Below are 726,615 nucleotides of genomic sequence, written 5' to 3'. Positions count from 1 at the left end.
CCCGGCCGGTATGTCGGGGGCGGCTCCCCCCCCGGGGGGGGGGCCCGGGGGGGCGCGGCGGGGGGCGCCGGGCCCCGCGGGGGGGGGGCCCCCCCCGGGGGGGGGGCGGGGCGGGGCCCCCCCCGACGACGGTGAGGGCCCGGGACGCACGACGTCCCGGGCCCGTCCCGTCCGTGGGGCTTCCCGGCCCACGGGGAGCCCCCTGCGACTCCGCGGGGCCTTCCGGCCCACGGCTCCTTCCGGTCCACGGGGCTCTCCGGTCCGTAGGGCCTTCCGGTCCACGGGGGAGGGGCGGCTCGGCCCCGGCCATGGGCGGTCCCGTCCCGCCCACACGCGCGTGCGGCCGGCCCGCGTGACGGGTCGCACATCCGGCGCGCCCCGCCCGGTTTGACCCCCGCCCGGCCGGGCCCGTAACCTTGACCGTCGGCGTGTCCATTGAGCACGCCACATCCCCGTAAACCTCTTCCTCCCGGGCACAGGGCTGGCCGGGAGAGGTCGTCCTGTTTCAGGGCGGCTGGCCTGCGGGGGTGCCGTTTCTTCGAGCGAAAGAGAGATCCGCGTGTACGCCATCGTGCGCAGCGGTGGTCGCCAGCACAAGGTTGCTGTCGGCGACATCGTTGAGGTTGACAAGATTTCCACCGCCAAGGTTGGCGACACGGTCGAGCTCTCGACCCTGCTCGTTGTCGACGGCGACGCTGTGACCAGCGACCCGTGGGTGCTGGCCGGCATCAAGGTCCAGGCCGAGGTCGTGGACCACCACAAGGGCCAGAAGATCGACATTCTGCGCTACAAGAACAAGACCGGCTACCGCCGTCGGCAGGGCCACCGCCAGCAGTACACGGCGATCAAGGTCACGTCGATCCCCACGGCTGCGAAGTAAGGGACTGAAGAGACATGGCACACAAGAAGGGCGCATCGTCCACCCGGAACGGTCGCGACTCCAATGCCCAGCGGCTCGGCGTGAAGCGCTTCGGCGGTCAGGTCGTCAACGCGGGTGAGATCCTGGTCCGTCAGCGCGGCACGCACTTCCACCCGGGTGCGGGCGTCGGCCGTGGCGGCGACGACACGCTGTTCGCGCTGCAGGCCGGTGCGGTGGAGTTCGGCTCCCACCGTGGCCGCAAGGTCGTGAACATCGTTCCGGTCGCCTGATCCAAGGCTCGACCGAACGGTTTCGTTCCGCGAGGCGGACCTCACTTCCCGGGCGGGAAGGCGGGTCCGCCTTTCGCGTGTTACGCAAGAGACATTCCCGTAGTTTCTGGAGGCATCAACCATGACCACCTTCGTGGACCGCGTCGAGTTGCACGTCGCCGCGGGTAACGGGGGCCACGGCTGTGCCTCCGTACACCGCGAGAAGTTCAAGCCGCTGGGCGGCCCGGACGGCGGCAACGGCGGGCGCGGCGGCGATGTGATCCTCACCGTCGACCAGTCCGTGACCACGCTGCTCGAGTACCACCACTCGCCGCACCGCAAGGCCACCAACGGCAAGCCCGGCGAGGGCGGCAACCGCTCCGGCAAGGACGGCGCGGACCTGGTGCTGCCGGTGCCGGACGGCACCGTCGTGCTGGACGGGGCGGGCAACGTGCTCGCCGACCTGGTCGGCCACGGCACCTCCTATGTCGCCGCACAGGGCGGCAGGGGCGGCCTGGGCAACGCGGCGCTGGCCTCGGCCCGCCGCAAGGCCCCCGGTTTCGCGCTGCTCGGCGAGCCGGGCGACCTCGGCGACATCGTCCTGGAGCTGAAGACCGTCGCCGACGTGGCCCTCGTCGGCTACCCGAGCGCCGGCAAGTCCTCGCTGATCTCGGTGCTGAGCGCGGCCAAGCCGAAGATCGCGGACTACCCGTTCACCACCCTCGTGCCCAACCTCGGCGTGGTGACGGCCGGCTCGACCGTCTACACCGTCGCCGACGTGCCCGGCCTGATCCCCGGCGCGAGCCAGGGCCGGGGCCTGGGCCTGGAGTTCCTGCGCCATGTGGAGCGGTGCAGCGTCCTCGTGCACGTCCTGGACACCGCGACCCTGGAGTCCGACCGCGACCCCGTCTCCGACCTCGACATCATCGAGGAGGAGCTGCGGCAGTACGGCGGCCTCGACAACCGTCCGCGCATGGTCGTCCTGAACAAGATCGACGTTCCCGACGGCAAGGACCTCGCGGAGATGGTCCGGCCGGACCTGGAGGCGCGCGGCTACCGTGTCTTCGAGGTGTCGGCGGTGGCCCACACCGGCCTCAAGGAGCTGTCGTACGCGCTCGCCGAGCTGGTCGCCAAGGCGCGTGCCGCCCGGCCGAAGGAGGAGGCGACGCGCGTCGTCATCCGGCCCAAGGCCGTCGACGACGCCGGCTTCTCGGTGACCCGCGAGGAGGACGGCCTGTACCGCGTCCGCGGCGAGAAGCCCGAACGCTGGGTGCGCCAGACCGACTTCAACAACGACGAGGCGGTCGGCTACCTCGCCGACCGGCTGGGCCGCCTCGGTGTCGAGGAGGAGCTGATGAAGGCGGGCGCCCGCTCCGGCGACGGCGTCGCCATCGGCCCCGAGGACAACGCGGTCGTCTTCGACTGGGAGCCCACGGTCATGGCCGGCGCGGAGATGCTGGGCCGCCGCGGTGAGGACCACCGCTTCGAGGCGCCCCGCCCGGCCGCGCAGCGCCGCCGCGACCGCCAGGCCGAACGGGACGAGTCCCAGCAGGAGTTCGACGACTTCGAACCGTTCTAGTGACATCACCGAACGGCCGGCCCGCTCCGATGGCCCGGAGCGGGCCGGCCGTTCGGCCGCGTACGCCTCGCGGGGCCCCGGCTCTCGTCCATGTGTCTTGATCGTGACCCCGCGGTGAACAACCTTTCGGCACGGGTTCGTGTCTCACGTCCAGGAGCACTCCCGAACCGTGTCCGGAGTGCGAGCAAGGGAACGGCGTCGGACCGCGGCGCCCTGGATGGGGAATTCACAGTGAAGATCGCATTCCTGGTCCGCGACCTCTGCCACATGGGAGGCGTGGTCAGCGCGACGCAGAACCTCGCCGGCGCGCTCGCCGAGGCGCACCAGGTCGAGATCGTGGCGCTCCGCAAGGTGCGCGACGAGTCGTACTTCCCCCTCGACCCGCGGGTGTCGGTGCGGGTGCTCAGCGACATGCGTCCGCACTCGCCGGTCTCCGACGTGGACGACCCGCTGTCGGACAAGTTCCCGCTGATCTACCCGCTCAACGCCGGGGCGAGGACCCCGGTGGTGAGCCGGCTCGCCGAGCTGCGGCTGCTGGAGTACCTCGCCACCACCGACGCCGACGTGGTGGTCAGCTCCAGCCCGCGCAACACGATCATGCTGGCCCAGGCTCCGGGCAGCTACCTCAAGGTCACCCAGGAGCACTCGATGCCGTCGATCTACGCGACGGACATCAAGCAGCGGCTCTTCCCCGCCTACCTGGCCCTGGACGCGCTCACCGCGCTCACCCCGGAGGAGGTCGCCAGCATCGGCCGCCTGGTGCCGGCGGTGCGCGACCGGCTCGCGGTCATGCCCAACTGCGTGCCCCCCGCCCCGGTCCGCTCCAAGAGCACCAACAAGGTCGTCATCTCCGCCGGCCACCTCACCGACAACAAGAACCACGCGCTGCTCGTCGAGGCGTTCGCCAAGGTCCACGCCGAGGCGCCCGACTGGACGCTGCGCATCTACGGCACCGGCGGTGAGAAGGCCAAGCTGCGCGCCCGCATCAACGAACTGGGGCTGGCCAACAGCATCCTGCTGATGGGCCAGGCCGCCCCGGTCACCCCCGAGTTCGGCAAGGGCTCGATCTTCGTGCTGCCCTCCAAGCGGGAGGCGTTCGGCAACGTGATCGTGGAGGCGATGGCGGCCGGTCTGCCGGTCGTCAGCACGGACGCCGACCACGGCCCGCGCAACATCCTCACACCCGGCGAGGACGGCCTGATCGTCCCGCGCGGCGACGCCGACGAGATGGCGAAGGCCATCCTCAGCCTGGTCCGCGACGACGACCTGCGCGCCAAGATGTCCGAGAACGCGGTGCGCAACGCCGAGCGGTTCCACGAGACCGCCAGCCGCGAGCGGTTCGAGGCGATCCTGGAGCAGGCCTTCGCCCGCAAGGCGCTGCCCCGGCACGCCACCGCCCGCGTCGACGCGCGCGGCGACGTGCACGTGGGCGTGGGCCCGCTGCCCGAGCAGGCGCACGGCGCCGACCTGGTGCTGCGCCGCAAGGGCAAGGAGATCGAGGAGCACCGCTTCGCGCTGTCCGCGGCCGGCGACGCGGTCGTCCCCTGGGACGCCGGCATCCCGCACGGCACCTGGGACACGGTCCTGGCCACCCCGTCCGGCGCCGAGGTGCCGCTGAGCACCGACGGCTACGGCTGCGACACCCGCGACCTGCTCGCGGTGGAGCTGCCCCGCACGGGATCCCACGCGCTGGCGCTGCTGCTGCCGCACCGGCACGAGGACGGGTGGCTGAAGGTGCGCAGCGCGCTGCGCGAGACGCACGCCGAGGTCGGGCCGGTCCAGGTGGACAAGGAGGCCATCCGGGTCCGAGCGGACCTGTGGGGGGCCGTGGCGGGCCCGGGTGCGGTGGTGGAGGCCGTGCACCGCAAGAACAAGGAGCGGGTGCTGACCTTCTCGCCCCAGGCGGACGGCGACGGCCGGATCTCCGTGGCGGTCGACTGCCGCACCCTGGTCGACCAGCACACCGACGAGGACGAGAAGGAGGTCATCTGGGACTTCTGGATCCGTCCGGCGGACGAGGCGCCCCGGGTGGCGCTGGCCAAGCTGGCCACCGACGTCCTCAAGCCGATCGACGTGTTCACCTTCCCGCGGCCGGTGATCACCGACACGATCGCGCCGCCGCCGTCCGTGGTCAGCCGGGCCGTGCGCAAGGCCCGCCGCACCCTGGGCGCCACGCCGCCCCCGCCGGCGCCCCGGCGCCGCAAGACCGAACTGCGGCCCTACTTCACGGCGCTGAGCCAGTTCGCGGTGAAGACCGTACGGCTGTGAGCCCGCCGCCGCGGCGAACGGCACGCGGCGGCGCCACGGCGTGAAAGAGGGCGGGGCCCGGAGGAATGTCCTCCGGGCCCCGCCCTCTTTCAGGCGCCGCTCACAGCTCCTTGGCCTGCTCCATCATCCGGTCCACGACCCGCGCCGAGGCGTGGCCGTCGTCCAGGTCGCAGAACAGGTGGTGGAAGCGCTCGAAGCGCTCCTTGTACTCCTCGGACACCTGGTCGATGTCGCGGATCGCGTCCACCAGCTCCTTGGAGTTGAAGACCAGCGGTCCGGGGGAGTCCTGCTCGAAGTCGAAGTAGAAGCCGCGCAGGGTGTCCCGGTAGTGCTCCAGGTCGTAGGTGAAGAACAGCATCGGCCGCCGCAGGTGCGCGTAGTCGAACATGACCGACGAGTAGTCCGTGATCATGATGTCGGCGGCGACGTAGAGGTCGGCGATGTCCGGGTACTCCGAGGCGTCCCAGACGAAGCCGTTGCCGGCGCCCGGCACCAGGTCCACCACGTTGGAGTGGCGGCGGATCAGCAGGACGTGGTCGTCGCCGAGGCGGCGCTGCGCGTCCTCCAGATCGATCCTGAGGTCGAACAGGTACTGGCCCTGGCTGTGCCGCTGGTCGTCGCGCCAGGTCGGCGCGTACAGCACGATCTTCTTGCCCTCGGGCAGGCCCAGGGCCTTCTTCACCCGCTCGGCGATGCGGTCCTTGTCGGGCGAGTACAGGTAGTCGTTGCGCGGGTAGCCGGCCTCGAGGATCTCACCGTCGTAGGAGAAGGCGCGCTTGAGGATCGGGGTGCTGAAGCGGTTGGAGGAGACGACCATGCTCCACTGCTTGGCCTCCAGCGCCAGCTTCTCCTGGTAGCGGCGGTCGAAGTGCAGGGTGTCGATGTCGTGGCCGATCTTCTTCAGCATCGTGCCGTGCCAGGTCTGCACGATGACCTGACCGGGCCGCCGCTCGATCCAGTCCGGCAGGTGGCCGTTGGTGACGATGTAGCGGCTGGAGGCCAGCGCCTCGTACCACTCGCGGCCCCACATCCGCACCCGCTCCACACCCTCGGGCAGGATGACCTGTCCGTCGCGCACGGCCCACAGGTGCTTGAGCTTCGAGCCCCGGGAGACCAGCTCCTCGTACATCGCGCGCGGGCTGTCGGAGAACTGCTTGCCGTTGTAGCTGAGGTAGAAGACCTGGTCCTTCAGCGGCTCACGGCGCAGCGGCTCGTACAGCTCGCGGCGCAGCTGCTTCTGGCGGTACGGGCCGCGCTCCAGGTCGTCGAGCTCGGAGCGGCAGTTGAGCTGCGGGAAGTCCGCCCAGCGGTTCTCCAGCCAGTAGCGGCGCCCGTTGAGCTCGGCGCGCAGCGGGAACTGGGCGGCGGCGAGCCGGTCGGTGACGAAGGGGACGTCGGGCGCCTGGCCGTCCGACGGCCGCAGGAAGAGGTTCCAGCGGCCCGCGCGCAGCGGGACGTCGCCGTTGCCGCCGAGCCGGGAGGGGTCGAAGGCGACCTCGAAGCGGCCGTCCTCGAACCAGCGGGCCTCGACGAACCGCTCCTCGAAGCGGGAGCGCGGCTTGAGCAGGAACCGGGCCCCGGTCAGGTGGGGGTCGGTGTGCCCGGCGATGGTGATGCGGCCGTCGCGCAGCTCCACCCGGTCGATGGTGGCGCGCCGGGTGCGGCCGGCGAACTTCAGGTAGCCGTTGTGGCCGGCGACGACGGCGATCTCGCCCAGCGCGGCCTGGCCGCCCAGGGAGGCGGGCAGGTTGTACCGGGCGTCGGCCAGACCCTCCTGCAGCACCGTGCTGAACTGGCGCTCCTCGCCCTGCGGGTCGCGGGCGATCAGGGCGGTGGACCAGACGCGGCTCTCCGGCTGGGCCTTGGCGTCGACGCCCTCGTGGAAGACCAGCGCCACGTCGGCCACGGGGACCTCGACGGAGAACCGGCGGGCGCCGCCCTGCTCGGTGAGGGTCACCGGGTACTCGTGGACCTCGGCGCCCTTCTGGTTCTTGACCCGCAGCACGACCTGCTCGCCGGCGGCGAGCGGCACCCGGATCTCACCGGTGACCTTCAGCAGGTCGCCCTCCAGGACGCGTCCGGTGATCAGCGCGCGGACCTTCTCGATCCGCAGCTTGAGCGCGCCGCGCTCGACGGACGGCAGCAGCCGGAAGTCGGGGCTGAGCCATTGGTAGGGCGGGAAGTTGCAGTCGGCGCCGCCGCTGGACTGCACGGCGGCGCGGCGCACCAGGCCGGAGGCGTACAGGCCGAGGCCCACGTGCCACATGCCCTCCTGCCACTCGCCGCCCTTGCGCAGCTTCGCCGGGTCGAGGGCGACCTCCCAGCCGGCCCAGTCGTAGTTGTAGCGGTCCTGGGAGGTGTCGGTGGTGGCCTCGGGGCGCTCCACGTTCTTCGCGGGCAGCACGATGCGGCGCCGGGACTTGTCCTTGCGCAGCTGGAGGATCTTCACGGAGGACCGCTTGGAGGGCAGGTCGATCTTGTCGATCCAGGCGATGCCGGACAGCAGCAGCTTGCCGTCGGACCAGGTGATCTCACGCAGCGGGGCGCGCATCTTCAGGTCCGGGTCGATGCGCAGGGCCTTGCGGGGGAAGTCCAGGTCGGCGTCGGCGAGCGAGGGGAAGGAGGCGTACTTGCGGACCAGGCCGCTGACCTCGACGGCCTCGCGGCGGCGCTGTCCGGCCAGCAGGGTGATCAGCTCGTCCATCTGGTGCTTGCGCACCAGCAGCCACTGCACGCGCAGCTGGGCGGGCAGCGCCATGACGACCTTGGGGTCGATGTGGTCCAGGAAGCGGTTGGCCGAGCGGAGGAACTCGGCGCGGTACTCCTCGTCGCCGTCGGGCACCACGTTCAGGAACAGGCGCAGGTCGTCCTTGAGGACGCGGGTGTCGTACTCGTGCTTGAGGCGGGCGAAGGTCTCGCCGGACTGCTTGCCGAGGAAGTCGCTGATCTCCAGCACGGAGGTGACGCGGTCGCGGACGCCGGCCGGGTCGGTGCGGCGCTGCGTGATCGAGGGCGCGGACTCGCCCTCGCGCAGCCGCCAGTAGTAGCAGGGCTCGGAGATGACGTCGACGGCCTCGGCGAGGTAGTGCGCCCGCATGGTGACGGGCGTGTCCTCGTAGAGGCGGCCCTCGGGGAAGGCGAAGCCGTTCTTCTCCCAGAAGGTGCGGCGGAACACCTTGTTGCAGGCGATCCGGTCGGCGACGAGCTTGGCGTAGCGGGATATGTGGGTGCGCTGGCGGGCCTCGCCGGCCAGCATCCGCATCAGCGGCACCTGCCAGGACTTCTCGCCCTTGAGGTGCCACACGTTGCCGGTGGCGAAGTCGGAGCCGGTCTCGTCCAGGCTGCCCACCATCAGGCGGTAGGCGTCCGGCGGGATCAGGTCGTCGCTGTCGACGAACGTGACGAACTCGGCCTCGGGGGACATGTGGGCGATGCCGGTGTTGCGGGCGGCGCCCAGGCCCCCGTTCTCCTTGCGGATCAGCTTGAAGCGGGGGTCGCGCTGCGCGTACGTCTCGGCGATCGCGGCCGAGCCGTCCGGTGAACCGTCGTCCACCATCAGGACCTCGTAGTCCTGGAACGTCTGGGCCGCCAGCGAGTCGAGGCAGGCCGGAAGATAGCGCTCCACGTCGTACATGGGCACGATGACACTGAGCCGAGGGGCCATGGCTTGGTGGATCTCCTTTTCGAAGGGTCAGGCCCGCTCGACCAGTTCGAGCGCCTGGGCGGGGGTCGGTGCGTGGGTGCGCTCGGCGAACGGCACGATGGGCAGCGGTGTGCTCTCGCCGAGGAAGACGCGCCGCACCACGCGTTCGGCTGCACGCCCGTCGTCGAACTCGCAGAACCGGCGCCGGAAGGCCGCGCGGCGCTCGGCGGCGTCCGCGTCGTCGTACTCGTCGGACGAGAGCAGCCTGATCAGCTCGGCCTGCGAGGTGGCCACCGCACCCGGCGACTCCTGGAGCAGGTTGAAGTAGGTGCCGCGGACGGCGGAGTAGATGTCCCAGTCCGGGGCGAAGACGATGATCGGCCGGTCCAGTACGGCGTAGTCGAACATCGCGGAGGAGTAGTCCGTGATCAGCGCGTCCGCGGCGAGGTACAGCTCCTCCACCCGGGCGTGGCCCGATACGTCGACGATCCGGCCGCTGCGGCGCAGTTCGGCCACGTGCGGGGAGCTGCCGTAGAAGTAGTGGCCGCGCACCATCAGGGTGACGTCCGGGCCCAGCTCCTCGGCCAGGCGGGCGAGGTCCAGGCTGGGGGTGAACCCGGGCTGGTACTCGCGGTGCGTCGGCATGTACAGGAACGCCTTGGCGCCGTCGGTCAGCCCGAGCGCGGCGCGGGCCCGGCGCACGTCGTCGGAGCCGGCATTGACCAGGATGTCGTTGCGCGGGTAGCCGGTCTCCAGGGAGACGTAGGAGCAGGGGTAGACCCGCTCCCACACGGCGGTGGAGAACCGGTTGGAGCTGATGCTGTAGTCCCAGCGGTCGCAGCGCTCCAGCAGCTTGTCGAAGTCCATGTCCGTGGAGGCGGGGTACTTGCGCTGGTCCAGGCCCATGGTCTTCAGCGGGGTGCCGTGGTGGGTCTGCAGGTGGATCTGGCCCTCGCGCTTGACCACGTTGTCGGCGAAGTTCACGTTGTTGACGAGGTACTTGGCGCGGGCCAGGGCCGACCAGTACTCCTTGGAGCCGACGCGGACGACCTCCACGCCCTTGGGCGCCTGCTCGGCGGCCTCGGGGCGCAGGGCCCACACCCGGCGCATGTGCGGGGCCAGGCGGGCCAGTTCGGCGTCGATCGCGGCCGGGTTGCAGGAGACGCTGCGGCTCCAGTAGGCGGAGAACAGCGCCAGGTTCTCGTCGAGCGGGAGCCGCAGCTGCGACTGGTAGAAGACGCCCATCGCGCCGCGCTTGGACCGGTTGATCGCGGTGCGGGTGCGGGTCTTCACGGTCTGGCGGAGCTTGACGGCGGCGGTGGCGCCGGCCATCGCGGTGTACGCGTCGCGCTCCATCATCCCGTACTTGTGGCCGCGTCCGCCGGACGGGCGCTGGAAGCCCTCGGGCAGCCGGGCGCGGTAGTCGGCGGCGGCGCGGTGGAAGAACTCCGCGCGCGCGTCCTGCGGGAGGCGGTCGGGGCGCTCCAGGACGGTCAGGTAGTGGTCGACCATCTTGCGGAACAGCGGCGCGCGCCAGCGGGCCAGTTCGGGGTGGGCGTCGAGGAAGTCGAAGACCCGGCGGTACTGGTCGAAGACGTCGAAGTGCTTGCGGCTGCGGGTCTTGAGGATGTTGCCGCCCTCGCGCCGCTGTCGGTACAGCACGCAGATCCGGTCCAGCACGGCGATGCGCTCGGCGCTGATCAGGGAGCAGAACGTCCAGGGGGCGTCCTCGTAGTACCCCGGCGGGAAGGTGAGGGCGTGGCGGGTGACGAAGTCCCGGCGGTAGACCTTGTTCCACACGATCTGCAGCAGGTCCAGCAGCTGCGGCCGGTCGGCGAGGGGGAACACCTCCGGGCCGGTCTGGCGCAGCAGGTCCGCCCGCTGGTTGGGGCGGACACGGCCGTCCCAATAGGTGCGGGCGTAGTCGTAGACGAGTATCTCGGGATCGCCGGTCGCCTCCAGGCGCTCGGATATCGCCCGCAGCGCGCCGTCGGACAACGTGTCGTCACTGTCCAGGAACAGAAGGTAATCACCTTCCGCCTTTTCCAGTCCCGCGTTGCGCGCGCGTCCCAGTCCCACGTTTTCCGTGAGGTGAATCACATGAACGCGGGCGTCGCGTTCCGCGTACTGATCGAGAATGGCGCCCGAACCATCAGGGGAGCAGTCGTCGACCGCGATGACCTCGAAGTCCGTGAAGTCCTGCCCGAGGACCGAGTCCAGGCACTCGGCGAGATAGCCCTGGACCTTGTACACGGGGACGACGAGAGAGAGTCTGGGCATCCTTACAACCTGTTCCGAGGACCGATCACGCGAGTGAGGGAAGGGCCGGTGCGCTCCGCCCGCCGATGGACCCGAAGTGCGCTGGCCGCATCAGCGTAAAGGATTCACCTGAAGTTAGTGTGGGCCGCGTTGTGTGACGACGGAAGGCCGAGAGCTGCCCGGAAAGCCCCCACGGGGACGGCAATTGCGTCTTTCCCGGCGAGTGGAGAACTTCCTCACAGTCATCCCCACCCGTCTTGTTGGCGGTTGCACCCATATGTCGGACTCGATTTTCCGCCGGGCATCAACAAGGGTGCTTCTCGGTGGCACGAAGGTGACACGGACCGAGGAGGCACGAGGATGAGCTGGCTGGTCACGGGCGGCGCCGGATACATCGGCGCGCATGTGGTGCGCGCCATGACCGAGGGCGGCGAGGACGTCGTCGTCTACGACGACCTGTCCACCGGCAGTGCCGAGCGGGTGCCCGAGGGCGTGCCGCTGGTCGTGGGCAGCGTGCTGGACGGCCCCCTGCTGGAGCGGACGCTGCGCGAGCACGCCGTGACCGGCGTCGTGCACATCGCCGCCAAGAAGCAGGTGGGGGAGTCGGTCGAGCGTCCCCTGCGCTACTACCGGGAGAACGTCACCGGTCTGCAGACCCTGCTGGAGGCGATGGCGGCGACCGGCGCCGCCCGGCTCGTCTTCTCCTCGTCCGCCGCCGTCTACGGCATGCCCGACGTGGCGCTCGTCACCGAGGACACCCCGTGCGCGCCCATGAGCCCGTACGGCGAGACCAAGCTGATCGGCGAGTGGCTGATCGCCGCCGCCGCGCAGGCGCACGGCCTGCGGGCCGCCGCCCTGCGCTACTTCAACGTCGCCGGTGCCGCCGCCCCCGAACTCTCCGACGCGGGCGTCTTCAACCTCGTCCCCATGGTGTTCGAGCGGCTGGAGGCCGGCGAGCCGCCCCGCGTCTTCGGCGACGACTACGCCACGCCGGACGGCACCTGTGTACGCGACTACATCCACGTCCAGGACATCGCCTCCGCCCACCTGGCGGCGGCCCGCCGTCTCGCCGACGCCCCCGAGGGCACCTCGCTCGTCCTCAATATCGGGCGGGGCGAGGGAAGTTCGGTCCGCGAGATGGTGGACCGCATCCTCAAGACGACCGGCAACGAGGACGTCGTGCCCGAGGTGGCCGCCCGCCGCCCCGGCGACCCGGCGCGGGTCGTCGCCTCTGCCGACCGCATCCGCGCGGAACTGGGCTGGAGCGCCCGCCACGGCCTGGACGAGATGATCGAGTCCGCCTGGCTGGGCTGGCGCCACCGGCACGGCTGAGCCCTCGGACCCTCGGCCGGCGCTCCCGCTCCTGCCTGACGGGCGACCCGGCGAGCCCGGCCCGGGCACAGGGGCGGCGGCGCCCCTCCCGCCCCCGGGAGGCGACGGGACGCCCCGGCCGGTCCACCGGAACGCCCCGGTCGGTCCGGCAGCTGAAACGGACGGGCGCCGCGCCGCCCTCTTCGCGTAGATTCGGCCCGTGGACTCCGGCGAGGCGCCGGAGCGGCGCGAGGGGACAGACGGCAAGGTGGCAGGCGCAAGGCAGGGTGAGTCGGCGGTCAGGCAGCCGGTGGTCGAGGCCCGCAGGATCGTCGTCAAGGTGGGCTCCTCCTCGCTGACCACCGCCTCGGGCGGCCTGGACGCCGACCGCGTGGACGCGCTGGTGGACGTGCTGGCCAAGAGCCGGGCGGGAGGCGAGAAGGAGATCCTCCTCGTCTCCTCCGGCGCCATCGCCGCCGGACTCGCCCCGCTCGGACTGCGCCGCCGCCCCAAGGACCTCGCCCGCCAGCAGGCCGCGGCCAGCGTCGGCCAGGGACTGCTCGTGGCCCGCTACACCGCCTCCTTCGCCCGCTACGGCGTCCGCGTCGGCCAGGTGCTGCTGACCAGCGACGACACCAGCCGCCGCGCCCACCACCGCAACGCCTCCCGCACCCTGGACAAGCTGCTGGCGATGGGCGCCCTGCCGATCGTCAACGAGAACGACACCGTCGCCACCGACGAGATCCGCTTCGGCGACAACGACCGTCTCGCCGCCCTCGTCGCCCACCTCGTCCACGCCGACCTGCTCGTCCTGCTCTCCGACGTCGACGGCGTCTACGACGGCGACCCCAGCAAGCCCGGAACCTCCCGGATAGCCCAGGTCCACGGCCCCGCCGACCTGGCCGGCGTCGAGATCGGCAGCGCGGGCAAGGCGGGCGTCGGCACCGGCGGCATGGTCACCAAGGTCGAGGCGGCCCGCATCGCCGCCGCCGCCGGCATCCCCGTCGTGCTCACCAGCGCCGTCCACGCCGCCGACGCCCTGTCCGGCGGCGACACCGGCACCTACTTCCACCCCACCGGCAAGCGCTCCGCAGACCGGCTGCTGTGGCTGCAGCACGCCTCCGCCCCGCAGGGCTCGCTCACCCTCGACGACGGGGCGGTCCGCGCGGTCGTCGAGGGCCGCAAGTCGCTCCTGCCGGCCGGCATCGCCTCCGTCGAGGGCGAGTTCACCGCGGGCGATCCCGTCGAGCTGCGCGACGGGCACGGGCGCGCGGTGGCCCGCGGCCTCGTCAACTTCGACGCCAAGGAGATCCCCCGGCTGATCGGCCGTTCCACCCGCGAACTCGCCCGCGAGCTGGGACCGGCGTACGAACGCGAGGTCGTACACAGGGACGGTCTGGTGGTCCTGGAGCCGTAATGGCCCGAAACGTCCGTGCGGCCGGGCGCGGAAGGCGGGGACGTTCCGTAAAACCGCCCCATGAAGCCGTGCGGGCTGCTGCACTTTGTCCGAGGGACATGTTCCGCGCGAGCACGTGGGTAAAGGAGGCCGTCGTGAGACGAGTGCGCCCTGGGGCGGCGGCGTCCCGCGGTGGTGCCGGCGGGTCCCCCTCCCGTACGGCCGGCGGGGAACGCGCCCTGACCAGCGTGGCGGCCGGCGACCGCTACGACAAGGAGCGCGAGGCCCAGGACGCCTACGCCGAGGAGCGCGAGGGCGAGGACGGGCGCGCGGCGCGCGAGCCGGGGAGGACGGCGCGCGAGCCGGGCCGGGCGCGCGACCGCGCGCAACCGGCGGACCTGCCCCGGCTGTGGCACATCACCCTGCGGGTCTCCGGCGCCCGGACCCCCGTCCAGGAGGTCCGGCGCGGCCTGGAGCAGCTCGCCCACGACCACCCCTTCCTGCTGACCAGCCGCTACGCCGACGACCACGCGGAGGTCCGCTACTGGGAGGAGGCCCGCGACCTGCACGACGCCGCCGCCGTCGCGCTGCGCCTGTGGGGCGAGCACCGGCGCAGCGCCCAGCTGCCGCCCTGGGAGATCGTCGGCCTGGAGGTCGTCGACCGCGACACCTATCACCAGCGCCTCGCCGAGGGCTACGGCCCGCCCCCGGCCACCCCGGTGGGCGTCCACCCCTTCTGAGCCGAACCCGTACGGGGCCCGCTTCGGAGCCGGCCTGTGCGGGGTCCGCTTTTCGGCCGGTCTGTACCGGGTCCGCTTTCGAGCCGGCCCGGTACCGGGTCGGCCTTCGGCGCCCGTACGGGTGCCGCCCGCGCCGGGCTCCGTGGCGGGGACCCGCACGGAGCCCGCCCCGCGTCTGATCCCGACAGGTCCGGCCTCCACCGGTCCGCCCCGTTTCACCGGTCCGACCCTTATGCCCCGTCTCGTGGTGTGGAACATCCGGTGAACGGCCGCGCGCCGCGCACTACCCTTCCTCCATGACCACGCTCTCGCCGTACGACTCGATGTCCCCGGTCGCCCAGGCCGCCTACCGGGCCAAGGCCGCCGCCGCCGACCTCGCGCCGCTGCCGCGCGCCGAGAAGGACGACGCGCTGCTCGCCGTCGCCGACGCCCTCGAGGTCCGTACCGGCGAGATCGTCGAGGCCAACGCCAAGGACGTCGCCAAGGCCCGCGCGGCCGGCACGAGCGAGGCCATCGTGGACCGGCTCACCCTCACCCCGGAGCGGGTGCGGGCCATCGCCGCCGACGTGCGCGACGTGGTGGCGCTGCCCGACCCGGTCGGCGAGGTGGTCCGCGGCTCCACCCTGCCCAACGGCCTCGACCTGCGCCAGGTCCGCGTCCCGCTCGGCGTGGTCGGCATCATCTACGAGGCCCGCCCCAACGTCACCGTGGACGCCGCCGCCCTGTGCCTGAAGTCCGGCAACGCGGTCCTGCTGCGCGGCTCCGCCTCCGCCTACGAGTCGAACACCGCCCTGGTCCGGGTCATCCGCGACGCGGTCGGCGGCGCCGGGCTGCCCGCCGACGCCGTGCAGCTGGTGCCCGGCGAGAGCCGCGACAGCGTGCGCGAGCTGATGCGCGCCCGCGGGCTGGTCGACGTGCTCATCCCGCGCGGCGGCGCCTCCCTGATCCGGACCGTCGTCAACGAGTCCACCGTCCCCGTGATCGAGACCGGCACCGGCAACTGCCACGTCTACGTCGACGCCCGGGCCGACCTGGACATGGCCGTCGACATCCTGGTCAACTCCAAGGCGCAGCGCCCCAGCGTCTGCAACGCCGCCGAGACCCTCCTCGTCCATCAGGACATCGCCGCCGAGTTCCTGCCGCGCGCCCTGGACGCGCTCGCCGACGCCGGCGTCACCGTGCACGCCGACGAGCGGGTGATGGCGTACGCCAAGGACTCCCGCGCCACGGTCGTCGAGGCCACGCCGGAGGACTGGGACACCGAGTACCTGTCGTACGACATCGCCGCCGCCGTCGTCGACTCGCTGGACCGGGCCGTCGCGCACATCCGGCTGTGGTCCTCCGGCCACACCGAGGCGATCGTCACCACCTCCCAGCAGGCCGCCCGCCGCTTCACCCAGCTGGTCGACTCCACCACGGTCGCCGTGAACGCCTCCACCCGCTTCACCGACGGCGGCCAGTTCGGCTTCGGCGCGGAGATCGGCATCTCCACGCAGAAGCTGCACGCCCGCGGCCCGATGGGCCTGCCCGAGCTGACCAGCACGAAGTACATCGTCACGGGCGACGGGCACATCCGGCGCTGAGCGGACCGCGGCCCGAACGGTCCGCCGGACGGGCCCGGCGGCGATGGCGTGAAACCGCGTCTCGGCAGGCGGATGAATTTCCGTACCGTCTGCCCAAATTGACCCCCCAGGTCTACTCTGGGTCTGTGCCGGAGGACGTGGGGGGTACGCCGTTCCCTGACGGCTGGGAGCCCGACGACGACCACGACCGCGGGGTGTCGGACGAAGAGTTCGCCTCCGTGGTCTTCGACGAGGCCTTCGTACGGGCGGCCGTGATCCACGAGCCGACCGCGGTGGAGCGCCTCCTGGCCGCCGCCCAGGCCAGAGCCGAGGCCTCCGAGGCGGAGGCCCGCAGAGCCCACGCCAGGGGCGAGCGCTACGACGACGGCTACGGCCGCGGCTACGGCCCCGAACACGACTTCGACGACCTGGACGACGACCCCGACGTCCTCGACGGCCGCTACGGCGCCCCGAAAGCCCTCGGCAAACAGGTCCGCTGGCACCGCCCCGTCGCCTGGGTTCTCGCCCTGGTGATGGGCATCGGCATGGTCGCCCTGGCCTTCGCCGCGGTCTACCGGGGCGGCTCCTCCGGCAACCGGGACCAGGTGCCGCCGCCCGCCTCCACCGGACTGGAGCAGGGCAGCGCCGCCGCCCCCTCGACCTCCGTCGGCTCTTCCCGGCCACCCGTCCCGGCGGTTCCCCGCACCCACTGACCGCCCGCCCGCAGACCGGGTGAGGATGTGTCAGAAGTCGACCTACGGCGGGGCGTTTACCGGTGCGCCGCGGGACCCACCCTGAATATATGGGAGGGCGTGGAGACCCGCCCGAAGGGACCCCCGAGGGCACTCCCTCAGGCGCGGAGGACGAGTACCGATCCGTCGTCTTCGACGAGTCGTTCGTCCGCGCTGCCCGCCTCCAGGAGTACTCCGCCCGGGAGCGGATGACCGACCACACCCCCGCCGTGCGCCGCCGCCGCAGCCCGCACCGCGGACTGTCCCGGCAGGCGCTGGCCCTTCTCCTGCTGATCGCCCTCGCCTTCGCCACCGCGATCTTCATGGGCGTGCGCACCCCGTACCGGAGCCCGCTGGCCGAGCGGCCCGCCGAACCGCTGCGGATGACCGTCGTGCCGCTCGCCCCGCAGGGCGCGGTGCCCGGCGCGGCCGACCCCCGGTACCTGTACGCGCACAGCCCGGCCGCCCACTTCGAGGCCGGCGCCGAGGGCATCCCGTGGCCCGCCCACCGCGGCACCGCCCACTTCTCCGACAGCCAGGTCGTCGCCGCGCTGACGTACGCGCGCGAGTACGTCGTCGCCTCCTCCCTCGACCCGGAGGTGCTCACCGGCGGTCAGCTCGACACCGTCCGCTCGCTGCTGGACCCGGGCCAGCTCGACCAGTTCGACCAGAGCTTCGAGCACCCCGCCGCCGACGGCCGGCACGCGCCCACCGGATGGCTCGTCCGCTTCGACCCGGCCCGCACCGAGCTGGCCGACCCGCGGATCCGGGTACGGGGCAGCCTGCAGACCACCGAGACCGACGCCGACACCCTGGAGGTCACCGCGGACCCCACGGTCGTCTACGCGCTGCGGCCGGCCGGCGCCGCCGCCGGGGCCCCGGCCTCCCTGTTCACCGTCCGGCGCGAGCTGCGCTTCCGCTTCGACCGCGACGACCTGCGGCTGCACCAGGTCCAGCTGGTCGCCACCACCGTGCAGGCCGGACCGCTGTCCTGCCCCGGGGACAGCACGGTCCGCTTCCACCCGCTCCTGGCCGGGCAGAGCGCATCGGCCGGCGGCCCGGCCGGCACGGACCCGTACGCGACGGACGGCGCGCCGGCCCTGTGCGGCGCCCTCGCCCCCGGCGCCCAGCCGAAGGTGTGACGCCGCCCGCCCGGCCGCGGGTCGGTTCCCTCGGTACCGGTCGCCGGGCGGGGGTCGGTTCCCTCGGTACCGGTCGCCGGGCGGGGGTCGGTTCCCTCGGTACCGGTCGCCGGGCGGGGGTCGGTTCCCTCAGCCCCGGTCGCCGGACGGGGTGCCGTCCGAGGGGGGCCGGGTGTCGTCCGCGGGCGGCTCGCCCTTCGCCCCGGACCCGGGCGGCGCCGAGGTGAAGCCCTCGAAACCCCGCCGGACCCGGCCGCCCAGGTCGCCGGCCCCGCCCGCGAGATCGTTGACCAGCTTCATCAGCGGGTCCTTGGACGTCTTCACGTGGTGGGCGTAGTGCGCGGCCGACTCACGGAAGGAGTCGCCCACCGAGGCGTCCTGGTCCTCGGTGCGGCGCGGGTAGTGGCCGTCGAGGATGCGCTGGTAGTCGCGCGACTGAGACCACTTCTTCAGCTCGGCCGCCCGCACGGTGGCGAAGGGGTGGCTGCGGGGCAGCACGTTCAGGATCTTCAGCACGGAGTCGCGCAGGTCGCCGGAGGCCTCGTACTCCTCGGCCTGGCGCAGGAAGGCGTCCACGTTCATCTCGTGCAGGTGGTTGCCGCCCGCGATCTTCATCAGGCCGCGCATGGAGGCCTGCGGGTCCTGCCCCACCAGCAGACCCGCCCGGTCGGCCGACAGCTCCGACTTGCGGAACCACTCGCGCAGCGCCGTGACGATCGCCGTGATCGCGAGGCTCCCCAGCGGGATCCACGCCACGCGGACCGCGAGGCTGGTCAGGAACAGCAGGATCGTGCGGTACACCGCGTGGCCGGACAGGGCGTGGCCCACCTCGTGGCCGATGACCGCCCGCATCTCCTCCTCGTCGAGCAGCTCCACCAGACCGGTGGTCACGACGATGACCGGCTCGTCCAGGCCGACGCACATCGCGTTCGGCTGCGGGTCCTGGTTGACGTACATCGGCGGGACCTTCTCCAGGTCCAGGATGTAGCAGGCGTCCAGCAGCATGTCGTTGAGGTGCGCGAACTGCTGGTCGGAGACGCGCACCGAGTCCGACAGGAACAGCAGCCTGAGGCTGCGCTCGGGCAGCAGGCCGCTGAGCGCCTTGAACACCGTGTCGAACCCGCTCAGCTTGCGCAGCGCGACCAGGGCGGAGCGGTCGGCCGGATGCTCGTACGCGCGCGAGGAGATCCCCGGGAAGCGGGTGCGCCGCCGGCTCGGCACGCGCTCGTGCCCGTTGTGCTCGCGACCGTCGTCGGACATGTCGTCCCCCATGTGCGTCCTGTACGTCTGTGTGCGGCGCCCGCGTGCGCGCGGCCCCGTGTGCGCGCCCGTGCACGGTCTGCGCGGCGGCACGGGTGTGCGCCGCGGACGAACCCCCCGAAGCAGGAGCCAGCCTAGGCGGAGATACCGTGGACGGGCAGTACAGCGAAGGAGTCCAGCCATGGAGCACCACACCGCAGCCGCCCGGCTCACCGAGGCCGCGAGCGCCGCGACCCAGCACCAGGGATCGGGGGACCTCCTTCGGATCGTCCTGGTCGTGATGGTCCTGGGCTGCGTCCTCACCGGCTGGTTCCTGCTGCGCGGCTACAAGCGGAACGACGACTGAGACGGCGGGAAGGTTCCCGTCCGGGGCCGGCCCGGCCCCGGCGCCGCGACGCGGTGAGCCTCGCCTGTCGCGGCACCAGCGGCACCAGCGGTGCCGACGGCGGCGCGGGCACCGGCGACGCACGGCAACGGCGGAGTCGGCGTGAGCGGTGCGGAGGCGGGCGCTTACGATGGGCGGACATCTTTATCCCGCCCACACCTGGATAGGTCTGCCGACGATGAGCCTCCACCGCGCCGCCGCCCCGCTGGTCAACCTCGCCGAGGGCGGCAACCACGACAGTCTCAACCCCGCGGTGACCGGCGGAGCCGCCCTCGTGGTGCTGCTGCTCCTGCTGTGGATCACCACCCGCTTCAACCGCGACCGCTGAGCCGTCCCGGGATCCCGGGCGGGCTCGGGGCCTTCCCCGGTGATCTCCCGGACGAAGCTCAAGGACCGGGCCGGTAGGGTCTGCACGCATGGGAGAGCAGGACATGCCTACCGGTCCGGCGAGCGACACGGTGAAACACCCCGGACCCGGGCCCGGCGGCGGCCCCTCGACGCCGGGCAGGCGCCGCCTGGGCGTCATGGGCGGAACGTTTGACCCGATCCACCACGGGCACCTCGTGGCGGCCAGCGAGGTCGCCGCGCGGTTCGGCCTGGACGAGGTGGTGTTCGTGCCCACCGGCCAGCCCTGGCAGAAGAGCCACCGCCACGTGTCCCTGGCCGAGGACCGCTACCTGATGACGGTCATCGCGACCGCCGAGAACCCGCAGTTCTCCGTCAGCCGCATCGACATCGACCGCGGCGGCCCCACCTACACCGTGGACACCCTGCGTGACCTGCGCGCCCTCAACCCCGACACGGATCTGTTCTTCATCACCGGCGCCGACGCGCTCGGCCAGATCCTGACCTGGCGCGACTCGGAGGAACTGTTCTCCCTCGCGCACTTCATCGGCGTCACCCGGCCGGGCCACCACCTCAGCGACCCCGGCCTGCCCGCGGGCGGCGTCTCGCTCGTCGAGGTCCCGGCCCTCGCCATCTCCTCCACGGACTGCCGTGCGAGAGTCGCCAAGGGCGACCCCATCTGGTACATGGTGCCGGACGGAGTCGTGCGCTACATCGCCAAGCGCCAGCTGTACCGCGGCGAGTGAGCCGAGAGGGGCACCGGTGAACGACCGATACGACGCTGGGTACGGCGGCGGCGAGGACTACGAGCTCGTCGGCTACGACGAGTACGGCCGGCCGGTCTACCGGCAGGTCCCCGCCCAGCAGACCCCGCAGCAGACCTACGACGCGTACGGCCGGCAGACCTACGGGCAGCAGGACTACGGGCAACAGGACTACGGACAGCAGGACTACGGGTACGACCCGTACGCGAGCGGCGGACAGCAGCAGCCGGCGCCGTCCGGCTACGGCGGCTACGACCCCGGCCGGCCCGATCCCGCCCCCGCCTACGACCCCTACGGCGCCCACTCCCACGCCTCCCAGGGCCCGGCGACCGCCTACGACCCCTACGGGACCGCCGCCCCCACCGCCCCGTACGACCCCTACGGCCAGAGCGCCACCAGCGGGCAGCAGCCGCGGGTCGCCGGGCAGAGCGCCCACATCCCGCAGCAGACCGGCCCGGCGCACCGCACCGGCCCGGCGCGGGCCGCCGACCCGGGCGAGGCCGACGGATCCGACGAGGCGCACGGCGCGGCCGGACCCGACCGCCCCGAGGACGGCCCGGACGGGACCGAGCCCGGCGAAGAGGACTACCGGACCGAGCAGTTCGCCTTCGTCGAGGAGCCGAGCGACGACTCCGAGGACGTCATCGACTGGCTGAAGTTCACCGAGAACCGCACCGAGCGCCGTGAGGAGGCCCGCCGCCGCGCCCGCAGCCGCGTCATCGCCCTGGCCGTCGTGCTGGCCCTGGTCGCGGCCGGCGGCGTCGGCTACCTCTGGTACGCGGGGAAGCTGCCCGGGCTGTCCTCCTCCGGCTCCAAGAGCGGCGCCGCCACCGCCACGGGCGCCCAGAAGCGCGACGTGGTCGTCGTGCACCTGCACGACACCGCCAGGGGCGGCACCTCCACGGCGCTGCTCGTCGACAACACCACCACCAAGCAGGGCACCACCGTCCTGCTGCCCAACTCGCTCGCGCTGACGGCCGACGACGGCACCACGACGACCCTCGCCAAGTCCGTCCAGGACGACGGCTCCTCCGGGACCCGCGACCAGCTCGGCACCGTCCTCGGCACCGACATCGAGGGCACCTGGCGCCTGGACACCCCCTACCTGCAGAACCTCGTCGACCTGGTCGGCGCCATCGAGATCGACACCGACGCCGACGTGCCGGACCCGGACGCGAAGAAGCCGGACAAGAAGAAGTCCGGCGCCGAGCTCCTCGTGCACCGGGGCCGCAAGCAGTCCCTGAGCGGCAAGGCGGCCGTCGCCTACGCCACCTACCGCGCCCCGGGCGAGTCCCAGAACGCCCAGCTGCAGCGGTTCGGCCAGGTGATGCAGGGCGTGCTGCGCAAGCTCTCCTCCGACCCTCAGGCCGCCACCGTCACCGTGCAGACGCTGGCGCAGATCCTCGACCCCTCGCTCACCGACAAGGACCTCGGCGCCTTCCTCGCCGAGCTCGCCGACCTCGCCAAGGGCGGCGACTACAAGTCGGCGCTGCTGCCCGTCCAGGCCGACGGCACGCTGAGCGCCGAGACCAGCGACAGCGTGGTCAAGGAGATCCTCGGCGGCACCGCCAAGAGCCCCGAGAAGGGATCGGCCGTGCGCGTCTCGGTCCGCAACGCCTCCGGCGTCAAGGACGACACCGAGAAGGCCCGCGTCGTCCTCCTGAACGGCGGCTTCACCTTCCTGGAGGGCGGCACCGCCTCCGCGCGGTCCACGTCCCAGGTCGTCTACGCCGACGCCGAGGACAAGGAGAACGCCTCCGAGGTCGCCAAGACCCTCGGACTGCCCGCCTCCTGCGTGACGAAGGGCACGGTCACCTCCAACGCCGACGTCTCGGTCGTCCTCGGACAGGACTACAAGCCCGCCTCCGGGCAGTGACCGGCCTCATCGCGTGGGGCGTCGTCGGCGGTCGTGAGACCCTTGGTGTCAAGTGACCGCCGACGGAAAGCCACGCAGTGACCGCGACCGACCGCTCCATCGAGCTCATCCACACCGCCGCCCAGGCGGCCGCCGACAAGCTCGCGCACGACATCATCGCCTACGACGTCAGTGACGTCCTGTCGATCACGGACGCCTTCCTCCTGGCGTCCGCACCCAATGACCGCCAGGTCAAGTCCATCGTCGACGAGATCGAGGAGCGGCTCCTCAAGGAACTCGGCGCCAAGCCGGTGCGCCGCGAGGGCGACCGGGAGGCCCGCTGGGTCCTGCTCGACTACGTCGACATCGTCGTCCACGTCCAGCACAGCGAGGAGCGCGTCTTCTACGCCCTGGAGCGGCTGTGGAAGGACTGCCCCGAGCTCGACCTGCCCGCCGACGCCCAGGCCACCCGGGGCAAGGCCGCGGAGCACGCCAAGCTCCAGGCCGCCGAGGAGTCGGCCCAGCCGGACGGTGAGTGGCGGTGACCGGTGCCGGTGAGGGGGCCGGCCGCACGCCGGGCCGGGGCCGCCGCGTCATCCTGTGGCGGCACGGCCAGACCTCCTGGAACGTGGAGCGCCGCTTCCAGGGCTCCACGGACGTCGAGCTGACCGAGACCGGCGTCGGCCAGGCCCGCCGGGCCGCCCGGCTGCTGGCCTCCCTCGGCCCCGACGCGATCGTCTCCTCGGACCTGGAACGGGCCGCGCGGACGGCCGCCGAGCTGGCCGCCCTCACCGGCCTGGAGGTCACCCGCGACGAGGGCCTGCGCGAGACCTACGCGGGCGTCTGGCAGGGCCTGACGCACGACGAGATCATCGCCCGGCACGGCGAGGAGTACGCCGCGTGGAAGCGCGGTGAGCCGGTGCGCCGCGGCGGCGGCGAGCTGGAGACCGAGGTCGCCGACCGCGCCGCCCCCGTCGTGCTGCGGCACGTCGAGAAGCTGCCCGAGGACGGCACCCTCGTCGTGGTCAGCCACGGCGGCACCATCCGCACCACCATCGGACGCCTCCTCGGCCTGGAGGCCCACCACTGGGAGAGCCTGGGCGGGCTCTCCAACTGCTGCTGGTCCGTCCTCGGCGAGGGCGCCCGCGGTTGGCGGCTGCTGGAGCACAACGCGGGCACCCTGCCGGAGCCCGTCCTCGGCGACGACACCTGAGCCGCCCTGGCGCCCCCCGGGGGCCCGATTTCACTTTCCGGCAGGTCGCAGGCTAAAGTTCTTCTTGTTCGCCCCGCCGAGCGGGAAAGAACACCAAGCGGCTCAGCTGCTTGGAGCGAGGGGCTATAGCTCAGTTGGTAGAGCGCCTGCATGGCATGCAGGAGGTCAGGAGTTCAATTCTCCTTAGCTCCACGGATCGACACTCTGTCGAGTGGTCAAAGATCGGTGACGAGAATCCCGTCCCCCAGGGGGGCGGGATTCTCGGCGTTCCAGCCCCGGGCGAACTCGTCGGCTTCCTCCTGTGCCGGAGGCCCCAGCCGGGCACAGCGGTCGTCGGTGGCGCGGAGAGCGCGGACCAAGCCCTGTGGGACCGGCTCGCCACCGCGGCGCGGCTCGGCCGGCCGGTCGGGGCGGCGGCGTTCGGCGCACTGTTCCCCGGCCGGCTTGAGTCACTCGGGGCCTGGGGGGCGTATACCTCTGCGCGAGCGCCCTCGGCGTGCGGGTTCGCGCTGGCCGGGACGGCCGCGGCGGGCGCCGTGGCCGGACTGGTACCGAGGCGTCGCTGACCGTATCGGCCCGGCCGTGGCAGAATCAAACGGCCGGCAGGGGGCGCGGCCCGACGGGAGGGAGTACCGATGCCTGCGAGCATCCTCGAGGAGGTCGGTCACCTCCTCGGCGCGGCGTTGACACCGAACACGGTCACCCGCCTCCTCTGCCCCTCCTGCGGCTCCGGCCACGTGGCCCAGGTCCTCGGCGACAACGGCGGCGTCTCGTACGTGTGCACGGCCTGCGGCCACAGCTGGAGCTGAGCGATGGGTGCACACAGGCGGAAGTGCGACTGGTGCGGCAGCGGTACGCCGATCGTGCGCGACATGGAACCGGTCAACCCCGACTACCAGTACTGGTGCGAGGAGTGCGCGCGGGCGCTGATCATAAAGGGCGACCCGATCGAGACGTACCGCGAGCTGGAGGGCGAGCCGATCTACGGCCGGCTCCTGGAGGAGCACTGCACCCTCAAACGCTTCTATTCGTTCGTCACGGCGTGAGACGTGACGTCGGCCGGGGCCCCGCGCGGGACTCCGGTCGACGTCGTAAATAACGGTCATACGGGGCACACCGGAAACGGATTTGGTGAAGCACCCCCTCGACCGTGTAATGTTGGCATCGCCGCCGGGGAAACCGGGCGGAAGACAAAACACACGGCCCGGCCGCGTGAACAAGGGGCTATAGCTCAGTTGGTAGAGCGCCTGCATGGCATGCAGGAGGTCAGGAGTTCAATTCTCCTTAGCTCCACAGTAGTCGAAGGCGGATCATCCGATCGGATGATCCGCCTTCGACGTTCGTGCTGTGTAGGCGGCCCGTCCGCCGCGCACTTCGTGCGCCGCACGGCGAAACGGCGGGCCACCGTGGCCGGGTGACCCGCCGCTCGCGACGTCAGCGGCCCAGGGCGCGGCGTCCCCGGCCCTGGGAGAGCACCGGCAGGTTCCGGGCCGGAGCCTGCGCGCGCGTGTCCTCCTCCAGGCGCAGCGCCAAGGCGGGGCAGCGGCGCACGGCGCGCAGCGCCTTGGCCTCCGCGTAGCGCGGCACCTGCGCCTGGGCGACGGTCGGGAACCCGTCGGCGCCCAGTTCGAACACCTCCGGGAGGATGTCCGCGCACAGGCCGTGGCCCCGGCACAGCGTCCAGTCGACGTGGATCTTCTGGCGGCTCGGACCGGCCTCCTCGGCCTCGCCGCCGCCCGGGATGCCCGTGGGGGCCCTGCCGCCCTCGAAGAGCGGCAGCACGCCCTCCACCGGCCGTCCGCAGCCGTTGCCCAGCACATGGGCGGCCAGGTCGTCGGTGAACGCCTTGACGGTGGACTCCAGGAACATCGCCGAGCCGTCCGGGTGCGAGCACGCGCCGCGCCGCTTCACGTTCCGGGCGACCTGCTTGAGGGCCTCCAGGGCGGCCGGACCGCCGCCGCCCAGGATGTCCTCCATGCCGCGCGCCGCGGCCGGCAGCCCGAGGTAGCAGGGGCCGCACTGGCCCGCGCTCTCCTCGGCCAGCCACTTGGCGACCTGCAGCGACTCGCCCAGCGGGCAGGTGTTCTGGCTGATCGGGAGGATCGCCCCGGCGCCGAGCGAACCGCCCACCGCGTCCAGGGAGTTGCGGGAGACGATCGCCTCGTCGACGGTCGCCGCGTCGATCCACTTGCCGTGGTAGCCGCCGGTCAGCACGCCCTGCGGCACCGGCGGCGCGCCGGCCAGCTGCAGGACGTAGCGCAGCGGCACGCCCGTGGGGACCTCGATCACCATGGGGCGCGCGACCGCGCCGGAGACCGTCAGCATCACGGTGCCCGGCTCGTCGTACAGGCCGGTGTTGCCGTAGCGCTCGGGGCCGATGCGGGCGGCGATCGCCAGCTGCGCGAACGTCTCGGCGTTGGACAGCAGGGTGGGGGCGCCGCCGACGCCGGTCTGCGAGGCGCTGACCTTGCGGCCCGGCGGGACGGCCGGGCCGCCGTCGATGGACCGGATCAGCGAGGCGGCGGCGCCGGTGACCATGCGCACCGGATTGCGCTGCACGCGTGCGCGCAGCGCCGAGCGGCGGCCGTTGCTGAGGCCGCGCTCGGCGAGGGCGGCCTCCATGGAGCGCTGTGTGGACTCACGGGTGACCCCCACCACGAGCGTGCGGGCACCCATGGCCTCGGCGCACAGCAGGGCGCCGTCCAGGATGAGGTGCGGGGCACGGTTGATGAGCACCGTGTCCTTGCGGCAGGCCGGTTCGTCCTCGCTGCCGTTGACGACGACGACCGGCCGTACGCCGCGCTTGATCGCCGATTCGGCGACCGAGCGCAGCTTCTTGTGGAAGGGGAAGCCCGCGCCGCCGCGTCCCCTGAGGTTGATGGCCTCGGCGAGCTGCGCGAGCTGCTCGCCCCCCAGTGGTTCGAGTGGCCCGTGCACCTTGAGGTGCATGGGCAGATCGAGTCGTTCGACAAGGTCGAAGCCCGACGTGAGCTGAGGAAGGCCGACGACGCGGACTTCCGGGACGTCGGGCAGGGCCTCGTTCACCTGTGGCCTCCGGAAGGCATGTTCCAAGGTTCGCCCGGACCCGGCGCGTCGAAGGAGGCGCCGGGGGGTGTTTCAGTGGCGGGACCGCTCGTGTACGTGTCAGTGGAGTTGTACGTGCCGTACAGCGGGTTCGTCTCACCGGTGTCGTACACATCACGTCCGCCGTAGGCGTTCGTGCCCGGATCGTTGTAGGCCGGGATGGTGTGTCCCGTGTCGTTCAGCGGGTCGTAGGCCGACGGGGGCGCCTCGCCGACGGGCGGGGGCGAGGGGACGGGCCAGCCGCCCGGCGCTCCGCCGGGACCGTCCACGCGCGGCATCGCCTCGGTGGCCCGCAGGTCGTAGGGCATGTCCATGCGCGCGGTCGCGTCGGCCGCGTACGGCTGCGTCGGCGTCGACACGGCCCGGTAGGCCGCCGCGAAGCCGGAGGGCGGCTCCGGGGCCGCGGCGGGGGTGCCGTAGAACGGCGAGGCGGCGGCCGGGACGCGCGGCAGGGGACCGGTGCCGGGGGCGCGGGAGGGGCGGTCCCCTGCCGCGTTCTCGTAACCGGGCAGCGTGGAGCGGTCCGTCCTGGCCCGGCTCGCGTCGAGGTCGTCGAGTACGGGCCGGTCGCCGCCGCCGAGCAGGGTCACCGTCCGGTCGGCGATCCTGCGCTTGACCGGGCGCGGCGCCGCGCGCAGCGCCAGGGCTCCCATGACGCCGAGCAGGGACAGGCCGTAGAGGATCACGAAGACCGGCTTGGCCTGGCGGCCCGCGTACAGGCCGTGGACGAGCGCCGCGCACCAGGCCGGGTAGGCCAGCATGTGCATGGCCCGCCAGCGGGCGGCGACCGGGGCCGGGGTGGCGAAGTTGCTGCGCAGCGCGCCGGTGATGCCCACGAAGACCATCAGCAGCCCGGCCAGGGAACCGAGGCCGATCAGGCCGGCGCTCCCGGTGACGCCGAGCGAGAACGGGATCACCGCGGCGATCACCTGGGTGTGGTCCAGGGCGATCTTGGTGGTGATGTGCAGCAGCAGGAAGGCGATCGAGGCGACGGCGGTCGTGCGGTGCACCGCCTGGCCCACGATCCGCTGGCGGGTGTTCAGGAAGATGCGGTCCTGGGCCACCAGGCCCCAGATCACCGAGCAGCTGAGGGAGACGAGGGAGAGGACGCCCGCGCCGAAATTCAGGAACTCGCGGAACTGGCTGCCTCCCGCCAGGACGACCACGGGTATCAGGAGCAGGGCGACGGCGGACGCGACCCCGTAGGCCGAGCGGCCCGGTTTGGGGAGCGAGCTGTTACTGCGACGAGGGTTCATGGGGGCGACTCCGAGCGGTTCGGGTGAGCGGTCCCGAGAGGACGAACTCTAAGCGGCTCCAAACCGGCCAGTACGCGGTTTGAGTTATTGCCTTGTTATCTACGTGGCGGAGGGGCTTTCCGTTGTCCTCATAGGGATCGTTACGCCCGGTAAGCTGTGAACTTCGTTCAGCTTTTCCGCGCCTCCACAACCGGATCACCACCCTCCGGAGTGGTCCGGCGGCCTCCGGTGAAGCTCCGTCGCGGCGCGCTCGACGGCTGCGGTACCCTGACGCCATGCGTGCCGTACGCCTTCTGCTTAGCGAGCCGCGCTGATCAGTCCCGACCGCCGACGACGCGGGTGGTCGGAATCGGCGCGGCGTCCCCTCCTGTGCGAGGGGATTTTTCGTTTCCGAAAGTCGCAGCCGTCGGCAGAGTCGATCTGATGGAGCTTTGAGGATCATGAGCGAGACGAACCCCGCTGCCACCGCCGCCACGTCGGCGGAGGCGGCGCCGCACCGCTACACGGCCGCCATGGCGGCCGAGATCGAGGCACGCTGGCAGGACTTCTGGGACGCCGACGGCACGTACGCGGCGCCGAACCCCGAGGGAGACCTGGCCGGCGACCCCGAGCTGGCCGCCCGGCCCAAGAAGTTCATCATGGACATGTTCCCGTACCCCTCCGGTGCGGGCCTGCACGTCGGCCACCCCCTGGGCTACATCGCCACCGATGTATACGCCCGGTTCCAGCGGATGACCGGCCACAACGTCCTGCACACCCTGGGCTTCGACGCCTTCGGCCTGCCCGCCGAGCAGTACGCCGTGCAGACCGGCACGCACCCGCGCGTGTCCACCGAGGCCAACATGGAGAACATGAAGGCCCAGCTGCGCCGGCTGGGCCTGGGCCACGACAAGCGCCGGTCGTTCGCCACGATCGACCCGGAGTACTACAAGTGGACCCAGTGGATCTTCCTGCAGATCTTCGACTCCTGGTACGACGACAAGGCGGACAAGGCCCGCCCGATCGCCGAACTGGTCGCGGCGTTCGAGTCCGGTGAGCGTCCCGTACCCGGCCACACGCGCGCGTGGGGCGAGCTGACCGCCGCCGAGCGCGCCGACGTCCTGGGCGAGTTCCGCCTGGCCTACGCCTCCGACGCGCCCGTCAACTGGTGCCCCGGCCTGGGCACCGTGCTGGCCAACGAGGAGGTCACCGCCGACGGCCGCTCCGAGCGCGGCAACTTCCCCGTCTTCAAGGCCAAGCTGCGCCAGTGGAACATGCGCATCACCGCCTACGCCGACCGGCTGCTGGGGGACCTGGAGGAGCTGGACTGGCCCGAGGCCATCAAGCTGCAGCAGCGCAACTGGATCGGCCGATCCGAGGGCGCCCGCGTCGACTTCCCGATCGACGGCGAGCGCATCACCGTCTTCACCACCCGCCCGGACACCCTGTTCGGCGCCACCTACATGGTGCTGGCGCCCGAGCATCCGCTGGTCGAGAAGTTCACCCCCGAGGCCTGGCCCGAGGGCACCCACGAGGTGTGGACCGGCGGCCACGCGAGCCCCGCCGAGGCCGTCGCCGCCTACCGCGCGCGGGCCGCCTCCAAGTCCGACGTCGAACGCCAGGCCGAGGCCAAGGACAAGACGGGCGTCTTCATCGGCGCGTACGCCACCAACCCGGTCAACGGCGAGCGCATCCCGGTCTTCATCGCCGACTACGTCCTGATGGGCTACGGCACCGGCGCGATCATGGCCGTCCCCGCGGGCGACCAGCGCGACTTCGAGTTCGCGCGCGCCTTCGAACTGCCGATCCACTGCGTGGTCGAGCCCACCGACGGCCGCGGCACCGACACCTCCACCTGGGAGGACGCCTTCGGGTCGTACGACGCGAGGATCATCAACTCCGCCAACGACGAGATCTCCCTGGACGGCCTGGGCGTCACCGAGGCCAAGGCGCGGATCACCGAGTGGCTGGAGCGCTCCGGCGTCGGCGAGGGCACCGTCAACTTCCGCCTGCGCGACTGGCTGTTCAGCCGTCAGCGCTACTGGGGCGAGCCCTTCCCGATCGTCTACGACGAGGACGGCATCGCCCACCCGCTGCCCGAGTCGATGCTGCCCCTGGAGCTGCCGGAGGTCGAGGACTACTCGCCGCGCACCTTCGACCCGGACGACGCCGACACCCAGCCCGAGACCCCCTTGTCGCGCAACGAGGAGTGGGTCGACGTCACCCTGGACCTGGGCGACGGGCCGAAGAAGTACCGCCGCGAGACCAACACCATGCCCAACTGGGCCGGCTCCTGCTGGTACGAGTTCCGCTACCTGGACCCGCACAACGACCAGAAGCTGGTCGACCCCGCCATCGAGCAGTACTGGATGGGTCCGCGCGAGGGCATGCCGCACGGCGGCGTCGACCTGTACGTCGGCGGCGCCGAGCACGCCGTGCTGCACCTGCTGTACGCGCGCTTCTGGTCCAAGGTCCTGTACGACCTGGGGCACGTCTCCTCCGCGGAGCCGTTCCACAAGCTGTTCAACCAGGGCATGATCCAGGCCTACGTCTACCGCGACAGCCGCGGCATCGCGGTGCCGGCCGCCGAGGTGGAGGAGCGCGACGGCGCCTACTTCTTCCAGGGCGAGAAGGTCTCCCGGCTGCTGGGCAAGATGGGCAAGTCCCTGAAGAACGCGGTCACCCCGGACGAGATCGCCGCCGAGTACGGCGCCGACACGCTGCGTCTGTACGAGATGGCGATGGGCCCGCTGGACGTGTCCCGGCCGTGGGACACGCGCGCGGTGGTGGGCCAGTTCCGGCTGCTGCAGCGGCTGTGGCGCAACATCGTCGACGAGAACACCGGCGAGGTCACCGTCACCGACGCCGAACCCGACGAGGACACGCTGCGCGCGCTGCACAAGGCGATCGACGGCGTCCGCCAGGACCTGGAGGGGCTGCGCTTCAACACGGCCATCGCCAAGGTCACCGAGCTGAACAACCACCTGACGAAGGCGGGCGGCGCGCTGCCGCGGTCGGTCGCCGAGCCGCTGGTGCTGATGGTCGCCCCGCTGGCCCCGCACGTCGCCGAGGAGCTGTGGCACCGCCTGGGCCACGCCGAGTCGGTGGTCCACCGGGACTTCCCGGTCGCCGACCCGGCCTACGTCGTGGACGAGACGGTCACCTGCGTCGTCCAGATCAAGGGCAAGGTCAAGGCGCGCCTGGAGGTGCCGCCGTCGATCTCCGAGGAGGACCTGGAGAAGACGGCGCTGGCCGACGAGAAGGTCGTCGCGGCGCTGGACGGGGCGGGCATCCGCAAGGTGATCGTGCGGGCGCCGAAGCTGGTGAACATCGTCCCGGCGTGAGGTCGCGGACTCCGGCGTGACGGCCGGGGCGTGAGCGCCTCCGGGTAGTCCCCTACGGGCAGGTTCGGGGTTTTTCGGAACCCCGGGCCTGCCCGTTGCGTTTACCGTTGAGGGGCGGCGCGGACCGTGCCGCCCCTGCCCGAGGAGGAGCGCCGTGGAAGCAGTCGTCACCGTCTTCGCCCTGCTCTTCCTGCTCTGCGTGGTGCTCGGCGCCTACGTCACGGTCAGAGCGGTGGGCGCGGCCAAGCGCGGCGTGGACCGCACCATCAGCCAGGCCCGCCGCACGGTGGAGGACCACACGTTGCGGGCCAGGTCCCTCGCCCGGCCGGGACCGGCGGGCGAGCTGGCCGAGCTGCGGCTCACCCTGCGCACCTCGATGCGCGCCACCCAGGACGCCCTGTACGCCGGAGCGGCCGAGGACGAGTCGCTCAAGGAATCCGTCGCCCTGTTCGAGCGCCTGAGCGCGCACGGACACGAACTGGACGGCGAACTCAAGCGCCTGGAGTCCGAGCCGGACCGCGCGACCCTCGCCGGCCTGATCCCGGACCTGCGCGCCCGCACCCGCCGCATCACGGAGTCCGCCGACTCCCTGCGCTGGGCGGCCCGCGACCGCGCCCGCCGCTTCGCCGACGACGACCTCGACGCGCTGAGCGCCCAGATCGACGTGGAGGCCGGCGCCCTGCGCCACTGGACCACGACCCAGACGCCCGGTCACGGGACCACGGCGGAGCCCACCTCCGAACCCCCGCGGGGCTCCGAGCCCGCGTCGGGCCGTTCGGACGGGCCGGCCGGACCCCGGGCCGCGCGGTCCGACTTCGCGCGGGAGGCGGACCCGCACGCCATCACCCCGCCGAGCCGCCGGCCCTCCTACTCCTGGACCAAGAAGCCGCGGCCCGAGAGCACCACCTGACGCGCGTGGCCCGTGTGCCCGGCAGGACCCGCCGACCCATGTGATCCGGCCGACGGGACACCCGGTCAGAGGGGCTGGGCTGCCGCCCGGGCGCTACGGCAGGTAACCTCCAGCTCATGTCCCGCCATGTCGCGATCGTCACCGATTCAACGGCCTACCTGCCGCCGCGGACGATGGAGCGCCACGGCATCACCGCGGTCCCGCTGACCGTGGTCCTAGGCGACCAGGCGCTCCAGGAGGGCTCGGAGATCTCCACGCGCGCGCTCGCCCAGGCGCTCCAGAAGCGACGCCCCGTCACCACCTCGCGCCCCAGTCCCGAACTCTTCGCCGAGACCTACCGCGAGGTGGCGCGGTCCGGCGTGAGCGGCATCGTCTCCCTGCACCTGTCCGCGGAACTGTCCGGCACCTACGACGCCGCGGTGCTCGCGGCGCGTGAAGCCCCGGTGCCGGTGCGGGTCGTGGACACCGGGATGATCGCGATGGCGCTCGGCTTCAGTGCCCTGTCCGCCGCCGAGGCCGCCGAGAACGGCGGCACGGTGGACGAGGCGGTCACCGCCGCGGAGAAGCGCGCCGGGGGCACCTCCGCCCACTTCTACGTCGACACGCTCGACTATCTGCGCCGTGGCGGCCGTATCGGGGCCGCGCAGGCCCTGCTCGGCTCCGCGCTCGCCGTGAAGCCGCTGCTCCAGTTGCAGGACGGCCGTATCGAGCTGCTGGAGAAAGTGCGGACGGCGTCCAAGGCGATCGCCCGCCTGGAGGAGATCGCCGCCGAGCGCGCCAACGGCGCCGGCATCGACATCGCCGTCCACCATCTCGCCGCGCCGGAGCGTGCGGCGGCCCTCGCCGACCGGCTCCGTGCCCGGGTGTCCGGACTGGCGGACCTGCACGTGAGCGAGGTCGGCGCGGTGATCGGGGCACACACCGGGCCGGGGCTGCTGGGGGTCGTCGTCTCGCCGCGGTGACCCGTGTGGGTGACGGAGTTGTCCACAACCGGTCGGTAGTCCCCGGGAACCGAGCAAGATCATCGCGAAGGTGCCGGTCCGGCCCATGCTCGGCCCATGGCACTTCGCTCACACTCACGCACAGCGACCGCGACGAGCGGACCGGGCCGCGGTCCCGGCTCGGACGGCCGCACCCGCCACCGCCGCCCGGCCGGCCGGCACGGGATCGGCCCCGGGATCGGCCCCGGGACCGGCCCCGGGACCGGCCCCGGGACCGGAGGCGGGGCCGGACACGGACGCCGGGTCGGCGGCCGGAGCTCCGGGAACAGGGACGCGTCGGCCGAGGAACTGCGGCGGCGCGCTCATGCGCTCTTCGCCGAACGCCCCGAGGCGGTGGGGGAGTCGGGCAGAGGCCACCCGTCGGCCCGGACCTCCGACCCGAACCCCACCGCCACGCACCCGCGGTCACCGGCCCGGGACAGCTCCCGCGTCCCGTCCTGGGCCCGCCCGGACCCGTCTTCGGGTTCGGACTCGTCTTCGGGGCCGGGTCCGACTCCGGCCTCAGGTCCTGATCCGACTTCGACCCTGGGTCCGGCCCCGGCACCGGCCTGGGGTCCGGACCTGACTGTGGCTTCGGGGCCGGACCCGACCGCGGCGTTGGGCCCGGCTCCGGTCCTGGGGCCGGACCCGACACCGGCCTTGGGGCCGGGCCCGACACCGGCCTTGGGGCCGGGCCCGACACCGGCCCTGAGTCCGGGCTCGGTGCCGGCCCCGGCACCGAGCCCGGACCCGATCCTGCTCGCGGCCCCGATCCTGCTCCCGGACTCGGGCTCGGATCCGGCGCCGGTCGCGGACCTGGCTCCCCGTGGCACGACGTCGGATCCGCGCGCTGCGGAGGAAGACCCGCGCGCTGCGGCAGCAGACGCGCACCCGGCCGACGCACCTCCGAGGGAAGCGGAACCGGGCCGGACCACCCGGCATCCTCCGTCCTCCGGCACGCCCTCGATGGCGGCGAGCGGCGAGTTACCGCCCTGGTCGCCCGTCGGCGGCGGCGTGGATCCGCTCGCCGAGGTCGACGGCGGCCGGACCGTCTCCTGGGCGGGGCGCGGCCGGCGGGAGCGGTTCGGGCTCGCGCTCCGGGACCGTATGCCGGTGTGGCTGCAGACCCGCTGTGCGCTGGAGCGCAGGAACGTGATCGCGCTCACCGCCGTGCTCGCCCTCGCCGCGGCGGTCGCCCTCCAGCACTTCTGGACCGGCCGCACCCAGACGGTACGGGCGCCCGAGGCCGTCCGGGCCATGGCCCCCCACCCTGGCCGGGGGACGGGCGCGGTCGCCGCGCCCGGCGCCTCGCCACCGTCCCCTGGCGCGGGCGCCACCACCTCGGCCGGCCCGGAGATCGTCGTGGACGTCAGCGGCAAGGTCCGGCAGCCCGGGATCCACCGCCTCCCGGCCGGCTCCCGGGTCGTGGACGCGTTGCGGGCGGCGGGCGGGGCACGGCCGGGCACCGACCTCCGCGCCCTCAACCGGGCCAGGTTCCTGGTGGACGGCGAACAGGTGGTCGTGGGAGGGCCCGCACCGGCGGCAGGACCCGCCCCGCCCGGCTCGGCCGCCGCGGGCGCGTCCGGCTCCGGCCGGGCGGGCGGCCCGGCGGCCCCGGTCTCCCTCGGCACCGCCACCGTCGACCAGTTGGAGACGCTGCCCGGGGTCGGCCCCGTGCTGGCCCAGCACATCGTCGACTACCGCACCCAGCACGGCGGCTTTCGCTCGGTGGACCAACTGCGCGAGGTCAACGGCATCGGCGACCGCCGCTTCGCCGACCTGCGCCCCCTGGTCACGCCATGACCCGCTCCCGGGCGACCACAGAGCCCCCCGTTGCCGCCCCGCCCCGTCCCCGCGCGGCGGTCCATGCCGCCTCCGGGAAACGGCTCGGCACCGCCCACCCCCGACAGGAAGGACCGACCGACCTGCGACTCGTCCCGCCCGCGCTCGCGGCGTGGGCGACGGCGGCCCTGGCGCTGGACGCGCCCGCGGGACGGGTGGCGGGCTTCGCGGCCGTGTGTCTGACCGCCGGCGCCCTGCTCCTGCTCGCCGGCCGGTGGCGGCGAAGCACCGGCTCCCGGCAGAGCACCGGCTCCGGGCGGAGCGCCGGATCCCTGCGGGGTCCCGGACCCCGCACGGGCGCCTGGGCGCGCACCACCGTCGCCGCCGTGCTGCTCGGCGCGTCGGCGGCCGCCGCCTCCGCGGGACTGCACGGGGCGGACGTGCGGCGCGGACCGGTGCCGGCGCTGGCCCGGCGCTTCGCCACGGTGACCGCCGAGGTGGAGCTGACCTCGGACCCCCGGCTCACCCGGCCCCGGGTCAGCGGCGACCACATGGCGCCGGCCTCGGTGCTGATCGAGGCGGAGGTGCGGCGAGTCGAACGGACGGGCGGGGCGGAGGACGCGGTGACCCGCACACCGGTGCTGCTCCTCGTCAACGCCCCGGCGCACCCGGGCGGGGGGACCGGCACGCGGGGCCGAGGAGAGCGGGCCTCGCCCTGGCTCGGGCTGCTGCCCTCGACCAGGCTGAGGGTGACGGCGAGGCTGTCGCCCCCGCTGACGGGCGGCGACCGCATCGCGGCGGTCCTGCGGGTCCGCGACCGGTCGGCCCCCGAGGTGATCCGGGGACCGACTCGGTCGCAACGACTGGCCGGACGACTCAGGGCCGGACTGCGCACGGCGACCGACGGACTCCCGGGGGACGCGCGGGCGCTGCTGCCGGGACTGGTCGTCGGAGACACCTCGCGGATCACGCCCGAACTGGACGAGGCGTTCAAGGAGACGGATCTCGCGCACACCCTGGCCGTCTCCGGGAGCAACCTCACGATCCTGCTCGCCCTGCTCATCGGCCCGCCCGGCCTGGCCCAGCGCGTCGAGCGCCGTGGCCTCGCCCCGCGGCTCGGCCTGCCGCTGCGGAGCACCGCGCTGCTGGGCGGCGCGCTCACCCTCGGGTTCGTCGTGGTGTGCCGGCCCGACCCGAGCGTGCTGCGGGCCGCGGCCTGCGGAGCCGTCGCGCTGCTCGCCCTGGCGACCGGACGCCGCAGATCGCTGATCCCCGCCCTGGCTACGGCGGTACTGCTGCTGGTGCTCTACGACCCGTGGCTGGCCCGCGGTTACGGCTTCCTGCTGTCGGTGCTGGCCACCGGCGCGCTGCTCACCCTCGCACCGCGGTGGAGCGAGGCCCTGCGCCGGCGCCGGGTGCCCGGGCGTCTGGCCGAGGCGCTGGCCACGGCGGCCGCCGCGCAGGCGCTGTGCGGACCGGTCGTCGCGGTGCTGTCGGCCCGGGTGAGCCTGGTCGCGGTGCCGTGCAACCTGCTGGCGGAGATCGCGGTCGCCCCCGCCACGGTGCTGGGCTTCGCCGCCCTGGCGACGGCGCCGGTCGCGATGCCGGTGGCCAAGGCGCTCGCCTGGTGCGCGGGTTGGCCCGCCGGGTGGCTGGCGAAGGTGGCCCGTACGGGGGCGGCGCTGCCCGGCGGGGGAGTGGACTGGCCGGGCAGCTGGACCGGGGCGCTGCTGCTGGGCCTGCTCACGGCGATGCTCGTACCGCTGGGCAGGCGATTGCTGCGGCACCCCTGGCTGTGCGGGGTCTGCGGGGTGGTGCTCCTGCTGGTGGTGCTGCAACCGCCGCCGCTGACACGGGTGGTGACGGGCTGGCCGCCACCGGGCTGGCGGTTCGCGATGTGCGACGTGGGACAGGGCGACGCGACGGTGCTCGCGGCGGGGCCGGGCGCGGGCGTGGTGGTGGACGCGGGCCCCGACCCCGAGCCGGTGGACCGGTGCCTGCGCGCCCTGGGCGTCACCAGGATCCCGCTCCTCGTGCTGACCCACTTCCACGCCGACCACGTGGCCGGCCTGCCCGGCGTACTGCGGGGACGCTCGGTGGGAGCGATCGAGACGACGGGGTACGAGGAGCCCGCGCAGCAGGCGGAGTTCGTCCGCGGGCAGGCGGCCGGGCGCGGCATCCCGCTGCTCCGGGCCGTCGCCGGCGAGGAGCGCCGCACCGCCGGTCTGACCTGGCGGGTCCTGTGGCCTCCGCCTTCTCCGGCCCCGCTCCCGGACGGCCCGAACGACGCCAGTGTCACCCTGCTGGTGCGGGCGGGCGCCCTGCGCCTGCTCCTGCTCGGCGACCTGGAACCCCTGTCCCAGCAGGCCCTGCTGCACTCACCGGCCGCGGCGAGCCTGCTCCACGTGGACGTCCTCAAAGTCGCCCATCACGGCTCGGCGTACCAGGACCCGGACCTGATACGGCTGGCGGCCCCACGCCTCGCCCTCATCTCCTGCGGCACGGACAATCCCTATGGTCACCCCGCTCCCCGCACGGTCACCGCCCTGCGTGCCCAGGGCGCGGTGGTGCTCCGCACGGACCGGGACGGCCCGATCGCGGTCACCGGGGAGGGGCCGGGCCTGCGAGCGGTGACGCGTGGCTGAGGGGCGGCGCACGCGACTGGAGCGGTGACTCGTTGGCCGCGGAGACAGCGGGATCCGTAGAGTCCCCGCATGAAGGACGAGAGCGAGTCGGCTGTCCGGGCGGCCGTCGAGGGGGAGTTGCGGCTCCTCGCGCCCGAGGTGCGCGCGTCGGCGGATCGTGTGCTGGAGCTGCTGGATCCGGAGTTCACCGAGATCGGCGCCTCCGGGCGGTGGTGGGACAGGGAGTCGATCCTCGAGGTGACGGGGGACGGCTCGGTGAGCGAGGGGTGCCCGGTCGAGGTCAGTGAGATGTCCGGAGTGGTCCTCGCCCCGGGCGTCGTCCACCTGACGTACCTCAGCGACCACGGCGGTCGCCGAGCACGGCGGAGTTCCCTGTGGCGTCTGACGGAGTCGGGCTGGCGGGTGTACTTCCACCAGGGCACCCTGACCGGCTGAGCCGGGGCGGTGGCGCGAGACTGAGGGCATGGATGCCACTGAGATCGACGCCTACCTTCGCCGGATCGGGGCCGAGCGCCCGGCCTCGCCCACCGGTGCCGCGCTCAGGGAGCTGCATGTGCGGCACCTGCGGAGCGTGCCCTTCGAGAACCTGTCGATCCACCTCGGCGAGGAGATCGTGCTGGAGGAGGAACGGCTGCTGGCGAAGGTGGTGGGGGCGCGGCGCGGCGGGTTCTGCTACGAACTGAACGGGGCGTTCGGCGCGCTGCTCGCCGCGCTCGGTTTCGACGTCACCGTGCTGGCGGCGCGGGTGCACGGGGAGGAGGGGCGGCTCGGGATCCCGTACGACCACATGGCGCTGCGGGTGCGGACGGCGGACGGTGGCGACTGGCTGGCCGACGTGGGGTTCGGGGCGCACAGCCACTTCCCGCTGGCGTTCGGGGAGCGGGGCGAACAGGCCGATCCCGGCGGTACGTTCACGGTCACGGACGTCCCGGTCCTGGTCGCCCCGGGCACGGACGTCCCGGTCATGGACGCCTCGGCCACGGACGTCCGGGGCGCGGCCGGGACGGATGCCGGACTCGTCGCCGGCCCGGCGGTTCCCGTCGTCGACCTGGACGTCTCTCGCGACGGCAGGTCCCAGTACCGGCTGGAGACGCGGCCCCGGGTCCTCGGTGACTTCGTGGGCGGGGCCTGGTGGCACCGGACCTCGCCCGCCTCGCACTTCACACGGTCGCTGGTGTGCTCCCGGCTCACCGAGGACGGCGGGCGGATCACGCTCAGCGGGCGCACCCTGACCACGACCGGGGCCGACGGGACGCGGAACGTGCGGGAACTGGCGTCGGACGAGGAGGCGCTCGCGGTCTACCGGGACCGCTTCGGCATCCGTCTGGGCTGTGTACCGACTGTGCGAAACCCTGAGGAGAGCGACTGATTCCGGCCATACGGCATCAGACGTATTCAGCCATGCTCACTCGCACCCAGATGTAGTCAGTTGTGGTCACTCGTGCTCAGTCGTGTCAGGCGGTGCAGTTCCAGCACATGCGTTGCTTTCCCTCGATGTGCCCCTGTGTTGCCTCGAAAGCCCCATCGATGATCGAATGCGTCATTGACAACAGTTGTTCTCACGTGGTGCAGAAGGTGTCATAGATGATCGGCCGGTTGCTGGGAAGCCGAGCGAAGCGAGTGCAACGGACGAGTCCCCTGGCGGCCGTGCGAACCCCGCCGAGCGCGGGAGTGCTGAGCTGCCGGGTGCTGGACCCCGTCGGCCAGCCGGTGCCGCAGGCGGAGTTCACGGTCACCGACGCCGCCGGGCGCAAGGTGATCGGCGGCGGTACCGATCCCTTCGGCTCCTTCGTCGTGACGGTGCCGGAGGGGGAGTACCGGCTCGCGGTGTCCGCCGAGGGGTACGCGCCCTACCGCGCCGCCGCCACCGTCGCACCGGACTCGCTCACCTCGCTCGGCGACGTGACGCTGCGGGTCGCCCGGCCGCCGCAGCTTCCCGCGCCGGGCGACTGGGAGATCGACCCGACGCATTCCTCCATCGGGTTCAGCGCCCGGCACATCGGGCTGGCCCGGATCCACGGCCGGTTCAACTCCTTCGCCGGGACCGTGCGGATCTCCCCGGAGACGGAGCACTCGGCGATGCACGTGGTGATCGACGCGGCCTCCATAGACACCAACGTCAGGATGCGCGACGACCACCTGCGGTCGGCGGACTTCCTCGACGTGGGCCGGTTCCCGACCCTCGAGTTCTACAGCGAGCGGTTCGCGCACCGCGGCGGCAACCGGTGGGCCCTCACCGGGGCGCTCTCGCTGCACGGCGTGACCCGTACGGTCACGCTGGACGCCGAGTACCTCGGGCTCGGCAACGGCATGGAGGGCGAGGCGCGGGCGGCCTGCCGGGCCACCACCGAACTGCACCGCGACGACTACACCATGAGCTGGCAGACCATGCTGGCGCGCGGCATCGCGGCGGTCGGCCCCACCATCGAGGTCGAACTCGACGTACAGGTGGTGCCCAGGGGCTGAGCCGGCTCGTCCGCCGGGTGCGGCCGCCCGCGCCCGGTGTCCGACAATGGCTCGCGTGAGTGACGTGAGACATGTGCTGGTGCTGCCCGACCGCGACGCCGCCGAGGAGGCGGCCGAGGCGCTGGGGGAGCGGTTCGGGATCGACGAGGAGCCCGGGCTCGTACGGGACGCGCTGGCCGGTGAGGACGACGCCGAGGACGCCCAGTGGCTCGTCGTGCTGCACGACGAGGAGGAGCGGCTCGACCCCGGCGAGCTGGACGAGTTCGCGGCGCGCTGGGACGGCTGGCGGGAGGAGCCGTAGGCCCGCCCTCGACGGGCCCCGCGACCACGGTCCCGCGGCCCCGTCCGTGACGGACCCCGGCGGCCGAGGTCACCGTGGCGGGCCCCCGGCGGCCGGGGGCATCGGGGCGGGCCGCATTGTCAGTGGCCCGTGGGATGCTTGACGCGATGGCCAGGAAGACTGCGAACGACGACCCTCTCGCCCCGGTGACGCTTGCCGTGGGCCAGGAGGACCTGCTGCTCGACCGCGCCGTGCAGGAGGTGGTGGCCGCCGCCCGCGCCGCCGACGCCGACACGGACGTACGCGACCTCGCTCCGGACCAGTTGCAGCCCGGCACGCTCGCCGAGCTGACCAGTCCGTCGCTCTTCGCCGAGCGCAAGGTCGTGGTCGTGCGCAACGCGCAGGACCTGTCGGCCGACACGGTCAAGGACGTGAAGGCGTATCTGGGGACGCCCGCCGAGGAGATCACCCTCGTGCTGCTCCACGCGGGCGGAGCCAAGGGCAAGGGGCTGCTGGACGCCGCGCGCAAGGCGGGGGCGCGGGAGGTGGCCTGCCCGAAGATGACGAAGCCGGCCGACCGGCTCGCCTTCGTCCGCGGGGAGTTCCGAGCCCTGGGCCGTTCGGCGACGCCCGAGGCCTGCCAGGCGCTGGTCGACGCGATCGGCAGCGACCTGCGGGAGCTGGCCTCCGCGGCGTCGCAGCTGGTCGCCGACGTCGAGGGCACGATCGACGAGGCCGTCGTCGGGCGCTACTACACCGGCCGGGCGGAGGCCTCCAGCTTCACCGTCGCCGACCGGGCCGTCGAGGGCCGGGCCGCGGAGGCGCTGGAGGCGCTGCGCTGGTCGCTCGCCACGGGCGTGGCGCCGGTGCTGATCACCAGCGCGTTGGCGCAGGGCGTGCGGGCGATCGGCAAGCTCTCCTCCGCGCGCGGCGGCCGGCCCGCCGATCTCGCCCGCGAGCTGGGCATGCCGCCGTGGAAGATCGACCGGGTCCGGCAGCAGATGCGCGGCTGGACGCCGGACGGGGTCGCCGTGGCGCTGCGCGCGGTCGCCGAGGCGGACGCGGGCGTCAAGGGCGGCGGCGACGACCCGGAGTACGCCCTGGAGAAGGCGGTCGTGACCATCGCCCGCGCGGCCCGTTCCCGAGGCCGGGGCTGAGGCCTCTCGTTCGGATCGTGCCGGGTTCGCGGGCCCTGGCACCGCCCCGAAAAGGCCGTCACCCCCCGCGTCCAGCCGGAGCCGGACGCCGCGAAAGGCGGTGCGGACAGGCCGAAGGCCCCGGACGGCCTCCCTGGGGAAGGGAGGCCTCCGGGGCCTTCGGTTCACGCTGCTTGGACCCGTGCCCGCGTGGCGAACGCAGGCCGCGCACAGGTCCGGGGTGCCGGTCGGGGGCGGATGAGAGAGGGCCCGCCCGGGTCCGTCCGGCGTCAAGTCGGGAAAACTCAGCCCTTGAGGGACGCGACCTTCGAAGCGAGCGCCGACTTCTTGTTGGCGGCCTGGTTCTTGTGGATGACGCCCTTCGAGACGGCCTTGTCGAGCTGACGCGCGGCGGCGCGCTGGTACTCGGTGGCCTTCTCGACGTCACCCGCGGCAGCGGCCTCGCGGGCCTTGCGGATCGCGGTCTTCAGGGAGGACTTGACGGCCTTGTTGCGCAGCCGAGCCTTCTCGTTGGTCTTGATCCGCTTGATCTGGGACTTGATGTTCGCCACGAATGAGCCTTTTCAGGTTCTGGCACGGGGCCGTGAGGGTCCCGCAGCCGGTGATTTTCTTGGGGTGTGCCTCGTGCAGAGAGGGCATGAGACACAGCGGCCCACACTACCAGCGGCCTCTTCCCCGCCCAAAACCGCCTGTCGGCGACCCGCGGGAGCGACCCGCTGCGGCGGCCCGCCCGGTCGGTCCGGCCGCCCGCGGCACCGGGACGACCGCCCCCGGGCGACCGCCCACGGCGAGCCGCGGCGGCGTCCCGCGGCAGCGGCCCCCGGCGACCCCCGCCCCCACCCGATCCGCGCTCCCCGCCGGACATGGGACCATGGAGACTACGTATAGATCCGACCCGAGACCGCAGACGGACAAGCACACGTATGCGGACGCCTCAAGAATCAGGACCCTGCGTGCCCGCGACCCCTAGCCATGTGCCCGAGCCGAGCCGTACCGACCCGGCGCTGATCCGCAACTTCTGCATCATCGCGCACATCGACCACGGCAAGTCCACGCTCGCCGACCGGATGCTCCAGCTGACCGGGGTGGTCGAGCAGCGGCAGATGCGCGCTCAGTACCTCGACCGCATGGACATCGAGCGCGAGCGCGGCATCACGATCAAGTCCCAGGCGGTGCGTCTGCCGTGGGCCCCCACCCACGACCCCGGCAACACGCACATCCTCAACATGATCGACACGCCGGGGCACGTCGACTTCACCTACGAGGTCTCCCGGTCGCTCGCCGCCTGTGAGGGCACCATCCTCCTGGTGGACGCGGCCCAGGGCATCGAGGCGCAGACCCTCGCCAACCTCTACCTGGCGATGGAGAACGACCTCACGATCATCCCGGTCCTGAACAAGATCGACCTGCCGGCCGCCCAGCCGGAGAAGTTCGCCGACGAGCTCGCCAACCTCATCGGCTGCGACCCCTCCGAGGTGCTGAAGGTCTCCGCCAAGACCGGACTCGGCGTCGAGGCGCTGCTGGACCGCGCGGTCGAGAAGATCCCCGCCCCGGTAGGTGTCGCCGACGCCCCCGCCCGCGCGATGATCTTCGACTCGGTCTACGACTCCTACCGCGGCGTCGTGACGTACGTCCGAGTCGTGGACGGTCAGCTCAACAAGCGCGAGCGGATCCGGATGATGTCCACCGGCGCCACCCACGAGCTGCTGGAGATCGGCACCAACTCGCCCGAGATGCTGCCGGCCGACGGCCTCGGCGTCGGCGAGGTGGGCTACCTCATCACCGGTGTGAAGGACGTCCGCCAGTCCAAGGTCGGTGACACCGTCACCAGCCAGGCCAAGGGCGCCACGGAGGCGCTCGGCGGCTACAAGGACCCCAAGCCCATGGTCTTCTCGGGCCTGTACCCGCTGGACGGGTCCGACTACCCGGAGCTGCGCGAGGCGCTGGACAAGCTCCAGCTCAACGACGCCGCGCTCGTCTACGAGCCGGAGACCTCCGCCGCCCTCGGCTTCGGCTTCCGCGTCGGCTTCCTCGGCCTGCTGCACCTGGACGTGATCCGGGAGCGGCTGGAGCGCGAGTTCGGCCTCGACCTGATCGCCACCGCCCCCAACGTGGTCTACCGCGTGATCATGGAGGACGGCAGCGAGGTCACCGTCACCAACCCGAGCGAGTTCCCCGAGGGCAAGATCGACGAGGTGTACGAGCCGGTCGTGCGCGCCACGATCCTCGCGCCCACCGAGTTCATCGGCGCGATCATGGAGCTGTGCCAGACCCGGCGCGGCACCCTGCTCGGCATGGACTACCTCTCCGAGGACCGGGTCGAGATCCGCTACACCCTCCCCCTCGCGGAGATCGTCTTCGACTTCTTCGACCAGCTGAAGTCCAAGACCCGGGGCTACGCCTCCCTGGACTACGAGCCCACCGGCGAGCAGTCCAGCTCCCTGGTCAAGGTCGACATCCTGCTGCACGGCGACAAGGTGGACGCCTTCTCGGCGATCACCCACAAGGACCAGGCGTACGCGTACGGCGTACGGCTCGTCGCCAAGCTCCGGGAGCTGATCCCGCGGCAGAACTTCGAGGTGCCCGTCCAGGCGGCCATCGGTTCGCGCGTGATCGCCCGCGAGACCATCCGCGCCATCCGCAAGGACGTCCTCGCCAAGTGCTACGGCGGCGACATCTCCCGCAAGCGCAAGCTGCTGGAGAAGCAGAAGGAAGGCAAGAAGCGCATGAAGATGGTGGGTTCCGTGGAGGTTCCGCAGGAGGCCTTCATCGCGGTGCTCTCCAGCGATGACAGCGCGGGACCGGCCAAGGGCAAGAAGTAACCGCCCGTCGCGCGGCGGCACCGCCGCGAAACGGGTGAAAAGGGGGCCTGTCGCACGAAAGTGCGGCGGGCCCCCGCGCGTGTGCGGGGCGGTGCTTCGTGGGAAATGACAGGCCACAGCCCCTTACGCGGTGGCCGGTCGCGCTTTAACCTGATGCCTGCTCGGTAGTTACTCGCGAGTTAAACAGCAGCCGGAACCACCACCCGTGAGTCAACCCAGCCGTACTTGAGCCAGCCGCCAGCCAGCCGCGATGCCGCGGGCCCGGAGGATGTCGTGAGCGACGCACTGACCCTGATCGAGAATCGTCCGCCGTCGGTGGCGGCCCTCTTCCTGGAGCGTGTGGCGGCCACACCGGACGCCGAGGCCTACCGCTACCCGGTGCCGCCGTCCGCGGGCGAGGGTCCCGACGACTGGAAGTCGCTGACCTGGGCCGAGGCCGCCGAGCGCGTCCACGCCATCGCCGCCGGGCTCATCGAGCTGGGCGTACGCCCCGAGGAGCGGGTCGCGCTCGCCTCCTCCACGCGCGTGGAGTGGGTGCTCGCCGACCTCGGCATCATGTGCGCGGGCGCCGCCACGACCACCGTCTACCCGCAGACCAACGCCGACGAGTCGGCCTTCATCCTCTCCGACTCCCAGAGCAAGGTGCTCATCGCGGAGAACGCCGAGCAGCTGGCCAAGGCGGTCGACAAGCGCGCCGAGCTGCCCGACCTGCACCACGTCGTGGTCCTCGACCCGGCGGGCGTGGAGAGCGGTGACTGGGTGCTCACCCTCGCCGAGCTGGAGCAGCGCGGCGCCGCCTACCTGGACAAGCACCCCGAGCTGATCAAGGAGCGGGTCGGCGCGATCACCAAGGACCAGCTCGCCACCCTCATCTACACCTCCGGCACCACGGGCCGTCCCAAGGGCGTGCGCCTGCCGCACGACAACTGGTCGTACATGGCCAAGGCGATCGCCGCCACCGGCCTGCTCCGCCCCGACGACGTGCAGTACCTGTGGCTGCCGCTCGCCCACGTCTTCGGCAAGGTCCTCACCTCCGGCCAGATCGAGCTGGGCCACGTCACCGCCGTGGACGGCCGCGTCGACAAGATCATCGAGAACCTGCCGGTCGTCCGGCCCACCTACATGGCCGCCGTGCCGCGCATCTTCGAGAAGGTCTACAACGGCGTCGCCGCCAAGGCCCGTGCCGGCGGCAACGCCAAGTACAAGATCTTCCAGTGGGCCGCCGAGGTCGCCCGCGAGTACGCCAAGGTCACCCAGGACAACTTCCAGCGCACCGGCGTCCACTCCGCGCCCTTCGGGCTCGCCGCCAAGCACAAGGTCGCCGACACCCTCGTCTTCGCCAAGATCAAGGAGGCCTTCGGCGGCCGGCTGCGCGCCTGCGTGTCGGGCAGCGCCGCCCTCGCCCCCGAGATCGGCTACTTCTTCGCCGGCGCCGGCATCCACATCCTGGAGGGCTACGGCCTCACCGAGTCCTCCGCCGCTTCCTTCGTCAACCCCGGCGAGGCCTACCGCACCGGCACCGTCGGCAAGCCGCTGCCCGGCACCGAGGTCCGCATCGCCGACGACGGCGAGATCCTGCTGCGCGGCCCCGGCATCATGCAGGGCTACCACAAGCTGCCCGACAAGACCGACGAGGTGCTGGAGTCCGACGGCTGGTTCCACACCGGCGACATCGGCGAGCTGTCCCCGGACGGCTACCTGCGCATCACCGACCGCAAGAAGGACCTCATCAAAACGTCCGGGGGCAAGTACATCGCGCCCGCCGAGGTCGAGGGCCAGTTCAAGGCGGTGTGCCCGTACGTCTCCAACATCCTCGTGCACGGCGCCGACCGGAACTTCTGCACCGCCCTCATCGCCCTCGACGAGGCCGCGATCGAGGAGTGGGCCAAGGAGACGGGCCTGGAGGGCAAGCCGTACGCCGAGATCATGGCCGCCCCGCAGACCGTCGAGATGGTCGAGGGCTACGTCAAGCGGCTCAACGAGGGCCTGCAGCGCTGGCAGACCATCAGGAAGTTCCGGCTGCTCCCGCGCGACCTCGACGTCGAGCACGGCGAGATCACCCCGAGCCTGAAGCTGAAGCGGCCGGTGGTGGAGCGGGAGTACAAGCACCTGATCGACGAGATGTACGCGGGGGCGCGCGAGGCGTAGCGCTCGCTCGGGGCAGGGGACCCGGGACCGGTGCGCCTTCCGGCCGCCGGTCGTGGTGTCGGCCGGGCACGCGGTTCCCGCGTCCTCCGAGTGGGCTCCGTGCCCCAGGGAGAGCAGCCGGACCGGACGCGTACCGCTCCTGTCCGTCTCTGAGAGGTTGCTAGCACGGTTCTCACGAAAAACGGGCCACTTCGGTGACTCCATGCTTATGAGCGCAGTCGGTCTGTCACCCTGTCCGCATCGACCGAACCGAATCGACCGCGATTCGGGCGAATGCTCGGGAGCTGCGGATGGGAGCCATTCCGACGCAACGGGAGACCGTCCCCCGTGCCTTCGGCGCCCCCGCGCCCCAGCACGCGGGGGCGCACGCCGAGGCGCGTGCGACGCTGCCCGGCGGCCCCCTCGCGCCCGGTTCCGCCCGCGCGCTGACGCGTGCGACGCTCGACGAGTGGCGGGACCTCGGCCTGACCGTCCCCGACCGGCTGGCCGACGACGTCCTCGTCGTCGTCAGCGAACTGGTCACCAACGCGGTCGTCCACGCGGGCACCGACGTCGAACTGGCCTGTCGGCTGGAACCCGAGACCGGCGCGTGCGTCGTGGAGGTCTCCGACCAGCACCCCTCGCGCGCCCCCCGCGACCATCGCGCCCCGACGCCGTACGAGCCTCCGGAGTACGGCCGCGGACTGCGGCTGGTCGCGGCGCTCGCCGAGGCCTGGGGCATCACCTACCGGCCCGGGGTCAAGACGGTGTGGGCCCGGCTGCCCGCCGAGGACGGCACGGCCTGCGACGGCCAGGGCGCCTACGACGCCGAGTACGGGCTCGGCGTCGCCGAGATCCTCGCGCCCGAACCGCAGCGCGCCGAACGCGACCGCGAGTGGCTGGGCCGCGGCGCCCTGACCTTCCTCGCCGAGGCCTCCGACCTGCTCGCCGGGCAGCTCGACGAGGATCTGGTCGCCGCCCTCACCGGGCAGCTGATCGTGCCCCGGCTCGCCGACTGGTGCGCGGTGTGGCTGGAGGACGAGTCCACCGCGCGCGGCGGCTGGGCCGACGGCGCCGGCGCGGCCGGCCCGCGGCTCGCCCGGGTCTGGCACAGCAGTGAGAACCGCATCGAGGAGTTGCGCCAGGCCTTGGAGAAGGACCCTCCGCACCCGGAGGACGGCCTGCGCTCCGGACCCGCGGCCTATCCCTGGCCCGGCCATGCGCTGGGTCCGCGCGCCGCGGACGGCTCGGCGCTCGCCTACCGCCTGATCGCCGGCGGCCGCCCGCTCGGCACACTCGTCATCGGCCGGGCCGGGCCGGTCGGCTTCCCCGAGGAGATCACCGGGCTGGTCGAGGACCTCAGCCGGCGCGTCGCCCTCGGCATCGGCGCGGCCCGGCAGTACGCCCGGCAGGCCACCATCAGCGCCGTCCTCCAGCGCGGACTGCTGCCCGGCGCGGTCGCCGAGATCCCCGGGGTGCGCAGCGCCCTCGTCTACGAACCGTGCGACCAGGGCGGCCCCAGCGGCGACTTCTACGACCTGTTCCCGGCCGGCGACGGCCGCTGGTGCTTCGCGGTGGGCGACGTGCAGGGCAAGGGCCCCGAGGCCGCCGTGGTCATCGGTCTCGCCCGGCCCTGGCTGCGGCTGCTGGCCCGCGAGGGCTACGGCGTCGCCGACGTACTGGACCGCCTCAACCAGCTGCTCCTGGACGACGCCACCGAGGCGGCCGACGCCGCCGCACGCGTCCTGGTCGCCGCGGGCGGGCGCACCCCGGCGCCCGGCGACGGCCCCCAGACCCGCTTCCTGTCCCTGCTCTACGGCGAGCTGGCCCCCTTCGAGGGGGGAGTGCGCTGCACCCTCGCCTGCGCCGGGCACCCCCTGCCCCTGGTCCTCGCCCGCGACGGGGGTGTGCGCGCCGTCGCCCGCCCGCAGACGCTGCTCGGCGTCATCGAGGACGAGACGTACACCTGCGACGCCTTCGACCTGGCGCCCGGGGACTCGCTGCTGTGCGTCACCGACGGGATCACCGAGCGGCGCTCGGGCTCCCGGCTGTTCGACGACGCCGACGGACTCGCCACCGCCCTCGCCGGCTGCGCCGGCCTCGACGCGGAACTGATCGCCGAACGCATCCAGCGACTCGTGCACGAGTTCGGCGAACGGCCCCCGGAGGACGATCTCGCCCTGCTGGTGCTCCAGGCGGAGTGAGGGCCGGCGGCCGCTCGGGGGCGGCGACGTCCGGGAAGGTCCGCCGGGGCCGGTGGGGGACGGGCGTTTCCGCCGGGAGCAGGCGCCGGACGGGTGCCCGGACGGTGACGTTCGGTGACCGTCGCGGTGCTGGACAATGGAAGGCATGCCTTCCGCACTTCCCGACGGCGAGCCCGTCCCCGCCGACGGCGCGCTGCCCGCGTCCGCGCTCGCCGGGGCGGCCGACCGGCCCCTCGGGTTCTACCTGCACGTCCCCTACTGCGCCACCCGCTGCGGCTACTGCGACTTCAACACGTACACCGCCACCGAGCTGCGCGGCACCGGCGGCGTGCTCGCCTCCCGCGACAACTACGCCGCGACCCTCGTCGACGAGGTGCGCCTCGCCCGCAAGGTCCTCGGCGACGACCCGCGCGAGGTCCGCACGGTCTTCGTCGGCGGCGGCACTCCCACCCTGCTCGCCGCCGGCGACCTGGTACGGATGCTGCACGCGATCCGCGACGAGTTCGGGCTCGCGCCCGACGCCGAGGTCACGACCGAGGCCAACCCGGAGTCCGTCGGCCCCGCGTACCTCGCGGCCCTGCGGGAGGGCGGCTTCGACCGGATCTCCTTCGGCATGCAGAGCGCCCGGCAGCACGTGCTGAAGGTCCTCGACCGCACCCACACCCCCGGCCGCCCCGAGGCGTGCGTCGCCGAGGCCCGCGCGGCCGGCTTCGAGCACGTCAACCTCGATCTGATCTACGGCACCCCCGGCGAGTCCGACGACGACTGGCGGGCCTCGCTGGACGCGGCGCTCGGCGCCGGGCCCGACCATGTGTCGGCGTACGCGCTGATCGTGGAGGAGGGCACACAGCTCGCCCGCCGGATCCGGCGCGGGGAGGTGCCCATGACCGACGACGACGTGCACGCCGACCGGTACCTGATCGCCGAGGAGGTGTTGTCGGGGGCCGGGTTCGAGTGGTACGAGGTGTCCAACTGGGCGACCTCCGAGGCGGGGCGCTGCCTGCACAACGAGCTGTACTGGCGCGGGGCCGACTGGTGGGGGGCCGGACCGGGGGCGCACTCGCACGTGGGCGGGGTGCGGTGGTGGAACGTGAAGCATCCCGGGGCGTACGCGGCCGCGCTGGCGGAGGGGCGGTCACCCGGGGCCGGGCGGGAGGTCCTGACGGACGAGGACCGGCGGGTGGAGCGGATCCTGCTGGAGCTGCGGCTGCGGGAGGGGGCGCCGTTGTCGCTGCTGCGGGAGGCGGGGCTCGCCGCTGCTCGCCGGGCGCTGTCCGACGGGTTGCTCCAGGAGGAGCCGTACGGGGCCGGGCGGGCCGTGCTGACCCTGCGGGGGCGGTTGCTGGCGGACGCGGTGGTGCGGGACCTGGTGGACTGACCGGCCCTCTCCTCGCCCCCGCCGCCTTCACCCGTCCCGTCCCCGGTGCGCGGCCCCCAGGGAGGGGACGGGCAGGGGCGACTGGGTCACACGGTCACGAAGTCGATCAGCTGTTCCACCCTGCCCAGCAGCTCGGGCTCCAGGTCCCGGTAGGACCGCACCCTCGACAGGATGTGCTGCCAGGCGGCCCCCGTGTGGGGCGGCCAGCCCAGAGCCCGGCAGACGCCCGTCTTCCAGTCCTGCCCCCGCGGCACCCGCGGCCACGCCGCGATCCCCACCGACGACGGCTTCACGGCCTCCCAGACGTCGATGTAGGGGTGCCCGACGACCAGCGCGTGCTCGCTCGTGACCGACTCGGCGATCCGCCACTCCTTGGACCCCGGCACCAGATGGTCCACCAGGACCCCCAGCCGCGCGTCCGGCCCCGGCGCGAACTCCGCGACGATCGACGGCAGGTCGTCCACGCCCTCCAGGTACTCCACGACCACCCCCTCGATGCGCAGGTCGTCGCCCCAGACCTTCTCCACCAGCTCGGCGTCGTGCCGGCCCTCCACGTAGATGCGCCCGGCGCGGGCCACGCGGGCGCGTGCGCCGGGCACGGCGACCGAACCGGACGCCGTACGGGTGGGCCGTACCGGTCCGGAGGACGGCTTGACCAGCGTCACCGTACGGCCCTCCAGCAGGAAACCGCCGGGCTGGAGCGGGAAGACGCGGTGCTTGCCGAAGCGGTCCTCCAGGGTCACCGTGCCGGCCTCGCAGCCGATCACCGCCCCGCAGAAGCCGGTGGCCGGCTCCTCCACGACCAGACCCGGCTCGGCCGCGATCTCCGGCACGGCCTTCGGCTTCTTCCACGGGGGAGTCAGGTCGGCCGAGTACGAACGAGGGCGCGGGCCCGAAGGGCCCTCGTCGGAAGGGCGGCGGCGGGAGACGGGTGGGCGCATTCGAGTGACGATAGGAGAAGTCCGCGGCCGATCAGGGCGACACGCCGAAGCGTCGCGCCAGGGCGTCGCGCTGGGCCCGGACGAAGTCCGCGTCCACCACCGCCCCGTGCCCGGGGACGTACACGGCGTCGGCCCCGCCCAGCTCCAGCAGCCGGTCCAGCGCGGCGGGCCACCCGGACGGCACGGCGTCGGGGCCGGCCTGCGGCTCGCCGGACTCCTCGACCAGGTCGCCGCAGAACACCACCGGCCGCCCGCCCGGCACCAGCACCGCGAGGTCGTGCGCGGTGTGGCCCGGGCCGACGTTCGCGAGCAGCGCCTCGCGGCCGCCGCCCAGCGGCAGGGCCAGCCGGTCGCGTACCTCGTGGCCGGGCCGTACCAGGGCCGCCGCCGCCTCGTCGGCCGCCCGGGCGTCCAGCCCGTGGCGCACCGCGTCCTCGCGCAGCTCCGCCCGCCCGCCCTCGTCGTCGTGGACGGCGTGGGCGCCCCCGGCGGCGTAGATCTCGGCGTCCGGGAAGGCGGCGGCGCCGAAGACGTGGTCGAAGTGCGGGTGCGTCAGCGCGAGAAGTGTCACATCCCCGCCCGCCAGCCGTGCCGTCTGCTCCCGCAGCCGCGCGCCCTCCGCCAGCCCGGAGCCGGCGTCCACGAGCAGCGCGGAGCTCTCCCCGGCGACCAGTCCCACCGTGCAGTCCCAGCCCGGCAGCCGGATGCGGCCCACCCCGTCGGCCAACCGCTCCCAGCCCAGCTCTTCCCAAGTCACCGTCATGCCCCGAAGCTAGCCTTGCCGGGGACCGGCCTTGCTCCGGACGCACCCGACAGCCGTACACTGGGCGGGGGAGAGCTGGCACTCGTATGCGCCGAGTGCCAGGCGGGAGCCGAGGGACGACTCTGGAGGTGTGCGCGATGCTCAGCGAGCGAAGGCTTCAGGTGCTGCGCGCCATCGTCCAGGACTACGTCGGCACCGAGGAGCCGGTCGGCTCCAAGGCCCTCACCGAGCGGCACAGCCTCGGCGTCTCGCCGGCCACGGTCCGCAACGACATGGCGGCCCTGGAGGACGAGGGCTACATCGCCCAGCCGCACACCAGCGCCGGCCGCATCCCCACCGACAAGGGGTACCGCCTCTTCGTCGACAAGCTGGCCGGGGTCAAGCCGATGACCGCGCCCGAGCGGCGCGCCATCCAGAACTTCCTCGACGGCGCCGTCGACCTCGACGACGTCGTGGCCCGCACGGTGCGGCTGCTCGCGCAGCTCACCCGGCAGGTCGCGGTGGTGCAGTACCCGTCCCTGACCCGTTCGACCGTGCGGCACGTGGAGCTGCTGTCGCTCGCGCCCGCGCGGGTGATGCTCGTGCTGATCACGGACACGGGGCGGGTCGAGCAGCGGATGATCGACTGCCCGGCCCCGTTCGGGGAGACCTCGCTCGCGGACCTGCGGGCCCGGCTGAACAGCCGGGTCGCCGGCCGCCGCTTCACGGACGTGCCGCAGCTGGTGGAGGACCTGGCCGACGGCTTCGACCCCGAGGACCGCGGCACGGTCTCGACGGTGCTGTCCACGCTCCTGGAGACCCTCGTCGAGGAGAACGAGGAGCGGCTGATGATCGGCGGCACCGCCAACCTCACTCGCTTCGGACACGACTTCCCCCTCACCATCCGGCCCGTGCTGGAGGCGCTGGAGGAACAGGTCGTCCTGCTGAAGCTGCTCGGTGAGACGCAGGATCCGGGCATGACCGTGCGCATCGGTCACGAGAACGCCTACGAAGGACTCAACTCCACGTCCGTCGTGTCGGTGGGCTACGGTTCGGGCGGCGAGGCAGTGGCCAAGCTCGGCGTGGTCGGACCGACCCGCATGGACTACCCGGGAACGATGGGAGCGGTACGCGCAGTGGCACGGTACGTCGGACAGATCCTGGCGGAGTCGTAAGTGGCCACGGACTACTACGCCGTTCTCGGCGTGCGCCGCGACGCGTCGCAGGATGAGATCAAGAAGGCGTTCCGGCGGCTCGCGCGCGAGCTGCACCCGGACGTCAACCCCGATCCGAAGACCCAGGAGCGGTTCAAGGAGATCAACGCCGCTTACGAGGTGCTGTCGGATCCGCAGAAGAAGCAGGTCTACGACCTCGGCGGCGACCCGCTGTCGCAGTCCGGCGGCGGCGCCGGCGGCTTCGGGGCCGGGTCGTTCGGCAACTTCTCCGACATCATGGACGCGTTCTTCGGCACGGCGTCGCAGCGCGGGCCGCGCTCGCGCACCCGCCGGGGCCAGGACGCGATGATCCGGCTCGAGGTCGAGCTGGACGAGGCGGCCTTCGGCACGACGAAGGACATCCAGGTCGACACGGCCGTCGTCTGCAACACGTGCAACGGCGAGGGCGCGGCCCCGGGCACCACCGCCCAGACCTGTGACATGTGCCGCGGCCGCGGCGAGGTCTCGCAGGTCACCCGGTCCTTCCTGGGCCAGGTCATGACCTCCCGGCCCTGCCCCCAGTGCCAGGGCTTCGGCACGGTGGTGCCGACCCCGTGCCCCGAGTGCGCGGGCGACGGCCGCATCCGCGCCCGCCGCACCCTCACGGTGAAGATCCCGGCGGGTGTGGACAACGGCACGCGGATCCAGCTCGCGGGCGAGGGCGAGGTCGGCCCCGGCGGCGGTCCCGCCGGCGACCTGTACGTCGAGATCCACGAGCTGCCGCACCCGACCTTCCAGCGGCGCGGCGACGACCTGCACTGCACGGTCACCATCCCGATGACCGCGGCGGCCCTCGGCACCAAGGTGCCGCTGGAGACGCTGGACGGCATGGAGGAGGTCGACATCCGGCCGGGCACCCAGTCCGGCCAGTCGATCCCGCTGCACGGCCGGGGCGTCACGCACCTGCGCGGCGGCGGCCGGGGCGACCTGATCGTCCACGTCGAGGTCCAGACCCCGACCAAGCTCGACCCGGAGCAGGAGCGCCTGCTGCGCGAGCTGTCCAAGCTGCGCGGCGAGGAACGCCCGCAGGGCCAGTTCCAGCCGGGTCAGCAGGGGCTGTTCTCGCGGTTGAAGGACGCGTTCAACGGGCGCTGAGGGCCGGTCCGCCCCTGCGGGACGACATGGGTTGCCCTCGGCATATGCCGGTGGACGCCCGGATTCGGAGCCGTGCGGAGGACGTGACACCATGCGGTCATGTCCTCCGCATTGTCCGCGCTGACCGATCTCTTTCCTCATCCGATCGTGCAGGCCCCGATGGCGGGCGGTCCCTCCGGCCCACAACTCGCCGCCGCGGTGTCCGAGGCCGGCGGGCTCGGCTTCCTCGCCGCCGGGTACAAGACCGCGGACGGCATGTACCAGGAGATCAAGCAGGTGCGCGGGCTGACCGGCCGTCCCTTCGGGGTGAACGTGTTCATGCCCCAGCCCGAGCACGCGGAGTCCGGCGCCGTCGACCTGTACGCCCAGCAGCTGGCCGGTGAGGCCGCCTGGTACGGGACCGAGCTGGGTGAGCCGGACCGCGCGCGCGACGACGGCTACGACATCAAGATCGCCGCGCTCCTCGACGACCCGGTCCCGGTCGTCTCCTTCCACTTCGGCGTCCCCACCCGTGAGGTGGTCGACTCCCTGCACCGCGCCGGCACCTTCGCCCTGGTCACCGCGACCACCGCCGAGGAGGCCCTCGCGGTGGAGCGGTCCGGCGCGGACGCGGTGATCGCCCAGGGCGTGGAGGCCGGCGGCCACCAGGGCACCCACCGCGACCAGCCGGAGAACGACGGCGCGGGCATCGGCGTGCTCTCCCTCGTCGCCCGGATCCGCGAGGCGGTGGGCCTCCCGATCGTCGCGGCCGGCGGCATCATGCGCGGCAGCCAGATCGCCGCCGTCCTCGCCGCCGGCGCGAGCGCCGCCCAGCTGGGCACGGCGTTCCTCGCCACCCCCGAGTCCGGCGCGCACCCGCTGCACAAGCAGGCCCTGACCGATCCGCTCTTCGGGTACACCGAGCTGACCCGCGCCTTCTCGGGCCGGCCCGCCCGCGGCCTGGTCAACCGCTTCGTGCGCGAACACGGCCGGTACGCCCCGGCCGCCTACCCGGAGGTCCACCACCTCACCGCCCCGCTGCGCAAGGCCGCCGCCGCGGCGGGCGACCCGCAGGGCATGGCGCTGTGGGCCGGACAGGGCCACCGGATGGCCCGCGACCTGCCCGCCGGACAGCTGGTGGGCGTACTCGCGGCGGAACTCGAAGCGGCGACGGCGGCCCTGCCGGGTCACCGGACGGGAGGTGCGCGATGACCGCGCCGGTGTTCGTGATCGACTCGTTCGAGCGGGCCGACCGCTGGGGCGGGGAATACGTCCTCGACGGCCCCGAGGGGCGGCACGCGGTCTCCGTGAAGCGGCTGCGGCCCGGCGAGGACGTGGTCCTCACCGACGGGCGCGGACGCTGGTCGGAAGGCGTCGTCAAGGCCGCCGAGGGCAAGGACCGCCTGGTGATCACGGACCTGGAGTCCATCTCCGAGGAACCGCCCGAGCAGCCCCGCATCACCGTCGTGCAGGCCCTGCCCAAGGGCGACCGTGGCGAACTCGCCGTGGAGACCATGACCGAGGTCGGCGTCGACGCGATCGTGCCCTGGCAGGCAGCCCGCTGCATCACCCAGTGGAAGGGCGACCGCGGGCTGAAGGCGCTCGGCAAGTGGCGGGCCACCGCGCGCGAGGCCGGCAAGCAGTCGCGCCGGGTCCGCTTCCCGGAGGTCGCGGAGGCTGCGACGACCAAGCAGGTCGCCGCGCTGCTGGCGCGGGCCGACTTCGCCGCCGTGCTGCACTCCGACTTCGAGTACGGCAGCGAACCCCTCGCCACCGTCGAGCTCCCCGCCGAGGGTGAGATCGTGCTGGTGGTGGGCCCCGAAGGGGGCGTCTCCTCGGACGAGTTGGAGCAGTTCCGCCAGGCGGGGGCCCGGGCATGCGTCCTCGGACGCTCCGTGCTGCGCACCTCGACCGCGGGAACGGCCGCCGCCGCCCTCCTGCTGGGCAGGTCCGGCCGCTGGTCCTGACCGGGGCCCGCCGTCCGGGCCCGTGGGCCGTCCGGACCCGTGGGCCGTAAGATCCGTAGGGCGTAAGGCCGACAGCCGTAGGACACGTCGGCTGTGGAGATCTGGTAGGCCGTCAAGAATTGTGGACCGCAAGGCTCGTAAGCCGTTCAGAACCACAGGGGGAATCGTGGAACTCGCTCAAGTCCGCTTGCTCGTCACCGACTTCGCCGCCTGCTACCGCTTCTACGCCGACGTCCTCGGCCTGAAGCCGCAGGCGGGCGCGGAGCGGGGGCCGTACGAGAAGTTCAGCCCGGCCACCGGGTCGGCGGGCATCGCCCTGCAGGACCGGGCGATGATGGCCGAGATCCTCGGCGAGCTGGGCGACGCGGTCAACGGGCACCGCTCACTGGTGGTGCTGCGCGTGGACGACCTCGACGCGTACTGCGCCGGGATCACCGCCCGCGGCGCCACCCTGCTGCACGGCCCGGCGCCCATGACGGACCGGATGCGCGTGGCCCATCTCAAGGACCCGGAGGGCAATCTGGTGGAACTCCAGGAGTGGCTGCTGCTGCGCACCTGACGGCCACGGCGGGCAGCAGCTCCCAGCCGTCCAGCTCGGCGCCCGGCCACGCGCGCTCCCGGAGCTCGTCGACGAAGGCCCGTACGACACCGGGTCGGTGGAGATTCACCGTGTTGCCGTGCTCGTCGCCGACCAGCCCCGAGTGCCAGTAGGCACCCTCGACCACCCGGCCCGGTCCGGCCCGGAACACGACAAGGGTGCGGGCCCCCTCCCGGTACAGCGTCAGCACCTCCTGGCAGGGGCCGTCGGCGGCGTGCCGGTGCCGGACGCTCCAGCGGTGGACGCCGCCGTCCACGACGAGCCGCCTGAGCCGGCGTTCACTGCGCATCCGCCCAGAGTACGGGCCCGGTCCGGCGGCCGCGGGGCGCCGCGTGAAGCAGGCGAAACGCCCCCTGTTCGCGGCCGCCGCCGCTGCGTAGGGTGATCAGGTGACTCAGTCCGCATCGCCTGCCTATCTCCGGTTTCCGCATCCGCACGGCGAGTTGGTCGCCTTCACCGCCGAGGACGACGTGTGGCTCGCCCCGCTGGACGGCGGCAGAGCCTGGCGGGTCAGCGCCGACAACGTGCCGGTGAACCACCCCCGCATCTCGCCCGACGGCTCCACCGTCGCCTGGACCTCCACCCGCGACGGCGCGCCCGAGGCGCACATCGCCCCGGTGGACGGCGGGCCCGCCAGACGCCTGACGCACTGGGGGAGCTGGCGCACCCAGGTGCGCGGCTGGACCCCCGAGGGACAGGTCCTCGCGATCAGCACCCAGGGCCAGGCCAGCCTGCGCCGCAGCTGGGCCCGGGCCGTCCCGCTGGACGGCGGACCGGCCGCCACCCTGCCGTACGGGCCGGTCGGCGACGTCGCCCACGGCCCGCACACCGTGCTGCTGTCGGCCCCGATGGGCCGCGAGGCGGCCTGGTGGAAGCGGTACCGGGGCGGCACCGCGGGCAAGCTGTGGATCGACCGCGACGGCGACGGGGAGTTCGTCCGGCTGCACGAGGAGCTGGACGGCAACATCGAGTACCCGCAATGGGTGGGCGACCGTATCGCCTTCCTCTCCGACCACGAGGGCACCGGCGCCCTGTACTCCTCCCTCGCCGACGGCTCCGACCTGCGCCGGCACACCCCCCTCGGAGGCTTCTACGCGCGGCACGCCGCCACCGACGGCGCCCGCGTCGTCTACTCCAGCGCGGGCGAACTGTGGCTGCTGGACGATCTCGACGGCGCCGAACCGCGCCGCCTGGACATCCGTCTCGGCGGACCGCGCGTCGACCTCCAGCCCCACCCGGTCAACGCCGCCCGCTGGTTCGGATCCGCCGCCCCCGACCACACCGCGCGCGGCAGCGCGGTCGCCGTGCGCGGCGCCGTCCACTGGGTCACCCACCGGGGCGGCCCCGCCCGCGCCCTGGCCGCCGAGCCGGGCGTACGCAACCGGCGGCCGCGCACCTTCCGGGCCGGCGGCGAGGAATGGGTGGTATGGGTGACCGACGCCGAGGGCGACGACGCCCTCGAGTTCGCGCCCGCCACCGGCGTCGCCCCCGGCGCGACCCCGCGCCGGCTCGCCGCCGGGCAGCTCGGCCGGGTCCTGGAACTGGCCATGGCCCCCGACGGCAGCCGCGCCGCCGTCGCCTCGCACGACGGACGGCTGCTGCTCGTCGAACGCGAGAGCGGCGAGGTCCGCGAGGTCGACCGCAGCGACAACGGCGACGTCTCCGGGATCGTCTTCTCGCCCGACTCCGCCTGGCTCGCCTGGTCCCACCCCGGCCCGCGCCCGCTCAGCCAGCTCCGGCTGGCCAACACCACCGACCTGTCGGTCACCGAGGCCACCCCGCTGCGCTTCCAGGACTACGCCCCCGCCTTCACCCTCGACGGCAAGCACCTCGCCTTCCTCTCCCACCGCTCCTTCGACCCCGTCTACGACGAACACGTCTTCGACCTGGCGTTCGTGGAGAGCTCCCGCCCGTACCTGATCACGCTCGCCGCGACCACCCCCTCCCCGTTCGGCCCGCAGCGGCACGGCCGCGCCTTCGAGGTCTCCGACAAGGAGGAGACCCCGGACAGCGAGGGCGCCCCGGCGACCCGGATCGACCTCGACGGGCTCGCCGACCGCATCGTGCCCTTCCCGGTCGAGGCCGCCCGCTACTCCAACCTGCGCGCCGCCCGCGACGGCGTGCTGTGGCTGCGCCACCCGGTGACCGGCGTGCTCGGCACCGCCCGCGCCACCCCCGACGACCCCGACCCGAAGACCGAGCTGGAGCGCTACGACCTCGCCCAGCAGCGCCTGGAGCACCTCGCCGCCGACGCCGACCACTTCGAGGTCAGCGGCGACGGCAAGCGGATCCTGCTGTGGACGGACGGCAAGCTGAAGGTGGTGCCCAGCGACCGGCGCGCCTCGAACGACGAGGACAGCGACTCGAACATCACCGTCGACCTCGGCCGCGTCCGGCAGAGCGTCGACCCGGCCGCCGAGTGGCGGCAGATGTACGAGGAGACCGGCCGCATCATGCGGGACCACTTCTGGCGGCCGGACATGGGCGGTGTCGACTGGGACGGCGTCCTCGACCGCTACCGGCCCCTCCTGGACCGTCTGGCCACCCATGACGACCTGGTCGACCTGCTGTGGGAGGTGCACGGCGAACTCGGCACCTCGCACGCCTACGTCACGCCGTACGGCGCCTTCGGCAACGGTCCCCGGCAGGGCCTGCTCGGCGCGGACGTCTCCCGGCACGAGGACGGCGCCTGGCGCGTCGACCGCATCCTGCCCTCCGAGACCTCCGACCCCGACGCGCGCAGCCCGCTGGCCGCGCCCGGCGTCGCGGTGCGCGCCGGGGACGCGATCCTCGCGGTCGGCGGCCGGCCCGTCGACCCGGTCACGGGCCCGGCGCCGCTGCTCGTCGGCACGGCCGGCAAACCGGTCGAGCTGACGATCTCGCCGGCCGGCGGGGGAGAGGCGCGGCACGCGGTCGTGGTGCCGCTGGCCGACGAGGAGCCGCTGCGCTACCACGCCTGGGTCGCCGACCGCCGCGCCTACGTCCACGACAGGTCCGGCGGCCGGCTCGGCTACCTCCACGTGCCGGACATGCAGGCCCCCGGCTGGGCGCAGATCCACCGCGACCTCAGGGTGGAGGTGGCCCGCGAGGGCCTGGTCGTCGACGTGCGGGAGAACCGCGGCGGCCACACCTCCCAGCTGGTGGTGGAGAAGCTGGCCCGGCGGATCGTCGGCTGGGACGTGCCGCGCGGCATGCGCCCCGAGAGCTACCCGCAGGACGCGCCCCGGGGGCCCGTCGTCGCCGTCGCCAACGAGTTCTCCGGCTCCGACGGCGACATCGTCAACGCGGCGATCAGGGCGCTGGGCATCGGTCCGGTCGTCGGCACCCGCACCTGGGGCGGCGTCATCGGCATCGACAGCCGCTACCGCCTGGTCGACGGCACCCTGATCACCCAGCCGAAGTACGCGTTCTGGCTGGAGGGGCCGGGCTGGGGCGTGGAGAACCACGGCGTGGACCCGGACCTGGAGGTCGTCCAGCGCCCGCAGGACCACGCGGCGGGCCGCGACGTCCAGCTGGACGAGGCGATCCGCCTCGCCCTGGAGGCCCTGGAGACGACCCCGGCGAAGACCCCACCGGAACTTCCGCCGCTGGGCGCGTAGCGGAGCGTCACGGGCCGGGCCGGGGCGGGGCTGGGGGCGGGGCCGCCGGGACGGCCCCGCCCCGGCGGCCCCCGTTGTCCCGCCCCGGCCTGCGCTCTTCCGCCCGGGCCCGGCGTCGCCGGGTCGGGTGCAGCGGTCCCCGTTCATGGTGCGGGCCTCGGGAAAGCGCTGGTCGGTACCATGCCCGTACGAGATCCACTCCGGAGGAGGCCACGTGGCAGGGGAACCCCAAGAGGACTGCCTGTTCTGCAAGATCGTCGCGGGCCAGGTCCCCGCGACGATCGTCCGCGAGACGGACACGACCGTCGCCTTCCGCGACATCAACCCCCAGGCGCCCACCCACGTCCTGGTGATCCCCAAGGCGCACTACAAGGACGCCGCCGCCCTCGCCGCCGGCGCCCCGCAGCTCGCCGCGGACGTCCTGCGCGAGACCCAGGCCGTCGCCGACGACGAGAAGCTGGACAGCTACCGCACCGTCTTCAACACCGGTACCGGCGCGGGCCAGACCGTGTGGCACGCGCACGCCCACGTCGTCGGCGGCCGCGGCCTGCAGTGGCCCCCCGGGTAGGCAGCCGTGTCCGTCCGTGAACTCGTCGTCCTCGGCACCGCCAGCCAGGTCCCGACCCGGCACCGCAACCACAACGGCTACCTGCTGCGCTGGGACGGCGAGGGCATCCTGTTCGACCCCGGCGAGGGCACCCAGCGGCAGATGCTGCGCGCCGGGGTCGCCGCCCACGACCTGAACCGGATCTGCGTCACCCACTTCCACGGCGACCACTCCCTCGGCCTCGCCGGGGTGATCCAGCGCGTCAACCTCGACCAGGTGCCGCACGAGATCACCGCGCACTACCCGCGCTCGGGCCGGCGCTTCTACGACCGCCTGCGCCACGCCACCGCCTACCGCGAGACGGTCCCCCTCACCGAGGCCCCGGTCGACGCCGACGGCGTCCTCGCGGCCACGCCGTCCTACACGCTGGAGGCCCGCCGCCTCTCGCACCCGGTCGAGTCCTACGGCTACCGGCTGATCGAGCCCGACGGCCGCCGCATGCTGCCCGACCGGCTCGCCGCGCACGGGATCAAGGGCCCGGACGTGGGCCGCGTCCAGCGCGAGGGCTCGCTGAACGGCGTGCCGCTGGAGGCCGTGAGCGAGGTGCGGCGCGGCCAGCGCTTCGCCTTCGTCATGGACACCCGCCTGTGCCCCGGGGTGCACGCCCTCGCCGAGGGCTGCGACCTGCTGGTCATCGAGTCCACCTTCCTCGACGAGGACGAGTCCCTGGCCGTCGAGCACGGCCACCTCACCGCGGGACAGGCCGCCCGCGTGGCACGCGACGCGGGCGTACGGCACCTCGTCCTCACCCACTTCAGCCAGCGCTACACCGACCCGGAGGAGTTCGAACGCCAGGCGCGCGCCGCCGGGTTCGAGGGAGAGCTGACCGTGGCGCACGACCTGCAGCGCGTACCGGTTCCGAAACGTCGGTGAGCAGGCCGTACGATGCTCTGATGCCTCTGCCCAAAGCCGAACTCCACCTTCACGTCGAAGGCACCCTGGAGCCCGAGCTGGCCTTCGAGCTGGCCGCGCGCAACAGCGTGAAGCTGCCCTACGCCGACACCGACGCGCTGCGCGAGGCGTACCGGTTCGAGGACCTCCAGTCCTTCCTGAACCTGTACTACGAGCTGATGGCCGTACTGCGCACCGAGCGCGACTTCGAGGACCTCGCCGACGCCTATCTGGCGCGGGCCGCAGCGCAGGGGGTGCGGCACGCGGAGATCTTCTTCGACCCGCAGGCCCACCTCGCGCGGGGCGTGGAGATGGGCACGGTCGTCGAGGGCCTGTGGCGGGCGCTGGGCCGCGGCGAGGAGAAGCACGGCGTCTCCACCCGGCTGATCATGTGCTTCCTGCGCGACGAGTCCGCCGAGTCGGCGCTCGCGACGCTGGACGCGGCCAGGCCGTACCTGCACCGGATCACCGGCGTCGGCCTGGACTCGGCCGAGGTCGGGCATCCGCCGGTGAAGTTCCGCGAGGTGTACGAGGCCGCCGCGGCCCTTGGCCTCCGGCGCGTCGCGCACGCCGGCGAGGAGGGCCCGCCGGAGTACGTCACCGAGGCCCTGGACGTCCTCGGCGTCGAGCGGGTCGACCACGGGCTGCGCTGCATGGAGGACCCGGCGCTGGTCGCCCGCCTGGTGCGCGAGCGGGTGCCGCTGACCCTGTGCCCGCTGTCCAACGTGCGGCTGCGCACGGTCGACACCCTCGCCGACCATCCCCTGCCCGCCATGCTGGACGCCGGCCTGCTGTGCACGGTCAACTCCGACGACCCGGCCTACTTCGGCGGCTACGCCGGCGACAACTTCGACGCCGTGCACCGCACTCTGGGCTTGAGCGAGGACCGCCTGCGCGAACTCGCCCGCAACTCCTTCCTCGCCGCCTTCCTCGAGGACGACGAGGAGCGGCGGCAGCGGTATCTGGCCGAGGTGGCGGCGTACCGGTTCTCGTAGACCCGCCTCCTCCCCGTCTTCCAGGGCGCGTTCGGCTTCGGCCGGGCGTGCCCTGACGCGTCACCGGGGACGTGGCCTGCGCGGGGGCCGCGCGGGGTCCGTACGCGGTCCGTGCGGCGGTCCATTGACGGGTGCGGTGCGGGTATCTAGGCTCGGTGCGCCGCTGTTCTCCTACATGACGTTCGTTCTCGTACGTGAACAGCAGTTCCGTCGAACGGCGGACCCGACCGCCCCGACCCCGTAGGAGCCGCCCTGTGACCCGCGACCTCACCGTGGCCGAGGTACGGCTGACGCCGATCCTGGTCGCCGATCCGCCGCTGCTGAACACCCAGGGTGTCCACCAGCCGTACACGCCCCGCCTGATCGTGGAGGTGGTGACGGCCGACGGGATCACCGGGCTCGGCGAGACCTACGGGGACACCAAGTACCTGGAACTCGCCCGCCCGCTCGCCGAGCGGATGGTCGGCCGCTCGGTCAGCGATCTGAACGGCTTGCTCGCGCTGGACGTGGCCGTCGACGCCGCCCGGGTCGAGGACGCCGTCGACGTCGGCGGCCTGCGCGGCGTGCAGACCGCCGACAAACTGCGCCTGTCCGTGCTCTCCGCGTTCGAGGTGGCCTGCCTCGACGCCCTCGGCAAGGCGCTCGGCCTGCCCGTCCACGCGCTGCTCGGCGGCAAGGTGCGCGACGCCGTCGAGTACAGCGCGTACCTCTTCTACAAGTGGGGCGCCCATCCCGAGGGCGCCGGCGGCGAGAAGGACGACTGGGGCGCGGCGCTGGACCCGGCTGGCATGGTGGAGCAGGCGCGCAGGTTCAAGGAGCGGCACGGCTTCACCTCCTTCAAGCTCAAGGGCGGCGTCTTCCCGCCGGACCGGGAGGTGGCCGCCGTACGGGCGCTGGCGGAGGCGTTCCCCGGGCACCCGCTCAGGCTGGACCCCAACGGGGCCTGGTCGGTGGAGACCTCGGTGCGCGTCGCGCGGGAACTCGCGGACGTGCTCGAGTACCTGGAGGACCCGGCGCTCGGCACGTCCGCGATGGCCGAGGTGGCCGCGCGGACCGACGTCCCGCTGGCCACCAACATGTGCGTGACGACCTTCGCCGAGATCGAGGAGGCGTTCACCAAGGGCGCGGTCCAGGTGGTGCTCTCCGACCACCACTACTGGGGCGGCCTGCGCAACACCCAGCACCTGGCGGCCCTCTGCGGCGTCTTCGGCGTCGGCGTGTCCATGCACTCCAACACCCATCTGGGCATCAGCCTGGCCGCGATGACCCACGTGGCGTCCACCGTGCCGAACCTGCACCACGCCTGCGACAGCCACTACCCCTGGCAGTCGGAGGACGTCCTCACCGAGCGACTGGCCTTCGACGCCGGCCGGCTCGCCGTCAGCGACGCTCCCGGCCTCGGCGTCGCACTCGACCGGGACGAGCTGGAACGGCTGCACCGCCGGTGGCTCGCGGACGACGGAAGTCTTCGGGAGCGTGACGACGCGGCGGCGATGCGGGCCGCCGAGCCGGGGTGGGTCACGCCCGCGACGCCGCGCTGGTGACCGCCGCCCGGCGGGGCCCGGCGGCGTGAGTGCCGACGCGTTGTCAGTCACCTGGTGCACACTGGCTTGATCCGCACCATGCCAGGGAGCGCACCGTGACCGCGTCCAACACGTCCGCCGGAGAGGGACCGGAGTACCGGAACGAAGACCAGGAGCACCCGCAGGCCGGGCCGTCCCCGCGCCAGGGCCGGGAGCACGCCCCGCAGGCCCCGCCGCCCGCCGGAGTCCGCCCGCCCGCCGGGAATCGGCCGTTCACCGGAGCCGGGCGATCCGCCGAGGACCTGCCGCCCGCCGGTGGCCGGCCGCCCGCCGAGGACCCGCCGCCCGGGGAGGCCCCGCCCCCGCTGGACGGGGCGTACCCGCAGGACCGCGAGTACATCGTGGGCGCGCCGCACGCCCATCTCGGCCCGCAGGTCGACCCGCTGGCCGCCCTGCGCACCACGGACGACCCGCCCTGGGACGTCTACCTCACGGGCACCGTCTTCCTCGACATCGTCTTCACCGGCCTCGACTCCGCCCCCGTGCGCGGCACCGAGTCCTGGGCGCGCGGCATGGGGTCGAGCCCGGGCGGCGTGGCCAACATGGCCACCGCCCTGGCCCGCCTCGGCCTGCGCACCTCCCTGGCGGCGGCCTTCGGCGACGACCACTACGGCGAGTACTGCTGGGACGCGCTGGAACAGGGCGAGGGCATCGACCTCTCCCCTTCCCGCACCGTCCCCGGCTGGCACTCGCCGGTCACCGTCTCCATGGCCTACGAGGGCGAGCGCACCATGGTCTCCCACGGCCACGAACCGCCCCCCGAGGACGTGCTCGTCCAGGAGGTCGCCCCCCAGTTCCTGCCCCGCGCACGGGCCGCCGTCGCCTCGCTGACGCCGGGCCGCGGCGCCCCCTGGATCGCGGAGGCCGCCCGCAAGGGCACCTGCGTCTTCGGCGACGTCGGCTGGGACGAGACCGGCGCCTGGGACCTGGCCGGCCTCGCCGACCTGGAGCACTGCGAGGCGTTCCTGCCCAACGCCGAGGAGGCGATGCGCTACACGCGCACCGACTGCCCGCGCACCGCCGCGCACGCGCTCACCGCGTACGTCCCGGTCGCGGTCGTCACCCTCGGCGCGGAGGGCGCGTACGCGGTCGACCGGCGCACGGGGGAGAGCGCCGAGGTGCCCGCCATCGCGGTCGAGGCGCTGGACCCCACGGGCGCCGGCGACGTGTTCGTGGCCGGTTTCGTCACCGGCACCCTGGCCGGCTGGCCGCTGGCCGACCGCCTCGCCTTCGCCGGACTCACCGCCGCGCTGTCCGTGCAGGAGTTCGGCGGTTCCCTCTCCGCGCCCGGCTGGTCCGAGATCGCCGCCTGGTGGCGCCGGGTCCAGTCGGTGCCCGGTCAGGACCCGGCCGCGCTGCGCCGGTACGCCTTCCTGGACGCCCTGGTGCCGGAGGCGAGCGTCGAGCCCTGGCCGCGGCGCAGGGCGGTGCCGACCATCGGCTTCGGCAGGTCGGCGTGACCGGACCCCGTACGCACCGCACCCGCACCGCGAACTCCCCGCCGCGCATACCCGGTCGCCCGGGACGCGGGCTCCGTGCCGCCATTGACAGGTGACTGTTCCTGCTCGATCATCGGCGAAATCAAGCATGTTCGCGCACGGCGTGCCGACGCGCGGACGTGACCGTGCACGGGCTCCCGCACTTCCCGACCCATGACCGACTCCTGACCGGCTCCTCCGTCGAAGGACATGCGTCGTGCGCAGACCATCCCGCAGATCCGGAGTGCTCCTCGCCGCCCTCGCCCTGCCCGCGGCCCTCGCCGCGACGCCGAAGCAGGCCCAGGCCGAGGCGACCCCCGCCCCCCACGCCTCCCGGGCCCCCCGGCTCACCACGTCCGCCGGCGAACTCACCCTGACCGTCCCACCCGGGAGCGCCGGCCCCGGCTACCGGCTACGGGTGACGACCGGTCAACTCGCCCTCACCACACGCCGTTCCGGCACGACGGTCCTGGGCACCCCCACGGACGGCACCGGCGCCCTGCGCTTCCGCACCGCCGGCGCCTGGCAGCACGCCACCCGCGTCACCGGCTGGACCTGGAAGAACGGCACCCTGACCCTCACCGCCGCCACGACCACGCCCGGCGCCACCGTGGAGGCCCGGATCACCCCGGCCGCCGACCGCTACCAACTCGACTGGCAGGTCAGGGGGACCGCCCCCGAACGCCTCGGTCTCGCCTACGACCTGGAGTCCGCCGGCCACTGGTACGGCCACGGGGAGGCGCAGACCCCGGACGGCGGCCCGGGCACCGCCCAGCCGTGGCCGCTGGACAGCGGGCAGGTCGTCCACCCCGGCTTCGGCCCCGCGTCCTACTACATGATCGACCCGTTCTGGTACACGTCGGCCGGGACCGGCCTGCGCGTGGACACCGGCCAGGTCATGGACGTGGCGATCAACCAGGGCAAGGACGGCCTGGGCCGCTTCGACGTCGCGTCCGCCGACACCTACCGGGCGACGGTCTTCGTGGAGTCCACGCCCCTGGACGTCTACCGGGACTACGTCGGCATCGTCGGCAAGCCCGCCAAGTCCGACGCCACGTACCGCCAGTACGCCGAACCGGTGTGGAACTCCTGGGCGCAGTTCTACACCCACGTCGACCAGGCGAAGCTCCTCGACTACGCCCAGGACCTGCACGACGCCGGCATCACCGGCCACGCTCTCCAGCTCGACGACAAGTGGGAGTCGAACTACGGGAACATGACCTTCGACGCGCGGGCGTACCCCGACCCCAAGGCCATGTCGGACCGGATCCACGGCCTCGGCTTCGACTTCGGCCTCTGGGTCACCCTGTGGATCAACCTGGACTCCGACCAGTACCGCTACGCCGCCGACCACGGCTACCTGCTCAAGGACGCGGCCGACACCACCAAGCCCTGCACGGTCACCTGGTGGAACGGCACGGCGGGCATCGTCGACCTCGGCAACCCGGACGCGAAGGCCTGGTACGAGAGCAGGCTCACGTCCCTCATGAGCGCCTACGGCGTCGACGGCCTGAAGTTCGACACCCGCTTCTTCGACGAGAAGTGCGCACCGCACGAGGGCTACCAGCCCTCCGACTACCAGCGGCTCGGCGCGCAGCTCGCCGACGAGTACGACCTCCAGGGCGTCGGCGTCCGGGTCCACTGGGACGCCGCCGCCCACCGGGCGGGCTTCGTCACCCGCCAGGTGGACAAGGGCACCGGCTGGAACTCGCTGCGCGCCTCCGTCACCCAGAACCTGGCCATCTCCACGATCGGCTACCCCTTCGTGGCCACCGACATGATCGGCGGCTCCAGCGGCCGGCCGGCCCCGACGAAGGAGGTTCTGGTCCGCTGGGCGCAGTCGGCCGCGCTGATGCCGCTGATGTACGCCTCCACGTCCCCGGTCGACACCATCGACCCCACGACGGGCAAGAAGGTGGTCTACGACGCGGAGACGACCGCCCTCTACCGCGAGGCCATCGCCCGCCACACCCGCCTCGCCCCCTACCTCTGGGACCAGGTCCAGCACACCCTGAAGACCGGCGATCCGATCATGCGCCCCCTCTTCTTCGACTTCCCGCACGACGAGGCGACGTACACGATCGAGGACGAGTGGATGCTGGGCCCGGCGGTCCTGGCGGCCCCCCAGCTCACGGACGCCACCTCCCGCCCGGTCCACCTCCCCCCGGGCAAGTGGTACGACGTGGCCCACGGGAAGACCCTCCAGGGCGACAGAACCCTGCCCATCTACGCCACCCCCCTGGGCACGACCCCGATCTTCGTGAAGCTCGGAGCGGAGGGAGCGGACAAGGCCCTGCGAGCACTGCGCTGAGAGCACGGGGGCGAAGCCCCCGCGGCGTCTCGATGAGGAGCGAGGTACCCCTGGGCACTCCCGGGCAGGGGTGCGGGGGACGAAGTCCCCGCAGGGGTCCGTAGCGGAAGCCCCGAGGGTGGCTCCGCTCCTTCACCGAGCCGGGTGGGTCGGTGCGCGAGGACCCCGAGGGCGTGGAGGACGGAGTCCCCGCCGGGGCCCGGGGCGGGGACTGTCTCCCTACCGAGTCGTGGGGGAAGAGGCCCTCAGAAACCGAGCCGACGCAACTGCTTCGGGTCCCGCTGCCAGTCCTTCGCGACCTTCACATGGAGGTCCAGGAAGACCGGCGTGCCCAGCAGCGCCTCGATCTGCTTGCGGGACTTGATGCCGACGTCCTTCAGCCGCTTGCCCTTGGGGCCGATGATGATCCCCTTCTGGCTCGGCCGCTCGATGAAGACATTCGCGTGGATGTCCAGCAGCGGCTTGTCCGCCGGCCGGTCCTCGCGCGGCAGCATCTCCTCCACGACCACCGCGATGGAGTGCGGCAGCTCGTCCCGCACCCCCTCCAGCGCGGCCTCCCGGATCAGCTCGGCCACCATCACCTGCTCGGGCTCGTCCGTCAGGTCGCCCTCGGGGTAGAGGGCCGGGCCCTCCGGCAGCATCGGGATCAGCAGGTCGGCCAGCAGGTCCACCTGCTTGCCGGCCGTCGCCGACACCGGCACGATCTCCGCCCAGGTGATCCCCAGCTCCTTGCCGAGCTGGTCGATCGCGATCAGCTGTTCGGCCAGCGCCTTGGAGTCCACCAGGTCCGTCTTGGTGACGATCGCGACCTTCGGGGTCCGCTTGATCCCGGCGAGCTCCTTGGCGATGAACCGGTCGCCCGGACCGATCTTCTGGTCGGCCGGCAGACAGAAGCCGATCACGTCGACCTCCGCCCACGTCGCGCGCACCACGTCGTTCAGCCGCTCGCCCAGCAGCGTGCGCGGCTTGTGCAGTCCCGGCGTGTCCACCAGGATCAGCTGCGCGTCCGGGCGGTGCACGATGCCCCGCACGGTGTGCCGGGTGGTCTGCGGCCGGTTCGAGGTGATCGCGACCTTCTGCCCGACCAGAGCGTTCGTGAGGGTGGACTTGCCCGCGTTGGGGCGTCCCACGAAGCAGGCGAAGCCCGCCCGGTGGACCGTGTCGCCGGGCTGCTCGGATGACTGGGTGCGAACGCTCATGGCGCCCATTGTCCCTGATCGACGAAGCCGTCACGCACGCCCGCCCGCCGACGCCGCCCCGGTGAGCCTCCGGAAACCGCCCGGCAACACGAAACGTCACGGAAACACACCCGTACGCGACCGGAAACGCGCAGCGGTGACTCTCTGACGAACCCCCACCGCGAGGAGACGCCGCCCGTGGAGTCCGTCACCCTGGCCGCCGCCCGAGCCGCATACGCCGTACGCGCCGCCCCCGTCGGGCACCCCGCGCACGCCCTGCGAGCCGCCGCGGCCCCCCGCATCGACACCGGCGACACCGCCTGGCTGCTCGCCGCCACCGCCCTGGTGCTGCTGATGACCCCGGGCCTCGCCCTCTTCTACGGCGGCATGGTGCGCACCAAGAGCGTCCTCAACATGCTGATGATGAGCTTCGTGTCGATCGCCCTGGTCACCGTCGTCTGGCTGGTCTGCGGCTACTCCCTCGCCTTCGGCGGCGACACGGCCGCCGGCCTCATCGGCGGCCTGGACCACGCCGGCCTCACCGGCATCGGCCCCGCCTCCGTGCACGGCACCGTCCCCACCCTGCTGTTCGCCACCTTCCAGCTCACCTTCGCGATCATCACCGCCGCCCTGATCAGCGGCGCGATCGCCGACCGGGCGAAGTTCGGCGCCTGGCTGGTCTTCGTGCCCGTCTGGGCCCTCGTCGTATACGTCCCGGTCACCCACTGGGTGTGGGGGCCCGGCGGCTGGATCGGCCACGGCCTCGGCGCGCTCGACTTCGCCGGCGGTCTGCCGGTGGAGATCACCTCCGGCGCCTCCGGCCTCGCCCTGTGCCTGGTCCTCGGCCCGCGCCTGGGCTTCAAGAAGGACGCCATGCGCCCGCACAACCTGCCCATGGTGATGCTCGGCGCGGGACTGCTCTGGTTCGGCTGGTTCGGCTTCAACGCGGGCTCCGCGATGGGCGCGACGGGCCTGGCCGCGGCGGCCTTCCTCAACACGCTCGCCGCCGGCTGCACCGGCCTGCTCGGCTGGCTGTTCGTGGAACACAAGCGCGACGGCCACCCGACGACGCTGGGCGCCGCCTCCGGCGCGGTCGCCGGCCTGGTCGCCGTCACCCCGTCCTGCGGCGCCGTCTCCCTGCTCGGCGCGCTCGTCGTCGGCCTCGCCGCGGGCGTCGTCTGTTCCTACGCGGTCGGCTGGAAGTTCAGGCTGAACTTCGACGACTCCCTCGACGTCGTCGGCGTCCACCTGGTCGGCGGCGTGATCGGCACCGTCCTCATCGGCCTGTTCGCCGAGCGCGCGATGACCGGCGGCCCCGAAGGCCTCCTCTACGGCGGCGGGCTCGCCCCGCTCGGCCGGCAACTGCTCGCGGTGGCGGCCGTGGGCGCGTACGCCTTCACGGTGACGTACGGGCTCGGCAGGCTGCTGGAGCGGATGACGGGCCTGCGCGCGAGCGAGGAGCAGGAGCACACCGGACTGGACCTTACGGTGCACGCCGAGACGGCCTACGATCACGGGGTCCTGGGGCACGGCGCCCCGGTCGGCGCGTCCCCCGCCCTCTCCTCCGTCCAGAAGGCCAAGGCCCAGGCATGAAGCTCATCACCGCGATCATCAAGCCGTACCGCCTCGACGAGGTGAAGACCGCGCTCCAGGAGATGGGCGCGCACGGCCTGACCGTGACCGAGGCGAGCGGCTACGGGCGGCAGCACGGCCACACGGAGGTGTACCGGGGCGCCGAGTACCGGGTCGACCTCGTGCCCAAGGTGCGGATCGACGTGGTCGTCGAGGACGCCGACGCGGACGCCGTCATCGACGCCGTGGTGCGGGCCGCGCAGACCGGGAAGATCGGCGACGGCAAGGTGTGGGCCGTGCCCGTCGAGACGGTCGTACGCGTCCGGACGGGCGAACGCGGGCCCGACGCCCTCTGAGCGGCGGCTCGGACTCCCTGGACGCGGCGCTCCGCGCGACGAGGCCCCGGCGCCCCGCGAGGCGCCGGGACCTTCCCCGGTGGTGCCGGCCGTTACCGCGCGGACTCCGCCGATCCGGTCAGCCGTACGGTCCCGTCCGGCCCCGCCAGCAGCACCGGCGTCCCGGCCCCGCCCAGGTCCCCCACCGCGGCCAGGTCCTCGGGCGCGAGCCCCTCCGCCTCGCTGACCACCGCCGCCGCCTCCAGCGACGTCGCGCCGGACGCCACCGCCATCGCCACCGCCGTCCGCAGGGCGCTCAGCTTCAGCGAGGCCAGGTGCACCGACCCGGCGGCGTACGTACGGCCCGTCTCGTCGCGCACGGCAGCGCCCTCCGGCACGCCGTTGCGCGCCCGCACCGAGCGGGCCAGGGTGACGATCTTGCGGTCCTCGGGGTCGAGCCCGTTGCTGTCGGTCATGATCCGAGCATACGGAGCCGTACCGGGCGGCGGACGGCGGGAGCCGCCCCGCTCATCCCGCCACCGGGTACATCGACCCGCGACGCCCCTCCGGCGAGGCCAGCCACTCCATCTTCGCCGCCGTGTTCGCCTCGTCCAGCGGGGTGTGCAGGACGACCATCAGATCCGGACGGGCCGGCACCTTCATCGCCGTCGACTCCACGCACAGCAGTCCCACCAGCGGATGTTCCAGCTCCTTGCGGATCTGCCCGTGGTCCTCGATGTCCCGCTCCTCCCACAGGGCGGTGAACTCCTCGCTGGCCTGCGACACCTGGGACAGCACCGCCTGGAAACCCTCGTCGTCGGGGCGGGCCGCGCACGCCGCCCGGAACTGCGCGACGACCGTACGGGCGTTGCTCTCCCAGCTCCTGGAACGCGAGCGGTACAGCGGGTCGGTGAAGAAGTCGATCAGGCAGTTCTGCGTGGTGTCCGCCCGCATGCCCAGCACCATCGCGGCCGCGTCGTTGAACATCACGCAGTTGTAGTAGATGTCCATGATGTGCGCCGGATACGGCATCCAGGTGTCGATCAGCCGCCGCAGCCCGTCACACATGTCCCGCTTCTCCGGCGCCACTTCGGGCGTGGGCGGGTTCAGCCCGGCCAGCAGGTACAGATGGCGCCGCTCGGCGTCGCTCAGCCTGAGCACCCGGCCCACCGAGTCCAGGACCTGCGGGGACACGGATATGTCCCGGCCCTGCTCCAGCCACTGGTACCAGGAGACGCCCACCCCGGCGAGCACCGCGACCTCCTCGCGCCGCAGCCCGGGCGTGCGCCGCCGGGCGCCGCCCGCCGGCAGCCCCGCCTCGGTCGGACTCACCCGTGCCCGTCTGCTCATCAGGAACTCGCGCAGCTCCCGCAACCGATGACTCTTGAACGCGTCCGCCTCACGCACGTACGGCTCCCCCTCGCACTGTCTGGTGGTGGCACCACCACCATAAGTTCCGACTCCCCACGTCTGTTCCGGTCGCAGGAAGCTCTTTGCCATGGCGATCGACACCACCACCTCACCCACCACCACCCCTCCCCTGCGGGAACCGGAACCGCTCGGCGCCCCACGGCTGTCGACGCGCGACAGACTGGTCCTGTTCGTCCTGTGCGCGGCCCAGTTCATGGTCGCCCTGGACTTCTCCGTCCTGAACGTGGCGCTGCCGGAACTGGGCACGGACCTCGGCATCGGACGGTCCGCGCTCCAGTGGGCGGTCACCGCGTTCGCGCTCCCCTCCGGCGGCTTCCTGCTGCTGTTCGGCCGCATGGGCGACCTGTACGGCCGCCGCAAGCTGTTCCTGACCGGCCTGGCCCTGTTCGGCGCCGCCTCGCTGCTGGCCACCCTCGCCTGGGACCCGGCGTCGTTCCTGACCGGCCGGGCACTGCAGGGCCTGGGCGCGGCGGCGATCGTCCCCACCGGCATGTCCCTGCTGACCACCACCTTCCCCGAGGGCCCCGCCCGCGACCGCGCCCTCGGCATCTCGGGCACGCTGCTGTCGCTGGGCTTCACCGTCGGCATGGTCGCCGGCGGCGTCCTCACCGACACCTTCGGCTGGCGCTCCACGATGGCGCTGCTCACCGTGTTCGCGCTGATCGTGCTGCCGCTGGCGCCCGGCCTGCTGCCCGAGTCCCGCACCCCCGAGCGGCCCCGCCTCGACGTGCCCGGCGCGGTCACCGTCACCGGCGGCCTGCTGTCGCTGATCTACGCCCTGTCGACCGCCGCCGACCACGGCTTCGGCCGCGCCGACGTCCTGGTCACCCTGGTCGCCGGGCTCGCCCTGCTCGCCGCCTTCGCGGTGATCGAGTCCCGCAGCAAGGCGCCCCTGGTCTCGCTGCCGATGCTGCGCCGCCGCACGGTCGCCTGGGGCAACCTGGGCGGGCTGGTCACCTTCTCGATGATGTCGGTGGTCGTCTTCGCCCTGACCCTGTACCTCCAGGAGATCCTGCACCTGTCGGCCCTGCGGACCGGCCTGGTCTTCGGCGTCCAGGGCGTGCTGTCCGCGGTCGCCGGCTCGTACGCGGCGAAGGTCATCGGCCGCTTCGGCGCCCGCCGCACGCTGGTGGGCTCGCTGGCCGGACAGGGCCTGCTGATCGCCGCGCTGCTCGGCCTGGACACGCAGGGCTGGTCGGTGTGGCTGGCCACCGCGGCCGTCTCGCTGGCCAGCATGTGCCACCTGGGAGCGATCGTCTCCTACGGCCTGACCGTCACCTCGGGCGTCCCCGACGAGGAGCAGGGCCTGGCCACCGGCCTGGTCACCTCCACCCAGCAGGTCGGCATCACCGTCGGCATCCCGCTGCTGGGCGTGCTGGCCACCACCTCGGACGACCTGATGTCGGGCGTGCACACGGTCCTCGGCCTGGACGCGGTGATCGTCCTCGCGGCGGCCGTCCTGGTCGGCCTGGGCCTGCGGGTCCGCCGGCCGGCGTGAGCACGGGACGCGGGCCTTCCTCGGGTCCGGGAGGCGCGGGGGGCCTCCCGGACCCGGGGGACCTCCACGCGGCGACGGAGGCGGTCGCCGCCTCGGGTCTACGGCCGGTCCAGCCGCAGCCGGTCGGCGCGCGGCAGACCGGCCACCACCAGGTCGTAAGAGTCCTCCACGAGCTCCCGGACCAGCCGGTCCGGGAGCTCGCCGTCGGCCGTGACGGTGTTCCAGTGCCGCTTGTTCATGTGCCAGCCGGGCACGACGAGGCCCGGGTGCTCACCGCGCAGGCGCACGGCGTCCTCGGGGTCGCACTTGAGGTTGACGGTCAGGGGCCGTGCGTCCAGTGCCGTGAGGGCGAAGAGCTTGCCCTGGACCTTGAAGACGGAGGTCTCCGGGCCGAAGGGGAAGTCCTCGACGGCGGCGTTGAAGGACAGGCACAGGGCGCGCAGCTCCTGGGGGGTCACTCCGGCTTCTTCTCCTCGTCGGCGGTCTCGGCCGCATCGGCCGGGACGGGCTCCACCAGCACGGTCACGATCTTGTTCCGGCGGCCCGCCGGGGCCTCGGCGGTCAGCCGCAGCGCCCGGCCGTCGGGCAGCTCCACCACGGACGACGCCCCGGCGATGGGCACCCGGCCGAGCGCCTTGGCGAGCAGACCGCCGACCGTCTCCACGTCCTCGTCGTCGTACTCCTCCAGGCCGTACAGCTCGCCCAGGTCGGTGATGTCGAGCCGCGCGGTGACGCGGTGGCGGCCCTCGCCGAGGTCCTCCACCGGCGGCAGCTCACGGTCGTACTCGTCGGTGATCTCGCCGACGATCTCCTCGAGGATGTCCTCGATGGTGACGATGCCGGCCGTGCCGCCGTACTCGTCGATGACGACCGCGACGTGGTTGCGCTCCTTCTGCATCTCGCGCAGCAGGTCGCCGGCGTTCTTGGTGTCCGGCACGAACACGGCCGGGCGCATCGCCGTGGACACCAAGTCGCTCTCCGCGTCCCGGCTGATGTGGGTGCGGCGGGCCAGGTCCTTCAGGTACACGATGCCGACGATGTCGTCCTCGCTCTCCCCGGTGACCGGGATGCGCGAGAAACCGGAGCGCAGCGCGAGCGTGAGGGCCTGCCGGATGGTCTTGTACCGCTCGATGACGACGAGGTCGGTGCGCGGCACCATGACCTCCCGCACCAGGGTGTCGCCCAGCTCGAAGACCGAGTGCACCATCCGGCGCTCCTCGTCCTCGATCAGCGACTCCTGCTCGGCGAGGTCCACCAGCGCCCGCAGCTCCGCCTCCGAGGCGAACGGGCCGCGCCGGAAGCCCTTGCCCGGGGTGAGCGCGTTGCCGATGAGGATCAGCAGCGACGGGATCGGGCCCATGATCCGCGCGAGCGGCACCAGCACGTACGCCGCCACGGTCGCCGTGTTCAGCGGGTGCTGGCGGCCGATGGTGCGCGGGGAGACCCCGACGGCGACATAGGAGACGAGGACCATGACCGCGATCGCGACCACCAGCGCCTCGGCCGTGCCGTCGAACGCCTCCAGGCACGCGTACGTGACCAGCGAGGCCGCCGCCATCTCGCAGGCGACCCTCACCAGCAGCGCCACGTTCAGATAACGGGTCGGGTCGGCGGCGACCTGGGCCAGCTTGGCGGCGCCCCGGCGGCCCGCCTTCGCGGCCTCCTCGGCGCGGAAGCTGGACATGCGGGCGAGGCCCGCCTCCGCACAGGCGGCGAGCCACGCGACGACGACCAGGGCGACCGCCCCGACGACGATCTGGTAACTCATCGGGGGCTTACGAGACGGTGGGCGCCGGGGACGGGCCGGTCAGGCCCTTCTCGGCGCGCCAGTCGTCCACGATCGCGGTCTGGAGGCCGAACATCTCGGCCTTCTCGTCCGGCTCCTCGTGGTCGTAGCCGAGCAGGTGCAGCACCCCGTGGACGGTGAGCAGTTGGAGCTCCTCGTCCATGGAGTGCCGCGTCGGGGCCTCGGCGCCCTGCTTCGTGGCGACCTCCGGGCACAGCACGATGTCACCGAGGAGGCCCTGCGGGGGCTCCTCGTCGTCCTTGCCCGGCGGCCGCAGCTCGTCCATCGGGAAGGACATGACGTCCGTGGGACCCGGCAGGTCCATCCACTGGATGTGCAGCTGCTCCATGGCGTCGGCGTCCACGACGATCACCGAGAGCTCGGAGAGCGGGTGGATGCGCATCCGCGCGAGCGCGTAGCGGGCGATGTCGAGGATCGCCTGCTCGTCGACCTCGGTTCCGGACTCGTTGTTGACGTCGATCGACATGGTCGTGCTGGTCTACTTCCCCTTGTGCCCGTGCCCGGCGGCCCTGGGACGACCCGGCTTGGGCCCGCCGCCGTTCTCGGTGCCGTGCGTGTTGTCGTACTTCTCGTACGCGTCGACGATACGGCCCACGAGCTTGTGGCGTACGACGTCCTGCGACGACAGGCGGGAGAAGTGCACGTCCTCGACGCCGTCCAGGATCTCCTGGACCTGGCGCAGACCGGACTTGGTGCCGCCGGGCAGGTCCACCTGGGTGACGTCGCCCGTGATCACGATCTTCGAGTCGAAGCCGAGCCGGGTGAGGAACATCTTCATCTGCTCGGGCGAGGTGTTCTGGGCCTCGTCCAGGATGATGAAGGCGTCGTTCAGGGTACGGCCACGCATGTATGCCAGCGGTGCCACCTCGATCGTCCCGGCCGCCATCAGGCGCGGGATCGAGTCCGGGTCGATCATGTCGTGCAGCGCGTCGTACAGCGGGCGCAGATAGGGGTCGATCTTCTCGTAGAGCGTGCCCGGCAGGAAGCCGAGGCGCTCGCCGGCCTCGACCGCCGGACGGGTCAGGATGATGCGGTTGACCTGCTTGGACTGCAGGGCCTGCACCGCCTTGGCCATGGCCAGGTAGGTCTTGCCGGTACCGGCGGGGCCGATGCCGAAGACGATCGTGTGCTTGTCGATCGCGTCGACGTACCGCTTCTGGTTGAGCGTCTTGGGGCGGATGGTGCGTCCGCGCGAGGACAGGATGTTCTGCGTCAGGACCTCGGCCGGGGTCTCCTGACCGTCGCTCTCCCCGTTCTCGCTCGCCTTGAGCATGGCGATCGAGCGTTCCACTGCGTCCTCCGTCATCGGCTGCCCGGTGCGGAGCACCAGCATCATCTCGTCGAACACGCGCTGGATCAGGGCGACGTCCGCCGTGTCGCCGACCGCGCTGATCTGATTGCCCCGGACATGGATGTCGGCTGCCGGGAAGGCCTTCTCGATCACGCGCAGGAGGGAGTCGCCGGAGCCCAGGACGGTCACCATCGGGTGCTGGGCGGGGACGGTGAACTCTGCTCTCGCCTGCCCCTGCGCGGGGGTGTTGGCTGCGGATGTCTGAGTCATGGGCCGGCGCTCGACGCCTGCGATTCCTCCTCGTCACGGCCGCACAGCTGAGGGCGGCCTCGCGCTTCCCAGGGTACGACGGGCGGGTGACAACGCTGTAGGGCTTTTCGGCGGCCCCGCGCGGCGGCCGCCCCGGCGCGGGCCCGCCTCATCCCCGCCGCTGCTCCCGCAGCGCCCCTCGCAGCCACGCGTAGGAAGCCTTCGGCGTCCGCTCCAGGGTCGTGCGGTCGACGTGGACCAGGCCGAAGCGGCGGGCGTACCCCTCCGCCCACTCCCAGTTGTCCAGCAGCGACCACACGAAGTACCCGCGCACGTCGACGCCCGCCTCCAGCGCCCGGTGCAGGGCGCGCAGGTGGCCGTCGAGGTAGGCGATGCGGTCCTGGTCGTCCAGGCCCTCGTAGGAGCAGCCGTTCTCGGTGACGACGACCGGCGGGAGGCGGTCGCCGTAGCGGTCGCGGAAGCCGGTCAGCAGCTCCGTCAGCCCCTCCGGCACGACCGGCCAGCCGAAGTCCGTGACCGGGTACCCCTCGATCCCGCGCAGCGAGAAGGGCATTCCGGCGGGGATCCGCACCCCGCCGTGGTCCGACTCGTCGCCCTGCGGGGCGCCCACGCGGGCGGGGGCGTAGTAGTTGATCCCGTACCAGTCCAGCGGCTCCGCGATGATCTCCAGGTCCGCCTCGACGTCGCCCGGCATCAGCTCGCCGAGCCCGGCCGGATAGTGCCCGAGCAGCAGCGGGTCGGCGAACAGACGGTTCAGCAGCGTGTCGTAGAAGTCCGCCGCCGCCACGTCGTCGGCCTCCCGCGAGGCCGGCCAGGTCGGGCCGTGGGAGTTGGCGATGCCGATGTCCCGGGCCCCGGCCGCGCGCAGCGCCCGCACCGCGAGGCCGTGGGCGAGGAGCTGGTGGTGGGCGACCGGCAGCGCGTCGAAGAGGAGCCGCTCGCCGGGGGCGTGCACGCCCAGGGCGTGTCCGAGCAGCGTGTGCTCGGCCGGCTCGTTCAGGGTGATCCACTTGGTGACGCGGTCGCCCAGCCGCCCGGCGACCTGCGACACGTACCGCGCGAACCGCGCCGCCGTGTCCCGCTCCCGCCAGTCCAGCCGGGCCGGCAGGTCCCAGTGGAAGAGGGTGGGGACGGGACGCACCCCGGCCGCGCACAGGTCGTCCACGAGACGGTCGTAGAAGTCGAGCCCGCCCGGGGAGGCGACCCTCGGCCAGGAGACGGAGAAGCGGTAGGCGTCCACGCCGAGCCCGGCCAGCAGGGCCACGTCCTCCCGGTGGCGGCGGACGTGGTCGCACGCCACCGCCGCCGTGGAACCGTCCTTGATCCGCCCCGGCCCGGCGGAGAAGACGTCCCACACGGACGGCTCGCGCTCGTCGGCCGCGCCCTCGATCTGGTGCGCCGAGGTGGACACCCCCCACAGGAACCCGTCCGGGAACCGGGGGAGAGGGGCGGACGAGGCGGCTGCGTCAGTGGCCATGCGCGGATCATCCGCATCCCCGGCGAGGGAAGTCAACGCCCGTGCACCGCAGGGGGTGAGTGGTCATGCTCCTTCCTTGAGCACCCGGGAGATCAGTTCCCGTTGGTCGTCGGTGAGGTGGGGGTCGGAGGCGCGGATCGTCCGGTCGTCCACGGTGATCTCGTAGCTGAAGCCGTCCGGGACCACGGGCCGCGGCGCCTGCTGCCCCGCGGCCAGCACCTTGTCGGCCAGGGACTGCCACTCGTGGGCGTCGGACCGTCCCGTGGTGTCCACCTCGGCGCGTCGCTCGATGCCCGCGAACCCGCCCGTACGCCGTACCTGAATACGCATGGCCCCGTGTCTAGTACGGATTCACAGCGTCCGCACCCCTACCTGCTCCCAGGCCTTCTTCACGGCCTGGAGTTCGTCGCCCGCGCCGAACCGCTCCCGCGCGGCCTTGACGGTGAGCGTCGCGAAGTCGGCGAAGAGGGCGTCCGACTTGAGCTTGCCGCCGGTCAGCACGTCGTACCAGACCTGGCCCGCCTTCTCCCAGGCGTGGCCGCCGAGCGCGGTGGCGGCCAGGTAGAAGGCGTGGTTGGGGATGCCGGAGTTGATGTGCACGCCGCCGTTGTCGCCGCCGGTGTGGACGTAGTGGTCCATGGTGGCCGGCTGCGGGTCCTTGCCGAGCACGTCGTCGTCGTAGGCGGTGCCGGGCGCCTTCATGGAGCGCAGCGCCTTTCCGGTGACGCGCGGGGCGAGCAGGCCGGCGCCGATGAGCCAGTCGGCCTCGGCGGCGGTCTGGCCGAGCGTGTACTGCTTGATCAGCGAGCCGAAGACGTCGGAGACCGACTCGTTGAGCGCGCCGGACTGGCCCTGGTACTCCAGGTTGGCGGTGTGCTGGGTGACGCCGTGCGTCAACTCGTGGCCGATGACGTCCACCGGGATGGTGAAGTCGAGGAAGATCTCGCCGTCGCCGTCGCCGAACACCATCTGCTCGCCGTTCCAGAAGGCGTTGTTGTACTTCTCGTCGTAGTGCACGGACGCGTCCAGCGGCAGGCCGCGACCGTCGATGGAGTCGCGCTCGTAGGCCTTCAGGTACAGCTCGAACGTGGCGCCGAGGCCGGAGTAGGCGCGGTTGACGCTGGCGTCCTTGCCGGGCTGCCGGCCCTCCGAGCGCACCTCGCGGCCGGGCAGGTCGGTGCCGTGCCCGGCGTCGTAGACGGTGCGGTGCGGCTGCCCGGCCTGTTTGCCGGCGGGCGGGGTGACGGCGGCGGCGCCGACGACGGTGGTCAGGTGGCGGCGGGTGCGCTCCATGGCGTCGCGCTGGAGGGTGCGGCGCGCGGGTCCGTGGAGCGCGGGGTCCTCGTGCCGGGCGAGGCGGTCGAGGACGTGCGGCGGGACGATGGTGCAGAAGACGGGCTCGTGGCCCCCGTGAGTCGTCATGCTTCGACCATTGCACTGTGTGACGTCAATGTCACTACCTGCAACCTTGATTGGTGAAATACCGGGTCAATGCGGTTGTGGCGTGGGCGCGCAGGGTAAAGGGTGGTTGCGTGGAGTGACATCAGCGGACGGCGGGGTGACCTCGCACACGTTTTGTCCGATTCGTCCCCTCGGTTTCGCATACTGGACGAGGCCCGCGCATCCCGAGCGGCTCGGCTAAGGTGCGAAGCATCATGCGTTTCGGGCTGCTTCTCCTTAGCTGCCGCGGCGAGGGCCTGTAGTCGAGGCCGACCCCCTCCCCGCGGAGTCTGGCGTTGCGCCGTCGGCCGCCGTTCCGGCCCGCACCCGCGGACTTCCCGAGGAGCCCACGCAACCATGGTCAACCGCCAGCAGCCCAGCCCCATGCCGGTCCACAAGTACGGCCGCTACGAGCAGGTCGACATCCCCGACCGCACCTGGCCCGAGAAGCGGATCACCGCCGCCCCCCGCTGGCTCTCCACCGATCTGCGCGACGGCAACCAGGCCCTGATCGACCCGATGTCGCCCGCCCGCAAGCGCGCGATGTTCGACCTGCTGGTCAAGATGGGCTACAAGGAGATCGAGGTCGGCTTCCCGGCCTCCGGCCAGACCGACTACGACTTCGTGCGCTCCATCATCGAGGAGGAGGGCGCGATCCCGGACGACGTCACGATCTCCGTGCTGACCCAGGCCCGCGAGGACCTGATCGAGCGGACCGTGGAGTCGCTGAAGGGCGCCAGGCGGGCCACCGTCCACCTGTACAACGCCACCGCGCCGGTCTTCCGCCGGGTCGTCTTCCGCGGCTCCAAGGAGGACATCAAGCAGATCGCCGTCGACGGCACCCGCCTGGTGGTGGAGTACGCCGAGAAGCTGCTGGGCCCCGAGACGGAATTCGGCTACCAGTACAGCCCCGAGATCTTCACCGACACCGAGCTGGACTTCGCGCTGGAGGTCTGCGAGGCGGTCATGGACGTCTACCAGCCGGGCCCGGGCCGCGAGATCATCCTCAACCTGCCCGCCACGGTGGAGCGTTCGGCGCCCTCCACGCACGCGGACCGCTTCGAGTGGATGCACCGCAACCTGTCGCGTCGCGAGCACGTCTGCCTGTCCGTGCACCCGCACAACGACCGCGGCACGGCCGTGGCGGCCGCCGAGCTGGCGGTCATGGCCGGCGCCGACCGCGTCGAGGGCTGCCTGTTCGGGCAGGGCGAGCGCACCGGCAACGTCGACCTGGTCACCCTGGGCATGAACCTGTTCTCGCAGGGCGTCGACCCGCAGATCGACTTCTCCGACATCGACGAGATCCGTCGTACCTGGGAGTACTGCAACCAGATGGAGGTCCACCCGCGCCACCCGTACGTGGGCGACCTGGTCTACACGTCCTTCTCCGGCTCCCACCAGGACGCCATCAAGAAGGGCTTCGACGCCATGGAGGCCGACGCGAGGGCCAAGGGCGTCACGGTCGACGACATCGAGTGGGCGGTGCCGTACCTGCCCATCGACCCCAAGGACGTCGGCCGCTCCTACGAGGCCGTCATCCGCGTCAACTCGCAGTCCGGCAAGGGCGGCATCGCCTACGTCCTGAAGAACGACCACAAGCTGGACCTGCCGCGCCGGATGCAGATCGAGTTCTCGAAGATCATCCAGGCCAAGACGGACGCCGAGGGCGGCGAGGTCACGCCCAAGGAGATCTGGTCGGTCTTCCAGGACGAGTACCTGCCCAACCCGGACAACCCGTGGGGCCGCATCCAGGTCAAGACGGGCCAGTCGACCACCGACACCGACGGCGTGGACAGCCTCACCGTCGAGGCCCAGGTCGACGGCGAGGACACCGTCCTGACCGGCTCCGGCAACGGACCGATCTCCGCGTTCTTCGACGCCCTGCAGTCCATCGGCGTGGACGTACGCCTGCTGGACTACCAGGAGCACACGATGAGCGAGGGCGCCTCCGCGCAGGCCGCGTCCTACATCGAATGCGCGATCGAGGACAAGGTCCTGTGGGGCATCGGCATCGATGCGAACACGACACGTGCGTCGCTGAAGGCGGTCGTGTCGGCCGTCAACCGCGCGGCGCGCTGACCACGCTGACCGGCGTTTTCCGGGCCCCGGCCGTCTCCATGGGCGGCCGGGGCCCGTTTTTCCGGCGTCGGTTACCGGCCAGGTCACGGAAAGGTCTCGTCCGGGGTACTGACTCAGCCTCACCTATGTGGCTAACATCACGCCAGCGCGGCGATGTTGCCGCGTGGTTACGGAGGTGCGACGTGCTGCCAGTACGGGGACGAAACGGCCGTGCCACCGGGTATGCCCGCATTCTGGGCACCCGTACCTCGTGGACGCCCGTCGGCGACGGCGAGTTCTTCTGCCCCGGCTGCGGCGGCGACCGCAACTACCAGCGCCTCAGCGGACGGCGGCGCTTCGCCGTCCTCGGGGTGCCGGTGCTGCCGCGCGGCGGGGCCGGACCGGTCGTCGAGTGCGCCGCCTGCCGGGGGCACTTCGGCACCGACGTGCTGGACCACCCGACCACCACCCGCTTCTCGGCGATGCTGCGCGACGCCGTGCACACCGTCGCCCTCGCCGTGCTCTGCGCGGGCGGCGCCGGTTCCCGTACGGCGCTGGAGACCGCGGCGGCCAACGTGCGCGCCGCCGGCTTCGCCGACTGCTCCGAGGAGCAGCTGGCCGCCCTGGTGGAGGCGCTGGCCGCGGACACCGGACGGGTGTACGAGGACCAGCCCTGCGCCACGGGCCTGGCCATAGAGCTGCACGAGGCCCTGGACCCGCTGGCCCCGCACCTGGCCGCCGCCGGCCGCGAGTCGATCCTGCTCCAGGCGGCCCGCGTCGCCCTGGCCGACGGCCCCTACACCCCCGCCGAACGCGACGCGCTCGCCACCGTCGGGGCGGCCCTGACCATCTGCGGGGACGACGTGACCCGGCTGCTGGCGGCGGCGCGGACGCCCTCCTGAGCCCTCGCCGGCCGCCTGCGGGGAACCGGCGGGAGAACCGGTGCCGGACGGCCCTCTCAGCGGCCCCCGGCCAGCTCCAGGCGCATCACCCGGCGGTCCATGCCGGGGCCGAAGTAGTCCCGGCGCAGACCCTCGTCGGGCTCCTCGGGCCGGAAGCCCAGCGAGCGGTAGAGCAGGATCGCGGCGCGGTTGGCGGGCTCCACGGTGAGCCTGACCTGCTCGATCCCGCTGCGCCGCAGCCGGTCGAGGACCTCGACCATCAGCTCCCGGCCCAGCCCGTTGCGGCGCCGGTCGTGGGTCACGCACAGGCCGAGGATCCAGCTGTCGCGGTCGAGCGCCGTGGTGCCGGCCAGCACGTATCCGCGCAGACGGCCCGTGCCGTCGTCGAGGACCAGGAAGTGCTCCGCGTACATGTCGAAGAGCTGGCGCAGCAGGAACCCGGGATAGGCGACCTCCTGGAAGACCTCCTCGTCCAGTCGCTGCAGTTCGGGCAGGTCGGACTGCCGTGCCGTGCGCAGGACGGGCGGCCGGGGGTCCGGGAACGGCGCCTGCGCCGTGAGCTGCTCGTGGCGGTCCAGAGATCGTTCCAGTGGCTCGGCTGTCATGCCACCCCCCAGTCGGACGTGCGGGCGTCAACTAGACGGGCCGCGGCGTCACCCGCGGACAAGGCCGGGTTCCTGTGGCGTCCGATGGCCCGTTCTGACTAGAGTGGGCCGCCCAACTCCGCGTGTGCAAGGGCGAGTTAGTGTGTGCGCCCAGGTGTGCTGACGTGCGCCTGAGTGCCCCCTGCACATGGGGACTGGCGAATTCCCGGCTGTCTGTGGTCCCTGTGTGGGCCTACCGTGCGGGGAACGACGTTGCCGCTTCATCTGCCGACGTCCACAGGGCTCGCGGAACACGGCACACGGACTTGCTCGGAAGACGAACGGAACGCGGCAGGGTGACTATGGATCGCAACGCTGACGCACCTTGGTCGAAGTTCGATCCAGAGGTGTACGTCGACAACAATTACCGCACGCCGCTGGAGGCCGACCTCCAGATCGTGCGGTCGCTGCGCGATTTCTTCGGCCGCTGCCTGGAGGGCGTCGCGCCGCGTTCGCTGCGCGGCGTGGACGTGGGGGCCGGCGCGAACCTCTATCCCGCGCTGTCCATGCTTCCCTGGTGCGCGAAGGTCCTCCTGCTGGAGTACGCCCGGCCGAACGTCGAGTACCTGGAGCGGCAGGCCTCGCCGAAGGGCTTCGACGCGGCGTGGGACGCGTTCTGGGACGTGCTCAAGGAGGGCCCGGCCTACCGGGACGTCGAGCCCAGGAGCCGGGTGGGCGAGATCGTCCGCGTGGAGCGGGCCAACCTCTTCGACCTCGACGGGCAGCGGCGCTGGGACATCGGGACGATGTTCTTCGTCGCCGATTCCATGTCCGAGTGCCCCGAGGAGTTCCAGCGGGGCGTCGCCTGCTTCATGAACGCCCTCGACGAGGGGGCGCCGTTCGCCGTCGCGTTCATGAAGGAATCGATCGGATACGACGTGGGCGAACACCGTTACCCGGCCTACCGGGTGAACAAGGACCGGGCCGCCGAGAGCCTGGGACCGTACAGCGCGGAGCTGGAGATCCACGATCTGGACCACGTGGTGCGGCCGGGACACGAGGGAATGCTCCTCGCCCTGGGACGGCGCAATTCGGAGGTTGCCGTCCCCTAGGAGCGGGGACCATGTCTGGACAGGCAACGAGATCTGTACGAGGGGTGCGGGGATGCAGATCAAGCCACGGCAGCATCTGCTGGACATCTGGCGGGCCACGGCCCGTCATTCGTTCGACGACGGAAAGCTCGTCTGGGGGGACACCGACGGGCTGAGCAGCGTCGCGGACGCCGAGCGGCTGCTCTGTCTGCTGTACCCCGCCACCGAGGTCCCCGCCTTCCGCCTCGACCAGCCCGACACCACTGAGCGGGACGTCCTGCGCGCCCTGGAGGGGATCGGCAGCCGGCTGGAGATCCCGCCCAACCTGATCACCGCGCTGACCCAGTTCATGCGCACCCACACCGGCCCGGACGACAGCCCCACCTTCGCCGGCGGCCACTACTTCAAACCCTCCGATCCCAAGACCGAACTCACGCATGAGCAGGCGCAGTTGGGTGTGGTGGACTCGTACTCCATGTCCGTCACGCTCTGCCTCGCCACCCTCGGCTTCCTCAAGGTCTACGAGGGCACCACGACCCGCCCCGAGGTGCGCCGGGCGGTCGTGGAACTGCGCGAGGCCACCAACATCCGGCTGACCGCCGCGATGATCAGCCTGCTGCGCTCCTTCACCGTGAACGTCTTCGACGCCGAGTCCGAACAGGGCAGGCGGCTGATCCAGGTCATCGGGCAGAACCGGCAGTCCGACCGGGCCGTCCTCCAGCAGTTCTCCCGCCGCTTCCGCCCGCTGCGCGCCACGATCATCGAAAGCCTCACCCGCGGCATCCAGGTCGACGAGAGCATCCGCGACGAGAGTCAGCTCTTCGAGTGCGGCTGGGCCTGGGGCGTGGTGCAGGACGCGCCCAAGGTCACCGACCTCGACGTCCAGGTCCCCGGCCAGCCCGACGGCATCGCCGACCGGCTGCCCTACGTGTACTTCACCGTCGTCGCCCTCGACGGCATCCAGGACCTGTTCTCCGAGCGCACCCTCACCCTGGGCCTGCTCGACGCCGACCAGCAGAAACTCGCCGAGGCGCTGCGCCTGCGCTGGGAGCTGAGCCAGCAGTACTGGTCGGCCGTCGCCCGCTTCGGCGCCGAACGCTGGCCCCTGGAGGACCTGCCCTGGCAGACCACCGGACTGCGCCTGGAGTCCGAGTACTTCTCCCTGACCGTGGCGGCCATCCTCGTGCACGACCTGGTCCGGCGGAAGGCGACCGACGACGACCTCACCCGCACCGTCGCCATCATGGAGCGCCTGGCCGACCGCGGCCGGGTCACCAGCCGGATGACCAAGGAGGACCCCACCGTCCGGCTGCACAGCCCGGGCGTCACCATGCCGCTCGCCGGCTCCGACCGCTCCGGCGGACTGCTGCTGTGGCGGATGACCGACTTCTCCGCCCAGCTCCTCAAGCGGACGGTCCAGCTCGCGGCCCTCTCCCGCAACATCGACGCACAGGACCGCCTGCTGCGACTCGCCGAGCAGACCTTCGAACACCTGTGGGACCGGCGCATCGAGGAGGGCGACGGACTCGAACTCTGGGACGACGTACGGGCCGTCTACCCCGAGGCGCGCGGCGCCGGCCCACGCCTGTCCTGGAGCATCACCGAACGTCTCACCGAGTGCCTCGTCGCCGCCCGCAACCTCTACGAGCAACAGCCCATCCGCAGCCCCGAGCTCGCCCAGCTGGCCCGGGACCTGCTCAGCGAGGCGACCCACCTGTTCGGCAAGGAGCAGCTGGAGGCGTCCGCGGGCGCCGACGGCAGCCGGGGCCGGACCATGCGCAGCATCGAGAACCGGCTCGACCACGCCCGCGGCCTCGTCGACGAGCGGCCCGCCACCGCCTTCGCGCTCGCCCTGCCCGTGCTCCAGGAACTCGACACCCTGGCCCAGGCCAGGGGCGCCGCGGCGCAGGAGGTGTGAGCCGTGCTCGTCTTCGCCGCCTCCGACAAGGGAGGCACGGGCCGCTCGGTGACCAGCGCCAACCTGGCCTACCAGCGCGCCCTCACCGGCGACCACGTCGCCTACGTCGACTTCGACTTCGGCTCGCCGACCGCCGCGGCCGTCTTCGACGTGCCCGGCGCGATGCGCGGCACCGAGGAACGCGGACTGCACTCCTACCTGGAGGGCGAGGTCGCCGAGCCGGCCAGGATCGACGTCTGGCGTCAGACCGAGCACCCGCTGCTGCGCACCCGGCCCAACCAGTCCGGCCGCCTGGTCCTGCTCCCCGGCGACGCCGGCGGCGGCGAGTTCGCCACCGGCGAGGAGGCCTTGGAGCGGTGCATCGACCTGCTGCTGCGGCTCAACGGCGAGTTCGACGTGATCGTGGTGGACCTCAGCGCCGGCCGCAGCTACGCCGTCGACATGGTCCTGGCGGCCACCGCCCACCCCCGGATGCGCAACGTGCCCTTCCGCTGGCTGGTCTTCCACCGCTGGACCCGCCAGCACGTGATCGCCGCCGCCGGACTGGTCCACAAGGAACACGGCATCATCAAGGGCGGCGTGGAACGCGGGCACGACGAGGACGCGCTGCGTGCCGCGATCCGCTTCGTACGGGCCGCCGTGCCCGACCCGGAGTCACCGCTGTGGGCGCAGGGCTCGCCCGCCCAGGCCGCCTGGATGCAGGCCTGCGACGAGGCGCTGCGCCGGCTCGCCGCCGAGCACCGCATCGGCGACAGCGTCGTCCTCGGCATCGTGCCCCTGGAACCGATCCTCCAGTGGCGCGAACAGCTGATCACCGAGGAGGACGTGCTCTCCACCCAGATAGCCAACAAGGAGACCCTGGAGGCCCTGGAGGAGATCGCCCTGCGGCTGACGGACGACTCGTACTGGGGGCGGCCATGACGGAGGCAGTGTTCCGCGAGACCACCGCCGAACCACGCACCCAGTCGGTGCCGCTGTCCCACCTCTCCCTGGAGCTGGGACACCTCTACATGGAGGACTTCGAGGCCGGACCGCACCGGCTGCGCGAGCACTTCGCCCAGGTCCGCCCCTGGGCGGTGGCCGCCCGCGCCGCCGCCGCGGCCCGCACCGGCGGCCGCCGCCCCCGCATCAGCACCTGCTTCCTGGTCGACGACTACTTCACCCGCTTCTCCAGCCCCCGCGAACTCGTCCCGCTGCTGCTCGCCGAGGCCGACCGGGCCGGACTCGTCATCGACTACCTGGCCCGCGAGTCCGGCTGCGCCGTCACCGGCAAGGCGCCCGTCGCCCAGGCCGTGGCCGGCCGCATCGTCGAGTCCCCGCCGCCCGGCAGCTACGGCAACCGTCCGCCCGCCGCGCAGACCGGATGGCTGGCCAACGGCGAGCGCAGCCCCGTGGCCCGCGCCCCGCAGGCGATGAAGACGGCCGCCGCCTGGCAGCCGCCCAAGGAGACCGCCGCCCGCCGTCACTCCGTCTTCCTCGACGTCGAACTGTGGAGCGAGGACGCCGAGGGGCGCCGCACCTGGTCCTGCCCCTTCCTCGCCGCCGTCTGGCAGCTCGCCCGCCTCGGCCTGCTGCGCAACGAGGGCGAGCCCGTCCTCACCCCCCACCCGCACACCGGCGACACCTTCCCCGACGACTGGGACGAGCTGCCCTCGCTGGTCCGGCTCAACCCCCGCGCCGACCCGTTCGCGGCCTACCGCACCTGCTCGGTGCTGCCCACCCGGTTCCTGCCCGTCGAGCACGCCGTCCGCGTCGTCCTCGACCAGATCGAGGTGGACGCGGGGGCGCTGGGCCAGGTCGCCGAACGCTCCTCCCGCGAGGCCGTCGCCGTGCCCGACTCGGTCGCCGACCGCGTCTCCTACGTCTTCTACGCGGGGCCCTGACATGGCACGGGAGGGGAGGCCGGGACGCGAGGGGAGCGCACCGCCCGCCGTGCTCGCCTGCGGCGAGGTCCGCACCTGCCTGCTGCCCACCCGGCAGGCGCTCGACAGCCGCGCCGCCGCCCAGCTCCTCGGAGTGCGCGCCGACGAACGCGTCCTGCTCTCCGAGCGCCCCAACCTCTACGCCCGCTCGCCCGACACCCTCACCGGCGTCGACTGCCCGCTGCCCAGCGCCAACGGCGCCCGCGTCCGCGCGGTCGGCACGGTCGCCGCCCGGGCCGTGCTCACCGAGGGCCGCGTCCTGCAGACCTCCGCCCACTTCCGCGTCCCCGCCACCGGCCCCGACCAGCGGCAGCCGTGGGGCCACTACCTGGTGCGGCCCGCGCTGGTCGAGCCGTTCGGGAAGCTGCCCCACGAGGCGGTCGCCCAGGGCGTCCTCGACGGCGGCCGGCACGGCGACCTCGACGTCGGGCTCATCGCCGGCGGGCTGCTCACCCGGCTGCTGCGCCATCCCCTGCTCGACCACTGCCCGCCGCTGCGCTCCCGCCCCACCCGGCTGCGCTGGGCCGCGCTGCCCGCGCACCCGGGCTCCGGCCCCGCCATCGAGCGGTTCACCCTCGCCGAGGACGAGCTGCGCACCGTACGGCTGAGGGTCCCCGAGGGCACCGACAGCGCCGAGATCGCCGGGCTCTGCGACGACCTCGCCCTGCACGACTGGCTGCTGACCACCCTGGTCCGCATGCTCGACGGCATCGCCCTGGGCTCCGGTGCGCCGCCGGCCCGAAGCAGACCCGGGGCGCGGGACCGTCCCGCCGTCCTGGCCACGCTCCGCCCCGCCGTCGACCACTTGCTGCACCTGTGGATGCCGCGGGCCCGGGTGGCCGGGGAACTGGCCCCGCTGTGGGAGGCGCTGGAGGAGCGGCCCGGCTTCACCCGGCAGTGGCAGACGCTGGTCCAGCGCATCCGCGACCAGCTCGCCCTGCACGCCGTTCCCGCGCCGCACCGGGAGGTGGAGCCGGTTCCCTGACCGGACGCCCGACCAGAACCCCCACGCACGTCCCCGCATCCCGATCCGACGCGTATCCCAACGGGGGGAGACAGCGAGATGAGCACGGCACAGACACCCCAGCCCGAGGAGACGGCGGGCACACCGGCCACGGCCCGCGCGGCCGGCGCGCCCGCCCCCGCCACGCCGGGCGCGCCGCCGCCGTCCGGCGCCCGCGGCGGCCTCCGGGCGGCCCTGACGGCCAGGACCGCCGACGGACGCCCGGACCGCCCGGCGCCCTCCCTGTGGGCCCGCCGGGTGACGGCCGGCGCCGTACTCGGCGGCCTCGCCTGGGGTGTCACCGCGTTACTGAGCCCGGACACCGCGCTGGTCCGGCAGTCGGCGACCGCGGTGCTCTGCGCCGCCGCCGCGGTGATCGTCCAGCACGTCCTCGGCCTCGACCGGCGGGTGGAGGAGCACGCCCGGCACACGCGGAGCCTGCTGACCGAGACCGCCAACGCGCTGCGCGGCGGCCTGGACCGGCACGACGAGGAACTGCGGACCGGGCTGGCCCGCCAGTCCGAGGAGCTGCGCGGCGGCCTGGACCGGCACGACGAGGAACTGCGGACCGGGCTGGCCCGCCAGTCCGAGGAGCTGCGCGGCGGCCTGGACCGGCAGTCGGAGGAGCTGCGGGCCGGGCTCACCCGGCACGCGGAGAACATCCGGCAGCTGGTGGAGACCCGGTTCGCCGAGGTGGAGCGCTCCGCCGAGCCCTACCCGGGACCGGAGCGGGTCCGCATCGACAGCGTGCCCGAACTGGCCAAGAGCTTCGCCGAGGTGCTGGCGCCCCAGCCGCCGATCCTCTACACGTTCGTCCGCCTGGAGATGAAGCGGGTGGTCGGACACATGACCGACCTCACCAACCTGAGCGCGGAGTGCCCCGGCGAGAACCACGACTGGATGCTCTCCCTGACCCGCGCCGCCGAGCAGTCCGTCTGCGCCACCAGCACCTCCGTCGACCGGGAGTTCTGGAACAGCGAGCCGGCCAGCCGCTATCTCCAGGCGCAGCACGAGGCCATCGAGGAGCGCGGGGTGTCGGTGCGCCGGGTGTTCCTGCTGGAGAGCGCCCGCGAGCTCGACGACCGGCTGCTGCGGCTGTGCGAGGAGCAGGAACTGCTGCGCATCGAGGTGCGCGTCGCGGTCCTGCCCGAGCTGCCGCCGCACCTGCAGCGCGGCACCACCAACGACTTCATCGTCTACGACGAGGAGGCGTCGTTCGAGATCGACCAGGACCTGCGCGACGTCAACGTCCGCACCCGGCTCATCGCCCGCCAGGACCACGTCCAGGACCGGATGAAGCGCTTCCGGGAGCTGTGGGACGCCGGCATGGGCGTGCGCGAGCTGGAGGTGCGCGTCGACGACGAGGAGGACGGCACCTGGATGGTGGACCGGGGCTGAACCGGCCGCGCCGGACGCGCACCGTGCGTCGCGGCGGCGGTGCGGGTCACCGGACGGCTCAGCGGCAGTACAGATCCGTCTTCGGCCGCTGCCCGCTCGCCAGGAAGCGGGAGACGACCCGGTCGCCGCAGGCGTTGCCGTTGGCGAGGTAGGCGTCGTGGCCGGTGGAGTTCACGGTCACCATGACCGCGCGGCCGCCGAGCGCCTCGCGCAGCTTCAGCGCGCCGCTGAGCGGGGTGGCGACATCGTGCTTGTTCTGCACCAGCAGGACGTTGGCCGGCCCCTCGCCCGTGATGCGCACCGGCGCCTCCTTCGGCGCGTAGGGCCAGGCGGCGCAGAGCATCGCGTTGCGCGGCATGCCCGCGGTCAGCGGGAACTTCGCGCGGCTCTCGGCGACGTCCTTCTCGTACGCGGCGGCGCCGCGCGGCCAGGCGACGTCGTCGCACAGGGTGGCGGCGGCGACGGCGGTGACGTTCTGCAGCACGGCCTCCGGCGGGTTCGCGGGGGCGGGCGGCACCGTGCCCTGCCGCGCGGCCAGTATCAGCTTCGCGAGGGCCGGGTACTTGCTCGGCGCGTAGAGGCTGTCCAGCATGGTCTGGCGCAGCACGTCACCGTTCAGCTCCTCCGGGTTGGCGCCGGGCCAGGGGATCGGTTCCCGGTCGAGGCGGGCGGCGAGCCCCAGGAACAGCGGCCGCACGTCGGCGGCCCGCTCGGCCAGGCGGTAGGGGTTGCCGGGCTCGGCGGCCCAGGCGGCGAAGTCGGGGAAGACGTCCTCCACGCCCTGCTCGTACGCGGCGAGCCAGGCGCGGTTGACGCGGTCGGGGTCGGGGTTGTCGTTGCTGTCCAGGACGATCCGGTCGGTGTGCCGCGGGAACAGCTGGCTGTAGACGGCTCCGACGTACGTCCCGTACGACACCCCCCACGCGGAGATCCTCCGCTCGCCGAGGGCGGCCCGGATGCGGTCGATGTCGCGGGCCTCGTTCGCGGTGGTCAGGTGCTGGATCAGCGGGCCGCCGTTGCGTGCGCAGGCGTCGGCCGTGCGGCGCGCGGTGGTCATGTTGTCGTCGATCGAGCCGTCCGGGGCCGGCCAGGGGCGCAGCCGGGAGGTGGCGAGGTCGGCGTGGTCAAGCCCGCAGTCCACGGCGGTGGAGGGGGCGAGGCCGCGCGGGGCGAAGCCGATCAGGTCGTAGGCGTCGCGCACCTCCTGAGGCAGCTTCTGTCCCTTGCCGGAGGGGTCGTCGAGGCTGGTGTTGCCGGGTCCGCCCGGGATCAGCAGGAGCGCCCCGCGCCGAGCGGCCGGGTTCTCGCTCGGGATGCGCGAGACGGCGATGTCGATGAGCGGGCTGTGCGGGTCCGCGTAGTCCATGGGGACCTGGAGGGTGGCGCACTGCTGACGCGGGTCGGCGGTCGCGCCCGCGCACTTCGTCCAGGCGAGGGCGCCGTGATCAGTGGATGCGGATGCGGATGCGGATGCGGTGGCGGGCGCGGTGAGGCCGAGGACGACGGCGCAGACGCCGGCGAGGGCGGCGGTGCGGCGGGTGCGAGTGCGTGTGGAGTGCGTCATGTGACGAGCTTCACCGATCGGGACCGCCCATGGCATCCGGGCAACTGCCTGGTTTTTCAGGGGGTTTACCCCCGGGATCCCCTAGGGACGGTGGCACGCTCCGTGCTCGGGAGTGGTCCGGGGGCATGGCGGCGTACGCGACAATGGGCGTATGAGCCTGTTCCGCGACGACGGCATCGCGCCGCGCACCCAGAAGCCGGGTGCGGCGGACCGCGGCATGCCGTGCTCGCCCGGGGGACGGTCCCCGCACCCCCGGGCGGCCGGCCGCGGGGGTGTGCGATGAGCCTGTTCCGGGACGACGGCATCGTGCTGCGCACCCAGAAGCTCGGCGAGGCCGACCGCATCATCACCCTGCTCACGCGCGGGCACGGGCGGGTGCGGGCGGTGGCCCGGGGGGTGCGGCGGACGAAGTCGAAGTTCGGGGCCAGGCTCGAACCGTTCTCGCACGTGGACGTGCAGTTCTTCGCGCGGGGCGGCGAGCTGATCGGGCGCGGGCTGCCGCTGTGCACGCAGAGCGAGACCATCGCGCCGTACGGCGGCGGGATCGTCACGGACTACGCCCGCTACACCGCCGGCACCGCCATGCTGGAGACCGCCGAGCGCTTCACCGACCATGAGGGCGAGCCGGCGGTGCAGCAGTACCTGCTGCTGGTGGGCGCCCTGCGCACGCTGGCCCGGGGCGAGCACGCCCCGCACCTCGTCCTGGACGCGTTCCTGCTGCGCTCGCTCGCCGTCAACGGCTACGCGCCGAGCTTCGGCGACTGCGCCCGGTGCGGGATGCCCGGGCCCAACCGGTTCTTCTCGGTGGCCTCCGGCGGCTCGGTCTGCGTCGACTGCCGGGTGCCCGGCAGTGTCGTACCCTCGCCGCAGACGCTCGCCCTGCTCGGCGCGCTGCTCACCGGGGACTGGGCGACCGCGGACGCCTGCGAGCCGCGGTACGTGCGGGAGGGCAGCGGGCTGGTGTCCGCCTATCTCCACTGGCACCTGGAGCGCGGCCTGCGCTCCCTTCGGTACGTGGAAAAGTAAGCAAGACGAGGGAGACGAGGAGCACATGGCCGTACGCGGGATCCTTGGGGGCCGGCGGCGCGATTACAGGGCGCCGGAACCGCATCCGTCCGGCGCCAGGCCGCCGAAGCTCCCCGGCGAGCTGGTTCCCGAGCACGTGGCGATCGTCATGGACGGCAACGGGCGCTGGGCCAAGGAACGGGGCCTGCCGCGCACCGAGGGGCACAAGGTCGGCGCGGAACGCGTGCTGGACGTGCTCCAGGGCTCGATCGAGATCGGCGTGCGCAACATCTCCCTGTACGCCTTCTCCACCGAGAACTGGAAGCGCTCGCCCGACGAGGTGCGCTTCCTGATGAACTTCAACCGCGACTTCATCCGCAAGACCCGCGACCAGCTCGACGCGCTGGGCATCCGGGTGCGCTGGGTGGGCCGGATGCCCCGGCTGTGGAAGTCGGTCGCCAAGGAGCTCCAGGTCGCCCAGGAACAGACCAAGGGCAACGACCTGCTCACGCTGTACTTCTGCATGAACTACGGCGGCCGGGCCGAGCTCGCGGACGCGGCGAAGGCGATGGCCGAGGACGTGGCGGCGGGCCGCCTGGACCCGTCGAAGGTCAGCGAGAAGACCATCCAGAAGTACCTGTACTACCCGGACATGCCGGACGTGGATCTGTTCCTGCGCCCGAGCGGCGAGCAGCGCACCTCCAACTACCTGTTGTGGCAGAGCGCGTACGCCGAGATGGTGTTCCAGGACGTGCTGTGGCCGGACTTCGACCGCCGCGACCTGTGGCGGGCGTGCTTGGAGTTCGCCTCCCGTGACCGCCGCTTCGGCGGCGCGATCCCGAACGAGGAGCTGCTGGCGATGGAGGGCCGCTCCGAGGAGGGCTGACGCCGATGCCGGGACCCGCGCTCCGGAAGGGGCGCGGGGAATCGCGCGCCCCCCGCCGGGGACCCGCACCCCGCGTCCGGCGAGCACCCCGACGGCGCTCACCGGTCCGGGCTCAGCCCGCGGAGCAGTCCGCGCAGGTGCCGAAGATCTCCACCGTGTGGGCGACGTTGACGTAGCCGTGTTCCGCGGCGATCGCCTCGGCCCACTTCTCCACCGCCGGGCCCTCGACCTCGACGGCCTTGCCGCAGACGCGGCAGACGAGGTGGTGGTGGTGCTCGCCGCTGGAGCAGCGGCGGTAGACGGACTCGCCGTCGGAGGTGCGCAGCACGTCGACCTCGCCGGCGTCGGCGAGGGACTGCAGGGTGCGGTAGACCGTGGTCAGGCCCACGGAGTCGCCCTTGTGCTTGAGCATGTCGTGCAGCTCCTGGGCGCTGCGGAACTCGTCGACCTCGTCGAGGGCCGCGGCGACAGCGGCGCGCTGCCGGGTGGCGCGGCCCTTCACGGGCGGTCCTGCGGTGGTCACCGGTTGCCTCCTCATTCCGCTGCGCCTGCCGGGGCCATTGTGCCAGCCCGGGCCGCGCGCGGTCAGACGCCGACTCCGTCGGAGGGCTCCCGGGTGGCCGGAATCGCGTACTCGGCCGCCTCCCCGGCGGGCCGCGCGGCGGCGAGCGCCCGGGCGCGGCGGCGGGCGAGCGGGGCGGCGAGGGCGGTGAGGGCGATGAACGCGGCGATGGTCAGCAGCACGATCGTCGGACCGGGCGGCACGTACTGGTAGTACGAGGTGACGGTGCCGCCGACGGTGGCCCCGATGCCGAGGGCGACGGCGATCGCGAAGGTGGCGGCGAAGGAGCGGGTGAGCTGCTGGGCGGCGGCGACGGGCACGACCATGAGAGCGGAGACCAGGATCAGGCCGACGACCCGCATGGCGACGGTGACGGTGACCGCGGCGGTGACGGCGACGAGGAGGTTCAGGGCGCGCACGGGCAGCCCCGTGACCCGTGCGAACTCCTCGTCCTGGCTGACCGCGAACAGTTGGCGGCGCAGCCCGAGGGTGACCGCGACGACGAACGCGGCCAGGACGGAGATCGCCGTCACGTCCTCGGGGGAGACGGTGGACAGTGAGCCGAAGAGGTAGGAGTTGAGGTTGGCGTTGGAGCCGCCCGGCGCCAGGTTCACGAACATCACGCCGCCGGCCATGCCGCCGTAGAAGAGCATGGCGAGGGCGATGTCGCCGCGGGTGCGGCCGTACCAGCGGATGAGCTCCATCAGCACCGCGCCGAGCGCGGAGACCGCGGTGGCCATCCATACCGGCGAGGTGTTCAGCAGGAAGCCGAGGCCGACGCCGGTCATGGCGACGTGGCCGATGCCGTCGCCCATCAGGGGCTGGCGGCGCTGCACGAGGTAGATGCCGATGGCGGGGCCGGTGACGCCGACCAGGACGGCGGCGAGCAGGGCCCGCTGCATGAAGGCGTAGTCCAGGAGTTCCATCAGCTCAGCAGTCCTGTGCGGATCGGATCGGCGCCGGAGGCGGCGGCGTGGGAATCGAGGCAGTGGTGCGAAGCACCTCCGCCAAGGGCGGTGGTGGGCGACGGGTGGTGGTGGCCGGGCTGGGGGTCTCCCCCGCTCGCACGCGGCTGAGAGCCCGGGGGAGTGCCGGCCGCGGCCTTCGGGGGCGGTCCGTCGTGGACGACGCGGCCGTCGCGCAGGACGACCGCCCGGTCGATCAGCGGTTCCAGCGGGCCGAGTTCGTGCAGGACCAGCAGCACCGTCGCCCCGGCCGCGAGCTGGTCGCGCAGGGTGTCGGCCAGGACCCCCTGGCTGGCCAGGTCGACGCCGGCCATCGGCTCGTCCATGATCAGCAGCTCGGGTTCGCAGGCCAGGGCGCGGGCGATGAGGACGCGCTGCTGCTGGCCGCCGGAGAGGGCGAACGCGGAGTCCTTGGCGCGGTCGGCCATGCCGACCGATTCCAGGGCCCGGTGCACGGCTTCCCGGTCGGCCCTGCGGAACAGGCCGAAGCGGGTGCGGGCGAGCCGGCCGGAGGAGACGATCTCGCTGACGGTGGCCGTGACGCCGGAGGCGGCGGTGGTGCGCTGCGGGACGTAGCCCACCCGTGCCCAGTCCCGGAAGCGTTCGCGGGGGGTGCCGAACAGCTCGATCTGGCCGGCGGCGGCCGGCACCTGGCCGATGACGGTGCGCACGGCCGTGGACTTGCCCGAGCCGTTGGCGCCGAGCAGGGCGACCACCTCGCCGCGGCGGACGGTGAGGTCGATGCCGCGCAGTACGGGCCGGCCGCCGAGGTCGGCGCGGACACCGCGCAGGGATATGACGGGCTCGTCCATGCTGTCGTCCTCCTTCGTCGTCCTCACCGGGCGCCCAGGGCCTGGCGCAGGGCCTTGAGGTTGGCTTCCTGGACCGTGAGGTAGTCGGTGCCGCGGGACTTCTTCGTGATGCCCTCGATCGGGTCGAGGACGTCGGTGCGCAGGCCGGCGTCGTGGGCGACGGTCCTGGCGGTCCTGTCGCTGACGAGGGTCTCGTAGAAGACGGTGGTGACGCCGTCGGCCTTCGCCATCCGCTCCAGGTCCTTGATCCGGGCGATGCTCGGCTCCGACTCGGGGTCGAGGCCGTTGATGGCCTCCTCGGTCAGGCCGTAGCGCTCGGCGAGGTAGCCGAAGGCGGCGTGCGTGGTGATGAAGACCTTGGTGCCGGTGTGGGCGAGGCCGTCCCTGAACCGCTTGTCCAGGTCGTCGAGCCGCTCGACGAGGGCGGCGGTGTTGGCGCGGTAGTCGGCGGCGTGCTTCGGGTCGCCCTTCTCGAAGGCCTTGCCGACGCCCTCGGCGATCTGGGCGTAGCGCACCGGGTCGAGCCAGACGTGCGGGTCCTTGCCGCCGCTCTCCTCGCCCTCGTGGGTGTCGCGGGCGGCGGCGTGGCCGCCGACCTCGTTGCCGTGCTCCTCCAGCGTGGTGAGGGCGGCGGCGTCGATCCGCGTCTTCGGGCCGGACTGGTCCACGGCCTTGTCGACGGCGGGCTGGAGGCCCTTGAGGTAGAGGACGGCGTCGGACTCCTGGAGCTGCCCGGTCTGCCGGGCGCTGATCTCCAGGTCGTGGGGTTCCTGGCCGGGCTCGGTGAGGCTGGTGACGTGGACGTGGTCGCCGCCGATCCGCTCGGCGAGGAAGGCCATCGGATAGAACGACGCGACGACGTCGTACTTGTCCGTGTTGCCGGCGGCGGCGTCGGCGGAGGAGCAGGCGGTCAGGGTTCCGAGCCCGAGGGCGGCGACGGCCGCGACCGCGGTCCCCGATATGAGGCGTCGTCGTGCGTTCATGACAGTCATTTTCAACAAAAATGGAAACCGTTGTCAACAAGCTCGGCGAGAGGTCCCGGACGGACTCCGGAAGGCCCCGTAACAGGCACCGATTTGATTGAGGGGCGACCTGCGCCGGTACTCTGAAGCATTCGCTCTGAAGCGTCTCGCTTCGCCCGCCCGTCTCCCGACCACCACCCCCCATCGAGGCGCTTCGCGCCACACCAGTCAGTCACCGTCGTCGTAATGAAGAGAGCACCGTGGCCGCCGACAAGATCGACACCATCGTCAGCCTGAGCAAGCGCCGTGGCTTCGTATTCCCCTGCAGTGAGATCTACGGCGGTCAGCGCGCCGCCTGGGACTACGGGCCGCTGGGTGTCGAGCTCAAGGAGAACCTCAAGCGCCAGTGGTGGCGCTACATGGTGACGTCCCGCGAGGACGTGGTCGGCATCGACTCGTCCGTGATCCTGGCCCCCGAGGTCTGGGTGGCCTCCGGTCACGTCGCCACCTTCACGGACCCGCTGACCGAGTGCACCGCCTGTCACAAGCGGTTCCGCGCGGACCACCTGGAGGAGGCGTACGAGGAGAAGAAGGGGCACGCCCCGGAGAACGGCCTCGCCGACCTCAACTGCCCCAACTGCGGCAACAAGGGCCAGTTCACCGAGCCCAAGCAGTTCTCGGGCCTGCTCTCCACCCACCTCGGCCCCACCCAGGACTCCGGCTCCGTCGCCTACCTGCGCCCGGAGACCGCCCAGGGCATCTTCACCAACTTCGCCCAGGTGCAGACCACCTCGCGCCGCAAGCCGCCGTTCGGCATCGCCCAGATGGGCAAGTCGTTCCGCAACGAGATCACGCCGGGCAACTTCATCTTCCGCACCCGCGAGTTCGAGCAGATGGAGATGGAGTTCTTCGTCAAGCCGGGCGAGGACGAGCAGTGGCAGGAGTACTGGATGGAGCAGCGCTGGAACTGGTACACCGGTCTCGGCCTGCGTGAAGAGAACATGCGCTGGTACGAGCACCCCAAGGAGAAGCTCTCCCACTACTCCAAGCGCACCGCCGACATCGAGTACCGCTTCCAGTTCGGCGGCAGCGAGTGGGGCGAGCTGGAGGGTGTCGCCAACCGCACCGACTACGACCTCGGCGCCCACGCCAAGGCCTCCGGCCAGGACCTCTCCTACTTCGACCAGGAGGCCCAGGAGCGCTGGACGCCGTACGTCATCGAGCCCGCGGCCGGCGTCGGCCGGGCGATGCTCGCCTTCCTGCTCGACGCCTACGTCGAGGACGAGGCGCCCAACGCCAAGGGCAAGATGGAGAAGCGCACGGTGCTGCGCCTGGACCACCGGCTGGCCCCGGTGAAGGTCGCGGTGCTGCCGCTGTCCCGCAACCCCGAGCTGTCCCCGAAGGCCAAGGGCCTGGCCCAGACGCTGCGTCAGAACTGGAACATCGAGTTCGACGACGCCGGCGCCATCGGCCGCCGCTACCGCCGTCAGGACGAGATCGGCACGCCTTACTGCGTGACCGTCGACTTCGACACCCTGGACGACAACGCGGTCACCGTCCGCGAGCGTGACTCGATGAAGCAGGAGCGGGTGTCGCTCGACCAGATCGAGGGGTACCTGGCGCAGCGGCTCGTGGGCTGCTGACGGTCCGTCGCCTACGCCGTACCGGGGGCTGCGCCCCCGGACCCGCGTCCTTCGCCCGCCCTCCAGCCGACTCGGTCGGCCGGAGGGCGGGCGTCTGCGTGGGGCGGCCGGGCCGGCGGTGCGGCGCGGCCCGGGGGGCGGGCTGCCGGCCGGTGGCGGTCAGCGGCCCTGGAGGGCCTTCACGTTGTCGCCGAAGGTCCAGTTCTTCGAGCCGTCCCAGTTGAGCGACCAGGTCATCAGGCCCTTGAGGGAGCCGCCGAAGTGGCTCCAGGCCTGGGAGACCAGGGACGGGGACATGTAGCCGCCGCCCGCGCCGGGCTGGGCCGGCAGGCCGGGGACCTGCTTGTCGTAGGGCACCTTGATCGTGGTGCCCTGGACCACCAGGCCCTTGTTCAGGCAGTCGGTCTGGGCGGTGAAGCCCTGCACGGTGCCGGCCGAGTACGAGTCGCCGGAGCAGCCGTACATGCTGCCGTTGTAGTACTGCATGTTGAGCCACCACAGGCGACCGTTGTCGGCGTACTTCTTGATGATCGGCAGGTAGGCGCCCCAGATCGAGCCGTAGACGATGCTGCCGCCGGTGACGTAGGCGGTCTCCGGGGCCATCGTGAGGCCGAAGTTCGACGGCATCTGGGCGAGGATCCCGTCGATGACGCGGATCAGGTTCGCCTGGGAGGTGGAGAGCCGGCCGATGCTGCCGCTGCCGGTCAGGCCGGTCTCGATGTCGATGTCGATGCCGTCGAAGTTGTACTTCTTCAGGATCGGCACGACGGTCGCCACGAACCGGTCCGCCACCGTCTGCGAACTCAGGTCGATGCCGGCCGTCGCGCCGCCGATGGAGAGCAGGATCGTCTGCCCGGACGCCTTGGCCGCGCACATCTCGGCGGGCGTGGGCACCTTCACGCCGGTGTCCATGCCGTCCTCCCACAGCGCCGTCCCGTCGGAGCGGATGACCGGGAAGGCCGCGTTCAGCACGTTGTAGCCGTGCGCGGCGATGCGGGAGTCGGTGATCGGGGTCCAGCCGAAGGGCGGGTGGACGCCGTTGGCGGAGCCGTCCCAGTTCTCCCAGTAGCCCTGGAGGACCTTGCCGGCGGGCCGCGACTTCACGGCGCAGGTGTCGGCCGCGGCCGCGGCGGGCGCGGCGCCGGCGGGGACGGCCGAGGCGGCGGGCGCGAGGGCCAGCGCGAGCGGGGCGAGACAGGCGCTCGCCAGGGTGGCGGCGAGCAGACGGAGTCTGCGGCGGATCATGCGGAGCCTCCCGGTGGGGGTGCGGTGAGGGATCGGGGCAGTGATGTCGCAGACATGACATTCCTATGGTCCAGACCTTTCGTCAAGAGGTCTGGACCAGCTGGCGCGGGCACCGTCGATAACACATGACAGATGACAGATATTGAAAACTGTCAGCTGTCATGCCAGGATGGGTACACGTCCTCCCGAGACACCCCGAAGGAGCTCTCATGGACACCCGTCACCTCGGCACCACCGGCCCCCAGGTCTCCGCCCTCGGCCTCGGCTGCATGGGCATGTCCGGGATGTACGGCGACGCCGACCGCGCCGAGTCGATCGCCACCATCCACGCCGCCCTGGAGGCCGGCGTCACACTGCTGGACACCGGCGACTTCTACGGCATGGGCCACAACGAACTGCTGATCGGCGAGGCCCTGCGCGCCGCCCCGGCCGCGTCCCGCGAGAACGCGCTGCTCAGCGTGAAGTTCGGCGCGCTGCGCGACCCGGACGGCGGCTGGTCCGGCTTCGACGGCCGCCCCGCCGCCGTGAAGAACTTCGCCGCCTACTCCCTCCAGCGCCTGGGCGTCGACCACATCGACGTCTACCGCCTCTCCCGCCTCGACCCGGACGTGCCGATCGAGGAGACCGTCGGCGCCATCGCCGAACTGGTCGAGAAGGGCTGGGTCCGGCACATCGGGCTCAGCGAGGTCGGCGCCGGGACCATCCGCCGGGCCGCCGCCACCGCCCCGATCACCGACCTCCAGATCGAGTACGCGCTGATCTCCCGCGGCCCCGAGAAGGAGATCCTGCCCACCCTGCGCGAACTGGGCATCGCCGTCACCGCGTACGGCGTGCTCTCGCGTGGCCTGATCTCGGGCCACCTCTCCCGGGAACAGCAGTTCGCCGCGAGCGACTTCCGCGCCTTCTCGCCCCGTTTCCAGGGCGACAACCTGCGGCACAACCTCTCCCTCGTCGACTCCCTGAGGAAGATCGCCGACCAGAAGGGCGCCACCGTCGCGCAGATCGCCATCGCCTGGGTGCTCTCGCGCGGCGAGGACATCGTCCCGCTGATCGGCGCCCGCACCCGCGAACGGCTGGACGAGGCGCTCGGCGCGCTGGAGGTGACCCTCACCGAGGCCGACCTCGCCGCGATCGAGGCAGCCGTCCCGGCCGGCGCCGCGGCGGGCGAGCGCTACGCGCCGGCCCAGATGGCCATGCTCGACAGCGAGCGCTGACCACCGTCCGGCAACGGCGGACACCGCTGCGGGTACGGTCTATGCCATGTCACCCAGCACCGAGACCCTGACCGCCGAGCGCATCCTCGAGGCGACCGAGGAAGTGCTGCGCCGCCACGGACCGGCGAAGGCCACCGTGGTGGACGTGGCTCGCGCGCTCGGGGTCAGCCACGGCAGCGTCTACCGGCACTTCCGCACCAAGGCGGCGCTGCGGGAGGCCGTGACGAAACGGTGGCTGGACCGGACGTCGGACGCCCTGGCCGGCATCGCCGCCGCCGACCGCGACGCCGGGGAGCGGCTGCGCGACTGGTTCCGGGCCCTGTTCGAGGCCAAGCGGCACAAGGCGGGCGACGACCCCGAGATGTTCGCCACGTACTCGGTCCTCGCCGGCGAGAGCGGCGAGGTGGTCGGCGAGCACATCGACGACCTGACCGGCCAGCTGACCGGGATCGTCGAGGCCGGTGTCGCCGCGGGCGCCTTCACGGCCGCCGACCCGGCGGCCGCGGCGCGGGCCCTCTTCCACGCCACCGGCCGCTTCCACGACCCCTGCTACGCACGGGAGTGGACGCGGCCGGGCGTCGAGGACGAGTTCACCGCCGTCCTGGACCTGCTGCTGCGGGGCCTGCGGGCGTAGGGCGTGTTTCGGACGTGGCGTCGTCCGCGCGGAGAGCCGGACGGGACTTCCCGAACACGCCCTGGCCCCCTCGCGGTTACGCCCCCTTACGCCGTCGCCCGCCAGAAGGCGCGCATCAGCGGGAGCGGGGCCGGGCTCGTCATGGACACCTGGGTGAGCAGGATCGTCACCTTGCCGGTGGCGGGGACGATGTGCGCGGTGGTGCCGGTGCCGCCGACCCAGCCGTAGCGGCCGGGGACGTTCCACGGGTCGACGGGGGCGACGTCGACGCTGCCGCCGTAGCCCCAGCCCTGGCCCTCCAGGAAGAGCGGGACGCGCTCGCGCTGGGCGGCGGTCAGATGGTCGGTGGTCATCCGGCGCACCGAGCCGGGGCCGAGCAGACGGCGGCCGCCCGCCGTGCCGCCGCCGAGCAGCATCCTGGCGAAGGCCAGCAGGTCGTCCGCCGTGGAGACCAGACCCCCGCCGCCCGAGGGGAACACCGGCGTGCGGGTCCAGTCGCCGTCCGGCCCGTCCACCAGCTCCAGGCCGTTCGCCCCGGCCGGGCGGTAGAGGCTGGTGAAACGGTCCCGCTCGCCCGCCGGGACCTCGAACGCCGTGTCCCGCATGCCCAGCGGCGCGAAGATCCGCTCGGCGAGGAACTCGGGGAGCGGACGCCCCGAGGCGCGGGCGACCAGGATGCCCTGGAGGGCGGAGGAGGTGCCGTACAGCCAGGCCTCGCCCGGCTGGTGCAGCAGCGGGATCCGGGACAGCCGGTCCAGCCAGACGTCCGGCTCCGGCCAGTCCTGCAGGGCCAGGCCGTGGTCCTGCACCTCGGACAGGGCCCGGACGGCCGGGAGGGAGAAGTCGTCGGCGAGGCCCCAGCCGGCGCGCGAGCTGAGCAGGTCCTCGACGGTGATCGGACGGGCGAGGGACACCACGTCGTCCACCGGGCCCGCCGGGTCCCGTACGACCACCGGCTCCGCCAGCTCCGGCAGCCACTTCGCCACCGGGTCGGCGAGCGCGACCACCCCGTCCTCCACCAGCAGCAGCACGGCCGCCGCCGTGATCGGCTTGGTGAGCGAGGCGATCCGGAAGATCGTCTCCCGGCTCATGGGGGCGGTCCCGGCGGTGTCCACCGAGCCCACCGCCACCACTTCCACGTCGTCGCCGCGGGCCACCAGGCCCACCGCTCCCGGCGCCGTCCCCTCGTCCACCTGCCGCCGCAGCATGTCGTGCAGTGCGCTCATCGCCCCGGCCCCGCCTTCTCTTCGGTCGCTGTCCGTCGCCCGTACGACTCCCGCCACCGCGGAAAGTCACCGCAGCGGGCGGGCTCTTCACACGGAGGCCGATCGTGCCCGTCCGCGCGCGGGGCGGGCTCTTCGGACGTCAGCCGATCGTGCGGGGCAGCCGGAGAGCCAGCAGGCCGGTCAGCACCACGCCCGCCAGCTGGGCCAGGAGCGTGATCGCCAGGGCGTCGCCCATGCCGGTGACGGGGACCAGGGACAGGAACAGGGTGCCCAAGGTGGCCACGCCGAGGGCCAGCGCCGACTGCTGGGTGGTCACCATGACCCCGCTGCCCACCCCGGCCCGCGCGGCCGGCACCTCGGACAGGACGATCCGGAAGATGATGGGCAGCTGGAGCGCCTGTCCCGCACCGGCCACGGCCGTGCCGGGCAGCAGTGCCAGGAAGCCGACGTGCGGCCAGGACTCCTTCACGACCAGCGCCATCAGACCCACTCCGACGAACTGCGCCACCGCGCCCGCCGCCACCACCCGGGTGCCGAACCGGGCGACCAGCCGGGGCCCGGCCAGCGAGACGAGGAAGAAGACGACGGCCATCGGCGCGAGCGCCAGCCCCGCCGGGACCGGGCCGAGGCCCGCGCCCTGCTGGAGCGCCACCGCGATGACGAACATGAAGCCGCTGAAGCCGATCGAGAACGGCACGATCAGGGTCAGGCCGCGGCGCAGCGACACCAGACGGAACAGGCTCGGCGGCACCAGGGGCGTCCGGCCGCGCCGGTCCGCGCGCCGCTCCACGGCGTAGAAGGCGGCCGCCACCAGCGGGAACGCGGCCAGCGACAGCCACGTCCACAGCGGCCAGCCGGCCGCGCGGCCCTCGGTGAGCGGGGCGAGCAGCGTGAGCAGGGAGAGCGCCAGCAGCACCGTGCCGGGGCCGTCGACCGGCTCCGGGCGCTCCGAGCGGGTCTCCGGGACGGCGCGGACCGCCAGCACCAGGCCGGCGACGACGACGGGCACGTTCACCAGGAACACCGAGCGCCAGCCCGTGCCCCACAGGTCCGCGGCGACCAGCACGCCGCCGAGGATCTGGCCGGCCACCATGGAAAGGCCCGCCGTCGCGCCGTACAGGCCCATCGCCTTCGCCCGGCGGGGGCCGGACGTGGTGGCCTGGATGGTGGCGAGCACCTGCGGCAGCATCGCGGCGGCCGACGCGCCCTGCGCCACCCGGGCCGCGACCAGCGTCCACGCGCCGGGCGCGAGCCCGCAGGCCAGCGAGGTCAGGCCGAAGGCCGCCATGCCGCCCAGGAACATCCGGCGCCGGCCGAACAGGTCGCCGAGCCGGCCGCCGAGGACGAGCAGGACGGCGTACGCCACGCCGTAGCCGGCGACGACGAGTTCGAGGACCGCCTCGCCCGTGTGCAGGTCCCTGCCGATGGTGGGCAGGGCGACGTTGACGATGAAGAAGTCGATGAGGGGCAGCGCCGCGCCCAGCAGCACCGTGAACAGTCCGGGGCCGCCGAGCGCGGCGGGTGCGGCCGGGCGCCGCACGGCGCGGGAGGAGAGCGTTTGCGTGGTCACGGGTCCGAGCCTGCGCCCGCACCGAGACGGGTACCAGAGTGTCCTTATCCTGGTAGCGGAAGTACCTGGAAACAGGAACCGCCCGGCGGCAAGCTGGAGTCATGACCATCATGGCCCAGGAGACGCCCGCCCGGAACACGCCGCCCTCCGGAGCTCGGCCCGCGCACGACGCCCGGCCCGCGCACGACGCCCGGCCCGCGCGGGACGGGCAGGCCGCGGCGTCGGCGATCCGGCGGCACGAACTCGCCGCCTTCCTCCGCCACCGCCGCGAGCACATCGCCCCCGAACGGGTCGGCCTGCCCCGCGGCCCGCGCCGCCGCACGCCCGGGCTGCGCCGCGAGGAGGTCGCCCACCTCTCCGCGGTCGGCGTCACCTGGTACACCTGGCTCGAACAGGGCCGGGACATCCAGGTCTCCGTGCAGGTCCTGGACGCCCTGGCCCGCACCCTGCTGCTCGACCCCGGCGAGCGCGCCTTCCTCTTCCAGCTGGCCGGCGCGGCGGACCCGGCGCCGACCACGGTCTGCCCGTCGGTCACCCCCGCGCTGCGCGCGATCCTGGAGCAGATGGAGCCCTTCCCGGCCTGCCTGCAGAACAGCCGGTACGACATCCTCGCCCACAACCGCACCTACGGCCTGCTCTTCTGCGACCTGGAGACGGTGCCGCCCGAGGACCGCAACTGCATGATCCTGTCGTACACCCATGAGGAGTGGCGCTCCTCGATCGTGCACCTGGAGGACGCCACCCGGCACATGGCCGCCCGCTTCCGCGCGGCGATGGCCGGCCACCTCGGCGAACCGGCCTGGAAGACGCTGCTGAAGCGGCTGCGCGACACCTCCCCGGACTTCCGCGAGGCCTGGGACCGGCACGAGGTGGTCGGCCCGGTGAGCAAGCGCAAGGAGTTCCGCAACTCCCTCGTCGGCCGCGTCACCGTCGACCACACCGACCTGTGGCTCAGCCCGGAGGTGGGCCCGCGCATGGTGACGTACGCACCGGTGGACGAGGAGTCGCGCGAGCGGCTGGAGAAGCTGCACGCCATCGCGCTGGAGCGGCGCCGGTAGCCGGCGCCACCCCGACCGGCGGGGGCGGCGTGAGGCGTACGGATCAGCCGCCCTGGCCGGCGCTGCCCACCGGGCCGACCTTCACCTGGGAACCGCCGCCCTCCGTGACGGGCAGCGAGGCGCCGCCCGGCCAGGCGAGCGAGACCGTCTTCGTCTCGTTGGGCGGAGTCACCAGCAGCCCGGTGATACGGACGCCGGAGCCGCCCGACTTGTTGATCGGGTAGGAGATGCCGAAGTAGGTCGTCTGCCCGGTCTTGAGGACGTCCGGCCCGGTGTTCGTGCCGACGCGCTTCGCGGACACCGACCCCGCGTTGGTCTTCAGGTCGACGCCCGCCCACCCGGAGATCGTGCAGGACCGGCTGCCGCGGTTGGTGAGCTGCACGGTGACGGTGCCCTCGGGCTCACCGCTGATGCTGGTGTCCTTCGCCGTGATCGTCAGATCGTCGGTGCCGCACCTGCCGGACTTGCCGCTCTGACCGGAGCCCGACCCGGAGCCGGTGGCGCCCTGCCCCGAGGAGCCCTTGCCGGAGGAGGCGCTTCCGCCGCGCCCGCTCCCGCCGGTGCCGCCGGAGGCCGTCCCGGCGGAGTCCGGCGCGCCGCTCCCCTGGCCGGAGCCGGCCGAGTCCGAAGCGCCGCCGGAGGAGGACGCGGCGGCCGCGGAGGACGGGCTGTTCTGTCCCGCGCTGTCGTCGTCGCTCTGGCACGCCGTGAGCGCGAGACTCGCGGCGACGGCCAGGGCGGCGAGGGTGACCTTGTGAACGCGCATCGCTTCTTCCTCAGCATCGGATTGCGGGGGCTCGTCCGCTCGGCACCGGCCGGTGCGAGCGGGCGTTTCGAGATCTAGGAGCCGCGCGGCCGGACCTGCCGTTCCCTCCGGGCGATGCCTAATACAGCCCTGTTACACGGTGACAAGGCCGGCCGGGGTCCGGAACGAACCGCGCGTCCGCGAGGACCGGACGCCGCCGCACTCCCCGGCCACGACCCGCGGCGAAGGAAAGGCGTCCCCGCTGCCGTGCGACCACGCGGGCGGTTCAGGCGCTCGCGGTGATCCCGGCCGCCTCGCGGACCTCGTTCTCCTGGAGGCGGTCGGCGGTGTGTTCGGCCGTGCGGCGGGCCCAGCGGCCCGAGGTGATCGCGCCGAGGACCAGGACCGCCGCGCCGCAGACCACCAGGACCCACCAGCCGGGGCGGGCGGCCGAGACGAACGTGTCCTTGTACGAGGACGAGCCGACGCCGGAGGCGAGCAGGGCGCCGACGACGGCGACGCCGAGGGTCTGGCCGAGCTGCCGGCTGGTCGAGGCGACGGCCGCGGCGACGCCCGCCTGGGCGCGCGGCATCCCGGAGACGGCCGTGTTGGTGATGGGGGCGTTGACGAAGCCGAAGCCGATGCCGAACAGGACGTACCCGACGACGAGCGTCAGGTTCGAGGTCTCGGCCTCGAAAGCGGCGAAAAGCACCGCGCTGGCCGTCATCGCCACCCCGGCCACCAGCAGCGGCAGCCGCGGCCCCCGGGTGCCCACCAGTCGCCCGGACAGCGGCGCGCACAGGAACGTGGGCAGCGCCATCGGCAGCATCCACAGGCCGGCGTGCAGGGCGTCGAGGCCGCGCACGTTCTGCAGGTACAGCGTGGACAGGAACAGGAAGCCGCCGAGCGCCGCGAACGCGCTCACCGCGATGACCGTCGCCCCGCTGAACGGCGCGGAGCGGAAGAAGCGCAGGTCGATCAGGGGTTCGGCGCGGCGCGGCTCGTAGGCCAGCAGCCCGAGCAGGGCCGCGAGGGCGACGACGGCGAACGGGACGACGGTGCCGAGGCTCGCCTCCGGGGCCTCGATGATCGCGTACGTCAGCGCCCCGAACAGGACGATGACCAGCACCTGGCCGACCGGGTCGGGGCGGCGGGCCTTCGGCGCGCGGGACTCGGGGACGAAGCGCAGGGTGAGCAGCAGCGCGGCCAGGCCCACCGGCAGGTTGACCCAGAAGATGGAGCGCCAGCCGACCGACTCCACCAGCAGGCCGCCGACCAGCGGGCCGGCGGCCATGGATATCCCGACCACCGCGCCCCACACGCCGATCGCGCGGGCCCGCTCGCGCGGGTCGGTGAAGGTGTTGGTGATGATCGACATGGCGACCGGGTTGAGCATCGAGCCGCCGACCGCCTGCACCATGCGGAAGACGATCAGCAGTTCGAGGTTGGGCGCGAGGGAGCACAGCAGCGAGCCGACGCTGAAGACGATCAGCCCCGTCATGAAGACCCTCTTGCGGCCGATCCGGTCGGCGGTAGAGCCGGCGAGCATCAGCAGTGAGGCGAGCACCAGCGTGTAGGCGTCGATGGTCCACTGGAGTCCGGACGTGCTCGCGTGCAGTTCGCGCTGCATCGAGGGGAGGGCGACGTTCAGGACGGTGTTGTCGATGCTCACGATCAGCAGGCTCATGCAGCAGATCGCGAGCACCAGCATCCGTCGGCGGTGGCTGAGCTCGGGCATGTGTTCCATGCTACGCGACTTCGATAGTGCGGTTAACTAATTACCGATACAGGCTTCTCGGCGGTGCGCGCGGCGGGGGGCCGGCCGGGCTCCTCGGCGATGCGCGGCAAGGGTCCAGGGCGGTACGCGACGAGGCTCCCCGGCGGTGCGCGACAATGGGGGAATGCCCACCACGCCCGAGTCCCCGCTGCGCATCGGCCCGCACACCGTTCTGCCGCCCGTCGTCCTGGCCCCCATGGCCGGGATCACCAACGCCCCCTTCCGCACCCTGTGCCGGGAGTTCAGCGGCGGCAAGGGCCTGTTCGTCAGCGAGATGATCACCACCCGGGCCCTGGTCGAGCGCAACGAGAAGACGATGCAGCTGATCAGGTTCGACGCGAGCGAGCAGCCGCGCTCGATCCAGCTGTACGGCGTCGACCCGGCGACCGTCGGCAAGGCCGTCCGCATGATCGCGGAGGAGGACCTCGCCGACCACATCGACCTGAACTTCGGCTGCCCGGTGCCCAAGGTGACCCGCAAGGGCGGCGGCTCCGCCCTGCCCTACAAGCGCAACCTGCTGCGCGCCATCGTGCGCGAGGCGGTCAGCGGGGCCGGTGACCTGCCGGTCACCATGAAGATGCGCAAGGGCATCGACGACGACCACCTCACCTACCTCGACGCCGGCCGCATCGCCGTCGAGGAGGGCGTGAGCGCCATCGCGCTGCACGGCCGCACCACCGCCCAGCACTACGGCGGCATCGCCGACTGGGACGCCATCGCCCGCCTCAAGGAGCACGTCCCGGAGATCCCCGTGCTCGGCAACGGCGACATCTGGTCGGCGGAGGACGCCCTGAGGATGGTGCGCGAGACCGGCTGCGACGGCGTCGTCGTGGGCCGCGGCTGCCTCGGCCGCCCGTGGCTCTTCGCCGATCTGGTGGCCGCCTTCGAGGGCCGCGGGGACGACTTCGTGCGGCCGACGCTGCGCGAGGTCGCCGACGTCATGGTGCGCCACGCCACCCTGCTCGGCGAGTGGATCGGCGACGAGTCGCGCGGCGTCATCGACTTCCGCAAGCACGTCGCCTGGTACCTGAAGGGCTTCGCGGTCGGCTCCGAGATGCGCAAGCGGCTCGCGATCACCGCCTCGCTGGCCGAGCTGCGCGCGGGCCTGGACGAGCTGGACCTCGACCAGCCCTGGCCCGTCGGCGCGGACGGCCCGCGCGGCCGTACGTCCGGCAACAACCGGGTGGTGCTGCCGGACGGCTGGCTGAAGGACCCCTACGACTGCGCGGGCGTCACCGAGGACGCGGAGCTGGACACCTCGGGCGGCTGAGCGGGCCGTCGGGGCTTCGGTCTCACCCCTTCGAGGGGTGGGGCGTGGAGCCGTACGCGGTCAGGAAGCGGTCGCGGAAGGAGCTCATCCTCCACACCGGGGCGTCGTGGGCGGGCCGCAGTCCGTCCGTCCACCCCCAGCTCGCGATCTTGTCGAGGACCTTCGGGTCCCTGGCGACGATCGACACCGGCACGTCCCGGCTGGCGTGGTCGCCGCTGACCCGGGCGATGGGCTGGTGGTCGCCGAGGAAGACGAGCACGGTGTCGTCGGTGCCGTAGCGCTGGAGCCACTGGGTCAGCGCGGTCACCGAGTACTGGACCGACTTGCCGTACTCCTCGCGGGAGCGGGTGGGGTCGGTGATGATCTCCTGCGGGCGGGTGCCCGCCGCCTCGATGCCCGCGAAGACCGAGCCGTCGCCGAGCCGGTCCCAGCCGACCGTCTTCGGGATCGGCGCCCAGGGCTGGTGGCTGGAGGTCAGGATGACGAACGACGTCAGCGGCTTGTCGTGCTTCTTGCCGTGCGCCAGGCGCTGGAAGGCCTCCAGGGCGTACTGGTCGGGCATGGTGGACCAGCTGAACTTCGGACCCCGGTAGCCCATCTGGAACGCGTTGTAGACCTTGTCCAGGCCGTACCACTTCGCCTCGGGCCAGCCCTTCTGCACGCCCGGCATGACCCCCACCGTGTCCCAGGCGCCGGTCTTCCGGAACGCCTCGGTCAGGGTGAGGTGGTCGCCCGCGGTCACCGTGCGGTAGCGGTTCTGGTTGTCGACCCACAGGCCCGACATGAAGGTGGAGTGCCCGAGCCAGCTGCCGCCGCCGTACGTCGCCGAGGTCAGCCAGCCGCTCTTGGCGTGGAAACCCGCCTTCGCCAGCGCCCCGGTGCTCGCGTCCAGGGTCCGGTCGACGCCGGGCGCCATGATCGGGTCCTCGATCGCGCTGCGGCCGTAGCTCTCGATGAAGGTGAAGATCATGTCCTTGCCGCGCAGGTCGGGCACGAGCTGACTGCCCGGCGTGGCGCCGAACGCGTCCGCCTTCGCCGTCCTCGCGAACGCCCGCTCGTCCCGGATCGTCGACCGCAGCGCCTGCTCGTGGTACCTGAGCATGGTGACGGTGTGCTCGGAGGCCACGGGCACGCCGTCGAGCTGGAGGTTCAGGGTCGAGCAGGTCATCCACAGCGCGCAGACGAGCAGCAGGCCGCGGGTGGCGCGGGAGCGGTCGCGGCCGAGGAAGTTCCCCACCCGGACCGTCGCTAGGGCGACCACGGCGAGCAGCGCCAGCACGAGCAGGACGACGCCGACGGCGGCCAGCGCGGCCACGGCGCCGCCCAGGGTGTCGGCGAGGTACGACTGCGCGTCGTCGAGCAGCTGCCAGTCCAGGACCACGTCGAAACTGCGGCCGAGGTACTGGTTGAACTCGATGTCCGTCAGGTTCAGCACGGTCAGCACGCCGAGCGCCAGCCCCCCGAGCGCCGCCACGGCCGTCCTCGGCCGGCGCGGCAGCGCGATGAGCACGGCGGCCCCGAGCAGCGCTTCCACCGGGATCCGCAGGAACGCCGCCGTGTGGAACTGGTCCCGCTTGTTCGGCAGCAGCAGCGCGACGAGGACGAGGATCAGGGCCAGGGCGGTGAGCCCGAGCGAGACGACCCGACCGGCGAGGGGGTACGCCGCCCACAACCGCCGCTTGGCCTTGCGAAGGGCCCGGGGGCGGAGGGCGCGGAGGAGTCCCAGGGGGGTGCGGGAGGTGCGGGGAGAGCGGGGGGCGCCGGGGGTGGAGGTGGCGTCGGCGGGGTTCTCGGCCTCGGCGGCCGGTTCGCCTTCGGCGGGGGTCTCGGTGTCGGTGGTCGCCTCGGTGTCGGGGGGAGCCCCGGTGTCGGCGGGGGTCTCGCTCTCGGGGGGAGCCTCGCCGTTCGGCGTGGACTCGTCGGCGGGCTTCGCCTCAGGGGCCGGTCGTGCCGCCTCCTCGGTCGGTTCCGGTGCTCCGCCGCCGGCCGGGCCGGTCCCGGCGGTCGCCGTGGCCTGAGCGGTGGCCGAGGGCTGGCGTGGGCTGGTCTGCTGAGGCACCCAGGAGGTCCTTCCGTGCGCGGCGTCGCGAGACGGCGGGTCACCTGGGGAGGGAGGGGCCCGCCGCAGTCCCGTACGGCCCCCCGGCGCGCGCCGTTCACGGCGCTCGGCAAACACCGGGCAAACCCCGCACGGGCGGCCGCCCCGGCCGCGTCGGCGGGACCATCGAAAGCACGTCCGCATGGTGAAATCCGAGGCCCTGTGGCAGCGTGATTCTCGCCACCCTTGATAAGGGATCCGCTCAGATGAGCGGATCATGCGCGACTGCACCTCATCAAGAGATGGCACTCAGTGCCACACCTTGATCGTTCATCGATCGAACTCACTCGTGGTGAGACGCGCTCAGATGAGCGATAGAGTAGGTCCGAAGGCCCGGATCCGTTCAAGAAGTGAAAACATCCGGCCCTGGCGGCTTGCCAACCTTTGACTTTCGATCCGGTGGCGGACCGCTGGTTACGGGCGCACGACGCACGAGTGGACGTACCCACAAGCCTTTGATCTGGGTATGTTCCTCGCCGTCAGGGCAGCCACCGCGTCCTCGAGGAGTCGAGACCCGTGTCGGAAAACAAAGATCCCCAGGTAGCCGAACGCGGCAACAGCGTTGAGGGCGTGAAGTTCGTCTACGACTTCACCGAGGGCAACAAGGACCTCAAGGACCTCCTCGGCGGCAAGGGCGCGAACCTCGCCGAGATGACCAACCTGGGCCTCCCCGTCCCGCCGGGCTTCACCATCACCACCGAGGCCTGCAAGGTCTACCTCGACAGCGGCGAGGAGCCGGTGGCCCTGCGTGACGAGGTGAGTGCGCACCTCGACGCGCTGGAGCAGAAGATGGGCAAGAAGCTCGGCCAGGCCGACGACCCGCTGCTCGTCTCGGTCCGCTCGGGCGCGAAGTTCTCCATGCCCGGCATGATGGACACCGTTCTGAACATCGGCCTGTCCGACAAGTCGGTCCAGGGTCTGGCCAAGCAGGCCGGCGACGACCGCTTCGCCTGGGACTCCTACCGCCGCCTCATCCAGATGTTCGGCAAGACCGTTCTCGGCGTCGACGGCGAGCTGTTCGAGGACGCCCTCGACAAGGCCAAGGAGGCCAAGAAGGTCACGGTCGACACCGAGCTGGAGGCCGCCGACCTCAAGAAGCTGGTCACCACCTTCAAGAAGATCGTCAAGAAGGAGGCCGGCCGGGACTTCCCGCAGGACCCGCGCGAGCAGATGGACCTCGCCATCAAGGCGGTCTTCGACTCGTGGAACGGCGACCGCGCCAAGCTCTACCGCCGCCAGGAGCGCATCCCGCACGACCTCGGCACCGCCGTCAACGTCTGCTCGATGGTCTTCGGCAACCTCGGCCCCGACTCCGGCACCGGCGTCGCCTTCACCCGCGACCCCGCCTCCGGCCACCAGGGCGTCTACGGCGACTACCTGCAGAACGCGCAGGGCGAGGACGTGGTCGCGGGCATCCGCAACACCGTCGCGCTGGCGGAGCTGGAGCAGATCGACAAGAAGTCGTACGACCAGCTGATGCAGATCATGGAGACCCTGGAGAACCACTACAGGGATCTCTGCGACATCGAGTTCACCATCGAGCGCGGCCAGCTGTGGATGCTCCAGACGCGGGTGGGCAAGCGCACCGCCGGCGCCGCCTTCCGCATCGCCACCCAGCTCGTCGACCAGGGCCTGATCGACGAGGCCGAGGCCCTCCAGCGGGTCACCGGCGCCCAGCTCGCCCAGCTGATGTTCCCCCGCTTCGACGACGGCGCGAAGGTCGAGCAGGTCGGCCGGGGCATCGCCGCCTCGCCGGGCGCGGCGGTCGGCAAGGCGGTCTTCGACTCGTACACCGCGGTGAAGTGGTCCCGCTCGGGCGAGAAGGTCATCCTGGTGCGCCGGGAGACCAACCCCGACGACCTGGACGGGATGATCGCCGCCGAGGGCATCCTGACCTCCCGCGGCGGCAAGACCTCCCACGCGGCCGTGGTCGCCCGCGGCATGGGCAAGACCTGTGTCTGCGGCGCGGAGGACCTGGAGGTCGACACCAAGCGCCGCCGGATGGTCGTGCCGGGCGGGCACGTCGTCGAGGAGGGCGACGTCATCTCCATCGACGGCTCCTCGGGCAAGGTCTACCTGGGCGAGGTCCCCGTCGTCCCGTCGCCGGTCGTGGAGTACTTCGAGGGCCGGATGCACGCCGGCGCCGACGACGCCGACGAGCTGGTCGAGGCCGTGCACCGGATCATGGCCTTCGCCGACCGCAAGCGCCGGCTGCGGGTGCGCGCCAACGCCGACAACGCCGAGGACGCGCTGCGCGCGCGCCGGTTCGGCGCCCAGGGCATCGGCCTGTGCCGCACCGAGCACATGTTCCTCGGCGACCGCCGCGAGCTGGTCGAGCGCCTGATCCTGGCGGACACGCAGGCCGAGCGCGAGGAGTCGCTCAAGCAGCTGCTGCCGCTCCAGAAGAAGGACTTCGTGGAGCTGTTCGAGGCGATGGACGGCCTGCCGGTCACCGTCCGCCTGCTGGACCCGCCGCTGCACGAGTTCCTGCCCGACATCACCGAGCTGTCGGTCCGCGTGGCCCTGGCCGAGTCCCGCCAGGAGCCGCACGAGAACGAGCTGCGCCTGCTCCAGGCCGTGCACCGGCTGCACGAGCAGAACCCGATGCTGGGCCTGCGCGGCGTCCGCCTCGGTCTGGTCATCCCCGGCCTGTTCACCATGCAGGTCCGCGCCATCGCCGAGGCCGCGGCCGAGCGCAGGAACGCCAAGGGCGACCCGCGCGCGGAGATCATGATCCCGCTGGTCGGCACGGTGCAGGAGCTGGAGATCGTCCGCGAGGAGGCCGACAAGGTCATCGCGGAGGTCGAGGCGGCCACCGGCACCAGGCTCAAGCTGGCGATCGGCACGATGATCGAGCTGCCGCGCGCCGCGCTGACGGCCGGGCAGATCGCGGAGGCCGCGGAGTTCTTCTCCTTCGGCACCAACGACCTGACGCAGACGGTGTGGGGCTTCAGCCGCGACGACGTGGAGGCCAGCTTCTTCACGGCGTACCTGGAGAAGGGCATCTTCGGCGTCAGCCCGTTCGAGACGATCGACAGGGACGGCGTCGGCTCCCTGGTGAAGTCCGCCGCCAAGGCCGGCCGGGCCACCCGTCCCGACCTCAAGCTCGGCGTCTGCGGCGAGCACGGCGGCGACCCGGAGTCCGTCCACTTCTTCCACGAGGTGGGCCTGGACTACGTCTCGTGCTCCCCGTTCCGCATCCCCGTGGCCCGCCTGGAGGCCGGCCGCGCGGCCTCGCGGTCGGAGGGCAGCGACCACCGCTGATCCTCCGCGGAGCCCCGGAGTCCTCGTCGTGGTCCCCGACCCTCACTACCGATTGCGATGAGGACTCCGGTCCACGAGAAGGGGCGGCATCCTGTGCGGGGATGCCGCCCCTTTCGTGTGGGCGCCCGCGCCGTCGGCACGAGCGCCCCTTCCGGGCGTGCGGAGGCCGGTCGTGCCCGTGCGCGCCGGCGTCAGTCGGTGTCGGTGTGTTCGCGTACGACCGTTCCCTTGGCCGCGTCGATGTCGTACGTCGTCTTGGTCCAGTTGTCGGTGGGGACGACGTCGACGGACCAGACCAGCGTGTTGTCGTTCTCGTCGAGGCTGACGGCGGTCACCTTGCCCTTGGTCTTCTCGGTGGCCGTCTTCACGGCCTGCGCCGGGGTCTGGGTGGCCTTGCTCAGCCGGTCGGCGATCTTGCGGCGGTCGTCGGCGTCCTGGTCCGGTTGGGCCTGGCTGCGGAAGACCTTGCCGGTGGCCGCGTCGACCTCGACCCAGTGGACCGTGCCGTCGGCGGCGGCGACCTGCGCCCGCCACTCCGGGGCGCCCGGGGAGGGGGCCGGGTTCGGGGTGGCGGCGGTGGCGGTGCCCGTCGGTGACGACTTGGCTTTGCCGGAGGCGCCCTTCAACTCGATGGCGACGAGCTTGCCGCCGGAGACCTCCTTGACGGCGGTGCCGGCGGCCTGGTCCCAGGTGACCTTCGTCTTCGAGAGCAGGTCCCGGCGCTGCGTCTGGTCCTGGGTCAGCGACTTGGTGGGGGAGGGTGAGGCGGTCGAGGTGGGGCTGGCCGCTGCCGCCTCGGCCACGCTCGACCCGGTCGAGGTGCTCGAACAGCCAGTCATCAGGAGAGCGGAACCGCCCAGGGCGCAGATCGCGGCGATCGAACACAGGGGCGGAACACGTCGCGCAGTGGTCATAGCACTGTGGGTAACCGCAGGCGCGCGACGTGACACGGACTCGCCGGACAAATCACCACAATGGCCGCCGCGGGCCGGGGCCGCCATGGCGGTGTGGTCCGCGGCGGCCCCCTGTCACCGCGCCCGCACCTCGTACGCCGTCACCCGTACCGTCTCGTCGTCCAGGCACTGTCCCGAGGCGAGGTCGAAGCGCTGCTTGAACAGGGGGGAGGCGACGAAGGGGCGGCCCGCGGCGGTGCCGGTCAGGCCGCGGGAGAGGACTGCCGCGCCGGTGAACGGATCGCGGTTGTCGATGGCGTACAGACGGCCGGAGCGGTCGCGGAAGAGGGCCGCCTGCCGGCCGTCCGGCAGCAGGGCGGCGACCCCGCGGCCGGGCAGCAGCGCGCTCAGGCCGCAGAGCGTGAACCAGTCGCCGGCGATCCGTAGTTGGACCTCGGGGCCGGTCGTGCGGGACGGGAGGGAGGTGGTCTCGGGGGCCAGGGTCATCGCGGGGTGCTTCCTTCCAGTACGTCGGCGGCGGCGCCGCTCCCCGCCGCGCCGGTGGAGGCGAGGGCGCGGGGCGGCATGCCGATGGACAGCAGCGGCAGGTCGGGCTTGATCTGGTCGCGCTCGGGGACGAAGGCGACGTCCGGGTCGGGGGTGTCGGGGGCGTTGACGAAGGAGACGAACCGGGCCAGCTTCTCCGGGTCGTTCACCGTCTGCGCCCACTCGTCGCGGTAGTGGGACACATGCGCGGCCATCAGGGACTCCAGCTCGTCGCAGATGCCGAGCGCGTCGTGGACCACCACGTCCCGTACGTGGCCGAGGCCGCCGGGGATCCGCTCCAGCCACACGCTGGTGCGCTCCAGCCGGTCGGCGGTGCGGATGTAGAACATCAGGAACCGGTCGATCAGCCGCACCAGTTCGGCATCCGACAGGTCCTGGGCCAGCAGGTCCGCGTGGCGCGGGGTGGCGCCGCCGTTGCCGCCGACGTAGAGGTTCCAGCCGTTCGCGGTGGCGATCACGCCGAAGTCCTTGGACTGGGCCTCCGCGCACTCGCGGGCGCACCCGGAGACCGCCGACTTCAGCTTGTGCGGCGAGCGCAGCCCCCGGTAGCGCAGCTCCAGGTCGATCGCCATCCGCACCGAGTCCTGGACGCCGTAGCGGCACCAGGTGCGCCCCACGCAGGACTTCACGGTGCGCAGCGACTTGCCGTACGCGTGCCCCGACTCGAACCCGGCGTCCACCAGCCGCGCCCAGATGGACGGCAGCTGTTCTACGCGGGCGCCGAACATGTCGATCCGCTGACCGCCGGTGATCTTCGTGTAGAGGCCGAAGTCCCGGGCGATCTCACCGATCACGATCAGCTTCTCGGGTGCGATCTCGCCGCCGGGGATGCGCGGCACCACCGAATAGGAGCCGTTCCTCTGGAGGTTGGCCAGGAAGTGGTCGTTGGTGTCCTGCAGCGCGGCCTGCTCGCCGGCCAGGACGTAGCCGTCGGCGCCGATCGCCGGGGCGAGCGAGGCGATGACCGAGGCGACGGCCGGCTTGCAGGTCTCGCAGCCGTCGCCGCCCCGGGCGTCCTCGCGGCCGAAGCGGTCCAGCAGTTCCCGGTACGAGGCGATGCGCAGGGCGAGGACGATCTCGTACAGCTCCTCGCGGGTCTGCTCGAAGCAGCCGCACAGCCCCTTGTCCACCTCGACGCCGCTCGCCGTCAGTTCGGCGTCCACGAGCTGGGTGAGGACCTTCACGCAACTGCCGCAGCCGGTACCGGCCCTGGTGCACTTCCTCACCTCGGGGACGGTGGTGCACCCGAGTTCGGCGACCGCGCCGCGGACCGCGCCCTTGGTGACGTTGTGGCAGGAGCAGATCACCGCCTCGTCGGGCAGGGCGGCGGGGCCCAGCACGGCCGGGGCGCCGGCGCCGGCGGGCAGCACCAGCGCCTCGGGGGCGACCGGCGGCACCGACCCGGTGAGCGCGCGCAGCGTGCCGTACGCCTCCGCGTCGCCGACCAGGACGCCACCGCGCAGGGTGCCGTCCCGGCCGATGACCAGCTTCTTGTACAGGCCCGCGCGGGAGTCGGAGTAGACCACGTCCAGGCAGTCCCCGGCGGCGCCGTGCGCGTCGCCGAAGGAGGCCACGTCCACGCCGAGCAGCTTCAGCTTGGTGGACAGGTCGGCGCCGGTGAACGTCAGCGGGGAGGCCTCGTCGTCGGCGATGGCGGCCGCCGCCGTCTCCGCCTGCTCGTAGCCCGGCGCCACCAGGCCGTACACCCGGCCGTCCACCGCCTGCGCGCACTCGCCGATCGCGAAGACGCGCGGGTCGGTCACCGTACGGCACCGCTCGTCCACGGTGATCCCGCCGCGCTCGCCGACCGCGAGTCCGCACTCCCGGGCGAGCTGGTCGCGCGGGCGCACCCCGGCGGAGAACACCACCATGTCGGTGGCGAGTTCGGAGCCGTCGGACAGTCTCATGCCGGTCACCGCGCCGTCCGCGCCGACCGTGATCTCCTGGGTGCCCGTGCCGGTGTGCACGGTCAGCCCCATCTCCTCGATGGTGCGCAGCAGCGCCGCGCCGCCGCCGTCGTCGACCTGTACCGGCATCAGGCGCGGCGCGAACTCCACGACGTGCGTGGCCAGTCCGAGCCCCTTGAGGGCGCCGGCCGCCTCCAGCCCGAGCAGCCCGCCGCCGACCACCGCGCCGGTGCGCGCCCGGGCCCCGGCGTACTCCTCGATGGCGAGCAGGTCCTCGATCGTGCGGTAGACGAAGCATCCCTCGGCGTCCTTGCCGGGCACCGGCGGCACGAACGGGTACGAGCCGGTGGCCAGGACCAGGACGTCGTAGTCGACGGTGAGGCCCGAGCGGGCGGTGACCGTACGGGCCTCCCGGTCGACGCCCACCGCCGGGTCGCCGACGCGCAGCTCGATGCCGTGCCCGTCGATGAACTCCTGGTCCGTCAGCGACAGTTCCTCGGGTGTGCTGCCCGAGAAGTACGAGGTGAGCCGTACACGGTCGTAGGCGGGGCGCGGCTCCTCGCACAGCACGACGACGCGGTGCGTGGCGGTCAGGCCGCGCTCGGCCAGCACCTCGAGGAAGCGCTGGCCGACCATGCCGTGGCCGACGAGCACGATCGTGGGGCGGGGCCGGGCACGCAGAGCCGTCGTGGACATCAGGAGCCTCCGTCATCGGTGAGCGGGTGGAGCAGGGAGTGCCGCCGACGGGAGCGCGCCGGTTCCCTCCCGGACGCGGGCCCGGACGCGGCGGCGAGCGGCGTCCGGTCGGGTCCGGGGTCATGTCCACGAGCGTGCGGCGCGGACGTTACCCGGCGGCATCCCGTCTGTTTCCCCGGCGGAACGCTGCCCTCAGTGCCGCACCCGGGCGGCTGTGAGGGGCCTGCGGCGGTGGGGGAGGGATGTGAGGGGCACGGCGGGGCGGCGGGGGAGGGGTGTGAGGCGGACGGCGGCGGGGCCGTGCGGGGCGACCGCGAGCACAGGCGGCGCCTGGCCGCCGGCGGGGCGCGTACCTCAGAAGTCCCTCAGCTCCATGGACCGCACACGCAGGTGATCCATAAGCTCGCGATCATGCCCGACATATCGCTGACCGTCGTCGCCCTGCTGTGCCTCGCCGCGCTCGCGGCCGGCTGGATCGACGCCGTGGTCGGCGGGGGCGGGCTCCTGCTGCTGCCGGTGCTGCTGCTCGGGCTGCCCGGCTCCACCCCGGCCGCGTCCGCGCTCGGCACCAACAAGGCGGTGGCCATCGTCGGCACCACCGGCGCGGCGGTGACGTACGCTCGACGGGCCCCGGTGGACGTCCGCACCGCCGTGCGCATCGGCCTCGCCGCGCTCGCCGGGTCCTGCGCCGGGGCCTTCTTCGCGGCCGGGATGAGCACCGACGTGCTCAAGCCGGTGATCATGGTGGTGCTGCTGGCGGTCGGGGCGTTCGTGATCCTCCGGCCCGCGTTCGGCACCGCCCCCGCACCCGGCCCGGCCTCCCGCCGCCGGATCCTCGCGGCGATCGGCCTGGCGGGCCTCGGCATCGGCTTCTACGACGGCTTCATCGGTCCCGGCACCGGGACCTTCCTCGTCCTGGCGCTGACCGCCGTCCTCCACCTGGACCTGGTGTCCGCCTCCGCCACCGCGAAGATCGTCAACTGCTGCACCAACGCGGGCGCGCTGGCCACCTTCGCCTGGCAGGGCGTGATCCTGTGGCAACTGGCCGCCGTCATGGCCGTGTTCAACCTGGCCGGCGGGATGCTGGGCGCGCACACCGCGCTGAAGAAGGGCAGCGGCTTCGTCCGCGTCGTCCTGCTGACGGTGGTGTTCGCGCTGGTGGCGAACCTGGCCTACCAGCAGTGGGTGGCGTAGGGGCAGGCCGCGCGAGCGCGCCGCGGGGCGCGCGCCCCGGAGAGCGGTCCTCAGCGGCTCCCGGTCAGATGGGCGAAGACCACCACGTTGCCCTGGTAGCCGGTCGCCCTGGAGTAGCCGCCGCCGCAGGTGATCACCCGCAGCTCGGGGCGCTTCGCGGCGCCGTAGACCTTCTGGTCGGGGAAGTCCTTCGCCTCGTACACCTCGACCGAGTCCACGGTGAACACCGCGACCGAGCCGTCGCGGCGGTCCACCTCGATGACGCTGCCCTTCTTCAGGGCGCCCAGGTCGTAGAAGACGGCCGGGCCGCGCGTGTTGTCGACGTGGCCGGCGACGATCGCGGTGCCCCGCTCGCCGGGGGCGGTGCCGGACTCGTACCAGCCGGCGAGGTTCTTGTCGTCGGCGGGCGGGGCGTCCAGGCTGCCCGAGGCGGTCAGGCCGAGGCCGGTCAGGGGGGCGTCCACCCGGATGGAGGGGATGCGGATGCGGGTGGGCGGGGACGGCGGCAGCGCGGGGGCGGTGAGCCGCTCCTCGCCGGGGTCGGGGGAGCCCTCGGCCGCGGCGGGCTGCGGAGGGGCGTTCGTGGTGGCGGCGCCGTGCAGGAGCCAGGCGCCCGAGCAGAGGGCGAGCACGGTGACGGAGGCTATGGCGGTGTTGCCGATCCTGCGCATGCGAACCCCTCTTCCGGACAGGACCTTACGGTGCCCTGCCCCCTCCGGGCGACGAGGGGCGTCGCGCCCGGAGGGGGTGGGACGTGCGGTACCGGCGGACGGACAGCGGAGGGTGTCCGTCAGATCCCGTCGCCTCTCGCCCGGCGATGCAGGAGCCAGGTACCGCCCGCGCCGGCGACGGCGAGCGCCGCCACACCGGCCGCGGTCTGCACGGGGTCGTGGCCGAGCGCGCCGCCGACCCCCGTCTTCACACTTCCCCGGGGCTGCACCTGCTCCGGCCCCTGCTGGACGGTCAGCGCGACGACCAGGTCGCCGCGGACCTCCCGGCCGCCCTCGGCGCACTCCGCGACGATCTCGTAGGTCCCCGGCTGCGCGCTCTCCGGCACCCGGAACCCGCCGGTCGCGTCGCCGCCGCGCGCGCCGGGCGCCAGCGGGAAGGAGCCCGCGCCGACGGCGCTCGCGTCGCCCGCCGCGGCGGCGGTCCCGCCGCACGCCGTGGTGTTCACGGTGACCCGCCCGCCCGGTTCCACCGAGGACGGCAGCACCTCCAGGCCGTTCGCGGCCGCACCGGAGGAGCGCACGGTGACGAGAGCGGCGTCCGCGCCGTAGGCGGGCGCGGCGAGCCCGCTCACGGCGGCGACGGCGAGCGCGGCCCCGGCCACGGCCCCTGCCGCGGGGCGGACGGTACGTCGCATCGGTGCTCCCTAGAGCTCAGCGGTCGGGACACGACCCGCGGCACCTGCATGTGCCGCCGTCGCCGCGCCCTGCCCTTTCGAGGTAAGTGGCACACGGGCCCGCCCGCTTCCTGAGGGAGCGTCAGAAATACGGTGAACGGGTGCCGGAACGCCGGGCGCGAAGCGCGAGTGGGCCAGCGTTTCAGCAGGTCAGCGGCGCGCGACTGACGAAGCGTCGGAAATTGCCCGAAGGGCGCAGGGCGCGGGTGTGAACGGGTGACCGGAGCGCGCGGGGTCCGGGCGGCCCCTCGGCGCTTGACCTCGACAAAACTTGAGGTACCAGGCTGTGCCCCATGAACGACACCACGAGCGACACACGTCCCGTAACCCGCACCGCATCCCCGACCGACCCCTTGAGGGTCGCCCTCGTCGTCGGCAGCAACCGCCACGGCCGCTTCGGCCCCGTGGTCGCCGACTGGCTCCTCGCCCGCATCCTTGACCGCGACGGCCTCGTCGCACAGGTCGTGGACGTGGCGGACACCGCCACCCTGCCGACCACGCTGGAGCGCGGCCCCGAGGCGGCGGAGGCGCTCGCGGACATCACGCCGAAGCTCGCGTCGGCGGACGCCTTCGTCGTCCTCACCCCCGAGTACAACCACTCCTACCCGGCCGGCCTGAAGAACCTCATCGACTGGCACTTCGCCGAGTGGCAGGCCAAGCCCGTCGCCCTCGTCTCCTACGGCGGCCTGGCCGGCGGTCTGCGCGCCGCCGAGCACCTGCGTCAGGTCTTCGCCGAACTCCACGCGGTCACGGTCCGCGACACGGTCTCCTTCCACAACGCGGGCGCGTCCTTCGACGACGAGGGCCGCCTGAAGGACCCGTCCGGCCCGGACGCGGCGGCCAAGCCGATGCTGGACCAGCTGACATGGTGGGGCGAGGCCCTGCGTGAGGCCAGGAGGCGGCGTCCGTACGGCGGTTAGGGCCCGTCCGGCGGACCGAGGCCGAAGGGGACCGCCTCTGGAGAGGGAGCCCGTCCCTGATGAGGAGTGTCCTGAAGGTCTCCCATGTCGTGGGGGAGACCTACAGGGAGGGGCCGGTGGACCGCTGGGAGTCGCGTACGGCCACGCCGGCGGTGATGTCGGTGGCTACTTCGACGCACTCGCGTTCGGGGTCGCCGTAGCCGGCCTTTCGACGACATCACCGTCTACGCCGGTCCGAGGAACGGAGCGAGCCGACCGCCGGCTCCGCCCGCAGCCTTCACCGCGGCCCCGCCAGCGCCCGCTCCACCCCGTGCTCCTTCGGGCCGAGGAAGGTGGGGTCCGGGTGGAACACCACGTCCAGCACCGCCTTGCCGGCCGCGAACACCTCGCGGGTGCCGCCGTAGTACCAGGTGGCGTCGTGCACGGCGTCCACGCCGACGCCGTAGGAGTCGATGCCGGCCGCCTCGCACAGGGCCACCGCCCGCCGGATGTGGAAGCCCTGGCTGATCAGGACCGCCCGGTCCACGCCGAAGACCTTCTTCGCGCGCACGCAGGAGTCCCAGGTGTCGAAACCGGCGTAGTCGGTGACGACGCGGTCGCCGGGGACGCCGTGCTCCGTCAGGTACGCGCGCATGGCGTCCGGCTCGTCGTAGTCCTCGCGGCTGTTGTCGCCGGTCACCAGGACCACCTCGATCCGGCCCGCGCGGTACAGCTTCACCGCCGCGTCCAGGCGGTGCGCCAGGTACGGCGTCGGCGTGCCGCCCTTCCACAGACCCGCGCCGAAGACGACGGCGACGTCGGTGCGCGGCGCGTCGGCGGTGGTGCGCAGACGGTCCCCGGTGACGGCGTACAGCCAGGTCGCCGGCAACAGCGCCAGCACGCACACCGCCATCACGGCCTGCACCAGCCGCCGCTGCCCGGCACGGGTGCGCGGCAGCCGCGGTCGTAGGCGTGTCAGGCGGCCTGTCGGTCGGCGCATGGGTCGGTCCCCTCCTCGAACGGCCCGGACGGGGCCTCGACCAGGGAGGACGCGGCGCGCGGCCGCCCGGTTCGCGCCCCACACGCCATTCTCGCTCCTCACCGCGCGCCCCCTCGCCGCCCACGCCCCGCACGCCCCCGGCTCGCGGCCCGTGCGCAGCGCCCCCACCCCGCGGTCGCCCGCCCCCCGTGTCCCGGCACCCTCACACCGCCCTTCCCCACGCCGTGAAGCCCCCGCAAAGACCCGTCACCGCCGCGCAACGGCGGGGCAACCCGGGGCGGCGAGCATGGCCGCATGACGCCGCTCACCCGCACCCCCCACGACCCGCCCGCCCTCGTCCTCGTGGCGCACGGCAGCCGGGACCCCCGCGCGCGGGTCACCGTCGAGGCCCTCATGGCGCGCGTACGGCGGCTGCGTCCCGCGCTGCCCGTCCACCTCGGGCACATCGAACTGAACGAGCCCCTGCTCCCCGACACCCTGGCCCGGCTCGGGACCGCCGACGCCGTGCTCGTGCCGCTGCTGCTCGCCCCCGGGCACCACGTCAAGCGGGACCTCCCCGAGGCGGCCGCCGCCGCACCGGCACGCGCGCGCGTGGCCGCCCCGCTCGGCCCGCACCCGCTGCTCGCCGAGACCCTGTGCGCCCGGCTGACCGAGGCGGGCTGGCGCACACCGCCGGACGAGGCGGCGCGCCGCGCGAGCGCCGTGGTGCTCGCCGCGGCCGGCTCCCGCGACCCCGACTCGGCCGCCGGCACCCGGCGCACCGCCCGGCTCCTGGCCGAACGCCTCGGCGTGCCGGTCGTCCCCGCCTACGCCTCCGCCGCCGCGCCCACCGTCGCGGACGCCGTGCGCGCCCTCGCCGCCCGCGGCCGCCACCGGGTCGCCGTCGCCTCGTGCTTCACCGCTCCCGGCCGTTTCGCCGCCCAGTGCGCCGAGGCCGCGCCCGGGATCGCCGCCGCCCCGCTCGGGGACCACCCGGCGCTGGCCCGCCTGGTCCTGCACCGCTACGAGCAGGCGCTGACGGCCCCGCGCCGGGCCGGATCCCGGCGCCCGCACGCCGCCCGCCGGGCCCTGGCCCCGGCGGCCTGACCCGCCGAGGCCCCGCGCCCCTGTCCTTCCTCTTCCGGCCTTCCCCCGCCCAGCCCCGTCCCGCCCAGCTCCACACCGCCCGTCTCCGTCCCGTCGGCCCCGCCCCCGCGAAGCCGCCCGCCCCCGGCGGAAATCATCGTCGGCGCACCGATTGTCGGTGCCTGCCCTTAGTGTCGAGGCATGGAAGGGACCGCCCCCGGGGCAGCCGAGGCAGCAGGGACGTACGAGAACCAGGCGCCGCCCGCCGGTTACGAGACGTCGGCCGTCGAGCGGTGGGCCGCCGAGCCGGACAAGCGGCCGGGGCGTACGGCGTTCCAGCGCGACCGCGCGCGCGTGCTGCACTCCGCCGCCCTCAGACGCCTGGCCGGCAAGACGCAGGTGGTCACGCCGGGCACCCGCAGCCAGGCCTGGGACCCGAGCCCGCGCACCCGGCTCACCCACTCCCTCGAATGCGCCCAGGTCGGCCGCGAGCTGGGCGCCGCCCTGGGCTGCGACCCCGATCTGGTGGAGGCGGCCTGCCTCTCCCACGACCTCGGCCACCCGCCCTTCGGGCACAACGGCGAACAGGCGCTGAACGAGTTCGCGGCGGACTGCGGCGGCTTCGAGGGCAACGCCCAGTCGCTGCGCCTGCTCACCCGCATCGAGCCCAAGCGGTTCGTGCCCGACCCCGTGTCGGGCGACCCCGGCGCCCTGGTCAGCGTCGGCCTCAACCTCACCCGCGCCGCCCTGGACGCCGCCACCAAGTACCCCTGGCCGCGCGGCGCCCACCCCACCGACCCGGCCTCGCCGAAGTTCGGCGTGTACGAGGACGACCGGCCGGTCTTCGACTGGCTGCGCAAGGACGCGCCCGGCACGCGTACCTGCTTCGAGGCCCAGGTCATGGACTGGGCCGACGACGTGGCGTACTCGGTGCACGACGTGGAGGACGGCCTGCACGCCGGCCACATCGACCCGAACTGCCTGCACGCCGAACCCGAGCGGCAGGCCGTCTTCGAGGTCGCCGTCGGCCGCTACGTCCCGGCGGACACCGACCCCGCCGAGCTGGCCGAGGCCCTGGACCGCCTCCTGGCCCAGGAGTGGTGGCCGCACGGGTACGACGGCACGGCCGTCGCCCAGGCCCGCCTGAAGGACGCCACCAGCCAGCTCATCGGCCGCTTCTGCCTGGCCGCCGAGGGCGCCACCCGGCAGGCGTACGGCGGCGGCCGCCTCACCCGGTACGGCGCGCGGCTGGTCGTCCCCCGCAGCACGCGGACCGAGTGCGCCGTCCTCAAGGCCGTCGCCGACCGGTACGTCATGCAGCGCGCCGAGCAGGAGCGGCTGCGCGCCGACCAGCGGATCGTGGTCGCCGAGCTGGCGGAGGCGCTCACCGCGCGCGCCCCCGAGAGCCTCGAACCCCAGTTCAGGGCCCTGTTCGACCAGGCCGCCGACGACCGCGACCGCAAGCGCGTCGTCGTCGACCAGATCGCCTCCCTCACCGACGCCTCCGCCCGCTCGCTTCACGCCCGGCTGACGGGGCAGATGTGACGTGACAGCGCGCTCGCCGACACCCGTGATACCGGTGGGACCGGAGTGACCCCCGTGGTCACGCCGGGGCCCCGGCGTGACCCTCCGTGGCCTGTTCGGGCCACTCCCTCTTCCCGCACCACGCCGCGTGCGGGACGCTCGCAGGTGGCGGCACCCACAGTGTTCTCTGGGGACATCCCCAGACCCCTGGCAGGAGGCGACAAGTGGTCGACGCGGATCAGACATTCGTCATCGTCGGAGGAGGCCTGGCCGGCGCCAAGGCGGCCGAGACCCTCCGCGCGGAGGGTTTCACCGGCCGCGTCATCCTCATCTGCGACGAGCGCGACCACCCCTACGAACGGCCGCCGCTGTCCAAGGGCTACCTGCTCGGCAAGGAGGAGCGCGACACCGTCTTCGTGCACGAACCCGCGTGGTACGCGCGCAACGACATCGAGCTGCACCTCGGCCAGACCGTCGACGCCATCGACCGCGAGGCGAAGACCGTCCACTACGGCGACGACGGCACCCATGTGCGCTACGACAAGCTGCTGCTGGCCACCGGCGCCGAGCCGCGCCGCCTGGACATCCCCGGCACCGGTCTCGCCGGCGTCCACCACCTGCGCCGCCTCGCCCACGCCGAGCGACTCAAGGGCGTCCTCGCCCACCTCGGCCGGGACAACGGGCACCTGGTGATCGCCGGCGGCGGCTGGATCGGCCTGGAGGTCGCCGCGGCCGCCCGGGAGTACGGCGCGGAGGTCACCGTCGTCGAGCCGTCCGCCACCCCGCTGCACCACGTCCTCGGCCCCGAGCTGGGCCAGCTCTTCGCCGAGCTGCACAGCGCGCACGGCGTCCGCTTCCACTTCGGCGCCCGGCTGACCGAGATCGTCGGCCAGGACGGCGTGGTGCTGGCCGCCCGTACCGACGACGGCGAGGAGCACCCCTGCCACGACGTGCTCGCCGCGATCGGGGCCGCCCCGCGGGTGGCGTTGGCCGAGGCGGCGGGCCTGGAGCTGGCCGACCGGGCGCACGGCGGCGGCATCGCGGTGGACGAGCGGCTGCGCACCTCCGACCCCGACATCCATGCCGCCGGCGACGTGGCCGCCTTCCCGCACGGACTGTTCGGCACCCGGCTGCGGGTGGAGCACTGGGCCAACGCCCTCAACGGCGGCCCGGCCGCGGCCCGCGCCATGCTCGGCCGGGACGTCGTGTACGACCGCGTGCCGTACTTCTTCTCCGATCAGTACGACCTGGGCATGGAGTACAGCGGATGGGCGCCGCCGGGGTCGTACGACGAGGTGGTGATCCGGGGCGACGCCGGAAAGCGCGAGTTCATCGCGTTCTGGCTGAAGGAGGGCCGCGTGCTGGCCGGGATGAACGTCAACGTGTGGGACGTCACGGACCCGATCCAGCACCTGATCCGCACTAGGGCGCGGGTCGACACCGACGCCCTGGCCGACCCGCACGTACCGCTGGAGAGCCTGGCCCCGTAGCCGGCCGGCGGCGGCGCTCCCGAACCCCCGGGAGAGCGCTCCGGGAGCCCCCGACGGGAACCCGACGGGAACCCGTCGGGAACCGGACGGCTCAGGAGTGCCCGGCCGTCACCGTAGAATTCACTCGTGGCAGGACGGATCAACGACGAGGACGTGAAGGCGGTACGGGACGCGGTCCCGATCGACGCCGTCGTCTCCGAGTACCTCCAGCTGCGCAACGCGGGCGGCGGCAACCTCAAGGGGCTGTGCCCGTTCCACGACGAGAAGTCGCCGTCCTTCCAGGTCAGCCCGAGCAAGGGACTCTTCCACTGCTTCGGCTGCCAGGAGGGTGGCGACACCATCACGTTCGTGATGAAGATCGACCACCTCTCCTTCTCGGAGGCGGTCGAACGCCTGGCCGCCCAGGCCGGCATCACCCTGCGCTACGAGGAGGGCGGGTACAACCCCGCCCACCAGCGCGGCGAGCGGATCCGCCTGGTGGAGGCCCACAAGCTGGCCGCAGAGTGGTACGCCGAGCAGCTCGCCTCCTCCGCCGAGGCCGAGGCCGGCCGCGTCTTCCTCGCCGAGCGAGGCTTCGACCAGGGCGCCGCCCTCCACTTCGGCGTCGGCTACAGCCCCCAGGGCTGGGACCACCTCACCCGCTTCCTGCGCGGCAAGGGCTTCACCGACAAGGAGCTGATCCTCTCCGGCCTCGCCCAGGACGGCCGCCGCGGCCCCATCGACCGCTTCCGCGGCCGGCTGATGTGGCCGATCCGCGACATCGGCGGCGAGGTGGTCGGCTTCGGCGCCCGCAAGCTCTACGAGGCGGACAACGGCCCGAAGTACCTGAACACCCCCGAGACCCCGATCTACAAGAAGTCCCAGGTGTTGTACGGCATCGACCTGGCCAAGAAGGAGATCGCCAAGGCCTCCCGCGCGGTCGTGGTCGAGGGCTACACCGACGTCATGGCCTGCCACCTGGCCGGGGTCACCACCGCGATCGCCACCTGCGGCACGGCCTTCGGCGGCGAGCACATCAAGATCCTGCGCCGGCTGCTGATGGACAACGGCTCGGCCCGCGTGATCTTCACCTTCGACGGCGACGCGGCCGGCCAGAAGGCGGCCCTGCGGGCCTTCGAGGACGACCAGAAGTTCGCCGCCGAGACGTACATCGCCGTCGCCCCGGACGGCATGGACCCCTGCGACCTGCGGCTGGCCAAGGGCGACGACGCGGTCGCCGACCTCGTCGAGCCCCGCACCCCGCTGTTCGAGTTCGCGCTGCGCCAGATCGTCGCCCGCTATGACCTGAACACCCCGGCCGGCCGGGCCGCCGCCCTGGACGAGGCGGCCCCCGTCGTCGCCCGGATCAAGAACAGCGGCGCCCAGCACGAGGTCGCGGTCCAGCTCGCCGGGCTGCTCGGCATCCTCGACACCCAGTTCGTGGTCAAGCGCGTGGCGCAGCTGGCCCGCTGGGCGCGTGAGCGCGGCGGCCGGGGCCCCGCGCCGGACCAGCGGCAGCGCGGACCCCAGCAGGAGTACGCCGCCTCCGCCCGGCCCGCGGCGAGCGGCCCCGCGCTCAACCTCCGCAACCCCGTCTACGCCACCGAGCGCGAGCTGCTGAAGCTCGCCCTGCAACGCCCCGAGCTGGTCTCCCCGGCCTTCGACGCGTACGGCGTCGACGAGTTCACCGCGCCGCCGTACGCCGCCGTGCGCCAGGCCATCCTGGAGGCGGGCGGCGCCGAGTACGGCACGGGCGACCCGCAGGAGTACCTGGTGCGGGTCCGCGAGGCCGCCCCCGACGACACGGTGCGCGCGATGGTCACCGAGCTGGCGGTGGAGCAGATCATGCGCCGCGCGGTCGACGAGATGTACGCGGGCGAGGTCCTGGTGCGCGTCCGCCGCCGTGCCGTCGAACGCACCGTCCGCGACCTCAACAGCACCGTGGCCCGCCTCGGCGCCGGCGGCGACAGCGCCCGACTCGCCGCCGCGCAGAACGAGTTGTGGATCCTCCAGCAGTACGACCAGGCCCTGCGGGAGCGGGGCGCGGCGGCCCTGTGAGGGCGCGCGTCCGGCGGCGGTGACCAGCGCGTCACGGACCGGACGCAAAAAGTCACCGCACGCCCCTCGTGGCGGCGTTGTGTCGTACCCCACACTGGGTCCGGTGCCTGAGTCCTCGGAGCGCGGCCGATCCGACACCCACGGGCCCCTTCCCCCCGGCTGTGCTCATCGCGTACGGGACGGACAGCGGCGAGACGGCCGGCTCCGCCCCCCGAGTACCGCTGCCGCACAGCCGAGCAGCGATCATCCTGGAGGTCGCCCCCCGTGCAGACCCAGACCCTCACCCCCGCCGACAGCACCACCGGCCTCGGGATCGCCGCGGCCGTGCCCCCGCAGGACCGGGCCGCCGACCACCCGCGGACGCAGCCGTCCGCCGACCCGGAGGAGCCGCCGTCCGCCGGCTTCGGACCGGACGGGCCCGACGCCCCCGGGCCCGACGCTTCCGCGACCGAGGCACCCGAGACCGAGGCACCAGAGCCCGAGGCCTCCGAGTCCGACATCTCCGAGTCCGACATCTCCGAGCCCGTCGAGGCGCCCGTCGCGCCCGCCCGCGCCGAGACCGGTGGTCCGTCCGCCGACCTGTTCCGCCAGTACCTGCGCGAGATCGGCCGGATCCCGCTGCTCACCGCCGCCGAGGAGGTCGAACTCGCCCGGCGGGTGGAGGCCGGACTCTTCGCCGAGGAGAAGCTGAGCACCACCCCGGACCTCGACAGCCGGCTCGCCGGCGACCTGGACCGGCTCGTCGTCCTGGGCCGGGTGGCCAAGCGCCGGCTCATCGAGGCCAACCTGCGGCTCGTGGTGTCCGTGGCCAAGCGGTACGTCGGCCGCGGCCTGACCATGCTCGACCTCGTCCAGGAGGGCAACCTCGGGCTGATCCGGGCCGTGGAGAAGTTCGACTACGCCCGCGGCTACAAGTTCTCCACCTACGCCACCTGGTGGATCCGCCAGGCCATGTCCCGGGCGCTGGCCGACCAGGCCCGCACCATCCGCGTCCCCGTCCACGTGGTGGAACTCATCAACCGGGTGGTGCGGGTACAGCGGCGGATGCTCCAGGAACGCGGCTACGAGCCCACCGCCGCCGAGGTCGCCGCGCACCTGGAGCTGACGCCCGACCGGGTCGGCGAAGTGCTGCGGCTGGCCCAGGAACCCGTCTCCCTGCACGCACCGGTCGGCGAGGAGGACGACGTCGCCCTCGGCGACCTCATCGAGGACGGCGACGCCGCCTCGCCCGTGGAGTCGGCCGCGTTCCTGCTGCTGCGCGAGCACCTGGAGGCCGTGCTGTCGACGCTGGGGGAGCGGGAACGCAAGGTCGTCCAGCTGCGGTACGGGCTCATGGACGGACGGCCGCGCACCCTGGAGGAGATAGGCCGCATCTTCGGCGTCACCCGCGAGCGGATCCGGCAGATCGAGTCCAAGACCCTCGGCAAACTGCGCGACCACGCCTTCGCCGACCAGCTGCGCGGCTACCTGGACTGAGAGCACCGCACGTCGACACGGGAGGGGGGCCGCCCGGCCGGGCGGCCCCCCTCCCCTTCGACCGGTCTCCCCGACCGTCCGCGCTCAGTCGACCTCGGCGACCGCCTGCGCGAATTGCGCCTGGTACAGGCGCGCGTAGGCCCCGCCGGCCGCCAGCAGCTCGGCGTGGCCGCCCTGTTCGACGATCGAGCCGTTCTCCATCACCAGGATCGTGTCCGCGTCCCGGATCGTGGAGAGCCGGTGCGCGATGACGAACGAGGTGCGGCCGTGCTGGAGCTTGGCCATCGCCTTCTGGATCAGCACCTCGGTCCGGGTGTCGACCGAGCTCGTCGCCTCGTCCAGGACCAGGATCACCGGGTCGGACAGGAACGCCCGCGCTATCGTGATCAGCTGCTTCTCGCCGGCGCTGACCCCGGTGCCCTCGTCGTCGATCACGGTGTCGTAACCGTCGGGCAGCGTCCGGACGAACCGGTCCACGTGCGCGGCCCGCGCCGCCTCCTCGATCTCGCCGCGCGTGACCTCGCGCGCGGCGCCGTAGGCGATGTTCTCCGCGATGGTGCCGCCGAACAGCCAGGTGTCCTGGAGCACCATGCCGATGCCGGAGCGCAGTTCGTCCCGCGACATCCGCGCGATGTCCACGCCGTCCAGCGTGATCCGCCCGCCGGTGACGTCGTAGAACCGCATCAGCAGGTTGACCAGCGTGGTCTTGCCCGCGCCGGTCGGGCCGACGATCGCGACCGTGTGCCCCGGCTCGACGACGAGCGACAGATCCTCGATGAGCGGCTTGTCCTCCTCGTAGCGGAACGACACGTGCTCCAGGGCGACCTGCCCGCGCAGCTCCTCCGGCCGCACGCCCGGCACCGGGTCGGCCTCCTGCTCCTCCGCGTCCAGGAGTTCGAAGATCCGCTCGGCCGAGGCGACGCCCGACTGCACCAGGTTCGCCATCGAGGCGACCTGCGTCAGCGGCATGGAGAACTGCCGCGAGTACTGGATGAAGGCCTGCACGTCGCCGATGGACAGCGAGCCCGACGCGACCCTGAGACCGCCGACGACCGCCACCAGCACGTAGTTCAGGTTGGAGACGAACATCATCAGCGGCTGCATGATGCCGCTGTTGAACTGCGCCTTGAACCCGGCCTCGTACAGGGCGTCGTTCTGCTCGGCGAACTGCTGCGCCGACTCCTGCTGCCGTCCGAACACCTTCACCAGCGTGTGCCCGGTGTACATCTCCTCGATGTGCGCGTTGAGCTTGCCGGTGGTGCCCCACTGCTGCACGAAGTGCGGCTGGCTGCGCTTGCCCACCCGGGTGGCGACGACGAACGACAGCGGCACCGTCACCAGCGCGACCAGCGCGAGGATCCAGGAGACGTAGAACATCATCACCAGCACGCCGACGATGGTCAGCACCGAGTTGATGAGCTGGCCCATCGACTGCTGGAGCGTCTGGCCGATGTTGTCGATGTCGTTGGTGGCGCGGGAGAGCACCTCGCCGCGCTGGCGCTTGTCGAAGTAGGACAGCGGCAGTCGGGACAGCTTGGTCTGCACGTCCTCGCGCATCCGGAACATCGTCCGGTTCACCGACCGGTTCACCAGCCGGGTCGCCACCGCCATCAGCAGACCGGCGGCCATGAACGTGCACAGCGCGAACAGCAGCACCTCGCCGACCGCGCCGAAGTCGATGCCCTGGCCCGGCGTGAAGTCGGTGCTCTTCAGCATGTCGGCGATCGACCCCTGGCCGTGCGCCCGCATGTTCTCGAGCACCTGGTCCTTGGTGGCCCCGGCCGGCATCTGCCGGCCGATGATCCCGGCGAACACCAGGTCGGTGGCCTTGCCGAGGATCTTCGGGCCGATCACGCTCAGGGTGACGCTGACGACCACGCACAGCACCAGGGCGTAGATCGTGACCCGTTCCGGCTGGAACCGGGCGATGAGCCGCTTGCCCGACTCCTTGAAGTTCATCGAGCGGCTGTTCGGGCCGCCCCCGGCCATCATCCGACCCATGGGCCCGGCCATCAGGCGGCCTCCGCTTCCGTCAGCTGGGAGAGCACGATCTCCCGGTACGTCTCGTTGTCCGCCATCAGCTCGTGGTGGCGGCCGGAGCCGACGACCCGTCCGCCGTCCAGGACGACGATGCGGTCCGCGTCCCGGATGGTCGCCACGCGCTGGGCGACGATGACGACGGTCGCCTCCGAGGTCTCCTCGGCCAGCGCCGCGCGCAGGGCCGCGTCGGTGGCGTAGTCGAGCGCGGAGAAGGAGTCGTCGAAGAGGTAGATCTCCGGGCGCTGCACCAGCGTGCGGGCGATGGCCAGGCGCTGGCGCTGGCCACCGGAGACATTGGTGCCGCCCTGCGCGATCGGCGCGTTCAGGCCGCCCTCCAGCTTGCTGACGAAGTCCTTGGCCTGCGCCACCTCCAGCGCGTGCCACAGCTCCTCGTCGGTGGCGTCCGGATTGCCGTAGCGAAGGTTGGTGGCGACCGTCCCGGCGAACAGGTACGGCTTCTGCGGCACCATGCCGACCGTCCGGGCCAGCAGCTTCGGCTCCACGGTGCACACGTCCACGCCGTCGACGAGGACCTCGCCGTCGGTCGCGTCGAACAGGCGCGGCACCAGGCCGAGCAGCGTCGACTTCCCGCTGCCGGTGGAGCCGATCACGGCGGTCACCTCGCCGGGGCGGGCCACCAGGTCGACGCCCTTCAGCACCGCTTCCTCGGCCCCCGGATAGCGGAAACCGGCCTGACGCAGCTCCAGATGGCCGTGGCTGCGCAGCTCGACCACGGGCGCGAGCGGCGCCACGACGCTCGACTCCGTCTCCAGGACCTCCTGGATGCGCTCGGCGCACACCTCGGCGCGCGGCACCATCATGAACATGAACGTGGCCATCATCACGGACATCACGATCTGCATCAGATAGGCCAGGAACGCGGTCAGGTCGCCGATCTGCATGCCGCCGCTGTCGATGCGGTGGGCGCCGAACCACACGACCGCGATGGACGACAGGTTCACCACCGTCATCACGATCGGGAACATCAGCGCCAGCAGTCGGCCGGTGGCCAGCTGCATCTCGGTCAGGTCGCCGTTGGCCTTGCGGAAGCGGTCGTTCTCGTACTCGTCACGGACGAAGGCGCGGATGACGCGGTTGCCGCTGATCTGCTCGCGCAGCACCCGGTTCACCGTGTCCAGGCGCGTCTGCATCGACCGGAACAGCGGACGCAGCCGGCGCACGATCAGCGTCACGCAGATCGCGAGCACCGGCACCACGGCGACCAGCACCCCGGACAGCGGCACGTCCAGGCCGAGGGCCAGCACGACACCGCCCACGCACATAATGGGCGCCGACACCATCAGCGTGAACGTCATCAGCGCCAGCATCTGCACCTGCTGGACGTCGTTGGTCGTACGGGTGATGAGCGAGGGCGCGCCGAAGTGGCCGACCTCGCGCGCCGAGAACGACTGCACCCGGTCGAAGACGGCGCCCCGGAGGTCCCGGCCGAGGGCCGAGGCGGTCCTGGCGCCGTAGTACACGGCGCCGATGTTGCACACCACCTGCGCCAGCGAGATGGCGATCATCACGGCGCCGAACGTCAGGATGTAGCCGGTGTCGCCCTTCACCACGCCCTTGTCGATGATGTGGGCGTTCAGCGTCGGCAGGTAGAGGGTGGCGCAGGTCTGCAGGAACTGCAGCAGCACCAGCAGGGATATGGGTTTTTTGTAGGGCCTGAGGTAGGTCCGCAGGAGTCTTAGGAGCACGCTGGTCTCTCGGAGTCGGCGGTGGGGGCGTCGGGGTGTCCGTTCCCTTGGCCCCTATCGTCGGACACTCCACCCGCGTTACCTCAACTGATTAACCCAATAGCGGACCACCGGACGGCATGCTTTCGGCCGCTGGTACCGCGCCCGGCGGCGCGGCGCGCCTCCCGTACGGTCCTCGGCGCGCCCCCCGCCCGGCCCTCAGGGGCGGAACGCCCCGGGATGGGTCTGTTCGCGCACCGCCACGTACTGCTGGCGCACCGCCTGGCCCACCGCCAGTTCCTCGCCGGGCTCCAGGACCTGGGCGACCGCCCCCTGCCAGGCCGGCGGGGTGCGCGGGTCCAGGGCGCCCTGCGACACGCCGAGCGCCCACGCGGCCTGCCGGGCGGCGCCGATCGCGGCGTAGTCCGCCGGCTGCGGCACCACCACCTGCGCGCCGAACAGCGCGGGCGCCGCGGCCTGCACGGCGGGCAGCTCGGCGGCCGGACCGAGCAGGAAGACCCGCCGCACCTCCACGCCCCGGCCGCGCAGCACGTCGAGCGCGTCCGCGAGCCCGCACAGCATCCCCTCGAACGCGGCCCGCGCCAGGTGCTCCGGCTTCATCGACTCCCGCCGCAGACCCGCGAGCGTGCCGGCGGTGTGCGGCAGCGCGGGGGTCCGCTCGCCCTCCAGGTAGGGCAGGAGCACCAGCCCGTGCGCGCCCGGCGTCGACTTCATCGCCAGCTCGGACAGCGACTCCAGGTCCGGCAGGCCCAGCAGTTCGGCGGTGCCCCGCAGCGCCCGCACGGCGTTCAGGGTGGTGACGACCGGCAGGTGCATTCCGGTGGCGTCGGCGAGCGAGGTGATCATCCCGGCCCGGTCGACCAGCGCCTCGGGGTGGACGGCCATCACCGAACCGGAGGCGCCGAGCGAGACCACCACGTCGCCGAGACCGAGGCCCAGCCCGAAGGCGGCGGCCATGGTCTCGCCGGTGCCCGCCGAGATCAGCAGCCCCTCCGGGGTCGTGCCGGCCGCCTCGGCGGGCCCGATCACCTCGGGGAGCATCGCCTGGTGGCCCAGCGCCAGCTCCACCAGATCGGGCCGGTACGCGCCGGTGGCCGCCGACCAGTAGCCGGTGCCGGAGGCGCCGCCCCGGTCGGTGGTCCGCCGGGCCGGGCGGCCCAGCAGCTGCCACACCAGCCAGTCGTGGGCCTGGAGCAGCACGGCGACACGCCGGGCCGCGTCGGGCTCGTTCTTCGCGAGCCAGCGCAGCTTCGTCACCGGCTGCGCGGCCTGTGGCACGCACCCGACCGCCTGCGCCCACGCCTCCCGGCCGCCGAGCGCGTCGACGAGGTCGGCCGCGGCGACCTGGGCCCGCCGGTCGCCGCCCACCAGCGCGGGCCGCACCGTCGCGCCCTGGCCGTCCAGCGGGACCAGCGCGTTCTGCTGGGCGGAGACCCCGATGGCCTGCACGCCCTCCAGCAGTCCGCCGCCCGCGGCCTCCCCGAGCGAGAGCAGCCAGGCCTGCGGATCCACGTCGGCAGGGCGGCCGCCCCCCTCGGGGCTCTCCACCGGATGCGGCGCGTAGCCCTGCCTGAGCACGGCTCCCGTGTCCGTGTCGCAGACCACGATGCGAGTGAAATCAGGTGAACTGTCCAACCCGGCGACTATCCCCATGGCGAAAATTCTGCCGCACCGCCGCCCCTGCTCGGGTCACGGATCGCCACAGGAACCCTTCCTCGCCCCAGCCGCCCGGGCCGACGCGCCCGAAACAGGCCGCGCGCCCGGCGCGGACCCGGTGCGCTCCGGGCCGTGATCCGGATCGCTCCGTGCCGCTCCGGGCGCGCGGCCCAGGGGCTGTCAGGTGTTGCTGGTGCCCCAGTCGTCCGGGCCGCTGCCGTTGCCGTGGCCGCGCAGCGAGCGCACCCGCTGGGCCACGGACTCGGGTACGCGGTCACCGACCTTGTCGCTGACCACGTGGTACGCCTTGTCCGCGAACTGGCGGCCCTGGTGCGCCGCCGTCTCGGCGGTGTTGCGCACCGCCGGGTTCTGCGCGACCTGTCGCGCGGAGTTCCTGAGCTGCTCGTAGCGCTCACGTCCCGCCTTCGTGCCCAGCACGTAACCCACGGCGAGCCCTGCGATGAACACGAGCCGGTACCGCATGGTTGGCCACCCTTCGTCTGCCTCGAGTCGGAGCCGGGAGGAACCGATTGGCAAAGCACCCCCCTGCTTGCGCTAATGTATGTGTCGCAGCGAGCGCGCGCCCCCTGGCGAATACCCAGGCAGACGCGTTCGATGCGACGAGGCATTCCTCCGTAGCTCAATTGGCAGAGCAGCCGGCTGTTAACCGGCAGGTTACTGGTTCGAGTCCAGTCGGGGGAGCTCGGTCCTCCGTAGCTCAATTGGCAGAGCAGCCGGCTGTTAACCGGCAGGTTACTGGTTCGAGTCCAGTCGGGGGAGCAGGTGAACGAGGACCCTCCGGGGTCCTTTTTCATGTCCGGTTTCGTGACCTGGGGAACCGCGCGGCCCACGGCGGAGTCCTCAAGGTCGTGAAGGGCCGCGGCAAGCCGACCATGACGAAGCAGGAGATCGTATGAGCGGCTATGCTGCGGCAGACGGCGCGCACACATGTACGCGACGCGCCGAACGGGGCGGTAGCTCAGCCGGTTAGAGCAGCGGACTCATAATCCGTCGGCCGTGGGTTCGAGTCCCACCCGCCCCACCCCGCAGTGCAGGCGCAGAATCGATCTGACCTGTGAGTACGCGGCGGCGGTGGTCGCCACGCCGAGACGGCGGCCACCGCTCACCCGGTTGGACCGACCGCCCCCCACCCCCCCCGTGAGCCGTACGGCTCAGGACCGGCGTCCGTCGTCGGCGGCGTCGGAGGTCTCCGGCAGGTCGTCGCGATCGCCCTCCGCCTGGGAGGGGGTCGGGTAGGGGGTGTCCGGCGGTTCGGCGGTGCGCCGGGTCTCGTTGTCGTCCCGCTCGCCCTCGGCCTGGGACGGGGTGTGCTCTCTCATCGTGCGGCTCCTGCGGACACGGGCGTGTGTTGTGACTCGCCGCCCGAGTACCCCTCGTTCACCGGAACACCCGGAACCCTCCCCACGACCGACGGCGCGTGCCGCGCCCATGCCCGCGCCTCCGCCCGCGCCGGTGCCCGTGCCGTGTCTCGCCGGGGGCGGAGGCTCGGTCCGCTCGGTCTCACATGGGCGCGGGGGCGCCGGGCCGGCTTTGGGAGGCCTTGGGGGAGGGGATCGGCGAACGGTCCACGTCGCCGGGCGGCGAGGGCGTGTCAGGACCGTCCGCGTGCCCGTCCGGGAGCGGGGCGCCCGGGCGGGCCTCGGGGACGTCCGCGGGCGTGCCGCCGGGGCCGGGGGCCGTCGTACGGGCCAGTGCCGCCCGCAGTGCCGTGGGCAGGGCCGTGCGTATCTCGCGCGGGAGCGGCGGGCCGCCCGGCTGCGCGCCCGCGGTGAGCCACGCGGCCACCGTACGGAGCTTGGTGTTGGACCGCTGCGAGGTCTCCCGGAGGATGTCCCAGGCCTGCTGCGGAGTGCAGGCGTGGGCGGCCATCAGGATGCCGCGCGCCTGGTCGATCACCGGACGGGAGGCGATGGCCCGGCGCAGCTGTTCGACCTCCTGCTGCAGCTGCCCCAGCCGCTCCGCCCGCTCCGCGGCCACCGCGGAGGCCGCCGCCGGGGGCGTGGGCCGCTGCGGCGCGGCCCGGCCGGCCGCCGGGTTGAGGGGGTCCGCGGTGTCCAGGCCGGCCAGCTCCAGGATCCGCAGCGGCTGACCCGTCCAGCCGGTGGTGGTCACCCGGACCGGATGACTGCGGCCGTGCTCGTCGAGGGCGGCCAGCAGCTCCAGCCCGGCGGTGTCCATGAAGGTCACCCGGGCCATGTCGAGGTCGACGCGGTCCGTGCCCGGCGGGAGTTCGGCCAGCGCCTTCGTCAGCGTGTGCGCGCAGCCGTTGACCAGCTCGCCGCGCGGGCGCAGCACGGCCCGGCCGTCCGGGTGGGTGCGCACGTCGACGGTCAGCGCGTCGACGAGGGCGGTCAGCCGTCGAGCGAGAGGTGGTGGTGCCGCTGAGGTCATGTTCCCGCCTTGTCCGTCCCCGGCAGTCCTCGGCGCGTCCAGGGCCGCCGGCCGATCCCCGCCTGCCGCGCGGGCGGACGACGGGGAGGTGTCGGACAGGCCCCGACGACGTCGCGTTTCCCGTCGCCGCCGGGACGCGGCCGACGCGGACCGCGCGCCATGTGAGGTCCGCGGGATCCCGGCGGTGCTGACGTGCGCCTGCCCGCTTCCCGGCCGGGTACACCTGACGGCCACCGGGTCGCCGGGCCGCCGGGGCTTCGCGCCGCCGTGCGGCTGTGTCGCCGGGATCGCCGGGCCTCCGCGCCGCGGGGCTGCCGTGCTCCCGCGCTGCCGTGCTGCCGCGCCGCCGGGATCCCGGGCTGCCGCGTCGGCGGCGTCCCCGCGGCGACGGTTCGCGGTTCCCGGTTCCGCCACGTGCCGAACCGGGCGGGCGCCCGGCGGCGGGGGCGTACTGTGCTGTGTGTCCAGGAGCGACAGGGAGGCGGTGTGGACGTCCCGGAGGGGTCCCCGGCGTGCGTGTCCGTGCCGGCCGGCACGGCGCCCGGGCTGAGGGTGGGGCCGCTGTCCCGGCAGGCCGGCCTGCGGGCCGCGGGGGAGGTGAGCCTGGCCACGCGCGCGATCTGGCAGCGCGTGCTGGACCAGGCGGTGCGCGAGGGTGAGGACGTGTACTACCTGGAGCTTTCGGCCGTGACGTTCATCGACGTCGCCGGTGTCGACGTGCTGGCGGACGCCGCGCGGCGGCTCGGGCCGGGCCGCCGCATCGTGCTGAACCGGCCGCCGTCCGCGGTGGCCCGGATGCTGGAGCTGTTCTGGCCCGGACTGACGGGGATCGAGGTGTCGCCCTCGTGACCGCCGCCGCGGAACCCTTCGTCCACCCCGCCCTGTTCTACCGGGACGAGGAGGAGTACCTCGCCGGGACCGTGCCCTTCGTACGGGCCGCCCTCGCCGCCGGCGAGCCGGTGGCGGTGGCCGTGCCCGGCGAGAACCTCCGGCTGATCGAGGCCGAACTCGGCCCGGACGCCGGGGCGGTGCGGCTGCTCGACATGCGCGAGGCCGGCCGCAACCCCGGCCGGATCATCCCGGGAGTGCTGCGCGCCTTCGCCGACGCCCAGCCGGCCGGGCGCCGGGTGCGGATCGTCGGCGAGCCCGTCTGGCCCGGCCGCACACCGGCCGAGTACCCGGCCTGCGTCCAGCACGAGGCGCTGATCAACGCGGCGTTCCAGGGTCGCGAGGTGAGCATCCTGTGTCCGTACGACGCCGCGCGCCTGGACGAGCGGAGCCTCGCCGACGCCCATGCCACCCACCCCGTCGTCATCCCCGCCGGCGCGAGCGCGACGCGGGCGAGCGCGGCCTACGCCCCCGAGCGCGTCCACGCCCGCTACAACGAGCCGCTGCCCCCCGTGCCCGGCGCGCTGTCCTTCGCCTTCACAGCGCCCACCCTGTCCCGGGCCCGGCACGTCGCCACGGCCGAGGGCGCCCGGCTCGGCCTGACCGGCCGCCGGCTGGAGGACCTGGCCCTGGTCACGGCGGAGCTGACCACCAACAGCGTGGTGCACGGCGGTGGTTCGGGCGAACTGCGGGTGTGGGCGGCAGGCGGCCGGGTGCTGTGCGAGGTGCGGGACGGCGGACGCATGGACGATCCGCTGGCCGGGCGCCGGCCGGCCGCCCGCGACCAGCGCGGCGGCCGCGGCCTGCTGATGGTGAACCTCCTCGCCGACCTGGTCCGCCTGCACGCGGACGAGCACGGCACCACGGTCCGGGCCTGGCTGGCCCCCTGACCCGGTCTGATCCGAACGAGAGGCCCTGACCGGCCCCTTCCACGCGGTCTGATCCGAACGAGAGGCCCTGACCGGCCCCTTCCACCCGGTCTGATCCGAACGAGAGGCCCTGACCGGCCCCTTCCACCCGGTCTGATCCGAACAAGGGGCCCTGACCGGCTCCCCCCGCACGGCCCGACCCGGCGCGGGCTCCTAATACGCCCCCAGCGGATCCAGCACCAGGGGTTCGATGCGGCCCTCCAGCATCTCGCCCAGGCCCTGGACCGCGCACACGTCGGGGCGTTCGGCGATGTGCACCGGCATGCCGGTGGCCTCGCGGACCATCTGGTCCAGGCCCGGCAGCAGGGCGGAGCCGCCGACCATCGTGAGCCCTCGCTCGGCGAGGTCGGCCACCAGTTCGGGCGGGCACTCCCGCAGCACCTTGCCGATCCCGTCGAGCACCGCGGTCAGCGGCGTCTGGATGGCCTCGCGCACGGCCGCCGTGTCGACCAGCACCGACCGGGCCAGTCCGGTGGCCACGTCCCGGCCGTGGATCTCGGTGGCCGCCGGGCCGTGCGCGGTGAGCCCGTTGCCGTGCAGGGCCAGCTGCAGCGGCCGTACGGACTGGCTCGGCAGCATCAACGCGTGCTCGTGGCGCAGGTGTTGCACGATCGCGTGGTCGACGGCCTCGCCGCCCACCGGGACCCGCTCGGCGGTGACGATCGAGCCCAGGGACAGGACGGCGACCTGGGTCGCGGCGGCCCCGCACACCATGATCATGGTGGCCTCGGCGCGCTCCACGGGCAGCCCGCAGCCGACGGCGGCGGCGATGAGCGTGTCGACCAGCTCCACCCGGCGCGCGCCCAGCCCGACCAGCGTCTCTATGGTGGCCCGCTGCGCCAGCGGATCGGCGTCGTGCGGGGTGCAGGCGGCGGCCCGCAGCCGGGCCTTGCGGCGCAGCGAGCGGCGCATCCGGTCGCCGAGCAGGTGTCGCAGCATGCGCTGCGCCATCTCGATGTCGACGACCGTGCCACCGGAGACCGGGCGGACCACGCGGATGTAGTCGGGGGTGCGGCCGGTCATCCGTTCCGCGAACTCCCCGACCGCGATCAGCGCGCCGGTGCGGGTGTTCACGGCGGCGACCGAGGGCTGGTCGACGACCAGCCCCGCGCCCTTGACGTACACCCGGGTGCGGGCCGCGCCCAGGTCGACGGCGAAGTGACAGCGGCGCAACTGCTCAAGGCTGGCGGTCATGGCAGATCCTCCCGAGAGCGCGGACCGTGACGGCCGCCGGTCGGCGGCCTCCTTGAAATCGTGCGGGGGTCGGGGAGCGGGCGCCCGTTCAAGGGGGCCGGGCGGGGGGCCGCGAGATGGGTGCATTTTACGGTTATGCGCTCAATAAGCGCCAGATAAGCGATAACCGGACGCCTTGTCCCTGGCGGGAACCCGCCACGGCACGCATCCGCCACCACCGCTCAACTCCTCCGCGACACAAGCCTCCTGACACTCTTCGCAGCGCTCGATCCAGCGTTCGGCACGCGCAGACTCGACGAAGAGAGGCACGGATGAGCAGAGGACCAGGCGGTCGGAGAGCAAGTCTCCTGTCCGCCGGACTCGTGATCGCCCTGCTGCCGGCGGGGCAGGCCGCCGCCCGGCAGACCGCCGACCCCGGACCCGCGGCGGGCGCCCCCGCCGCCGGCGCTCCGGCCACCGCCCGCACCGTCACCCTCGTCACCGGCGACAAGGTCACCGTCACGGAGCTCGGCGGCGGCAAGAAGAACGTCACGGTGCGGCGGCCGGACGGCGCCACGGGCGCGGTGCGCACCCAGGTGTCCGACGGTGTGATCACCGTCGTACCGGACGAGGCGCTGCCGTATCTGCGGGCGGGCCGGCTGGACCGGCGGCTGTTCGACGTCAGCGCGCTGCTGCGGCAGGGCCTCGCCGACACCAGCACCGGCGAGCTGCCGCTGATCGTCACCTACGGCAAGGGGGCCCGGACCGCGACCCCGTCCGGCACCGAGCGGACCCGCGACCTCGCCAGCGTGCACGGGGCCGCCGTGTCGGCGGACAAGGGGCGGGTGTTCTGGCGGGACTTCACCCGGCGGGGCGCCACACGGGGCATCGCGCCGGACGGTGTCGACAAGGTCTGGCTGGACGCGCGCGTCACCGCCGACATGGCCGAGTCCAACGCGCAGATCGGCACGGCGAAGGCGTGGCAGGCCGGGCTCACCGGCAAGGGCGTCACCGTCGCCGTCCTCGACACCGGCGTCGACGCCTCCCACCCCGACCTCGCCGGCCGGATCAAGCAGACCAGGAGCTTCATCGAGGGCGAGGAGGTCGCCGACCGCAACGGCCACGGCACCCACACCGCCTCCACCGTGGGCGGCAGCGGAGCCGCCTCCGACGGCGCCGAGAAGGGCGTCGCCCCGGACGCCGAACTCGCCGTCGGCAAGGTGCTCGACGACCAGGGCACCGGCAGCGAGTCGCAGATCATCGCGGGCATGGAGTGGGCCGCGCGCGACGTGCACGCCCGGATCGTGTCCATGAGCCTCGGCTCCGACGAGCCCAGCGACGGCACCGACCCGATGGCGCAGGCCGTCGACACGCTCTCCGCCGAGACCGGCGCGCTCTTCGTGGTCGCCGCGGGCAACACCGGCGCCCCGTCCTCCATCGGCTCGCCCGGCGCGGCCGACGCCGCCCTCACCGTCGGCGCGGTCGACTCCGCCGACCAGGCGGCCTACTTCACCAGCGCCGGCCCCCGGCTGGGCGACAACGCCCTCAAGCCCGACCTCGCGGCCCCCGGCGTCGACATCCTCGCCGCCCGCTCCCAGCTGACCGAGGGCAGCGGCTATTACACCTCCATGAGCGGCACGTCCATGGCGACGCCGCACGTCGCCGGCGTCGCCGCCCTGCTCGCCCAGGAGCACCCGGACTGGAGCGGCGCCCGGCTCAAGGACGCGCTGATGTCGACGTCCGAGCGGCTCGACGCCTCGGTGTACACCCTCGGCGCGGGCCGGGTGAGCGTCCCGGACGCCGTGGACGCGACGGTCACCGCCACCGGCAGCGCCGACCTCGGCTACCACCGCTGGCCCTACTCCACGGACCGGCCCGTCACCCGGACCCTCACCTACGCCAACTCCTCCGACCACGCCGTCGAGTTGTCCCTCGCCGTCCGAGGCGCCCCCGAGGGCGTGGTCACGCTCGCCGACACCGCGCTCACCGTGCCCGCCCACGGCACCGCCGCCACCACGGTCACCGGTGACGCGACCGGGGCCCCGGTGGGCGGGACCAGCGGGCAGATCGTGGCCTCGGCGGCCGGCGTCCCGATCGCGCACACCGCGTTCGGGCTGGTCAAGGAGGAGGAGCGATACACGCTCACCGTGCACGTCAAGGACCGCTCCGGGGCCGCCGTCGCCGCCGACCTCGCGGTGCAGCGGCTCGCCGAGGGCGTCGACCCGGTCCCCGCGCACGTCGGCGACTCGGGCACCCTCCGACTGCGGCTCCAGCCCGGCACGTACAGCCTGACCTCCTTCCTCGACGTGCGCGGCAGCCACGGCGCGGACTCCCTCGGGCTCGGCTTCCTCGCCGCCCCCGAGGTCGCCCTCGACCGGGACCGCGAGATCACCCTGGACGGACGGCGACTGCGTGAGATCCGGGCCGACGTGGGTCGCCGCACCGAGACCCGCCAGCTGCTGATGGAGTACGACCGCGACGGCGGCGGCTCCGACCTGTTCGGCGCGGTGCAGGTGCCGGTGACGTACGACAGCGTCTTCGCCGCGCCGACCGGACGGGTCACGCGGGGCGGCTTCGAGTACCGGACCGTGTGGCGGCTGGGCAAGCCCCTGCTGGAGGTCAAGGGGATCGGGGAGGCGGTGACGCAGCCCGGCGGCACGCTCCCCGAGGGCCGCAGCAGGCTGCCGCTGGTCGACGTGGGCACGGGCGGCCTCACCGGGAAGGACGTGCGCGGCAAGGCCGTCCTGGCCCGCCTGACCGAGGGCGCCGATCCGTCGGCCCTCGCCCAGGCCGCCCAGGACGCGGGCGTCGGGGCGCTGTTCGTGACCGACGACGCGCCCGGCCGGCTGAGCGCCTGGTGGGGCTCCGACGACGACTCCGACCGCCCCTTCCCGATCGCCACGGTGAACAGCGCCGACGCCGCCCGGCTGCGCGCGGCCGGCCGGGCCGACATGACGGGCACCCGTGACACCCCGTACGTGTACGACCTCTCGGAGGGACATCAGGGGCGGATCCCCGACCGGGACCTGACGTTCCGGCCGACCGGCCGCCAACTCGCACGGGTCGGAGCGAAGTTCCACGCGGCGCAGCCGGCCTCCGGCGGCGAGTTCCGGTACTCGATCACCGACGCCTTCCCGGTCGGCATCGGCTTCCAGGAGCGGATCGACTACCCGGCCGAGCGGACCGACTACGTCTCCACCGGCCCCGGCCAGCTCTGGCACGAGTCGGTGACGGTCGGCGACGGCACCCTGGAGGAGCGCAGCGGTCTGGTCCGCTACACCGCTGGATCGCACCCCGCGCTGGACTGGTTCAAGCCCCTGTGGCACCCGTGGCTGGGCACCGGCCTCGGCTGGGGACAGCAACGGGCGGGCGACAGCCTCCAGTTCAACGCGCCCGGCTGGGGCGACTCCGGGCCCGACCACACCGGGTTCGGCGACGTGTGGAGCGCGGACAGCGGCATGACCCAGACCACGGAGGTCCTCGTGGACGGGAAGTCCGCCGACAAGCGCTCCGGGTCGACCGCGTACGTGTGGGACGCGCCCGCCGACGAGCACACCTACGAGCTCGTCACGGACACCGCGCTCGATGCCGCCCGCTGGGGGCTCGCCACCCGGGGTCACGCCGAGTGGACGTTCCGGTCGGCGGCCACTCCCGACGACCACTGGACCGCGCTGCCCCTGATCAACCTCGCCTTCGACGTCGACACGGACCTCGCGGGCGCCCTCAGGGGCGGCGGCAGGGTGCCGGTGGGCCTGCACGCCCAGTACGTGGCGGGCGCGCCGGGCACCGGGAGCATCGGCGGCGGACGCCTGGAGGTGTCGTACGACGACGGCGCCACCTGGACGCGGGTGCGGCTCACCGGCGGGCACGGCGGCGACGCCTCCTGGCGCGGCACCCTCACCGTGCCGCACGGCGCCCGCACCGTCTCGCTGCGGGCGGCCGCGAGCGACGACCGGGGCGGCTCGGTGCGCCAGGAGATCGTGCGGGCGGTGCGCGTGAAGTAGCGCGGGCTCCGGCACGCGCGCCGCGGGGCGAACGCCGGGCACGCGGACGGCGCCGCCTCCCTGGGACGGGGAGGCGGCGCCGTCGTGCGTGCGGGGGACGTCAGACCAGCCGGCCGATGAAGTGGGCGAGGGCGGCGAGGACGTCGGTGATGAGGTTCATGATCGTGCTTCTCCTTGCGGTGAACATGTGGGACACGCGCTGACTACCGTCCGCAGCCGGTCTCTCGCGCACCGTAAGTATGTGTCACTGCCATCTGTTCGGGTGGTCGCGTGAGCGACGATCACCTGTTCCGGCGAACACCTGATCCCTTGTTCGGATCCCGCCGACGCCGGGGGGACCGCTCACCTCCGGGGCAGCGCCCGCTTCATGATCTTCCCCATGTCGTTCCGGGGCAGCGCGCCGAGGAGGCGGACCGCGCGGGGGCGCTTGTGCGGTGCGAGCCGCCGGGCCACGTGGTCGGCCAACTCCTCCGCTCCGGGCGGCGACTGCGGGTCGGCCGGGACGATCCAGGCGATGATCCGCTCCCCGAGGTCGGCGTCCGGCTCCCCGGTGACGGCGGCCTCCCGCACCCCCGGGTGTTCGAGGAGCGCGTTCTCGATCTCGCCGGCCCCGATCTTGTAACCGCCGCTCTTGATCAGGTCGGTGGCCTTGCGGCCGACGATGCGCACGGAGCCGTCGGCGTCGCGCACCGCCATGTCGCCGGTGCGGAAGAAGCCGTCGGCGGTGAAGGCGGAGGCCGTCGCGTCGGGGCGGTTGAGGTACTCGGTGAACAGGTTCGGCCCGCGCACCTGGATCTCGCCGACCGTCTCCCCGTCCAGCGCCGTGATCGGCGTGCCGTCCTCCTCCACCAGCCGCAGCTCCACGCCCGGCAGCGGCACCCCGACCGTTCCCGCGCGCGCCTCGCCGTCGGCGCGCACGCTCGTGTTCATCAGCGTCTCGGTCATGCCGTAGCGCTCGATCACGCGGCGGCCCGTGGCGGCCGTGATCCGCTCGTGGTCGTGCAGGGGCAGCGCCGCCGACCCGGACACCAGCAGCCGGGCCCCGGCGAGCGCCTTGGCCAGCTCCGGGTCGCCGGGCAGCGCCTCCGCGATGCGGTGGTACATGGTGGGCACGCCGAACAGCATGGTCGCGCCGCCGTTCAGCTCGTCCGTCACGCCCTGGGTGGTGAACCGGCCCAGGTGCCGTACGGACCCGCCGCGCCGCAGCGGCCCGAGGACGCCGAGCACCAGCCCGTGCACGTGGAACAGCGGCAGCCCGTGCGTCAGCACGTCCTCGCCGGTCCACCGCCAGGCGTCGGCCAGCGCGTCCAGGGTGGTGGCGAGGGCGCGGCGCGGGAGGACGGCGCCCTTGGGCGGGCCGGTGGTGCCGGAGGTGTAGACGACCAGGGCCGGGTCGCCGTCGGCGGGGGAGGCGGCGACGGGAGCGTCCCCCCGCGCCTCGACGTCCACGTCGATCCGCTTCAACCCGTCGAGCGCGGGCGGCAGTTCGTCGCCGGGGGCGGCCAGCACCAGCGACGGCGCGCTGTCGGTGAGGATGTGCGCCAGCTCCTTGTCCCCGGACCTCGGGTTGAGCGGCACGGCGGCGGCCCCGGCCAGCAGCACGCCCACCACCCCGACCGCCGTCTCCAGCTCCGGCGTCGCCCACACGGCGACCCTGCCTTCCCCGCGTACCCGGGCGCCCACGGCCCCGGCCGCGGCGGCGAGCTGTGCGTACGTCAACGAGCGGGGGCCGAAGCGCAGCGCGGCGCGCGCACCCGGCGCGTCCGTCAGGGCCGGGAAGAGGGAGGACACGCGGCGACTCTTGGTGACTCGGGAGCCGGCCGGGCGACGTGCGGACGACGTGCGGGCCGGCTCAGGGACGACACCCCCGTTCCTATCGCACTCCCGGCGCCGTCCGCCGCCGCCCGGGGCGTCGAACCGGTCACTTCCGCCGCCGCGGACCCGCGCGTGGCGCGTGCGGGCGGTGTCCGCGCCGGCGTCGCGCGGTGCCGGCCGCTACGCCCCGTCGATCCGCGTCCGCTGGAGCAGACCCCAGGTGAACTCCGCGACGACCTCGTGCCGTACGTCCTCGGCGTCGGGGGCCGTGAAGGCGAGCCCCCAGCGGGTGGGCGCGGTGCCCTCCAGGGGGCGGGCCGGGGCGAAGGCGCGGGCCGCCTCGTCCACCGTGCACGACCAGGGGGCGAGGTCGTCGACGGTGCGCAGGGCGGGAGCGGGGGCGCCCGGGGCGCGGACCAGCCACTCGTTCCAGACCTGGCCGCCCGGTCCGGCCAGCACCTCGAACCGCAGCTCGGGCCACAGGGGAAGCGGCCACCGCCGGGCCTCGCAGTCCAGGTCGCCGACGCGGCGGGCGGCCGTCGACTCCGGCGGGCCGAGGACCGAGCGATAGCGTGCGGCGGCCGACCGGCCGCGAGGTGAGCGGACCATCGCCTGCCACCGCTTGTTGGCCTCCCGCATGTCCGTGAGCGACGCGCCCAGTTCGCGGCGGGCGTCCGCCACCAGCTCCGGATTGTGGTCGGCCATCCGGCGCAGCAGCACCAGCTGGAGGTCGAGGGGGGTGAAAGGAGCGGCGGGGGTGGAGGACGCGGGCATGGGGCCATCGTCCCGTACCGCGTGACCCGGACGACCCATTGCCCGCGCGACCCGGCGGTGACTAGCCTGTGTTCGTCATGCCGGTCGCCTGTTGAAATCTCGAACACAGGCCTGGATCAAGGGAGGGGGCCGGTCGTGGGACGCCTCGTACCCGCCGTGACCCGGGCTCTCGACATACTGGAGCTCTTCCTCGACGGGGACGGGACGCTGTCCGCCCCCGACATCGTGCGCCGGCTGCGGCTGCCGCGCACCACGGTGCACGAGCTGGTCACCACGCTCGCCGCCCGCAAATACATCGTCCAGGTGGCCGGCCAGCCCGGACGCTACCGGCTCGGCGTACGCCCCTACCAGCTCGGCAGCCGCTACGCCGAGCACCTCGACCTCGCCGCCGAGGGCCGCCAGGTCGCCCGCACCGTCGCCGAGACCTGCGACGAGACCGTGCACGTGGCGATCCTGGAGGACACCGACGTCATCTACATCGCCAAGGTCGACTCCACGCACGCGGTGCGCATGGTCTCCGCGGCCGGCCGCCGGCTGCCCGCGCACTGCACCTCGGTGGGCAAGATGCTGCTCGCCTCCCTCCCCGAGCACGAGCTCGCCGTCCGCCTCCCGGACGACGCCGAACTGCCCGCGATGACCCCCGACAGCATCACCGACCCGGCCGCCCTGCGCACCGCGCTCACCGAGATCCGGCAGCGGGGCCTGGCCGTGGAGAACCGCGAGTCCAACCCGGACGTCAGCTGCGTGGCCGCCCCGGTGCGCGACCGCACCGGACAGGTGGTCGCCGCCCTGTCCATCTCCGTGCCCATGATCCGCTGGAGCGAGGAGCGCCGGGCCGAGCTGGAGCAGCTCGCCGCGAAGGGCGCCGCCGACCTGTCCGAACGCCTCGGCCACCGGAGTGCCGCATGACATCGACATCACGGACGGCCGCGCCCGAGTACGAGGTCGCGGTGCACGCGCGGGCCGAACTGGGCGAGGGACCCACCTGGGACCCGGCGGCCGGCCGGCTGATCTGGATCGACATCCTCTCCTCCCGGGTGCACACCTACGACCCGGCGACGGGCCGGCGCACGGTGCGCGTCACCGACCAGCACGTGGGCGCGGCCAAGCCGCGCGCCGGCGGCGGCCTGGTGCTGAACCTGCGCGACGGCGTGGGCCTGGTCGACCCCGACGGCGCGTTCCGCTGGCTGCACCGCGAACCGGTGGCCGGCCGCCGGGGCAACGACGCGGCCGTGGCGCCCGACGGCTCACTGTGGGCCGGCACCATGCGCTACGACGAGGCCCCGGGCGGCGGCACGCTGACCCGCCTCACCGGCGACGGCCCGGCCGAGGCGGTGCTCGCCGACGTGACGGTGAGCAACGGCACCGGCTGGAGCCCGGACGGCCGCCTCATGTACTACGTCGACACCCCGACCCGCCGTATCGACGTCTTCGACCACGACGGCGGACGGGTCTCGGGCAGGCGGGAGCTGGCACGGGTGGAGGAGGGGGCCGGGTTCCCCGACGGCCTCACCGTGGACGCCGAGGGCTGCGTCTGGGTCGCCCTGTGGGACGGCGGCGCGGTCCGCCGCTACACCCCCACGGGCGAGCTGGACCGGATCGTCCGCCTCCCCGCGTCGCGCCCCACGGCGTGCGCCTTCGGCGGCCCCGCCCTCACCGACCTGTACATCACCACCGCCCGCGTCGGCCTGACCGCACCCCACCCCCTGGCCGGCTCGCTCCTGGTGGTCCCGGACGCGGGCGAGGGGCTGCCCCAGCCGCCGTTCGCGGGCTGAGAGTCAGCGCGGCCCGGCGCCCCGCGTCCGCCCCAGCTCGTCGAGGACCTTCCGCTCGGCCGCCGTCAGCGGGGGACCGGACAGCGGGGGCAGCAGGGCGCCGCAGGCCACGTCCAGGAGGGTGGCGGGGCGGAAGAGGCGTTCGGGGCCCGTGTTCATGCTCGTCACGTCCCACAGGGCCGCCGCCGCCCGGTAGGAACCGGTGGCCGCCTTCGTCAGACGGCGGCTGTAGGCGGTGACCAGCCGGTCCGCCGCGGTGGGCCGCGCTCCCCGCGTGCCCGGGTACCAGACGTCCTGGCCGACCGCCGCCGCCCAGGCGGCGTCGACCGACCGGGCCACCCCGCGCTGCACCCGCCGCGCCAGACCGGGCGCGTCCGGCCCGGTGTGCCGCAGCTCCTCGCCGAGCAGCCGCGCGCCCAGCGCCGCCACCGACATGCCCTGCCCGTAGGCCGGGTTGAAGGTGGCGACCGCGTCGCCCAGCGCGACGAAGCCCTCCGGCCAGCGCGCCGCCTTCTCCAGGTAGCGCCGCACGTTGCTGGTGCTGCGGCTGATGTGCACCGCGGAGAGGGGTTCGGCGCCGGAGACCAGCCGGCCCACCACGGGGTGCGGCAGGGCGAGCGCGTACTCCAGGAAGCCGTCCGGGTCCGCCGGCGGCTCCCCGCCCCGGGTGCCGGCGAGGCTGACCATCCACCGGTCGCCCTCGATCGGCATGATCATGCCGCTGCGGCCCGGCGCGGACGCGTACGGGTCGGCCTGCACGACGGTGAGCGGGAACTGCTCGGCGCCGGCCGGTGTGCGGTAGACGCGGGTGGCGTTGACCAGGCCCGAGTCGACGGTCCTCGTCCGCAGCCCGGTGATCCCCAGCTCCCCGAGCCACCCCTCGATCCGCGAGCCGCGCCCGCTCGCGTCGACCACGAAGTCGGCGGCCAGCTCCGTCTCCGCGCCGTCCGGCGCCGCCACCCGCACCCCCCGCACGCGTTCCGCGTCGCCGGCCGGCCCCACCGCGTGCGCCCGGCGGATCTCGACGCCGGTGTGCGCGAGGACGGCCTCCCGCACCGTCCAGTCCAGCAGCGCGCGGGTGCAGCTGAGCATGCTCGGCCCGTCGTGCCGCCAGCGGCGGAACCAGCCCTCGGGCGTGAGGGCCACCATGCCCGAGCCGAGGGGTATCTCCCGGGCGCCGGCGGCCAGCAGCCTCTCCCGCAGGCCCGCGCCCGGCAGGACCTCGGCCATGGCGGCCAGCCCGCCGGCCATGAGGAGGTGCGCGTGCCGGCCCTGCGGCAGCCCCTTGCGGTGCTCCGGCCCGTCGGGCAGCTCGTCGCGGTCGAGCACGACCACCTCGTCCACGGCGGTGGACAGCGCGGCCGCGGCCAGCATGCCGGCCAGGCCGGCGCCGACGACGACGGCCCTGCGGGCGCCACCGGTGCGGGGGACGCTGCGGTCGCTGGGGGCTCTACCGGGCATGTGGCTCCTCGAAGTCGGCCATGGGCTCAGCCATGGGTGGTCCTCAACGTCTCGTCGGCCGCGGCGGTCCCGTCGGGCGGACGGACCAGCTCCCGGGCCAGTTCCACCAGTCCGCCGGTCCCGGAGACCTCCGTGGCGTGCAGGCGGTACCCGCTCGGCGCGCGCAGGGGCTCCTCGCGGGCGGCGGCCCGGCGCGCGGCGTCGGCGAGCATCGCGGCCTCCGCCGCGATCCGCGCCTCGTGCGCGCTGCGGCCCGCGCTCCGGGCGGCGGCCAGGGCCCGTTCGCGGACCCGGTCGTCGAAGTACGGGGCGAGCCCCAGCAGCGCGTCGTGGATGGACACCTCGCGCCAGTGCAGCCGCGTCCGGGGCGTCTGCCACCAGACGCCGGGCGGCTTGGGCGCCGTCGACACGAACCCCACCCGCGTCCACAGCGGCCCCAGCGTGCGGTAGTCGCGCAGGCTGCGCACCTGTGCGACGAGCGTCGGCAGCAGCCTGGGCAGCACGAAGCCCGCCGAGCACAGCAGGGCGCCGAGCGAGGCCATCGGCGGGGCCACCTTCGTCGACAGCGCGTCCAGGTCGTGGCCCGTCCAACGCGCCGCCACGGCCGTGTACTTGGTCAGCTGGAAGCCCACCACGTCCAGCAGCGACCCGGCGAGGATCAGCCGCAGCCCGGCCCGCAGCAGCCCGGTGACCTCACGGCTCCACTTCACGCACAGCGTGCACATCGTCACGGTCGCCGCGCTGTGCCCGATGAGGTAGAGCAGGATCATCTCGCACAGGTACGGCGTGTTGGCGTAGTAGGTGTCGAGGTCGTTCAACCGCTCGGTGCGGGCGTCGCCGAGCGCGAACAGCACGACGATCGCGGCGACCAGCGGCACGTACGCCGCGATGCTGCGCAGCACCATCCGCCGGACCCGCGCGCGGGGGCCGCCGCGCCAGTGGATCAGCAGGATCAGCAGCGAGCAGCTGTACGCGCAGAGCATGCCGTACGTCAGCGGGGCGCCGAAGTTGGGAACGCCGGTGAGCCGGTTGACGGCGGCCAGGGTCAGCGGCGCCGAGCAGACGAACACCAGCGAGCCGAGGACGATCGCCACGCACGTGGACAGGGTCAGCGGATCCCGCACGGCCGTGCGGGGACGCCGCAGCAGCACCACGGCCGACAGCCCGAACAGCCCCGCCGCCAGATAGACGACAAGACTCACCCCCACCACCCCCGCCCGGCCCCGGCGGACGCCCGCGCCGGCTCCCGTACGGCACCCCGGCCGCCGCGGGCCCGCGGCACGCGCGAGGACGGCACGGACAGCGGAGCCCCCGCCGGTGTCCCGCTCACAGCGCCCCCGACGGCGTACCGCCCAGGACGTCCCCGGAGGGCGCCGCGGTGGCGTCACGGACGCCCGCGGACGGCACCGTGCCGCCCCGGTCGTCCCCCGGCCCGGCCGCGCCGCCCCGGTCGCCGCCGGCGGGCGGCGCCCCCAGCGCGTCGGCGACGCGGATCAGCACCGCGACGCCGGGCGCCGACGCCGTCAGCCGTCCGGTCGCGGCGGACGCCGTCCGCGTGCCCGCGCTCCGGGGCGGCGCGGGCAGCGGCGCGAGGCCGCCCGGGGCCGGGGCGGGGCGGGGGCGGCCGTTCTGGCTGCCGGCCGCCGCCCTGATGACGGCCGCCCAGGCGGCGGCCTCCGCCTGCTCCTTGTCCCCGAAGGCGTCCAGGGCGGCGTCGTGGGCGCGCTCGAACAGGGCGTGGTCGAAGGAAGCGTCGAGGTAGCCGAGCGCGTTGTGGATGCTGGTCTGGCGCCACATCAGCAGCGTGCTGGGCGAGGCCCAGCGCGGGCGGGGCAGCCGCAGGGCGTGGCGGGTGAGCACGCCGTCGAGTTCGCGCTCCAGCGGCTCCAGCCGGGCGTACGTGCGCAGGGAGCGCCGCCACTCCGTCAGCCGGGGTCCGGCCAGCGGGACCAGGATGCCCACCGAGGTGAGCAGGGCGCCCAGCCCCGCCGCGGCCGGTGAGACGCCCGTGCCGAGCGCCGACCAGTCCCGCCCGCACCAGCGGGCGACGACCGCGACGAGCTTGCTCACGCTGTAGCCGGCGTTGCACAGCGACCCCACGCCCAGCAGCACCAGCCCCGCCCGCAGCCGCCCGGACACCTCGCGGGCCCAGCGCAGCGAGGACACGGTGGTGACGCTCACGGCGGTGAGGTGCCCGACCAGGTACAGCACGATCATCTCGGAGATGAACGGCGTCGTCGCGTAGTAGGTGTCCAGGTCGGTGCGCCGCTCCACCGGCGCCCGCCCCAGCGCGAACATGACCGCGATGCCCACGAGTACGGCCGCGTACGCCAGCACCCAGCAGCGGACCACGCGGCGCACCCGCTCACCGCCCCGCCAGTGCACGATCAGCACCTGGGAGGCCGCGCTGTAGGCGGTGATGGACGCGTAGGTCACCGGGGCGGCGAGGTTCGGGACGCCGCTGATCCGGTTGACGGCGCCGACCGTGGGCGCGGCCCCGAGCAGGAAGCAGACGCCGGCCAGGCCCAGCACCGCGCAGATCGCCCGCAGGTAGGGGTCGTGCCGGTGCCGGACGAGGTCCGGCGTCTTCACCGCCAGGCCCAGCCACAGCGCGCCGCAGCTGACGTAGTTGATCAGGCCGGTCATCGTCTCCGTGTCCCGCGGTAGTTGAGCGCGGCCCCGATGCGCCCGGCCAGACCCTCGTCGCCGGGCGTCTCCACGGCGGGCGCCGCTTGCGCCGGGGCCTCCTCCAGCCAGGTCCGCAGCCGGCCGCCCATCAGCATGCCGAACCGGTCGGCCTCCTGTTCGTCGGCCAGGCTGAAGTCGGTGCGGGCCGCGACCGGCCGGGGCGCGCCCGCGGCGGCCGTACCGGCGTCCGCTCCGCCGTCCGGCCCGGCGGACCCGCCCGCACCCGCGTCCGCGTCCCGCCGGCTCATGTGCCACACCTCGTGGCAGAAGATCACGATCTGGTGCCAGACGGCGGCCCGCCGGTCGACGACCACCACGTCCTGGGTCTCCGCCTCCAGCCACAGCCCGCTCGCGGTGTGCGGCGGGAAGACCTCCCGGCGCACCACCACCCGGCGTCCGCGCCAGGCGCTGACGGAGTCGACGAGTGCGGCGAACAGCGTCTCGGGGTCGGCGGGGACCGGCACCCCGATGGACTCGATGAGCGCGTCGGCGAGCCGCCGCATCTCCCGTTTCCTGCGTACCCGCACCACTCGCCCCCGCGTATCGCCCAGAACCGCCCCCATCATCCTCGCGGCGCGGACGCGCGTCATGTCCCAGCCGTGAGCCCCATCATCGCCGCCCGGCCGGCGGCGCGGGAAGCCCCGCCCGTCACGGTCACTCATGGACGGGCACGCTCCTGCCGGGAGCGGCGGCCAGCGCGCGCACGGCCTGGAGACGGTCGGGCCGGCGCAGCGCGCGGGAGAGCGCGCCGATCTCCTTGAGCAGCTCGGTGGTGTCCCGGTCGGCGGCCCCGTCGTCGTCGGCCGCCCGGCCCCGAGCGGCGACGGCGTCCTGGACCGCCACCGCGGCGGCCAGCGCCCGGGCCTTGTCGGGCGTGTGCCCGAGGTCCAGCGCGGCGGCGTACGCCCGCTCGCGCAGCCCCTCGTCGATACGGCGGGCCAACGGCAGCAGCGCGTCGCGGATGAACGTCTCGCGCCGGGTCAGCCGCAGTTCCGGCCCGCCGCGCAGCAGCGGGGCCACGGCGCCGCCGGCGACGCCGCGCATCAGCAGGTACAGGGGCCGCAGTTGGTGGTGGGCGAGCCGCACGCGCCAGCGGTCGTGCAGGTACTGGCCGGCGTGCGGCACGATGAAGCCGACCGCGATCAGGATGGCCGACACACAGGCGACGGCCGGCGCCAGCTCGGTGCTCAGCCAGTCCAGGTCGTGCCCGCTCCACCGGGCCCCGACCGCGGTCAGCTTGGTGGCGTCGAAGAGCACGTTGCACCCGTAGCCGGCGCCCAGCGACTTCAGCCCCCAGCGCAGCCAGGCGTCCAGCCCGTCGGTGCGCACCCAGTTCCAGATCACCCGGAAGGTGATGAGCACCGCCACCGAGTGCGCGAGCAGGTACAGCAGGATCTCCTCGCGCATGTAAGGCGTGTTGGCGTAGTAGGTGTCCAGGTCCCGCAGCCGCTCCTCGGGCGCGTGGGCGAGCGCGAACAGCACCCACAGCGCGACGATGACGCCCGAGTAGACCGTGACGACCCATCGGGTGGCGCGCCGGGTCGCGGCGGAGCGGTCGGCCAGGCCGTTGCGCCAGGCGATGATCAGCAGCAGGCAGGACCCGCAGAACGCGGTGAGCAGCGAGTAGACCCAGGGCGCCGAGATGTTCGGCACGCCCGTGACGTGGTTGGTCCAGTGGATCGTCGGCGGCGCCACGAACACGAACACCGCGCAGGCGAGCAGCAGCAGCCCGCCGACCGCGCGCAGCATCGGGTCCTTCCACAGCCGGATGATCGTGGGCAGCTTGATCAGCAGGGCGGCGGTGAGCACCGCGGCCGGGATCCAGAAGGAGATGGAGCAGTGTCCGGCGAGCGCGGCCGGGTCGACGGCGAGCCGGACCCGGCCCGCCCCGGCGGATCCGCACGGAGCGGCGGCCGATTCGACGAGGACGCAGGGGCGCGGGCCCGGCGAGGTCACCGGGCCGCTCTCCGGCGGCCGTGGCGGGCGTGCCCGGGCCCCGGCGTCGAATGCCCGCCTGCTCCGCGACGCCATGCACGCGCCCCCGAGCCGTTCGAGCAGGGGGGACCCCCAGAGCACGCACCCGACGCCGCGGAGCCCGCCCTCGGGCGGGCGACGGGAGTTCGACGACAGGACCTGGGGGGACGGGCCGCCGTGCCGCGCGCGCCCGCGAAGTGCATCGCCTCATCACCCCTTCCGGCCGCCCGTGCCGAAGGCGGTCCGCCCGAGCCTACGCGGCCCCGAGTGTCCGCGTCATGCGATGGACCACCGTCGTTCGAGGGCGAACGACCGCTGTCCGGGGCGTTCTCGCCCCGCCGCTGCTCAGGGCTCGCCGGGAGTCGTCCGAAAGCCGCCCGGACAGCTGCCCGAAATCCGTCCGACGGCCGCCCGTAGGCCGCCCGACGGCTCGCGTCCCCCCGGCTCCGTCCTGCCGCGCGCCCCGGTGGCGGGCCCTGGTGACCGGGGCCCGACGACCGGGCCCCGGTGTCAGTGGCCGGGGGAGGGCACCGGCGTCACCGGCACCCCTCCGGCCGCGGCGCCCAGCAGCGTCAGCCGCACCTGGCCCGGCCCGGCCTCCGTCGTCAGCTCCGACAGCACGGCCAGCGCCAGGGTGTTGGCGCCCCGGGTGCGCAGGATGCCGTTCGGCAGGACGAACGTGTGCTGCGGACCGACGTCGTTGACGTACTGGCCGAGGTTCCAGCCGTTCAGGAAGATCTGCGCGCGGTAGGCCCGGCGCGGATCGTCCTGGAGCGTCAGCCCGACCGAGGCGTCCACACCCGCCGGCACGGCGAGCCGGAACGTCGTGCGGTACCAGGTCACGCCCTGGCGCCGCTCGGCCCGCGGGAAGGCGACGGGCTCCCAGTCGCGGTCCGGGAAGCCGGGCAGGTGCCAGCCCTCCCGCTCCCCGTGCAGGCCGCCGCTGTTGAGCGGCCCGCGCACCGGGTCGGGCGCGGCCTCGCCCTGGATCCGCCACGTCACCTTCGGCGCGGCCCCGGCGAAGGTGACCTCCGTCAGACCGCGCGCCGCCTTGTGGGTGTCGCGCGAGGCGCCGTCCTGGTCGTGCGCCATGCGCCGCACCAGCACGGACAGCACATGCCGCCCACCGGTCCGCAGCGCCCCGCGCACCGGCAGGACCGCCGTGTCCGTCCACGTCCCCCTGCGGAGGGTGGCGTCGTCCGGCACCGGCATACGGTGCGTGCCCAGCGGCTCGCCGTCCAGCCACGCCATCAGCAGGCCCTGCGTGCCGGTGCTGTAGGACAGGGACACCGACTCGACGCCCGAGGCGTCGGTGAACGTCCCCCGGTACCAGACGTCGCCGTAGTGGAAGCCGTAGTCGTCGGCGAAGAGCACCGGCCGGCCCTCGGGGACGGCGGTGGTGCTGTGCGAGGTCCTCCTGTCCGCCACCGGCCACGAGGAGTCGTCGAAGCCCGGCCCCGCCTCCGGGTTCCCGGTCCGCGCCCGCCAGCCGCCGAGCGCCGGCAGTTCGACCTTCGGCACTCCCGGCAGCGGGGCGGCGGCGCGCAGGCTCTCCGACCCGGTCGCGGCGGTGCGCACCGCGCCGCCGTTCCACGTCACGCCGTCGATGCCGCGCGGCCCCCACACCTCCAGGCCGGCCGGCGCCACCGTGTCGCCGGTGAGGTGGACGGTGGAGCCGCTCAGCGCGGCGGTGCGCAGCAGTTCGGGCCCGTACACCAGCACGGCGCCCGACGGGGTGTCCCGCGGCCACAGCCGCAGCGACGTCGCGTCGTCGGCGAACAGCACCAGCAGCGGCCGGTCGACGCCGTCGCCCTCCACCCGCGCCCCGATCAGCCCGCCCGCGCCGAGCGGCGCGGTCAGCCGCAGAAGCCCCTTGTCCCAGACGTACGCGGCCTGCTGGCTCAGCCGGGTGACCAGCGGCTCCTGGTCGCACTCCAGCACCACCCGCGCCATGTCGCCGCGCCGCCCGCAGAAGACGACGACGTCCTGGCGGCCCGCGGACATGAACAGCATCGGCTGCGCGGTGGCGCAGCGCAGCCGGCGCTGCCCCAGCCGCAGGCCCGCGGCCAGCAGCAGCGCGTCCCGCCCCGGGACGGTGACCGGCAGCTCCTCGCCGCCGGCGCGCAGGGTCGAGGCGACCGCCCGGTCGCCGTCGTTGCGCAGGACGTGGACCTGGGCGCCCGTGTCCGGGTTCTCCAGGTGGTAGGTGGTCAGCCCGGCCGCCTTCACCTCCGCCGCCCGGTCCAGCTTGGCGAAGTCGGGGAAGGTCCGCAGCATGTGCCCGCTCTGGTGCATCGGCGCCAGCTTCGCGGTGAGCTGCCGGCCCTCGTCGAGGGCGGCCCCGTAGTCGTACGACGTGTAGACGACCGGTGCGGGCAGCCAGCCCCAGGAGGTTCCGCCGAACGTCATGTAGACGTTGTGCGCGGTGATGCCGTTGGCGAGGTTCGTCAGGTGGAAGCGGCGCTCGTACGCCGCGTCGCGGGTGCGCCGTGCCTCGGCGTAGCCCTTGCCCTTGAAGAACACGCCGCCCCACGGGTCGAACCAGCCGCCCCCGAACTCGGGCATGAACCCGGGCGTACGGGGGCTCGCGGTGGCCCCGCCGGTCCTGCCGCCGGCGCCGAAGGTCCCCCAGTCCGGCGGGGTCCGGGAGGGGGAGGGGTACCCGTCGAAGCCGTACAGCCAACGCCCCTGCTCGCCGCCGGTGTCGAAGCTGCCCGGGGTCCAGTAGCCGTTGCGGCCCTTGTCGTTGTGGAAGAGGGGGACGTCGATGCCGTCGGCGCGGACCTTCTTGTACAGGTGGGACATGTAGGCGCGCCCGGCCGGCTCGTCGACGTGCGCGTCGTACTCGTTCTCGATCTGGTACAGCAGGACCGTGCCGTCGCCCCGGGTGAACAGGTGCCGGGCGGCGATCGCGTCGACGTGGCCCAGCCACTCGTCGACGTGCCTCAGGTACGCCGGGTCGTCGGTGCGGGCGGCGCCCTCGGCGGCGGTGAGCCAGCCGGGGAAGCCGCCGCCGTCGACCTCGGCGTTGATGTAGGGGCCGGGGCGCAGGACGACGTAGAGCCCGCACTCGGCGGCCGTGCGCAGGAACAGGTCCAGGTCCCGCACCCCGGTGAAGTCGTAGCTTCCCGGCGCGGGGGAGTGGTAGTTCCAGGCCACGTAGGCGCTGACGGCGTTGTAGCCGTGGGCGCGCATCTTCTGCAGGACGTCCCGCCACAGCGAGGGGCTGGGCAGCCGGAAGGGGTGCATCTCGCCGGACCACAGCACCATGCGCCTGCCGTCGACCAGCAGCGAGTAGTGGTCGAACGTGACGGTGTGCGGGCGCCCGTCGGCGCTCGGCGCGGGCGGCGGCGGCCCCGTGGGCACCTCGCGCGCCGCGTACGCCGACGACGCCCCCGGACCGCCGCTGCCGCCCAGCGCGAGCCCGAGCGCGGCGGTGCCCGCGAGGGCGCTGAATGAACGTCTGCTGAGCGCCAAAGCTGTGCCTCCCGGGCGGATCTTACGGGGCGCGGGTGCCGCCATTCTCCACTGCCCGGGACGCCACAATGTGCGCATGAGGATCTCGGCACGGGCGGATTACGCGGTACGGGCGGTTCTGGAACTGGCCGTCCGGCAGGAGGGCGGCCGGACCGGCCCGGCGGGCCCGGTGAAGGCGGAGGCGATCGCCGCCGAACAGGGCATCCCGCACAAGTTCCTGGAGGGGATCCTCGGCGACCTGCGGCGCGCGGGTCTGGTGACCAGCCGGCGGGGCGGGGGCGGCGGGTACGCCCTGGCGCGGGAGTCCTCGGCGATCACCGTGGCGGACGTGATCCGCGCGGTCGACGGCCCGATCGTCTCGGTGCGCGGCGAACGCCCCACCGGCCTGACCTACACCGGCTCGGCGGAGCCCCTGCTCCCCCTGTGGATCGCCCTGCGCGCCAACGTCCGCCGCATCCTGGAGGGCGTCACGATCGCGGACATGGCGGCAGGCGCCCTGCCGGAGGAAGTACGCGCCCTGACAGCGGAGCCGGAGGCCTGGGAGAACCCCTGAGCGGTGCGGCGGCCGGCGGGTGTTCCGGCGCGCTGCCGGGCGGACGGTTCAGCCGGCCTGGCCGTACATTCCGCCCGCCGCCGGCCAGCCGGTCGGCTGGGGGGCCGGTTCCGGCTGGGTGCGGCCGCGGACCTGGGCGGCCGTCAGGCCGCCGGCGGCGGGCATGCCGCGGCGGCCGGGCGCGGGCGGCGGGACGCCCGGCAGCCCGGTCTGCGGGACGGGCTGGAGCCCGGGGGCGAGCAGGGGAGCGGCGGCGGGGCTGGGGAACGGGGGCTGGAGTCGCGGCTGGAACTGAGGCTCGGGTGAGGGGGGCGGGTAACCGCCCGGTGCCGCGGCGGCGGCCGGAGCGACCGGCATGGGCGCGGGCGTCGGCACGGCCGGGGCCGGGGGCTGGAGTCGGGCCGGGAACGGGGGCTGGAGCTGGGCCGGGGCGGCGGCCGGACCCGGGGGCGGGTAGGGGGCGGCGACCGGACCCGCGGGCGGGTAGGGGATGGCGGCCGGCGCCGCGGGCGCTGCGGCCGAGGCCGCGGCCGGGAGCGCGGCGGGGACGCTCGCCGGGGCGGAGCCCGGCGCCAGGGGCAGCGCCGCCGCCTCGGCCGCGACCCCCCGCAGTCCCGCCCCGTTGGTCTGGCTCACCAGGCGGTCCACCGCCGCCGTACCCGAGCTGTAGCCGGTCCCGCCCGTCGGCTCGGGTACGGCGGCTCCCCTCCTGGTCCCGTAGAGCACCTGTTCCAGGGCGGACACCAGACGGCGCACGTCCACCTCGGGGCGCACCACGAGCCGCAGGAAGCGGCTGGAGGAACCGATCTTGTTGCCGCACTCGCGGACCAGGATCCGGTGCTCGGCCAGCAGCCGGTCGCGGACCACGGTGCCCTCGGCGCCCACGGGCAGGCGTACGAAGAGGAAGTTGCCCTGGGACGGGTAGACCGTCAGGCCGGGCAGCGCGGCGAGGTGGCCGGCCATCGCCGTCCGGTCGCGGCGCACCAGCTCGATGCTCTGCCGGTACTCGGCGCTGTGCTCCCTCAGCATGAACACCACGTGTTCGGCGAGGGAGTTGAGGTTCCACTTGGGGAGCGCGGCGCGGACGCGGGCCGCCAGGGCCGGGTTGGCGACGAGGTAGCCGAAGCGGATGCCGTGCAGGCCGAAGTTCTTGCCGAGGCTGCGCAGGACGACCACGTTGGGCCGCAGCATCGCCTCCTGGACGACGCTGGGATCGTCCTCGGCGTCGGCGAACTCCAGGAACGACTCGTCGACCACGACCAGGTCCAGGTCGGCCATGGCGTCCATGAACCGCACCAGCGCCTGCCTGTGCTGGAAGCCGCCGTCGGGATTGTTCGGGTTGCAGACCACCGCGGTCCGGGTGCCGCGGCCGCGGATGAACTCGGCGTAGCGGTCGAGGTCCAGGGCGAAGCCGCCGGCCTCCTGGAGCGGGAACATGTCGACCCGTTTGCCGGTCTCCATGGGCTGGTCGGTCCAGCGGCCGAAGGTGGGGACGGGGACGGCGAGGGACTCGCGCACCAGGAGGTGGTCGAGCCAGGTGATCAGTTCGGTGGAGCCGTTGCCCATGGCCACGCACTGCGGCGGCAGCTGGAGCAGGTCGCACAGTTCGGCGGTGACGGTGCCGGCGTCGCTCGGGTAGTAGGTGATGATCTCGCGCAGCCCTGCCGCCAGCTCGTCGAACATGGCGGGGGTGGGGAAGTACGGGTTGCACGGGATGCAGAAGTCCACCGGGCCGCTCGCCCCGTCGCCGCTCTCCCGCGTCAGCGCCGCCATCGAGGGGCTGTGCGCCCCCGTGCCGCGGAAGAGCGAGGTGACGTCGCCGGCCAAGGGAACCTCCGTCTGTGGGTGGCCCGTGCGGGGGAGCACGGACCGCCCACAGATACGGCGGCGGCGGTCGCGGTGTTCAACGGCCGTCCGTACGCGGTGTCCTCAGGCGCCGAACGAATGGACCGTCGTCGACCGGTAGGTCTGCCCGGGGCGCAGCACCGTCGACGGGAAGGACGGGTGGTTCGGGGAGTCCGGGAAGTGCTGGGTCTCCAGCGCCAGTCCGTCGCCCTGGCGGTAGGTGCGGCCGGAGGGGCCGACGAGCGTGCCGTCGAGGAAGTTGCCCGAGTAGAACTGCACCCCGGGCTGGTCCGTGGCGATCTCCAGGGTGCGTCCGGAGGACGGGTCGCGCAGGGTCGCCACGTGTACCGGACGGGCGGTGACGCCCTTGTCGAGGACGAAGTTGTGGTCGAAGCCCTTGGCGGTGACGATCTGCGGGTGGGCCGCGCGGATGTCGCGGCCGATCGGCTTGGCGCGGGAGAAGTCGAAGGGGGTGCCCTTGACGGGCGCCAGTTCGCCGGTGGGGATCAGGCCCTGGTCGGTGGGGGTGTACCGGGCGGCGGCGAGCCACAGTTCGTGGTCGAGGACGCTGCCGCTGCCCTCGCCGGCGAGGTTGAAGTAGGTGTGGTTGGTGAGGTTGACGACGGTCGGCCGGTCGGTGGTGGCCGTGTAGTCGACGCGCCAGTCGCCGTGCCGGGTGAGGGTGTACGTCACCTTGGTGCGCAGCGTGCCGGGGTAGCCCATCTCGCCGTCGACGCTGACGTAGTGCAGGTGGAGGCCGACGTCGGAGCCCGAGGTGAACGGCTCGACGTCCCACACCTTGGTGTTGAAGCCCTTCGCGCCACCGTGCAGGCTGTTGACGCCGTCGTTGACGGAGAGCTGGTAGGTGCGGCCGTCCAGGGTGAAGCGGCCGTTCGCGATGCGGTTGCCGTAGCGGCCGATGGTGGCGCCGAAGAAGGTGGTGCCGGCGACGTAGGCGGCCAGGTCGTCGTAGCCGAGGGACACGTTGGCGTGGCGGCCGTGGCGGTCGGGGATCTCCAGTGACTGGACGATGCCGCCGTAGGAGAGGACCTTCAGGCGGGTGCCGCCGTTCTCCAGGCTCCAGCGGTGGACCTTGGTGCCGTCGGCGAGGGTGCCGAAGGGTTCCCGTACCGGCCCGCGGCCCGGTGAGGGCGCGGCGGCCTGAGCCGTTCCGCCGAAGGCGGTGGCGGCGACGCCCGCCGCCGCGCCGGTGAGGACCGTGCGTCTGTTCAGTTCCACGTGCGGCTCCCTGAAGAGGAGGGGCCCCGCCGCGCGGCGGGGCCCGAGCTGACCTACGAACCGGACTTGCGCTTGTTCCACACGTCGAAGCCGACCGCCACCAGCAGGGCGAGGCCCTTGATGACCTGCTGCCAGTCGGTGCCGACGCTGAGGAGGTTCATGCCGTTGTTCAGCACGCCGAGGACGAGACCGCCGATGATCGCGCCGAGGACGGTGCCCACACCGCCGCTCATGGAGGCGCCGCCGATGAACGAGGAGGCGATCGCCTCCAGTTCGAAGTTGACGCCCGCCTTCGGCGAGGCCGCGTTCAGCCGGGCGGCGACCACCAGGCCCGCCAGGGCCGCGAGCACGCCCATGTTCAGGAACACCTGGAAGGTGACCCGCTTGTCCTTCACACCGGACAGCTTCGCGGCCGGCAGGTTGCCGCCGATCGCGTAGATGTGCCGGCCGAAGACCGCGTTGCGCATGACGTAGCCGTAGCCGACCACCAGCGCGGCCAGGATGATCAGGATGATCGGCGCGCCCTTGTAGCTGGCGAGCAGCAGGGTCAGGGCGAGGATCGCGGCGACCAGGGCGACCAGCTTGAGCGCGAACAGCTTCACCGGCACCACGTCGAGGGTGAACTCCCGCTGCCGGCGGCGGGCCCGCACCTCCTGCCACACCACGGCGGCGATCAGGACGATGCCGAGGAGCAGGGTGAGGTTGTGGTAGTTGGTGTTCGGGCCGGCCTCGGGCAGGAAGCCGTTGCCCATCTTCTGCAGACCGTCCGGGAACGGGCCGAGGGTCTGCCCCTTGAGCAGGATCTCTGTCAGGCCCCGGAAGAGCAGCATCCCGGCGAGGGTGACGATGAACGACGGTATGCCGAGATACGCGATCAGGAAGCCCTGTACGGATCCGGCCGCCGCGCCCACCAGCAGGCACAGCACCAGCGCGATCGGCCAGGACATCCCGTGCTGCACGGTGAGCACGGCCGCGAACGCGCCGACGAAGGCGGTGAGCGAGCCCACCGACAGGTCGATGTGACCGGCGATGATGACCAGCATCATGCCGATCGCGAGGATCAGGATGTAGCTGTTCTGCAGGACCAGGTTGGAGACGTTGCGCGGCAGCAGCAGGTCGCCGCCGGTCCAGACCTCGAAGAGGACGACGATCAGACCGAGCGCGATCAGCATGCCGTACTGGCGCATGTTGCGGCGCAGTCCGCCCAGCACCAGCCTCAGCAGGCCGTCGCCGCCGGCCGCTCCGCTGCCGCCCGGCGGCGCGGGGGCCGGGGTCTTGGCGGTCACATCCGTGCTCATCGGGTTACCTCTTCATCCTGGGTGTCCTTCGTCATCCGGCGCATCAGCTCCTCCTGCGTGGCCTCGGCCCGCGGCACCTCACCGGTCAGCCGCCCGGCGGACATGGTGTAGATGCGGTCGCACATGCCGAGCAGCTCGGGCAGCTCGGAGGAGATGAAGACGACCGCCTTGCCCTGCGCGGCCAGCTGGTCGATGACCGTGTAGATCTCGTACTTGGCGCCGATGTCGATGCCCCGCGTGGGCTCGTCCAGGATCAGCACGTCGGGACCCGAGAAGATCCACTTGCTGAGGACGACCTTCTGCTGATTGCCGCCGGACAGCTTGCCCACCGGCTCGAAGACGGTCGGCGCCTTGATGTTCATGGACGTGCGGAAGCCCTCGGAGACCTGGCGCTCCGCGTGCTCGTCCACCACGCCCCGCTTCGCGACCTTGCGCAGCGCGGTCAGCGTGATGTTGCGGTTGATGGTGTCGATGAGGTTCAGGCCGTAGTGCTTGCGGTCCTCGGTGACGTACGCGATGCCGTGCCCGACCGCCTCGGCGACGGTCTTCGTACGGATCTCGGCGCCGTCCTTGAGGACCGTGCCGGCCGCGTACCGGCCGTAGGTGCGGCCGAAGACGTTCATCGCGAGTTCGGTGCGGCCCGCGCCCATCAGCCCGGCGATGCCGACGATCTCCCCGCGCCGCACCTGGATCGACACGTCGTCGACGACCTTGCGCTGCTGGTCGATGGGGTGGAACACGGTCCAGCCGCGGATCTCCAGAGCCGGGGCCGCGCCCTCCTCCGCCTGGTGCGGGGTGCGCTCGGGGAAGCGGTGGTCGAGGTCGCGGCCGACCATGCCCGCGATGATCCGCTCCTCGGTGGTCCCGGCGGCCTTCACGTCCAGGGTCTCGATGGTGCGGCCGTCGCGCAGGATCGTCACCGAGTCGGCGACCCTGCGGATCTCGTTGAGCTTGTGCGAGATGATGATCGAGGTGATGCCCTGGTTCTTCAACTCCAGGATGAGATCGAGGAGTTTGCCGCTGTCCTCGTCGTTGAGCGCTGCGGTCGGTTCGTCGAGGATGAGCAGCTTCACGGACTTCGACAGCGCCTTGGCGATCTCCACCAGCTGCTGCTTGCCCACGCCGATGTCGGCGACCCGCGTCTCCGGGTGCTCGTCCAGGCCTACCCGGCGCAGCAGTTCGGTGGCGTGCTTGAGGGTGTCGTGCCAGTCGATGAAACCGCGCCGGGCGTGTTCGTTGCCGAGGAAGATGTTCTCGGCGATGGACAGGAACGGCACCAGCGCCAGTTCCTGGTGGATGATGACGATGCCGTGCTGCTCGCTGGCCCGGATGTCCCTGAAGCGGCAGAGCTCCCCGTCGAAGAGGATCTCGCCGTCGTAACTGCCGTGCGGATGGACGCCGGAGAGCACCTTCATCAGGGTGGACTTGCCGGCGCCGTTCTCCCCGCAGACGGCGTGGACCTCGCCCTGACGGACACTCAGGTTGACGTCCGACAGCGCCTTGACGCCGGGAAAGGTCTTGACGATCGAGCGCATTTCCAGGACGGGTCCCGCCATGGTCGTGCCTTCCAGTCGTGTGCGGTCGGTGGGAGCGGTGGGCTACTTGAGCTGGGCGTCGGTGTAGTAGCCGCCCTTGACCAGGACCTCTTCGTAGTTCGACTTGTCGACGCTGACCGGCTGGAGCAGGTAGGCGGGGACGACCTTGGTGCCGTTGTCGTACGACTTGGTGTCGTTGACCTGCGGCTTCTTCCCCTTCAGCGCGTCGTCGACCATGCTCGAGGCGACGTCGGCGAGCTTGCGCAGGTCCTTGTAGACGGTCTGCGTCTGCTGCCCGGCGATGATCGACTTCACGGAGGCCAGCTCGGCGTCCTGGCCGGTGATGACGGGCAGCGGCTTGCTGCCGGAGCCGTAGCCGTCGGACTTCAGCGAGGACAGCACGCCGATGGAGATGCCGTCGTAGGGCGAGAGGACCGCGTCGACGCGCTGGCTCTTGTAGGAGGAGGTCAGGACGTCGTCCATGCGCTTCTGGGCGGTGGCCCCGTCCCAGCGCAGCGTGGTGACCTGGTTGAGCGCGGTCTGACCGGAGCGGACGACCAGCTTCTTGCTGTCGAGGTACGGCTTGAGCACGCTCATCGCGCCGTTGAAGAAGTACTTCGTGTTGTTGTCGTCGTTGGAGCCGGCGAACAGCTCGATGTTGAAGGGGCCCTTGCCGTTCTTCAGGCCCAGTTTGTCCACGATGTAACCGGCCTGGAGCTCGCCGACCTTCTCGTTGTCGAAGGAGGCGTAGTAGTCGACGTTCTTGGTGCCGAGGATCAGGCGGTCGTAGGAGATGACCGGGATGTTGGCGTCCGCGGCCTCCTGGAGCACGTTGTTCAGCGACTTGTTGTCGATGGCCGCGATGATCAGGCCCTTGACGCCCTGGGTGATCAGGTTCTCGATCTGCGAGACCTGGGTGTCCGGGTTGTCCTCGCCGTAGACGAGCTTGGTCTTGTAGCCCTTGGCCTGCAGATCCTTGACGACGTTCTTGCCGTCGGAGATCCAGCGCTCGGAGGACTTGGTCGGCATCGCGATGCCGATCGTGCCGCCCGCCTTCGAGCTGTCCTTGTCCTCCTTGCTGCCGCCCTCGCTGTTCTGCCCGCAGGCGGACAGCGTCAGGGCGAGGGACGCGGCGGTGGCCGTCATGGCGAGTGCGGCTCTGCGGTTGCGCATGGTCGTCATCCTTGAGGTGGGTGCGGGGTGGGTCCGGTGGTGCGCGTGAAGTGCGGGGGCGGTGCGGCGCGGTACCGGCGGTGCGGTGGGGCCGTGAGGCGGTCCGGTGCGGTGCCGGGGGGTGCTCAGCGGGTGGAGCGGTGGGGGACCGAGAACGGTTGTGTGGGATTGTGCGCGGCTGTGTCGGCTTCTGTGAAGCGCAGTTTCCGGAACGTTATGCCGGTGTTCCGAACCGGCGGAGCGCGCCCGGCAGTCGGGACCCCAGCGGGGCCATGTCGCCGCCCGCCCCGTGCCGCTCCAGCAGATCCAGCGCCAGCCGTCCGCGCCGCACCCGCTCCCGGGCCGTCGCCAGGGTCACCTCGCGCATCTGGTGGCCGTACGGGTAGATGCCGGGCGCCTTGGACAGGCCGAACTTCAGGTACAGGGGCGCCCCCCGCCGGATCAGCTCGGCCACCTCGTACATCCGCACGTAGCCGCCCAGGTCGTCGGGCGCCTCGATGTACATGTCCATGGGCGCCGCCGACACCCGCCGTATCTCGGTGAGGTGATCGAGCGTCAGGTCGCTGGGCACGTTGACGGAGTCGGCGCCCAGCTGCTCGTAGACGGCGTACGAGGCCGGGTTGACCGGGCCGATCAGCGCGGAGACCTTGAGCGTGGTGTCGGCGGGGAGGATGCCGGCCGTGCGCGCCCGGTGCAGCGTCCACAGCACGCCCTCGTCCGCGACGAGCAGGCACTTCACGCCCAGCTCGGTCGCCCGTACGGCGTCCTCGACGCATCCGGCGACCGCGTCGTGGCCCCGGGCGCGCAGCCCCGCCCCGCGTGAGTCGGAGCGCACCGAGCCGCCGGTGTCCCAGGTGCCGCGCGGCCCGGTGAACAGGCACAGCTCGATGTCGCGTTCGCCGGTCGCCTCGACCATCTCGGTGATCTCGGCGTCGGTCAGCATCCACACCCCGCTGCCCTGGCTGATCCGGTGGATCGGCACATCGAGCCGCGAGGACTCCTTGAGGACCACCGCCAGCGCCTCCGGCCCCTCGCACGAGGGGATCTCGGTGCGCCAGCGGCCGCCTCCGGGGAAGGCGTGCGGAGAGGCGTCGGCGGGGTCGAGGGCGGGGGCCGCCAGTCCGAGCGCGGTGAGCACCTGCTCACCGGGCCGGCGGACCGCCGGGGCGAAAGCGTCGGTCACAAGCTGTCCTTCGGTTCGACGAGCCACTCCGTCCGAAATCTCGGACATCGTTCGTGGCTCAGGGTGTGAAAAGGGCCCGGCCGGTCGCGGTGCCGTCGGCGCGCACCGCGACCGGGGCGGGTCAGGGCCGGAGCAGCACCTTCCCGACCTTCGGGTCGCCGGACCCGACCAGCTCGATGGCGTACGGGAACTCGGTGAGCGGGAGTTCGTGGGTGACGAGCGGCAGCGGGTCGAGCAGCCCGGCGGCGAACATCCGCACCGTGTGCGCCCACGCGTGCGGCGGCGCCCCGAAGACGGTGTGCACCTCCAGTTGCCGTACCACCAGGTCGGTCGGGTCGAGCCCGGCCGCGCCCGCCGCCGGCAGACCGGTCAGCACCAGCCGCCCGCCCCGCCGGCACAGCGCGGCGGCGGCGCGGGCCGAGTCGGCGGCCCCGGCGGCCTCCACGACGACGTCGAAACCGCCCGGCAGCTCCTCGTCCGCGGTGCGGAAGTCGGCCGCGCCGAACCGCCGGGCCAGTGCCGCCCGGTCGTCGCGCGCGCCGACCACCAGCAGCCGCGCCGGGGAGACGGCCCTGAGGAACTGCACGGCGAACATGCCGAGCGTCCCCGTGCCGACCACCGCGACCCGCTCGCCCGGCCGGGCGTTCGCCTTCAGCGCGGCGGCGGCCACACAGGCGGCCGGCTCCAGCAGCGCCGCTGCGGTCAGGTCGGCGTCGTCCGGCAGGACGTGCAGCAGCCGGGCCGGGAGGGTGAGCGTGGCCGCCATCGCGCCGGGCCGGGTGAAGCCGGTCTCCTCGTAACCCGCCTCGCACAGCGTCGTCGCGCCCGCGTGGCAGTGGTCGCACACCTGGCAGTTGCGGAATCCCTCGCCGACCACCTTGCGGCCCACCAGGTCCGCGTGCACCCCGGCGCCGACCGCCCGCACCGTGCCGGACCACTCGTGGCCCGGCACGAGCGGGTAACGGACGTACCCCTCGGGCCGGTTGCCCTGGTACACCTCGCGATCGCTGCCGCAGACGCCCACGGCGTGCACGGCGACCAGGGCCTCACCCGGCCCGGGCTCCCGGGGGGTGTGCCCGGCGAGACGGTGCGCACCGGCCGCCTCCACGACGACCTCGACACCGGTGCTCCCGGCGTACCCCCCGGCCGGCGCGCTCACTTGGTCCCCTTCGGCCGGCGGGTCTCCCAGCCCTCGGCCCACAGATCGAACCGGGCCTGCTGCTGCGGGAATTCGGCCGCCGCGTCCGTGTCCAGCTCCACGCCGAGCCCCGGCGCGTCGCTCAGGTGGAAGCAGCCGTCCGCCGGATCGACCTGCGGGGCGCCCTTGACCACCTTCTTGATCTCCGCGTCCGCGAAGTCGTTGAAGTGCTCCAGGATCTTGAAGTTGGGGGTGCTGAAGCCGACTTGGAGGGAGGCAGCGGTGAGCACGGAGCCGCCGACGTTGTGCGGGGCGACCAGCATGTAGTGGGTCTCGGCGGTGGCGGCGAGCTTGCGGGTCTCCCAGATGCCGCCGATGTGGCCGACGTCCGGCTGGATGATGTCGACGGCCTGGCTCTCGAACAGCTCGCGGAACTCGATCCGGTCGTGGATGCGCTCACCGGTGGCCACCGGCAGGTCCACCTTGGCGGCGACCTTCTCCAGCGCCTTCAGGTTCTCCGGCGGGCACGGCTCCTCCAGCCAGGCCGGCGCGAACGGCGCCATCTCCCGGGCCAGCCGCACGGCGGTGGCGGGGGAGAAGCGGCCGTGCATCTCCAGCATCAGCTCGGCGTCCGGGCCGATCGCGTCGCGCACCGCCTCGATCAGCGAGACGGCGTACAGGGTCTGCTCGTGGTCCAGCTCGAAGTGACCGGTGCCGAACGGGTCGATCTTCAGGGCCCGGTAACCGCGCTCCATGACGCCTTGCGCGGCCTTGTGGTACGCCTCGGGGGTCCGCTCGGTGGTGTACCAGCCGTTGGCGTACGCCTTCACCCTGTCGGTCACCTTGCCGCCCAGCAGCTGCCAGACGGGGACGCCGAGCGCCTTGCCCTTGATGTCCCAGCAGGCCATCTCCACGACCGCGATGCCGGACATCACGATCTCGCCCGCGCGGCCGTAGTCGCCGTACTTCATCCGGCGGACCAGGTCCTCCACGGCGAACGGGTCGGAGCCGAGGATGTGATTGGCCTCGGCCTCCCGCAGATAGCCGGTCAGCGCGTCGGTGTGACCGAGCATCCGGGTCTCGCCGACTCCCGTGATCCCTTCGTCGGTGTGCACCTGGACGTAGGTCAGGTTGCGCCACGGCGTCCCGACCACGTGCGTGCTGATTCCGGTGATGCGCACGGCAGTTGCCCCTCAGCTGTTCGAGATTTCGTCACACGTTCGAAATGTTGGCGAGACAGTAAGGACGGCGCGAGGGGGGTGTCAATGGGGGCGACACATAACGGTTTCGGCAAACCTTTCGAGAGCTCTTTCGATCCCCCACGGAACCTTCACAGTCGCCCCTAGGAACGCCGCCCGCCCGGAACCTAGTCTTCCCGCGTCATGAACTACTGCCACCCGTGCCGACGGCACCTCAACGGCGCCCTCCTGTGTCCAGGATGCGGCACCCCGGCCGAAGCACTCCCGGTGGATCCGACCGAGCCCCAACCTCCTGACATAGCAAATGAGTTCGAGGTCGATGCGGAGCCCGACGACACCCCCGGGCGCCCTCCGCGGCGGGCCGACCGCCGCCGGGCACAGGGGCGCGGGCGAGGCGCCACGGCGGCGGACTCGGGAGCGACGGCGAGCCGGCGGGACCGCAAGGCGGCGAGTCATCGCAGACGCCGCCGCCGGACCCTCCTGATAGCCACCGGCTTCGTCCTGGCGGCAGGCGGCCTGAGCCTCGCCGAACTGGGCGTGGACGCGCCGGGCCTGCCCGGCTTCTCCGACCCGGGCCCGGCGGTGGCGGGCGGCGAGACGGCCGACGGCTCCACGGCGGCTCCCGGCACGACCCCGACGGCCCGACCGGTCGGCGACACCTCCGCCGGCACCACGACCGCACACCCCGCGTCGGCCTCGTCCTCCACCTCCGCCTCACCGTCCGCCTCGGCGTCGGACGGAACGCCGACACCGGGACAGAGCGGCACGGGCACCCCCGGGCAGTCGCCGTCCTCGGCGCCGGGCAGGACGACGGGCGAGGGCGCGGGAGCGGTGACGGGCCCGGGCGGCGAAGCGACCCCGACAACCCCGCAGACCCTCCAGCCGACGCCCCCTCCGCAATCCGACCCACCCCAGTCCCCGCAGCCCCCCGAGCCCACCCCGACCCACACCTGCGAACGCTTCCTGTGGTGGTGCACCTGACAAGCCTCACACCGCAGGCACCCCCAACCCGCACCCCCCGGCCAACGCGAGCGAACTCTTGGGCCCGCACCCCCAATCCGCACCCGCCGGCCAAGGCCAGCAGCCACCCCCTTCACGCGCCCCCCACGCCCCACACCCGCGAGACAACGGGAGCGGGCCCCAGCGCGCGTCGCCCCCACGGCCCGCACCCGCTAGCCAACGGGAGCGGGCCACCCCCACGGCGCAGCCCCCCAGCCCCGCAGCCGCGAGACGACGGGAGCGGGCCGTGGTGGTGCGTCCAAAGCCCGCCGCGTACTGCGGTCCCCACCTACCCCACCGACCACGACTCAGGGCCGTACGTCCGTGTGCGGCGGGCTGGACGCACCACCACGGCCCCGACCCCCCACACACCGCAGGCGCCCCACACGCACCGCAGGCGCGACACCGCACCGCAGGCGCCCCCACACACACCGCAGGCGCGACACCGCACCGCAAGGCGACCGCACCACATCGCAGGCGCGACACCGCACCGCAGGGCGACCACCCCGCACCCCAAACCGCACCGCAGCCGCGGCCCCCGCCTCAGCCCAACATCCTCCGCAACAACCCCCGCAGCGCCACCCGCTCCTCATCCGTGAGCCCCGCCAGCGGCTCCCGCGCGAACCGCAACCCCTCCCGCAGCTCCCGCGCCACCCGACGCCCCTCCTCAGTGGCAGCCGCCAGCTTGACCCGCCGGTCCGCCGGATCGGGCCGCCGCTCGACCAGCCCCCGCACCTCCAGCCGGTCGACGATGCCGGTCACGTTCGACGGCTCGCACTTCAGCTTCTGCGCCAGCTTCCGCATCGGCAGCGGTTCCAGCGACAACAGGCTCAGCAACCGCGCCTGCGCCCCGGTCAGCGCGTGCTCGCCGGCCGCCTCCTCGTAGTCCTCGTAGAACCGGGCCACGACGTCCCCGATGAGCTCGACGACCTCCATGGTCACGGCATCAGGGCGGCGGGCGTTCGGGGAATGGGCCATACGGCCCAGGGTACCCGGTTGCTTGACATCCTGAAATATTCAGGCGCATGGTTGTTTCAGGTGCTGAAGTAATCTCGGCACCGGGGGCCGGCCCCACCGGCCCCCCAGCAGCTCCCTGGCGGGTCCCCACCCCGCCCGTACCGACGAGAGGCGCCACCGTGTCCGACACCCCCACCCTCCCTGCCGTCAGCCGTGCATGGCACCTGCTCAGCCGCCCGGTCGGCTGGCCGAAGCCCGAGGACTTCGCCCTGGTGGAGGCCGAGCTTCCGCAGCCGGGCGAAGGCCAGGTCCTCGTCCGCAACGAGTACCTCTCCGTCGACCCGTACATGCGTGGCAGGATGTCCGCGGCCAAGTCCTACGCGGCACCGTACGAGCTGAACCAGCCCATGCTGGGCGGGGCCGTCGGCGAGGTCGTCGTGTCGAACGCGGAGAACATCGCCGTGGGCGACCACGTCCTGCACTTCGGCGGCTGGCGCGAGTACGCGGCCGTGGACGCCTCGCAGGCGGTCAAGGTCGACCCGGAGGCCGCACCGCTGTCGACGTACCTCGGCGTGCTCGGCATGACGGGCCTGACCGCCTACGCGGGCCTGCTGCGCACGGCCTCCTTCAAGGAGGGCGACATCGTCTTCGTGTCCGGCGCGGCCGGCGCGGTCGGCAGCCAGGTCGGGCAGATCGCCAAGCTCAAGGGCGCCTCCCGCGTCATCGGCTCGGCGGGCTCCGACGAGAAGGTGAAGCTGCTGACGGACGAGTACGGCTTCGACGCCGCGTTCAACTACAAGAACGGCCCGGTGTCCGAGCAGCTCCGCGCCGCCGCCCCCGACGGCGTCGACGTCTACTTCGACAACGTCGGCGGCGACCACCTGGAGGCCGCCGTCGGCGCCCTCAACCTTCACGGCCGCATCGCGATCTGCGGCGCGATCTCGGTGTACAACAACACCGAGCCCGCCCCCGGCCCGAAGAACCTCGCCCGGCTGATCCAGACCCGCGGCCGCATCGAGGGCTTCCTCGTGGGGGACCACTACGACCTCCAGCCGCAGTTCGTGAGGGAGGTCGGCCCGTGGGTGCGCTCGGGTGAGCTGAAGTACCGCGAGACGGTCGTCGAGGGCGTCGAGAACACCCTGGAGGCGTTCCTCGGTGTGCTGCGAGGCGACAACACCGGAAAAATGATCGTCAAACTCTGAGCCACCACTTCCCCACCCCCCACCACCCCCCACGACCACCCCCCACCACCCCCCTGTCACCCCCACTCAACCGCCCACCTTCACTGTGATTCCGGCATGCGGTAACTTCATTCCGAAACCATCGTGATCGTGGGCGCGAGTCACGACGGAACGAGGAGGAACGCACCGTATGCCCATCCAGCAGTCCGACGTGAAGTACACCGCGGTCGCCACCGCCGAGGGCGGCCGTGACGGCCGGGTCGCCACCGACGACGGCAAGCTCGACGTGGTCGTGAACCCGCCCAAGGAGATGGGCGGCAGCGGCGCCGGCACCAACCCCGAGCAGCTGTTCGCCGCCGGCTACAGCGCCTGCTTCCAGGGCGCCCTGGGCGTCGTCGCCCGCGAGGAGGGCGCCGACATCACCGGCTCGACCGTCACCGCGAAGGTCGGCATCGGCAGGAACGAGGACGGCTTCGGCATCATCGTCGAGATCTCGGCCGAGATCCCGAACGTGGACGCCGCCACCGCGAGGAGCCTGGTCGAGAAGGCCCACCAGGTGTGCCCGTACTCGAAGGCGACGCGGGGCAACATCACCGTGACGCTGGCCTGAACCGATCGTTTCCCGGACGGAGGCCGCATCCCTGGACGTGGGACGCGGCCTCCGTCATGCGCGGCGCTGGCCTCCGTCATGCGCGGCGCTGGCCTCCGTCGTGCGCGGCCGAAGCGGGCCGTCGGGGCGCCGGCGGGGCCTCGCTACAGTGGCCCCATGCGTGATCTCGGGGTGGGTTTCGGATATCTGCTGAAGGGCCAGCGATGGGTGGCCCGGAACAGGAGGGCGTACGGCCTCGGCCTGCTCCCGGGGCTGATCACCCTCGTCCTGTACGCCGCCGCGCTGATCGCGCTCGCCCTGTGGGGCGAGGACGCCGTCGCCTGGGCCACCCCCTTCGCCGACGGCTGGCCGGGACCCTGGCTCGGCCTCTTCCGCGGCTTCCTCACCGCCGTCCTGTTCGCCCTCGGACTGCTGCTCGCCGTGGTCACCTTCACCGCGGTCACCCTGCTGATCGGCCAGCCCTTCTACGAGAGCATCTCCGAGCAGGTCGACCGGGACGTCTCCCCGGACGGCGCCGCGCCCGAGTCCGGTCTGCCGCTCTGGCGCGAGCTGTGGATCTCCGCCCGCGACAGCCTCCGCGTCGTCGTGCGGGCCGCGCTGTGGGGCGTGCTGCTCTTCGCGCTGGGCTTCCTGCCGGTCGTCGGCCAGACGGTGATCCCGGTGATCGGCTTCTTCGTCACCGGCTTCTTCCTCACCGAGGAACTGACCGCCGTCGCCCTCCAGCGCCGCGACGTCGACCTCCGTGCCCGCCTCGCCCTCCTGCGCTCCCGCAGGACACTGGTCTGGGGCTTCGGCACCCCGCTGGGACTGGCCTTCCTGGTGCCGTTCGTCGCCGTGTTCCTCATGCCGGGCGCGGTCGCCGGGGCCACCCTGCTCGCCCGCGACCTGCTCTCCGAGGAGACGGGCGAGCCGGACACGACGCCCGGCCCCGGGGACGCGGCCCGCACGGACACGGACCCCGAGGACGCGGCCCGCGCGGCAGCGGACCGTACGGACGACGCGGACGGCGCGGTCAGCGGGACCCCGCACCCGTCACGCTGACCGCCGCCTCCCGCAGCACGCCGAGGAACGCCCGCACGGCCGGCGACAGCGACCACCCCCGTACGGTCGCCGCGTACACCGCCCGGCACGGGACGTCCTCCGGGTGCACGGGCAGCAGGGCCACGTCGGGCCGTACGGACGCGACGGCCAGCGCCGGCACCAGCGCCACGCCCAGCCCTGCGGCGACGTAACCCTGTTTGGCGGTCCAGTCGGCGACGACGTGCGCGACGCGCGGCCGGAATCCCTGGCGCAGGGCCGCGTCGAGCAGCGTGCCCTCGGGCCGCGCGCTGCCCGAGACCCAGTCGGCGTCGGCGAGCCGGGACAGGCGCACGGGGCCGGGCTCGCCGGTCAGCGGGTGCCCGGCGGGCACGGCGACGTACAGCGGCTCGTCGAGGAGGTGGTGCAGCGTATACGCCTCCATCGGGGCGCCCTGCGTCGTGGAGACGACCGCCAGGTCCAGGCGCCCGGCGGACAGCCGCTCCAGCAGCCGCGGGGTGAGACCCTCCTCGCGGGAGGTGCGCACCTCCGGATAGCGGGCGCGGAAGGCGGCCAGGGCCCACGGCACCAGCGCCGCGTCGGCCGTGCTGAACGCCCCGAACCGCACCCGCCCGCCCGCCACCTCGCGCAGCGCCGCCAGGTCGCGCACGGCCGCGTGCAACGACCCGGCGACGGCTTCCGCGTGCGCGACGAACGTCCGGCCGGCCTCCGTGAGCCGCACCCCGCGCGGCAGCCGGTCGAACAGCGGGCCGCCGCCCAGCGCCGACTCCAGCGCGGAGATCTGCCGGGACACCGCCGACTGCGTCCAGCCCAGGTTCCGCGCGGCCACCGTGAACGACCCGTGCCGGGCGACCTCGAGGAAGACCCGGACCCAGACGGTGGACAGATCGGGGAGAGCGCCGAGGCCGTCCTCCGCACCGCCATGCGTATTCGACATGGCAGTCATGCTAGACATTCGCTGGTCGCATCCCGCGGACCGATCTAGCGTCGACGGCATGCAGAAGACCGACAAGACCGTGAAGATCGCCTTCCTGGGGCTGGGGCGCATGGGCGTCCCCATGGCCCGCAGGCTGCTGGCCGCCGGTCACCCGCTGACCGTCTGGAACCGCACGGCGGCGAAGGCCGAGGAGCTCGTCGCCGAGGGCGCCCGGCCCGCCGCCTCCCCGGCCGACGCCGTACGCGACGCCGACGTGGTGATCACGATGCTCGCCGATCCGGCCGCCCTCGCCGCCGTCGCCGACGCCGCCCTGCCGGCACTGCCGGCCGGAGCGCACTGGATCGACATGTCCACCGTCGGACCGGAAGCGGTCCGCGCGCTCGCCTCCCGGGCCGGCGACCGGGCGACACTGGTCGACGCCCCGGTCGTGGGCAGCACCGACCGGGCCGCCACCGGCCGGCTCGACATCCTCGCGGGCGGCGACACGGCCGGCGTGGACCACGTACTGGCCACCCTCGGCACCGTCACCCGCACCGGCCCGTCCGGTTCCGGTGCCGCCCTCAAACTGGTCCTCAACACCGCGGCGATCGGCGGCGTCGGGCTCGTCGCCGAGGCGCTGCGGCTCGCCGACGCGCTCGGCCTCGACGAGGACACCGCGCGCACCGCCCTCGCGGCCGGCCCGCTCGGCGGCGCGGTGGCCCGGGCCCGTGCCGAGGGCGCCCACTTCGCGACCGCGCTGGCGGTGAAGGACCTCGACCTCGCCACCGGCACGGCCGAACTCCCCGTCGTGCGGGCCGTGTCGGACCAGTACCGGAAGGCCGCGGCCGAAGAGCCCGGGCTCGCCGGGGCCGACATCTCCCGCACCGCCACCCGCCTCAGCGGCACACGTCGATAGGAGAGCGCACCGTGCGGATCACCCTCGGCGACCCTGCCGACGCCCCCCAGCCCCTCACGCCGTACTACTCCCAGGTCGCCCGCGTCGAACAGGCCGACGGCGGCGCCTTGCTGTTCCTCTCCGGTCAGATCGCCGAGGGGGACACGATCACCGAGCAGAGCCACGGCGTGTTCGAGATCATCGCGGCGCTCCTGAAGGCGCACGGCGCCACACTGGAACACGTCATCAGCATCCGCACCTACCTCACCGACATCGGCGAACTCGCCGCCTACGGCGCGGTCCGGCGCCAGTACCTCACCGGCACCCCGCCCACCAGCATGACGATGGAGGTGCCCCGCCTGTTCCGCCCCGAGGCGCGGATCGAGGTGGAAGTGGTCGCCGCGGTGCCCGCCGGATTGTGAAGGGTTCGTACGAGCTTGCGGCCGGAAGGCCGATCACCGCTCACCGCGGCAGCCCGCCGATTACCGTCGGGACAGGGACGAGTTCCCCCCGCGAACAGCCCCGGTCCGAGGACCTGACCCCATGGACCGGGGCTCGTGGAACCGGAACCGCCCGCCCCTGGGCGAGAGGCCCTAGCGCACCGAGAACCCGTACACCGTCTCCGAGCGGTACACCTCGCCCGGCCTCAGCTCGGTGCTCGGGAACTCCGGCCGGTTGGGCGAGTCCGGGAAGTGCTGGGTCTCCAAGGCGATCCCGGCGTTCGGCGCGAACGGGTCGGTGAGGTGGTCGGCGGTGTAGAGCTGGACGCCAGGCTCGGTCGTCGCCACCGTCAGCACCCGCCCGGAGGCCGGGTCGCGCAACTCGGCGATCAGCTCGGGAGCGGCCGTCACACCCTTGTCGAGGACGTAGTTGTGGTCGAACCCGGTGCCCACCTCGCGCGGAGCACGGAGGTCGAAGCGCGTGCCGGCGACCTCGGCCCGTTCACCCGTCGGGATCAGGGCGCCGTCGACCGGCGTGTACCGGGCGGCGGCGAGCCGCAGTTCGTGGCCGCCGGCCGGGCCGGAGCCCGCGCCGCCGAGGTTCCAGTACGTGTGGTTGGTCAGGTTGACCACCGTCGGCGCGTCCGTGACCGCCTCGTACGCGATGCGCAGCGCGCCCGACGCGTCCAGCGTGTACGTCGCCGAGACCTCCAGCCGGCCCGGGAAGCCCTCCTCGCCGTCCGGGGAGACACGGGCCAGGCGCACCCCGTGCTCCACCGCCGTCGCCTCCCACACCCGCTTGTCGAAGCCGTTCGCTCCGCCGTGCAGCGAGTTGGGCCCGTCGTTGGGCGCGAGCGCGTACGTCCGGCCGTCCAGCGGGAAGGCGGCCCCGCCGATCCGGTTGGCGTACCGGCCGACCAGCGCGCCGAGGAACGGCTCGGGGTGCGCGACGTAGCCCTCCAGAGCGGGGAAGCCCAGCACCACGTCCGCGGTGCGCCCGGCCCGGTCCGGCACCTCGACCGACTGCACGATCCCGCCGTACGAGAGCACCCGCACCCGCACTCCGGCCCGCTCCAGCGTCCAGCGGTGCACCGGGGTTCCGTCGTAAAGTCTGCCGAAAATTTCGCTCATGCTCATGCGGAGAACCTTAAGGTCACGGGGACGTGGCCGTGACGGTGCGGTAGGCGATCTCGGCCAGCCGCGCCTGGCCGTTGCGGCTCGGGTGGAACCAGTCCCAGTGGCTGAGCTGGTCCGTGCCGAAGCGGTAGTCGAAGACCGCGTCGTGGTCGAAGCGGCAGCGGCGATCCTTCGCACACACGTCCGCCAGCACCTTGTTGTACGCCACCACCCGCGCCTGCACGGTCTCGCGCCGCGCGGTCGCCGCCCCGTCCAGCGCGTCCGCGTCGCCCAGCATCGACGGGCAGATGCCCAGCTTCCAGATCTGCTTGCCGAGCGGGTTCGTACGCCCCTCGGACCACAGCCGCTTCAGGTTCGGCACGCTGGAGACGTACACCTCCGTCTTCGGCAGCGTCTGGCGCAGGGTGTTCATCGCGTCCTGGAACTGGCTGCGGAAGTCGGCCACGGACGTCATCTCGGCCGTGGAGGAGCGGCACGCGTCATTGGCGCCGACCATCACCGCCACCAGCTCCGGCCGGTGCACCACCGCCTTGTCCATCTGCGCCTTCAGGTCCCGCATCCGGGACCCGGTCACCGCGTGGTTCCAGCTGTGCTGCGCCGCCCCGGCCGCCCCGAGCAGCCGTACGGCCAGACTGTCGACCGCGGCGTCGCTGCCCGTCGCCCAGGACACCTCCGGACAGTCCGTCAGCACCGCGCACGCGTCGAAGCCGCGCGTGATGGAGTCGCCCACCGCCGCGACCGAGTCCGGCGAGGTGTCCCACCGGGGGGTCGGCGAGGCGGAGGCGCGACCCGCCCGCGCCCCGGTGTCGCCCCGGCCGGAGGCGCCCCCACCGACGGCGTCGCAGCCCGCGGCGGTCAGCACGGCCGCCGCCACGACGGCGTGCGCGGCCCACGAACGGTGGCTTCGCTTCCGCATCCCTGGTGTTCCCCTCGGTCGTCCAGCGGTGGTCCGGTCCCCTCCATGAGAACGCGTGGGAGTTCCCGCGCCCGTCCGATGTGACGGCGCACACCCGTACAAGCGTCCCCATGGGTGAATGACGGGGGTTTCCTGGCACCAGGACCGACGGTACGTCACACTCCTTGCCCCGTCGCACGGTAGCCTCGCCATCAACGTGGCCGTCGCGCCACCGCTGCCCGCCCGCCCCCTGTCCCGCTCTGCCCGGAGGTCCCGGTGACGACACGTGGAGTTCTGTACGTGCACTCCGCGCCGCGCGCGCTGTGCCCGCATGTCGAGTGGGCGGTCGCCGGGGTGCTCGGCACGCGCGTCAGCCTCGACTGGATCCGGCAGCCCGCCGCGCCCGGCACCTGGCGCTCGGAGTTCTCCTGGCAGGGCCAGGCCGGCACCGCCTCCAAGCTCGCCTCCGCGCTGCGCGGCTGGCAGCTGCTGCGCTTCGAGGTCACCGCCGAGCCCTGCGCCACCGCCGAGGGCGAGCGCTACAGCTGCACCCCCGACCTCGGCATCTTCCACGCCGTCACCGGCATCCACGGCGACATCCTCATCCCCGAGGACCGTCTGCGCGCCGCCCTCGCCCGCTCCCAGGGCGGGGAGACGGACCTGGAGGCGGAGATCGCCAAGCTCCTCGGCAAGCCCTGGGACGACGAGCTGGAGCCGTTCCGCTACGCGGGTGAGGGCGCCCCGGTCCGCTGGCTCCACCAGGTGGTCTGACCGGCCCCGCACACCACGAACGGCGTCGGCCCGAACCCCACCGGGGGTCCGGGCCGACGCCGTTCAGTGCGCTCAGACCGTACGGAACGCCAGCACCACGTTGTGGCCGCCGAACCCGAAGGAGTCGTTCAGCGCCGCGATCCTGCCCTCGGCGGGCAGCTTGCGGGCCTCGCCGCGGACCACGTCCGCGTTCGCCTCGGCCTCGGGGTCGATGTTCTCGACGTTGATGGTCGGCGGGGCCACCCGGTGGTACAGGGCCAGCACGGTCGCCACCGACTCCACGCCGCCCGCGCCACCGAGGAGGTGACCGGTCATCGACTTGGTCGCGGAGACCGCCATGTGGTCGGCGTCGTCGCCGAAGACCTTGCGCAGCGCCTTCAGCTCGGCGACGTCACCGGCCGGCGTCGAGGTCGCGTGCGCGTTGACGTGCACGATCTCGGCCGGGTCCAGGTCGGTGCGGTCCAGCAGGTTGTGCAGGGCGTGCGAGATGCCGCGGCCCTCCGGCTCGGGCTGCACGATGTCGTGGCTGTCGGCGGAGATGCCCTGGCCGACCGCCTCCGCGTAGACGCGGGCGCCGCGCGCGGCGGCGTGTTCGGCGGACTCCAGCACGAGCACACCGGCGCCCTCGCCGAGGACGAAGCCGTCCCGGCCGACGTCGTAGGGGCGCGAGGCGCCCTCGGGGTCCGCGTTGTTCTTGGACATCGCCATCATGTTGCCGAACGCGGCGATCGGCAGCGGGTGGATGGCCGCCTCCGTGCCGCCGGCGACGACCACGTCGGCGCGGCCGGTGCGGATCATCTCGATGGCGTAGCCGATGGCCTCGGCGCCCGACGCGCAGGCGGAGACCGGGGTGTGCACGCCCGCGCGGGCGCCCACGAGCAGGCCCACGTTGGCCGAGGGGCCGTTCGGCATCAGCATGGGCACGGTGTGCGGGGAGACGCGGCGTACGCCCTTCTCCTTCAGCACGTCGTACTGGTCGAGCAAGGTGGTCACGCCGCCGATGCCGGAGGCGATGACCGCGCCGAGCCGGTCGGGGTCGACGGCGCCGTCGCTGCCGTCCTCACCGGCCTTGCCGGTGAAACCGGCGTCCTTCCACGCCTCCTGGGCGGCGATCAGCGCGAACTGCGCCGAGCGGTCCAGACGGCGGGCCTGCGGCCGGGGGATGACCTCGGTCGGCTCAACGGCGATCGGGGCCGCGATGCGCACGGCCTGTTCGGCGGCCCACTCCTGGGTGAGCGGCTTGACGCCGGACCTGCCGGCGACCAGGCCTTCCCAGGTGGAGGCCACGTCGCCACCCAGCGGTGTGGTTGCGCCGATACCGGTGACGACCACGGTGCGATTGGTCGAGCTCACGGGAATTCTTTCTCCAACGGATGCGAGGATTCAAACGGCGCCACCGCCGGGTGGCGGGGCAGTCAGCCCAAGGCAGTGATCGGCGGATCAGGCCTGGTGCTTGAGGATGTAGTCGGTCGCGTCGCCGACCGTCTTGAGGTTCTTGACGTCCTCGTCGGGGATCTTCACGTCGAAGCGCTCCTCGGCGGCGACGACGACCTCGACCATGGACAGCGAGTCGACGTCCAGGTCGTCGGTGAAGGACTTGTCCAGCTGGACGTCCTCGGCGGGGATCCCGGCGATCTCGTTCACGATCTCGGCGAGACCGGCGACGATCTCTTCCTGAGTGGCGGCCATGTCGGCGCTCCTTCGTTGATGTTCCAGAGGGTGGGGCAGTGCTTCCCGTACCGGACGCGTGATCCGGCACGGAGTGCCTAAGGGAGGGTAACGACCGTCGCGGCGTAGACGAGACCCGCCCCGAAGCCGATGACGAGCGCGGTGTCGCCGCTCTTCGCCTCGCCGGTCGCCAGGAGCCGCTCCATCGCGAGCGGGATCGAGGCGGCCGAGGTGTTGCCGGTGGTGCGGATGTCGCGGGCGACCGTGACGTGCTCCGGCAGTTTCAGCGTCTTCACCATCGAGTCGATGATCCGCACGTTGGCCTGGTGCGGGATGAAGACGTCCAGGTCGTCCGAGGTGATCCCGGCCGCGTCCAGCGCCTGCTGGGCGACCTTCGCCATCTCGAACACGGCCCAGCGGAACACCGCCTGGCCCTCCTGCGTGATCGCAGGGAACTTGATGTTGCCGTCGCTGTCCACGGGCAGCTCGGACACGTCGCCGATCCTGAAGCGGTCCCAGGAGACGGTCTGCTTGATCGTCTGGGCCTTGTCGCCCTCCGACCCCCACACGGTCGGGCCGATCGCCGGCTCCTGGGAGGGGCCGACCACGACCGCGCCGGCGCCGTCACCGAACAGGAAGGCGGTGGCCCGGTCCTCCAGGTCGGTCAGGTCGCTCAGCCGCTCCACGCCGATGACCAGCACGTACTCGGCCGAGCCCTCGACCACCATGCCCTTGGCGAGGGTGAGGCCGTAGCCGAAGCCGGCGCAGCCCGCCGAGATGTCGAAGGCGGCGGCCTTGTCGGTGCCGAGCCGGTCGGCGATCTCGGTGGCGATGGCGGGGGTCTGGCTGAAGTGCGAGACGGTCGAGACGACCACCGCGCCGATCTGCGCCGCCTCGATCCCGGCGTCCGCGATCGCCTTGCCGGACGCCTCGATCGACATGGCCGCGACGGTCTCCTCCGGCGACGCCCAGTGCCGGGTCTCGATGCCGGAGCGCGAGCGGATCCACTCGTCGGACGAGTCGATCTTCTCGAGGATCACCTCGTTGGGCACCACCCGGGTGGGCCGGTAACCGCCCACGCCGAGGATGCGGGCGTACGGGGCGCCCTTGCTGGGCTTGATCTTCGACATCGGCATCTTCGGTCGGCTCCTTCGGGCGTCAGGCGTTCGCGTGCTCGGCGATGACCTCGCGGGCCGCGTCGAGGTCGTCGGGGGTCTTCAGCGCCAGCGTCCTGACGCCGGGCAGCGCCCGCTTGGCGAGACCGGTCAGCGTGCCGCCGGGGCACACCTCGATCAGGGCGGTGACGCCGAGCGCCTTGAACGTCTCCATGCACAGGTCCCAGCGGACCGGGTTGGCGACCTGGCCGACCAGCCGCTCGACGACCTCGGAGCCACCGGTGACGGCCCGGCCGTCCTTGTTGGAGACGTAGGTGACCTTCGGGTCGGCGGGCGCGAGCGCCTTCGCCGCCTCGGCCAGCTTCTCGACGGCGGGCGCCATGTGGTGGGTGTGGAAGGCGCCCGCCACCTTCAGCGCCACGACCTTGCGCACGCCCTCGGGCGGGTTCTCGGCCAGCGCGGCGAGCTGCTCCATGGTCCCGGCGGCCACGATCTGGCCCGCGCCGTTGACGTTCGCCGGGGTCAGGCCGAGCTTCTCCAGGTGCGCGACGGACACCTCGGGGTCGCCGCCGAGCAGCGCCGACATGCCCGTCTCGGTGACCGCGGCGGCCTCGGCCATCGCCAGGCCGCGCCGGCGCACCAGGGTCAGCGCGGCGGTGTCGTTCAGCACGCCCGCGAAGGCGGCCGCGGTGATCTCGCCGACGCTGTGGCCGGCGACGGCGTCCGGTGCCACGTCACCGAGTGCCGCGGCCGACAGGATTCCGGCGGCCACCAGCAGCGGCTGGGCCACCGCGGTGTCACGGATCGCGTCCGCGTCGGCCTGCGTCCCGTAGTGGACGAGGTCGAGTCCGATGGCGTCCGACCAGGCGGCCACACGGTCGGCGGCGCCGGGCAGTTCGAGCCAGGGGGTCAGGAAGCCGGGCGTCTGGGCACCCTGGCCGGGAGCGACGAGTACGAGCACTCTCACACTCTCTCTTGGGGACGGGCGTGGCCGCCCGTGGGGACAGGGACGAAGAACACGAAGGGGTTTTGTGGACCCCCGACAAAACGTCAGGCCTGGGGATCTCCATCGGCCAGCCGCCCCAGGATGAGGGCGATCCTCAGCGTGAACGCGGATCGTACATCGGACGGGGACCAGCCGGTGACGTCAGTCACACGTCGGAGCCGGTAGCGCACGGTGTTCGGGTGAACGAAGAGCATCCGGGCCGCGCCCTCCAGGCTGCTCGCCTGCTCCAGATAGACGCTCAACGTCTCCAGGAGCGCGGACCCGGCCTCCTCCAGCGGTCTGTAGATCTCCTCTACCAACTGTTCCCGCGCGCCCGGATCGCCCGCGATGGCGCGTTCCGGCAGCAGGTCGTCCGCCAGCACCGGGCGCGGGGCGTCCTGCCAGGCGAAACACGCCTTCAGCCCGGCCGCCGCGGCCTGCGCGGACCGGGTCGCGGCGAGCAGGTCGGGCACGATCGGCCCGGCCACCACCGGCCCCGCCGCGTACGGGCCGATCAGCGACTTCGCCACGGCGAGCGGGTTGTCGTTGCCGCCCGCGATCACCACCAGCCGGTCGCCGAGCACCCCGGTCAGCACCTGCAGCTTGGCGTGCCGGGCGGCCCGCCGGATGGCCTCCACGGTCAGCTCGGAGTCCCCGTCGGGCGCCGTCCCGAGCACCACGCACACGTGGTCGGGCGAGTTCCACCCGAGGGCGGCGGCCCGGGACACGGCCCCCTCGTCGGCCTCCCCGCTGAGCACGGCGTTCACGACCAGCGACTCCAGCCGGGCGTCCCAGGCACCGCGTGCCTCGGCGGCCTGGGCGTAGACCTGGGCGGTGGCGAACGCGATCTCCCGCGCGTAGACGAGCAGCGCCTCGCGCAGCACCGACTCGTCGCCGGGCGCCGCCACCTCGTCGATGGCGGACTCCATGACCTCGATCGTGGTGCGCACCATCTCCACGGTCTGGCGCAGGGTGATCGCCCGGGTCAGCTCGCGCGGAGCGGTGCCGAACACGTCGGTGGAGATGGCCTGAGGCGTGTCGGGGCGCCGGAACCACTCGGTGAAGGCCGCGATGCCGGCCTGCGCCACCAGCCCGATCCAGGAACGGTTCTCCGGGGGCATGGCCCGGTACCACGGCAGCGTCTCGTCCATCCGCGCGATGGCCTGGGCGGCCAGCGACCCGGAGGACTTCTCCAGCCGTCTCAGGGTCGCGGAATGCGGATGGACGGGGCGCGCTGCGGCTTCGGCGTTACGGGATTCGGGTTCGGGCACGGGGACAAGACTGCCTTATCCGGACGCACGTACGTGCCGCCGGGTCCGGGATGGGCGGCGGGCGGCGCGGAGGCCGGGGCTACGGTGTCCCCGTGACCATGGACGTGCGGCGCGCGGCGGAGCGCTACGAGGGCGGCGACGAGGCGGCGGGCATCACCACCCGGCACGCCTTCTCCTTCGGCCCCCACTACGACCCGGGCAACCTGCGCTTCGGCGCGCTGATCGCGTGCAACGAGGAGCGCCTGGCGCCCGGCGCCGGCTTCGACGAGCACCCGCACAGCCACACCGAGATCGTCACGTGGGTCGTCGAGGGCGAGCTGACCCACCGCGACTCCACGGGACGCGAGAGCGTGGTGCGCCCCGGCGACGTCCAGTACCTGTCCGCCGCGGCGGGCGTCCGCCACGTCGAGCGCAACGACGGCTCGGCGCCCCTGGTCTTCGTGCAGATGTGGCTGGCGCCCCGGGAACACGGCGGCGAGCCCCGCCACGAGGTCGTGCGCGCCCTCGCCGACCTGGCGCCGTACGCCGTCCCGCGGGCCGGCGCGGTCCTGCGCGTCCGCCGGCTCGGCGCGGGCGAGGAGGCGGTCCTCCCGGCCGCCGCCCATGTGTACGTCCACGTCGTGCGCGGCCGGGTGCGGCTCGGCGGGGAGGAACTGGGGCCGGGGGACGCGGCGCGGATCACGGACGCCGCGGGGGAGCGGGCGGAGGCGGCCGCGGCCTCGGAGCTGATCGTGTGGGAGATGGCGGGGGAGGACGAGGGGACGCGGGCCGGCGCCGGGTGACGGCGCCGCGGGGTGCGGGAGCGGGCCACCGGGTTCGGGCGGCCGCATGGGTCAGGAGCCGCAGGAGCCGGCCCGCGCACGGGCCGGCGCGAGCCGTTCGTACACCGTCACCCGCCGGCCGCGGACCTGCGCGTCGGCCACCGCCCTGAAGCACGCCCTCAGCACGGCGGTCTTCGTCCTGTCCCGCTCGGCCGTCACCGGTTTCGCCACCCGGGCCGCGTCGGTCACCAGCAGTATCCGGCGCTGCGCCAGCATCGCGGCCCGTATGCGGTCCGGGCTCGCCTCCACGCCCTTCAGCGTCCCGGAGCGCTCCGGGCTCCGCGCGAGGGCTATGTCGCGCAGGCCGGCGAAGGCGTCCGGCGACACGGACCGGGTGTCGCGGCGGGCCGAGGGGACGAAGAGCACCGCGTTCCCGGGCTGCTTCATCCGCCGTACGTCCGACGCTGTCGCCAGGACGTCGTCCACCCGGCTCGCCGGGGAGCGCTCGGCCAGCGACTGCGGCAGCAGCGCCGCCGTCGCCGTGGCGACCACCACGGGCAGGACCCACTTCGAGGCCGTCCGGGAGCGGGGGGCGACGGCCCGTACCGCCGCGCCGACGGCCGTGCCGATCAGCAGGGCGAGGCCGAGCATGCTGTAGAGGACGTACCGGTCCAGGAACAGCGGCTGGACCAGGGAGAGGGCGACGAGGCCGAGTTGCGGCACCGCGAGCAGGGGGAATCCGACGGCCGCCGCCGACAGCCGGCCGGCCCGGGGCCTCTCCAGCAGGGCGCCGACGCCGCCGATCGCCAGCAGGACGGCGGGGCCGATCAGCATGTGCCAGGTCAGCGGCGGTATCCACGACACCTGCGCCGACTGGCGCCGGCTGTAGAGGACCAGCGGCAGCACACAGACCGTGGCGGCGACGGCGGCGGCCGTCCACCGCAGCAGGGTCTCCCGCCCGGCACGGACCCACAGCACCGTCACCAGGTGCGCCGGAAGGACCATCAGCGAGAGCCAGTTCAACAGCCCCGACGACAGGACGGCGCAGCCGTAGGCGGCCCAGTGGAAGGCGTGGACGGGCCGGCGCAGCGCGATGACGAGCAGCAGGGTGGAGAGCGCGGCCCCGGCGGCGACCAGCGCGTACGGCCGGCCTTCCTGAAGGTGGAACTGCACGGCCGGGAGCAGCCCGAACGCCATCCCGCCGGCCAGGCCCGCCCACCGGCCGGCCAGCCGGTCGCCGAGGACGGCCACGCAGGCCGCCGCGACCCCCGTGGCCAGCACGGACGGCAGCCGCAGGGTCGTGGTGCCGGGCCCGAACCACTCGAACAGCAGGTGCATCAGCAGGTAGTAGCAGCCGTGCACGACGTCGACGTTGCCCAGCATGTGGCAGATGTCGGCCGTGGAGCGCCGGGCCACCTGCCAGGTGGCGGCCTCGTCCCGCCACACGCTGTCCTGCCGGGACAGCCCCCACAGGCCGAGCGCGAACGTCCACAGCACCGGGACCAACCAGACGGGCACGGTACGACGCCCGGGGGCGGACACAGGCGCGACGGACGCCGCCTCGCTCCCCGAACGCGGGGACTGCGGGCGTAACTTACGGTCGATCGACATGAAGTGGCGCTTTCGGGACGGCTTTTGATCAGTGTGTGACGGAAATCGCGCAGTGATCGCGAACCGTACGCACCCTAGCCGTCCTGCCCGACGGGCGGGGCGAGTCGGTGTGGTCGAGTGCCTGGCCGGAATCCGAGAGAAGGATGCGTCGGCACCCGGCTGGTCCCGCACTCGGACGTCGTGATTCCAGGAGCCCTGCCGGGTGAACGGGCGCCGGCCGGCGCCCGTTCACCGGATCTTCTCCCCGCGTTTCGAACGCCCCGTCGCGGATCGACGTCTTACCTCGCGCAGACCGCACAGGAGTCGAGGGCCGGCCCGGCAAGGCTCGGTCCGGCTCCGTCCGTGAGGAGAGATGTATGAAGTCGTGGCGTTCTCGTATCGCCGTCGCGGTGGGCACCGCGGCACTGGCCGTTCCGCTGATGGCGAGCACGGCGTCCGCCGCCGGAACCAACCCCTGGGGCTACCGGGAGGTCGGTGGGACGAGGGACAAGCTCGAGTGTGTGCGGGACGGGCAGGAGCTCCTCGCCCAGGGATGGGTGAACTACTACTGCGACTGGGACGACCCGTTCTGGGTCCTGTGGGCCCTCCCCGCGAAGGACCAGCCGCCGACGGGAGGCTGACCGGCACGGGAAGCCGGGGCCGGCCGGTGGCCGTGGGGCCACCGGCCGCCGCGCCGTCGCCGTCCCCGGGCCGGCGTACGGGGCTCAGCCGCGCAGCTCGGCCAGCACCGCGTCCGTGAGCAGCGGCCACGCCTCGATCGCCCACGGGCCGAAGGCGCGGTCCGTCAGGGCCACGCAGGCCGCGCCCGCGTCCGGGTCCGTCCACAGGAACGTGCCGGACTGGCCGAAGTGGCCGAAGGTGCGGGGGGAGGACGAAGAGCCCGTCCAGTGCGGGGACTTGGAGTCGCGGATCTCGAAGCCGAGGCCCCAGTCGTTGGGGTTCTGGTGGCCGTAGCCCGGCAGGACGCCCTTGGTCCCCGGGTACTGGACCGTCATCGCCTCGGCGACCGTGCGCGGGTCCAGCAGGCGCGGGACCTGGAGTTCGGCGGCGAAGCGGAGCAGGTCGTCCACGGTGGAGACGCCGTCCTTGGCGGGGGAGCCGTCCAGGGTCGTCGCCGTCATGCCCAGCGGCTCCAGGACCGCCTGGCGCAGGTACTCCCCGAAGGGGATGTCCGTCGCCTTGGCGACGTGGTCGCCGAGCTGCTCGAAACCGGCGTTGGAGTACAGCCGCCGCTCCCCGGGCGGGGCCGTCACCCGGTGCTCGTCGAAGGCCAGGCCCGAGGTGTGGGCGAGCAGGTGGCGGACGGTCGCACCGGGCGGGCCGGCCGGCTCGTCCAGCTCGACGGCGCCCTCCTCGTACGCCACCAGCACCGCGTAGGCCGCCAGCGGCTTGGTGACCGACGCCAGCGGGAAGCGGTGCCCGGTCGGGCCGTGGACGCCCGCGACGGCGCCGTCGGCGCGGACCACGCCCGCGGCGGCGGTGGCCACCGGCCAGTTCTCGATCGACGCCAGACTCTTCAACGACATGGCACCGAGCCTAAGTGCTCACAGCCACAGTTCCAGCAACGGGTCGGGCTTGGGGCGAAAGCCCAGGGAGGCGTACAGCGGCGCGCCCTCGGCGGACGTGGTGAGCTGCACCCGGTCGGCGCCCCGGCCGCGGAACCAGTCCAGCAGCGCGTCCATGCAGGCTCGCGCGTAGCCCTGTCTGCGGGCGTCGGGGTCGGTGGCGACGCTGAAGACGTAGCCGACCGTGCCGAGCGGGTTGCCGGCCCGGCCGATGCGGTAGTCGAGCGTCCCGGCGACCATCGCCGCCAGCGCTTTCGGCCGCCGCGGGTGGTCCACGACGAACGCGGCGAAGTCCCCGTCCGGTTCGGCGAGCCGTGTCCGCAGCGCCGGCAGCGATCGGGCGTGCCAGTCCGTGGAACGGTCCGCCCCGGCCATCGAGTCGATCATCACCTGGCGCAGCCGAAGCACTTCCCCCGCGTCGGCGGCCCCAGCACGTCGTACGACACTCATGCCCGCACCCTAGTGCTGCGGACCCCGGCCACGTCCCCCGGTTTTCCGGTCCGACGGCCGGTTTCCGCTTGCTTGGAGTGCACTCGAAGGTCATAGCGTTGAGGCCATGACGGTGATGCCGAACACGGCCGTGGCCCTCCAGTCCGAACAGGCCCTCGCCCGCACCCGCGTCTGTTCCGCCGAGCCCCGGCGGCCCCCGCGCCCCGACGGGCAGGACCGGTACACGATCAGCGAGGTGGCCGCCTTCACCGGGCTGACGGCGCACACCCTGCGCTGGTACGAGCGGATCGGTCTGATGGCGCACGTCGACCGGTCGCACACCGGGCAGCGCCGCTACACCAACCGGGACCTGGAGTGGCTCGACCTGGTCGGCAAGCTCCGGCTGACCGGCATGCCGGTCGCCGACATGGTCAGGTACGCGGAGCTGGTGCGCGGCGGGGAGGAGACCTACGGCGAGCGGTACGAACTGCTGGAGGCGACCCGCCGCGACGTGCTGGAGCGGATGGCCCAGCTCCAGGACACGCTCGCCGTGCTGGACCTCAAGATCGGCTTCTACGCGGACGCCGGGCGCCGCCGCCACGACGCGGAGCGGGACGCGTCCCGGCAGTGACCGGCGTGATCCGAACGAGAGGCCCTACAGCTCCGCCAGCAGTTCGGCCTTCTTCACGGAGAACTCGTCGTCCGTCACCAGCCCCGCCCGGTGCAGCTCCCCGAGGTGGCGGATCCGGTCCGCGATGTCGGCCGGGTCGCGGCGTCCCGCGGCGACCGTGGTGACGGGGGCGGGCGCGGCGGCCCGCACCGCGGCCAGCACCGCCGCCGCGAACGGCAGCGACTCGTGGACCGGCCCGTAGCCGAGCCCGAACACCACCGCGGCCGGGTCCTGGTCCGGCCGCGGCGGCGCCGTGCCGGCGCCCGACGCGGCGCCCGCCTCCCGCCGCAGCAGTCTCAGGTGTCCCTCGTACACCTCCGGCGAGCGCCACCGCACCCCGCCCAGGTCGCCGACCGGGAAGCTCTGGTCGCCCGCCTTCCACTTCGCCGACGACGCCCCCGTCCACGACCAGCGGAAGCGCACCGCCGCGCCGTCGAAGGACGCCTTGCCGTCGTACGCCTTGAACCGCAGCGGCACGGCGGGCGCGGCCACCAGATGGCGGTCGGCCGGACCGGTCTCGGTGAGGCGTTCGCGCAGCTCGTCGGCGTGGTGCTCGGCGAGCGGGGCCTGTTCGGCGGGCAGCACCAGCCGGTAGGGGTCGCTGCCCTCCTTGAGCTGTCCGTCGGCCGCGTCCATCAGCGGGTCCGCGCCGGGCCTCGGCTCGGCCCGCAGCACCACGGTCCCGCGCCGGCCCGCGGTCAGCGTCACGCGCGCGAGCGCGGCCAGCGGAACCCGGCGCTCGCCGAGGGCCTGGAAGAGCTTCGGTGTCCGTATCCCCCGTTCGTACCGGATGAGCACGGAATCGGACGCGAACTCCCAGGCAGCGTGAAATCCGGTCAGTACGTCACCCATGCGGCTCATCGTAGGCGGCACGGGCTTCTTCGTCCCTCCCCGCGCGGACCGCACTTCCTGCTGTCTCTACGCGCGTCCGGCCGTCGTCGTGCCGGGCAAACCCGCCCGGCACCCGTCGTCGTCATGGGCGCACCGCACCGACCCGTACGCGCCGACGCCGATCTCGGCGAGGTTGGTGAGGCTGTCGGTGCCCGGCTCGAAGTAGCCGGCATGCCCCTTGGCGTCCCGCGCCGACAGCACCCGCGCGCCGAAGGCCCCGGAGACCGGGTCGGCGCCGTGGCCGAGGCCGCCGAGCTCCAGGTAGGGCACGTCGCGGATCCAGTCGGTGGCGTTGCGCATCGCCCACACCTGGGCGGTGGTGCGCAGAGCGGCGGCGGTCCGGGCGCGCATACCGGGGCTCGCCGCGACCGCGATGTCGGACACCCGGCCCGGCAGCGAGTGCGCCGCGAGGCCGCACAGCACCGAGCCGTAGCTGTGGCAGAACAGGGAGACGGGCGCGGCGCCGGGCAGCGCGCGCAGCAGCTTGTTCAGGCGTACGGCGCCGTCCTCGGCGCGCATCGCGGTGGCCGCGTCCACGCCGAGCCCGCTGGGCGCGGTGTAGTCGGCCCAGGCGATGACGGCCGTGCGGGTGCCGGGGCTCGCCGTGCGCTCGGCGGCGTAGAGCGACTTCGCCATGCCGTAGGGCGCCGTGTACGGGCGGTAGGTGCGGCGGAAGGTGGACAGGTCCGTGTCGACGCCGGGGACGACGACGGAGACCCGTCCGGCCCGGGGCAGGTCGCCGAAGACCTCGGCGACGCGGCCGGAGCCCTCGGGGTCGAACGCGAGGATCTGGCGGCCCGAGCCCATGAGCGCGGAGAACTGGTGCGCGCGGCGGCCGGCGTCCTGCTGGCCGGCCGGGGTGAGCCGGCTGTCGCGGGTGCGCTTCAGCTCCACCTCGCGGGCCTGGCCGAGCGCGACGCGGTTGGCCTCGTAGCGCAGCCGGACGGGGGCGCCGTTCATGTTGCCGACGGCGAGCGGGTAGCGGTGGGCGAGCCGGTCGCGGTCCTGGGCGCCGAGCGAGGCGAAGAACCGGGCGAGCCGGGCGGGGCCCGTGTCCGGGTCGGGCAGCGGGCGCCCGTGCAGGCGGCCGTGCCCCCACGCGGACAGGGAGGCCTGGAGGGCGGTGGTCCCGCGATGGCCGCGCGTGGCGGTCCAGCCGGTGGTCGCCAGCATCACGAAGACCACGGCCAGCGCGAGCAGGGCGCGCCAGACGTTGAGGGGCGGGGAGGCGTCGAAGGAAGTCACTGGGAGGACACACTAGGAGAACGGGACGGTCTCGCGGTAACCGAGTGACGGGGATCACGTTTCACGTCGCGTGACGGGAATCTCAGTCCGCACGCCTGTTCAAGATCGCCCGTCTGTACGGCAGTTCACCACCCGTCGCCCAAGTGCCCGCGCGGCGGGGGCCGGTGTCTCCCGCCGGGGGGCCGGCGCTCAGGCGTGCGCGCCGCCGCCGCGCCAGTTGCCGGTCAGCGCCGGGCCCACCTGGTCCAGATAGGAGGCCGTGAGGGTCCGTATCGCCTCCAGGCTGAAGTCCTCGCCCGTGCTCCACTGACGGCCCGTCACCCGCATCACGCCGCCGAAGACGGCCACCGCGAGGCGCGGCCGGGGGTCGGCGTCCACGTCGAGGCCCTCGCGCGCGGCGAGCAGCCGGGCGATCTCCTCCTCCGTCTCCACCGAGCGGCGCAGATACGCGGCGAGCAGCACGGGAGTGGACTCGATCACCCAGAACATGCGCAGGTACAGCTCGACGGGCACGACGCTCTCGACGGCGTCGTTGATCGTGTCCCAGCTGTCCAGCACCGCCCGGCGCAGCGCCTCCAGCGGCGCCTCCCGGGGCGGGCGGGCGCGCAGCGCCTGGACGAAGTGGGCCTCCACCGTGTCCTGCACCGCGAAGGCGGCCTCCTCCTTGCCGGGGAAGTAGCGGAAGAAGGTGCGCTGCGAGACGCCGACGGCCTCCGCGACGTCGTCGACCGTCGTCTGCTCGTACCCCTCGGTGGTGAACAGTTCGAGCGCGGCCCGCAGCAGCGCGTCGCGGGTGCGCCGCTTCTTGCGCTCGCGCAGCCCCGGGCGCGGTGCCGGCTGTGGCACCGCCTCGGCGGTCCCCGCCGTCTCCATGTGTCTCTCCGTGCTTCCGCGGCCTCTTGTGCGAACTGTTTCCCCAGTTCAGCGTATAGGAGGGTGACGTGTCAGCGACCGACTTGTGAATCGGTTTGTCGTTTGTCAGCGACTGACACTAGCCTCGAATGTATGACTAGTCAGACCACCATCGACGCAACCGGGCAGGGCGGCGGTGCGTCCGGGGATCCGTCGCACCTCGCGCCGGCCGAGGGAATGCGCGGCCATCCCTGGTTCACCCTGATCACCGTCGCCGTAGGGGTCATGATGGTGGCCCTGGACGGCACCATCGTGGCCATCGCCAACCCGGTCATCAAGGAGCACCTGGGCGCCAGCTTCGCCGACGTCCAGTGGATCACCAACGGCTACTTCCTCGCCCTCGCCGTGTCCCTGATCACGGCGGGCAAGCTCGGCGACCGCTTCGGGCACCGCCAGACCTTCCTGATCGGCGTCACCGGCTTCGCCGCCGCCTCCGGCGCCATCGGCCTGTCGAACAGCATCGCCATGGTCGTCACCTTCCGCGTCTTCCAGGGCCTGTTCGGCGCGCTGCTGATGCCGGCCGCGCTCGGTCTGCTGCGGGCCACCTTCCCGGCCGAGAAGCTCAACATGGCCATCGGCATCTGGGGCATGGTCATCGGCGCCTCCACCGCCGGCGGCCCGATCCTCGGCGGTGTCCTCGTCGAGCACGTCAACTGGCAGTCGGTGTTCTTCATCAACGTGCCCGTCGGCGCCGTCGCCCTGGTCCTGGGCGCGCTGATCCTGCTCGACCACCGCGCGCGGAACGCCCCGCGCTCCTTCGACATCCCCGGCATCGTCCTGCTGTCCGGCGCGATGTTCTGCCTGGTGTGGGCGCTCATCAAGGCGCCGACCTGGGGCTGGGGCGACGTGAAGACGTGGGCGTTCATCGCCGGGTCCGTGCTCGCCTTCGCCGCCTTCGCCTTCTGGGAGTCGAGGGTGAAGGAGCCGCTGATCCCGCTGGGGATGTTCCGCTCCGTCCCGTTGTCCGCCGGTGTCGTCCTGATGGTCCTGATGGCCATCGCGTTCATGGGCGGCCTGTTCTTCGTCACCTTCTACCTGCAGAACGTGCACGGGATGAGCCCGGTCGACGCCGGTCTGCACCTGCTGCCGCTGACCGGCATGATGATCGTCGGCTCGCCGCTCGCGGGCGCGATGATCACCAAGGTCGGTCCGCGCATCCCGCTGGCCGGCGGCATGGCGGCCACCGCGATCGCCATGTACGGCATGTCCACCCTGGACACGGACACGGGCAGCGTCACCATGTCGCTCTGGTTCGCCCTGCTCGGCCTCGGCCTCGCCCCGGTCATGGTCGGCGCCACCGAGGTCATCGTCGGCAACGCGCCGATGGAGCTCTCCGGTGTGGCCGGCGGCCTCCAGCAGGCCGCCATGCAGATCGGCGGCAGCCTGGGCACGGCCGTCCTGGGCGCCGTGATGGTCTCCAAGGTCGACAGCGACCTGGCGGGCAACTGGAAGGACGCCGGGCTTCCGCCGCTCACCCCGGAACAGACGGCCCAGGCCTCCGAGGCCGTCCAGGTCGGCATCGCGCCCGTGCCCAAGGGCACGCCGGAGGCGGTCGCCGCGAAGATCACCGCCGTCGCGCACGACACGTTCATCTCCGGCATGAGCCTCGCCTCGCTCGTCGCCGCCGGTGTCGCGGTCGTGGCCGTCCTGGTCGCGCTGCTCACCAAGCGCGGGGCGAACGCGGAGGCGGGCGCGGGCGTCGGCCACATCTGACGTCCCGGGCCGGTGGACCGTCCGGGTCCGCCGGCCGCCTTCTTCCTCCGGTTCGCCTATCAGGGTGACGCCGTCCAGGACCGCTCGCCCCCGGCTCGCGCCACAGGTGACAGTGGGTCAAGTACTCCGCAGGGGACGGAGGAAGGGCCGCCGGGGCGCGCTGCCGGAGGGGGGCAGCGCGCCACACGGTGCGAGACGGGATTGACAGACCTGTCCGGGGTACCCGCACCTGAGAACCCCCAGAACACCAACTCGACCCGGGGTTCGAGGAGTTGATGATGGCGGGCTTCGGAAACGGAACGCGCGCACACCCCCGTTCACGTGGCCGGACGTGGTCCCGAGGGGGGTCCCCCCTGCACGAGCGGAGCCGAGTGCTCGGGGGAGGGTTGGACAGCGCGACGCTCGGGATCGTCGGAACCGTCTGCGCGATCGCCGGATTCTTCGCGCTGGGCATCGTCCTGGGGCCGGCGGCGGTCGTCTGCGGCTGGCTGGCGATGGGCCGCAGCTGGACGGGAGCCGACCGCTCGGTGCCCGCCCTGGTCGCCGTCGTCCTCGGCGCCATCGACACGCTCCTGGCCGTCATCTGGCTGGCCGGGGCGGCGAGCTGGGGCAACGGCATGCTCTGACCCCGAGGCGCTCCGGAACGCGACCGGGCCCCCGTCCTCATCGTGAGGCGGGGGCCCGGCGCCGTTCCCGGAAGGCCGGCGCGCTACGCGTCGCCGCCCGCCGCGCCCGGGTCGGCCGCCGCCACGTCGAGCAGCTGGTAGCGGTCGATCGCCTGCTTGAGCACCGACCGGTCCACCTTCCCCTCGCGCGCCAGCTCGGTCAGCACGCCCACCACGATCGAGGGGGCGTCGATGTGGAAGAACCGCCGGGCCGCCCCGCGGGTGTCGGCGAAGCCGAAGCCGTCGGCGCCCAGCGACTGGTACGTTCCCGGCACCCACCGCGCGATCTGGTCCGGCACCGAGCGCATCCAGTCCGAGACGGCCACGAACGGCCCCTCGGCCCCGCTCAGCTTCCGCGTCACCCACGGCACCCGCTGCTCCTCCTCGGGGTGCAGCAGGTTGTGCTCCTCGCACGCCACGGCCTCGCGCCGCAGCTCGTTCCAGGAGGTCGCCGACCAGACGTCGGCCCTGACGTTCCAGTCCGCGGCGAGGAGCCGCTGCGCCTCCAGGGCCCACGGCACCGCCACGCCGGACGCCATGATCTGGGCCGCGACCTCGCCCGCGGTGCCCACGGAGATCCGGTGGACGCCCTTGAGGATGCCCTCCACGTCCACGTCCGCCGGTTCGGCCGGCTGCTGGATCGGCTCGTTGTAGACGGTGAGGTAGTAGAAGACGTCCTCGCCGTGCGGGTGCCGCTCGTCGCCGCCGTACATCCGGCGCAGGCCGTCCTGCACGATGTGCGCGATCTCGTAGGCGTACGCCGGGTCGTAGGCCACGCACGCCGGGTTGGTCGAGGCGAGCAGCTGCGAGTGGCCGTCGGCGTGCTGAAGTCCCTCACCGGTCAGGGTCGTGCGTCCGGCGGTCGCGCCCAGGACGAAGCCGCGCGCCAGCTGGTCGGCCATCTGCCAGAACTGGTCGCCGGTGCGCTGGAAACCGAACATCGAGTAGAAGACGTAGACCGGGATCAGCGGCTCGCCGTGGGTGGCGTAGGCCGAGCCCGCCGCGATCGCGGAGGCCGTGCAGCCCGACTCCGAGATGCCGTCGTGCAGCATCTGCCCGGTCGGCGACTCCTTGTACGCGAGCAGCAGGTCGCGGTCCACGGACTCGTACTGCTGGCCGAGCGGGTTGTAGATCTTCGCGCTCGGGAAGAACGAGTCCATGCCGAAGGTGCGGTACTCGTCCGGCGCGATCAGCACGAACCGCCTGCCGAGCTCCCTGTCCCGCATGAGGTCCTTCAGCAGCCGCACGAACGCCATGGTGGTGGCGATGGACTGCTGGCCCGAGCCCCTCTTCACGGACGCGTACGCCTTGTCGTCCGGCAGCGCGAGCGGCTTCGCGCGCACGACGCGGGTCGGGACGTAGCCGCCGCACTGCTTGCGGCGGTCGTGCATGTACTGGATCTCGTCCGAGTCCCGGCCCGGGTGGTAGTACGGCGGCGGGCCGGACTCCAGCTCCTTGTCGGAGATCGGCAGGTGCAGCCGGTCCCGGAACCGCTTGAGGTCCTCCACCGTCAGCTTCTTCATCTGGTGGGTGGCGTTGCGGCCCTCGAAGTTCGGGCCGAGCGTCCAGCCCTTGACCGTCTTGGCGAGGATGACCGTGGGCTGGCCCTTGTGCTCCACGGCCGCCTTGAAGGCCGCGTAGATCTTGCGGTGGTCGTGACCGCCGCGGCCCAGCATCAGGATCTGGTGGTCGGTCATGTTCTCGACCATCGCGCGCAGCCGGTGGTCGTCGCCGAAGAAGTGGTCGCGGATGTAGGCGCCGGACTCGGTGGCGTAGGTCTGGAACTGGCCGTCCGGGGTGGTGTTCATCCGGTTGACCAGCACGCCGTCGCGGTCCTGCGCGAGCAGCGGGTCCCAGGAGCGGTCCCAGATCAGCTTGATCACGTTCCAGCCGGCGCCGCGGAAGACCGACTCCAGCTCCTGGATGATCTTGCCGTTGCCGCGCACCGGGCCGTCCAGGCGCTGGAGGTTGCAGTTGACCACGAAGGTCAGGTTGTCCAGGTTCTCGCGGGCGGCGATGGACAGCTGGCCGAGCGACTCCGGCTCGTCCATCTCGCCGTCGCCGAGGAAGGCCCACACGTGCGAGTCGGAGGTGTCGGCGATCCCGCGCGCCTGCATGTAGCGGTTCATCCGGGCCTGGTAGATCGCCCCGATCGGGCCGAGGCCCATGGAGACGGTGGGGAACTCCCAGAAGTCCGGCATCGAGCGCGGGTGCGGGTAACTCGACAGGCCGTAGGGCGCCTTGGACTTCTCCTGGCGGAAGCCGTCCAGGTGGCGTTCGGTGAGCCGGTCCAGCAGATAGGCGCGCGCGTAGATGCCGGGCGAGGCGTGGCCCTGGAAGAAGACCTGGTCGCCGCCGCGGCCGTCGTCCTTGCCGCGGAAGAAGTGGTTGAAGCCGACGTCGTAGAGCGAGGCGGAGGAGGCGAAGGTGGCGATGTGGCCGCCGACGCCGATCCCGGGGCGCTGGGCGCGGGAGACCATCACCGCGGCGTTCCAGCGGGTCGCGTTGAGGATCTTGCGCTCGATCTCCTCGTTGCCCGGGAAGAACGGCTCGCTCTTGGTGGGGATGGTGTTGACGTAGTCCGTGGAGCGCATCTCCGGGACGGCCACGCGCTTCTCCCGGGCGCGTTCGATCAGCCGGAGCATGAGGTAGCGGGCCCGCTCCCGGCCCCGCTCGTCGACGGCGGCGTCGAGCGAGTCGAGCCACTCCTGGGTCTCCTCGGGATCGAAGTCAGGAACCTGACTCGGAAGGCCGCCAATGATGATCGGGTTTCGATCGGATCCGGAAGCCACGCTGTTCCTTACCTGTCAGAGGGCGACTTTTCTGGTTTGTGCTCGGGTCGTGCGGGTTGTCATCCTGTGCCTGAACCATTCCCCATCGTGTACCTCGCAACTGGCAAAGTCATCTCTACCGAGGGGTAGAAGGACGTACTCGGGGCCGTCGGCCGCGACCCCCGGGGTTGCCGACCGGGCGAAACGGACACAATGGTGTGGTGTACGTCACCGCGGGTCGGGATACGGTGTCAGGAGTTGCGGCGACACAGCCGGGAACGTCACCGTTTCGGCGGTCCGAACCGCCGGGTACTTGCGCGATCCGGCCCGCCCGTGTGGACTACGGCCAACGCTTCGCGCACGCGCGAGGCCGAAGACCCAATCGCAACATGATCAGGAGGCAACCCGTGAGCGCGACCGCGGACCACGCGGAGGAGCGGACCAACCCGGCCGGCAGGCTGGGTTTCCAGCCCGGACAGGTGGTCCAGGAGATCGGCTACGACGACGACGTCGACCAGGAGCTCCGCGAGTCCATCGAGGAAGTCATCGGCAGTGAGCTCGTCGACGAGGACTACGACGACGTTGCCGACGCCGTGGTGCTGTGGTTCCGCGACGAGGACGGCGACCTGACGGACGCGCTGGTCGACACGCTGAGCTTCCTCGACGAGGGCGGAGTGATCCTGCTCCTGACGCCGAAGACCGGCCGGGACGGATACGTCGAGCCCAGTGACATCGGCGACGCCGCGACGACCGCCGGTCTGTCGCAGACCAAGAGCGTCAACGTGGGCAAGGACTGGAACGGCACCAGGCTGCTCACGCCGAAGGCGGCCAAGTCCAAGAAGTAGTTTCCCGGGCGTCCGGCACGCCCACCGTCCCGGCGGACGGGCCGATACGTCGGCCCGTCCGCCGGTCCGTGGTGATCGCTGCGTAGGGTGGTCCCACCCGAACAGCCCCACCGAAGGGAAGCAGGACGATGGCGATCCAGGTCGGAGACAAGGCGCCCGACTTCGAGCTCAAGGACAACCACGGCCGCACCGTGCGGTTGTCCGACTTCCGCGGCGAGAAGAACGTCGTACTGCTGTTCTACCCGTTCGCCTTCACCGGCGTGTGCACCGGCGAGCTGTGCGCGCTGCGCGACAACCTGCCGAAGTTCGTCAACGACGACACCCAGCTGCTCGCCGTCTCCAACGACTCCATCCACACCCTGCGCGTCTTCGCCGAGCAGGAGGGGCTCGAGTACCCGCTGCTCAGCGACTTCTGGCCGCACGGCGCCGCCTCGCGCGACTACGGCGTCCTCGACGAGGACAAGGGCTGCGCCGTGCGCGGCACCTTCGTCATCGACAAGGAGAGCGTCGTGCGCTGGACGGTGGTCAACGCCCTGCCGGACGCCCGCGACCTGAACGACTACGTGAAGGCCCTCGACACCCTCTGATCCGGCGTCCCCGACGCGTTCGGCCGCACGACCTGCCGGTTACGGGAACCCGTCACTAGGATCGAGACGTTGATCCCATATCCGATGCACGACGGGGCTCCCCGCCCCCGGACACCAATGGAGGACTCGTGGGAGTCAGCCTCAGCAAGGGCGGCAACGTATCGCTGACGAAGGAGGCGCCGGGCCTGACCGCGGTCCTCGTCGGCCTGGGCTGGGACGCCCGCACCACCACCGGCACCGACTTCGACCTGGACGCCAGCGCACTGCTGCTGAACGCGGCCGGCAAGGTCGGCAGCGACCAGAACTTCGTGTTCTTCAACAACCTCAAGAGCCCCGACGGCTCGGTCGAGCACACCGGCGACAACCTCACCGGTGAGGGCGAGGGCGACGACGAGGTCATCAAGGTCGACCTGGCCGGCGTCCCGGCCGACGTCGACAAGATCGTCTTCCCGGTCTCGATCTACGACGCCGAGAACCGCCAGCAGTCCTTCGGCCAGGTGCGCAACGCCTACATCCGCGTGGTCAACCAGGCCGGCGGCGCGGAGATCGCCCGCTACGACCTCTCGGAGGACGCCTCCACCGAGACCGCCATGGTCTTCGGCGAGCTGTACCGCAACGGCGCGGAGTGGAAGTTCCGCGCCATCGGCCAGGGCTACGCCTCGGGTCTGCGCGGCATCGCCCAGGACTTCGGCGTCAACGTCTGAGCCGAACGACCGGGGCCGCGGGGCCCCACGCTCAGCAACCCATGGGCGACCAGAACGCCTGACCGTCCGGCGCCGCGCGTTTCCGCGCGGCGCCGGACGCGCAGGACAACCAGAAGCGCACCATCCCCGGGGAGGACCAGCATCATGGGCGTCACACTCGCCAAGGGGGGCAACGTCTCCCTGTCCAAGGCCGCACCCAACCTGACCAACGTCATGATCGGTCTCGGCTGGGACGCGCGCTCCACCACCGGAGCCCCCTTCGACCTCGACGCCAGCGCGCTGCTGTGCTCGGCCGGCAACCGGGTCATGGGCGACGAGTGGTTCGTCTTCTACAACCAGCTCACGAGCCCCGACGGCTCCGTCGAGCACACCGGCGACAACCTCACCGGTGAGGGCGAGGGCGACGACGAGTCGATCCTGGTGGACCTCGGCAAGGTGCCGGCGCAGTGCGAGAAGATCGTCTTCCCGGTCTCGATCCACATGGCCGACGAGCGCGGCCAGACCTTCGGACAGGTCTCCAACGCCTTCATCCGCGTGGTCAACCAGGCCGACGGCCAGGAGCTCGCCCGCTACGACCTGAGCGAGGACGCCTCCACCGAAACGGCCATGATCTTCGGCGAGCTCTACCGCTACCAGGGCGAGTGGAAGTTCCGGGCGGTGGGACAGGGGTACGCGTCCGGACTGCGCGGCATCGCTCTAGACTTCGGAGTCAACGTTTCGTAAAAAGCCGGGTACGGCGACGGGGGAGACCCGTACGCAGGCGACGGGGGAACCCGTACACATACGGATTGGGTAGCCAGTGCTTCTGAAAACCTTCGGCTGGTCGTTCGCGATCACCGTACTCGGCTTGATCGCCGCGGTCTTCTACGGGGGATGGACCGCCTTCGGCGTGGTGGCGATCCTCGCCGTCCTGGAGATCTCGCTGTCGTTCGACAACGCGGTGGTCAACGCCGGGATCCTGAAGAAGATGAACGCCTTCTGGCAGAAGATCTTCCTCACGGTCGGCGTGCTCATCGCCGTCTTCGGCATGCGTCTGGTCTTCCCCGTCGTCATCGTCGCCATCACCGCCAAGATGGGACCGATCGAGGCCGTCCACCTCGCGTTCAGCGACAAGGACCGCTACCAGCAACTGGTGACGGACGCCCATCCGGCGATCGCCGCCTTCGGCGGCATGTTCCTGCTGATGATCTTCCTCGACTTCATCTTCGAGGACCGGGACATCCAGTGGCTGCGCTGGATCGAGCGGCCGCTGGCCAAGCTCGGCAAGGTCGACATGCTGTCGGTCTGCATCGCCCTGATCGTCCTGCTGATCACCTCCTTCACCTTCGCCACCCACGCCCACCAGCACGGCGGCGCGCACGTCGACAAGGCGCAGACGGTCCTGATCGCCGGCATCGCCGGTCTGATCACCTACATGATCGTCGGCGGTCTGTCCGGATTCTTCGAGGACAAGCTGGAGGAAGAGGAGGAGCGCGAGCACGAGGAGGAGGAAGAGGCCGCCCGCACCGGCAAGAAGAAGCCCGCGGTGGTGCTGGCCGGCCAGGCCGCGTTCTTCATGTTCCTCTACCTCGAGGTGCTGGACGCGTCCTTCTCCTTCGACGGTGTGATCGGCGCCTTCGCCATCACCAACGACATCGTCATGATGGCCCTCGGCCTCGGCATCGGCGCCATGTACGTCCGGTCGCTGACCGTCTACCTGGTCCGCCAGGGCACCCTCGACGACTACGTCTACCTGGAGCACGGCGCCCACTACGCGATCGGCGCGCTGGCCGTGATCCTCATGGTCACCATCCAGTACGAGATCAACGAGGTGATCACCGGTCTGGTCGGCGTGATCCTGATCGCCTGGTCCTTCTGGTCCTCCGTGCGCCGCAACCGCGCGCTGGCGGCCGAGGAGGGCACGGCGGGCCCGGGCGAGCACACCGAGGTCCAGTCAGGGGTGTGACGGCCCACCCCCCTGGGGACGCTTCGAGCGGGGCGGCCGGCGAGGACGACGGCGAGCGGTGCGAGCCGCGTCCTCGGGCCGCCCCGCCGGCATGTGTGCGGGGTGGTGAGCGCGGTGAAGGTGGGGGGACATGGGTTTCCTGGACGGTCTGCTGGGCGGGCGCGCGGCCGAGTTCGACTCGGGCAGCGCCGCGTCCAACGCGATCGAACTGACCAAACGGCACCACCAGGTGTCGCTGACCAAGCAGGGCGCGGCCACCGGGCACCTGCGCATCAACCTGACCTGGCGGATGCGCACCTCCGACATCGGCGGCTCCACCCGCGAGAGCCTGCTGCGCCACCCGCTGCGGGCGCTCAAGCCGCCGGAGGTCATGGGACACAGCCAGTCCATGGTCAACGTCGACCTCGACCTCGGCTGCATGTACGAGCTGGCCGACGGCACCAAGGGCGTGGTGCAGCCGCTGGGCGGCTTCCTCGGCGACGTGAACTCACCGCCGTACGTCAAGCTGAGCGGCGACGACCGGTTCGGCTCGGGAACCGGTGAGACGATCTACGTCAACCTCGACCACCGGGACGACATCAGACGGCTGCTGGTCTTCGTCTACATCTACGACCAGACGCCGGCCTTCGACCGTACCCACGCCATCGTCACGCTCTACCCGAGCAACGGCCCCCGCATCGAGATCGGCCTCGACGAGCGCCAGCCGCAGGCCCGCTCGTGCGCGGTCGTCCTGATCGAGAACGTCAAGGGCGAGCTCGTCGTGCGCCGCGAGGTCAAGTTCGTCTACGGCTTCCAGGCGGAGCTGGACCGCCTCTACGGCTGGGGCCTCCAATGGGGCCGGGGCTACAAGAACAACGCCCACTGACCCCCGCGGCCCGCTTCACCGCCCGATGAACTGAGGCCCCTGCGGCGGCAGCCGGAACTCCGGGTCGGGCGCCACCGCGGGCGCGGGCGGATACCCGTACCCCGACGGCGGATACCCGTAGGCGGGCCCTCCCGAAGCGGCCCCCGCCACCCCCGTGGCCGCCGCGGCCGTGGCCGGCACCGCCGCGGTGACCGCGGTCGAGCCACCCACCGCCTGCGGGTACCCGTACGTGGGCTGCTCCGGCGGCAACGGCTGAGCGGCGGACGCGGCAGCTCCCTCGCCGCCGTCGTCCCCACCGGCCTCCTCGGCCTCGTCCACCGATATCCCGAAGTCGGTCGCGAGCCCCTTCAGCCCGTTCGAATAGCCCTCACCGAGCGCCCGGAACTTCCACCCCTCGCCCCGCCGGTACAGCTCCCCGCAGATCAGCGCGGTCTCCTGCCCGGTCTCCGGCTTGATGTCGAAGTACGCCAGCGGCTCCCCGTCGGCGACCGTCGCGTCGTACAGCAGGATGCTCAGCGTCCGCACCCGGTCGAAGGCGACGCCGTCCGCCGAGGCGACGACCAGGATCCGCCCCACCGCGGGCTCGACCCCGGCCAGGTCCGTCTGCACCGTGTCGGTCAGGCCGTCCGCGTCCCGTCGCTTGCCCAGCCGCCAGACCGTCCCGGAGGGGTGCCGGGGCTGGTTGTAGAAGACGAAGTCCTCGTCGGAGCGCACACGACCGCCGGGGCCGAGGAGCAGCGCCGAGGCGTCGACGTCCGGCACCCCCTGTCCCGGCGTCCAGCGCACCACCGCCCGTACCGTGGTGGTCTCCAGCGGGACGTTCGACCCCTTCGACATCGCGTGCGTCATGCGGTCATCCTGCCTTCTCGGTCCTGGCCACGACAACGCGGGTGCGGGCCGCCGACACCTGGACGTCCGGCTGCGTTACCAGAAATTCATGCCCCCTGGGAACTGATGCCATTGATTCGTACGTACTATTACCGGCCACCTTTTCGCACTTGCCGTCACTACGGGGGAGCTATATGCGTCATTTCGGGCACCTTGCTCCTGAGGTGCGGCAGCACCTCTTCCACCGGGAGCCCTGCGAGTTCACGGCCGACTCCCCGGCGAGACTGCTCGCCGCGGCCCTGGGCGCCACGCTCTACAGCCCCGCCACCCGCCCGCGCCTGGCCGACGACATCCTCAAACAGGCCGCCTCTGGCGTGATCTCGATGGTGCTCTGCCTGGAGGACTCCATCGACGACGCGGAGGTGGAGCAGGGCGAGGAGAACCTCGTCCGGCACTTCGCCGACCTGGCCGCCCGCCCCGACGCCCGCCTCCCCCTGCTGTTCATCCGGGTCCGCGCCCCCGGACAGATCCCCGACCTGGTGCGGCGCCTGGGGCCGTCCGTGCGGCTGCTGTCCGGGTTCGTGCTGCCCAAGTTCACCGGCGAGCGCGGGCTGCCGTTCCTGGAGGCGCTGGAGAGCGCCGAGAGCGCGAGCGGCCGGCGCCTGTTCGCCATGCCGGTCCTGGAGTCGCCCGAGTTGCTGTACCGGGAGTCGCGCGTGGAGACCCTGGAGGGGATCTTCCGCGTGGTCGACAAGTACCGGGACCGGGTGCTCGCGCTCCGCCTCGGCGTGACCGACTTCTGCTCCTCCTACGGACTGCGCCGGGCCCCCGACATGACGGCCTACGACGTCCAGGTCGTCGCCTCCGTCATCGCCGACGTGGTGAACATGCTGGGCCGCGCCGACGGCACCGGCTTCACGGTCACCGGACCGGTGTGGGAGTACTTCCGGGCACAGAAGCGCATGTTCAAGCCCCAGTTGCGGCAGAGTCCCTTCCTTGAGGTGCAGGCGGTCGAGCTGCGCGAGAAACTGATCGAACACGCGATGGACGGGCTGCTGCGGGAGATCTCCCTGGACCAGGCGAACGGGCTGCTGGGCAAGACCTGCATCCACCCCTCCCACGTCCTGCCCGTGCACGCCCTGTCGGTGGTCAGCCACGAGGAGTACAGCGACGCGGCGGACATCCTGCGGCCCGAGCGCGGCGGTGGGGGCGTCATGAGGTCGGCGTACACCAACAAGATGAACGAGGTGAAGCCGCACCGCGCCTGGGCCGAGCGGACCCTGCTGCGCGCCGAGGTCTTCGGCGTCGCCCGGGAGGACGTGGGCTTCGTGGAACTGCTCGCCGCCGGCATACCCGGCTGACCCCGCACCGTGCCCCACCCCGCACGCACCGTGCCCACCCACCACAAGGAACGCATGAACAACGCAGTGAACGACGGCGTCTGGTCCGGAACCTGGGTCGCCGAACGGCTCGGCGTCGAACTCGTGGGCGGCGAGGAGCTGACGGGCCTGCTGGGGCTCGCGCTGCGCCGCAACCCCAAGCGGGCGCACCTGCTGGTGTCCAACGTGCTCGGCAAGCACGTGCCGCAGTCGCCGGCGGTGGTGTACGGCCACGGGCTCGCCCTGGGCCGCCGGGTGCGCGACCTGCTGGGCGAAGGGGAGGCCGGCTCGGCGGTCGTCCTCGGCTACGCGGAGACCGCCACGGGCCTCGGCCACTCGGTCGCCGACGGCCTGGGCGGGGCCCCCTACCTGCACTCCACGCGCCGCCCCGTCGCCGGCGTCGCCCCGGCCGGCGGCTTCGAGGAGTCCCACTCGCACGCCACCTCCCATCTGCTGCTCCCCGAGGACCCGGCGCTGCTGGCCGGCGGCGGCCCGCTGGTCCTCGTCGACGACGAGTTCTCCACCGGCAACACGGTCCTCAACACCATCGGCGACCTGCACGCGCGTCACCCGCGCGAGCGGTACGTCGTGGTGGCCCTGGTCGACATGCGCTCCGCGGCCGACACCGCCCGCCTGGACGACTTCGCCGAGCGGATCGGCGCCCGCATCGACCTGGTCGCCACCGCCTCGGGCACCGTCCGGCTCCCGGACGACGTCCTCGGCAAGGGCCGGGAACTGGTCGCCCGGCACGAGCGGACCTCCGCCCGCACCCCCGCCGACCGGGACCCCGCCCCCGGCCCGCGCGACGCCGGCCGGCTCACCCGCGTCCCGCTGCACTGGCCCAGGGGCCTGCCCGACGGAGGACGGCACGGGTTCACGCCCGCCCACCGGGAGCGGCTGGAACGGGCGCTGCCCGCCATGGCCGCCCGCCTCGCCGAGGCGCTGCCCGCGGACGCCCGTCGGGTGCTGGTGCTCGGCTGCGAGGAGCTGATGTACGCCCCGCTGCGCCTGGCGAGCGAACTGGAGCGGACGACCGACGCCGAGGTGCGCTACTCCACCACCACCCGCTCGCCCGTGCTCGCCGTGGACGACCCCGGCTACGCGATCCGCACCCGGCTGGTCTTCCCCGCGCACGACGACCCGGCCGACGGCCCCGGCGAGCGCTACGCCTACAACGTGGCCGGCGGCGGCTTCGACGCCGTCGTCGCCGTCGTCGACTCGGCCGCCGACACCTCCCGGCTGCACGCGCCCGGGGGACTGCTCGACCGGCTCGCCGCGCACACCCCGCACGTCCTGCTCGCGGTGGTGCCGTCCTACGTCCCCGCCCGCACCCTGGAGAGCCCCCCCATGCTGCCCGAGCCCCTGCGCGGCCCCGCCTTCTCCTCGTACGCGCCCGAGGAGGTCGGCTGGCTGCTGCAGGACCTCTCGGAGGTGACGCTGGAGGCGCCCACGGAGGAGCGCGAGGAGGCGATCCAGAGCGGCGGCGCGCACTACGCCGAGTCGCTGCCCGTGGAGTACCAGCCCAGCGCCCAGTACCAGGAGCTCTTCCAGACGGCCCTGGAGACCTCCGCCGCACGCCTCGCCCGGGCCGTCGGCGCGGTCACCGAACTCGTCCTGGCCGAACTCCCCCTGCGCGGGGGCCGGGGCGGCCGTACCGGCGTCGCGCGCGAGCAGGCCCGGCGCCCCGTGCTGGTCTCGCTGGCCCGCGCCGGCACCCCGGTCGGCGTGCTGATGCGCCGCTGGGCCGCGTTCCGGCACGGGCTCGAACTGCCGCACTACGCCGTCTCCATCGTGCGCGGCCGGGGCATCGACGCCAACGCGCTGCGCTGGCTGGCCGCCCACCACGACCCCGCCGACGTCGTCTTCGTCGACGGCTGGACCGGCAAGGGGGCCATCACCCGCGAACTCGCCCAGGCCATCGAGGAGTTCGAGGCCAAGGGCGGCGCCCCCGGGTTCGACCCGGAGATCGCGGTGCTGGCCGACCCGGGCGCGTGCGTGCGGACGTACGGCACCCGGGAGGACTTCCTCATACCCTCCGCCTGCCTCAACTCCACCGTCTCCGGACTCGTCTCGCGCACCGTGCTGCGCGCCGACCTCGTCGGGCCCGACGACTTCCACGGCGCGAAGTTCTACCGCGAACTCGCCGGCGCCGACGTCTCGGTCGCCTTCCTGGACGCCGTCTCGGCCCGCTTCCCCGAGGTCGTGGACGACGTCGACACCGCCGCCAAGGAACTGCTGTCCGGCGACCGCACCCCCACCTGGGCGGGCTGGGCGGCCGTCGAGCGCATCAGCGAGGAGTACGGCATCCACGACGTGAACCTCGTCAAGCCCGGCGTCGGCGAGACCACCCGGGTGCTGCTGCGCCGGGTGCCGTGGAAGATCCTGGCGCGCACCGGGGCCGGCGCCGACCTCGACCACGTACGCCTGCTCGCCGAGCAGAGAGGGGTGCCCGTGGAGGAGGTGGACGGCCTGCCGTACACCTGCGTGGGGCTCATCCACCCCCGCTTCACGCGCGGGGCGACCGGCGCCGACGGCCGGGCGGTGACCTCGTGATGCCGGTGCTGGTGGCGAGCGACCTCGACCGTACGCTCATCTACTCGTCGGCGGCCCTGGCGCTGACCATGCCCGACGCCCGCGCGCCGCGGCTGCTGTGCGTGGAGGTGCACGAGAGCCGGCCGCTGTCCTACATGACGGAGACCGCGGCCCGGTTGCTGTGCGACCTCGGCGACGAGGCGGTGTTCGTGCCGGCCACGACCCGCACCCGCAAGCAGTACCTGCGCATCAATCTGCCGGGCCCGCCGCCCAAGTACGCGGTCTGCGCCAACGGCGGTCACCTGCTGGTGGACGGGGTCTCGGACGCCGACTGGCACCGGGCCGTGACCGAGCGGCTGGCCGGGGAGTGCGCGCCGCTGGCCGAGGTGCGCGAGCACCTGACGCGCCGTGCCGATCCGGTGTGGTTGCGCAAGCAGCGGATCGCCGAGGACCTGTTCGCCTATCTCGTCGTGGAGCGCGAACTGCTGCCCGAGGAGTGGGTGAAGGAGCTGGCCGCGTGGGCGGAGGGCCGGGGCTGGACGGTCTCGCTCCAGGGCCGCAAGGTCTACGCCGTCCCGAAGCCGCTCACCAAGAGCGCCGCCGTCCGCGAGGTCGCCCGCCGCACCGGCGCCGCTCTCGTGCTGGGCGCGGGGGACTCGCTGCTGGACGCGGACCTGCTGCTCGCCGTGGACCGCGGCTGGCGGCCGGGCCACGGCGAACTGGCCGAGACGGACTGGACGGCGCCCGGCATCAGCGCGCTGCCCGAACGCGGGGTGCTGGCCGGCGAGCGGATCGTCCGGGAGTTCCTCAGGACGGCCCGGGCGCCCCGATAGCGGGCCGGCCGGCCCACGGGAGGGACGGCCGGCCCCGGCGGGAAACCTGACGTCACCGGCGGAGGAAGCGGACGTCCTCGGCGGGGAAGCCCGCCGCCCGCGGGGGGTCAGCCGCAGCAGCCGCCGCCGCAGCACCCGCCGCCTCCGCCGCCGGAGGCGGGGCGGGTGACGGGGGCGGAGGCCGCGCCGCCCACGGCGACCGTGGAGAGCAGTTTGACCGTGTCGCCGTGGCCGGCGGGGCAGGTGGCCGGGGCGCCGGACTCCGCCATCGGACGGCTCAGTTCGAAGGTGTCGCCGCAGCTCCGGCAGCGGTACTCGTAGCGAGGCATACGCCCACATTAACGGGCCTGACCAGACCGACGGAGCTCTGCGTTTCTTGTGTGTTCGTTTCTGTCCCGTTCTCATGCGGAGAAATTGAAAAGACGGCTGATAATTTTGTATGGCCGCGAGAGCCGTGAGACGGCTGGGAGTGAGGGAGCAGGCGGCCGCGTCAGCGGCGGCTGTGTCGACCCGCGCGAGCAACACGGAGTGCGGAGGGAGACGCAGTCGTGACCGAGGCAGGGCAGGGGGAGGGTCTTCCGGAGGAGGACGGCCCGTCCCGTGAGCGCCGCGCCGCGCAGGGGCGTTCACCGAACGTCCCGGGGCCGCGCGCGGACGAGACGATGCAGCTGAACGTGGACGCCCTGCGCAAGCGGGACGCGCCGGGCCGCCCGCCGCACTCCGAGTCCGGCCCGCCCCGGCCGGACGAGACCATGCAGCTGAAGGTCGACGCCCTGCGCGAGCGGCAGCGCGGCGGAGCACCGCGGCCGAAGGAGGAACGGCCGAAGGAGGAACGGCCGGAGGGGGAGCGGTCGGAGGAGGAGCCGGTACGGCCGCAGCCGCACGAGACCATGCAGCTGCGGGTCTTCCGGCCCAGGTCCACCGACGCGCCGCCCGGAAAGCGGGCCGACCGACGCAAGAAGCAGCGGCCCCGCGGGCTCGCCCTGCCTCCGGCCCTCGCCCGCCTCGCCTCGGGGGCCCGCCGCCGCCTCGCCCCGCTCACCCGCCGCCTGGCGCCCCTCCTCGCCGCCCTCGCGCCGTACGCCCGCAAGCTGAAGCCCGTCTACCCGCGCCCCGGCCGCACCGGCTGGCGCCGCTGGATGCCCTCCTGGCGGCAGTGGGTGGGCGGCGTCTTCTCCGCGTTCGGCCTGACCGCCCTGTTCCTCGTCGTCGCCTACGCCGCGACCGACATACCGGACAACCTCAACAGTTACGCCACCCAGCAGGACAACGTGTACTTCTGGTCCGACGGCACCCCGATGGCCCGCACCGGCTGGGTGCAGCGCCAGGCGATGCCGCTGAAGGACATACCCGAGGACGTCCGCTGGGCGGTCCTCGCCGCCGAGAACGAGAGCTTCTACAGCGACCCCGGCATCTCCTTCAAGGGCATCACCCGCGCCGTGTGGCGCACCGTCGGCGAGGGCGACACCGAGGGCGGCTCGACCATCACCCAGCAGTACGTCAAGAACGTGTACCTGACCCAGAACCAGACGGTCAGCCGCAAGTTCACCGAGGCGATGATCTCCCTCAAGCTCGACAACCGGATGAGCAAGGACAAGATCCTCGAGGGCTATCTGAACACCAGCTGGTTCGGCCGCGGCACCTACGGCATCCAGCGCGCCGCCCAGGCCTACTACGGCAAGGACGTCAGCCAGCTCAACGTCAGCGAGGCCGCCTTCCTCGCCTCCCTGCTCAAGGGCGCGGGCCTGTACGACCCGACCCTGAACCCGAAGAACCACGCCCGCGCCGTGGAGCGCTGGAACTGGATCCTCGACCGCATGGTCAAGATCGGCAAGCTGTCGCCGGACGAGCGCGCCAAGTACAGGACCTTCCCCGAGCCGCTCAAGAGCAACCCGCTCGCCGACACCGGCCGGCAGAGCGACTACCTGGTCGAACTGGCCACGCAGTACGCCAAGAAGGCCGCGCACATCTCCGACAAGGAGTTCGACCTCGGCGGCTACCAGATCTACACGACCTTCGACCGCAAGCGCGAGGACACGCTCACCGACGTCGTCACCAAGGCCCGCAAGAAGGCCAAGGAGACCGATCCCGGCGCGGCGAAGACCGCCCACTACGGCGCCGCCTCGGTGGACACCGACGGCCGGATCGTCGCCGTCTACGGCGGCCCCGACCACCGCACGCAGGGCTACAACGAGTCCAACGCCTCCACCGTCCCCGCCGGTTCCGCCTTCCAGCCGTTCGTGTACGCGGCCGGCCTGCAGAACGGCGTCGTCAAGCGGCGCGACGCGCCCCGCGAGCCGATCACCCCGGACACCGTCTACGACGGCGACGACGCCGTGCCCGTCAGCACCCCCGAAGGGCCCTACTGGGACCGCAGCGGACGCAAGGTCGCCGCGCACAACGACGGCGGGAAGTCCTACGGGCGCATCCCCCTGCGCAAGGCGCTCGCCCAGTCGGTCAACACCCCGTTCATGCAACTGGGCATGGACACCGGCCTGGACAAGGTGAAGCAGACCGCCGTGGCGGCCGGCCTGCTGTCCTCCAGCATGGGCCCGCAGGTGCCCGACCTGTCCCTGGGCAGCTCCACGCCGAGCGCGATCCGCATGGCGGGCGGCTACGCCACCTTCGCCGACGCCGGGATGAGCACCGAGCCGTACTCGATCTCGCGGATCACCCGCAACGGCGCCGCCGTGCCACTGGACCGGCCGGCCACCAGGCGCGCGGTCGGCCCCACCGTCGCCCAGCAGGTCGAGGACGCGCTCGGCGACGCCTTCCGCACCGCCCACCCCACCGACGCGCCCGCCGGCGCCCAGGTGTCCGGCAAGGCCGGCACCACCGACGGGGACACCGCCGCGTGGTACGTGGGCACCGCCAAGTCGGTGTCGACGGCGGTCGTCGTCTACCGCATGGATCTGGCCAAGAGCCTCGAACCCCTGCCGCTGAAGGGGCTCGCCGGAACATCCGGCGCCAGTGTTCCGTACTCCATATGGGCCGGCGCCATGGCACCGCTCGGCTGACCCCGGCGGCCCGGCCGCACCGCCCCCGCCCGAAAGAACCTCGCGAATCGAGCCGCCCATGAAGTCGTCACCCGGCCGCCGCCGGAAGGCCCCCGCGCGCCGCCGCCCCTCCCGCCCGCACTTCGTGACCCTGGCGGCCCTGCTGGTCGTGGCGTCCGTGGTGGCGGGCTTCCTGGCGCTGACCCGACCCGACTCCACCGCGCCGACCGCGTCCGCCGGCGCCAAGGGCGCGGCCCCGTCGGCCACGGGGACGAAGGAGCCGCCGTGGGACGGCAGGACGAAGGTGCTCGGTGACGGCTCGACCTCCTACACCGGCCCGCAGAAGGGCGAGTCGAAGCCGGTGCCGCTCAAGCCGGGCGAGAAGCCGCCGCAGTTCGTGGTGTTCTCCTGGGACGGCGCCCTTGAGGGCAGCGACCACCTGTTCTCGCACTACCGGGAGCTGGCCAAGGAGTACAACGCCCACATGACCTTCTTCCTCACGGGCATCTACCTGCTGCCCAAGGACAAGAAGACCCAGTACCACCCGCCGATGCACAACCCCGGCGACGCCGCGATCGACTACGCCACCGACGAGCACATCCGCGAGACCCTCGAACAGCTGCGTCTCGCCTACGACCAGGGCAACGAGATCGGCACCCACTTCAACGGCCACTTCTGCGGCGCCAAGGGCGGCGGCGACTGGAGCGTGGAGGAGTGGAAGAGCGAGATCGACCAGTTCTACTCGTTCGTGGAGAACTGGAAGACGAACACCGGCTTCACCGACATCCCGCCGCTCCCCTTCGACTTCAAGAAGGAGGTCACCGGCGGACGCGCGCCGTGCCTGGAGGGCCAGCCCAACCTGCTGAAGGCCATCAAGAGCTACGGCTGGCGCTACGACGCCTCCTCGCCCGGCGACTTCCAGATCTGGCCCACCAAGAAGGACGGCGTCTGGGACTTCCCGCTGGAGATGCTGCCGTACGAGAACGGCAAGTACCAGGGCCTGTCCATGGACTTCAACTTCCTCTACAACCAGTCGGGCGGAGAGACCAAGGGCGACCCCGCCAAGTACCCGCAGTGGCAGCAGCAGACCGTCGCCTCCTACATGGCCGGCTTCAACCGCGCCTACTACGGCAGCCGCGCCCCGCTGTTCGTCGGCAACCACTTCGAGGACTGGAACGGCGGCATCTACATGAAGGCCATCGACCAGGTCATCAAGAACGTCTGCACCAAGAAGGGCGTCAAGTGCGTGTCCTTCAAGGAGCTCGCCGACTGGATGGACGTGCAGAAACCGGAGACGCTGCAGGCCCTGCGCGGACTGGACCCGGCGCAGTCCCCGGACTGGTCCTCGGTGGTCAAGTGACGCCTGTAACCTCTTGGTTCCACTTGTGCACGCCCTCTTCACAACCGCCTCCGCAGTCATGCGAAGATGCGACTTCCCGGTAGCAGTACCGGCGTAGAGGGGAACACCATTGAAGTCGAGAAAACTGAGCCGTAAGCGGCGGCGCACCGCCATAGTCACGGCCGCGGCCGCCTCGGTGGTCGCCGGCGTGGCCCTGGTGCCCAACTGGAGTGCGGGCGCGGCGGTCACCGACGACCCGACGGTGGACGCGGCCACGAAGGCCACCTTCCAGAAGCTGGCCGACGCGGTCTTCACCGACCGCACCCAGGCCCTGGTGGACGACAAGAGCGGCAAGCAGGGGAAGAAGGGGCAGCACCAGAAGCTGTCCGCGCGCTTCTCCGGCAAGGTCAGCGTCTCCGGCACGCAGTCCCGCCACGAGGACTCCGCGCTGTCCCAGCTGCGTGGTCGCAAGACCCGCCTGGAGCAGCTCGGCGAGAAGTACAGCGCGGGCAGCACCAGCGTCACGCTGGACGCCACCCAGGTCAAGGGCCGCAACGCCAAGGTCGCCGTCACCGAGAAGACGACGCTGACCTACGCGAAGGTCAAGGGCACCGAGCCGAAGACCACCGGCTTCCAGGCCCACCACGAGCTGTCGTTCCTGGCCGACAAGCACGGCCACTGGCAGCTGACCGGCATCAAGGACACCGACGACGGCATCGCCGTCAACCAGGTCACGCCGCCGGCGCCCGTCCTGCCGTCCAACTCGGTCCCGACGCCGACCGCCTCGGCCTCGACGACGCCGAGCAAGGCTCCGACGCCGACCGCCACCGCCTCGGCCTCGGCCTCGCCGAGCAAGGCTCCGACGTCGCCGACCACGGCCCCGACGTCGTCCGCGCCGGCCACGGCCGACGACGGCAACCCGCCGGACGCGCCCAAGTCGTCCACCGCGAAGAACGCTCCGGCCAACCCGAAGAACCTCACTTCCGGCACGTACGACTACAAGGCCATGGCCGCGTACGCGCAGAAGTACTGGAGCAACTACAACCCGGACTACCCGAACTTCAACGGGCAGGGGGCCGGCGGCGACTGCACCAACTTCGTCAGCCAGTCCCTGAAGGCCGGCGGCTGGAAGCACGTCCCGGGCTACACGGACGACTTCCACAACTGGTTCGGCACCGCGGACATCCAGTCCGACTCCTTCATCGGTGTCAACGAGTTCTCGTGGTTCGCCCTGTCCTCCAAGCGGGTCACCAGCCTGCCGTACGTCTACCAGCTGGACGTCGGTGACGTGCTGCAGATGGACTTCGACCGGGACGGGTCCAAGGACCACTCGATGATCGTCACCTACCGCAGCCCCGAGGGCGTGCCGTACGTGTCGTACCACTCCACCAACACCTACAACAGGTCGGTGGCGAGCCTGATCGCGTCGTACCCGAACGCGAACTACTACGCCTACCGCACCTGATCCGGTGTCCCGCCGGAGCGGGGGACCGGCCTCAGTGGCCGGCCCCCCGCTCCTCGCGGATCGCGGCCACCACCCGGGCCACCGACGCGCGGACCGCCTCGGTCTCCGTCAGGAAGTGCCAGTAGTCCGGGTGGCGGCCTGTGAGGCCCTCCACCGCCCGCTCCAGCCGGGCCACCGCGTCGTCCAGCGGGCGGGCGTGCCGCGGGTCCGGCGTCGTGCGGCCCGTCATGGCCAGCCGCTGCGCGTCGCGGATCGCGAACCGGGTCTTCTCGATCTCCCCCTGCGGATCCTTCTGCACCGCGTTCAGCCGCGCCAGCCGGTCCCCGGCGGCCGACACCGCCTCGTCGGTGGTGTTGAGCAGCGCCCGCGCGGTCGACAGCAGCGCCGTCGCGTCCGGCCAGCGCTGCGCCTCGCGCGCCGCCCGCGCGTCCCTCAGCTTCAGCTCGGCCTGCCGCACGTTCTCGGCGGCCTGCTCCGGTACGTGCTGGAGGTCCTGCCAGCAGGCGGCCGTGAACCGCCGGCGCAGTTCGCTCAGCACCGGCTCCACCTGTCCGGCCCGGGTGGTCAGCGCCTGCGCCCGGGTGCGCAGCGACACCAGCCGGTGGTCGATCTCGGCGGCCCGCTCCGGCAGCCGCCCGGCCTCCGCCCCGATCGCCGCCGCCTCCCGCGCCACCCGCTCGGCCCGCTCCAGCGTCTGCCGCACACCGTGCCGCCCGGCGCCCTCGTTCAGCTTCGTCAGCTCGGGGGAGAGCGCGGCGAGCCGCGCGGCCAGGTCGTCGGCCCTGAGACCGGCGCCGCGCACGGCGTCCAGGGCGTTGCTCGCGGCCAGCAGCGCCTGCCGGGCGCGCTCCACGGCGGGCGCCAGCCGGGCCAGCTGGGTCTCGGCCTTGCCGAGCAGCGGTCCGAGACCGCCGGCGAAACGATCCAGCTCCCGTCCGACGTTGAGCAGTTCGTCCTTGGCGGCGACCAGGTCGGTGCGCGCCCGGGCGGCGGCGGAGGCCTCCAGGTCGTCCCGGTCCAGGTCCTGCGCGTCGACGGCCGCGATGTAGCGGCGGCTCGCCTCGTCGATCCGCCGGCCGAGCGCCTCGAAGTCGGCGACCGCGCGGCGGGCGGCGGGCGAGTCGTCGACGGCCGTGATCGTCTCCATCGAGATGCGCAGATCGCGCTGGGCGGTGTCCAGTTCGTAGAACGCGGTCGCCGCGGCGTCCTTCGCGGCCTGCGCCTCGGCGCGCTGGTTCTCCGCCCGGCCGCCGAACCAGCGCCGGGTGCCGCCCCCGGCGAAGGCGGCGGCCGCCGCGAGCGCGACGAGCAGCGGCAGGCCCAACAGGGTGAGGACGTCACGCGCGGCGGCGGACGACGCCGGGGAGGGCCGGGTCCGTCCGGACCGGGACCGCCGATACGGCGCGTGCGGCCGCCGAGGTGTCGCCGGTGTCGCCCGTGCCGCCGGTGTGGCCCTCACATCACTCTCCCGTGGTCCGCCCTGCGTGGTGTTCATTCTCCCACCCGTACAGGACGAACACACGGGCCGATCAGTTCGGCCCGCGGACCCGGAGGCCCGCCGGGGCCGCTTGGACGCCCACCGGCTCGGCGGCGGCACGGAGTTGGCGGCGGCGTTCCTTGCCGGGCCGCCGGGGCACGGTGACGACCGGTGATGACCGAAGACGGCCGGACACGACGAAGGCCCAGGTCTCCGGGCGGTGCCGGTGACCTGGGCCTGCTCGCCGCCGCGACGGACCCGCGGCGATCGGTGGGCGCGGACGGTTTCGAACCGCCGACATCCTGCTTGTAAGGCAGGCGCTCTACCCCTGAGCTACGCACCCGGGACGAGTGGACAGCCTACCCTGCCGGGGGGACTGTCCCGCAAACCCGTCGGCCGCCCCTCCTCGTCGAAGCACACCTCGCGGATCCGGACGACGGCGGCGCGGTCGAGCGGCCCGAAGACGTGCGGGAACGCGGTGCCCGCGGGCACTCCGGGCGGCGGGGCGGGCTCGGGCGCCTCCCACTCCAGCCGGGCGGCGAGGAGGGTCTCGTCGATCACCAGCGCCAGCAGCGGCCGGGGCGCGTTCCGGTAGAAGGCGTCCACGACGGCCAGGGTCGTCGCCTCGTCCGGGGAGCAGTGCACGAAGCCGTCCTCGGCGAGGGAGGCGGGCGCGTAGGGGCGGTCGGGGCCGGCCTGCCACTCGGCCGACGGCACCACGTGGTAGATCATGCGTCCTCACCGCCGGGGACCTCGTCACGGACATGCTTGAGCCGGCTGCGGGCGTCGACGCCGTCCGGGCCGGTGAACTCCGACCAGTATCGGTGGGTGGTGACGAACACCGCCAGCTCGTGCTCACGGCGGCGGAGCTTCTCGACCTCGGCCTGTTCGTCGGCGGTCCAGCCCGGGGAGGCGGGCCGCTCCACCTTGCGCCACCCTCCGTCGTCACCGAACCCGTCCAGCGGCTCGACCGACCAGGGCAGCCGTTTGAGCAGGGCCGACAGCTCGGCCCGGACCTGATGCAGCTCCTCCTGGCCGGCCAGGAGGTCACTCGGGAAGTCATAGGGCGTAGCCACGGCGCAATGGTACGCCTGTTCGATTTTGGGTCGCGAGTCGCTTCCATGGGGTCGTGTGTTCGAGATGGCGGGAGTGCGGGCCGGGACGCGCCGGGCGCGAGCGGGACCTGAGCGGGTGCGCGCGGGACCTGTTGAGTACGTGTGGGCGCCGGCCTGAGTACCGGCGCGGATGCCGGGGCGCCGCCACGCTCCGTAGCGTCATGGTCATGGAGAACACCGCGCACACCGCCACCGGCCCGTCCCCGCTGCCCCGGCCGTCCCGGTCCCGGACCGCCGCCGACCACGCCGGGCTCGCCGTCCTCGCCGTGTTCGTGCTGCTCGCCGGGTTCGTCGTGGGGGCCGTCGGCCCTCTGCTCGCCATCGCCTGCGACGCCTGCCAGGACGGGGTGCGCGGCCCGCTGCGCTTCTTCGACGCGCTGATGGCGGTGGACCGCGTCGGCGTGCCGCTGGTCACCGTGGGGACCCTGGTCGGCCTGTTCCTCCCGCGCGGCGGCGCCCGGGTCGGCGGGATCGGGCTGGGCCTTCTCGGGGTGCTGTTCTGCGCGATGCTCGTCCTGGGGCAGATGACGGCCTGAGCCGCCGCCGGCCCGCGACCGGCCCGAGGCGCCGGACCGGCGGGTCGTGGTCCGGTGGGCGGTGGTCCGTCGGGTTCGTCCGTCGGGCTGGTCCTGGCGCCGCCCGGTGGGGACACTGGGGGCATGTGCCGGAGTATCAAGACGCTGCGTCCGCCCGTACTGCCCGAGGAGGCGACGGAGGAGGAGATCAGGGCCGCCGCGCTGCAGTTCGTGCGCAAGGTCTCCGGCTTCCGGGCGCCCGCCGCGCACAACCGCGAGGTCTTCGACCGTGCGGTCGACGCGGTCACCGCGGCGACGGAGGAGCTCCTGGCCGGCCTGGAGGTACGCGGTCGCGCCCCGCAGAAGGCCGGATGACACGCGTCCGGCACGCCCCTGCCGCGCAGGCCCTGCCCGCGCATGCCCGGCTCGCCCGCGCGGCCGCCTGACGCCGCCCGGCCTGTCCGCCCGTGCCGGGCGTCGGCGCTCCGCCCGCGCCCCGTACGGGCTGCCCGCCGTCAGGACGCCTGGGGGCGTTCCGGTGTGCGGCGCATCAGGTAGGCCGCGCCCAGGCCCGCCGCGAACAGCGCGGCCACCGACACGCCCGTCGCCAGCCAGGCCGCGCCCAGCCAGCGCGTCCCGAAGTAGCCGAGGGCGACGCTGTAGGCCGCCCAGGACAGGCCGGCCAGCGCGGACCAGGGGAGGAACTCGCGCACCCGGCGGTGGGCGGCCCCGGCGGTGAAGGAGACGACCGAGCGGCCGGCCGGGGCGAACCGGGCGATGACCACCAGCGCGCCGCCGCCCCGGGCCAGGGCCACGCCGAGCCGTTCCTGCGCGGTGCTCAGCCGGCGGGAGCGGGCGATCGCGCGGTCCAGCCGTTCACCGCCGCGCCAGGCCAGTCGGTAGGCGACGAGGTCGCCCAGCACCGACGCGGTGGCCGCGCACAGGGTCAGCGCGAGGATGTCGGGCACGTCGCGCGGAACGTGCCCCGTGGCGGCGCCCGAACCGGCCGCGGCGGCCGTGGCCGCCGTGACGATCAGCACACCGCTGGGCAGCAGGGGCAGGAAGACGTCGAGCAGCACCGAGAGGGCCACCACGACATAGATCCATGGAGTGCCGGTGAGCGACCCCACCCTCGCCACACTCTCCAGCACCGAGAACTCCCTGTAACTCCCCCCGTGGACCGGATCGTGCCGCGACGTCGCGGGGGAGCGGCAGGGGCGGCCTGTGAACAGCCATACAGCGTACGCCGCCGGTGTGACAGGAGGTGCACCGGGGGCGTAGGCGCAGGCGTACGCAGGCCCCCCGGCCGTCGACCGGCCTGGCCGGCGGCCGGGGGCCGCGCTCAGGCGGCGACCGGTGTCTGCTCGGCGGCCGGCTGCTTCTGCTGCCCGGTGCGCCGGGCGAGCAGCGTGTCCAGGCCGAACGCCCCGGAGCCGGTGAAGACCAGCAGCAGGAACGACCAGCAGAACAGGACCGGCAGATCGCCGCCGTTCTGGATCGGCCACAGCGCCGCCTTCTGGTGCACGTCGAAGTAGGCGTACGCCATGGAGCCGGAGGCGACGAACGCCGCGGCCCGGGTGCCCAGGCCCAGCAGTACGAGGACGCCGCCGACCAGCTGGATGGCGGCCGCGTACCAGCCCGGCCAGGTGCCGGCCGGGACCGTGCCGCCGTGCGTGCCCATCGCGCCGCCGAGCACGCCGAAGATCGAGGCGGCGCCATGGCAGGCGAAGACCAGTCCGACGACGATGCGGAACAGGCCGAGGGCGTACGGCTGCGCGGAGTTGAGACGTCCGGTCAGGCCGGTCATAAGGGGTCTCCTTCGGTCAAGCCGGCCCTGGGGAGGGAAGTGTGACAAGGGGCCGGCGTGGGGACGGATCCGAACGGGTGACCGAGGATAGGTGAACCTAAGTAGTGCTTGCAAGTTCAACATTCAGCCATGCGCGGGGTTCCGTTTGCGGCTCTGTTTGCGCAGGTACGGCGCGTATGGGGGGAAGTGTGAACCGGGCCCGCGACCTGGACGAAGAGGGGGAAACCGGGGTGCACCACGGAACGGCCCGGCGGCCCGGCGGCCGGGCGGATCGCCCCTCCGCTCCGCGACCCGCCCGCCCGGCCACCCCGCGCCGCCTGCGCCCCGGTCGGGGCCGGCCGTGACCGGGCTGACCGTCCGTGCGGTGTGTGTCCCCTGCACCGGTCGCCGGACCGGAGGCCGCCCCCGCGGGGACGGGCGCCCGGTGGCTCAACGCAGACCGCCCGCGGGCACGCGAGGTGCCGGCGGGCGGACCAGGAGGGGCGGTCCGGGAGGACCGGGGAGGGCGGCCGGGCGGACCGGGCGAGGCGTGCCCGGCCGGACCGGGAAGGACCGACCGGACGGACCGGTCGAGGCGTGGTCGGCCGGACAGGGAAGGGAGGACCGGGCGGACCGGGCGAGGCGTGGTCAGCCGGGCCGGGGAGGGATGACCGGCCGGGCCGGGAGGGAGCGGCCGGCGGTCAGCAGCTCGCGAGGTAGCCCTGCAGCGCGCTCTTCTCCGCCGAGTCGACCGACAGGTTGTAGTAGTACTTCACCTGCACCCAGGCGCGGACATACGTGCACACGTACGCCGACCGGGACGGCACCCAGGTGGCCGGGTCCTGGTCGCCCTTGGACTGGTTGACGTTGTCGGTGACGGCGATGAGCTGCGGGCGGGTCAGGTCGTTGGCGAACGCCTGCCGCTGGGCGGTGGTCCACTTGCTCGCCCCGGAGTCCCAGGCCTCGGCGAGCGGCACCAGGTGGTCGATGTCCAGGTCGGAGGCGGCGGTCCAGGTCGCGCCGTCGTACGGGGAGTACCAGCTGCCGCCGGTGGCCGCACAGGTGGAGCTGGTGGTGACGTTCGTGCCGTCGCGCTTGAGGACCGTCTCGCGGGTGTCGCAGCTGCCGCTGATGGTGATCCAGTGCGGGAAGAGGTCGCGGCTGTAGCCGGTGCGGTTCTCGGCGGCCACGGTCAGCGAGGAGAGGTAGCTGCGCGCGGTGGCGGCGCTGACCGGGGTGGGGAGGGCCGCGGAGGCGGTGGGGGAGTCGAGCAGGGCTATGGAGGCGGTCAATCCGGTGAGGGCCGCGAGGGTGGCCAGTCGTCGACGCGCGTAGAACTTCGGCCTGCGGGACATGCGAACTCCCTTGGAGGGTGGGGTTGTTGTGCGCGGGCAGGGGGAATGCTCGCGACACCGTGTTGCGCGGAGGTGTGCGTCGGGTGAGAACCTAGTGACGCGTGCATGACACGACAAGGGGTTCGATCGGACTTTCGGTCCCGTACCATGGACGGCGCAGAAGGGGAGTAGTCCTTCGCCGGACCGTCGACATACTGCTCAGCTCGTCTGAGCCGGCGCCCGGAGGCAGGCCCGGATCAATGACCGGACCGGCCGGCGAGACCTTCGGCAAGCAGTGCACGCCCGTGCGTACGGCATGGGTGACCGTGTGCTGCCCTGCCGAGGCGTCTGGCCGTGCGAGCCGCAGCACTCTCGGTGGGGGCAGCCCGACCGATTGAGGAACAGTGATCAGTCTCAGCGTCCTGGCGCTCGTCTTCGGCGTCGTCTTCCTCGCCGAGCTGCCGGACAAGACGGCCCTCGCCGGGCTCGTGCTCGGCACCCGCTACCGCGCCTCGTACGTCTTCGCGGGCGTGGCCGCCGCCTTCCTGTTGCACGTGGTGCTGGCCGTCGCGGCGGGCAGCGCGCTCACCCTGCTGCCGCAGCGGATCGTGCACGCCCTGACCGGTGTGCTGTTCCTGGGCGGCGCGGCGGTGCTGCTGTTCAAGAAGGACGACGGCGAGGAGGAGATCCGGCGGCCGGAGGACCAGTCCTTCTGGAAGGTCGCCGGGACCGGGTTCATGCTCATCCTCGTCGCGGAGTTCGGCGACCTCACCCAGATCATGACGGCGAACCTCGCGGCCCGCTACGACGACCCGATCTCGGTCGGCCTCGGCGCGGTGCTGGCCCTGTGGGCGGTCGCGGGTCTCGGCATCGTGGGCGGCAAGGCCCTGATGCGGAAGGTGCCGCTGTCCCTGATCACCAAGATCGCCGCCGCCCTGATGCTCGCGCTCGGCGTCTGGAGCCTGTGGGAGGCGGTGGCCTGAGCGGGTGCGCGGGCCCGGTGAGCGGCCGTTGCCGCGGGTGCGGGTGCGGGTGCGGGTGCGGGTGCGGGTGAGGGTGCGTGGGTGCGGGCGCGGTGGGCGGCCGTGGCTCCAGGTGAGGGCGCGGGTGGCGGTCGCGGGTCGCCGCGGGCCGCCCGGCGCCGCTCCGGCCCGCGGTCGTGCGTCCGCGCCCGGCCCGCTCCCGCGCTCGTCGCCGCCCGCCGAAGCTGAACATCCGGTGAAGTGTCGCCGGGGCCGGTGGCGGGATGCCCGCGTTGTTTTGTACCGTAGAGAAACAAAGTGGCTTCCGCCCGCTTCCCCTGACCGGCGGGCGGAGCCGCCTTGTCCCCTCGGGCGCCTCCCCCGTACGCCCCCGCCCGTCCGCTCGTCCTGGAGTTGCCCATGACGGCCACCGCCGTGTTCACCGCCCGCGCCCTTCTGCTGGACATGGACGGCACGCTCGTCGATTCCCATGCCGTCGTCGAACGGATCTGGCGGCGCTGGGCCGAGAGGCACGGCCTCGACGGCGACGAGGTGATGAAGGTCGTCCACGGCCGCCAGGGCCACGCCTCGATGGCGCTGCTGCTGCCGGACCGGCCCGCGGAACAGAACCACGCGGAGAACGCGCGCATGCTCGCCGAGGAGACGGCCGACATGGACGGCGTGGTGCCGGTTCCCGGGGCGCCTGAGTTCCTCGCCTCGCTGCGCGGGGTGCCGCACGCCCTCGTGACCTCCGCCGACGTGGGCCTGTCCACGGCCCGGATGGCCGCCGCCGGCCTGCCGCTGCCCGACGTGCGCGTCACCGCCGAGTCCGTCGGCGCCAGCAAGCCCGACCCCGAGGGGTTCCTCAAGGGCGCCGCCGAACTCGGCGTCGCGCCCGCCGACTGCGTGGTCTTCGAGGACTCCGGCGCTGGCATCGCGGCCGGGCGCGCCGCCGGGATGCGGGTGATCGGCATCGGCCCGCGCGCCGCGTACCACCGGCCCGACGCGACCGTGCCCGACCTCACGCGGATACGCGTCGAACCCGCCGAGGACGGAACCGTCCGCCTGCACGTCGGCTGAAGCCTCTCGTCCGAGCGGTGACCGTCGGTCCCCACGTCACGCCGTCCGGTCGGGTCAGGTCTCCGATTCCAGGCTCGCCCGGGTCGCCGGGCCGTAGACGCCGAGGCCGTCGGAGGTGGTGCCGCGGGACCACTGGTAGACGCGTACGGACTGCTCGACCTGCTGGTCGAAGTCGCCGTTGACCGGGCCCGTGTAGAGGTACAGCTCCGCCAGGCGCGACTGGAGTGCGGAGACCTCGGGGCCGTGGTCGCCGAGCCGCAGGGCGGGACCGGACGGCGCCGGGTCGGTGGCCCGCGTGGTCGTCGCGCTCTGGGTGGGTGCGGTGGGCCGTGAGCTCGGCCCGGAGGACTTCGACGCGGACGGCGAGGGCGAGGCCGTCGTGGCCGAGGGCGACGTGGACGGCGAAGAACTCGGGTCGGCGGACGGCGACGGGCTCGACGAGGCGGACGCGGACGGCGCGGGCGGCGCCGCGGAGGTCGCCGCCGCGGACGACGGAGCCGGGTGCGTCGCGGCGTCCGGGATGCTCTCCCGTACCTCGTGGGCCGCCGCGTCGTCCCGCGCCGGGGACTCGTAGGAGAAGAACCCGGTCGCGTATCCGGCCGCCGCGACGACCACGGTCACCGCGCCCGCCACGGCGAGCAGCACGGCGGGCCGGCGCCCGCGCCGGGCCGGCGGCCCTTCCGGTCCGTCTTCCGCGTCCCCGTCTCCGTCCCCGTCCGGCCGGCCCATGGGCATGGCCGCCGTCGGGGGGCCGTCGTCGCCGGAGTCGAACAGGCTGAGGTCCGAGGCGCTGGGTTCACCCGCGCGCGGCGCCGCGGGAGCGGCGATGCCGGGCGGCGGCGCGACCGTCCGCAGCGGCATCGTGGACTCGACGGCGGGGATCGGCCGCGTCCGGGCGGCGTCCCCTGACCAGGCCCCCGCGCCCGCGTCCGGCGCGTCCGGCGGCCCTCCGGGCGTCGCGCCGCCCGAAGCACCGGACACGTCACCCGCGCCGCCCGCGCCTCCCGTGCCGCCCGCGCTTCCCGAACCGGCCGTGCTTCCCGAACCGGCCGTGCTTCCCGAACCGGCCGTGCTCGCCTCCGGGGCGGCGGCGCCGGTCTGTCCGGGGGTGCGACCCGTCCCGGGCCCGTCGATGTCCACGTACGGGCGTATCCGCAGCGGATCGAAGTCCTCCGCGGCGGCGGCCTCGGCCGTCCGCGTGTCGCGCAGGGCGTCCGCCGCGCGCTGCCCGCAGGCGCACGAGGGGGAGTTGTCCGTGCCCCGGGGCGCACCGCACTGCGGGCAGACGTGTCCGTTCGGTTCTTCCACGCGTCGGTCCCCTCCCGTCCGAACTCCAAGGATTATGCAGATCCTCTCCACACCGCCTCCGCGAAGCCCCCGGAATGGCCGCTTCCGGGAGGGCTCGACAGGCCATAACGGGACACACCGATGACGATGGAAGGTGTCACGAGAGCGTCGGGAGGTCTCCATGGCCGGGGATGCGGACGGCAGGACGGGGAGGGCGGGGAGGACGGGAACGACAGGCGATCCGACGGACGATCCGATGGGCGGCGCGGTCGGCCCGGGCGGTCCGGTGGGCCGTCCGGCGGGTGACGCCGTGGCGGAGGCCGCCGGCGCCCCGTCGCCGGCGTTCGCCTCGCCGCGCGGCTCCGGCGCGCCGGAGTCCGAGCACGTGTCCGGCAACGTCCTCGTCTCGATCGGCGCGCTGCTCCTCGGCATGCTGCTCGCCGCGCTCGACCAGACGATCGTGTCGACCGCGCTGCCCACCATCGTCAGCGACCTCGGCGGCCTGGAGCACCTGTCCTGGGTGGTCACCGCCTACCTCCTGGCCTCGACCGCCGCGACCCCGCTGTGGGGCAAGCTCGGCGACCAGTACGGCCGCAAGAAGCTCTTCCAGACCGCGATCGTGATCTTCCTGATCGGCTCGGCGCTGTGCGGGATGGCGCAGAACATGCCCGAGCTGATCGCGTTCCGGGCGCTGCAGGGCCTGGGCGGCGGCGGGCTGATGGTGCTGTCGATGGCGATCGTCGGCGACGTCGTCTCGCCCCGCGAACGCGGCCGCTACCAGGGCCTGTTCGGCGCGGTGTTCGGCGCGACCAGCGTGCTCGGGCCGCTGCTCGGCGGCCTGTTCACCGAACACCTCAGCTGGCGCTGGGTGTTCTACGTCAACCTGCCCGTCGGCGTGGTCGCCCTGGCCGTGATCGCCGCCGCCCTGCACATCCCGCGCAAGGCGCAGCGCCATGTCATCGACTACCTCGGCACGCTGCTCATCGCCTCGGTCGCCACCTGCCTGGTCCTGGTCGCCTCGCTCGGCGGCACCACCTGGGGCTGGGGCTCGCCGCAGATCATCGGCCTCGCGGTGCTGGGCGTGGTCCTCGCCGTGGCGTTCGTTGCGGTGGAGCGCCGGGCGGCCGAGCCGGTGCTGCCGCTCAAGCTGTTCCGCATCCGCACCTTCACCCTCTCCGCGGTCATCAGCTTCATCGTCGGCTTCGCCATGTTCGGCGCGATGACCTACCTGCCGACCTTCCTCCAGGTCGTCCACGGCATCTCTCCCACCCTGTCCGGCGTCCACATGCTGCCGATGGTGGTCGGCATGCTGCTCGCCTCGACCGGCTCCGGGCAGATCGTCAGCCGTACCGGCCGCTGGAAGGTGTTCCCGGTCACCGGCACCGCCGTCACCGCCATCGGCCTGCTCCTGCTGCACCGCCTCGACGAGCACAGCTCCACCGCGGAGATGAGCGGCTACTTCTTCGTCTTCGGTCTGGGCCTCGGCCTCGTCATGCAGGTGCTCGTGCTCATCGTGCAGAACGCGGTCAGCTACGAGGACCTCGGCGTGGCCACCTCCGGCGCCACCTTCTTCCGCTCCATCGGCGCCTCCTTCGGCGTGGCGATCTTCGGCACGGTCTTCGCGAGCCGGCTCGCCGACAAGCTCGCCGCCGCCTTCAGGGGCGCCACGCTGCCGCCGGGCGCCTCGGCGGACGCCCTCAAGTCCGACCCGCGCGGCATCGTCGCCCTGCCGCCGACGCTGCGCCCGGCCGCCCTGCACGCCTACGCCTCCGCCATCACCGACGTCTTCCTCTACGCCGCCCCGGTCGCCCTGCTCGCCTTCGTGCTGTCCTGGTTCCTGAAGGAGGACCGCCTGCGCGGCTCGGTCACCGCCCCCGACGTCACCGAGACCTACGTCACCAACCCCGTGGAGCGGTCCTCGCACGACGAGGTCGCCCGCGCCCTGTCGCTGCTGGGCACCCGCGAGGGGCGGCGCGAGATCTACCGGCAGATCACCGCCCGGGCCGGCTACGACCTGCTGCCCGCGGCGAGCTGGCTGGTGCTGCGGATCAACAAGTACGGCTGGGTGGAGCCCGCCCTGCTGGCCGAGCGGGTGCCCGTCCCGCTCACCGTCATCCTGGAGGCCGCCCGCCAGGTCGAGGAGCGGCGCCTGGCCGAGCGGCACGGACTCGACCTCGTCCTGACCGACCAGGGCCGCGAGGTCGCCCGGCGGCTGGCGCACGCCCGCGAGGAGTCGCTCGCCGAGCTGCTCGGCGACTGGTGGGGCCGGGCGGGCACGTCCGACCTGGTGCGGCTGGTGCACGAACTCACCGGGGAGCTGTGCGGCTCCGACGCGGAACGCCCGCACGACGAACGGGCGGTGACCCGGCTGACCTGACCGGCCCGCCGTCCTGACGCGCGGCCGGCCCGCCGGTCAGCGGAGGGGCTTGGCGAACCAGTGCTCGGCGTACCGGCTGTCGTTGTGGGGCGCGGTCTCCGCGTAGCCGAGCCGGGCGTACAGGGCGCGGGCCTCGACCAGGTCGCTTCGGGTGTCCAGGACGATCCGCCGGGCGCCGAGCGCGCGGGCGGCGTCCTCGGCGGCGGCGACCAGCAGCGCCGCGCCGCCCTTGCCGCGCACGTCCTCGCCCAGGTAGACCCGGGTCAGCTCGGCGGTGGCCGCGTCCAGCAGCCGTACGCCCGCGGTGCCGGCCGGCGCGCCGTCGTACCGGGCGAGCAGCAACCGGCCGGTCGGCGGGGTGAGTTCGGCGCCGGTGTCGGCGGCGATCTCCCGCTCCAGGTCGCCCGGATCGGTGCGGCGCCCCTCGTACAGCAGATACCAGCGGTCGCTGACCTCGGTGTAGTACGCCCGCCACAGGGCGGCGGCGACGGGGGAGTCGTACGGTTCCGGGGCCACGGTCCAGGAGGCGGTCGTCGAGGTCATACCGGCATTGTCGGCGGGGGGACCGCGGGCGCCGCAACCGAATATGCGGCGCAGCGGCGGACCCGGCCCGGACGCCGCCCCGCCGGCCGCCGGTTTGTCAACCGGTTCGCGGGCAACCCGAATGAGGAACCGGCCAGTTGGGCCGACCACACCCGGAAGGCATCCATGTCCACAGGCCTGATCATCGCTGTGCTCGTGATCGTCGCGGCCGTCATCGTGCTGGCGGCCGTCCTCGCCCCGCGGGCCCGGAACCGCACCGGCGGGAAGAACCTGAAGCAGCGCTTCGGACCGGAGTACGACCGGACCGTGGCCCGCCACGACGGCGACACCAAGGCCGCCGAGCGTGAACTCGCAGGCCGGGTGGAACGCCACGGCGACCTGCGGCGGCGGCCGCTGGAGGCGACCGAGCGCGAGCGGTTCGAGGCGCGCTGGGCGGCCGTGCAGGAGCACTTCGTCGACTCGCCGCACGAGGCGGTGACCGAGGCGGACGGGCTGCTCGCCGACCTGGCCGGTGCGCTGGGCTTCCCGGACGGCGGGCAGTACGAGGAGCAGCTGGCCGCCCTGTCCGTGCACCACGGGCACCACGTCCACGGCTACCGCCGCGTCCACCGGGCCGCGTACGCCGCGCCGGCCGACGGCCGGGACGGGAGCGGGAACACCGAGGAGCTGCGCGCCGCCCTGCTGGAGGCCCGGGAGCTGTTCGACGAGCTGATGGGCGCGGGGCACTCCGACGCGAACCGCCACCACGCCGCGGCCGGCTCCACCCCCACGCGCGCCGACGCCGCGGCCCACGCGGACGACGGCCGCACCCGCACGGACCACTGATCCGGCGCGGGCAGCGCTACTCGGCCGCCGCCCGGCCCTCCCGCCGTGCCCGCCACTCGCGGACGACCTCTTCGACGTCGTACCGCTTGAGGCCCAGCGGGGGGCCGGGCGGCGGCTTGAGCATCATGTCGAGGATCTTGGAGTTGATCTCCGCGATGATCCTCCGGACGACCGGCTCCGAGGGCGCCGCGTAGGCCGCCGCGAGGGCGTCCTCGGCCTCCTTGCGCAGCGCGAGCGACGGCGGCAGCAGCACGGACAGCCCCTCGCGGGCCATCTTCCGCTTGACCCACCACAGTTCGTCGTACGTCGTGTCGTCCGGCAACGGCTTGCCCACGCCCGGCAACCGGTCGAAGTCGCCCCGCCCCTGCGCGTCGCGGATCTCCTTCTCGACCCAGGACTCGAACGGAACACCGGGTGGCTTTCGCTCGGTCATGACTCCATTGTGCCGGACATGCCCTGGCCGGGCGATTTATCATGCCGCGCGGTGCGCCAATCAGGCGTGCCGTCAACGGCATTGACGCGGCCGGGCGGCTGAGCACGAGGCGACGCCCGGGCGCCTCGAACCACGAGGAGCGCATGTGCTCGAACTCACCATGGCCTCCGTCTCCGGGACGGAAGCGGGCGCCACGGCCGGGATGCTGATGGCCGACGCGCCCAGCGAGGCGGGCACCGCGCTGCGGGTGGGACGGGACGGGTCCGTGTGCCGTCTGGTGACGCCCGACGACTGGCTGTTCGTCTCCCGGGTGCACCTGGAGTTCCTGTGCCGGGCCGACGGGGCCTGGCAGGTCACCTGGGTGCGCGGCTCGCAGCCGGACCCGTCCTCCGAGGTCCGGCTGACGGTCGGCGGGCACGAGCGGCCCCTCGCCTACGGCGGCACCGCCGCGCTGCCCCGAGGCGAGTCCGGCGAGGTCGTCGTCCAGGACCGCACGAGCCCGCGCAGCGTCAACGTCGGCTTCTACCACGAGGTCTAGGGCGTGGGGGCGGGGGGGGGGGGGGGGCGGGCGGGGGGGGCGCCCCCCCCCCCCCCCGCCCGCCGCCCCCCCCCGCCCCCCCCGCGGCCCGCGCGCCCCCGCCCGCCCCCCGCCCCCCCCCCCCCCCGGCGGGGGGGGGGGGGGGGGGCCCCCCGGGCCGGGGGGGGGGGGGCCCCCCCCCCCCCCCCCCCCACGCCCTGGAGCCGGTCCCGGGGGCCTCGGCTGCCGCCGGAGGGGCTCAGTCCAGCACCCGGGCCAGCGCGAAGCCGTCGTAGCCCTTGCTGTCCACCGTCTGGACCGCGGTGCCCTCCAGCCGGGGGTGCTCGGCGATCAGTTCGAGCGCCGCCCGGGTGCCGCGCACACTGGGGTCGGTGCTCGCCGCGTCGGTCACCTTGCCGTCGCGCACGACGTTGTCCAGGACGATCAGGCTGCCGGTGCGGGTCAGACGCAGGGCCCACTCGACGTAGTGCGGGTTGTTGACCTTGTCGGCGTCGATGAAGACCAGGTCGAAGGGTGGCGGATTCTCGTCGGCCAGCTTGGGCAGCGTCTCCAGCGCCGGTCCCACCCGCACCTCGGTGATCCGGTCGAGGCCGGCGTGCGCGAGGTTGCGGCGGGCCACGTCGGCGTGGTGGCCGTCGTACTCGAGGGTGACCAGGCGGCCGTCGGCGGGCAGCGCGCGGGCCAGCCAGATGGTGCTGTACCCGCCGAGGGTGCCGATCTCGAGGATGTTGCGGGCGCCCTGGAGGCGGGCGAGGAGTTGCAGCAGCTTGCCCTGGGCCGCCGTGACGTTGATGGGCGGCAGGCCCTGCGCGTCGCTGTCGCGCCGCGTGGCCTCGAGCGCCTCGTCCTCCGGGGCCAGCAGGGCGGAGAAGTAGGCGTCGACCTCGTTCCAGAGCTGCGAGTCGCTCATGCACCAAGCCTTTCGTATGCCTAGTTAGATGTGCTAACTAGCTGCGCTAACGAATGCTAGCCCGGTGCATGAGCCTCCGCGGTGGATTTCCGCCACGCGCTGCCGCGCCTGTCGCCCCTACGACTCCACCGAGGGCGCCGAACCCGGCAGCGGACGGCCCGCCGACTCCGCCATGAACCACACCGCCGCGCCGCCGATCAGCGACGCCGCCATCATGTAGTACGCGGGCATCATCATGTTGCCGGTCGCGCCGATCAGGGCCGTGACCACCAGCGGGGTCGTGCCGCCGAAGAGCGAGACGGAGACGTTGAAGCCGATCGACAGGGAGCCGTAGCGCACCCGGGTCGGGAACAGGGCCGGCAGCGCCGCCGGCATCGCCGCCGTGAAGCAGACCAGCAGCAGACCCAGCGCGGCCATGCCGAGGCCCACCGCCGCCAGGCTGCCCTGGCGGATCAGCAGCAGCGCCGGGACGGACAGGAACAGGAAGCCCACGCAGCCGGCCGCGATCACCGGACGGCGGCCCACCCGGTCGGTCAGCGCGCCCGCGAACGGCTGGACGATCATCATCAGCGCCATCACGGCCAGCACGACCAGCAGGCCGTGGGTCTCGTCGTACTTCAGCACGCTGGTCAGATAGCTGGGCATGTACGACAGCAGCATGTAGTCGGTGACGTTGAAGACCAGGACCAGGCCGACGCAGAGCAGCAGCGCCTTCCACTGGCCCGCGACCATCTCGCGCAGCGGCACCTTCGGGCGTTCCGACTCGGCCTTGTCCACCTCGGCGGCGAACGCCGGGGTCTCCTCCAGGCGCATCCGCAGGTAGAGGCCGATGATGCCCATCGGGCCCGCGACCAGGAACGGGATCCGCCAGCCCCAGGACGTCAGGTCGTCCGAGGACAGCAGCGCCGTCATCAGCGTCACCAGGCCCGCGCCGCCGATGTAGCCGGCCAGCGTGCCGAACTCCAGCCAGCTGCCGAGGAAGCCGCGCCGCTTGTCCGGGGCGTACTCGGCGATGAAGGTGGAGGCGCCGGCGTACTCGCCGCCGGTGGAGAAGCCCTGCACCAGCCGCGCGGCCAGCAGCAGGATCGGCGCACCCACGCCGATCGTCCCGTACGACGGGATCAGGCCGATCGCGAAGGTGCCCACGGCCATCATGATCATCGTGACGGCCAGCACCTTCTGGCGGCCCACCCGGTCGCCGAGCGGGCCGAAGACCATGCCGCCCAGCGGGCGGACCAGGAACGCCGCCGCGAAGGCGCCGAACGTGGACAGCAGCTGCGCCGTCGGGTTGCCGGAGGGGAAGAAGACCTTGCCCAGGGTCACCGCGATGTAGCTGTAGACACCGAAGTCGAACCATTCCATCGCGTTGCCCAGCGCGGCGGCCTTCACGGCGCGCCTGACGAGCGCCGGGTCGGTGACGGTGGGGGCGCGGCGGTTCTTGGTGAGGGACACGGACCGGGGGGCGGTGACTGTGGCAACCGACAAGGCTTCGCTCGCCTGCCTTTCGACGGGGACAGGGACACGGCCCACGCGGCGACACCGTCGTGCGGACCGGAACGGCCCGCACGGGGCAGGCCGAAAATCGACCATACGACCGCTTGACCCCGTTACGTACCGTACGCGCATCGGTGCGTAGGGCACCTAAACACCGGATACGCAGGGACATCTGCCCGAATACGGCCGCCTCCCACAGCCCCGCGCTGTGATCCTTGTCGCGCCCCACAGCGGGAACCGGACAGCCGACGCACTATCGTCATCCGGACAAAGGATGACTTGCCGCCCGGTCGGAAGGCGAGGCCACCGCCGCGGAACAGAGGGGCGGGGCCGTCACGTCCGGCCGGACACCGGGCAGACGACAGAGGAAGACGGGGGTTTCCGCGTCTTTCCGGGGATCGGCGAGCTTCACGAAGTTCACAGGGATTCCGGCGCGCGTGCGCGCGGGACGTACTGGGCGGGAGGCCGACGGGGCGTGGCGGACGCGGAGCGCAGCCAAGGAACGGCAGGGGCGGGAGCGTTCGGAGCGGCGGCCGCCTCGCCCAGACCCGGCCTGCACGCGGCCCGCCTGGGCCTCTGGCTGATCGTCGGACTCCTCGCGATACGACAGGTGGCCGTCGTCCTCGCCACCCCCCGCGCGCAACGGCTCACCGACCTGGAGACCTGGGTCGGCCCGAGAGGCGTCCTGCACGTCAAGGGGTCGCTGTACGACTCGTCCCGCTTCACCGGCACCCCCTTCGGCGGCCTGGTCCTCAAACCGCTGACCAAGGCCGCCGAGGACGCCCTCGGCTGGGGCTGGACCTTCGGCACCCTGCTGCTGGTGGCCGCCCTCGGCCTGATCGCCGCCCGCGCCCTGCCCCAGCCGGCCGGCCGGCGCACCTCGCTGCTCGCCGCGCCCGTCGCGATCAGCCTGCTCATGCTGTCGCTGCCGGTGCGCGACGCGCTCTGGCTCGGCCAGACCAGCATCATCCCGGTGCTGCTCGTCCTCCTCGGCTGCTTCGTCGTCCGCGGCCGGCGGGCCGGCGGCGCCCTGATCGGCCTCGCCGCCGCCCTCCAGCCCACCATGCTGCTGTTCGCGCCCCTGCTGTGGTGCACCGGCCGCAAGAGGGCCGCCACCTGGACCGGCGCCACGTTCGCCGTGTGCACCGCGCTCGCCTGGGCCGCGTTGCCGCACGACTCCCACACCTACTGGGTCCACCACATGGCGGGCGTCGGCCTCGGCGGCCGCGCCGACGCCCTCGGCAACCAGTCCCTGCACGGCGCGCTGCTGCGGTTCGGCCTGACCGGCCCGCTGGAGATCGCCCTCTACCTGGCGCTCGGCGTGGTCGTCGCCGTCCTCGGCGCCCACCGCGCCGTGCGCTACGCCCGCGACGGGCAGCTGCTGCTCGCGGTCGCCGTCACCGGCTGCGCGGCGATCGCCGTCTCGCCCACCGCCTGGCAGCACCAGCTGCTGTGGGTGCTGCTCGCGGTCGTCGGCCGCGCCGGCCGCCGCGCCTCGGACCGCTACGTCTGGCCGGTCGCCGTCGTCCTGGTCATGACGCTCCCGGCGAGGATGCTGCTGCCGAACATGGCGGTCATGACCCCGCTGCGCGACAACATGGTCCTGCTGGCCGCGCTGGCCGCAGCGACGTCCGTCCCCTTCCTGTCCCGCACCTCCGAGCACTACCTGACCCCGGTCCCCACCCGGTACGCCACCCCGGCCCCGGAGCGCCGGCGCAACCTGCCGGTTTCCTTCCCGCGCAGGGTCCTCACCCGGCCCAACCTGCTCCTGGAACTCCTCGGCACCCGCGTCACCTACGCCGCCTACCAGCAGGTGCGGCTGGCGGCGACCGGCGGCACCAACTCCGGCGGCCGGGTCCGCGCCGAGCGCCACGGCCACTGGATCCTGTCCGCGGAGCGGTTCCTGCACATCGACGTCGAGCACGCGGTCAACCACGCCGTCGTCAAGGTCGACTGGCTCCGTGACTTCTTCGACTTCTATTACGAGTCGTTCCACTTCGTGGTCCCGCTGACCGTGCTCGGCGTCCTGTACTGGCGCCGCCCGGCCGACTACCGCTGGGCGCGCGCGGCCCTCGGCTTCGCCACCCTCCTCGCCCTGGCCGGCTTCTGGCTGTTCCCGCTGGCCCCGCCCCGCCTGATGCCGACCCTCGGCGTCATCGACACGGTCCACGGCGTCCAGGACTTCTCCAAGCCCGACTACGGCACCCTGACCGCCCTCACCAACCAGTACGCGGCGATGCCGTCCCTGCACTTCGGGTGGGCGCTGTGGTGCGGGCTGGTGATCGCGATCCTCGCCCCCAGGGGGTGGATGAAGGCCCTGGCCCTCCTCCACCCCTTCCTCACCCTCTCGGCCATCATCGCCACCGGCAACCACTGGGTCCTGGACGCGGCGGGCGGCGCGGCGGTCGTCATCTGCGGCTTCGCCCTCGCACAGGCACTGCGGGGCCCCCGCGCCACGAACGGCCCCACCGGGAGAAGCGCGGGGAAGCGAGGACGAGGACCGCGGTCCGGTGAGGCGACGCCCGGCGCGGAACCGGAGCGGTCAGCTTCCGGCCCGGGGCGGTCGGCGCCTCTGTGACCTGGGCTTTCGCCGCTGGGTGAGGGCGTTGTCAGTGGGGCGGTCTAGGGTGGGCGCAGACAGTGACAGTGTGTGTCTGGGGGAATGATGAGCACACTTCAGGACCGGTCCCGCACGGCTCTCCTCGTCGTGGACGTGCAGAAGGACGTCGTCCGCGAGGCGCACGCCCGTGACGCGGTCGTGGCGAACATCGCCGCTCTGGTCGAGCGGGCCCGGCGGGAGGGCGTGCCCGTGGTGTGGGTCCAGCACTCCGACGAGGAGCTGGTGAAGGGGACCGACGGCTGGCGGATCGTGCCCGAGCTGGTGCCGGGCGACGGCGAACCGCTGGTGCACAAGAACTACGGCGACTCCTTCGAGGACACCACCCTGGAGACCGTGCTGTCGGGGCTCGGGGTCGGCCGGCTCGTCGTGACCGGGTCGGAGACCGACGCCTGCGTCCGCTCCACCCTGCACGGCGCGTTCGTCCGGGGCTACGACACGATCCTCGTCTCCGACGCCCACACGGCGGGGGACAAGACGCGCTGGGGCGCGCCGCCGGTGGACCAGGTCATAGCCCACACCAACCTGTACTGGAGCTTCCAGCGGGCGCCGGGGCGCACGGCCGGGGTCGTCGCGGCCGAGGACGTCGACTTCGGCGGCGGCAAGGGCCCCGGGGGCCGGTAGGTCACTCGCGCCCCGAGGTCGCCACCGCCAGTACGCCCGCCGCCAGAGCCGAGACCAGCAGCGGCGTGCCGAGGTCGCGGTGGAGCACCAGCCACGCGCCCAGGGCGGCGCCGGCGAGCATCGCGAGGACGGCCGCCGTGCGGCGCGGGGAGCGGTGGCCGGTGCCGCCGGCCGCGCGGGAATCGGAGGCGAGGCCGGTCAGGGTCATCGTCAGGACGGTGGTCGTCAGGTCCGCGACGCCCAGTTTGCGGACCGTGGCGTTGCGCAGGCCCATCGCGAAGGCGGTCAGGGCGATCAGCGCGTACGCCGTCGCGGCGGCGCCCGGCGCGGCGAAGGCGACCGCCGCCGACGCCCCGACCAGCACCGCTTCCGCGGCCAGCGTCACCCGTGCCCAGATGCGGCGCGACACACCGCCGTAGCGGGCCGCGACCCGGCCGCCGGCCAGCGCGCCGACGAGGAAGCAGACCAGCGAGGTGGCGGTGTGCGGGATCGAGAAGCCGGGGGCGCCGACGGCGGCGAAGCCGAGGACGACCACGTTGCCGGTCATGTTCGCGGTGAAGACGTGGCCGAGGCCCAGGTAGCCGACCGCGTCGATCATCCCGCTGACCACCGTCAGCCCCAGCAGCACGACGACCAGGCGCAGACCGCGGGCCTCGGGGTCGTCCGGGCGTGCGCCGCCCGGACGGTCGCCGTGCGGCTGTGCGTCCGCTGTCATGGGACCAGGGAAGCAGAAGCGCGGGCGGGCCGCGGCCGGACACGGCGAAGGCGGCGGCCCGGGGATCGGGGGCCGCCGCCTTCACGAGTGCCGCGAGGTGGCTCGGGCCGGGGTCGCCGGCGCCGGCTCCTCGCGGCAAGGGTGGCACGGGGACTGAGGGATGGCTCAGTACCAGCCGTTGGCCTGCCAGAAGTTCCAGGCCTGGGCCGGGCTGCCGTACCGCGAGTTCATGTAGTCCAGACCCCACTTGATCTGCGTCTTGGGGTTGGTCTTCCAGTCGGCGCCGGCCGAGGACATCTTCGAGGCCGGCAGCGCCTGGACCAGGCCGTAGGCGCCGGAGGAGGAGTTGGTGGCGTGGATGTTCCAGCCGCTCTCGTGCTCGACGATGTGGCTGAAGGCGTTGTACTGCGCGGCGTCCGGGATCATCTGGTGCGCGATCGTCTGCGCGTCGGCGGCCGAGCCGGTGGCGGTGGCCGCGTGGGCGGGGGCCGAGGAGAGGGCCATGCCGAGGGCGGCGGTGGCCACGGCGGCGGTGGAGAGGGCCTTCTTCGGGGTGGCGATGCGGCGGATGAAGGAGACGGACACGGAGAACCTCTTGCGTCGGGGACGGGGGATCGCGGACAGCCGGAGCCCGCGGAGGCGGGGGAGGGACTGTCTGGCGCCGCGACCCGTGAGGACCGTCGGCTCCTTGCGACGGGCTCCAGAGAAGCAGCCGGGAAAAAAGGGCGCAACCACCCCTTTTACTAGTTGTCGTCGCATCCCGGGCGGCGGGTGTCCGTGTGAGCGGCGTCTCAAAGCGCAGGTCGGCGCGGGGAAAGGCGCGGACGCGCCAGGCTCGTGGATCTACGGCCGGACTTCGTAGGTGATGCGGGTCATGTGGGGTGCTTCACCGGGCCGGTCACGGTCGGATGCGCCCGGGGCACGCACGGTTCACCGGGTCGGCGCGTCGAAGGTGACCGCCGTCTCGAAGGCGGCCCGCCGGGTCGCCCGGCGCAGCGCCCTGAGGACCGCCGGGCCGACGACGAGCGTCAGCACCACGGTGACGACGGCCCGGCCGAGGTCCCACCCGAGGGAGGTGGCCAGGCAGTAGGCCACGAACCGGGCCAGGTTGGCGGGGACCGCCGCGTGCGGGTCGAAGGCGATGGAGGAGGCGAGGGCGCCCATGAAGGGCCAGCCCGCCAGGTTCATGACCGTGCCGTAGGCGAAGGCGGCGAGGAAGCCGTAGAGGCCCAGCATCAGCAGTTCCGCGCGGCCGCGCAGGCGGTCCGGGCCGGGCAGCAGACCGGCGCCCATCGTGAACCACCCCATCGCCAGCATCTGGAACGGCAGCCACGGGCCCACCCCGCCGGTGAGCAGCGCGGAGGCGAACATCGTCACCGAGCCGAGCACATAGCCGAAGCCCGGCCCGAGGACGCGCCCGCTCAGCACCATCAGGAAAAACATCGGCTCCAGGCCGGCCGTCCCGGCGCCGATCGGGCGCAGCGCCGCGCCCGTCGCGGCCAGTACGCCGAGCATGGCGACGGCCTTCGGGCCGAGCCCCGACTCGGAGATCGTCGCCGCGACCACGGCGACGAGCAGCACGAGCAGGCCCGCGAAGAGCCACGGGGCGTCCTGCGCGTGCGCGCTGAGCCGAGAGGTCGGCGGGGCCAGGAAGGGCCAGGTGAAGCCGGCCGCGCCGACCGCGCTCACCAGGAGGAGCGCGGCCACGGAGCGGGGGCCGAGCCGGACCGCGCGGGCCTGGACGGCGGCGCGCGCCTCGGTGGCGGTGCGGGTGAGGCCCATCCGCGGTGAGGTGCGGTCGGTCATGCCAGCGCCTCGCGGACCTGGGCGACCGTGAGCCACCGCTGCGGGGCGAGGATCTTGGTGACCTGGGGGGCGTAGGAGGGGGAGGAGACGACGACCTCGGCGGTCGGGCCGTCGGCGATCACCTCGCCCTCGGCGAGCAGCACCACCCGGTGGGCGAGCTCCGCGGCCAGCTCCACGTCGTGCGTGGCGAGCACGATCGCGTGGCCGGCGGAGGCCAGCGCGCGCAGTTCGGCGACCAGGCGGGCCTTCGCGCCGTAGTCGAGGCCGCGGGTCGGCTCGTCCAGGAGGAGCAGCGGCGGGCGGGCGGCGAGGACGACGGCGAGGGCGAGCGCCAGCCGCTGGCCCTCGGACAGGTCGCGGGGGTGGGTGGTGTCCGTGACGCCGGGCAGCAGCTCGGAGACCAGGGCGCGGCAGGTGCCGGGAGCGGCCTGAGCGTCCTGGTCGGCCGCGGCGCACTCGGCGGCGACCGTGTCGGCGTACAGGAGATCGCGGGGCTCCTGCGGGACCAGTCCGACGCGGCGGACCAGCTCGCGGGGCGGGGTGCGGTGCGGCGCCGCCCCGCCGACGCGGACCTGCCCGGCCGAGGGCTGCACCAGACCCACCAGCGAGCCGAGCAGGGTGGACTTGCCGGCGCCGTTGCGGCCCATCAGGGCGATGGTCTCGCCGGGCGCGACGGTCAGGTCCACGTGCCGCAGCGCCTGGACTCCGTCGCGGCGCACGGCGAGGGAGCGGACCTCGGCGACGAGGCCCTCGCCGACGGGAGCGGCGCCCCGGCGACGCAGGCGCAGGCGGGAGCGGGAACGTGGGCGGACCGCGAGGCGTGACGCGGGGGCGTCCGCGTCCGGCAGGGACGAAGAACCGGGCGCGGCCCCGTCCGACGGGAGCGCTGTCGCGGAGGCGGTCGGACCCGGTGCGGAGGCTGCCGCGGGGCCGGTCGGGCCCGGTGAGGGTGCGGCCGCCGGGGGCGCTGTGTCCGACGCGGGCCGGGGCGCGGGGGCCGCCGGGTCCGGCGCGGGTGCGTCCGTGGGGGACGTGGCGGCCGGCCCGGCGGGAGCTTGGCCGGCAGCGGCAGCGGCAGCGGCAGCGGCAGGAGTAGGAGCAGGAGCGGGAAGGGCGGGGGCGGCGGGGGTCCGGCCGGCCAGGCGTTCCCGCAGGTCGGCCGCGCGACGGCGGGCGTCGCGCACGGTCAGCGGCAGCGGTGACCAGCCGGCGAGCCGGCCCAGGTCCACCACCGGCGGGTACACCGGCGACACGGCCATGACGTCGGCCGGGGCGCCCGGCTGAGGGGCGGCGCCCGGCGCGGGCAGCAGGACGACCTGGTCGGCGTACTGCACGACGCGCTCGAGGCGGTGCTCGGCCATGAGGACGGTCGTGCCGAGGTCGTGCACGAGGCGCTGGAGGACGGCGAGGACCTCCTCGGCGGCGGCCGGGTCGAGGGCCGAGGTCGGCTCGTCCAGGACGAGGACCCGCGGGTGCGGGGTGAGGACCGAGCCGATCGCGACGCGCTGCTGCTGGCCGCCGGAGAGGGTGGCGATGGAGCGGTCGCGCAGTCCGGCCAGCCCCAGCAGGTCCAGCGTCTCCTCCACGCGCCGCCGCATCACGTCCGGGGCCAGGCCCAGCGACTCCATGCCGTAGGCGAGTTCGTCCTCCACGGTGTCGGTGACGAAGTGCGACAGCGGGTCCTGGCCGACCGTGCCGACGACGTCGGCCAGTTCGCGCGGCTTGTGGGTGCGGGTGTCGCGGCCGGCCACGGTGACCCGGCCGCGCAGGGTGCCGCCGGTGAAGTGCGGCACGAGTCCGCTCACCGCGCCGAGGACCGTGGACTTGCCGACGCCGGACGGCCCGACCAGCAGCACGAGTTCGCCCTCGGGCACCTCGAAGTCCACTCCGGCGACGGTGGGTCCGGCGGCCCCGTCGTAGGTCACGGAGACATCCTCGAAGCGGATCACGACGGCTCCTTGGGAAGAACACGGGCGGGCGCGGCGAACGCCGGGACCAGACCGAGGAGTACGGCCGCGGCGGGCCACAGCGGGAGAGCGGGCGCGACCAGCGGGACGACCCCGGGGTGCAGGGCCTCCGGGTCGCGGGCGGCGGCCAGGGTCAGCAGGGCGGCGACCGCCACTCCGGAGCCGGCGACGAGGCAGGACCGGGGGTTCCAGGCGTCGGGGCGGTAGCGGGTGCGCGGCGAGCGGCGGCCGCCGAGCCACAGCCCGGCGAGGGCGGCGGCGAGGCCGGCGAGCAGCACGGGCAGCCCGTACGTGCCGCCCTCCGCGGTGAGCAGCCCGTACGTGCCCGCGCAGACGCCGAGCAGACCGCCGAGGGTGAGGACGCCGGTGGTGCGGCGCACCGCGGGCGTCACCTCGGCGGTGCGGCCGTAGCCGCGGGAGTCCATCGCGGCGGCCAGGGCCACGGACCGCTCCAGCGCGCCCTCCAGGACCGGAAGCCCGACGTGCAGCAGGCCGCGCAGGCCGCGGTCGGGCCGGCCGCGCAGCCGGCGGGCGGCGCGCAGCCGGCGGCCGTCGGCGACCAGGTACGGGGCGAAGGTGAGCGCGACGACCACGGCGACGCCCATCTCGTACAGGGCGCCGGGCAGCGACTTCAGCAGCCGGGCGGGCGCGGCGAGGGCGTTGGCGGCGCCGACGCAGACCAGCAGGGTGGCCAGCTTCAGGCCGTCGTACAGGGCGAACAGCAGCGCCTCCGCCGTCACCCGGCCGCCCAGGCGGATGCCCTGCGCCCAGTGCGGCAACGGCACTTCGGGGAGGGTGACGAGCACGTGCGTGCCCGGGATGGGCGAGCCGAGGACGACGGCGAAGAGCAGGCGGATGACGAGGACGGCGAGGCCGAGGCGGACGAAGGCGGTGTAGGAGCGGGCCGAGGGCGTGTTCGGCCGGCAGGTGACCACGACGTACGCGGACACCACGAGCAGCAGGGCCAGCAGGAGGGGGTCGGTGGTCCGGGTGGCCCCGGTGCCGAGGGCGAGCGCCCACACCCACCAGGCCCCGGCGTGCACCCCGGGCGCCCGGCGCGCGCCCGGACGGGCGGCGGCGCCGCGCAGGCCCGGCCCGGCGGGCGCCCGGCGTGCGCGCCCGCCGACGGGCTTCCCCCGTGCGCCCGCGTCGCCGGCCGCCGGTCCGGCGCCCGCGCTCAGCGCGTCGCGCGTCCGGCCGCCGGGCGCCGTGGACGGGCCGGGCGCGGCCGGCGGCGTCCGTGCGTCCGCGCCGTCCGGCGTGCTACGCATTCCGGCGCCGCCGGGCCTGCCAGACGGCCGCTCCGGCCAGGACGACGACGACCGCGCCGCCCGCGACGAGACCGACCGAGGGGCCGCCGTTCCCGTCCGGCGCGGCCTTGTCGCCGGGCGCGCCGCTCGCGGCGGCCGTGTCCCCGTCGCCGCCCTTGCCCGCCGTGCCGGAGACCTGTTCGCCGCAGCCCTTGGCCGGGTAGCCGGCGATCGCGCACAGCAGCGCGTCGGTGTCGTAGCGCAGGGGCTTGGCGACCGCCGCCAGGGCTTCCGCCGTGGTGGCGTCGGAGGGCACGCGGGCGCAGGCGGTGCGCGGGGCGGGCGGCGTCTCGCCGGACGGGGCGTCGGCCCGCGTGCCGAAGTCGAGGACGAGGGCCACCCGCTTCAGGCCGTGCCGGGCCTCGGTGCCGGCGCAGATGGCGGCGAAGTCGGCGGCGCCGCGCGGCTTGGCGGCGTCCTGGGAGTCCTCGCTCACCGCGAAGCGCATGCCCTGCACGTCGCCGTCCGAGGGGCGGGCCGTCGAGGGGCCCTGGGTGGCGTACGTCCACCGGTCGCCGTCGCGGTCCCAGAAGGACCAGTAGCGGTAGCCGACGGCCTGCGCCGGCCCCGCGCCCGCCGCCACCAGCAGGGCGGCGGCCAGGAGCAGGACCGGCAGTGCGGACAGCGCGCGCGGGCGGCCGGTCACGGCCGGCGCCCCTGCGCGTTCCCGCGCCGGGTCAGCATGAATCCGACGGCGATGACGACGAGGAGGAAGGCGCCCCCGGCCCACCACACGGCGTGGTTGTCGCCGCTCTTCGACGGCGTGCCGTCCTCGGCGGCCTCGGGCGCGGCGGTGGCCTGCGGCGCGGGGCCCGTGGCGTCGAGCGCCTTCACCAGGTCCAGGCCGCCGAAGTCGCGCGGGTCGGTGCCGGTGGCGTGGGCGGCGAGGACGAGCTGGGCGTAGGCGGCGGGTCCGCCCTGCCTGGCCCACGCCTCGGAGTGCTTCTCCAGCCACTCCAGCGGCTTCCTCGCCCGCGCGGCCCCGCCCTGCGCGGACAGGGCGACGACGGCGTCGGCGGTGTTGCCGTAGTCCGGCTGGGCGGTGGCGCCGGGCAGGACGGAGGTGAGGTAGCCGTGCTCGGCGACGGCGTGCGCGAGGTAGGCGGCGCCGTTGGCGGCGGCCTGCGCGGCGGTCGGCTTGCCGGAGCCGGCGCACCGGGCGGCCTCGCCCGTGCCCTTGCCCGCGGTGGCCGCCAAGCCCTGGCCGAGGGCGGCGACGACACCGGCGGCCGTCGCGTCCGCGTTGGCGGCCAGCTCGCCCTTCTTGTCCGGCTGGTAGGCGAACGCGCCCGCGCCGTCACCCGAGCACGGCAGGGCGAGGCCGAGCAGCGCGTCGTAAGGGGACTTGCCGTCCTTCAGGACGGTGGCGGGCTTCTCGCCGACGGCGCTGAGCGCGCCGATGACGACCGAGGTGGAGTTGGTGTCGCTGGGCCCGCCGGGCGTGTAGCCCCAGCCGCCGTCCTTGTTCTGCGCGGACTTCAGCCAGGCGAGGGCCTTGCCGGTGGCGGCGTCGTGGCCGCCGAGCGCGGCGAGGGCCTGGACGGCGGCGGCCGTGCTGTTGGTGTCGACCATCACCTTGGCGTCGCAGGCGCGGGCCGGCTCGGCGCGGAAGGCGGCGAACGCGCCGTTCGCGCACTGCTGTCCGGTCAGCCAGTCCACCGCCCGCGCGGCGGGCCGCACACCGGCCGTGTGCTGGGCGAGCAGGGCGAGGGACTGGCGCCAGACGCCGTCGTACTCGGGGTCGGTGCTGCCGTAGAGCCCGGAGGGCAGGGCGGCCGGCCTGGAGGGGGAGGAGGACGGCGAACCGGCGGCGAAGGCGGGCGTCGGTATGCCGATCACGGCGACGGCGGCCAGGGCCGCGGCGCAGCGGCAGATGTTCATGATCGGCGGATGCCTCTCCCTGTGGGGAGCCTGGCAGCACGGGGCACCCCCGCGGCTCGGGCTCCGTATACCTCGACGGTGCCGTGCGGCGGCGGGCGCCGGCGCACGTGAGCCGGTCACGCGTACGAGGCAGTCCGGCTCGCCGCGTCGGGAGCGGCTCACGGTTGCGGGTCAGCGCCGGATTCGCACCGGCTTCCCCTGTACGGCTGTGATGACGACGCCGCCACTCTACCGGCCCGTGGTAAGGCCCCCGAGGGGCGGCCACGGCTCCGTCGATCGACCGATTTTCCTGGTTCTGTGGGGTTGCGTACCGGTTCGGGAGGGCTATTCTGGAAGTGGCCTACGAGGCGAGTGAGGGAGTTCGACCGGAGTAGCCGACTTTGGCGAGACGCTGAGGCATCCGCCGGGGCCGACGTCGACGGTCGGGCTGAGAGGCCGGAAAGCCGCAAGGACTGGGCAGGACGGCGACCCCCAAGTACCTGATCCGGACAATGCCGGCGAAGGGAACCCGTCTCGTAGGTTTTCTCATGCCCTGGGCGCCACTGGACCCGCATGGGTGGCCGCGTCCGCGGCCGCGCTGGTGGCCGTGCCCGGCGAGGACCCGGACCGTGCCTGCCCCGCCGGTGTCCTCGACCCGGAGTCCGGCTCCGGCCCCGGTTCCGTCAGGCCGATCAGCCGGCACGCCGTCGCTATGTCCGTCTCGACCTGGGCGGCCGAGGCGCGGCCGGCGAGCCAGGTGATCAGGGCCGAGTGCCAGGTGTGCTCGATCACGCGGACCGCGGAGAGCTGTTCGCCGGTGGGCTCCTCGCGGCCCATCGCCTCCAGGATGATCGCCGTGGTCCGGCACAGGACCCGCTCCACCTCGGTGGCGACGCCGCTGTCCGCGAAGGTCAGGGCGCGGACCATCGCGTCGGCGAGCCGGGGTTCGCGCTGGAGGGCGCGGAAGGTGCGGATCAGGGTCTCCGTCACCCGTTCGGCGGCACTCGCGCCGGCCGGCGGCTTCTCGCGCAGCGTGCCGTGCATCCGCCCCAGCTGGTCGTGCATCGTGGCCACCAGCAGGTGCACCTTCGAGGGGAAGTACCGGTAGAGCGTGCCGAGCGCGACCTGCGAGGACTCCGCCACCTCGCGCATCTGCACCGCCTCGAAGCCGCCCCGGCAGGCCAGCTCGGCGCTCGCGTCCAGGATGCGGCGCCGGCGGGCCTCCTGCCGCTCGCTGAGGGGCGCCGAGTGAGCGCGCGTGGCGCGGGTTTCCGCAGGCATGGGTCCCGTTCCGTGACAGTCGGTGAGGGCGTGCGACCAGACAGCATGCCAGGGCCGCGGCCGTGGCGTGAATCACCCGATCCACCGCCTTGCGGCGAGGCTACCTGCCGGTAGATTCGGAGCCTCCTGGACGATCAAGTCTGAAACTTGTTCTAGATCGACGACCCGACGTAGTCTCGCGGGACAGCGCAGTCAGAAGGGGGCCCGGAGTGTCCGCTGAGGCCAGTCAGGCGGGGTCCCCGGAGGGCGTCGCCGCCGACGGCGAGCGACCGCTCAGGATCGCGCTCCTCACCTACAAGGGAAACCCGTTCTGCGGCGGCCAGGGCGTCTACGTCCGTCACCTCTCCCGGGAGCTGGCCCGCCTCGGCCACCGGGTGGAGGTCATCGGGGCCCAGCCCTACCCCGTGCTCGACGTCCTCGACGGCGCCCCCGGCGACCGCCTGGGCCTGACCGAGCTGCCCAGCCTCGACCTCTACCGCCAGCCGGACCCCTTCCGCACGCCGGGGCGCGACGAGTACCGCGACTGGATCGACGCGCTGGAGGTCGCCACCATGTGGACCGGCGGCTTCCCCGAGCCGCTCACCTTCTCCCTGCGCGCCCGTCGCCATCTGCGCGGACGGCGCGGCGAGTTCGACGTCGTGCACGACAACCAGACGCTCGGCTACGGACTCCTCGGCGACGTCGGCGCCCCCTTGGTGACCACGATCCACCACCCCATCACCGTGGACCGGCAGCTGGAGCTGGACGCCGCCGAGACCCGGCAGCGGCGGTGGTCCGTACGCCGCTGGTACGCCTTCACCCGCATGCAGAAGCGCGTCGCGCGCCGGCTGCCGTCCGTGCTCACCGTCTCCGGCACCTCCCGCCAGGAGATCGTCGACCACCTCGGAGTGCGCGCCGACCGCATCCACGTCGTCCACATCGGCGCCGACACCGAACTCTTCTCGCCCGACCCGTCGGTGCCGCAGGTGCCCGGCCGGATCGTGACCACCTCCAGCGCGGACGTGCCGCTCAAGGGGCTGGTCTTCCTCGTCGAGGCGCTGGCGAAGGTGCGCGCGGAACACCCGGCGGCGCACCTCGTCGTCGTCGGCAAGCGGGCCGAGGACGGCCCCGTCGCCCAGGCCATCGAGCGGTACGGCCTGGAGGGCGCCGTCGAGTTCGTCAAGGGCATCTCGGACGCCGAACTGGTCGACCTGGTCCGCTCGGCCGAGGTGGCGTGCGTGCCCTCGCTGTACGAGGGGTTCTCGCTGCCGGCTGCCGAGGCGATGGCCACGGGCACGCCGCTGGTCGCCACGACCGGCGGGGCGATCCCGGAGGTCGCCGGGCGCGACGGCGAGACCTGCCTCGCGGTGCCGCCGGGGGAGCCCGGCGCGCTGGCCGCCGCGCTGAGCCGGCTGCTGGGCGACCCCGGGCTGCGCGCGCGCCTCGGCGCGGCCGGACGGGAGCGGGTCCTCGCCCACTTCACCTGGGCGCGGGCCGCCGAGGGCACCGTGGCCCGCTACCGGGAGGCCATCGCGGGCTCCGCCGGTCCGGCGAAGGGGCCCGCGGGCCGCTCCTCCGGGTCCCGGGCCGCCGGCCCCTCCGCGACCCCGACCTCCAGCCGTCTCGCCGCCTCCGAGGAGGCGGGCGACCACTCCGAGCACTCCGAAAGCAGGGCCACGTGCTGACCGTCGACTTCTCCCGGTTCCCGCTCGCCCCGGGCGACCGCGTCCTGGACCTCGGCTGCGGTGCCGGCCGGCACGCGTTCGAGTGCTACCGGCGCGGCGCCCAGGTCGTGGCGCTGGACCAGAACGGCGAGGAGATCCGCGAGGTCGCCAAGTGGTTCGCCGCGATGAAGGAGGCCGGGGAGGCGCCCGCCGGGGCCACCGCCACCGCCATGCGGGGCGACGCCCTCGCCCTGCCCTTCCCCGACGAGTCCTTCGACGTCGTCATCATCTCCGAGGTGATGGAGCACATCCCCGACGACAAGGGCGTCCTCGCCGAGATGGTGCGCGTGCTCCGGCCCGGCGGCCGCATCGCGATCACCGTCCCGCGCTACGGCCCCGAGAAGGTCTGCTGGGCCCTGTCCGACGCCTACCACGAGGTCGAGGGCGGCCACATCCGCATCTACAAGGCGGACGAGCTGCTCGCCAGGATCCGCGAGGCCGGCCTGAAGCCGTACGGCACGCACCACGCGCACGCGCTGCACTCGCCGTACTGGTGGCTGAAGTGCGCCTTCGGCGTCGACAACGACAAGGCGCTGCCGGTGCGCGCGTACCACAAGCTGCTGGTCTGGGACATCATGAAGAAGCCGCTGGCCACGCGGCTGGCCGAGCGGGCGCTCAACCCGGTCGTCGGCAAGAGCTTCGTGGCCTACGCCACCAAGCCGCACCTGCCCCGGGCGGCCGCCAAGTGACCACGCCCCGGACAGAACACCTCGTCCTGCCCGGGGTCCTCACCGCCGAGCAGGCCGCCGCCACCGTGGCCGGCGTCCTCGCCGCCCAGCGGGAGGACGGGGCGATCCCCTGGTTCCGCGGCCACCACCTCGACCCGTGGGACCACGTCGAGGCCGCGATGGCGCTGGACGCCGCGGGCGAGCACGAGGCCGCCGAACGGGCGTACGCCTGGCTGGCCCGGCACCAGCTGCCCGACGGCTCCTGGTACGCGGCCTACGCGGACGGCGCGCACGACGACGTCACCGACCGCGGCCGGGAGACGAACTTCGTCGCCTACGTCGCCGTGGGCGTCTGGCACCACTACCTCTCCACCGGCGACGACACCTTCCTGGACCGCATGTGGCCGGTGGTGTACGCGGCGGTCGAGTTCGTGCTGAGGCTCCAGCAGCCCGGCGGACAGATCGGCTGGAAACGGGAGGACGACGGCACCGCCACCGCGGACGCGCTGCTGACCGGCTCCTCCTCGATGCACCACGCGCTGTGCTGCGCGCTCGCCATCGCCGAGCAGCGCGAAGAGCCGCAGCCCGACTGGGAGTTGGCGGTCGGCGCGCTGCGGCACGCGATCCGTCGGCACCCGGAGCGGTTCCTCGACAAGGACCGCTACTCGATGGACTGGTACTACCCGGTCCTCGGCGGGGCGCTCACGGGCGTCGAGGCCAAGGAACGCATCGAGGCCGGGTGGGACCGCTTCGTGGTGCCCGGGCTCGGGGTGCGCTGCGTGGTGCCCAACCCGTGGGTGACCGGCGGCGAGTCGGCCGAACTCGCCCTCACCCTGTGGGCGGTGGGCGAGTCCGACCGCGCCCTGGACGTGCTGAAGTCGATCCAGCACCTGCGGGACGCGCGGACGGGCCTGTACTGGACGGGCTACGTCTTCGCCGACGACGCCGTATGGCCGCGGGAACTGACCACGTGGACGGCCGGCTCCCTGCTCCTGGCCGTGGCCGCGCTCGGCGGCCACGAGCCCACCTGCACGGTCTTCGCGGGCGACCGCCTGCCCAGGGGCCTGGACCCGGACTGCTGCGACTGAGCCGGCCCGGCGGGGGCGGGCGCCGGCCGCGGACGGCTGTGACGGACCGCGAACCCCGCCCGGGCGCGGTCAGTTGCGGTGCATGCGGTTGGCGATGGCGTGGCCGACGAACAGGTACACGACGGCCGCCAGGCCATAGCCCGCGACGACCCGGGCCCACGCCCTGTCGAACGTGAAGAGGTCCCGGGACCAGCCGGCGAGCCAGTCGGCCGCGTCATGGACGAGCCGTACCAGGTCGTTGGCCCGGTTGGCGTCCAGCAGGTACATCAGTATCCACAGTCCGAGGATGACGGCCATGATGTCCGCGACCACCGCGATGACCGTTCCGGCGGAGTTGGAACCCGTGCGATATCGAGGGGACATGTCCTTCGACTGCCCCGCGCTCGCGGTTGAAACCTGTAATGGGCACGGGGAGTGACACGGGCGGCACGTCCTGTGTGCTGTTTCAGCATGTTTGCCCCGGTTCACACGGAGCGGCGGAGTACCCGGAGCAACTCGATTCGGAGGACACCGTGCCCGTACCGATACGGCGCCTCGCTGTGGCGCTCACCCTCTGCTGCGCCCTGCTCGCCGGCTCCACCGCGTGGGCCACGAGCCAGGGCGCAGGGCAGCGGACCGAACCCGCGGCCGTCGTCGCGGCAGCCACACCCTCTCCGACCACGTCCGCGGAGAAGCAGAAGTTCGCCAAGACCCGTTTCGTGGCCAACGCGGGCCTCGCGGCCGGCGCCACCTACGAGTGGATCTGGAAACCGTACAAGGAGGGCAAGTTCAAGAAGGGCGCGCACGGCCGGAAGTGGACACTGGTCAAGGCCGGCCTCGCCGGCGCGTTCACGTACAACCGGCTCAAGGCCGCCACGCGCAACGCGCAGGGCGACCCGACGCTCTCCAAGGCGCTCGCCCCGCTCAACGCGGCCATCGCCAGTCTGAAGGACCTGCCCGCCAAGCTCCGCAAGGGCGACGGCTCGGCGGCCAAGAGCTTCAACGACACCATCAACAAGGTGAAGGACGCGGGGAAGGACGCTGGGGCGCCGGTCCAGAACAAGGTGCCGTCCACCTCGGACCTGAAGAACGGCGCCAACGCCAACGGCTGACGCGCGGTTCGCCGCACGCACGGCGACGGCCCCCCGCCCGAGAGCGAGGGGCCGCAGGACCGTCGGGCCCGACGAACGGCTCCGGTCAGCCGCGCTGGATGTCGGTGGCGTCCTGAAGGACACCACGGCGGCCGTCCTGCATCTCCGTCAGCAGGCCCTGGCCGCGCTGCTCCACCGCCAGGTACCAGGTGCCCGGCGCGAGTTCGGCGATCGGGGTGGGCGCGCCGTCCTCCCCGAACAGCGGACGCGGCGCGGGCACCGCGTACCAGAACGGCGAGAACGGCGCCGGGGACTGGGGCGCCGCCGCGGTGGCACCGCCCCCGGCCTGCGGCGCCTGCGGCTGCTGACCGGCGTAGGGCTGGGCCGCCTGCGGGGCGCCGTAGGGGGCCTGCTGGGCGCCCGGGTAGCCGTAACCGCCGGGCGGCTGCGCGCCGTAGGGCTGCGGCGCGGCGGGACGGGGAGCCCCGACCAGCGCGGCCTGCAGGGCGGGGACCAGCGGCGTGGCGATGGCGGCGGCGGCCAGGACGAGCGCCGCGATGAAGCCGAGGATCAGGCCCGCGCCGGCGTCGATGCCGTCGGGAACGTCCACCAGCGACCAGAAGAACGTCCACACGGAGAGGATCGTGAAGGCCACGCCGACCGTGCCGAGGTCCAGGCCGGCCACCTTGCGGGGCTGCGGGAGGCAGCGGTTGAGGACGATCAGGGCGGCGCCGATGACGGCCCCCATGTACAGGCCGAGGCCGGTCCCGAGGGACTCCCACGAGCTCCGGCTGTCCGAGTAGCCGGAGACGGAGTAGGAGTAGTAGTCCAGGAACGACGCGATGAACAGCAACACCGCTGCTCCGATCACCACGCCGTCGCCCCGAGTGAGGGAGCGGATATTCACGTCAGGTCCTTCGTAGGTCGTCTCGTCGTCGGTAGAGGCGTCGCTGTCACCATGTCGCCAACAGGCCTGGTGTGAAGCGTGGGGGTGGCCCCTCATCGTACGGGTGACACTATCGCCCGCATGGCGGGGCTGTCCGCTCCGATGGGCGCGCGGGCCCTCACCCGCCCAGGAAACTCACGATTCCCTCAGAGATCCCCTCCGCCGCCTTCTGCCGCCAGTTCCCGCTGGTGAGCCGTGCCGCGTCCACACTGTCGCGCATGTTGCCGCACTCGATGAAGACCTTGGGAACCGTTGACAGATTGAGACCACCCAGGTCCTGACGGGTGTCCAGACCGGTGCCTCCGCCGATGTAGTTGGACGGCGGCTCGCCCGTGACGCGGACGAAGTCGCCCGCGATCATCGTCCCGAGCCTCTTCGACGCGGCGGCGATCGGGCGGGTGTCGGCGGCCCCGGAGTGCACGGCCGCCGGGAGGATGACGTGGAAGCCGCGGTTGCCCGCCGCCGAGCCGTCGGCGTGCAGGGAGATCGCGGCGTCCGCGTGCGCGTCGTTGCCGATCCGCGCCCGCTCGTCGACGCACGGGCCCCAGGACGGGGTGCCGTCGTCGTGCGTCAACTTCACCGTGGCGCCCTGCTGTTCGAGCAGTGTGCGCAGCCGGTGCGCCACGTCGAGGGTGAACTGGGCCTCCGGGTAACCGGCGTTGGTGGAGGTGCCGGTGGTGTCGCACTCCTTCCGGTTGGTGCCGATGTCCACCTTGCGGTTGATCTCGGCCGGGTGCCGGAAGTTGCCCGGGTTGTGGCCCGGGTCGATGACGACGACCTTCCCCCTGAGCGGGCCGCGGAGGGCGGGCCCGCCGGACCGCTTGCCGTCGTCGTCCGCCGGGGCGGAGGAGCCGGCCGGGGCGGAGGACCGGGACGGCGAACCCGGCGCCGAGGGCGGCGTCGCGGCGGCCGGTCCGGACGGCGACCCGCTCGCCGCCGACCGCGCGGCCGCCCGGTCGGAACCGGGGCCGCCGGAGGAGTCGGAGGACGCCGTCGCCTCGTACACGAGCCAGCCCAGCAGCGCGCCGGACACCAGGGCGACACCGGCGACGGCCGGCCAGCGGCGGGGGCGGTCGGGGCGGCCGGACAGCTCGGGCCGCGGAGGTTCGAAGTCGGGGCCTGTGTACGACACGGAGCGACTCTAACCGCGGGCCGTGACGGCCGCTTCGGTTCGCCGCAGGACGCGCAGCGAGCCGGTCACCGAGACCTCGGTGAACTCGCTGGACTCCAGGGCCCGCAGGTACACGCGGTACGGGGCCTGCCCGGTGAACTCGTCCCGCGGGTCCGGGAACACGTCGTGGATGACGAGCAGTCCGCCCACCGTCACGTGCGGCGCCCAGCCCGCGTAGTCCGCCCCGGCGTGCTCGTCGGTGTGGCCGCCGTCGACGAAGACCAGGCCCAGCGGGGTGTTCCACAGCGCGGCGATCTGTGGCGAGCGGCCGACGAGCGCCACCACGTGCTCCTCCAGCCCCGCCCGGTGCAGCGTGCGCCGGAACGTGGGCAGCGTGTCCATCAGCCCGATCTCGGGATCGACCGTCTCCGGGTCGTGGTACTCCCAGCCCGGCTGCTGCTCCTCGCTGCCGCGGTGGTGGTCGACGGTGAGGGCGGTGACGCCGGCCTGCCGGGCGGCGTCGGCGAGCAGGACCGTGGAGCGCCCGCAGTACGTGCCGACCTCCAGCAGCGGCAGGCCGAGCCGGCCGGCCTCCACCGCCGCCGCGTACAGGGCGAGCCCCTCGTCCACGGGCATGAAGCCCTTCGCGGCCTCGAACGCGGCCAGGATGTCGGGTTTCGGTGCCGCGGTCATGTGGCGGGGGTCCTTCCGGTCGTACGTGCGTTCCGGGCGACCATGCTGCCGCACCCGCTGTCGGCGGGGCGACAGCGGGTGCGGTGGTGTGCGTCTCAGGCGCCCCCGGTCCCGGCGGCGGCCGGTGTCAGGCGGTGACCGACTCGCCCGGCAGGGACAGATCCAGGTCGACCGGGCGGTCGTCGCCCGCGTGGGTCGCCGCGGAGGCGTGCGGGCCGTGACCGTGGGCGCGGGCCGCCAGCACATAGGGGCCCTGGGCCGGGACCGCGAGGACGTAGCTGCCGTCCGCCGCGGAGAGCGTGGCGCCGGCCTGCCGGCCGCGGTGGTCGATCAGGGTGACCTTGGCGCGGGCCACCGGGGCGCCGCCGGCGTCCAGGACCCGACCGCGGAAGCCCCGCAGCGCCTCCTCGGCACGGGCCAGGTTGGCGTCCTCCTCGCTGCTCGCGCGCAGTTGCGGGACGGTCGAGCGGTTCGGCTTCGGCAGGCACAGGGCCAGCACCAGGCCGAGGGCGACGGCAGCGGTGGCGATCAGGAAGGAGATGCGGAAGCCGTGCATGGTCGGCACCGCCACGCCGCCGACGTGGTGGGCGGTGTTGGCCAGCACCATGCCGATGACCGCGCTCGACACCGAGGTGCCGATGGACCGCATCAGGGTGTTGAGGCCGTTGGCCGCACCGGTCTCGGAGGCCGGGACCGCGCCGACGATCAGCGCGGGCAGCGAGGAGTAGGCGAGGCCGATGCCGGCGCCGAGCATCAGGGAGGTGACCACGGTCTGCCAGGCCGCGTCCATCAGGCCCAGGCCGCCGCCGTAGCCGATCGCGATGATCAGCAGGCCGATGATCAGGGTGACCTTGGGGCCGTAGCGGGCCGACAGGCGGGCGTAGACGGGCGCGGTGAACATCATCGTCAGGCCCAGCGGAGCCACGCACAGACCCGCGACGACCATCGACTGGCCCAGGCCGTAACCGGTGGCGGTGGGCAGCTGGAGCAGCTGGGGCAGGACGAGGGAGACGACGTAGAAGGCGACGCCGACCATGATCGAGGCGAGGTTGGTGAGCAGCACCTCGCGGCGCGCGGTGGTGCGCAGGTCGACCAGCGGGGCGGCGAGGCGCAGCTCCAGCACGCCCCACAGCAGCAGGACGGCGGCCGCGGCGCCGAACAGGCCGAGCGTGGTGGCCGAGGACCAGCCCCAGTCGCTGCCCTTGGAGATGGGCAGCAGGAACAGCACCAGACCGGCCGACAGGCCGAGCGCGCCCAGCAGGTCGAAGGAGCCCTCGGCGCGCATCGGCGACTCGGGGACCGTCAGCAGGGTGAGGACGATGGACAGGACGCCGAGGCCGGCGGCGCCGTAGAAGAGGGCGTGCCAGTTCGTGTGCTGGGCGACCAGGGCGGCGGCGGGCAGCGCCAGTCCGCCGCCGACGCCGATCGAGGAACTCATCAGCGCCATCGAGGAGCCGAGCTTCTCGCGCGGCAGCATGTCGCGCATCAGGCCGATGCCGAGCGGGATCGCGCCCATGGCGAAGCCCTGGAGGGTGCGGCCCACGATCATGGGGAGCAGTGCGCTGGTGAACGCGCTGACCAGGGCGCCGACGACCATGACCGTGAGGCTGGCTATCAGCATGCGGCGCTTGCCGTACAGGTCGCCGAGGCGGCCCATGATCGGCGTGGCCACGGCGCCCGAGAGAAGGGTGGAGGTCAGGACCCAGGTGGCGTTGCTGGGCGAGGTGTCCAGCAGCTGCGGCAGGTCCTTGATGACCGGGACGAGCAGGGTCTGCATCACCGCGACAACGATGCCCGCGAAGGCGAGCACCGGGACGACGGCCCCGCTCGCGCTGCGCGTGGGCCGTTCGGTCGTCGTGAGCGTCATTGAGGGTGGCCTCCAGGCCGTCGTCGGAGAGTCGGTGAGTGGGTCGCTGATCACCGGGACCAGTGCCGGGTGAAACCTCGTACGCCTGGGCGACTATTCCGATGCTTCGGCGTACTAACGAATTCTTGACCGTTCCGAGAGGAAGTGACAGGGCGTCAGAAGGGGTGAGCGGGTGCGGGGAGGGGCGGGGAGGGGGTGAGCGCGTGCCGGTGACCGCGGGGTGCGCGCCGGGGTGAGGGGTGTGGCGGGCGCGGGATGTGCGCCGGGGTGAGGGGTGTGGCGGGCGCGGGATGCGCGCCGGGGTGAGGGGTCTGGCGGGCGCGGGATGTGCGCCGGTGCGGTGGAGTCCCGCGTTCCGCCGTCGCGGTGTCCCGTGCTCCGCTCTGACGGAGTGTGCGTCCCGCCGTCGCGGAGTCCGGTGTTCCGCGATCAGGCGGAACATCGCATTCCGTAAGCGGTCCGCTGTTCGTCGGATTTATCGGTGCATGACATCTAGTGGTGGCCCGGGCTGGTTCCTAGACTGCCGCTGCTCACCGGCCGCACCCGGCCGGCAGCGCACCACCGAGACGCGCCGCCCGACCGGCGACGCCCCACGAGGGAGGTTCCGACCATGGTCAAGCACTACCTCAAGTACGCCCTGAGCACCCTGTCCGCCGCGATGTTCGCGCACATGGCCTGATCCCGCGGCTCCTGTCGCGGGCGGTGCGCATGGCCTCATCCCGCGGCCCCGTCGCGGGCGACGGACAGGACCACCGCCCGCGACGGACCCGCGGCGCCCGTACGAGAGGTGCGGGCAGACGCGCGAAGGCCCGCCCCGGACAGCCCGGGCGGGCTTCCGTCCCGGCACCAGGAGGGCCCCCCTTTGTTCGGCACCGCCCTGAGCCAGCTGCGCTACGGCATGTCCGTCCTGCTCAACCGCCGCATCCGCCCCCAGGACCTGGAGCGCATCGCCCGGGACCTGGTCACCACTCTGGGGGAGTTCGGCGCACCCGGCGCCGACTCGGCGCTCCTGCCGGGGCAGGCGGCCGGGATCGACCCCGAGGTACGGCGCACCGTCACCCGCCGCAGCCTGCGCACCACCGCGCGGACCGCCGCCCGGCACACCGCCCACTACCGGCGCCTCTTCGGCGAACTCGGCCTCGACCCCGACACGTTGGACCTCGACGACGGCTCCTGGGCGCGGGTGCCCGTCACTTCCAAGAAGGCCCTGCGCGGTCTGCCCGGCGCCTTCGTCTCCGCCGCGGCCCGGCCGGCCCTGATGGCCCTCACCACCGGAACCAGCGGCACCCCCACCGCCGTCTGGTACTCCCGCGCCGAACTCGACACCACCCTCGCCCTCAGCACCATCTCGGCCGTCCTCGGCATGGGCATGCGCCCCCACCACACCCTCGCCTACGCCGGCTGCTCGCGGGCCACGCTCCCACTGCTCAACGCCGAGGAGTCGACCACCCGTGTGGGCGCCTCCTTCGTCCAGTTCGGCACCCTCGAACCGGCGCTCGCCCTGGACCGGCTGGCCGCGCCGCTCGGCCTGCCCGGCAAGGCGCCCCAGATCACCCACCTCAGCACCGCGGCCTCCTACCTCGCCGCCCTGGTGCAGCGTGCCGAACACGACGGCTGGCGGCCCGCCGACTTCGGCCTGGAGAGCATCGGCGTGGGCGGCGAAGTCCTCTCCCGCCCGCTGCGCGAACGCGCCGAGGCGGTGTTCGGGGCGCGCGTGACCACCTCGTACCTGATGACCGAGACCCTCCCCTCCGGCGGCACCCCGTGCGCCCAGGGCCATCTGCACCACACCACCGAGTTCGGCCACCTGGAGGTGCTCGACCCGCGCACCTGGGAGCCGACACCGCCCGGCGGCGCCGGAGTCGTCGTGCACACCCCCTACGTCCCCTACCGCGAGTGCACCCTGCTGCTGCGCTACGCCACCGGCGATCTGGTCCGCCTGCCCGCCGCCGCCCCGGACTGCGAGCTGGCCCACCTGCCCGCCACCAGCGAGATCCTCGGCCGCTGGACCGGCCCGCTCAGCGCCGCCGTCACCACCCGCGACCTGCTGGACCTCGTCGAGGCGGAGCCCGAGGTGCCGCTGCCGGCCCGGTACGCGCTCACCGAACGCCCCGGCGGCGCGCTGCTGCACCTGCTCGTGCGCGCGCTGCCCGCCCGCGCCCTGCGCGCCCGGCTGGAGGAGCGGATCGCGGCCGCGGGCCTGCCGCTGACCGGACTCGTCCTCCACGACGACCGTACGGCGCTGCCGCCCACCGCCCCTCTCCGCGCGGACCTGCGCGAACGCAGCTTCGAGACGGCGCCGAGGCCGCCGGGTGCGGTGGCGGGCGCACCGGCGGCCACCGCGGGCACGCCGCCCGGCGCGCGGACGCCGGCGGTGGCCGGGACCGTGCCGCCTCCGGCCGACGAGGAAGGGGGCCGGCCGTGAACGGCGTCGCCCTGGTGGCGCTGAGCTGCTGCGTGGCCCTGATCATGGCGGCGGCAGGCGGCTACCTGGCCCGGATCGACATGCCCCGGCCGCCCGTCGGCCTCTACACTCCGGCGGACGTCGCCGTGCTCTGCGCGGGCGTCGTCCTGGCCCCGCTGCTCTACGCCCGGCTGCCCGGCGCCTGGGTGGCCGCGCTGTTCGGCCTGGTGCTGTGCACGGCCGTCCAGTTCACCCTGGCCCCCCTGTGCGGCGGGCGCCGGGCCTGGTGCCTCGCGCTCGCGGCGACCGGCGCGACGGCGGGCGCCTCCCTCGGCGGCGCGGCCCTCGCGGTGCGCGCCGGGACCGGCGTCCTGCTGGCCGTGGCCGTCGTGGGCGTGGCCAACCTCTGGGCGCAGAGCGGGATGCGCTCGGTCCAGGTCGCCGCCCTGGCCGCCGTGCTGACCTGCTACGACCTGATCGCCACCACGCTCACCCACGTCACCGCCGACTTCTTCGACCAGGTGCGGGGACGGCCGTTCGCCCCGCTGCTCGCCCTCACCGGCGGCGCGCGGCCCGTCGGGGTGGGCCTGGGGGACCTGCTGCTGCTCGTGCTGTTCCCGCTGGTCGCGGCGAAGGCGTACGGCCGGGTGGCCGCGCTGCTCGCGGGGGCCGTCGGCGTCGCCGTCACCGGTGTGATCAGCCTGCTGTTCGCGCTGGACGTCCTGACGGCGGGCTTCCCGCTGCTCACGGTGCTCGGGCCGCTGATCGTGGCGCAGCACCTGGTGTGGTCGCGGCGGGCGGGCGGAGAGCGGAGCACCGCCGAGTGGCGGGCCGGCGCGGCCCGCCCGGCGCCGCGCGGGAGTGACCGGGACCCGGGCCCGGCGCTGGTCGCCGCGCTCGCCCTGACCCCGCCCGGCGACCTGCCCGAAGGCTCCTGGATCGCCGTCGCCCACGGCGGCCGGATCGTCGGCACGGGCGCCTCCGCGGGACTGGCCCGCCGGGACGCCCGGGAACGCGGCGAACCGGCGGCCGTGGCCGTGGTGCGCCAGGTGTGAGACGACCCGCGCCCTCGCGGCCCGGCCGGGGCGCGCCCTGACCGGACCTCGGCGCGCACCTCGGCCCGGACCTCGGCTCAGCTCGGGTGCCGGCCGGCCGGGGTACCAGCCCGGCCGGGTGCCGGCTTGACGGGGCGTCGGCTCGCGGGACGTCGGCTCGGCCGGGGCGGGGGTCCGGCCGGCCGCCGCCGGCGGCTCACAGCCAGCCCTGCTGCCGCGCCTCCCGCAGGGCCTCCGCGCGGTTGCGGGTGCCGGTCTTGCCGATTGCGGAGGAGAGGTAGTTGCGGACGGTGGACTCCGACAGGTGCAGCCGGGCGGCGACGTCGGCGACGGTCGCCCCGTCGGCTGACGCGCTCAGCACGTCGCACTCGCGGGCGGTCAGCGGGCTGGGGCCGGCGCTCAGGGCCGCCGTCGCGAGCGCCGGGTCGACCACCGTCTCGCCGGCCAGCACCCGGCGGATCGCCGCGGCCAGCTCCTCCACCGGGCCGTCCTTGACCAGGAAGCCGGCCGCGCCCGCCTCCATCGCCCGGCGCAGGTAGCCGGGCCGGCCGAAGGTGGTCAGGATGAGCACCCGGCACCCGGGCGCCCGCCCGCGCAGCTCGGCGGCGGCGTCCAGGCCGCTCATCCCCGGCAGCTCGATGTCCAGCAGCGCCACGTCCGGACGGTGCGTCAGCACGGCGTCCACGATCGCGTCGCCCCGCGACACCTGGGCGACGACCTCCAGGTCCTCCTCCATGCCGAGCAGCAGGGCGAGCGCGCCCCGCATCATGCCCTGGTCCTCGGCGAGCAGGACGCGGACGGACTCGGCGGGCCGGTGCTCTCGGGTCATCTCGTTCACGGGGGCAAGGGTAGGGAAGAGCGCCCGGTGAAGGCCGCCCCCGGGGAGAGGCGGTCGGAAAGGGTGCGGGACGGGGCCGGACTGACGGGGAGGCCTCGGGGCGAGGCCGCCGCCAGGCCGGGAGAGACGGGGCGGGGGACGGGGGCAGGGGCGGGCGGCGGGGTGGGTGCGGCGGGGCGCCGGGCGGCGGCCGGCCGACGGTCTCCCCCGGGCCCCGGCGGGGCCCCGGCGGCCGATGCGGTCGGGGCGGCCGGGGCTGTCGGTCACCGCTCCGCGCAGCCGGTGGCGGGAGCGGCCGGGGCGGTGGCGACCGAGGCCAGGGCCTTCTCCGTCAACTCCTGAGCGTCCACCGGGAGTTCGGCTGTGACCGTGAACCCGCCGCGCGGCGACGGGCCGGCCCGCAGGGAGCCGCCCGCCGTCGCGAGACGTTCGGTCAGCCCCTTCAGCCCGGTGCCGCCGACGCCCGGCACTACGGGCTGGGCCGAGGCGCCGGCCCCGTCGTCGAAGACCGTCAGCCGGACCTGTTCGGCGGCCCCGGCCACGGTGATCTCGCAGTGGGCCGCACCGCTGTGCCGCACGGCGTTGGTCACCGCCTCGCGCACCACCCAGCCCAGCAGCGCCTCCGTCTGCGGGGTCAGCGGCGGACCCGAGCGGCGCACCACGGGCTCGATGCCGGCGGCGGTCAGCGCCGAGCGGGCGCGGTCCAGCTCCGTGCTGAGGCTGCCCTCGCGGTACCCGGTGACCGCCTCACGGATCTCGGTGAGCGCCTGCCGGCCCACCGACTCGATGTCGGTGATCTGCGTCAGCGCCGCACCCATGTCGCGCTCGGCCAGCCGCCGCGCGGCCTCCGACTTCACCACGATCACCGACAGCGTGTGTCCGAGCAGGTCGTGCAGGTCGCGGGAGAAGCGCATGCGCTCCTCCTCCACCGCCCGCCGGGCCAGCTCCTCACGGGCGGCGCGCAGTTCCCGTACCGCCTCGCTCAGGCTCAGGATCGCCGCGGTCACCATGGTGGACAGGAACGTGGCGTAGGCGATGTTGATGCCGTCCCAGCCCTCGTGGTACGCCGACACCATCCCGGCGAACACCGCCAGCCACAGTCCCGTCCGCCCCAGCCGGTGGCCGCGCAGCGTCGCGCCCGTCGCCAGGCCGAACAGCGGGAAGAACAGCAGCCAGTTGCCGCCGTAGCCGAGGGCCAGGCCCGTGGTCAGCAGGCCCATCAGCAGCAGCGCCACCCGTGTGGAGCGGGCCTCGCGCCGCTCCTTGTGGAAGGCGCGGAAGGCGATGTTGACGTACAGCGCGTTGAAGACGAGCAGGCCCACGGCGCCGATCCACGGGTTCGGCGTCTCGCCCTGGAGGACGTTGGACAGGGAGCCCATCCCCATCAGCAGCCAGGGCAGCAGCGCGAAGCCGGTGGGCGGCGGCCCGGGGGTCTCCGGCATCCGCCCCTCCTTGCGCGCCGCCTTCTGGTCGGCCTTGAAGCGGCGCATGTCCTCCTTCCAGGCCGCCCGGGCCAGCAGGAGCCGCTGGATCTGGCACCGCAGCCCTCGCCACCATGACATGTCCGTGTTCCTCATGTTCCCCCGATCGGATGCCGCGTAGAGGTGTTCCGGCGGTCAGACGTTCCCCGCGTTGCGGCGGTACGACAGCACAGCGTACGAACCGAACGCCAGCAACCACGCGGTCAGCACGGCGACCGCGCCCGCCGCCGGGGCGTGCCCCTCGGCGGCCGCCAGCCCGAGCTGGGCGACACGGTGGGTGGGCGTGTACGCCGACACCGAGCGCAGCCAGTGCGGGAAGAGCTCGACGGGGAACCACAGTCCGCCCAGGACCGCCAGGCCCAGGTTGCAGATCATGTTCGCCACGCCCGTGGTCTGGGCGGTCAGCCCGTAGCCGTTGCCCAGGCCGAGCAGCGTGAAGGGGAGCGAGGCGAGCCACAGCAGCAGCGCCGTCGCCGCCCACTGCCACGCGTCCAGCCGTACGCCGTTCACCAGGCCGCCGGCCAGCAGCACCGCGCAGATCGCCGGCAGCACGGTCACCGTACCGGTGAGCGTCCGGCCGACGACCACCTGGCGCGGGGTCATCGGGGTCACCCGCAGCTGCCGCAGCCAGCCCAGTGACCGGTCCTCGGCGACCCCGCCGCCGGTGTTGAGCGCGGAACCGACCGCCCCGTAGGCGGCCATGCCGACCATGGAGGCGGTCCGCCAGGACCCGTCGTCGTCGCCGATGTTGGTGAACAGCAGGTACATCATCACCGGTATCGCGATCCCGCCGATCACGAAGCCGGTGTCGCGCAGGGTGCGGCGCACCTCCAGGCGCAGGTAGTCCCACATCAGACCGTCTCCCTCTCGTGGTCCGTCCCGCCGTCGTGGTCCGTCCCGTCCGCGTGGTCCGTACCGCTCGCGTGGTCCGTCCGGCCCCCGCGATCCGTCCCGCCGCCGAGATCCGTCGGACCCTCGTGATCCGTCGGACCCTCGTGGTCCGTCGGGCCGGCGGTCAGGGCCAGGAACGCGTCCTCCAGCGAGGCCGGGGCGACCTCCAGGCCGCGTATCGCGCCCATCGCGGCCAGGGCGACCACGGTGGCGTCCGAGTCGTCGGTGCGCAGCCGCGCCCGGTTCCCGCGCACCTCCAGGGAGCGCACGCCCGGCAGCCGGTCCAGCCCCTCCGTGCCGCGCCCGGCCAGGTCGAAGGCGACCAGGCTGCCGCCCGCCGAGTGCCGGAGTTCCTCGCCGGTGCCGTCGGCGACGATCCGGCCCCGGTCCAGCACGACGATCCGGTCGGCGTGGGCGTCGGCCTCCTCCAGGTAGTGCGTGGAGAACAGCACCGTGCGGCCGCCGCGCGCGTACGCCCGCATCGACTCCCAGAACGCGCGCCGCGCCTCCACGTCCAGCGCCGCCGTCGGTTCGTCCAGCACCAGCAGCGATGGATTCCCGGCGAGCGCCACCGCGAACCGCACGCGCTGCGTCTGGCCGCCGGAGAGCCGGTCCACGCGCCGCCCGGCCAGGGCGGTGATGCCGGCCAGTTCCAGCACCTCGGCGACGGGCAGCGGGTCCGGGTAACGGCCGGCCACGAAACCGACCAGCTCGCGCACCGTCACCCGGGTCACCGCCCGCGCCTCCTGGAGCATCGCCCCCACCAGCCCGGCGCGCACCGCCCGCTCGGGCGGCCCGCCGAACAGCTCCACCGTGCCCGCGTCGGGCTCGCTCAGCCCGAGCAGCAGCGAGATCGCGGTGGACTTGCCGGCTCCGTTGCGGCCCAGCAGCGCGACCGTCTCGCCCCGCCCGATCTCCAGATCCACCCCGTCGACGGCGCGCACGTCGCCGTGCCTCTTGACCGCCCCCGTGAAGGACACCGCCCGCCGGGTCCGCGCCATGGCGGCCCTCCCCCCTACCGTCCCGTCCGCCGTCCCGCCTACCGTCATGCCTGTGACGCCCCCGCCCGTGACGTTCCCGCCGGTGACGCCGCCCGCCGTCCCGGCCCTGCGGCTGTCCGCGGTGCTGCCTGCTGTCATGTCTACGACGCTACGGAGCCGTGCCGCGCGCGGGCAGAGGCTGTTGTACGGACTCGGGCGGGACAAATGTCACGGGCGACCCGGGGGGCCGGATGCGGAGCAGCGGGGCCGGGGAGTGAGGGAACCCGGGGAACGACGGAACCCGAAGAGCGGAGAGAGCCGGGGAGGCGAAAGATCCCCGGGGAAGCGAAGGGCCCCGGGAGCTGACGGAACCGAGACCTGGAGTACCCGGAACACCTGGACGACCTGGACGACCTGGAGAGGCATGCCCATCGACGAAGCGACGGCCCGCACGGCCGCACCCCGGACCCGCGAGATCTCCTGGGAACCCGAGGACGTCCAGCTCTACCACCTCGCCATCGGAGCGGGCGTCCCCGCCACCGATCCCGGCGAGCTGCGCTACACCCTGGAAAGCGATTTGCACGTCCTGCCGAGCTTCGCCACCGTCGCCGGCGGCGGGGAGCCGGGCGTGATCCGCGCCCTGTCCATGCCCGGCGTCGACGTCGACCTCGCCCGCGTCCTGCACGGCGGCCAGACGCTGACCGTGCACCGGCCCCTGCCCGTCCGGGGCGCCGCGACCGCGACCGACCGCATCACCGCCGTCCACGACAAGGGCGAGGCGGCCGTCCTCGTCCTGCGCACCGAGGCCGCCGACACCGAGGGCCCGCTGTGGAGCGAGGAGGCGCGGATCTTCGTGCGCGGTGCGGGCGGCTGGGGCGGCGACCGAGGTCCCTCCGCCCGCACCGCGCCGCCCGCCGGCGCCCCGGACGACACCGCCGGGCGGCCGGTCCGCACCGTCGAGCGGCCGGTCCGGGAGGACCAGGCCCTCCTGTACCGCCTCACCGGCGACCGCAACCCGCTGCACGCCGACCCGGCCTTCGCCCGCGCCGCCGGCTTCGACCGGCCCGTCCTGCACGGCCTGTGCACCTACGGCTTGACGCTCAAGGCGGTCGTCGACACCCTGCTCGACGGCGACGTGACCCGGGTGCGGTCCTACGCCACGCGCTTCGTCTCCGTCGTCCACCCCGGCGAGACCTTGCGCGTGCGCATGTGGCCGCGGGACGGCGCCGTACGCGTGGCGGTGAGCGCCGTCGAACGCGACGACGCGCCCGTGCTGGCCGACACGATCGTCGAGCACTCCTGAGCGGCCGGGGCGTCGGACATCGCCGAGCGCCCGGATCGGCCGGCGATGACCAGCGGCCGGGGCGTCGGGCGTCGTCCAGCGGCCGGAGCGGCCGGAGCGGCCGGCGTTGTCGGGCGGCCGGGGCGGCCGGTGCTCCGCGGCGGTCTCCGGGCGGCGCGCCGGGACGCCGAACGGCCCCGCCCCCCGGGTGGAGGGCGGGGCCGTTCGGCGTGCGCGGTGCCGTCAGGCGGCCACTTCGGTCCGCTCCTCGGCCGGCTTGCGGTGCCGGCCGCTGGGGGCCGTCCCGTCCTCCTGGGAGGAGACCGGTCCGCGGTGCTTGCCGTGGCCCGGGGCCTCCTGGGTCCCGGCGGTCAGCGGCTGGGTCGTACTGGCGTCGCTCATCGGAAGAACTCACCCCGTCAACATGATCTTTCGTACAGCCGGGCGAGTCTAACCGGCACACCTCGGGTCGGATCCAGACGGCGAGGCCAACCGGCACGACTTCGTTACCTTGTGGCCATACGTCCCGTCATGTGACCCGTCATCCGCCCTGTACGGGCGGCCTGTTGGAGAGTGACGGGGCGCGGTGCGGGCGGTTCGGGAACCTCCGCTTCCGGGGGTTCGGGTGTGCCCGGGGTGTCGGGGGCGGGGGTGTGCTCCGAGGGTGCGGGGAGCATGCCGGCCGGGTCGGGTGTGCCGGGCTCGGGTGTGCCGGGTCCGGGTGTGCCGGATCCGGGTGTGAGGGGCGCGCCTGTGCCGGGTGTGTGCGGTGTGAGGGGGAGGAGGGGCACGAAGGGCGTGGCGAGTGTGACCAGGGCGCTCGGTGCGCCCTGTGCGCTGAGCGTGTGGGGCGCGCCGAGGGTGGGGGGCGCGCCCGGCGTGCCGGAGCTGCCGGGCGCACCGGAGTCGCCGGGCGCGCACGTGCCGCCGGGTGCGACGTCCGTGCCGACGGGGGGCGCGTCCGGGCCGACGGTCGCGGCTGTGCCGTCGGGCGCGCCGTCGGGTGCGCCGGAGCCACCCTCGAACATCACGGGTGTCTCAGGTGTCACAGGTGCCTCGGGAGGACCGGATGTCCCGGGTGTTTCGGGCGTCTCGGGTGTTCCGGGCGTCTCGGGTCCGTGGGGCGCGTCGGGCCCGCGGTCCCCCTCGGCCCCGGCGGGCGCGTCGGCCGCGGCCTCCCGTGACGCGTCCGGGAGCGCCGCGGCGCGGCGGGCCCCGAGGAGGGCGCCGTCGGACGCGCCGACGGGTGCGCCGCGCGGCGTGACGAGCGCCCCGCGCCCCGCGCCGTGCGTCGTGTCCGCGGCGGCGGGCGACGGGGCCGCCGGCAGCGCCAGGTGCGGCGCGAGCGCACCCCGCGGCCGCGCCGGCTCGCGCGCCGGGGGCGTCCAGCGCGCCACCCCGCACGGCATCGCCCGCGTGGCGTACGGCAGCCGCAGCACGCCCTCGGCCGTCCACAGTCCGGCGCCGGCCAGCCACCCCTCGGGCGCCGGCAGATGCCGTACCCGGCGCTCCACGGGCCGCCACACGCCCACCCAGCTGCCGAACGCGCCGTCGCAGCGCAGCGCCACCGCGCACTGCTCCGGCGTCAGCACCTGCCCCGGCTGGATCGCGAACGGCGTCACCGTGCAGTCCGGCAGCCGCAGGCACTGCGGGAACCGCACCGGCAGCGTGCTGCCGAGCACCCCCCAGCCCAGCCGGTGCTGCCCGGGCGAGGGTGCGTCCGAGCGGATGAGCAGCAGCCCGCTGTCGAGGTCGGCGAGCAGCAGCCGGTCCTCGCTGTGCGGCGCGATCTGCAGCAGCGGCGACACCGCGCCCCCGCGGCCCAGGTCCACCACGACCGTCCTGGTACGCCCCGCGATCCGCCGGTCCAGGGCCAGCATCCGCCCGGCGCGGTCCAGCCAGACCCCGCCCGAGCAGTGGCCCTCCACCTCCGCCAGCAGCTCGGGCCCGAAGGCGCCGCCGGCCACCAGCCACACCGCCGAGGAGCGCGAGCCCACGGCCAGCGCGTACGCCCGCCGGCCGCCGGGCGCCGGGGGCAGCAGTCGCAGCCGGGTGCCGTCCGGGCACTCCACCGCGCCGACCGGCAGCTCGCCGGTGCCCGGACCGGTCGGGTACAGCAGGGAGAACGTGTTCCGGCCGGCCACCAGTCGCCGGATCAGGACCCGGCCGTCGCCCATCGGCTGGAGCTCGGTGCCGGGCTCCTCCGGCTGGTTGCCCGGCAGCGGCACGGCGTAGGGCTCCGGGCCGTCCAGCGTCCAGCGCTCCGGGTACCAGGAACCGCCGCTGCGCGCCAGCCGGGCCGCGTAGGCGCCGTCCACCGTGATCGCGCAGCCGGCCGGTGGCGGACCGCCGTCCCCGTCGGCCGCCGACGGCGGTGGGGCGCCCTCCTGTTCGCGTGCGGCCGAGACCCCCGGAGAGGCACAGACTGTCATCGTTCGGTCACCTCCTGTGAGGACGCTAGTTTTCGTACGCACAGGCGTGGCTCCGGCGGGCGGAGGCTTCACACATAAGGGTGGTCCAGGAACGATTCTGCTGAGAAAAGCGGAACGTTTGTGCTGGACGAGGGCGCGCCCGTCACGGCGGCGGTGCCGGTGGTGGCCCCGGTCACGCCGAGGCGGTCCGGCACGGGTCCGGTCACGGCGGCGGCACCGGCCGCACCCGGCCGGTCCGGCACAGGTCCGGTCACGGGGGTGACACCGGCCCGGTCACGGTGATGGACGAGGTGATGGACGAGTCAGGTCGCGGCGACGGCACCGGTCGGGCCGTGGCGGCGGTGCCGGACGGCCGGGGCGGCGGCACGGGCCCGGCCCCCGGCACCGGCGCCGGCGGCGGCACGGGCCCGGCCCCGGCGGCCCCGGCGGCGCCGGTCGCGCCGAGGGCGCCCGGCACCGGTTCTGCCGGGGCGAACACCCAGGTAGCCTTGCACTCGTGCCCCGTCTGTCTGAAGTCATCGCCGCGCTGGAGAACCTGTGGCCCGCCGAGCGGGCCGAGTCCTGGGACGCGGTCGGCACCGTCGTGGGCGACCCCGACCAGGAGGTCACCCGGGTCCTGTTCGCCGTCGACCCGGTCCAGGAGATCGTCGACGAGGCGGTGAAGCTGGGCGCCGACCTGCTCGTCACCCACCACCCGCTCTACCTGCGCGGTACGACCACGGTGGCGGCCTCCACCTTCAAGGGCCGCGTGGTGCACACCCTCATCAAGCACGACATCGCCCTGCACGTGGCCCACACCAACGCGGACACCGCCGACCCGGGCGTCAGCGACGCGCTGGCCGGAGCGCTGGACCTCAGGGTCGTACGCCCCCTCGTGCCCGACCCCACCGACCCGGAGGGCCGCCGCGGCCTCGGCCGGGTCTGCGAGCTGGACCACCCGTTGACCGTCCGCGAACTCGCCGCCCGCGCCGCCGAGCGTCTGCCCGCCACCGCGCAGGGCGTCCGGGTCGCCGGCGACCCGGAGGCGGTCGTCCGCACGGTCGTCGTCAGCGGCGGCTCCGGCGACAGCCTCTTCGACGCCGTGCGCGGGGCCGGCGCCGACGCCTTCCTCACCGCGGACCTGCGTCACCACCCGGCCTCCGAGGCCCGCGCACACAGCGCCCTCGCGCTGCTCGACGCGGCGCACTGGGCCACCGAGTGGCCCTGGTGCGAGCTGGCCGCGAGCCAGCTCGACGAGATCTCCGACCGGCACGGATGGGACCTCAGGGTCCATGTCTCCAAGACGGTCACCGACCCCTGGACCGCCCACGCGGCGTCCACCGCCACCACCGACAAGTAACGGGAGCCCCCAACTGAACGCCGCGCCCGCCGACCAGATCCGACTCCTCGACGTCCAGGCCCTCGACGTCCGTCTCCAGCAGCTCGCGCACAAGCGCAGGTCGCTGCCCGAGCACGCCGAGATCGAGTCGCTGACCAAGGACCTCACCCAGTTGCGCGACCTGCTCGTGGCCGCGCAGACCGAGGAGAGCGACTGCGCCCGCGAGCAGACCAAGGCCGAGCAGGACGTGGACCAGGTGCGCACGCGTGCCGCCCGCGACCAGCAGCGCCTGGACTCCGGCGCGGTCACCTCGCCGAAGGACCTCGCCGGCCTCCAGCACGAGATCGCCTCGCTCGCCAAGCGCCAGGGCGACCTGGAGGACGTCGTCCTGGAGGTCATGGAGCGCCGCGAGTCCGCGCAGGAGCGGGTCGCCGAGCTGACCGAGCGGGTCGGCTCCGTGCAGGCCAAGGCCGATGACGCCGCCGCCCGCCGGGACGCGGCCTTCCAGGAGATCGACGGGGAGGCCGCGTCGGTGGCCAAGGAGCGCGAGGTCGTCGCCGCCTCCGTCCCCGCGGACCTGCTCAAGCTGTACGACAAGCTGCGCGAGCAGCAGGGCGGCATCGGCGCGGCCAAGCTGTACCAGCGCACCTGCCAGGGTTGCCGCCAGGAACTCGCCATCACCGAGCTGAACGAGGTCCGCTCGGCCGCGCCCGACACGGTCGTGCGCTGCGAGAACTGCCGCCGCATCCTGGTGCGCACCGGCGATTCCGGTCTGTAAGGGGCGTACGGGCGTGTCCGAGGCCGACGGCGGGGAGCAGGGAACGCAGGAGTCCGGAGCGCCGGGGTCCGGGGCGCGGGAGTTCGTCGTCGAGGCCGACGGCGGGTCCCGGGGCAACCCCGGCCCCGCCGGTTACGGCGCCGTCGTGCTCGACGCCGCCTCGGGGGAGGCGCTGGCGGAGGCGGCCGAGTACCTGGGCACCGTCACCAACAACGTCGCCGAGTACCGGGGCCTGCTGGCCGGCCTGCGCGCCGCGCACGAGCTGGACCCGGCGGCGCGCGTGCACGTCCGGATGGACTCCAAGCTCGTGGTCGAGCAGATGTCGGGCCGCTGGAAGATCAAGCACCCCGACCTGAAGCCGCTCGCCGCGGTGGCCGCCCGGGTGTTCCCGCCCGGCCGGGTGACGTACGAGTGGATCCCGCGCGAGCGCAACAAGCACGCCGACCGCCTCGCCAACGAGGCGATGGACGCGGGCGCCCGCGGTGAACAGTGGTCGCCCTCGGCCTCCACGGCGGCGCTCGACGCATCCGCGGGGGCGGCCGGCGGCGCCTCGGGCCCGGCCGGCCCGGCGCCCGCCGAGGCCGCGAAGGCGGACGCCGACGTGCGGGCCGCCCAGGCGGTCGCCACGCCGGGCGTCGCCGCACCGGACGTCGCCACGCCCGGCTGGGCGCCCCCCGACCTCGGCGCCCCCGCCACCTTCGTACTGCTGCGGCACGGCGAGACGCCGCTGACCCCGCAGAAGCGGTTCTCCGGCAGCGGCGGCACCGATCCGTCGCTCTCCGCCATCGGCCGCGAGCAGGCCGAGAAGGTCGCGGCGGCGCTCGCCCGGCGCGGCACGATCCAGGCCGTCGTCTCCTCCCCGCTCGCCCGCACCCGGGAGACCGCCGCGATCGTCGCCGCCCGCCTCGGGCTGGACGTCACGGTGGACGACGGGCTGCGCGAGACCGACTTCGGCGCCTGGGAGGGGCTCACCTTCGCCGAGGTGAGCGAGCGGTACCCGGACGACCTGAACGCCTGGCTGGCCTCCCCGCAGGCCCGGCCGACCGGCGGCGGCGAGAGCTTCGCGACGACCGCGACCCGGATCGCCGCCACCCGCGACAAACTGGTCGCGGCCCACGCCGGACGCACGGTCCTGCTGGTCACGCACGTCACCCCGATCAAGATGCTCGTCCGCCTGGCCCTCGGCGCCCCGCTGGAGTCGCTGTACCGCATGGAACTGTCGGCGGCCTCGCTGTCGGCGGTGGCGTACTACGCGGACGGCAACGCGAGCGTGCGGCTCTTCAACGACACCTCGCACCTGCGCTGAGCCGGGCGCCGCAGGGGCGGTCGGCGCTCAGCGCAGGGCCGCCGCCTCGCGGGCCAGCCGTTCGACGCGGTCCCAGTCGCGGGCCGCGAGCGCGTCCGCCGGGACCATCCAACTCCCGCCCACACAGCCGACGTTGGGCAGCGCGAGGTACTCGGGCGCGGTGTCCGGACCGATGCCCCCGGTGGGACAGAAACGGGCCTGGGGCAGCGGGGCGGCGAGCGACTTCAGATAGGCGGCGCCACCGGCCGCCTGTGCCGGGAAGAACTTCATCTCCCGCACCCCGCGCTCCAGCAGCGCCATGACCTCCGACGCGCTCGACACCCCGGGCAGGAACGGCAGTCCGGACTCCGTCATGGCCGTCAGCAGGGTGTCCGTCCAGCCCGGGCTGACGAGGAACCGCGCCCCGGCCGCCACGCACTCCGTCACCTGCGCCGGGGTGAGGACCGTACCGGCGCCCACGACCGCTTCCGGCACTTCGGCGGCGATCGCCCGGACGACCTCGGGCGCCGCGGGGGTGCGCAGGGTCACCTCGATCGCGGGCAGTCCGCCGGCCACCAGCGCCCGCGCCAGCGGCACGGCGAGGTCGACGTCGTCGAGGACGACCACGGGCACGACGGTGGCGAGGTCCAGCACGGAGGCCGGCGGCGCGGAGGAGGCCAGGGGAGCGGAGGGGGAGGCAGAGGCTGCGGGGGCAGAGGACGCGGGGGGAGTGGGCATGCCCACATCCTCTCCACGGCGAGCAGCATGCGCAAAGGTCATTGCGCATGCTGCAACACGCTGCTGTGTCCGACGGTCAGCGGACCTTCGTCACCCTGCCGTGCCCGGCGGTCAGTGGACCTCCGTCACCAGCACATCCAGCGACCAGGCCCGCCCCGCCCGGACCGGCGGCTCCGCCTCCACCTCGTACCCGAGGTCGCGCAGCGCCTCGACCAGCTCGGCGGGACGCTCGGGCGCGGCCCCGGCCGACAGCAGGCTCCGGACGATCCGGCCCTTGGTCGCCTTGTTGAAGTGGCTGACCACCTTCCGGGTGGGGGCGTGCAGCACCCGCACGGACGCCGTCCGCCCGGCCACCTCGCCCTTCGGCTTCCACGCCGTCGCGTACGCCGCGGAGCGCAGGTCCAGCACCATCCCGTCCCCGGCGGCCTCGGGCAGCACCGAGGCCATCGGCTCGCGCCAGTACGCGCCCAGCGCACCGAGCCCGGGCAGTTTGACCCCCATCGAGCACCGGTAGGAGGGGATCCGGTCACTCACCCGCACGGCGCCCCACAGCCCGGAGAAGACGAGCAGTGAGCGGTCCGCGCGCCGCTTGGCCGCCGCGTCGAGGGAGGCCAGGTCGAGGGCGTCGTAGAGCACACCCGTGTAGACCTCACCGGCGGGCCGCGTCCCCGCGGTGCGCAGTCCCGCGTTCTTGGCGACCTCGCCGCGCAGCCCCTCGCTCAGTCCGAGCACGTCCCGGGCCTTGTCCTCGTCGCCCGAGCACAGCTCGACCAGTTCGCCGAGCACGGTCTCCCGGGCGGCGGCCAGCCCCGGCAGCGACAGCGACTCCATCGCCAGCGGCTCACCGCGGCCCGCGGCGGCCTTGCCTTCGGACGGGGGCAACAGCACAAGCACGGGGGTATCTCCTTCATCGGCACTCCGCGCCAGGGTACTGACCGCCCTCACCGGACCGCCGACCTCCTCGGCCGCGGGGACGCACCACCCGCCCCCGCGGTCCCCGCCCGGGGGAGGGGGCGCGCCGCCCGGCGCCCGCCGCGGCCGGGGACCGTGTGCCACGATCGAGGGAACGGTTCCCGATCTCATGGACAGGTGATCTCGCGATGTCCGAGTCTGGCGAGCGACCGAAGGAGGGGCGTGACGTGACCGCCATGGCCCATGAGCCGCTCACGCAGGAAGAGGTCCTGCTGGAGGGCTTCCTCGCCCTGGACACCCCGGAAGGCTTCCGCGCGGAGCTGATCGAGGGGGAGATCGTCGTGACACCGCCGCCGGACGGGGACCACGAGAAGTACATCAGCCGAGTGGTGAGGCAGGTGATCAGGCGCTCCCGGATCGACATGGATTTCTCCGGCAACAAAGGGCTGAAGCTGGCGAGCGGTGGAGTGTGCCCGAAGAACCATGCGATCCCGGACGTCACGTTCGGTCCCGTCGGGCTCGATCTCTTCGGGGCCGCGGACCCCTGGATGCCCTGCGCCGGCGTTGCCATGGTGCTGGAAGTGACCTCCACCAAGCCGCAAGCGGACCGCGAGACCAAACGCCGCTGCTACGCCCGCGAGGGCATCCCCCTCTATCTGCTCATCGACCGTGAGACCTCCATGGTGACGCTCTTCAGCGAACCGGAGGGCCACGACTATCTCCGGTCGCTCAAACGCTCCTTCGGTGACCCGCTGCCGCTTCCCGAGCCGTTCGCCTTCGACCTGGACACCGCCGACTTCATCTGAGGAGCCGGCCTCCTGCCGAGGGTGAGGCCCCGGCTCCTCAGGCGCGGGGGGCCGGTGTGCCGAGCCAGCGCTCCAGGGCCTTCGGCAGCGGGTCGGCGCCGGGTGCGGCCGGTTCCGTGTCCGCGGCCCAGCACACGAAGCCGTCCGGGCGCACCAGGAGCGCGGCGAGGCCCGGGCGGGCGGGGCAGCGGGCGGTGAGGACGTCGAGGCGGTCGCCGTCGTCTTCAACTACTTCCCGCGCAAGGAGGACCTGTTCCTCGACCGGATCCCCGAGGCGGTGGAGATCTTCACCGGGGCCGTGCGGGGCCGGGCGCCGGGGGAGCGTGCGCTGGCCGCGCTGCTGCGGCTCGGGCTCGAACTCCTCGACCGGCGGCACCCCCTGTCGGGGGTCGGCCAGGGCTTCGGCGACTTCTGGCAGGTCGTCCTCGACTCGGCCGCGCTGCGCGCCCGCGCCCGCGAAGGGCTCGACGAACTGGAGAACGCGCTCACCCGGGCGCTCGCCGAGACCGCCCCCGAGGAGTACGGCGACCCGCGCCTGGCCACCGCCGCGTACCGCGCGGTCTGCGCCGCCTCGGTGGGTCGGCTGCTGGCCGGGGCGCCGGTCGACGAGGTCGCCGAGGACCACCGGGTCCGCCTGACCGCCGCGTTCGACGCGCTGGAGCGCGCCTTCCCGCCGCCGCCCGACGCCACCGTATGACGCCGCCGAGGTCGCCCCGCGCCGCCCACGGACCATCGCGGTCACAAGTGCGGCGACCCTGCGTCCCGTGCGGGTGCCGAGGTCGTCCGGCCGGGCTCCTGACCTGCCGGGCCGGCGCCGTCACCGCGGCCGGACCGGTGGTGTGCGCCCGGTATTATGGCCGTTACGGCAGACGAGCCGGGCGGACGGCCGCGTGGAGTTCCCGCGAGGGGGCTTCCCGAGGAACGTCCGGGCTCCACAGGGCAGGGTGATGGCTAACGGCCACCCGGGGTGACCCGCGGGACAGTGCCACAGAAAGCAGACCGCCGGGGACCTCGGTCCCCGGTAAGGGTGAAACGGTGGTGTAAGAGACCACCAGTGCCCAGGGCGACCTGGGCAGCTAGGTAAACCCCACCCGGAGCAAGGTCAAAAGGAGCGCCGTGAAACGCGCTCTGCGCGGACGTTCGAGGGCTGCCCGCCCGAGTCCGCGGGTAGACCGCACGAGGCCGGCGGCAACGCCGGCCCTAGATGGATGGCCGTCGCCGGAGGGCCCGCGAGGACCCTCCGGAACAGAACCCGGCGTACAGCCCGACTCGTCTGCCGCCACCCGCGGCTTCGCCTGGCAGAGGGCCTACGACTGGCGCCGGTCCCTCGGAAGTCCCTCGGGAGCGCTGAAAGTCCCTGAAAAGTCCCTGGAGCGGAGGGGCCTGCGAGGCCTCTAGGCTGGGCGTTCGCGACAGTCGCCGAAACCTTGCGCTTGGGATGGCATGACGCGGGGCGGTCTTGGATCGGCGGGAGTACGCGTCGGCAGCGCGGCGACGGTCGTCACCACGTCGTCCAGCCTGTGGCCCGCATGCACAACCTCGCCCCCACCGCATGATCGCCCAGGTGCGTGACCCCCCTTCCGGCTGCCTGTTCAACGCCTTCTGGCAACACCCTTGAGGGACGTCCCGCCAGCGGCTGTTGTCCGCTATCGTGCTGGTGAACGGCCGCGCACCGGCCGAAGCTGGCCTCAGCCCATGACTGGGAGCACTTTGAGGCGAAGGTGCCAGGACCTCAAGTCCCAGCGCATCAGTGTCTCGGCGTTTACGACGTACGGCCGCGTTGATCAAGTTCTCGCGCGCACGGGTCATGGGTAACCGCTGCACGCATCGAGGAGAACTCGTGGTCAGCAATCACGGCAAGAAGCAACGCGCACGGGAGAAGGCAGCGCGCACCGGGGCGTCCCACGCGTCGGCGGTCGCCGGCACCCTGCACGACCATTCAGTGACCGACCCGGATCTGATCGACGGCATGATGCCGTACGTGGACGGCTGGGAGAGCGACGTTGATCTGGCGACACGGCTGGTCGGTGCTTCCTGGACCGGTTGCCGTCCCTGCAGGGAATCGCTGTCGAAGCAGGTCGTCGCCACCAGCCGGGCCACCTTGGCCGGACTCGCCGGTGCCTGCTATCTGACCCTGCCGGGGACCGTTGCCCAGCACTCGCTGCACGTTTCGCCCGCCACACGAGCGTGGGTCGCGACGGCGCACCACAAGGCGTTCACCGCGGACGCCGAGGCCGCGTTGCGTGCCGTGGGTGAACTAAGTGCAGATGACGCCAAGGCTCTGCTGGAGGACACGCTCGACCATTGGATGGGGGCGAGGTCGACCGTTCTGGACATGTTCACGGGTGGGGGCCACAGCGACATCCCTCCCGGTCGACAGCATGCTGGGCCGCAGACACCTTCACCATCCTGATGGCGGCCGGAGAGTAACGGCGCGCGTTCATCTCGAAACGAGGCTCCCGCTGGTCTTCGAAGACTCTTCGCTAGCGCGGGGTGGGGCCGGTGTCCACCAGGACACCGGCCCCACCCCGTAATGACGGGTTTCGGGTAACTCGCCCAGCCTGGTCAGCGGACGAACTCGACCATGACGGTCGCAGTGCCGGGCACATGTCGGGCGTCGCCCGCGTAGGTGACCGTGTACTGGGGATACGTGCTCCAGTCGGGCGGGGTATCACTGAAGTTGAAGGTGCCGTCCGGTCCGACCGTCGCATCCGGCAGTTCCACGCCGTTGCGCGTCACCACGACTGCCATGTGCTCGGGGAAGGGGACCAACGACGTCAGTTTCCCCGTCACGGTGACCGGCGTGCCGACGGGGTTCGTCGCCGGGGCGGACAGAGTGATCGTGCTGGATGCCTTGTCGAGGTCGGTGACGATGTCGAGAACGACCTCGCCCGAGTAGGGGAAGCGGGTGGTGAACAGCCTGTTGCCGTCGGGCGACCAGGCCACGCCCCGGTCGAGGAGATCGGCGTATCCCGGCGACAACGCGACCGTGCGGTACGGGGCGGTCTCTCCCGGGCGGAAGATGTAGACGTCCCACTCCCCTCCTGCCACGATCCCCGCGGCGACCGTGCCGTGGGAGTCGACAGCGACGGAGTTCGGGTAGGGGCCGGTGTCGTACTGGGCCTCCTCCGTCAGGTCCGACAGGCGCCAGCGCTGGTGGTAGTAGTTGGAGCCGTTCGCGGTGATCACGCTGCTGCCGTCCGGCGTCACCGCCACGTCCTCAACATCGCCGACGGCGTCGCTGTAGGCGGTCTCCTGAAGCGTGCCGGAGCCCACGTCGTACACGCGCATGCCCAGCGCGCCCTGGCTCTCCGCGGCGACGAGCCGGTCGGGCGCGCCCGGCGACGAGGCGAGTCGCGGCTTGCCGTACCAGACTGGATTGTCGTCCAGACTGACGGCCGGGGTCGCCTCGCCGATGGCGACAGAGCCGATGCCGGCGCTGAAGACGGTGGCCTGGTAACCGAAGAACAGCCGGCCGCCGGCGAGGGCGAGGCTCTCCGGTTCGGTTCCGGCCCCGGTCGAGATGCGCTGTGTCTCGGTCAAAGTCGCGGTGTCGATGACGGAGATCGCGTCAGCGTCCGGGAGCGCCACGTACAGGGTGGATTCATCAGCAGACTCGGCCATGCCCCGCGCCCCGTCGAGACCCTCCACCTTTTTCACGACCTGCCCGTCGTGATCGGTGGCCAGCACCGCGTCGTCGCCGGGCGCGCTGACGTACACATGACGGCTGTCGGCGCGGGTCTGCCAATGTGACCGCAAGGGCAGGACGATGCCGCCCTGGGCCTGTGCCGCTGCCGTGCCGGAAGCACCGAGCAGATTGAACGACGCGGCCGCCAGGACCAGCGCGACACCCGCCGCACGTCTTCGTAAACGCATCTCAGGAACTCCTTCGAGAACGGATCCGGCCGCACAGGCGCGGTCGGCGGAGCAACTGTATGGGCCGCACTGACATTCGCCCGCAAGATGAGCGCGTGCGGAGTGCACGTCAGGCCACGGACGTGCTGCAGCCCTCGTCATCTGGCTCCGCACCCGGTCCGGCCCGCGCCGAGTTCACGCGCCGCATGCGCGAAGCGTGACGCGCGAGAGCCCTGTCGCCCGACAAGGACCGGCAGGGCACTCTCGCGTACGTACGACCGTCAGGCCTCCCCGACGAACCCCGACCACGCTTCACGCGACACACGGATGACCGGCCCGGCCACGGCCTTGGAGTCCCGGACGTGCACAACTCCCGTACCGGCCGCGACCTCGACGCAGTCGCCGCCTTCGGTTCCGCTGTGGCTGCTCTTGAACCAGGCGAGATCGGACACGGCGGCCGAGGACTCAGCGATGTTCATAGCTCTCCCAGCAACCTCTCGATGAACTCCAGGGACTCTCGCGGACTGAGAGCCTGCGATCGGATAATCCCATAGCGAGCGGCGGCGAGCACTGTCTGCTCCGGGTCGGTCTGAAGGGTGCCCACCCCTTGTGCCTCGGCGTACACGAACTTCTTGCCGTCCTTGCGTGTAACGACCGTGAACGGTCCGTTCAAGCCCGCGTTGTCCTCACAGCCGGTCGGCATGAGTTGGATCTCGACGTTCGGTTTCTGACCGATCAGGAGTAGATGTTCCAACTGCCCACGCACCACGTCCTTGCCGCCGTACCGGTGCCGCAGAACCGCCTCGTCCATCACAAAGCTCAGCAGCGGTGCAGGGCGCCGGTCGCAGATGTCCTGTCGGGCCAACCGAGAGGTCACTCGCTGCTCGATGGTCTCCGGATCCAGGGGTGGGCGCCGCATGGCGAGCAGAGCTCGCATGTACTCCTCGGTCTGGAGTAACCCTTTGACCACGAGGGCGTCGTACGCGAGTAGTTCAATGGCCTCCTTTTCCAGCTTTGCCATCCCCTGGAAGAAGACCGGATACTGAGCCTTCTCCACCTGTTCCTTCCACAGGGTCAGCAACCCACCCGCCCCCAACACCTCGTCCGCCTGCTCGATCGTCCTCGGTGACGGAATCCTGCGCCCCTGCTCGAACGACGCGACCGTGGACGCCGAATACCCGATCCGCCGCCCGAACTCCTCCCGCTCCAGCCCCGCCCGCACCCGCAAGGTCTTCATGCTCTGCCCGAACGCGGTGACAACCCCCTGCCCGGACTTGTCCGCCCCGGTCGGTACGCCCGCCTCGCCGTCGTTCTCCCAGCTGTCCCCGAAGCTCATCGTCACCTCCTCGCCGGCCGCCACCGTCCCCGCCTCCGTGCTCGTATCCTCGGTCACCACTACCGCCTCCCTGGCCCAATGCCCCGACCAGGAGCGCCGTCACGCCGCGTGTCTCGTACCGCCACCGACAACGCGCGTACAACCGGCCCCGCATCGGTGCGTTACCAATGGTCACGCCACGCGACCGATGGCACCGTTGTCGGCGACGAACAAACCCGGCCCCCACACCACCCGCACCCCGCGCGGAGCCCGCGATGCGCACTGACCGAAGCACGCACATGTACATCTGCAACATTCGTGACATGAGTAAGCCGATCGTCGAAGCGATGGCCGACGTCCGCAGTCACCTGGCCGACGTCATCGACCGTGCCCGCCGGGAGGAGACCCCGACGATCACCACCCGGCGCGGCAAGCAGGAAACCGTCGTGCTCGACGTCGAGGGGTACCAGCGGTCGCGCCGGATCGTCGAGGACGCTGAGGAGGCCTGGCTCAACCGGCTGGCAGACGAGGCCGAGGCCGAAGGCGCGCAGGGGTCGGTCTCGCTCGAAGAGATGACCGCGCTGCTCCGTACCGATCAGGGCTGACCCGTGGGGTCCGTCACGCGTTACACACACAGCGCGACATGCTTGAGGCCCCGCGTCCGGACGCCCTTCGCATCCTGTGGGGCCTGGCGGTCGGCAACCGGCGGGTTCTCCGCGCGCGTAAGACGAGGCAGCCCGTGTCGGCGGTCATGGCTCGTCCGCCTCTCACACGTGGAGTGCGGCCGGGGCCTCCAGGGCGGCGGACCGCGCCTCCGGTGATGCGGTGTCGTGGGTCATGTACAGGCGCACCGCGTCGTACAGGCGGTAGCGGGGTGCGGCGAGCCGGTGCGGGTGGTCGGTGGGGTGGATCATCTGGCGGTGGAGGAGCTCCTCCAGCAGGTCCATGGCCAGGCGGCGGGACGGTGTCACCCGGGCCGTCATCTCCTCCAGACCGAAGTCCCCCTCCAAAGGCTCCAGTTGACGCAGGGCGGTGCGCAGTGGGGGTGGCAGCAGGCGGTGGTACGCCCGCACGCTCGCGTGCAGGGACAGGTCGCCGATCCGCAGCGAGCGCAGTCGGTCCCGCTCGTCCGCCAGCCGGGCCGCCAGGTCGTGCAGGGAGCGGTGCGGGCGCGCGGTGAGCCAGAGGCCGGCGATGTGCAGGGCCAGCGGCAGTCCCGCGCAGGACCGCACGATGCTCAGCGCCGCGGACCGCTGCGCCCGGACGCGGTCGGCGCCCACCAGGTCCTCCAGCGCACGGTAGGCGTCCGACTCGTCCAGGGCGCCGATCCGGTGCCGTGACTGGGCCGGGAGGGCGGGCAGTTCGCGGCGCGCGGCCACCAGCACCGCGCTGCGTCCGTCGTCCACGAGCAACGGTCTGACCTGCGCCTCGCCGTCGACGTTGTCGAGGACCACGAGGACGCGCCGTCCGCTCAGGGCGTTGCGCAACTGTGCGCGGGCCTCCTCCGGGTGCTCCGCGGCCGGGGCGGCGCCCAGTGAGCGCAGGACGCGGCGCACCAAGGAGTCGGAGGTGAAGGGGAGGCCGGAGGCGGAGTGCAGGTCGACGAAGACCTGGCCGTCCGGGAACTCCTCCCGCACGCCGTGGGCGGTCCGCAGGACGAGCGAGGTCTTGCCCGCGCCCGGCGGGCCGACGACGACGGCGGCGGCGGGTCGGCCGGGGCCGGGCTCGCCGTGGGCGAGGTGTCCCATCAGGTCCTCGACGAGCGCTTCGCGGCCCACCAGCCGGTGGCGGGGCGCGGCGGGCAGCTCCGCGGGCGCGGACGCGAGCGGCGGCGCGGAGGCGGAGGCACGGTGCGGCGCGGGTGTGCCCGGCGGTACGGGGGCGGGCGCGGGCCGCTGCTCGGTGCGGGGCAGGCGCAGCAGCCGTCCCGCCTCGCCGGCCGGCAGGCCGAGCGCCTCGGCCAGGAGCAGCAGCGACTGCTTGCGGGGGCGGGCGGTGTGGCCGGTCTCCAGGTTGCGGATGGCCCGCACGCTCAGACCGGAACGCTCCGCCAGTTCCCCCTGGGTGAGACACGCCGCCTCACGCGCCCGCACCAGCACGGCTGACAGGGTGCCCGGCGGGCCACCCGGCGGAGCCGAGGAATCGCCCGGCGCCCCCGCCGGCCTGTCCGACGCCCCTGACGACCCACCCGGCTCGCCCGCGGCACCCCAGCCCGCCGCGCCCGCCGTAGGCCCCGCCCCCCATGGGGCCTGCCCCGGCCCCCGCGAAGTACGGACCCCCGGCGTCCGCCCCGTGCTCAAGCGTTCTCCCCGGCCCGGTGCCCCGGCGCCGCCGTGTTCCTGGGGGGCACCCCCGGTACCGGGCGGCGCAGTGCCGCCACGAACTTGTAGCGGGAGCCCCGGTACACCGACCGCACCCACTCCACCGGCCGGCCCTCCGCGTCGCGCGAGTGGCGGGACAGCAGCAGCATCGGCAGGCCCACGTCGGTGGCCAGCAGATGGGCCTCGCGGGGCGTTGACAGCGATGTCTCGATGGTCTCGTCGGCCTCGGCGAGGTGGACGCCGTAGACCTTGGCGAGCGCCGTGTAGAGGGAGGGGTGCGTCGTCAGGGAGCGGCGCAGTCCGGGGAAGCGCCGGGCGGACAGGTGCGTCGTCTCGATCGCCATCGGGTCGCCGCTGGCGAGCCGCAGGCGCTCGATGCGCAGGACCCGCTCGCCGATCCCGATGCCGAGCAGCCCCGCGAGTTTCTCGTCGGCGGGGACCTCGCCGATGTCCAGCATCTGCGAGGCGGGCTGGAGGCCCTGGGCGCGCATGTCCTCGGTGTGGGAGGTGAGCCGCAGGGACCGGTACAGCTTGGGCTGGGCGACGAAGGTGCCCTTGCCCTGGATCCGGTCGAGCCGGCCTTCCCCGACCAGCTCCTGGAGGGCCTGCCGGATGGTGGTGCGCGAGGCCCCTAACCGGACGGCGAGCAGTCGTTCGGCGGGCATGGCCGAGCCGGGCTCCAGCGCCTGCGTCATCTCCAGCACCTGCTGTTTGATCCGGTAGTACTTCGGCACGCGCGCGATGCGGCCGGGCGCTCCCCCGTGGTGCTGGGCGCTGCTGACGTCGGTGGCCATGCCTGCCTTCCCGGCTGTGTGGGTGGGCTCCCGTTATAGCGAGCAACTTCCCTATGGTCTAGTCCAACTAGGGAGGCGGCGACTCCGGTTGACCGGTCCGCAAACGGGCGCGGGCACGCTCAGGTGTCTTTCTCATAACGCCCGGGATCAGGCTCCCGAACCACCCTTGACACCTCAAAAGGTCTAGGCCAAGCTCCACCGTACTGGTCTACACCATTAGTGACCAGGTCCCGAGCCCTACGTGAAACAGCGTCGTGCGCGAATCACCGCCGGGGGCGTGGGGGGTTAGTGGCATCCCTGAGGAGGGTGGCGTGAAGCGCAAGCTTGCGGCCGCGATCGTGATCGCTGGCATGATGGTCTCCGTCTCGGCGTGTGGCGGGGGCGACGACGACAAGAGCAAGGACGCGGGACCGGACAGCTGGAAGGGACAGACGCTGACCGTCTGGACCATGGACGGCTCCGTGCCGGAGCAGTGGACCAAGGACGTGCAGGCCGCGTTCGAGAAGAAGACCGGCGCGAAGGTCAAGTTCGAGGTCCAGAAGTGGGACGGCATCCAGCAGAAGGTCACCACCGCCCTCTCCGAGTCCAACCCGCCGGACGTCCTGGAGGTCGGCAACACCCAGACCCCGGCGTACGCGTCCACCGGCGGCCTGGCCGATCTCAGTGACCTGAAGAAGGAGATCGGTTCGGACTGGACCGAGTCGGTCTCCAAGTCCTCCGTCTTCGAGGGCAAGCAGTACGCCGCCCCCTGGTACTTCGCGAACCGCGTCGTCATCTACAACAAGGCGATCTGGGCCAAGGCCGGCATCAAGGACACCCCGAAGACCCGGGACGAGTTCTTCAAGGACCTGGAGACCATCGGCAAGAAGACCGACGCCGAGCCGATCTACCTGCCCGGCCAGAACTGGTACTTCTTCGACGGCCTGATCATCGGCCAGGGCGCCGACCTGGTGAAGAAGGACGGCGACAAGTACGTCTCCAACCTGGCCGACCCCAAGGTCACCGCGGCCATGGAGCTCTACAAGAAGTACGCCTCCTACTCCAAGGCCCCCAAGGACAAGGACGAGGCCACCCCGCAGCAGGCCACGATCTTCGCCAAGGGCAAGACCGGCGCGTTCATCGGCATGGGCTGGGAGGCCGCCACCGCCATCCAGGCCAACAAGGCCATCGAGAAGGACCTCGGCTACTTCACCATCCCCGGCGCCACCGCCGACAAGCCCGAGGGCGTCTTCCTGGGCGGCTCCAACATCGCCGTCGCCCAGAACAGCAAGAAGCAGTCCCTGGCCAAGGAGTTCCTGAAGGTCGCCCTGTCCGACCAGTTCGAGGGCGAGCTGGCCAAGCTCAACGGCGTCATCCCGAACAAGGAGTCGCTGGAGACCAACCTCAAGGGCAACGGCGCCGCCGAGGCCGCCGCGCCCGGCGCCGCCGCCGGCGGCACCACCCCGCTCATCCCCGAGTGGGCCGCGGTCGAGAACACCCCGAACCCGATCAAGGCGTACATGACCGCCGTGCTGAACGGCAAGGCCCCGGCCGACGCCGCCAAGGACGTCGAGTCCGACATCAACAAGCGCCTGGCCCAGAAGGACTGATGACCGTGCCGGGGGCGCCCCGAAAGGCGCCCCCGGTTCCCTGTGTCATTCGTACGGCCACGGAGTTCGCACACGGAGTTCGTACGGCCACGGAAGAGATGGCAACTCATGTCAGTGCAGACCGAAGGCACGGACACGGCCGGGGAGCCCGCTGTCCGCAAGGCCGGGCCGCCGGCGCCCCCGCGGGGTGAGACCCGCGCATCGAAGACCCCGGCCGGCCGCCGCCCCGCCGCCCCCTACCTCCTCCTGCTGCCCGCGCTGCTGGCCACCGTGGTCCTGCTGGGCTGGCCGCTGGTGAAGAACGGCATCCTGTCGTTCCAGAACCTCAACCCGCGGCAGCTCATCCAGCACATCACCGAGTGGAACGGCGTCGACAACTACAAGGAGATCCTGTCCGGTTCGGACTTCTGGCACGTCGTCGAACGCTCGGTGGTCTTCACCGCGGTCAACGTCGTCCTCATCATGACGGCAGGCACCCTGATCGGCCTGCTGCTCGCCCGCCTCGGCAAGAAGATGCGGCTGCTGCTCATGCTGGGCCTCGTGCTCGCCTGGGCCATGCCCGTCATCGCGGCCACCACCGTGTACCAGTGGCTGTTCGCCCAGCGCTTCGGCGTCGTCAACTGGGTCCTGGACAAGCTCGGCTGGCACTCCATGGCCGACTACAACTGGTTCGGCGGCCAGTTCTCCACCTTCTTCGTGGTCATCGTGCTGATCGTGTGGCAGTCCGTCCCGTTCGTGGCGATCAACCTCTACGCCGCCACCACCACGATCCCCAAGGAGCTCTACGAGGCCGCGTCGCTGGACGGCGCCGGCGCCTGGAAGGGCTTCACCTCCGTGACCCTGCCCTTCCTGCGGCCGTTCCTGTACGCCACGACCTTCCTCGAGGTCATCTGGGTGTTCAAGTCGTTCGCGCAGATCTTCGCGCTCAACGAGGGCGGCCCCGACCACCTCACCGAGACCCTGCCGATCTACGCCTACGTCGAGGGCGTCGGCAACCAGCACTTCGGCATGGGCGCGGCGATCTCCTTCCTGACCATCCTGGTGCTGCTCGCCATCACCTCGTACTACCTGCGCATGGTGCTCAAGCAAGAGGAGGACGAGCTGTGAAGCGCTCCGCCTTCGGCCGTCTCTGGCCCAACGCGACCGCCGTCATCCTCTTCGTCGGCTTCGCGTTCCCCGTCTACTGGATGTTCGCCACGGCCTTCAAGCCGACCGGCGACATCATCACCGAGGACCCGGTGTGGTTCCCGTACCACGCCACCGTCGAGCACTTCAAGAAGGCCGTCCACGCCGACCACTTCTGGACCCTGGTCGCCAACTCGGTGATCGTGACGGTCAGTTCGGTGCTGATCTCGCTCGTCATCGCGCTCTTCGCGGCCTTCGCCCTGGCCCGGATGCGGTTCAAGGGCCGGCGCGGGCTCATCGTGACCTTCATGCTGGCGCAGATGGCCCCCTGGGAGGTCATGATCATCGCCATCTACATGCTGGTCCGCGACAACGACATGCTCAACAGCCTGGTCCCGCTCACCGCCTTCTACGCGATGATGGTGCTGCCCCTGACGATCCTGACGCTGCGCGGCTACGTCGCCGCCGTGCCCAAGGAGCTGGAGGAGTCGGCGATGGTCGACGGCTGCACCCGCCTCCAGGCCTTCGTCAAGGTGATCTTCCCGCTGCTCGCGCCGGGCCTGATGGCCACCTCGCTGTTCGGCTTCATCACCGCCTGGAACGAGTTCCCGCTCGTCCTGATCCTCAACAAGGACATCGAGAAGCAGACCCTGCCGCTGTGGCTGTCGCAGTTCCAGACCGCCTTCGGCGACGACTGGGGCGCCACGATGGCCGCCTCGTCCCTGTTCGCGCTGCCCATCCTGATCCTCTTCATCTTCCTGCAACGCAAGGCCGTCAGCGGCCTGACCGACGGCGCCGTGAAGGGATGACCCCGCCGATGACCACACTCGCCACCGGCCCCGACACCCTCACCCGGGACGCGCTCGCGGTGCTCCAGCCGGGCTTCGACGGCACCACCGCCCCGGACTGGGTGCGCCGTCGCCTCGGCGAGGGACTCGCCTCCGTGGCCCTGTTCGGCCGCAACGTCGTCACCGAGGAGCAGGTCACCGCCCTCACCGCCGAGCTGCGCGCCGAGCGGGAGGACCTGCTGGTCGCCATCGACGAGGAGAGCGGTGACGTCACCCGGCTGGACGTGCGCACCGGATCCTCCTTCCCCGGCAACCACGCCCTCGGCGCCGTCGACGACCCCGCCCTGACCAGGGGCGTCGCCCGCGAGCTGGGCCGGCGTCTGGCCGCCTGCGGCGTCAACTTCGACTGGGCGCCCTCAGCCGACGTCAACGCCGACCCGGACAACCCCGTCATCGGCGTGCGCTCCTTCGGCGCCGCCACCGACCTGGTGGCCCGGCACACCGCCGCCTGGGTCGAGGGCCTGCAGTCCACCGGCGTCGCCGCCTGCACCAAGCACTTCCCCGGCCACGGCGACACCAACGTCGACTCCCACCACGCCGTCCCGCGCATCGACGTGGACGCGGACACCCTCTACGAGCGCGAGCTGCCCCCCTTCCGGGCGGCCATCGCGGCCGGCACCCGGGCCGTGATGAGCGCGCACATCCTCGTGCCCGCCCTGGACGCCGAGCGCCCAGGTACCCTCTCCAGCCGGATCCTCACCGGCCTGCTGCGCGAGGAACTCGGCTACCAGGGTCTGATCGTCACCGACGGCATGGAGATGCGCGCCATCTCCGGCACCTACGGCCTGGAGCACGGCGTGGTCCTCGCCATCGCGGCCGGCGCGGACGCGATCTGCGTCGGCGGCGGCCTGTGCGACGAGGCCACCGTGCTGAACCTGCGGGACGCGCTGGTGGCCGCCGTGCGCTCCGGTGAGCTGCCGGAGGAGCGGCTGCACGACGCGGCCGCCCGGGTGCGCGAACTGGCCCGGTGGACGGCCCAGGCCCGCGGCGGCGCGGCGAGCACCGAGCCCGAGCCGGAGATCGGCCTGATCGCGGCCCGCCGCGCCCTGCGGGTGACCCGGGCCCAGGCCGGCGCGCCGGTCACCGGGCCGCTCTTCGTGGCCCAGTTCAACCCGCAGGCCAACATCGCCGTCGGCGACGAGACCCCGTGGGGGGTGGCCGCCGAGCTGTCGCGGCTGCTGCCCGGCAGCGCCGCGGGCTCCTTCAGCGGCGCCGACGCGGGAGCCGACGCCCTGGCCGCGGCGGACGGCCGCCGGATCGTCGCCGTGGTCCGCGACGAGCACCGGCACACGTGGATGGGGGCGGCGCTGGACGCGCTGCTCGCCGCCCGCCCGGACACCGTCGTGATCGAGATGGGCGTGCCGCAGGCCCCGCCGCGCGGCGCGCTGCACATCGCCACGCACGGCGCCGCCCGGGTGTGCGGGGTGGCGGCGGCGGAGGCCGTCGTCGCCGGCTGACCCGCCCGGTCCGAAACGGCCGGCGACCGCTGCCCGAACGGGCACGGCGCCGGCCGTTCGCATGTCCCCCGGGGCGGGACAACCGGCAGTTGGGCGGCACTTGAGGCGGTACCGGCCGGTAGGCGTTGACTTCCGAAATTGGTCTAGTCCAGCTTGGGAGGTGCACCTCAGCTCGATCACCACGGAGTGATTGCATGCACGAGTCCACCCCCTATCTCCACCGAGCGGCCTCCGCGCGCCCCTACTTCAGCGCGGACGGCGAGACCTACCTCACCCAGACCCCCCTGCGCGACCTGAGCAAGACCCGGTCCCTGCGGGTGCTGTCCGAGGAGGACTTCGCCTTCTGGCAGACCTACGGCTACGTCGTCGTCCGCGAGGCCATCACTCCCGGCGAGGCCAAGGAACTGCTCGACTTCGCCTGGGACTTCCAGGGCCTGGACCCCGACCGCCCCGAGACCTGGTACGAGGAGCCCGAGTTCCGCTCCGAACTCGACCGGCACCTGTTCATCTACGGCTTCGTCGAGGCGTACCACCACCAGCTGCTGTGGAACAGCCGCCAGACCCGGCGCGTCTACGACGCCTTCGTCGACGTCTGGGACTGCGAGGAGCTGTGGGTCACCCTGGACCGGCTCAACCTCAACCCGCCCAATGTGCGCACCCGTTCGCGCTCCCTGATCGAACCCACCGACGAGGGCTTCGACATCGAGCTGCACTGGGACGTCGACAGCACCCTCACCGTGCTGCCGCAGCGCGTCCAGGGCATCATCGCCCTCAACGACACCCAGCCCGAACTGGGCGGCTTCCAGTGCGACCCGGAGCTGTTCCGGCGGTTCGAGCAGTGGCGCCTGGCCCAGCCGGCCGGCCGTGACCCGATCAGGCCGGCGGTCGACCGCGCCGAGTACCCCGTCGTCCGGCCCGACCTCCAGGCCGGCGACCTGCTGATCTTCAACGGGATGCTGGCGCACGGCGTCGCGCCCAACCTCTCCGCGGGCGGCGTCCGCGCCTGCCAGTACCTGTCGATGATGCCCGCGCTGGAGGAGCACACCGCCCTGCGCGCCTCCCGCGTCGAGTCCTGGCGCACCCTGTCCACCCCCGACTGGAACGGCACGCTGCTCGGCGACGCCCGCCGCCCCGAAGCCCTGCGCTACGGCACCGCCGAACTGGACGGCCTGGGCCGCAAGCTGCTCGGCCTCGACTCCTGGACCACCGGGGAAGAGGCGCGGTGAACCGGATCTGCCTGTGCCTGCCCACCGACCGGGCCTGCTCCGCCACCCTCACCGCGATCCACCGCGAGGCCGCCTACGCCGCCGGCCGCTTCGGCGTCGCCGTCGACCTGCTGGTCCTCGACTCCTGCGACGAGAGCGTCCGGGCCGAGCACGCCCGGGTCCTGGCCGCGCTGCCGCCCGCGCACCGGGTGAGCGTGCACCACCTCGGCGAGGAACCGCAGCGCGCCTTCCTGCGCCGGGTGATCGAACGGGCCCGGGTGCCCGAACCGGACCGGATGCTCGACCTGATGCTCCCGTCCGGCGTCTCCTACGGCGCCTGCACCAACCGGGCCTTCCTGCTGGCCGCCGCGCTCGGCTGCCGCTCGGTGCACCGCCGGGACTCCGACAGCGCCTACCAGCTCCACGACGGCGAACCGGTCTTCCCCGTCCACCACGAACTGCCCTGGCTGGGCCGCCCGGCCGCCGAGGCGTCGGCCGGCGTCACCCGCACCGATCTCGCCCCGGCCCTCGCCGGGCGGCCCGTCTCCCTGGTCGGCGCCTCCTTCATCGGCGAGCTCTCCGTCGACATAGCGGAGATACGACGACTGGACGAGGCCGTCTACCACGACGTGGTCGGCCTGTGGGCGCCCGCCGACTGGCCCAAGGAGCGCAAGCGGGAGCTGGTCGAGGAGTCCTTCACCGGAGCGGGCACCGCCCCCTTCACCGGCGACCGCTCCACGCTGACCCTCGTCGACCCGATGCGGGTGGACATGTGCAACGTCGCCTTCGACCGCGACGTCTACGAGCGGTTCCCGCTCTCCCCGGCCACCGACACCATCGGCAGCGACTACTTCCTCCTCCACCTGGTCCACGACGCCACCCTTCCCGGCATCCTGCACAACCGGCACATCGAGAACTTCCACACCCCCGAACGCCGTACCGACGCCGGCTTCCACGCCTACCAGAGGCGGTTCGTGAAGTTCCTGCTGTCGATGCTCCACCTCAACCACGTCTACGACCGCCTCGCCGCCGAGGGCCCCGCCCTCCTCGACGAGCGGCAGCACCTGCGGACCGGCCGGGTCGCGCAGCTGCTGCGCGAGAGCGCCCGGCTGGACCGCGCCGAGAACATCTGGCGACTGGACCGGTGCGACACCGCCTACCGCAAACTCGGCGGCCGCTACGAGGAGTTCGCCCAACGCCTTCAGCCGCGGCGGGAGCGACTGCTCGCGGAGGCCGAACGCGACGTCGAGGACCACGCCCGCCTCGTGGACGCCTGGCCGGCCCTCGTCGACGCCGCCCGGCACACCGCACCCGGACACACGCCGATGGCCGCGCCCGCACACGGGGGCGGATGACCGTGGAGACCAGCCCCCGGCTGACCGCCGCACTCGCCGCCGCCCCGACCGACCGCGTCGTCTACGACCTGACCGGCATCGGGGAGCAGTACGACCGCTTGGTGGCCGAACTGCCCGGCGTCCGCGTCCGCTTCGCCCTGAAGGCCTGCCCCGTCGACGAGGTGCTGAGCCACCTCGCCGGCCGGGGCGCCGGCTTCGACGCGGCGAGCCCCGCCGAGATCGCCCAGGCCCTCGCCGCCGGCGCGGACGCCGGCCGGATCCACTACGGCAACACCGTCAAGTCCGACGCGGACATCGCCGAGGCCCACCGGCTCGGCATCCGCACCTACGCCACCGACAGTCTCCAGGACGTGGCGGCGATCGCCGCACACGCCCCCGGCGCCCGGGTGTTCTGCCGCCTCGCCACCACCGGCGAGGGCGCCCTGTGGGGCCTGAACCGCAAGTTCGGCTGCTCCGTGGACGACGCCGTGCGGGTGCTGACCGCCGCCCGCACGGCCGGCCTGACACCGGCGGGCCTGTCCGTGCACGTCGGCTCCCAGCAGATGACCGGCGAGGGCTGGCAGCAGGCCCTCGACCTGATCGCCGAGACGCTGGTGCGGCTCGGCCGGCTCGGGATCGCGCCCGACCACGTCAACCTCGGCGGCGGCCTGCCCGCGCTCGGCTACCTCGACCGCCGCGGCGACCCCCTCGACCCGCCCCTGGACAAGATCCTCACCGTGATCCGCGAGGGCGTGGACCACCTGCGCACCCTCACCGCGGGCCCGCTCGGCCTCGTCATGGAACCCGGCCGCCACCTCGTCGCCGACCACGGCGCCGTCCGCGCCCACGTCTACCGGCTCACCCGGCGACGGCAGCCGGACGGCCGGGAGGCGCACTGGCTGTACCTGAGCTGCGGCAAGTTCAACGGCCTGTACGAGATGGACCAGGTCATCCACCGCATGCTCTTCCCGGGCCACCCCGCGCCCGACGGCCCCGACGACCCCGCGTACGTCCCCGCCGTCGTCGCCGGACCCACCTGCGACAGCGACGACGCCTACGGCGGCGGCACCCACCCCGTGCGCGTCCCACGCGGCCTCGCCTCCGGCGACCCGGTCTGGATCCTGTCCGCCGGCGCCTACGCGGCCGGCTACACCACCCAGGGGTTCAACGGCATCCGCCCCCTGCCGCAGACCTGCGCACCCGGCCCCGGCGGCGACCCCGCCCCGCCCGCGCCCCCGACCCCCGCCCCGGCACCCGAAGAACGGCACTGACATGGCACACCACACGCGCGTCCGGGGCATCGGCGAGGCCGACTGGCCCGCCGTGGCCGCCCTGGAGGCCGAGGCGTACGCCGACCTCTCCCTCGCCGAGGGCGAGGCGCTGCTGCGGTCCCGGGCCCACGCCTCGGCCGGCACCTGCTTCGTCCTCGACCTCGACGGCCGTATCGCCGGCTACGTCCTCGCCCTGCCCTACCCCGAACTCCGCTGCCCCGACCTGACCCGCCCCGAACAGGCGGTCCACCACTCGTCCAACCTCCACCTGCACGACCTCGTCATCACCCGGCCGCTGCGTCGCAAGGGCCTCGGCGGCCGGCTGGCGGGCCATCTCACCGACGTCGCCCGGCGGCACGGCTTTTGGACCATGTCGCTCGTCGCGGTCGGCGACAAGGAGCCCTTCTGGCGCTCCCACGGCTACCGGGCCCGCCACGAGGTCGCCCTGCCCGCCGGATACGGCGCCGACGCCGTCTACATGACGGCACGGGTCGCCGCCCACCGCTCCCACGAAAGGCGGCCCGCATGCTGACCGGCCCCCCGGACCCGGCCGGGTTCCGCCGCGCCAAATGGGCGATCGCCGCCCTGTTCTGCTTCCTCGGCTTCCAGTACGCCACCTGGATCTCCCGGCTGCCCGCGCTCAAGGCCAGACTGGACCTCGGCACCGGCGAGGTGGGCCTGCTGCTGATGGCCTGCGGCGCGGGCGCGGCGGCCTCCTTCCCGCTGGTCGCCGTCCTGACGCGCCGGCTCGGCTCCCGCCGCCTCTCCCTCGTCTCCGCCCTGTGCCTGGTGGCACTCCTCGCGGCCATGGCGGCGGCGCCGAACTACCCCCTCGCCCTGCTCGCCGTCTGCGGCGACGGCGTCGCCGTGGGCTGTCTGAACGTCGCCATGAACGCGCAGGGCGCCGCCCTGGAGACGGCGTACGGGCGCACCGCCATGTCCCAGCTGCACGCCACCTTCAGCGCCGGATCCCTCGCCGCCGCGCTCCTGGCCTCCGGCATCACCGCGCTCACCCAGTCCGTCGGGGCCCACTTCGCGGTGGCCGCCGTCCTGCTGCTCCTGCTGCTCGGCTGCGCGCGCCCGGGCCTGCTCGCCCACGAGGAACCCGGTGCCGCCGCCGACCCGGACGCCCCGAAGAAGCGGACGCGCCGGGCCGTGCCGTCCGGCGTCACCCTGCTGATGGGCTGCGCCATGGCGTTCGGCACCATCACCGAGGGCGCCATGAACGACTGGTCGACGCTCTACATGAAGGACATCGTCAAGACCTCCTCGACCGTCGCCCCGCTGGGCATCGCGGTCGTCTCCGTCATGATGCTGCTGGCCCGGCTGCGCGCCGACCGCTGGCGCGACCGGTGGGGCGACGGGCCGGTGGTGCGCGTCGGCAGCGCCGTGGCCGGCGTCGGCCTGGCCCTCGCCCTGGCGGCCGGCCATCTGGTGCCCACCCTGCTCGGCTTCGCCTGCGTCGGACTGGGCGCGGCGGCCGTGACCCCGTGCGTGTACGTCGCCGCCGCCGAACGCGGTTCCGACGCGCTGGCCCTGGTCGCCGCGATGGGCACGACGGGCCTGCTGGGCGGCCCGGCCCTGATCGGCTTCGTCGCGGGCCTCGGCGGCCTGCCCGTCGGCATGGGCATGGTCGCGGCCTCGGCCCTGATCGTCACCCTCACGGCCGTCTGGATCCCGTGGCCCGCCCGCGGACCGGCTCCCGCCGCCGCACCGGCCGGCCGGGAGGGGGAGGCGGTGGCGGAGGGGGCCCACTGAAGGCCCGCTGAGGGCTCCTCGAGACTCGAAGGGGCCGGGCGGCGGGAGCGGCGCCGGGACCGGACCCGCGCCCTCGGGCCAGGTCTGCGCCTGACCCGCCGGGCTCGGATCTGACCCGCCGGGCACAGACCTGAACGGCGGGCCCGCACCCGGCCCTCCGGGTACGGATCCGGGCCGCCGGGCTCAGTCCAGGTCCTGGGCGGGGCCCGGCGGGCGGCCCGCGGCCAGGGAGCGTTCCCTGACCCTCGTCAGGTGCCGGGTGAAGGCCCCGCGGGCGTCGGGGGTGAGCGTGCGCAGGGCGACCAGGGCCGTGATGGCCACGTCGCACAGCTCGGCCTCGACGTCCGCCCAGGTGTGGGTCACGCCCTTGCGCGGGTTGCGCCCGGTGGCGCCGATCACGGCCTGCGCGGCCTCGCCGACCTCCTCGGACAGCTTCAGCACGCGCAGCAGCAGGACCTGGTGGTCGTCCGCGTCCGTACGGTGGCCGTCCAGCCAGCCCCACAGGTCGTCGACGTGGGCCCACAGGTCGGCGGCCGGCGTCGGCGGGGCGGCGGGCGTCGCCGGACCGGCGGGGGAGTCCTGATCGCTCATGGGGCGCAGCCTCCCACGGCCGCGCCCGGCTGCGAACAGACATTCCCGGGTCGGGCTACTCCTCGAACAGGGTTTCCTGCCGGCCCTCCTTCTGCCGGCGCAGGTGCCGCACCCGCGCCCCGAGGACGACCGCGGTGGCCGCGGCCGTCGTCGCGAACGCCGCCGGGACCATCCAGCCGCGGTTGACCGTGTGGCCGAGGGCGTGGTCCAGGGAGAGGCGGCCGGGGCCCGTGACCGAGAGACCCGCGGCGGTCAGGCCCAGGGAGGCGGCGTACTCGTATCCGCCGCCCTGGGCGAAGAAGCCGTTGGGCGCGTGCACCGCCGCCGCTCCCGCCATCGCGCCGGCCGCCGCCGCGCCCGCCGCGGGCGTCGCCAGACCGAGGGCCAGCAGCAGCCCGCCGCCCGCCTCCGCCAGCCCCGCCGCCGTCGCGCTCGCCTTCCCCGGCCGGTAGCCGACGGACTCCATGAACCGGCCGGTGCCCTCCAGGCCGGCCCCGCCGAACCAGCCCAGCAGCTTCTGCGCGCCGTGTGCGGCCAGCACCCCGCCGGTCCCCAGCCGGAGCAGCAGCAGGCCCAGGTCACGTCGGTCGTAACAGGTCACGGTGGACTCCCCAGCACATCGGAACGTCGAAACCTCAAGGACACCCTTCGCGCTTCCACCGTCGCACCGCCCACACCCGAGCGGCCCGCCCGGAGCGCCGTTCGGGTGGCGGGGCCCCGGGGCGGGTGTGACTCTGCGGACATGACGATTCAGACCGCCAAACTCAGCGACCCGGCCGTCCGCGCCTTCGTCACCGCCGTCAACGCCCATGACCGCGAGGGCTTCATGCGGCTCCTCGCTCCCGGCGCCACCATGGCGGACGACGGCTCGGACCGCGACCTGGCCGAGTGGATCGAGGCGGAGATCTTCGCCACGCACGGCCGCCTGGAGGTCGACAACGAGTCAAGGGGCGGCCTCGCCCTCGTCGCCCGCCACCGCAACGACACCTGGGGCGAGATGCGCACCCGCTGGCTCTTCACCGTCGCCGAGGACGGCCGCATCGCCCGCTTCGAGACCGGGCAGGCGTAGGGCCTCCCGCTCGGATCACGCCGGGCTCGCGGGCCCGGACCGGCGAGCCGGGCGGCTCCGTGTCCTTTATATGAACTGTGTACCGAAAGAGCCGTGAACGCGCCTTCCGCGCCGTCCCGTTCCCTCCTTTTGATGATCTTTTGATCAGCCTTTGGAGGCCCGTCGTGCATCGGCGGGGACTCGCTCTGTACGGTCCCGGAGTGCGCGATTCCACTCGGTCTGCCCGGTCCGCGATGTCCCCCCGCCCGTCCCGCCGCTCCCTGCTCGCCCTGACCGCCGCCCCGCTGGCGGCGACGGCCGCCACCGCGGCCGCCGGCGCCCCGGCCGCCGCCGACGCCCGAGCCGTCGGCGCCACCGCGGTCGGCGGCGCGCGGCTGGCCCGCCCCGGCGTGCAGGTGAGCGCCGCGACAGCCCTGCCCCGCGGACTCACCGCCCGTGCCTGGCTGCTCGCCGACTGGGAGAGCGGGGAGGTGCTCGCCGCCTACCGCGCGCACCAGCGCCTGGCCCCCGCCTCCACGCTGAAGATGCTGTTCGCGGACACGGTGCTGGGCAGGTTCGCGCGCACCGACCGGCACACGGTCACGGAAGCGGACCTGGCCGACATCCCCGACGGCTCCAGCCTCGTCGGCATCCAGGCCGGAACCACCTACACCGTCGAGCAGTTGTGGCAGGGCGTGTTCTTGCGCTCGGGCAACGACGCGGTGCACGTGCTCGCCGCCATGAACGGCGGCATCCCGAAGACGGTCGCCGAGATGCAGGCCAGGGCGGCGGACCTCCAGGCCTTGGACACCCACGTGGTCAGCCCGGACGGCTACGACCACCCCGGCCAGCTGTCCTCGGCCTACGACCTGACCCTGTTCGCCCGGCACGGGCTGAAGAACGCCGACTTCCGCGGCTACTGCGCCACCCGCACCGCCGACTTCCCGGCCGGCGGCCGCAAGACCTTCCAGATCCAGAACACCGACCGCCTGCTGACCGGGTCATGGGGCCTGAAGACGTACGACGGCATGATCGGCGTGAAGAACGGCTACACCACGCACGCCGGAAACACCTTCGCCGGGGCCGCCGTTCGCGGCGGCCGCACCCTGCTCGTCACCGTGATGCACCCCGCGGCCGGCAACAACGCCGTCTACGAGGAGACCGCGGCCCTGCTCGACTGGGGCTTCGCGCAGGGCCGCGGCGCGGCACGGGCGGTGGGGTCCCTGGTCGAGCCGCTGAGCGAGGGCGGCGCCAGGGCGGGCGGGCCGTCCGGACAGCGGGCCGCCGGCGCGGCGGGAGGCACCGGCGGCGGGGCGTCCGGCGCGACGGCGGCCGAGGGGCCCTCCACCTGGCGGCTGCTGGAGGGCGGCGGCCTCACGGCGGCGCTGCTGGCCGGCGGGGCGTGGGCACTGCGCCGCCGTCTGCGGACGCGGCCGGCCGCGGCAGCGGCGGGGAGCGGCCCGCGCCGCCCCGGCGACGCCGGCCTTCCCGACGACCCCGGCCGCTCCGGCGACCCTGTCCGCTCCGGCGACGCTGTCCGCCCCGGCACCGGCCCCGACGCCGACTCCCGGGGCCGTCACCGCCGTTGACCCGAACGGGCCCCGGCCGTCCCACCCCGCCCGCGCCCCCGCACGGGGCCGTCGCCGCTCAGCCCCGTCCCACGTACGGCATCGCGGTCGCCAGTACCGTCGCGAACTGCACGTTCGCCTCCAGCGGCAGCTCCGCCATGTGCCGTACCGTGCGGGCCACGTCGGCGACGTCCATCACCGGCTCCGGGACCACCTGCCCGTTGGCCTGGAGGGCGCCCGTCTCCATCCGGGCCGTCATGTCGGTGGCCGCGTTGCCGATGTCGATCTGCCCGACCGCGATCCGGTACGGCCGTCCGTCCAGCGACAGCGCCTTGGTCAGGCCGGTCAGCGCGTGCTTGGTGGCGGTGTAGGGCGCGGAGTGCGGCCGGGGCGTGTGCGCCGAGATGGAGCCGTTGTTGATGATCCGGCCGCCCTGCGGGTCCTGCTCCTTCATCCGCCGGTACGCGGCCTGGGCGCACAGGAACGCCCCGTTGAGGTTGGTGTCCACCACGTGCTTCCACGCGTCGTAGGACAGCTCCTCCACCGGCACTCCGCCGGGCCCGAAGGTGCCCGCGTTGTTGAACAGCAGGTCCACCCGGCCGAACCGGTCCACGACGGCGGCGAAGAGCGCCGCCACGTCCTCCTCCCGGGCCACGTCCGCGCGTACGGCGAGCGAGGGCGTTCCGGGGACGAGCGCCGCCGTCTCCTGGAGGGGCTCCACGCGCCGGCCCGCCAGCGCCACCGACCAGCCGCCCCGCAGCAGTTCGGCGGCGACCGCCCGCCCGATGCCGGAACCGGCGCCCGTCACCACGGCGATCCGCCCGGCCTCGTCCTTGCCGCCGGCCCGTCCCGCTCCGGCGTTGTTCACGGTGTCCATGGCTGTGCAGCGTACGGCGTGACCGGGCGCGGCATCATGCGGAACTCATCCGTCCGCCATGGGATCGCCATGTCCTTGCCAAGCGTGGGTCGTCCCGGCCCGCTGCAATGCCCTTGCACCGCGCACCCACCGCAAGGGGAGGACCCGGATGACGCCCGCGAACCGCCAGCCCTCGCACGCGCCCGAACTGCGCGCCGCCGCCCGCTCGCTGGGCCGCCGCCGCTTCCTGACCGGCACCGGCGCCGCCGCCGCGCTCGCCTTCTCCGTGAACCTCCCGGCGGCCGGCGCGGCGAGCGCCGCCGGACTGGACACGGCCCGGATCACCGCCGACCCGTTCACCCTCGGTGTCGCCTCCGGCGACCCGCTGCCCGACTCCGTCCTGCTGTGGACCCGCCTCGCGCCCACCCCGTACCAGGCCGACGGCGGACTGCCGGCCCGGCGCGTCGCCGTCGACTGGGAACTCGCCCTCGACGCACGCTTCCGGCGCGTCGTCAGACGCGGAACGGCGACCGCCCACCCGGAGTTCCAGCACACCGTGCACGTCGAGGTCGGCCATCTCGCGCCCGGCCGCGTCTACCACTACCGCTTCCGCGCCGGCCGCCACACCAGCCCGGCCGGCCGCACCCGCACCGCGCCCGCCCCCGGCAGCCGGCCCGCCGGCCTGGCCCTCGGTCTCGTCTCCTGCCAGCGCTACGACGAGGGCCACTACACCGCCTACAAACACCTGGCCCAGGACGACGTGGACGTCGTCTTCCACCTCGGCGACTACCTCTACGAATACGCGGTGAACTCCGCCGGCGGCTCCCGCGGCCTGCCGAAGGGCACGCTCCCCGACCTGTTCGCCCACGAGACGGTGACCCTGGAGGACTACCGCCTGCGCTACGCCCTCTACAAGACCGACCCCGACCTGCGGGCCGCGCACGCCGCGCACCCCTTCGTCGTCACCTGGGACGACCACGAGACCGAGAACAACTACGCCGACGACGTCTCCGAGACCGACGGCCCCCGCGAGGAGTTCCTGCTGCGCCGGGCCGCCGCCTACCGCGCCTACTGGGAGAACATGCCGCTGCGCAGCCCCCAGCTGCCGCACGGTCCCGACCTCCGGCTCTACCGCCGCCTGCACTGGGGCCGGCTGGCGCAGTTCGACGTCCTCGACACCCGCCAGTACCGCTCCGACCAGGCCTACGGCGACGGCTGGCAGTACGGCGGCCCCGAGTCCGAGGACCCGAGGCGCACCCTGACCGGCGACGCCCAGGAGCGCTGGCTGATCGACGGCTGGCGCCGCTCGGACGCGCTGTGGAACGTGGTGCCCCAGCAGGTCACCTTCTCCCAGCGGTACAACTCCACCACCCTGCCGTCCAAGCTCTCCATGGACTCCTGGGACGGCTACCCGGCCTCCCGCGACCGGGTGCTGGCCGGCGCGCGGGCCGCCGGCGTGGAGAACCTGATGGTGCTCACCGGCGACGTGCACGTGCACTACGGCTTCGACATCAAGCGCGACTTCTCCGACCCCGACTCACGGACCGTGGGCACGGAGATCGTCACCTCGTCCATCACCAGCGGCGGCGACGGCTCGGCGAAGCCGTCCAACTGGAACACCCTCATGACCGCCAACCCGCACCTGAGGTTCTTCAACGGGCTGCGCGGCTACGCCACGGTCTCCCTGGGCCGCGAGCTGGCGCGCGCCGACTTCAAGACGGTCTCCCGCGTGAGTACGCAGGGCGCGCCGCTCACGACCGCCGCCTCCTTCGTGACGGAGGCGGGGGAGCCGGGGCTCAAGCCGGCGTGACCGCCGCGGCGCCCTCCCGGGAGCCGGTCCCGTCCGCGGTCACGCCGTCGGGGCCGGCCTCGCCCGGGTAGCGCACGCCGATCCGCTCCCGGATCGAGTCCAGCGTCCGCATCACCGCGAGGGTGCCCTCCAGCGGCACCACCGGCGACTCGGTCTCCCCCGCGCGCAGCGCCCGCATCACCTCCAGCGCCTCGTGCCGCATGCTGGTGCGCGGCCCGTCCGCCGGGTCGGCCGTGAACTCCTCGGGGTCGCGGCCGTCCCGGTGCAGCACGAAGCGGTCGGGGTGGAAGAAGCCCGACGGCACGTCGATCCGGCCCGCGGAGCCGGTGACCGAGGCGCCGGTGGCCGTGCCGCCGGTGATGGAGCAGTGCAGCTGGGCCAGCGCGCCGCCCTCCCAGGACAGCAGCGCGCCGGTCTGCAGGTCCACGCCCTCCGGCGAGAGCACCGCCCGCGCCGTCACGTCGGCCGGCTCGCCGAGCAGCAGCTGCGCGAACGACACCGGGTAGACGCCGAGGTCGAGCAGCGCGCCGCCGCCCAGGTGCGGGTCGCGCAGCCGGTGGGCGGGCGGGAAGGGCCCGGCCAGTCCGAAGTCGGCCTGTACGGTGCGCACTTCGCCGACGGCGCCGTCGTCGACCAGCGCCTTCAGCCGCCGTACCAGCGGATTGCAGTACATCCACATGGCCTCCATCAGGAAGCGGCCGTGCTCGCGGGCGAGGGCGACCAGTTCGGCGGCCTCGCGCAGGTTCAGGGTGAACGGCTTCTCGCACAGCACGTTCCGCCCGGCCTCAAGGCACAGTCCGGCGGCGGCCCGGTGGGCGACGTGCGGGGTGGCGACGTAGACGACATCGATGTCCTCGTCGTGCGCCAGCTCGTCCCAGGAGCCGTACGCCCGCGGGATGCCGAACCGCTCCGCGAACGCCTTCGCGGGCTCGGCCCGGCGCGAGCCGACCGCCACGACCTCCGCGTCCGGCAGATCCACCAGGTCCGCCGCGAACGCGGCGGCGATGCCGCCGGTCGCGAGAATCCCCCAGCGCACCTTGTCTTCCGTCATACCGGACATCCCCGGACCCCACCCTCGCTCATGCGTTCCTCGGCACGGTGTACGAGCTGAGAGCATAGGTGGCGGATCATGCGGAGAGGGAGGGACACATGTCCGAGGGCGGGGCGGCAGGACCGCACGTACCGCGCACGGCGACCGGGGCGGCGACGGGACCGGCGCCGTCCGCGACGACCGGACCGGCCGCTCCGGCGGCCGGGGGACCTGTCGCACCGGCGGTCACGGGACCGGCGGAGCCGGACACCACCGGCCCCGCCGCGCACGGGCACACCCCGCCGTCCCCGGCCGCCGCCCGCCGCGCCGGCCTCCTGGTGACCCTGATCCTCGGCGGCCTGACCGCCACGCCCCCGCTGGCGATGGACATGTACCTGCCCTCCCTGCCGGAGGTCACCCGCTCCCTGCACGCCCCCGCCGCGACCGTGCAGCTCACGCTCACCGCCTGCCTGGCCGGCATGGCGCTCGGACAGCTGGTGGTCGGCCCGATGAGCGACCGCTGGGGACGCCGCCGTCCGCTGCTGGCCGGCCTCGCGGTCTACGTCCTGGCCACCGCCCTGTGCGCGCTCGCCCCGAACGTCGAGATCCTGGTCGCCCTCCGGCTGGCACAGGGCCTGGCCGGCGCGGCCGGGATCGTCATCGCCCGCGCGGTGGTCCGTGACCTGTACGACGGCGTCGCCATGGCCCGGTTCTTCTCCACGCTCATGCTGATCTCCGGGGTCGCCCCGATCGTCGCGCCCCTGATCGGCGGCCAGATCCTGCGGGTGACCGACTGGCGGGGCGTGTTCGTCGTCCTCACGGTGGTCGGCGCGCTGCTCGGCGCGGTGGTGTGGACGAGACTCCCCGAGACCCTGCCGCCCGCGGACCGGCACGACGGGGGAGCGGGCCAGGCCCTCGGCGGGATGCGGCGGCTGCTCGCCGACCGCGTCTTCACCGGCTACATGATCGCCGGCGGCTTCGCCTTCGCCTCCCTCTTCGCCTACATATCCGCCTCGCCGTTCGTGATCCAGGAGATCTACGGCGCCTCCCCGCAGACCTTCAGCCTGCTGTTCGGGCTCAACTCGGTCGGACTGGTCGTCGTCGGCCAGATCAACGGCAAGGTGCTGGTCGGCCGGGTCCGGCTGGACCGGGTGCTGGCCGTCGGTCTCGTCGTGGTCATCCTCGCGGCGACCGCGCTGCTGCTGATGGCCACCGGTGTCTTCGGCGCGGTGGGCCTCGCGCCGGTCGCCGCCGCCCTGTTCGTGCTGATGTCGGCGATGGGCGTCACCATGCCCAACACCCAGGCCCTCGCCCTGATGCGCACCGAGCGCAACGCCGGCGCCGCCTCCGCGCTGCTCGGCACCACGTCCTTCCTCGTCGGAGCGGTGGCCTCCCCGCTGGTCGGCGTCGCAGGCGAGCACACCGCCGTCCCCATGGCCGTCGTCCAACTGGCGGCCGCACTGGCCGCGCTGGCCTGCTTCGTGGGAATGTGCCGTCCCGGGAACGCGTCCACGGGCGCGGTGGGCGGGGGCACCCCCCGCCCGGCCGACGCCGAGAGCTTGGGGGAAGAGAGCTGAGCGCACCGAGACTGCGCCGGGACACACCGGAGCGAGCCGGACTCGACCCCGCCGGACTGCGCCGCCTCGTGCGCGAGGTGCGCGCGCTCACCGTCGGGGAGCCGCCCTGGGCGCCGGGCGCCGTGGTGGTCGCCGGCCGGGGCCCGGTGATCGCCGTCGCCGAGGCGGCGGGCTGGGCCGTACGCTACGGCTCCTACGACCCCGTCACCGACCGGGGTGTCGAACTCCCGCCCGAGGCATGGGTGCCGATGACTCTCGACACCCCCTTCGACCTGGCCTCCCTCACCAAGCTGTTCACGGCGGTGGCCGTGGTGCAGCAGATCGAGCGGGGCACGCTGGGCATCGACGCGCGGGTGGGGGCGTACCTGCCGGAGTTCCACGCCGCCGCCGAACACCACATCACCGTCCGGCAGTTGCTCACCCACACCTCCGGGCTGCGCCCCGAACTCCCGCTGTACGACTGCCCCGACGCCGCCGCCCGCCTGGCGATGCTGCGCGCGGAGGCCCCGACCGCACCGCCCGGCACCTACGTCTACTCCGACCTGAACCCCCTCCTCCTCCAGCACCTCCTCGAACGCATCACGGACCGCCCCCTGGACGTCCTGATCCACGAGGGGATCACCCGCCCCCTCGGCATGACCGCGACACGCTTCGGGCCCTGCCCCGACGCGGCGGCCACCGAGGACCAGCGGCGGCCGTGGGCCAAGGCGGACCGGGGCATGCTGCGCGGCGAGGTGCACGACGAGAACGCGTGGGCGCTGGGCGGGGTGGCCGGACACGCCGGCCTGTTCGCCACGGCGACCGACCTCGCCGTCTTCTGCCGCACCCTGCTGGCCGGCGGCTCCTACGGCCCCGCCCGCATCCTCGGCCCCGACTTCGTCGACCTGCTGCTGACCCCGCCGGGCCTCGGCTTCGCCGTGGACCAGCCCTGGTTCATGGGCGAGCTGGCGGGCCGGGGCGCGGCCGGCCACACCGGCTTCACCGGCACCTCCCTGGTCCTGGACCCCGCCACGGACACCTTCCTGATCCTCCTCACCAACAAGGTCCACCCCCACCGCCACCCCCCGACCAACAAACCCAGAGCGACAGCGGCCACCCGCCTCCACAGAGCAGTCCGAAGCACCCCGTAGGGGCGCGGGGCTGTTTTGATCTGCGGCTTCGCCGCGGAGGCGCGCTCGGCACCTCCGGTGCCCTTTGAGGGGCGCGGGGCTGCCTTGATCTGCGGCTCCGCCGCGGGGGCGCGCTCAGCCCCCACCCGACCCGCGCCCGACCGACGACCGACCCCAGGGGGTCCGGGGCGCAGCCCCGGGGGGAAGGGGCGGCGGGGGCGAGACCAATACCCCACCACCCCCCAGAGCTGTCCGCCACCACCCCCAGAGTTGTCCCCGCACCACCCCCCAGAGCTGCCCCCACCACCCACAGAGCTGTCCCCGCACCACCCCCCGAGCTGAGACAATCACCCGGTGAACGAGCTCGCCCCCCCGTCGGAGACCCTCCGCACCGCACTGGACGCCCTGCTGGACGGCCTCCCCCCGAAGCAGGCCGCCGCAGCCGTGGAGCGACTCATCGAGAACTACCGCGGCACCACCCCCACCGACGCCCCCATCCTCCGCAACGAGGCCGACGCGGCCGCCTACGCGGCCTACCGCATGCCCGCCACTTTCGAGGCGGTCCACTCCGCCCTCACCGCCCTCGCGGACGCCGTCCCCGAATGGGCCCCCGGCAGCCACACCGACGTCGGCGGCGGAACGGGCGCCGCCACCTGGGCCGTCACCGCCACCTGGCCGGCCTCCCGCCCGGTCACCGTGCTCGACTGGGCCGAACCCGCCCTCGCCCTCGGGCGCAGGATCGCCGCCGCCCACCCCGACCTGCGCGACACCCGCTGGCAGCGCGCCCGGATCGGCACGGCGCTCACCCTCGACGCCACCGACCTCGTCACCGTCTCCTACGTCCTCGGCGAGCTGACCACCGCCGACCGCACCGCCGTGGTCGACGCGGCCGCGGCCGCCGCGCAGGCCGTCGTGGTCGTCGAGCCGGGCACACCCGACGGCTACGCCCGGGTCATCGAGGCCCGCGACCGCCTGGTCCAGGCCGGTTTCCGCATCGCCGCGCCCTGCCCGCACAGCGCCGCCTGCCCCATCGTGCCCGGCACCGACTGGTGCCACTTCTCGGCCCGGGTCAGCCGTTCCTCCCTGCACCGGCAGGTCAAGGGCGGCTCACTGGCCTACGAGGACGAGAAGTTCGCCTACGTCGCCGCCGCCCGGTTCCCCGTCGCCCCCGCGGCCTCCCGCGTCGTACGGCGCCCGCAGATCCGCAAGGGGCAGGTGCTGCTGGACCTGTGCGAGCCCGCCGAGCGGCCGGAGGACTCCGGGCGCCCCGGTGAGCCGGAGCGGCTGCGCCGCAGCACCGTCACCAAGCGCCACGGCGACCTGTACAAGGCGGCCCGCGACGCGGCCTGGGGCGATTCCTGGCCCCCGGAAGCCCCGTAGTCCCGGCCCCACCCCGACGCACCGGCCCCGGGGCTCGCCCGACGCCCACGGCCCCGGGCCCGCCGGCCAGGCCCCGGCACCCGGCCCAGCCCCGGGGCCCACCGGTCCGCCGGCCGCCCGGCCCCGACACGCCCCCCGAACAGCTCACCCCCGCAGCTCCAGCGAGCAGCACTTCACGCTGCCCCCGGCCCGGTGCAGCTCGCTCACGTCCACGCCGACCGGTTCGAAGCCGCGCTCGCGCAGCGGTCCGTACAGTCCGGCCGCGGCCTGCGGGAGCACCACGTGCAGACCGTCGGAGACGGCGTTCAGGCCGAAGGCGAGCGCGTCCTCCTCGGTCGCCACCAGCGCGTCGGGGAACAGCCGCCGCAGCACCTCCCGGCTGCCGGGGGAGAAGGCGGGCGGGTAGTACGCCACCTCGCCCGCCTCGTCGTCCAGCACGGCCAGCGCCAGGTCCAGGTGGTAGAAGCGGGGGTCGGTCAGCTCCAGACCGACCACCGGGCGGCCGAAGAACTCCTGCGCCTCGCCGTGCGCCAGCGGATTGGTCCGGAAACCCCGGCCGGCCAGCAGGCACGGGGCGGTGACGGCGAGGTCGCCCTCGCCCTCGTTGATGTGGACGGGCACGTGCAGATGCCCGAAGCCGTGCTCCGCGAACCACTCCAGGTGCGCCTCGGCCTCCGGCTCCCGCTCCACGTGGGCGAACCGCGCGCCGAACACCCGTCCGTCGGCCACCGCCGCGCCGTTCGCGGTGAACACCATGTCCGGCAGCCCCGGGACCGGGGCCAGCTCCTCGACGGTGTGGCCGAGGGAGCGGTACACCTCGCGCAGCTGCTCCCACTGGGCCAGGGCCAGCGGCACGTCGACCGGCTTGGCCGGGTCCATCCACGGGTTGATGGAGTACCGCACGGCGAAGTGGGCGGGCGGGCACATCAGATAGCGCCGGGGTGTGGCGCGGCGGGGACGGGCCAAGGCGGGCTCCTCGGATGGCCGCAGGGCTGCTTGGTGCCCATGGTGCGCCGCCCGCGCCCGGAGCGCGCGGGCCGGACGGCCCCCTTCGCCCGCGTGAGTGGCGTTCGACGGCGCACCCCCCGCCCCACGGCGAGACGCCCCGTCTCACCCGCCTGCTACCGTCGGCCCATGGTCGACAAGCCCGCCCCCGACGCCACCCGCCGCAGCGAGAGGTCCCGCCGAGCGATCTACGCCGCCGCCCTCGACCTCGTCGCCGAGGCCGGTTACCCGAAGACCACCATCGAGGGCATCGCCGCCCGCGCCGGAGTCGGCAAGCAGACGATCTACCGCTGGTGGCCGTCGAAGGCGGACGTGCTCCTGGAGGCGTTCCTCGACCTCGGCGAGGAGGCCGCCCGGGAGGCCGGGCAGCAGCCCTACGAGATCCCCGACACCGGCGACCTCGCCGCCGACCTCAAGGCCGTCCTGCGCCTCACCGTGGACCAGCTGTTCGACCCGCGCTTCGAGGCGCCCTCCCGCGCGCTGGCCGCCGAGGGCCTGGTGAACGAGGAGGTCGGCCGCCGGTTCGTCGCCCACCTGCTCGAACCGCAGCTCCAGCTCTACGTCGAGCGGCTGCGCGCCGCCCAGGACGAGGGGGCCGTACGGCCCGACGTGGACCCGCGCATCGCCCTGGAACTCTTCGTCTCCCCGCTCGCCCAGCGCTGGCTCCAGTACACCGGACCGATCACCTACGACTACACGGACACACTCGTCGACTACGCGCTGCACGGGATCGCCCCCCGCTGAGCCCCGCCGTGCGCCCTTTGCCTCCCCTCCTGCTTCCCGCCGCCCCCACCCCGGCCGCGGGCGCCGTCCACCGAAGGCGCAGGATGGTGGGACCATGGAGCATGCTGTCCACACCAGCGAGGCGAGGGGATAGATGAGCGCGGAGTTCGGCGGCCGCACCGGCCGGCAGGGCAAACTCTCCCAGTGGCTGCGCGGACGCCGCCCGAAGGAGACGGCCGGCGACGGCGGCCGTCAGACCCTGCTGCTCGCCGCCGCCGCCGCGGGGCTGCCGCTGGCGCCCGCCGCGTACCCGGGGACCGGCTACGGCTGTTCCTGCGACCGCGTCGGCTGTCCCACGCCCGCCCGGCACCCGGTGTCCTTCGCCTGGCAGACCCAGTCCACGACCGACCGGTCGCAGATCGAGCGCTGGGCCCGGCACCAGCCGCAGGCCAACTTCATCACCGCCACCGGCATGGTCCACGACGTCCTCGACGTGCCCCTCGAAGCCGGCCGGGAGGCGATGGAGCGGCTCCTCGCCGCCGGGATCGACGTCGGCCCGGTCGCCGAGAGCGACGACGGGCGGATGCTGTTCTTCACCTCCACCCGCGGCACCCCCGAGGACGAGGACGAGTGGTGGCCGTGCGAGCTGGACTGCCACCCGGAGACCATGGACGAGCACCCGGGACTGCGCTGGCACTGCCGAGGCTCCTACGTCCTCGTGCCGCCGGCCCGGCTGCCCGGCGACGACGGCCGCGCGGTGCGCTGGCTGCGCGGCCCGGAGCATCCGCTGCCCGACCCGCTCAGCCTGCTGGAGGTCCTGACCGACGCCTGCGCCCGCCACGTCGGCGAGGAGCCCGGCCACGTCGGCTCGGCCTGGCCCATGCGCCACTGACCCGCACGACACCCGCCGCACGCCCGCCCGGCCGCGCCCGAGGCGAGGCGCACCGTACCGGTCGCGGCCCTCAGCCGCCCTGCGCCCCGGTCAGCCCCTGCACGCGCCCCAGCAGCGTGACCTTCCCCCCGTCCGCGCCCCGCGCGGGATCGAGGGCGACCTCGCCCGCGACGAACTCCATCGTCAGCGACTGCTTGATCTCGCCCTTGGTCAGCGCCCGCACACTCTGGTTCGGCGCGGGCACCGACGCCCCCGCCGCGGCCGTCTGCTTCTGGTAGTGGTGCGTGGTGAAGAACACCAGGGCCCCGCCGTCCGTGGTGCGCAGCGCCAGCGGCGCGTACGCCCCGTCCGTCAGCGGCTCGTCGATGTACTGCGTGGCCAGACCGGGCCGCACGGAGTCCTTGGCGCGCAGCTCGCGCCAGCCGCTGGTGTAGGTCCCCGGGGCGAAGGAGCCGCCGCCGTCCTTCAGGTACGTGGCGTAGTCCTGGCTCAGCTCCGCCGGCGGCGCGGTCAGCCCGGCGGAGTCGGCGGGCACCGCCTCGGCCCAGCCGTCCGCGTCCGTACGGAACTTCGGCATGGCGGAGGGAGCCACCAGCGTCAGATAGGCGGCCCGCCACTTCGCGCTCAGGCCCTCACGGGTGAACACCAGCAGCCAGCGCGCGTCGCCGCCCTTGTTGGCCTCGGCGTCGGCGACGAACCAGCGTGGCCAGCCCGCCTTCTCGGGGATCGTGAACCTGGCGTCGGTCAGCTTCAGCGGCGTGTGCGCGGAGTTCCCGCCCGGGCTGTTGGCGTGGCCGGCCTTCAGCCGTGCCGCGTCGATGGCGCCGAGCGCCCCGGTGACGTACGCCGCGTCCAGCGAACTGTCGTACGCCTTGTCGGCCCTGTTGTACGCGTCGGTGAACCGCTGGAGCGCCTCGGCGGCCTCGGCGCGGGTGGTGGCCGGAAGCACCTCCCGCTCCCCGTGCACCACCACGCAACCGCTCGCCGTCAGCGACAGCACGCCCACCGCGGCCGCCGCCAGCACCTTCCGCTCAAGCCTGCGAAGCCTCCGAGGGCCGCGGACCCTGCTCATCAGCTACCGTCACCTTCCCCTTCCCGGAGGCGAACCCTACCGGGGCGAAGAAGAGCGTGAGCGCCGGGACCAGGTACAGCAGCCACACCGTGACCTGGAGGACGGTCGGGTCGGGCTGGAAGTTGAACACGCCCTTCAGCAGCGTGCCGTACCAGCTGTCCGGCTCGATGGTGCCGCTGATGTCGAACGCCAGGTGCGTCAGGCCCGGCACCAGGTCGGCCTCCTGGAGGTCGTGCACGCCGTACGCCAGCACGCCCGCGGCGACCACGACCAGCATGGCGCCGGTCCAGGTGAAGAACTTGGCGAGGTTGATCCGCACGGCCCCCCGGTAGAACAGCCAGCCCAGCAGGACCGCGGTGGCCAGGCCCAGGGCGACGCCGACCAGCGGGCGCGGGGTGCCGTCGGAGGCGGCGTGCACCGACGCCCACACGAACAGCGCGGTCTCCAGGCCCTCCCGGCCCACCGCCAGGAACGCGGTCGCCACCAGCGCGCCGGTGCCCATCGCCAGCGCCTGGTCCAGCTTGCCGTGCAGCTCCGCCTTCAGATGCCGGGCGGTGCGCCGCATCCAGAAGACCATCCAGGTCACCAGGCACACCGCGACGATGGACAGCGAACCGCCCAGCCCCTCCTGCGCCTGGAACGTCATCTCCTGCGAGCCGAACTCCAGCACGCAGCCGAAGCCCATCGCCAGCAGGACCGCGATGGCGATGCCCGTCCAGATCGGCCTCAGGGCGTCCCTGCGGCCGGTCTTGACCAGGTAGGCGATCAGGATGCACACGACGAGGCTGGCCTCCAGCCCCTCGCGCAGACCGATCAGATAGTTGGAGAACACAGGTCTACGCCTCCTCGGACAGCAGTGTGCGCCCCCACCAGTCGTCCGCGTCGCGGACGCCGGGCGGGATCGCGAAGACCGCCGAACCCACGTGCTGGATGTACTCGTTGAGCGCGTCGTGCGCCGAAAGCCGGCGCTGGAGCGGGATGAACCCCTTGCGCGGGTCGCGCTGGTAGGCGAGGAAGAACAGGCCCGCGTCCAGCCGGCCCAGTCCGTCCGTGCCGTCCGTGAAGGAGTAGCCGCGGCGCAGGATGGTGATCCCGCCGTTGGAGTCGGGGTGCGCGAGACGGACGTGCGCGTCGGGCTTCATCGCCTTCAGGAACGGCGCGTCGTGCTCCTTGGCCTTGCCCACCGGCGCGCCCTCGCCCTTGTCCCGGCCGAAGACGTCCTCCTGCTCCGACAGCGAGGTCCGGTCCCAGACCTCGATCTGCATCCGGATGCGCCGGGCGACGAGGTACGAACCCCCGCGCATCCAGGCGTCCTTCGCCCCGCCGTCCCTGTCGCCGACCCACACGAACTCGTCCAGCCGGCCCTTCTCGGTGCCCGCGATGTTGCGGGTGCCGTCCTTGAAGCCGAAGAGGTTGCGGGGGGTCTGGGCGCCAGGGGTGGTCGAGGAGGTCTTGCCGAAACCGAGCTGCGACCAGCGGATGGCGACCTTGCCGAAGCCGATCCTGGCCAGGTTGCGGATCGCGTGCACGGCCACCTGCGGGTCGTCCGCGCAGGCCTGGACGCACAGGTCGCCGCCGGTGCGGGACCGGTCGAGGTTCTCGCCGGGGAACCGGGGCAGGTCGACCAGCGCCTCGGGCCGCCGGTCCGTCAGCCCGAACTTGTCGAACAGCGACGGCCCGAAGCCGACGGTGAGGGTCAGCCGCGAGGGCGGCAGGCCGAGGGCCTCGCCGGTGTCGTCGGGCGGCGCCTCGGCCAGGCCGCCGTACGCGCCCTCGCCGACCGCCTTGCCCGCGGTCATCCGCCGCGCCGCGGCCGTCCAGTCCTTCATCAGCTGCACGAACTCGGCGCGGTCGTCGGTCTTCACGTCGAACGCGGCGAAGTGCAGCCGGTCCTGCACGGCGGTGGCGATGCCCGCCTGGTGCGCCCCGTGGAACTCCACAGCGCCGGCCGTGTCGGTGTGGTCCGCGCCGTCGTCGCCCTGGGCCAGGGCGACCGCGCCGCCGGCCGCGACGGCGCCGAGCGCCAGCCCGGCCCCGCCCCAGCCGATCAGGGCCCGGCGGGAGGGGGCGGCCTTCGCGGGGGCGCCGTCCGGGGTTCCGGTGTCGGTCATCGTCGGCTCCCCGTTCACTTAGCGACGGTGGCGGCGAGCTTGGACAGCGGCTCCGCCAGCGCGTTCACCGCGTCCGACAGCTCCTTGCGCTGCGCCTTGGTGACCTTGTCGTAGGAGACGAAGTCGGCGGACGCCTTGCCCGTGCGGTACTTGGCCAGGGTGGTGTTCAGGGCCGCGAACTGCTTGTCCAGCTCCTTGGCCAGGGCGGCGTCGTTCTTCCGCGCGACGGGCTCGAGGAGCTCGTACGCCTTCTGCGCGCCCTCGACGTTGGCCTGGAAGTCGACCAGGTCGGTGTGCGAGTAGCGGTCCTCCTCGCCGGTGACCTTGCCGGTGGCGACCTCGTCCAGCAGTTCCTTGGCGCCGTTGGCCATGGAGCTGGGGGTGATCTCCGCCTTGCCGACCCGCTGCTGCCAGTTCTTGAGGTCGTCGACGAGCCGGCCGGCGAGGGTCTTCTCCTCCGCGCCGATCTTCTCGTCCTGCCACAGCGCCTTCTCCAGGCGGTGCCAGCCGGTCCACTTCTGGCCCTGCTCCAGGCCGTCGGCGCGGGTGTCGGTCTTCGGGTCGATGTCGCCGAAGGACTCGGCGACCGGCTCGGTGCGTTCCCAGCCGACGCGCGAGGGGGCGTAGGCCTTCTGGGCGGCCTCGAGGTCGCCGGCCTTGATGGCGTCGGCGAACTTCTGGGCGAGCGGCACGGTCTCGTCGGCCTGGTCCTGCGCGTACCGGCGGTACTCGGCGACCGCCTCGTCCAGCTGCGGGTCGCGCTCGGCGGCGGTGTTCGCGCCGGTGACCGTGAGCTTCTGCCGCACGCCGTGGCCCTTCATGCCCGGGCGGCAGGCGATCTCGTAGGAGCCGGCCTTGATCTCCGCGGTCAGCGTGTACTTGGTGCCGGGGCCGATGTTCTCCTTCTCGGAGACGATCCGGTCGTCCGGGAAGACGATCTCGACCTCGGTCGCCTTGGATCCCTTGTTCTCTATCTTCAGCGTGACCTGGCCGGCCGGGACGGTCTTGGCGGAGGTGTCGCACGTGCTGTCGGCCGCGGTCACCTGGATCGCGTCGCCGTCCTCGGCGTCGCTCTTGGAGGTGCAGGCCGTCACGGAGGTCAGAGCGGCCGCGGTGGCGACGGCGGTGACGACGGAGAGTCGGACGGCTCGCATGCAGGGGCTCCCAGGTGGCTGAAAGACGACGTGATGTCTCACACAATGATTGGTGAGGCTTGCCTAACTTAACGGAATCGGACCTGCCTGATACCCGTCCGTGCCGTGATTCAGCTCTCATGGGCGGCGTCTGGGCACGACCCGGTCGCGGATCTTCCAAGGGATCGCAAAGAGCACCCCATGGGGACGTCAAGGGAGTCCGTTTCGAGCGGCAGCCCGGCGGGGCCACCGGCTCGGGCGCGCCGGTGACGGCGCCCGGCGCGGCCGCGCACGCGCCGTGGCGGCGGGCGCGGGCGTCGTGGCCGCGGCGCGGCGCGCGGTGCGAGGAGCGGTGGAGGGCGGTGCCGGCCGCTATGGACGGCGCCGTCCTGAGCGGCGCTTCGATGCTTCAATGCCCTGATGACCGACTACGACGTGCTGCGCGTGTTCTGCGCGGCGAACGGCGGCTACGGCAACGAACTCGGTGTCGTCCGCGACGGCTCGCTGATCCCGGACCGGGACGAGCGGCAGACGTTCGCCGCCAAACTCGGCTTCAGCGAGACGGTGTTCGTGGACGACCCGGAGCGCGGCGTCCTCGACATCTACACCCCCACCCTGCGCCTGCCCTTCGCCGGTCACCCCTGCGTGGGCGCCGCCTGGCTGCTGGACGTCCCGGAACTGGTCACCCCCGCCGGAACGGTCGGCACCCGCTCGGACGGCGAGTTCACCTGGATCGAGGCCCGCCCGGAGTGGGCCCCGCCGCGCACCCTGCGCCAGTACGGCACCGCCGCCGAGGTCGACGACCTTCCCGTCCCGCCGCCCGGTGAGTGGATCTACGCGTGGGCGTGGGAGGACGAGGCGGCCGGACGGGTGCGCGCCCGGGCCTTCCCCGGCCGCGACGACGGCATCGAGGAGGACGAGGCGACCGGCGCGGCCGCGCTGCTGCTGACCGAACGGCTGGGCCGGGCCCTCAACATCGTCCAGGGCGCCGGCTCCCAGATCCTGACGGCCCCGCAGCCGGAGGGCTGGGTGGAGATCGGCGGCCGGGTCGTGCTGGAACGCTGACGCCCCGAAGCACGGCCCGCCCGCTCGGGCGGTGAGCGGCGACTCCTCGCCCAGCGCCCTGGACACCGCCCCCTGAGGGAGCGCGGGCCCCGGGGCGACATGGGTGAGGGCCAGGCGTCACGGCAGCGTGAGGATCTCCGCGCCCGTCTCCGTGACCACCAGCGTGTGCTCGAACTGGGCGGTGCGCTTGCGGTCCTTGGTGACGACCGTCCAGTTGTCGTCCCAGACGTCGTACTCGATGGTGCCCAGGGTGAGCATCGGCTCGATCGTGAAGGTCATCCCGGGCCGCATCACCGTGGTGGCGTGGGGGCTGTCGTAGTGCGGGACGATCAGGCCGGAGTGGAAGGACGTGCTGATGCCGTGGCCGGTGAAGTCGCGGACGACGCCGTAGCCGAAGCGCTTGGCGTACGACTCGATGACGCGGCCGATGATGTTGATCTGCCGGCCGGGCCTGACCGCCTTGATGGCGCGGTTCAGCGACTCGCGGGTGCGCTCGACGAGCAGCCGGCTCTCCTCGTCCACGTCGCCGACCAGGTAGGTCGCGTTGTTGTCGCCGTGCACCCCGCCGATGTACGCCGTCACGTCCAGGTTGACGATGTCGCCGTCCCTGAGGACCGTCGAGTCCGGGATGCCGTGGCAGATCACCTCGTTGACCGACGTGCACAGCGACTTCGGGAAGCCGCGGTAGCCGAGCGTCGAGGGGTAGGCGCCGTGGTCGCACATGTACGCGTGCGCCACCCGGTCCAGCTCGTCCGTGGTGACGCCCGGCGCGATGTGCCTGGCCGCCTCCTCCATCGCCTGCGCGGCGATCCGCCCGGCGAGGCGCATCGCCTCGACGGTCTCCGGAGTCTGCACCTCCGGCCCGGTGTACGGCTTCGGCGCGGGCTTGCCGACGTACTCGGGGCGGCGGATGTTTCCGGGCACGGAACGGGTGGGGGACAGTTCCCCGGGGACGAGCAGCGACTGGCCAGACATGCCCGCGAGTCTATCCACGGGCGATGGGGGAACATGTCGGTGGCGAGAGGAGCTGGTCATGCCCCTGTTCAAGAAGCGGACCGTCGGAAAGCCGGGCGAGTGGTTCTACTGCCTGGAGCACAAGAAGGTCGAGGAGGGACCCGAGTGTCCCGCCAAGGACCGGTTCGGCCCCTACGCCTCCCGCGAGGAGGCCCGGCACGCGATGGAGACCGCCCGCGAGCGCAACCTCGAGTGGGAGAACGACGCCCGCTGGCACGACGCCCCCGCGAGCGGTTCCGAGGAGGACTGACCGCGCCGGGGCGGGGCGGGCCCGGCTCAGGCCCGGGGGGCCCGCTGGGGTCTTCCGTCCGGATCAGGCCGGGTCACGCCGCCTCCCGCACCGGGACCGCGCGCTGCTCGCGCAGGCGCACCGCGTGGGGGTTCGTGCGGGCGTCGTAGGCCTTCAGGCCCGGCAGGCACAGGGCCAGCAGTCCCACGGCCCCCGCGCACAGCAGGCCGCCCGACCACACCGACGCCCGTACGCCCCACCACGCGGCCACGCCGCCCGAGCGGACCTGGCCCAGCTGCGGACCCACCGAGTACGACAGCAGTTCGATGCCGGCCAGGCGGCCGCGCAGGGCGTCCGGGATGGTCTGGTTCCACATCGCGCCCCGGAAGATCCCGCTGACCATGTCGCAGCCGCCCGCCACGGCCAGGAACAGCAGCACCAGCCACACGTTCCCCACCACCCCGGCCGCCGCCACCGCCAGTCCCCACAGCAGCGCGGCCAGCACCACCGTCCGCCCGTGCCGGTGCACCCGGGAGGTCCAGCCGCTGGTGACGCTCACCAGCAGCGACCCGAACGGCAGCGCCGCGTACATCAGTCCCAGCGCCCAGCGGGCGTGCAGTTCGTCCGCGAGGAACGGCAGCACGGCCAGCGGCATCGCCAGGAACATCGCCGCCAGGTCCACCGCGTAGGTGCCCAGCAGCTCCTTGCGGCCCCACGCGTACCGGGCGCCCTCCGCGATCGCCCGCAGGGACGGCTTCGCGGCCTCGCGCGCGGCGGGCTGGGCGGCGATCCGGACCACCAGCACCAGGGACACGACGAAGGTGCCCAGGTCCGCCGCGTAGGCCGGGCCGAGACCCGCGTACGCCACGATCACACCCGCCACCGCCGGTCCCGCCACCCCGCCCACCGTCCAGCGCAGCGAGTTCAGCGCGGTCGCCGCCGGCAGGTGGTCGTGGGCCACGATCCGCGGCCACAGCGCGTCCAGCGCGGGCCGCTGCACGGCGGTCAGCGCCGAGGACAGGGCCGCGACCGCGTACAGCGGCCACACCGCGGGGTGCGGCAGCACCGCGTTCAGCAGCAGCCCCGCGCTGAGCACCGCGAGCCCGGCCTCGGTCCACACGATCAGCCGCCGCTTGTCCGTCGCGTCGGCCAGCGCCCCGCCGTACAGCCCGAACACGATCAGGGGCACCAGCTCCACCGCGCCGATGGCGCCCACCGCGGCGGCCGAGCCGGTCAGGTCCTTGATCTGCACCGGCAGCGCGACGAAGGTGAGGAAGCTGCCGAAGTTCGAGACCAGACCCGATATCCACAACCTGCGGAAGTCACGGGACGCCCGCCACGGGGCGAGATCGGGGAGCAGGGCCCGCAGCCCCGAGGGCGGGGCGTCGGCGACGTCGGCGGCGGGCAGGGGGGCGTCATCGGTCACGACGAGTCATGGTCTGCGGGGGACAGCGCCGCGGGCAACTCCATTTCCGCCTTGCGCTACCACCCCGAGGGCGGTGGCGCCGTCAGCGACTCCGCCAGCCGGGACAGGCGCTCCCGCAGCCGCCCGCGCCGCCGGGGCCCCGGCAGCGGGTTCTCCCCGGCCGCCGCGCTCACCAGGTGCTGCACCGTGTCCAGATCCAGTTCCGCGCCGTCCGGCACCGCGAGCGTCTCGTGCGCCAGCGCCGCCAGAGCGCCCGCGTCCGAGCCCAGCGCCAGCACCGTCGCCCCGGCCCGCCGCGCGCCGCACACCCGCTCCAGCAGCGGCGCCGGCTCCCCGGGCGCCACCACGAGCAGGGTCTCGCCCCGCCGGGCCGCCTCCAGCCGGCCGAGCCCGACCGCCAGGTGCGCCGGGTCCGAGGGACGCGCCCCGTGCCGCACCAGCGTCGGGGCCAGCTCCGGCGTGCCCGACCAGGCGGCCTCGTCCACCAGATGCGCCGCGAGGTGCCACGGCTCGTACTCCGGGGTGCCCACCAGCAGCAGCCCGCCGCCGTGCGACACCACCGACCCCCGCAGCGCCCCCGCGAACCGCCGGGTGGCGTCCAGCCACTCGGTCCCGGCGAGCACTTCGCGCAGCAACGCGACACGTACGGCGTCCATACGAGCGCATGGTGCCCCAAACAGGCCCGCCGGATGCGCAGTTCGGCCCGGATTCGCCCGCCCTGGGGACCCGCGCGCCACCCGCCGTGACGCCGCTCACCACGGCGGGTGGGTCACGGCCCGCGGACGTAGAGTCGGCGCATGACCTCTACCGACAGCGCACAGAAGGCCCCCGCCAAGGACCCCTGGGACCTGCCCGACGTCTCCGGACTGGTCGTCGGCGTGCTCGGCGGGACCGGGCCGCAGGGCAAGGGCCTCGCCTACCGCCTCGCCCGGGCCGGGCAGAAGGTGATCATCGGCTCCCGGGCCGCCGAGCGCGCCCGGGCGGCGGCGGACGAGATCGGGCACGGCGTCGAGGGCGCCGACAACGCCGAGACCGCCCGCCGCAGCGACATCGTGATCGTCGCCGTGCCCTGGGAGGGCCACGGCGAGACCCTCGAGTCGCTGCGCGCGGAACTGGCCGGCAAGCTCGTCGTGGACTGCGTCAACCCGCTCGGCTTCGACAAGAAGGGCGCCTACGCCCTCAAGCCCGAGGAGGGCAGCGCCGCCGAGCAGGCCGCCGCGCTGCTGCCGGACTCGCGGGTCACCGCCGCCTTCCACCACCTGTCGGCCGTGCTCCTCCAGGACCCGGAGATCGAGCGCATCGACACCGACGTGATGGTCCTCGGCGAGGAGCGCGCCGACGTGGAGACCGTCCAGGCGCTGGCCGGCCGCATCACCGGCATGCGCGGCGTCTTCGCCGGCCGGCTGCGCAACGCCCACCAGGTGGAGTCCCTGGTCGCCAACCTGATCTCCGTCAACCGCCGCTACAAGGCGCACGCCGGGCTGCGCGTCACCGACGTGTGAGCCGTCCGGGGGTGTGGGAGGGCGAGGTGCCCGGACGGGCACGTGTGAGCCGTCCCGGGCGGGGGAGTGCGAGCCCGCCCGGACGGGGACGTGTGAGCCGTCCGGGGCGCGTGGCCGTGGCCCGCATGGGGGGCGGCGCCCCGCATGGGGGACACTGGTCGGCGAAGCAGTACCGAGCAGTGTCCCCGTGCCCCCGACAGGAGCCGACCGCCATGCCCCGCCTCGCCCTCTACGCCCTGATCGTCTGCGTCCTCACCGTGGCCGCGGCCGTCGTCTCCTTCGCACAGGGCAGCTGGCTGGGCATCGTGTGGGTGCTCCTGGCGGGCCTGTCGTCCAACATGACCTGGTACTACGTCCGCCGCGGCAGGGCGGCGCGGCAGGACGGGCCGGTCACCGGATGACCGGCCCGGCCGGTCACCGGACGACCGAGCGGACTCAGCGGACGACCGAGCAGAAGTCGTCCGTGCCCGTCCAGAAGCGGTAGAGGCTCTGACCGCAGTACGTGTCCAGGTCCGTGATCCCCAGCGCCCGCAGGATCGCGTCGATCACGTCGAAGAACGCGCTGTTCACCGACGGCACCCACAGCAGCGCGAAGACGAACAGCAGACCGAACGGCGCGAACGGCTCCACCTGCCGCTTGACGCCGTACGACAGCCACGGCTCGATCACCCCGTAGCCGTCCAGGCCCGGCACCGGCAGGAAGTTCAGGATCGCCGCCGTGACCTGGAGCAGCGCGAGGAACGCCAGCGCGAACCGGAAGTCGGCGGGCACCCCGTCCAGCGCGCCCAGCCAGAACGGCGCCGTGCACACCGCCGCGAACAGCACGTTCGTCAGCGGGCCGGCCGCCGAGATCAGACTGTGCCGCCAGCGGCCCCTGATCCGGTCCCGCTCGATGAACACCGCGCCGCCGGGCAGGCCGATCCCGCCCATGATCACGAACACCACGGGCAGGACGATGCTCAGCAGGGCGTGGGTGTACTTCAGCGGGTTCAGCGTGAGATAGCCCTTCGCGCCGACCGTGATGTCCCCGCCGTGCAGCGCCGTGCGGGCGTGCGCGTACTCGTGCAGGCACAGCGAGACGACCCAGGCCGCCGTCACGAACAGGAACACCGCCACACCCGGCTGCTCGGCGAACCCGGTCCAGGTGGCCCAGCCCGTGACGGCGGTGACGGCCAGGATCCCCACGAAGACCGGACTGATCCTCCGGTCGCTCGGGCGGGTGGTGGCGGTGGTCATGGAGGGGGCTCCTGTGTGAGGGACGTCTGTTCGGGAGAGCCCGACCGTACCGGGCGCGGTGGAAAAACGTCTCGCGCGCCGCGGGGGGCTCCAGGGGAGTATGGCCTGCGCACACCGCGCGGGCTCCCCCGGGACGGCGTCCCCGCCCCCTCGGGCCCGCCGGTCGCCGCGCCGCCCGAAACCCGTGACCGTCCGTGAGATCACCGGAGACAATGGACCCCGTGCGCTACCGCATCCTCGGCACCACCCAGGCAATCCGCTCCGACGGCACCGCGTTCCCGGTCGGCGGGGCACGCCTGCGCGCCCTGCTGACCGTGCTCGCCCTGCGCCCCGGCCGTACGGTCCCGGTGCGCGTCCTGGTCGACGAGGTCTGGGGCGCCGACCCGCCCGCCGACGCCACCGGAGCGCTCCAGGCGCTGGTCGGACGGCTGCGCCGGGCGCTCGGGGCGGACGCGGTCGCCTCCGCCGAGGGCGGCTACCGGCTCACCGTCACGGCCGACGACATCGACCTGCACCGCTTCGAGCGGCTGACCGGGGAGGGGCTGGACGCCCTGGCCGACGGCGACCCCGGGAAGGCGTTCGCCGTCCTCGACGACGCCCTCGCCCTGTGGCGCGACCCGGCCCTGTCCGACCTGCCCGACCGCACCGCCGAGGCGGCCCGCTGGGAGACCCGCCACCTCGACGCGCGCCGCGCCCGCCTCACCGCCGCGCTCGCCCTCGGCCGGGCCGAGCAGACCCTGCCCGAGCTGACCGCCCTGTGCGACACCCACCCCCTCGACGAGCCCCTCCAGGCGCTGCGTCTGCGCGCCCTGCGCGACGCGGGCCGCACGGCCCAGGCCCTGGCCGCCTACGACGACGTACGGCACCTGCTGGCGGACCGGCTCGGCTCCGACCCCGGACCCGAACTGCGCGCCCTGCACGCGCGGTTGCTGGGCGCGGGGGAGGAGGACGCCGGTGGCCGCGCCGTCCCGGGCGGCCCCGCCGACGGCCCCCACGCTCCTCCTGGGCGGCACACCCCGCTCCCGTCCCCGTCCCCTGCCCCGGGCCCCGGCTCCGTCCAGGGCCCGGCCTCCCGGACCGGTGCGGCCGGTCCTTCAGGGGCCGGGGCCGGTGCGGCCGGTTCTTCCGCGTCCGGGAGCGGTGGGGCCGGGTCCTCCGTCGTCCCGCCCGATCCCGCCGCATCTGCCGGTCCCCTCGGTCCCGCCGGCCTCCGGCCCGGTGGGGCGGGTTCTCCGGGGCTCCCGCAGCCCCCCAGCAACCTCCGCGCCCGTCTCACCTCGTTCGTGGGCCGCGAGGCCGACATCGAGACCATCCGCGCGGACCTCGGGGCCGCCCGGCTGGTCACCCTCCTCGGGCCCGGCGGGGCCGGCAAGACACGGCTGTCGCAGGAGTCCGCCGAGGCCGTGCGCCCGGCGCTGCGGGACGGCGTCTGGCTGGCCGAGCTCGCCCCCGTCGACGACCCGGAGGCCGTGCCCGCGGCCGTCCTGACCGCTGTCGGCGCCCGCGAGACCGTCCTGTACGGCGCCGGCGCCGAGGAGATCCGGGCCGCGGTCGCCGACCGCCACGACGACCCCGTCGAACGGCTCGTCGAGCACTGCGCCCGGCGCCGCATGCTGCTCCTGCTCGACAACTGCGAGCACGTCGTCGACGCCGCCGCCCGCCTCGTCGAGGAACTGCTCGCCCGCTGCCCGCAGCTCACCGTCCTCGCCACCAGCCGCGAACCCCTCGGCGTGCCGGGGGAACTGCTGCGCCCCGTGGAACCGCTGCCCGAACCGGTGGCGCTGCGCCTGTTCGCCGACCGCGGAGCGGCCGTACGGCCCGGCTTCCGCATCGACGCGGACGAGGACACGGCGGCGGCGTCGGCCGAGATCTGCCGCCGTCTGGACGGCCTGCCGCTCGCCATCGAACTCGCCGCCGCCCGGCTGCGGATGCTCACCCCGCGCCAGATCGCCGGCCGGCTCGACGACCGCTTCCGCCTCCTCACCTCCGGCAGCCGCACCGTCCTGCCCCGCCAGCAGACCCTGCGCGCCGTCGTCGACTGGTCCTGGGACCTGCTGGACGCGACCGAACGGGACGTGCTGAGCCGGCTGTCCGTCTTCGCCGGCGGCTGCGACCTCGCCGCCGCCGAGGCCGTGTGCGGGCCCGCCGCCTTCGACGCCCTCGGCTCCCTCGTCGACAAGTCCCTGGTCGTCGCCGCCCCCGACGGCGACGGCGGCATGCGCTACCGCCTCCTGGAGACCGTCGCCGAGTACGCCGGCGAACGCCTCGACGAGAACGGCGGCCGCACCCGGGCCGAACGCGCCCACCTGACGTACTACCGCGAACTCGCCCGCGTCACCGACCCGTTGCTGCGCGGCCCCGGCCAGCGTGCCGCCATCGCCCGGTTCGAGCTGGAGTACGAGAACCTGCGCACCGCCCTGCGGCACGCCGTCGCGGCGCGCGACGAGCAGGAGGGCCTGTGCCTGATCCTCTCGCTCGCCTACTACTGGCAGATGCGCGAGGTGCGCGTCGAGGCCCGCAACTGGTGCCGCGAGGTCATGGCGCTCGGCCCCGACCCGTTCACCGAACCGGTGCGCCGCGCCGCCCCGGTGTGGGAGCGGTGCACGGACGCCCCGCCGCCGATGACCGGCGAACTCCTCGCCGAGGCCCGGCGCGGAGTGCACCTGGTCCACCTCGCCTGCATGGAGACCGAGATGGACGTCTGGCAGCAGCCGGCCGCCCGGCGCAAACTCCACGTCATCTCCGAGGTCTACGAGCCCGGCCTGCCGCAGACCTGCCGCACCCCCGGCATGCTCTGGTTCTTCGCCGTGATCATGACCGGCGACACGGAACGGATCCGCGCCATCGTCGACGCCTCCGTGCACACCTGCCGCAACGCCCCCGGTTTCGAGTGGGAGCTCGCCAACGCGCTCCAGCTGCGCGCCAACCTGCTGGCCAACCGCGCCGACTGGGCGGGCGACGCGGCCCGTGACGCCGAGGAGTCGCTGGAGATCTTCCGCCGCCTCGGCGACGGCTGGGGAACCGCCGAGGCGCTCTCCGCGCGCGGCGAGGCCCACGAGCGCGGCGGCCGGTACACGCAGGCCGCCGTCGACTACGCGGCGGCGGTCGAACAGGCCGAACGCCTCGGCGCGCACGCCCAGGTCACGATGTTGCGCGCCCGCCTCGGCGGCGCGCTGATGGAGGGCGGCGAGCGCGATCGCGGCGAGGAGATCCTGCGCGCGGTCATCGGCGACGACGCCGGCGCCGCCAACGAGGCGCGGCCCTTCGCCCGGCTCTGCCTGGTGGGCTGGCTCGGCATGACCGGCCGGGTGCCCGAGGCGCGAGGGCAACTGCGGATGCTGCGCGAGGAGTTCACCTTGTCGCACTTCGTGGTCTTCGACGCCTTCATCCTCGGCGCGGAAGCCTGGCTGGCGGCCGTGGACGGTGACGACGAGGAGGCCCTGGACAAGATCCGCCGGGCGCTGGAGCGGGCCGAGGACCCGGTCTCCCAGGCCATCGCGCCCCACCTGCGCGCCTCCTACCTCACCATCGGCGCGATGGCCGTCGCCGGCGTGGACGGCGGCGGCCGCGCCCGGGACGCCGCCCGCTGCCTCGGCGCCGCCGACGCGCTGCTGCCGGCCCGCCATGTACGCACCTCCCTGGAGCGCCATGCCCGCGAACAGGTCCGGATACGGATCCGCGCCGTCCTCGACGAGGCGGAGTTCCAGGAGGCGTACGCCGAGGGCGGTGGCCTCTCCGCGGAGGAGGCCACCGCCCTGGTGTGACGACGCGTACCGGCCGTGGTCGCGGGGCCGGCCGCCGGCCCCGCGGCGTCAGCTCTTGGTGCGGAACTTGTGGATCGCGACCGGGGCCATGACCACCGTGATCGCCACCGACCAGCCCACCGTCAGCCACAGGTCGTGGGCGACCGGGCCGCCCGTCATCAGCCCGCGGGCCGAGTCGGCGAGCGTGGAGAGCGGGTTGTAGTCGGTGAAGTGCCGCAGCCAGCCCGGCATCGAGCTCGGCGGCGCGAAGATCGACGAGCCGAACTGGAGCGGGAACAGCACCAGGAAGCCCATCGCCTGCACGGACTGGGCGTTCTTCAGCACCACGCCGAGCGTCAGGAAGATCCACATGATCGACGACGCGAACAGGGCGGACAGGCCCACGGTCGCGAACAGGCCCGCCCAGTGGGTGATGTGGAAGCCGACCAGGACGGCGACGATCATCAGCACCACCGTCGCGAACAGCATCCGCGCCAGCTCGACCGCGATCTTCGCGAACAGCACCGAGCCGCGGCCGATCGGCAGCGAGCGGAAGCGGTCCATGACACCGCTGTTGAAGTCCTGGCTGAAGCCGGTGCCCACGCCCTGCGACAGCGTCATGCTCATCATCGCCAGCATGCCGGGGATGACGTACTGCACGTAGCGTTCCTGGCCGCCGCCCAGCGCCTGCCCGATCGAGCCGCCGAAAACGTACACGAACAGCAGGGTGAAGACGATCGGCATCAGCAGCGCGTCGAACATCGACTCGGGGTCCTGGCGGATCCACAGCAGGTTGCGGCGGACCAGGGCGCCGGTGTGCCGCAGGTGGCCGCGCAGCGTGATCCGGGCGTCCGCCTGCGTGCCGGTGGTGGCGGTGGCGGTGACGGCGCTCATACGGCGACCTCCTCGGGGGCGGGCTGGGCGTCCTGCGGGGCACTGGCGCGGTGGCCGGTGAGGGACAGGAAGACCTCGTCCAGGCTGGGCAGTTCGGTGGTGATGGAGGCGATCGTGATGCCGCGCGCGGTGACCGCGCCGACCACCGCGGTCAGCTGCTCGTCGTTGAGGATCGGCACCACCAGGGAGCCGCTCACGGTGTCCACGGTGGTCGTGGCGAGGCCGGTGATGCCCAGGTCGTCGAGCATCGCGGCGAGCGGGCGCAGCTCGTGCGGATCGGCCGGGCGCACGCGCAGGGTGCGGCCGCCGACCTTCGCCTTGAGCTCCTCGATGCCGCCGCCGGCGATGACCTTGCCCCGGTCGACCACGGTCAGCTCGGAGGCGAGCTGTTCGGCCTCCTCCATGTACTGGGTCGTCAGCAGGACGGTGACTCCGTCGCCGACCATCGCCTTGACCTCGTCCCACACCTCGTTGCGGGTGCGCGGGTCGAGGCCGGTGGTGGGCTCGTCCAGGTAGAGGACGGCGGGCCGGCCGATCATGGAGGCGGCCAGGTCGAGCCGGCGCCGCATGCCGCCGGAGTACGTGCTCGCCGGGCGGCGGGCGGCCTCCGTGAGCGAGAACCGCTCCAGCAGTTCGTCGGCGCGGGAGCGGGACTCCTTGCGGGACAGATCGAGGAGCCGTCCGATCATGTAGAGGTTCTCCCAGCCGGGGAGCTTCTCGTCGACGGAGGCGTACTGGCCGGTGAGGCCGATCACCCGGCGCAGCTGGCGGGGCTGCCGTACCACGTCGTAGCCGGCGACGGTGGCGTGGCCGGCGTCGGGGGTGATGAGGGTGGACAGGATGCGCACGAGGGTGGTCTTGCCGGCGCCGTTGGGTCCGAGGACGCCCATCACGGTGCCCTCGCGCACGTCGAGGTCCACGCCGTCCAGTGCCTTGGTCTCGCCGTAGTGCTTGACCAGACCCCGTACGGTCACGGCGGCCCGTCCGCCGGCGGGGTTGTTGTCGGTTCGCGTCATGGCCACGACGCTCCCACCCTCCGCCGACAAACCACCGACACCCCGCCGACAACCCCGCCCAGCCACCGACACCGCGCCTACAGCGGCTCCGGGGACTGATCGCCGATCCCCCGCCCCCGGCAACGGGCAGTCACGCCGCGCGCCTTCCCCCGCCCCGGCTGCGGGCCGTCGGGCCACGCACACCTCCGCTCCTGGCCGCGGGCCGTCGTGCCGCACGCGCCCCCTTCCCAGCCGCGGGCAGTCGTGCCGCAGGACGACGGGGGTCCCTCCCCCTGCTCTTCAGGAGCTTGGGGGAGGGCGGGCGCGGCGGCACCCGGTCAGCGCCGCCGGCGTCCCGTCCCCGACGGCGACCCCCACCGGCCTGGCTCAGGAGCCTTCGGCGCTCAGCGGAGTGCCTCCTCCACCGCCTCGGGCACATGCGTCGCGACCACGCGGCCCGGCTGCGCGGTGGCCCGTCGGCGGTCCACCGCGTACGCGGCCGCCGCCACCGCCACCCCCAGCACCGCCAGCGCGGCCCCCGCCAGCGCCGGAGACGTCGCTCCGAAGCCCGCGGCCAGGGACAGGCCGCCGATCCAGGCACCCCCCGCGTTGGCCAGGTTGAAGGCCGCCTGGTTGGCGGAGGAGGCGAGGGACGGAGCCGCCGCCGCCTTCTCCATGACCATGAGCTGCAGCGGCGAGCCGGTGACGAAGGCGGCCGTGCCGAGCAGGGTCACCGCCACCGCCGCGCTCCACTCGGCCCGCATCAGCAGCGGGAAGAGGACGAGCACCGCCGCCAGCGAGACCAGGCCGCCGAAGAGCGTGCCCCGCAGGGAGTGGTCGGCGAGCCGGCCGCCCAGCAGGTTGCCGGCGGTGGCGCCCACGCCGAACAGCGCCAGCAGCAGCGTCACGCTGCCCTCGGCGTACCCGGCGGCGCCGGTGAGCATCGGGGTGATGTAGCTGTAGGCCGCGAACAGCGCGCCGAAGCCCGCCACGGTCGTCAGCAGTGCCAGCCAGACCGGCAGCGAGCGCAGGGCGGCCAGTTCGCCGCGCAGACCGGCGGCGGGGGCGGCGTCGGTGCGCTCGGCCGGGATGAGCAGGGCGAGCGCGGCGATCGCCGCCACGCCGATCGCGGCGACCGCGAGGAAGGTCGCCCGCCAGCCCAGGTGCTGGCCCATGAGCGTGGCGGCCGGGACGCCGGCGACGTTGGCGACCGTGAGGCCGAGGAACATCAGCGACACCGAGCGGGCCTTGCGTTCCGGCGGCACCAGGCCCGTGGCGACCACCGCGCCGACGCCGAAGAACGCGCCGTGCGGCAGGCCGCTCAGGAAGCGTGCGGCCAGGAGCGAGTCGTTGCCGGGGGCGAGCGCGGACAGGGCGTTGCCCACGACGAACAGGGCCATCAGGGCGATCAGGACGCGTCGGCGGGACAGTTTCGAGGTGAGCGCGGCCAGCAGCGGGGCGCCGATGACGACACCGAGGGCGTACGCCGAGACCAGATGGCCGGCGGTGGGGATCGAGATGCCCAGGTCGTCCGCGACGTCGGGCAGCAGGCCCATCATCACGAACTCGGTCGTGCCGATGCCGAAGGCGCCCACGGCGAGGGCGAGCAGGGCCAGGGGCATGAAGGGGCCTTTCGAGGTGGGTTCCGCGCAGCGGTACGGCTAATAAGTTCAGCTGCGGAACAAAGTCTCTCAGGCCTGGTATTCCAGCGGGTTACGAGCCGGTTGCCGATGTGGTGACCTTCACACGCGCCGCCACCGGAAGATGGTCGCTGTCGGTGCGCGGCAGCGTCCAGGAACTCTCCGGCTCGACCCCCTTGACCATGATCTGGTCGATCCGCGCCATCGGGAACGACGCCGGCCAGCTGAACCCGAAGCCGTTGCCCACCGCGCCCTGCGTCGAGCGCATCTGCGAGGTCACCGCGTTCAGCGAACGGTCGTTCATCGTGCCGTTGAGATCACCGAGCAGCACCACCCGCGGCAGCGGCTCGTCGGCGATCGCCTCGCCCAGCGCGTCCGCGCTCTGGTCGCGCTGCGAGGCGGTGAACCCGGCGTTCATCTTCACGCGCACCGACGGCATGTGGGCGACGTACACCGCGACCGGCCCCTCGGGCGTCGCCACCGTGGCACGCATCGCCCGCGTCCAGCCCAGCCGGATGTTCACCGGCCGCACCGCGCTGATCGGGTACTTGCTCCACAGCCCCACCGTGCCCTGCACCGCGTGGTACCGGTACGCCGGCGCCAGCGCGCTCTCGTACACCGGCACCGCCGAGGCCTTCAGCTCCTCCAGCGCGAGCACCTCCGCGCCCGACGCGGCCACCTCGCGGGCGGTGCCGGACGGGTCGGGGTTGTCGGCGTTGACGTTGTGCGTGGCCACCATCAGGTCGCCGCCGCCGACGGACTTGTCGAACATCAGCCCGCCGAACAGGTTCAGCCAGACGGCCGTGGGCAGCACCACCGCGACCAGCGCCGTCGCCGACCGGCGCACCAGCGCCAGGACCAGCAGGACCGGGATCGCGAGTCCCAGCCACGGCAGGAAGGTCTCGGTGAGGCTGCCGAGGTTGCCGATGCGGTTGGGGATGCGCGAGTGCAGCAGCGTCACCAGGGCCAGCGCCACCGCGACCGCGGCCAGCACGAGGCCTCGGCGCCAGATGCGCCGGTCACCGCGCCAGCCGTCCAGGAAGCGGTTCACCAGGCGCCGGAGCCGGTCCCCCCGGCGCTCGGGTCCCGAGCCGCCGTCGTCCGTCTCCGTCATGTACGCCTGCTGCGCCATACCGTCGCCTCACTGCCTGCCGTGCACACCGTTCACCCCGTGGGTTACGACCCTAGGGGATGATCGGCTCCGTTCCGCCGTCCGGTGACGGCCGTACGGCCACGAGGACGAACAAGTCGGCGCGAAGGGTTCCGGTTGCGCCGTCCCGATCATGGTCTGTGACGAAACGCGCACATTAGGACGGGGAACTGACGGGCCGTAGGCCTTCGAGCACGGCGTCGACGATCTGCTCGGGCAGGTCCTCGGGGAGGTCGGCCTCGGGGCGCATGACGCTGCGCACCAGCATGGGGCCGACGAAGATGTCGTTGAGCACCTCGACGTCGAGGTCCGAGCGCAGCTCGCCGTTCAGCTGCCCCCGGCGCAGCACCTCGAGCTGGAGCCTGCGCCGCGGTTCGACGACGGTGGCGTGGTACGCGCACCAGATCTTCGGGCTGCTCTTCATCTGGGCGTAGACGTTGTGCAGGATCGCCGAGGAACGGCTGGCCAGCCCGCGCTGCCGGAACTGCTCCAGGAGGACCACGAGGTCGTCGCGGACGCAGGTGCCGGGCAGCTCGGGGTCCGGCGGTTCGGCGGCGCGCACGACGTCGGCGAACAGCTCCTCCTTGCCGCTCCAGCGGCGGTAGATGGTGGCCTTGCCGACGCCGGCGGTGCGGGCGATGCGCTCGATGGACAGCTCGGCCAACGGCACGCCCTCCTCCAGCAGCTTCATCACGCCCTCGACGATGGCGCGTTCCACCGCCTCGCTGCGCGGGCGTCCCCGCGCGGGGGTCTCCGCGGCGGCCGCGGCCGGGCTTTCGGCAAGGCTCACTTGAGACGTCCTTTCGTCGTACCGGGAGATTCTCCTACCCGGGGGCCGGCGGTGGTCCCCCCACCGCCGGCCGGCGCCCCCGTCGATCGACTGCTCCGCCCCCGTGGTCCTCCCCCCGAGCCCCCATGACCTCCTGCGCCCCGGGGCGCCGCCGGGAACCCCCGTGCCCGCGCGCCCCCGCCCGCTACTCCATCGCGGTCACCAGCTCCTGCTCCTCCTCGCCCTTCGCGGGCGTCTGCGGCCTGCCGGGCAGGAACACCGCCGTCACGACCGCGCCGATCAGCGCGACCACGGTTCCGCACAGCGCGGTGACGTGCATGGCGTGCAGGAACGCGTTGTCGGCCGGGTCCACCAGGGCCTGGCCGCGCGGGCCGAGCCTCGCGGCGACGCCGAGGGTGGCCTCGATGGACTCGCCGGCCGTGTCCCGCAGGCCGGCCGGGAGCATCCCGAGCTTGCCCTCGATGCTGTCGCGGTAGGCCGTGGAGAGGACCGAGCCGAGGACGGCGATGCCGAGCGCGCCGCCGACCTGGCGGAAGGTGTTGCTCAGCGCGGACGCGGAGCCGGCCTTCTCGCGGGGCAGGGCCTGCATGATGACGACGCTGGTCGGCGTCATGATGTGCGCCATGCCGGTGCCCATGAGGAAGAAGACGACCTCCAGCACCCAGATGGGCGTGTCCGCGTCGAAGGAGGCGAAGGCGGCCAGCATGCCGGCCAGCACGACCAGACCGGCCGTGGTGGTCGCCCGGTAGCCGAACCGGTCGACGACCAGCCGGGCGCGCGGCGCGAAGATCATCTGTGCGGCGGCCAGCGGGATCATCAGCAAGCCGGACTCCAGCGGGGAGTAGCCGCGCACGCTCTGGGTGTAGAAGACCGAGAAGAAGGTCACGCCCATCAGCGCGAAGAAGACCAGCGCGATGGCGGCCATGGCGGCCGAGAAGACCTTGTTCTTGAAGTAGGTCACGTCCAGCGACGGGTGGTCGCTGCGCTTCTCGAACAGGATGAACCCGGCGAGGACGACGACACCGGCGCCGATGGTCGCGAGCACGGTCGGGTCGGTGAAGTCGGCGAGTTCGCCGCCCTTGATGATGCCGTAGACCAGCAGGACCAGGCCGACCACGGACAGCACGACGCCGACCGGGTCGAGCCGGCCCGGGCGCGGGTCGCGGGAGTCGGGCACCAGCCACACCATCAGCACGAGCGCGAGGATCACGATCGGCACGTTGATGAGGAAGACCGAGCCCCACCAGAAGTGGTCCAGCAGCAGGCCGCCGGTGATCGGGCCGATGGCGATGGCCAGGCCCACGCCGCCGGCCCAGATGCCGATGGCCTTGGGCTGCTCCTCGCGCTCGAAGACGTTCATCAGCACGGCGAGCGTGGCCGGCATGACGAACGCGGCGCCGAGGGCCATCAGGGCGCGGTAGGTGATCAGCTGGCCCGGCGAGCCGGACTCGGCGGCGAGCGCGGAGCCGATGCCGAACACGACCAGACCGCCGAGCAGGACCTTCTTGCGGCCCACCCGGTCGCCGACCAGGCCGGCCGTGAACAGCAGACCGGCGAAGGCGAGCGTGTAGGCGTTGATCGCCCACTCCAGCTCGCTCTGGGTCGCGCCCAGCCCCGTGGGGGCGGGGGTGGAGATCGTCTTGATGGCGACGTTCAGGATCGAGTTGTCGAGCACCACGATCAGCAGGCTCAGCATCAGGACGCCGAGGATCGCCCAGCGGCGCCGGTGCACCGCCTCCGGTATGCGGGGGCCGGCCCCGGCGTGGTCGGCAGGAGTAGTCATGCTGCGAGCCTAGGGCCATTCCGATACGAGACCGTCTCGTATCGGAATGATTTTACTCAGATCTTACGAGCAGGGGCGTGGCCGACAGGGGTCCCGCGGCGGGCGGTTCCGGCGGGGGCGGGCCCGGGGGACCGGCCCGGCGCGGGACACGCGGCGGGCGCGGTGCCGGGGGAACCGGCACGGCACACCCCCGAGACCTTGCGCACACGGGGGTCCTCTGGCCCCGCCCGGTCGGAGGTGCCACCATGGGGGAGAGTCCGGGGACGCCGTCAGGGCGCCTCGAGATGACTGAAGGAGCCGTTGCAATGACGCAGCTTTCGGCTGCCCAGACCAAGCCCTCCGACGGCAGCAAGGCGCTGTACGGGGGCAAGGGCACGCGCCGCATCACCGTCCGCGACATCGCCCTCGCCAAGGAACGCGGCGAGAAGTGGCCCATGCTCACCGCCTACGACGCGATGACCGCCTCCGTCTTCGACGAGGCCGGCATCCCGGTGATGCTGGTCGGCGACTCCGCCGGCAACTGCCACCTCGGGTACGACACGACCGTGCCCGTCACCCTCGACGAGATGACCATGCTGTCCGCGGCGGTCGTCCGCGGCACCCGGCGCTCCCTGATCGTCGCCGACCTCCCCTTCGGTTCCTACCAGGAGGGCCCGGTGCAGGCGCTGCGCTCGGCCACCCGGCTGGTGAAGGAGGCGGGCGTGGGCGCGGTCAAGCTGGAGGGCGGTGAGCGCTCGCACGAGCAGATCCGGCTCCTGGTGGAGTCCGGCATCCCGGTCATGGCGCACATCGGCCTGACCCCGCAGTCCGTCAACGCCATGGGCTACCGCGTCCAGGGCCGCGGCGAGGAGGCCGCCCAGCAGCTGCTGCGGGACGCCAAGGCGGTACAGGACGCGGGCGCGTTCGCGGTCGTCCTCGAACTGGTGCCGGCCGAGCTGGCCGCCGAGGTGACGCGGGTGCTGCAGATCCCGACCGTCGGCATCGGCGCCGGCCCGGAGACCGACGCCCAGGTCCTGGTGTGGACCGACATGCTGGGGCTGACCGGTGGGCGGGTGCCCAAGTTCGTGAAGAAGTACGCCGACCTGCGCGAGGTCATGGGCGACGCGGCCAAGGCCTTCGCCGAGGACGTCGTCGGCGGCACGTTCCCGCTGGAGGAGCACTCCGTCCACTAGGACGGGACCCCCGGGGCGCCGCACCACCGGGCCGCCGCCTCGCCCACCGGACCACCACGGCACCACCGGGAACAGCCCCGCCGATCCTCCCCCGTCGGCGGGGCTGTTCCGCGCGCCGGCGGCTACGCGCTCTCGCGCCAGCCGTTCGTGATCGGCAGGCGGCGGTCCTTGCCGAAGCCCTTGGGGGAGATCTTCGTGCCCGGCGGGTACTGGCGGCGCTTGTACTCGGCGCTGTCGACCATGCGCAGCGTCCTGGCGACCAGTTCCGGGTCGTAGCCCGCCGCGACGATCTCGTCGGCGCCCTTGTCGCGGTCGACGTACAGCTCCAGGATCCCGTCCAGGACCGGGTAGTCCGGGAGCGAGTCGGTGTCCACCTGGCCGGGCCGCAGCTCCGCGCTCGGCGGCTTGGACAGGGAGTTCTCCGGGATCGGCGGGGTCTCGCCCCGCTCGGCCGCCGCCCGGTTGCGCCACCTCGCCAGCCGGAACACCGACGTCTTGTAGACGTCCTTGATCGGGCCGTACGCCCCCACCGAGTCTCCGTACAGCGTCGAATACCCCACCGCCAGCTCGGACTTGTTGCCGGGGGCGAGGACGATGTGGCCCTCCTGGTTGGACAGCGCCATCAGCAGGGTGCCGCGCAGCCGGGACTGGAGGTTCTCCTCCGCGAGCCCGGTCAGGCCCAGCGCGTCCATGTACGCGTCGAACATCGGCGCGATCGCTACGGTGCGGAAGTTCAGGCCGGTGCGCCGCGCCAGCTCCGTCGCGTCGTCCTTGGAGTGCTCGGAGGAGTACTTCGAGGGCATGGAGACGCCGTACACGTTCTCCGCGCCCACCGCGTCGCAGGCGATCGCCGCGACCAGCGCGGAGTCGATGCCGCCGGACAGACCGATCAGCACCGACCGGAAGCCGTTCTTCGCCACGTACGCCCGCAGGCCCACCACCAGCGCCGTGTAGACCTCCTCGTCGTCGTCCAGGCGCTCACCGCATCCGGCGGCCGGCATCGGCTCGCGGGCCGGCGGCGGTTCCTCGGACAGGACGACCCGGTCGACGCGCAGCCCGTCGTCCACCACCCCGTCCGGCGCGTCGGCGTCGGCGGCCGGCAGCTCCAGGTCCAGCACCAGGCAGGTCTCCTCGAACTGCGCGGCCCGGGCGATCACCTCGCCGTCCGCGCCGACGACGATCGAGTCGCCGTCGAAGACCAGTTCGTCCTGCCCGCCGGTCATGGCCAGATAGGCCGTGGTGCAGCCGGCCTCCTGGGCCCGCTTGCGGACCAGTTCGAGCCGGGTGTCGTCCTTCTCGCGCTCGTAGGGCGAGGCGTTGACCGACAGCAGCAGTCCCGCGCGGGCGGTGCGCGCCGCCGGGACCCGGCCGCCGTCCTGCCACAGGTCCTCGCAGACGGCGAGCGCGACGTCGACGCCGTGCACCCGCAGCACCGGCATGGTGTCGCCGGGCACGAAGTAGCGGAACTCGTCGAAGACACCGTAGTTCGGCAGGTGGTGCTTGGCGAAGGTCAGCACCACCTCGCCGCGGTGCAGCACCGCCGCCGCGTTCTGCGGGGCGCCGGCCGGCATGCCGTACTTCGGCTGGGCCCGTTCGCAGCGGTCCAGGTAGCCGACGACGACCGGCAGCTCGCCGAGGCCCTCGTCGGCGAGGCGGGCGGCCAGCTCCCGCAGCGCGGTGCGGGACGCCGTCACGAACGACGACCGCAGGGCCAGGTCCTCCACGGGATACCCGGTCAGCGCCATCTCGGGGAACGCCACCAGCCGCGCTCCCCGCTCGGCCGAGTGCCGGGTCCAGCGGACGATCGCCTCGGCGTTCGAGGCGAGGTCGCCGACGCGCGAGTCGATCTGGTTCAGGGCGAGACGTAGTCGAGGCACGCGCCCCAGTGTAATCGTCAGAGCGACGCGATGGGGGGTGAGCAGGGTGAGCGGGGCGGGCGGTGGGCGCGTCCGGGCCCTCGTGCGCGCCCTCGAACGCGCGTACGCCCGCCCCTCGGGAGGAGGGGCGGGCGCGCGGACCGCTCAGCGCGGTCGGCCGTGCGTCAGGCGACGCGAGGCCGGCCGTGCGTCAGTGGCGGCGGTAGGAGTCGACGTAGCCCTTCGCGGGCGAGCCCACGCCGGTGACGTCGTCGTAGCCCTTGACGGCCTTGAGCGAGCTGTCCTTGCCGAGGCTGCGCAGGGAGTAGGTCAGACCGCCGGAGGCGTCGATGCCGTTGACGAAGTCGACACGGGCGACCGCGAGGTCCTTGCCGGTCGGCTTGTCCACCACGTCGTGGTACAGCTTCGAGCCGTACTTCGAGTAGATCGACGGGTTGGCGAAACCGATCGCCTTGCCGCCCCGGGCCTCCTGGGCCAGGGCCTGGACGGCCGCGATGACCGGCGCGGCCAGCGAGGTGCCGCCGATGCGGTACTCGCTGTAGCGCTGGGTGCCGTCCGGGAAGGACTGCGTCTGGCCGACGAGGAAGCCGGTGTTCGGGTCGGCGATCGCCGCGATGTCCGGGACGACGCGGTTGCCCGCGGCGTTGTTGGCCGTGGCCAGCGCCTTCGGGACGACGCCCTGCTGGTAGTACGGCTGCGGCACGGTCTTGCTGGTGCCGCCGCCCGCGCCGGAGGTGTACGCGCCCGGGAAGTCCGTCCAGCTCTTGCCGTCGGCCGACAGGGCGGCCTTCTCGGTGCCCCAGCCGGTCTCCCACAGGTACTTGTCGCCCTTGCCGACGGCGAGCGAGGTGCCGCCGACCGCGGTCACCCACGCCGAGTTGGCCGGGGTGTCGACCTGCTTGGTACCGGTGTTGGCGACCTCGTCGCCGTTGTCGCCGGAGGAGAAGTAGAAGCCGATGCCCTCCACCGCGCCGAACTGGAAGACCTGGTCGTAGGCGGCGGCCAGGTCCGGCGTCTGGTTGGCCTCGATGTCGCCCCAGGAGTTGGAGACGATGTCGGCCAGGTGGTTGTCGACGACCTTGCTCAGCGAGTCGAGCAGATCGTCGTCGTAGCAGGACGCGGCGCCCACGTAGGTGACGTTCGCGTCGGGCGCCACGGCGTGCACGGCCTCGACGTCGAGGGTCTCCTCGCCGTACCAGCCGGCGGCGCCGCACTCCTCGGTCCTGGTGTAGTCGGCCGGGAGGACCTGGCGCAGCTGGCTGGTCTTCCAGGCCTTGTCGCCGTTCTGCTTCGCGTAGTTGGCCGCGTCGTAGGCGATGGTCGGCGAGGCGTACGCGTCCGTGATCGCGACCCGGACGCCCTTGCCGGTGTACTTGCCGGCGCCGTAGGCCGAGCGCAGCTGCTCGCCCGTGTAGCCCTTGACGGCGTACGGGACCTTCGTGCCGTAGGCCGACGGCAGCGTGCTCGCGGTCTTGGAGCCGTAGTACGAGGAGAACGGCCCGGCGTTCTTGAACACCGCGTCCGGCGGCGGCAGCTGCTCCTTGTGGTTCGCCTTGTGCGGGGCGTTGTCCAGACCGGTGACGGTCAGGACGGCGCCCTTCAGCTCGGTCGGCACGGAGGCCGACTCGGCCGGGGCGCGGTACGTCTTGGCGCCCTTGGCGAAGTTGTGCAGCTGGGTGCCGAACGCCTTCTCGGCGGCGGCGACGTCACCCGACACGGCGATGTAGTGCGGGGTGACGGAGGTGACCTTCAGGCCCGTCGACTTCAGCCACGACTTGACGGCGGCCACCTGGGCCTTGGTCGCTCCGTAGCGGGCCTGCGCCTGCTCGGCGGTCAGGTACTGGCCGTACGACGGCGAGGACGGGTCGGCGACCGCCTTGGCGTACGCCGCGAGGCCGGCGGCGTCACGGCCGGCGAGGTACACCCGGGCGTTGACCTGGGCGCTGTTCGCGGTGGCGCCCTTGTCCGCCTTGGCCGTGGCCCACGCGGGCTTGGTGCCCGCGAGCGCGCCTCGGCCCGAGTGGTCCGCGGCGTGCGCCGCGGGTATGCCGAGCACCAGCGCGCCGGCGACCATCGGCAGTGTCGCTGCCAGGCTCACACCGGCGCGCACGGTGGCGCGGTTGGATCTCATAGAACCCCCTGCGATGCGGATCGCATGTAACGCAATGAGTGGTTGGACCACGCGTGATCCGCGAAGCGGCCGCGGCGGTATGGCCCATGAGCGATACGGCTCATGAATGGATCACACGATCGAGAGTCACTCTTCCCGATGAACCGTTCATGCCAGGGCCATGCGTAAGCCAAGAGAAAGCCAAGGAACCGTCAGGCGCGGCGAATACGGGGGGAATTGGGGGCTTCGTTCCCCGGATTCCGGTGGGGCCGTCTCACGAATCGGGCGCCGCGCCGCGCTCCTTGAGCATGTCGGCCATGAGCCGGAGCTCCGACCGCTGCCCGTCGACCATGCTCCGCGCGAGCCTCTTCTCCACGCCCACCGCGCACTTGGCGGCACAGCCCTGCGCCATGTGCAGACCGCCCCGGTGATGGGCGGTCATCAGCCGGAGGTAGGAGATCTCCGCCTGCCTGCCGTTGAGCCGGCCGAGCTCCTCGAGCTGCGCGTCGGTCGCCATGCCGGGCATCAGCGCGCCGTCCTCGCCGACGGCCGCGTCGCCCATGCCCATCCAGGTCATCGGCGGATCCGCCGACACCTTCGGCAGCCCCCACAGGTCCAGCCAGCCCAGCAGCATGCCGCGCTGGTTGGCCTGCGTCTGCGCGATGTCGTAGGCGAGGCGGCGCACCTCGGTGTCGCGGGTGCGGTCGCGCACGATGTACGACATCTCCACCGCCTGCTGGTGGTGGACCGCCATGTCCCGGGCGAAGCCCGCGTCCGCGGAGTCGGCGGCGGGTACGGGGACGGCGGTGGCGGTCGCGGAGGGAACCGCCGCGGCCTTCCCGGTGGTGTGCGCGCCGCCGTCCTCGGCGACCGCGTAGGTGATGGCCCCGGCCGCCACCAGCGCGGTCACGGCGGCCCCCGCGACCAGCCCGGCCGGCCTCACCGGTCCACGCCGCCCGTGCAGGCGGCCCCCGGCTCCGGCGTCTGGGAGCCCTGCACGAACTCGGCGAGGAACTTGTCGACGTCCGGGTCCTTCGCGCTCCGCACGGAGCGCTGGTGCGCCCACGCGGACAGCATGATCGGGTCCTTCTGGTCCGCGACGGGACTCATCAGCGTGTACGGCGTCCGGCGCACCTTCGCCGCCAGCGCGGCCACGTCCGCCTCGGACGCCCTGCCGTTGTACGTCACCCAGACCGCGCCGTGCTCCAGGGCGTGCACGGCGTGCTCGTCGCGGACCGGCTCGGTGTAGACGTCGCCGTCGCAGTTCTGCCAGACCGGGTCGTGGTCGCCGCCGACCGGGGGCTCCATCGGGTACGTCACGGGAGCGGTGGTGTGGTTGCGGCTCAGGGCGCCCTGCCAGGTGCGCACACCGTCGGCGCCGGTGGTGAAGTGACCCGCGCCGCCGGCCTTCGCGGTCCCGCCGCTCCTGCCGTCCTGGCCGCCCTTCCCGTCCCGGCCGCCCCTGCCGGCCTGTCCGCTCTTGCCGTCCATGCCGCTCCGGGCGCCGATCGCCGTCCCCGCCGGCCCGCCGTCCTCGGACTGGGCGGTCTGCGCGTGGACGAACAGCACACCGCCCACGACCAGACCCGCGACGACGGCCACGCTCGCGACGGTGCCGAGGACCCGGTTGCGCCGCTGCCGTGCCCGCTCGGCGCGCCGCGGCTCCTCCATGCGCTCCCCGCGCTGGTCGCTGCCGGTCGTACCGGGGGTGCCGGGCTGAGGGGCGGAGGCCATGGGCGGAGTCCTTCGAGGCGGGGGAACGGACACGGACGGGGCTGGGCGGGGGCCGTCGGCCCCGGGAGATCGGGTGCCGCTGATCGTAGTGGGGCGGAGGGGGCGTGGGGGAGAGCGCGGGCGGGCGGGGCGTGGCGAAGTGGGGGGGGCGCGCGGGTGCGCGGAGCACGAGGAGGGGGGAGGGAGAGGCCAGGCCGAGTGGCAGGCCGAGTGGTGGGGGCGCTGGAGGGAGGCGCCGGCGAGGAACGGTGGACGTCCTGGGGAGGGGCGCGCGGGCGTGGGGGCCGGTGGACGTCCTGGGGAGGAGACGCGGGGGAGTCGTGGCGGGGCGGCCGGTGCGGCGCCGTAAAGTTGAACCGGCGATGCGCATTATCTACGCTGGCCGTATGCGGCTGCTGCGCTCCACCGACATGGCGTTGCGCGTCCTGATGAGGCTCGCCGTCGCCGATGAGTCCTCCAGCCCCACGACCCGGGAGGTCGCGGCGGACATGGGCGTGCCGTACACGCATGCCGCGAAGGTCGTCGCCGAACTCCAGCACCGCGGGCTGCTCGCGGCCCGCCGCGGCCGGGGCGGCGGACTGTCCCTCACGGAGGCGGGGCGCGGCGCGTCGGTCGGCGCGCTCGTGCGCGCCCTGGAGGGCGAGGGAGACGTCGCCGACTGCACCGGCGGCGCCGTCCCCTGCCCGCTGAACTCCGACTGCCGGCTGCGCGGCGCCCTGCGTCGGGCCCAGGAGGCTTTCTACGCCGCCCTCGATCCCCTGACGGTCGCCGACATGGTCGCCGCGCCGACGGGCCCCCTGCTGCTGGGCCTGCCGAGCATGCGCCCGGCTTCCTGAGCGGCGGCGGTCCGCCCGCACCGGGGACCGCCCGCCGGTGACCGCCGGGCCGCCCGCCGGTGACCGCCGGGCCGGTCACCGGCGGCTCGTCGACCCATGCGCGCGGACCTCATCCGCGCGGACTCCGTGCGTGTGGACTTCGTGCGTGTGGACTTCGTGCGCGCGGACCGGAGACGCGTCGACTCTCCTGCGCGTCGACGCGCGGACACGCCGAAGGCCGGCCCGAGGTGGCGGGGGATCCACCTCGAACCGGCGGTACAGGGGGGTACGGGCCGGTCGGCCGGGCAGGGCCGTCAGGCCGCCGCGGCGGCGGGCTGGGCCAGCCACAGGTCCGGGCCGAAGACCTCGTAGTGGATGTCGGCCGGGGCCACGCCCTTGGCGATGAGCTGCTCGCGCACCGCGCGCATGAAGGGCAGCGGACCGCACAGGTAGGCCCGCGTCCCGGCGGGGACGGCGACCTCGGCCAGGTCGACGCGGCCGGGCCGGCCCGCGCCCTCGGCGTCCTGCTCGTAGAAGAAGACGGTCCGCGCGTCGGCCAGCTTGGCGGCGTACGCCTCGTGGTCCGGGCGCAGCGCGTGGGTGGCGGGGGAGCGGTCGGCGTGCACGACGGTCACCGGGGCGCCGTGGCCGGCGTCGGCGAGCTGCTCCAGCATGGCGATCATCGGGGTGACGCCGATGCCCGCGGAGGCGAGCAGCAGCGGCGCGTCGGTGTCCTCCAGGACCAGGTCGCCGTAGGGGGCGGACAGCTGGATGACGTCGCCCTCGCGCACGTGGGCGTGCAGGTGATTGGAGACCTCGCCGTCGGGGGTGGCGGCGTCGCCGCTCACCCGCTTGACGGCGAACTGCCGCTCCGGCGAGCCGGGGGCCGCGGTCAGGCTGTACTGGCGGATCTGGCGGGCGCCGTCCGCGAGGGTGACGCCGACCGAGACGTACTGTCCTGCGCGGTAGCCGGGCACCGGGGCGTCGTCGACGGGGCGCAGCCTGAACGTGGCCACGTCGCCGGTCTCCTCGGTGCGCCCGACGACCTTCCACTCGCGCCAGCCGGTCTGCGCGCTCTGCTCGTAGAGCCGCTTCTCGATGGCTATGAGGGCGTTGGCCATCAGCCAGTAGACCTCGGTCCAGGCGGCGGCGACCTCTTCGGTGACCGCGTCGCCGAGGATCTCGGCGATGGCGGCGAACAGGTGCTCGTGCACGATTGGGTACTGCTCCGGGACGATGCCCAGCGAGGCGTGCTTGTGTGCGATGCGGTTCAGCATCACGTCGGGGCGCTGGTCGGGGTTGCCGACCAGGTGCGTCGCGAAGGCGGCGATGGAGCCGGCGAGGGCCTGCTTCTGGGCGCCGGAGGCCTGGTTGCCGCGGTTGAACAGGTCGCGCAGCAGCTCGGGGTGGGCCTCGAACAGCCTGGCGTAGAAGCGCTCGGTGATCTGGCCGATGGCCGCGCCGACGGCGGGAAGGGTGGCGCGGACGGTGGTCGCTGACTGCTCGGACAGCATCGTGACTCCTCGATGACTCGATCGGTTGCTCGATCGCTCGACTGATCGCGACGGTATGAAAACTTGCATCCGAGATGCAAATTAAGCGGGCGTGGGCTACCTCACGTGCGATCGGCTCCGGCCATTTCGGCGGCGGCGCGCAGGGGGCAAGATGGGCGGCAGAGCAGCACGGCCCCCCGCCCGGGGCACGGTCCGCAACGCGCGTGAAACCCTGGTGTGGTGTGATGCTCGCGTGCCCGACCGCCTCCCGTGACGACATACGGACACAGGCGGCCTGACCAGCAAGGATGGGGAAGCGGAAGATGGACAAGCAGCAGGAGTTCGTGCTCCGGACGTTGGAGGAGCGCGACATCCGGTTCGTACGCCTGTGGTTCACGGACGTGCTGGGCTTCCTCAAGTCCGTGGCCGTGGCCCCCGCCGAGCTGGAGCAGGCCTTCGACGAGGGCATCGGCTTCGACGGCTCCGCCATCGAGGGCTTCGCCCGGGTCTACGAGTCCGACATGATCGCCAAGCCGGACCCGTCGACGTTCCAGATCCTGCCCTGGCGGGCGGAGGCCCCCGGCACGGCCCGGATGTTCTGCGACATCCTCATGCCGGACGGCTCACCGTCCTTCGCCGACCCGCGCTACGTGCTCAAGCGGGCCCTGGCCCGCACCTCCGACCTGGGCTTCACCTTCTACACCCACCCGGAGATCGAGTTCTTCCTGCTGAAGAACCGCCCGCTGGACGGCACCCGTCCCACCCCCGCCGACAACTCCGGCTACTTCGACCACACCCCGCAGGCCGTCGGCATGGACTTCCGCCGCCAGGCGATCACCATGCTGGAGTCGATGGGCATCTCGGTGGAGTTCTCCCACCACGAGGGCGCACCCGGGCAGCAGGAGATCGACCTGCGCTACGCCGACGCGCTCTCCACGGCGGACAACATCATGACGTTCCGCCTGGTCATGAAGCAGGTGGCGCTGGAGCAGGGCCTCCACGCGACCTTCATGCCGAAGCCGTTCTCGGAGTTCCCCGGCTCCGGCATGCACTCGCACCTCTCACTCTTCGAAGGTGACCGGAACGCGTTCTACGAGTCCGGCGCCGAGTACCAGCTCTCCAAGGTGGGCCGCTCCTTCATCGCGGGCCTGCTGCGCCACGCGGCGGAGATCTCCGCGGTCACCAACCAGTGGGTGAACTCCTACAAGCGCATCTGGGGCGGCTCCGAGCGCACGGCGGGCGCCGGCGGCGAGGCCCCTTCCTACATCTGCTGGGGCCACAACAACCGCAGCGCGCTGGTCCGCGTCCCCATGTACAAGCCCGGCAAGACGGGCTCGGCCCGCGTCGAGGTCCGCTCGATCGACTCCGGCGCGAACCCGTACCTGACCTACGCCGTCCTCCTGGCCGCCGGCCTGAAGGGCATCGAGGAGGGCTACGAGCTCCCGCCGGGCGCCGAGGACGACGTCTGGGCCCTCTCCAACGCCGAACGCCGGGCCATGGGCATCGAACCCCTCCCGCAGAACCTCGGTGAGGCCCTGACCCTCATGGAGAACAGCGACCTGGTCGCCGAAACCCTCGGCGAACACGTCTTCGACTTCTTCCTGCGCAACAAGAAGCAGGAGTGGGAGGAGTACCGCTCGGAGGTCACGGCGTACGAGCTGCGGAAGCATCTGCCGGTGCTGTAAGCGCAGGTCAGGGCGGGTCTGTCGCTGACTCGGCAAGCGGGGCGGACGGTCACGGACCGTCCGCCCCACCGCGTCTCACTGGCCCTGGGCCGTCCCTGGGCCGTCCGGCACCGGGTCGGTGCCCTCGTACAGGCTGTTCACGGCCTTCCTCGCCCGTGCGTCGCTGCTCGGCATCAGATGCGTGTAGACCCGGAGCGTGAAGCCCGGATCGTTGTGCCCGAGGTAGTGACTCAGTGCCTTGATGTTCTCGCCGGCGTCCAGCAGCACCGAGGCGTAGAAGTGCCTCAACGCGTGCATGCCGTGTTCGCGGGCGGCCTGGTGCCGCTTGCCCGGTTCCGGCTGAGGGATCACCCCGGCAGCCACGAGCGCGGGCTTCCACGTGCGGTCATTGAAGTCGGTCCGCCGTACCGCGCCCGCACCATCGAGACGGGTGAACAGCAGCCGTTTCGTCACAGTCGGGCCATCCGGCCGAAGCCAGGGAAGGGAGACGGCCACCGGGGGAAACGCCTCCAGGTGCGCTTTGAGGACGTGAGCCACGCGTTCGGGTAGCGGGACATCCCTGACCTTGTTGCGCTTCGGCGGAGCGAAGACCAGACCTTCCTTCGTCACCTTCACTTGGTTGGCGATGTGCAGCCACCCCGAGTCGAAGTTGATCGCGTCCTCAGGAAGTCCGAAGATCTCGCCTTGCCGTAGTCCGCACCCGCCCCCGAGATCCACCGTCGCGCGGTAGCGCTCCGGCAGTGCGGCCCGCACCGCGAATACGCGCTCAGCACTCCACGGCACGACGCGCCCCCTTCCTGCGGCAGGCGGGCGCACGGATTGCGCGTGGCAAGGATTCTTGGAAAGGTGACCGTCATCGACGGCCGCGTTGAGGACCGTCGACACGTTGTTGTAGATCACGCGCCTGTACGAGGACGCCGGTACGGCCCGCTCCAGCGCGCTGAGCCAGTCCCGAATGTGTTCCGGTTTGAAGGAACCGAGGGGGCGCGGTCCAAGGTAGGGAATCGCGTGGCCGCGGATCGCCGACTCGACGGACTCGCGCGTCGTCAGGTCGGTGGTCTGAGTGGTGAGCCACTTCTCGGCGTACTGCCGGAACGTCACCCGGCCGGCGGTGGGGTCGAGGTACTGACCGCGCGACATGTCGGCCTCGATGTGAGCCAACCACTGGTCTGCCAGCCGCTTCTGTCCGTCGGGGAAGGACTTGCTCTTTTCGGTACCGTCCGGGCCGATGTACCGGGCGCGGTATCGCATGCCTGCGCCATAGCGGTCCGTTCGCACCCGACGAGGCTTGCCTTTGTCGTCGGGCTCCGTCTTGTACCAGCGGTCTTGGATATGCCCTGCCATCCGGCAGTAGTCCTCTCTGACATGCCGCAGGGCCAGAACCTGTCGGCGGCCCTGGCCCTGCGGTGAGTGTTCAAATGTGCTTAGGCAGCGATCTCCGCGCCCTTCCGCTGAGCGACGTAGGCGTGTACGTCGGCGGGGTCGTAGCGCAGATGCTTGCCGATGCGGAAACCGGGTGGACCGATGCGCTTCTTGCGCCACTGGTAGACGGTTTCTTTCGGCACTTCGAACATCTCGGCGATGTCGTCGGGAGTGAGGTACCGGTCTGGAAGACCGCCTCGCAGGACGGCCTGGGGTCCGGTCTCTTGGGGGACTGGGGGGTGGGCCACGGGGTCCTCACGTAGGGGTCGTCTTGGCCGAGGAGCTTGCGTCTGTCCGAGGTGCGGATTTCTGCGTCACCCGCGTCATCTGCGTCATTCAGGTCTCTGACCTGCGGGTTTTGGGTGACGCAGAGAGCGGGGTGTGCGTCACCGGTGACGCAGGCTCTCCGTCATCGGTGACGCAGGTGACGCAGGTGACGCAGGGTGACGCAGACAGAGGCCGTCTGCGTCACCCTCGTTTGCGCAGGTCACCCGCTGTTTTTCGGGCTCGGGTGACGCAGGTGACGCAGCGTTTCCCACTTAGGAAAAAAGAGGGGCGTCTGTAGTGGTGTGGTGGCCACTCAGGGCGTGAAGAAGGAGCGCTTCGCGCGCGTTCCTTGCAGGGCGGCGCTGCCGCCGAACAGCAAGAAGAGCACGCGTCGCCCCGGGTGCTCTTCTTGCTTGTACGGCGGCGGAGCGCCGGTCAGAACGCGGCTGCCTGCTCGGGTGTCGGCGGTGCCGGGGAGCGGGTCATCTCGATGTAGCGGCCCTCTTTGGTGCGGCCGGAGTCGATGAGGACGCCGCGGGCCGCCAGGGTTGGCTGAAGGCGCTTGAGGCGGTCGGAGAGGACTTTGCCGGTGGTGGGCCAGCCCTTGGGTAGCGGGCGGAAGTCCTCGCCGGCGTAGAGGCGGCTGAGGCAGTGCAGCCACTCCGTGGACGTCATCCGCTGCCCCGCGCCCGGTTCCAGGTCCGCGGCATGCTTGAGGACGGTCTGCGCCAGCAGATCGCCCTCGATCACGTCGTCGTTGAGGTCGTCCAGGCTGGCCCGGTAGGCGGCCAGCGCGCCCAGGCCGGTCGCGGTGTCGAGCTGCGCGCACAGGTGCGCGAAGTCCGCCATCCGCAGATCGGTCGGGGTTTCCGCCTCGGCCGCGCGGACCTTGACCGTCAGGTCCAGCAGCGACCCGAGGACGACGGGCAGGGCCTCGGCGTATTCCTGCCAGAGTTCCGCCTCGGTGCGCCGCACGCTGGGCCGTTCCAGCCGCAACGGCAGCAGCCGTTCGGCGAGGTCGGGGCGGATGACTCCCACGTCGATGCCGGTCAGGAGCAGAGGGCGGCGGTAGCGGGCGCGGAACACGTCGCCGTCGGTGAACAGGGCGCGCTTTACGTTCTCGGCTCCGGTGACAATGCAGCACATGGCGTCGGACAGGTCCGGGGTCATGTGGGAGAGGTTGTCCAGGGCGGTGACCCAGCCGGCGGCCACGGCCGCGATCAGGTTCTCTTCATCCTTCGGGGCGCGGCGCAGGTCGCCGCTCATGCCCTCAATGACCCGCACGAGCATCCGCCCACCGGTGGACTTGCCCGCACCCTGGGGACCGGTGAGGAACGGGGCGGGGACGGGCACGGACGGGCCCAGACACCCGATGAGCCAGGCGATGGCCAGGCACTCGGTCTCCGCCGTGGCGAAGTTGCACAGCCGCAACAGCAGGTCGATGCCCTTGCCGTCGGTGTCCCGGGCGGGCAGGGGCAGTTCCCCGGTGAGCTGGGTACGCCGCCAGCACACCTCACGCGGGTCGGGAACGGCGATGTCCCAGCCGGTGGGGTGGATACGGACCGACTGACCGTCGGCCCGTCCGAGGTCCAGCCACGTTGCTCCGTCGAACCCGGGGGCGACGCGGATGTGCACGGGCTGTACGTCTTCCGTCAATGCGAGCGCTTCGATCAAGTCCAATGCCTCCTTCAGTGCGGTGCCGTTGAACACGCCGAGCCCGTCCCGGAAGAGTCCGACCATGAGTTCCTGTCGGTGGCTTCCTGTGGTGCCCTGGGAGCGGATCGGGCGAGCCACGGGGTGGCCATTGCGCTGCGCATACACGGTGCCGTCGGCGGTGCGGAAGTAGCGGAAGTGGGATTGCGCGTAGCCGGTGATGACTTCGCGTGCTGGGCTCTTCTCGTCGTCGGCCACGGTCACAGTCCCAACCGTGTACGGGCGTTGGTCCAGGCGTCTGTGCAGTGCCGTGCCGTCTCGCCCTTGGCCTGCGCAGCGGCGAACAGCCGCCCGATGTGGGTGTCGGTGAGGCAGCCGCACCGGCCGTGCGTGGACAGCACCGCCAGGAAGGTGCGGTAGACGGTGGCGTGGACCGCGCTGGAAGCCTCGGTGATGCGCTGCTCCGCCATGGCGATACCGCGTTCCAGGAAGACGGGCGTGCGGTGCGGGCACTCCCCGCCCCCGAACCGTGCGGGCACAGCGACGGCATGCGGCGCCGGACGGACCGGGACGGATGCCTTCACGGCCAGGGCGCGGACGGTGTCCGGCAGGGCGGCCATAGTGCCGGTGCCGGGGCCAAGCCAGCGGGCGTAGGCCATGGTGGACTTGATGTCCACGCCGGGCCGCACGCCGTTCGCGGACTGCATGTGACCGAGGTAGAGCCAGTGCTCACCGCGGGTCGTGGGCACGGTCTGCGTGGCCGGCAGGTTCTCGCGGGCCCAGTTGACGGCGTCGGCGTCGTCCAGGTCCACGACCGTCAGCCCCGCCCCGCCCGGGTGGTAGGCGACCGCGCTCGCGCGCATCCACGCGCGCCGCCACACGACCGAGGCGATGACATCCGGGTCGGCGGTTGCGGCGGCCCAGCCGTGGCAGGGACCGGGGCACGAGCACGGCCCAGACATTTTCATGTTCGGCCGGCCGCCGCACGCGTTGCCGGTGCAGCGGCGGCAGTTGCCGAACGGAACCTTGCCCACCCGCAACGGCAGGACCGGCACCCGAAACGCAGCCAGGTCAAGCGCGGTACGCATCAGGGACTCGCTCATGCGGCGGCCCTCCCTTCGAGGGTGAGGAACTGGGTGGCGATCCAGTGGGTGTAGGCGGGGGGTACGGCTTTGCGGGCTTCCCGGTTGGTCATCCAGGTGCAGCCCATGGCGTCGGCGTAGGCGCGCTCGCTCTTGTGCTCGAAGGCCAGCAGACCGGGGCGGTGCCAGCACGGCGGGACCAGGTCCCCGCCCCCGCCCCACGAGGTCTCGAAGGCGCGGTGGCGGCGGACCGATAGGCCGAACTGGGTTCCGCACAGCAGGTAGTCCGGCCGCAGCAGACCAGCCGCGGCGGTCTCGGGCACGTTCTCTATCACCCACGGCCGCCCCGTCGCCTGCATCACCTCCCGCCCGGGGCCGATCAGGTCGGGGTGGTCTTCGGGGTTGCCGCGCCACCTGGTGACGGTGGCGTAGCGCTCGCACGGCCACGAACCGTGGATGAGGTCGAAGGCGTGCCCGTACTGCGCGCAGTAGTCGAGGCCGTCGGCCTGGATGAAGGTGAAGGGGTAGTTGGGCTGGGGGCGGTTGTCGACGCCGACGATGTCGAACCCGGCGAGGTAGTAGCCCATGGACAGGCCGCCGGCGCCGCAGCACAGGTCCAGCAGCCGCAGTCCGTTCGGCCGCCGCAGCGGCAGCACACGCGCGCTCACGCGGCCACCCCCAGCACCGTCGGGGCGATGTGGGCGAGGGCGGCGCGGCCGATGTGCTCGGTGTAAGCGGGCGGGATGGCCTCGGTCAGTTCCTCGCGCACGTCGGTCCAGTCGATGCCCATCGCGGCCTGTAGCTCGGGGATGGACGGTTTGCCGCCGCCGTTGCCGTACGCAGCGACGTACGGGCCGTCGTAGAAGCGGCCGTGCCGGTAGCCGCGTACGCGGCCCCGGTGCGGGACGTGCGCCGGTTGCACGGTGGTCCAGCCGCCCAGCTCGAAGTTGCGGTGTCGGATCACCCCGAGACCGAACATTTCCCCGCACAGGGTGAGGTCCTTGCGGATCTGTGCGCGGCCGTTGGGCTGCTCGATGACGTAGGGCAGACCCGTGCGGTCGAGCAGGGCGCGGGTCGCACCGACCAGGTCGACATGGGTGCGGCCCCAGCCCTGCGAGGCGTTCGTGCCCACGGTCAGCGCGCATCCGTGCTGGCAGGGCGGGGAGGCGTGCACGAACGCGTACCGGCGGATCTCACCGGACGCGATCAGCTCGGCAAGGTAGGCCAAGGCATCGCCGTGGTGGTAGGGGAAGGGGTAGTTCGGCCGGTGGGCGATGTCGCAGCCGTCCACGACGAACCCGGCGCGGGCGTAGCCCGTGGCCGCGCCGCCGGCGCAGGAGAACAGGTCCAGCAGGCGCGGCCTGTGGCCGGGCACTCGCCGGATGGGGGTGGGTTGGGTCATGCTGGAGGTCTCCAGTTCTCTTTGGCGGTTCTGGATGACGAGGGCGGCCCCGGTTCTTGGTGGGATGGGGGCCGCCCTTGGTGTTGCCTACGGGTTGGGGAGGGCGTGGATGACGGCGGTGGTCATGTCGTTGATGGGTCCGGCCGCGCCGGTGGAGGCGAGGAAGAACCCGAACATGACGGCGGCGAACGCTGCGCCGGGGGTGAGGCTGCCGTGGCGCAGCAGGAAGAACAGGACGAGGCCGAAGAGGAAGACGAGCGAGACGGTCACGGCCATGGGGTGTAGTCCTCATCGGTGTCGTAGCGGCGGGGGCGGCGGGTGCCGGCGTGGTGGATGTCGCGGCCGGTGTTGAGCAGGCGGCGGCCGATGCGGAGCCGGTAGCGCTGCCCGCGGCAGCGGCGGCAGAGCTTGACCGTGCGGCGGGCCTGCCGGACGCCCGTACCGGAGCACTTGCGACAGGGGGCGAACGGCCGGATGGCGCACAACGCTGCGTAACCAGCGAGGGTGAGTAGGACGGCGAGGCTAGCGAGAGCCACGGGGGCTCACTTCCCTTCTCAGGGCCGGAATCGGGGGTTTGCGCAGGTGGGCCGCTAGACGTTAGATCACTGGTCAGCGGCCCTGTGGGGTGCTAGTGGGGTTGCTAGACCTAGCGGGCGAGGCTGCTAGGTCTAGCAGTGCCGCTCGGGTCAGGCGGCGGCCCGATCCGCGTTACGGCGAGTAATCGCTGCGGTGATGTCGGCGCGCTTGATGCCGCGCCGGTTGGCTCCCTCGCCCTCATCCGTGGTGCCCCACACCTGCCCGGACTTGATGCCCCAGGGTTTGAGGGCGGCGGTGACGTTTTCGCCCTGCCATCCGGCGTAGGTGTCGGGGTGAGCAGCCGTGAGGCGGGCGGCGATCCGCTCGCACCACACGGCCTTCTCGTCCTCGGCGATCACGTCCAGGACGTCGGCGAGGATGTCGGAGCCGGTGCCGGTCTTGTCGGGTCCCTTGCCGATGGCGTGGCCGGTGACGTTGCCGTAGTCCTCGCGGGCCTTGCGGGCGCGGGCGACGATGCGTTCGGCGGCGACGGCGTCCACGAACGCGGAGGCGACGATGCGGGGGTCGTCGCCCTCGCCGGCCATCCAGCAGATGCCCCGGTCGGAGCGGGAGAACATGGTGGCCCGGTAGCCGGACTTGTACATGGACGTGCCGAGCACCATGTCGTTGGCGGGCTGCCCCATGACCTTGAGGCAGAACCGCAGGACGGCGTTGGCGCTGATGCCTGTCGGGAGGGACTTCGCGTCCGGGCGTTGGGTGCCGAACATGGCCACGATCCCCAGGGCGGGGCCGCGTTTGACCAGGTCGGTGCAGATGGCTTCGATCTCCTTGCCGTGCTCCTCGTGCTCGAAGGGCACCTGGCACTCATCGAACCCGACCACGATCGGATGCAGCCCCAAGCTCTTGTCCGCGGCGAGTTCGGGGGTGACCTTGGACTCCGGGCAGCGCGAGCGGGGCAGCGACTTGATGACCTTGGCACGGCGGCGCAGTTCTTCCTTCAACTCCCGCAGCGACTGGACGACGTAGTCGATGTCCTCGTCTTCCTCGCCGGCGCGGTAGCGGTGGCAGACCGGTTCCAGCGCGCCGAAGTCGCCGGTGCCCTTGAAGTCGAACGCGTGGACCTCGGCGCGAGGGTCGAGTGCGGCGATGAGCAGGAACAGCCGCATCAGGAAGGTCTTGCCCATGCGGGGGATGGAGCCGACGACGACGGAGGCGAACATCAGCGTCACGGCCACGTCCCGCATGCGCTGATCGTTGCCGAACACCACCGGCCGGAACAGATCCACCGTCCCGGACTTGGCCAGCGGCCAAGCGGGCTTGGTGGTCTCGTTCATCGGCTTGTCGCCCACCCACAGCACCAACCGGCCCTCATGCTGCTCAGGGTCGGGGGAGGGCCACACACAACCGGTCTTGCGCCGCAGCCCGGACGCCAGCGGCTTGCGGGCCTCCATGATGTCTTCCGGCGTGACGCCGTAGGGAAGGTCCAGGTCGGCGCGGTAGCCGGGGCCGTCGCGGACGATCTCCGAGACGAACCGCAGCCCGTTCATGTCCCCGCCCTTCTTGATCGCGGCGGTGATCTTCGCGTTCCCGATGCTGTCGAGTCCGCGCAGCACGATGGAGCCGGTGAGCTTCTGGATCTCGGTCTTCAGCACCGCCGGGCCGACGACGGGGGCGTCGGGTTGCTGTCCGGCCAGGCCGAGCAGCAGCACCCCGCCGGCGGCGAACGCGCACAGGTAGACGGGGGCCAGGACGTACAGCCACAGCGCGAACCCGAGCCCGAACACGGCCGCGACCAGCGTGACCAGTCCGCGCAGGCGGATGCGGCCGGAGCGCAGCCGGGCCAGGCGCATGTACTCCTCCACGTCCTCCGTGCGCACCGCGAACTCCCGCAAGGGTGCGGCCTCGCGGTCCCACACCCACCGGTTCGTAGAGGCGACGAACCGGCACGCCCCGCGCGGCGACATCAGGGCGAGGCGTCCGGCGTACAGGGGGATGCGGACGCCGTGGTAGAGGGCGGCGTATCCGACGTTCGCGCCGGTGTGGCGGGCGGTGGCGAGGAAGTCACGCCGGTTGGTCAGCCATCCGGCCAGGAGCGGCTTGCGCTTGGTGATGCTCACCTTCGGGTCCGGCAGCGCCGGATTGTCCACCGGCATCGGGGCCGCCGGCGCATCCTCGTCCGGACTCGGGCCGGGGCCGGACGCCGGGTCGGGGACGGGCCGCAGGTGCGGACCGGTCGGGGTTTCCGTCATGCTCATAGCTCCCTGTCACTTCACATGGGTGGTGGGGGACCCGGGGGCGGTCTGGTTCCTTGGCCGGGACGACCGCCCCCGGGGCGTTGCTACTTGCCGCTCTGCTCGCGCTCGGCGCGCTTGCGGGCCTGCTCCTCGATCCGCTCGACCTTGCGCTGAAGGTCCCGCTGGTCGATCCGGCCGCCGCCCTGGCGGGTGTCGGCCAAACCGCGCTTGGCCATCCGGGCGACCAACAAGGCGATCCGGGCCTTCTCACCGGCGGTCAGACGGATCTCGTTCCTGCTCACGACTGGTCTCCGTTCCGGGCCGGACTGTCCGGCTCCCCACGACCCCCCGGCGCAGGGCCGGGGGATCGCGGGCAGCCGTCAGCGCCGGCGGCGGGCGCGGCGGACGGTGGCGGCGGCGCGCTTGCCGTCCTGACCGCCCACCGACCGGACCACGGTCACGACACCCCACGCGCACACGGCGGCGAGGAAGGCGAGCAGGGCGAGGTCGGCGGCCATGGCGGTCAGCACGCCGACCAGCAGCGGGCCGAAGTACACACCGGCCGCGACTGCCCCGGCGCCGACGCCGGAGCCGAGCGCGATCCGCTGCACGGTGCGGTCCGGCGGGGCCTGGTGAACGTGCTGGTGGACGATCTGCGGGCCGCTGTAGTGCTGCGGCGCGGTGGGGAGGCGGTCGGTGTAGGCGTAGGTGCCGTCCGGGAGCTGCACGACCCGGGGCACATCAGGCAGCGATTCCATTGCAGGACCCTTCGGGAAAGGCGCACGGCACACACATGCAGAGCGAGGCAGGGATCACGTATCCGGCATCGCGCCGGCATTCGGGGCAGGTGCGGCGGGCGGCGTTGGCGCGGGCCAGAGCCGCCCACTTCGCCGCGGTCATCGGCCGCACGGGCTTGGCCAGGTCGACGCGGTACGGGTGGGCGACCAGCGGCGGCCGGCGGCGGCGCGGCCGTTCGAGCTGCGCCGCCACCTCCTGACCACCCGGGCGCAGGCCGCGGGCGCGCAGCTGGCGGCGGGTGGCGTAGCCGTCCGGGGCGAGCCGCCAGCGGTAGACGGGCAGGGTGCTCATGCGGCGCCCCGGCGGCCGGGCCGCCGTCCGGCGACGGAGGCGAGCACCCGGCCCAGGCGGGCGCGGCGGATGCGGGAGGACGAGCGCTTCGCCGCGTACATGGCTTCGTCCGCGCGTCGCAGCAGCTCGGACAGGTCCTCGCTGAGGTGGTCGGCGCGGCGGACCCAGCCCAGCGACACCGAGGTGTGCACCTCGGGTGTGGTGTCGGCGGGGCGGGCCAGGACGCGGGCGAGGGTTTCGAGTCGCTGGCCGGCGGTGTGGTCGCGGTCGATGAACACGGCGGCGAACTCGTCCCCGCCCAACCGGCCCGCCACCCCGCCACGGCCGACCGCATGGGCCAGACGCGCGGCCGTCGCGGCGAGGACGGCGTCACCGGCGGCGTGGCCGTGGGTGTCGTTGACCTGCTTGAAGCGGTCCACATCGGCCAACACGACGACCGCCCGCCGGTCGCGCAGCAGGCGACGGGCGCGGCGAGTGAAGGCGTCCCGAGTCCATAACCCCGTCAACGGGTCACGGCGGGCGGTGCGCAGACGCTGCACCATCCACACGGTGTGGGCCGTCCACGCCACGGCCAGTACCACGGACACGACCACGAGCGGCAGGGGGCTCATGCGCTCACCCCCGCCCCGGCGGCGCGTTCGGCGAGGATCGTGTCCCGCAGCATCCGCGCGTTCGCTGGCGAGGTCCGCAGCGTCCGGCGGATGCCCTCGGCGGTCACCTTCGCGTCCGGCCAATCGGCCGTGGCAGTGCGCGCCTCAGCGAGCAACTGCTCCGGGGTTCGCTTGGGCCGGGGCGACTTCGCGGCGTCGGGGACGCGATAGGTCGCCCGGTGGGGTCGGGTCGATTCCGCGGCCACCGATCGGGGCTTGCCGGGCGCGATCGGAGTCGGCTCGGTCGGGGGTGTGAGGGCGGGGATCGGCTTGCTGGGGAGGGTCGACTTTCCCAGCGTGACCGGTGCCGGATCGGGCACCGTCAGCCGGGTCAACACCACCGACGCCGCCGGGGTCGATACCGGCAGCTCAGCCGTAGACCGATAACTCACGGTCTTGGTGGATTCCTCCGCATTCGCGGGCAGAGGGGCGGCGGGGAACATGGCGGACAGGGCCGCGTCTGCGCCGCTGGTGACGCGCTCGCGCTGCACGTCCAGCAGCCTCGATCCAAGCTGCGTGTCCCCGATCCCGACCTTCCGGGCGAGCCGCCACGACGTGCGCTCGGACCACTTCCTGACCAGGCCGCTGGGGTGGTTGGCGGCGACGGCCCGGTGATAGGCCAACTGCCGCACGACGGATGCCGCGCGGGCCTCGGCCTCGGCGTCACGGCCGTCGGTGTGGACGACGATCCGACGGGCCAGGAAGGCCATGCCCTCGGCCGAGACGCACATGCCCATCGGGGTCACCGCGTAGATGACGGTCCGTCCCGCGTCGGGGCCGGCCATCGCGGCCATCACGGAGGCGGCGGCGGGCAGCGCCCACAGCCCGAGACGGACGATCCGGGGCGAGGACTGGCCCAGCATAGTCAGGCCCAGCAGGACCAGACCGAGGACGGCGGTCGCGCCCTCGCCAGCGGCGACCGCACCCAGCGCGGTCCCGGTGCCGTAGGCGTGGCCGATGTTGCTGAAGGTGCCGTATCCGCCGATCCCGCCGACGGCCGCCATGATGACGAACGCGGCCCCCAGCACCACCCGTTGCGGCGTGCTCAGCTCCCTGCGGTTCACGCGGCACCCCCGGCGGTGAGCAGGGCGGCGAGGATGAGCAGGGCGCCGCCGGTCATGGTGAGGTCGACCGCGCGGCGCAGGCAGGTGAACTTGGTGACCGCGAGTCGCGACAGCCCGGCCACGTCGGCGGCGAGGTCGCGGGTGACGGCGTCGTGGATCTGGTCGGGGGTGAGGGTGGCCCACAGCGGGAAGCCGTGCCGACCGCGCAGGTTCGGGCGGACCGAGCGCAGCAACAGACCTGCCGCGCCGACCAGCACCGCCATACCCGCCGCGCCGATGACGGCGGCCGGGACGGTCAGGGGCAGATCGCGGGCGAGCGACCAGGTACCGGCGAGCACCGCGCCGACGAACGCCAGTAACAGTGCGGTCTTGCTGTCCGTCCGCGCGATCTCCGCCTTCACCTCGGCGTGCGCGGCGACCAGGTCCCGTCCGGCGGTGGTGGTCATGCGGCACCTCCGGGCAGGCTCGCGCCGGCGGTGTGGTTGACCAGGGCGACGCGGGCGGCCAGCGCCCGGCGGCGGGCACGGCGGATGCGGCGGACGTCCAGCTCGGTCGGGACGCGGTCCAGGGTGGCGATGTGCGCGTCGAGCAGTTCGACGTCCGCGAGGATCACGGGCATCTCGACCTCGACCGCGTTCAGCTCGGCGGCCGTCGGCTCGATCCAGTCGGCGAACGCCGTAACAGCGTCCTGAACAGTGACGATGGGTTCCATGGGTCGTGTACTCCTAACAGGTGGAACGGCCCGAACCGCGCCCCGGAGTTGCCGCTCCGGGGCGCTTGCCGTTGGGGTCGGAGGGCTCCGGCTCCCCTCAGCGCTGCTCGTGCGAGACGAGCAGCGGAGGCAACCGGCCGCAGCGCAGGTCAGCAGCGCTGCGAAGAGGTTGATGAGTGCGCGGATCTTGCGCCGCACGGACCGCCTTCTTGGGCTGAGGACAGGCGGTAGTTCCTCGTCCACTGTTCAGTTCTCAAGCGACGACCAGTCGCGGGGCCCGAGGCGCGCAGCCGTATGGCTGCCTTCCTGTCGGGTTGTCCCGTCCGGCGTGAGTTCAGATTGACCTAGGTCAATCTGTCTGTCAAGCAGGTCTGCCGAAGGATCAGGGATTGACCTAGGTCCAGCTACTCTCGAAGCCATGGACCAGAGCGCCGAAGCGCCCAAGGCGACGCCCACAGCCAAGGAGATCGCGGCGGAGTTCCGCGAAAAGATCACGGGGCCCAACCGCGAGTACGAGCCGGGAGACCGCCTGCCGGCCGCCCGAGCGCTCGCCAAAGAGCGTGGCGTGCAGCTCATGACTGTTCAGAGCGCGTACGGCCAGCTCCGAGACGAGGGGTTGGTTCTCACCCAACAGGGCCGTGGGACATTCGTCCGGGACCCAGCCGTACCCCTTGGCACTGAGCCTGGCAGCAGCCCAGCGTTCACCGCGTTGGCGGCGGAGCTGAACACGATCCATGACGCTCTCCGCGTGCTTGGGGAGCGGCTCGATCGCCTTGAGCAGCGTGTGGGAGGCGAGACTCCACCTTCTTCGTGAGTTCGTCCGCGCGCCTCAGCAGACGTTCGACCGTGGCGCGCGCCTCGCTCAAACTCGCTTGGACGGTCGCGAGTTCGACAGGTGTCAGGCCTCCCAGCTCGTTAATCCCTGGCATGGCATTCAGCATGTAGCCAGAGTCAAGAGAGGACCCGGACAGACTGTCCGGGTCCTCTTTCCTTGCACGTCAGGCAGGTTGACGGGGCATCACCGAGTGGCCGCGTCCACGCTAGCCAGCACTGCCGCCCACGGGAGATCACGCCCCGCTGGCGCCTCCCGGGGCTCGTACAGCGGCCACACGTCCGGCCCGTAGACCAGGTGCACGCCTCCAGTCCGAAGCGTGTCGATGTGGTGCTGCCACGCGGGATGCCGCGCGTGCGCCGCGTTCACCCGGGGGAAGACGACGACCGGGAGGTCGAGAGTGCCGATAGCCTCTCCCACCTGCGTCAGGGCCTGGTTGTCCATCACACCGGTTGCGAGCTTGGCGACCATGTTGGCCGATGCGGGAGCGACCACGTAGCAGTCAACGGGTGGGTGCGGTCGCTCCTCGCCGGGAAGCCGTGGCTCATCCCGCACTGGCAGGCCAGTCAGCTTCTCCAGCCGTTCGACTTCACCGATCTTCCGCAACCACTGACCAGCGGTCGGAGTCAGAGTGACGGCCACCTGCCACCCCCGGGCCAACGCCGGCTCGACAAGGCCAGTGCGCAGCGCCTCTACGCCCCCGGCGGCCGACCCGACGACTCCCAGAATCCCGCGCCTTTCCGAACTCACTGCACCGCCCTGCACCGTTGCGCCATCACGAACACTTCAGACGAGCGCGAGCCGCCCGCCACTGGAGATTGCTTGATCAGGTCTCGCAGTGTCTCCCGCACCCTGGGATTGTTGCGTACGAGCTGCGGCGACGTGCGCTCAGCGGTCCGCAGCTCCTGGAACGCCTCGTCTCCGCGGCCGGCGAGCGACAGAGCGCGCGCAAAGTCGATCCGATGGGACACGCTTCGCTCCTGCGGCATGTGGTCCACGTTGATCCGGCCGTGTTCCACCACGTACGACACGTTGTCCAGGTCCAGCTCGATCGACAGGCGGTGCAGCAGCACGTTCGTCGGCCCAAAGCCGGTCTGCCAGTAGTTCTCATCCGCTCCGAGATCTTCTGCCAGTTCTTCGGCTCGGTTCAGCAGCGCTGTGGCGGTGGGGCGGTCCTGGTGCCGTGCTGCTGCCACGGCGGCACGCAGGTGGATCATCCCGAGCAGGCTGAGCGCAGCAGGGTTGTGGTCGGTCACCTGCGACGACAGCCACGCAGCCGCCGTGTTCCCGAGTTCCAGCGCGTCGTCATACCGGCCGTTGGCCAGCAGGGCGTGGGTGCCTGAACGCGCTGCCGACGCGAGGACGAGCGGGTCGTCCGACTCGTCTGCTGCCCGCATTGCGCGCTCGGCAGCCAGCCAGGAGATGTCCGACTCACCGATCTTGGCGAGGGTGGTAGCGGCAAGGTGGTGCGTGCGAGCCGACACCGCCCAGCAGTCCCCACCGTCCTCACTGCGGCGGGCCGCTCGCTCCTCCAGTTCCTGCGCTGTCTGGAGCAAGGCCGGGAGGGCGGCGATGACGCTGCCGAGTCGGCCGCCCTGGTAGTCGTTCCAGGCCTGCTCCACACGGACGGCCACGGGGGCGGGAGTGGGAAGCTGAACCTCTGCATCAGGGCCGAAGAGCAGGCGCGAGAGGCGACGTGGGCTCATGAGGGCATCACGGACGGCTGGCACGTCGTCCTGCTGCCTCTCGTCCTCAACGAGTACGGTCTGACCAAGCAGGTCTCCGAGGGGTACACGCAGGATGCGGGACAGCTCCGCAAGCATGTCGATACGGGGCGGCTTCCTACGGCCAGTCTCGATCTTCGCTAGCCAGTCAGTGCTACGACCTACCAGGCCGGCCAGAACCTCTTGCGTGTAGCCGCGACGCTTGCGATAGAACGCGATCCGCTCACCGATGCTGAGGTGATCTCCAAGACCACGCATTGCGAGCTGCCTCCTGCTGATTGTCGGGAGCCTGTGTCACCGTACAGAGCCGGTGATCGGGCGGGAAGGTGGCCTGTACCTGTGGGCCGAGACGAGCATGAGGGCGCTAACGTGAAGAGACCCGGATACAGTGTCCGGGTCTGTGATTTGCCGTGCGAGCAGCCCACGTGGGGGGCGAAGCGTTGACGGCGCACCTCTACGGCAGTATCAGCGACTATTCCGCTTAGGCCGCTGTAGGGAACTGGAAGTCCAATCGGGCTCTCGCGCTGCGCAGCATTGTAAAAGTATTTGCGCAGTCTACCCCCATTGCCTGACATGCGTCGGGTATGAGGATGCGCTTTTTCGAATCGGGGCGGGACTGCTCGTGCGTTACGAGAGTGTGGCCGTGCGCAGCGGCGTAGGCTACAAGGAAAAAGTCTGCCGTGTTGGTTAGGAATTCTGTAACGGCGGCCGCTGTGTAGCTGCGAGATGACGCCCATGTTGTAAGTGGGGTGAAGTGAGTGGCCGCGGCCGCATCGATTGGCCGGAAGAAGTCGTGATGGCTTTGCGCCCAGTCGGCCAGTTCGTCACCCCCCTGAACTAGCTCATCCCGCACGTGTTCGATGCTGCACGCAATGAAGTTGCTGTGGGCGTAATCGAGCCATGCCCAGAATCCGGGTGCTATATCGAAAGCATAGTAACGATTTTTTGCTTCGATAAGCACGTTGGAGTCAACCAGATACATTAGGCGGCTCCGATTTCGGCCACGAGATTTTCGAATGTCTGGTGCTTCTTTGTTCCAAGGAGTTGGTAGGCGTCTCGGTACGGTGTTCCTCCTTCTAGGGTGTCAGTGATTACTGCGCGTGCGAACTGTCGACTGAGGCGGAGAGGATGAGTGTTGTAAAAATTACCGCCAGACTCGCTTCCCCGACTCCTCATTGCTGCGATCACCCGTTGAAGTTCAGTGTCGTATCGACTCTGATAATCATCCCATGTGAGGAATTGGGTATCATAGAGCCTTTTCAAGATCACCAAGGTGCTAACGCGATACCGGCGTGCGAGGCGTTCCAGTTCGGCGACCGTGGGTTCGCCAATGTACTCATCGCGGATAGTGGTCAGCGGGACGAGAACCTCCGCAGCGACGCGATTGCACCAAAGTTCGGCTGCATTATCCGTACTGTCTGCCATGGCTGCATCGGAAAGCGCGCTCTCGCCGAGCCAGATATGACCTAGCTCATGCACCATGGTGAAGATCTGTGCGGCTTTCGTGTCGGCTCCATTGATGAAGATCAATGGAGCTAGTGTGTCGGATAGGGCAAAACCGCGAAACTCCTCGGGCTTGAGCTTTCGATGCGTGTCTGCTCCCACCACACCATTCACCATGACGAGGACGCCAAGGCCTTCGATACGGTCGATGAGCCGACGCAAAGCTTCTTGCCACGACCTAAAGGAGGCCCTCTCGGCGATGCCAAAGCCAAGCTTTGTCCTGATCTCGTTTGCTACTTCCCTGGGGGAGTTGGAGAGGTGTGCAGATCCAACGAAATCTAGATCAGGATAGCCGTTTGTGCTTGCGTACTCGCGATACCAGTCCTGGCGTGATTGACAGGTGTAAATGGTATCCAGTAGATCCACGGATGGGCGAACGATCTCTCGGTTGCCGAGTGTTCGCATATCCGGGATGGGCACGGGTTCCTCTGGGGGTTGAGGCAGAAATAGAAGTCCGAGCGGTGTATGCGTCGCGTGGGCGAAATGCTCAAGTTGTTTGAGTGTCGGCCGCGTGCTGCCGGCAACCCATTCGTTGAAACGCGGCGCACGCTGAGCGGTCGTCTCGTCAGACCAGCCAGCCCGCTCAACTGCCCACCGCAAGAGAGCAGGTTCAACTCGGACACGGACAGACACGCGCCTCACCTCCCCCTTGACCATAGATTAGTGACGGAAGCGACGCTTGCGAACGGTACGTTCAGTCACGGAACGGTCACTGTCATAGCTGTGTCATTGCCCAGCGGGTCGACCACGCATGCCGCGGTGCCCGGCACAGCTGCGGCGAAGCCAGGCGGCTCGCGCCTACGTCTGGGCCGTCTGTGGGCCGTCGAAGGGCGGCCCACAGCAACCAACAACGACCACTGACAGCCGCTCGGCTGCTGGTCAGGGCCGCACCGCCGGCGGTCGCATGAGGTCGCTCCGAGCCGACGCCACTTCCTGCGCAACAAGAAGCAGGAGTGGGAGGAGTACCGCAGCGAGGTCACGGCGTACGAGCTGCGCAAGCACCTGCCGGTGCTGTAGGGGCAGGTCGGGGCGTTGTGAGCCTTCGACATCCGTGTGGCCGACCGCTCGCAGCGGTCGGCCACACGGCGATTCGGCTTCACCGGGTCGGTGCGAGACGGGTGGATCGCACGGCGTTGATCTGCCAGGCGATCACGCCGGTCGATCCACTGTGTGCCGTGGTCCCGTACATCGTCGGGGTGTGGAGCCACGGCACTCGGCATCCGTCACAGGTCTTCGGGTAGCAGTCGGAACGCCTTGTGCCCGGTCAGCGGGCGGATCATGCGGAAGTGGGAATCCGAGGTGAACATCACCTCGGTGCGGTACGCCGCGGCGAGCGCGACGTTCATCGCGTCCGTCAGCCCGACGCCCTTGCCACCGTCCGCGTCCCGGTATCCCTCCGCCACGGCGATCGCGGCGCTCAAGTGGTTGCTCACGGACGGTACTTCGAACCGCCTCGTGGCCACGTTGCGTTCTACGAACCGAGCGGCCGCGACAGCTTTCTCGGCGCCGGCTCTCGCGGCAATGAGGTAGTCCAGCTCGGCCAGGACCATGGGGGAGACGACGAGGTGGCTGATGGAGCCGAGGGCCTTCTTGTGCGCCTCGTGGCCACTCAGTCTGGGGTCCAGTAGCCGGTACAGCGCATTGGTGTCGGCGATGGCGATCAAGTTCAAGACCCCATCCCCTTGAGCGTGTCCTCGATCTCGTCGTTGTCGAGGTCGGGCAGCCCGAGGTCGGGAAGGTCTATCTCACCCATGGGGTCTGTGGGGTACGGAGGGATGTCCTCCTCAGTGATCGGCACAACACGTGCGACGGCGACGCCGTTCTTGGTGACCGTGACCGTCTCTCCCCGCGCCGCTGCGGCGAGGATCTGAGAAGACCTCTGATTGAATTCACGGGCCGTAGTCTCCATGTACTACATGTTACTACGCGGCGGGGTGTCTGGGTCATGGGGAGGGGGCGGCCTTCTCCGGACCAAGGAGGTCACCGCACTGTGGGACGGCTCCGTGAGGCCGGCCGCACGTGACGTCGGCGGTCAGTCGACGTACGCCGGGGACACCGCCGCCGTGCTGATGCGGTGGGCGTGACCTGTGCCGTCGGCCGGGACCGTGTACAGGTCGGCGCCGTAGTCGCCGGGGAGGGCGTAGACCAGGGCGTGGGAGTTTTTCCAGACCGCCTGGTCGTCGACGCTCCGCGTCTCCGCGAGCGCGGTTTCCCGCATGGTGCGCAGGTCCAGGACGTACAGGCGCCACGGGGCGTCCTTCGGGAGGCCCGGTACTCGTTTCTTGTAGGCGATCCGGGTGCCGTCGGGGGAGAGGGACGGGCATTCGACGTTCGTGTGGACGGTGGTGACCGTGTTCGCGCGCAGGTCGCCTCTCACCAGGTACGTCCTGCCCTTCGTCGCCAGCGTGGCGTAGAACGTGCGGTCGTCCGACGCGAAGGTCACGCCCCAGAAGTTCACGTCGGGGGACGTGTACGGGTGGCCGTCCTTGATGATGCGGAACGTCTCCAGGGTGGCGGTCAGCCGCCCCGTGCGGACGTCCGCGATCGCCGCTCGGGTCGAGAAGTTCGTGCCCGCGTACGAGTCGCCGCCCACGAAGGCCGTCCAGGCAGCGAAGTGGCCCGTGGGGGAGACCCGGGCGCGGGACGGGATGCCGGGGACGTCGTAGCGGGCCCGTTCCTTCAGGTGGGCGTCCAGGATCAGGGCGCGGTACGTGTCCGAGACCGGGCCGTGGACCGCCTGGAGGCACACCCCGGTGCCCGCGGCGGCGTAGAAGCGCAGGCATTTCACGCCCGACGCGGTGCGGGGGGCGGACGGGGTGGAGGACGGGACCGTCGTCAGTTCGTCGCGGTGGGGGCCCCAGGCCATGTTGCGGAAGATCATGCGGCCGGGAGTCGTCAGGGACACCTCGCCCGGCGTCACCCGTGGGCCGCCCGCTTGCGGCTGGTCGCGGCGTTCCGCTCGGGCCGAGGCGTGCAGGATCGAGAACACCGCCACCGTCGCCAGGGTCAGGACCGCCGCGGCGAGGATCAGGATGCGGTCGCGTGCCGTCATGCCGGCGCCGTGCCTTTCGCGCGGGGGCGGAGGGTGAAGGAGAACGCCGCGCACGCCGCCAGCGCCACCGTCGACGCCGTCAGCGCCGTACGGTCGCCCCACAGCGTCCACGCCGCGCCGAAGGCCAGCGAGCACACGAAGCGGGCCGTGGCCTGGCCGGTCTGGACGAGGGCCAGGCCCGAGGAGCGCAGCTCGGGCGGTACGTCGTTCGAGGCCGCCGCCATCAGGACGCCGTCCGTCGCCGCGTAGAACGTGCCGTGCAGGAGCAGGACCGCGTACGGCAGCGCCGTGCCGTGCCAGGACGTGAGGAGCAGGGCGTACGCCGCGAGCAGGGCGCCGTGGCCGGCCAGGAAGATCCGCCAACGCCCCCACCGGTCCGCCAGCCGGCCCAGCGGCACCGCCAGCAGCAGGAACGCCGTCGCCGTGCCGAGCGGCAGCAGCGCGAACCAGCGGTCGGGGACGCCCAGTCGGCGTTGCAGCAGGAGGTAGACGAAGGAGTCGCTGACCGTCGCCAGGCCCAGGAGGAGGGCGCAGACCGTGATGCGGCGCAGGGACCGGTGGCGGAGGAGGGCGAGGGCGGCGCGGAGGGTGGGGCGGGGGGCCGTCTCCGGGTGCGCGTCCGCTTCGGGGCGCGTGTCCGCCGCGGTCCTGCCGTTCGGCACGAACAGCACCAGGACCAGTACGCCCACCGCCGCCACGCAGAAGCTCACCGTGAAGACCGCGTCGTAGCCGTCCACCGTCGCCCGGAGGATCCAGAAGGCCGCCAGGGGGCCCAGCAGCGCTCCCGCCGTGTCCATCGCCCGGTGCACGCCGAAGGCGCGGCCCCGGTTCTCCGGGGTGCTGGACAGGGAGATCAGCGCGTCGCGCGGGGCCGTGCGCAGGCCCTTGCCGGTGCGGTCGGCCGCCAGGACCAGGCCGATCGGGGTCAGGCCGTGCGCCAGCAGGAGCAGCGGTTTGCACAGGGCCGAGACGCCGTAGCCGAGGCCCGCCACCCACTTGTGGCCGCCCCTGCCCCGGTCGGCGAGGTGGCCGCCGGCCAGGCGGACCAGGGCGGAGAAGCCGTTGTAGACGCCGTCCAGCAGGCCGAAGCCCAGCGGGGAGAGGCCGAGGCCGGCCACCAGGTACAGCGGCAGCACCGCCGTCACCATCTCCGAGGACACGTCCGTGATCAGGCTGACCGTGCCGAGCGCGAGGACCGTGGGGGCGACCGCGGCGCGGCGCCGCCCGGGATGCGACCGGACGGCGCCTGCCGCGGACGCCGGCGCGTCGACCGCACCCGCCGGGGTGCTCGCGCGGCTGTCCGCTACGTACATGTCAGGACGCCCAGATGCCGGTGATGTCGTGGGCGCTCGCCGCGTTGCCCGCGTGCGTGGTCAGGCGCTGCGTGTCCTCCAGGGTGCGCAGCAGGTCGTAGTGGTTGTAGGTGGTGGAGCTGGTCGCGCCGGCGGTCACCGGCTGGCCGTACAGGACGGTCGGGATGCGGTTGCCGCTCAGCTTGTCGTCCTCGTCGAAGGTGACGACGAGCAGGCTGTTGTGGGTCCTCGCCCACGTCGCGTACGCGCCCAGGTTGTTCTTCAGCCAGGTGTCGCCCGTCGACACCGAGCAGTCGTGCATGTCGCTGCACAGGTTCGGGGTCACGAAGGACAGCTGGGGCAGCGTGGAGTAGTCCGTCGGGAACTGCGCGAACGTCTTCGCCGAGGAGGTCGGGACGTTGCTGAACCCGAACCACGGGTTGTGCTTGCGGGCGTACATCCCGCTGCTGCACGTGGTCGAGCCCTGGCTCGGCAGCGTCTCGTTGTAGCTGGCCCAGGTGCGGCCCGCGGCGAGCTGCTCGGAGGCCAGGTTCGCCGCCGACGAGAAGCCGGGGGTGTAGCAGCTGTCGTCGGTGACGCCCTGGGTGGAGCCGGAGAAGAGGGCGAAGTAGTTCGGCTGGCTGGGGTGGGTCTCGGCGTAGGACTGGGTCAGGCTCGCGCCGCCCGACTTCAGCGAGTTGAGGTACGGGGCGCTGGAGGAGCCGATCACCTGGCTGTAGGCGTGGTTCTCGAAGACCACGACGACCACGTGGTCCGGGGTGGGCACCCCGGTCGCGGCCTGCGCGGACGAGGCGCCGCCGCCCAGGCCGGTCCACAGGCCCACTGCGGCTGCCGCGAGAGCGACGGTGGACGCCAGGGCGGTACGGCCGCGGCGGAACACCGACTTGCCGGAACTGCCGGACACATCAACCTCCGGGGAGGGAAGGGGAAGGGGGCGTGGTGGGGGGTGCGGTGAGTCGGGGAGAGCATGCACACGCCAAGGTGATGCCGGGGCGTCGTGGTGGGCCCGGTGGGTGAAGAGCGGGTGAACTGATGGCACGGGGGTGGGCGCGCTGTGGTTCTCCCGGGTGCCCGGCGTCCGGTTCCCGTGCGTTGCGGGGAGCGCGGGAGCAGCCGTCCGGCCCCGGCCCCGCTACGCTCTGGCCAGGACCACCTTGATCCGACGGGAGGCCGGGATGACGGCGCCGGGGCGCAGAAGCAGTACCTTCACACGGCTGCTGCGGCACGGCTTCACCGATGCCTCGGCAGCCGAGCGGCTGCTGGAGAGCCCGGAGCTGGCTCCCGTCCGCAGCGACCCGGTCCTGCTGGAGGCCCTCGGCGCCACCGCCGACCCCGATCTCGCGCTCGGCGGGCTGGTCCGGCTGCTGGAGGCGCAGCCGTCCCCCACCGCACGGCGGGAACTCCTCGACACGCTGATAGCGGCCAAACCCCTGCGCGACCGGCTGCTCGGCGTGCTCGGCGCGTCCGCCGCGCTCGGCGACCACCTCGCCCGGCATGCCGGGGACTGGCACGTCCTCGTCACCTACGAGCCGCGCGACCTGCACCCGGGCGTCGAGGAGTTCGAACGCGGGCTCGCCGACGCCGACGACCCCCTCTCGCTGCGCGTCGCCTACCGGCGCTGCCTGCTCGCCATCGCCGCCCGTGACGTCTGCGGCACCACCGGCGTCGCCGAGACCGCCGCCGAACTCGCCGACCTCGCCACCGCCACCCTGCGCGCCGCGCTGCGCATCGCCGCCGCCGCCGCGCCCGAGGACGCGGCGCAGTGCCGGCTCGCCGTCATCGCCATGGGCAAGTGCGGCGGCCACGAGCTCAACTACGTCTCCGACGTCGACGTCATCTTCGTCGGCGAGGCCGTCGAGGGCGGCGACGAGAACGCCGCGCTGCGCGCCGCCACCCGGCTCGCCTCCCACATGATGCGGATCTGCTCCGAGACCACCGTCGAGGGCTCGATCTGGCCCGTCGACGCCAACCTGCGGCCCGAAGGGCGCAACGGGCCGCTGGTGCGGACCCTGAGCAGCCACCTCGCCTACTACCAGCGGTGGGCCAAGACCTGGGAGTTCCAGGCGCTGCTCAAGGCCCGGCCCGTCGCCGGCGACGCCGAGCTCGGCGCGCGCTACGTCGACGCCCTCGCCCCGCTCGTCTGGCAGGCCGCCGAACGCGACAACTTCGTCGCCGACGTGCAGAAGATGCGCCGCCGCGTCGTGGAGAACATCCCCGTCGCCGAGGTCGAGCGCGAACTGAAGCTCGGGCCGGGCGGGCTGCGCGACGTCGAGTTCGCCGTGCAGCTCCTCCAGCTCGTGCACGGGCGCGCCGACGCCTCGCTGCGCAGCGGTACGACGCTGGACGCCTTGCAGGCGCTCGCCGCCGGCGGGTACGTCGGGCGTGCCGACGCCGTCCAGCTCGACGAGGCGTATCGCTTCCTGCGGTTCGTGGAGCATCGGATCCAGCTCCATCAGCTGCGGCGTACGCATCTCCTGCCCGACGACGAGGCCGGGCTGCGACGGCTCGGGCGCTCGCTCGGGCGGCGCGGCGATCCCGCCGCCGAGCTGGTCCGTGAGTGGAAACGGCACACCGGTGTCGTACGGCGGCTGCACGAGAAGCTGTTCTACCGGCCGCTGCTCGACGCGGTCGCCCAGCTCGCGCCCGGCGAGGCGCGGCTGAGCCCGGAGGCGGCGCGGGAGCGGCTGGTCGCCCTCGGCTACGCCGACCCGGCCGCCGCGCTGCGGCACCTGGAGGCGCTCGCCTCCGGCGTCACCCGGAAGGCCGCCATCCAGCGGACGCTGTTGCCGGTGCTGCTCGGCTGGTTCGCCGACTCCGCCGATCCCGACGCCGGGCTGCTCAACTTCCGCAAGGTCTCCGACGCGCTCGGCAAGACGCCCTGGTACCTGCGACTGCTGCGGGACGAGGGGGCGGCCGCCGAGAACCTCGCGCGGGTGCTGTCCGCCGGGCGGCTCGCCCCCGATCTGCTGATGCGGGCGCCCGAGGCGGTCGCGCTGCTCGGGGACGGAGACGGCGGGGGGCGCGTCGGACCGCGGGGGCGCGCTCAGCTCGAGCAGGAGATCCTTGCCGCGGTGGGGCGCGCCGAGAGCGCCGAGCAGGGCGTGACCGCGGCGCGCGGGGTGCGGCGACGGGAGCTGTTCCGTACGGCCGCCGCCGACATCCTCGGGTCCTACGGCACCGAGGCGCAGCCCGCCGAGGCCGATCAGGGGGCGCTCGTGGACCTCGTGGGCGGTGCGGTCTCCGACCTCACGGCCGCGACGCTGGCGGGGACCCTGCGGGCCGTGGTGCGGGACGGGTGGGGGGACACCCTGCCCACCCGGTTCGCCGTCATCGGGATGGGGCGGTTCGGGGGGCACGAGCTGGGTTACGGGTCGGACGCGGACGTGCTCTTCGTGCACGAGCCGCGGGACGGTGTCGAGGAGCGGGAGGCCGCGCAGGCCGCCGGCCGGGTCGTCGCCGAGATGCGGCGGTTGCTGGCCGTCCCCAGCGCGGACCCGCCGCTGCTCGTCGACGCCGATCTGCGGCCCGAGGGGAAGTCCGGGCCGTTGGTGCGGACGCTGAAGTCCTATGAGGCCTACTACCGGCGGTGGTCGCTGGTGTGGGAGTCGCAGGCGTTGCTGCGGGCGGAGCCGGTGGCGGGGGACGCGGAGCTGGGGCGGCGGTTCCTGGAGCTGGTGGATCCGCTGCGGTATCCGGTGGGCGGGCTCGGGGAGGAGGCGGTCCGGGAGATCCGGCGGCTGAAGGCCCGGATGGAGGCGGAGCGGTTGCCCCGGGGAGCCGATCCGAAGCTGCACACGAAGCTGGGGCCTGGCGGGTTGTCCGATGTGGAGTGGACGGTGCAGTTGCTGCAGCTGCGGCACGGGGCGGAGGCGGGCGCGCTGCGGACCACGCGGACGCGGGAGGCGTTGGGGGCGGCGCGGGCGGCCGGGCTGATGTCGGAGGAGGACGCTTCGATACTGGACGAGGCGTGGGTGCTGGCCACTCGGGTGCGGAACGCGGTGATGCTGGTGCGGGGCCGGGCGGGCGACACGTTTCCCACCGAGCCCCGGGAGCTGGCCGCGGTGGGGCGGTATCTGGGGTACGGGCCGGGGCATGCGGGGGACATGCTGGACGCGTATCGGCGGACCGCTCGGCGGGCGCGGGGGGTCGTGGAGACGTTGTTCTACGGGGCGTGACGGGGGTCGGCTCCTGGGGTGTGATGGGCTCGGCTTCCGGGGTGGTGGTGGGCTGAGGTCGTATGTCGGAGGCGGGGGTGGGGGTGGGGTGGTGGGGCCGGCCCGCCGCACACGGACATACGGCCCGGAGTTTCCCGGTGGGACGAGGAGGGACCGCAGTACGCGGCGGGCCTTGGCCCCACCGCCCCACCCCCGCCCGCCGTCATTGGCTGCGCCCACTGTCGTCGGTGGCTTCCGCCGTCCCGCGCCCACTGGCGTCGGTGGCTTGTGTTGTTCGGTGACGGGCGGACGGTTGCGGGCCGTCGTGCCGGAAGAAGGGGCTCACGCTCTCGCCGGCTGCCAGGCCGCGCGGGGCAGCGCGTGCGGGAGTGCGCCGTAGCATCCCCTCGCCACTGTGAGGCCGAAGGCCAGGCATGCCGCTCCGCCCACCGCGTCCAGCCAGAAGTGGTTGGCCGTGGCGATGATGACGATCAGTGTGGCGGCGGGGTACAGGGCCGCCAGGAGCCGCGCCCAGGGGATCGTCGTCAGGGTGAAGACCGTCAGGCCGCACCACAGGGCCCAGCCGATGTGCATCGACGGCATCGCGGCGTAGGGGTTGGACATGTGTTTGAGGTCGCCGGAGGCCATCGAGCCCCAGGTGTGGTGGGTCTGGACGGTGTCGACGAAGTGGCCCGCCGGCATCAGGCGGGGCGGGGCCAGGGGGTACAGGTAGTAGCCGAGGAGGGCTACGCCCGTGGTGGCGAAGAGGACCAGGCGGGCCGCCGCGTAGCGGCCGGGGTGGCTGTGGTAGAGCCACACCAGGACGCCCACGGTGGCCACGAAGTGCAGTGTCGCGTAGTAGTAGTCCATGCCGACGATCAGCCAAGTCACCGAGTCGGCGGCGTGGTTGATCGCGTGCTCGACGGCGATGCCGAGCCGGTGCTCGAGGTGCCAGATCCGGGCGGCGTTGCGCAGGGCCTCGGGCTGTCGGTCCGGGACGGCGTTGCGGATCAGCGCGTACGTCCAGTAGCCCAGCGCGATCAGCAGGACCTCGAACCACAGCGGGGGGCGGCGCGGCGCGGAAGTTTCCGTGAGCGGGTGCGGAAGGGCCTTTTCGGGGCCTTCCGTTCGCTTTCCGGACGTATCACCCATGGGCACAGAGTCTGCCAGAAGTGCGGCGGTGTTCCGTCGATCATCCCCCGGCCCGGCTCGGGCCGCACGTCCGAGGGCCTGTCTGACAGATCCCCGCCTGCCTCACGGCGTCTGCCACGCGCTCCCCCGAGCTCTTCGAGCAGGGGGAACCCCCACGCCGTGTCGCCGAACCGCTCACGTGGCTCCTCCCCCAAGCTCTTGACGAGCAGGGGGACCCCCGTCGAGGACGCTCCGCCTTGCGCTCGCACGCACCGGACGCCGCGAGGCCCGCCCTACGGGCGAACGGGATGTGCCGGACAGGCCCTAAGGGTGCCGACGGTCTCCCGGGGCGGACGCCGTGGAGCCGCGTACGACCAGTTCCGGCATGAACACGAACTCGCTGTGCGGTGCGGGGGTCCCGCCTATCTCCTCCAGCAGCGTGCGCACCGCGGCCTGGCCCATCGCCGGCACCGGCTTGCGGACGGTGGTCAGGGGCGGGTCGGTGAAGGCGATCAGGGGGGAGTCGTCGAAGCCGACGACCGAGAAGTCGCGGGGGACCTCCAGGCCGCGCTGCCGGGCCGCGCGTATCGCGCCCAGCGCCATCATGTCGCTGGCGCACACGATGGCCGTGCAGTCGCGGTCTATGAGCGCGGTGGCGGCGGCCTGGCCACCCTCCAGGGTGTAGAGGGAGTGCTGCACGAACTCCGGCTCGACGGCGTCGGGGGCCAGGTCCAGCTGGTCCCGCATCGCCCGGACGAAGCCCTCTATCTTGCGCTGGACCGGCACGAAGCGCTTGGGGCCGAGGGCCAGGCCGATGCGGGTGTGGCCCAGGGACACCAGGTGGGTGACGGCCAGGGTCATGGCCGCCCGGTCGTCGGGGGAGATGAACGGGGCCTGGACCTTCGGGGAGAAGCCGTCGACCAGGACGAAGGGGACGCCCTGGGCGCGCAGGCGCTCGTAGCGCTCCATGTCGGCGGTGGTGTCCGCGTGCAGGCCGGAGACGTAGATGATGCCCGCGACCCCCCGGTCCACCAGCATCTCGGTCAGCTCGTCCTCCGTGGACCCGCCGGGGGTCTGGGTGGCGAGCACCGGGGTGTAACCCTGCCGGGTCAGCGCCTGGCCGATGACCTGGGCGAGCGCCGGGAAGATCGGGTTCTCCAGCTCCGGGGTGATCAGGCCCACCAGGCCCTCGCTGCGCTGCCGCAGCCGTACCGGGCGCTCGTAGCCCAGGACGTCGAGGGCCGCCAGTACGGACTGGCGGGTGGTGGCGGCGACGCCCGGCTTCCCGTTGAGGACCCGGCTGACGGTCGCTTCGCTCACCCCCGCCTGGGCAGCGATGTCGGCAAGCCGTGTGGTCACAGGAGTGGACTGTACCGGGTGCATCTCAGACTGCCCACCAGACGGCCGAGTCGCCGGGCAGGTCGGTGCTGGTGGCGCCCGGCTCGACGGCGGTGCTCGCCAGCAGCAGGGTGCCGGGGGTGGCCAGCGTGACCGGGCCGGCGGTGAGGTTGACCGTGCAGACGAAGGAGCCCTCGTCGGTGTCGCGGCGGAAGGCCAGCACGCCCCGGGGGCTGTCCAGCCAGGTGATCTGACGGCCGGCGCCCAGGGCCGGGTGGTCGCGGCGGACGGCGAGCGCGCTGCGGTAGAACTCCAGCGTGGAGGTGGGGTCGCCCTCCTGCGCCTCGACGGTCAGGTGCTTCCAGTCGGCCGGCTGCGGCAGCCAGCTCGGGCCGCCCTCGACGGGGCCGAAGCCGAACGGGGCCGCCTGGCCCGACCACGGGATCGGCACCCGGCAGCCGTCGCGGGTGCCGTCCTGGCCGGAGGTGCGGAAGAACGCCGGGTCCTGGCGCACCTCGTCGGGCAGGTCCACGACCTCCGGCAGGCCCAGCTCCTCGCCCTGGTAGAGGTACGCCGAGCCGGGCAGCGCCAGCATCAGCAGCGTCGCCGCCCGGGCCCGGCGCAGACCACGCGCCTCGTCCCCTTCCGCGAGGCGCGTGGAGTGCCGTACGACGTCGTGGTTGGACAGCACCCAGGTGGCGGGCGCGTGCACGGCGTTCATCGCCTGGAGCGAGCGGTCGATCACGTCGCGCAGGTCGGAGGCGTTCCAGCCGGTGGTCAGGTAGGAGAAGTTGAACGCCTGGTGCAGCTCGTCGGGGCGCAGGTACAGGGCGCTGCGCTCGACGGTCGGCGTCCACGCCTCGGCGACCGCGATGCGCTCGCCCGCGTACTCCTCCAGGATCCGCCGCCAGCTGCGGTAGATCTCGTGCACGCCGTCCTGGTCGAAGTACGGCACCGCCTGCGTGCCCAGCAGCTTGACCTGCTCGTCGTGGCCGATGTCGGGCAGGCCGGCCGCCTTGACCAGGCCGTGCGCCACGTCGATGCGGAAGCCGTCGATGCCCAGGTCCAGCCAGAACCGCAGGATGGAGCGGAACTCGTCGTGGACGGCCGGGTGGTCCCAGTTGAAGTCGGGCTGCTCGGGCGCGAACAGGTGCAGGTACCACTCGCCGTCGGCCACCCGGGTCCAGGCCGGGCCGCCGAAGATGGACTCCCAGTCGTTGGGCGGCAGTTCGCCGTCCTCGCCCTTGCCGGGGCGGAAGTGGAAGCGCTCGCGCAGCGGGGAGCCGGGGCCCTCGCGCAGCGCCTGCTTGAACCATTCGTGCTGGTCGGAGCAGTGGTTGGGCACCAGGTCGACGATGACCCGCAGGCCCAGCGCGTGTGCGTCGCGGACCAGGTCGTCGGCGTCGGTGAGGGTGCCGAACATCGGGTCGACCGCACGGTAGTCGGTGACGTCGTAGCCGGCGTCGGCCTGCGGGGAGGCGTAGAACGGGGAGAGCCAGACGGCGTCGACACCCAGCTTCTTCAGGTACGGCAGGCGCGCGCGGATGCCGGGCAGGTCGCCCATGCCGTCGCCGTTGCCGTCGGCGAAGCTGCGCGGGTAGACCTGGTAGATGACCGCGTCGCGCCACCACTCCCGGCGCCCGGAGGCGGCGGCAGCGGCTTCGGTGGGGACTGTGTCGGTGACGTGCTGGGTCATGGATTCCCTTAAGGGTGCGGGGGGAACGACGAAGGCGCTTGCTCGGTGGGCGGGGCCGGCCGGGGTGTCCGGCCGGCCGCTCGTCGCGGCGGTCAGGACTTGGTGCCGCCGGCCGTCAGACCGGAGACCAGGCTGCGCTGCACCAGCATGAAGACGATGGCCGCCGGAATGGTGATGATGATCGCGGTGGCCGAGGTCCAGGCCCAGTCGGGCCGCTGGTCCTGCGCGAAGGTGCGGATGCCGACCGCGAGGGTGTAGTGGTCGGCCTGCATGAACTGCGTCGCGTAGGCGACCTCGCCCCAGGCGGTGAGGAAGCTGTAGAACGCGGTCACCGCCAGGCCGGGCTTGGCCAGCGGCACGATCAGCCGCCAGAACGTGCCGATCGGGGTCAGGCCGTCCACCCGGCCCGCCTCGTCTATCTCCTTGGGGATGGTGTCGAAGTAGCCCTTCATCATCCAGGCGCAGAACGGCACCGCCGTGGTCGCGTACGCCAGGATCAGCCCGAGGTAGTTGTCGAGCAGGTGCAACTCGGACATCAGCAGGTAAAGCGGCACGATGAGTACGATGCTGGGGAACATCTGCGTGACCAGGAAGGTCCACATCAGCTGCCGGCTGCCGGGGAACTTCATCCGGGAGACGGCGTACCCGGCGGTCGAGGCGAGGAAGACGCCGAGCGCCGTGGTGCCGCCCGCCACGATGACGGTGTTCAGGAACCACTTGGCCAGGTCCGAATGGGCCAGCACGTCGCTGTAGTTGTGCAGGCTCAGGTGGGACAGGACCTGGCTCGGCTCCTGCCAGGCGTTCTTCGGGCCCAGCGAGATGAACAGGATCCACACCACGGGGAAGGCCGCGATCACGGTGGCCAGGATCAGCGTGCAGTGCAGGGCGGCGGAGGCCCACGGGCTGCGCTCCTCGCGGCCGCGCACCTTGCGGGGGCGCGGGGCGGCGGGGACGGGGCGCGCGGGGGCGGCGGGCGTGGCGGCGCCGGACTCGTGCGTGGCTGCGGTCATGACGATGGCTCCTTACGCCTGCTCGGACTTCAGGGTGTTGCGGCGGTAGAAGGTCGAGAAGGCCAGCAGGAGAGCGAGGATGATGATGCCGTAGGTCGCCGCTCCGGCGTAGTCCGAGATCCCGTTGAAGGCCTTGTGGAAGGCGAAGGTGACGAGGATGTCGGTGTCCCCGGTGGTGTTGTTGCCCAGCAGCAGGTAGATGACGTTGAACATGTTGAACGTCCAGATGCAGCCCAGCAGGATCACGGTGTTGGACACCGGCTTCAGGCCGGGCAGCGTCACGTTGACGAAGCGCTGCCAGGGCGAGGCGCCGTCCATCTCGGCCGCCTCGTACAGCTCCTTGGGTATGGACTGCAGACCGCCGAGCAGGGCGACCATGTTGAACGGGATGCCGATCCAGACGTTGACCATGATCACGGCGATCTTCTGGGCCATCGGGGTGCCGAGCCAGTTCTGCGCCGGCAGGCCGAAGGCCGTGATGATCTCGTTGAAGACGCCGTACTGGGAGTTGAGCATCAGCCGCCAGGCGAACACGCCGATGAACGACGGGACCGCCCAGGGCAGGATCAGCATGGCGCGGTAGAAGCCCCGCAGCCGCATCTCGCGGTTGAGCAGCACCGCGAGCGCCATGCCGAGGCCGACCTGGAGCACGACGCAGGACACCGTCCACACGATCGTCCACACCAGGCGCGGGTAGAAGTCGCCGTCCGCGCCGGAGATGACGTGCCAGTAGTTGTCCAGGCCGACGAAGTCGTAGGTGGCCGGGCGGTGGAAGGCGCCGATGGTGGTGGCGACGTTCGACTCGTTCGCGTCGGTCAGCGACTGGTAGAAGCCGTAGCCCAGCGGATACAGGACCAGCACGGTGATGACGACGGCCACCGGGGCCACCATGGCCCAGGCGTACCAGTACTTGTCCCAGGAGCGCCTGAGCGCCGAGACGCGTGCGGGGCGCTGGGAGCTGTCACCGCGCCCTGTCTTGTTCGTTGTTCCGGTGCTCGCTGCGGTCGTCATACTCATCGGCTCTTTCGCGGACGAAGTCGGGTGGTTCCGCAGCCCCGGGGAGCCCCGGACGGGGCGGCAGCGGGGTGATCCTTCCCCGGGGCTGCGTGTCCTTCGGTTACCGTTCGGCTACTGACCCGCCAGGTCAGCCGATGGAGTAGCCGGGCAGGAGCTTGTTGAACTCCTTGGCGGTGGCGTCGAGGCCGTTCTTGACCGACTCGTCGCCCTGCAGGATCTTCACGTAGTTCTGCTGGAGCGGGGTGAACAGCGAGCCGACCTGCGGCAGGGCGACGCGCGGCCGGGCGGTCTTGTCCAGGATCGACTTGAAGCCGGCGACCTTCGGGTCCGAGGTGACCTCGCTGGTGTACGCCGACTGGCGGGTCGGCAGGGTGCCGGTGCCCTTGGCGATGGTGATCTGGCTCTCGGTGGACGTCATGAACTGCGTGAACAGGTAGCTGGCGTCCAGGTTGCTCGAACCCTGGTAGACGGCGAGGTTGTGGCCGCCGGTGGGGGCCTGCGCCTTGCCGCCGTCGCCGGCCGGGACGGGGGCGTAGCCGAGGTTGGACTGGTCGCTCTTGAAGGCCGAGCCGGACAGGGCGTCGGAGACCGACCAGGGGCCCTGGATCAGCATGGCGACCTTGCCGTTCTTGAAGGCCGCCTGCATGTTCTGGTAGGCGTTGGCGAAGTCGACCTTCATCGACGCCTCGTCGTCGATCTTCTTCGCGGTGGTGAGGGCCTTGACCGCGGCGTCGTTGCTGATCGTGATCTTCTTGGCGGACGGGTCGGCCATGTCCGCGCCGTTGCTGTAGAGCAGCGGCAGCAGGAAGTAGGAGTCCGGGTTGACGTAGGTGCCGTACGCCCCGGTCTTCTGCTTGATGGTCTTGGAGTCGGCGATGAACTCGTCCCAGGTGGCCGGCGGGTTGGAGATGCCGGCCTTCTTGAGGAGCTTCTTGTTGTAGAGCAGGCCCAGGGTGTCGGTGACCGAGGGGACGCCGTAGGTCTTGCCGTTGTACTTGGCGGTATTCAGCGGCGTGGCTGCGAAGTCCGAGGTGTCCTTCAGGGCCGCGGTGCCGTCGAGCGGGGCGATGTAGCCCAGCGAGGCGTACTCGGCCATCAGGCCCACGTCCGTGCGCACGACGTCGGGGGCGCCCTTGCCGCTCTTGGCGGCGGACTTGAACTTCTGCTCGACGTCGGTGAACGGGACGCTCTGGTAGTTCACCTTGATCTTCGGGTACTTGGCCTCGAACTTCTTGACCAGGGCCTTGTACGTCGGGGCCTCGGTCGCCGCGTCGGAGGTGTCCCAGTAGGTGATCGTCCCGGAGACGTCCTTGGGGTCCTTCGGCTTGCTCGACGAGTCGTTGTCCGAGCCACCGCAGGCCGAGGCGGTGAGGGCGACCACGGTGACCGCGGCGGCGAGAGCTATGCCACGTCGCATATGAACTCCTAGATGAGGGTGCCCGGATCATCCCTTGGGAGGACCGCGGGTGCCGTCTGTCCCTGATCGACGGCCGCCGGGCGCGTCAGGAACGTAGCAAGGCTGCAATCCCTTGCGAAAGACGTTGCAAGAAAATTTCCGCAAGATCCCGCAGACGTGACGTTTCCGTTACCGGCAGGTGTCCTGACCTGTCCGCCGGCGGCGCACGCCCGGGCCGGCGGCACTCGTCCGGGCCCTCGCCGTACGGCACGACGCCACCGCGCTGTGAAGGAAGGTAGCCGATTCCCCGGCGGATGGAACCCGTCGGTGGCGCACTCGTCCGCCGCCGGCGGCGGACGGGGCGGGCGGCGGGACGCTGCGGCGGGTGCGCCCCGCCCGGGACGTGCGGGTTCCGGGCGGTTCCCCGTTCCCCGCACGCGTGGGAGCGGGCGCGCGAGGTGAGCCGGGCCGCCGGGCCGCCGACGGCCCGGCGGTGGCCGCCCGGGCGGCGCTCCTGCTCTTCGGCGGCCGTTCGTGAAAATTCTTGCCGTGGTTTTCAAGACCCTTGCTGTAAGCGTTTCGTCAGCGATACGGTCGCGCCCGGCGTCCGGCCACGAAGCCGCAGGCCCTGTCGTCCGCGGCGTGGACACGGACCCGATCGAGCCGTAGTCGCAAGGAGTTCTCGCCTGTGATACCGAGATGGCCGGCGCCCCTGACGCGCCGTAACCCCCAGGGCGGACCGGGCCGGCAGGGCGGACACGCGCGGCGGGTCGCGGCCGTCGCCGTCGCCGCGCTCGCCGCCGCCCTCGTCCAGCCGCTCGCCGCCGAGGCGGCCGCACCGCCCGCGCCCCCGTCCGACGCGAAGCTCGCCGCGCAGCCCGCCCGGCACGACGACACGCGCGAGCAGTTCTACTTCGTCATGCCGGACCGCTTCGCCAACGGGAACAAGGCCAACGACCGCGGAGGACTGACCGGTTCCCGCCTCACCACCGGCTACGACCCCACCGACAAGGGCTTCTACCAGGGCGGCGACCTCAAGGGCCTGACCGACCGGCTCGACTACATCAAGGGCCTGGGCACCACCGCCATCTGGATGGCGCCGATCTTCAAGAACCAGCCCGTGCAGGGCACCGGCAAGGACGCCTCCGCCGGCTACCACGGCTACTGGATCACCGACTTCACCCAGGTCGACCCGCACTTCGGCACCAACAAGGACCTGGCGACCCTCATCTCCAAGGCGCACGCCAAGGGCATGAAGGTCTTCTTCGACGTCATCACCAACCACACCGCCGACGTCGTCGACTACGAGGGACAGTCCCAGGAGTACCTGTCCAAGGGCGCCTTCCCCTACCTGACGAAGGACGGCCGCCCCTTCGACGACGCCGACTACGCGGACGGCGCCCGCCGGTTCCCCGCCGTCGACACCTCGTCCTTCCCCTACACGCCGGCCGTCCCGGCCGCGAAGAGGAACGCCAAGGTCCCGTCGTGGCTCAACGACCCGACCATGTACCACGACCGCGGCGACTCCACCTACAGCGGCGAGAACGCCACCTACGGCGACTTCTCCGGCCTCGACGACCTGTGGACCGAGCGTCCCGAGGTCGTCAGCGGCATGGAGAAGATCTACGAGCGCTGGGTCAGGGACTTCGACGTCGACGGCTTCCGCATCGACACCGTCAAGCACGTGAACACCGAGTTCTGGACGCAGTGGGCGACCGCGCTCGACACCTACGCCGCGGCTCACGGGCGCAAGAACTTCTTCATGTTCGGCGAGGTCTACTCCGCCGACACCTCCGTCACCGCCCCCTACGTCACCCAGGGCCGCCTGGACGCCACCCTCGACTTCCCCTTCCAGGACGCGGCCCGCGCCTACGTCTCCCAGGGCGGCAGCGCCAAGAAGCTCGCGAGCGTCTTCGGTGACGACTACAAGTACACGACCGACAAGGCCAACGCCTACGAACAGGTCACCTTCCTCGGCAACCACGACATGGGCCGCTTCGGGTACTTCCTGAAGCAGGACGACCCGAAGGCGACCGACGCGCAGCTCCTCGCCAAGGACAGGCTGGCCAACGAGCTGATGTTCCTCAGCCGCGGCAACCCGGTCGTCTACTACGGCGACGAGCAGGGCTTCACCGGCGCCGGCGGCGACAAGGACGCCCGCCAGACCATGTTCGCCTCGAAGGTCGCCGACTACCTCGCCGACGACGAGATCGGCACCGACCGCACCCACGCGAGCGACTCCTACGACACCGGGGCGCCGCTCTACCGGCAGATCGCCGAGCTGGCCAAGCTCCGCAAGGACAACCCGGCCCTCACCGACGGCGTCCAGACCGAGCGCTACGCGGCCGACGGCCCCGGCGTCTACGCCTTCACCCGCACGGACGCCCGCAGCGGCGCCGAGTACGTCGTCGCCGTCAACAACGCCGACCAGGCGAAGACCGCGACCTTCGCCACCGGCTCCGCGAAGACGGCCTACCGGGGCGTCTACGGCACCAAGGCCTCCGTCGCCTCCGACGCCGACCGCGAGGTCACCGTCACCGTCCCGGCCCGATCCGCCGTCGTCCTCAAGGCCGCGGGCCGGCTCCAGGCGCCCGCCGCCGAGCCCTCCCTCACCCTGACCGCCCCCGCCGAGGGCGCCACCGGCACCGTCGACCTGAGCGCCGACGTGAGCGGCGGACAGCTGAACCGGGTCGTCTTCGCCGCCCAGGTCGGAAACGGCCCCTGGAAGGTACTCGGCTCCGCCGACCACGCCCCGTACAAGGTCACCCAGACCCTCGGCAAGACCGTGCCCGCCGGCACCGCGCTGCGCTACAAGGCGGTCGTCGTCGACTCGGCCGGACGCACCGCGAGCACCACCGCCGCCTCCGTCACCGGCACCCCGCCGGCCCCCGAGGCCCCCGTCGCCTCCTCCCGCGACTACGCGATCGTCCACTACCGGCGCACCGACGGCGACTACACCGACTGGGGCCTGTACGCCTGGGGCGACCTCGCCGACGGCGAGGCGACCACCTGGCCCGCCTCCCACCCCTTCACCGGCCGGGACGCCTACGGCGCCTTCGCCTACGTCCGGCTGAAGCCCGGCGCCTCGAACGTCGGCTTCCTCGTCATCGACAAGGACGGGAACAAGGACGTCTCCGCCGACCGGTCCATCGACGTCTCCAAGACCGGCGAGGTGTGGATCCAGCAGGGCGACGACACCGTACGGACCACCCGGCCCGCCGACTACCCGGCGCAGGACACCACCAAGGCGGTCCTCCACTACCACCGCGCCGACGGCGACTACGACGGCTGGGGACTGCACGTCTGGACGGGCGCCGCGAACCCCACCGACTGGGCGAAACCCCTCGCGCCGGTGAAGACTGACTCCTATGGCGCGGTCTTCGAGGTACCGCTCACCGACGGTGCGACCTCCCTCAGCTACATCCTCCACAAGGGCGACGAGAAGGACCTGCCCACGGACCAGTCCCTCGACCTCAAGGCGGCCGGCGGCCACGAGGTGTGGCTGGTGAGCGGCCAGGACAAGCCCCTGCTGCCGCAGCCCGAGGGCAGCGCCGCCGCCCTGGACCTCACCACCTCCAAGGCGGTCTGGATCGACCGGGACACCGTGGCGTTCAACGGCTCGGACGCCGCCGCCTCCACCCAGCTGGTCTACTCCCACGACGGCTCCATCACCGTCAAGGACGGCGCCTTGACCAGCGACGACGAGCGCTGGCTGCGGCTGGGGAAGACCGCCCTCACCGACGCGCAGAAAGCGAAGTTCCCGTACCTGAAGGACTACACCGCCTACTCCGTCGACCCGCGCGACCGGGGCCGGGTCCGTGAGGCCCTGCGCGGCCAGGTCGTCGCCTCCCAGCGCACCGCCGACGGCGCCGTGCTCACCGCCACCGGCGTCCAGCTCGCCGGCGTCCTCGACGACGTGTACGGCACCGCCGCCGCCGAGGCGAGCCTCGGCCCCGTCTTCCACCAGGGCCGGCCCACGCTGAGCGTGTGGGCGCCGACCGCGCAGAACGTGGCCCTGGAACTGGACGGCAGGGCCGTCGCCATGCGCCGCGACGACATCACCGGCGTCTGGTCCGTGACGGGCCCGGCGTCCTGGAAGAACAAGCCCTACCGGTACGTCGTCAAGGTCTGGGCGCCCTCCGTGCGCGAGGTCGTCACCAACAAGGTCACCGACCCCTACTCGGTCGCCCTCACCACGAACAGCGAGCGCAGCGTCGTCGCCGACCTGGACGACAAGGCCCTCGCCCCCAGCGGCTGGACGGACCTCGCCAAGCCCAAGGCCGTACCGCTGCGCGACGCGCAGATCCAGGAACTGCACATCCGCGACTTCTCCGTCGCCGACACCACCGTCCCGGCCAAGGACCGGGGCACCTACCTCGCCTTCACCGACAAGGACGGCGACGGGTCCAAGCACCTGCGCGAGCTGGCGAAGGCCGGAACCTCCTACGTCCACCTGCTGCCGGCCTTCGACATCGCCACCATCCCCGAGAGGAAGTCCGACCAGGCCACCCCCGGCTGCGACCTCGCCGCCCACGCCCCCGACTCCGACCAGCAGCAGGCCTGCGTCGCCGAGACGGCCGCCGAGGACGCCTACAACTGGGGCTACGACCCCTACCACTACACGGTCCCCGAGGGCTCCTACGCCACCGACCCGGACGGCACGGCCCGCACCGTGCAGTTCCGGCAGATGGTCAAGGCGCTCAACCAGGACGGCCTGCGCGTCGTCATGGACGTGGTCTACAACCACACGGCGGCCGGCGGGCAGGCCGACACCTCCGTGCTCGACCGGGTCGTGCCCGGCTACTACCAGCGGCTGCTGGCCGACGGCTCGGTGGCGAACAGCACCTGCTGCGCCAACACCGCGACCGAGAACACCATGATGGGCAAGCTCGTCGTGGACTCGATCGTCACCTGGGCCAAGGAGTACAAGGTCGACGGCTTCCGCTTCGACCTCATGGGCCACCACCCCAAGGCCAACATCCTCGCCGTCCGCAAGGCCCTCGACGCCCTCACCCCGAAGAAGGACGGCGTCGACGGCAAGAAGATCATCCTGTACGGCGAGGGGTGGAACTTCGGCGAGGTCGCCGACGACGCCCGCTTCGTGCAGGCCACCCAGAAGAACATGGCCGGCACCGGCATCGCCACCTTCTCCGACCGGGCCCGCGACGCGGTGCGCGGCGGCAGCCCCTTCGACGCCGACCCCGGCGTCCAGGGCTTCGCCTCCGGCCTCTACACCGACCCCAACTCCTCCACCGCCAACGGCACGAAGGAGGAGCAGAAGGCCCGGCTGCTGCACTACCAGGACCTGATCAAGGTCGGTCTGAGCGGCAGCCTCGCCAAGTACCGCTTCACCGACACCGACGGCAAGGAGGTCACCGGCGCCGAGATCGACTACAACGGCGCGCCCGCCGGATACGCCGACGCCCCCGGCGACGCCCTCGCCTACGTCGACGCCCACGACAACGAGTCGCTGTTCGACGCGCTGACGTACAAGCTGCCCAAGGACACCTCGGCCGCCGACCGCGCCCGGATGCAGGTCCTCGCCATGGCCACGGCCGCCCTCTCGCAGGGACCGGCGCTCTCCCAGGCCGGCACCGACCTGCTGCGCTCCAAGTCGCTGGACCGCAACTCCTTCGACAGCGGTGACTGGTTCAACGCCATCCACTGGAACTGCGCCGACGGCAACGGCTTCGGACGGGGGCTGCCCATGGCGGCCGACAACAAGGACAAGTGGCCCTTCGCCGGGCCGCTGCTGACCTCCGTCAAGGTGGGCTGCCCGCAGATCCAGGGCGCCTCGGCCGCCTACCGGGACCTGCTCACCGTCCGTACGACGGAGAAGGCGTTCTCCCTCGCCACGGCGGCGCAGGTGCAGTCACGGCTGTCCTTCCCGCTGTCCGGCGCGGACGAGACGCCCGGTGTGATCACCATGCGCCTCGGTGACCTGGTCGTGGTGTTCAACGCGACGCCCGAGCGGCAGCGGCAGCACGTCGCCGCGCTGGCGGGGACCGGCTACCGGCTGCACCCGGTGCAGGCCTCGGGTGCCGACCCGGTCGTGAAGACCTCCTCCTACGCGGCGGCGACCGGCACGTTCACCGTTCCGGCGCGCACGGTGGCGGTGTTCACCCGGGGCGCGTGAGGCACGGGGAAAGCACGACGGGGGCGGGCCGTGAGACGGCCCGCCCCCTTTTCCCCGCCCCGGCTAGGGTGAGCCCGATTCCGCCGGACCAGAACTGGAGTGCCCATGCCGCAGATCACCGTCGACTACTCGGCCGAACTGACGGACGACTTCGACCGGCCCGGCTTCGCGCGGGCGCTGCACGCGAGCACCGTCGAGATCGTCGACGCCTCGCCGGCCGCCTGCAAGACGCGGTTCCGTCGCACCGAGGACACCGTGGTCGGCCAGGACGGCGAGGGCCACGTCATCGTGCACGTCGGCGTCGGCCTGCTGGCGGGACGCACCGACGAGGCCAAGGCCCGGCTCACCGAGACCGCGCTGGAACTGCTGCGGCAGTACGTGAAGCCCGCCGAGGGGCTGACGCTGCACGCCTCCGCCATGGTGAGCGACCTCGATCCGTCGTATCGGAGCGCCAAGACCGCCTAGGGGCTCGTCAGGCGGGGGGAGGAGCGGGACCAGAAGCGCGGGCGCCGGGTCACGGCAGGTCGGTGCGGCCCAGCCATGCGGGCCGCACCGGCACTCCGTCGGCGTCCACCTCGACCACCTCGACCGACTCGTCCGGTGGCGGTGGCACGGCGGCAGGGGCGTCCGGCGCCTCGATCGCGGGCTCCGGAGCGGGAGGCGCGGGCGCGGCGGAGTCCTCCAGCAGCTCCGCCACGGCGAACCGGGTCACGAAGGACTGCCACGCCCCGTCCACGACGAGCAGGAACCCGTCGCTCGTCCGCAGGAGACGTCGGCGCTCGGGACTCAGGGGGTGCGTGGGCTCGTAGGTCCGCGCCCGCCGCTCCAGGTCCGCGAGCGCCTCCTGCCGGGATCCGATGACGTGCGCCACGACCTGTGCCTCGGTGTGCTTGCGGTCCCCGGCGCCCACGGTCGTCTCGACGACCAGCCCCCACGTCGTCGCGGCGGTCACCCGGACGCCAGCGCGATGAGACGGCCGGCCAGGTCGCCGAAGGGGTCGTCGAGCCGCTCCGCCGCGAAGACCCGGCGCAGCAGCGCGGTCAGCTCCTCGTCGTAGGCGGCACCCACGGCGGCGAGCGCGGCGAAGTCCTGCACCAGCTGGACCTCCAGTTCGGCGCGCGGGATGCGCCGGCCGTCCAGCCAGATCAGGGCCGTGGACTCCGCCAGCGAGATCCACGAACGGATGATCAGCTCCAGTCGCGCGGGCGGATCGACGACCTGAAGGTGGGAGAGGATCTGCTCGTACGCGGCCTGCCGGACGGAGTCGATGAGCGCGTTCGTGGTGGTCGAGCCGACCGCCGGGCCGCCGCGCATCAGCGCCGAGAAGCCGGGCCCGTGCTCGTCGACGAAGTCGAAGAACCGGCGCATCACCCGCAGCAGCCGTGCCCCGAGCGGACCTTCGTGCGGCTCGGCGAAGCGCCCGGCCAGGTCCTCCGAGGCGCGCTTCAACGCGGCCTCGTACAGGCTGAGTTTGCCGGGGAAGTAGTGGTAGACCAGCGGGCGCGAGATACCGGCCGCCGACGCTATCTCGTCGATGGACACATCGTCGGGCGAGCGGCGGCTGAACAGTTCGAGGGCGACGCCGATCAACTGCTGTCGCCGTTCCTCGACTCCCATTCTGCGGCGCACCCCGGTGGTCATACGGACACCCTACCGACCGGGAACGGGACGGGCCCCGCCCGGTCGGGGCCCGCCGGACGGCACGGGACGAGCCGGGAGGCACGGGAGCGGGCGGTACGGGAGGGGCCGGGCGGGCTAGCGCAGCATGTCCAGGGGCCGGCCGTCGTCCAGGGTGCCCTTCAGCTCCGGCCGCAGGCCTTTCTTCGCCGGTACGGCGAGCACGTTGCCCCGGGCGGTCGCGTCGACGCCGTTCGAGGCGGTGATCGACTCCGTACGGGAGCCGCCGGCCGCGAGCAGGTACCAGGAGCCGGTCCTCGACTTCCACAGCGCCCCGGCCAGCACCTGCGGGTCGCGCGCGCCGCACGCGGTCACGTCGGCGGACCTGGCCACCGCCGCCCCGTACCTCACGCCGGGGATCCGCAGCTGGGCCAGCACCTGGGAGCCCGTGCCGCGCCAGGTGTCGGCGCGGGTGCACACCCACGCGGCCGTGCCGCCCTCGTCGGGCAGTTCCTGCTCGGCGTACCGCCAGGCGTTGACCGACCGCACGCCCTGCGACCGCAGCACCGACAGCGAGCAGGCGAACGGCGCCCAGGTGCGCCGCGCGCCGTCGCCCGACGCGTCGTGCGGGGCGGTGGGGCGGCCGGTGGTGAGGCGGGCGGGCACCAGCTCGCCCAGGTCGCCGAGGACGTACGCGCCGAAGTCGCCGGAGAGCCGGAGCGCCTGCCACGAGGCGCAGGCGCCCGCGCGCGGGGCCGGGCCGGCCAGCGGCGCGGTGACGCCGTCCGTCAGGGCGAGGTCCGACGGCTCGGACCCGGGAGCCCGCAGATCCTGCCCGGCGGCCTTCTTCACCCAGGGCGCGGTCAGATAGCGGACGTTGCCGTCGGAGCGGTTCAGCACCACCGCGGCGGCCTCCGCCCCGCTCGCGCCGTCCACGCGGGCCAGGTCGAGCGCGGCGCCGGAGGCGGAGCCCTTCGGCTCGGCGTACCGGGCGACGCGCAGCCCGTCGTGGAGGAGCACCACATGGGCGCCGTCGACGTCGCCGGCGTACAGCAGTTGCGGCGGTCCGGCGGGGCCGCCGGTGGCGGTGCCGGGGGTGGCCGAGACCCGGACGGAGCCGCCGGGCCGTGCCCAGACGGCCAGGGCGCGGCGCAGCAGGGCGGTGTCGCCGGTGCGGTCGCCGCGCGCGGGCCACGCGGAGAGGTCCAGGCGGGCCGAGGTGCGCCAGGCGGTGGGGGAGACCCTGGTCAGCCTGGCCGGGTCGAGGGCGGCCTCGGCGGAGGCGTTGCGGGCGTAGACGGGGGCGGCGGCGCCGTCCGGGCCCCAGCCGCCGTCGGGCAGGGCCGCCAGCGCGCCGCACACGGCGAGGGCCGCCGTGGCCGCGAGGACGGCCTTGCCGCGCTGCCTGCGCCGCAGCAGGTCGGTGGGGCGGGCCTGGAGCGAGCAGGGGTCGAACTCGGGGGAGGTCAGCAGCGCGGACCGGTCCGGGACGCGCTCGGCCTGGCGCAGCGCGGCCTCGGGGTCGGCGACGCCGGCCGCCGACAGGATCCGCCGCACCGCGTCGTCGGGGAGCTGCTCCAGTCCGCGCAGGACGTAGGCGGCGCGGGCCGGGCCGGGCAGGGACGCGAGTTGCTGGTCGAGGGCGAGTTCGTCGGCGCCGCCGGCGCGGGGGAAGAGCTTGAGGCCCCACACCAGGGGGAGCGGCGGCGGCAGCTGGGCGCGCCGGCGGCGCACGGCGCGCCTGCGCGGCGGGTCGGCCGCCAGCGCCGTACGGACCACCCGGGCCCGGAGGAAGCCGTAGGCCGGGTCGGTGCCGGGGTCCGTCGTGCCGTCCGGGGCCACGGGCGTCGAGGAGCGGCCCCGGGGCAGTGCGCGCTGGGCGAGGGAGTGCGCGGCCAGGACCCTGCGGCCGCGACCCAGGCCCGGCGGCAGCAGCAGATAGGCGAGCCGGACGAGCCGCGGGTAGTGCTCGACGAGCGCGGCCTCGGCCTGCCCGACGTCGAGGACCGGCGCGGAGGCGGACGGGGGGCGCGGGGCGACATCCTGTGACTGCACGTTCAGCAGAACGAGCGAACCGGTGGTTGGTCACCGCCGGCCCGCTCCCGTCAGCCTTCCGGCGGTCCCTGCCGGTCCCGGGGGGCCTGGGAGTCCTCGGGGTCCACCAGCAGCCGGGCGTAGTTCGCCGTGGAGCGCTGGTAACGGGGCAGATGCGGGGCGAGGGCGGTGAGGGCGAGGGACAGGCCCTCGCGCTCGCGGCCGAGGTCGGCCAGGCACAGGGCGAGGAAGGCGCGCACGGCGTCGCCCAACTCCTCCGGCGCAGCGTCGAGTTCAGGGGTCAGCAGCTCGACGCCCTCCTGTGGCCGTCCCAGGTTGCGCAGGGAGCTGGCGAGCTGGATCCGCGCCCGGCGTCCCCGCCGGCCGGCGAGCCCGCCGGCCAGCGCCTCCCGGTACAGCGGGACCGCGCGGTCCGAGTGGCCGGTGGAGTCCCAGGCGCTCGCCCGTTCGAACAGGCCGACGGGGCTGCCGGCCGGCAGCTCGGCGGCGAGCGCGTCGATCACCGCGCGGAACTCGGCGGCCCGGTCCTCGGGGTAGTCGTCCAGGCGGCCCCAGGCCTCGGCCACGCGGTCTTCCCATTCCTGATGCACCGGGCCACTTTCGCACAGGTGTGCTTGCGGTGCCGGTGATTTGAGCGCTGGGTCCGGTGCGGCCGTATGGAAGGGCGGGCCCCGCCGGGGCTCCCCGCGGCATGTGCGAACGGGTGCCGCACGAGGCGACGGCCGAAGCGGAGGAACAGATGAGGGTGACACGGCCGGTGCTGGCGGTGGCCGGCGCGGCGGCGGTGCTGGCGCTGGCGGGCTGCGGCTCCGGGGGCGGGGCGGCGAAGGTGCCGCCGACGGCGACCGGCAGCCTGGAGAGCCTGGCCGCCGAGGTGAAGTGCGAGCCGGACATCCAGACCGACGCCGACACGATCCGGCAGGCGATCTGCGCCAACACCAGCGGCAGGTTCGTCCTGGCCACCTTCTCCACCGACCGCGGCCAGCGTGAGTGGATCAACGAGGCCAAGGACTACGGCGGCTTCTACCTCGTCGGCCGCAAGTGGGTCGCCGTCGGCGACGACGGCGTGGTCCACGACCTGCGCGGCACCCTCGGCGGGGACGTGGAGACCGGCACCGACCACCACGCCCACTCCGGCTGAATCCGGGGGACGGCGAAGGCCGGTGGCGGGACTTCCCGCCACCGGCCTTCCGCTGTCGTGCGGGCGGGCGCCTAGCACATCCGTCCGGAGTTGAGGCAGGAGGCGATCTTGTTCGCCAGACCGCCCTTGGTCACGGCGATGAAGTCGTCGTGGTCGGTGATCGCCTTGTGCAGCTGCTCCGGGAAGCCGTCGACCGCGTAGGCGTTCTTCACCTGTCCGTTCTGCACCACCGGCCGCGGCACGCTGTAGACCAGACGCATCGTCAGCTGCGGGATCGCCCTGAAGCCGTTCTGGCAGCGGCCGGAGGCGTCGGCGAAGGCCACGTGCGTGCGGTGGTTGGCGCTGTCGGTGTTCTGGCCGTCCCAGCAGCTCTGGAAGGCGAACGTGCGCACCACGTCGCTGCCGTTCGGGCAGATCGGGTACTTGTCGGTCAGCTGGACCTTGTTCTCGAACCCGGTGCAGCTCCAGTGCGCGTTGGCGTTCGCCGTGCCGTTGGTGAAGGCCTTGGCGTCACCGGTGATGACGCGCAGGAACTGCGGCATCGCCACGACCTTGCTCGTCGGGTTGCCGACGTACTTGATCTGCGCCTGCTTGGCGACCAGGATCCGGCCGACGTTGCCCTCCTTGCCGCCGCCGTCCGCGTTCTGGTCGAAGTCCTGCGTGCCGTCCTGCACGCGCACCACCGGCCAGTAGTACGCCGACAGGTCGTTCTTGTTCTGGCAGCTCGTGCCGCCCTGCAGGAAGGTGTCGTTCGAGGAGAACGCGTCGATCTTCTGGTTGCCGACGTAGTCGTGCAGGTGGTGGGCGCCGTTGGTCACGCCGGGCGCCACGATCACGTTGTCGGTGTTGTGGTTGCCGTTGGCGTTCGTCCCGCAGCGGGTGGTGAAGGTGCCGGTCGAGGCGTTGCGCATCCGGCGCGGCTTGGCCGGGACATTGGGCTGGACCTTGGTGATGTCGACGAAGTCCGCCGCGGAGGGGCCGTTGCCGGCCTGGCCGCCGTTGTTCTGCTGCTGACCGCCCTGACCGCCCTGACCGCCCTGACCGCCCTGCTGGCCGCCGTTCATGCCGCCGTTGTTCTGACCGCCGTTGTTCTGGCCCCCGTTCTGGCCCCCGGTGTTCTGACCGCCGGTGTTCTGGCCGTCGCCGCCCTGCCCGCCGCCGTTGTTCGTCCGGTTCTGGTCGGCGGGGGAGCCGGTGCACGCCGTGAGGTCGTCCAGGTTGCCGGGAGCGGTGCCGCCGGCCCGGTTGATCTCCAGCCTGATCCGGTCGAAGATCACCTTCCGTCGGTCCTTCAACGGCCCCAGGATGCTGTTCTGGACGAAACTCGCGTCCCTGGTCTGGGCGTCCCGTGTGGTCGCCAGGCGCTGGTAGGCCTCGGTGATCTGGCGGTCCAGATTGGCCAGTTCGCCGTCGACCTCGGTACGGGCCTGTCCCGGCACGCTGGTGAGCTTCTGGCCGACGTCGGGGCAGGAGATTGTCGCCACCTGGGCGCCGGCTGCCTTCGTCCGGTTGCCCCACGCGTCGTTGTGCGACTCGTGGGCGGATGCGTAGAAGTTCGCCCAGACCAGCCCGCCCCCACCGAGCGCTAGGGCAGCCGCTGCGGCGATGGCCTTCGCGGCCGGCGACGTACGGCGTTTTCGTGTGTTGCGTCCCATGGAACTCCTCTGACTTCCTTGGCGGGGCAGCATCGAGGCGCCCGACAGGAGTGAAGCGGCCCCCTTCCATACGGACGCCGCCTCGAAGGTGTTCAACAGGAACGCGAATCGAACGCCGGCTCAGCGGTCGCGGTCGAGATGTGCCAGTACGGCCAGCACGCGCCGGTTGTCGTCGTCCGAGACCTCGAGTCCCAGTTTGGCGAAGATGTTGGAGGTGTGCTTCGCGATCGCCCGTTCCGTCACGACGAGCTGGGTCGCGATCGCCGCGTTGGAGCGGCCCTGCGCCATCAGCTCCAGCACCTCCAGCTCGCGCGGCGTCAGCCGCGACAGCGGCCGGTCCCGGTCCGAGCGCCGGGCCAGCAACTGCTGGATGACCTGCGGGTCCATGGCGGTGCCGCCGGACGCCACCCGGCGGACCGCGTCCACGAACTGGGCCGCGTCGAAGACCCGGTCCTTCAGCAGATAGCCCACCCCGCCCCTGCCGTCGGCCAGCAACTCCCGTGCGTAGAGCTGTTCGACGTGCTGGGACAGGACCAGCACCGGCAGGCCCGGCCGCGCCCGGCGGGCGCGCAGCGCGCACTGCAGCCCCTCGTCGGTGTGCGTGGGCGGCAGCCGTACGTCGACCACCGCCACGTCCGGCTCCGACTCGGCCAGGGCCGCGTCCAGTTCGGGGCCGGACTCGACGGCCGCCGCGATCTCGAAGCCGTGGGCTTCCAGCAGCCGGACCAGACCGTCGCGCAGCAGGAAGAGGTCTTCGGCTAGGACAACGCGCACGGGATCTCCATGGTCGCCATGGTGGGACCGCCCGCGGGACTGCTGACGGCCAGGACGCCGTCGAATGTACCGAGCCGCCGCTCGATGCCGGCCAGTCCGGAGCCTGGTGCCACCACCGCGCCGCCCCTGCCGTTGTCGGTGACCGTGATGCGCAGCATGCCGTCGGCGTGGTGCAGGTCGACCCAGATCCGGTCCGCGCCGGAGTGTTTGACGGCGTTGGTCAGCGCCTCGCTCACGGCGAAGTACGCCGCCGACTCCACCGGTGCGTCGGCGCGACCGGCCAGGTCCACGGCGACCTCGGTGGCGATCGGCAACCGCAGCGCCAGCGCCCGTACCGCGTCGCCCAGTCCGCGCTCGGCCAGGACGGGCGGGTGGATGCCGCGCACCAGGTCGCGCAGTTCGCCGAGGGCCTCGGCGGAGTTCTGGCGGGCCTGTGCGAGGAGCCGCCTGGCCTGCTCCGGGTCCGTGTCGATGAGCGCCTCGACGGTGCCCAGGTCCATGCCCATGACGACCAGCCGAGCCTGAGCCCCGTCGTGCAGGTCGCGCTCGATGCGCCGCAGCTCGGCGGCCGAGGAGTCGACGGCGTCGCGCCGGGTCTCGGTCAGCACCCGCACCCGTGCGGCGAGTTCGTCCTGGTCCGGGGCGAGGACGGCCCGGGTCAGCCTGAAGTGGGCGGTCAGCAGACGGGGGACCAGGCGCCAGGCGGCGACCAGGACCACCGCGCCGAGCGCGCCGGCGGCCAGCGCGGTGGCCTGCCCGCGCACCGGCACGAAGCCGTACCAGTACGTGCCGTCGGCCATGGGCCGCCACAGCCCGACCGCGAGCGCGAACCCCTCGAAGGGGTAGAGGAGCAGGACGGCCGGGAGCAGCGCGGTGGTGAAGCCGGCCGTCATGTTCACCGGCAGCCACAGCACGTCCCGCCGCACCTGCGGGTCGCGGAGCATGCCGAAGGTGCGCGTCCAGGGGTTGGCACCCGCCGGGACCGGGCGGTACGCCGACTCGACGGGCACCCCGGCCCAACGCGCCGCGATCTCCCGGTGGTTGTCGGCGAGGGCCCGTACCGCGGTGAGGACCCACGGGGTCGTGACGATGCCGACGCCGAGCGGGATCAGCGCGACGGAGAGGAGGGTCAGGACGAGGAACAGCACCGAGAACGGCAGTACCGCCACGGCCAGCACGAGTCCCCGTACGGCGGCGAGCAGTACCTCACGGGCGTGCTCTCGGGCGTCGCCGTTCGACGTGTTGGTGTTCATGTCCCCGAGTCTGGCCGAGCGGCACGGCGCCGGTCACGGGCCCGAGGCCCCCTGTCGGCGGGTGGTGCCAGGTACACCCCCTGGCCCCGGTGCCGGAGGCCTGCTGCCGGTGAGGCGCCCGGGGCGGCGGGGGAGGGGAGCGGGGGCCTGCCGCCGGCGGGACCGGCGGCAGGGTCCCCGGCCGGTCAGCCGGCGGTCGGCGGCGCGTACTTGTAGCCCACGCGCCGCACGGTCTGGATGGTCCTGCGGTGCTCGGCGCCCAGCTTGCGGCGCAGCCGGGCGATGTGGACGTCGACGGTGCGGCCGTCGCCCACGTGGCCGTAGCCCCAGACCGTGGTGACGAGCTGGTCGCGGGTGTGCACCCGGTGCGGGTGCGCGACGAGGTGGGCGAGCAGCTCGAACTCCAGGTAGGTCAGGTCGAGCCGCTCCCCGGCCACCTCGGCGGTGCGGCGGTCCGGGTCGATGCGGACCAGCGTGTCGCCGCCCTCCGCGCCGTCCTCGGCCCCGGCCGCCCGGCCGGGCTCGTCCCGCGGCTGGTCCGGCACGGCGACCGGCGGGAAGTGCGGCTGCTGGTCGGCCGGGACGAGCACCAGGTAGCCGATCATCGGCGGCCGGCCCGGCAGGGCGGGCAGGGTGTGCTGGGGGGCGGGCAGCCAGGTGGCGCCCGGCGGGAGGAAGTCCGCCACGTCCACGACCTCGTCCCGGTCCACGGCCCGCAGGCGATGGCGCGGTGCGGCGGCCGGAGCGGCCGGGGAGGGGTCCTGGACGGGGAGGGCGGCGGTGGTCAGGGAACGGGAGGTCGCCATGAGAGGTCAGCTCTTTCGCGCGAGGAGTTCGTCGGAAGGAGCGACGGCCGCGATTCGTGGTCGGGGGCGCCGCGGGACGTACGTCGTTGCGCGCTGGCCGAAGGCCGGGGTGTACGGCTTTTAGAGGGCCCGCGCGTTCGTCGCGCGGCAACACACCTGGTCGAAGTCGTGGTGCTGACGGGACGGCCAGAACGGCTCGAGGTCGTGACGCCCCGCCGCTTGCTGCTTCTGGAAACCGGCCATGCCTCCATTGAAGCAGAGACCGGCCCCGGCGAGGACCCTCCTCTCACTGCTCGGACGCTTCCTTGGCGGGAAGTTGACGCCGCGTACGCCGTCCGACCAGGTGTTCGCGCCGATCAGGGGCCCGGCCGGGGCGGTCGGGGCCCGGGCCACCGTCCCACAGTGCGGACGCCCCCGGCCCGGCGTGGCGCGGGCGCGCGCGAAGGGGGCGCCCACCTGTCGGTGGACGCCCCCTGGAGGCCCTGGGCGCGGCGGATCAGACCTGGCCGGCCTTCTCCAGCGCCGAGCAGCAGGTGTCGACCAGCAGCCGCGTCACGACGTACGGGTCCACGTTGGCGTTCGGGCGGCGGTCCTCGATGTAGCCCTTGCCGTCCTTCTCGACCTGCCAGGGGATGCGGACCGAGGCGCCGCGGTCGGAGACGCCGTAGGAGTACTCGTTCCACGGGGCGGTCTCGTGCAGGCCGGTGAGGCGGTCGTCGATGCCGGCGCCGTAGTTCTTGACGTGGTCCATCGGCTTGGAGCCCTCGCCGAGCGCTTCGCACGCGGTGATGATCGCGTCGTAGCCCTCGCGCATCGCCTTCGTGGAGAAGTTGGTGTGCGCGCCGGCGCCGTTCCAGTCGCCCTTGACCGGCTTGGGGTCGAGGGTGGCGGAGATGTCGAAGTCCTCGGCGGTGCGGTAGAGCAGCCAGCGGGCCACCCACAGCTGGTCGGCGACGACCAGCGGGGCGAGCGGGCCGACCTGGAACTCCCACTGGCCCGGCATGACCTCGGCGTTGATGCCGGAGATGCCCAGACCCGCCTTCAGACAGTTGTCCAGGTGCGCCTCGACGACGTCACGGCCGAAGATCTCGTCCGAGCCGACACCGCAGTAGTAGCCGCCCTGCGCGGCCGGGAAGCCGCCCTCGGGAAAGCCGAGCGGGCGCGAGCCCTTGAAGAAGGTGTACTCCTGCTCGATGCCGAAGATCGGCTCCTGGCCGGCGAACCGCTCGGCGACCTCGGCGAGCGCGGCACGGGTGTTGGACTCGTGCGGCGTCATGTCGATGTTCAGGACCTCGCACAGCACGAGGATGTCGTCGCCGCCGCGGATCGGGTCGGGGCAGGTGAAGACCGGCTTGAGCACGCGGTCGGAGGCGTGGCCCTTGGCCTGGTTGGTGGAGGACCCGTCGAAGCCCCAGATGGGCAGCTCGGCGCCCTTGGCGTCGTCGCCGAGGATCTTCGTCTTGGAACGGAGCTTGGCGGTCGGCTCGGTGCCGTCGATCCAGATGTACTCAGCCTTGAAGCTCACGGGCCACGTCCTTCGGGTCTCACTCGGGCGCACTTGCGGGTGCTGCGGCGCTGCGGCACTGGGGCGCCGCCGTTGATACCGAAAGCATGTCAACGGCCGATTTCCCGGCCGTTGCCCGAGTGTGAACCCCGTGTTACCTGGGGCCGCTGTGCCCCGTCTCACACCATGCGCCCGCGCCCTACGCGCGCCGGGCCTGGCCTGCCGTTCCCGGCCGGGAACGGCAGGCCGTCGTCACCCGTGGCGGGGGCGGGCCGTGCACGTGTGGCGAGGGTCCCGAGGCGCCGCCCCCGGTGTCACCGGCGCCGTCGCCGTTCTGCGCGGGCGGCGCGCTCTGCTGCCCGCCGCCGGCCTGCTGACCGTTCTGTGCCTGCCCGCCGTTCTGCGCCTGCTGACCGCTCTGGGAGTCCTGAGCCGACTCCCCGACCGTGCAGCCCGACGCCGCCTGCTTGCGCTTGATCTCCTCGATGACCGCCTCGCGGTTGGCGATCCGGGCCGCCGACTGCGCGTCCGGGTTCGCCCGCTGGCCGTCGATGAAGGTCTGGTTGTTGCCCAGGGCGGTGGCGAGGCCCTGACAGACCGTCGAGTCCCCGGCGGACAGCGTGCGCGGGGCCTGCGGCTGGGCGGCGTCGGACGTGGCCGCCAGGGCGAAGGCCCCGCTTCCCGCCACCGCCGCCGCGCCGGCCAGCAGGGCGATCTTCTTCTTCGTGCCGAGCGTTCTCCTGCGCGACATGCGCGCCTCCTGAAGGGCTGGGGGAGCGTACGCCGCTATGTACGGGAGGCCGGACGCGGTTGCTCAGCGGCCACGGTCGCCGGGCGAAGTAACCTGCGTCACAGGAGAGTCGGCGGTCGCTCAGCCCCGGCCGAGCGCGTCGCGCACCGCGTCCTCGCTCCGCGCCACCACCGCCGTGCCGTCGTCGGCCGTGATGATGGGCCGCTGGATCAGCTTCGGGTGCCCGGCCAGCGCCGCCACCCAGCGGTCGCGCGCACCGGCGTCGCGAGGCCAGTCCTTGAGCCCGAGCTCCTTCGCCTCGGCCTCCTGGGTGCGGGTGATGTCCCACGGCTCCAGCCCGAGCCGGTCGAGCACCGCCCGGATCTCGTCCTCGCTCGGCACCTCCTCCAGGTAGCGGCGGACGGTGTAGTCGGCGCCCTCGGCGTCGAGCAGGCTGATGGCGCTGCGGCACTTGGAACAGGCCGGGTTGATCCAGATCTCCATGCGGTCCACGGTAGCCACCGAACACCTGTCCCGCGTGGGCGCGTACCGTTCCCGGTGACCAAGATCGGCACGGCACTACAGGGGGACCGGGCGATGAGCCGGTACGACGGGCGGGACACGAAGAGCGGACGGGGCGGTCCGCGGGGGCGGTACGGGGCGCTGGCGGGCGTGGTCGCCGTGGCCCTCGCGGCGGGCGGCTGCGGCGCCTCGGGCGGCGACGGGGGCGACGGCGGCCCGGCCGGCGGCGGCCGGGCCGGTGCCACCGGCGGCGCGCGGCCGCCCGCGTCCGAGGGCGGCGGCCACAGTGCCGCGCCCGGCGCCGGGGCCGCCGCCTGGCGCAAGTGGGGTCTGAAGCCGTTGCCCGCCGCGCCGACGCCGCCGGCCGACAAGCCCGTCAAGTTGACCGCCGACGGGCCCGTCCCGGTCCTCACGCACATACCGACCTCGCGGAAGGTCGTCTTCATCACCGTCGACGACGGGCAGGAGAAGGACCCGAAGTTCATAGCGATGATGCGGGACCTGAAGATACCGATCACGCTCTTCCTGATGAACGACGCCGTGAAGTCGGACTACGCGTACTTCAAGCCGCTGCAGGCGATGGGCAACCGGATACAGAACCACACCCTGCACCACCCCGTGATGAACACCCTCCCGCTCGCCCGCCAGAAGGAGGAGGTCTGCGGCGACCAGGAGATCCTCACCAAGGAGTACGGCACCGCGCCGCTGCTGTTCCGGCCGCCCTACGGCGCGTACGACGCGGCGACCAGGACGGCCGTGGGGGAGTGCGGGCCCCGGGCGATCGTCTGGTGGCGGGAGTCCATGCAGATCACCAACATGCAGTACCAGACGGGCGACAGGAAGCTGCGGCCCGGCGACATCATCCTCGCCCACTTCCGCGGACCGAGCGAGCTCAAGGGCACCACCATGACCGAGATGTTCGCCAACCTGCTCGACCGCATCCGCGAACAGGGCTTCGCCGTGGCCCGGCTGGAGGACTACATCCAGCCCCCGGCCCGATGAGTCTGTTCGATTTCTCGCCGCCTCAGGAGCACCTTCCGCAGCGTGGGTGACACAGCGGCAATTGCCGTTCTCACCTGGGCATTTACTCGACTTCGGCATCCTGCGGATGTCAGTGCCCGGCGGTACACTGGAAGCAGTGTTCGAGAGTGCCGCCGGGTCGTCCGCGCGGCACTCCCACGCGACAGGAGGATGGCCGTGCCCGCTGCCGCACTGAAGCCGAAGCCGTTGCCGACCCAGTCCACCGCGAGGCGTTCCGTCCCGCTCGACTCGCCCTACGAGCCCCTGGCCAAGCGGCCGTTGCCGGCCGGCCGGCCGCGCGAGTGGTACGTCACGCACAACCGCCGCCTGAAGGCGATGCGGCTCGCCATCGCCCTGCTCGACTCCGGTGTCCACATGCCGGGCCAGGCCCGTGACGAGACGATCCGCAGCACCGCGCGGCTCATCGGCGTGCACCCGCCGTCGGCCACCACCTGCCACATGGTGCGTGCGCTGATGCGCTACTCGCGCTGATCCGTCACCGGGTGCTCCGCCGCCGCGGAGCACCCGGCACGGCAGCGGCCGTGGCACCGGGCGCCGTACCGGACGGGTGAGGCGTCCGCCTCACGCCGCCAACTCCCGCTCCAGCGGCGTACGGAAGCGCGGCGTCACCCTCGTCGTGCCCAGCAGTCGGCTCAGCCGCTCCGCCCGCTCGGCGACGGCGGTCTCCGCCTCCCGGCCGGCCCCCTCGGCGTCCAGCAGCCGCCAGACGATCTCGCCGTCCGGCCGCTGGGCCCACCCGCCGACCACCCGGCCGTTCCACCACACCGTCGGGCCGACGTTGCCACTGCGGTCGAACAGCGCCGGCCGCAGCCCGGGCGTCAGGTACCAGTCGCGCTGCCGCCAGCCCATCGCCGTCGGGTCCAGGGCGGGCAGCAGCGCCGCCCACGGCCGCTCCGGCGCGGCCACCGGCTCCGCGTCGCCCGCCACCACGTACCCCGGGCCCTCGTCCAGGGACACCCGTCGCGCGCCCATCGACGTCAGCGCCCGCCGCACCTCCGCGGCCCGCCACCCCGTCCACCACTTCAGGTCCGCCTCGGTCGCCGGGCCGCAGACCGCCAGCCAGCGCTCCAGCAGCTCCCGCTGCGCGTCCGCGACGTCCAGCTCGGGACGCTCGGGCGCGAGGGCCCAGCGGAACTGCGTGGACGTCCAGGAGCCGAGCGGCCGGCCCCGCACCACCCTGCCCTCCACCCCCAGCAGCCGCAGCAGCCGCGAGGAGACGGTGTGCACGCCCTCGTAGCTCTTGCCCGGCGCGTAGGCGAACCGCTCGCGCAGCCGCGGTTCGTCCTCGGCGAGTTCGGCCGCCGTGGCCTGACCGCGCCGGGCGAGCGCCGCGAGCGCCGACTCCTCGACCTCCTTGAGCCAGGCCGCGTCCGGGGCGCCCGCCGCCGCCATGTCCTGGACCAGCTGGGTCCGGGCGCGGGCCGCGACGGCGAGGCCCGTCGAGGCGTGCACCACGGCCGTCAGCGCGGCCGGGAACACGAACACCGTGTTACGCATCCCGTGCATCCGCACCAGCGTGCGGTCCTCGTACAGCGCCCGCTCGGTCGCGGACACCGCCCGGGCCGGGTCCGCCACCCGGGCGCCCACCCCCAGGTACACCGTCGCCGGGTCCGTGCCGTGCAGCGCCACCAGGGCCTCGGCGACCTCCTCCGGGCCCGCCGCCCCCGTCCCTGCGGCCAGCCGGTGCCGCAGGGCCAGCCGGGCCCGCCTCTCCGCCACGCCGATGTGCCGCTCTCCCATGGGTTCCCCCTCGGTCGTGTGCCGTCGTCGTCCCCACGGCATCCTCGCCGACCGCACTGACATCCGGCCCGCGACCGCGCGGGGGCCGCCGTGCTCAGCGGTCGTACCGCTCCAGCAGCCCGGTCACGTACGCCTCCAGCCGGGCGGCCAGCACCTCGGGGGTGAGGTCGCCGCGGCCCAGCTCGCGCCACGGCCCGGCGAGCTTGGCCGCTTCCGGGCAGTAGTGCAGGGCGTCCAGCAGCCGCCAGTACAGATGGTCGGGCCCGTCGGCGAGACGGCGCCCGCCCAGCGCCTCGTAACGCTTTCGGAACCCGAGCCCGTGCTCGGGGCCGTGCAGCAGCGCGAGCGCGGTCGAGCAGTGGGCGACATCGAGGTCGGCCGGGCCCCAGGAGGTCTCCACCCAGTCCACGACGCCGCTCACCCGCACGTCCTCGCCCTCCCCGTCGAACAGCACGTTGCCCGGGTGGTAGTCCCGGTGCAGGAAGCAGCCCTCGTACGCCGGCGGCTCACGGCGCAGCACCGCCACCGCCCGCTCCCACACCGCGCCCGGCGGGGCCTGCACCCGCTCCGGGGAGGTCCAGGCCTCGTAGGAGCGCGGCCGTACGTCCGGTACGACGGCGTGGACGCGCCCGAGCTGCGCCGCGAGCAGGTCCAGCCGCCGCCCCAGGCCCGGACCGTCGTCCACCCGTACGCGGCCCGGCAGCCGGGTTATCAGCAGGCTGGGGTGGTCGCAGTGCTCGGCGGTCGCGTCGACGGCGACGGGGCGTGGGGCCGGCACGCCGTCCCGGCCGGCCAGCAGGGCGAGGACGCCCGCCTCCCGGGCGAGCAGGGCGGGGGCGTGGCGGCGGAAGAACGGCCTCACGAACGTGCGCAGCACCAGCGAGGTGCCGTCGTCCAGCGTGAGGGCCCGCATCCGGGAGCTCCAGCCGCCGCGCAGCGGGCGGACGCCGGTGACCGTGCGGCCGGGCGGCAGCTGACCGGCCACCCACGCCCTGGTCGCCGGCAGGCCGCCGTCACCGAGCCCGGTCAGGAGGGCGGACACCAGCTCCCGCCGCGCCTCGGGACGGTCGCGCAGCCACAGGCCCAGCCGGTGATCGGCGTCGGGCAGGTCCAGGCGGGTGAACCGTGCCCGGGTGGCGAGGGCGTCCTCGACCGCCTCGGTGACGGCGGGCGGGATGACGGCGTCCGTGCCGGGCACGACGAGCACCGCCCGGCCCTCGTAGGCGCGCAGGGAGTCCAGCGCGGGCGCCGTGCGCCAGCTGCCGGGCCGGCGGATGATCTCGCTGAACGGTCCGCCGCCGTCGCCGAACGGCAGCTCCCACGCCGCGCCCGCGTACACCGCCGGCGCGGCGAGACCGAGCGACACCACCCGCTTCCCGTAGTGCCCGGCGAGGTCGGCCACGGTCTGCCCGCTCATGCTGAACCCGACGAGGACCAGCGGCCCGCCCGCCGGTGTGAGCGCGTCGATCACCGACACCGCCTGCTCGAACCGGCGGCGCAGACTCAGCTCGCGCAGCGCGCCGCTGCTGTCGCCGTGCCCGGAGAAGTCGAACGCGACGCCCCGGCAGCCGCGGGCGGTGAACTCGGCGAGCAGCGGCAGCAACCGCTCCTTGCTGCCGCTGCCGGCGCCGTGCAGCAGGACGGCGGTGGGCCGCCCGGCTCCGCCGTCGTCGGGTACGCCGTCGCCGGGTACGCCGCCGGCGGGGCCGTGGACACCGCTGAGCCGTTCGCCGTCGTACTCGTGCGTGAAGTCGGTGAGAGGGGAAGCCGTCGTGCACATGCCCCTCATTCACGCACGCGGCCGGCCGTGACAAGGGCGTTTCCGCCGAAGCGCCCGCCCCACCCGCCGCCCTCACAGTCCCGGGGCGCCCCACACCGGGAACCAGCGGCTCAGGTCGTCCTCCATGCGCAGGTCGTCGGCGAGGACGGACCTCACCTGGATCTCCAGGGCGTTGTCGCGCCGCTGCGCCCGGCCGGGCAGCGGGGCGAACGGGTAGAAGGCGGCCCGCTTGTACAGGTACACCAGCGCCAGCCGGCGGCCGGCGTCGTCGTGGAAGCCGGCCAGGGAGCACAGCAGTTGCGGACCGAAGCCGTTGGCCTCCAGGGTGCTGTTCACGGCGTGCAGGTCGGTGACGAGTTCGGACAGCTGGTCGGGGGCGCGACGGGAGACCAGCCAGGAGTATCCGTAGGCGTCCCGGGACAGCTCCACCGGCGGGCCGGTGCGGCCGGCGTCGGCGTCCAGGAGGGCCTGGACCTCGCGGTGGGCCTGTTCGAAGGCGGCGCCCTCGACCGTGGCGAAGCACACCGCGCCCCGCCCGGTCGGGGTGAAGCCGGCCGCCGCCTGCAGCGTCACCGCCGCCGACGGCAGCCCGAACAACTGGTCGAGATCGGGCGGGGCGGGTTTCGTACGGCCGAGCAGGATGTCCAGGAACCCCATCCTCAGCCCGCCTTCCCCGGCGTGGCGGCCTGGCCCAGCTCGGCGGAGATCCGCCCGAGCTGCGCGAGCCGCTGCTCCAGGCTCGGGTGGGTGGAGAAGAGCCGGGCGATGCCGGGATCGGAGCCCAGCGCCGGGGTGAAGTAGAAGGCGTTGAAGGCCTGGGCGGTGCGCAGGTCCTCGGAGGGGATACGGGCGATGTCGCCGGTGACCTTGGTGAGCGCGGAGGCCAGCGCCGAGGGCCGCCCGGTCAGCAGGGCCGCCGCCCGGTCCGCGGCCAGCTCCCGGTACCGGGACAGGGCCCGGTTCAGCAGGAAGCTGATCGCGTAGACGGCCGCCGACACGCCCATCACCATGGCGAACACGGCCATGGTGTTCTGGTCCTTGCGGCCCCGGCCGCCGAAGATCTCCGAGTAGAACGCGAACCGCACGACCAGTCCCGCGATCACGCCGAGGAAGGACGCGACCGTGATCACGGCGACGTCCTTGTGCGCCACGTGCGACAGCTCGTGCGCGAGGACACCCTCCAGCTCCGCCGGTTCCAGCCGACGCAGCAGCCCCGTGGTCACGCACACCACGGCGTTGTCCGGGTTGCGTCCCGTGGCGAACGCGTTCGGCATGTCCACGTGGGAGACGGCGACCACCGGTTTCGGCATGTCCGCCATCGCGCACAGCCGGTCGACCACCGCGTGCAGCTCGGGGAACTCCTCCCGCTCCACCACCCGGCCGTGCATCGCGAACAGCGCGATCCGGTCGGAGAACCAGTACTGGGCGATGAGCGCGCCGGCGGCGACCACCACGACCAGCACCCAGGACTTCAGCAACACGATCAGCGCGGCCACGAAGGCCACGTACAGCAACCCGAGCAGGAAAAGCGTGACCCCCATGCGCACGGTCAGCCGCCTGTCGCTCCGGAAGCGGCTCTGCATCTTGCATCACCCCGCAGTCAGGCACTCGTCCCGACTCCAGTGTGCACCTGCCGCGGCCCGCGGCGAACGGTCCGTACGGCCTCTATGCGTCGCCCTCGCGGAAGGCAGCGGCGTTGCGGGCGGCCCAGGCGGAGAAGGGGCGAGGGGCGCGGCCGAGGACGCGCTCGACGTCCGGGCTGACGCGGAGTTCGGCCGGGTTCGGCGCGCCGAGGATGTCCAGGGTGTCGTCGGCGAGCTCGGCCGGCATGACCCGGCTCATGGCGGCCCTGGCCTCGGCGCGGGTCAGCTCGTGGAACCGCACCGGCGTGCCCAGCGCGTCGGCGATCGCGGCCGCCTGCCGGCGCGGTGTGATCACTTCAGGGCCGGTCAGCTCGTACACGCCGCCGGCGTGCCGGTCCTCCAGCAGACAGGCCGCCGCGACCGCCGCGATGTCCGCCGGGTCGACGATCGGTACGCCGACGTCGCCGAAGGGCGCGGCGACGAGCCCCTGCGCGCGGACGGACGCGGCCCACCACAGGGCGTTGGAGGCGAAGCCGCCCGGCCGCAGGATCGCCCACTCCGGGCCGGATGCCCGCAGCGTGTCCTCCAGCTCGCGCATCGCGATCCGCGTCGGCCCGAAGGGCCTGGTCACCACGCCCTGGCTGGAGAGCAGCACGATCCGCCGGACCCCGGCCGCCGCGGCCTCGCCGATGAGGTCGGCGGGGTGGTGCCCGGCGGCGTGCAGGTCGCCGGAGAGCAGCAGGAAGAGCGCCGACGCCCCGGTCAGCGCGGGCTTCAGCCCGGCCGGGTCGGCCAGGTCGGCCGCCAGATGGCGGACGCCGTCCGGCACCGCCGCCGGATGCCGCGACACCGCCGTCACCTGCTGCCCCGCCTCGGCCAGCGCCCGCGTCAACGGCCGGCCCACGTTCCCGGTCGCCCCTGTCACCACGATCATGTTCAGCTCCTCGTCGGTTGTTCTCGGTGGCTCCGACGTTAGGAAGGAGAGCTAACTTTCCGTAAGGACGTACCTGAAGGTAAGCTCATGGCATGGCGGGAGGGTCGCAGCACAGAGGGACCGAGACCGGGGGTCGGTATGACGTGTTTCACACCGACTGCCCCGCGCGCGACATGGTCGATCACGTCACCAGCAGGTGGGGCGTCTGGGTGCTGATCTCCCTGCGGCGCAACGACCTGCGCTTCTTCGAGCTGCGCCAGAGCATCCACGGCATCAGCGAGAAGATGCTCGCCCAGACCCTGCGGGTCCTGGTCGCGGACGGCCTGGTCTGGCGGAAGGTGGAGCCGACCACGCCGCCCCAGGTCACCTACGGACTGACCGGGTTCGGCCGCGAGGTGGGCGAGCCGCTGACCGAGCTGTTCGACCGGATCACCCACCGACTGGCCACGGACGCCGCGCCCGGTTCGCAGAGCGCGCGAGCACGGAGCGCAGGCTGAGGACTCGACGCGGGCCCAGCGGTCAGTGCGGGCCCAGCGGTCAGTGTGGGCCGAGTGGTCAGCGCAGGCCGCGGGTCTGGGCGTAGCCGAGCAGGACGATCACCGCGGCGACGCAACCGAGGACCACGGCCGTGGATATCCAGGACGCGCGGCGCGGCGCGGCCGGCCCGGGCTCGCCGCGGAACGGCACCGGGCCGGGCGGAGTCTCCTTCCAACGGGCGGCGAGCATCCGGGCCCGGGCGGAGGGCTCCTTGTGCTCGGCGGCGTCCGCCCACCGGTGGTCGAACTCGAACTCGCCCTGCGCGTCCCCGTGTTCGCTCATCCCCGTTGCCTCTTTCGCTCATGGTGCGCCGCCGAGGGATCGCCTCCCGTGAGTAGGAGACGCGTGAAGCGTCGGAAGGTTGCACGGCGAGACGAAGTCCGCCGGCGGTCCCTCGTTCGGCTCAAGATGCCGCGCGGACGGGGGAGGGCTAGCCTCGATGAGGAGTGATCGCGCTGCGGCCGCGGCTCCCGTCACGTTCCCCGAACACCCCGAAGCGGCACGAGTGGGTGGAAGGAAGGAATGCCATGAAAGCACCACGTGTGAGGCGTCTCTTCGCGGCGACCGTCGCCGGCGTACTGCTGGCGGGCGGAGCGGCGGCCGGCACGGCCTCCGCCGCCACGCCGGACAAGGCCCCGACCACCACGAGCTACCGCTGCGGCGGCTGGTGGAGCAACTGCGGCTACGGCGGCCGCGGCGGCGGCTTCTACGGCCCGGGCTACGGCTACGGCTATGGCTTCGGTGGGGGCAGCACCGTTGTCATCATCGTCTGACCCCACCCGCGCGACGAACGAGGGCCGCCGTCCCCTTCAGGGGGCGGCGGCCCTCAGCCGTGCGGCAGGGAGCCAGGTCTCTCGCCTGCCCCGGCCCCACATCCATCAACCACCTGGGCGCCGCCCGGTCCGTCCGTGTCCGCTACCGCGCCCTGGACCTCGACCTCGCCGACGCGGTGAACGTGGCGCTCGCCGCCGACTACGACACGGACGCGATCCTCACCCTGGGCCGACGAGACTTCCGGTCCGTACGCCCACTGGGCCACTACAAGGCGTTCCGGGTGCTCCCCGACGATCTCCCGCTCTGACGCGGGATCCCCCTCGGCGGCGAGCGGCTCGTTCGGGGTGCCGGGCGCGAGAAGGCCGTCGGCCGTGGCCCTCCGTGGGGAAGGGGCACGGCCGACGGCCCGCGAGCAGTTCAGGTCGGAGCGGAAACCCGCTCCGACCCGGGGCGATGTCACACGTCGAAGTAGAGCTCGAACTCGTGCGGGTGCGGGCGGAGCTGGAGCGGGGCGATCTCGTTGGTGCGCTTGAAGTCGATCCACGTCTCGATCAGGTCCGGCGTGAACACGTCGCCCTGGAGGAGGAACTCGTGGTCGGCCTCCAGGCGGTCGAGGACCGCGCCCAGCGAGGTCGGGACCTGGGCCACGTTGGCGTGCTCCTCGGGAGCCAGCTCGTAGAGGTCCTTGTCGATCGGCTCGGCCGGCTCGATCTTGTTCTTGATGCCGTCCAGGCCGGCCAGGAGCAGCGCCGAGAACGCCAGGTAGGGGTTGCCGGAGGCGTCGGGGGCGCGGAACTCCACGCGCTTGGCCTTCGGGTTCGAGCCCGTGATCGGGATACGCATCGCGGCGGAGCGGTTGCGCTGCGAGTACACCAGGTTCACCGGGGCCTCGAAGCCCGGCACCAGACGGTGGTAGGAGTTCACCGTCGGGTTGGTGAAGGCCAGCAGCGACGGGGCGTGCTTGAGGATGCCGCCGATGTAGTAGCGGGCGGTGTCCGACAGGCCCGCGTAACCGGCCTCGTCGTAGAACAGCGGGTCGCCGTTGCTCCACAGCGACTGGTGCACGTGCATGCCCGAGCCGTTGTCGCCGAAGATCGGCTTCGGCATGAAGGTCGCCGTCTTGCCGTTGCGCCAGGCGACGTTCTTCACGATGTACTTGAACAGCTGGAGGTCGTCCGCGGCGGCCAGCAGCGTGTTGAACTTGTAGTTGATCTCGGCCTGGCCGGCGGTGCCCACCTCGTGGTGCTGGCGCTCCACCTTCAGACCGGCCTTGCCCAGCTCCAGGGAGATCTCGGCGCGCAGGTCGGCGAAGTGGTCGACCGGCGGGACCGGGAAGTAGCCGCCCTTGTAGCGGACCTTGTAGCCGCGGTTGTCCTCCAGGGCGCCGGTGTTCCAGGCGCCGGCCTCGGAGTCGATGTGGTAGAACGACTCGTTCTCCGCGGTCTTGAAGCGGACGTTGTCGAAGACGTAGAACTCGGCCTCGGGGCCGAAGAACGCGGTGTCGGCGATCCCGGTGGACGCGAGGTACGCCTCGGCCTTCTTCGCCACGTTGCGCGGGTCACGGGAGTACTGCTCGCCCGTGATCGGATCGTGGATGAAGAAGTTGATGTTGAGCGTCTTGTCCCGGCGGAACGGGTCCACGCGCGCGGTGGACAGGTCGGCGCGCAGGGCCATGTCGGACTCGTGAATGGCCTGGAAGCCGCGGATCGAGGATCCGTCGAACGCCTGCTCCTCGTCGGGGTCGAACGCCTCGGCGGGCAACGTGAAGTGCTGCATGACGCCCGGCAGGTCGCAGAAGCGGACGTCGATGAACTTGACGTCCTCGTCCGCGATGTACTTCTTGGCCTCGTCGGCGTTCTGGAACATCCAGCTCCTCCTACTCCCGACCGTCCCGCCGGGGTGGTAGATCGTTCGTGCGGCCAGTGCGGTGGCACACGCTGACTCGACCCTAGGGACGGGTGATTTCTCGGGCGTGACCCATTTGTTTCGCAGAAGTTAACCGGCCCGGGTGGGGTCACGTCCCCGACACCCCGGCGGTCCGTCTCCGTCCAGCCTCGCAGTACCGTGGTCGGGTGGACAACAGGCAAGCAGTGGGATCGTGGCTGTCCGGGCCGCGCGCGGCCATGGAGGGCGCCGGAGCCGACTTCGGTTACCGGGGCGAACAGCTGGGACTGCCGGAGGAGGGTCCGGGCTCGATCGCCCGCCCGGGCCGTCGGCTGGGCGCGGTCGCCGTCGACTGGGCCCTGTGCATGCTGATCGCATACGGCCTGATCACCCATGGCTACGACCAGGCGACCGGCAACTGGGCCCTGCTCATCTTCTTCGTGCTCGGCGTCCTCACCGTCGGCACGCTCGGCTGCACCCCCGGCAAGCGGCTGTTCGGCCTGCGGGTGGTCGCCCTGCGCACCGGCGGGGTGCAGCCGCTGCGCGCCCTGCTGCGCACGGTCCTGCTGTGCGTCGCGATCCCGGCGCTGATCTGGGACCGCGACGGCCGCGGCCTGCACGACCGGCTGGCGGGCACCGTGGAGGTCCGCGGCTAGGGTTTTCCGTTCGGATCAGGCCGGATCAGGGCGCGGTGCCAGGGCACGCGAGCCCGGTGTGATCCGAACGAGAGGCCCTATGGGCTGTCCGGCGGCAGGCGTCCGCCCTGTCGCTCGGCGTGAGCCCGCTCGGGTCCCGGCCCCGCCGCTGCCGTGCACGGCCGCGGTCGTGTACCGGGCGGCCGACGGGAAACGCGTCCGCGGCGACTGCGCCCACGGCGGCTTCCGCCGGGGGCGTCCGCCTACGGCCTCCGACTGCGGCGTGCGCCTACGACCTCCGTCCATGATGGACGGCCGGCCATGACCGACGTCCGCCCATGACCCATGACGACGACGTCCGCCCACGACGACGATGGGGGCGCCCGGAGTGATCCGGGCGCCCCCATCGTCGGTCGAGGCGTGGTGCGGCCGAGGTCAGCGCCGCGGGCCGCCGCGCGGCATCCGCATGCCCTTGGGCATCGGGCCCTTCGGCAGCGGCATGTTGCTCATCAGGTCGCCCAGGGCGCGCAGCCGGTCGTTGGTGGCGGTCACCTGGGGGCCGGTCAGCACGCGCGGGTACTTCAGCATGGTGGTGCGCAGCTTCTTCAGCTCCACCTGGCCCTCGCCCGTGCCGACGATCACGTCGTGCACCGGGACGTCCGCGACGATGCGGTTCATCTTCTTCTTCTCGGCCGCGAGCAGGGTCTTCACCCGGTTCGGGTTGCCCTCGGCGACCAGCACGATGCCGGCCTTGCCGACCGCGCGGTGCACCACGTCCTGGTTGCGGTTCATGGCGACCGCCGGAGTGGTCGTCCAGCCGCGGCCGATGTTGTCCAGCACCGCGGCGGCCGCGCCCGGCTGGCCCTCCATCTGCCCGAAGGCGGCCCGCTCGGCCCGGCGCCCGAACACGATCGCCATCGCGAGGACGGCGAGCAGCAGGCCCAGGATGCCGAGGTAGATCGGGTGACCGATCAGGAAGCCGATCCCGAGGAGGACACCGAACACGACGATGCCGACAGCCGCGAGTACAAGACCGATCTTCGGGTCGGCCTTGCGGGTCATCTTGTACGTCAGAGCGATCTGCTTCAGTCGCCCCGGGTTGGCAGCCTCGGCTGCGGGTTCCTTCCTCGCCATGCCACGAAGTCTACGTGGCCCGGGAGGCGGCCGACGACGGCAGTGCCCCTGGGGACCGCGGGAGGGCCGGGAGGCGGTTGGTCAGGGGCGGACGGAGGGGAACTCGTCGAGAACGCGCTGCGCCTCCACGCGGTCCTTGGCGCGACGGCGGTCCTCCAGGACGGAGGTCCAGGCGTTGCGGCGGGCGGTGCGCTGGCCGCCGCGCATCAGCAGTGACTCGACCGTGCGGAGTGCTTCCTTGACGGACGGGATGGCGGTGGCACGAACGGGCGCGGCCTGCATGGTGGAGATCCCCCCTCGAAACGGCTCGGGTGTACGTGGCGTGAGTCCAGGGTCACTGATTGGTGTTACCAGGGCGTGACCGACCGGTCAAACACGGATGAAGCCCCGACGCCGCAGGCCGAAAGGGTGACGCGGCCCTGATGGACGCCCCCATCTGCGGCGACGGTCAGGGCCGCGTCATATCGGCCACTACTCGGCGGTAGTCTCTTGTGCGCGAATTCACACGCCTCCCGGCCGGCCCGTCGGCCATGCCGGGTGACGGTGCGTCAGACCGCCTGCGCCGCGACGAAGGAGGCGCCGTCCTGCGGAGCCGCCGAGCGGCGCTGCTCGATCGCCATCCCGTACAGGCGCCCGGCGCGGTAGGAGGACCGCACCAGCGGGCCGGACATCACGCCCGAGAAGCCGATCTGCTCGGCCTCCTCCTTCAGCTCGACGAACTCCTGCGGCTTGACCCAGCGCTCCACCGGGTGGTGGCGCACGCTCGGGCGCAGGTACTGCGTGATGGTCACCAGCTCGCAGCCCGCCTCGTGCAGCTGCCTGAGCGCCTCGCTGATCTCCTCGCGGGTCTCGCCCATGCCGAGGATCAGGTTCGACTTGGTGACCAGGCCGTAGTCGCGGGCCTCGGTGATCACCTTCAGGGAGCGCTCGTAGCGGAAGCCGGGGCGGATGCGCTTGAAGATCCGCGGGACCGTCTCGACGTTGTGCGCGAAGACCTCGGGGCGGGAGGCGAACACCTCGGCGAGCTGCTCGGGGACCGCGTTGAAGTCGGGGGCGAGCAGTTCCACCTTGGTGCGGCCGCCCTCGCGCTTGGCGGTCTGCGCGTGGATCTGGCGCACCGTCTCCGCGTACAGCCAGGCGCCGCCGTCCTCCAGGTCGTCGCGGGCGACGCCGGTGATGGTGGCGTAGTTCAGGTCCATGGTGACCACGGACTCGCCGACGCGGCGCGGCTCGTCACGGTCGAGCGCCTCGGGCTTGCCGGTGTCGATCTGGCAGAAGTCGCAGCGCCGGGTGCACTGGTCGCCGCCGATGAGGAACGTCGCCTCGCGGTCCTCCCAGCACTCGTAGATGTTCGGGCAGCCGGCTTCCTGGCAGACCGTGTGCAGGCCCTCGCTCTTCACGAGGTTCTGCATCTTCGTGTACTCGGGACCCATTTTCGCCCGGGTCTTGATCCACTCGGGCTTGCGCTCGATGGGGGTCTGGCTGTTGCGGACCTCCAGGCGCAGCATCTTGCGTCCGTCGGGTGCGACTGCGGACACGTCGGCTCCCTGTAGCTTCGATTCTTCGGCGCACACCAGGGTACGCCCGTGCTTGTTGCGCCCAGTCGGTGAGGCCAACCTCAGGGGTACGGGGATCATTCCCCCGGGCGGCCTTCTCGGCGGGGTCCGGTCAGGCCGTCGCCTTCTCGATCTCCCGCGGCTTCGGCTCCGCGTTCTCCAGCACGTCCCGCAGATGCCGCTCGACGACCGGCAGCACCTCCTCGATGGTGACGTCCCGGCCCAGCTCGGCCGCCAGCGAGGCGACGCCCGCGTCACGGATGCCGCACGGGATGATCCGGTCGAACCACTTCATGTCGGGGTTCACGTTGAACGAGAAGCCGTGCATGGTGACGCCCTTGGCCACGCGGATGCCGATCTGCGCGATCTTGCGGTCCTCGCGGCGCTGGCCGGCGTTGGACGGGGCGTACTCCGGGCCGTTGAGCCGCGGGTCGAACTCCTCGTCGGTCAGGCGCGGGTCGAAGTCGAGGGAGAGCCCGCCGAGCGAGGGCCGCTGCTCGACGGGGTCGCCGAGCACCCACACGCCGCTGCGGCCCTCCACCCGGGTGGTGGCGAGGCCGAACTCCGCGCAGGTGCGGATCAGCGCCTCCTCCAGCCGGCGCACGTGCGCCACCACGTCCACCGGGCGGGGCAGCTTCTGGATCGGGTAGCCGACCAGCTGGCCGGGGCCGTGCCAGGTGATCTTGCCGCCGCGGTCGACGTCGATCACGGGGGTGCCGTCGAGGGGGCGCTCGCTGTCCTCGGTGCGCCGTCCCGCGGTGTAGACCGGCGGGTGCTCCAGGAGCAGCACGGTGTCGGTGACCTCGTCCGCGAACCGGGCGGCGTGCACCCGGCGCTGTTCGTCCCAGGCCTCCTGGTAGTCCACGGCCTCGGCACCGAATCCCATGCGGACGAACCGCAGCTCACTCACGGCAAGCGCCTCCCTGGAAAGTCGTCAGGCACGTCACGTGCCCACGCCACTGTACGTCCGCCCGTCGGGCGTCAGCCGCACGGGGAATCCTCACACGATCGGATGAATGCCGCCGGAAGTCCGCGGTCGGCCGCTCACTCTCCGCTACATTCGCGCCGTTCACATGGCCATAAGGGCTGCTCACAGGCAATCCGGGCGTCCACGCGGCCGCGTGGACGCCCGAAAGGCAGGAGACCGCACCGCAGATGACGGAACGACCCGCGCAGCGCACTCCCAACCGCCAGCTCGCCGCGCTCATCGCAGAAGCGGGGTTCTCCAACGCGGGACTGGCCCGTCGCGTGGACCAGCTAGGTCTCGAGCACGGGCTGGACCTGAGATACGACAAGACCTCGGTCACCCGCTGGCTGCGCGGCCAGCAGCCGCGCGGGACCACGCCCGCGCTGATCGCGGAGGTCTTCACCCGCCGCCTGGGCCGCCGGCTGACCGCCCAGGACCTGGGCCTGGACGCCTGCGCCCCGGTCTACGCCGGGCTGGAGTTCGCCGCCGCCCCGGAGGAGGCCGTCGACATCGTCAGCGGGCTGTGGCGCAAGGACTCCGGCAGCCACGCCGAACTGCGCAAGATCGCCTTCACTCCGGCCGGGCTGGTGGTGCCGAGCCGGGACTGGCTGATCGGCCGGGCCGACGACCGGGTCGCCCGCGCGGAGGCGCCGGCCGTCCTGCCGTCCGCCCGGACCGGCGAGGGCGTGCAGGGGGCGACGGGCGCGTCGCTGGCGCCGGGGACCGCCGTGCCGCCGCCCGGCGCGGCCGAACCGCCACCGGCGTCCCCGCCCGCGCCCGGAAAGCCGGGGATCCCGGGCGTGCCCCGGCAGCGCGGCCGGGCCGACCGGAACCGCGGCCGCGCCGAGCGCGAGGCGGGCCAGCGGGTCACCGCCGGGGACATCGCCGCGCTGCGCTCGGTCGGCGAGCTGTTCCGCACGCTCGACGACATGTACGGCGGCGGCCACGCCCGCCAGGCCCTCGTGCGCTACCTGGAGCACGAGTGCGAGCCGATGCTGCGCGGCAGCTACGGCGAGCAGACGGGCCGCCGCCTGTTCGCGGCCGCCGCCGACCTGACCCGGCTGGTCGGCTGGACGTCGTACGACATCGCCGCGCACGGGCTCGCCCAGCGCTACTTCGTGCAGGCGCTGCGGCTCTCCCAGGCCGCCGGCGACCGCGCCTACGGCGCCTACGTCCTGGTCACCATGAGCCGGCAGGCCGTCTACCTCGCCCACGGGCGGGAGGCGGTCCAGCTCGCGCGGGTGGCCCAGCAGGGCGTCGGCGCCTCCGTCCCGCCGGTCGTCCAGGCGCTGCTGCACTCCGCCGAGGCGCGCGGGCACGCGGTGCTCGGCGAGGCACGGGCGTGCACGACGTCGCTGATGCGCGCCGAGCGTGCCCTGGAGAGCGCCCGGCCCGGCGACGAGGTGCCGTTCTGGGCGCGCTTCTTCGACGAGGCGCAGCTCGCCGACGAGTTCGGGCACTGCCACCGGGACCTCCAGCAGTACCGCACCGCCGCGCAGTACGCCGAGCGCTCGCTCCAGCTGCGCTCCCCGGTGTACGCCCGCAGCCGCCTGTTCTGCCGCGTCGTCCTCGCCACCGCCCGCCTCGGCCTCGGCGACCTCGACCAGGCCTGCCGGCTGGGCGCGGAGGCGGCGGGCCAGGCCGCCGACATGCGCTCGGTCCGCGCCGACGAGTACGTCCGCGACTTCGAACGCCGCCTGGAACCGTACAGGGACGCACCCCCCGTCCGGACCTACCGGGACAAGATCGCCGCCCTCGGCTGACTCACCTCCGCCTCTGGCGCCACCAGCGGTGAGGGGCCGCGGGCTTCAGGCGGCTCGGCGCCGGGGGGGGGAGGGGGACTGCTGGGGTGCGGGGGGCGCCGCCCGGGGGCGCGGGGGGTGGCGCCCCCGCCGGGGTCCGTCGGCCCCGGGGCGGCGCAAACGAACCGCCCCCGCCCCGCACGCCCCGCCCCTCAGGCCGCCGCCGGCGAGGCGGTCGGGAGGGGGTCGGCCGTGTGCATCGGCCGCCCCGCCCCCAGATCCGCCACGATCGCCGCCGCAGCCCGCCGAGCGGAATGCAGCGCGCCCTGGAGGGTGCTGGTGTCCCGGTGGTCCCCGCACACGTACAGCCCCGCCAGCAGCCGCACCGGCCGCCTCGGATCGTGCGGCGGCCGCATCGCCGGGACGGCTTCCGGGGTGTGGTGGACGGCCAGCGTCTCCCACCGCGCGGTCGAGGTTCCGTAGAGACGGGACAGATGCCGGCGCACCGCGGTGTCGACGTCGGCCGGCGGCTCGCCGAGGACCGTCGACGACACCAGCGCCCGGCCCGCGGGCGCGCGCGAGGGATCCACCCGGCTCGCCACCGCCGTGTGCGCCACCGGCCCGCCCCGCTCCGCGTCGAGCAGCAGGTACCCGCCCGTCGCCGGCGGCTCGTCCGTCGTGTGGTGCACCACCGTCACCGGGTGGAAGTCCGGCACCCGCAGTCCGGGCAGCAGCTCGGCGGCCGAGCGCGCGCCCGTGGCGACCAGCACCGCACGGCAGCGGATCACCCCGTGCTCGGCGGTGGTCACCGCGTTGGTGGCGACCGAGGTGACCCGGACGCCGGTGTGCACGGTCCCCGGCGGCAGCGCCTCGGCCAGCAGCTCCGGCAGGACCTCCGCGCCGCCCTCCGGCAGGCACAGCCGGCCGCTCGCGAAGGCCCGCAGCGCGAGGTCCGCGCAGCGGCTGGACGTGGTGAGGTCCGGGTCGCACAGCAGCGCGGCCAGCAGCGGACGCAGGAAGCCGTCGACGGTGCGGGCGGGCAGCCCGCGGGCCGCGAGCGCCTGACCCGCGGGCAGCTCCGGCCGGGCCAGGAGGCGTTCGACCGGAGTGGTGGCGATCCGGGTGAGCGCGGCACGCAGCCGCAGCGGCGTGCCGATCCCGAACGGCTGGGCGCGGTCGGTCACCCCGGCCGCCCCCGTCGTGCCGGCGCGCCCCGACGGCCCGGAGTCGAACAAGGGCACGTCCGCATCGACATGTCGTACGTCGGGCGCGGCGACGGTGGCCGGGGCGGCGGCCGACGCCCCGTACGCCGAGGCGGGCGGGACGGGGCGCAGCGCGCGCACCCGGGCCCGCACCCTCGGCAGCGGGGCCGGAGGCCGGGGGGCGTTCGCGAGGGCGCGCACGGCGTCCAGTGCGCTCCGTGCGCCCCCCGCGCCCGCCGGGGCGCCCGCGCGGTGACGCCGTCCGTCGCTGTGCAGCAGCACCCCGGGCGCGAAGGGGTGCAGCACGAGCGCGTCCAGCCCCGGGCTGTGGCCGAGTTGTGGGTAGGACGTGAACAGCAGCTGTCCGATCCTGTCGAGCCGGAAGCCGTCGACCTTCTCCGTCGACATGCGACCCCCCACGCAAGGGGCGGCTTCCAGGACCGCGGTCGTTACTCCTGCGCTGGTCAGCCGATGCGCCGCCGAGAGTCCGGCGACCCCGGCTCCCACGACGACGACATCGACCCGGTACGCGGGCTCAAGCACGTGCCCCTCCTCGAGGTTGCGCGGCCGGTGGAGCAGTGATGCCCCCAACCGGCTTGAGGGATACCCGAGTTCGGCACGAGGTTAGGTCTGTAATCGGTCAGGTGCAGTCGCGCATCGACAGGGCACGGTCGCACGGCGGTCGCATACGGTCGCAAGGTTTCGCAGCCGGACGGGGGAGGGTCACAGCGCCGCCCGTACGGCGTCCTCGATCGTCGGGAAGGCGAACGAGAACCCCGACTCCATCAGCCGCGCCGGGAGCACCCGGGCGCTGCCCAGCACGTCCCCCGCCATCTCCCCGAGCGCCGCCCGCAGCACGGGCGCCGGCACGGGCAGCAGCGTGGGCCGGCGCAGCACCCGGCCCATCGCCGCCGTGACCTCACGGTTCGTCACCGGGCGCGGCGCGGTGAGGTTCACCGGCCCCGACAGGCTCTCGGTGTCGATGAGGTGCCGCAGCGCCGCCACCTCGTCGTGCAGCGCGATGAACGACCAGTACTGCCGCCCGTCACCGATCCGTCCGCCCAGACCGGCCCTGAACAGCGGGAACAGCCGCCCCCAGGCCCCGCCCCCGCGGGCCACGACCAGTCCCGTGCGGGCGAACACCGTCCGGATGCCCGCCTCCTCGGCCGGCGCGGCGGCCTCCTCCCACTCCACGCACACCCCGGGCAGGAAGCCGTCCCCGGGCGGCGCGTCCTCGTCGACGGCCCGGTCGCCGGTGTCGCCGTAGAAGCCGATCGCGCTGCCGCCGACGAACACCCGCGGCGGCACGTCCAGGGAGGCGGCGGCCTCGGCGAGCGCCGCCGTGCCCAGCACCCGGCTGTCCCGGATCGTCTTCTTGTACGCCTCCGTCCAGCGGCGGTCGCCCACCCCGGCGCCGGCCAGGTCGACCACCGCGTCGCAGCCGGCCAGCCCGGCCGAGTCCACGTACTGCTCCTCGGGGTCCCAGCGGACCTCGTCCGCGCCGCGGGCCGGACGGCGCACCAGACGCACCACCTCGTGCCCGTCCGCCAGCAGGGACCGCACCAGGGCGCCGCCGATCAGTCCGGACGCCCCGGCCACCGCGATTCGCGAACGTTCCATACCCCCATCCTGCCCGCTGCGCCGCACAAATCCCGGTGGGCGTCGCCCGCCGGCGCAGTAGGGTGATCGTCATGCCGGTCCCCCGCATACGCCCCGCCACCCTCGCCGACGAAGAGCCCCTGGCACGGCTCGACCGGGACACCTGGTCGCCGCTGCACGCCGTGCAGCCGCGCCCGCGTCCGCCGTACGAGCCCTTCTTCACCGAGCGTTCCGGGCCGGAGGAGATCCTCGTGGCCGAGCTGGCCGGCGCCGTCGTCGGCTACCTCCGCCTCGGCCGGGCCACACCGCTGGAGTGCAACGCGCACGTCCGCCAGATCCGGGGCCTGGCCGTCGCCGAGCAGGCGCGGGGCGCGGGGGTCGCCCGGGCCCTGCTGCGGGCCGCGCGGGAGGAGGCCCGGCGGCTGGGCGCGCGGCGCGTCACCCTGCGGGTGCTCGGCCACAACACGCCGGCCCGCAAGCTGTACGAGTCCGAGGGCTACGTCGTGGAGGGCGTCCTGCCGGAGGAGTTCCTGATCGAGGGCGAGTACGTCGACGACGTGTTCATGGGCCGTTCCGTGTGAACCCGAAGGCCGCTCGCCCCGCTCGCCCCGCGAGCGGCCTCAGGACGTGACCAGCCGGCCCGTGTCCACCGGCGTCGTCGCCGTCGTCCCCCGCCGCGCGTCCGCGGCGACCTCGGCGGCGGTCAGCACGTAGCCCGTCCCGCTGTCCGAGGTCGAGCGGGCGAAGACCACGCCGTAGACACGGCCGCCGGTGGTCAGCAGCGGGCCGCCGGAGTTGCCGGGGCGGACCGTCGAGCGGATCGCGTAGATCTCACGGGTGACGGTGGCGTCGTTGTAGATGTTCTGGCCCGTGGCCCGGATCCGGCTCGCCACCGTCGCCGCCTGGAGGTTCAGGCCGCCGTCCTGCGGGTAGCCCGCGACGACGGCCGGGGCGCCGCGCGCGGCGACGTCGTCGAAGCTCAGGACGGGGGCGCGCAGCCCGGGGACGTAGAGCACGGCCACGTCCCGGTCGGGGTCGAACAGCACCACCCGTGCCTGGTACGACCGCCCGACGCCGCCGACCCGCACGGACGGGGCGTCGATGCCCGCCACCACGTGCGCGTTGGTCATCACGCGCTGCCGCGCGAACACGAAACCGCTGCCCTCGCGGCCCTGGTTGCCCGAGGAGCCCTCGATCTTGACCGTGCTGAGCCGGGCGGCGCTCGTCGCGCTGGCCGTCACGCTGTCGCCCGAGGGCTCGGCGACGCCCGCCGCCGGCTCGTTCTCGAACGGGTTGAAGACCTGCGGGAAGCCCGCCTCGGTGAGCGCGGAGGTGGCCCGCGAGAACCAGGCCGGCGTGGTGTCCGGCATCGCCTCCTGCACGGCGCCCAGCAGCTTGGAGTCGCGTATCGCCGTCGTCACCACCGGGGAGGAGGAGGCGCCCAGGACGCTCGCGGCCACCCAGGCCACGATCAGCACCGCCGCCGAGTTCGCCACGGCCCCGCCGATCCCGTCGGCCACCCGCAGCGGCCCGCGGTCCAGCTCGCCGCGCAGCCGCAGCGCCAGCCGCCCGGCCAGCTCATGGCCCACCACAGCGGGCACCAGCACCGTGAGCACGGCGGTCACCGTCGCCGTCGTCGTCCCGCGGGTGACCAGGCCCATCACCCACGGCAGCGCCCACACGCCGACGACCGCGCCGCCGACGAACCCGGCCAGCGAGACGCAGCCCGCCACCAGCCCGCGACGGTAACCGGACGCCGCGTACACGAGGACCACCAGCAACAGCACGAGGTCGAGCAGGTCCACACAGGCCGCCTTTCTCCCGGACCCTGAATACGCGCGGGACGGGCCCGGCGATCAGCACACGCACGTGGATCCGGGAACCGGCCACATGTACGTGTACCCGCGAAAACGCCCGGACCAGGACGATGGTTCCACCAGGTGGCACACCACACATCGCGGACGGACCGGATGGGGGTGAAGGTGATCCCATGCATGGTGTGGGGAAGATCGGGCGCGCCCGGATCCGACGACGGGCCCGTGATCCGCGTCCGACCTCGATGACCTCGATGACCTCGGTGACCTCGGTGAGCTCGGTGAGCTCGGTGACCCAGGCGGACTCGGTGGACTTGAGTCCGTCCTCGGGTCCGGGCCCGGGGCCGCGTCCGGCTCCAGGGCCGGAGCCCGGCCCGGCTCCGTGGTCGGCGCGCCGCGCCGTCCGTCCGGGGCGGTCCGGCCGGCGGCCCATACGGCCGCGGGGCTTCGCCGTGGCCCTGCTGTGCGGCCTGCCGGGCGCCGCCGCCGTCGGCGCGCTGCTGCTGGGCGCGCAGGACATGGACCGCGCGCTCACCGCGCCGGCGCACGCCCAGGCGCCCGCCCCGCTGCCCGCCGGCGCGGTCGCGCCCCGCTCCGCCGCCGCGCACGGCGCGCCCCGGCCGCGCATCCTGCCCCGGGAGGTCTGGCTGGACGCCACCGCCCGGCGGGTCCAGCCGCCCCCGCGCTACGACGACAAGGTCGTCGCCGTCTTCGTCCACCACACCGACTCGCCCAACGGCTACGCCTGCGCCGACGCGCCGCAGATCATCCGCCATCTGTACGCGGGCCAGACGGGGGCCCGCCAGTGGGACGACATCGGCTACAACTTCCTCGTCGACCGCTGCGGCACCCTCTACGAGGGCCGCGCCGGCGGTGTGGACCGCGCGGTCACCGGCGCGCACACCCAGGGCTTCAACCACCGCACCGCGGGCATCGCGGCGATCGGCACGTTCACCGCCGGGACGCCCGTGCCGCAGGCCATGACGGACGCGATCGCCGCGCTCGCCGCCTGGAAGCTCGGCCTGGCCGGCGTCGACCCGCGCGCGAGCGTGCCCCTGGTCTCCAGCAACCGGCTCAGCCGGTACCGGCCGGGCACCACGGCCCTGCTCCCGGCCGTCGCCGGACACACGGACGGCTTCCCGACCAACTGCCCGGGAGCGGCCCTCACCGTCCGCCTCCCGGCGATCCGGGACGCCGCGGCCCGGATCCAGGGCAGGACCTGACAGCGGCCCGACGGCGGGAGCGGCGGGACCTGACATCGGGAACAGCAGAATTCGGCGGCAGGACCCGGCGGCACGGCCTGGGCGCGGGGGCGGGCCCTACTCCCGGAACCGGTCCCACAGCCGGGGATAGCGCTGGGCGAGCGCCCGGTCGTCCTCGAACGCGACCGGCGTGCCCTCCGGTTCGGCCGGCGCGGGCGGGATGCCGAGGTCGGGGGCGACGGTGCCGGTGAGCTGCTCGTACGCCTCGTCGGCCGCGTAGCCCAGCTCCTCGCCGTCGCCGTCGATCTCCTCGTCGAAGTCGTCCAGCAGGTCGGCGAGCGAGTCCGGGTCGTGCAGGGCCCCCTCGAAGACCTCCCGGCCCTGGCCGATCAGCCAGCACCGGAAGAAGTCGAACGCGTCGTCGCTCGCCCCGTCCAGCAGCACCCAGGCGGCGCCCCACAGGTCCCAGCGGTAGGCCCGGTTGTAACGGGACTCGAAGTGGCGTGCGAAATCGAGGACCACCTCGGGATCGCACTCCAGCAACCGTTCCACGAGCAGATCGGCCTGCTCCTCCGGGTCGCCCTCGGCGGCCCCGCGCGAGGTGTCGATCAGCTCCCAGAACTCCGTCTCGTCCATCACGCGTTCAAGCATCGGCCCTCCGCCCGAGGGGCGCACGCGGAGTGCGGCGGATCGTTATACGCGCCCTGCCCGCCCCCACAGGTTCCGCACGCCCCCGTCACGAGCCGCCCCGGACGCGAAGACGGGGAAGGGGTACGGCGCGCGCCGTACCCCTTCCCCGTCACCGGCCCTGATTACAGGCCGTACTTCTCCCGGGCCTCCTTGACCGCCGCGGCCTTCACCTCGCCGCGCCGGGCCAGCTGGGCCAGGGCGGCGGCGACGATCGAGGGGGCGTCGACGCCGAAGTGGCGGCGGGCGGCGTCACGGGTGTCCGACAGGCCGAAGCCGTCGGCGCCCAGCGAGGACCAGTCCTGCTCGACCCACTGCGCGATCTGGTCCGGGACCTGGCGCATGTAGTCGGACACGGCCAGCACCGGGCCCTCGGCGCCCTGCAGCGCACGGCGCACGAACGGCACCCGCTCCTCGCCGCGCAGCAGTGCCGCGTCGGCCTCCAGCGCGTCCCGGCGCAGCTCGGTCCAGGAGGTCGCGGACCACACGTCGGCGGCCACGCCCCACTCCTCGGCGAGCATGCGCTGCGCCTGAAGGGCCCAGTGGATCGCCGTGCCGGAGCCCAGCAGCTGGATCCGCGGGGCGTTCGCCGGGACGGTCAGGCCCGCCGACTCCGCCGTGTTGAAGCGGTACAGGCCCTTGACGATGCCCTCGTCCACGCCGCCGGCCGACGGCTTGGCCGGCTGCGGCAGCGGCTCGTTGTAGACGGTGAGGTAGTAGAAGACGTTCTGGTCCTCGCCCTCGGCCGCCTCGCCGTACATGCGGCGCAGGCCCTCCTTGACGATGACCGCGATCTCGTACGCGAACGCCGGGTCGTAGCTCAGCGCGGCCGGGTTGGTCGCGGCGATGACCGGCGAGTGGCCGTCGGCGTGCTGGAGACCCTCGCCCGTCAGCGTGGTGCGGCCGGCCGTGGCGCCGACGAGGAAGCCGCGGCCGAGCTGGTCGCCGAGCTGCCACATCTGGTCGGCGGTGCGCTGCCAGCCGAACATCGAGTAGAAGATGTAGAACGGGATCATCGCCTCGCCGTGCGTCGCGTACGCGGACGACGCGGCGATGAAGTCGGCCATCGAACCGGCCTCGGTGATCCCCTCGTTGAGGATCTGGCCGTTCTTGGCCTCCTTGTAGTACATCAGCTGGTCGCGGTCGACCGGCTCGTACGTCTGGCCCTTGGGCGAGTAGATGCCGAGCGAGGGGAAGAGCGACTCCATGCCGAAGGTGCGCGCCTCGTCGGGGACGATCGGCACCCAGCGCTTGCCGGTCTCCTTGTCGCGGACCAGGTCCTTGACCAGGCGGACGAAGGCCATGGTGGTGGCCACGTTCTGCGAGCCGGAGCCCTTGTCGAAGGCGGCGAAGGCCTTGTCGGCGGGCGCGGGCAGCGCGGGCAGCGGGTGCGTGCGGCGGGCCGGGGCCGGGCCGCCGAGGGCCGCGCGGCGCTCCTGGAGGTAGCGCACCTCGGGGGAGTCGGCGCCGGGGTGGCCGTAGGGCACCTGGCCGTCGGCGAAGGCGCTGTCGGCGATCGGCAGCTCCAGCAGGTCGCGCATCGCCTTGAACTCGTCCACCGTCAGCTTCTTCATCTGGTGGTTGGCGTTCTTGGAGGCGAAGCCCTCACCGAGGGTGTGGCCCTTGACCGTCTGGGCGAGGATCACCGTCGGGGCGCCCTTGTGCTCCAGGGCGGCCTTGTAGGCGGCGTAGACCTTGCGGGCCTCGTGGCCGCCGCGCGAGAGGTGGAAGCACTCGAGGATCTTGTCGTCGCTCAGCAGCTTCGCCATCTCCGCGAGCGCCGGGTCGGCGCCGAAGAAGTCCTGGCGGATGTAGGCGGCGTCGCGCGTCTGGTACGTCTGCACCTGCGCGTCGGGTACCTCGCGCAGCCGGCGTACCAGCGCGCCCGTGGTGTCGAGCTGGAACAGCTCGTCCCAGGCCGAGCCCCACAGCGTCTTGATGACGTTCCAGCCGGCGCCGCGGAACTGGGCCTCCAGCTCCTGCACGATCTTGAAGTTGGCGCGGACCGGGCCGTCGAGGCGCTGCAGGTTGCAGTTGATGACGAAGGTCAGGTTGTCCAGCTGCTCGCGGGAGGCGAGCGCGAGGGCGGCCGTGGACTCGGGCTCGTCCATCTCGCCGTCGCCGAGGAACGCCCACACGTGCGAGGCGGAGACGTCCTTGATGCCGCGGGCGGTCAGGTAGCGGTTGAAACGCGCCTGGTAGATCGCCGACAGCGGGCCGAGGCCCATGGAGACGGTCGGGAACTCCCACAGCCAGGGCAGGCGCCGCGGGTGCGGGTAGGACGGCAGGCCGTTGCCGCCGGCCTCCTGGCGGAAGTTGTCGAGCTGCTGCTCGGTGAGGCGGCCGTCCAGGAAGGCGCGGGCGTAGATGCCGGGGGAGGCGTGGCCCTGGATGTAGAGCTGGTCGCCCGAGCCGTCGCCCTCCTTGCCGTGGAAGAAGTGGTTGAAGCCGGTCTCGTACAGCCAGGCGGCGGAGGCGAAGGTGGCGATGTGGCCGCCGACGCCGTACTTGCTGCCGCGGGTGACCATGGCGGCCGCGTTCCAGCGGTTCCACGCGGTGATCCGGGCCTCCATGGCCTCGTCACCGGGAACGGCGGGCTCGGCGCCGGTCGGGATGGAGTTGACGTAGTCCGTCTCCAGCAGCTTGGGCAGCGCGACGCCGTTGCCCTCCGCGCGCTCCAGCGTGCGGCGCATCAGGTACGCGGCACGGTGCGGCCCGGCCGCCTTGGCAACGGCGTCCAGGGAGGCCTGCCATTCGGCGGTCTCCTCGGGGTCGCGGTCCGGGAGCTGGTCGAGCTCGCTCGGCTGGATGGCGTTGGGGTCGGTCATGTCGCCGCCTTCCTCAGTCGAAGGGGGTTCCCTCATCTGCGTAAGGGTTCGGGGTTGCCCTTGGTCTTTGGCAGGACAGGGCGTGAGGCTCCGGTGAGAGCCCGTCGGCGACTCTAACCCCGTGATCGATGATCGATCAAAGGGTTGAGGGCCAAAACCTCTCGATTCCGAGAAAGTCGGCACCGGGTGCCTCCGGCGGTGGCACCGGGTGACCTGGGATGGAAGGCGTTTGTGCAGGTGAGCGGGGGTCGGCTCGGGTGCGCCGCGACGGACCGCGCCCCACACGGCGGAGCCGTGCGTCGATACGGCGCCGGGCCCTCACGAAGGGGTGCGGGGCACTGCGCGAAGAGGGGCACAGCCCTGGCACGGGAAAGGGGGGCGGCGGGGGCGGGACCCTGTCAGGCGCGGGGCGCGCAGCCCAGGACGTGGGCCTTCACCAGCTCCGGGATGCGCGGGTCGCGACGACGGAACGCGGCGACCAACTCCTCGTGCTCCTCCGCGTACGACTGCTGCACGGTCCCCAGCCAGCGGATCGACAGCGCGGTGAAGACCTCGATGCCCAGGCCCTCCCAGGTGTGCAGCAGCACCGAGTTGCCGGCCGCGCGCACCAGCTCCCGGTGGAAGCCCACCGTGTGCCGCACCTGCGCGGTGCCGTCGGCCCGGCGGTCGGCCTCGTAGAGCGCGCTCACGTGCGGCTCCAGGGCCGCGCAGTCCTCCGCCAGCCGGTCGGCCGCCAGCTCCGCCGCGATGGCCTCCAGACCGGCCCGGACCGGGTAGCTCTCCTCCAGGTCGGCGGCGGTCAGATTGCGCACCCGTACGCCCTTGTTCGGCGCGGACTCGATCAGGCGCAGCGACTCCAGCTCGCGCAGCGCCTCCCGCACGGGCGTCTGGCTGACCTCCAGCTCGGTGGCGATCCGCCGCTCCACGATCCGCTCGCCCGGCTTCCAGCGCCCGCTGACGATCCCCTCCACGATGTGCTCGCGGATCTGTTCGCGCAGCGAGTGGACGACGGGCGCGGTCATGAGTGCTCCTTAGGGAGAGGCCGTACTGCGGCCCCCGGGGGCTTCGACGTTTAGACAATACGGCTGCCGGGCAGGGCGAGCGGGGCGCACGGGGGCGCTTTCGCGCAGGTGAGACGAGCCTTACACGCCCGGCGTGGCGACAAACACGAACACCCCGCCCGGAACGTTCCGGACGGGGTGTTCGCACAGCCTGACGAGGGCCGGGGAGGCGGAGGCCGGTCAGAGACCCAGCTCGACCTCGAACTCGCCCGCCTCCAGGATCGCCTTGACCGCCGTCAGGTAGCGGGCGGCGTCGGCGCCGTCCACCAGGCGGTGGTCGTAGGAGAGCGTCAGGTAGGTCATGTCGCGGACGCCGATGACCGTGCCCTCCTCGGTCTCGATCACGGCGGGGCGCTTGACGGTGGCGCCGATGCCGAGGATCGCGACCTGGCCCGGCGGCACGATGATCGTGTCGAACAGCGCGCCGCGCGAACCGGTGTTGGAGATGGTGAAGGTCGCGCCGGACAGCTCGTCGGGCGTGATCTTGTTGGCGCGGACCTTGCCCGCCAGCTCCGCCGTGGCCTTGGCGATGCCCGCGATGTTGAGGTCGCCGGCGTGCTTGATGACCGGGGTCATCAGGCCCTTCTCGGAGTCCACCGCGATACCGACGTTCTCGGTGTCGAAGTAGGTGATGGTCCCCTCGGCCTCGTTGATCTTGGCGTTGATGACCGGGTGGGCCTTCAGCGCCTGCGCGGCGGCCTTGACGAAGAACGGCATCGGGGAGAGCTTGACGCCCTCGCGCGCGGCGAAGGAGTCCTTGGCCTGGGCGCGCAGACGCATCAGACGCGTGACGTCGACCTCGACGACCGACGACAGCTGCGCCTGCTCGTGCAGCGCCTTGACCATGTTGTCGCCGATGACCTTGCGGATGCGCGGCATCTTGACGGTCTGGCCGCGCAGCGGGGACGCCTCCAGGGCGGGGGCCTTCTTCGCGGCGGGCGCGGCGGCGGCCGGAGCCGGGGCGGCCTTGGCGGCCTCGGCGGCGGAGAGCACGTCCTGCTTGCGGATGCGGCCGCCGACGCCGGTGCCCTTGACGGCGGACAGGTCGACGCCGTTCTCGGCGGCGAGCTTGCGCACCAGCGGGGTCACGTACGCGCCCTCGTCGGTCGCCTGGGCGGCGGCCGGAGCGGCCGGAGCCGGGGTGACCGGGGCGGGAGCCGGAGCGGCGGGCTGGGCCGGGGCCGGGGCGGCAGCGGCGGGCTGCGCCGGGGCGGCCGGGGCCGGGGCGGCGGGCTGGGCCGGAGCCGGAGCCGGAGCCGGAGCGGGGGCCGGAGCCTCGGCGGCGGGCGCCGGGGCCGGGGCGGCGGGGGCAGCGGCCGGAGCGGCGCCCGGGGCGCCGATGACGGCGAGCTTGGCGCCGACCTCGGCCGTCTCGTCCTCGCCGACCACGATCTCCAGCAGCACACCGGAGGTGGGCGCCGGGATCTCGGTGTCGACCTTGTCCGTGGAGACCTCGAGCAGCGGCTCGTCGGCCTCGACGGAGTCGCCGACCGACTTCAGCCAGCGGGTGACGGTGCCCTCGGTGACGGACTCGCCGAGCGCGGGCAGGACCACGTCCGTGCCCTCGGCGGAGCCGCCGCCGGAAGCGGCCTCGGCCGTCGGGGCCGGGGCGGGGGCGGCCTGCTCGGTGGCGGGCGCGGCCGGGGTCTGGGCGGCCGGGGCGGCCGTCTCGGTCGGGGCCGGGGCCGGGGCGGCCGGGGCCTCAGCCGCGGCGGGCGTGGCGTCAGCCGCGCCGGTGCCGTCGTCGATGACGGCCAGCTCGGCGCCGACCTCGACCGTCTCGTCCTCGGCGACCTTGATGGAGGCCAGCACGCCGGCGGCCGGCGAGGGGATCTCGGTGTCGACCTTGTCGGTCGAGACCTCGAGCAGCGGCTCGTCGGCCTCGACGCGCTCGCCCTCGGCCTTCAGCCAGCGGGTGACAGTGCCCTCGGTGACGCTCTCGCCGAGCGCGGGAAGGGTTACGGAAACCGCCATGGTTTCGGTTGCTCCTTACGGATGGGGCCTCCCCGGTCCGAGCGAAGTCGTAGACCGGGGGAAGCGGAAGTCTGTGTCGTCGCGCCCGATGACTGAGGGCGTCAGTCGTGGGAGTGGAGCGGCTTGCCGGCCAGCGCCAGGTGAGCCTCGCCGAGCGCCTCGTTCTGCGTCGGGTGGGCGTGGATGAGCTGGGCCACCTCGGCCGGCAGCGCCTCCCAGTTGTAGATCAGCTGCGCCTCGCCGACCTGCTCGCCCATACGGTCGCCGACCATGTGGACGCCGACCACGGCGCCGTCCTTGACCTGGACGAGCTTGATCTCGCCCGCGGTCTTCAGGATCTTGCTCTTGCCGTTGCCCGCCAGGTTGTACTTCAGGGCGACGACCTTGTCCGCGCCGTAGATCTCCTTGGCCTTGGCCTCGGAGATGCCGACGGAGGCGACCTCCGGGTGGCAGTACGTCACCCGCGGGACACCGTCGTAGTCGATCGGGACGACCTTGAGGCCCGCCAGGCGCTCGGCCACGAGGATGCCCTCGGCGAAGCCGACGTGCGCGAGCTGGAGGGTCGGGACCAGGTCGCCGACGGCCGAGACGGTCGGCACGTTGGTGCGCATGTACTCGTCGACCAGGACGTAGCCGCGGTCCATGGCGACCCCGGCCTCCTCGTAGCCCAGGCCCTGGGAGACCGGGCCGCGGCCGACGGCGACGAGCAGGACCTCGGCCTCGAACTCCTTGCCGTCGGCGAGGGTGACCTTGACGCCGTTCTCGGTGTACTCGGCCTTCTGGAAGAAGGTGCCCAGGCTGAACTTGATCCCGCGCTTGCGGAAGGCGCGCTCCAGCAGCTTCGAGGAGTTCTCGTCCTCGACCGGGACCAGGTGCTTGAGGCCCTCGATGACCGTGACGTCGGCGCCGAAGGACTTCCACGCGGAGGCGAACTCGACGCCGATCACGCCGCCGCCCAGGATGATCGCGGACTCGGGCACGCGGTCCAGGACCAGCGCGTGGTCCGAGGAGATGATGCGGTTGCCGTCGATCTGCAGGCCCGGCAGGGACTTCGGCACGGAGCCGGTCGCCAGGAGGACGTGGCGGCCCTGGATCCGCTGCCCGTTCACGTCGACGGAGGTCGGGGAGGACAGCCGGCCCTCACCCTCGATGTACGTCACCTTGCGGGAGGCGATGAGCCCCTGGAGGCCCTTGTACAGGCCCGAGATCACGTCGTCCTTGTACTTCTGGACGGCCGGGACGTCGATGCCCTCGAAGGTGGCCTTGACGCCGAACTGCTCGCTCTCGCGGGCCTGGTCGGCGATCTCGCCCGCGTGCAGCAGGGCCTTGGTGGGGATGCACCCCTTGTGCAGGCAGGTACCGCCGACCTTGTCCTTCTCGATCAGGGCGACGTCCAGGCCCAGCTGCGCCCCGCGCAGGGCCGCGGCGTAACCACCGCTACCACCGCCGAGGATCACTAGGTCGAAAACGGTGCTGGCGTCGTTCGCCACGTCACGTCCTCCATGCATGTGCGCCGTACGCCGGACACCTTTGTCCCTTTGGGAGGTGACCGGCCGGTCGGCTGGTGTCCGGCCGCTCGTTCTTCGGCCCTTAGGTGGGGGCCCTGTCCTGCCGACGCCCATCTTCGCACTTGTCGGAGGTGCGCGGGACGCGGGGCCGGGGTGTGAGACGCGCCACCCGGCGGGCACGAGGGGACAAAACGGCCCCGGGCGCACGGGGCGCCCGGGGCCGTCTCGGCACGGGGAGGGACCTCAGCCCAGGTCACCCGCGGCGGCGAGCTCCGCCAGACGCACCAGCGTCCGCACTCCGGAGCCGGTGCCGCCCTTCGGCGTGTAGCCGAACGGGCCGCCCTCGTTGAAGGCGGGCCCGGCGATGTCCAGGTGCGCCCACGTGATGCCCTCGCCGACGAACTCGCGCAGGAACAGGCCGGCGACCAGGCCGCCGCCCATGCGCTCGCCCATGTTGGCGATGTCGGCGACGGGGGAGTCCATGCCCTTGCGCAGGTGCTCGGGCAGCGGCATCGGCCAAGCCTCCTCGCCGACCTCCTCGGCGACCTCGTGGATGGCGGCGCGGAAGGCGTCGTCGTTGCCCATCACCGCGAAGGTGCGGCTGCCCAGCGCCAGCACCATCGCACCGGTGAGGGTCGCGACGTCCACGATCGCGTCCGGCTTCTCCTGCGAGGCGGCCCACAGCGCGTCCGCCATCACCAGCCGGCCCTCGGCGTCGGTGTTGAGCACCTCCACCGTCTTGCCGCTGAACATGCGCAGCACGTCGCCGGGGCGGACGGCGGAGCCGGAGGGCATGTTCTCGGCCAGCGCCAGCCAGCCGGTGACGTTGACCTCCAGGCCGAGACGGGCGGCGGCGACGACGGTGGCGAGCACGGCGGCGGCGCCGCTCATGTCGCACTTCATCGTCTCGTTGTGGCCGGCCGGCTTGAGCGAGATGCCGCCCGAGTCGTAGGTGATGCCCTTGCCGACGAGCGCGAGGTGCTTCTTCGCCTTGGAGCTGGTGTACGACACCTTCACCAGCCGCGGCGTGGCCGCCGAGCCGGAGCCGACGCCCAGGATGCCGCCGTAGCCGCCCTTGGTGAGCGCCTTGTCGTCGAGCACCTGGATCTTCAGGCCGTGCGCCTTGGCCGCGTCCTGCGCGATGGCGGCGAAGGAAGCCGGGGTGAGGTCGTTCGGCGGCATGTTGACGAGGTCGCGGGCGCGGTTCAGCTCCTCGCAGACCGCGACGGCGCGCTCCACGGCCGCCTTGTAGGCGCGGTCGCGGGGCTTGCCGCCGAGCAGCACCACGTCGGCGAGCGGAGCCTTGCCGCCGCGCGCCTTGGCGTCCTTGCCCTTGTCCTTGTACGACTCGAAGGAGTACGCGCCGAGCAGCGCGCCCTCACCGACGGCGCCGGCGTCGGCGGCGTCCGCGAGCGGCAGCGCGAAGGCGGCCTTCTTCGCCCCGACGAGGGCACGGGCGGCCACACCGGCGGCCCGGCGCAGCGCCTCGGCGTCGAACCCGGCGTCCTTCTCGGGCTCCGCGCCCAGGCCCACCGCCAGGACGAGCGGGGTCTTGAAACCGGAAGGGGCGGGCAGCTTCGTCACCTCGCCCTCGGCACCGGAGGCGCCGAGGGTCTCCAGGACGTCGGCGAGCCTGCCGTCGTACGCCGCGTCGACGGCCTCGGCACCCGGTGCGACGACGAGGTTGCCGGACCTGGAACCGGCGCCCTTGGCGACACCGACGACGATCGCGTCGGCCCGCAGACCGGGCACCGCGGCGGTGCTGAGAGTGAGAGCAGTCACGGTGGTGAAATCTCGCTTCCCTGTGAAGATGGAGTGGCCGAAAGAGGGTGGGGTCGACCGGGCCCGACGACCGACCCTAGATCCCTCCTGCGGTGCGGTCTCCACCCGGGCGGGCAAACACCCGGCACGAGCCTACGCGCGTTGTCGCGCGGGACGGTGCCGCGGTCGTTCGCCCGCAGGCGGCTTCCCCGTCGCCCGCCGGTCCCCGCGCCGTCGGCGCGAAGGTCCCGCACCGGGGCAACTCGCCCGTCCGCCAAGGGGATCGGCGATGATCGTCGGATGTACATCCCCCCGCTTCGCGTCCCAGCGCGCCGGACGGCGCGCCCGGTCCTGTTCGCCGTCCTGCTCCTGCTCCTCGCCGGCTGCGCCGGCCGGCCGGACGGGGGCGACGGCGCGGACGGAGGCGGCGGGCCGTCCGCCGGCGGGCGCTGGCGGCCGCGCCCGGGCACCAGTTGGCAGTGGCAGCTCAGCGGCCGGCTCGACACCTCGGTCGAGGCGGCGGTCTACGACATCGACGGCTTCGACCACTCCCGGGCGACCGTCGCCCGGCTGCACCGCGCGGGCCGCAAGGTGATCTGCTATGTCTCCACCGGCGCCTGGGAGGACTTCCGCCCGGACGCGGGGAAGTTCCCGAAGGCGGTGCTCGGCGGGGGCAACGGCTGGAAGGGCGAGCGCTGGCTCGACATCCGCCGCACCGAGGTGCTCGAACCGCTGGTGGCGGACCGCCTCGACATGTGCCGCGACAAGGGCTTCGACGCGGTGGAGCCGGACAACATGGACGGCTACCGCAACCGCACCGGTTTCCCGCTGACCGCCGCCGACCAGCTCCGCTACAACCGCCTCGTCGCCCGGCTGGCGCACGAGCGGGGCATGTCGGTGGGCCTGAAGAACGACCTGGACCAGATCCCGGAGCTGGTGGGGGACTTCGACTTCGCGGTCGACGAGCAGTGCGCCCAGTACGGCGAGTGCGCCCGCCTGAAGCCGTTCGTCGCGGCCGGCAAGGCGGTGTTCCACGTCGAGTACGAGCTGCGGACCGACGACTTCTGCCCCGCCTCGCGCCGCCTGCGCCTCAGCTCACTGCTCAAGAAGTACGACCTGGGGGCGTGGCGCCGGGCGTGCTGAACCCGGGGGCGGCGGGGTCCGGTCGGCCGGGGGCGCCGAAAGCGGGGGCGCCGAGACCGGGGGCGGCGGGCGCGCCGAAGGGCGGGGCGCCGGGGCTGCCGAAGCCCGGCTCACCGGGACCGGCGTAGCCCGGCTCAGCGGGGTGGGCGTGGCCGGGGACGGCGTAGCCGGGAGCGGGGAAGGCGGCGGGGGCCGGGTCGGTGGGTGAGGCGGCGGGCCGGGCGCCGGGGGCCGGGCGTATGCCGAAGCCGGTGACGGCGGTGCCGGACAGCCGGTCGGCCAGCGACCGCCGGGCGGGCAGGAGGACCGGCAGCGCGTTGACGAGGAAGAGCACCACCGCCGCCGCCCACACCAGCACCGACAGCACGAAGTGCCCCTCGATCAGCAGCACGCAGGCGACGGCGTAGACGGCGATGTCGGCCGCCGTGGTGACGGCCGCCCGGAGCGCGGCGCGGCGCGCCCGCCCGGAGGCGGACTCCCCGGCGGGCGCCACCCGCAGACCGAGCAGCCCCTTGCCGACCGTCCGTCCCATCAGGCCGAGGCAGGCCCACTGGTAGAGGAAGGCGGCCAGGACCAGCAGCCCGAACGCCTCCTCGACGTAGAGCACCGCCTTGTCCCACAACGACAGCCCGAGGTGCTCCGAGGTGCCGAGGACGTCACCGCGCGAGGAGAGCAGGTCGAGGCCGCCGCGGCCGGCGAGTTCCGGTATGTCGGTGACCAGGGCGGACACCCGGTGGAAGGTGATCACGGCCAGCACCGAGGCCGCCACGGCCACCAGCGCGAAGTCGATGAACCAGGCCACGGCACGGCGCAGTTTCGGCACGGACGTCCCCCCGATCGCGTGTCTGTCGCCGTCACCCTAGCGAGGCGGCGCGCAGGGGCCCAGCGGGCGGCGGGGATCGTTTCGGTCCGGTGACACGAGCCGTCTCAGCCGAGCGACAGGACGACCAGCGCGGCGGTGGCCGCCGTCTCGGCGAGCGCGCCGAACACATCGCCCGTCACCCCGCCGAAGCGGCGCGTGCAGTGGCGCAGGAGGAGTTCGGCGGCGGCCGTCGCGGCGAGCACCGCGCCCGCCGCGAGCAGCGCGGTGCGGGTGCCGAGGCCCGCTCCCGCGGCCGCCGCCGCCGGCACGAGGGCGAGGCCCGCGCCGAGCGCGCCGGCCGGCGGGACCACGCCCGCGACCGCCGCGCCCAGCCCCTCGGGCCGGGCGGCCGGCACCCCGGTGCGGGCGGCCAGGGTCAGCGCCAGCCGGGCGGTGGTCGCCGAGACGACGGCGGCCAGGGCGCCCCGCGCCCACGAGTGGCCGTAGGCCTGGGTCAGGGCGGCCACCTGGGCGAGCAGCACCAGGACGAGGGTGATGACCCCGAAGGGGCCGATGTCCGACTGCTTCATGATCCGCAGCGCGTCCTCGGCGGGCTTGCCGCTGCCGAGTCCGTCGGCGGTGTCGGCGAGACCGTCCAGGTGCAGGCCGCGGGTCAGCACGGCCGGCACGGCGGCGGTGGCCACGGCGGCGAACAGCGGACCGGCGCCGCACCACAGCGCCAGCAGACCGAGCGCCGCCGCCGCCACGCCGACCACGAGGCCGGCGAGGGGCGCGCACAGCATCCCGGCGCGCGCCGCCCCGCGGTCCCAGCGGCTCACCCGGACCGGGAGGACGGTCAGCGTCCCGAAGGCGAAGCGGAGACCGGGCAGCGCGGGGGAAGGGGAGGGGGCGGACACGCGGGCAGCCTACGGGAGGCCCGCGCGCCCTTCGGCGGGCGGGCACCGCGCGGGCGGACGGGGCAGACTGACTGCATGGGGCACTGGCTGTACCGCAACATCGTCGAACCGGGCAAACTGCCGCTGCTCCTCGCCCTCGGCGCCTTCGTCGTCACCTTCCTGGTCACCCGGGCCGTCACCCGTCTGATCCGGGCCGGGAAAGGGCCGTTCGGGAATGTGAAGGCGGGCGGGCTGCACATCCACCATGTGGTGCCCGGCGTCGTCCTCAGCGTCCTCGGCGGCTTCGGGGCGGTCGCCAGCAGTCGGCACGGGTTCGGCGCGGCGGCCTTCGCCGTGACCTTCGGGGTGGGCGCGGGTCTGGTCCTGGACGAGTTCGCGCTGATCCTGCACCTGGACGACGTCTACTGGAGCGAGGCCGGCCGCAAGAGCGTGGAGGCCGTCGTCCTCACCGCGGCCCTGGTCGGGCTGGTCCTGGCCGGTTTCTCCCCGTTCGGCGTCGACGACGTGAGCCAGGGCGAGCTGCAGGACCGCGGCACGGTCGTCTCCACGGTCGTGGTGAACTCCCTGTTCTCCCTGGTGGCCCTCGGCAAGGGCAAGCTGCGGCTGGCCGTGTTCGGCGTGATCGTCCCGCTGCTCGCCCTGGTCGGCGCCGTCCGTCTGGCCCGACCCGACTCGTACTGGGACAGGCGCTTCTACGCCCGCCGCCCGCGCGCCCGGACCCGGGCCGGCCTGCGCGCCTACCGCCACGACCGCCGCTGGGCGGCGCCCCGGCGCGCGCTCGAGGACTGGATCGGCGGCAGACCGGACGAGCCACGGCCGGCCGAACTCCCGGCCCCGGCCGAACTCCCGGCCCCGGCCGAACTCCCGGCCTCAGCCGCGCGGCCCGCTCCGCCCGAGCTGTCCACCTCGCCCGAGCGGCCGACCCCGGCAGGACGGCTCGCTCGGCCCGAGCGGCCGACCTCGTCCGAGCGGTCGGCCCCGCCCGAGCCGCCGGTTCCGCCCGATCCTCCGACCCTCGCGAAGTCGCCGACTCCTGCGGATCGGGCCGCTCCGACGCCGCCCGGCGGGGGAGCCGACCCGTCGCCGGGCGCGGCGCCCGATCGGCTGCCCGGTGCGCCCCCGGCCCGTCCGCCCGGTGCGGGGCCCGGCCGGACGCCGGGGCCGGACGCGACGCCGAACAGCGCGGCGGACGAGCTGCCGAGGGGCGCTTCCGGCGAGGTGCCGAGGACCGCTGCCGGCGAGGCGCAGGGGGCTGCCTTTGGCGGGGCGCCCGGGGGGACCTCGGGCGGGGTGCGGGGAGAGGCCTCCGGCCGCGCGCCCGGAAGGACCTCCTCGGTCCGGGTGCCGGGAGGGCCCGCGGCCGGGGCGTCGGAAAGGGTTGCGGGCGGGGCGTCCGAAGGAGCTCCCGCTTCGGGCGGGGCGCCGGAGGCGGGCCGGGAGTGAGGCGGCCGGTGCGGCCGGCGGCGCGGGCGCGCCGCCAGCGCGTACCCCAGGACCACGGCCGTGATCGCCGCCAGGTGCTCCTTGCCGGCCAGGTTGTCCTTGAGCACCGCCTCGACCACCATCGCCGCGGTGACCGCGCCCGCCGTGACGTACGCGCCGTAGCGCAGCCCGAGGAGGACGGCCAGGCCCACCACGGCCGCCGACGGGCCGGTGTCCACCACGTGCGCGTCCGTGCCGGGCAGGCCCAGCGGCCGGTGCGGGCCGAGTGCGACGCCGAGGCGGGCGTACAGGGTGCCGGCCAGCGTCGCGACGTAGGCGACGGCCAGGGTGCGCCACCGGCCCAGACAGATCTCCGCGATGCCGAAGACGCACAGGACCTGCGCCAGCGCGCCCCACACCGGCAGGTCCGGCGCCGGGACGAACAGCGACAGCGGGGTGCGCGGCAGGACGAGCCACAGCGCGTCCTCGGCCCGTACGCCCCCGGCCCGCTGCACCAGGCCCGGTCCGCCCGGCCGGCTCTGCGCCAGGTGCAGCACCGCCGTCAGGCACACCGCGGCCAGCGTCATCGGCACCGTCCGCGGCCCCCGCCCGGCCAGCGGACCGCGTACGGCGGCGTACAGCGGCCCCCACTCGGCGCGGGCCCACCGGGCGGGTCCCGTCATCGGCCCTTCCTCATGCCTGCCTACCCCCGTCTCCTCACCGGCGCGTTGCCAGGTGCCGTCGGTGGAGCCGCTTCGGCAGTCCCGGCGCCTCCAGGAACCCTTCCGCGCGGGCCGAGGCGAGACCGATGCGCGGCAGGTCCGCGCTCTTCTCGAAGAGCAGGAACCGCGGCTCCCAGGCGGGCCGGTACTTGGCGTTGGCGCGGTACAGCGACTCGATCTGCCACCAGCGGGAGAAGAAGCCGAGCAGCGAGCGCCACAGCCTCAGCACGGGCCCCGCTCCCAGCCGCGCCCCGCGTTCGAAGACGGAACGGAACATCGCGAAGTTGAGCGACACCTGGGTGACCTGGATCTCACGGGCGCGGCGCAGCAGGTCGAGCACCATGAACTCGATCAGCCCGTTCCCGGCCCGCCGGTCGCGGCGCATGAGGTCGAGGGAGAGCCCGTGGGGTCCCCAGGGCACGAAGGAGAGCAGCGCCCGCAGCTCGCCGTCGGGGTCGTGGCACTCCAGCATCACGCACCGGCCGTCCGCCGGGTCGCCGAGCCGGCCCAGCGCCATGCTGAACCCGCGCTCCGTCGCCCCGTCCCGCCAGTCGTCCGCCCGTCCGATCAGGTACGCCATCTCGTCGGCCGGGATGTCCTCGTGCCGCCGGACGCGCACCGTGTACCCGGCCCGGCGCACCCGGTTGTACGCCTGGCGCACGGTGCGCATCGCCCGCCCCTCCAAGGTGAACTCGGCGATCTCCACCACGGCCTCGTCGCCCAGCTCCAGCGCGTCCAGCCCGTGTCGCGCGTACACCGTGCCGCCCTCCTCGCTCGCGCCCACCACGGCCGGGATCCAGCCGTGCGCGCGGGCCTCGGCCAGCCACGGCACGATCGCGCCGGGCCAGGCCTCCGGGTCGCCGATCGGGTCACCGGAGGCCAGGGACACCCCGCCCACCACGCGGTAGGCGACGGCCGCCTTGCCGGTGGGCGACCAGAGGACGCTCTTCTCGCGGCGCAGCGCGAAGTAGCCCAGCGAGTCCCGCTCGCCGTGCCGCTCCAGCAGCGCCCGCAGCCGCTTCTCGTCGTCCTCGGTGAACGGGTCCACGGCGCGCCGGGAGCGGAAGGCGGCGTACAGGACGGCGAGGACGAGCGCCGTGGACAGGACGTTGACGGCCACGTCCGCCCAGTTCGGGGTGGCGATGCCGGGGAAGCGGGCCTCGGACGCGGCGACCGAGACCAGCCGCAGCGTGCCGTAGCACCAGCGCTGGACGAACGTCGAACTCGCCGCGTCCGGGGCCTGGTTGGTGAGCGTCACCAGCAGCGTGGCGAGCGCCGAGGCCACCAGCAGCCCGGCCGCGGCGACGACGGCGGCGAGCCGCGGGTTGGCGCGGTCGCCCCGGGCGTAGAAGGCGCGGCGGCCCAGCAGCAGCGCGGCGACGAACGCGGCGGTCAGCCCGAGGGAGACCCAGTTCTGGGCGCAGCGGCGGATCTCCGGGAACGTCATGGCGAACGCGAACAGGACCAGGAACGGTCCGCTCAGCACGAGGTTCAGGATCCACGCGGCCCGCTTGCGGCGGCGCGTCGTGACGGCCAGGAAGGCGGCGAACACCCCGGAGGCGAAGCCGGCGGTGAGCAGGTACGGCGTGAACAGGTCCTCCTGGTTGTGCCGCCGTACGTCCTGGCCGAGGGAGACCCAGGCCGCGCCGAGGAAGTCGACGGACGCGACGGCCCGCAGGTACCAGACGGCGAACGCGGCGGCCCGCCGCGGGACCGCGCCCTCGGCGGGAAGCGGCACGGCGGCACCGGCGGGCGCCGCCGGCCGTGCGCCGGCGCCGGAGGCGCGTGAGGTGCTTGCGGGGGCGGGGGCGGGGGGGGGGGCGGCGGGGGCTCCGGTGTCCTGCGGGCCCTCGGTGGCCTGTGTGTCCCCGGTGGCCTGTGTGTCCCCGGTGGCCTGCGTGTCCCCGGTGGGCAGGCCCGCCCCGGTCACCCGGGCCGGGGCCCACCCTTCACGCGCCGCGAATCGGGCATCTCCCATGGAGAGGGATCATATGGGCGCAGCCCCGGCGAACCGCTCTTTTCCCGTCCCCAGGGATCGCTCGCCTCACCGCGACCGCCGCCGCACCGGTCAGATCTCCTCGTCGTGCTCCGCGGGCTTCTCCTCGTCCCCGGACGGCTCCGGCCGCTCGGGGAGTTCCGCCGCCAGTGCCGCCGCGGCCTGGACGAGGGGCAGGGCCAGCAGCGCCCCCGCGCCCTCGCCCACGGTCACACCGTGGTCGAGCAGGGGCTCCAGCGCCATCCGGTCCAGCGCCTTGGCCTGCCCCGGCTCCCCGCTCGCCTGGCCCGCCAGCCACCAGTCGGGCGCCCGGAACGCCACCCGCTGGCCCACCAGCGCGCACGCGGCCGCGACCACCCCGTCCAGGACCACCGGCAGCTTGCGCACCGCGCACTGCAGCAGGAAGCCGGTCATCGCCGCGAGGTCCGCCCCGCCCACCGTCGCCAGCAGCTGCAACTGGTCGCCCAGCACCGGCCGCGCCCGGCGCAGCGCGTCCCGGATCGCGGCGCACTTGCGCATCCACGCCAGATCGTCGATCGGCTCGCCGCCGCGCCCGGTCACCACGGAGGCGTCCGTCCCGCACAGCGCCGCCACCAGCACGGCCGCCGCCGTCGTCCCGCCCACGCTCACATCGCCGAGCACGGCCAGGTCCGTACCGGAGTCGGCCTCCTCGTCGGCCACCGCCATGCCGGCCCGGAAGGCGGCCTCCGCCTCCTCGGGCGTCAGCGCGTCCTCGATGTCGATGCGCCCGCTGGCCCGCCGCACCCGGTGCCGTACGACCTCGGCGGGCAGCGTCTCGGGTGCGCAGTCCAGGGCCATGTCGACCACCCGTACCGGCACGCCGAGCCGCCGGGCCAGCACGGACACCGGCCGGCCGCCCTCCAGGACCGCCCGCACCAGTTGCCCGGCGCCGCCCGCGGGCCGCACCGACACGCCCAGTTCGGCGATGCCGTGGTCGCCGGCGAAGAGCACCACCCGCGGCCGTTCGACCGGCCGCACCGGCACGGCGCCCTGTGCCGCGGCCAGCCACTCACCCAGGTCGTCCAGGCGGCCCAGCGCACCGGGCGGCACGACCTGACGTTCCCGGCGCGCCTCGGCGTCACGGCGCACACCGCCGTCGGGGCGCTCGATCAGATCGGTGAAGTCGTCGAGATTCAGCGAGCTCATTCGCCGAACAGTACCGGCCCCGGTCGAACACGGCGGAGCCACTCACCGCCACACCCGGACAGCCTCTTTCCCCTCGCGAGCGTGATCCCATACGTTCCCTTTGCCGTGAATTGTCGGCAGCGGACGGGTCGGTGTGTCCCTGCCGTCGTACGACCCCGACGTCCACCGGGAGCCGCCCATGCCGCCCCTGCCGTACGCCCCGCGGATCTACGACCCGCGCCGCATCGCGTACGCCGCCGAACTCGCCCAGGGGACGGACCGGTTCCACGAGCCGCGCCGCGAGGACTGCCCCTGGTGCGGCTCGGCACGGCTGCGCACCCGGCTGCGCGCCCCGGACCTGCTGCAGCGCAAACCGGGCACGTTCGCCCTCGACCAGTGCCGCGACTGCGGGCACGCCTTCCAGAACCCCCGGCCCACCCCGGCGGGACTGGCCTTCTACCACCGCGACCACGACGAGAGCGACCCGGACGGCCTGCCCGACCCGGTGCTCGCCGCCCGCCGCGGCCACCGCCGGCACCGCGGCGACGCCCGCCTGATGCGCGACGTCGGGGAGCCGGAGAGCTGGCTCGACGTCGGCACCGGCCACGCCCACTTCCCGGCGGCGGCGCGGGAGGTGTTCCCGTACACCGCCTTCGACGGCCTGGACCCGACCCCGCGCGTGGAGCGGGCCCGCGAGGCCGGGCGGATCGAGGAGGCGCACATCGGCCACCTGGCCGACCCGCACATCGCCGAACGCCTGCGCGGCCGTTACGACGTGGTCAGCGTCTTCCACCACCTGGCGCACGCCCCGGACCCGCGCGCCGAACTGCGCGGCGCGCTCGCCGCGCTGCGCCCCGGCGGCCACCTGCTGATCGAACTCCCCGACCCGCGCAGCGTGTTCGCCCGGCTGCTGGGCAAGTGGTGGCTGCCGCACGGGCTGCCCCGCCATCTGCACCTGCTGCCGCTCGCCAACCTCCGCGCGGAACTCGAGTCGGCCGGCTGCACGGTCCTCGTCACCGACCGCCGCACCCCGCACACCCCCAACGACCTCTCCGCGGCCCTCGCCCTGGCCGTCGCCCGGATCCTGCCCGCCCCCGACGCCCCCTGGCGCCGCACCCCGCCCCCGGCCCTCCGGCGCGCCGTGCGCGCCGTCCTGGCCACCGCGGCGGGCGCGCTGGTGGACGTGGTCGCGGTGGTCGACCTGCTCCTGTCCCCGCTGCTGCGCCGCACCCCCGGCCTGTCCAACGCCTACCGCGTCGTGGTCCGCAAGGACGCGCCCTGACCCCCGCGCCCCGGGACGCGGCGGCCCCGCCTCTCACCCGCGCAGCACCAGCGCCTGGCCCGCCACCACCAGCAGCACCTGCTCGCACTCGGCGGCGAACGCCGCGTTGAGGCGGCCGAGTTCGTCGCGGTAGCGGCGGCCCGAGGCGGTGGCCGGGACGATGCCCGAGCCGACCTCGTTGGAGACGGCGACCACGGTCCGGGAGGTGGCCCGGACGGCGGCCGTCAGCGCGGCCACCCGCTCCCGCAGGGCGCGCTCGCCGCCGTCGGCCCACTCGGCGTCGTCCCACGCGCCGACGGAGTCCATCGCGTCCGTCAGCCACAGCGACAGGCAGTCCACGAGCAGCGGCGGACCGTCCTCGGCCAGCAGGGGCACCAGGTCGCACGTCTCGGCCGTACGCCACGAGCCCGGCCGTCGCTCCCGGTGCGCGGCGACCCGGCCCGCCCACTCGGTGTCCCCGCCCCGGGTGCCGCCCGTCGCGACGTACAGCACGCCGGGGAAGGACTCCAGCCGCCGTTCCGCCTCCACCGACTTGCCCGACCGCGCACCGCCGAGCACCAGCGTGCGCCGGGGCACGTCCGGCACCTCCTCGTACCCGCCGACCGCCAGCGTCGTGCCGTCCGGCACGGCCCGCGCGCCCGCGGCGGCCAGCCGTCTGCCCACCTCCGCCCCCGGCGGCACGTCGTGGTCCAGGTGGACGGCGACGACGTCCGTGGCCGGGCCCACCGCGCCGACCGCCCGCAGCTTGGCCAGCGCGTCCGGCCGGCCCACGACGTCCGCGAGCACCATGTCGTACGCCGGGGCCGAGTCCTCCTCCAGACCCGCGGGGGCGCCGCCCGGCGGCAGGTACAGCAGCCGCAGCCCGTCCGGCGCGGTCACCGCGTACCCGGTGCCCGGCGCGTCCATCGCCACCGCCCGCACCCGATGCCCCGTCAGCAGTGCCAGCTCCCGCCCGTCCGGCACCCGGCCGGGCTGCGGCAGCCCGGCCGGCACCTCGACGGCCGGCCCGTCGTGCGGGTGGGTCAGCAGCACCTGGGCCACCCCGCTCAGCGAGCACCCGGCCCGCGCCGCGGCGAGCGCCGCGCCCGGCGTCAGGTCCAGCAGCAGCGCCCCGTCCACGAGCAGCGAGGTCGCCGCCCGCGCGTCCGCGCCGAGCGCCGTCGCGCAGGCCGCGCAGGGGCAGTGGGGGCGGGGGAATCCCGCGGGGGCACCGGTGCCGAGCAGAGTCACGTCCACGGACCCGATTTTCCCGGGTCGCCGCGGGTCTTGCGCATCCGGCTAGGCTGCGGGCAGGAGCCGGACCATGATCCGGCATCCGCTGTGCAGTGTGCTCACATCAGGGAGGCGTACATGGCGGCATGGACGTGGCGGTTCGAGACGGCCGACGGGACGGAGGTCCAGCCCGCGGTGCAGCCGGAGGAGTTCACCACGCAGGGCGACGCCGAGTCCTGGATCGGCGAGAACTGGAAGGCCCTGGCGGACGGCGGCGCGGACCAGGTGCGGCTGTTCGAGGACGCGGCGGAGATCTACGGCCCGATGAGCCTGCACGCCGACAGCGCCGAGGCGTAAGAGCTGCGAACAGAGGTGGCCCCGGCGGGCGGCGCCCGGCACGCGCCCTCGCAAGGCGCCGGACACCGCCCGCTGATCGGAACCCACTTCTGTTCGCAGCTCCGAGCGCCGGCAGGCGGGGGCAGCGGCGGGCCGGCGCCGGTCACCGGCCCGCCCCTGCCCCTCGCCTCACTGCTCGCCCAGCGTCACGTCCACCGTCTGCCGCCGGCCGTCGCGGGTGAAGGTCACCTTGGTCCGCGCGCCGGGCCGGTCGGCCGCCAGCGCCTCGGACAGCGAGGTGATCGTCGTGATGTCCGTGTCGCCCAGCCGGGTGATGATGTCCCCGGGCCGGATGCCCGCCTCGTCCGCGGGGCCGCCCGGCCGCACGACGACGACGGCGACCCCGGCGGGCTGGTAGTCGGCGTCGACGACCGTGCGGCCGGTGATGCCGAGCGCGGCCCGGCCGGAGTCGACGACCTTGCCGTACTTCACGATCTGCCCGGCGATCGTGCCCACCATCGACGCCGGGATCGCGAAGCCGATGCCGGGCGCCGCGCTGCCGCCGAGCTGGGGATCGGTGGCGGCGAGCGTGGGGATGCCGATGACCTGGCCGTCCAGGTTCACCAGCGCGCCCCCGCTGTTGCCCGGGTTGATCGCGGCCGAGGTCTGCACCATGTTGGCGATCGTCGCCCCCGTGCCGCCGCCGCCGCTGCCCTCGCTGACGGTGCGTCCGGTGGCCGACACGATCCCCTGGGTCACGCTGGAGGACAGCCCGAGCGGCGAGCCCATGGCCAGCACGATCTGCCCGACCTCGACCTTCTCCGAGTCGCCGAGGGAGGCGGGCTTCAGCCCGTGCGGCACCTTGTCCAGCTTGACCACCGCGAGATCCTGCTCCGGGTAGGAGTAGACGAGGGTGGCGGTGAACGTCCCCTCGCTGCCCGCCGTGGTCACGCGGAAGCGCTTCTCGTTCCCGACGACGTGCGCGTTGGTGACGATGTGGCCCTTGTCGTCGTACACGACCCCGGACCCCAGGTCGTTGCTGCCCTGGATCTGCACCACGGAGGGCAGCACGTCCCGGATCACCCGGAGGTAGTCGTCCTGCAGCGCGTTCGCGGACCGGGGCGCGACCGCCTGCCGGCCCCCGGAGACGTCCTCCGCGCCCGCCGTCGCGTCACCGCTGGCGGAAGCCGCCTTCTTCGGCGACGACGAGCCGCTGCACCCGGACAGCAGCGCGGCACAGCAGAGCAGGGCGACGAGCGGACCGGTCGACCGGAAGAGGCGGCCCCGGCCAAGGAAGACGTCCATGACCCGAGTCTGTCCCCGCCCCCGCCTCCCGTCCCGCACAGCTCACCCGAACGTGCGGCGACGGGGCGGATGCGAGCACCAGCGTCTCAGGCCGGGGGCAGCTGCGGGGCTGCACGACCGGGCGGCGGAGAGTGCGGCGGAGTCGCGGGGCACGGCCGGGTGGCGGAGTGCGGCGGAGTCGCGGGGCACGGCCAGGTGGCGGAGTGCGGGGGGCGGGGCTCGGCGCACGCGACGTGTGCGTGGCGCCCGGTACGGTCCGCGCGCGGGAAGTGCGCATGAGCGCCTGGCGCGGCCCGGCGCGCGGAAAGGGCGCGTGGGCGGCCCCGAGGGGGCGCGCGGAGAGGGCGCGGGCGGGCTCGCCGAGGTGCGGCGCGGGTGGTCGCGGGTGGTGCGGGGCGGTCGGGTCAGCCGCGTACGCCGCACAGGTGCAGCAGGGCCGCCACCGTGCGGTAGGGGTCCGTCCGCCCGGCGCGTTCCTCGGCGGCCAGCAGGGTGTCCAGGTCGGCCGGCGGCTCCTGGCCGTCCGCCGCCGTGTCGGTGAAGACCCGCACCCCGTACCAGGTGTGCAGCGGCGCTCCGATGCCGGCCAGCGTCGCCGTCAGGTCGGCCAGGCGGTCCGCACGTACGTCCAGGCCCAGCCGGTTGCGGTAGGCCGTCGTTCCGAACGCGGACAGCGCTCCCGCCCAGTCCCCGGACAGCCCCGGCCGCAGGGCCAGCGCGTCGCCGTTGCGCACCAGCAGCGACAGCAGGCCGCCCGGCGCGAGCATCCGCGCGAGCCCGGCGAGCAGCGCGTCCGGCTCCTCCACGTACATCAGCACGCCGTGGCACAGCACGACGTCGAAGCTGCCCGGCAGGAAGTGCACGCCGGTGTCCTGGCCGTCGCCCTCGACGATCCGCATCCGCGCCCGGATGCCCTCCGGCTCGCCGGCCAGCGCCGTGCGCGCCGCGGCGATCATCTTCTCGTCGCGCTCCAGACCGGTCACCTGGTGACCGGCCCGCGCGAGCCGCAGCGCCTGCGTGCCCTGGCCCATCCCGACGTCGAGCACCCGCAGCCGCTGCCCGACCGGGAACCGCCCGGCTATCTGCTCCTCCAGCTGCCGGGCGACCAGCTCCTGCCGTACGACGTCGCGCAGCCCGCCCAGCTTGTCCAGCCAGGCGTTCGCCGCGCCCCCGGAGAAAGCGGTCGTGCTCAGGGCCGCTCGCCCCTCTTGACCTGCGGCTTCGGCAGCCTCAGCCGGCGCATCTGCAGCGAGCGCATCAGACCGTAGGCGACCGCGCCCTTGGTGTTCTGGCCCGGGAAGCGCTCGGCGAGCCGCTTCCTGAGCCGGAAGCCGCTGAGGACCGAGTCCAGCACGATCAGGACGATCACCACGAGCCACAGCAGCAGCGCGACCTGCTGCATGTAGCCCACCCGCACCATGGTCAGCACCAGGATGACCACCGCCATCGGCAGGAAGAACTCCGCGATGTTGAACCGCGAGTCGATGAAGTCGCGGGCGAACCGGCGCACCGGCCCCTTGTCGCGGGCCGGGAGGTAGCGCTCGTCGCCGTTGGCCAGCGCCTGGCGCTGGCGCTCCATCGCGACGCGGCGCTCCTCACGCTGTCGCTTGGCGGCGTCCTTGCGGTTCGTCGGCGTGGTGGCGACGCTGCGTCGCTGGGACTGGGCCTCACTCCGCTTCGGCGTCGGGCGGCCCTTGGGGGCCTGCGGGTCACGGGACTGCTTGGAGATGCTCACCGGCGCCTTGTCGGCGGCCGGGGCCTTCTCTTCCTTGGCACGGCTACGGAACACAAATCCCAAGGGTAAGGGCTTGACCCGCATGGACCACAGCCCGGCCGGGAACGATCCGGCAACACCGGTCGTCTGAAGGAGGACAGGGGGACGGCGCGCCCGCGGCACTCCGGGGGCCCCGGGGGTCACCTACTCCCTGGGCCGGAGCGGCGGCGGACGCAGTCGTCCTTGGGGATGACCGCATCCGCGTCCGAACAGTGCGGTAATGGATGCAGGGCCCGTACTGTGGGTTCTGTCGCAGGAGCTGTGAGCTGGAAGTCCGTCAGAAGGGGGCGCGCGAAGCCCATGAGCGGTGTCATGAAGCGTATGGGGATGATCTTCCGCGCGAAGGCGAACAAGGCCCTTGACCGGGCCGAGGACCCGCGCGAGACCCTCGATTACTCGTACCAGAAGCAGCTGGAGCTGCTGCAGAAGGTCCGCCGCGGCGTCGCCGACGTCGCGACCAGCCGCAAGCGCCTCGAACTCCAGCTGAACCAGCTGCAGCAGCAGTCCTCCAAGCTGGAGGACCAGGGCCGCAAGGCGCTGGCGCTCGGCCGCGAGGACCTGGCCCGCGAGGCCCTGTCCCGCCGTGCCGCGCTCCAGCAGCAGGTGACGGACCTGGAGACGCAGCACTCCACCCTCCAGGGCGAGGAGGAGAAGCTCACCCTGGCGGCCCAGCGCCTGCAGGCCAAGGTGGACGCCTTCCGGACCAAGAAGGAGACCATCAAGGCGACCTACACCGCCGCCCAGGCGCAGACCCGGATCGGCGAGGCGTTCTCCGGCATCTCCGAGGAGATGGGCGACGTCGGCCTCGCCATCCAGCGCGCCGAGGACAAGACCCAGCAGCTCCAGGCCCGGGCCGGCGCGATCGACGAGCTGCTCGCCTCCGGCGCCCTCGACGACCCCTCCGGCATGGCCAAGGACGACATCGCGGCCGAGCTGGACCGCCTCTCCGGTGGTACGGATGTGGAGCTGGAGCTGCAGCGCATGAAGGCCGAGCTGGCCGGCGGCGCCCCGCAGCAGGCCATCGAGGGTGGCCAGAACCAGGCGCAGCCCCAGCAGCAGCCGCAGGACACCCCCCGCTTCGACAAGCAGTAGACGAGCACCGAGGGCGGGTGCAGCACACACATCACCGACAGCCGGGGCCCACGCCGCCGAGGAGGGCGACATGATCGTACGGATCATGGGGGAGGGACAGGTGAGGCTGGCCGACAGCCACCTCGCCGAACTCGACAAGCTGGACGACGAGCTCCTGTCCGAGATGGAGAAGGGTGACGGCCCCGGCTTCCGCCGCACCCTGAGCGCCCTCCTCGACAGGGTCCGCACCCTGGGCGACCCGCTCCCGGACGACTCCCTCGAACCGTCCGAGCTGATCCTCCCGTCCCCGGAGGCCACCCTGGAGGAGGTGCGGGAGCTGCTGAGCGACGACGGGCTGATCCCGGGGTGAGGCACGGCGCCTCCTGACGCGGGGTGCTCAGGCGGCGCCCCTCCGCACAGGGGCCCGGAGCCCCGGCACACCTCCGAGCGCCGCCGCCTCGCGCGACGGCACCCCGCCTCGACGGCACCCCGCCTCGACGGCGCCCGGCCTCGCGCGACGGCGCCTAGTCCTGCGCGACAGCGCCGAGCCGAGCGCGACCGCGCCGACCCCTGCGCGACCGCGCTGACCCCTGCGCGACGGCGCCGAGCCGAGCGCAACGGCACCCGGCGACCAGGCCCGAGCCCGGCGGCGACCCCGTACGGTTGACGACCGTGACCCCCCTCGACCGCGCCCGCTGCCGCCTGAGCGCACACCCCTTCGCGCTGGACGCGGCCCTCGCGGCCGGGGTCCTGGGCTGTATGGTGGCCGGTTCCTTCGTCGACCCGAGCGGAGCGCACGGCGTCAGCTGGGCCGTGCGCCGGCCGGAACCGCTGAGCCTGGTCCTGATGGCGCTCGGCGCCGCCGCGCTCGTCCTGCGCCGCCGCACCCCGCGCACCGTCCTCGCCGTCACCGGCGCCGTCTCGCTGATCGAGTGCGTCACCGGGGACCCGCGCGCCCCCGTCGCCATGTCGGCCGTCATCGCCCTGTTCACGGTCGCCGCCGCCACCGACCGCACCACCACCTGGCGCCTCGGCCTGTCCACGATGATCGTGCTGACCGGCGCGGCCATGTTCGCCGGGCCGCTGCCCTGGTACGCGCAGGAGAATCTCGGCATCTTCGCCTGGACCGGCATGGCCGCCGCCGGCGGCGACGCCGTGCGCAGCCGACGCGCCTTCGTCCGGGCCATGCGCGAGCGCGCCGAACGCGCCGAGCGCACCCGCGAGGAGGAGGCGCGCCGCCGGGTCGCCGAGGAGCGGCTGCGCATCGCCCGCGACCTGCACGACGTCGTCGCCCACCACATCGCCCTGGTCAACGTGCAGGCCGGGGTCGCCGCCCACGTCATGGACAAGCGTCCCGACCAGGCCAAGGAGGCGCTGGCCCACGTCCGCGAGGCGGGCCGGTCCGCGCTGAACGAGCTGCGGGCCACCGTCGGGCTGCTCAGGCAGTCCGACGACCCCGAGGCCCCCACCGAGCCGGCCCCCGGCCTGGACCGCCTCGACGAACTCGTCGGCACCTTCCGCAGCGCCGGCCTGCACGTCGAGGTCGCCCGCGCCGACGACGGCACGACCCTGCCCGCCGCCGTCGACCTGGCCGCGTACCGCGTCGTCCAGGAGGCCCTGACCAACGTGCAGAAACACGCCGGCACGGGCGCCAGGGCCGAGGTCAGCGTCGTACGCGTCGGCCCGGACGTCGAGATCACCGTGCTCGACGACGGCGCGGGCGACGCCGACGCTCCCGCGCCCCTCGGCGGCCCCGGTTCCGGCGGGGGGACCGCGCCCGGTGACGGTCCGGCGTCCGGCGGCGGCCACGGGCTGCTCGGGATGCGCGAGCGGGTCACCGCCCTCGGCGGCGTCCTCACCACCGGCCCCCGCTACGGCGGCGGCTTCCGCGTCCATGCGATCCTTCCCGCGACGACCCGCACCCGTACCCGCACGCCCGCCCCGGGGGATGCCGCATGACGATCCGCGTCCTGCTCGCCGACGACCAGGCCCTGCTGCGCAGCGCCTTCCGCGTGCTCGTCGACTCCGAGCCCGACATGGAGGTGGTCGGCGAGGCGTCCGAGGGCGCCGAGGCGGTGCGCCTGGCCGGGGAGCGGCGCGCCGACGTCGTCCTCATGGACATCCGCATGCCGGGCACCGACGGCCTCGCCGCCACCCGCCTGATCAGCGCCGATCCCGCGCTCGCGCACGTCCGCACGGTCATCCTGACCACCTTCGAGGTCGACGACTACGTCGTGCAGGCGCTGCGCGCGGGCGCCTCCGGCTTCCTCGGCAAGGGCAGCGAACCGGAGGAGCTGCTCAGCGCCATCCGGATCGCCGCGCAGGGCGACGCGCTGCTGTCCCCGGTCGCCACCAAGGGGCTGATCGCCCGCTTCCTCGCCCAGGGCGACGGCGACGACGGCCGCGACCCGGCCCGCTCCGACCGGCTGGACGCGCTGACCGTGCGCGAGCGCGAGGTCCTCGTCCAGGTCGCCGGAGGACACTCCAACGACGAGATCGCCGAACGCCTGGAGGTCAGCCCGCTGACCGTCAAGACGCACGTGAACCGGGCCATGTCCAAGCTCGGCGCCCGCGACCGGGCCCAGCTCGTGGTCATCGCCTACGAGTCCGGGCTGGTCCGCCCGAGGGTGGAGTGAGTGAGCGAGTCCCGTCCACCCAGGGTCTTTCGTTCGGGTCGGGCCGGGCCCGCGAGCCCGGCATGAACCAGGCGAAAGACCCTGGGTACGCCCGCGGGTGGAGCGGCCTTCGGGCGGGTGTACTGCGCCCGGAGTAGGAGCGCCGTAAGGAAATGGACCAGGGGGCTACGAGACGGCCCCCGCCGATGACCCAGGGTGTAGGGGTGGGCGCGGCGTGCGCGCCCGTGCCGCTGCTCCGCTCACCGCCGCTCACAGAAGAGAGACCCTGACCGATGTCCTGGTTGTCCAGGTTCAGCCTCGCGCAACGGGCCCTGATCGGACTGATGTCCGTCGTCGCGCTCGTCTTCGGGGCGATCGCCATACCCCAGCTCAAGCAGCAGCTGCTGCCCACCATCGAGCTGCCCATCGTGTCCGTGCTCGCGCCCTACCAGGGGGCGTCCCCGGACGTGGTGGAGAAGCAGGTCGTCGAGCCCCTGGAGAACAACCTCAAGGCCGTCGACGGCATCACCGGCGTCACCTCCACCGCCAGTGAGGGCAGCGCCGTGATCACGGCCTCCTTCGACTACGGCAACAACACCCAGCAGCTCGTCGCCGACGTCCAGCAGGCCGTCAACCGGTCCCGCCCGCAGCTGCCGGACGACGTCGAACCGCAGGTCATCGCTGGTTCGACCGACGACATCCCCACCGTCGTCCTGGCCGTCACCTCCGGCAAGGACCAGCAGGCGCTGGCCGACCAGCTCGACAAGACGGTCGTGCCGGAGCTGAAGAACATCGACGGAGTCGGTCAGGTCACCGTCGACGGCGTACGGGACCTCCAGGTCACCGTCACCCCCGACGACAAGAAGCTCGCCGCGGCCCACCTCACCTCCGCCGCGCTGACCCAGGCGCTGCAGGCGGGCGGCGCCACCGTCCCGGCCGGCTCCTTCGACGAGGGCGGCGCCAATCGCACCGTCCAGGTCGGCGGCGGCTTCACCTCGCTGCGCCAGATCGAGGACCTGATGGTCACCGGTCAGGGCGAGGCGGCGAAGAAGCCCGTCCGCCTCGGTGACGTGGCGACCGTGAAGCAGGAGGCGGCCAAGGCCGACTCCATCACCCGCACCGACGGCCGGCCGAGCCTGGCCGTCGCGGTCACCATGGACCACGGCGGCAGCGCGGTCGCCATCTCCGACGCCGTCACGGACAAGCTGCCCGACCTGCGCGCGGCCCTCGGCGACGACACGAAGATCACCACGGTCAGCGACCAGGGCCCGGCCGTCGCCAAGTCCATCGACGGCCTGACCACCGAGGGCGCGCTCGGTCTGCTCTTCGCGGTCCTCGTCATCCTCGTCTTCCTGGCCTCGGTCCGCTCCACGCTGGTCACCGCGGTGTCCATCCCGCTCTCCGTGGTGCTGGCGCTGATCGTGCTGTGGACGCGCGACCTGTCGCTGAACATGCTGACGCTGGGCGCGCTGACCATCGCCATCGGCCGCGTCGTCGACGACTCGATCGTGGTCCTGGAGAACATCAAGCGGCACCTGGGCTACGGCGAGGAGCGGCGCGAGGCCATCCTGAACGCGGTGCGCGAGGTGGCCGGCGCGGTCACCTCCTCCACGCTCACCACGGTCGCCGTCTTCCTGCCGATCGGCCTGGTCGGCGGCATGGTGGGCGAGCTGTTCGGCCCCTTCAGCCTCACCGTGACCGCTGCCCTGCTGGCGTCGCTGCTGGTGTCGCTGACCGTGGTGCCGGTGTTGTCGTTCTGGTTCCTGCGCGCGCCCAAGGGCACGCCCGCCGAGGCCGAGGAGGCCCGCCGCCGGGCCGAGGAGAAGGAGGCGAACAGCCGCCTGACGCGCTTCTACGTGCCCGTCCTGCGCTTCGCCACCCGGCGCCGGCTGACCAGCGTGCTGATCGCGGTCGTCGTGCTGATCGGCACGTTCGGCATGACGCCGCTGTTGAAGACGAACTTCTTCGACTCCGGCGACCAGAAGGTGCTGAGCGTCAAGCAGCAGCTCAAGCCGGGCACCAGCCTGGCGGCGACCGACGCCGGGGCGCGGAAGGTCGAGAAGCTGCTCGCCGGCACCGAGGGCGTCAAGGACTACCAGGTCACGGTCGGCTCGTCCGGCTTCATGGCTGCTTTCGGCGGCTCCACGGACTCCAACCACGCCTCGTACCAGGTGATGCTGGAGGACTCGGCCTCCGCCGACGACGTCCGCGCGCACATCGAGGACGGCCTGCACAAGCTGTCCGGCATCGGCACCACCACGGTCAACGCAGGCGACGGCTTCGGCGACCAGGACCTGAAGGTGGTCGTCAAGGCGTCCGACGCGACCGCGCTGCGCACCGCGGCCGAGCAGGTCCGCAGGACCGTCGCCGGCCTGGACGACGTCACCGACGTCACCAGCGACCTGTCGCAGAGCGTGCCGCGCATCTCCGTGCGCGCCAACGCCGAGGCGGCCGCCGCGGGATTCACCGACCAGACCCTCGGCCTGGCCGTCGCCCAGTCGGTGCGGGGCACCACCGCCGCCAAGGCGGTCCTGGACGACACCGAGCGCGACGTCGTCATCCGGTCGGCGAAGCCGGCCGAGACGCTGGCGCAGCTGAAGAACCTGCGCCTGGGTCCGGTGAAGCTGAGCGACGTGGCCACCGTCGAGCTGGTCGACGGGCCGGTGTCGATGACCCGGATCGACGGTCAGCGCGCGGCGACCGTCACCGCCAAGCCGACCGGGGACAACACCGGCGCGGTCAGCACCGAGCTCCAGTCGAAGATCAAGGCGCTGAAGCTGCCGGCGGGCGCGACGGCCGAGATCGGCGGCGTCACCTCCGACCAGGACGACGCGTTCAAGAACCTCGGCCTGGCGATGCTCGCGGCGATCGCGATCGTGTTCATGCTGCTGGTCGCCACGTTCCGGTCGCTGGCCCAGCCGCTGATCCTGCTGGTGTCCATCCCGTTCGCGGCCACCGGCGCGCTCGGCCTGCTGATCGCCACCGGCACCCCGATGGGCGTGCCCGCGATGATCGGCATGCTGATGCTGATCGGCATCGTGGTGACGAACGCGATCGTGCTGATCGACCTCATCAACCAGTACCGCAAGCAGGGCCACGGCATCGTGGAGGCGGTCGTCGAGGGCGGCCGGCACCGTCTGCGCCCCATCCTCATGACGGCGCTGGCGACCATCTTCGCCCTGCTCCCGATGGCCCTGGGCGTCACCGGCGAGGGCGGCTTCATCGCCCAGCCGCTGGCGGTGGTCGTGATCGGCGGCCTGATCACGTCGACCCTGCTGACCCTGCTGCTGGTCCCGACCCTCTACGCCATGCTGGAGCTCCGCAAGGAGCGCCGCGCGAAGAAGCGCGCGGCGAAGCGGGCCACGAAGCCCGAGGACCGGGACCAGGATCTGGAGCCCGCGGGCGTCTGACCCGGCACGGACGGGAACGGCCGGGTCTCCTCGGGGAGACCCGGCCGTTCCCGTTGCCGCCGGCGGGCGGGGACATGGCGGCGCCCCGGCCGCCGGTGGGGCGGGCCGGGGCGCCGTGGCCGGGCGGAGCCGCTACGGCAGCGCCAGCATTCGTTCCAGGGCCAGCTTGGCGAAGGCCTCGGTCTCCTTGTCGACCTCGATGCGGTTGACCAGATTGCCCTCGGCCAGGGACTCCAGGGTCCAGACCAGGTGCGGCAGGTCGATGCGGTTCATGGTCGAGCAGAAGCAGACCGTCCGGTCGAGGAAGACGATCTCCTTGCCCTCGGGAGCGAAACGGTTCGCCAGGCGGCGTACCAGGTTCAGCTCGGTGCCGATGGCCCACTTGGAGCCGGCCGGGGCCGCCTCCAGCGTCTTGATGATGTGCTCGGTCGAGCCGACGTGGTCCGCGGCGGCGACCACCTCGTGCTTGCACTCCGGGTGCACCAGGACGTTCACGCCGGGGATCCGCGCCCGCACGTCCTCGACCGACTCCAGGCTGAAGCGGCCGTGCACCGAGCAGTGGCCACGCCACAGGATCATCTTCGCGGCGCGCAGTTCCTCGGCGGTCAGTCCGCCGTTCGGCCGGTGCGGGTTGTAGACGACGCAGTCGTCGAGGGACATGCCCATGTCCCGCACCGCCGTGTTGCGGCCCAGGTGCTGGTCGGGCAGGAACAGCACCTTCTCGCCCTGCTCGAAGGCCCAGTCCAGAGCGCGCTTCGCGTTCGAGGACGTGCAGATGGTGCCGCCGTGCTTGCCGGTGAACGCCTTGATGTCGGCCGAGGAGTTCATGTACGACACCGGCACGACCTGCTCGGCCACGCCGGCCTCGGTCAGCACGTCCCAGCACTCGGCGACCTGCTCGGCCGTCGCCATGTCGGCCATGGAGCAGCCGGCGGCCAGGTCCGGCAGGACCACCTTCTGCTCGTCGCTCGTCAGGATGTCGGCGGACTCCGCCATGAAGTGGACACCGCAGAACACGATGTACTCGGCGTCCGGCCGCGCGGCGGCGTCGCGGGCCAGCTTGAAGGAGTCGCCCGTGACGTCGGCGAACTGGATGACCTCGTCACGCTGGTAGTGGTGGCCGAGGACGAAGACCTTGTCCCCGAGCTTCTCCTTGGCCGCGCGGGCGCGCGCCACCAGATCGGGGTCGGACGGGGAGGGCAGCTCGCCGGGGCAGTCGACGCCGCGCTCGCTCCTCGGGTCGGCCTCGCGGCCGAGCAGCAGCAGGGCGAGCGGCGTCGGCTGGACGTCGAGCTCCTGGGGCTGGGCGGTGGTCACGACACGCACCCTTTCTACTTTTCGTCGAATTGACGTTATCTATCATAACCGGTTCACGTCACTTTGACGATGTCCATTGCGTCGATGTGACGTGAATCCCGACACCTCACCGTCGGCCGCTGTTGTCGCGTTCGTCGCATCGGGGCGTCCGGTCCGTGCGGCCCTGTCGGCCGCCCTGCGCATGTGCGAGCATGAAGTGGACGAGCATGGACACGTGAGAAGGCAAGTGCTCGGCCCGGAATGAATCCGCGGCCTCGCCGGTTGCACTCGTCGGCAAGCAGTCTCCGTACAACCCGGGAGAGATGTAGATGTCCGTATCGGACGAGACCAGCACCGTCACCGACGGCATCGTTCTGACCGACGCCGCCGCGTCCAAGGTCAAGGCCCTGCTCGACCAGGAAGGCCGTGACGACCTCGCCCTGCGCGTCGCCGTCCAGCCCGGCGGCTGCTCCGGCCTGCGCTACCAGCTCTTCTTCGACGAGCGCTCCCTCGACGGCGACGTCGTCAAGGACTTCGGCGGCGTCAAGGTCGTCACCGACCGCATGAGCGCCCCCTACCTGGGCGGCGCCACCGTCGACTTCGTGGACACCATCGAGAAGCAGGGCTTCACGATCGACAACCCGAACGCGACCGGTTCCTGCGCCTGCGGCGACTCCTTCAGCTGACCCGGCCCGGACGCGCGAGCGTCCCACCGGGACGGAACTGACGGAAGGCGGCGGCCCCCTCGGGGGGACCGCCGCCTTTCCGCATGCGCGCCGCCTTTCCGCATGCGCCGCCTACCGCACCGGCTGTCCCTTGTTCGCGTGCGGCGCGTCGGTCACGTGGGCGGCGGGCCGCTCCAGCGGGACGGGATCCCCGTCCGTCCCGACCACCTTCCGGTCGCCGAGCGGCCGCTCCAGCCGCACCGTGCGGTGGTACACCCTGGCGATCGCGATGCACACCCGGTCCGGCCACCGCGTCTCGGTCACCGTGACCGTCACCCGGTCGGAGGCCTCCCGCGCCGTCGCCTCGTACTCCGAGCACACCCCGCCCTCGAAGGTCACCGTCAGCCCGTCGCCCCGCGCGCCGTACGCCGTCACCGGCACGTCCCGCGTGACAGGGGCGGCGGTGGCCGAGCCGCTCGGCCTCGGCTCCGGCCGCCCGGACGGCGCCGCCGACGACGGGGCCGACGAGGCCAGGTACCGCGGGTCGACGGCCGGGTACGCCACCGTGAAGTCGTCCTGCCCGGCCGCTCCGCGCACCTGGAACAGCCACGACGGCACCAGCGTCCGCCGCCCCCCGGAGGTGCGCGACGCCAGCCCGAACACCGCCTTGTCCACGGTCAGCGCCTCACTCGGGGCGGCGCTCTGGGAGGGCGACGTGCCGCACGGCGCCTCCAGCCGGTCCTTTAGCGGCACCGGACTCGCGCAGCCGCCGATGCCCATCCGGTGGTCGGTCCGCGGCGCCGCGTTCATCAGGTCCAGCGTCCGGTCCGCGCTCAGCACCGGATACGCGTCCCCCTTCACCGGCGTCTTCAGCAGCCCGCTGCCGCCGACCAGTTCGCCCCGCACACCGACGACCAGGTCCGTCGTCCACCCGTAGGTGGGCAGACCGCCCACCCGCGGATCGGCCGTCACCGCCCGCTGGGCGCCCATGACACGGCTCGCGTCCACCTTCGCGTCGCCCTGGCCCACCGCCGCGAGCACCGGCGCCGCCGCCTCCTCGGCCGCCGCCACGCTCACCGCGTGGGCGGCGGGAGCGGCCGGATCGTGCACGCACGTCACGCCCTTGCAGTCGTCGGTGCCCGGGGTGTACCGGCTGAACGTCCAGGCCCCCGGCGCCTGACGGTCCACCCGGAGCACCGGCCCCGTCCCGTCCTTCGCGGCCCCGACCCGCCAGTTCCGCCCGTCGGACACGGGCGCGCCCTCGACGCCGAGCGCCTTCGCCAGCCGGGCCACCTCGTCCCGGGCGACCTCGCCCCGCGCCGTGTACACCGGCGCCGAACCGGGCCCGGCGGGCAGCGGGCCGGCCGCCCGGTAGGCGGTGCCGTACGGATTCGGTTCGCCGGGCGCGATGCCGCCGGTGCCGCCGCCCGCACCGGCGACGGAGTACCCGTCGAGGACGAGCGGTGGGGGAGTGCCGGTCCCGCCGGTCGCCGCGGACTCCGCAGGGCCGTCCGGGGCGCCGGCGGCGAGATACGCCCCGCCGCCCCCCACCAGCAGCACGGCGGCGGCCACCGAGACCGCCATCAGCGGACCGCGCCCCCACCGGGAGCGCCCGGCGCCCTCCGGACGCGCCGCCTCCGCCTCCGAGGTCTCCTCGCCGGTGCCCGCGGCCTCGGCCGGGTCGTCGTGGTCGGGTCGCTCGGTGTTCACCGCATCGCTCCTTCGGCTGCCGTACATCCCCGGACCGACCCCCTCCCGGTCCCTGTGGAAGTGATCGGCCGAGGAGTCGTATCCCGCATCCCCCGAACGGGGGACGGCGATGGGACGCGGCGGGGGAGCGCCCGGTTCCCCGCTCCGCGCCGGCGGCTCAGTCGCCGTACTCCGCCATGGCGTCCAGCAGCCGGGCGGCGGAGGCCGGCACGGACACGCCGTGGATGCGCGACGGCGACACCGGCCGGGCCGCACGGCGGTCGGGAGCCGCCCAGTGGGGGACCATCCGGGCGCAGTCCCCGCGCAGCGCGGCCAGATCCGCGTCCTGATCGGCCGGAACGGGGGCAGCATGGACGTCGAGGTTCGTCATGGGCGAACCGTAAGCACGTACCAGTCGTCCGGGAAAGATCTACTATCGGGTAGTTTCCACCGCTTCAGTGCCCCGCACGGAGCGGGTAGCGTGAAGTGTCCATCAGGGTCTTGCGTTCGGATCGGGCCGGGTCAGGGAGCGGTGCCAGGTACGCGAGCCCGGCATGATCCGAACGAGAGACCCCAGCCCTCCGTCGCCGCCGCCCTTCCCAGGAGCGCTGAGCGCGCCCCGTCCAGTCGCAGGAGAGTCCACGCCGTGCGCATCGCTGTCACCGGCTCCATCGCCACCGACCACCTCATGACCTTCCCCGGCCGCTTCGCCGACCAGCTGGTCGCGGACCAGCTGCACACGGTCTCGCTCTCCTTCCTGGTCGACCAGCTGGACGTGCGGCGCGGCGGCGTCGGCGCCAACATCGCCTTCGGCATGGGCCAGCTCGGCACCACCCCGGTCCTGGTGGGCGCCGCCGGCCCCGACTTCGGCGAGTACCGCGACTGGCTGGACCGGCACGGCGTCGACACCGCCTCGGTCCGCATCTCCGAGACCCTGCACACCGCCCGCTTCGTGTGCACCACCGACGCCGACCACAACCAGATCGGCTCCTTCTACACCGGCGCGATGAGCGAGGCCCGCCTCATCGAGCTGAAGACCGTCGCGGACCGCGTCGGCGGCCTGGACCTGGTGCTCATCGGCGCCGACGACCCGGAGGCGATGCTGCGGCACACCGAGGAGTGCCGTTCGCGCTCCATCCCGTTCGCCGCCGACTTCTCCCAGCAGATCGCCCGGATGGACGGCGAGGAGATCCGGATACTGCTGGACGGCGCCACGTACCTGTTCTCCAACGAGTACGAGAAGGGCCTCATCGAGACCAAGACCGGCTGGAGCGACGCCGAGATCCTCGACCGCGTCGGCCACCGGGTGACCACCCTCGGCGCCCGCGGCGTCCGCATCGAACGCGCGGGCGAGGAAGCGATCGAGGTCGGCTGCCCGGACGAGGAGCGCAAGGCCGACCCGACCGGCGTCGGCGACGCCTTCCGCGCCGGCTTCCTCTCCGGCCTCGCCTGGGGCGTGGACCACGAGCGCGCCGCCCAGGTCGGCTGCATGCTCGCCACCCTGGTCATCGAGACCGTCGGCACCCAGGAGTACCAGCTGCGCCGCGCCCACTTCATGGAGCGCTTCACCAAGGCGTACGGCGACGACGCGGCCCGCGAGGTCCGCGCCCACCTCGCCTGACCGGTCGGCGGTCCCTCAGGAGAGCCGGCGGACGACGTAGGCCGAGCCCTCGTCCGCCGGCTCCTCGCCGACGTACTCCTGCCCGCGCATCTCGCACCACGCCGGGATGTCCAGCCGCGCCGCCTCGTCGTCGGCCAGGACCCGCACCGTGCCGCCGACGGACACGTTCCCGATGACCTTGGCCAGCTCGATCACCGGGATCGGGCAGCGCTTGCCGAGCGCGTCCAGCACCAGCTCCCGCTCGCGCACCGCGGCCGTCGGCGCGGGCGCCCCGAGCTTGTCGCGCACCCCCGCCACCACCCCGGGCAGCACCGCGAGGAAGCGCTCGACGTCCTCCTCCCGCGTCCCCGGCGGCAGCGACACCCGCACGTTGCCCTCGCTCAGCACCCCCATCGCCCGCAGCACATGGCTGGGCGTCAGCGTGCCGCTGGTGCAGGAGGAACCCGAGGAGACCGCGAAGCCCTCCCGGTCCAGCCCGTGCAGCAGCGCCTCGCCGTCGACGTAGAGACAGGAGAAGGTGACGATCCCCGGCAGCCGCCGTGCCGGATCGCCCACCACCTCCACGTCCGGCACCAGCTCCGGCACCCGTACCCGGATCCGCTCCGTCAACTCCCGCAGCCGCGCCGCCTCCCCGGCCGCCTCGGCGCGCACCGCCCGCAGCGAGGCCGCCGCCGCCACGACGGCCGGGATGTTCTCGAAGCCGGACGCCCGGCCCGACTCCCGTTCGTCGGCCGGCCCCCGCACCGCGAACCGCACGCCCTTGCGCACCACGAGCAGCCCGACCCCCGACGGCCCGCCCCACTTGTGCGCGCTCGCCGCCAGCAGCGACCAGTCGCCCGCCACCGGCCCCCAGCCCAGCGACTGGGCCGCGTCCACCAGCAACGGCACCCCCGCCGCCCGGCACACCTCGGCCACCTCCGCCACCGGCTGCGCGGTGCCGACCTCGTGGTTGGCCGACTGCAGACAGGCCAGCGCGGTGCCGGCGCGCAGCGCCCCGGCGTAGGACGCGACGGCCACCGCGCCCCGGCGGTCCACCGGGACCCGGGTGACCGAACCGCCCTCCGCCTCGTGCGCCTCGGCCGAATGGAGCACCGAGGAGTGTTCGACGGCTGACACGATCAGGTGATCCCCGACGCGGCGCCGGCCGGCCAGCGCCCCCGCGATCCCCGAGTGCACGGCCCGCGTGCCCGAGGAGGTGAACGTCAGCTCGTCGGCCCGGCACCCCACCGCCTCCGCCGCGGCCTCGCGCGCCGCGTCCAGCAGCAGACGTGCCCGCCGCCCCTCCTTGTGGAGACGGGCGGGATCGGCCCATCCCTCGTCGAGGGCGGCGAGAAGCGCCTGCCGGGCGACGGGATGCAGGGGAGTGCCGGAAGCGGCGTCGAAATAGACCACACGCCCACGCTAAGCGCCCCGGAGGCGCGCGGGAAACCGCGCGAGGCGCCCCCGCCCGCCGCCGAACCCCCTGCTCCCGGACCGTCAGGCGCCCCAGCACACATGCGCAAACCACGCCACCGAGGGGCATCCCACCCTCCAGCGTGACCCGCGGCGCGTTGGGCCCCCCTCCCCGCGACCCGCCGGAAGGCGTCCAGTAGGGTTTGGTCCGCATAAACATCCAAACCCCTGCCCGACGCAGGGCGGCGACCGACCAGCGAGAAGGCAGGCCGCAGCCAACCGCGCGGGCGAGACTCTCGGGAAGGCGCTACGTGAGTCCCAACGGCTCCGACCGCTCGCCGCGGCGCCCGATGCGGCGGAAGCTGCTGCAGGCACTGACTGCGGGCCTGGTCCTGGCGACCGCAACCGGTTGCACATACAAGGACTTTCCCCGGCTGGGTATGCCCACCCCCGCGACGGAAGAGGCTCCGCGGATCCTCTCCCTGTGGCAGGGCTCCTGGGCCGCCGCGATCGCGGTCGGCGTGCTGGTGTGGGGTCTGATCCTGTGGAGTGCTTTCTTCCACCGGCGCAGCCGCACCAAGGTCGAGGTCCCTCCGCAGACCCGGTACAACATGCCCATCGAGGCCCTGTACACGGTCGTCCCGCTCATCATCGTCTCGGTGCTCTTCTACTTCACGGCCCGCGACGAGTCGAAGCTCCTCGACGAATCCAAGAAGCCCGACGTCACCGTCAACGTCGTCGGCTACCAGTGGAGCTGGGCCTTCAACTACGTGGCGCCCGTCGCGGGCTCCACGGGTGACGCGAAGACCGACAAGAACCTGACGGCCATTCCGGACCGGTTCAAGAAGGACTTCCCGGTGAACGCCGGCGGCGTCTACGACTTCGGCACGCCGGGCACGCGGAACCCGCAGACCGGCAACCCCGGCCCGACCCTGTGGCTGCCCAAGGGCAAGACCGTCCGCTTCATCCTCACCTCCCGGGACGTCAACCACTCCTTCTGGGTGCTGCCGTTCCTGATGAAGATGGACGTCATCCCCGGCCACACCAACTCCTTCCAGGTGACCCCCAACCAGGAGGGCACCTTCCGGGGCAAGTGCGCCGAGCTCTGCGGCCAGGACCACTCCCGGATGCTGTTCAACGTGAAGGTCGTCTCGCCGGACCGTTACGAGCAGCACCTCAAGGACCTCGCTAAGAAGGGGCAGACCGGTTACGTTCCCGCCGGCATCGCGCAGACGAGCCACGAGAAGAACCGGGAGACGAACAACCTGTGAGCATCCTCAACGAACCTCAGGGTGCCGCCGCGGCTGAGGGCTCTTACGAGAGTGAGCAGCCGGTGCGGCGCAAGCAACCCGGCAACGTCGTGATCAAGTGGCTGACGACCACCGACCACAAGACGATCGGCACGCTGTACCTCGTCACGTCGTTCGCGTTCTTCTGCATCGGCGGCGTGATGGCGCTCCTGATGCGCGCCGAGCTCGCCCGGCCCGGACTGCAGTTCATGTCGAACGAGCAGTTCAACCAGGCGTTCACGATGCACGGCACGATCATGCTGCTGATGTTCGCGACGCCGCTGTTCGCCGGCTTCACGAACTGGATCATGCCGCTGCAGATCGGCGCCCCGGACGTGGCGTTCCCGCGGCTGAACATGTTCGCCTACTGGCTGTACCTGTTCGGCTCGCTGATCGCGGTGGGCGGCTTCCTCACCCCGCAGGGCGCGGCCGACTTCGGCTGGTTCGCCTACGCCCCGCTCTCCGACGCGGTGCACTCGCCGGGCATCGGCGGTGACATGTGGATCATGGGTCTGGCCTTCTCCGGCTTCGGCACGATCCTCGGCTCGGTCAACTTCATCACCACGATCATCTGCATGCGCGCGCCGGGCATGACCATGTTCCGCATGCCGATCTTCGTGTGGAACGTGCTGCTCACCGCGGTGCTCGTCCTGCTGGCCTTCCCCGTGCTGGCCGCGGCCCTGTTCGCGCTGGAGGCCGACCGCAAGTTCGGCGCCCACGTCTTCGACGCCGCCAACGGCGGAGCCCTGCTGTGGCAACACCTCTTCTGGTTCTTCGGCCACCCAGAGGTGTACATCATCGCGCTGCCGTTCTTCGGCATCATCAGTGAGGTCATCCCGGTCTTCTCCCGCAAGCCGATGTTCGGCTACATGGGTCTGATCGGCGCGACCATCGCCATCGCGGGTCTGTCCGTGACCGTGTGGGCCCACCACATGTACGTCACCGGCGGTGTGCTCCTGCCGTTCTTCTCCTTCATGACCTTCCTGATCGCGGTACCGACCGGTGTGAAGTTCTTCAACTGGATCGGCACCATGTGGAAGGGCTCGCTGTCCTTCGAGACGCCGATGCTCTGGGCGACCGGCTTCCTGATCACCTTCACCTTCGGTGGTCTGACCGGTGTCATCCTGGCCTCGCCCCCGATGGACTTCCACATCTCCGACTCGTACTTCGTGGTGGCCCACTTCCACTACGTCGTCTTCGGCACCGTGGTCTTCGCGATGTTCTCCGGCTTCCACTTCTGGTGGCCGAAGTTCACCGGCAAGATGCTCGACGAGCGCCTGGGCAAGATGACCTTCTGGATGCTGTTCATCGGCTTCCACGGCACCTTCCTCATCCAGCACTGGCTGGGCGCCGAGGGCATGCCGCGCCGCTACGCCGACTACCTGGCGGCGGACGGCTTCACCGCGCTGAACACGATCTCGACGATCTTCTCCTTCCTGCTCGGCCTGTCGATCCTCCCGTTCTTCTACAACGTGTGGAAGACGGCCAAGTACGGCAAGCCGGTCGGCGTCGACGACCCGTGGGGCTACGGCCGCTCGCTGGAGTGGGCGACCTCCTGCCCGCCGCCCCGGCACAACTTCCTCACCCTGCCGCGGATCCGCAGTGAATCCCCGGCGTTCGACCTGCACCACCCGGAGATCGCCGCGCTCGACCAGCTGGAGAACGCCGGACACGGCGAGAAGGCGGCCCTCGCCGGCGGCAAGGAGGCCGGCAAGTGAAGATCCAGGGCAAGCTCTTCATCTGGCTGGCCGCCTTCCTCCTGATCATGGCCATCGTCTACGGCCTGTGGTCGAAGGAGCCGGCCGGTACCACGGCGCTCTTCCTCTCGTTCGGCCTGAGCATCATGGTCGGCTTCTACCTCGGCTTCACGGCCAAGCGGGTGGACGCCGGCGCGCAGGACAACAAGGAGGCCGACGTCGCGGACGACGCCGGCGAGCTGGGCTTCTTCAGCCCGCACAGCTGGCAGCCGCTCGCCCTCGGCGTCGGTGGCGCGCTCGCCTTCCTCGGTGTCGCGCTCGGCTGGTGGCTGCTGTACTTCGGCGCCCCGCTCGTGATGATCGCGCTGTGGGGCTGGGTGTTCGAGTACTACCGCGGTGAGAACCGCACCCAGTGACACCCCGCTGAACCCCCGGGAGCCCGGACCCTCCGCAAGGAGAGTCCGGGCTCCCGCCTTTTCCGCCCCAGGACGGCCCCCACGACGACGGCCCCACGACGGCCCCCACGCCGTGCGTACGCCGCCCCTCCGCCGGCGTGCCACGACCGGTCCCCGGCTCCCGACCGATTCCCCGGTACCCGGCGGCCGCACCGCACCTATTCGAACGCCCCCGGCGATCGCGCCCGCGGTCCGCCGCGGCCCCCGGACCCGCGCGACCGCACGGCAGCCGTACGAGCGTCGCCCGAACGGACGACTTATCGCGCCGAAGTCGACGGAGCTACCTAGCGTGCTGCCATGAGCACCACTCCGCGCACGCGCACTCGCACCGTCGTCAGCCGTGCCCTGTTGGTGGCCGCCCTCGGCGCGGGCGTCACCGCCTGCGGCCCGGACGGCAACCCGCTGGCCACCGCCCCGTACGACGCGGCCGACCAGATCTCCGTCACGGGCCCCACGGACGCCGGGAAGCAGGCCGATCCCGACAAGCCCCTGGTGGTCACCTCCGAGGGCTCGGACGGGCGCATCACGGACGTCACGGCCGTGGACACCACGGGCCGTCACGTCTCCGGCGAGCTCGCCGCCGACGGCACCCGATGGCACAGCACCTCACCCCTGGCCGCCGGCGCCCACTACACGGTCACGGTGAGCACGGAGGACGGCGACGGCGCACCCGGCCGCAAGGTCCTCACCTTCGACACCAGCAAGCCCGCCACCCTCAAGCGCCTGAACGTCTCGTTCGGGCCGGAGGCGGGCACCTACGGCGTCGGCGAGCCCATCGTCGCCCAACTCGACCAGCCGGTGACGGACAAGGCCCAGCGCGCCATCGTGGAGCGCGGCCTCAGGGTCGAGTCCACCCCCGCCGTGCAGGGGTCCTGGTACTGGGTGGACGACAAGCAGCTGCACTACCGGCCCAAGGACTACTGGCCCGCGAACGCCACCATCGAGGTGCACAGCAACCTGGAGAACATCCGGATCAGCGACCAGATGTGGGGCGCCGCCGCCAAGCCGCTGACGATCACCACCGGCGACCGCGTCATCGCGCTCACGGACGCCGCCACGCACCGGCTGACGCTCTACCGCAACGACGAGAAGGTCAAGGAGATCCCCGTCACCACGGGCAAGGCCGGCTTCGAGACCCGCAACGGCGTCAAGGTCGTACTGGCCAAGCAGTACTTCGTGCGGATGAAGAGCTCCACCGTCGGCATCGCCGCGGGCTCCTCGGACTCCTACGACCTGCCCGTGTACTACGCCACCCGGGTCACCTGGAGCGGCGAGTTCGTCCACGCGGCCCCCTGGTCCGTGGGGTCCCAGGGCAGCGCCAACGTCAGCCACGGCTGCACCGGCATGAGCACCCCCAACGCCAAGTGGTTCTTCGACAACATCCACGAGGGCGACATCGTCCAGGTCGTCAACTCGGGCGGCCAGGCGATGGAGACCTTCGACAACGGCTTCGGCGACTGGAACCTCTCCTGGGACAAGTGGCTCCAGGGCAGCGCCCTGACCGGCGCCCAGGGCTCGTCCCTCCAGAACGACACGACGAGACTGCGTCCCCAGAGCCTCTAGGACGGCGCCCTCCGCGCCCAGGAGGCCCGACGCGCCCGAGGAGCGCGACGAACCACGGACGGCCCGCAGTCGCCGGACTGCGGGCCGTCTCGAGGTGTGCCGGGCGCCGTGGGACTCCCTCACGCGCCGCGGTGCGCCCTCACGCGCTCACGGGGACACTTTTCCGCAGCAGCGCGGCCAGCGCGGAGGCGAACTCCACCGGTTCCACCGGCAGCGTCACCGCCGCGTCCGCACGGCTCCAGGTGGCCAGCCAGGCGTCCTGCGGGCGGCCGATCAGCAGCAGCACCGGCGGGCACCGGAAGACCTCGTCCTTGATCTGCCGGCACAGCCCCATGCCGCCCATGGGCACGGCCTCGCCGTCCAGGACGCAGACGTCGATCCCGCCCCGGTCCAGCTCCTTGAGCACCGCGGCGGGCGTGGCGCACTCCAGGAACTCCACCACCGGGGCGTCCTGGGCCGGCCTGCGCCCGGTGGCGAGCCGCACCTGCTCCCGGGTGCCTGCGTCGTCGCTGTAGACCAGCACCGTGGCGGTCGCCTGCATTGTTCCTCCACGCATCTCAGAACAGCATTGGTCGGGAACTCATCGGGGAACTTCCGGGTACCGATGGCGCGGATGCTACTCCTCCCGACCCCCTCTCAACACCGCTTGGAACACCCCTTCGATGGGCCATACGGGCTGGACACACCCCCCAGACACTCCGAACGGCACCCCCCGGAGTGAGGGCGGGATAAGCGACCGACATAATGACGGTCGTGGCGACAGCAACGACAGTAGAAACCGGGCACGCGCACCCGTCGGTCAACCGGCCGAACCTCACCAGCGTCGGAACCATCATCTGGCTGAGTTCCGAGCTGATGTTCTTCGCGGCCCTCTTCGCGATGTACTTCACCCTGCGATCGGTGACGGGTCCGGCGCACTGGAAGGAGATGGCGGACCACCTCAACGTCCCCTTCTCGTCGGCGAACACCACGATCCTGGTGCTCTCCTCGCTCACCTGCCAGCTCGGCGTCTTCGCCGCCGAGCGCGGTGACGTGAAGAAGCTCCGGGGCTGGTTCATCGTCACCTTCATCATGGGTGCGATCTTCATCGGCGGTCAGATCTACGAGTACACCAGCCTGGTGAAGGAGGACGGGCTCTCCCTGTCCTCCGACCCGTACGGCTCGGTGTTCTACCTGACCACCGGCTTCCACGGCCTGCACGTGACGGGCGGTCTCATCGCCTTCCTGCTGGTCCTCGGCCGTACCTACGCGGCCCGGAGGTTCACCCACGAGCAGGCGACCGCGGCCATCGTCGTGTCCTACTACTGGCACTTCGTCGATGTCGTCTGGATCGGCCTCTTCGCCACGATCTACCTGATCAAGTAGCCGACGAACCGATCTCAGTCCGCAAAGCATCGACGCAGAAGATCCTGACACCGGGGTAATCCGTGAAAAAGCTCTCCGCACGACGACGCCATCCGCTGGCGGCGGTCGTCGTCCTACTTCTCGCGCTGGCGGCCACGGGGGGGCTGTACACCGCGTTCGCGCCCGCGAGCAAGGCGAAGGCCGACGACGCCGCCCAGTCCCTCACGATCGAGGAGGGCAAGAAGCTCTACGAGGTCGGCTGCGCCAGCTGCCACGGCACGGGTGGTCAGGGCACCACCGACGGTCCCAGCCTCGTGGGCGTGGGCGCGGCGGCGGTCGACTTCCAGGTCGGCACCGGCCGTATGCCGGCGCAGCAGCCGGGCGCGCAGATCCCGCGCAAGAAGGTCATCTACAGCCAGGCCGAGATCGACCAGCTGGCGGCGTACATCGCCTCCCTGGGCGCCGGCCCCGCCGTGCCGACGAAGAACCAGTACAGCCCGGAGGGCGCGGACATCGCCAAGGGCGGTGAGCTCTTCCGCACCAACTGCGCGCAGTGCCACAACTTCACCGGCAAGGGTGGTGCGCTCACGCACGGCAAGTTCGCTCCCGACCTCGAGGGCGTCCAGCCGAAGCACATCTACGAGGCCATGCAGACCGGCCCGCAGAACATGCCCTCCTTCCCCGACACCACGATGTCGTCGAAGAACAAGAAGGACATCATCGCGTACCTGAACGCGGTCAACAGCGACAAGACCGATAACCCCGGCGGTCTCGAACTGGGCGGCCTCGGGCCGGTCAGCGAGGGTCTGTTCGCGTGGATCTTCGGCCTCGGCGCACTGATCGCCGTCGCCGTGTGGGTCGCCGCTCGGACCGCAAAGGCCAAGAAGTCATGAGTAGCCAAGACATTCCAGAAGAGAACCTGCCCGCCGAGCAGGGCACGGCGCACGGCGCCGTGAAGGTCGCGGACGAGAAGAACCCGTTCGCCGACCCGGGCCTGCCGCCGCACGAGCACCGGATCCAGGACATCGACGAGCGGGCCGCCAGGCGGTCCGAGCGTGCCGTGGCCCTGCTGTTCACGGTGTCCATGCTGGCCACCATCGGCTTCATCGTCTCGTACGTGACGATCCCGACCGACAAGTCGATCTACGTCTTCCCGCTCGGGCACATCAGCGCGATGAACTTCGCGCTGGGCCTGACGCTGGGCGTGGCGCTGTTCTGCATCGGCGCGGGCGCGGTCCACTGGGCCCGCACGCTGATGTCGGACGCGGAGGTCGCCGACGAGCGTCACCCGATCGAGGCGTCGCCCGAGGTCCGTGCGAAGGTCCACGCGGACTTCAAGCAGGGCGCCAAGGAGTCGGCGATCGGCCGCCGGCCGCTGATCCGCAACACCATGCTGGGCGCGCTCACCCTGGTGCCGCTGTCGGGCCTGTTCCTGCTGCGCGACCTGGGCCCGCTGCCCAAGGAGTCCCTGCGGCACACGCTCTGGGCCAAGGGCAAGCGCCTGGTCAACATGAACACCAACCAGCCGCTGCGTCCCGAGGACGTCCAGGTCGGTTCGCTCACCTTCGCGATGCCCGACGGGCTGAAGGAGACCGACGAGGACTTCCAGACCGAGATCGCCAAGGCGGCCCTGATGATCGTCCGGCTGCAGCCGGAGAACATCAAGGACAAGCGCGAGCTGGAGTGGTCGCACCAGGGTGTCGTGGCCTACTCGAAGATCTGCACCCACGTGGGCTGCCCGATCTCCCTGTACGAGCAGCAGACGCACCACGTGCTGTGCCCGTGCCACCAGTCCACCTTCGACCTCTCCGACGGTGCCCGAGTGATCTTCGGCCCCGCCGGTCACGCCCTGCCGCAGCTGCGCATCGGCGTGGACAGCGAGGGTTACCTCCAGGCGCTCGGCGACTTCGAGGAGCCCGTCGGTCCTGCATTCTGGGAGCGCGGATGAGTACTACAGCGAGCAACGAGCCGACCCGCTCGCGCGGGAAGGCACCGGCCGGCGAGAAGCTCGCCGACTGGGCCGACGGCCGGCTGGGCATCTACAGCCTGGCCAAGGCCAACATGCGCAAGATCTTCCCCGACCACTGGTCGTTCATGCTGGGTGAGGTCTGCCTCTACAGCTTCCTGATCATCATCCTCACGGGTGTGTATCTGACGCTGTTCTTCCACCCCTCGATGAACGAGGTGGTGTACCACGGCAGCTACGTCCCGCTCCAGGGACAGCTGATGAGCGAGGCGTTCAACTCGACCCTGCACATCTCCTTCGAGGTGCGCGGTGGTCTGCTCATCCGGCAGATCCACCACTGGGCCGCGCTGATCTTCCTCGCCGGCATGTTCGTGCACATGATGCGCGTGTTCTTCACCGGCGCGTTCCGCAAGCCGCGTGAGGTCAACTGGCTGTTCGGCTTCCTGCTGTTCGTCCTGGGCATGTTCACCGGCTTCACCGGTTACTCGCTCCCGGACGACCTGCTCTCCGGCACCGGCGTCCGCTTCATGGAGGGCGCGATCCTGTCCGTGCCGATCGTCGGCACGTACCTGTCGTTCTTCCTCTTCGGCGGCGAGTTCCCCGGTCACGACTTCGTGGCCCGGTTCTACTCGATCCACATCCTGCTGCTCCCGGGCATCATGCTCGGCCTGGTCGTCGGCCACCTGATCCTGGTCTTCTACCACAAGCACACGCAGTTCGCGGGCCCCGGCAAGACGAACAACAACGTCGTCGGCATGCCGCTGCTGCCGGTCTACATGGCCAAGGCCGGAGGCTTCTTCTTCCTGGTCTTCGGCGCCATCGCGGCCATCGCGGCGATCGCGCAGATCAACCCGATCTGGGCCATCGGCCCCTACCGGCCGGACCAGGTGTCCACCGGCGCCCAGCCCGACTGGTACATGGGCTTCTCCGAGGGCCTGATCCGCACGATGCCGGGCTGGGAGATCAACTTCTGGGGCCACACGCTCGTCCTGGGCGTGTTCATCCCGCTGATCATCTTCCCGCTGGTGCTGGTCGCCATCGCCATCTACCCCTTCCTGGAGTCGTGGGTCACCGGCGACAGGCGCGAGCACCACATCCTGGACCGGCCGCGCAACGCCCCGACTCGCACGGCCTTCGGCGCCGCGTGGATCGCCTGGTACTTCGTGCTGCTGGTCGGCGGTGGCAACGACCTGTGGGCCACCCACTTCCACCTGTCGATCAACGCGATCACCTGGTTCGTCCGGATCTCGTTCTTCGTCATGCCCGCCATCGTGTTCGTCATCACCAAGCGCATCTGCCTCGGCCTCCAGCGCCGGGACAAGGACAAGGTGCTGCACGGCCGCGAGTCCGGCATCATCAAGCGCCTGCCGCACGGTGAGTTCATCGAGGTCCACGAGCCGCTCAGCCAGGAGCAGCTCTACACCCTCACGGCGCACCACCAGTACGAGCCGGCCGAGATCGGCCCGGCGGTCGACGAGAACGGTGTCGAGCGCAAGGTGTCGGGCACGACGAAGCTGCGCGCCAAGCTCAGCAACGCCTTCTACGGCGAGGACAGCCAGATCCCGAAGCCGACTGTCGAGGAGTACAAGGAGATCACCAGTGGCCACGGCCACCACTGATCACTGATCCCTGAGCGTCGCCACGCCAGGTCGAAGGGCCCCGTCCGAACCCCGGACGGGGTCCTTCGCCGTGTCCTGGGGTGGATAGGGTGGAAGCCGATGTGAGAGACAGCGTCCCGCGCCCGGGACGCCGACCCAGGAGCGGCTTATGAGCGCTGTGAACCCCGCTGGAGGCGACACCGCGGCGGGCCGTTCCTGGCCCGTCGTGCTGAACGGCCTGCTGGAGGGCCGCGATCTGGGCGCGGACGACACCGCCTGGGCGATGGACAGGATCATGCGGGGCGAGGCGACGGACGCCCAGATCGCCGGGTTCGCCGTGGCGCTGCGGGCCAAGGGCGCCACCGTCGAGGAGATCACCGGCCTGGTCCGCACGATGTACGAGCACGCGAACGTGATCGAGGTGCCCGGCGCCACCGTCGACATCGTCGGCACCGGCGGCGACGGCGCGAAGACGGTGAACATCTCCACCATGTCCTCGATCGTCGTCGCCGGCACCGGGGCGAAGGTCGTCAAGCACGGCAACCGGGCCGCCTCCTCCGCCTCCGGCGCCTCCGACGTGCTGGAGAAGCTCGGCGTCAACCTCGACCTCACCCCTCGGCGGGTGGCCGAGGTCGCCGAGGAGGCCGGGATCACCTTCTGCTTCGCGGTGAAGTTCCACCCGGCTCTGCGCCATGTGGGCGCCGCTCGCGGGCAGTTGGGGATCCGCACGGTGTTCAACCTGCTGGGTCCGCTGACCAACCCGGCCAAGGTCAGATCGCAGGCGGTCGGCGTCGCCGTCGCCCACGAGGCGCCGATCGTCGCGGGCGTCTTCGCCGAGCGCGGCAACTCCTCCCTGGTCTTCCGGGGCGACGACGGCCTCGACGAGCTGACCACCACGGCCACCTCCCGGGTGTGGGTGGTCCGGGACGGCGAGGTCACCGAGGAGGCCTTCGACCCGCGCGACGTCGGCCTGGAGCTGGTGCCCGTGGAGGCGCTGCGCGGCGCCGACGCCTCCTACAACGCGGAGGTCGCCCGCCGGCTGCTGGACGGCGAGCGGGGCCCCGTACGGGATGCCGTGCTGCTGAACTCGGCGGCGGCCCTGACGGCGCTCCAGCCGGGCTCCGGGACGCTGGCGGAGCGGATCCGGGCCGCCATGGAGCGGGCGGCGGAGTCGATCGACTCCGGGGCGGCCCGGCGCACGCTGGAGCGCTGGGTGGCCGTGAGCAACGCCTGACGACGGCTTCGAGCCGCTTCGGGCGGACATCGTTCGTCGTGGTCCCGCGATCCGGACACGGGTTGCGGGACCACGATCGTTTCGCGTACGTTCCTGTCCAGGTCATGAGTGACAGCCATGTGGCCCCGGCCGGCTGTCCGGCAACCCTCCGTCCGTGGCGGGGTGCCCCGGGTGAAGACCAGGCCGTAGGCAGCGAGGTCTACGGCAAGCGCGGACCCCTCGCACACTTCTCGGAAAGTGTGGGGCCAGGGGTCCTGGTCGTACGAGGGAGCCTCCCGTGAGCAAGCGAATGCGCTAGGGCCGCAGAGCCCCGCCTCCGCGTATCCCCCCTTTTCCCACCGCGCTCGAGCCGTGCCGTGCGTTCCGCGTACCCGCGGTGCGTCCGCTCGCGTGGTGAATTCAGCCTGCCTCCACGGGAGTTCCCCCATGTCTGTCACCACCGTCGCCGCCGACCCCTCCGTCTGTGCCCCGCTGCCCGTTCTGGGACGGGACGTCACCGTGCCGCTCGTGACCGGCGGCGAGGTCGGTTACGCCGCCCTCGACTACGCGGCCAGCGCCCCCGCCCTCCAGCGCGTCTGGGACGACGTGGCGGCGTACGCGCCCTACTACGGCAGCGTCCACCGCGGCGCCGGCTACCTCTCGCAGCTGTCCACCGACCTGTTCGAGAACGCCCGCCGGACGGTCGCGGAGTTCCTCGGCTGCCGGACGAGCGACCAGATCGTGTTCACCCGCTCCACCACCGACTCCCTCAACCTGCTGGCCCGCGCCCTGCCCGCCGACTGCCGGGTCTTCGTCTTCGAGACCGAGCACCACGCCTCGCTGCTGCCGTGGCGGGACGCGCAGGTGACGTACCTGGACGCGCCGCGCACTCCGGAGCAGGCCGTGGCGACCCTGGAACGGGCGCTCGCCGACCGCGAGCCCCACGGGCCGGCCCTGGTCTGCGTCACCGGCGCCTCCAACGTCACCGGCGAGCTGTGGCCGGTGCGAGAGCTGGCCGCCGCCGCCCACGCGCACGGCGCCCGGATCGTCCTGGACGCCGCCCAGCTCGCCCCGCACCACCCGGTCTCGGTGACGGACCTCGACGTCGACTGGGTCGCCTTCTCCGGCCACAAGCTGTACGCCCCGTTCGGCGCCGGAGTGCTGGCGGGCCGCGCGGACTGGCTGCGCGAGGCCGAGCCGTACCTCGCGGGCGGCGGCGCGAGCCGCAGGGTCTCCCGGCGCACCGACGGCGGCGTGGACGTCGAGTGGCACGAGAGCGCCGCCCGCCACGAGGCCGGCTCCCCGAACGTCATCGGCGCCTACTCCATCGCCTCCGCCTGCAAGGCGCTCACGGAGGCCGGCTTCGACTCCCTGGTGGCCCGCGAGCGGTACCTGATCGGCAGGGTCCGGGCGGGGCTGGCCGAGGTCCCGGAGGTCAGGATCCTCTCGCTGTTCGGGGACGACGCCCCCCGGGTCGGCGTGCTCTCGTTCGTCGTCGAGGGCTGGAACAGCTCCCACTTCGCCGCCGCGCTCTCCGCCGAGTACGGCATCGGCGTGCGCGACGGGCTGTTCTGCGCCCACCCGCTGGTGCGCACGCTGCTCGGCAGCGACCCGCAGACCCAGGGCGAGTGCGGCGCCCCCGAGGCCGCGCCCGGCGAGAAGTCCCTCAACGCCGTCCGGGTCAGCTTCGGCGCCGGCACCCCCGACGAGCACGTCGAACGGTTCGTGACGGCGGTGCGGGAACTGGTGCGCGACGGCGCGAAGTGGCGCTACCGCACGGAGGACGGCCGCTGCGTCCCGGCGGTGTGACACGCGGCCGGGGAGGCGGCGGTCAGGCGGTCAGGAGTCCAGCCCGATCGCGAACGCCGCCTCCAGGTCGTGCTGCGAGTACGTACGGAACGCCACGTGCGTGTCCGTCGCCTCCACGCCGGGGATCTTGCTGATCCGGCCCGGGATGATCTCGGCCAGGTCCTCGTGCTGCCGCACCCGCACCATGGCGATCAGGTCGTAGGTGCCGGTGACGGAGAAGACCTCGCTCACGCTCTCCAGCGAGGCGATCCGCTCGGCGATCTCGGGGATCCGGTCCACGCTGGTCTTGATGAGGACGATCGCGGTGATCACGGCTGGTTCTCTCCCTCGGGGGCCGGAGCGGGGCTGACCTTCACTTTAGGGCCTGCCCGGCGGGTCGTGCCGCGGACGGGGGGCCCGGCCCCGCTCACCGGGGCCGATCCGGGGCCGTCACTCGCCTGCCACACGATCCGCCGGGCAGGCCCTGGCCGCCCGCCCGTCGCCCACCACCGGCCCGCCGGGGCCCCGCCCGCGGCCCTCGCGCCCGAACCGGGCCCAGGCGTAGAGGAAGCCGAGCCCGAAGCCCACCACGTGCGCCAGATAGGCCACGCCGGGCCCCTGGGCGGCGCGCCCGGCCGCCAGCCACTGCAGGGCCGCCCAGAAGGGCAGCACCACCCACGCCGGCAGCCTGAGCGGCAGGAAGAACAGGAACGGCAGCACGCTGGTCACCCGCGCCTCGGGGAAGAGGTAGAGGAAGGCGCCGAGGACCGCCGAGATCGCCCCCGAGGCACCCACCAGGGTCTGTCCGGAGTCGGCGTGGGCGGCGGCGTAGCCCAGCAGGGCGAGGTAGCCGCAGCCGGCGTAGAACAGCGTGAACTGCGCACGGCCCATGCGTTCCTCGGTCATCGCCCCGAAGACGTGGAGGAAGAGCATGTTGCCGAGCAGATGCACCCAGCTGCCGTGCACGAACAGGGCCGTCGCCGGGGTGAGGGCGGCGCGGGCCGAGCCGGTGAAGAGCTCGGCGGGGACCACCCCCCACCGCCGGAAATAGGCCTGCTGCGCGGCGAGCAGCGCGTCACCGGTCCCGTGGGCGGGGTTCAGGCCCGAGGCGGGGCCGAGCGCGAAGACCAGGCAGCACGAGACGATCAGCGCCCTCGTCACCGGCGCCGGCGTGGACCGCGCCGCCCTGAGCGCCCTGGCCGCCCGGACGGCCACCGTGTTCCTGTAACGGATCATGTGCACAGAGCATGGCGTAACGGGACGCAACAGCACAGACCGCCTCGCCGCCGTGGACACCCGGGCGGCGAGGGCCCGCCAGGCCGTAGGGTTACGAGCCGGCGCTCCAGGGAAGCTGGCGCGTCACGGAGACCAGAAGGAAAGTGAAGCCACGATGACGGTTCCCCTGCCGACCGCCACGACGCGGTGGCGTTGCACCCTCTGCGGCAACCTCACCCGCTTCGACGTGACGCGCTCGTCGAAGGTCGTCGAGTACGTCCATCTGGACCTGGCGGGCGAGCCCACCGTCGAGGAGCGCGAAGTGGTCAGTGAGACCATCGAGTCGGTGCGCTGCCGCTGGTGCAACGCGGTGGACAAGGTGGAACTCGTGGACAGGCCGGGCGCCGGCTCCTGAGCGGAGCGGGCCCCGCACAGGTGACCCCCGGACGGGGGTCGGGCAAGGCATTGGGGTGAGGATGGTGGAGACACGAGGCGGGGAGCCGGACGACGGCGCCGCTGAGGTGCTCGACCGTCCGCTGCCCGACGGCGTACGGCGCCGGGTCGTGCAGATCGTGGCCGACGCCTTCGGCCGCCTGACCGTGACCGAGCTGCCCGCCCAGCTGCGGCAGTACGCCCGGTTCGCCCCCAACCGCAGGGCCAAGTTCGCGGGCAACGCGATGGCCGCGGCGCTGGAGGGCGACATGCTGTTCCGCCAGCGCGTCGGGGAGAAGTTCAGAGAGGCCGAGCCGGAGCTCTCCGGCGCCCTGGACTCCGGCTCCCCGCTCCCGGCCGCGGACCCGCTCGACGTGGCGGCCGCGGCCTACGTACTGCGCCCGGCGGGCTGGGCGAAGCTGGTGACCGCCGTCGGCGAGGAGGTTCAGCGGGCCCACGCCGAGCGGGCCGGCGAGGAGAGCCGGGCCGAGCTGGAACGGCTGCGCGCCGACCTCGCGGCGGCCCGCGAGCAGACCCGCGCGGAGACCGAACGGCTGCGCGCCGAACTGGACTCGGCCAAGAAGGAGACCGAGTCGCTGCACCGCAAGCTGCGCGCCGCGCTCAGCGACGTCAAGCGCGGCGACGCGGCGCTGCGCAAGGCGCGGGCCGAGACGGAGGCCGTGCGCGCCGAGGGGCAGACGCAGGTGTCGGCCGCCGAGAGCGAGACGCGGCGGCTCAAGGCGCGCCTCGCTGAGGCGGAATCGGCCCTGGAGGCCACCCGCAAGGCGGCCCGCGAGGGACGCAGCGTGGAGGACATGCGGGTGCGGCTGCTGCTGGACACCGTGCTCGACGCGGCCCAGGGGCTGCGCCGGGAACTGGCGCTGCCGCCGGTGTCGGTACGGCCCGCCGAGACCGTGGACGCGGTCGAACCCGGGCGGATGACGCCCAAGGACATCGCCGCCCGCGCGCTGTCCGAGCACGACCCGGCGATCCTGGACCAGTTGCTGGCGCTGCCGCAGGCGCATCTGGTCGTCGACGGCTACAACGTCACCAAGACCGGCTATCCGCAGATGCCGCTGGAGAAGCAGCGCCTCAGGCTGCTCGGGCAGCTCTCGCAGCTCGCCGCGCAGACCGGCGCCGAGGTCACCTGTGTCTTCGACGGCGCCGAGCTGGCCGCGCCGGTGCTGCTCGCGCCGCCGCGCGGGGTGCGGGTGCTGTTCTCCAAGCCGGGCGTCACCGCCGACGAGCTGATCCGCCAGCTGGTGCGCGCCGAGCCGCCCGGCCGGCCGGTCATCGTCGCCTCGACCGACCGCGAGGTGGCCGACGGGGTGGCGAAGGCCGGGGCGCGCCCGGTGGCGTCGGCGATGCTGCTGAAGCGCTTCTCACGCGGCTGAGCGACCGCCCGCACCGCGGCCGAGCCGCCGGACGCGCCCCGGCGGCGGCCGAAAACGGTGGGAGGCGTGTGGCCGAAAGCGGTGGGAGGCGTACGGCGGGAGGCCCGCGGCCGGAAACGAACGCCAACCGAAAACGGGCATATGGCAATTCACGCCGCAATCCCAACGTAGGGGCCTAACGCCCGAATTGACGGGACCGTCGCACAACCCTGCGTCAACCTGAGTTCACTTCTGGTGAGTTGAGTGCAAAGAAACGCGTTCCGAGGCGGTATTTTCTGCTGTGGGATTTGAATTAATCACGATGAGGTCACTAGGGTCTGGCCTCGAACCTCCAAGCGGGTGATCACTCACAAGAAGGAGCTCGCTTCCGTGCCGTCCCACCGTCGACCCAAACAGCCCAGCCGCGCACGTGTGACCGTGCTCACCACCGCAGCAGCGGCCGCCGTCGCGATCAGCGCACAGGCAGCCAACGCCGCGCCCAGCGCGAAGCCGAGCAAGGACGAGGTCAAGTCCAAGGTCGACAAGCTCTACGAGCAGGCGGAGCAGGCCACCGAGAAGTACAACGGCGCCAAGGAGAAGCAGGAGAAGCTCCAGAAGGAGATCTCCACCATCCAGGACAACGTCGCCCGCGGTCAGCAGGACCTCAACAAGCTGCGCGACGGCCTCGGTTCGATGGCGGCCGGCCAGTACCGCACCGGGGGCATCGACCCCTCCCTCCAGCTGTTCCTGTCCTCGGACCCGGACAGCTACCTGGACAAGGCGTCCACCCTCGACCAGGTCAGCGGCCAGCAGGCCGACGCCCTGAAGAAGATCCAGGACAAGCAGCGCGAACTGGCCCAGGAGCGCGCCGAGGCCACCGCCAAGCTCAAGGACCTCGCCGCCACCCGCACCGAACTGGGCGAGAAGAAGAAGGAAGTCCAGGGCAAGCTGACCGAGGCGCAGAAGCTGCTCAACTCCCTCACCGCGCAGGAGAAGGCCGCCCTCGCCGACGAGCAGAGCCGCGCCAGCCGCGCCAGCGAGCGCGCCGCCCTGAACAGCGACACCGGCAACCCCGGCAAGATCTCCGCCGGCTCCGGCCGGGCCGGCGCCGCCTTCTCCGCGGCGCAGAGCAAGATAGGCTCCGCCTACGTCTACGGCGCCACCGGCCCGTCCTCCTTCGACTGCTCCGGCCTGACCTCCTGGGCCTACGCCCAGGCCGGCGTCTCCATCCCGCGCACCTCCGAGTCCCAGGCCAACATCGGCACCCGGATCTACTCGCAGAGCCAGCTCCAGGTCGGCGACCTCGTGTTCTTCTACGGCGACCTGCACCACGTCGGCCTCTACGCGGGCAACGGCCAGGTGCTGCACGCCCCGCACACCGGTGCCGTCGTGCGCTACGAGGCCATCGGCAACATGCCCTTCCAGTTCGGCGTCCGCGTCTGACCCGACCGGTCCGGGCCTCGTCCGGATCAAGGAGCCGTACCGCCCGAACGGGCGAATCACCACGGCCCGCACGAACTCCGCGCCCCGCCTCTGACCTGTGTCTCAGGCGGGGCGCCGTGCTGTGCGCCCGGCGGACGCTTTTGGTCGCCGCGTCACCGCGCGGCTACTGTCTGCGACGTTTCCCCGCCGCCGGGCGCACCGCCCCCGGCGGCGGGGAGACGGCCAAGTGTCCGCCAGTGGAGGGAGTTCGGCTTCCCGTGGGGTCTCATCGCCGCCGTGCACCGTCCGGTTCCGTCCGGAGCGCCGGCACCGCCTTCAGCGTCCTGTCCGTCACGGCCGCCGCCCTCGGCGCCCTGCCGGGCGGCACCGCCGTCGCCGCGCCGCCCGGTGACGCCCGGGCCGAGGTCGACCGCCTCTACCAGGAGGCCGAGAAGGCGACCGAGTCCTACGACCGGGCCGACGAGCGCGCCGGGCAGCTGCGCCGCCAGGTGCGCCAGGGACAGGACCGCATCGCCCGGCGGCAACTGCGCGTCAACACCCTGCGCGACTCGCTCGGCGCGGTGGCCGGCGCCCAGTACCGCTCCGGCGGCCTGGACCCGACCGTCGCCCTGCTGCTCTCGGACGACCCGGCCGACTACCTCGACAGGGCGGCCACGCTCGACCGGATCGGCGCCCACCAGGCGGAGCAGCTGGGGGACCTGCGCCAGGCCCTGCGCGAACTCGCCCAGGAACGCACCGAGGCCACCCGCGCCCTGTCCGAACTGGCCACCAGCCGCACGGCCGTCGCCGCCCACAAGCGGACCGTCGAGGAGAAACTCGCCCGCGCCCGGCGGCTGCTGGGCTCCCTCTCCCCGGCCGAGCGGGCCGCCTACGACCGCGCCTCCCGCTCGGGCCGCGACCAGCTGCTGCCCGGCCCCGACGCCGGCCCGGCCGCCTCGGCGCGCGCGGCCGCTGCCGTCGCCGCCGCCCGCTCCGCCCTGGGCCGCCCCTACGTCTGGGGCGCCAACGGCCCCAGGGGCTTCGACTGTTCCGGCCTGATGCAGTGGTCGTACGGGCAGGCCGGGGTGCAGCTGCCGCGCACCTCGCAGGAACAGCGCTACGCCGGCCGGCGCATCCCGCTCTCCCAGGCCCGGCCCGGCGACCTCGTCGTCTACCGGTCCGACGCGAGCCACGTGGCGATGTACGTGGGCCACGGCCGGGTGATCCACGCCCCCTACCCGGGGGCGCCCGTGCGCTACGACCGGGTGGACATGATGCCCGTGGCCTCGGTCACCAGGGTCTGACGGTCACGCCGAAGCCGCCGTACGATCGGGAAATGGCTGGTCGAAGGCGGGTGTCGGGATCCTCGGCGGTGGCGGTGTGCCTGCTGCTGGCCTCACTGACGGCGTGCGGCGGGCACTCCCCGGCCGACACCGCCCGCCGGCAGGTGCAGCGACTGCTCGACCGGCGGGCCGCGGCCGTCCTGCACCACGACCCGGCGGCGTACGCGGCCACCGGCGCCCGCGCGTCCTACGCGGACCTGAAGGCCGTGCCCCTGACCGCCTGGTCCTACCGGGTGACCGCGGTGCGCCGCAGCGGCGACACGGCCACCGCCGACGCCGAACTGCGCTACCGGGTCACCGGCTACGACACGGCGCCCGTCACCGTCGGCCGCGTCCTGACCCTGTCCACCGCGGCCGACGGCGCCTGGTACGTCGACTCCGAGCGGCCCGCGCCGAAGTCCGCCCAGCAGCTGTGGGACCAGGGGCCGGTGGCCGTGGTCCGCGGCGCGCGTAGCATCGTCCTCGGCGCCGGACAGAGCGACGGGTCGCTGCGCGCCTACGCGGGCCTCGCCGACCGCGCGGTGCCGGCCGTGTCGGACGCGTGGGGCGCCGACTGGAGCCGCCGGATCGTGGTGCTGGTCCCCGGCTCCCTGGACGGGATGGCCGCGCTGCTCGGCTCCACCGCCGCCGGGTACCGGGGGATCGCCGCCGTCACCACCGGCGAGACGGGAGGCGGCCGGGCGCCCGCGGACCGGATCATCGTCAACCCCGACGCGTACGGCGCGCTCGCCCCGCTCGGCAAGCAGGTCGTGCTCACCCACGAGACCACCCACGTCGCGACCCGCGCGCACACCGGCGCGGCCACCCCCCTGTGGCTCTCCGAGGGCTACGCGGACTGGGTCGGCTACCGCGACGCCGGCCGCACCCCCGACGAGGTCGCGCCGGAACTGCGGCGCGCCGTGACCGCCGGCCGGCCGCCCGCCGCGCTGCCCGCCGACGGCGACTTCGGCTTCACCGGGGACGCGACCCGTCTCGCCCAGGCCTACGAGGGCGGTTGGCTGGCCTGCCGGATGATCGCCGCGCACTGGGGCGAGGACCGGCTGGACGCCTTCTACCGGGCCGTCGGCACGCACACCGGGCGGGCGGGCGCGGTCGAGGACGCGCTGGGGAAGGTGCTGGGCACGACCCTGCCGGAGTTCACCGCGCGCTGGCGGGAGTACCTGCGGGCACAACTGGGCTGACGGCGCGCCGCGTCGGCGTACGCGGGCGGGCGGCGACGGTCGTCGTGGGAGGCCACAGTGGCGGTGGCGGCCGGTCGCGGAAGACCGGGGCCGGTGGTGCGGTGAGCCGCGCGGCGGTCAGTCGTGTGCGGCCGGGGTCTGCCGTCCGTGGACGCCGGCCTGGCCCGGCAGGGTCACCGGCAGGGCCCCGGCGGCCGTGGAGCGCCACAGCGCCCGCCCCGCGCCGGCGCACGCGGCCACCAGCAGGCCGTCGCGCAGGAACAGCACCGCGACGCCGAGGCGGTCGCTCGCCACGACGTCCGCGAACCACACCGGGAACTCCAGCACCGTCGCGAACGAGGCGGCCAGCACCAGAGCGGCCGGCGCCCGCATCGCGCTGCCCCGGAAGCACAGGCAGACGGCCGCCAGCCCCACCAGCCACACCAGGTACTGCGGGCTGATCACCCGGCTGGTGGCGGTGAACAGCAGCACCGCCGTGAACGCGGCGTCCGCGGGCGTGTGCGGGGCGGACCGCCGCGCCCGCAGCCGCCACAGCAGCAGCCAGCCGAAGGCGGCCACGGTCAGCGCCTGCGCGGCCGCGCTCACCACGCCGACGTACGGGCCGAGGAACTCCACCGAGCCGTAGTTCAGCAGCACCTGGCCCCGCCAGCCGAAGTGCCGGGCCACGTGGAAGACGAGCGCGCCCAGCGACTCCACCTCCGTGCCCCTCTCGCGCTGAGCGGTCAGGAAGGACAGCGTCCCGGGCACGGCGAGCGCGAGGAGCGAGGCCGGCACCGCCACCGTGAGCGCCGCCGACCCCCACACCCGGCACCGCGCCGCGCCCCGCACGCCCACGAGCAGCAGCACCGGCCACACCTTCAGCAGCGCCCCCGCGCCGGCCAGCGCCCCCAGCAGCCGCGGCCGCCGGGCGCCGACGAGCAGCGCGGCCACCGCCACCGCCGTGACCATCACGTCGTAGCGGGCGTACAGGGTCGGGCCCAGCGCGGCCGCGCCCACCGTCCACACCCACGCGCCGCGCAACGGCCGGCCGGGGCCCCGGCCGGCCGACAGCAGCAGGCACAGCACGGCCAGGTCGGCCAGCAGCGCCAGCACGAAGAAGGCGGTGGCGTAGCCGAGGAACGGCAGGGCCGCGGGAGAGAGGACCGCGAGCGCGGCACCGGGCGGGTACTGCCAGGCGACGTCGCCCACCGGGAACGCGCCCTGCCGCAGCACCTCGTACCAGCCCCGGTAGATCACGGACACGTCGCTGGTGACGTCCGGGCCCGGGAAGACGAGCACCCGCAGGACGAACAGCAGCAGCACCGCGCGGCTCGCGCCCCAGACGGCGAGGAGTCCGGCCAGGCGCCGTCCCGTGCCCGCCTCGTCCACCTCGGCCCCCGTCCTGTCGCGCCGCCCGCCGCGGCCCCGGTCCGTCCTCGCCCGGGGCGCCGTCCGCCCCGCGCGGTCCCATGGTCTCCCGGCCGCCCGCGCGCGGGCCACGGGAGTACGCCCGCACGGGAACCAGGACTGCGCCCGCACGGGGGTCGGGAGCACACCCGCACGGGGATCAGGGGGCACGCCGGCACGGGGATCGGGAGGCACACCCGCACGGGGATCGGGAGCGGGCTCGCACGGGAGCCGGTGGCCGGATCCAAGCGTGTCCGGCCGGATTCGGTAGGGTCGGCGGCGATGCGCAAGACCCTCGTCGTGACCAACGACTTCCCACCCCGCCCGGGCGGCATCCAGGCGTTTCTGCACAACATGGCGCTGCGTCTGGACCCCGACCGGCTGGTCGTCTACGCCTCCACCTGGAAACGGAGCGCGGACGGGCTTCGGGCGACGGCCGCCTTCGACGCCGAGCAGCCCTTCACCGTGGTGCGGGACCGCACGACGATGCTGCTGCCCACCCCGGAGGCGACCCGGCGCGCCACCGCGCTGCTGCGCGAACACGGCTGCACGGCCGTGTGGTTCGGGGCGGCGGCCCCGCTCGGGCTGATGGCGCCCGCGCTGAGGCGGGCCGGCGCCGAGCGGCTGGTGGCCACCACCCACGGCCACGAGGCCGGCTGGGCGCAGCTGCCCGGCGCGCGCCGGCTGCTGCACCGGATCGGGGAGTCCACCGACGCCATCACCTACCTCGGCGAGTACACCCGGTCCCGGATCGCCCGCGCGCTCTCGCCCGCCGCCGCCGCGCGGATGGCGCAACTGCCGCCCGGGGTGGACGAGAAGACCTTCCATCCGGGATCGGGCGGCGCCGAGGTGCGCGCCCGGCTCGGGCTGACCGGCCGGCCGGTGGTCGTGTGCGTCTCACGGCTGGTCCGGCGCAAGGGGCAGGACACCCTGATCCGGGCCATGCCCCGGATCCTGGCGGCCGAGCCGGACACGGTGCTGCTGATCGTCGGCGGCGGCCCCTACGAGAAGGACCTGCGCCGGCTGGCGGCCGAGACGGGGGTGGCCGCGTCCGTGCGGTTCACCGGGGCGGTGCCCTGGTCCGAGCTGCCCGCGCACTACGGCGCCGGCGACGTCTTCGCCATGCCCTGCCGCACCCGGCGCGGCGGCCTGGACGTCGAGGGGCTCGGCATCGTCTACCTGGAGGCGTCGGCGACCGGGCTGCCCGTCGTCGCCGGGGACTCCGGCGGCGCGCCCGACGCGGTGCTCGACGGCGAGACCGGCTGGGTGGTGCGCGGGGGGCACCCCGATGAGGCCGCCGAGCGCATCGTCGCCCTCCTGGGCGACGCCGCGCTGCGCCGCCGCATGGGGGAGCGGGGGCGGACCTGGGTGGCGGAGAAGTGGCGCTGGGACCTGCTCGCCGAACGGCTCGAGGAGCTCCTGGAGTAGAGGGAGTTCGGACCACGCCGCGGACGACCCGCCGCGGACGCGCGACGGCGCGGCGCCCTGCGGGGGGCGCCGCGCCGTCGTGTGCGGCGTGCGCGAGGGCTACTTGGCGTAGAGCGCCTCGATCTCGTCCGCGAAGTCCTTCGCGACCATGTTCCGCTTCAGCTTCAGCGACGGCGTGAGGTGGCCCGACTCCTCGGTGAACTGGGTGCCCAGGATGCGGAACTTGCGCACCGACTCGGCCTTGGACACCGCGGCGTTGCCGTCGTCCACGGCCGCCTGGACGGCGGCGTTGAGGTCCGCGTCGTCGCTCAGGGACGCGGCGGTGGAGCCGGCCGGCTTGCCGTGCTCGGCGCACCAGCGGCCCAGGAACTCGTCGTCGATCGTGACGAGCGCGCCCACGAACGGCCGCCCGTCGCCCACGACCATGCACTCCGCGACCAGCGCGTGCGCCCGGATGCGGTCCTCGATCACGGCCGGGGCGACGTTCTTGCCGCCCGCGGTGACGATGATCTCCTTCTTGCGGCCGGTGATCCGCAGGTAGCCGTCCTCGTCGAGGGTGCCGATGTCACCGGTGTGGAACCAGCCGTCGGCCAGCGCCTCCTGGGTGGCGCCCGGGTTGTTCCAGTACTCCTTGAACAGGTGCTCGCCGTGCAGCAGCACCTCGCCGTCGTCCGCGATGCGGACCACCGAGCCGGGCAGCGGCTGCCCGACCGTGCCGATCTTCTGCCGGTCCCACGGGTTGAACGCGGTCGCCGCGCACGACTCGGTCAGGCCGTAGCCCTCCAGGACCGTGAAGCCGATGCCGCGGAAGAAGTGGCCGAGGCGCTCGCCGAGCGGGGCGCCGCCGGAGATGGCGTACTCGCCGCGTCCGCCGAGCACCGCGCGCAGCTTGCTGTAGACCAGCCGGTCGAAGACCCTGTGCTTGATCCTGAGGCCCAGCGACGGGCCGGACGGGGCGTCCAGCGCCTTGCTGTAGGCGATCGCCGTGTCCGCGGCCCGGTCGAAGATCCTGCCCGTGCCGTCGGCCTGCGCCTTGGCGCGCGCCGAGTTGTAGACCTTCTCGAACACCCGCGGCACGCCCAGTATCAGCGTCGGGCGGAACGCGGCCAGTTCGTCGGTGAGGTTCTTGATGTCCGGGACGCAGCCCAGCTTGATCGGGGCCATCATCGGCGCGATCTGGACCAGCCGGCCGAAGACGTGCGCGAGCGGCAGGAAGAGCAGCACGGAGCACTCGCCGGTGCGGAACAGCGGGCGCAGCCGCTCCACGACGTTGCCGCACTCGGCGAAGAAGCTGCGGTGGGTGAGCACACAGCCCTTGGGGCGGCCGGTGGTGCCGCTGGTGTAGACGATGGTGGCGGGATCGTCGGCCTTCGCGAGCGAGCCGCGCTCCTCGACGGCGGCGTCGCTGATGCCCTGTCCGGCGCGGCCCAGTTCCTCCACGGCGCCGGCCTCGATCTGCCAGACGCTCTTGAGGGCGGGCAGGCTCTCGCGCACAGACTCGACGGCGGCGGCGTGCGCGTCGGTCTCGACGACGCAGGCGGTGGCGCCCGAGTCGCTGAGGATCCAGCGCACCTGCTCGGACGAGCTGGTCTCGTACACCGGCACGGTGATCGCGCCCGCGCTCCAGATCGCGAAGTCGAGCAGCGTCCACTCGTAGCGTGTGCGGGACATCAGGCCCACCCGGTCGCCGGGCTGGATGCCGGAGGCGATCAGGCCCTTGGCGGCGGCGTGCACCTCGGTGAGGAAGTCACGGGCGGTGACGTCCTGCCAGACACCGTCCACCTTGCGGGCGATGACGGCGACGTCGGGATGCTGCGCGGCGTTTCTGCGGACGATGTCGGTCAGGTTTCCGTCCGCGGGGACCTCGTACAAAGCCGGAAGGCTGAACTCGCGCAAGACTGCTGCTCCTCATAGGGCGCCGGCGCCACGACGTTGTGCGATGCGACGGTGCGGTCCAAGGCTCGGTCGGTGCCCAGGGCTTCACCAGGAGCCTTCTCGGCCCCGATGGTTGAAATCCAGAGCACGACTGGACTGCCCGGAGGTTACCCGCCGGTATGGCCTCTTCGACAGGGGGCCCGGCGAGATGTTCGCTGCGTCACACGATGGGTGTTTCCTCGCGCACAGTAGTCGACCCGCTGAACAACTGGCCAGTAACCGGGGTCCGGGCCGCCACTGTTCACAAGTGCGGCGCTCCGCCTACGCTTGATCGCCATGGCACCCACACCCGCCCCGGGACGCCGGACCCGTATCCACGTGGTCAGCGACGTGCACGGCAACGCACGCGATCTGGCCAGGGCCGGCGACGGTGCCGACGCCCTCGTCTGCCTCGGCGACCTGATCCTCTTCCTCGACTACGCCGACCACTCGCGCGGGATCTTCCCCGACCTGTTCGGCGTCGACAACGCCCACCGCCTCGTCGAGCTGCGCACCGCCCGCCGGTTCGCGGAGGCGCGCGAACTGGGCGCCCGGCTCTGGGCGGGCGTCGACGGCGACCGCGCCGCCGTGATCGAGCGCGCGGTGCGCGGGCAGTACGCCGAACTCTTCGCCGCGTTCCCCACCCCGACGTACGCCACCTACGGCAACGTCGACATGCCGCCGCTGTGGCCGGAGTACGCCCGCGAGGGCACCACCGTGCTCGACGGGGAGCGGGTGGAGATCGCCGGCCGGGTCTTCGGCTTCGTCGGCGGCGGCCTGCGCAGCCCCATGAGGACGCCGTACGAGATCGGCGACGAGGAGTACGCGGCGAAGATCGAGGCGGTCGGCGAGGTCGACGTGCTGTGCACGCACATCCCGCCCGACGTGCCCGAACTCGTCTACGACACCGTCGCCCGCCGTTTCGAACGCGGCAGCCGCGCGCTGCTGGACGCCATCCGCCGCACCCGCCCCCGGTACGCCCTTTTCGGCCACGTCCACCAGCCGCTGGCCCGCCGGATGCGGATCGGCGCGACCGAGTGCGTGAACGTGGGGCACTTCGCGCGGACCGGCCGGCCCTGGGCGCTGGAGTGGTGACCCGGGACCAGGTCCGGCCATGCCCGCAGGTGGGGGTACAGTCCGCCGGGCGCCTGCGCGGTAGCCTTCCGCTGCACACACGTGCGCACGACGACCCGACTTCCGGTCCGCATCTGGAGGAGCCACGGCGATGGCGGAACACACCAGCTCGAGCATCACGATCGAGGCGGCACCCGCCGACGTCATGGGGGTGATCGCCGACTTCGCCCGCTACCCCGACTGGACCGGCGAGGTGAAGGAGGCCGAGGTCCTCAAGGCCGACGACCGGGGCCGGGCCGAGCAGGTCCGTCTCGTCATGGACGCCGGCGCCATCAAGGACGACCAGACCCTCGCCTACACCTGGACCGGCGACAACGAGGTCTCCTGGACCCTGGTGAAGTCCCAGATGCTGCGCTCCCTGGACGGCTCCTACCTGCTGCGCCGGTCCGGCCCGGACAGCACCGAGGTCACCTACCGCCTCACCGTCGACGTCAAGATCCCCATGCTCGGCATGATCAAGCGCAAGGCCGAGAAGGTCATCATCGACCGCGCCCTGGCGGGCCTGAAGAAGCGGGTCGAGTCGAAGGAGAAGTAGCCTGCGGCTGCGGCTGCGGCTGCGGCTGCGGGTCTTCGGCTTCGGTGACTGGTCTCCGGCCGCGGCGAGCGGCTTCGGTGAGTGGTCTCCGGCCACGCTGACCGGTCGTGGCGACGGGCTTCCGCGACCGGTCCCCGGCCGGGCTCGCCCCGGGGCGGTCGTCCCTCCGGGGGCGAGCGGCCTCCGGGCCCGGTGACGCGCCTTCGGATCCCCGCCCACGGCGCGGCACCTGGCCTACGGCCCCGGGGGCCCGCCTCCGGCACTTGGACACCGGTTCGGCACCCGGGCTTCGGGCGCCTGGGCCTCGACCATGGCGCTCGGGCCCCGGCCTCCGGCCCGGCACCCGGGCCCTGGCTCCTGGCCTTCGGCCCCGAGGCCCGGCCCGCACGCCTGGCCTGCGGATCCGATGCCTGCTTCGGCGGCTGGCTCCCGGACCCCGGCGCCGGGCCCCCGGCCCTGACACCCGGCCTCCGGCCCGGTGCGCCGGCCCCTCGGGGCCGGGCTCGGCACCGGTCCGGGTCGGGTGCATCTTCGGGCGCGGCGTCCGGGGCGGCGGTGCGGAGGTAGCGTTCAGCTCCATGCGCACCCTCCTGATCACGGGCCCCGGCGGCAGCGGCCGTACGACCGTGGCCGCCGCCACCGCACTCGCCGCCGCCCGTGACGGCGTCCGCACCCTGGTGCTCAGCGCCGACCGCACGGACACGCTCGGCGCGGTCCTCGGCGCGGCGACGGGAGCGGAACCAGTGGCCGTGACGCCGGACCTCACCGCCTGGCGCCCCGACGCGGCGGCCGGCTTCCGCGCCGACCTCGCCGCCTTCCAGGACCGCGCCGCGAACGTCCTGGACCTCCTCGGCGCCGCCCGCCTCGACGCCGAGGAGCTGACCCCGCTGCCCGGCGCCGAGGAACTCGCCCTGCTGCGCGCGCTGCGCGACGCGGCCCTCTCCGAGCGGTTCGACCTGCTGGTCGTCGATCTGCCGCCCGCCCCGCAGGCCCTCGCCCTGCTCGCCCTCCCCGCCGAGCTGCGCCGCTACCTGCGCCGGCTGCTGCCGCCCGAGCGGCAGGCCGCCCGCGCCCTGCGCCCGGTCCTCGGCCGCCTCGCCGGCGTTCCCATGCCCGCCGAGTGGCTGTACGAGACCGCGGCCCGCTGGGACGTGGAGCTGGCCGCCGTGGAGGCCGTCGTCGCCGACCCGGGCACCGCCGTGCGCCTGGTGGCCGAACCCGGCCCGGCCGGCGCCGACGCCGTCCGCGCCGCCGCCCTCGGCCTCGCCGTGCGCGCCCTGCCCGTCGAGTCGCTGGTCGCCACCCGGGTGCTGCCCGAGGCCCCCGCCGACGCCTGGCAGACCGCGCTGGCCGCCCAGCAGCGCAAGGCCCTGGACGAGTGGGGGGAGACGTACGCCGTCCACCCGGCCGCCCACCTGGGCCGGGACCCGCGCGGCCCGGACGACCTCACCGCCCTCGCCCTGCCCGCCGCCGACCCGGCGCCCGCGCGCGTCCGGTGGCCGGTCGCCGACCGGATCACCGAGGACGGCGTGCTCGTGTGGCACATCCCGCTGCCCGGCGCCATACGCGACGAGCTGGACCTCGTCCGGCGCGGCGACGAACTCGTGCTCACCGCCGGACCGTTCCGCCGCGTCGTCCCGCTGCCCTCGGCCCTGCGCCGGTGCACCGTCGAGGGCGCCGCCCTGCGCGAGGGCGAGCTGCGGATCCGGTTCGCGCCGGATCCCGCCCTGTGGCCCCGCGAGAGGTGAACCGCCCGTCCCGGTTCGGGTAACGTCGAAGGACGAACCGTAGTCAGGAGCCCGCCATGAGCGAAGAGCGCCCACCCACCGACGCCGCTCGGGACGACGCCGCTCAGGAGGAGACCACCGGCCGGCCGCACGCCACCGACTCCGACGCGTGGGCCACGGCCTGCGCCGAGGACCTCGAGGCGGAGCAGGCCCGGCGCCGCGCCGAGTACGGCCCGCCTCCCGGCTCCGCCGCCGAGGAGCTGCGCAAGTTCGTCGACACGATCGCCGACAAGCTGTCCTCCCTCCGGTCGCCGCTGCTCGGCGCGGTCGCCGGACCGGCCGCGCAGCAGGTGGTCCGGCAGGTCGTGCAGCAGGCCAGGGCGACCGTCGAACCGGTCATCGAACGCAACCCGGACGTCTTCGACCACCTCGCCGCGGCCGGCGGCGAACTGCTCGCCGCCTACCGCTCGGCCGTCCAGGCCCAGGAACGGCGCTGGACGTCCCGCGCCGACCGTCCCGACGGCGCCCTCGACGACGATCTGAAGGACCTCGACGACCGCCGGGACCGGGGCGAGGGCACCGGCGGCGGTCAGCGCATCGACCTGGACTGAGCCCGAGCCCGGGCCCGCCGGGCGGTCCCGGGGCCCCGCCGCCGCGTTCCGCGCCTGCTCGGCGGGTGGACGCCGCGAATCGGACGGTGGCGGCTCGGGTACGGTTGGCCGTAGCGGGGCTCGACCGGAACTGAGGGATTCATGGGACTCACCATCGGCGTCGACATCGGCGGCACGAAGATCGCGGCCGGCGTGGTCGACGAGGAAGGCAACATCCTCTCGACCTTCAAGGTGCCGACCCCCACCACGCCCGAGGCCATCGTGGACGCCATCGCCTCGGCGGTGGACGGCGCGCGCGCGGGGCACGACATCGTCGGCGTGGGCATCGGCGCCGCCGGTTACGTCAACCGGCAGCGTTCCACCGTCTACTTCGCGCCCAACATCGACTGGCGCCAGGAGCCGCTCAAGCAGAAGGTCGAGGAGCGCGTCGGCCTCCCCGTCGTGGTGGAGAACGACGCCAACGCCGCGGCCTGGGGCGAGTACCGGTTCGGCGCCGGCAAGGGCCACCGCAACGTCATCTGCATCACGCTCGGCACCGGCCTCGGCGGCGGCATCATCATCGGCAACAAGCTGCGCCGCGGCCACTTCGGCGTGGCCGCCGAGTTCGGCCACATCCGGATGGTCCCGGACGGCCTGCTGTGCGGCTGCGGCTCGCAGGGCTGCTGGGAGCAGTACGCCTCCGGGCGCGCTCTCGTCCGGTACGCCAAGCAGCGCGCCAACGCCACCCCGGAGCGGGCCGAGGTGCTCCTCGCCCTCGGCGACGGCACCCCCGACGGCATCGAGGGCAAGCACATCTCCATGGCCGCCCGCCAGGGCTGCCCGGTCGCCGTCGACTCCTACCGCGAGCTGGCCCGCTGGGTCGGCGCGGGCCTGGCCGACCTGGCCTCCCTCTTCGACCCGTCCGCTTTCATCGTCGGCGGCGGCCTGTCCGACGAGGGCGATCTGGTCCTGGACCCGATCCGCAAGTCGTACAAGCGGTGGCTGGTCGGCGGCAACTGGCGTCCGGTCGCGGACGTCCTCGCCGCCCAGCTCGGCAACAAGGCCGGTATGGTCGGCGCGGCCGACCTGGCCCGGGAGCCCGACCCGGTCATGTGAGCGGCCCCGCCCGCTGAGCGTCCACGCGCCCACCGCCCCCTCCGTCCGGGCCGGTGGGCGCTGTCGTCGCACGGGTCCGCAGCGTCGCGGCACCGGTTCCGCAGCGTCGCGGGACCGGGCCGGCAGCGTCGCGGCACCGGGCACGCCGCGCTCGCGGGACCGCCGTACGGGCGGCCCGGCGGCCGCGGCGTATGTTGATCGTCATGCTGCTGCCCAACTCCCGCACGGAACCCGACGGTTCCGCCGTCGTCCGTGTCCTGAGCTACAACATCCGCTCGCTGAAGGACGACACCGACGCCCTCGCCCGCGTGATCCGTGCCTGCGCGCCCGATCTCGTCCTCCTCCAGGAGGCGCCCCGGTTCTTCCGCTGGCGCAAGAAGCTGGCCCGGCTCGCGTCCGCCACCGACCTGGTGATCCTCACCGGCGGCGCCACGGCCGCCGGACCGGCGGTGCTCTGCTCGCTGCGGGCCACCGTCGAGCGCACCGAGGACGTCCTGCTGCCGCTCACCCCGGGACAGCACCGGCGGGGTTTCGCCACGGCGGTCGTCCGGTTCGGCGGGGCCCGGCTCGGCGTGCTCGCCTGTCACCTCTCCCTGGCCCGGGACGAGCGCCACGAGCAGAGCGGCATGCTCCTGGACAGGCTGGCCGGGATGGGGGTGGAGCACGCGGTCGCGGGCGGCGACATCAACGAGGGGCCCGACGGTCCCGCCTTCCGGCGGCTGGCCGGCGCCCTGCGGGACGGCTGGGCGACCGCGCCCTGGGGCGGCGAGCTCACCTGGTCGGCCACCGAGCCGCACCGGCGCGTCGACGCGCTCTTCACCACACCGGGCGTCGAGGTGCTCGGCTGCGGGGTCCCACTGGACCAGCCCGGCGTCACCGAGGCGGACCTGAGGGCCGCCACGGACCACCGCCCGGTGCTGGCCGCCCTCCGGATCCCGGCGGCATGACCGGGACACCGTGAACGACGGCGCTGTCACCGCGGCGCCGGGAGCGGCGGTGAGGTGACAGCGTCACCCGGGACGGAGACGGGGGCGACCGTGTCGCCGGGGACCGCGAGGGGATCGACCACGCGGAGGGCAACGGCGGCGCCGCGACCGCATCGCCGGGGCGGGGGCCGTACCGGGCCCTACCGGCTCCCGCTCCCGCCTTCCGCACCGTTCAGCCGCTCAGACCACGGCGCCGCGCCCCGGGTCGTCGTCCTCGTCGTCGCCCGGGTTCATGCGGGCCACCAGCGTGGCGACGCCGCCGAGGAAGCCGCCGACGCACAGGGTGGTCAGCCACCAGGTCATGTCCCAGCCGAGCAGGACCGCCAGCAGGAGCAGGACGGGACCGCCGACCACCCCCAGCCAGGCGAACTTCGCGGTCGCGTCCGCGTCAGGCAGCGGGGGCGGCTCCGGCGGCACGAAGTGGCCCTCGTCGTCCTCGGTGAAGTCGTCGTCGGACGGCTCGCGCACCGTGTAGTCGCGCGGCCCGGAGGGAGCGCCGACGCCGGGTGCGAAGGAGACCGAGCTGCCCAGCGGCCCGGCCGGAGCGGGCCCGTCCTCCTTCGGCGCCTCCGCCTCCGGGCGTACGCCGCGGCCCGGCCGCTCGTCGTCGGCGTCCGGCAGGTCGGGCAGCGCCAGATCCTGGATCGGCCGGAACGGCCGCGCGCCCGGCGGGTCCGGCGGCTCCTCGCCGTACCCGGCGACGATCGCCGCCCAGGCGGCCTCCTCGTCCAGTGGCATGCCGCCCGCCCGCTCCGCCGGGACGGCCGGCCCGACCGGCTCCGCTTCCCGGGGCCGGCCGCCCTCGGCCGGTCCGACGGCGTCGGCCGGCCTGAGCGGGTCGGCCGCCTTCACCGGGTCGGCCGACTTGACGGGCTCGGCCGCCGTGAACGCGTCGGCCGACCGGGCCGGATCGGCCGAGTCGACCGGCTTGGCGGACGTGGCCGGTCCGGTCGGGTCGACGGGCTCGGGCCCGACCGAGTCGACGGGCTGGACAGCGTCGGCGGGCCGGACGGAGTCGACGGGCTCGGCCGCGTCCGCCGGCCCGGCGGCGTCGCTCGGCCGTGCCTCGTCGGCCGGCCGCAGCGCGTCGGTGGGCCGGGCCGTGTCGGCCGGCTGCCCGGGCTCGGACGGCTCGCGGTTCTCACGGCCCTCGCGGTCGGAGTCGTGCTCAGCCACCTTGGGCCGTCCCTTCCTTGCCGACGCTGGGTGCGAGCCGGCCGACGAAGGCGTAGCTCTCCTCGAAGATCCGGTCCGCGTCGTTGTCCAACGTCGCGACGTGGTAGCTGTGTTCCAGCAGTACCTCGGTCACGTCCAGGGAGGAGACCCGGCTGAGGATCCGCGCCGGGTCGGCCGGCGGCACCACGTGGTCCTGGGGGCTGCGCAGTACCAGCAGCGGCTGGGTGACCTGCGGGAGCTCGCCGTCCAGCATCCGGAAGAAGTTCCGCAGCGAGTGCGCGGCGTGCAGCGGCACCCGGTCGTAGCCCAGCTCGGCCGCGCCCTCCTTGGCGATGTCGCTGGCGATGCCCTTCGTCGTGCGCACCAGGTGCCGGGCCACGGGCAGCGCGTACGCGGACAGGCCGTGCACCTTGTTGGCCGGGTTGACGACCACGATCCCGGTGATCGCGTCCCCGTGCTTGGCGGCCAGCCGCAGCGCCAGGGCGCCGCCCATCGACAGTCCGGCCACGAACACGTGCGCGCACCGCTCGCGCAGGGCGCGCAGCTCGCGGTCCACCTCCGCGTACCAGTCCTGCCAGCCGGTGATCTGCATGTCCTCCCAGCGCGTGCCGTGTCCGGGCAGCAGCGGCAGGGACACCGTCAGGCCGCGCTCGGCCAGGTACCCGGCCCAGGGCCGCAGCGACTGGGGGGAACCGGTGAAGCCGTGGCAGAGGAGGACGCCGACCTCCCCGCCCTCGTGGCGGAACGGCTCTGCTCCGGTCAGGACCGGCACGTCGGTCTCCTGTTCGTGGGTGGACTCGGCACGTCGATGACAGGTTCGTCGAGGCAGGGGCGGCCCGCCCGCGGCGCGCGGCCGTCGGACGCGGGTACTTCACCGTACGCGACGGCACTGACACCGACCAGGGCCGTCGGCCCCTTCGGTGCCTGCGCGGGTTATGGTCTGAGCGACAGACACGGGAGGAACTCGGTTGTTCTACGGCACGATGAAGCTCGCCATCGGGGGACCGCTGAAGCTCGCCTTCAGACCCTGGGTGGAGGGGCTGGAGAACATTCCGGCCGAGGGCCCCGCCGTCCTGGCGAGCAACCACCTCTCGTTCTCGGACTCGTTCTTCCTGCCCGCGGTGCTCGACCGCAAGGTCACCTTCATCGCGAAGGCCGAGTACTTCACCACGCCGGGTGTGAAGGGCCGGATGACCGCCGCGTTCTTCAAGGGCGTCGGCCAGCTCCCGGTGGACCGCTCCGGAGCGCGCGGCGCGGGCGAGGCCGCGGTGAGGAGCGGCATCGAGGTGCTGGAGCGCGGCGAGCTGTTCGGCATCTACCCGGAGGGCACCCGTTCGCCCGACGGCCGGCTCTACCGCGGCAAGCCGGGCGGTCTGGCCCGGGTGGCGCTGGCCACCGGGGCGCCCGTCATCCCGGTCGCCATGATCGACACGGAGAAGATCCAGCCGCCGGGGACGGTCGTCCCCAAGCTGATGCGCCCGGGCATCCGCATCGGCCGGCCGCTGGACTTCAGCCGCTACCAGGGCATGGAGCACGACCGCTTCGTGCTGCGCGCGGTGACCGACGAGGTCATGTACGAGATCATGAAGCTCTCCGGCCAGGAGTACGTCGACATCTACGCGACCGCCGCCAAGCGGCAGCTCGCGGAGGCGGCCAAGGCGGAGAAGGAGGCCGGAAAGGCCGAGAAGGAGGCAGGGAGGGCCGGGAAGGCGGCGGCCGCCGTCCCGGAGAGGGCCGGGAAGGCGCCGGCCCGGCAGGAGCCCGCCGAGTCCGCCGAGCCGGACGGGCCCGGACGCACGGGCGGGGGAGAACGGGCCGAAGAGGAGAGAACCGCGGAGTAGGCGACCGCGGAAACCGGGGGGAGGGGCGCATGCCCAGGCGCGAGCGCGTCATGAGGATGTCGGTCGAGCAGCCCATGTGGCGTGCCCTGGCCGGCTACCGGGTGCTCACGATGTTCTACGCGGTCGGCCTGTTCGCCACCGCCTACGACCGCTTCCCCCGCCCGGGGGTCGCCGTCGCCTACTACTGCGTGCTGTTCGTGTGGACCCTGGCCACCCTGCCCCGGGTGGCGAACGCCGCGAGCTGCACCAGACCGTTCCTCGTCGCCGACCTCGCCCTCGCGGTCTGCGGCATCCTCCTCACCCCCGTGGCCGACGCGCACGCCCGGATCGCGGCGGGCGGCCCGACGCTGCCGTCGATATGGACCGCCGGGTCCGTGCTCGCCTTCGCCGTCAGGGGCGGCTGGCGGTGGGCCGCCGTCGCCTCCACCGCGATCGCCGTCGCCAACCTCGTCGAGCGCGGCGCCCCGGCGCGCGACACCGTGCACAACGTGATCCTCGTCTGGGTCGCCTCCATCGCCATCGGCTACGTCGTCGAGGTGGCCCGCGCCTCCGAGCGCACCCTCGCCCGCGCCCTGGAGATCGAGGCCGCCACCAGGGAACGGGAGCGGCTGGCCCGGGACATCCACGACAGCGTGCTGCAGGTGCTGGCCATGGTGCAACGGCGCGGCGCGGTGATCGGCGGGGAGGCGGCGGAGCTGGGCCGGCTGGCCGGCGAGCAGGAGGTGGCGCTGCGCACCCTGGTCCTGGGCGGACTGGTCCCCGTCTCCCGCGTCTCCACGGACGCGGCCGACGGCGCGCTCGTGCACCACGCCGACGAGCACGGCGGGCAGGACGTGCACGGCGGGCACGAGGAGGGCGGCGACGAGCCCGTCGACCTGCGGACGCTGCTCGCCCCGTACGCCGGCTCCCGGGTGGCCCTGGCCGAACCCGGCGCCCCGGTGCCGCTGCCGGCCGCCGTCGCCCGGGAGGTGGCCGCGGCCGTCGGCGCCGCGCTGGACAACGTCCGCCGGCACGTCGGCGAGGACGCGCGGGCCTGGATCCTGGTCGAGGACGAACCGGAGTCGGTCCTGGTGACCGTGCGCGACGACGGGCCGGGCATCGCCGAGGGGCGGCTCGCCCAGGCCGAGGGCGAGGGCCGGCTCGGCGTGGCCCAGTCGATCCGGGGCCGACTGCGCGACATCGGCGGCACCGCCGAGCTGATCTCGGTGCCCGGCCAGGGCACGGAGGTCGAACTGAACGTACCCAAGCACGCGAAGAACACGAAGACCGAGAAGCACGAGAAGCGTCCGCGCGAGGGCCGCGGTGGCGGCGTCGCGGCGTGGGCGCGGGGGAAGGCGGGAAGCCGATGACGGCGACGGACGCGAGCGGACAGGGCGAGGGGGACGCGCCGGTGCGGGTCATGGTGGTCGACGACCACCCGATGTGGCGCGACGCCGTCGCCCGGGACCTCGCCGAGTCCGGCTTCGAGGTGGTCGCCACGGCGGGCGACGGCGAGCAGGCGGTTCGCCGCGCCAAGGCGGCCGCGCCCGACGTCCTCGTCCTGGACCTCAACCTGCCCGTCAAGCCCGGTGTCCAGGTCTGCAAGGAACTCGTCGCGGACAACCCGGCGTTGCGCGTGCTGGTGCTGTCCGCGAGCGGCGAGCACGCCGATGTGCTGGAGGCCGTGAAGTCGGGCGCCACGGGCTATCTGCTGAAGTCGGCCTCGACGCGGGAGCTGCTGGACGCGGTGCGCCGGACCGCCGCCGGCGACCCGGTGTTCACCCCGGGGCTGGCCGGACTGGTCCTCGGCGAGTACCGGCGGCTCGCCGCCGAACCCGCTCCCGCCGACGGCGCCGCCGCCGACGGCGAGCCGGGCGCCCCCCGGCTCACCGACCGCGAGACCGAGGTGCTGCGCCTGGTCGCCAAGGGCCTGAGCTACAAGCAGATCGCCGAGCGCCTGGTCATCTCGCACCGCACGGTCCAGAACCACGTCCAGAACACCCTCGGCAAGCTCCAGCTGCACAATCGCGTCGAGCTGGTCCGGTACGCCATCGAACGCGGGCTGGACGGCGAATAGGGCGGGAAGGGCGCGCGAACCCGACCGCGAGTAAATGGGCGTATCCGGTAAAGCCACTCTTTCGAGTGTATTTGCCGTGATCAACTACCGGACATTTCACCGGAATTGACCGTCCTGGCCGTCCCGGAGTGACGTGCGTCACCCTTAGCGTGACCCTCACCAGGCAATCGCGGCGAAGGGACATTTCCATGCGCGTCGGAGTACTGACCGGAGGCGGCGACTGCCCCGGTCTCAACGCCGTCATCCGGGGCGTCGTCCGCAAGGGCGTTCAGGAGTACGGCTACGACTTCGTCGGCTTCCGGGACGGCTGGCGGGGCCCCCTGGAGAACGACACCGTCCGCCTCGACATCCCCGCGGTGCGCGGCATCCTGCCCCGCGGCGGCACCATCCTCGGCTCCTCGCGCACCAATCCGCTCAAGCAGGAGGACGGCATCCGGCGGATCAAGGACAATCTCGCCAAGAACGAGATCGACGCGCTCGTCGCGATCGGCGGCGAGGACACCCTCGGCGTCGCCGCGCGGCTCAGCGACGAGTACGGCGTGCCCTGCGTCGGCGTGCCCAAGACCATCGACAACGACCTGTCCGCCACCGACTACACCTTCGGCTTCGACACCGCGGTCGGCATCGCCACCGAGGCCATCGACCGCCTGCACACCACCGCCGAGTCCCACATGCGGGTCCTGGTCTGCGAGGTGATGGGCCGGCACGCCGGCTGGATCGCCCTGCACTCCGGTCTCGCCGGCGGGGCCAACGTCATCCTCATCCCCGAACAGCGCTTCGACCTCGACCAGGTGTGCGCCTGGATCACCTCCCGCTTCAGGGCGTCCTACGCCCCGATCGTGGTCGTCGCCGAGGGCGCCATGCCCAAGGACGGGCAGATGGTCCTCAAGGACGAGTCGCTGGACTCCTTCGGGCACGTCCGGCTGTCCGGGGTCGGCGAGTGGCTGGCCAAGGAGATCGAGCGGCGCACCGGCAAGGAGGCGCGCACCACCGTCCTCGGGCACATCCAGCGCGGCGGCACCCCCAGCGCCTTCGACCGCTGGCTCGCCACCCGCTTCGGGTTGCACGCCGTCGACTGCGTCCGCGACGGCGACTTCGGCAAGATGGTCGCCCTGCGCGGCACCGACGTCGTCCGCGTCCCCATCTCCGAGGCCACCGCGAGACTGAAGACGGTCGACCCGAAGCTGTACGAGGAGGCCGGCGTCTTCTTCGGCTGACGCCCCCTTCCGGGTGGCGTTCCCTCCGGCCGGCTCCTCTCCGGCCGGCGTTCTCTCCCGCTGACGGCCGCCCCCCGGTGGCGCACCGGCAGCGCCGGGGGTATGGGTCGTATTCTCGGCCCATACCCCACAGAACGGGAGCGCGCGGTGGAGATCCTGGCCTTCGGAGTGCAGGCCGACGAGAAACCCCTGATCGAACACGCCTTCCGGGACCACCACGAGGTCCGCTGCCTGGACGTCTTCCTCAACGACGTCACCGCTCCCATCGCCGCCGGCTACGAGATCGTCTCCAGCAGCGTCAACTCCGAGCTCGACGCCCGGGTCCTCCAGTCCCTCGCCGCGGGCGGCACCCGGATGATCGCCCAGCGCTCCACCGGCTTCAACAACATCGACCTGCACGCCGCCGAGCGGCTCGGCATGACGGTCGCCCGCGTCTCCTTCTACTCGCCGTACGCGGTCGCCGAGTTCGCCTGGACGCTCGCCCTCGCCGTCAACCGGCGGATCGTACGGGCCTCCACCCGCACCCGCGACTTCGACTTCCGCCTCGACGGCCTGATGGGCCGCGATCTGCACGGCCGCACCGCCGGAGTGATCGGCACCGGCAAGATCGGCGAGGCGTTCGCCCGGATCGCCCACGGCTTCGGGATGCGGCTGCTCGGCTGGGACATCGCCGAGAACCCCGCCTGCATGGAACTCGGCATGCAGTACGTCCACAAGGAGCAGCTCCTCGCCGAGTCCGACCTCGTCTCCCTGCACGTCCCGCTGATGCCGCAGACCCAGCACCTGATCGACGCCGCCGCGCTGAAGGCGATGAAGGACGACGCGATCCTGGTGAACTCCAGCCGCGGCGGCCTCGTCGACACCGCGGCCCTCGTCGCCGAACTGCGCGAGGGCCGCTTCACCGGCGTGGGCCTGGACGTCTACGAGTCCGAGGCGGGTCTGTTCTTCCTCGACAAGTCCCTGGAGGCCATCGAGGACGACACCCTGGCCCGCCTGGTCACCTTCCCCAACGTCCTGGTCACCTCCCACCAGGCGTACTACACCGAGGACGCCCTGCGGCAGATCGTCGACACCACGGTGCGCAACGTCCTCGACTACAAGGCGGGCCGCCGCTCGGAGAACGTGCTGGTGCCGCACAGCTGACCCACCAGCTCCGTCACGATCGCCGTGCCGTTCAGCGTCAGCACCGACTCGGGGTGGAACTGCACGGAGGCGAACGCGGACGCCGAACCGCCCACGGCGCCGCCCGGCCCGCGCAGCGCGTGCACCTCGCCCGTCGTGCTCCGGCTCACCTCGACGCCGCGCGCGGCCAGCCCGTCGTACGCCGCGTCGTCGCAGCGTGCCACGAAGCTGTTGTAGAAGCCGACGGTCTCCGGCCGCCCGAACAGGTCGATCCCGGTCTGCGCGCCCTGGTACGGCACCTCCTTGCGGACGATCCGAAGGCCCAGCTCCGCCGCGATCAGCTCGTGCCCGAGGCAGACGCCGAGGACGCCGTACCGGTGACGGGCGATCAGCTCGGCGGTGAGCCCGCGCAGCAGACGCATCTTCGGATCGGCCAGGTCGCGGGGGTCGCCGGGGCCCGGGCCGAGGACGACCGGGCCCTCGTGCGCGAGCACCGCCTCCCGCAGGCCGTCCTCGTCGTAGCGGCGGACGGTCACCGTGAGACCCGCCGAGCGCAGCACGTGCGCGAGCATCGCGGTGAAGGTGTCCTCGCCGTCCACGACCAGGGCGTGCCCGGCCAGGGCGTCCGAGCGCTCCTGCATCCGCAGCCAGAACGGCGCCAGCGAGGACCGGCGCCCGTCCAGCGCCGCCCGCACCCGCGGATCGTCGGCGAGCCGGGGCAGCGCCCGCTCCGCCCGCGGCCGGGAGGGCCGTACGCCGAGCGCCGCCAGCACGCCCGCCGCCTTGGCGTGCGTCTCCTGGACCTCGCCCGCCGGGTCCGAGCCGCGCACCAGCGTGGCGCCCACCGGCACCCGCAGCCGCCCGGCCGCGTCGATGTCGGCGGTGCGGATCAGGATGGGGGAGTCCAGGGTCTGCGCGCCGCCCGCGTCCCGGCCCAGCAGCGCCAGCGCACCGGCGTAGTAGCCCCGCCCGCCGGCCTCGTGGCGTTCGATGACCCGGCAGGCGTTCTGCACCGGGGAGCCGGTGACCGTCGCGGCGAACATGGTCTCCCGCAGCACCTCCCGCGCGTCCAGGGACGAGCGTCCGCGCAGCTCGTACTCGGTGTGCGCCAGGTGCGCCATCTCCTTCAGCCGCGGCCCGACCACCACCCCGCCCATGTCGCCGACCGTGCACATCATCTTCAGCTCCTCGTCGACGACCATCGACAGCTCCTCGATCTCCTTGCCGTCGGCGAGGAAGTCCAGCAGGTGCTCGGGGGTCGGCCCCTCGGCCGGATAGCGGTACGTCCCGCTGATCGGGTTCATCACGACGGTCCCGCCGGACATCCGCACATGCACCTCCGGGCTCGCCCCGACCAGGGTCCGGTCCCCGGTGTGCACCACGAACGTCCAGTAGGCCCCGCGCTCGCCCTCCAGCAGCCGCCGGAACAGCGCCAGCGCGTCGGCCCGGGAGAACCCGGCGACCGAACCCTCGTAGGTCCGCCGGATCACGAAGTTCGCGCCCTCGCCCGTGCCGATCTCCTCGGCGAGGACCCGCCCGACGATCTCGGCGTACTCCTCGTCGCCCACGTCGAAGCCGCCGCCCTCGACCCGCACCTCGTGGGCGGGCAGCTGCGCCAGCGCCTCGGCGAGCGGCAACGTGCGGGTCTCCTCGGGCGTGAGCACCACCAGCGGGGCGCCGTCGTCGCGGACGTCGAAGCCGCGCTCGCGGATCTGCCGGAACGGGATGAGCGCGAGGCCCTCGTCGGGCAGCTCGGCCAGCCGGTCGCGCACGGACACCCGGCCGACCAGCACCTCCACCAGCTCGTGGTCGTGCCCCGGCGTGCGGCGGCGCAGCAGGGCGAAGGGACGGTCGTCGTGCAGCAGCTGGGCCAGGTCCATGGTTCCTCTTCCGTCGGTGTCGTCGATGTCTGCCGACTGCCGGTGAGGAACGGTCCGGACGCGAGAACGCCGAAGGCCGCCCCTCGGGCGGCCTTCGCGAAGTCTGGGATACGCGCAGTCAGCGGGCCGCCGGAGAAGCGGTCCACCACCAGTTCTGGATCTGGGTCGAATGCGCGAACATGCCCGGCACCCTACACCGTCCGGACCGCCCCGCGCGTCGCCCGGACGCACCACACCCCGGTTTCCGGTGGGCGCGCGGCGTGGAAGGACGGCGTCCGTCCCCGTGCGCCGATCCGCGCCCCGCACCGACCGAGGAGCACGCCATCTCCACCCCACGAGCACCGAAGGACCCTCGAGCACCACGGACCCCGCGCGTTCCCCGGACCGGGCGGGCTCCCCGGACCGGGGGAGCGCCCCGGCCGGCCCACCACGCCGGACGGCGCGCCGCCCTGCGCGCCCTCGCCGTTTCCGTCCTGTGCGCGGTCCTCGGCGCCGGCACACCGGCCCTCGCCCGCACCGCCGCCCTCGACGACGCAGGCAAGACCGTCGCCTACCGCGGCCACACCTTCACCGTGCCCGCCGGCTGGCCGGTCGTCGACCTCGCGAGGAACCCCACCGCCTGCGTCCGCTTCGACCGGCACGCCGTCTACCTCGGCGACGCCGGCGGACAGCAGGACTGCCCCGCCCGGGTCACCGGCCGCACCGAGGCGCTCTGGCTGCGGCCGGCCACCGCGGTCAAGGCCGCCGTCACCGAGAACCCGACGGCCCGCGAATTCCGGGCCACCGCGCCCTCCGAGGGCATCGCCGTCACCGCCCCCTACGGCACCGACCGCGCGACGGCGCAGCGGGTGCTGCGCAGCGCCGGACTGCCCGTCGCCGCCGCCCGCACCGAACCGCCGCTCACGACGCCCGCCGCCCCGGCCCTGCCCGCCGACGCCACCGCCCACCAGGGCAAGGGCTTCGACACCTGCGCGGCGCCCGGGCAGGGCGCCATGGACGCCTGGCGCACGGACTCGCCCTACGGAGCGGTCGGCGTCTACATCGGCGGGGTCAACCGCGGCTGCGCCCAGCCGAACCTGACCGCGGACTGGGTGCGGACGCAGTACACCAAGGGCTGGCGCTTCCTTCCGCTCTACGTCGGCCCGCAGCCCACCGCCGGCGCGGGCAGCTGCGCGGACGACTGCGCGGCCATCCAGGATCCGGCGCCGCAGGGCAGGGCCGCCGCCGAGGACGCCGTGGCCCAGGCCGGCGCGCTCGGCCTCGGCAAGGGCTCGGTGCTCTACAACGACCTGGAGCAGTACACGCCCGGCGCCGCCCTGACCGCGCGGGTGCTCGGTTACCTCGCGGCCTGGACCGGGCGGCTGCACGAACTGGGCTACCGCTCCGGCGCGTACGGCAGCGTCTCGTCCCTGGTCGCCGACCTGGTCGACAACGCGGCCACGACGACGCTGCCCGACGTGATCCACTTCGCCCACTGGAACGACGAGGCCGCCCTCACCGACCCGGTGCTGCCGGCCGCCCTGTGGGCCGACCACCAGCGCGTCCACCAGTACGCGGGCGACCGGACCGAGACGTACGGCGGAGCGCGGATCAGCGTGGACCGCGATCTGCTGGACGTCGCCGCCCAGGCCCCCTGAGCGGTGTGCCCGCACTGTCCACGGTTGATCACCCTCCGTCTCAATTGATGAGCAGATGAAGGGAGCGGTCCGCGGACCCCGTAGTGTTTGAAGTGTGACCGTGAACGCTAAGACCAGCGCGAGCGCTGGCAACACCTGGCGAAACCTGCCCGCGGCGCAGCAGCCCGAGTACCCCGACGCCGAGGCTCTGCGCGCTGTGATCGCGGACCTCGAGTCGTATCCGCCGCTCGTCTTCGCGGGCGAGTGCGACCAGCTGCGCGCCCGGATGGCGGCCGTCGCCAGGGGAGAGGCGTTCCTCCTCCAGGGCGGCGACTGCGCGGAGGCGTTCGACGCCGTCTCCGCCGACCACATCCGCAACAAGCTCAAGACCCTGCTCCAGATGGGCGCCGTGCTGACGTACGCCGCCTCGGTGCCGGTGGTGAAGGTCGGCCGGATCGCCGGCCAGTACTCCAAGCCGCGCTCCAAGCCGACCGAGACCCGTGACGGGGTGACGCTGCCGACCTACCGGGGCGACTCCGTCAACGGCTTCGACTTCACCGAGGAGGCCCGGGTCCCGGACCCGGAGCGCCTGAAGCGGATGTACAACGCGTCCGCCTCCACGCTGAACCTGGTGCGCGCCTTCACCACCGGCGGCTACGCCGACCTGCGCCAGGTGCACGCCTGGAACCAGGACTTCGTGAAGTCCTCGCCTTCCGGCCAGCGCTACGAGCAGCTGGCCCGGGAGATCGACAACGCGCTGAACTTCATGCGGGCCTGCGGCACCGACCCGGCCGAGTTCCAGACGGTCGAGTTCTACTCCTCGCACGAGGCGCTGCTGCTGGACTACGAGTCGGCGCTCACCCGCGTCGACTCGCGCACCGGACAGCTGTACGACGTCTCGGGGCACATGGTGTGGATCGGCGAGCGCACCCGGCAGCTGGACCACGCGCACATCGAGTTCGCCTCGAAGATCCGCAACCCGATCGGCATCAAGCTCGGCCCGACCACGACGGCCGAGGAGGCGCTGCAGTACATCGAGCGCCTGGACCCGGACCGCGAGCCCGGCCGGCTGACCTTCATCGTGCGGATGGGCGCGGACAAGGTCCGCGACAAGCTGCCCGAGCTGGTCGAGAAGGTCACCGCCTCGGGCGCGACCGTGGCCTGGGTGACCGACCCGATGCACGGCAACACCTTCGAGGCGGCCTCCGGCCACAAGACGCGCCGCTTCGACGACGTGCTCGACGAGGTCAAGGGCTTCTTCGAGGTGCACAAGGCACTGGGCACCCACCCGGGCGGCATCCACGTGGAGCTGACCGGTGACGACGTCACCGAGTGCGTGGGCGGCGGCGACGAGATCTTCGTCGACGACCTGCACCAGCGCTACGAGACGGCCTGCGACCCCCGGCTCAACCGCAGCCAGTCCCTCGACCTGGCCTTCCTGGTCGCGGAGATGTACCGGGACCAGTGACGGGGTCTCCCGGCGGCATCGGGAACGATCTGGGGCGCGGATCACACACGGTCCGCGCCCCAGCCGCTGTCGCGTCCCTCGCGTGACGGGTAAGGTTAGGTTTGCCTCACCGAGAAGTCGGGACGGCACCACTGACCCGAACCGGCGGAGGTGAGCCGCGTGTACGTCTGCAGTTGCTTCGGCATCACCGAGCAGCAGGTCAAGCAGCACGCGGACAACGGCGCCTGCACGCCCCGCCAGATCGCCTCCGCCTGCAAGGCCGGCACGGACTGCGGTGGCTGCGTCCGGCGCATTCAGGCCCTGCTCGGCCGGGGCGCCTGCCCCCGCCGGGAGCTCATCGACCGCGGCGCCCCGGCCTTCCCGCAGTCGCCGCGCCCCGCCGCGGCGACGACGGCGAACGCCGAGCGCGACGCCGCCTAGGTGTCTTGACCACGTGCGTTGTCGACGCCTGTCGGGGACAAGCTCCTCTGAGCGGTCACGGCGTCTGAGCGGTCACGGCGTCGAGAAGCCGTGCGTGCCGGGGCCCGAGGGGTCCGGCTGGCTCTGCTCGACGACCGTCGCCAGGTACAGCGCCTCGCCCAGCTTGTCCACCAGCTCCAGCTGGGTGTCCAGGTAGTCGATGTGGTGCTCCTCGTCCGCGAGGATCGCCTCGAAGATGTTGGCCGAGGTGATGTCGCCCTTGTCGCGCATCACGTCCACCCCGCGGCGCAGCCGGTCGATGGCCTCCACCTCGATCTGCCGGTCGGCCCGGAACATCTCGGCGACGGTCTGACCCACCTGGACGTGGAAGAGCCGCTGGTAGTTCGGCAGGCCGTCCAGGAGCAGGATGCGGTCGGTCAGGAGTTCGGCGTGCCGCATCTCGTCGAAGGACTCGTCCCGGGTGTACTTGGCGAGCTTCGTCCACCCCTTGTGGTCCTGCAGCTTCGAGTGCAGGAAGTACTGGTTGATCGCGGTCAGCTCGGCGGTCAGCTGCTCGTTGAGCAGTTCGATGACCTCGGGGTCGCCTTGCATCCTGCTGGACTCCTTCTGTGCGGTCAGGTCCGATAGCGCCGCATGATTTCACCGGCATGCACCACCGTCCAGTAAGTGCACACTTAGTGGTGTATGCCCGAATTGTCGCCGGGCTGGTCATGTGCACCCGGTCCGGTCTGTCAGGATGGAGTCATGGGTCAGCCGGTGGAACGCGCGTCTGGGGACGCGTCTGGAGCAGGGGCGAAGGGAGCGTCCGCGGGAGCGGCGCAGCCGGAGCTTCCGCCGGGTCAGCGGCTGCAGCGGGGCTGGCCGGTCACGCACTACGGGCCGGTGCCCAAGTTCCGCCCGGAGCGCTGGGAGTTCCGGGTCTTCGGCGCCACCGCCGACGGCGCGAAGCACTGCTGGACCCACGAGGAGTTCACGGCGCTGCCGTACACCACCGTGGTGGCCGACCTGCACTGCGTCACGAAGTACAGCATGCTCGGCGCCGAATGGGGCGGCATCCCGGCCCGTACGATCCTGGACATCGCGCCGCCCGCGCCGGACGTCACCCATGTGATGGTCTGGGCGGAGTACGGCTTCAGCTCCAACCTGCGGCTCTCCGACTTCACCGCCGAGGGCGCCCTCTTCGCCACCCACAAGGACGGCGAACTGCTCACCGCCGAGCACGGCTTCCCGCTCCGCCTGGTCGTCCCGCACCTGTACGCCTGGAAGGGCCCCAAGTGGGTGCGCGGCGTGGAGTACATGACCGCCGACCGGCGCGGTTTCTGGGAGGAGCGCGGCTACCACAACATCGGCGACCCGTGGAAGGAACAGCGCTACTCCTACCAGGAGGAACCGGGGGACGGGCCGGAGCTGTGACGTCCGGCCCCGCGGCCGGGTCGGCCGGGGGGCCGGCCGAGGACCCCGGGGCGGGCCCGTTCCGCAGCCGCCTCCGATCTCCTTCGGGGGTCAGCCGTCCCGGTTCCTCCCCGGGGGTCAGCCGTCCCTGAGCTTCTTCAGGCGTTCCACGTCGGCCGCGTGGCCCTGCTTGCCGCCGGGGGTCTCGATGACCAGCGGGACGCCCTCGGTGGCCGGGTGGGTCATCAGCGCGCGGAACGGGTCCTCGCCGATGTGTCCGGCGCCGATGTTCTCGTGCCGGTCCTTGTGCGCGCCGGCCACGTCCTTGGAGTCGTTGGCGTGGATCAGCCTCAGCCGGCCCGGGCCGACGGTCTCCACGAGCAGGTCGAGGGTCTGGTGCATGCCGTGCGGGCCGGCCAGGTCGTGCCCGGCGGCGAAGATGTGGCAGGTGTCCAGGCACACGCCCAGCTTGGGATGGGCGTCCAGCGCCTCGAAGTACGGCCCGAAGTCCCAGGTCCGCGAGCACAGGGAGGAGCCCTGGCCGGCCGTCGACTCCAGGAGCAGACACGGATCGTCGTCGTGGGTCAGCTCGTCGAGCAGCGGCAGCATGTGCTCGCGCACCTGCCGCAACGCCACCGCCCGGTCCCGGCCGCCGGTCGCGCTCCCGGTGTGCACGACCACGCCCAGCGCGCCGATCTCCCGGCCACGCCGCAGCGAGTGCCTGAGCGAGTGGACCGAGCGCTCGACGGTCGCCTCGGTGTGCGAACCGAAGTTGATCAGGTACGGCGCGTGCACGTACGCCGGGATCGACTCCTCGGCGCAGGCCGCCCGGAACGCCTCGTCCTGCCGGGCGTTGCCCTGGGGGGTGGCCCAGCCGCGCGGATTGGCGACGAACACCTGCACGGTCTCGGCCGCCAGCTCACGGGCGTAGGACAGACCGACGGAGTTCAGCCCGCCCGCGACGGGGACATGACCGCCCACCGGGTTGCGGGTGCGGCCGGGGGAGAGGGGCGGGGCGGGGGAGAGCTGGCTGTTCACCTCTTCAGGGTGTCACGCGCCCGGCGGCCGCCGGCCGGCCGCCGTGGTGATCCCGGTCTCGTCGGACACGTCACCTGGAGGACGGCGGGTGAGCCGTGGTGCGCAGGCAGTCCTGGGGGCGGCGGACCGTGCGCGGGACGGCGGACGGCGGGCCGTGCGCGGGGTGGGGCGCGGGCGGCCGGTCGCCCGGTGGCGGACGACCGCCCGCCTCACCGGATGGTGATCGTGATCGTCGAGCCCTTGGGCGCGCGGTCGCCGCCCCGCACCGACTGCCGCTTGACGGTGTCGCCGAACAGCCCGAGCAGCCCGCGGTCCTCGTCGACCTTGAAGCCGGCGTCCTCCAGGGTCTGCTTGGCGTCGTCGACGCTGTCGCCGGTCACGTCCGGCACCTCGACCGTCTCCGGGCCCTTGGACAGCGTCAGCGTGACCGTGTCACCCTCGGCGGCCTTGCCGTCGGCCGCCGGGGACTGCCGGGCGACCTGGCCCGCGTCGAACTCGGAGTTGACCCGCGCGGCGGCGACCTTCACCGTCAGCCCCGCGTCCTCCAGATCGGACCTCGCCTGGTCCAGGTCCTCACCGGTCACGTCCGGCACGTCCACCGGGCGGCCCTTGCTGACGACGAGCGCGATCGCCGAGCCGGCGTGCCGGTCGGTGCCCGCCCCGGGGTCGGTGCTGATCACCGCGTCCTTGGCGATGTCCTCGCTGAACGCCCGGCTCACCATGCCCGGCTCCAGCCCCTCCTTCTTCAGCCGCTCGCGCGCCTTGTCCAGCGCGAAGCCCTTCAGGTCGGGCACCCGCACGGTCTCGGGGCCGTCGGAGAGGGTCAGCGTCACCGAGTCGTGGCCGCGGATCCGGTCACCGGCCCCGGGGTCGGTGCTGATCACCGTGCCGCGCGCGACCGTGTCGCTGTAGGAGTGCTTGACCCGCTTCACCTTGAGGCCGGCCTGGTCCAGCCGGGTCCTGGCCTGCGCCTCGGTCTTGCCCAGCACCGGCGGCACCTTCGTGAACTGGCCGGAGTTGATGTACCAGACGCCGCCGCCGACGCCGAGGACCAGCAGGACGGCGGCGACCAGCGTGAGCAGCCCCCGCCGGGGCCGTCGGCCGCCGCCTCCGCGCGGCCCGGGCCCCGGCGGGGCCGGGGGGAACTCCAGACGGCTGGTGCGGTGCACGGCCCCGCGGTCGTCCTCGCCGTCCCCGTCGACGGGCAGCGGGCGCGGCACCGTCAGCGAGCGCGGGATCACGCTGGTGCGGTCGTCGGCGTTGTCGTGCTCGCCGGTGCGGGCCTGCGGCGGCAGCGCGTCGAGCTGGTCGGCGTTCAGCGCCGAGCGGGCCCCGCGCACCAGCGCCAGCAGCGCCACCGCGTCGTGCGGGCGCGTGCGCGGGTCGCGGACGGTGGCCGCCGCGACCAGCCCATCCAGCTCGGGCGGCAGTCCCGGCACGGCGGCCGAGGGGGCGGGCACGTCCTCGTGCAGATGCCGGTAGAGCACCTGGGCGGGGCTCTCGCCCTGGTGCGGCTTGGCGCCGGTCAGCATCTCGTAGAGGACGACACCGCACGCGTACACGTCGACCCGGGGGTCGGCGGTGCCGTTGTCGATCTGCTCCGGGGCGAGGTAGGAGACGGTGCCGAGGACGGCGCCGGTGGTGTTCGTCACCGTGTCCACGGACCGCACCAGCCCGAAGTCGGCGACCTTGACCCGGCCGTCGTCCCCTATCAGGACGTTCTCCGGCTTCATGTCCCGGTGCACGAATCCCGCGCGGTGGGCGGCGCCCAGCGCGGCGAGCACCGGCTCCAGGATGTCCAGCGCGGCCCGCGGCTGGAGCGCCCCGCGCTCGCGCAGCACGTCCCGCAGGGTGCAGCCGGCGACGTACTCCATGGCCAGGTAGACGTACGACCCGTCCGTCCCCTGATCGAATACCTGTACGACGTTCGGGTGGTCCAGACGGGCCACCGACTTGGCCTCCCGGATGAACCGCTCCACGAAGGAGGCGTCGGCGGCGAGCGTGGGGTGCATCACCTTGAGTGCGAGGACCCGGTCCAGGCGGGTGTCCAGGGCCCGGTAGACCGTGGCCATCCCGCCGACGGCGATCCGCGCGTCGACGCGATAGCGGCCGTCGAGCACCTGCCCGACGAGAGGGTCCTGAAGGGTCGTATCCACGCACTGGAGTCTACGAGCCGCCACGGACACACACCCCTTCCGGCCGCACTCCACGACGGGACTGAAGCCGTCCTGTGACGCTTCTCGCGTGCCTGAAGGCGCCTGGGCGCCACCGGGGCGCCCACTGGGAGCGGACAGGTGCCGGTGAGCCGGTCGCCCCGGGGCCGGGCGGGCGCCCGGCCCCTCCGGGGCTTCCCTCGGGGGGCCGGGCAGGTCCTAGAAGGCCGGGCGCTCCGGGTCCAGGCGGGCCAGGCCCTCGGTGGGCGAGGACGCCTCGGCGAAGTGGCGCTTCGGGATGCGCCCGGCCAGCCGGGCCAGTCGGCCCGCCGCCGCCGCGTGCCGCATCGCCTCGGCCATCCGCACCGGCTCCTGCGCCCGGGTCACCGCCGAGGCGAGCATCACGCCCGCGCACCCCAGCTCCATCGCCAGGGTCACGTCCGAGGCGGTGCCGGCGCCCGCGTCCAGGATCACCGGCACGCGCGCGTGCTCCACGATCAGCTGGAAGTTGTGCGGGTTGCGGATCCCGAGCCCGGAGCCGATCGGCGAGCCCAGCGGCATGATCGCCGCGCAGCCCACGTCCTCCAGCTTGCGGGCCAGCACCGGGTCGTCGTTGGTGTACGGCAGCACCGTGAAGCCGTCGTCGACCAGCGTCTCCGCCGCGTCCAGCAGCTCGATCGGGTCCGGCAGCAAGGTCCGCTCGTCGGCGATGACCTCCAGCTTGACCAGATCGGTGCCCAGCGCCTCCCGCGCCAGGCGCGCCGTGAGCACCGCCTCGCCGGCGGTGAAGCAGCCCGCCGTGTTGGGCAGCACCGCGATGCCCAGCCTGCGCAGCACCGACAGCACCGAACCGTGCACCGACGCGTCGACCCGGCGCATGGCCACCGTGGTCAGCTCCGTGCCGGACGCCACCAGGGCCCGCTCCAGCACGTCGAGGCTCGGCGCGCCGCCGGTGCCCATGATCAGGCGGGACGTGAAGGACGTACCGCCGAGGACGAAGGGGTCGTCAGCCATGGTCAGCCTCCCTGGACGGCGGTCAGGACCTCGACGCGGTCGCCCTCGGCCAGCGTCGTGGACGACCAGCGGGTGCGCGGGACGACGGTCTCGTTGAGGGCGGCGGCCACCCCGGAGGGCGCCGCGGTCAGGGCCTGCACGACGGCGTCGAGCGCCGTGCCGGGCGCGATACGGCGGGGCTCGCCGTTGACGGAGATGTTCACGCGGGCTGCTCCGTGAGGAAGGCGGCGGCGAAGCGTCGCGGGGTGAAGGGACGGGCCTCTTCCGGCAGTTCGCCGGTGGTCAGGACCTGCGCCATGGCGTCGCCGGTGACCGGTGTGAGCAGCACGCCGTTGCGGTAGTGCCCGGTGGCCAGCAGCAGTCCGGGCAGCTCGGTGGGGCCGAGCAGCGGCGCGTTGTCCGGGGAGCCGGGGCGCAGTCCGGCCCGGGTCTCGGTCAGCGGCAGCTCGGTGATGCCGGGCACCAGCTCGTGCGCGTCACGCAGCAGTTCGTACACGCCGCCGGCCGTCACCGTCGTGTCCCAGCCCAGCTCCTCGCTGGTGGCCCCGACGACCAGCTCGCCGCTGACCCGCGGCACCAGGTACAGGTGGCTGCCGCGCACCACCGCGCGCACCGTGCGGCTCAGGAACGGCGCGTACCGCCGGGGCACCGTCAGCCGCAGCACCTGGCCCTTGACCGGCCGCACCGGCGGCAGCACCTCGTCCGGCACCCCGGCCAGCTCGCCGCTGAGGCTGCCGGCCGCCAGCACCACCTGCCCGGCGGCGAGCGCCGTGCCGTCGCGCAGCACACAGCCCGCGGCCCGGTCCCGCTCGACGGTGAGCCGCTCGGCCCAGGCGCGGTGGAAGACCACGCCCGCCCGCTCGCAGGCGGTCACCAGGGCGCCGGCCAGCCGCCGCGGGTCGATCTGGTGGTCACCGTCCACCCGCAGCCCGCCGCGCACCCCCGGCGCGAGCATAGGCTCCAGCCGCCGGCACTCCCGCCCGGACAGCCACTCCGAGTCCAGGCCCGACTGCTGTTGCAGGGCGTGCAGTTCGCGCAGATGGGCGCGGTCGTCGGCGTCCAGCGCCACGGCGAGCGTCCCGCACCGGCGGTAGCCGAGGTCGTGTCCGGTCGCCTCGGTCAGTTCCGCGGCGAAGTCCGGATAGCGGCGCGCCGAGGCCAGGTTGAGTCCGAGCAGCGTCTGCTCGCCGTAGTGCAGTTCGGTGACGGCGGCCAGCATCCCGGCCGCGACCTGCGCGGCCCCGCCGCCCGGCTCGGGGTCCACCACGGCCGTGGCGAGCCCGCGCTGCGCCGCGCGCCAGGCCGTCACGAGTCCGATGATTCCGCCCCCGATGACGAGGACGTCTGACGTGCGTGGCAACGACATGGGCGTCCAGCCCCTCCCTTCGCCGGCATGACCCGGATCAGGTTCGTACGGTCGGAGGCCGCCAGCCTCCCTCTCAGCCCGGTGCGTCCGGGCTCCCGCGAGTGCTTGTAGCCTACCAGCGCCACTTTCGAGGGAGTCTTTTTCGATGCCACGCTCACTGGACGGTCTGGTCCTCGCCCCCGTCGCCGACCAGGCCCCGGGTCAGGTGGGCACGCTGACCCGCTTCACGTACCACGAGAAGGACGGGCAGATCTGGGCCGAGTACGCCGGCGGCGATGTCGTACGCGGCCATTTGGTGGGTATCCGGGAAGGCGACCGGCTCGACTTCCGATACGTCCAGCTCCGCCGCGACGGCACCACCGCCTCCGGGCACTGCGTGTCGTCCGTGGTCGAACTCCCCGACGGGCGCGTCCGGTTGGAGGAGTCCTGGGAGTGGGAGTCGCGGCCGGGCAGCGGGACGAGCGTGGTGGAGCAGATCGCCTGACAGCGGTTGTGCGGCAGGTCACGGCGCACGCCCGCTGACTGACGGCTCGTCAGTTGTCTAAGGTGATCAGGTGAGCGACCAGACGCAGGAACAGGGCACGGCACAGCCGCGGCGCGTGGTCGTCGTGGGCGCGGGCATGGCCGGCGTGCAGACCGCGGTCGCCCTGCGCGAGCAGGGCTTCACCGGCGCCGTCGTACTGATCGGCGCCGAGCCCCACCAGCCCTACGACCGGCCGCCGCTGTCCAAGGCCGTCCTGCTCGGCAAGGCCGAGGGATCCGCCTTCGACGTCGACTTCGAGGCGCTCGGCATCGAACTGCGGCTCGGCCGTGAGGCGCTGGCGATCCGCCCCGAGGAACATGTGCTCGACACCTCCGACGGGCCGGTGCCCTACGACGTCCTCGTGCTCGCCACCGGTGCCGAACCGATTCGCCTCCCGGGCTCCGAGGGCGTCCCCGGCGTCCACCTGCTGCGGACCCTGGACGACGCCGAACGACTGCGGCCCGTCCTCGCCGAGCAGCACGACGTGGTGGTCGTCGGCGCCGGCTGGATCGGCGCGGAGTTCGCCACCGCCGCCCGCGAGGCCGGCTGCGCCGTGACGGTGGTGGAGGCCGCGGACCGGCCGCTGGCGGGGGCGGTGCCGGCCGAGGTGGCCGCGCCGATGACCGCCTGGTACGCCGACAGCGGCACCGAACTGCGCACCCGCGCGCGCGTGGCGCGCGTCGAGCCGGGCGCGGTGGTGCTCGACGACGGCTCGCGGCTGCCCGCCGGCGCCGTCGTCGTCGGCATCGGGGCGCGCCCGGCGACGGCGTGGCTGGCCGGCTCCGGCGTCGGGCTGGGCGAGCACGGCGAGGTCCTGGCCGACGACCACCTGCGCACCTCCGTCCCGGACGTGTACGCCGTCGGCGACTGCGCCTCCTTCCCCTCGGGGCGGTACGGCGAGCGGCTGCTGGTCCACCACTGGGACAACGCGCTGCAGGGTCCGCGCACGGTCGCCGCCAACGTGGTCGGCCCGGCGCCGGCGGCCTACGACCCGGTGCCGTACTTCTGGTCCGAGCAGTTCGGCCGCTTCGTGCAGTACGCCGGCCACCACACCCCGGACGACACGCTGCTGTGGCGCGGCGAGCCCGCCGGGCCCGCGTGGACCGTCTGCTGGCTGCGCGGGGACCGGCTGGTCGCTCTGCTGGCGGTCGGCCGACCGCGCGATCTCGCGCAGGGCCGGCGGCTGATCGAGGCCGGCACGGCGATGGATCCCGGGCTGCTGGCGGACCCGGCCAGACCGCTGAAGGCGGCCACCGCGTAGGGCGCCGTGCCGCGCGCCGTCCTCCCAGGTGGGCGGGGCTGACTTGGGACTGTCGGTGGCAGATGGCACGCTTGGTCCCGTGACCGAGATTGACGCCAAGATTGATGCTCTCGTCCCCGCCTGGCTCACCCTGCCCGACATCGCCGAAATGCTCGACGTCGAGGTGACACGGGTGCGGCAGCTGGTCAAGGAGGGCCAGCTCATCGCCGTACGCCGGGGTGAGAACCGGGCCCTGCACGTGCCTGCCGCCTTCATCGACGGCGACAAGGTCGTCAAGGGCCTGACGGGGACCCTGACGCTGCTGCGGGACGACGGCTTCACGGTCGAAGAGATGATCGAGTGGCTGTTCACCCCCGACCCGACCCTGCCCGGCACCCCCGCGCAGGCCCTGAGTGAGAACCGCGGCACGGAGGTGAAGCGACGCGCCCAGGCTCTGGCCGTCTGAAGCCACGCCGCCCTCGGGTCCTTCGTCCGCCCGGGCCGGGGCGGGCGAGTCCGGCGTGATCCGGACGAGCGGCCCTGAGCGGCCGGGCCCCTGTGCCGGGCCGTTCCCGGGGCGGGGCTCCGGCCCCGCGCCGACCGCCGTAGGGTCGGCACACTGCACCAGCGGTGAACGGCGACCGCGGTCTCCGTAGGCCGTGGGCGCCGCCGCCGCACCGACAGCGGCGCGTGAGCGCACCGCATCCACAGCGGCGTGCCGCCGTACCGCGTCCACAGCGGAGCGGGGGCGCGCCGCATCGACGAACGGGGGGACCCACGTATGTCCGACGCCGCCATCGACACCTCCGCGGCCGCCGCTCGTGACCGGCTCGCCGACGCGCGCCTGTACCTGTGCACGGACGCCCGCAGGGAGCGGGGCGATCTGCCCGAGTTCCTCGACGCGGTGCTGGCCGGCGGAGTCGACATCGTGCAGCTGCGGGACAAGGGCATGGAGGCGGGGGAGGAGCTGGAGCACCTGAAGGTGTTCGCCGACGCCTGCGCCCGCCACGGCAAGCTGTTCGCGGTCAACGACCGCGCGGACGTCGCGCACGCCGCCCGCGCGGACGTGCTCCACCTCGGGCAGGGCGACCTGCCCGTCCCGGCGGCCCGCGCGATACTCGGCGACGGCGTCCTGATCGGCCGCTCCACGCACTCCGAGGCGGAGGCGGAGGCCGCGGCGGCGCAGGACGGCGTGGACTACTTCTGCACGGGCCCCTGCTGGCCCACCCCGACCAAGCCCGGCCGCCACGCGCCCGGCCTCGGCCTCGTCCGCCACACCGCCTCCCTCGGCACCGACCGTCCCTGGTTCGCCATCGGCGGCATCGACCTCGGCAACCTCGACGAGGTCCTCGACGCGGGCGCCCGGCGGGTCGTCGTGGTCCGGGCGATCACCGAGGCCGACGACCCCGGCGCGGCGGCGGCGGAGTTCGCCGAGCGACTGCGGCAGGCGGGATAGCCGGATCCGCTCCGATGCCGTTCGCGGCGTGCTCTGACCTGCTGTGATCTCGCTCCGGTCGCTCCGGTCGCTCTACTCCCGAATGTGTCTCGCTATTCGGACGGGCGATGGGGTGTCCGGGGCGTATTTCGGGGTCACGTGTCCGATGGGTGGACGAGAAAGGGGCAATTCGGTCAAATTTCCGGGGTTCGGTTGGGGGACCGCCGCCCTGTGGATAACCTGCGAGTATGGCCCTCGGAACCGCATCCACCAGGACTGACCGCGCTCGCACCGTGCGCGACATGCTCGCCACCGGCAAGAGCACGTTCTCCTTCGAGTTCTGGGCGCCGAAGACGGAGAAGGGCGAGCGCAACCTGTGGAACGCGCTGCGCAGGGTGGAGGCGGTCGCCCCCGACTTCGTCTCCGTGACGTACGGGGCCGGCGGTTCCACCCGCGCGGGCACGGTCCGGGCGACCGAGCAGATCGCCGCCGACACCACGCTGACGCCGGTCGCGCACCTCACCGCCGTCAACCACTCGATCGCCGAACTGCGCAACATCATCGGCCAGTACGCCGACGCCGGGATCCGCAACATGCTCGCCGTGCGCGGCGACCCGCCCGGCGACCCGATGGGCGAGTGGGTCCCGCACCCGCGCGGGCTGACCTACGCCGCCGAACTCGTCCGTCTCATCAAGGAGTCGGGCGACTTCTGCGTCGGCGTGGCGGCCTTCCCCGAGATGCACCCGCGCTCGGCGGACTGGGACTCGGACGTCGCGCGCTTCGTCGACAAGTGCCGCGCCGGCGCCGACTACGCCATCACCCAGATGTTCTTCCAGCCGGAGTCCTACCTCCGGCTGCGCGACCGCGTCGCCGCCGCGGGCTGCGAGACCCCGGTCATCCCCGAGGTCATGCCGGTCACCAGCGTCAAGATGCTGGAACGGCTGCCCCAGCTGAGCAACGCCGTCATTCCCGACGCCCTGAAAGAGCGGATCCTCACAGCCAAGGACGATCCGGCGGCGGTACGCTCCATGGGGATCGAGTTCGCCACCGAGTTCTGCGCGCGGCTGCTGGCCGAAGGAGTGCCCGGACTGCACTTCATCACGCTCAACAACTCCACGGCGACCCTGGAAATCTACGAGAACCTGGGCCTGCACCACCCACCGCGGGCCTAGACCGGCCGTACCCGCGTACGACACACTGCGGAGCGGTCACTGGGAGAGGGGCGTACATGGGCTGGACGGTCCTCTACATCGCGTTCGGCGTCGTCGCGCTGTGGCTGCTCGGCGAGGTGCTGCTGCAGTACAAGGCGCGGCTGCGCTGGCGGCTGCTGGCCTTCGCGGGCTTCCTGTGCGTCGTGCTCGGTGTGCTGATCCCGTCGGTTCTGGTCATCGGCCTCGGCACGGCCGCGTTCGCGGTCGGGCAGACGTACGTGACGCTGTCCTTCCGCCGCGGGTTCGCGGCCGGTTGGGCGGTCAGCCGGCCCGGTCCGGACGGCGAGGGAACCAAGCGCCGCCGGGGCAGGGCCGAGCGCAAGAAGAAGGGCGCGGACCCGGAGGCCGCCGGCCCCGAAGCCGTCGACGGCGTACCGCACCCCGACGCGGACGGCGCCCACCTCACGGACGGCGCGCATCTCACGGACGGCGTGGACGTCTTGGCCGGAGCGGACGCGGCAAAGGCGCTGACCGGGGACGACGGCCCGCCCTACGGGCACGACGACGACCAGGACCGTGACGACGTGTTCGCGCCCGCCCGGCCCGGCCGCGCCACGGCCGCCGAGAGCACCGCGGTGTACGAGCCGCAGCCCCTGCCCGACGACACCGGCTCCTACGGCGTCTACGGCACCCGGACGCCCCAGGACGAGTACGCCACCACGGCCCAGAGCGCCGACCAGGGCTACGGCTACGACTACTCCGGCTACGGGCAGCAGGGCTACGGCTACGACACCACCGGCCAGGGCTACACCGGCTACTCCGACCCGTACTTCACCGGCCAGCCCGCCTACGGCGACGCCTCCTACGACACCGCCTACGGCACCCACGGCGCCCAGGACCCGTACGCCGCGGGCGGCTACGGGGGCGAGACGCCGGCCGCCGGGGTGTGGGTTCCGCAGCAGCGCGGCGAGGACGCGAACGGGCTCCCGCCCGAGCAGCAGCCCTACCCCTACCAGGCCGAGGGGCAGGGCCAGGCCCCGCACGGGGCGGGCTTCGACGAGCAGTACCGATTCTGAACCCGGCCTGAACCCGGCCTCTGAGCCCGGCAGGTTCTGGGCCCGGCGGGTTCTCGAGCCCGGCGGCCGGTCGCCGGGTCGGGGGCGCTGACGGATCGGACCCACCGCGAGCCGGGCGCACGGCCGGACCGGACTCACGGCCGGGCCGAAATCGAACCCGGCCGGGCCCACTGCTGCCGGGCCGAACGCAGGCCCGGGCCGGGCCCACTGCCCGGCCGGGGTCACTGGGAGCCGCGGAACTCCGGTCCCTCCACGATCAGTCCTGCCACCAGCGCGCCCGACATCCCGGCGTGCGGCAGCCCGCCGCCGGGGTGCGACCAGCCGCCCACGGTGAACAGCCCGGCGAGCGCGGTGGAGTTGGACGGGTGCAGCAGCCGCCCCTCGGCGGCGGCCAGCGCCGGCGCGGGCACGGCGCCGCCCGCCGCACCGGTCTCCCGCTCGACGTCGGCCGGGCCGCGGACCTCGTGCCACAGAATCCGGTCCCGCAGCCCCGGCACCGCGCGCTCGGCCGCCGTGATCATGCGGTCGGCCTGGACCTCCAGGGCCTCGCGCCCCGCGACCGCCGAGCCGTCCGCGGGGGCCGGGACCGTGGCCGTGAGCGTCACGGCCTCGTGCTCGGCGTCCGGCGCCAGCGCCGGGTCGCCGGGCCGCGACACGGTGACCGTGGGCAGCGCGGGCATCCTGGGCGCGGTGCCGAACAACGCGTCGAGTTCGGCCTCGCGGTCCCGTGTGTGCACCACGGTCCGGTGCGCCGTCCCCTCGGGACGCCCGCCGCGCAGCGCCAGCAGCACGGTCAGCCGGCTCGGCAGTCCGCGCTGGGCCGGCACCCCGCCGCCGTTCCGGACCGACGCACGGCCGGCCAGGCGCTCCAGGGTCCTCGGCGGCACCCCGGCGACCACGAACTCCGCCTCCGCGACGGACCCGTCGGCGAACTCCACGCCCGCCGCCCGGCCGTCCTCCTCGACGATCCGCCGGGCCTCGGCACCGAAGACGAACTCGACCCTGCGGGCCACGCACCGCTCGTACACCGCGCGGGCCAGCTCACGCAGGCCGCCCCGGACGTACCAGGTGCCGAAGGCGTGCTCCATGTACGGCAGCACGGCCGCGCTCGCCGGAGCGGTGCGCGGATCGAGGCCGTAGGCGAGCGCGTGACTCTCCAGGAGCGCGGCGAGGCGGGCGTCGCGCAGCTCCCAGGCACCGACCTCGGCGAGCGTGCCGGCCCGCCGGGTGCGCAGCAGGCGCTTGTGCGGCACCGCCGGATAGGGCTCCCGCTCGGCCAGCACCGGCCAGTTGGGCCACAGCGGCTCCTCCAGCAGCGGCCTGCGGGTGCGGTCCCAGGCCTCGCGCGCCCGCACCAGGAAGTCGCCCCAGCGCTGCCCGGCCCCCGCCCCGAGCGCCTCGTCCAGGGCCGTGACGACGCCCGCACGGGAGGCGTTCGGCAGGGACACCTCGGCGCCGTCCGCGAAGACGTGCCGTGCGGAGGGGTCGACCTGGACCAGTTCGACGCGGTCCTCCAGCGGCTCCTTGCCGGTCTTGACGAACAGGTCGCGGTAGACCGCGGGCAACGGGAGCAGTCCGGGGCCGGTGTCGAAGGCGAAGCCGTCCCGTTTGAGACGGCGCACCGCGCCGCCGTACGTCTCCGTACGCTCGTACACCGTCACCCGGTGGCCCGCGACGGCCAGCCGGGCGGCGGCAGCCATCGCGCCCGTCCCGGCGCCGATCACCGCAATCCGTGCCATGCCGGCGACTTTACCGACCACCGCCGACAGTTCCCGCCGCGGGGCTGTGACCAGCGCGTTCCTCCCCTGGCCGGCTCTTTCGGACCAGGGCGGCGAGCGCTGAGTACCCGTACCTAGCCGCCAAGATGAGTACGCGCGCGGATGGGGGCCGGGCCGCGTGGACGGGAGAGTGGGGGCACGGGAAGGGGCACGGCGCCGGTACCGCCGGCACGGGGCGGCGGAACGGCGCCGCCCTGGACCGCCCCCTTGGCCGGCCCGCGCCGGCGGACGCGGGGCACGGGTCCGGGACGACCGGGCGGGACCCGCCGGGGCCGGGGGCCGGGGAGGTACGGGACGACCGGACACGACCCGCCGGGGCCGGGGAGCGGGGGAGGCAGGGGGAGCCGGAGCGGGCGGGAGCGACGGTGCGTCGAGGCCGGCGGGGGAACGCGGCCATGGCGTACCGGCGCTCCCGCCACCCGCCCCGACGGCTCCCGGAGGTCCAGGCCCGCGGGACCCCGCTGCGCCCCCCGACGGTCCCCCGCGTGTCTCAGCGGGCGCCGCTCACCCGTCCCTGCAGGAGGCGGGACAGGGCGGCGTGGACGTCGTCCAGGGAGCGTTCGGGCTGGAAGGACTTCCAGTCCAGGGCGGCCACCAGCACCATGCCCACCAGGGCGGCGGCGGTGAGCGGGACGTCGATCTCCTCGCTGAACTCACCGTGCGCCACCCCGTCGCGCAGTACGCCCTCCACCACCGCGACCGCCTCCTGGCGGACCACCATGAGCGTGGACTGCCAGGCCCGGTTGGTGCGCCACAGCTCGGCCACGTACAGCTGGGTGAAGGCGGGGTAGCGGTCGATGAAGACGAGACCGGCCCGGATCATCGCGTCCAGGGCGTCGACGCGGCTGCCGCCCGCCCGCTCCGTTCCCTCGGCCGCCTCCCTGAGGGAGGCGGTGAGCAGTCCCACGCCGTGCCGCAGCAGCTCCTCGAAGAGGACCGACTTGCTCGCGAAGTTGTAGTAGACCGTGCCCTTGGCCACCCCGGCACGCTCGGCGATCTCGTCCACCGTGGTGGCGGAGAAGCCCTGCTCGGCGATGAGCGTGACGGCCGCCTCGTAAAGCTTCTGCCGGGTGGCCTCCCGGCGGGTACGGCCGCCCGGCGTGGTGCTGCTGCGTTCCATGGCCCCGATTCTCACAGGTACGGACCGTCCGGCGGGTCCGGCGGGTCCGGTGGGTCCGGCAGGGGTGGCGGGCGGCCGGGTCACAGGCTCAGCTCCGGGTGCAGCCGGTCCAACGTCCACACCTGCCGCCGCCGCGCCGACAGCGCGGTCAGCGCGAGTGCCGCCGCCGTGAAGCCCGCGAGCACCGCGCAGGCCGTCCACACCGGCCCGAGAGAGCCGCCGGTGATCAGCCTCCTGAGGGCGTCGACGACGTAGCTCATCGGCAGGAAGGGATGCAGCGCGTTGAAGAAGCCGGGACTGGTCTGCACCGGATAGGTGCCGCCGGCGGACGTCAGCTGGAGCATCAGCAGGGCCAGGACGAGGATCCGGCCGGCCGGTCCGAAGCGCGCGTTCAGCCACTGCACGATCGCCGCGAAGCACGCCGCCACCAGGAACAGGAAGGCGATCGTGCCTCCCGCGCGGACCATCTCCAGGCCCACCGCCCAGTGCAGCACCGCCATCAGGGCCGCCGTCTGCAGCGCCCCGACCGCCACCACCGGCAGCCAGCCCGCCAGCGCGATCCGCCACGAGGAGGCGCCCGCGGCCAGCGCGCGCCGGTTCATCGGCGGGATCAGCATGTACGCCACCATGGCGCCCACCCACAGGGAGAGCGGGATGAAGTACGGGGCGAAGCCGGTGCCGTAGTTGGGCGCGTGATGCAGGTCCCGGGAGGCCAGCTGGACCGGGTCGGCCATCACGCCCGTGCGCTGGTCGCGGTCCTTCTTGTCGTAGTCCGGGATCTTCTTGGCGCCGTCGTGCAGTCCGCCGGCCAGCTTCCCGGAACCGTCGGCCAGCTTGTACATGCCGCCGTTCAGGTCCAGGGCGCCCGTCTTGAGCTTGCCGACGCCGTCGTCGAGGTCGCTCGCGCCGGACTTGGCCGTACCGAGCCCGGTGTGCAGCTTCTTCGCGCCCGCGGCGACCTCGCCCGCGCCCTTGTTGAGCTCGTCGATCCTCTTCACGGCGTCGTCGACGTCCTCCGACAGGTGCGGCGCCCGGTCGGCGAGCGCCTGGGCCTTCTTCTGGAGGCCGGCGAGGTCGGCGTCCAGCTTCTTCAGATCGCCGTCGTTGTCCGTGATCAGCGTGTCGACGTCGTCGGCGACGGTCGCCACGTCGGCGGCGGCCTCCTTGGCCTTCTCGAGGTCGGCGCAGGCGGCGTCGGGCAGGGCGGCGGATTCCGGGCAGCGCCGGGCGTAGACGTCGTCCAGGCCGGTGGAGGCCGCGTGCGCGGCCCTCGCGGCGCCCGGGGCCCTCTTCACCAGCGTGCCGAGGTTGCGGCGGATCGCCTTGGCGGAGTCCGCGACCAGCTGGGCCGAGTCGCCGATCGTCTTCTCGTTGTCCTTCAGGAAGGGGCCCACAGCGGTGTGCACCGCGTCGACCTTGTCGGCGAGGGTCTGGGTGCCGTCGGCGACCCGTCGTGAGCCGCTCTCCAGGGCGCCCGCGCCGGTGTCGAGCCTGCGCAGGCCCTTGGCCAGCTTGCCGCTGCCCTTCTTGGCCTCCGTCAGCCCGTCGGCGAGGTCCTGGGAGCCCTTCTTCGCCTTGCCGATGCCCCCGCTGAGCCGGTCGGCGCCCTCGGCGGCCTCGACCGTCTGCCCGTGGATGTCGGAGAACGAGATGAAGATACGGTCCAGGAAGGAGCGCGAGGCCTTGGTGGAGGCGGCGGTGCGGACCTCGTTGAACACCGTCCGCGAGATCTGCCCGACGATGTAGTTGTTGGCGTCGTTCGTACGGACCTGGAGGGCGCTCGTCTCGGGGGAGCCGCCCGCGCTGGAGGCGATCCGCTCGCTGAAGTCGGCGGGCATCGTCAGCGAGAGGTAGTACGTGCCGTCCTCGACGCCCCGGCGGGCCTCGGCGGCGCTCACCCGGTGCCAGTCGAACACCTCGCTCTTCAGCAGGCCCTTGGTGAGGTCGTCGCCGGCGGTGATCCGCTGCCCGCCGGCCGTGGCCCCGCGGTCCTCGTCCACGAGCGCCACCGGCACCCGGTCCAGGCGGCCGTACGGATCCCAGAAGGACCACAGGTACAGCGCGCCGTAGAGCAACGGCAGCACGAGCAGGGCGACCAGGGCGGCGCGCGGCAGCCTGCCGCGGCCGAAGCGCCTCAGTTCAAGAGCGGCCAGTCTCGGCGAGCGCATCGGCCGCCCCCTCCGTGTCGTCGCCGGGTTTGTCGTCCTTAGGCCTGATGTCGTTCTTGGGCCCGTTGTCGTGTTCGGGCCCGTTGTCGCGTTCGGGCCTGTCGTCGTGTTCGGGCCTGTCGGTCTCGGGACCGGCGTGGTCGGGGCGTCCGCCGTCGTCCTCGGGCCCGTGGTCGTCCTCGGGCCCGTGGTCGTCCTCGGGCCCGCCCTCGTTGTCGCGTCCGCCGTCGTCGTCGGGGGCCGGCTCGGTCGTCTCGTCGGCGTCCCTGTCGTCGCCGGTCCCGCGGTCGCCGGTCCCGCGGTCGGTGGTCCTGGTGTCGGCGGTCCCCGGCTCGCGGGAGCCGGTGGTGGACACGACCACCGCGTCATCGGGCGCCTCGCCGCACACCGCCACCACGGTCGTCCCGGACTCGGCGACGGATTGCAACAACGCCCAGACCTCGGTGCGTTCGGCGGGCGAGAGCTTGAAGTCGGCGTCGTCCACGGCGAGCAGTCGCGGCCCGGACATCAGGGCCAGGGCGACGGACAGGCGCAGCGCCTCCAGACGCTCCAGGTCCCGCACGGTGGTCCTCGCGCCCTTGGGCAGCGCCATGAGGTCGAGGCCGGCGGCGGCCAGCGCGGTGTCCGTCAACTCCCGTTCCTCGGCCCGCCGCCGCGCGCGCGAACGCAGCAGGCCGCGCGGCGCGGAGCCGAACCTGCGCTGGAGCAGCGCCCGTTCGCGCAGGTGCTCGCCGACGGTCAGGGCCGGTTCGAGGTCGGTCACGCCGGCGACGTTGGCGAGCGCGCTGACGCGGCGCAGCGCGGACATGTGCCGGGGTGGTTTGAAGCCGCCCACCTCGGCCACCCCCTCCGTGGGCTTCATCCGCCCGGTGAGCGCCAGCAGCAGGCAGGTGCGGCCGGAGCCGGACGGGCCCGCCACGGCGATCAGCGCACCGGGCTCCGCGTCGACGTCCACGTCGCGGAACGCCCAGCCGCGCGGCCCGCGCAGCCCGAAGCCGCGGGCCGTGACGGCGAGGCCGCGCCCGGCGTCCCCCGCCGTGCCCGGCCCGGCGCCCCCCGCCGGGCCGGCCACGGCGGTGCGAGGGCTGAAGCGCGGGGTCTCCTGCGGCTCCTCGGAGGCGTCCACGGGCCTTCCCCTCCCCCTGCCGGTTTTTGAACTGACTGGTCAGTGCAAAAGTTACCCCCGATTCCGCGATCCAAGCAAAAGTCCAGGTCAGAACGGATTGTCAGTGGCATACCTCACGATGGGCACATACGGCACCCGTGCCGTCACCCAGACGACAGGAGGTTCGTCATGGCCAACTCCTCCGCGGCCGCCCGCCGGCGCCGCGCTTCCGGCCCTGCCCCCTCACTGACCGGCCCGGCGAGCGACGTGCACCCCGTGCTCCGCCGGGCCACGGCCCCGCCCGCCGCACTCGACCTGCTCGCCCAGGCCCGGGCAGGACTCGAAGAGGCCACCGTCCTGGAACAGCCGAACGAGCGCTACGCGACGGCCCACCTCGCCGCCCTGCGCACCGCCGCCGCCGTGCTCGCCGCACGAGGCCGCCCGGAGACCAACCCCAGGCGCCGGGCCAGGATCCGCAGCGCCTGGGAAGTCCTCCCCGAGATAGCGCCCGAACTGACCGAGTGGAGCGCGCTGTTCGCCTCGGGCGCCCGCCGCCGCGCGCTCGCCGAGGCCGGTGTCCAGGGCGCGGCCGGCCGCCGGGACGCCGACGACCTGATACGGGACGTGGCGATGTTCCTGCGCATCGTCGAGCGAATGCTGGTCCTCCAGCCGGTGCTGCCGCAGCCCCGCCCGGACCCGGGGGAGACGGGCGGCGCCGAGGCGACGGGCGGAGGGGGCATCGGAGGCAATAGGGTGGAGAGTGCCTGAAGCCTTCCCGCCTCCCGTTCCCGGGCCGGGCAGGCAGCCCGATCGCCCCGCCGTGCAAGAGGCGGTGCCGCCTCGAGGAGTCAACTGCCGTGTCGGACCCGATGCGCCCGCCCGTCTCCCCACACAGCCCTCGACCGACGTCACCGCGCCCCGGCTCCTCCCGGCCGCGCGCCGCACTCCGTACGGCCGTGGTCTGGGAGGTCCTGCGGGACGCCCTCGACCGGCGGGTGAAGGCCACGGGCCGGGAGGCGCTGGACGTTCTCGACACCGGCGGCGGCAGCGGCAACTTCGCCGTGCCCCTGGCCGGCCTCGGCCACCGGGTCACCGTCGTCGACCCCAGCCCGAACGCGCTGTTCGCCCTGGAGCGCCGCGCCGCCGAGGCCGGCGTGGCCGACCGGGTGCGCGGAGTGCAGGGCGACGCGCACGGACTCTTCGACGTGGTCGAGCGCGGCGGCTACGACGCGGTGCTCTGCCACGGTGTCCTGGAGTACGTCGACGACCCGGCCGAGGGCCTGCGCAACGCGGTCGCCGCGCTGCGCGCCGGGGGCGTCCTCAGCCTGCTCGCCGCCGGTCTCGGCGGCGCGGTGCTCGCCAGGGCCCTGGCAGGCCACTTCAAGGAGGCCCGGCAGGCCCTCGGCGACCCTGACGGCCGTTGGGGCGAGGGCGACCCGATGCCGCGCCGCTTCACCGCCGAGCAGCTCACCGCGCTCGTCGAGAGCGTGGGGGTGACGGTGGGCGCGGTGCACGGCGTCCGGGTCTTCGCCGACCTCGTGCCCGGCGTCCTGGTGGACACCGAGCCGGGCACGCTGGACGCGCTGCTGGCGCTGGAGGCGGCGGCGGCCGAGCTGCCGGCGTTCCACTCCGTGGCCACCCAGCTCCACGTGCTCGGCGAGACACCGGCCGCCGCGGGGGCCTGAGCCGGTCCCGGGGCCGCCGCCGCGTGACCCGAGCCGGTCGACGGGGCACGGGGCCACTCGTGGGGCGGACCTCGGGCCGGCGGTCCGGCCGGGCATGGAGTGCGCCACAGGCCCCCCGCTCCCCGACCGTGCGCCGTATGATCGAGGGAGACCGTCCGGCATGACGGGTCGGCCGCCGGGGAATGGAAGCCTCAGCGAGCCGGGCCCGCCGTGGCGGATCAGGTTGGCCAGTTGGCGCAGAGGGGCGGGTTTCACGGGGGCGATTCCCTGCCTATCCTGAAGGGACCCCCCGGGTCGCCCCCGGCGACTGCACGATGAGGAGGACTCCGTGCCGCTCTCGGAGCACGAGCAGCGCATGCTCGAGCAGATGGAGCGAGCGCTGTACGCCGAAGATCCCAAGTTCGCGTCGGCGCTCGAGGGAAGCGGGCTGCGTACGTACACCCGGCGGCGGGTCTACCAGGCGGTCGCGGGCTTCCTCGTAGGTATCGCGCTCCTCATGGCGGGTGTGGTCACCCAGCAGACATGGGTGAGCGTCGTGGGTTTCCTGGTCATGCTCGGCTGCGCCGTGCTGGCCGTGACCGGCTGGCGCAAGTCCCCCAAGCCGGGGGAGCAGCCCGTCGGACCGCACGCCCGCCACCAGATCCGGGCGAAGCGCTCCATGATGGACCGCATCGAACAGCGCTGGCAGCGCCGTCGCGACGAACAGGGTCACTAGGCGAGGAGCCGACCCAGACATCCGGTGAGGGGCTGGCCACCACAGGTGGCCAGCCCCTCACCGATGTCCAGAACCGGCCACGTCCCGACCCCAGGGCCACGACTCGCCGTCCCGACGGCCTCCGTCCCCGGCCTAGGGCGGGCTCAGAAAGTCCCGTCTGGCTCGCGGCGTCCGGTGCGGCGCTCCCCCAGCCTTCGGCCGGGGGCACCCCCACGCCGCGTTGTCGGGATCGTCCGCGTACGCCCGGTACGCGGACGACTCTCCGCCTCGCGATGCTCCCCCACTGCCTGAACGGCGTGGGGGCCCCACCGCCAGACGCCGCGAGCCCTGCCCTCCGGGCGGACGACGCCACTCGCGAGACACGCCCTGGCGGCGCTCCGACAGCCCGTCGTGAGGCCGCGCCCCGCCACCCGGGCGCGGCCCACGCCCCGGAGCGCGCCCAGGCTCAGTGGCGTGCCCGCGCCCTGTAGGGCGATGCCCCGCCGGCGGGCACGCCCGCGCTCCGGGGCTGCCCCTCTCGCGAGGCGAGACAGGGCGGATCCCTGGGCGAGACGGGCGGGCCCCCGCGGCCGGGCGAACGGCCGCCCGGGGCGCGGCCGGCCGCCGCCGGGTGGTCCCACCCTCCGTCGGCGCGGCGTCAGCCCTGCTGGCGTGAGGGCCGGCGCAGCGCCGGGCGGAGGGCCCTCACGCGGGATCTCAGGGCCGACCAGCGGGCAGAGAGAGCCCAGGCCAGGCGGGCGCTGGAGCGAGGGGCGAGCGCGGCGCGCAGTCCGGCCGCGCGGGAGGCCGTGGCCCGCAGACCCGCAGCGGCGTGGCGGGCGTCCTCGGCGAGCCCGGCGACCGGACGCGGCCGAGGAGCGTAGAGGACCTGCTCCACGGCATCCGCCAGCCGGTGCACCGAGGCCGCGGCCGCCGGGTCCAGACGTCCGAGCCGGACGATCCGCGCGGCCGCCGTGCGCGGTGTCCGCGAGTCGTCCGGTGGGATGCCGAAGTCCCAGGCCGTGTCGGTCAGTTCCCGCCAGACGGCGAGCGTGTGCGGCGCGGCGTCCGCCTCGCCCCGCCCGTGCGCGCCCAGCCGGATCGACCGCACCCGTCTGCGCCACAGTGCCGGCAGCAGCGGCAGCACGACGACCAGCGCCCCGCCCAGCGCCCACGCCGCGACCGCGTACCACCGAGGACCGCCGTCGTCGACGGACAGCACGGCCTGCGCGGACGGGCTCGGGCACTCCTGCAGCCGCTTCAACGTCGGCGGGCAGTCCGTGCTCGCCGAGGCCGTGGCGGACGGCGCGGCGCTCGCCGTACGGGACGGCGCCGTCGGGTCCGGCACGCTCGTGCCCGGCGTGTCCGACTGGGTGTACCGCGGCTGCGTGCCCCGCGTCGGGGTCGGCTCGAAGCGGGTCCAGCCGACGCCCTCGAAGTACAGCTCGGGCCAGGCGTGCGCGTCCTTCAGCCCCACCGCGACCGTGCCGTCGCCCTGCGGTGAGCCCGGCGCGAAGCCGACCGCCACCCGGGCGGGGATGCCGAGCGTGCGCGCCATCGCGGCCATCGCGAACGAGAAGTGCACGCAAAAGCCCCGCTTGTCCCGCAGGAACTTGGCGATCGCCTCCGAGCCGCTGCCCACCTCGACCTGGGTGTCGTACTGGAAGCCGCCGTTGACGGCGAACCAGTCCTGGAGCTTGACCGCCTGCTCGTAGTGGTTCGCCGCACCGTCGGTGACCGCCCGCGCGGTCACCGCGACGATCCCCGGCAGCGACTTGGGCACCTTGGTGTACTCGCGCTTCAGCGCGGCGGCCGGGTCCGGCGCCGCGGCGAGCTGCGCCGCCGTCGGCTGTACGTCCAGGCTCCGGACCTGGTAGGTGAGCCCCCGCGTGTTCTGTCCGTGGTCGCCGACCAGCGTCATGCCCACGGGCTCGTAGCGCCAGTTGCCCTTGATCCGCACGCCGCTGGGCGGGTACGGCATCGGCAGCCAGTCCTGGGCGTACCAGTCCGCCGCGGAGACCGTCGTGGTGACCTCCGCGCGCCGCACGTCGCCGCTGAGGCCGGCCGGGGTGGGCAGCGGGTCGGGCACGCCGACGATGTGCCGCTGGGACGGCTTCCAGGTGGTGCCGTCGAAGTCGTCCAGGGACACGATCCGCAAGTACAGGTCGGAGGCGTCCGCCGCGTCGGTGCGCAGGCTCAGGACCGTGCGGTCCTGGTCCACATTCAGGCTGTCGCGCAGCGAGACCAGCGGGTTCACCGCGGAGATCGTGCCCCCGCCCCCGACGCCCGCGCCGACCCCCGCCCCGGCCGGGCCCAGCAGCCCGCCCTTCATCGCCGGCAGCGCCAGCGGCACCACCAGGGCGACGCCCAGCGCGAACGCGCCGATGCGGCGCCCCGTGCGCACGGGGGCCGGCGCGCCCCCGGACTCGCGGCCCGGGGCGCGGGCCGCGCCGCTGAACACCCGGCCCCACTGCGCGAGCCGGTCCCGGCCCTCGGCCAGCAGCAGCATCAGATAGCCGGCCGCCGCGAGCAGGAACCACAGCCAGTCGGTGCCGCCGTCGGCCAGGCCCGCGGCCACGGAGTACAGCGCGAGCAGCGGCAGTCCGGCGGGGGCCGCGCTGCGGAAGGTCACCGCGAGGGCGTCCACGACCAGCCCGATCACCAGGACACCGCCGACGATCATCAGCCGGATGCCGTCGGACAGCGGCGCCGGGGGCGCGTACCGCCCGACGTCGTCGGCGCCCTGCTGCAGCAGGTCGGCCAGATGGCGGAAGGACTCGGGGCCCGGGACCAGCCCGGCCAGGGCCTGGCCCCGGGCGAAGACCAGGGTCAGCAGCACCAGCGTGACCAGGGCCTGCGCCGCCACCGTCAGCGGTCGCGCCGGCGGTACCCGCCGCAACGCCGCGCCCACCGCCGACTGCACGGCCAGCAGCAGCGCTGCCTGGAGGATCCATACCGAGGAGTCGACCAGCGGCAGCAGCGCGCACGCCGCCATCAGCGTCGCCGCCGCGGCGCACCACGTCAGCCGGGTCCGCCCGCTCATGCCCGCCCCTCCCCGAAGCCCGCGCCACGCCCCGCGTCCGCCGCCCCTGCTCCCGCGCCCGCCGCGCCGTACCCGACGCCGCCCGCCGTCCCGTGACCGCCCCCGGCACCCGCCTCCGGAGCGGCTGCGGCCGTTACCGCGGGACGGGCTTCGAACACCGGGCCGCCCGCCGTGCCGTGGCCGCCACCGACGCGGTCGTGCCCGCTCCCGCCCGTCACGCCGAAGCCGCCTCCGGCTCCCGGGCCGGCGGCGGTGCGCTCACGGTCCGCCTGACGCCAGAGTTCCTCCAGCGAGGCGCCGCGGGGCACGCGTACGACCGTCCAGCCCGTCTCGCGCAGCAACCGCAGCGCGGCCGGCATGCCGGGATCCGCCGTACCGGGCGTCCCGGCCGGCTCCCGCGTCCACGCGTCGCCGTCCAGCACGAACGCGACCGCGCCCCCGCTGCGCTGCCGCATCTTCGCGGCCACCGCGGCCTGCGTCTCGTCGAGGTCGCCGAGGAAGGCGACCAGCAGCCCCTCGGTGCCGCCGCGCAGCACGTCGTACGCCCGCGACAGCCCCGCCCCGTCCGAGTGGGCGATCATGGCGAGGGTGTCCATCATCAGCCCCGCCGCGTCCGCCGACTCCTGGCCGGACCCGGCGAACCCGTCGGCGCCCTCGCCGGGCACCGAGTCGCCCGTGTCGGTCAGCAGCCGCACCGAGAAACCCCGCTCCAGCATGTGGACCAGGACGGAGGCCGCCCCGGACACCGCCCACTCGAAAGCCGCGTCGGGGCCCACGCCCCGGAAGGCGGCGGCCCGGGTGTCCAGCAGCACCGTGCAGCGGGCGCGCTGCGGCTGCTCCTCACGGCGCACCATCAGCTCTCCGTAGCGCGCGGTGGAACGCCAGTGCACGCGGCGCAGGTCGTCGCCGTAGCGGTACCCGCGCGGGATGACGTCGTCCTCGCCGGCCAGCGCCAGCGCGCGCTGCCGTCCGTCGCCGTACCCCCTGGCCTCGCCGGTCAGCCGCACCGGCGGCAGCGGCACGACGCGCGGGATGACGGTCAGGGTGTCGAACGACGAGAAGGAGCGCGTCAGTTCGCACATGCCGAACGGGTCCGACAGACGCAGCTGGAGCGGTCCCAGCGGATAGCGGCCGCGCAGGTCGGAGCGGACCCGGTAGGACACCTCGCGGCGGCCGCCGGGCTCCACCCGGTCGAGCACGAAGCGGGGGCGCGGCCCGAGCACGTACGGCACCCGGTCCTGGAGCATCAGCAGGCCCGTCGGCAGCCGGGACACGTTGTCCATCCGCAGGTGGACCCGGGCCTCGCTGCCGGCGGGCACCTGCGCGGGGGAGAGCCGGCGGTTGCCGGCGACCCGGTAACGGGTGCGGTGGAGCACGCCCGCGCAGACCAACGGCAGCACGGCGAGCAGCAGGCCCACCCGCAGCAGGTCGGGCTGGCCGAGGACGTACGCGCAGACGGCCGCCGCCACACCGGCGGCCAGGAAGGAGCGCCCGCGCGTGGTCAGACCGGCCAGCGCGGTGCGCACACCGCCCCTGTCCCCCTGGTCGTCCCGCGGGTGAACGGTCCCCGCGTCGGTCATCAAAGCCCCCGCGGCTGCGGCCGGCCGAACTCCGGCGTGGTGTGGACCGAACCGAGTCCGCCGGCCTGGGCCGCCGCCGGCACCGGGGTGTGCTGCACGATCTCCTGGACGACCTGTTCCGCGGTGCGCCGGTTGAGCTGTGCCTGGGCGGTGGGCAGCAACCGGTGGGCGAGGACCGCCACCGCGAGCGCCTGCACGTCGTCCGGCAGGGCGTACTCCCTCCCGCTCAGTGCCGCGGACGCCTTCGCCGCGCGCAGCAGATGCAGCGTCGCGCGCGGCGAGGCGCCGAGTCTGAGATCGGGGTGGGAACGGGTGGCGGCGACCAGGTCCACCGCGTACCGCCGCACGGCGTGGGCGACGTGCACCGCGCGCACGGCGTCGATCAGCTTGACGACGTCATGGGCGTGCGCCACCGGCTGGAGGTCGTCCAGCGGGCTCACCGCGCCGTGCACGTCCAGCATCTGCAGCTCGGCCTCCGGGCTCGGATAGCCGATGGATACGCGGGCCATGAAGCGGTCGCGCTGCGCCTCGGGCAGCGGATAGGTGCCCTCCATCTCGACCGGGTTCTGCGTGGCCACCACCATGAAGGGGCTGGGCAGTTCGTAGGTCTGCCCGTCGATGGTGACCTGCCGCTCCTCCATGGACTCCAGGAGCGCCGACTGGGTCTTGGGGGAGGCGCGGTTGATCTCGTCGCCGATCACGATCTGCGCGAAGATCGCACCCGGCTTGAACTCGAAGTCCCGGCGCTGCTGGTCCCAGATGGACACGCCGGTGATGTCCGACGGCAGCAGGTCGGGCGTGAACTGGATGCGCCGCACCGAGCAGTCGATGGACCGCGCCAGCGCCTTGGCGAGCATCGTCTTCCCCACGCCGGGGACATCCTCGATCAGGAGGTGCCCCTCGGCGAGCAGTACGGTCAGCGAGAGCCGCACGATCTCGGGCTTGCCCTCGATCACTCTCTCCACCGAACCGCGGACCCGCTCCACAGTCGTGGTCAGATCGTCCCCCACGCTCGGCTTCGCTCGCGCGGGGACACCCCCAAGGCTCGCTCGATCGTCATAGGTCGTCACCCGGCCCTCCTCGGCCCTTCCCCGCGCCCTTCGACGGGCAGGGGATACCCCAGCTTTCCAGGCCGAGGCCCGCAGCGCGGACCGGCCCACCCCGAATACGGACACCACGCGGAGGTCGTTCCGTGTGATGTCACCCCCGCATTCTTGCCGCCGTTACCGATTCGTGTCATCCGCCTGTGGACAACTGGCCGCGATATGTCGGGTCTTATGACCTTTCGCAGGTGGCGAGCCTCGGCTCCGCGCACGACGGCCGGTGTCCGCGCGCGGGGATCCGCGGCCCGGAGGCCGCGCGCCACGACCGCGGCCGGCGCCCGCACGCGGCGTGTCGCATGCCGCGTGCGGGCCCGCCGGGCCGAGGCGCCGGGCCGGGCGCGCCGGTCAGGCGGCGGGGTCGATCTCGCGCAGCCGGCCGGTCCGCACGTCGAACACGAAACCGCGCACGTCGCCGGTCTCCAGCAGGAACGGCGAGGTGCGCACGCGCTGCATCGACTGCCGCACGTCCTGGTCGACGTCCTTGAACGCCTCCACCGCCCAGGACGGCCGCTGGCCGACCTCCATCTCCAGCTCGTGCCGGAAGTCCTCGGTGAGGGACTCCATGCCGCAGTTGGTGTGATGGATCAGCACCACGCTGCGCGTGCCCAGCGCCCGCTGGCTGATGGCGAGCGAGCGGATCACGTCGTCGGTGACCACACCGCCCGCGTTGCGGATGGTGTGACAGTCGCCGAGTCGCAGCCCGAGGGCGGCGTGCAGGTCGATACGGGCGTCCATGCAGGAGACGACCGTCACCTTGCGGACGGGGCGGGCGTCCATGCCCGGGTCGGTGAACGCGTCGGCGTAGGCCGCGTTCGCGGTCACCAGGTCGTCGATGACGGCGCCGTCCGTTATGGCGTTGTCGGATCCGGCGGGAACTGATGCAGAAGTCGTCATACTCATGACGTTACTGGTCGTGCGCCCCGCGGTCCTCTCAAGCGAGGGGACAAAAGGCCCCGCGGTCGCTTGTTGTGATCGACTCCACACACGCCGCTACCCCCTCCTTCCGGGTGAAACTCACCGGATCGTCGTGTCACCGGCACTCCGCCGGGCGACGCGCAGGCCGGTTGATTGACCGGGCGACACGGTGGACTAAAGTGACGCGAAGCGGGAGGCGCCGCTCTCCCTGCTGGACATGCTTTTCCCGGAGGCCCCGGCACACACCCGGTCGGCCTCCCCACGTGCGCGGGGCGTACGTACGGCTCGGCCTCCTCCCGCTCCGGTCGGCTGACGCTTCCGGCGCCGGCCGGACCCAATCCTCCGTGAGCGGTCGGGGACCCGGCGGTGCGTGCGGGACGCGCCGGACCTGAGAGGGCCCCTTGAGCGACAGCCGACACGTCCCCGTGATGCTCCACCGGTGCCTGGACCTCCTGGCGCCCGCACTGGAGCGGCCTGGGGCGGTGGTCGTCGACTGCACCCTCGGCCTCGGCGGACACAGCGAGGCCCTGCTCACCCGCTTCCCCGAGGCCCGCCTCGTCGCGCTCGACCGGGACAAGGAGGCGCTGCGCCTTTCGGGCGAGCGGCTGGCCCCGTTCGGCGACCGGGCCACCCTGGTGCACGCCGTCTACGACGAGCTGCCCGACGTGCTCGACCGGCTGGGCATCGCCCGCGTGCAGGGCGTCCTGTTCGACCTCGGCGTCTCCTCCATGCAGCTGGACGAGGCCGACCGCGGCTTCGCCTACGCCCAGGACGCCCCCCTGGACATGCGCATGGACCAGTCCACCGGCATCAGCGCCGCAGAGGTCCTCAACACCTACCCGCCCGGCGAACTGGTCCGCATCCTGCGGGCGTACGGCGAGGAGAAGCAGGCCAAGCGGATCGTGGCCGCGATCGTCCGCGAGCGCGGGAAGGAGCCGTTCACCAACAGCGCCCGGCTGGTGGAACTGATCCGCGACGCGCTGCCGCAGGCCGCCAAGCGCACCGGCGGCAACCCGGCCAAGCGCACCTTCCAGGCCTTGCGCATCGAGGTCAACGGCGAACTCTCCGTCCTGGAGCGGGCGATCCCGGCCGCCGTGAAGGCGCTCGACGTCGGCGGTCGGATCGCCGTACTGTCGTACCAATCCCTCGAAGACCGCCTGGTCAAGCAGGTGTTCGCGGCCGGCGCCGCCTCCACCGCGCCCCCCGGCCTCCCGGTCGTCCCCGAGCGCTACCAGCCCCGGCTCAAGCTGCTGACGCGCGGTGCCGAACTTCCCACCGAGGAGGAGATCGCCGAGAACCGGCGGGCGGCGCCGGCCCGGCTGCGCGGCGCCGAGCGCGTCAGGGCGGACGTCGAGTGAGGCAAGGAGGACCAGTGAGCAGGAAACCGGAACTCAGGGGCCGCGCCGCCCGGCTGGCGCGGCTCTTCCCGGGGAACCGGCGACAGGCCGCCCGCACGCCCTTCGTCCTCCTCGTCGTGCTGCTCCTCGGCGGCGGCCTCATCAGCCTCCTGGTGCTGAACTCCGCGCTGAGCGAAGGCGCGTTCCAACAGGACGACCTGCAGAAGGACACCAAGAACCTCACCGACGAGGAACAGGCCCTCCAGCGGGACATCGACGCCTACTCCGCCCCCGACGCACTGGAGCGCCGCGCCCGGCAGCTCGGCATGGTGCCCGGCGGCGACCCGGCCTTCCTCGATCCCGACGGCACCGTCAAGGGCGTCCCCTCGGCCGCCCCCGAGCAGTCCGAGGCCGAACAGTCCGCCTACCAGGAACTGCCGGTGTCCCTGCGCCCGCCCGAGACGCTCACGGCCGCACCGGGCCCGGTGGCCGGCGCCCCCGCCGACGGCAGCCTGGCCGGCGGCGCCCCCACGGCGGGATCGCCCACGGACGGCTCCGGTCCCGGCGCCCCGGAGACCGCGCTTCCCGCGGCCCCCGAAACCGCACCCGCCGACCCGGCGACGCCCCAGCCCGCCACGACCACGACCCCCGGCAGGTGACGGAAGTGACCGACAGGGAACCGCCGCGCCGCCGCGTGCCCGGCCCCGCCAGGCCCGCCCGCCCCGCCGGCGGCCGGCCCCGCCCCGGCCCCGGCGCCCGCCCGGCCCGCCGCCCGAACTCCACCTGGCGGCCCCCGCCCGTGCGCGTGCTCCGGCTCGGCAGCCCCCGCCCGCGGCTGCGCCTGATCGCCGTCGCGCTCACCCTGGTGCTGCTGGTCTTCGTCGTACGGCTGCTCCAGGTGCAGGCCGTCGACGCGAGCGCCTACGCCGCCAAGGCCGACGAGAACCGCTACGTCGTCCACACCATCGCCGCCGAGCGGGGCGGCATCACCGACCGCGACGGCGTCGCCCTCGCGGCCAGCGTGGACGCCGACGACATCACCGCCGACCCCACCATGTTCACCCGCGAGACGCTGAAGATCGGCGACGGGCCCGAGCAGGCCGCCGCGCTGCTCGCCCCGATCCTCGGGCAGGACCAGGACGGCCTGGTCAGGAAGCTGAAGACGGCCAACACCCGGTACGTGCTCCTGGCCCGCCGGCAGGCGCCGCAGGTCTGGAAGCAGATCAAGGACCTCAAGGCCGCACTCACCAAGAAGGCGCAGACCGACGGGGCCACCGTCAACGTCCTGGCCGGCGTCTTCTCCGACCCCAGCAGCAAGCGCGTCTACCCCAACGGCGACCTCGGCGCCGCGCTGATCGGCTGGGTCAACGCCGAGGGCAAGGGCGGCGGCGGCATCGAACGGCAGCTCGACAAGGAGCTGTCCGGTGAACCGGGCAAGATCCGCTACGCCCAGTCCGGCGGCCGGGAGGTGCCCACGGCGGGCTCCACCGAGACACCCGCCGTGCCCGGCACCGACGTCGAACTCACCATCGACCGCGACATCCAGTGGGCCGCCCAGAACGCCATCACCGAGCAGGTGCGCAAGTCCGAGGCCGACCGCGGCTACGTGATCGTGCAGGACACCCGGACCGGCGAGATCCTCGCCATGGCGAACTCCCCGGGCTTCGACCCGGGCGACCTCGCCCACGCCGACCCGGCGGCGCTCGGCAACTGGGCCGTCCAGGACGCCTTCGAGCCCGGCTCCACCGCGAAGCTCATGTCGATGGCCGCCGTACTGGAGGAGAACGCGGCCACGCCGCTCACGCACGTCGTCGTGCCCAACCGGCTGCACCGCGGCGACCGGCTCTTCCACGACGACGTCGACCACAAGACCTGGTACCTCACGCTCAACGGCGTGCTCGCCAAGTCCAGCAACATCGGCACCATCGAGGCCACCGGACAACTCGGCAAGACCCAGGCCGAGGCCAACAAGGTGCTCTACTCCTACCTGCGCAAGTTCGGCATCGGCAGCTACACCGGCCTCGGCTTCCCCGGCGAGACCAAGGGCATCCTCGCCCCGCCCGAGAAGTGGTCCACTTCGCAGCAGTACACGATCCCCTTCGGCCAGGGCGTCTCCATCAACGCCGTGCAGGCCGCGTCCGTCTACTCGACGATCGCCAACGGCGGAGTCCGGATCCAGCCGACCCTGGTGCGCGGCACCAAGGGCGCCGACGGCCGCTTCACCCCCGCCCCGAAGCCCGCGACGAGTCGCGTGGTGAGCGCCAAGACGGCCAAGAACCTCGCCCAGATGCTGGAGTCGGTGGTGGACGACGAGCAGGGCACCGGCCTCAAGGCGCGCATTCCCGGCTACCGCGTCGCGGGCAAGACGGGTACGGCCAACCGCGTGGATCCGGCCACCGGCAGATACCGCGGCTACACGTCGTCGTTCGCCGGGTTCGCCCCCGCCGACAACCCCCGCGTCACCGTCTACTGCGCGATCCAGAACGCCACCAAGGGCAACTACTACGGCGGCCAGATCTGCGGCCCGATCTACAAGCAGGTCATGGAGTTCGCACTGAAGACCCTGCAGGTGCCGCCCACCGGGGCGAAGGCCGCGAACCTGCCCGTCGAGTTCAAGCCCTGACCGGCGCGCGGCCCGGCCGGAGCCCGCGCCACCACCGCTCCCCACCGGCGCGGACCGCCCCGCCGCCGGACCCGTACGACCCGTACCGCCCGCACGGAACCACCAGGAACCAGCCCGTGACAACGATCACCCCCGATCCCGGGAACCGTCCCCGTCCTGAGCCCTCACTTCGCTCCCGGGCGGGTACGCCCGGTACGCTCACCGCCGTGCCACACGCCGATCAGTCCCAAACCACTCAGAAGGGCGCTTCCGTGACATATCCGGGACCGCCGCGACCGGTTCAGGTCTCCGCCACACCCCTCGCGGAGCTCGCCGATCAGCTGGGTGCCGCGCAGCCGGAGAGCACCGCCGACGTCACGGGCATCACCCATGACTCGCGCGCCGTGCGCCCCGGCGACCTGTACGCCGCCCTGCCCGGCGCCCGTGCGCACGGCGCCGACTTCGTCACCCAGGCGGCGAGCCTCGGCGCGGCCGCCGTGCTCACCGACCCGGCCGGCGCCGAACGCGCCGCCGCGACCGGCCTGCCGGTCCTCGCCGTCGCCGACCCGCGCGCGAGGATGGGCGAACTGGCCGCCACGATCTACGGCCGCCCCGGCCGCGAACTGCTCCAGATCGGCATCACCGGTACCTCCGGCAAGACCACCACCGCCTACCTCGTCGAGGGCGGCCTGAAGACCGCGAAGGCCACCGGCCTGATCGGCACGGTGGAGATGCGGATCGGCGAGGAGCGCATCAAGTCCGAGCGCACCACCCCCGAAGCCACCGACCTGCAGGCCCTGTTCGCCGTCATGCGCGAGCGCGGCGTCGAGGCGGTCGCCATGGAGGTCTCCAGCCACGCCCTGGTGCTGGGCCGGGTCGACGGCTGCGTCTTCGACGTCGCCGTCTTCACCAACCTCAGCCCGGAGCACATGGAGTTCCACTCCGGCATGGAGGACTACTTCCAGGCCAAGGCGCAGCTGTTCACCCCGGAGCGCAGTCGGCTCGGCGTCGTCAACTTCGACGACGAGTACGGCCGGCGGCTCGCCCGGGAGGCCACCGTCCCCGTCGTCACCTACTCCGCCGAGGGTCACCCCGACGCCGACTGGCGCGCCGAGGACGTCCAGGTCGGCCCGATGGACTCGGCGTTCACCGTGACCGGCCCCGAGGGGCGGCAGATCAGCGCCCGTTCGCCGCTGCCCGGCCCGTTCAACGTCGCCAACACCCTCGCCGCGATCGTCGCCCTGGCCGCGGCCGGCCTCGACCCGCAGGCCGCCGCCGACGGCGTCGCCGCCGTACCGGGCGTGCCCGGCCGTCTCGAACGCGTGGACGAGGGTCAGCCCTATCTCGCGGTCGTCGACTACGCGCACAAGACCGACGCCGTCGAATCGGTGCTCCGCGCCCTGCGCAAGGTCACCAAGGGCCGGGTGCACGTCGTGCTCGGCTGCGGCGGCGACCGCGACCGGACCAAGCGCGCGCCGATGGGCGCCGCCGCGGCCAGGCTCGCCGACACGGCCGTACTGACCTCGGACAACCCCCGCTCCGAGGACCCCCTCGCGATCCTGGCGACCATGCTCGAGGGCGCGGCCTCCGTGCCCGCGCACGAGCGCGGCGAGGTGCTGCTCTTCGAGGAGCGGGCCGCCGCCATCGCCGCCGCCGTCGCCCGGGCACGGCCCGGGGACACGGTGCTGGTCGCGGGCAAGGGCCACGAGCAGGGCCAGGACATCGCCGGCGTGGTCCGTCCCTTCGACGACCGCCAGGTGCTCCGCGAAGCCATCCAGAACACCCAGGGATGAAAATCCAGAAGACCCAGGGGATGAACTTGTGATCGCCCTCTCCCTCGCCGAGATCGCAGAAGTCGTCGGCGGGCAGACGCACGACATACCGGATCCGTCCGTCCAGGTCACCGGACCCGTCGTCCGGGACTCCCGCGAGGCGGTGCCCGGCAGCCTCTTCGTCGCCTTCGCCGGCGAGCGCGTGGACGGCCACGACTTCGCCGCCGCCGTCGTCGAGGCGGGCGCGGTCGCCGTGCTGGCGTCCCGCCCCGTCGGCGTGCCCGCGATCGTGGTCGAGGACGTCCAGGCCGCCCTCGGCGCCCTGGCCCGCCACGTCGTGCGCCGGCTCGGCACGACCCTCGTCGCGCTGACCGGCTCGGCCGGCAAGACCAGCACCAAGGACCTCATCGCCCAGGTGCTGCGGCGCAAGGCGCCGACCGTCTTCACGCCGGGCTCGCTCAACAACGAGATCGGGCTGCCGCTGACCGCGCTCACCGCCACCGAGGAGACGAAGTTCCTCGTGCTGGAGATGGGCGCCCGCGGCATCGGCCACATCCGCTACCTCACGGAGCTGACCCCGCCGAGGGTGGGACTGGTGCTCAACGTCGGCAGCGCCCACATCGGCGAGTTCGGCGGCCGGCAGCAGATCGCCCAGGCCAAGGGCGAGCTCGTGGAGAGCCTGCCGCCGGCCGAGGAGGGCGGCGCGGCGATCCTCAACGCCGACGACCCGTTGGTACGGGCCATGGCCTCCCGTACGAAGGCGAAGGTGATCCTTTTCGGTGAGTCCGACGAAGCGGACGTACGCGCCGAGAACGTGAGACTCACGGACAGCGGACAGCCCGCCTTCAGGCTTCACACACCCTCCGGTGCATCCGATGTGACCATGCGCCTGTACGGTGAGCACCACGTGTCGAACGCGCTCGCCGCGGCCGCCGTCGCCCATGAGCTGGGCATGTCCGCAACCGAGATCGCCACCGCGCTCTCCGAGGCGGGCTCCCTCTCCCGCTGGCGGATGGAGGTCACCGAGCGCCCGGACGGCGTGACCGTCGTCAACGACGCCTACAACGCCAACCCGGAGTCCATGCGGGCCGCCTTGCGCGCGCTCGTGGCCATGGGCAAGGGGCGGCGGACCTGGGCGGTGCTCGGCAAGATGGCCGAGCTCGGGGACGAGGCGCTCGCCGAGCACGACGCGGTCGGACGGCTCGCCGTCCGGCTCAACGTCAGCAAGCTCGTCGCGGTCGGGGGCAGGGAAGCGTCCTGGCTGCAACTGGGCGCATATAACGAGGGTTCGTGGGGTGAGGAGTCGGTGCACGTGTCCGACGCACAGGCGGCGATCGACCTGTTGCGCAGCGAGTTGCGCCCGGGGGACGTGGTCCTCGTGAAGGCGTCCCGTTCGGTCGGTCTGGAGGGCGTCGCCTCGGCGCTGCTCGAGACCGCGGGCGAGGGTGAGGTCGCCGGCCGATGATGAACCAGATCCTGTTCGCGGGTGTCATCGGCCTCTTCCTCACCCTGATCGGCACCCCGTTGCTGATCAAGCTCCTGGCCCGCAAGGGCTACGGGCAGTACATCCGGGACGACGGCCCGCGCGAGCACGCCAGCAAGCGCGGCACGCCGACCATGGGCGGCATCGCGTTCATCCTCGCGACGGTCGCCGCCTACTTCCTGTCGAAGGTCATCACCGGCAAGCCCCCGACCTACTCGGGGCTGCTGGTGCTGGGCCTGATGGTCGGCATGGGCCTGGTCGGCTTCCTCGACGACTACATCAAGATCGTCAAGCGTCGCTCGCTCGGTCTGCGCGCCAAGGCGAAGATGGCCGGCCAGCTGATCGTCGGCATCGCCTTCGCGGTGCTCGCGCTGCAGTTCTCCGACAACCGCGGCAACACCCCGGCCTCCACGAAGCTGTCGTTCATCACCGACTTCGGCTGGACCATCGGTCCGGTGCTGTTCGTGATCTGGGCGCTGTTCATGATCCTCGCGATGTCGAACGGCGTGAACCTCACCGACGGTCTGGACGGTCTGGCCACCGGCGCCTCCGTGCTGGTCTTCGGCGCCTACACCTTCATCGGCGTCTGGCAGTTCCAGGAGTCCTGCGCCAACGCGGTGACCCTGACGAACCCCAACGCCTGCTACGAGGTGCGCGATCCGCTCGACCTCGCGGTCATCGCCTCCGCGCTGATGGGAGCCTGCCTCGGCTTCCTGTGGTGGAACACCTCGCCGGCCAAGATCTTCATGGGCGACACCGGTTCGCTGGCGCTCGGCGGCGTCCTCGCCGGCCTCGCGATCTGCTCCCGCACCGAGCTGCTGATCGCGCTCCTCGGCGGCCTGTTCGTCCTCATCACCATGTCGGTGGTCATCCAGGTCGGTTCCTTCCGGCTCACCGGGAAGCGCGTCTTCCGGATGGCGCCGCTCCAGCACCACTTCGAACTCAAGGGCTGGTCCGAGGTCCTCGTGGTGGTCCGTTTCTGGATCATCCAGGGCATCTGCGTGATCGTCGGACTCGGCCTCTTCTACGCGGGATGGGCAGCGGACAAGTGACCGACTGGCAGGGGAAGAACGTCACCGTCGCCGGACTCGGCGTCTCCGGGGTCCCGGCGGCGAAGGTCCTCGCCGGCCTCGGCGCGCGGGTCACCGTCGTCAACGACGGCGACGACGAGCGCGCCCGGGCGCAGGCGGCGGAACTGGAGGCGCTCGGCGTCACCGTGCGCCTCGGCGACGGGGACACCCTGCCCGAGGGCACCGAGCTGATCGTCACCGCGCCCGGCTGGAAGCCGGACAAGCCGCTGTTCCACGCCGCCGAGCGGGCCGGCGTCCCGGTCTGGGGCGACGTGGAACTCGCGTGGCGGCTGCGCGGCCCCGGCGCCGCCCCGTGGCTGGCCGTCACGGGCACCAACGGCAAGACCACCACCGTGCAGATGCTCGCCGCCATCCTGAAGGCGGCGGGCCTGCGCACCGCCGCCGTCGGCAACATCGGCGTCTCCCTGCTGGACGCCGTCCTCGGCGAGCAGGAGTACGACGTCCTCGCCGTCGAACTCTCCAGCTACCAGCTGCACTGGGCGCCGTCCCTGAGGGCGCACTCGGCCGCGGTCCTCAACCTCGCCCCCGACCACCTCGACTGGCACGGCTCGATGGAGGCGTACGCCGCCGACAAGGGCCGCGTCTACGAGGGCAACCGCATCGCCTGCGTCTACAACGTCGCGGACAAGGCCACCGAGGACCTGGTGCGCGCGGCGGACGTCGAAGAGGGCTGCCGCGCCGTCGGGTTCACCCTCGGCACGCCGGCGCCGTCCCAACTCGGCGTCGTGGACGGCATCCTGGTCGACCGCGCCTTCGTCGAGAACCGGCAGAAGAACGCGCAGGAGCTGGCCGAGGTCTCGGACGTGAACCCGCCCGCCCCGCACAACATCGCCAACGCCCTTGCCGCGGCGGCCCTCGCGCGTGCCTTCGGCGTGCCGGCCACGGCCGTCCGGGACGGCCTGCGGGCCTTCACCCCGGACGCCCACCGCATCGCGCACGTGGCCGACGTGGACGGCGTCGCCTACGTCGACGACTCCAAGGCGACCAACACCCACGCCACGGAAGCCTCGTTGGCCGCGTACGAGTCGATCGTATGGATCGCCGGCGGTCTGGCGAAGGGCGCGACCTTCGACGAGCTGGTCGCGGGCGCGGCGAAGCGGCTGCGCGGCGTGGTCCTCATCGGAGCCGACCGCGCGCTGATCCGTGACGCCCTGGCGCGACACGCGCCCGAGGTCCCCGTGGTCGACCTCGACCGGACCGACACTGGGGCGATGCTCCAGGCCGTCCAGGAGGCACGGCTGCTCGCCCGGCCGGGCGACACGGTGCTGCTGGCCCCGGCCTGCGCCTCGATGGACATGTTCGCCAACTACAACAAGCGTGGTGACGCGTTCGCGGAGGCCGTTCGCGAACTCGGCGCCCGCTGACCCCGGCCGCCCCGCCGCCGGGCGACCTTGGGAGGGACGCGTGGGACCCGCGAACCGAGCCGGACGAACGCGGCCGACGTACAGCGGAGGCGCAGATGCCCGCTAGCCCCGTAGGCCCCGGCGGCCGCACCCGCCGGCCGCCCGCGCAGCGTGCCGGCGGGCGGCCCGCCGTCGGCCGGACCGTGCGCGACAACCCGGTGCGCACCCTGGTCACACGGGCCCGCAAGGCCTGGGACCGGCCGCTCACCGCGTACTACCTGATCCTCGGCGGCAGCTCGCTGATCACGGTGCTCGGACTGGTGATGGTCTACTCGGCCTCCCAGGTCACCGCGCTGCAGATGTCGCTGCCCGGGTCGTACTTCTTCCGTAAGCAGCTGCTGGCCGCGGTGATCGGCGCCGGGCTGCTGCTGGCCGCCTCGCGGATGCCGGTCAAGCTCCACCGGGCCCTGGCCTACCCGATCCTGGCGGGCGCGGTGTTCCTGATGGCGCTGGTGCAGGTGCCGGGGATAGGGATGTCGGTCAACGGCAACCAGAACTGGATCTCGCTCGGCGGCTCCTTCCAGATCCAGCCCAGCGAGATCGGCAAGCTGGCCCTGGTGCTGTGGGCCGCCGACCTCATCGCCCGCAAGCAGGAGAAGCGGCTGCTCACCCAGTGGAAGCACATGCTGGTGCCGCTGGTCCCGGTCGCCTTCATGCTGCTCGGCCTGATCATGCTCGGCGGCGACATGGGCACCGCGATCATCCTCACGGCCATCCTGTTCGGCCTGCTGTGGCTCGCGGGTGCCCCCACCCGGCTCTTCGTCGGCGTGCTGTCGGTGGCCGCCCTGATCGGCCTGGTCCTCATCAAGACCAGCCCCAACCGCCTGGACCGCTTCGCCTGCGTCGGCTCCACCGACGCCTCCAAGTGCTGGCAGGCGGTGCACGGCATCTACGCCCTGGCCTCCGGCGGATTCTTCGGTTCCGGGCTCGGCGCGAGTGTGGAAAAATGGGGCCAACTCCCCGAAGCCCACACCGACTTCATCTTCGCCGTCACCGGCGAGGAACTGGGCCTGGCCGGGACGCTGTCGGTGCTCGCCCTGTTCGCGGCTCTAGGCTATGCGGGCATCCGCGTGGCCGGACGCACGGAGGACCCCTTCGTCAGGTACGCCGCGGGAGGCGTGACCACCTGGATCGTCGCGCAAGCGGTGATCAACATCGGTGCGGTGCTCGGCCTGCTGCCGATCGCCGGCGTCCCGCTCCCGCTGTTCTCCTACGGAGGATCCGCCCTGCTGCCGACCATGTTCGCCATCGGGCTGATGATCGCCTTCGCGCGCGACGAGCCCGCTGCGCGGGCGGCGCTTGCCATGCGGCAGCCCCGCTTTGGTAGAAAGCGGGCGACAGGCTCCGCGTCCGGCCGCAAGACCGGCCGCGGGCCCGAGCGGAAACCCGCGCGGACCTCCGGCCGCAAGCCCGGCCGGGAGACCGGCGGGGCAGCCGGCCGGGCGTCGAACCGGGGATCCGGGCAAGGCTCGGGTCAGGGGTCCGGCCAGGTGCCCCGCAGATGGAACACGATGCGACGGCGCGCCTCAGCGGCGCGTCCGTCCGGAGAGCGGTGAATTTCGGTGCATGTCGTACTCGCCGGCGGAGGTACCGCGGGCCACATCGAGCCCGCGCTCGCCCTCGCGGACGCCCTGCGCAGGCAGGACCCGACCGTGGGGATCACGGCCCTGGGCACGGAGCGCGGCCTGGAGACCCGGCTCGTCCCCGAGCGGGGCTACGAGCTCGGACTGATCCCGGCGGTCCCGCTGCCACGCAAGCCCACCCCGGAACTGATCACCGTCCCGGGCCGGCTGCGCGGCACCATCAAGGCGGCCGAGCAGATCCTGGAGCGCACCAAGGCCGACGCCGTGGTCGGCTTCGGCGGCTACGTGGCGCTGCCCGGCTACCTCGCCGCCAAGCGGCTCGGCGTGCCCATCGTGGTCCACGAGGCCAACGCCCGTCCCGGCCTGGCCAACAAGATCGGGTCCCGCTACGCGGCCCAGGTCGCCGTCTCCACCCCGGACAGCAAGCTGCGCGGCGCCCAGTACATCGGCATCCCGCTGCGCCGCGCCATCGCCACCCTGGACCGGGCCGCGGTGCGCCCCGAGGCCCGCGCGATGTACGGGCTCGACCCCAACCTGCCCACGCTGCTGGTCTCCGGCGGCTCCCAGGGCGCCCGTCGGCTCAACGAGGTGGTCCAGCAGGTCGCGCCCTGGCTCCAGCAGGCGGGCATCCAGATCCTGCACGCGGTCGGCCCCAAGAACGAACTGCCGCGCGTACAGCAGATGCCGGGAATGCCCCCGTACATCCCGGTAAGTTACTTGGACCGGATGGACCTCGCGTACGCCGCGGCCGACATGATGCTCTGCCGGGCCGGCGCGATGACCGTGGCCGAACTCTCCGCCGTCGGACTCCCGGCCGCCTACGTCCCGCTGCCCATCGGCAACGGCGAACAGCGGCTGAACGCCCAGCCGGTGGTGAAGGCCGGCGGCGGACTGCTGGTCGACGACGCGGACCTCACCCCGGAGTGGGTGCAGGCCAACGTCCTGCCCGTGCTCGGCGATCCGCACCGGCTGTACCAGATGTCCCGCGCCGCGGGCGAGTTCGGCCGCCGGGACGCCGACGACCTGCTCGTCGGCATGGTGTACAAGGCGATCGCCTCGCACCGTTAGGACTGTATGACCGAAAGGACTTCAGAGCGTGGCCGGACCGACGACCGCCCAGCGCGGTGAACGCCAGCAGGATTCGTCCGGCCCGCCTCTGGTCCGCCGGCTGCGCCGACTGCGTCTTCGTACGATCGTCATCCTGGCGCTGGCCGTCGTGCTCCTCGGCGGCGGCACGCTCTGGGTGCTCTACGGCTCCGAGTGGACCCGGGTGGAGCGGGTGTCCGTCTCCGGCACCCGGGTGTTGACGCCCGAGCAGGTGCGCCGGGCCGCCGACGTCCCGGTGGGGGACCCGCTGGTCTCCGTCGACACCGGCGCGATCGCCGCCCGGCTGCGCCGCGAACTGCCCCGCGTCGACTCCGTCGCCGTCCGTCGTTCCTGGCCCCACGGAATCGACCTGAAAGTGGTCGAGCGCACCGCCGTCATGGTGGAGGAGAAGGGCGGAAAGTTCGTCGAAGTGGACGCCGCCGGAGTCCGTTTCGCCACGGTTTCCCAGGTGCCCGAAGGCGTCCCGGTCCTGGAATTGTCCCTTTCCCGTTCCGCCTCGTCGGCGGCGACCCTGCGCCGCTTCGGCGAGGACCGGCTGGTGTGCGCGGCGGTGTCGGTCGCGGGCCGCATCCCGGCCGCGGTCGCCCATCGCGCCCGCGCCGTCAAGGTCCGTACCTACGACGACATCTCGCTGGAGTTGACCGACGGCCGCACCGTGGCCTGGGGCAGCGGCGAGGCGGGCCGGGAGAAGGCCCGCGCGCTGACCGCGCTGATGAAAGCGGCCCCGGACGCCAGGCACTTCGACGTCAGCGTGCCCAGCGCACCCGCGTCATCAGGGAGTTGACGCACATCAGCGCAGGCCAGCACCCTGGTTGGGCACCGCTATGGCTGATCACATAGGGTGAAAAGAAAAACGGGAGGTTCGGCGTGTTCGTTGAACGGGCGCCACTTGTCGACTTAGTGTCCTGTTCAGAAGACTTCATGGAACAGGCACACTGGTAACCCTAAACTTCAGGGTTAGGGTTCGGGTCGGCATGACGGACCGTCCCATTCGGCATCAGCCGGCGCCGCGCGGGCAACCGCGCGGCGACGGCAACGTAATTCGAGGCGAGAGGCCTTCGACGTGGCAGCACCGCAGAACTACCTCGCAGTCATCAAGGTCATCGGTGTCGGCGGCGGTGGTGTCAATGCCATCAACCGGATGATCGAGGTCGGTCTCAAGGGCGTCGAGTTCATCGCCATCAACACCGACGCGCAGGCGCTGTTGATGAGCGACGCCGACGTCAAACTCGACGTGGGCCGCGAACTGACCCGCGGACTCGGCGCCGGCGCCAACCCGGCCGTCGGCCGCAAGGCCGCCGAGGACCACCGCGAGGAGATCGAGGAGGTCCTCAAGGGGGCCGACATGGTCTTCGTGACGGCCGGTGAAGGCGGCGGCACCGGCACCGGCGGCGCGCCCGTCGTGGCCAACATCGCGCGCTCGCTGGGCGCCCTCACCATCGGCGTGGTCACCCGCCCGTTCACCTTCGAGGGACGGCGCCGGGCCAACCAGGCCGAGGACGGCATCGCCGAACTCCGCGAAGAGGTCGACACCCTCATCGTGATCCCCAACGACCGGCTGCTGTCCATCTCGGACCGCCAGGTCAGCGTGCTCGACGCGTTCAAGTCCGCCGACCAGGTGCTGCTCTCGGGCGTCCAGGGCATCACCGACCTGATCACCACCCCGGGTCTGATCAACCTCGACTTCGCCGACGTCAAGTCGGTCATGTCGGAGGCCGGTTCGGCGCTCATGGGCATCGGTTCGGCCCGCGGCGACGACCGCGCGGTGGCGGCCGCCGAGATGGCGATCTCCTCGCCGCTGCTGGAGGCGTCCATCGACGGCGCCCGCGGCGTCCTGCTCTCCATCTCCGGCGGCTCCGACCTCGGACTGTTCGAGATCAACGAGGCGGCCCAGCTGGTCAGCGAGGCCGCCCACCCCGAGGCCAACATCATCTTCGGCGCGGTCATCGACGACGCCCTCGGCGACGAGGTCAGGGTCACCGTGATCGCGGCCGGCTTCGACGGCGGCCAGCCCCCGGCCCGCCGGGACAACGTCCTCGGCTCGGCCTCCTCCTCGCCCCGCCGCGAGGAGCCCGCCCCGGTGCGCCAGCCGGAAAGCCGCCCGACCTTCGGCTCGCTCGGCAGCGTGACGCCGAAGGAGGAGCCGGAGCCCGTCGCCCCCGAGCCGGTGCACGACCTGCCGGCCACTCCGGCCGTGCCGCCGTCGCCGCGGACCTACACCGACAGCGCGGCCGAGGAACTGGACGTACCGGACTTCCTGAAGTGATAGGGCGGCGCGACACCGTGAACGGCGCGCACTTCGCCTTCACCGACCGGTGGGGCGGGGTGAGCGCCGTTCCGTACGAGGAGCTGAACCTCGGCGGCGCGGTCGGCGACGACCCCGGGGCCGTGCAGGCCAACCGGGAACTGGCCGCCAAGTCCCTGGGACTCGACGCCGCCCGGGTGGTCTGGATGAACCAGGTGCACGGCAACGACATCGCCGAGGTGGACGGCCCGTGGACCACGGGACCCGTCCCGCCGGTCGACGGCCTGGTCACCGCGGCCCGTGGTCTCGCGCTCGCCGTGCTGACCGCCGACTGCGTGCCGGTGCTGCTGGCCGACCCGGTCGCCGGGGTGGTCGCCGCGGTGCACGCGGGCCGGCCCGGCATGGTCAAGCGGGTCGTGCCGGCCGCCGTCGACGCGATGAAGTCGCTGGGCGCGGAGCCGGACCGGATCGTCGCCCGTACCGGACCGGCCGTCTGCGGCCGGTGCTACGAGGTGCCGGAGGCGATGCGCGCCGAGGTCGCCGCCATCGAGCCGGCGGCGCACGCCGAGACGAGTTGGGGCACACCGGCCGTGGACGTGAGCGCCGGAGTGCACGCGCAGCTCGAGCGCCTCGGGGTGCACGACCGGGAGCGCTCGCCGGTGTGCACGCGGGAGTCGGGCGACCACTTCTCGTACCGCCGCGACCGCACCACCGGTCGGCTCGCGGGCTACGTCTGGCTGGACTGATGGGGCATGACGGAACGTAAGGACGAACTCGCCGGGAACCTGGCGAAGGTGGAGGAGCGCATCGCCGCCGCGTGCGCCGCCGCCGGCCGCCGGCGCGAGGAAGTGACCCTCATCGTGGTCACCAAGACCTACCCGGCCTCCGATGTGCGGATCCTGGCGGACCTCGGGGTGCGCCAGGTCGCCGAGAACCGCGACCAGGAGGCGGCGCCCAAGGCCGCCGAGTGCGCGGACCTCCCTCTCGCTTGGCACTTCGTGGGTCAACTCCAGACCAACAAGGTCCGCTCGGTGGTGGGATACGCCGACGTCGTGCAGTCCGTCGACCGGCCGCGCCTGGTCACGGCGCTGTCGAGGGAGGCCGTGCGCGCCGGCCGCGAGGTGGGCTGCCTGGTCCAGGTCGCCCTGGACGCGGGCGCGAGCGGGCGTGGCGAGCGGGGCGGCGTGGCGCCCGGCGGCATCGAGGAGTTGGCCGACGCGATCGCCGGCGCCGAGGGGCTGCGGTTCGGCGGACTGATGACCGTCGCGCCGCTGACCGGTGAGTACGCCGGCCGTCAACAGGCGGCGTTCGAACGGCTCATGGATCTGTCGACCCGCGTGCGCGCGAACCATCCGACTGCCACCATGGTCTCGGCAGGGATGAGCGGGGACCTCGAACAGGCCGTGGCGGCCGGAGCGACACATGTACGCGTCGGCACCTCGGTACTCGGAGTCCGCCCCAGGCTCGGGTAACGTCGCCAGGAAGTCGGACCACAGCAGAAAATATGGTCAATACCGCCGAAGAAGGCGCAACGACCTCGTGGATCGCGGGGACTTCGCGGTCGTCAGCGGATCCACCACAGAGCGGAGGACTCAGAGCATGGCCGGCGCGATGCGCAAGATGGCGGTCTACCTCGGCCTCGTGGAGGACGATGGGTACGACGGCCGGGGTTTCGACCCCGATGACGACTTCGAACCCGAACTCGACCCGGAGCCCGAGCGGGACCGCCGGCGGCACGAGCCGTCGCACCAGCCGCACGGAACACATCAGCCGCAAAGGGACGAACCGGTACGCGTGGTGCAGCCTCCGGCACCCCGCGAACCCGTGTCGCATTCCGCTTCGCTCCCGGCGGAATCCGGGCGTCCGGCGCGCATCGCGCCCGTGGCATCCATCACACAAGAACGCGCAAGCCTGGAGAAGAACGCACCGGTGATCATGCCCAAGGTCGTGTCCGAACGTGAGCCGTACCGGATCACCACACTTCACCCCCGGACCTACAACGAGGCCCGTACCATCGGGGAACACTTCCGTGAGGGCACCCCGGTGATCATGAATCTGACCGAGATGGACGACACGGACGCGAAGCGACTTGTCGACTTCGCGGCCGGTTTGGTGTTCGGTCTTCACGGCAGCATCGAGCGGGTGACGCAGAAGGTGTTTCTGTTGTCGCCTGCTAACGTCGATGTCACGGCGGAGGACAAGGCCCGCATCGCAGAGGGCGGGTTCTTCAACCAGAGCTGAGACGCACCACTGGACGAAGGCACGGAACAGGGGAGAGGGAAGCACCGATCATGGGCGTGGCCATGGAGGTTCTCTACATCGCGCTGATGGTGTTCCTCATCGTGCTGATCTTCCGATTGGTCATGGACTATGTGTTCCAGTTCGCCCGCTCGTGGCAACCCGGCAAGGCGATGGTGGTCGTTCTTGAGGCCACCTACACTGTCACCGATCCACCGTTGAAGCTTCTACGGCGGTTCATCCCGCCGTTGCGTCTCGGGGGCGTGGCGCTCGACCTGTCCTTCTTCGTCCTGATGATCATCGTCTACATCCTGATCTACATCGTGGGGAACCTCGCGACGTGACTGTGGACGATACGGTCTTGCCGACTGCCGATGACTACGTTGAGGTGAAGAGATGCCGTTGACCCCCGAGGACGTGCGGAACAAGCAGTTCACGACCGTCCGCCTCCGAGAAGGCTATGACGAGGACGAGGTCGATGCCTTCCTCGACGAGGTCGAAGCCGAGCTGACCCGTCTGCTCCGCGAGAACGAGGACCTGCGCGCCAAACTGGCCGCGGCCACCCGTGCCGCCGCCCAGAACCAGCAGAACATGCGCAAGCCCCCGGAGCAGCAGGACCAGCAGCACCAGCAGCAGGGCGGCATGCCTCAGCAGGGTGGAATGCCCCAGCAGGGCGGGATGCCCCAGCAGGGTGGAATGCCGCAGCAGGGTGGAATGCCTCAGCAGGGCATGCGAGGTCCCGGCGCTCCGGTGCCCGCCGGCATATCGGGCCCGCCGCAGCAGCAGATGGGTGGCCCCATGGGTGGTCCGCCCCAGCTGCCGAGCGGTGCCCCGCAGCTGCCCGCCGGCCCCGGCGGACAGGGCCCGCAGGGTCCCGGCCCCATGGGTCAGGGTCCTGGTCCGATGGGCCAGGGACCCGGTCCGATGGGCCAGGGTCCGATGCAGGGCCAGATGGGTCCGGGCCCGATGGGCGGCCCCGGTCCCATGGGCGGCCCCGGCCCGATGGGCCAGGGTCCCGGTGGCGACAGCGCCGCGCGCGTCCTGTCGCTGGCCCAGCAGACCGCCGACCAGGCGATCGCGGAGGCCCGTTCCGAGGCCAACAAGATCGTGGGCGAGGCGCGTTCGCGTGCCGAGGGTCTGGAGCGGGACGCCCGCGCCAAGGCCGACGCGCTGGAGCGGGACGCGCAGGAGAAGCACCGCGTCGCGATGGGCTCCCTGGAGTCCGCCCGCGCCACGCTGGAGCGCAAGGTCGAGGACCTGCGCGGCTTCGAGCGCGAGTACCGTACGCGACTGAAGTCGTACCTGGAGTCGCAGCTGCGCCAGCTGGAGACGCAGGCCGACGACTCGCTGGCTCCGCCGCGCACCCCGGCGACCGCGTCGCTGCCGCCGTCCCCGGCGCCGTCGATGGCTCCGGCCGGTGCGAGCGCCCCGTCGTACGGCGGCAACCAGGGAATGGGCGGCGCGCCCAGCCCGTCGGCTCCGTCCTACGGCGGTCAGCAGCAGATGTCGCCGGCGATGACGCAGCCGATGGCGCCGGTGCGGCCGCAGGGTCCGTCGCCGATGGGGCAGGCTCCGTCGCCGATGCGTGGCTTCCTCATCGACGAGGACGACAACTGAGCGGCCCTGACGGGTGTGAGTGACTAGGCGTCGGCAGCCCGCAGAACGGCCCCGGAGGATCCCTCCGGGGCCGTTCTCGTGTGTCCGGGCGCGGCCTAGTGCGGCCGGCCGCACGGTTCCCCGCGCCCCTGAGAACGCGCAGTTCCCCGCGCCCTCGAAGGGACGCGGGGAACTGCGCGAAGGGGGTCTGGGGGCGTCGGTCCCAGGGGCGGACGGGACGGGTAGGGGTGGCGGGGGCGAAAGCTCCCGGGCCCCGCCCCCCGCCCCGGAGGGCTACGCCTTGCGGAGGCGGAACGTCAGGGACAGCCCCTCGTCGGTGAACGCCTCGCCGTACGTGGGGTCGGCCTCGCCCTGGCCGAAGTCCGTCGCGAGCACCTCCTCCGCGATCAGCCCCGTGTGCTCGGACAGCGCCGCGATCACCGCCGGGTCCGTGGACGTCCACCGCAGGGCGATCCGGTCGGCGACGTCGAGGCCGCTGTTCTTGCGGGCCTCCTGGATCAGCCGGATCGCGTCGCGGGCCAGCCCGGCCTGCCGCAGTTCCTCGGTGATCTCCAGGTCCAGCGCCACCGTCGCGCCCGAGTCGGACGCCACGGACCAGCCCTCGCGCGGCGTCTCCGTGATGATCACCTCGTCCGGCGTGAGGGCGACCGTCTCGCCGTCGACCTCCACCGACGCGGTGCCCTCGCGCAGCGCCAGCGACAGCGCGGCCGCGTCGGCCCCGGCGATCGCCTTCGCCACGTCCTGCACCCGCTTGCCGAACCGCTTGCCCAGCGCACGGAAGTTGGCCTTCGCGGTGGTGTCGACCAGCGACCCGCCGACCTCGGACAGCGACGCGAGGGAGGAGACGTTCAGCTCCTCGGTGATCTGCGCGTGCAGTTCGGTGTCCAGGGACTCGAAGCCCGCGACCGCGACCAGCGCGCGCGACAGCGGCTGGCGCGTCTTGACGCCCGACTCCGCGCGCGTGGCCCGGCCCAGCTCCACCAGCCGCCGTACGACCACCATCTGCCGCGACAGCTCCGGGTCGATCGCCGACAGCTCGGCCTCGGGCCACGAGGCGAGGTGCACCGACTCCGGGGCGCCCGGCGTCACCGGCACGATCAGGTCCTGCCAGACCCGCTCGGTGATGAACGGGGTCAGCGGGGCCATCAGCTTGGTCACCGTCTCGACGACCTCGTGCAGCGTGCGCAGGGCAGCCTTGTCGCCCTGCCAGAAGCGACGGCGCGAACGGCGGACGTACCAGTTGGACAGGTCGTCGACGAACGCGGACAGCAGCTTGCCTGCCCGCTGCGTGTCGTAGGCCTCCAGGGCCTGCGTGACCTGGTCGGTCAGCGCGTGCAGCTCGCTGAGCAGCCAGCGGTCCAGGACCGGGCGGTCGGCCGGGGCCGGGTCCGCCGCGCTCGGCGCCCAGTTCGACGTACGGGCGTACAGCGCCTGGAAGGCCACCGTGTTCCAGTAGGTCAGCAGCGTCTTGCGGACGACCTCCTGGATGGTGCCGTGGCCGACCCGGCGGGCCGCCCAGGGGGAGCCGCCGGCCGCCATGAACCAGCGCACCGCGTCCGCGCCGTGCTGGTCCATCAGCGGGATCGGCTGCAGGATGTTGCCCAGGTGCTTGGACATCTTGCGGCCGTCCTCGGCCAGGATGTGGCCCAGGCACACCACGTTCTCGTACGACGACTCGTCGAACACCAGCGTGCCGATGGCCATCAGGGTGTAGAACCAGCCGCGGGTCTGGTCGATCGCCTCGGAGATGAACTGCGCCGGGTAACGGCTCTCGAACAGCTCCTTGTTCTTGTACGGGTACCCCCACTGCGCGAACGGCATCGAACCCGAGTCGTACCAGGCGTCGATGACCTCCGGCACGCGCGTGGCGGTCGCTCCGCAGCCGTCCTCGGGGCAGGCGAAGACGACCTCGTCGATGAACGGGCGATGCGGGTCCAGGCCCGACTGGTCGGCGCCGGTCAGCCCGGACAGCTCCGCCCGGGAGCCGACGCAGGTGAGGTGACCCTCCTCGCAGCGCCAGATGGGCAGCGGGGTGCCCCAGTAGCGGTTGCGGGACAGCGCCCAGTCGATGTTGTTGGTCAGCCAGTCGCCGAAGCGGCCGTGCTTGACCGTCTCCGGGAACCAGTTGGTCTTCTCGTTCTCCTCCAGCAGCCGGTCCTTGACCGCCGTGGTGCGGATGTACCAGGACGGCTGGGCGTAGTACAGCAGCGCGGTGTGGCAGCGCCAGCAGTGCGGGTAGCTGTGCTCGTAGGGGAGGTGCTTGAAGAGCAGGCCGCGCTCGGCGAGGTCCTCGGTGAGCTTCTCGTCGGCCTTCTTGAAGAAGACGCCGCCGACCAGCGGGACGTCCTCCTCGAAGGTGCCGTCGGGGCGCACCGGGTTGACGACCGGCAGGTCGTAGGAGCGGCACACCTTGAGGTCGTCCTCACCGAAGGCGGGGGACTGGTGGACCAGACCCGTGCCGTCCTCGGTGGTGACGTACTCGGCGTTCACCACGAAGTGCGCCGGCGCCGGGCTGTGCCCATCGGTTCCCTCGCCGGCGCCCGGGAACTCGATCAGCTCGAACGGCCGCTGGTACGTCCAGCGCTCCATCTCCGCGCCCGTGAAGGACTGACCGGTGGTCTCCCAGCCCTCGCCGAGCGCCTTGGCGACCAGCGGCTCGGCGACGACCAGCTTCTCCTCGCCGTTCGTCGCGACGACGTAGGTCACCTCGGGGTGCGCGGCGACCGCCGTGTTGGAGACCAGCGTCCAGGGCGTCGTCGTCCACACCAGCAGCGCGGCCTCGCCCGCCAGCGGGCCGGAGGTCAGCGGGAAGCGGACGTAGACGGAGGGGTCGACGACCGTCTCGTAGCCCTGCGCCAGCTCGTGGTCGGACAGGCCGGTGCCGCAGCGGGGGCACCAGGGGGCGACGCGGTGGTCCTGGACCAGCAGGCCCTTGCCGAAGATCTCCTTCAGCGACCACCACACCGACTCCACGTACTCGGGGTCCATGGTGCGGTAGGCGTCGTCGAGGTCGACCCAGTAGCCCATGCGGGTCGTCAGCTCGGCGAAGGCGTCGGTGTGCCGGGTCACGGACTCACGGCACTTGGCGTTGAACTCGGCGATGCCGTACGCCTCGATGTCCTGCTTGCCGCTGAAGCCCAGCTCCTTCTCGACCGCCAGCTCCACCGGGAGGCCGTGGCAGTCCCAGCCGGCCTTGCGGGCCACGTGGTAGCCGCGCATGGTGCGGAAGCGGGGGAAGACGTCCTTGAAGACGCGCGCCTCGATGTGGTGGGCGCCCGGCATGCCGTTGGCGGTGGGCGGGCCCTCGTAGAACACCCACTCGGGGCGGCCCTCGGACTGCTGAAGGCTCTTGGCGAAGATCTTCTGCTCGCGCCAGAAGTCGAGCACCGCGTGTTCGAGCGCGGGCAGGTCGACCTGGGCGGGCACCTGGCGGTACTGCGGCTGCGTATTCAACGAGCTTCCTCCGGCGGACGTGCTGCCTTCCGTCGGAGGGACGAGAGCCTTCGTGCTTCCTACGCCGTGTGCGGCGCGCTCCCGCGGTACCACCCTCCTTGGCCCCCCGGTGCGCCGTACGCTCCGACGAGCCCCCTCATTGGGGTCGCGATGCCGGTTCTACTGGCCCCGCGCCTTCGCTGGGCTTTCCTCCGGCGGCTCCGGGGTGATCTTCACGCCGCGCTCGCCCCCGGGCTCACACCGTCCCCGGGTCGCTCTGGGCTGCGTACGCCGCTACTCGTCCCCATCCACGCTTTTCGCTCCGCCCAGTGTACGGCGCGCCGCGGACAGCGGCCGACCGGTTTTCCCGCGCGCGGGCGGCGCGGGACCGGGGCCCGGCGGGGTGCTGCGGGGCGCGGGCGGTGACCCGAACGGCGCGCGGGCCCCGTAGGGATCCCCGGGACGTGCGGCCGGCCGGATTACCCGGCGGGGAGCTGGGCACAACGCATGCATGCCACCGCGCGGTACGCGCGAGGCGGGCGGATCGGGCGGCGTGCCCCGTTGCCGCGGGACTCGTGTCGATTTATCGTCCCAGCACGATTCACGAGCAAGATCACCATAAGTGAAGGGGCCGCGGCCATGGTGCTGAGGAAGACCGCCGAGCAGTCGGCGACCGGCGGGTCCCGGAGCGCGATCGCCGGGGAGCCCGGGGGAGCGGGCACCGTCGGGGGGAGGGCCCCCGGGAAGCGGACCGCCGGCGGGCGAAGCCGCGCGGCGCGGGCGGAGGCCGGAGAGCCGCCGCCCGCCGCGGAGCGGGACGGGACGGCCGCCGCGGCGCGTACGTCCGGGCGCTCCGCCGCCCCGAAGAAGGCGGCCCGCGGGACGGCGGCCTCAAGCGGCCGGAGCACCGGGCGGACCGCCACCACGAAGGCCGCCACCACGAAGGCCACCGCCGCGAAGGCCGCCACCACGAAGGCCGCCGCCGCGAAGGCCACCACGGGCAGGAAGGCCACCGTAGGCGGCACGAAGGCCGCCGCGGGCACGGACGGCGCCGCCGGCGCGTCCGGACGGGGCGGCCCGGCGCACGGCGCCCCCGGACGCGCGAAGCCGGACGGCGCCGGCCCCCGCGGGGGCGCCCCCGGAAAGGCGGTTCCCCCGGAGGCCGTCGCCGGGAACGGCGGCCCGGCGGACCGCCCCCGCGGCAAGGGCGCGGCCGGGGCCGGTGTGAGCGGGAAGAGCACGGGGAAGAAGGCGGGCGCGGCTCGGACCGCGGAGCAGACGGGAGCCACGACGGTGGTTGCGAAGAAGACCCCTGGTACGGCGGCCACGGCGGACACCTCCGCCGTCCCCAAGGCGCGCCTGGCCGCGGCGGAGCCGGGCGAGCTCGCGGTACGCCCCGGTGAGGACCCATGGACCGCCGAGGAGGTCGACGAGGCCCGGGCGGAGCTGCAGTCCGAGATGGAGCGGCTGCGCGCGGAGATCAGCTCCTCCGAGGAGTCCCTGGCGGGTCTGATGCGGGACTCCGGCGACGGCGCGGGCGACGACGAGGCGGACACCGGCACCAAGAACATCACGCGCGAGCACGAGATGGCGCTCGCCGCCAACGCGCGCGAGATGCTCGTCCAGACCGGGCGCGCCCTGGAGCGGCTGGACGCGGGCACCTACGGCCTGTGCGAGAACTGCGGCGACCCCATCGGGAAGGCCCGTATGCAGGCCTTCCCGCGCGCCACCCTGTGCGTGGAGTGCAAGCAGAAGCAGGAACGCCGGTACTGAACAGGATCCGGGGCGTGCCGTACCCTCGTTCCTCAGTCAGGTACCTAGGTCGAGGGACTCACGTGGCAGAGGCGGAGCGCATCATCGGTACGCCGGACGACACCCCGGAGGCGGAGCGGCCCGGCGCACAGCCGGCGCCGGGCGGGCCGTCCGGCGCCGACGGCACGGCGGCCCCGGCGGACGGTACGGCCCGGACGCCCGGCGCGTCCGCGGCCTCGCCCGGCGCGGGCGCGCAGCGGACACAGGCCCCGGCCGGCGCCGGGCCCGCCCGCGGCCGACGCCGGATCGCCGTGCTGTTCTCGGTCGCGGCGTTCGCGTACGCCCTCGACCTGGTCAGCAAGCTGATCGTGGTCGCCAGGCTGGAGCACCACGCGCCCGTGCGGGTCATCGGGGACTGGCTCCAGCTGGAGGCGATCCGCAACTCGGGCGCCGCCTTCAGCTTCGGCGAGGCCTACACGGTGATCTTCACGGTGATCGCCGCCGCCGTGATCGTGGTGATCGTCCGGCTGGCCCGCAAGCTGTACAGCCTGCCCTGGGCGATCGCCCTCGGCCTGCTGCTCGGCGGCGCGCTCGGCAACCTCACCGACCGCATCTTCCGCTCGCCGGGCGTCTTCAAGGGCGCGGTCGTCGACTTCATCTCGCCCAAGCACTTCGCCGTCTTCAACCTCGCCGACTCCGCGATCGTGTGCGGCGGCATCCTCATCGTGCTGCTCTCCTTCCGCGGTCTGGACCCGGACGGGACCGTCCACAAGGACTGAGCCGGCAGGCTGCCGTACGGCGCTGTCGGACCCGTCCGGCATACTCGACGGGTGAGCACGCTTCCCGAGATCCGTACCCTGCCCGTGCCCGACGGCCTGGAGGGCGAGCGCGTCGACGCCGCCATCTCCCGCATGTTCGGCTTCTCCCGTACGAAGGCGGCCGAGCTGGCCGCGGCGGGCAAGGTGCTGGTCGACGGCACGGTGGTCGGCAAGTCCGAGCGGGTGAGCGGCGGCGCCTGGCTGGAGGTCGAGATGCCGCAGGCCCCCGCGCCCGTACAGATCGTGGCCGAGCCGGTCGAGGGCATGGAGATCGTCCACGACGACGACGACGTCGTGGTGATCGTCAAGCCGGTCGGCGTCGCCGCCCACCCCAGCCCCGGCTGGACCGGTCCCACGGTCATCGGCGGGCTCGCCGCCGCCGGGTACCGGATCTCCACCTCCGGCGCGGCCGAGCGCCAGGGCATCGTGCACCGCCTGGACGTCGGCACCTCCGGCCTGATGGTGGTCGCCAAGTCCGAGTACGCGTACACGTCGCTCAAGCGCCAGTTCAAGGAGCGCACGGTCGACAAGCGCTACCACACCCTGGTCCAGGGCCACCCCGACCCGACCAGCGGCACCATCGACGCGCCCATCGGCCGGCACCCGAACCACGACTACAAGTGGGCGGTCACCGCCGAGGGCAAGCCGTCCGTGACGCACTACGACCTGATCGAGGCGTTCCGCGCCGCCTCCCTGCTGGACGTGAAGCTGGAGACCGGCCGCACCCACCAGATCCGCGTCCACATGGCCGCCCACCGTCACCCCTGCGTCGGCGACCTGACCTACGGCGCCGACCCCACGCTCGCCAAGCGCCTCAAGCTGACCCGGCAGTGGCTGCACGCCGTCCGGCTCGGTTTCGAGCATCCCGGCGACGGCCAGTGGGTGGAGTTCGCCAGCGACTACCCCGAGGACCTGCAGAAGGCCCTGGACCAGGTGCGCGAGGAGACCTACGCATGAGCCTTCCCGCCGTGGCGTACCAGGTGCGCGTGGCCGAGACCCCCGCCGACCGCGAGGCCTGCTTCGCGGTGCGCAAGGAGGTCTTCGTCACCGAACAGGGCGTCCCCGAGGAGATCGAGTACGACGCCTACGACGCCGTCGCCGTGCACGTGCTCGCCGTCCGGGAGGACGGGGAGCCGCTGGGCACCGGCCGGCTGCTGCACGGCGAGCGGGCCGCGGCGAAGACCGGCGGCGAGCCGGGCGTCGGCTCCCTGGGACGGCTCGCCGTCGCCAAGGAGGCCCGCGGGCTGGGCGTGGGCGTGGCCCTGGTGCGCGCCGTCGAGGAGGCCGCGCGCACGCTCGGCCTCACCGCCGTCGACCTGCACGCGCAGACGCACGCCCTCGGCTTCTACGAGCGGCTGGGCTACGAGGCGTACGGGCCGGAGTTCCCGGACGCCGGCATTCCGCACCGGTCGATGCGGCGCGTCCTCTAGGGTCTTTCGTTTGGATCAGGCCGGATCAGGGAGCGGGGTCTGGTGGTGGGGGTCCCTCCCACGCCGTTCAGGCAGTGGGGGAGCCTCGCAAGGCGGAGGAGGGCGTCATGGCGGAGCCATGGCAACCGACGACAACGCGGCGAGACGCGGTGCCAGGGCCCGCGAGCCCGGCATGATCCAGACGAGAGGCCCTAGGTCCGCCCAGACACGGGCCGCGCGACCGTTCCCCGGCGCTCGCCCGAGGGGGCACCCGCGAGTGAGCGGCCGGTCCGTGAGCGGGGCGCCGTCCGTCCCGGGAGGCGGATCCGCTGCGACAGGAGCCGGTCCGCGACGCCTGGAGCGGCCGTCCGTGAGAGCGGCATGGCAGGCTTGAGGTCTGCCGTGTGATCTTCCGACCTCCCGGAGCGCTGACCGTGGATCAGTTGGCCCTGTTGTTCATCGTGTTGCTCGGGGCCGTGATCAGTGTCCCGGTCGGCGACCGGCTCGGGCTGCCCGCGCCGGTGCTGATGACCCTCCTCGGGATCGTGCTGGCGGTCCTGAAGTTCGTGCCGAACGTCGACATCCCGCCCGAGCTGATCCTGCCCGCGCTGCTGCCGCCGCTGCTCTACGCCGCCGTACGGCGCACCTCCTGGCGGCAGTTCACGGCCAACAAACGGCCGATCTTCCTGCTGGCCGTCGCGCTGGTGTTCGTCACCACCATCTGTGTCGCCGCCGTGGCCCACACCATCGTGCCGGGGCTGCCGCTGGCCGCCGCGGTGGCGCTCGGCGCGCTGGTCGCCCCGCCCGACCCGGTCGCGGCCACCGCCGTGGCCGGACAGCTCGGCCTGCCCCGCCGACTGGTGTCGATCCTGGAGGGCGAGGGGCTCTTCAACGACGTCACGGCCATCGTGCTCTACCACGTGGCGATCGCCGCCGCCGTCAGCGGGGAGTTCTCCGCCTGGCGGGCCGGGCTCGACCTGGTGCTGTCCGCGGTCGTCGCGGTGCTCATCGGCGTGGCGCTCGGCTGGGGCGCGAACAAGATGCTGGACCGGCTCGGCGACGCCACCCTGCAGATCGGGCTGACGCTGCTGGTGCCCTACGCCTCGTACGTCCTGGCCGAGGAGCTGCACGGCTCAGGCGTCCTCGCCGTGCTGACCACCGCGCTGTTCCTGGCGGAGTACGCCGCCGACGCCGACGACGTGATGTCCCGCCTGGCCGGGCACACCGTCTGGGACGTCGTCGACACCCTCGTCACCGGGGTCGCGTTCGGCCTGATCGGCCTGGAGCTGCACAACGCCATCCGGACCGCCTCCGGCCGCTGGCACGAACTGCTCGGCTGGGCCGGCCTGGTCGTGGCCGTCGTGGTGTTCGTACGGCTGCTGTGGCTGCTGCCGGCCACCTGGCTCACCCAACGGCTGCACGCGCTGCGCGACTACGACGAGGACATCCCGACCAGCTGGCGGGAGACCGTCGTCATGTGGTGGTCCGGGATGCGCGGCGTGGCGTCGGTGGCGCTGGCGCTCGCCATCCCGCTGAAGACGGAGAGCGGCGCGCCCTTCCCCGACCGGGACGAGATCGTCTTCATCGCCTTCGGGGTCATCATGGTCACCCTCGTCGTCCAGGGGCTGACCCTGCCCTGGCTGGTGAAGAAGCTGGGGGTGCGCGCCGACACCGAGCGCGAGAAGGAGTTCGAGAAGCAGCTCGCGGTGCGGGCGGCGAAGGCGGCCAAGCGGCGGCTGCGGGAGATCGAGTCGGTCGAGGACCTGCCGGAGGAGCTGTCCGAGCAGATGCTGCGCCGGGCCTTCGAGATCGGTCTGCGCATCAACCCGCAGATCGGTGACGAGGAGCGCCGGGAGGCGCAGGAGAACCGGGTGCGGCGGATCAGGCGGGTGCGCCGGATCCAGAACGAGATGCTGAGCGCGGCCCGGCACGAGGTGCTGGCGGCGCGCAGCGAGCCCGGCGCCGACCCGGAGATCGTGGACCGGGTGCTGCGCCACCTCGACGTCCGCAGCCTGCGCTGAGGACCGGCCCGCCGCCGGCCGCCCCCGGTGCCCGCGCGTGTCGCCGACGGCCCGGGGAACCCGGCAGACGCCCCCGGAACCCGGCAGACGCCCCCGGAACCCGGCAGGCGGCGCCCAAGACCCGGCAGGCGGTCCGCGCCGGATCGAGCCAGGGTGCTCCGAAGTTCCCGCGACCCGCCGTGGGGCGGATCTAGGCTCGGACCATGACTCGCAATGTGGTGATCAGTGGCGGCGGCACGGGCATCGGGCTCGCCGCGGCGCAGGTGTTCGCGGCGGGAGGGGACCGGGTCCTGCTGCTCGGCCGGCGGGAGGAGGTGCTGCGCAAGGCCGACGTCCCCGGGGCGCTCACCTTCGCGGCCGATGTCGGTGACGTCGACGGCGCGCGTGCGGCCGCCCGGTTCGTGGCCGACGAGCTGGGCGCCGTGGACGTGCTGATCCACGGCGCCGGAGGATCCGGGCGGCTGGAGCCCCAGGTCGAGCGGGACGATCCGCTCGACCTCGTCGCCGACAACTGGACGGTCAACTTCCGGATCAACACGCTGACCGCCGTGCTCCTCACCGAGGCCCTGAGGGACCGGCTCGCCGAGCCCGGCGGGCGCGTGCTGTTCCTCAGCTCCATCGCCGCCTACCGGGGCTCCGGCAGCGGCGCGTACGCGGGGTGCAAGGCCGCCCTGCACCCCTATGCCCACGACCTGGCCCGCAGGCTGGGCCCGCACGGGATCACGGTGAACGTGGTCGCACCCGGCTACATCGAGGACACCGAGTTCTTCGGTGACGCGATGGACGACGAGCAGCGCGCCCGGCGGATCGCGGAGACCTCCAACGGGCGGGCAGGGACGCCCGGTGACGTCGCGGCCACCCTGCACTGGCTGGCCTCGCCGGCCGCCGGCCACATCACCTCGCAGATCATCCAGGTCAACGGCGGCGCGGAACGCGGCCACTGAGCCCGGCGGGGCGCCGGCGCCCTCACCGGCGTCCCGCGCCCGGCCTGCCGGGCGCCCCGTCGAGCGACTCGTCGGAGTCCTTGCCGAGGGACGGCCGCCGCCGCGCCGCGCCGTCGGGGGAGGCCGGCCGGCCGTCCGGGCGGCCCGGGGGCGGCACCGCCGGCGCGGTGTTGACACGCGGCAGCGCGTACGGGTGCTCCTCGCACAGCCAGCGGATCATCTCCTCGCGCACCGCGACCCGCACCGTGAAGATGTCGTCGGAGTCCTTCGCCGTCACCAGCGCACGCACCTCGATGGTGCTCTGGCTGGTGTCGGTGACGTACAGGTTGTAGGCGCGGCCGTCCCAGGCCGGGCACTGGCGCAGGATGTCGCGCAGTTTCTGACGCATCGCCTCCAGCGGCGCGGAGTGGTCCAGGTGCCAGAAGACGGTGCCGGTCATCTGCGGGGTGCCGCGCGACCAGTTCTCGAACGGGTTGGCCGTGAAGTACGAGACCGGCATGGTGATCCGGCGCTCGTCCCAGGTGCGCACCGTCAGGAAGGTCAGCGTGATCTCCTCGACCGTGCCCCACTCGCCGTCGACGACCACGGTGTCGCCGATGCGCACCATGTCGCCGAAGGCGATCTGCAGCCCGGCGAACATGTTGCTCAGCGTGGACTGCGCGGCCACGCCGGCGACGATGCCGAGGATGCCGGCCGAGGCCAGCAGCGAGGCGCCGGCCGCGCGCATCGCCGGGAAGGTGAGCAGCATCGAGGCGGCGGCCACGACGATGACGACCGCCGAGACCACGCGCATGATCAGCTCCACCTGGGTGCGCACCCGCCGCACCCGGGCGGGGTCGCGGTGGGCGCGGGCGCTGGCGTAGCGCGAGTACGAGGTCTCGACCACGGCCGCGGCGATCCGGATCGCCAGCCAGGCGGCCGATCCGATCAGCACCAGCGTCAGTGTCCGGCCGATGCCGGCCCGGTGCTCCAGGAGCAGCTTCGCCTGGTCGTAGGAGCCTCTGAGCAGGGCGGCGCACAGGACGAGTTGATAGGGGACGCGGGCACGGCGCAGCAGGCCCCACAGCGGTGTCTCGTGGTGCCGTTCGTCGGCCTTGCGCAACAGCAGGTCGGTGGCCCATCCGATGAACAGGGTGAGGAACACCGAGCCGCCGATCACGGCGAGCGGGCGGAGTACGTTCTCCATGCCTGCGCTCCTAACCGGAGGCGGCCGGGCATGAACATGTGTTCTCGCCGCGTTCACGGGTAGTGCCCGGACGGTGTGGCGAGGCTTACCCGGACCCGCACGCCGGGCCGTGCCGGGGCGCCGTCGTACCCGGCTGGCACCATGGCCTCATGAACATCATGCTCTTCCACTCGACCCATGGCCTCAGGCCCGCCGTGCGCGAGGCCGCGGACCGGCTGCGCGCGGCCGGGCACGAGGTGTGGACACCGGACCTCTTCGAGCGGTGTACGTTCGACTCGGTCGAGGAGGGCATGGCCTTCAAGGACGGCATCGGCAAGGAAGAACTGCTCAGACGGGCCGTGCTGGCCGCGGCGCCGTACTCGGAGCGGGGCCTGGTGTACGCCGGGTTCTCGCTGGGCGCCTCGATCGCGCAGACCCTCGCCCTCGGCGACGAGAAGGCCCGCGGGCTGCTGCTCCTGCACGGCACCTCGGACATCGCGCCGGGCGTACAGGTCGACGACCTGCCGGTCCAGCTGCACGTGGCCGAACCCGACCCGTTCGAGACGGACGACTGGCTGAGCGCCTGGTACCTCCAGATGGGCCGGGCCGGCGCCGACGTGGAGGTCTACCGGTACCCCGGGGCCGGCCACCTGTACACCGACCCCGGTCTGCCGGACTACGACGAGGAGGCCGCCGAGGCCACCTGGCGGGTGGCGCTCGGCTTCCTCGAGGGTCTGTAGGCCCGCCGCCGGCCGGCGCGGCCGCACCGGGGTCCCCGGGCCGATGGCCGGCCGGCGCGGCTACACCGGGTCGTACGTGCGCTCGACCTTCTGCGTGCCGCTGCGGGTGCGGTACGAACGGGCCCAGGACGAGGTCGCGTTCGCGTCCGTGCGGTCGGACAGGACGTAGTAGTCCATCTGCGCGCGCTCGGCGGTGACGTCCAGGACGCCGTAGCCGTGCCGGTCCGTGTCGACCCAGTGGACGTGCCGGTTGGCGGCCTGGATGACCGGTGCGGCCACCGCCGAGACCAGGCCCTCGGGCACCTTGACGATGTCGTCGAGGTTGTCGGAGGTCATGGAGGTGACCACGAACTCGGTGGCGGCCGACGCCGACAGCGGGTAGGTGCCGGCGTCCACCGGCACGTCGTTGGCCCACGCCATGTGGATGTCGCCGGTCAGGAAGACGGTGTTGCCGATGGCGCGGGAGCGCAGGTGGGCCAGCAGCTCGCGGCGGTCGTCGGTGTAGCCGTCCCACTGGTCGCTGTTGATCGCCAGGCCCTCCTGCGGCAGCCCGAGCAGCTTCGCCAGCGGCTTGAGCAGGTCCGCGGGGAGGGACCCGACGACGAAGGGGGAGATCATCACGGAGTTGCCGACCAGCCGCCAGGTGGTGTCGGACGCGGCCAGTCCGGCCTTGAGCCAGTCGAGTTGGGCGCGGCCGGTGATCGTGCGGTCCGGGTCGTCGACCGAGCCGCTGCCCGTCGACGCCTGCTGGGAGCGGAAGGAGCGCAGGTCGAGCAGGGAGAGGTCGGCGAGTTTGCCGAAGCGCAGCCGGCGGTAGGTGGTGCCGGCGATCGCCGGGCGGACCGGCATCCACTCGAAGTAGGCCTGCTTGGCGGCGGCCTTGCGGTCGCTCCAGGCGCCCTCGGCGCCCTCGGTGTGGTTGACCGCCCCGCCCGACCAGGCGTTGTCGGCGAACTCGTGATCGTCCCAGATCGCGATGACCGGCGCCCTGTGGTGCAGCGCCTGAAGGTCGGGGTCCGTCTTGTACTTCGCGTGCCGCACGCGGTAGTCGGCGAGCGTGATGATCTCGTTCGCCGGGGCGTGCGGGCGTACGACCTTGCCGCGCGCCGCGTACTCGCCCGACTTGTACTCGTAGATGTAGTCGCCGAGGTGCAGCCAGGCGTCCAGGTCGCCGCGGGCGGCGAGGTGCCGGTACGGCGCGAAGTAGCCGGCCTCCCAGTTGGCGCAGGAGACCACGCCGAAGCGCAGGCTGGTGACGGCGGCGTCGTGGGCGGGCGCGGTCCGGGTCCGGGCGGCGGGGGAGACGGCGTCGCCGCTGGAGAAGCGGAACCAGTAGTCGGTGGCCGGCTCCAGGCCGCGTATGTCGGCCTTGACGGTGTGGTCGGAGGCGGCCGTGGCGGTGGTGGAGCCCTTGGCGACGACGTCCGTGAACGCCTTGTCGCGGGCCACCACCCAGCTCACCTCGGTGTCCGGGCCGAGCCCCGAGCCCGGTACGGCCTCCTCGGTGGGCGTCACCCGGGTCCACAGCAGCACGCCGTCGGGCAGCGGGTCGCCGGAGGCGACGCCGTGCAGGAAGGCGGGCTCGGCCGCGGCGGCCCGCGCCGGCAGCGCGGCGGCGAGCGGAGCGGCCAGCACAGCGGTGGCCGCCGCGGCCTTGACGACCGTACGGCGGCTCGGGGAAAGCGAGTTGACGGACTTGGATCGCGAGCCGTCGTCCTGGGTTGATCTGTATCGACTGGTCACGGCCGATCAGATTACTGATGAGTACACGCGAAGAGCGGGCGAACCGGCGAAAGTTCGCCCGCTCTTCGGCGCGGGTTGGGGCCGAGGGGCCCTCGTCCGGATCAGCCGGGCACGGTCCGGCCGAGGGGCCCCGGGGCGGGATCAGCCCTTGAGCGCCGCCTCGACGGCCTTGTTGAAGTCCTCCGGGGTCGACGGCGCGTTCTTGCCGTCGGAGCCCGTCAGCGTCTTGCCGTCCATCTTCAGGGTCGGGGTGCCCTGGATGCCGTCCTTGTCGAAGATCTTCGACTCCTCCAGCGCCCAGCGGTCGTAGGTGCCGTTCTTCACGGCCTTCTGGAAGGCCGCGTTGCCCTTGAGCGCGGGGACCGTGTCCGCGATCTTGATGAGGTAGGAGTCGTCCTTGAACTTGTCGTCGGTCTCCTCGGGGTGCCACTTCGTGGAGTACATCGCGGACTTGTACTCGACGAACGCCTCCGGGCTGACGTTCAGCGCCGCCCCGAGGGCGCTGAGCGCGTTCTTGGAGCCCACGCCCGGAAGGTTCTTGTCGAGGAAGGTCGCGCCGACGTACCGGAGCTTGAACTTGCCGGCGTCGACGTCCTTCTTCACCGTGGCGCCGACGGCCTGCTCGAACTGGGCGCAGACCGGGCAGCGCGGGTCCTCGTAGATGGTGAGGGTCTTCTTGGCGGTGCTCTTGCCTATGACGACGGTCGTGCCGTCCGTGCCGCTGGTGTTGGCCGGCTTCACGAGCGGCTTGCTCTTCGCGGCGTCCCAGCCGGTGGGCTTGTTCGCCTGGACGACGGCGTAGCCGACGCCGCCGGCCACCGCCAGTACGGCGACGACCGAGCAGGCGACGATGATCTGCCGCTTCGCCTTGTCGCGCTTGGCCTGGCGCTCGCGCTCGGCGCGCAGCCGCTCCCGGGCCGCCGTCTTCGCCGTCTGGGTGTTCCGCTTGCTCATGGTGGTGTTCTCCTGTGGGACGCGCAGCCGTGCTGCGCGGGTTCGGTGGGGACCGTTCGTGCTCGGGCGCCGTCGTCGGTCAGACGAGGGCGGGCGAGCACGGCGGTCCGCGCCGTCCCAGGGAGTACGCGAGGAGGAGGGTGCGCGGGGCGCCGTGGTGCGACGCGGGCCGTACGGCGCGGGCCGCCGGGCTCTCCCGGCGGACCGTGACGGCGGCCACCGCGAGCAGCAGCGGCCGGAAGGTGACCGCGGCCACCGAGCACAGCAGCTGGGCCAGAGCGCGTTCGCCGCGGCGCAGCCAGGCCGCCGCGAGGAGGCCGACGCCGACGTGCGCGGCCAGCAGCAGCCAGGCGGTGGCCGGGTCGGCGTGGGCGAGCAGCGCCGCGAGCCGGTCGGTGTCCGTCGCTGTCATGCGGGCCAGCGGTGTGCCGACGTCGTGGCGGTTGCCGCACAGCACGTCCCAGCCGACCGAGCGCAGTGGACCGGCGACCGGGCCGCCGGCGGTGCCGTAGCAGACGTGCTGGCCGGTGGTGAAGACCGTGTCGGCGGCCAGCTCCAGCGGGATCAGCAGGGCGGCGATCCGCCCGAAGCCGCGCTCGCGGCCGGCCAGCGCGTAGGCGAGCGCGAACACGGCGGCCGTGATCACGGCCACCGTGTTCAGCGGCAGCGGGACCTGCGACAGCAGCACGTGCGACGCGGTGCTGAGCGTCACGACCACGGCCGTGAACAGCGCCGCGCGCACGGCTCTGAGGAAGGTCCCGGATATGTCCATAGCGAAAGGAGAGTGTGTCACGTGGGCCGGTAAGAGGTCTCTAAAGAATCCCTGTGAGCGGCCCTTCCGTCATAGACCCGGAATCCGTCCGTTGCGGAACAGGTCGAGGAAGATCTGGTGGTCGCCGCGCGCGCGTGCGCCGTAGCGGTGCGCGAAGTCCACGAGGAGCGGGGCGAAGCCCTCCTCGTCGGCCGCGATCGCCGCGTCGATGGCCCGCTCGGTGGAGAACGGCACCAGGGACTCCCCGGACTGGTCGTCGGCCGCCGCGTGCATCGTGGCCGTGGCCCGGCCGAGGTCGGCGACGACCTGCGCGATCTCCTCCGGGTCGTCGATGTCGCCCCACTCCAGGTCGACGGCGTACGGCGAGACCTCGGCGACCAGCTGGCCCGCGCCGTCCAGCTCGGTCCAGCCCAGCCACGGGTCGGCGTGCGCCTGCAGGGCGCGCTGGGAGATCACCGTGCGGTGGCCCTCGTGCAGGAAGTAGTCGCGGATCGCCCGGTCGGTGACGTGCCGGGAGACGGCCGGGGTCTGGGCCTGCTTGATGTAGATCACGACGTCGTTCTCCAGGGCGTCGCTGTTGCCCTCCAGCAGGATGTTGTACGACGGCAGCCCGGCCGAGCCGATGCCGATGCCGCGGCGGCCGACGACGTCCTTCACGCGGTAGGAGTCCGGGCGGGCCAGCGAGGACTCGGGCAGTGTCTCCAGGTAGCCGTCGAAGGCGGCGAGCACCTTGTAGCGGGTGGCGGCGTCCAGCTCGACGGAGCCGCCGCCGGGCGCGAAGCGGCGCTCGAAGTCGCGGATCTCCGTCATCGTCTCCAGCAGCCCGAACCGGGTCAGCGAGCGGGCGTCACGCAGCGCGTCCAGCAGCGGACCCTGCGCGGTGTCCAGGGTGAAGGGCGGCACCTCGTCGTCCTTGGCGCCGGTGGCCAGGGCGTGGACGCGCTCGCGGTAGGCGGCCGCGTAGACGGTCACCAGATCGGTGATCTGGTCGTCGCTGAGCGCCTTGGCGTACCCGATCAGGGCGATGGAGGCGGCGAAGCGCTGGACGTCCCAGGTGAACGGGCCGACGTAGGCCTCGTCGAAGTCGTTGACGTTGAAGATCAGACGCCCGTTCGAGTCCATGTAGGTGCCGAAGTTCTCCGCGTGCAGGTCGCCGTGGATCCACACGCGCGAGGTGCGCTCGTCCAGGTACGGGCCGCCGGCCGTCCGCCCCGCGGGGCCGGCCGCCAGGTCGTGGTAGAAGAGGCAGGCCGTGCCGCGGTAGAACGCGAAGGCCGAGGCCGCCATCTTCCGGAACTTCACGCGGAACGCGGCCGGGTCGGCGGCCAGGAGCTCGCCGAAGGCGGTGTCGAGGACGGCGAGGATCTCCTCGCCGCGCTGCTCGTCGCTGAGCTGGGGGACCGACATCGCGGGATGCCTCCTGGGACAGGTGGTACGAGACGTTCGGGGACGGGACGTCCCCCGGGGCAACGTTCGGCGCCGCCGGGGAGTGCCCGGCTCTCCTTCGCATGAAGGTACGCCGCTCGGCGGCCCGGGTGTCGGTCGCGGGGCATAGACTTCGACGCTGACCCCCAGACCGTCCGAAGCTTGGCGCCGTGCCGTTTCCCCAGGAGGACGAACCGTGTCGAAACCGCCGTTCACGCACCTGCACGTCCACACCCAGTACTCGATGCTGGACGGTGCCGCGCGGCTGAAGGACATGTTCGACGCCTGCAATGAAATGGGCATGACGCACATCGCCATGTCCGACCACGGCAACCTCCACGGGGCGTACGACTTCTTCCACACCGCGAAGAAGGCCGGGGTCACCCCGATCATCGGCATCGAGGCGTACGTCGCCCCCGAGTCCCGGCGCAACAAGCGCAAGATCCGCTGGGGCCAGCCGCACCAGAAGCGCGACGACGTCTCCGGTTCCGGCGGTTACACCCACAAGACGATGTGGGCGGTCGACAGCACGGGCCTGCACAACCTCTTCCGCCTCTCCTCCGACGCCTACGCCGAGGGCTGGCTGCAGAAGTGGCCGCGCATGGACAAGGAGACCATCGCGCGGTGGTCCAAGGGCATCGTCGCCTCCACCGGCTGCCCCTCGGGCGAGGTGCAGACCCGGCTGCGCCTCGGCCAGTACGACGAGGCCCTGAAGGCCGCCGCCGACTACCAGGACATCTTCGGCAAGGACCGCTACTTCCTGGAGCTGATGGACCACGGCATCGACATCGAGCACCGGGTCCGCGACGGCCTCCTGGAGATCGGCAAGAAGCTCGGCATCCCCCCGCTGGTCACCAACGACTCGCACTACACCTACGCGCACGAGGCCGGCGCCCACGACGCCCTGCTGTGCATCCAGACCGGCAAGAACCTCTCCGACCCCGACCGCTTCAAGTTCGACGGCACCGGCTACTACCTGAAGTCCACGGACGAGATGTACGCCATCGACTCCTCGGACGCCTGGCAGGAGGGCTGCGCCAACACGCTCCTGGTGGCCGAGATGGTCGACACCACGGGCATGTTCGAGAAGCGCGACCTCATGCCCAAGTTCGACATCCCCGAGGGCTACACCGAGGTCACCTGGTTCAAGGAGGAGGTCCGCCGCGGCATGGAGCGCCGCTTCCCCGGCGGCATCCCCGAGGACCGCCAGAGGCAGGTCGAGTACGAGATGGACGTCATCATCCAGATGGGGTTCCCGGGCTACTTCCTCGTCGTCGCCGACTTCATCATGTGGGCCAAGAACAACGGCATCGCGGTCGGCCCCGGCCGAGGCTCCGCGGCCGGCTCGATCGTCGCCTACGCCATGGGCATCACCGACCTCGACCCGATCCCGCACGGCCTGATCTTCGAGCGGTTCCTCAACCCCGAGCGCGTCTCCATGCCCGACGTCGACATCGACTTCGACGAGCGCAGGCGCGTCGAGGTGATCCGGTACGTCACGGAGAAGTACGGCGCCGACAAGGTCGCCATGATCGGCACCTACGGCAAGATCAAGGCCAAGAACGCGATCAAGGACTCCGCGCGCGTGCTGGGCTACCCGTACGCGATGGGCGACCGCATCACCAAGGCCATGCCCGCCGACGTCCTCGGCAAGGGCATCGACCTGAACGGCATCACCGACCCCTCGCACCCGCGCTACTCGGAGGCCGGCGAGGTCCGCTCGATGTACGAGAACGAGCCGGACGTGAAGAAGGTCATCGACACCGCCAAGGGCGTCGAGGGCCTGGTCCGGCAGATGGGCGTGCACGCCGCCGGCGTGATCATGTCCAGCGAGACCATCACCGAGCACGTCCCGGTCTGGGTCCGGCACACCGACGGCGTGACCATCACCCAGTGGGACTACCCGAGCTGCGAGTCGCTCGGCCTGCTGAAGATGGACTTCCTCGGCCTGCGCAACCTGACGATCATGGACGACGCCGTCAAGATGGTGAAGTCCAACAAGGGGATCGACATCGATCTCCTCGCCCTCCCGCTGGACGACCCCACGACCTTCGAACTGCTCCAGCGCGGCGACACCCTCGGCGTCTTCCAGTTCGACGGCGGCCCCATGCGCTCCCTGCTGCGCCTGATGAAGCCGGACAACTTCGAGGACATCTCCGCCGTGTCCGCGCTGTACCGCCCGGGCCCGATGGGCATGGACTCGCACACCAACTACGCGCTGCGCAAGAACGGCCTCCAGGAGATCACCCCGATCCACAAGGAGCTGGAGGAGCCCCTCGAAGAGGTCCTGGCCGTCACCTACGGCCTGATCGTCTACCAGGAGCAGGTGCAGAAGGCCGCCCAGATCATCGCCGGCTACTCGCTCGGCGAGGCCGACATCCTGCGCCGCGTGATGGGCAAGAAGAAGCCCGACGAGCTGGCCAAGAACTTCACCATCTTCCAGTCCGGCGCCAAGAAGAACGGCTACAGCGACGAGGCCATCCAGGCCCTGTGGGACGTCCTGGTCCCCTTCGCCGGCTACGCCTTCAACAAGGCCCACTCCGCCGCGTACGGCCTGGTGTCGTACTGGACCGCCTACCTGAAGGCGAACCACCCCGCCGAGTACATGGCGGCCCTGCTCACCTCCGTCAAGGACGACAAGGACAAGTCGGCGGTCTACCTCAACGAGTGCCGCCGCATGGGCATCAAGGTGCTCCCGCCCAACGTCAACGAGTCCGAGTCCAACTTCGCCGCCCAGGGCGACGACGTGATCCTCTTCGGCCTCTCCGCCGTCCGCAACGTCGGCACCAACGTCGTCGAGTCGATCATCAAGTCACGCAAGGCGAAGGGGAAGTACTCCTCCTTCCCCGACTACCTCGACAAGGTCGAGGCCGTGGTCTGCAACAAGCGCACCACCGAGTCGCTGATCAAGGCCGGCGCCTTCGACACCATGGGGCACACCCGCAAGGGCCTCACCGCGCAGTACGAACCGATGATCGACAACGTGGTCGCGGTCAAGCGCAAGGAGGCCGAGGGACAGTTCGACCTCTTCGGCGGCATGGGCGAGGAGACCAGCGGCGAGCCCGGCTTCGGACTGGACGTGGAGTTCTCCACCGACGAGTGGGACAAGACCTATCTGCTCGCCCAGGAGCGGGAGATGCTCGGTCTCTACGTCTCCGACCACCCGCTCTTCGGCCTGGAGAACGTGCTCGCCGACAAGGCCGACGCCGGCATCTCCCAGCTCACCGGCGGCGAGCACGCGGACGGCGCGGTGGTCACCATCGGCGGCATCATCTCGGGCCTGCAGCGCAAGATGACCAAGCAGGGCAACGCGTGGGCCATCGCCACGGTCGAGGACCTGGCCGGCTCCATCGAGTGCATGTTCTTCCCGGCGACCTACCAGCTGGTGTCCACCCAACTCATCGAGGACGCCGTGGTGTTCGTCAAGGGGCGCCTCGACAAGCGCGAGGACGTGCCGCGGCTGGTCGCCATGGAACTCCAGGTCCCGGACCTGTCCCACGCGGGCGCCAACGCCCCCGTGGTCCTCACCATCCCGGCCACCCGCGTCACCCCGCCGATGGTCAGCCGCCTCGGCGAGATCCTCACCCACCACCGGGGCGAGAGCGAGGTCCGGATCAAGCTCCAGGGCCCGACCAGGACGACCGTGCTGCGCCTGGACCGGCACCGGGTGAAGCCCGACCCCGCGCTCTTCGGCGACCTGAAGGTCCTCCTCGGCCCGTCCTGCCTGGCGGGCTGACCTCAGGGCGGCGAACGAACCAAAAAGGAGGGCGTACCCGTGCGCGATCGGGTACGCCCCCTCGTCGATACCGGGCTCAGAGATCGCTCAACGGCCCTGGCTGCGGGTTCAGTTGTGGCCGAAGCGCTTCTGACGTCCCTTGCGGGCCACGTCGGTGGGACTCAGCTGCGGGGCGTGGTGCTCGGGCTGCGGCTCCGTCACGGAGTGCTCCGCCTCGTGGGGGCCGTTCGCGGCCACGGACGCCTTCTGCCGGCTGCGGTCCTGCTTGCGGTTCTTGGCCATGGTGATCAACCTCCTGTGGGGGATCTAGGGGCCAGGGCCGCGACCAGATTCACACACGCCGACAATGAACGCATGTCGGATAATTACCGTATGTGACAAGGGTCGTCGGGCCGGAGCCTCCGGAAACGCCACGCCGAAGATCGAGTTCGGGCCGTTAACCCCGGCACGGTCGGGCAGACTCGAAACAAGCCCGAAGCGAAACCCGAAGCAACAAAACCCGAAACAACCTCCCGGAAAGAGGGTGGATCGCGTGGACCGCTGCATCGTCCTGGTGGACGCCGGGTACCTGCTGGGGGCCGCCGCCAGCCTCCTCGCCGGAGAGCCGTCGCGTTCCCGGATCACCGTCGACCACAGCGCGCTCGTGCAGCAACTGCGCGAACAGGCCGAATCCGACACCGGGCGACCACTGCTGCGCATCTACTGGTTCGACGGCGCCCCGGACCGCGTGCCGCAACCCGAGCACCGCAGACTCCGGGTGATGCCCCGGGTCACCGTCCGGCTCGGCGCGCTCACCCGCAGCGACGGCCGCTGGGCCCAGAAGGGCGTGGACGCCGCCATGCACGCCGAACTGACCGAACTCGCCCGCAACCGCGCCTGTTCCGACGTCGTCCTCGTCACCGGCGACGGCGACCTGCTGCCCGGCATGATGGCCGCCAAGGAGCACGGCGTCGCCGTCCACCTGTGGGCCGTGCAGGCCGCCGACGGCGACTACAACCAGTCCGAGGACCTGGTCGCCGAGGCCGACGAGCGCCGCGTCCTGGACCGCACCTGGATCACCAAGGCGGTCCGCCCCAAGGAGTACGGCGGCATCTGCGCGCCGCCGCCGGCGCCCCGCCCCGAGATCGCGGCGATCCTCTCCGCGCCGCTGCCCGAGTCGTCCCTGTCCGGCGCCGGGGAGCGCCCCGCCGGCGAACGGCCGCACCCGGCCGACACGGCCGGCTCACGGGACGGTTCCGTGGACCGGATGCCGACCGCCAAGGGCGTGCCCACGCCCAAGGACCTCGCCGCGCTGCGCGCCCCCGGCGCCCAGCCGCCCGCCCCGCCGCACCCGCCCACGGCCACCCTGCGCTGGTCCTCCGACCGGGGCTGGGTCGACCGCCCCGGCGCGGTCGCCGAGCCCGCCGAGGCCTCCGCCATGCCCACCCTCGCGCAGCTGACCACGGCCGAGCAGCGGTGGGCCGACCGGGAGGAGGACATCACGACGGTCGGCGGCGACCCGTACGAGGTCGGGCAGGTCTTCGCCCGGCGCTGGGTGGAGCGGCTCGGTGACCGCATCCACCTGGAGAAGCTGTCGTCGATGTACCCGAGGGTCCCGCACCGCATCGACGGCGAGCTGCTGCGCTACGCCGCCCGCTTCGGCCTCCTCGCCCACAAGGACGACCAGATCGACGAGCACGACCGCTACGCCATCCGGGCCGGCTTCTGGCGCGAGATCGGCGTGCGCACCGGCGTCGAACACGCCCCGGTGGGCGACTGAGGGGCCGTACGGGGCGCCGCACGGCCGACCGCGCGGACCGGGGAAGAACCGGGAGAGGACGCCCCAAGGACGAGTAAAGCGCACGGACCCCGTACTCTCGTCCTTTGTGAGTACGCGCGTGGCACAGGCACTTCGGCCCGGAGACGACGTCGTGTGCGCGGTGCGCGGACTGACCAAGACCTATCCCCCCGCCCGCGGCCGGCGGGGCGCGCCCGGCACGCCCGAGGTGCTCGCCACCGACGACGTCGCGCTCGACGTCCGGCGCGGTGAGATCTTCGGACTGCTCGGTCCGAACGGCGCCGGCAAGTCCACCCTCGTACGGCAGCTCACCGGGCTGATGCGCCCCGACCGCGGCACCGTCGAGATCCTCGGCCACGACATCGTGGCCCACCCGGAGCGCGCCGCGCGCCTCCTCGCCTACCTCGGCCAGGAGTCCGGCGCGCTCGACGAGCTGACCGTCTCGCTGGCCGCCGAGACCACCGGGCGGCTGCGCGGCCTGGACGCCGCGCGGGCGCGGGCCGAGCGGGACGCCGTCCTGGAGGAGCTGGGCCTCACGGCGATCGCCGGGCGCGCGCTGAAGAAGCTGTCCGGCGGACAGCGCCGCCTCGCCTGCTTCGCCGCCGCACTGGTCGGCGAGCGGCCGCTGCTGGTGCTGGACGAGCCCACCACCGGCATGGACCCGGTGGCCCGGCGGGCGGTGTGGGCCGCCGTCGACCGGCGGCGCGCCGAACGCGGCACGACCGTCCTGCTGGTCACCCACAACGTCATCGAGGCCGAGACCGTCCTCGACCGGGTCGCCGTCCTCGACGGGGGACGGGTCATCGCCTGCGACACCCCGGCCGGCCTCAAGGAGCGGGTCTCCGGCGAGGTGCGGGTCGAGCTGGTGTGGCGGGAGCGGGCGCCGCTGGAGGTGCCCGAGGTCGCCGCGCTGCGCGAGCGCGCCGCGGAGTCCGGGCGCCGCTGGACGCTGCGCCTGGCGCCCGAGGAGGCCCGCGCGGCCGTCGCGACGGTCACCGGCGGGGCCGCCTTCACCGCCCTGGACGACTTCACCCTCGCCACGCCCAGCCTGGAGGACGTGTACCTGGCGCTGGGCGGCGCCGCCCGGCAAGGGCTGGTGAAGGCGTGAGGGGTGCCGGACTGCGTCACGTGGGACGCGGGGAAGAGGAGCAGTTCGACGTGAGTGTCGTACCCGCCGACGTGCCGGCCCCCGCGGTGGCCGGGCCGGCCGCCGGCGCCGGGCGGACCGCGGCGGCCGAGCTCGGGCCGCGGGCGCGGCTGTGGCCGTCGCTGGCGGCCGTGTACCGGGCCCAGCTGTCCCGCGCGCGGGTCGCGCGGATCCCGCTGCTGTTCGTGGCGACCTTCCAGTCCGTCGGCATCATGGTCATGATGCGGGGCGTGGTCAGCGGCGGCGGCGAGGCCCACTACGTGGTGGCCGGCGCGTCCATCGTCGTCGTCGCCTACGTCGCCCTCAACCTGCTCTCCCAGTACTTCGGCCAGCTGCGCTTCAGCGGCGGCCTCGACCACTACGCGACCCTTCCCGTGCCGCCCGCGGCCGTGGTGCTGGGCGCGGCGGCGGCCTACGCGTCCTTCACGGTGCCGGGCACGCTCGTCACCGCCGTCTTCGGATGCGTGCTGTTCGGTCTGCCGCTGGGCAACCTGTGGGTGCTGGTGGCGGTGATCCCGCTCGCCGGCGCCGCGCTCTCCGGACTCGGCGCCGCCTGCGGACTGCTCGCCCCGCGTCCGGAACTGGCGACGCTGCTGGGGCAGCTGGGGATGTCGGCGGCGCTGCTGCTGGGGGTGCTGCCGCCCGACCGGATGCCGGGGATCGTACGGCTGGCCCGAGACCTGCTGCCGTCGACGTACGGCGTGGAGGCGTACGCGCGCACCTTCGCGGACCGCCCGGACTGGGCGTACGTGGCCCTCGACATGGCCGTGTGCGCCGGGGTCGGCGTGGTCTCGCTGGCCGTGGCGACCTGGGCCTACCGCCGGGCGGCCGTCCGGTGACGCGGCCCTCGGACCCGACTGGCACGATGGCAGGGTGACCTCTCCGTTGACTCCACCTCCGCCGCCGCACGGGCGGCCTTCCCACACCTCCCCGTCCGGCGAGTCCGCACAGCCCCCGCAGCAGCCGGGGCCGGAGGGGACGGCCGAGGGCGCACAGGGCGCACAGGGCGCGCAGGCGGCGCACGGGCAGGCCTGGCAGGCGCCGGCGGCCGGCGACGCCGGGGCGACGGGCTCCCTGTACGGACAGGACGGTCCCGGCATGAAGACCGAAGTCCGGGAAGCGGCCGTGATCACGGTGGCCGTGGCGCTCGGCGGAGTGCTGCTGGGGCTGCTGTGGCTGTGGCTGGCGCCCCGGGTGCCGCTGGTCGGCGATGTGACGGACAACAGCTGGGTGGTCTACCTCAAGGACTCCGAGGGGGAGCAGGCCGTCGGCGTGGACGGAACGTTCACGCTGCTGGCGCTGGCCCTCGGCGCGCTGAGCGCGGCGGTCGTCTTCCTGGTGCGCCGGCGCGGCGGTGTGCCGCTGGTGGCGGCGCTCTGCGTGGGCGGCCTGCTCGGGTCGCTGCTGGCGTGGCGGCTCGGGCTGTGGCTCGGCCCCGATCACGACGTCATCGCGCACGCCAAGGCGGTGGGCAAGGGCGTGACGTTCTCGGCCCCGATGAAGCTGGGCGCCAAGGGGGCGCTGCTGGCGTGGCCGCTGGCGGCGCTGGTCGTCCACCTGGGCCTCACGGCCCTCTTCGGCCCCCGCGACCCCGACCCCTACGCCTACGACAGCGGCTCGGCGAAGTAGCCCCTCCCGCCTCTGGCCGGCCCTTCCGGCCGGGGCCCGGCGGTCTTCCGCCTCCCGGCGGCCGATGCCCGCGGCAGGCGCTGTGATCCTCGGGCCGGGGAGCCCCGGGTCCCGGAGGCGGGCGGCGGCCCGGCGGCCCGGTCAGCCGCGGCCGATCGGGGCCAGGACCGCGTCCGTCAGCTTCGCCAGATCCTGCGGCGAGAGCTCCACCTCCAGCCCCCGACGGCCCGCCGAGACGCAGATCGTGGCGTGGGCGGTGGCCGAGACGTCCAGGACCGTGGGGAGCCGCTTGCGCTGCCCGAGCGGGGAGATGCCGCCGCGTACGTAGCCCGTGGTGCGCTCGGCGAGCGCCGGGTCGGCCATCGCGGCGCGCTTGCCGCCCACCGCCGACGCCAGCGCCTTCAGGTCCAGTGAGCCGGCGACCGGGACCACGGCCACGGTCAGCGCGCCGTCGACGTCCGCGACCAGCGTCTTGAACACCCGCTCCGGAGAGACGCCCATCGCCTCGGCCGCCTCCTCGCCGTAGGACGGGTGGGAGGGGTCGTGGTCGTAGGAGTGGACGGTGTGGTCCACGCCCGCCGCGGTCAGGGCCACCGTCGCGGGCGTCCCCCCGGACTGCTGCTTCTTCGCCTTCTTCGCCATCTCCGGCGGACTTCCCTCGGTGTGCGTGCGTCGAAGGGAGCTCGCCGGTCGCGGGCTCCCCGGTCGCGGCTCGTCAGTTCAGGCTCGTCGGAGCGCGCGTCAGGTCGGGCGACGGCAGCGACGGCAGGTTGCGGATGATCGCCGTCTCCGCGCGCAGCAGCCTCAGCTCGTCCCGCAGCCGCGAGGCGGTGTCGGGCGCCTGGAGCAGCCGCTGCTTGGTCGGCGTGTCCAGCACCATGGCGGCCGCCACCAGGTACGAGACCACGTTCGGTTCGTCGGGCAGCTCCGCGCCCGTGGCCAGCGACCGCTCCCGCGCGCCCGCCAGCCGCTTCTGGTACTGCCGGAAGGACCGCAGCACACCCTCGGCGAGCGCGCCCGCCTCGTCGCCGGGCTCCTCCGGGACCTCCTCCAGCTCCGCCGTCAGGAACGGGCCCGAGGCGTCCACCGACAGCAGCCGCACCCGGGTCGTGCCGGTCGCCAGCACCTCGAAGGTGCCGTCGGCCCGCTCGCGCACGGTCGCCGCGTCCGCCACACAGCCCACGCCGTGGAAGGCCCGGGCGGGGTCCGGGCCGAATCCGGCGGCCGGGCCGCTGTCGGCCGGCGCCGTCGCGTCGGGCATGCCCGGAGCGCTCGGGGCCACCTCGTGGCCGTCACGGATCGCCACGACGGCGAACCGGCGCGGTTCGTCCTCCGGCGTCTTCATCAGGGCGCGCATCATGGCGCGGTAGCGCTCCTCGAAGACGTTCAACGGGAGCACCAGCCCCGGGAACAGCACGGAGTTCAGCGGGAACAGGGGGAGCCGGACGGTGGTCACGGCCCAGAAGCCTAATGGCCCCGGGCGCGGGCGCGTCGGCCGCGCCCGTTTTCGGGGGTGCCGGAGGGCTGCCCGGGCGCCGACGAGCGGAGTTCGGCGCGCGACGCGAGGAACAGGCCCAGCCCGTCGTCGCAGACCCGGTCCCACGGGAAGGAGGTGGCGTACGGGCCGACGAGCCGGAACTGCGCGAGCGCGTCCTCCCGGCGGCCGAGCCGGATCAGCACGTACGTCAGCAGGTTGCGCATCTCCGCCGCCGGCCAGGGCCGGTCCGCGGGGAGCCGGGCCGACAGCGCGATCGCCCGGTCCGCCGCGGCGTCCAGCCGGGCCCGCTCCACTCCGGGCCCGCCGCCGTCGGTCAGCCAGGTGAAGGCGGCCCGCAGCGGCAGCGCCTGCACCAGGGCGTCGGCGGGGGCGTCCAGGGCGGCGAGGTCCGCGAAGTCGAAGCACTCGCGGTGCGAGCCGTGCCAGGAGGAGGCCAGGTAGCGCAGGGCGGCCACGTGGCAGCCGTAGTGGTGCGGGGCGCGGCGCACCGCCGCCTCCCACAGTTCGCCGAAGTAGGTGTGCCCGGCGCGGCTGCCGCGCGCGTGGTCCAGCGCGACGCGCCACGGCACCGGGTCCCGGTCGTCGGCGCGCGCGGCGGCGGTGATCAGCGGGCTGACCTCGCGCAGCAGCTCGGCCCGGGCCGGCGAGGGCCAGGCGCGGTCGACGGCGAGCTGGGCGGCGACCAGCAGCGCGTCCGGGTCGTGCGGGGCGGCGGCGCGCCAGTCGCGCAGCCAGTCGGGACGCGAGCGGGCGAAGGCGGCCAGCCGTCCCGCGTAGCGGTCGCGGTCCTCCCACTCGGCCTGTTGCCGGGTGGTGGCGAGCAGGACGGCGGCGGGGCCGTACGCGCCCGCCGCGGCGGCGACCAGCGCCGGTCCGAGGCGGTCGTCGGGGACGTCGAGGAGCACCTCGTCGTCGGCGGGCAGTCCGTCGGCGGCGAGTACGGCGGCGGGGCGCCGGACGCTTCTTGTCATCCGGGTGGGGCGGATGAACGGGGGCAGCAGAGCCATGGTGTCGACCATTGAAAGTCCGCAGGTGGCAGGCGCGCCAGAGGCTGAGGGCAAGCCGGTGAAAGTTGTACGTCCGGCGGTCAAGGTCCAGTAAAAGGTGAGCGTTCAACTATGTTTCGCCCGCGGTTCGGTCGCAGGTCAGGGCCTCGTCGCAGCGCGCCGACTCGAACGGGTGTCCCACATTCGTACGAAAATCTGTCTGCGGATCCGCGCCGGGACCGGCGACGGGCGCGACGGGCCCCGCGCACGAGCGCGTCAGCTCCGCCGCAGCAGCCTGGTCGCGCCCGCCGCCACCGTCGTGGCCAGCGTCCAGCCCAGCAGGACCAGCGCCGCCGCGAGCCACTGCCAGCCGCCGCTCAGCTGCCACTGGCTGGCCTGCCCGAAGTCGACGACCGGCAGCAGCAGGTCGAGGGCGTACAGGGCGGGGTTCCAGTGCGGGTGCTCGCCGGAGGCGGCCGGCGGATGCCCGGCGTGCGCGAAGGCGAGCGAGCCGGCCGCCCACAGCACCGCCATCCACACCGCCGCCCGGCCGGGCCGGTACCCGTAGGCCACCGTCCAGTCCTGGAGGTACCCCCACAGCTTGGACGCCGGCGGCAGCGTCTCGCGGCGGCGGCGGTGCTTGGCGAGCAGCACCTCGCGGGCGTCCTCGTCCTCGCCGGACTCCTTCAGCACCGAGGCCAGCCGCTCGTACGGCTCCGGATTGAACTCGGCGGTCGCCGCCGCCACCCACCGCAGGCGCTCGGCCAGCGGGAACGGCCCCCGCGGCACCAGGTTCTCGTAGGTGAAGCCGCCCGTGTGCAGCTGACCGGGGCCGGGCCAGCTGTCCGCGCGGTCGACGAGGGTCTCGATCTTCGCGCCGGACAGCAGCACCTTGCCGCGCCCGGGCCGCTCCCCGAGGAAGCGCAGCTCGGGCGTCTGCACCCGGCGCAGGCTCAGCCCCTGCTCGTCGGTGAAGACGAACCGGGCCCGCTCCAGGTCGACCGCGTCGCCGAACCGCCCGTCGTCCAGCCGCACCCCGCCCTGGCACTCGAAGTGCTGGATCCGGGTCCCGCGCGCGGGGGTCACCCCGCTCACCAGCGGGCTGCCGAGCCCGGCCGGGGTCAGGTACAGGGTGCGCTCGACGGTCAGCTGGGGCGCGTTCAGCGCGAACGGCGTGCACGGGCTGGCGAGCTTCGCGCCGCGCAGGCTCAGCGAGACGCCGATCTTCGCGCTGCGCAGACTCACCTCGCCGTGCGCCTGCAGCAGCTCCGCCTGGAGGTCCTGGCCGACGGTCAGCCCGTCGGCGGCCAGCGACCGGCCGGCCCGGTCCCGGTGCACGACCGCCTGGTTGAGCAGCAGGTCCGTGCCGATCTGCGCGTCGGTCAGCCGCACCCCGCGCAGGAACCGGCAGCGGGGCAGGTGCAGGTCGCCCTCCGTCTGCACCCGGGCCGCCTCCAGCCGCGGCACCGAGCAGTCCACCAGCCGCAGCGTCGTGAAGCGGGCCTCGGGCAGCAGGACCTCCTCCTCGAACCGGCAGCCCTTCATCTCCACGAACGGCACCACCGTGCCCCCGGCGAGGTCGAGCGGGCCCTCGATCCTCAGGCCGGTCAGCTTGAGCGACGACACCCGGCCGGCGAGCGCGGGCGGCCCGTCCAGCAGCAGCCAGCACACCACACGCGCCCGTACCGTCCGCTCGGATCCCCAGGAACTCGCGCCGTGCGGATCGTCCACCGCCGCGTCCCCGTCGCGCAGGTCGTACACGCTGCCGTTGCGGAAGGCCTGCCACATCCCGGCCTCGACGTCGGTCAGGTCGTCCGGCAGGTCTCCGGCCCGGCGGCCGGTGCCCTCGGTCACGGATCTCCCCTTCTTCCCCGGCTACTCGTGGGTTCTGTGGGTTCGTACAACCGGTCATGCCCGTTGTGTGACGATTCGAACGCGATGGGTGAAGCAGATCTTCCGATCACCCTCCGAACGGACCGGGTCGCGTGGAGCCGGTGGCCGGGTACCGGCCACCGGCACGCACGGTGCCTGAGTGGCGGACGTTCTGTATCAGCCATTGATACGGGCGGACGGCGTCCGTGCGCGGTCTGAGAGAATTGGAACCGTGATCTCCCGAATCGATCTGCGCGGCGACGCCCTCCCCGAGGGCCCCGCCCTGCGTGACCTGCTGCCCCGAGCCGACTTCGACGTCGCGGCCGCCCTGGAGAAGGTGCGTCCGATCTGCGAGGCCGTGCATCATCGCGGTGACGCGGCACTGATCGACTTCGCCGAGAAGTTCGACGGCGTACGGCTGGAATCGGTACGGGTCCCCGAGCAGGCGATCAAGGACGCCCTGGAGCGGCTGGACCCCGCCGTGCGCGCCGCCCTGGAGGAATCCATTCGCCGGGCCCGCCTGGTCCACCGCGAGCAGCGCCGCACCACGCACACCACCCAGGTCGTGCCCGGCGGCTCGGTCACCGAGAAGTGGGTGCCCGTCGAGCGCGTCGGGCTGTACGCGCCGGGCGGCCGCTCGGTCTACCCGTCCTCCGTCGTGATGAACGTCGTGCCCGCCCAGGAGGCCGGCGTCGAGTCCATCGCGCTCGCCTCGCCGCCGCAGGCCGAGTTCGGCGGCCTGCCGCACCCGACGATCCTCGCCGCCTGCGCCCTCCTCGGCGTCGACGAGGTCTACGCCGCCGGCGGCGCCACCGCCGTGGCGATGTTCGCCCACGGCACCGAGTCCTGCCCGCCCGCGAACATGGTCACCGGCCCCGGCAACATCTGGGTCGCCGCCGCCAAGCGCTACTTCACCGGCAAGATCGGCATCGACGCCGAGGCCGGCCCGACCGAGATCGCCGTCCTCGCCGACGCCACCGCCGACCCGGTGCACGTCGCCTCCGACCTGATCAGCCAGGCCGAGCACGACCCGCTGGCCGCCGCCGTCCTCGTCACCGACTCCGCCGAACTGGCGGACGCGGTGGCCGAGGAGCTGGAGCCGCAGGTCGCGGCCACCAAGCACGTCGAGGACCGCATCCGCCCGGCGCTGGCGGGCAGGCAGTCCGCGATCGTCCTGGTCGACGGCCTGGAGGAGGGCCTGCGCGTGGTCGACGCCTACGGCGCCGAGCACCTGGAGATCCACACCGCCGACGCCGCCGCCGTCGCCGACCGGGTGAAGAACGCCGGAGCGATCTTCATCGGCCCCTGGGCGCCCGTCTCGCTCGGCGACTACGCGGCCGGCTCCAACCACGTCCTGCCGACCGGCGGCTGCGCCTGCCACTCCTCCGGCCTGTCGGTCCAGTCCTTCCTGCGCGGCATCCACATCGTGGACTACACGCGCGACGCCCTCGCCGAGGTCGCCCACCACGTGGTGACGCTGGCCGAGGCGGAGGACCTGCCCGCGCACGGCGCGGCGATCAAGGCACGGTTCGGGTGGAAGGTACCTGCGGACAAGTGAACCTCGGCATCGACGATCTCCCCGTACGGGACGAGCTGCGCGGCAAGTCCCCCTACGGCGCGCCCCAGCTGGACGTCCCCGTACGGCTGAACACCAACGAGAACCCCTACCCGCTGCCCGAACCGCTCGTCGAGCGGATCGCGGAGCGGGTGCGCGAGGTCGCCCGCGACCTCAACCGCTACCCGGACCGGGACGCGGTCGAGCTGCGCACCGAGCTGGCCGCGTACCTGACGCGCACCGGCGGCCACCCGGTCGCCGTCGAGAACGTCTGGGCGGCCAACGGCTCCAACGAGGTGATCCAGCAGCTGCTGCAGACCTTCGGCGGGCCCGGCCGCACCGCGATCGGTTTCGAGCCGTCGTACTCGATGCACGCGCTCATCGCGCGCGGCACCGGCACCGGCTGGATCTCCGGTCCGCGGAGCGAGGACTTCACCATCGACCTCGCGGCGGCCGAGAAGGCCATCGCCGAGCACCGGCCGGACGTCGTCTTCATCACCACCCCCAACAACCCCACCGGCAGCGCGGTCCCGCCCGAGACGGTCCTCGCGCTGTACGAGGCGGCCCAGGCGGCCGGACCGTCCATGGTGATCCTGGACGAGGCCTACATCGAGTTCAGTCACGGCGCCTCGCTGCTGCCGCTGCTGGAGGGCCGCCCGCACCTGGTGATCTCCCGCACCATGTCGAAGGCGTTCGGCGCCGCCGGCCTGCGCCTGGGCTACCTCGCCGCGCACCCCGCGGTCGTGGACGCCGTCCAGCTGGTCCGGCTGCCGTACCACCTCTCGGCGGTCACCCAGGCGACCGCCCTGGCCGCCCTGGAGCACACCGACACGCTGCTGAAGTACGTGGAGCGGCTGAAGGCCGAGCGGGACCGGCTGGTCGCCGGACTGCGCGCGACCGGCTACGACGTCGTCGAGTCCGACGCGAACTTCGTCCAGTTCGGACGGTTCGCCGACGCCCACGAGGCCTGGCGGAGGATCCTCGACCGGGGCGTCCTGGTCCGGGACAACGGCGTACCGGGATGGCTGCGGGTGTCCGCCGGCACCCCCGAGGAGAACGACGCGTTCCTGGACGCGGTACGAGACGTGAAGAAGGAGTTGGACGCATGAGCCGCGTCGGGCGCGTGGAGCGCACCACCAAGGAGACCTCGGTCCTCGTCGAGATCGACCTCGACGGCACCGGCCGTACGGACATCGCCACCGGCGTCGGCTTCTACGACCACATGCTCGACCAGCTCGGCCGGCACGGGCTGTTCGACCTCACCGTCAAGACCGACGGCGACCTGCACATCGACTCCCACCACACCATCGAGGACACCGCCCTCGCGCTCGGCGCCGCCTTCAAGCAGGCGCTCGGCGACAAGGTGGGCATCTACCGCTTCGGCAACTGCACGGTCCCGCTGGACGAGTCCCTCGCCCAGGTCACCGTCGACCTCTCCGGCCGCCCCTACCTCGTGCACACCGAGCCCGAGAAGATGGCGCCGATGATCGGCGAGTACGACACCACGATGACCCGGCACATCCTGGAGTCCTTCGTCGCCCAGGCCCAGGTCGCCCTGCACGTCCACGTGCCCTACGGGCGCAACGCGCACCACATCGTGGAGTGCCAGTTCAAGGCGCTCGCCCGGGCGCTGCGCTACGCCAGCGAGCGCGACCCGCGCGCGGCCGGCATCCTCCCCTCCACGAAGGGCGCCCTGTGACCGGCCTGTCGACCATCCTGATCGTCGTCGGCCTGTTCCTGGTCGGCGGCATCATCTCCTTCGTCAAGCAGCAGATGCCGCGCAGCCTGATCGTGCTGCTGTCCATCGCCGCGGCGATGTGCCTCGTGGCGGGCGTGATGCGGCTGGAGGTGTGGAATTGAGCACGTCGCCCAAGAAGGTGGTCGTCTTCGACTACGGCTTCGGCAACGTCCGCTCCGCCGAGCGCGCGCTGGCCCGTGCCGGCGCCGAGGTCGAGATCACCCGTGACTTCGACCGGGCGATGAACGCCGACGGGCTGCTCGTGCCCGGCGTCGGCGCGTTCGCCGCCTGCATGCGCGGCCTCAAGGAGGCCCGCGGCGACTGGATCGTCGACCGCCGGCTCTCCGGCGGCCGCCCCGTCATGGGCATCTGCGTCGGCATGCAGATCCTCTTCGCCCGCGGCATCGAGCACGGCGTGGAGGCCGAGGGCCTGGACGAGTGGCCCGGCACGGTCGCCCCGCTCCAGGCCGACGTGGTGCCCCACATGGGGTGGAACACCGTGGAGGCGCCCGCCGACTCGGAGCTGTTCGCCGGCCTCGACGCCGACACCCGCTTCTACTTCGTGCACTCCTACGCCGTCCACGACTGGCGGCTGGAGTCGCACAACCCGGCGATGCTCGCCCCCAAGGTCACCTGGGCCACCCACGGCAAGCCCTTCGTGGCCGCCGTGGAGAACGGCGCCCTGTGGGCCACCCAGTTCCACCCCGAGAAGTCCGGCGACGCCGGAGCGCAGCTGCTGAACAACTGGATCGGAACCCTGTGATGGCTTCGAAACTCGAACTCCTCCCCGCCGTCGACGTCCGCGACGGCCAGGCCGTGCGCCTCGTGCACGGCGAGTCCGGGACCGAGACCTCCTACGGCTCCCCGCTGGAGGCGGCCCTCGCCTGGCAGCGCTCCGGCGCCGAGTGGCTGCACCTGGTCGACCTGGACGCCGCGTTCGGCACCGGCGACAACCGCGCCCTGATCGCCGAGGTCGCCCGGGCCATGGACATCAAGGTCGAGCTGTCCGGCGGCATCCGCGACGACGACACCCTCGCCGCCGCCCTCGCCACCGGCTGCACCCGCGTCAACCTCGGCACCGCCGCCCTGGAGACCCCCGAGTGGGTCGCCGAGGTCATCGCCGAGCACGGCGACAAGATCGCGGTCGGCCTGGACGTGCGCGGCACCACGCTGCGCGGCCGCGGCTGGACCCGCGACGGCGGTGACCTCTACGAGACGCTGGAGCGCCTGGACAAGGAGGGCTGCGCCCGCTACGTCGTCACCGACATCGCCAAGGACGGCACCCTGCAGGGCCCCAACCTGGAGCTGCTGAAGAACGTCTGCGCGGCCACCGACCGCCCGGTGGTGGCCTCCGGCGGCGTCTCCTCCCTGGCCGACCTGCGCGCCATCGCCGGCCTCGTGCCGCTCGGTGTCGAGGGCGCCATCGTCGGGAAGGCGCTGTACGCGAAGGCGTTCACCCTCGAAGAGGCCCTGGAGGAAGTGTCGTCATGACATCCGAAGCCGTGCGGCGCGTGCAGAGCGGAAGTCCCTGGGAAGAGAGTTTCGGATTCGCGCGCGCCGTCGCGGCGGGCGACCGCGTGCTGGTCGCCGGCACCACGTCCTTCAAGGGCACGGTGCTCTACGGTGAGGGCGACCCCTACGAGCAGGCGAAGGTCGCCTTCACCAGCGCGCTGGAGGCGATCGCCGAGTTCGGGCTCGGTCCCGAATCGGTCCTGCGGACCAGGATGTACCTGACCCATCACCGCGACGTCGACGAGGCGGGCCGGGCCCACAAGGAGCTGTTCGGCTCCGTGCGCCCCGTCTCGACCCTGCTGGTCGTGGAGGGCTTCGTCGACCCGCGCATCCTGGTCGAAGTGGAACTAGAGGCATTCAGAGGAGCCGAGAAGTCATGACCCTGGCGGTCCGAGTCATCCCCTGCCTGGACGTGGACGGCGGCCGGGTCGTCAAGGGCGTCAACTTCCAGAACCTGCGCGACGCGGGCGACCCCGTCGAGATGGCCAAGGTGTACGACGCCGAGGGCGCCGACGAGCTGACGTTCCTGGACATCACCGCCTCCTCGGGCAACCGGGAGACGACCTACGACGTGGTGCGCCGCACCGCCGAGCAGGTGTTCATCCCGCTGACGGTGGGCGGCGGCGTCCGTACGGCCGAGGACGTGGACAAGCTGCTGCGGGCGGGCGCCGACAAGGTGGGCGTCAACACGGCGGCGATCGCCCGCCCCGACCTGATCCGGGAGATCGCCGAGCGCTTCGGCCGCCAGGTACTGGTGCTGTCCGTCGACGCCCGCCGCACCGAGTCCGGCTCCTTCGAGGTGACCACCCACGGCGGCCGCAAGGGCACCGGGATCGACGCGGTGGAGTGGGCGCACCGCGCCGCCGAGCTGGGCGCGGGGGAGATCCTGCTCAACTCCATGGACGCGGACGGCACCAAGGACGGCTACGACCTGGAGATGATCGCCGCCGTCCGCAAGCACGTCACGGTCCCGGTCATCGCCTCGGGCGGCGCCGGCAGCCTCGGCCACTTCCCGCCGGCCGTCGCGGCGGGCGCGGACGCGGTCCTGGCCGCCTCGGTCTTCCACTTCGGCGACCTGCGCATCGGCCAGGTCAAGGAGACGCTGCGCGAGGCGGGGCACCCCGTGCGGTGACGCCGGACGCCGAGAGCGAGCCCCGGTCGCGAGACGGCCGGGGCTTTCTCATGACCAGATGCGAAAGGAAAATTGCGCAAAATCCATTGCGCAGTTTTTCTTTCGCGTCTACGGTTCTGGCATGTCACAGGAGAAGAGGCGTGAGGTCACCGACGTCGGCACCCTCAAGGCGCTCGCCCACCCGCTGCGGATGAGGCTGTACCGGCTGCTGTTCGTGGCCGGCACCGCGACCGCCTCCCAGCTGGCCGAACAGGTCGACGAGGCCGTGTCACTGGTCAGCTACCACCTGCGCAGACTCGCCGGGCACGGCCTGATCGAGGAGGCCGAGCCGCGCAGCGGCGACGCGCGGGAGCGCTGGTGGCAGCCCGCCTCCGACGGCGTCTCCATCCGCGACCGGGACTTCAGGGACGCGCCGGAGAAGGTGGCGGCGCACCTGGCGGCCTCCCGCCTCTTCGTGGAGCAGCGCGCGGAGATGTACCGCGCCTACCTCGACGAGCGCACCCACTGGGGGTCGGAGTGGAACGAGGCCGCCCACGACAGCGAGTCGCTGACGCGGTTGACGGCCACCGAACTGGCCGCCCTCAAGGAGGACGTCCTCGAGCTCGTGAAGAAGTACGACGCACAGGGCCGCGCCCGCGAGGCGGCCGGCGACACCGAAGGGCGCGAGAACGTCGCGCTGCACGTGTACGGATTCCCGTTCCGCGTCTGAGAGAGGCCACCGCCTTGACCGCCATCACCGCACCGCCCGCGACCACCGCCGACGCCTTCGTCCCGGAGCGCCCCGCCCACCGCGACGGCAACGTCCTGCGCTGGCTGTCCGCCTACGCAGCCTCGATGGTCGGCGACAACGTCTACTACCTCGCGCTGTCCTGGGCTGCCGTGCGCGCCGGGTCGCCGGCGCAGGCGGGCGTCGTCATGGCGGTGAGCGCGCTGCCCCGGGCCCTGCTGATGCTCGGCGGGGGAGTGATCGCCGACCGGTTCGGACCGCGCCGGGTCGTCATCGGCTCCGACGCCGTGCGGTGCGTCGCCGTCCTCGCGGTGGCCGCCCTGCTGTGGCGCGCCGACCCGGGGCTGTGGCCGCTGACCGTGCTCGCCCTCGTCTTCGGCACCGTGGACGCGGTGTTCACGCCGGCCGTGGGGGCCCTTCCGGCCCGGGTGACGAGCCACGGCCAGCTCACCCGCGTGCAGGGCATGCGGGGACTGGCGATCCGGTTCGCGAGCGTCGTCGGCGCCCCGCTCGGCGGCCTCGGGGTCGCCCTCGGCGGCGCGGCGGCCGCCTTCGGGATCGCGGGGCTGCTGATCGCCGTGTCCGTGCCGCTGCTGATCTCCGTGCGGACCAGGGAACTGCCCCCGGAGGACGCCTCCGGCGGCGCCACCACCGCCTGGCAGGACCTGGTGGCGGGCCTGCGGTACATCCGCGGCCACCGTGTCCTGGCCCCGCTGATGCTGGCCATAGCCTTCGGCGACCTCGGCTTCGTCGGCCCGCTCAACGTGGGCCTCACCCTGCTGGCCGACGAGCGCGGCTGGGGCGCCTCCGGCATGGGCTGGGTGCTCGCCGGCTTCGGCACCGGCGCGGGCCTCGCCTCGCTGCTGCTGGCCGTGCGCGGACGGCTGCCCCGCGCCGGCCGACTGGCCGCGTACACGATCTTCGCGGGTTCCGCGGCCATCGGCGCCCTCGCCTACGCCCCGAACCTCGCCGCCGCCGTCGGGGTGGCCCTGCTCGTCGGCCTCCTCGCGGGCCTCAGCGGCGCCCTGTGCGGGGCGCTGCTGCAGACCCAGGCCGAGCCGGCCCGCCTCGGACGGGTCACCGCCGTCTCCAGCCTGGTCAGCCTGGGCTTCGCCCCGCTGAGCATGCCGCTGTCCGCCGCCGCGATCGGCGCCTGGGGGACCGGACCGGTGTTCGTCGTGAGCGCGGCGGTGTGCGGGCTGGGCGGTGTCGTCGCCCTGGCCGCCCCCGGCCTGCGCCGCGCCGAACTGCCGCACTGAGCCGGCCGCCCGGATCCGGAGCCGCGGCCCGCTCGGAGTCGTGACGGCCCGCGCGGAACCGGAGCCGTGCCCGGCCCGGACCGGCCACCCCGCTCCGGGCCGGCCGTAGTCCGTCCGGACGCCGCGGCCCGGGCGGCCGTGTCCCGTCCCGTCCGGCCGTGTCCCCTCCGGCCCTGTCCCGTCCCGACCGGGGTGGCGCGTTCAGAACCCCAGCCGCTTGGTCCCCGACACCTGTTCGATCGCGGCCTGTTCGCCCTCCAGCTCCACCCGGGCCGCGCTCTGCCGGCCGAACGCGAACAGCAGCAGCTCCGACGGCTCGCCGGTCGCCGTCACCACCGGGGTGCCCCGGTGGGCGACGGCCGTCTGGCCGTTGGGCCGGCGCAGCACCAGCCCCGTCGGGATGCCCCGGCCCAGCAGCCGGGCGGTCCGCTCCAGGCGCGACCACAGGGCCTCCTGGAAGACCGGGTCGAGCTCGCGCGGCGACCAGTCGGGCTGGGCCCGCCGGACGTCCTCCGCGTGGACGTAGAACTCGACGGTGTTCGCCGCCTCGTCGACCTGCTTGAGCTGAAAGGGCGAGAACCGCGGCGGGCCGGTGCGGATCAGCTGGACCAGCTCCTCGTACGGCTTGGCCGCGTACTCGTCCAGCACCTTCTCCAGACGGCCGGCGAGCGGCTTGATCAGCGCGCCCCCGGCCGCGTCGGGACGCCGCTCGCGCACCACCACGTGCGCGGCCAGATCACGGGTGCGCCACCCCTCGCACAGGGTCGGCGCCTGTGGACCGGCGGTCTCCAAGAGGTCGGCGAGCAGGAGCCGTTCACGCTTGGCAAAGGTCGACATGGGCTCAGCCTACGACCGCACGGGAAGTCGGCCCACCCGTCGCCCGGGCCACCGCCGCCTTCCCGGGGCCCCCGCCGCCGGTCGCGCCCGAGGCCCACGCCGCCCCGCCCGGCCCGCGCCCACTCCGTGGACCGCGCACCCCGGCATCCGGGCCCGCGCGGCACAATGGCACCCATGACCAGCACGCCCGGTACCCCCCGGCCCAGCAGCCTCGACCCCGAGATCGCCGCGCGCCTCAAGCGCAGCGCCGACGGACTCCTGCCCGCGATCGCCCAGCAGTTCGACACCGGAGAGGTGCTGATGCTGGGCTGGATGGACGACGAGGCGCTGCACCGGACGCTGACCACCGGCCGCTGCACCTACTGGTCGCGCAGCCGCCGCGAGTACTGGGTCAAGGGCGACACCTCCGGGCACGTCCAGCACGTCCGCTCCGTCGCCCTGGACTGCGACGCGGACACCCTGCTGGTCAAGGTCGACCAGGTCGGCGCCGCCTGCCACACCGGCGACCGCACCTGCTTCGACGCCGACGTGCTCCTCAAGGACGACGGTCCCGGGTCCCCCGGGGGCGACGGCGCCACGAGCCCCGGAGGCGACGGCACCGGTTCCGCCGCCGGCGCCGCGGATCAGTAGGGTCGGCCGCCATGGACCTCGAGACGTTCCGCAAGCTGGCCACCGACCGACGCGTCATCCCGGTCACCCGCAAGCTCCTCGCCGACGGCGACACCCCCGTCGCGCTCTACCGCAAGCTCGCCGCCGAGCGCCCCGGCACCTTCCTGCTGGAGTCCGCGGAGAACGGCCGCACCTGGTCCCGCTACTCCTTCGTCGGCGTCCGCAGCGCCGCCACCCTCACCGAGAAGGACGGCCGCGCCCACTGGCAGGGGACCCCGCCCGTCGGCGTCCCCGTCGAGGGCGACCCGCTCGCCGCCCTGCGGGCCACTGTCGAGGCCCTGCACACCCCCCGCGACCTCGCCCACGACCTGGGCCTGCCGCCCTTCACCGGCGGCATGGTCGGCTACCTCGGCTACGACATCGTGCGCCGCCTGGAGAAGGTCGGGCCCGGCGACCGGGACGATCTGAGGCTGCCCGAGCTGACCATGCTGCTCACCTCCGACCTCGCCGTCCTCGACCACTGGGACGGCACCGTGCTGCTGATCGCCAACGCGATCAACCACAACGACCTCGACACCGGGGTCGACGAGGCCCACGCCGACGCCGTCGCCCGCCTCGACGCGATGGAGGCCGACCTGTCGAGGGCGGTGCCCCAGCCGCCCGCCGCCCTCCCGCCGTCCGAACTGCCCGAGTACACCGCCCGCTGGGGCGGCGAGGACTTCCAGGCCGCCGTCGAGGACGTCAAGGAGCGCATCCGCGCCGGCGAGGCCTTCCAGGTCGTCCCCTCGCAGCGCTTCGAGACGCCGTGCACCGCGAGCGCCCTGGACGTCTACCGGGTGCTGCGGGCCACCAACCCCTCGCCGTACATGTACCTGCTGCGTTTCGACGGCTTCGACGTCGTCGGCTCCTCGCCCGAGGCCCTGGTCAAGGTCGAGGACGGGCAGGCCATGGTCCACCCCATCGCCGGCACCCGGCCGCGCGGCGCCACCCCGCAGCAGGACCAGGCCCTCGCCGAGGAACTGCTCGCCGACCCCAAGGAGCGCGCCGAGCACCTGATGCTGGTCGACCTCGGCCGCAACGACCTGGGCCGGGTCTGCGAACCGGGCTCCGTCGAGGTCGTCGACTTCATGTCCGTCGAGCGCTACTCGCACGTCATGCACATCGTCTCGACCGTGACCGGACGGGTCGCGCCGGGCCGTACCGCCTTCGACGTGCTCACCGCCTGCTTCCCGGCCGGCACCCTGTCCGGCGCGCCCAAGCCGCGCGCCCTGCAGATCATCGACGAGCTCGAACCCTCCCGGCGCGGACTGTACGGCGGCTGCGTCGGCTACCTCGACTTCGCCGGCGACTCCGACACCGCCATCGCCATCCGCACCGCCCTGCTGCGCGACGGCACCGCCCACGTCCAGGCGGGCGCCGGCGTCGTCGCCGACTCCGACCCGGTGGCCGAGGACACCGAATGCCGCAACAAGGCAGCCGCGGTCCTCAGGGCGGTGCACACCGCCAACCGGCTGGCCAGGTAGGAAAGGTGGGGCATATCTCACGTGCCCGTGGAGAGCCCCGGGTGACGGTTCGCCCCGTCCTCACGCGATAGTGGAGTACGTGACTGCCGTACCTCACCCCCGTACCGAAGCCGCCCCCGGGCGGTCCGGCCGCCGCAGCCTCGCCGTCGCACTGCTGAGCGGTGCGCTCGGCGCGGCCGTGGCGCTGCTGGCCTCCCGGCAGCGCTGGGCGGAGGGCACCGCGTCGGTGGCCGGCGGCGCCTTCCCGCTGAGCGTCAAGGGCAGCGAGGTCACGGGCGTGCCCGCGGCGCTCGCCATAGTGGGCCTGGCCGCGCTCGTCGCCGTCTTCGCGGTCCGCCGCTCCGGCCGCCTCCTGGTCGCCGCCCTGCTCGCGCTCTCCGGCGTCGGCACCATCGCCGCGGCCGTGTCGGGCGCCTCCGACACCGGCGCCCTGGACACCAAGGCCGCCCAGGTCTCCGGCGACACCGCCGCCACCGCCGCCTCGCTGAGCCACACCGCCTGGCCCTACGTCGCCGTGGCCGGCGGCGCGCTGATCCTGCTGGCCGGCCTGCTCGCCCTGCGCTTCGGGCGGCTGTGGCCGGCCATGTCCGGCCGCTACGAGCGCTCCGGCGCCCCGCGTCCCCGCGCGCCCCGCCCCGTCGACCCCGACCGCCCCGAGGACCTCTGGAAGGCACTCGACCGCGGCGAGGACCCCACCGGCACCGAACCCGCCTGACCGCGGCGCGCCCGGGCCCGGCGCCCGGTCGCCGTGCGACGCGTACGCGAGGAGCCACCCCCGATCACTTCCCGTGCGCGGGTACGGGACAATGGACCCGAGCGTCCGGCTCAGACACGTACAAGCAACGAGGAGCAAGTCATGGCGGGCAGCAGCCACGGTCACACCCCGGCCGCCTGGACCGGTGTCATCATCGCCTTCATCGGTTTCTGCGCCGCGGGCGCCTTCATGGTGGCCGCCCAGCCGGTCGGCTTCTGGGCCGGCATGGGAGTCGTGCTGCTCGGCGGTGTCGTCGGCGGCATCATGCGCATGATGGGCCTCGGCCAGAAGAACGAGCACCCCGTCCACCAGGTCGCCGGCAAGAGCGAGCCGGCCGGCGCCAAGGGCTGACCCCCGCACGGCGCACCCGTACGGCACACGTCGCAGGGGCGGCCCCGGCGCCGCCCCCAGGGTCTCTCGTCCGGATCATGGCGGGCTCGCGGGCCCTGGCGCCGCACTCCCCCGAGCTCTTCGAGCAGGGGGTACCCCCACGCCGTGTTGTCGTCGGTCGCCATGGCTCCGCCATGACGCCCTCCTCCGCCTTGCGATGCGCCCCCACTGCCTGAACGGCGTGGGAGGGGCCCCACCGCCAGACCCCACTCCCTGATCCGGCCTGATCCGAACGAAAGACCCCGGCCCGCGTACGGGCCGCCCGGCCGGCGGCCCCGGCGCGCGGGCACGTCCCGCGCCGGGCACAATGCGAGCGTGAACGCCGAGAGCCGCGCGGCGCCGGAACCCACGCGCCGCAGCCCCGTCCTCGGGCGGCTCGCCGTCCCCGCCGCGGTCCTGGCCGCCGTCGCCGCGGCCTTCGCCTACGTCGGGGCCGTGGACCCCAACGAGCCCGGCCACTACCCGGCCTGCCCCCTGCTGCGCTACGCCGGCCTCTACTGCCCCGGCTGCGGCGGGCTGCGCAGCGCGCACGCCGTCGTCCACGGCGACTTCGGCGCGGCCCTCCACGACAACGCCCCGGCCGTCGTGGGCTATCTCCTCTTCGCCGTGCTGTGGACCGCGTGGGCGCTGCGGGCGGCGCGCGGCCGGCGGCTGCGGATCGACCCCCGGCCGGTGCACCTGTGGAGCGCGCTCACCCTGCTCGCCGTCTTCACCGTCGTGCGCAACCTGCCCTTCGGCGGCCCGCTCCACCCCTGACCGAAGCGGCCGCTCGTCCACAGGCCGGGCCGGCGTCTGTCCAGGTCGTGGGACCGCGCTCCACCGGATGCGAGGCCCACGCCCTCCTGCGGATACCATCGCAGTGACCGCCGGTTCCGCCCGATTCACCGCCAAGCGGACGCCGGGGGCCGTACGACCCGCTGGAACATCCCACCGTCTGGAAGGGGGCCGCTCGCGTGAGTGTGCTCGACGAGATCATCGACGGAGTCCGTGCCGACCTTTCGGAGCGGCAGGCGCGCGTCAGCCTCGAAGAGCTCAAGGAGCGCGCGGCGAAGGCTCCGGCCGCCAAGGACGGTGTGGCCGCGCTGCGCGGCGACGGCGTCAAGGTGATCTGCGAGGTCAAGCGCTCCAGCCCCTCCAAGGGCGCGCTCGCCGCGATCGCCGACCCGGCCGGGCTCGCCGCGGACTACGAGGCGGGCGGCGCCTCCGTCATCTCGGTGCTGACCGAGCAGCGCCGCTTCGGCGGCTCGCTGGCCGACCTGGAGGCGGTCCGCGCCCGCGTGGACATCCCGATCCTGCGCAAGGACTTCATCGTCACGTCGTACCAGCTCTGGGAGGCCCGGGCCTACGGCGCCGACCTCGCCCTGCTGATCGTCGCCGCGCTGGACCAGCCGGCCCTGGAGTCGCTGATCGAGCGCGCGGTGTCCATCGGACTCACCCCGCTCGTCGAGGTCCACGACGAGGACGAGGTGGAGCGCGCGGTGGACGCGGGCGCCAAGGTCATCGGCATCAACGCGCGCAACCTGAAAACCCTCGAGGTCGACCGCGACACGTTCGAGCGCGTCGCGCCGGAGATCCCGGACCGCATCGTCAAGGTCGCCGAGTCCGGCGTCCGCGGCCCGCACGACCTGATCGCCTACGCCAACGCCGGCGCCGACGCGGTGCTGGTCGGCGAGTCGCTGGTCACCGGCCGCGACCCCAAGACGGCGGTCGCCGACCTGGTGGCGGCCGGCACTCACCCCGCCTTGCGGCACGGCCGCGGCTGACCTCCCGGTAGGCTTGTCTCCGATGACTCTCACCATGACCCCCGTGGACCGGTACGCCCGCCTCGCGCGCGGCTGCCGCCCCCGAGGCTGCCGCGCCCCCGCGCGCAGGGTCCACGGCCGCCGGGTGAGGTACGTCATCGGCGACGAGCCCGGTCAGGTGAACGGCATGCGATGGCAGCGCGCCCCCGAGGGGCGCGGGGCCGTGCCCGACACGCGGCCTCGCCGCGTGGGCGCGACCGCCCACTGACGGCTCGCGGCCGACGTACGTGATCCCCGCCCCCACGGCGAACAGTGTCTCTCCACACACTCACCGTGAGGTTTCCGCATGCCCAGCAACTTCTTCCACCCCGACCCGGAGGGTCAGGTGCCCAGCGCCGAGGGCTACTTCGGCGCGTACGGCGGCAAGTTCATCCCGGAGGCGCTCGTCGCCGCCGTGGACGAGGTCGCCGTCGAGTACGACAAGGCCAAGGCCGACCCCGAGTTCGCCCGTGAGCTGGACGACCTGCTCGTCCACTACACCGGCCGCCCCAGCGCCCTGACCGAGGTGCCGCGCTTCGCCGAGCACGCGGGCGGCGCCCGTGTCTTCCTCAAGCGCGAGGACCTCAACCACACCGGCTCCCACAAGATCAACAACGTGCTCGGCCAGGCGCTGCTCACCAAGCGCATGGGCAAGACGCGGGTGATCGCGGAGACCGGCGCCGGCCAGCACGGCGTGGCCACCGCCACCGCCTGCGCGCTGTTCGGCCTGGACTGCACGATCTACATGGGTGAGATCGACACCGAGCGGCAGGCCCTCAACGTCGCCCGGATGCGCATGCTCGGCGCCGAGGTCGTGGCCGTGAAGTCCGGCAGCCGCACCCTGAAGGACGCCATCAACGAGGCGTTCCGCGACTGGGTCGCCAACGTCGACCGCACCCACTACCTGTTCGGCACCGTCGCCGGCCCCCACCCCTTCCCGGCCATGGTCCGCGACTTCCACCGGGTCATCGGCGTCGAGGCCCGCCGTCAGCTCCTGGAGCGGGCCGGACGCCTGCCCGACGCCGCGGTCGCCTGCGTCGGCGGAGGCTCCAACGCCATCGGCCTCTTCCACGCCTTCATCCCGGACGAGGGCGTACGCCTGATCGGCTGCGAGCCCGCCGGGCACGGCGTGGGGACCGGCGAGCACGCGGCGACCCTGACCGCGGGCGAGCCCGGCATCCTGCACGGCTCCCGCTCCTACGTCCTCCAGGACGACGAGGGCCAGATCACCGAGCCGTACTCCATCTCGGCCGGCCTGGACTACCCGGGCATCGGCCCCGAGCACGCCTACCTCAAGGACTCCGGCCGCGGCGAGTACCGCGCGGTCACCGACGACGCGGCCATGCAGGCCCTGCGCCTGCTCTCGCGTACCGAGGGCATCATCCCGGCGATCGAGAGCGCGCACGCGCTGGCCGGCGCCCTGGAGGTCGGCCGGGAGCTCGGCCCGGACGGGCTGATCGTGGTCAACCTGTCGGGCCGCGGCGACAAGGACATGGACACCGCCGCCCGGTACTTCGGCCTGTACGACACCGACGCCGAGGTGGCCGCCGACGCGGCCGCCACCGCCGAGATCGAGGGGGACGCCAAGTGAGCGGCAACATCCAGCTTCTGTCGGACACCCTCGCCGCCGCCCGGGCGGAGGACCGTTCCGCGCTCATCGCCTACCTCCCGGCCGGCTTCCCGACCGTGGACGGCGGCATCGAGGCGATCAAGGCCGCCTTCGACGGCGGCGCCGACGTCGTCGAGGTGGGCCTGCCGCACAGCGACCCGGTCCTGGACGGCCCGGTCATCCAGACCGCCGACGACATCGCCCTGCGCGGCGGCGTCCGGATCGCCGACGTCATGCGGACGGTGCGCGAGGCGCACGCGGCCACCGGCAAGCCGGTCCTGGTCATGACGTACTGGAACCCCATCGACCGCTACGGCGTCGAGCGGTTCACCGCCGAACTCGCCGAGGCGGGCGGCGCCGGGTGCATCCTGCCCGACCTGCCGGTGCAGGAGTCCGCGCTGTGGCGCGAGCACGCCGACAAGCACGGCCTGGCGACCGTGTTCGTCGTCGCGCCCAGCAGCAAGGACGAGCGGCTCGCCGAGATCACCGCGGCCGGCTCCGGCTTCGTCTACGCGGCCTCGCTGATGGGTGTCACCGGCACCCGCGAGTCCGTCGGCGAGCAGGCCCAGGACCTGGTGCGGCGCACCCGCGGGACCGGCACCGATCTGCCCGTCTGCGTCGGCCTCGGCGTGTCCAACCCGGCCCAGGCCGCGGAGGTCGCCGGTTTCGCCGACGGTGTGATCGTCGGTTCGGCGTTCGTCAAGCGGATGCTGGACGCCCCCGACGACGCGGCCGGCGTGGAGGCCGTGCGCGCGCTCGCCGGCGAGCTGGCGCGCGGGGTGCGCGGACAGGCGTAACGGAGGATTCGATCACCCGAAGGGGTGGTCCTGGGACCGGGGAGGCGCAATGCGCCTCCCCGGTTCGTTCTGGTGGTGTGAGCGAGAAGAACCATGACGCGAAGCGCACCGCCCGTGAGCGGCTGGCGGTCGAGCGGGAGAAGCAGAAGGCCTCGGAGCGGCGGCGGCGCACGCTGATCGTGACCGCGAGCGTGGTCTGCGTGCTGGGCCTGGCGACGGTGATCGGCGTGGTCGCCGCGAAGGCGGGCAAGAGCGGCGGCAGCGGCTCCGGCCCGGTCGCGGCGCCCTCGGGGGCGCTGGGCAAGGACGGCCTGGCCATCCCGGTCGGCAAGGACGGCGCCAAGTCGACGCTCACGGTCTGGGAGGACTTCCGCTGCCCGGCCTGCAAGGCCTTCGAGACGGCGTACCGCCCGACGCTCCACGAGCTGACCGGCTCCGGCGAGCTCAGGATCGAGTACCACCTGGTCCGGCTGATCGACGGCAACCTCGGAGGCACCGGCTCCCTGCGCGCGGCCAACGCCGCGGCCTGCGCCCAGGACGCCGGCAAGTTCCCCGGCTACCACGACGTGCTCTACGACAGCCAGCCCGAGGAGACCGACGACGCCTTCGCCGACAACGGCAAGCTGATCGAGCTGGCCGGCAAGGTGAACGGCCTGGACACGCCCGCCTTCCAGAAGTGCGTCAAGGACGGCACGCACGACAGCTGGGTCGAGAAGTCCAACAAGGCCTTCCAGGCGGGCGGCTTCTCGGGCACCCCGACCGTCCTGCTGAACGGGAAGAACATCATCGAGGACCGGACGATGACCCCGGCGAAGCTGAAGCAGACGGTGGAGGCGGCGAGCAAAGGATGAGCAAGGAAAAGGCGGCGTCCGGGCCCGGTGGCGGGCGGTGTCCTCGGGTCGTGGGCTCCTGTTATGGACCCGTAGCCGGGTTGTCCGCCGTGGGCCCGCTCCGGCTGCGGTAGCGTCGACCCTGCCATGGAACTTGCCTACATTCCCAGCCCGTCGCACGGAGTGGTGTACCTCGGACCCATTCCGCTGCGCGGCTACGCGTTCTGCATCATCATCGGCGTCTTCATCGCCGTCTGGCTCGGCAACAAGCGCTGGATCGCCCGGGGCGGTCAGGCCGGCACGGTGGCCGACATCGCGGTCTGGGCCGTGCCGTTCGGCCTGGTCGGCGGCCGGCTCTACCATGTGATCACGGACTACGAGCTGTACTTCAGCGACGGCCGTGACTGGGTGGACGCCTTCAAGGTGTGGCAGGGCGGTCTCGGCATCTGGGGCGCGATCGCGCTCGGCGCGCTGGGCGCGTGGATCGGCGCCCGGCGCCGGGGCGTCCCGATGCCCGCCTACGCCGACGCGGTCGCGCCGGGCATCGCCTTCGCCCAGGCGATGGGCCGCTGGGGCAACTGGTTCAACCAGGAGCTGTACGGCCGCGAGACGCACGTTCCGTGGGCGCTGCACATCACGTCCTCGGCGGACGGCCGGGTGCCCGGGTACTACCACCCGACCTTCCTGTACGAGTCCCTGTGGTGCATCGGCGTCGGCCTGCTGGTCATCTGGGCCGACCGGCGCTTCGAGCTGGGCCACGGCCGGGCGTTCGCGCTGTACGTCGCCGCCTACTGCGTGGGCCGCGGCTGGATCGAGTACATGCGCGTCGACGACGCCCACCACATCCTCGGCCTCCGGCTGAACGACTGGACCGCGCTGATCGTGTTCCTCCTCGCGGTGACCTACATCTGGGTCTCCTCGAAGAAGCGGCCGGGCCGGGAGACCGAGGTCGAGCCGCGCGCGGCCGCCTCGGTCGCCTCCGGCGAGGCCGCCGTGACGGAGACCGACGGCAAGGCGGAGACCGACGGCGAGGCGAAGGCCGACGACGCGTCGGGGACCGACGAAAGGGCCGAGTCCTCCGGCAAGGCGGGCTCCGACGAGAAGGCCGGGACGCCGCAAGCCGGCGGCCCGGGAGCGAAGGGCTCCGAGCCGGAAGGCGCGGAGGCGCCGGACGCGGGTCCCGAGGACGCCGACGCCAAGGGCGTCGGCGTCAAGGACGGGGCCGGATCGGCCCCGCAGGGCTGACGGACGGCCGCAGGACCGTAGGCACTGTCGCAGGCACCTGAGGGCGCCCCCGGATTCCGGGGGCGCCCTCGTCGTGTGCGGACGCCGGCCGGCGTCCTGCCTCGCGGGGCACGGTCAGCACCTGCGGGCCAGCGCCAGGGTGCGCTGTGCCGCCGCCACCACCGCCGCGTCGACGAAGCGGCCGTCGGCGAGGGCCTGGGCGCCCCGGTCGGCGGTGGCCGCCTTGATGATCGTCTCGGCTTCCTCCAGTTCGCGGTCGGTCGGCAGATAGGCGCGCTCGATGATCGGCAGCTGGCGCGGATGGATGGCCGCGCGGCCGAGGAAGCCCAGCGCGCGCCCGTGGGCGCACGAGGCCGCCAGCCCCTCCAGGTCCCTGATGTCGGGGTGCACGGACTGGGCGGGCGGGGCGAGGCCGGCCGCGCGGGCCGCGACGACGACCCGGGCGCGGCACCAGTCCAGGCCGGCGTCCTGCCGCACCCCGAGGTCGGCCCGCAGGTCCGCCTCGCCGATCGAGATGCCCCGCAGGGAGGGGTGCGCGGAGGCGATGGCGTAGGCGTGCTCGATGGCGAGGGCGGTCTCCAGGAGGGCGTAGAGCGGGGGACCGCCCTCGCCCGGGGGCATCCCCGTGCCGCCGTCCGGCCGCAGGCCGGAGCCGTCGCCCGGCGAAGCACCCGCGTCGCCGCCCGAGGGGAGGTACGGGCCGTCGCCCGGCGGCAGGCCGGACCCGTCACCCGGCGCCGGACCCGAACCGTCGGCCCGCAGGGGGTTGGAGCCGCCGCCCGCCGAGGGCCCCGCACCGCCTCCGGGCGCGTGACCGGCGCCGCCCACCGGCGTGGGCCCCGCGCCGTGGAACCACGGGAGACCCGGACGAGCTCCCGGCGGGAAGCCGTCGCCCTCGTCGGCCGCCAGGCCGAAACCCGGCGCCGGCCCCGACCCGGCACCGGGCCGGAAAGCCGCCCCGCCTCCTGGCAGCAGCCCCCGGCCGTGTCCCGACGGCCGCCCCGAGTCCTGACCCGTCGGCAGCGCCAGGCCGAAACCCGGTGCCGGCCCCGACCCGGCACCGGGCCGGAAAGCCGCCCCGCCTCCTGGCAGCAGCCCCCGGCCGTAGTCCGACAGCCCCGGGTCGTGCCCCGTCGTCCCCGGACCACCGCACGGTGCCCCTGGACCGTGACCGGCCGGCCCCGGGCCGCAGGCCGGTGGCAGTCCCGGGCCGCAGCCCTGGGTCGCTCGTCCGGCCAGGTCCGCCGGGTGGCGCGGCCACCCGGTGAGGCCCGCCCCCTCCGTCTGGCGCGCGACCCGCACCACCTGCTGCGCCGACGTCACCTTCGGCAGCCGCAGCCCGGCCAGCCCCGGCCGGGGCGCCACCGCCGCCAGGTCGGCGGCGGCCAGCGGCCCGTCGACCGCGTTGACGCGCACATGGACCGGCACGGGCGGCGGTTCGGTCAGCAGTTCGGCCGTGGCGGCGCGGGCGTACTCCTTGCGCTCCGGGGCGACCGCGTCCTCCAGGTCGATCACCACCACGTCGGCGCCCGAGGCCAGTGCCTTGGAGACCACGTGCGGACGGTCGCCGGGGGCGTACAGCCAGGTCAGCGGGAACGGGACGGTGGCCGTCACAGGGCGCCCTCCGCGCGCAGCGCGGCGAGTTCCTCCGGGGTGAAGCCCAGCTCGGTCAGCACCGCGTCGGTGTCCGCGCCGTGCGGGCGGCCCGCCCAGCGGATGGCGCCGGGGGTCGCCGAGAGCCGGAACAGGACGTTCTGCATGCGCAGCCTGCCCAGCTCCGGGTCGTGGAGCGTGGCCAGGGTGCCGAGGGCCTGGTACTGCGGGTCGGCCATCACGTCCCGGACGTCCTGGATCGGGGCGATCGCCGCCTCGGCCTTCTCGAAGGCGGCCATGACCTCGGTACGGGTGTGCCGGGCGATCCAGCCGCCGACCGCCTCGTCGAGCACGTCGGCGTGGGCGGCCCGCTGCGCGCCCGTCGCGAACCACGGCTCGTCGATCAGCTCGGGACGGCCCACCAGCCGCATGACCCGTTCGGCCACCGACTGGGCCGACGTGGAGACGGCGACCCAGGTGCCGTCGGAGGTGCGGTAGGTGTTGCGCGGGGCGTTGTTCTGGGTGCGGTTGCCGGTGCGCGGCTGGATGTAGCCGAGCTGGTCGAACCACAGGGGCTGGGGGCCGAGGACGGTCAGGATGGGCTCGATGATCGCCATGTCGACGATCTGGCCCCGCCCGGTGCGCTCCCGGGCCGCCAGCGCGGTCATCACCGCGTACGCCGTGGCCAGGCCCGCGATGGAGTCGGCGAGCCCGAACGGCGGGAGCGTCGGCGGCGCGTCCGGCTCGCCGGTGATCGCGGCGAAGCCGCTCATCGCCTCGGCCAGGGTGCCGAATCCGGGCCGGGACGCGTACGGGCCGAACTGGCCGAAGCCGGTGACCCGGGCCAGCACCAGGCGGGGGTTGGCCGCCGACAGCTCGGGCCAGCCCAGCTCCCACTTCTCCAGGGTGCCGGGGCGGAAGTTCTCGACGATCACGTCCGCGCCGGCGGCCAGCCGCAGCAGGGTCGCGCGGCCGCCCGGCTTGGACAGGTCCACGGTGATGGTGCGCTTGTTGCGGCCCAGCACCTTCCACCACAGGCCGACCCCGTTCTTCGAGGGGCCGTGGCCGCGGGCGGGGTCGGGCTTGGCGGGGTGCTCGACCTTGACGACCTCGGCGCCGAAGTCGCCGAGCAGCATGGCGGCGATCGGCCCGGCGAACAGGGTGGCGAGGTCCAGGACGCGCAGGCCGGTCAGGGGCGGGGCGGCGTCCGGGCCGTCCGGGTGCGGCGTCATGGGCGCGACGCCTCCTGGTGGGTGAACCGGGCCAGGGCGTCGAAGCCGCTGCCGTCGAAGTCGCCGACGGACGTGGCCAGCCGGTTCTTCAGCGGGGCCGTCCAGCGCTCGGGCAGCGCGGCCGGGGAGCCGGCCAGCAGCGCGGCGACGGATCCGGCGGTGGCGCCGTTGGAGTCGGTGTCCCAGCCGCCGGACACCGCCCGGCAGACCGAGCCGGTGAAGTCGCCGTTCGCGTGGGTGAGCGCGGCGGCGATCAGCGCGGTGTTGGGAACGGCGTGCACCCAGTGGTAGGTGGCGGCGTGGGCGGCGTGCAGTTCGTCCACGACGGTGTCGAAGTCCTCGTGAACTGCGGCCAGCTCGATGGCGTGGCGGACGGCGCGGGCGAGCCGGGAGCCGGGCGGCACGACGGTCAGCCCGCTGGCCAGGCAGGCGTGCACGTCGTGGGCGCCGCTCGCCGCGGTCGCGATGACGGCGGCGGCGAACATGGCCGCGTGAACGCCGTTCGCGGTGTGGGTGAGCGTGGCGTCCCGGTGCGCCTGTCCGGCGGCCGCCGCCGGGTCGCCCGGGTTGGTCCAGCCGTGCACGTCGGCGCGGATCAGGGCGCCGATCCACTCCCGGAACGGGTTGCGGTGGCGGGCGGTGCGCGGCGGGTCGATGCCGAGGAGGAGGTTGCGGTAGGCGACGCGTTCGGCGGTGAAGGCGCGGCCGGCGGGGAGTTCGTCCAGCCACAGCCGGGCCACGTCGGCGGTGGTGAAGCCCTTGCCGTGGCGTCGCAGCAGGAGCAGGTTGAGCAGCGGGTAGTTCAGGTCGTCGTCCTCGGGCATGCCGTCGATGTTCTCGGCGAGCGAGGTGGCGGCGGAGCGGCGGTTCCACGGGTACTTGGCGGCCAGGTCGTCGGGGACGCCGCGAGCGGTGAACCAGGTGGTCAGGGGCCAGTTGCCGGTGGCGCGGGCGAGTCGGCGGATGCCGTCGAGGGGCAGCTTCTCCACCGGCTTGCCCAGCAGGCAGCCCACGGCCCGGCCCAGCCACGCGGCCTCCAGCCGCTCCGGGTCCGGCACCGGCGCTCCCGCGGACGCGGGAGGCGCCGCGGAGCCGGAAGCGGCGGGCACGGAGGGCGCCGCAGGACCGGAAGCCGCGGCCTCAGCAGGCCCACCGGTCCCAGCGGCCCCGGTCACCCGGTCAGACCTGCCGGATCCCGTGGTGCGGGAAGCCCCCGCCGCGGCGGGCCAGTTCGGGCACAGTGCCCTGATCGCGGCCAGATCCGTCGGCTCGGCCTCCGCCAGGCTGCTCGGCAGTTCGGCGAGTTCGTCGAGGAGGTCCTCCGCGAGGAGGCGCAGGTAGCGGGAGGCCGGCTCGGGCGAGGCGCCTGCCCGGGCCGGGGCCTCGGGGCCGCCGGCCGCCCGCCACCGGGCGGCGACCGCCTTCGGCTCGCGGCCGTCCTGCGCGGCCTGGCGCAGCTCGTGGCCGAGCAGGTCCTCCGGCTGGACCCAGGTCAGTCGGAGCATCGAGAGCCTCCCATCCCGGCGAACGCCCGCTCGTGGGCGCGCCGGCGTCGTACGTCCTTCTCGAAGACTTCGCGGGTCACCGCGGCCAGCGTGCGCGCCGGTTCCCACAGGTCCAGCCGGCTGGCCTCGGCGACCGTCTTGGCCCATGCCTCGGGAACCGGCGAGCCGAGCGCGCCCGCCAGCGCCCCGGCCATGGTCGCGATGGAGTCGCAGTCGCGGCCGTAGTTCACGGCGCCGAGGACGGCGTGCCGGAAATCGCCGCGCGCCACCGTCAGCATGCCGAGCGCGACGGGCAGTTCCTCGATCGCGTGCAGCCGGGACGGGCGCCGGGCGCCCAGCGAGGGAGCGCGGTAGTCGGGGCCGACCGTGTCGTACGGGGCGACGGCGGCCCGCAGCGGACCGAGCGCCGACTCGAAGTGCGTGTGGTCGCGGGCCACGTCGCACACCGCCTCGATCGCCGCCCGGGTGCCGTCCTTCGCCAGCGCCAGACAAGCCGTGACGACCGAGTCGGGCGTGGCCCCGGGGGCGCAGGCCGCCGCGACGGCGGCCGCCATGACGCCCGCCGCCTCCCGCCCGTACGACGACTGGTGGGCGCCGGCGACGTCCAGCGCCTCGGCGTACGCGGCCTCGGGGTGGGCGGCGTTGACCAGGCCGATGGGGGCCGAGTACATCGCCGCGCCGCAGTTGACGATGTTGCCGCTCCCGGCCTCGCGCGGGTCGACGTGGCCGTAGTGCAGCCGGGCCACCAGCCACTTCTCCGCCAGGAAGACCCGCTGCAACGGCAGCGCCTCCGCCTCCAGCTCGGGGATCCAGCGCGGCCGGTTCATCAGCTCGGGCACCAGGTGGTCGGCGACCGCGTAGGCGTCGAGATGGTCGCGGACCCGCGCGTACACGCGCACCAGCGCGTGCGTCATCAAGGTGTCGTCGGTGACGTGGCCGTCTCCCTTGTGGTACGGCGCGACGGGGCGGGCGGTGCGCCACTGGTCGCCGTGCCAGGGGCCGACGACGCCGTGGATCCGGCCGCCGTGGCGCTGGAGGATCTGGTCGGGGGAGTAGCCCTCGACGGGGCCGCCGAGGGCGTCGCCGACGGCCGCGCCGACCAGCGCCTGGGTGATCCGCTCCTCCAGACCGGCGTCGCACGGACCGGCGGCGCGGCCGTTTTCCGGGGTCTCTTCTCCTTTGGGCGTCATGCCCGAATCATCCTCCTGGTGGGTCCGGTTGCGCGGCTTCCAGGAGTCCGGCGAGTTCCACCAGGTCGGTGCCGGTGAGGCGGGGCAGCACGCAGCCGGACAGGGTGCGGCAGGCCTCGCGCCAGGAGTCGGGAACCGCCGCGCCGCCGCCCAGCGCGCCGGTCAGCGCGCCCGCCAGGGCCGGGGCGGAGTCGGCCAGGCGGGACAGGCAGGCCGCCGCGGGCAGCGCCTCGGCGATCCGGCCGTCCGCCGCCAGGGCCAGGGCGAGGGCGACCGGGACGGTCTCGGCGGCGGCGACGCCGTAGCTGTAGACGTGGTCGACGATCTGGTGCTCCAGCAGCGGCACCAGCGCGAACGCGCTCTCGCCGGTGCGGGCGAGCGCGAGGGCGTGCCGGGCGTTGCGGCCGATCTCGGTCTCCTCGGGCAGTTCGGCCAGCGCGGCGGTCACGCACCGCTCGGCCTCGGCCCCGGCGAGGGCCATGGCGAGCGCCGCCGCCATCGCCCGGGCGCCGCGCACGCCGTCGCCGTCCTGGGTGTAGCGGGCGTCGAACTCGGCCAGCTCGGCGGCGCCGCGCGGATCGCCCGGGTGGGCGACGGCCAGGACGCAGGCCCGTACGCAGGCCGCGTCGTCGAAGTAGTGCGGGTTGTCGTGGCCGGTGGCGGGCGGGCGCAGTCCGCAGGCGAGGTTGCCGAGCCCGGCCCGCACGGAGATGCGGGCGCGCAGCGGCAGCACCGCGGACTCGATCTCGGGCGCGCGTTCGGCCGCCGCCGCGACCTCGGCGGCCACGGTGTTCCAGGTGAGGTCGATCGCGGCGCGCACCCGGCGCTGGCGGCTGAGGTCGCCGAGCGCGTCGTCGTCGCCGGCGCGCAGCACGGCCTCGGCCGCGAACGCCGCCCACTCCGCGTCGTCGGAGGGGCCGAGGCGCAGCGGGCCGGGGGGCTGGTTGAGCGCGACGGGCACGGGCAGCGTGGTGGTGGCGTTCTGCTCGGCGAAGGTGTCCAGCTCGCGGGTGAGCCGCCGGGTCCACTCGGGCATCCGCGCGGCCCGGTGCCGCGCGGCCGGCCATCCGGCGGCGTCCCCGGCGGCCAGCCCCAGCAGCAGCCCTTCGATCCGCCGCGAGCCCGTCACGGCGCCGCCTCGCCCTCGTCGGAGGTGAGGACGTAGACGTCGGGGGCGTCGGGCACGGCGTCCAGGCGCATCCCCGGCGCCGGCCGCCGGGCGCCGGCCTCGGCCGCCGCCACCAGCAGGTCCGCCACGTCCCGTACGTGCTGTCCGGCCATCGACGGCAGGCAGCTGCCCCGGGCCGGGCCGATGCGCTCCGCCCACTCGGCGGGGATGGCCGCGGCGCCCCGGGTCGCGCCGGCCAGGGCGCCCGCGACCGCCGCCGTGGTGTCGGCGTCGCGGCCCATGTTCACGGCGGTGAGGACCGCGTCGCGGAAGTCGCCGTCGGCGGCGGCGTACGCGCCGAAGGCCAGGGCGACCGCCTCCGGGGCCAGGTCGGTCCAGGGGTAGCCGCCGATGACGACGGCGGAGCGGACCGCGCGTTCGCCGCGGTGGGCGGCGGCCGTGGCCCGGCGCAGCGTGCGGGCGGTCCAGGAGTCGTCGGGGACGACGGCGAGCGCGGCGGCCACGACCGCGACCGGGGGCGCGCCCGCCATGGCCGCCGCGACTCCGGCGGCCACCGCACGCCCGCCGTGGATGCCCTCGCCCTCGTGGCTGACCGAGCCGTCGATCGCCACCAGGCGGGCCGCCTCGGCGGGGCGCCCGGCGGCGAACACCCCGAAGGGCGCCGCCCGCATGGCCAGGCCGTCGCTCCAGGCGTGCCGGTGCTGGGCGGAGACGGGGGCGGCGAGTCCCCGGCGCAGGTTCTCCAGGGTGCCCCGCTCGCTGAAGCCGGCCCCGCGGAAGGGGCCCTCGGCGCGGTCGGCGATGTGCTCGTGCCAGGCCGCCTCCACATGGGCCGGGGTGAGGGCGGAGCCGTGCCGGGCGAGCAGGAGGCCGGAGAAGAGGGCGTACTCGGTGTCGTCGGTGCCGGCCGGGTGCTCGGCGACGTAGCCGGTGACGCGGCCCCAGCGGGCGCGGATCTCGGAGGGCAGTAGGTTCTCGGCGGGCGCCCCGAGGGCGTCGCCCACGGCGAGGCCGAGCAGCGCGCCGTGCGCCCGGTCGCGAAGGCGGGCCGCGGGGACGCCGGCGCTCGATGCCATCGCGGGCTCTCCTCTCCGGGGCGGCCGGCGGGAGGGCGCCGGACCCTTGCCCGACTTGTCCCCGGTGCGGCGGCCGACGCAGCCTCGCGGGCCCCACCATCACCCGTACGACATCTGTGCGGTCTCTTACTCGAATGAGCAAGAACGTGCAAAAGCGCAGGTTAGCCCAGCCTTTCCTTGCTGGCGGGACCAGAATCACGGGCGTAGATTCAGTGTTGTCGAAAAGTAGAACTCGTCCAAAAGCAAGCCTTGCCTAAGCTCTCAGGGGGACCCGATGGCCATCCTCGACACCGAAGCGCCGCTCCACGAGGCGCACCGCGACAACCACACGCACCGCGATGTGAACGGCGGATGGCTGCGCCCGGCGGTCTTCGGGGCGATGGACGGCCTGGTCTCCAACCTGGCCCTGATGACGGGCGTCGCGGGCGGCGACGTCAGCCGGCACACGATCATCCTCACCGGCCTCGCGGGCCTGGCCGCCGGCGCCTTCTCCATGGCCGCCGGCGAGTACACCTCCGTCGCCTCCCAGCGCGAGCTGGTCGAGGCCGAGCTGGACGTCGAGCGGCGCGAGCTGCGCAAGCACCCGCAGGACGAGGAGGACGAGCTGGCCGCCCTGTACATGGCGCGCGGCGTGGACGCGGAGCTCGCCCGCGAGGTGGCCCGGCAGCTGTCCAGGGACCCGGAACAGGCCCTGGAGATCCACGCCCGCGAGGAACTGGGCGTCGACCCGGGCGACCTGCCCTCCCCGCTGGTGGCCGCCGTCTCGTCGTTCGGCTCGTTCGCGCTGGGCGCCCTGCTGCCGGTGCTGCCCTATCTGCTGGGCGCCGGCGTGCTGTGGCCGGCCGTGCTGCTCGCCCTGGTCGGACTGTTCGCCTGCGGCGCGGTGGTGGCCAGGGTCACCGCGCGGACCTGGTGGTACAGCGGTTTGCGCCAGCTTGCCCTGGGTGGTGCCGCCGCCGGTGTGACGTACGTCCTGGGCACCTTGTTCGGAACGGCCGTAGGATGACGTCACTGGAACTTATGCGTTCGACCGTATAAGTAGCCATTACCGGCTGGTTTCGACGACAGGGCCACCGGGCATGAGCCGTAAGCGCTTCGGGCAAGGACGCCTGCCGCGCACCCTCACCGGGGCGGGCGACGACGCCGCTCACCCCACCCCCGGGCCCCGACGGACCTCGATCCGACCGATCTCGTCCCCGCCGGCCCCCCTCGTGAAGCCACCACCGCCGGATGCGGAAACCCCCGCCGCCGACCCCTCGGTGTCCGCATGTTGGAACGGAGTATCCGGTTCCCGAGAACCGCTCCATCATGTAACCTGCACGAAATTTCGTACTTACGCAGAGGGCCAACGTCGTCCCTCGGCACCGGAACATGCCACATGACGACGACGGGAGAGCCGATGCGTACGCCGCGCCAGCCGTCCCAGCACTCCGAGAACGGCCAGAACTGGTCGTTCATGGATGCTCGCCCTGCTGCGCAGGGTATGTACGACCCCCGCAACGAGCACGACGCCTGCGGCGTCGGATTCGTGGCCACCCTCACCGGCGAGGCGAGCCATGCGCTGGTCGAGCAGGCGCTCACGGTTCTGCGCAACCTGGAGCACCGCGGCGCCACCGGCTCCGAGCCCGACTCCGGCGACGGCGCGGGCATCCTCTCCCAGGTGCCCGACGCCTTCCTGCGCGAGGTGGCCGGATTCGAACTGCCCGCCGCCGGCGCCTACGCGGTCGGCATCGCCTTCCTGCCCGAGGAGGGCACCGAGGACGCCGTCTCACGCGTCGAGACGATCGCCGCCGACGAGGGCCTGACCGTCCTCGGCTGGCGCGAGGTCCCGGTCGCCCCCGAGCTGCTCGGCGCCACCGCCCGCTCCACCATGCCGGTCTTCCGCCAGCTGTTCGTCACCGACGGCGTGAGCCAGGGCATCGCCCTGGACCGCTCGGCGTTCGTGCTGCGCAAGCGCGCCGAGCGCGAGGCGGGCGTCTACTTCCCCTCGCTGTCGGCCCGCACCCTCGTCTACAAGGGCATGCTCACCACCGGCCAGCTGGAGCCCTTCTTCCCGGACCTGTCCGACCGCCGCTTCGCCTCGGCCATCGCGCTCGTCCACTCCCGCTTCTCCACCAACACCTTCCCGAGCTGGCCGCTCGCCCACCCCTACCGCTTCGTCGCCCACAACGGTGAGATCAACACCGTCAAGGGCAACCGCAACTGGATGGTGGCCCGCGAGTCCCAGCTGGCCTCCGGCCTCTTCGGCGGCAAGGAGAACCTGGAGCGGATCTTCCCGATCTGCACCCCGGACGCCTCCGACTCCGCCTCCTTCGACGAGGTCCTGGAGCTGCTCCACCTCGGCGGCCGCTCGCTGCCGCACTCCGTGCTGATGATGATCCCGGAGGCCTGGGAGAACCACGCCTCCATGGACCCGGCCCGCCGCGCCTTCTACGAGTACCACTCCACGATGATGGAGCCCTGGGACGGCCCGGCCTGCGTCACCTTCACCGACGGCACCCAGGTCGGCGCGGTCCTCGACCGCAACGGCCTGCGCCCCGGCCGCTACTGGGTCACCGACGACGGCCTCGTCGTCCTCGGCTCCGAGGTCGGCGTCCTCGACATCGACCCCGCCAAGGTCGTGCGCAAGGGCCGCCTCCAGCCCGGCCGCATGTTCCTCGTCGACACCGCCGAGCACCGCATCATCGAGGACGACGAGATCAAGGCGCAGCTCGCCGCCGAGCAGCCCTACGCCGAATGGCTGGAAGCCGGCGAGATCGAGCTGGGCGACCTGCCCGAGCGCGAGCACATCGTCCACACCCACGCCTCGGTCACCCGCCGCCAGCAGACCTTCGGCTACACCGAGGAAGAGCTGCGCGTCATCCTCGCCCCGATGGCCAAGGCCGGCGCCGAGCCGATCGGCTCCATGGGCACCGACTCGCCCATCGCCGCCCTCTCCGAGCGCCCGCGCCTGCTCTTCGACTACTTCACCCAGCTGTTCGCCCAGGTCACCAACCCGCCGCTGGACGCCATCCGCGAGGAACTGGTCACCTCCCTGCGCAGCTCGCTCGGCCCGCAGGGCAACCTGCTGGAGCCCACCGCGGCCTCCTGCCGCTCCGTCGTCCTGCCCTTCCCGGTCATCGACAACGACGAGCTGGCCAAGCTCATCCACATCAACGCCGACGGCGACATGCCCGGCTTCAAGGCCGCCACCCTCTCCGGCCTGTACCGGGTCTCCGGCGGCGGCGAGGCCCTCGCCGCGCGCATCGAGGAGATCTGCGCCGAGGCCGACGCCGCCATCGGCAACGGCGCCCGCCTGATCGTCCTGTCCGACCGGCACTCCGACGCCGAGCACGCGCCGATCCCGTCGCTGCTGCTCACCGCGGCCGTCCACCACCACCTCATCCGCACCAAGCAGCGCACCCACGTGGGCCTGCTGGTCGAGGCCGGCGACGTCCGCGAGGTCCACCACGTCGCCCTGCTCATCGGCTACGGCGCCGCCGCCGTCAACCCGTACCTGGCGATGGAGTCCGTCGAGGACCTGGTCCGCGCCGGCACCTTCCTGCCCGGCATCGAGCCCGAGAAGGCCATCCGCAACCTGATCTACGCCCTCGGCAAGGGCGTCCTGAAGGTCATGTCCAAGATGGGCATCTCCACCGTCGCCTCCTACCGCGGCGCCCAGGTCTTCGAGGCCGTCGGCCTCGACGACGCCTTCGTGGAGAAGTACTTCAACGGCACCGCCACCAAGATCGGCGGCGTCGGCATCGACGTCGTCGCCAAGGAGGTCGCCGCCCGCCACGCCAAGGCCTACCCGGCCTCCGGCATCGCTCCCGCGCACCGCGCGCTGGAGATCGGCGGCGAGTACCAGTGGCGCCGCGAGGGCGAACCGCACCTGTTCGACCCGGAGACGGTCTTCCGCCTCCAGCACTCCACGCGCGCGGGTCGCTACGACATCTTCAAGAAGTACACCTCCCGGGTGAACGAGCAGTCCGAGCGCCTGATGACGCTGCGCGGCCTGTTCGGCTTCACGTCCGACCGCGCGCCCGTCCCCCTCGACGAGGTCGAGCCGGTCTCCGAGATCGTCAAGCGCTTCTCCACCGGCGCCATGTCGTACGGCTCCATCTCCAAGGAGGCGCACGAGACCCTCGCCATCGCCATGAACCAGCTGGGCGGCAAGTCCAACACCGGCGAGGGCGGCGAGGACCCGGACCGCCTGTACGACCCGGCGCGCCGCTCGAGCATCAAGCAGGTCGCCTCCGGCCGCTTCGGCGTCACCTCCGAGTACCTGGTCAACGCCGACGACATCCAGATCAAGATGGCCCAGGGCGCCAAGCCCGGCGAGGGCGGCCAGCTGCCCGGCCACAAGGTGTACCCGTGGGTCGCCAAGACGCGTCACTCGACGCCGGGCGTGGGCCTCATCTCCCCGCCGCCGCACCACGACATCTACTCCATCGAGGACCTCGCCCAGCTGATCCACGACCTGAAGAACGCGAACCCGCAGGCGCGGATCCACGTGAAGCTGGTCTCCGAGGTCGGCGTCGGCACGGTCGCGGCCGGCGTGTCCAAGGCCCACGCCGACGTCGTGCTCATCTCCGGCCACGACGGCGGCACCGGCGCCTCCCCGCTCACCTCGCTCAAGCACGCGGGCGGCCCCTGGGAGCTCGGCCTCGCCGAGACCCAGCAGACCCTGCTGCTCAACGGCCTGCGCGACCGCATCGTCGTGCAGACCGACGGCCAGCTCAAGACCGGCCGCGACGTCGTCATCGCCGCGCTGCTGGGCGCCGAGGAGTTCGGTTTCGCCACCGCGCCGCTCGTCGTCTCCGGCTGCGTCATGATGCGCGTCTGCCACCTGGACACCTGCCCGGTCGGCATCGCCACCCAGAACCCGGTGCTGCGCGACCGGTTCGCCGGCAAGGCCGAGTACGTCGTGAACTTCTTCAAGTTCATCGCCGAGGAGGTCCGCGAGATCCTCGCCGAGCTCGGCTTCCGCTCCATCGAGGAGGCCGTCGGCCACGCCGAGGCCCTCGACGTGACCCGCGCCGTGGACCACTGGAAGGCCCAGGGCCTGGAGCTGGAACCCCTCTTCCACGTCCCCGAGCTGCCCGAGGGCGCGGTCCGCCACCGGGTCGTCGCCCAGGACCACGGCCTGGAGAAGGCGCTCGACAACGAGCTGATCAGGCTCGCCGCCGACGCCCTGGCCGCCGACTCCGCGGCGGACGCCCACCCGGTGCGCGCCCAGGTCGCCATCCGCAACATCAACCGCACGGTCGGCACCATGCTCGGCCACGAGGTGACGAAGAAGTTCGGCGGCGCCGGCCTGCCCGACGACACCATCGACATCACCTTCACCGGCTCGGCAGGCCAGTCCTTCGGCGCCTTCGTGCCGCGCGGCGTGACGCTGCGCCTGGAGGGCGACGCCAACGACTACGTCGGCAAGGGCCTGTCCGGCGGCCGGATCGTCGTCCGCCCGGACCGCGGCGCCGACCACCTCGCCGAGTACTCGACGATCGCCGGCAACACCATCGCCTACGGCGCGACCGGCGGCGAGCTCTTCCTGCGCGGTCGCACCGGCGAACGTTTCTGCGTCCGCAACTCCGGCGCGACGGTCGTCTCCGAGGGCGTGGGCGACCACGGCTGCGAGTACATGACCGGCGGCCACGCCGTCGTCCTCGGCGAGACCGGCCGCAACTTCGCGGCCGGCATGTCCGGCGGCATCGCCTACGTCATCGACCTGGACCGCGACAACGTCAACTCCGGCAACCTCGACGCCGTCGAGGCGCTGGACGAGACGGACAAGCAGTGGCTGCACGAGGTGGTGCGCCGCCACCAGGAGGAGACCGGCTCCACCGTCGCGAGGAAGCTGCTGGCCGACTGGGACGCGGCCGCCGAACGCTTCAGCAAGATCATCCCCAGCACGTACAAGGCAGTGCTCGCCGCCAAGGACGCCGCCGAGCGAGCCGGTCTCTCCGAGACCGAGATCACCGAGAAGATGATGGAGGCGGCGATCAATGGCTGACCCGAAGGGCTTCCTCAACCACGGCCGCGAGGTCGCCAGGACCCGTCCCGTCACCGAACGCGTGAAGGACTGGAACGAGGTCTACGTCCCCGGCTCGCTGCTGCCGATCATCAGCAAGCAGGCCAGCCGGTGCATGGACTGCGGCATCCCGTTCTGCCACAACGGCTGTCCGCTCGGCAACCTCATCCCCGAGTGGAACGACTACGCCTACCGCGAGGACTGGGCCGCCGCCCAGGAGCGGCTGCACGCCACGAACAACTTCCCGGAGTTCACCGGGCGGCTGTGCCCGGCCCCCTGCGAGTCGGCGTGCGTGCTGGGCATCAACCAGCAGCCGGTCACCATCAAGAACGTCGAGGTCTCGATCATCGACAAGGCGTGGGAGACCGGCGACGTCGCCCCGCAGATCCCCGAGCGCCTGTCGGGCAAGACCGTCGCCGTCATCGGCTCGGGCCCCGCGGGCCTGGCCGCCGCCCAGCAGCTCACCCGGGCCGGGCACACCGTCGCCGTCTACGAGCGCGCGGACCGCATCGGAGGCCTCCTCCGTTACGGCATCCCCGAGTTCAAGATGGAGAAGCGGCACATCAACCGCCGTATCGAGCAGATGCGCGCGGAGGGCACCCGGTTCCGCACCGGCGTCGAGGTCGGCCGCGACATCAAGGCCGGCGACCTGAAGAAGCGCTACGACGCCGTCGTCATCGCCGCCGGCGCCACCACCGCCCGCGACCTGCCCGTCCCCGGCCGCGAGCTCAAGGGCGTCTACCAGGCGATGGAGTACCTGCCCCTGGCCAACAAGGTCCAGGAGGGCGACTACGTCACCGCCCCGATCTCGGCCGAGGGCAAGCACGTCGTCGTCATCGGCGGCGGCGACACCGGCGCGGACTGCGTGGGCACCGCCCACCGCCAGGGCGCGGCCTCCGTCACCCAGCTGGAGATCATGCCCCGCCCGGGCGAGGAGCGGAACCCGGTCTCCCAGCCGTGGCCGACCTTCCCCATGCTCTACAAGGTCACCTCCGCCCACGAGGAGGGCGGCGAGCGGGTCTACTCCGTCTCCACCACCCACTTCGAGGGCGACGAGGACGGCAACGTCCAGTGGCTGCACATGAGCGAGGTCGAGTTCGTCGACGGCAAGCTCACGGCCAAGCCGGGCACCGAGCGCAAGATCCCCGCCCAGCTCGTCACCCTCGCCATGGGCTTCACCGGCACCGACCGGGACAACGGCCTGGTCGAGCAGTTCGGCCTGGAACTCGACGAACGCGGTAACATCGCCCGCGACGCCGACTTCCAGACCAACGTGCCGGGCGTGTTCGTCGCCGGCGACGCCGGCCGCGGCCAGTCGCTCATCGTGTGGGCGATCGCCGAGGGCCGCTCCGCCGCCCGCGGCGCCGACCGCTACCTCACGGGCGCCAGCGACCTGCCGGCCCCGATCCGCCCGACGGACCGCGCGCTGATGGTCTGACGGCAGCACAAGACGTCCCGTACAACGGCGTACGGGCGGGCCGCCCGGGGGACTCCCCGGACGGTCCGCCGGCGCCTGCCCGCCCGTCCCCGACCGGACAACAGGGCAGGCGCCGACGCATGTCCGGCAACCGACCGGCGCCCGCCCGGCGTCCCACTCCCCGACCCCAGGGGAGGAGCGGGACATGGCCGCGATCAGTCTGAGCAAGGTGGAGGAGTCCGCGCCCGCGCTGGTCAGCCTCTACAAGAGCGCGGGAGCCTCGCTCGTCGAGCACGGCCTCGACGAGCTGCGGGCCGCCGTCTACCTGGTGCTCGACCATTCCGGCTCCATGAGCCGGTACTACCGCGACGGCAGCGTGCAGGCCCTCGCCGACCGGGTGCTGTCCCTCGCCGCGCACCTGGACGACGACGGACGCGTCCCCGTGGTGTTCTTCTCCACCGACGTCGACGCCGTCACCGAGATCGCCCTGGACGACCACCAGGACAGCGTCCGGCGCATCGCGGCCGGCCTCGGCCACATGGGCCGCACCCACTACGAGGCCGCCATGGAAGCCGTGATCGACCACTACCTCGACAGCGGCGCCACCGACCCGGCCCTCGTCGTCTTCCAGACCGACGGCGGCCCGTCCAGCAGGACCGCCGCCGAACGGTACCTGTGCAAGGCCGCGAAACTGCCCCTCTTCTGGCAGTTCATCGGCTTCGGCAACGCCCGCGGCCACCAGTTCGACTTCCTGCGCCGGCTCGACGAACTGGCCGTACCGGCCCGGCGGGTCATCGACAACGCGGGCTTCTTCCCCGTCGGCCGCGACCCGCGCCGCATGTCCGACGCCCAGCTGTACGACCGTCTCCTCGCCGAGTTCCCCCTGTGGCTGACACAGGCCCGCGCCCAGGGCCTGGTCGCCTGAACGGACCGGCACGCACCGCCTCTACGTGTCGCACTCCAGCACCGTGCGGCACAGCCCGCACCGCGCCCGCACCCGACCCCGCACCGGGACCCTGATCCGCTGGTGGCAGGTCGGGCACGGGAACGAGACGCGCAGCGGCTCCGGCCCGGCCGAGATGAAGGAGTACGGAGCCGACGGCGCGCCGCCGGGCTCGTGGCCCGGCCGACCGCCCCCGCCGTGCCCGTCCTGGGCGTGGCGGCGGTCGCGGGCGTAGCGGCGCCGGCCCGTCCAGCCGGCCGCCGCCAACGGGGGCTGCCGCGCGTCCCGGCGGGCCAGGGCCATCCCCTCGGTGTACGCCTCGTAGGCCTGCGGGCTGGTGAACCACACCGAGGGGTCCTCGCCGAAGGCCAGCGCCCGCTTGGCCACCACGTAGCCGTACTCCTCCGGTGTGAGATAGCCGAGCTTCTGCGAGGAGACGCCGTCCTGACGGAAGGCGTCCAGCAGCAGCCAGCCCGCACCCAGGTACGCCGCCGTCGTGTCGGTGAGGATCTCGTTGTCCCGGGTGCCGGGGAAGGACAGGTCCAAGCGGTGCAGGTACACGTGCGCCACCTCGTGCGCGAGCGCCGCGCCGATGTCCCGGCGGTGGGTGCGGAAACGGTCGTTCAGCTCGACGAAGTACTCGGGGCCCGCCGTCAGCTCCACGTTCGCCGCGTGCCGCATCTCCCGGAAGCCGACGACCAGCCGGGCGTCCGGCAGCCCGTAGTGCCGCACCAGCTCACGGGCCACCCGCTGCGCGCCCAGGTGCAGATCGTCGGTGTCGCAGAACGCCACGTCGACCGGGGCCACGCTGATGTCGAACGTCCGGACGGTGACGTACGACAGCCGTCGGTACAGCGCCGTGATCGCGGCCCGCACCGTCTCCAGATGCGGGTAACCGTGCTCGACCGGTCCGCCGTCCGCCACGTCCGCACCCCCGAAGACGCTCCGACTCCCTCCCCACTGTATGCGGAGCCGGGCGGAACGGGACCGGTCCGCGACCGCCGCGTCCTCGCCGCCTCCCGGCCGGTCACCGCCGTGCGCCCCGGCCGCCCCGCCCGGGCATGATCGAACGCCTCCCGCGCCCCCGTAGAGTTGCCCACCATGACCACCACCAGCACCGGAACCGGTGACGTCGACCCCGCCGTCCGCGCGGAACTCGCCCGCCTGCGCGACAGCATCGACAACATCGACGCGGCCGTCGTCCACATGCTCGCCGAGCGGTTCAAGGCGACCCAGCAGGTCGGCCACCTCAAGGCCGCCCACCAGCTGCCGCCCGCCGACCCCGCCCGCGAGGCCCGCCAGATCGCCCGCCTGCGCGCCCTCGCCGAGGACGCCAAGCTCGACCCGGCCTTCGCCGAGAAGTTCCTGAACTTCATCATCGCCGAGGTGATCCGCCACCACGAACGCATCGCGGAGGGCCCGGCCGCCGACGTGGACTCGCCCGCGGCGAGCTGAACGACCGGCCCGGCCGGGTCCGGGTGCCCGGTCGGATCCCGGCCACCTTGAGCAGCGTGCCCGTCCCGCGCCGTGCCCGTCCCGCGCCGTGCCCACACCGCCCCCGGCGCTCGCGCGCCGCATCCGTCGGCCCGGCCGGCGGTCCGCGCGGCGCGCGTCGGGTGCGCCCGGCGCACGGGACGGCCCCCGACCGCGCGGTCCGTCCCCGGAGCCCCCTCGTGCCCCGCCGCGGCCATCAGGCAGCATGGCGTTCATGTCCGTACTCACGCGCGACGAAGCGCAGACCCGTGCCCAGCTCCTCGACGTCCACCACTACACCGTCGACCTCGATTTGACCGGCGGGGACGACACCTTCGACTCCCGCACCGTCATCCGGTTCACCGTACGCCCCGGCACGGGCCAGGACGCCGCGGACACCTTCGTCGAGCTGAAGCCCGCCGAGCTGCGCTCCGCCACCCTCGACGGACAGCCCCTGGACCCCGCCGACCTCGACGACAACCGGCTGCCCCTGACGGACCTCGCCCCCGGCGAGCACGAACTGCGCGTCGACGCCCTCATGCGCTACTCCCGCACCGGCGAGGGCATGCACCGCTTCACCGACCCCGCCGACGGCGAGACCTACGTCTACACCCAGCTGTTCCTGGACGACATCCAGCGCGTCTTCGCCGCGTTCGACCAGCCCGACCTCAAGGCCGTCTTCGACCTCACCGTCAAGGCCCCCGAAGGCTGGACCGTCCTCGCCAACGGCGTCACCGAGCACACCGGCGACGGAATCTGGAAGGCCGCCACCACCCCGCGCATCTCCACCTACCTCGCCGCCGTCGCCGCCGGCCCCTGGCACTCGGTGCGCACCGAGCACCGCGGCCTGCCCTTCGGCATCCACTGCCGCCGCTCGCTGGCCCCCCACCTCGACGCGGACGCCGACGAGATCCTCGACATCACCCGCGCCTGCTTCGACCGCTACCACGAGAAGTTCACCGAGCCCTACCCCTTCGACTCCTACGACCAGGCCTTCGTCCCCGAGTTCAACGCGGGCGCCATGGAGAACCCCGGACTGGTCACCTTCCGCGACGAGTACGTCTACCGCTCCGCCGTCACCGACACCGAACGCCAGACCCGCGCCGTCGTCATCGCCCACGAGATGGCCCACATGTGGTTCGGCGACCTCGTCACCCTCAAGTGGTGGGACGACATCTGGCTCAACGAGTCCTTCGCCGAGTACATGGGCTACCAGACCACCGCCGAGGCCACCCGCTTCACCGGCGCCTGGACCGAGTTCGGCGTCTCCCGCAAGGCCTGGGGCTACGACGCCGACCAGCGCCCCTCCACCCACCCCGTCGCCCCCGACGCCGTCGAGGACACCGCCGCCGCCCTGCTCAACTTCGACGGCATCTCCTACGCCAAGGGCGCCTCCGCACTGCGCCAGCTCGTCGCCTGGCTCGGCGAGAAGGACTTCCTCGCCGGCATCAACACCCACTTCGAGCGCTACCGCTTCGGCAACGCCGCCCTCGCCGACTTCATCGACTCCCTCGCCTCCGCCACCGACCGCGACGTGCACGCCTGGGCGCAGGCCTGGCTGCGCACCACCGGTGTCGACACCCTCACCGCGACCGCCGACGCCCGGCCCGGCGAGTGGACCCTCGCCCTCGACCGCGACGGCGGCCGCCCCCACCGTGTCACCGTCGGCGTCCACGACCGCGACCTCTCCGACGGCCGCACCCTGATCCTCAGGGAACGCTACGAGACCGACGTGCCCCACGGCGGCGCCCCCGAGCCCCGCCCCGGCATCCGCCCCGCGCTCGTCGTGCCCAACGACCTCGACCTGACCTACGCCAAGATCCGCCTCGACGAGACCTCCCTGGAGACCGCCCTGCGCGGGCTGTCCGGCATCCCCGACCCGATCACCCGCGCGGTCGTCTGGAACAGCCTGCGCGACATGGTCCGCGACGGCGCCCTCGCCCCCGGCGACTACCTGGCGACCGCCGCCGCCCACCTGCCCGAGGAGACCGACCTCGCCCTCGTCCAGGGCGTCCTCGCGTTCGCCGGCGCCCAGATCACCGACCGCTATCTGCACCCCGACCAGCGGCCCGCCGCCCTCACCACGCTCAGCACACTCTGCCGCGACCTGCTGCGCCGCACCGAGGACGGCGACAACCCCGGCCTGCGGCTGATCGCCGTACGCCAGTTCGTCGACGCCGCCGCACACCCCGACACCATCGCGGCCTGGCTCGCCGACGGCATGGTGCCCGGCGGCCCCGAGCTCGACCCCGAACTGCGCTGGCGCGTCCTCGCCCGGCTCGCCGTCCTCGGCGCCACCGACGAGGCCGCCATCGCCGCCGAACTGGAGCGCGACCCGTCCGCCGGCGGCCAGGAGGGCGCCGCTCGCTGTCGCGCCGCCCTGCCCGACCCGGACGCCAAGCGCGCCGCCTGGACGGCCATGTTCGACGGCGACGACCTGTCCAACTACCTGTTCACCGCCACCGCCCAGGGCTTCTGGCAACCCGAACAGGCCGACCTCGTGAGGGAGTACGTCCCGCGCTACTACGAGGACGTACTGGCCGTCGCCGCGCGCCGCGGGCCCGCCATCGCCCGCGCCGCCGGCCGCTGGGCCTTCCCCGCCCACGCCGTCGACGCCGCGCACCTCGACCTCGGGGAAACCTGTCTGCGCGACGGCGACCCGGTGCCGGCCCTGCGCCGCACGCTCGTCGACCAGCTCGACGACCTGGCGAGGGCGCTGCGGGTACGGGAGGCGTAGGACGCGGGGCGGGGGCCACGGGCACACGGGGGCCCGACGGGCCGAGCGGGGCCGGAGTGGCCGGATGGGGACGGTGATTCCCGGTCATACGGCCCGGCCGGCCCCCGGCCGGGATGCGCCGGAGTGATCGCCCTCCCTAGGCTCGTTACGCACGCCCAAGGACGACCGCCCGAACCACGGAGGAAACCGTGATCGTAGTCACCGGCGCCACCGGCAACGTCGGCCGTGCCCTCGTCGACCGGCTCGTCGCCGCCGACCGGCCCGTACGGGCCCTGACCCGTGACCCGGGGCGGGCCGGCCTGCCCGCACGGGCCGAAGTGGTGCGGTTCCGGCCGGACGACCCGGCGGCCCTGTTCACGGGGGCGACGGGGCTGTTCCTGTACGCCCAGGCCGTCGGGGACCGGCCGGCCGACCTCCTGCGGGCGGCCCGCGAGGCCGGCGTCCGGCACGTCGTCCTGCTCTCCTCCGCGATCATCACCGAGGGCGCCGACGAGACCCACCCCATCCACGTCATGCACGCCACCGTGGAACGGGCCGTCCGCGACAGCGGGCTGGAGTGGACCTTCCTGCGGCCGGGCGCCTTCGCCACCAACACCCTCCAGTGGGCGCCGCAGATCCGCACCGGGGACACCGTGCGCGGCGTCTTCGCCGGCTCCCGCTCCGCGCCCATCCACGAGGACGACATCGCCGCCGTCGCCGAACGCGCCCTCCTCGACCCCGGCCACGAGGGCGCCGTCCACCGCCTCAGCGGACCGCGGGCCACCACCAACGCCGAGCAGGTCGCCGCGATCGGCCGTGCCCTCGGCCGTGAGCTGACCTTCGTGGAGGTACCGCCCGAGCAGGCCGGCCCCGAACTGTTCCCGCACGTGCCGCCGGCCGTGCTCGAGGGGCTGCTGAACACCTTCCGGGCCGCCGTGGACGCGCCCCCGGAGATCACCGACACGGTGGAGAAGATCACCGGCGACCCGGCCCGCACCTTCGCCCGATGGGCCGAGGACCACGCCCCCGACTTCCGCCGCCCCTGACCCCGTCCCCGCCCGTCAGCCCCCGGCCGGGAGGCCTCCCGGCCTCGGTCGGCGGCCTCCCGCCCGTCGCGAGCCCCCACCCGGCGGACGCCGCGGGGCCGCCCGGCCGAGGGCCCGGCACACCGCCCGCAGGCCACCTCACACCCGCGGGGCGAGCCGCAACTCCGCCCGCCGCAACACTCCTCCACGCGGCCCCGCCCGCCGATCGCCCACCTCCACCGCGGGCGCGGCGGCCTCCTCCAGAGTGAAGCCCAGCCGCTCGGCGAACCGCTCCCCGGGCCGCCAGCCGTACGGAACGGTCGCCGTCACCCGCGTCACCCCCTCCGCACGCGCCAGCAGCGCCTCCGCCACCGCCCGGCCCAGCCCCCGGCCCCGCGCCCAGGGCGCCAGCAGGAACAGCCCCACCGCCACCGCCCCCGGCACCGGATGATCGCGCACCGCGTCCACCAGACCCGTCACGACCCCGCCCCGCTCCACCACCCACAGCGACTTGGCGCCCGGATCCGCCCCCTCGGGCAGCGAATAGAACAGGCTCTGCACATCACCCGGCCCCGACGGCAGCCCCGTGGCCGCCACGAACCAGTCCTCGCACTCCTCGAACAGCGTCAGCAGCGGCCCCTCGTCACTCGGACGCGGCTCCCGCACCACCACCCGCTCACCGGGCACATCGATCAGCACGGCTCACCCATCCTCCGCCGACGGCCGGACCCTTCCACGGCCCCAACACCTTCCACCCTTACGGAAGTACCCCCTTTCGGGTTCCGATCAACAGGCTTCCGGGCGCGTCGGACCACAGGCGTACAAGCTGGAGGTCCCTGCCCCCGCGCCCCGGAGGACAGCCCGTGAGCACTCCGCCCCCGCCCGCACCGCGGACCCTCGCCTCCGGCCCCCAAGGCACCGGCGCACTGCGGCCGTTGCTCGACACCGTCCTCGCCGCCCTCGACACCGGCCGACGCGCCCGCGGCGGACCCCTGCCCGCCGGCGGGCCCGAAGCCGTCACCGCCCGGCTGCGCGACGCCCTCGGCGAAGTCCTGCCCGACCACGGCGACCCCGAAGCCCTGCGCGTCCTCGTCCACGCCCTCGCCGAAGGCGCCGCCGACCCCGCCGACCCCCTGTGCGCCGCCCACCTGCACTGCCCACCGCTCGCCGTGGCCGCCGCGGCCGACCTCGCCACCGCCGTGCTCAACCCCTCCCTCGACTCCTGGGACCAAGCCCCCGCGGCCTCCGAACTCGAAGCCCTCGTCACCCGCGAACTCGCCCACCGGGCAGGCCTCGCCGACGCCGTCGTCACCACCGGCGGCACCGAGTCCAACCACCTCGCCCTGCTCCTCGCCCGCGAATCCCACGACGGCGGCGTCCGCCTCGTCCACGGCGCCAACGCCCACCACTCCCTGCCCCGCGCCGCCTGGCTCCTCGGCCTGCCCGAACCCGTCGTCGTCCCCGCCCCCTCCGGCACCATCGACCTCGCCGCCCTGCACCGCGCCCTCACCGACATCACAGGCCCCCGCGGCTCCCTCCTCGTCGCAGCCACCGCCGGCACCACCGACGCCGGCCTCATCGACCCCCTCCCCGAGATCGCCGGACTGTGCGCCGCCCACGGCGCCCGACTGCACATCGACGCCGCCCACGGCGGCGGCCTCCTGTTCAGCGACCGCCACCGCGACAGACTCACCGGCATCGAAGCCGCCCACACCGTCACCCTCGACCTGCACAAACTCGGCTGGCAGCCCGTCGCCGCCGGACTCCTCGCCGTCCGCCGCCCCCGCGACCTCGACGCCCTGCACCAGCACGCCGACTACCTCAACGCCGACGACGACACCGACGCCGGCCTCCCCGACCTCCTCGGCCGCTCCCTGCGCACCACCCGCCGCCCCGACATCCTCAAGATCGCCGTCACCCTCAAAACCCTCGGCCGCACCGGACTCGGCGCCCTCGTCGACGAAGTCTGCGCCCGCGCTCGCGAGTTCGCCGACCTCGTCCGCGAGCACCCCGCCTTCGAGCTCTACGACCGGCCCACCATCAGCACGGTCCTCTTCCGGCCCGCCCACGCCACCGACGACACCGTCGCCGCCGTACGCCGCCGACTGCTCACCGAGGGCCGCGCCGTCCTCGGCCGCGCCCGCCTCGACGACCGGCTCTGGCTCAAAGCCACCCTCCTCAACCCCGACACCAGGCCCGACGACCTGGCCACCCTGCTGAAACTGGTGGAAGGAACCACCCTCGGATGAACCACCCCCGCACCCAACGCCGCCCCCGCACCGACCGCCCCCCAAGACACCTCCCCGCCACCCCCCGCGACCTCGTCGGCATCGGCGTCGGCCCCTTCAACCTCTCCCTCGCCGCCCTGGCCCACCCGCTCACCGGACTGTCCACCGCCTTCTACGAACAGCGCGCCCGCTTCCACTGGCACCCCGGCCTGCTCATCGACGGCGCCCGCGTCCAAGTCCCCTTCCTCGCCGACCTCGTCACCCTCGCCGACCCCACCAGCGACTGGTCCTTCCTCAACTACCTGAGGGCCCACGACCGGCTCTACCCCTTCTACTTCGCCGAACGCCTCCACCTCCAGCGCACCGAATACGACGCCTACTGCCGCTGGGTGTGCGACAACCTCCCCGCACTCCACTTCGGCCACCAGGTCGACGCCGTCCGCTGGAACACCCGACACCGCCTCTTCGAAGTCGACTTCACCCGACTCGACGCCGACGGCGAAGCCGAGGCACTCGGCCGCACCCACACCCGGCACATCGTCCTCGGCATCGGCACCGAACCCCACGTCCCCGCCCCGCTGCGGCCCCTCCTCGCAACCCCCGGCGCCCCCGTCGTCCACGCCGCCGACTACCTCGACCACCGCGACACCCTGCTCGCCGCCGGCCACATCACCGTCGTCGGCTCCGGACAGTCCGGCGCCGAGATCTTCCTGGACCTCCTGCGCCACCGCCCCGCCGGCCGCGAACAGCTCCACTGGATCGGCCGCACCGAAGCCTTCGCCCCCATGGAGTACTCCAAACTCGGCCTGGAACACTTCACCCCCGACTACACCCGCTACTTCCACGCCCTGCCCGAACCCGTCCGCGACCGGCTCGTCCCCGCCCAGTGGCAACTCCACAAAGCCATCGACGCCGACACCCTCGCCGCCATCCACGACGAGCTCTACCGCCGCACCCTGGACGGCGGCTGGCCCGACACCGTCCTCACCCCCGGCGTCCGCGTCCGCGCCGCCGACCGCCGCGGCTCCGACACGATCGAACTCGACCTCGAACACACCCAGCAGGGCGCCCACACCCGCCTGGCCACCCACGCCGTCGTCCTCGCCACCGGACACCGCAGACGCCCCCTCACCCCCCTCCTCGACGGCCTCGCCCCCCACCTGCGCCACGACAGCCAGGGCCGGCCCCGCGTCGACGAGCGCTACCGCCTCGTCCTGGACCCCGCCATCACCGACGCCGACTGCCACGTCCACGTCCAGAACGCCGAACTGCACACCCACGGCGTCGGCACCCCCGACCTCGGCCTCGCCGCCTGGCGCAGCGCCACCATCCTCAACACGGTGACCGGGAAGGACACCTACCCACTGCCCGCCCGCACCGCCTTCACCACCTTCGGCCTGCGACAACAGCGGCCCCAGATCCCCTCAGCCCACCAGATCAAGGAACTCACCCCCCTGGCGGACGGAATCTGAGGCCGCCCCATCACCTCACCACCGGCCCACCCGAACCGGCGCGAACACCAGGAACCCCCGCTCGGACCACTCCGGGCTCGCGCGCCCCGGCCCGCTCCGAACGAAAGACCCTAGAACACCGGCACGCCCTCCCGCGTCAGCCTCCAGTCCACCGACGCGAAGTCCTTCGGGTCCAGCACACCCTTCGCCGTCACCCACTCCGCGATCCGGGTACGGATCTCCGTCGACTCCGACCACAGCTCCTTCGCCGACGCCACATACGGGAACGCCCCGCCGCCGTTGGCCCGGTAGTTGTTCACCGCCAGCACGAACTGCTGCGCGTCGTCCAACGCCGCCCCACCGAACGTCAGGTTCCTGATCCGCGAACCGGCCGGCTGCGCGATGTCGATCTCGTACTCCAGCCCCGACACATAGTCGTAGTTGTAGTCCGGACGGTTGTTCGCGTTCGTCAGCTTCTCCACGTCCACGGCCGCACCCGCCGCCGTCCGCACGTAGTACTCCGCCGAGTACTCCAGGTACGCCCGCACCTGCGCGCCCGTCATCAGCTTGGCCACCAGCGTGTTGTCGTACACGTACAGGCTCGACAGATCCCGGATCGTCACGTCCCCGGCGGGAATCTCGGAGGTCCGGGAGAACGGCGAGGCCTGAGCGATCACCGGCAGCGCCGCGTACTCCGTGCCGGCCAGCGCGGCCTTCACCACGTCCTCCTGCACCTTGGTGATCAGATCGATGATCGGCGCGTCCTTGTAACGGGCCTCCACCGTCGTCAGGGTCTCGGTCGCCCGGCCGACCACCTGATTGACGTACTCCACCACCATCGCGTGCTCGTCCTTCAGCAACCGGGTGATCCGGGGGTCGTCCGCGACCGTGCTGGAGTCGCGCAGCGACGCGGCCACCGACTCCACCTGCCACCGCCCCCGGTCGAACGACAGCTCGATGTCGAAGACGGACAGCCGCTCGGCGAAGCACAGCGGCTCCGACAGCACCACCGTCCTGCCGGTCTTCTCGTTGACGACCTTCAGCTCCGGGATCTCCAGGTGCGCGTGCCCCACCAGGATCGCGTCGATGCCCGGCACCTGCCTGGCCACGTTCGCCGCGGCATCCTCCACATACGGCAACTGGTCACCGTAGGAGGAGTTGCCCGACGTGCCCGAGTGCGCCGACACGATCACCACGTCCGCACCCATCGAACGCAGCTTCGGCACCCACTCGGCCGCCTGCTCCTCCAGCCCCGGGAACGTCAACTTCCCCTGAACATAGGCCTTGTCCCAGATCGCGATACCCGGGTTCGTCAGCCCCAGCACGGCCACCTTCACCGGCGGCCCACCGTGCACCCAAAACGTCTTCATGAAGTACGGCGCGAACGCCGGCCGCCGCGTCCTCGCGTCCAGCGCGTTCGCGCCCAGCAGCGGGAAGTCGCACTGCTGCTCGAACTTGCGCAGCGTCTCGATGCCGTAGTTGAACTCATGATTGCCCAGCGCCGCCGCGTCGTACCCGATCGCGTTCATCGCCTGCGCCATCGGATGCACCGGACCGCCCTTGGCGGTGATCGGGTCCACCTTCGCGTAGTAGTACGTCAGCGGCGTGCCCTGGATCGTGTCACCCGCGTCCAGCAACAGCGTGTTGTGCCGGCCCCGCTCCTCACGGATCTCCTCCACCAACGTCGAGATCCGCGCCAGGCCCGTCGCGTTGCCCGCCGCGTCGGAGTACTCCGCGTCCTTGAAATAGTCCCAGTTGAAGACGTGCCCGTGCAGATCGGTCGTGCCGAGCACGGTCAGCGAATACCGCTTGGAAGGCCTGCCCGGGCGGTGCGCCGCCGCGGCCTCCCCGCGCTCAGCGGCCTGCGCGGCGGGAGCCGCCGCCGCACCCGTCAGCGCCACCCCCGCCCCGGTCACGGCGGACTTCTTCAGGAACTTCCGGCGGTTCAACGCCATGTCTGGTTCTCCTCGGCAAAAGGTCAACGACGCGCGTAGACGGACGCGCGTAGATTCTGACCGCCGAACGCCGAACCGCAACACCCCGCGTAGGTTGCGATCTGATGACCAGCCACCCCACCGCCCCCGCCCCGGGTGACACAGTGGGACGTATGACCCCTCACCCTCAAGAGCGACCGGAACCCGCCACCACCGCCCCCTACGGCACCCCCGACGCCCCCCGCATCGCCGTCCGCGGCGAAGCCCACCTCGAAGCCGACCCCGAGATCGCCCGCATCGGCATCACCGTCTCCGCCCGCGGCAAGGACCGCCGCTCCGCCCTCGACGACCTCACCCGCCGCAACACCGCCGCCCTCGACCTCGTCAAGTCCTACGGCCAGGCGGTCGAACGCCTGGAGACCGGCACCCTGTCCATCACCCCCGAACTCGTCCGACACGGCCGCGGCGAACGCATCCGCACCTACCACGGCGCCGTCCACATCACCGCCGAACTCACCGACTTCACCGCCCTCGGCGAACTCACCACCCGACTGGCCGACCTCGAGCTCACCCGCGTGGACGGACCCTGGTGGCAACTGCGCTCCGACTCACCCGTCCGCCGCCAGGCCCGGCAACAAGCCGTACGCGAGGCGGTCCAGCGCGCCAAGGAGTACGCCGAAGCCCTCGGCACCACCCTCGCCGCACTCGTGGAGATCGCCGACATCGGCGCGGAGAACCCGCAGCCCCTCCCGCCCGGCGCCCCGGGGGCGCGCATGCGTTCGATGGCGGGCTACGGAGCGCCGGGCGCGGCGGCGGAGGCGGCACCGCTCGACCTGGAACCCGAACGGCAGCACGTCTACGCGCAACTCAACGCGCGATTCACCATGAAACCGCCCAAACTGTAATCACGTCAGACCCGCCGGACAGCCCCGCCAGGAGGTCCCGAACACCCGGAGGAGTGCCCTCCCGCACACCTCGTCGATTGTCAACTCCCCTTCACCGAAAGGACGTTGGACAGTAACCCGGCCCCAAGTCCCTACCCACCGGTAAGGCCTAGGCTCACACCATGCGCCGAGCAAAGATCGTCTGCACCCTCGGACCCGCCACCGACACGTACGACCGGATCAAGGCACTGGTCGACGCCGGAATGGACGTCGCCCGCCTCAACCTCAGCCACGGCACCCACGCCGATCACGAGGAGCGCTACCGGCACGTACGCCAGGCCGCCGACGAGACCGGCCGCAGCGTCGGAGTCCTCGCCGACCTCCAAGGCCCCAAGATCCGCCTCGACCGCTTCCGCGAAGGCCCCGTCCTCCTCGAACGCGGCGACACCTTCACCATCACCGTCGAGGAAGGCGTCGAAGGCGACCGCCACATCTGCGGCACCACCTACGCCGGCCTCGCCGACGACGTCACCCCCGGCGACCGCATCCTCGTCGACGACGGCAAGGTCGCCCTCGAAGTCACCGACGTCGACGGCCCCCGAGTCCGCACCCGGGTCACCGAGGGCGGTGTGGTCTCCGACCACAAAGGCCTCAACCTCCCCTCGGTCGCCGTCTCCGTCCCCGCCCTGTCCAAGAAGGACGAGGACGACCTGCGCTGGGCACTGCGCACCGGCTTCGACGTCATCGCACTGTCGTTCGTGCGCGGCGCACGGGACATCCTCGACGTCCACCGCATCATGGACGACGAGGGCCGCCGCCTCCCCGTCATCGCCAAGATCGAGAAACCGCAGGCGGTCGAAGCCCTCGACGACATCGTCGCCGCCTTCGACGGCATCATGGTCGCCCGCGGCGACCTCGGCGTCGAAATGCCCCTCGAACAGGTCCCCATCGTCCAGAAACGCGCGATCAAACTCGCCAAGCGCAACGCCAAACCGGTGATCGTCGCCACCCAGATGCTCGACTCCATGATCGACCACCCCCGCCCCACCCGCGCGGAAGCCAGCGACGTCGCCAACGCGGTCATCGACGGCACCGACGCCGTGATGCTCTCGGCCGAGACCGGCATCGGCAAACACCCGACCGTGGCCGTCAAGACCATGGCGAAGATCGTCACCGCGGCCGAGGAGGACATCCTCGCCAAAGGCCTGCCCCCACTGACCGAACGCAACAAACCCCGCACCCAGGGCGGCGCCCTCGCCCGCGCGGCGGCCGAGATCGGCGACTTCCTCGACGCCAGGTACCTCGTCGCCTTCACCCAGTCCGGCGACACCGCCCGCCGCCTCTCCCGCTACCGCTCACCCATCCCCCTCCTCGCCTTCACCCCCGAACCGGCCACCCGCTCCCGGCTCAGCATGACCTGGGGCGTCGAGACCTTCCTCGGCCCCCACGCCGACTCCACCGATGCGATGGTCGACCAGGTCGACGACCTGCTGCTGCGCTACGGCCGCTGCGAGAAGGGCGACGTGGTGGTGATCACGGCGGGGTCCCCGCCGGGGGTCCCGGGTTCGACGAACCTGGTCCGCGTCCACCACATCGGCGAGGACGACAGCCCCCGGTAGGGGAGCGTCAGTACTTGGGACCCACGTGGGCGTCCATGAGGGCTACGGAGGCTTTGCGGGCTACGGAGATGTTGTGGCCGTTCGCCTTCCACTCCACGCCGACCCGGTCAAGGGCGTCTGTGAACAGTCGGATGATGTCCTTCGACAAGTTGGTGAAGAAGTACCGAGGGTATTCGTAGCGCTTGCGCTCACCGCCGATGAGGCGTGTCGTCCAATTGATGATCCGGCAACCGTCGGAGTGGATGCATCCTCGGATGAACTCCCAGGGATACGTGACGACGATCTCCTGCTGCCAGGGTTCGAGAGTGACCCGCCGCTCGTGCTTCCTGCCGGGTCCGTGCTGGGGGAACAGGCGGGGCCAGTCCCGGAGGTAGCTGGTCACCATGGTGCATCCCTGCTTCTGCACTGTGTAGACACCGACACCGGGACGCACGCGTGTGATCGCCTCCCCGCACTGCTGGAGGAGCCCCGGCCAGGCGTCGGCGCAGGCGATCCGGAGGTAGTGCCCGTTGCGGTGCGGACTGAGGCAGCCGTCGCCCAGATAGAGACCCAGTAGGTAGGCGTACGCCACCTCGTCCGCAGGCGGTCCGGACGGCGGGGGAGCCATGCGGGGCGACGGTTCAAGGCGACTTCGCCAAGAGCGGATGGCGGCGCGGGAGATGCCCGTCTGCTTACTGACGGAGTTCAGGCTGCGGCCCTGGGAGACCAGCGCGAGGGCTCGCTTGCGTGTGCTGAGGTCGTACATATGGACACTCTTGAAGAGTGATCGCGTCGACACGCAGCAAAAAGCGGATGTTCACGAGAACGTGGACATCCGCTTCACGACGTGACCTTGGGAACAAAGGAAAAGTACCCCGGGTCGGATTCGAACCGACGCTGGATGGTGTTTGAGACCATTGCCTCTACCGCTGGGCTACCGGGGCGCCCTTCGAAACGAAGATCGACGGTCACCCGCCGTGCCACCACCTTACCGCAGCTAGGTAGGCTCTTGGGAGCAGTATCTGCCTCCCCCGGAACAAGGAGCGCCCCCGTGACCGCCGAGTCGCCCCAGCCCCTGGACGTGTCCGACGACGACAAGTCGCACGTGCCTCCGTTGACGACCCGTGTGGTCATCGCGGAGGACGAGGCGCTGATCCGGCTGGATCTCAAAGAGATGCTGGAGGAGGAGGGGTACTCCGTCGTCGGTGAGGCCGGGGACGGTGAGCGGGCGGTGGAGCTGGCCCGTGAGCACCGTCCTGACCTGGTGATCCTCGATGTGAAGATGCCGAAGCTGGACGGCATCTCGGCGGCGGAGAAGATCGCCGAGGAGAGCATCGCCCCGGTGCTGATGCTGACGGCGTTCTCGCAGCGCGATCTGGTGGAGCGGGCGCGGGACGCGGGTGCGATGGCGTATCTGGTGAAGCCGTTCAGCAAGAGCGACGTGGTGCCGGCGATCGAGATGGCCGTCTCGCGGTTCACGGAGCTGAGGGAGCTGGAGAAGGAGGTCGCGGACCTCACCCAGCGGCTGGAGACGCGCAAGCTGGTGGACCGGGCGAAGTCGGTGCTGCAGACGGAGTACGGGTTGAGTGAGCCGGCGGCGTTCCGCTGGATCCAGAAGACGTCGATGGATCGCCGTATGTCGATGCAGCAGGTGGCGGAGGCGGTCATCCAGGACAGCGAGGAGAAGAAGGCGGCCAAGGGCGGGAAGTCGGAGAGGTCCGAGTAGCCGTCCCGGGTGGCGTCGAGCCGCTTGGCACGTGTGCCGACGAGGCCCGCGCCCCGGAATCGGGGTGCGGGCCTCGTCGTAGGGGGCGTCGTGCGGGTGGGGGTTCAGTCCTCGCCGAGGTAGGCCTTGCGGACCGATTCGTCGTGGAGGAGGTCGCGTCCGGTGCCGGACAGGGCGATGCTGCCGACGTCCATGACGTAGCCCTGGTCGGCGAGGGAGAGGGCGGCCTGGGCGTTCTGTTCGACGAGCAGGATGGTGGTGCCCTGGGACTTGAGTTCGGCGATGGTGGCCATGATCTTCTGCATCATGATCGGGGAGAGGCCCATGGAGGGTTCGTCGAGCATGAGCAGTTTGGGCTGGGACATGAGGGCGCGGCCCATGGCGAGCATCTGCTGTTCGCCGCCGGAGAGGGTGCCGGCGGCTTGCTTGCGGCGTTCTCCGAGGATGGGGAAGAGGTCGTAGGCGCGCTGGATGTCCTTCTCGATGCCGTTCTTGTCCTTGCGGAGGAAGGCGCCGAGGCGGAGGTTGTCCTCGATGGTCATGCGGGGGAAGATGTGCCGTCCTTCGGGGGAGTGGGCGAGGCCGAGGGAGACGATCTGGTGGGCGGGGACCTTCTTGAGGGATTTGCCGTTGAACTTGATCTGTCCGCCGACGGGCTTGAGGAGGCCGGAGAGGGTGCGCAGGGTGGTGGTCTTGCCGGCGCCGTTGGTGCCGATGAGGGTGACGACCTGGCCTGCGTCGACCTTGAAGGAGATTCCCTTGACGGCTTCGATCTTGCCGTAGGCGACTCTGAGGTCCTCGACTTCGAGCAGTGTGGTCATCGGTCGTTCTCCTTGCCGGGCGTGGTGTCGTTCCCGGTGGCGGTGTCCGTGGTGCTGTCGGCGTCCGCCGTGGTGGTGTCGGCGGTCGTCGTGGTGGTGCTGTCCGCTGCGGCGGGTTCGGTGTTCGTCGCGGTTTCGGCGCGGGTTCCGGTCGCGTGGGCTTCGGCCTGTTCGACCTCGGCGGCCTCTTCGGCGCCGGGGTCTCCTTCGAAGGGTTCGCCGAGGTAGGCGGCGATGACGCGTTCGTCGCCCTGGACGGTGGTGCTGTCGCCTTCGATGAGTTTTTCGCCTTGGACGAGGACGGCGACGCGGTCGCAGAGGTTGAAGATGAACCGCATGTCGTGCTCGATGACGAGGATGGCGATGCCCATGTCGCGGATGGCGAAGACCAGTTCCTCGGTGGCGCGGGTCTCCTGGGGGTTCATGCCGGCGGTGGGCTCGTCGAGGAGGAGGAGGCCGGGTTCGCTGGCGAGGGCGCGGGCGATCTCCAGTTTGCGCTGTTCGCCGTAGGGGAGGTTGCGGGCGAGGTGGTCGGCTTTGTCGGCGAGGCCGACGAAGTCGAGGAGTTCCATGGCGCGTTCGCGGGAGGCGGCTTCGGCCTTGTGGAAGCCGGGGCCGCGCAGGACGGCGGACCAGAAGCCTTCCTTGGTGCGGGTGTGGCGGCCGACGAGGACGTTCTCGAGGACCGTCATGTTGGCGAAGAGGCGGATGTTCTGGAAGGTGCGGGCGATGCCGGCGGCGGTGACCTTGAAGGATTTGGGCGGCAGGACGTCGCCCTTGTAGCGGACTTCGCCTTCGGTGGGGATGTAGAGGCCGGTGAGGCAGTTGAAGAAGGTGGTCTTTCCGGCGCCGTTGGGGCCGATGAGGCCGACGATCTCGCCGGCGCCGACGGTGAGGTCGACGCCGCGTACGGCGGTGAGGCCGCCGAAGCGCATGGTGACGCCGCGTGCGTCGAGGACGGTGGCGTTGGGGGCGGTGGCGCCCGGTGCGGTGTCCTTGGTGGTGGTGTCGCTGGTCATGGTGGTCAGGCCCCTGTCTTGCCGAGGACCGCGGGCGCGTCGGCCTCTTCGTGGAATTCCAGTTGGCGGCGCCGGTTGGGAATGATTCCTTCGGGGCGGAAGCGCATGAGGAGGATGAGGGCGAGTCCGAAGGCGAAGAGCTGGTAGTTGCCGAGGAACTGGAGTTTGTTGGGGATGAGGAAGAGCAGTGCGGCGCCGATGAGGGGGCCGGCGATGGTGCCCATGCCGCCGAGGACGACGGCGGCGAGGAGGAAGGCGGAGTTGGGCGGGACGGCTCCGGCGAAGAGGTATTGCTCGGGGGTGACGGTGTAGGTGACGTGGGCCTGGACGGTGCCGGCGAGTCCGGCGAGGCAGGCGCCGACGGCGAAGGCGATGAGTTTGACGCGGAAGCCGTTGATGCCCATGGCGAGGGCGGCGGTCTCGTCCTCGCGGATGGCGACCCAGGCGCGGCCGATGCGGGAGTTGCCGCTGCGTCGGAAGACGAGGACGACGACGGCGGTGATGATGAGCATCAGGAAGAAGTAGTTGGCGAAGCGGCCGATGGCGAAGCCGCCGAGGTCGTGCTGGGCGCCGAAGTCGAAGCCGAGGATGTCGAGGTTGGGGATGGAGGCGATGCCGTTGGAGCCGTTGGTGAGGTCGGGGCCGGAGGTGCCGTCGAGGTTGTTGGCGGTGATGCGGAAGATCTCTCCGAAGCCGAGGGTGACGATGGCGAGGTAGTCGCCGCGCAGTCGGAGGGTGGGGGCGCCGATGAGGACGCCGAAGATCAGTGAGGCGGCGCCGCCGACGAGGACGGCGGCCCAGAAGGGGAAGTGGACGTCGAAGGGGGAGTTGGGGGAGCCGGAGACGAGGGCTGCGGCGTAGGCGCCGACGCCGAGGAAGGCGACGTAGCCGAGGTCGAGGAGTCCGGCGAGGCCGACGACGATGTTCAGGCCGAGGGCGACGGTGGCGAAGATGAGGATGTAGACGCCGAGGGTGGCGTATTTGTCGTCGGTCTGGGTGAAGGGGAAGAGGGCGGCGGTGACGAAGGCGCCGCAGATGGAGATGTTCTGGTGGCGGGCGGTGATCTGGGAGGCGTGGGCGATGAGGCCGGCCTTGTTGAGGGCGGCGAAGCCGAAGCCGGCGAGGATCATGAAGCCGACGAAGAGTTCGTCGTAGGGGGTGCCGATGCCGTAGGTGAAGACGGTGAGGCCGAGCGCCATGATGGCGACGATGATGAGGATCTCGGCGTAGGAGGGCAGGGCGCGTACGGGGCGGGGGGCGTCGGCGGCGAAGACGGCTTTGGTGGTCTCCCAGCCGTGGGTGAGGCGGTGTTTGGTGTGTTCCCAGCTGGTGCTGTCGGGGTCGATGGGGTCGGGTGCGGGGCGCTGGAAGGGCAGGGCGAGGGCGCCGAGGAGGGTGGCGAGGGTGGTGGCGGCGACGATGTAGCCGCCGGGTTCGAGGTTGACGACGCCGCCGAGTTCGACGCTGATGGCGATGACGGTGTACCAGGCGGTGGCGAAGGTGGCGAGCGCGGCGAGTTTGACGGCGGCGTCGGCGTTGCCGGGGGTGAGCCAGCGAAGGCCCTTGACGCCGTAGGAGGCGAGGGCGAGGAGGGTGGTGAGGGCGCCGCCGATGAGGACGAGGACCTGGAGGCCGCCCGGGTAGCCGTAGACGGTGAGGTCGCCGGGGAATTCGGCGGTCCAGGTCCAGGCGAGGAAGGTGGCGACGATGGTGAGGGCGCCGCCGGCGGTGGCGAGGGCGCGGCCGATGGGTGTGGGTATGCCGATCAGGCCGGTGGTGGCGCCGGTGGTGGTGGCGCTGGGGGTTTCGGGGGTCTCGGGTGCGGTGGTCTGTGTGGTCATCGGTGTCACGCCCTGTCCGCGACGCGCTCGCCGAGCAGGCCCTGGGGCCTGAAGAGGAGCACGAGAATGAGGAGTACGAAGGCCCAGACGTCGGCCCAGGTGTTGCTGCCGAACTTGTCCATGCCGGGGATGTCGGCGATGTAGGCGGTGGCGAGGGTCTCGGCGACGCCGAGGACGAGGCCGCCGATCATGGCGCCGTAGATGTTGCCGATGCCGCCGAGGACTGCCGCGGTGAAGGCCTTGAGGCCGAGGATGAAGCCCATCTTGAAGTCGATCTGGCCGTACTTGAGGCCGTCGGCGAGGCCGCCGACGGCGGCGAAGGCGGCGCCCAGGGCGAAGGCGACCACGATGATGCGGTCGGTGTTGACGCCCATGAGTTTGGCGGTGTCGGGGTCCTGGGCGGTGGCCTGCATGCCGCGTCCGGTGCGGGTCTTCATGACGAAGTAGCCGAGGACGGCCATGCTGATGGGGGCGGCCAGCAGCAGGAAGACGTCGCCGGTCTGGATGGTGACGCTGCCGATGTGGAAGGGGCCGCCGGGGATCTGCGGGAAGGGCCGGGCGGACTTGGCGTCGGGGTACCACGCCCATACGGCCTGTTGCAGGGCGAGGGAGAGGCCGATGGCGGTGATCAGGGGTGCGAGGCGCGGGGCGGAGCGCAGGGGGCGGTAGGCGAACCGTTCCGCCCCGATGGCGACCAGGACGGCGACGATGATCGCGCCGATGAGCATGCAGGGCAGCGCGAGCCACATGGAGGTGCCGTCGGGCAGGATGTACACGTAGACCGTGAGGGCGCCGAAGGCGCCGGTCATGAAGATCTCGCCGTGGGCGAAGTTGATGAGCTGGACGATGCCGTAGACCATTGTGTAGCCGATGGCGACCAGCCCGTACATGGATCCCAGTAGCAGGCCGTTGACCAGCTGCTGCGGCAGTTCGTTCACCGCATGTCCTCCGAGACTTTCGGACGTTCGACGGATGTGACCGTGATGTGAGTCCGCGCGGGGCGCCAGTGGAACAGCGCCCCGCGCGGCTGTTGAGCGGTGTGGGTGTGGGTCAGCCGGTGAAGGTGCCCGACTTGACGGGCGCGAAGGCGCCGTTCTCGACCTTGTAGACGGTGAGCTGCTTGTTGGTCGCGTCGCCGTACTCGTCGAAGGAGACCTTGCCGGTCACGCCGTCGAAGGAGACGTTGCCCATGGCCTCGGTGACCTTGGCGCGGGCGTCGTCGGGGAGCTTGCCGCCGTTGTCGTCGACGACCTTCTTGACGGCCTCGATGATGGCCCAGGCGGAGTCGTAGGAGTAGCCGCCGTAGGCCGCGTACTCCTCCTTGTAGCCGGCGGACTTGTAGTCGGCCACGAACTGCTTGGCGGAGTCGAGCTTCTCGACCGGGGCGCCGACGGAGGTGGCGAGGTCGCCGGTGGCGGCGGGGCCGGCCAGCTTGGCGTAGGTGGCGTCGTTGATGCCGTCGCCGCCGACCAGCGGGATCTTGGCGCCGGCGGCCTTGATCTGCTTGCTGAGCGGGCCGGCCTGCGGGTATTCGCCGCCGTAGTAGACGACGTCGGCGCCGGAGTTCTTCACCTTGGTGGCGACGGCGGAGAAGTCCTTGGTGTCGGGGTTGATGTGCTCGGTGCCGACGACCTTGCCGCCGAGCTTCTTGAACTCGTCGGTGAAGGTGCCGGCGAGGCCGGCGCCGTAGGTCTTCTTGTCGTCGATGACGAAGACCTTCTTCTTCTTGGCGTCGTTGTAGACGTACTGGGCGGCGAAGGGGCCCTGGATGGCGTCCGTGGTCGCGGTACGGAAGTACGACTTGTACTGGCGCTGCTTCTTGGTGCGCCAGTCGGGGCCCTGGGTGAGGGAGGGGCCGGTGTTGGCGGGCGAGACCTCGGAGAGTTTGGCGTCGTCGAAGACCTTCTGCATGGATTCGGCGACGGAGGAGTTCAGCGGGCCGACGACGCCGAGAACGCTCTTGTCGGCGACGAACGTGGTCGCGTTCTGCTGGCCGGAGGAGGGCTGGGCCTGGTCGTCTCGGGCGTCGATTTTGAAGGTGACGCCCTTGACGTAGTTTTTCTTGTTCGCGGTCTTGACGGCGAGGTCGGCGGAGTTCTTGATGCCGAGGCCCAGGGCGGACAGGTCGCCGGTCAGCGGGGCGTCGACACCGATGGTGACGGTGGTTCCGCCCCCGCCGTCGCCGGAGCCGGAGTTCTTGTCGCCGCCGTCCCGGGAGCCGCAGGCGGTGAGGGTGAGTGCTCCCGCAGCCAGCGCGGCGGTGATGGCGATGAGCGAACGTTGACGCACGATCAGTCCTTTCCCTTGCACGGCCCTCCCCCCTGGAAGGGGCCGAGTCGAGCGCCGGCCCGAAGAGATTTTCCGACCGTGCGGTGACTGGCCGTGACTCTAGGCGGGCGTGGGGAACGTGGAGGAGAGTCTGACCAAGGCTGTGACGTTCTTGTTATGACACGACGTATTGCAGAGCGGTACTCGACGGGTGGAACAGCGGAATTCAGGCCGATTCGCCCCGTCCGCATTCTGAGAACCCGCAGGACGCGCCGGGCTGCGTTCAGGCGTCTCGGGTGTTTTGGTGATTACCGGGAATCGTTGCCGCAGGCGACCCGCAACGCCTCGGAGAGCGCGTGCGCATAGCGTGACCCCAGGATGAAACTCTGCGCCTCCATTGCGCGAATATTACGCAGGGTTACATCCACGAAAGGGAGTCCGGCATTCTCCGGCACTTTCCCGCATTCCGTGACATGCATGGTGATGACGATCTCGCGGGCCGAACCGGCCTCCGTCCCGAACGGCGGGCGGGGTGTGGAGGCAAGGGAAAGCCCCGCGTACGGCTGGTCCAGCGCGGTCACGGTCACCGGAGGACCGGATTCCACGCTCACCAGCAGCGCGAAACTGAAGCTCCTGGGCGGTGCGTCGGGCGGCGTGGCCGCCGGGCCGAGGTAGGAGACGTCGACCACCTGTGAGGGGAACGGCGGTGCCGGGGGCGGCGGTCGGCGCGTGCGGGTGGCGTACAGGAGGCCGCCGCCGGCGAGGAGGGCGGCGAGCGCGGCGGCGAGCAGGGCGCGGCGCCGGCTGACGCGGAAGCGGGCGGCGCGGGGCGGCGGGGCGGTGGAGGGCGGGGCGTCCAAGTCGCGCCCGTCGTACGGTTCGTGGGCGTCGGGCGGGGCTTCGGAGGCGCCCGCGTGCCACCCTCGGGTGCCCTCGCTCGGTTCGACGGGGCCGATGCCGCTCACTGCCAAGGCCCTTCGCCGGGGACGCCGTCGCGGTAGCGGTCGGCGCAGCCGGCCCGCACCTGACGGTCGATCACGTCCTGTGCCGCCTTGAGCCCTTGATGTCGTCTCACCGGCCGGGCGGCGGCCACGGCCCGGCGCAGGATCTCGTACTGCCCGTTGGACAGGCCCATCGACTGATAGTCGCCGTAGGTGTCCTGGTCCAATACCTTGCGCGACCAGTGCGCGACGACACGGGCGCACAGTTCGGCCGGGGATGTCACCCGAGGTGACGGTGAGGCCGCCCGGTGGGCGGTCGGTGACGCGGGTGGGGGGCCGTCGTCCCCGGTGGCCGCCGGACCGGCGCAGCCGGCCGCCAGGAGCACCGGCGCGAGCCGTAGCCCGAGCACCGCCGCCCGGAACCGCGGGGCTCCTCGCGTTCCCATGCCATGAAGCTAGGGCGTACGGCGCCCCCGGGCAACGGAACGGACGGGCGTGGACACCCGCGCGCCCGTCCCGCCTCGTCGTGGGCAGGCGTTCCGCGCGGCGAGGTCTCCCGCTCCTCAGGGGTCCGGCCCGTGGGCGCGGCCCACGGGCCGGGCGCCTGCCCGGGCGGCGCCGACCGCCGCCCGACCGCCGCCCGGGCGCCGGCCCGCCGGGGGCGAGGCGCGTCGGCGGCCCGGGGAGGCGGAGTTCAGCCGGCCGCCGGCGCCCCTCCGGCGTCGCCCGGGTTCACGTCCCGCAGCAGGCAGGTCAGACGGGCGCTGCACACCCGCCGCTCCTGCTCGTCGCTGATGACGATCTCGTACGTCGCCGTCGAGCGTCCCCGGTGCAGGGGGGTGGCCACGCCCGTGACCAGCCCGGAGCGCACCCCGCGGTGGTGGGTGCAGTTCAGGTCGACACCGACGGCGATCTTGGAGCTGCCACCGTGCAGCATCGCGCCGACGGAGCCCAGGGTCTCGGCCAGGACGGCGGAGGCGCCGCCGTGCAGCAGCCCGTAGGGCTGGGTGTTGCCCTCCACCGGCATGGTGGCCACGACGCGCTCGGCGGACGCCTCCAGGATCTGGACGCCCATGCGGGTGCCGAGGTGTCCGGCGGAGAAGAGGGCGGGCAGGTCGACGCCGAGCGCGGCGTACTCGTCTATGACCTCTTGCGGGAACTTCACGTCGTGCTGCTCGCCCATGGATCCGGCTCCGTTCGGCGTCGATCGGCCATTGCTCGACTGAGCGAACGCTCAGTCGGTCGCCGATTGTTCCAGACGCACCACGACGGACTTGCTGGCCGGGGTGTTGCTGGTGTCCGCGGTGGCGTCCAGCGGCACCAGGACGTTCGTCTCCGGGTAGTACGACGCCGCGCAGCCCCGGGCCGTCGGGTAGTGCACGACGCGGAAGCCCGGGGCGCGCCGCTCCACCCCGTCCTTCCACTCGCCGACGAGGTCGACGTAGGAGCCGTCGGACAGGCCGAGCGCACGCGCGTCCTCGGGGTTGACGAGGATCACCCGCCGCCCGTTCCGGATGCCCCGGTAGCGGTCGTCGAGGCCGTAGATCGTGGTGTTGTACTGGTCGTGCGAGCGCAGCGTCTGCAGCAGCAGCCGGCCCTCGGGCAGCTCGGGGTACTCCACGGGCGCGGCGGTGAAGTTGGCCTTGCCGGTGGCCGTGGGGAAGCGGCGCTCGTCGCGCGGGGCGTGCGGCAGCGTGAAGCCGCCGGGGCGGGCCACGCGCGCGTTGAAGTCCTCGAAGCCGGGCACGACGCGGGCGATCCGGTCGCGGATCGCGGCGTAGTCCTTCTCGAACTCCTCCCACGGCACCACGCTGTCCGCGCCGAGCACCCGGCGGGCCAGGCGGGCCACGATGGCCGGCTCGGACAGCAGGAGGCGGCTCGCGGGCTCCAGGCGGCCGCGGGAGGCGTGCACCATGCCCATCGAGTCCTCGACGGTGACGAACTGCTCGCCGCCGGCCTGCGCGTCGCGCTCGGTGCGGCCGAGGGTGGGCAGGATCAGGGCGCGCGCGCCGGTGACGACGTGGGAGCGGTTGAGCTTGGTCGACACGTGCACCGTCAGCCGGGCCCGGCGCATGGCGGCCTCGGTGACGTCGGTGTCGGGGGAGGCGGAGACGAAGTTGCCGCCCATGGCGAAGAACACCTTCGCCTCGCCGTCGCGCAGGGCGCGGATGGCGCGCACGACGTCGTAGCCGTGCTCGCGCGGCGGCGCGAAGCCGAACTCCTTCTCCAGCGCGTCCAGGAAGGCCGGGGCGGGCCGCTCGAAGATGCCCATCGTGCGGTCGCCCTGCACGTTGGAGTGGCCGCGCACCGGGCACACGCCCGCGCCCGTGCGGCCGATGTTGCCGCGCAGCAGCAGGAAGTTGACCACTTCGCGGATGGTCGGCACGGAGTGCTTGTGCTGGGTCAGGCCCATCGCCCAGCACACGATGGTGCGCCGGGAGGCGAGGACCATGCCGAGGGCCCGGTCGATCTCCGCGCGGGTGAGGCCGGTCGCCCGGAGCGTCTCGTCCCAGTCGGCGGCGCGGGCGGCTTCGGCGAACTCCTCGAAGCCGTGGGTGTGTTCGCGTACGAACAGCTCGTCGACGGCGCCCTCGGTGTCGAGGATCAGCTTGTTGAGGAGGCGGAAGAGGGCCTGGTCGCCGCCGATGCGGATCTGCAGGAACAGGTCGGTGAGCGCGGCGCCGGCCGCCAGTCCCTTGGGGGTCTGCGGGTTCTTGAAGCGCTCCAGGCCCGCCTCGGGCAGCGGGTTGACGCTGATGATCCGCGCGCCGTTCGCCTTCGCCTTCTCCAGGGCGGAGAGCATGCGGGGGTGGTTCGTGCCCGGGTTCTGGCCGGCCACGATGATCAGGTCGGCCTCGTGGAGGTCGTCCAGCAGGACGCTGCCCTTGCCGATGCCGATCGTCTCCGACAGCGCCGAGCCGGACGACTCGTGGCACATGTTGGAGCAGTCGGGCAGGTTGTTGGTGCCCAGCTCGCGGGCGAACAGCTGGTAGAGGAACGCGGCCTCGTTGCTGGTGCGGCCCGAGGTGTAGAAGACGGCCTCGTCGGGGGAGGAGAGGGCGGCGATCTCCTCGGCGACGATGCCGAAGGCGCGCTCCCAGGTGACCGGCTCGTAGTGGTCGGCGCCCTCGGGCAGGTGCATGGGGTGGGTGAGCCGCCCCTGCTGGCCCAGCCAGTAGCCGCTGCGGCCCGCCAGGTCGGAGACCGGGTGCGCGGCGAAGAACTCCGGGGTGACCCGGCGCAGGGTGGCCTCCTCGGCGACCGCCTTGGCGCCGTTCTCGCAGAACTCCGCCTTGTGCCGGTGGTCCCCCTCGGGCCAGGCGCAGCCCGGGCAGTCGAAGCCGTCCTTCTGGTTGACCCGCAGCAAGGTCAGGGCGGTGCGGCGCACGCCCATCTGCCGCTGGGCGACGCGCAGCGTGTGCCCGACGGCCGGGAGCCCCGCCGCCGCGTGCTTCGGCTCGGTGACCTGCGGCGCGTCCTGAACCGGATCGCCCTTGGGCGGCTTCGTGGCCATCGCACCCTCCCCTTCGACGGCGCATACGGTGCGTGCTGCGCGTGTGGCGTGTCCCCCGGCCGGCCGGCCCGCCCGGAGCCCTCCGATCCTCGCACGCGCCAGCGACAGCGATCCGGCCCGGGCTCGCCCGGACGGACATGCCGGACGGACGTCCCGGACCGGCATACCCGGACCGCGGCCGGGACCGCGGCGACGACGCCCGGCGGGGCGGGGGAGGGACCGAGCGGCGGGGCGGGGAGGGAGAAGGGGGGCGCGCGGGAGTGCGCGGGCCCGGCGACCGCCCTCGGGCCCGCCTCGAGGCGGGCCCGAGGGCGGCTGCGTCCCGGCTGTCAGTGGTACGTGGCAGGATCGGGGGCGTGGCAGAGACAGCAGCGAAGAAGACCGACAAGACCCCCGGCGGCTCCCGTCCCCGGCTGATGCTCATGGACGGGCACTCGCTGGCCTACCGCGCGTTCTTCGCGCTGCCCGCGGAGAACTTCACCACCGCGACGGGCCAGCCGACGAACGCGATCTACGGCTTCGCGTCGATGCTGGCCAACACCCTGCGTGACGAGGCGCCCACACACTTCGCGGTCGCGTTCGACGTGTCGCGCAAGACCTGGCGCTCGGAGGAGTTCACGGAGTACAAGGCGAACCGCTCCAAGACGCCGGACGAGTTCAAGGGCCAGGTGCAGCTGATCGGCGAGCTCCTGGACGCCATGCAGGCCCAGCGCTTCGCCGTCGAGGGCTTCGAGGCCGACGACATCATCGCCACCCTGGCCACCCGGGCCGAGGCCGAGGGCTTCGAGGTGCTGATCGTCACCGGCGACCGCGACTCCTTCCAGCTGGTCTCCGAGCACACCACGGTGCTGTACCCGACCAAGGGCGTCTCCGAGCTGACCCGGTTCACCCCGGAGAAGGTCGTCGAGAAGTACGGGCTGACACCGGTCCAGTACCCGGACTTCGCGGCGCTGCGCGGCGACCCGTCCGACAACCTGCCGGGCATTCCCGGCGTCGGCGAGAAGACCGCCGCGAAGTGGATCAACCAGTTCGGTTCGTTCGCGAACCTCGTCGAGCGGGCCGACGAGGTCAAGGGCAAGGCCGGGCAGAACCTCCGCGACCATCTGGAGGCCGTCAAGCTCAACCGCCGGCTCACCGAGCTGGAGCGGAACGTGGAGCTGCCGAAGGCGGTCGCCGACCTCGCCAGGACGGCGTACGACCGCAAGGCCGTCGCGACGCTCCTGGACTCCCTGGAGATCCGCAACCCCTCGCTGCGCGAGCGGCTCTTCGCCGTCGACCCGGGCGCCGAGGAGGCCGAGACCACCCCGATCGCGGCGGACGGCGTGCGGGTGGACGGCACGGTGCTCGGCACCGGAGAGGTGGCCGGCTGGCTCGCCGGGCACGGCACGGGGACGCTCGGCGTCGCCACGGTCGACGCCTGGGCGCTCGGCGCGGGCTCGGTGGCCGAGGTCGCGCTCGCCGCCGCCGACGGCAGCGCCGCCTGGTTCGATCCCTCGCAGCTGGACGAGGCGGACGAGACGGCCTTCGCGGCGTGGCTGGCCGACGCGGACCGCCCCAAGGTCTTCCACGACGCCAAGGGCGCGATGCGGGTCCTGGCCGAGCACGGCTGGAGCGTCGCGGGCGTGCGCATGGACACCGCGCTCGCCGCCTACCTCGTCAAGCCGGGCCGCCGCTCCTTCGCCCTGGACGCGCTGTCCCTGGAGTACCTGCACCGCGAGCTGGCGCCCGCCGCCGCGGCCGACGGCCAGCTGGCCTTCGGCGCGGACGAGGCCGCCGAGGCCGAGGCCCTGATGATCCAGGCCCGCGCGATCCTCGACCTCGGAGAGGCCTTCGCGGGCCGGCTGGAGGAGGTCGGCGCCGCCGACCTGCTGGGCGACATGGAGCTGCCCACCTCCGCGCTGCTCGCCCGCATGGAGCGGCACGGCATCGCCGCCGACCGCGCGCACCTCGAGGCCATGGAGCAGATGTTCGCCGGTGCGGTGCAGCAGGCCGTGAAGGAGGCGCACGCGGCGGCCGGGCACGAGTTCAACCTCGGCTCGCCCAAGCAGCTCCAGGAGGTCCTCTTCAACGAGCTGGCCCTGCCGAAGACCAAGAAGACCAAGACGGGCTACACCACCGACGCCGACGCCCTGGCCTGGCTCGCCGCCCAGACGGACAACGAGCTGCCGGTGATCATGCTCCGCCACCGCGAGCAGGCCAAGCTCCGCGTCACCGTCGAGGGTTTGATCAAGACGATCGCGGGGGACGGCCGGATCCACACCACGTTCAACCAGACCGTCGCCGCGACCGGCCGCCTGTCCTCCACCGACCCGAACCTGCAGAACATCCCGGTGCGCACCGACGAGGGCCGGGCCATCCGCCGCGGCTTCGTGGTCGGCGAGGGCTTCGAGTCGCTGATGACCGCCGACTACAGCCAGATCGAGCTGCGGGTGATGGCCCACCTGTCCGAGGACGAGGGCCTGATCGAGGCGTTCACCTCCGGCGAGGACCTGCACACCACGGCCGCCTCTCAGGTCTTCGGCGTCGACCGGTCGGCGGTGGACGCGGAGATGCGGCGCAAGATCAAGGCGATGTCGTACGGCCTGGCGTACGGGCTGTCGGCCTTCGGCCTCTCCCAGCAGCTGAACATCGAGGCGGCCGAGGCCCGCGCCCTGATGGACGCCTACTTCGAGCGGTTCGGCGGCGTACGGGACTACCTGCGCCGGGCGGTCGACGAGGCGCGCGCGACGGGCTACACGGCGACGCTCTTCGGCCGCCGCCGCTACCTGCCCGACCTCAACAGCGACAACCGCCAGCGCCGCGAGGCGGCCGAGCGGATGGCCCTGAACGCGCCGATCCAGGGCACCGCGGCGGACATCGTCAAGATCGCCATGCTGAACGTGGACCGGGCGCTGCGCGAGGCCGACCTCAAGTCCCGCATGCTGCTCCAGGTCCACGACGAAATCGTCCTGGAGATCGCCCCCGGCGAGCGCGCGGCGGCCGAGGAGATCGTCCGCCGGGAGATGTCCGGCGCGGTCCGGCTCAGGGCCCCGCTGGACGTCTCGGTGGGCGTGGGCCGGGACTGGGAGTCGGCGGCGCACTAGGCGTGCTGTCCGGACAGCACACCTGGACGCACGCACCGGGGCCGGGGTCCGCGCGGGCCCCGCCCCCGGGCCCCGGCCCCGGTGCGTCCCCCCGCCCGCGCCCCGCACCGCCTGCCCCGTCACTCACGTGGCCCCCGCGAAGACGCCGCGCGCATTCCGGCCCGCCAGGATGCGGTGCATGGGTATACGCATGCTCAACCACCGGCCGGCGGCATCCCAGACCACCGTCGGCGCGGCTCCCGCCGCGCCGCTCCCGCCGGTCCCGGCCCTCGCGGCCGGGGCAAGCACCGCCCGCATCCCCGCCGACCTGGCGGCTCCCCTGCGCCGCGCCGCGACCGGCCTGCGCCGCCGCTTCCCGCCCCGCGAACCGCTTCCCTGGCGCCTGTGGGCGGACCTGACCCGCGGGTACGTCGCCCTGTTCCTGGCCCGCCTGCCGAGACCGGGCCCCGTGCGCACCGTCACGGTCTTCGTCGCGGCGGCCCCGGTCACCGAGCGTCCGAGCGGCCCGTCACCGCGCCGGCCGCGTCCGGAGCGCCCCGGGCAGCACCGCCGTCACCCCCGCCGGGGACCCGGCCGACCGGACGCCACGCCCTGACTCCTGCGGCGTACGCCACCACTCCCACCACCAGTCCGGCGCCCGCGCCGAAGCAGAGGACCGGCACCAGTTCCCGCACGTCGGCCGACGGCCCGCGCCCGGCCCACCACTGGGCCGCCCGCCGCGCCGCCCCGGCGCCCGCGCAGCCGCCGATCACCGCCGCGGACCACCAGCGGTCACGCGACGACAGGGCGGGCACCCCGGCCGGCTCGCCCGCCGGCGCCCGCCGCAGCGCGTGCGTCACGAACGCGGCGATCACCACCGCCGCGACCGCCGAGCCGCCGTACTGCAGGTACCAGTAGAGCGGCGCGCCCGCCAGCGGGCGGCCCAGCACCGGGAACACCCGCGTCCCCCACCGGTCGAAGTGCGTGAAGGCGTCCCACACCACGTGCGTCAGCGCGCCCAGCGCGGCCGAGACGTACCACCACGGCGCCGAGGCGGGACGCACGCGCGCACGGGGCGTCGCGCACCGCGTCAGCGTCGCCCAGCGCCCCTGGCGGGACCGCGGCAGCAGGGCCACCAGCGGCTCGCGCACCAGCAGCCACGCCGCCGCCAGAGTCCAGGCGATCAGCACGTCGACCGTGAACACCCCGGTGAAGGAGTGCGTGACGGTGCCGAACTCCATCGCCCCGGGCAGGACACTCGCCGCGTAGTAGGTCATGTCCGGCGCGAAGGAACCCGCCACGAGCAGCGAGGGCGTCAATCGGCCCCGCCCGGTCCCGTCCGGCCGTACCGCGGGCAGCACGGCTGCCGCATGGCTCAGAGTGAAGGGCAACGCGACTCCCTGGCGGACGAGTTGGCGGGGCGCGGCGGCCCGTCGGTCGGCGTCGTCCAGTATGGGGGACCGGTGATCGCCACACCCCGGCCACCGGTAAGTGGCCAACCGGTGAAAACCGGGCACGAACCGGTCCCGTCACAAAGGAAGTTGTCGTAGGGTCACCTGGGTCGTACAGGCCAAAAAGCTCCACGAGGGCAACCAGTACCGCGGGTCAACCGTCACAACAGGGCGAGCAGGCAGGAACGGACGGACGCTCGGCGTCCACGGGAGGGGTTCACTCCATGGCGGCGCATTTCGGCAGGAGGCTGTACAAGGGAGCGGCGACCACGGCCGTGGCCGCGGTGGCGGTCGCGGCGCTCTCCGCTTCCGAGGCTCCCGGCGCGACGGTCGACGACCCGGCGAGACAGACCGCCGCCGGCGCGACGCCCACCCCCGAGCAGCCCGCCGCCGGCGACACCGCCACCGGCAACTCGCACTACTACACGGCGCTGCCCCCGCTGAACAGCCCCGACCCCGTGCCCACCGCGGGCGCCCCGGCCACCGGCGTGTCCTCCGAGACGGGCATACCCGCCACCGTGCTCGCCGCGTACAAGAAGGCCGAGACCGAACTGCGCGCCGCCAAGCCGGGCTGCAACCTGCCCTGGCAACTGCTCGCCGCGATCGGCAAGGTCGAGTCCGGCCACGCCGGCGGCGGCCGGGTCACCGCCGACGGCACGACGGTCACCCGCATCCTCGGCCCGGTCCTCGACGGCGTCGGGTTCGCGAACATCAGCGACACCGACCACGGCGCCTACGACGGCGACACCAAGTACGACCGCGCGGTCGGCCCCATGCAGTTCATCCCCTCCACCTGGAAGTGGGCGGGCCAGGACGGCAACGGCGACGGCAAGAAGGACCCCAACAACGTCTACGACGCCGCGCTCGCCACCGGCCACTACCTGTGCCGCTTCCACTGGGACCTGGCCGACGCCCGCGACCTCAGGAGCGCGATCCTCAGCTACAACAACTCGCAGGACTACCTGGACACCGTCCTGTCCTGGATGGAGTACTACCGCAGGGGCACCCACTCGATCCCGGACGGGGCCGGCGCCCTGCCGGCCGACCGCGGCGGGAGCGGCGCCACGCCCGGCACCACCCCCCGCCCGTCGTCGCCGTCCACCGGCACGGACACCGGCTCGGGCTCCGGTTCCGGTTCCGGTTCCGGCAAGCCGAGCACACCCGCGAAGCCGCAGACGCCGAGCAAGCCCGGCACACCCGGCGGCGACCCGAGCCCGTCCCCGACCCCGCCGGCGAAGCCGACCCCGCCGCCGAGCCGCACCGACATCGTCGACCACCTGAAGGACGCGGACACACCCGCGCTCACCGCCATGGCGGGCGACGCGTTCGCGCAGCGGATCAGCGCCCGTGCCGAGACGAAGACCGGCAAGTCCGTCGCCAAGGTCAGGGTCCGGTTCGTGATCACCGGGGAGACCGACACCACCTTCGCAGGCGGCGAGAAGGTCGCCACCGTCGCCACCAACGGTTCCGGCGTGGCCGTCGCACCGGCGCTCCAGGCCGGCGAGAAGACCGGGAAGTTCACCGTCCGCGCCCTGGTCGTCGGCCGGGCCGTGTCCGGCATCGACTACACGGCCACCGTCACCGAGCGCGCCGCCGACACCCTCGCCCGCACCGGCGACACCCCCCTCACCTGCGTCCCGGGCGGCGAGTTCGCCGACCGGGTCGAGGTGAAGGCCACCTACAAGGGCGCCGTCGCCGACCGGGTCGCGGCCACCGCCACCCTGGTCAAGTCGGCCGACGACCCCGCCGAGAACGACAAGGGCCCCTACTTCAAGGACGCCGACGGCAAGGCCGTACGCACCCTGAAGGACCTCCACACCGACGCCAAGGGCCTGCTGGAACTGCCGAAGCTGTACGCGGACGACGCCACCGGCACGTTCCTGCTGCGCATCACCACCGCCGGCGGCGCCACGCTGACCGTGGAGCTCACGGTGGCGCCCGCCGGCACGTCGGCCGGCACCGACCCGAGCCCCGGACAGGACGGCAGCGCGAGCCCCGACCCGGACCCGAGCCCGTCGACCGAGCCGAGCGCCTCGACCGGTTCCACCGCGTCCTCGTAGACCGTCCGGCACGGGCACGGCCCGGGGGGCGCCCTCCGCCACGGCGGCAGGGCGTCCGCCGGTTCGCGGGCGAGCCTCCCGGCACACCGGGAGTCACGCGGCGCGATCCCTCAGCGCCTGAGCCGGGCGTTGGTGTGCCGGGTGGGCTCCGCGGTCGCCGGGTCCTCGGGCCAGGGATGCCTCGGATACCGGCCGCGCAGCTCCGCCCGCACCGCCTTGTAGCCCTCCCGCCAGAAGGAGGCGAGGTCGGCGGTGACGGCGGCGGGCCGCCCGGCGGGGGAGAGCAGGTGCACCAGGACCGGCACCCCGGCGACCTCGGGCGAGCGCTCCAGCCCGAACATCTCCTGGAGCTTCACCGCGAGCACCGGCCGTTCGGGGTCCGCGTAGTCGATCCGGATCCTGGAACCGCTCGGCACGGCGATCCGCTCCGGGGCGAGCTCGTCCAGCCGGGCGGCCTCACCGGACGCCCAGGGCAGCAGCCGGGCCAGCGCCTGCCCGGCGTCGATCCGCGCCAGGTCCGCGCGCCGCCGGGCCCGGCTCAGCTCCGGCTCCAGCCACTCGGCCGCGCGCGCGTGCAGCGCGTCGTCGGCGACGTCGGGCCAGGGCTCCCCGAGCCGCCGTCGCAGGAACGCCAGCCGCTGCCTGAGCACACCGGCCTCCGCCGTCCACCGCAGCAGCCCGAAGCCCTCCTGTCGCAGCCCGTCGAGCAGCGCCTCGCGCACGAGTGCGGCGTCGGCTCCGGTGAGCGGGCGCGCCGCCAGCTCGACCGCCCCCAGCCGTTCGACCCGTCGCGCGACGACGTCCCCGCCGGCCCAGCGGACCTCCTCCCGCTCCTCGTGCAGCGCCCCGGCCGCGAGCCGGGCGACGTCCTCGTCGATCGCCGCGGCGAGCCGCACGCGCGCGTGCGCCCTGCCGAGCGGCCGGTCGGCCACGGCGACGGCGATCCAGGGCGACCCCCGCAGGGGCGACCCCTCGCAGAGCTCGGCCCGCGTACCGGAGGCCATCACGTACGACCCGCCGTCGAGCCGCGCGACCCGCTCGGGAAAGGCCAGCGCCCCGACGACCCCCGCGACCCGCTCGTCCGTCACCGCCTCCGCGTGCCCCGCGGGCCTGCCGTCGGTGCCGGGACGCCGGGGGACCGGCCCGTCGGCGGCGCGCTTCGGGGCCTCCCGCGCGTCAGGGGCGGCCGGTCCCGGCCCGGCGGCCGCCCCGCCGCGCCGGCCACCGGCGGGCGGCCGCGCGGCGCCCGACGACGCGTCCCGCAGCCGCCGCACCTCCGCCCGCCACCGCGACGCGTACGCGTCACCCCCGCGCCGGACTCCCCGCAGCACGGCGGCGAGGTCGTCCCCGTACTCCCGCGGCGCCTCCTCGCTCAGCAGCGCCACGACCTCGGCGGCCCGCTCCCCGCCGTCCGGCACGGCGGCCGGGGCGTCGAGCAGGGCCCGGCCCAGGCGCGGATGCACGCCGAGCCGCGCCAGCACGCGCCCCCGCTCCGTGGCCCGGCCGGCAGGGTCCACCGCGCCCACGGCGGTCAGGACCTCCCGCGCCGCGGCCATCGCCCCGCCCGGCGGCGGATCCAGCAGCGCCAGACCGGAGGCGTCCGGATCTCCCCAGCAGGCGGCCTGAAGGGCGAACGCGGTCAGGTCCGCCACCTTGATCTCCGGCGCCGGGAATTGCGGCAGGCGCCCGTCCTCCGCCTCCGCCCAGCAGCGGTACACCGTCCCCGGCGCCTCCCGCCCGGCGCGTCCCGCCCGCTGCCGCCCGGCCGCCTGCGAGGCCCGTACGGTCGTCAGGGCGCTCAGCCCGCGCGCGTGGTCCACCCGCGGCTCCCGGGCGAGGCCGCAGTCGACGACCACCCGCACCCCGGGAACCGTCAGCGACGACTCGGCCACGGCGGTGGCCAGCACCACCCGGCGCCGCCGCCCGGGCGCGAGCACCGCCTCCTGCACGTCCGCCGGCGCGCGCCCGTGCACCTGGAGCACGTCGACGTCGCCGAGGTCCCCCAGCCGCCCGGCGACCCGCCTGATCTCGCCCACGCCCGGCAGGAAGCACAGCACGTCCCCGGTCCGCTCGGCCAGCGCCCGCCGCACCACCGACGCCACATGGGCCGGCAGCGCGGGATCCACCCGCATCCCGTGCGGCGGCCGCACCGGGCGCGCGGGCGGCGCCCACACCACCTCGACCGGATGCGACGCGCCCCGCGCCTCCACCACCGGGGCCCCGCCCAGCAGCCGCGCCCAGCCCTGAGCGTCCGTGGTCGCCGACGCGGCCAGCAGCCGCAGCTCGGGCCGCAGCGTCTCCCGTACGTCCCACAGGAACGCCGCCGCCGTGTCGGCGTCCAGGTGCCGTTCGTGGCACTCGTCGAGCACCACCGCGTCGACGCCGCTCAGCTCCTGGTCGCGCTGCAGCCGCTGGAGCAGCACGCCGGTCGTGACGACCTCCACGCGCGTGCGCGGCCCGACGACGCGCTCCCCGCGGACCGTGTGCCCGACGCTGCCGCCGGGCTTCTCACCCAACAGCCACGCCATCCGCCGGGCCGCGGCCCGCGCCGCGATCCGCCGCGGCTCGGCCACGACCACGCGCCGCGCCGGCCCCTCGCCCAGCAGCCCGGCCAGGGCCAGCGGCACCAGCGTCGTCTTGCCGGTGCCGGGCGGGGCGACCAGCACGGCGGTGCCGTGCCCCTCCAGCGCGTCTTCGAGTGCGGGCAGCGCGCCGCGTACGGGCAGCGCGTCCAGGGCGTCGTAACGGATCACGCTCCCAGTGTCGTACGACGACGAACGGCGCCCCTGAGGACGCCGTTCGTACGACCGTCTGCCCGGTGTGCGGGGGAGCACCCCCGATTCCCCGGACTGCCTCAGTCCCTCTCGCACACGAAGATCGCCGTGCCCGGGATCAGGTGCCCGCGCAGCGGGGACCAGCCGCCCCACTCCGAGGTGTTCCAGTCGGGCCACTCCGGCTCGACGAGGTCCACCAGGCGGAACCCCGACGTCACGACGTCCCGGACCCGGTCTCCCAGTGTGCGGTGGTGCTCGACGTAGACGGCGAGGCCCTCCTCGTCCTGCTCCACGTACGGCGTGCGGTCGAAGTAGGAGGCGGACACCGACAGGCCCTCCGGGCCCGGCTCGTCCGGGAAGGCCCACCGGACCGGGTGCGTGACCGAGAAGACGAACCGTCCGCCCGGCCGCAGCACCCGGCGGATCTCGCGCAGCACCAGCCGCGGGTCGGCGACGAAGGGCAGCGCCCCGTACGCCGAGCACGCCACGTCGAAGGAGCCGTCCGCGAACGGCAGCGCCGCCGCGTCCGCGCACACCAACGGAAACGATCCGCCGATCCGCAGCGCGTGCTGGAGCTGGCGGTGCGACAGGTCCAGGGCCACCGGGCGTGCCCCCTGCGCGGCCAGCCAGCGCGAGCACTGGGCCGCGCCGGCGCCGATCTCCAGGACGTCCTTGCCCTTCAGCTCCTCCGACGGGCCGAGCAGCTCCGCCTCCACCTCGTCCAGGCCCTCGGGGCACCACACGAAACGGTCGTCGCCGAGGAACGTGCCGTGCTCGACCTGGTACTCGTCCGCGTTCCGGTCCCACCAGCCCCGGTTGGCCCGGGCGCTCTCCGTGACGCCCGCCGCGCGCCGGGTGGCCTCGGGCTCGGACGTTTCGAACGGTTCTGGCTCTTGGATGATCGGCTCCCTCGTCGTACTCTTCCGTCCAACCCGCCCCCATGGCGCGCCGCCGGAAGGGGTCGTCCTGGTGTCGGCATGGCCTCGGGAGACAGGTTCTGTGCCGGATATGCGGTGATCCGCCCCGCGTGTGCGGCTTCGCGCATTGACCCTGTCCGGCTGCCCCCGTATGCTACAAGTTGCGCTGCGAGCCTGCGCTCCTCAGACGTAGCAGGCTGCGCTCGCGTCTGTTGTATGTCCCCTCGGTTTTCGAGGCGCCACAAGCGTTTTTGGGTGGTGCTTCTTTGGCTGTCCGGCTTCTTCAGAGCGAAACGGGCTCCTGGCGCAAGCAGTACCTACGACTTCAATGTCCGTACCGGAGCCCTTTCCCACATGACGAGCAGCACCGAGACCACCGCCACCACTCCGCAGGTAGCGGTCAACGACATCGGTAACGAGGAAGCCTTCCTCGCCGCGATCGACGAGACGATCAAGTACTTCAACGACGGCGACATCGTCGACGGCGTCATCGTGAAGGTCGACCGGGACGAGGTCCTGCTCGACATCGGTTACAAGACCGAAGGTGTCATCCCGAGCCGCGAGCTCTCGATCAAGCACGACGTCGACCCGAACGAGGTCGTCGCCGTGGGCGACGAGATCGAGGCCCTGGTCCTCCAGAAGGAGGACAAGGAAGGCCGCCTGATCCTCTCGAAGAAGCGCGCCCAGTACGAGCGTGCCTGGGGCACCATCGAGAAGATCAAGGAAGAGGACGGCATCGTCACCGGTACCGTCATCGAGGTCGTCAAGGGTGGTCTCATCCTCGACATCGGCCTCCGCGGCTTCCTCCCGGCCTCCCTGGTCGAGATGCGCCGTGTCCGCGACCTCCAGCCCTACGTGGGCAAGGAGCTCGAGGCGAAGATCATCGAGCTGGACAAGAACCGCAACAACGTGGTCCTGTCCCGCCGTGCCTGGCTGGAGCAGACCCAGTCCGAGGTCCGCCAGACGTTCCTCACGACCCTGCAGAAGGGTCAGGTCCGCTCCGGCGTGGTCTCCTCGATCGTCAACTTCGGTGCCTTCGTGGACCTGGGTGGCGTCGACGGTCTGGTCCACGTCTCCGAGCTGTCCTGGAAGCACATCGACCACCCCTCCGAGGTCGTCGAGGTCGGCCAGGAGGTCACGGTCGAGGTCCTGGACGTCGACATGGACCGCGAGCGTGTCTCCCTGTCGCTGAAGGCGACCCAGGAAGACCCGTGGCAGCAGTTCGCCCGCACCCACCAGATCGGCCAGGTCGTGCCCGGCAAGGTCACGAAGCTGGTTCCGTTCGGTGCGTTCGTCCGCGTGGACGAGGGCATCGAGGGTCTGGTCCACATCTCCGAGCTGGCCGAGCGCCACGTGGAGATCCCGGAGCAGGTCGTCCAGGTCAACGACGAGATCTTCGTCAAGGTCATCGACATCGACCTCGAGCGTCGTCGCATCAGCCTCTCGCTGAAGCAGGCCAACGAGGCCTTCGGTGCCGACCCGGCCACGGTCGAGTTCGACCCGACCCTGTACGGCATGGCCGCGTCCTACGACGACCAGGGCAACTACATCTACCCCGAGGGCTTCGACCCCGAGACCAACGACTGGCTCGAGGGCTACGAGAAGCAGCGCGAGGAGTGGGAGCGCCAGTACGCCGAGGCGCAGACTCGCTTCGAGCAGCACCAGGCGCAGGTCATCAAGTCCCGCGAGGCGGACGCCCAGGCCGCTGCCGAGGGTGGCGAGGCCGCCGCTCCGGTCGCGTCCGGCGGTTCGTACTCCTCCGAGGGCGGCGACACCTCCGGTGCGCTGGCTTCGGACGAGGCGCTCGCCGCGCTCCGCGAGAAGCTGGCCGGCGGCCAGAGCTGAGCGCTCACCGCTAGGCACTAGCAGCCGATGACCGCGGCCCGCACCCCACCCGGGGTGCGGGCCGCAGTCGTCGTACGGCGGATCCCGTCGTGCCGAGCTCCTTCCGTACCGAGCCTCTCGCACGGAGCGGGCCGGCCCTCGCACGGGCCGGGCCCCGCCGCACGGGGCGGACCCGTGGTACGAGGCGGACCCTCCCGTCCGGGACGCCCCCGTCAGGTGCGCTTCCGCACGCGACCACCTGAGCGGGGAATGTCCGCGTCCCGCTCCTCGTTGTGAACCTACGAACACGAGGAGGGGCGGTCACAGTGCTTGATCCGCAGGGTTTGTACGCATGGGAGCCGAAGGGCCTGGCAGTCGTCGACATGGCGCTGGCCCAGGAGTCGGCCGGCCTTGTCATGCTCTACCACTTCGACGGATACATCGACGCGGGCGAGACCGGCGACCAGATCGTCGAGGGGCTGCTCGACTCGCTGCCCCACCAGGTCGTGGCGCGGTTCGACCACGACCGGCTCGTCGACTACCGGGCGCGCCGCCCGCTGCTGACCTTCAAGCGCGACCGCTGGACCGAGTACGAGGAGCCCACCATCGAGGTGCGCCTCGTCCAGGACGCGACCGGCGCGCCCTTCCTGCTGCTGGCCGGACCCGAGCCGGACGTGGAGTGGGAGCGGTTCGCGGCGGCCGTGCGGCAGATCGTCGAGCGCCTCGGCGTGCGCCTCTCGGTCAACTTCCACGGCATCCCCATGGGCGTCCCGCACACCCGCCCGGTGGGCCTCACCCCGCACGGCAACCGCAGCGACCTCGTCCCGGGCCACCGCAGCCCCTTCGAGGAGGCGCAGGTGCCGGGCAGCGTCGAGGCGCTGCTGGAGTACCGCCTGATGGAGGCCGGCCACGACGCCCTGGGCGTCGCCGCGCACGTGCCGCACTACATCGCCCGGTCCGCCTACCCCGACGCGGCCCTGACCGTCCTGGAGGCCATCACCTCGGCCACCGGCCTGGTCCTGCCCGGCCTCGCCCACTCCCTGCGCAACGACGCCCACCGCACCCAGACCGAGATCGAGCGGCAGATCCGGGAGGGCGACGACGAACTCACCTCCCTCGTCCAGGGCCTCGAGCACCAGTACGACGCCGCTGCGGGCGCGGAGACCCGGGGCAACATGCTCGCCGAACCCGTCGAGATCCCCTCCGCGGACGAGATCGGCCGAGAGTTCGAGAAGTTCCTCGCCGAGCGCGAGGGCGACAACTGAGACGTGACCGCGAAGGCCGCCGCGGGACCGGTGGACACGATCCCGCCGGGCGCGCCGCGGCGACCGGGGCCTAAGCTGCCGCTCATGCTGAAGGTAGGCCTGACCGGGGGCATCGGAGCCGGTAAGAGCGAGGTGTCGCGGCTGCTCGTCGAGCACGGGGCCGTGCTGATCGACGCCGACCGCATCGCACGCGAGGTCGTCGCCCCGGGCACCCCCGGTCTGGCGGCGGTCGTCGAGGCCTTCGGCCGGGAGGTGCTCGCCGCCGACGGCGGCCTGGACCGGCCCAGGCTCGGCTCCGTCGTCTTCGCCGACCCGGACAAGCTGGCCGTGCTGAACTCGATCGTGCACCCGATGGTCGGCGCCCGCTCCCGCGAGCTGGAGGAGGCCGCCGCCGAGGACGCCGTCGTCGTCCACGACGTCCCCCTCCTCACCGAGAACGGCCTCGCCCCGCTGTACGACCTGGTGATCGTGGTCGACGCCGCCCCCGAGACCCAGCTCGACCGGCTCGTACGGCTGCGCGGTATGACCGAGGAGGACGCCCGCGCCCGCATGGCCGCGCAGGCGACGCGCGAGGAGCGCCGGAAGATCGCCGACGTGGTCATCGACAACGACGTGCCGCTGGAGGAACTGCGCGAGCGGGTGGCGGAGATCTGGGACGGGCTCGTACGGCGGGCGCACACCCCTTGACCGGCTCCGGGACCGGCACTCCCCGCCGGCCCCGGCGCGTCCCTGAGGAATAGGGGCCGACGGACAGGGCGTTGAACCCGGTCGGCGAGGGAAGGAATGTGCCGTGCCCGACACCAGCGGTTCGCCCGGACGTGCTCCGGAGACGTACGTCATCGACTTCCGTGCCGCCGAGCGACTGCTCGCCGCACGTGATCCGCGGGGCGCGGTGAAGCTGCTCGACCGGGTCATCTCCGCGCACCCGGAGAACACCGCGGCGCGTCTGCTGCGCGCCCGTGCCTTCTTCGCGGCGGCGCAGCTCAGACCCGCGGAGCTGGAGTTCACCGTCGTCCTGGAGCGGGAGCCGGACAACGCGTTCGCGCACTTCGCGCTCGGCCGCACCTACGAGCGCCAGGGCCGCCCCGACCAGGCCAAGCGGCACTTCCGCCTGGCCGCCGCGCTGGACCCGAACCCGGAGTACCTGCAGCGGGCCCGCTTCGACGCCTGAGCCGCCGCCGTCCGGCCGCTTGACCCGCCGACCGCCTGAGCGCACGGCCCGTGCCGCGCTACGGGCGCCGGTGCTCCGGCGGCTGGTACGGCGGCACGTCGCGGCCCGGCTGGTAGTGCGGGCCCTGCCGCAGATGCCGGACGATCAGCGTGAAGTCGACCGCGATCACCAGCCACAGCAGCCCGCAGGCCGCGGCCCACCCGGGCCGCCCGACCAGCATGAACGCGGCCGTGCCGAACATCGCCCAGACCAGCCCCCACACGCTCAGCCACAGCCGCGCCCGCAGAGCACTGCGCGCGGTCGTCGGCTCACTACCGGTACGCATCACCGCTCACCACTCCTCTTTGCACCGTACTCCTCCTCCGCCCCGCACTTCCGCTCACTCGTACGGGTGAACCAGTGCGAGAGGGGAACGGGCGTCGGACACGGTCCGTTGTCCGGGCATGGAGCTGAAGATGCGTCAGGGGTATCAGGGGACGGGACCGGGAGCGATCACGCCGGACGGCTGCGCGGTCGAGCTCTACAGCCGGGTGCCCGTCGGGGACGAGCCGGACATCATCGCCGCGGCCGTGCCGGCGGGCGCGCACATCCTGGAACTGGGCTGCGGGGTGGGCCGCGTGACCCATCCGCTGCTGGACCGCGGCTTCACCGTCACCGCGGTGGACGAGTCACCCGAGATGCTGCGGCGGGTGCGTGGGGCGCGGACCATATGCAGCCCGATCGAGCAGCTGGACCTGGGGGAGACCTTCGACGTCGTGATGCTGGCGTCGTTCCTCGTGCACGCGGGCGACATCGAGGTGCGGCGGGGGCTGCTGCGCGCCTGCGCCGAGCACGTCGCCGAGGACGGCTGCGTGCTGATCCAGCGGGAGGGGGCGGACTACCACACGGATCTGCCCCGCGAGCGGGTGGACCCCACCGGCTTCACGGTGCGGATCGTGTCGGCCGAACCGGTCGGCGACGGAGTGAACTCGGTCCGCGTGGAGTACGAGTTCCCGGACGCCACCTGGACCCAGACGTTCCTGTCCCGGCCGCTGAGCCGGGAGCAGTTCGAGGAGGCATTGGCGGAGGCGGGGCTGAAGGTCGACAGATACCTGACGGAGGACGGGATCTGGGTGCGGGCGGTGCCCATGCGATGAGTTTCCCGGCGCGGACCGGTCTACCTCTGCGACAGCACGGCACCCCGCTTCCCGGAGGAACCCATGTCCGAGACCGTCGCCCCCGCCCCGTCCGTCGCCCTGCGGGCCCTGCGCGTGGTGCAGGTGGCACTGGCCCTGTTCTACGGCCTGGCGAGCGCGCTGCCCAAGCTCATCGCACACCCCTCGGCGGTGGAGTCCTTCGACCGGATGGGCTGGAGCAGCGCGGGCATGTACACCATCGGTGTGCTGGAGCTGGCCGGGGCCGTGGCCCTGCTGGTCCCGTTGCTCCAGTCGGTGGCGGCGCTGGCGCTGGCCGCGCTGATGGTCGGCGCGTTCGTCGTCCAGCTCACGGCCTTCGACGGGGAGAACGCGGCGACTCCGCTCGTCCTGCTCGTCCCCCTCGTCGTCATCGCCTGGATGCGCCGCGACCACAACGCGCGACTGCTGCGCCGGTACCCGCGCTCGTGACGCCGGCGGCCGAAGCCCGGGAAGTTCGCCGGCACCCGGACTCGGCGCGGGGCGGGCGTCAGTCGCTCCGTGGGCGGCCCGCCGGGCCGCTGGAGCCGTCCAGGCCACCCATGTCGCGCAGACGCTCCAGCTCGCGGCGGTCGCGCTTGGTGGGGCGGCCGGCGCCGCGGTCGCGGACGGCGACGGGGGCCACCGCCTCGCGGGGCGGGGGCGGCGGGGAGTTGTCGACGTAGCACTGCACGGCCACAGGGGCGCCGACGCGCTTGCGGATCAGCCGGGTGACGACGACGATCCGCTCCCGCCCCTCGCCGCCCCGCAGCCGCACCTCGTCGCCGACCCGGACGGAGTGGGCGGGCTTCACCCGTTCCCCGTTCACCCGGACGTGGCCGCCCCGGCAGGCGGTGGCGCCGACGGAACGCGTCTTGACCAGGCGGACGGCCCAGATCCAGCTGTCGATCCGCACGGTCTCGCCGCTCGCCGGACCGGCCGCCTCGGCGGCGGCGACGGCGGCGGCGACCTTCGGGTCCACGGCGGTCACGGACGGGACGGCGGAGCCTTCCCCGCCGCCCTCCTGCCCACGGTCCATCTCGTCCTCCCAAGCCATGGCCTCGACCTTAGTCTCTCGGGCCGCCCGCGCCGCGCGAATTTACGGTGGAACCATGGGCAACGGCATGGGCATGGACACGGAGAGCAGCAGCCTCGCCGCGCTGGACCGGCGGGTGACCGAGTGCCGGGCCTGTCCGCGCCTGGTGGCCTGGCGGGAGGAGGTGGCCCGGACCAAGCGGGCCGCGTTCGCCGACTGGACGTACTGGGGCCGGCCGGTGCCGGGCTTCGGGCCGCCGGACGCCCGGCTGCTGATCGTGGGACTCGCCCCGGCCGCGCACGGCGCCAACCGCACCGGGCGCATGTTCACCGGGGACCGCTCCGGGGACGTCCTCTACCGGGCGCTGTACGACCTGGGGCTCGCCTCGCAGCCCACCGCCGTCTCCGCCGACGACGCACTGGAGCTGTACGGGGTGCGGGTGACCTCGCCCGTGCACTGCGCCCCGCCCGCCAACAAGCCGACACCCGGTGAGCGGGACACCTGCCGCCCGTGGCTGGTCCAGGAGCTGCACCTGCTGCGCCCCACCCTCCGGTCGGTCGTCGTCCTGGGCGCCTTCGGCTGGCAGGCCGCGCTGCCGGCGTTCGCCGCGGCCGGCTGGACGGTGCCCCGCCCGCGTCCCGCCTTCGCCCACGGCGCCCGGGTGCCGCTCGACGGCCTCGACGTCTTCGGCTGCTTCCACGTCAGCCAGCGCAACACCTTCACCGGCCGGCTCACCACCGAGATGCTCCGGGAGGTCCTGCGTACGGCGGCGCGGACGGCGGGCCTGCCGACCGCCCCACCCGGCGACCGCCGGGAGAAGTGACCCCGCCCGGAGCCCCCCGCGCAGGCCCGCCCGCGGAACCCACTCGCGCTCGGCCGCAGACCCGCTCCGCAGAGCCCATTCGGCGGGAGCCGCAGGTGCCGCCCACCGTTCCGTCGTGGCACCGTCGCGCGTGCTCTCCAGGAACACGGCACGTTCCCAATACGGCGCGGAAAGTGATCGGTTGCGCCAGAAGTGTGAGGTCGGACGCACTTTTGGCATGGAACTCGTGTCGGGTACGTCTCAGTAGCGTCACCGAGCGAGTCGTTCACCCCATGCTTGGCGTTTAAATCTCCGAGTACGACATTGTGGAGGTGCAGGGTGAACGGGCGAACGGTGCTCGAGCGCTTTCCCGCCGGCGGGCCGCGCGGGTCATGGCCGGCGGAGGAGTTCGCGCATGCGCGGCGTCTGGAGGGCCTGCCGGCGGAGGTCGTGATGGACCTCGCGACGGACACCTTCCTGGTGATCGTCCGCGGCGGGGACGGCGGCGGTGACGTGAGTGCCTGAGCGGCGCCGACGGCCTCAAGGATGACGTGAACACGACCCTCGGTGAGGCCGAGCCCGGTCAGCCCGCCTCCGGGGCGGCCGGGGCCGGGACCTTCGCCGCGAACTGCTCCGCCTGAAGCGCGTACAGCTCCGCGTACAGGCCGCCGGTGGCCAGCAGCTCCTCCGGCGGACCGGACTCCACCAGCCGGCCCTGGTCGAGGACGTGCACCAGGTCGGCGTGGCGCACGGACGCCAGCCGGTGCGTGATCAGCACCACCGTCTGTCCGCTGTCCGCCAGCCCTCTGATCCGCTCGAACACCTCCAGCTCGGCGCGGGCGTCGAGCGCCGCCGTCGGCTCGTCCACGATCAGGATCCGGCCGCGCCGGTAGGCGGCCCGCGCGATGCCCAGCCGCTGCCACTGGCCGCCGGACAGCTCGTGCCCGCCGCTGAAGTCGCGCGCCAGGAGGGTGTCCAGCCCGCGCGGCAGATCCGCGACCACGTCCTCGGCGCCCGCGTCGGCGACCGCCGCCGTCAGCCGCTGCTCGGTGAGCGGCACGGAGGACCGGCCCACCGCCACATTGACCCGCGCGGTGAACGGCCAGCGCTTGAAGTCCTGCGCCACCATCGCGATCCGCTCCGCGAGCGCGTGCCGGTCCGCGCCCGCCGCGTCCACACCGTCCCACAGGATCCGGCCCCGGTCCGGGGTGTAGAGCCCGGCCAGCAGCTTGACCAGGGTCGTCTTGCCGGAGCCGTTCTCGCCGACCAGGGCGACGATCCGGCCGAGCGGGATCGTCAGGGACACGTCGTCCAGCGCCGGGCGGGAAGCCTCACCGTCGGCCGGGTAGCTGAAGCTCACGTCCTCGAACCGGATCTCGCGCGGGTCCTCCGGCAGCGGCTGCCCGCCGCTAGGGATCGCGCGCTTGGCGGCCTCGGTGTACAGGCGCTGCAGATCGCCGACGAACAGCGCCTCCTCGTGCAACTGGTTGACCTCCAGGACGAGGGTGTCCAGGCTCGCCGAGCCGGTCCGGATCGCGATGACCGCCGTACCGGCCACGGACAGCGCCATCGCCCCGGCCAGCAGCAGCGCGCCGAGCGTCGCGTACGTCGCCACCGTCGCCAGCCCCGTCCAGGCCGCCGCGAACAGCCCCGTGCGGGCCGCCAGCCGGGCCAGCCGGGCCTGCTCCGCCTCGGCGGTCTCCGACATCTGCCGGTAGTGCCGCAGCAGGAACGGCCCCACGCCGTGCACCCGGATCTCCGGGGCCGCCGCCGGTTCGGTGAGCAGCCCGCTGAGCAGGTGGCCCGCGCGGGCGTGCTGCACCCAGGTGTGGAAGGACGCGTAGCGCCGCCGGGCATTGGTCAGCGCGCTCCACGCGCTCGGCAGGGTCATCGTCACCAGCAGCGGAAGCAGCACCCAGTGCAGCACGGTCAGCACGCCCGCCGCCGCGACCAGCGAGATCATCGCGTTCACCACGCGCGTGCCGTACGTGATCATCCGGCGGGCGGAGGAGGCGCCGTACTGCGCGGTGTCCAGCAGTTTGTGGAAGGCGTGGTCCTCGATGGCGGACAGTTCCACCCCGGCCGCCCGTTCCAGGTACAGCTCGGTCGCCACCCGCTCGACCTTCGGCTCCAGCCGGCCGGTGGCGTGCGTCGAGGCGGCCCGCAGCAGGGCGCCGACCAGCATCACCGCCGCCATGACCACCAGCGCCGGCACGGCGCCGCGCAGCCGGTCCTCCAGCGGGCCGCCGCCGATCACCCGGCTGAGCACGCTGTTCACCGCGAGCAGGCTGACCGCCTGCGCGCCGCCCCGAACGGTCTCCGCGGCCAGCACCGTGTTCGTCGCCCGCCGGTCCGCCTGCCGGGCCAGCCGGAAGCTGGCGGCCAGCAGACCGGGCAGCCGCCGCACCATGCCCCGGAAGTTCAGCTCCAGGAAGGCGTCGTTGTGCTGGCTCCAGCCGGTGTCGTAGCGCAGCGGGCCACCGAAGAGCAGGCGCTCGGACTCGGAGACCTCGGGTGCGGGTGTCCTGGGTGTGGTCTTCCTGCCGCGTCGCACGCGCCTCAGTTCCACCGACGGCCTCCCCGGTCGCGAATGGAGGCCACTATCGCGGCGCGGGCCGGTCCGCGGCAGGGCGCGTGGCGCGGCGGCCGAAGCGCGCGGGAGCGTACGGCTCCCCGGCACGCGGACGCACAAGCGGCTCATGTGCCGTGCGGCTCACCCGCTCGTGCGGCTCACCCGCTCGTGCGGCTCACTCGCTCGTGCGGCTCACTCGCTCCCGTCGGTCCGCCCGCTTCACGCGTCGACCGGCCGGGACCAGGCCGGTGTCGTGTCCGTCACCCGGCACAGCGCCAGGTAGAGCGGGATCGGCGGGGTGTAGGGCACCGTGCCGGCCGGCCGGTGGGTGAGGGCGGGGAGCCGGTCCGTGCCCCCGGTGCCGGGAAGGACGGCGCCGGTGGCGTAGTGCGCGGCGGCGGGCCACCGCAGGGCGTAGTCGGAGTCGGCCGGGACGATGAACCACCAGTGCGTCTCGTCGGCGTAGACGCAGCCCACGCGCGGCAGCCGGGGCATCAGCGAGGGGCCGAGGCGGGCGGGCACGGCGACGGCGTCGCAGCCCAGCGGGAGCGTCATGCCGTCGGGCAGCGGCAGCCTGCGGGGCGTGCCGGAGGATCCGGGCCTCCCGTCGGCGCCCGGGCCCTCTCCTCCGGCCGCGCCGGCTCGGCCGCGCGGCGCGACGCCGTCCGCCGCGGCGGACGTGCGCGTCCCGCGCCCCAGGCGCACGAGGGTGTCCAGGCTCAGTACCTGTCCGGGGCCGGAGCCGCCGCTCACAGCCATACGGCCCCCGTTCCGTGTGTCGTCGTGTGCGGTGCGGCGTGCCGTGTGGTGGGCGCGGTCTTGGACGCGTCCTCGGTGTCCCGGTGCGGGTGCGGGCGACCGTCCGGTGCGGGCTTGGGCGCCCCCCAGCCGAGGTCGCCGCGGGCCTCGTGGCCGGCACGGGACGCCGACGCCGAGGGCGTCTCGCGGCCGTCGCCGAATCCGGCCTCCTGGCCGGGGCACGCCGTCGGGGCGGACGTGTGCGGCAGTTCCGCCCACACCACGAGCCCCGGGCCGTGCTCCCGCGTGCCCCAGGCGTGGCACATGGCCTCCACCAGCATCAGCCCCCTGCCGTGCTCCTCCTCCGGGCGCTGCGGGGACGGGTGAGGTTCGCCCGGCGCGCAGCCCTCGTCGCGCACGGCTATGCGCACCAGGCCGGCGCCATCGGTCAGCTCGCAGACGACATGGCTGCTCGCGGTGTGCACGATCGCGTTGGTGACCAGTTCCGAGACGACCAGAACCGCGGTGTCGCAGGTGTCCTCGCACACCGACCAGCCGGTCAACCGGGCCCTGGTCAGGCGTCTGGCCTGGGCCGGGGAACCCGGGTGTGCGGCCAGCTCGAAACGGAACCGGCGCTGTGCGGCGGTCGCGTCGGGGCCCGTTGCCGTGGGGGCGCCGGGGTCGAGAAGGCCCGCGGCGGCGGCTGTTCCTAAGGGCGGGGACGGAATCACGCTTGCCACTATCGCCCCCGCCTCGAACACTTGGCAAGGGTCACTCTGAAAAATGCAGAGTGCTGTATGACGCGGTGAGGGGGCGTGGCAGACTGCTCGCAACAGCACGTCGCGCGGCGCCAGTTCGGATCGGCGAGGATCCACCGGGTCTTCGAACGGATCTTCGGATGGCGCCGCAGGGCTGTCGGGACTCTTTGGTGGAGGTGGGGCGGTGAGCGAACCGCGGTCCGCGCCGACCGTCGGGCAGGTCGTGCTCGGCCGGCGCCTGCTCGACCTGCGGGAACGCGCGGGGCTCAAGCGCGAGGAGGCGGCCCGCGTCCTCAGGGTCGCCCCCGCCACGATCCGCCGTATGGAGATGGCCGAGGTCGCCCTCAAGATCCCGTACCTGCAACTGCTGCTGAAGGCGTACGGCGTTCCCGACGACGAGGCCGAGGCCTTCGTGCAACTGGCCGAGGACGCCAACCGGCCCGGTTGGTGGCAGCGGTTCCACGACATCCTGCCGGGCTGGTTCTCGATGTACGTCAGCCTGGAGGGCGCCGCCTCGCTCATCCGGTCCTACGAGCCGCACTTCGTGCCCGGGCTGCTGCAGACCGAGGACTACGCGCGCGGGGTGCTGGAGTCGGGCGCCGTCGGGCAGACCAGCCCCGAGGACATCGAGCGCCATGTCGCGTTGCGCATGCGGCGTCAGGAACTGCTCACCCGTTCCGACGCGCCGAGGTTCTGGGCCGTGCTCGACGAGACCGCGCTGCGCCGCCGGGTCGGCGGCCCGGAGGTGATGCGCGCCCAGATCGACAGATTGCTGGACGCCACGAAGCTGCCCAACGTGACGCTGCAGGTCGCCCCGTTCTCCTCGGGGCCGCACCCGGGCACGTACGGGCCCTTCGTGCTGTTCCGATTCGCCGTGCCGGAACTTCCCGACATGGTCTACAGCGAGTACCTGACCGGCGCCGTCTACCTGGACGCGCGCAGCGAGGTGGCGACCCACCTCGAGGTCATGGACCGCATGGCGGCGCAGGCCGCCACGGCACATCGCACGAAGGAGATCCTCCGGGATCTCCGCAAGGAGCTGTGAATGGATCGCACGACGTCCCAGTCCGGGCCGCGGTTTCGCGGTGACCGGATCTACAACGGCATGCCTGCCCGGGACCTGGGCAGCGAGGGCTGGCACAAACCCTGGAGCGGCGGCAACGGGGGCAACTGCCTGGAGGCGATGAAGCTGGCCGACGGCCGGATAGCGGTGCGCCAGTCCACCGACCCGGACGGACCGGCCCTCATCTACACCACCGACGAGATGAACGCGTTCATCCAGGGCGCCAAGGCCGGGGAGGCTGATTTCCTCCTCTCCTGACCGGCTCTTGCTGTCTTTCTTTGCTCAACTTCCTAATCTTGGCACTGACTTGATTGCTCCTGCTTCCTCTCTCACTTCCGCATCCCCTTCGTCTCCGTCATCTCCTTCATCCCCTTCGGACCTCACACGCTTACGGAGCGCCGTATGACCGGGCAGGACGCCGACCCCGTCCAGGACTCGACTCGGATCGACACCAGCAAGCCGCATCCCGCGCGTATGTACGACTGGTACCTCGGGGGCAAGGACAACTACCCGGTCGACGAGGAGATGGGCCGCCAGATGGTGGCCATCAACCCGCGCGTACCGATCGTGGCCAAGGCGAACCGCGCGTTCATGCACCGCGCCACCCGCTGGCTGGCCGGGAACGGAGTACGGCAGTTCCTCGACATCGGCACGGGTATACCGACCGAGCCGAACCTGCACCAGGTGGCCCAGCAGATGGCGCCCGACGCCCGCGTCGTCTACTGCGACAACGATCCCATCGTGCTGGCCCACGCGGCGGCCCTGCTGCGCGGCACCCCCGAAGGGGTCACCGAGTACCTGCAGGCCGACGTGCGGGATCCGGCCATCATCCTGGAGAGGGCGCGCAAGGTCCTGGACCTCACCCGGCCCGTGGCGCTCTCCCTGATCGCGCTGCTCCATTTCGTCCCCGACGAGGAGGGGGCGCACCGACTCGTGCGCCGGCTGCTGTCCGAACTCCCGGCCGGCAGCTACCTGACGATGACCCACGCCACCGCCGACTTCACCCCCGAGGAGCAGTCGGCGGAGGCCACGGAGAAGCTCAAGGCGGCCGGCGTCACCCTGGTCCTGCGCTCCCGCGCCGAGTTCGCCCGCTTCTTCGACGGCCTGGAACTCGTCGAACCCGGTGTCGAGGTGCTCCACAAGTGGCACCCGGAGCTCGGCGAGCCGGTGCCGGGCCAGGACGACGGGATCATGGCGGGCTACGGGGCGGTGGCCCGCAAGCTGTAGGGCGCGGCGGCCTGGGATGCCCGTGACGGCGTGGGACCGGTGCGGGCATGACTCCGTGACGGCGCGGCAGTGCGACGGTGTGGCGGTGTGGCTTCTGTGGGCGTGCAGGCAGGAGGTCCGACTGTCCGACTACACGTTCATCGGTCGGTCGTACGGTCCGATCGGCGTCGGCAGTCGTGAACTGCCCGTCAGATGGCGGTCGACCGCCGCCGCCACCGCACGCCCTTCCGCGATCGCCCACACGATGAGCGACTGCCCGCGCGCGGCGTCCCCGGCCACGAACACGCCGGGGACGTTCGTCGCGAACCCGGGGTCCCGGACGATCGTGCCGCGCGGCGTCAGTTCGAGCTCCAGCTGGTCGATCAGACCGTCGCGCCGGTCGGGCCCCGAGAAGCCGAGCGCGAGCAGCACGAGATCGGCCGGGAGGATGCGCTCGGTGCCGGGCAGCGGACGCCGTCCGGCGTCCACCTCGACCAGGTGGAGCTCGCGCACGTGCCCGTCCGCGTCACCGGTGAAGCGCAGCGTCGACGCCGCGAACAGCCGCGCGTCGGCGTCGGCGGCGGGCGCCGTCCGCAGCTCCCCGGCCTCCTGGTGCGCCGCAGAGAGCCGGTAGACCTTCGGGTAGGTCGGCCACGGATCGGTGTCCTCGTCGCGCTCCGCGCCGGGCTGCGCGTAGATGTCGAGCTGGGTCACCGACGCGGCGCCCTCGCGCACCGCCGTTCCCAGGCAGTCGGCCCCCGTGTCGCCTCCGCCCACGATGACCACGTGCCGGCCCGCCGCGGACAGCGGCGAGACCTCGATGTCCCCCTCGCACACCCGGTTGGCCAGCGGCAGATACTCCATCGCCTGATGGACTCCCACCAACTCCCTTCCCGCCACGTCCAGTTCCCGCCAGGCCGTGGCCCCGGTGGCGATCACCACGGCGTCGTGGCGCGCCCGCAGCTCCGCCGCGCCGACGTCCCGCCCGACCGCCGTGGCCGGGCGGAACTTGGTCCCCTCGGCCCGCATCTGCTCCAGCCGGCGTTCCAGATGCCGCTTCTCCATCTTGAACGCGGGGATGCCGTAGCGCATCAGTCCGCCGATCCGGTCGTCCTTCTCGTACACGGCGACCGTGTGTCCGGCCCGGGTCAGCTGCTGGGCCGCGGCGAGCCCCGTCGGCCCCGAGCCGATCACGGCGACGGTCCGGCCCGACAGCCGGTCCGGCGGGCGCGGCGGGGAGAAGCCCTCCTCCCAGGCCCGGTCGGCGATGGCGCACTCGATGTTCTTGATGGTGACGGCCGGCTGGTTGATCGCCAGCACACAGCCCGCCTCGCACGGCGCGGGACACAGTCGGCCGGTGAACTCGGGGAAGTTGTTGGTGGCGTGCAGCCGGTCGGCGGCCGCCCGCCAGTCCTCCCGGGAGACCAGGTCGTTCCACTCCGGGATGAGGTTGCCCAGCGGGCAGGCGTGGTGGCAGAACGGGACGCCGCAGTCCATGCAGCGGTCGGCCTGCTTGCTGATGATCGGCAGCAGCGCACCCGGGACGTACACCTCGTCCCAGTCCCGGACCCGCTCCTCGACCGGCCTGCGGGGCCACTCCCGGCGGGGCGTGGACATGAAACCCTTGGGATCGGCCATGGCCGTCCCCCTTGCGTACGTGCGTGCGTGCTCGCGTCGTCGGGCGGCGCTCTCCCGGTCACGATACGTCGGCCGGGCCGCACACGCAGAGCGCGCGCCGCCCGCTGTTTGCCCTCCGCCCGCCGCGCCTGCCGCCGGGCGGCGGCAGGCCGTGTGTGGCGGCCGGTGCCGCCGTCCGGCGCCGGCTCACTCAGCCGGTACACCCGTCCGCGGCTCGCGCCACGCCTGGAGGACGGCGTCCACGTCCGCCGCTATCCGCCGCCGGGCCTCGTGCCGGACCACACCGGCCATCAGCAGCCGGTCGTACGGGGTGTCCAGGTGCCGTACGGACGCCCGCACCGCCCAGAGGACCGCGCCCTCGGACAGCGCCCGGCCCGCCGCGCTGCGCCCGACCCGCCCGCTGCCGCGCACCGAGGCGTGGGCGGCTATGCCCTGGGCCCGGTCCGGCGGGCACCGGGGGAACAGCCGCAGGATCTCCGCCGCGAACGCCTCCGCGAACCGTGCGTCCTGAGCCGCCCGCGACCGCGCGTCGCGGGCCCGGCGGCGGCGACGTGCCTCGGCGTCCGCCAGACATCGTGCCTCGGCCCGGGCGAGGGCCGCCTCCTCGACGAGGACGCCCTGCCGCTCGTACCGGCTCCTTCGCCGGTTGTACCGCACGACGACCGCGGACAGCGCGCTCTCCTCCCGCGACCTGCGCGTCAGCGCCGTGTCACCGCGCGGCAGGAAGACCAGGTGCCCGAGATCGGCGCACACCAGGCAGCGGGGCGCACCCTCCTCCAGGACGAGCAGGGACAGCGGACCACGGCGGCACCGGGCGCAGCGTCTGCCCCGCGACGGCTGGACGACCACAAGCCCGAGGCGGGGCGTAGGAGTTGGGAGACGCGCCATGCGGAAGTCATTCCCCGCGCCGCCGCGGGACGCACTCGTACCGGCCGGGGACGCGCCCGGTGCACCGGCCGGGGTACGTGCCCGAGCCGACCGGGACGCACCGTGCCGTAGGCGGGCGCGACCGGGTCGGCGCGGGGAGGCGGCCCCGTGCCGCCGGCCGAACGCACCGCCCCGCCGGCGGGCGCGCACCCGTGCTGTCGCCCACCCCGCCCGGTGGCGCCGTGCCCCGGTGCCGTCCGTCCGTCGCGCCCGGCGCCGTCGCGCCCCACGGCCGTCATCCCCCGGACCCGGTGCCGCCGCGCTCCGGATGCCGTCGTCCGTCGCACCCCGAGGCCGTTGTCCGCCGTGCCGCCGTGCCCCGCGTCCCGCGTCCCCGTGTCGCGGTACCCCGGCTCCGCGCCGTTGCCCGCGGCGGGCCCCGTCTCCGCCCCCCCCGGCGCGGCCGCGTCCGGGCCGGGCGCATCATGGCCGTGTGCGACTCGAAGCGATCACCTGGGAACGGCTCGGCGACCTGCTCGCCGAGCGCCTGCTCGACCTGAAGCCGGGCGACGGCAGCCCCTGGCCGCGCGTCGCCTTCGACGGCGCCCCCGCCGCCCGCCCGGGCGACCTGGCCGACCGCGTGCGCGAGGCGCTGCGCCTGCTCGGCCGCCCGTCGCTGGTCGTCGACGCCGCGAACTTCCTGCGCCCGGCGTCCCTCCGGCTCGAACACGGGCACCGGGACGTGGAGTCGTACTACGACGGCTGGCTCGACACCGGTGCGCTCTGGCGCGAGGTGTTCGGCCCCCTGGAATCCGGCGGCGACGGGCGCGTGCTGCCCGACCTGCGGGACCCGGCCACGGACCGCGCGACCCGCAGTTCCCCCGTCGCGCTGCCGCCCGGTGGAGTGCTGTTGCTGCACGGCCCCCTGCTGCTGCGCCACTGGTTCCCCTTCGACCTGAGCGTCCACCTCCTCCTCTCCCCGGGCGCCCTGCGCCGCCGCACCCCCGAGGCGGACCACTGGACCCTGCCCGCCTTCGAACGCTACGAGGCCGAGACCGACCCGGCGTCGACGTCGGACGTACTGGTCCGCGCCGACGACCCACGCCACCCGGCGTGGCGGACCGGCTGAGGCGCCTCAGCCGCCCCGGGCGTCCCGCGGGGGCCGCCCGCCCACCCGGCCCACCGCGAGCGCTCCCGCCCGGCAGCCCTCCGCCGCCGCGGCCTCGGCGCCGGCCCCGTCGAGCAGCGCGGCGAGGAACGCTCCGGTGAAGGCGTCACCGGCGCCCGTGGTGTCCCGTGCCGCCGCGGTCACGGCGGGCACACGGGCGCACACGGCGCCCGCGCGTGCCACCAGCGCGCCGTCCGCGCCCTGCTTGGCCACCACCAGAGGTATGCGGCGGCTCAGCCGGGCCGCGGCGACCGCCGGATCCGGCGACCCCGTCAGCAGGCACGCCTCGTCGCGGCTGGGCAGCAGCACGTCCACCCCCTCGGTGAGCTTGAGGAACCGCTCCGTGCCCAGCGCGGCGAGGAAACCCGCCGAGGCCGGATCCAGGCTCACCGGGACACCCCGCGCGCGTGCCGAGGCGACGGCCACGGACACCAGCGCACGGCTCGGACCGGAGAACAGCAGATAACCCGACAGGTGCAGTCGGGCCACCCCGTCGAGCAGCGTGTCCGACCAGTCCCCGGGCTCCAGCCGCAGCGACGCCCCGCTGTCGGTGAGGAACGTGCGTTCCGCCGAGGCCGCCGCGTCGACCAGGCAGACCACCGTCCCGGTCGGCGCCTCGTCGTCCACGACGAGCCGGGGACGCACCCCCGACGCGATCAGCTCCCGCTCGTGCCAGGCTGCGGTCTCCGCGCCCACCCGCCCCAGCAGCCGCACCTCCGCACGTCCCCGGTGCGCCGCCCAGCAGGCCACGTTGGCCCCGGCGCCGCCCGGCACCAGCCGGATCGCGGCGGCGGTGTCGGTACCGGCCGCGAGCGCTCCCCGGTGCCGGGCGACCACGTCCGTCACCACGTCCCCCACCACCAGCAACGCCCCGCCCGGCGTCACATGCGCGTCCAGGCCGTCGCGACACGGGCCGCCAGGCGCACGTTGCCGCGGACGGCGGCCAGGTTGGCGCGCAGCGAGGCGCCGTCCGTGTGGCGCACCAGGTGGTCGAGCAGGAACGGGGTGACCGCCTGACCGGTGACGCCCTCCTCCTCGCACGCGCGCAGCGCGCCGGCGAGCACGCGCGCGTGCAGATCCGGGTCCAGTTGCTCCGAGCGGGGCACCGGGTTGGCGACGATCAGCGCCGACTCCGGTCCGCGCAGCGCGTTCTGCGCCCGCATGACCTCGGCCACCTCCTCGGGCGTCCTGAGCGTCCAGTCCACCGGATGGCCCGAGTCGCTGAGGTAGAAGCCTGGGAAGCGGTCCGTGCCGTACCCCGCGACCGCGACCCCCAGGGTCTCCAGCCGTTGCAGTGTGGCCGGCACGTCGAGGATCGACTTCACCCCGGCGCACACCACCGTGATCCGGGTGCGCGCCAGCAGCCCCAGGTCGGCGGACTCGTCCTGCGTCACCGTCCACTGCCGGTGCACCCCGCCGAGCCCGCCCGTCGCGAACACGCGGACACCCGCCAGCGCGGCCAGCCGGGCCGTGGCCGACACGGTCGTCGCCCCGCTCGCCCCCGCCGCCACGGCCAGCGGCAGATCGCGGTGGCCCAGTTTGCGGATCCCCGTCCCGTTGGCGACCCGCTCCAACTGCTGCTTGTCCAGGCCCACGTGGGGCCGCCCGTCCAGCACGGCGATCGTCGCCGGCACGGCGCCCTCCTCGCGTACCGCGTCCTCCAGCTCCAGCGCCACCTGCAGGTTGCGCGGGCGCGGCAGCCCGTGGGCGATGATCGTGGACTCCAGGGCCACCACCGGACGGCGCGTGGCGAGCGCCTCCCGCACCTCTTCGGACACCACCAGCACGTGCCTGCCTCCCCTCGGTCGGCTCCTTCCTCATCTCTGGCGGGCCGCACACCCGGCCAAACCCTTGCGGCCCGGACGACAGGGGCACGAGCCTGGACGCATGACCGACAACACGACACGTCTGGACCACGTCGTCCTGTGGGTGCGCGACCCGGTCGCCGCGGCCGCCTTCCACGAGCGGGCGGTCGGCCTGGAGCCGCTGAACGTCGAGGAGTTCACCGCCGGCAAGGTGTCCTTCCCCTCCGTCCGCGTCAACGAGGAGACGATCCTCGACCTCGCCCCGCTCGACCTCGCCCCGCGCATGAACGTGCTTCCCGGCGCGGCGGGCAGTGCCGGACACCCGGTCAACCACGTGTGCCTGGCGCTTCCCGCCGAGGCCTTCGACGCGCTGCGCACCCGTCTCCAGGAGCACGACGTCCCCGTCTCCGACCTCTCCCACGACTCCTCCGGCGCCCGTGGGAACGCCCGGCGCAGCTTCTACTTCCGTGACCCGGACGGGAACGTGTTCGAGGCCCGGCACTACGACTAGCGCCTGTCCGCTCCCCGGGCTGCCCGCCGGCGCCGCGTCGAGCGGCGTCGGCGGAGAGCCGTTACCGCTCGGCCCCCGGGCACGGGCTTGTCGGGGCGCTCCGCCGGACGGTCAGAACAACGGCTCCGGCAGAACCCCCTCCAGCGCGAGCAGGACACGCTTGGTCTCCAGGCCGCCGCCGAAGCCCCCGATGCCCCCGTCGCTCTCGACGACCCGGTGGCACGGCACCACGACCGGCAGCGGGTTGGCGCCCATCGCCACGCCCACGGCCTGCGCCGCCTGCGGCTGACCGACCCGCCCGGCCAGATCGCCGTACCCCACGACCGAGCCGTACGGCACACCCGACGCCAGCTCGCGCAGCACCCGGCGGTTGAAGCCCGATATCAGCGACCAGTCCAGGGGCAGGTCGAAATCCCGCCGCCCGCCCGAGAAGTACGCCTCCAGCTGGCGTATCGCCTCCGCCAGCGGAGGGGAGCCGGGCGCCTCGACCGGCTCGGCGCCCAGCCGGGACGCCAGCCGGTCGAGCGCCCGCTCCCGCACCGCGCCGGTGGCGTGGAAGACGACGTTGACCAGGCCGTCGGCCGTCGCCGCCAGCAGCAGGGGGCCGATGCGGGTGTCGGTCACGGCCCACACGACCCGCTGCCCGCCGCTCCCGTCCCGCTGCTCGCCCCGCTCGTGGCTGTCCATGCGACCACCGTACGGGCCACCACTGACAATCCCCGGTGACCTGCGGTTCAGCTCTCGCGCAGGGGCATCGGGCCGGGGGATCAGGAGTCCTTCAGCGCCGCCCGCACCACATCCGGTCTGTCGGAGATGATGCCGTCCACGCGGTAGCCGGCGACGGTCCGGGCGTGCGCCGCGTCGTCGACCGTCCATGTGAGCACCTTCAGCCGCTTGCCGTGCGGTCCGGTGACCTTGTGGACGGCGGAGACGTAGTCGGCGCGGATCGTGCCGTAGGACGGATTGATCATGTCGGTGAAGCCCGCGTACCGCTTCAGGTCCGCCGTGGCCGGCCGGCCGAGGAAGGCGGTCGTGACGGCGGGCGCGAGACGGTGGACCGTGCGCACGCTGTCGGCGCTGAAGCTCTGCACGATCAGCCGTCCCGCCAGGTGCCGGTGGTCCAGCCAGCCGTCCCGGCCCAGCACCTTCAGCGTCTGCTGTTCGATGCCCGGGTACAACTCGGGGTTCTTGATCTCCAGGAGCAGCTTCTCGTGGTTGTGCTCGATGCGGCGCATGTACTGGTCCAGCGTCGGCACGCGCGTGCCCGCGTACGCGGGGGAGAACCAGCTGCCCGCGTCCAGGCGGGCGATCTCGGCGGCCGTGAAGTCCTTCACCTTCCACGGCGCCCGGCCCGGGAAGACCTTCTCGACGTCCGTGGTCCGCCGCAGGCTGTCGTCGTGCAGGACGACGAGCTCGCCGTCCTTGGTGCGCTGCACGTCGTTCTCCATCCAGGAGAAGCCCATGCCGGCCGCCTTGTCGACGGCCGGCAGCGTGTTCTCCGGGGCGTAGGCGCAGGCGCCGCGATGGGCGACGACCAGCGGCCGCTCGACGGCGGCAGCCGCCCGGACCTCGGATGTGGGCGACAGCACCGTCGCTCCCAGGAGAGCGGCCGTCGTGACGGCAACTGCGCGCGCGTGCATACCTGCTCCTCGCCTCATGCGATCACCTACAGCACAAGACTGGCAGCACGCGGTGACGAAAGCGGGCCGGACGGGGCGGATCCACTTGATCAGGGGACGTCTCCGGCCGCTCACCGCTGCCGCACATCTGGGGCAAGGTCGTGATTCTTTGCCGGAAAATCGTTCGACCATTCCGGCGGGAGTCATACTCTCTGCGTCAACCCTGACCGTGGGGACGGTCGTGGGGCGGGGGGCGATTTCACCACGTACCGGACGTTCCGGGACTCAACAGGGCGGAAGGGCAGCCGCGCATGCACGACGGCACGGTCGACGGATTCAGCTACGGGCTGGTCACCCCGCTGGTGGCCTACTTCATGGCCTGCCTCGGCGGGGCCCTCGGCCTGCGCTGCACCACTCGCGCCCTGCTCGTCGCCCACTCCTGGCGGCCGGGCTGGCTCGCCCTCGGTTCGGCGGCGATCGGCTCGGGCATCTGGACGATGCACTTCGTGGCGATGATGGGCTTCACCGTCGACGGGGCGCCGATCCACTACGACCGGCCGACGACGTACCTGAGTCTGATCGTCGCCATCGTCATGGTCGGCGTCGGGATCTTCATCGTCGGCTACCGGGGCGCGAGCGGGTCGGCGCTGTTCACCGGAGGCACGATCACCGGCCTGGGCGTCGCCTCCATGCACTACCTGGGCATGGCCGGCATGCAGTTCGACGGCGCCTTCGAGTACAACGTCCTGACCGTCTCCGCCTCCGTCGTCATAGCCGTCGTCGCCGCGACCGCGGCACTCTGGGCGGCCGGGCAGGTCAGGGGGTTCCTGTGGAGCGTCGGCGCGAGCCTCGTCATGGGCCTGGCCGTCAGCGGCATGCACTACACCGGCATGGCCTCCCTCAGCGTCCACCTGCACGGAGCCGACGGCACCGCGGTCGCCGGCGAGTCCCCGGCCGCCCTGCTCGCACCCATGCTGATCGGCCCGCTCGCCTTCCTGCTCCTGGCCGGCGTCGTCGTGCTGTTCGACCCGCTGATGGTCGGGAGCAAGGGCGACTGGGTCCCCGCCGAGCACAAGCCGGGCGTGCCCGCGCGTGAACTCGTCACCCATGCCACGCACCTCGCCCGGGCCACGCAGGCCGCGTACCCCGCACAGGCTCCGCACCCCGCGGCACAGGCTCCGCGCCCTGCCCACCCCGCGCACTCCCCACGCTCCGCGCCCCGCCCGGACACCGCCCGCCGCGCCCCGGCGCGGCGCACCCCGCGGAGCGTCCGCACCCCGCGAAACCCCTGACCGGCCCCCGTTGTCAGTGGCGGGTCGTACGGTGGATGACATGCGGCCCGTTTCCCAGATCGAACGCACGGTGGCGCCCTTCGAGGTCGTCAGCCCCTACCAGCCCAGCGGCGACCAGCCGCAGGCCATCGCCGAACTCGCCCGGCGCGTCCAGGCAGGCGAGAAGGACGTCGTCCTGCTCGGCGCCACCGGCACCGGCAAGTCCGCCACCACCGCGTGGATGATCGAGAAGCTGCAGCGTCCGACGCTCGTGATGGCGCCGAACAAGACGCTCGCCGCCCAGCTGGCGAACGAGTTCCGAGAGCTGCTGCCCAACAACGCCGTCGAGTACTTCGTCTCGTACTACGACTACTACCAGCCCGAGGCCTACGTCCCCCAGTCGGACACCTACATCGAGAAGGACTCCTCGATCAACGAGGAGGTCGAGCGGCTGCGCCACTCCGCGACCAACTCGCTGCTCACCCGGCGCGACGTCGTCGTGGTCGCCTCCGTGTCCTGCATCTACGGCCTGGGCACGCCGCAGGAGTACGTCGACCGCATGGTCCCCCTCCGGGTCGGCGACGAGGTCGACCGCGACGAGCTGCTGCGCCGCTTCGTCGACATCCAGTACACGCGCAACGACCTCGCCTTCAGCCGGGGCACCTTCCGGGTCCGCGGCGACACCATCGAGATCTTCCCGGTCTACGAGGAGCTGGCCGTCCGCATCGAGATGTTCGGCGACGAGATCGAGGCGCTGTCCACCCTGCACCCGCTCACCGGCGAGATCATCAGCGACGACCAGCAGCTGTACGTCTTCCCGGCCTCCCACTACGTCGCCGGTCCCGAGCGGATGGAGCGCGCGGTCAACGGCATCGAGAAGGAGCTGGGCGAGCGCCTGACCGAGCTGGAGAAGCAGGGCAAGCTGCTGGAGGCCCAGCGGCTGCGGATGCGCACCACCTACGACATCGAGATGCTCCGCCAGATCGGCACCTGCTCCGGCGTGGAGAACTACTCGATGCACTTCGACGACCGCGCCCCCGGCACCCCGCCCAACACCCTGCTCGACTACTTCCCGGACGACTTCCTGCTCGTCATCGACGAGTCGCACGTCACCGTCCCCCAGATCGGCGCGATGTACGAGGGCGACGCCTCCCGCAAGCGCACCCTGGTGGACCACGGCTTCCGCCTTCCCTCCGCCCTGGACAACCGCCCGCTGAAGTGGGAGGAGTTCCAGGAGCGCATCGGCCAGACGGTGTACCTGTCGGCGACCCCCGGCCAGTACGAGCTGTCCCGCTCCGACGGCCAGGTCGAGCAGATCATCCGCCCCACCGGCCTGGTCGACCCCGAGGTCGTCGTCAAGCCCACCGAGGGCCAGATCGACGACCTGGTGCACGAGATCCGCGAGCGCACCGAGAAGGACGAGCGCGTCCTGGTCACCACGCTCACCAAGAAGATGGCCGAGGACCTCACGGACTACTTCCTGGAGCTGGGCATCCAGGTGCGCTACCTGCACAGCGACGTCGACACCCTGCGCCGCATCGAGCTCCTGCGCGAGCTGCGCGCCGGCGAGTACGACGTCCTGGTCGGCATCAACCTGCTGCGCGAGGGCCTCGACCTGCCCGAGGTGTCCCTGGTGGCCATCCTCGACGCCGACAAGGAGGGCTTCCTGCGTTCGGGCACCTCGCTCATCCAGACCATCGGCCGCGCGGCGCGCAACGTCTCCGGCCAGGTCCACATGTACGCCGACAAGATCACCCCGGCGATGGAGAAGGCCATCGACGAGACCAACCGGCGCCGGGAGAAGCAGATCGCCTACAACAAGGCGCACGGCATCGACCCGCAGCCGCTGCGCAAGAAGATCAACGACATCGTCGCGCAGATCGCCCGCGAGGAGGTCGACACCGAGCAGCTGCTCGGCACCGGCTACCGCAAGACCAAGGACGGCAAGGGCGCCAAGGCCCCCGTGCCCTCCCTCGGCGACCAGACGGCCAAGGGCGCCAAGGCCGGCAGGTCCGCCAAGGGCAAGGCGGCCCAGACCGTGCCGACCGACCGTCCCGCGGCCCAGCTCGCCGAGCAGATCGAGCAGATGACCGAGCGGATGCGCGCCGCCGCGGCCGAGCTGCAGTTCGAGGTCGCCGCCCGGCTGCGCGACGAGGTCTCCGAGATGAAGAAGGAGCTGCGCCAGATGCGGGAGGCGGGCCTGGCCTGACCCGCGGTGCGCCGGGAGCGCGCGGGCGGAGGCGTCCGGAGCCGCCGCGATGGCCGGACGCCACCGCCCGCGCCACCCCCGCACTGCCATCGGCTCCGGGCCCGCGCCGCCCGCGTACTGCCGTCGGCTGAGCGGCGGTTGCCGGCCGGGGACGCCGTCGGCTCAGCGGCGGTCGCCGCCGGTGGGGTGGCCGCGTCCCCGCGGTGCGGCGGCCTCCGGTCCGCGTGGAGCGGACCTCGCCTGAACTGTGTTGCAAGACCGACACAAAGTGCGGACCGGTGCGCGGCACGGCGGGAGCCCCTGCGTAGGGTTCTGGTCAACCGCGTAATCCGCGGCAACAGGGGAGCAGTCCGAGAGGGGAAGCAGCCGTGACCGTCAACTTGACCAAGGGTCAGGCCATCAGTCTGCAGAAGAACGACGGGGGCAGCCTGAGCGCGGTCCGTATGGGTCTCGGCTGGCAGGCGGCCCCGCGGCGGGGCCTGTTCGGCTCGCGCACACGGGAGATCGACCTCGACGCCTCCGCCGTGCTCTTCGCCGGCAAGGAGCCGGTCGACGTCGTCTTCTTCCGCCACCTGGTGAGCGACGACGGTTCCGTGCGCCACACCGGGGACAACCTGGTCGGCGGTGTCGGCCAGGGCGGCGACGACGAGGCCATCCTCGTCGACCTCCAGCGCGTTCCCGTGCACATCGACCAGATCGTCTTCACCGTGAACTCCTTCACGGGCCAGACCTTCCAGGAGGTGCAGAACGCCTTCTGCCGCCTGGTCGACGAGACCAACGGCCAGGAACTCGCCCGCTACACCCTGGCCGGTGGCGGCGACTACACCGCCCAGGTGATGGCGAAGGTGCACCGCGTGGCGAACGGATGGTCCATGACGGCCCTCGGCGTCCCGGCCAACGGCCGTACCTTCCAGGACCTGATGCCGGCGATCTGGCCGCACCTGTAGGACGCCGCCGCGGCGGCACGGCACACGACACGGCACAGCACAGGGGGAGAAGGCGATGACGGCCGAGCTGGTGCGGGGGCAGAACCACCCGCTCTCCGAGGTCCGCCTGGAGATCCGGATCTCGGCCGGCACGCCGGTCGTTGCCGCTGTCACGGCCGCGGACGAGGACGGCAGGGTGCACGGTGCCGACCGGGTGGCCCACCCCGGCGCCCCCGTCCTGCCCGGTCTCGAGGTCTCCCGCCGGGCCGCCGCCGAGCACCGGCTCGCCGTCGACCTGGCCGCGCTGCCGGAGCCGGTGCACCGCCTCGACGTGCTGATCGCGCTGCCGGCCGCACCGAACGGACCGGCCCGGTTCGCAGCGGTCGCCGCCCCCTTCGTCGCCGTCGCCGGCCCCACCGGCACCGCACTCGCCGACTACACCATCACCGGCCTGGACGCCGAGTCGGCCGTGATCGCGCTGGAGCTCTACCGCAGGCAGGGCGCCTGGAAGGTGCGCGCGGTCGGCCAGGGCTACGCCGGCGGTCTCGTCGAGCTCCTCACCGACCGGGGCCTTCCCGACGCCCACCGGCTGGCACGCACCATCGACGAGGCGGTGGCGCACGAGGACGAGGGCACGCCCACGGGCCCGGCGTCCGCCCCGCCACCGCACCCGGCGGACGCCGCCCGGCCGCCGCAGCCGCCCGCCTCCACCCGGACCGCGTCCACGGCCCCGCAGACGGCCCGGGCCGCCCCGGCCGCCACACCGGCCCAGGCCCTCCCGGCCCAGCCCACGCCGCCGTACGACAGGCCGGGCGAGGGGGGTCCGGCGCGGCCGGCCCCCGCGGCGCTGCCGGCGTATCCGGACGGCGCCACGCCGCAGCCGTCCCACCCGGCCGACGGCGCCCCGAGGCCCTCGTTCCCGTCAGGATCCGGGACGGGAGACCCGGACGGCGCGACCGGATCCCGCCCGGCGGCCTCCTCCGGCGGACCGATCGACTACAGCCACCCGCGGCGGCGGCCTACGGCTCCGCAGCCGCCACAGCGGAGCGCACCCTTCTCCGAGCCCGGCCGGTCCGCGCAGCCGGTCGCCGGCGACGCGACGGGGTGGACCATGGAGGAGCGGCTCTACAACCAGGTCTGGGGCATGTTCGAGGACCTGGCCCGGACCACGGCCGCGTACCGCAGCGCCCTCGACTTCGCCGACTCCCGGCTGGAGAGGGAGCTGGACGAGGCCCTGGCCGACCCGCGCAGCCGGATCGGGGGACAGGGCGACGCCGCCCGGGAGGCGGCCCGCGCCCGCCGCGCGGAGCTGGTGGACCGGGCCAGGGCGGCCTTCGACCGCGACCTGGCCCAGCTGACCGCCGAGTCGGAGGTGGTCGAGCCCGCACTGCCGCCCGCCTACGCCGGCTGGGACAATCCCGTCTGGCACGGTTACCGGGTGCCGATGGAGATCCCGATGGCCGCACGCCTCGGCGACCTCCGCCTGCCCGAGGCGTCCTCCCTGCGCATCCCCATGCTGATCCGGCTGCCGCTGGAACGCGGCCTGTGGATCGACAGCGGTGGCTCCGGTTCCGCCGACGACCCGTTCACCGAAGGAACCGACCTGCGCCGCCCGGCCGCGGAGACGGCCGTGTCCATCGCGGCCCGCCTGCTGGCGGCGTACCCGGCGGGCGAGTTCGGCGTGCACGTCATCGACCCGGCCGGCTCCGCCGCGCCGGCCCTCGCGCCGCTGGTGGATGCCGGAGTGCTCGCGGGGGCGCCCGCGGCCGGCGCCGCGGGTGTCACGGACGTCCTGAACCGGCTGACCTCCCGGGTGGACCTGGTGCAGATGGCGGTGCGCGGCGGCGCCTCCGACGCACTGCCCCCGGGCTTCGACACCTCCGGGCAGCTGCTGATCGTCAACGACTTCCCGCACGGCTTCGACGAGCGTGCCGTGACCCAGCTGCGCTATCTGGCGGACGAGGGCCCGGCCGTCGGCGTCCACCTGATGATGGTCGCCGACCGCGAGGACGCCGCCGCCTACGGCCCGCTGCTGGACCCGCTGTGGCGTTCGCTGCTGCGGCTGACGCCGGTCGCCGACGACCACCTCGCCGACCCCTGGGTCGGGCACGCGTGGACGTACGAGCCGTCACGGGTCCCGCGGGGCAGCCGGGTGCTGGAACAGGTGCTCGGTCAGGTCGCCGCGGCCTGCCGTGAGCTGGGTCGCTGACCGGGGGCAGTCGCACACCAAGCGTAAGTAAAGCCATCCTGAGCTGGGGGTTTGGTTTTTTCTTTGCCTTCTCCTTTACCATTCCTTGGTGATTGGGGTACTGTTTTCCGTACGGAGGGGAGTACTCCCGTCTACCGCGGCGCACCCGTCAATACGGATCCGATCGACCGGATCCCGGGGCGCCGGCCCGTACCCCCGGGTGGAAGAGACCTCCGGCAGCGACGCCGCTGACACATCTGCCAAGACGTACGCACCTGCCGGAGGAGCAATGGAAGTCTCGACGACCCTGTGGGTCCTGACCATCGTCGGCCTGGCCGCCCTGATCGCGGTCGACTTCTTCATCGGCCGCAAGCCCCACGACGTTTCCGTGAAGGAAGCCGGGATCTGGACCGTCGTCTGGATCACCCTGGCCGGCCTCTTCGGGCTCGGTCTGCTGGTCTTCGGCGGCGGGCAGCCGGCCGGGGAGTTCTTCGCGGGCTTCGTCACCGAGAAGTCGCTGAGCGTCGACAACCTCTTCGTCTTCGTCCTGATCATGGCGAAGTTCGCCGTGCCGTCGCACTACCAGCAGCGGGTGCTGCTGGTCGGCGTCCTCATAGCCCTGGTGCTGCGGGCCGTGTTCATCGCGGCGGGGGCCGCCGTCCTCGCGAACTTCTCGTGGGTGTTCTACCTCTTCGGCGCCTTCCTCATATGGACCGCCTGGAAGCTGATCCAGGAGGCCCGCGCGGGCGACGGGGAGGGCGAGGAGTTCGAGGAGAACAAGCTGCTGCGGGCCGCCGAGCGCCGCTTCGGCGTGGCCGACCGGTACCACGGCACCAAGCTGTGGATCCGGGAGAACGGCAGGCGGGTGATGACCCCGATGCTGGTCGTCATGCTCGCGATCGGCACCACCGACGTGCTGTTCGCCCTGGACTCCATACCCGCGATCTTCGGCCTGACCCAGGACCCGTACATCGTCTTCACCGCCAACGCCTTCGCGCTGATGGGCCTGCGGCAGCTGTACTTCCTGATCGGCGGCCTGCTGAAGAAGCTGGTCCACCTTTCGTACGGCCTGTCGGTCATCCTCGGCTTCATCGGCGTCAAGCTGGTGCTGCACGCGCTGCACGAGACCGGCGTCCACGTCCCCGAGATCAGCACCGCCGTGTCCCTCGGCGTGATCTGCGCGGTCCTGGCCGTCACCACGGCCACCAGCCTGATGGCGACCGGGAGGAAGCCCGCCGCGGAGGGGGCCGCGACGGAGGAGGTGGAGGAACGCCGGGGCGAGGACGCTACGAGGGGCAGCGTCGATGCCTGACCGTCGGGAGGAGGCCTCGTCGCCGGCCGGCGGCCGGAATGCGAAGCCGTCGGGCCTCTGGGACGATCGCAGCATGATCACGCGGCTCAGGGCGCTCAGCGGGGCATGGACGACCGTCGTGCCGGTGCTCGCGGTCGTCCTGCTGGGCCTCACCTGGGGACGCCACGTGCCGGTCACGGTCGTCGTGCTGGTGACCCTGGTGCTCGCCGGCGCCGTACTGGCCGCCGTGCACCACGCCGAAGTGGTGGCCCACCGGGTCGGCGAGCCCTTCGGTTCCCTGGTCCTCGCCATCGCCGTCACCGTCATCGAGGTCGCCCTCATCGTGACCCTGATGGTCGACGGCGGCGACAAGAGCGCCACGCTGGCCAGGGACACGGTCTTCGCCGCGGTGATGATCACCTGCAACGGTGTGGTCGGACTGTGTCTGCTGGTCGCCTCGATCCGGCACGGGACGGCCGTCTTCAATGCCGAGGGCACCATCGCCGCTCTCGGCACCGTGGCGACGCTGGCGACCCTGAGCCTGGTCCTGCCGACGTTCACCACCAGCAAGCCGGGCCCGCAGTTCTCCGGCGTCCAGCTCACCTTCGCGGCATTGTCCTCACTGATCCTCTACGGCCTGTTCGTGACCACCCTGACCGTGCGGCACCGCGACTACTTCCTGCCGATCACCCGGCAGGGCGAGGTGATCACCTCCGACCACCACGCGCAGCGGCCCTCGGCGCGCGCGGCGTGGGGCAGTCTGGGACTGCTCGGCCTCGCCCTGGTCGGCGTGGTCGGCCTGGCCAAGGGTGTGTCGCCGACCATCGAGTCGGGAGTCGCGGCGGCCGGACTGCACCACGCCGTGGTCGGTGTGATCATCGCCCTGCTGGTGCTGCTGCCGGAGACCATCGCGGCGCTGCGCTCCGCACGGCGCGACCGGATGCAGACCAGCCTCAACCTCGCCCTCGGTTCCGCCATGGCCAGCATCGGCCTCACCATCCCGGCCGTCGCACTGGCCTCCGTGTGGCTTCCCGGCCCCCTGGTCCTCGGCCTCGGCTCCACCCACATGCTGTTGCTCCTGCTCACGGTGGTGGTCGGCTCGCTGACCGTGGTCCCGGGCCGGGCCACACCGCTCCAGGGCGGCGTCCACCTGGTGATCTTCGCCGCCTATCTGGAGCTGGCGATCAATCCCTAGCCCGGGCCGCCCCACACCGTGCGGCCTCCTCCGAGCGCCGTGATAGACCGGGTGCGAGCAGCGGCCCCGGCGGGCCGCCGTACTCCCGAACGGACATGGAGGAACCGTGCCCCGCACCTTGGCCAGCGCCCCGATCATGATTCTCAACGGCCCCAACCTGAACCTGCTCGGTCAGCGGCAGCCGGAGATCTACGGTTCCGAAACGCTCTCGGACATCGAGGCCCTGTGCGCCAAGGCGGCGGCGGCGCACGGCGGCACGGTGGACTTCCGGCAGTCCAACCACGAAGGCGAGCTGGTCGACTGGATCCACGAGGCGCGGCTGCACCACTGCGGCATCGTGATCAACCCCGCCGCCTACTCCCACACCTCCGTGGCGATCCTGGACGCGCTCAACGCGTGCGACGGCCTGCCCGTGGTGGAGGTCCACATCTCCAACGTCCACCGGCGCGAGGCGTTCCGGCACCACTCCTACGTGTCCCTGCGCGCCGACGGCGTCATCGCGGGCTGCGGGGTGCAGGGGTACGCCTTCGCCGTGGAACGGGTGGCGGCGCTGACCGGAGCGGCACAGGCGGACGCCTAGGGCCCCTCGTCCGGAGCGTGCCGGCGCCGGGGCGGGGCCGGCGCCGGGGCGGGGCCGGCACCGGGGCGAGGCCGGCGGCCCGGGGCTCGTCCCGGGCGGGTCCGTCGACCCGCGCGGGACGCCCTCAGTTCAGCGCCGGGAAGGCCGAGCGGGGAGCGGGCGCGGGCGGGAAGTGCGTGCGAAGGCTTCGCACGGGGTGTGCGGACCGACCCGAGGTCCGCGCGCACCTCACCACCCGCGCGCGTGCCACTCCGGCAGATGCGGGCGCTCCGCGCCCAGCGTGGTGTCGTCGCCGTGGCCGGGGTAGACCCAGGTCTCGTCCGGCAGGGCGTCGAAGATCTTCGTCTCGACGTCGCGGATCAGGCTCGCGAACGCCTGCGGGTCCTTGGACGTGTTGCCGACGCCCCCGGGGAAGAGGCAGTCGCCGGTGAACACGTGCGGATGCCCGTGCGGGTCGTCGTAGACGAGCGCGATCGAGCCGGGGGTGTGGCCGACCAGGTGGCGGGCGGTGAGTTCCACCTGCCCCACCCGGATCGTGTCCCCGTCCCCGACGAGGACGTCGGTCGGCACCGGGATGCCTGCGGCGTCGTCCCGGCCCGCGTACGTACGCGCGCCGGTGGCCGCCACGATCTCGGCCAGCGCCTGCCAGTGGTCGGCGTGCCGGTGGGTCGTGACGACCGAGGCGATGCCGTCGTCGCCGATCGTGCCGAGCAGGGCGTGCGCGTCGTTGGCCGCGTCGATCAGCAGCTGCTCGTCCGTGGCCCGGCAGCGCAGCAGATAGGCGTTGTTGTCCATCGGACCGACCGCGACCTTGGTGATCATCAGGTCCTTCAGCTCGTGCACGTCCGCCGGGCCGCCGACCCGCACCTCTCCGCTGTACGTCATGGTGATCAGCCTATCGCCGGAGGGCGGCCCAGGGGTCGTTCGCGGGCTACAGCGGGGGCAGCGACGGCAGCGGGCCGCCCTTCACCACGAGTCCGGATCCGTCGCGGCGGCCGGCGAGCCAGCCGAGCAGGTCGGCGGTCGTCCCCTCGACCAGGACGGGACCGCCCTCGGCGCCGCCCCCGGTGGTCCAGATCCGGCCGTTCTCGGTCCCCAGCCGCGTCGAGGGCACGTCCTGGTGCCCGCCGAAGCGCTCGGCGAGGAAGTCGATCTCCCGTTCGGCGAACTCCGCCGGAAGGTCCTCCAGCTCGTGACCGATCCCGAGGTCCACGTGGTGCAGCTCGACCTCCACCCAGCGCCGGAAGGGCACCCTGGAGGCGGAGTCGGTGACGCCGTTGCGCAGCTCCACGGTGCGCGACCAGTCCGCCGGCGCGGCCCCGGCCTCCCGGAACCGGTCCGCGCTGGCCCGCAGGTCGGCGAGCTGGGCGTCCAGGGTGCGGGCGGCGTCGCGTTCGATGTCCGCGTCACGGGCCGCCGCGGAGGCGTACATGGGACGGCCCTCAAGGACGTTCACCAGCGCGTCGGCGTTGCGGGCGAGGTGGGCGAGGACATGGCCACGGCTCCAGCCGGGCAGACGTGACTGGTCGGTCACAGCCGCGTCGTCCAGTGTGCCGACTGCGCTCAGCAGCCGTTCGGTGGCGAGATGTACAGACTCCAGGTCGCGCGCGTGATCAATCATGGCGCCGACCCTAGCCGTGCCACACCTTCGGGTGAAGGCGACGAACAACGGCCATAAATCGAATGCACGTGCTATATGGTCGGGTGCGGCGTCGGGCATGCTGGAGAGCCGGGGATTGTTGAGTACTCGGGCGCATCCGGGAAATCCGCCCGGCGTTGTCAGTGGCTCCCCCTAGTCTGAAGAAGCACGGGGGCCCCGCCCCTGTCACTTCTCTCAAGAAAGGTGCGGACCGGCGTGGCCGACCGTCTCATCGTCCGTGGCGCGCGCGAGCACAACCTGAAGAACGTCTCGCTCGACCTGCCTCGTGACTCGCTCATCGTCTTCACGGGCCTGTCCGGGTCGGGCAAGTCCTCCCTGGCCTTCGACACGATCTTCGCCGAGGGCCAGCGGCGCTACGTGGAGTCGCTCTCCTCCTACGCCCGGCAGTTCCTCGGACAGATGGACAAGCCGGACGTCGACTTCATCGAGGGTCTGTCCCCGGCGGTCTCCATCGACCAGAAGTCGACCTCGCGCAACCCGCGCTCCACGGTCGGCACCATCACCGAGGTCTACGACTACCTGCGGCTGCTGTTCGCCCGCATCGGCAAGCCGCACTGTCCCGAGTGCGGCCGGCCGATCTCCCGCCAGTCGCCGCAGGCCATCGTCGACCGGGTCCTGGAGCTGCCCGAGGGCAGCCGCTTCCAGGTGCTCTCGCCGCTGGTGCGCGAGCGCAAGGGCGAGTTCGTCGACCTGTTCGCCGACCTCCAGACCAAGGGTTACTCCCGCGCGCGCGTGGACGGCGAGACCGTCCAGCTGTCCAGCCCGCCCACGCTGAAGAAGCAGGAGAAGCACACCATCGAGGTGGTCGTCGACCGCCTCACGGTGAAGGACTCCGCCAAGCGCCGCCTCACCGACTCCGTGGAGACCGCCCTCGGGCTGTCCGGCGGCATGGTCGTGCTCGACTTCGTCGACCTCCCCGAGGACGACCCCGAGCGCGAGCGCATGTTCTCCGAGCACCTGTACTGCCCGTACGACGACCTGTCCTTCGAGGAGATGGAGCCCCGCTCCTTCTCCTTCAACTCGCCTTTCGGCGCCTGTCCCGAGTGCACCGGCATCGGCACGCGCATGGAGGTCGACCCTGAGCTGATCGTCCCCGACGAGGACAAGTCCCTCGACGAGGGCGCCATCCACCCCTGGTCGCACGGGCACACCAAGGACTACTTCGGCCGGCTGATCGGCGCCCTCGCCGACGCGCTCGGCTTCCGGACCGACATCCCCTTCGCGGGTCTGCCCCAGCGCGCCAGGAAGGCCCTGCTGTACGGCCACAAGACCCAGATCGAGGTCCGCTACCGCAACCGGTACGGACGCGAGCGGGTGTACACCACGCCCTTTGAGGGCGCGGTCCCCTTCGTCAAGCGCCGGCACAGCGAGGCCGAGAGCGACTCAAGCCGCGAGCGCTTCGAGGGCTACATGCGCGAGGTGCCCTGCCCCACCTGTGAGGGCACCCGCCTCAAGCCCGTCGTCCTCGCCGTCACGCTGATGGGCAAGTCCATCGCCGAGATCTCCGCGATGTCGATCAGCGACTGCGCGGACTTCCTGGGCGAGCTCAAGCTCACCGCCCGCGACAAGAAGATCGCCGAGCGCGTGCTCAAGGAAGTCAACGAGCGACTGCGCTTCCTGGTCGACGTCGGCCTGGACTACCTGTCGCTGAACCGCGCGGCCGGCACCCTCTCCGGCGGCGAGGCCCAGCGCATCCGCCTGGCCACCCAGATCGGCTCCGGCCTCGTCGGCGTCCTGTACGTGCTGGACGAGCCGTCCATCGGCCTGCACCAGCGCGACAACCACCGGCTGATCGAGACCCTGGTCCGGCTGCGCGACATGGGCAACACGCTCATCGTCGTCGAGCACGACGAGGACACCATCAAGGTCGCCGACTGGATCGTCGACATCGGCCCCGGCGCGGGCGAGCACGGCGGCAAGGTCGTGCACAGCGGCTCCCTGAAGGAGCTGCTCGCCAACGCCGAGTCGCAGACCGGCCTGTACCTCGCGGGCAAGAAGTCGATCCCGCTGCCGGACGTCCGGCGTCCGCTGGACCCGTCCCGGCGGATCACGGTGCGCGGCGCCCGGGAGAACAACCTCCAGGACATCGACGTCTCCTTCCCGCTGGGCGTCTTCACGGCCGTCACCGGCGTGTCCGGCTCCGGCAAGTCGACCCTGGTCAACGACATCCTGTACACCCACCTGGCCCGTGAGCTGAACGGCGCGCGCAACGTGCCCGGCCGGCACACGCGCGTGGACGGCGACGACCTCGTCGACAAGGTCGTCCACGTCGACCAGTCGCCCATCGGCCGCACGCCGCGGTCCAACCCGGCGACGTACACCGGCGTCTTCGACCACATCCGCAAGCTGTTCGCCGAGACCACCGAGGCGAAGGTCCGCGGCTACCTGCCCGGTCGCTTCTCCTTCAACGTCAAGGGCGGCCGCTGCGAGAACTGCGCGGGCGACGGCACCATCAAGATCGAGATGAACTTCCTCCCGGACGTCTACGTCCCGTGCGAGGTCTGCCACGGCGCCCGGTACAACCGGGAGACCCTGGAGGTCCACTACAAGGGCAAGTCCATCGCCGACGTGCTGAACATGCCGATCGAGGAGGCCACCGAGTTCTTCGAGGCGGTTCCGTCGATCGCCCGGCACATGAAGACCCTCAAGGACGTCGGCCTCGGCTACGTCCGCCTCGGCCAGTCCGCGACCACGCTCTCCGGCGGTGAGGCGCAGCGCGTCAAGCTCGCCAGCGAGCTGCAGCGCCGCTCCACCGGACGCACGGTCTACGTGCTGGACGAGCCGACCACCGGTCTGCACTTCGAGGACATCAGCAAGCTGCTGAAGGTCCTGTCCGGCCTGGTCGACAAGGGCAACACGGTCATCGTCATCGAGCACAACCTCGATGTGATCAAGACCGCCGACTGGGTCGTCGACATGGGCCCGGAGGGTGGCGCCGGCGGCGGTCTGGTCGTCGCCGAGGGCACGCCCGAGCAGGTGGCCGCGGTCCCGGCCAGCCACACCGGCAAGTTCTTGCGCGAGATCCTCGGCGCCGACCGCATCAGCGACGCGGAACCGGTCAAGGCGGTGAAGGCCCCGCGCAAGGCCGCGGCGAAGAAGGCGGTGGCGGCGGCAGCGACCACCCGCAGGACCGCCACGGTCAGGACGGCCGACGGCACGGCGGGCAAGAAGGCCGCGCCCGCGAAGAAGACCACGCGGACCCGCAAGGCCTGAGGGCCCGCCTTACGAGGACCTGGGCATCACCAGCGACCCGGGCCTCACCGAGCGAAACCGGCGCCCCGCGGGAACTCCCGTGGGGCGCCGCTCGTTCCGGGGCCACGGCCGGGCGGCGCGACTACGGCTCGCCCACCTCCGCCGCGTACGGCGGCTCGGCGCCCGCACGGGAGCACGTGATCGCGGCCGCGCGGGCCGCGAACCGCAGCAGCCGGGTCCACTGCGCGGCGCCCAGTCCCGCGATCCCCCGGGCGCTGAGCGCGTCGTGGACGGCCAGACCGTGCAGCAGGGCCGCGTTGACCGTGTCGCCGGCGCCGATCGTGTCGACGACGTCGACCTTCTCGCCCGGAACAAAGTACTCCGCGCCGTCCCCGGTGTACGCGGTCAGCCCATCGCCCCCGTGAGTGACCACGACGGCCGAGGGCCCGGCGGCCAGCCACTCGCGCGGAGTCCCGCCCAGCCACCGCGCGTCCTCCTCGGAGAGCTTCAGCAGCGACACCGACGGCAGCCAGCCGCGAAAACGCGCCCGGTAGGCGTCCGCGTCCGGGATCAGCCCGGCCCTGATGTTCGGGTCCAGCGCGGTGAACACACCCTGGGCGGCGGCGGTGCGCATCAGCTCCTCGTAGGCGCTCGCCCCCGGCTCCAGCACCAGCGAACAGGTGCCGAAGGACACCGCACGGACGCCCGGCGGCAGTCCCGCGGGCATCTCGAACAGACGGTCGGCGGTGCCGTCGACGTAGAACGAGTAGGCGGCGGAGCCGTCCGCTCCGACCGTCGCGACGGCCAGCGTGGTCGGCTCGGCGCCGCGCTGCACGCCCGAGACGTCCACGGAGGCGTGCCGCAGCCCGTCGAGCAGGGCCTGGCCGAAGGCGTCGTGGGAGAGGCGGGAGCAGAACGCCGTGGGGGAACCGAGGCGGCCGAGCGCGACGGCCGTGTTGTAGGGGCCGCCGCCGAGCGCCGGCTGGAGGCCGGCGAGGGCGCCCGCATCCTGCGGGACCAGGTCGATCAGGGCCTCACCGGCGACGACGATCACGAGCGGCTCTTCCTCTCTCGGCTGCGCGGAACCCCCGCGGACGCGCGCTGGACGCGGCAGCGGGGCACACGCACCGTACGGCGGTCCGGCCCGGCAGGGCGAGCCCCGGGCCGCGACCCCGGCCCCCGGGCGCGGTCACCGGGGTGGGTATCGTCGGCGTGCACAGCCCGCCCGACCAGTGGAGCGCCTCATGACCGGCCGTCCCTCCGCGAGCCGCCGTACGATCATCCGAGGAGCGGCCCTGACGCCCGTCGCCGGGCTCGGCCTCGCCGCCTGCGGGCCGGGCGGCGGCTCGGGCCCCGCGGCCCCGACGGCGCCCGTCGACCTCGGCGCCGAGAGCGCCGTCCCCAAGGGCGGCGCCAAGCTGTACCGGGACCACAACGTGGTGGTCAGCAGGGCCGCCGACGGCGCCCTGAAGGCGTTCAGCACGATCTGCACCCATGCGGGATGCGCGATCAACAAGCTCCAGGGCACGACCCTCGTCTGCCCCTGTCACGGCAGCGAGTTCGACGCCATCACCGGCAAGGTGGTGCAGTCCCCGGCCACACAGCCGCTGGAGGAGCTTCCCGTCCACGCGAAGGACGGCAAGGTCGTCGCCGGGCCGGGCGCCTGAGCGTCCCCGGGGCCGCGCGCCCCGGTCCGGCCCGCGTCCACGCCCCCTCGGCGGCCGCCCCGGTCACTCCCAGTCCCAGCCGATTCCCACCATCCCCGGCCGCACCCGCGGCTCGACCAGGTGCACCGAACGGTGCCGTTCGCTCACCGGCAAGTCCTGACGGCCGCCGCGCGGAGCCGCCGGGGACTGCTGGGTGAACCGGTGGCAGCGCACCGGCAGGGCCCCGGCGTCGAAACGCACCTGCAGCGCGTACTGCCCGCCCGCCGAACCGGACCCCCGCACGTACTCGTGCGCCACACCGGCGGTGCCGTCCTCTACCGCGTAGCGGAACAGGAACGTGTCACCGGCCCGCAGCCGGGTGTCGAACAGCAGCTCGGCCACGAGCACGCCCGTGTCGTGATGCCACCGCACCCGCCCGGCCCGGCAGTTCTCCAGCGCGTGCACGGCCATCCGCTCCGGCGCGCAGCCCGGGTCGCCGTGGTGCACGGCCACGAAGCGGTCCACGCCGTCCCGGTGGGCGCGCACGATGTGCTGTGCCTCGCGCCCGGCCAGCTCCCGGTGCGCCCCGACCCGCACCCGCTCGTGCTGCCCCAGCGTCTGCAGCCCGTCGTCGAGCGGGGCGTCCAGCCCGGCCAGCAACCCGCGCAGTACGTCCGACGCCTCCACGATCGACCGGTAGGAACGTGCGCCGGGCCGCCGGTCGGCCGTCTGCTCCCCGGTCTCGGCCAGCAGGCGGATCAGCGACTCGTCGGGCAGCCGCAGGATCTCCTCCAGCGCCCGTACCGCCCGCAGCGACTCCGGGCGCTGCGGGCGCCGGGCGCCCTGCTGCCAGTAGCTCAGACTGGTGACCCCGACCCTGACCCCGTAGCGCGACAGATGGTGCTGCACACGCTGCAGCGGCAGCCCGCGGGCGGCGATCGCGGCACGCAGCGCCACATGGAAGGGACCGCCGCGCAGGGCGCAGTCCAGTTCCTCTGCGGCGACGTCCGCCTGCTGGGGGGCGTACGGCATGCACGGGCCTCTCTGTGAAAGGTGCGGGCGGATGGTCGGTCCGTTCGCACGGGTCGCCGGGATCACCGGCCGGCGTGCGGCACGGGCGGAGGGCTTCTTCACATCCGTGCGCCGTCCCGGCCCCGACTTCCCCCGCATTGAAGCGTGTTGACCAAGTCCCGACAACACCTGCGGCCCGATGGCGGCGCACTCCTGGCCGAGTCCGCACCCCTGTGGCCGAACGCCCCGACCGCCGGCCGCCGCACGCGCGCACCCAGCGGGGAGGGCTGGTCACAGCAGGTAGTCGCACGCCAGTACGGGCCGCCGCCGCGCCCCCGTCCGGGTTGTCCACAGGCTCGCCGCGCTGTCGGTCCCCGCCAGTAGGGTGTGAGACATGGCCGACCCCTCCAGCTACCGCCCCAAGCCGGGAGAGATCCCGGACTCGCCCGGGGTCTACAGGTTCCGCGACGAGCACCGCCGGGTGATCTACGTCGGAAAGGCGAAGAGCCTGCGCCAGCGCCTGGCGAACTACTTCCAGGACCTGGCGAACCTCCACCCGCGCACCCGCACCATGGTCACCACGGCCGCGTCCGTGGAGTGGACGGTGGTGTCGACGGAGGTCGAGGCCCTCCAGCTGGAGTACTCCTGGATCAAGGAGTACGATCCCCGGTTCAACGTCAAGTACCGCGACGACAAGAGCTACCCGTACCTCGCGGTGACGATGAACGAGGAGTTCCCGCGCGTCCAGGTGATGCGCGGCCACAAGAAGAAGGGCGTGCGCTACTTCGGGCCCTACGGACACGCGTGGGCCATCCGCGACACCGTCGACCTGCTGCTGCGCGTCTTTCCCGTGCGCACCTGCTCGGCCGGCGTCTTCAAGAACGCCGCCCGCACCGGCCGCCCCTGCCTGCTCGGCTACATCGGCAAGTGCTCCGCGCCCTGCGTCGACCGGATCTCCGCCGAGGACCACCGGGAGCTGGCCGAGGAGTTCAGCGACTTCATGGCCGGCCGCACGGGCACCTACCTGCGCCGCCTGGAGGAGCGGATGACGCAGGCGGCCGAGGAGATGGAGTACGAACGCGCCGCCCGCCTGCGCGACGACATCGGCGCCCTGAAGAAGGCCATGGAGAAGAACGCGGTCGTGCTCGCCGACGCGACCGACGCCGACCTCATCGCGGTCGCCGAGGACGAGCTGGAGGCCGCCGTCCAGATCTTCCACGTGCGCGGCGGACGCGTGCGCGGCCAGCGCGGATGGGTCACCGACAAGGTCGAGGAGGTCACCACCGGCGCCCTCGTCGAGCACGCCCTCCAGCAGCTCTACGGCGAGGAGAGCGGGGACGCCGTCCCGAGGGAGGTCCTCGTCCCGGCCCTGCCCGACCCCCTCGAACCGGTCCAGCAGTGGCTCACCGACCGGCGCGGCTCGGGCGTCTCGCTGCGCGTCCCGCAGCGTGGCGACAAGAAGGCGCTCATGGAGACGGTGCAGCGCAACGCCCAGCAGTCGCTCGCCCTGCACAAGACCAAGCGCGCCTCCGACCTGACCACCCGTTCGCGCGCCCTGGAGGAGATCGCCGAGGCCCTCGGCCTCGACAGTGCCCCGCTCAGGATCGAGTGCTACGACATCTCCCACCTCCAGGGCGACGACGTCGTGGCCTCCATGGTCGTCTTCGAGGACGGCCTGCAGCGCAAGGGCGAGTACCGCCGCTTCCAGATCAGGGGCTTCCAGGGCCAGGACGACGTCCGTTCCATGCACGAGGTCATCACCCGCCGCTTCAGGCGCTACCTGGCCGAGAAGGAGAAGACCGGCGAGTGGGCCGAGAGCGGGCCTGCCGCGCCCGCCGGCGGCGAGGTCCTCACGGCCGACGGCTCCCCGCTCGCGGACCTCGGCGACACGGCCCTCACCGAGGACGACGGGCGTCCCAAGCGCTTCGCGTATCCGCCTCAGCTCGTCGTGGTCGACGGCGGACAGCCGCAGGTCGCCGCGGCCCAGCGGGCGCTGGACGAGCTCGGCATCGACGACATCGCCGTCTGCGGCCTGGCCAAGCGCCTGGAGGAGGTGTGGCTGCCCGGCGAGGACGACCCGGTGGTCCTGCCCCGCACCAGCGAGGGGCTCTACCTGCTCCAGCGCGTCCGCGACGAGGCCCACCGCTTCGCCATCACCTACCAGCGCACCAAGCGGGCCAAGCGCTTCCGGGCCGGTCCGCTCGACGAGGTGCCCGGCCTGGGCGAGACCCGCAAGCGGGCGCTGATCAAGCACTTCGGATCGGTGAGGAAACTGAGGGCCGCCACCATCGACCAGATCCGCGAGGTGCCCGGCATAGGCCTGAAGACGGCCGAGACGATCGCCGCCGCCCTCGCGCAGGCGGCCCCGGCCGCACCCGCCGTGAACACGGCGACCGGAGAGATCATGGAAGACGTGCAGGACACGGCGGACGGGACGACTCCGGACGCCGCGGGGGAGCCCGTGCCCACGGGCGCCCCGGACGAGTGACGGGGGCAGAAGACATGACCGAGCACGAGGGCCGGCCCGCGGCCCGGCGAGATCAGGCGCACGACGAAACACGCGAGGACCAGCGGCAGCCCGCGGTCCAGGAGTACGGAGCACAGGTGAGTCAGGGCATCGACACGGCCGGCTTCCCCGACGCGGCCATCCCCGAGCTGGTGATCATCTCCGGCATGTCGGGAGCCGGTCGGTCCACGGCGGCCAAGTGTCTGGAGGACCTCGGCTGGTTCGTCGTGGACAACCTGCCGCCCGCGCTGATCCCCACCATGGTGGAGCTCGGCGCCCGCTCGCAGGGCAACGTCGCCCGGATCGCGGTCGTCGTCGACGTCCGGGGCCGGCGCTTCTTCGACAACCTGCGCGAGTCCCTGGCGGACCTGGAGGCCAAGCACGTCACCCGGCGGATCGTCTTCCTGGAGTCCTCCGACGACGCGCTCGTGCGCCGCTTCGAGTCGGTGCGCCGCCCCCACCCCCTGCAGGGCGAGGGCCGCATCGTCGACGGCATCGCCGCCGAGCGCGAACTCCTGCGCGAACTGCGCGGCGACGCCGACCTCGTCATCGACACCTCCAGCCTCAACGTGCACGAACTGCGCGCCAAGATGGACGCCCAGTTCGCCGGCGAGGAGGAGCCCGAACTGCGGGCCACGGTGATGTCCTTCGGCTTCAAGTACGGCCTCCCGGTCGACGCCGACCTGGTCGCGGACATGCGGTTCCTGCCCAACCCGCACTGGGTCCCGGAGCTGCGCCCGTACACCGGCGTCAACGAGGAGGTCGCCGCGTACGTCTTCAACCAGCCCGGCGCCAAGGAGTTCCTCGACCGCTACGCCGAGCTGCTGAGGCTCGTCGCGGCCGGCTACCGCCGTGAGGGCAAGCGCTACGTGACCATCGCCATCGGCTGCACGGGCGGCAAGCACCGCTCGGTGGCCATGTCGGAGAAGCTCGCCGCACGGCTCGCGGCCGAGGGTGTGGAGACCGTCGTCGTCCACCGGGACATGGGGCGCGAGTGACCGGACGTTCTCCGCGGCTGAGCAGGCTGCGCAGGGTGGTGCCCGAGTCACGCGCGGCCCGCCAGTCGGCCGAGGCGCGCGCGGCCCGCCCCGTCGAGGCCCGCGGCGCCCGGCCGCGCCGCCGCGGCGCACAGCCCAAGGTGGTCGCCCTCGGCGGCGGCATGGGCCTGTCCGCCTCGCTCGCCGCACTGCGCCGGATCACCGGCGACCTCACCGCCGTCGTCACCGTGGCCGACGACGGCGGATCCAGCGGGCGCCTGCGCGACGAGCTGGGCGTGCTGCCGCCCGGTGACCTGCGCAAGGCGCTGGCCGCGCTGTGCGGTGACGACGACTGGGGCCAGACCTGGGCCCGGGTCATCCAGCACCGCTTCACCTCCCAGGGCGACCTGCACGACCACGCGGTCGGCAACCTGCTGATCGTCGCCCTGTGGGAACAGCTCGGCGACCATGTGCAGGCCCTGGACCTGGTCGGCAAGCTGCTCGGCGCGCACGGGCGGGTGCTGCCCATGTCCGCCGTGCCGCTGGAGCTGCAGGCCCTGGTCAAGGGGCACGACCCGGAGCGGCCCGACGACGTCGACACCGTCCGCGGTCAGGCGACCGTCGCGCTCACCCCGGGCGAGGTACAGTCCGTGCATCTCGTGCCGCACGACCCGCCCGCCGTGTCCGAGGCCGTCGAGGCGGTGCTGGACGCGGACTGGGTGGTGCTCGGCCCCGGCTCCTGGTTCTCCTCGGTGATCCCGCACCTGCTGGTCCCCGAGCTGCTGGACGCGCTCACCGAGACCAAGGCCCGCCGGGTACTCTCGCTGAACCTCGCCCCGCAGCCGGGAGAAACCGACGGCTTCTCCCCGCAGCGTCATTTGGAGGTTTTGGGACGACACGCCCCTAAACTCGCCCTGGACGTGGTGCTGGCCGACGAGGCCGCCGTGCCCGACCGCGAAGTCCTCACCGAGGCCGCCAAGCGGTTCGGCGCCGCGGTCGAGCTGGCGCCGGTGGCCCGGAGGGACGGAACTCCGCGGCACGACCCGGAGCTGCTGGCCGCCGCGTACGACCGTATTTTTCGGATGCATGGAAGGATCGGCCCATGGCGATGACGGCAGCGGTGAAGGACGAGATCTCCCGGCTCCCCGTCACCCGGACCTGCTGCAGGAAGGCGGAGGTCTCCGCCATTCTGCGGTTCGCCGGCGGCCTCCACCTGGTCAGCGGGCGCATCGTGATCGAGGCGGAACTGGACACCGCGATGGCGGCCCGGCGCCTGAAGAGGGACATCCTGGAGATCTTCGGGCACAGCTCGGAACTGATCGTGATGGCGCCGGGCGGACTGCGCCGCGGCTCGCGCTACGTGGTGCGCGTCGTCGCCGGCGGCGACCAGCTGGCCCGCCAGACGGGCCTGGTCGACGGCCGCGGCCGCCCGATCCGCGGCCTGCCCCCGCAGGTGGTCTCGGGGGCCACCTGCGACGCCGAGGCCGCCTGGCGCGGAGCCTTCCTGGCGCACGGCTCGCTCACCGAGCCGGGCCGCTCCTCGTCCCTGGAGGTGACCTGCCCCGGCCCCGAGGCCGCGCTCGCCCTGGTCGGCGCCGCCCGCCGGCTGTCCATCGCCGCTAAGGCCCGCGAGGTGCGCGGAGTGGACCGGGTCGTCGTCCGCGACGGTGACGCCATCGGCGCCCTGTTGACCCGCCTCGGCGCGCACGAGTCGGTGCTGGCCTGGGAGGAACGGCGGATGCGCCGCGAGGTGCGCGCCACGGCCAACCGGCTGGCCAACTTCGACGACGCCAACCTGCGCCGCTCGGCCCGTGCCGCGGTCGCCGCCGGCGCCCGGGTCCAGCGGGCCCTGGAGATCCTCGGCGACGACGTTCCCGAGCACCTCGCGGCGGCCGGGCGGCTGCGCATGGAGCACAAGCAGGCCTCCCTGGAGGAGTTGGGCGCGCTCGCCGACCCGCCGCTGACCAAGGACGCCGTCGCCGGCCGTATCCGCCGGCTGCTCGCCATGGCCGACAAGCGCGCCTCCGACCTGGGCATCCCGAGCACCGAGGCGAACCTCTCCGAGGAACTCGCGGACAACCTGGCCGGCTGAAGGCACCCGGCGACACCGTCCGGCCCGACCCGGCGAACGCTTCGGCGGGCGCCGGGCGGCCCGGCCCCACCGGGGCGGTCTGGGGCCCACCGGGGCGGTCCGGCCCCACCGCGGCGGTCCGGGTGCCATCGGCGGTCCGGGTGCCACCGGGCGGTCCGGGGCACGCCCAGCGGCCCGGCCCCACCGGGCGGGCTGGGGTTCCGCCGGACGGTCCGGACCGGGCCGGGACGCGTCACGGGCTCGCTGGGTCGCCTGTGTGCGCCGGGCGGCGTCCGCTGGGGGTGCTCGCCAAAATCGCCCGCGTCCGCTGGGGCGACCGCCGGATCGCCGGGTCGCCCGCGTCGGGCCGGGCACACCCGGCCCCTCGTCTCCGCGCCACTTTCCGATCCCGGGCGCTCCTCGATTCCGGGCTTCTCCCAACTCTCGACGCCGGGACCCTTCGAGTCCGGCCCCTTTTCGGCTCCGGGCCCTTTTCGGCTCCGGGCCCTTTTCGATCCGGGGCTTCTCTCGCATCCGGACCGGTTCGACTCCGGACCTCTTTGGGCTCCGCGCTCTTCCGTTCCCGGCCTCTTCCGTTCCCGGCCTCTTCCGCTCCCGGGCCTCTTTCGTGCCCCGGGCCGCTTTCCATCGGACCGCTTTCGGCCCCGGACCGATTTCGGCCTCGGTTCCCGCGATCGTCTCCGGACCCCCGTCCACCGTGGCGCACCCGACCGCCGCCGAGGAGCGTCCGCGAATGATGAGGCCCCCCGGCAGTCGAGGACTTCTCCCTGGACCGCACTCCTCCTCGGACGGCTCCGTCTCACCTGCATGGCCCAGGCAGATGTGCCCCCGGCGTCCCGACGACGGACGCCTGCGCGGGCGCCTGCGTCGGACGGCAGGCATCCGCGCAGGCGTGCCGAACCGTCGCCGGGCCGTTCCCGGGCGGTCGGGAAGGCGTGGTCGTGGCGTCTTCGGGCACCCGCCCCGTGGGCACGGACCGTGACGGTCGGCGGCCGCCTCGCGAGGCGGCCGAGCGGTCGCCACGGACCGCGCCGAACCGCTCGGTCCCGGCCGCCGGCACCCGCCGTCGCGCCCCGCCGAGCGCCCCCGGCGAGGGCGGTGAACGCGGCACTTCTCATGTGAGCCGACACGCTCACGAAAGAGTGACCAATGCGGTCAACCCACCACCGACATCCGTAGCGAATGGGAGCGATCCGGACGCTCGTGCGAGCGCCCCGCGTCTCTACTGACGGGTACGAAGCGTCCCGGTTTTCACGGGGCGTCCGAATGTCACTCGGGGGGCCTTGGAGGGGTAGGGTCGGGGGTGGTCGGGGACATCCCAAATACAGCTCGCCGGTGTCGAAACCGGCGTACCAACGAGGAGATCGGTTCGTGACGATCCGCGTAGGCATCAACGGCTTTGGCCGCATCGGTCGTAACTACTTCCGCGCGCTGCTGGAGCAGGGTGCAGACATCGAGATCGTGGCTGTCAACGACCTGGGTGACACCGCGACCACCGCTCACCTGCTGAAGTACGACACCATCCTCGGGCGCCTCAAGCAGGAGGTCACGCACACCGAGGACACCATCACCGTCGACGGCAAGACCATCAAGGTCCTCTCCGAGCGCAACCCCGCCGACATCCCGTGGGGCGAGCTGGGCGTCGACATCGTGATCGAGTCCACCGGCATCTTCACCAAGAAGGAAGACGCCGAGAAGCACATCGCCGGCGGCGCCAAGAAGGTCATCATCTCCGCCCCGGCGAAGAACGAAGACGTCACCATCGTGATGGGCGTCAACCAGGAGAAGTACGACGCCGCCACGGACAACGTCATCTCCAACGCCTCCTGCACCACCAACTGTGTGGCGCCGATGGCGAAGATCCTGGACGAGAACTTCGGCATCGTCCGCGGTCTGATGACGACGGTGCACGCGTACACCAACGACCAGCGCATCCTGGACTTCCCGCACAAGGACCTGCGCCGCGCCCGCGCCGCCGCCGAGAACATCATCCCGACCACCACCGGCGCCGCCAAGGCCACCGCCCTGGTGCTGCCGCAGCTCAAGGGCAAGCTGGACGGCATCGCGATGCGCGTCCCGGTTCCCACCGGCTCGGTCACCGACCTCGTCGTCGAGCTCTCCCGCGAGGTCACCAAGGAAGAGGTCAACGCCGCCTTCCAGAAGGCCGCCGAGGGCGAGCTCAAGGGCATCCTCGAGTACACCGAGGACCCGATCGTCTCCTCCGACATCGTCAACGCCCCGGCGTCCTGCACCTTCGACTCGTCCCTGACCATGGTCCAGGACGGCAAGAACGTGAAGGTCATCGGCTGGTACGACAACGAGTGGGGCTACTCCAACCGCCTCGTCGACCTGACGGTCTTCATCGGCAACCAGCTCTGACCGGCAGGGCAGGCACCTCGATGTGAGATCAGGGCTCGGGCCGCGCACCATCGCGCCGCCCGAGCCCTGACGCACGTGCGCCGGGCCGGGCCCCGGTCCGGCGCCGGCGCGCGAGTCCGCTCCCGTGCCGGTGCGCCACCCCGGCCCGCGTGCGGATCGATCAGCCCTCGTACGATCAAGAGCCCCTCCTCAGGAGTCCCATCCATGAAGACGATCGACGAACTTCTCACCGAAGGCGTGAACGGCAAGCGGGTCTTCGTCCGCGCCGACCTCAACGTGCCGCTGGCCGACGGTGTCATCACCGACGACGGCCGCATCCGCGCCGTCCTGCCCACCGTCAAGGCCCTCGCCGAGGCGGGCGCCAAGGTGGTCGTGGCCTCGCACCTGGGCCGTCCCAAGGGCGCCCCGGACCCCGCCTTCTCGCTGCTGCCCGCCGCCGAGCGCCTCGGTGAACTGCTGGGCGCCCCCGTGGCGTTCGCCCAGGACACCGTCGGCCCCGCCGCCCACGACGCCGTGGACGGCCTGCAGCCCGGCCAGGTCGCCGTCATCGAGAACCTGCGCTTCAACCCCGGCGAGACGTCCAAGGACGACACCGAGCGCGGCGAGTTCGCCGACGCCCTCGCCGCCCTCGCGGACGTCTACGTCGGCGACGGCTTCGGCGCGGTGCACCGCAAGCACGCCTCGGTGTACGACCTCCCGGCACGCCTGCCGCACTACGCCGGCTACCTCATCGCCACCGAGGTCGGCGTCCTGAAGAAGCTCACCGAGGACGTCAAGCGCCCCTACGTCGTCGCCCTCGGCGGCGCCAAGGTCTCCGACAAGCTCGCCGTCATCGACCAGCTGCTCGGCAAGGCCGACCGGCTGCTCATCGGCGGCGGCATGGCCTACACCTTCCTGAAGGCCAAGGGCTACGAGGTCGGTATCTCGCTCCTCCAGGAGGACCAGGTCCCGGCCGTCAAGGAGTACCTGGAGCGCGCCGATAAGCAGGGTGTGGAACTGGTGCTCCCCGTCGACGTCGTGGTCTCCCGGGAGTTCCCGGACCTGAAGACCAAGGCGCCCACCGAGAACACCGTGGTCGACGCGGACAAGATCCCCGCCGACCAGGAGGGCCTGGACATCGGCCCGAAGACCCGGGAGCTGTACGCCTCGAAGCTCGCCGACGCCGCCACCGTGTTCTGGAACGGCCCGATGGGCGTCTTCGAGCACCCCGACTTCGCCGAGGGCACCAAGGCGGTCGCCCAGGCCCTGGTCGACTCGGACGGCTTCTCGGTCGTCGGCGGCGGCGACTCCGCCGCGGCCGTGCGCACCCTGGGCTTCGACGAGAACGCATTCGGCCACATCTCGACCGGCGGCGGCGCCTCCCTCGAATACCTCGAGGGCAAGACGCTCCCCGGCCTCGCCGCACTGGAGGACTGAACCTCAATGACCACCCGCACGCCGCTGATGGCGGGCAACTGGAAGATGAACCTCAACCACCTCGAGGCCATCGCGCACGTCCAGAAGCTCGCCTTCGCCCTGGCCGACAAGGACTACGACGCCGTCGAGGTCGCCGTCCTTCCGCCCTTCACCGACCTGCGCTCCGTGCAGACCCTGGTCGACGGCGACAAGCTCAAGATCAAGTACGGCGCCCAGGACATCTCGCAGCACGACTCCGGCGCCTACACCGGCGAGATCTCCGGCTCGATGCTGGCGAAGCTCAAGTGCGCCTACGTGGCCATCGGCCACTCCGAGCGCCGTCAGTACCACGACGAGACCGACGAGATCGTCAACGCCAAGGTCAAGGCCGCCTACAAGCACGGCATCACCCCGATCCTGTGCGTCGGCGAGGAGCTGGACGTGCGCGAGGCGGGCAACCACGTCGCCCACACCCTCGCCCAGGTCGAGGGCGGCCTCAAGGACCTCCCGGCCGAGCAGGCCGAGACGATCGTGATCGCCTACGAGCCCGTGTGGGCCATCGGCACCGGCAAGGTCTGCGGCGCCGAGGACGCCCAGGAGGTCTGCGCCGCCATCCGCGGCAAGATCGCCGAGCTGTACTCGCAGGACGTGGCCGACCGGGTCCGCATCCAGTACGGCGGCTCCGTGAAGTCGGGCAACGTCGCCGAGATCATGGCGCAGGCCGACATCGACGGCGCCCTGGTCGGCGGCGCCTCGCTGGACGCCGACGAGTTCGTCAAGATCGTCCGGTTCCGCGAGCAGTGAGCGCGGCGGTACGACGGACGGCGGCCGAGCTGTGAGTATGCGGTAGCGGCGATCCGTCGTACCCTTGCGGGGGCGCGGCAAGCGTGTCGGTGCGCGGCTGGTCCGCGTGACACCTGCCGGGCCCCCGTCGTCCATCCGTATCCGAGGAAGTTGGTCCAGCCGTGGTTTTGGGGTTCTCGATCGCCCTGATCGTCTTCAGCCTGCTGCTGATGCTGCTGGTGCTGATGCACAAGGGGAAGGGCGGCGGCCTCTCCGACATGTTCGGTGGCGGCATGCAGTCGTCCGTCGGCGGCTCCTCGGTCGCCGAGCGCAACCTCGACCGCATCACCGTGGTGATCGGTCTGCTGTGGCTCGCCTGCATCATCGTCCTCGGCATCCTCATGAAGTCGAACGGCTGACGGACCGCCGACCGGACGACAGGCGACCGGCGGCCGCACGGCCGCTGCACGGTCGCCACGCGGCGAACACCGCACATTTCCCACGTAAGGCCCCATGGTCGGTACGCGCCCCGAGGCGCGGCCTATCATGGGGCTTGCGTCTGTGCGCGGGGGGCGGTAACTCCAATCACTGGACGCGCGTTGGGCCTTACGTAGACTGAGGCGCTCGCAGCGGAGTAGAACGCCGACTCGCTTCGCGGCACCATCACGCAGGGAGTTACGACCGTGGCAAGTGGCAACGCGATCCGGGGAAGCCGGGTCGGTGCGGGGCCGATGGGCGAGGCCGAGCGCGGCGAGTCCGCGCCGCGCCTGCGCATCTCCTTCTGGTGCTCCAACGGGCACGAGACCCAGCCGAGCTTCGCCAGCGACGCGCAGGTCCCGGACACCTGGGACTGTCCGCGCTGCGGCTTCCCGGCCGGCCAGGACCAGGACAACCCGCCGGACCCGCCGCGCACCGAGCCGTACAAGACGCACCTGGCGTATGTACGGGAGCGGCGCAGCGACGCGGACGGCGAGGCGATCCTCGCCGAGGCCCTCGCCAAACTGCGCGGCGAGATCTAGGAGTTGACGTCCGGCCGGACGCCCACGGGCAGTCCGCCGGATCACCTTCCCCGTCCCCGGAGGCCGGCCGCCGCGGACCGATTGTCAGTGGTGCCCTCTACGGTTCGTCCATAGGCCAATCGTGAGGGGGACGACGGTGACGACGGTCAACGCTGCGCGGACCGCCGAGAGCGCGGCGCGGCCCGCGTGGGGCGGGGCGTTCGGGCGGCTGTGGAGTGCCGCGGTGCTGTCCAGTTTCGGCGACGCGCTGCGGACGGCCGCGCTGCCCCTGCTCGCCGTCTCCCTGACCGACGAGCCCCTGCTCATCGTCTCGGTCACGGCCTGCGGCTATCTGCCCTGGCTGCTCTTCGGGCTGCTCGGCGGCGCCGTCGCCGACCGGGTGGACCAGCGGCGGGCGATGTGGGTCGTGGACGCGGTACGGGCGGTGCTGGTCGGCTGCTTCGCGGTGGCCGTCGGCCTCGGACACGCCTCGATCGCCCTGCTGATCGTGCTGGCCTTCGCGCTCACCACGCTCCAGACCCTCTTCGACAACGCCGCCACGGCCCTGCTGCCCTCCCTGGTCGACCCCGCGGCGCTGGGCAACGCCAACGCCCGGCTGATGACCGGTCAGCGCGTCGCGGGCGGACTGCTGGGCGGCCCCGCGGTGCCCCTGCTGCTGGCCGTGGGCGCCGCCGCGCCCTTCGCCGCCGACGCCCTCACCTTCCTGGCCGCCGCCGCGCTGGTGGCCTCGCTGCGCGCGCCCGCGCCCGAGCGGACGCGGCGGCCGGAGGGCAGCACCCTGCGCCGCGAGATCGCCGAGGGCCTGCGCGCCCTCGGCCGGGACGGGCCGCTCAGGGCGCTGTGCGCCGCCACCGCCCTGTGCAACGTCGGCATGGGCGCCCTCATCGCCGCCCTGGTGGTCCTGGTGACCGACTGGCTGCACGCCGGCCCCGGCGGATACGCGGCGGCGATGACCGCCTACACGGTGGGCGGTCTGGCCGGCGGAGCGGTCAACCGACGCGTCGTCGACCGGCTCGGCAGGATGCGGGCCGTGCTCCTGGCCGGCACGGCGCAGATCGCCGCCCTGCTGGTCATGGGCTCGGTGCGCCGGCTGACCGCGCTGGTGGCCGCGATGGCGGTCTTCGGGCTGATGGGCATGGTGTGGAACGTCAACACGACCACGCTGATGCAGGAGCGCAGCCCGGCCGGCATGCTCGGTCGTGTCAGCGCCGCCTTCCGGACCCTCGCCGTCGCCGGGGTGCCCCTCGGCGCGCTGCTCGGCGGTGTCGTCGCCACCGCATGGGGCCCGAACACCCCGGCCCTGCTCACGGCCGCCTTCTTCGTCCTGTCCGTCGCCGCGCTGACACCCGCTCGCGTGCGGCACGCAGCGGACGCCGCCCGGCACGATGAAATGACGGCACATCAGGACGCGGGTGGCTGAGGCCAGTTGAGGCCGACGGGGCGCAAGGGGTGCGACAGGACGGGGAGAAGGAGCGGGACGAAGGGGCCGTCCCTCGTCCCGTAGACTCCTGGCGATCTTGGAAGCCATGGCTCGGGGGAGTGCGAAATGGCAGATGGACGGGGGAGTTGGCTCAGCGGGCCGCTGACCGCGCGATCGCTGCTGCGGCCCAAGGAGGTCGCGCGGGCGGTGTTCCATCCCGTGTGGATACCGGCGCCGGTCGATCCGGTGGTGGAGCGGCTCAAACGGGTGCGGGTCATCGCCGGGACGGTGGCGGCGGTCGGCGTCTACACCTTCGTGCAGGGCGGATTCGCCTTCGAGGAGATGCTGCAGAACATGCTCACGGCGTCCGCCGTGCTGCTGCTGATCACTCCGCTCACGGTGGGCGCGATGCTGTACGTGTGGCGGGACGGCGGGACCGTGCGCGAGCTGAAGGAGCCGCTGCTCGCCTCACTGAAGCTGCTGCTGGCCTTCGTGGGGACGGTCGTGGCCACCGTGGTGATGTGGCGGGCGGCGGCCGGCAGCGGACTGTTCGTGCTGCTGCTCGGGTTCGTCGCGCTGTGGCTCACCTGGTTCGCGGGACACGGTGCCGTGCAGGTCTCCGGGAACTTCTTCGGCACGGCGGCTGTGCACCGGTGTCTGCCGCCCCTGCTCGCCACGGTGACGACGTGGCTGATGGCGATTCCCGATCTGGTCACGGGGGATCTGCACGGCCTCAGTCTGCGGCTGGGGTTCGTCTTCGTGCTGGGGGCGCCGGTGACCGTGACGGGGATCGCGGTGCTGGAGATGCGTCGGCTGCGGCGGTGGTACGGGGTCCGGCTCGGCGTGCATCCGGCTGGGCTGCCTCGGGTGGGGTGGCCGGGGCGGTACGGGCCGCCGCCCTACGCGCCGTCGGGCTCTTAGGGTTCCGCCCCCGCCGCCCCTTCCCTTCCCGTCCCGGGTGCTGCGCCCCCGGACCCCCGCCGTCGGCCGCCTCGTCCTCGAGCGCCGGACGGGCCGAGGAGGTGGCCGGAGGGGAGTGGGCTCGTCCTCGCGACGTCGGACGGGCCGGCGGGGGTCCGGGGGTGGGTCAGGCCGAGGCCGGGGGGTAGAGGGTTCGCGGGAGTTGGGAGGCTGCCGGGGTGTCCAGGAGCCAGAGGGTGCGGGAGCGGCCCTGGGCGCCTGCCGCGGGGGCCTGGATCTCGCCGGCTCCCGAGAGGGCCATGGCCACCGCGTTCGCCTTGTCCTCGCCCGCCGCCAGGAGCCAGACCTCGCGGGCCGAGCGGATCGCGGGCAGGGTGAGGGAGATACGGGTGGGCGGCGGCTTGGGAGAGCCGTGGACGCCGATCACCGTGCGCTCGGTCTCCCGTACGCCCGGGTGCTCCGGGAAGAGGGAGGCGACGTGGGTGTCCGGGCCGACGCCCAGCATCAGGACGTCGAAGGTGGGCACCGCCCCGTGGTTGCCGGGGCCGGCCGCGCGGGACAGCTCCTCGGCGTAGGCGTCCGCCGCGGCCTCCACGTCCGTGCCGTACGGGCCGTCCGACGCGGGCATGACGTGCACGCGCTTCGGGTCCAGCGGCACCGAGTCCAGCAGCGCCTCGCGGGCCTGCGTGACATTGCGCTCGGGGTCGCCCTCCGGCAGGAACCGCTCGTCGCCCCACCACAGGTCCAGGCGGCCCCAGTCGATCGCGTCGCGGGCGGGCGCGGCGGCCAGCGCGGCCAGCACGCCGTTGCCGTTGCGACCGCCCGTCAGGACCACGTTCGCCGAACCCGTCGAGGCCTGGGCGTCGACGATCTTCGTGATCAGACGGGCCGCCGCGGCCTGCGCCATGAGGTCCTTGTCGCGGTGGACGACCAGCTGCGGAGTGCTCACTTGGCGGCCGCCTTCCGGGTCGGGGCCTTGCGGGCCGTCTTGGCGGCGGCCCGGCGCGCGGGCGCCTTGGCCGTCTCCTCCTCGGGCGTGGCGACCGCGACCGGCTCCCGGCCGGCGGTCTCGCGGCCGTCGCCGCCGAGCCGGTCCACGCCGAAGCGCAGCGCCGACGCGTACGTGTCGTCCGGGTCCAGCCGCCGCAGCTCCTCGGCGATCAGCTCGGCCGTCTCGCGGCGCTTGAGCGCGACCGCGCGCTCCGGCTGGCCCTCGATGGAAAGGGTCGCCAGCCGGCCGTCGGCCCGGTCCAGCCGGATCGTGCCGCAGCTGGTGTCCATGCGGACCGCGGTCAGCCCGGGCCCCGTGGACAGCGAGCGCTTCACCGGCACGTCCAGCCGGTCCGCGAGCCACATCGCCAGCAGCTCGCAGCTCGGGTTGGACTCCTCGCCCTCCACCTCGACCGCGGCGACCTCGCAGGTCACCTGGTCGAGGGCGGCCGCCAGCATCGAGCGCCACGGCGTGATGCGGGTCCAGGACAGGTCCGTGTCGCCAGGGGTGTAGGCCTCGGCCCGCGCGGCCAGCTCCCGCAGCGGCTCCTCGCAGGCGTAGGTGTCGGTGACCCGGCGCTGGGCCAGAGCGCCGAGCGGGTCCTTGGCCGGGTCGAGCGGCGCGTCCACCGGCCACCACACCACGACCGGGGCGTCCGGCAGCAGCAGCGGCAGGACCACCGACTGGGCGTGGTCGGACACCTCGCCGTACAGCCGCAGCACCACCGTCTCGCCGGTGCCGGCCTCCGCGCCCACCCGGACCTCGGCGTCCAGCCGCGAGGACGTCCGGTCGCGCAGGGTGCGCGAGACCCGGCGGATGACCACCAGGGTGCGGGAGGGGTGTTCGCGGGAGGCGTCGCCGGCGGCCTTGAGGGCGTCGTAGGCGTTCTCCTCGTCGGTGACGATGACGAGGGTGAGCACCATGCCGACGGCGGGGGTGCCGATCGCACGGCGTCCCTGGACCAGCGCCTTGTTGATCTTTCCGGCGGTGGTGTCCGTCAGGTCTATCTTCATGGCCGGCGCCAGCTCCGTCCGTCTCGTGCGAGCATCTCGTCCGCCTCGGCGGGCCCCCACGTCCCGGACGGGTACTGCGCGGGCCTGCCGTGCTCGTCCCAGTACTCCTCGATCGGGTCGAGGATCTTCCAGGACAGCTCGACCTCCTCCGTGCGCGGGAAGAGGTTGGAGTCGCCCAGCAGCACGTCGAGGATGAGGCGTTCGTACGCCTCCGGGCTGGACTCGGTGAAGGACTCGCCGTAGGCGAAGTCCATCGACACGTCCCGGATCTCCATCGACGTGCCCGGCACCTTGGAGCCGAAGCGCACGGTGACGCCCTCGTCCGGCTGGACGCGGATGACGACCGCGTTCTGCCCGAGTTCCTCGGTGGCGGTGGTGTCGAAGGGGGAGTGCGGGGCGCGCTGGAAGACCACCGCGATCTCGGTGACCCGGCGGCCCAGCCGCTTGCCGGTGCGCAGGTAGAAGGGGACGCCCGCCCAGCGGCGGTTGTCGATCCCGAGCTTCACGGCCGCGTAGGTGTCGGTCTTCGACTTCTTGTCGATACCGTCCTCTTCGAGGTACCCGGTGACCTTCTCGCCGCCCTGCCAGCCGGCCGCGTACTGGCCGCGCACGGTGGAGGCGCCCAGGTCCTTGGGCAGCCGGACCGCGCCGAGGACCTTCTCCTTCTCCGCCGCGAGCGCGTCCGCGTCGAAGGAGGACGGCTCCTCCATCGCGGTGAGGGCCAGCAGCTGGAGCAGGTGGTTCTGGATGACGTCACGGGCCGCGCCAATGCCGTCGTAGTAGCCGGCCCGGCCGCCGATGCCTATGTCCTCGGCCATCGTGATCTGCACGTGGTCGACGTAGGAGCGGTTCCAGATCGGCTCGAACATCTGGTTGGCGAAGCGCAGCGCCAGGATGTTCTGGACGGTCTCCTTGCCGAGGTAGTGGTCGATCCGGAACACCTGGTCCGACGCGAACACCTCGTGCACGATCGCGTTGAGCTCCTCGGCCGACTCCAGGTCGTGGCCGAACGGCTTCTCGATGACCGCGCGCCGCCAGGAACCGCCCGACTGGTCGGCCAGGCCGTGCTTCTTCAGCTGCTGGATGACGACCGGGAAGGACTTCGGCGGCACGGACAGGTAGAAGGCGAAGTTGCCGCCCGTCCCCTGGGCCTTGTCCAGCTCCTCGATCGTGCCGCGCAGCCGCTCGAACGCGTCGTCGTCGTCGAAGGTGCCCTGCACGAAGCGCATGCCCTGGCTCAGCTGCTGCCAGACCTCCTCGCGGAACGGGGTCCGCGCGTGCTCCTTGACGGCGTCGTGCACGACCTGCGCGAAGTCCTCGTGCTCCCAGTCCCGGCGGGCGAAGCCGACCAGGGAGAAGCCCGGCGGCAGCAGACCCCGGTTGGCGAGGTCGTACACGGCGGGCATGAGCTTTTTGCGGGACAGGTCGCCGGTGACGCCGAAGATGACCAGGCCCGACGGCCCCGCGATACGCGGGAGCCGTCGGTCTGCGGGGTCACGCAGCGGGTTGCTGCTCGACAAGGTGTCAGCCCTCCGCGGGGGCGAGGCGCTCCAGCTCCGCCTCGGTCGACTTCAGCAGGTCGTTCCAGGAGCCCTCGAACTTGTCGACGCCCTCGTCCTCCAGGACCTGGACGACCTCGTCGTAGGAGACGCCGATCCTCTCCAGCGCGTCCAGGTCGGCGCGGGCCTGCTCGTAGGTGCCCGTGACGGCGTCGCCGCGGATCTCGCCGTGGTCGTCCGTGGCCTCCAGCGTGGCCTCCGGCATGGTGTTCACCGTGTTCGGCGCGACCAGCTCCTCGACGTACATGGTGTCCTTGTACGCCTTGTCCTTCACACCGGTGGAGGCCCACAGCGGACGCTGCTTGTTCGCGCCCGCGTTCTCCAGCGCGTCCCAGCGGTCCGAGGAGAAGACCTCCTCGTAGGCCTGGTAGGCCAGGCGCGCGTTGGCCACGCCCGCCTTGCCGCGCAGGGCCTTGGCCTCGTCGGTGCCCATCTCGTCGATGCGCCGGTCGATCTCGGTGTCCACACGGGACACGAAGAAGGACGCCACCGAGTGGATCTTCGAGAGGTCCAGGCCGCGCTCCTTGGCCTTCTCCAGGCCGGTCAGGAAGGCGTCCATGACCTTGCGGTAGCGCTCCAGCGAGAAGATCAGCGTGACGTTGACGCTGATGCCGTTGCCGATGGTCTCGGCGATCGCCGGCAGACCCGCCTCGGTGGCCGGGATCTTGATGAGCGTGTTGGGGCGGTCCACCAGCCAGGCGAGCTGGCGGGCCTCGGCGACCGTCGCCTTGGTGTTGTGCGCCAGGCGCGGGTCGACCTCGATGGAGACCCGGCCGTCCTGGCCGTCCGTGGCGTCGAAGACCGGGCGCAGGATGTCGGCCGCGTCCCGGACGTCCGCCGTGGTGATCATGCGGATGGCCTCTTCGACGGTCACCTTGCGGGCCGCCAGGTCCGACAGCTGCTGGTCGTAGCCGTCGCCCTGAGAGATGGCCTTCTGGAAGATCGTCGGGTTGGTGGTGACGCCCACGACGTGCTGCTGGTCGATCAGCTCGGCGAGGTTGCCGGACGTGATCCGCTTGCGCGACAGGTCGTCCAGCCAGATCGCGACGCCTTCGTCGGAAAGGCGCTTCAGTGCGTCTGTCATGGAAATTACATCTCCTACGTGTCGTATATGAGCGTCAGCGCTGGGCGGCGGTGAGGGATTCCCTGGCCTTGGCGGCCACGTTCTCGGCGGTGAAACCGAACTCGCGGAAGAGCACCTTTGCGTCGGCCGAAGCACCGAAGTGCTCCAGCGAAACAATGCGTCCGGCGTCCCCGACGTACTTGTGCCAGGTCAGTCCGACGCCCGCCTCGACCGCGACACGTGCCCGCACGGCCGGAGGCAGCACGCTGTCCCGGTACCCCTGGTCCTGCTCCTCGAACCACTCGACGGACGGCATGGACACCACGCGGGTCGGCACGCCGTCGGCCTGGAGCTGCTCGCGCGCCTCGACGGCGACGTGCACCTCGGAGCCGGTGGCGATCAGGATGACCTGCGGCTCGCCGCCCTCGGCCTCCAGCAGGACGTAGCCGCCCCTGGCCGCGTCGTCGTTCGGCTCGTACGTCGGCACGCCCTGCCGGGTCAGCGCCAGGGCGTGCGGGGCGCCCTTGCCGTACTCCTTCGTCCAGCGGCGGTGGATCTCGCGCCAGGCGATGGCGGTCTCGTTGGCGTCGGCCGGGCGGACCACGTTCAGGCCCGGGATGGCGCGCAGCGAGGCCAGGTGCTCGACGGGCTGGTGGGTGGGGCCGTCCTCGCCCAGGCCGATGGAGTCGTGCGTCCACACGTAGGTCACCGGGAGGTGCATCAGCGCGGACAGGCGCACGGCGTTGCGCATGTAGTCGGAGAAGACCAGGAAGGTGCCGCCGTAGGCGCGGGTGTTGCCGTGCAGCGTGATGCCGTTCAGCTCCGCGCCCATCGAGTGCTCGCGGATGCCGAAGTGGACGGTGCGCCCGTACGGGTTCGCCTCGGGCAGCGGGTTGCCCTCGGGCAGGAACGAGGACGTCTTGTCGATCGTCGTGTTGTTCGAGCCGGCCAGGTCGGCGGAGCCGCCCCACAGCTCGGGGACGACCTCGCCGAGCGCCTGGAGCACCTTGCCGGAGGCGGCCCGCGTGGCCACGGACTTGCCGGCCTCGAACACCGGGATCTTCTCGTCCCAGCCGGTGGGCAGCTCGCCGGCGGCGATGCGGTCGTACTCGGCGGCGCGCTCCGGGTTGGCCTCGCGCCAGGCCTGGAAGGACTTCTCCCACTCGGCCCGCGCCTCGCGGCCGCGCTCCAGCGCGCCGCGGGTGTGGGCGAGGACCTCGTCGGCGACCTCGAACGTCTTCTCCGGGTCGAAGCCGAGGACGCGCTTGGTGGCCGCGACCTCCTCGTCGCCCAGCGCCGAGCCGTGCGCGGCCTCGGTGTTCTGCGCGTTCGGGGCGGGCCAGGCGATGATCGAGCGCATCGCGATGAAGGACGGCCGGTCGGTGACCGCCTTGGCCTCCTGGATCGCCGCGAAGATCGCCGCCGGGTCCAGGTCGCCGTCCGCCTTGGGCTCCACGCGCTGCACGTGCCAGCCATAGGCCTCGTAGCGCAGAGCGGTGTCCTCGGAGACGGCCGTCTCGGTGTCGCCCTCGATCGAGATGTGGTTGTCGTCCCACAGCAGGATCAGGTTGCCGAGCTTCTGGTGGCCGGCCATCGAGGACGCCTCGGCCGAGATGCCCTCCTGCAGGCAGCCGTCACCGGCGATGCAGTACACGAAGTGGTCGAACGGGGACTCGCCGCGGGCGGCCTCCGGGTCGAACAGACCGCGCTCGTAGCGGGCGGCCATGGCCATGCCCACCGCGTTGGCGACGCCCTGCCCCAGCGGGCCGGTCGTGGTCTCCACGCCCTGGGTGTGCCCGTACTCGGGGTGACCGGGGGTCTTCGAACCCCAGGTGCGGAACGCCTTCAGGTCGTCCAGCTCCAGGCCGAAACCGCCCAGGTACAGCTGGGTGTAGAGGGTCAGGGAGGAGTGGCCGGCGGACAGCACGAACCGGTCGCGCCCCACCCACTGCGTGTCGGCCGGGTCGTGCCGCATCACCTTCTGGAACAGGGTGTAGGCGGCGGGAGCGAGACTCATGGCCGTACCCGGATGGCCGTTGCCGACCTTCTGTACGGCATCGGCGGCCAGGACACGCGCGGTGTCCACCGCGCGCTGGTCCAATTCGGTCCACTCGAGGTCTGTGGTGGTCGGCTTGGTGCTCACCCTGGCTCAGGGCTCCTCTCCACTGTCGGATGCCGGTACACGTGCCCGCGCACCGGCTGCCGGCGTTCTCGCGTCGGCCGGCCGTCGTTGAGCCTACCCTCGTAAAGACGTGCGTTTTTTCGCGTCTTTCAAGAGTGCCGGGACTCTCGGAAATCCGCCTGCCGACTGGGCCGCGAGCGTATTCGGCAACTGAATACGGACCCGCTCATCCGATCGCTCAATCGAGCTGTCACGCGCCCGTCGGAACACTGTTCCCAAGGTGTTCGGGCGCCCGCTTCGCGGGTCCGGCGGCGGGGGAGCGGCCAACACGACCCGACCCCCGCGAATGCCCGGGTCTGGGCAACGTCTACAGTGGCGTGGTACGCGCGAGCCTTCACCGTCGGTCCACATCGGCGGGGCTCGCTGGGAGTCTCTGTCAGGGGTGTGCGTGACGGCCGTCGAATCCCGTCCAGCGGGACTACTCGGTGCAGGCCAGAGTCCGAGCCACCGGCCGTTCGGGGCCCGTGTCAAGGCGTTCGTGGCGCTGACCAAGCCGCGGATCATCGAGCTGCTGCTGATCACCACCGTTCCGGTGATGTTCCTGGCGCAGCAGGGCGTGCCCGATCTGAAGCTGGTGCTGCTCACCTGCGTCGGCGGCTACCTCTCCGCGGGTGGCGCCAACGCGCTGAACATGTACATCGACCGCGACATCGACGCGCTGATGGACCGCACCTCGCAGCGGCCGCTGGTCACCGGAATGGTGAGCCCGCGCGAGTGCCTCGCCTTCGGCATCACGCTGGCGGTCGTCTCGACGCTGCTGTTCGGGTTCACCGTCAACTGGCTGTCCGCCTGGTTGTCGCTCGGGGCGCTCCTCTTCTATGTCGTCGTCTACACGATGATCCTCAAACGGCGTACGTCGCAGAACATCGTCTGGGGCGGGATCGCCGGCTGTCTGCCCGTGCTGATCGGCTGGTCCGCGGTCACGAACTCCATGTCGTGGGCGCCGGTCGTCCTCTTCCTGGTGATGTTCTTCTGGACGCCGCCGCACTACTGGCCGCTGTCCATGAAGGTCAAGGAGGACTACGCCCGCGTGGGCGTGCCGATGCTGCCGGTCATCGCCTCCAACAAGGTGGTCGCCCGGCAGATCGTGATCTACAGCTGGGTGATGGTGGCGGTCTCGCTGCTGCTGACCCCGCTCGGCTACACCGGCTGGTTCTACACGGTGGTGGCCCTGGCGGCGGGCGGCTTCTGGCTGTGGGAGGCGCACGGGCTGCAGAACCGGGCCAAGGCCGAGGTGACCGGCGCCAAGCTGAAGGAGATGCGGCTGTTCCACTGGTCGATCACCTATGTGTCGATCCTCTTCGTGGCCGTCGCGGTGGACCCCTTCCTCCGCTAGCCCCTGTCCGGCGGACGACGCCGCCGGCCCCTTCGAGACCTGCCGACGGGCGGGGTGCGTGGTCAATGCCACGCACCCCGCCCGTCGCCGTTGGATCTACTGCTGGGTAGCATCCAGCCATGGCAGACACGCAGCAGGTTGACCCCCAGGCCGACCCGAAGGCCGAGCGCAAGGCGGACCGCCTCGCCCGCCGCATCGGCTCGTTCTCCAAGGCCCATGGCGGGGCCGAGGGACAGGTCGCGTACATCGGGCAGCGCGGCGCCCGCATCGTCCTCGTGGGCGAGGACGGCGCCTGGGGCGACGTCGTGGCCCCCACGTACGCCATCGCCGAGCAGGCGGTGCGGAAGTCCGGGATCACCGTCCACGAGGCCTTCGACGGCGAGTTCGCGGCCAAGGTGAAGACGGGCCCCTACGAGTGGTCCCGCATGGCCGGGATCCAGTTGGGCGGCCGCAGCAACGGCTGAACGGGCCGAGGGCCGGGACGGACGGATCCGCCCCGGCGCCGGCTGCCGCACGGCAGCCGGCATCATGAAGCGGCCGCTTCGGAGCCCGGGCCGGCGGGGACGCCCGGTCGCGATGCGACCCGGCCGAGACGCTTCGCCGCGGTGCGACGCCGCGAAGACGCCCGCTCGTGGCGCGACGCGTGCCGCTGGGCCCCTGGGGCGCGGGAGATGCCCGCAGGGTGCCTGGCGCGCTGCGGGACGAGCCGGGTGACGGCACAGGCGGCTGGACGAGCCACGGGCGTAGGCCCGGCCGGCGGTCCGGATGCCCATCGACTGACGTGCACCGCGCGGACGTGCACCGGCGGCCGTGCGGGCACGAGCGGGCCGGAGGCCGCCCGAGGGCTGAGGTCGAGCCCGGGGTCGGGGCGGGGCCGCACGAGCGAGCGGGCCGGAGGCCGGCCCGGGGCCTCGAAGGCCCGGGGCGGAGCCGTCCGGCCCGGAGAACTACGCCTTGGCCAGTGCCGTCTCGGTGGACGGGCCCGGCAGGTCGGCGACCGGTGTGGGCCGCTCACGCAGCGACAGCAGCACCCGCAGCGCCCCGATCCACATCGCGCACGAGCCCAGCATGTGCGCGGCCACCATGGCCTCGGGCAGGTGCGTGAAGTACTGGACGTAGCCGATGACGCCCTGGGCGAGCAGGATCACGAACAGCTCGCGCGTCCGGTCCAGCGGCCCCTTCGGCGCGTCGACGGCCTTTAGGACGAACCACAGGGCGAAGGTCAGCGTCACCACGATCCAGGCCAGCACCGCGTGCAGCTTGGCGACCGTCTCCCAGTCCAGCGGAATGCGCTCGACCTTCGCGGAGTCGCCCGCGTGCGGGCCCGCCCCGGTCACCACCGTGCCCACCGCGATCAGCAGCACGCTCGCCACGACCAGGAACCAGACCAGTTGCTGCACCGCCTTGCCGACCAGGGGGCGCGGCTCCGCGTCGCCCTCGCGGGTGCGCTGCCACATCACCGTGGCGACCGCCATCAGCGCCGTGGTCAGCAGGAAGTGCGCCGCGACGGTGTACGGGTTCAGGCCGACGAGGACGACGATGCCGCCGAGCACCGCGTTGCCCATGACGATCCAGAACTGGGCCCAGCCCAGCCGGGTCAGGCCGCGCCGCCAGGGCTTCTCGGAGCGCGCGGCGATGATCGCCCAGCCCACGGCGGCGCACAGGACATAGGTCAGCATGCGGTTGCCGAACTCGATCACACCGTGGAAGCCCATCGCCCGCGTGGTGGTCAGCGAGTCGTCGGTGCAGGTCGGCCAGGTCGGGCAGCCGAGGCCCGAGCCGGTCAGGCGGACGGCTCCGCCGGTCACGACGATGACGACCGCCATGACGAGCGCGGCGAGGGCCGCCCGCTGGACGGTCCGCGGGTGCGGGGTCCAGCGTTCGGCGATGAAGGCGAGCGGGTTGCGCGCTGCGGATACGGCGTCGGCGCGGGTCAGCTTTGGCACGCCCCCCATGGTAGGCGTCCGCTTGTGCACGCGTTCACGAGGGTCCCGCGGGACGACGCGGCGCCCTACTCCCAGCGGAAGAACTTCCCCGCGGCCGCCAGCGCCACGACCGCCCACCCGACGAGGATCCCGAGGTCGCCCCAGGGCATGCCCGCGCCGTGCTGGAGGACGTCCCGCAGCCCGTCGGACAGGGCCGAGACGGGCAGCAGCCCGAGCACGTCCTGCGCGCCGGAGGGGAACTTGTCCAGCGGCACGATCACGCCGCCGCCGACCAGCAGCAGCAGGAAGACCAGGTTGGCCGCGGCCAGCGTGGCCTCGGCCTTGAGGGTGCCGGCCATCAGCAGGCCCAGCCCGGAGAAGGCGGCCGTGCCGACGACCAGCAGCAGGAGCACCGCGAACGGATCGCCGTGCGGCGACCAGCCGAGCGCGAAGGCGATCACGGTCAGCAGGACCACCTGGAGCACCTCGGTGACCAGCACCGACGCCGTCTTGGCGGTCATCAGCCCCCAGCGGGGCAGCGGCGAGGCGGCCAGCCGCTTCAGCACGCCGTAGCGGCGCTCGAAGCCGGTGGCGATGGCCTGCCCGGTGAACGCCGTCGACATCACGGCGAGCGCCAGGACGCCCGGCGTGAGGAAGTCCACGGACTCGCCCGTGCCGGTGTCCACGATGTCCACCGAGCTGAACAGCACCAGCAGCAGCGTGGGGATGACGACGGTGAGCAGCAGCTGCTCACCGTTGCGCAGCAGCATCTTCGTCTCCAGCGCCGCCTGCGCCGAGATCATGCGGGCCAGCGGGGCCGCACCCGGCTTCGGGGCGTACGCGCCGGTGGCGGTGCCGCTGCCGGTACCGGTGGTGAGGGTCACGAGCGCAGCTCCTTGCCGGTCAGCTCCAAGAACACGTCCTCCAAAGTGTGCCGCTCCACGGAGATACGGTCGGGCATCACCCCGTGCTGCGCGCACCAGGAGGTCACGGTCGCGAGCAGCTGCGGATCGACCTTGCCGACGACCCGGTAGGAGCCGGGGGTCAGCTCGGCGGCGGAGGAGTCGGCGGGCAGCGCCTTGAGCAGGGAGGCGACGTCCAGGCCGGGGCGGCCGGTGAAGCGCAGGGTGTTCTCCGCCCCGCCGCGGCACAGCTCCTCGGGGGAGCCCTGGACGACGACCCGGCCCGCGTCGACGATCGCCACGTCGTCGGCGAGCTGCTCGGCCTCGTCCATGTAGTGCGTGGTGAGGATCACGGAGACGCCGTCGGCGCGCAGGTCGCGCACCAGGTCCCAGGTGGCCCGGCGGGCCTGCGGGTCGAGGCCCGCGGTCGGCTCGTCGAGGAAGACCAGCTCGGGGCGGCCGACCACGGCCATGGCGAGCGCGAGGCGCTGCTGCTGGCCGCCGGAGAGCCGCCGGTAGGAGGTACGGCCGCAGCCGCCCAGCCCCAGCCGCTCGATCAGGGCGTCCACGTCCAGCGGGTGGGCGTGCAGCCTGGCGACATGCCGCAGCATCTCGTCGGCCCGCGCGCCCGAGTACACGCCCCCGGACTGGAGCATCACGCCGATCCGGGGCCGCAGCTCGGCGGACTGGCGCACCGGGTCGAGGCCCAGGACGCGCACCGTGCCGGAATCCGGCTTCCGGTACCCCTCGCAGGTCTCGACCGTCGTCGTCTTGCCGGCGCCGTTGGGACCGAGCACGGCGGTCACGCCCGCCCGGGTCACCAGATCGAGGCCGTCCACCGCGGTCTTCGTGCCGTACCGCTTCACCAAGGCCTGTACCTGGACCACGGGCTCACTTCGCATGGCTCCAGAGTCTAGGTTCGCGCCGGGCGTCTCAGGCGGCCGGGTGGGGGAAGTCGCCCTCACGGGGCCGGTGCACCGCGAGCCACCGCTGGGCGTAGGCCACCGCGTCCGCCACGGGGAACAGCCGCGCGTCGGCGGCGCCCACCCGTCCGCGGACCACCGGCCGGTCGCGTTCGAAGTCGTGCCCGAGTTCGTCGAACCGCTCGGAGCTGATGGACACCTCCGTGACGACCTCCCAGCCGTGCGGTCCGGGCCGGCCCACCTCGACGAGCGGCGCGGGTATCCGGTATTCGGCCAGGTGGAAGCTGGTGCAGGAGTCGTACCCGGAGCCCAGGAGCAGCACCCGGGCGCCCGCGGTCTCCAGCTTGGCCAGCGGGCTGCGCTCGCCGAGGCGGCAGTTCGCGGCGTGCCCCTCCATCAGCTGTCCCGCGCGCGGGCCGAGCGCCGCGAAGGAGGCGTGCGGGTGCGCGCTGCGCACGGCTCCCGGCCAGGTGCGCACGGTCTCCGGGATCACGCCGACCCCGCGCGTGGGGGTGATCTCCGGGTCGTAGACGGGCATCGCCGCGCGGATGGTCTCCCACCATTCCTCGGGCACGGGCGGCCGGCTCCACAGGGCCGGGTCGGAGAGGTCGCCGGACTGGGCGGGGACCACCAGGGTGCCGTCCGGGCCCAGGACGTCGAGCAGTGCCTGGACCACGGCGACCGGGCCGCCGCAGACCCAGCCGAGGGAGCGCAGGGAGGAGTGGACGAGGAGGCTCTCACCGGGGCGTACGCCGAGGTCGCGCAGGGCTTCGGCGATCGTGTCCCGGGTCACGAGAGGGCCGGTCGGCAGGGGTGTGGGCATGGTCCGGCAGTGTGGCGCAGGACCTCCCCGCACGCCACCGGTTTGATCGATCAAAGATCGTTTCCGCAGGTCATGTTAGGGAGACCTAAGTGATGCAGGGCACCACCCGCCTGGATCAAGGGCGCTTGTCAGTCCCCGAGGAATTACGCAACAATGGCGTTGTGAAAAACGTCGGCGAGGCTCGGGAGACCCCCACGGGGACCCCCCAGGAGGAGTTCGCGACCGGGGAGCGCTCCACGCGCAACCGGGTCGCGCGGTCCATCCTGGACCACGGCCCGTCGACCGTCGCCGAACTGGCCGGACGGCTGGGGCTCACCCAGGCGGCCGTGCGGCGCCATCTGGACGCCCTGGTGGCCGACGACGTCGTCGAGGCGCGCGAGCGGCGGGTGTACGGGGCGCGGACGCGCGGCCGGCCCGCGAAGGTCTTCGCCCTCACCGACTGCGGCCGGGACGCCTTCGACCAGTCGTACGACAAGCTCGCCACGGACGCCCTGCGCTGGATCGCCGAGCGGGAGGGCGGTCAGGAGGCGGTCGCCGCCTTCGCCCGCGCCCGCATCGCCGCCCAGGCGCGCGCGTACCGCAAGGCCATCGAGGCGGTGGGCCCCGACGAGCGCGCCGGAGCGCTGGCCAAGGCCCTGAGCGCCGACGGGTACGCTGCTACGGCGCGCAGCGCGCCCCTCCCTCACAAGGGTGAGCAGCTCTGCCAGCACCACTGCCCGGTCGCCCACGTCGCCGAACAGTTCCCGCAGCTGTGCGAGGCGGAGACGGAGATCTTCGCCGAGCTGCTGGGCACCCACGTACAGCGACTGGCGACCATCGCGCACGGCGACGGCGTCTGCACGACGTTCATCCCCCAGATTTCCACTGACGCATCTGCTAGCACGGCCGGGAGGAACCCCGCATGACTCTCCCCACGGAGACTGCCCACCCCGAACTCGAGGGCCTGGGCAAGTACGAATACGGCTGGGCCGACTCCGACGAGGCCGGCGCCTCCGCGAAGCGCGGTCTGAACGAGGAAGTCGTCCGGGACATCTCCGCCAAGAAGAACGAGCCGGAGTGGATGACCAAGCTCCGCCTCAAGGGCCTGCGGCTGTTCGAGAAGAAGCCCATGCCGAACTGGGGCTCGGACCTGTCGGGCATCGACTTCGACAACATCAAGTACTTCGTGCGCTCCACGGAGAAGCAGGCGGAGTCCTGGGAGGACCTGCCCGAGGACATCAAGAACACCTACGACAAGCTGGGCATCCCCGAGGCCGAGAAGCAGCGCCTCGTCGCCGGCGTCGCCGCCCAGTACGAGTCGGAGGTCGTCTACCACCAGATCCGCGAGGACCTGGAGGAGCAGGGCGTCATCTTCCTGGACACCGACACCGCCCTCAAGGAGCACCCGGAGCTCTTCAAGGAGTACTTCGGCACGGTCATCCCGGTCGGCGACAACAAGTTCGCCTCGCTGAACACCGCGGTGTGGTCGGGCGGCTCCTTCATCTACGTCCCGCCGGGCGTGCACGTGGAGATCCCGCTCCAGGCCTACTTCCGCATCAACACGGAGAACATGGGCCAGTTCGAGCGGACCCTGATCATCGTCGACGAGGGCGCCTACGTGCACTACGTCGAGGGCTGCACCGCGCCGATCTACAAGTCGGACTCGCTCCACTCCGCGGTCGTCGAGATCATCGTCAAGAAGAACGCCCGCTGCCGCTACACGACCATCCAGAACTGGTCGAACAACGTCTACAACCTGGTCACCAAGCGCGCCGTGGCGTACGAGGGCGCGACCATGGAGTGGATCGACGGCAACATCGGCTCCAAGGTGACGATGAAGTACCCGGCCGTCTACCTGATGGGCGAGCACGCCAAGGGCGAGACCCTGTCCATCGCCTTCGCCGGCGAGGGCCAGCACCAGGACGCCGGTTCCAAGATGGTCCACATGGCGCCGAACACCTCGTCCAACATCGTCTCCAAGTCGGTGGCGCGCGGCGGCGGCCGCACCTCCTACCGCGGCCTGGTGGAGATCGGCGAGGGCGCCCCGGGCTCCAAGTCCAACGTGCTCTGCGACGCGCTGCTCGTCGACACCATCTCCCGCTCCGACACCTACCCCTACGTGGACGTCCGCGAGGACGATGTGTCCATGGGCCACGAGGCGACCGTCTCCAAGGTCTCCGAGGACCAGCTCTTCTACCTGATGAGCCGCGGCCTGTCCGAGTTCGAGGCGATGGCGATGATCGTGCGCGGCTTCGTCGAGCCGATCGCCAAGGAACTCCCCATGGAGTACGCCCTGGAGCTCAACCGGCTGATCGAGCTGCAGATGGAAGGCGCGGTCGGCTGACGACCGCCCCCGCAAGCGGCGACGGCCCGCCCCCGTGGGCGGGCCGAGGATCACAACTGACGTAGGAAAGAGAGCAGACCGACAGCCATGGCTGAGGCTCAGAACTCCCCCAAGTCCTCGACTTCGCCCGGACAGGGGGCGCCCCCACCCGTGGGCTCGACCACCGCGGGCCAGATCGCGGTGGCCGCCGAGTCGACCGTCGCCACGCGCATGAGCGCGCCCCCCTCGTTCGACGTGGCGGACTTCCCGGTCCCGCACGGCCGTGAGGAGGAGTGGCGCTTCACCCCGCTGGAGCGGCTGCGCGGTCTGCACGACGGCACCGCGACCGCCACCGGCGGCGTGAAGGTCGACGTCCGGGCCCCCGAGGGCGTGCGCGTCGAGACCGTCGGCCGCGACGACGCCCGGCTCGGCAGGGCCGGCGCCCCGGTGGACCGCGTCGCCGCCCAGGCCTACTCGGCCTTCGAGCAGGCCTCGGTCGTGACCGTCCCCAAGGAGACCGTCCTCACCGAGCCGATCCGCATCGCCGTGCACGGCGACGGCGGCACCGCCTACGGCCACCAGGTCATCGAGCTGGAGGCCTTCGCCGAGGCCGTCGTCGTCATCGACCACACCGGTGACGCGGTGCTCGCCGCCAACGTCGACTACCTGATCGGCGACGGCGCCAAGCTGACCGTCGTCTCCGTCCAGGACTGGGACGACAAGGCCGTGCACGTCGGCCAGCACAACGCCCTGATCGGCCGCGACGCCTCCCTCAAGTCGGTCGTGGTCACCTTCGGCGGCGACCTGGTCCGGCTGCACCCGCGGGTGACGTACGCGGGCACCGGCGGCGAGGTCGAGATGTTCGGCCTGTACTTCACCGACGCGGGTCAGCACCAGGAGCACCGCCTCTTCGTCGACCACAACACCCCGCACTGCAAGTCGAACGTGGTCTACAAGGGCGCCCTCCAAGGCGACGAGGCCCACGCCGTGTGGATCGGCGACGTCCTCATCGAGGCCAAGGCCGAGGGCACCGACACCTACGAGATGAACCGCAACCTGGTCCTCACGGACGGCTCCCGGGTCGACTCCGTGCCGAACCTGGAGATCGAGACCGGCGAGATCGTCGGCGCAGGCCACGCCTCCGCCACCGGCCGCTTCGACGACGAGCAGCTCTTCTACCTGATGGCCCGCGGCATCCCGGAGCACGAGGCCCGCCGCCTCGTGGTCCGCGGCTTCTTCGCCGAGCTGGTCCAGCAGATCGGTGTCGCCGACATCGAGGAGCGCCTGCTCGCCAGGATCGAGGAGGAGCTGGAGGCGTCGGTCGCATGACCAGCACCTTCGTACGCGTCTGCGGGCTGGACGAGCTGGAGGAGGACACCCCGAAGAGGGTGGAACTCGACGGCACGCCCATCTCCGTGGTGCGCACCGAGGGCGAGGTGTTCGCCGTCCACGACATCTGCTCGCACGCGAACGTCTCGCTGTCGGAGGGCGAGGTCGACGACTGCCACATCGAGTGCTGGCTGCACGGCTCGCGCTTCGACCTCCGTTCCGGCAAGCCCGACAGTCTTCCGGCGACGCGTCCCGTCCCCGTATACCCCGTAAAGATCGAAGGGGACGACGTGCTCGTCTCCCTCTCCCAGGAGTCCTGAGGCACCCATGGCAACGCTTGAAATCCGAGACCTGCACGTCACCGTCGAGGCCGACAACGCCACGAAGGAGATCCTCAAGGGTGTCGACCTGACCGTGAAGCAGGGCGAGACGCACGCCATCATGGGCCCCAACGGCTCGGGCAAGTCGACCCTCGCCTACTCCCTCGCGGGCCACCCCAAGTACACGATCACCGGCGGCACCGTCACCCTCGACGGCGAGGACGTCCTGGAGATGTCCGTCGACGAGCGCGCCCGCGCGGGCCTGTTCCTGGCGATGCAGTACCCGGTCGAGGTCCCCGGCGTCTCGGTCTCCAACTTCCTGCGCACCTCCGCCACCGCCATCCGCGGCGAGGCCCCCAAGCTGCGCACCTGGGTGAAGGAGGTCAAGGAGACCATGGAGCGGCTCCACATGGACCCCTCCTTCGCCGAGCGCAACGTCAACGAGGGCTTCTCCGGCGGTGAGAAGAAGCGCCACGAGATCCTCCAGCTCGAACTGCTCAAGCCGAAGGTCGCGATCCTCGACGAGACGGACTCCGGCCTGGACGTCGACGCCCTGCGGATCGTCTCCGAGGGCGTGAACCGCGTCCGCGAGACCGGCGAGGTCGGCACCCTGCTGATCACGCACTACACGCGCATCCTGCGCTACATCAAGCCCGACCACGTCCACGTGTTCGCCGGCGGCCGCATCGTCGAGTCCGGCGGCCCCGAGCTCGCGGACAAGCTGGAGAACGAGGGCTACGAGGCATACGTGAAGGGTGGCGCATCCGCGTGACACAGCTGCCGGGCCTCCTCGACACCGAGGCGATCCGCAAGGACTTCCCGATCCTGGACCGCGTGGTCCACGACGGCAGGAAGCTCGTCTACCTCGACAACGCGGCGACCTCGCAGACTCCGCGCCAGGTCATCGACGTCCTCGACGAGTACTACGAGCAGCACAACGCCAACGTCCACCGGGGCGTGCACGTGCTCGCCGAGGAGGCCACGGCGCTGTACGAGGGCGCGCGCGACAAGGTCGCCGCGTTCATCAACGCGCCGAGCCGCGACGAGGTGATCTTCACCAAGAACGCCTCGGAGTCGCTCAACCTCGTGGCGAACATGCTCGGCTGGGCCGACGAGCCCTACCGGGTGGACCACGACACCGAGATCGTCATCACGGAGATGGAGCACCACTCCAACATCGTTCCCTGGCAGCTGCTCGCGCAGCGCACGGGCGCGAAGCTGAAGTGGTTCGGCCTCACCGACGACGGCCGGCTCGACCTGTCCAACCTCGACGAGGTCATCACCGAGAAGACGAAGATCGTCTCCTTCGTGCTGGTGTCCAACATCCTCGGCACCCTCAACCCGGTCGAGGCGATAGTCCGCCGCGCCCAGGAGGTCGGCGCCCTGGTCTGCGTGGACGCCTCGCAGGCCGCCCCGCACATGCCGCTGGACGTGCAGGCCCTCCAGGCCGACTTCGTGGCCTTCACCGGCCACAAGATGTGCGGCCCGACCGGCATCGGCGTGCTCTGGGGCCGCCAGGAGCTGCTGGAGGACCTGCCGCCGTTCCTCGGCGGCGGCGAGATGATCGAGACCGTCTCGATGCACTCCTCGACGTACGCCCCGGCGCCGCACAAGTTCGAGGCGGGCACGCCCCCGATCGCCCAGGCGGTCGGCCTCGGCGCGGCGATCGACTACCTCGACTCGATCGGCATGGACAAGATCCTCGCCCACGAGCACGCGCTCACCGAGTACGCGGTGAAGCGGCTGGCGGAGGTCCCCGACCTCCGGATCATCGGTCCCACCACGGCCGAGGACCGGGGCGCCGCGATCTCCTTCACGCTGGGCGACATCCACCCGCACGATGTGGGCCAGGTTCTCGACGAGCAGGGCATCGCGGTGCGGGTGGGCCACCACTGCGCACGGCCGGTCTGCCTGCGCTACGGAATTCCTGCGACCACGCGAGCGTCGTTCTATCTGTACTCCACGCCGGCCGAGATCGACGCCCTGGTCGACGGCCTGGAGCACGTACGGAACTTCTTCGGCTGACGGGACGGGACGAGCGATCGCATGAAGCTGGACTCCATGTACCAGGAAGTCATCCTGGACCACTACAAGCACCCGCACGGGCGCGGTCTGAGAGATGGCGACGCCGAGGTGCACCACGTGAACCCGACGTGCGGCGACGAGATCACCCTTCGTGTGAAGTACGACGGCACGAAGATCGAGGACGTCTCGTACGAGGGTCAGGGCTGTTCCATCAGCCAGGCCTCGGCCTCCGTGCTCAACGACCTCCTCGTCGGCAAGGAACTCGCCGACGCGCAGAGGATCCAGGAGACCTTCCTGGAACTGATGCAGTCCAAGGGGAAGATCGAGCCCGATGACGCGATGGAGGACGTCCTGGAGGACGCGGTCGCGTTCGCCGGGGTGTCCAAGTATCCGGCCCGGGTCAAGTGCGCCCTGCTGAGCTGGATGGCCTGGAAGGACGCGACGGCCCAGGCGCTGGACGGCGCCGAAGCCGAAAGGAAGACCGCATGAGCGAGACCGTGGAGATGAAGCCGGCCTCGGAGGAAGAGCTCCGCGAGGCCCTGATGGACGTCGTCGACCCCGAACTGGGCATCGACGTCGTCAACCTGGGCCTGATCTACGGCATCCATGTCGACGACGCGAACATCGCCACCGTCGACATGACCCTGACGTCGGCGGCCTGCCCGCTCACCGACGTCATCGAGGACCAGGCCAAGTCCGCCACGGACGGTCTCGTCAGCGAACTGCGCATCAACTGGGTCTGGATGCCGCCGTGGGGCCCGGACAAGATCACGGACGACGGCCGCGAGCAGCTGCGCGCGCTCGGGTTCAACGTCTGAGATCCACCGGCACAACCGCCGGAGATCCACCGGCGGGAGCAAGGAGAACGGCGAGGTCCGCCCGGACCCCGCCGTTCTCCCTTTCCGCGTCCCCCCGCTGCCCGCGTCTTCCGCGTCCCCCGTCGGCCGGCCCCATCCGGCCGAAGGCGCCATATGTGGGCGTACACAGCGCTCACTACGCTCGCCCGCATGGGATACGTGATGCTCGCCGGGGCCATAGCCGCCGAGGTCGTGGCCACGACAGCGCTGAAGTACAGCGAGGGGTTCAGCAGGCTGTGGCCCTCGCTGCTGACGGCACTGGGCTACGTGGTCTCCTTCGTGCTGCTCGCCCAGGCGCTGAAGGCGGTGCAGATCGGCACCGCGTACGCGATCTGGTCCGGAGCGGGGACCGCGGCCATCGCCGTGCTGGGGCTGCTGCTGTTCGGGGAGGAGCTGACCCTGACGAAGGTGGGCGGGATCCTGCTGATCATCGGGGGAGTGGTGGTGCTCAACCTCGGCGGGGCGAGTCACTGATGCCCCGGCGCCGGCTCGGGCGATCCCCTGAACGCGCGCCCGGCACATGAGACACGGTTCGCTCCCGCGCCCCGCCCCACGTTAGGTTTTCCCCATGACCGACACTGCTTCCCGTACCACCGGCGCCGTGGCCGCCGGCCTCGCCACGATCGCCGCCGACGGCACCGTCCTCGACACCTGGTTCCCCGCGCCCGAACTGACGGACGAGCCCGGCCCGGCCGGCACCGAGCGGCTGACCGCCGAGCGGGCCGCCGAGCTCCTCGGCGGCGGCGCCACCGCGGCGACCGGCCCGGACAACCGCCGGGGCGTCGAAGTGGTCGCGGTCCGCACAGTCATCGCCTCGCTGGACGAGAAGCCGATCGACGCGCACGACGTCTACCTGCGCCTGCACCTGCTCTCCCACCGGCTGGTCGAGCCGCACGGCCAGAACCTGGACGGCATCTTCGGCCACCTCGCCAACGTCGCCTGGACCTCCCTCGGCCCGGTCGCCGTGGACGACGTCGAGAAGGTGCGCCTCAACGCCCGCGCCGAGGGCCTGCACCTCCAGGTCACCTCGATCGACAAGTTCCCGCGCATGACGGACTACGTGGCCCCCAAGGGCGTGCGCATCGCCGACGCCGACCGCGTCCGCCTCGGCGCGCATCTCGCCGAGGGCACCACCGTGATGCACGAGGGCTTCGTCAACTTCAACGCGGGCACCCTCGGCACCTCCATGGTCGAGGGCCGCATCTCCGCGGGCGTCGTCGTCGGCGACGGCTCGGACATCGGCGGCGGCGCCTCCACCATGGGCACCCTCTCCGGCGGCGGCAACGTGCGCATCACCATCGGCGAGCGCTGCCTGGTCGGCGCGGAGGCGGGCGTCGGCATCGCGCTCGGCGACGAGTGCGTCGTGGAGGCCGGCCTCTACGTCACCGCGGGCACCCGCGTGACCATGCCCGACGGAGAGATCGTCAAGGCCCGCGAACTCTCCGGCGCCTCCCACATCCTCTTCCGCCGCAACTCGGTCACCGGCGCCGTGGAGGCCCGCCCCAACAACGCGGTCTGGGGCGGCCTGAACGAGGTCCTGCACAGCCACAACTGACGACGCGGGCACGCGCAGGCGCCCTTCTCCCGTGCGGGGAAGGGCGCCTTGTCGTGTGGCGGTGCGCCCCGTGTGGCGGTGTGCCGCAGGGCGGTCAGGCGGTGGCCGACTGATGGTATTCCGTGAGCAGTTGCTCGACAGTCTGCCGGGGGGCGGGGCGCAGTGGGGGGCGGACCGGGCCGGCGGGGAGGTGCAGGGCGTCGAGGAGGGCCTTGACGGTGACCGTGCCGGGCAGGGAGGAGGACATCACCGACTCGATGAGGCCGGTGGCCTGTTGCTGGAGACGGGCCGCCTCCGCGGTGTCGCCCGCGTCGAACGCGTCGAGGACGGCGCGCAGTCGGGCGGGGACGAGGTTCGCCACCGTGCTCACGTATCCGGCGCCGCCCACCGCGTACAGGGCGAGGTTGTGTTCGTCGCAGCCCGCGTAGTACGCCAACTCGGTGCGGGCCAGCAGCTTCTGGGCGGCGAGGAAGTCGTAGGAGCAGTCCTTGACCGCCACGATCGCGGGGTGTTCGGCCAGTCTCAGCAGTGTGTCCGGCTCGATGCGGACGCCGGTGCGGCCGGGGATGTCGTACAGCATGACCGGTACCCCGGAGGCGTCCGCCACGGTGCGGAAGTGCTCCTCGACCGCGTCCTGGGGCGGCCTGCTGTAGTACGGCGTCACCACCAGCACCGCGTCGGCGCCGGCCTTCTCGGCCGCGAGGGCGAGCTCGACGGTGTGCCGGGTGTCGGCCGTGCCCACGCCCGCGACGATCGAGGCCCGGTCCCCGACCGCCTCGCGCACGGCCCGGACCAGGGCGGTCTTCTCGGCGTCCGTGGTGGTCGGCGACTCGCCGGTCGTGCCGTTGAGCACCAGGCCGTCGCACCCCTCGGCCACCAGGCGGGCGGCCAGCGCCTGGGCCCCGTCCAGGTCGAGGTCCCCGGAACCGGCGGTGAAGGGCGTGATCATGGCGCACAGGGCGCGGCCGAAGGGAGCGGTGGCGGCGCGGGACGCCGCGGTCGTCGTCATGAACGGTAGTGTCGGCCGGTCGACGATGAAGCTCCACTTAAATCTTCTACGGGGTATCGGTCAGCGACGCTGCACCCATGTCGCGGCGCTGTGTCCAAATGGGCCGTTCTGGGTCACCATGGGCATGAGGTCCACCGACGGAGTTCACGCCCAGGCTCATGCTCATGGGAGGCGTCATGAAGCTCGGCAAGGCACTGGCCACCGGAGTCGCGAAGGAGCGGCCGCAGCCGCGGGCCGCCGAGGAGGACAGGCCCGAACGTCCCGTGGAGATCCGGCAGGAGCAGCGGTCGCGGAGCACCGCGCCCGAAGAGGTGGCGGCCGCCGCGCCCGAAGAGGTGCCGTCCGCCCGATGAGGCTGCGGCTGCCGGCGGAACGCCCCGCGGAGCCGCCGACCGGCTACAAGATCGCCCACCCGGTGCTGTCCCAGGACGGCGCCCGGGCCGGTTTCACCGGGGTGTCGCTCGGCGGCGCGCTGCCTTATGGCGTCGTCGCCGACGCGTCCTGCCTCTACGGCCGGCGGCACCGGCCGCCCGCCCGCCTGTGTGACTGCGGCTTCCACTGCGTGCACGACCGCGCGGTGGCCGAGGCCCTGCTCTGCACGGCCGAGCACCGGGACGCCGTACTCCTGGAGGTCACGGTCCTGGGCGCGTACATCCGCTTCGAGCGCGGATTCCGTTACGCCCGGCAGCGGGTGCGCACGGCGACGGTGGGGCCGTGCGCCTGCGGCGCACCGGCCGTCGCGCTGGCCGACGCGGGCTGGGGCAGACCTGGCCGGCGGGCCCTGGCCGCCGCGTGCGCGGGCTGCGTGCGCGGCCGTACGTCCCTCACGCTCGCCGCGTTCGGCCGGCTGGCCGGGGACGGCCTGCGGGTCGTGGCCGCGCCCGCCGTGCGAGCGCCCGACGCGGGCGGGGCGCCCGACCCGCACGACGAGTTCGGTGTACCCGAACTCGTCGCGGAGGCGGCCCTGTTGCAGGCGCGCCTCGACGTGCTGCAGAGCCGGCTGGCCCGCATCCGCGAGCGCGGCGCGGGCGGTCCGGACGGTGCGGGCCGTAACTGACCGGGCGCGTCGTGTCGGGCAGGACAGCCCTTGGGGCGGTGCCGTACGGGCCGAGGGTAGTGGCGGCGTCGCGGGGTACCCGGCTGTTCCGGACCGAGAGGAGGCGGGACACCGTGACCGGGACCATCGATGCCAGGCCTGCCGGGTCAGTACGCGAGGAGCGCCCCCTGGTGGGCGACCGCCCGGCGGGCGACCACTCGGTGGGCGAACTCGTCCACCAGGCGACGGAACAGATCTCCCTGCTGGTGCGGCAGGAGGCCGCCCTCGCCAAGGAGGAGCTGACCGCCAAGGGCCGGCGCATGGGGCGCGGCGGCGGACTGCTGGGCGCTGCGGGCGCGTTCGCCTATGTCGGGCTGTTCGCGCTCGCCGGTACGGGCGTGGCCGCGCTCTCGCTGGTGCTGCCCGTGTGGGCGGCGGCACTCATCGTGACGGGCGTGCTGTTCGCGATCGCCGGCCTGCTGGCGCTGACCGGCCGTGCCCAGCTGCACAGTGCCGGGCCGCCCACGCCGCAGCGGACGATCGGCAGCGTCAAGGCGGACGTCGAGGAGATCAAGGAAAGGGCACACCACCGATGACGGACAGGACGCAGGGGGCGGGCGGCGGATCGACCGGGGCCGTCGGCGCGAAGGGCCCCGACGAGTTGCGGGAACAGATCGAGCAGACCAGGAGCCGGCTCGGCGACACTGTCGAGGAGCTGGCGGCCAAGGCCGATGTGAAGGGGCGGGCCAGGGCCCGCGCGGCCGATCTGCGGGACAAGGCGGGCGCGATGACGGTCCAGCTGCGCAGCACCGCCGCGCACGCCGGGCACCGCGTCCAGGAGAGGACCGCCGAGGCGGGACACCGCGCGCAGCGCAGGGCGCGGCGGGCCGGGCACAGTGCGCAGGACTCGGTCCGGCGGCCGATGACCGGCGCGGTGGACACCTGCCGGCGTCATCCGCGCCAGTTGATGATCGTGGGCGCGGTGGGCGCCGCCGCGGTCGTGGCCGGAATGCTGGTCCGCCGGCGCGGCGGGTGCCGCTGACCCTCGGCGAGAACCGTACGGCGGCCGAGAGGCCGGGCGGAGAAGGCGGAGGCCGCCCCCACCCAGGACGGGTGGGGGCGGCCTCCTGTCGCAGGGCCGCGGGTTACGGGCGGAAGCGCAGCACCTGCGGGTCGTGGTCGCTGATCTGGTCGTGGAACTCCGAGTTGATGTGCACGCTGTCGTACTCGAAGTCGCCGCGCCGGATCGACGGGCTGATCAGGATCTGGTCCAGGACCTGCTGGTTGCCCTGGTAGTCGTAGGTGTAACGCTCGTTCTTGGGCAGGGACTTGATCGCCGACCACAGTTCGCCGCGGCCCTCGAGGATCTTCGCGGTGCCGGAGAACTCGAAGTCGTTCATGTCGCCGAGCGCGATGACCTCGGCGTTCTTCTGGACCTTCAGGATGTCCTTGACGAAGGAGTTCACCTCGGTCGCCTGGAGGTGGCGCTGCACCTCGGAGCTGCGCACCGGCGGCTGGTACTGCGCGGTCAGCCCCTGGTCGCCGCCCTTGGAGGCGAAGTGGTTGGCGATCACGAAGACGGTGCGGCCGTGGAAGACGAACTCGCCGACCAGCGGCTTGCGGCTGTTCTTCCACGCGTCGCTCGTCGGGTCTATCCGGCCGGGGGAGGCCGTCAGGGCGGCCTTGCCGCGCACCTTGGTGACACCGACGGCGGTGGTGGAGTCGCCGCCGGCGCGGTCGGTGAAGGAGACCCGCTCGGGGTTGAACAGGAAGGCCTGGCGGATGTTGCCGCCGGGCTCGCCGCCGTCCTGGTCGTTGACCGGGTCGATGGAGCGCCACTCGTAGCGGGGGCCGCCGGCCGCCACGATCGCGTCGATCAGCTTGGACAGGGTCCGGCTCGCGCCGACCGTGCCGTCGTCGGTGGCGCCGTTGTCGTCCTGGATCTCCTCCAGGGACACGATGTCGGGCGAGTTCAGGTTGTGCACGATCGCCGAGGCGTGGGCCTCGAAGGTGGCGTCGGAGGGGTCGAGGTTCTCCACGTTGTACGTGGCGACCGCCAGCTGGCCGCGGGACTGCTCGGCGGTCGTCTCGCGCTGCAGGTGCGCGCTCTTGAGGGCGCCGAGCTGGGAGGCGACCAGCGTGTAGCCGCCGAACTGGTTGTAGTCCATCGGGCCGACGGTGGCGCCGGCGAGGGTGTCGCCGACGTCGGCGACGGGGAAGTCGGCGGTGGAGCCCAGCGACTGGATCTGCAGCCGGCCGGTGTTCTGGGAGTCGTAGGAGCCGTACACCGTGCCGCCGCGGCGGCTCTGGTGCTCGTGCGGCTTCACCGTGACCCACAGCTCGCTGTACGGGTCGGTGCCGGTGACGACGCGGGCGTCGGCGACCTTGACGTTCATGCCCTCCAGCGACTCGTAGTAGTCGAGGGCGTACTTGGCGGGGCGCAGCGTCAGGCCGTTCACGGAGCCGCCCGCGGCCGGGTCGCCCGCCGGGGTGTAGGCGGCCGGGACCGACCGGGCGTCGACGACGACGGGGGCGGGCACCGCGTTGCCGCTGGACACCACGGTGACCGTCGGCTTGCCGATCTCCGTGACGGACTGGTTGCCGGAGGAGGCGCCGCCGGGGACGTACTCCGAGACCGTGCCGGTGACCGTCACCGCGTCGCCCACGGCGACCTTCGGCGTGGAGCTGGTGAAGACGAAGACGCCCTCGCTGGTGGCCGGGTCGGCGTCCGGGTTCGGGTCCTGCATCCAGAAGCCCTTGGAGGAGCCGTAGCCGCGCACACCGGTGACGATTCCGGCCACGTCCGTGACCTTCTGGCCGGCGTACGGGGACGTCCGGGTGGTGCCCTGGATGTCGTGGATGCGCACGGAGTCCGCGTGCGCGGGCACGGTGAACAGGATCGTGGACGCCGCGGAACAGGCGGCGGCGACGGTCAGCGCGGCGAGACGCGCGGAAGACTTGCTCGGCAAGGAAATCCCTCCGGGGACATGACAAGCGCCGGGACGAGGGTGGAACGGGAGCGGAACGGGGTGGCGCCATGGCAACGCGCGTAGAGGACGGGATGCAGTGCACAGTCGTACCCCGACTTCTACGCGCGTCAATCTCCTGCGCGGCCAGGGCAGTTGTCAAGGTTTCGGCCATGTACGCGACCTGTCGGGGAGATGAACCGGGCGGCATGGGTGGAAATCCGTCTAGGCTGAGCGGTTGAGTCGTAAGGCTTCCGGCCGCCGGGTGTTCCAGACCCGTACGGCCTCCAGGTCCGCTAGGAGAACCAGCCGATGTCAGACAGGTCCCCGCTCCCGCCGGTGCGGCTCGCTTCCGAACCGGAGCTGGCCCGGGACGCCCTCGCCACCCCGCTGCTCGCGCGCGCCGCCCGGCTCGCCCGCTGGGCCGGGCCCGAGACCCGGATCGACGCCGGCGGTGCGCTGGTGGAGGAGCAACTGCCCGCAGCCGCCGAGGCGCTGGGCCTGAGCGGCGACGACGCGGCGGCCGAGGCGAGCGAGGCCTGGCGCACGGCCGTCGACACCGGGCTCGTCGAGATCACCGACGAGGACACGGGCACCGTGGCGGCGGGCGCGGAGCTGCGCCTGCTCACCGGCGGTTCGCCGCACGACGTCCTCACGGTGTGGCGGAACGCGCTGGAGACCGTGCTGGCCGACGCGAGCGTGCCCGACCTGGACGGCCTGATCGACGCGATGGACGAGGGCGGCGCGGTCGACCTCGGCTCGCTGGACTGGGACCCCGAGGCCGAGGCGGCGTTCCTCGACGGCGTCCTCGCCAACCTCTACCTGCTCACCGTGGGCGAGGACGGCCCCGGCGGCCCGGTGCCGCTGCCGGCGCTCGCCGCCTCCATGATCGTGCCCAGCGACATGGGCGAGCCCACCAACGACATACTGCAGCAGGTCTCCGACGCGATGATGCGGCTGGACGACCAGTTCCGGCTGCTGGAGCCGGTCGGGCTGGTCGAGTACCGGCCGGTGGACGAGGCCCTCCTCGGCGACGCCGAGGACGCCGAGACGGCCGCCGCGGAGAGCGGCGCCGAGCCGTCGGCGCCGGTCGACGACGTCGACGTGAGCCGCTACGGCATGGTCCGGCTCACCCCCCTCGGGCTGTACGGGATGCGCGCTCGGCTGCTCGACGCCGGACATGAGGCCCCGGCCGTCGGCGACCTCGCGGACAAGGGCGCGGACGCGCTGCTCGACGGCACCGCCGCCTTCCCGCCGGCGGCCGCGCACGCCGAGACCGAGCAGTGGCTGGCGCGCCGCGAACCGCTCGCCTCCGCCGCCGAACTGCTCGCCGCGGCGCGCGGGGCGGACGCCGGGGCTCCGCTGCGGCGGCTGCGCTGCCAGCAGGCGCTGTCGCTGGTGGGGGCCGCCGCCGAGCCCGCGCTGCGCGAGGTGCTCGGCGACCGGGAGCTGGGCGGCCTGGCCCGGGTCTGGCTGACCGAACGGGGCCTGGCCGACGTGCCCCCGCCGTCCCAGGACCTGATCTTCTGGCTCACCATCGACACGGTGGCCGCGCAGTTGGCGGCCGAGGGCGACTCCGCCGAACTGCACGCGCTGGTCCAGGGTCTCGCGGAGCAGCACAGCGGCTTCTTCGCGGCGGCCTGGCGGGTGGACCACCCGCAGACGGCGGACGTACTGGAGGCGATGGGCCGGCTGCACCCGGACAAGCGGATCGCCAAGGAGGCCCGCAAGGCGGCGTTCAAGGCGCGCTCGGCCCGCGGGGAGTAGGGGGCCGCAGCGCCGTTCGGCGCGGGCCCCGCGTCCGGCTCGCGCGGGGGAAACCGCGCCGGGCTCGGTCCGGGGCCCCGCGCCTGGTCGTATCCGGCCCTTCCGCTCGCCCCGGCCCGGATTCTCCCCTCGGTCCGGTCCGGAGACCGCACAGTCCTCCGGCGGTCCGCCGCGGGGGCGGTCGGGTCCCGCCCCCGGCGCCCCCGCGGGCAGGCTCCGCGCCGCCCCGCGACACCGCGCGGGCCGCGCCGGATCGCGCACGACCGGCGCACGGCTCGTCCGGGCCGTCCCGCGCGTCGGGCGCCGGCGGAGGGCCCGTGCGCCGGTCGTGCGCGGGCTCGCCGTGCCCGGTCCCCGGAAGGGGCGGAAGCGCGGGAGAACGCCCCGGAGAAGACCGGGAGTTAATTCGCTCGCCCGTCCCGCGGCTTCCTGCCTAAGGTGATCCACGTCCAGGTGCGACAGGCAGGACCTACTTCCACTCTTCATGGGGAGGCCGCGGGTTCGACTCCCGCCACCGGCACCACTTGCCGGTGTAGCTCAGTGGCAGAGCACCGACCGTCGGTTCCGCCGCCCTCGACCTCTGGACACCGAAAACCTCACGCACCTCCCGGTGCGCAGGCTGCGGCTACTTCGTTGCGATCGAACCGTGCCGCCGCCGAACCTGATCTCGGGAGGCGCGGCTCACGGTGGGCGCCCGGTGCGCGGGCGACGGTTGCTTCCTGTCCGGACGGTTGCGGGTTCGAGTCCCGTCACCGACTCAGGGTCGGTGTAGCTCAATCGGCGGAGCATCCGAAAAAGTCCGTCGCCGACTCCCGATCTCGGGCGCCTTCCATCCGCCGTGCCTCCCCACCCACAGCGACTGCCAAATCGCCCGGAAAACAGGGGGAATTCAGCATGGCCCGGTTCAACACCAAGACCGCCCGGCCGCGGCCCGCCTCGCCGGTGACGTCCACGGGACGCCCGCTGCGCACGTACGAGGGCGGCCGGGGCCACGAGCGCGACGCGCGCTCGGAGCTCTTCTTGCTCGCGGTGTCGAACATGGTCTCCCAGCAGACCTTCTACGAGTCCGCCGACGACCGCGACGACCGGTTCGCCCGGCTCGTGCGCGAGCTGGCCGTCACCGACCCGTCCTGGACGGCCGGCCTGCTCGGCTGGCTGCGCGGCGAGGCGAACATGCGTACGGCGTCGATCGTGGGCGCCGCCGAGTACGTACGGGCCCGGCTGGCGGCCGGCGCGACCGACGGCCCCACCGGCCGCCAGGTCGTCGCCTCCGTGCTCCAGCGCCCGGACGAGCCCGGCGAGCTGCTGGCGTACTGGACGGCGGCCTACGGCCGCAACGTGCCCAAGCCGGTCAAGCGCGGCATCGCCGACGCCGTACGGCGGCTGTACCACCCGAGGTCGCTGCTGAAGTACGACACCGCGTCCAAGGGCTACCGCTTCGGCGACATCCTCAACCTGACGCACGCCTCACCCGACCCCGACAAGCCGTGGCAGGGCGAGCTGTTCCGGCACGCCCTGGACCGGCGGCACCACCCGGAGACCGCGGTGCCGCCCGCCTCGCTGCCGCTGCTCACCGCGCACCGCGAGCTGATGGCGCTGCCGGTCGAGCGGCGCCGGGCCGTCGTCACCGACCCCGGCGGCGCCGAGCGGCTGGCGGCGGCCGGCATGACCTGGGAGGCGCTGGCGGGCTGGATCCAGGGGCCGATGGACAAGGCGGCGTGGGAGGCGGTGATCCCGTCCATGGGGTCGATGGCGCTGCTGCGCAACCTGCGCAACTTCGACGAGGCCGGGGTCTCGGACGCGGTCGCCGCGCAGGTCGCGGCGAAGATCAGCGATCCGGCCGAGGTCGCGCGCTCGCGCCAGTTCCCGTTCCGGTACCTGGCCGCGTACCAGCACGCGCCGTCCCTGCGCTGGGCCTACCCGCTGGAACAGGCGCTCGGTCACTCGCTGGCCAACGTGCCCGCGCTGCCGGGCCGGACCCTGGTGCTCGTCGACCGGTCGGGCTCGATGTTCTGGTCGCGGATGTCGGAGCGGTCGCAGCTCAGCCGGGCCGACGCGGCGGCCGTCTTCGGCGCCGCCGTCGCGCTGCGGGCGGCCGACGCCGACCTCGTGCAGTTCGGCTCGACCAGTGCCGAGGTGGCGTTCCGGGAGGGGGAGTCGGTGCTGAAGGTCCTGGAGCGCTTCGGCGACCTGGGCGGCACCGACACCACCGAGGCGGTGCGCCGCCACTACCGCGGGCACGACCGGGTGCTGATCGTCACCGACGAGCAGTACGCCCCGCATCGGCACGGCGACCCGACCGCCCAGGTCCCGGACCGGATCCCGGTCTACACCTGGAACCTGGAGGGCTACCGGGCGGGCCACGGCCCCTCGGGCACCGGTGACCGGCACACCTTCGGCGGGCTCTCGGACGCGGCTTTCCGGATGGTCACGCTGCTGGAGTCGGCCCGCGACGCCCACTGGCCGTGGCTGCGCTGACGGCCGCCGGCCGCGGCCGGGGGCGACCGCTCGGCACGGGGTGCGGCCGGCCGGGAGCGACCGGTCAGTGCGGGGTGCCGCCGGCCGGGAGTCCGGCCGCGCCCATGTAGTCGCGCACGTGGACGAGCAGGCCGTCGCGGACCCGCAGCACCAGCAGACCGGGCACCGCGAAGGGCCGCCCTGTGGTCACGAGCGTCCCGGTGACGGTCTGTTCGACGACGATCACCTCGGGGTCGGCGGTGGCGTGGACGGCGATCTCGTCGATCCGCTCGGGCCGGGCGGGGCTCGCGCCCCACAGCGCCCGGTACCCGGCGCGCACCTCCTCGCGTCCTCGGTGGCGCGCGGGCACACCCGGGAAGGCGAACGGGAACTCGTGCACGGCGTCGGCCGCGTAGAGGCCGGCGAGGTCGTCGGCGGACCTGTCGAGGATCGCCCGCCGGTAGCGGGCCAGTACGTCGTGCGGGCCCGGGCGGGCCGGGGGGAGGCCGGACACGGCAGGACTCCTTCCGGAGTAAACGGAGGCAGTCTCCGCTTGAGTGTCCGATACCATACGGAGATGGCCTCCGGCTCGCAAGGAGTATCTGGATGACGCAGGTCAGGCCCATGCGTGCGGACGCCCGGCGCAACTACGAGCGGTTGCTGGAAGTGGCGGCCGAGGCCTTCGCCGAGCACGGCGAAAACGCGTCGCTGGACGACATCGCCAAGCGGGCGGGGGTCGGCTCGGGCACCCTGTACCGGCATTTCCCCAACCGCCGGGCGCTGCTGGAGGCGGCCTACACCGACCGGATGAAGGCCCTGGCCACGCGGGCCGGCGAACTCGCGGCCGAACTGCCGCCGGGCGAGGCGCTGGTGGCGTGGCTGACCGAGCTGGGCGTAGGGACGATCCAGGTGCGCGGGCTGAAGGCGCTGCTGGGTTCGGCCGTCACGGACGGCGACTCGACCGCGGTCACGGTCTGCGCCGCCTCGATCAAGGGTGCGGCGGCCCGGCTGGTGGCGGCGGCGCAGCGCGCGGGCGCCCTGCGGACCGACGTCGACCCGGTCGACGTGCTGCGGCTGGCGCACGGGGTGGTGTCCGCCTCGGAGCTGGCGGACGGTCAGGACCGCTACATCCGCCGGTACCTGGCACTGCTGATGGAGGGACTGAGGGCGTAGCCCGCCCCCTGGTCCGGGCCGGTCCGCACGGCAGGAGCCGACCGCTTGGGACCGGGGCGCCCCCTGCGGGCGGGGCGCCCCGGTCGACATGTCGTCGGTTACAGCGCCTGCGCTCCCGGTTTGACCATGTTGCGCACGGTGCGGGCCTTGACGAAGTCGCCCATGGCGGTCATCTCCCACTCGCCGGCGAACTGGCGGATGAGCTTGGCCATCAGCACGCCGGTCTGGGGCTCGGCGGAGGTGAGGTCGAAGCGGACCAGTTCCTCGCCGGTGGCGGCGTCCAGGAGCCGGCAGTAGGCCTTGGCGACGTCGGTGAACTTCTGGCCGGAGAAGGAGTTCACGGTGAAGACGAGACCGGTGACCTCCTGGGGGAGGCGGCCGAGGTCGACCACGATCACCTCGTCGTCGCCCGCGCCCTCGCCGGTGAGGTTGTCGCCGGAGTGCTTGACCGCGCCGTTCAGGATCGACAGCTTGCCGAAGTAGCAGCTGTCGATGTGGTTGCGCTGCGGGCCGTAGGCGATGACGGAGGCGTCCAGGTCGATGTCCGCGCCCCGGAACGCCGGCTCCCAGCCGAGTCCCATCTTCACCTGGGACAGCAGCGGGCGGCCGCCCTTGACCAGGGACACCGTCTGGTTCTTCTGCAGGTTGACCCGGCCCTTGTCCAGGTTGATCTTTCCGGCGCCGGGCGCGGGCGCGGCGGCCGGCGGGGCCGGGGGAGCGGGCGGCATGGGCGGGGTGACCTGGGGCCGCACGGCGGGCGGCGGGGTGACGGGCTGCGGCGGGGCGCCCGGGTGCGGCGGTGCGGCCGGGGCGGGCGCGGGCTCCTCGACGCTCACGCCGAAGTCGGTGGCGATGCCCGCGAGCCCGTTCGCGTACCCCTGGCCGACGGCGCGTGCCTTCCACCGGCCGCCGCGCAGATAGATCTCCACGACCACCAGCGCCGTCTCGGCGCCGAGCTGCGGCGGCGTGAACGTGGCCAGCGCGGAGCCGGTGTCCGCGTCGCGGAGGGTGGCCGTGGGCTCGATGCCCTGGAAGGTCTGCCCGGCGGCGTCCGGACTGGCGGTGACCACGATCTTCTCGATGCCGGGGGGCACGGCGGCCGTGTCCACGGTGATCGCGTCCGGGGCCGTGCCGCCGCCCGAGCGGTAGGTCACGCCCGGGCCGGTGGGCTGGTTGTAAAAGATGAAGTCGTCGTCGGAGCGCACCTTGCCGTCGGCGGTGAGCAGCAGGCCCGAGACGTCGAGCCGCACGGGGGCGGCGACGTCCACCGTCACGCGGGTGGCGGTGAGGGGGATGTTCGAGCCGGGGGTCATAGCTGTCATGTGGGGGGTAACGAACGAGGGCGCTTTACCGTTCCCTTACCCTCCGAACGGGTGAGGGGCCCCGTCGCGCCGGCCCTTTCCGAGGAGCCGGATCCGCGCTCAGTGGGGCCAGGTCGGCGGGTCGGTCACGAAGTGGCCGCCCAGGTAGGCCTGCGCCTCGTCGTCGGGGTCCGGCTCGCCCTGTTCGGCGATCAGCTTCGCGGCGTAGGGCTCGGAGTCGTCCTGGGGGTCGTAGCCGAGCGCCCGCGCGCTGCTCAGGTCCCACCACAGGCGGGTGTTGGCGGAGGAGCCGTAGACCACGGTGTGGCCGACGTGTTCGGCGGTCAGCGCGGCGTGGAAGAGGCGGGCGCCGTCGGCGGGGCTCATCCACAGCGAGAGCATCCGCACGCTGGTGGGCTCGGGGAAGCAGGAGCCGATGCGCACCGAGACCGTCTCCAGGCCGTGCTTGTCCCAGTAGAGCTGGGCGAGGTCCTCGCCGAAGGACTTGGACAGGCCGTAGAAGGTGTCGGGGCGGCGCGGGGTGTCGACGGGGATCAGCGGGTCGTCGCCGAGGGGGCGGGGGGTGCGGCCGACGGCGTGGTTGGAGGAGGCGAAGACGATCCGGCCGACGCCCTCCGCGCGGGCCGCCTCGTACAGGTGGTAGGTGCCCTCGATGTTGGCCTTGAGGATCTTCTCGAACGGGGCTTCCAGGGAGATGCCCGCGAGGTGGATGATCGCGTCGACGCCCCGGACCGCCTCGCGCAGCGCCGCCGTGTCCGAGAGGTCCGCGGTGACGGCGCCGGGCTCGCCCTCGACCGGCCGCATGTCGAGGAGGCGCAGCTCGTAGCCGTACCCGGGCAGCAGGTCCCGCATCAGGGTGCCGAGCCCGCCGGCGGCGCCGGTGAGCAGAACGGTGCGGGGAGCGGGCATCCTCGGTCTCCTAGCGTCGAACGGCCGCATGCGTGGACAGCATTCACATGCATGGACACGCTAGGGAGGTGGCCGCCCTCCGTCAAGTAGGGCGTGCGGGTGCCGAATTCGCCGCGTCGCCGCCCGATCGCCCGCTTGACCGGCCGTAATGGGTCCGCGTAGCGTGCGATTGTTCATGCATATGGACACCGATCATAAACGTGAGCGCATGCCCTAGGGAGAGCCCGTGCCGTCAGCCGCCCCCCTCGCCGAACGCCTCAGCATCCCCAGCGGGCCGCTGTTCTTCCCCGTCACCGCCTACGGCCCCGACGGCCGCGTCGACCTCGACGCCTACCGCGCCCACGTCCGCCAGGGCGTCGAGGCCGGCGCCGCCGCCGTCTTCGCGTGCTGCGGCACGGGGGAGTTCCACGCGCTCACGCCCGAGGAGTTCCAGGAGTGCGTCCACGCGGCCGTCGAGGAGGCCGCGGGACGCGTGCCGGTCGTCGCGGGCGCCGGCTACGGCACCGCCCTCGCCGTCCGCTACGCCCGTCTGGCCGAGGCCGCCGGGGCCGACGGGCTGCTCGCCATGCCGCCCTACCTCGTCGTCGCCGGCCAGGAGGGACTGCTGCGCCACTACCGCGAGCTGGCCGCGGCCACCGCTCTGCCGGTCGTCGTCTACCAGCGCGACAACGCGGTGTTCACCCCCAAGACGGTCGTCGAACTGGCTCGCACGGACGGGATCATCGGCCTCAAGGACGGCGTAGGCGACCTCGACCTCATGCAGCGCATCGTCAGCGCGGTGCGCACCGAGGCCCCCGGCGACTTCCTGTACTTCAACGGCCTGCCCACCGCGGAGCAGACCCAGCTCGCCTACCGCGGCATCGGCATCGGCCTGTACTCCTCCGCCGTCTTCTGCTTCGCCCCCGAGATCGCCCTCGCCTTCCACCGGGCGCTGCGCGAGGGCGACGACGCCACCGCGCACCTGCTCCTGGACGGCTTCTACCGCCCCTTCGTGGAACTGCGCGCCCAGGGCGCCGGATACGCCGTCTCCCTGGTCAAGGCGGGCGTACGGCTGCGCGGACTCGACGTCGGCGAGGTGCGGCCGCCGCTGCACGAACCCGCCGACGAGCACGTCAAGCGGCTCGCCCGGCTGATCGAGCACGGCCGCACGCTGCTCGGGGAGGAGGACGCGTGAGGGCGGGCGCGTTCCTCTACCCCTGGGACGTCGTCGGCGACGCGGAGGCGCCCGGGCGCGTCGCGGCGCTCGGCGTACGGTCGGTGACGCTGGCCGCCGCCTACCACTCCACTCGGGCGCTGACCCCCCGCCACCCGCGCCACCGTGTGGTCACCGCCGGGCACGCCGCCGTGCTCTACCCACCGGGCGATCGCTGGGCGGACCGCGCCCTCGCCCCCTGCCCGGCCGGTGACTGGGCGCGCGGGGACGCGTACGGCGAGGCGGCGGCGGCCCTGGCCCAAGCCGGTCTGGAGGTGCACTCGTGGGTGGTCCTCGCGCACAACTCCCGCCTGGGCGCCGAACACCCGGACACCTCCGTCGTCAACGCCTACGGCGACCGCTACCCGTGGGCGCCGTGCATCGCGCAGCCCGCCACCCGCGCCTACCTGGTCGACCTCGCCGCCGAGGCGGCGGTACGGCCCGGCGCGCACGGCACCGAGCTGGAGTCGCTCGGCTGGTACGGACTCGCCCATCTGCACGCCCACGACAAGACCTCCGGGGTGGCCCTCGGGGACGCCGGGCAGTACCTGATGTCACTGTGCTTCTGCCCGTCCTGCCGCGCGGGCTACGGCGAACACGGCCTGGACGGCGACCGGTTGGCCCACACGGTGCGCGCCGCGCTGGAGCCGGTGTGGCGGGGCGCGCCCGAGGGCGAGGGCTGGACGGGGGTGGAGAAGCTGCTGGGCGAGAGCACGGCGTGGGCCACCCGCGCCTGGCGCGAGGACAGGGCCCGCACGCTCCAGGAGGCGGCGGTCGCGGCGGTCCGCGCGACGGCTCCCGACGGCTTCCGGGTGCTGCTGCACGCCGACCCGGTCTGGTACCACTGCGGCGCCAACGCCGGAGTGGACCCCGCGCACATCCTCTCCGTCGCCGACGGCGTGGTGGTGCCCTGTACGGGCGGCGCCGGCCCGCTCGTCCCGTTCGCCGGGCAGGGCGGCCCGGACGCGGTCCTGGCCGCCAACCTCACCGTCGTCTCCGGCATGGGCGGCCGCCCGGACACCCTGGCCGCCGACGCGGCCCGCGCCCGCGACCTCGGCGCGACCAAACTGCGGCTGTATCACGCGGGGTTGGCGTCGGACGCCGATCTGACGGCGGTGCGGGAGGCGCTCGGGCGGATGTGAGCGGGCCGGTCGTCCCCCGCCCCTCGGGCAGGCCTCGGTCCGTGCCGTGGCACGGGACCGCCGCCGGGCCGGAGCACTCCGTGCGCTGCTTCGGACCGGCGGCGCGGGTGGCTCAGCCCAGGCGCCACAGGGCGTACGCCGCGACCACCAGCACGAGCCCCGCACCCGCCATGACCGCGCCCAGGAACCGCAGGTACCCGACCGAGGAGGAGAACGTCGTCGGTCCGCCGAGCCGCCCCATGTTCGCCCACCGCTCCTCGCTCTTCCGGCGGATCTCCTCGGCCCTGCGCGTGGCGATCCCACGGACGTCGAACGCCCAGTTCACCCCGCACCACAGGGCGAGCAGGCCGCCCGCGGCGAAGACGATCTGCATCACCGTGCCGAATCCGTTCGCTCGTCTCCCCACACCGACCGCAGGTCCTGGCAGCGCACGGTGACGGTCGCGTCGGTCAGCGCGATCTCGTGCACGCAGCCGCCGTCCCCGTCCGGGAGGATCTCGTCGAGGAGCACGGTGTCGACCAGCATCCAGTCGATGGCCCGGTCATAGTCGATGGAGAAGTGCGTGACCCCCGAATAGCTGATGCGCAGACCCGAGACGTGCTTCCACTGGTTCGGGGCGAATTCCAGGGTCAGTCCGCCGCTTTTGTCGGTGGGTACATGGATGCCGGACAACTCCAGGTCCTTGACGCAGCGTCTGCTGCCGTGCCCCAGAGCGTAATGCGACGGTTCGCAGGAGAATTCACGGGCCCCGGGAGGCAAGTGATCCTGGAAATGCGGGAGTTCGGCCAGATAGGCGCGCGGGTCCACATAGAACCCGTGCTCCTGCCAGTCCGTCGTGACGTACTTCATTTGCAGCCTTCCGAGGCGAGGAGCGGACGCCTCCATTTGTCTCCGGTGATGTCCTCGGTACCCTTGGGGCCGATGCGGCCGACTTTCCGCAGTTCGTGAATCATGCGTCCCTTGACCGCGTTCTCCACGCCGGGCGGGACCTCGACTTCCGAGGCTTTGATGCCGTGCTTATTGAACCATCCTGGCTGTTGAACAGCCCGACTTCCCGCATGGACTTCTCGTAGACGTGGATCTCCACGTCCATTCCCGGGCAGGCCCGCCGGGTCGTACGCCACCGTGCGGGTGCGACCCAGGGCGTCGGTGATCGCGGTGGGGCGGCCGGACGGGTCGTTCGCGTAACGGGTCTCGGCACCGGTCGGGTCGACTGTGGACAGCAGGTTGCCCCACTGGTCGTAGGTGTGCCGCCAGGTCGTGCCGGGAAGGTCGTGTCGCACCCATGTGCGGGCAACGCCCCGTGTGGAGGAATCGTGTATCGATCGGGTAACGCCCCTCGCGCCTCGCGCGTGATGCGCGTAGACAATGCGTGACCTGGTGCATCACCCACCGATCAGACCCGGAGAATCCATGCGGAAGTCCCTCAAGGCGACGGCCATCGCCGCCAGTTGTGCCGTCGCCGGCCTCGCCCTCTACGGTGCGGGCGCCGCCACCGCCGGTCAGTCGACGGCCAACTCCACCCACGAGCCGTACAACATCGGGCTGTTGACCAAGGACATCGACACCTACTACGGCACCGCGCTCGACGGCGCCGGCGTGTACCAGGCGTCCCCGAGCAGCCAGTACGCCAAGGACCTGGCGCGCATCGACGCCGACGCCAAGCGGCACATCGACCAGGCGGCCCGCAAGGCGCAGCACCACAAGGGCGAGAAGAAGCCCGCCGTCGTCTTCGACATCGACGACACGCTGCTGCTCAGCCTGGACTACGAGAAGAAGAACAACTACGGCTACAACAGCGCCACCTGGGCGGCCTACGTGGACCAGGCGGACCGGCCGGAGGTCTTCGGCAGCCCCGAACTCGTGCGCTACGCCGCGAAGAAGGGCGTCGCCGTCTTCTACAACTCGGGTCTGTCCGAGGCGCAGCGCACCGCGGCCGTCCAGAACCTGAAGAAGGTCGGCGCGGACGTGAACCTCGACGCCGGCCACATGTTCCTCAAGGACGCGGCCAACCCGCCGGCGTACCTGAAGGACTGCGCGACCCCGGGCGCCTGGAAGTGCACCACCGTCCAGTACAAGTCCGGTACCCGCAAGCACATCGAGGACCTCGGGTACGACATCGTCGCCAACTTCGGCGACCAGTACTCCGACCTCGACGGCGGCTACGCCGACCGCACCTACAAGCTGCCGAACCCGACGTACTTCGTCAGCTAGGGGCTTTCAGGCCTCATCAGGCCTCATCAGGCCTCATCAGGCCTCATCAGGCCTCATCAGGTTTCTCAGGTTTCTCAGGACCTTTCAGGTCCTTCGAGGGAACCGCGGGGGCGGCCCCCCCCCCCCCCCCCGCCGGGGGGCCCCCCCCCCCCCCCCCCCCCCCCCCCCCGGGGCCCGCCCGGGGCCCCCCCCCCCCCCCCCCCCCCCCCCCCCCCCCCCCCGCCGCGGCCCCCCCCCCCCCCGCCCCCCCCC

The 726,615-nt window shown here is 72.9% G+C and carries 627 protein-coding genes, 7 tRNA genes, 1 other RNA gene, 11 pseudogenes and 4 riboswitches; of the genes and pseudogenes, 338 read left to right on the top strand and 308 right to left on the bottom strand.

What is annotated here, in order from left to right:
• Positions 1 to 559: 559 nt before the first annotated feature.
• From rplU to ACH5A8_RS03590, 4 genes are all read left to right on the top strand, one after another.
• The gene (gene rplU, locus ACH5A8_RS03605; RefSeq protein WP_009188585.1) at positions 560 to 880 is read left to right on the top strand and encodes a 50S ribosomal protein L21; all 321 of its coding nucleotides are present in this window, start codon (positions 560 to 562) and stop codon (positions 878 to 880) included.
• Between the two features lie 14 nt (positions 881 to 894).
• Positions 895 to 1,149 carry a 50S ribosomal protein L27 gene (rpmA, locus tag ACH5A8_RS03600; RefSeq protein ID WP_061922958.1) on the top strand — a complete coding sequence of 85 codons (255 nt, stop codon included), beginning with the start codon at positions 895 to 897 and terminating at the stop codon, positions 1,147 to 1,149.
• 121 nt (positions 1,150 to 1,270) lie between these two features.
• The gene (obgE, locus tag ACH5A8_RS03595) at positions 1,271 to 2,707 is read left to right on the top strand and encodes a GTPase ObgE (RefSeq protein ID WP_398997487.1); all 1,437 of its coding nucleotides are present in this window, start codon (positions 1,271 to 1,273) and stop codon (positions 2,705 to 2,707) included.
• 231 nt (positions 2,708 to 2,938) lie between these two features.
• A complete protein-coding gene (locus tag ACH5A8_RS03590; protein WP_398997485.1) occupies positions 2,939 to 4,975 on the top strand; it encodes a glycosyltransferase in 2,037 nt (678 codons plus the stop codon).
• A 100-nt stretch (positions 4,976 to 5,075) separates the two neighbouring features.
• Here the strand turns inward: ACH5A8_RS03590 and ACH5A8_RS03585 are convergent, their stop codons facing one another.
• A complete protein-coding gene (locus ACH5A8_RS03585; protein ID WP_398997483.1) occupies positions 5,076 to 8,639 on the bottom strand; it encodes a CDP-glycerol glycerophosphotransferase family protein in 3,564 nt (1,187 codons plus the stop codon).
• A 27-nt stretch (positions 8,640 to 8,666) separates the two neighbouring features.
• Entirely contained in the window at positions 8,667 to 10,898 is a 2,232-nt protein-coding gene (locus tag ACH5A8_RS03580; protein ID WP_398997481.1) for a CDP-glycerol glycerophosphotransferase family protein, read from the bottom strand.
• A 339-nt stretch (positions 10,899 to 11,237) separates the two neighbouring features.
• Between ACH5A8_RS03580 and galE the strand changes: the two genes are divergently transcribed.
• From galE to ACH5A8_RS03550, 6 genes are all read left to right on the top strand, one after another.
• Positions 11,238 to 12,209, top strand: a complete 972-nt coding sequence (gene galE / locus ACH5A8_RS03575; RefSeq protein WP_398997479.1) for a UDP-glucose 4-epimerase GalE — start codon at positions 11,238 to 11,240, stop codon at positions 12,207 to 12,209.
• 289 nt (positions 12,210 to 12,498) lie between these two features.
• Positions 12,499 to 13,605: a glutamate 5-kinase gene (gene proB, locus ACH5A8_RS03570; RefSeq protein ID WP_398998259.1), complete on the top strand. Its 1,107-nt coding sequence runs from the start codon at positions 12,499 to 12,501 to the stop codon at positions 13,603 to 13,605.
• Positions 13,606 to 13,748: 143 nt separating this feature from the next.
• Positions 13,749 to 14,324 carry a hypothetical protein gene (locus tag ACH5A8_RS03565; RefSeq protein WP_398998257.1) on the top strand — a complete coding sequence of 192 codons (576 nt, stop codon included), beginning with the start codon at positions 13,749 to 13,751 and terminating at the stop codon, positions 14,322 to 14,324.
• Between the two features lie 296 nt (positions 14,325 to 14,620).
• A complete protein-coding gene (locus ACH5A8_RS03560) occupies positions 14,621 to 15,907 on the top strand; it encodes a glutamate-5-semialdehyde dehydrogenase (protein WP_398997477.1) in 1,287 nt (428 codons plus the stop codon).
• 98 nt (positions 15,908 to 16,005) lie between these two features.
• A complete protein-coding gene (locus ACH5A8_RS03555; protein ID WP_398997475.1) occupies positions 16,006 to 16,599 on the top strand; it encodes a hypothetical protein in 594 nt (197 codons plus the stop codon).
• Positions 16,600 to 16,688: 89 nt separating this feature from the next.
• Positions 16,689 to 17,759 (top strand): hypothetical protein, encoded by a 1,071-nt coding sequence (locus ACH5A8_RS03550; protein ID WP_398997473.1) that lies wholly within the window; start codon positions 16,689 to 16,691, stop codon positions 17,757 to 17,759.
• A 129-nt stretch (positions 17,760 to 17,888) separates the two neighbouring features.
• On the opposite strand, the gene ACH5A8_RS03545 is transcribed toward ACH5A8_RS03550, so the two are convergent.
• Positions 17,889 to 19,019 (bottom strand): M48 family metallopeptidase, encoded by a 1,131-nt coding sequence (locus tag ACH5A8_RS03545; RefSeq protein WP_398997471.1) that lies wholly within the window; start codon positions 19,017 to 19,019, stop codon positions 17,889 to 17,891.
• Between the two features lie 181 nt (positions 19,020 to 19,200).
• Here ACH5A8_RS03545 and ACH5A8_RS03540 point away from each other — a divergent pair, with 181 nt between their 5' ends.
• The 10 genes from ACH5A8_RS03540 (at position 19,201) to ACH5A8_RS03495 (ending at position 24,874) form a co-directional block, all read left to right on the top strand.
• Entirely contained in the window at positions 19,201 to 19,365 is a 165-nt protein-coding gene (locus ACH5A8_RS03540) for a hypothetical protein (protein WP_398997469.1), read from the top strand.
• A 217-nt stretch (positions 19,366 to 19,582) separates the two neighbouring features.
• The gene (locus ACH5A8_RS03535) at positions 19,583 to 19,732 is read left to right on the top strand and encodes a hypothetical protein (protein WP_398997467.1); all 150 of its coding nucleotides are present in this window, start codon (positions 19,583 to 19,585) and stop codon (positions 19,730 to 19,732) included.
• 88 nt (positions 19,733 to 19,820) lie between these two features.
• Positions 19,821 to 20,495 (top strand): nicotinate-nucleotide adenylyltransferase, encoded by a 675-nt coding sequence (nadD, locus tag ACH5A8_RS03530; RefSeq protein ID WP_398997465.1) that lies wholly within the window; start codon positions 19,821 to 19,823, stop codon positions 20,493 to 20,495.
• Positions 20,496 to 20,511: 16 nt separating this feature from the next.
• Positions 20,512 to 22,389 (top strand): LytR C-terminal domain-containing protein, encoded by a 1,878-nt coding sequence (locus ACH5A8_RS03525; protein WP_398997463.1) that lies wholly within the window; start codon positions 20,512 to 20,514, stop codon positions 22,387 to 22,389.
• 77 nt (positions 22,390 to 22,466) lie between these two features.
• Entirely contained in the window at positions 22,467 to 22,913 is a 447-nt protein-coding gene (gene rsfS / locus ACH5A8_RS03520; RefSeq protein ID WP_398997461.1) for a ribosome silencing factor, read from the top strand.
• Positions 22,904 to 23,581, top strand: a complete 678-nt coding sequence (locus tag ACH5A8_RS03515) for a histidine phosphatase family protein (RefSeq protein ID WP_398997459.1) — start codon at positions 22,904 to 22,906, stop codon at positions 23,579 to 23,581. The genes rsfS and ACH5A8_RS03515 overlap by 10 nt, the downstream gene beginning before the upstream one ends.
• A 119-nt stretch (positions 23,582 to 23,700) precedes the next feature.
• Positions 23,701 to 23,773: transfer RNA gene (locus ACH5A8_RS03510), tRNA-Ala, on the top strand.
• A 443-nt stretch (positions 23,774 to 24,216) separates the two neighbouring features.
• Positions 24,217 to 24,390 (top strand): hypothetical protein, encoded by a 174-nt coding sequence (locus ACH5A8_RS03505; RefSeq protein ID WP_398997457.1) that lies wholly within the window; start codon positions 24,217 to 24,219, stop codon positions 24,388 to 24,390.
• A gap of 3 nt (positions 24,391 to 24,393) precedes the next feature.
• Positions 24,394 to 24,627: a hypothetical protein gene (locus ACH5A8_RS03500; RefSeq protein ID WP_003976229.1), complete on the top strand. Its 234-nt coding sequence runs from the start codon at positions 24,394 to 24,396 to the stop codon at positions 24,625 to 24,627.
• A gap of 174 nt (positions 24,628 to 24,801) precedes the next feature.
• Positions 24,802 to 24,874 (top strand) — tRNA-Ala (locus tag ACH5A8_RS03495).
• A gap of 141 nt (positions 24,875 to 25,015) precedes the next feature.
• Here ACH5A8_RS03495 and ACH5A8_RS03490 read toward each other — a convergent pair.
• Positions 25,016 to 26,626: an NADH-ubiquinone oxidoreductase-F iron-sulfur binding region domain-containing protein gene (locus tag ACH5A8_RS03490; protein ID WP_398997454.1), complete on the bottom strand. Its 1,611-nt coding sequence runs from the start codon at positions 26,624 to 26,626 to the stop codon at positions 25,016 to 25,018.
• Positions 26,623 to 27,921: a cytochrome b/b6 domain-containing protein gene (locus tag ACH5A8_RS03485; protein WP_398997452.1), complete on the bottom strand. Its 1,299-nt coding sequence runs from the start codon at positions 27,919 to 27,921 to the stop codon at positions 26,623 to 26,625. The genes ACH5A8_RS03490 and ACH5A8_RS03485 overlap by 4 nt, the downstream gene beginning before the upstream one ends.
• 440 nt (positions 27,922 to 28,361) lie before the next feature.
• Here ACH5A8_RS03485 and leuS point away from each other — a divergent pair, with 440 nt between their 5' ends.
• From leuS to holA, 10 genes are all read left to right on the top strand, one after another.
• Complete coding sequence (gene leuS, locus ACH5A8_RS03480; protein WP_398997450.1) at positions 28,362 to 31,244, top strand: leucine--tRNA ligase; 2,883 nt, start codon at positions 28,362 to 28,364, stop codon at positions 31,242 to 31,244.
• A 154-nt stretch (positions 31,245 to 31,398) separates the two neighbouring features.
• Positions 31,399 to 32,154, top strand: coding sequence for a hypothetical protein (locus ACH5A8_RS03475; RefSeq protein ID WP_398997448.1), 756 nt, complete (start codon positions 31,399 to 31,401; stop codon positions 32,152 to 32,154).
• Between the two features lie 116 nt (positions 32,155 to 32,270).
• Positions 32,271 to 33,116 (top strand): DegV family protein, encoded by an 846-nt coding sequence (locus ACH5A8_RS03470; RefSeq protein ID WP_398997446.1) that lies wholly within the window; start codon positions 32,271 to 32,273, stop codon positions 33,114 to 33,116.
• Positions 33,117 to 34,148: 1,032 nt separating this feature from the next.
• Positions 34,149 to 34,937: a helix-hairpin-helix domain-containing protein gene (locus ACH5A8_RS03465; protein WP_398997444.1), complete on the top strand. Its 789-nt coding sequence runs from the start codon at positions 34,149 to 34,151 to the stop codon at positions 34,935 to 34,937.
• A complete protein-coding gene (locus ACH5A8_RS03460) occupies positions 34,934 to 37,561 on the top strand; it encodes a ComEC/Rec2 family competence protein (protein ID WP_398997442.1) in 2,628 nt (875 codons plus the stop codon). Before ACH5A8_RS03465 ends, ACH5A8_RS03460 begins: the two co-directional genes overlap by 4 nt.
• Before the next feature lie 69 nt (positions 37,562 to 37,630).
• Positions 37,631 to 37,996, top strand: a complete 366-nt coding sequence (locus ACH5A8_RS03455; protein WP_398997440.1) for a DUF4440 domain-containing protein — start codon at positions 37,631 to 37,633, stop codon at positions 37,994 to 37,996.
• A 28-nt stretch (positions 37,997 to 38,024) separates the two neighbouring features.
• Positions 38,025 to 38,930 (top strand): arylamine N-acetyltransferase, encoded by a 906-nt coding sequence (locus ACH5A8_RS03450; protein WP_398997438.1) that lies wholly within the window; start codon positions 38,025 to 38,027, stop codon positions 38,928 to 38,930.
• 215 nt (positions 38,931 to 39,145) lie between these two features.
• The gene (locus ACH5A8_RS03445) at positions 39,146 to 40,027 is read left to right on the top strand and encodes a YceI family protein (RefSeq protein WP_398997436.1); all 882 of its coding nucleotides are present in this window, start codon (positions 39,146 to 39,148) and stop codon (positions 40,025 to 40,027) included.
• Positions 40,028 to 40,073: 46 nt separating this feature from the next.
• The gene (locus ACH5A8_RS03440) at positions 40,074 to 40,328 is read left to right on the top strand and encodes a hypothetical protein (RefSeq protein WP_398997434.1); all 255 of its coding nucleotides are present in this window, start codon (positions 40,074 to 40,076) and stop codon (positions 40,326 to 40,328) included.
• Positions 40,329 to 40,474: 146 nt separating this feature from the next.
• Positions 40,475 to 41,464 carry a DNA polymerase III subunit delta gene (holA, locus tag ACH5A8_RS03435; RefSeq protein ID WP_398997432.1) on the top strand — a complete coding sequence of 330 codons (990 nt, stop codon included), beginning with the start codon at positions 40,475 to 40,477 and terminating at the stop codon, positions 41,462 to 41,464.
• Positions 41,465 to 41,748: 284 nt separating this feature from the next.
• Here holA and rpsT read toward each other — a convergent pair whose 3' ends face one another.
• Positions 41,749 to 42,015 carry a 30S ribosomal protein S20 gene (rpsT, locus tag ACH5A8_RS03430; RefSeq protein WP_015660447.1) on the bottom strand — a complete coding sequence of 89 codons (267 nt, stop codon included), beginning with the start codon at positions 42,013 to 42,015 and terminating at the stop codon, positions 41,749 to 41,751.
• A gap of 402 nt (positions 42,016 to 42,417) precedes the next feature.
• Here rpsT and lepA point away from each other — a divergent pair, with 402 nt between their 5' ends.
• The 4 genes from lepA to hemW all read left to right on the top strand — a co-directional run bounded on the left by lepA (position 42,418) and on the right by hemW (position 49,995).
• A complete protein-coding gene (gene lepA / locus ACH5A8_RS03425; protein ID WP_398997429.1) occupies positions 42,418 to 44,286 on the top strand; it encodes a translation elongation factor 4 in 1,869 nt (622 codons plus the stop codon).
• Between the two features lie 273 nt (positions 44,287 to 44,559).
• The gene (locus ACH5A8_RS03420; protein WP_398997427.1) at positions 44,560 to 46,434 is read left to right on the top strand and encodes an AMP-dependent synthetase/ligase; all 1,875 of its coding nucleotides are present in this window, start codon (positions 44,560 to 44,562) and stop codon (positions 46,432 to 46,434) included.
• 290 nt (positions 46,435 to 46,724) lie between these two features.
• A complete protein-coding gene (locus tag ACH5A8_RS03415) occupies positions 46,725 to 48,617 on the top strand; it encodes a SpoIIE family protein phosphatase (protein ID WP_398997425.1) in 1,893 nt (630 codons plus the stop codon).
• Positions 48,618 to 48,762: 145 nt separating this feature from the next.
• Entirely contained in the window at positions 48,763 to 49,995 is a 1,233-nt protein-coding gene (gene hemW, locus ACH5A8_RS03410; protein ID WP_398997423.1) for a radical SAM family heme chaperone HemW, read from the top strand.
• A gap of 86 nt (positions 49,996 to 50,081) precedes the next feature.
• On the opposite strand, the gene ACH5A8_RS03405 is transcribed toward hemW, so the two are convergent.
• Both ACH5A8_RS03405 and ACH5A8_RS03400 read right to left on the bottom strand, forming a co-directional pair.
• The gene (locus ACH5A8_RS03405; RefSeq protein ID WP_398997421.1) at positions 50,082 to 50,936 is read right to left on the bottom strand and encodes a DUF3097 domain-containing protein; all 855 of its coding nucleotides are present in this window, start codon (positions 50,934 to 50,936) and stop codon (positions 50,082 to 50,084) included.
• Positions 50,937 to 50,967: 31 nt separating this feature from the next.
• Complete coding sequence (locus tag ACH5A8_RS03400; RefSeq protein WP_398997419.1) at positions 50,968 to 51,699, bottom strand: MBL fold metallo-hydrolase; 732 nt, start codon at positions 51,697 to 51,699, stop codon at positions 50,968 to 50,970.
• Positions 51,700 to 51,836: 137 nt separating this feature from the next.
• Here ACH5A8_RS03400 and hrcA point away from each other — a divergent pair, with 137 nt between their 5' ends.
• From hrcA to ACH5A8_RS03375, 5 genes are all read left to right on the top strand, one after another.
• Positions 51,837 to 52,853, top strand: coding sequence for a heat-inducible transcriptional repressor HrcA (gene hrcA, locus ACH5A8_RS03395; RefSeq protein ID WP_398997417.1), 1,017 nt, complete (start codon positions 51,837 to 51,839; stop codon positions 52,851 to 52,853).
• Complete coding sequence (dnaJ, locus tag ACH5A8_RS03390; RefSeq protein WP_398997415.1) at positions 52,854 to 53,987, top strand: molecular chaperone DnaJ; 1,134 nt, start codon at positions 52,854 to 52,856, stop codon at positions 53,985 to 53,987.
• Between the two features lie 99 nt (positions 53,988 to 54,086).
• Complete coding sequence (locus ACH5A8_RS03385) at positions 54,087 to 55,178, top strand: nitronate monooxygenase (RefSeq protein ID WP_398997413.1); 1,092 nt, start codon at positions 54,087 to 54,089, stop codon at positions 55,176 to 55,178.
• Positions 55,175 to 55,933, top strand: coding sequence for a 16S rRNA (uracil(1498)-N(3))-methyltransferase (locus tag ACH5A8_RS03380; protein WP_398997411.1), 759 nt, complete (start codon positions 55,175 to 55,177; stop codon positions 55,931 to 55,933). The genes ACH5A8_RS03385 and ACH5A8_RS03380 overlap by 4 nt, the downstream gene beginning before the upstream one ends.
• A gap of 166 nt (positions 55,934 to 56,099) precedes the next feature.
• Positions 56,100 to 56,492, top strand: coding sequence for a VOC family protein (locus ACH5A8_RS03375; RefSeq protein WP_398997409.1), 393 nt, complete (start codon positions 56,100 to 56,102; stop codon positions 56,490 to 56,492).
• Here the strand turns inward: ACH5A8_RS03375 and ACH5A8_RS03370 are convergent.
• Positions 56,434 to 56,820, bottom strand: a complete 387-nt coding sequence (locus ACH5A8_RS03370; protein ID WP_398997407.1) for a hypothetical protein — start codon at positions 56,818 to 56,820, stop codon at positions 56,434 to 56,436. The two genes, ACH5A8_RS03375 and ACH5A8_RS03370, sit on opposite strands and share 59 nt — an antisense overlap.
• 100 nt (positions 56,821 to 56,920) lie before the next feature.
• On the opposite strand from ACH5A8_RS03370, the gene ACH5A8_RS03365 reads away from it, so the two are divergent.
• The 7 genes from ACH5A8_RS03365 to ACH5A8_RS03335 all read left to right on the top strand — a co-directional run bounded on the left by ACH5A8_RS03365 (position 56,921) and on the right by ACH5A8_RS03335 (position 67,995).
• Positions 56,921 to 60,130, top strand: a complete 3,210-nt coding sequence (locus ACH5A8_RS03365) for a S41 family peptidase (RefSeq protein ID WP_398997404.1) — start codon at positions 56,921 to 56,923, stop codon at positions 60,128 to 60,130.
• Between the two features lie 214 nt (positions 60,131 to 60,344).
• The gene (locus tag ACH5A8_RS03360; RefSeq protein WP_398997402.1) at positions 60,345 to 60,698 is read left to right on the top strand and encodes a histidine triad nucleotide-binding protein; all 354 of its coding nucleotides are present in this window, start codon (positions 60,345 to 60,347) and stop codon (positions 60,696 to 60,698) included.
• 6 nt (positions 60,699 to 60,704) lie between these two features.
• The gene (locus tag ACH5A8_RS03355) at positions 60,705 to 61,610 is read left to right on the top strand and encodes a ribonuclease Z (RefSeq protein ID WP_398997400.1); all 906 of its coding nucleotides are present in this window, start codon (positions 60,705 to 60,707) and stop codon (positions 61,608 to 61,610) included.
• Between the two features lie 20 nt (positions 61,611 to 61,630).
• Positions 61,631 to 62,623 carry an adenosine deaminase gene (locus tag ACH5A8_RS03350; RefSeq protein WP_398997398.1) on the top strand — a complete coding sequence of 331 codons (993 nt, stop codon included), beginning with the start codon at positions 61,631 to 61,633 and terminating at the stop codon, positions 62,621 to 62,623.
• A gap of 254 nt (positions 62,624 to 62,877) precedes the next feature.
• Positions 62,878 to 64,167 carry a glucarate dehydratase family protein gene (locus ACH5A8_RS03345; protein ID WP_398997396.1) on the top strand — a complete coding sequence of 430 codons (1,290 nt, stop codon included), beginning with the start codon at positions 62,878 to 62,880 and terminating at the stop codon, positions 64,165 to 64,167.
• A gap of 95 nt (positions 64,168 to 64,262) precedes the next feature.
• Positions 64,263 to 65,666: a carbohydrate kinase family protein gene (locus ACH5A8_RS03340; protein WP_398997394.1), complete on the top strand. Its 1,404-nt coding sequence runs from the start codon at positions 64,263 to 64,265 to the stop codon at positions 65,664 to 65,666.
• 235 nt (positions 65,667 to 65,901) lie between these two features.
• Positions 65,902 to 67,995: a glycoside hydrolase family 31 protein gene (locus ACH5A8_RS03335; RefSeq protein ID WP_398997392.1), complete on the top strand. Its 2,094-nt coding sequence runs from the start codon at positions 65,902 to 65,904 to the stop codon at positions 67,993 to 67,995.
• 245 nt (positions 67,996 to 68,240) lie between these two features.
• Here the strand turns inward: ACH5A8_RS03335 and era are convergent, their stop codons facing one another.
• Complete coding sequence (era, locus tag ACH5A8_RS03330; protein ID WP_398997390.1) at positions 68,241 to 69,194, bottom strand: GTPase Era; 954 nt, start codon at positions 69,192 to 69,194, stop codon at positions 68,241 to 68,243.
• 255 nt (positions 69,195 to 69,449) lie between these two features.
• Between era and ACH5A8_RS03325 the strand changes: the two genes are divergently transcribed.
• A complete protein-coding gene (locus ACH5A8_RS03325) occupies positions 69,450 to 70,766 on the top strand; it encodes an ammonium transporter (protein ID WP_398998256.1) in 1,317 nt (438 codons plus the stop codon).
• The gene (locus ACH5A8_RS03320; RefSeq protein ID WP_398997388.1) at positions 70,763 to 71,101 is read left to right on the top strand and encodes a P-II family nitrogen regulator; all 339 of its coding nucleotides are present in this window, start codon (positions 70,763 to 70,765) and stop codon (positions 71,099 to 71,101) included. The genes ACH5A8_RS03325 and ACH5A8_RS03320 overlap by 4 nt, the downstream gene beginning before the upstream one ends.
• A 92-nt stretch (positions 71,102 to 71,193) precedes the next feature.
• On the opposite strand, the gene ACH5A8_RS03315 is transcribed toward ACH5A8_RS03320, so the two are convergent.
• Entirely contained in the window at positions 71,194 to 71,556 is a 363-nt protein-coding gene (locus ACH5A8_RS03315; protein ID WP_398997386.1) for a cytidine deaminase, read from the bottom strand.
• 52 nt (positions 71,557 to 71,608) lie between these two features.
• On the bottom strand, positions 71,609 to 72,430 hold the full coding sequence (locus tag ACH5A8_RS03310) for a helix-turn-helix transcriptional regulator (RefSeq protein WP_398998254.1): 822 nt from the start codon (positions 72,428 to 72,430) through the stop codon (positions 71,609 to 71,611).
• 148 nt (positions 72,431 to 72,578) lie between these two features.
• On the opposite strand from ACH5A8_RS03310, the gene ACH5A8_RS03305 reads away from it, so the two are divergent.
• The gene (locus tag ACH5A8_RS03305) at positions 72,579 to 74,009 is read left to right on the top strand and encodes an MFS transporter (protein ID WP_398997384.1); all 1,431 of its coding nucleotides are present in this window, start codon (positions 72,579 to 72,581) and stop codon (positions 74,007 to 74,009) included.
• Positions 74,010 to 74,107: 98 nt separating this feature from the next.
• Here the strand turns inward: ACH5A8_RS03305 and ACH5A8_RS03300 are convergent, their stop codons facing one another.
• From ACH5A8_RS03300 to ACH5A8_RS03270, 7 genes are all read right to left on the bottom strand, one after another.
• A complete protein-coding gene (locus tag ACH5A8_RS03300; RefSeq protein ID WP_398997382.1) occupies positions 74,108 to 74,467 on the bottom strand; it encodes an MmcQ/YjbR family DNA-binding protein in 360 nt (119 codons plus the stop codon).
• Positions 74,464 to 75,777: a hemolysin family protein gene (locus ACH5A8_RS03295; protein ID WP_398997380.1), complete on the bottom strand. Its 1,314-nt coding sequence runs from the start codon at positions 75,775 to 75,777 to the stop codon at positions 74,464 to 74,466. The genes ACH5A8_RS03300 and ACH5A8_RS03295 overlap by 4 nt, the downstream gene beginning before the upstream one ends.
• 7 nt (positions 75,778 to 75,784) lie before the next feature.
• Entirely contained in the window at positions 75,785 to 76,282 is a 498-nt protein-coding gene (gene ybeY, locus ACH5A8_RS03290) for an rRNA maturation RNase YbeY (protein ID WP_398997378.1), read from the bottom strand.
• Between the two features lie 12 nt (positions 76,283 to 76,294).
• A complete protein-coding gene (locus ACH5A8_RS03285; protein WP_398997377.1) occupies positions 76,295 to 77,377 on the bottom strand; it encodes a PhoH family protein in 1,083 nt (360 codons plus the stop codon).
• Positions 77,378 to 77,525: 148 nt separating this feature from the next.
• Positions 77,526 to 78,854 (bottom strand): GH1 family beta-glucosidase, encoded by a 1,329-nt coding sequence (locus tag ACH5A8_RS03280; RefSeq protein WP_398997375.1) that lies wholly within the window; start codon positions 78,852 to 78,854, stop codon positions 77,526 to 77,528.
• 63 nt (positions 78,855 to 78,917) lie between these two features.
• Complete coding sequence (locus tag ACH5A8_RS03275) at positions 78,918 to 79,184, bottom strand: protealysin inhibitor emfourin (RefSeq protein ID WP_398997373.1); 267 nt, start codon at positions 79,182 to 79,184, stop codon at positions 78,918 to 78,920.
• Positions 79,185 to 79,205: 21 nt separating this feature from the next.
• The gene (locus tag ACH5A8_RS03270) at positions 79,206 to 80,276 is read right to left on the bottom strand and encodes a M4 family metallopeptidase (protein ID WP_398997371.1); all 1,071 of its coding nucleotides are present in this window, start codon (positions 80,274 to 80,276) and stop codon (positions 79,206 to 79,208) included.
• A 375-nt stretch (positions 80,277 to 80,651) separates the two neighbouring features.
• Between ACH5A8_RS03270 and leuA the strand changes: the two genes are divergently transcribed.
• Positions 80,652 to 82,373: a 2-isopropylmalate synthase gene (leuA, locus tag ACH5A8_RS03265; RefSeq protein WP_398997369.1), complete on the top strand. Its 1,722-nt coding sequence runs from the start codon at positions 80,652 to 80,654 to the stop codon at positions 82,371 to 82,373.
• A 182-nt stretch (positions 82,374 to 82,555) separates the two neighbouring features.
• On the top strand, positions 82,556 to 83,254 hold the full coding sequence (locus ACH5A8_RS03260; RefSeq protein ID WP_398997367.1) for a TerB family tellurite resistance protein: 699 nt from the start codon (positions 82,556 to 82,558) through the stop codon (positions 83,252 to 83,254).
• Positions 83,255 to 83,310: 56 nt separating this feature from the next.
• Here ACH5A8_RS03260 and ACH5A8_RS03255 read toward each other — a convergent pair whose 3' ends face one another.
• Positions 83,311 to 83,859, bottom strand: a complete 549-nt coding sequence (locus ACH5A8_RS03255; RefSeq protein WP_398997365.1) for a GNAT family N-acetyltransferase — start codon at positions 83,857 to 83,859, stop codon at positions 83,311 to 83,313.
• A gap of 341 nt (positions 83,860 to 84,200) precedes the next feature.
• On the opposite strand from ACH5A8_RS03255, the gene ACH5A8_RS03250 reads away from it, so the two are divergent.
• The 6 genes from ACH5A8_RS03250 (at position 84,201) to ACH5A8_RS03225 (ending at position 91,170) form a co-directional block, all read left to right on the top strand.
• A complete protein-coding gene (locus ACH5A8_RS03250; protein ID WP_398997363.1) occupies positions 84,201 to 84,950 on the top strand; it encodes an SCO2525 family SAM-dependent methyltransferase in 750 nt (249 codons plus the stop codon).
• 52 nt (positions 84,951 to 85,002) lie between these two features.
• Complete coding sequence (locus ACH5A8_RS03245) at positions 85,003 to 86,847, top strand: SCO2524 family protein (RefSeq protein WP_398997361.1); 1,845 nt, start codon at positions 85,003 to 85,005, stop codon at positions 86,845 to 86,847.
• Positions 86,848 to 86,850: 3 nt separating this feature from the next.
• Positions 86,851 to 87,768, top strand: a complete 918-nt coding sequence (locus tag ACH5A8_RS03240) for an SCO2523 family variant P-loop protein (RefSeq protein ID WP_398997359.1) — start codon at positions 86,851 to 86,853, stop codon at positions 87,766 to 87,768.
• Positions 87,765 to 88,730, top strand: a complete 966-nt coding sequence (locus tag ACH5A8_RS03235; protein ID WP_398997357.1) for an SCO2522 family protein — start codon at positions 87,765 to 87,767, stop codon at positions 88,728 to 88,730. Before ACH5A8_RS03240 ends, ACH5A8_RS03235 begins: the two co-directional genes overlap by 4 nt.
• 1 nt (position 88,731) lies before the next feature.
• Complete coding sequence (locus ACH5A8_RS03230) at positions 88,732 to 89,754, top strand: SCO2521 family protein (RefSeq protein WP_398997356.1); 1,023 nt, start codon at positions 88,732 to 88,734, stop codon at positions 89,752 to 89,754.
• A gap of 78 nt (positions 89,755 to 89,832) precedes the next feature.
• Positions 89,833 to 91,170, top strand: coding sequence for a hypothetical protein (locus tag ACH5A8_RS03225; RefSeq protein WP_398997354.1), 1,338 nt, complete (start codon positions 89,833 to 89,835; stop codon positions 91,168 to 91,170).
• A gap of 58 nt (positions 91,171 to 91,228) precedes the next feature.
• Here the strand turns inward: ACH5A8_RS03225 and ACH5A8_RS03220 are convergent, their stop codons facing one another.
• On the bottom strand, positions 91,229 to 92,734 hold the full coding sequence (locus tag ACH5A8_RS03220) for an alpha/beta hydrolase (RefSeq protein WP_398997352.1): 1,506 nt from the start codon (positions 92,732 to 92,734) through the stop codon (positions 91,229 to 91,231).
• Positions 92,735 to 93,013: 279 nt separating this feature from the next.
• Here ACH5A8_RS03220 and recO point away from each other — a divergent pair, with 279 nt between their 5' ends.
• Both recO and ACH5A8_RS03210 read left to right on the top strand, forming a co-directional pair.
• On the top strand, positions 93,014 to 93,760 hold the full coding sequence (gene recO / locus ACH5A8_RS03215) for a DNA repair protein RecO (RefSeq protein WP_398997350.1): 747 nt from the start codon (positions 93,014 to 93,016) through the stop codon (positions 93,758 to 93,760).
• Positions 93,761 to 93,785: 25 nt separating this feature from the next.
• Complete coding sequence (locus tag ACH5A8_RS03210) at positions 93,786 to 94,625, top strand: isoprenyl transferase (RefSeq protein ID WP_398997348.1); 840 nt, start codon at positions 93,786 to 93,788, stop codon at positions 94,623 to 94,625.
• A 112-nt stretch (positions 94,626 to 94,737) separates the two neighbouring features.
• On the opposite strand, the gene ACH5A8_RS03205 is transcribed toward ACH5A8_RS03210, so the two are convergent.
• From ACH5A8_RS03205 to ACH5A8_RS03190, 4 genes are all read right to left on the bottom strand, one after another.
• Complete coding sequence (locus tag ACH5A8_RS03205) at positions 94,738 to 95,148, bottom strand: Fur family transcriptional regulator (RefSeq protein ID WP_398997347.1); 411 nt, start codon at positions 95,146 to 95,148, stop codon at positions 94,738 to 94,740.
• A gap of 62 nt (positions 95,149 to 95,210) precedes the next feature.
• A complete protein-coding gene (locus tag ACH5A8_RS03200) occupies positions 95,211 to 96,113 on the bottom strand; it encodes a metal ABC transporter permease (protein WP_398997345.1) in 903 nt (300 codons plus the stop codon).
• Complete coding sequence (locus ACH5A8_RS03195; RefSeq protein ID WP_398997343.1) at positions 96,113 to 96,964, bottom strand: metal ABC transporter ATP-binding protein; 852 nt, start codon at positions 96,962 to 96,964, stop codon at positions 96,113 to 96,115. The genes ACH5A8_RS03200 and ACH5A8_RS03195 overlap by 1 nt, the downstream gene beginning before the upstream one ends.
• Positions 96,965 to 96,987: 23 nt before the next feature.
• A complete protein-coding gene (locus tag ACH5A8_RS03190; RefSeq protein ID WP_398997341.1) occupies positions 96,988 to 97,947 on the bottom strand; it encodes a metal ABC transporter substrate-binding protein in 960 nt (319 codons plus the stop codon).
• 239 nt (positions 97,948 to 98,186) lie between these two features.
• Between ACH5A8_RS03190 and ACH5A8_RS03185 the strand changes: the two genes are divergently transcribed.
• Positions 98,187 to 99,569, top strand: coding sequence for a glycine--tRNA ligase (locus tag ACH5A8_RS03185; RefSeq protein ID WP_398997338.1), 1,383 nt, complete (start codon positions 98,187 to 98,189; stop codon positions 99,567 to 99,569).
• 159 nt (positions 99,570 to 99,728) lie between these two features.
• Here ACH5A8_RS03185 and ACH5A8_RS03180 read toward each other — a convergent pair whose 3' ends face one another.
• Entirely contained in the window at positions 99,729 to 100,814 is a 1,086-nt protein-coding gene (locus ACH5A8_RS03180; protein WP_398997336.1) for a chitinase, read from the bottom strand.
• A gap of 209 nt (positions 100,815 to 101,023) precedes the next feature.
• Here ACH5A8_RS03180 and ACH5A8_RS03175 point away from each other — a divergent pair, with 209 nt between their 5' ends.
• Entirely contained in the window at positions 101,024 to 102,028 is a 1,005-nt protein-coding gene (locus tag ACH5A8_RS03175; protein ID WP_398997334.1) for an aldo/keto reductase, read from the top strand.
• A 46-nt stretch (positions 102,029 to 102,074) separates the two neighbouring features.
• The gene (locus tag ACH5A8_RS03170) at positions 102,075 to 102,662 is read left to right on the top strand and encodes a TetR family transcriptional regulator (RefSeq protein WP_398997332.1); all 588 of its coding nucleotides are present in this window, start codon (positions 102,075 to 102,077) and stop codon (positions 102,660 to 102,662) included.
• An 86-nt stretch (positions 102,663 to 102,748) separates the two neighbouring features.
• On the opposite strand, the gene ACH5A8_RS03165 is transcribed toward ACH5A8_RS03170, so the two are convergent.
• Positions 102,749 to 103,888 carry a serine hydrolase domain-containing protein gene (locus ACH5A8_RS03165; protein ID WP_398997330.1) on the bottom strand — a complete coding sequence of 380 codons (1,140 nt, stop codon included), beginning with the start codon at positions 103,886 to 103,888 and terminating at the stop codon, positions 102,749 to 102,751.
• Between the two features lie 139 nt (positions 103,889 to 104,027).
• Positions 104,028 to 105,458: an MFS transporter gene (locus ACH5A8_RS03160; RefSeq protein ID WP_398997328.1), complete on the bottom strand. Its 1,431-nt coding sequence runs from the start codon at positions 105,456 to 105,458 to the stop codon at positions 104,028 to 104,030.
• A 101-nt stretch (positions 105,459 to 105,559) separates the two neighbouring features.
• Here ACH5A8_RS03160 and ACH5A8_RS03155 point away from each other — a divergent pair, with 101 nt between their 5' ends.
• Entirely contained in the window at positions 105,560 to 106,516 is a 957-nt protein-coding gene (locus tag ACH5A8_RS03155) for a helix-turn-helix transcriptional regulator (RefSeq protein WP_398997326.1), read from the top strand.
• Positions 106,517 to 106,559: 43 nt separating this feature from the next.
• Here ACH5A8_RS03155 and ACH5A8_RS03150 read toward each other — a convergent pair whose 3' ends face one another.
• A complete protein-coding gene (locus ACH5A8_RS03150; protein WP_398997324.1) occupies positions 106,560 to 107,282 on the bottom strand; it encodes a DUF4232 domain-containing protein in 723 nt (240 codons plus the stop codon).
• Between the two features lie 265 nt (positions 107,283 to 107,547).
• Positions 107,548 to 108,999 (bottom strand): MFS transporter, encoded by a 1,452-nt coding sequence (locus ACH5A8_RS03145; RefSeq protein ID WP_398997322.1) that lies wholly within the window; start codon positions 108,997 to 108,999, stop codon positions 107,548 to 107,550.
• A gap of 163 nt (positions 109,000 to 109,162) precedes the next feature.
• On the opposite strand from ACH5A8_RS03145, the gene dusB reads away from it, so the two are divergent.
• On the top strand, positions 109,163 to 110,308 hold the full coding sequence (gene dusB / locus ACH5A8_RS03140) for a tRNA dihydrouridine synthase DusB (RefSeq protein ID WP_398997320.1): 1,146 nt from the start codon (positions 109,163 to 109,165) through the stop codon (positions 110,306 to 110,308).
• A gap of 22 nt (positions 110,309 to 110,330) precedes the next feature.
• Here the strand turns inward: dusB and ACH5A8_RS03135 are convergent, their stop codons facing one another.
• The gene (locus tag ACH5A8_RS03135) at positions 110,331 to 112,367 is read right to left on the bottom strand and encodes a CDP-alcohol phosphatidyltransferase (protein WP_398997318.1); all 2,037 of its coding nucleotides are present in this window, start codon (positions 112,365 to 112,367) and stop codon (positions 110,331 to 110,333) included.
• A gap of 555 nt (positions 112,368 to 112,922) precedes the next feature.
• On the opposite strand from ACH5A8_RS03135, the gene ppdK reads away from it, so the two are divergent.
• Positions 112,923 to 115,670: a pyruvate, phosphate dikinase gene (gene ppdK / locus ACH5A8_RS03130; protein ID WP_398997317.1), complete on the top strand. Its 2,748-nt coding sequence runs from the start codon at positions 112,923 to 112,925 to the stop codon at positions 115,668 to 115,670.
• 191 nt (positions 115,671 to 115,861) lie between these two features.
• Here ppdK and ACH5A8_RS03125 read toward each other — a convergent pair whose 3' ends face one another.
• The 3 genes from ACH5A8_RS03125 to nirB all read right to left on the bottom strand — a co-directional run bounded on the left by ACH5A8_RS03125 (position 115,862) and on the right by nirB (position 119,733).
• A complete protein-coding gene (locus ACH5A8_RS03125) occupies positions 115,862 to 116,584 on the bottom strand; it encodes a PepSY domain-containing protein (RefSeq protein ID WP_398997316.1) in 723 nt (240 codons plus the stop codon).
• Between the two features lie 114 nt (positions 116,585 to 116,698).
• Entirely contained in the window at positions 116,699 to 117,070 is a 372-nt protein-coding gene (nirD, locus tag ACH5A8_RS03120; RefSeq protein ID WP_398997314.1) for a nitrite reductase small subunit NirD, read from the bottom strand.
• Positions 117,067 to 119,733: a nitrite reductase large subunit NirB gene (gene nirB / locus ACH5A8_RS03115; RefSeq protein WP_398997312.1), complete on the bottom strand. Its 2,667-nt coding sequence runs from the start codon at positions 119,731 to 119,733 to the stop codon at positions 117,067 to 117,069. The genes nirD and nirB overlap by 4 nt, the downstream gene beginning before the upstream one ends.
• Positions 119,734 to 120,144: 411 nt before the next feature.
• Here nirB and ACH5A8_RS03110 point away from each other — a divergent pair, with 411 nt between their 5' ends.
• On the top strand, positions 120,145 to 120,927 hold the full coding sequence (locus ACH5A8_RS03110) for a sulfite exporter TauE/SafE family protein (RefSeq protein WP_398997310.1): 783 nt from the start codon (positions 120,145 to 120,147) through the stop codon (positions 120,925 to 120,927).
• A 50-nt stretch (positions 120,928 to 120,977) separates the two neighbouring features.
• Here the strand turns inward: ACH5A8_RS03110 and ACH5A8_RS03105 are convergent, their stop codons facing one another.
• On the bottom strand, positions 120,978 to 121,598 hold the full coding sequence (locus ACH5A8_RS03105) for a class F sortase (RefSeq protein ID WP_398997308.1): 621 nt from the start codon (positions 121,596 to 121,598) through the stop codon (positions 120,978 to 120,980).
• 119 nt (positions 121,599 to 121,717) lie between these two features.
• Positions 121,718 to 122,293, bottom strand: coding sequence for a hypothetical protein (locus ACH5A8_RS03100; protein ID WP_398997306.1), 576 nt, complete (start codon positions 122,291 to 122,293; stop codon positions 121,718 to 121,720).
• A gap of 332 nt (positions 122,294 to 122,625) precedes the next feature.
• On the opposite strand from ACH5A8_RS03100, the gene ACH5A8_RS03095 reads away from it, so the two are divergent.
• Positions 122,626 to 123,252 carry an NADPH-dependent FMN reductase gene (locus ACH5A8_RS03095; RefSeq protein WP_398997304.1) on the top strand — a complete coding sequence of 209 codons (627 nt, stop codon included), beginning with the start codon at positions 122,626 to 122,628 and terminating at the stop codon, positions 123,250 to 123,252.
• Positions 123,253 to 123,352: 100 nt separating this feature from the next.
• On the opposite strand, the pseudogene ACH5A8_RS03090 reads toward ACH5A8_RS03095, so the two are convergent.
• Positions 123,353 to 123,451 (bottom strand): annotated as a pseudogene (locus ACH5A8_RS03090) (DUF397 domain-containing protein); the annotation flags it as partial.
• A 78-nt stretch (positions 123,452 to 123,529) separates the two neighbouring features.
• Positions 123,530 to 124,231, bottom strand: coding sequence for a vancomycin high temperature exclusion protein (locus ACH5A8_RS03085; RefSeq protein ID WP_398997302.1), 702 nt, complete (start codon positions 124,229 to 124,231; stop codon positions 123,530 to 123,532).
• A 294-nt stretch (positions 124,232 to 124,525) separates the two neighbouring features.
• Between ACH5A8_RS03085 and ACH5A8_RS03080 the strand changes: the two genes are divergently transcribed.
• The 5 genes from ACH5A8_RS03080 (at position 124,526) to ACH5A8_RS03060 (ending at position 131,823) form a co-directional block, all read left to right on the top strand.
• Positions 124,526 to 125,317 carry a sirohydrochlorin chelatase gene (locus ACH5A8_RS03080; RefSeq protein WP_398997300.1) on the top strand — a complete coding sequence of 264 codons (792 nt, stop codon included), beginning with the start codon at positions 124,526 to 124,528 and terminating at the stop codon, positions 125,315 to 125,317.
• A gap of 180 nt (positions 125,318 to 125,497) precedes the next feature.
• Entirely contained in the window at positions 125,498 to 126,841 is a 1,344-nt protein-coding gene (locus ACH5A8_RS03075; protein ID WP_398997298.1) for a deoxyguanosinetriphosphate triphosphohydrolase, read from the top strand.
• 203 nt (positions 126,842 to 127,044) lie between these two features.
• Entirely contained in the window at positions 127,045 to 128,310 is a 1,266-nt protein-coding gene (locus tag ACH5A8_RS03070) for an NAD(P)/FAD-dependent oxidoreductase (protein WP_398997296.1), read from the top strand.
• A 126-nt stretch (positions 128,311 to 128,436) separates the two neighbouring features.
• Positions 128,437 to 130,347 carry a DNA primase gene (dnaG, locus tag ACH5A8_RS03065; RefSeq protein WP_398997294.1) on the top strand — a complete coding sequence of 637 codons (1,911 nt, stop codon included), beginning with the start codon at positions 128,437 to 128,439 and terminating at the stop codon, positions 130,345 to 130,347.
• Between the two features lie 264 nt (positions 130,348 to 130,611).
• Entirely contained in the window at positions 130,612 to 131,823 is a 1,212-nt protein-coding gene (locus tag ACH5A8_RS03060; protein ID WP_398997292.1) for a sigma-70 family RNA polymerase sigma factor, read from the top strand.
• Between the two features lie 84 nt (positions 131,824 to 131,907).
• On the opposite strand, the gene ACH5A8_RS03055 is transcribed toward ACH5A8_RS03060, so the two are convergent.
• The 4 genes from ACH5A8_RS03055 to ACH5A8_RS03040 form a co-directional block, all read right to left on the bottom strand.
• On the bottom strand, positions 131,908 to 133,836 hold the full coding sequence (locus ACH5A8_RS03055) for an ABC transporter ATP-binding protein (protein ID WP_398997290.1): 1,929 nt from the start codon (positions 133,834 to 133,836) through the stop codon (positions 131,908 to 131,910).
• Positions 133,836 to 135,569 carry an ABC transporter ATP-binding protein gene (locus tag ACH5A8_RS03050; RefSeq protein ID WP_398997288.1) on the bottom strand — a complete coding sequence of 578 codons (1,734 nt, stop codon included), beginning with the start codon at positions 135,567 to 135,569 and terminating at the stop codon, positions 133,836 to 133,838. The genes ACH5A8_RS03055 and ACH5A8_RS03050 overlap by 1 nt, the downstream gene beginning before the upstream one ends.
• A gap of 198 nt (positions 135,570 to 135,767) precedes the next feature.
• The gene (locus tag ACH5A8_RS03045; RefSeq protein ID WP_398997286.1) at positions 135,768 to 137,222 is read right to left on the bottom strand and encodes an FGGY-family carbohydrate kinase; all 1,455 of its coding nucleotides are present in this window, start codon (positions 137,220 to 137,222) and stop codon (positions 135,768 to 135,770) included.
• Between the two features lie 183 nt (positions 137,223 to 137,405).
• A complete protein-coding gene (locus ACH5A8_RS03040) occupies positions 137,406 to 137,708 on the bottom strand; it encodes a YtxH domain-containing protein (protein WP_398997285.1) in 303 nt (100 codons plus the stop codon).
• 146 nt (positions 137,709 to 137,854) lie between these two features.
• On the opposite strand from ACH5A8_RS03040, the gene ACH5A8_RS03035 reads away from it, so the two are divergent.
• The 3 genes from ACH5A8_RS03035 to ACH5A8_RS03025 all read left to right on the top strand — a co-directional run bounded on the left by ACH5A8_RS03035 (position 137,855) and on the right by ACH5A8_RS03025 (position 138,267).
• A tRNA-Asn gene (locus tag ACH5A8_RS03035) sits at positions 137,855 to 137,927 on the top strand.
• Positions 137,928 to 137,932: 5 nt separating this feature from the next.
• Positions 137,933 to 138,005 (top strand) — tRNA-Asn (locus ACH5A8_RS03030).
• 188 nt (positions 138,006 to 138,193) lie between these two features.
• A tRNA-Ile gene (locus ACH5A8_RS03025) sits at positions 138,194 to 138,267 on the top strand.
• Positions 138,268 to 138,397: 130 nt separating this feature from the next.
• Here ACH5A8_RS03025 and ACH5A8_RS03020 read toward each other — a convergent pair.
• Positions 138,398 to 138,565, bottom strand: a complete 168-nt coding sequence (locus tag ACH5A8_RS03020) for a hypothetical protein (protein WP_398997283.1) — start codon at positions 138,563 to 138,565, stop codon at positions 138,398 to 138,400.
• Positions 138,566 to 138,746: 181 nt separating this feature from the next.
• Positions 138,747 to 139,637 (bottom strand): ANTAR domain-containing protein, encoded by an 891-nt coding sequence (locus ACH5A8_RS03015; protein ID WP_398997280.1) that lies wholly within the window; start codon positions 139,635 to 139,637, stop codon positions 138,747 to 138,749.
• 486 nt (positions 139,638 to 140,123) lie between these two features.
• Between ACH5A8_RS03015 and ACH5A8_RS03010 the strand changes: the two genes are divergently transcribed.
• The gene (locus tag ACH5A8_RS03010; protein WP_398997278.1) at positions 140,124 to 140,486 is read left to right on the top strand and encodes an STAS domain-containing protein; all 363 of its coding nucleotides are present in this window, start codon (positions 140,124 to 140,126) and stop codon (positions 140,484 to 140,486) included.
• Positions 140,483 to 141,415, top strand: a complete 933-nt coding sequence (locus ACH5A8_RS03005; RefSeq protein ID WP_398997276.1) for an anti-sigma factor RsbA family regulatory protein — start codon at positions 140,483 to 140,485, stop codon at positions 141,413 to 141,415. The genes ACH5A8_RS03010 and ACH5A8_RS03005 overlap by 4 nt, the downstream gene beginning before the upstream one ends.
• A 192-nt stretch (positions 141,416 to 141,607) precedes the next feature.
• On the opposite strand, the gene ACH5A8_RS03000 is transcribed toward ACH5A8_RS03005, so the two are convergent.
• Positions 141,608 to 142,648 (bottom strand): rod shape-determining protein, encoded by a 1,041-nt coding sequence (locus ACH5A8_RS03000; RefSeq protein WP_398997274.1) that lies wholly within the window; start codon positions 142,646 to 142,648, stop codon positions 141,608 to 141,610.
• 311 nt (positions 142,649 to 142,959) lie between these two features.
• Between ACH5A8_RS03000 and ACH5A8_RS02995 the strand changes: the two genes are divergently transcribed.
• Positions 142,960 to 146,631 (top strand): S8 family serine peptidase, encoded by a 3,672-nt coding sequence (locus tag ACH5A8_RS02995; protein WP_398997272.1) that lies wholly within the window; start codon positions 142,960 to 142,962, stop codon positions 146,629 to 146,631.
• 342 nt (positions 146,632 to 146,973) lie between these two features.
• Here ACH5A8_RS02995 and ACH5A8_RS02990 read toward each other — a convergent pair whose 3' ends face one another.
• Both ACH5A8_RS02990 and ACH5A8_RS02985 read right to left on the bottom strand, forming a co-directional pair.
• A complete protein-coding gene (locus ACH5A8_RS02990; RefSeq protein ID WP_398997270.1) occupies positions 146,974 to 148,422 on the bottom strand; it encodes an acyl-CoA synthetase in 1,449 nt (482 codons plus the stop codon).
• Positions 148,423 to 148,626: 204 nt separating this feature from the next.
• On the bottom strand, positions 148,627 to 149,220 hold the full coding sequence (locus ACH5A8_RS02985; RefSeq protein WP_398997269.1) for a hypothetical protein: 594 nt from the start codon (positions 149,218 to 149,220) through the stop codon (positions 148,627 to 148,629).
• 135 nt (positions 149,221 to 149,355) lie between these two features.
• Here ACH5A8_RS02985 and ACH5A8_RS02980 point away from each other — a divergent pair, with 135 nt between their 5' ends.
• Complete coding sequence (locus tag ACH5A8_RS02980) at positions 149,356 to 150,129, top strand: IclR family transcriptional regulator (RefSeq protein ID WP_398997267.1); 774 nt, start codon at positions 149,356 to 149,358, stop codon at positions 150,127 to 150,129.
• On the top strand, positions 150,126 to 150,995 hold the full coding sequence (locus tag ACH5A8_RS02975; RefSeq protein ID WP_398997265.1) for an SMP-30/gluconolactonase/LRE family protein: 870 nt from the start codon (positions 150,126 to 150,128) through the stop codon (positions 150,993 to 150,995). Before ACH5A8_RS02980 ends, ACH5A8_RS02975 begins: the two co-directional genes overlap by 4 nt.
• 3 nt (positions 150,996 to 150,998) lie before the next feature.
• Here the strand turns inward: ACH5A8_RS02975 and ACH5A8_RS02970 are convergent, their stop codons facing one another.
• The 6 genes from ACH5A8_RS02970 to ACH5A8_RS02945 form a co-directional block, all read right to left on the bottom strand.
• Positions 150,999 to 152,456, bottom strand: coding sequence for an FAD-dependent oxidoreductase (locus tag ACH5A8_RS02970; protein WP_398997263.1), 1,458 nt, complete (start codon positions 152,454 to 152,456; stop codon positions 150,999 to 151,001).
• A 26-nt stretch (positions 152,457 to 152,482) separates the two neighbouring features.
• Positions 152,483 to 153,658: an MAB_1171c family putative transporter gene (locus ACH5A8_RS02965; protein WP_398997261.1), complete on the bottom strand. Its 1,176-nt coding sequence runs from the start codon at positions 153,656 to 153,658 to the stop codon at positions 152,483 to 152,485.
• 124 nt (positions 153,659 to 153,782) lie between these two features.
• Positions 153,783 to 155,102, bottom strand: coding sequence for an MAB_1171c family putative transporter (locus ACH5A8_RS02960; RefSeq protein WP_398997259.1), 1,320 nt, complete (start codon positions 155,100 to 155,102; stop codon positions 153,783 to 153,785).
• Positions 155,099 to 155,647 (bottom strand): toxin, encoded by a 549-nt coding sequence (locus ACH5A8_RS02955; protein ID WP_398997257.1) that lies wholly within the window; start codon positions 155,645 to 155,647, stop codon positions 155,099 to 155,101. The genes ACH5A8_RS02960 and ACH5A8_RS02955 overlap by 4 nt, the downstream gene beginning before the upstream one ends.
• A 151-nt stretch (positions 155,648 to 155,798) precedes the next feature.
• Positions 155,799 to 156,977 (bottom strand): MAB_1171c family putative transporter, encoded by a 1,179-nt coding sequence (locus ACH5A8_RS02950; protein ID WP_398998252.1) that lies wholly within the window; start codon positions 156,975 to 156,977, stop codon positions 155,799 to 155,801.
• Between the two features lie 651 nt (positions 156,978 to 157,628).
• On the bottom strand, positions 157,629 to 160,595 hold the full coding sequence (locus ACH5A8_RS02945; protein ID WP_398997255.1) for a beta-galactosidase: 2,967 nt from the start codon (positions 160,593 to 160,595) through the stop codon (positions 157,629 to 157,631).
• A gap of 76 nt (positions 160,596 to 160,671) precedes the next feature.
• Here ACH5A8_RS02945 and ACH5A8_RS02940 point away from each other — a divergent pair, with 76 nt between their 5' ends.
• Positions 160,672 to 161,148: an RrF2 family transcriptional regulator gene (locus ACH5A8_RS02940; protein ID WP_398997253.1), complete on the top strand. Its 477-nt coding sequence runs from the start codon at positions 160,672 to 160,674 to the stop codon at positions 161,146 to 161,148.
• Between the two features lie 48 nt (positions 161,149 to 161,196).
• Here the strand turns inward: ACH5A8_RS02940 and ACH5A8_RS02935 are convergent, their stop codons facing one another.
• The 8 genes from ACH5A8_RS02935 to ACH5A8_RS02900 all read right to left on the bottom strand — a co-directional run bounded on the left by ACH5A8_RS02935 (position 161,197) and on the right by ACH5A8_RS02900 (position 171,740).
• Positions 161,197 to 162,975, bottom strand: coding sequence for a pyridoxal phosphate-dependent aminotransferase (locus ACH5A8_RS02935; protein WP_398997251.1), 1,779 nt, complete (start codon positions 162,973 to 162,975; stop codon positions 161,197 to 161,199).
• Between the two features lie 102 nt (positions 162,976 to 163,077).
• On the bottom strand, positions 163,078 to 164,232 hold the full coding sequence (locus tag ACH5A8_RS02930) for an aldose epimerase family protein (RefSeq protein WP_398997249.1): 1,155 nt from the start codon (positions 164,230 to 164,232) through the stop codon (positions 163,078 to 163,080).
• A gap of 53 nt (positions 164,233 to 164,285) precedes the next feature.
• A complete protein-coding gene (gene mmsB / locus ACH5A8_RS02925) occupies positions 164,286 to 165,530 on the bottom strand; it encodes a multiple monosaccharide ABC transporter permease (RefSeq protein WP_398997247.1) in 1,245 nt (414 codons plus the stop codon).
• Positions 165,527 to 167,086: a multiple monosaccharide ABC transporter ATP-binding protein gene (gene mmsA, locus ACH5A8_RS02920; RefSeq protein WP_398997245.1), complete on the bottom strand. Its 1,560-nt coding sequence runs from the start codon at positions 167,084 to 167,086 to the stop codon at positions 165,527 to 165,529. The genes mmsB and mmsA overlap by 4 nt, the downstream gene beginning before the upstream one ends.
• A 42-nt stretch (positions 167,087 to 167,128) precedes the next feature.
• The gene (gene chvE / locus ACH5A8_RS02915) at positions 167,129 to 168,238 is read right to left on the bottom strand and encodes a multiple monosaccharide ABC transporter substrate-binding protein (protein WP_398997243.1); all 1,110 of its coding nucleotides are present in this window, start codon (positions 168,236 to 168,238) and stop codon (positions 167,129 to 167,131) included.
• Positions 168,239 to 168,452: 214 nt separating this feature from the next.
• On the bottom strand, positions 168,453 to 169,421 hold the full coding sequence (locus tag ACH5A8_RS02910) for a hypothetical protein (RefSeq protein ID WP_398997240.1): 969 nt from the start codon (positions 169,419 to 169,421) through the stop codon (positions 168,453 to 168,455).
• Positions 169,422 to 169,542: 121 nt separating this feature from the next.
• Positions 169,543 to 170,580 (bottom strand): zinc-binding dehydrogenase, encoded by a 1,038-nt coding sequence (locus tag ACH5A8_RS02905; protein ID WP_398997239.1) that lies wholly within the window; start codon positions 170,578 to 170,580, stop codon positions 169,543 to 169,545.
• Positions 170,577 to 171,740 (bottom strand): mandelate racemase/muconate lactonizing enzyme family protein, encoded by a 1,164-nt coding sequence (locus ACH5A8_RS02900; RefSeq protein ID WP_398997237.1) that lies wholly within the window; start codon positions 171,738 to 171,740, stop codon positions 170,577 to 170,579. Before ACH5A8_RS02900 ends, ACH5A8_RS02905 begins: the two co-directional genes overlap by 4 nt.
• Before the next feature lie 201 nt (positions 171,741 to 171,941).
• Between ACH5A8_RS02900 and ACH5A8_RS02895 the strand changes: the two genes are divergently transcribed.
• Positions 171,942 to 172,739: a hypothetical protein gene (locus tag ACH5A8_RS02895; protein WP_398997235.1), complete on the top strand. Its 798-nt coding sequence runs from the start codon at positions 171,942 to 171,944 to the stop codon at positions 172,737 to 172,739.
• A gap of 561 nt (positions 172,740 to 173,300) precedes the next feature.
• Here the strand turns inward: ACH5A8_RS02895 and ACH5A8_RS02890 are convergent.
• Positions 173,301 to 173,735 (bottom strand): MarR family winged helix-turn-helix transcriptional regulator, encoded by a 435-nt coding sequence (locus tag ACH5A8_RS02890; RefSeq protein ID WP_398997233.1) that lies wholly within the window; start codon positions 173,733 to 173,735, stop codon positions 173,301 to 173,303.
• Between the two features lie 158 nt (positions 173,736 to 173,893).
• On the opposite strand from ACH5A8_RS02890, the gene ACH5A8_RS02885 reads away from it, so the two are divergent.
• The 3 genes from ACH5A8_RS02885 to ACH5A8_RS02875 all read left to right on the top strand — a co-directional run bounded on the left by ACH5A8_RS02885 (position 173,894) and on the right by ACH5A8_RS02875 (position 176,546).
• A complete protein-coding gene (locus tag ACH5A8_RS02885; RefSeq protein WP_398997231.1) occupies positions 173,894 to 174,916 on the top strand; it encodes an NADP-dependent oxidoreductase in 1,023 nt (340 codons plus the stop codon).
• A 169-nt stretch (positions 174,917 to 175,085) separates the two neighbouring features.
• A complete protein-coding gene (locus ACH5A8_RS02880; RefSeq protein WP_398997229.1) occupies positions 175,086 to 175,505 on the top strand; it encodes an organic hydroperoxide resistance protein in 420 nt (139 codons plus the stop codon).
• Positions 175,506 to 175,661: 156 nt separating this feature from the next.
• Positions 175,662 to 176,546 (top strand): EI24 domain-containing protein, encoded by an 885-nt coding sequence (locus tag ACH5A8_RS02875; protein WP_398997227.1) that lies wholly within the window; start codon positions 175,662 to 175,664, stop codon positions 176,544 to 176,546.
• Here the strand turns inward: ACH5A8_RS02875 and ACH5A8_RS02870 are convergent.
• On the bottom strand, positions 176,518 to 177,489 hold the full coding sequence (locus ACH5A8_RS02870; RefSeq protein ID WP_398997225.1) for a LysR family transcriptional regulator: 972 nt from the start codon (positions 177,487 to 177,489) through the stop codon (positions 176,518 to 176,520). The genes ACH5A8_RS02875 and ACH5A8_RS02870 overlap by 29 nt on opposite strands.
• A 49-nt stretch (positions 177,490 to 177,538) precedes the next feature.
• Here ACH5A8_RS02870 and ACH5A8_RS02865 point away from each other — a divergent pair, with 49 nt between their 5' ends.
• Together ACH5A8_RS02865 and ACH5A8_RS02860 are read left to right on the top strand one after the other, a co-directional pair.
• Positions 177,539 to 178,375 carry an NAD(P)-dependent oxidoreductase gene (locus ACH5A8_RS02865; RefSeq protein WP_398997223.1) on the top strand — a complete coding sequence of 279 codons (837 nt, stop codon included), beginning with the start codon at positions 177,539 to 177,541 and terminating at the stop codon, positions 178,373 to 178,375.
• Positions 178,376 to 178,386: 11 nt separating this feature from the next.
• Positions 178,387 to 178,776 (top strand): RidA family protein, encoded by a 390-nt coding sequence (locus tag ACH5A8_RS02860; RefSeq protein ID WP_398997221.1) that lies wholly within the window; start codon positions 178,387 to 178,389, stop codon positions 178,774 to 178,776.
• A 171-nt stretch (positions 178,777 to 178,947) separates the two neighbouring features.
• Here the strand turns inward: ACH5A8_RS02860 and ACH5A8_RS02855 are convergent, their stop codons facing one another.
• Both ACH5A8_RS02855 and ACH5A8_RS02850 read right to left on the bottom strand, forming a co-directional pair.
• Positions 178,948 to 179,925, bottom strand: coding sequence for an aldose epimerase family protein (locus ACH5A8_RS02855; RefSeq protein ID WP_398998250.1), 978 nt, complete (start codon positions 179,923 to 179,925; stop codon positions 178,948 to 178,950).
• 22 nt (positions 179,926 to 179,947) lie between these two features.
• Entirely contained in the window at positions 179,948 to 180,847 is a 900-nt protein-coding gene (locus tag ACH5A8_RS02850; protein ID WP_398997218.1) for an SGNH/GDSL hydrolase family protein, read from the bottom strand.
• Positions 180,848 to 181,102: 255 nt separating this feature from the next.
• Between ACH5A8_RS02850 and ACH5A8_RS02845 the strand changes: the two genes are divergently transcribed.
• The gene (locus ACH5A8_RS02845; protein ID WP_398997216.1) at positions 181,103 to 181,597 is read left to right on the top strand and encodes a DUF3145 domain-containing protein; all 495 of its coding nucleotides are present in this window, start codon (positions 181,103 to 181,105) and stop codon (positions 181,595 to 181,597) included.
• 72 nt (positions 181,598 to 181,669) lie between these two features.
• Here ACH5A8_RS02845 and ACH5A8_RS02840 read toward each other — a convergent pair whose 3' ends face one another.
• The 5 genes from ACH5A8_RS02840 to fasR form a co-directional block, all read right to left on the bottom strand.
• Positions 181,670 to 182,950 carry a beta-ketoacyl-[acyl-carrier-protein] synthase family protein gene (locus ACH5A8_RS02840; RefSeq protein ID WP_398997214.1) on the bottom strand — a complete coding sequence of 427 codons (1,281 nt, stop codon included), beginning with the start codon at positions 182,948 to 182,950 and terminating at the stop codon, positions 181,670 to 181,672.
• A gap of 87 nt (positions 182,951 to 183,037) precedes the next feature.
• Complete coding sequence (locus ACH5A8_RS02835) at positions 183,038 to 183,286, bottom strand: acyl carrier protein (RefSeq protein WP_398997212.1); 249 nt, start codon at positions 183,284 to 183,286, stop codon at positions 183,038 to 183,040.
• Between the two features lie 77 nt (positions 183,287 to 183,363).
• Positions 183,364 to 184,395, bottom strand: coding sequence for a ketoacyl-ACP synthase III (locus ACH5A8_RS02830; RefSeq protein WP_398998248.1), 1,032 nt, complete (start codon positions 184,393 to 184,395; stop codon positions 183,364 to 183,366).
• Positions 184,396 to 184,423: 28 nt separating this feature from the next.
• Positions 184,424 to 185,341, bottom strand: a complete 918-nt coding sequence (locus ACH5A8_RS02825) for an ACP S-malonyltransferase (RefSeq protein ID WP_398997210.1) — start codon at positions 185,339 to 185,341, stop codon at positions 184,424 to 184,426.
• A gap of 89 nt (positions 185,342 to 185,430) precedes the next feature.
• Positions 185,431 to 186,636, bottom strand: coding sequence for a fatty acid biosynthesis transcriptional regulator FasR (gene fasR, locus ACH5A8_RS02820; RefSeq protein ID WP_398997208.1), 1,206 nt, complete (start codon positions 186,634 to 186,636; stop codon positions 185,431 to 185,433).
• 98 nt (positions 186,637 to 186,734) lie between these two features.
• On the opposite strand from fasR, the gene ACH5A8_RS02815 reads away from it, so the two are divergent.
• Positions 186,735 to 187,418, top strand: coding sequence for a pirin family protein (locus ACH5A8_RS02815; RefSeq protein ID WP_398998246.1), 684 nt, complete (start codon positions 186,735 to 186,737; stop codon positions 187,416 to 187,418).
• A gap of 51 nt (positions 187,419 to 187,469) precedes the next feature.
• Here the strand turns inward: ACH5A8_RS02815 and ACH5A8_RS02810 are convergent, their stop codons facing one another.
• Positions 187,470 to 188,915 carry a hypothetical protein gene (locus ACH5A8_RS02810; protein WP_398997206.1) on the bottom strand — a complete coding sequence of 482 codons (1,446 nt, stop codon included), beginning with the start codon at positions 188,913 to 188,915 and terminating at the stop codon, positions 187,470 to 187,472.
• A gap of 449 nt (positions 188,916 to 189,364) precedes the next feature.
• Here ACH5A8_RS02810 and ACH5A8_RS02805 point away from each other — a divergent pair, with 449 nt between their 5' ends.
• Positions 189,365 to 189,628, top strand: a complete 264-nt coding sequence (locus ACH5A8_RS02805) for a hypothetical protein (protein ID WP_398997204.1) — start codon at positions 189,365 to 189,367, stop codon at positions 189,626 to 189,628.
• An 84-nt stretch (positions 189,629 to 189,712) separates the two neighbouring features.
• Here the strand turns inward: ACH5A8_RS02805 and ACH5A8_RS02800 are convergent, their stop codons facing one another.
• Both ACH5A8_RS02800 and ACH5A8_RS02795 read right to left on the bottom strand, forming a co-directional pair.
• The gene (locus ACH5A8_RS02800; RefSeq protein WP_398997202.1) at positions 189,713 to 190,534 is read right to left on the bottom strand and encodes a serine hydrolase domain-containing protein; all 822 of its coding nucleotides are present in this window, start codon (positions 190,532 to 190,534) and stop codon (positions 189,713 to 189,715) included.
• Positions 190,535 to 190,552: 18 nt separating this feature from the next.
• Positions 190,553 to 191,023 (bottom strand): GNAT family N-acetyltransferase, encoded by a 471-nt coding sequence (locus ACH5A8_RS02795; protein ID WP_398997200.1) that lies wholly within the window; start codon positions 191,021 to 191,023, stop codon positions 190,553 to 190,555.
• A 106-nt stretch (positions 191,024 to 191,129) separates the two neighbouring features.
• On the opposite strand from ACH5A8_RS02795, the gene ACH5A8_RS02790 reads away from it, so the two are divergent.
• Positions 191,130 to 191,633 (top strand): MerR family transcriptional regulator, encoded by a 504-nt coding sequence (locus tag ACH5A8_RS02790; protein ID WP_398997198.1) that lies wholly within the window; start codon positions 191,130 to 191,132, stop codon positions 191,631 to 191,633.
• A 24-nt stretch (positions 191,634 to 191,657) separates the two neighbouring features.
• Here the strand turns inward: ACH5A8_RS02790 and ACH5A8_RS02785 are convergent, their stop codons facing one another.
• The 3 genes from ACH5A8_RS02785 to ACH5A8_RS02775 all read right to left on the bottom strand — a co-directional run bounded on the left by ACH5A8_RS02785 (position 191,658) and on the right by ACH5A8_RS02775 (position 194,681).
• Positions 191,658 to 192,524: a DUF4429 domain-containing protein gene (locus ACH5A8_RS02785; RefSeq protein ID WP_398997197.1), complete on the bottom strand. Its 867-nt coding sequence runs from the start codon at positions 192,522 to 192,524 to the stop codon at positions 191,658 to 191,660.
• Positions 192,525 to 192,590: 66 nt separating this feature from the next.
• Positions 192,591 to 193,808 (bottom strand): alpha/beta hydrolase, encoded by a 1,218-nt coding sequence (locus tag ACH5A8_RS02780; RefSeq protein ID WP_398997194.1) that lies wholly within the window; start codon positions 193,806 to 193,808, stop codon positions 192,591 to 192,593.
• A 189-nt stretch (positions 193,809 to 193,997) separates the two neighbouring features.
• Positions 193,998 to 194,681, bottom strand: a complete 684-nt coding sequence (locus ACH5A8_RS02775) for a TetR family transcriptional regulator (RefSeq protein ID WP_398997192.1) — start codon at positions 194,679 to 194,681, stop codon at positions 193,998 to 194,000.
• 132 nt (positions 194,682 to 194,813) lie between these two features.
• Here ACH5A8_RS02775 and ACH5A8_RS02770 point away from each other — a divergent pair, with 132 nt between their 5' ends.
• Positions 194,814 to 196,433 (top strand): MFS transporter, encoded by a 1,620-nt coding sequence (locus tag ACH5A8_RS02770; protein ID WP_398997190.1) that lies wholly within the window; start codon positions 194,814 to 194,816, stop codon positions 196,431 to 196,433.
• A gap of 275 nt (positions 196,434 to 196,708) precedes the next feature.
• Entirely contained in the window at positions 196,709 to 197,059 is a 351-nt protein-coding gene (locus ACH5A8_RS02765; RefSeq protein WP_398997189.1) for a small hydrophobic protein, read from the top strand.
• A gap of 83 nt (positions 197,060 to 197,142) precedes the next feature.
• On the opposite strand, the gene aceE (ACH5A8_RS02760) is transcribed toward ACH5A8_RS02765, so the two are convergent.
• Positions 197,143 to 199,890 carry a pyruvate dehydrogenase (acetyl-transferring), homodimeric type gene (gene aceE / locus ACH5A8_RS02760; protein ID WP_398997187.1) on the bottom strand — a complete coding sequence of 916 codons (2,748 nt, stop codon included), beginning with the start codon at positions 199,888 to 199,890 and terminating at the stop codon, positions 197,143 to 197,145.
• A 386-nt stretch (positions 199,891 to 200,276) separates the two neighbouring features.
• Here aceE (ACH5A8_RS02760) and ACH5A8_RS02755 point away from each other — a divergent pair, with 386 nt between their 5' ends.
• The 6 genes from ACH5A8_RS02755 to ACH5A8_RS02730 all read left to right on the top strand — a co-directional run bounded on the left by ACH5A8_RS02755 (position 200,277) and on the right by ACH5A8_RS02730 (position 204,815).
• Positions 200,277 to 200,714, top strand: coding sequence for a DUF3052 domain-containing protein (locus ACH5A8_RS02755; RefSeq protein WP_398997185.1), 438 nt, complete (start codon positions 200,277 to 200,279; stop codon positions 200,712 to 200,714).
• Between the two features lie 128 nt (positions 200,715 to 200,842).
• Entirely contained in the window at positions 200,843 to 201,301 is a 459-nt protein-coding gene (locus tag ACH5A8_RS02750) for a peroxiredoxin (protein WP_398997183.1), read from the top strand.
• A 128-nt stretch (positions 201,302 to 201,429) separates the two neighbouring features.
• Positions 201,430 to 202,005 carry a TerD family protein gene (locus ACH5A8_RS02745; protein WP_398997181.1) on the top strand — a complete coding sequence of 192 codons (576 nt, stop codon included), beginning with the start codon at positions 201,430 to 201,432 and terminating at the stop codon, positions 202,003 to 202,005.
• 144 nt (positions 202,006 to 202,149) lie between these two features.
• Positions 202,150 to 202,728, top strand: a complete 579-nt coding sequence (locus ACH5A8_RS02740) for a TerD family protein (protein ID WP_398997179.1) — start codon at positions 202,150 to 202,152, stop codon at positions 202,726 to 202,728.
• 76 nt (positions 202,729 to 202,804) lie between these two features.
• Complete coding sequence (locus ACH5A8_RS02735; protein ID WP_398997176.1) at positions 202,805 to 203,950, top strand: DUF475 domain-containing protein; 1,146 nt, start codon at positions 202,805 to 202,807, stop codon at positions 203,948 to 203,950.
• Between the two features lie 130 nt (positions 203,951 to 204,080).
• Positions 204,081 to 204,815: a Tellurium resistance gene (locus ACH5A8_RS02730; protein WP_398997174.1), complete on the top strand. Its 735-nt coding sequence runs from the start codon at positions 204,081 to 204,083 to the stop codon at positions 204,813 to 204,815.
• Positions 204,816 to 204,830: 15 nt separating this feature from the next.
• On the opposite strand, the gene ACH5A8_RS02725 is transcribed toward ACH5A8_RS02730, so the two are convergent.
• A complete protein-coding gene (locus ACH5A8_RS02725; protein ID WP_398997172.1) occupies positions 204,831 to 205,664 on the bottom strand; it encodes a TerD family protein in 834 nt (277 codons plus the stop codon).
• Between the two features lie 173 nt (positions 205,665 to 205,837).
• On the opposite strand from ACH5A8_RS02725, the gene ACH5A8_RS02720 reads away from it, so the two are divergent.
• Genes ACH5A8_RS02720 through ACH5A8_RS02710 form a run of 3 tightly spaced genes read left to right on the top strand, consistent with a single transcriptional unit; the run spans position 205,838 to position 210,387 of the window.
• The gene (locus tag ACH5A8_RS02720) at positions 205,838 to 207,004 is read left to right on the top strand and encodes an HpcH/HpaI aldolase/citrate lyase family protein (RefSeq protein WP_398997169.1); all 1,167 of its coding nucleotides are present in this window, start codon (positions 205,838 to 205,840) and stop codon (positions 207,002 to 207,004) included.
• Positions 207,005 to 207,058: 54 nt separating this feature from the next.
• Positions 207,059 to 209,575, top strand: coding sequence for a phosphoribosyltransferase (locus tag ACH5A8_RS02715; protein WP_398997167.1), 2,517 nt, complete (start codon positions 207,059 to 207,061; stop codon positions 209,573 to 209,575).
• Positions 209,575 to 210,387: an HAD family hydrolase gene (locus ACH5A8_RS02710; RefSeq protein WP_398997166.1), complete on the top strand. Its 813-nt coding sequence runs from the start codon at positions 209,575 to 209,577 to the stop codon at positions 210,385 to 210,387. Before ACH5A8_RS02715 ends, ACH5A8_RS02710 begins: the two co-directional genes overlap by 1 nt.
• A 107-nt stretch (positions 210,388 to 210,494) precedes the next feature.
• On the opposite strand, the gene ACH5A8_RS02705 is transcribed toward ACH5A8_RS02710, so the two are convergent.
• Positions 210,495 to 210,716 carry a zinc ribbon domain-containing protein gene (locus ACH5A8_RS02705; RefSeq protein ID WP_398997164.1) on the bottom strand — a complete coding sequence of 74 codons (222 nt, stop codon included), beginning with the start codon at positions 210,714 to 210,716 and terminating at the stop codon, positions 210,495 to 210,497.
• Between the two features lie 423 nt (positions 210,717 to 211,139).
• Between ACH5A8_RS02705 and ACH5A8_RS02700 the strand changes: the two genes are divergently transcribed.
• The 3 genes from ACH5A8_RS02700 to ACH5A8_RS02690 all read left to right on the top strand — a co-directional run bounded on the left by ACH5A8_RS02700 (position 211,140) and on the right by ACH5A8_RS02690 (position 216,187).
• Complete coding sequence (locus tag ACH5A8_RS02700) at positions 211,140 to 213,404, top strand: transglycosylase domain-containing protein (protein ID WP_398998244.1); 2,265 nt, start codon at positions 211,140 to 211,142, stop codon at positions 213,402 to 213,404.
• A gap of 58 nt (positions 213,405 to 213,462) precedes the next feature.
• Complete coding sequence (locus ACH5A8_RS02695) at positions 213,463 to 214,743, top strand: hypothetical protein (RefSeq protein ID WP_398997162.1); 1,281 nt, start codon at positions 213,463 to 213,465, stop codon at positions 214,741 to 214,743.
• A 175-nt stretch (positions 214,744 to 214,918) separates the two neighbouring features.
• On the top strand, positions 214,919 to 216,187 hold the full coding sequence (locus ACH5A8_RS02690; protein ID WP_398998243.1) for an amidase domain-containing protein: 1,269 nt from the start codon (positions 214,919 to 214,921) through the stop codon (positions 216,185 to 216,187).
• A gap of 31 nt (positions 216,188 to 216,218) precedes the next feature.
• On the opposite strand, the gene ACH5A8_RS02685 is transcribed toward ACH5A8_RS02690, so the two are convergent.
• The 4 genes from ACH5A8_RS02685 to ACH5A8_RS02670 form a co-directional block, all read right to left on the bottom strand.
• Positions 216,219 to 217,682 (bottom strand): hypothetical protein, encoded by a 1,464-nt coding sequence (locus ACH5A8_RS02685; protein ID WP_398997160.1) that lies wholly within the window; start codon positions 217,680 to 217,682, stop codon positions 216,219 to 216,221.
• A 253-nt stretch (positions 217,683 to 217,935) separates the two neighbouring features.
• Positions 217,936 to 218,007 (bottom strand) — tRNA-Val (locus ACH5A8_RS02680).
• Positions 217,998 to 218,396 carry a DUF952 domain-containing protein gene (locus ACH5A8_RS02675; protein WP_398997158.1) on the bottom strand — a complete coding sequence of 133 codons (399 nt, stop codon included), beginning with the start codon at positions 218,394 to 218,396 and terminating at the stop codon, positions 217,998 to 218,000. The genes ACH5A8_RS02680 and ACH5A8_RS02675 overlap by 10 nt, the downstream gene beginning before the upstream one ends.
• A complete protein-coding gene (locus tag ACH5A8_RS02670; protein ID WP_398997156.1) occupies positions 218,393 to 218,740 on the bottom strand; it encodes a hypothetical protein in 348 nt (115 codons plus the stop codon). The genes ACH5A8_RS02675 and ACH5A8_RS02670 overlap by 4 nt, the downstream gene beginning before the upstream one ends.
• 206 nt (positions 218,741 to 218,946) lie before the next feature.
• Between ACH5A8_RS02670 and ACH5A8_RS02665 the strand changes: the two genes are divergently transcribed.
• Both ACH5A8_RS02665 and ACH5A8_RS02660 read left to right on the top strand, forming a co-directional pair.
• Complete coding sequence (locus tag ACH5A8_RS02665; RefSeq protein WP_398997154.1) at positions 218,947 to 219,315, top strand: hypothetical protein; 369 nt, start codon at positions 218,947 to 218,949, stop codon at positions 219,313 to 219,315.
• Positions 219,316 to 219,438: 123 nt separating this feature from the next.
• Entirely contained in the window at positions 219,439 to 219,669 is a 231-nt protein-coding gene (locus ACH5A8_RS02660; protein ID WP_398997152.1) for a DUF2277 domain-containing protein, read from the top strand.
• A 140-nt stretch (positions 219,670 to 219,809) separates the two neighbouring features.
• Here the strand turns inward: ACH5A8_RS02660 and ACH5A8_RS02655 are convergent, their stop codons facing one another.
• The 3 genes from ACH5A8_RS02655 to ACH5A8_RS02645 form a co-directional block, all read right to left on the bottom strand.
• Complete coding sequence (locus ACH5A8_RS02655; RefSeq protein ID WP_398997151.1) at positions 219,810 to 220,445, bottom strand: DedA family protein; 636 nt, start codon at positions 220,443 to 220,445, stop codon at positions 219,810 to 219,812.
• A 191-nt stretch (positions 220,446 to 220,636) separates the two neighbouring features.
• Positions 220,637 to 221,092 carry a DoxX family protein gene (locus ACH5A8_RS02650; protein WP_398998241.1) on the bottom strand — a complete coding sequence of 152 codons (456 nt, stop codon included), beginning with the start codon at positions 221,090 to 221,092 and terminating at the stop codon, positions 220,637 to 220,639.
• A gap of 689 nt (positions 221,093 to 221,781) precedes the next feature.
• Positions 221,782 to 222,435, bottom strand: coding sequence for an HNH endonuclease family protein (locus tag ACH5A8_RS02645; RefSeq protein WP_398997148.1), 654 nt, complete (start codon positions 222,433 to 222,435; stop codon positions 221,782 to 221,784).
• A gap of 383 nt (positions 222,436 to 222,818) precedes the next feature.
• Here ACH5A8_RS02645 and ACH5A8_RS02640 point away from each other — a divergent pair, with 383 nt between their 5' ends.
• Positions 222,819 to 223,397: a TMEM165/GDT1 family protein gene (locus ACH5A8_RS02640; protein ID WP_398997146.1), complete on the top strand. Its 579-nt coding sequence runs from the start codon at positions 222,819 to 222,821 to the stop codon at positions 223,395 to 223,397.
• Between the two features lie 399 nt (positions 223,398 to 223,796).
• Positions 223,797 to 224,456 (top strand): HAD-IA family hydrolase, encoded by a 660-nt coding sequence (locus tag ACH5A8_RS02635; protein WP_398997144.1) that lies wholly within the window; start codon positions 223,797 to 223,799, stop codon positions 224,454 to 224,456.
• A 54-nt stretch (positions 224,457 to 224,510) separates the two neighbouring features.
• On the opposite strand, the gene ACH5A8_RS02630 is transcribed toward ACH5A8_RS02635, so the two are convergent.
• Positions 224,511 to 225,764: a peptidoglycan-binding protein gene (locus tag ACH5A8_RS02630; RefSeq protein ID WP_398997142.1), complete on the bottom strand. Its 1,254-nt coding sequence runs from the start codon at positions 225,762 to 225,764 to the stop codon at positions 224,511 to 224,513.
• A gap of 235 nt (positions 225,765 to 225,999) precedes the next feature.
• On the opposite strand from ACH5A8_RS02630, the gene ACH5A8_RS02625 reads away from it, so the two are divergent.
• The gene (locus ACH5A8_RS02625; protein WP_398997140.1) at positions 226,000 to 228,120 is read left to right on the top strand and encodes an MDR family MFS transporter; all 2,121 of its coding nucleotides are present in this window, start codon (positions 226,000 to 226,002) and stop codon (positions 228,118 to 228,120) included.
• 36 nt (positions 228,121 to 228,156) lie between these two features.
• Here ACH5A8_RS02625 and ACH5A8_RS02620 read toward each other — a convergent pair whose 3' ends face one another.
• Entirely contained in the window at positions 228,157 to 228,663 is a 507-nt protein-coding gene (locus ACH5A8_RS02620) for a GNAT family N-acetyltransferase (protein WP_398997138.1), read from the bottom strand.
• A gap of 165 nt (positions 228,664 to 228,828) precedes the next feature.
• On the opposite strand from ACH5A8_RS02620, the gene ACH5A8_RS02615 reads away from it, so the two are divergent.
• A complete protein-coding gene (locus tag ACH5A8_RS02615; RefSeq protein WP_398997136.1) occupies positions 228,829 to 229,488 on the top strand; it encodes a hypothetical protein in 660 nt (219 codons plus the stop codon).
• A 16-nt stretch (positions 229,489 to 229,504) separates the two neighbouring features.
• On the opposite strand, the gene ACH5A8_RS02610 is transcribed toward ACH5A8_RS02615, so the two are convergent.
• Positions 229,505 to 229,921 carry a DUF1992 domain-containing protein gene (locus tag ACH5A8_RS02610; protein WP_398997134.1) on the bottom strand — a complete coding sequence of 139 codons (417 nt, stop codon included), beginning with the start codon at positions 229,919 to 229,921 and terminating at the stop codon, positions 229,505 to 229,507.
• A gap of 145 nt (positions 229,922 to 230,066) precedes the next feature.
• Here ACH5A8_RS02610 and ACH5A8_RS02605 point away from each other — a divergent pair, with 145 nt between their 5' ends.
• Complete coding sequence (locus ACH5A8_RS02605; RefSeq protein WP_398997132.1) at positions 230,067 to 230,459, top strand: FHA domain-containing protein; 393 nt, start codon at positions 230,067 to 230,069, stop codon at positions 230,457 to 230,459.
• A gap of 238 nt (positions 230,460 to 230,697) precedes the next feature.
• On the opposite strand, the gene ACH5A8_RS02600 is transcribed toward ACH5A8_RS02605, so the two are convergent.
• Both ACH5A8_RS02600 and proP read right to left on the bottom strand, forming a co-directional pair.
• Positions 230,698 to 231,369 (bottom strand): O-methyltransferase, encoded by a 672-nt coding sequence (locus ACH5A8_RS02600; protein ID WP_398997130.1) that lies wholly within the window; start codon positions 231,367 to 231,369, stop codon positions 230,698 to 230,700.
• Positions 231,370 to 231,486: 117 nt separating this feature from the next.
• Complete coding sequence (gene proP, locus ACH5A8_RS02595; RefSeq protein WP_398997128.1) at positions 231,487 to 232,959, bottom strand: glycine betaine/L-proline transporter ProP; 1,473 nt, start codon at positions 232,957 to 232,959, stop codon at positions 231,487 to 231,489.
• A gap of 379 nt (positions 232,960 to 233,338) precedes the next feature.
• Here proP and ACH5A8_RS02590 point away from each other — a divergent pair, with 379 nt between their 5' ends.
• Complete coding sequence (locus ACH5A8_RS02590; RefSeq protein WP_398997126.1) at positions 233,339 to 235,441, top strand: bifunctional glycosyltransferase 87/phosphatase PAP2 family protein; 2,103 nt, start codon at positions 233,339 to 233,341, stop codon at positions 235,439 to 235,441.
• Positions 235,442 to 235,528: 87 nt separating this feature from the next.
• A complete protein-coding gene (locus tag ACH5A8_RS02585; protein WP_398997124.1) occupies positions 235,529 to 236,104 on the top strand; it encodes a cysteine hydrolase family protein in 576 nt (191 codons plus the stop codon).
• A gap of 1 nt (position 236,105) precedes the next feature.
• On the opposite strand, the gene ACH5A8_RS02580 is transcribed toward ACH5A8_RS02585, so the two are convergent.
• From ACH5A8_RS02580 to ACH5A8_RS02545, 8 genes are all read right to left on the bottom strand, one after another.
• Positions 236,106 to 236,819 (bottom strand): YoaK family protein, encoded by a 714-nt coding sequence (locus tag ACH5A8_RS02580; protein WP_398997122.1) that lies wholly within the window; start codon positions 236,817 to 236,819, stop codon positions 236,106 to 236,108.
• A 165-nt stretch (positions 236,820 to 236,984) separates the two neighbouring features.
• A complete protein-coding gene (locus ACH5A8_RS02575; RefSeq protein WP_398997120.1) occupies positions 236,985 to 237,404 on the bottom strand; it encodes a transglycosylase SLT domain-containing protein in 420 nt (139 codons plus the stop codon).
• Positions 237,405 to 237,749: 345 nt separating this feature from the next.
• Complete coding sequence (locus tag ACH5A8_RS02570) at positions 237,750 to 238,601, bottom strand: ECF transporter S component (protein ID WP_398998239.1); 852 nt, start codon at positions 238,599 to 238,601, stop codon at positions 237,750 to 237,752.
• 20 nt (positions 238,602 to 238,621) lie between these two features.
• Positions 238,622 to 240,574 carry an ABC transporter ATP-binding protein gene (locus ACH5A8_RS02565; RefSeq protein ID WP_398997118.1) on the bottom strand — a complete coding sequence of 651 codons (1,953 nt, stop codon included), beginning with the start codon at positions 240,572 to 240,574 and terminating at the stop codon, positions 238,622 to 238,624.
• A complete protein-coding gene (locus tag ACH5A8_RS02560; protein ID WP_398997115.1) occupies positions 240,571 to 241,863 on the bottom strand; it encodes a CbiQ family ECF transporter T component in 1,293 nt (430 codons plus the stop codon). Before ACH5A8_RS02560 ends, ACH5A8_RS02565 begins: the two co-directional genes overlap by 4 nt.
• Positions 241,856 to 242,548, bottom strand: a complete 693-nt coding sequence (locus ACH5A8_RS02555; RefSeq protein WP_398997112.1) for an SCO2322 family protein — start codon at positions 242,546 to 242,548, stop codon at positions 241,856 to 241,858. The genes ACH5A8_RS02560 and ACH5A8_RS02555 overlap by 8 nt, the downstream gene beginning before the upstream one ends.
• The gene (locus ACH5A8_RS02550) at positions 242,545 to 243,783 is read right to left on the bottom strand and encodes a prenyltransferase/squalene oxidase repeat-containing protein (RefSeq protein WP_398997110.1); all 1,239 of its coding nucleotides are present in this window, start codon (positions 243,781 to 243,783) and stop codon (positions 242,545 to 242,547) included. Before ACH5A8_RS02550 ends, ACH5A8_RS02555 begins: the two co-directional genes overlap by 4 nt.
• 110 nt (positions 243,784 to 243,893) lie before the next feature.
• Positions 243,894 to 244,026, bottom strand: a riboswitch (cobalamin riboswitch).
• 100 nt (positions 244,027 to 244,126) lie between these two features.
• A riboswitch (TPP riboswitch) is annotated at positions 244,127 to 244,306 on the top strand.
• 2 nt (positions 244,307 to 244,308) lie between these two features.
• Entirely contained in the window at positions 244,309 to 245,043 is a 735-nt protein-coding gene (locus ACH5A8_RS02545; protein WP_398997108.1) for a TetR family transcriptional regulator, read from the bottom strand.
• A 209-nt stretch (positions 245,044 to 245,252) separates the two neighbouring features.
• Between ACH5A8_RS02545 and ACH5A8_RS02540 the strand changes: the two genes are divergently transcribed.
• The 3 genes from ACH5A8_RS02540 to ACH5A8_RS02530 are packed head-to-tail and all read left to right on the top strand — an operon-like array spanning position 245,253 to position 248,502.
• Entirely contained in the window at positions 245,253 to 246,707 is a 1,455-nt protein-coding gene (locus tag ACH5A8_RS02540) for a glycosyltransferase family 4 protein (RefSeq protein WP_398997106.1), read from the top strand.
• Positions 246,701 to 247,435 carry a class I SAM-dependent methyltransferase gene (locus tag ACH5A8_RS02535; protein WP_398997104.1) on the top strand — a complete coding sequence of 245 codons (735 nt, stop codon included), beginning with the start codon at positions 246,701 to 246,703 and terminating at the stop codon, positions 247,433 to 247,435. Before ACH5A8_RS02540 ends, ACH5A8_RS02535 begins: the two co-directional genes overlap by 7 nt.
• Complete coding sequence (locus ACH5A8_RS02530; protein WP_398997102.1) at positions 247,432 to 248,502, top strand: prenyltransferase/squalene oxidase repeat-containing protein; 1,071 nt, start codon at positions 247,432 to 247,434, stop codon at positions 248,500 to 248,502. Before ACH5A8_RS02535 ends, ACH5A8_RS02530 begins: the two co-directional genes overlap by 4 nt.
• Before the next feature lie 69 nt (positions 248,503 to 248,571).
• Here ACH5A8_RS02530 and ACH5A8_RS02525 read toward each other — a convergent pair whose 3' ends face one another.
• On the bottom strand, positions 248,572 to 248,865 hold the full coding sequence (locus ACH5A8_RS02525; RefSeq protein ID WP_398997100.1) for a hypothetical protein: 294 nt from the start codon (positions 248,863 to 248,865) through the stop codon (positions 248,572 to 248,574).
• A gap of 149 nt (positions 248,866 to 249,014) precedes the next feature.
• Between ACH5A8_RS02525 and ACH5A8_RS02520 the strand changes: the two genes are divergently transcribed.
• On the top strand, positions 249,015 to 249,593 hold the full coding sequence (locus ACH5A8_RS02520) for a hypothetical protein (RefSeq protein ID WP_398997098.1): 579 nt from the start codon (positions 249,015 to 249,017) through the stop codon (positions 249,591 to 249,593).
• A gap of 85 nt (positions 249,594 to 249,678) precedes the next feature.
• On the opposite strand, the gene ACH5A8_RS02515 is transcribed toward ACH5A8_RS02520, so the two are convergent.
• From ACH5A8_RS02515 to ACH5A8_RS02500, 4 genes are all read right to left on the bottom strand, one after another.
• The gene (locus ACH5A8_RS02515) at positions 249,679 to 250,479 is read right to left on the bottom strand and encodes a DUF5336 domain-containing protein (protein ID WP_398997096.1); all 801 of its coding nucleotides are present in this window, start codon (positions 250,477 to 250,479) and stop codon (positions 249,679 to 249,681) included.
• 157 nt (positions 250,480 to 250,636) lie between these two features.
• Positions 250,637 to 251,650: an N-acetylmuramoyl-L-alanine amidase gene (locus ACH5A8_RS02510; RefSeq protein WP_398997095.1), complete on the bottom strand. Its 1,014-nt coding sequence runs from the start codon at positions 251,648 to 251,650 to the stop codon at positions 250,637 to 250,639.
• A 9-nt stretch (positions 251,651 to 251,659) separates the two neighbouring features.
• Positions 251,660 to 252,322, bottom strand: coding sequence for a class I SAM-dependent methyltransferase (locus ACH5A8_RS02505; protein ID WP_398997093.1), 663 nt, complete (start codon positions 252,320 to 252,322; stop codon positions 251,660 to 251,662).
• A 127-nt stretch (positions 252,323 to 252,449) separates the two neighbouring features.
• Positions 252,450 to 254,189, bottom strand: a complete 1,740-nt coding sequence (locus tag ACH5A8_RS02500) for an MFS transporter (protein WP_398997092.1) — start codon at positions 254,187 to 254,189, stop codon at positions 252,450 to 252,452.
• Between the two features lie 862 nt (positions 254,190 to 255,051).
• Between ACH5A8_RS02500 and ACH5A8_RS02495 the strand changes: the two genes are divergently transcribed.
• Positions 255,052 to 256,614: a phenylacetate--CoA ligase family protein gene (locus ACH5A8_RS02495; RefSeq protein ID WP_398997090.1), complete on the top strand. Its 1,563-nt coding sequence runs from the start codon at positions 255,052 to 255,054 to the stop codon at positions 256,612 to 256,614.
• Positions 256,611 to 257,648 carry a hypothetical protein gene (locus tag ACH5A8_RS02490; protein ID WP_398997089.1) on the top strand — a complete coding sequence of 346 codons (1,038 nt, stop codon included), beginning with the start codon at positions 256,611 to 256,613 and terminating at the stop codon, positions 257,646 to 257,648. Before ACH5A8_RS02495 ends, ACH5A8_RS02490 begins: the two co-directional genes overlap by 4 nt.
• A gap of 196 nt (positions 257,649 to 257,844) precedes the next feature.
• On the opposite strand, the gene ACH5A8_RS02485 is transcribed toward ACH5A8_RS02490, so the two are convergent.
• From ACH5A8_RS02485 to ACH5A8_RS02470, 4 genes are all read right to left on the bottom strand, one after another.
• Entirely contained in the window at positions 257,845 to 258,477 is a 633-nt protein-coding gene (locus ACH5A8_RS02485) for a response regulator (protein ID WP_398998237.1), read from the bottom strand.
• A 272-nt stretch (positions 258,478 to 258,749) separates the two neighbouring features.
• Complete coding sequence (locus tag ACH5A8_RS02480) at positions 258,750 to 260,048, bottom strand: sensor histidine kinase (RefSeq protein ID WP_398997087.1); 1,299 nt, start codon at positions 260,046 to 260,048, stop codon at positions 258,750 to 258,752.
• 54 nt (positions 260,049 to 260,102) lie between these two features.
• A complete protein-coding gene (locus ACH5A8_RS02475; protein WP_398997085.1) occupies positions 260,103 to 260,819 on the bottom strand; it encodes an ABC transporter permease in 717 nt (238 codons plus the stop codon).
• Positions 260,819 to 261,859 (bottom strand): ABC transporter ATP-binding protein, encoded by a 1,041-nt coding sequence (locus ACH5A8_RS02470; RefSeq protein ID WP_398998235.1) that lies wholly within the window; start codon positions 261,857 to 261,859, stop codon positions 260,819 to 260,821. Before ACH5A8_RS02470 ends, ACH5A8_RS02475 begins: the two co-directional genes overlap by 1 nt.
• 403 nt (positions 261,860 to 262,262) lie before the next feature.
• Between ACH5A8_RS02470 and ACH5A8_RS02465 the strand changes: the two genes are divergently transcribed.
• Complete coding sequence (locus tag ACH5A8_RS02465; RefSeq protein WP_398997083.1) at positions 262,263 to 263,141, top strand: MaoC/PaaZ C-terminal domain-containing protein; 879 nt, start codon at positions 262,263 to 262,265, stop codon at positions 263,139 to 263,141.
• 222 nt (positions 263,142 to 263,363) lie between these two features.
• Here the strand turns inward: ACH5A8_RS02465 and ACH5A8_RS02460 are convergent, their stop codons facing one another.
• On the bottom strand, positions 263,364 to 263,522 hold the full coding sequence (locus tag ACH5A8_RS02460) for a hypothetical protein (RefSeq protein WP_398997081.1): 159 nt from the start codon (positions 263,520 to 263,522) through the stop codon (positions 263,364 to 263,366).
• Positions 263,523 to 264,151: 629 nt separating this feature from the next.
• Positions 264,152 to 265,552 (bottom strand): annotated as a pseudogene (locus ACH5A8_RS02455) (hypothetical protein); the annotation flags it as partial.
• 496 nt (positions 265,553 to 266,048) lie between these two features.
• Here ACH5A8_RS02455 and ACH5A8_RS02450 point away from each other — a divergent pair.
• Genes ACH5A8_RS02450 through ACH5A8_RS02440 form a run of 3 tightly spaced genes read left to right on the top strand, consistent with a single transcriptional unit; the run spans position 266,049 to position 268,954 of the window.
• Complete coding sequence (locus tag ACH5A8_RS02450; protein ID WP_398997080.1) at positions 266,049 to 266,891, top strand: Nif3-like dinuclear metal center hexameric protein; 843 nt, start codon at positions 266,049 to 266,051, stop codon at positions 266,889 to 266,891.
• A gap of 13 nt (positions 266,892 to 266,904) precedes the next feature.
• A complete protein-coding gene (locus tag ACH5A8_RS02445) occupies positions 266,905 to 267,648 on the top strand; it encodes a zinc ribbon domain-containing protein (protein WP_398998233.1) in 744 nt (247 codons plus the stop codon).
• 13 nt (positions 267,649 to 267,661) lie between these two features.
• Positions 267,662 to 268,954: a bifunctional RNase H/acid phosphatase gene (locus ACH5A8_RS02440; protein WP_398997077.1), complete on the top strand. Its 1,293-nt coding sequence runs from the start codon at positions 267,662 to 267,664 to the stop codon at positions 268,952 to 268,954.
• A 27-nt stretch (positions 268,955 to 268,981) separates the two neighbouring features.
• On the opposite strand, the gene eda is transcribed toward ACH5A8_RS02440, so the two are convergent.
• A complete protein-coding gene (eda, locus tag ACH5A8_RS02435) occupies positions 268,982 to 269,671 on the bottom strand; it encodes a bifunctional 4-hydroxy-2-oxoglutarate aldolase/2-dehydro-3-deoxy-phosphogluconate aldolase (RefSeq protein WP_398997075.1) in 690 nt (229 codons plus the stop codon).
• A 111-nt stretch (positions 269,672 to 269,782) separates the two neighbouring features.
• Entirely contained in the window at positions 269,783 to 270,565 is a 783-nt protein-coding gene (gene yaaA / locus ACH5A8_RS02430) for a peroxide stress protein YaaA (RefSeq protein WP_398997073.1), read from the bottom strand.
• A 254-nt stretch (positions 270,566 to 270,819) separates the two neighbouring features.
• Here yaaA and ACH5A8_RS02425 point away from each other — a divergent pair, with 254 nt between their 5' ends.
• Positions 270,820 to 271,389 carry a Uma2 family endonuclease gene (locus ACH5A8_RS02425; protein ID WP_398998231.1) on the top strand — a complete coding sequence of 190 codons (570 nt, stop codon included), beginning with the start codon at positions 270,820 to 270,822 and terminating at the stop codon, positions 271,387 to 271,389.
• Positions 271,390 to 271,426: 37 nt separating this feature from the next.
• Here ACH5A8_RS02425 and ACH5A8_RS02420 read toward each other — a convergent pair whose 3' ends face one another.
• On the bottom strand, positions 271,427 to 271,765 hold the full coding sequence (locus ACH5A8_RS02420) for a hypothetical protein (RefSeq protein ID WP_398997071.1): 339 nt from the start codon (positions 271,763 to 271,765) through the stop codon (positions 271,427 to 271,429).
• Here ACH5A8_RS02420 and ACH5A8_RS02415 point away from each other — a divergent pair.
• From ACH5A8_RS02415 to ACH5A8_RS02405, 3 genes are all read left to right on the top strand, one after another.
• Entirely contained in the window at positions 271,667 to 272,086 is a 420-nt protein-coding gene (locus ACH5A8_RS02415; protein WP_398998288.1) for a hypothetical protein, read from the top strand. The two genes, ACH5A8_RS02420 and ACH5A8_RS02415, sit on opposite strands and share 99 nt — an antisense overlap.
• A 173-nt stretch (positions 272,087 to 272,259) precedes the next feature.
• Positions 272,260 to 272,665, top strand: an RNA gene (rnpB, locus tag ACH5A8_RS02410) — RNase P RNA component class A.
• Positions 272,666 to 273,229: 564 nt separating this feature from the next.
• Entirely contained in the window at positions 273,230 to 273,802 is a 573-nt protein-coding gene (locus tag ACH5A8_RS02405) for a hypothetical protein (RefSeq protein WP_398997068.1), read from the top strand.
• 152 nt (positions 273,803 to 273,954) lie between these two features.
• Here ACH5A8_RS02405 and ACH5A8_RS02400 read toward each other — a convergent pair whose 3' ends face one another.
• From ACH5A8_RS02400 to ACH5A8_RS02390, 3 genes are all read right to left on the bottom strand, one after another.
• Positions 273,955 to 275,265 carry a hypothetical protein gene (locus tag ACH5A8_RS02400; protein ID WP_398997066.1) on the bottom strand — a complete coding sequence of 437 codons (1,311 nt, stop codon included), beginning with the start codon at positions 275,263 to 275,265 and terminating at the stop codon, positions 273,955 to 273,957.
• Positions 275,266 to 275,525: 260 nt separating this feature from the next.
• Positions 275,526 to 275,723, bottom strand: a complete 198-nt coding sequence (locus ACH5A8_RS02395) for a DUF397 domain-containing protein (RefSeq protein WP_398997064.1) — start codon at positions 275,721 to 275,723, stop codon at positions 275,526 to 275,528.
• The gene (locus tag ACH5A8_RS02390) at positions 275,720 to 276,580 is read right to left on the bottom strand and encodes a helix-turn-helix domain-containing protein (protein WP_398998228.1); all 861 of its coding nucleotides are present in this window, start codon (positions 276,578 to 276,580) and stop codon (positions 275,720 to 275,722) included. Before ACH5A8_RS02390 ends, ACH5A8_RS02395 begins: the two co-directional genes overlap by 4 nt.
• Before the next feature lie 302 nt (positions 276,581 to 276,882).
• Between ACH5A8_RS02390 and ACH5A8_RS02385 the strand changes: the two genes are divergently transcribed.
• Positions 276,883 to 277,164 carry a type II toxin-antitoxin system prevent-host-death family antitoxin gene (locus ACH5A8_RS02385; protein WP_398997062.1) on the top strand — a complete coding sequence of 94 codons (282 nt, stop codon included), beginning with the start codon at positions 276,883 to 276,885 and terminating at the stop codon, positions 277,162 to 277,164.
• A 162-nt stretch (positions 277,165 to 277,326) separates the two neighbouring features.
• Here the strand turns inward: ACH5A8_RS02385 and ACH5A8_RS02380 are convergent, their stop codons facing one another.
• Both ACH5A8_RS02380 and ACH5A8_RS02375 read right to left on the bottom strand, forming a co-directional pair.
• Entirely contained in the window at positions 277,327 to 278,658 is a 1,332-nt protein-coding gene (locus ACH5A8_RS02380) for an NB-ARC domain-containing protein (RefSeq protein ID WP_398997060.1), read from the bottom strand.
• A 197-nt stretch (positions 278,659 to 278,855) separates the two neighbouring features.
• On the bottom strand, positions 278,856 to 279,674 hold the full coding sequence (locus ACH5A8_RS02375; protein WP_398997058.1) for a GntR family transcriptional regulator: 819 nt from the start codon (positions 279,672 to 279,674) through the stop codon (positions 278,856 to 278,858).
• A gap of 311 nt (positions 279,675 to 279,985) precedes the next feature.
• Here ACH5A8_RS02375 and ACH5A8_RS02370 point away from each other — a divergent pair, with 311 nt between their 5' ends.
• From ACH5A8_RS02370 to ACH5A8_RS02330, 9 genes are all read left to right on the top strand, one after another.
• Positions 279,986 to 281,263, top strand: coding sequence for an extracellular solute-binding protein (locus ACH5A8_RS02370; protein WP_398997056.1), 1,278 nt, complete (start codon positions 279,986 to 279,988; stop codon positions 281,261 to 281,263).
• 108 nt (positions 281,264 to 281,371) lie between these two features.
• Positions 281,372 to 282,370 (top strand): carbohydrate ABC transporter permease, encoded by a 999-nt coding sequence (locus tag ACH5A8_RS02365; RefSeq protein WP_398997054.1) that lies wholly within the window; start codon positions 281,372 to 281,374, stop codon positions 282,368 to 282,370.
• Positions 282,367 to 283,197, top strand: coding sequence for a carbohydrate ABC transporter permease (locus ACH5A8_RS02360; protein ID WP_398997052.1), 831 nt, complete (start codon positions 282,367 to 282,369; stop codon positions 283,195 to 283,197). Before ACH5A8_RS02365 ends, ACH5A8_RS02360 begins: the two co-directional genes overlap by 4 nt.
• Before the next feature lie 8 nt (positions 283,198 to 283,205).
• Positions 283,206 to 284,693, top strand: a complete 1,488-nt coding sequence (locus ACH5A8_RS02355; protein WP_398997050.1) for a glycoside hydrolase family 3 protein — start codon at positions 283,206 to 283,208, stop codon at positions 284,691 to 284,693.
• A gap of 194 nt (positions 284,694 to 284,887) precedes the next feature.
• Entirely contained in the window at positions 284,888 to 285,919 is a 1,032-nt protein-coding gene (locus ACH5A8_RS02350; RefSeq protein WP_398997048.1) for a phytanoyl-CoA dioxygenase family protein, read from the top strand.
• The gene (locus ACH5A8_RS02345) at positions 285,916 to 287,253 is read left to right on the top strand and encodes a DUF6271 family protein (RefSeq protein ID WP_398997046.1); all 1,338 of its coding nucleotides are present in this window, start codon (positions 285,916 to 285,918) and stop codon (positions 287,251 to 287,253) included. Before ACH5A8_RS02350 ends, ACH5A8_RS02345 begins: the two co-directional genes overlap by 4 nt.
• Positions 287,250 to 288,503: a type III PLP-dependent enzyme gene (locus ACH5A8_RS02340; RefSeq protein ID WP_398997044.1), complete on the top strand. Its 1,254-nt coding sequence runs from the start codon at positions 287,250 to 287,252 to the stop codon at positions 288,501 to 288,503. Before ACH5A8_RS02345 ends, ACH5A8_RS02340 begins: the two co-directional genes overlap by 4 nt.
• Before the next feature lies 1 nt (position 288,504).
• Complete coding sequence (locus tag ACH5A8_RS02335; RefSeq protein WP_398997042.1) at positions 288,505 to 289,035, top strand: GNAT family N-acetyltransferase; 531 nt, start codon at positions 288,505 to 288,507, stop codon at positions 289,033 to 289,035.
• Positions 288,960 to 290,261 carry an MFS transporter gene (locus ACH5A8_RS02330; protein WP_398998226.1) on the top strand — a complete coding sequence of 434 codons (1,302 nt, stop codon included), beginning with the start codon at positions 288,960 to 288,962 and terminating at the stop codon, positions 290,259 to 290,261. The genes ACH5A8_RS02335 and ACH5A8_RS02330 overlap by 76 nt, the downstream gene beginning before the upstream one ends.
• A gap of 183 nt (positions 290,262 to 290,444) precedes the next feature.
• On the opposite strand, the gene ACH5A8_RS02325 is transcribed toward ACH5A8_RS02330, so the two are convergent.
• Together ACH5A8_RS02325 and ACH5A8_RS02320 are read right to left on the bottom strand one after the other, a co-directional pair.
• Complete coding sequence (locus ACH5A8_RS02325) at positions 290,445 to 290,852, bottom strand: MazG-like family protein (RefSeq protein ID WP_398997040.1); 408 nt, start codon at positions 290,850 to 290,852, stop codon at positions 290,445 to 290,447.
• 55 nt (positions 290,853 to 290,907) lie between these two features.
• Positions 290,908 to 291,453 (bottom strand): DoxX family protein, encoded by a 546-nt coding sequence (locus tag ACH5A8_RS02320; protein WP_398997038.1) that lies wholly within the window; start codon positions 291,451 to 291,453, stop codon positions 290,908 to 290,910.
• A 141-nt stretch (positions 291,454 to 291,594) separates the two neighbouring features.
• Here ACH5A8_RS02320 and ACH5A8_RS02315 point away from each other — a divergent pair, with 141 nt between their 5' ends.
• On the top strand, positions 291,595 to 291,921 hold the full coding sequence (locus ACH5A8_RS02315; RefSeq protein WP_398997036.1) for a nuclear transport factor 2 family protein: 327 nt from the start codon (positions 291,595 to 291,597) through the stop codon (positions 291,919 to 291,921).
• A gap of 233 nt (positions 291,922 to 292,154) precedes the next feature.
• Entirely contained in the window at positions 292,155 to 293,489 is a 1,335-nt protein-coding gene (locus ACH5A8_RS02310) for a D-alanyl-D-alanine carboxypeptidase family protein (protein ID WP_398998224.1), read from the top strand.
• 58 nt (positions 293,490 to 293,547) lie between these two features.
• On the opposite strand, the gene ACH5A8_RS02305 is transcribed toward ACH5A8_RS02310, so the two are convergent.
• The gene (locus ACH5A8_RS02305; RefSeq protein ID WP_398997035.1) at positions 293,548 to 294,345 is read right to left on the bottom strand and encodes an SDR family oxidoreductase; all 798 of its coding nucleotides are present in this window, start codon (positions 294,343 to 294,345) and stop codon (positions 293,548 to 293,550) included.
• A gap of 148 nt (positions 294,346 to 294,493) precedes the next feature.
• Here ACH5A8_RS02305 and ACH5A8_RS02300 point away from each other — a divergent pair, with 148 nt between their 5' ends.
• Positions 294,494 to 296,134 (top strand): alkaline phosphatase D family protein, encoded by a 1,641-nt coding sequence (locus ACH5A8_RS02300; RefSeq protein WP_398997033.1) that lies wholly within the window; start codon positions 294,494 to 294,496, stop codon positions 296,132 to 296,134.
• On the opposite strand, the gene ACH5A8_RS02295 is transcribed toward ACH5A8_RS02300, so the two are convergent.
• On the bottom strand, positions 296,121 to 297,185 hold the full coding sequence (locus ACH5A8_RS02295) for a Gfo/Idh/MocA family protein (RefSeq protein WP_398997031.1): 1,065 nt from the start codon (positions 297,183 to 297,185) through the stop codon (positions 296,121 to 296,123). The two genes, ACH5A8_RS02300 and ACH5A8_RS02295, sit on opposite strands and share 14 nt — an antisense overlap.
• A gap of 98 nt (positions 297,186 to 297,283) precedes the next feature.
• On the opposite strand from ACH5A8_RS02295, the gene ACH5A8_RS02290 reads away from it, so the two are divergent.
• From ACH5A8_RS02290 to ACH5A8_RS02280, 3 genes are all read left to right on the top strand, one after another.
• Positions 297,284 to 298,741: a multidrug effflux MFS transporter gene (locus tag ACH5A8_RS02290; RefSeq protein ID WP_398997029.1), complete on the top strand. Its 1,458-nt coding sequence runs from the start codon at positions 297,284 to 297,286 to the stop codon at positions 298,739 to 298,741.
• Positions 298,738 to 299,871, top strand: coding sequence for a serine hydrolase domain-containing protein (locus tag ACH5A8_RS02285; protein WP_398998222.1), 1,134 nt, complete (start codon positions 298,738 to 298,740; stop codon positions 299,869 to 299,871). Before ACH5A8_RS02290 ends, ACH5A8_RS02285 begins: the two co-directional genes overlap by 4 nt.
• Positions 299,872 to 300,204: 333 nt before the next feature.
• On the top strand, positions 300,205 to 301,230 hold the full coding sequence (locus ACH5A8_RS02280) for a small ribosomal subunit Rsm22 family protein (RefSeq protein ID WP_398997027.1): 1,026 nt from the start codon (positions 300,205 to 300,207) through the stop codon (positions 301,228 to 301,230).
• 144 nt (positions 301,231 to 301,374) lie between these two features.
• Here the strand turns inward: ACH5A8_RS02280 and ddaH are convergent, their stop codons facing one another.
• Positions 301,375 to 302,157 (bottom strand): dimethylargininase, encoded by a 783-nt coding sequence (gene ddaH / locus ACH5A8_RS02275; protein WP_398998220.1) that lies wholly within the window; start codon positions 302,155 to 302,157, stop codon positions 301,375 to 301,377.
• A gap of 207 nt (positions 302,158 to 302,364) precedes the next feature.
• Between ddaH and ACH5A8_RS02270 the strand changes: the two genes are divergently transcribed.
• Together ACH5A8_RS02270 and ACH5A8_RS02265 are read left to right on the top strand one after the other, a co-directional pair.
• The gene (locus tag ACH5A8_RS02270) at positions 302,365 to 302,979 is read left to right on the top strand and encodes a TetR/AcrR family transcriptional regulator (protein ID WP_398997025.1); all 615 of its coding nucleotides are present in this window, start codon (positions 302,365 to 302,367) and stop codon (positions 302,977 to 302,979) included.
• A gap of 133 nt (positions 302,980 to 303,112) precedes the next feature.
• Positions 303,113 to 303,850 carry a bifunctional DNA primase/polymerase gene (locus ACH5A8_RS02265; RefSeq protein ID WP_398997023.1) on the top strand — a complete coding sequence of 246 codons (738 nt, stop codon included), beginning with the start codon at positions 303,113 to 303,115 and terminating at the stop codon, positions 303,848 to 303,850.
• A 70-nt stretch (positions 303,851 to 303,920) separates the two neighbouring features.
• Here the strand turns inward: ACH5A8_RS02265 and ACH5A8_RS02260 are convergent, their stop codons facing one another.
• Genes ACH5A8_RS02260 through efeO form a run of 4 tightly spaced genes read right to left on the bottom strand, consistent with a single transcriptional unit; the run spans position 303,921 to position 308,187 of the window.
• Positions 303,921 to 304,922, bottom strand: coding sequence for a hypothetical protein (locus tag ACH5A8_RS02260; protein WP_398997021.1), 1,002 nt, complete (start codon positions 304,920 to 304,922; stop codon positions 303,921 to 303,923).
• On the bottom strand, positions 304,882 to 305,754 hold the full coding sequence (efeU, locus tag ACH5A8_RS02255; RefSeq protein WP_398997019.1) for an iron uptake transporter permease EfeU: 873 nt from the start codon (positions 305,752 to 305,754) through the stop codon (positions 304,882 to 304,884). The genes ACH5A8_RS02260 and efeU overlap by 41 nt, the downstream gene beginning before the upstream one ends.
• A gap of 4 nt (positions 305,755 to 305,758) precedes the next feature.
• Entirely contained in the window at positions 305,759 to 307,033 is a 1,275-nt protein-coding gene (gene efeB, locus ACH5A8_RS02250; RefSeq protein WP_398997017.1) for an iron uptake transporter deferrochelatase/peroxidase subunit, read from the bottom strand.
• A 14-nt stretch (positions 307,034 to 307,047) separates the two neighbouring features.
• Complete coding sequence (efeO, locus tag ACH5A8_RS02245) at positions 307,048 to 308,187, bottom strand: iron uptake system protein EfeO (protein ID WP_398997015.1); 1,140 nt, start codon at positions 308,185 to 308,187, stop codon at positions 307,048 to 307,050.
• Between the two features lie 399 nt (positions 308,188 to 308,586).
• On the opposite strand from efeO, the gene ACH5A8_RS02240 reads away from it, so the two are divergent.
• Positions 308,587 to 309,231, top strand: coding sequence for a PhzF family phenazine biosynthesis protein (locus tag ACH5A8_RS02240; protein ID WP_398997013.1), 645 nt, complete (start codon positions 308,587 to 308,589; stop codon positions 309,229 to 309,231).
• A 117-nt stretch (positions 309,232 to 309,348) separates the two neighbouring features.
• On the opposite strand, the gene map is transcribed toward ACH5A8_RS02240, so the two are convergent.
• On the bottom strand, positions 309,349 to 310,206 hold the full coding sequence (map, locus tag ACH5A8_RS02235) for a type I methionyl aminopeptidase (protein WP_398997011.1): 858 nt from the start codon (positions 310,204 to 310,206) through the stop codon (positions 309,349 to 309,351).
• A gap of 58 nt (positions 310,207 to 310,264) precedes the next feature.
• On the opposite strand from map, the gene ACH5A8_RS02230 reads away from it, so the two are divergent.
• Complete coding sequence (locus tag ACH5A8_RS02230) at positions 310,265 to 310,495, top strand: hypothetical protein (RefSeq protein WP_398997009.1); 231 nt, start codon at positions 310,265 to 310,267, stop codon at positions 310,493 to 310,495.
• Positions 310,496 to 310,568: 73 nt separating this feature from the next.
• Here the strand turns inward: ACH5A8_RS02230 and ACH5A8_RS02225 are convergent, their stop codons facing one another.
• Both ACH5A8_RS02225 and ACH5A8_RS02220 read right to left on the bottom strand, forming a co-directional pair.
• Complete coding sequence (locus tag ACH5A8_RS02225) at positions 310,569 to 311,900, bottom strand: MFS transporter (protein ID WP_398997007.1); 1,332 nt, start codon at positions 311,898 to 311,900, stop codon at positions 310,569 to 310,571.
• Between the two features lie 56 nt (positions 311,901 to 311,956).
• A complete protein-coding gene (locus tag ACH5A8_RS02220; protein ID WP_398997005.1) occupies positions 311,957 to 312,556 on the bottom strand; it encodes a hypothetical protein in 600 nt (199 codons plus the stop codon).
• Between the two features lie 141 nt (positions 312,557 to 312,697).
• Between ACH5A8_RS02220 and npdG the strand changes: the two genes are divergently transcribed.
• Positions 312,698 to 313,402, top strand: coding sequence for an NADPH-dependent F420 reductase (gene npdG / locus ACH5A8_RS02215; RefSeq protein WP_398997003.1), 705 nt, complete (start codon positions 312,698 to 312,700; stop codon positions 313,400 to 313,402).
• A 212-nt stretch (positions 313,403 to 313,614) separates the two neighbouring features.
• Positions 313,615 to 313,803 carry a hypothetical protein gene (locus ACH5A8_RS02210; RefSeq protein WP_398997001.1) on the top strand — a complete coding sequence of 63 codons (189 nt, stop codon included), beginning with the start codon at positions 313,615 to 313,617 and terminating at the stop codon, positions 313,801 to 313,803.
• 34 nt (positions 313,804 to 313,837) lie between these two features.
• Here the strand turns inward: ACH5A8_RS02210 and ACH5A8_RS02205 are convergent, their stop codons facing one another.
• Positions 313,838 to 314,638 (bottom strand): site-2 protease family protein, encoded by an 801-nt coding sequence (locus ACH5A8_RS02205; RefSeq protein WP_398996999.1) that lies wholly within the window; start codon positions 314,636 to 314,638, stop codon positions 313,838 to 313,840.
• Positions 314,639 to 314,850: 212 nt separating this feature from the next.
• Between ACH5A8_RS02205 and ACH5A8_RS02200 the strand changes: the two genes are divergently transcribed.
• The gene (locus ACH5A8_RS02200; RefSeq protein ID WP_398996997.1) at positions 314,851 to 318,402 is read left to right on the top strand and encodes an AfsR/SARP family transcriptional regulator; all 3,552 of its coding nucleotides are present in this window, start codon (positions 314,851 to 314,853) and stop codon (positions 318,400 to 318,402) included.
• A gap of 48 nt (positions 318,403 to 318,450) precedes the next feature.
• Here the strand turns inward: ACH5A8_RS02200 and ACH5A8_RS02195 are convergent, their stop codons facing one another.
• The 6 genes from ACH5A8_RS02195 to ACH5A8_RS02170 form a co-directional block, all read right to left on the bottom strand.
• Positions 318,451 to 319,275 (bottom strand): ABC transporter permease, encoded by an 825-nt coding sequence (locus tag ACH5A8_RS02195; RefSeq protein ID WP_398996995.1) that lies wholly within the window; start codon positions 319,273 to 319,275, stop codon positions 318,451 to 318,453.
• Entirely contained in the window at positions 319,272 to 320,291 is a 1,020-nt protein-coding gene (locus ACH5A8_RS02190; RefSeq protein WP_398996993.1) for an ATP-binding cassette domain-containing protein, read from the bottom strand. Before ACH5A8_RS02190 ends, ACH5A8_RS02195 begins: the two co-directional genes overlap by 4 nt.
• A 383-nt stretch (positions 320,292 to 320,674) precedes the next feature.
• Positions 320,675 to 321,892, bottom strand: coding sequence for an MFS transporter (locus tag ACH5A8_RS02185; RefSeq protein WP_398996991.1), 1,218 nt, complete (start codon positions 321,890 to 321,892; stop codon positions 320,675 to 320,677).
• A gap of 91 nt (positions 321,893 to 321,983) precedes the next feature.
• Complete coding sequence (locus ACH5A8_RS02180; RefSeq protein ID WP_398996989.1) at positions 321,984 to 323,042, bottom strand: endonuclease/exonuclease/phosphatase family protein; 1,059 nt, start codon at positions 323,040 to 323,042, stop codon at positions 321,984 to 321,986.
• 175 nt (positions 323,043 to 323,217) lie between these two features.
• Positions 323,218 to 323,850, bottom strand: a complete 633-nt coding sequence (locus tag ACH5A8_RS02175; RefSeq protein ID WP_398996987.1) for a TetR/AcrR family transcriptional regulator — start codon at positions 323,848 to 323,850, stop codon at positions 323,218 to 323,220.
• A gap of 184 nt (positions 323,851 to 324,034) precedes the next feature.
• Positions 324,035 to 325,633, bottom strand: a complete 1,599-nt coding sequence (locus tag ACH5A8_RS02170) for an MFS transporter (RefSeq protein WP_398996985.1) — start codon at positions 325,631 to 325,633, stop codon at positions 324,035 to 324,037.
• 305 nt (positions 325,634 to 325,938) lie between these two features.
• On the opposite strand from ACH5A8_RS02170, the gene panB reads away from it, so the two are divergent.
• Positions 325,939 to 326,805, top strand: coding sequence for a 3-methyl-2-oxobutanoate hydroxymethyltransferase (gene panB / locus ACH5A8_RS02165; RefSeq protein ID WP_398996983.1), 867 nt, complete (start codon positions 325,939 to 325,941; stop codon positions 326,803 to 326,805).
• A gap of 122 nt (positions 326,806 to 326,927) precedes the next feature.
• On the opposite strand, the gene ACH5A8_RS02160 is transcribed toward panB, so the two are convergent.
• The 4 genes from ACH5A8_RS02160 to ACH5A8_RS02145 all read right to left on the bottom strand — a co-directional run bounded on the left by ACH5A8_RS02160 (position 326,928) and on the right by ACH5A8_RS02145 (position 332,526).
• Complete coding sequence (locus ACH5A8_RS02160; RefSeq protein WP_398996981.1) at positions 326,928 to 328,682, bottom strand: NAD+ synthase; 1,755 nt, start codon at positions 328,680 to 328,682, stop codon at positions 326,928 to 326,930.
• A gap of 190 nt (positions 328,683 to 328,872) precedes the next feature.
• A complete protein-coding gene (locus ACH5A8_RS02155; protein WP_398996979.1) occupies positions 328,873 to 330,813 on the bottom strand; it encodes a protease pro-enzyme activation domain-containing protein in 1,941 nt (646 codons plus the stop codon).
• Positions 330,814 to 331,066: 253 nt separating this feature from the next.
• Positions 331,067 to 331,735, bottom strand: coding sequence for a DUF305 domain-containing protein (locus tag ACH5A8_RS02150; RefSeq protein ID WP_398996977.1), 669 nt, complete (start codon positions 331,733 to 331,735; stop codon positions 331,067 to 331,069).
• Positions 331,732 to 332,526, bottom strand: a complete 795-nt coding sequence (locus tag ACH5A8_RS02145; RefSeq protein WP_398996975.1) for a DUF3105 domain-containing protein — start codon at positions 332,524 to 332,526, stop codon at positions 331,732 to 331,734. The genes ACH5A8_RS02150 and ACH5A8_RS02145 overlap by 4 nt, the downstream gene beginning before the upstream one ends.
• Before the next feature lie 386 nt (positions 332,527 to 332,912).
• On the opposite strand from ACH5A8_RS02145, the gene ACH5A8_RS02140 reads away from it, so the two are divergent.
• Positions 332,913 to 333,362 (top strand): Rrf2 family transcriptional regulator, encoded by a 450-nt coding sequence (locus ACH5A8_RS02140; protein ID WP_398998218.1) that lies wholly within the window; start codon positions 332,913 to 332,915, stop codon positions 333,360 to 333,362.
• A 293-nt stretch (positions 333,363 to 333,655) separates the two neighbouring features.
• Here ACH5A8_RS02140 and ACH5A8_RS02135 read toward each other — a convergent pair whose 3' ends face one another.
• Positions 333,656 to 334,855: a globin domain-containing protein gene (locus tag ACH5A8_RS02135; RefSeq protein ID WP_398996973.1), complete on the bottom strand. Its 1,200-nt coding sequence runs from the start codon at positions 334,853 to 334,855 to the stop codon at positions 333,656 to 333,658.
• A 302-nt stretch (positions 334,856 to 335,157) separates the two neighbouring features.
• Between ACH5A8_RS02135 and ACH5A8_RS02130 the strand changes: the two genes are divergently transcribed.
• Positions 335,158 to 336,519: a glutamine synthetase family protein gene (locus ACH5A8_RS02130; RefSeq protein WP_398996971.1), complete on the top strand. Its 1,362-nt coding sequence runs from the start codon at positions 335,158 to 335,160 to the stop codon at positions 336,517 to 336,519.
• Positions 336,520 to 336,594: 75 nt separating this feature from the next.
• Here ACH5A8_RS02130 and ACH5A8_RS02125 read toward each other — a convergent pair whose 3' ends face one another.
• The 16 genes from ACH5A8_RS02125 to ACH5A8_RS02050 all read right to left on the bottom strand — a co-directional run bounded on the left by ACH5A8_RS02125 (position 336,595) and on the right by ACH5A8_RS02050 (position 348,631).
• Positions 336,595 to 337,863 carry a tyrosine-type recombinase/integrase gene (locus tag ACH5A8_RS02125; RefSeq protein WP_398996969.1) on the bottom strand — a complete coding sequence of 423 codons (1,269 nt, stop codon included), beginning with the start codon at positions 337,861 to 337,863 and terminating at the stop codon, positions 336,595 to 336,597.
• Between the two features lie 80 nt (positions 337,864 to 337,943).
• Positions 337,944 to 338,189: a helix-turn-helix transcriptional regulator gene (locus ACH5A8_RS02120; RefSeq protein WP_398996967.1), complete on the bottom strand. Its 246-nt coding sequence runs from the start codon at positions 338,187 to 338,189 to the stop codon at positions 337,944 to 337,946.
• A gap of 454 nt (positions 338,190 to 338,643) precedes the next feature.
• Positions 338,644 to 340,119, bottom strand: a complete 1,476-nt coding sequence (locus ACH5A8_RS02115) for an ATP-binding protein (protein ID WP_398998216.1) — start codon at positions 340,117 to 340,119, stop codon at positions 338,644 to 338,646.
• A 2-nt stretch (positions 340,120 to 340,121) separates the two neighbouring features.
• A complete protein-coding gene (locus tag ACH5A8_RS02110) occupies positions 340,122 to 340,964 on the bottom strand; it encodes a bifunctional DNA primase/polymerase (RefSeq protein ID WP_398996966.1) in 843 nt (280 codons plus the stop codon).
• Positions 340,961 to 341,611, bottom strand: a complete 651-nt coding sequence (locus ACH5A8_RS02105) for a DNA cytosine methyltransferase (protein ID WP_398996964.1) — start codon at positions 341,609 to 341,611, stop codon at positions 340,961 to 340,963. The genes ACH5A8_RS02110 and ACH5A8_RS02105 overlap by 4 nt, the downstream gene beginning before the upstream one ends.
• Entirely contained in the window at positions 341,608 to 342,345 is a 738-nt protein-coding gene (locus ACH5A8_RS02100) for a DNA methylase (protein WP_398996962.1), read from the bottom strand. The genes ACH5A8_RS02105 and ACH5A8_RS02100 overlap by 4 nt, the downstream gene beginning before the upstream one ends.
• Positions 342,346 to 342,432: 87 nt before the next feature.
• Positions 342,433 to 342,621 carry a hypothetical protein gene (locus tag ACH5A8_RS02095; RefSeq protein ID WP_398996960.1) on the bottom strand — a complete coding sequence of 63 codons (189 nt, stop codon included), beginning with the start codon at positions 342,619 to 342,621 and terminating at the stop codon, positions 342,433 to 342,435.
• Complete coding sequence (locus tag ACH5A8_RS02090; RefSeq protein WP_398996958.1) at positions 342,612 to 342,881, bottom strand: hypothetical protein; 270 nt, start codon at positions 342,879 to 342,881, stop codon at positions 342,612 to 342,614. The genes ACH5A8_RS02095 and ACH5A8_RS02090 overlap by 10 nt, the downstream gene beginning before the upstream one ends.
• Before the next feature lie 150 nt (positions 342,882 to 343,031).
• Positions 343,032 to 345,131 (bottom strand): cell division protein FtsK, encoded by a 2,100-nt coding sequence (locus ACH5A8_RS02085; protein WP_398996956.1) that lies wholly within the window; start codon positions 345,129 to 345,131, stop codon positions 343,032 to 343,034.
• Positions 345,132 to 345,220: 89 nt separating this feature from the next.
• Positions 345,221 to 345,418 (bottom strand): DUF6257 family protein, encoded by a 198-nt coding sequence (locus ACH5A8_RS02080; protein ID WP_398996954.1) that lies wholly within the window; start codon positions 345,416 to 345,418, stop codon positions 345,221 to 345,223.
• Positions 345,419 to 345,496: 78 nt separating this feature from the next.
• A complete protein-coding gene (locus ACH5A8_RS02075; protein ID WP_398996952.1) occupies positions 345,497 to 345,874 on the bottom strand; it encodes a DUF6251 family protein in 378 nt (125 codons plus the stop codon).
• Positions 345,858 to 346,205, bottom strand: a complete 348-nt coding sequence (locus ACH5A8_RS02070) for an RRQRL motif-containing zinc-binding protein (RefSeq protein WP_398996950.1) — start codon at positions 346,203 to 346,205, stop codon at positions 345,858 to 345,860. The genes ACH5A8_RS02075 and ACH5A8_RS02070 overlap by 17 nt, the downstream gene beginning before the upstream one ends.
• Positions 346,202 to 346,816 (bottom strand): GGDEF domain-containing protein, encoded by a 615-nt coding sequence (locus ACH5A8_RS02065; RefSeq protein WP_398996949.1) that lies wholly within the window; start codon positions 346,814 to 346,816, stop codon positions 346,202 to 346,204. The genes ACH5A8_RS02070 and ACH5A8_RS02065 overlap by 4 nt, the downstream gene beginning before the upstream one ends.
• Complete coding sequence (locus ACH5A8_RS02060) at positions 346,813 to 347,859, bottom strand: conjugal transfer protein (RefSeq protein WP_398998214.1); 1,047 nt, start codon at positions 347,857 to 347,859, stop codon at positions 346,813 to 346,815. Before ACH5A8_RS02060 ends, ACH5A8_RS02065 begins: the two co-directional genes overlap by 4 nt.
• Positions 347,860 to 347,915: 56 nt before the next feature.
• Entirely contained in the window at positions 347,916 to 348,365 is a 450-nt protein-coding gene (locus tag ACH5A8_RS02055; protein WP_398996947.1) for a Pycsar system effector family protein, read from the bottom strand.
• Positions 348,362 to 348,631: a DUF6284 family protein gene (locus ACH5A8_RS02050; RefSeq protein ID WP_398996945.1), complete on the bottom strand. Its 270-nt coding sequence runs from the start codon at positions 348,629 to 348,631 to the stop codon at positions 348,362 to 348,364. The genes ACH5A8_RS02055 and ACH5A8_RS02050 overlap by 4 nt, the downstream gene beginning before the upstream one ends.
• 418 nt (positions 348,632 to 349,049) lie before the next feature.
• Here ACH5A8_RS02050 and ACH5A8_RS02045 point away from each other — a divergent pair, with 418 nt between their 5' ends.
• Positions 349,050 to 349,445, top strand: coding sequence for a GntR family transcriptional regulator (locus ACH5A8_RS02045; protein WP_398996944.1), 396 nt, complete (start codon positions 349,050 to 349,052; stop codon positions 349,443 to 349,445).
• A 204-nt stretch (positions 349,446 to 349,649) separates the two neighbouring features.
• Here ACH5A8_RS02045 and ACH5A8_RS02040 read toward each other — a convergent pair whose 3' ends face one another.
• The 4 genes from ACH5A8_RS02040 to ACH5A8_RS02025 all read right to left on the bottom strand — a co-directional run bounded on the left by ACH5A8_RS02040 (position 349,650) and on the right by ACH5A8_RS02025 (position 353,056).
• Entirely contained in the window at positions 349,650 to 350,213 is a 564-nt protein-coding gene (locus ACH5A8_RS02040; protein WP_398996942.1) for a flavoprotein, read from the bottom strand.
• A complete protein-coding gene (locus ACH5A8_RS02035; protein WP_398996940.1) occupies positions 350,210 to 351,445 on the bottom strand; it encodes a helix-turn-helix domain-containing protein in 1,236 nt (411 codons plus the stop codon). Before ACH5A8_RS02035 ends, ACH5A8_RS02040 begins: the two co-directional genes overlap by 4 nt.
• A gap of 223 nt (positions 351,446 to 351,668) precedes the next feature.
• Positions 351,669 to 352,169, bottom strand: a complete 501-nt coding sequence (locus tag ACH5A8_RS02030) for a DUF4411 family protein (RefSeq protein ID WP_396318942.1) — start codon at positions 352,167 to 352,169, stop codon at positions 351,669 to 351,671.
• Positions 352,169 to 353,056 (bottom strand): ImmA/IrrE family metallo-endopeptidase, encoded by an 888-nt coding sequence (locus tag ACH5A8_RS02025; RefSeq protein ID WP_398996937.1) that lies wholly within the window; start codon positions 353,054 to 353,056, stop codon positions 352,169 to 352,171. Before ACH5A8_RS02025 ends, ACH5A8_RS02030 begins: the two co-directional genes overlap by 1 nt.
• A gap of 564 nt (positions 353,057 to 353,620) precedes the next feature.
• Between ACH5A8_RS02025 and ACH5A8_RS02020 the strand changes: the two are divergent.
• Positions 353,621 to 353,707 (top strand): annotated as a pseudogene (locus ACH5A8_RS02020) (glutamine synthetase); the annotation flags it as partial.
• A gap of 206 nt (positions 353,708 to 353,913) precedes the next feature.
• Here ACH5A8_RS02020 and ACH5A8_RS02015 read toward each other — a convergent pair.
• The 5 genes from ACH5A8_RS02015 to ACH5A8_RS01995 form a co-directional block, all read right to left on the bottom strand.
• On the bottom strand, positions 353,914 to 354,360 hold the full coding sequence (locus ACH5A8_RS02015; protein ID WP_398996935.1) for a PIN domain-containing protein: 447 nt from the start codon (positions 354,358 to 354,360) through the stop codon (positions 353,914 to 353,916).
• Complete coding sequence (locus ACH5A8_RS02010) at positions 354,357 to 354,599, bottom strand: type II toxin-antitoxin system Phd/YefM family antitoxin (RefSeq protein WP_398996934.1); 243 nt, start codon at positions 354,597 to 354,599, stop codon at positions 354,357 to 354,359. Before ACH5A8_RS02010 ends, ACH5A8_RS02015 begins: the two co-directional genes overlap by 4 nt.
• A 123-nt stretch (positions 354,600 to 354,722) precedes the next feature.
• Positions 354,723 to 355,742 (bottom strand): TolB-like translocation protein, encoded by a 1,020-nt coding sequence (locus ACH5A8_RS02005; protein ID WP_398996932.1) that lies wholly within the window; start codon positions 355,740 to 355,742, stop codon positions 354,723 to 354,725.
• Entirely contained in the window at positions 355,739 to 357,055 is a 1,317-nt protein-coding gene (locus tag ACH5A8_RS02000) for an MFS transporter (RefSeq protein ID WP_398996930.1), read from the bottom strand. Before ACH5A8_RS02000 ends, ACH5A8_RS02005 begins: the two co-directional genes overlap by 4 nt.
• Position 357,056: 1 nt before the next feature.
• The gene (locus tag ACH5A8_RS01995) at positions 357,057 to 357,935 is read right to left on the bottom strand and encodes an alkaline phosphatase family protein (protein ID WP_398998212.1); all 879 of its coding nucleotides are present in this window, start codon (positions 357,933 to 357,935) and stop codon (positions 357,057 to 357,059) included.
• 295 nt (positions 357,936 to 358,230) lie between these two features.
• On the opposite strand from ACH5A8_RS01995, the gene ACH5A8_RS01990 reads away from it, so the two are divergent.
• Positions 358,231 to 361,230, top strand: a complete 3,000-nt coding sequence (locus tag ACH5A8_RS01990) for a bifunctional [glutamine synthetase] adenylyltransferase/[glutamine synthetase]-adenylyl-L-tyrosine phosphorylase (protein ID WP_398996928.1) — start codon at positions 358,231 to 358,233, stop codon at positions 361,228 to 361,230.
• A 321-nt stretch (positions 361,231 to 361,551) separates the two neighbouring features.
• Here ACH5A8_RS01990 and ACH5A8_RS01985 read toward each other — a convergent pair whose 3' ends face one another.
• From ACH5A8_RS01985 to ACH5A8_RS01960, 6 genes are all read right to left on the bottom strand, one after another.
• Positions 361,552 to 362,361: a phosphatase PAP2 family protein gene (locus tag ACH5A8_RS01985; protein ID WP_398996926.1), complete on the bottom strand. Its 810-nt coding sequence runs from the start codon at positions 362,359 to 362,361 to the stop codon at positions 361,552 to 361,554.
• A 303-nt stretch (positions 362,362 to 362,664) separates the two neighbouring features.
• Positions 362,665 to 363,699, bottom strand: coding sequence for a LacI family DNA-binding transcriptional regulator (locus ACH5A8_RS01980; RefSeq protein WP_398996924.1), 1,035 nt, complete (start codon positions 363,697 to 363,699; stop codon positions 362,665 to 362,667).
• Between the two features lie 25 nt (positions 363,700 to 363,724).
• Positions 363,725 to 365,374, bottom strand: a complete 1,650-nt coding sequence (locus ACH5A8_RS01975; RefSeq protein WP_398996922.1) for a glycoside hydrolase family 13 protein — start codon at positions 365,372 to 365,374, stop codon at positions 363,725 to 363,727.
• 92 nt (positions 365,375 to 365,466) lie between these two features.
• Complete coding sequence (locus ACH5A8_RS01970) at positions 365,467 to 366,384, bottom strand: sugar ABC transporter permease (RefSeq protein ID WP_396318965.1); 918 nt, start codon at positions 366,382 to 366,384, stop codon at positions 365,467 to 365,469.
• A 12-nt stretch (positions 366,385 to 366,396) separates the two neighbouring features.
• Entirely contained in the window at positions 366,397 to 367,395 is a 999-nt protein-coding gene (locus ACH5A8_RS01965) for a carbohydrate ABC transporter permease (RefSeq protein WP_398996919.1), read from the bottom strand.
• 133 nt (positions 367,396 to 367,528) lie between these two features.
• The gene (locus ACH5A8_RS01960; protein ID WP_398996917.1) at positions 367,529 to 368,818 is read right to left on the bottom strand and encodes an extracellular solute-binding protein; all 1,290 of its coding nucleotides are present in this window, start codon (positions 368,816 to 368,818) and stop codon (positions 367,529 to 367,531) included.
• Positions 368,819 to 369,485: 667 nt separating this feature from the next.
• On the opposite strand from ACH5A8_RS01960, the gene pulA reads away from it, so the two are divergent.
• On the top strand, positions 369,486 to 374,933 hold the full coding sequence (gene pulA, locus ACH5A8_RS01955; protein WP_398996915.1) for a pullulanase-type alpha-1,6-glucosidase: 5,448 nt from the start codon (positions 369,486 to 369,488) through the stop codon (positions 374,931 to 374,933).
• 105 nt (positions 374,934 to 375,038) lie between these two features.
• The gene (locus ACH5A8_RS01950) at positions 375,039 to 375,398 is read left to right on the top strand and encodes a 5-carboxymethyl-2-hydroxymuconate Delta-isomerase (protein ID WP_398996914.1); all 360 of its coding nucleotides are present in this window, start codon (positions 375,039 to 375,041) and stop codon (positions 375,396 to 375,398) included.
• A 49-nt stretch (positions 375,399 to 375,447) separates the two neighbouring features.
• Here ACH5A8_RS01950 and ACH5A8_RS01945 read toward each other — a convergent pair whose 3' ends face one another.
• From ACH5A8_RS01945 to ACH5A8_RS01930, 4 genes are all read right to left on the bottom strand, one after another.
• Complete coding sequence (locus ACH5A8_RS01945; protein WP_398996912.1) at positions 375,448 to 375,885, bottom strand: hypothetical protein; 438 nt, start codon at positions 375,883 to 375,885, stop codon at positions 375,448 to 375,450.
• Entirely contained in the window at positions 375,882 to 376,574 is a 693-nt protein-coding gene (locus ACH5A8_RS01940) for a TetR/AcrR family transcriptional regulator (RefSeq protein ID WP_398996910.1), read from the bottom strand. The genes ACH5A8_RS01945 and ACH5A8_RS01940 overlap by 4 nt, the downstream gene beginning before the upstream one ends.
• A 114-nt stretch (positions 376,575 to 376,688) precedes the next feature.
• Positions 376,689 to 378,605: a hypothetical protein gene (locus tag ACH5A8_RS01935; RefSeq protein ID WP_398996908.1), complete on the bottom strand. Its 1,917-nt coding sequence runs from the start codon at positions 378,603 to 378,605 to the stop codon at positions 376,689 to 376,691.
• Between the two features lie 50 nt (positions 378,606 to 378,655).
• Complete coding sequence (locus ACH5A8_RS01930) at positions 378,656 to 379,195, bottom strand: tetratricopeptide repeat protein (RefSeq protein ID WP_398996906.1); 540 nt, start codon at positions 379,193 to 379,195, stop codon at positions 378,656 to 378,658.
• A gap of 149 nt (positions 379,196 to 379,344) precedes the next feature.
• Between ACH5A8_RS01930 and ACH5A8_RS01925 the strand changes: the two genes are divergently transcribed.
• Positions 379,345 to 379,746, top strand: a complete 402-nt coding sequence (locus ACH5A8_RS01925) for a hypothetical protein (protein ID WP_398996904.1) — start codon at positions 379,345 to 379,347, stop codon at positions 379,744 to 379,746.
• A 71-nt stretch (positions 379,747 to 379,817) separates the two neighbouring features.
• Here the strand turns inward: ACH5A8_RS01925 and ACH5A8_RS01920 are convergent, their stop codons facing one another.
• From ACH5A8_RS01920 to ACH5A8_RS01890, 7 genes and pseudogenes are all read right to left on the bottom strand, one after another.
• Positions 379,818 to 381,401: a DUF1996 domain-containing protein gene (locus tag ACH5A8_RS01920; protein WP_398996902.1), complete on the bottom strand. Its 1,584-nt coding sequence runs from the start codon at positions 381,399 to 381,401 to the stop codon at positions 379,818 to 379,820.
• Between the two features lie 120 nt (positions 381,402 to 381,521).
• Positions 381,522 to 382,175, bottom strand: a complete 654-nt coding sequence (locus ACH5A8_RS01915) for a LuxR C-terminal-related transcriptional regulator (protein ID WP_398996900.1) — start codon at positions 382,173 to 382,175, stop codon at positions 381,522 to 381,524.
• Positions 382,160 to 383,428, bottom strand: coding sequence for a sensor histidine kinase (locus ACH5A8_RS01910; RefSeq protein ID WP_398996898.1), 1,269 nt, complete (start codon positions 383,426 to 383,428; stop codon positions 382,160 to 382,162). Before ACH5A8_RS01910 ends, ACH5A8_RS01915 begins: the two co-directional genes overlap by 16 nt.
• A 185-nt stretch (positions 383,429 to 383,613) precedes the next feature.
• Positions 383,614 to 384,234, bottom strand: a complete 621-nt coding sequence (locus ACH5A8_RS01905; RefSeq protein WP_398996896.1) for a winged helix-turn-helix domain-containing protein — start codon at positions 384,232 to 384,234, stop codon at positions 383,614 to 383,616.
• Between the two features lie 496 nt (positions 384,235 to 384,730).
• Positions 384,731 to 385,759: a glutamine synthetase gene (glnII, locus tag ACH5A8_RS01900; RefSeq protein WP_398996894.1), complete on the bottom strand. Its 1,029-nt coding sequence runs from the start codon at positions 385,757 to 385,759 to the stop codon at positions 384,731 to 384,733.
• A gap of 274 nt (positions 385,760 to 386,033) precedes the next feature.
• Positions 386,034 to 386,489, bottom strand: a pseudogene (locus ACH5A8_RS01895) (hypothetical protein); the annotation flags it as partial.
• A gap of 120 nt (positions 386,490 to 386,609) precedes the next feature.
• Entirely contained in the window at positions 386,610 to 386,972 is a 363-nt protein-coding gene (locus ACH5A8_RS01890) for an arsenate reductase family protein (protein WP_398996892.1), read from the bottom strand.
• 93 nt (positions 386,973 to 387,065) lie between these two features.
• Between ACH5A8_RS01890 and ACH5A8_RS01885 the strand changes: the two genes are divergently transcribed.
• Both ACH5A8_RS01885 and ACH5A8_RS01880 read left to right on the top strand, forming a co-directional pair.
• A complete protein-coding gene (locus ACH5A8_RS01885) occupies positions 387,066 to 387,992 on the top strand; it encodes a polysaccharide deacetylase family protein (protein ID WP_398996890.1) in 927 nt (308 codons plus the stop codon).
• A gap of 195 nt (positions 387,993 to 388,187) precedes the next feature.
• Positions 388,188 to 388,502: a hypothetical protein gene (locus ACH5A8_RS01880; protein WP_398996888.1), complete on the top strand. Its 315-nt coding sequence runs from the start codon at positions 388,188 to 388,190 to the stop codon at positions 388,500 to 388,502.
• 90 nt (positions 388,503 to 388,592) lie between these two features.
• On the opposite strand, the gene ACH5A8_RS01875 is transcribed toward ACH5A8_RS01880, so the two are convergent.
• The 5 genes from ACH5A8_RS01875 to ACH5A8_RS01855 all read right to left on the bottom strand — a co-directional run bounded on the left by ACH5A8_RS01875 (position 388,593) and on the right by ACH5A8_RS01855 (position 394,068).
• Positions 388,593 to 389,771 (bottom strand): winged helix DNA-binding domain-containing protein, encoded by a 1,179-nt coding sequence (locus tag ACH5A8_RS01875; protein ID WP_398996886.1) that lies wholly within the window; start codon positions 389,769 to 389,771, stop codon positions 388,593 to 388,595.
• 94 nt (positions 389,772 to 389,865) lie between these two features.
• Complete coding sequence (locus tag ACH5A8_RS01870; RefSeq protein WP_398996884.1) at positions 389,866 to 391,551, bottom strand: alpha/beta fold hydrolase; 1,686 nt, start codon at positions 391,549 to 391,551, stop codon at positions 389,866 to 389,868.
• Between the two features lie 72 nt (positions 391,552 to 391,623).
• Positions 391,624 to 392,208 carry a hypothetical protein gene (locus ACH5A8_RS01865; RefSeq protein ID WP_398996882.1) on the bottom strand — a complete coding sequence of 195 codons (585 nt, stop codon included), beginning with the start codon at positions 392,206 to 392,208 and terminating at the stop codon, positions 391,624 to 391,626.
• Between the two features lie 2 nt (positions 392,209 to 392,210).
• On the bottom strand, positions 392,211 to 393,134 hold the full coding sequence (gene htpX / locus ACH5A8_RS01860) for a zinc metalloprotease HtpX (protein WP_398996880.1): 924 nt from the start codon (positions 393,132 to 393,134) through the stop codon (positions 392,211 to 392,213).
• A gap of 82 nt (positions 393,135 to 393,216) precedes the next feature.
• Entirely contained in the window at positions 393,217 to 394,068 is an 852-nt protein-coding gene (locus ACH5A8_RS01855; protein WP_398996878.1) for an SDR family oxidoreductase, read from the bottom strand.
• Between the two features lie 92 nt (positions 394,069 to 394,160).
• On the opposite strand from ACH5A8_RS01855, the gene ACH5A8_RS01850 reads away from it, so the two are divergent.
• Positions 394,161 to 394,565: a winged helix-turn-helix transcriptional regulator gene (locus ACH5A8_RS01850; protein WP_398996876.1), complete on the top strand. Its 405-nt coding sequence runs from the start codon at positions 394,161 to 394,163 to the stop codon at positions 394,563 to 394,565.
• A gap of 58 nt (positions 394,566 to 394,623) precedes the next feature.
• Here the strand turns inward: ACH5A8_RS01850 and ACH5A8_RS01845 are convergent, their stop codons facing one another.
• Positions 394,624 to 394,887, bottom strand: coding sequence for a hypothetical protein (locus tag ACH5A8_RS01845; RefSeq protein ID WP_398996874.1), 264 nt, complete (start codon positions 394,885 to 394,887; stop codon positions 394,624 to 394,626).
• 245 nt (positions 394,888 to 395,132) lie between these two features.
• Between ACH5A8_RS01845 and ACH5A8_RS01840 the strand changes: the two genes are divergently transcribed.
• Entirely contained in the window at positions 395,133 to 395,378 is a 246-nt protein-coding gene (locus ACH5A8_RS01840; protein WP_398996872.1) for a hypothetical protein, read from the top strand.
• A gap of 107 nt (positions 395,379 to 395,485) precedes the next feature.
• Positions 395,486 to 395,686: pseudogene (locus ACH5A8_RS01835) on the top strand (VapC toxin family PIN domain ribonuclease); the annotation flags it as partial.
• A gap of 149 nt (positions 395,687 to 395,835) precedes the next feature.
• Here ACH5A8_RS01835 and glnA read toward each other — a convergent pair.
• Entirely contained in the window at positions 395,836 to 397,245 is a 1,410-nt protein-coding gene (glnA, locus tag ACH5A8_RS01830) for a type I glutamate--ammonia ligase (RefSeq protein WP_398996870.1), read from the bottom strand.
• Between the two features lie 206 nt (positions 397,246 to 397,451).
• Here glnA and ACH5A8_RS01825 point away from each other — a divergent pair, with 206 nt between their 5' ends.
• Positions 397,452 to 397,919: an RDD family protein gene (locus ACH5A8_RS01825; RefSeq protein WP_398996868.1), complete on the top strand. Its 468-nt coding sequence runs from the start codon at positions 397,452 to 397,454 to the stop codon at positions 397,917 to 397,919.
• Between the two features lie 414 nt (positions 397,920 to 398,333).
• Here ACH5A8_RS01825 and ACH5A8_RS01820 read toward each other — a convergent pair whose 3' ends face one another.
• The 4 genes from ACH5A8_RS01820 to lipB form a co-directional block, all read right to left on the bottom strand.
• Positions 398,334 to 399,032, bottom strand: a complete 699-nt coding sequence (locus ACH5A8_RS01820) for a DUF4191 domain-containing protein (protein WP_398996866.1) — start codon at positions 399,030 to 399,032, stop codon at positions 398,334 to 398,336.
• Between the two features lie 81 nt (positions 399,033 to 399,113).
• Positions 399,114 to 399,314, bottom strand: coding sequence for a hypothetical protein (locus tag ACH5A8_RS01815; protein ID WP_398996864.1), 201 nt, complete (start codon positions 399,312 to 399,314; stop codon positions 399,114 to 399,116).
• 266 nt (positions 399,315 to 399,580) lie between these two features.
• A complete protein-coding gene (lipA, locus tag ACH5A8_RS01810; RefSeq protein WP_398996862.1) occupies positions 399,581 to 400,570 on the bottom strand; it encodes a lipoyl synthase in 990 nt (329 codons plus the stop codon).
• Positions 400,571 to 400,700: 130 nt separating this feature from the next.
• A complete protein-coding gene (gene lipB, locus ACH5A8_RS01805) occupies positions 400,701 to 401,498 on the bottom strand; it encodes a lipoyl(octanoyl) transferase LipB (RefSeq protein ID WP_398996860.1) in 798 nt (265 codons plus the stop codon).
• A gap of 245 nt (positions 401,499 to 401,743) precedes the next feature.
• On the opposite strand from lipB, the gene ACH5A8_RS01800 reads away from it, so the two are divergent.
• Entirely contained in the window at positions 401,744 to 403,318 is a 1,575-nt protein-coding gene (locus ACH5A8_RS01800; protein ID WP_398996859.1) for a regulator, read from the top strand.
• 191 nt (positions 403,319 to 403,509) lie between these two features.
• Here the strand turns inward: ACH5A8_RS01800 and ACH5A8_RS01795 are convergent, their stop codons facing one another.
• Positions 403,510 to 405,006: an NAD(P)/FAD-dependent oxidoreductase gene (locus ACH5A8_RS01795; RefSeq protein WP_398998211.1), complete on the bottom strand. Its 1,497-nt coding sequence runs from the start codon at positions 405,004 to 405,006 to the stop codon at positions 403,510 to 403,512.
• A 216-nt stretch (positions 405,007 to 405,222) separates the two neighbouring features.
• Positions 405,223 to 406,119 (bottom strand): TIGR01777 family oxidoreductase, encoded by an 897-nt coding sequence (locus tag ACH5A8_RS01790; protein WP_398996857.1) that lies wholly within the window; start codon positions 406,117 to 406,119, stop codon positions 405,223 to 405,225.
• Positions 406,120 to 406,181: 62 nt separating this feature from the next.
• Between ACH5A8_RS01790 and ACH5A8_RS01785 the strand changes: the two genes are divergently transcribed.
• Complete coding sequence (locus ACH5A8_RS01785; protein WP_398996855.1) at positions 406,182 to 406,679, top strand: GNAT family N-acetyltransferase; 498 nt, start codon at positions 406,182 to 406,184, stop codon at positions 406,677 to 406,679.
• 39 nt (positions 406,680 to 406,718) lie between these two features.
• On the opposite strand, the gene ACH5A8_RS01780 is transcribed toward ACH5A8_RS01785, so the two are convergent.
• Positions 406,719 to 407,903: a MarP family serine protease gene (locus tag ACH5A8_RS01780; protein ID WP_398996853.1), complete on the bottom strand. Its 1,185-nt coding sequence runs from the start codon at positions 407,901 to 407,903 to the stop codon at positions 406,719 to 406,721.
• 527 nt (positions 407,904 to 408,430) lie between these two features.
• Between ACH5A8_RS01780 and ACH5A8_RS01775 the strand changes: the two genes are divergently transcribed.
• Positions 408,431 to 409,135, top strand: coding sequence for a peptidoglycan recognition protein (locus tag ACH5A8_RS01775; protein WP_398998209.1), 705 nt, complete (start codon positions 408,431 to 408,433; stop codon positions 409,133 to 409,135).
• A gap of 96 nt (positions 409,136 to 409,231) precedes the next feature.
• On the opposite strand, the gene ACH5A8_RS01770 is transcribed toward ACH5A8_RS01775, so the two are convergent.
• The 6 genes from ACH5A8_RS01770 to ACH5A8_RS01745 form a co-directional block, all read right to left on the bottom strand.
• The gene (locus ACH5A8_RS01770) at positions 409,232 to 409,750 is read right to left on the bottom strand and encodes a DUF4240 domain-containing protein (RefSeq protein WP_398998207.1); all 519 of its coding nucleotides are present in this window, start codon (positions 409,748 to 409,750) and stop codon (positions 409,232 to 409,234) included.
• Positions 409,751 to 409,926: 176 nt separating this feature from the next.
• Complete coding sequence (aceE, locus tag ACH5A8_RS01765; RefSeq protein ID WP_398996851.1) at positions 409,927 to 412,629, bottom strand: pyruvate dehydrogenase (acetyl-transferring), homodimeric type; 2,703 nt, start codon at positions 412,627 to 412,629, stop codon at positions 409,927 to 409,929.
• Positions 412,630 to 413,027: 398 nt separating this feature from the next.
• Positions 413,028 to 413,651 carry a GntR family transcriptional regulator gene (locus tag ACH5A8_RS01760; protein ID WP_398996850.1) on the bottom strand — a complete coding sequence of 208 codons (624 nt, stop codon included), beginning with the start codon at positions 413,649 to 413,651 and terminating at the stop codon, positions 413,028 to 413,030.
• Positions 413,652 to 413,870: 219 nt separating this feature from the next.
• Positions 413,871 to 415,664 (bottom strand): 2-oxoglutarate dehydrogenase, E2 component, dihydrolipoamide succinyltransferase, encoded by a 1,794-nt coding sequence (gene sucB / locus ACH5A8_RS01755; RefSeq protein ID WP_398996848.1) that lies wholly within the window; start codon positions 415,662 to 415,664, stop codon positions 413,871 to 413,873.
• Positions 415,665 to 415,765: 101 nt separating this feature from the next.
• Positions 415,766 to 417,154 carry a dihydrolipoyl dehydrogenase gene (gene lpdA, locus ACH5A8_RS01750; RefSeq protein ID WP_398996846.1) on the bottom strand — a complete coding sequence of 463 codons (1,389 nt, stop codon included), beginning with the start codon at positions 417,152 to 417,154 and terminating at the stop codon, positions 415,766 to 415,768.
• Between the two features lie 261 nt (positions 417,155 to 417,415).
• Positions 417,416 to 418,954 carry a leucyl aminopeptidase gene (locus tag ACH5A8_RS01745; protein WP_398996844.1) on the bottom strand — a complete coding sequence of 513 codons (1,539 nt, stop codon included), beginning with the start codon at positions 418,952 to 418,954 and terminating at the stop codon, positions 417,416 to 417,418.
• A 279-nt stretch (positions 418,955 to 419,233) separates the two neighbouring features.
• On the opposite strand from ACH5A8_RS01745, the gene ACH5A8_RS01740 reads away from it, so the two are divergent.
• Positions 419,234 to 420,076 (top strand): endo alpha-1,4 polygalactosaminidase, encoded by an 843-nt coding sequence (locus ACH5A8_RS01740; RefSeq protein WP_398996842.1) that lies wholly within the window; start codon positions 419,234 to 419,236, stop codon positions 420,074 to 420,076.
• Here the strand turns inward: ACH5A8_RS01740 and ACH5A8_RS01735 are convergent.
• A complete protein-coding gene (locus ACH5A8_RS01735) occupies positions 420,036 to 420,899 on the bottom strand; it encodes an RDD family protein (RefSeq protein ID WP_398996840.1) in 864 nt (287 codons plus the stop codon). The genes ACH5A8_RS01740 and ACH5A8_RS01735 overlap by 41 nt on opposite strands.
• 104 nt (positions 420,900 to 421,003) lie before the next feature.
• On the bottom strand, positions 421,004 to 421,795 hold the full coding sequence (locus tag ACH5A8_RS01730; protein ID WP_398996838.1) for an adenosylcobinamide-GDP ribazoletransferase: 792 nt from the start codon (positions 421,793 to 421,795) through the stop codon (positions 421,004 to 421,006).
• Between the two features lie 75 nt (positions 421,796 to 421,870).
• Between ACH5A8_RS01730 and ACH5A8_RS01725 the strand changes: the two are divergent.
• A pseudogene (locus ACH5A8_RS01725) lies at positions 421,871 to 422,614 on the top strand (hypothetical protein); the annotation flags it as partial.
• A gap of 578 nt (positions 422,615 to 423,192) precedes the next feature.
• Here the strand turns inward: ACH5A8_RS01725 and ACH5A8_RS01720 are convergent.
• The 3 genes and pseudogenes from ACH5A8_RS01720 to cobT form a co-directional block, all read right to left on the bottom strand.
• A pseudogene (locus ACH5A8_RS01720) lies at positions 423,193 to 423,900 on the bottom strand (hypothetical protein); the annotation flags it as partial.
• Between the two features lie 34 nt (positions 423,901 to 423,934).
• On the bottom strand, positions 423,935 to 425,917 hold the full coding sequence (locus tag ACH5A8_RS01715; RefSeq protein ID WP_398996836.1) for a phosphatidylglycerol lysyltransferase domain-containing protein: 1,983 nt from the start codon (positions 425,915 to 425,917) through the stop codon (positions 423,935 to 423,937).
• 90 nt (positions 425,918 to 426,007) lie between these two features.
• Positions 426,008 to 427,102, bottom strand: coding sequence for a nicotinate-nucleotide--dimethylbenzimidazole phosphoribosyltransferase (gene cobT / locus ACH5A8_RS01710; RefSeq protein ID WP_398996834.1), 1,095 nt, complete (start codon positions 427,100 to 427,102; stop codon positions 426,008 to 426,010).
• 178 nt (positions 427,103 to 427,280) lie between these two features.
• On the opposite strand from cobT, the gene ACH5A8_RS01705 reads away from it, so the two are divergent.
• The gene (locus ACH5A8_RS01705; RefSeq protein WP_398998205.1) at positions 427,281 to 428,363 is read left to right on the top strand and encodes a class I SAM-dependent methyltransferase; all 1,083 of its coding nucleotides are present in this window, start codon (positions 427,281 to 427,283) and stop codon (positions 428,361 to 428,363) included.
• A gap of 33 nt (positions 428,364 to 428,396) precedes the next feature.
• Here the strand turns inward: ACH5A8_RS01705 and ACH5A8_RS01700 are convergent, their stop codons facing one another.
• The gene (locus tag ACH5A8_RS01700) at positions 428,397 to 429,599 is read right to left on the bottom strand and encodes a bifunctional adenosylcobinamide kinase/adenosylcobinamide-phosphate guanylyltransferase (protein WP_398996832.1); all 1,203 of its coding nucleotides are present in this window, start codon (positions 429,597 to 429,599) and stop codon (positions 428,397 to 428,399) included.
• A 114-nt stretch (positions 429,600 to 429,713) separates the two neighbouring features.
• Here ACH5A8_RS01700 and ACH5A8_RS01695 point away from each other — a divergent pair, with 114 nt between their 5' ends.
• Positions 429,714 to 429,932 carry a hypothetical protein gene (locus ACH5A8_RS01695; protein ID WP_398996830.1) on the top strand — a complete coding sequence of 73 codons (219 nt, stop codon included), beginning with the start codon at positions 429,714 to 429,716 and terminating at the stop codon, positions 429,930 to 429,932.
• 168 nt (positions 429,933 to 430,100) lie between these two features.
• Here ACH5A8_RS01695 and ACH5A8_RS01690 read toward each other — a convergent pair whose 3' ends face one another.
• From ACH5A8_RS01690 to ACH5A8_RS01680, 3 genes are all read right to left on the bottom strand, one after another.
• Positions 430,101 to 431,216 carry a S1C family serine protease gene (locus ACH5A8_RS01690; RefSeq protein ID WP_398996829.1) on the bottom strand — a complete coding sequence of 372 codons (1,116 nt, stop codon included), beginning with the start codon at positions 431,214 to 431,216 and terminating at the stop codon, positions 430,101 to 430,103.
• Positions 431,217 to 431,620: 404 nt separating this feature from the next.
• Positions 431,621 to 432,325: a class I SAM-dependent methyltransferase gene (locus ACH5A8_RS01685; RefSeq protein WP_398998203.1), complete on the bottom strand. Its 705-nt coding sequence runs from the start codon at positions 432,323 to 432,325 to the stop codon at positions 431,621 to 431,623.
• An 80-nt stretch (positions 432,326 to 432,405) separates the two neighbouring features.
• Positions 432,406 to 433,035 (bottom strand): DUF3043 domain-containing protein, encoded by a 630-nt coding sequence (locus ACH5A8_RS01680; protein ID WP_398996828.1) that lies wholly within the window; start codon positions 433,033 to 433,035, stop codon positions 432,406 to 432,408.
• A gap of 255 nt (positions 433,036 to 433,290) precedes the next feature.
• Here ACH5A8_RS01680 and ACH5A8_RS01675 point away from each other — a divergent pair, with 255 nt between their 5' ends.
• From ACH5A8_RS01675 to ACH5A8_RS01655, 5 genes are all read left to right on the top strand, one after another.
• Complete coding sequence (locus tag ACH5A8_RS01675; RefSeq protein ID WP_398996827.1) at positions 433,291 to 434,082, top strand: PspA/IM30 family protein; 792 nt, start codon at positions 433,291 to 433,293, stop codon at positions 434,080 to 434,082.
• Positions 434,083 to 434,152: 70 nt separating this feature from the next.
• A complete protein-coding gene (locus ACH5A8_RS01670; RefSeq protein WP_398996825.1) occupies positions 434,153 to 434,431 on the top strand; it encodes a hypothetical protein in 279 nt (92 codons plus the stop codon).
• Between the two features lie 302 nt (positions 434,432 to 434,733).
• Positions 434,734 to 436,020, top strand: coding sequence for a sensor histidine kinase (locus tag ACH5A8_RS01665; protein ID WP_398996823.1), 1,287 nt, complete (start codon positions 434,734 to 434,736; stop codon positions 436,018 to 436,020).
• Positions 436,017 to 436,697, top strand: a complete 681-nt coding sequence (locus ACH5A8_RS01660) for a response regulator (protein ID WP_398996821.1) — start codon at positions 436,017 to 436,019, stop codon at positions 436,695 to 436,697. Before ACH5A8_RS01665 ends, ACH5A8_RS01660 begins: the two co-directional genes overlap by 4 nt.
• 272 nt (positions 436,698 to 436,969) lie before the next feature.
• Positions 436,970 to 440,086, top strand: a complete 3,117-nt coding sequence (locus ACH5A8_RS01655) for an efflux RND transporter permease subunit (RefSeq protein WP_398996819.1) — start codon at positions 436,970 to 436,972, stop codon at positions 440,084 to 440,086.
• Positions 440,087 to 440,218: 132 nt separating this feature from the next.
• On the opposite strand, the gene nadA is transcribed toward ACH5A8_RS01655, so the two are convergent.
• On the bottom strand, positions 440,219 to 441,403 hold the full coding sequence (gene nadA, locus ACH5A8_RS01650; RefSeq protein WP_398996817.1) for a quinolinate synthase NadA: 1,185 nt from the start codon (positions 441,401 to 441,403) through the stop codon (positions 440,219 to 440,221).
• 308 nt (positions 441,404 to 441,711) lie between these two features.
• Between nadA and erpA the strand changes: the two genes are divergently transcribed.
• Positions 441,712 to 442,068 carry an iron-sulfur cluster insertion protein ErpA gene (erpA, locus tag ACH5A8_RS01645; protein WP_062702780.1) on the top strand — a complete coding sequence of 119 codons (357 nt, stop codon included), beginning with the start codon at positions 441,712 to 441,714 and terminating at the stop codon, positions 442,066 to 442,068.
• Positions 442,069 to 442,179: 111 nt separating this feature from the next.
• Here the strand turns inward: erpA and ACH5A8_RS01640 are convergent, their stop codons facing one another.
• Both ACH5A8_RS01640 and ACH5A8_RS01635 read right to left on the bottom strand, forming a co-directional pair.
• Positions 442,180 to 443,757, bottom strand: a complete 1,578-nt coding sequence (locus ACH5A8_RS01640; protein WP_398996816.1) for a hypothetical protein — start codon at positions 443,755 to 443,757, stop codon at positions 442,180 to 442,182.
• A 157-nt stretch (positions 443,758 to 443,914) separates the two neighbouring features.
• Entirely contained in the window at positions 443,915 to 444,127 is a 213-nt protein-coding gene (locus tag ACH5A8_RS01635; protein WP_398996814.1) for a hypothetical protein, read from the bottom strand.
• A gap of 255 nt (positions 444,128 to 444,382) precedes the next feature.
• Here ACH5A8_RS01635 and ACH5A8_RS01630 point away from each other — a divergent pair, with 255 nt between their 5' ends.
• Positions 444,383 to 445,357, top strand: coding sequence for a carbohydrate kinase family protein (locus tag ACH5A8_RS01630; protein WP_398996813.1), 975 nt, complete (start codon positions 444,383 to 444,385; stop codon positions 445,355 to 445,357).
• 15 nt (positions 445,358 to 445,372) lie between these two features.
• Here ACH5A8_RS01630 and ACH5A8_RS01625 read toward each other — a convergent pair whose 3' ends face one another.
• Entirely contained in the window at positions 445,373 to 446,749 is a 1,377-nt protein-coding gene (locus ACH5A8_RS01625; protein ID WP_398996811.1) for a cysteine desulfurase/sulfurtransferase TusA family protein, read from the bottom strand.
• 311 nt (positions 446,750 to 447,060) lie between these two features.
• On the opposite strand from ACH5A8_RS01625, the gene coxB reads away from it, so the two are divergent.
• From coxB to ACH5A8_RS01605, 4 genes are all read left to right on the top strand, one after another.
• Positions 447,061 to 448,020, top strand: coding sequence for a cytochrome c oxidase subunit II (gene coxB, locus ACH5A8_RS01620; protein ID WP_398996809.1), 960 nt, complete (start codon positions 447,061 to 447,063; stop codon positions 448,018 to 448,020).
• A complete protein-coding gene (ctaD, locus tag ACH5A8_RS01615) occupies positions 448,017 to 449,756 on the top strand; it encodes a cytochrome c oxidase subunit I (RefSeq protein WP_009188184.1) in 1,740 nt (579 codons plus the stop codon). Before coxB ends, ctaD begins: the two co-directional genes overlap by 4 nt.
• Entirely contained in the window at positions 449,753 to 450,151 is a 399-nt protein-coding gene (locus tag ACH5A8_RS01610) for a cytochrome c oxidase subunit 4 (RefSeq protein ID WP_398996807.1), read from the top strand. Before ctaD ends, ACH5A8_RS01610 begins: the two co-directional genes overlap by 4 nt.
• Before the next feature lie 336 nt (positions 450,152 to 450,487).
• Complete coding sequence (locus tag ACH5A8_RS01605; protein ID WP_398996805.1) at positions 450,488 to 451,753, top strand: Ig-like domain-containing protein; 1,266 nt, start codon at positions 450,488 to 450,490, stop codon at positions 451,751 to 451,753.
• A gap of 139 nt (positions 451,754 to 451,892) precedes the next feature.
• On the opposite strand, the gene ACH5A8_RS01600 is transcribed toward ACH5A8_RS01605, so the two are convergent.
• The gene (locus tag ACH5A8_RS01600; protein WP_398998202.1) at positions 451,893 to 452,294 is read right to left on the bottom strand and encodes a hypothetical protein; all 402 of its coding nucleotides are present in this window, start codon (positions 452,292 to 452,294) and stop codon (positions 451,893 to 451,895) included.
• A 203-nt stretch (positions 452,295 to 452,497) separates the two neighbouring features.
• Here ACH5A8_RS01600 and ACH5A8_RS01595 point away from each other — a divergent pair, with 203 nt between their 5' ends.
• The 6 genes from ACH5A8_RS01595 to ACH5A8_RS01570 all read left to right on the top strand — a co-directional run bounded on the left by ACH5A8_RS01595 (position 452,498) and on the right by ACH5A8_RS01570 (position 459,683).
• A complete protein-coding gene (locus ACH5A8_RS01595) occupies positions 452,498 to 453,118 on the top strand; it encodes a heme-copper oxidase subunit III (RefSeq protein WP_398996803.1) in 621 nt (206 codons plus the stop codon).
• A gap of 62 nt (positions 453,119 to 453,180) precedes the next feature.
• Complete coding sequence (locus ACH5A8_RS01590) at positions 453,181 to 453,990, top strand: c-type cytochrome (RefSeq protein WP_398996801.1); 810 nt, start codon at positions 453,181 to 453,183, stop codon at positions 453,988 to 453,990.
• Entirely contained in the window at positions 453,987 to 455,045 is a 1,059-nt protein-coding gene (locus tag ACH5A8_RS01585) for a Rieske 2Fe-2S domain-containing protein (RefSeq protein ID WP_398996800.1), read from the top strand. The genes ACH5A8_RS01590 and ACH5A8_RS01585 overlap by 4 nt, the downstream gene beginning before the upstream one ends.
• Positions 455,042 to 456,682, top strand: coding sequence for a cytochrome bc complex cytochrome b subunit (locus ACH5A8_RS01580; protein ID WP_398996798.1), 1,641 nt, complete (start codon positions 455,042 to 455,044; stop codon positions 456,680 to 456,682). Before ACH5A8_RS01585 ends, ACH5A8_RS01580 begins: the two co-directional genes overlap by 4 nt.
• 148 nt (positions 456,683 to 456,830) lie before the next feature.
• Positions 456,831 to 457,895 (top strand): anthranilate phosphoribosyltransferase, encoded by a 1,065-nt coding sequence (gene trpD / locus ACH5A8_RS01575; RefSeq protein ID WP_398996796.1) that lies wholly within the window; start codon positions 456,831 to 456,833, stop codon positions 457,893 to 457,895.
• Between the two features lie 100 nt (positions 457,896 to 457,995).
• Positions 457,996 to 458,112: riboswitch (SAM riboswitch) on the top strand.
• A gap of 209 nt (positions 458,113 to 458,321) precedes the next feature.
• Complete coding sequence (locus ACH5A8_RS01570; protein ID WP_398996794.1) at positions 458,322 to 459,683, top strand: aminotransferase class V-fold PLP-dependent enzyme; 1,362 nt, start codon at positions 458,322 to 458,324, stop codon at positions 459,681 to 459,683.
• 30 nt (positions 459,684 to 459,713) lie between these two features.
• On the opposite strand, the gene ACH5A8_RS01565 is transcribed toward ACH5A8_RS01570, so the two are convergent.
• Both ACH5A8_RS01565 and ACH5A8_RS01560 read right to left on the bottom strand, forming a co-directional pair.
• Entirely contained in the window at positions 459,714 to 459,995 is a 282-nt protein-coding gene (locus ACH5A8_RS01565) for an Lrp/AsnC family transcriptional regulator (protein ID WP_009188173.1), read from the bottom strand.
• A 117-nt stretch (positions 459,996 to 460,112) separates the two neighbouring features.
• Positions 460,113 to 460,898: a rhomboid family intramembrane serine protease gene (locus ACH5A8_RS01560; RefSeq protein WP_398996791.1), complete on the bottom strand. Its 786-nt coding sequence runs from the start codon at positions 460,896 to 460,898 to the stop codon at positions 460,113 to 460,115.
• 154 nt (positions 460,899 to 461,052) lie between these two features.
• Here ACH5A8_RS01560 and ACH5A8_RS01555 point away from each other — a divergent pair, with 154 nt between their 5' ends.
• The 5 genes from ACH5A8_RS01555 to ACH5A8_RS01535 all read left to right on the top strand — a co-directional run bounded on the left by ACH5A8_RS01555 (position 461,053) and on the right by ACH5A8_RS01535 (position 466,628).
• Positions 461,053 to 461,292 carry a hypothetical protein gene (locus ACH5A8_RS01555; protein WP_018567422.1) on the top strand — a complete coding sequence of 80 codons (240 nt, stop codon included), beginning with the start codon at positions 461,053 to 461,055 and terminating at the stop codon, positions 461,290 to 461,292.
• Positions 461,293 to 461,353: 61 nt separating this feature from the next.
• Positions 461,354 to 462,703 carry an NYN domain-containing protein gene (locus ACH5A8_RS01550; RefSeq protein WP_398996789.1) on the top strand — a complete coding sequence of 450 codons (1,350 nt, stop codon included), beginning with the start codon at positions 461,354 to 461,356 and terminating at the stop codon, positions 462,701 to 462,703.
• A gap of 369 nt (positions 462,704 to 463,072) precedes the next feature.
• Positions 463,073 to 464,125 carry an NlpC/P60 family protein gene (locus ACH5A8_RS01545; RefSeq protein ID WP_398996787.1) on the top strand — a complete coding sequence of 351 codons (1,053 nt, stop codon included), beginning with the start codon at positions 463,073 to 463,075 and terminating at the stop codon, positions 464,123 to 464,125.
• Between the two features lie 257 nt (positions 464,126 to 464,382).
• Positions 464,383 to 465,408 carry an NlpC/P60 family protein gene (locus ACH5A8_RS01540; protein WP_398996785.1) on the top strand — a complete coding sequence of 342 codons (1,026 nt, stop codon included), beginning with the start codon at positions 464,383 to 464,385 and terminating at the stop codon, positions 465,406 to 465,408.
• A 32-nt stretch (positions 465,409 to 465,440) separates the two neighbouring features.
• Positions 465,441 to 466,628, top strand: a complete 1,188-nt coding sequence (locus ACH5A8_RS01535; RefSeq protein ID WP_398996783.1) for a hypothetical protein — start codon at positions 465,441 to 465,443, stop codon at positions 466,626 to 466,628.
• Between the two features lie 117 nt (positions 466,629 to 466,745).
• Here ACH5A8_RS01535 and ACH5A8_RS01530 read toward each other — a convergent pair whose 3' ends face one another.
• Complete coding sequence (locus ACH5A8_RS01530; RefSeq protein WP_398996781.1) at positions 466,746 to 467,996, bottom strand: glycosyltransferase 87 family protein; 1,251 nt, start codon at positions 467,994 to 467,996, stop codon at positions 466,746 to 466,748.
• A 300-nt stretch (positions 467,997 to 468,296) separates the two neighbouring features.
• On the opposite strand from ACH5A8_RS01530, the gene ACH5A8_RS01525 reads away from it, so the two are divergent.
• Complete coding sequence (locus tag ACH5A8_RS01525) at positions 468,297 to 469,442, top strand: glycosyltransferase family 4 protein (RefSeq protein WP_398996779.1); 1,146 nt, start codon at positions 468,297 to 468,299, stop codon at positions 469,440 to 469,442.
• A 99-nt stretch (positions 469,443 to 469,541) separates the two neighbouring features.
• On the opposite strand, the gene ACH5A8_RS01520 is transcribed toward ACH5A8_RS01525, so the two are convergent.
• The gene (locus tag ACH5A8_RS01520) at positions 469,542 to 471,338 is read right to left on the bottom strand and encodes an AMP-dependent synthetase/ligase (RefSeq protein WP_398996777.1); all 1,797 of its coding nucleotides are present in this window, start codon (positions 471,336 to 471,338) and stop codon (positions 469,542 to 469,544) included.
• A gap of 315 nt (positions 471,339 to 471,653) precedes the next feature.
• On the opposite strand from ACH5A8_RS01520, the gene ACH5A8_RS01515 reads away from it, so the two are divergent.
• The 6 genes from ACH5A8_RS01515 to ACH5A8_RS01490 all read left to right on the top strand — a co-directional run bounded on the left by ACH5A8_RS01515 (position 471,654) and on the right by ACH5A8_RS01490 (position 477,405).
• Positions 471,654 to 472,451, top strand: coding sequence for a metallophosphoesterase (locus tag ACH5A8_RS01515; protein ID WP_398996775.1), 798 nt, complete (start codon positions 471,654 to 471,656; stop codon positions 472,449 to 472,451).
• A 130-nt stretch (positions 472,452 to 472,581) separates the two neighbouring features.
• On the top strand, positions 472,582 to 473,025 hold the full coding sequence (locus ACH5A8_RS01510) for an SRPBCC family protein (protein WP_398996773.1): 444 nt from the start codon (positions 472,582 to 472,584) through the stop codon (positions 473,023 to 473,025).
• A gap of 578 nt (positions 473,026 to 473,603) precedes the next feature.
• Positions 473,604 to 474,773: an ArsA family ATPase gene (locus tag ACH5A8_RS01505; protein WP_398996771.1), complete on the top strand. Its 1,170-nt coding sequence runs from the start codon at positions 473,604 to 473,606 to the stop codon at positions 474,771 to 474,773.
• 56 nt (positions 474,774 to 474,829) lie between these two features.
• On the top strand, positions 474,830 to 475,363 hold the full coding sequence (locus tag ACH5A8_RS01500; RefSeq protein WP_398996769.1) for a DUF5304 domain-containing protein: 534 nt from the start codon (positions 474,830 to 474,832) through the stop codon (positions 475,361 to 475,363).
• A gap of 141 nt (positions 475,364 to 475,504) precedes the next feature.
• The gene (locus ACH5A8_RS01495; protein WP_398996767.1) at positions 475,505 to 476,458 is read left to right on the top strand and encodes an ROK family glucokinase; all 954 of its coding nucleotides are present in this window, start codon (positions 475,505 to 475,507) and stop codon (positions 476,456 to 476,458) included.
• 191 nt (positions 476,459 to 476,649) lie between these two features.
• Positions 476,650 to 477,405, top strand: a complete 756-nt coding sequence (locus ACH5A8_RS01490; RefSeq protein WP_398996765.1) for an endonuclease/exonuclease/phosphatase family protein — start codon at positions 476,650 to 476,652, stop codon at positions 477,403 to 477,405.
• 219 nt (positions 477,406 to 477,624) lie between these two features.
• Here the strand turns inward: ACH5A8_RS01490 and ACH5A8_RS01485 are convergent, their stop codons facing one another.
• Both ACH5A8_RS01485 and ACH5A8_RS01480 read right to left on the bottom strand, forming a co-directional pair.
• Positions 477,625 to 478,182 carry a hypothetical protein gene (locus tag ACH5A8_RS01485; RefSeq protein ID WP_398998200.1) on the bottom strand — a complete coding sequence of 186 codons (558 nt, stop codon included), beginning with the start codon at positions 478,180 to 478,182 and terminating at the stop codon, positions 477,625 to 477,627.
• A 430-nt stretch (positions 478,183 to 478,612) separates the two neighbouring features.
• Entirely contained in the window at positions 478,613 to 479,392 is a 780-nt protein-coding gene (locus ACH5A8_RS01480; protein WP_398996763.1) for an alpha/beta hydrolase, read from the bottom strand.
• Between the two features lie 211 nt (positions 479,393 to 479,603).
• Here ACH5A8_RS01480 and ACH5A8_RS01475 point away from each other — a divergent pair, with 211 nt between their 5' ends.
• The 5 genes from ACH5A8_RS01475 to ACH5A8_RS01455 all read left to right on the top strand — a co-directional run bounded on the left by ACH5A8_RS01475 (position 479,604) and on the right by ACH5A8_RS01455 (position 484,877).
• Entirely contained in the window at positions 479,604 to 480,461 is an 858-nt protein-coding gene (locus ACH5A8_RS01475) for a lysophospholipid acyltransferase family protein (RefSeq protein WP_398998198.1), read from the top strand.
• A gap of 29 nt (positions 480,462 to 480,490) precedes the next feature.
• Positions 480,491 to 481,810, top strand: a complete 1,320-nt coding sequence (gene macS, locus ACH5A8_RS01470) for a MacS family sensor histidine kinase (protein ID WP_398996761.1) — start codon at positions 480,491 to 480,493, stop codon at positions 481,808 to 481,810.
• On the top strand, positions 481,807 to 482,517 hold the full coding sequence (locus ACH5A8_RS01465; RefSeq protein ID WP_398996759.1) for a response regulator: 711 nt from the start codon (positions 481,807 to 481,809) through the stop codon (positions 482,515 to 482,517). The genes macS and ACH5A8_RS01465 overlap by 4 nt, the downstream gene beginning before the upstream one ends.
• Before the next feature lie 188 nt (positions 482,518 to 482,705).
• Positions 482,706 to 483,734: a 6-phosphofructokinase gene (locus tag ACH5A8_RS01460; protein ID WP_398996757.1), complete on the top strand. Its 1,029-nt coding sequence runs from the start codon at positions 482,706 to 482,708 to the stop codon at positions 483,732 to 483,734.
• 147 nt (positions 483,735 to 483,881) lie between these two features.
• The gene (locus tag ACH5A8_RS01455; protein WP_398996755.1) at positions 483,882 to 484,877 is read left to right on the top strand and encodes a 2-hydroxyacid dehydrogenase; all 996 of its coding nucleotides are present in this window, start codon (positions 483,882 to 483,884) and stop codon (positions 484,875 to 484,877) included.
• Here the strand turns inward: ACH5A8_RS01455 and ACH5A8_RS01450 are convergent.
• Together ACH5A8_RS01450 and ACH5A8_RS01445 are read right to left on the bottom strand one after the other, a co-directional pair.
• Entirely contained in the window at positions 484,829 to 486,736 is a 1,908-nt protein-coding gene (locus ACH5A8_RS01450) for an anthranilate synthase family protein (protein ID WP_398996753.1), read from the bottom strand. The two genes, ACH5A8_RS01455 and ACH5A8_RS01450, sit on opposite strands and share 49 nt — an antisense overlap.
• A 118-nt stretch (positions 486,737 to 486,854) precedes the next feature.
• Complete coding sequence (locus tag ACH5A8_RS01445; RefSeq protein ID WP_107474434.1) at positions 486,855 to 486,917, bottom strand: trp operon leader peptide; 63 nt, start codon at positions 486,915 to 486,917, stop codon at positions 486,855 to 486,857.
• A 79-nt stretch (positions 486,918 to 486,996) separates the two neighbouring features.
• Here ACH5A8_RS01445 and ACH5A8_RS01440 point away from each other — a divergent pair, with 79 nt between their 5' ends.
• The 3 genes from ACH5A8_RS01440 (at position 486,997) to ACH5A8_RS01430 (ending at position 490,240) form a co-directional block, all read left to right on the top strand.
• Positions 486,997 to 488,373, top strand: coding sequence for a glycoside hydrolase domain-containing protein (locus ACH5A8_RS01440; RefSeq protein ID WP_398996751.1), 1,377 nt, complete (start codon positions 486,997 to 486,999; stop codon positions 488,371 to 488,373).
• Positions 488,374 to 488,467: 94 nt separating this feature from the next.
• Entirely contained in the window at positions 488,468 to 489,820 is a 1,353-nt protein-coding gene (locus ACH5A8_RS01435) for a class II 3-deoxy-7-phosphoheptulonate synthase (RefSeq protein ID WP_398996749.1), read from the top strand.
• 159 nt (positions 489,821 to 489,979) lie between these two features.
• Entirely contained in the window at positions 489,980 to 490,240 is a 261-nt protein-coding gene (locus ACH5A8_RS01430; RefSeq protein ID WP_398996748.1) for a bacterioferritin-associated ferredoxin, read from the top strand.
• A 72-nt stretch (positions 490,241 to 490,312) separates the two neighbouring features.
• Here ACH5A8_RS01430 and bfr read toward each other — a convergent pair whose 3' ends face one another.
• On the bottom strand, positions 490,313 to 490,831 hold the full coding sequence (bfr, locus tag ACH5A8_RS01425; RefSeq protein ID WP_398996746.1) for a bacterioferritin: 519 nt from the start codon (positions 490,829 to 490,831) through the stop codon (positions 490,313 to 490,315).
• Positions 490,832 to 490,984: 153 nt separating this feature from the next.
• Here bfr and ACH5A8_RS01420 point away from each other — a divergent pair, with 153 nt between their 5' ends.
• Positions 490,985 to 491,653: a sulfite oxidase-like oxidoreductase gene (locus ACH5A8_RS01420; protein WP_398996744.1), complete on the top strand. Its 669-nt coding sequence runs from the start codon at positions 490,985 to 490,987 to the stop codon at positions 491,651 to 491,653.
• 117 nt (positions 491,654 to 491,770) lie between these two features.
• Here ACH5A8_RS01420 and ACH5A8_RS01415 read toward each other — a convergent pair whose 3' ends face one another.
• The 5 genes from ACH5A8_RS01415 to thiO form a co-directional block, all read right to left on the bottom strand.
• Positions 491,771 to 492,670: a deoxyribonuclease IV gene (locus tag ACH5A8_RS01415; protein WP_398996742.1), complete on the bottom strand. Its 900-nt coding sequence runs from the start codon at positions 492,668 to 492,670 to the stop codon at positions 491,771 to 491,773.
• 209 nt (positions 492,671 to 492,879) lie between these two features.
• Positions 492,880 to 494,826: a Stk1 family PASTA domain-containing Ser/Thr kinase gene (gene pknB / locus ACH5A8_RS01410; protein WP_398996741.1), complete on the bottom strand. Its 1,947-nt coding sequence runs from the start codon at positions 494,824 to 494,826 to the stop codon at positions 492,880 to 492,882.
• Positions 494,827 to 495,042: 216 nt separating this feature from the next.
• Positions 495,043 to 495,837 carry a thiazole synthase gene (locus ACH5A8_RS01405; protein ID WP_398996739.1) on the bottom strand — a complete coding sequence of 265 codons (795 nt, stop codon included), beginning with the start codon at positions 495,835 to 495,837 and terminating at the stop codon, positions 495,043 to 495,045.
• Positions 495,838 to 495,839: 2 nt separating this feature from the next.
• Positions 495,840 to 496,040, bottom strand: a complete 201-nt coding sequence (gene thiS / locus ACH5A8_RS01400; protein ID WP_398996737.1) for a sulfur carrier protein ThiS — start codon at positions 496,038 to 496,040, stop codon at positions 495,840 to 495,842.
• Positions 496,037 to 497,203: a glycine oxidase ThiO gene (gene thiO, locus ACH5A8_RS01395; protein ID WP_398996736.1), complete on the bottom strand. Its 1,167-nt coding sequence runs from the start codon at positions 497,201 to 497,203 to the stop codon at positions 496,037 to 496,039. Before thiO ends, thiS begins: the two co-directional genes overlap by 4 nt.
• Positions 497,201 to 497,312: riboswitch (TPP riboswitch) on the bottom strand. It overlaps the preceding gene by 3 nt.
• 36 nt (positions 497,313 to 497,348) lie before the next feature.
• On the opposite strand from thiO, the gene ACH5A8_RS01390 reads away from it, so the two are divergent.
• From ACH5A8_RS01390 to ACH5A8_RS01365, 6 genes are all read left to right on the top strand, one after another.
• Positions 497,349 to 497,687: a hypothetical protein gene (locus ACH5A8_RS01390; protein ID WP_398996734.1), complete on the top strand. Its 339-nt coding sequence runs from the start codon at positions 497,349 to 497,351 to the stop codon at positions 497,685 to 497,687.
• A gap of 70 nt (positions 497,688 to 497,757) precedes the next feature.
• Positions 497,758 to 498,987, top strand: a complete 1,230-nt coding sequence (locus ACH5A8_RS01385; RefSeq protein ID WP_398996732.1) for an NAD(P)/FAD-dependent oxidoreductase — start codon at positions 497,758 to 497,760, stop codon at positions 498,985 to 498,987.
• A gap of 79 nt (positions 498,988 to 499,066) precedes the next feature.
• Positions 499,067 to 499,432: an Rv2175c family DNA-binding protein gene (locus ACH5A8_RS01380; protein ID WP_398996730.1), complete on the top strand. Its 366-nt coding sequence runs from the start codon at positions 499,067 to 499,069 to the stop codon at positions 499,430 to 499,432.
• 315 nt (positions 499,433 to 499,747) lie between these two features.
• Positions 499,748 to 500,422, top strand: a complete 675-nt coding sequence (gene thiE / locus ACH5A8_RS01375; protein WP_398996728.1) for a thiamine phosphate synthase — start codon at positions 499,748 to 499,750, stop codon at positions 500,420 to 500,422.
• Positions 500,423 to 500,649: 227 nt separating this feature from the next.
• Positions 500,650 to 501,573, top strand: coding sequence for a methylenetetrahydrofolate reductase [NAD(P)H] (metF, locus tag ACH5A8_RS01370; RefSeq protein ID WP_398996726.1), 924 nt, complete (start codon positions 500,650 to 500,652; stop codon positions 501,571 to 501,573).
• Between the two features lie 56 nt (positions 501,574 to 501,629).
• Positions 501,630 to 502,628 (top strand): hypothetical protein, encoded by a 999-nt coding sequence (locus tag ACH5A8_RS01365; RefSeq protein WP_398996724.1) that lies wholly within the window; start codon positions 501,630 to 501,632, stop codon positions 502,626 to 502,628.
• 221 nt (positions 502,629 to 502,849) lie between these two features.
• Here the strand turns inward: ACH5A8_RS01365 and ACH5A8_RS01360 are convergent, their stop codons facing one another.
• The 4 genes from ACH5A8_RS01360 to ACH5A8_RS01345 form a co-directional block, all read right to left on the bottom strand.
• Positions 502,850 to 504,367 carry a phytoene desaturase family protein gene (locus ACH5A8_RS01360; RefSeq protein ID WP_398996722.1) on the bottom strand — a complete coding sequence of 506 codons (1,518 nt, stop codon included), beginning with the start codon at positions 504,365 to 504,367 and terminating at the stop codon, positions 502,850 to 502,852.
• A gap of 529 nt (positions 504,368 to 504,896) precedes the next feature.
• Positions 504,897 to 505,526 (bottom strand): TetR/AcrR family transcriptional regulator, encoded by a 630-nt coding sequence (locus ACH5A8_RS01355; protein WP_398996721.1) that lies wholly within the window; start codon positions 505,524 to 505,526, stop codon positions 504,897 to 504,899.
• Between the two features lie 80 nt (positions 505,527 to 505,606).
• The gene (locus ACH5A8_RS01350) at positions 505,607 to 507,694 is read right to left on the bottom strand and encodes a YhgE/Pip family protein (RefSeq protein WP_398996719.1); all 2,088 of its coding nucleotides are present in this window, start codon (positions 507,692 to 507,694) and stop codon (positions 505,607 to 505,609) included.
• Entirely contained in the window at positions 507,666 to 508,766 is a 1,101-nt protein-coding gene (locus ACH5A8_RS01345) for an ATP-binding cassette domain-containing protein (protein WP_398998196.1), read from the bottom strand. The genes ACH5A8_RS01350 and ACH5A8_RS01345 overlap by 29 nt, the downstream gene beginning before the upstream one ends.
• Positions 508,767 to 508,988: 222 nt before the next feature.
• Between ACH5A8_RS01345 and ACH5A8_RS01340 the strand changes: the two genes are divergently transcribed.
• The 3 genes from ACH5A8_RS01340 (at position 508,989) to ACH5A8_RS01330 (ending at position 511,199) form a co-directional block, all read left to right on the top strand.
• Positions 508,989 to 509,567: an SAV_6107 family HEPN domain-containing protein gene (locus ACH5A8_RS01340; protein ID WP_398996717.1), complete on the top strand. Its 579-nt coding sequence runs from the start codon at positions 508,989 to 508,991 to the stop codon at positions 509,565 to 509,567.
• A gap of 89 nt (positions 509,568 to 509,656) precedes the next feature.
• Complete coding sequence (locus ACH5A8_RS01335; RefSeq protein WP_398996715.1) at positions 509,657 to 510,484, top strand: methyltransferase; 828 nt, start codon at positions 509,657 to 509,659, stop codon at positions 510,482 to 510,484.
• A gap of 328 nt (positions 510,485 to 510,812) precedes the next feature.
• Positions 510,813 to 511,199: a DUF3040 domain-containing protein gene (locus tag ACH5A8_RS01330; protein ID WP_398996713.1), complete on the top strand. Its 387-nt coding sequence runs from the start codon at positions 510,813 to 510,815 to the stop codon at positions 511,197 to 511,199.
• A gap of 637 nt (positions 511,200 to 511,836) precedes the next feature.
• Here the strand turns inward: ACH5A8_RS01330 and ACH5A8_RS01325 are convergent.
• The 4 genes and pseudogenes from ACH5A8_RS01325 to ACH5A8_RS01310 form a co-directional block, all read right to left on the bottom strand.
• A complete protein-coding gene (locus ACH5A8_RS01325; protein ID WP_398996711.1) occupies positions 511,837 to 514,221 on the bottom strand; it encodes a DUF3488 and DUF4129 domain-containing transglutaminase family protein in 2,385 nt (794 codons plus the stop codon).
• Between the two features lie 227 nt (positions 514,222 to 514,448).
• Positions 514,449 to 515,801, bottom strand: a pseudogene (locus ACH5A8_RS01320) (DUF58 domain-containing protein); the annotation flags it as partial.
• Positions 515,801 to 516,871 (bottom strand): AAA family ATPase, encoded by a 1,071-nt coding sequence (locus ACH5A8_RS01315; protein WP_398996709.1) that lies wholly within the window; start codon positions 516,869 to 516,871, stop codon positions 515,801 to 515,803. The pseudogene ACH5A8_RS01320 and the gene ACH5A8_RS01315, both read right to left, overlap by 1 nt.
• 378 nt (positions 516,872 to 517,249) lie before the next feature.
• Positions 517,250 to 517,798: a beta-class carbonic anhydrase gene (locus ACH5A8_RS01310; protein WP_398996708.1), complete on the bottom strand. Its 549-nt coding sequence runs from the start codon at positions 517,796 to 517,798 to the stop codon at positions 517,250 to 517,252.
• Positions 517,799 to 518,220: 422 nt separating this feature from the next.
• On the opposite strand from ACH5A8_RS01310, the gene rsmH reads away from it, so the two are divergent.
• The 16 genes from rsmH (at position 518,221) to ACH5A8_RS01230 (ending at position 536,297) form a co-directional block, all read left to right on the top strand.
• The gene (gene rsmH, locus ACH5A8_RS01305) at positions 518,221 to 519,177 is read left to right on the top strand and encodes a 16S rRNA (cytosine(1402)-N(4))-methyltransferase RsmH (protein ID WP_398996706.1); all 957 of its coding nucleotides are present in this window, start codon (positions 518,221 to 518,223) and stop codon (positions 519,175 to 519,177) included.
• A gap of 14 nt (positions 519,178 to 519,191) precedes the next feature.
• Entirely contained in the window at positions 519,192 to 519,815 is a 624-nt protein-coding gene (locus ACH5A8_RS01300) for a septum formation initiator family protein (RefSeq protein ID WP_398996704.1), read from the top strand.
• 5 nt (positions 519,816 to 519,820) lie between these two features.
• Positions 519,821 to 521,779 carry a peptidoglycan D,D-transpeptidase FtsI family protein gene (locus tag ACH5A8_RS01295; protein WP_398996703.1) on the top strand — a complete coding sequence of 653 codons (1,959 nt, stop codon included), beginning with the start codon at positions 519,821 to 519,823 and terminating at the stop codon, positions 521,777 to 521,779.
• Between the two features lie 116 nt (positions 521,780 to 521,895).
• Complete coding sequence (locus tag ACH5A8_RS01290; protein WP_398996701.1) at positions 521,896 to 523,551, top strand: UDP-N-acetylmuramoyl-L-alanyl-D-glutamate--2,6-diaminopimelate ligase; 1,656 nt, start codon at positions 521,896 to 521,898, stop codon at positions 523,549 to 523,551.
• A 28-nt stretch (positions 523,552 to 523,579) separates the two neighbouring features.
• The gene (murF, locus tag ACH5A8_RS01285; protein ID WP_398996699.1) at positions 523,580 to 524,995 is read left to right on the top strand and encodes a UDP-N-acetylmuramoyl-tripeptide--D-alanyl-D-alanine ligase; all 1,416 of its coding nucleotides are present in this window, start codon (positions 523,580 to 523,582) and stop codon (positions 524,993 to 524,995) included.
• Entirely contained in the window at positions 524,992 to 526,065 is a 1,074-nt protein-coding gene (mraY, locus tag ACH5A8_RS01280; protein WP_398996697.1) for a phospho-N-acetylmuramoyl-pentapeptide-transferase, read from the top strand. The genes murF and mraY overlap by 4 nt, the downstream gene beginning before the upstream one ends.
• Positions 526,047 to 527,468, top strand: a complete 1,422-nt coding sequence (murD, locus tag ACH5A8_RS01275; protein WP_398996695.1) for a UDP-N-acetylmuramoyl-L-alanine--D-glutamate ligase — start codon at positions 526,047 to 526,049, stop codon at positions 527,466 to 527,468. The genes mraY and murD overlap by 19 nt, the downstream gene beginning before the upstream one ends.
• Positions 527,469 to 527,563: 95 nt before the next feature.
• Positions 527,564 to 529,063, top strand: coding sequence for a putative lipid II flippase FtsW (gene ftsW, locus ACH5A8_RS01270; RefSeq protein WP_398996693.1), 1,500 nt, complete (start codon positions 527,564 to 527,566; stop codon positions 529,061 to 529,063).
• A 6-nt stretch (positions 529,064 to 529,069) separates the two neighbouring features.
• Positions 529,070 to 530,158, top strand: a complete 1,089-nt coding sequence (gene murG / locus ACH5A8_RS01265; protein WP_398996691.1) for an undecaprenyldiphospho-muramoylpentapeptide beta-N-acetylglucosaminyltransferase — start codon at positions 529,070 to 529,072, stop codon at positions 530,156 to 530,158.
• Positions 530,159 to 530,186: 28 nt separating this feature from the next.
• On the top strand, positions 530,187 to 530,981 hold the full coding sequence (locus ACH5A8_RS01260; protein ID WP_398996689.1) for a cell division protein FtsQ/DivIB: 795 nt from the start codon (positions 530,187 to 530,189) through the stop codon (positions 530,979 to 530,981).
• Between the two features lie 279 nt (positions 530,982 to 531,260).
• Positions 531,261 to 532,463, top strand: a complete 1,203-nt coding sequence (gene ftsZ / locus ACH5A8_RS01255) for a cell division protein FtsZ (RefSeq protein WP_398996687.1) — start codon at positions 531,261 to 531,263, stop codon at positions 532,461 to 532,463.
• Entirely contained in the window at positions 532,460 to 533,188 is a 729-nt protein-coding gene (gene pgeF, locus ACH5A8_RS01250; protein ID WP_398996685.1) for a peptidoglycan editing factor PgeF, read from the top strand. Before ftsZ ends, pgeF begins: the two co-directional genes overlap by 4 nt.
• A 6-nt stretch (positions 533,189 to 533,194) precedes the next feature.
• Positions 533,195 to 533,914: a YggS family pyridoxal phosphate-dependent enzyme gene (locus ACH5A8_RS01245; RefSeq protein ID WP_398996683.1), complete on the top strand. Its 720-nt coding sequence runs from the start codon at positions 533,195 to 533,197 to the stop codon at positions 533,912 to 533,914.
• Between the two features lie 127 nt (positions 533,915 to 534,041).
• Positions 534,042 to 534,683 carry a cell division protein SepF gene (locus ACH5A8_RS01240; protein WP_398996681.1) on the top strand — a complete coding sequence of 214 codons (642 nt, stop codon included), beginning with the start codon at positions 534,042 to 534,044 and terminating at the stop codon, positions 534,681 to 534,683.
• A 50-nt stretch (positions 534,684 to 534,733) separates the two neighbouring features.
• Entirely contained in the window at positions 534,734 to 535,024 is a 291-nt protein-coding gene (locus ACH5A8_RS01235; protein ID WP_009188102.1) for a YggT family protein, read from the top strand.
• A 52-nt stretch (positions 535,025 to 535,076) separates the two neighbouring features.
• Positions 535,077 to 536,297, top strand: coding sequence for a DivIVA domain-containing protein (locus tag ACH5A8_RS01230; protein ID WP_398996678.1), 1,221 nt, complete (start codon positions 535,077 to 535,079; stop codon positions 536,295 to 536,297).
• 273 nt (positions 536,298 to 536,570) lie between these two features.
• On the opposite strand, the gene ileS is transcribed toward ACH5A8_RS01230, so the two are convergent.
• Positions 536,571 to 539,750 (bottom strand): isoleucine--tRNA ligase, encoded by a 3,180-nt coding sequence (gene ileS, locus ACH5A8_RS01225; RefSeq protein WP_398996676.1) that lies wholly within the window; start codon positions 539,748 to 539,750, stop codon positions 536,571 to 536,573.
• 618 nt (positions 539,751 to 540,368) lie between these two features.
• Here ileS and ACH5A8_RS01220 point away from each other — a divergent pair.
• The 6 genes from ACH5A8_RS01220 to ACH5A8_RS01195 all read left to right on the top strand — a co-directional run bounded on the left by ACH5A8_RS01220 (position 540,369) and on the right by ACH5A8_RS01195 (position 546,673).
• Positions 540,369 to 541,502: a TraR/DksA C4-type zinc finger protein gene (locus ACH5A8_RS01220; protein ID WP_398996675.1), complete on the top strand. Its 1,134-nt coding sequence runs from the start codon at positions 540,369 to 540,371 to the stop codon at positions 541,500 to 541,502.
• Between the two features lie 62 nt (positions 541,503 to 541,564).
• A complete protein-coding gene (gene lspA / locus ACH5A8_RS01215; RefSeq protein ID WP_398996673.1) occupies positions 541,565 to 542,260 on the top strand; it encodes a signal peptidase II in 696 nt (231 codons plus the stop codon).
• Between the two features lie 51 nt (positions 542,261 to 542,311).
• Entirely contained in the window at positions 542,312 to 543,256 is a 945-nt protein-coding gene (locus ACH5A8_RS01210) for an RluA family pseudouridine synthase (RefSeq protein WP_398996671.1), read from the top strand.
• Positions 543,253 to 543,729: a GNAT family N-acetyltransferase gene (locus ACH5A8_RS01205; protein WP_398996669.1), complete on the top strand. Its 477-nt coding sequence runs from the start codon at positions 543,253 to 543,255 to the stop codon at positions 543,727 to 543,729. The genes ACH5A8_RS01210 and ACH5A8_RS01205 overlap by 4 nt, the downstream gene beginning before the upstream one ends.
• 413 nt (positions 543,730 to 544,142) lie before the next feature.
• On the top strand, positions 544,143 to 545,729 hold the full coding sequence (locus ACH5A8_RS01200; protein ID WP_398996667.1) for a Na+/H+ antiporter: 1,587 nt from the start codon (positions 544,143 to 544,145) through the stop codon (positions 545,727 to 545,729).
• A 203-nt stretch (positions 545,730 to 545,932) separates the two neighbouring features.
• The gene (locus ACH5A8_RS01195) at positions 545,933 to 546,673 is read left to right on the top strand and encodes an SDR family NAD(P)-dependent oxidoreductase (protein ID WP_398996665.1); all 741 of its coding nucleotides are present in this window, start codon (positions 545,933 to 545,935) and stop codon (positions 546,671 to 546,673) included.
• Between the two features lie 22 nt (positions 546,674 to 546,695).
• Here ACH5A8_RS01195 and ACH5A8_RS01190 read toward each other — a convergent pair whose 3' ends face one another.
• Positions 546,696 to 547,859 carry a mechanosensitive ion channel family protein gene (locus ACH5A8_RS01190; RefSeq protein ID WP_398996664.1) on the bottom strand — a complete coding sequence of 388 codons (1,164 nt, stop codon included), beginning with the start codon at positions 547,857 to 547,859 and terminating at the stop codon, positions 546,696 to 546,698.
• A gap of 149 nt (positions 547,860 to 548,008) precedes the next feature.
• Between ACH5A8_RS01190 and ACH5A8_RS01185 the strand changes: the two genes are divergently transcribed.
• The gene (locus ACH5A8_RS01185; protein ID WP_398996662.1) at positions 548,009 to 548,578 is read left to right on the top strand and encodes a dienelactone hydrolase family protein; all 570 of its coding nucleotides are present in this window, start codon (positions 548,009 to 548,011) and stop codon (positions 548,576 to 548,578) included.
• 60 nt (positions 548,579 to 548,638) lie between these two features.
• Here ACH5A8_RS01185 and ACH5A8_RS01180 read toward each other — a convergent pair whose 3' ends face one another.
• The 4 genes from ACH5A8_RS01180 to ACH5A8_RS01165 form a co-directional block, all read right to left on the bottom strand.
• A complete protein-coding gene (locus ACH5A8_RS01180; protein WP_398996660.1) occupies positions 548,639 to 550,321 on the bottom strand; it encodes an alkaline phosphatase D family protein in 1,683 nt (560 codons plus the stop codon).
• Positions 550,322 to 550,462: 141 nt separating this feature from the next.
• On the bottom strand, positions 550,463 to 551,275 hold the full coding sequence (locus ACH5A8_RS01175) for a DsbA family protein (RefSeq protein WP_398996658.1): 813 nt from the start codon (positions 551,273 to 551,275) through the stop codon (positions 550,463 to 550,465).
• A gap of 79 nt (positions 551,276 to 551,354) precedes the next feature.
• A complete protein-coding gene (locus tag ACH5A8_RS01170; protein ID WP_398996656.1) occupies positions 551,355 to 552,047 on the bottom strand; it encodes a hypothetical protein in 693 nt (230 codons plus the stop codon).
• A gap of 69 nt (positions 552,048 to 552,116) precedes the next feature.
• Positions 552,117 to 553,454: a DUF2252 domain-containing protein gene (locus tag ACH5A8_RS01165; RefSeq protein WP_398996654.1), complete on the bottom strand. Its 1,338-nt coding sequence runs from the start codon at positions 553,452 to 553,454 to the stop codon at positions 552,117 to 552,119.
• Between the two features lie 214 nt (positions 553,455 to 553,668).
• On the opposite strand from ACH5A8_RS01165, the gene dnaE reads away from it, so the two are divergent.
• Positions 553,669 to 557,208 (top strand): DNA polymerase III subunit alpha, encoded by a 3,540-nt coding sequence (gene dnaE / locus ACH5A8_RS01160; protein WP_398996652.1) that lies wholly within the window; start codon positions 553,669 to 553,671, stop codon positions 557,206 to 557,208.
• A 108-nt stretch (positions 557,209 to 557,316) separates the two neighbouring features.
• Here the strand turns inward: dnaE and ACH5A8_RS01155 are convergent, their stop codons facing one another.
• A complete protein-coding gene (locus tag ACH5A8_RS01155) occupies positions 557,317 to 557,490 on the bottom strand; it encodes a hypothetical protein (protein ID WP_398996651.1) in 174 nt (57 codons plus the stop codon).
• A gap of 250 nt (positions 557,491 to 557,740) precedes the next feature.
• On the opposite strand from ACH5A8_RS01155, the gene ACH5A8_RS01150 reads away from it, so the two are divergent.
• The 4 genes from ACH5A8_RS01150 to ACH5A8_RS01135 all read left to right on the top strand — a co-directional run bounded on the left by ACH5A8_RS01150 (position 557,741) and on the right by ACH5A8_RS01135 (position 561,761).
• Positions 557,741 to 558,967, top strand: coding sequence for an NYN domain-containing protein (locus ACH5A8_RS01150; RefSeq protein WP_398996649.1), 1,227 nt, complete (start codon positions 557,741 to 557,743; stop codon positions 558,965 to 558,967).
• A gap of 151 nt (positions 558,968 to 559,118) precedes the next feature.
• Complete coding sequence (locus ACH5A8_RS01145; protein ID WP_398998194.1) at positions 559,119 to 560,093, top strand: ABC transporter ATP-binding protein; 975 nt, start codon at positions 559,119 to 559,121, stop codon at positions 560,091 to 560,093.
• A gap of 50 nt (positions 560,094 to 560,143) precedes the next feature.
• Complete coding sequence (locus tag ACH5A8_RS01140; RefSeq protein WP_398996647.1) at positions 560,144 to 560,971, top strand: ABC transporter permease; 828 nt, start codon at positions 560,144 to 560,146, stop codon at positions 560,969 to 560,971.
• A gap of 34 nt (positions 560,972 to 561,005) precedes the next feature.
• Positions 561,006 to 561,761 (top strand): hypothetical protein, encoded by a 756-nt coding sequence (locus ACH5A8_RS01135; RefSeq protein ID WP_398996645.1) that lies wholly within the window; start codon positions 561,006 to 561,008, stop codon positions 561,759 to 561,761.
• Between the two features lie 141 nt (positions 561,762 to 561,902).
• Here the strand turns inward: ACH5A8_RS01135 and ybaK are convergent, their stop codons facing one another.
• The 4 genes from ybaK to ACH5A8_RS01115 all read right to left on the bottom strand — a co-directional run bounded on the left by ybaK (position 561,903) and on the right by ACH5A8_RS01115 (position 566,099).
• Positions 561,903 to 562,403, bottom strand: coding sequence for a Cys-tRNA(Pro) deacylase (ybaK, locus tag ACH5A8_RS01130; RefSeq protein ID WP_398996643.1), 501 nt, complete (start codon positions 562,401 to 562,403; stop codon positions 561,903 to 561,905).
• Positions 562,404 to 562,476: 73 nt separating this feature from the next.
• Complete coding sequence (locus ACH5A8_RS01125) at positions 562,477 to 563,217, bottom strand: LON peptidase substrate-binding domain-containing protein (protein ID WP_398996641.1); 741 nt, start codon at positions 563,215 to 563,217, stop codon at positions 562,477 to 562,479.
• An 11-nt stretch (positions 563,218 to 563,228) separates the two neighbouring features.
• Complete coding sequence (locus ACH5A8_RS01120) at positions 563,229 to 564,278, bottom strand: hypothetical protein (protein WP_398996639.1); 1,050 nt, start codon at positions 564,276 to 564,278, stop codon at positions 563,229 to 563,231.
• 243 nt (positions 564,279 to 564,521) lie between these two features.
• The gene (locus ACH5A8_RS01115) at positions 564,522 to 566,099 is read right to left on the bottom strand and encodes an oxidoreductase (RefSeq protein ID WP_398996637.1); all 1,578 of its coding nucleotides are present in this window, start codon (positions 566,097 to 566,099) and stop codon (positions 564,522 to 564,524) included.
• A gap of 250 nt (positions 566,100 to 566,349) precedes the next feature.
• On the opposite strand from ACH5A8_RS01115, the gene hisD reads away from it, so the two are divergent.
• The 10 genes from hisD (at position 566,350) to ACH5A8_RS01065 (ending at position 574,040) form a co-directional block, all read left to right on the top strand.
• A complete protein-coding gene (gene hisD / locus ACH5A8_RS01110) occupies positions 566,350 to 567,675 on the top strand; it encodes a histidinol dehydrogenase (protein ID WP_398996635.1) in 1,326 nt (441 codons plus the stop codon).
• Positions 567,672 to 568,781 carry a histidinol-phosphate transaminase gene (locus ACH5A8_RS01105; RefSeq protein WP_398996633.1) on the top strand — a complete coding sequence of 370 codons (1,110 nt, stop codon included), beginning with the start codon at positions 567,672 to 567,674 and terminating at the stop codon, positions 568,779 to 568,781. The genes hisD and ACH5A8_RS01105 overlap by 4 nt, the downstream gene beginning before the upstream one ends.
• Entirely contained in the window at positions 568,778 to 569,371 is a 594-nt protein-coding gene (hisB, locus tag ACH5A8_RS01100; protein WP_366766183.1) for an imidazoleglycerol-phosphate dehydratase HisB, read from the top strand. The genes ACH5A8_RS01105 and hisB overlap by 4 nt, the downstream gene beginning before the upstream one ends.
• On the top strand, positions 569,368 to 569,532 hold the full coding sequence (locus ACH5A8_RS01095) for a hypothetical protein (protein ID WP_398996631.1): 165 nt from the start codon (positions 569,368 to 569,370) through the stop codon (positions 569,530 to 569,532). Before hisB ends, ACH5A8_RS01095 begins: the two co-directional genes overlap by 4 nt.
• On the top strand, positions 569,529 to 570,173 hold the full coding sequence (gene hisH / locus ACH5A8_RS01090; protein WP_398996629.1) for an imidazole glycerol phosphate synthase subunit HisH: 645 nt from the start codon (positions 569,529 to 569,531) through the stop codon (positions 570,171 to 570,173). Before ACH5A8_RS01095 ends, hisH begins: the two co-directional genes overlap by 4 nt.
• On the top strand, positions 570,173 to 570,901 hold the full coding sequence (priA, locus tag ACH5A8_RS01085) for a bifunctional 1-(5-phosphoribosyl)-5-((5-phosphoribosylamino)methylideneamino)imidazole-4-carboxamide isomerase/phosphoribosylanthranilate isomerase PriA (protein WP_398996628.1): 729 nt from the start codon (positions 570,173 to 570,175) through the stop codon (positions 570,899 to 570,901). The genes hisH and priA overlap by 1 nt, the downstream gene beginning before the upstream one ends.
• Positions 570,898 to 571,302 (top strand): RidA family protein, encoded by a 405-nt coding sequence (locus ACH5A8_RS01080; RefSeq protein ID WP_398996627.1) that lies wholly within the window; start codon positions 570,898 to 570,900, stop codon positions 571,300 to 571,302. Before priA ends, ACH5A8_RS01080 begins: the two co-directional genes overlap by 4 nt.
• A complete protein-coding gene (gene hisF, locus ACH5A8_RS01075) occupies positions 571,299 to 572,054 on the top strand; it encodes an imidazole glycerol phosphate synthase subunit HisF (RefSeq protein ID WP_398996625.1) in 756 nt (251 codons plus the stop codon). The genes ACH5A8_RS01080 and hisF overlap by 4 nt, the downstream gene beginning before the upstream one ends.
• A gap of 121 nt (positions 572,055 to 572,175) precedes the next feature.
• The gene (locus ACH5A8_RS01070) at positions 572,176 to 572,763 is read left to right on the top strand and encodes an ArsR/SmtB family transcription factor (protein WP_398996624.1); all 588 of its coding nucleotides are present in this window, start codon (positions 572,176 to 572,178) and stop codon (positions 572,761 to 572,763) included.
• Positions 572,764 to 572,777: 14 nt separating this feature from the next.
• Positions 572,778 to 574,040 carry an MFS transporter gene (locus ACH5A8_RS01065; protein WP_398996622.1) on the top strand — a complete coding sequence of 421 codons (1,263 nt, stop codon included), beginning with the start codon at positions 572,778 to 572,780 and terminating at the stop codon, positions 574,038 to 574,040.
• A gap of 201 nt (positions 574,041 to 574,241) precedes the next feature.
• Here ACH5A8_RS01065 and ACH5A8_RS01060 read toward each other — a convergent pair whose 3' ends face one another.
• Positions 574,242 to 574,877, bottom strand: coding sequence for a TIGR03085 family metal-binding protein (locus ACH5A8_RS01060; protein WP_398996620.1), 636 nt, complete (start codon positions 574,875 to 574,877; stop codon positions 574,242 to 574,244).
• 174 nt (positions 574,878 to 575,051) lie between these two features.
• On the opposite strand from ACH5A8_RS01060, the gene hisI reads away from it, so the two are divergent.
• The 11 genes from hisI (at position 575,052) to lgt (ending at position 584,415) form a co-directional block, all read left to right on the top strand.
• Complete coding sequence (gene hisI / locus ACH5A8_RS01055) at positions 575,052 to 575,507, top strand: phosphoribosyl-AMP cyclohydrolase (protein ID WP_398996618.1); 456 nt, start codon at positions 575,052 to 575,054, stop codon at positions 575,505 to 575,507.
• Positions 575,508 to 575,518: 11 nt separating this feature from the next.
• Complete coding sequence (locus tag ACH5A8_RS01050; RefSeq protein WP_398996617.1) at positions 575,519 to 577,009, top strand: anthranilate synthase component I; 1,491 nt, start codon at positions 575,519 to 575,521, stop codon at positions 577,007 to 577,009.
• A 70-nt stretch (positions 577,010 to 577,079) separates the two neighbouring features.
• On the top strand, positions 577,080 to 577,724 hold the full coding sequence (locus ACH5A8_RS01045; protein ID WP_398996615.1) for a TIGR02234 family membrane protein: 645 nt from the start codon (positions 577,080 to 577,082) through the stop codon (positions 577,722 to 577,724).
• Positions 577,725 to 577,865: 141 nt separating this feature from the next.
• Entirely contained in the window at positions 577,866 to 578,114 is a 249-nt protein-coding gene (locus ACH5A8_RS01040; RefSeq protein ID WP_398996613.1) for an HGxxPAAW family protein, read from the top strand.
• A gap of 354 nt (positions 578,115 to 578,468) precedes the next feature.
• Positions 578,469 to 578,909: a DUF2752 domain-containing protein gene (locus ACH5A8_RS01035; protein ID WP_398996611.1), complete on the top strand. Its 441-nt coding sequence runs from the start codon at positions 578,469 to 578,471 to the stop codon at positions 578,907 to 578,909.
• A gap of 197 nt (positions 578,910 to 579,106) precedes the next feature.
• Entirely contained in the window at positions 579,107 to 579,916 is an 810-nt protein-coding gene (gene trpC, locus ACH5A8_RS01030) for an indole-3-glycerol phosphate synthase TrpC (RefSeq protein WP_398996609.1), read from the top strand.
• Positions 579,917 to 579,938: 22 nt separating this feature from the next.
• Positions 579,939 to 580,163 carry a tryptophan biosynthesis modulator TrpM gene (gene trpM, locus ACH5A8_RS01025; protein ID WP_398996608.1) on the top strand — a complete coding sequence of 75 codons (225 nt, stop codon included), beginning with the start codon at positions 579,939 to 579,941 and terminating at the stop codon, positions 580,161 to 580,163.
• A 78-nt stretch (positions 580,164 to 580,241) separates the two neighbouring features.
• Positions 580,242 to 581,525, top strand: coding sequence for a tryptophan synthase subunit beta (gene trpB / locus ACH5A8_RS01020; protein ID WP_398996606.1), 1,284 nt, complete (start codon positions 580,242 to 580,244; stop codon positions 581,523 to 581,525).
• The gene (gene trpA, locus ACH5A8_RS01015) at positions 581,522 to 582,340 is read left to right on the top strand and encodes a tryptophan synthase subunit alpha (protein WP_398996604.1); all 819 of its coding nucleotides are present in this window, start codon (positions 581,522 to 581,524) and stop codon (positions 582,338 to 582,340) included. Before trpB ends, trpA begins: the two co-directional genes overlap by 4 nt.
• A 77-nt stretch (positions 582,341 to 582,417) precedes the next feature.
• The gene (locus ACH5A8_RS01010; RefSeq protein ID WP_398996603.1) at positions 582,418 to 583,191 is read left to right on the top strand and encodes a DsbA family protein; all 774 of its coding nucleotides are present in this window, start codon (positions 582,418 to 582,420) and stop codon (positions 583,189 to 583,191) included.
• A 126-nt stretch (positions 583,192 to 583,317) separates the two neighbouring features.
• A complete protein-coding gene (lgt, locus tag ACH5A8_RS01005) occupies positions 583,318 to 584,415 on the top strand; it encodes a prolipoprotein diacylglyceryl transferase (protein WP_398996601.1) in 1,098 nt (365 codons plus the stop codon).
• Positions 584,416 to 584,529: 114 nt separating this feature from the next.
• Here lgt and ACH5A8_RS01000 read toward each other — a convergent pair.
• The 7 genes and pseudogenes from ACH5A8_RS01000 to ACH5A8_RS00970 form a co-directional block, all read right to left on the bottom strand.
• Positions 584,530 to 585,138: pseudogene (locus tag ACH5A8_RS01000) on the bottom strand (aldolase/citrate lyase family protein); the annotation flags it as partial.
• A 570-nt stretch (positions 585,139 to 585,708) separates the two neighbouring features.
• Positions 585,709 to 586,029 (bottom strand): annotated as a pseudogene (locus ACH5A8_RS00995) (aldolase/citrate lyase family protein); the annotation flags it as partial.
• Positions 586,026 to 587,240, bottom strand: a complete 1,215-nt coding sequence (locus ACH5A8_RS00990; RefSeq protein ID WP_398996599.1) for a CaiB/BaiF CoA transferase family protein — start codon at positions 587,238 to 587,240, stop codon at positions 586,026 to 586,028. The pseudogene ACH5A8_RS00995 and the gene ACH5A8_RS00990, both read right to left, overlap by 4 nt.
• Positions 587,237 to 588,745, bottom strand: a complete 1,509-nt coding sequence (locus ACH5A8_RS00985) for an ADP-ribosylglycohydrolase family protein (RefSeq protein WP_398996597.1) — start codon at positions 588,743 to 588,745, stop codon at positions 587,237 to 587,239. The genes ACH5A8_RS00990 and ACH5A8_RS00985 overlap by 4 nt, the downstream gene beginning before the upstream one ends.
• Positions 588,733 to 589,935, bottom strand: a complete 1,203-nt coding sequence (locus ACH5A8_RS00980; protein ID WP_398996595.1) for an ADP-ribosylglycohydrolase family protein — start codon at positions 589,933 to 589,935, stop codon at positions 588,733 to 588,735. Before ACH5A8_RS00980 ends, ACH5A8_RS00985 begins: the two co-directional genes overlap by 13 nt.
• Positions 589,936 to 589,942: 7 nt before the next feature.
• Complete coding sequence (locus tag ACH5A8_RS00975) at positions 589,943 to 591,262, bottom strand: ADP-ribosylglycohydrolase family protein (protein WP_398996593.1); 1,320 nt, start codon at positions 591,260 to 591,262, stop codon at positions 589,943 to 589,945.
• A pseudogene (locus ACH5A8_RS00970) lies at positions 591,175 to 592,140 on the bottom strand (ADP-ribosylglycohydrolase family protein); the annotation flags it as partial. The pseudogene ACH5A8_RS00970 and the gene ACH5A8_RS00975, both read right to left, overlap by 88 nt.
• A 274-nt stretch (positions 592,141 to 592,414) precedes the next feature.
• Here ACH5A8_RS00970 and ACH5A8_RS00965 point away from each other — a divergent pair.
• The 4 genes from ACH5A8_RS00965 to ACH5A8_RS00950 all read left to right on the top strand — a co-directional run bounded on the left by ACH5A8_RS00965 (position 592,415) and on the right by ACH5A8_RS00950 (position 600,495).
• Entirely contained in the window at positions 592,415 to 593,146 is a 732-nt protein-coding gene (locus tag ACH5A8_RS00965; RefSeq protein ID WP_398996591.1) for a VIT1/CCC1 transporter family protein, read from the top strand.
• A 477-nt stretch (positions 593,147 to 593,623) separates the two neighbouring features.
• Positions 593,624 to 598,135, top strand: coding sequence for a glutamate synthase large subunit (gene gltB, locus ACH5A8_RS00960; protein WP_398998192.1), 4,512 nt, complete (start codon positions 593,624 to 593,626; stop codon positions 598,133 to 598,135).
• Positions 598,128 to 599,591 carry a glutamate synthase subunit beta gene (locus ACH5A8_RS00955; RefSeq protein ID WP_398996589.1) on the top strand — a complete coding sequence of 488 codons (1,464 nt, stop codon included), beginning with the start codon at positions 598,128 to 598,130 and terminating at the stop codon, positions 599,589 to 599,591. The genes gltB and ACH5A8_RS00955 overlap by 8 nt, the downstream gene beginning before the upstream one ends.
• Positions 599,592 to 599,775: 184 nt before the next feature.
• Complete coding sequence (locus ACH5A8_RS00950) at positions 599,776 to 600,495, top strand: vWA domain-containing protein (RefSeq protein WP_398996587.1); 720 nt, start codon at positions 599,776 to 599,778, stop codon at positions 600,493 to 600,495.
• A 21-nt stretch (positions 600,496 to 600,516) separates the two neighbouring features.
• On the opposite strand, the gene ACH5A8_RS00945 is transcribed toward ACH5A8_RS00950, so the two are convergent.
• Positions 600,517 to 601,437, bottom strand: coding sequence for a hypothetical protein (locus tag ACH5A8_RS00945; RefSeq protein ID WP_398996585.1), 921 nt, complete (start codon positions 601,435 to 601,437; stop codon positions 600,517 to 600,519).
• A 177-nt stretch (positions 601,438 to 601,614) separates the two neighbouring features.
• Between ACH5A8_RS00945 and ACH5A8_RS00940 the strand changes: the two genes are divergently transcribed.
• The 3 genes from ACH5A8_RS00940 to ACH5A8_RS00930 all read left to right on the top strand — a co-directional run bounded on the left by ACH5A8_RS00940 (position 601,615) and on the right by ACH5A8_RS00930 (position 605,748).
• On the top strand, positions 601,615 to 601,968 hold the full coding sequence (locus ACH5A8_RS00940) for a chorismate mutase (RefSeq protein WP_398996583.1): 354 nt from the start codon (positions 601,615 to 601,617) through the stop codon (positions 601,966 to 601,968).
• Between the two features lie 244 nt (positions 601,969 to 602,212).
• Complete coding sequence (gene pepN, locus ACH5A8_RS00935; RefSeq protein ID WP_398996581.1) at positions 602,213 to 604,723, top strand: aminopeptidase N; 2,511 nt, start codon at positions 602,213 to 602,215, stop codon at positions 604,721 to 604,723.
• Between the two features lie 188 nt (positions 604,724 to 604,911).
• Positions 604,912 to 605,748, top strand: coding sequence for an NAD(P)H-binding protein (locus tag ACH5A8_RS00930; RefSeq protein ID WP_398996579.1), 837 nt, complete (start codon positions 604,912 to 604,914; stop codon positions 605,746 to 605,748).
• A 138-nt stretch (positions 605,749 to 605,886) separates the two neighbouring features.
• On the opposite strand, the gene ACH5A8_RS00925 is transcribed toward ACH5A8_RS00930, so the two are convergent.
• Complete coding sequence (locus ACH5A8_RS00925; protein ID WP_398996577.1) at positions 605,887 to 606,426, bottom strand: GNAT family N-acetyltransferase; 540 nt, start codon at positions 606,424 to 606,426, stop codon at positions 605,887 to 605,889.
• 164 nt (positions 606,427 to 606,590) lie between these two features.
• Here ACH5A8_RS00925 and ACH5A8_RS00920 point away from each other — a divergent pair, with 164 nt between their 5' ends.
• Complete coding sequence (locus ACH5A8_RS00920) at positions 606,591 to 607,976, top strand: pyridoxal phosphate-dependent decarboxylase family protein (protein ID WP_398996575.1); 1,386 nt, start codon at positions 606,591 to 606,593, stop codon at positions 607,974 to 607,976.
• Positions 607,973 to 609,427, top strand: a complete 1,455-nt coding sequence (locus tag ACH5A8_RS00915) for a lysine N(6)-hydroxylase/L-ornithine N(5)-oxygenase family protein (RefSeq protein WP_398996573.1) — start codon at positions 607,973 to 607,975, stop codon at positions 609,425 to 609,427. Before ACH5A8_RS00920 ends, ACH5A8_RS00915 begins: the two co-directional genes overlap by 4 nt.
• A 110-nt stretch (positions 609,428 to 609,537) precedes the next feature.
• On the opposite strand, the gene ACH5A8_RS00910 is transcribed toward ACH5A8_RS00915, so the two are convergent.
• A complete protein-coding gene (locus ACH5A8_RS00910; RefSeq protein ID WP_398996571.1) occupies positions 609,538 to 611,361 on the bottom strand; it encodes a bifunctional metallophosphatase/5'-nucleotidase in 1,824 nt (607 codons plus the stop codon).
• Between the two features lie 152 nt (positions 611,362 to 611,513).
• On the opposite strand from ACH5A8_RS00910, the gene ACH5A8_RS00905 reads away from it, so the two are divergent.
• Entirely contained in the window at positions 611,514 to 612,245 is a 732-nt protein-coding gene (locus tag ACH5A8_RS00905) for an SIMPL domain-containing protein (protein WP_398996569.1), read from the top strand.
• A 161-nt stretch (positions 612,246 to 612,406) separates the two neighbouring features.
• A complete protein-coding gene (gene pyk, locus ACH5A8_RS00900; RefSeq protein ID WP_398996567.1) occupies positions 612,407 to 613,843 on the top strand; it encodes a pyruvate kinase in 1,437 nt (478 codons plus the stop codon).
• Positions 613,844 to 613,850: 7 nt separating this feature from the next.
• Here pyk and ACH5A8_RS00895 read toward each other — a convergent pair whose 3' ends face one another.
• Together ACH5A8_RS00895 and ACH5A8_RS00890 are read right to left on the bottom strand one after the other, a co-directional pair.
• Entirely contained in the window at positions 613,851 to 614,588 is a 738-nt protein-coding gene (locus ACH5A8_RS00895; protein WP_398996565.1) for a helix-turn-helix domain-containing protein, read from the bottom strand.
• Between the two features lie 105 nt (positions 614,589 to 614,693).
• Positions 614,694 to 614,766: transfer RNA gene (locus ACH5A8_RS00890), tRNA-Leu, on the bottom strand.
• Positions 614,767 to 614,873: 107 nt separating this feature from the next.
• On the opposite strand from ACH5A8_RS00890, the gene ACH5A8_RS00885 reads away from it, so the two are divergent.
• Complete coding sequence (locus tag ACH5A8_RS00885; RefSeq protein ID WP_398996563.1) at positions 614,874 to 615,548, top strand: ANTAR domain-containing response regulator; 675 nt, start codon at positions 614,874 to 614,876, stop codon at positions 615,546 to 615,548.
• 104 nt (positions 615,549 to 615,652) lie between these two features.
• Here the strand turns inward: ACH5A8_RS00885 and ACH5A8_RS00880 are convergent, their stop codons facing one another.
• From ACH5A8_RS00880 to ACH5A8_RS00840, 9 genes are all read right to left on the bottom strand, one after another.
• On the bottom strand, positions 615,653 to 616,369 hold the full coding sequence (locus ACH5A8_RS00880) for an ABC transporter ATP-binding protein (protein WP_398996561.1): 717 nt from the start codon (positions 616,367 to 616,369) through the stop codon (positions 615,653 to 615,655).
• Entirely contained in the window at positions 616,366 to 617,388 is a 1,023-nt protein-coding gene (locus ACH5A8_RS00875; protein ID WP_398996559.1) for an ABC transporter ATP-binding protein, read from the bottom strand. Before ACH5A8_RS00875 ends, ACH5A8_RS00880 begins: the two co-directional genes overlap by 4 nt.
• Before the next feature lie 5 nt (positions 617,389 to 617,393).
• Entirely contained in the window at positions 617,394 to 619,229 is a 1,836-nt protein-coding gene (locus ACH5A8_RS00870) for a branched-chain amino acid ABC transporter permease (RefSeq protein ID WP_398996556.1), read from the bottom strand.
• Between the two features lie 5 nt (positions 619,230 to 619,234).
• A complete protein-coding gene (locus ACH5A8_RS00865; RefSeq protein WP_398996554.1) occupies positions 619,235 to 620,167 on the bottom strand; it encodes a branched-chain amino acid ABC transporter permease in 933 nt (310 codons plus the stop codon).
• A 112-nt stretch (positions 620,168 to 620,279) separates the two neighbouring features.
• On the bottom strand, positions 620,280 to 621,518 hold the full coding sequence (locus ACH5A8_RS00860) for a branched-chain amino acid ABC transporter substrate-binding protein (RefSeq protein WP_398996553.1): 1,239 nt from the start codon (positions 621,516 to 621,518) through the stop codon (positions 620,280 to 620,282).
• Between the two features lie 287 nt (positions 621,519 to 621,805).
• On the bottom strand, positions 621,806 to 622,462 hold the full coding sequence (locus ACH5A8_RS00855) for a hypothetical protein (RefSeq protein ID WP_398996551.1): 657 nt from the start codon (positions 622,460 to 622,462) through the stop codon (positions 621,806 to 621,808).
• Entirely contained in the window at positions 622,459 to 622,884 is a 426-nt protein-coding gene (locus ACH5A8_RS00850) for a hypothetical protein (protein WP_398996549.1), read from the bottom strand. Before ACH5A8_RS00850 ends, ACH5A8_RS00855 begins: the two co-directional genes overlap by 4 nt.
• Before the next feature lie 248 nt (positions 622,885 to 623,132).
• The gene (locus ACH5A8_RS00845; RefSeq protein WP_398996547.1) at positions 623,133 to 623,621 is read right to left on the bottom strand and encodes a hotdog fold thioesterase; all 489 of its coding nucleotides are present in this window, start codon (positions 623,619 to 623,621) and stop codon (positions 623,133 to 623,135) included.
• Positions 623,622 to 623,672: 51 nt separating this feature from the next.
• Positions 623,673 to 625,952 carry an FdhF/YdeP family oxidoreductase gene (locus ACH5A8_RS00840; RefSeq protein ID WP_398996545.1) on the bottom strand — a complete coding sequence of 760 codons (2,280 nt, stop codon included), beginning with the start codon at positions 625,950 to 625,952 and terminating at the stop codon, positions 623,673 to 623,675.
• A 356-nt stretch (positions 625,953 to 626,308) separates the two neighbouring features.
• Here ACH5A8_RS00840 and polA point away from each other — a divergent pair, with 356 nt between their 5' ends.
• Complete coding sequence (gene polA, locus ACH5A8_RS00835; RefSeq protein WP_398996543.1) at positions 626,309 to 629,035, top strand: DNA polymerase I; 2,727 nt, start codon at positions 626,309 to 626,311, stop codon at positions 629,033 to 629,035.
• Positions 629,036 to 629,520: 485 nt separating this feature from the next.
• Here the strand turns inward: polA and ACH5A8_RS00830 are convergent, their stop codons facing one another.
• Positions 629,521 to 630,405: a DUF4184 family protein gene (locus ACH5A8_RS00830; protein WP_398996541.1), complete on the bottom strand. Its 885-nt coding sequence runs from the start codon at positions 630,403 to 630,405 to the stop codon at positions 629,521 to 629,523.
• 284 nt (positions 630,406 to 630,689) lie between these two features.
• Here ACH5A8_RS00830 and ACH5A8_RS00825 point away from each other — a divergent pair, with 284 nt between their 5' ends.
• On the top strand, positions 630,690 to 632,525 hold the full coding sequence (locus ACH5A8_RS00825) for a lytic murein transglycosylase (protein WP_398996539.1): 1,836 nt from the start codon (positions 630,690 to 630,692) through the stop codon (positions 632,523 to 632,525).
• A 110-nt stretch (positions 632,526 to 632,635) separates the two neighbouring features.
• Here ACH5A8_RS00825 and ACH5A8_RS00820 read toward each other — a convergent pair whose 3' ends face one another.
• Positions 632,636 to 635,278: an ATP-dependent RNA helicase gene (locus ACH5A8_RS00820; protein ID WP_398996537.1), complete on the bottom strand. Its 2,643-nt coding sequence runs from the start codon at positions 635,276 to 635,278 to the stop codon at positions 632,636 to 632,638.
• A gap of 101 nt (positions 635,279 to 635,379) precedes the next feature.
• Positions 635,380 to 636,198 carry a class I SAM-dependent methyltransferase gene (locus ACH5A8_RS00815; protein WP_398998190.1) on the bottom strand — a complete coding sequence of 273 codons (819 nt, stop codon included), beginning with the start codon at positions 636,196 to 636,198 and terminating at the stop codon, positions 635,380 to 635,382.
• Between the two features lie 372 nt (positions 636,199 to 636,570).
• Here ACH5A8_RS00815 and rpsA point away from each other — a divergent pair, with 372 nt between their 5' ends.
• From rpsA to ACH5A8_RS00795, 4 genes are all read left to right on the top strand, one after another.
• Positions 636,571 to 638,061, top strand: coding sequence for a 30S ribosomal protein S1 (gene rpsA / locus ACH5A8_RS00810; RefSeq protein WP_398996535.1), 1,491 nt, complete (start codon positions 636,571 to 636,573; stop codon positions 638,059 to 638,061).
• A gap of 305 nt (positions 638,062 to 638,366) precedes the next feature.
• A complete protein-coding gene (locus ACH5A8_RS00805) occupies positions 638,367 to 639,305 on the top strand; it encodes a PAC2 family protein (protein WP_398996533.1) in 939 nt (312 codons plus the stop codon).
• A gap of 84 nt (positions 639,306 to 639,389) precedes the next feature.
• Positions 639,390 to 639,992, top strand: a complete 603-nt coding sequence (coaE, locus tag ACH5A8_RS00800) for a dephospho-CoA kinase (RefSeq protein WP_398996531.1) — start codon at positions 639,390 to 639,392, stop codon at positions 639,990 to 639,992.
• Positions 639,993 to 640,095: 103 nt separating this feature from the next.
• Positions 640,096 to 640,476 (top strand): tetratricopeptide repeat protein, encoded by a 381-nt coding sequence (locus ACH5A8_RS00795; protein ID WP_398996529.1) that lies wholly within the window; start codon positions 640,096 to 640,098, stop codon positions 640,474 to 640,476.
• Between the two features lie 58 nt (positions 640,477 to 640,534).
• On the opposite strand, the gene ACH5A8_RS00790 is transcribed toward ACH5A8_RS00795, so the two are convergent.
• A complete protein-coding gene (locus tag ACH5A8_RS00790) occupies positions 640,535 to 640,801 on the bottom strand; it encodes a DUF6343 family protein (RefSeq protein ID WP_398996527.1) in 267 nt (88 codons plus the stop codon).
• A gap of 130 nt (positions 640,802 to 640,931) precedes the next feature.
• Between ACH5A8_RS00790 and ACH5A8_RS00785 the strand changes: the two genes are divergently transcribed.
• A complete protein-coding gene (locus ACH5A8_RS00785) occupies positions 640,932 to 641,612 on the top strand; it encodes a class I SAM-dependent methyltransferase (protein ID WP_398996525.1) in 681 nt (226 codons plus the stop codon).
• 63 nt (positions 641,613 to 641,675) lie between these two features.
• Entirely contained in the window at positions 641,676 to 642,080 is a 405-nt protein-coding gene (locus ACH5A8_RS00780) for a DoxX family protein (RefSeq protein WP_398996523.1), read from the top strand.
• A 58-nt stretch (positions 642,081 to 642,138) separates the two neighbouring features.
• Here ACH5A8_RS00780 and ACH5A8_RS00775 read toward each other — a convergent pair whose 3' ends face one another.
• Entirely contained in the window at positions 642,139 to 642,684 is a 546-nt protein-coding gene (locus ACH5A8_RS00775; RefSeq protein ID WP_398996521.1) for an RNA-binding S4 domain-containing protein, read from the bottom strand.
• Positions 642,685 to 642,739: 55 nt separating this feature from the next.
• Between ACH5A8_RS00775 and ACH5A8_RS00770 the strand changes: the two genes are divergently transcribed.
• Together ACH5A8_RS00770 and ACH5A8_RS00765 are read left to right on the top strand one after the other, a co-directional pair.
• Positions 642,740 to 643,486 (top strand): uracil-DNA glycosylase, encoded by a 747-nt coding sequence (locus tag ACH5A8_RS00770; protein WP_398996519.1) that lies wholly within the window; start codon positions 642,740 to 642,742, stop codon positions 643,484 to 643,486.
• Positions 643,487 to 643,804: 318 nt separating this feature from the next.
• On the top strand, positions 643,805 to 643,990 hold the full coding sequence (locus ACH5A8_RS00765; RefSeq protein WP_158690395.1) for a hypothetical protein: 186 nt from the start codon (positions 643,805 to 643,807) through the stop codon (positions 643,988 to 643,990).
• Between the two features lie 58 nt (positions 643,991 to 644,048).
• On the opposite strand, the gene ACH5A8_RS00760 is transcribed toward ACH5A8_RS00765, so the two are convergent.
• The 3 genes from ACH5A8_RS00760 to ACH5A8_RS00750 form a co-directional block, all read right to left on the bottom strand.
• Positions 644,049 to 645,875, bottom strand: coding sequence for an ABC transporter ATP-binding protein (locus tag ACH5A8_RS00760; RefSeq protein ID WP_398998188.1), 1,827 nt, complete (start codon positions 645,873 to 645,875; stop codon positions 644,049 to 644,051).
• A 381-nt stretch (positions 645,876 to 646,256) separates the two neighbouring features.
• Positions 646,257 to 646,796: a hypothetical protein gene (locus ACH5A8_RS00755; protein ID WP_398996517.1), complete on the bottom strand. Its 540-nt coding sequence runs from the start codon at positions 646,794 to 646,796 to the stop codon at positions 646,257 to 646,259.
• Positions 646,787 to 647,515: an ATP-binding protein gene (locus ACH5A8_RS00750; RefSeq protein WP_398996515.1), complete on the bottom strand. Its 729-nt coding sequence runs from the start codon at positions 647,513 to 647,515 to the stop codon at positions 646,787 to 646,789. The genes ACH5A8_RS00755 and ACH5A8_RS00750 overlap by 10 nt, the downstream gene beginning before the upstream one ends.
• A 202-nt stretch (positions 647,516 to 647,717) precedes the next feature.
• Here ACH5A8_RS00750 and ACH5A8_RS00745 point away from each other — a divergent pair, with 202 nt between their 5' ends.
• The 3 genes from ACH5A8_RS00745 (at position 647,718) to ACH5A8_RS00735 (ending at position 649,823) form a co-directional block, all read left to right on the top strand.
• Positions 647,718 to 648,578: a helix-turn-helix transcriptional regulator gene (locus tag ACH5A8_RS00745; protein WP_398996513.1), complete on the top strand. Its 861-nt coding sequence runs from the start codon at positions 647,718 to 647,720 to the stop codon at positions 648,576 to 648,578.
• Positions 648,579 to 648,854: a DUF397 domain-containing protein gene (locus ACH5A8_RS00740; protein ID WP_398996511.1), complete on the top strand. Its 276-nt coding sequence runs from the start codon at positions 648,579 to 648,581 to the stop codon at positions 648,852 to 648,854.
• 144 nt (positions 648,855 to 648,998) lie between these two features.
• A complete protein-coding gene (locus ACH5A8_RS00735) occupies positions 648,999 to 649,823 on the top strand; it encodes an SAM-dependent methyltransferase (protein WP_398996509.1) in 825 nt (274 codons plus the stop codon).
• A 129-nt stretch (positions 649,824 to 649,952) separates the two neighbouring features.
• Here ACH5A8_RS00735 and ACH5A8_RS00730 read toward each other — a convergent pair whose 3' ends face one another.
• Both ACH5A8_RS00730 and ACH5A8_RS00725 read right to left on the bottom strand, forming a co-directional pair.
• The gene (locus ACH5A8_RS00730) at positions 649,953 to 651,440 is read right to left on the bottom strand and encodes a glutamate synthase subunit beta (protein WP_398996507.1); all 1,488 of its coding nucleotides are present in this window, start codon (positions 651,438 to 651,440) and stop codon (positions 649,953 to 649,955) included.
• A gap of 186 nt (positions 651,441 to 651,626) precedes the next feature.
• The gene (locus ACH5A8_RS00725; protein WP_398996505.1) at positions 651,627 to 652,328 is read right to left on the bottom strand and encodes a DUF2293 domain-containing protein; all 702 of its coding nucleotides are present in this window, start codon (positions 652,326 to 652,328) and stop codon (positions 651,627 to 651,629) included.
• 472 nt (positions 652,329 to 652,800) lie between these two features.
• Between ACH5A8_RS00725 and ACH5A8_RS00720 the strand changes: the two genes are divergently transcribed.
• A complete protein-coding gene (locus ACH5A8_RS00720) occupies positions 652,801 to 653,436 on the top strand; it encodes a uridine kinase (protein WP_398996503.1) in 636 nt (211 codons plus the stop codon).
• 6 nt (positions 653,437 to 653,442) lie between these two features.
• On the opposite strand, the gene ACH5A8_RS00715 is transcribed toward ACH5A8_RS00720, so the two are convergent.
• Together ACH5A8_RS00715 and ACH5A8_RS00710 are read right to left on the bottom strand one after the other, a co-directional pair.
• A complete protein-coding gene (locus tag ACH5A8_RS00715) occupies positions 653,443 to 654,360 on the bottom strand; it encodes a carbohydrate kinase family protein (RefSeq protein WP_398996501.1) in 918 nt (305 codons plus the stop codon).
• Positions 654,357 to 655,262, bottom strand: a complete 906-nt coding sequence (locus ACH5A8_RS00710; RefSeq protein ID WP_398996499.1) for a pseudouridine-5'-phosphate glycosidase — start codon at positions 655,260 to 655,262, stop codon at positions 654,357 to 654,359. The genes ACH5A8_RS00715 and ACH5A8_RS00710 overlap by 4 nt, the downstream gene beginning before the upstream one ends.
• Positions 655,263 to 655,362: 100 nt before the next feature.
• Here ACH5A8_RS00710 and ACH5A8_RS00705 point away from each other — a divergent pair, with 100 nt between their 5' ends.
• Entirely contained in the window at positions 655,363 to 655,791 is a 429-nt protein-coding gene (locus ACH5A8_RS00705; RefSeq protein WP_398996497.1) for a VOC family protein, read from the top strand.
• Between the two features lie 111 nt (positions 655,792 to 655,902).
• On the opposite strand, the gene ACH5A8_RS00700 is transcribed toward ACH5A8_RS00705, so the two are convergent.
• Both ACH5A8_RS00700 and ACH5A8_RS00695 read right to left on the bottom strand, forming a co-directional pair.
• The gene (locus ACH5A8_RS00700) at positions 655,903 to 656,478 is read right to left on the bottom strand and encodes a methylated-DNA--[protein]-cysteine S-methyltransferase (RefSeq protein WP_398996495.1); all 576 of its coding nucleotides are present in this window, start codon (positions 656,476 to 656,478) and stop codon (positions 655,903 to 655,905) included.
• 80 nt (positions 656,479 to 656,558) lie between these two features.
• Positions 656,559 to 657,431: a glycerophosphodiester phosphodiesterase gene (locus ACH5A8_RS00695; protein WP_398996493.1), complete on the bottom strand. Its 873-nt coding sequence runs from the start codon at positions 657,429 to 657,431 to the stop codon at positions 656,559 to 656,561.
• A gap of 290 nt (positions 657,432 to 657,721) precedes the next feature.
• Here ACH5A8_RS00695 and ACH5A8_RS00690 point away from each other — a divergent pair, with 290 nt between their 5' ends.
• The 7 genes from ACH5A8_RS00690 (at position 657,722) to aroQ (ending at position 667,070) form a co-directional block, all read left to right on the top strand.
• Complete coding sequence (locus ACH5A8_RS00690) at positions 657,722 to 658,702, top strand: MHYT domain-containing protein (RefSeq protein WP_398996491.1); 981 nt, start codon at positions 657,722 to 657,724, stop codon at positions 658,700 to 658,702.
• Positions 658,703 to 658,742: 40 nt separating this feature from the next.
• Positions 658,743 to 660,890, top strand: coding sequence for an excinuclease ABC subunit UvrB (gene uvrB, locus ACH5A8_RS00685; RefSeq protein WP_398996489.1), 2,148 nt, complete (start codon positions 658,743 to 658,745; stop codon positions 660,888 to 660,890).
• Positions 660,891 to 661,258: 368 nt separating this feature from the next.
• Positions 661,259 to 661,837: a TerD family protein gene (locus tag ACH5A8_RS00680; RefSeq protein ID WP_398996487.1), complete on the top strand. Its 579-nt coding sequence runs from the start codon at positions 661,259 to 661,261 to the stop codon at positions 661,835 to 661,837.
• A gap of 55 nt (positions 661,838 to 661,892) precedes the next feature.
• Entirely contained in the window at positions 661,893 to 664,025 is a 2,133-nt protein-coding gene (locus tag ACH5A8_RS00675) for a TerD family protein (protein ID WP_398996485.1), read from the top strand.
• A 268-nt stretch (positions 664,026 to 664,293) separates the two neighbouring features.
• Complete coding sequence (locus ACH5A8_RS00670; RefSeq protein WP_398996483.1) at positions 664,294 to 665,316, top strand: TerC family protein; 1,023 nt, start codon at positions 664,294 to 664,296, stop codon at positions 665,314 to 665,316.
• A gap of 73 nt (positions 665,317 to 665,389) precedes the next feature.
• On the top strand, positions 665,390 to 666,490 hold the full coding sequence (locus ACH5A8_RS00665; RefSeq protein WP_398996482.1) for a calcium:proton antiporter: 1,101 nt from the start codon (positions 665,390 to 665,392) through the stop codon (positions 666,488 to 666,490).
• 106 nt (positions 666,491 to 666,596) lie between these two features.
• The gene (gene aroQ / locus ACH5A8_RS00660) at positions 666,597 to 667,070 is read left to right on the top strand and encodes a type II 3-dehydroquinate dehydratase (RefSeq protein WP_398996480.1); all 474 of its coding nucleotides are present in this window, start codon (positions 666,597 to 666,599) and stop codon (positions 667,068 to 667,070) included.
• Between the two features lie 228 nt (positions 667,071 to 667,298).
• Here aroQ and ACH5A8_RS00655 read toward each other — a convergent pair whose 3' ends face one another.
• Both ACH5A8_RS00655 and ACH5A8_RS00650 read right to left on the bottom strand, forming a co-directional pair.
• A complete protein-coding gene (locus ACH5A8_RS00655; RefSeq protein ID WP_398996478.1) occupies positions 667,299 to 667,955 on the bottom strand; it encodes an MBL fold metallo-hydrolase in 657 nt (218 codons plus the stop codon).
• 46 nt (positions 667,956 to 668,001) lie between these two features.
• Positions 668,002 to 668,691 (bottom strand): maleylpyruvate isomerase family mycothiol-dependent enzyme, encoded by a 690-nt coding sequence (locus ACH5A8_RS00650; RefSeq protein ID WP_398996476.1) that lies wholly within the window; start codon positions 668,689 to 668,691, stop codon positions 668,002 to 668,004.
• A gap of 234 nt (positions 668,692 to 668,925) precedes the next feature.
• Between ACH5A8_RS00650 and uvrA the strand changes: the two genes are divergently transcribed.
• On the top strand, positions 668,926 to 671,943 hold the full coding sequence (uvrA, locus tag ACH5A8_RS00645) for an excinuclease ABC subunit UvrA (protein WP_398996474.1): 3,018 nt from the start codon (positions 668,926 to 668,928) through the stop codon (positions 671,941 to 671,943).
• A gap of 121 nt (positions 671,944 to 672,064) precedes the next feature.
• Here uvrA and ACH5A8_RS00640 read toward each other — a convergent pair whose 3' ends face one another.
• On the bottom strand, positions 672,065 to 672,976 hold the full coding sequence (locus ACH5A8_RS00640; protein WP_398996473.1) for a carbohydrate kinase: 912 nt from the start codon (positions 672,974 to 672,976) through the stop codon (positions 672,065 to 672,067).
• Between the two features lie 190 nt (positions 672,977 to 673,166).
• Between ACH5A8_RS00640 and ACH5A8_RS00635 the strand changes: the two genes are divergently transcribed.
• Positions 673,167 to 673,589 carry a Rieske (2Fe-2S) protein gene (locus ACH5A8_RS00635; protein WP_398996471.1) on the top strand — a complete coding sequence of 141 codons (423 nt, stop codon included), beginning with the start codon at positions 673,167 to 673,169 and terminating at the stop codon, positions 673,587 to 673,589.
• A 63-nt stretch (positions 673,590 to 673,652) separates the two neighbouring features.
• On the opposite strand, the gene ACH5A8_RS00630 is transcribed toward ACH5A8_RS00635, so the two are convergent.
• Positions 673,653 to 674,600 carry a hypothetical protein gene (locus tag ACH5A8_RS00630; RefSeq protein ID WP_398996469.1) on the bottom strand — a complete coding sequence of 316 codons (948 nt, stop codon included), beginning with the start codon at positions 674,598 to 674,600 and terminating at the stop codon, positions 673,653 to 673,655.
• A 373-nt stretch (positions 674,601 to 674,973) separates the two neighbouring features.
• Between ACH5A8_RS00630 and uvrC the strand changes: the two genes are divergently transcribed.
• From uvrC to ACH5A8_RS00575, 11 genes are all read left to right on the top strand, one after another.
• Positions 674,974 to 677,067 carry an excinuclease ABC subunit UvrC gene (gene uvrC / locus ACH5A8_RS00625; protein ID WP_398996467.1) on the top strand — a complete coding sequence of 698 codons (2,094 nt, stop codon included), beginning with the start codon at positions 674,974 to 674,976 and terminating at the stop codon, positions 677,065 to 677,067.
• Positions 677,068 to 677,081: 14 nt separating this feature from the next.
• Positions 677,082 to 678,083, top strand: a complete 1,002-nt coding sequence (gene rapZ / locus ACH5A8_RS00620) for an RNase adapter RapZ (protein ID WP_398996465.1) — start codon at positions 677,082 to 677,084, stop codon at positions 678,081 to 678,083.
• The gene (gene yvcK, locus ACH5A8_RS00615; RefSeq protein WP_398996464.1) at positions 678,080 to 679,174 is read left to right on the top strand and encodes a uridine diphosphate-N-acetylglucosamine-binding protein YvcK; all 1,095 of its coding nucleotides are present in this window, start codon (positions 678,080 to 678,082) and stop codon (positions 679,172 to 679,174) included. Before rapZ ends, yvcK begins: the two co-directional genes overlap by 4 nt.
• On the top strand, positions 679,165 to 680,154 hold the full coding sequence (gene whiA / locus ACH5A8_RS00610; RefSeq protein ID WP_176148508.1) for a DNA-binding protein WhiA: 990 nt from the start codon (positions 679,165 to 679,167) through the stop codon (positions 680,152 to 680,154). The genes yvcK and whiA overlap by 10 nt, the downstream gene beginning before the upstream one ends.
• A 1,371-nt stretch (positions 680,155 to 681,525) precedes the next feature.
• The gene (gene gap / locus ACH5A8_RS00605; RefSeq protein WP_398996462.1) at positions 681,526 to 682,533 is read left to right on the top strand and encodes a type I glyceraldehyde-3-phosphate dehydrogenase; all 1,008 of its coding nucleotides are present in this window, start codon (positions 681,526 to 681,528) and stop codon (positions 682,531 to 682,533) included.
• 204 nt (positions 682,534 to 682,737) lie between these two features.
• Positions 682,738 to 683,949 (top strand): phosphoglycerate kinase, encoded by a 1,212-nt coding sequence (locus ACH5A8_RS00600; RefSeq protein ID WP_398996460.1) that lies wholly within the window; start codon positions 682,738 to 682,740, stop codon positions 683,947 to 683,949.
• A 6-nt stretch (positions 683,950 to 683,955) separates the two neighbouring features.
• Complete coding sequence (gene tpiA / locus ACH5A8_RS00595) at positions 683,956 to 684,732, top strand: triose-phosphate isomerase (RefSeq protein ID WP_398996458.1); 777 nt, start codon at positions 683,956 to 683,958, stop codon at positions 684,730 to 684,732.
• A 167-nt stretch (positions 684,733 to 684,899) separates the two neighbouring features.
• Entirely contained in the window at positions 684,900 to 685,130 is a 231-nt protein-coding gene (gene secG / locus ACH5A8_RS00590) for a preprotein translocase subunit SecG (protein WP_019984040.1), read from the top strand.
• A 264-nt stretch (positions 685,131 to 685,394) separates the two neighbouring features.
• On the top strand, positions 685,395 to 685,730 hold the full coding sequence (locus ACH5A8_RS00585) for an RNA polymerase-binding protein RbpA (protein ID WP_006349936.1): 336 nt from the start codon (positions 685,395 to 685,397) through the stop codon (positions 685,728 to 685,730).
• A gap of 136 nt (positions 685,731 to 685,866) precedes the next feature.
• Positions 685,867 to 687,150 carry an MFS transporter gene (locus tag ACH5A8_RS00580; RefSeq protein ID WP_398996456.1) on the top strand — a complete coding sequence of 428 codons (1,284 nt, stop codon included), beginning with the start codon at positions 685,867 to 685,869 and terminating at the stop codon, positions 687,148 to 687,150.
• A gap of 126 nt (positions 687,151 to 687,276) precedes the next feature.
• Complete coding sequence (locus ACH5A8_RS00575; RefSeq protein WP_398996455.1) at positions 687,277 to 688,071, top strand: hypothetical protein; 795 nt, start codon at positions 687,277 to 687,279, stop codon at positions 688,069 to 688,071.
• 166 nt (positions 688,072 to 688,237) lie between these two features.
• Here ACH5A8_RS00575 and pgl read toward each other — a convergent pair whose 3' ends face one another.
• From pgl to tkt, 5 genes are read right to left on the bottom strand one after another with little or no spacing between them, the layout of a single operon-like run.
• Positions 688,238 to 688,978 (bottom strand): 6-phosphogluconolactonase, encoded by a 741-nt coding sequence (gene pgl / locus ACH5A8_RS00570; RefSeq protein ID WP_398998186.1) that lies wholly within the window; start codon positions 688,976 to 688,978, stop codon positions 688,238 to 688,240.
• A 38-nt stretch (positions 688,979 to 689,016) separates the two neighbouring features.
• Positions 689,017 to 690,075 carry a glucose-6-phosphate dehydrogenase assembly protein OpcA gene (opcA, locus tag ACH5A8_RS00565; RefSeq protein WP_398996453.1) on the bottom strand — a complete coding sequence of 353 codons (1,059 nt, stop codon included), beginning with the start codon at positions 690,073 to 690,075 and terminating at the stop codon, positions 689,017 to 689,019.
• The gene (gene zwf / locus ACH5A8_RS00560) at positions 690,072 to 691,595 is read right to left on the bottom strand and encodes a glucose-6-phosphate dehydrogenase (protein ID WP_398996451.1); all 1,524 of its coding nucleotides are present in this window, start codon (positions 691,593 to 691,595) and stop codon (positions 690,072 to 690,074) included. Before zwf ends, opcA begins: the two co-directional genes overlap by 4 nt.
• A gap of 4 nt (positions 691,596 to 691,599) precedes the next feature.
• Positions 691,600 to 692,718, bottom strand: coding sequence for a transaldolase (tal, locus tag ACH5A8_RS00555; protein ID WP_398996449.1), 1,119 nt, complete (start codon positions 692,716 to 692,718; stop codon positions 691,600 to 691,602).
• A 34-nt stretch (positions 692,719 to 692,752) separates the two neighbouring features.
• Positions 692,753 to 694,840: a transketolase gene (gene tkt, locus ACH5A8_RS00550; RefSeq protein WP_398996447.1), complete on the bottom strand. Its 2,088-nt coding sequence runs from the start codon at positions 694,838 to 694,840 to the stop codon at positions 692,753 to 692,755.
• Between the two features lie 421 nt (positions 694,841 to 695,261).
• On the opposite strand from tkt, the gene ACH5A8_RS00545 reads away from it, so the two are divergent.
• On the top strand, positions 695,262 to 696,215 hold the full coding sequence (locus ACH5A8_RS00545; RefSeq protein ID WP_398996445.1) for a heme o synthase: 954 nt from the start codon (positions 695,262 to 695,264) through the stop codon (positions 696,213 to 696,215).
• 119 nt (positions 696,216 to 696,334) lie between these two features.
• Positions 696,335 to 696,679: a hypothetical protein gene (locus tag ACH5A8_RS00540; RefSeq protein ID WP_398996443.1), complete on the top strand. Its 345-nt coding sequence runs from the start codon at positions 696,335 to 696,337 to the stop codon at positions 696,677 to 696,679.
• A gap of 483 nt (positions 696,680 to 697,162) precedes the next feature.
• Here the strand turns inward: ACH5A8_RS00540 and ACH5A8_RS00535 are convergent, their stop codons facing one another.
• From ACH5A8_RS00535 to ACH5A8_RS00520, 4 genes are read right to left on the bottom strand one after another with little or no spacing between them, the layout of a single operon-like run.
• A complete protein-coding gene (locus ACH5A8_RS00535; RefSeq protein WP_398996441.1) occupies positions 697,163 to 698,170 on the bottom strand; it encodes a heme A synthase in 1,008 nt (335 codons plus the stop codon).
• 56 nt (positions 698,171 to 698,226) lie between these two features.
• On the bottom strand, positions 698,227 to 699,024 hold the full coding sequence (locus tag ACH5A8_RS00530) for an ABC transporter permease (protein WP_398996440.1): 798 nt from the start codon (positions 699,022 to 699,024) through the stop codon (positions 698,227 to 698,229).
• Positions 699,021 to 699,944, bottom strand: a complete 924-nt coding sequence (locus ACH5A8_RS00525) for an ABC transporter ATP-binding protein (RefSeq protein WP_398996438.1) — start codon at positions 699,942 to 699,944, stop codon at positions 699,021 to 699,023. The genes ACH5A8_RS00530 and ACH5A8_RS00525 overlap by 4 nt, the downstream gene beginning before the upstream one ends.
• 31 nt (positions 699,945 to 699,975) lie before the next feature.
• Positions 699,976 to 700,788, bottom strand: coding sequence for an aminoglycoside N(3)-acetyltransferase (locus tag ACH5A8_RS00520; protein ID WP_398996436.1), 813 nt, complete (start codon positions 700,786 to 700,788; stop codon positions 699,976 to 699,978).
• Positions 700,789 to 700,949: 161 nt separating this feature from the next.
• On the opposite strand from ACH5A8_RS00520, the gene ACH5A8_RS00515 reads away from it, so the two are divergent.
• From ACH5A8_RS00515 to dapD, 10 genes are all read left to right on the top strand, one after another.
• On the top strand, positions 700,950 to 701,693 hold the full coding sequence (locus ACH5A8_RS00515; protein ID WP_398996434.1) for a helix-turn-helix transcriptional regulator: 744 nt from the start codon (positions 700,950 to 700,952) through the stop codon (positions 701,691 to 701,693).
• Positions 701,690 to 703,111, top strand: coding sequence for a Fe-S cluster assembly protein SufB (gene sufB / locus ACH5A8_RS00510; RefSeq protein WP_398996432.1), 1,422 nt, complete (start codon positions 701,690 to 701,692; stop codon positions 703,109 to 703,111). The genes ACH5A8_RS00515 and sufB overlap by 4 nt, the downstream gene beginning before the upstream one ends.
• 87 nt (positions 703,112 to 703,198) lie before the next feature.
• Entirely contained in the window at positions 703,199 to 704,419 is a 1,221-nt protein-coding gene (gene sufD, locus ACH5A8_RS00505; RefSeq protein WP_398996430.1) for a Fe-S cluster assembly protein SufD, read from the top strand.
• Positions 704,416 to 704,739, top strand: a complete 324-nt coding sequence (locus ACH5A8_RS00500; protein ID WP_398996428.1) for a non-heme iron oxygenase ferredoxin subunit — start codon at positions 704,416 to 704,418, stop codon at positions 704,737 to 704,739. Before sufD ends, ACH5A8_RS00500 begins: the two co-directional genes overlap by 4 nt.
• 7 nt (positions 704,740 to 704,746) lie before the next feature.
• On the top strand, positions 704,747 to 705,511 hold the full coding sequence (sufC, locus tag ACH5A8_RS00495) for a Fe-S cluster assembly ATPase SufC (RefSeq protein ID WP_398996426.1): 765 nt from the start codon (positions 704,747 to 704,749) through the stop codon (positions 705,509 to 705,511).
• Entirely contained in the window at positions 705,508 to 706,764 is a 1,257-nt protein-coding gene (locus ACH5A8_RS00490; protein WP_398996424.1) for a cysteine desulfurase, read from the top strand. Before sufC ends, ACH5A8_RS00490 begins: the two co-directional genes overlap by 4 nt.
• 21 nt (positions 706,765 to 706,785) lie before the next feature.
• A complete protein-coding gene (sufU, locus tag ACH5A8_RS00485) occupies positions 706,786 to 707,253 on the top strand; it encodes a Fe-S cluster assembly sulfur transfer protein SufU (protein ID WP_398996423.1) in 468 nt (155 codons plus the stop codon).
• Complete coding sequence (locus ACH5A8_RS00480; protein WP_030403776.1) at positions 707,250 to 707,582, top strand: metal-sulfur cluster assembly factor; 333 nt, start codon at positions 707,250 to 707,252, stop codon at positions 707,580 to 707,582. Before sufU ends, ACH5A8_RS00480 begins: the two co-directional genes overlap by 4 nt.
• A gap of 189 nt (positions 707,583 to 707,771) precedes the next feature.
• Complete coding sequence (locus ACH5A8_RS00475; RefSeq protein WP_398996420.1) at positions 707,772 to 708,095, top strand: DMT family transporter; 324 nt, start codon at positions 707,772 to 707,774, stop codon at positions 708,093 to 708,095.
• A gap of 94 nt (positions 708,096 to 708,189) precedes the next feature.
• A complete protein-coding gene (gene dapD / locus ACH5A8_RS00470; protein WP_398996419.1) occupies positions 708,190 to 709,176 on the top strand; it encodes a 2,3,4,5-tetrahydropyridine-2,6-dicarboxylate N-succinyltransferase in 987 nt (328 codons plus the stop codon).
• 94 nt (positions 709,177 to 709,270) lie between these two features.
• Here dapD and dapA read toward each other — a convergent pair whose 3' ends face one another.
• A complete protein-coding gene (dapA, locus tag ACH5A8_RS00465; RefSeq protein ID WP_398996417.1) occupies positions 709,271 to 710,185 on the bottom strand; it encodes a 4-hydroxy-tetrahydrodipicolinate synthase in 915 nt (304 codons plus the stop codon).
• A gap of 164 nt (positions 710,186 to 710,349) precedes the next feature.
• On the opposite strand from dapA, the gene ACH5A8_RS00460 reads away from it, so the two are divergent.
• From ACH5A8_RS00460 to ACH5A8_RS00445, 4 genes are all read left to right on the top strand, one after another.
• On the top strand, positions 710,350 to 710,538 hold the full coding sequence (locus tag ACH5A8_RS00460) for a hypothetical protein (protein WP_398996415.1): 189 nt from the start codon (positions 710,350 to 710,352) through the stop codon (positions 710,536 to 710,538).
• On the top strand, positions 710,535 to 711,242 hold the full coding sequence (locus ACH5A8_RS00455) for a hypothetical protein (RefSeq protein WP_398996414.1): 708 nt from the start codon (positions 710,535 to 710,537) through the stop codon (positions 711,240 to 711,242). The genes ACH5A8_RS00460 and ACH5A8_RS00455 overlap by 4 nt, the downstream gene beginning before the upstream one ends.
• A gap of 113 nt (positions 711,243 to 711,355) precedes the next feature.
• Complete coding sequence (locus ACH5A8_RS00450) at positions 711,356 to 711,817, top strand: phage holin family protein (RefSeq protein ID WP_398996412.1); 462 nt, start codon at positions 711,356 to 711,358, stop codon at positions 711,815 to 711,817.
• Positions 711,814 to 712,263, top strand: coding sequence for a DUF3618 domain-containing protein (locus ACH5A8_RS00445; protein WP_398996410.1), 450 nt, complete (start codon positions 711,814 to 711,816; stop codon positions 712,261 to 712,263). Before ACH5A8_RS00450 ends, ACH5A8_RS00445 begins: the two co-directional genes overlap by 4 nt.
• Positions 712,264 to 712,366: 103 nt before the next feature.
• Here the strand turns inward: ACH5A8_RS00445 and ACH5A8_RS00440 are convergent, their stop codons facing one another.
• Positions 712,367 to 714,190, bottom strand: a complete 1,824-nt coding sequence (locus ACH5A8_RS00440; RefSeq protein WP_398996408.1) for an endonuclease/exonuclease/phosphatase family protein — start codon at positions 714,188 to 714,190, stop codon at positions 712,367 to 712,369.
• Between the two features lie 309 nt (positions 714,191 to 714,499).
• Between ACH5A8_RS00440 and ACH5A8_RS00435 the strand changes: the two genes are divergently transcribed.
• Both ACH5A8_RS00435 and ACH5A8_RS00430 read left to right on the top strand, forming a co-directional pair.
• Entirely contained in the window at positions 714,500 to 715,954 is a 1,455-nt protein-coding gene (locus ACH5A8_RS00435) for a hypothetical protein (RefSeq protein WP_398996406.1), read from the top strand.
• 894 nt (positions 715,955 to 716,848) lie between these two features.
• A complete protein-coding gene (locus ACH5A8_RS00430; RefSeq protein WP_398996404.1) occupies positions 716,849 to 718,432 on the top strand; it encodes a TROVE domain-containing protein in 1,584 nt (527 codons plus the stop codon).
• Positions 718,433 to 718,496: 64 nt separating this feature from the next.
• Here ACH5A8_RS00430 and ACH5A8_RS00425 read toward each other — a convergent pair whose 3' ends face one another.
• A complete protein-coding gene (locus tag ACH5A8_RS00425; RefSeq protein WP_398996402.1) occupies positions 718,497 to 718,925 on the bottom strand; it encodes a nuclear transport factor 2 family protein in 429 nt (142 codons plus the stop codon).
• Between the two features lie 92 nt (positions 718,926 to 719,017).
• Here ACH5A8_RS00425 and ACH5A8_RS00420 point away from each other — a divergent pair, with 92 nt between their 5' ends.
• Positions 719,018 to 719,584, top strand: coding sequence for a TetR/AcrR family transcriptional regulator (locus ACH5A8_RS00420; protein WP_398996400.1), 567 nt, complete (start codon positions 719,018 to 719,020; stop codon positions 719,582 to 719,584).
• 98 nt (positions 719,585 to 719,682) lie between these two features.
• Here the strand turns inward: ACH5A8_RS00420 and ACH5A8_RS00415 are convergent, their stop codons facing one another.
• Complete coding sequence (locus ACH5A8_RS00415; RefSeq protein ID WP_398998184.1) at positions 719,683 to 720,897, bottom strand: TerD family protein; 1,215 nt, start codon at positions 720,895 to 720,897, stop codon at positions 719,683 to 719,685.
• A gap of 108 nt (positions 720,898 to 721,005) precedes the next feature.
• Positions 721,006 to 721,815, bottom strand: a complete 810-nt coding sequence (locus tag ACH5A8_RS00410) for an NAD-dependent epimerase/dehydratase family protein (RefSeq protein WP_398996398.1) — start codon at positions 721,813 to 721,815, stop codon at positions 721,006 to 721,008.
• A 226-nt stretch (positions 721,816 to 722,041) separates the two neighbouring features.
• On the opposite strand from ACH5A8_RS00410, the gene ACH5A8_RS00405 reads away from it, so the two are divergent.
• Together ACH5A8_RS00405 and ACH5A8_RS00400 are read left to right on the top strand one after the other, a co-directional pair.
• On the top strand, positions 722,042 to 722,989 hold the full coding sequence (locus tag ACH5A8_RS00405; protein ID WP_398996396.1) for a 5-dehydro-4-deoxyglucarate dehydratase: 948 nt from the start codon (positions 722,042 to 722,044) through the stop codon (positions 722,987 to 722,989).
• The gene (locus ACH5A8_RS00400; protein WP_398996394.1) at positions 722,986 to 724,149 is read left to right on the top strand and encodes a hypothetical protein; all 1,164 of its coding nucleotides are present in this window, start codon (positions 722,986 to 722,988) and stop codon (positions 724,147 to 724,149) included. The genes ACH5A8_RS00405 and ACH5A8_RS00400 overlap by 4 nt, the downstream gene beginning before the upstream one ends.
• Before the next feature lie 112 nt (positions 724,150 to 724,261).
• Here ACH5A8_RS00400 and ACH5A8_RS00395 read toward each other — a convergent pair whose 3' ends face one another.
• Genes ACH5A8_RS00395 through ACH5A8_RS00385 form a run of 3 tightly spaced genes read right to left on the bottom strand, consistent with a single transcriptional unit; the run spans position 724,262 to position 725,432 of the window.
• Entirely contained in the window at positions 724,262 to 724,522 is a 261-nt protein-coding gene (locus ACH5A8_RS00395) for a hypothetical protein (RefSeq protein WP_398998182.1), read from the bottom strand.
• Positions 724,522 to 724,998 (bottom strand): hypothetical protein, encoded by a 477-nt coding sequence (locus ACH5A8_RS00390; protein ID WP_398996393.1) that lies wholly within the window; start codon positions 724,996 to 724,998, stop codon positions 724,522 to 724,524. Before ACH5A8_RS00390 ends, ACH5A8_RS00395 begins: the two co-directional genes overlap by 1 nt.
• Positions 724,995 to 725,432 carry an RHS repeat domain-containing protein gene (locus ACH5A8_RS00385; protein ID WP_398996391.1) on the bottom strand — a complete coding sequence of 146 codons (438 nt, stop codon included), beginning with the start codon at positions 725,430 to 725,432 and terminating at the stop codon, positions 724,995 to 724,997. Before ACH5A8_RS00385 ends, ACH5A8_RS00390 begins: the two co-directional genes overlap by 4 nt.
• Before the next feature lie 130 nt (positions 725,433 to 725,562).
• Between ACH5A8_RS00385 and ACH5A8_RS00380 the strand changes: the two genes are divergently transcribed.
• Positions 725,563 to 726,363 (top strand): HAD family acid phosphatase, encoded by an 801-nt coding sequence (locus ACH5A8_RS00380; RefSeq protein WP_398996389.1) that lies wholly within the window; start codon positions 725,563 to 725,565, stop codon positions 726,361 to 726,363.
• The last annotated feature ends 252 nt before the right edge of the window (positions 726,364 to 726,615 follow it).

Source organism: Streptomyces sp. NPDC018610, from assembly GCF_044391765.1.
Taxonomy (GTDB): Bacteria; Actinomycetota; Actinomycetes; order Streptomycetales; family Streptomycetaceae; genus Streptomyces.
Note: the sequence above shows the minus strand (reverse complement) of the source record. Positions and strands in the feature narration are given on the sequence as shown.

Coding starts and splice junctions, on each gene's coding strand:
- macS (WP_398996761.1), top strand. CDS start 480,491: ATGCCCAGGCGCGAGCGCGTCATGAGGATGTCGGTCGAGCAGCCCATG.
- ACH5A8_RS03080 (WP_398997300.1), top strand. CDS start 124,526: ATGACGCCGCTCACCCGCACCCCCCACGACCCGCCCGCCCTCGTCCTC.
- ACH5A8_RS02675 (WP_398997158.1), bottom strand. CDS start 218,396: ATGATCTACCACGTGGTGCCGTCGGCCGAGTGGCAGGCCGGCCCCGAC.
- hisB (WP_366766183.1), top strand. CDS start 568,778: ATGAGCCGCGTCGGGCGCGTGGAGCGCACCACCAAGGAGACCTCGGTC.
- ACH5A8_RS01360 (WP_398996722.1), bottom strand. CDS start 504,367: ATGGCACGGATTGCGGTGATCGGCGCCGGGACGGGCGCGATGGCTGCC.
- ACH5A8_RS00475 (WP_398996420.1), top strand. CDS start 707,772: ATGGGATACGTGATGCTCGCCGGGGCCATAGCCGCCGAGGTCGTGGCC.
- pyk (WP_398996567.1), top strand. CDS start 612,407: ATGCGCCGAGCAAAGATCGTCTGCACCCTCGGACCCGCCACCGACACG.
- ACH5A8_RS02310 (WP_398998224.1), top strand. CDS start 292,155: ATGTCCCCCCGCCCGTCCCGCCGCTCCCTGCTCGCCCTGACCGCCGCC.
- dusB (WP_398997320.1), top strand. CDS start 109,163: ATGCCCACCACGCCCGAGTCCCCGCTGCGCATCGGCCCGCACACCGTT.
- ACH5A8_RS01990 (WP_398996928.1), top strand. CDS start 358,231: ATGACGGCGCCGGGGCGCAGAAGCAGTACCTTCACACGGCTGCTGCGG.
- ACH5A8_RS00825 (WP_398996539.1), top strand. CDS start 630,690: ATGGCGGCGCATTTCGGCAGGAGGCTGTACAAGGGAGCGGCGACCACG.
- ACH5A8_RS02615 (WP_398997136.1), top strand. CDS start 228,829: ATGTCCACAGGCCTGATCATCGCTGTGCTCGTGATCGTCGCGGCCGTC.
- murD (WP_398996695.1), top strand. CDS start 526,047: ATGGGCAGCGGACAAGTGACCGACTGGCAGGGGAAGAACGTCACCGTC.
- ACH5A8_RS01670 (WP_398996825.1), top strand. CDS start 434,153: ATGATCGTACGGATCATGGGGGAGGGACAGGTGAGGCTGGCCGACAGC.
- ACH5A8_RS03250 (WP_398997363.1), top strand. CDS start 84,201: ATGGATCGCAACGCTGACGCACCTTGGTCGAAGTTCGATCCAGAGGTG.
- ACH5A8_RS01925 (WP_398996904.1), top strand. CDS start 379,345: ATGAGGGTGACACGGCCGGTGCTGGCGGTGGCCGGCGCGGCGGCGGTG.
- ACH5A8_RS00730 (WP_398996507.1), bottom strand. CDS start 651,440: ATGGCCGATCCCAAGGGTTTCATGTCCACGCCCCGCCGGGAGTGGCCC.
- obgE (WP_398997487.1), top strand. CDS start 1,271: ATGACCACCTTCGTGGACCGCGTCGAGTTGCACGTCGCCGCGGGTAAC.
- ACH5A8_RS02300 (WP_398997033.1), top strand. CDS start 294,494: ATGACGCCCGCGAACCGCCAGCCCTCGCACGCGCCCGAACTGCGCGCC.
- ACH5A8_RS00980 (WP_398996595.1), bottom strand. CDS start 589,935: ATGACGCCCAAAGGAGAAGAGACCCCGGAAAACGGCCGCGCCGCCGGT.
- ACH5A8_RS00990 (WP_398996599.1), bottom strand. CDS start 587,240: ATGACGCCGCACCCGGACGGCCCGGACGCCGCCCCGCCCCTGACCGGC.
- chvE (WP_398997243.1), bottom strand. CDS start 168,238: ATGCGCAACCGCAGAGCCGCACTCGCCATGACGGCCACCGCCGCGTCC.
- ACH5A8_RS02570 (WP_398998239.1), bottom strand. CDS start 238,601: ATGGGCCTCACCCGCACCGCCACCGAGGCGCGCGCCGCCGTCCAGGCC.
- sucB (WP_398996848.1), bottom strand. CDS start 415,664: ATGGCGGTTTCCGTAACCCTTCCCGCGCTCGGCGAGAGCGTCACCGAG.
- ACH5A8_RS01340 (WP_398996717.1), top strand. CDS start 508,989: ATGGCCAACTCCTCCGCGGCCGCCCGCCGGCGCCGCGCTTCCGGCCCT.
- sufD (WP_398996430.1), top strand. CDS start 703,199: ATGGCTGAGGCTCAGAACTCCCCCAAGTCCTCGACTTCGCCCGGACAG.
- hemW (WP_398997423.1), top strand. CDS start 48,763: ATGCCTTCCGCACTTCCCGACGGCGAGCCCGTCCCCGCCGACGGCGCG.
- ACH5A8_RS03580 (WP_398997481.1), bottom strand. CDS start 10,898: ATGCCCAGACTCTCTCTCGTCGTCCCCGTGTACAAGGTCCAGGGCTAT.
- ACH5A8_RS02390 (WP_398998228.1), bottom strand. CDS start 276,580: ATGAGCTTCGGGGACAGCTGGGAGAACGACGGCGAGGCGGGCGTACCG.
- ACH5A8_RS01245 (WP_398996683.1), top strand. CDS start 533,195: ATGACGGAACGTAAGGACGAACTCGCCGGGAACCTGGCGAAGGTGGAG.
- ACH5A8_RS01460 (WP_398996757.1), top strand. CDS start 482,706: ATGCGCGTCGGAGTACTGACCGGAGGCGGCGACTGCCCCGGTCTCAAC.
- ACH5A8_RS03045 (WP_398997286.1), bottom strand. CDS start 137,222: ATGGGGATAGTCGCCGGGTTGGACAGTTCACCTGATTTCACTCGCATC.
- ACH5A8_RS02135 (WP_398996973.1), bottom strand. CDS start 334,855: ATGCTGTCCGAGCAGTCAGCGACCACCGTCCGCGCCACCCTTCCCGCC.
- ACH5A8_RS02855 (WP_398998250.1), bottom strand. CDS start 179,925: ATGAGCGAAATTTTCGGCAGACTTTACGACGGAACCCCGGTGCACCGC.
- ACH5A8_RS02400 (WP_398997066.1), bottom strand. CDS start 275,265: ATGCGTTTACGAAGACGTGCGGCGGGTGTCGCGCTGGTCCTGGCGGCC.
- ACH5A8_RS02695 (WP_398997162.1), top strand. CDS start 213,463: ATGAAGTCGTCACCCGGCCGCCGCCGGAAGGCCCCCGCGCGCCGCCGC.
- ACH5A8_RS01510 (WP_398996773.1), top strand. CDS start 472,582: ATGGCGGAACACACCAGCTCGAGCATCACGATCGAGGCGGCACCCGCC.
- ACH5A8_RS02290 (WP_398997029.1), top strand. CDS start 297,284: ATGTCCGAGGGCGGGGCGGCAGGACCGCACGTACCGCGCACGGCGACC.
- ACH5A8_RS02180 (WP_398996989.1), bottom strand. CDS start 323,042: ATGGCGCAGCAGGCGTACATGACGGAGACGGACGACGGCGGCTCGGGA.
- ACH5A8_RS02480 (WP_398997087.1), bottom strand. CDS start 260,048: ATGTCATGGTGGCGAGGGCTGCGGTGCCAGATCCAGCGGCTCCTGCTG.
- ACH5A8_RS03095 (WP_398997304.1), top strand. CDS start 122,626: ATGAACGACACCACGAGCGACACACGTCCCGTAACCCGCACCGCATCC.
- ACH5A8_RS02880 (WP_398997229.1), top strand. CDS start 175,086: ATGCCCATCCAGCAGTCCGACGTGAAGTACACCGCGGTCGCCACCGCC.
- ACH5A8_RS03470 (WP_398997446.1), top strand. CDS start 32,271: ATGTCCCGCCATGTCGCGATCGTCACCGATTCAACGGCCTACCTGCCG.
- ACH5A8_RS01715 (WP_398996836.1), bottom strand. CDS start 425,917: ATGGGAGATGCCCGATTCGCGGCGCGTGAAGGGTGGGCCCCGGCCCGG.
- ACH5A8_RS02890 (WP_398997233.1), bottom strand. CDS start 173,735: ATGGCCCATTCCCCGAACGCCCGCCGCCCTGATGCCGTGACCATGGAG.
- ACH5A8_RS03585 (WP_398997483.1), bottom strand. CDS start 8,639: ATGGCCCCTCGGCTCAGTGTCATCGTGCCCATGTACGACGTGGAGCGC.
- ACH5A8_RS01975 (WP_398996922.1), bottom strand. CDS start 365,374: ATGACCCAGCACGTCACCGACACAGTCCCCACCGAAGCCGCTGCCGCC.
- ACH5A8_RS01985 (WP_398996926.1), bottom strand. CDS start 362,361: ATGGGTGATACGTCCGGAAAGCGAACGGAAGGCCCCGAAAAGGCCCTT.
- glnA (WP_398996870.1), bottom strand. CDS start 397,245: ATGTTCCAGAACGCCGACGAGGCCAAGAAGTACATCGCGGACGAGGAC.
- ACH5A8_RS02220 (WP_398997005.1), bottom strand. CDS start 312,556: ATGGACGCCGTACGTGTCGCGTTGCTGCGCGAAGTGCTCGCCGGGACC.
- ftsW (WP_398996693.1), top strand. CDS start 527,564: ATGCCCGCTAGCCCCGTAGGCCCCGGCGGCCGCACCCGCCGGCCGCCC.
- mmsA (WP_398997245.1), bottom strand. CDS start 167,086: ATGGCGGGACCCGTCCTGGAAATGCGCTCGATCGTCAAGACCTTTCCC.
- ACH5A8_RS00415 (WP_398998184.1), bottom strand. CDS start 720,897: ATGACCCCCGGCTCGAACATCCCCCTCACCGCCACCCGCGTGACGGTG.
- ACH5A8_RS01325 (WP_398996711.1), bottom strand. CDS start 514,221: ATGAGCGGGCGGACCCGGCTGACGTGGTGCGCCGCGGCGGCGACGCTG.
- ACH5A8_RS02790 (WP_398997198.1), top strand. CDS start 191,130: ATGACGGTGATGCCGAACACGGCCGTGGCCCTCCAGTCCGAACAGGCC.
- ACH5A8_RS03320 (WP_398997388.1), top strand. CDS start 70,763: ATGAAGCTCATCACCGCGATCATCAAGCCGTACCGCCTCGACGAGGTG.
- ACH5A8_RS01165 (WP_398996654.1), bottom strand. CDS start 553,454: ATGTCGGTCCCCCAGCTCAGCGACGAGCAGCGCGGCGAGGAGATCCTC.
- panB (WP_398996983.1), top strand. CDS start 325,939: ATGACGCAGCTTTCGGCTGCCCAGACCAAGCCCTCCGACGGCAGCAAG.
- ACH5A8_RS02750 (WP_398997183.1), top strand. CDS start 200,843: ATGGCGATCCAGGTCGGAGACAAGGCGCCCGACTTCGAGCTCAAGGAC.
- ACH5A8_RS00785 (WP_398996525.1), top strand. CDS start 640,932: ATGCGTCAGGGGTATCAGGGGACGGGACCGGGAGCGATCACGCCGGAC.
- htpX (WP_398996880.1), bottom strand. CDS start 393,134: ATGCAGAGCCGCTTCCGGAGCGACAGGCGGCTGACCGTGCGCATGGGG.
- ACH5A8_RS03445 (WP_398997436.1), top strand. CDS start 39,146: ATGATCGGCCGGTTGCTGGGAAGCCGAGCGAAGCGAGTGCAACGGACG.
- ACH5A8_RS03370 (WP_398997407.1), bottom strand. CDS start 56,820: ATGCGCAGTGAACGCCGGCTCAGGCGGCTCGTCGTGGACGGCGGCGTC.
- ACH5A8_RS00940 (WP_398996583.1), top strand. CDS start 601,615: ATGACCACCACCAGCACCGGAACCGGTGACGTCGACCCCGCCGTCCGC.
- ACH5A8_RS02560 (WP_398997115.1), bottom strand. CDS start 241,863: ATGCGTAGCACGCCGGACGGCGCGGACGCACGGACGCCGCCGGCCGCG.
- ACH5A8_RS00430 (WP_398996404.1), top strand. CDS start 716,849: ATGGCCCGGTTCAACACCAAGACCGCCCGGCCGCGGCCCGCCTCGCCG.
- ACH5A8_RS02620 (WP_398997138.1), bottom strand. CDS start 228,663: ATGACCTCGACGACCGCCTCCTGGACCGTGGCCCCGGAACCGTACGAC.
- ACH5A8_RS00740 (WP_398996511.1), top strand. CDS start 648,579: ATGGATCGCACGACGTCCCAGTCCGGGCCGCGGTTTCGCGGTGACCGG.
- ACH5A8_RS00850 (WP_398996549.1), bottom strand. CDS start 622,884: ATGGGAACGCGAGGAGCCCCGCGGTTCCGGGCGGCGGTGCTCGGGCTA.
- ACH5A8_RS02850 (WP_398997218.1), bottom strand. CDS start 180,847: ATGCGGAAGCGAAGCCACCGTTCGTGGGCCGCGCACGCCGTCGTGGCG.
- ACH5A8_RS02350 (WP_398997048.1), top strand. CDS start 284,888: ATGCACGAGTCCACCCCCTATCTCCACCGAGCGGCCTCCGCGCGCCCC.
- ACH5A8_RS01310 (WP_398996708.1), bottom strand. CDS start 517,798: ATGACGACTTCTGCATCAGTTCCCGCCGGATCCGACAACGCCATAACG.
- ACH5A8_RS02725 (WP_398997172.1), bottom strand. CDS start 205,664: ATGACGCACGCGATGTCGAAGGGGTCGAACGTCCCGCTGGAGACCACC.
- ACH5A8_RS03350 (WP_398997398.1), top strand. CDS start 61,631: ATGCCTCTGCCCAAAGCCGAACTCCACCTTCACGTCGAAGGCACCCTG.
- ACH5A8_RS02305 (WP_398997035.1), bottom strand. CDS start 294,345: ATGGACACCGTGAACAACGCCGGAGCGGGACGGGCCGGCGGCAAGGAC.
- ACH5A8_RS02035 (WP_398996940.1), bottom strand. CDS start 351,445: ATGCGTGGTCTTGGAGATCACCTCAGCATCGGTGAGCGGATCGCGTTC.
- ACH5A8_RS02375 (WP_398997058.1), bottom strand. CDS start 279,674: ATGGCCACCGACGTCAGCAGCGCCCAGCACCACGGGGGAGCGCCCGGC.
- nadD (WP_398997465.1), top strand. CDS start 19,821: ATGGGAGAGCAGGACATGCCTACCGGTCCGGCGAGCGACACGGTGAAA.
- ACH5A8_RS01600 (WP_398998202.1), bottom strand. CDS start 452,294: ATGCAGGCGACCGCCACGGTGCTGGTCTACAGCGACGACGCAGGCACC.
- ACH5A8_RS00540 (WP_398996443.1), top strand. CDS start 696,335: ATGGCAGACACGCAGCAGGTTGACCCCCAGGCCGACCCGAAGGCCGAG.
- ACH5A8_RS03560 (WP_398997477.1), top strand. CDS start 14,621: ATGACCACGCTCTCGCCGTACGACTCGATGTCCCCGGTCGCCCAGGCC.
- ACH5A8_RS00705 (WP_398996497.1), top strand. CDS start 655,363: ATGACCGACAACACGACACGTCTGGACCACGTCGTCCTGTGGGTGCGC.
- ACH5A8_RS02460 (WP_398997081.1), bottom strand. CDS start 263,522: ATGAGCGACGCCAGTACGACCCAGCCGCTGACCGCCGGGACCCAGGAG.
- ACH5A8_RS02805 (WP_398997204.1), top strand. CDS start 189,365: ATGAAGTCGTGGCGTTCTCGTATCGCCGTCGCGGTGGGCACCGCGGCA.
- ACH5A8_RS00575 (WP_398996455.1), top strand. CDS start 687,277: ATGGCAGATGGACGGGGGAGTTGGCTCAGCGGGCCGCTGACCGCGCGA.
- ACH5A8_RS02170 (WP_398996985.1), bottom strand. CDS start 325,633: ATGACTACTCCTGCCGACCACGCCGGGGCCGGCCCCCGCATACCGGAG.
- ACH5A8_RS00880 (WP_398996561.1), bottom strand. CDS start 616,369: ATGACCACACTGCTCGAAGTCGAGGACCTCAGAGTCGCCTACGGCAAG.
- ACH5A8_RS01890 (WP_398996892.1), bottom strand. CDS start 386,972: ATGGAGATCTGGATCAACCCGGCCTGTTCCAAGTGCCGCAGCGCCATC.
- ACH5A8_RS03200 (WP_398997345.1), bottom strand. CDS start 96,113: ATGGAACTCCTGGACTACGCCTTCATGCAGCGGGCCCTGCTCGCCGCC.
- ACH5A8_RS00390 (WP_398996393.1), bottom strand. CDS start 724,998: ATGAAGTACGTCACGACGGACTGGCAGGAGCACGGGTTCTATGTGGAC.
- ACH5A8_RS01420 (WP_398996744.1), top strand. CDS start 490,985: ATGGGTCAGCCGGTGGAACGCGCGTCTGGGGACGCGTCTGGAGCAGGG.
- ACH5A8_RS02635 (WP_398997144.1), top strand. CDS start 223,797: ATGACGGCCACCGCCGTGTTCACCGCCCGCGCCCTTCTGCTGGACATG.
- ACH5A8_RS02340 (WP_398997044.1), top strand. CDS start 287,250: ATGACCGTGGAGACCAGCCCCCGGCTGACCGCCGCACTCGCCGCCGCC.
- ACH5A8_RS01740 (WP_398996842.1), top strand. CDS start 419,234: ATGTACATCCCCCCGCTTCGCGTCCCAGCGCGCCGGACGGCGCGCCCG.
- ACH5A8_RS02710 (WP_398997166.1), top strand. CDS start 209,575: ATGCCGGTGCTGGTGGCGAGCGACCTCGACCGTACGCTCATCTACTCG.
- ACH5A8_RS02385 (WP_398997062.1), top strand. CDS start 276,883: ATGAGTAAGCCGATCGTCGAAGCGATGGCCGACGTCCGCAGTCACCTG.
- ACH5A8_RS03190 (WP_398997341.1), bottom strand. CDS start 97,947: ATGAACGCACGACGACGCCTCATATCGGGGACCGCGGTCGCGGCCGTC.
- ACH5A8_RS02295 (WP_398997031.1), bottom strand. CDS start 297,185: ATGACGGAAGACAAGGTGCGCTGGGGGATTCTCGCGACCGGCGGCATC.
- ACH5A8_RS02715 (WP_398997167.1), top strand. CDS start 207,059: ATGAACAACGCAGTGAACGACGGCGTCTGGTCCGGAACCTGGGTCGCC.
- sufB (WP_398996432.1), top strand. CDS start 701,690: ATGACTCTCCCCACGGAGACTGCCCACCCCGAACTCGAGGGCCTGGGC.
- tal (WP_398996449.1), bottom strand. CDS start 692,718: ATGACAGACGCACTGAAGCGCCTTTCCGACGAAGGCGTCGCGATCTGG.
- ACH5A8_RS01195 (WP_398996665.1), top strand. CDS start 545,933: ATGACTCGCAATGTGGTGATCAGTGGCGGCGGCACGGGCATCGGGCTC.
- ACH5A8_RS03015 (WP_398997280.1), bottom strand. CDS start 139,637: ATGACCTCAGCGGCACCACCACCTCTCGCTCGACGGCTGACCGCCCTC.
- thiE (WP_398996728.1), top strand. CDS start 499,748: ATGTCCGACGCCGCCATCGACACCTCCGCGGCCGCCGCTCGTGACCGG.
- ACH5A8_RS02055 (WP_398996947.1), bottom strand. CDS start 348,365: ATGACCACCACCGCCGGACGGGACCTGGTCGCCGCGCACGCCGAGGTG.
- ACH5A8_RS01950 (WP_398996914.1), top strand. CDS start 375,039: ATGCCGCAGATCACCGTCGACTACTCGGCCGAACTGACGGACGACTTC.
- ACH5A8_RS01655 (WP_398996819.1), top strand. CDS start 436,970: ATGTCCTGGTTGTCCAGGTTCAGCCTCGCGCAACGGGCCCTGATCGGA.
- ACH5A8_RS03040 (WP_398997285.1), bottom strand. CDS start 137,708: ATGCGGTACCGGCTCGTGTTCATCGCAGGGCTCGCCGTGGGTTACGTG.
- map (WP_398997011.1), bottom strand. CDS start 310,206: ATGTCTGGCCAGTCGCTGCTCGTCCCCGGGGAACTGTCCCCCACCCGT.
- bfr (WP_398996746.1), bottom strand. CDS start 490,831: ATGCAAGGCGACCCCGAGGTCATCGAACTGCTCAACGAGCAGCTGACC.
- rpmA (WP_061922958.1), top strand. CDS start 895: ATGGCACACAAGAAGGGCGCATCGTCCACCCGGAACGGTCGCGACTCC.
- ACH5A8_RS02355 (WP_398997050.1), top strand. CDS start 283,206: ATGACCACACTCGCCACCGGCCCCGACACCCTCACCCGGGACGCGCTC.
- ACH5A8_RS02000 (WP_398996930.1), bottom strand. CDS start 357,055: ATGTACGTAGCGGACAGCCGCGCGAGCACCCCGGCGGGTGCGGTCGAC.
- ACH5A8_RS00630 (WP_398996469.1), bottom strand. CDS start 674,600: ATGCCGTACGCCCCCCAGCAGGCGGACGTCGCCGCAGAGGAACTGGAC.
- ACH5A8_RS00775 (WP_398996521.1), bottom strand. CDS start 642,684: ATGGCTTGGGAGGACGAGATGGACCGTGGGCAGGAGGGCGGCGGGGAA.
- pepN (WP_398996581.1), top strand. CDS start 602,213: ATGGCGTTCATGTCCGTACTCACGCGCGACGAAGCGCAGACCCGTGCC.
- ACH5A8_RS03460 (WP_398997442.1), top strand. CDS start 34,934: ATGACCCGCTCCCGGGCGACCACAGAGCCCCCCGTTGCCGCCCCGCCC.
- ACH5A8_RS00725 (WP_398996505.1), bottom strand. CDS start 652,328: ATGGCGCGTCTCCCAACTCCTACGCCCCGCCTCGGGCTTGTGGTCGTC.
- ACH5A8_RS02545 (WP_398997108.1), bottom strand. CDS start 245,043: ATGCCTGCGGAAACCCGCGCCACGCGCGCTCACTCGGCGCCCCTCAGC.
- ACH5A8_RS00780 (WP_398996523.1), top strand. CDS start 641,676: ATGTCCGAGACCGTCGCCCCCGCCCCGTCCGTCGCCCTGCGGGCCCTG.
- ACH5A8_RS03310 (WP_398998254.1), bottom strand. CDS start 72,430: ATGAGCAGACGGGCACGGGTGAGTCCGACCGAGGCGGGGCTGCCGGCG.
- ACH5A8_RS01920 (WP_398996902.1), bottom strand. CDS start 381,401: ATGGGACGCAACACACGAAAACGCCGTACGTCGCCGGCCGCGAAGGCC.
- ACH5A8_RS01155 (WP_398996651.1), bottom strand. CDS start 557,490: ATGGCCAAGAACCGCAAGCAGGACCGCAGCCGGCAGAAGGCGTCCGTG.
- ACH5A8_RS01525 (WP_398996779.1), top strand. CDS start 468,297: ATGCGCAAGACCCTCGTCGTGACCAACGACTTCCCACCCCGCCCGGGC.
- aceE (WP_398996851.1), bottom strand. CDS start 412,629: ATGACCGACCCCAACGCCATCCAGCCGAGCGAGCTCGACCAGCTCCCG.
- ACH5A8_RS02580 (WP_398997122.1), bottom strand. CDS start 236,819: ATGACAGCGGACGCACAGCCGCACGGCGACCGTCCGGGCGGCGCACGC.
- ACH5A8_RS01905 (WP_398996896.1), bottom strand. CDS start 384,234: ATGGCGACCTCCCGTTCCCTGACCACCGCCGCCCTCCCCGTCCAGGAC.
- ACH5A8_RS02085 (WP_398996956.1), bottom strand. CDS start 345,131: ATGACGGAAACCCCGACCGGTCCGCACCTGCGGCCCGTCCCCGACCCG.
- ACH5A8_RS03380 (WP_398997411.1), top strand. CDS start 55,175: ATGACCGCGCCGGTGTTCGTGATCGACTCGTTCGAGCGGGCCGACCGC.
- ACH5A8_RS01120 (WP_398996639.1), bottom strand. CDS start 564,278: ATGGTCGACACCATGGCTCTGCTGCCCCCGTTCATCCGCCCCACCCGG.
- ACH5A8_RS03415 (WP_398997425.1), top strand. CDS start 46,725: ATGGGAGCCATTCCGACGCAACGGGAGACCGTCCCCCGTGCCTTCGGC.
- pgl (WP_398998186.1), bottom strand. CDS start 688,978: ATGGCGCAGGCCGCGGCGGCCCGTCTGATCACGAAGATCGTCGACGCC.
- ACH5A8_RS02200 (WP_398996997.1), top strand. CDS start 314,851: ATGGACCCCGTGCGCTACCGCATCCTCGGCACCACCCAGGCAATCCGC.
- ACH5A8_RS02075 (WP_398996952.1), bottom strand. CDS start 345,874: ATGGAATCGCTGCCTGATGTGCCCCGGGTCGTGCAGCTCCCGGACGGC.
- ACH5A8_RS03400 (WP_398997419.1), bottom strand. CDS start 51,699: ATGACGGTGACTTGGGAAGAGCTGGGCTGGGAGCGGTTGGCCGACGGG.
- ACH5A8_RS02270 (WP_398997025.1), top strand. CDS start 302,365: ATGGTCGACAAGCCCGCCCCCGACGCCACCCGCCGCAGCGAGAGGTCC.
- ACH5A8_RS02740 (WP_398997179.1), top strand. CDS start 202,150: ATGGGCGTCACACTCGCCAAGGGGGGCAACGTCTCCCTGTCCAAGGCC.
- ACH5A8_RS02110 (WP_398996966.1), bottom strand. CDS start 340,964: ATGAGCGAGTCCCTGATGCGTACCGCGCTTGACCTGGCTGCGTTTCGG.
- ACH5A8_RS02050 (WP_398996945.1), bottom strand. CDS start 348,631: ATGGAACCCATCGTCACTGTTCAGGACGCTGTTACGGCGTTCGCCGAC.
- ACH5A8_RS00520 (WP_398996436.1), bottom strand. CDS start 700,788: ATGCCCACACCCCTGCCGACCGGCCCTCTCGTGACCCGGGACACGATC.
- ACH5A8_RS01675 (WP_398996827.1), top strand. CDS start 433,291: ATGAGCGGTGTCATGAAGCGTATGGGGATGATCTTCCGCGCGAAGGCG.
- ACH5A8_RS02205 (WP_398996999.1), bottom strand. CDS start 314,638: ATGACCACCGCCACCACCCGCCCGAGCGACCGGAGGATCAGTCCGGTC.
- ACH5A8_RS01495 (WP_398996767.1), top strand. CDS start 475,505: ATGGGACTCACCATCGGCGTCGACATCGGCGGCACGAAGATCGCGGCC.
- erpA (WP_062702780.1), top strand. CDS start 441,712: ATGTCCGTATCGGACGAGACCAGCACCGTCACCGACGGCATCGTTCTG.
- ACH5A8_RS01170 (WP_398996656.1), bottom strand. CDS start 552,047: ATGGACATATCCGGGACCTTCCTCAGAGCCGTGCGCGCGGCGCTGTTC.
- ACH5A8_RS02865 (WP_398997223.1), top strand. CDS start 177,539: ATGCAGAAGACCGACAAGACCGTGAAGATCGCCTTCCTGGGGCTGGGG.
- ACH5A8_RS02365 (WP_398997054.1), top strand. CDS start 281,372: ATGTCAGTGCAGACCGAAGGCACGGACACGGCCGGGGAGCCCGCTGTC.
- ACH5A8_RS03295 (WP_398997380.1), bottom strand. CDS start 75,777: ATGAGTTACCAGATCGTCGTCGGGGCGGTCGCCCTGGTCGTCGTCGCG.
- ACH5A8_RS00845 (WP_398996547.1), bottom strand. CDS start 623,621: ATGGGCGAGCAGCACGACGTGAAGTTCCCGCAAGAGGTCATAGACGAG.
- ACH5A8_RS00500 (WP_398996428.1), top strand. CDS start 704,416: ATGACCAGCACCTTCGTACGCGTCTGCGGGCTGGACGAGCTGGAGGAG.
- ACH5A8_RS02095 (WP_398996960.1), bottom strand. CDS start 342,621: ATGGCCGTGACCGTCTCGCTCGTCTTCCTCTTCGGCCTCGTCCTGTTC.
- ACH5A8_RS00380 (WP_398996389.1), top strand. CDS start 725,563: ATGCGGAAGTCCCTCAAGGCGACGGCCATCGCCGCCAGTTGTGCCGTC.
- ACH5A8_RS01060 (WP_398996620.1), bottom strand. CDS start 574,877: ATGTCGACCTTTGCCAAGCGTGAACGGCTCCTGCTCGCCGACCTCTTG.
- ACH5A8_RS02005 (WP_398996932.1), bottom strand. CDS start 355,742: ATGACGGCACGCGACCGCATCCTGATCCTCGCCGCGGCGGTCCTGACC.
- ACH5A8_RS01175 (WP_398996658.1), bottom strand. CDS start 551,275: ATGAGCAAGCGGAACACCCAGACGGCGAAGACGGCGGCCCGGGAGCGG.
- ACH5A8_RS03165 (WP_398997330.1), bottom strand. CDS start 103,888: ATGAGCGCACTGCACGACATGCTGCGGCGGCAGGTGGACGAGGGGACG.
- ACH5A8_RS00965 (WP_398996591.1), top strand. CDS start 592,415: ATGGCCATCCTCGACACCGAAGCGCCGCTCCACGAGGCGCACCGCGAC.
- ACH5A8_RS02960 (WP_398997259.1), bottom strand. CDS start 155,102: ATGACCGGCCTGATCAACTACGTCAGCTGCGGCGCGCTGTGGCTGGGC.
- ACH5A8_RS03020 (WP_398997283.1), bottom strand. CDS start 138,565: ATGAGAGAGCACACCCCGTCCCAGGCCGAGGGCGAGCGGGACGACAAC.
- ACH5A8_RS00690 (WP_398996491.1), top strand. CDS start 657,722: ATGCACGACGGCACGGTCGACGGATTCAGCTACGGGCTGGTCACCCCG.
- ACH5A8_RS02230 (WP_398997009.1), top strand. CDS start 310,265: ATGCCCCTGTTCAAGAAGCGGACCGTCGGAAAGCCGGGCGAGTGGTTC.
- dapD (WP_398996419.1), top strand. CDS start 708,190: ATGACCGACACTGCTTCCCGTACCACCGGCGCCGTGGCCGCCGGCCTC.
- ACH5A8_RS02645 (WP_398997148.1), bottom strand. CDS start 222,435: ATGTCCCGCAGGCCGAAGTTCTACGCGCGTCGACGACTGGCCACCCTC.
- ACH5A8_RS02705 (WP_398997164.1), bottom strand. CDS start 210,716: ATGCCTCGCTACGAGTACCGCTGCCGGAGCTGCGGCGACACCTTCGAA.
- ACH5A8_RS02830 (WP_398998248.1), bottom strand. CDS start 184,395: ATGTCGAAGATCAAGCCCAGCAAGGGCGCCCCGTACGCCCGCATCCTC.
- ACH5A8_RS02970 (WP_398997263.1), bottom strand. CDS start 152,456: ATGCCCGGTAGAGCCCCCAGCGACCGCAGCGTCCCCCGCACCGGTGGC.
- ACH5A8_RS01485 (WP_398998200.1), bottom strand. CDS start 478,182: ATGCCACTGGACGAGGAGGCCGCCTGGGCGGCGATCGTCGCCGGGTAC.
- hisF (WP_398996625.1), top strand. CDS start 571,299: ATGACCCTGGCGGTCCGAGTCATCCCCTGCCTGGACGTGGACGGCGGC.
- ACH5A8_RS02665 (WP_398997154.1), top strand. CDS start 218,947: ATGGAGAACACCGCGCACACCGCCACCGGCCCGTCCCCGCTGCCCCGG.
- ACH5A8_RS01970 (WP_396318965.1), bottom strand. CDS start 366,384: ATGACCGCAGCCACGCACGAGTCCGGCGCCGCCACGCCCGCCGCCCCC.
- ACH5A8_RS03175 (WP_398997334.1), top strand. CDS start 101,024: ATGGACACCCGTCACCTCGGCACCACCGGCCCCCAGGTCTCCGCCCTC.
- ACH5A8_RS02070 (WP_398996950.1), bottom strand. CDS start 346,205: ATGAGCACCCTGCCCGTCTACCGCTGGCGGCTCGCCCCGGACGGCTAC.
- ACH5A8_RS02060 (WP_398998214.1), bottom strand. CDS start 347,859: ATGGCGGCCGTCGGCGGGATCGGCGGATACGGCACCTTCAGCAACATC.
- ACH5A8_RS02140 (WP_398998218.1), top strand. CDS start 332,913: ATGCGGCTGCTGCGCTCCACCGACATGGCGTTGCGCGTCCTGATGAGG.
- ACH5A8_RS02775 (WP_398997192.1), bottom strand. CDS start 194,681: ATGGAGACGGCGGGGACCGCCGAGGCGGTGCCACAGCCGGCACCGCGC.
- trpM (WP_398996608.1), top strand. CDS start 579,939: ATGACTCTCACCATGACCCCCGTGGACCGGTACGCCCGCCTCGCGCGC.
- ACH5A8_RS00435 (WP_398996406.1), top strand. CDS start 714,500: ATGTCAGACAGGTCCCCGCTCCCGCCGGTGCGGCTCGCTTCCGAACCG.
- mraY (WP_398996697.1), top strand. CDS start 524,992: ATGATGAACCAGATCCTGTTCGCGGGTGTCATCGGCCTCTTCCTCACC.
- whiA (WP_176148508.1), top strand. CDS start 679,165: ATGGCGATGACGGCAGCGGTGAAGGACGAGATCTCCCGGCTCCCCGTC.
- ACH5A8_RS03125 (WP_398997316.1), bottom strand. CDS start 116,584: ATGACCACTGCGCGACGTGTTCCGCCCCTGTGTTCGATCGCCGCGATC.
- ddaH (WP_398998220.1), bottom strand. CDS start 302,157: ATGTGCCCGCCCGCCCACTTCGCCGTGCGGTACTCCATCAACCCGTGG.
- ACH5A8_RS00895 (WP_398996565.1), bottom strand. CDS start 614,588: ATGTACGACCTCAGCACACGCAAGCGAGCCCTCGCGCTGGTCTCCCAG.
- ACH5A8_RS03145 (WP_398997322.1), bottom strand. CDS start 108,999: ATGCCCGAGCTCAGCCACCGCCGACGGATGCTGGTGCTCGCGATCTGC.
- ACH5A8_RS01760 (WP_398996850.1), bottom strand. CDS start 413,651: ATGACCGCGCCCGTCGTCCACTCGCTGCGCGAACAGATCCGCGAGCAC.
- ACH5A8_RS02010 (WP_398996934.1), bottom strand. CDS start 354,599: ATGGAGACTACGGCCCGTGAATTCAATCAGAGGTCTTCTCAGATCCTC.
- ACH5A8_RS03270 (WP_398997371.1), bottom strand. CDS start 80,276: ATGACGACTCACGGGGGCCACGAGCCCGTCTTCTGCACCATCGTCCCG.
- uvrB (WP_398996489.1), top strand. CDS start 658,743: ATGCGGCCCGTTTCCCAGATCGAACGCACGGTGGCGCCCTTCGAGGTC.
- ACH5A8_RS01500 (WP_398996769.1), top strand. CDS start 474,830: ATGAGCGAAGAGCGCCCACCCACCGACGCCGCTCGGGACGACGCCGCT.
- ACH5A8_RS01230 (WP_398996678.1), top strand. CDS start 535,077: ATGCCGTTGACCCCCGAGGACGTGCGGAACAAGCAGTTCACGACCGTC.
- dapA (WP_398996417.1), bottom strand. CDS start 710,185: ATGACGACGACCGCGGCGTCCCGCGCCGCCACCGCTCCCTTCGGCCGC.
- ACH5A8_RS01910 (WP_398996898.1), bottom strand. CDS start 383,428: ATGAACACCAACACGTCGAACGGCGACGCCCGAGAGCACGCCCGTGAG.
- ACH5A8_RS02730 (WP_398997174.1), top strand. CDS start 204,081: ATGGGTTTCCTGGACGGTCTGCTGGGCGGGCGCGCGGCCGAGTTCGAC.
- ACH5A8_RS03535 (WP_398997467.1), top strand. CDS start 19,583: ATGAGCCTCCACCGCGCCGCCGCCCCGCTGGTCAACCTCGCCGAGGGC.
- ACH5A8_RS01465 (WP_398996759.1), top strand. CDS start 481,807: ATGACGGCGACGGACGCGAGCGGACAGGGCGAGGGGGACGCGCCGGTG.
- ACH5A8_RS00635 (WP_398996471.1), top strand. CDS start 673,167: ATGACCGGCCGTCCCTCCGCGAGCCGCCGTACGATCATCCGAGGAGCG.
- ACH5A8_RS01820 (WP_398996866.1), bottom strand. CDS start 399,032: ATGGCGAGGAAGGAACCCGCAGCCGAGGCTGCCAACCCGGGGCGACTG.
- ACH5A8_RS01040 (WP_398996613.1), top strand. CDS start 577,866: ATGGCGGGCAGCAGCCACGGTCACACCCCGGCCGCCTGGACCGGTGTC.
- leuS (WP_398997450.1), top strand. CDS start 28,362: ATGAGCGAGACGAACCCCGCTGCCACCGCCGCCACGTCGGCGGAGGCG.
- ACH5A8_RS03440 (WP_398997434.1), top strand. CDS start 40,074: ATGGCTCGCGTGAGTGACGTGAGACATGTGCTGGTGCTGCCCGACCGC.
- ACH5A8_RS03255 (WP_398997365.1), bottom strand. CDS start 83,859: ATGACAGCCGAGCCACTGGAACGATCTCTGGACCGCCACGAGCAGCTC.
- ACH5A8_RS03155 (WP_398997326.1), top strand. CDS start 105,560: ATGACCATCATGGCCCAGGAGACGCCCGCCCGGAACACGCCGCCCTCC.
- rpsA (WP_398996535.1), top strand. CDS start 636,571: ATGACGAGCAGCACCGAGACCACCGCCACCACTCCGCAGGTAGCGGTC.
- ACH5A8_RS00525 (WP_398996438.1), bottom strand. CDS start 699,944: ATGCGAAGTGAGCCCGTGGTCCAGGTACAGGCCTTGGTGAAGCGGTAC.
- ACH5A8_RS01535 (WP_398996783.1), top strand. CDS start 465,441: ATGGCTGGTCGAAGGCGGGTGTCGGGATCCTCGGCGGTGGCGGTGTGC.
- ACH5A8_RS02240 (WP_398997013.1), top strand. CDS start 308,587: ATGACCGACTACGACGTGCTGCGCGTGTTCTGCGCGGCGAACGGCGGC.
- ACH5A8_RS01505 (WP_398996771.1), top strand. CDS start 473,604: ATGCGCACCCTCCTGATCACGGGCCCCGGCGGCAGCGGCCGTACGACC.
- ACH5A8_RS01965 (WP_398996919.1), bottom strand. CDS start 367,395: ATGACGACCGCAGCGAGCACCGGAACAACGAACAAGACAGGGCGCGGT.
- ACH5A8_RS02130 (WP_398996971.1), top strand. CDS start 335,158: ATGGACAAGCAGCAGGAGTTCGTGCTCCGGACGTTGGAGGAGCGCGAC.
- ACH5A8_RS02975 (WP_398997265.1), top strand. CDS start 150,126: ATGACATCGACATCACGGACGGCCGCGCCCGAGTACGAGGTCGCGGTG.
- ACH5A8_RS00460 (WP_398996415.1), top strand. CDS start 710,350: ATGGGAGGCGTCATGAAGCTCGGCAAGGCACTGGCCACCGGAGTCGCG.
- ACH5A8_RS02065 (WP_398996949.1), bottom strand. CDS start 346,816: ATGAGCCCCCTGCCGCTCGTGGTCGTGTCCGTGGTACTGGCCGTGGCG.
- ACH5A8_RS03245 (WP_398997361.1), top strand. CDS start 85,003: ATGCAGATCAAGCCACGGCAGCATCTGCTGGACATCTGGCGGGCCACG.
- lgt (WP_398996601.1), top strand. CDS start 583,318: ATGGAACTTGCCTACATTCCCAGCCCGTCGCACGGAGTGGTGTACCTC.
- ACH5A8_RS03285 (WP_398997377.1), bottom strand. CDS start 77,377: ATGACTCAGACATCCGCAGCCAACACCCCCGCGCAGGGGCAGGCGAGA.
- ACH5A8_RS02185 (WP_398996991.1), bottom strand. CDS start 321,892: ATGCCCCTGGCCCTGCTCGCCCTCGCCGTGGGCGCCTTCGGCATCGGC.
- ACH5A8_RS01570 (WP_398996794.1), top strand. CDS start 458,322: ATGTCTGTCACCACCGTCGCCGCCGACCCCTCCGTCTGTGCCCCGCTG.
- ACH5A8_RS03110 (WP_398997310.1), top strand. CDS start 120,145: ATGCCCGACATATCGCTGACCGTCGTCGCCCTGCTGTGCCTCGCCGCG.
- ACH5A8_RS03405 (WP_398997421.1), bottom strand. CDS start 50,936: ATGCGCCCACCCGTCTCCCGCCGCCGCCCTTCCGACGAGGGCCCTTCG.
- ACH5A8_RS01350 (WP_398996719.1), bottom strand. CDS start 507,694: ATGCGCTCGCCGAGACTGGCCGCTCTTGAACTGAGGCGCTTCGGCCGC.
- holA (WP_398997432.1), top strand. CDS start 40,475: ATGGCCAGGAAGACTGCGAACGACGACCCTCTCGCCCCGGTGACGCTT.
- ACH5A8_RS02800 (WP_398997202.1), bottom strand. CDS start 190,534: ATGTCGTTGAAGAGTCTGGCGTCGATCGAGAACTGGCCGGTGGCCACC.
- ACH5A8_RS00670 (WP_398996483.1), top strand. CDS start 664,294: ATGGAAGTCTCGACGACCCTGTGGGTCCTGACCATCGTCGGCCTGGCC.
- ACH5A8_RS03450 (WP_398997438.1), top strand. CDS start 38,025: ATGGATGCCACTGAGATCGACGCCTACCTTCGCCGGATCGGGGCCGAG.
- ybeY (WP_398997378.1), bottom strand. CDS start 76,282: ATGTCGATCGACGTCAACAACGAGTCCGGAACCGAGGTCGACGAGCAG.
- ACH5A8_RS02465 (WP_398997083.1), top strand. CDS start 262,263: ATGCCCATCGACGAAGCGACGGCCCGCACGGCCGCACCCCGGACCCGC.
- ACH5A8_RS01580 (WP_398996798.1), top strand. CDS start 455,042: ATGAGTACTACAGCGAGCAACGAGCCGACCCGCTCGCGCGGGAAGGCA.
- ACH5A8_RS03170 (WP_398997332.1), top strand. CDS start 102,075: ATGTCACCCAGCACCGAGACCCTGACCGCCGAGCGCATCCTCGAGGCG.
- thiO (WP_398996736.1), bottom strand. CDS start 497,203: ATGTCGTTGCCACGCACGTCAGACGTCCTCGTCATCGGGGGCGGAATC.
- sufU (WP_398996423.1), top strand. CDS start 706,786: ATGAAGCTGGACTCCATGTACCAGGAAGTCATCCTGGACCACTACAAG.
- ACH5A8_RS03235 (WP_398997357.1), top strand. CDS start 87,765: ATGACGGAGGCAGTGTTCCGCGAGACCACCGCCGAACCACGCACCCAG.
- ACH5A8_RS03055 (WP_398997290.1), bottom strand. CDS start 133,836: ATGGCCGGGCCCATGGGTCGGATGATGGCCGGGGGCGGCCCGAACAGC.
- ACH5A8_RS00875 (WP_398996559.1), bottom strand. CDS start 617,388: ATGACCAGCGACACCACCACCAAGGACACCGCACCGGGCGCCACCGCC.
- ACH5A8_RS01840 (WP_398996872.1), top strand. CDS start 395,133: ATGAAAGCACCACGTGTGAGGCGTCTCTTCGCGGCGACCGTCGCCGGC.
- ACH5A8_RS01560 (WP_398996791.1), bottom strand. CDS start 460,898: ATGATCCGTTACAGGAACACGGTGGCCGTCCGGGCGGCCAGGGCGCTC.
- ACH5A8_RS01595 (WP_398996803.1), top strand. CDS start 452,498: ATGACGGTCGTGGCGACAGCAACGACAGTAGAAACCGGGCACGCGCAC.
- ACH5A8_RS01550 (WP_398996789.1), top strand. CDS start 461,354: ATGGTGGAGACACGAGGCGGGGAGCCGGACGACGGCGCCGCTGAGGTG.
- leuA (WP_398997369.1), top strand. CDS start 80,652: ATGGTCAACCGCCAGCAGCCCAGCCCCATGCCGGTCCACAAGTACGGC.
- ACH5A8_RS01960 (WP_398996917.1), bottom strand. CDS start 368,818: ATGCGACGTGGCATAGCTCTCGCCGCCGCGGTCACCGTGGTCGCCCTC.
- ACH5A8_RS02505 (WP_398997093.1), bottom strand. CDS start 252,322: ATGACCGCGGCACCGAAACCCGACATCCTGGCCGCGTTCGAGGCCGCG.
- ACH5A8_RS03540 (WP_398997469.1), top strand. CDS start 19,201: ATGGAGCACCACACCGCAGCCGCCCGGCTCACCGAGGCCGCGAGCGCC.
- ACH5A8_RS02610 (WP_398997134.1), bottom strand. CDS start 229,921: ATGACCGAGCGAAAGCCACCCGGTGTTCCGTTCGAGTCCTGGGTCGAG.
- nirD (WP_398997314.1), bottom strand. CDS start 117,070: ATGACCCTGGCCCCCGAGACCACCTCCCTCCCGTCCCGCACGACCGGC.
- ACH5A8_RS01070 (WP_398996624.1), top strand. CDS start 572,176: ATGTCACAGGAGAAGAGGCGTGAGGTCACCGACGTCGGCACCCTCAAG.
- ACH5A8_RS00955 (WP_398996589.1), top strand. CDS start 598,128: ATGGCTGACCCGAAGGGCTTCCTCAACCACGGCCGCGAGGTCGCCAGG.
- efeO (WP_398997015.1), bottom strand. CDS start 308,187: ATGCGAGCCGTCCGACTCTCCGTCGTCACCGCCGTCGCCACCGCGGCC.
- ACH5A8_RS01680 (WP_398996828.1), bottom strand. CDS start 433,035: ATGCGGGTCAAGCCCTTACCCTTGGGATTTGTGTTCCGTAGCCGTGCC.
- ACH5A8_RS00695 (WP_398996493.1), bottom strand. CDS start 657,431: ATGCACGCGCGCGCAGTTGCCGTCACGACGGCCGCTCTCCTGGGAGCG.
- ACH5A8_RS00420 (WP_398996400.1), top strand. CDS start 719,018: ATGACGCAGGTCAGGCCCATGCGTGCGGACGCCCGGCGCAACTACGAG.
- ACH5A8_RS02985 (WP_398997269.1), bottom strand. CDS start 149,220: ATGCCCGCGTCCTCCACCCCCGCCGCTCCTTTCACCCCCCTCGACCTC.
- ACH5A8_RS03105 (WP_398997308.1), bottom strand. CDS start 121,598: ATGCGCAGGATCGGCAACACCGCCATAGCCTCCGTCACCGTGCTCGCC.
- ACH5A8_RS03485 (WP_398997452.1), bottom strand. CDS start 27,921: ATGAACCCTCGTCGCAGTAACAGCTCGCTCCCCAAACCGGGCCGCTCG.
- ACH5A8_RS01800 (WP_398996859.1), top strand. CDS start 401,744: ATGACGGAACGACCCGCGCAGCGCACTCCCAACCGCCAGCTCGCCGCG.
- ACH5A8_RS00760 (WP_398998188.1), bottom strand. CDS start 645,875: ATGGTGCGGCGGCTGCCCGGTCTGCTGGCCGCCAGCTTCCGGCTGGCC.
- ACH5A8_RS01555 (WP_018567422.1), top strand. CDS start 461,053: ATGACGGTTCCCCTGCCGACCGCCACGACGCGGTGGCGTTGCACCCTC.
- ACH5A8_RS01885 (WP_398996890.1), top strand. CDS start 387,066: ATGAGCCGGTACGACGGGCGGGACACGAAGAGCGGACGGGGCGGTCCG.
- ACH5A8_RS00535 (WP_398996441.1), bottom strand. CDS start 698,170: ATGGGGGGCGTGCCAAAGCTGACCCGCGCCGACGCCGTATCCGCAGCG.
- ACH5A8_RS03180 (WP_398997336.1), bottom strand. CDS start 100,814: ATGATCCGCCGCAGACTCCGTCTGCTCGCCGCCACCCTGGCGAGCGCC.
- trpD (WP_398996796.1), top strand. CDS start 456,831: ATGAGCGCTGTGAACCCCGCTGGAGGCGACACCGCGGCGGGCCGTTCC.
- ACH5A8_RS02685 (WP_398997160.1), bottom strand. CDS start 217,682: ATGAACACCACGCAGGGCGGACCACGGGAGAGTGATGTGAGGGCCACA.
- ACH5A8_RS02600 (WP_398997130.1), bottom strand. CDS start 231,369: ATGAGCGACTCGCAGCTCTGGAACGAGGTCGACGCCTACTTCTCCGCC.
- ACH5A8_RS01635 (WP_398996814.1), bottom strand. CDS start 444,127: ATGACGAACCTCGACGTCCATGCTGCCCCCGTTCCGGCCGATCAGGAC.
- ACH5A8_RS00915 (WP_398996573.1), top strand. CDS start 607,973: ATGAACCACCCCCGCACCCAACGCCGCCCCCGCACCGACCGCCCCCCA.
- ACH5A8_RS00870 (WP_398996556.1), bottom strand. CDS start 619,229: ATGACCACACAGACCACCGCACCCGAGACCCCCGAAACCCCCAGCGCC.
- ACH5A8_RS01220 (WP_398996675.1), top strand. CDS start 540,369: ATGGTGCTGAGGAAGACCGCCGAGCAGTCGGCGACCGGCGGGTCCCGG.
- ACH5A8_RS03230 (WP_398997356.1), top strand. CDS start 88,732: ATGGCACGGGAGGGGAGGCCGGGACGCGAGGGGAGCGCACCGCCCGCC.
- ACH5A8_RS01365 (WP_398996724.1), top strand. CDS start 501,630: ATGGGCTGGACGGTCCTCTACATCGCGTTCGGCGTCGTCGCGCTGTGG.
- ACH5A8_RS03455 (WP_398997440.1), top strand. CDS start 37,631: ATGAAGGACGAGAGCGAGTCGGCTGTCCGGGCGGCCGTCGAGGGGGAG.
- ACH5A8_RS02100 (WP_398996962.1), bottom strand. CDS start 342,345: ATGACCCAACCCACCCCCATCCGGCGAGTGCCCGGCCACAGGCCGCGC.
- ACH5A8_RS02895 (WP_398997235.1), top strand. CDS start 171,942: ATGAACTACTGCCACCCGTGCCGACGGCACCTCAACGGCGCCCTCCTG.
- ACH5A8_RS02425 (WP_398998231.1), top strand. CDS start 270,820: ATGGCCCATGAGCCGCTCACGCAGGAAGAGGTCCTGCTGGAGGGCTTC.
- ACH5A8_RS01585 (WP_398996800.1), top strand. CDS start 453,987: ATGAGTAGCCAAGACATTCCAGAAGAGAACCTGCCCGCCGAGCAGGGC.
- ACH5A8_RS02795 (WP_398997200.1), bottom strand. CDS start 191,023: ATGAGTGTCGTACGACGTGCTGGGGCCGCCGACGCGGGGGAAGTGCTT.
- ACH5A8_RS02395 (WP_398997064.1), bottom strand. CDS start 275,723: ATGAACATCGCTGAGTCCTCGGCCGCCGTGTCCGATCTCGCCTGGTTC.
- ACH5A8_RS01790 (WP_398996857.1), bottom strand. CDS start 406,119: ATGGAACGTTCGCGAATCGCGGTGGCCGGGGCGTCCGGACTGATCGGC.
- ACH5A8_RS02125 (WP_398996969.1), bottom strand. CDS start 337,863: ATGGCAGGGCATATCCAAGACCGCTGGTACAAGACGGAGCCCGACGAC.
- ybaK (WP_398996643.1), bottom strand. CDS start 562,403: ATGGCGAAGAAGGCGAAGAAGCAGCAGTCCGGGGGGACGCCCGCGACG.
- ACH5A8_RS00950 (WP_398996587.1), top strand. CDS start 599,776: ATGGCCGCGATCAGTCTGAGCAAGGTGGAGGAGTCCGCGCCCGCGCTG.
- ACH5A8_RS02045 (WP_398996944.1), top strand. CDS start 349,050: ATGGACCAGAGCGCCGAAGCGCCCAAGGCGACGCCCACAGCCAAGGAG.
- ACH5A8_RS02770 (WP_398997190.1), top strand. CDS start 194,814: ATGACTAGTCAGACCACCATCGACGCAACCGGGCAGGGCGGCGGTGCG.
- ACH5A8_RS01855 (WP_398996878.1), bottom strand. CDS start 394,068: ATGATCGTGGTGACAGGGGCGACCGGGAACGTGGGCCGGCCGTTGACG.
- ACH5A8_RS00735 (WP_398996509.1), top strand. CDS start 648,999: ATGACCGGGCAGGACGCCGACCCCGTCCAGGACTCGACTCGGATCGAC.
- ACH5A8_RS00455 (WP_398996414.1), top strand. CDS start 710,535: ATGAGGCTGCGGCTGCCGGCGGAACGCCCCGCGGAGCCGCCGACCGGC.
- ACH5A8_RS02660 (WP_398997152.1), top strand. CDS start 219,439: ATGTGCCGGAGTATCAAGACGCTGCGTCCGCCCGTACTGCCCGAGGAG.
- ACH5A8_RS01940 (WP_398996910.1), bottom strand. CDS start 376,574: ATGACCACCGGGGTGCGCCGCAGAATGGGAGTCGAGGAACGGCGACAG.
- ACH5A8_RS03225 (WP_398997354.1), top strand. CDS start 89,833: ATGAGCACGGCACAGACACCCCAGCCCGAGGAGACGGCGGGCACACCG.
- ACH5A8_RS02030 (WP_396318942.1), bottom strand. CDS start 352,169: ATGTATCTGGTTGACTCCAACGTGCTTATCGAAGCAAAAAATCGTTAC.
- ACH5A8_RS03085 (WP_398997302.1), bottom strand. CDS start 124,231: ATGCGCCGACCGACAGGCCGCCTGACACGCCTACGACCGCGGCTGCCG.
- ACH5A8_RS03280 (WP_398997375.1), bottom strand. CDS start 78,854: ATGGCCACTGACGCAGCCGCCTCGTCCGCCCCTCTCCCCCGGTTCCCG.
- tpiA (WP_398996458.1), top strand. CDS start 683,956: ATGACCACCCGCACGCCGCTGATGGCGGGCAACTGGAAGATGAACCTC.
- ACH5A8_RS02325 (WP_398997040.1), bottom strand. CDS start 290,852: ATGAGCGATCAGGACTCCCCCGCCGGTCCGGCGACGCCCGCCGCCCCG.
- ACH5A8_RS02265 (WP_398997023.1), top strand. CDS start 303,113: ATGAGCGCGGAGTTCGGCGGCCGCACCGGCCGGCAGGGCAAACTCTCC.
- ACH5A8_RS00650 (WP_398996476.1), bottom strand. CDS start 668,691: ATGATTGATCACGCGCGCGACCTGGAGTCTGTACATCTCGCCACCGAA.
- ACH5A8_RS03545 (WP_398997471.1), bottom strand. CDS start 19,019: ATGTCCGACGACGGTCGCGAGCACAACGGGCACGAGCGCGTGCCGAGC.
- ACH5A8_RS01475 (WP_398998198.1), top strand. CDS start 479,604: ATGAAGCTCGCCATCGGGGGACCGCTGAAGCTCGCCTTCAGACCCTGG.
- ACH5A8_RS03385 (WP_398997413.1), top strand. CDS start 54,087: ATGTCCTCCGCATTGTCCGCGCTGACCGATCTCTTTCCTCATCCGATC.
- ACH5A8_RS03150 (WP_398997324.1), bottom strand. CDS start 107,282: ATGCGCGTTCACAAGGTCACCCTCGCCGCCCTGGCCGTCGCCGCGAGT.
- nirB (WP_398997312.1), bottom strand. CDS start 119,733: ATGTCCACGACGGCTCTGCGTGCCCGGCCCCGCCCCACGATCGTGCTC.
- ACH5A8_RS03500 (WP_003976229.1), top strand. CDS start 24,394: ATGGGTGCACACAGGCGGAAGTGCGACTGGTGCGGCAGCGGTACGCCG.
- cobT (WP_398996834.1), bottom strand. CDS start 427,102: ATGAGCTCGCTGAATCTCGACGACTTCACCGATCTGATCGAGCGCCCC.
- ACH5A8_RS03275 (WP_398997373.1), bottom strand. CDS start 79,184: ATGCGTATTCAGGTACGGCGTACGGGCGGGTTCGCGGGCATCGAGCGA.
- npdG (WP_398997003.1), top strand. CDS start 312,698: ATGACCTCTACCGACAGCGCACAGAAGGCCCCCGCCAAGGACCCCTGG.
- ACH5A8_RS01450 (WP_398996753.1), bottom strand. CDS start 486,736: ATGGACCTGGCCCAGCTGCTGCACGACGACCGTCCCTTCGCCCTGCTG.
- ACH5A8_RS02500 (WP_398997092.1), bottom strand. CDS start 254,189: ATGACGCTCACGACGACCGAACGGCCCACGCGCAGCGCGAGCGGGGCC.
- ACH5A8_RS02475 (WP_398997085.1), bottom strand. CDS start 260,819: ATGTGGGACTACCTGCGCCTGGAGGTGCGCCGCACCCTGCGCGACACC.
- ACH5A8_RS00480 (WP_030403776.1), top strand. CDS start 707,250: ATGAGCGAGACCGTGGAGATGAAGCCGGCCTCGGAGGAAGAGCTCCGC.
- ACH5A8_RS01695 (WP_398996830.1), top strand. CDS start 429,714: ATGGCGGCATGGACGTGGCGGTTCGAGACGGCCGACGGGACGGAGGTC.
- ACH5A8_RS01875 (WP_398996886.1), bottom strand. CDS start 389,771: ATGGGAGAGCGGCACATCGGCGTGGCGGAGAGGCGGGCCCGGCTGGCC.
- ACH5A8_RS02995 (WP_398997272.1), top strand. CDS start 142,960: ATGAGCAGAGGACCAGGCGGTCGGAGAGCAAGTCTCCTGTCCGCCGGA.
- ACH5A8_RS00790 (WP_398996527.1), bottom strand. CDS start 640,801: ATGCGTACCGGTAGTGAGCCGACGACCGCGCGCAGTGCTCTGCGGGCG.
- ACH5A8_RS02720 (WP_398997169.1), top strand. CDS start 205,838: ATGCGTCATTTCGGGCACCTTGCTCCTGAGGTGCGGCAGCACCTCTTC.
- ACH5A8_RS00700 (WP_398996495.1), bottom strand. CDS start 656,478: ATGGACAGCCACGAGCGGGGCGAGCAGCGGGACGGGAGCGGCGGGCAG.
- rapZ (WP_398996465.1), top strand. CDS start 677,082: ATGACCGAGCACGAGGGCCGGCCCGCGGCCCGGCGAGATCAGGCGCAC.
- ACH5A8_RS01515 (WP_398996775.1), top strand. CDS start 471,654: ATGGCACCCACACCCGCCCCGGGACGCCGGACCCGTATCCACGTGGTC.
- ACH5A8_RS00770 (WP_398996519.1), top strand. CDS start 642,740: ATGGGCAACGGCATGGGCATGGACACGGAGAGCAGCAGCCTCGCCGCG.
- ACH5A8_RS01205 (WP_398996669.1), top strand. CDS start 543,253: ATGAGCCTTCCCGCCGTGGCGTACCAGGTGCGCGTGGCCGAGACCCCC.
- ACH5A8_RS01865 (WP_398996882.1), bottom strand. CDS start 392,208: ATGGGGTTCCTGGACATCCTGCTCGGCCGTACGAAACCCGCCCCGCCC.
- ACH5A8_RS01605 (WP_398996805.1), top strand. CDS start 450,488: ATGAGCACCACTCCGCGCACGCGCACTCGCACCGTCGTCAGCCGTGCC.
- ACH5A8_RS01050 (WP_398996617.1), top strand. CDS start 575,519: ATGGACCTCGAGACGTTCCGCAAGCTGGCCACCGACCGACGCGTCATC.
- ACH5A8_RS02585 (WP_398997124.1), top strand. CDS start 235,529: ATGAGCACACTTCAGGACCGGTCCCGCACGGCTCTCCTCGTCGTGGAC.
- ACH5A8_RS01190 (WP_398996664.1), bottom strand. CDS start 547,859: ATGGAGAACGTACTCCGCCCGCTCGCCGTGATCGGCGGCTCGGTGTTC.
- ACH5A8_RS02210 (WP_398997001.1), top strand. CDS start 313,615: ATGCCCCGCCTCGCCCTCTACGCCCTGATCGTCTGCGTCCTCACCGTG.
- proP (WP_398997128.1), bottom strand. CDS start 232,959: ATGGTCGATTTTCGGCCTGCCCCGTGCGGGCCGTTCCGGTCCGCACGA.
- sufC (WP_398996426.1), top strand. CDS start 704,747: ATGGCAACGCTTGAAATCCGAGACCTGCACGTCACCGTCGAGGCCGAC.
- ACH5A8_RS01690 (WP_398996829.1), bottom strand. CDS start 431,216: ATGGACGTCTTCCTTGGCCGGGGCCGCCTCTTCCGGTCGACCGGTCCG.
- metF (WP_398996726.1), top strand. CDS start 500,650: ATGGCCCTCGGAACCGCATCCACCAGGACTGACCGCGCTCGCACCGTG.
- ACH5A8_RS01845 (WP_398996874.1), bottom strand. CDS start 394,887: ATGAGCGAACACGGGGACGCGCAGGGCGAGTTCGAGTTCGACCACCGG.
- ACH5A8_RS01660 (WP_398996821.1), top strand. CDS start 436,017: ATGACGATCCGCGTCCTGCTCGCCGACGACCAGGCCCTGCTGCGCAGC.
- ACH5A8_RS02190 (WP_398996993.1), bottom strand. CDS start 320,291: ATGACGCGAACCGACAACAACCCCGCCGGCGGACGGGCCGCCGTGACC.
- ACH5A8_RS03075 (WP_398997298.1), top strand. CDS start 125,498: ATGGAAGGGACCGCCCCCGGGGCAGCCGAGGCAGCAGGGACGTACGAG.
- ACH5A8_RS02145 (WP_398996975.1), bottom strand. CDS start 332,526: ATGGCCTCCGCCCCTCAGCCCGGCACCCCCGGTACGACCGGCAGCGAC.
- mmsB (WP_398997247.1), bottom strand. CDS start 165,530: ATGAGCACGGATGTGACCGCCAAGACCCCGGCCCCCGCGCCGCCGGGC.
- ACH5A8_RS02315 (WP_398997036.1), top strand. CDS start 291,595: ATGACGATTCAGACCGCCAAACTCAGCGACCCGGCCGTCCGCGCCTTC.
- ACH5A8_RS02700 (WP_398998244.1), top strand. CDS start 211,140: ATGCAGCTGAAGGTCGACGCCCTGCGCGAGCGGCAGCGCGGCGGAGCA.
- ACH5A8_RS02195 (WP_398996995.1), bottom strand. CDS start 319,275: ATGAGCGCCGTCACCGCCACCGCCACCACCGGCACGCAGGCGGACGCC.
- ACH5A8_RS01490 (WP_398996765.1), top strand. CDS start 476,650: ATGTTGATCGTCATGCTGCTGCCCAACTCCCGCACGGAACCCGACGGT.
- ACH5A8_RS03210 (WP_398997348.1), top strand. CDS start 93,786: ATGGCCGTACGCGGGATCCTTGGGGGCCGGCGGCGCGATTACAGGGCG.
- ACH5A8_RS00445 (WP_398996410.1), top strand. CDS start 711,814: ATGACGGACAGGACGCAGGGGGCGGGCGGCGGATCGACCGGGGCCGTC.
- ACH5A8_RS00665 (WP_398996482.1), top strand. CDS start 665,390: ATGATCACGCGGCTCAGGGCGCTCAGCGGGGCATGGACGACCGTCGTG.
- ACH5A8_RS00985 (WP_398996597.1), bottom strand. CDS start 588,745: ATGCTCCGACTGACCTGGGTCCAGCCGGAGGACCTGCTCGGCCACGAG.
- efeB (WP_398997017.1), bottom strand. CDS start 307,033: ATGACCGACACCGGAACCCCGGACGGCGCCCCCGCGAAGGCCGCCCCC.
- ACH5A8_RS00600 (WP_398996460.1), top strand. CDS start 682,738: ATGAAGACGATCGACGAACTTCTCACCGAAGGCGTGAACGGCAAGCGG.
- ACH5A8_RS01770 (WP_398998207.1), bottom strand. CDS start 409,750: ATGGACGAGACGGAGTTCTGGGAGCTGATCGACACCTCGCGCGGGGCC.
- opcA (WP_398996453.1), bottom strand. CDS start 690,075: ATGAAGATAGACCTGACGGACACCACCGCCGGAAAGATCAACAAGGCG.
- ACH5A8_RS00755 (WP_398996517.1), bottom strand. CDS start 646,796: ATGGCTGTGAGCGGCGGCTCCGGCCCCGGACAGGTACTGAGCCTGGAC.
- uvrC (WP_398996467.1), top strand. CDS start 674,974: ATGGCCGACCCCTCCAGCTACCGCCCCAAGCCGGGAGAGATCCCGGAC.
- ACH5A8_RS02470 (WP_398998235.1), bottom strand. CDS start 261,859: ATGGCGCGGACCCGGCGGGCGGTGTCCTTCACGGGGGCGGTCAAGAGG.
- ACH5A8_RS03195 (WP_398997343.1), bottom strand. CDS start 96,964: ATGGACGAGCCCGTCATATCCCTGCGCGGTGTCCGCGCCGACCTCGGC.
- ACH5A8_RS02485 (WP_398998237.1), bottom strand. CDS start 258,477: ATGACCCGAGAGCACCGGCCCGCCGAGTCCGTCCGCGTCCTGCTCGCC.
- coaE (WP_398996531.1), top strand. CDS start 639,390: ATGCTGAAGGTAGGCCTGACCGGGGGCATCGGAGCCGGTAAGAGCGAG.
- eda (WP_398997075.1), bottom strand. CDS start 269,671: ATGCCCACTCCCCCCGCGTCCTCTGCCCCCGCAGCCTCTGCCTCCCCC.
- ACH5A8_RS02815 (WP_398998246.1), top strand. CDS start 186,735: ATGGACGTGCGGCGCGCGGCGGAGCGCTACGAGGGCGGCGACGAGGCG.
- ACH5A8_RS02155 (WP_398996979.1), bottom strand. CDS start 330,813: ATGAGATCCAACCGCGCCACCGTGCGCGCCGGTGTGAGCCTGGCAGCG.
- ACH5A8_RS02870 (WP_398997225.1), bottom strand. CDS start 177,489: ATGACTGCCATGTCGAATACGCATGGCGGTGCGGAGGACGGCCTCGGC.
- ACH5A8_RS01870 (WP_398996884.1), bottom strand. CDS start 391,551: ATGTGCACGACGGCTTCCCCTCTCACCGACTTCACGCACGAGTACGAC.
- ACH5A8_RS03000 (WP_398997274.1), bottom strand. CDS start 142,648: ATGACCGCCAGCCTTGAGCAGTTGCGCCGCTGTCACTTCGCCGTCGAC.
- ACH5A8_RS00840 (WP_398996545.1), bottom strand. CDS start 625,952: ATGGCCACGAAGCCGCCCAAGGGCGATCCGGTTCAGGACGCGCCGCAG.
- ACH5A8_RS02260 (WP_398997021.1), bottom strand. CDS start 304,922: ATGAGCAGGGTCCGCGGCCCTCGGAGGCTTCGCAGGCTTGAGCGGAAG.
- ACH5A8_RS01185 (WP_398996662.1), top strand. CDS start 548,009: ATGAACATCATGCTCTTCCACTCGACCCATGGCCTCAGGCCCGCCGTG.
- hrcA (WP_398997417.1), top strand. CDS start 51,837: ATGCTCAGCGAGCGAAGGCTTCAGGTGCTGCGCGCCATCGTCCAGGAC.
- hisI (WP_398996618.1), top strand. CDS start 575,052: ATGACCAGCACGCCCGGTACCCCCCGGCCCAGCAGCCTCGACCCCGAG.
- ACH5A8_RS02550 (WP_398997110.1), bottom strand. CDS start 243,783: ATGAACATCTGCCGCTGCGCCGCGGCCCTGGCCGCCGTCGCCGTGATC.
- priA (WP_398996628.1), top strand. CDS start 570,173: ATGGCTTCGAAACTCGAACTCCTCCCCGCCGTCGACGTCCGCGACGGC.
- ACH5A8_RS03315 (WP_398997386.1), bottom strand. CDS start 71,556: ATGACCGACAGCAACGGGCTCGACCCCGAGGACCGCAAGATCGTCACC.
- ACH5A8_RS02525 (WP_398997100.1), bottom strand. CDS start 248,865: ATGTCCCCTCGATATCGCACGGGTTCCAACTCCGCCGGAACGGTCATC.
- ACH5A8_RS02835 (WP_398997212.1), bottom strand. CDS start 183,286: ATGGCCGCCACTCAGGAAGAGATCGTCGCCGGTCTCGCCGAGATCGTG.
- ACH5A8_RS00905 (WP_398996569.1), top strand. CDS start 611,514: ATGACCCCTCACCCTCAAGAGCGACCGGAACCCGCCACCACCGCCCCC.
- ACH5A8_RS01705 (WP_398998205.1), top strand. CDS start 427,281: ATGCCGCCCCTGCCGTACGCCCCGCGGATCTACGACCCGCGCCGCATC.
- ACH5A8_RS03100 (WP_398997306.1), bottom strand. CDS start 122,293: ATGCGACGTACCGTCCGCCCCGCGGCAGGGGCCGTGGCCGGGGCCGCG.
- ACH5A8_RS03505 (WP_398997457.1), top strand. CDS start 24,217: ATGCCTGCGAGCATCCTCGAGGAGGTCGGTCACCTCCTCGGCGCGGCG.
- ACH5A8_RS01355 (WP_398996721.1), bottom strand. CDS start 505,526: ATGGAACGCAGCAGCACCACGCCGGGCGGCCGTACCCGCCGGGAGGCC.
- ACH5A8_RS02625 (WP_398997140.1), top strand. CDS start 226,000: ATGGGCGGCGCGGTCGGCCCGGGCGGTCCGGTGGGCCGTCCGGCGGGT.
- ACH5A8_RS00910 (WP_398996571.1), bottom strand. CDS start 611,361: ATGGCGTTGAACCGCCGGAAGTTCCTGAAGAAGTCCGCCGTGACCGGG.
- ACH5A8_RS00395 (WP_398998182.1), bottom strand. CDS start 724,522: ATGCAGATCGTCTTCGCCGCGGGCGGCCTGCTCGCCCTGTGGTGCGGG.
- ACH5A8_RS01815 (WP_398996864.1), bottom strand. CDS start 399,314: ATGCAGGCCGCGCCCGTTCGTGCCACCGCCATCCCGTCCGTCAAGGAA.
- ACH5A8_RS01775 (WP_398998209.1), top strand. CDS start 408,431: ATGGACCGCGCGCTCACCGCGCCGGCGCACGCCCAGGCGCCCGCCCCG.
- ACH5A8_RS02955 (WP_398997257.1), bottom strand. CDS start 155,647: ATGCGGCGGCTCGCCGACGCGCTCATCGAGTCCATCGGGGTGCCGGTC.
- ACH5A8_RS02785 (WP_398997197.1), bottom strand. CDS start 192,524: ATGGGTGACGTACTGACCGGATTTCACGCTGCCTGGGAGTTCGCGTCC.
- ACH5A8_RS00655 (WP_398996478.1), bottom strand. CDS start 667,955: ATGACGTACAGCGGAGAGGTGCGGGTCGGCGGCCCGGCGGACGTGCAC.
- ACH5A8_RS01405 (WP_398996739.1), bottom strand. CDS start 495,837: ATGGCTGACGACCCCTTCGTCCTCGGCGGTACGTCCTTCACGTCCCGC.
- ACH5A8_RS01235 (WP_009188102.1), top strand. CDS start 534,734: ATGGGCGTGGCCATGGAGGTTCTCTACATCGCGCTGATGGTGTTCCTC.
- ACH5A8_RS00410 (WP_398996398.1), bottom strand. CDS start 721,815: ATGCCCGCTCCCCGCACCGTTCTGCTCACCGGCGCCGCCGGCGGGCTC.
- trpB (WP_398996606.1), top strand. CDS start 580,242: ATGCCCAGCAACTTCTTCCACCCCGACCCGGAGGGTCAGGTGCCCAGC.
- ACH5A8_RS03550 (WP_398997473.1), top strand. CDS start 16,689: ATGGGAGGGCGTGGAGACCCGCCCGAAGGGACCCCCGAGGGCACTCCC.
- recO (WP_398997350.1), top strand. CDS start 93,014: ATGAGCCTGTTCCGGGACGACGGCATCGTGCTGCGCACCCAGAAGCTC.
- ACH5A8_RS02335 (WP_398997042.1), top strand. CDS start 288,505: ATGGCACACCACACGCGCGTCCGGGGCATCGGCGAGGCCGACTGGCCC.
- ACH5A8_RS00675 (WP_398996485.1), top strand. CDS start 661,893: ATGACGGCCGAGCTGGTGCGGGGGCAGAACCACCCGCTCTCCGAGGTC.
- ACH5A8_RS02875 (WP_398997227.1), top strand. CDS start 175,662: ATGCGTGATCTCGGGGTGGGTTTCGGATATCTGCTGAAGGGCCAGCGA.
- ACH5A8_RS03305 (WP_398997384.1), top strand. CDS start 72,579: ATGGCGATCGACACCACCACCTCACCCACCACCACCCCTCCCCTGCGG.
- ACH5A8_RS02940 (WP_398997253.1), top strand. CDS start 160,672: ATGAGGATCTCGGCACGGGCGGATTACGCGGTACGGGCGGTTCTGGAA.
- ACH5A8_RS01240 (WP_398996681.1), top strand. CDS start 534,042: ATGGCCGGCGCGATGCGCAAGATGGCGGTCTACCTCGGCCTCGTGGAG.
- galE (WP_398997479.1), top strand. CDS start 11,238: ATGAGCTGGCTGGTCACGGGCGGCGCCGGATACATCGGCGCGCATGTG.
- gltB (WP_398998192.1), top strand. CDS start 593,624: ATGTACGACCCCCGCAACGAGCACGACGCCTGCGGCGTCGGATTCGTG.
- ACH5A8_RS01390 (WP_398996734.1), top strand. CDS start 497,349: ATGCCACGCTCACTGGACGGTCTGGTCCTCGCCCCCGTCGCCGACCAG.
- era (WP_398997390.1), bottom strand. CDS start 69,194: ATGAGCGTTCGCACCCAGTCATCCGAGCAGCCCGGCGACACGGTCCAC.
- ACH5A8_RS01080 (WP_398996627.1), top strand. CDS start 570,898: ATGACATCCGAAGCCGTGCGGCGCGTGCAGAGCGGAAGTCCCTGGGAA.
- ACH5A8_RS02765 (WP_398997189.1), top strand. CDS start 196,709: ATGATGGCGGGCTTCGGAAACGGAACGCGCGCACACCCCCGTTCACGT.
- ACH5A8_RS03220 (WP_398997352.1), bottom strand. CDS start 92,734: ATGACGCACTCCACACGCACTCGCACCCGCCGCACCGCCGCCCTCGCC.
- ACH5A8_RS01850 (WP_398996876.1), top strand. CDS start 394,161: ATGGCGGGAGGGTCGCAGCACAGAGGGACCGAGACCGGGGGTCGGTAT.